We start from the raw sequence: 922746 nt of genomic DNA, 5'->3' as shown, positions 1-922746 counted from the left end.
TGTCCATGTTTTTATAACCGGTGCTGGCGCCGCTACCGGATGGTGTTTGGCCAGCATGCCTGTTACCGCGCGGTAGCTGGCTTTTTCGCCGGCTGCCAGTAATATAGGCGTGCCGCTACCCGTTCCTACCTGCACCTTGCCCGTGTGTACCTGGATGTTCCATGCTTTATGAAGGGCCTTATCTGTTATCGTGAAGGAAGTACCCAGCACGGTTGTTTTTATCGCCCCTGATTGCACCACAAACGGATGATGCGGATCTTTTTTTACATCAAAATATACGGTACCACTCATCGTTACTGTTCTGTGCTGCGTAAAATGAGCTGGATACGTAATCTCCGCTCCTGCCGATAGTATTACCACAGAGGAATCCGGCAAGCGTAGCTGTTGTTTTTGTGCAGATGTATTCTGATAATGCAGTTGTTCTGATGCTGGCATAGGTGCTGCTACTACGGTTTGCGCTACCGGCGCCGGCTGCGATACCGGCATACACCATAAATACAATCCCGCCAATGCAGCCGCTACACTACACCAACCAGCTATCGCCACAATAGTGGTACGTTTTTTCAGCATCGGGCGTATCGTTTCAAAAGAAGCCAGTTGTGCTTCTCCCGGCACGGGCGCCAGCTGTTCCAGTTGGGATAAATGCCTGTCAAAAAAGGCATCCCGCTGGCTGGCTGGCAGTGTCTGCAGCCATTCCATGATCTGGCTATGTTCTGCAGGTGTGCTGTTGCCATTAAAAAAACGTTCCAGCATATCGCTGTCGAAAGGTGATGATATCATATACACCAGTTATACGGATACAGGGAGATGGTACCCTACCCTGAAAATTATTTTTTTTAAAGACTTAATATTCCGGTAACAATGGAGATTTCCATCAGGTGTTTGTTACAAAATACACGGAGATGTTTGAGCGCGATGGAAAGATGTTTTTCTACCGCCTTCACAGAGATGTTCAGGGAGTACGCAATCTCTTTGTGGGTAAGATGGTGCTGGCGGCTTAATGTATATACCTCCCGGCTCCGGGCAGGTAATTGTGCAATGGCGGCGGCAGTTTGCTTATGCAGGTCGGCCAGTATGATGCTCTGATAAGTCGTTTCGGTAGCTGGTTCCGTGTCAAAGGTCACCTCCCCAGAAAGACGGGGTTGGTTTTTCACACTGCGCATATGATCCGTCAGCAGGTTGCGGGCGATGGTAAAGAGCAGATTTCTGCAATTGAGGGCAGGATTGACTTTACTTCTTTTGTCCCAGAGACGTACAAATGCGTCCTGTGCAATCTCTTCTGCGAGTTGCTGGTCGTGACAGTAGGGATATAAAAAGCGGTATACCAGTGGACAATATTTCTCGTACAGGTACGCCAGCGCTGCAGTATTCCCCTGTTGCAAGGCACTCGCAGCAGTGGCATCATCCTCAAAAATGTAGTCCTGTATCGGCATAGTTTGCGCTGCAAAATTATAAACCTTCTAGGGAAGATATGGAGATGCCTGTGTTATCAAAATATTAAAGAATGCGGTGGGATCGATTTTTCACCGCCGTTAACAGTTTTTTCAGGACTTCATGATTCCCTTCTATGGCTACAATCGGGAAGGCGCCAAAAAATCACAGGGCATTATGGATAATTGGTGGCGGCAGGGAATGATGGGCGCTATCAAAGCCCTCTATGATTGTATTAAAACATTTTCAGCAACTGATTTTACTGCCGACCTTAAAAGTGTAGATATTCCTGTGTTGGTCATGCATGGTGAAGATGACCAGATTGTTCCCATTGCTACTACGGCTGTGATTGCAGCTAAACTGTTGAAGAACGGACAGCTGATTTCCTATCCCGGCTTCCCCCCATGGCATGCCTACAACCGAAGCTGCTATGCTGGCCTTTATCAAAGCATAATATAAGCCACTATATGGTAATCAATGGCCCAGAGTTCCTCCGGGCCATTGACTTTACAGGAGTCCGAAATTCTTAATCTAGATTAAGCCGGTTTCTTAATCTGGTTTATAGGCGAGAAAACTGATACAACGGAACTTTGTTCTATAAATGTAAAAGCAATGGCACAGTATATTTTTCACCAATCAGCTACCCGGGAGCATGCTCATCATGACTGGCTGGATAGCCGGAAGACATTCAGTTTTGGCGATTATTACAACCCCAGGCGGATGGGCTTTGGTGCACTGCGGGTACTGAATGACGACAGCTTGCCGGGAGGTAAAGGATTTGGACTTCATCCGCATGACAATATGGAAATTATCAGCATTCCGCTGAAAGGAAGTCTTAAACATGAAGACTCCGCAGGCAATAAGGCTGTTGCAGCTGCAGGCACTATTCAGGTCATGCATGCCGGCAGCGGTCTGTTTCACAGTGAATACAATAACAGCACCGAAGAAGTAGCCGAATTTCTCCAGATATGGGTTTACCCGGAAGTGCTGAATACACCGCCACGATATACCCTGGGCGACCTGACACAACATGCCACCGGTAATCAGCTGCATACCTTTATTGCGCCAGACGATTCCAACGGAATATATGTCCGCAAAGATGTATGGTTCAGCATGGGAAATTTTGACGCCGGCAGCTCCTTTACTTATCCGGTACATCAACCAGGCAACGGCGTATATGCATTCGCGATAGCAGGACGTTTCACCATTGATGGTAAAGAGCTGTCTGCCAGAGACGGACTGGGGATATGGGATACTTCCGGTATAACCGTGAAAGCGGAGAATAATAACGCCCGTTTATTGATCATGGAGGTACCCATGCATATTCATCCGTAACAATTACTAACATGAACAACAACATACAATTAAAACTACTGGCTATCGGATATGATGCTGCCATTATGCAAGTAGTAGAACGGCTGCTTAACAGCCACGATGGCTGGGAAGGTGTGATAGCACTCACCCCCGCTGCAGCATTGGAAAAAATCGGCACGGGAAACTATGATGCCATTCTACTCTGCGTAGGCGTAAGTACGACCGATGAAGCCGCATTCCGTGCAGCAGTAACAGCACGTCATTTAACAACAATTATTATAAGACATTATGGAGGTGGCAGTGGATTGCTCGAAAATGAACTGCGCGCCGCACTAGATCACCAACAATAAATTAAAACAGGATGGAAAAACAAATACTGGGGCTTCACCATATTACTGCTATTGCAGGAGATGCCCAACGCAACTATGATTTTTACACACAGGTACTTGGGCTCAGAATGGTAAAGAAAACGGTCAACTTCGATGATCCGGGTACTTATCACTTCTATTATGGGAATGAACAGGGCACGCCTGGCACTATCCTGACGTTCTTTCCCTGGGCAAATATTACACCTGGTCGTGCAGGAACAGGTATGGCCACTGAGATTACCTATGCAGTGCCTGCAGGTAGCCTGGAGGCCTGGAAAGAACGGCTGTCGCGTTTTAATGTTGCCTTTTCCGAAATACAGGAACGTTTCGGCGAGTCTTATCTCTCCTTCACGGATCCTGATGGGCTGCATATCACCCTGCTCGTACCTTCCGTACCAGATACCAGAATACCATGGCAAACAGCGGAAGTAAAAGCAGATATAGCAACCAGGGGATTCCACAGTACCACTTTGTCATTGAAAGAAATAGATGCTACTGCCGACGTGCTGACGGATATATTCGGTTATCACCTGCTTTCCCAGGAAGGCAATCGTTATCGCTTTGCTACTGATGCAGTACCCCATGCAGCTATCATCGACTTGCTGGCATTACCTGATGGCAAACGCGGTCTTAATGGCGGTGGTATCAATCACCATGTGGCTTTCAGGGTAGCCAACGATGATATTCAGATGGAATACCGCGAAAAGATATTGAGCAAAGGATTACAGATTACGCCTAAAATAGACCGGGATTATTTCTACTCTCTCTATTTCAGGGAGCCAGGTGGCGTGTTATTTGAAATAGCGACCGACAACCCTGGTTTTACAGTAGATGAGCCACTCGAACAACTCGGTACAAGTCTCCAGCTCCCCGACCAATATGAGGCAGCCAGAGAAGAGATAGAAAAGTTGTTACCGGTATTGAAATAATTTTAACAGGAGATTTTTATGCATACAGAAAATATTATCACCTCGGGAAAGCCTATAACCGCTGCTTCGAAAGCGTTGATCCTGGTACATGGCAGAGGTGCTTCGGCAACAGATATCCTGTCACTCGCCAACTGGTTCCCGGTGGATGACTTTGCGTTACTGGCGCCTCAGGCTACCAATCATTCCTGGTACCCGCAGTCCTTCCTGGCTCCGCCGGCACAGAATGAGCCGTGGCTGTCTTCCGCACTGGATCTGCTAAAAAAGATGACAGACGGATTGCAACAACAGGGCATCGCCCGCGAGCATATTTACTTTATGGGATTTTCTCAGGGCGCCTGTCTGACCCTCGAATTCATCGCCAGAAATGCCGCAAGATATGGCGGCGCGGTTGCCTTCACAGGAGGCCTGATTGGCGATCAGGTTTACCCGGAAAACTATACCGGAACATTTGCGGGCATGCCGGTTTTCATTGGCAGTTCTAACCCCGATTTTCATGTACCCGTGCAACGGGTACATGAATCAACTGCTTTATTGCAGGCAATGGGCGCCCATGTAACAGAAAAAATCTACGATGATATGGGACATACGATTATCGAAGATGAGATCAGACTGGCTAATGAACTAATATTCAGCTAACCGCTATTTCTTTTTATGCATGGTGCTGCGCACTTTGCTCAAAAATTCAGGCGATACTCCCAGGTAACGGGCAATCTGGTTCTGTGGTACACGCTGTACCACCTGGGGGTATTTCTCGATAAAAGCCAGGTACCGCTGTTCGGCAGTTTGCGAAACAAGGCTGTGGAAACGCTTCTGCAGCGCAAAGAGTGATCTTTGTATCAACAGGCGAAACAACGTTTCAAACTTGGGTATTTTTTCATACAGCGTTGCTTTGCTTTTATAGTCAATTATCAGCAACTCACAATCTTCCAGTGATTCGATAAACATATTGGAAGGCGTCTGTTCTGTAAAACTGTACGGATCACTTACCCACCAATCTTCTATGGCAAAGGAAAGTATGGTTTCTGTACCATCATCACTCAGATAATAGGTCCGAATACATCCTTTGACAATATACGCCTCAAAATCGCAGATGTCGTTTTCCTGCAACAGGTAAGTACGCTTTCTCACCCGCCTGAATTTCAGCAGGGAATGAAATACTTCCCGCTCTTCTGGTGTAAGTGATATAATACGGTCAACGTATTGGTCAATCTGTTCAAACATAGTTTATTAAAGATAAGATATTCGTGTTTGTGCTGCTCCGGCCACCGGACAAAAGCAACGGGCAGGTATTACCCAACCACACATACATTCCATATCTAAATAGTTACCAATGCAATGTAGCCATTTTTACAGCAACAACATTTTATGATATCCCGTAATTTTATGGCATTTCAATCGGTATCCTGTAATGGAATATCAAATGATTCAGACGGATAATTTATAAATAAACTCTTCTATTTCTGCTTGCCGGGCATTGGCAAATCCCCTATCGGTTCCTGTTTTCACAAAACCACATTTCTCTAACACCTTTTGTGAACCATAATTATCGAATGCCACCCGGCCACGTATAGGCCTTATTTTTTCGATTTTCAAAAAGTCTTGCAGCGCCATAGTACCAATTCCCTGTCCCCAGTATTTCCGATCTATCCAATAAGTAATCTCCGCCTCACCTTCCATCATAAATTTTGCAATACTCCCTACGATTTCATCATTCACACTGATGGTACACATATGGATGGTCGGGTCAAATAAAAATTTGGAATACTTCTCTATATAGGCATTTTTGTCGCTGGGATCTTTAGCCGTGAAAGCCGCTAAATAATTGGCTTCTTTATCCAACTGAAATTGAAAAAATGTGTTTAAATCATCCTTTTCCGTGATAGTTAATGTGACAGGTGTGTTTTTCATGATCGTGAAATTTTAAGTGGCAATATTATTTTAAAGTCAACGTACAACGATTACTATTAGGTAGAAGGCTGGAAACGGGGTGTAAGATAAAACCTGTAACCCATTTTATGCCGGCGGAATGTCCACCGGCGATGTACAAAATAAATGTAGCATTTTTTCAGGATGCCGACCTGAAAAAGATAGCGCTGTTCATACCAGTTATTTACATTCAATGGCAGATTTTTACAATTTTCCCGCAATAGCAAGGACTAGTTTTGCCTTATCATTTAAAATCATCCATCATGCTATTGAGGTATTATACCAGGCGATGTTTATGGCAGCTTGCCTGCATACTATTGGCCATACCGGCTTTCAGCCGTCCCATAACGGACCGGCGCAAATTACTTCCTGATAAATCTCCCATCATGCACACGCACATTACCACAACAGAAAAATTCGTTATCGCAAAACTATTTATCCAGCCGGTATCCATCGAAGAATTCCGGCAGGCCCTGGAAACATTGGCCATACAAACGAGAAAAGAGCCGGGTTGTATAGATTACACGTATTATCCGGAACCAGGCGTAGCAGGCGCATTTACCTTGATAGAACACTATCGGAATCAGGAAAGCCTTCAACATCATTTCCTGCAACCCTACCTGGCCGCATTTGTTAAAAAGATGGAAGGATGGAAATCGAAGGATCTACAGGTTTATTTTCTATCGATCGAGCCGGATGCATTAAAAGAGGGTAAATAAAAATGCTGATTCCTGCCCGCTGGAGACAGAATCGCAACGGGTTTATCACCGAAAAACCGTCTGCAGGCTTTGATGAAGTGCGACTGATCATAATATCCGAAATCGAATGCCACCGGCAGATAATTGCTGATCTCGCGGAATAAAAGATGTTTTAAGGTATTATTCAGGCGCGCCGTCTGTTGAAATGATTTGGGGGTGACGCCTATGTAGTTGATAAAAAGCCGCTCAAACTGGCGATAGCTGCTGCCCAGGCTGGCGCTGAAAGTAATCAGATCAGGCAGCTCCCGATTGTAATACAACTGCCTCACGGCTTCGTCTACCAGGGTATGCGGGCGATGATAGTTGTTTAAAAGCCGCAGCAGAAAATCCCAGATCAATGCCAGCTGCTGTGACAAGCTGTTACTATTGTATAAACTTTCCGTCAGCCTTTTACCTTCGTCTCCATAAAGCATATTTATATCCGGAAACTGTTCCGTGATAGCCGCCACCGGAGAAGGACAGAAATGCCGGATGGCGCCTGCTTTAAACCGCACGGCAATAAAGCTATGCGTATGGTTGATCCGTGCTTTATAATACTGATGGCGGATACAATAAATCGTATGAACAGGAGGGGTATAAAAGGTACTATCCTTTGCAACAATGGTCATAGGTGCTTTGAGCTGAAAAATCATTTCCGCACCGGTGCCTGCGGCCATTGTAGGCTGTGCATCCCCAGCAGCCATCCCTTCACAGGTCCAGCAGCGGTCGATATATGGGCGCAGCTGCGGCGGCGGCTGATAAGACGTTTTCTTTAGCAGGACATCCATATTATAAAGTTAAAATTTACCTGTAGTATAATAAAATGCAACAGGCATTACACCACGGATAGCTGCCGTTAATAAGGTAACCTTTTCTATTAGTCTGTTCAAAGTCCATCAACAAGTAAACTCCCCCTGGTCTTCACCTGAGGGGAGTTTTTTATTATAGGAAGCATGATGGACAAAGATCACCCGTGCGGACAGGCAACTGTACAATTTCTCGTTCCACACAGATCAGGTCTTACCGTAGTCGGCCCCGTAGGTCCTATTATTGTAGTAGGACCGGTAGGACTGATAGTAGTAGGGCCGGTGGGACTGGTCGTAGTAGGAGCAGTAGGTCCGTCGCCACCGTGAATGAACTGTGCATCATCCGTGGTTAAACGCGAAATGGTCAGCATTTTCAGCGTTAATTTTTTTGTCGTTTTCTTTTTCATACTAAAAGGGTTAAAATACTTAAAACAGTTATTATAATACGGTAATGGATATACGATTTTAATACCACCACTGCCTGACCAGCATCAGGCAGTGGTAGTTGCATGTGGGGAAACTATCAGCCTCAGTCACATGGGTAACCGGCGCCGCCACAGGAGATAGTAGTATTGCCACCACATCCATCGCAGATCCAAACAGAAGAAGTCGGTCTGGGAGCTCCACCTTTGATGGTTTCCGGATTAATTAATTGCAGATTTGCCACTGCTAATTTCTTTAAATTCAACTTTTTTGATACTTTCTTTTTCATAACTGATTATTGTTTTTGAGTAAAAGAATAAACATCCCCAGCCGCCTCCAGCAAGGCAGTACAGGTGATAGAACGATATAGTATTTTCAGGTGATTATTTTGATACCGCGTGATCTAACGGAGAAATTTTACACAAAAACAAAGCAGCATAAGCAAATAATTCTTTCTCTCTTTATATATAAACCTTTAAGCAAATGAATGGGTTTACTTGTTAAACAATAAACAGGGTTCTTTACAGCGTCTGGCCAGGAAGCACACCGGCTTCATAACGGGGACAGTCAATATCCATACAAATATGGTGCTTTCAGGGGTTTCTCATTTGATATAAATTACCTGATTATTGACCGATTTTAGCCAGTTGGAGTGATAGGGTATTTGGGTGTGCTGATGGATATTATCGCTTGATAAAGTAAAATCAATCTTTACAAATCAAACGGGCAACCTTTCAGTAAGGTTGCCCGTTTTTATTTTTTATAAAGTGATGATTACTGCGAAATAACAATCGCCTTTGATATCGATTGGCTTCCATCCCTCCAGGAAATATAATAATATCCCGGTTGAATACCACTTAAGTTAAACTGTGTTTTACCACTCCCCGGCGTGGCTGGTATTACTCTTAATATATCGCCAGCCAGGTTCAATAAAAAAAGTTTTGCCTCGTTGGATACCGGGTGATCTATCCAGGTATATCCTACCGCCGGATTAGGATAGAAACGTAATGGCGCTGCTTCACCCAGATAGGTAAATCCATCCAGCGAACTGGTAAAATTAAATCTGGAAGACACATCTACTGCACCATTGCCACCATTACCTACTACTGCACTGATCACACTATCTGATATTACCCGGAAAGCAGCAGCCGGCACCCCACCAAAGGAAACAGCCGTAGCATTACGGAAACCCTTTCCTGTTATAGTGATAGTAGCCCCAGCTGCGCCGCTTGCAGGTGTAAACCCGGCAACAGTAATGGCAATAGAATCATTGAGGAAGATGAACCCACTTCGTTTACCCGTTGCTCCCGTTGGTAAGGCTATCATTACGTCTCCACTGGCGCCTTTTCCTACAGTAGCCCGTATCAGGTTATCTGTCACCACAGTGAACGATGTAGCGGTTTGTCCGCCAAAGATTACATGGGTAGCACCACTAAAGGAACGCCCCCTGATCATAACGATACTACCTTCCTGCGCGGTTGCCGGTGTGAAACTATCGATGATCGGTTGCGGGAGGAAAGTAAAGCCCTGTGCCTCCGATCTCTGGTCACCAGCTATTACAGTAACCGCTCCTGAAGCTCCGGGTCCAACAACCGCCGTCACCATCGCTGATGATACCAGCTCAAAGCTGCTGGCAGACACTCCTCCAAACTGTACATCCGTTATATCATGGAAATCACTGCCATAAATAAAGACAGTGCCTCCTGTGGTGGCCCTGGCAGGACTGAAGTTCCAGACAATTATCCCGGGCGAGCGGTAGGTGAACCCGCTTCGTGTTACTTCATTACCAGTCCTCAACAATACCGATACCTCTCCGGATGCACCGTCGCCCACCACGGCAGTAATGACACTATCCGAAAGTAATTTCATCGAAGCGGCATATGCACCACCAAACGTTACCGCGTATGCTTTTTGCAGATCCTGTCCATAAATCGTCACCGTTTCTCCTTTTGCCGCAATAGCCGGACTGAAATGGGTAATGACAGGATTCGGCTCGATAAAGGTAAATTCACTCAGTGTATCGGTTCCCCAATAGCCGGTAACTTTTACAGGACCGGTTGCACCCTCGCCGACGGTCACCGTTATCACACTGTCGGATAAAGCAGTGAGATTCTTTGTGGCGGCGCCTCCTAAAAACACTTCATAAACACCAGACAAGCCAGTGCCTTTGATCGTAATAGTTTTACCGGATTTAGCAGCCATTGGGCTAAAACCGGTAATCTTAGGCGCAGGATAGATAAATCCGAAAGCCCCCCATTCTGCACTGCCCCCTGGTGAGGTAATCCTGACGGTACCCGCTGCGCCTTTCCCTAATACCGCTGTTACTGTGTTGTCTGACAGTACACGTATGGAAGTGGCAGCAACACCACCAAAAGAGACAGCGTTCACCCATTGCAAATTATAACCACTGAGCGTAATAGTATCACCTTCACGTCCCTGGTAAGGGATAACATCTGATAATACCGGCAGTGGTGTTTTGAATATAAAACCACTATGGGTAGCCGTTCCTGCAGGTGATTGCACGTCGATATTGCCAGACTTACCATCTCCTACGATCGCTTTCAGGGTAGAATCATTTATGACAATGAAATTTTTTGCAGCTACGCCGCCAAAGGATACACTGGTAACGAGGTCGAGCTGTTGTCCTTTAATGGTTACCGTATCCAGTTTCGTTGCAACGGCAGGGGTGAAAGCAGCTATCACAGGAACCGGTGGCAGGTAAGTAAAACCTGGCAGCGAATCTTTTTTGATTTCGCCAGCTACCACAACATGACCACTATTACCGCCGCCAACAATAGCGGTGACTACACTATCAGATACGATGGTAAATGACTGGGCAGGCATGCCTCCAAAAGTAACAGCTTTGGTGCCGGTAAGGAATTTACCGGTAATGGTTACTTTGGTCCGGCGTGTACCGCTGGCCGGTGAAAACCTGGTTAAAACCGGGGTTTCCGGAATAAATACAAAACTATCTTTGGAAGCAACGCCAACTGGTGTCACTACCGCTACTATTCCATTGTTGCCATAAGCTACAACAGCAGTGATAGTCGTATCATTCAACACCTGGAAGCTGGTTGCAGGACGGCCTCCAAAGGATACGCCGGTAGCTCCTGTAAACCGCTGACCGGAAATGGTAACCACGCTATTATGTTTCGCGGAATCAGGCGTGAAAGACCGGATAACCGGTTGTAATGCGGCATTCATCTTATTGAGATAAACCGATACCGTACCATCCATATCAGCGGTAGCAATATCTGGTTTGCCATCTGCATTCAGGTCAGAGATCACGATAGATGCGGGCCTTCCATCAGCGGTGTAATCGATTCTCGGTGCAAACGAAAGTTGGTTATTATCAGACAGGTTCCGGAATACGGTGATCTTCTTATCATTGCCGCCGGGCACGGCCAGATCCGGCTTCCCATCGCCATCCAGGTCGCCGACAGCTATTTTGTCAAAGGTATAACCTAACGGCAATTCAATCCGGGTTCCCATTACAATGTTACCCGGTGTGGCGTTATTTTTATGGATAGCAAGCGTATTACTATTCAGACTAGTAATCAGTTCGGGTTTGTTGTCGCCATCGAGATCTACTGCCCACACCCGATACGTCATACCGTGGATTTCATCCCGTTTGCCCAATGAAATAATTCCTCTCAGGGAATTATTGGTATAGATAACAACGCCTCCATCTCCGGGTGCAGCCGTTAGGATCTCCCTCCTACCGTCACCATCCATATCGCAGATCGTTGCCGCAAAGGCGCCAAAACTAAAGCCCATGTAACCCAGCTCCTCCAGTTTCATCGTTGAATCGGTGCTGATATTGCGACCAATCCTTGCTGATTTGCCATTAAGACTCATTACATATACATCCGGCCTGCCATCACCATCTATATCACCGGTTGTCATACGGTTATCTGCAAGACTAATAAGCTCCAACATTTTATGTGTATCAAAACTGATCTTACCCGGAACAGAAATATTTCTGGACACGCCGACCGAGAGGAAGTCTGCTCCCTGTGATACTACCAGATCCCGGTTACCATCACCATCCATGTCGGTGAGTTCCGCATCTGTAATACTTATGCCAATAGGCGTGGTTTGAACAGCGCCAAATGTTGCACCTCCCTTATTTTGGAGTACGGATTTCACGCCACTCCCATGCACATATGCCGCAACGAGATCTACCTGCTGATCTCCATCCAGGTCGTGTGCCTGCAGGTTAGCGGGAAAACTACCTATCTGATAACTGGCACTTTTAACAAATGAACCAGCATTTAACACGCCACCAGCAAAAGTGACTGTGAAGGCCTTTGAAGCCTGCGCTGTCAGTCCATTAGCCGTCACGGTAATGGGCTGATGCGATGCGCCCAATGGTACGCTTACTGTCAGAGTAGTATCTGTAGCCTCCAGCACAACCGCCCGTACCGCGCCAAAATAAACGGTGTTTTTGTCGGGGGTGGTATGGAAGTAGCGTCCACGGATTGTTACCCGGGTACCAATATTACCTTTATCGGGTGTAAAACCTGTAATCTGCGGACTGCCTGGCAAACAAATGAAACCACTCCTGCTACCGGTGCCTGTAGGAGATGTGAGCGTCACCTCTCCGCTTGCCCCTTTGCCCACTATCACGATCATTTTTTTATCTGACAGGATAATAACGGAATCCGCAGGTACACCTCCGAACTTCACGCTGGATACATGGGTGAAATACTTTCCGGTGATGGTGACCGCCGCACCGCTATTTGCCGGCTGTGGTGTAAAGGAAGTAATCTCCGGCGGTGGCGGAATAAATGTAAAACCGCTGATGGAATCAACACCATCATTTCCATAAATGTAAATATTACCGCTGGCGCCATCTCCCACTACGGCCTTTACGGTGGTAGGGGACAAGGCTTTTGTATAGGAAGCGTCTACTTGTTCCGGTGATCTACCAAACGCTATCAGATACGCGGAGTTTAGTCCGCTACCGGTAATGGTAATTGTATCTCCGATTTTTCCGGATGCCGGCGTAAAGGCAGTAATGTGCGGCGGGCTAACAAAGCCCGCTAACGTGGCAGTACCATATGGCGTAGTTACATGTACATAACCAGTTTTTCCGGCAGCAACTACGGCCTTGATGACGCTATCAGCCAGCACTTTATATGCCGCCACGGAAATTCCCCCCAGCCCAACAGCTGTCGCTCCGATAAAATGCTTACCCCGGATGATAACCGTATCTCCTGCTATCGCCCTGTTTGGCGTGATGGTGGAGATCAATGGTTCTTTATGTTTTGCAGCATTATTTTTATAGATAGATAGCCGGTGCTTTGTGTAAGCATAGTTTATACCTATCAGATCCGGCTTTCCATCTCCGTTAAGATCGCCCGATGTAATACCTGCAATATACTCCTTGATGAAAACACCGGTAGCAAGACTTATTTGTCCATTGCTACTGGTATTTTTGAACAAGGTAATGCCCTCGTTACCCACTGCAACATCCAGCAAATTGTCACCATCAAAATCAGCTACTGTCAGGAAGCCGGCATTTCTTCCGATATGGGCTGTTATGCGATCAGTAAAAGCTATTTTACCTGGTCTGCTATTATTTTTGAAGATGCCGACCTCTTTATTGAACAGGAATATCAGGTCTGGTTTATTATCACCGTCCATATCTTTCAGCAAGACTTCTGATGAACCGCCATCGATGCGGAGGTTTTGAAACGGTGCAAATGACAAGTGGCCGGGAGTACTGGTATTACGCAATATAGAAATGAAGTGGCCTGCACTGTTGGGAAGCATAATATCCGGGCGCCCGTCGCCGTCCACATCTGCGATGGTAATGCCGTTACAGAATCCGGCAATCAGAACATCTGTGATAGCACGCAATGATACGCCATCGCGCGTACCTTGATTAGCATAAATCCTCAGTTGTTGAGCAGATGTGGATCCGGTCACCAGCTCTGCGCTGCCATCGCCGTCGAGGTCCGCTGCCGCCATGGCTGTCACCTTGCCGCTATTGAATCGCTGATCTTCATAAAAACTAATATTACCAATGGTACTGGTGTTACGGAATATGCCGATATCATTGCCATAAAGACTTTCCGCCGCCACATCACTGAGTCCGTCTCCATTGAAATCCGCCACTGCAGCTATCTGGCTGTCATATCCTCCATAGAAATCCTTTTTAGCATCGAAGGATACGACGCCATAACTGCCATTATTCCGGAAAACAGAAAACGAACGGTCATATTTACGGGTGAGGAAAATATCAGGCAGGCTATCGCCATCCAGGTCTGTAATAAAAATATTACTTATGCTGGCAACTCCATCTATTTGAATAGGAGCAGCAAATGAACCGGCAGTCAATGCGCTGTCTGTACCCTGAAAAGTGGGCAGGAACGCATTCGCCGTATAGGCAATCAAACCATCGCTGGCCACCGAAATAGGTTCCGGTAATGCCCCGGTAGGTACCGCTACCACTAGTGTTCCGGTAGTAGCAGATTTCACGACAGCCTTTGTAGCACCAAAGTATACAATATTCCGAAGCGGATCAGTATTGAAATTGGCGCCGTTTATCGTCACCAGGCTACCAGCTGCGCCACTTGCAGGACTAAAGCTATGGATGATCGGGCCATTGTAGAAATAGTTATAGGTAGCAGTATGTGTCTCGTTACTCACGGCTACGGTCCATTTACCGGGAGCGAAAGCACCTGTCGTTGCCGTGATAACCGTATCTGCTTCCACTGTGTAGGTAGTAGCCGCAACATTCCCGATAGTAACGGCAGTTATACCGGAAAACTTAGCGCCACTGATACGTACAGTAGCCCCGTTACTACTTCTTGCCGGCGTGATGGCAGTAATAAAAGGCGTGGAAGTATAAGTGAAGCCCTCTTTCACCGCAGTACCTGCGGCGTTGGTAACCATCACTTTCCCGTTATTACCATTACCAGGTATGGCGGTAATCGTTGTTGGCGAAACAATAGTAAAGGAAGTAGCCGGCACTCCTCCGAAAGATACCGCAGTCACCTTATTGAAGTTATTACCCGTAATGGTAATCGTGGTACTGTTGTCTCCCGCCATTGGGGCTACCTGTATAATAGCAGGAAAATCGCTATAGCTGAATCCGGATTTACTGTCGGTACCATAGGCTGTAGTAACAACAATATCTCCTGTAGCCCCGCTGCCAACAATGGCAATCAGTCTTCCCGGACTGACACCCCCAAAGGTATCTGCCGGTACGCCGCCGATTGTAATGGCTTTGATATGGGCGAAATTATAGCCGTAAATATGGATAGTATCCCCACTGCGTGCCGATAAGGGTGTAAAGCTGCTGATAACAGGGGTTGCTTTGACCACAAATCCATTATATACTGCGGAATCATTTGTGTTGAAAACTTTGATATCACCACTGTACCCTGCTCCTACCACGGCACTGATACTCACAGCCGTATTAATCCGGAAAAAGCTGGCAGGCTCTCCGCCAAAAGTGACGTTGGTGGTATTATCCAGGTTAACCCCTTCGATGAGAATAGTATCTCCGGTTTTCGCTGCTAGTGGCGTAACTTTCCGGATAACGGGTTGTTCGTTGAAAACGAAGCCGCCAATACTACTGGTACCAATAGGCGTAGTTACGGTTATATTACCAGATTGTCCTTTGCCAACATAGGCAATGATGGTATCGGCATTTACTACCCGGAAAGAATCTGCCGGAGTGCCCCCAAATGTTACACTGGTAGCATAATCGAAACTGGATCCGATAATCATAGTGGCTTCTCCACGACCACTGGTGGCGGGCGTAAAACGCTGCACCTCAGGTATTTTTCCGGTATGCAGCAAACTAATGACCGTGCTACCTGCAGTAACGATATCCGGACTGTTATCCAGGTTAATATCTCCCACGATCAGCTGCTGACCATTTCCACCGGATGGAACCTGTACAAATGGCAGGAAACTGATATTCCCTCCCTGGTCACTCCCGTTGAGAGCCAGTAGTACCGGCCCCTGTGCCGCACGGTTGCTGAGGGCGAGATCCAGGTTTCTATCCCCATTGAAATCAGTCAGCTGTATATCATTCATAGCCACACCCACTGGAATGGTTTGTACCGTTGTATAGTCCGTCTGCCCGTTGACGTTTTGCGCACGTATAATAGACAGGGACTGAGAGCCGGCATTACCAACAATGATCTCCTGCACATAATCGTTGTTAAGATCAGCAACCTTCACACAAACGGGTTGTTGTCCTACGGCTACCGTTTTAACCGGTGCAAAAGACATCGCATTGTATTCGCTGGTGTTGATAAGAATGGAGATAGTATTGTCTGTTTCATTTACCGAGATGATATCCGGCCTGCCATCCCGGTCGATATCCCAGCGAAGCAGGTATCCATTGCCCCGGCCAACCTCTACACTGTCTGTGCTGGCAAATTGGATGTTCCCATAGGTGCTCTTGTTTTTGTAAAAACGTATCTGATTGGTAGCCGTAAGAATCGCCATATCAGACAACTTATCTTTATCGAAGTCACCGATCTGTATTCCCAGCGGGATAGTACCCAATGGGACAGACAGTTCCCTGAACTGCAGGTTTCCCTTAACGGAGGTATTCATAAAAATGGAGACCGTTCCTTTCCCACTGGCCACCACAATATCTCTCAATCCATCATTATCGATATCTTCCAGTACCATTCCTTTAGGATCTGCTATCGTGTTGCTGACAGCATTGTATTGGTATTCAGCCGGACCCTCTGTCTCCATCTTGTTATGTAAAATAAAAAGTTCATTTTTTTGTCCGTTGGCGGCACATTGAACGCCAACAATATCCGGCTTTCCATCCGCATCCATATCACATAGACCTGCATACCTGGTAAAACCTGTTGACAGCGTATATTCGCCACTGTTAGTATAACTATGGGAAGCTACATTGATCCAATTTGTTCTGGGTGTAAAAGGATTTGCCGAATAACTGGTATACCCATTATAACTGACAGACACCGGACCATATCCCGTACCATGCGGAACAATTACCTCTAAGCCAAACATGCCGACAGATTTTACATAAGCTTTTGCAGGCCCAAAATAGACGGTATGGGCAGGAGGATTGCTTCCAAAACCATTACCGAAAATAGTCACAGTTCCTCCGGTATAATCGGCAAGTGGCGCAAATCCATCTATGGAAACATACTGGGCATAAGACTGTAGGAATGCTATTGTAGGGATCAACAACAGCAAAAAACGCTTCAATTGATTCATGAGTATAGTTACTAGGTATTGGGCAATTCTTAAATGATGGGCAAAAGTAATTGAAGTTTAGGATTTTAAAAGTGACTGCACAGTAAATAGTAGCTCCTGATTGCCGGTAGTGTACAGGAACCGGATATTTTCTGATCTATCACAGATGGATTGAATTTATCTTGATAACTGCTCCTGTACTTATTCCTATAGTGGTGTGCTATTGATTTTCCATTATGAATATAGAAAGAGACGTTTTCAAAAACACTTAGAAACAGTCATTTGCAAACTTAATTTTCCATATTTTATTTTCGTGTTAAAGAAATGACACACTTTAACTAATAACAAAAAAATAATACCAGATAAAAGGTATTATCTCTCCAGTGAGAGAACACTATCAATTTTTAAATCTGAAAATTTATGCCGTGTTATAGCATTTAACCTTTCTACCTTTAATACGGAAATGCTACTTTGCTCTTACCTGAAGCTCCACTTGCTCATTCCATGTCTTACAGTTTATCCATCCACTTTCCAATTCAAACCACTATGAAAAGTAAAAAGTTCACCGGTATTCCACTTCAAAGAAATCAATTGCAATCGATCAAGGGCGGTGTCAGCGTGACACAGTCGCTTTGCCTATGGTGCAATGCATTAAACATGGCTGTATGCTGCCCGTCGACAGGCACTCGTGCAGCATGTTGCCCTCCGCGGCCTGCAAATTGATCTTATTACCTTAACAACAAGGCTATCTCCACAAGTAAGGCTATGATGACCAAGCTGCGGGAGATAGCCTTTATTATATACCACTCCTATTGCTATGTATAGCAGCTTGCTACCATCTCCCCCGCAACAAACAGCCTATACTCCCCTCTCAACTTGCAGGTACATTGCAGGCGAAATGCTTATTTTTGTTGACACATACCAGTAACCACGTATCATTTATTTATATCTGTCCTTCATTTCCAAGCGTATGGAAGTGCTACAAAAGCGATAGCAGCGGTACAACAAACAGGCTCAGGGCTATTATCAAAACATCAGCATCCCATTCATATTCAAATTTTGTCCACAAAATTGTTATTCCATGGATATCCAAGCTGCTATGCTGAAAGCTTATAATGAGCCGTTCAGTATTGAAACTGTTACATTAGGAGCACCTGCAGACGAGGAAATACTAGTCAGGCTCGTTGCTACCGGTATCTGTCATACCGATGTTGCCGTACAGGAAGGCGTATATCCCTTTCCGGTACCCGCCATCCTGGGACATGAAGGCGCCGGCATCGTCACTGCAGTGGGTAAACAGGTGACCTCCCTCCAACCCGGCGATCAGGTAGTACTTTCATTTTTAAACTGTGGCGCCTGCAGTAGCTGCGCCACCGGGCATCCAGCCTATTGCGATCAGTTGTTCCCACTCAATTTATCCGGGCGAAGAGATGATGGCACCACCCCTTATCAACATGGGGAGGAAACAATCAATGGCCTGTTTTTCCATCAATCTTCCTTTGCTACCCATACCATTACACATTTCCGCAATGCCGTTAAAGTACCCCAGGATGTGCCACTGGCATCTCTTGGGCCCCTGGGCTGTAGTATTCAGACAGGTATCGGCACCATCCTGCATACCATCAAGCCCGATAAAGGGAGCAGTATACTCATTTGTGGCGTGGGTCCGGTAGGACTGGCAGCCGTCATCGGAGCACATCTGGCGCAATGCCGGGAAATTATTGCCGTAGATCAACATGCCGACAGACTGGACCTGGCCGTGGAGCTGGGCGCCACACATACCTGCCTGACAACCGATCAACCATTGGCTGATTACCTGCGTGAAAAGTGGCCCAACGGCGTCCATCATATTGTGGACACCACCGGTCATCCCGACATTATCAGCCAGTCTTTCCTGTCGCTGTTGCCACGGGGAATCCTCGCACTACTGGGTTTGCGGACATTAGACAGCCAGCTCACACTGCCTTATTTTCTGCTAAGTATGGGCAGAACTGTTACCGGGGTGTTGGAAGGCGATTGCCGGCCACATGAAATGATTCCTAAACTGGTGGCATTATATCAGGCCGGTCAGCTACCTATTGACAAGATGATCACGCAATACCCGCTCGCAGATATCAACCGTGCCGTCGCTGATCTGAAGGCAGGTAAAATCATCAAAGCAGTTATTCTCATGTAAATACTATAAACACCCCTTATGCATCCCAAAGAAAAGTTTGAACAGTTCAAACAAAATCCTGCCAACATCACCAGCGCCATACTCGATACCTTCTTCGATGAGTTACCTCCTGTTACGGTAGAAACACTCATCGGAGACTGGAAAGGCGGACATTTTAATTTCCAGTCCAATGAAGTACGCCAGCAACTGGAAGCGATGCGGTGGTATGGCAAATCCTTACGTGCGGCCAATACTGCCTACCCGCTTATTTGTTTGAACGCACAGGACGAACCATATACCTTTGCCGATATGGGCGCCGCTTCTCTTCGTATGATATTATTCCGGAATCAGGTGACCGCAGCAATGATATATGACAACTATCCCATCATTGATTATTTCCATCAGGTAGACGAGCATACACTCATCGGCATCATGGAAGGAAAGGTATTTCTGGAAGAAGGCGAACATTTTTATTTTTTCCTGGAAAGGATTTAAATGTGATGACATGATACATTATCCCTTTTCCTTTTTATTACATCCTGAGATCGGTCATATTCACGAGGAAGTGGCTTCCTGGATTGCCACCTTCCCGATTTCAAATGAAGATAAGGAAAGGGTGATGGTGTCGAAATTTGAATACCTGCCGGCGAGAGCATTTGCGGATACTTCTGCGGAAAAGTTAAGCCTGTTTTGCCGGCTGTCGCTATTCTTCTTTCTGAATGATGACCTATACGATCATTGCCCGCAAACGATTGTGGAACCTATATACCGGCAATACATTGCCATTATGGAGGGAAATAATCCCGAAAAAAAAGTGAACTGGTTATGTGATCAGCTCCTGCTATTCAGAGAATCACTACAACCCTATGTTTCCCACAACTGGTATAACAGGTTTCATCAGCATTTCCAGGAATATCTCTTATTATCCATACAAGAAAATAATTTCAGAATAGCGCATCATTTTCCGGATCTGGATCATTATTTATCCTGGCGACAGGAAGCAGGCGCTATGCTATTATGCATTGATTACATTGAAGTAGCACAAGGCAAAGAGCTGGATGAAACCATACGGCAACATCCACTGGTAGCAGCTATTATTGTAGCTACCAACAATATTTCTATTCTTTGTAATGATATTTACTCCTTGTCCAAAGAGATCCATACAGAAGTATTTAACTATGCACTGATATACCAGCATGAAAACCATTGTGACTTAAACGTCGCCTACCAAAACCTGAGAGATAAACATGATGCGGAAGTGGATACATTCATGCAGCTTAGAAGCGCACTAACCCAATCCGATATCTGGAACGAGGAACTAAATAGCTATGTGGTTGGGTTGGAGAAATGGATGCACGCCAATTTAACCTGGATGGTAGCAGATTCCGGAAGATATGGACAGGCGGGGCGCAAAAAGCATTAGCACAGCATAACCATCTGCCCTCTATCATATTCCTTCAACATAAAACCCGTAACGCTATAAAGCGTTACGGGTTTTATTATTTATAGATGCCTGTTATATCCGTTATATCATAAGAAGAGATGCACGAACAGTTACCACCATTAAACCGCTTCAATAGAATAACGTACAGCTTCTTCTTTTCTGTCGTACTGGGAAATCATAATATATCCGTCTTTAGCCGGGAATACATGAGTTTCCACGCCATCCTTTACTAAAGGAAAACTACGGGTCACCTGCTTTTTATTTACATCGTAGATATGCACGTTTTTAAGATCTGATATTACCAGGTAAACAGACTTTGTTTCAGGTGCATTAACCGTGAAGAAGGATTTCTGATCGTACAAATACATTCCCGGACCAGACATGGTTCTGCCATGTTTCACCGCAATTTCCTTTTCATAGGATAACTCGCCTTTGACATTTTGTTTCAATACCATCACGTCTCTCACCTGAAATCTGTGAATAGCTCCCTGAAAAAGAAGCATAGGCAGCAATCCACCCGGACTGATAAAGCGTCTTACAGCTGACCCGGCAAAGTAGGTATTACCATAGTAATCCCTGAAGGAAGGACCATAAACGCCATAGTAACCATTAGCCAGTAGCTGTCCGTTAGTGGTAGCTACTTTACTGTCTCCTGTATTCCAATAGTTGTAGCTTGCCTTGATATCCTTTTTCTGGTATCCTTCCAGACTAACATTGAACATGCCAATAAAAGGGCCTTTAGTAAGCTTGGCAAAGGTTGCATATTTATGGCCTCTCCGGGGATTAATAATACTACCGGAAAGATAAGGTTTACCGGTCACCGGATCATTTTCAAAATTTGCTACTTTCAAGGATTCACCCTTAGGCGTTTTGAGCGCGTATTTAGGAATCACCACACCGTTATCCAGATGGTATCCAATTACTTCATAACCACCTTCCTGCATTTTCTCCCGTTGCTTCATCAGGAAGTACACATCATGGCCTGATGTCAGCATAGAAAATTCTTGCGGGCGTTCTTCCACATTTTTCTCCAGGGTGAGCTTTCCGTTTTTATCAAACACTAACAGGTGATTACTCTTATCGTCGCCATAGAAGGCCACAAAACCCAGTCCGCTCACATTTTGTATGCGCAGATCATGTTTCAACCCTGCTCTACCCAACTCAAATTTATCTTGTTCAAATATTTCTCTAACTCTGACACTCAATTTGCGGAAATGACTATTGATAATCTTTCCTTCCAAACTAATAAACTGTGTTTGTATGGCCAGATAAGCGGTAGGCATCGCCCTGTTTACCTCTCCGCGGTGTGCCAGGCCGGAACCGATCAGGTTACTCTTGGTATAGGCCAACGCCAGTACATTTTCCTCTGCCGTTACACTACGCAGATTCAACTTGGTGTCCCTGAAATTCACGACCCCGATATCATTCAGGTTTTCATCCATCATGGTGATCCGGTAGTTAAAAGAGTCTTTACTCGCTTTCTCCAACTCTGTAAACACCAAATAGCCCACCAGGCTATTATTCTGATAGATGGTTTTAATTTTCGAAGAAATCTGCGCCCCTACCTGCTTGAACACTTTCGACTGGGCATGTACCGCAACGGATAAAGGCAATAGCAACGATGCTATAATAAATCGTTTCATAATAATCTGGTTCTATAACTGAAAAGCGGAATAATTACTTTTTTATAAATGGCTGGGCATATTCCAGATACATACTGGCGCCATGTTTACCGGCAAACTCCTGTGCTAACCTGGCTTTATCTGTTTCTGCAGCCTGCTGAATAAATTGATGCAACAGGGTCTTAAAGTCACGCTCCTGCACAGATAGTCCCTTCCAGAAGGCAGCACCATACAATACCTTACAGTGTTGTTCCAGCTGTTCACGGGGAATTTTTTCCAACAAGGTCTGTAAATCGAAATAAGCAGGAGAAACAGATTCCCTGGATTTCACATCAATAGCACTAAACCGGCGCAGCTCCTGGTCGGCTTTAAACAGATGCGTCATCACATTATAAAACATGAAGTCGTACCAGGTATCGGACGCACCATTATCTTTTGCCCGCATGATCCGGTACAAACAAGCAGCCATATTGCCCTGGCAATACATATTCCATAGCAATATCTTCTCTGCTCTGTCTTTGATAGAGGGCGGTACAGGCGTTACGGTACTATCTGCACTTTTTAGATGCAGCGTATGTTTGTAGCGCTCCCCGCAATCCGGATGTGTTTTTAAGGAATCCCGGCGTGCACTGTTTTCTTCGGCGTGATAGCCACTACGTGCAGACAACCCTTTGGTTTGTTTTCTTATCCAGCTATCTTCTACGGTAAGATTATAAGCCTCGAAATATTTTTTTACCGGCTGTATCAAGGGTAGCTGATATTCCATATCGGCACTATCCAATCGTAAAAACACCTGCGGGTCAAATGCAATTTTACTGTTCCTGAGCAGCACAATAGCGAGAGAGTCTGCATCACTTTCATGATATCGCTGGTGTCGGTTTCTATCAAAAGAATATTCTTCAAAGATTTTTTTCAACCGCGTTAACCGCTCATATTTGGAGTCCAGTATAGATTTGAGGGATTCTTTATATTCATCAGAAGTTAACCATTCTGCTCTTTTTTTCATCGCCTCTTCCGGATGCTGCATGATATTATGCGCCAGCTCATGTGCAATGACCAGTGCCAGTTCTTCCCGTGACCTGACATACGTGAGTAAGCCCATATTAATCGCCAGCACGCCATTCCCTACTGCATAGGCATTAACGGACGCACTTCTGTCCAGCAGCAAAAAAGGTTTTACCGGAATAGCATGCTTGTTCCCTGTTATCAGCTGATCCACAATACCAGCTACATAGGAAACAATTTCCTGATCATATACATAGTTATCGTCCGTGATAGCTTTACTGATAAATTCAGTTCTGCTATCCCAGATCTCCCTATACTTTCTCTGGGTAGCTTTTCCCCGATAGATACCGGGACACTCCCAGGCTTTAGTGAGTGAATCTTTTTGTTGCTTATAATACAGGTGAGATAAATCCTGGTAGGTATAAAGTTTGGGGGATTGCGCATACAGCGCAACACTTCCTAACACTAACAGGCTTGCAGCCAGTAGTGATTTAAAAATCGGCATAGTCAGGTAAATAGTTACAGGGCGCAAAGATAATTACTCCATAGATTTTGTAACTGTCTATCCTACAGTTATTATCAAAAATCCCACGAACATGTCACAATAATTACATCATCCGATCGTATCGCGCTTTCAGGTGTACAGTATACTTATCAGGTACTATTTCATCATACATTTTTTTTTAGTTTATCCTACACCGCTTAACAATAAATTAATAGACAGTATATCATTTAAAGATCATACCCAACACTTATCTGACAAAACAAAAGCCGCATAAACACCTTCGTTTATGCGGCTTTTGTTTTATTACCTGCATCAATTAATCCTGATTCTCGAAATCTGTCCATCCAGGCCGTTATTACGTACAAACACTACTCTTACATATTCATCTTCATAAGTTCTTTCAAATGTGTCCAGCACATACTCCGGATGACTTCTTTTTACCAACACGACGCAAAAATCATCATCAGTATTGCCAGATGGGGAATCATACGTCCTGATTTCACAACCAGGTCGTACGTCATACAATTTAGCAGACCTGATCTGATCATTGTTGACTGGCCTAAAATCCTGTCCTGGTACATCCTCTACCGTTTGAACAATGCCTTGCGTAGCATTATTTCCGTCATAAAAAACAATAATACCCATAGAATAATGGTTTTTAAGTGATGAAATTATAGGATTAAAAGTGAAGTATACCGCATAGATTGACTACAGCGCCTCAGACGAAAAGCGTTTCACATAATTTCACAAAATAGTGTTACATAAACATCCACAACAGACCCGACGAAGGCCTATCATACAATAAGACTGGTTTTCCTGATATGGAACGGAATTTCAGGTAATGGTAATAAATGAAGTAAGTATGGTTTTATTTACAAAGTGGTTTCCCGGTGACACATTGGCTATCCTGATAGCATTAAAGTTAAATAAAAAACAACAATAACCCACATTTAAATATAAGGACTCCAAACCATTATTAACAAACACGCAATGCTGATTACAGCTGCAGCTGAAAGACAATTATTTTCCCATCGATTACCTTTAACAACAAATGGCTATCCGGATAATATGCATCCGCCTGTAATGCAGCATCTCTCAACAACACAGCACCTTCCAGCGAAAACAATGTCACACCCGATGCCGCGCCGAAAAACAGGATTGCCTGTAATGCCGGTATATAATGCATTTCACCTGTGAGGATATCCACATCCGGTATTTTTATTTTCCGCTCCAGTTCCGGTGTTGCACCACCTACCTGATAAAAATACACTTCACAGGGGGCATCCGGTATCGCACCCTCATCATCATCTTTCACGGGATGGAAAGTAACCGCTACTGTGGTAGCATCTATCCAGCAAACAGCCCGGTTATTGTGTTCCCAATGGCTGACATTTTTTTCTGATATCCGGTGATGATGGATAAAATGATCGATCTCATAAATACTATAGGAATCGGAGGAACCCCAACGCCAGCCGGCACTTAGAAAGTGAGTCCGATCCGGCGACATTAACAGACCGCCGAAGAAATAGTCGTACGCAGATGGCCAGGGCAATCTATTAGGCTCCTTATAATTTTCATAGAAGGCAATATGTCTTTCTTCTGCATCTACTGTAATCAATGATTTTGCAGCGGTTAATACCTGCAGGGTATCCAGGTTCATGATCTGTACGTGATTCCAGGCTACGGCATAAATGATATGCGGTATGCCCTGTGCATCTTTATATAACGCAATTGCATAACGGGATATCTCTGCATAATAATCTTCCCGCCACAGATGTATCGCCGCATATTTACCAGGATAATGAATATAGCCATGCCGCTTATAATCATTCACGATCACCACAATATTATCCAGCGTATAGATGGTTGAAGGCGCGGTCATATCAAAACCACCGTCCTGATATCCCAGACTGCTTTTTGTTGAAAACAAATGTTCACCGGGCCCACTGCCTTTATACCTGACCACCTCTCCGGAATCCATTAATGCCACACATTCGTCTGCTGCAGCTAAAGTCGCCGTCAATATCTTATTCCCTGTATCCGGGATGATTTCCTGTATTTTAACAATATTCATTTTCCGCTGTCTGTTTTTCCTGTCGGCGGCCCTTCCTCCTGATGAGCAAGAACCAGACAGGTAACTATAAAGCCGAAAAGATAGTGTATCCTGCTTATTTAACCATACGCCAGCCCCTATAAAGTAATACGGGCATTCACTTATCTGGCTGCATTCCACCACACATCCTGGTGTTGTCCGTATTGATGGATAAAATACCAAAGTTTGGCATCATAGTGCGGATTGGATGGAATAGGCGGAATATCTATACACGGCTCCAGGAAAGACTCCCGGGCACGAAACAAATGTACGCCAGCCCGGCTGGCGACAGCCCGTATCCGCTCCTCTTCCTCCGGCAACAGCCGTACATTTACACAGTTCAGCAGGGTATCCTCTGACACCACTTCCCGGAATACATTACTCAGTACGGCACTACCTGCAGGTAGCCATACCCTTGCAGGTTCATAGCCCAGATCGGCTATTACATGCTGCCACGAAGTCGCTATTTCAGCTTTTAAACAATCTATATATGCCGGTACATTAAAACCCAATGGTAACTTGATACTATCCGGCGTATGCTCCGTATATACCCGGGCGGCTATCTCCGCCTGCTCCAATGAATCGCAGGGATAGATGGTAGCCCCGAAAGATTCTGCCTGCAAGGAAAAAGGATGATAACGTTTATCCATCTGCCAGCAAAAAAGCGTACAGGCTACTTTCCGCTGCTGGCACATATATGCCAGCGCTACCTGTTCGCTGGCCGGCGGTGGACTGGCATAAACGATTTCGTTATAACCTGCTGCAGCGGTAGTCGTTAAGTAATGGTATAATGCCCGTTGTTTGGTCCCTCCTATCAGCATATCATCACGTACCACCTGTACAACACCCTGCGGCATCGCCAACGGCATAATAATAACACGGGGAGATATAGCTGCTTTAACGAGGTTTTTCATCGTTACAATTTTTTGAGGTTAATAAGCATTGATACGGTATTCCACCTGAAAACAATTACAGGATAGTATTACAATGATTGGTTTACGTTATAACACACACATGACAGGATACTTGTACGATGTAACCAGGACTGCTTAAACAGGCTGCATGCACTGGTAATGATCGGATGTATTGCGGGAAACCGTAATGGTATTTTTAATGGATAGTATACTGTGTTGAACGACAGTCATTAAATATAGGGGTATTTCCGGAATGCACAAAATATGTTCCGTCAGCCATTAAAATATATAGCTGGTTGTTTCAGACCTCCCGGTAAATCCTGTGAATGATGGTTTCCGGGGCTGTCGGGGTCTCCATTGTACCCCACGTTAACCCTCTCTTTGCCGATAACCTGGATTGACAGAACAGCTCCGCTACGGCGGGTGGCGCCACCTGTATCAATTCGATCGCCTGGATAGCCAGCGCCATTTTTTCTACGATGATCCTTGCCTTATATTCATAGCCTGCCGGATCGGTTATCAATTGTTGCAATGTCAGCAACTGTTGATCCAGTTCCTTATCCAGTCCGCGCGACTGTTGAAAATAATGCATCAGCACTTCGATACTTTGTGGTTCTTTCTGCATCGCACGCAGTACATCCAATGCCTGTATATTACCGGAACCTTCCCAGATAGCATTTACCGGTACATCGCGGTACAATCTGGGCAGAATAGACTCTTCCACATACCCGTTTCCGCCCATAGACTCCATCGCTTCTCCCAATACCAGCACTGCTCTTTTTGTATTCCAGAATTTTGCCACGGCGGTGGTGATCCGGGTAAAATACAAGGCACCTTCATCTGTGAGTGCGTCATCAAATCCTTTGGCGAGCCGCATGGCCAGGGTGGTAGCGGCTTCTGATTCCAGACAAAGATCTGCCAATACATTTTTCATCAATGGCTGATCAATCAGTTTTTTGCCAAACGTACTTCTGTGCTGACAGTGATGAATGACTTCCACCAATGCCCGTTGCAAAGTGGCTGCCGAACCAACGGCACAATCCAGCCGCGTATGCCGTACCATCTCCATAATACTGGCTACGCCGCGGCCTTCTTCTCCGATGAGTTGTGCCCACGCACCATGAAACTCTACTTCACCGGAGGCATTGGACTTATTGCCCAGCTTATCTTTTAGCCGCTGGAAAAAGAGTTTATTTTTTTCACCATCGGGTGTAAAACGAGGTACCAGCAAACAACTTAGTCCTTTGTCCGTTTGCGCCAGCACCAGAAATGCATCGCTCATCGGGGCGCTGCAAAACCATTTCCTGCCGGTGATGTGATAGATACCATTGCCCACAGGCTTCGCTATAGTGAGGTTGGCGCGTACATCGCTGCCTCCCTGCGGCTCCGTCATGGCCATCCCGATAGTGACACCTTTCTTTTCATAATAGGGTATATGCCGGGCATCGTATTCATTTGAAAGTACCAATGGTAGCCATTCCTGCGCGATGTGCGGTTCCAGTTTAAGAGAAGGTACTGCGGCAAATGTCATGGTCAGCGGACAACTGGTGCCTTCATCGATCTGCTGTTTGAGAAAAGAGAGGATACTATGTGCCAGGTAACCGCCTTCCGATGGGGTGGTCCAGGCGATGGTATGTACCTGGTGCTGTATGGCAGTTGTCATCATCTCATGGTAAGCCGGATGAAATTCTACTACATCCAGGCGGTTGCCATAACGATCGTGCGTTTTCAGCACGGGGAGGTACTTATTGGCGAGGTTACCCGCTTCCTGCATACTGTGGCTGCCCATGATATGTCCGAACGCGGTAGCCTGTTCCTGCATCCAACCAGCGCCATAGGTATGCATGAGTTGTTGCAGCACCGCATGGGTGGTAAAGGAGTTATAATCTTCCAGGGCAGGCACCTGGTTAACAGACCGGAGGAAGTCAAAATCGGAAAGCGCCATATGCAGGGTTTTTACTTCCTGAATATAGGTTATTTACGGCAAACCCACGTCCAGGTGCTGCATCCGGGCTGCAGCATATATAACTTTTTACGGATGGACTTTTATATTTTCACGCACCTTTAAAACGCCATCTGTATCCAGGTAACTTATTACGATGCCTTTTTTGAAGTTAACCAGGCTATTATGATAATACCACACTTCTTCTGATCCATATTTTTTTACTTCATCCGGATTTCCCTGTAGCTGCTGTACCTGCTCGTGCGTATCGCCGGCTTTAATGACAGGTAGCTGGTTGCCAGGCGCAGCTGCCCGCTGTAAGATAGTAGACATATCTACTACCGGAACCGCCTTCTGCTGTATAGATGCACGGCGCCATTCTATTCCCCAATTAAGCGCCATACGGCAAACTAATACGAGGAGCCCTGTGAGTACCATGGGCGCCCAGGTCGTCCATCGTTTGTCACTTTCATATTCATAGGATGGCGGATGATATCCGGGCGGTGTATCAGCTGCATCATCCTCCGGTAGCTGTCCGTTACGCAGCCAATCATCCTGTAATGCCTTGGTATTGGGGTTACGCAGCTGTTCATATGCCTGCTGTATTTCCTTGAAACGTTCTTCACAAACTTTGTCGCCGTTATTCACATCGGGGTGATATCGTTTTGACAACTTACGATAAGCAGCTTTGATCACTTCATGGGAAGAAAAATCAGCGATCTCTAAAACTTCATAATAATTAATCATGGCCTGTGGGGATATAATTGATGGAGAAGAAGATTCCCCGTATCGGCCATAAATATAATTATTTCTATACGCTTACGGCTATGTGCTCCTCATCCGGTTACAACACAACAAATCATGTCTGCCGGTTTTTTATGGGATAACAAAAAAATGCAACACCAGCCGTCTCAAAAATACAACAGCCGCTGATCATGCGGCTGTTGTCGCTACAGGAATAACCGGCCTTTCTATCTGCCCGTAGATGTCCGGGCCCAGTCATTCATATATTCTTCGAGTACCTTCAGGGGCATATCGCCATAGGCAAGCAAGGCATCATGAAAATCTTTTAAGTGGAAGCGAGGTCCCATTTGCCGGGCTAGTTTATCGCGCAGTGCCATGAGTTTTATTTCTCCGGTTTTATAAGAAAGGGCTTGTCCCGGTAAGGCCATGTAGCGCTCTACTTCTGCTGTAGCAATGGTTTCGCTGATGGCTTCATTGGCCATCATATAAGCAATGGCTTCCGCTCTTGTCATTTTACCGGTATGGATTGCCACGTCTGTTACCAGCCGGATGGCCCGGTGAATTTCATTATTCAACGCCCCCATCTGCTGATAGGGATCGGTATAACAATGCAGTTGTTTGCCCAGTGACTCCGCGTAAAGCGCCCACCCTTCAAAGTAAGCACTGAAAGTAGGTTGCCGGCGGAAAGCAGGAATGGCTTTATTCTCCTGCTGGAGCGCTATCTGGAAATGATGCCCGGGCACACCCTCATGTATAAACGTAGCTTCCATACCATAGAAGGTGACATTGATTTTGGTGGCATCCGGCACGGGTACATAAAAAGTAGCGGGCCTTTTTTCGTCCGGATTACCTTTCACATAAAAGGGGCCTCCCATCGCTGCTTCCCGGAAAGCTTCCACCCGTCGTATCTCAAAACGTGTCTGTGGTTGCCGGCCAAACAACGCTGCTAATGCCGGTTGTATTTTATCATGGATCTGCCGGTATGCTGCCAGCACTTCTGCTGGTGTTTTAAAAGGCATCAGGGCCGGATTGGTTTTCAGGTGCGTGAAAAATGCCGGCAGCGTGCCGGTAAACCCCACCTGTGTTTTGATGGCTTCCATCTCTTTCCGGATACGTGCTACTTCTGTCAACCCGGTCTGGTATACCTGTTCCGGTGTCAGTTCCGGAGCAGTGGTATAATAATGCAGATAATAAGCATAGATGCGGTCGCCTCCTGGCAAAGCATACAGGCCAGCTTTCTCCTGGGCTGCCGACAGGTAAATGTTTTTCAGGTAGGTCGCCAGCTGTTCATAGGCAGGTATCATTTTATCTGCGATCACCTGATGATATAGTCCGGTAAGCCGTTGTTTTTCGGCGGTGGTAAAAGATGCCGGAAACTTTGCCAGCGGCAGGTAAAACACATTTTTTGCGGCATCCTTTACGGTCAGGGCTTCCAGCTGTGGAATCATGGTCATCACCAACGCCTTGGGTAATACAACACCCGCCCGGATACCTTTATTGAAGTTGGCGATACAGGTATCGGTCCATTCGGGAAAAGCATTCATTCTTTTAGCCCAGCGTTCATAATCCTGTACGGTATTAAAAGGCTGGTCGGCATTACCGGAGCCAAAAGAGGCCAGTTCCAGTGGTGTGGATACAAACTGATTCATCGGCAGGTATTCCAGGTGCAGGTCCAGTCCCTCCAGTCCCATTTGCAAGGTATATACCAGGATATCATAAGAGACCCTGTCTGCCTTACGCAGTTTTTTCCGGTCAAATGCTTGTAATGCAGTGAGGTATTTGTTGTAAAAAGAACGGGTAGCAGCCAGATAGGGAGCAGCGCCCTCTATGGCCAGCTGGTCGTCGTATTGGTGGTATCCGGCTGCAGTAGCTTCCGTAGGAAACAATGGCATACGTTCCCTATAGTAATCGTCAAATAACTGATGCAACCGGGTATTGTTTGGCGGCTCCTGTGCCTGCGCTATCTGCAGCCACAGGAGTAGGCAGGACATATACAACAGCATGGCATTTCTTTTCATGTTCTTGCTACGTTTTCGGGTGAAAGTGCCAGCGTGATTCCGACATAGGTGACAGTTATCTGTTGTATGCTGGTGACAGGATCATCGTTCCCATGCTGACCCTGCAAAGCTAGGATGCCCTGTACAGTAAAAATTGTATAAAATTAGCCTGCATCAGATATGCCGGTATTGCCGGGGCAACCACCCTGTCATGCGATAAAAGGTTTTGGTAAAATGTGCCTGATCGGTAAAGCCACATTCATAGGCGATTTCAGTGAGGGTAAACCGGCCTTGTCTGATAAGGGCGATCGCACGTTCTATTTTTATTCTGCGCAGATATGCTCCTGCCGAACAGCCAAAATACTTACTGAAATACCGGGAGATCGTAACCGGGTGCAGGTTCAGCTGTACTGCCAGTTCCGGTAGTGACAACGGATCCCGCCAGTTATCATACAGGATCGCTTTTATCTTTGCCGCCCATTCCGGGCAACAGCGGAAGGTTTCCTGCTCCGGATGCAGCAGGTCTATACACAACTGATCTATAGCCAGCGGCGAGGCATTGTCCTGCAGATAATGTTCCCGCATAATACGGATGATACCACCGGTATTGAGCTGATGATGTTGTTCAAACATCAGAGAAGCCGGTGGGGGCGCCACTTCATACCTGTTAAAAAATGCTTCTCCCAATTCAATATTGAAGATACGGGTACCCGGCAGGTAATCCACATTCTGATGGGCTTCTCCGGGATGATAATACAAACCGGTACCGGCATATTGTCTGCCGGAATTCCCTTTGCGCAGCTCTTTGCTACCTCCTTCCAGTATGTGTGAAAAATGCGGATTAACATGGTAATGCCAGTCGGATGACTGGTGGGCTTCAAATACGGTTTCACTGGTAATGATATGGCTGAAATGGCGTTCTCTCACTTTCTTCCCCACATAAGTGCCTTTTTCAAACTGAACAGGACTGGGTATGATCATACAATAAAAATAAAACATCTTCCCCAATATAATTACCGCAACGGATTATTACAAATGTTGTCACACTACCAACAGCTTGTTTTACAATTCAACCTGCCTTTCCCACACCTCAGGTACTATTTCCTACGCCTCCATCACTTACTACCCATACTGAATGTGCATTTCACCAACTCTTTCTAATTTCAATGTATCCTTACTACGGAACCAATGTTTATTCATGTACTTCGGTAAACCATTATAAAATGTGCCATCAATCAAATCATACACTTGTATAACTGTTCACTGGCAAACGTAAGCCTCTTCTTTTTCTGACACCTGTTTAAGCTGTTGTAAGCCTGCTGCAGCCACAACAACGATTGTCTATCACCTGTTGCATATCGCGTCCGGTTATCGACGCCTGTCTGCTATGATGCAGTGATCCGTTATTCATCATTATCCACACCGGCCTTTAACCTGCCGGCCGGTTACTTATTTCCGGCAATGTACCTGCCGGGTATGTCTGTGTTTATTATTCACCTATCAAAAAAAACCACAATCATGAAAAAGACCTATCAGTCAACACAAGTACTTTTCCTTTTTATCAGCCTTTTTCTGACATTCAGTGCCTGTAAAAAAAATGCCACACCGCTGAGTATGTCCGGTTCTACCAGCGCCAGCAACAGTAAAGCATCTCAGTGGTTGTTAAGCAAAAAGACTACAACGGGGCCGGCAAACACCGCTGTAAAAACCTATTTTTATAATGCGCAGCACCAGCTGACACGTTCCGTCAGTTCAAACCAGGATACCACTACATCGCCCTTTACAGAGTATTACACCTACAATAGTAATGGATTATTATCCTATATCACGAACAGCCGTAGGCAGGATACCATCTTCTTTCAGTACGACCAGCAAAACAGGTTAATATCCCATTCTGGTCTCGGAAACGTAAGTGGTTTCCCCAACTATTTCAAGTATTATTATAAAGCGAACAACATCAGCGGGGTAACATATTATACAAACGGAGCATTATTTACGGTCTCCAGTAACCATAGGACAGAACATGTGTATGATGCAGCAGGCAATATCATCACCATCCTGAAAACTTCTGTTTCCGCCATCTATAGCTTTCCGGGGCAGGCTCCTGATACTTCATTAATACCCATCGTCACCCGTCTGACTTACGATGACCGGCCCAATGTGTCCAGGAGTCTGAATATAAATGGACCTGGCCATCTGGCAGCAGTTGATGGTCATTCCGGCTATTACCCCATATTTTCGGCTAATAATGTAACAGATGATGGTTTTTATTATTACCGGTACACCTATAATAAAAACAACCTTGTACAAAGTGTCAGCAGATATGATAAGTATAGTAATACACAGATATCTACTACCCGGTTTGAATACATCAAAATATAAGTATCACCGGATGTAAACGAGTATACATCCCCTACGTATGATGTAACAGATAACGGCAAAATACTACTGCTATCAACTGTTACATCATACGTAACTAATATCCTGCGCACTACAAAATCAGGAGCCCCCCAAAAAACATCGGGTAACATATCAGTTATCTATACTCCCATCACTGCAGCCATATTGCATGCCAGCATCCTAATTTCACATCTGTTTATCAGAAAACCTATATTTATATTTCCACGGAGTTATATCTCCATCCGAATGCGCTTGTTTGTTGCCCGATAACATAGCGTCGGTATCATTGATATTAATTGTTAATCCAAAAACGTTATCATGAAGAAGCATCCATTATCCATCCACATCTGCCTACTGCTTATCTGTGTTGCTGCACAATTCACTGCCTGCAATAAAACGGTATCGCCCCTACCTGTTTCCGGTACCGCCAGCAGTACCGTCAAAGCGCCCATATGGCTACTGACCAGGGTTGTCAAAACAGGACCAGACTACCAATTTGAAAAAACTTTTTTTTACAATGCGCAACATCAGCTGATCCGCGCAGAGCGAAAACCCAAAGACAGCAGTTATCCGCAACCCAAGACCCAGTATTTTACCTACGACTCCAACGGGTTACTGTCTTATGTAGTTACCAATATACAGAAAGACACTATCTTCCTGCAGTACGATACGCAAAACAGGCTGATTGCCCACTCCCCTGTCAGACAGTGGAATACGACGCTCTATCATTTCAATTATTATTATAAAGGCAACAACACCATTGGCGTAACCTACTATCACAACCAGATCATCATGGTGGCGCAGGCAGCATCCTACCGGAAAGAATTTGTGTATGATGCCGCCGGAAATATCATCAAAACCCTGTCGACCTCCCGTACTTTCTTTTTCGGTAATCCTACCGCTGTACCGGATACTTCACAAATACCCACAGAGCGGATCCTGACCTATGACAATCACCCTAATTTTTCCAGGGCGCTGCAGGGAAACGGACCTGGGATATTATTGGCAGTAGAACTGGGATCAGATAATGGCGAATATTTTCCGGTACTACCCGTCAACAATATATCAGACGATGGCTTTTATTATTACCGGTACACTTACAATAAAGACGGCCTCGTACAACAGGCAAATGTTTACACCAAATATAACAACGCGCTGGTGGCATCTGCCCGATTTGAATATACCCGCATCTGAATAACCGACACCTGTTCATCACACCTGGTATAAAAGATAATATACCAGGATGATGAACCATTATTTATACTATAAAACATGCTCATGAAAAAAAATCCACTGTCAACACAAGTCTGTCTGCTGACCATTTTCCTGGTTTTCCTATTCACCTCCTGTGATAAGACAGTCATACCACTGCCTGTTTCCGGCACCACCGGTGGCACCGCTAACAGCGCGGCCAAAGCACCGGTATGGCTGCTGAAAAAAGTAATTAAAACAGGACCTTACTCCCTATTCGAAAAAACATTTTTCTACAATGCACAACATCAGTTAATCCGTTCTGAAAGAAAGACAACCGATAGCGGATACTTCCGGTCAAAGAAATTATATTTCAGCTACAACAGTAATGGGTCGTTGGCCTATATTACGAATGATCTGCAGCCAGACACCTTTTTCTTTCAGTATGATGCGCAGAACAGGCTGATTGCTCATTCTCCCATCAAACAATCGAAGACAACACTGTATAATTTCAATTATTACTATAAAGGGAACAACACCATTGGTTCTACCTATTGTCATAATTACATTATTATGTGGGGATCGGCAGCATCTTACAGAAGAGAGTATGTATATGATGCCGCGGGAAATATCACCAAAATCCTGGGCACATCCAAATCCGCCTCTTCTATTGGCTTACCGCCACCTCCTCCCCCGGATACGACCCTCGTACCAAAGGAGACGCTCCTGACCTATGACAACCGGCTTAATTATTCCAGAAGCCTGCAGGTAGACAGGCCAGGTATATTGGCACAGGACCTGATAGCAGATGAAGGAAAGTTCTATCCGGTCATTCCTGCCAACAATATCACCGATGATGGCAGTTACTACTACCAGTATATCTATAATGCAGACAACCTCGTAGAACAGGTAAATGTCTATTACAAATTTGACAATGCCCTTGCGGCATCCGCCCGTTTGGAGTATGTCCGCCTATAAACAAGTGCTTTTTTTATTACACATTATTACCACGGGTCACACACCATGGTAATAATGTGTAATCAATTGTTAATCCTAAAAACACTCCTCATGCAAAAAAATCATCTACCCCAAAAAATCGTTTTACTTTTTTTTATTAGTCTGACATCCTTGTTCATGGCTTGTGAGAAAACAACCAGCCCGCAACCCATTTCCGGTACGGCCAGCGGTGCCGCTAAAGCACCCGTATGGTTGCTGAAAAAAGTCGTCAAAAAAGGTCCTTACTACGAATTCGAAAAAACATTTTTCTACAATGCACAACGTCAGCTGATCCGCTCAGAGAGAAAGACAACCGACAGCGGATACTTCCGGTCAAAGAAGTCATATTTCACCTACAACAGTAATGGATCGCTGGCCTATATTACGAATGATTTGCAGCCAGACACTGTTTTCTTTCAGTATGACGCGCAGAACAGGCTGATTGCCCATTCTCCGATTAAACAATTGCGAACAACGCTGTATAATTTCAATTATTACTATAAAGGGAACAACACCATCGGATTAACCTATTGTCATAATTACATTATCATGTGGAGAATGGCAACATCCTACAGAAGTGAATATGTGTATAATGCCGCCGGAAATATCACCAAAATCCTGTCTACTTCCAGTTCTGTTGCTCTCCCCGGCTTTCCGCCGCCGCCACCGCCTGACACCTCCCACACCCCAATAGAGACTTACCTGACCTATGACAACCGGCTTAATTACTCCAGAAGCCTGCAACTCGACCGGCCAGGCATATTGGCACTGGATCTGGTATCAGATGAAGGGGAATTTTATCCGGTCATTCCTGCCAACAATATTACAGATGATGGTAGTTACTATTACCGGTATATTTATAATAAAGATAACCTGGTAGAACAAGTAAAAATTTATTCCAAATACGATAATACCCTTGAGGCATCTGCCCGTTTGGAATATACCCGCATTTAAACAAGTCGCCTGCTTTTATTACACCTGCTTACCATCGGTAATACCTCATGGTAATCGCGTGTATGCAATTGTTAACGCTAAAAATACCCTTATGCAAAACAACTATCTGCCTCAAAAAATCTGTTTACTTTTTTTTATCAGTCTGGCATCCCTCTTCATGGCCTGCGATAAAACGGCTAACCCACAACCCATTTCCGGCGCCGCCAGCGGTGCGGCCAAAGCCCCCATATGGCTGCTGAAAAAAGCTGTCAGTACAGGTAAATACAATAATTTTGAAAAAATATTTTTCTACAATGCCCAACATCAGCTGATCCGTTCTGAAAAAAAACCGGCTGATAGTAGCTCTCTTCCTGGAGGATCCTATTATTTCACGTATAATAGTAATGGGTTATTATCATCCTATTACAGCTCTCCTGACCGCTGGGATAGCGTCTCACTGCAATATGATGCGCAGAACAGGCTGGTAACTCATTCTACGCTCCGGTCATTGAATTTATACTATTTTAATTATTATGCTAAAAACAGCAACATCATCGGCACCACCTTTTCCCGTATCAATATCATCTTGTTTGGAAAATCGGTATCCTTCAGAAAAGAATATGTATACGATGCCATCGGGAACGTCACAAAAGTGCTGACAACTTCCAAATCAGCACTTTTTCCCGGCTTGCCGGCACCGCCTCCACCGGATACGTCCCTCATCCCAACAACTACTTTGCTGACTTATGATGATCATCCCAATTTCCTCCGCAGCCTGCAGCTAACCGGCCCAGGATTCTTTGAACAGGATATCGTATTAAGTGAGAGCATACTCTTTCCGGTATTATCTACGAATAACATCACTGCAGATGATACCTATTACTACCGGTATATTTACAATAAAGACAACCTGGTTCAACAGGTAAATGTTTATCATAAATCCGGTAATGTTTTCTCACGGTCCATTCGTTTTGAATATATCCGTATCTGATAGCCGGAACCCTTATTGCTGCCTTGCCGCAGGATAGCTAATCAGCAAAAAGACCACGACTTTTCGGGTATATGATCCGAAAAGCCGTGGTCTTTCTGTCGTGTGTGACGGTTCAAGGAATATGAACACTTTCATTGATTGTTATACGCTGGTGATCAGCGTCACATATAGCATGGTTCCTTTAACTGAATAACCGGTAAACGCTTTCTCTCCACAGCAGGTGATTAAATATTCACCCATACGATGTAGGCCTGCTTCTGATGGCCACTCTTTTCTACCATCATCGTTGCGAAGGAATTGCTATCTTCTTTCCGGGCGATCATTTCGAGATGACAGAATCGATTACTTGCATTTTCATCCGGCTGGCCAAACAGGTAGTTTTTGACGATTTGTTTCCCATCATATACCGCAAATACGGTATTGCTGTTGCTGACAACCCGTACATCATATTTACTGCGGTAGTCTTCCTCTCTGTTTTTTGTATTGCCTGCATAATCGTTGTAGATGACATAATCCTTATTGTCTTTACGGAAATAGTCATAGGAGTAAAAGCCGGATAAATTACTGGTAAAGGCATTATCGCGGAAGTTCCACCTGGATTGCCGGCGTTTGTGCTGCATGAATAACTGCATGCCGCCCTCATTTTCCTGTCCTTTGGCAATGGCATAACTCTCTGCTTCCTTTCCATCGGCATCTAACCGGGTAATACCGATTTCTCCGAGCCTGGTTTTGTAATTATTGTGTGTATCAAATCTGTCCCGGGCTCTTCTGTCAGTGAGCATTCCGTCTTTGATTGTTTCCTGAAAAATATCCATCTCTTCCAGCAATAGTGTGGTACCGCCATCGGGGTGCAGGTAAAAATCCTGAATGACGCCCTGATAATTTCTTTTGTATTTCAGGTGTGTTTTAGCATATTCATTCAGCTGCGGATGTGCTACAAAATAATGCTGTTTGACGGTTAACTGTTCCGGATCTATCACGTGCATCAGCAGGGCAAATCGTTCCAGCATATTACGGCTCATAATAGGCTCCAGCCTGGTACCCGGTGTATACAAGGCGCTAAGCAGGTACACATTTTTATCCGCCGTATTGAATTTCAGGGCCGCATCTCTTAACCGTTTATCCCGTACATCAGGTAACCAGGCTGTTTTAAAACCCTCCGTACCCTTTGCCAGACTGGCGATGGCGAAGCGGGACGACTGGAGAAAGGAGAGCTCCATGTTAAAGGCAAAGGCAGCCAGGAAAACATTGTTGCCGCCATTCACATACATATCTGCCATATTCAGGTATTTGAAATCTCTGGCAGGAACGGCAAAATCCCCTTTGTTTATTACCTGGTGCTGTGGATCAAAATGGAGCACGCGGATACGTTCTTCTCCTTTTTCATACGTCAGCATAGATACTGCATAATAATCGGAAACCGGGTCTTTACGCAGTTCAAATTCTGATATCCGCATGCCCCCATAGGTGTAGCGATAGCCTCTTGTCAGGCGTAGTGGTGCCAGATCGGCGATTAATTTTTCTTCTTTCAGCTGGCCGGTGTTGCTGTCGAACACCAGGCGATACAGCGATGGTCTGCGATGTACATACTGCTGCAGGAACACGACTGCCTCCCCATTGATTTCATAGATTCCTTTCAGATCGGCCAGTACCATCCGCCGGTTGCTCCAGGAAGAGAGCCGGTTGTTGACAACTGGTTGTGCTTCATGCTGTGGATTATAAACTGTGACGTTGATACCTTTTCTCAACGTGAAATGAAAGAACAATGTATGGCCGTTTTTCATGAGTAACAAACGGCTTGCTCCCTGTTCTGGTTCTTCGAAGGCGCTGCTACGTACCACTTGCGGTTGCGTTACCCCTGATGTGCGGGCAAAGGATGCCAGGGCGAAAGTCAAACCCAGGCAAACGAGGAAAACTTTTTTCTGCATAGGAAGCATGTTGTGTGAGAAAATGAAGAACTTTTTTTTAAGCAGGTTTTAACGTCATTGGGTTTCGAAACACCGGATTCATCCATGCAAAAATGGTGCCGGCTGATGCAAATAATTTCACCTGATAATTTCACTTATATTAGCCGGATGATGAACACCCAGGAAACAATCGCTTTTAAACAACAGCTAAAACAATTTTGTGAAACGTTGATCACGCAACGGATAGACATAGCCCGTGCAGCCAGCACGCATGCACAGCAGGCCGCCAACCAGGAAGAAAAAAGTTCTGCGGGCGATAAATACGAAACCAGCCGGGCAATGGGGCACCTGGAAAAAGATATGTATACGCGGCAACTGGCCGAAAACCTCAAGGAGCTGGCTCGCCTGCAGGAAGTAGATACCAGTCGTATTTATACCCTGGCTGCAGCCGGCGCCGTTATCACGTGCACGCATATATCTTTTTTTATTGCCGCCGGTTTGGGTAAACAGGAGGTAGATGGCCGCACCATTATTTTCCTTTCGCCCTACTCTCCGCTGGCCAAAACATTACAGGGGAAAAAAGCAGGAGATTCCTTTCTCTTTAATAAAGAGCTGCTCACTATTACAACAGTATGCTAATGGCTGATAACAACTGTATGCCGCAACCCATCCCGATATCCAACTGCGTTATTATTGCAGACGGATGTCCTATCTATCGCCAGCCCGGGCCGCGGTACAGTTTCTTCCGGCTTTTAATTCATCTATACATATTGCATGCTCACCGATACTTTCTTAAATTAGTCAGGGAAAATGATTTTCTTAGAATATGTACCGGCTAAAAGTTACCACCCTGATTAAACATTTCAACGGATGGCTGATCTGTTTAAGCATCCCGCTGGTGTTCATGGTGGGGCATGCCGGCTGGCCGCGGCTGCGTATGATTCTGTCATCACCCTTTTTTCTGCTGTTTTTCCTGAGTTACTTTTTTTTGTATTACCTGCACACCTATTATCTGTTTCCGCAGTTATACCTGAAAAAACACTGGACGAAGTACTTTAGCGTGATGGCATCGCTCCTGGCCCTGTTCTATTACCTGCAGCCTTTTGATCTGCTGTTTGTATATGTGCTGGCTCCTCCCGGCATGCAACGCCAGGGATTTGATATTGTCAGCATCTTCCTGTGGATATTAACCATTGCCCTGAGTGTAGCCATTGAATCCACGCACCGGTGGCACCTTACCGAGCAGTGGGCACTACGGGCAGAAGCAGGTAAAGCCAGTGCGGAACTGGCCTTTCTCAAAGCGCAGATCAATCCGCATTTTCTGTTTAACACCCTGAATAATATCTATTCGCTGGCCGTTACCAAAAAGGAAAACACGGCGGAATGTTTGTTGAAACTATCCAATATACTTCGCTATATTACAGATGAAGTACACCAGGAGATGGTACCGCTCCAGCTGGAAGTGAGCTGTATACAAGACTTTATAGACCTCCAGCAGATACGGCTGGGCGATAACATGCAGGTACATTTCAACATCCACGGTAATATTAGTCACTGCAATATAATCCCATTAATACTGATGACATTTGTGGAAAATGCATTTAAATACGGTACCAGCAACCGCGAACAAGGTACGATCTGTATCAGTCTGAATGTGACAGATCACCAGTTAAAGTTCTATTGCCGGAATACCTGCTTCCATATGAAAAGACCTGATAATAGTTCCGGTATTGGTATCGCCAATAGCCGGCACCGCCTGGAACTGTTATACCCGGATAAACACGTGTTGAATATCGATGTAACCCAGGAGCATTATACTGTAGACCTTACACTACACCATTAATTTTACGGATACGACCCTAATCTAATCATACGACCAAATTATGCTGATCAAGTCTATTGCCATTGATGATGATTCCCCTGCGCTCTCATTGATCAGGGAATATGTACAGCAAACACCCGGCCTGCAGCTGCTGCACACTTTCAGCGATGCCATTGCCGGTGCGGAATTCCTTCGCCATACCCCGGTAGACCTGCTGTTTGTTGACATCAACATGCCCGACATCACCGGCCTGGATCTGGTAAATTCGCTGGAAACAAAACCGATGATCATCTTCACTACCGCCTATAAAAAATTTGCGATAGATGGATTTGAATTATCGGCCATTGATTACCTGCTCAAGCCTTTCAGTCTGGAACGTTTTACCACCGCCACTACCAAAGCGGCGATCCATTTCCGGCATACCTGCCTGGATAGCCAGGAACCGGTAGAACACCTGTATGTATACGTTGCCTACCGGATGATGAAAATCCCCTGCAGCAATATTGAATACATCGAAAGTCTGGAAGACTATATCCGTATTCATTTGCTGGAAGGCAGGCCCATTGTCACGCTCATGCCGTTGAAGAAGGTGCTGGAAAAACTACCGCCCGGTAAATTCAGGCGTATACACCGTAGCTACGTGGTGGCCACAGACAAAGTGTATTCTATCCACAACCGGCAGGTGAAGCTGGTTTCCGGCAAACAGCTGCCTATAGGATACACCTATCTCAGCTTCGCCCGTGAATGGAAGAAATATTAATTATCGGTACATCCTGTTGGTTTATCTATTATTATTGGCCGGAGTAATGAAGTTCCAGAAATTTAATAAAAAACGTTACACTATGGAACAACAACACTCAAGAAAACAGTTTCTCCGTAATATGATCGTGGGTGCTACCTCCCTCCCGCTCATTTTACAAGCCTGTAGTAAAGAATCTCTTACAGAAGATGCCGCCGTTGCCGGAGATGGTGGAATAGGTAACAGTAATGCTGCCGCTGCACCAACTGTTTGCCGCGTAACGCCTCCTGAAATGGACGGTCCGTTTCCGCTGTATAACAGCAGAGGATCTGCACTCGTACGTACCAACATCAACGACGGCAAAACCGGTGTTCCCCTGAACATCGACTTCACCGTGGCTAATGTCAACACGGGTTGTACCCCCATTCCCAATGCCCGGGTGGATATCTGGCAATGTGATAAGGATGGTTACTATTCAGGTTATATCAATGATGGTTATCTGGGCCGTCAGAACAATATCGGCAGGGTATTCGGCCGTGGTATACAATATGCCAACAGTGCAGGTCTGGTCCACTTCGAATCCATCTATCCCGGATGGTATCCTGGCCGTATCGCACATATCCACGTACAGATCTTTATCAACAACGCACTCCGCTTAACTACGCAGATTGCCTTCCCTGATCAGATTAACTATGCTGTGTACAGAACACCACTCTATGCAGCCCATGGTCAGAATTCCACTGTTTACAACAACCAGGCGGACGCACTTTTCGCAGACTCCATCGCATTCCAGCTGGGTACCGTAGTATCCAATCCACAAACTGGAGGTTACACACTTTCTCATACTATTAAAATTTCTGCTTAATATTTTTGTCTTTTCACCCTGTATGTTAACTGATATGAGCCATCCTTTTATAAAACTCTCTTACCGGCAGGTAATAGATGCCAGCTATGCCGGTACTTTTGAAGAAAATGTTTTCCACGATTCCTATGCAGAATTTTCGATACAGGCACAGGTCTACAATCGGGAAAACACTTGTAATACCTGGCAGGAGCTCCTGGCGCATAATCCGAAAGCAGCTTCCCTGCATTATAAAGTTGGCTTCGCTATCGGGTTATACGTGGGTGAGCTGAACAACTATATTCCCAAACTGGAAGATATGCGTGGCCGGTGCAATGTACCTTTTGCAACTTATGAATTTGAGATCCTTGACTCTGACCTCCGCAACCCGGAAGCGCACAAGGTAGCGATCCACTACCTGACCGATCCGCTCATGCTGGTTATGCAGGCAGGTGATCATCTGGTTCTATCCACCACCAACAGGCCATCGGGGGGCATGGCGGCCTGGGTGGAAACATTTACCCTGAAAATACAACCGGGGTTATCTGTTGTGGATTATTGCGCATCGGCTGTTGCTACTAACGCTACAACGTAGTTTCATACCTTTGCCATCTAAAAAAAGATAGCCGTCCCATTAGTGGGACGGCTACTTTTTTGTCATTTATCCGATTTATCAATTCACATCCCACCATACCCTGCCGGTCAGGAAATCACCGCCGGGTACAGCCGAGCTTGCAGCTTTATAGTTAACCGGGTTAGAACTTGCTTCTGATGCCGGATACGGGAAACGACGCGGAATAGTACCATTGGTATTATTACCGGGATAATTCACCGCTTTCAGCACAGGGAAACCGGTTCTTCTCCAGTTGCACCATGTTTCGTATCCATTGAACAGTGTAGCAGCCCAGAACTGTTCGTTAATCATTTCCAGCCCTTTTGCCGCATTATACGGATGTGCTGTCAGGTAAGCGTTTGCCGCTGTTTCATCAATCGCCGTAGTGGCATCATAGATACCATACTGGGTAATCGCTGCTCTTACACCATTTTTATAGTGTTCTTCAGCATTACCACCTACACCCCAGCGTTGTGCAGCATCTGCCAGCAGCAATTCACTTTCTGCATAGGTCAGTACCAATGTAGGACTGGTTTTCTTCAGCAGCAATCTGTTCAACATAGAATAGTTTTCCAGTCGGGTGCCGGTATGACCCGGTGCATTGCTGATATCTTCTGCACGACCCAATACATCATAACCATTCGGCAGCCCTTTCTGCACGGCAGGAGCTTTGTCGCCATTGGCCAGCTGTGCTACCACAGCCAGACGTGGGTCATTGTTGTTTTTCAGGAAGTCGATATAGGTTTTGGAAAGACGCAGGTTGCTGTCGAAATCCGTCAGGTTCAACACCAGGGATACGCGGTTAGACGTTACCCTTTCATCGGTAGCATCATGGATCACAATCGCATTGTCTTTATTGCTTTCCATTGTTTTACCTACCAGTTTCGCTACATACGCTTTGGCAGTGGCAGGATCTACTTTGGTTAAACGCATAGCGGTACGCAGCAACAGGGTGTTACCAAAACGTTTCCATTTGGCGATATCCCCGTCGAAGAACAGATCACCGATAGGTTTCTCTGCAGCCGGATCCAGCTTGTTGGTAGCATCTTCTATTTCTTTCAGCAGGTCACCGTAGATCTCCTGTTGTCTGTCATATTTAGGGAAATAATCCTGGGTGTAAAGACCCAGTCCCGCCTTGTAGTAAGGAATATCTCCATACAGGTCACTGATACGTTGCAGCATCATGGCGCGCATGATACGGCACATCTGGTGCAGGTTTCTGTATTTCTCCTTACCTTCTGAGAATTTCAGGGCTTCCACAATCGGGTTGATCTGCTCCAGGTAAGCACCATTTACGGTATTACCCCAATAGGCAGCGATATAACCTTCTACCTGTACATATTTATCTCCCGGCCAGTTACCTACGCCACCAATGGTAGCAAAGTGCTGCATAAAGGAGGAAGTACCGAGGATGTTGGCTCTCCAGGTATCAAAACCATTATCGCGGCTACCGGTATAGCACAGCTGTGCAGAAGTAAACAGGTAGTTCGGATCGTAGTTATTAGGGGAAAAGCTGGATGGATTGGTATTGATCTCTTCAAATTTTTTGGTACAGGATGTAAAGAACAGTCCTGCAGCAGCCAGACAGGCAATACCGTATGTTTTGATGAATCTTCTCTTCATTTTAATAAGTTTTAAACGTGGTAACGTCTTAGAATTTTACATTCAGGTTGAAACCGTAACTTCTGGTAGGAGGTACACCACCTAATTCCAGACCTTGCGCTACGTTGGAGTAAGCAGACTCCGGATCGATGTTATCGGTCTTTTTCATCAAGATCAGCAGGTTACGACCTACCAGGCTTAATGTAGCAGATTGTATCACATTATTAAACCAACGGGAAGGGAATGTATAACCGAGGGTTACCTGACGTAATTTGATAAAGCTGGCATCCTGTACGAACAGCGAAGTTACGTTTTCTCTCATTTTAGTGTAGTAAGTCTGTGGTTCTGCATTGGCGCTACCGTATTTTTTATCACGGCCTTCCAGGGTGGCTTTGTGCAAGCCAAATCCATAGGCGTAGTAGTCGGTCGCAGCAAATACTTTACCACCAAATTTACCATCAATCAGGAAAGAGAAGTTAAAACGTTTGTAGGAGAATTCGTTATTCCAGCCGCCGGTCCATTTGTGGTAACCGGAACCGTAGTTTTTGCTTTCCCCTTTTAATGGTGCACCATTGGCATCCACTAATACTTTACCACTTTCATCACGTTTGTAATCGGTCGCGATGATCTGGTTTACCGGTAATCCGATCATGTTGGCAATGCTCACATTGTCTACACGGGATTCAGCTACCAGCAGGGAAGATTGACCTGCAGCCAGTTCCAGTACGGTGTTGTTGTTCATGGAACCGTTCAGGGAGGTGGTCCAGGTAAAGTTTTTAGTCTGATAAGGCGTACCGGTCAGTAATAATTCCACCCCGGTGTTACGCAGCTTACCGATGTTCAGGATTACGTTGCTGTAACCGGAAGTAACGGAAGCAGGCGCCTGTACAATTTCATCTTTGGATGTTTTGTTGTACCAGGTAACATCCACGCCTATACGGTTATTCAGGAAACGGAGTTCCGCACCTACTTCTATTTCAGAAGCTTTGGAAGGACGCAGGGCGCCGGAAGGAATGCTGGTATTAATTACACGGCCCAGGGTTTTACCACCGATGTTAGAGATAAAGGCGCTCGCACCGTTCTGCAAACCTACACCATAGTTCAGCATAGTCAGATAAGGATCGGTAGCAGCACCTACGACTGCATAACCAGCTCTTAATTTACCAAAGCTCAGCCAACTGGGGTGAGCCAGTTCAGAGAAAATGAAGGAACCGCTTACGGCCGGATAGAATACATCCAGTTTGTTAGAAGGAGCCAGGGTCGAGAACCAGTCATTACGTGCACTTGCATTCAAGTACAACAAGCCTTTATAGGCGATTTCGAGGGTACCGTATACGGATTGCACTTCTTGTCTGATCAGGCTGTAGGAAGTGCTTTGGCTTTTAATATTGGAAACATCATATGCAAAAGGCATATTCAGCGTCGTACCACCAATGGTGCTGGTTTCGTTGCTTACCTTTCTCAGGTTGGCACCTACCTGCGGTGTGATGGTCAGGTCTTTATTTACCTTGATTGGCATACCGGCCAATCCATCTATGTTGATTTCGGAAAACAGGATGGAAGCTTCTGTTACGTTGGCATTTACCAATGGTCCGAGGTAAGCGGTACCACTAGGCACTACGAAAGTATTACGGTTGTTGTAGGCGTCCAGACCCGCACGACCCTGTAAGTACAGGCCATTGTCGAATGTGTAACGCAGACTACCGGAACCGATGAAACGATTACGATTGGTGTTGTTGATGAATTTTTCTGCTGCAAACCAAGGGTTGGTAGCATAGATATTATCTACAAACTGTAACTCTCTGCCATCTGGTCTGAAACCAGGTTTCAGGTCATTTACATTCACACTGGTAGGCAGGAACATCACCTGGAAGTTGGAGTTACCCGCACCATCATTCAGGATAGGACGGTTATTCGCTTTTTCAATGATGTAGTTGGCCCGTGCATCTACGGCTAAACGTTTGGTAACATTATAGTTTACGTTCAGGCTGAATGTTTGTCTTTTCAAAGTAGCGCTGGGCGTAACCGCACGGTTATTCATATCACTGGCAGAAAAACGGATACCGCCATTGTTGTCCAGTCCTTTAGAGAAAGAGATGGTATTGGTAAACGTATTGGCACCGTTGTAGAAATTCTTCAGGTTATTTTTCTGTGCTACATACGGACGTTCTACGCCGTCAAACTGAATGGCATTGGAACCGTCCAGTTTGGCACCCCAGCTGGCGTTACCAGTGTTGAATGCAGCTGTCCGGTTAGCAGGTTTGGCGCCGTTGGAACCATTACCATACTCATATTGGAAATCGGTGAGGTTGATTATTTTATCCAGTACAAAGTTAGAGTTAAACTCTACGGTACCTTTACCTTTACCGCTTTTGGTGGTGATCAGGATAACACCGGCTTTTGCACGGGAACCATACAATGCAGATGCCGCAGCACCTTTCAGTACAGACATGCTTTCGATATCATCGGGGTTGATGTTACCGATACCATCACCCTGGTCAGATACGTTAGACCATCTGCTGGTAATGGGCACGCTTTCGTTACTCATAGGTACACCATTGATTACATACAACGGCTGGTTGGAACCACTCAGACTGGAAATACCACGGATGGTTACGTTGGTAGCAGCGCCGGGACCACCGGATACGGAGTTAACGTTTACACCGGCTACTTTACCTACCAGGGAGTTCGCGATGTTTACTTCTCTCGCCTGTGTCAGTTCACTTCCTTTTACTTCTGTAACGGAGTAACCCAGGGCTTTTTTCTCTTTACGTATACCTAATGCCGTTACCACTACTTCGCTCAGCGCGCGGGTATCTTCTTCCAGTACAATGTTCAGCGGACCGCCATTACCTGCCACTACTTCCTGGCTCAGGTAACCGGTATAAGATATTACCAGTACATCTGTAGGAGCAGCCTGGATAGTAAAATGACCGGTACCGTTGGTAGCAGCTCCGGTGGTACCACCTTTTACTTTAACGGAAGCACCTGGTAAACCCATACCGCTTTTATCCGTTACGCGTCCTTTCACTTCTGCAAATGAACGGGCAGCAGTAGCAGCGCCGGCATGGCCTTTGGGAGCCACAGCAATAATGCCATCCACGATTTTGAAACTCAGAGAAGCCTGGTTGGAAACTTCCTCCAGCAACTCATTAATAGTCCAATCCTGTTCCCGGATGTTCACCCTTTTGTTGGCGTCAATGTCCTCGCGGTTGTAAATAAATTTGAACGGTGTGACAGCTTCAATACGTTCCAGCGTCTGGATCAGCTTTACGTCGTTGAATCCTATGCGTATCACCTGGCTTGCTTTAGCGCTCAGGCCTGGCATTAACAACGCTAATAGCAGCATTGTCAATGTCCATCTTTTTATCATCCGATAAAAGGGTAAAGATGTGCATTTCATAAAGTTGGAATTTAGAGTATAAGATTTTCTACATGAAGATTTATAGCATAAGCATTAATAAATGTTATAGGAATAATAATCCGTTAATCGATTGTTTTAGTTTTCCGGGAATGTAATACGAATAGTATCTGCAGTAAGGGAATACTCAAATTTATGCGCGAAGCTCAGCGCTTCCAGTACATTTTTAAGCGATTTATTCCTGAACTCACCTGTGAAATGTTTACTCACCGCGGGCATATTTCTGACAGCTATTTTAACACCATACCAATCTTCCAGTTTGGTTACAATCTCATTAAACCTGGCATCTCTAAAGGCAAGCAGGTCCTGTTGCCACAGGATGGCATCCTCGATTTTAAACTCGTTTTTCTTTATCTGGTTGTTATGTTTACGATCTACTATTAATTCCTGTCCGGGATCGAGGTAGGCAATATCCACATCCGCTCCGGCCTTGGTGGCGGCGCGCTGTACTTTTACCTTTCCTGTTACCAGGGATACTTTGGTTCCTGATTCATGCTGATAATACCGGACCATGAAGGAGGTACCCAGCGCTGTGGTAATGACATCACCACATTTTACGCGGAACGGGAGGCGTTCATTGCCGGAAACTTCGAAAAATGCTTCTCCATTGAGTTGAACAAGCCGGTTGCGGACATTATATCCGTCTTCCAGAGAAATCGTACTATTGGCATTTGCAACTACTACAGTACCATCGGGTAACCGGAAGGTTTTTTTGGCAGGAATGCTATCTGGTACAGCCGGTTGGAGTACGGCCACCGTAGTATCTTTCACGAGGTAGTCATAATATACCCATCTGCCGGCGAGGAAAAGCGTACCAGTAACGGCAGCTGCAGCCAGCCAACGGCCTATACGGGCGTACAGGGGACGTTGCAGGTCTGTTACAGCAGGAGCTGCAGACGACTGCTGTATATGTTCGGCAAATAAGGTTTTAAATGCTTCCAGCTCAGGTTGATACTTTTCACGGGTGGCCAGATCTTTTCCGATCAGGGCATACAGCTGCTGCGCCTGCGCTGCGATGGGCTGCCGGTCAGGGTTAGCGGCCAGCCAATTCTCCCAGAACAGGACATCTTCCTCATTATTGCGCAAGCAATAATTAAGGAAAGAGGCATCTGTTAAAAAATCCTCGAGTTGGTAATCCCCGTAATTCATTCTTTCGGTCCTTTACAACTAAGAGAATCGGGAAATTCATTTTTACCTGTTTTTTAACAGATTTATTTTTGCAGCAGAAAAAATTTAGTGTCAGCGATTGATATACAGCAGGATTAACCAGAAAACTTCACCTTTTAATAATTTGATCGCTTCGTGTAGCTTATTGTAGATTGTACGCATACTGAGGGAAGTCCTTTCCGCTATTTCTTCATAACTCAGTCCTTCATAATATTTGAGCATAATCAGCTCTCTGTGCCGCCGGGGCAGCTTTTCAATGGCTTTGCGCACCCGCAGCTGTAATTCAAGATAAGTCTGATCGGCGATGATATTATCTTCCTGGGATTGTTCTGCCCAGTTCTCATCTATCGTCAACAAACTCATTTTACGATGTTGCTTCACATCGTAAATCAGTTTTCTCCGGAAAGAAACAATGATATAAGCCTTTAAGTGCTGTGGAGGATTCAAGTGCTCCCGGTTATCCCACAGATACAAAAAAAACTGATTGATCGTATCCTTTACCTGGTGTTCATCAGCTACAATACTGAGCCCGTTTTTCAAGAGATCCGGGTACAGCAGCTCATAAATCGTTAATAAAGCATCAGCTTCTCCGTTCCTGAAATTATCCCAGAGAATGCTCTCATTACTGTTCATTTTTCTTTATAGTAAGTACTTTGGGTGGTTCCCCTTATCCAAAAATAGAAAGCGGGTGGTTAAAGATAGTAAAAACTCAATAGGTTAACTAGAAACAAAGGAATACCGGCTAACGGATGCGGCCCTACGTCAGCAGTAAAAACAGGGCAACATCAATGATACTAAAAGCAAAAGCTCCGTCCCTGACAGGTTACGGAGCTTTTCTATATAAATGTAAGTTGGATGATCTGTCATCATATAAGCCATGGATAGCCGGTAATACGCCTAAAAGAAGCAGTGACTACCACTTTATTGCCGGCGGCTCAATGTTTTCATGACCTGAGATAAAGTGGTATAAAAATCTTTCCGCTGCTCAAACATCGGGAAATGGCCGGAAGCCTGAATCCAATGCAGCTGCATCGCCGGATGGATGATTTTAAACTCGTAGGTATAAAAAGCCAGCGGATCCTGTGCACCGGAAATCACTTCTATCGGACCTTTATAGTGATGCAATGTTTTGCTCAGGTCATAATGCACCCGTTTCAGATCCGTTACCATCAACTGTTGCATTTTAATATTCGACTTTGCCACATCAAATTTCCCGATCATACTGTCGAGCAGCAACTTGTTGTAGATGTAGGTCATCCGCATCAACCGGTTCAGGGCAGTGGAATCGGCGCCATCTCCCTTGCCGCCGTTCACCTTTTTATCGAGGGAGTCCAGGCGGGCCAGGTCTGCTATGCTTAACCGTACCCGCATGTTATTGACGTGGGTGGTAAACAGATCCGGATCAAACTTATAATATCCCGGACAGGCCAGCGCCAGTCCTTTTACCTTTTCCGGATATTTGGCAGCAAAGCACATCGCCAGCATCGCACCCCAGGAGTGTCCGAAAAACAAAGTTTGCCTGATACCCAGATGATCCATTAACCGGTTCAGGTCTTCCAGCGAAGAACGCAGGTTGATAGTAGTGGAATCAAACGGCACCGGTATCGATAAACCGGTACCCCGTTGCTCCAGTAAAATACTGCGGTAACGCTTACCCAGTTCTATCGCCAGCTCCTGCTGTTGCAAGCAGGAATTGCCCGGGCCACCGGTTAAAACAATGACCGGTTCACCGGAACCATAAGTATGATAATAAAGATAACCGTTGGGATATTTAAGCGAATCCAGTTGCTGGGCACGCACACCAAACAGGAGGAAGAAAAAAGCGGGAAACAAATAAAGTATTTTCATAAAAGCGCGGCTAACGTATTAGTTCCGGAAGTTACAGCATTCCCGTCATTTTTTGATCTTCCTGCGGAAAAACCTACCTGTAGATCCCTACAACTGCTCAAACAGATAGTATAACGGACACTCTTCCAACACCAGCCGGTGTACCTCCTTTCCGGTCTGCTCCCATTTCACCAGCCGGATAAAACCATCAGCGATCTCAATACCGGTAATATCTCCATCACTGAAACAACAACAGCCGGTATTAAAATAAGACGGATGGGCCATCGTTTTCACAAAAGTTTTCCCTGCATACTCTGCCTGCCGTTTGCCCAGCGCTTCTTTCAGAAAGGCCGCCTGCTGCGAATCGCCGCGCTCCTGCGCCTTTTCCAGTTGTTTGGTCAGCCGGTCGATATGATCCAACGACGCAAAAACAGGCTTATGAGTATGCCCGGAAATAAACAGGGTATTTTTATACCGCACACTCCATTCATACATCATAATGTTGTGGGTATCTACCAGATCAAAAGAATCAGACACAGTATCCATACGAATATCCAACAAACGTTGTATCGGCGTCCAGATCGCTGCAACAAACCATTTACTGAAAGCATTGCCATCACTGCGTTTATCTCCCTGATGACCATGTGTTAAAAAAATGCGGTAATCTGTGTCCTGATAACGCATTTGCAGGATGATGCCTTCATACAGCTTCAACTGCTTACCAAACAATGGTTTCAGAAATTGATTCCTGGGCACCAGGTAATGCCATTCCAGGTCGTGATTGCCAAACACCCGGTAATAGCGTCTTTGAAGCAGAAAGCGGGCTTCCTCCTCCAAAGACAAACGGTTCTTTTCGATCACTACTGACGGCGTACTTTCCCACAACTCCTCACAGTCGCCCAGGTTAATATAGGTAAATGCCTGATCATGATAATACCGTAAGGCGGTCAGGTAATTTTCTTCTGCCGCCATAAAATCATCGGCGGCATCTTTTCCTCCTTTATGCTGATCTGAAAATATGATGAAGCGCGCTTTTTCGTAATCGCAGGGAAGGATGACGCCTTGTTCTTCCTTACCGGCCAGTATCGCATCATGTAGTTGGGAGAGGGCATCGAATACCAGTTTACGGTCAGGTTGGGACGACAATTTGTTGGCCAGCCAGATAACGGGTTTACGGAAGATTGCTTTGAGTGCTTTTTTCACCTTATATCCTTTTTATAGAACCGAAGCACTAAAGATAGGAGATGGTGTGCAATTTATGATGACAGTACTTTAAAATCCGTTTTTTATTTCCAGTTACTACCCATCTTTTCCACCATCGTGATATTTTTTTCCCGGAAAGCAGGCGTTGAATCCATGATAGGACTGATGTAGGTGACACCGGTTGTTTTAATACCACAATAACTTAAAATCATCTTCTTCACTACCCGGGTACCTGTTTGCCGGATAAACCATTTGTAATACCACGCCGGATAATCCATGGTGCTGATGATGCGCGCCGTTTTCCCTGCCAGCAATCCAATAATGGTATGCTTGTTTTTTAATTTAAAAGCCATGCCCGGCAGGAACAAACGATCCAGGAAACCTTTCAGCAAAGCCGGCATGCCACCCCACCACAAGGGATAGATCCAAACCATATGATCCGCCCATACAATGTTTTCCCAGGCTGCCAGCAGATCTGGTTCCAGTTCCATTCTTTTGCGGTAGCCGTGTTGCAGGTTCGGATTAAATTGCAGGTGTGCCAGGGTTACTTCCCGCACTTCCGCCCCCGTTGACAACGCCCCTTTTTTATAGGCAGCATGCAGGGCAAAGTTGTAACTTTCTGTATCGGGATGGCCGTTGATAATCACTATTTTCGGCCTTCCACCGGTTAATTGCTGTTTCATAGACCGCAAAATTAGCCGGTGGAAAAATATTTCAACTGAACAATTGTTAAGAAATCAGGAAGCTCTCCGGAGCCGGCTTAAATGCTGTGGGGTAATGCCCAGATAGGATGCCAGGTATTGCAGGGGAATCTGCTGCACCAAACGGGGTTGCTCCTGCAACAGGCGCTCATAGCGGTCTTTCGCGGGCAATTTCTGAAACGCCAGGATACGTTGTTCCATCTCTACAAACTCTTTTTCTATTAGCACCCGGCCCATATTGGCCCAGCGGATATTTTCTTCGTACAACGTATACAAGGTGTTTCTGTCCAGTGCCAGCAATTCGCAGTCTACAATGGCCTGGATGTTTTCCTGCGCCGGCTGCTGGGTAATAAAACTGGTGAGCGCTGCAATCCAGTGTTTTTCAAAAATGATACAATTGGTGATAGGCTCCCCGTTATCATTGGTAAAATAGGAACGCAGGATGCCGTTAGTGAGAAAACACAGCTGCCGGGAAGTTTTACCTTCCTGCTCCAGGTGTTCCCCTTTCAGCAATTTGATAGGTTTCAATAATGTTTGCAGTTGCTGCAAATCACTTTCCTGCAAAATATTAAACGTACGAAGCCATTCGATCATACTGTAAAGATAGCAGTTAATCACATATAGCCGCCGGAGGGCAGCTATACTTGCGGTAACCAGTATACTGGCGGGTTTACATAAAAAACTGCTCTGCTACAATTTTACCGTCTTTCACTTCATATACACATATTTCTTCCATCACCTGCCGCGGCTGCCCTTTCATTGTAATATCCATCGTCAGCTTAAAAGCAATGCTATTCCCTGCTATCAACGGTGTGGAAACAGTCGTGTCATGTATAGCAGCTACCATCGATTCAAATTTGTGGCCTTTTTCTATGATGGCGGCCAGGCCTTTGGTGACCTTCTCAAAAGCAGCGGTAGGATACGGTTCTATACTCACTACTTCTTCCGCATATAATTCGCGTTGCGCGGTTTCGTATTTTCCCTGGCGGCAAAGTTCTGCCAGCCGGACAGCAATTTTTTCAACAGACATGATCTTATGGTTTTGGTGGTTAGAAAATTGTCTATCTATAAATATAGCTAATCTTAAAAACAACTATCCCTTAACATTTTCATATAGGCCATTCCTTTATCACGGGCAAACGCTACGTTTCGTACCGGAATATTTTCAGGATCAGTATAATGCGCCAATGCCTTGCGGATACTCTTTTCCCGTAACAAATGCAACATCGGATATAAAGAGCGGTTGGTATAATTGGCCGCATCTTCCCCATCGGCATTGGCAAACTGATACAGCGGGTGAAAACTGGCTACCTGGTAGATGCCATTATATTTTTTCTGTTGCAACCATTTCTCTACGGCCGCCGTGAGTGCGAGATACGCATCAAAGGTTTCAAAACCAGCGGGAAAAATAATCAGGGTAGTTTCAACACTATCATGACGGTCCAGGTACTTGCATTCATCCAGGAATACCTGGCGGGCACTCAACACAGTCGTTACATTCACTACCTGGTAGCGGATGCTGTCGCGCTTTACTTCCCGGGCGGCAAACGGACAAAAATTACATCCGATCACCAGTTCCCGGATCCAGTTCTTTGTTTGCGCGATCACTTCCGCTGTTTGTCCTGCCTGATTTATCATAGCAGTAAAGGTAAATAATCATCAGCTAAATAGCGGATGGTCTTCTGAAAGCAGGGTGAAACAGGCTTCCACCTGTTCCGGAAACTCCTGTTCCAGACTGGCCCATTGTGACAACGTCAAAGGCAGAAAAGCCAGACTATCGCTGCCATCAGACACATTACAAAAACGTACCTGGTAGTCCGGATTAAGAATCCGGTTTAGTTGCAGCAATACGTCATCCCTGTCCTGTGGTGTAGCCGTTAAATGAATGCGGTGCGTTTTTCCTTTATAGTCGATAATCAGCTCCCATCCTTCTTCTCCCGGCAAAGCATTCACTTCAGCGCGCAGGTGACCGGTGTGTAATACATTTTCACAGTACCGCACCATGTCGTCTTCTTCATCTCCCCAGTCAATCCACATCACAATATCGGAAGTGTCAAAGAAATGGGTTTCAAAGAAGTCTCCGGAAGGAGCTGATAAATATGCGCGGATCAGCTGCATCTTATCGCTCCGGTTAAACTGTTCAGTTGTCATTTTTTCAACATTATTACGTTGTTGGCCCAACCAGTTTCTAATAAAATTGAACATATATTACTTTAAGAATGATCAAAGATTAGCTGTGCTTCTGTATGATGGCACACATCAACTGATCCTGCACGCGGTGATGCCGGATATGATATACTTCCGGTGGCAGGTATGTTTCTATCATCGGCAGATGTGGTGCATAGTGATAGCTGCCTCCAGGCTGCAATGCGGCCAGGATCTCCATGTATTTTCCGGCATATGCCAGGTACTCTCCGTCGCTGCGCTGGTGATGATGCTGGAAGTGATTGGAAAAAGAGAGATTGGAGAGCATCGTTCCCCAGTAACCAGGCGTGTATGTATAAGTCATCCAGTCGCCGGTATACAGCCAGGGCGCCGGCTTTTCTATAAACCGGTCTACACCGTAAGCATCCACTCCCTGTTCCCGCAGGTAACGAACCAGATAGGCATGCGGGCCACAACCTATGTCCAGCAAGGGTTCCCGAATAGCCGACAGATCCAGTTGCAACACCTGCAGTTGCGTAGCCGGTGCATATTCGGCACATACTACTTCCTGCACAAATGGTTGCAACGATGAGTTTAAAGTTGCCACAAAAGGATTCGTTTGCAGCAGCCAGTTACGTAAACGCTGTATATGTTGTTGTTCCAGCGTATCGAAATCTATATCTGCAGAGCTTTCCAGTGCAGCTGCTATTTCGTCGATCAGCTGCACGTACAGAGCTTTCAACGCGCTGCCGGCCGTACCCGCCACCTGCATATATTGATTCACCCTGCAAAAAGCACGCTGGGCTGTTAAGGTGAGATAGTCTGCCAATGGCAGCAATTTACCTGCTGCCGATAACTGTAGTAATTCCGTGCGGCTGCGCGTCAGCAACGCCCGCGTGGCTGGCATCCAGAAGAGCCTGTCCGCCTTTTCATAAAAGAGGTTGCGCTGCCTGTGATGTGCATGCTGTACATCGATACTGTGAATAAGATCCGGGAAAACCGCCATATACGCAAAGATACACGCTTAATATTTGCGGTCGGTCGTATATCTTACCAACTCTTCCAATGCGTCGCGGGTAGGAGAAGCCGGAAACGTGTACAACAGCTGAAAAGCTTCATCGCGGAAGGCAAACATTTTTTCCGTGGCATATTCCAAACCGCCGGTGCGGTGCACAGTTTCCAGGATGAAGTTTACCTGTTCCCGGTCTGTATTTTTATGTTTGATAATATGCAGTATTTTTTTCCGCAGGGAGGTATCGCTATGCTGTAAGGTATAGATCAGCGGGAGGGTGATTTTTTTCTCTTTGATATCATTACCGGTAGGTTTACCGATGTCGGTATGGCCATAATCAAACAGGTCGTCTTTCAATTGAAAAGCCATACCTACCTGGCGGCCAAATGCATGCAACCGGTCTACTGCTGCCTGTTCCCTGCAGGTAGAAGCGGCGCCCGCAGCACAGGCTGCCGCCAGAAAAGAAGCCGTTTTCGCATGAATCAGATCGTAATAGGCCTGCTCCTCAAAATGCAGTTTATTCAACCGGGTCATCTGCAGTAATTCTCCTTCACTCATCTGCCGGATGGCATCTGAATAAATCTTTAACAAGTCAAAATCCTGGTTGGATAACATCAGCAGTACGCCTTTGGTAAACAGGTGATCACCCACCATCACGGATATACGATTTTTCCACAGCGCATTCACAGAAAAGGCGCTCCTTCTTTTCATCGCATCATCCACCATATCATCATGTACCAGAGATGCCGTATGTAAAAGCTCTACCAATAAAGCAGCGCGATAGCTGCTGTCATTAATTTCACCTCCCAGCTGTGCACATAACAATACAAACATGGGCCGCATCTGTTTCCCTTTGTGCGCAGCAATATCCTGCAGTATCCGATCCAGCAGCGACACCTCGCTTCTCATCGTATCTTCGAACATTTCATCAAACCGGTGCAGTGCCTGTGCTATTACTTTTTTTGTCAGTTGCATAATAAACAGGCACGAAATTAAGGATTACACCTCAACCAACCCGGGCCCACAACAGATAATCGGGCGGGTAGTGATAAGCAGCACACCACATCAGGCTCGTTTTGCCCAGTTTTTCCTGAATACGGAAGGGTTCATGCCCAGGTGTTTTTTAAACAACCGGTTTAAGTGGCTTTCATCTGTAAAGTTAAACTCCCACGCAATTTCATTAATCCGCATATCACTGTGCTGCAGGCGGATTTCCACCAGTTTCAGTTTATACCGGGTGATATAGTCCTGCATGTTTTCCCCTACATTTTTTTTAAAATAGCGTCCCAGATAGCTGACAGAAATACCAAATTTTTTCGCCACCACTTCTGCTTTCAACTTTTCAGGTGCATAAATATGCTCCTGTATATAGCGGATAATTTCCAGCACCACTTCGCTCGTATAATCCTTTACTTCTGCCGGCAGCTTCATGGCTATATTTCTGGCAACGATGGTAATCAGTGTATTCACCAGCTGCTGCGTTACTTCCAGGTGATACACCTGCTGCCCTTGTTGTTCTTTCAGCAGGCCGGCAATAAGGGCGTCTACCATCGCTTTATCGGCTGCATTATACAGGATACAGCCGGGCTGGTGACTGGCATTCTGCAGAATAAATTCCATCCGTTGCAGCCACGCTTTGGTATGCAGCGGTGCATCCGACTGCGCTTTCAGGTAAATGTCGTTGAAACGGAGAAAAAAGAAACCGGTGGTATCGGCTATTTTAAACTGGTGCGTATCCTGTGGCGTTAATAGAAACAAGTGACCGGGGTGGTACTGAAAGGTGTTGTTGTTCACCTGCTGCTGCCCCTCGCCTTTTATAATATATACCAGTTCAAAGAAGTTATGTTGCCGCATATGCATCGGGCATTCATCCAGCTCTTTATATACAATATCAAATGGTTGATATAAGTTTTCCCGGGCCATTTTGTTTTATACTTAATGTTACAAAAGAAACGAAAAATTGTACAAGTACAAAACTAATAAAATTGTACAATTTTACACCATCAAAAAGATATAACATGAAAGCAATTATACTGGAAAACGCGGGAAACCCCGACCAGCTTATACATACAGACCTTCCCGAACCAGTGATCAGTGAAAATGAAGTACTGGTAGCCGTAAAGGCCATCAGCATCAACCCGGTAGACGTTAAAACACGGGCAGGGAAAGGATTCTATGCCAAATTAAAAGATAATGATCCCCTGATACTGGGATGGGATATATCCGGCGTAGTGACGGCCACCGGCAAAGCCGTGACGGCATTCAAACCGGGCGATGAAGTATTTGGTATGGTCAATTTCCCGGGTACAGGCAAAGCCTATGCAGCCTATGTAGCCGCACCGGCAGATCACCTGGCACGCAAGCCCGCCAACATCAGCCATGAAGCCGCAGCAGCAGCTACCCTGGCCGCTTTAACTGCCTGGCAGGCCCTCGTAACCAATGGCAACGTACAAGCCGGACAAAAAGTACTGATTCACGCAGCTGCCGGCGGCGTAGGCCACTATGCCGTACAAATAGCCCGGCACCTGGGCGCACATGTTACGGGTACCGCATCCGCTGCCAACAAAGACTTCGTATTATCCCTGGGGGCCGATGCCTTCATCGATTACCAGACAACGCCCTTTGAAACAGCCATCAGCGATGTAGACTTTGTACTGGACGGTATCGGCGGCGCATACATTGAACGCTCCCTGGAAGTATTGAAACCCGGCGGTACGTTGATCACCATCCCCTCCGGCCTGCACGAAGGCATCACGGAGAAAGCCACTGCCAAAGGCATCAAAGGTTATTTCGTGCTCGTATCGTCTAATGGTAAAGACATGCAGCAGCTAGCCAACCTGCTGGAAAAAGGTATTATTCAATCACATATTTCACACACCTTTCCTTTTGCCGACATGGCCGCTGCACACGAACAGGTAGCCACAGGTAAAACAAGAGGAAAAGTAATTGTTACCCTTTAATAAAGAAGAAATCTATGAAAGTTTTAATTGTATTTGCACATCCCGATCCACAATCCTTAAACGGCTCCCTGAAAAACTCAGCTGTCAATATCCTCGAAGAAGCCGGCCATGAAGTAGTCGTATCGGACCTCTATCAGATGAAATGGAAATCAGCCGGCGACGCCGATGATTTCCTCAATCATCCGGCAACCGAAAGATTGTACTACACCCGTGCCTCCAAAAAAGCATACCTGGATAACCAGCAGTCTGCCGACATCACCATCGAACAGGAAAAAGTAAGGTGGGCCGATGTGATCATCTTCCAGTTCCCGCTCTGGTGGTTTACGGTACCCGCCATACTCAAAGGATGGATAGACCGGGTATATGCCAATGGATTTGCCTATGGTACCGGCGAACGTTATGGCGCCGGCAATATGGTGGGGAAAAAAGGGATGGTCATCACCACTATTGGTGGCAGCGCAGCAGAATATGCGCCTACCGGTATCAATGGCGATATCAATGATCTGTTATTTCACATCCATCATGGCATGTTCTGGTTCAACGGCGCGGCGCCACTACCGCCATTTCCGGTATACGATGCACATCACGTCACACCGCCGGTATACGCACAACTGGAACAATCGCTGAAAGATCGTTTGTTATCCATACCAACTACCACGCCTATATTATTCAGATCGGATAAAAGCGGCGATTATACGCCGGAAGGATTATTATCGGAAACCATCGCTGTTAAAGGAGAGGGCCTGCTGGTACACCAGTTATAGTGCCTGACACCAAGCGCTGTCATGTCCGGAAATGGCAGCACTTGTTCAGCGTTTGCGTTCCAGGAAATAATCAATACCGATCCTGCCACTGCCAAACACGAACAGGGTAAACAAGAATAGGATATAATAAAGCGGAATTTCATAGCCATTATCACCGGCTTCAAAACCGTTGGCCCAGTGTACCGTAATAATAGCCACCACCATCGTGATCATCAGCGGGATAGAAATATAGCGTACGAATAGCCCCAACACCAGCAACACGACGCCCAATGCTTCCGTAACAGCTGCCACATAGGCACTGATATAAGGAAACGGAATATGCAGCTGCATAAACCAATCACCAATACCATGTATATCTTTCCATTTCATGCTGGCCGGCCCATAAAAACCATAAGCCAATACCAGCCGGATCAGCAGCAGTGGCAGATCCCTGAGCGATGATAACCGCTGTGCGAATGATGGTTTAGCACGCATATGCTAACATTGAAAGCCCGGCACAAAACCCTGCCGGTGCAGATGATGTAAAAAAGCAAGCGTATCTTTTTCCAGTGTATCCGTATCCGTTATATCCAGTTGTAATGCCGGTGCAAATGATAATATACCCTTTACCGTTATACCCATTACCAGCTGCTCTATCACAAAGGCCAGCCAGGGCGAAAGATCCATAAAAGTAACATGACCGGTGACAGCATCCCGGTATAATAACACAAAATAAACACCTTTGTTCTTACGCAATGCTTTTTCATTCGCTACGGTATGTACCGGATAATTCAACGCCAGCAGCCTGTGCTCCGGATTCAATACCAGCGGTGTTTCCAGCCAGTCGCCCGTTGCCGTATGGGGTGCGGCCGGTATATCTTCCATATTGTAAACTTCCATTTCCGCCCACTCAAACGCCAGCAGGTCGTTGAGATAGGGAATACCATACACCTCCTCCCAGTTGTTTTCCACCGCATAGGTATAAAACTCCAGCGGCAGCTTCCAGACCTGCCAGGCACGGCAGGCATGACAGCTGAAAAATGTTTTCACCATATGGTTCCATTTCCGCGTGGGAATATGCTTGCACGCAATCGGAAAGGCGCTTTCCATCGTATCGGTAATCATATTGAATACCAGGCGGCGATAATGTTTCAGCCGTTCGGGCGCCACGCCTGGCAACCGCACTTTTTCACCGGTTCTGCAATAGGTGGAAAAAGTCTGCTGTATATGATAAGTGTCAGGCAACAAGTTCATCGTGCTGTTTCCATTGTTTGTGACAAATATTTTTCAGTCTGGATAACTCCCCCTGCAATGCCGCCATTTCCGGGATATTGAAATCCCTCTCCAGCAGCACCGGCACGGGAGACAGCTGCGGCAGCGTCCATTCAAACAGGTCATATACCGGATCTATAATCGGCTCTCCATGGGTATCAATAATCAGGTCCGGCGCTACCTGTTCATGGCCGGCCATATGGATATAGGCCACCTTGTTCAGGGGCAGCTGTTGTATAAAAGCCTTTGCATCGTACTGATGATTAAAAGCATTCACGTAGATGTTATTCACATCCAGCAGCAGCTGACAACCGGATTGCGCCACTACTTCCCGGATAAAATCTGCTTCACTCATTTCTGCTGCCACCGGTGTATAGTAAGAGACTATTTCCATCACCAGCGGCCGCTCCAGGTAATCCTGCACCTGCCGGATACGGGCGGCAATGTGTTGCACGGCATCCATCCGGAAAGGGATGGGCAACAGGTCGTACATATGTGCATTATCACATTTGGAATAACTCAGGTGCTCTGAATACAACTGTATATGATAAGTGTCCAGAAATATTTTCAGTTGCTGCAGGAAAGCCGGTTCCGGCGGCTCCGGGCTGCCAATCGACAACGATAGACCATGACATAATACCGGGTACTTTGCGACCACCTGGTGTAATACTTTCTTCCAGTAACCACCTATGTTCATCCAGTTCTCCGGTGCAAATTCAATAAAGTCGGGTTGAATATCTGTGCCGCTGATCAGCTCATCGGCAAATTCCCTGCGAAAACCAATACCTACCATGATAGACTGTTTAAGCGGTGAAAACAAAAGTGAAAGGCCGGCTATGGTGTACCACCGGCCTTTCTGCCGTGAATAGCGTTATTGGCCGGACTTGCCGGTGCTGTCTGCTTTATGCTTGCCTCCTTTTTTATCCTTGCCTTTTTTATGGCCACCACATTTGCCTTCACCACATTTGCCCTGCCCGCATTTACCTTCTTTTGTTTTGGCAGTGCTGTCTTTTTTGGCGCCACAGGAAAGCTCCAGGGTATTAGCTGGCATAGGCGTACCAGTTAGTGCATTTCGTACAGCCGCGCCAGTACCCAGATCGGTATAGCTAACAGGATTGGCCGTGGCATGTACAGCTGCCAAACCCAGGATAGCACTGGCTACGAGGGAACCGGAAATCAATACTTTTTTGCTGATAGATGAATTGTTTTTCATTTTGTAAGCTTTAAAAAGAAGTGAACAATGTATATGTAGTGATTAGACGCAGCTACGGAACATTCCTTACAAAAAATCCGGTCTTTATTTTTTCAGCTTGTCTGCAATCAGCTGTTCCCATTGTGCCAGGCGGGTTTCGTCGGGTGATGTATATGCAAGTGTGGTAAAATATTCCCGTAACAGTTTATCGATCCGTTTACTTTGTTGTACATACCGCCTGCAATGGCGGCATAATAAAAGATGTATATCCAATCCCACGCGCTCCTTTAAGGGAAGCGGCTGTTGCAGGCGCTTCTCCGCCAGCAGGGTCGCCTCTTTACAACAGGGGAATAAAGTATGATGATGTTTTCCCATCCTCAATTACTGAACCAGTTTTTCCCGAGACAGGCTCTTAGCTGCAGCCTGGCCCGGTGCATGATTACCCAGTAGTTAGACGTTGAAATAGCCAGATCCTTACAAATAGCTGTTGATTTTTTTTCGTCGAGATATTTCTGATTAAAAACGGCTTGTCCTATTCCCGTCAGTTTTTTCATACAGGCTTGCAGCACCCGGAAAAAATCGGATTGCTCTCCGGGAGCAGGTATATCCTTTGTCCAGGCAACAGGCGCCCTATGTTTATGCCAGTGGCCTTTTTCATTAAAAAAGAAGTGATGCGGGTCGCTGTCGGTGATGAGTTGTTCGTCTAAACTTACGGTCCGGCCGGATGTACGGTAGTGGTCTGCCACTTTGTTTCTGAGTATGCTCATCAGCCAGGTAAGCTCGCTGCTTTCTCCCCTGAACTGCGCCCGGGCCTGCAAAGCACTCAGGAAGGTATCCTGTACCAGGTCCTGTGCCAGCTCACGATCGGCTGTTTGTGATAAGGCAAACCGGAAGAGGTCTGCAGCATATTGTTTTACCCAGGTAGCGGGATTACCCGTGGTAGCTTCCTGAGCGGAATCAGATTCATTTACCGGCATAAAACTTTTTTTTTGCGATAATCGTTGTAGAAAGCTTACGGTAAATTACTTTTTTTAGTTTTCCGAATGGCCCAAAAAAATGTTAAAGGGGGATAAATGGTACTTTACATCGCTAAATGGTAACCCGTTACAACGCGTATTCAGCATTTTATCCTAATTTTGAACCGCATACTAAGACCTGGTAATAAACTGAGCCCATGAAAAATCAAGTACCTCCTGTAACGTCCCTTTACTTCATTACACTCATGAAGGCATATCTGCGTGGTACTAAAACGAGCAAGGAAGTCGTGCAGGACCTGACGGAAACGGTGGGGCTGCTACACTTTACGGAAGACAGGGAGGAAGAAATGACCCGGTTACTGTTGCGCGCCGCTACTGAATTCAATAAGGACTACTATCAGGAGATTGTTACCCACATCACGTATGCCGCGGATACCACGCCTACCCGCGCAGGCGTTATTCACCAGCTGCAGGCACTGCTGCAGGGCGACATTACCGCGCGGCAGCTCCAGCAGTGGGGTACCTGGCACAACGAACAGGATACGGATGAAGGCGCCGGTTATTTCGATGATATTGCAGTAGATTATTTTTGTACACACCTGCTGCCCGAGGCACCTGCGCATTTCGGTACAGAACAATACCAGCAGGCACTGAAGATATTCCAGTCCGGCCCCCAGCAGCTGAAAGACAAAGTAGCCCTGGTGTTACTGACGGAAAAGGAAAAGAAACGTTTTCTGTTTTACCTGGGCGACTACCTCCAGGGATATACGACATCGGAACAACTCAACACTTACTTGCTCCACACCTTTGGTATGGATCACCAGGCCTTCCCCTATACGCCTGCCCTTTCCATAATCATGCAGGACCCGGCAAAACTGCCAGCCCTGCTGAAAGAAGCGGCTTACGAATAAACGAAATACGCTTTTACGGAAAGTATTTCCCGTAAAAGCGTATCATCCCATCCGGGTACATGCACTTACATTAAGATACCATCAGGCTGCAACCTCTCAGGGCTGAATTATCCAGCCGGCCCAGTACTTCAAAACGGCCATCCGCGTGAATCCGGCCGATATCATCCGTAGCAATAAAGGCACAGGAATAAATATTGGCGAGGTCAATAACGTTGATGACGCCGGCGCCTTTTCCGGTGGTCAGCTGGAAAGGATCATTTTCATCCCGCAACAGTATCTTCATCCAGGGGGGCGTTTCAAACATCCCTGCTCCTTTGGAATAGGCCTGGGATAACAATTCTGTCATACCATATTCCGCATGTATGACGGTGGCGCCCAAACGTTCCTGCAGGAAAGCGTGTACTTCCTGGCGGGTCCATTCTTCCCGCCGCCCTTTCATACCCCCGGTTTCCATGACAATGGTATGCTGCAGCTGCAGGGTATAGTTTTCTGCAAAATCGAGCAGGCCGAAAGTAACCCCTATCAGCAACACTTTCTGGCCACGGGCTTCCAGCGCCTGCAATTGCTGATGGAGCTTTTCATGCTCATACAGGTAAAAGCCGCTCTCCTCACGCCCGCTGCGGATAATCATTTCCTGCACCATCCGTACCAGCGAGGAATGCTGCCGCTCCAGGTAAGACGGTAACAGGCCCACTACCACATAATCTTCCACCGGCCCGTAAAACTGCTCAAAAGCCGTCATAAAGCTTTGGGTATAAATAGCAGATGATTTCACCAGGTGACGGCTATTGACGGTTTGGGTGGTACCACTGCTCTCAAAAATCAACTCCGGCTCAAAATCGCCGCAAACCACAGCATGGGATTTAAAAAATTGTATCGGCAGGTAAGGAATCTGTTCAATGCTTTTGACAGCAGCCGGCTGAATGCGCAGCGCATCTGTATAAGCCCGGTAAAGGGCATTTTCGCGGTACTGAAAATGAAAAAGCTCCAGTGCGGCGGATTCCAGTCCGTCCAACTGCAGTGAAAATATATGTTCCGGTGAAACGGCAGTCATGTAATCTGGCTTTAAAATCTTACAAATTTAGGGAGAAGAATAAATTAACCCGCAGGAAGTAACAATTGCCGGAAAAAAAACGTTTTGTAAAAGTGCAGGAGAGATAATTGAATATTTGTATATTTCCTAAATTAATGTACGTTTGTTTTATGAAGAAAATTCTGTTTTTGTTCCTGGTAGCCGGTTTCTTTTATGCCTGTAAAAAGGATGGTGTAGGTCCTAAGCCCATTGTGACCTTCAAAAGCTATTCCGTGGACAGCATCACACCGGCAACCAATGACATGACCATTTTTCTGAACGTAGAAGATGGAGATGGTGACATCGAAGACACACTGACGCTGGGCACCATCATTCTCAGTCATTTTAAGGATGGTAAAATAGATACGGCCTGGACGCCTAAAAGCATGCCCGAAATAGGCCGCAGCAAAGGACTGAATGTAAAAGCAGAAGTAAGAATCCCACTCCAGACCATTGAAATTAAATTTAGCGATTATGTCACCATTCCCAAAGATAGTATCAACTTCTCCATCATCATCAAAGATAGGGCAGGCAATATCAGCGACACGCTGATCACGCCCAAAATTTCTTATCGCGCCTAGATATAGGCTGAATACCTTACATTTACAGATCAACGGGATAACCCGTATATAACAGCACGAATGATGTACAACGTGTTGCAGCCAGGATAACTGCGGATAATTTTCGCGTTAGCTCACTGCAGTGGCGGGATACATGATTCGTGGCTGATTTTTCAGAATCCTCCAATTTCATTATCCACACATGAATAAAATAGCAACGTTACAGGCAAAGATAGACGAAGCCAAACTAGGAGGCGGTGAAAGCCGTATTGCATCTCAGCATAAGAAAGGAAAACTGACTGCCCGCGAAAGATTACAATTATTACTGGATGAAGGTTCTTTCGAAGAACTGGATATGTTGGTTACCAACCGTAACCGGGGCTTAACCCTCGACCAGGAACAGTTTCTGGGAGATGGCGTGGTAACCGGCTATGGTACCATTCACGGCCGCCTGACCTATGTGTTTTCACAGGACTTCACCGTATATGGTGGCAGCCTTTCCGAACCACATGCCCGCAAGATCTGTAAAATCATGGACCTCGCCGTGCAAAACGGCGCCCCACTGATAGGGCTAAACGATAGCGGCGGGGCACGCATCCAGGAAGGTGTGGTAAGCCTGGGTGGCTATGCCGACATCTTCTACCGCAACACCCGCGCTTCCGGCGTGATTCCGCAAATTTCCGCCATCATGGGCCCCTGTGCCGGCGGTGCGGTATACTCCCCTGCCATCACCGACTTTATCCTGATGGTGGAACAAACCTCCTATATGTTTGTGACCGGACCCAATGTGGTAAAAACCGTTACCCACGAAGAAGTCACTTCCGAGGAACTGGGCGGCGCACAAACACATGCTTCCAAAAGCGGGGTAACCCACTTTGCCTGCAGCAACGAGGTGGAATGCATCCAATATATCAAACAACTCCTGAGCTATATTCCGCAAAACTGTGAAGAAACAGCACCGGTATATCCTTATGAGCCTGGCAATGAAATCCGGGAAGACCTGAATACCCTGATTCCGGTCAATCCCAATCAGCCTTACGACATGAAAGAGGTCATTGCCCTCCTCACGGATACGGACAGTTTTTTTGAGGTACATAAGAATTTTGCCGAAAACATCATTGTGGGCTTTGCCCGCATCGCCGGCAGAAGCATCGGTATCGTGGCCAACCAGCCGGCCCACCTGGCTGGTGTACTGGACATCCATGCTTCCGTAAAGGCGGCTCGTTTCACCCGCTTCTGCGATGCCTTCAACGTTCCGTTGCTGGTACTCGTAGACGTACCTGGCTTCCTGCCAGGTACCGACCAGGAATGGAACGGTATCATCACCAACGGCGCCAAACTGCTGTATGCCCTCAGTGAAGCCACAGTGCCCAAACTGACCCTCACCACCCGCAAAGCCTATGGCGGCGCGTATTGTGTGATGAACTCCAAACATATCGGCGCAGATCTCAATTTCGCTTTCCCACAGGCAGAAATTGCCGTAATGGGTGCGAAAGGAGCCGTGGAAATCATCTTCAAAAAAGAAATTGATGCCGCTGCTGATCCGGAAGCCCGCATGAATGAACTGGTAGCCGATTATACCGACAGCTTTGCCAACCCTTACCTGGCCGCTGAAAAAGGTTATATCGACGAGGTCATCAAACCGGAAGAGGCCCGCCAGAAACTGATTAAAGGCTTCAAAATGCTGGAAAATAAAGTGGTGCAGATGCCCAGAAAAAAGCACGGCAACATACCTTTGTAAGGCAACCGGCTGTGGGGTATCCCGGATACGCCACAGCCGCAGCCATTACTTAAAGTAAACCGCTACATGCCGAAAACCATTTTTCATTTTTTTCTCTTTACATCGGTATACATTTCCTTGTGTGCATTGCTGATGATCTGGCAAACCAATCAGCTGCTGATACTACGTTATCCACAAACCACTTTTTACTACTTCGTCTTTTTCTCCACCATCTGCAGTTATAATTTTCATTGGTACCTCACCCCCGGTACTTACCTGTCTTCTTCCGAACGGATTCGCTGGGGCGCACGTCACCGTACCTTGTTGTTATGCCTGAGCGGCATTGGCATGATAGGCGCCTTGTATTTTTTCTGGCAGCTGCGGCAATACTGGCTGGTGATTAGTTTCAGCGCCGTGCTGACCTTTTTGTATTCGGCGCCGAAAGTACCGCATAAAGCCTTCAAGTGGCTCAGTAAAATCGCTGTGGGCAAAACCTTGTTTCTTACATTTGTCTGGACCTATGTGACCACTCTGCTGCCCGCACTCATCGCCGATCTGCATGTCACTCCGCCCGTCGTATATTTTACGTTGCACCGTTTTTTCCTCATCTATGCGATCTGTATCCTCTTCGATTACCGGGATGTGGAGGCAGACAGGAAAGAAGGTATCCGCAGCCTGATTACCTATCTCAACACCCGTGAACTGAACCGGCTGTATTATGGCATTCTGCTGCTGGCGGCCATTTGTGCCTTACGGTTGTTACCTTATACCACTACGCCGGTGCTTATCAGCCTGCTCATTCCCGTGGCTGCCACGGCGCTGATTACCCACGAAGCGCACCACCGCCCTTCAGACTATCTCTTTTATTTTGTGTTGGACGGATTTATGGCCTTATCCGCTTTGTTGCACCTCATCAGCAGCTGGTAACTGCCGGGCGTTTTCTGATACGCTAAAATCATTACATTTGTCAGTCTACACTTAATTACATATTATGTCTAAAAAACAAAAATCCATATTCAACAAGGAATCCCTCGCATTCCTCAAAGACTATCTCAACAATCCGTCGCCCACCGGTTTTGAAAAAGAAGGACAAAAGCTCTGGCTGAAATACCTCACGCCGTATATCGACGAACATTTTGTAGATCCATACGGTTCTGTAGTAGGTGTGATTAACCCGAAAGCCGAATTTAAAGTGGTGATTGAAGCCCACGCAGATGAGATCTCCTGGTTTGTCAACTATATTTCTCCGGAAGGATTGATTTATGTGATCCGCAATGGTGGGTCAGATCAGCAGATAGCGCCTTCCATGAGAGTGAATATCCACACGGAGAAAGGTATCGTGAAAGCGGTATTCGGATGGCCGGCTATCCACACCCGGCAGCGCAGCAACGATGGCAAAGAGCCACAACCTAAGGTAGATAACATCTTCCTGGATTGCGGCGCCCGCTCCCGTAAGGAAGTAGAAGAACTGGGTATCCATGTAGGATGCGTATGTACGTTTAATGATGGCTTTGAAGAGCTGAACTACGACTACTACATCTGCCGTGCGATCGATAACCGTATTGGTGGTTTTATGATTGCAGAAGTAGCCCGCCTGCTGAAAGAAAAGAAACAGGAGTTACCCTTCGGTTTATATATCGTGAATGCAGTACAGGAAGAAGTGGGATTACGCGGCGCAGAAATGATTGCCAAGCGTATTAAAGCGAATGTAGCCATCATCACGGATGTAACCCATGATACAACTACGCCGATGATCAACAAAAATATAGAAGGTGAAATTAAGTGTGGTGGCGGTCCAAGCATTACCTATGGTCCGGCAGTACACAACATTTTACGGGATCTGATCATCAAAACAGCGAAGAAAAATGATATTCCTTATCAGCTGCATGCCGTGAGCCGCAGTACCGGTACGGATACCGATGCTTTTGCCTACAGCAATGACGGTACGCCTTCTGCGCTGATCAGCTTACCACTGCGTTACATGCATACGACTGTGGAGATGGTGAAGAAAGATGATATCGAAAATACCATTCAGCTGATTTATCAGACTTTGCTGAATATTACACCGAAAACAAACTTCCAGTATTTATAATCAGTAGCTGCCGGATGCTGCTCCTGTGTAAACATGCAGGAGCAGCACCGGAACAGTGAGGTGGCTTTATTTAAAGAAGCCGGAAGCAGTGGTGACTTTTTCCACCCACATGCCACTATTAGGCTTCACTACATATTCACTCAATCCCACCCTGGAGGCATTCGGCGCCCAGTCGTAAGTATACCCCATCCTCGTCCACGGATAATGATAATCCGTCTTACCCAAAGGCCGGTAATAAGCAAAAATGATGTAGTTATTAAACCAGTTGGCATAATTAGCCGTTACACCGGGTACCAATACGGGGCCGGCGCTTTTGGTGTCAATGGCAGGGTTGCCGGCAGGGCGATAAAGGCTATCCACCTTTACCCATATCTGCGCAATATGTGTATTGCTTTTGCTGTTGACCGGCGGTAAGCCCAGCAACTGGCTGATACGCAGAATCGTATCGGAAGCAGGTGTAAAACCCGGTCCTATCCTGCCTTTCATCTGTTGTGGTATAAACAGCCAGGACTCCCCCCATACATTGGTAATGGAATCCTTTTCCGGATAACTACCCGGAAAACGCATAAACGTAGCCATCAACACATACGATTGCCCGTTAATGGTTTTAAACTGTACATCGGGGGTGCCGGCCTTAATGGGCCAGAGTGCATCAGACGCTTTGCTGCTGTCGGCAACCATTGCATCCTGGATGGCCCGCGCATACAATTCGTTCATGTCGTACACGGGGGGCGGTATAACAGGGGGATCATCATTACTGCTACATCCGGCAAAAATAAGTGTGACAAGCATACATAGCAGGTACACGGGTATCCTGCGTGGGGAATAGATGTTTTTCATGGGGATGGTTATTTAATATTGAGTTTACGCCAAGATAGGATAAAAACAAGAATTCTGCGATAGCAATTCCCGAAGATGCGCTGATTAACAGGGTGGTAGGAAGTGCTGATGGCGATGACAGCGCGGTTTTGCGGCCGGTTAATTCCTGCTGTTTTTATTCCCTGAAATCCCTTAGGTTTGTTACCTAAACCATTTCCCCAAATGCAAGACCTCCACATCCGTCACCACTGGACGTTAGCAGAAATCCAGGCTATCTACAACACCCCTTTAATGGAACTGGTGTACCGCGCCGCCACTATTCACCGGCAATACCAGGATACCGCGGAAGTTCAGGTTTGCACCCTGTTGTCTATTAAAACAGGCGGATGCACCGAAGATTGCGCGTATTGTCCGCAGGCCGCCAGGTACCACACAGATATTCAGGTGCATGGCCTCCTGAAAAAAGAAGACGTGCTCCGATATGCCCAACAGGCCAAAGATGCCGGCTCCACCCGTTTCTGTATGGGCGCTGCATGGCGGGAAGTGCGCGACAACCGCGACTTCGACCGCGTGATCGACCTGGTGAAAGGGGTGAATGAACTGGGTATGGAAGTATGCTGTACCCTCGGTATGCTGAATGAAGAGCAGGCGAAGAAGCTGGCGGATGCCGGATTATTTGCCTACAACCACAACCTCGATACTTCCCGGGAACATTACGGCGAAATCATTACTACCCGCACTTACGACGATCGTTTACAAACGCTGGACAACGTACGAAAAGCCGGCGTCAGTGTATGCTGCGGCGGTATCATTGGTTTAGGCGAATCGCATGAAGACCGTATCGCCATGTTGCATACACTGAGCAACCTGCCGGAGCATCCGGAATCGGTGCCCATCAATGCACTCACCCGGGTAAAAGGTACGCCGCTGGAACATCTGCCGAAAGTAGCCTTCTGGGATATGGTACGCATGATTGCCACTACCCGTATACTGATGCCGCAGGCGATGGTACGTTTGAGTGCCGGCCGTGCGGAAATGAGTATGTCTGACCAGGCCTTATGTTTTATGGCAGGCGCCAATTCCATCTTCACGGGAGAAAAATTACTGACTACCGGTAATCCTTCTTTTGAAGAAGATCATATGATGTTTGAAATACTGGGATTAAAAGCGAGAGAAGCATTTAAAACAGCACCGGCGCAAAGCGCTGTTGCTGAGTAAGGATATAAAGCACTTACATCATCCGGAAGATACGGCCGGCAACACTGCTGTGGGTATCTTCCGGATATTGTTTTACAGACAGGACTAGATATCTGTCATGCCAAAAAATTCTACGCCCAGCTGATATCCTTTCAGTCCCAGGCCACAGATACAACCCACACATTTAGCCGCAATCAGGGAAGTATGCCGGAACTCTTCCCGGGCATATACATTACTGATGTGAATTTCAATCACCGGTGTTTTAATGCCGGCAATGGCGTCGCGGAGTGCCACCGAAGTATGCGTATAGGCGCCGGCGTTGAGCAGGATGCCATCATAGGAAAAACCTACTTCATGCAGGTAATTCACCAGTTCTCCTTCTATATTGCTTTGGAAATAAGTGAACGTAACCGCCGGATACTGTGCCTGTAATCCTTTGAAATAGTTTTCAAAAGATTCGCTGCCATAGATACCTGTTTCTCTTTTACCAAGCAGGTTGAGATTAGGTCCGTTGATGATTGCTATTTGCATGGTATGAATGATAAATGGTATGAATGATAAAATGGAAGAATGTAACGAAGATACTCAATCCGCTTTATTATTGGCAGCATTCCCCCAGCGGTAGGTGTGCTGTTCAATACCTGCCAGGTCAATGATACGGTCTACTACTGTGGCAGCCACTTCTTCGAGGGTAGTAGGTACACTGTAGAAAGAAGGCGTAGCCGGGCAGATAATGCCACCAGCCAGTGTAACCGTTTCCATATTACGTATATGCATCAGGTTATAGGGGGTTTCCCGGGCTACGAGGATCAGTTTTCGGCGTTCTTTCAGGACAACGTCTGCGGCACGAGTGATCAGGTCGTTGGAGATCCCGGTGGCAATACGCCCCAGGGTACCCATGGAACAGGGACAAATAATCATGGTATCAAAACGTCCGGAACCGGAGGCAAAGGGTGCATGAAAGTCCTGTTGGGAATAAAAGCGGAAAGGTAAACGGGTATAATCGTCGTTGTTTAATTCTGTCTGCCATACTGTTTTGGCATTTTCGGTCATCACCACGGCTACTTCATCCAGCTGGGCATCTCCTGCAGCCTGCAGTTTCTGCAATAACTGCCGGGCGTAAATGGAGCCGCTGGCTCCGGTAACCGCTACTACTATTCGATGTTTCATATGCTAAGCTATATAATACTGCAAAGCTAGCGAATGTAATACTAGTAACAAGAAGATAGCAGGATAAGACAGGCAGACGATTACGTTGCCGGTAGTGGAGTATACAGCTGTGGTTTACAGGCTGGCGGCCTTTTCTTCGATTTCTTCCATCCGGATACCGTTATGGCTTTCATCATATACACACACGCCGTTGCGGATCAGCAGCACCTGCGGTGATTCATGGGGTATACGCCAGGTATCGGCTATTTTATTGGAAACATCCCGGTGAGCAATGAGATCCAGGTAATAAAACGTTAACCCTGTTGGCGCAACTGCACGCTCCAATCTGGATTTGGCCATCGAACTAATAGAACACCGCGTGCTATGCTTAAAAATCACTATTGGCTGATGAGCAGATGCCTCGTTGATTTCAGTAAGTTGTTCATCACTGGTTAACGTTTTCCAATTCATTTAACACAATTTGCTATGTTCTGCTGCAGGCGCCTTCCCCATTCCTCTCATTGGGCAACCCAATTTCTGGTGGCTTGCGCAGGATGTTAAGAAAGCTGCGAAGATACATACTAAACCGGTGTAGCCCAAAATTCTTACATACGATTTCATACTGGGAGTTTTAATTAGTAAACGAAATTTCATAGGAAATATGATACGACAACTTTTTTAATCGTGTTTTGTGACGTTATTTTGCAAATATAGAAAATGCATTAAAAAAAACAACTATACATTTTTGAGATTTAATGATTTGGTGATCCATGTCATCTGATCCCGGAATAAACGGCGTTATGACGAAAGTACATTTTATAGCCATTGGCGGCAGCGTAATGCACCAGTTAGCCATTGCGCTCAAACATAAAGGGTATGCAGTAACCGGCAGCGACGATGAAATCTTTGAACCGGCGCTCTCCAACCTGCAACAGGCAGGTATATTACCTGCAGCTATCGGCTGGGATCCCGACAGGATTACACCGGACCTCGATGCCGTTATCCTGGGTATGCATGCCCGGGAAGATAATCCGGAACTGATACGTGCCCGCGCACTACAGTTAAAGATATACTCCTTCCCTGAATATATTTATCAGGAAAGCCGGGATAAAGTACGTGTAGCCGTTGGGGGCAGTCATGGTAAAACCACCACTACTGCCATGATCATGCATGTACTGCAGCAATGCGGACAGGAGTTTGATTACCTGGTAGGCGCCCGGCTGGAAGGTTTTGCCCAGTCGGTGAATATTACCAGCGCGCCGGTGATCGTGTGTGAAGCAGATGAATACCCGGCTTCCGCCATCGAAAGAAAGCCGAAATTCCATTTTCTGCATCCCCAGATCGCTGTATTAACCGGTATTGCCTGGGATCACATTAATGTATTTCCTACCTACGACATCTATAAAGAACAATTTGCCATATTCATCCGGCAGATGGCAGCAGGCCATGTACTGATCTATAACAGCACCGACCCCGAACTGGCCGGACTGGTAGAACAGGAAGGACAGCACCTGAAACGGATACCGTACCAGATGCCGGTACATGAAATTCATAACGGCATTACCCGGATTCATTTTGGGGACGCAGCCACCGACCTGGCGGTATTTGGCGGACATAACCTGCTGAATATGCACGCAGCCAGACTGGTTTGTAACGAATTAGGTATTTCTGATGTGAAATTCCTGACTGCAATTGCTACCTTTAAGGGCGCAGCTAAAAGACTGGAGCTGGTAGCCAGCAATGCGCACTGTGTAATTTACAGGGATTTTGCCCATGCTCCTTCCAAGGTGAAAGCCACGATGGAAGCCGCCAGGCAACAATATCCCGACCGGAAACTGATTGCTGTGCTGGAGTTACATACTTACAGCAGCCTGAATGCTGATTTTCTGGAACAGTATCAGGGAACCATGGACCCCGCAGATATGGCAGCGGTATTCTATAGCAAACATGCCCTGGAAATCAAACGGATGCCGGATCTGGCGCCCGGATTAATTGCACAGCGGTTTGGCCGTGAAGACCTCCTCGTTTTTCATGAAAGGGAAAAACTGGAAGCCTTCCTGGCAGCGCAGTCCTACCAGGATACGAACCTGTTGCTGATGAGCTCCGGTACGTACGACGGGCTGGACTTCGGCAAACTGGAACAGTTGCTGCCCGGACAGCAATAAAATACTGCATCACTTTTTTACATAAAAAATAACTAAATAGTATATAATGCCTTCTTTGCTCCTCAAGAGGCCCCTGGCCGTAATTGACCTCGAAACCACTGGCACCAATGTGGCTTCCGACCGTATCATTGAAATTGCCATCATCAAAGTATTTCCTGATAAATCCACGCAGTCGAAAGTAAAACGTATTAACCCCGGCATGCCCATCCCCGCAGGATCTACCGCTATTCATGGTATCCGCGATGAAGATGTGAAAGATGCGCCCGTTTTTAAACAGGTAGCCAATGAGCTGAAACAGTTCATGGATAACTGCGACCTGGCTGGTTATAACTCCAACCGTTTTGATATTCCCCTGCTGGTGGAAGAATTTCTGCGGGCGGAAATCGAGTTTGATGTCTCTAAAAGGAAATTTGTAGATGTACAGCGTATTTTCCACTTAATGGAAAAACGTACCCTCGCTGCCGCCTACAAGTTCTATTGCGATAAACAACTGGAGAATGCACATAGCGCGGAAGCAGACGCACTGGCTACCTACGAAATCCTGGAAGCCCAGCTGGGCCGGTACTCCCAATTACAGGAGGATATCGACTCCCTGTCTGATTTCACCAAAGAAGAAGAATATATCGACTTTGCCCGCCGCATCGTGATGCAGGGCGGACAGGAGGTATTTAACTTCGGTAAATACAAAGGCCGCCCGGTAAGAGAAGTGCTGAAGGTTGAACCTCAATACTATGATTGGATGATGAAGGCGGATTTCCCCCTGAACACCAAACAAAAACTGTCGGAAATCTATCACAATATGATGTTAAAAAAAATGTAATGTTTTTTTAGAACATCCTATCTTGCGCCGGAATTGATTTATTTTCGCAGTCCAAAAATATCATCTGCCGAATTGGAAAAGCTTGTCATCATACCAACGTACAATGAAAAGGATAACATCCGCAATATCATTGCCGCTGTATTTTCTTTACAGGAAAATTTTCACGTCCTGATAGTGGATGACGGCTCTCCTGATGGTACCGGCGCGATTGTAAAATCCCTGCAACAGGAACATCCGGGTGCCTTATTCCTCCAGGAAAGATCCGGTAAACAAGGACTGGGAACCGCCTACATCCATGGTTTCAAATGGGCACTGGCCAACAACTACCAGTACATCTTTGAAATGGATGCCGACTTTTCCCATAATCCCAAAGACCTGGTTCGCCTGTACAACGCCTGCGCCAAAGACGGTGCAGATGTATCGGTAGGCTCCCGCTACGTAAAAGGCGGCAATACCGAAAACTGGCCCTGGGACCGTGCCATCTTATCTTATGGTGCTTCGCTCTATGTAGGCATGATCACCTGGATGCCGGTAAAAGACCCTACTGCCGGATTTGTATGTTACCGCAATACCGTACTGGAAGCCATTAACCTGGACCAGATACAGTTTGTAGGATATGCATTTCAGATAGAAATGAAATTTACCGCCTGGAAACTGGGCTTCCGCATCAAGGAAGTGCCCATCACTTTTAAAGATCGCAAGGAAGGCTACTCCAAAATGAGTAAAGGCATCGTAAAAGAAGGCATATTGGGTGTATTGAAAATACAATGGCAAAGCCTTTTCCGCCAATACAAAAAAAGAGTTACGAATTAAGATTACGTTATAGAAAAGCGCATTTACCGGGTAGATATCAGCGAAACAGCTTCGCCGCTATCTAACTGGTAAATGCGTAATTTTTAATACGTAGTTTTGCCATCATCGGTTCATGAAAAAAGCATTCCTTCATCTCCATCTCTCCGTATTCCTGGCAGGTTTTACAGGTATTTTAGGTAAACTGATCACCCTCAACGAAGGACTGCTGGTATGGTACCGGCTGATGATCACCTCCATAAGCCTGCTGATATTATTTCGCTTACAGGGTAAATTAAAAATACTGCCCTGGAAAGATATTGCCCCCATTGGCGCTACCGGCGTAGTGATTGCACTCCACTGGCTGTTCTTTTACGGCAGTATTAAATATTCGAATGTATCTATCGGGGTGATTTGTTTTTCTCTTACCAGTCTGTTCACCGCTTTTTTTGATCCGCTGATCAACCGGCGCCGCTTTGATATGGCGGAGATGGGACTCAGTTTACTGACCCTGCTGGGCATTCTGCTGATATTTCATTTTGATACACAATACCGTACCGGTATTATACTGGGTATTATATCGGCCATGTTTGCCGCCCTGTTTACCGTATTCAATAAACGGCTCATCAAACGCTTTGATACCTCCACCATCACTTTTTATGAACTGTCGGTCGGTTTTGTGGTATTAACCCTGGCGATGCCGTTTTACCTGCAGCTGTTTCCTGTGGCCAGTATCCTGCCATCGTCTATGGACCTCATCTACCTGCTGATACTCGCCTGGGCCTGTACCATCTGTATGTACCTGCTCAGTATGAGTGCGTTGAAAAAGATTTCTCCCTTTACCGTTAATCTGTGTTTTAATCTGGAACCGGTGTACAGCATCTTCCTGGCTTTTGTGCTGTTTCATGAAAACAAATACCTGAACAGCGCTTTCTATGCAGGGCTGGGCTGTATTCTGTTATCTGTGGTACTGCAAATGGCGCGGGTGGCCAAAGACCGCACCCTCTCCTAGAACAGGTCGAGATCCAGGTGCTGATAATCAGCCAGCTGGTGATTTTCGGGGGGCAGCTCCGTGATCAGGTAATTAATCAGGTTCAGGTCACATACTTTCATGCGCTGGGCAGAACCCAGTTTTTCTGCAATACTGAGAATCGCCGTTTTTTTAGACGCTTTCAGCATCGCCCTTTTTACCTGCACCACTTCCCAATCGGAATCGGTCATACCGTCCTGCACGGAAAAGCCATTGGCGCCCAGTAAGCACAGGTCTACCTTAATATCTGCCAGCTGGTTAATCACGCTGGCGCCTATATGTACATTGGAACTTTTAGAGAGTTGCCCGCCGATACTGATGACCGTCAGGTGGGTATGTTCCACCAGTTGTAATGCCACAAGCGGGCTGATAGTAAAAAAGGTAGCCCGCAGGCTGTCTGGTATACGTTTGGCCAGTTCTATCATGGTGGTGCCACCGCCGGTGAGTACCACCATATCATTTTTCAGGAGCCGGATGGTTTTTTCCGCAATCTGTTGTTTGGCTTCCAGCGCATATACCATGTTCTCCGTATCAAACGGATGATGAAAGGAGCGCCCGATTGCGCCACCATGTACTTTCAGGATTTTGCCTTCCTCTGCCATTTCTTTCAGGTCGCGGCGCACAGTATCTTCCGAGATGCCCAGCATACTACTGATATCGGTCGATAAAACTTTATTATGCAAGTTGATCTGCCGCATGATAAATGCCTGGCGTTCCTCTTTTAACATGCCCGAAAATTTTTCAAATATACAAATCTCACTACAGGTTGTTCCGGTTTACCTGTCCGCCGTCCCTGTAAATTTTAAAAATAACTATACGTATTTTAGCGTATTTTGTATTTTAACAACCCGCAATAACACGCAATAATTTATAAAATACAACATTTATGGATTAATTCAAGTATTAAAAACGCAAATAAACGCAACGACTAAGTACCCAACACACGTTATCGACCTGTAAAAACCACGAACCCGTTTACTGTCTGTCAGCCTGGAAATATTTACTAGTCACAACACAACCGCTATTCAACCAACATCTAAACTTTCAACCATGAGAGCAAGATTACTTTTCACGTTACTGCTATTGCTGCTTTACACCCCTTCCCTGCTGGCCCAACAGGTCATCTCCGGAACGGTGACTGACAAAAGCAATCAGCAACCTGTTATTGGCGCCACCATTATGTCCGGCGCCAAAGGCACCGTCGCCGACGAAAAAGGCCATTTTACCCTGCAACTGCCCGCAGGCGCCACCTTGCTGCAGGTAAGCTTTATTGGGTATAAGCCCCTGAAAGTACCCGTTACCGGTAAAAGCAGCTACCAGCTGCTGATGGAGTCTGACGAACGCTCCCTCGAACAATTCGTAGTAGTAGGCTACGGCACCCAGAAAAAAGCCAATCTCACCGGCGCCGTATCCGTTGTCGACATCTCCAAAACCATGCAGGGCAGACCGCTCACCGATCCCTCCAAAGCATTGCAAGGCGTATCACCCGGTCTGAACATCACCTTTTCCAACGGCGGCCTTACCCAGGCACCCGCGATCAACATCCGGGGAACCGGTTCCCTCAACGGTACCAGCAAACCACTGCTGCTGGTAGATAACGTGGAAACGCCAGACCTCTCCCTCATCAATCCCGACGACATTGAAAGCATCTCTGTATTAAAAGATGCTGCGTCTACCTCTATCTTCGGCGCCCGGGCTTCTTTCGGCGTTGTGCTGATCAAAACCAAAACCGGTCACCGCAACACCCGCACCACCGTACGGTACTCCAACAACTTTGGCTGGAGCACCCCTACCATGCTGCCCGACTTCGCCGATCCTGAAAAGGAACTGACCGGCCTGTATGAAGGCGCTACCCGTGCCGGTACCACTACCCCTGAAATATTCGGGATGAGGATGTTGCAACTGCGGGACGGCATCCGTAACTGGAAAGAAAAATATGCCCATAACCGGAAAGGACTGGAAATGGTTCCCGGAGAAGATTTTGAAGTCAAGGACGGCCAACCCTACTTCTACCGGGTATGGGATGTAAAAGATATGATGATGCAAAAGTGGGCGCCACAGCAGATTCAAAACCTCAGCATCTCCGGCGGCAGCGAAAAAGTGTCCTACTATCTCTCCGGCGGATTCAGCAACGCAGGCGGTACGCTCAAAATGAATCCCGACAACATCAAAAAATATAACATCAGTGCCAATGTAAATGCCAGTGTCACCAAATGGCTGGATGTAGACCTCCGGATGCTATACCGCAACTTCAAATATGATTATCCCTATCAATACCAGAGCTACTTCTACTATATGTGGCGCTGGGGCGCCTATTTCCCTTACGGCACCTATCAGGGCAACTACTTCCGCCACACGCCGGCATACCTGGCCAATGCGCAAACCAACACCCTCACGGATAACTACCAGCGCATCAACCTGGGCGCTACCCTGAAACTGACCAAAGACCTGAACATCCGTGCCGACTATACCATAGGCCGCGACAATACCACCCGCCACATTGCCGGCGGCAAGGTAATGGCCTGGGATTTCTGGACGCCCGGACCACTGACGCTCGCCAACATTGCCAGCCCTGCCCAGAACGAAACCGGTTACAAAGCCGGCAACTATAAGGTAAACACCTTTAACCTGTATGCCACTTACGATAAGCGTCTGGGCAAAGACCATCAGCTGAAAGTAATGGCCGGCATGAATGCCGAAGATGTGGATACCCTCAACTTCGGCGCTTACCGCCGCAATGTACTGGACCCCACCAAATCAGAACTGTCACTGGCTACCGGCGATCAGCTGGTAGATAATAACCACCTGGAGAATGCCTACGCCGGTTTCTTTGGCCGTATCAACTATGCCTATAAAGACAAATGGTTGCTGGAAGTAAACGGCCGCTATGATGGCGCCTCCGCCTTCCCGCCTGCTGATCGTTGGGCCTTCTTCCCTTCTGCGTCTATCGGTTACCGTATCACCGAAGAACCTTTCATGCAGGGTATCCGGAAGGCACTGAGCGACCTGAAAATCCGCGCCTCCTACGGCACATTGGGTAACCAGGATACCGGTGGTAAATGGTACATCCCATCCATGGCTACCAGTCAGGTGAACTGGATGAATGGCGGCACCTATGCCCCGGGCGTGAACCAGCCACTATCCGTAGCCAGATCGCTGTCGTGGGAACGCGTACGCACCATCGATATCGGCACTGATATCAGCCTCTTTAATAATCATATAGGCGTTACCGTAGACTGGTACGAGCGCAGCACCGACGGCATGCTTACCAACAGAGCCATCCCCGCTACCTTTGGCACCTCCGCCCCGAAGATCAATGACGGCGCCCTCCGCACCCGTGGTTATGAAATCATGGTGGATGCCAACTACCGCCTCAACAAAGACTGGCTGGTATACGGTACCCTGGCCTTCTGGGATAGCAAAACCATTATCTCCGACTGGAACAATCCTTCCATGCTGATCTCTCAGAACTACAAAGGCAAAAACCTCGGGGAAATATGGGGCTTTGAAACAGACCGTTATTTCACCCGGGAAGATGATATGACCAAAGTGCCGAACCAGTCCAAACTACAGGATGGTAATTTCGTATTCGGCCCCGGCGACATCAAATACAAAGACCTCAACGACGACAAGGTAATTGACGGCGGTAAAGGTACCCTCAGCGACCACGGCGACCTGACCATTATTGGCAACACCCTCCCCCGCTACCAATACAGTATCCGACTGGGCAGTACGTTTAAAAACTTCGACCTGGATGTATTTCTGCAGGGCGTAGGCAAGGTGAATTACTGGGGCCTGGGCGATCTTACCCTCCCGATGTACCGTGGTAACGATATCCTGTATGCCAATCAGCTGGACTACTGGACGGAAAGCAATCCGAATGCCTACTACCCCCGTCCTTACTCCAAAAACGACCAGGGTAAAATACCCGGCCTGGCATCCGGTGGCAATAACTTCTATCCACAATCCAAATACCTGCTCAACATGGCTTACCTGCGCCTGAAAAATATCACCCTGGGCTATACCTTACCGGCGCACCTGGCCAGCCAGATACACCTGCAACGGGTACGGGTATACGCCAGCGGGCAAAATCTGGCTGAAATATCCAATGTAGGCGCGCCTATCGATCCGGAAATCACCACCGGTGAATCCAACTTCCTGGGCAGAACCTTCCCCTTCCAACGTACTTTTTCCTTTGGCTTACAGGTAACCTTTTAAATGATACCTTTATGAAAAATCGTATAATCACTTCCGTTATATCCACCGTTGCTGTTGTATTGATGAGCACCGGCTGTAAAAAATATGTAGATAAAGCACTCCCCGATCAGTTTGATGATAATACTTTCTGGATATCCGAAGACAACGTTCGCAGCTACAACTGGGGATTCTATGAATTATTTCCCGGTTATGGCAATCTTACCACTTACGGCGATTTTTACTTTTCCTCCTTTACGGATGATCAGGCTGGCAGCGCCTTTCAGAACTTCCTGCTGAATGTGCCGGCAACCGCCACTTCCTGGGATTTTACCCAGATAAGAAAAGCCAACATTATGCTGGAACGTATTGACAGGGTACCGATGTCAGACGAAGCCAAAAACCACTGGAAAGGGGTCGCCCGTTTTTTCCGCGCCCTCACCTACTTTAACCGGGTGAAAGACTACGGGGATCTTCCCTGGCTGGGCAATTCCATGGATATCAGTGATGAAGGCATGATCTACAAACCCCGCGACTCCCGGGTACTGGTGATGGATAGTGTGCTGGCAGATATCAATTTTGCCGTAGATAACCTCCGGACAAAAGACCAGCCCAACACCATCACCCGCGATGTAGCCCTGGCATTGAAGTCACGGATAGGCCTATACGAAGGTACGTGGCGCAGGTACCATACCGATCCTGCCTTACCCGATGCCGCGAAATTTCTGGCAGCAGCAAAAGATGCCGCTTCCAAACTAATGACCGGCACCTACAAGCTATCAGCCGACTATCGCACCGCCTATAACTCCATCGACCTGTCTGGTAACCAGGAGATCATCCTGTACAAAAAATACCTGCCGGGCTTCCTCACCCATTCGGTGATTGGTTTCAATACCAACAGTACCCAGATGGCTGGCTTAACCAAATCGGCTGTGGAGTCCTATCTGTGTTCAGATGGATTACCGATCACCGTATCGCCGCTCTATAAAGGCGATAGTAGCATCCAGCGTACCCGCAGCAACCGCGACAGACGCCTGCTGCAAACCATCGATACTTTCCTCTGCTACAACGGCGAATTGGTTGGTGGCATGAGTACCAGCACCGGATACCGGCCGGCCAAGTTCCTGCAACCACTGGTAGCCAACACGCTGGCGCCGTACAACGATACCGATGCCCCGCTCTTCTGGCTGGCAGAAGTATTATTGAACTACGCCGAAGCGGCCGCCGAACTGCAAAAGGAGGGACAGTATGCCTTTTCCCAGACAGACCTCGACCGGTCCATCAACCTGCTGCGTGTACGGGCCGGACTGCCTCCTTTGCAATATCTCAGTGAAACCCAGGTAGCTGCTAACGGTGTACCATACACGGATTCTAAAAAAGATCCTGATGTACCTTCTTTCATCTGGGAAATACGCCGGGAAAGAAGAGCAGAACTCATGATGGATGGCTTCCGCTACCATGACCTGATGCGTTGGAGCAAAGGGGATTATATGGACAGCAACAAAAACCCCGACATCTTCAAAGGCGCCAGGGTAAAGGGAAACGCAGACGTACTGCGGGACGAGAAAGGTTATATTACGCCTTACAAAGCCAGTACTGTCCGTAAATTTGAAACACCTAAAAACTATCTGCTGCCGATACCCAGCGGCCAGATCGCGTTATATCCCAATGGTGCGTTGAAACAAAACCCACGCTGGTAATCATCTCTGTAAAAAAGCCGATGAACAGCTTTAAACTGTTCATCGGCTTCGTTCGGATAGCTGGCCGGATAAGCACGGCTTATGCCTGTTCCAGCTATAGACGATACCGCTTGCCTGGCATAAGAAGACGCCCCGATTCGCCTTTTTTATCCCTTGCCAACAACTGCTGACCCGAAATAAATCCGGGATACCCGGTTATGGTTTTTTCCTGATTTTTACCGCATAGGCATAAGTAGTGCCACCATCAAACTCCAAATGGTCGTGAGAGATGGCGGTTACGGATCTTACATTCGGCAATATGCCTACCAATAATCTGCCCAGGCCGGCATATTGCGCTTCTGCACCGGCACTGGCCACTACCCATGTATTATCAATATTTACAGTCACCACGCCCTGAGAGCCACTTGCGTAAGTAGAAGCGGATTCCTGCAGAATTTCCAATGCTCCGAAATTGGGGATATTGGGTTGGATACCAATAGCATAAGCAGTAATGCTGGCAGGAGAGCTTTCAATATGATCTTTACTGCCAACCAGCCAGCTGTTACCACTGGGTATTGATTTTGTCAACAGATTACCCCAGCCGCTCCAGTTTACTTTGGCGCCGCCACCTATTAATGTATACCCACCGTTGGTACTTACATAGGTATTGGGGTGACCAGCTGTACCTGTCGTATTGCTACTGATTTGTATATAGGTTTTCAGTTCATCTTTAGTGACGCCACTCAGTTTCAATCCGATGGCATACCCCGTCAGGGTATGACTGGCTGACTGGATGTGATCTTTTGAAGCCGCATGCCAGGTACTTAAATTATTATCCGGATAAGAGGCAGTTAATAATGCGCCGTATGACCCCTGCGGATAGGTAGCTACCGCGCCACCACCAATCAGTACATAATCCGGTGGCACCGTTACATCGGTAAATACATGCGTGCCGGATTCAGATCTGGATACAATCACAATCTGCACCTTACCAGACCAGTCGCTCGAATAGGTAAACACATCTTTATCAATGGAAGCTGCCTGACTGCTGGCTGCAGCTGTGGGCTGATCAGTATAGGATTTATCTTTTTTTAACTGCTGTTCTTTGGTACAGGCCATGAAAAATAAACAGACTACTGCGAATAGGAATAATATCTTTTTCATCGTTTAAATTTTGGGTGATAAAAGGGAAATAATGATCACGTTGACAGCATCGGGGGAGCTGTCTGCTTTCGGGTAACATGTTATAGGCATTTGCTTTAGCACTTGTCAGTACAGCAATGTAGCGCATTGCCCTGCAGAAAATAATTTTATTTCCGGAGTGCTGCCGGCCTACAGTTGACCAACAACATTGTCCGCGTATGCCATCACCATAAAGTCATCTCCGGAACTGGTTGATACCCGCCGGCGCTCCTGTTTTTTATCCTCCATCGGGGATATCCTGATCCGGCCTGTTTAGCTGCCGGCAACGGTCATCCTCCCTCCTGCGGGAAAAATCGTTTTACCACTGGTACGCCCGATTGTTTAATTCCTGTCGTAATTTATTACTTTAGCCCTATGAGAAAGATCTTTTGGGGCCTCCTGCTTATGAGTAGCCCGTATTTCACTTATGCGCAACAACATGCCAAAAAGCCGCTGGATCACAGTGTATATGACAGCTGGCAAAGCATCGGTACAAAACTGATCAGCAACAATGGACAATGGGTGGTGTATACTGTCACGCCACAGGAAGGAGATGCCAGCCTGGTTATTTACGACCGGAAAACCAACCGGTCCATGACCATTCCACGAGGCAGCAATCCACTCATCACAGCAGATTCCCGTTATGTAGCCTTCAGTATCAAACCTTTTTTCCGGGATACCCGCGAAGCAAAAATCAAGAAAAAGAAACCGGCGGAAATGCCGAAGGATTCCCTGGGTATCGTCACACTGGGACAATCCGACATCCTGAAATTTGCCGCCGTAAAATCCTTTAAGGCGCCTGAAAAAGGGGGTGGCCTGCTGGCATGGCTGCAGGAAACACCTGCCGATACTGCCAGAACCAAAGGTGGTAAAGCTGCTCCAGCCCCTGCCTCCAAAGACCGGGAAGACGATGACAAACGTACCGACGCCGATAAGGACGGCGGTGTGCTCATCATCCGCCAACTGGCAGCAGGTGTACAGGACACCATCAAAAACGTGACCTCCTACGCTTTCAGCAAACCGGGCAACAGCCTGCTGGCAGCGATTACCTCCAACAAAAAAGATTCCCTCTCCCGCACCGCCGTATTGTTATGGCATGCCGGCAAAGGAAAAGCAGATACCCTGAGCCGTGGTTACGGCGACTATAAGCAACTGGCCCTTGATGAAAAAGGAGAACAGGCCGCTTATTTCGGTACCCGCGACAGCGCAAAGGCACTGCAGCAGTTTTATCAGCTGTATTACTTCAAACCAGGACAGGACAGCGCGCTGGCAGTAGCAGGTAAAAACAGTACCGGTATTCCGCAACAGTGGACCGTAAACCCTAACAGTGCCCTCTCTTTCAGTAAAGACGGACAGCGGCTGCTCTTTGGTACGGCCCCGGTACGACCGCCGAAAGACACGACCATCGTGGATTTTGAAGTAGCCAAGGTAGATATCTGGAATTATAAAGATGATTACCTGCAGCCCATGCAGCTGAAAAACGCAGACAAGGAACTGAAAAGAAGTTATGCAGCCGTATATCATACCGGCGCAAAACGTATCGTACAGCTGGGCGATCAAAATCTGGAATCCATCTTCACGGCGCAGGAAGGCAACAGCCCCTATGCCCTGGGATACACTGATAAAGGCGCACGTGTTCCCCTGCAATGGATAGGCCGTACCCTTAAAACAGCGTACCTCGTTAACATACAGGATGGCAGCCGTAAGCTGATCAAAGAAAAACTGGATGGTTATTTTACGCTCTCTCCCAATGGGAAGTATATTACCTGGTATGATCTGGTAAACAAACAATGGTTTGTGCACAACAATGCTACCGGCGCGGTGATTCCGCTCAGCAAAGGTATTACCACCGCACTCGCTGACGAAGAAGATGATCATCCGGATGTACCGGAACCTTATGGTTTGGCTGGCTGGTTAAAAGACGACCGGTTTGCGTATATCTATGACCGTTATGACATCTGGCAGGTGGATCCGGAAGGTAAAATCGCTCCGGTAGTGATTACTGCCGGCAACGGACGCAAAACCAAAACCCGTTACCTCATCGTAAAAACCAATCCGGAACAAACCGGTTTTGTTCCCAACGAAACCCTGCTGCTGAGTACTTTTGCAGACAGCACCAAATATAACGGCTATTATTCCCTGTTGCTGCCAGCTAAGGCAGTCAAAGGCAGCGTACCGCAGCTCCTGAGCGCCGGTCCTTTTTCCTTTACAGATCTGCTGAAAGCCAAAGACGCTCCTGTATATACCTTCACCCGGGCCAGCTACACCCAATCGCCCGATGTATATACCGGTACCCAGCTGGATAAAGCAACGAAGATCAGCAGCACCAACCCGCAGCAGCAAAACTATAACTGGGGTACGGCTTCCCTATACAAGTGGACCACTTTCAGCGGCAAATCGTCTGAAGGGATCCTGTACAAACCAGAAGATTTTGACAGCACCAAAAAGTATCCGGTTATCTTTTATTTCTATGAGAAATTAACAGATGGCTTGTATAGCTATCAGGCCCCGGCGCCTACGCCATCCCGCCTGAATATTTCCTTCTTCGTAAGCCGCGGTTACCTGGTGTTTGCACCGGATATCAGCTACGAAAACGGTTATCCTGGCAAGAGTGCCTACGACTACATCGTGAGCGCTGCAGAAACCCTCGCTAAACAACCGTGGGTAGATGGTAAAAATATGGGGATCCAGGGACAAAGCTGGGGTGGCTACCAGGTAGCTTACCTCATTACCCAGACCAATATTTTCAAGGCTGCATGGGCCGGCGCACCGGTAGCCAATATGACCAGTGCGTATGGGGGTATCCGTTGGGAAAGCGGTATGAACAGACAGTTCCAGTATGAGCATTCACAAAGCAGGATCGGTGCTACCTTATGGGAAAAACCGGAGTTGTATATTGAAAACTCTCCACTGTTCAACCTGCCCCGCGTAAACACGCCGGTGGCAATTATGGCCAATGATGCCGATGGGGCAGTACCCTGGTACCAGGGCATTGAAATGTTTACCGGTTTACGTCGTTTAGGCAAGCCCGTTTGGATGCTTAACTATAACAACGAGGCACACAACCTGATACAACGCCAGAACCGTAAAGATATTCAGCGTCGGGAGCAACAGTTTTTTGATCACTTCCTGAAAGGCGCGCCGGCACCGCAATGGCTGGAAAGCGGCGTTCCTGCTACAGAAAAAGGGATCAACTGGGGCTGGGAATAAACCAAGCTATCAGATAATCTAAAAAAATATAACGGATCACCGGGACAAAACACATTCCCGTGATCCGTTATATTTTTTTAGATAGGCTGGAACCATTAAAACAATTATTATTTAATTAATATAAAACATTTAACATATATTTACAATAAGAACACGACGCCGCAACAGGCGTGAACAGCACGAGACTACGATATCCTGAAAACACTACATACTTATGCCTATGAACTTCCATATTTATTGCCCGGAAGATGCCCTGCATCCGTTTGTAAAACAATATTATTACTGGGAAGATAATACCCAGGGGCTGATACAACTCCCGCAAAACCTTTTAGCCCTCGGCGACCAGTATATCGTATGTATACTGGAAGGCGAAGCAACGATCAAACCGGCCCATCACCCGGCTTTCACGTTGCCGCAAAATGCCATCATCGGCCATTTCACCTGCGCCTGTCAGCTGCAGGTACGTGGCCCGATTAAAATGGCGGTCATCCAGTTGAATGCCTACGGTTGTTACCGGGTACTCGGACTCGATGCGGCTCATTTCACCAACTATTACCGTAACCTGGATGTATTGGACCTGCCGCACTGGCAGGAACTGCCGGCCACATTAGCCACGCTGTCTACACCGGAGGCCATGATACCGCACCTGAATAATGCCTGTAAAGCAGCCATGGCACAACAAACCCGTGGTCTGCAACAAATAGACGAAATCGCGGATTACCTCCTGTGCAACCAGGGGAATGTAAGTCTGCCTGAACTCTCTCACCATTTCCATCTGTCACGCCCTACGCTGGAACGTCGGTTCACGGCCGTTGTAGGATTGCCGCCACAGTTGTATGCCCGCATGATCCGCTATAAAACTGCCCTGCGTACCCTGCAGGACCTGCGGTTACCACAATGGCAGGCAGCTATTACGCCCACGCAGTACTACAACCAGGCGATGTTCATCAAAGATTATCTGCTGTTTCACGGAGAAACGCCGGCCTATTTTGCACCGGCCGCCGCTGCTGCTACCATAGCGCATATGCCGGCAAATACCCGCGTGGCAGTAGCCAGTTAGTCTGCCCGGATGTTGATATATTACCTATTTTAGTATCCGTAATATTATGCTACATCCGCTAAACAGTACCGGCATATGACCAACATCACCGTACAGGAAGGAGATTACCTTATTTCCACAGACAAATCAAAGCTGGACACGGAAGTGATTCACCAGTTTTTAGCTACTGAATCTTACTGGGCGCAAGGTATTCCGCTCAGCATTGTAGAAAAATGCATTGCCGGCTCTCTGTGTTTCGGCTTGTATCACGACAACCGGCAGATTGGTTTTGCCCGGGTGATTACAGATGGTGCTTCCTTTGCCTACCTGGCCGACGTATTTGTTGTGACCAGTCATCGGGGTAAAGGTTTGTCGAAGTTTATCATGCGTGCCGTGATAGCACATCCCGATCTGCAAGGTTTACGGAGATGGCTGCTGGTAACAGCAGATGCCCACAGCCTGTACCGGCAGTTTGGTTTCACAGACATTACCGATCCGCAGAAATTTCTGCAACTCCATCGCCCCCAGCCCTACCTGTAAATCCTGGTACTGATGGGCAACATGATAACGATGTCGGGTAAAAAGAGATAGTCAACCACTTCTTTTTTTTACAGGACATCGTTATTCTACGCCGCTATTGACGGGCAACACCCCGACTGCAGATTGTCAGCTCCCTGCTTTTTAGTAATTTACATGCATGAAAAAGATCATATACCTGGCAGCCGCCTTATTGCTGGCGATCCTGATATTCTGGTTGGGCAAACGTTTCGGTGGTACGGACCTGAATCAGCAGGTGATTTCCAACAGCACGATTATCAAAGAGATTGCGGAACTGGCCAGTCTCGATGTGCAGGGCAACGCGAGTCTGAAACGCAGCAATGTGGAAGACAACGGCGACTGGGGCGATAATATCCGGAAAACATTCCTGGAAAACACGGTATGGGTATCCATTCCTTATCAGGCGAAATATGGTGTCAATATCAACGATAAAACATTTCGGGTAGCCACTAACGGTAAAAAGATTACTATCAGTCTGCCCGCGCCGGTATTGCTCAGTTATGAGTTGAAAATGGATAAGATGGAAACGGCCAATCGTAAGGGCTGGCTGCTGTTTCAGAATGATGAAACCTATACGGATGCACAGAAGAAACTATACCAGACTTCCAGGGCTCAGCTGGAAAATAATACGGTGTATATAGAACATTCCAAAGCAAAAATCCGCAGTATTCTGCATCAATACTATGCACCTTTTCTAAAGGAAAAGGAATATACGCTGGATATTCAATTTGGTACACCTACCCAACAACCGCCGTTACAATAACGCATACCTGCAATAGCAAACCGCCTTTCCGGAAAGGCGGTTTATTTTTCACGCGGCATGCTGCGTAATATATTTGACCAGGCTCCTTTTGGCAATGGGCAGCAGGGTTTCATCGACCGGTACAATCAGCGGTGTTTCCACACAATAAACAGCCGGATTGGGCAGGTCGGTGCGTTCCCGGATCAGCATTGTTTTGATATGATTGCTGGTATGCACCAGGTCTTTTTTATAGGCTTTCAGGTAAGCCGTATGAATGCCTCTGAATTTTTCATCATGCCGTTCGAAAATGGTGAGCCGGTAAACATAAACCAGCGTATCCCGGCAACGGCCGTCGCATAGTAGCAGATAGCCTTCGGTAGGTTCCAGCGGCATCAGTCCTACCGGACAAATACTCAGCTTGTTTTCCACAAACTCATAGATTTCCGTGCCTTCCTTAATGGTGGTATCCAGCTGTGGCAGTGAATACTGGATAATCTGTTCCAGTTCCTGCATCAGTTCATCATCTGCAATCAGCTGTTCGTACAACAGCTGCAGTTTTTCGATATTCACGGCGGTCAGGCGTTTGGGAAACTGTTGCTGCAGAAATTGTTTATTCTCCCGGAAAGCGACCAGATTGTTGTAGTGAAAGATGATGTCGGCCAACTGGGGATAAAGCTTGCTCTGATTGAAGTATCGGTTGATGTCTTGCAGATAGGCGAGCAAGGTATATTTTTTCAATTCAAAATCGATATAACCATCTGCAAACCAGGTATCACTCAGCACTCCCATAAGTAATTAATTTAATGGATCATATCCTGAATTTACGAAAAAAAAACGGTAAAAAGGCTTGTTTTTGACGTTTGGAGAGGCATTTTAAAATATATTTCCATCACCTTAAAATCTTTATCCAGTAAGGATATAAAGCAGTATGGAGGGGGTAAAAGGAGGAGGCCTTTTAAAAATATTTCATTGCCAACTTTTTTATTAGCGTAATTTTCATAACTTCAAGTATATTATTTTTCATTTTTTTAATTTCAGTTATCATGAACATTTACGTAGCCAACCTGCATTATAGGTTGAACGATGAAGATCTTCATCAGATTTTCAGCGAATTTGGAGAGGTTACCTCCGCTAAGGTTATCAAGGACCATGAAACCGGCCGCTCACGTGGTTTTGGTTTTGTGGAAATGCCTAATCAAGATGAAGGAGCAAAGGCTATGGATAGTTTGAACGGCAGCGAAATCGAAGGAAAGCAATTGATGGTAAACGAAGCAAGACCCAAACAACCGAATAATAATTTCAAAGGTGGTGGTGGTAACAACCGTGGCGGTGGCGGATACGGTTCCCGCGATCGTCGTTATTAATCCCCTTATTCGGGCACAAAGAAACAAAAAAAGAGGGCTTTCCATTGGAGGGCCCTCTTTTTTTGCGTCCGGTATAACCGGTGATGCCTGTAAACAGCGAAGCATTATACGGGCTCCGTTAGCGCCGGCATAATGCTTCACTGATAATATGTTATGTGATATTAGATACTCTTTCCGGGATCAAAATTTTCCAGTTCCTGTGCTACTGCACTCAGGAAAGAAGAGCCCAATGATCCATCTACAATGCGGTGATCATAGGAGAGTGATAAATACATCATATGGCGGATACCGATGGTATCACCTTCCGGTGTTTCGATGACTACAGGACGTTTTTTAATGGCGCCCACGGCCAGAATCGCTACCTGCGGCTGGTTAATGATAGGCGTACCCATCAGGCTACCAAAGGTACCTACGTTGGTCAGGGTGAAAGTACCGCCCTGCGTATCTTCCGGTTTCAGTTTATTCTGACGGGCAGCATTGGCCAGGTGATTCACCTGTTTGGTCAGTCCTACCAGGTTCAGTACATCTGCGCTTTTAATAACAGGTACAATCAGGTTACCGGTAGGCAGTGCCGTAGCCATACCTATATTGATATCTTTCTTAATAATGATCTTGTCGCCATCCAGGGAACAGTTCACCAGTGGGAAACGTTTGATACACTTTACCACAGCTTCTACAAACAGTGGGGTGAACGTCAGCTTCTCTCCTTCACGTTTCTCAAATGCTCCTTTTACCCGATCGCGCCATTTCACGATGTTGGTGACATCTGCTTCTGCAAAGCTGGTCACATGCGGGCTGGTTTGTTTGCTCATCACCATGTGATTGGCAATCAGTTTCCGCATTCTGTCCATTTCCACAATTTCCACATTGCCACTGTAAGCAGGCGATGCTACCGTAGTAGTAACCGCTGGTGTGCTGCGAGGTGCTGCCACCGGAGCTGTCACAGTTACCGGTTCAGGGGTAACATCTGCAATGATCTTACCTGCTTTGCGGTCTGCTACAAACTGTAAAATATCTTTTTTCGTAACGCGGCCTTCATTGCCCGAACCTGGAATTTTTTCCAGATCAGCAAAGCTTACGCCTTCCTGTTGTGCAATGGTGAGTACCAATGGGGAATAGAACTTTGCACCGCCGGCAGCAGGAGCTTCCTGTACAGCGGCTACGGGAGCGGGAACGGTGGTAAACTTAGGTTCGCTGGCTACAGGAGCGGCAGGAACTACAGGGGCAGCCACTGCGGCTGCATCAGCATTGGTATTAATGCGGGCAATTACCGTACCTACCGGTACTACATCATTTTCATTGAAGAGCACTTCCGTGATCGTTCCTTCCGCGATAGAAGGAACCTCGCTATCCACTTTGTCAGTGGCAATTTCCAGTACCGTTTCATCTACTTTTACGTGATCTCCGGTCTGTTTATGCCAACGCAAGATGGTGGCTTCCATGATGCTTTCCCCCATTTTTGGCATTACCAATTCTACAATGGCCATAAGATTGATTTTTGCTTTAGTGCGGAACAAAAATAAGGGAATTGTCTCAATTCGGCACATGCCGCTATTCCTTATTGCAAGATCAGTTTACGCAATTCATTCATGGCAAAAACTGCCGTCATCTGAATATTCCGGTCGCGGTCATAACGTAACCTGTGTTTCACGGTGACTGTCCGGTTGTTGTCGCCCACGGCCATCCACACGGTACCTACCGGTTTTTCCGGCGTACCGCCATCCGGTCCCATAATACCCGATACCGCAATGGCATAATCTGTTTCCAGCAAACGGAGCGCACCTGCCAGCATTTCCCGTACGGTTTCTTCGCTGACGGCGCCATGTGCTGCCAGGGTTTCCGGTTTTACGCCCAGTAATTTTATTTTTGTTTCATTGGCATAAGTCACGGCGCTGCCTTTAAAATAGGCCGAACTGCCGGGAATAGCGGTAATCCAGCTGGATATTTGTCCGCCGGTACAGCTTTCAGCGGTACCTACCGTTTTCCCTTTTTCTTTCAGTAATAATCCCAGCACCTCTCCGATGCTGATATCCTGATCGGCAACGGTGATATCGGCCAGGAGTTTTTTCAATTCCTGAAATTGTATGCTCAAAGCGGCGGCTGTCACTACTTTATCGTCTCCGAAAGCCGTGAGCCGCAGTTTCAGCAGGCTGTAACTGGGCAGATACGCCAGTTTGATATAGGGTGGTAAACCCGCTTCAAAAGCGGTCAGCCGTTCTGCTACAAAAGACTCTCCCATACCGGAAGTCACCAGGGTTTGGTGCAGTACAGCCGGTGTCTGGAAATGAGTACCCAGCTGCGGCAGTACATAATCTTCCATGATGCCCTGCATTTCGTGCGGCACACCAGGCATGGAAACATAGATTTTTCCTTCTTTTTCGAACCACATCCCCGGTGCGGTACCCCGGCGGTTCTGAATAACCGTACAGGCTTCCGGCACCATGCTTTGGTCTACATTCCGCTGCAGCATCGGTAGTCCCCTGCTTTCAAAAATATGCAGCACATTCCGGAGGGCGCCTTCATCCTGCACCAGCCGTGTATTGAAATATTCGCAAAGGGTGGGTTTGGTAATATCATCTGCCGTAGGCCCTAAACCACCGGTTATCAATACAATATCTGATACCGCAGCTTCTCTCTCCAGTGCTTCCAGGATATCTTTTTTGATATCGCCAATGGCTACACGCCTGTGTACCCATATCCCCATCGCATTCAGCTGTTGTGCTATCCAGGCCGAGTTGGTATCAATGGTCTGCCCGATGAGCAGTTCATCTCCGATCGTAATAATGCTTGTGGTAATCTTTGACATACACGCCCTTTTTAGGAATTAAAAATTACGCATCTTCCCGGATATCCCAACAGGAACACTGCCGGAATAATTGCCGGAACACCGGTGATGCCTGATATAGCCGGGAAGATAACAACTATTGCTCCACAAAAAACGGTTCCAGCCGGTGCCGCAGTTCTTCCGGCAATCCTGCTTTTCCACGGGTTTTCACATCAATGAATACCAGGGTGGTGACCCCTACATTCAGCAATTCGTTCTTTTCGTTGTACAACTCGCTGTGAAACTGTATTTTAGAACCTTTCGGCATTTCTTTCAGTATAGTCTTTACCGTTATCAGGTTATCATAAAATGCCGGCCGCAGGTATTTGACGTTTAATTCTGCCACAGGCATAATTACGCCCTGCTCTTCCAGCTCCCGGTAGGTAAATCCCAGTTCGCGGATCGCTTCTGCCCTGCCTACTTCGTAATACAAACCATAATTGCCATAATACAGGTATCCCATCTGGTCTGTTTCCCCATAACGTACCCTGATTGTTGTTGTACTGATAAACATAGTCCGTTCAATATTTTATATACTCAAATAGCTGGCGAATGCGGGATTATTTACCCAGTGCGCCGTCCAGGGAAAATTTACCCGGACCGGTAAAAAGCAAGGTGGCAAAGGCTCCCAGGTACATCACCGGCAGTTCAATTTCATCTATTGGCTGATGGGCGTGAATCATAAATACCACTACACCCATACAAATAATCAGGGGAAGTACCGCCAGCCGCGTCAATAAACCGATGATCACAAATACGGCACAAAATACTTCTGCAAAAACCGTCATGCCCAGTGAATATTTATGTCCAACACCCAAAGGGTCCGGAAAGGTATTCATTTTGGCAGCAAAATTGATCAGCTTAGGCCAGCCATGCAACAGAATCAGGCCACCGAATACCAGCCGGAGTACCAGCATGGAAAAACTTACGGCGCCATTCGAATAGCCGGTAGAGAACAGTTTTCTCATAGTAGGTAAGGTTTTTGCGCTTCTAATAATTTGCCGCAATATAGCGCAATAGCCTTTTTTCTGACTTTGGAGTTATCCACATTGTTAGAAAAGCAATCCGAAAAGAAGGCAGATAACTTTTATATTTGCCTGTTGGGGGTATCATTTGCCGGTTATCAATACCGGCGGCTTCCTGTAAGGAGGATATGGTATCTTTCCTGCCGGCACTTCTTAATGGGATTTCACTGTGGCATAACGGATAGCAGAAGTACCGATCATACCCGGACGGGAAAATATTTTCAGCCGGGATTCGTTTTAAACGCATATTCAAGACATAACAGCTAAAGCATGCAGTTCATCAGAAAAGTTATTATTCCCGGACATCTGTACGTTTCCCTGGCCGTTTTTGCCGGAGCCGGTCTTACAGGCCTCCCCGCAGCACAGGCGCAGCAAACACGTGTATATACCGATCCGGAAAAAGTATTCAAGGATGCGCAACAATATTTCCAGCAGGAAAAATATGCCGTATCCATGCAACTTTTCAAACAGACTATCGATAACATCGATTATTTCCATGTCACCAACCGCGACCTGATTAAAACAGATGCGTTCTACTACTATACCATCTGCGCATTAAAACTGCAACAGGGCAATGCAGAGAAACTGGCACTGGATTATCTCAGACTGTTTAATAATAATGCCCGCGAACAACTGGTCAGCTACCACCTGGCCAAGTATTATTTCCGGCTCAACAAACTGAAAGAAGCGATTCCATTATACGAAAAAGCCAATATCGAGAATTTATCCAACGCAGAAATTGCGGAAGCTAAATTCGAACTGGCGTATTGCTACTTCAATGTAAAGGACTTCGCGAAAGCGCAACCGCTGTTTGCTTCCATCCGGGAAATTCCTGGTAAATACTATATCCCGGCCAATTACTACTACGGTTTCATTGCTTACTACAATCACCAGTATGAAGAAGCCCTCAACAGTTTTCAACGGGTAGTAAACGAACCTAAATACAGCAACGTTGTTCCGTACTATATTGCAGAGATCTATTATTTCCAGGGAAAAACAGATCAGCTGATTGCCTACAGTGAACCACTTGTAAAACAAGGTGGCCAATACTACGAGGCAGAAATTAAACAACTGCTGGGTAAAGCTTATTTCGAAAAGAAAGACTATAAAAAATCGCTTCCCTATCTCCAGGATTTCCAGGACAATTCGGAAGAAGTAAGAAACGAAGATATTTACCAGCTGTCTTATGCCTACTATCAAACCGGTAATCTCAACAAAGCCATTACCGGCTTCAAACAACTGACAAACAGCAAAGACTCCCTGGGTCAGAACTCCATGTACCTGCTGGGCGACTGTTACCTGCGTACCGGCCAGAAAGCCAATGCGCGCAATGCATTTGCCTTCTGTGCCAACAATAGTTCCAATGCGCAGCAACAGGAAATCTCCCGCTTCCACTATGGTAAACTCTCCTACGAGCTGGGTTACCCGGATGCAGCCCTCACGGAACTGACACAATTCGTAAAAAAATATCCGCAATCGGAATACAATAAGGAAGCCCGCGAAATCCTGGTAAACCTGTTCATGAACAGCAACAACTACAAGGAAGGACTGGCTACCATTGAAATGATTGAAGATAAAAATCCGACCGTATTAAAGGCCTACCAGAAAGTAGCCTACGGCCGTGCCACCCAGTTGATCAACGATCAGCAACTGGCAGAAGCAGACCGCCTGCTGGATGTAGCCATCAAAAATCCATATGATCCGCAGATCAAACAACTGGCGCATTTCTGGAAAGCAGAAGTTGCCCTGCGGCAAAATAAAACGGCAGATGCCATCACTAACCTGAACGCCTATCTGAGTAATGCAGCGCCGGTATCTGGCGAAGCCAATGCACAGACAGCCAGCTATAACCTGGGCTACAGCCTCCTGAAACAACAGAAATACGCGGAAGCATTGCCGTATTTTGAAAGCGCCCAGAAAGGCAACGGTCCGAATGCGGCCCGTATTACTACCGACGCCATACTCCGCAGCGCCGACTGTTATTATATGCTGCGCCAGTTTCCAAAAGCGTTGCCGCTGTACGACCGGGTAATCAGCAACAACGACCCCGGCGCCGACTACGCCACCTACCAGAAAGCCGTTATCCTGGGCTTACAGGGTAAACAGGCCGAAAAACTGGCCTTGCTGAAACAACTGGGTAATAAATTTCCTACTTCCGGTTTCTCCAACGAAACCGATATGGAAATTGCCAACACCTACCTGGCAGCAGAGAAATACAACGAAGCCATTCCTTTCCTGGAAAATGTATTGCAAAAACAACCTAACGGCGCCAACGCGCCCCGCGCATTACTGAAACTGGGATTGAGCTATTATAACAAAGACAACGACAGCAAAGCACTGGGCTACTATCGGCAGGTAGTGGAGAAATTCCCCGGCTCACCGGAAGCCAATGAAGCCCTGCAAAGCATCAAGTCTATTTATGTCAGCCAGGGTAAAACAGACGACTACCTCGCTTTCCTGAAAGCCAGCGGCCGTACGGTTTCTGCCTCCGCAGAAGACTCCATCGCCTACAGCGCGGCGGAAGCCCGGTTCACCAACAACGATTGCGCCGGGGCTGTCATTGCTTTCAACAGCTACATCCAGAAATATCCTAACGGCCAGTTTGTACTGCCGGCACATTTCTACAAAGCAGAATGCTCCTATAACAATAAAGACTATACGAATGCTTTACCGGCGTATGAATTCGTACTGTCCCGTAATAACAGTCTGTATGCAGAGAGATCTGCCCTGCAGGCGGCCAACATCAACTTCTACCAGGTTAAAAACTACGCTAAAGCACGTACGTACTACCTGCAGCTGCAAGACCTCGCTACCAGCAAGGAAAACAGCCTGACAGCCACCCGGGGCCTGCTGCGCAGCAACTATCAGCTGCAACGCTGGGATGAAGTAGCCAACTACGCAGAAATGTTACTCGCTGCTGCCAACATCAGCACCGATGATCAGATCATCGCTCATTTCTATCAGGGTAAAGCACAGGAACAGGCCAAACAATATGCAGCAGCCATCACAGCTTACAAAACTGTGGCGGCCCTCACCAAATCCGAAACCGGTGCAGAAGCCCGTTATGGTATCGCCAATGCTTACCTGCAACAGGATGACCTCACCGCCGCTGAAAAAGCTGGTTTTGATGTGATTAAAAACACGCCATCTTACGAAAACTGGGTGGCGAAATCATATATCCTCCTGGGCGATGTATACCTGCGTCAGCAGGATTACTTCAATGCCAAAGCTACTTTCCAGAGTATCGCCAATAACTGCCCGATACCGGAGTTAAAACAGGAAGCCAAAGAAAAACTGGCGAAAGTAGAAGCAGCAGAAAAAGCAGCCGGCAAAAAACCGAAAAAACAATAGTCTTTTCAGGTAACGGTATGCAGGAATTTTTCGGATTTACAGATTTAAGTTAACGACAGCATGAACATTCAAACCATCTATAACAAACGCGCTTTCATTCTGGCTGCCATGGGTCTGGCAGGTTTGCTGCCACTGCAACATGCAGCGGCACAGGAAACGCTGAAACAGGAAACCATCGATATCATTTCCACCAATCAGCCCAAACTGCGCGACGCCTATAAACTGAACCTGACGGCATCGTTGCCGGGAGTGGATACCAGCCGGCCTTCCCTGAAATATCAGGTGCCTGCACTCAACCTGAACTTCATGTATCAGGCAGCGCCTTTAAAACCACTGGCACTGGGTAAAGATTCCCTGGGACGTTTACAGAACAACTTTATCAAACTGGGTTACGGCAATTTAAATACCCCACTGGTACAGGCAGGTTTTGGCAGCGGCAGAAATGAAGTATACAACTTCGGCGTATTTGTGAACTACACCGGCTCCAAAGGCAAGGATATCGCCAACCAGGATTACAGCAACCTGAATGTGCTGGCCTCCGGCGCTTACCTGCTGCCTAAATTTGAACTGAATGCCAGCATTGGTTATGACCGTAACACCATACACTATTATGGTTATGATCATGACGTGATCAGTTATGAAAAGGGGGATATTGCACAAACCTTTAACCAACTGACCGCCATCGTAGGCGGACAAAACCGCCCGCAAAATGACTGGGCCTTCACGTTTCAGCCACAGGTAAAATTCGTGCTGTTCAATGATTCCTACAAACGCACGGAAAATACGTTTGTATTTAAGGTGCCGGTGCGTAAACAGGTATTTGAAGACATCTACATACAGGCCGAAGGCGTATTCGACCTCTCTACCTACAAAGAGGATAATAACCGCGCCATCAACAACAATGTAGTGGCGGTGCATCCGGCTGTGGAAATCATCAAACCCCGTTTTGTGCTGCATGCGGGCGTAAACCCCACCTGGACCAACGATAAGTTTTACCTGCTGCCCGACATCGTGAATGAGTCGCACCTGGTACACAAAAAACTGATCCTGAGCAGTGGCTGGATTTCTTATTTCGACAAGAACTCCTATCGTAACCTGGCCAGTCAGAATCCTTTCCTGGCCGGTCTGACATCAGGTATACTGAATACCCGCGTGGAAGAAAAATATACCGGTATCAAAGGTACCCTGGGCAGCCATTTTAATTACAACACCAAGTTTGCTGCCGTTACCTGGTACAACAGACCGCTGTTTATCAACGACGCGGCTGATACCAAGAAATTCCTGACCCGTAACGAAGCAGAGCTGCGCGCCTTCCAGCTGCATGCAGAAGTGGGCTATATAGAAGAAGAAAAGTTTCAGGCAAGGGTAAGCTTCGACTGGTATAACTACAACAAACAGGAAACGGAAGTAAAACCGTGGCACCTGCCGCCATTCCAGGGCGACCTGTTTTTACAGTATACCATGGCTAAAAAACTGCACCTCAATGCCAATTTGTATGCGCTGAGCGGCAGCTATTACCAGCTTCCCAACCTCGACTTCGGCAAAACCAGCAGTACCTGGGATCTTAACCTGGGTGCAGGTTACGACATCGGTAAACACTTCAATGTATGGCTGAACGCCAATAATATTTTCAACACCCGCTACCAACGCTGGTATCTTTATCCAACTTATGGATTCAATGTGGTGGGTGGTGTGATGATTAAGTTTTAACTTTGCTGCAAACCAGGTTCGATTGTTCCCTGATATACCTGCAGCCGGCCTGGTTTGTAACAAATTAATCACGCAAAAAAACGCACCTTGATACTCCAGCAATATATCCAGGAAGTATTATTCCAGCAACGTGTTTGTGTAGTACCTCAACTGGGAACATTTCTGATTCAACATTTTCCCGCACAGTATAACCCCACCACACAAACCCTGACCGCCCCCCGGGATCATATTATATTCAGCCATACGTGGAAAGATGACGGCTCCTGCCTGGAATGGATTGCGCTGAAAGAAAACCTGGTGCCTGCAGTGGCCCAGCTGAAACTGGAAAAATACCTGGAAGAATTCCGTGACTTTCTCAAAACCGGTAAACCGCTTTTCCTGCCTGGCATCGGGCAGTTGCAGGGCGATTTTACGGGCCGCAATATTAATTTCTTTGAAGAGGAACTACCGGTAGCACCGCCTTCCCTGCCGATTACGCCTGTGAGGAGTGCACCGCAGAAAACAGCTGCAGCGCCGGTTCCGGAACCACTCCCGGCCACCTTATCGGCCACCGCACTGGAACCTGTAATGACAGAAGAAGTGGAAGAAACGCTGGAAGCGGTAACAGAAGAAAGCCGGTTCAAATGGTGGTGGATAGCTATTCCTGCAGCTGCGGTAATCACTGCAGCCGGTATCTGGTGGTATATCACCACGCAGCCCCGTCCGGTCGCACAGCCAGCTGCCACCCCAGCTGTAGCCACAACGCCACAGGAGGAAGCCACCACGGTAACATCCATAGCAGCTACCGACAGTACCGCTACTGCAGTAGTACCGGTAACAACGGCAACGGATACACTGAACTATTTTGCTGTGATAGAAACCTATACAGACAGTACCCGCGCAGCCAGACAGGCCACCCGCCGTCAAAGCTGGAACCAGCAGGTAATACTGTACAAACGCGATCATACCTACTATGTAGGATCACCTGTCAGATCTGCCGCAAAAGATACAACTGAACAATTGGAGTTAAAGAAGAAGGAATTTCAGAATAACAAAGTATACCTGGATTTTGCACCGGTGCCATCAGGCATTTAATTCGCCGGCAACAATATCCAGTCCTTCTGCAAAAGTGCGGGGTTCATAACCCAGTTCTTTAATGGCTTTATCGATGACCAGGCCGGTTTTCGCAGGCCGGGCTGCTGGCTGGGCCAGGCTTCTGGAACTGATTTTTTCCACGAGGCTGGGATCCAATTTAAAATAGGCGGCTGTTTGCATGGCCATATCATATGGCGTAAGCATATCTTTTCCGGAGATATTAAAATAACCGGTCGCTTTTTTCGCAGCAATTAACAGGCAACCTTTTGCCAGGTCATGACAAAGGGTAGGTGTCCGCCATTGGTCATCTACCACTTTCACTTTCTTACCTTGCTGTAAATTATTCTTTACCCAGGTAATCATGTTACTGCGGTGAGGGTCCGCTACTACACCATAAACCAGTACGGTACGTACAATGGCCCACGATGTTTTACTGTTGTGTACGAGGCGCTCTGCGGCCACTTTGCTGGTACCGTAGTAATTGATAGGATTTACAATGGACTCTTCTGTGTAAGGCCCCTGTAATCCGTCAAATACAAAATCCGTGGAGAGAAAAATAAAGAAGGCGTTGTACTTTTCTGCGGCATGTACGAGGTAACGCGTAGCGCCTACATTCGTATCCCAACAGGCATCTTTATTCTTTTCACATTCATCTACCTGCGACATAGCGCCGCCATGTATGATGATATCCGGCTGGTGTTTATCTATCAATTGATTGACACTGCCTGCATCACGAAGGTTGACCGCCTCATAAGTGTAATTATCCCGCAGGGGAAAGCGGTTAGGGCCTCTGCCGGTAGCTACCACTTCATAGTTGCCATCCTGCAGTAAAAGGGGGATCAGGTGTTGTCCCAGTAATCCGTTACTTCCTGTTATAAGTATCTTCATAAAGCCATATTAACATTACGCTGCCTTTAAAGATAAGGAAAAAATCAGCTCTAACAGCTGGCATTTAGCTTTTAGCCAACCAAAAATTATTCGGCAGCCAACCGCTAAATGCCACTGTCAGTATTATTTTTTCATCTGCAGATTATACATGGTAAAGGACCACAGATCTGTCAGCTCAGCAATCTGCTTGGAGGTAGGTTTACCTGCACCATGGCCCGCCTGTGTTTCAATACGGATCAGCATCGGGTTAGGACCTGCATTCGCTGCCTGCAATGTAGCCGCAAACTTGAAAGAGTGTGCAGGGACTACACGGTCGTCGTGATCCGCCGTGGTGATAAGGGTAGCAGGATACGTTGTACCTGGCTTCAGGTTGTGCAGCGGAGAATACTGCAGCAGATATTTAAACTGCGCTGCATTATCACTGCTGCCATATTCCACAGCCCATGCCCAGCCAATGGTAAATTTCTGGTAACGCAGCATGTCCATTACACCTACTGCCGGTAAAGCTACCTTAAACAGTTCCGGTCTTTGCGTCATGCACGCGCCTACCAGTAAACCGCCGTTGGAACCACCGCGGATAGCGATTTTGGAAGGATGGGTATATTTGGCCTGAATCAGGTATTCAGCAGCGCCGATAAAATCATCGAATACATTTTGTTTTTTCTCCAGCATACCGGCTTTATGCCAGGCCTCTCCATATTCACTGCCACCACGCAATGCCACCACTGCGTATATACCGCCCTGCTCCATGAAATAAAGATTGGAGATACTAAAGCCTGGTGTCTGTGAAACGTTGAAGCCACCGTAGCCATAGATCAGTACAGGATTATTACCACTTTGCTTCATTCCTTTTTTATAGGACAGGAATATCGGCACCCGGGTACCATCCTTGCTGTTGAAAAATACCTGTTTGGTTTCATAATCTGCCGGATTGAATTTTACTTCCGGTTTATCATACAGCGTAGAAACACCTGTGGCGATATCATACCGATAGATAGTTGTTGGCGTTACAAAAGAGGTATAGGAATAGAAAAATTCCTTTTCGTCTTTTTTGCTGCTGAAACCACCGGCAGTACCGATACCCGGGAGTTTAATTTCGCGTTCCTGCTTTCCTTTATAATCATATTGATACACCTGTGTAGCGGCATCTTTCAGATAAGAGAGGAATAATTTACCACCGGCAGTACCCACACTTTCCAATGCTTCTTTTCTTTCCGGCACGATGGTTTTCCAATTGGCTTCCGCCGGATTTTTAGGATCTACCAATACAATGCGGTAGTTGGGTGCGCCGTGATTGGTACGTACCAGCAGTTTTCCACCGTCGTTGTCGATTACTTCCGGTTCAAAGTCAAAACCTTTAATCAGGAGAGAAAAATCTTTTTGATTCGGATCCTGCAGGTCACGGTAACTGAGTTCATTACCGGAAGTACCTTCAGACGCATACAGGATGAGGAAACGTTCATCTTCCGTAATATCCATCTTCGCACTTCTCAACGGATGTTCCTTATCTACATATATCAGTTCATCTTTCTCCTGCGGATCACCTACCTTATGATAATATACCTGTTGAAATTCATTTTTACCCGAGAGCTTATTTTGTTCGGTTGGTTTGTCGTAACGGCTGTAATAGAACCCATCTCCTTTCCAGGCCATCCCACTGAACTTGATCCATTCCAGTTTATCTGACAGTTGTTGTTTGGTGGCCAGATCTATTACATAGGCTTCTTCCCAGTCGGAGCCGGCTTTCGCCAGCAGGTAAACCGCATACTTGCCGTTTCCGGAGAAGGTAACACCTGCCAGGGCAGCAGTACCGGTAGCAGATAATTTATTAGGGTCAATAAATACTTCCGGTGTACCCTTTAAAGTTGCCGAGCGATAAAGTACTGCCTGATTCTGCAGCCCGTCATTCTTATAGAAATAATAATATTGGCCATGTTTAACAGGAGTTCCTGTTTTAGGATAGTTCCATAATTCTTCTAATCGTTTTTTAACCTCGTCCCGGAAAGGGATCTTTGCCAAATAATCCTGTGTTACTTTGTTTTCCGCCTTAACCCAGGCACCGGTAGCTTCACTATTATCGTCTTCGAGCCACCGGTAAGGATCTGCAATTTTTGTTCCGTGATAATCATCTACTGTATCCACCTTCCTGGTCTCAGGGTAATGAATAGGTTGTTGTTGCGCGATTACCTGTCCTGTGATTAAACTCATGCTCATAATTAGCCACCTCCTATTATTTTTTTTCAACATACCTAATATATTTTAAAAAAATTAGCTACTTTGTTTGATTAAAATTAAAAATTTAGGTTAATTCATCAGATAACTATTAGAAAAACAATTGCAAAACGTTATTTTTGTGCGCCTTTAAGATATTTTTTTAGCAATTTATATGAAAAAATTGAACAACATTGCAGTCCTTACCTCAGGGGGAGATGCTCCTGGCATGAACGCCGCCGTTCGTGCGGTCGTAAGAACGGGCATTTATCATCAGCTGAATGTGTTCGGCGTTATGTACGGCTATAGGGGGATGTTAAAGAATGAGATCTTTCCGATGGAGTCGAAATCAGTGGCCAACATCATCCAACGGGGGGGCACCATACTGAAAACCGCCAGGTGCAAAGAGTTCTATGAGTATGAAGGGCGAAAAAAGGCTTATGAAAATCTGAAAAAACACAACATTGACGGACTGGTAGTAATCGGTGGGGATGGATCCTTCAATGGTGCGCAGATGTTCAGCCAGGAATTTGACATTCCTTGTATAGGCTTGCCAGGTACTATTGATAAGGACATTGCCGGCACCGACTCCACCATTGGCTTTGATACCGCTGTCAACACGGCTGTAGAAGCAATCGATAAAATAAGGGATACCGCAGATGCGCATGACCGCTTGTTTGTAATAGAAGTAATGGGCCGTGATGCCGGTTATATTGCTTTGCACAGTGGTATTTCCACAGGTGCGGAACATATTCTGTTACCGGAACGCAAAACGGAAGTCAACGAGATCATCGAGGAGCTGCAGGCCAATGAACGTCGAAAGAAACTGGTAAACCTCATTGTGGTAGCCGAAGGTGATGAAACCGGCGGCGCCAACGAAGTAGCCCGCAGGATCAAGGAACAGTGCCCGCAACTGGATACGCGGGTATGTATTCTTGGACACATCCAACGTGGCGGATCTCCTACCTGCATGGACCGTATACTGGCCAGCCGTATGGGTTACGCCGCAGTTGACGCCTTGCTGGAAGGCATTCACAATGTAATGATCGGCGTTGTAAATGATAAGATTCATTACACACCTCTGGATAAAGCCGTAAAGGCAAAACAGGAAATTGACCCTGAATGGTTCAAGATTGTTAAAATTCTCGCGAGTTAAAAAATTAGATTTATGAGTACAAAGGATCTATCGAAATACTATCACAAGCAGATGGACAACGCTGCAGGCAGAGCACACTCTTCCCACAAAACCAAAATTGTGGCTACCGTAGGACCTGCCTCTGATACCTATGAACAACTGCTCGCATTGGTGAAAGCCGGTGTGAATGTGTTCCGTCTGAACTTCTCCCATGGCTCCCATGAAGATAAACTGCGGATCATTGAATACATCCGTCAGATCAATAAGACAGAACCTTATAACGTTGCCATCCTCGCTGATCTGCAAGGTCCGAAACTCCGTGTGGGCGAAATCGAGAACAATGCACTGCCGCTCAAAACCGGTGATATCCTCACTTTCGTGAACGAAAAGCTGGTGGGCAATATGGAAAAAATTTATGTTTCCTACCCTGACCTCTACAAAGATCTTAAACCCGGCCAGAAAATTCTGCTGGACGATGGTAAAATAGAAACCGTTGTACAGGAAATCACCGCCAAAGGTGAGATCAAAGCAGCGGTGACTTTACCAGGTGTATTGTCTTCCAAAAAAGGCTTTAACCTCCCGGATACTAAAATTTCCCTGCCTGCACTGACAGAGAAAGACATTATTGACCTCGATTTCATCATCGATCAGGAGTGTGACTGGGTAGCGCTGTCTTTTGTAAGAAGCGTGAAAGACCTGTCAGAACTGCGTAAACGCCTGGAAGCCCGCAATTCCAAGATCAAGGTAATTTCCAAGATCGAAAAACCGGAAGCCATCCAGAACCTGAAAGAAATCATCTGGGAAAGCGACGGCGTAATGATTGCCCGTGGTGACCTCGGTGTGGAACTGCCGGTTGAGCAGATCCCGATGATCCAGAAAGATATTATCCGTAAATGTATTCACCGTGCGAAACCGGTAATCGTAGCTACCCAGATGATGGAAAGCATGATGGACCGTACCCGCCCGAACCGTAGTGAAATCACAGACGTGGCCAACGCGGTACTGGAAGGCGCCGATGCGGTGATGCTGAGCGGAGAAACTGCTACCGGCCAATTCCCGGTACTGGTGATCCAAACCATGAACAAAATTATCCAGGAAGTAGAAAAAGAAGCGATCATTTACAACCGTAACCTGATCCCTCACCGTCACTCTCCTACCTTCCTCAGCGATGCATTGTGCTACAACGCCTGTAAAATTGCGGAAGACCTGGATGCAGATGCGCTCATTGGTATGACCCAAAGCGGTTACACCGGCTTTATGCTGAGCAGCTACCGTCCACGCAGCCCACTCTATGTATTTACCAAAGAAAGATCCCTGGTAAATCAGCTGAGCCTCAGCTGGGGTGTACGCGCCTTCTACTACGAAGAAGAAGAAAGCCTCGATGATATCGTTTTCGATCAGATCAACATCCTGAAAGAAAGAGGATTCATCAAAGCCGGCGACGTAGCAGTAAATACCGGTAGTACACCTGTAAAACTGCATCTGCCTACCAATATGCTGAAAATTACCAAAGTAGAATAGTACTATTCTACCGCGATCTATAAAATGGCCCGTAGTCGTCTGCAACGATACTTTGCAGATTACTACGGGCCATGTTGTTTTTGCTATTATTCCTTATGATAAGGAGACGCCAGGATAAATGGGTGAATAAAATTAAGTAAGCCTGCATGCCGGTAATAAAAGAGAGACGAACACATAGCTTATGTAAAGGGGCAAATGATACTATATTACCAAATATGCTTACTACTACCTTACTAAAACGAATGCACTACGTCAACAGAAGGAATACCGTTTGATTTTTCAGTTAAAATAATATCAGGAGCCTTACGTCAGGAGGAAAATTATAGTGTGGAGAGGGGGTATACGAAAATAAGGATTTTTTTATTACAAAGCAGCATGTGCCCCTTCCCTCTTTTAGTGCTGCATAGCTGGAAACTACCAACCCTGTTGCTTAAATAAAAAACGGGTGTAAGACATCACCTATGTCTTACACCCGAATAAATTTATTACTTACCGGACAATAATCCCTGCTTACTTTTTTCTGTAGGTAGATAAATATATAATCAAGGCTACCGTAATCAGACTGGTACCGGCGATACATACCCCATTCCACTGGGCTACCGACCATACCCACAGGCCAATACCGGAACCGATGGAAGTACCGATAAAACTGGCCGTCATAAACACAGTATTCAGGCGGTTACGCGCTTCCGGCAACAAGGTGTAAATACGCGTCTGGTTAGATACATGTATACCTTGCAGCCCCAGGTCGATGGCGATAATCCCCACAACGATGCCGATGATATTCGTCTGGAAAACATAAAAGAGGAAATAACCGGCAAACAAAAAGATGATACCATACCCAATGGCTATACGCGGATTCTTCTTATCGGCAATACGTCCTACCAAAGGCGCACCTAGCGCACCTGCCGCCGCTGCCAGTCCCATCAGACCAATCTGCTCACTTGTATAGTTAAACGGCTGACCCGATAACAGGAATACCACCGTTGTCCAGAATAATCCAAACATGGCAAAACAGCAGGCATTGATAGCAGAAGCTTCGCGCAGCATTGGCTGCTCCCGGATCAATGTCAGCAAGGATTTCATCAGATCTCCATATGTACCTGCGAAATGCGGTTTGCTCTTCGGAAAGGAAAACAGCATAATCACCACCAGCAATCCGCTGATACCAGCGGCAATCCAGAACATGGCACGCCATCCGAAGTGATGCCCGATAATACCGCTCAACGTACGCGACAGCAGGATGCCCACCAGCAAACCACTCATGATGGTACCAATCACCTTACCCCGACTGGCCGGATCTGATAAATTAGCCGCCAGCGGCAGAATCAGCTGTGGCACTACCGAAGTAAAACCGATGAGTAATCCTGTTACTTTCAGCATGGTAATATTCACGGAGAAACCTGCGGCAATCAGTGCCAGTACAGCGGTCAGGGTCATCACTATAATCTGGCCTTTCCGTTCGAGCTTGTCTCCCAATGGTACACAAAAGAGTAACCCCAGCGCATATCCGATCTGTGTGAAAAAAGTTACCTGCCCGGCATTACTTTCCGACACCCGGAACTCTTCGCTCATCAATACCAGCAAAGGCTGGCTGTAATAGATATTGGCAACGATCAGGCCCGTACACATAGCCATGATCATAATATTCCACTTGCTAAGGACCATAAAATGAAGCTGTTGTTTTAAGCAGGCAAAGATACTTCATTGCAGGAGCTTTTAGGACCGGCATTTATCAGAAAGCGGTAAATTTGTTTTACTTAACTGTTGAACGCTAAAAGCAAGACCATGTTTACAAGTACGAATCCGTTTACGCAGGAAAAGATAGCAGACTATGCAGCGCATACGCCGGAAGAGATCTCGCAAAAGCTGGAACAGGGCCACCAGGCCTATCGCCGGTTGCTGGATATTCCATTGGCGCAACGCCGCACCTGGATGGAACAGGTAGCAGCTTCCCTAAAAAACAATGTCGCGCAGCACGCCGCCCTCATCACACAGGAGATGGGTAAAACATTGAAAGAAGCCAACGCAGAAGTATTGAAGTGTGCGGATGCCGCCTTATACTATGCCACACATATCACCGACATACTGCAAGCCAAACCGGTGGCAGCAGATGCCTATAAAAGCTATATCGCCTACGAACCCAAAGGTATCATCCTGGCGATCATGCCCTGGAACTTTCCCTACTGGCAGGTATTCCGGTTTGCCATTCCCAATATTCTGGCCGGTAACACCGGTTTACTGAAACATGCCGCCAACGTGAGCGGCTGCGCACTGGCTATAGAAAAAGTATTTGTGGATGCAGGATTTCCGGCCGGCACTTTTCAGTCGGTGCTGGTATCTTCCAAAGATATAGAACCGATCATTGCAGATCCCCGCGTACAAGGCGTTACCCTCACCGGCAGCACCCCTGCCGGTAAAAGCGTAGCTGCCCTCGCCGGCAAATACATCAAAAAAACAGTGCTGGAACTGGGCGGCAGCGATCCTTTTATTGTATTAAAGGATGCCGACATTACCGCAGCTGCCAAAACAGCCGTTCAGGGCCGCATGCAGAATGCCGGTCAATCCTGTATTGCCGCCAAACGCTGGATTGTGGAAGCCCCCGTGGTGGCTGAATTTACGGCAGCTGTCAAAACCCTGCTGCTGGAACTGAAACAAGGCGACCCTACTGCCGACAGCACCCGGATGGGACCTATGGCCCGCCCGGATCTGGCAGCCGACCTGGCCAGACAACTGCAGGATACCATCAGCCAGGGTGCTACCCTGGAGTTGGGCGGCACACATGAAGGCTGTAACTTTGCACCTACCCTGCTGAGCGGGGTCACTAATAAAATGACAGCATTCAAAGAAGAAACATTTGGCCCGCTGGCCGTTATCATCACGGCTGCAGATGAGCAGGAAGCGATCGCCCTCGCCAATGAAACCGAATTCGGGCTGGGCGCGGCCATATGGACCAGCGACCTGGATAAGGCAGCACGCCTGGCCACCCAGATAGAAAGTGGCAATGTATTCATCAACGCCATGGTGCGTTCTGATGCACGCCTCCCATTTGGTGGCGTTAAACAATCCGGCTACGGACGGGAATTATCTCTTGAAGGCACGCACGAATTTCTGAATATCAAAACAGTTTACATCCAACAATAACATTCCCGGGACCACTACCGCCGTAACGGTAGCGGTCACCTATCCGGTAATCCGAAAATGCAAATAATGACCACCTCTCTAAAACGCGACCGCTACACTCCCTATATCAGCTTCACCCGTAAAGAGTGGGCAGAAAGAAGCGGGGTTGCTTTATTACAGTTGCAGGACTATGACCTGGAGCAACTGCACGGTATGAATGAACCACTCACACAGGAAGAGATAACCCAGGTATATTTACCACTGGCACACCTGTTGAACCTGCGCGTAACCGCTTCCCAGCAGTTACACAAATCCACCAACAGCTTTTTGGGCAGCCAGGTGGAAAAAGTACCTTATATCATTGGTATTGCCGGTAGCGTGGCCGTTGGTAAAAGCACCACCGCCCGCGTCCTCCAGAAACTACTACAGGCCTGGCCCAACCACCCGCGGGTAGATCTGGTTACCACCGATGGTTTCCTCTATCCCAACAAAATACTGGAAGCCAACGATATCATGAACCGTAAAGGTTTCCCGGAAAGCTATGACATCAAACGCCTGATACACTTCCTGGCAGATGTTAAATCCGGTAAGGAAAGAGTAGCGGCTCCCCTGTATTCTCACCTGGAATACGATGTATTACCCGGAAAATTACAATGGGTGGAACAACCCGATATTGTGATTGTGGAAGGCGTGAATGTATTACAGGTAAGACCACGGCAACACCAGAAAGATCCATCGGTGTTTGTATCCGACTTCTTTGATTTCACCATTTATGTAGATGCGGCAGAGAAAGATATCCGCAAATGGTATATCTCCCGTTTTGAATCCCTGCGGAAAACGGCTTTCCAGAATCCGGATTCTTTTTTCCACCGGTATGCACACCTGTCGGATGCCGCTACCATTGAACTCGCGACACAGATCTGGAATGATATCAATAAACCCAACCTGGAACAGAACATTGCGCCTACCCGTTACCGCGCAGGCCTGATACTGGAAAAAGGACAGCATCATTTTGTACAATCCATTCAATTACGTAAAACCTGAATGGCCGACCTTCAAACCTTACAACAGCAGCTGGCAGCCTTTCTGCCGGCTGCTGACAACAACTGGGAAACATTTGAACGTATCCTGCGCCCGGTGAATTTTAAAGCCGGTGATTACCTGGCCAGCAGCGGCAAGGTGGCAGATGCCATCTATTATATCACCGAAGGCATCGTACGCGTATTCACCCGGCACCAGGAAACAGAGATCAGCATGGACTTCGCCTTTCCTGGTATGTTCACCACTTCCTACGCATCCCTGATCACCCAAACACCCGCGGTCGTAAACCTCCAGGCCGTAACTGCCGTCAGTGGCTATGCTTTTTATTATCCGGACCTGCAACAGCTGTATCAGGTTTCCCATGCTGCGGAAAGAACGGGCAGGATCATCGCAGAACAACAATACCTCCGCAAATACCGGCGGGAACTCTCTTTCCTGCAACATTCCGCGCAGGAACGTTATATGCAGTTACTGGAAGAATATCCTGCTGTGGTGCAACACATTCCCATCAAACAAATAGCCTCCTACCTGGGTATCAAGCCCGAAAGCCTGAGCCGCATCCGCAAAAACCTGCGGAACGCTGATTAACTAACATATGTTAGTTTTACCCGTTGTTAAATACCTGAACTTTGCAGTTATAAAAACATCGTTATGGCTTTTCTATCAGGATTACTCAGCATAGCACTTTTATTATGGGGCGCCGGTCATCTTTTTCATATTCCCTTATTGCAACAACTACCGGATGATGCCCGTATAGCCGCTGCTGTTATGTTCCTGCTCATCGGCACTTTTCATCTCGTGAAACCTAAAAAGCTGACCTATATGATCCGCGGCATGCTGCCTTTCCCCCTTGCGCTGGTCATCGGCACCGGCATCCTGGAAATAGTACTGGGCGCCGGCCTGTTGTTTTCCGGCACACAATACCGGGCTGGTATTGCACTGGTGATCTTATTGGTTGCCATGTTTCCGGCCAATATCCGGGTAGCAGTAAACCAACTGCCACCACCCGGCGGATTGCCTGCAAAGCCCTGGTATACCTGGAGCCGGCTGCTGTTTCAACCGGTATACATTTTATGGATACTATGGGCTATTCATGCTATTTAATACCTTACATTTGGTTTGTTCTCAAAAAACAGATCAATGCGCATACAATTCTTACGTAACGCTACGTTGCTGCTGGAATGGCAAAACAAAAAGATCCTGGTAGACCCCATGCTCTGCGCCAAAGAAAGCCTGGACCCCGTGCCCAATGCTGCCAACAGCCACCGTTTTCCCCTGACAGATTTACCACTGGATGCCACCGCACTCCAGGCCGTACTGGCCTCGTTGGATGCCATCCTGGTGACCCACACCCACCGCGATCACTGGGATGAGGTAGCCCAAACATTGCTGCCCAAACACCTGCCTTTATTTTGCCAGCCTGCTGACGCGGCAAAAATAACCGCACAGGGTTTCACCCATGTGATCCCCATTGAAACCTCCCATCTGTGGGAAAACACCCGGATATCCCGTACAGACGGGCAACATGGTACCGGTGAAATCGGCAAACTCATGGCGCCAGTTTCCGGATTTGTACTGGAAGATGAAGTGCAGACCCTCTACATTGCCGGAGATACCATCTGGTGCGAAGAAGTAAAAGCAGCCATGGATGAATTTACCCCAGACTATGTGGTTGTAAATGCCGGCGCTGCACAGTTTTTACAGGGCGACCCTATCACCATGACCGCGGCAGATGTGATACAAACCATCCAACACCCCGCGCAAAGCAAAGTCATTGCGGTGCATATGGGCGCCGTTAACCACTGCTACCTGACACCGGCACTATTGGCTACTGCCCTCGCAGATGCCGGCGTAAAGGGTATTATCCCTGCACCCGGAGAATGGGTGACAGCGAATTAAAATGATGGTTTTATGATTACGCATGCCACCGTTGGATGGTGTCATGCGTAGTCATAAAAGGAGATCACTGTCACGCGCCTGCTTTACGCAGAAAATCGCACTGGATTTTATAAGATACCTACCTCATTATACGACACACTATTTCCATTCATCAGGAGCGAATGCCATCGCATCCACTCCTGATGTGGCCTATCATCACTTCCGTTCCGCTGATTGCTTACCAGGTGAAGCCGCATCGTCGCAACAGCACCCCGGATGAAGTTACCTCGCCCCTATCAACAGGGCGCATCACACCCATTCATTGATATGTTTTGCACTGCCCATACTGATTTCCCGGGCCGAAATGGTGAAAGAAATCACCATCGGATTTCTGTTTTCATAATCGAAAGCTTCTTCAAACTTTACCAGGTAACCTTCTTTGAACTCCAGTGCTTTCAGTTTAGCGTCGGTATCTCTTTTGTAAAAAGTGATGGTACCATCTTTCCTTTCAAAGTTGTTCACCATCCATTCAAAGAGATCTGTTTTACCGGTAGATTCCACCGTCAGCTTAATTCTGCCACCCCGTGTAATAGCCGAAGGACGGCCGGTAGCATCTGTTTCCTGGCTGAGATCATAGGCAATATGCTGTACATTGTAGGCATTACCGCCGGTTTCAAATACTGCTTTAAAAGACATGTCGGGTTTATTTTTGAGGTTTACAATACATCCATATGAAACAGGGATGATGACCAATACCATCACCGCTCCTGTAAAAATTTATTCCATCAAATATTTATCAATAAAGACATTACGGGATACGGCTGTTCAGCAATAACATTTGCCGGCAATTATCCAGATCCCTGCCCCTGGCTTCCAGCCGGGTATTCAGGTCAGTGATCTGCTCTTTCAATGCGGCCATGCTTTCCTGTACCTGTTGCAATTCCCGCAACTGCTGTTTGCATTGCAACAAAGACAAACATTGCTGAATAATATCATCATATAACCCATAGGCAGCAACCTTGTCTTTCGGAATACTGTTACGCATCTCTGCCAACAGGCGGGCCACTACCTGATCGGCATAAACCGCCTGCTGGCCAGGCAACTGCAGGGTATCCAGGAGCTGTTTTACTTTACCCAACTGCTGTACAAATTGCTCCTGGAAAGTTTTTTCCTGCTGATGTGTGAACAGATTCCTGCGCAGCAGTTTATTTTCGTTGATGGGTACCTGGTAGTTAAAGAATACTGCCAGCAGTAACAATCCTGTTGTCATCATAAAAAATACCAGGAACCAGAGAAAGGCCACTGTACGTTCCCGGCTGTTTAATGCCTGCATGTAATTACGGTATGAATGGGTTAACAAATATGGTAGCTGCTACTTCCGGTATATCAATCCGTGAAAAACCATTTTTGGGTGGTATGTTTTTTCACATATTCCGTATCTGCTGCTGTTGCTTCTTTTACGAAAATATTATTGTCGGGCCGGCGGCCAATATAATCAAGTTGACACAAACCCGTAAACAATCCGTCTATGGCTTGTACAAAAGTGCCTACTACCTGCAGGCAGGCCTGTATATCCTGATGCTGATAAGACAGGTTGGCACAATTGATCAGCAGGGTGTCCAGTTCTCCCTGTCGCAATGCACCCCACGCTGCAAAGTAGTTCAGTAATTCTTCCTTGCCGGCGCCGGCACGCTGATCGATGGCATTTTTCATGGTACGCGCCAGGCTGACAATGATCTCCGCCAACTGGGCCGGCGACTGCTGTAAGGCCAGCCACCGGAATGGTGTGATCCGGTTTCCCAGAAATTGCAACAGTTTTTCGGTGATGTACAACACTACCTGCGCCACGTCTTGCTGCTGCTGTTTGCCGTAAATCTTTTGCACGATATGTACACAATTCAGTTCCAGGCGCCCCAGCAACTGATCCAGTTCATCGAACCAGTCTATCAATACCGGATGTGCGCTGATCGTATGGCAAGGCGGAATATAATGTTCATCCAGCCGCGGGCTCCCATCGGTCACTGTGATTTTCGCCAGCACCAATTCGTAGTAGCCTGGCTGTTCCTGTATCAATCCGGAAGCCGGTATGATATACAACTGATACGCCGGTACCGCGAAGGGCAGGCGTGGCGGATCTTCTGCCGGTGAAGGTTCTCCACAGGGCTGGCGGTTAAAGGGATCCATCCGGATCATGAGATAGTAGGCAGCAGCAGTATCCTGTGGATCCCGGGCATAAATAACTTCCGGACAGGGAGTAGCACATGCCGGTATTTCAATACGGCCACCACCGGGCGTCACGGCATGACAAATCATTACCTTCACCCGCCACTGTTCCTGGTTATCGGCTGCCAGCCAGCAACGCAGCGAAGTTTTATCTGCGCCGCCGGCAGGCAGCAAACCATAATTTCCCGCATGCAGCCGACAGGCAAACGTATCGCGGATCAGGTCCAGCATTGCATTTTCTGTATCGACAAAATGCTGCCTGCTTAGTTTCATTCCATCTATCCAGTTGACCGGAAAATATTTTAAAGGTGCTGCCATCATCTTGTTTTCAGGAAATGATATTGCTGGTGCAAATGATCACACTGTTTTCTTTGATCCCGTTCATAAATACGGCCTTATCCGGGTCCAGTACTTTCGATATCCATCGCCAGCGTGACTTCCGGTAAAACACCCAGCTGCAGGGATGTCCGTTATGATCGGCATATGCAATGGGGGTATCCGGATACCGTTCGTTATAATCATTGATAAAATGATAAAACAGGTCGCCAAGGTCCATCTTTACAGGTGTGCGGGCCCTGAAATAGGTAGGGGTATGATCTGTTTGTTTTTTCTTCATTTCAAATCCGATTACAATCAGCTCTTTCATATATGCTTCCGGCATCACCGGTACCTCCTGGTGTAACGGATAGATCCACCCTTTATATATTTTAGGGGGCAGGATGAGCATCTTCTCAAAAGTTTTATACACAAACACAGGACATACAAACGGCAATAAACTGGTGAGCATCGGGTAATATGGCAGGGGAGCCTGTACCAGTAAACGATTTACCAACATCATCCCGGCTCCGCCAGCCAACAGGATCACCCCCATTACCGCCAGTTCGGATAACAGCGTAGTATGATCCGCCTTGAATCGGGTATACATCATGTAAACATGTACGATGCCTAATCCGAGCAAACCACTTTCACACCAGGCATACCGATGCAGCTCCGGGGTATGGCGCGGCAGTAGGGCTACACTACCGATAGCTACACATAGTACGATCATACACAGCTGATAGCGGATCATTCTTTTGCCGGCTGTGGAAAAATGTGACAGGTATCTGCCGGTTACCTGGGTCAGTAAAAGCCCGGCCACCAGGATGCCGGCGGGTATCAAACAAGAGATGGTCATATCGTTCATATACTTAAACAGATTTATCAGCACTTATATTCACAGGTAACCTGTATATCCTATCCTGACTGGTATGGACGCCTTATCAGCCAACCGGGTTTCCTGCTCATTTACCAAAGGTTCCAGCCGGGTATCCACCATTGCAGCTACGGAAAAAAGATAGTCATAACAAATAACCAGCAAACGTCCGTAGGGCTTATCTGGCAGGTATTCGTACAGCCTTTCCCGTGATAACGGGCCTATCGTAACCATGATCCGGGAAATAGCAGTATAAAAAGCAGCCCCCACCACACTATCCCTTCCCAATACGCATTTACCTAACGCTGCAGCATGATCGGAAGAGACCAGCTGCAGACTATTCTCGTGTATTACCTGTACTTTTTCCCGTAGTATATATTGCAAACAGGATTGTGCCTGCGATATATTACCTGCTATCCCATGCAGGTACGGTAGTAATGGTATCAACCGTTCCAGGGCCCCGGCAGGCAGATCAGCAGGTAGTTCCCAGAAAGCAGTTAGCCAGGCTGGCACCAGTTTCCCGGCAATACTGCACAATACTTTTTTCTCATATTGTTCCAACAGTACCTGCTGCAGAAAAAATTCGTTTTCAAAAGGCTGAAAGAAAAGCCGGGCTTGTTGCTGTTCCTGTTGTTGTTGCCGGTAGTATGCAATGGGCGTTCTTACATTTTCCGCTGCTGATGGCCGGAGAGAAAATTCATGAAACACGCCTTCCGGCAAACGATCATACATCCCGTCGCGGGAAAGTAATAACGTAATAAACGGTTGATGAGCCGATGCATGATCCAGTCTTGCCTGTAAAACATCCGGACTGAATGATCGGGTAAATACACTCATGGGTTGCACCATGATTTCCGTTTCCTGCAACAGCTGCTCCAGCAGGTCACCTGCTATCACTTCTGCCCTTATATCATAACGAAAATTTTTCAGGCAATGCACAATCGCTTCCAGCACCACGGCCCTCCGGGTGTTGTTTTCCATGCAATATTTAATTCAGTTTTTTGCTCAGCGATCTGCTGAATAGTTTGCATAACAATCTGTCATTGATGGTTGGTTTATCCGGGTTAACATTACTGTACAAAAATAGTATTTTACATTTATTCGCGATTTATTTTTTTTTGTTAACTTAGAAAAAGATGACCCACGGAGCTTGCGTTGTTATTCCCAAAGATAACCACCTCACAAAAACCTGAAAAACCAATGGCTCTCCGTAATTCTGAAAGCGAATACCTGGTAAATACACGCCATCTCCGGCCTCACATTATCCGTTATACAGATCCCCTGGTATGGTATACATTTTTCTTTTTTCTGCTGGCAAGTCTGATCCTGCTTGGCTTTCAGCTGACTATCCCGGAAGACTGTACGCTTACAACCATCCGGATCCGGCAGGAACAATCCATTCACCAATCGGCTTACACAACTGATGCGGTGATCACCTTTTATGCCAACAGAACGGATGCTAACGTTAACGATTATACGTGGAATTTCAATGATTCCAGTCAGGTCGTCACCGGATCTCCGGTATATCATATTTTTCACCATCCAGGCCACTACACGGTGACCTTATCTCATAACTCCTGTAGCTGGACAAAAGATATTATTATCACACCGCCTGTTGAAAAAGCAGCAGCTCCCTCCCCTGTTATCTGGCCGGTGATAGAAGGTCCCGCAACGGTATTTGCAGGCAGCCCGGTCACCTTTCGCAATAAAACACCAGGGGCTATCAGCTGGCAATGGCAGCTGGTACAGGATAACGTTGTCAGTTATACCCAGGCTACTTTCACCTGCACCTTTACCACGCCTGGCGAAAAAATAGTATCGCTGATGATCAACGGCGACACCGCCCATCTGGTAACGAAAAAGATTACGGTATATCCGGCACGTGCGGTTCCATCAAAGGAAAAACAACGGGTTCTCCCGCTTCCGCCCCCACCGGTCATTCCTGCTATGCCTCCTCCGATTCTTCCCACCGTAGCGGAAGCGCCCCCGATATCAGCAGACGATTTCCGCAGCCTGTTAGTGCAGGTCATCAACAAAGAAAAAAGTACGGCAGACTTCCTGCCCTATCTCTGTAATAACCTGGCCATCAGCGTGACGCTGAATGACAAAGAAACAGCTGCCTTCTCCCATTTCTGTGCCCGCATTTATGGCAAAAAGAAACTCCATATCACAAAGGTTTATTTGCTGAAAGATGACCATGGCTGTGTGACTGCCATCAGGATTACCTACGACCGAAAAAAATTACTGGGTATTTTTTAAACGACTAACATGCAGGGAAAATACTATGCACTCCCCATACGGTTTGCCGCACTATTACAGCAAAAAGAACTGCCGGGGCTTTCTCCGGAGGCAGCGATCGCGCAACACCTCCATCTCCTGATTACAACCGTACCAGGAGAAAATAAAGCAGATCCGCATTATGGCTGCCAATGGTGGGAACATGATTTCGACATCAAAGCAGCGGACCACACGATCAAAGAACAAATAGAAACGGCTGTCTGCAACGCCATTAAACACTATGAAAAACGGCTTTCACAGCTGACTGTCACCGCGGAGGTACAGGAGGAAGAAGTTTTTTCCGCTACCGCCGGCTATAAAATGAAAAAGAAAATCCGGCTTACCATCACGGGCGCTATTGTGATGAACAATCATCCTTTTCAATACAGCAGCAGCTTCTATATCAGCCCACTCTCCTATGACTGATCATTTCACCATTATATGCAAATGAACCATACACACATAAAAGCCCGGCTGCTGAAAACAGCGGCCCGCCTGTGGGGGTATCCGGATACGGCCATCGCCACCTCCTTTGATCCGATAGTACAATTATTACTGGAAGCCTGCGCTACAGAACTGGAAAAGATTACCGAAGCGGCCACGGTCTCACAGGGGCGCCTGCTGGAACAACTGGCACAGCTCCTGCTGCCAGCTCCGGTGATCAACAGCGAACCAGCTGCCGGTATCCTACACGCTATGCCAGCAGCCACCATTACCGATCTTCCGGCGGATCACCCTTTCGTTTATCCGGCGGCAACGGAGCAGCTACCCGATCTCTTTTTTGCGCCGCTGACTGCACAACGGTTATTCCCTGCACATATACAATACCTGGTTATCGGCAACCAGGTATTCACCACCCGGGACTACTGCTACAAAACGCCCCTGCTCACCGGAACATCTCTCCCGGATATACCCTCTAATGACCTGTGGCTCGGCCTGTCGGTAACTACGCCATTTTCATCGCTCGCAGGTATGTCTTTTTTCTTCGATCTGCGCAGTGTATCTCAACAAACCTTGTTTTACCACCACCTTCCGCTTACCCGTTTTTTTCTGGACGACCAGGAGCTGCCGGTTACTGCCGAATACGCGCCTGCTGTTACCAAAACCGGGGAATTATCAGACATCATAACGGATACGTACACACGCTATACACAACACATACGCCAACGCTTTAGGCATCATTTCCTGACGATCCTGGATGGCGCCTTACCCGCCACGATCACCACACCACCTGTTTTAAAAAAACTATTCGGTACCGATATCAGCCAGCTGGATGCCGACATACAATGGATCAGGGTGGCCTTTCCGGCCGCAATCCCCGTATATCAGCTGGAATCGCTGTATTGCAGCATCAACTGTTTCCCGGTGATCAACATCAAAAGAAATGAACAATCTCATCGACTACAACCCTACCTGAACATACTGCCCCTGCAAACACCGGATAGCTTCTTTGCCATCAAAAGTATCCGCGATACCAATCATACAGACTACCAGCTGCATACCGCTACTACATCCGGAAACCCCAGAGCAGGCACATTTATCGTACGGCACGGCGGCGTTGGTCGTTTCGATTCCCGTACAGCCAAAGTGATGCTGGCTTCTCTCCTGGAAGTAATACGTGATGAAAGTGCCTTGTTTGAAGCGGTAAAAAATGAGGTAGTATCCAGTAGGTTGCAGGAAATCTATCAGCTGCTCACCTCACTGGAAACCCAGGTACCACCGGATATACTCCGGGAGGAAATACCTTATGTGATGCTGCAACCCAACCATCAGGCAGGCTATCTGTTCCTGGAGTTTTACACCACCAACGGAACTGCCGCCAATCATATCCGGATGGGCAGCCAGCTAAAGGAATACAGCCATCTCCTGACTATCCCCCATAGTATTACATTACTGACTACTACACAGGGAGGAAAAAACAGGATGACCGGCGAAGAGAAAATAAATGTTTTCCGCGCAGCTTTATTATCCCGTGAGCGGATTGTTACAACAGCTGATATCAAAGCTTTATGCCGGGTTATTTTTGGAGATATTATGCGAATCGTCACCGTAGAAAAAGGTATCACCATACAGCCCGGTATACACGCAGGTTACAGCCGTACGATAGATATCCGCATTACATTACAACAGCCGGCGGCCCATTATGCAGCAACAGATATACAGTATATGAAAACAACCCTGTTGCTGCAACTGGCAGAAAAATCGGTACAGACATTTCCTTATCGGGTCTTTATCAATGACGTATGCGGCTAAAGACCTCTTGTGCTGTTACCCCTGGCTGCTACACAATCATAACCCGGCTCACCTTAAAGCGTATAATGCAACCGCCACCCAACTATTTTACCCATATCGCCAACAGGCATGATCGCTGGCTGTCATGATAAAACACGAATGGCATATGTTCCGCCACTGTCAATCATCAAGATTGCCGTTACGATCATCAGTCCTACCGTCGGTACAAATAGGCACTTACCGGATGCTTAATAATCACTCATATAGGCCGTTAAAAGCGCCGCTGCTGCCAACACCAACCCAGGCGCAGCGGTGCACATTATGACGACGTATCCTGTTCATAAACCGTATCCCAATCCGTTGTTTCTTCTCCTTTCTGTCCCTCCATTTTAATAAGAAAGTTTTTAGCCGGGAAGTAAGGTTTCAGGTGAATATCCAGGTGGATACGATCTTTCTGCCGGGCATCCTGTTCAAAACGGCGAATGCTGAAATCCTCGATTAGTTTATCCGGCCCCGTGATACTATCCAGGAAACGGATGATTTGTTTCATGAGGTCTTTGCGGGTATTGGCGTTAAAGTTTTCAAACGCCCGCCGGTTCAGAAAATCCATCAGTACCTTGGTTACATAATCAAATACGCGGACCACAGAATAGGTTTGCAAACCGGGATTATCTCCGTTGAACAACGTTTTTGCGCTGAACGCCATGACTTTCCCATATTCTTTTACCATGGGAATCAATCCCATTTTTTCCAGGCTGGCAATCTCACTTTTTTTCAGTTCGAACTTAACGCCATCCACCTCATTCATGCCACCAAATTTTTTACCGGCGGTTACCTGCGACATCAGCGTATGATAGATTTTTCCGGCCAGGGCACCGGATGGCGGTACATACAGGTGTTCCGCCTCACCGGCTTCGGGCAGCCTGCCACGCCCTACCAGCCAATTACAAGCCATGATCACATTGGAGCGGTGAATTTCACCACCGGTCAGGTTAGCCGTTTCAAACATCTCCATCACGTCGTCCGGCGCATCCAGGTGTGCAAAATCAGTGATCAGCAGCACTTTATTTTCATGTGCAATCTTTGCCCATTTTTCCAATACCCTGTTGGAGCCCAGGTAACCGGAAATAACCAGCAGGCTGTAATTACCGCGCAGATCGAGACGATCATAATTATTCACCAGGGTAGCTTGTATCGCATCAATAAACCGGGTGTTATCCAGGTCTTTCAGTTGTTCCGGTGCGACGTTGATGAAGGACACATTTTTCACTTTGTCTGCCGACGCATTTTTAAAGAACAACGCCACATTGCGGTAAGCCTGTTCCAGTGCATGCGTGGCCGTTATAGCGGTAGCCAGATTAGCAGACAATATCTGTTCTGCTTCCATGGCCCGGGCCTGGCAAAAGGCGGCCATGGCGGGCAACTCCGCGACGGCCAATAGTACTTTTTCCCACAGCGATAGGGTTTTCCGGAGTTGATCCCGTTCTTCTTTTTTGCTGGTTTCGGTGAGAAAAATATTCCGGCGCGCCCTGCGTTCCGGGTTTAAATTCTGTGTACCTGCGATGGTCGTTTCCAGCAATTCAAAACCGCCGTACTTTGCCAGCTCCGTTGTATACCGGAGGGCAGTGGTGGCTGGTTGTTGCGTATCTTGTTTTTTTTCGGGAGATAACATAATCGATGAAATGAAGATTGCGAAAAAGGAATCGGATACTATCGGGGTTGCAGCTCCTGCAACAAGCACTGAATGGTGGCCAGCATCGCTTTTCGGGCAGCAGGATCTGCCAGCGCTGCCTGCAGGATTTTGTTGGTTTGTAGTTGTTGCATGATTTTCAGGTATTGTTCTTTTTCAGCAGACAGGTCGCGCAGAAAATCACTTTGCGCCGTCATACCTTTTACCCCAAAATCACCCAGGTGATGAAATGCCAGCGTTTCTACCACCGTTTGTCCGGCTGCATCCTGAAAATCTACCTGCACGGTGGGGCTGTAGTGTTGAAAGACCCCTTCCACGGAAGTAAGGCCTTCTACCACCACTGGTTTTACCGGTGCTTGCGGCGTGAGTTTTTCGGCAAACAGGGTACGGTTCTGCGAGATATCCGCCATCGCTTCGCTGGCGTCCGGCCGCACTTCCGTGCCGCCAATACCATAATGATCATTCATTTTATTTGCATGTTTGATTTCCGGAAGTATTGTCTGCTGCATTTTCCAGGTGCCACACGGGTTGTTCTTCCTTTATATCCAGGAAGATGGCCATTTGTTCCTGCAGGCTGCCTTCGAGCAGCATACGGGACAATGGCTGCTGCAGCCGGCGGCGGATCACTTCCTGCAGCGGCCGTACGCCGAATTGCGGTGAATATCCCTGCTGCGACAGGTATTCCCGGGCGGCAGCGGTTACCTGCAGCGTGATTCCCTGTTGTTGCAACTGGTATTGCAAAGGCTGCAACTGTATATCCAATATCTGTCTGATGTTGGCCAGCTGCACCGGATGAAAGGGAATGATGGATGTCAGTCTGCCTAAAAACTCCGGCCTGAAATGACCGGCCAGCATTTCCCGGAGTGCATGATCTGTGAGCAGTACATTTTGCTGAAAGGATTCGGTGATTAATGCACTTCCTATATTGGAAGTAAATAAAATCAGGGCGTGGGAGAAGTCGCCCACCTGTCCATGTCTGTCATGCAATGTTCCTTCATCCATGATCTGCAGGAAAATATCAAATATGGCCGGATGTGCTTTTTCTATTTCATCAAACAATACTACAGCATATGGTTGCCGGCGTATTTTATTTATCAGCAGGCCGCCGGCTTCATATCCTACATATCCTGGTGGCGCGCCGCAAAGCAGCGCCACGGTGTGCGCTTCTTTAAATGCCGACATATCAAAACGGATCAGGCAATGTTCATCGCGGAACAGGCCATCTGCCAGCGCTTTGGCCAGGGCTGTTTTGCCGGTGCCGGTAGGCCCGGTAAAGAAAAAAGAGGCGATCGGTTTTCCAGGATTGCCCAGGCCTGCTCTGGAGGCGAGTATGGCATCCGTTACTTCTTTTATGGCATGATCCTGCCCGATGACCCGCCGGCGTAAGTTTGTTTCCAGTTGCAGCAGGCGGCCTTTTTCGTTGGTTTGTATTTTCCCTGCGGGAATACCCGTGCTGGCAGCTACCACTGTCGCCAGGTCTGCGGGGGTAATGGTGGCTTGCTTTATCCGGGTGTATCCTCCTAATTCTTCCAGCAGCGCCTGTAGTTGTTGTGGCAGGTGGGCTTGATTGGCTTGATCCTGAATGGTAGCAGCTACGGTAGATTTCCCTGTCAACAGGGGCCCTAGCTGTTGTAATACCCGCCGGTAAAACCATGCCCATTCTGCAGCAGCCGGCGCGGCGCGTGCCAGCAGTAAGGCCAGTTCCTGCTGCAGTTCCTCCAACAGGTGTTCGCAGGTTTCCTGCATCACCTGCACTGCTGCCAGCGTACGGTCGATCAGGCGCAGGGCACTATCCGGCAAACATCGCTCTTGTTGATACCGATTCGCTAAACGCACGGCTTCGTGTATACTTTCCTGTGATACTGCCAGGGAATAACCGGCAGTATAGGCAGGCAAGACAGCAGTGATCATCCGAACAGCCAGCGGTTCATCCGGCGCAGCGAGTGTTATGCTATCAAAATAAAACAACCATTGCCTGTGCGGGGCAATCTGTTGTCGAAAACCTTCTGGGGTAACGGTACCAATCAATATCACCGTTGTTTTTCCCGTCCATGTTTTTATCACCCGGAGCATATCGCCTGCCGTGATTTTTTCTGACAGCAGGTGCAGGTCATCTATGAAAAGCAACAAATTGCCAGTGGTCATCAGTGGCGATATGGCCTGCAGCAGCTGTGTTTCCGGTGCAGCAGTAGTAGATGCCGCGAGGAAAGTAGTGCTGTCCAGTATATACAAGCTCATTTTTTGCAGTGCCAGGGGTACCCGGTGTTCCAGGATTGCCCGGGCCAGCCCGGCTGCCAGCGAGGTTTTTCCCACACCGCCGCCGCCGGTGATCAATACATGCGGCCGATGTTGGCGGCTGATGAGTGCAATGATTTCCTGCAATGCGCCCTCTCTCCCAACAACCGGCGGCAGCTGGTCGCGTAAGGAAATATCGGTCAGACAACGCAGGTAGGGCAACGCTGTTGTTCCGGTATTTTTCATATAACCGTTGTCGTTATCTTCCGGATATAATCCAGTTTCCTGCTGCAGCATAGTTATCAGCCGGGGCCGGGTAAGGGGTAGTGTTGCCAGCTGTTCCCGCGGAAAAGCAACACCGGGTGTACACAAAGCAATCAGTATCCGCCAGCCGGCTGCGGTCAGTGGATTTATTTCCGTGGCTACCAGCGTTGCCTCCTGCAATACTGCCTTCGCAGTAGCATCTGCCGTTGGCTCCGGCGATGCGTCCGTAGTATATGGCAGTTCCTGCAGGCGTATGGTAGCCCACTCTTCCAGGTACGACACATCTATACCAGCCTGGTGTAAAGCCGGCAGTAATCCGGCTGCACGATGGATACAGGCACACATTAAGTGAGCAGCAGTATAATGAAAATGATGATAGTCTTTGGCGAGTGTGCCGGCAATATAAACAATGGTTTGCACGTCACTGCCGGGCATATTTAATACTGACAGGGCCATCTGGAGGAATGGTGGTTTTTCGGATCGGGTTAACAATAAAAAAGTAGTATGGTATCCTTCCTATAAGAAGTGCAATAAAGATACAGTGAAATTTATTACGAACAAAAATGCCATCATCAAAAAATAAACAGGTAAACAATTAGCTGTTTTATTTTTTGATGATGGCAATGATATAGATCAGATCAATGTTCTACAATAACATCCGGTGGATGGGCGAATTCCTGCCATGCTGCTTCTGCTTCGGTAGCGGTAATATCTCCGTTATACACCATCACCCGGTATTTCAGCAGGTAAGTTTGTTCGGGTTTTAAGAACCAGGAGGTCATGCGGGTAGGACTATAGTTGAGCATCAGTTCTCCGCCTTCCATATTTTCCGGCCATACCCGCAGTGCTTCCGGAGAATCGTAGTTACCCGGATAATTCATAATCAGCATGCCCGCTTTTCCGGCCGGCGTATTGCCGGTAATTTTCACCCAGCGCGCGCGGGTGCTGTCGGCATCTTTGCGGGTTTTGCCTTCGGAAGTAAGCACCTGGCTGGTAGTGGCGGTAAAGGCGGGGGTAGCCCGCAGTCCAAATCCACCGCCATAGCGATATTGCAGCAAGGTAATACCACTATCTGAGGCAGGTGTTAAAATGGAAGTAAAATCCCATTCCCGGCGGGAGCCACCATGGGTAGCAGGGAAAGCCTGCACCACCCATACTTCGTTGATGGCTGTTTTTGTGGTGCCATCGGCTAAAAAGGCGACATGTTCCTGATGAGCAGCAAAGCCACAGGAAGCGCCTCCGTTGATGACACCCAGCAATTCCGAGAATCTTACTTTTCCTTGTTTTTTCTGTACGTTCCAGAAATCAGTTTCTTTTCCTTCAAACAACGTATGGGTCCACGGATTCCATATACCCATATGATGCCGGTGTCCGGCATTGGGAAAGATCTGGGTCAGTACTGCGCCGTTGGGGGCCCATAACGGATGAATAAATCCGCTGCGGTTGTACACAGTATCTGTTCCGGGCGGCGGTGATACTGTGTTGAAATTGTATTGCAGAATGGCTTGCGGGCCTTCCTGCAGCACAACGGCGCCATCCCGGATAGTGGCCTGCATGCCGGACGGAGGCAGTTCCGCTGTTTTCAGTAACTCATATTCTCTTTCAGCGCCGGCAGGTGTATAGCCACTCATCACCCAGCAAAGTCCTCCTTCCATGATATTCACGGGTACGGGTGTACGTTTACCATCGGTTATTTCTATCAGTGCCAGCGCCGTGGTATCTGCCGGAACAAATACGGTCTGGATCACACTGTTTTCGCGGGCAAACGGACCGGCTTTGACCCGGAACCGGGTGGTGTGCTGCGCACCGGCTGATATGGTTGTTAACAGCAATAAGTAGAAGAGAATGAACGTTTTCATAAGGAGGAAACATATTGACTAAAATACGCTTTACTTTCCACTATGCAAGTACGATGCGTATGACAAGTTTACTATTGTAATGAAAAGCCATGCTTGTTATCCTTTATTTCAATATTTTTGAGCGCTTAACCTGGATAACATGGCATCCCCTGTATTGAATATGCTGACGACGAAACTCATTATAACCAATAAAGCTGCATTAAGCAAAAAGTATGGAGACAAGCATACAGCGATATTGGACGACCTGAAAGCCCTGCAATCATTTGATGCAACCAGACACCTGGAATCCCATCTCATTTTGCTGGATGATATTGAACAGATGAAAAACTGTCAGGCTACCCCTGTAACAGACCACGCCGATGAAATGCAATGTAAAAAAGCCATTGATGACCTCTACCGCTTTTTTGCGCCGGGATACCTGCTGCTCATTGGTGCCCAGGACATTATTCCCTTTCAACGGTTAAAAAATTTACTATCCGGAGATAATGATCCGGATGGATTTATTCCCAGTGATCTGCCTTATGCCTGCGATACGCCCTACGATACCGATCCGGGGAAATTTATCGCACCAACCCGGGTGGTAGGCCGGCTGCCGGATGTACCGGGGCAAACAGATATCACCTACCTGCAAACACTGATCAATACCATACGTAAAGCGGTTCCTTTACCGCAAAATGAATATAAAAACTATTATTCCATCAGCACGTTCGACTGGCAGGATTCTACCCAGAACAGCCTGAAAAATATTTTTGGCGATCATGCCCGGCTGATGGTTTTTCCGGGAGAAGAAACCAGTAAGGGCGGCCAATGGACAGCCGAACAATTATCTCCCAAAACACATTTCATCAATTGCCACGGCGCCATTAATGATCCGGCCTTTTACGGCCAGAAAGCCTATGATTTTCCGCTGGCATTAAGGTCTGATGGTCTGGACCGGAAACTATCACCCGGTACCATTGTGGCGGCAGAATGTTGCTATGGCGGCCAGTTATTTGACCCGCGGAAGAATACCGATCATCTCATCAGCATGGCCAACAGCTATATGCTGCAACAGGCACTGGCTTTTGTAGGCAGCTCCAATATTGCCTACGGGCCACCCACCGGACAAGGACTGGCAGACCTGCTGACCCAGTTCTTTCTCATCAATGTGCTGAACGGCGCCTCTACCGGCCGGGCATTGCTGGAAGCCCGGCAACGTTTTCTGCATGAAATGGGCCCTACCCTGGACCCCTATGAGCTGAAAACAGCCGCCCAGTTTTACCTGCTCGGAGATCCTTCCATCCAGCCGGTCATCAACGAACGGGATCCCAGTACCGACGGCAGCAATACCTTTGTCAACAGTGTACAGAACCGCCGCGACAACCTGGAAGCCAGAGGGAAAGTACTGGATGATTTTATCGCTGTCCCACATCCTTCAGATAACAGCCATACCACAGACCCGGAACTACAAACAGCGATGGACAGCCTGCTGACAGAAAAAAACTTCGTCGAAAAAGCCTTGCCGAAAGTATTTATTAACCGGAAAAGGAATCATATCAGCCAGGAAGCGCTAAATGCATCCGCCCCATCTGTGAAATTTCATGTATTTTCGGAATCGGCAGGCAACGGAAACGCTCCGCTGACCAAAGTACTTGTTGTTAAAGAAAAAAATAATCAAATACTGGGATATCGTGAATATGTCAGCAGATAAAAAAGGGGATATTAATCTTCCCACCATCACTGTAACAGGACGCCTCGTGTTACGCACCTTCGGGAAACACACCAAAAGCGAACATCTGGGTGTATACCTGGTGGCAGATCAGTTTGATTACCTGATCCGTCCTGCAGGCTGTAATCCTTTCATGGACAATCCGCTGTTACCGCTAACCGGCAAAATGATCATTGCCACAGGTTATATCATGGATTATGTTTTTATGGTCCAAACCTGGCAGGAAGCCAGCGAGTAACACTTACCGGGTACTGAATGCATTTACAGCAAAGCGCCATGCACGCCAGAAGGAAATTAATTTTTCTTATTTTGATTTTGTATTTTTTACAGCTAAACGCGAGTAGCTAAAAGCTCACCTATGAACTTATCCGCCTTTATCTCCCACTTGATCCGGGAAGGCCAGGTAACTGTCGCAGATACTATACATCCCTTTTCTACACAGGAAATACAGGATACTGCTACAGTATTGCATCAGTATTATGAAAATGATATACTGGACATGCCTGGTACTGCCCCTGCTTTTGATGAAAAAGCCGCTATGTGGGCAGCCATATATATATACAGAGCCGTACAACTGGCCATGCTGCGACAGCTGGGCGAAGAGCAGATTAAAATACTGCTGACGCCCTATCCGGATGCCATCACACCGGAAGCCATCTATGGCGCCGATCTGTGTCTGCGCTACCTCCCCGATCTGGTGAGCCTCAGCAAAGGTTTGTCGCCCGATGATCCGCTGGTACAGCACCTGAAGGAAACCGCTGCAGTCTGGCCCTTTTCGTCTACTGGTATGAATATACCGGTAACGGCTGTACTGGATCATATTCTGGCACACCCTTCCCTGTTGCAGGCATATGCAGACAGAATCATCGCATCCAGGGATACAGACAGGTGCCGGATACCAGCTGTGAAAGAAGCTGTAAAAGCTTCACTTGGAAATTATACAGATATTCTCTGGCCCGATTTCAAACAATTTATCAGCGATACAAACCAATATCTTTAAGCAGCGATACTACCGATAACGGGATCTTTCCGCTCCCCGCATCTGTTATATACATCCATACCTTTTATGAACGAATTATTACTGGTAGATAAGTTGAATCATGTACTACATCAACTGAAAAATACCTTTACCGGAAAAGATGATATTATTGATCTGATGGGCATCTGCCTCGCCGGCCGCGAACATATTTTTCTGCTAGGTCCTCCGGGAACCGCTAAAAGCGCCCTGGTAAAGGCATTGGCACAATTGCTGGATGGAGACACCTTTGAATACCTGCTCACCCGCTTTACAGAACCGAATGAATTATTCGGTCCGTTCGATATCCGCAAACTGCGGGAAGGCGAACTGGTCACCAACACCACCGGTATGTTGCCCGAGGCCTCGCTCATCTTCCTGGATGAATTACTCAACGCCAACAGCGCCATATTAAACAGTCTGCTGATGGTACTGAACGAAAGAGTATTCCGCCGGGGCCGGGAAACCAAAGCATTGCCAGCGCTCATGATAGTGGGCGCCAGTAATCACCTGCCGGAAGAAGAAGCCCTGCAGGCTTTATACGATCGTTTTCTCATCAGGGTCAACTGTCAGTATGTAGATCCGCAACAGCTGGAAGCAGTATTGCACAACGGCTGGAAGCTGGAGCAGTCGGCACCTGCAACGGGGCCGCTCATCAGCAGTGAGGAAGTAAAACAATTGCAGCAACTGATAGGCATGGTTAACCTGGATAATATCCGGCCGGAATATATTACCCTGATACAACAACTCCGCAACGCCGGGCTGATGGTATCCGACCGGAGAGCCGTAAAACTGCAGCGCCTCATGGCCGCCAGTGCTTTGCTCTGTAAACGCCTGGTAGCTATTCCGGCCGACATGTGGGTGTTACGTTATATCTGGGACACGACTGCACAACAGGAAATCGTAGCCGGCATCGTGAATACCGCCATCGCTACGCATCCGGATGATGGCAACGAACATCCCCGTGCCCGCGTCAACAGCCTGCCCGATGCAGACGAAATTTACAAGGAACTGCAGCTATTAGCCGCACAATGGCAGGATACTTCGGTGAGCAGTGCGCACCGGTCTACCATCAAAGACCGGCTCCGCTACCTCAACAGCCGCTGTGAATGGATTACCAATCCTACACAACGCCACTTCGTGATGCAACCCATGGATGCACTGTGGAAAAAAATCATGCAGGAATCATGACACCCGCTATCCAGGAAATAGTCATGCAACTACCCGCCGGCAGTCTGGCTGCACTGGGCCCGGTACGTTGTTTTCCCGGCCTGCAGGCCGCTGTCACGCCCACATATATCTGGTTGCGGGGTATTCCGTGGCCAGCGCCCATCGCTCCGCAGCTACATAGCCTGCCTGCCCTGCACACCTATCTGCTGGATGCAGGCGGTCAACTGTTTCCGCTGAACGGACTAACGCCAGTGGCTACACTGGAAGACCTCCCGTGGCAACCATTACAAACAGTACTCCCCATAACATTGCCGGTGTCAGCGCTACCCGCGCAACTACCCACTCCCTGCAACATACAGCTCATTGCATCGGATCAGGTACTTCCCGGCAACGCCCTCCGCACCACGCTGGACATCTGGTGTGATTATGCAGCAACGGCGCCACTCGTCCGGCTGCAGCCATTGACCTTTGCAGCAGCGGCACACGGCGAAGTGCTGATCATCGGCACCCCCTTGCCAGCTATTCCGGGAAAAGCGTATGTACAATACGGGCAACTGTTGCTGCCGGCAGGTTATACCTTTAATCCGCCAGGCATTGCTTCCCTCATCAGCGCACAACTGAATCCGCAGCAGGAAGACCTGCTGTTATTTGATCATACCGGCGCGTGGGAACGTATCTCCCCCGCAGCTTTTGTACCGGCCGGCAGAAGTGCCGCCAGACTTACCAGGAGGGACACAGCAAATGGATAGGTCCATACACGAACATTTACAGCATTACTTCGGCGCACCCGCCGGTTATTACTGGCGCTGGGCCGATAATGGCAACGTCATCGAATATGCTGCCGGCCTGACACTCTGCTACCGGGATGAACTCATCGCTTTGTTACAGGAAATGACACCTATCGGATGGCCGCCACTGGGTAGCATCCTATGGGTACTGTGCGCCTGTAAAAACAATAATCAGTTTATTGCCTGGGCAGATGAACAGGCGCTTTTTCTCACCACCTTTACACAGGAAGATCCGGAAAAGGCGGATACCTTTAAAACATTACTGGAAACAGTATCGCACTTATTCCGGATCATCGCACAACTACCGGATACCTACCGGACAGGCCGGCACCGGGCCTTGTTACTGAATACCCTGTTCAGCCAGGTGCCTCCGGAAGTCAATGCGCATGAGGCGGCCTATCTGCTGCCACTCTTCAATGAAGGTATTTATAAGTCTTCCCGCTCCTATGCCGCACAACTGGAAAAAGAATTACACTATCTCGCGGCTACCGTAGCCCATGTGCCGGATGCTACCGCTTTGGAAATGCAACTGCGCACCGGCTTAACCGCACTACCCAATGCCTGGCCGGCAGCATTGCCGGAAGCTGCTCCTTTACCGGAAAGTGATTTTTTCACAACGCTGGCGGCAGATACGGCTACTGCCGGTATCAGCCGGCTGGCCACCCACCTGCTGGCAGCCCTTAATATTCCGCTGCACACCCAAAGCAGCAGTGGCCCTTCCTTTGGCGGTATCTCCGATATCACCAACAAAGGCAACTACGACCGGTTATTACTCAGCGAACTGGCACAGGATGAAGACATCCTGACAGCCCGTCTTTCCAATAATGAAGCCATGTACCTGCGACGGGAACAGGTACCGGCGGAAGCTAAAAAAAGAACGGTTATCCTGATTGATATTACCATCCGGATGTGGGGCCTCCCCCGCATCTTTGCACTATCGGTAGCACTGGCCTGCCAGGCGCAGCAAAAAAAAGATACTAACGTATATGTGTACACGCTGGGAGGAGAACAAATCACCCCTGTAGACCTGCGTAGTGTGAAGGGTATTACAGCCATGTTATCCCTGCTCGATAATCACCTGCATCCCGCAGCCGCCTTAAATACCTGGTGGCAACAAGATACAGCTGCCGATACTGCCTATTATTTTATCACGGCTGCACAGCAACTGCAACAACCCGCCCTGCAAGCTGCTATCAGCGACCGGCATGCACGGCTGCATTACCTGCTGACGGTAGATCGAAACGGTACCTTTCAATACTACGACTATTCCCATGGCAGAAATAAACTGTGCAACAGCGCGCAGGTAGACCTGCAGGAACTGTTGTTTGGAACACCGGAAAAAATGCCGCAACCGGTAACATCCCTGCCGGTTATCCTGCAGCAGGAGGTGTCACCCCTGCGTATTCCGGCTTCGCGGTTAAAACGGGCGCCCGATAAAAATTTCTTCGGCAGAGATACCGGCGTGGTATGTATTACCACCGATCTGCGGGTATTATACTGGCCGCAGCGCCATAAAGCAGCGATTAATTTATATCACTACCTGGAACCCGGTATCTATCATTTTGGAAATCGTTTCTTCCTGTTGTATCTACTCGTTATCGATAAAAATCATCCTACGGTCACCATCCATGAATTCAACCTGGATACCTATCGCCATAAGAAAATCTCCACGATGATTCCCTATGGGGATTACCAGGTAGCTTTCGACAAGGATACCTTTCACCTGCTGGGTACCAACCACCGTTACAGCATCTGGGCGGCCACCGGCGCCACCGCACCGGCAGGGGAAGAAAGCCAGGTATTGACACTCGCTGCTAAAACCCAGCGGATGGCACAGGTAAAACTGAATGAAGTATTCCGTTTTGTGAGCAATGGTTACAGTACCCTCAGCCGCATTACCAGTATTTATATCAGTGTTGGCGGCGACCTGATCATCGAGAAACGACGATTGGCATTATACCAGGATCACCACCTGACATTAACCGGTAAACAGGAGATGTATACACATACCGACAGCAATAATGACAAGTCATTACCAGATAGCAATGCCCTTGTCATATTTCCGGTAAAAGGCGCCACTACCACCTGGACCTTACCGGAGAACCCGCACATTACCTTCACTTGTTTTATGTGGGCCGATGGTAGTAAAGCCATTGCCGATTCCAGGGGATTCCTGCATCTGCGCAGTGCCAACACGGCCATTCCGGAAATTACCCTTACCATGGTAATCGATAATTATCTCGCGGCGTGGGCCAGCGATGGCGTAGTATGCGGCCATGATTATTTCCTGCATGACCACCCGCCGGTTTCCCTGCCGGTACCAGATTTTTATAACAATTATATCCGCCGGTTTATACAACAATTACGATGAAGATAACACTGGGTTTACAACTCCATCCGCATACGATACATACGCCGAAAGCCGCCTTCGTGCCTGGCGCCACTGCTGCCGGATGGTTGCAGGAAATCAGCAGCTGGGGTATGGATATGCTGGCGCTGCGGGCCATAGCCGTACCGGCAGACATCAGTAGTATTACACCCGCCGGGTTGCTCGTATTATTTCAGGACACACCGGTACCGGACAGCAGCCGTATCCGATATCCCTACGGGCTCCTGGGCAACAAACTATTTGTACCGGTAAATGCCACCCTGACGCCTGCTGTCAGCGATGCAGAGCTACCGGGTATACTCATATGGGATTTGCAGCTGTTACACCCCACCACTGGCTTCATCGGATTTGCGGAAACAGACCTGTTTCCATTACAAGACTTACTGCAATATACCACCGCCGGATCGGCTAACTGGGACTATGCCCGTAATGGTATAACGCCACCGGCTAAACTGACCTACATCCGGATACAACCGGCAACCACCGGTTTATTTGATGATATACACGAAACGATCAACAGCAGACCACTGGAGGAGATGATGGTTCATCAAAACACCTCCTCCCGCCTGAAAGATAAGCTCCTCTATATTTTCACCAATAGTCTGCTCTGGTTATTCCGGGGCCTGAAACGACTGCTGCCTGGCACACCGGATTTATCGCGCTACAAATGGATGAAATGGGTGAAAGCAACCCAGGCGTCTATTGAAGAAAAACGGCAGCATGAACTGGAAAAGCTGATGCGGTTATTTGATACTGATATGAATACCGCTTTACAGTATGCCATTCCCCTGGATCAGCCCTATGCCTCCCGGGGCACAGCCGCAACACCCGGTACTCAGCTGGTCAAGCGGGATACAGCCTTCTCTCTTGGTAAATTGAAAAGCAACAGCGGCCCTGCAGATGAATGGAACACGGATACCTATTATGCTGCCTTACGCAACAAATACCAGCTGGCGGCTGCCCATGCCATTGCGCAAAAAGACTATAAAAAAGCGGCCTACGTGTATGCGGCCCTGTTAGGCGACTACTCCAATGCCGCCAATGTGCTGGAACAAGGTGGCTACTTCCGTGAAGCAGCCGCCCTGTATGAAAGTCATCTCAACAAACCTGCAACAGCGGCAGCCTGCCTGGAAAGAGGCGGACTATTGCTGGAAGCCATCGGCTTGTATGCATCACTGGAGCAGTATGAAAAAGCCGGTGATCTGTATGTCACCCTGCAACAACCGGAGAAGGCCGGTGATTTGTATCAGGTAAGTCTGCAAAAAGCGATTGCCGCCAACGAGCCGCTGGAAGCAGCCCGCATCTCGCGTCATAAACTGCAGCAACCCGAACAGGCAGCCGGTTTACTGCTGGATGGCTGGCAACACCACACACAGCATGAACGATGCCTGCAGCAATATTTTGAAGTAGCTACGCCTCTTCCACAGGCGATACAGCAAGTATACACCACCCATACACCGGCCCATCGTTTTAAGAGTTTTATACAGGTGTTGCAGCAGGTAACCACAACGCATAACGATCCGGTTGTAAAAAATATCGCTGTGGATATTGCCTATGAAATTGTCAGTAAACAATCGCTCGAAAATAATGGAGAAAACCTGTTTGCCCTGAGTAATTTTTTCCCGGCAGATCCGTTGCTGACCAGTGACCTCACCCGTTATCTGCACACGATGCCACCGCCGGTATCCCCTCCCATCAATACTTTCCGGTTTGCAGCAGATGTAACGTGGCTCACCGGCACCAGCTGGAAAGGACAGGCATTGTTAATCGGTGTAAAAGCCAATGGCATTTATCTCCTGCGTTTCGATCTGGTGAAAAACTGGGCATATGTACTCTGGCCAGGCAACTATACGCCTGACCTGCAATTCACGCTGGTACACAATGCCCGGTTCAGCGAGGCAATCATGGTACATGGCAGCCAGCCACTGCGGATGGAAACTAAACGACTGGAAAATAAAGATACGCCCGACTCCTTTTTTCGGGATGTGGTCATCACCTGTCCGGATTGGCTTCCCACTGGTTTATTGGGCTATTGCCTGACAGAAAAGGATGTTATTACGATCCATCACGCCAGCGGTGTACTGGTACTCAGCCACTATTCCTATACAGGACAGCTGGCCTATGCAGTAGATTGCAAAGTAGATGGCGCCACCGTACAGGTAGATCTGGCGATCAATATTCCCGTACAGGGTATCATCTACCGGGGACAGCATCTTTTCTTTTCAGCAGGCAGCAGCCTGATTAAATGCGACCTGTCCGGCAACATGCAGTTGTTTGATATGGGACACCACATTTACCGGATGTATGCCAACCCGGATGAAAAAGAGCTGAAAATAAGCATCTCCTCTTCCGGCGGCGCTTTCGTGCTATCTAATACCGAAAGCGAAACAACCTGGAAGCGTATTTTTCTCACCCGGTCCGGCACCCGGGCCACCTGGGTAAAACATCTGCCGGAAGGTATCGTGTTGGTGGGTGAGGACAATAAAGTAAAGATATACCGATCGAATGATGATACCACTCCCGGTCATTACAACCAGCTGGAAACCGGCACAAAAATATGTGCCGTATTACCGGCGGCACAGCCAGGACATATGATCGTGTTTGAAGTAAATGGTCAGGCAGGTATTCATCCTTTGTAAGCCGGGGCGCCTGGCAATAGTACACTGCCGGTACCGGGACGGTCGGCATAAATGATATGCCCGTTTTCCATCCGGATACCCTCCGCCGTATCTTCTGCCAGCAGCAGCGGCCCGTCCATATCCACATAGTCCAGCAAAGGCAGCAGATGCGCTGCAGCAGAAGTACCTACGGTACTTTCATTCATACTGCCGGTCATCACCTTCATGCCTAAACGCCGTGCTTCCGTAATCATGCGAAGTGCCGGTGTAATGCCCCCGCATTTTGTCAGTTTAATATTGATGCCATGAAAATAGCCATGGCAGCGGGCTACATCCTGCTCTACGATACAACTTTCATCCGCTATCACGGGTAATGCCACCTTTTCGTATACCCGTTTCATACCTTCCCTCTCTTCTGCCGGCATCGGTTGTTCAATAAATTCCACGCCCAGTGGCTGCATGGCAATAGCGTTGCGCAACGTTTCTTCTACTCCCCACGCACAATTGGCATCTACCCGAAAAACAGCATCGGTGTGCTGCCGGAGTGCGCGGATAATGTCGATATCTTCTTTCGTACCCAGTTTAATTTTATAGATCGGCCAGGGAAATTCTTTTAGTTTGATGACCATGTTTTCGATCGTATCAATACCAATTGTATAATCTGTGAGCGGATTACGGGAGATGTCCAGCTCCCATATCTCATATAGTTTTTTTTGTTGTTGCCGGGCATACAGATCCCAGGCAGCAATATCCAGTGCACAAAGGGCAAACATATTATCCTGGAACCGGGGATACATATCCTGCCAGAAGATAGCGGGTTGTGTAAGCGTGTAATTTTCAATAGCTGGTCTGTGAGCTTCTATAGCGGCTATCAGATCCGGTACGGTCATGTGATAATAGGAGTTATCCACGGTTTCTCCGAGGCCGGTGTATCCCTCCTGCGACAAGGCTACTACCAGGGAAGGCTGTACATCTTTTGCCTTCCGGGAAATTCTGAAAGTGTGTTTAAATTTCAGTTCAAACGGATGAAGGGTCAATTGCATATCGCTTGTTGGTTGTATGGATAAAATGGTGCGTTACTATTACCGGTATATTACTCCGCGGCGGCCGGTTGTTCCTGTATGCCAGCCTGTTCTCCCCGCACTACCTGCAAACCGTATGTTGTCAGCGGCGCCGGGATCCGGTAACGCCAGTAATGGGCTGCCACAGCAGGTATATTAATCCGTTCTTCTTCCGGAGACAGATGGGTAACCACACCGGTAGCCGCCAGCAAATCCTGTATCTGAAAGATACACCACATCGCGGGCGCCTGCAAGTGCCGGGTTAAGATTTCTTTGATCAACGACGCATCTGCCATGGCGGGTGCGGTGCCGGTATGTTGCAGCACGCGGGTGTAGTATTGTTGTGTAATAGCCGCATCTTCCTGCCACCAGCCCCGCAGGGTGCTCATATCATGTGTATCTGGTGTAAGCACCGACAGATACGGTATCTGCGACAATTCCGTGAACAATGCGTCAGGACATTTGGGCATCCGCTGTACTTCCAGGCTCAACATCCCCTGTTCCTGCATGATGCCAGGCACGCAGGCGGGCACCATGCCCAGGTCTTCGCCACATATCAGCATATCCGTTGCACTCTTGATCAGCGGGAGTTTATGCATCGCTTCTCTGCGCCAATAGTCTTCCTGTCGCACATAAAAGTAGTCGTGATACAATGCCCGCAGGCGATCCTGTACAAGCGGGTCCAGCGCTGCAAAAGAGGCAGTGGCCATGAGATTGTACCGGGGATGATAACCTGTTTTTCCGTCAACCGTAGCTTTGAGGAACAGTACTTCTGCCAGCCAGTCATATAGTACCGATGCAATGGCTTCCGGCAGTTGTTGCGCCTTCACCTGCTGTTGGGTGTCGAAGCCGGGTAACAGGCGATACCGGCCGGATGGCAGGGTTTCGAGGAAGGTATCCTTCATCATACCGGCATAATGGCCAAACGCCGTATCCAGCATCTCATCGGTAATATAAGGCGCACAGTAACGGTCTTCTTCAAAAGGAATACCGCTGGCAGTCAGTTCTTCCGGCGTAACGGGAATGGCTGGATGAAAATAACCCAGTATGCCCTGTACTGCGCTGGCAGGTATCTGCCAGATACGAAAGAATCCCAGAATATGGTCTATACGGAAAGCATCGAAGTAGGCAGACAGGTGGCGGAGTCGTTGTACCCACCAGCTGTAGCCATCTACCGCCATCTGCGACCAGTTATAGGTAGGGAAGCCCCAGTTCTGCCCCAGCGTAGTGAAATCATCCGGCGGGGCGCCTGCCTGCATGTCGAGGTGATACAGTTCAGGGTTCATCCACACATCCACACTGTTGCGGGAAATACCGATCGGAATATCGCCTTTGAGGGCTACCCCCTGCCGGTGTACCGCTGCCACGGCGGCAGCCAGCTGCCGGTGCAGGTGGTATTGTACAAAAAAATGGTAGTGTGCCGCGCCTGCCGCTTTTTCATCTGTCATGACCAGCCGGTTAATGGCAGTATAGTCGTATACGTTATATACCGGCCATTGTGTGAAATCAGCGGTCTGACAGGTTTCCCGCAGGTAGCAAAAAATGGCGTAGGGCAGCAGCCAGTGTTCATTGGCAGCAAACCAATGCCAGAAGTCACGTGTCTGGAGCTGTTCGCCCTTCTCGTCATACAAAGCCTGCAGGTAGGCTGTTTTATAGGCCATGACGGATTCGTAGTCAACGGTATCTTTTTCGTTGAGCCATTGCCGTAACCGGTAGAACTGTTTTTGCAGCGGATGTTGTTCCGGCAAAACGCCTACTTCCTGCAGCCGGATATAAAGCGGGTGCAGGGCAAAGGAGGAGATCGCCGAGTAGGGATAGGAATCTTTCCAGGTAAGGGTTTGCGTGGTATCATTCACGGGTAGCAGCTGTATCAGCTGTAGCCCGCTTTGTTGCGCCCAGGCAGCCAGTTCCGGCAGATCGGAAAATTCTCCGGTGCCAAATCCTTCGCTGCTGCGCAGGCTGAATACCGGCACGGCTACACCGGCACCCTGCCAGCGGGGCGGCGCTAGCCGCACCATGCCATCGTGCAGGATCACCTGCCGGCCTGGCACTGCCATTGTTTGTACCTCCCTGTTTTCTCCTGCTTCATAGGTGGTGAACTGCTGGGTATCCAGGTCATACACCCCGTATTTGTATTGCAGTGGTATCCGCATGCCTTCCAGGCGGAGGGCGATACAGAACCATCCCTGCGCATCGTATTGCAGCAACAGGGGATGCTGTATATTCCAGTTGCCGGTTTGTGGTGTATTGCCCAGCAAACAGATGGTCTGATGCCGGGGTAACAGGGGCGCCTGTACGCGGAATATATGCGTGGCCGTTAGTATGCCGGCAATCGTTGCCACAGGACGTTGGAAAAAGATACGGGTAAAGGGAGTGGTCTGCCAGGCATTTTCCGGTTGTGCCGCGACGTGCCAGGCATCTGTAAAAATGGTTTCCCGGTGTTGGGTTGGAGAGAGCACCACTGTCCGGTAGGCGCCTTCATAGACTACGTTACCAGGTTCCTGCAACAGGTACTGGTATTGCAGGGTGAGGGTTTCATCGGGAGCGATCAGTATCTCCGTATACCACCAGGTATCATCCAGCCACTGCATAGCGCGGGCCTGTTGTGGCACTTCATTGCCCAATGCAGGTATATTTCCCAGCAGGAAAAGATCCTGCCCGTAATAAGTATGATAACGAAGATAAAACCGCAGTCTATGATACATCTGATCCAGCTAAACCGGAACAAATTAATGAAATAAGCTGTAAATGCATAAAGCGAAAACCGTGATGATAGTTATCATCACGGTTTTCGCTTTATAGTATTCTACTTAAGTGGTAATGTTACCCCTTATTATTTTACTTCTTCAAACTCAGCGTCGGTTACACCTTCGCTGCCTGCGTTAGGCTGGCCTTGTTGCTGACCGCCGTTGGCAGCACCTTCCGGTTGACCCTGAGAAGCTTTGTACAGCTCTTCAGAAGCAGCAGTCCAGGCAGCTTCCAGTTCAGTAGTAGCAGCATCCAGTTGTGCGCCATCCTGAGATTTGTGAGCTGTTCTTACGTTTTCCAGTGCAGCTTCAATCGTTGCTTTTTTGTCAGCAGGTATTTTGTCACCGTATTCTTTCAGCTGTTTTTCAGTCTGGAAAATCAGGCTATCTGCTTTATTCAGCTTTTCGATTTTTTCGCGTTGTTCTTTATCGGAAGATTCATTGGCTTTTGCCTCTGCTTTCATCTTTTCGATTTCTTCCTTGCTCAGACCACTACCCGCTTCAATTTTGATGTTCTGGGTTTTGCCTGTGCCTTTATCTTTTGCAGTTACGTGCAGGATACCGTTGGCATCGATATCGAAAATTACTTCGATCTGCGGAACGCCACGTGGAGCCGGAGGAATATCACCGAGGATAAAGCGGCCCAGTGTTCTGTTCTGGTTAGCCATTGGTCTTTCACCCTGCAGTACATTGATTTCCACGCTAGGCTGGCTATCAGCAGCAGTAGAGAATACTTCGGATTTTTTAGTAGGGATCGTGGTGTTAGCTTCGATCAGTTTGGTCATTACACCGCCCATGGTTTCGATACCGAGAGACAGTGGAGTAACGTCCAGTAACAGTACGTCTTTCACTTCACCGGTTAATACACCACCCTGGATAGCAGCACCTACGGCCACTACTTCATCCGGATTTACACCTCTGTTTGGTTTTTTACCGAAGAATTTTTCTACTACTTCCTGGATTTTAGGAATACGGGTAGAACCACCTACCAGAATTACTTCATCAATCTCAGAAGTGTTCATACCGGCATCTTTCAGTGCTTTACGGCAAGGCTCCAGTGTTCTTTCCACCAGAGAGTCGCTCAGCTGCTCAAATTTAGCGCGGGTTAATTTTTTCACTAAGTGTTTAGGAACGCCATCCACTGCAGTGATATAAGGGAGGTTGATTTCAGTTTCCTGAGAAGAAGACAGTTCAATTTTAGCTTTCTCTGCTGCTTCTTTCAGACGCTGCCAGGACATTGGGTCTTTGTGCAGGTCAACCGCTTCGTCTTTTTTGAATTCATCTGCCAGCCAGTCCATGATCACTTTATCAAAGTCATCACCACCGAGGTGGGTATCACCGTTGGTAGATTTTACTTCAAATACGCCATCACCCAGTTCGAGGATAGAGATATCGAAGGTACCACCACCGAGGTCAAATACCGCGATTTTGCTGTCCTGGTGTTTTTTATCCATACCATAAGCCAGTGCCGCAGCAGTAGGCTCGTTGATAATACGGCGTACTGTCAGACCGGCAATTTCACCGGCTTCTTTGGTCGCCTGACGCTGAGCGTCGTTAAAGTAAGCAGGTACGGTGATCACCGCTTCTGTCACTTCCTGTCCTAAATAATCTTCAGCGGTTTTTTTCATTTTCTGCAGGGTCATTGCTGAAATCTCCTGCGGTGTATATAATCTGCCGTCGATATCTATTCTTGTAGTGTTGTTGTCACCTTTTACCACCTTGTAGGTTACGTGTGTCAGTTCATTGGACACTTCGTCAAAATGACGACCCATGAAACGTTTTACTGACATGATCGTATTAACAGGATTGGTAATAGCCTGACGCTTGGCGGGGTCGCCTACTTTCCTTTCTCCGTTTTTCAAAAATGCCACTACAGATGGGGTTGTTCTCCTTCCCTCATCATTGGCAATCACTACCGGTTCGTTACCTTCCATTACGGCAACGCATGAATTGGTAGTTCCTAAGTCAATGCCTATTATTTTTCCCATAGTATTTAAGTTATCCTTTAGTTGTAAGTAAAGTTCTGTGTTTGTCGTTGATTTGTCAATGATTATGCCAAGCAAAAAAATATGAAATTATGTCAGTCAGGTACCCTATATTTGATGAAGCTATTGTCAATAGGGGCCTTCAAGCTGTCACCTTAACCGATAGCCACATGATTGTTTCGGCTTCCCCCGAATGTTCTTAACCTCGCCTGCTTTTGTTTGTTGCTATTTCACTCCCTGACCTCAAGTTTTAGATTGTTATAAGTCATAGCAAATTGTGTAACCTAACCGTTATTTTTATGAACAAAAGTATTATCCAGCGGGCTGTCTGCGTGTTTCTGGCCGCATTGCCCATGATCACCAAAGCCCAGGATCAATCGTCCGTGAGTGCCTCCCCCTCTGTCAAATTATTTAATGGTACCCGGGCATACAAAACCTGGTCTATCGGTGTTAATGGTGGCTTATTGGCACCAGTAGCTGCCACGGGTGGCAGTAATGACTTCTCTAAATGGAAAGTGTCAGCTGGCTATGGCGGTTATGTAAAGTATCAGCTCCTGCCTTTCATGGCCTTGCGGGCCGACTATGTCGGTGGTAAACTACAGGCCGACAACAGCAAGGAGCTGGGTGATGGCACCCTCCCGGTAAGTCCTTACAAATCCTATGAAACCAAGCTGCAATGGTCCGGTACCTTAAATGCCGTGTTCAACATTGCTACCGTAAACTGGTTGTTCCGGCAGAACTTCGTACAGCTGTATGCCTCCGTGGGTGGCGGTATAGCAGGGTACAAACCTACGCTGGAAAGGAAGAACGGCACCAAGGTAGACGCTACTACCAACACCATTAAGGAACTGATCATTCCTGTCGGCGCCGGCTTAAAATTCAAACTGTCAGAAGTCATCAACCTCGATCTGGGCTACACCATGTATTATACAGATGGCGATAACCTGGATGGCTATGAAAAAGGCCCCAACAAGGATAAGTATTCCTATGGCTATGCCGGCCTGGAATTCTCGCTGGGCAAAAAAGGTAAAAAACAACTACAATGGCATAACCCTGCTGCCACCGCCTATGACGAGCTGGAAGCCCAGAAGGCTACCCTGCGCGCAGAACTGGATGCTGCCAATCAGAATAATGCCAGGTTGACCGCTGATGTGGATAAACTGACAAAAGACGCGGATGGAGATGGTGTATCCGACTTCTTCGATAAATGTCCGGGCACACCAGCCAATACCAAAGTAGATGGCGCCGGCTGTCCGTTACCGGTACCGGAAAAAATAGAAGAGAAAGTAGTGATTACCGAAGAAGATACCCGGCTGGTAAAAGAAGCGATCCAGAACCTGGAATTTGAATTTGCTAAATCCAGCATCAAAGCCAGTTCCTATCCTTCTCTCGACAGGGTGGCAGAACTGCTGAAACGCAAAAACCTCAACCTCAAACTCGGTGGTCATACAGACAATGTAGGCAATGCCAAACGTAACCTGGCATTATCCAGAGAAAGAGCGGAATCCGTGAAGAACTACATGATCAGCAAAGGCGTTAATGCCAATAAAGTTGAAGCCATCGGTTATGGTATGACCCAGCCGATTGCCAGCAATAAAACCGCTGCCGGCAGACAGAAAAACCGCCGGGTAGAATTTACGATATTCTAACAGCTATATGCCGGATCCATTCCGGCGGTATTCTTATAAATATATTTAAGGGAGATACCCGTGGAGAAAATCTTCACAGGTATCTCCCTTAAATTTTATCATTCTTACCGGTTAATTTGTATTTTTCGTTCATGGAAACCATTAGTATCAGAACGATTGAACCGGCAGACGACCCGGTGATTGCACACATCGTAAAAACCACGCTGACAGAATTTGGGATGAACAAAGCAGGAACTGCTTTTTCAGATCCTACTACCGATCATTTATCGGTACTCTTTGCGAAACCACGCGCTGCTTATTTTGTAGCCACCATGGAAGGCAGGGTCATTGGCGGCGCAGGCATCCATCCGCTGGATGGCGGCGAAGCACATGTATGTGAATTGCAGAAAATGTACCTGCTGCCGGAAGCACGGGGAAAAGGCCTCGCAGGAAAACTGATCGCCATGTGTCTTGATTATGCTAAACAAAACGGCTATACGCAGTGCTATCTTGAAACCAGTCCGGAGCTGGCCCGTGCCAGAAAAGTGTATGAGCAGTTTGGTTTCCGGTACCTGACAGGCCCCCTGGGCGACACCGGTCATTTTGGCTGTGACAGCTGGATGTTGAAGGATTTATAGGATTCCACAGGTCGTGGTGGACTTTACGCGATGAAAGTTTGGCATATTTCTTGGCTAGCTCTACAGCAAACTTACATATCATGAAAAAACTTATCCTGTTTGGTTTACTCGCCATAGGAACCATGCTGACGGCACAAGCACAACAAGTTAAATTCGGCGTTAAAGGTGGTTTAAACATTGATAAAATCACCCAAACGGATAATGCTAAAACCCGCGCCTCCTTTTATGCGGGTGGTCTCGTAAACATTGCCCTGAATAAATCATGGGCCATTCAACCGGAGTTATTGTATTCTGGCCAGGGGACTAAATTTGAAAAAGACCTTTTCCTCGGTGCAGGTACCATCAAAACAAGTTACATCAACATTCCGGTAATGGTGCAATATTCTATTGTACCTTCCTTCTACCTGGAAGCCGGCCCTCAGCTGGGTATTCTGGCCAGTGCTAAATTAAAGGCCTATGACCGGACCATTGACATTAAAGACTCTATGAAGTCTATTGATTTCGGACTGGGTGTTGGCTTTGGCTACAAGTTCGATATGGGTCTGGGTATCTCCGGCCGTTACAACTTCGGGCTGACCAAAGTTTATGACAATGAAAACGCCAAAGGCAAAAACTCAGTAGCGCAGATCGGTGTGTTCTACATGTTCTAGTATAACCGCTGCCAACAACAAAAATTACGGATTACGCATTAAGATGAGGACCATTTTAATTCGTAATCCGTAATTTTTTTTATAACTATCTTTGCCCCTCGCATTAATCATTTTCAGCATGAGTGTTGTACAATCTATTAGAATGGCCGCCGTGGCCGCCATTAAATCACTTTATGACCAGCCGTTAACGGAAAGTGATATTTCCATTAACACCACCAAACCTGAGTTCGAAGGTGAATATACCATTGTTGTTTTCTCATTCACAAAATTCAGCCGACAAAAACCAGAAGAAACTGCCCAGCGCATTGGCGAATACCTGACCACCCATTATCCGGAACTGATTGCACAATTCAATGTAGTAAAAGGATTTCTGAACCTGAGTATCAAGGATACCTACTGGATCAAATTCCTGCAACAGCATTACAGTGATGTACAGATCGGGCAGCAACCGGCCAACGGGAAAAAGATCATGGTAGAATATTCTTCTCCCAACACCAACAAACCTTTACACCTGGGGCATTTACGGAATAACTTCCTGGGTTATTCGATTGCAGAAATCATGAAAGCCAATGGCTTTGAGGTGATCAAAACCAATCTGGTAAATGACCGCGGTATTCATATCTGTAAGTCGATGCTGGCCTGGCAGCTCTTCGCCCATGGCGATACCCCTGCTACCAGCGGCATCAAAGGCGATCACCTGGTAGGAGACTATTACGTAAAGTTCGAATCCGTTGTAAAAGAACAGGCGGAACCTATCATTGACCGGGTACTGGAAAGTGATTTCCGGGATTTTGAACCTGGTGAAACAGAGAAACTGGAAAAGCTGGTAACCGCACTGCACAAACCAGAAGTAAAGGCGGATAAGGAAAAGACGGCCAAAATTATGGGCGACATCAAAGAACTGTCGCGTAATAAAACAGAAATCATGCAGCAGGCTAAAATCATGCTGCAGCAATGGGAAGCCGGCAACCACGAAGTACGTGACCTGTGGGCGACCATGAACGGCTGGGTGTATGAAGGTTTTGAACAAACCTACCAACGCCTCGGTATCGATTTCGATAAAATGTACTACGAAAGCAATACCTACTTACTGGGGAAAGAGCTGGTAACAGCCGGCCTGGAAAAAGGTGTATTGTTTAAAAAAGAAGATAATTCTGTATGGATTGATCTCACTGCCGACGGACTGGATGAAAAACTCCTGCTGCGCGGTGATGGCACTTCTGTATATATGACCCAGGATATGGGTACGGCGCGCCTGAAGTACGAAGACTACCAGATGGATCAAAGCGTATATGTAGTGGCAGATGAGCAAAACTATCACTTCAAGGTATTGCAGCTGATCCTGGAAAAACTGGGCGAACCTTCTGCACCGGGTATTTTCCACCTGAGCTATGGCATGGTGGAATTACCACATGGCCGGATGAAAAGCCGGGAAGGTACCGTGGTAGATGCGGATGACATGATTACCGAAATGGTAAATACTGCCGAAGAGAAAACCAAGGAATCCGGTAAAAACCTCGAAGACTTCCCTGCCAGTGAGCTGCAGGAGCTGTATGACAACATCGGCTTGGGCGCCATGAAGTTCTTCCTGTTACGGGTAGATCCGAAGAAGAGAATGATTTTTAATCCGGAAGAATCCATCGACCTGCATGGATTCACCGGTCCTTTTATTCAGTATGCGCATGCACGTATTAAGTCTATCCTCCGGGAAACCGGTGCGGTAAGCGGCCTGGAAAACTTCCTGGCTACGGCTCCGCTGCTGCCGCTGGAAAAAGAGCTGATCATGCTGAACGAACAGTTCCCGGCTATCCTGGCAGAAGCCTACCGGGAAATGAATCCGGCTATCATTGCCAGCTATGCTTTCCAACTGGCCCAGTTGTTCAATTCATTCTATGCAGAGAAAGTAGAAGGGGTGCCTACCTATTCTATCATCAAAGCTACCAGTGAAGAGAAAAAGCAGCTGCGTTTACAAATTATTATGCTGACTGCCCACACCATTGCCCAAAGTATGAAAATGCTGGGTATACGGGTACCGGAACGTATGTAATCCGGGGCAAAAAAAACGCTGCGGGCCTGATGGACCGCAGCGTTAGCAGCTTACAGCCGCCGTGGCCGAAACTGCCGAAGAAAATACCACAGTAAGCAGCGCAGTGAAAAAGGAGCTTGCCTATCCTTGATGCACCGTTTTTTTCCTTCTACACTGTGGCAAATATCTGGTGTTATGTTTTTTTCATTTCTCCTGTCATCCATGCCTGATCGCACAGGGCTGTTCCTTTCACAGTATCACCCTTTCCCATATACGATTTCCCCAGCATAAACATAATAAAAGGATTATTGGGCTGCAAATGTAACAACTCTTTCCATTCTTCCACAGCTTCTTCATAACATCTCTGCCGGTAAAAGGCATGCGCCAGCTGGTATAATACCTGCTCATCCTTCGGATAATACCGCCTGACCTCATACAGGCAGTGAATACCCGCATCTGTCTGCAGCGATAATAATTCCATACAAGCGTGTATACACGCCCGGTAGTCGCCCAGTTGTGCGTAGGTAAGCGCCAGTTGATGCAGGATGCTTACGTCGGCGGGGGCCTCGGTACGCGCCTGCTCCAGTGCTTCCATTGCCTGGTCATACTGTCCGAGGTAATAACTGCAGAAACCTGTCAGCCGGCTTGTTTTCACAGCGCCCAGTTGTTGCGCTTTCCGGGTATACAGTAATGCGTTGGCATATGCTTTCTGCTCAAAATAAAGACTCCCCAGTTCACTATACGCAGCAGTAAAGCTGCTGTCTGTCCGGATAGCCGCTACAAAATACTGCCGGGCTTCGGCTTCTTTGCCGGATCTTTTACACGCCAATCCTTCCTGGTAAAGGCGTTTGGCCTTAGACCATACAGCAGGCGATGTAGCCCATGCCGTGTTGGCAGTGGCTACCTGCATCAGAAAATAAATAAACAGGATAAGCTGGCGGTTTTTCATTCGTCGCGGTCTTTCGGCTTCCGGACAAATATATATAATATTTAATTTATAAACACTATCGTTAAAATAATAATATATCACCAGCCAATTTTACCCCTGCAAATCTCCGCCGGAGAAAGACAGCGGCAACAGATCATTGGCACGGCTCACCACATATACCTTTCCGTTTAATCCGCCCAGTATCAGCCGGATCGGCGCCTGTTGTTTCTGCTCATACTCTGCGAGCGCCTGGCGGCACATACCACAAGGGGAAATGGGACGGGAACTATCGCCATTCAGGTTGTGATAACTGATGGCAATGGTTTCGATATCTACACCCGGATATACAGAAGCAGCACTGGCCAGCGCCACTCTTTCTGCACAAAGGCCGATCGGGAAAGAAGCGTTTTCCTGGTTAGAGCCGGCAACAATTTCTCCGTTCACCAGGCGCATGATAGCACCCACCTGAAAATGGGAATAAGGGGCATAGGCATGCGCAGTCACGGCACGGGCTTCTTTCAACAGCCAGGCATCTGCTTCATCCAGGCCGGTAATATCGTTATATACCAGGTATTCGAATTGTTGTAATTGTTTTTCCATGTAAAAAAGATAATGGGTACTTACGTATAGTCTTTCAGGTTAACTTGCTCCCCTTCTGCGGGGCTAAAGACAACTACGGACCGGCAATGTGCCGATCCGTAATTTACTTTAAATTATATTTCCTGCCATTGGTTAGCGGATATTTCTGAAGAGGCGTCCCCAGCGGATACCACCTTCGCCGTAGCTCATCCAGATCAGCCACGCTTTACCTACCACGTGATCTTCCGGTACAAAGCCCCAGTAACGGGAATCCAGGGAGTTATTCCGGTTATCCCCCATCATCCAGTAATAGTTCATTTTGAATGTATAGGAGTCGGTTGCCTGTCCGTTAATCACGAAACGGCCGTCTTTTCTTTCCAGGGTATTGCCTTCGTACACCCGTATGATACGGTCGTAGATCGCAATATTGCTGTCGTTCAGTTTTACGGTAGCGCCTTTCTTAGGAATGTACAGCGGACCGAAGTTTTCGTCTGTCCATTTGTAATGGGCGGTATCGTGCGGGAATAAGTTGCTGTAGTTGAAATCCACATAATTGGATTCTTCATACACAGTCACATTTTTAACAATCGGGAACTGTTTCAGTGCGGCGGCATTTTCCGGTGTCAGGTTGTAGATGTATTTGTTACCATCAAACGCAAATTCCGGTAAGGCAGAAATTCCCAGTTCTTCCAACCGGCTGCCATTCAGCTGATCGCCGGTGGTTTCTACCACATATTTATGCTGGCTGCCGGCAGGTACCGGCGCTGGTTGGCCGTTTACATATACCGCGCCATGAATGATCTGCAGCGTGTCGCCGGCTTCCGCCATACAACGCTTAATATAGTTTTCCCGTTTATCTACCGGGCGGTGAATAATTTTAAAGGAGTTGTTAACTGCCTGCCAGCCGTTTTGTCTTACAGAATTATAATAGCTGGGATCAGCAGAGCCAATAGCTACCGTATCGCCTTCGGGGAAGTTGAATACCACTACATCATAGCGTTTGATATCAGAAAACCCGGGTAAACGTTTGTATTTCCATTGTACCGCTTCTGAATAAGCTTTGGCCGATTCCGTAAAAGGAAGGGTGTGGTGCACAAAAGGAACCGCCAGCGGCGTCATAGGAATACGAGGTCCGTAACTTACCTTGCTCACAAACAGGAAATCGTTTACCAGTAAGGTTTTTTCCATGGAAGGCGTAGGGATCGTATAAGCCTCAAAAATAAATGTGCGGATAAGCGTGGCTGCTATAATAGCGAAGATACCAGCGTCTAACCATTCCCGTGCCGTAGATTTCTTTTTCTTTGGCTGATTGTCTTTATTTTTTTTCCAAAATGCCAGGTTCATTCAGTTGCGCTTATTAGATGCTTAAAAAGGCAAATATAATATTCTGTTGGCAGGGTATTGCTTTTCCTGCACAAAAGTTTTCTTAAAAATAGCTTAAGATTACCTATTATCTATTTTTACAATATTACAATACCCGGGCTGAAAAACCAGGAATTTTATGGGGGAAGATGTTGATTTCTTGTGGTAACAGGCCAGCAGCCGCTCTCCTACAGGCTGGCTGCGAGGATTTCGTTGATAGCGGCCGCCCGGTTCAGCACCATGAAGTGCCCGCCATCCGGAATCACATGCGTAGGTTTCACATACCTGACCGGGAAAGTCATGTCTTTGGCGCCGTGGATGTGTAGCACATCTTCCGGCAGTACCTCATTTTCCCAGTGCAGTACGGCATTAACAGCCCATCGAAGATAAGTATAGTCGCGTTTGGACAGGTACTCCGTGAGCAGCTGCATTTCGGCTTCCGTTTCGATGTTGAGGAATCGTTTTACCACCAGGCTTCTATGCTGGTACAGCAGCCGGTCTGGCAGCCGGTGCAGGCCCAGTTTCCGGGCCCATTTGTAGTAAGGTGGCTTTTCGCCGGACAGCTTAATGGTAGATACAAGGATATTCTTTTCTACTGGCCGGTGCCTGGCTATTTCCAGGCTCATAATGCCGCCGAAGGATACGCCAAACAAAATGACAGGCCCATCAACCGTAATACCGGCCGCCATGCGGGCAGCATAACTGCTGATGGGCTCATCCTCCCGCTGTGGAGCGATCCACGGCAGGAAATGCACCTGGTAGTTTTCGGGAAAGCGCAGGTTGTTAAAAATGCGCTCATCGGCTCCCAGTCCACTAATAAGATACAGGTGTTTTTGCATATAGCTGATTAAGAGCTTACTTTCTTCTTATCGCGGTTAGGTACCACAAAATCGTCTACATCTTCTGCTGAAATGGTTTTACCAGACAGGATGATCAGTCTTTCCACCACGTTCCGCAGTTCCCGGATATTACCCGTCCAGTTGTGTTGCTGCAAAGCTTTCATGGCCTCTTTATCGATGCCTTTACGGGCAATGCCATAGTCACTGCAAACGCTGTCCAGGAAGCTATCTACCAGCAAAGGTACGTCTTCACGGCGGTCGTTGAGTGCAGCCACGTGAATGAGGATAACGCTTAACCGGTGATAAAGGTCGAGACGGAAGTTTTTATCTTCCACTTCTTTCAGCAGGTCTTTATTGGTAGCAGCAATGACACGTACATCTACACTGATTTCCTTATCGCCGCCCACCCGGGTGATTTTTCCTTCCTGCAGGGCGCGCAGCACTTTGGCCTGCGCACTGAGGCTCATATCCCCGATTTCATCCAGGAAAAGGGTACCGCCGCTGGCCTGTTCGAATTTACCAATGCGTTGTTTTACCGCAGAGGTAAAGGAACCTTTTTCGTGGCCAAACAGTTCACTTTCTATCAGTTCACTGGGGATAGCTGCGCAGTTGACTTCCACCAGCGGAGCAGCGGCGCGGTTGCTGCGTTCATGCAGCCAGCGGGCCACCAGTTCCTTACCAACACCGTTTTCACCGGTAATCAGTACGCGGGCGTCTGTAGGCGCTACCTTTTCGATGGTTTCTTTGATTTTCAGGATAGAAGCAGAACTCCCGATCATTTCCGGCACCTTGTTCACCTTACGGCGCAGGGTTTTGGTTTCAGTGACCAGGGTTGTTTTATCCATTGCATTACGCAGGGTAATGAGCAAACGGTTCAGATCCGGTGGTTTGGAGATATAATCATAGGCTCCTTTTTTCACCGCATCTACCGCTGTATCAATGTTACCGTGACCGGAAACCATCACAATGGGCACATCAGGATTTACTTCCCTGGCTTTTTCCAGGAATTCCAGTCCGTCCATTTTAGGCATTTTGATATCGCATAATACGGCATCGTATGCCTTTGCCTGGAACATTTTAAACCCTTCCATCCCATCCGCTGCCTCTTCTACTTTGTATCCCTCATAACTCAGGATCTCAGTCAGGGTTTTACGGATACTTTTTTCGTCATCTATTATTAAAATGTTAGCCATAGTAAGTTTAAAGATTTTGCATTCTCCGGCGCAGGCCGATTATTATACAGCGGTCAAAAATAAAGATTAATCAGTTATAATTGCGGGATATCTACGATCATTATTTCATATGCAGGCTCTCATTACCATTGTACCCTACCGGCCGGAATGGCCGGAGGAATTCCGCACCATCGCGCAACAATTACAGACCCTCCTGGGGCCCGCCGCCCTGGCCATCGATCATATTGGCTCCACCAGCGTACCTGGCCTGGCTGCCAAAGATGTGATTGACATTCAGGTAACCGTGGCATCGCTGGAAGAACCGGCACTCGCCCAACTGCCCCAGCTGGGCTTTGAACGCCTGTGGCACATTACCGGCGACCACCGGCCACCGGGCAGGGATGACCTGCCGGAAGCCGATTTAAAAAAGCAATTTTACCGTAAAACGGAAAGAAGTGTAAATTTACATATACGGGTGACCGGTACATTCAATCAGCGTTATCCCCTGCTGTGCCGCGACTATCTCAGGTCGCATCCTTATGCCGCCAAAGCATACGGTGAGATCAAACAGCAACTGGCCCGGTATTTCCCTGATAACGCCGATGCATATTATGATATAAAGGACCCCGTATTTGATATTATCATGGAAGGCGCCTATGCGTGGGCGGTGGCGGAAAATAAATAAATAATTCCGGGACCAGACCTGCAGGTTTTGCTAAATCATCATTAGTCTACTAACTTTACAGGATTTATGTGTAAATTATCTTTTATACAAGCGATCTGATATCTGTAATTCCATCCGCATATGAATGATTTTCTGGAAGAACTAAAGCGGAGACACCAATTAGCGGCGGCAAATGCGTTTCCGGCTACCGGAGCAGTCAATGAATTTGCCTCCAACCTGATTAATTGGTTATTTCCTGAACATACCGGCCAGGTAATGGCCGATCCGGTATTGGAGCAGTATGCCATCTTACTGGAGCTGCAGCTGCAACAATTACTGCAGCCGATGAACCACCAGTTACCCACCGACGCCGCCAGCATCAGCAAGGCTTTTATGGCGCAGGTTCCCCTGATCTATGATGAACTGACGAAAGATGCAGAAGCCATTTATCAGGGCGACCCGGCAGCTACCTGTATGTATGAGGTCATCCGTTCCTATCCGGGGTTTTATGCCATTGCGTTTTACCGGGTGGCACATGCCCTGTATGAGCTGAAAATACCTTTACTGCCCCGGATGATCACGGAACTGGCACATGCCCGCACAGGCATCGACATACACCCTGGCGCCACTATTTCACCCTGGTTCTGTATTGACCACGGCTCCGGCATAGTGATCGGGGAAACCTGTGTGATAGGACCGCACGTGAAGCTGTATCAGGGCGTTACACTGGGCGCGCTCAGTATAGAAAAAACGATGGCCCGCAGCAAACGGCATCCGACCATAGAAGAACACGTGGTTATCTATGCCGGCGCCACCATACTCGGCGGCGACACTACCATCGGGCATCATAGCATCGTGGGCGGGAATGTGTGGGTGATTAAAAGCGTGCCCCCGTTTTCAAGGATTTATTATAAAGCGGAACATAAATTTTCAGAAACCACCCAGGAATAGCCGGGGTTTACCAGGGACAAACCCGCTTGCGAAAAACAGGCGGCGCAGGTTCCTTCCGTATGCCAACCGGACATGCTGGTTCGTAAAAAATCTTCACCATGGCTTCAATTTTAGACCTGGTAGGCAACACGCCTATGGTCGAACTCAAACATGTAACCGTTAATCCGGATGTAACGATATATGCCAAACTGGAAGGCACCAACCCAGGTGGCAGTGTGAAAGACCGGGCCGCCTACGGCATGATCAAAGGCGCGCTGGACAGGGGCGATATACAACCCGGCATCAAACTGATCGAAGCAACCAGTGGTAATACCGGCATTGCGCTGGCCATGATTGCCAACCTGTTTCAGCTGGAAATAGAGCTGGTTATGCCGGCAGATTCCACCCAGGAAAGGGTACTGACCATGGAAGCTTACGGCGCTAAAGTGATACTTACCCCCAAGGAACAATCCATGGAGGGCGCCATCGATTATGCCAATGCCCGCGTAGCGGAAGGCGGCTACTTCATGCTGAACCAGTTTGCCAACCCCGACAACTACGGCATGCACTACAAAACCACCGGCCCTGAAATCTGGCGGGATACCAATGGCGGCGTTACGCACTTTGTCAGTGCCATGGGTACCACCGGTACCATCATGGGCGTATCGCGCTATTTAAAGGAACAAAATGCGGATGTGCAGATTGTAGGCTGCCAGCCTACCGATGGCTCAAAAATTCCCGGTATCCGGAAATGGCCGGAGGCTTATCTGCCTAAAATATTTGAAAGACCCCGGGTAGACCGGATTATGGATATTTCGGAAGAAGAAGCCCGGATCATGACCAAACGACTGGCCAAAGAGGAAGCCGTATTCTGCGGGATGAGCAGTGGCGGCGCCATCGCGGCGGCGGTGAAGATCTCACAGGAATTACGTAGCGGCGTAATCGTTAGTATCATCTGCGACCGGGGCGACCGTTACCTGTCCAGCGACCTGTTTTTGTAAAAACAACCTCTTTATATAGCAAAAGGCAGCGGAAACAGATGTTTCCGCTGCCTTTTATATGTTTTAAGCCGTTGGCTTATTTCTTCATGTACATTACTTCCTTCACCAGTTTCACAGTACGCTCCACATCCGGCAGGTACATTTTCACCAGGTTAGGCGCATAGTGCATAGGCGCATCGATCGCTGTAATACGACGAATCGGTGCATCCAGGTAGTCGAAACCTTCTTTCTGGATACGGTAGGAAATCTCAGAAGAGATGCTGGCGAATGGCCACTGCTCTTCCACGATTACCAGGCGGTTGGTTTTCTTTACAGATTCCAGGATGGTAAACCAATCCAGCGGACGAATCGTACGCAGGTCAATTACTTCCGCTTCGATACCTTCTTTTGCCAGTTCTTCTGCAGCACCCAGCGCAACTTTCATCATTTTGTTGAAAGATACGATGGTCACATCTTTACCAGCACGTTTGATATCAGCTTTACCAATCGGAATGATGTATTCTTCTTCCGGTACTTCGCCCATGTCGCCGTACATCAGTTCACTTTCCATGAAAACAACCGGATCGTCGTCGCGGATAGCCGCTTTGAGCAAACCTTTTGCATCATAAGGATTGGAAACAGATACTACTTTCAGGCCCGGAATATTGGCATAGTAACTTTCGAATGCAGTAGAGTGTTGCGCTCCCAGCTGTCCGGCAGAACCGTTAGGTCCACGGAAAACGATCGGGCAACCTACCTGGCCACCACTCATGGCCAACATTTTGGAAGCGGTATTGAGGATCTGATCCAGTGCGAGTACCGCGAAGTTCCAGGTCATGAACTCCACCACAGGACGCAGGCCATTCTGAGCAGCACCTACTCCAATGGCAGCAAACCCAAGTTCTGCAATCGGCGTGTCAATAACACGTTTTGGACCAAACTCATCCAGCATTCCCTGGCTCACTTTATAAGCACCATTGTATTCGGCTACTTCCTCCCCCATAAGGAACACCCGTTCATCACGGCGAAATTCCTCCTGCAGGGCTTCTCTTAAGGCTTGTCTGAAAGCTATCTGACGCATGCTATTCTTAATTGAAAGTTTAAATACCTTATTAAAAGGCAGGGCAAAAATATCGTTTGTTCACGAAAAAGCAAAGTAAACACAGGATTAATAATTATTATACCTCCTCCGGACCGCTTTCTTTACTATTAATTATAATAAATACATATATTTATATTTTTAAATTCTTAACCATCTCCTTCAACAGCTGCATGTTGTCATGATTACCATCACTCTCCTGTCCCTGTGCTTTCTGACCGCACTCTCCTGCCGTATAAAAAAAGTAAAGGCACCGGTTATCCGTACCCTCACCTGGTACTTTCACCTGCTGTTTCTTTTTCTTTCTGTCATCTGTCTTTTCCTGATGCTGAACAACTATGGCTTTAAAGGTACGCAGACCGAAAGGGTATTTTTTACCCTGTATGCTGGCACCGGCATGCTGTTATTCGGCCTCACGCCCCCCGGCAACGATGCCCGGTATGCTTACCTGCTGTGCTTCTTCGGCTTTCCGTTCGTGCTCCTGCTGGGCCTCCTGCTACCGCCCCTGCGTACCCTTACGCTGATAGCCGGTATCACCCTCCTGTCTGACAGCGACTTTCAGCGCTTCAACATCGACCACGACTTCACCCTGCAAACCAAAACCACCGGCATCCTGTCTGCCTATCCGCAATACAGCCTGGTGGAAGATAAATACCTGTTATTCGAGAAGATTACGCCGGATGTGATCAGTCCCCGGGCGCCATTACGCGCCCTGAAAATGAGTAAGCAGGGTACTGACAGCGTACGTATTCAGCTAAGATCTACCCGCAACCGGATGGATACAACCTTACTGATGAAAAGATAAACAGCCGGTCAGACCAGCCAAAAAAAATTACGCATCTTCCCAACAACAGCTGTTGCTTCGGGAAAATGCGTAATCCGAAAATTTAGTTCCGTTATACTTTTTCGATAATAATAGCGCTTGCACCGCCACCACCATTACAGATACCTGCCACGCCATAGCGGGCATTGTTCTCGTGCAGGATAGCGTTGAGGGTGACTACAATACGGGCGCCACTGCAACCAATCGGATGGCCCAGCGCTACCGCACCGCCCCATACATTCACTTTATCGAGTGATATGCCGAGGTCTTTTGCATTGGCAATGGGTACGCAGGAGAAAGCTTCATTTACTTCTGCGAAATCCATATCCCCAATGGTCAGATTGGCTTTCGCCAATGCCTTGTTGATAGCTTTCACCGGGGTGGTAGTAAACCATTCCGGCGCCTGGGAAGCATCTGCAAAACTGATGATTTTAGCCAGCGGCTTCAATCCCAGCTCTTTCAGCTTTTCTCCGCTCACCAGCACCACTGCGGCCGCACCGTCGTTGAGGTTGGAGGCATTGGCAGCAGTAATGGTACCATCTTTCTGGAAAGTAGGTTTCAGCGTAGGTATTTTTTCGAAGATTACTTTTTTATAGTCTTCATCTTCTGCGATGGTAACGGGTTGTTTACCTGCTACGGTTACCGGTACTATTTCAGCTTTGAAGGAGCCCTTTTCCCATGCAGCAGCAGCGCGTTTGTAGGATTCTACCGCATAGGCGTCCTGGTCTTCGCGGGTGATTTTGTATTCCGTAGCACACAATTCACCGGCGTTGCCCATATGGTAATCTTTATACGGGTCCCATAAACCATCGCGGATCACGCCATCGATCACGTTGCCATGTCCCAGTTTATAACCGGTACGGGCCTTATCGAGATAGTAAGGCGCAGCGCTCATGTTTTCCATACCACCGGCTACCACGATGTCATTGTCGCCCAGCTGAATGCTTTGCGCCGCCAACATAATGGATTTCATACCGGAAGCACATACCTTATTCACTGTGGTACAGGGTACGGTATTAGGTAAACCCGCGCCCAGGCTGGCCTGGTTGGCAGGGGCCTGGCCCAGATTGGCACTGATCACATTTCCCATATATACCTCATTCACTGCAGCAGCATCAATACCTGCTCTTTCCAGTGCAGCTTTAATCACTGTAGCGCCGAGCTGAGTAGCCGGAACGCCGGACAGTGCGCCATTGAACGCACCTATCGGTGTACGGACAGTGGCAACTATAAATACTTCTTTCATCTGATAAATAAGATTGATTTGGCCTGTTGATAATCTCCAAATATAACGAATTCGCGGTATCAAAAGACGCGTCGGCTCCGAAGATCATCACAACCGCCATCGGCCTGCATTCTGCCTGTATTGCGGCAGCCGCCTGTCCGGAATTCGTATTTCTATCGTATGTTTGCAGTTGCTTTGATCATACCGTGATATCACAAAACACCATACAACAGATACTCAGCCGCATAGATATTGTGGAGATAGTGGGTTCCTTCGTCAAACTGAAAAAGCGGGGCGCCAACTACATGGGCCTGTGTCCTTTTCACAATGAGAAGTCCCCGTCCTTTACCGTATCCCCCAGCAAAGAGATCTATAAGTGTTTTGGTTGCGGCGCCAGTGGTAACTCCATCAGCTTCATCATGGAGCATGAAAAGTATTCCTATGTGGAAGCGTTACGCTGGCTGGCACAGAAGTATCAGGTGGAAGTGGAAGAAACAGAAGTTAGTCCGGAGCTGAAACAACATCAGCAACTGGCGGACAGCCTGTTTATCATCAACAATTTTGCGAAGGAATATTTTACGGATACCCTCTTCAACGCAGAAGAAGGACAAAATGTAGGCCTCAGCTATTTTGAAGAGCGGGGTTTTACACAGGAAACCATCCGGAAGTTCCAGCTGGGATACTGCCTCAACACGCGCGACGCGTTTGCACAAACCGCGCTGGCCAAAGGCTATAACCTGGAATACCTGCAAAAAACAGGGCTGGTCACCATCCGCAATGAACAACCGGCAGACAACTACCGGGGCAGGGTGATCTTTCCCATCCACAACCAATCAGGGAAAGTGCTGGGATTCGGCGCCCGTATCCTGGTTAAATCCGACCGGGCACCCAAATACATCAACTCTCCCGAAAACGAAATCTACATCAAAAGCCGGGTCCTGTATGGTACCTACTTTGCACGGCATGCCATCGACAAGCTCAATGAATGTCTGCTGGTAGAAGGCTACACCGATGTGATTTCCCTGCACCAGGCAGGTGTGGAAAACGTAGTCGCCTCCAGTGGTACCTCTCTTACCCAGGAGCAACTGCGGCTGATAAAAAAATATACCAAAAACCTCACAATCCTGTACGACGGGGATGCTGCCGGTGTGAAGGCCGCCCTGCGCGGACTGGACATGGCCATTGAAGAAGGCCTGAACGTGAAGCTGGTACTGCTGCCCGACAAAGAAGACCCGGACAGTTATGTACAAAAAATAGGCGCGGAAGCTTTCCGTACTTTCATTGAAGAACACAAGCAGGACTTCGTGCTCTTTAAACTGCAGCTCACCATGCAGGAAGCCGGCAACGACAGCAACAAAAAGTCGCAGCTGGTCAATGAAATTGCAGAAACCATTTCCCGCATCGACAAGGCGGAAGACTTTACCCGGCAACAGGACTACATCCGGCAATGCAGCCAGCTGCTGCACATCGATGAGCAGGGACTGATAGCGCTGGTCAATAAATACATCCGCGAACGCCTGGTAAAAAGGGAACAGCAACAAGCCCGCAATCACCCTGCGCCCAGCGACGACACCCTCAGCGACGAAGCCATAGCCGCGATGGAAGCTGCCGAAACCGGCGTTTCTGTAGAATCACTGCTCAACGGCGACGAAAAACAGGAAAAGGAACTGGTAAAAATACTGCTGCGTTTCGGAGATAAACCGTTTAGTGAAGAAGAGCAGAATACCGTGGCAGATTATATCTTCCACCTGCCCTATGACTTTGAAGCCCTGGCAGAGAGTGAGTTGGTGAAAAGAATATTAAGGGAATATAAATTACTGTACGATGCCGGCAATCTGCAGGATAAAAAATGGTTCCTGTATCACGAAGACCAGGTGTTGTCCAAACAGATCGCCAATATCCTGGAAGACAAGGAAGCGGACCTGAGTATCAACTGGAAGAACCGCTTTGAAATTGATACGGTATATGGAGATAATGCCTATTTAAAAGATACCATCTCCACCACCAATTATCTTATTCTCCGTAAGATCAAAAAACTGATCCTGGAAAACCAGGAGGAAGCCAGAAAGGCGCCCGATACCGATCAGCTGATGCGCTGCCTGGAAATGCAGATGCACCTCAAATCGCTGGAAAAGGAACTGACCCAGGGTATGGGTACCGTTATTTTCAAGTAGTCAACGCCGTTAGTTAGTGTATTCTTCTTTCCCATACCTGGAAAGAAAAAGGATATTGATTTTTCTCATCGGCTTCATGCCGCTCATCCCGTACCAGGTTCCAGTCGGTAGCATCCATACCCGGGAAAAAGGCATCTCCCGGTACCACAGCATATACACGGGTCAGATAGATCCGGTCTATTTGTTGCCAGGCCTGTTCAAAGATCTGGGAACCACCGGTAACAAAAATTTCCGGTTCCCCGAAAGAGCGGGCTTTTTCAATGGCTTCTTCAATGGTATTGGTCACATATACTCCTTCCTGCTCATAATCCGCCTGGCGGGTAATCACGATATTAGGACGGCCAGGCAATGGCTTACCCAGAGACGCAAATGTTTTACGCCCCATGATAATGGGTTTCCCCATCGTGGTATTTTTAAAATATTTCAGGTCGGCAGACAACCGCCAGGGCAATTGATTATTGATACCGATCACATTATTCTCTGATGCGGCGACGATGATGGATATGATCATATGTTACGGTAATTATATGGCTACCGGTGCTTTGATAGCCGGGTGGAACTGATAGTTTACCAGTTCAAAATCCTCATAGGAGAATGCAAAAATGTCCTTTACAGCAGGATTGATTTTCATCACCGGCAGCGGGAAAGGCTGGCGGCTCAATTGCAGCTGCGCCTGTTCCGTATGATTGCTGTACAGGTGTACATCACCAAAGGTGTGGATAAAATCGCCTGCGTCCAGGTCACATACCTGCGCCATCATCATGGTTAATAAGGCGTAGGAAGCAATATTAAATGGTACGCCCAGGAATACATCTGCACTCCGCTGGTACAACTGACAACTCAGTTTACCACGCGTTTCGCCTTTAGCTGTATCAGCCGGCGTTACATAAAACTGGAAAAGACAATGACAAGGGCTAAGGGCCATTTCGGACAACTCGCCCACATTCCAGGCATTCACGATAATCCGGCGGGAGTCTGGATTATTACGGATGGTATTAACGGCTTCTGTAATCTGGTCTATCACCTGACCGCTCCGGGTTTCCCAACTGCGCCACTGTTTACCGTATACCGGTCCCAGGTCGCCGTTTTCGTTGGCCCATTCGTCCCAGATGCTCACCCCGTGTTCTTTTAACCAGCCGGTATTGGTATCACCTTTTAAAAACCACAATAATTCATAGATGATGGATTTCAGGTGTAATTTTTTAGTGGTTACTACCGGAAAACCTTCCTGCAGATTAAAGCGCATCTGATACCCGAAACAACTGGTAGTGCCGGTTCCGGTACGATCTGTTTTAACGCTGCCTTCTTTGATAATATGTTGTAATAAAGATAAATACTGGTCCATAAGGCGGCAAGTTACGAAGATTTTTGGGTTGTAAAATATAACATAATAAAGGCAAATAAAAAAAGTGAAAATCGTTACAAATTTGCGTAATCTGCCAACCGATTCTAACGTTACAACAATTGCCACATAGTGAGAAAGCGCTGTAGTACCGGGAGTATAACGAAAAACCGAGGTTACCCACTCCCCTGCAGCAGATCATGTAAGTGAAAGCCATTAGTGTATTTTATATTTTGAAGTAAACCTATTTTAAACAACCAAAAATCTGACATCAATGCATCCTGCAAACAGCACCAGGTTATGCACATAAACATGTAACCGCTTTATCAATCATTCATTTTATTTAAACCAAAAACGTATGCTTCTACCAAAATCCAGTTTACTGGTACTGTTATGCTTATGCAGTACCCTGGCCCTTTTTGCTCAACAAAACCTTACAGGAAAAGTGAAAGATGCAGTGAATGGCAGCGCTATTCCCGGCGCCACCGTACGGGTTCCTAACAGCAGCAGAGGCGCCATATCCGATGCCTCCGGAACCTTCTCCCTATCCGTTCCCGCCGGCACCTCCAATATTACGATCAGCTCCACCGGCTACAAAACCAAAACAGTGGCGGTTACCGCCAGCAGCGGGCCACTCAGCATCCTGCTGGAAGAAGACTTTTCGCGGTTAGATGAAGTAGTGGTAACAGGTCTGGCTACCACGGTAAAAAGGCGTAACCTGGCGAATGCCGTAGCTACGCTATCAGCCAGAGAGCTGACCGGTGTGGCGCCGGCCCAGACTTTCGACGCTGCCCTCAGCGGGAAAGTACCAGGCGCCCTCATCACCGCCAACTCCGGTGCGCCTGGCGGCGGTATCTCGGTGAAGCTGCGCGGTATTACTTCCGTATTTGGGAACTCCCAGCCGCTGTATGTGGTAGATGGTGTATTCTTCAATAACAGCAGTATCCCCGCAGGCCTGAATGATGTAACCGGATCTGCCACTGCCGGTAACCCCAACAACCAGGACAATCCCTCCAGCCGTATTGCGGATCTGAACCCGGAAGATATTGAGAACATCGAAATCCTGAAAGGCGCTTCCGCTGCTGCGATGTATGGCGCAAAAGCGGCTGCAGGTGTGGTATTGATCACCACTAAAAAAGGAAAGGCCGGTAAAACAAAAATTACGGTCAACCAGGAAGTTGGTTTTGTAAAAGTGCGGCACCTCCTGGGCGTACGTAACTTTACCCCCGAAACCGCTGCCGACCTGGGTGGTAAATCCGATAGCAAAGACTCTATTGTAATAGCTACCCGCGCCCGTTACCGCGCCGCTTTTCTGAAAGCGCAAAGTGAGGGCAAAATCTATGATTACGAAAAAGAACTCTACGGACAAACAGGTATATTATTAAACACCGGTATTGCCCTCAGTGGCGGATCGGACAGAACTACTTTTTATCTCGCCGGTAACCGGCGGCAGGAAACAGGTATCATCAAAAATACCGGTTATCTCAACAGTTCTGTACGCCTGAACGTAGACCATAAATTAAGTGATCGTGTAACCGTTGGCGTTACCACCAATTATATCAACTCTTCTTCCGACAGAAGTGTGACCAACAACGATAATAACGGTGTATCCCTGGGGGTAGCTCTTGCCAACACCCCTTCTTTTGTAGACCTGTTTCCCAATGCACTGGGAGAATATCCCCGGAACCCTTTTGCCAGCTCCAACCCTATCGAAACAAGAGACCGGGTGATCAATAATGAAAGCACCAACCGCTTTGTAGGCGGCGCCAATCTGGATATACGGCTGCAACAGAACAGCCGCTCCACGACCCGTTTTGTGGCCCGCGGCGGGGTAGACTATTTCAACTACAAAACCGTAGCCCTCTTCCCCCGCGATCTGCAGTTCGAAGAAAAAGGACAGCAGGGACATGCGATCCAGGGTAATACCAATAACCTCAATACCAACCTGGGTGGCTTTTTTGTGAATACGTTCACACCCAATGAAAACTTTACCTTAACCAGTACCGCCGGCGCCACCCTGGAAACCGGTTATCTGGACAATATGGTCACCGTAGCTACCAACCTCATTGCAGGTCAGAGCAACGTAGACGCCAGCGGTAATACCGCTACCCGGCAGTTTCGGCAGAAGTACCGGGATAACGGGTTATTCATACAGGAAGACCTCTCCCTGATAGACGCTATCACTTTCAGCGCCGGCGTACGTTTTGACCGGTCTACCAACAACGGTGACTACAAAAAATATTATGTATTTCCCAAGGGCTCCCTGTCCTGGAATATCTCCAAAATGAAGTTCTGGCATAGCAGCACCATCAACAACCTGAAGATCCGTGCAGCCTACGGCCAATCCGGTAACGTACCGCCCTATGGCAGTAAGTTCACGGGTATGCTGGGCAGCAACATCGGCGGCTTCCCAGGCATCCTGGTAGACAACCTGCTGGGTAATGCCGACATCAAACCAGAGCGGCAGACTGAATTTGAAACCGGTGTGGACATCAGTTTACTGGATGGACGCATTGGCCTGGAAGCGACCTACTACAAAAAAACCATTTATGACGTGTTGTTAAGACATGCACTTCCCAGTGCTACCGGTTATGCCTCTGAGTGGAAGAACAGCGGCGACCTCCAGAACCAGGGTGTGGAACTGGGCCTGACCATCGTTCCGGTAAATACCAAACAGGTAAGATGGAGCGCTAACCTCAACTGGTGGTTGAACCGCTCCAAAGTCACCAAGCTGATTATTCCGCCTTATGCCATCGGCGCCTTCGGTAACTCCCTGGGTACTTTCTACCTCGAAGAAGGTAAACCTGCCACCCAGATAAAAGGTACCGTAGGTGATGACCTGAAACTGATCGGTAATTCCGAACCTAAATTCCAGATGAGTTTCTTCAATGAAATTACCCTCTTCAAAAACTTCTCCCTGCGTTTCCTGCTACATTGGAAAAAAGGCGGCGACAACATCAACCTGACGCAGTTATTATCTGATCTGGGTGCTACAACAGCCGATTTCGATGATCCTGTTAATGGCGCCAAAATGGGCGTATACCGGCCTAATGCCGGCGACGCTTCTTTGTATGTACAGGATGCTTCGTATGTGCGTTTACGTGAGATAGGATTTTATTACAATGTACCCCTGAAAAATACCAAAACCATCAAGGGTATCCGGCTGGGTATATCTGCCAATAACTTCTTCACCTGGACCAATTATGTAGGCTATGATCCGGAAGTATCCAACTTCGGCAGTAACACCCTCACCACCTCTCAGACACGCGGTAGCATTGGCTTATCCACGGGTGTGGATGTGATGCCGTTTCCTGCTTCCAAACGGGGTAGCTTCCATGTTGGTATTGATTTCTGATTATCCTTTCTCTCTTAAAAATTATAACATATGAAAACATACTTCCCATATATATTTCTCCTGGTATCCTTTATCTGCCTGCAAGCCTGTCAGAAAGGAGAAATCAACAGTCTGAACACGCCTACTGTAGATGAGATCATCAAAAACCCCAGCAAAAGCGATCTGTATAACCTGGTTACCGGCGCAGAATCCGGCATGCGCAACAACTTTAGCGTGTACCTGGATATCACCGGCATGATTGGCCGGGAAAGCTATCGTTTCTCCGGCTCAGAGCCCCGGTATACCACCGACATTCTGGGCGGCGGTACCAAAACACTGGACAACAACACCTTTTATCTGACCAATCCGTGGGCAGCCCGCTACCAGGTCATCCGCCAGTGTTTTATCATTATCGAAGCCACCAAAAATGCCAGACCTGAAATTGCCACCGAAGCGCAGAAAAAAGCATATTATGGTTTTGCCAAAACCCTCATCGGCTATCAGCTGTTGCTCAATATCAACCTGACCGATTCCAATGGCGCCCGGATACCGGTAGCAGACAATACACAACTGGGAGATATTGTGAAAGATCCACAGAAAGTATACGATGCCATTATCGGCTTCCTGGATGCCGGAAAAGCCGATCTTACCGGGGCTGATGTACCTTTCCCCTTGTCTTCCGGATTTAACGGCTTTAAAGATGCTGCAGGGCTGATTAAATTCAACCGCGCCATCGCCGCCCGGGTACAGCTGTATCGTAAAAACTGGACCGGCGCCCTGACAGCCTTAAGTGAATCTTTCTATTCGCTGGACGGTGATTTCAATACCGGCATCAATCACGTATTTTCCACCAATGGTGGCGACCAGCCCAATCCATTATTCATTGCGCCTAATTCCAATGGAGATGTGCGGTTGGCACACCCTTCATTTGAGCAGGATACGATTGGGGGAGACGACCGGCTGAACAAAACCAGTGTCCGGATTTCACCAGCCAGCCAAAGCGGCTTAACCAGCAACCGGGATGTGATTATCTGGACCTCCCTGAGTGCGCCGGTAAGCCTGATCCGCAATGAAGAACTGATCCTCATTTATGCAGAAGCCAAATTGCAGACCAATGCCTTTACCGAAGCAGTAAAAGCACTGGACCGTATCCGGGCAGGTCATCACCTGCCTCCTTATAAGGGCAAGGAAAATGCGACTGAATTACTGCAGGATCTCTTATACCAGCGCCGTTATTCCCTCTTCCTGGAAGGACACCGCTGGATAGACCTGCGTCGGTATCGCCTGCTCAATACGCTCCCTATTGACAGAGCTGATGATGATGTTTGGAGTAAGTTCCCGATTCCACAGGCAGAAAGTAATATCTGATAACAACCAGTCGGAATAAAAATAGTTACGCCTTGTGCAAAAGCGAAGTCTTTTACACAAGGCGTAACTATTTTTTAATACATTATTTTAGAGCGCTCTCCGCTTCAGTTCTTTTCTGATCAGTCCCAGCTCACGTCCCATCTGGCCGGCAATGGAAGTATTTTCCTGCGCGCGGCGAATGAGGTATGGCATCACATCTTTTACCGGACCATACGGCAGGTATTTGGTTACATGATAACCGGCATGTGCCAGGTTAAAGGTGATGTTGTCAGACATCCCCAGCAGCTGGGAGAAGTTGACATGCGGGTGATTATGCGGAATACCTTTACTGTCCATCGTACGGGCAGCCAGCATACAGCTGTTTTCATTGTGGGTACCAATAAATACACTCAGTTTATCGAGGTTATCGATGCATAATTGTACAGCGGCATCGTAGTCTTTATCGGTAGCCGCTTTACTGGGCTGAATAGGTGTAGGATAATTCAGCTCCGCAGCGCGTTTGTTTTCTTTCTCCATATAAGCACCCCTTACCAGTTTGGCGCCCAGCAGGTAACCTGCCTGCGTTGCCTTCTGCAGTGATACTTTCAGGAAATCGAAACGATCGTGGCAATACATCTGGAAAGTATTGTACACAATCACTGTGTTTTTGTTGAACAAAGACATCATTTCGTCTGTGAGTTCATCTACCGGACCCTGTATCCAGGATTCTTCCGCATCTATCAGCAAACCTACCTTGTGCTGGGCAGCAGCTTCGGCAATGGCATACACGCGGGAACGTACCCGGGTATATTCCTGCTGTTCCTGCGGCGTGAGGGTTTCACGTGCATGTAATTTTTCCAGCAGTTCAAATCTGGCAAAACCAGTAATTTTTATGGCGATGAAAGGAATATCCGGTTTGGAAGCAGCATATTTGATAGCACGGATAAATTCCGGTACGGCAGCATCGTAGCTATGTTCACCTTCCATGGCTTCCACTCCGTAATCCAGTACTACCCCTACATGATAATTACCCAGTTGTAAAGCTGTGTGTGCTGCTTCTTCGAGGGTTTCCCCACCACAGAACTGCGAGAAGATGGTACTTTTAATGATTCCTTTTATTGGCAGTCTTAGTTTAAACGCCAGCGGAGTCATAATTGCACCGAATTTAACCAGCCAGGGCTTCCCGATATTGCTAAAGAGAAAGTCGGCCTTTTTAAGTGCTTTATCGGTTTTTGCTTCAAATGCAATAGCCGTATTATCGAATGATAAAGGTAGCTGCTTTTCCATGGGCCGCAAAGTTAGGGTGCCCCTTCCTCTTAAACAAAAATCATTATAATATCAGTATATCTTTTTAAAAACATAATCAGAAATTGTCTATTGCTTCGCAAAAATTGTTGCAGCGGGCTAATCAGAGCGGTTAATTTTATTTACTTTTAGCGTTTTTCTATTACATATAAACTTCCCGGTATATGCTTTTTACCTTTGATGTTATCGGCAAACGCCCCTGCAGATCCCTACCGGTATATCTGCTCATTACGGGAGCCTTGCTCAGTAGTTGCCAGTCTGCACAACCGGCCGATACCCTGACTGCCCTGCAGCAACCAGGCGTACACTACACTACCTACAAAGGAGAAACCGGTCGCCGGACCCTCGTTACACTACCCGATAGTTCCCGCGTACAACTCAATGCCGCCAGTACGTTACAGGTACCTGACAACTATGGCAACGGCAAAAGATCCGTGTTGCTGGATGGAGATGCTTTTTTCACCGTACAGCCGGCCACAGACAGCTTCATCGTCACTTCCGACAAACTGCGGGCAGCCGGACCGGACGCCACTTTCAGGATGCGGTCGTTTGCTGCACAGCATGGTGCAACCGTGTATCTCCTCCATGGTAAAATACAAGTAGGCAAATCCTATCATTCCGCTACCGATAATCAACCGGAAATACTGGAACGGGGACAGATGATTCTGGCGAATAATGATATCGACCTGATGGAAAAAGAAACCTATCACCCGGAAGAACTGGAAGCATGGGTGTCTGACACGCTGGTGATCCGCGATGCCAATGTAATGGCCGTTTCCCGGATACTGGAAGACTGGTTCGGGATAGATACCGAAATCCGGGGCGACGCCTCTAAAGCACGTATCATTTCCAACGCCGCTTACTACAACGCCACACTGGAAGATGTACTCAGCAACCTGAGTTCCCAGCAGGATTTTACCTACAAAATCAAAGGCAACAAAGCCATTCTGACATTCAAAAACTAAAGCCTGCTTTTACATAAAAAAGCTTTCCGCAGCCGATGCCGCGGAAAGCTTTTTACTTCATAGCCGTAGTATCCTACATCGCCGCACCCAGTTTCACCAGCAGCTCCTTGGTTTTGCGGATACCTTCTTCTTCCGGCAATACATTGCCTTCATATTCGATCCCGATATAACCGGTATAACCGGCATCCTTCACAATTTTCAGCATCCGTTTGTAGTCGATGGTGGCCTCTTCACCGGCGTCATTAAAGTCGTATGATTTGGCGCTGACACCTTTCGCAAAAGGCATCAGTTCTGTTACGCCTTCGTAGCGGTCATATTCTTCCAGGCAGGTTGTTTTAGCCCAGGCTTCCGGCGTATTGCTTTCCGGTTTGGTTCTTTTGATACAGAAATTGCCCAGATCCGGCAAAGTACCGCAGTTAGGCTGGTTCACCGTTTTCATGATACCGCTCAGCCATTTGCCATTGGACGAGTTGCCACCGTGGTTTTCTACGATCACGCTAATGCCATGATCTTTTCCGAAAGCCGACAGTTTGGAAAGCGACTCCGCAGCCGCTTTGGCTACTTCCTCCGCACTACCTTCTCCTGCAGCATTGACCCGGATAGCATGACAACCCAGGTATTGCGCGGCTTCTACCCATTTGTAATGGTTTTCTACGGCCTTTAATCTTTTCTTCACATCCAGGTCGCCCATCTCTCCTTCGCCGTCGCACATAATTAATACACTATGCACATCGTTATCGGCACAACGTTTTTTCATTTCGGCCAGATAAGCCTGGTCTTTGGCTTTGTCTTTGAAAAACTGGTTGACATACTCCACACCACTGATGCCGAAGTCATTTTTGGCGCGGATAGCAAAGTCCAGGTGATCCATTTTACCGGCAAATAATGCTTTATGGAAGGACCATTCTGCCAGGGAAATTTTAAAGAACAGCTCCCGTGCATCGGCTGGTGTTACACCCGCAGCAGCGCTGCTGTCTTTTTCATTATGGCGGGTAGATTTACCTTCGTTGCAGGCTGCCAGTACGGATGGCAGTATGCCCATTCCCATGGTGTAAATTCCCATTTGCCGCAGGAACTGACGGCGATTATTCATATTGCTCATATAACGTGGGTTTAAAAAGTTAACGGTAATAAAAATATTCTTTTATACGGGGGAATGCAAGCATCTGCCCGGAAAATTCCGGCAGATTACTTTCCGAAAGGAATACAGGAGGGCAGGTCATACCTGGCAGCAACGGTTGCTGCCGCCGCTTTCAGCGCCGCTGCATAGGCCGGAGGCACCTGATTATTTTGGCTGAAAAGACGCGTATACGCATCATGATACTGCGGATAATATTTTTTTACAGTTGCCAGCACCAGCGTTTTGCTATCTTCCGGTTGTTCGCCCCATAGGGTGAGTGACGCCGGAAATACATAACGGGCGCCATGTTCGTGGAATGCCTGGTACATTTCCTCCAGCTGAACGGGCATATCTGTAATAAAGGGCAATAAAGGCATCCCGCTGACGCCCGTCATAAAACCTGCCGCCGCACAGGCTTGCAGTGCCTGCAAACGCGCTGCCGGATCGGGTGCGCCGGGCTCAAACTGCCGGGCGATAAGGGTATCTGTAGTGGTAAAAGAGAAGGTGATGAATACCTTATGCTGGTATGCGGTAAGGTCTGGCGGCAGGATCGCCGCTTCATTGATTTGCCGGAGCAGGTCCAGGTCGCGGAGTACGAGGGGCGATTTGGTAATGATATGCACCGGAAAACGGTATTCCAGCAACAGTTCCAATACCTGGCGGGTGAGCAGTTCTTTTGCTTCTATGGCCTGGTATGCATCGGTGACCGACGACAGCACCACAAATCCTTGTTGCTGCTTACGCGCCCTGGCGGCCAGCTGCCGGCGAAGGATGTCTGTAACACCCGTCTTCACCGACAGCTTTTCTGCCATATTAATACCGTATTTACTACCACGTATATAACAATACAAACAGTTGTAGGCACAACCGCTATACGGGTTGATAGTATAATCATCCAGGAACCAGGGGTCCCGTTTTTTCGTTTTATTCAGTACCGATGTTACCGTAATATACCTGGGCATATATGCGTTGTCGATTACCGAATGTCGGACATTTATTTCATCTGCCGGATTTCTTCCAGGTGCTTTTTAGCCAGGCCCTGTATTTTGGAAGTTTCAGCCAAAGACAGCTGATAGGCTGCTTCTGCAGCTTCCAGCGCCTCTTCGCGGTTGCCCATATCCTGACACACTTTTGCCAGGGTACTCTGATTGCTGTATTCGCGCGGTGCTACCACTACCGCCTGTTTCGCCAGCCGGTATGCCTGTTGCATCAGCAGCCTGTTACCTTCTCCCAGGTACTGACAACGACGGGCGATGAAACTCAGGCTTACATCATCTTTTTGCAACCATCCTTTCAACCCTTTATCGGTTACCCGGATAAAGTTCTTTGCATCCCCTATACCCAGGTAATAATCTGCTTCCATCATCAATGCTTTTTTCTGCAAGGCAGGATCAGCAGATTGCTGCCAGGGCGCCAGACGCGCAAAAAACGCCGTACTGTCTTTTTTCCGCATCAACGCATACAAAGCCGTACTCTGGAGGCGCTCCTCTATTTTTGCTACAGCTGGCCGGCCATAATTTTTCGTATAATCTGCTACGTTAGCCAGAAAATATTTCCCCAACCGATCTTCTTCACTCCAGGCAAACGCCTGTATCGCCTGCCATCCCAACGGTGTTTTCAGGTCAGCATCGGTCAGCTGTGCCATCAGCAGACTGCTCACGGAGTCGCCTTTATTGCGGTCTGTTTTCTGCAGGGCCAGCGCATAGGACAACAACACTTCATTGCTCCGGTTACCTTCCCGGAATGCTTTTTCCAACGCTACAAAAGAGCGGGCCGGGTCCAGCGCCTTTTTCCCTTCTTCCACAAATTCCGGCATCTCCATACGGGAAGTGGCCTTATGTATCAATTCTCCTTTGGCATTGAGGAAAAGATAGGTAGGAAATACCTGTACACCATAACGCTGACGTAAGGCAGGTCCTTCTCCTTTCTCCATATCTATTTTGTAATTGATAAACTTTGCATTGTAAAAAGCAGCAGCCGTATCATTTACAAATACATTTTTTTCCATCCACTTGCAGGGCGAACACCAGCTGGTGTAGCAATCAATAAATACCGGTTTGCCGGTGCGACCGCTTTCTGCCAGCACTGCTGCAAAGGCATCCTGCCGGAATACAATGCCGGCTGTTTTTTCCTGGGCATTGGCCGCGATGGCGGCCCCCAGGAAAAAACAAATATTCATCATCCGTACTAACTTTATCATCTTCCTAATTGTTTTAGATTAATAACCCGGATTTTGTACCACTACACCACCGGCAGATTGGACGGACTTATAAGGCAATGGCAGGATATACCGTTGTTTACCCATGAAATCTGGTTTAAAGGTTTTGATATCCAGCTCACCCAGGGTGGCAAAGCGTACCAGGTCATACCAGTCTTCTCCGCTTTCGGCACCCAATTCCTTTATTTTTTCTTCCCGGATAGCCTGTAACAACGCTTGTTTGTCATTCAGCTCCACATCCGGCATGTCTGCCCGCTTCCGTACTTTATTGAGGGCTGTCCGCGCATCTTCCAGGGTACCACCACTGCGTACAATCGCTTCCGCCTGGATGAGGTAAATTTCCGCCAGGCGCAGGAAATATTCGGTATCAGCCGGAGAAGGTTTACCATCGATGTTACCGTAATTAAATTTGTTATTCAGGATTCTGGTTCCTCTTACCTTGAGCGCAAACGTATCCCGTTTATCTCCTTTCATCAGCTGGGTATAATAGTCTGCCGGTGCAAACCAGTTATTGAAGGCATAGCCTTTATTATTCAGGTTGCTGGTGAGATCAAAGTTAGTCTGGAAGATGGCTTCTTCCGGCTGGAAGATTTTTTTGGTGAATACCTGAATAAAGGTGCTTTCCAGTTTCCGCTGACCGGAACTGATCACTGCCTTCGCCATTTCGGCCGCCGCCGCATATTGTTTACGGTACAGCAATACTTTGGCTTTTAACGCCATGGCAGACAGTTTGGAAGCATACAGCGTGCTTCTGAAATCCGGTGCTTCTTTGATCGCATCATCCAGATCACGGAGGATCACCTCATAGGTGGCCTTTACATCGGAGCGTGGTATAGCAGTAGCGTCCTTCACCGGTGTCAGCCGGATCACCAGGCCGTAGGTAGAAGCTTCATTATAAAACTCTCCGTATAGGCGTAGCAGGTAGAAATACCCCAGCGCCCGCAGGAATTTTGCTTCTCCTATGATCCTGGTTTTACGGGGATCATCACCAGGCAGTACACTGGTTTTAGTGATAATATGATTGCTCATATTAATCAGTTTATATCCACTCGTATACATGTTTTCTACCCAGTAATGCTGGCTTTTCGGATCATTAATGAAATAATCGTCCCCATCGTTACCGGGTTTCATGGTCACCCCCATTAATGAAGCGGCTGCTGGCATGTAATAAGTGAATGCCAGTCCTGTTCCATTCAGGATACCGTAGGTACCGTATAATGCACTTTGCGCTTTTTCTACCGTTGTAATGGCGTTTTCATCCTCCAGCTGATTAACCGGCTGTACATCGGTCACATTCACCAGGTTGCAGCCTGTCAGCATTAAAGCAGGCGTTATGAAAGCCAGGATATATTTTTTCATACACATGTTCGTTTAGAGATTAACGTTAATACCTGCTGTGAAAGACCGGGTGAGCGGGTAGATATTGGTATCGGTACCCTGGGTGAAATTACCGGCAGGTGCTGTATTCACTTCCGGATCCAGCCCTTTGTAACCTGTGAAGGTGAACAGGTTGGAAGCCGTGAGATATACCCGTACATTACTAACGCGTAAACGTTGCAGGAAAGGATTATTGAGCATATAGCTGACCTGCAGGTTTTTCAGTTTAAAGAAAGAAGCTTTTTCTATGAAGAAATCGGAATACCGGCCGTTGTTATTCGGATCGGCATTTACGATGCGCGGCAGGGTACCTGCTGTGTTATCAGGTGACCACGCATCCTGCAACATTTCCTTCGCATAGTTATTCCGGTAATACGAGAAGAGCACCATATCCTTACGTCCTGTATTGATCAGCGAGTTCCCTACACTGAAATTGAAGAAAGCGGTAATTTCCCAGGCGCCTATTCTTACAATATTGTTCCAGCCACCATAGAAGTCTGGTTCGGCTTTACCAATAATGGTCTGGTCTTCATCTGTAATACGGCCATCGCCATTTATGTCCACGAATTTCAGGTCACCGGGTCTGGTGCGGGAAGACTGATAGTAACCATCCGGCGCTGTTTTGTTGAGGGCGTCAATTTCTCCCTGATTCTGGAAGATACCTGCCGTTTTGTAACCGTTGATGTAACCCATACTCTCCCCTTCTTTCAGACGGCCCAGGTTATCGAAACCACCATTCAGTTTTTCTACCCGGCTACGTATACGCGTAATGTTTATATCGGTAATGTAGCTGAAATTTTTCCGGCGGATCACATCACTGCCTATCTGAAATTCCCAGCCGCTGTTGGAGAAATCACCGACGTTGTAATATTGTTCCTTTGAACCGGTTTCCATGGTAATGCTGCGCAGCAGAATCATGTCGCTGGTATACTTTTTAAAGTAGCCGATGCTACCTCTCAGTTTACTTTTGAACATACTGAAATCTACCGCCACATCCAGCTGGTTGGTAGATTCCCAGCGTATTTCCGGGTTAGGTACCGTATTCACGATGATGCCGTTTTTCTTATTGTAGTAACTACCGGAAGCAAAGAGGGTAGTATACTGGAAATCCGAAAAATTGGCGCTTCCTGTTTTACCGGCAGACACGCGTAACTTCAGGTCTTCCAGCCATTTCACCGGCTGCATGAATTCTGCAGAAGTCAGGCGATAGGCCAATGCAGCCGATGGGAAAAACGCCCAGCGATATCCCGGAGAAAACTTGGTAGATTCATCTGTACGGCCGGTAAAAGTGAAGTAATATTTGCTGTCGAAATTGTAGTTCGCCCGCAGGAAATAGGATTGTAATCCGCTGATGTTACCGCCACTGTTATAGTTGCTCAGGATACTGGCACCGCCCAGGTGGTTCAGGGCTTCATCATCCGAAAAATCATTGGATTTCAGGTTGGTGAAATCACTTTTATTCTGTTGAAAAGACATCCCCGCCATCGCATTCACATGATGTTTGCCAAAGCTGTGCAGGTAAGTCAGGGTGTTATCAAAAATACGGGTAGTACTATTGTTCGAATAATCTTCCCGGGAACCGGTACGGTTGTTTTTCATTTCATACACATCGGAAGACGGGGTGTAGCCCACCATATCACCTTTGATAATATTCCAGGACAAGTCTGAACGCCATCTTAATCCTTTCACGATTTCCACCTCTCCGAATAAAGACATCATCATATTCTGGCTCCGGGTACGGTTGGAAATCCGATCCAGCTGTGCTACCGGGTTAGACGTGGAACTATCCGGTGCTGCACCATAGCGGCCCTCGGCATCGTACACCGGAACATCCGGGCGGTAGCGGACAATGTTGTAATAGGCATTGCCATCATCGCTGTGCATCATGGAATAGTTCATATTGGCTCCCAGCCGCAGCCGGTCAAACACCGTAGTTTCCAGGCGGCTGCGCAGGTTGTAGCGTTTGAAACCACTGTATTTGATAACACCTGCCTGATCGGTAATACTACCCGATACGGCATACAGGGTATTGCCGTTATTGGACCCGCCATTGATATTCAGGTACAGGTTATGGGTTTGCGCTGTACGCATCAGTAGTTTTGGCCAGTCGGTACTTACACCGGGATACAGCAACGAGTCTTTAGGCATCGTTGTTCCTGCAGCTGTAAAGGCGGATTTTACTGCCTGCCGGTATTCGTCGGCATTCATCATCCGGTATTGTTTGCTGAAGTTGTCGATAGAAGCATTATAACCAACGGAGATATCCGCCTTGGGACCGGAGCGACCTTTTTTAGTAGTAATGATCACCACCCCGTTTGCTGCTCTTGAGCCATAGATCGCTGCTGCAGAGGCATCTTTCAGGATATCCATGCTTTCAATATCTTCCGGATTGATGCTGGCCAACGGAGAGATCTGACGCATCACATCTTTTTTGTATTGCTCATTGCCTTGTCCGCCTCCGATTTCTATGGGTACGCCATCAATCACATATAAAGGCTCGTTGTTACCGAAAGCAGAGGTACCGCCCCGGATACGGATAGATGCTACTGCACCTGGTGCACCGGTAGATTTCACCGCATGTACACCAGCAGTACGGCCGGCCAATGCCGCATCAAAACTGGTGGCATTCATTTTTTTCAGGTCATCTGCTTTCACGGAAGATATTGACCCTGTCAGGTCTTTCCGGTTTACCTGACCATATCCTACTACCACTACGCTACCCAGTGTTTTGGCATCTTCTGCCAGCTGCACATCCACCTGTTCGCCCGTGATCATCACTTCCCGGCTTTGCATACCGATGGCAGAAATCACCAGCACCTGTTTATCTTCCGGTACTTTGAGCGTGTACACGCCGTTCTCATTGGTAGAAGTACCGCGGGAGGTACCTTTCACCAGCACCGATGCTCCCGGCACCGGGCCTTTCTCCTTGAGGGAAGTAACGGTACCGGTAACGGTACGCATGGCAGCTACCGGTACGGCAGCCTTGAGAAAAATCACGATCCCGTCATTCATGGTACGATACTGCAGGTCTGTATTTTTCAGCAGCTGATCAAGGATCTGTGTGATGGGCGCCTCCCGGAAATCCAGTGTGTTGACCGAATATTTTTTTACATCATTTTCATTGTAGGAAATATTGATGTTACTTTTTGTCTGCAACTTTTTCAGGCAGGAAGAAATTGTTTCATAGCTAAAGGCAATGGTGGTTTGCTTTTGCAAATAAGACTGTGCCTGGGCATGCAACTGCACCACAAGACACAACAACAGACAAAGCAAGGCTGCTTTGCCCTTTTTTAAATGGTTGATGCGCATAGGAAGAAATTCCCTTTTCATAATAGTTGATTTTTAGAATGAATGTGGCAAGGCGTTATGATCAGCAAGGCCGGCCGGCAATCGTTATTTTTCTGTCTTTGATAGTATAGGTTATCTTATCGATCAGTTTCAACAGATCGAGTACTTTGGTGATAGGCTCCTTGTCGTTAAAATGAAGGCTGTTTATGCATCGTTTCAGTTGTTCACTGCTGAAAGTAATATCGTATCCATAAATGTTTTCCAGCTTCACGGCCAGCTCTTCCAGGCTTACGTTGGTGAGATAGATATCTCCGTTACGCCAGCTGTTGGCCTGCCCGGCGTTGACGCCACCGGTGGCATACAGTGCGGTAGCTGTGTTATAAATGATTTGCTCATCCTGGTGTAAGGTTACCTGGCATTGCTGTTGGTCCTGTACCTGTACACTGCCGGCTGCGACCGTCACTTTTTCCTGTTTTAACTGCGTATAGGCGGACACGTTAAAGGAAGTACCCAGTACCCGGATAGCCAGGTGAGGCGTGGTCACTATAAAAGGATGGGCCGCATCTTTGGCGGCTTCAAAAAACACTTCTCCGTTGCGGACTTTGAATTCCCTTTTTGCAGGATAGTCCGGATGATATTCCAGTGATGAGGCACTGTTCAGCCATACTACAGAACCATCCGGCATGGCCAGTTTCAGTCGCTTTCCGGCGGGGCAATCCAACGATACCCAGGTAGCAGGTGGCGATACTTTAGGTGAAAAGAAACTTCTTTTTATACCTATAAACAGCAGTAGTATAGCCGCTGCCGCCATCCAGGTAAGGCGCCGCCAGCGGAATGCGGGCTTCGCCGGAAGAGTCTCTGCATATAAAGCAGCCAGTTGCTCCCAGGATTGTTGTTTATATATTTCCTTTTCTTTCGCTTCCGGAATATTAACCGGCATCGTTTCCAGACTTTGATACCATTGTTCCAGTATCTGTGCTTCTTCGGCTGTAAGCTTTTGCTCCTGCTGCTTTTGCAGCAAAAAATGTATGTACCGGTAATTGAGCATAATCATTGGTTGACACTATAAGTACAAGGAAAGAAGGCGATCGTACCAGTGGAGCTAAAAAAAAAATTTGAGGAGATATATCTGCCATAAAAAAATTGGCCCGAAGCAATGCTTCGGGCCAATCATCCATCGTATTCGAATAACGTTAATCTGCCAGCAAAGGATTATACCGGATCGCTTCCGTTGGAATACGCACGATATACCGTGCATCCAGGGCGTTGAGGGTATAGGCCTTTCCTTTTAACATATGTGTGATAGCCGGCTGGGAAGTTCTGCGCAGGTCAAACCAGCGGTGTCCTTCAAAGGCCAGCTCACGGGCTCTTTCATCGTATATTTCCTGTAACAGCGCCTTACCGGTCAGGGCAGCAACACGGGTTACTTCTGCCTGGTAGAACGCCGGTGTTAAGCGGTTTTGTTTCAGGGTATTCAGATAAGTACGGGCTACTTCCGGCTGTTGCAGGTTGGCCGCTGCTTCTGCTGCAGACAGATAAATTTCTGCCACGCGGAAAGACTGCCGGTAGTTATTATCTGCATACTTGATTTTGATCACGGTGTTATTGCCTTTACTGTCTTTTCCGTAAAAACGTTTCAGGCGCAGATCGCCTTCCGCGTTGTACATCGATAACAGCTGATCTGAGACGAAGGCTGGCAGCAACATCTGTGCACTATAAATTACCTCATAAGCCAGAATCGCTTCCTTGGAATTATACACCGTAGGCAGTTCGGTGCTGGTGTTAAAGTCTACCAGGGTATTCTTTTTCTCCAGTACGGCACGGGCAGCCGCCAGGGCTTTTTCCCACTGACCGGTATATAAATAGATACGGGTAGCCAATGCATTGCCGGAGATCTTACCAAATTTATAGGAAGATGCTGTTTCAAAGGCATCTACATTCACCAGTGACAAACCGGTTTGCAGATCTGTAAAAATCTGATCATATACGGCTTTAACAGTACTGCGGGGTGCTACTTCTTCCATATCAATTTTAACAATCAGCGGTACGGCTTTATCAGTAGCTGCGGTAGCAGCATTATAATGCTTTCCGTACAGGTTTACCTGATTGAAATACTGGTAGGCGCGCAGCAGATGTGCTTCTCCCATCAACTGTTCTTTTTCGCCGGCTACGCCACCTGTAGCATCCGGCAATTCCTGAATCAGGTGATTGGCATAAAAAATGATTTTATACTTCTTCTGCCAGTTAAAGGTAAGACCGGTAGTGGTTACGCCGTTTTCATCCCATATAAAGTGATTCCTTACTCTTTCTACATCAGATGAGCGGCTTTCGTTCATCTTCACTTCATCTGTGCGCCAAAGCGTCAGGCCTTTATCATAGTCGGCTTCACTGTAAGCCTTGTTCAATTCCTTTTTGAAATCTGCTACCGTTCTCGGAATCACCTGTCCTACCGGCACAATATCCAGGTATTTCTTACAGGATGTTGCTGTGATAGCCAATACCAGCCCTGTGGCATATATTATTTTACGCATCATGCTTGAGTATTTTTAGAATGTGGCATTAATACCAATGGTATAGGTTTTAGGGATAGGCTGTGCATACGGATTACCCATGGTTTCCGGATCCAGGTAGCCATCGTAGTTGTTGGAGAACACAAACGGGTTGCGTGCTTCCGCTACTACTTTCAGCCCTTTCAGGCGGATTTTGGCGCCCATCTCTTCCGGCAGTCTGTAGCCCAGGGTGATGTTACGTACCCGCACATATCCACCATTTCTGATCCACATACTCAGATTGTTGTAATGTTCCGGACGTTGCTCATACCAGCGGCCCAGCAGGCGGAGCTGCGGATCCATGGCGCTGTTGTTGCCCAGCAGTGCCGGGTAGCTGCCATGTACATTGGCCGGTGTCCAGCGATCCAGGATGGCTGTGTTGGTGTTGGTACCACGGTTATACGCAATGGGACTGTAAAAAGGTTGTAACCGCACTTTCTGTCCCAGGTTGAACATCAGCCCGATAGACAGATCAAAACGTTTGTAGCTGAAATTATTGGTCAGACCACCGGTGTACAAAGGATCGGAAGTACCCATATCTTTGTACAGTTCCCGCTGCTGATCATTCGTGAGCGTGGAGTACGGGAACAGTCCTGCCAATTCCGGTTCGGAGGCAAAATCATCCTTGATCTGCAGGTAGTCCAGGAAAGAAATTACCTGACCGTCCTTGTTGACCATCACCATACCTTTATCATTCATACCAGCATAATCCAGGCCCCAGAGTACCCCCACAGGATGCCCCACACGGGAAGGCACAAAAGAGTTATCGGCCAGGGTTTCCTGCAATACCTTGTTCTTATTGTAAGCGAAGTTGAAGTCGGTAGACCAACGGAAGTCCTTACGGGTAATGTTGCGGGTATTGATACTGATCTCCAGCCCGCTGTTGCGCATTTCCGCCCAGTTGACACTCATCATCTGGAAACCGGTTTCTAACGGCAGGGAGTATACGTTGATCAGGTCTTTACCATGACGCGTATAATAATCTACGGTGATGTTCACTTTATTTTTAAAGAGGGAGAGATCAATACCATAGTTGGTGTTGATGGTTTTCTCCCATCTCAGTTTGGCGTTTGGCGGAGCAGATACATCAATCACATCCACCAGCTGGCCAGGGAGTAAACCGATGCGGCCATACTTACCCATCACAAACGGCGACGTGTTTTTATCTACGTTACCCTGCAAACCATAGGAAGCACGGAGGTTCAGTGTATTGATGAAATTCACCTGTTTCATAAACGGTTCTTCCATTACACGCCACAAACCACTCACAGACCATAAAGGCAGGTATTTGTATTTCGGATCTACCCCAAACATATCAGAACCATCGAAACGGATACTACCCGCAACGGTGTACTTGTTGTTATACGTATAGGAACCGGTACCAAAGAAAGATACAAAGGCATTTTCGAGGTAAGTGTTTTTATCTTTAAACAGGATAGATGCCTCGTTATCGTTCTGGAATTTTGGTGCGATGGTCGTCAGGGTCTGCGGATCATATCCATACCCGACCTTAGTCATCCCTTTGGTGGTAATTCTTCTCAGTTCATTACCCGCCAGGAAGGTGAAGTCATGTTTTTTCTGCAGGTTGAAGTTATACTCTGCCATGGTCTTCAACGTATACTGCTGCAGATCTTCCTGTGAATTATTGATGATCCCTCCTTTAGGCAGGAAAGTATTTTTATTGCCGGTAGCCGGATCAAAACGCTGGGTAATATCTGCCTGATGTCTTACGAAATAGGTATTTTCCAGCGCAATGCTTTCAATGCTTTTGTTTTCTGTCTGCACACCCAGCTGTGTACTGATATGCAGGCGGGGAATCACTTCGTAATCCAGTTTGAAGTTGGCATTTACTGCCTGTGCTTTATTGATGTTGCTGGTATTGCTTTGTTCTTCCAGTACGTTAAAGTCCAGGATGCTTTCTTCTCCCATGATGTTCCGGTCATAGATGTAATTACCGTTATCATCTTTTACCCGTGTATAGGGGTTAGCCATACGGGAGTAATTGGTCGGGTTGGTATTGGCAGCAGCATTGGTCAGGTAAGAAGATTGCTTACGCTGATTGGCAAACAAGCCGGCAGAAAATTTCAGTTTTTCTGACAGATCAAAATCTGTTTTCAGGGTGATGTTATACCGTTGTGCACCGGTACCTTTTACAGCACCTTGCTCATCATAATAACCACCGCTGAAATAATAGGCAGACTTATCTCCACCACCGGACACGCTTACACTGTGCTCCTGTGTAAAGGCACTGCGGAACAGCAGGTCATTCCAATCGGTATTGATACCACGTAAAGCGTTGATTTCATTACGGGCAGCGGCATTGATACCACCGAATCCTTTACCGGAAAGTTCGGCTGGCGTTACGCCATATTTATTCAGGATGCGGGAAACATCACCATTCGTAGCGCGGAAATCATAATCAGAAGTAAAGAGGTCCAGTTCCAGGTTCACTTTCTGGTCACTGTTCATCAGGTTCAATCGGCTGATATCCGGTTTCTGTGTAAACGTAAAGTTGTTGCGGTAATTCACAGACAGGCGATCGCCTTTTTTACCGGATTTGGTAGTTACCACAATCACCCCGTTGGCCGCACGTGCACCATAGATCGCAGTAGCTGCCGCATCTTTCAGTACGGTAATACTTTCGATATCTGCAGGACTGTAACCGGCGATAGAAGAAGTATATAACTGATCAATGTCCTTGTTACCTTTCATATCCGGCAGGTTATTGCCTTCAATCGGTAATCCGTCTACTACCCACAGCGGGTCCTGCGCACCTTGTAAGGAGGAGGTACCGCGAATACGGATTTTGGCTGCCTGTCCGGGTGCGCCGGAGAGCGTGCTGATAGCCACACCCGCCAGTTGTCCCTGCAACATCTGGTCTACTCCCATTACTCCACCGATATCGATTTTATCCATCGTAATTTTATCGGTGGCGCCGGTAGATTTATTTTTCCGGATCGTCTGGTAACCGGTGAATACAAATTCACTCAGATTTTTACCGGAGGTACCCAATGCAATCTGATAGGTATTACTGCTGGTGATATTCACCAGTTTGGTTTCATACCCCATGTAGTTTACGGTCAGCTGTTTTGCTTTCAGTGAGTCTGACAAAGAAAGGGTAAACTCTCCCTTTTCGTTGGTAATAGCGCCAATGCTGATATTCTCAATCACATTGTCTGTACCGGTAGCAGCGCCGATTGTTTTATTACTTACATACACGGATACACCGATCAGTGCTTCTCCAGAAGTGGCATCTACCACTTTTCCCTTAATAGTACGTCTGCCTTCCTGTGCCTGGGCGAGCCACGGAACGAGGCCGGCCACCAGCAACAGCAGTACTATTCTCAACAATTTTGGTCCTTTTTTCATGTAGCAGCTAAATAATTATTTAGTATTTAAAGCTTGATTGATCCGGAAAATCAGGTCATTATAATGATCTGCCGTAGCGCGGTCGCCGATGTTTTTCTTTGTCTGGAGCAATTGCAGCAGGCGACTCAGTTCACCACGTTTGGCACTTACGGCATCGGATACCCGGTTTACCGCGAAATACATCATATTGCGGGAAGCACGGTCTTCCTGCAGGTGTGGCTGCAGCGAGAAGGTGCAGAAATTATCAATAGTTGTCAGTGGTTTTTCTTCCTGCAGTTTTTTGGTTTCTGCCCGTACCACAGATTTATCGATGCTGATAATCAGCGCATCCACAAAACCTTTCTGGCTGTTGCGCTCATAGATATCCAGTGCCTGACCGCGTATGGTTTTGGCGAAAACGCCCTGGTGCATATCGCTCATCAGGTCTGTTACGGTATAGGCAGTACGGCCATTTGCCGCTTCATTTTCCAGCATGCGGGACAAACGTTCATCGCGCAGCAGGTCATAGTATAAATAGGACTGCAGGCTTTTGGCGTATACCAGAGAACCGTATTCAATATTCCCGATCGGGCTTTCTTTAATAGGATAACTTTTGCGGTATACCTCATTTCTGAAAAGCCATGCTGGTGTATTGAATACTTCATCTACCAGGTATTTCACAGCTTCCTGTTGTTTCTTTTTCTCTACATGCAGATAGGTAGGCTGTTGCTGACCATATACGGTAGGTGTGATGTAGATACCACCCACATTGGCCAGTACGTGATACGCATATTGGTTCCACTGACCGATCGCGCTGTTCAGCATTTTACCGGCTTCGTCATAACTCTCGCCTTCTTCTTTTGTCCAGCTGATGATTTGCGGTACAATGCGTTTCAGGTTGAGCAGGCCATAGCGGCTGGCTTTCACAGCATTGTTACCCAGGTCTTCGATCTGCGAACGCGGATCGATGGCATCCCGCACGTCCTGTTGTTCTCCGAAGGCATACATCGGATCATTTTCGTGTTGCCGTAACTGTTGGTTGAGGGACGGCAGTTCTTCATGCGGCGTTTTGCTGCCGGTGTAGCGGTAAGCCCAGCCGATAGCGAATTTATCGTACACGCCGATAGCCGGTGTGATTTGTTTCACCTGATCTTCCGGTTGTGCTACGTAGTTGAAACGGGCGTAGTCCATGATGGAAGGCGCCGTACCACCCATGCGGGCCGTAAATTCCGGTGAGCGCAGGGAGTCTACTTCAAAAGCGAAGGAGCTACCCATGTTGTGTTGTAATCCGAGTGTATGGCCTACTTCATGGCTGGATACAAAACGGATGGCGTGGCCCATCAGGGAATCGCTGAAATGATTACCCCGTGCCCGCGGATCGATAGCGCCGGTTTGAATACGTACCCAGGAATGCAGGGTGCTCATCACGTTGTGCCACCAGATAATATCTGCTTCCAGGATTTCGCCGGAGCGTGGATCAATGACAGAGGGGCCCATGGCATTCGCTTTCGCGGAAGCCGCGTAGGTAACTACAGAGTAACGTACATCATCCGGATCGAAGTCAGGATCATTGGTCGGTACCTCTTTGGCTACGATAGCATTTTTAAAACCTGCTGCTTCAAAAGCCTTCTGCCAGTCTTCGATCCCTGCTTTAATGTAGGGGCGCCATTTTGCCGGTGTGCTGGCATCGATATAGTATACAATTGGTTTTGCCGGTTCTACCAGCTCCCCTTTAAGATAGCGTTGTTTATCTTCCGGTTTGGGTTCCAGGCGCCAGCGGGTTACCAGCTGTCTTTCTTCCAGTTTGTGCTGGTCATCACTGAAATACCAGCGGGGCGTGGTAAACAGCCCTACCCTTCTGTCGGCAAAACGTGCCGTCATCGGGTTATCGCTGAGTAATACCAGGTTGGTGGTGGTTTCTACGGATACCTGTACACCGGTTACTTTAGCCGTGAGTTCAGATTTCGCGACGATGTTGTCTTCAAATGTTTTGATGGCCAGGATGCGGGACAGGTCCTTGCTGGGAGAGCTGCCCATGCCCAGTGCATCAAACACGTTGTTGATGCTGCTGTTGGAGCCGTCAAATACTTTCGACACGTTGATCACCAACGCGCTGGTATCTGTACTATAGGCTTCTATTTTAAAATAATCTATGACAGAAGGGGTAAAGTTGTCGGCTACAGATTGGGCAATAGCGTTACCTGCCGGCACTTCCAGGAAAGGATTCTGCTTGCGGATAAATACTTTATTGAGCGTGGTATCTCTTTCAAAGGAGATCACAATGTTCTCGTAGTTCATGCCTTTGTTCACACCGGCATCATTGAGCTGCTCAGGTACTTTCGACAGTTTATTCACCACCAGAAGCTGACGGCCCAGGAGTTTCAGGGGAATTTCAAAATAGAAATCCGTTTTTACCCGGTGTACTTTAAACAAACCATTTTTAGAAACGGCATCGGCGGTTATCACCTCTTTATAAGGTTTCAACCCTTTCATGTCCGGTTTCTTCTTAGCAGTGGTGTCTGCTACCACGGCTGTTTTTTTCTTACCGAATAATCCCCAGCTTTTCTTCTTTGATTGTGCCGCTGCATCGTTGATTACAATGCATTGTGCTGATAGGGCTACACATGGGAGTAGCCATAACAGTTTCCTGTAACTAGTTGCCATATTTAATGCGTTATGTTTTATTCCGGGTAACGGCCGGCCGGCCTTACCTGCTAATGTTCAGCTGTTCTCCGGCAGATGAATAGCCGGAAAGAGCGGTCATAACCCGCATCACCAAGACCCAGCAGGGGCCGGGTTACAAAGGATGATAAGTGAATACAGGTGTTGCAAAGAGTTGACGTAAGCTGTTAAGACAGGAAACGTAGTTTAATCCTCCAAAGCATTTTCGTATCGCGTGAACTCCGTTTTTATGGAAACGGGTGGCGAAGTTACAAAAAAACAACGGAGCGACGTCATTTTTTGGTATTTGATCCTGGAATTTCGTATGGGCGGCAGGAGACGATCTGCTGTAAGCCTTTGCCAGATTAACTTTCAGCGATCATTTTTTTCAGGCGACAGCTACTGCTACACGCAAGATGGCAGAAAGACAAGTCAAATCAATACAACAAATCAGCAAAATATCATTAGTCATCCTGCCTTTTCCGGCTGCGGAATAAAATATCTAACCAGCTGTAATGAGTGGTAAAACCAGTACCAATAAAGTAGGATCTATGTGAGCGCTCACTTCTGCCTTCATCTTTTCGGTAGCACGGTGCAACTGGTTCTTGACGGTTTGTACAGAAAGGGAAAGATGGGCGGCAATTTCCGCGGGCGACATGTGCTCTTCGCGGTTGAGCAGAAATATTTCCTGCATACGCGGCGGCAACCCGGCAATAGCGGTATGGATAATCCGTTCCAGCTCTTTCAGGGTGAGCTGCTGGGCCGTATTATTATGTGCAAAAGCAGCCTGCCATTGCGTTTCAAGTATATAGCGGAGCTTTACTTCATTGCGGGCATAGAGGTTGAGTATGCGGTTCCGCAGAATAACCTGCAGGTAAGGCAACAGCGATTCCCTTGGCTGCAGCTGCAAACGCTGATCCCATATGGTCACAAACACCTCCTGTACTACATCACGGGCCTCTTCTGCATCCTGCAACCGTTTCAGGGCCATGCTAAAAAGCGGATCCCAGTACTTATCGTACAGGAACCGGAAGGCCTCTACAGGTTGCGAATGCACTAATGTGACCAGTTCTTTGTCTGTCATATCATGCATACCGCCAGCTATTTTATCGGGAAGCGCACAAGATAAGACAAACAAGTTGGATTTATATCGTATCTCTTTTATTTTATATCAATGGAAGCGGATTTTGCCGGCGACGGGGCTGTTTCTTCCTGTTGCAGGAATTGTAATACTCCTTCCAGTACAGCGTTGTGACGCATGATACGGAAATGCCCGTCGCCTTTAACACGCAGCGACTGGATAGCCGGATATTGCTGCAGATACTGATCTATATCCCCTGCATCCACCAGGGTATCTGTTGTATCATAGGCCAGCCAGATCCTGCCGGCTTTGATGCCGCCAATATACCGTTGCAGGTCCATATCCGCGATGCCTTCTTTCAACCGGCGGTGTATCAGCGCTTCCAGGTGAGGCATCACTACCGGGTGAATGCGGAACAGCCGGAACGCTTCATTGAAAAATACGGGGGCACTAAGTGCAGTACTCAGCAGTACCAGCCGGGGTATCGCCAGATCTTTCCGGGCCAGTGTGAGCGCGGTACTCAGTCCGCCCAGCGAATGCCCAATCACGGCATACAGTGGTCCTACCTGCTGTATCACCTGTTCCAATACGTGCATCCATTGTACCAGGTTACTTTGCCGCCCACCGGACTGGCCATGTGCCGGCGCATCATAACTGATCACTTCATATCCATCAGCTACCAGGGCGTTGATCAGTTGTCCGAAATGAAAAGGACTACCGCCCCAGCCATGATGCAATAGTATTTTTTTGTCTGAACGCCCCCAGCGATAGGTGGCTACCGGCATCGTATCCTCATCGAAAGGATAGCGGCTGACTTCCAGGAACCGCTCTGCGGCACTCTTCCCTACTTCAACATGGTTGGCCCGCAGTTTCACGGCAGGGGGCGTGCAATACAGCCGGAAAAAAAGACGGGCTGTTACATTTGGGAACGGTTTACTCATCAATGATAAAACGGAGCTTATCATTCTCAGAGATACGGGTAAGACCTCGTGTTGCATATTTTGGACCGATTGGTTTATTTTAAAGACAAAAAAAAATTACAACGTATGTTGTTGCACCACTGCTCTTAAAAAATCCAATACCACCAACATTTGTTTATTACTGTTTAATACTTTGGTGACCAGCACAGCTCCTTCCAGCATGGTAAACATTTGCACGGCAAATTTTTTCCCATCCCAGTCCGGATGAAATTCGCCCTTATCTTTTCCTAACTGCACCAGTAATTCAATACGGGACTGATAATAACGGATCAACTCTCCCACTTTCTTTTTCAGTCCGGGGTTGGTATCATCTGCTTCTGCACCGAAATTGATAATCGGACAGCCTCCTCCCAGGGTTTCGCTCATGGGGTAACGGGCATAGTGGTCAAACAATGCTTCAAATTTTTCCCGGGCAGTGGCAGCTCCGGCGGTAACAGACAAAAGATGCTGCTTATTCCTGACAGTGATGTAATCAAATACCTCCATCACCATTTCTTCTTTGGAGGAAAAGTTGCCGTAAAGTCCGCCCTTCGCCAGCTTGGTAGCCGACAGAATATCACTGATGGCGGTACCCGCAATACCTTTAGTATTAAAGATAGGCGCAGCCGTTTCAATGATAAACTGCCTGGTTCTTTCTGCTTTTCCCATAGTACCTTAAAAATAAACCAATCGGTCTTATTTTCAAAATAAAAAATGCCCCACATCCGGCTGAAAGATGCAGGGCAATAATTACAGCTAAAACTAAAAAAGTTTCTCTACTGCCGGCGCATAGGCTGCGCCGATAGGAATTGGTATATTTCTGATGTAGAGGGCATTGCGGTCTGCCCGTTCTATTTTGTTATTTGCAACGATATACGACCGGTGTACCCGGGTGAAAAAAGACGCCGGCAACAAATCCGTAGCCTCCTGCATAGACAGGCGGGAAATCAGTTTCCGGTCGGTCAGGATAAAGTTCACATAGTTGCCTGCGCTCTCCAGATATAGGATATCTTCCAGCACCACCTTAAACTGTTCGTAGCCGCTTTTCACAAAAATGTACTCCGGCACTTCCCTTAATGTGCCGCCACCATTGAGTTTCAGCTGCAATAAACTATTGGCTTTATTGCAGGCTTTCACAAATCGTATCAGCGAAAAAGGTTTCAACAGGTAGTCAATAGCATCCAGTTCAAAACTTTTGACAGCATGTTCTGAATAGGCAGTCGTGAAAATTGTCATAGGAGGTTGCGGAAGGCTGCTCAGGAAATCCAGGCCGGAAATATCCGGCATTTTGATATCGAGAAACAGCAGGTCTACTTTCTCCTTGCTTAAAAAATCCAGCGCCTCAAAAGCGTTGGCAAAGAAACCTTTCATTTCCAGAAAAGGTACCATGGCGGCATGATTTTGAATCACCGCCAGCGCCACTGGCTCATCATCTATCGCTATTGCAGTAAGCTTCATATAGGTAACATTTTCCTTCCGGCAAGATAGGGATTTACATAATTCTACCGAGTAACAGTTTTTTCGCCTGTTGCCATAAATCGCGGTACTGGCTGCCTTCGCGGTTATGCCAGGCTTTCACCAGCTCATCTGCCTGCTCCCGGCGTAAGTCTGCCGTACGGGCAAAAATATGATCTACCGCCGCCTTATCGGCTTCCAGCGCGGCCTGCTGATAATGCTGCAGTAAAGCTTTGCTGTTGGCCGTTTCCATCTGTGCCGTCAGCATCCCCTGCGTAGCAGCACTGGCCAGCTTTTCATCGTACTCTCCTTTGGGCATCAGCATTTTACTCAGCAGCGGCATAATTTCTATGAGGGTAATGATGAACACAATCAACCGGTAACGTTGTTTCAATGGCGGGTGTTCGTCTGTCAAAGTATGCAGGGCTTCTATCTGTGCCAGGAATCCATCTGTGAGGGTACCCATATAGGCCACTTCTTTCAGACTGTCTACCCGGTGCATTTGTGCCAGTTGTACTTCCAGTTGTTGCTGTTGCGGAGCAACGGTCCGTTGCAGTGCTTCCAGCTCTTCTTCCGCTTTCAGCCAGGCCAGCTTTTTCACTTTCGCCACAGCAGATTCGCCTATTCTGCCGGAGCCACCGGTCCCATCTGTTTCTTTGATATAGGTATCTTTATAAAACTTTACCTCCGCTGCTTTGTTGACCAGTCGCTGCTTTCCTTCGCTTACCGACTGCAGCAGGGGATCCCGTTGTCCGGCATTCAGCTTCACCAGCTGTGCACGGAATGCATCCAGGCGCGTTTGCTTATTCAGTTCCAGCTGGGTGTTGATATCTTTCTTAAACAACATCAACACTACCGGCTGAGAAATAAATAAACCGATAGTAACTGCAATGACTAAACGAAAAATAACCGGCACTATTTTCAAACCACCTGTATTCCGCGACATCGCCGCTATCAGGGTACGATCTATGGATAAGACGGCAAATCCAAAGAACAGGGCCAGTGCACCAATGACCAGGTCATCCGACACAATCGTGGAAAAAAAATATCCCCATGCCAGCGTAGCAAACATCCAGGTAACGAATACGGATATACCAATAATCCGGTAGCGCTCTTTCTCTGTCTGGCAGGTGCTGAGAATCGCTGCATCTGCAGCCGCCAGCCACCATAAAAAGCGGGTCATACCATCCGGTTCTGCCGGCGTTGTTGTTTCTTTATTCATCTTACCTTATTTAACATCAATCGTCAGGTGTATAAAAAATTCCGAAGCTGTTTGCCGGATACTTAATTCGTGCTTTTGCGGATACAATAAGTACAGTCTTTCTTTTACGTTATTCAACCCGATGCCCATCCCTTCCCGCTCCGGATCATTCTCCGGCCGTTGGTGCACACTGTTATACACATCAAAAAACACTTGTTCTGCAGTACAACTCAGTGAAATGACAATCCGGGATCTGTGCCGTAAACTGATCCCATGTTTAAAAGCATTCTCCACAAAAGGAATCAGCAACATCGGCGCAATTTCATGATGACACTGGCTTTCATCAATGTTCACTTCTATCTGTATATCCGGAGAAGATAATACCCGCAGGCGCTGCAAACCAATATAATTCTGCAGGTAAGCGACTTCTTTATCCAGTGGTATTTTTTCGAGATGATTATCATGCAACATAAACCGCATCATATCGCCCAGCTTCTGAATGCCTTCACTGGTACGGGCAGCCTCTTCCTGTAACGCCGTACCATACAGGGTATTAAGGGCATTGAATAAAAAATGCGGATTGATCTGTGAGCGTAAAAAATCCAGGTTGGCGGCAGAATGTCCCAACGCTTTTTGCAGATGCACGACAGTGTCTGTTCGCTGCTGATACGTTTTCAGCAACCACCAGCTCAGGGGCAAAACTACTATCACTGATATCAGACAGCCTAATGTAAACAGGGCAAAAAACATTTCTGCATCACTATGCCGGAAAGCCCGGCATATCAATGCCATCAGGAAATTACTGCCCAATACCAATAAGGTAAGGTCTCTCCATAATAACCGCTTCGCCTGATGCTGTTCCAGAAACTCCGGAAATATTTTGTAACGGGAAACAAAAAATACCGCCATCTGCGACGGCCCAAAAAAGAATATAATAAGCGCCAGGCTCCGGGAATCACTGAAAGCCAGACAAAATACCACCACAAAAACACTTGTCACCATTAGTACCTCCCGGCCAATCTGCCGGTATAACGGCACCTGCATAATCCGCGGATGTAAGTAGGAAAGATAGAGATACCGCAGATAATAATACAACACATACAACACGCCTGCAAATACCGTAATAATGAAAGCTGATTTGGCAAAATGCATATGTGCTCCCCGCACGGTACTATACACCCCCAGCAGATAACCATTATAATAGGAATTGGCAATCATCATCCCTATAAACAATATCAGGCCAACCGGCAATAGCAACAACCCTCCTATTGCCCAACGCTGTTTTTCCAGAAAACGGGGTACAATCCAATAATTGACCGCTATAAAACAACCAAAGATCAGTATTACCCGGGCCATCGCCGGCAACAGATAATGCAGGTAATAATCAAATACCTGATGATACTGCGCAAACTTATGACCGTAAATATTCTGCAGCTCAAATACATTGTAGATGATACTGGGGTACAGCAAAGAAAACATCAGCAACAGAAAAACCCCTGTTGTAATGCCGGATTCTATTTTCCTGAATTGGTTCATATGCGGGATATATTTCAGGCAATATTAACCATTGAACAGCTGCAGTGATCTAAAATGGGACGAATGGCCCCTAAAATGGGGTGAAATGAAATAAAACGGGAAGAGCTGCGCCAGGCTGCTATCCCTGCAAAGATGATATAATTAATCAGAGATGTTTATTATTTTCATCTCATCAACCAGCTACACATGAAAAAAACCAACAGAAGAAAATTCATTGGTACCGCCGCTGCCCTTTGTGCCGCCACCGCTGCTGCAGCTGTTCCCCTGCCGGCCATCACCGTTAACCGCACGATGGTACATCATGTGTTTTTCTGGCTCCGCAACCCAACCGCCACCGCAGACCGCGATCAGCTCATCGCCGGCTTACAGACACTGGGCGACATTGATACCGTGAAAGCGCTACACATCGGCATCGTAGCCGATACCGCCCCACGGGATGTGGTAGACAATACCTGGAGTGTATCGGAGCTGATTTTTTTTGATGACGTGGCCGGACAAGCCACCTATCAAACCCACCCGATACACCTGGCGTTCATTGAAAAATACAGCCACCTCTGGAATAAAGTAGTGGTATACGATGCACAGACTATACAAAAACAATTATGACCCCAACCGAATACTGGATGAGCGGCCCCGTGGAGGGCATCCCGGCATTACTGCAGCCCGTGGCCCACGCCTTATTGCAGGCCAATCAGGAAGTCAATGACCTGATGCATAGCTTTCCGGAAGCACTCCTGTGGGAAAGGCCTGCCGGACTGGCTTCTCCCGGCTTTCACCTGCAGCACCTGACCGGTGTACTGGACCGCCTGTTCACCTACGCCCAGGCCCGCCCCCTCACCCCGCAACAACTGGCCGCCCTCGCGGCTGAAGGCCAGCCCACCGGCACCGTCACTTCCCTGCTGGACCGTTTCAACGAACAGGTACGGGAAGCGCTGCTACAATTAGCGGCCACCGATCCGGATACCCTCACCGATTTCAGGGGCGTTGGCAGAAAACAACTTCCCTCCACCGTACTGGGCTTACTATTTCATGCCGCAGAACATACCATGCGACATACCGGACAACTACTCGTCACCGTTAAAGTGTTAACCACCTCCTGATATTTTTAAATACAACTACTAAATCTGACTTGCTTTATGAAGTATGTTTTATTCCTGGTGTTATTAGGCTGTAGTTATATACCGCTGCAGGCCCAGCAAACACAGAAACCACCCTTACATGGTAAAAACTGGATGGCCGTTACCGGCAAACCACTGGCCGCCACCGCCGGCGCCATGATCTTCCAGCAAAAAGGGAATGCCGTAGATGCCGCCTGCGCCATGCTGGCGGCCACCTGCACCATGTGGGATGTACTCAGCTGGGGCGGAGAAACGCAGGCACTGATTTACCATCCCAAACTGAAAAAGGTCATTGCCATCAATGCACTGGGCGTAGCTCCCACGGGCGCCACTCCTGCCTTCTTCAAAAAAAAGGGATATGATTTTCCGCCGGAATACGGCCCCCTGGCGGCAGTAACGCCCGGCACCGCCGGCGGTCTTTGTTATATGCTGGCCGAATACGGCACACTCAGTCTTCAGCAGGTACTGGCACCTGCCATCGAAATGGCAGCTGGCTACCCTATTGAAGCACAGACAGCCAACAGCCTGGAACGCGGCAAAAAATACATCAAAGAGTGGCCTTATAGCAAAGCGGTATTCCTGACACATCCCGGCGAAAAAAGAGAAGCACCGGAAGCCGGTGAAATATTTGTACAAACAGACCTGTTGCATACCCTGCAGAAAATGGTGGAAGCCGAACAAGCAGCACTGCGGCAGCACAAAAGCCGGAAGGAAGCTATCATGGCGGCATACGATCGTTTTTATAAAGGCGACATCGCCAAAGAGTTTGTACGTGGTTGTCAGGAACAAGGCGGCTTAATCACCCTGGAAGACCTGGCCCGCTGGAAACCCGTGGAAGAAGAACCCCTGCACGTTAACTATAAAGGAATAGAAGTATACAAACTACAGGAATGGACACAAGGCCCTGCCCTACTGCAAAGCCTGAACATCCTCGAAAACTTTGACCTGAAAGCAATGGGGTACAACTCTACCCGGTATATACACACGCTTTACCAAACCATGAACCTCGCCTTTGCGGACCGCGACTTCTACTATGGAGATCCTTACTTCAATAAAAACAGGGCCATCAAAGGGTTACTAGATAAAGGCTACGCCAAACAACGCGCCGCACTCATCACCCCCGACCGCAATAATCCGGATCCCGGCCCCGGCGATCCCTATGCCTTCATGGGGAAAAGTAATCCGTACCTGCGTTTCCTCCCGGAACGCAAAACCCTTACCGACACCACCAGCGGTCGCCCGCCCGGTGGATTTGTGCCTAAACACGATGCGGCTTTATTATTGACAGCACCAGACCAGGCGCCGGTATATGCTGCCCATACTGCCGACAGCGCCTATATGGACCGTTTATGGCGCGGTACTACCAGCGTGGAAGCTGCCGATAAAGACGGCTGGATAGTATCCATCACACCCAGCGGCGGCTGGATACCTGCCTGCATCGCCGGCAAAACCGGTATTGGCATGAGCCAGCGGCTGCAAAGCTTTGTACTGGATTCCGCCCTTTCTCCTTTCAACGTAGTAGCACCCGGTAAACGCCCACGCGTAACCCTCACTCCTTCCATGGCACTGAAAGACGGAAAACCCTTCCTCTCCTTCGCCGTGCAGGGAGGCGACACGCAGGACCAGAACCTCCTGCAGTTTTTCCTGAATGTAGTAGAATTCGGCATGACGGTACAACAAGCCACCGAAGCCGCCAATATCAATACCAATCAGCTTTGGCTGTCACTGGGTGGTATGACTATCAAAGACAGGGAACCACATCCCGGCAGTATCTTACTGAACAACAATACGACTGAAAATACAAGAAAAGAATTGGAAAAAATGGGGTACCACCTGAGTTTCGGGGAGCGTACCAGCGGGCCGGTAAATGCTATCTTCCTGGACCATGCACATGGTACGCTCTGGGGTGGCAGCAGTAACCACGGAGAGGATTATGGCATTGGCTGGTAATTCCGGCTCCATATTTCATGCAGCGCTTCGCCTTTGGAGCTGAGGCCCTGATAATCCCAGCTGTTATCCGTTACCTTGCCTTTGAAAGTAAGGGTAGCGCCTACACGGGCATTATCGCGGGAGAAGAAATCAATTTTTTCGGTGTAGGTACCGTTTTCAAAAGAATAGGTACCACCGCCTGTGCCAAAGAACTCACCGGTAGCGGTATTGATAGCTATCCACTGAAACCTGGAACCCGTCAGGATTTTGAGCGTTTTCCTGTCGCCGTTGGCAATGGGATGGAGTTTTCCCTGTTGCTCCCGGGCGGTAATCTGCCAGCAGCCGGCCAGTTCACCGGTACCATTATCTAACCGGGTCCATTCCTGATTGCCGCCATGCAGCGTAGCTGTCAGCAGCCGATCGCCGGACAGCTGCATGGGTGCAGTGGTGGCTTGTCCTACCTGTGTTTTTTCGGCGGAGTTAAAAGTAATTTCCACTGCAGCCTGTCCGTCGCCGGCTGCCTTCCAGGTGCCGCCATAGGTAGCAATGAATTCATTTTGACGGAATTCCGTGATGGAAAAATAAGCTGGTGTAATCAGTAAAATACCGGTGACCTCCCCGGAAGTGGCTTTCCAGGCGCCCAGCGGTGACTGCTGTGCTTTCAGTCCGCCGAGAAAAGTGAATAACAACGTGCAATACAGGAATAACGTTTTCATGGCAATTGGTTTAGCTCCAAAAGTTAGCATAATAGCCACAATAATAAAAGCGACCAGCCACGAAACGGGAGATTTAAAACAAGCTTCATATGGATAGGGGTATCCGGTAACCACCGCTTACCATGCAGGGTTACGATACCGGATATACGAAAAATGCGTGCAGGGAAACAGCGGATGCTGCCTTGCCTATGCCTGTTCCAGTACCCGCCGGAGTACTTCCAGGTTGGCGATATAATCGGTGGCATACGTCCACCCTTGTTGCAGGCCACTCCAGACAAGCTGTCTTTCTACAGCAATGCGGATAATCCTTTTGTTGGCAGCATCGATATTGCCTTCATCCACCAGCTGCCCGAAACCGGTGGCAATGATACTTACATCGAGGGTGTAAATATATTGCTGGTCATCAAAATCATCGTCAGCGATCTGTTCCGCGATCAGCTGCGGCGACAGCAGGTTTTCATTATAATCGGCAAACGTCATCTCCCCTACGGATTCAATCACCCATTGCAGACATTCCAGGGTGGGGCAATCCGGGTGGGTCATACGCCACTCCCGGTACTCTACCAACGCAGTATATCCCTCATCCGATCCGAAAGGAGCCAGGTCGTCAATACTGCTCCAGAAGAAGGTTTCAGGGATTAGTGCCACTGCTTTTTCATGTGCCTTGTTTTTATCTATTCCGTTAAATCCGTTGCTCATATAGGGTTATTAGGGGGTTTGGTTATTTTGACAAATATATACTTCTATCTCAATTAACAAAATTCCCCTGCTATAGAGCAGGGGAAATCAATTATGGGAATGTGGGGTTTTCAGGATAGTAACTTACTTTTTAGAGTAAAGTTTATAGAACTTAACACCGTTGACGAAATCGCCATCACCGGCATAGTAATAAATAGTGCCTTGTTTGTCCATACCTGCCATCTTCATGCCTTCATGAAACAGTACATACTTTGCCTTACCGGTCTCCTTGTTCTGTCCTTCCACAGCAGGACCCGCCATACCTCTTTCTGTACCGGCATAACAATAGAGTGTTTGTTCCTGCAGATTGGCTGCTACCCAGGAGGAATTGACCGACATTAATATCGTGTTATCCGCTAACAGCAGCATATTATTGCTCATGAAATTATATACGCCAAACGGCATTTCTTTTTCCAGGCTGCGGGTATCCGCCGCTGTATCATAGGACATGATGCGATAGGTAGCGACCTGTGTACCGGAACTGGACAACAGTTCCTTTCTTTTCAGGTCCAGCAGGCCGGCACTATAGATCCAGTCTACCTTATCACAGATCAATAAACTATTACCCTCAGCAGAGGGATAAAAGCCCGCTGTATAAGGAGCCGGATAACCAGGTATGCCGGCTATAGGACCAAATTGTGGCGATACCAGTGAGGTCACCTGTCCGGCTTCACTCAAGCTGCAAATATTGCCAATAACATTGTCTACGCCCGCGTCAAACTGCTTATTCACAACATAAATCGTATACCAATCTACAAATACGGAATTCCGTGCTTTGTAAATATTTACAAAAAACACATGTCCGTCAGGCGTAGTTTTCAGATGACCTGCCACCAACTTCAAGGTGGCAGCATCTCCCTGGAAAGCGGTGATCGTTTCTGTTATATCTCCGGTCTTTTGCACCAATGTCCGGTTAATGGTTTTTACCGCGCCGGAAGCCATATCCATTTTGCAAAGCCGGAGGATATGGTGGGTACTGGCGTCTGGTACAGCTTCAATAACAGCCACGGAGAAGTAGAGGGTTTGTTCATCGAAACTCATCGCACTGGAAGCAACATGTTCGATTTCGAATGTCTGGTTATCTTCTGTAAACTTCCGGCCATTTTTTATAACAGCTGTCACCTTTCCATCTGCCAGCCGGTAAATCCCTTCTAAATTATCAAAGTAAACATGTCCGTTGCCGGTGACACTTGGATTATTCACCATCGAATTGGTAAATCGCTGGTAATGGCTCATGTCTTCCGCCATCCAACCGGTCAGCTTATCCACCCATAAGGTGGTATCGGTACGGTTCAGCCCTGCCGATATCTGGCGGACTCCTATTACCGGCGCTTCAATAGTAATACCGTTGGCCGTAATGGAAATGGGTCTGTTGCTGCCAATACCCATTTCCTTTGTTATCAGGAAACGAACCATTTGCAGATTCCGGCCTATTTTCTCATTGGGGTCCCAGCTGGCGCTTATCTCCCAGGGAATAGTAGCGGTATCCAGGGGTACTATATTTACATTGCCAACCCGTATCCGGGAACCAGGACGCTCCAGGAAAAAGTTTCCCAGCAACGTCATGGTATCTCCTACGAGTAACCCGGTGGGATAATCATATTGCTTAATAGTGCCCTGCCATTTAAATCCGATACTTCTATCTACCACCCATGGCCGTTCCACCACCTCATTGATATGATCATCTACTTTTTTACAGGCTGTAAAGCACAACAGTGCCACAGTGATGATACTGCACAGTGACAGCCATTTATTATTGATACGAAAAAGAGAATACATCGTTCTTGTGTTTAAATACGATCAATACAATTCACTAATAGTTTTTACAGGCAGCCACCTTTAATGTAGCACCCACCTCTACTGTCTTGCCGGTAATCGGATCGGTATAACTATGCGCATTCGCATAACCGCGTAACATGATGGAGTAGGAATGCCCCACCTGTGTGATGACGTTGGTACCGATAATGGCATTCACGGTATCGCCCGGATGATAAAAACGGATACGCAGTGTATCCTTCTCCTTTACAGCGAAAGACTGAAAATCCTGTATATCGCCATATTTCGTGTCTTTCGCAAAAGCTGCCGGTACTTCTCCATTCACGGTAAAAAAAACCGGATCGCCATCCGGACAAAAATTCATCATCCGCAACCGCACTTTGTTATCGGCCCATTGCAGGTGATCTTGCACCGTCCAGGTAGATACAACACCATCTTTATCCGCATAGAACACCGTCACCGGCTGACCAGGTGTAGTCATTACCTCACTGCTTACCAATGACCGGTGGCTGGTATCCGTCAGCAATAACGTATGTTTACCCGGCTTTACGCGCATATACAGTTGCCACGGAACCGGCTGCCGGCTATTATATACCGACAGCTGCGGAAACTGAAAAGGGTTTTGGTCAGAGAAACACGGATACTTTGACGTCGCATCACTAAACCAGGTATAGCTGGTGTCCTGGCTATCCATCAATACGAAAACTTTTGGACCAGTCAGCTCCCGTGTTTCCATCCACAGTTTATCTGAGGCATTATAAAAGCTGATCTGTGCATCTTCCGGTGCTGCCGGTGTAACTTCTTTCTGGCATGCCATGAATACTACCGCTGCCATCATACCTATCAGCCAACTGTTGTTTATGTTTTTCATCAGAACATTTTTATAGTTAAACACCGGGATTAAAATGCATAAGAAAGGGAGAGAATAAAGTATCTGCCCGGATTATAACTGCTGAAAATATTATCGCCGGTATATACCAGTTTCCCCGCTGTATTCTCTACCTGCACCTCCTTATCATACCGTTGGTTACGTGCATAATCTTCTACCAGACGTACCGGCTGCGCCAGCAGGTTCTGTATACTAAACTTGGCCTGTAATGATTTTACGATACGCTGGGTAACAGACAGATCGAGCAAATGCCGGGGTGTTTCGAGCAGGTCAGGACGTACACGTTTCGCATAATCCGGAAACCTCTCCGCGATGACCACACCTTTGGCATAAATACGAGGTCCGCTAACATTATAGACCAACCCTATTTTAGTACCCCAGCCGGCGTTTTCATAAAACAGGCCGCCATTGAGTACATAGGGAGACTGCCCCTGTAACGGTGCGCCAGACACAGTAGTGGTATCCCAAAAGCCTTCGTTCTGCGTTCTTTCCACCGTTGTACTTTTAATCAATGCACCATTCAGCATAACGGAGAGATTGCGAAACAAGGAACCTGGTATAAACGACAGGCTTTTCTTAATTTCCATTTCCACGCCATAGATATTGGCTGAAATAGCATTGCCAAAACTGATCTCCGTAGAATAAAATCCGGCGTAATCTGAGTTATTGATATCCTTACGGAATTTTTCAATCGGGTCTTTCAGGTGTTTATAAAAGGCGCCTATATTAAATACCTCATTCTGAGCCCTGTTGTTGGGATAGAATTCAAAACGGAGATCATAGTTATCAATCGTGGCGGTTACTGTTTTGGGATTACCTTGAATATATTCACTGGACTGATAATCGTAGTCGTTATAAGGGGTGATTTCCCTGAATTCCGGACGGTTCAGCGTACGGCCATACCCACCACGGATCACAAACAGCGAGTCTGGCCGATAGGTGGCATTAAAAGAGGGCAGTACCATGGTTTTTCGTTTATCTACCGGTACAGAAGCAATGATACCATTGTATTCAATAGCACCGGATAAATGCTGCCGGTCATATTCTACCCGTACACCTGCATTCAGCGTCAGTTTATTGCGCAGTACTTTGGCGTCGCCCATCAGGTAAAACGCATTATTCTGTTCACTCGCCGTATAGGCGTCTACGGGATTGGTTAAATCATATATCTGCAGTCCGGATTTATCTTCCCGGAAGTTAGCCGGGTTCCACAACGTAGGCAGATCCTGCTGCCGGTAAAAAATAATGTTGTTGTCGTTGTGGCCCCAACCGGTATGCCATCCCTGTTCAAAGTCGCTATTAGGCTGAACGATACTTTCGCCGGAAGGAAGGCCGCCCCGGTTGATCCAGAATACACGCCGGCCTACCTGTCTTACTTTATACATTTGAAAGGTTCCCGCTTTCAGGGTAAACTGCGGGTGCAGCTGCCAGCTATAATCGATGGACGCATTATATACCTTTTCCTGGTTACGGATAAATAACCGCGCCATTTTACCCCCAAACTGGGTATTAACGGAGAAATAACCATAAGCCGGATCTTCGAGGTAGAGGCCCCGGCTCGCAAAATGCATCACCCGCATATCCGGTATATCCTGCCTGTCGAACGTATAACTCAGGTTCCAGTTGACTTCATGTGTCTTACGCTGTCCCAGCAAATGCCGGCCGGTGAAGTTACCTGCATACAGCATACGCTGTTGAAAGGATAATATAATATCGCGGCCCAATCCATATTGCTGCATATTTTCCATGCCGGTATTCCGGCGGGAATCATTGATAGAAGTCAGGCTGCGGCCTTCATTCACAAAAAAGTTATTGAAGGAAACCTGATGGTTATCATTCAGCTTCAGGGTAAGGTTCTCCAAAACATTCACTTTTCCGATTTCTGTCGTCTGCCGGCTGTTTGTGATGCTGTTTCTATCTGCAAAACTCTGTCCGCCATCATCCGTTGATGGGCCACCAAATGCCCCTGTATTTCCCAACTGGCGATATACATCGTAAAACCTGGTTTCTTTCGTATAGGTAACAGAAGTCAGGTTATACAATTGCTTACGGCCTATCCGATAGGCATCGTAATAGTTGACAAAAAACTGCAGGTCGGGAGAACTCTTCCGGGTACCATAAGCCAACTCCGGGGAAAATCCTTTCACCATTTCTTCCTGGCTGACACTGGTTTGTGTTTTACCGGAGTTGAAATAACCGGGCGAAAATGCCGGCAGTTTGCGGGTACCGTCATCAAACCCCAGGAAATCATATTTCCCCCCTGTATAACTATTGATAGTTTCCAGTGTAGAGCCAGGACGATGCGCTATCTGCACACCTACGTCCAGGTGTCTTACCGGCATCGCATTTTTAGTGAAAATTTTAATCCCGGCGCCGGCATAATCTGCCGACAAATCTGCTACCGGAGATTTGTACACCAGTATACGATCAATGATGCTGCTGGGCAGCAGGTCGTAGGCAAAAGCCTTACTATACAATTCCGTTGCCGGTGCAATACTCCCATTCAGATAAGTCAGGTTGTAACGTTCATTCATACCCCGCACCACAATAAAGCGATCATCCATTACCGTTACACCGGAAATGCGCTTTACTACTTCTGCCGCATTCCTGTCTGCCGTTTTACCAATCATCTCATTGGAAATACCAGATACCACACCGGTGGCGCCACGGATTTCCTGCAGCAACTGCCGTTCTGTATTATGCGTCACCGCTCTTACCTTACGTGGGCCCGCATCCACCACTACTTCTTTCAGTGAGCCGCCTGCCTGTAATTTTACATCATAACTTCTCTCTTTATTGTCATCTACAGCAATACGACTCATTACATCCCGCTTATACCCGATGTAACTGATGACCATATCATAATTACCGGCAGGTACGTTCTCCAGCCGATAAAATCCTCTTTCATCCGTTACCACACCGTAAGCGGTGCCTGATAACTGAACCGTAGCACCCACCAATGGCTGGGTGGTTTCAAAATCCACCACCCGGCCTTTCAGTGTGCCTTTAGCGCCCGGCCTGCGATAGGCCGGATTGGGCCGCAGATAAATCATGTTGCCCTTGATCAGATAGCTCAGCGGACTGCCCTGAAACAGCTGTTCCAGGACCTGTGTAATGGTAACATTGTTTAAGGAAAGTGTAATTCTTTTACCATAGTCGCGTGCATTACTTTCTGTATAAGAGAAAGCATAACCGGATAATTTTTCCAGTCCGGCGCTCACCTCCTGTAAGGTGGCATTTTGAAAATTTACCTGTAGTTTTCTGTTACTATCCTGTGCCTGTAAACTGAGACCTGTAAATAGACAAGCCAGCAGTAACATAATGTGATACCTGCACCTGACCACCACATGACTGGCGATGATTCGCTTTTTTTTCATACTTTTAGTGACTGTTTGATGGTTATTATAAAGGCCATATGGATTCCCGTCCCCTGGCCATTAATGACAGCTTCAGTGATCCGTTCCGCGTAAGCCCGGAACGGATTTTTTTTATCTTACAGTACGGATTGTCACCGTATTTCCTTCCTGTTTACATTGCACGGCCGCTGTTAGTGACAGTATATCCAGCGCTTCCGGCAGTGATACATTTTTCAGGGTGGTGGTAATTAAAACATGCGCTAATGCCGGCTGTGCAAAACGGATACTCACCCCATAATATCTTTCCAGCTCGGTCGCTACTTCTCCCAATGACTGTTTACGGAATAACAATACGCCTTCCCGCCAGCTACCTATCTGTGCTTCATTATCTACCAGCGTTGTTTTATGGCTACCTGTCTGCACATGGTAACGCAACTGCTGCAGCCGCGTAAGACTACCTACTTCCCCTTTGGTATCTGATACATTCACCACACCTTCCGCCACCGCAATACATATTTCCGGCTGATCTTTCAATGAACGGATATTAAAAGCCGTACCCACATCTACCGTAGTAACCTGACCGGTGGTTACGCTAAAAGGCTTAGTGGTATCATGTTTCACCATAAAATAAGCTTCCCCTTCCAGGAACAGCTGCCGGTGGCTATTACCATAACCGGCCGGGTAACGGAGGCTACTACCACCGCTCAGGTATACCACGGAACTATCCGGCAGCAATATGCGGGACCTTTTTCCCGGTGGATTTTTCAGCCAGGTCCATTGTCCGGCCACCTTTCCTGTTTTCAACTGGCCATTGTACCAGCGATACCCCGAATAACCCGACAACAGCAATACGGCTGCTACCGCGGCCACCCGCCGCCAGCCAGACCATAACCGGCGTACCACCGTTGTCTCGTTTGTTTTGACCAAAAACTGCTGGTAACGTTGTTGCAGTGCAGGCGTTACCGTTATAGGTGCTGCCGGCAGTTCCAGCCATTGCTTTTCCAGGAATACAGCCATACTATCCCGGTAGGCAGGATCTGTCAGATACACCTGTATCTGTTTTAACTGCTCCTGGGTATAGCTGCCTTCCAGGTATTGTTGCAATAGTGCCTGGTCTGCTTCTTTTTGCTGTAACATGCCGGTAGTAATTGAATACAACCATGCATACGCAAACAGGGGCTGCATCCCCTAAGCGGTAACAATTTGTTAATACAGGATGGCTTAAAGAATAACGCTGGAGAGATAGCGCATCATAGCGGCGCGTAAGTGTTTGAGGGCGCTGGACACCTGGTTTTCCACAGTTTTGGGTGATATATCCAGCTGCGTGGCAATCTGTTTATAGCTCAGGTTTTCCTGGCGATGAAGGAGAAAAATCCGGCGGCGTTGCTCCGGTAAAGTGGTGAGGCTTTGCTGATATACCTGTTCCAGTTCTTTATATAAAAGGGGATCATAACCCGGATCGGCCGGTGCGGTACTGGCTTCTTCCAGCGACAATAAAGTCTCGATTTTTTTCCGCCATTCGCTGATCAGCAGGTTACGTGCTATGGTAAACAAATAATTTTCAAAAGTATCCGCCCCACGGATGGTGTCACGTTTCTGCCATACTTTGTATAACACATCCATCACCATTTCTTCGGCCCATACATGGTTTTTGATGAAACGGATCAGGTATTTATACAAACGGGGATGGTAATGATAAAAGATGGCTTCGTATTGCGTGTTATCACCTTGCAGCCAGCAAGCGATGTTGTGCTGAATGTCCTGTTGCGGCACGAAAGGGTTCGGTTTAAGCTTCTAAATTAGCATGATTTAAGTAAAAGTACCATCCCGTTATGTTACTAATATATGAATTTGTTTCAGCGGTCAGCAGGGATGAAAAGAGGTAGCTCCAAGCGGATATGCGCTTATCAGAAAATGTCTGAGACACTTATTACGATCCCCTAACGGGAGACGTCCTGCAATCAGGAGGAAAGTCATAGTCATCATGTATGCATACAAAACCCATACAATGCAAATACGATTGTATGGGTTTAAGGTGTATACGAGGAAATAGTCTGGCCCTCTATGCCGTTTACCAGCCCTTGTTATTTGATCCGGATGCAATATTGTATATTGAATGCCGGTGAAATGTTTCGCCGAATTTTTCTTCATAGACGTCATATCCGATGAAACCAATGATTTCTGCTTCTACATCCGGTGTTGCTTTAGCCGGACTTTCATCAATCATCTTATAATAGGCTTGCCCCATTCCTATGATAAAACAGCGGCAATAAAGAAAGCCTTCCTCTGAACCATCGGTATATTCATGAATTTCGTCCCGGTCGAGATGATAGAGTTTTTCTTCCATAAGATGGATAAAACGGGTGAGTGCTGTTTTGTCCAGAGCGAGCAATCGCTGTTTGATGCCCAGCGCTATTTCCTGGTACAGGTGATCGCTGATCATCAGCATCAGGGTAGCATCATTCGTCGCTAATACCGTAGCCCGGAAACTAGCTAATGCCGGCGTATCGAGCCAGGCACTTTCAATGATCTGCCAGAATATTGTTTCATCCATAGGTGTTTGCATAAGATCAGGTATTGGGTAAAAAACAGTTGTAGTGCTGAATACCCTGGCAAGTTCTACCCTCGCAACGCATTGTAATTACGTAGTGCCATTACGGTTAAAAACCCACAGACTGCCGTGTAAGTGCAGGCAAGATGCCGCTACTTCATTTTGGCGTTTAGTTTTAATTACCGTAGGTTTACAACTACATTTGGTTTCGCCCTGCGCGGATTAAAAGGGAATCCGGTGTAATACCGGAGCTATCCCCGTAGCTGTGATCCTGCATTTACCCCCAAGGGATAAATTGTTTTTTCTGATGATACTACATACCACTGTCTGCCTGCCCCGGCAAGACGGGAAGGTCCGGAAAAAGCAGGAAAGCCAGAAGACCTGCCTCGTGTAACTAATCATTCAGCATTTTCGGGTGAAATGCGCTGGGTGTACGCCTTACAGCTAGCTGTGCGTTACTATTTTTTTTTCGTTTATCCATTGACGTGATACGTCAGGTCTAACCGGCGTTTGCATCATTTTTTCGGGCTAGTAGTCTGGGAATAAATAATTGCGTATGCACTAAACCCAAACAACCAAATATGAAAAAACAGTTATTCTCCATTTTAGCTGCAGGTCTCATCCTGTTTGCAGCATCCTGTAAAAAAGAGGACGCCCTATCATCTCTGGATAGCCAACGCGGGAATGCCGTTGCCAAAACCAATGTCACCAACGCCCTCGTTACCGGCAAATATGCCAATGGTTTCTTCATTGCCAACGAAGGCTGGTTCGGACATGGTACCGGCGATCTGCATTTCTACTCTTACAGTGGCGACAGCCTGGTATATGATGTATACCACCAGGCCAATCCAACCGGTACATTAGGAGGTGCTGCCAACACCCTGCAGTATGCCACTATCTTCAACGGTAAACTGTACATCGTCGTAAAAGCAGGTGGCCCGCTGGTCGTAACCGACGCCGGTACCCTGGTAGAAACCGGCCGTATCACTACCCTCCCTGGCAACGACGGGCATGCCTTCATTGGTGTAGATGCTTCCCGCGGATTGCTGAGTGCCAGCGATGGTGTTTATCCGGTATCACTGCCTTCCCTGGCAGTAGGTACGAAAGTAGCAGGTGTTTCCGGCTACACCGGCGACCTGTTAAAAATCGGCAGCCGTATTTTTGTACTGTCTGAATCAGATGGTATCGTCGCACTCAACAGCACCACCTATGCCGTTGTAAAAAAATTCGGTGCCGCCAACCTGGCTTTCGCAGCAGGTAAAGATGGCGCCGTATATGCTACCAACACCGATTCCATCATCCGCATCGACCCTGTTAGTCTGGCACGCACTGCTGTTAAACTGCCGTTCGCAGTGCCTTCTCCGTGGGGCGCCTGGCGTCATGCTGCCATTACTTCCTCTACCCAGGAAAATGCCATCTACATCGTACGTAACAATGGTTTTGCAGGTGGCACCCAATTATACCGTTATATTCCAGGTACTCCGGCTTCCTTGTCTACCCCATTCATTACCCTGCCTACCGGCCAGTATTTCTATGGTGCAGGAGCTGCTTACAACAAAGCTAAAAATGAGCTGGTGATCACCACGCTCAATGGCGCCTACACCGGTAATATCAACCGGGTACTGATTTACGATGCTACCACCGCTACGCTGAAGAAAACCCTCACCTACAATGGTTGGTTCTTCCCGGCGATGCCCGTATTTCATGAATAGTAAATACGAACAGTGAATAACTATACGCAGACTTTTCTGCCTGCAACAAAAAGAGACGCCTCGTACTGAGTGCGTCTCTTTTTTATTGCAATATTTTTAGCGAAGATGATTATTGTTTAACCAATCTGGTTGCAACAGCTACTAATATCAGACAGGTAATGACCATAATCATCTCCGGCCATACAGGGTACTTTAATCACATTCCGGCAAAGTGTATGGACAATGGTATTCCCGGTATTTACCGGCTTTGCAGCGACACTGAAAAAAAATCCGGTTTTTCTCTTGACTCTTACCTTAGGTCATACCCTATATTTGTTTTTACAAGGTATAAATCCAAACAATGGACAACTATTCTGTAAAAAAGTTATCTCAGCTGGCAGGTGTCAGCGTGCGCACCTTACACCTGTACGATAAGATAGACTTGCTGAAACCTGCTGTCCGTACCGGGGCCGGGTACCGGCTATATGGCGAAAAGGAATTGCTGCGTTTGCAGCAGATCCTTTTTTACCGGGAGCTGGATTTCCCGCTAAAAGACATCTGTACTATTCTGGATGATCCTGCATTTGACCTGATGCAGGCGCTGGAAGGGCACAAAGTAGCGCTATTGGCCCGGCAGGAAAGGATACACACATTGATTGGTACCATAGAAAAAACATTGGTAACACTTAAAAACAACACTATGTTACAGGTAGCGGATTTATACGAAGGCCTGCCCCAGGAAAAGGTGGCCGCCTGCAGAACAGCAGCCATCTCCCAATGGGGTACGGATACCATTTTAGGAGTAGAAGATACCCTGCGCAGTCTGGGTAAGGAGGAGATAACCACGATGCAAACAGCGCTCAATGACATCACCAGCCAGCTAACGGCACTGGTGGGTGATCCCGCCAATGCAGTGGTGCAGGCATGTATAGCCCGGCGCTATGAGATTATAACCCGGCTGACCGGCGGAAAAACAGAACCGGGTAAACTGGCATATTTCAGGAAACTGGGTGAATTATATGCAGATGGTAAAGAGCATGTTACTGCGGATGGACTCCCCAATCAACAAGTAGCCATTTTTATCAAAGAGGCGACCGATTATTATCTTAAAAATAAACAACACTAAAACAGGACGGGCTGGTGGTAAAAGCCGGCCCGTTCTTTAATAACTATGCTTTAATTTCTATTTTTGAGCCGTTAAAGAAGGCACACTGCGTTGTTATGACAGGCAACCAGTATGCACATTGATTTTACCTACATAACATACTACATGAAAGAACAACTACCTGCATTGATAGAAAAATTAAAAGGTCATGCACTCCCATTCAAAGAAGTAATTGAATGGATAGAAACGTTCTATCAACATCAGCCAACCGCCTTTAAAAACGGAGCGGCCTACAATGAAGCCAGCCAGAACCAGGGTAGTGCCAAAGTGTTTGCTTTTGCTCAATTGAATAACCTGAGTAAGGAAGATACCCTTTACTTGTTTGCAGAACATTATCAGTCGGTATTAAATCATCCGGAGGGTACCGATCACCAGAACATCAGACAATTTATGCTGCATGGCTGGGCCGGAATTGCATTTGAAGGGCAGGCACTGGTGGAGAAGTAAGTAAAGCGGAAAATCATTAAAAACAAAAAGCCTCAAACGTTAAACGTTTGAGGCTTTTATCTGTGGAGATGGCGGGAATCGAACCCGCGTCCAAACATATTCGCCGAAAGCTTTCTACATGCTTATTTATGCATTGTTGTGTCGGAACTCAGCAGGGGCATAACGAACCAACCTCGTTCTTATCCGTTGTAGCTTCGGTATTCACTCACGGAAACCATGAATACCTATCCTTATGGTTTTATGATTCGGCGGCGGAAGTCGCATAAGGCGACAACTTCGGGCGGCTATAATGGGTGTCTAATCTCTGATTAGGCAGCCATGGCGTAGTTAGATTCGCCAATTAGAGTTTGAATATTCAGATTATCGTGCTAATTATCCAACGCACGGCATGCTTACACTTTCAAAGATCTATGCTGTCAAAACCAGGCATCCCCGATTACAGAACTGTAAAGATATGCATTTCTTTTGGGATATACCAAAGAAATAGCCACTATAACGACAAACGCAGCGAAAATAATCCGCTGCGTTTGTCGTATTTATATTTTATAATCAGCCGTGTTTAGAACCACTTACTGATAATATTTCGCCAGAAATCCAGTCCGTTGGCAAATATCAACAAACCGAAGAGGAGCACCATACCCACAATCTGTGCATATTCCAGGAACTTCTCACTAGGTTTACGGCCGGTAATAATCTCGTACAACAGGAATAATACGTGGCCGCCATCCAGGGCAGGAATCGGCAGAATGTTCATAAATGCCAGGATAATGGACAAAAATGCCGTCATCTCCCAGAACATCATCCAGTCCCACTGTTCAGGGAACAGGTTACCGATACTCATGAAACCACCCAGCGACTCGCTTACTTTTACTTCCTTGGAAACAAAGATCAGGCGCAGCTGCTGTACATATTTTACGAGTTTGTCGATGCTTTTGCTGAAACCGGCCGGAATAGCTTCCATGAAGGTATATTTCCGGGTTTTATATTCGAAGAACTTCTCCGGGTTCTGGTAATAGATACCCAGTTTTCCGGATTCCGGTAATTTCACGGCAATGTTCAGCGTATCTGTTCCTCTTACTACGCCTACGATCACATTTTCATTCTTATGCTTGCGAATTTCTTTCGCAAAGTCGGTGAAGTAAGGCAGCAGTTCGCCGTTCAGGGATATGATCTGGTCACCTTTTTTGAAGCTGTTGCTGGTTTCCGCAACAGAACCTTTTTCAAAGTTGTCTGCATAATAAGGGAAACGTACAAAGGCAAAAGGCACTTTCTGTTTCAGCAGCTGGCGGATAAAACCATCCGGCACCGGTAAGCTCACGGTTTGTCCGTCGCGTATTACCTGGATGCTTTTGGCTTCTTCCAGGATTACTTCTCCCGGAATAGCATCAAACTGTTCTACTTTACGATTATTGACAGCTACAATTCTATCACCGTCGTGGATACCGATGCTTTTGCCGAGCGAGTCTACCGTTACACCGTATTTTACCGCGTCAGCAGGCAGGTATTTCTCGCCCCAGTACCATAACATCATGGCATAGATGAAGAATGCCAGGATAATATTTACCGTCACCCCGCCGATCATGATGATCAGCCGTTGCCATGCCGGTTTAGCCCGAAATTCCCAGGGTTGCGGCGGCTTGGCCATCTGCTCTTTATCCATGCTCTCATCTATCATCCCGGATATTTTCACATATCCTCCCAATGGCAGCCAGCCAACACCATACTCTGTTTCACCCTTTTTAATTTTAAAAAGAGAAAACCAGGGATCAAAGAACAAATAGAATTTTTCCACTCTGGTCTTAAATAATTTGGCTGGTATAAAGTGGCCCAACTCATGCAATACTACCAAAATAGAGAGCGACAGTAATAACTGTCCGGCTTTCACCAATATAACCTCTGTAGTCATTTACTTGTTTTCAGCTTTAATAATGCCTGTTAATATATTAGATTTTAAACACATTCAGGCAAAACTCTTTGTTAATTTTATCCGGTACTTAGATAACGATAGAATTGATCAGTGAAGCGGCATGTTCGCGCGCAGCATTATCGCATTCGTAGTAATCATGGAGTGTCGGCGTTTCTATAAATGGTATTTTAGTCATTGTTTCTTCGATCACCTCGGTCATCTGCAAGAACCCAATCCTGTTTTTCAGGAAAGCATATACCACTTCTTCGTTGGCTGCGTTCATTACACAGGCAGCATTGCCTCCTTTCGCCATCGCTTCCATGGCAATGGCCAGGTTACGGAATGTTTTGGTATCGGGCTGCTCAAAGGTAAGGGCGGGGTAGTTCCGGAAAGAAAACCGCGGCCAGTCGTTGGCCAGCCGGTCCGGGTACGCCAGGGCGTACTGGATGGGCAGTTTCATATCCGGCAATCCCATCTGCGCTTTCAGGGAACCATCCACAAACTGCACCATGGAGTGAATAATGGACTGCGGATGTATCACCACTTCAATATGTTCGGGCTGTAAGCCAAACAACCAGCGGGCTTCGATCATTTCCAGGCCTTTGTTCATCAGGGTAGCCGAATCGATGGTGATTTTGGCACCCATGCTCCAGTTAGGATGCTGCAGGGCATGATCCTTTTTTACATTGATGAGGAAGTTGGGCTTTTTACCCAGGAAAGGTCCGCCGGAAGCCGTGAGGATCACTTTTTCCACTTTACTGAGGGGTTCTCCCATCAGGCATTGGAAAATGGCAGAATGTTCTGAATCCACTGGGATAACAGGTACATTTTTCCTTCTGGCAGTTGCCATGACAATATCACCGGCTACCACCAGTGTTTCTTTGTTGGCCAGGGCTACCGGGGTGCCCTGTTCGATGGCAGACAAGGTAGGCGCCAGGCCGGCAAAGCCCATAATAGCCGCCAGCATCATGTCGATAGAACTCCAGGACGCTACTTCCACCATGGATTTAGCGCCGGCAAATACTTTTATGCCTTTATCAAACAATACATCTTTTACCTGCTTATATTTTTCTTCGCTGCCAATTACAACGGCATTGGGCTTAAATTTCAATGCCTGTTCAATCAGCAGGTCTGCATTTTGCTGTGCCGTCAGCACTTCCACGCTAAACCTGTCGGGATGTGCCGCGATCACATCCAGTGCCTGTATGCCAATAGAGCCCGTAGACCCGAAAATGGCAATTTTTCGTTTATTCATTACGGTGATTTACTTTTTTTCAGTTAACAAAAATGAACATTCAGTTGCCGGCACTTACCAGCAACTGCTACAGTCGTACTTCCTGTCTCTTATCACTGCAAATACTGTGATAGTTCATCTGCCAGCTTTCTGTCGTTACTTAAGCGGGGAACCTTATTCTGACCACCAAGTTTTCCAATAGCCTTCATATAATCGATAAAACCCTGTTTCCGGACAGTCCTTATTTTAAGGGGTTGCAATATATTACCTGTTAACAGGTCATCATAATAAATATTTTTCTGCCGCAGATTCTCATCTACTTTTCTGGCAAATGCCGTCAGGTCATGCGGTGTGTTTTCAAACTCCACAAACCATTCATGATACGGCAGTTCTCCGTTTGTTTGCACCATGGGTGCTACGGTGAATTCCGTGATCTGCACATTTTCTTCTGCAGCGGCTTTCATGAGGCTGTGTTCCACTTCTTCTCCGATCACGTGTTCTCCGAAAGCGGAAATAAAATGTTTGATCCTGCCGGTCACCAGCAAGCGGTATGGATTGGTAGAAATAAATTTCACGGTATCCCCCAGGTTGTAACCCCATAACCCGGCATTATTATTAATGACCATGGCGTAATTTACGCCGGTTTGTACATCTTTCAGTGACAAACGGGTAGGATTTTCATCGAAAATTTCCTGTGCAGGAATAAATTCATAGAAGATCCCGGAGTTGGTGTTGAGCAGGAGTCCTTCCTGTTCCTGCGAGTCCTGGAAGGCAAAGAAGCCTTCTGAAGCCGGGAAGGTTTCGAGGGTATGAATCGGCGAGCCGATAGCAGCCATCAGTTTGGCGCGGTAAGGTTCAAAATTCACCCCACCATATACCATTAAGTCAAAGCGCTTAAATATTTCCTTGATCCGCTTACCATTACTGCGTTCTATCAACCGGTCAAAATACATCTGTACCCAAGGTGGAATACCACTGATCAGGGTCATATCCTGATTGATGGTTTCTTCTACGATGCGGTCCAGTTTTGTTTCCCAGTCGTCGATACAGTTGGTTTCGTAGGATGGCAGCTGGTTGGTACGCAGGTATCGGGGAATATGGTGATTCACGATACCACTCAGGCGGCCGGTAGGGATGCCTCCTACTCTTTCCAGCTCGGGGGAGCCGGAGAGAAAAATCATTTTGCCATCGGCAAAGGCAGTATTACCGGTTTCGCCCATATAGTTCAACAGCGCATTGCGGGCAGTATCTATATGATTGGAGATCGAGTCTTTGGAGATAGGTATATATTTAACGCCACTGGTAGTACCGGAAGTTTTAGCCAGGTAGATGGGCTGGCCTTTCCAGAGGACATTTTGTTTTCCTTCCTTGATGCGTTCAATATATGGTTTAAACTGCTCATAATCCCGGACAGGTACAGCCTGTTTGAATTCCTGATGCGATTGTACGGCATTAAACTTATGCTCCGTTCCGAATTCTGTCTTTTTCCCTGTCTTTATCAGCTCTTCCAGGATAGCCTCCTGGTCTTCCACCGCCCTCTGCATTTCCTTCCTGATTTTGTTATGCACAATGGAAGCAAAAGGTTTGGCCAGCAGTGATTTAAACTTCATGCCCTATATTTTATAATTGAGAGACTTAAAAACCGGAGGCTCACACATATGCATTTTCTGTAATTCAATACCCGTGCGGGCTTTTATGAAATACCAGTATTGGCAGATATGTAAACACTCCCATCCATAATTCAATACTTTTTTGTGTAAACGACAAAAGTATACAAAATTGCGTTGGTTTGCACGCCAAGATACGGGTTTTTACTGCATCCGTATATAGCACAAACAGGTAGATGCAGCGGCCGGTGGCGGACTTACACAAATTGTTAAAATAATATAAAATTCAAGAAAGTATGTATCTTTGAAAAGATTAAGCTTTATCCGGTTATGCATATGAATTTATGCATGAGAATTAAAAAAGAACGGAAAACTTTGTCAATTAGAAACAAAAGAGTACTTTTGCGGAAATTATATTTTGGATAATTATGTTTGCAGTTGTAAAAATCGCAGGTCAGCAATTTAAAGTACAAAAAGACCAGGAAATATTTGTACAGCAGTTACAAGGAAATATTGGAGACAAAGTGGAGTTTTCCGATGTACTGTTAACAGACAATGCTGGTACGCTGGCCGTAGGCACTGATGTAAAATCAGTAGTAAAAGCAGAGATCTTGGCTCATGTTCAAGGTGACAAAGTAATCGCTTTCAAAATGAAGAGAAGAAAAGGCTTCAGAAAGAAAATTGGTCACCGTACGCATTTTACGAGAATCAAGATCAATGAAATAGCTTAATTCGTTTTAAGCTGATTATTTATTTAGACAAGTTAAAGTAATTATACAATGGCACATAAAAAAGGTGAAGGTAGTGTAAAGAATGGCCGCGACTCCCACAGCAAAAGGCTGGGAGTGAAAATCTTCGGTGGTCAACCTGCTATTTCTGGTAACATTATTGTTCGTCAGAGAGGTACAGTTTATCATCCTGGTCAAAACGTAGGCCTGGGTAAAGATTTTACCATTTTCGCAATGTCTGACGGTGTTGTGGAATTCAGAAAAGGTCGCGAAAACAAGACTTACGTTTCTGTTAAAGCATTTGACACCACTGCGCAGGCAGAAGCCTAATCAGTGTTAGCCATAAAGTTTTTTTTAATACCCAATTATTTTACTAACCCAAATTCAAAAAACAATGGCAACAATTAAAAAAGCGGCTGCTAAAAAAGCTGCGCCTAAAAAGAAAGCTGCTGCTAAGAAAGCCGCTCCTAAAAAAGCTGCTGCTAAGAAAGCTGCTCCTAAAAAAGCTGCTGCTAAGAAAGCCGCTCCTAAAAAAGCTGCTGCTAAGAAAGCTGCTCCTAAAAAGAAAGCTGCTGCCGCTAAGAAAGTAGCTCCTAAAAAAGCTGCTGCTAAGAAAGCTGCTCCTAAAAAGAAAGCTGCTGTTAAAAAAGCCGCTCCTAAAAAGAAAGCTGCTGCCGCTAAGAAAGTAGCTCCTAAAAAAGCTGCTGCTAAAAAACCAGCTGCTAAGAAACCAGCTGCTGCTAAAAAACCGGCTGCAAAGAAGAAAGCTGCGCCTAAAAAAGCACCAGTTACTCCTCCTGCACCTGCAGCTCCGGCTAACTAAGATCGGATTTACAAAATGTAGTTATAAGGATCCTGGCATTTCTGTCAGGATCTTTTTTATGCCCATCTCCCTCCCTTCCCCACTGATTTTTACTGCACCATTTATTCATAACCGGTAATTCGTATTTTTACGGCTATGGATAATTATACAATCGCAGATAATTTCTCCCTGCTCTCCAAACTCATGGATATCCACGGAGAAAATAGTTTTAAAGCCAAATCCTTTGCCAGCGCGGCATTTACTATAGAAAAATTAACCGTTCAGTTAAAAGATACCCCTCGTGATGAAATATTCCGCATCAAAGGTATCGGTGAATCTACCGGGAAAAGCATCCTCGAAATGCTCGATACCCAACACTTCACCCTCCTGGAACATTACCTCCAGATTACCCCTCCCGGCATCCTGGAAATCATGAAAATAAAAGGACTGGGACCTAAAAAAATAGCGACCATCTGGAAAGAACTCGAAATAGAATCCATGGGCGAACTGCTGTATGCCTGTAACGAAAACAGACTACTGCTGCTCAAAGGCTTCGGCCAGAAAACCCAGGAAAGCGTACGCCAGAACATTGAATTCTATCTCTCCAACCGGAACCGCTTCCTCTACGCCGAAGTAGCCGTTACCGGTATCCAGCTGGAAAAACAACTCCAGGAACTGATGGCGCCTGCAGCCGTTTCCATTACCGGCGCTTTCCGTCGCAACAGTATCATCATCGATGAAATAGAAGTGCTGATTGCCGCACCGGTGGCCATCGTACAACAACAACTGGCCGCATTACCCGGCTTCGCCCTCACCGAAACCCTGGACAAACACCTGGTATGGAAGCTGGATGAAAAAGTTAAAGTGGTTACGCATACCTGCGCCCCCGCCGACTTTTTCAGCGAACTGTTTATCACCACAGCTGCGCCTGCCTTTATGGATAAATTCAATGCCGCTGGTGGTGCCGCCCATCTGAAAGCCGCCGCCTCAGAAGAAGCGATCTTCAGCGCAGCCGGTATGGACTATATCGTGCCTGCCCTCCGGGAAGGCCAAAACGAGATCGAACAGGCCCGCCTGCACCAACTCCCCACCCTGATCACCGCTGCCGATATTAAAGGTATTATCCACTCCCACAGTCAATGGAGCGATGGAGAATATAGCCTGGAAGACATGGCCGTGGCAGCAAAAAATCAGGGCTTCGAATACCTCGTTATCAGCGATCACTCCCGCTCCGCTTTCTATGCCAATGGCCTGCAACCGGAACGGGTGGCGGCACAACAGGTACAGATCGATGAACTGAACAAAAAACTGGCGCCTTTCCGCATTTTTAAGAGCATTGAGGCCGATATCCTGAACGATGGCTCCCTCGATTATCCGGACGAAATACTGGCCACATTTGACCTGGTTATTGCTTCCGTACACTCCAACCTGAAAATGATGGAAGAAAAAGCCATGAGCCGCCTGCTGAAAGCCATCGAAAATCCGTATACCACCATACTCGGACACATGACCGGCCGGCTACTCCTCAGCCGCAACGGGTATCCTGTGGATCATAAAACCATCATCGATGCCTGCGCTGCCAATGGCGTAGTCATAGAGCTCAACGCCCATCCCCGCCGACTTGATATCGACTGGACGTGGCTGCCCTATGCACTGGAGAAAAACGTCCTGATCTCCATTGATCCGGATGCCCACAGTATTGAAGGGTTTCACGATATTCACTATGGTACCCTGGCTGCACAGAAAGGCGGTGTAACCAAAGCAAACAATCTGAGTAGTTATACTGTTGACATGCTGGACAGCTGGCTGCAACAGCGTAAAAAATCAAAAAATATCCTGCTATGATGCTACTGGCACTGGCCATTGCGCCTGGTTTAGCCATCTCTTTGCTGATATACGCACTGGATAAATATGACCGGGAGCCGATCGGGCTCCTGGTCAAAAGTTTCCTGTTAGGTATGGCCTGTGTGGTACTGCCGTTGTTTTTACAGGCTGCTGCTGCAATGGCCGGCCTGCGGGAAAATGATGGTACCCTTGTAGGAACAGCTGCCTTTGCCTATGGTGTTGTAGGCTTCTCCGAAGAACTGGCCAAATTTCTGGTACTCCGCTTTTACGCCTATCCCAAAAAAGCTTTTAACGAGCCCCTGGATGGCATTGTATACGCTGTGTTCATCGGAATGGGCTTCGCTACCCTGGAAAATATTGCCTACGTAGGCAGATATGGATTTGGTACAGGTGTGGCCCGTATGTTCCTCTCCGTACCCGCCCATGCTACCTTTGCCATCCTGATGGGATACTATACCGGCATGGCGAAATTTATTCCGGAAAAGCGGGAAATCCTGCTGATCCAGGGATTGGCGATTGCTGTTTTTTTCCACGGCACCTTCGATTTTTTCCTGTTTACCGGTAATAATATTTTTCTGCTCGGCGCTTCCTGCGTCACCTTACTGATTGCTGCCCGGCTATCAGTAAAGGCTATACGAAAAGACAGTGCGCTCTCAAAGGAACTATATGAGCATCATTACTTTGATGAAGAGGATTCCAACGGTTAACTACCTGCTTTTGATTATCTTTGAAGACCGAAAGCTAACCGCTAAACCGCTGGTTTATGAGATTCATCTATGTTTATGATCCGCTTTGCGGCTGGTGCTATGGCTTCACACCCGTGGTGCAGGAGCTGCAGCAGCGCAGTAACAGTGATATGACTTTTGATATCCTCTCCGGAGGAATGATTATAGGAGACAACCGCCACCCCTTCTCTCATATGGCGGCCTTTATTCAACGGGAACATACCAACGTGGAAGAAATGACCGGTGTCAGATTTGGCAATGCCTTCCTGGAAAAGTTACTGCCCTCCGCAGAAATAATGGACTCCGAACGGCCTGCTGTAGCACTTACTGTATTCAAGGAATACCAGCCGGAAAATGCCATCAGTTTTGCCCATGATATGCAGGTAGCCTTAAACTATCACGGGCAAAGCCTGAACCTCGATAGTACCTACAAAACACTCGTCAAAAAATTCGGATTGCCGGAAGATGAATTCATCAACCGGTTACACGATGAACATTACCGGTATGCCACCCAACAGGAGTTTCAACTGGTACAACACTGGGGAATCACCGGTTATCCGGCTGCCATCCTGGATACCGGCAAACAGCTGTATCTATGCGCACGCGGCTTCACTACCCTCGAAAGATTGCAACAAACCATCGACAACATTATCGCAGAAAGTAACAGTTTATAATTTATACAGATGTACCGGATTCAAACAGCAACCTTAGCAGACATTCCTGTTATACAGGACCTCACGGAGAAGATATGGCGGCCCACCTACGCACCGATTCTTACTCCCGTACAGATCGATTACATGATAGACCTGATGTACAGCACCACTTCCCTGACCAAACAAATGAACGGGCAGGGAAACACTTTTCTCATTCTGACAGATGATGACACACCTATCGGATTTGCCGCCTACAGCCCGGCTCCTGAAACCGGCGTTTACAAACTGCATAAACTTTATCTCGACTATAACTATCAGGGAAAAGGTGCAGGTAAATTACTGCTGGAAGAAGTAGCTGCCCAGGTAAAAACAAAAGGCGCCAGCTTCCTGGAACTGGATGTGAACCGCTTTAATAAGGCAAAACAATTTTACGAAAGACAGGGTTTCCTCACTATTAAGGAAAAAGATACCGATATCGGAGATGGTTTTCTGATGGAAGACTTTGTCATGCGTAAAGCCTTATAAAAAAAAGAGCCCGGTAAGGACATACCAGGCTATTCCCAAGTTAACCATTAAAAGACACAACTATTTTATATAAAGTAATTTTTTACTTGTCGTTACTTTATCTACGAGAAAACAATATCAACTGGTTTTTAGGGAAATAAAAAAATCAGCATTCTTTATATTAACATATAAAGAATGCTGATTTTTAATTTATTAGAAATCGGAAGTCCGTAAAAATTAATACCATTACCCCTTCCTCTAACCGACAAACAACCCGGTTTTACCCTTTTCAGCCATCATACAGATCAGCTGGTAAAAAATTCCCGCATAGAGAACTATGCGGGAACGTAGGTGTGCCTGAAGCGCGTATATCGGTTAGTGATTCAAGCCATGCTTATTTAGCCGTTAACACAGTTCCCTCGTCGTTGTCGTCGTCGTGGATAACTGCAATGGCCTTGTTTAACTTCAGCTCCGGTGAAATCTTCAGCACGCCGGCATTAGCCGCCGCTGTCGCATCCCGCAGTTTTACTGCCACCAAAGCATCGTTTTCTTTGATACGGTCATTTACCAACGCCACCTGGATATCGGTTTCGCTGAACGCACAATCACCGGTAATTTTCACCATGTCGCCGTTCATGATCACGTAATCCTTACCGTAAGCAGCTGTACTGGAGGAATCTACCCCAAAATAGATGTTGATATCGCTGCCAGTGCAATTGGTTTGTACAGACTGATCTGCTGCTTTTACCAGGATGCATTTAAACATGCTCACCGGTGCAGTAGCCGATTCGTTGGCGTCTGTCAGTTTTACCAGGGTGATGTAAGCCGCCTGGTCCTGGATATACTGGGAAGCAGAAATAGAATTCACATCACCATTATAACCTACGATGGCCTCATTTTCCACCTTGATTTCACTCAGTACCAATACCACAGTTTCTGCCAGTTCAAAACGGTTATCATCTTTTACTTTCACTGCCAGGTTAGCTGTGCTCGCACCACTTTCGATCGCAAAAGGCGCTTTGATGCTGTTTACAAAATCAGCACCCGGTAAAGCGGTACCATTGCCGAATTTATAGGTCAGACGTACCGGTTTGGAAGTAGCATTGATCAACGGTGTATTATCCCGCTTAAATAATCCGGCAGAGAATACTACATCAGTAGCTGGTTCTGCACCATTGTTACCACCAATGAATTTCACCATAGCCGGTTGATCCAGGATGGTTACTTCCCCTTTCGCCTTAGTCAGGTATAACTCGGAAGCATCCAGGATCTCCACATGGAAAGCTTCTTTACCTTCCAGCAGATTATCACTCTTTACCGGTATCTGGATAGTTTTGGAGATGATGGCCCCTGCTGCAAATTCAGAAGGCACAAAAGAGATGGTACCTTCTGTTACATCAAAGTCGGCAGCACCTGCACCACCATTATGCGGAATGGTTTTGTAATGCACGTTAACGGGCGTACGAACACCATTGCTTCTTAAGAAGCCGGATAAAGTAATCGTCAGGGTAGCATTGGATAAACCGTTCAAAGGTTCTGATACAGCAATATCATTTACAGATACGCCATGGCTGATTTTGATAATACGGTTACCATCTTCTTCACCGCCGCCAGCTGCCAGAATTTCTCCGGAAGGGCTCATCAGTAAAGATACCAGGGATGTTTTCGCATCGTATTTACCCAGTTGTTTATCAAACATCATTTCACCATCAGGGCTGAGTTTCACGAGCCGGTAACCATCTTTGGTAACCATGCACATTTCATCATCTTCTGTCAGCAACAGATGCTGGAAAACAGAACCCAGGTTTTTATTGACAGTGATGGTACCATCCGGCAGCAGTTTTACTACCTTACCGGTATTGCTGCCAACGTTACCACCGGTAGCTACCACTTTCCCGTTTTTACCTACTTCCAGGGCATACAGTGCTGCATCTACTTCTTTGTTGAACAGCTCTGTACCATCCGGACGCAATTTCACGATACGGCCTTTATCTTTTTCTTCGGCGCAGGCAAATATCTGACCCAGGTCATTCACCCGCATGGCATTGAATTTACCATCCACGGTGCTGTATTCCTTGTCAAATACTACCTGTCCTTCTGTATTTACCTTGGCAATACGGCTGGCATTACCGGTACCATAGGCGCCACCGCCCATAGCCAGTACAGCGCCATCTTCCAGCAGCAGCATTTTTTCGAATACGGCGCCTGGTTTACCAAAAGAAAGTTCAAATTGTTTTTCTCCTTTACCATCCACTTTCACCATGTACGCTTTTCCTTGTCCGTCGCCCACATCACCGCCTACGGCAATGATATTTTCGTCTTCATCGATCAGCACATTGGTGAACACATTATGTGCACCAAATCCTTTATCGAATTCGATTTTTCCATCGGGCGACATTTTAGTAATGCGTGCCTGTGCAGGTTTACTGCCATCTACCCCTACGGTAATATAATTACCATGACGATCTATAATGATTTTTGTAAAATAGCCTCCCTGGCCATTTCCAATACTCTTATCAAATACTACCTCACCTGTGGAAGATAACCTGGTAATACGCGCATTGCCATAGGCAATGGTACCACCACCCACTGCTACCAACTCATTCTTAGGTAATAACAGCAGATCCTGATAAGCTACCAGTCCGCCCTTATTCAGTTTGGCATTATAAATAAGATTTCCTGTCGGAGATAACTTGGTAATGCATCCATTATCTGATCCCCCACCGATAGCAACAATGTTGTTACTCTCCGCAATCGCCAGTTTCCTGTACTGGTTTTTCGGAGCACTAAAACTCTTGTTGAACACAACCGGCATTTCCTGCGCGAAGGCTTGTGTGCCTGTCGCCAGTAAAAGCATTAGTGAAGCAATTTTGTTCATTTCAGAAAGTTTGATATACGCTAAAAAATAACACCTGTGGCCCTTTCGGGCATTTTAAAAAATTTCCGCTTATTGTATGTTGATTTCACATCTCCTGTTCACCCCCTGTTGTTGTATAAACATATCCCTGTCTGTATACAGACTGAATTGTTTAGCCACCCAAACCGGGCGTGTGGAACCGAAATAGTTAATCCTGATTTTATCTGCATCCACGCCTTTTTGCAGCAAACATTCCTGTATGTACACAGCGCGGTTCTTGGACAATGCCAGGTTATACCGCTCTGCACCAATAATATCAGTATGCCCGCTCACAATAATCATTCTGTGCGGGTTTGATTTCCATACTTTATAAACAGAATCCAGTTTGTAACGCTCCTGTTCCTGTGGTATATAGGAATTCAGGTCATAATAGATCACCCCAGGTACCCGCAGGTGCATGGCGGCTGCTTTGCTGATACTATCCAGCTGCCGCGCCACGATACCGGCAGAAGCAGTAGCATTGTACTCTTCAGCCGCCTGACGGTTTACACCCGCCATTACGGTAGTAGTAGCATACTGTGGCATATTATTTTGCCAGGGAATCATCTCCGGATGACTGTCGGGTGTTTCATTGGCATAGTCTGTGGTTTTACGGTCGTCACTAACGGTAACGGCTACTGTTGCTACCGGTTCTTTAACTAGCTGCTGCTTTTTTTGCTCCAGCAACATGGTATCGTACCGGTTATCTCCCACAAATGTTTTTTGCAAACGGCCATCCGCCTGATGCATGGTATAAGGCACTTTATCTTCGTCTTTTACCGGCTTGCCGGGATAAGGCAGGTCCAGTTGTTTCAAAGGATTTTTCTTCAGATTCAGTACATAGATATGATCATTATCGTGCGCACCGGAACGGTCGGAAGTAAAGTACAGCAACAACCTGGATTCATCCAGTACCGGATTCAGGTCGTCGAACTGCGTATTCACAGGATAGGGTAAATGTGCCACGCCTTCTTCCCGCTTCTTCACATTGATCATAAAAATATCCAACCCACCAAAACCAGGCAGTCCATTGGAAGAAAAGAATAATTTATCACCGATGACAAAAGGATACAATTCATTCCCGTTCGTATTCACCTCAGGGCCCATATTCACGGGCTCTTTCCAGCGTTTGGCTTCCTTATCCCAGTCGGCATAATAGATATCTGTTCCGCCTTGTCCGCCAGGCATATCGGATGCAAAGTACAAACGTTTACCGGATGGTACAACAGATGGATGCAGGAAAGAAGAAGATCCGCCATGTTTTCCCAGTTTCACCGGTACGGGTTTGGTCCAGTTGTCATGATCCGCCTGGTAATTGGCAGACAATAACTGGGTACCGTTGTTATAATTGATATAGGAATTCTTCTCGTTTTTGATATCTGCATAACGGTTGGAAGTATAAATAACTTTCTTTCCGTTGTCATAAAAAGAGGCCGGTCCTACCTGCAGTACGCCCCGCAGGCTGCTGCTGAAAGGTTCAATGCCATCTTCCGAAATCTGGTATAGTTTGGAGTTGGTATAAAACGACTGGGCTTCTTTCTTCTTAAAATCATTGGACAGAAACACCACATTCTCCTGATACAACGCCAATCCATATTGGTAACCCGGCAGGTTCAGTCGTAAGCTGTCTACCCGTACATTTTGCAGGGAATCGCGGTTAAAAAAGCTGTAGTAATCTACCAAAGACTCCTGCAGATTGGTAAAACGGGCGTTGTTTTTATAGTTATTGGCATATACTGCCGCGATCTCTTTGGCACGTACCACCCGACCGGTACGTTTCAGCAGATCAATGTAATTGGTCACGTCCGTTACCAATACATCTTTACCAGGTTTGTACAATAGCTCATCATACAGGCTGATGGTTTTTTCAAACTGCCGCGTTTCCACGTATATACGTGCCAGTTGCAGTTTAGCTTTACGAAGTACTTCTTCGCGGGCGCCATTGTTGATGACTTCATTACACAGTGAGATAGCTTTCTCATACTCTTGTCTCTTATATAAACGCTCTGCACGGTTCACTTTTGCCATACTACCCAGACCACCATGCTGTACGTGGTTCTTCATAAACTGGCAGGAAAAAAACAGTGTTACTGCGCTCAGGAAAAGTATGAAATGCCGGAAACGATGTTTTCGCATACGATTCATGATTTTAAAGTTAGAAATAACGTGGGGCCACCACTTTCCATTTAGACCAACTGAAACGATAATTAATCATCAATTCATGCGAGACCGTTTGTGCACCTTTCAGATTCGACTGCAACGGGGTATCGTAAGAATATCCGATCTGTAAATTTTTGGTTGCCTGTACCTGTACCAGTCCGGTAACTGTTTTCTCCGAACGCCAGGAAGCTCCCAGCCATACCAGGTTTTTCAACAGGATGTTTGCATTAAGATCATACTGAAAACCGGCTCCCTTCACCATACGCAGCAACACATTCGGCTTCAGCTTCACGTCATCATTAATATCAATCAGGTATCCGCTTTGCACATAGTAATGGGTAGCAATCGTCATTTTATTCACACTGTTGCCCAGGTCAAAACTTTTGAAAGTCGGAGAAGACAAGCCAATAAAAAAGTGATCGGTAAACACCATAAAACCGAAGCCGATATCTGTTTTCCAGTAGCTCTGGTTTTGGGCAAAAACCGGGTCGGTTGTAGACAGGGAACTATTATCTTCCCGGTACTGCGACATACCACCTTTTAACCCCAGGGCGAGATAAATCTTATCATTCAGCTTTACCCGCTGGGAAACATTAAAGTTGACAGCCGTCTGCGAGTTTACCGTGATTTTTTCATTCATCAGCGATACACCAAAGCTGGTATTCGTAGCCTTGATAGGCGTATAGAAAGAAGCCGTGGCTGTTTTAGGCGCACCATCCACCCCTACCCACTGGTTACGCCCTACCGCTGTGAGGCTGGACGATTCATCCATAGAAGGGTAAGCAGGGTTAATCACCATGCCGTTGAACATATACTGCGAATACAATGGCTGTTGCTGTGCCTGTACCTGTATACAGCAACACCCACATAACAACACAATCCCTAAAGCTTTCATAAGATGCTTTTTCATAGGTATCAGCATAAATATTGTTTCAGAATCACCTTACTAATTCGTTTATTCATTAACGTTTGATTACAATAAACCCGGTATAACGTTCCTGTTTACCATCTGCCCATATTTCGATGTTGTAGAAATAAGAACCATCCGGTACATCCGCGCCTACATTACCACCGGCATTGGCGCGTCCTTTAAAGTTATTGACCTTGTTATCATAGTTATTCAGTCTGAAAATGGTACCTCCCCAGCGGTTAAAGATGACCACTTCATTCTTCGGATACTTCTCGATGTTTTCAATGTACATCACGTCATTTCCCTGTCCGTCGCCATTCGGAGATATCGCCGGATGTACCCTGATTTTATTTTTGTTATTATCGATGTAGCGCTTGTCGGTGGTAAAGCGTTCTACGGAATCCGGTACGCCATCACCATCAGAATCCAGGTCCAGGAAGTTGGGTATACCATCTCCATCCGTATCGTCATCAAACGGATCACCATTACCATTGATATCTTCCTCTTCATTACTCAAACCATCGCCGTCAGCATCACAAGGGCGACACATCGGATCATCATTCAGGATAACGCCCGTGGCTTTGGTCAGGTCGCCGATTACCGGTACATACTTTCCGGAAGGCACGCTCACGGCATTCATTTTCAATACAAATGTTTCATTTTGCTCAAAAATGGTATCTCCAATAATCGTCACCGGTACCTTCGCCATGGTTTCATAAGCTGGTATTACCACCTGTTTCACGGTATTGTCGAAGTCTACGCCCGGTGTAGCTTTGTAACCCATAAACGGATATTCTACCCCATCAGTTGATGCTTCAAAATCAAAGCTGATAGTAATCGGACGGGAACTCTTCCGGTTCATTTTCAGGTTAAAATTCAGTGGATTACGATCTCCCATATTTCCTTCCTTCACACTGAATTTATCTGCTGCAAACTGGAGGGTAAGCGGATCATTATCTGTGATCACCACCTCTTTCTCCGCAGCTGTTCCGGGTTTGTACAATGGTCCGCCATTGTTACCGGTATAGGGTTGTATCGCCACTTTCAGATAACCATCGTCATCATTCACATCATTGTCGGTAGCGGTGATCGTAAAGGTGTGTTCCGTTTGTAAGGCCGGTAATGTAACGGTGATCATGTCGCCATTCACAGTTCCTTCGCTGGCAGTGAACTTGCGGGCAGCGTCCTGCGTCACTTTCAGGCGGATCGGCATATCGTGCGCTGCTTTATTCACGGACTTCATCGTAAACGATACGGCTTCTCCTTCTGCAGCCGTTGTCACATTAGTTGTCAGATCCAGTACCAGGGTATCATTATCATGAATGATTACTTCCGCGGTAGTCTGTTTGGATAAAGGCCAGGTGACACCTGCCAGCGTACTGCTAACTTTTTGTAATGTCAGGTCTACACTTTCATCTCCCTCTACAATATTATTATCGATCGGTGTTACCACTACTGTTGCGCTATGCTGTCCGGCAGGAATAGTAGCCTGTCCGCTCAGTTTTTTGTAGCGGCTGTCTGCTACGGCATCTCCGGCAATGGTATAGTTTACTACCACATCTTTTACGGCAGATAAAGCAGCATCTGTAAAACGAATCCGGAAGGAGCCGGGAACAGCTGGTTCTGCGGCATCTGCTACTTTTTCTATCAGCATTTCGCGGCTGACCGCTTTAGGACCTGTTGCATCACTTTCGTCATCATGTACGATCAGCGTCACGGTATCCTGATCGTTTACATCCAGCGCCATGTTTTTATTGAAACGTTTCATCTGCGCCAGCATTAATGCTACCCGTACTTCTTCATCCCCTTCAATCACATTGTTATCAATCACATTTACGGGAACGGCTACACTGTTTTTACCCGCCGGGATATTTACAGCCGTCTGAATCGGTGCAATATTGGTGGTACCGATAATGCTGCTTACATAGAATACCACTTTCACATCCGCAGCCGCGGTAGACGTACCTGGCAGTTTAATCAGGTAAGCACCGTGTGTGGCTGGTTCAGCGGCATCTTTTGTTTTGCTCAGTGTTACCAGCATATCACCGGTTTCCGGTATCAGCAGTAACCCTGGTTGTTTAATAGTATAACCGGCTGTCAGCAGTTTAGCTGTGAACTGTACCTGCTCGTCGCCTTCCAGTACATTATCTGCCGTTATATGCAGTTGTACGGTTTTATCATGGTTACCGGCAGCCAGGGTCACTTCATCCGGGAGGCCACTGTAATCAGCAGCATCTGTATTAGTGATACCTGCCTGTGTGGCGATGGCTATTTTAATATTTTCGGCAGAAGTAATCTGATCATTGACAAACCCAAATGTTACGGCTGTCTTACTACCTTCATGTACTACGGAAGAATCAATCCGCATTTCCATTTTCAGATTATCCGGATTCAGGGAAGTCACATCATCGATGATAACAGCCAGGCTATCTCCTTTCATACCCGGGTAGTTCAGCGGCATAGCTACAATCCGCAGCAATTCAGCTTTCTCCAATACAAAGTCTTTCTTCGCCACAAAGCTGAATGACACATACGGTACGTTGGCCTGAATGGTAACCGTAGCCGGCATATTCATGATATCGTCTGCACCTGCTACTGAACTGCCACCAATCGCCAGTCCTATGCGGATATCCCTGGAAGAAGTCACACCCGGCGCGAGGCTTACTTTCGCGTGGTATACGTTCCCTTCCAGTACATGTGTATCCGGTGATAAGGACGAGATATGTATAAATCCGGTAGCCGGATCATCATGGGTTCTATCGAGGATGGTAATGTTTTTATCGCCTACTTTCCTATTCACCGGATCATCGGTAGTACCAATGAAGGTATAGGTTTCATCTTCTTCCAGTACCAGGTCTTTTTTCGCTTTGAATTCAAATGCAGCCACCCCTTCTCTTGCTCCTTTCTTAATAATGATATCGAAAGGAACCGGTAAGGTATTATGATCCTGTACGTCTGCGGTAGAACGGGCCGGGTCGTTGCTGATATGTATCACGATATCATGACCAGCCTGTAAACCGTTGGGCAATTGTGCTTTCAGGATTACACCGGCGCCGCCTTCATCTATTTTATCGGTATTGCTGCTCAGTTCAATGAGGGCTGGCAAAGGATATTGTGTCGGATCATCTTCAATCACCAGGTGTAAAGGCTGCATGGTATAATTACTGATACCATCTGTTGCTTTGGCCGTAATGGTAAAGTCTTCCGGACCTTCTGTGAAATTATCCTTGTTGATCGTCAGGCCGGTTTGTGTGCTGTTACCGCTGGCCAGTACTGCGGTATTACTTAACAGGTAATCAATACCCGCTTCTGCTTTGCCACCGGTATGTGGTAATTGGATGGTAATCGGTACTTCCGTGGTGATACCAGCCGGTAAGCTGATCGTTACCGGGCCATTGTCGCCTTCCGTCAGTGGTGATTTGAACACCGTAGTGGTCAGCACCAGGTTGGCTGGCAGTAGACGGGTCTGGTCCTGAACAACCAGATTCAGGTTATTGATCGTATAACCACTAGCGTTAGCATTTACTTTTACGGCTTCATTTTTTTCCAGGATATTATCTGTTGCTGTTTTTATCAGCTCAAACACGGCTGTCTTTTTACCGGCATCCAGGCGGAAGACTGGTGTCGTAAAGCTATAATCTGAACCTGCACTTGCTTCCGTGCTGTTATCTACCTGCAGATTTACCAATACGTCTTTGGTAGAGGCATATGGCATTTTCACGGTCACCATCACGGGCTGTCCTTCCGGTACCAGGGTACGATCGGGTGTGAGGGTCAGGGTTCTGGCGCCTGGCAGGTTAGCGGTACTATCTTTAATATATACAGTCGTACCTGTTACCGGCAGTTCCGCGATGCCTTTGTTACCTTCCAGGCGGATGCTGGCGGCATCATCCATCACATCATTCAGCGTGGCTGTAATTGGTGTGCTTACGCCGGCCTTGGTACCGTTTTTAATGGTGATCACTGCCGGGATACTGCTATGACGGCTATCGGCAGCAGTAGATGCCGCGGCGTCTTTACTCAGCTGTACCGTCAGATCTTTACCAGCTATCCATCCGTTGGGCAGCGTAGCCGTAATCTTTGTGCCGGCAATAGCGCCTTCCTGTATAGTGTCCGGAGCGCCGCTAAGTATAATCGGTGCTGTTAATGGGAACTGTTCATCTTTGATATCAAAATCGAGGGGATTGCCTCCCAGGGTGTAAACGGTACCCATTTCATCGCTCACCACTGGTGCGAGGTGGAATGTTTCCGGACCTTCTACCAGTATATCCTGTGTAACCGCCAGTAAGGTATTACCACCGGTGCCTGTGAAGTTTACTTCCGGCAGTAACTGATAGTCGGTACCGTATGTAGCCGTGCCCGTTGTTTGCGGCAGTTTTACTTTAATCGGTATTTCCGTAGTAACGTTGGCCGGTAATTTGAAAGTAATGGAAGTGCTTTCCGGCGCGCCTTTTTCATTCAGGTGTTGATCGGCAGCAGCAAAAGTCACCACGGTGTTGGCAGGGTTCAGGCGTGTCTGATCTTCAATCACCACTTTCGCATCTGATATGGTATACCCCGTGGCATCACCCGCAATATATAAGTCCTCGGCTCTCTCAATGATTCCGTCTTTTTTAGCGCGGATCACCGTGAAAGCAGTGAGCGTACTGTTCGTGTAAGCCGGCAGTTTGATCTGCTGCTGTACATATTCAAAGTCACCATCACTGGCGGTTGTACCTGTCGGATTTTTACGCAGACTAATCACGATATCTTTCGCAGCGGTATAACCGGCAGGCAATGTGATCGTAAACTTAGTACTGTCGTCTTCTTTTACAGTTGCTTTATCTGCCTGCAGGATGATCAGCTTTTGCTGACCCGTGGTTTTATCTACCATGGATAATTTCACACTGTCGCCGATCACAATACCGTTATCGGTAGTGCTACCATTGATGATCAGGTAACGGTCATCATCCCATACTTTATTTTCGATCGCTTTTATCGGGTATTTCACAGGTACATTACCTGGTGGCAGAATTTTAATCTGCGTTGGCAACCCACTATAACTATTGCTTAAGGCAGTAGATGTGGTACCTGCTGTAATATTTACCAGGATCGGTATAGCGGTGGTAACACCGGCAGGTAATTCTGCCCACAGGTCAGCAGTGGAACCTTCTTCTATCGTGTTTTGAGAAAGATGTAAAGTAATGGTAGCCGGCAACTGGGCATCTTTGATATCAAAATCAAGGAGGTTACCTGCCATCGTATAAGCCGTAGTTTCTTCATCACTTACAGTGGCTGCAATACGGAAATCTTCCAGGCCTTCTATCAGCAAATCAGGTGTAACTGTCAACAGCGTGTTACCACCAGCACCCGTGAAGCTCACTTCCGGTTGCAACTGATAGTCGGTACCAGACGTAGCGGTGCCGGTTGATTGTGGCAGTTTTACTTTAATCGGTATTTCCGTCGTCACATTCGCCGGCAGTTTGAAAGTAATCACGGTGTTCTCCGGTGCGCCTTTTTCATTCAGGTGTTGTGCGGCAGCAGCAAAAGTCACCACCGTATTGGCAGGGTTCAGGCGCGTTTGGTCTACAATCACCACTTTCGCATCTGATATGGTATAACCGGCAGCATCGCCTGCAATATACAAGTCCTCGGCTCTCTCAATGATTCCGTCTTTTTTAGCACGGATCACAGTGAAAGCAGTGAGCGTACTATTTGTGTAAGCCGGCAGTTTAATCTGCTGCTGTACATATTCAAAGTCGCCATCACTAGCGGTGGTACCCGTCAGATTTTTACGCAGACTAATCACGATGTCTTTAGCAGCGGTATAACCGGCAGGCAATGTGATCGTGAATTTCGTACTGTCGTCTTCTTTTACAGTTGCTTTATCTGCTTGCAGGATGATCAGCTTTTGCTGACCGGTGGTTTTATCTACCATGGATAATTTCACACTGTCGCCGATCACAATACCGTTATCGGTAGTACTACCATTGATGATCAGATAGCGGTCATCATCCCATACTTTATTCTCGATCGCTTTTACCGGGTATTTCACAGGTACATTACCTGGTGGCAGGATTTTAATCTGCGCCGGCAGGCCACTGTAACTATTGCTTAATGCGGTAGAAGTCGTACCTGCTGCAATATTTACCACGATTGGTATAGCAGTGGTGACACCGGCAGGCAGTTCTGCCCACAGGTCAGCAGTGGAACCTTCCTCTATCGTGTTTTGGGAAAGATGTAAAGTTATAGTAGCCGGCAGCTGGGCATCTTTAATATCAAAATCAAGGTTGTTACCTACCATCGTATAAGCCGTAGTCTCTTCATCACTTACGGAGGCTGCAATACGGAAATCTTCCAGGCCTTCTATCAGCAGATCGGCTGTAACCGCCAACAGCGTGCTACCACCAGCACCAGTGAAGCTCACTTCCGGCTGCAACTGATAGTCGGTACCAGCAGTAGCCGTACCCGTTGTTTGCGGCAGTTTTACTTTAATCGGTATTTCTGTCGTCACATTCGCCGGCAGGTTGAAAGTAATCGTGGTGTTCTCTGGTGCGCCTTTTTCGTTCAGGTGTTGTGCGGCAGCAGCAAAAGTCACCACCGTATTAGCCGGGTTCAGACGTGTTTGGTCTACAATCACCACTTTCGCATCTGATACGGTATAACCGGTAGCATCGCCCGCAATATACAGGTCCTCTGCTTTCTCAATGATCCCGTCTTTTTTAGCACGGATCACCGTGAAAGCAGTGAGCGTACTGTTCGTGTAAGCTGGCAGTTTGATCTGCTGCTGTACATATTCAAAGTCGCCATCACTGGCGGTAGTACCTGTCGGATTTTTACGCAGACTAATCACGATATCTTTCGCAGCGGTATAACCAGCAGGCAATGTGATCGTAAACTTCGTACTGTCGTCTTCTTTTACATTGGCTTTATCTGCCTGCAGGGTAATCTGCTTCGGTTGACCGGTGGTTTTATCTACCATCGATAATTTCACACTGTCACCAATAACAATACCATTATCGGTAGTACTACCATTGATGATCAGGTAACGGTCATCATCCCATACTTTATTCTCAATCGCTTTTACCGGGTATTTCACGGGTACATTACCAGACGGCAGGATTTTAATCTGCGCCGGCAGACCGCTGTAACTAGTACCTAAGGCTGTAGAGGTAGTTCCGGGCGTAATATTTACCACGATTGGTATAGCAGTGGTGACACCAGCAGGCAGTTCTGCCCACAGGTCGGCAGTAGTACCTTCTTCAATGATATTTTTAGAAAGATGTAATGTCACCGTAGCAGGTAACTGGTCATCTTTAATATCGAAGTCCAGGCTATTACCTACCATGGTATACGATGTGGCTTCCTCATCACTCACCGCTGCGGTGATTTTAAAATCTTCCAGCCCTTCTATCAGCTTGTCTGCCACTACTGTTAACTGTGCACTACCACCGGCACCGGTGAAGTTCACTTCCGGCAACAGCTGATAGTCATCAGTACGTGTAGCCGTACCAGTTATCTGCGGCAGTTTAACTTTGATCGGTATCTCCGTCGTCACATTCGTTGGCAGCTTGAAAGTAATCACTGTGCTTTCCGGCGCGCCTTTTTCATTCAGGTGTTGTGCCGCGGCAGCAAAAGTCACCACCGTATTGGCCGGGTTCAGGCGTGTCTGGTCTTCAATCTCTACTTTGGCATCTGATACGGTATAACCAGTAGCATCACCGGCAATATATAATGCTTCTTTTTTCTCGATGATCCCGTCTTTTTTGGCGCGGATCACTGTGAAAGCGGTGAGCGTACTATTCGTGTAAGCCGGCAGTTTGATCTGCTGCTGTACATATTCAAAGTCACCATCACTGGCTTCAGTACCAGTCGGATTTTTACGCAGGCTGATCACGATATCTTTGGCAGCGGTATAACCGGCAGGCAATGTGATCGTGAATTTCGTACTGTCGTCTTCTTTTAAGTTTGCTTTATCTGCCTGCAGCGTAATCAGTTTCGGTTGACCGGTGGTTTTATCGACCATCGATAATTTCACACTGTCCCCCATTACGATACCATTATCAGTAGTACTACCGTTGATGATCAGGTAACGGTCATCATCCCATACTTTATTTGCGATGGCAGTTATCGGATATTTTACAGGTACATTACCAGGCGGCAGGATTTTAATCTGTGCCGGCAGGCCGCTGTAACTAGTGTTTATGGCAGTAGAGGTAGTTCCGGGAGTAATATTTACCACGATCGGTATAGCAGTGGTGACACCAACAGGCAGTTCTGCCCACAAGTCAGCAGTAGTACCTTCTTCAATGGTGTTTTTAGAAAGATGTAATGTCACGGTAGCAGGTAACTGGTCATCTTTAATATCGAAGTCCAGGCTATTGCCTACCATGGTATACGGTGTGGTTTCTTCATCACTCACTGCTGCGGTGATTTTAAAATCCTCCAGTCCTTCTATCAGCTTATCTGCCACTACCGTTAACAGGGCACTACCACCGGTACCGGTGAAGTTCACTTCCGGTAACAGCTGATAGTCATCCGTACGTGTAGCCGTTCCTGTTATCTGCGGCAGTTTTACTTTAATCGGTATCTCCGTAGTTATATTCGCCGGCAGGTTGAAGGTAATCGTGGTATTTTCCGGCGCGCCTTTTTCATTCAGGTGTTGTGCGGCGGCAGCAAATGTCACCACGGTATTGGCCGGATTCAGCCGCGTCTGGTCTTCAATCTCCACTTTCGCATCTGCTACGGTATAACCGGTAGCATTACCGGCAATATATAACGCCTCTTTTTTCTCGATGATCCCGTCTTTTTTGGCGCGGATCACTGTGAAATCCGTCAGTACATTATTGGTAAAAGCAGGCAGCTTGATTTGTGACTGTACGTATTCAAAGTCGCCATCACTGGCTTCGGTACCTGTCGGATTTTTACTTAAACTAATCACGATGTCTTTGGCGGATGAGTAACCAGTAGGCAATGCGATCGTAAACTTAGTACTGTCGTCTTCTTTTAAATTCGCTTTATCTGCTTTCAGCGTGAGCAGCTTTGGCTGTCCTGCTGTTTTATCTGTTATTGATAATTTCACACTGTCGCCAATCACAATACCATTGTCAGTAGTACTACCATTGATAATCAGGTAACGGTCATCATCCCATACTTTATTCACTGTTGCGGTAATCGGATACTTCACGGGGACATTACCCGGCGGCAGGATTTTAATCAATGCCGGTAAGCCGCTGTAGCTGCCGGTGAGCGCCGTAGAAGTGGTACCCGTATCTATCTTCACGTCGATAGGAATGTCAGTTGTCAGCCCTGCCGGCAGTTCCGCCCACAGGTCAGCAGACTGTCCTTCTTCAATACTGATTTTAGACAGGTGTAAAGTAATGGTGGCAGGGAGCTGGGCATCTTTAATAATGATATCGGCTGCCATCTCTTTGAAACCGATGTCTGTAGGATCGGAAGAAGCAGGTACTATCTTCAGGGTTTCATTGCCTTCGATGCGGGTATCTGGTTTTATGTCCAGGTCTACTTCTATCTCATGGCCTGTGAGGATAACCGATGCCGGGGTAATCTCATAATCCAGGCCGGAGGTAGCCGTACCGGAAGTAGTGAGATTAACGGTAACAGGAATATCGGTGGTGACGCCATCCGGCAGACTTACTTTCAGTTTGCCTTTATAACCTTCCGGCAGCGTAGCGCTTTTCAGCACGCTGATCACGGTATATTCTGACTGGTTACGGGTATCATCCAGGAGTTTGGTGGCATCGCCGGTAGTCGTTTGGAACTGTCCCATCACATCTGCTGCTGCCACCAGTTTCAGGGACTCTTCCTTCTCCAGGATTTTATCATTCAACACTTTGATCATGATGTCTGCATCCGACTTGCCTATATCTATCAGCACACTGTCCGGAATCAGGTAGTCATCATTCAGCAATGCTGTGGAGGTAGCATCCGGGCGCAGCTTCACCCATATTTTCTGAGAGGTAAGTACGCCTGTAGGGAGAGATACCTTACCCACACCAGTAGTACCTTCCGCAATAGCCATAGGTACTTTGAGGGTGAGGTCTCTGGGCTCATCGTCTTTGATGGTATAGGCGCAGGTTTTCTGTGCCCCTACCAACACCATGGGACTACAGGTGGGTACCAGTTCAAAGGTAAGATTACGGCTATATTCCAGTCTGTTGTTACCATGGATAGTTACATTATCCAGGGAGATAATCTCGCCTGCTGTGTAGGTTTTAGCAGGAATCATATAACCTTCCTGCATGGAATAATCAGTGCCGGCAACAGCAGTGCCGGCATTGCCTACTACCATTTTCAGATAGGCAGGCGTTTTGAGAACACCACCAGTAACTACGCGTAGTTTAAGACTGGCCGGTGCGTGGTTGGTACTGCCTTCATCGTCAACAGCTGTCGCGGAAGCAAATTCTACTGTGATGGGTGTGCTGCCGCTGCTGGTGGCCCGGGGAACGAGTACGTTTGTACGTAGTTGTTCATAATCGCTGAAATCTGTCTGGGAGCCATATCCTACCATTACAGCGCCACCAATGGCGGCGTTGGCAGGAGATTTATATCCCATATTCAGTGCTACGGCAAGACCGCGGTTGTAGTTGGTTACAACGTTTTGCCTGTTGGTATTATAAAGATCTATTTCATTCTGTTTCTCGTTACGCAGGTATTCATCACCGGCATAATAAGAGCTGAAGCCGCTTTGGGCAGCATATACATGTGTGAGTGGTGTGTTGTAAGCGGCACAACTTGTCGCTGTTCTGAATTGCCCTACCAGTGAAGGAGATGTTGCGCCATTAATAAAACCATGGGCACACCAGCTTTCCGCACCGGGGTTATCCGGGTCGGCAGGATGCAGCTCCTGTTGCATCACTGTATATTCAGAAAGATAGAGGTAAGGTGTATAACCAGACTGATTGGAATTGAGTGTGAAGTCGAGTATAAAGTAAGGATCTCCTTTTACATAACTGATGGTGGTAATAAGGGCTCCTTTCTGAAAAGTAGCAGCCGGTTCAGGATCAATGGTACCAATGATATTAATGCGGTAAGGATTGGCGGTGGTACCTGCACCCAGTACGTCGGACACCTCACATACGGAAGGCCGTACTTCTGAGCTGACCACGCGGGGTATCTGTTTTACCAGTATCAGGGAGGGAACAATTCCCGGGTCTATGGAGCCCCGGTAGGTTTCGCATTTGCCGTTGCGGTAGATGCGGTAATTTCCGGCATTGGGGCCATCTGCATCTATCTCTATTCTTAATCCGTCCGAAGCGGTGTTGCCTCCGTTGGGGTTGATCACCCGAACTGTCTGCGCCTGCAGACCGGAGAAAACTATCAGTAATAAGCCTGGTAGTAACAATGTCAGCCTCAACCAAAAGAGCATAACATCCCTTCTTTCTTTCTTAGGATAGGATAGGAGTAACATATAAGCGTGTAATTTCTATTTATACATATAGATCTTTAATCGAAAATGTGTAAAGCAGTCTTTATAAAACCTATATGTGTTTTAACTAATTGGCTCCCCCGGCGTCTTCTCAAATGTTCTTCCCCTTCTATGAACATGAAAAACCAGCTGCCGGCAATTATTAAAAAAATATCAATATAAGAATGGCGAGTAAATAACGCGTTTTGGGCGCTATATGGTTTATAATATTTATATATGCTCTTTCACCTGTATACTACAGCTCAATAATTAAATATTAAATCATATATTTTAATTAGCAAATCTATAATATAATTTATATCTAATCAAATTATTTTATGAGAAGAGAAAGAAAAGAGAGGCTAAGAAGATGATTAACAAAAATTTATACCCTCCACTGCAGGCATACGACCGGGTTATTATGATAAAAGTTAAAATAACCCTAGATTTGCAAAAAATAATTAAGAATGTCTACAATTGCGAAATCTAACATTGACTTTAGCCTTCAATATAAGGTAAAAGACATGTCCCTCGCGGCCTGGGGTCGCAAGGAGATAGAACTGGCCGAAGCAGAGATGCCCGGACTGATGTCTTTAAGAGAAGAATATGGTAACAGCAAACCTCTCCAGGGCGCCCGCATTGCCGGTTGCCTGCATATGACCATTCAAACGGCTGTTTTAATCGAAACACTGGTACATCTGGGTGCTGAAGTACGTTGGAGTTCCTGCAATATATTTTCAACACAGGATCATGCTGCTGCTGCTATTGCCGCTGCGGGTATTCCTGTTTTCGCCTGGAAAGGGTTAAATGAGCAGGATTTTGACTGGTGTATTGAACAAACCCTGTTCTTCGGTGGTGCAGATCGTCCGTTGAACATGATCCTGGACGATGGTGGTGACCTGACCAACATGGTACTGGACAAATACCCTGAGCTGATCCAGCACGTGAAAGGCTTGAGTGAAGAAACCACTACCGGTGTTCACCGCCTGTACGAGCGTATGAAAAACGGCAGCTTACCTATCCCTGCTATCAATATCAACGACTCTGTTACCAAATCCAAATTTGATAACAAATACGGTTGCCGCGAATCCTGCGTAGATGCGATCCGTCGCGCTACCGATGTAATGATTGCCGGTAAAGTAGCCGTTGTTGCTGGTTTCGGTGACGTAGGTAAAGGTTCTGCTGAATCACTGAGAGGTGCTGGTGCCCGTGTAATCGTTACAGAAATCGATCCTATCTGTGCTTTACAGGCAGCGATGGAAGGTTACGAAGTGAAGAAAATGGTAGATGCCGTGAAAGAAGCGGATATCATCGTTACCACTACTGGTTGCCGCGATATCATCACCGGCGAGCACTTCAAACTGATGAAAGATAAATGTATCGTTTCCAATATCGGTCACTTTGATATCGAAATCGATGTAGCCTGGTTAAACAAAAACTACGGCAACACCAAAATCGAAATCAAACCACAGGTAGATAAATACACCATCGATGGTAAAGATATCATCCTGCTGGCTGAAGGCCGCCTGGTAAACCTGGGTTGCGCTACTGGTCACCCCTCTTTCGTAATGAGTAACTCTTTCACCAACCAGGTATTGGCTCAACTGGAACTGTGGACCAATGCTGGCAACTACGAAAACAAAGTTTACGTACTGCCTAAACACCTGGATGAAAAAGTAGCCCGTTTACACCTGAAAAAAGTAGGCGTAGAACTGGACGAACTGACCACTGCTCAATCTGAATACCTCGGTATTCCGGTAGCAGGCCCATTCAAGCCTGATTACTACAGATACTAGTAAGTACGCAGATCATATATAGCACAAAGCCATCAGAGCAGGATGCAGGCGCATACAACAAAACGCTGTCATCTCTTCCCTGATGGCTTTGTGCTTTATGCTTTTAAAAGTAATTTTGCAACATGACAAAGCTGAGTGTAAACATTAACAAGTTTGCGACCCTACGAAACGCACGTGGCGGCAATATTCCGGACATATTAAAAGTAGCCCGTGATTGTGAACAGTTCGGAGCCGATGGCATTACTGTTCACCCGCGCCCGGATGAGCGCCATATCCGTTACCAGGATGTACGCGACCTGAAACCGCTCGTTACGACCGAATTCAACATTGAAGGCTATCCGTCCAAAGACTTTATGGACCTCGTACTGGAGGTGAAACCCCACCAATGTACGCTGGTACCGGATCCACCGGATGCTATCACTTCCAATACCGGCTGGGATACCATCAAACACCAGTCGCAACTGAAAGAAGTGATCTCCGAATTAAAAAGGAATGGTATCCGGGTATCTATCTTCCTGAATGCGGAACCAGACAAAGTAGCAGGTGCCAAAAGTGCCGGCGCTGACCGCATTGAACTGTATACCGGTCCTTACGCAGAAGAATATACGAATGCCCGTACACAGCCGCAAAACCTGCAGCTGTTCAACGATTATAAAAATACCGCCCGCGAAGCAACGGCGATCGGCCTGGATCTTAATGCCGGTCATGACCTCAACCTGGATAACCTCCGGTTCTTCAAACTGCACATCCCCCAGCTGAAAGAAGTGTCTATCGGACATGCACTGGTGGCAGATGCCATCTACTTCGGCCTGGAAAATACCATACAGCTGTACAAACGCCAGCTGATAGACTAATATTTCCAACATATTCCACCAAATAATAAAGCCATTCCGTTGTTCCGGAATGGCTTTATTTTAACCCTTAAAACAATCAACATGTTGCATATCGGGGTCACAACTAAACCGATATGAACTTTATTTAGGTTGCCGCTATGACTGGCAGCAATGATACACGCAGTTACTTCTTTAATAACGCAATATCCAGCACTTGGTTCATTTCCCGTACATAATGGAATTTCATTCCCTTGATGTAAGCCGGGTTGATATCCTTGATATCCTTTTCATTTTGCCAGCACAGGATAATTTCACGGATACCTGCCCTTTTGGCGGCCAGTATCTTTTCCTTGATCCCGCCTACCGGCAATACCTGTCCGCGCAACGTAATTTCGCCTGACATAGCCAGATAGGATTTTACCTTACGGCCGGTGAATGCGGACGCCAGTGCCGTGAGCATGGTGATACCTGCACTGGGACCGTCTTTAGGCACAGCACCTTCCGGTACATGCACATGTATGTTCTTTTCCTTTAAGCGTTTCGGATCTATCTTACATTCAGCTGCATGGGCCTGCAGATAACTCAGGGCGGTAACGGCAGATTCTTTCATCACATTCCCCAGGTTACCGGTCAGTTTCAGTTCCCCCTTCCCTTCACTCAGACTACTTTCAATAAACAGGATGTCGCCTCCTACGTAGGTCCAGGCCAGGCCTACTGCTACGCCGGGAGGATTTCCTACTTTATAGATTTCATTGGAATACCGCGGTTTGCCCAGTATTTTCTGGATCGTGGCATCGGTCACAGCTTCCGGCAACGGACGCTCCAGGGCCACTTCCTTCGCCAGGTTACGCATAATGGAAGCAAATTGCCGGTCCAGTTCACGCACCCCGCTCTCCCGGGTATAATCTGCAATGATATGCTCTATAACGCTGTTGCTTATACGGAATTTAGTGTCTTTTAAGCCATGGGCTTCTTTCTGTTTGGGCAACAGGTGCCGTTTGGCGATTTCTACTTTTTCCTCGATGGAATAACCACTCAGGTCAATGATTTCCAGCCTGTCGCGCAGTGCCGGGTGAATGGCGCCGATATTATTGGCAGTGGCAATAAATAATACCCTGCTCAGGTCAAATTCCAGTTCCAGGTAGTTATCGTAGAAGGTGCTGTTTTGCTCGGGGTCCAGTACTTCCAGTAAAGCAGAACTGGGATCGCCGCGCAGATCATTACCTATTTTATCTATTTCATCCAGGATCATCACCGGATTGGCTGATTTGGTTTTGCGGATCGACTGTACTACCCTACCCGGCATGGCGCCGATATAGGTTTTACGGTGACCTCTGATCTCACTTTCATCATGCAATCCGCCCAGGCTTAACCGTACATATTTACGGCCTACCGCGTTGGCAATAGAACGGCCGAGGGAAGTTTTACCAATACCGGGAGGGCCTACGAAACACAGGATCGGAGATTTCATATCTCCTTTCAGTTTCAGTACCGCCAGGTATTCCAGGATACGTTCCTTTATTTTTTCCATGCCATAATGGTCATGGTCCAGTATTTTCTTTGCTTTTTTCAGGTCGTAGCTGTCGGTGGTATATTCACCCCATGGCAGATCCAGCAAGAGGTCCAGGTGGTTGTATACCACGCTGTAATCCGGTGTGCTGGGGTGCATGCGCTCCAGTTTCTCGATACCTTTGGCAAAAGCTTCGGCTGCAGCGGCGGGCCATTTTTTGTCTTCCGCCTTGCGCTTCATTTCTTTCAGCTCCCGGTCATTGCTATCACCGCCCAACTCTTCTTTGATGGACTTCATCTGCTGCTGCAGGAAATAATCCCGTTGCTGTTTGTCGAGGTCCGCTTTGGTTTTGTTGGTGATCTTATTTTTCAGTTCTGCCAGCTGCAATTCTGTTTGCAACAGTTTCATCAGCAATTCCGCACGGGTGCGCAGGTTGTTGATCTCCAGCAGCTGCTGTTTATCCTTCAGGTCTGAATTCAGATTGGAAGAAACAAAATGCACCAGGAAAGAAGGATTCTCTATGTTTTTCAGGATAATGCTGGCTTCAGAAGGCAGATTGGGAGATAACTGAATGATTTGTCCGGCCAGGTCTTTAATGGAAGAAACATATGCTTCAAATTCTGAATCATCTTCCACGATTTCATCCAGCAGGATGGTCACTTTTGCCTTGAAGTAAGGATCTTCTGCAATTATTTCGTCGATCTTGAAACGTTTGCGACCCTGGATAATGATAGTGGTGCCGCCATCCGGCATTTTGATCAGTTTCACAATACGCGCCACTGTTCCTACATTACTGAGGTCCGCTACATTCGGATCTTCAATGGTGCTGTCTTTTTGCGCTACAACTCCGATCATTTTGTCAGTTTTGTACGCATCAGCCACCGCTTTTATAGATTTATCCCGGCCCACTGTAATGGGGAGTACAACACCGGGAAATAATACCGTATTCCGTAATGGTAGTAATGCCAGTTCATCGGGAATTTTTTCATCCTCTTGTCCTTCCCCGTCTTCATTCAATGGGATAATAGGCATGAACTCCATTTCATCTTCCGAATTTCCTAAATAAAATCTGTTCATCTGAGATATTTAAAGCCTCATGAGGACATTCTGTCAGATATACCTGGTAAAGTCCTCTATTTTTTAAGTACACCTACATAGTCAAGTTTGATGCCAAGTGACGCACTGTCAGAATTTCTCAGCCACAAAGGGGGAGGCACATCGGATAGATCTGCAGAGAAGGGAAAACAACGGGGAAAACAATGGTATTAGAAAAGGATGAGGGGTTAGCCCAAAAGTAAGTTACTTTTTTGCCAACCCCTTTATCCTCTTATACTTGAAAAACTACCCTTTATACGGATTGTATGATTACAGGGTTACACCTACACCAATCTGGATGCTCTGGTTTTTCCAGTTACCGGTGTCGGTAACGGTGTTGATACCTTTTACGTCATTGAAACCAATGATGTAACGTGCACTGATGTTTACAATCGGTAATTGCAGCCACAGACCAGCTACACCGGAGATGTCACCACCTTTGAACGCCTGATTGGCAGCACCGAAAACTTTTTTGTCGCTTACTAAAGCACTGAACTGAGGACCTACCTGCAATTTGAAACGAGGACTACCCAGGTCAATATTGGCCAGAATAGGAATGCTCAGATAACTCAGCGTAATTTTTTTGCCATTATCTTCCAGGTTATTGGTGTTGAAGATTTGCTTGAAATCATCTGTAGTTTTGTTTTTGGTAGAAGAGAAGATGACTTCACCCTGTACACCAAAACCTTTTACCAGATTCAATTGTGCAAAACCACCAATGTGATAACCCAGTTTGAATCCATCCTGAAAACCGGTACCGTTGAGTTTTCCAAGGTTGGCTCCTCCTTTTACGCCAAAGCGCAATAATCTATCCTGTGCATGAACGTTGGCTGCAGTGGCGATCAGTAACACTGCTACGGCGAAAAACAGTTTTTTCATAAAAGTTTGTATTGTTAATAATGGTTAAAATAAATAGACGTCCCACTTTACAGTTACCCCTATCTTTCAATTGGATTTTCTTTAAATACAAATTCCGTGCTATTTGTTAAAATTATCCTATCATTCAAAAACCATACGTGATACGGGCGGTAAAATATTGCTGTAAACGCTTATCTGTACCGGATAAGAGCTTAAAAACAGTAAATGAAGGAGCTACATTTACTTTCCCAATTACATAGGATAAATTAAGAGTGAGGTCTATGGCGCGTGGTTCAAACTTTCTGTGATCAGCCACATCTTTTTCCTGCTGCAACGATACAACAGTTTTATTATTATACAGGGGAGAACGTGTTAGATATTGCATGGCTTTAAGGCTGCTGTAATAATTATCGGTACCCATGGTGAGCGCCAGCGAAGGAATAAAGACCAGCGCGTCTTCTTCCTGCAACAGGGAAGAAAAAATGAAAGGATGCCTGACGGCCGCTATTACATTAAAGTCGCTGCCGTACAACGTTTTCCGGTAGCCACCGGACTTCACATCTTCATATACAATTCCTTTCCGGTCGTCTTTAGACTCCATCTTGCCCCAGCCATAATCCAGGATGATACCCGGCTGCAACCACCATTTGCGGAAATAGAAATAGGCATATAGTTCGTTTTTGATGGGCGTAGCCGGTACGTCGGCAGAATCGGCAAAGAGATAACGGGTATAGGAGATACCGGTGATAAACTGCTTGTTTTTCGTATAGTCGTAACCAGCAGTAAGATCCCATTCATACAGGGATTGCTTACTGGCCTTCAAGAGCCAGTAAGCACTGACACTTCCATAAAAACCACTTTTATGATAATAGGTAACGGAAGGAGAGAGAAACGTTTTCAATACCAGCGCACTATCATATGCGGCCGTTTTATTGGCATAAGCAGGATTATTTCCATAACTGATCCCCACCAACAATTCGCTTTTCTCCTGTTTCTGCAGAAGGGAATCCAGTTGTCGTTCCAGCTCCGCTAAAGACTGGCCATTTACTGCACGGCTACATAGCAGCAAGAATAAGAAACAATACAGACGCATGTTAATGATACCTGCACACAATATAGTGGCTATTCCCTATCCGCTGGCCGCAATTGGGACGAATACCAGAAAAGTAAAGCCCAATACGGGTTATTTGTCGATCAGCCTGACGGAGGCAGCTTAAACCAGGTCTATCACCGTAATTTCCGGCAATACCCCTACTCTGCCGGGATATCCCAGGAAACCAAATCCCCGGTTTACATACAGGTGCTGCATGCCTTCCTTGTACAAGCCGGCCCACTCTTTATAGAAGTACTGGGCAGGGCTCCACTTGAAACCCGGAATTTCAACACCGAACTGCATCCCGTGGGTATGACCCGCCAGGGTGAGGGCAATATCCGGATAATGCGGCCGTACCTGTGCATCCCAATGGGTGGGGTCGTGAGAGAGTAATATCTTAAATGGAATATGGCTCACCCCTTCATAAGTACGCTTGAGGTCGCCATAACGGGGAAAGCGTTTTACAGCACTCCAGTTTTCCACACCCAGCAAAGCGATCTGTTCGCCTCCTCTTTCCAGGGTCACGCTTTCATTCATCATGAGTTTCCAGCCCAGCTCACCGTGCACAGCCTTCAACCTCTCCAGGTTTTGTTGCCGCATCACGCTGTGGCCATCCGGTGTTTTATCCGGCCAGAATACATAATCGCCGTAGTCGTGGTTGCCCAGGGTAGAAAACACACCCATCGGCGCTTTCACCTGGCTGAATACATCCATCCAGGGTTCCATTTCATCGGCCGTATTATTCACCAGGTCGCCGGTAAACAGTACCAGGTCCGGCTTCTGGGCATTTACCAGTTCAATTCCTTTTAATACCGCCTCCCGGTTGGCAAAGCTGCCGGAATGGATATCAGACAACTGCACAATACGTAAGCCCTTAAAGGCAGCCGGCAGGTGGTTAAAGGCCAGTTTTATTTTATGAACCCGGTAATTGTATTTATTGGACAGGCCATACATCAGGGTAGCAAAGAAACTACCGCCGGCCAGCAGGCCCAGTTTGTTGAGGAACTGGGAGCGGGAAATACCGTCAGCTATGGCGGTGGTATCGGGGGCCTTTTCACCAGCTATCTTGCGAAACAGCCACAACACAACTCTCCGCAGGTCGTCTACCAGCAGGAAGACTGTAATCAGTAACTTGGCTACCACCAATCCCATAAACAGGGCAATGACATAGGATTTAAAAGTGGGTGGCCAGTTTTCCCAATTGATATAGGGCAGTAACAGGATGATGGCTACCGTACCCAGGGAAATAACCCAGTAAATACTATAGGTAATGTTTCTGACACGGGGTGCAGACGTATATACGATGGCACGGATGGCCTGAAAAACATATATATCCAATAACAGGAGAAAGATGACAAGAATGATCGAATTGATTCCCGGACGCATTATTATTAATTAATATAGATAAATAACATATGAGCAATATACCCCAAGTTATCGGGTCTAAAAAGTTAAAACCGGAGCAGGGGATAATAAGCAGACGATCAAATGGCGGCGGAATTGTATCATTCCTTATATTTTTTTTATCGGGCGGGGAGAATTCCTACATTTGCTGGCTAACCGGCTGGCAGGCATCGTGTTAATATTATTAATAATATAACAAATCTGTCGCTTGCCGAAACAGGCTAGTTACTAACCCATTAACAGATGGAAATGGCTGTCTTGCGCACAGTTTGTGTATAAATAAATATACTACAGCGCCTGAATTTTACCTAATCGTTGTATTTTTGTCCGATTGGGGCTACATTTAATTATAAATGAAGAATTAATATTGAGATAAAAATTACGGATTTCAAATTAGTGATTACGCATTAGGCAACAGATAACAGGGAATCATCTTCATTTTATCTGCTGGATAATGCGTCTTGCTTAATTTGAAATTCGTAGTTGCTTCAAATAAGTTATACGATGAAATATACTTGTTACGGACATGCGTGCTTTGCAGTAGAAATAGCGGGTAAGAAAATCCTGTTTGACCCTTTTATCAGGTATAATGAACTGGCGAAAGAGATCGATATCGAAAGCGTAACGGCTGATTATATTTTTGTTTCTCATGGTCACGAAGATCATCTGGCTGACCTGGTAGATATAGCCAAAAGAACCAATGCGACCGTTGTATCCAATTTTGAGATTATTACCTGGGCAGGCAAACAAGGCCTTACGAAGGTACATCCCATGAATACCGGTGGCAAGTGGCAGTTTGATTTTGGAACTGTGAAATGTGTGGTAGCTCATCATTCCAGCAGTTTACCGGATGGTACCTATGGTGGCAACCCCATGGGATTTGTGTTTACTACGGCAGCCGGCAACTTTTATTATGCCGGAGATACTGCCCTGACACTGGATATGCAGCTGATTCCGGCCTTCACACAGCTGGATTTTGCCGTATTACCGATAGGTGATAATTTTACCATGGGCGTGGAGGATGCCATAGCAGCCGCCAAACTGGTAGCTTGTAAGAAAATAATCGGGGTACATTACGATACGTTCGGCTACGTTAAAATAGACCAGGCAGCGGCCCTGCAACAATTCAAGGCAGCCGGCCTGGAACTGGTACTACCGGCGATAGGCAGCACCATAGAGGTTTGAGGACGAGGCGATCAAGACTCCTTTATCCTTTATCCTATAAATAAACCTTTGAATTTTTAAATTACACAATGGCTAGAATAATCGCAATCGCTAACCAAAAAGGGGGCGTGGGAAAAACTACAAGTGCAATAAACCTGGCAAGCAGCCTGGCTGTGCTGGAATTTAAAACATTGCTGGTAGATGCCGACCCCCAGGCTAACAGTACCACAGGACTGGGCTTTGACCTGCGCAATGTGCAGCAAAGTCTGTATGACTGTATGGTAAACGATGTTCAGGCCAAAGACGTGATACTCGAATCGGATACCCCTTTTCTGAAGGTACTCCCTTCACATATAGACCTGGTAGGTGCGGAACTGGAACTGATCAACCACCCAAGCCGGGAAAGAGTGATGAAACAGGTGATAGATGCGGTACAGGATGATTATGATTTTGTGATCTTAGACTGCTCCCCTTCCCTCGGATTGATTACGGTAAATGCCCTGGTGGCCTCCAACTCCGTAATCATTCCCGTTCAGTGTGAGTTTTTTGCACTGGAAGGTTTGGGTAAATTACTCAATACCATTAAAATTGTACAGAGCAGACTGAATACGGCCCTGGAAATTGAAGGTATTCTCATGACCATGTACGATGGCCGTTTACGTCTGAGCAACCAGGTGGTAGATGAAGTAAAACAACATTTCGAAGAAAGCGTTTTCAATACTATTATACACCGTAATACCAAACTGGGTGAAGCACCCAGCTTCGGCAAATCGGTGATTATGTATGATGCAGCCAGTACAGGAGCAATCAACTACCTGAACCTGGCCAAGGAAATCCTGCAGAAACATAATTTCACTCAAATTAAATCCAAAGACAAAATCTTAGCTATAAACGATGACCAATCCAAGTAAGAAAGAGGCGTTGGGTAAAGGCATCCGCTCACTGCTTCAAAACATTGATACTGATCTGAAGCACACTTCCGGCGCCCTGGGCGATAAGGTAGTAGCAGGTGTTACCGGTATAGAACGTATTCCGCTGGACCAGATTGTAACCAATCCGAAACAGCCACGTCGTGACTTTGATGAGGTTTCTTTACAGGAGCTGAGCCAGTCTATTAAACTGCACGATGTTATCCAGCCCATCACGGTTGCCAAAATCAGTAACAAAAAGTTCCAGCTCATTGCCGGTGAAAGGCGTTTAAGAGCCAGCAAACAAGCGGGCCTTAACGATATACCCGCCTATATCCGCCAGGTAAATGACCAGGAACTGCTGGAACTGGCATTGCTGGAAAACCTGCAACGGGAAAACCTCAACGCGATTGAGGTGGGGCTGAGCTACAAAAGGCTGATGGAAGAATGTACCCTCACCCAGGAACAGGTAGCAGAAAGAATGGGGAAGGAAAGAAGTACCGTTACCAACTATATCCGCCTGCTGAAACTGCCGCCGGATATTCAGGTAGCTGTACGTAATGCCCAGCTGAGTATGGGTCATGCCCGGGTATTGACCGGTGTGGAAAATGTGGAAAACCAGCTTTTCCTGTACAATGAAATCCTGAAAAACGGCCTGTCTGTAAGACAAACAGAAGAACTGGCACGCCGTATTAACCAGGCAGATAAATCCAATCAGCAGAAACCGGCCAAAGTAAAGTTATCGCCGGCTTTCCAGAAGATACAGGATAACCTGGCTTCTCACTTTTCTACGAAAGTGAAGCTGGAAAGAGGTAAAAGCGGGAAAGGCAGTATTATGATCGAATTCTATTCAGATGAAGAACTGGATAGCATCCTGGAAAAAATAGATATATACGGTGGCTAACAAAGCTGGAAACATAGTTCATTTTCTGCGTTACCTTATACTGGCAGTATTGCCACTTGTGGCAGCAGGCCGGTTACAGGCCCAGGACACCCTACATCCTGTAGTCAAAGCAGTGGCAGATACCCTTGCCCAGGCAACACCGGTTCCCGTAAAAGATACCCTGAAAGCCAGGGCTATCAGCCGGGATACCTTTTATGTAGCCAATTCCAAACTGCCGCACAGTCCGCGGAAAGCAGCCCTTTATTCGGCAGTAATACCCGGACTGGGACAGGCCTACAACCGGGAATACTGGAAAATTCCGCTGATATATGCAGCTATTGGTACCTGTACCTACTTCTTCATCGACAACATGAAAACCTACAAGGAATTCCGTGATGCCTACCGCTTGAAAAAAGCCGGCATTCCGGATCCTAACGGCAAATACAATATCTACGATCCGGAGTCGCTGAAATATAACCGGGATACCTTCCGGGAGTATATGGATTATTCTGTATTGTTTTTTATCCTCGCCTACGGCCTGAATATCGCAGATGCCACCGTGTTTGCGCACTTAAGGACGTTTGACATGTCCAATGACCTGAGCATCCGCGTCTCCCCTACATTGATCAACAACCGCACCCTGGGCGTTGGGGTTAATATTACCCTGGGGGGCAAAAAGAACAATAGCTACCGGTACGTTGCCGGCCGCTAATCGCCATCGCACACATATAAACATTAACAACCAGCAAGGGTTATGAAAATAGCGCTCATCGGATACGGTAAAATGGGACAGGCAATAGATGCCATCGCCACAGCAAAAGGGCACGAGATTGTACTCCGGATAGATGCCAACAACCAGCATTTATTGGAAAAAGAACACTTAAGCCAGGCAGATGTAGCGATTGAATTCACCACACCCGAAACAGCTTACCACAATGTGTTAAAATGCTTTGAAGCCCATGTACCTGTGGTTTCCGGTACTACCGGCTGGCTGGATAAGCTACCGGAAGTACAAGCATTATGTATATCGCAGGAACAGGCTTTCCTGCATGCCACCAATTTCAGTATCGGTGTAAACATTTTCTTTGAAGTCAACAAAAAACTCGCCGCCCTGATGGCTGGCCAGTCTCAGTACGACGTGCAGATGGAAGAAATTCACCATACCCATAAAAAAGATGCGCCCAGCGGCACTGCCCTCACACTGGCAGAACAGGTACTGGCATCAGTACCCCGTAAAACCGCCTGGAGCAATGACGTTAGCAGTGAACCAGCTATCCTGTCTATTATTTCCAAACGCATAGATCCGGCTCCCGGTACCCATACGATCACCTACACTTCTGCTATTGATGATATTACCATCACACATACCGCCCATTCCAGGGAAGGATTTGCCGCAGGAGCTGTCATTGCCGCAGTATGGCTGCAAGGCAAAACAGGGGTGTTTACGATGAGGGATGTACTGAATCTGTAAACAATTATTCATTTACCCGGCAGCTCCTCCAACAGGAGCCGCCTGTTTGTCAGCATAATACATTTACAGCCGGTTATACAAAAAACGCCGGAACAGCTTATATTTGTTTAGTCAAATTAAATGTTCACTGCACCTGTAGTACATCCGGGAGGGAGGCAAATTAGTCAGTATGTTATCTAAAAAAACACAATACGCATTTCACGCTTTAATTCATCTGGCCGAGAATGTAGATAAAGGTCCGATCCTTATTTCTGAAATTGCCCAGGAAAAAAACATCTCTATTAAATTTCTGGAAAACATCCTGCTGGAGTTAAAAAATGCAGGTATTCTGGGAAGTAAAAAAGGGAAAGGCGGAGGTTATTACCTGATGCGTCCACCTAAAGAAATTGCGCTGGCAAAGATCATCCGCTTACTGGATGGCCCTATTGCCCTGCTCCCCTGCGTAAGCCTCAACTATTACGAACGTTGTGAAAACTGCCGGGACGAAGCGGTATGCGGATTACATGAGGTGATGAGCAAGGTAAGAGATGCTACCCTTAAATTACTGGAAAACAAGACACTGAAAGATATTCTGACCAAAAACTAATACCTGGTTCAGTAAAATAGTGAAAGCCGGCCTACCGCCGGCTATTTTTCCCCTTGTTGCCGGACACCGGCCATTCCCCTGCTTTATCTGCTGCCGGCCCCTCTTTCCCTCCATTATATCCGTCATGTGATCGTCGCATTTTTTGCCGAAAAGTAGAAATTTCGCCCTAATAGTCTATCTTTCTGGTAGGTTTTATGTACTTTTGTTGACGGAGTAACTGTAATTGCTCCGCTGGCACAAGGCATTTCAATTATAAGGAAGATCTACATGACAGACATTACCACTGCACTGGCCAACAAACCAGTGGTGGAAGCTATTCAGTACCTGTTGGAACAATACCCGGGTGCAGTAGCCTTCTCCACTTCATTTGGCCAGGAAGACCAGGTAATAGCAGATATTATCTGGCGCAACCAATTGCCGGTTAGAGTATTTACCCTGGACACAGGCCGGCTATTCCAGGAAACGTACGACCTGATGGACCTCACCATGGCCCGCTACAAGCAACCCGTGGAAGTTTTTTTCCCCGAAACGGCAGCCGTAGAAAAACTGGTCGCCGCAAAAGGCCCCAACAGCTTTTATGAATCAGTCGACAACCGGAAGGAATGCTGCGGCATCCGTAAAGTAGTTCCCCTGAACAGGGCATTGGAAGGGGTGAAAATATGGATCACCGGCCTCCGCGCAGAACAGTCGGAAAACCGACAGGGAATGGAAACCCTGGAATGGGATGAACACCGCCGCCTGTATAAGTACAATCCGCTCATCCACTGGGGCTACGATGAAGTAACGGCTTACCTGGAAGAACACAAGGTGCCGTACAACCAGCTTCATCACAAAGGATTCATCAGTATCGGCTGTGCGCCGTGTACACGCGCCATCGAACCGGGAGAACATCCGCGCGCCGGACGATGGTGGTGGGAACAGTCGCATAAGGAATGCGGCCTGCACGGATAAGATCAACAGCACTTTAGAACACACAACCAGCAATCAGCATAAATCATTGTAGTTTATGACGCATCAAATAAATTGGGAATTTCCGCAGGCACTGGAAGATGAAGCAATATACATACTTCGGGAAACAGCCGCCCAATTCGAAAAACCAGTGCTCCTGTTTTCAGGTGGCAAGGATTCTATTACCCTCGTAAGACTGGCCCAGAAAGCCTTTTACCCGGGCAAAATTCCATTTGCTTTATTACATGTAGATACCGGCCATAATTTTCCGGAAACCATTGAATTTCGCGACTGGCTCGTGAATCACCTGGGCCTGGATATTATTGTACGCAATGTGCAGGACAGTATTGACCAGGGAAAAGTGCAGGAAGAAACCGGCAAATATGCCAGCAGAAATGCCCTGCAAACCGTTACCCTCCTGGATGCCATCGAAGAAGGCAAGTTCGATGCCTGCATCGGCGGCGCACGCCGGGATGAAGAAAAAGCCCGCGCCAAAGAACGCATCTTCTCCGTCAGAGATGAATTCGGACAATGGAACGCCAAAATGCAACGGCCTGAATTATTCGATATCCTCAACGGAAAAATCAATATCGGTGAAAACGTACGCGTATTCCCCATCTCCAACTGGACAGAACTGGATGTATGGAATTATATCCGCCGGGAAAACCTCCGGATTCCTTCCATCTATTTCGCCCATGAAAGAGAAATTATAGAACGGGACGGGCTGTACTGGCCTTATTCTCCCTATCTCAATACCACCGCAGAGGAAGTACCCTACCGCCAGAAAGTACGTTTCCGTACCGTAGGTGATATGACGTGTACTGCTGCCGTACTTTCCGAAGCAGATAAACTGGAAGATATCATTGCGGAGATCATGGAAGCCAAAATCTCTGAAAGAGGCGCCCGTATCGACGATAAACGTTCGGAAGCAGCCATGGAAAAGAGAAAGCAGGCCGGATACTTTTAGTAGTATGCCCGCCCGATCACTTCATTCTTATTCAACATACTTTTTGGTCAGCAGCTGAAAGCTCCCACCAAAAGCCAAAAGCTAATATAATATGGAAGTTTTACGTATAGCCACTTCCGGTAGTGTGGATGATGGTAAAAGCACATTGATAGGTCGTTTATTGTACGATACCCAATCCATCCCGCAGGATAAAATGGAAGCGCTGCATGCTGCCAGCAAACGCAAAGGACTGGACTTTACCGACCTGTCGCTGCTTACCGACGGCCTGGTCGCAGAACGCGAACAGGGTATTACCATCGATGTAGCACACATCTATTTCTCTACCCCTACCCGCAAATACATTATCGCCGATACCCCCGGCCATATAGAATATACCCGTAACATGGTTACCGGGGCTTCCAATGCCCAGGTATCCCTGATACTCATTGATGCCCGCCGGGGTATTGTAGAACAAACCTACCGTCACTTTTTCATCGCTAACCTCCTGCGTATTCCTTACCTGGTAGTATGTGTAAATAAAATGGACCTGGTAGAATACAGTGAAGCCCGTTTCAACCAGATTGTGGAAGATTTCCAGCAATTGCTGGCCAATGCCGGATTTAAAGGCCAGGCCGTTCAGTTTGTGCCCATTTCTTCCCTGTATGGTGAAAACGTAGCTACCCGCAACGGCGCGATCGACTGGTACCAGGGTCCTACCCTGCTGGCCTACCTGGAACAGATCTCTTTTGACCATGAAGACAACCGCCATCCGGCGCGTTTTCCGGTACAAAGCGTGATCCGCCCACGAACCACCGAATACCACGATTTCCGCGGCTTTGCCGGGAAAGTAGCCAGCGGACATTTTACCGTAGGCGACGAGGTAGTCTCTTTGCCTTCCGGACAAAAAAGCCGGATTAAAACCATTGAGCAGTTTGAAAAACAACTAACGGTGGCGCATGCACGCGAAAGTGTGATCATCACCCTGGAAGGTGAAATAGACAGCAGCCGGGGAAACATGCTGGTAAAAGCGGATCAGGTACCTGCCCAGCTGAAAGAGATCCAGGCGCAGATCTGCTGGATGGACCAGCAGCCGCTTACTGCCGGCAAAACCTATTTACTGCAGCATGGCGTAAACCGGGTAAAAGCCAAAGTGCAACAGATCAATTATGTGACGGATGTAACCAGTTACCAGGCCGTAAGCGATAAAACGCAGATGGGGCTGAATGATATTGGCAGTATCACCCTGAAAACAGCGGCACCTGTATTTGCAGACAGCTACGCGGAAAATCCCGCCAATGGCGCCTTTATCCTCATAGACGAATACAACAACACCACTGTGGCCGTTGGCTTCATTGCAACGCCCTGATAAAAATGAACAATACGCATAAAGCATTTGGCCTTATCCTGCAGCTGCGGGATAAGGCCAAATGCTTTATGCGTCAACCAACGGGTGGCTTATATATTTTTCAGCATGTCTGCTGTCATTTTTTCCAGGTCGTATTCCGGATGCCATTTCCAGTCCTGACGGGCAAGACTGTCGTCCATGCTGTTAGGCCAGCCGTCAGCGATTTGCTGGCGATAATCCGGTTCGTAGCTGATGGTGAATGCAGGAATATGTTTTTTGATTTCAGCGGCAATTTCTTTTGGTGAGAAACTCATTGCTGACAGGTTGTAGGCAGAGCGGATGGTGACGTCGGCGGCATTGGCTTCCATCAGTTCAATGGTAGCCCGGATAGCGTCCGGCATGTACATCATAGGCAGGTAGGTGTTCTCCGACAGGAAGCTGGTATAGGATTTATTTTCTTTCGCCTCATGGAAAATTTCCACGGCGTAATCCGTTGTACCGCCACCTGGCGCCGATTTATAACTGATAAGACCCGGATAACGCAGGCTTCTTACGTCTACGCCATAACGGTGGTGATAGTATTCGCACCAGCGTTCACCGGCAAATTTGCTGATACCATAAATGGTAGTAGGCTCAATGATGGTGTGCTGTGGTGTTTCCTGCATCGGTGAATTAGGACCGAATACCGCGATAGAGCTGGGCCAGTAGATTTTATCCAGGTTTTCTTCCTTCGCAATGTCCAGCACATTCAACAGGCTTTGCATGTTGATATGCCATGCCAGTAATGGATTTTTTTCACCGGTAGCAGACAGGATAGCCGCCAGCAGATAGATTTGCGTGATGTTGTGACGGATCACCAGTACGTGCAGCATTTCCTTGTTCATCACATCCAGCGACACATAAGGCCCGGTTCCTTTCAACAACTCATGTTCCTCTCTCAGATCCGACGCCAGCACATTGGCATCACCATACATTTTCCTTAAAGCCAGGGTCAGCTCCACGCCAATTTGTCCACAGGCACCTATAACCAGGATCTTATCTTTCTTCATACAAAACTATAATTGTAAGCTATATTTTAAATCGGACCGTAATATTAATTGGTTCGCCGATATTTCCGCACATCGCTCCGGAGGGCATGACAATGCTATAACAATAAAAATAACATAGCGTTAATTTGACTGTTTTGGATTACAATACTATGACAATTTCATGATATTTCAGGAAGAGACGCTTACCATCTGCTCCACAAGCGTTTAGCTGAACAGTAACTGCACCGCAGCTGCAATTTTAAAGCGAATACCAATCCGCGGAAAGGTTATCTTTGCAGCTGCTATTAAACGACCCAATTTTTGATAAATATGAAGCATTTAAAATCATTATTCAAAGAGCAGTACAATCCGGAAAACTTTTTCCTGATTGCTGGTCCCTGTGTGATAGAAGAAGAAGAAATCCTGATGACCGTAGCAGAGAAGGTAACGGCTATCTGTAAACGACTGGCGATTCCTTATGTATTCAAGGCATCTTACCGTAAGGCCAATCGTACCAGCGTGCATTCCTTTACCGGTATCGGCGATGTGGAAGGGTTGGAATTATTACAGAAAGTGGGTAAAACCTTTAATGTACCCGTTACTTCAGATATCCATTCCGCTGCAGAAGCAGCCATGGCAGCAGCTTATGTGGATGTATTGCAAATACCTGCCTTCCTGTGCCGTCAGACAGATATTCTGCTGGCAGCCGCAGAAACCGGCAAAGTGGTGAATGTAAAAAAAGGCCAGTTCCTCAGCGGCGAATCGATGAAATTTGCTGTGGAAAAAATCCAGGGCGCCGGCAACGACAATATTATACTCACCGAACGTGGTACAACCTTCGGTTACCAGGACCTGGTAGTGGATTACCGGAATATTCCGGTGATGAAACACCTGGGTACCCCTGTTGTAATGGACTGTACCCACTCCCTGCAGCAGCCTAACCAGGCCAGCGGCGTTACCGGTGGTAACCCGCAAATGATCAGCACTATTGCCAAAGCGGCCATCGCTACCGGGGCAGACGGGTTGTTCATTGAAACGCATCCGGATCCTTCCAAAGCAAAATCCGACGGCGCCAACATGTTACGTCTGGACCTGCTGGAAGAACTGCTGGAGAAATTAGTGGAAATCCGCAAAGTAGTCAGATAAAAGCATTGCCATAGCGGCACCCGGCGAATCACGCTGCAAGAAAAAGGTATCTGTAAACAACAGCTGACGGCTATTATCCGTAGCTATGACCGATACTTAATTACTGTTCGTGATTCGTCTTTTTTTTTGTAAATTCATGAAAACCTAAATCAACTCTCTATGATTAGTTTACATGAATTACAATCAGGTGATACGGTTATTACCCGGTATGGAGATGTGGAAAAGAAAGGTAAAATACTGCAGGTAGACCGTGAAGACAAAAAGGTGCTGGTATTAACAGATGAAAATGAATTCTGGTACGACCTGGACAACCTCTATCCTATTTATCTGACCGGCGATACGTTACTGCAGCTGCAGTTTCATGTAGATGCGGCCCATTCGTCCAATGCCGACAAATTGTATGTGAGGGGACCGTTCTCCGTGCGGCTTTATCCGGAGGGGCATAAACCGGCTATTTCCCTGCATTACCGGGATGAAACCAGGGATCTGAATACGCCCATTACCCTCAATGAACTCCAGAACCATTATCACGCCATGACAAACTTCCACCTGGAATAGCCAGGACTGCATTATCCGACAATATAATAGTTGAAAAGGTTTTTCGCGCAGATCAGGGATTTGCGTGCAGGAGGGTTATGCTGCCTATCTTTCCGAAAACAGTTCTCTGTTGTTGGGTTTTCCTATTTACAGGTAACGCAGGGGATTTCTTCTGGCGTGCTGTATATAATTTTTCATATTCACCCAAAAAGCAAGAATCATGTATACAATGAGCGGAGACCCCATCGTGAGAAAGGTTGCATAGATAAAAAAGATGCGTATCCGGGAAGTGGCCACCCCTAGTTTATCTCCAATAGCGGCACATACACCGAAAGCCTTCCATTCCAAGAAATCTTTTAATCGGTTCATGCTTCAAATTTATTGAATTCCCGGCGGATAAACAAGCAAAAAACCGGGCCTGTTACGACTGCCTGTATCCCCTGTATAGGCATATGAGTACCCATATACCGCGTTTTATCTCCCCCAAAAATCCCGCGCGGAATGTTCCTAATATAAAAATTATCATAAATTCTTAAAAAGGTTAATAACAGGCATTTTAGCTATAGCAGTCGCTGGTTAAAAGCCATGTTAAAGTGTAAAAAGTTTTACTATATATACGGACATCTTACCTAATTAATTTAAAAACTTAATGATTTTAGCTTTAATTTTGCATGCAATTTTTAACCGCTCTTAAATTATTTTTTTCCCATGGTGTTTGATATTGACATGATTAAAAAAGTGTATGCGGCACTACCGGGTAAGGTGGAAGCAACCCGTAAAATGTTAGGTCGCCCGCTCACACTTGCCGAGAAGATTTTATACGCTCACCTGTATGCACCTACTACCACGCCGTACGAGAGAGGCAAATCCTACGTGGAATTTGCGCCGGATCGTGTAGCGATGCAGGATGCCACTGCTCAGATGGCCCTGCTCCAGTTTATGACCTGCGGTCGTGATAAAGTAGCGGTACCCTCCACTGTACACTGTGATCACCTCATTCAAGCAAAAGTAGGCGCCACAGAAGATCTGGCGACTGCAATTGACACCAATAAAGAAGTTTACGATTTCCTTTCCTCTATTTCTGATAAGTACGGTATTGGTTTCTGGAAACCAGGTGCCGGTATTATTCACCAGGTAGTACTGGAAAACTATGCCTTCCCTGGCGGTATGATGATTGGTACCGACTCCCATACTCCCAATGCCGGCGGTTTAGGCATGGTAGCAATCGGAGTAGGTGGTGCTGACGCGGTAGACGTAATGGCTGGTCTGCCGTGGGAGCTGAAAATGCCGAAACTGATTGGTGTAAAACTGACGGGTAAAATGAGTGGCTGGACATCTGCCAAAGATATTATCCTGAAAGTAGCGGGTATCCTCACTGTAAAAGGTGGTACCGGTTGCATCGTGGAATACTTTGGTGAAGGTGCCGATAGCCTGAGTGCTACCGGTAAAGGTACCATCTGTAACATGGGTGCTGAAATCGGCGCTACCTGTTCCCTGTTTGGCTACGACAGCAAAATGGCAGATTACCTGAAAATGACCAGCAGAGCTGATGTTGCTGCCCTGGCTGACGAAGTAAGAGCGCACCTGCGTCCGGATGAAGAAGTATACGTTGAACCAGCGAAATACTACGATCAGGTAATTGAAATCAACCTGGATGAACTGGAACCACACGTAAATGGTCCGTTCACACCGGATCTGGCATGGCCTATCTCCAAATTTGCACAGGCAGTGAAAGAAAACAACTGGCCTGAGAAACTGGAAGTAGCCCTGATCGGTTCCTGCACCAACTCTTCCTACGAAGATATTTCCCGTTCAGCGTCCCTGGCTAAACAAGCCATCGACAAACAACTGGACATGAAATCCGAATTCACCATCACACCGGGTTCTGAACTGGTACGTTTTACCATCGAAAGAGACGGTTTACTGAATACTTTTGACCAGGTAGGCGGTGTTGTACTGGCTAACGCCTGCGGTCCCTGCATTGGTCAGTGGGCACGTCACATCGACGATCCTTCCCGTAAGAACTCTATCATCACTTCCTTCAACCGTAACTTCGCGAAAAGAAATGATGGTAACGCTTCTACCCATGCATTCGTAGCTTCTCCTGAAATCGTAACGGCCCTGGCTATCGCCGGCGACCTGACTTTCAACCCGCTGACAGACAAACTGAAAAACAAGCAGGGTGAAGAAGTAATGCTGGACGAACCAGTAGGTTACGAACTGCCTGTAAAAGGTTTTGCAGTAGATGATGCCGGTTACCAGGCACCTGCCGAAGATGGTAGTGGTGTACAGGTAATCGTATCTCCTACTTCTGACCGTCTGCAGCTGCTGGCGCCATTCAGCGCATGGGAAGGTACAGATCTGAAAGGTCTGAAACTGCTCATCAAAGCAAAAGGTAAATGTACAACGGATCATATCTCTATGGCTGGTCCATGGTTGAAATACCGTGGTCACCTGGATAACATCTCCAACAACATGCTGATTGGTGCGATCAACGCATTCAACGATAAAAGCGACACCGTTAAGAATGCGCTGACCAGCGAATACGGTGCTGTTCCGGCTACTATGCGTGCTTACAAAGCCGCTGGCCTGGGTGCAGTAGTAGTAGGTGATGAAAACTATGGTGAAGGCTCCAGCCGCGAACACGCAGCGATGGAACCACGTCACCTGGGTGTAAGAGCCATCCTGGTGAAATCTTTCGCCCGTATTCACGAAACCAACCTGAAAAAACAAGGTATGCTGGGTCTGACCTTCGCCAACAAAGAAGATTACGACAAAATCCAGGAAGATGACAACATCGACATCCTGGGTCTGACTACCTTTGCTCCTGGCAAACAACTCACCATTGCACTGCATCATAAAGATGGCAGCACAGAAGAGTTTGCCGTAAACCACACGTACAACGAACAACAGATCGAGTGGTTTAAAGCAGGTGGTGCACTGAACGTAATCCGTGCAGAAGCTGCCAAAGCTGCTCAAAAAGCATAATTCACGTAAGTGTTACATAACCGCAAGGCTGTTCCTGTTCGCAGGAGCAGCCTTGTTTCTTTCAGACAGGCGCCCTTTGCCATCCCCCCATTTCTTTTTAACTTGCCTGCCTAAAGAATTCCTGTTTATGTTTACTGCAACCCTACGCACCGCCTGGTCACAACTGCACAAGCCCTACACACAGGACGATACCTTTATCCACCAAACATTTGAGCAACTGCTCGCCGCCTACGGCAGCCCTAACCGATATTATCATAATCTTTCCCACATCCACCAGCTACTTACCTTGCAACAGCAATATGCCGCCCAACTTCAACAAACAGACGTGGTGCTGTTTGCCATTTTCTTCCATGATGTGGTATATAATGTGCTGAAAACAGATAACGAAGCCAAAAGTGCGCTGGCAGCCGAAAAACATCTCCGCCAGTTGGGCTATCCTGCTGATAAAACAGCCCTGGTAAAGGATTATATCATCGCTACCCAAACACATCTCCCTACACAACAGGATACCGACCTGGATTTCTTTCTGGACTTTGACCTGCAGATCCTGGGAACCGCACCTGATAACTATATCGCATATACGCAGCAAATCCGCCGCGAATACGGCGTATATCCGAAAATGGTGTATAACCCCGGGCGTAAGAAAGCACTGCAGCATTTCCTGGATATGCCGGCTATTTATTGTACCCACGATTTCCGTACCCTGTATGAAACACCTGCCCGGAAAAACATACAGGAAGAAATAACCCGGTTATAACATAAACTTCTCTACCTGAAAATAATTTCCCGTTAACTTGCAGTTCATCCTGACTGTAAAAGTGATTTTATGAAGCGTATAGTAGTTTTCTGTGGTTCCAGTGCCGGACATGATCCGGTATATATGGAAGCGGCTACCTTGTTAGGCGCCTCACTGGCCCAACGTGGTATTACCCTGGTGTATGGCGGTGCAAAAGTAGGATTGATGGGTGCAGTAGCCGATGGCGCCTTACAGGCCGGCGGCCAGGTAATTGGTGTATTGCCTTATTTCCTCCAGGAAAAAGAGCTGGCACATACCGGCTTAACAGAACTGATCCTGGTAGATACCATGCATGAACGTAAAACCCGTATGAATGAACTGAGCGACGGTGTGATTGCTCTTCCAGGCGGATTTGGTACGATGGAGGAATTATTTGAAATGCTTACCTGGGGCCAACTGGGCCTGCACCAAAAACCGATTGGCCTGTTGAATGTAAATAGCTTCTATGACAGCCTTATTCAGTTGGCACAAACGATGACGGAAAAAGGATTCCTGTCTCCTGAAAACCGCGATATGCTGCTATGCAGCAACGATGCGGCCACCTTGCTGACACAAATGGAGCAATACCAGGCACCTGTTAAAGGGAAATGGATTACCCCCGCGCAAAGCTAGAACAGACTGCCTTTCCAGAGTGGTTTATGAAGCGTGAACCGCCGTACAAGACTTACCCGGATATTGCCGGTACCAAAAACCTGATAGGTATTTGATATCGGCAATTCACTCCTGTTGGAGATACCCACATAGTGTACACCGGCAAAATAACGACTGGAATTATATCCCATGGATGCCCGCACGGTACTGCTGACCTGCCAGCCGCCATCCCGCGTTATCCGTCCGTCATCCATATGCAGGTTGGTTTGATTTACCCCCACCCCCAATGAGGCCGACAGGGAGATAAAGAAATGCTGTTTATACACAAACGTATACGCATACCCTGCATTGGCTGCAATACTGGATACACCGGTGCGATAATAATGCTGTTCGCGCAGAAAAGTGGTATCCACCATATTGGAAGGAATCAGTGAAGAATCTCCCTGCACTTTTAAAAAGAAGACTTCTCCTCCTACCATAAAGGAACCGGCGCTTTTTTTCTGGTATTCATCCTGCAGGTTGGCTGCACGATAGGAAAAACGTTTATCATTGAAGATATACTGCACATTCAGGCCCAGTCCATGATTCCGGATATCTGGCCGCTGCGGGAAAGGATTTTCCGCTACGTATGCTTTTCCGAATACTTCTGTAGGATTGGAGATATAATATCCCTTATAGTATTGCCCGTAAAAATCGATCACCAGTTTACGCAGATAGATATGCGTTTGCAGATCGATGTATTTAGTGTTGCCATACTTTTCGTTGTGCCGGTTGACAAACGGAAAGTTAAAGCCCAGATTCAGTCCCAAAGACTTGTAATTAAAGCCTACTCCCAGGTTCAGCGGGGTATTGGGCCGGTACATGATATTCCGGGACTGCTTTCTGTCTATAATATTATAGCTGGTATATTTACGGGAGCTGTATAAACGGGCGGTAATATCTTCCGTATGATCTTCTATATATGCCGTATCATTCTCTGTTTTCAACCACTTCGACAATCTGCTTTGTGCAGATAGTGAACAAGTGCTACCCCAAACCATGACCGTCATTATTAAAATCCACTTCCTCATATATGCAGTAGGTTATGTTGCTTTAATATTATCAGATCTGATGCTTTATTTCGGTAATTCAATGACTTCCAGTTTCCGGATATCCCCGGCTTCCAGTTCAAACCGCAAGAGGGTCTTTACTTTATGCCAACCCTGCTGACCGCAGGCGCCCGGATTCATGTGCAACAACTGCAATGCAGGATCAGGCATTACTTTGAGAATATGCGAATGTCCGCAGATAAACAGGCGGGGCGGCTGTTGCAGCAGTTGCTGACGAACACCCGGCGCATATTTGCCCGGATAGCCTCCGATATGGGTCATGCATACTTCCACTCCTTCCAGGTTAAAACGTAAGGTTTCCGGATAACGGATACGTATATCCGCTCCATCAATATTGCCGTATACGGCGCGAAAAGGTTTAAAGGCTTCCAGTTCATCTGCCAGCGCTACGTTACCGATGTCGCCGGCATGCCATATTTCATCTACTGCATCAAAATACGTGAATACCTGCGGGTGCAGGTAGCTATGCGTATCTGACATGAGTCCTATTTTTTTCAACAGAAATTTATATTAATATTTTTTATTTTGGGGATATTATGTTGCAAACCCTATCTAACCATTTCACCGCCTGTTTGTTGATCTGCTGTCCGGACAGGCCCGGCATCGTAGCTGGTGTATCACAATTCCTGTACCAACTGGGTGCAAATATACTCGATGCCAGTCAACACAGTACAGATCCGCAGGAAGGATTATTTTTTATGCGGATGGAATTCCGGCTCAGTCATGACAACCGGCATACACTGGAAAATGCTTTTGAAACACAGGTAGCCATTCCGCTGCAAATGGAATGGCGGATCGATTACAGCGATCAGCGCAAACGTATGGCCATCCTGGTATCGGCCTATGATCATTGTTTGATGGAATTATTATGGAGATGGAAAAACGAAGAGCTGGCGGTAGATATTCCACTGGTGATTTCCAATCACTCAAAGCTGGAAACAGCCTGTACTTCACTGGATATTCCGTTTCATTATCTGCCGGTAGTGCCCGATCAGAAAGAGGCCCAGGAAACAGCGATCATTCAGTTACTGCAGGATCACCAAATTGATTTTGCGGTGCTGGCGCGTTATATGCAGATATTATCGCCCCGCTTTGTAGGGTTGTTTCCACAGCGCATTATCAATATCCATCACTCTTTCCTCCCTGCGTTCGCCGGCGCGCGTCCTTACCAGCATGCCTATACGAGAGGCGTGAAACTTATTGGCGCTACAGCCCACTATGTAACCAATGAACTGGATGAAGGTCCCATCATAGAACAGGATGTAGCACGGGTGAGTCATAAACATGCGGTAGATGACCTGGTATTGCTGGGACGCGATATTGAACGGCAGGTGCTGACGAGAGCGGTAATAGCGCATATCGAAAACCGGATTATCCTGCACGGCAACAAAACCATCGTATTCTAACACCGGTTATTCCCATAAAAAAACGCATGGTGTAACCACATTACGTGGCTTACTGCCACTTATCTGGTTACACCATGCGTGTCTGCTTAACACTATTGTTGTGACTATATCTTTTTGTTGATAAACTTCGCCAGTTTCTTGCCGGCAATAGCATAGGATTCTGCCAAACGGGTACCGGTATCAAAATCGTATCCGCCGAAAGTACGACCAGGTGCATCATTCACCGTCAGCTTTGCCAATACCTTGCTGTTATCTGTGGCGTCTACAATGAATACTTCCGCATCGATGTAGGCATTCTTACGCATCACACCCACATTCCAACCCGGCTCAATAAAAGTGGTATGAAAAATCAGGGTGTATTTGGCGTTCTTGTATTTACCTATTTTCAGGTCGCCGTGCTCATTAAACAGCTCATGAAATTTAGGCTCAAAACGCCTGTTGCGGTCAGATTTCCAGGCTTTGGCCCAGGTATCGCCACGACCGCTTTCTTTTTTGTTGTACTCTTCTACTTTTTTGGCAATGTAGTCGTCTTCGTTATCGAATTTACCAACACCGAGACTGTCGTAGGTATACAGTACATTCAGTTTGGTTTCTCCTTTCAGTACAGAAAGGTCGCCTTCTGTCAAACGGATTTTCTGTGCAAAAGTGGTGAGGCTGACAGCCGTTAACATTAACAGTGACAAAGCTTTAGGGATAAACTTCATATTATGAATTTTGCGTAAAACTATAACAATTACGCCTATCCGAACTTATCAGGCATAAAAAAATCAGGTCAGCCATTCTGCCGTATAAAATCAGCCTATCGCCTGCTGATCCACAGAAATTATTGTTAACTTTAGTAACATGCTGCACGATGCTTTATATACCTACCTGCGCCGTGAATGCGATGCCCTTGGCGAAGCATGGCACCAGCTCCGGCAAAAGCCCGGAGATGCTACCGCCATTCATGAAATACGGGTAGGTATCAAAAAGATCAAAGCCTTTTTTGCATTGGCAGCAGCACTGCCTGGCTATTCACTCCGTACCGGCAAATACCTGCATACGTTAAAGCTGATACAGGCTATCGGCGGCACTTCGAGAGATGCCCAGCTGAAAACCAAACAGCTGCAGCCCTATGAGAAACAGGTAGCATGGCGGTTTTCCATCGCACATCTCCTACTCAAAAACAAACTGCACGATGGTGGCACGCATCTGCAACATACCTTAAAACATACCACGCTCAAACAGCTGGATAAACTACCGGAAAAATTTCGGGAAGCCATTGCCGATACAGATCCCATAGTAGCTACCACAGTGTTGCTCCGCCACCTGACAGCGCAATATGCGGCGATACAACCGCCGGCTGGCCGCGCCCATCATACGGTCTGGCATACCCTGCGCAAAAACGTGAAAACCCTCTATTATCAGCTAACGATACTGGCGCCTGCTATCCCGGCCTCCAAAGAGCTGGATCGCGTGACGGCACACATTAAAAAAGCAGGAGAATTATTAGGTAAGTGGCATGATACCAGCGAGCTGCTGTTGTTTGTAAAAACAAGTATTGCCGAAGTAAAACAGGAGAAGATACCGTTACCGGTTCGCAGTGGAACGCTGCTGAAACTGTTGCAGCAGGATACCCGGCAACAGCTGGCACAATGTAAAACACATCTGCAACAAGGATCAGCTTTTGACTTTACGGTGTAAACCCAAAAGCCGACCCGGTTTTATTAATCTATACTTTCTTCCCCACAATACGCCATCACTGTTTCAAAGATAATAGCGGCGCCCAGTTTGGCGGTGCGGTTATCAATATCGAGTGCAGGGTTCAGTTCTGCTACATCTACTCCGGCTACTTTGCCGCTTTGCAGGATGGTGCGGTAGCATTGCAGAAAGAGTCCGCCCGGCCAGATGCCGTTAAATGCCGTTGCGCTTACACCAGGTGCAAAAGGCGCGGCAAAAACATCCAGGCAGGTAGTCAGGTATATGCGGTCTGTCTGCCGCAGGAAATGCTGTATAGCTGCCAGCAGGGTGTCTTTATCCTGCAGGTGAAAAGCGTCTGCACTCACATAGGTAGCCCCGGCTTCTCCCGCTATATTGAATAGCTGACGGGTATTGCCGTTTTTCTGAATACCCAGTGCCAGGTAGTTAAAGGGTTCGCCGGCTTGTTTGCAATCCTGTGCCAGTTGCCAGAATCCGGTACCGGAGCTGGGGCCTTCTTCACCCGGAATACGGATATCGAAGTGTGCATCAAAATTGATAAAACCAACGCGTTCCTTGCGGCCTTTTGCGTAGGCACGGATACCACTGGCATGCCCATACGTAATTTCATGTCCGCCACCCAGTAATACCGGTAAGTAGCCGGCTTTCAGGATGGTTTGCACGGTATTGGCCAGCGTTTGCTGAGCGCTTTCCAGGTCGCCGTTGGCGCACAGGATATCGCCGGCATCCAGCAATACTGTATCCGGCTGCAGGTGAGCGGGAAATCCGGCGATGGCCTTACGCAAAGCAAAAGGGCCGGCAGCAGCGCCGGTTCTGCCTTTGTTGCGGCGCACCCCTTCATCGCAGGCGAAGCCCACAAACACAATCCCTTTTTCATGGGCGGTGAGAGCCGGCAGCGACGCCTGTAACAGGTCTACTGTTTTTATCACCTGATGCCAGCGCAGCAGGTCCGGCTCCGTACCATCGGTACGGCCCGTCCAGGTGGTAGCAGCAGTGGGCTGGTAGTTATCTTTTGTTATCATAAATTACTTTACTGGTTCTCCTTTTTTCCAGACAATAGCTGGTTTCATCTTACCCTGATAATACAAAATATCGCGGTAATCTGCGGTAGGATATGCCTGCAGGTCTGCTACAAATCCGGCCTGCAGTTGTCCGGCATCCCGGATTTCCAGGGCAGGTGCAGCTCTTACCGTTAATGCAGCCAGTACTTCTGCAGTGGATAATTTTTCTGCGGCGCTCATCACAGCTGCCTGTATCAGTAAATCACCCATGGGTGCAGAACCCGGGTTCCAGTCGCTGGCGATGGCCACACTGGCGCCTGCATCCAGCAGTTTACGGGCAGGTGCATACTGCATACCCAGTCCCAGTGAAGCGCCCGGCAATACTACCGCTACGGTATCTGATTTTGCGAGCAAGTTAATTTCTTTTTCGCTGCTGGCCTCCAGGTGGTCGGCAGACAAAGCGCCTGCTGCTACTGCTACTGCGGAACCGCCAGCGCTGAACTGGTCTGCATGCACGGTGGCGGCAAAACCCAGCTGCCGGGCTTTATGCAGGAAGTCGGCTGCTGCTGGTGCGGAAAAGGCTGTTTCTTCAATAAAGATATCTACGCGATTGGTCAGTTGTTCTGTCTTCAACACGGGCAACAGTTCCTGAATGATCCAATCGAGGTAAGCTTCTTCTGTACCGGTGTAATCACGGGGTTTCATGTGGGCGGCCAGACAGGTAGGTACCAGCGTCGCTTTTGTATACATGGATGCCCGTTGAATAGCCCGCAACATTTTCAGTTCACTGTCGAGGTTCAGGCCGTAGCCACTCTTTACTTCGATGGTGGTAACACCTTCCAGCAGGTGCCGGTTGGCGCGGGCAATGGTATTTTCTACCAGGGTAACGGTATCGGCTACACGTGTTTTAGAAACCGAGTCCCAGATACCGCCGCCGGCACGGGCAATTTCCAGGTAGGTTTTACCGGCAATACGCATCGCGTAATCGCGGTTGCGGGTGCCGTCGTAACAAATATGTGTGTGGCAGTCGATGAATCCGGGCAGTAATACCATCGGGGTATCGATGAAAGCCAGTTCACTGGCCGGGTATTGTTGTTGCAGGGAAAGGTATTCCCCTACGGCTACTATTCTGCCCTCCTCTACTACAATTCCACCTTTCTCAATTACTGTCAGTTGCTCATCCTGCAGTGCACCTTTCAGGGATAAGCCGGTCATGGGCAATATTTGGGCAAAAGGTCCTATCAGTAACATACTTGCAGCTTTGTGTTTCCGACGGCTGGTAAGTAATGAGCCGGCGGAAAACCGTTAAAAATAAACAATGCCGCCAGCGATATCCCTGCATAACACGGACTAACGCTGACGGCTACTGTGAAATTAAATATGAACAGCGATGCCAAATTTATCGGCCCACTCCTGTGCTTTTTCATACCCTGCATCTGCATGGCGGAAAATACCCATAGCCGGATCGTTGAACAGTACTCTGCTCAGACAGGCTGCTGCGCGGTCGGTACCATCTGCCAGTACCACCATGCCTGCGTGCTGGGAATATCCCATCCCTACACCACCACCGTGGTGGAAAGATACCCAGGTAGCGCCGCCGCCGGTGTTGGACATCAGGTTCAGTAAAGTCCAGTCGCTTACTGCATCGGAGCCATCTTTCATGGATTCTGTTTCCCGGTTGGGAGAAGCTACAGAGCCACAATCCAGGTGGTCGCGGCCAATCACGATCGGCGCTTTCACCTTTCCGGTTCTCACCAGTTCATTGAAGATCAGACCGGCTTTCTCACGTTCGCCCAGGCCCAGCCAGCAGATACGGGCAGGTAAGCCCTGGAAGGCTACTTTTTCCTGCGCCTGTTTCAACCAGTTGATCAGGTGCGTGTTTTCCGGGAATGCTTCCATCAGTGCGCGGTCTGTGGTATAGATATCTTCCGGATCGCCGGATAAGGCTACCCAGCGGAAAGGTCCTTTTCCTTCGCAGAACAGCGGACGTATATACGCCGGCGTGAATCCCGGGAAGTTGAAGGCATTTGGTTCGCCACCTTCTTTCGCGAATTCGCGGATGTTGTTGCCGTAGTCAAAGGTGATAGCGCCTTTCTGTTGTAAGGTCAGCATCAGGCCTACGTGACGGGCCATGCTTTTCAGCGACAGCTGCTTGTAGGCAGCAGCATCGCTTTTACGCAGTGCCAGTGCAGCTTCCAGCGACATGCCATTCGGTACATATCCGTTGATAGGATCGTGTGCAGAAGTCTGGTCGGTGAGAATATCCGGGATGATATTGTCTTGCAGTAATCTTTCCAGCATATCGCCGGCATCACTTACCAGTCCGATAGAGAGGGCTTCTCCTTTTGCCTGGGCTTCCTGCGCCCAGCGGATCGCTTCCTCATAGGAGTAAGTCATGCGGTCGATATAACGGGTATCTATTCTTTTTTGTATACGGGTAGGATCAATGTCTGCACCCAGGAATACCGCACCCGCCATGGTTGCTGCCAGTGGCTGCGCGCCGCCCATACCACCGATACCGGCGGTTACCAGCAGCTTTCCTTTCAGGTTGCCGTTAAAGTGCTGACGGCCGCATTCCATAAAGGTTTCATAGGTACCCTGGAGGATGCCTTGTGTACCGATATAGATCCAGCTGCCGGCAGTCATCTGACCGTACATCATCAAACCTTTTGCACGCAGGTCATTGAAATGCTCCCAGGTAGCCCATTTGGGTACGAGGTTACTGTTGGCCAGCATCACGCGTGGCGCCTGCGGATGCGTGCGTACAATACCTACCGGTTTACCGGATTGTACGAGCAGGGAATGCTCTTCATCCAGGTCGAGCAGGATTTCAATAATTTTCTGCAGGGATTCGCGGTTACGCGCTGCCTGACCGATACCGCCATATACTACCAGTTCATCCGGATTTTCTGCTACTTCCGCATCCAGGTTGTTGAGTAACATGCGCAGCGGAGCTTCCGTCTGCCATGATTTAGCGTGGAGGGTAGCACCATGTGGTGCTTTATAATGCGGATGTGCCGCGAATGCCTTAATAAAGTCCAAACTGGTCATGATAGATTCCATTTAAAGGTAATTGATGCTGAGCGGCGGCCTCGTTGGCAACGCGCACCAGTGATTGATCGGCAACGATTTGGTGTAAAGCTGCTATATCGTTTGCGAAGATGCGGTCTTTGTCTGCGAAGGTTACTTTTTCGCGTGCGTATTTATGTACGGCTTCCAGTACCGGACCGGATTTCATCGGACGGCGGAAATCCACAGCCTGAGCAGCATACAGCAACTCAATCGCCAGTATGTACTCCAGGTTATCGATCACCTGGTTCAGTTTACGGCCGCTGATGGAGCCCATGGATACGTGGTCTTCCTGACCCAGAGAGGTGGGTACACTGTCGGCGCTGGCAGGGAAACACAGGGTTTTGTTTTCTGTTACCAGGGCGGCAGTGGTGTATTGCGGAATCATGAAACCGGAGTTCAGACCGGCGTCGTTGATGAGCAGTTTAGGCAGGCCATATCTGCCTTCAATCATCATATAACAACGTCTGTCGGAAATATTACCCAGTTCCGCAGCCGCTACAGTAGCGTAATCCAGCGGCAAAGCCATTGGCTGGCCGTGGAAGTTACCACCGCTGATAGTATCGGTAGCGCTGAAGATGATCGGGTTATCTGTGACAGCATTCAGTTCAATAGTGGTTAATTCCAGCAGGTGCAGCCAGGCGGTGCGGGAAGCGCCGTGTACCTGTGGCATACAACGCAGGGAATAAGGGTCCTGTACGCGGCCGCAGTCTACATGCGATGCCATGATCTCCGAGTTATCCAGCAATGTTTTCAGGCGGTGTGCTACCAGCTGATTGCCGGGGAACGGACGGATGGCATGTAAACGCGGATCAAATGGTTTGGCAGTACCCATCAGGCCTTCCAGGGATAAGGCACCGATAATATCGGCAGCTTCCAGTGCGTTGTGCAGGCGGTGTACCGCTTTCACGGCGAAAGACAGAATGAACTGCGTACCGTTGATGAGTGCCAGGCCTTCTTTCGGACCCAGTACTACCGGTTGCAGGTTTTCCTGCTGCAGTACAGCCTGCATATCAGTTTTCTGTCCTTTATACCATACATGGCCCAGGCCTATCAGTGGCAGGAACAGGTGGGATAAAGGGGCGAGGTCGCCGGAAGCGCCTACAGAGCCTTTTTCCGGTACCAGTGGCGTTACCTTGTTTTCGATATGCCAGATGATACGTTCCAGGGTAGTCAGGGCAGCACCGGAATAGCCTTGTGCCAGCGCATGTACCTTGGTGATGAGCATAATACGGGCTACTTCTTCCGGAATACTTGCGCCTACGCCTACGCTGTGGCTTTGCAGGATATTGTACTGCAGGGCGCGGGTATCTTCTTCCGAAATTTTGGTATCACATAACGGACCAAAGCCGGTGTTGATGCCGTATACCGTGGTATGCTGCGATACGATGGTTTGTACATAACCATGGCTGGTTTGTATGCGGGCAATGACTTCTGGTACCAATATCCCTTTTATTTTTCCGGCGGCAATGTCTATTGCTTTACCTACCGAAAGGGTATCTATACCATACTTAAAGATATCACTCATGATTAGTTGATTTATCTGGTGTATGATGATTTACAATTGTGCTTTAATCCTTGCTGACAGCGGTTGCTGTGATACGGCCTGTTCTATCTGTGCAATGGCTGCCAGGAGTTGCTGACTTTGTTTGTTTTCAGATACCAGCGTATCCATAGCGCCGGAAATAGCTTCCCATATGGGTTGTATCTGTTGCAGCAGTTCTTCTCCTTTTTTAGAGAAGGCTACCAGTTGCCGCCGGCCATCTTCCTTGCAGGGAGTGGTTTTCAGTAATCCTTTTTTCTTCAGGTTGGTGACCATCTGGCTAACGGCAGAATGAGATACTTCCAGTTGCTCCGCGATGTCTATCATGGGCATGGGCTGTTGTCTGGACAACAGGTAGAATACCGGAAACCAGCTGGCGTCAAAAGCGATGCCCGCCTCTTCATACACTTTATTCACTTCCATGAGGAAGTATTCACTCAGTCTGCGCAGGCGGCTGCCAAAAACGAGGTATCCTAAACTGTTGTAAAATGACATAGCGGCTATATATTGATGGAGGCCGGAGCAACAGGGTGACTGTTACGCTGGTATCTCCCGGTCAAAATTATGTAAGTACTTATACAATATTACAAAATAATTACGAATCGGAAATTACGGATTACATCCGGGAAAAGACTGCAGGCAGTTACCCCTTTCTCCTATGTAATCCGTAATCTGGTATTCGTAATGTTGTTATCGCGCTTGTTTTGCCTTTTCAGCTGGCTTGCGTTTCACATCGAACCACATCGGGGTCTGGTCTTCTACCTCTCCGTTATAGTTAATAAAAAGCTCTTCGCCTTTTTTAATTTCGCGGCGGGTAATGATACTCATGGTATCTTCTTCAAAATCCATCTCATATTCACAGTTAGGATTATAAGCGTGATTATAGATGGAACAAAAGCCCAAAGCCACACAGGAGCGGGTTTCTCTTACGCCCCAGAGAAAAATATAATTGTGTAATCTCGTCTGATCCACAATCTCGGTATCGTCATTGGAGAGCACCAGCACAGGGGAAGTTTCGATGCGTGTTCCGGCGGGAATGTTCTCTTTAGTAAAGACTCCTCTGCCTTTTCCCTTTGACTTTTCGATATACAAGTACGGCTTTATCATAGCACTATTTCAAAATAAAAGAAGGCGTAAAGTAAACTTAAAGCAGGAAGTTATCAAAATACTGTTTAAAAATTTTAGGTTTGCGGCCCGAAAAATATTTTTTTTGCTTTTAATAAGAACCGTACATATGATCAGTTATAACCCAAAAGAATGGTTTACGTTTATCTTCCGCATCCATAAGGCTGATACGGTGAGGAAACTATTCCCTATGTTTATCGGCCTGTCTATCTACTCCGCTATCATTGCCTGGCTGGAGCTGGAGTTCTGGCAACTATCTTCCAACAGTGAGTTAAAAAACATCTCTATGATGCATGGCCTGCTGGGCTTTGTCATCTCCCTGTTACTGGTATTCCGTACCAACACGGCGTATGACCGCTGGTGGGAAGGGCGCAGGCTATGGGGCACGCTGGTCAACAGCAGCCGCAACCTGGCCATTAAAATTCAAGCCATGCTGCCGCAGGAAAACCAGGCAGCCCGGGAGTTTTACCGCATCATGATTCCCAACTTTGCCTATGGTCTTAAAAATCATTTACGGGCCACCTTTGTGGCAGAAGAGCTACAACCTTTGCCTACAGGGCCTGTACAGGTAACGCCCGCGAAACATGTACCCAATCAGTTATCGCAGCAGCTAACCAGCAAAGCCATGGAACTGCACCGGGAAGGCCAGCTCACGGGCGAACAGCTGATCATTCTCAACAATGAGCTGCAGGCATTTGCCGAAGTATGCGGTGCCTGCGAGCGTATTAAAAATACGCCGATCCCTTTCTCCTACAGTGTATTTATCAAAAAATTCATTTTCTTTTATGTCATGACAATGCCCTTTGGTTATGTATTCAGCCTGGGCTATCTGATCATTCCCATGATTGTATTCATCTTCTTTGTGCTGGCCAGTCTGGAGCTGATCGCCGAAGAGATTGAAGACCCGTTTGGCAGGGACGCGAACGACCTTCCACTGGACGGCATCTGCAGCAATATCCGCTTGCATGTGTCAGAATTATTATAACAACCAGCCCGGCAACGTGGTATTTTAACCTATTTTCGCAAATAGAGTCAATTGTACATGGAAAATGAAGCTTTACTGGAGAAATTCGAGATACTGACAGCCGAAAAAAATTACCGCGAACTGTCGGTATACCTGGATGACCAGTTAATCACGGATATAGCCGAACTTATTCACGAGGTACCTGAAGATGCCGGCGTGATCATCAATACCCTGTCGATCAGCAGAGCGGCAGCGGCTTTCCGTATCCTGGATTTTCCTTTACAGGAAGACGTTATCCGATTGCTGGCCCCGGCCAAAATAGCGGAGCTCATGAACGAGCTGCCGGCGGATGACCGGACTTCCTTTCTGGAAGAGCTGCCCAGTGAAGCTGTGAAAGAACTGATTAAATTACTGGACCCGGAAGAAAGACGGATCACCCTGTCATTGCTCGGTTACCCGGAAAACAGTGTAGGCCGTATCATGACACCCGACTACATTGCTGTACGGGAAGAATGGTCGGTAAAGGAAGTACTGGATTATATCCGGGAACACGGCAAAGACAGTGAAACCATTGATGTAATCTATGTCATCGATGAAAAGGGGCAACTGCTGGATGACTTCCGGATACGGGAATTTCTGCTGGTATCGCCGGACACGGTGGTACATACCCTGATGGATGATCGTTTTGTATCCCTGCATGCCAACGATGAACAGGAAGAAGCTATTCAGGTATTCCGGATGGAAAACCGTGTGGCGCTGCCGGTAGTAGACGACCAGGGCGTATTGCTCGGGATTGTAACCATCGATGACGTGTTGTGGATTGCCAATGAAGAACATACCGAAAACATCCAGAAGATAGGTGGTACCGAAGCCCTGGATGAACCTTACCTGGATATGCCCCTCCTGAAACTGATTAAAAAACGGGTAGGCTGGCTGATTGTATTGTTTATCGGGGAGATGTTAACGGCTACGGCTATGGGATTTTTTGAAGAAGAAATCGCCAAAGCTGTGGTACTGGCCCTGTTTGTGCCCCTGATCATTTCCAGTGGTGGTAACAGCGGTTCTCAGGCATCCACCCTGATTATACAGGCGATGGCCCTGGGTGAGATCACCATCAGCGATTGGTGGCGGGTGATGCGCCGGGAGCTGATATCCGGTATCCTGCTGGGCAGTGTACTGGGTTCTATCGGTTTTATCCGTATCCTGCTGTGGAATTCCTTTTTCCATACCTACGGCGCACATGCTGTACTGATAGGCTTTACCGTAGGCGTATCCCTGATCGGGGTCGTATTATGGGGCACCCTTTCCGGTTCTATGTTGCCGCTGGTACTTAAAAAGTTCGGCGCCGATCCGGCTACGTCTTCAGCGCCGTTTGTGGCTACCCTGGTAGATGTGACCGGTCTGTTGATTTACTTTACCGTTGCCTACGTATTTATGCGGGGTATCCTGCTTTAATAGCATACATAAAAAAATACGCATTCCCAGCGGCGCCTACGGCGGGCAGCCTTTCCGGGAATGCGTATTTTTTTTATCCTTTCTTTCAATAACAGTGTTCCTTCACTGTACTGGCAGCTTTTGTTTTATAGACGATAAATAACCGGTCGTACTCCCGCTCTCCGATGGTATCTGCATGGGGTGTTGCTCTCAGGCTGTGCATAATGGGCACGAGGGTATTGGAATGCCCTACCACCAGAATACGTTTGCCCCAGTCGCCCCGTCGGATCATTTCATACAGCAGGGATTCGCCGGTGGTATCTGCCTGATAGATACAGGTATCCAGGTGCAGGCGGATACGCAGGCTATCGGCTGTTTGTATACTACGGATGTACCGGGTGGTGTAAATTTTAGCGATGGCAGAATCTTTCAGCAGGTGATATAAGGCGCCGGCCCGCTGCTGCCCGGCGAGAGTCAGCGTAGAATCTGGTCCCGGGTTGTTTTCTGCATGACGTACCAGAAAAAAGGTACCTGTGAGGAAGGTAGAATCTTCCGCTACCGGTACTGGTATTCTTGCCGGTGGTTTGGGCTGGCAGCCCGCCAGCAGAAAGAGGGAAAAAAGTATTGGCATCAAGCGCATATGGCAGTATTAAAACAGGTGGCCGCGATACGTCCATCCAAAATATACGGCAATTTATGATTAAACCGTTACATTTATTCCCCAACAAAATAATGAACCACTATGAGAAAATGGGTATTGCCCGCTTTAGTAATTTTATATGTCAACCAGCTTTATGCCCAGCAACCAGGGCCGCTTACTGTAGATAAGATCATGCGGGACCCCAAGTGGATCGGAACTTCCCCTGACCGGGTTTTCTGGGGTACCGATAATCAAACGGTTTACTTTAACTGGAACCCGGAAAAAAGCCTGGATGACTCTTTGTACTATGCCGGCATTAAAAGTACTGCTCCCCGTAAAACAGCAGCCGCTGAACGGGCCGTTATCAAAGCCAGATCCAACGGTGTTTATAATGCCGACCAGACCTTATTAACCTATAGCTACAAGGGAGATATTTATTTACTGGAGATAAAAACCGGGAAAGAAATCCGTATCACCAATACGGTCGCCGTAGAAAGCAATCCCGCTTTCAGTTTCGGCGGTAAACAGCTGGTGTATGAACAAGGCCACAACCTGTATGGCTGGGAAAAAGCTACTGGTCTGACCAGTCAGCTGACCCGCTTCCAGGCAGGCAGCCAACCGGCAGCAGACAAGGCAGATAAAGCTTCCGGCAACGCGGCCGACGCGTCGCTGAAAGCAGATCAGCTGGCACTGCTGGCAGTAGTGCGCGATAAAAAAACAAAGAGTGATGCCGCTTCCGCCTTTGATAAAGCCTATGCGCCGAAGGAACTGCGGACGCTTTATACACAGGACAAAAAAGTACAAAACCTGCAGATCAGTCCTGATGGCCGTTTTATCAGCTACCTTTTATTTAAGGAAGCCAGCGGTGTGCATTACACGATCGTGCCTGAATTTGTGACCGCTTCCGGTTTTACCACCGATATTTCTTCCCGCGATAAAGTAGGTTCACCACAAGGCGCTTTTGAAGCCTTTGTATACGACCGGGAAAAAGATACCGTGTTGCCGATTAAAACCACAGACCTTCCTGGTATCAAAGATCTGCCGGACTACGTAAAGGACTATACGAAAAAAGACAGTGCGGTGGTAAGAAGTGTGATTGTCAACGGTCCCTTCTGGTCTGACCGCGGTACGCACGCTATTGTAGACATCCGCAGCCAGGATAACAAAGACCGCTGGATTGCCCTGCTGGATGCCACCAACGGTACGTTGAAAACCATCAGCCGGCAACGGGATGAAGCCTGGATCGCCGGGCCTGGTATTGGCTGGAGCTTCGGTGGCGCCAACCTGGGCTGGATCGATGAAAATACCTGCTGGTATCAATCAGAAGCAACCGGTTATTCCCATCTGTATACGGCAGCGGTGAACACCGGCGCCAGCAAACAGCTGACCAGTGGCAACTACGAAGTACAGGAAGTACAACTGTCGCAGGATAAAAAATATTTTTACCTGACCACCAACGAAGTACATCCCGGCGAAAAACAATTTTACCGTATCCCGGTAAATGGTGGTAAAGCAGAAAGAATTACCACATTAACAGGTGCGCACGAAGTAAGTATTTCACCAGACAACAAATGGATTGCTTACCGCTACTCTTCTTCCACCAAGCCCTGGGAATTGTATCTGCAGCCGAATACACCTGGTGGCAAAGCCGTACAGGTAACCGATAAATCGCAGTCAGCAGAATTCCAGGCCTATCCATGGCGCGATCCGCAGGTGATCACTTTCACTGCCCGCGACAACCAACCGGTATATGCGCGGCTGTACACACCGGATCCGGCAAAGAAAAACGGCGCTGCTGTGATTTTTGTACATGGCGCAGGTTATCTGCAGAATGCACATAAATGGTGGAGCAGTTACTTCCGCGAATACATGTTCCATAACCTGCTTACCGATAAAGGTTACACAGTACTGGATATTGATTACCGCGGCAGTGCAGGCTACGGCCGCAACTGGCGCACAGGTATCTATCGCTACATGGGTGGTAAAGACCTCGATGATGAAGTGGATGGTGCAAAATATCTGGCAGAAAAATTGCAGGTGGACCCCCAACGTATAGGAATATACGGAGGTAGCTACGGTGGTTTCATGACCCTGATGGGTATGTTTACCAAACCTGGTGTATTCGCTGCCGGTGCCGCTTTACGCTCTGTTACCGACTGGGCGCATTACAATCACGGCTATACGAGCAATATCCTGAATGAACCGCAGACAGATAGCATTGCTTACCATCGTTCTTCTCCCATTTATTTTGCAGAAGGACTGAAAGGCAAACTGCTGATGTGTCATGGTATGGTAGATACCAATGTACATTTCCAGGATATTGTACGCTTGTCACAACGCCTGATTGAGCTGGGTAAAGACAACTGGGAACTGGCGGTTTATCCGGTAGAAGACCATGGTTTCACTACACCGAGCAGCTGGACAGATGAATATAAAAGAATCCTGCAGTTGTTCGAAAACAACTTATTAAAATAATTTACAAATCACATTTGCTATCATGATAGCTGTGTTGTTGGAGATTTTTTATCAACGGATTGACTTATTAAAATAATTAAAAAATGATGCATGAAGCATCACCGCTGCAGACAGTACCAGGGCGGCTATCCGGCGCCAGACAAGTGTTTGCATAGAATGGTCGCTTCATTTATCGTTGCGTAGATTTATTATTCAGGACTTCGTGAACAATGCTATGAATGTTAAGTAATCTTAATTTTCATTTGAATTGTTCGCTGAAGTCCTTTTTTCATTTAAATTGGATTTTTCTTAGATATTAAAAAAACACGCGGCACCATATCTTTATCTTATACAATCTTCACATTTATAAATGTGATTTTAACAATTAATGCGATATTGCAATGATAAACCTCACCACAAATCTTACAACTTTATGTGTGGAATAGTAGCTTATATCGGGCAACGAGAAGCCTACCCGATAGTTTTGAAAGGACTCAAAAGACTGGAATACCGTGGTTACGACAGCGCGGGCGTAGCCATTATCAACAACGGATTACAGGTATACAAAAGAAAAGACAAAGTAGCCGCGCTTGAAGAATATGCAGCCAGCAAAGACATGCGGAGTCATATCGCCATCGGCCACACCCGCTGGGCTACCCACGGAGAACCTTCTGACCGCAATGCCCACCCGCATACTTCCGGTAATGGAAAACTCGCCATGATCCACAACGGCATCATTGAAAACTATGTACAACTGAAACAGGAACTGATTAATCAGGGACATGTTTTTAAGAGTGATACCGATACCGAAGTGTTACTGCACTTCATCGAGGAGATCAAAAAAAATAACCAATGCACGCTGGAAGAAGCCTTATTGATTGCCCTCAAACGCGTAGTAGGGGCATATGTTATTGTATTGATTGATGAAGATAATCCGGATACCCTGATTGCCGCACGTAAAGGCAGTCCACTGGTAATAGGCGTAGGTAAAGGCGAACATTTCCTCGCTTCTGATGCCTCCCCTATCATTGAATACACGAAAGAAGTCGTGTATGTAAATGATTATGAAATTGCCATCATCAAAGCGGATGAACTGATCCTGAAAAATATTTCCAATGAAAGACAAACCCCTTACATCCAGAAGCTCGACATAGAACTGGCTGCCATCGAAAAAGGAGGTTATGCCCACTTCATGCTGAAAGAAATATTTGAACAGCCGCAAACTATTTTCGACAGTCTCCGTGGTCGTCTGGACGCCAAAAATGGCACCCTCACCATGGGTGGTATGCGCGCCTACGAAGAAATTCTCACCAATGCCAAACGCATCATCATTGTTGCCTGCGGTACCTCCTGGCATGCCGGGCTGGTAGCAGAATACATGATTGAAGAATTATGCCGCATCCCGGTGGAAGTAGAATATGCTTCCGAATTCCGTTACCGCAATCCGGTAGTGGGTGAAGGAGATGTGATCATTGCCGTATCTCAGTCCGGTGAAACCGCTGATACCCTGGTAGCGATAGAAAGCGCCAAGGAAAAAGGCGCCATCATCCTGGGTGTATGTAACGTGGTAGGTTCTTCCATTGCCCGTTTATCTCACGCCGGCGCCTATACGCATGCCGGTCCGGAAATCGGCGTAGCCAGCACCAAAGCCTTCACGGCGCAGCTGGCCGTACTGTGCCTCGTAGGTCTGAAAATAGGCATCGAAAAAGGTACCATTACCCAGCAACGTTTCCAGCACCTGCTCGACGAACTGGATCAGGTACCGGACAAAGTGGCCACAGCCCTGAAACTGGACGACCAGATCGTCAGGATTGCCGACAAATACAAAGATGCCCGCGACTTCCTTTACCTGGGACGTGGCTATAACTTCCCGGTAGCCCTGGAAGGCGCCTTAAAACTGAAAGAAATCTCCTACATACACGCAGAAGGTTATCCTGCTGCAGAAATGAAACACGGCCCGATTGCCCTGGTAGATGAAAACCTGCCGGTAGTTATTGTTGCCACCAAAGACAGCTACTACGAAAAAGTAGTGAGCAACATTCAGGAAATCAAAGCGCGTAAAGGCAAAGTCATTGCTGTGGTTACAGAAGGAGACACCACTATTCCGCCAATGGCAGATGACACCATATTTGTGCCGGCTGCAGATGAACTGGTAGCGCCTATCATCTCTGTCATTCCCCTGCAATTACTGGCCTATCACATCGGTGTATTAAAAGGACTCGATGTGGATAAACCACGTAACCTGGCGAAATCAGTAACCGTAGAATAACAGCTCACCACTAGCCCGGAAATTTTCGTATTATTCCTTTGTTTTATCTGCCGGCAACCTGTGCAGGTAAAACAAAGGGATAATACTTTCAGCACGTTGCAGATGCCATTAAACTCATGTCCCCATGAATAATATCCAAAAACGCCCCCTCTCGGAGCTGGGGTACAATTTTATTGAAACCACGTTACCAAAAGGCAAAGATGAATATTACCTCCGTAATGAGCAGTGGAGCCGGCAGGACCAATACAGAAAACTCACCGCATACGAAGTAGAAGCCCTGGTACGTAACGATAATACTTCCGATGACTGGAATACCATTTTTGTATCTGATGAGTTCAACCCTCAGCTGGTACAGCACTGCCACTTTTTCGGCATGGTACGCATCGGTAAACTGGAGCCTTACTACCTCGAGTTCCATAACCTGCGTATGCCGGTAGGATTATATAACAGCACCATCTGCGCCTGTGATTTCGGCGACAACGTGGTCGTACATAATGTCAACTATCTTTCCCACTATATACTCGGCAATGAAGTGATTGTGGCCAATGTCAATGAAATGGCCACAACCGATTATGCCAAATTCGGTAACGGGATTGTCAAGGAAGGAGAAGTAGAAAATGGCCGCATCTGGATGGAGCTGTGCAACGAAAACGGTGGCCGCAGCGTAATGCCGTTTGACGGCATGCTGCCCGGTGATGCTTATCTCTGGACGCGCTACCGCGACGATGAACAGCTGCAGCAGCAGTTCAAGGTGTTCACCGAAAAACAATTCGACAAACGACGCGGCTACTACGGCATGGTAGGCGACCGCAGCGTGATCAAGAACTGTAAGGTGATCAAAGATGTGACCATCGGTACCGACGCCTATATCAAAGGCGCCAACAAACTGAAAAACCTGACCATCAACAGCAACAGCACCGCGGCCTCCCAGATCGGAGAAGGCTGTGAAATGGTGAACGGCATCATTGGCTACGGCTGCCGTGTATTCTATGGCGTAAAAGCCGTACGCTTTGTCATGGCTTCCCATTCCCAGCTGAAATACGGCGCCCGCCTCATCAACTCCTACCTGGGCAACAACGCCACCATTTCCTGCTGTGAGGTACTCAACTCCCTCATCTTTCCGGCACATGAACAGCACCACAATAACTCGTTTCTTTGTGCGGCGCTCATCATGGGCCAAAGCAATATGGCAGCCGGTGCTACCATTGGCTCCAACCACAACTCCCGCGGCGCTGACGGTGAAATCATTGCCGGCAGAGGCTTCTGGCCCGGGCTATGTGTCAGCTTAAAACACAATTCAAAATTTGCCTGCTTCACCCTCATCTCCAAAGGAAATTATATGTCGGAGTTACATATCAATATTCCTTTCAGCCTGGTGGTGAATGATGAACATGAAGACCGGCTGAAAATCATGCCCGGCTACTGGTTCATGCATAACATGTATGCCATTGCACGCAACTCCTGGAAGTATGTAGACCGCGACAAACGGACCGACAAAACCCAGCTCATTGAATACGATTACCTCGCGCCGGACTCTGTAGAAGAGATGTTCGAAGCCCTGGCCGTGATGGAAGCTGCCACCGGAAAAGCCTGGTATGCCCTGCCGGAAAACACGCCCAAAAAAGAAATAACGGACAAGGATATACGTAAAAAAGGGAAGGAATTATTACTGCAGCAACCGGAAGTTGTTGCAAAGCTGACCATTCTGGCTACCGGCATGGAAAACAGCAACCGGCAGGTGGAACTGCTGAAGTTACACAAAGCCTATCCCCTCTTCCGGGAACTGATTGTATTATACGGTATAAAAAATATCCTGGCAGCCAACAAACCTTCCTATCTTGCACTGCAGGCAGCGATCAAAACGGCTAAACGCAGCGACTGGCTCAATATTGGCGGCCAGCTGATGAAAGCCGACACGGTAGCTACGCTGAAAACAAAAATCAAAAAGAATAAAATCAACGGATGGCCGCAACTACATGATGCGTACGTAGAAATAGGCAAGGAATACCCTGCTGAAAAACTGCAACATGCCGTAGCCAGCCTCCTGGAAATAAAAGAGCTGAACGTTAAGAACCTCACTACCGGCCTGCTGGCACAATGGCTGGATGACTCCATCGCCACTATGGAATGGATCACCCACCACATCCGCCACTCCCGCGAAAAAGATTACAAGAATCCTTTCCGCCGCATGACATACGACAACGAAAAAGAAATGAACGCCGTAGTGGGCAGCCTGGAAGATAACAGCTTTATTAATCAAACCATTAACGACCTGGAAGCCTATAAGCAACAGGTACGACAAATCATTAACGAGTGGGAACTGTAGAAAAGATCCGGTGCAGCTGGGCCAACAAAGACCAGCTTTATAAAGATTATCATGACCAGGAATGGGGGGTACCGCATCACGACGACCGGCACCTGTTTGAAATGCTTTGCCTGGAAGGTGCACAGGCCGGACTTAGCTGGTATACCGTGCTGCTGAAAAGAGAAAACTACCGTAAAGCATTTGACCAGTGGGATGCCAAAAAGATTGCGAAATATGACGAGAAAAAAATAGCTGCCCTGCTGGAAAACGAAGGCATCATCCGCAACCGTTTAAAGGTAAATGCCGTGGTGACCAACGCCAAAGCATTCCTGGCCGTACAAAAAGAATTTGGTTCCTTCGATCAGTATATCTGGTCATTTGTAGGACATCAGCCTATCATCAATCACTACGCTTCCATTAAAGAGGTACCTGCCAAAACAGCCATCTCCGATGCCATGAGCAAAGACCTGCTGAAACGCGGTTTTAAGTTCGTTGGCTCCACGATCTGTTATGCTTACATGCAGGCCACCGGTATGGTAGATGATCATGCAGGAGACTGCTGGAAAAAAGCCGGCCGGAAAAAATAATTACTGACAGCTTATGATCTGCACAAAAGTCTGTGCCCGGGTAAAACTTACTACCCCGGTGCAGACTTTGTTGTTTAGTTGATCAGCACTTCCCGTAAGGCGTCGTTGTTGATCAGCGTGTAGTCCGTGAGGGTATTGAAGAAGAGGTACAATTGTCTTTTTTCCACATCCGATAAAGGGATATTCCGTGCCACTAACGGATCTGTATATACGGGATCTTTCTTACCCCTGTCATAGAAATCAAATACCTGGTAAATATCAAAATAACGGCCATCGTGCATATACGGCGAGCTTTTCAGGATATTACGCAGGGAAGGCACCTTAAAACGCAGAGAATCGCTGCCCTGCAAGGTAATCCGGTAACGGCCCATATCATTCAGGAAAGGTACTACCGGCAACCCGTTGCTGCGGTAAGACAAATCCGTAAACAACGGCTCCTTATGACAAGCCGCACACTTTTGCAGAAAGGTAGCATAACCTGCCTGTTCTTCTTCTGTAAACTGCGCGCCGGGCAATCGTCGCATCACACTATCATATCTGGAACCAGCCGATATCATAGTAGCCACAAACTGCGTGATGGCCTTGAACATCCGGTCGCTGGTAATCTCTTCGGAACCGAAAGCCGCTTTAAACATTTTCCGGTAGCGGGGATCAGCCTGCATTTTCGGCAACAGTTCCGACAGATTCGCCCCCATTTCATTGGGATCCGTCAGCGGTGTAAAAGGCTGTCGCTCCAGCGGAAATACCCCGCCATCCCACATAAAGGCTTTCTGGTAGATCAGGTTGAACAATACCGGTACAGAGCGTGTTCCCTGCCGCCCGCTAACCCCATGACTCAACGCATGATCAAAATGTCCGAAGGCAGCAAACTGCTGGTGACAGAAACCACAGGATACGGTACTATCTTTAGATAACCGGTAATCATAAAACATAAAACGGCCCAGCTCCACTCCCTGGCGGGTAAGCGGATTGCCGGCAAAATTATATTCCGGCGTGGGGAAACCTGGTGGCAATTGCAGTGTGAACGGCTCCGGTGGCGTATAGTCGTCGCCGTTGTTTCTTTCCTTTTTGCACGCATGCATCAGGCATAACAACGCACCAAATATACCCACCAGATATATGGCCTTGTGTTTCATGTAAACGTTAGTTATGTACTCCTTTTACCGTAAACATCTGCCGGTAGTTGTCTGCCAGCTTCATGGCATCCGGCCCCGCAGCCATCACCACCGATACGGTTTTGAAGCTGATGGTATTGGGCACAAACCACCTGGCGGCATCTGCGGCGATATCGATTTTCGGCAACCGTTGCTGGCCGACAGTAATCGTTTGTGGCAAGGAGAGGGTAATCGTTTTCCCCACATTGTACGGCGATCTGAAACCACCGGCGTGAAACAGAAATTCATGGTTGCGGGCCGGACTTACCGGGGCCACGCCTTCCAGCTGCGCCATGATATAACCGCTGTTCCAGGTCCAGAACATACCGGTTTCCGGCGCCAGCGGGCCAATCTGATCGCCGCTGAAATTACGCACGCTGTCTACTCCGATTAAAAACCGGATGCCTTTATAACTGCCTTCCGGCACATTATCCAGGCGGATCGTACGGGTGGAATCAGTGGCATCATCTACCAGGAAATAGGATACCGGCAGTGGCGTCACCACATCATCTGCCGTAATCACGGCAACGTTGCTGAGGAAATAACGGAAACGGGTAATCGTAAAAGATTCTCCGGAAGGATTCGTGTAGGTTTTGGTTTTCCGGACGAGCGGCTGCCCATTCATCAGGTGGGTGATGGATAGTTGCAAAGAAGCCACCGCTTTGGTAACCGGGAGTTTCGTGGATGTTTCCTTTTTATCACAACTGGCCAACAATACACATAAACTGCTGAAAACCAGCAGGCGGCCGGCATAGGAAATAAAAATCCGCAAGATCATGGTATTTCCTTTTGTTCTCAGGAAGATACGATGATTTTGCGGATTGTACTATAGGGAGCTATCCGATTATTTCGCAGCGTCGAGCTTATACCCTTTGGTACCAAACCATACCACTACCGCAAAGCATATCAGCGGTACGATATAGGCCATCTGGATATTGGAAGCATCTGAAATAAGTCCCATCAGCGGCGGACAGATAGCGCCACCTACAATGGACATCACCAGCAGGGAAGAACCGAATTTGGTATCACCGCCGAGGCCACGCAGTCCCAGTGAGAAAATGGTCGGGAACATAATAGACATAAAGAACGGCACCATCAGCACGGCGGCTACAGCTACCTGTCCTTTGGTGGTCATGGCCACCAGGATCAGCAACACATTAATGACGCCATAAATGGTCAGCAGCACCTGTGGTTTTATCTTGCTCATCAGGAAGGTACCGAAGAACCGGCCGATCATAAAGCCTAATCCGGCTACCCATCCCAGCAGGTTGGCAGCTTCCCTTTCCGGAATACCACCTGCATATTTGGCGAAGCGGATAAAGAAGGCATTTACGCCGATCTGTGCCCCAATGTAAAAGAACTGGGTTACCACGGCTGCAATGAGGTGTTTATGCCGGAAAATGCTGCCGGCAGGCGCCGTAGTATCTGCCTTTTCTTCTTTCACTTCCTGTACCTCTGGCATTTTGGTCACCACAAACAGCAGCGCTACCAATAATACCACGATACCGATAATCATGTAGGGTACCTTCACCGTACTGGCTTCCGCCTGCAGGTATTGCTGCAGTTCCGCTGCCGGCATCGCTGCCAGGGCTTCTTTGGAATGCTCGGTACCTGTGAGGATAAATTTTGCGCCCAATACCGGTCCTATCACCGCACCCACACCATTGAAGGATTGGGCCAGATTCAGGCGGGTAGTGGCGGTTTCCGGACTACCCAGGACGGTTACATACGGATTGGCCGCTGTTTCCAGGAAAGTAAGACCGGTCGCAATCACAAAGAGGGCACCCAGGAAAGCCATATATTCCCGGCTGTTGGCAGCAGGAATAAACAACAGGGCGCCGATGGCATACAGGCAAAGGCCGAAAATGATACCTGTTTTATACCCAAACCGGCGCATGATAGCACCAGCAGGTAACGCCATCAGAAAATAAGCGGCAAATACAGCAGAATCAATATAGGATGATTGCAGGTCTGTGAGCTGGCAGGCTTTCTTCAGGTGAGGAATCAGTACGGGGCTCAGGTTGTGTATGAGCGCCCATAAAAAGAACAGGCTGGTTACCAGGATAAACGGAAAAAGATACCGCCCTGGCTTGTTGCCTGCCTGGGCATTGCTGGTATAGGTGGAACTACTTACTGCGCCTCCGGCCATAACGAAGAATTTAAGTTTTCAGGTGAATGTATGATAACGTATCAGGAATGGGTCGCCGCTCAGCTGATGGATCTGTCGAGGTGTGTATAACCTCCGTCTACGTATAGAATTTGTCCGGTCGTATGTGATGATCTGGAAGACAGTAAAAATACTGTGGTATTGGCAATCTCTTCTGAGGTGGTCATCCGGTGTTCCAGCGGGATGTTGGCGGTAATGGCGGCCAGTTTTTCCTGCGGGTTGGGTAGAGAGTTGATCCATGTTTCATACAGGGGCGTCCATACTTCTGCCGGAATCACGGTATTAACGCGGATACCAAAAGGCAGCAGTTCCACCGCCCACTCCCGGGTCAATGCGTTGATCGCTCCTTTGGAAGCGGCATAGCCGGAGGTGTTGCCTTGTCCGGTAGTAGCTACTTTAGAGCCAATGTTGACAATATTGCCCCGGGTACTTTTCAGGTAAGGCAGGGCATAATGTGCCAGGTTGTAATAGTGCGACAGGTTCTGTTGCAGGGAAGCCATGAAACGTTCCGGGCTGCCGCTTTCCAGGCCTACGCCATCGTTGGCGCCGGCATTGTTGACCAGGCCATCTATCTTACCATATTTTTCTACGGTGGCTGCAATCACCTGTTTACAGTCTTCCACTTTCCCCAGTTCTGCGGTTACAGCCAGGGCTTTCCCACCGGCGGCTATTATTTCGCCGGCTGTTTTTTCATTGTCTGCGGCACTTCTGCCGGCAATCACAGCGATACCTCCTTCTGCTGCTACCAGCCGGGCAATCGCTTCTCCAATTCCTTTGGCGCCGCCGGTAACAATAATCACTTTATCCTGTAATCCTACATCCATATGGTAATATAATTTTTATAATTGATAAAATGAGATGGCATTGCCTCCCATTATTTGTGCCTGTTCGGTGGCCGACAACTGACTGATATACGAAGTAATCAATCCTTTTACCTGTTCATAGGAAGCAGCCAGCTGACATACGGGCCAGTCGGAGCCGAACACCAGACGTTCGCTGCCGAAAGCCTCCAGCGCTACTTCCAGGTAAGGCGCTATATCGGCCGGTTGCCAGTGTTGCCAATCGGCTTCCGTGACCAGGCCACTCAGTTTACAATACACCCGGGGCGCCTGTGCAATACGGCGGATATCAGCGGCCCATTGCCGGATATCTCCTGCTTTGATGGCGGGTTTTGCCAGGTGATCGATGATCAGCCGGTGTTCCGGGAATTGTTGTACAAAGGCCGTTACAGCCGGCAACTGTTTCGGATATACGAGTATATCATAGGTAAAATCGTGGGCAGCCAATGCCTGTATGCCCCGGCAGAAATCTTCCCGCAATAAAAAACGGTCGTCTGCTTCGACCTGTACAATATGCCGGAATCCTTTCAACTGCGGAAAGGCAGCATACTGCTCCAGCTGCGCAACAATGTCTGCAGCGCGGAGATCTACCCAGCCTACTACACCCCGGATAAAAGCATGATCGGCTGCCAGCGATAATAAAAACGCTGTTTCAGTAGCCGACTGATCTGCCTGTACCGCCACGCATCCCTGTACATCGTTGGCTGCCAGCACCGGCGCCAGATCAGCAGGTAAAAAGTCCCGCCGGATGACTGCCATCGACTCATCGATCCAGGCATCCCTTACCGGATGGTATTGCCAGAAATGCTGATGTGCATCTATGATCATAGTACTGATTAATACGGTATGAAAGCGATAAGCTTTTATGTCGCGACCGGATGGTACGCAACATAAAAGCTTATCTGTTTAGTTATAAGGAAAAGAGCTGGTCCATCAACAACCACTTTTCTCCCGGTTTGGCTACCGGCAATGCCTGCTGGTATTTCCACATGAGCTGCTCCCAGGCCTGCACCGCAGGATTGGCCGCATCCATGGCGCCTTTGCGTTCGAAAGAAAAGGTGTCGTCCACTTCCATGATCATAAACAGGCGGTTACCCACCCGATAGATTTCCATCGCCGTGATGCCGCTGTCGGTGATGCTTTTTTTTATTTCAGCAGATACCTCGCGGTGATATGCTTCGTATTCACTGATCAGTTGCGGATCATCCACCAGGTCTAATGCCAGACAATATCTCTTCATAAAAAACTATTTATAGGCCACTGCCTGTTGCCGGGAAGTTCCCAATCCATCGATACCCAGTTCTATCACATCACCCGCTTTCAGGTATACCTGCGGATTCATGCCCAATCCCACACCAGCAGGGGTGCCGGTAGAGATCACATCGCCCGGGAGCAGGGTCATGAACTGGCTCAGATAAGATACCAGGAAAGGTATTTTAAAGATGAAGTTGGACGTATTACCATCCTGCATTTTCTGGCCATTAACGGTCAGCCATAAACGAAGCTGATCGATATCGCCGGCATCTTCTTTGGTCACCAGCCAGGGGCCCAGCGGTGCAAAGGTGTCGCAGCTTTTGCCTTTTACCCATTGACCACCTCTTTCCAGCTGCCACGCTCTTTCGCTGTAATCGTTGTGCAGGCAGTAACCCGCTACATACGACAACGCGTCTTTTTCTTCCACGTAGCTGGCTTTTTTACCAATCACCACGGCGAGTTCCACTTCCCAGTCCGTTTTTTCACTGTTACGTGGTATCACCAGGTTATCGTTCGGCCCTACCAGGGAAGAAGTACTTTTAAAGAATACGATCGGTTCTGCCGGAATCGCAGCATTGGTTTCCCGTGCATGGTCGGCATAGTTTAAACCGATGCATACGATTTTGGAAGGACGTTGTATCGGTGCTCCCAGGCGGGCATCTGCCGGTATCTGCGGACAGGTGCTGCCATGTTCCGCCCACCATTGTGATAAGCGTTCCAGCCCGTTGTTTTCAAAAAAACGTTCGCCATAATCTTCTCCGAATGCACTTACATCAAACCTGCCGGCGTCTGTAACAACACCTGGCTTTTCTGCTCCCGGTAAACCAAACCTGATCAGTTTCATCTTACAGTTTTTTAATTGTTTTGCTTTAGTCTTTTATAATTTCCTTCAGGCGGCGGATTTTTAAATGTCCGTCTTCCACCTGCAGGTCCATCATCACAGTAACTTCCCCGTCTTTCACCATGGCAAACAACACATGATCATCTGCCGAAGTGGTTTGAATCACCGGGCGATAGCCCTTGGGAAGCGCTATTACTTCTTTTTTATTCATACCGGCAAATTCCACGTACAGCCGGCAGCTGTCCGGGGAATCGTGCGGCGTAATATTCACAATAAAATCGGCCAGAATTTTCCCTGACTGAATATTTTTCTTGTACGCCTGTGCATTATTACCGCTGGCAGGTGCCGGCGCTTTTCCCAGACCCATATTGTTTTCCACATATTGCCAGATGCGGGCAGGCGGCGTACCTACCTGTAATATTTTCAACTCATTACCCTCCTGACTGGCATGGTAATAACGGATACCATGATCTGCTTTCCGGACACCGATATAGGCGCTGTTGGGTTTATCCCATAAAACACGGTACAGGTCATTTTCCTCCACATCTTTTAAGAGCGCCAGTGAAAAGGTTTTATCTTTTTTCAGCGTACCTGTAGCAAAGTGAATCGTGATCGTCTGTTCGTCTTCTTTTTTATCGGCTACCGTTACCGTCAGTGTGCCTGCCGGTGTTGCCGGCTGCAGCACAGCGGTGGTATCTGTGGTATTACCGGTTGTATTGTTATGATTACCATTGCAGGCTGCAAATCCGATTACAGCCAAAGTGGCCAGCCACAGGCGAAAATGTTGCATGATCGTTGTTAAATAATTATATGAATGAATGCCCGAAAGATAAGGGTAATCATCCGCACTACCTATATGAGCGGCAGCCGTATTAATTATTTAACCGGATGAAACCGCCGTCTATCGGGTAATCGCAACCTGTAATGAAGCCTGCTTCATCGGAGCAGAGGTATAACGCCAGGTTACCAACTTCCACCGGTTTGGCCATACGTCCGATGGGCTGTGTCTTACTCAGCTTGTCGAACATTTCGGCTTCGCGGCCCGGATAGTTTTTGGCAATAAATCCATCCACAAAAGGCGTATGCACCCTTGCCGGCGACACGCAGTTACAACGGATATTATCGCCCAGGAAATCTTTTGCTACAGACAAGGTCATGGTGAGTACCGCGCCTTTACTCATAGAATAGGCAAACCTGTCGGGGATACCTACGCTGGAAGCAATAGAAGCGATATTCAGGATCACGCCGCCACCCTGTGCTTTCATTTGTTTAATGACGGCATACATGCAGTTATAGGTGCCTTTCACATTCACCTGGTATACCCGGTCGAAATCAGCTTCGGCGGTGTTTTCCAGGTTACCCACATGGGCAATACCCGCGCAGTTCACCAGTATATCCAGTTTGCCGGATGCTGTTACAACACCTTCCATGGCTGCTACTACCGCTGCCTGGTCGGCCACATTGCAGGCATGTACCGTAGCTGTTCCACCGGCTGCCCGGATGGTTTCTTCCGTTTGTTTTCCATTCTCTTCATTCAGCTCCAGGATATGCACGTTGGCGCCCCGGGCTGCAAAAGTTATGGCTATTGCCTGCCCAATGCCACTACCACCGCCGGTGATAACAGCCACTTTCTGATCTAATCTGAACAGCTCCATCATTAAAAAAATTTAAGGGTTCTAAAATACCTATTAAAATAAGGTCATAACAATTGTATTTTCACTGTATTTTATACTTTCTTGCCTTATTTTCGCAAAATTCAATAATTACAATTGAATTTGCGCCTTTTTTTATCAATTTTAAGCTTATGAGAACAACCTGCTTATGCTGCCTGCTGCTGGTCGTTTGCAGCCGCCTGTATGCCCAGCGCATACCTGTCAATAAATACGGATTGTCTGTGATCACCACCCAACAACAATATCAGCAACTGATCAAAACAGACAGCAACCAGCAACTGGTAAACCTGGAGCAGTTTATTCCCGGTATCAAAAAAGACGTGCGGTATGCCACTACCCAAAACTTCACGCACCAGCAACTATATACGCAAACAACGATCTACCTGCGCCTGCCGGCCGCCAAAGCCTTAAAGGCGGTACAGACGGCCCTGCAGAAAAAGGGATACGGACTGCTTATCTACGATGCCTACCGGCCCTATCACGTTACCGAAACGATGTTCCGGATTGTTCCCAACGACCTGTATGCCGCAGATCCCCGGAAGGGATCGGGACATAACCGCGGGGTGGCCATCGACCTCAGTATGGTAGACCTTAAAACAGGAAAGCCCGTGGCCATGCCTACGGACTTCGATGACTTTACCTTCAAAGCACATCAAAACTATACACCCACCGATCCAACGGTAACGGCTAATCGGAAACTACTGCGCGATACCATGCTGCAACATGGCTTTAAAGGCTCCCGTACAGAATGGTGGCATTATTATCTCCCGGATTATAAAAAATATCCGCTGATGGATATCTTCTTTTAAATCATTAGTGAATACGGACGGTATCTGTACGTTCCGGTAGTCCTTCCCATTTGAGATAGTAAGTACCGGCAGCAGGCGGATTAAAAACATACGTCGTGCTGACCGGGGTTAACATCGTTGCACAAAAGGCACATTGATCGTATATTCCTTCTGCCCTGATGGTATAGGTATTGCCATTGCGTTTTTCCACCAGGCGATGGATATTGCTGCAGCTGTTGCTAAACCAGCAGCTGACCTTAAACCGCACTTCCGGTCTGCCGGTTCCTCCGGTCTGTGACCTGCCCAGCGGCGCCACTTCATCGATCTGTGCCTCCATCCATGTTTTACAGGTATCTGTTTCTTTCTTACAGGATAACAGCAGTGCCAGGGCTGTTAAAAATATTACAGGCTTCATAAGGATGCAGGGTTTCATTTGCCTGTAAAACGATGGGAGCATCTAAAAGTTACAAAAAAAATTACGCATCTCCCGGAAGAAAACGAGCGTTTCTTCCGGGAAATGCGTAATCAGCAGATGTCTTTATTTCCCGAACTTATTCCATCAACAATCAATAAATTTTATTGAGTGCATCTACATAAGCGTGAACAGAAGCATTGACAATGTCGGTAGAATAGCCGAAACCATAGTAGGACTGGCCATTGTGTTTCACCCGCATATTTACTTTGCTGATGTCTTCACTACCGCCGTGCATTGCCTGAATATTAAATTCATCCAGGGAAATATCATCTTTAATAATATCGTGAATAGCATTGATGGTAGCGTTCACAGGACCATTTCCGGCAGCGCTGGCTTCTCTTTCTTCTCCGTTGATTTTCAGTTTCACAGTAGCCATCGGACGTAACGGATCACCGCATACCACTTGCAACAGCATTACTTTGATAGCTTTATCATCGTATGTTTTTTCATCGCCATCTCCCATCAGTTGCAGCAGGTCTGCATCGCTGATATCTTTTTTACTGTCGGCCATCACCAGGAAACGCTGATATACTTCATCCAGGTTGATTTTTTCCAGTTTGTAACCCAGGCGCTCCAGGTGGTGTTTCAGCGCATGCCGGCCACTGCGGGCAGTGAGGATAATCGCGTTGGAATTGATACCTACATCTTCCGGATTCAGGATTTCGTAGTTTTCTCTGTGTTTCAGTACACCATCCTGGTGGATACCGGAACTGTGTGCAAACGCATTGCGGCCCACGATTGCCTTATTAGGCTGTACCGGCATATGCATCATGGTTTCTACCAGGTTGCTCAGTTCATAGATACCTTTGGAATTGATATGGGTATAATAGCCCAGGTGCTGGTGTGTTTTCAGGATCATCGCCACTTCTTCCAGGGAAGTGTTACCGGCACGTTCTCCGATACCGTTGATGGTACATTCCACCTGACGGGCGCCGTTCAGTACCCCTGCAATGGTATTGGCAGTAGCCATACCCAGGTCGTTGTGGCAGTGCACGGAGATGATCGCTTTATCTATATTGGAGACATGGTCTACCAGGTATTTTATTTTAGCACCGTACTGGTCGGGCAGGCAATATCCGTTGGTATCGGGGATATTAACCGTTGTAGCACCGGCAGCAATCACCGCTTCAATCATACGAGCCAGGAACTCATTGTCGGCACGGCCGGCATCTTCTGCATAAAATTCCACATCATCCGTAAACCGGCGGGCATATTTTACCCCAGCAGCTGCACGTTCCAGGATCTCTTCACGGGTACTGTTGAATTTATATTTGATATGCATATCGGAAGCACCGATACCGGTATGGATACGTTTACGTTTGGCGAAACGCAGGGCATCAGCAGCAGCGTCGATATCCATATTATTGCAGCGGGTGAGCGCGCAGATGACCGGCTCTGTTACTGCTTTGGATATTTCCACCACACTCTGGAAATCACCGGGGCTGGAGATAGGAAAACCAGCTTCGATAATATCCACACCCAGTGCTTCCAGTTTTTTTGCGATTTCAATTTTTTCGACCGTAGTCAGCTGGCAACCCGGTACCTGTTCACCGTCCCTTAAAGTGGTATCAAAGACGTATACACGATTTTTATCCATAATGATGTGATGATTTTCGTTGAATGATTAATTCAGATTCTCCAAAACTTTAGCGCCCATCGCGTCTGTTCCCATAATGAAATCGTTCACGGTATGTTTGTTGGCGATATCCATTGTTCTGTAACCTTGTCTGAGTGTAGCTTCTACAGCTTTGATCACGCGCTGTGATTCCATTTTGAGGCCAAAGGAAATATCCAGCATGAGGGCAGCAGAGAGAATAGAAGCCAGTGGGTTGGCAATGCCTTTACCGGCAATATCATGTGCGGAACCATGAATAGGCTCATAGAAACCTACCTGGTCGCCTACAGAGGCAGAAGCCAGCATCCCCATAGATCCGGCGATCTGGGACGCTTCATCTGTGAGGATATCACCGAAGAGGTTGCCCGTGAGCACCACATCAAAACGTTTTGGGTCTTTGATCAGCTGCATGGCAGCATTGTCGATAAACATATGTTCTGTTTCCACATCCGGATATTCTTTCGCGATTTCCTGTACCACTTCTCTCCAGAGCCGGCTCGCTTCCAGTACGTTGGCCTTATCCACAGAGCACAGTTTGCTGCGGCGGGTACGTGCAGCTTCGTAGGCTTTGCGGGCAATGCGCTCCACTTCATAACGATGGTAAATCATCAGATCAGAAGCAGTGTTACGATCTTCCGTTCTTTTTTTCTCTCCGAAATATACATCCCCGGTCAACTCGCGGAAAAAGAGAATATCCGCACCCCGCAGGATTTCCGGTTTAATACTGGAAGCTTCGAGTAATTCGTCAAACAGTTTTATTGGGCGGAGATTGGCATATAATCCCAGTTCTTTCCGGATCTTCAGCAGCCCTTGTTCGGGTCTTACTTTCAACGTAGGATCGTTATCATATTTAGCATGACCGATCGCACCGAATAAAATCGCATCTGCGCTTCTGGCTTTCTGCAGTGTTTCATCGGGTAGTGGATCTCCCGTAGCTTCGATGGCTACGTGTCCCATAAGACCTTCTTCAAAAGTGAAGGTGTGGTTAAAGTTTGCAGCAATCGTTGTCAGCACTTTTTGTCCCCATGCCGTCACTTCCTGACCGATGCCGTCACCAGGTATTACCAGTATTTTCTTCTCTACGCCCATATAGTATATTTCAGATAGCTTTTTTTAGCTTAAAAATTAAATGCTCTTGTTGTTTCGTAGTTTTCAATTTCCTGACGGAGACTCAGCAGGTAGTCGATATCATCGTACCCATTCAGCAAACAGGTTTTTTTGTAGGGATTGATGGCAAAGCTTTCCTGTTCTCCACTTTCCTGGATCCGGATCACCTGATTTTCCAGGTCTACTTCGATAGCGGCTTTCGGATCTTTTTCGATGGCTTTGAAAATTTTATCCAGGAAATCCTCACTCACCTGTACCGGCAGGATAAAGTTGTTGAGCGCATTGTTTTTGAAGATATCAGCAAAGAAGCTGCTCACCACTACTTTAAAACCATAGTCGGCAATAGCCCAAGCCGCGTGTTCGCGGGAAGAACCACATCCGAAGTTTTTACCGGCTACCAGTATTTTACCGGTATAGATCGGGTTGTTGAGGATGAAGTCTGCCTTCGGCTGGTTATCGCCATCGAAGCGCCAGTCGCGGAACAGGTTTTCACCAAAACCGTCCCGGGTGGTTGCTTTCAGGAAACGTGCAGGAATAATCTGGTCTGTATCTATATTTTCGATAGGTACAGGTACAGCAGATGATACGAGGTGTTGAAATATTTTACTCATGGTGAATGTTAGTGTTTAAATTTTTGTAGCGGCGATCCGTAAACGAACGTAGTCGGCATATAGTTCTCCATCGCGGGTAATCTGCGGCGCCAGTTCCTGTTGCACCTGCCGGAGGATATCGGCTTTATCTGCCGGCGGTACGGCTTCAAAGAAGCGGCTGCCGAACATATTGAGCCAGGTACTGATGCCTTCGGCTTTATCTGCCAGTCTGGTAGGTCGTTCAAAGAAATGAACGCGGTCTACCCGGAAACCGGCATTTTCCAGCAGGGTGGCATAGGCGGCAGGAGACGGAAAATACCAGATTGGCTGGTACGTATATCCTCTTTGCTCCATCACCCTGGCCAGGGTATCTACGATACTGGCCACATTCCCTTTTCCGCCAAATTCCAGTGCGAGGCGACCGCCCTGTTTCAGGTGGTCATACATGCAGCGGATTACTTTTTCCTTTTCGTTGATCCAGTGCAGGGTAGCATTGGAAAAAACAGCGTCGAATTGTACCGGCAGCGAAAAGTCCGTCGCATCAGCCACTTGAAATGTCAGTTCCGGATAATGACTGCGGGCGCTGGTGATCATCTCTTCCGAGGCATCTATACCGGTAACCGTTGCACCGGCTGCTGCCAGTTGTGCTGTTAGTTCACCGGTACCACATCCCAGATCGAGTATCTTTTCGCCGGCCTTTGGCTGGAGCCAGTCTATCAAACTATTGCCGTATTCAAATACAAAGGCATGTTGTTCTTTATATAAATCTGCATTCCAATGCATGACGCTTCTCTTTTCTGCTGTTTAATCCCCCGCAGGGTGTCTTTTATTCTCCGGCCAATAGGGCTCTTACATCTGCTACATGGCCTGTGATGGCCGCAGCAGCAGCGGTGAGCGGGCTGGCGAGGAAGGTACGGGCATTAGGTCCCTGACGGCCTTCAAAGTTGCGATTGGAAGTAGAGATACAATATAATCCGGCTGGTACTTTATCTTCGTTCATACCCAGGCAGGCAGAGCATCCGGGTTCTCTCAGCTCGAAACCTGCCGCAGCAAACACCTTGTCGATGCCTTCTGCAATGGCCTGGGCTTCCACCTGTTTGGAACCGGGTACAATCCATACCACCACATCGTCGGCTTTTTGTTTGCCTTTCACAAAATCTGCTACCAGGCGTAAATCTTCGATACGGGAGTTGGTGCAGCTACCAATGAATACGTAGTCCACTTTTTTGCCCAGCAATCCGCTACCGGGTTGCAGGTCCATATAGTCGAGTGATTTTTTGAAAGAGGGTCTTTCTTTTTCCTCCAGCTGTTCCAGTGCGGGGATCTGGCGGGTAACGCCCATGCCCATACCCGGATTGGTACCGTAGGTGATCTGTGGCTCAATGTCGGCCGCATCGAATACCAGTACTTCATCGAAGGTGGCATCCTGGTCGGTGTACAGTGTTTTCCAGTAAGCCAGGGCATCCTCCCAGTCGCTGCCCTGTGGGGCAAACTCACGGCCTTTGATATAGTCAAAGGTGATGTCGTCTGGCGCAATCAGTCCGCCGCGGGCGCCCATCTCAATACTCATATTACAGATGGTCATACGCGCTTCCATACTGAGGCTGCGGATAGCGTCGCCGGTATATTCCACAAAATAGCCGGTAGCACCGGATGCGGATATTTTAGCAATGATATAGAGGATAATATCTTTAGATAAAACGCCTTTGCCCAGCTGCCCGTTCACTTCAATCTTCATGCGTTTGGGCTTGTACTGGAGGATACATTGCGTAGCCAGTACCTGCTCTACTTCTGACGTACCGATACCAAAAGCTACGGCGCCAAAGGCTCCGTGGGTGCTGGTATGGCTGTCGCCACATACGATGGTCATACCTGGCAGGGTAATACCCAGCTCTGGTCCGATCACGTGTACAATACCCTGGTAAGGGTGTCCCAACCCGTACAGTTCTACCCCGAATTCGGTGGTATTTTTGGTGAGCATTTCTACCTGGAGGCGGCTCAATGCCTCTTTGATAGGCAGGTGCTGATCCTGTGTTGGCACGTTATGATCTGCAGTAGCCCTTGTTTTGGCAGGACGAAATACCGGGATATCGCGTTTGCGCAACCCATCGAATGCCTGTGGACTGGTTACTTCGTGAATAAAGTGCGTGTTAATATACACGGCGTCGGGGTATCCCGGTTTACTCACCACCACATGGCTGTCCCAGATTTTATCAAATAACGTTTTTCCCATCCTGAATGCTTCCTTTTTAAATTGTTTATACCTTCAAATCTAATGGGCAATAATTAATTGCCATATCGCTAAATTTGCTTTAATTACAACCTTTAAAAGCAGTTAATTCATACTAAAACACTGTTTTTCAACTAATTACAAGATTTTATCAACGATGCCCAACAGCCAAAGTGACGCCTTATTCATATTAATAAAAACACTTACCAAAGCGGAAAAACGTAGTTTTCAGCTGGCGTTCAATAAAAACAACACCAAGGAAGACGTACTGTTTATTCAGTTGTTTACGACGCTGGACAAAATGAAAGATTATGATGAGGAAGCTATTCTGAAAAAAGTCACTGACATCAAGAAACAACAACTGTCCAATGTAAAGGCACACTTGTATAAACACCTGCTATCCAGCCTCCGGCAGCTATACAAACAAAAAGATCCGCTCATTGATTTACGGGAACAACTGGATCATGCGCGGGTACTCTACAATAAAGGGTTATACAACCAAAGCCTGAAAATACTGGCCAAAGCCAAAGCCATGGCCCTGGAGCAGGAAGAAGTCATGCTGGGTTACGAAATTGTGGAATTTGAAAAGCTAATTGAGTCCAGGCATATCACCCGCAGCCTGGAAAACCGCGCCGAAGTGCTGAGCGCCGAATCGCAGCAGATCCGGCAGCAACTGGCCAACATCAGCCGCCTGTCTACCCTCTCCCTGCGCATGTATGGCCTGTACCTCAAACTGGGGCATGCCCGCAATGAACGGGATGGCGCCATGGTGAAATCTTTCTTTGAAAGCCAGCTGCCTGATCTCAACTTCACGCAGATGAGCTTTTACGAAAAAGTGTATATGTATCAGGCTTCCTGCTGGTTCTATTATATCCTGCAGGACTTTGTGATGTATTACCGGTATACCCAGAAGTGGGTAGATCTGTTCAAACAATACCCTTCCCTGCAGCAAACCGACATGGACCTGTACATTAAAGCGCAGCATAACCTGCTGACCGCTCATTTCTACACCTCCAACTTCGAGAAATTCAAAACGGCGCTGCTGGAACTGGAAACATTTATCCTGACTAATCAGGAATCCTTCCATGAGAACACCCGTACATCTGCTTTCGTATACCTCTATACGGCCAAAATAAACCGCTACTTCCTGGAAGGTACTTTCAGTCAGGGTTTGGCCATGGTACCGGAGCTGGAAACGGAAATATCCAATCATACGCTCAAAATAGACCAACACCGGGTACTGGTATTCTATTACAAAATAGCCTGCCTGTATTTCGGTAGCGGTGATAATAACAAGGCCATCACCTATCTGAATAAAATCATCAATTTAAAAATCGGCAACCTGCGGGCAGATATCCAATGTTTTGCCCGTATCCTTCACCTGATTGCGCATTATGAGCTGGAGAACTACAGCCTGGTGGAATACCTGATCAAATCTGTCTATCACTTCATCTCCAAGCACAAAGACTTAGGCGTGGTGATGGAAGAAATCATGAAATTTCTCCGCCGGTATATTTATGCCAATCCGAAGGAGCTACGCAATGCCTTCGTAGACCTGAAAGACCGGCTGGTACAAATTTCCCAGGACCCTTACGAACGCCGCTCCTTCCTCTATCTGGATATCATATCCTGGCTGGAGAGTAAGATAGAGGGCATCCCGGTACAGGAAGTTATCCATAGAAAATTTGTGAATAAAGAAAAGAGAATATAGTCAGTGGAAGGATGTATGCGGCGAAAATGCCAGCTATCGCCTGGTGATTTGTGGCAGCACTGTTGCCAGCTCCTGTCCCTGCCGTCACCTGCAATTTAAAAAAACATATATGTCTATTGAAAAACGCTATCATTTTGTAGCCATTTCCGGCAGCTTACGGAAGGCCTCCTACAACACCCTCGCCCTGAAAGCCCTGCAGCAAGTTGCACCATCGCACATCACGATAGAACAGCTGCACATCGGAGACATTCCGTTTTACAATGCCGATCTGCATACGGAACAATTACCGGAGCAGGTAGTACCGCTGATTGAAAAAATCAAAGCCGCCGATGGCGTTATTTTCGTTTCACCGGAATACAACTATTCCATTCCCGGCGCACTGAAAAATGCGATCGATGTTTTTTCGCGGCATCCGGATAAACCGTTCAATGAAAAGGCCGTTGCTATTCTGGGCGCCAGTCAGGGTAACCTGGGTACCGCCCGCATGCAGTATCACCTGCGGCAGGTAATGGTATTCCTGAATGCCTATGTGATCAACAAACCAGAGGTGATGATTGCCAGTGCCCAGCATAAGTTTGATGCCAGCGGCAATCTGACAGATGAGTATACCCTTAAATTATTACCGCAGTTATTGCATTCACTGGCGCAGCTCAGTGAGAAGATAAAATAATGCGGCGCTACATTTCCGGAGAGCGTGGTCTTTCCGGAAATGTATTATGCTTTTTCAGCGATGTCTATATAGTTTTCGTATAACCGGTATTGCCGGAAAAAGATGATCGCCGCTGCCACCTGCAGCAATCCCACCGCCCACCATTCGTACCTGCCCAGGATCATAAACAATACGACGAACGAAATCAGTAACACATACCGTACATGTACTTCGGGGTTTATCTTCGGAAAATATAACAGCGTACGGAAAAGTACCAATAGTGACAAAGCCGTACAAAATACTGTGAAAAAATCCAGCACATTTATTTTCGTATAGCCATTAACGATAATCATCAACATCTCCGGCAAAAACATCAACAAGTATATCATCACTAATCTGCCGTAATGCCGGTATAGTGGTATGGGCAGCTGTTGTATAAAACCCAGGTAGGCATCATCAAAAGCACGGTGGTGCAACATCAGTTGCAGGTGCAGGAGTACGCTCACCATCACGCCCAGCTGCAGACCACGCAGATCAAATTCACCGCCTTGTTCCAGCAGAAAAAAAGTAATCCACAATACACCGGCGGAAAACAATTTTGTACTCAGTATACGGCGGGGAAAATTGGTAAATAGTTCATAGAGGAAAAACAATACCGGCGGCTTGATCAGATATTGGTTGATCCGGCGTTGCAGGCGGCTGGTAAAGAAGATGACATCCGGCTGTGCCAATTTCCGTTCGTATACGTAGACCGGCCATAAACACATCATGATATTAAACACGGCGATGATAGCGGCCGGCAGGTAGTACCCGTGACTGATCGCCACCACCACAGCGATACCCGCATATATCAGTACCGGCAGATAGATGCTCACGTGCAGAAAAATCCAGATACGGCGGCGAATGGGTGGATCGATGCTGCCCATGGTGGGATATAAAAAATCATATCCCTGTAACTGAAATGTTTTTAATATGAACCCCACACACTTGCCTGCGTATAAGGTCCATAGCAGCAATACCAGCAGCAGGAAGGTATAATTGCCGATAAATCCCATCATGAGTCCGTAGTGATAGGGCAACAGGTTCCCGCCATTAACCACGCCGAAGAGCAGGTAAAAGAGGACGAGGAAAAATCCTGTGTTTTGTAAATAGAACCGTTGTGAAAAAATTTTCTGCAGAATGACCGTCGTTGAACGCATATTAATTGAGCGTTATATTTTTACCGGCTACGTTCAGGGTACCCGTAATTGTTAATGCTTTGTTATCGAGGGGCTGATGTGAGGTAATACAAAAAGTAACGCCTTTCTTGCGAAAGCTTCGGATCAGTTCATATAATACTTCCAGTGCCTGTGTGTCGATAGTAATGAGCGGTTCATCCAGCAGGATAAGTACAGGATTGCCGGTAAAGGCCAGCAACAGGGACAGTTTTTTAAGCATCCCGCTGGAGTAGCTGCTTACCGGGTTATTCACAAAGTTATGCACACCCAGTTGTTCACTGATCTGCCGGATGTTTTCGCGGTCGCCTCCTTTTGTATTGAGGTACAGCTCTAACAGATCGCGGCCGGTGAGGAAAGCGGGATACAGTGGTTCTGCTTCTGCATAGTTGATCAGGCGGCGGAACCGGACCGGATGCTGACGGCTACTGACGGCTCCCTGGAGGATAATTTCGCCTTTAAAGGGGATGAGTCCCGCCATCACCTTCATACAGGTGGTTTTGCCGGCGCCGTTTTCGCCCTGTAGCCAGTATATACCCGACGCCAGTTCGAGGCGGGCAATATCCAGTACGGGTGTATCCTGGTAACTTTTCTTCACCCCGTGGAGTGCAATAACCGTTTCGGACATACGTAAGTTGTTGAAAATGTAAATATGAAAAATTAACGCATATATGTAGTGTATGAGCAGGTCAATTTAACAAATATTTGTTTGCGTCATTTTTTTGTTGAAGGTCATAACATTAGCGCCTGTGATTAAAAAATTGTGTATATAAGGCCCCAGATTGAGGAAGTAATCACAGTTAAAAACACAGGGCATGTGCACATCTTCAAAAAGGCGTGAAACGCAGGCTACCACTATGTTCCGATAATAGTTTAGTTCTTTTTCCACACCTGTTGAAAACTAAATCGATCATCCCTTAACCGGATGCTTACATTTGTAATCCTGGACGTATGGATTTTAGGAACAGCAAACTTTAAGATTGTGAATGTAGTGCGGTAGTAATGAATTTCAGTTCGCTGACCCCCAATGCAGAAAAACCAAGAACCTTCGACAGTACCCATAAAAAAATTAATGATGATTAACGAGAATGAAATTCTTTTAAAAGAGAACAAGGACCGTTTTGTGTTATTGCCAATCAAATACCCTAAAGTATGGGAGCAATATAAAAAGCATGAAGCAAGTTTCTGGACAGCAGAAGAAGTAGATTTAGGAAGTGATTTGAAAGACTGGGCTAATTTGAATGATGGCGAACGTCATTTTATTTCTCATGTACTGGCTTTCTTTGCCGCCAGCGATGGTATCGTAAATGAGAACCTGGCTGTTAACTTCATGAGTGAGGTACAGATCCCGGAAGCGCGCTGCTTCTATGGTTTCCAGATTATGATGGAAAATATCCACTCTGAAACATATGCATTACTGATTGATACCTACATTAAAGATCCGGTAGAGAAAGACCGTTTGTTCCATGCTATTGATACGGTACCTGCGGTACAGAAAAAAGCGAACTGGGCCTTACGCTGGATTGAGAACGGCACCTTTGCAGAGCGCCTGGTGGCCTTTGCAGCCGTAGAAGGTATCTTCTTCAGTGGTAGCTTCTGCTCTATCTTCTGGCTGAAGAAAAGAGGACTGATGCCAGGTCTGACCTTCTCCAATGAACTGATCAGCCGTGATGAAGGACTGCACTGCGAATTCGCCTGCTTACTGTATAGCATGCTGGAAAACAGGTTAAGCGAAGAACAGGTACACGAAATTATCCGGGAAGCGGTTAGCTATGAAAAAGAATTTATCACCGAAGCATTACCGGTAGCACTGATCGGTATGAACAGTGAGCTGATGTCTCAATATATCGAGTTCGTTGCCGACAGATGGGTAGCTGAACTGGGATATACCAAAATATACAATGCGTCTAATCCTTTCGACTTCATGGAAATGATTTCCTTACAGGGTAAGACCAATTTCTTTGAAAAACGTGTGGGCGATTACCAGAAATCAGGTGTAATGGGCGGTAGCAAAGAAGCTCAGACTTTCAGCCTGGAAGAAGATTTTTAAATTATTAACCTCTTAAATTCACAAACCCATGTTCGTAATCAAGAGAGATGGCAGAAAAGAAGCCGTTAAATTTGATAAAATAACGGCCCGTATCGAGAAACTGTGCTACGGTTTCAATACGGAGTACGTAGATGCCATAGATGTTGCTAAGAAGGTTATACAAGGTTTATACGACGGCGTTACTACCAGTGAACTGGATAACCTGGCCGCTGAAACCGCCGCATCCCTGACCACCAAACATCCCGACTATGCCCTGCTCGCATCCCGCATAGCAGTGAGCAATCTGCATAAAAATACAGTGAAATCATTCTCCAAAACAATGAAGAAACTGTATGACTATATTGATCCTAAAACCGGCAAATCCGCAGCACTGCTGTCTGATGAAGTATGGGACATCATCCGCAGAAATGCAGATATCCTGGATTCCAGCATCATCTACGACCGCGACTTTGCCTTTGATTACTTCGGTTTCAAAACACTGGAACGTTCCTACCTGCTGAAAACAGACGGAAAAATCCAGGAACGCCCGCAGCACATGTTCATGCGTGTATCTGTAGGTATCCACAAAGAAGATATCGAATCTGCGATCAAAACCTATAACCTGATGAGTGAGCGCTGGTTTACACATGCCACGCCTACCCTCTTCAACGCAGGTACACCCAAACCTCAGATGTCGTCCTGCTTCCTGCTCACCATGCAGGGAGACAGCATCGAAGGCATCTACGATACCCTGAAACAAACCGCTAAAATTTCACAAAGCGCCGGTGGTATCGGTTTAAGCATTCACAATATCCGGGCAACCGGCTCCTATATCAGCGGCACCAATGGTACCTCCAACGGTATCATCCCGATGCTGCGCGTATTCAACGACACTGCCCGCTATGTAGATCAGGGCGGTGGTAAACGTAAAGGCGCCTTCGCTATCTACCTGGAACCATGGCATGCCGACATCTTCGAATTCCTGGATCTGCGTAAGAACCACGGTAAAGAAGAAATGCGCGCCCGTGACCTGTTCTATGCCCTCTGGGTACCAGACCTGTTCATGCAACGCGTAGAACAAAACGGCGAATGGTCCCTGTTCTGCCCGCACGAAGCACCCGGACTGCACGAATGCTGGGGCGAAGCCTTCGAAAAACTGTTCACCCAATACGAACAGGAAGGCCGTGCACGCAAAACCGTAAAAGCACAGGACCTCTGGTTTGCTATCCTGGACGCCCAGATAGAAACCGGTACGCCTTACCTGCTGTATAAAGATGCGGCCAACCGTAAATCCAACCAGCAGAACCTGGGTACCATCAAGAGTTCCAACCTGTGTACCGAAATCATCGAGTATACAGATGCCAACGAAGTAGCGGTATGTAACCTGGCTTCCCTCGCCCTGCCCCGTTTCATTACAGACGGTCAGTTCGATCACCAGAAATTATTTGAAGTTACCTACCAGGCTACCCTGAACCTGAACAAAATCATCGATAATAACTTCTACCCGGTAGAAGAAGCACAACGCAGCAACCTGCGTCACCGCCCGATTGGCTTAGGTGTACAGGGGCTCGCGGATGCCTTTATCCTGATGCGTTATCCGTTTGAAAGCGATGAGGCGAAAAAACTGAACAGCGAAATATTTGAAACCATCTACTTCGCGTCCCTCACTGCTTCTCACGATGTAGCCAAAAGAGAAGGCCCCTACGAAACCTTCCCAGGCTCACCAGCCTCCAAAGGTATCCTCCAGTTTGACATGTGGAACGTTACACCATCTGCACGCTGGGATTGGGACACCCTGAAAGCCAACATCGTAAAAGACGGTATCCGTAACTCCCTGCTGCTGGCGCCAATGCCAACGGCTTCCACTTCCCAGATCCTCGGCAACAACGAGTGTTTTGAACCATACACCTCCAACATCTACACCCGTCGGGTACTGAGCGGAGAGTTTGTAGTGGTAAACAAACACCTGCTGAAAGACCTGGTAGAACTGGGCCTGTGGGATAACGACATGAAAACAAAGATCATCTCCAACAACGGTTCTATCCAGAATATTGCGGAAATTCCTTCCAATATCAAAGAACTGTATAAAACCGTTTGGGAAATCAAACAACGTAACCTCATTGATATGGCGGCAGACCGCGGTGCATTCATCTGCCAGTCGCAATCACTGAACCTGTTTGTAGACACCCCAAGTGCAGCCAAACTGACTTCCATGCACTTCTACGCCTGGAAGAAAGGATTAAAAACAGGCATGTACTATCTGCGTACCCAGGCTGCTTCACAGGCAGTACAGTTTACCGTAGAGAAACAAGGTGGCCAGCAAATACAACCGGTAGTAGCTGCCGGCGGTGATGGCGCGATGGATGAAATCATCGAAGGTGCGGTTTGTACTATGGAAGAAGGTTGCGTTACCTGCAGCGCTTAATGGTTTATGTAAGTATAAATGAGAAATCCCTGGCTGAGAGGCCAGGGATTTTTTTGTGTGTATGATGCATGATATCTTGCTTAGAAAGCACCTAATTCTGCCAGCACCGCATAGTGTGAACCGGCGTAATTAGAACCTGTTACCACCTTGATATATTTCGCATTCACTGGCGCAGTAAAAGTCACATACTGCTTACTGTTGACATTCGTCAGGGTATAATTACCCCGGGAAGTATACGTGCTATTATCCGTGCTGGTATATACCGTGATATCTTTCAGCGAACCATTCAGGTTGGCCCGCTGGAGGAAGGCCAGTCCCTTCAGCTGTTGCGTGGTATTCATGTTTACCACCACGGTATGCGGATGCGCAGGCTGTACGCTTTTCCACTGGGTATGCCACACCGTAGCCTGGTTGTTGTCCAGCAGGTTCGTAGCCGGCCCGTCATCTTCCTGGCTGCTTACAGAAGTAATCGTCCAGGCTGATTTATTCAGTTCATCTTTTGTACTGATATCCAATACCGGCTCATTATTTACAAAAGTATACGGATAAGATATTTCAGTAGATGAACCATTGGTATACAGGAAGCGGATACGCAGGCTGTAGTTACCCGTTTTTTTCTGCAGCTCACTGATAGGCATACTCACCTGAAAGCTGTCGCCCGCCGGCGCTGCTACCCAGGCCACGGCATCATAGTCGTTGCCACCTTCGGGATCATTGTATACGATCACATTATTCACCGTTTGTGTAGCGCTGAACCGCACCTTCAGGGCAATATTGCCACTGGCATAATTCGCCTTAATGGTATTGATGGTTGTATTACCACCACCATAAAAACCGCTGCCACTGCTGGTACGGAATACCTGGCAGTTATTCAGGATGGCTGCACTGGCCGCCGTCAGGAAGGTAGCGCTCTTGCCATAGGTATAGTTGCCACTACCCATTAAAGCCGTGCCTTTGGTCGCATCTGCCGCTTCTGATACTTTTTCCTTGTTATGCGGCAGGTTCAGGCCGTGGCCCAGTTCATGCATCAGACCACCGATCCATTTGGTAGCCCGGTTGCCGAGCGTTGTTGACTGGCCCAGATAGCTGGTATCCATTTCGGCATAATCCAGCGCAAAGCACCAGCGGCCCAGCCCATAAAAAGGTACGCCACCGGGATCGCCATCCGCCCCGTAGGTGCTGGCTGGCATAATCACCAGGGTATGTTCACTGTGCTTATCGCCCGGATGCGCTGCAAACCACGTATTAAGCTCATTAATGGCAGTATTGCCGCCGCCCTCATAAGGATAGCCTGCCTTCGTCAGCGCGCCTTTAACCACGGTTATTTTCACATTACCGAGGGAATCCAGCCGCAAACCGAAGGAACGGTCGCCATAACCATAATAATTCATCCATTTGCCATAGAAACGCTGGCCTTGTTTCAGAATACCGTTGAGCCGTGCCCGGTAGTTAACAATCGTGTCGCCATCGGACGGTACGAAATACACCACATTCAGGTCGTACGCCGATGCCGTTAAATTACCCAGCGCCATAGCGGGGTCGCCGGAAAGGGTTTGTAAACGGCTGTCTGCATCTTTTTTACAGGCACCTATCCACGTGGATAACAATAGCATACCTGCCAACAATAGATTTGGGTTCTTTTTCATTGTTCAGTTTTATTGATTAACAAAAAGTGGTAATTACGAGACTTTGGTTACTTAACAAGATAAATAAAAAAATCAGGAATCCTGTATTAAAAAATCCCTGTTCAGGTAGATGACCTACGCGGAGATCATCTACCTGAACAGGGATGATAAAAACTGTTTTTACTTACACACGCGCGACCGTGCAGACATTTTTTTCCAGCCTGCTTTTCAGTCCCATCAGCAGCAAGGCCACTACGCCAAAAGCCAGCATACTCCAAGGCGCCTGCTGTACGCCATACTGCGCAATCACCCAGCCACTCACGGCTGTACCCACCGATATCCCCAGGTTGCCAAAGGAAATAGACAGGCTGTTGGCAAATTCCGGCGCCTCCGGTGCGGCCGCTATCATGTAGGCCTGGCCGGTCAGGAAACAGGGCGTATGCAAGACGCCCCATACTGTTATGAGTATCACTGTCAGCAGGGGTAATTGTCCGGCGTAATAAATGCCGCCCGATATCACCGTCAGTCCCACCAGCCAGATGGCCGTGGTACCGGTAATACTTTTGCCCAACGCCTTTCCGGCCACCACATTACCGATCACGCCAGCCACGCCGAACAGCAGCAACATACTGCTGATCATACGGGCATCCATCCCGTATACCTGGCCCAGGTAATCTGCGAAATAGCTATAGGTCGTAAACATCGCCGCATTCATCGCGCATACCACACCTGCACTCACCAGAAACACCGGCTTCCGCAGGATACGCAGCTGACTGCCGAATGCGATACGTTGCTTCACCGGCATGGAGGGCAGTAACAGCAGCACCGCCAGTAAGGCCAGTATACTCACCGCCGTCTGCACCACAAAAGAAGCCTGCCAGCGGCTGGTAATACCCGCTATATACGTCGCAAAAGGCACCGTCGTAATTGTGGCTATGCCAATACCTCCCAGCACGATGGCCATCATCCTGTGTTCCGCTTTTTTATCTGCCGCCGCAGTAGCTGCCGCAATGGCCGTGGAGATATACACCGGTTGTAAAAAAGCCGGCAACATACGCACCACCAGCAACAACCAGAATGGCGGCGACAAAAACGATACCACGCCTGTTACTACAAACAGCGACAAACTCACGGCCATCACCGTCTTACGATTATACCCGGAAAAAGCCAGGGTCATAACAGGGCCCGCCAGCGCTATCACCATCGCAAATGCACTTAACAACAGCCCGGCTTTGTCGATGGTGATATGATACGAGGCGGCCACCTGCGGTAAGATGCCAATGACGCCAAATTCCGTTGTAATGATCCCTATCAGCCCTAAACTGCCGATATATGCTATCTTCTTCATGCGGGCCCTATTATACTGCTGTGGTGAAGAAATACCGGCGGAGCGTATCCGCTACTTCCCCGATGGCTTTTTTACCATCGGGAATCACACCGCCCATCTGGAAAAATCCGTGTATCATTCCTTTGTACAGCGAAGACTGTACTGCTACACCAGCGGCCTTTAATGCCTGCGCATACGCCAGCCCTTCATCCCGCAGCGGATCATATTCTGCCGTGATGACCAGCGCCGGCGGCAAGCCGGTGAGATCCGTTGCCCGCAGCGGCGATACATCCGGATGCAGGCGGGCCACCTTATCCGGTACATAGAGGTCCCAGGCGATGATAGCGCCGGCCAGATCCAGGTTAGGTCCGTTGGCAAATGTTTTCCACGAAGGGGCATCCAATGCGGCATCCGTTACCGGATATACCAGCACCTGCAATGTTATCTGCGGGCCGCCTTCCTGCACGGCGCGCCGGGCTACTACTGCTGCCAGTGCGCCACCGGCACTGTCGCCGGCAACGGCTATACGTTGGCTATCAACACCCAGTGCTGTAGCTTCCGCTGCCACGGCCTGCAACACCGCCCACGCATCCTGTATACCAGCCGGGAAAGGCCGCTCCGGCGCCAGTCCATAATCCACTGCGATCACCACACAGCCTGCTGCATTCGCCAACGCCCGCAGCGGCCGGTCGTGGGTGTCGAGATCACCGAGATAAAACCAGCCGCCATGGAAGTATACGACCACCGGCAAATCCGGTGTGGCAGCTGGCCGGTACATGCGTACCGGTATCCCGGCCAGCAACCGGTCTTCTATATGATGCACCGCTTCGGCAGGTCCTGCCAGGGTGATAAATTCCCGGTAAAAATGACGCCCGGTGATCATGTCATTATCATATGCCGGCAAGGTGTCGCCGATACGGCCAATAAAATCCAGGGCCGCCTGTACTTCCTGCGGCAATTGCATCGTTGCTTCCATATTATCTTCCTGCTTAATTAAAAAAATATGCCTGCAATCTGGCACAATCATCTACATAAAGAAAATAATACGATTTATCCTCCTTCATAAAAATATTTATACCTTCATGCTATGGTAAATCTCGAGTGGTACCGCACTTTTAAAGCCGTATACCAAACCGGTTCGCTGACGGCTGCTTCCAAAGCACTCTTTATTTCACAGCCGAATGTGAGTCAGCATCTGGCTGCGCTGGAAGTACATGTAGGTAAACAACTCTTTGAACGTAAACCCAAGCTGCTCCCTACAGATTACGGCAAACTGTTTTATACACAGGTAGTAGAACCATTGGAAAAGCTGGAGAATGTAGAAACTGACTTTCGCCATCGCTGCGCCACGCCCCTGCTGCCCACCATACACATAGGCGCTGTACAGGAATTTTTTCATACCGTATTATCGCGCAACGTAGCTAAAACAGCGGCTCACCTGCTCGTTACTTTTGGACTAACCAAAGACCTGATCCGCCAGCTGCAAAAAGGAGAATTGGACTTCGTAATTGCCACTCAGCAGATTACTGATCCACACCTTACCTATGAGCCGATATTATCAGAAGCCTTTATACTGGTAGCCCATCCCGGCCTGGACATTACCCCGCTGAAAAACCTGATCCGGAAACAAGCCATCGACAAAATTGAAAACTGGTTGCTGGCACAGCCCTGGTATGCCTACAGCAGCGACCTGGCCATCATTCGCCGCTTCTGGCTCGAGAACTTTAAAAAGCGACCCGCTATCAGACCGCAGTTTATTATTGCCGATATGAATACCATTCTGCAAGCCATCCGCTATGGTAAAGGCATGACCATCACCGCCAGTTACCTCGCCACAGAAATGATAAAGGCCAAACAACTAACAGCCGTATGGAAAGGATTTATACCTACTACCAATACCATTTATCTGGTGTATGATAAAACAAAAGTTACGGCTGCACAGCTTAAAGCAGCGCAGGAACTGGTAGCCATAAAAGAGCGCGGATGACAAGCAATCAGACCCATTATAAATTTTCCCGGATCGATATTCCTATTAAAAATACCCGCCCAAACCATTCACCAGTAAGCATTACAGCATTTTTCCCTTTTTGATCAACTTCATGTCATTGTCATTTTTTCCGACACGTGAAAATCCCGGTTTAGGTTTTACTTTACTTTGCTGGCACTGAACTGTACATGAAGCCACGTAGCGAGGTGAAAGAGCAAAAATGCGCTTATGATTTTGGAGATAGAAAGTGTTAAACCACAGGGAATTATATTTAATGATGATTTTAATATTCATGAAGAAAATGATATAGTAGAGATAGACCGGATATCGTATGCAGCAGGCGTAAAAGATACCAACAAAGTGATAAAGGTAGATGAGATCTACCTTTATTATGTTAACATCGACAGCGAGCAAGGCATCGACTATCGTGTATATACCGATACGCCTTCCCTCCAGCTGATGTTTAACCTGTGTGCCAACTTCCTCTTTGCCATGGAAAAAGGTACTACGCCGGATATCAACTTTCAGTTCAATCAACACAACATCATTTGTTTTCCCCGCCTCAACAGCTATAGCAGCTGGGCGCCCGGCAACAACCAGGAGTATATCGAAATCATTCTTCCGCTGGCCTTCTTCCGGAAGTATATTCCGCTGCAAAAAGTATTCAATCATTTTCACAGTCAGCTGGAACGGGAACAAATAGCTACCCTGAGTCAGTATAACATGCCGGTCACACCCGCCATGCGCAACATCCTGCAGGAGATCATCCACAATCAGCGTACAGGATCCTATAAAAAAATGCTCATCGAAGCACGGATCATCGAACTACTCATGCTGCAACTGGAGCAATATGAAATGTTGTCGCAAAACCCTGTCTGCACAGGGTTACGCAAAAGTGAAATTGACCGCATGCATGAAGCAAAAGACATCATCCTGCATAATCTTACCAATCCCTGTTCGCTGATAGACCTGGCCCACCAGATCGGCACCAATGAATTTAATCTCAAGAAATCATTCAAGAAAGTTTTTGGCACCACCGTATTCGGGTATCTGAATCAGGTAAAAATGGAAGAAGCCCGCAAACTATTGCTCAGCCAGGAACACAATGTGAATCAGGTAGCCGCCATGATGGGCTACAACGACGCCACCAATTTTTCTGCGGCCTTCAAAAAACATTTCGGCATCCTGCCCAGTAAGCTACGTTAGCCTTTACGGTCAATTACTCCTTTTTTCATCGAAAACGCTCCGTCGTTCATCGCAGCCGCCGGACAACCCTCCTTTAACTTTGCATCCGCAAACAACAGCAAGCATTCCATTACAGGGGCACAGCCTATGCTGTGCCCATACATCACAGCTCATTTTAAATTTAAAAATAAGTGTATCGTCATCTTTTTACTTCCCTTGTATTGATTATATCCCTGTACTGTTTTACGCCGGGATCTGTTATCGCACAACAACCAGGCACGCTTTCCGGCACTGTCAGAGACCATAACGGGCAACCTGTTCCCAAGGTGACCATCCTGCTGAAAGGCGCCAAACGCGGTACCACTGCAGATGAAAAAGGCCACTACCAATTCACTGGTTTGCCTGGTGAAAAAATCACCTTACAAATCAATGCAGTGGGCTATGCGCCTTTTTCCATTGTAGTAACACCCGGTACCCTGCAACAGGACCTCGTACTTCGCCCACACACGCAACACATCAAAGAAGTAAATGTGGAAGCGATGTCGGAAACCAGGAAAGCAGCCCGCCAGGCTTATCAGGTGACGGCCATCGACGCGGTTAAACTGCATAACACCACCCTCGATATTGCCCATGCCCTTAGCTATGTGCCCGGCGTACGTGTACGGGAATCCGGCGGCCTCGGCTCCAATATCGACTTCTCCCTGAACGGTTTCAGCGGCAACCAGGTAAAGTTTTTCATCGACGGTATCCCCATGGATAACTTCGGCAGCTCCTTCGGTATCAACAATATCCCCATCAACCTCGCAGAAAGAATTGAAGTATATAAAGGCGCTGTACCGGTAACACTGGGGGCAGATGCTCTCGGCGGCGCGGTGAACATCGTCACTAACAGTCAGCGTACCAATTACCTCGACGCCTCCTATTCCTTTGGTTCCTTCAACACACATAAGTCTTCCGTAAACTTCGGCCTGCACACCAAATCCGGCTTTGTACTCCAGGTGAATGCCTATCAGAACTACTCCGACAACAACTACTGGATCGAATCCGAAACACCGGTAGACCGCTTCGGCACCGTGGAAAAAGTACGTGCCCGCCGCTTCCACGACCGGTACCACAACGAAATGCTGATACTCGGCGTAGGCGTTCGTAAAAAGAAATGGGCCGATCAGCTCATGTTGGGCGTGAACCTCGGCAAAAGCGAATCCCAGCTGCAAAACGGCGCCACCATGGAAGACGTATACGGACAACGGTTAGCGAAAGGCAACATCCTCATTCCTTCCCTGAAATACATCAAAAAAGATCTGGGACTGAAAGGCCTGAGCCTCACCGTCAACGCCAACTACAACCTGGGTAATGAACAAACCATCGATACCGTATTCAAAGAATATAACTGGCTTGGCGAAGTCGTAAAAGACCACACTGCCAACGACCCTACCAGAAAAGGCGGGGAAAGAAGCCGTATGAACTACCGCTACAAAGACAACAACGGTATGTTCTCCGGTAACCTCAGCTACCGTATCAACGATCATCACTCCGTGGTACTCAACAATACCTATACTACGTTCAGGCGTACCGGTGAGGACCTCCTCAACGAAAGCGATGTATACCTCGAACGGCCACGTACTGTACGTAAAAACGTCATCGGACTGGCTTACCGCTTTGATTATTCCGACAAATGGAATATCACCGCCTTCGCGAAAAACTATCGCCAGTTCAGCCGCTCCTTCCTCAACGTAAAAGGGAAAGACAATCCGCAACGGGAAGACTATGACTGGCGTGAAAACAGTTTTTCTGCTACCGGCTATGGCATGGCCTCTACCTACTTCCTGAAAAGTGACCTCCAGTTAAGAGCGTCATATGAACATGGTATCCGTGTACCTGGCAGCAGCGAATTATTTGGTAACGTAAACACCCTCACCGGCAACATTGACCTGAAACCGGAAAGCAGCGAAAACATCAACCTGGGCGTGATCTACTCCCCTACGTTCAATAAAGTACATCGCCTCATCATCGACGCCGGTATACTCTACCGCTACTCCAAAGACTTCATCCGGCCTAGCTTGGCTAAAGGTTCTGCCTATACCATACAACAAATGGTGAACCTCCGCGATGTGGATAACAAAGGAGTGGAAGCCAGCGTACAATATGCCTACAAAAACAAACTGCGTGTAGGCGCCAACTTTAGCTACCAGCATCTGATCAATCAGACCAAATACGAAGACGGAAAAGCCGCCAGTGGTGTCAGCCTGGTATACAAAGACCGCCTGCCCAACATACCCTATATGTTTGGCAACGCAGATGCTTCCTACACGTTCCATCAACTGTTTGGTAAAAAAGATTTCCTGACCCTCAACTATACCCTGCAATACGTGCACGCTTATTTTGAGGGATGGCCCAGCCTGGGAGAAGAGGAGACTAAAATTACGATCCCTACCCAGTGGAATCATGGCGCCAGCCTGCTGTACAGCTTTGGTGGCGGCAAATACAACGTCAACTTCGAATGCCTCAACTTAACGGATGCCCTGCTGTATGATCACTTCAAACTACAGAAAGCCAGCCGTGCATTCAACATCAAATTACGCTACTTCTTATTCCATCAGAAATAATATCACTATCAAAATATAATATATGAAAAAAGTAAAACTACTCTGTTACGGTGCGTTGTTCTCTACTGCTGTTCTCTTCTCCTGCTCCAAAAGCAAGTCGGATGATACCGGTACGCCAACAACACCTACTACCCCCGGCGCTACCAGCAAATTCATTGTTTCCGGTACGGCAGCAGTAGCAGAGCAGGATAAAACCTACCTGTTTACCACCGACCAGCTCACCAGTGGCACCATCAGCGTAAAAGGCAATGGTCGGGAAACCAACGGTTCTACCCTGCACATCCTGAACAACAAAGCATTCTGCTTCAAATACAACCGCGGCAACGATGGCTTCACCGAAGTATACCAACTGAACAACAACGGTAAACTGGACCAGGTAAGCTCTTTCTCCGTAAAATCCGTCAACGTATTCCTGCCATTTAAAAACAATCAGTACCTGCTGGCATATAACATTGGCAGATCCCTGACGACCACCGGTACCGCTTACTGGATCAATACTTCTACCAATAAAGTAGAAAAAGACCGGGCTTTCTCCCAAATCATGATCGACTATAAAGGTAAACGCCTGGCTAACTACTATGCTTTTATCTATGGCTTCTTTGAATACGGTAACTTCATCTACGCAGTATACGCACCTACCTATGGCGGCACCGGCGATAAAGATCCACAGGACTACAGAAACGTAGCGTTTGTATCCGTGTTCGATAAAGACATGAACTTCGTTAAAACCATCTCCGACGACCGTATGCCTTACATCGGCCGCTACTACACCGGTACCGGTCTCGGACAGACAGAAAACGGCGATATCTATGCTTTCTCCAATGGTGAAACCACTACCGCCAACAACCACTCTGCCTTCCTGAAAATCACCAACAACGAATTTGATAAATCCTACTACTATGATGTGGAAGCTGCTGCCAAAGGCATGCGTATCCACTACGGCAAATACGTAGGCAACAACAAATTCCTGCTGCTGATGGTAAGCCGGGATGAAGCTAAAGCTGAAAGTGAAGGCGCTAAAGTGGCGATCGTTAACGTGGTAGATAAGTCTTTCACCTGGGTGAGCGGCATCTCTGCCAAAATAGCTTACGAAGCATATGACTTCCCATTATTCTCTCATGGTGGTAAAGGTTACATCGCATTACCGGAAAGCAGCACCAAAAGCGTGATCTATGAAATTGATCCTGCTACCAACAGTGCTAAAAGAGGACTGGAACTGGATGGTATCAAAGCCGTTACCGGTTTGGGTAATCTCTCTGATCGTTTATAAACAATCCTTATCCATAGTAATAAAAAATGGCCGGTATCTACCGGCCATTTTTGTTATCCGTTGTTAAGAAAATTCGTATACTGTTCCCATACCCGCTCAAATTCTTCCTGCATAATCGCTGTAGGGATAAAGGCAGGGTCCTGGGCTATTTCCTCGATATCCGGCACTGGTACCTCTCCCAGCATCGTGCCTCCAAACTCCATTCCTGCGCCGGCAAATCCAAAACTATCATCGGCGTATACCTCCACCTTTCGTACTTCATACATTTTCTCATCTATCTCGCTATAGAGCCATACCGGATCAGTGTCTTCCTCATGGATCCAAAGGACTTTTATATACATCATAGATGGTGAGGTTTAGTGGGTGGTAAATTGTTTATCTAATATCCATCTAAAATACTCATTCATCTTCAAAGCAAAAAACGGCGACCAAATCTAATTTCACGCCTTCATATGCAGTCTCAATATTCTGGATCTCAGGATTCAAATGTTCTCTGTAAGATAGGTATTGACCCGCTATTGATAAATCAGGAAATAAGCCGTTTTCATTTAAGGAACATTCAAATACAGACGTACCTTCTTTCATCTCGTTGTAAACTGTCGAAAATAAAATACTTTCCGCATAGTCATTTTCAATGTATACACAATCATATCCTAAAAACCCGAAAGCCTCCATTGAAAAGTCATCAACCACAGTAGTATCAACTATTTCAAAATATAACAACTTTGTATTCTTGCTGGTTCCCCTTCTTTTCAACCAGGCATAATACGCTCTTAAACAGGCATTATTCTCTGTCTGATAAATCAAAACATTATCTTCCAATACTATTGATCTGGTAGGATTTTCCTTATTCCAAGTATCCAAATCAGCCCATGCAACCATTGAACATTCATCTCCGCAAGCATCTATGCCAGTATAATTAGTGTTTACCTCTCTTGAGATGATTATAAACTTATTTTTCATATGCTTACTTCCGGTATTACAAACTTCCTATAAGGCAGACCAGTACATGCCTATCAATGGGGCTGAGTTGTTTATAGAAAAAACGGGCCTATCCTCTATCATTATCCTATTTCCTGACGCAACTTGTTCTTAACCTCATTTTCCAGCAATCCTCTTCTCTTCTCCACATTAATAACATCCAGGATATTAGGCGGTCTTGCAGCATAATATCGGATTCTAAAATATTGTTTCCCAATATTCAAACTGTAAAACTGATATATATTGGATCTGATCATACCCAAATCTTTCAAGTGTATCAGATCAATATCATCTGCATTGAATGTAAAAACCATTTTCCTTCGCTGTAAGAAAAATTGTCCGGAAGACCTATCAGCATACAAACCAAAATCGTTAAACATCAGGTTCCAACTATAATAGCTATTCAACAGGATCACTATTACAGGTATCGATATATCCAGGAAAGTATGTTTACTGCCAAATAAATAGAGAATACTTAGAAAGGAGAAAAAAGAACTTATTATTGCCCCAAACCAGCTATGCACATTATTATTGGATGAAACCTTCGTCATTTTTAGTTAATTGTATGCTATATATTATTCCTACTCGTTTCAAAATTTCCATTCTAACATATCACCATTTACACACTTCACATTCATAACCCCATTCACAACAGACAATTCTTCATACACATCTGACAAGAAATAATTATTAACTACGCTATATTCTTCCACCTCTATTATTTCCAATTCAGTCACTATAACTAATTTATTTCCTATTTGTATTAAATCAATAAAATTAAAAGGTAGTTCTAATTTCATTAATACCTTATTCTCACAAAAATCTACAATAGCAAAACTCAAATCTATACCTATCGCCATATCACAATGAGTTATTGTAAAAACCCTGGGACTAAGTAAATCGCTTTGCCAACCAATCAGAAAACTAAAGACTGCATTATTACCCACTAAAGCAAACCTTCTATCTAAATATCCCGATTTAAATAATAATGGTTTAGATGAAGTATTAAAATCGCTTTCAGTTATTTCTTTAATAACAATATCCAATCTCATTATTTAAGTTTATATCTTTTTGGAACAAGTATACTGAACGATTTCACCATCTTAACCATGCACATAACCTCACACAATGACATCTTCCGTCATTTTTCAGCGACGAGAAAACCATCTTCTTTTCAAGCTAAAAACAACAATTAAGAGTCCAATGAAATAATTGAAAGAAACAGGTATTTTAACTACCGAATGAAATTTTCTCAGATCATAATATTCATAGTATTCAATACCTTTTAATTGTAACAAGGCTGATACTACTATCAAAGACAGACCACAAAAGATTCCGATTACATTCCCCCACTTTCTAATAAAAATACTAAGTTGTTGAATCATTCTCTTTTTCTTAAGTGTAGTACAATTATAACACTTCTCTAAACTCCCTTGAATCAGGCACTCTCTCCAGCTCTGTTCCAATTGGCATATTCAAATATGGTATTATTGTCGGATCTATGTTTGCAATAGTATTCAAATGATAAGCTTTACAATTATTTGCATCATTCAGATATTCTGAGGTTTCATTTCCTGCAAAAAACCTCCACCCACTATCATATTCATTTGATGGCGTCTCCCGATACAGGTACTTTATTAGCATGCCATCAATGGACACTTTATTTGTAATAATTCCACCTCCCATTTCAACAGGTACTAAATGAACTATTTCATCTATAGAAAATTGGATTTCATTACTCATATCTTCACTCTTTATTTTCATATTTCACATCTAACATTTATTGATAGATTTCCAGCTCCCCTTTTTCAAACAAATCCATATAATATTCAATCGTTTCAGCGGTGCCTGTACAATAAATATCGCATGTTATTTTGCTAATTATAAAAGGAGTATTACCAAGTAAAAGCCAAGAATAATCACCAGTTTCTACATATTTTTTTGAATTATAAAAAAACACAAAATAGGTAGCTCTTTCTATCGTATATTCATCTACCACAACTATTTCTTCAATTTCTTTTGACTCCTGCAATTTAAGCTTTGCCTCTATAATTTTTTTAGCATCCCTTTCTAACAACATAAATTAATATTTAATTATTATGTACTGCTATATAGACATAATTAATCAACATATTGATACATATTGATACATCTTATTACATCTACTTAGTAAACTCCTCATATGAATCAAACTTCAAAACACCTGTCTTTGCATAATTCCAACCTCTAAATTCGGAGTACGGGTTAAATAACAATTATAATCTCGACATCTTACTCATCAACTTCCACATAAGATGAGTTTCTTTTTGCGGTAACCAATATATAAATTCTTTAGTCTTTAATCGGCTTAGTGTATCCACATTTAATTTAAACTTCACTTGGTCATTTAATAGAAAAACACACACCAGATTAAGCCAATATGAAGATTTCATATCTTGAATCAAAAAAAACATTAAATCATCAAAAGGAAAAATATGCTCTATGCTATAATCCTCACTCACTATTCCTTCATGGATCGAATCTACCGAAAGTTCAAATTGTGTTAACAAACGTAATAATGATGTCTTAAACCTAATATTTTCGAGATAATTTTCTTTTTGTAAAAAAAACTCACCATTCTCATTTACATATATGTAAACACCTCCTTTTCCTGAATAAACAATCTTATTATCAATCATCTCACTACTTTTTATTTATATAAAATAGCTTCAACTTTTATATCTATTTTACTCAAATGACTTTTTATTACTCGGAGTATCTATCGCATCCTTACAAAAGGATCCAATTTTTTCCGCTCAAATACTATACAATAATATCTTATCGGGCATATCACCTTCTACCCTTGTTATCTAGTAAGAAAACATCTTCATCATTATCCTCTATTTTCTGATAAACAATCCGTTCATCACCATTAGCTGTAATCAAAATCCATTCAAAAGGATTTATGGACTTCTCACTTATTAATATCTCTGTTTTCAAGAAGCAACAAATATGACTTGCCATTTCCTTAGGTCTGTATATTACATTCGCATTCAATTTGGCATAAAGCCATAACTGTATACAAAAATCGCCTCTCATTAGTATACTTTCGAATAATAAATCCTCTGGTTGATCCATATCATGGTCGAAAGAAGCTATTGAAATATTCTGACCTATAAAAAATGCCTTAAGGCATTCCAATATTCGTTCGTCGCTAAATTGATCTTTAATCAAAAAATTGTACATACCATTAATTTGCATACACTTTATGAGTCTAAGACCTTCAAGACACAAGTTTCATTCGCATTTTTTAACAAGTGCCGCGAACTGTTTGACTTCAAAACAGTATAATATAATTTAGGTCTTTTCGCGATATCACATATCGATTGCCCTTTAAGTATCGACACAAAAAATATCCCTAACAAAAACGTTACAGCTTTCATTAATTTACTCCTGCGTTCAATAGTTCATTAGTAGCTTTCCTTTGCAAGCTAACTATTTTCTATACCGCCTTATCTGTTTGTGTTAAATATTATTTGCTATTACCGGTTTCCCTAAAGTCTTGATAAGTTGAAACCTCGGCCTTTCATCCAACTTGCTGTGGGGTGTAAGTATATCGTTAGAGAGGGGATGTGAGACACTAAGCGCAAGCGCGCAGCAGAGGAACCCGGCCTCCACTTATTAAATAGCAAGGAGGCCGGGCTGTAGTAGTTATTTCAATGTTGTTTCCAGGGTTTTAGCCAATGCTTCCCCGCGCAGATTTTTTGCGATAATCTTTCCTTCAGGAGAGAGCAACAGGTTTTGCGGTATGGCGTTGACACCATACTGTCGTGCCACTTCGTTTTTCCATCCTCTCAGGTCACTGACATGAATCCATGGCATGTTGTCGTCGTGGATAGCCTTGAGCCAGTTGTCCCGCTTATCATCCAGGGATACGGCCAGGATAACAAAATTTTTATCCTTAAAGGCATCGTATGCCTTTTTTACATTGGGGTTTTCCGCCCGGCAAGGGCCACACCAGCTTGCCCAGAAGTCGAGCAATACATATTTCCCCCGCAGGGAAGACAGGCTTACCGGATGATCTGCGGTATCCCGTTGTGTGAACTCGATGGCATCATTGCCGACACTGAGTTTTTTGGCGAGTGCGATCCGGTCCGCGAGTTTCTGGCCGCTGGCCGAACTACGCATGCGGGCGCTCAGCTGACCGAGCAACGGCTCAATTTCAGGTAGATTCATGGCGCCACTTCTATACCTCACCAGATCCAGCGCTACATAAGAGTCCGGGTATTTTTTAATAAAATCGTTTTCTATTTCCTTGCGGGTATTTCTAAGTTCCCTGACCCTTTCCTCCATCCGTTTCATACCGGCGGTATCTTTGGTCGCATAATATTTTGTATAGGCGGTTTCAATCTCCTTTTCCGGTGCCGTGACTTTTTTCAGCTGGTGTTGCAGCGCTGTATATTCTTTCTGCGTGGCTCCGCCGGTGATAACAGCCGTTTTGACGTTCTTACCGGATAATACGATGTTGCCGCTTTCGAGGTAGAAGTCCTGTATATCGCGCTTCATGTAACGCTCATAGGTCATCGGGCCTTCTTCTTCCTGCAGCGGTTTCAGTTGGAGGGATGCCCTTGTTGGCTCACCAGCTTTGCCTTTCAACGTGAAGCTGCCGTTAGTGAGTAATACCGAGTCTTCCACATTGTCATCACCCTGGCGGTAGCTAAGCATCAGCTTACCGGTTGTGGCACCGCTGATTTTACCTTTGATGGTAAAGGACTGTTGGGCGATGGCTGTTTGCAGTCCACCGGCTAGTAACAGGGCCAGTAAAGCAGCCCGTTGAATGAGATGAGTGCGCATCGTGTATATTTTTTTATGGTTGATAATGGCCACATTAATAGCCTTTGTTCTGTGTCAGTTTCGGATTTCTCGCCATTTCTGTAGAACTGAAAGGCAGGTATAACCTGGTTTCATTCCTACCCAGTGAAGAGAGATAAGGCAAGGCGGTACCAAAGCGACGCATGTCCTGCCAACGGCGACCTTCTCCCACAAACTCCCGTCTACGTTCGTTTTCCAGTTCTTTCAGGAAAGCAGCGGGGCTGGCAAAATCACCATTATTTTTAGTACCTGCTTTACGGGCAGTTCTCAGTTGATTATAATAGGTAACATCCACGGTTCCTTGTCTGGCGCTGGCTTCGGCAGCAATCAGCAATGCTTCGCTGTAGCGGAGATAAGGATAGACGGCGAAGTTGGCAGAAGCTGCCTGCAACGTATCGACGGAATATTTCAGGAGGTAGTTCACCCGTTTACCGATCGCATCATTTTGCTGCGGATGTAACAACTGTTTGCGGATGTCGGCAGGTTCGTACAAAGCTGCCAGTTCATCGCTGACCCAGGTCAGCCCGGGGCTGTTGCCTCTGAATGGCGCACCGGGACTGTAGAAGGTAAACAAGCCATAACGGTCGTAGTTATAACTGAGTGGACCCTCCACTCCCCGCCACATCATTTCCCGGGAGTTGGTGTTAAAACGGTAGATATCTCCGTAATCGCTGTTGCTAAGGGTGAATTTACCGGAGTTGATCACCTGCAGGGCGAGTTCGCCGGCTTCCCGGTTTTTCTGCTGTTGCAGGTAGGTGCGGGCCAGCAGTAGCTGGGCTGTTTGTTTACAGGCCGCATCCGGTGAGTTGAAATCGCCCAACAGCGGAAGGGCTGCCGTCAGATCAGCGATGGCTGTTGCCCGTACTTCTGCTTCGCTATTCTTATCCCGCCGGAGTTGATTGATATCCGTTTCTGTCTGCAGCGTAAGGATGACACCACCGTAGGATTCTGCCAGGCGGAGGTAATTGTACGCCCGGATACAGAGGGCTTCTCCCAACACCGACGACATGTTGGTCAGCTGTTTGCTGTTGATGTAATTGATAATGAAGTTGGCATTACCGATGGCTTTATAGGCACTTGCATAGTTACGGGCATTACCAAATCCATCTTCTGTATTGGGATTGCAGGCATCATACGCTTGCGGATTGTATTGCGTTGGCGTACCTCCCTGTATGGAAACGATATCATCACTATAAATATCCCAGACAGCATAGGGCTGATAATAAATGCCATCCAGTTTATAAGCACCATTGAGCAACAGCGGCAGGTCGCCGGGTTGTATATTTTGCAAATTAATAGAGGTATCCGGTTTCGGTTCGTCCAGTTTGCCGGTGCATGCCGCCAGTGAGACTGCGGTAACGAGTGCTAATATGGTATTTTTATATGTAAACATGTTGAATACTATTTAGGATATGTAATCAGAATCTGACATCGATGCCGATGGAGGCGGTACGTGGCATAGGCACTACAGACAGCTGCATACCCGATTCGAGTGCCTGCTCAGGATCACCTGATTTCAACCCTCTGTCTTTAATGAGAAATATGTTTTGCACAGCAGCGTATAGCCGTAACTGTTCGAATGCTTTACTTTTGACCACACGGCCTGCAAAATCATATCCTACCGTCAGATTTTTAAACCGCAGGAAAGACCCGTCAAAGAGATAGAGTGTGGAAGGCCGGTTGTTCCAGTCGGTGGTCTGCCCAGCGCCATGAGCGCCTGTTACAACGCGTGGGTAGTGGCTGTTATCACCAGGTTTAGTCCAACGTTCCAATACCCAGTCAGGCATATTCTCCATGACACCGGTACTGTTATCCAATCCATAGAAGCGGGCAAACTGGTCGCTCAGGTTATATACTTTGTTACCTACTGTAAATATAAACTGTGCAGAAGCTGTGAAGCCTTTCCAGGAGAGGTCCAGGTTAAAACCACCGTTCCATTTAGGCTGGGCTACCTGCACATAGCGCATATCTTTTTCATTTATGATACCATCTTTGTTGACATCTTCATATATCACATCACCGGTCTGATTGTCTATTCCATTTGCCTGATATATTTTCAGCAGTCCTACAGGCTGGCCGGTTACGGCGTAACCAATTGGACCTGCCGGGTAATAAGCACCATAGGAGACAATGCTGTCACGCAATTGGGTCACGCGGTTCCGGTTGATGTTAACCACCGTACCAATGGTCCATTTGAAGCCGTCGGTACGTTGCGCGGTATTGCTATAGTTGATGGCAATATCTACACCACGGTTTTCCATGGCACCCAGGTTGACACGTTGTGTAATGTATCCGCCACTGGACCAGGGAATATTAGCAGCGGAAAGTAAACCATCTGTTTTTTTGTTGTAATATTCTATAGTTGCACTTAACCGGTCATTAAAGAGACGGGCTTCCAATCCAATGTCCTGCTGGTGGGTACGTTCCCATTTAAGACCGGGGTTACCCAGGCGGTTACTCAGTTGCAGGGCAGGCGCGGTGAGATAGGTCGTTGTATTGATAAGACTGCTCACATCGTCCTGACCCAGCGGGCGTATATTACCGGTAAGACCGTAGCTGGCCCTTACTTTCAGGTAGCTGATCCACTTTTGTTGCTGCATGAATGACTCACTGCTGATCACCCAACCACCGGAAACAGCCGGGAACCAGGCATAACGATAATCTTTCAGCTTGGAAGATCCATCCCGCCGGAGAGAAATGCTGAGCAGGTATTTATTATCCCAGCTGACATTACTGCGGAAGAAGAAGGACTGGGAAACATCACGGTACCTCCGGTTTTTGGAAGCAACGGAGTTGTCGTAACCGGAGGCATTACCAGGGGCCCAGAGACTTTCACTCATCGGGAACCCCTGTAAGGCGAAGCCACTGATTTGATAGGCATTGTCTGTATATTCCTGACCGAGTACCGCATCACCGCGCCACTTACCGGTTTGGTAACGGTAGCTCAATACGTTGTTCCAGGTATAACGAAGGCCTTTATTATCGTCATTAAAAAATTTCCCCTTTGTAGACTGGCCTTCATAGCTAAGGGGATTATCGAATGATTCTGTCAGCACGCTACTTTTAGAAGCAGCTAACATGGTGCGGAAGGAGAAGTTTTTGGGCAGGGTAATTTCACCAAAGAAATTGCCCACATAGTTCCAGGTACGGATATTCCTGTTATAACCTTTCAGCCGGGCATAAGGATGTTCCTGTCTGCCGAACGAATAGCCATAGGTACCATCTTCATTGTGCGTGATGGAATCGGGGGTGTCTGGTCTTACTGCCAGCGCACCGGAAAGGTCGGAGTAGATGTCGCGGCTCCGGGTATTGGAGATATTGATGTCTGCTCCTGCCTTGAACCAATCATATACTTTCTGTGTAACGGCCAGTTTTCCGGAGTAACGGGTGAAATTACCGGTGCCCAGGGAATTATCTTCTGAATACTGGCCAAAAGAGAGGTAATAACTCGTCTTGTCGCCACCTCCGGACAGGCTTGATTGTATATTCCGGGTAAGCGCCTGTGCAGGCATAATTTTTTTGATCCAGTTATTATCTGCACTCCCCATTTGCAGGTTGTTGATCTGCGCGTTCAGGAGTCTTTTTTCATTATTCAGGCTGTTGACCTGTGCAGGTGTAAGACCACCTGCTGCCAGCCGTTGGTCGATATCGCTGATCCGGTTATCCCTGGCTTCCCGGAATATCATTCCGTATTCGCTGGTGTTAAGCGGCTTGTAGTCGAAGTTTGTTTTTGTGATACCCCAATAAGCGTTTAGGCTTACCCGTGGCCGGCTATTGAAGTTGCCCTTGCGGGTGGTGATGAGTATAACCCCCTGCGCGCCACGGGCGCCGTACATCGCACAGGAAGCAGCATCTTTGAGCACTTCCATCGATTCTATATCCTGCGGGTTGAGATTGCCCAGGCTGTAATTGGCATTGGCGCCGGAAGGGTTGGCATCTATTACGAGGCCGTCTACTACGATCAACGGATTCGCGCCGGTACCCCCATCGTTCACTTGCAGGGTTTGTACGCCCCGGATAGTAAATATCGGGAGGGCGCCGGGAGCGGAGTTGTCTTGTTTTACAAACAATCCGGCTACACGGCCCTGTAAGCCATTGATGGTGTTGGATGACATGTTTTGTTCCGGCCGCAGCGAAGCTACCTTGGCGATGGAACCCGTCAGGTCTCTTCTGCGGGCATTACCATAGCCAATGACTACCTTTTCATCGAGGGCCTGTGGCGCTGTTTTGAGTACCAGTTTGATCAGCGGGCGCCCGTTGAGCGGGATCTCCTGCGTTTGGTACCCGATAAATGAAAAGACGAGCACCGCATCCGGCGGTACATCAGACAACGCGAACGTACCGCTGGCATTGGTAATACCTCCCGTGCGGCTGCCTTTTATCCCAACAGATACACCAGGTAGCGGCTGTCCGGATTCATCCACCACAACGCCGGATACAGCGATAGGTGGCGCTACTACTTCCGGCCGGTCCTGGATGATGACCATATTCTCCCGGATCGTGTAGGTCAGCGGCTGATTAGCCAAACAGCTGTCCAGCGCCTCCTGGAGCGTACTGTTTTTTAGTTGCAACGTAATTTTTCCGGCTTTCCGCAACTGCGACTCCGTATATACGAAGCTGTAATCGGATTGTTGCTGTAGTACCGTAAATACTTTGCTTAATGATACTTCATGCAGGGAAAGCTGCAATCGCTGTGAATAGCTTTTGGCACTGAGTTGAAGACAGGCCGCCAGCATCAAAATGGCGGATAACTTCATGATCCTCTTTAATTTGGTTGATGTAAAACGGAAATCATGTCCGGCTTGACTCCAAGCGGTTAAAATCATACATTTGATTTTGGTGATTAATAAATCGTCATCAGCTGACATTAAGATCGCCTGTATGTCCAGGTGTTAGCCGCACCTGGTACCCATCCTGCTCATTAGCCGTGAGCAGGATTTTTTTTACAGGATGGTATAATAAATGGTTGATTTGTTATCGTCGTTATTTATACATCGGATGCCTCACGGTCAGGGATATACTGTTGCGTGGCGGCCGTTGAGCCGGAAGTGTATCTTTCCCGTCAGTTCCAGAATGCTGAATGCTTCCGCTGCGTTGGCAAAGCGGGGGATTTCCGCGTAGAAACGCTCATCACTCACGCCGGCATAGGTTACGTCCATGTCATACCAGCGGCACAATTGCCGCATGATTTCTTTGATAGGTACGCCATTAAAAATAAAGCGGCCATTCTTCCATGCGATTGTTTCATTTGTGTTCACCATAGTTTTGGTTAATTCGTTGGTTTGTTTATTCAACGATGCCTGAAGGCCGGGTATCAGTGATAAGTGTTTTCCACCACCTATCACCTGTATTTTTCCGGTCAGCAGGGTAGCTGTTACGGCTGTTTCTTCCGGATAGGCGGCCACATTGAATCCGGTACCCAACACCACGACTTCCATACCTTTTACTTTTACATGAAACGGCTGTGCTGCGCCGGCCACCACTTCAAAATATCCTTCGCCACTCAATTCCACTTCACGGTTTCCTTTGCTGAATACCACCGGATACCGCAGGCTGCTCATCGCATTGAGCCATACCTGGCTGCCATCGGACAAGATGACTTTAAACTGTCCACCTCTGGGTACCGTCAGCGTATTATAGGCGGGTGTTGCATCCGGCGCCACCAGTTGCTGGTATACGACCAGCCCACTGTCTGACTTCGTAATACGTACCTGCTGTTGCTGCACGACCATCCCATTCATCGTACTGTCGAGCGTGATGACAGTACCATCGGCCATGGTCAGTGTAGCCTTGTTGCCGCCTGGTGGCGGAACAGGCACTTTCGCCACAGCCAGCGGCGCCGGTACTCCGGGCTTCACGGGCTGGTGCTGCTGTAGCAACCAATAGCCGCTTAGCAGGAGCATACCTGCCAGCATGGCGGCAGCCACATAACGCCATACGCGCCGGAACGGCCGTACAACGGCCACCTTTTCTGTGGCCTCATCTTTACGAAAGATGTTTTCCAACATCCGGGAGGAGACGTCGTGAGACAGCTGGACCGCCGGTTCATAGGTAGCCCAGGCGCGCTCCAGCACCTGCTGCAAGGCAGCATCATCGGCGGATAGCGCTATCCAACGGGCAAGTTCTTCCCTCTCAGCAGGCGTACATTGCTGCTGAAAAAATCTTGCCGTCAGGTATTGTATTCTCCCTTCGGACATGGAAACAGGTTTAGTAAATGAATGACAATCCCACTGAAATGCACTGTCTATCTACTAAGACAATAAAATGGAGCAGTATGTCTAGTGGTGCTGAAAAAAAACTTTCAGCTGGAATAAGATCCGGTGTATAACAGCAACAGATAGAAAACCGGTAATAAGTCGGTATGATCCCCCAACCTGGTTCTGATGGTACGCAAGGCTTGTACGAGATGTTTATTGACGGTGGAAGGTGAGATCTGCAGCAGCCGGGCAATCTCTTCATGTTTTAGTCCTTTTTCCCGGTTGAGCAGGTAAACCTGTTGTTGCTGTGGCGGAAGAGCGGTTACAATCTCTTGTACCCGTTCACGCAGCGCTTTGAACTCCACCTGTTCAAGTGCAGCGGGAGCAACCGGCGGATGCAGCGTTTCGTCTACCGGCAGCAACGTGGCCCGGGCCATCTTCCGAAAAGCATTGATAGCATGGTTTTGCGCCATGCGAAAAAGATAGCTGCTGAAATGGTGGATACCCGATAGTTTGTCTCTCTCTTTCCATAGTTTTAAGAAAACATCCTGGACGGTATCCTCAGCGGTATCCGGAGAACCGTTCAACCGCAACATAAAACCGTACAGCTTCTGATGGTAGCGCATAAAAAGCTCCGTAAAAGCAGCTTCATCTCCATCGGCCGCCAGCGCCAATAATGCCGCCTCGTTGTGCTCTCCTGGAATATTCATTCAGCTGGTTGGTTTGTTTCGAAAAAAGTCTTGCTCCCGAAAGGAAATGTAAAAATAGAGAATATGCTGGAAGTATCTAGTACGTTTTACGGAATCGGGCTACTTTAACAGGAGGAGATGGCTGCTATATGTGGGTACCGGATTGCTTTAAGTAGTAGGGCCGTAATGGACTACAGCTGTCTTTTTAAGAAAGACAATAGCGCTTTTTCAATAGCCGCTGTTGCCACCGTTTTGTTTTTGATCAGTGCTTTCAGCAAGGTGGCCGTTGTTTGTTCTTCATAGGCGGTCAACAAAGCGGGATGTATATAATACTTTCTGCATACTGCCCTGGTGTTGCCCAATTTCTGCGCTACGCCATCGATAATATCCAACAGGCTTTTTCTTTGTGTGGTAGGCATACCATTACTCATCATCTCCGCCATCAGCTGAACCGCTGTTACACTACCGGTCCACGTACGCATATCTTTACAGGTAAAGTCTTCGTGCATGTTTCTTTTCAGATAGTCATTCAGGTCGCCGGAATCCAGGCTATGGACAGCTCCCGTTTCATCATAATACTGAAAGAGCTCCTGCCCGGGTATTTCTTTCACTTGTTTGAGATAATGCGTCAGGGCAGAGTTTCTTAGTGGTACCAGCTGCTGTACCCCTTTTTTACCCTTGAAGCGAAAAAAGGTAATGTTACCATTTATCTGCGCATGCCTGTTTTTTAAAGTCGTTAACCCATAGGAACCATTCTCCCGTTCATAGCTGGTATTGCCTATTCTGATACCTGTATTGTCGATAATACTCAAAGCAATAGCCGCTACTTTATCTTTTGTCAGCTGCCTGGTCCGGAGGCTTTTCTGTATTTCCATCCTCAATGCAGGCAACTTTTTCCCGAAATCGTAGAGCCGTTCATATTTCTGTTCGTTTCTGATCCGGGACCACTCCGCATGATAGCGATATTGTTTACGTCCCTTTACATCATAACCGATTGCCTGCAGATGCCCGTTTTCAAAAGGACATATCCATACCTGCTCCCAGGCAGGAGGAAGTACCAATCTGGTGATCCGGTCCAGTGTTTCTTTAGCAGTAACCGCGTGGCCTTCATGATCTATGTAAATAAACTTTTTCCCTTTCCGCTGCCGGTAGATCCCTTTCGTCTGGTTGATGACATACTTCAGGTCATTTTTTTTGATGACTTGTTGAATAGAAAGTGCAAGCATACCTTTTGTATTTTTTACAGCGCAGTATGTATGACGCTATAAAACAGCAAACAAAAGTCAGACCGGACTGAGATAGTGATCGGTAGGCATTGTGGTCATCAGCTTGCTAAATGGGTATGAAGGACGGCGTTTTGTGGTGCGGCGCCATCAGGTTGTCGTTTATGTCCACATCAACCTTTCTACACTACTTTATCAGCAATAAAAATTGGCAGCCAACTCACTTATCATAACTCAATCCTGGTAAATCCTCATCGAAATTAAAATTACAACTGTCTTTGTACATGCTGCTTCTAATGTCAAAATACCAGTTAGCATCCTTAATATCAATACAGTATTGTAAGTCTCCAGTCTGTTTGAAAGACAAATATCTATCGGATCTGATTAAAGCATCTTTCAAAAGATGATAGGATCTGATTTTCAATGAATCTACTAAATTCAATTCCAAGATTCTATTTTTATCTAAATCAGTTATAAGGTTCTCTTTTACCATCCAAGTTTCACCAGAAATGCCTGATGTTTCATTTAGACAGACTACATTATTACTATCTGTAATATTAAATACCAAAAGATTACAAAACAAAATCCTTCCTGAGCCTCCATTTACAACCTTTAATATTAAATAGCTATCACCATTCTGACGATAATGCGAAATACTTTTGATTATGGCAACAATTGGCTTTCCAACAATTTTATTAACATCAAACTTTTGATTATTGACAATAAATGTATCACTAACGTCTTCTTTAAATAACCTCAGGCTATAAGTAGGAGCTTTATGTTCTACCTTATATTGATCATTGATCCTCCACGTTTTGAAAGATAAAAAAGTATCTTTTTGAGGAAGATCCCAATAGTCGGTCTTTAACAAAACTGGACTTACCAATAACTCGTTGTCAACTTTTGTGGAAACTCCGTTGCTTAGTTGTTCAAAACTGCAAAATGGAACCCTTGTACGTTTTTCCTTACATGCTGTCAGGGTAAATGCGATCAATCCAATTACTATTGACTTAAGGATTAAATCAGTCTGATTTATACTTTGGTATTTCATGTCTTACAGTATTATTTTTTCCATCTCGTCTCCAGGCAACCGAATTGGGATGAGGATCTTGGGATATATTTAGCGAACGATTAAAACTTATTCTTTAATCTCTATGACACATTTTTTGTAATACTACCAAGGCACATAACCGCCCGTATAAGTAATTATGGCATCTACACGGAGATTCATTTCCAAATATGGTCACGATAATCAATGGCAACATTTTTCCCGTAGAGCACCATTATTAACGCATGAAAACTATCTCGTCTTCTATTACTGCTCAAAGCAACTTTGGGTTGCCAAAGCGGCATATTCAGGATAGCCTTACGAATAGCCGTATTCAGCCTGTTGCCAACCGAAGTTTTCCACATCATGTTGATTGGTAGTTTGACTTTACCGATAGTATCAATACTAAAAGTGATTTCAATAATATGCCTATTCATATCGTTAGCTGTAAGCGTAGGAGCCAACTCTTTTGACAAATAGGCCCGAAACAAACTGTCGCCTCCTATGAACTGCGCCGGTTCTGCTACCTTTATTAAGACAGGATCAATTCCGCCATTCTCATCACAGTCGCAGGTTATCGATTTCAAAAGAGAATCTATATCCATTTCTTGAGCTTGAGTATACTGCTCAAAACCTAAAATCAATAATACAGTCAAATAGAAAAATCTCATTCTGATTTAGTTAAAAGGCTGGCTTATCAGATATTACATTAATTTCTATACCTACAGTTTTATTACCTTAATTTACTATCTTAAGAAAACAACTCAAAGCCAGCAATTAAATCCTTTTATCTATCAGTTCTCTCTCATGGGTTATAATCGCAAATAAGTAATTTTTAACTTAATGTGTCGCATAGATAAAGTCATTTATACAGTACTCAGCAGGGCTAACAACTGTAGTTCTCCACTCAATTATTTGATTGATAAGTGCATTCAAATTAATACTATACATAGGTTTACACCAATCATCGATAACTACTTCTACTCCTAAATCCGTAAAGTGATTAGTAAATGTTATTGGCATAAACTGTCTCTGAATAAAGAACAGTGGAAAATCGCTGCAAGCAACTATCATTTTCTTTGAATCAACAATTAAATCAATCCATATATCCTCCTCATCCCACATAATATCAAGGTTACATGCATCCGCATAAATATACAGTGAATCGATCCATCTTTCTTTATGAAATTTATTTAGTTTAGCAAAAGCTTCATTAAAATAGCTCGTCAAATCAATCATGTCTTCTTTTGTATCTTTTGGATGAATTACTTGGGACACACGTATAAAATCCGTACAAATCCTGTAAATATTCAGTTATCTAGCTAGCTCTTGTTTCACCAAGAATTCTCACCTCATTATTTAAAACTTGAATCTTCACTTTATTCAACTCGGAACCCTATTAGTTATAAAGATCAGCATATCTCCCTAGTGTTCAAACTCTAACATTCCAAACAATGCCATAACATCAACATTTGAGTATACTATTAAATCAGAATTAGCTATGGATATTGTATTCGATAAAATTGATTTATCACCCGACAATTCAAAAGATGAGACAATGTGCTTTAACCTCCTTTTGGTTTCGTCTCTCATTTCTTCGTTTTCTAATCTTCTCTTAAAAACGAATAAGAATTGGTCTCGATTTATCTCAAACCAATGATACGCCAAAGAATCGCAATTATTAAAATATTTCTCTTCCAATTTCTTATTACTAAGTGCGAGTAAACTCCTAATCTGTAATAGCCTTATTTCATCTATCATTTGGTTATTAATTGGTTGTAAAACAACTTACCCTGCATCCTAACTCAAATAGATTGAGGTGTTACTGAGTTTTCATTACTTTGGGACTTTAAAATTAATCAAGTAAAAAACAATAAGTATTACATCTCAAAAGTACTCTAAAATAATGAAGTGGCTTAATGAGGTTACCGGACTCCTATAAACTAACCAAACAATGTATTTATTCTCTCTTCAATACATCCACCACCAAACATTAACCACAAGCCATTTTTAAATAACAAGAAGCTACATCGAAAATAATTGGAGTGCCTTCAGGATCGTATATACAAAAAAAAAATTCCATTAGGTATCTGAATAAAATCCAGTGGAAATCACTTTTGATACAGCCTCTCAATATTTATCCTATTCTAAAATTCATTAATTATCAAGATTGGCTCATTTTCTTTATAAGTTCATTTTCTAACTCCCTTACATTTATTTTCTTTTTTGTCTCCAAAAGAAAATCCTTCTCAATTAAATAATCTACAAACTCCTTGTCAAGTTTGTAATTGGGATAAAATCGAAGATAATATGGAAAATATGATGGCCATATCCATATGCCATCAGTACGATAATCATGAGGCAAAATGTAATCCTTGGTCTTCAGATCCATAAAATATCCCATCCACGCCATTACTAGTTTACCTTTATCTAAGTAGGCTATTATTTTATTTATCAATTCCGGATCATTAACGCTTGCTTCTTGTATTTCTTCAAATAAGGCACCTCCAAGATTTTCCTCATATTCCTTTATAAATCCAATAAGTCTCATTAAGGTATTGTAATTTTTGTATTAAAAAATGTCCTAAACCTTCCACCAGATTAAAGTAGTTTGTCAGCTCTCGATACCTCAGTAGATTATTTATTATACGGTAGTACTACCGATAAAGCCAATGCCGCCCTGTATGATGCAGAAGTTATCCAGTATTTTAAAGAGATTGAGACGTTGCCAGGTGAAGATAAAACTGCATTACTGCGCATTATTGCTTTTATCAGGGATACTAAAACTAAACAAACTTATACTCGCTAAACGACAGAGCCCTTCACTGTCGGGGCTCTGTCGTTTAGTGAGTATATTCTAAATAACAATCTACCCATAAATGTCTATGGCCACTTGGCAAACTCTTCGTATGAGTTAAATTTTAAAAAATCTTCCCGCTTCAAAAGTTTTCCATGATCATTATCAATAATAACCTTTCTATCAGGTGGAATAGAGGCTACTAATGTTTGTAGATAACGAAAATCATAAAAAAGGCAAGTAAATATATTAAATTCAGAAAATTCAGAAATAACCTTTTCTTGCTCAAAGGGATCCATCATATCAAAAATGCTGTTATCCTTTGAAACAGAAAAATAGGTTTTATGCTGTTCAGGAATGTTATATTCTATTTCAAATTCATTTAGATCATCAAACTTAATGGCACCTTCGGTGTAACGCTTAAAATCTGATAATTTAAATGTTGAGTCAGTTATTAAAAACGCATCATTCATATAAATTTCTCATTTCTGTTTAGGAGTTACATATTCTATTAAACTCTTAAGATCTCTAAAGACTCTGATATCGTTTTATTTCATACTCTTCTCTACAGATTCTGCCATCTTTATATACTACAGATAGCTTATACAGAACACCATAACTAAAAGAGCATTTGCACAAACAGAAAACCCGGTCAGGTACCGGGTTTTCTGTTTAAACTATTAATACGTTTAAAGTTAATTAATAGATTCATAATTCCCCCTACTTTAAAGAAAATTATTGGAATGTTTGCCACTCTGTAGTAAGCATAAAATTTATTGTAAATTAAGGCCATCTACTATCCTTCCCTTAACGTCGGATATTTTCAATCTCATCTCTTCGTACAATACCCTTGATGATATAGACGGCTCTAATGAGGTATCTATATGATAAAGGTAATATGTCGTATCTATAGCATTAAAATTACTTATCGCTTTCAAATATATTACTGAGTCCAAGTAAACCACTTCTATTACCTCTTTTTCAAGTAATGTTAAAGAGTTATTCCCTCCGACATCTTTGGAAAAGAGGGTACGCCTCTCGTCACTTCTCAACAAATAATAATCATCAACTATATGTTTTCTTTTTTCTAGAAAAGGATCTAGACATGATACTAGGAATACACACCCAAACAACGATATTTGACTACAATTCACCTTATGCATTTTTGGCTTATTATCTCCACTTTACATTGACAAGCAAGACACTATGTATGTCTTACATATAGTTTCTGACTCAGCACTAGTTCCCCATTCTCTATCATTCAGATCCACATCATTTTCTACCTCATTAAACCCATACAAAATCATCATTTCAAATACCATCGCCTCATCCATCAACTATACTAAATCATATTTTTCTTTGTAACGATAAGATCATTGATCAAGTAAAACAAGATTCATTTCATCTTCTATCGATATCTTACTCTTCCAATCATCACTCTCTATACCATCTTCTTTATACAATTTCAAATTGTATTTATCTGATTTCAATTTGAGATATTCATATACTGGAAAATCCCCAACGTCCCAATTATTTTTATATCCAATAAACCCAAAATCCTTCAACATTCTGTTTAATGAAAGATATATAGCATTAAATAAATCTTTAAACGAGATATGCGATTTTAATAGCTCAACATTGTAACATGGATCAACTGGTGATAGCTCATGAATTTTAATCTCTATTTCTGAACCTAATGCTGTAGATGTAAGAATCCAAGAGTAATTAACACGGTCATCATACCATTTAACCTCAAAAGTATATGAAAAAAAATCACTATCGCCCTCTTTACTACTATTATAAATAATAAAAAGACCATTCAACAATTCTTGGAATTTATCACCATATGTAGAACTGTGACCAATTTTAATTTTTCTATCAGTCATTTCAAACTCTGCTGTTATATAACCACATGTTTGGATAGTAAATTGTAAATTCATAAAGATTAATGTGATTGTGATTGAACATGAGATTGAACATAAGGGGCATTGATTATATCTGATTTTAAATATTAAGAAGGTACTATCCGAATATAAAACCCGATCTACGATCGGGTTTTATATTAATACAATTATTTTCTCAATTTCTTCAAATATTCATTCCTTATAGAATCTGAGTTATATACCGAGGGGCAGTGTTTACTCACATACATTGTAAATCTATAAGTAAATTCATTAACACTATCTACGGTCTTTTTATCTAAAGTCCCCATATATCCATTTCCATAAAGTGATTCAATATAATTAATCCTAAAGTATCTATTCTCTATAGCAAATTTACTATCACATAAAATTCTCGCATTATAATAATCAACATTAGCATGATTACTTTCCATGCAATTACAATATTCTTCAGCCAAAACTACACCATCAGATGAAGAGTCCCTACATCCGACAAAACACCAAAATGATAATGCTATCACAACTCTAAATATTATCATATTTTTCATTTTCATAGTACCTCTTTATCGTTATTGGCAGTTACAGTTTTATCACCTTTTTGTCCTTCAGGAACTGCTGTTTACCTAATGTTATTATAGTAATTGCAAAAAACCGAAACCTGAATACATATCAAAATCCGTCTCCTTCCCACTTCATTATAATTCTCCGTCCCTTTAATCCATATCTATAGGCCATCCAGTAATAAAATTCAATTACTATCGACACATCAAAAAGCTAAAAATGACGGGAAAAAATTAGTAAAAACGTTACTATTTTAAGAGAAGATCTAAGAATACTCTCTTAGCCTTTCAAAGCAGATATCATAACCTTTAACTTTACTGACTATTTCTACTTTATCACCAATAATCACACCTCTCCTACTCTAAATTTAACTTCTACAAAATAGTAAGTTATTTCCTTATTTATTTTCTGCGGCAGGGATTATACTATACATACCCCAACTATTATTGCTTGCCAAAAGAGGTTATCTTACTTTGAAGATAACCTCTTTTCAATTTAGAGTTCAGCAATATTTTCAATTAAATAAATTTCCCTCAATAATGCTTAAATACATAATTCAATGTTCAAATTCTAATACTCCAAATAACACTGTGATGTTAATATTTGAGTAAATTATTAAATCAGAATCACCTGTGGATATCGTATTCGATGAAATCAACTCATCTCCTGACAACTCAAAAGAAGAGATGATTTGTTTTAGCCCTCTTATAGTCTCTTTTTTCATCTCACTATTTTTTAACCTTCGTTTAAAGACAAATAAAAACTGGTCTCGTTCTATTTCAAACCAATGATACTCCAAAGAGTTGTAATTAATAAAAAATTTCTTCTCTAAATTCTTATTGCTTAATGCAAGCAGGTTTCTAATTTGCAATAATCTTACTTCATCTATCATTTGGCCGGTAATTTTGGTGGTAAAACTGCTGCTCCTGTTACTATGCCAGGAACGAGTACTTCTTTTTCATCAAATCGATCAGGAGAAGGAACAACCCGTGAAATCTTAAACGACTTCTTCAATAGTACCCCTCCTGATCCACGCTCATTAGCCCATTTAATTGCCTCTTTCTCAGATATAGTCCAAGAAGTAAATATACTGAAGTTTTGATCTTCATTATGTCTAATTGGGTCATTGTGTCCCCCTTTTAATCCCCAAGGAACGGCCATACCACGCTTAGCATTGGGTAAGTCGTCATGCTTAGCATGTACCCCCCTATACAATATAACCTCCTGATCTTTTTTATCAGCTGCCCAAACTTCAGTTTGTAGTATACTTCTACTTGATATGCGCCTCAATGCCTCATCTGTCCGAATAGCAGTATAGGTCTCTCCGACATCATCTACATAACTCTTAAATGAGCTTGAAATTTTTATTTTCCTTGCCTCTATCCATGCTGGGCTACCTTCAGGATTACCCATTTTTTGCGGCAACAAAGTCAATGCTACAGTTAAAAGCACTCCTCCTAAAAGAGATCTACTACTTTGTATCACCACAAGTTTACCTGCAGAATTCACTGCCATTTTCCCTCCTAGTTCCGTAGCTGCTTTTCCAACAACTACAGCCGCAGCCCCCGTCGCTGAAAAAGTTGATAAATTCACTTGCCCACCTTTTATCTTAAGAAATCTTGGTTGATCATTATAATTAAGAAATTCCAAACCATCGAAATCGACTCCAAGAACAGGGCTATTACTTGCAAACTGATACGGCGTTAATTCAGGATACTGCTTAGTAATCGGATCCACACTCAAAAACCTCCCCACTCTCGGATCATATATCCTCATCCCATAATCCTGCTGATTTCCATCACCCTTCACCTCCGCATCATTCTCCTTCCCATTAAACCCATACCTATAACCAGAAGTTCCATTAACCGCACTCCCACTCCCTGCTCCGCCAGTATAATTCCCATCTGCAATATAAGCATCAAATGCCTCATTATTACTATCAAAACCTGGTATAAATTCAATGTATTCAGAAGCAACATATTCTGGTGGTTGGTTATTGCTGCGGCTATTGACCGTTAAGGAGGTCGGTACCGGATAACCGTTCACGGTTTCGCCACCGGAAGACCAGCCGCCTTGTCCCAGGTAGCCACCGCGGCCTGGCATCAGCGAGCCAAAAGGATAGTATTCCTGGGTACTGGTGATAACCGGATCGTAGTGGTCGATGGTGGTGCCGTTTGTAGAAACAGGACGTTTGCGATCGGATACGGTAGCTAATACGTTACCCAGGTGATTACTGAGTTCAAAGGTTTTATTACCTCTGATGAAGGCAAGGTTATAGCCGCCCTTAATACCGACAGTATCTACAATAGGAACAGGAAAGGTATCCGCCACTACCTGGCGGGTACTCATACCGAGCCGGCTGCTACCATACAGGTGGGATTCTACCAGGGTAGCCCAGCCATCTTTTTGAACAGTTTTATCATCTACCGCATATACGCCCATAACGTTGCCGGTAGCATCTCTGACATACCAGGTTTTGACGCCGTTAACGGACTTGCTGATACGATTACCGGCTACATCGTACGTATAGTCGATGACGGTACCGTTGCTTTTACGGATTTGTCTGATCTTACCATATACCGTCCAGGCGATGGAGTCGATGCCGGAAGCCCTATCGCGGATGATGTTACCGATTTTATCATACACGTAGTTATTGGCAGACTGCCGGTCAATATCCGCGCCATAGTCACCGTTATTAACGGCATCCTGGATGTAGTTCAACCGGTTGTTTCTGGCTTCGTAGTTGTAAGTTAAGCTGTCCATCACCAGCGGTTTGCCGGCGAAGGTGTTGTTACCGTGGCGCAGGTATTTTAAAATGTTCCCGTTGCCATCATAAGCGATACGTTCCCGGAAATCATTGATACCGGTAGGTGTCCAGGTATTGGTGGTGGTGTTGAAATTACGGTGGGCATCCATGCCTACCAGCCGGTTCAGTACATCATAACTGTACATATAGAGGAGTGGCTCTCCGATAGCTGGCAGTTGGTTGCTCATAGCTGCAATGTTGCCGTTATACAACGGTTTGAAAGCAGTAGCAGTACCAATCGCCGCAAATGGCTTCATCGCTGCATTTACCGGCCGGTATTCCTTGTCGCCGGAGTAATGCAAGGTAAAACCATAGGCGTCGGTGGCAACTGTAGCACCGGATTTCCCGTCACTGCCCATATCGAAATTGCTGGTGGCTGTGCTACTGTTGACACCTTTCAGCCAGCCTTGCAACGTATAGGCATAATCGATACCCTGTACCTGTTGCTGCCCGATAACAGCTCTGGCTAATGGACCATGTTTATAGTATTGGTAGAAGGCATCTTTTTCCCAGTAAATGCTGTCATAGCTTGTTTCTACGTTGGTGATACGGTTTTCTGCATCATAGCTGTAGCGGTGGTAGACGGCATCTTTGTTACCGGGTTGATAATTGACCTGGTTTACTTTTCCGCTGATGAGGTCATAATCATAGGTGATACGTTTAAAGCGGTTCACCCATTTGTCCATGGCACCCACTTTAAAGTCCTGCAACAATGTATCTACGTTCCCGTGGATATCATAGCTATAGAAGGTACCGCTGATATAACCGGCAGTATCAGCAGCTGTGATGTTATCATATACAACACTATAGGCGACCCTGTTGCGAACGTTGTTGCCATACATCAGTATGGCGCAAGGTGTATATGGCGAGTCGTAAACGGTACGGGTAATCTGCGTACGGGCTTTGCCGGCATTCACAATCCACTGCTGCAGTTTTACGGCGCTGCGGCTGATGTCGTCGTTCATCATTTCCGTCGTGCGGATTTCTCCGACTTCAGTGATACGGCCCAGGTCATCGTATAGCGTATAGCTATAGGCAGATGGAGCCTGCTGTTCATTCTGGGAAGCGGACAGGCGTCCCAGGCGATCATACCAGAAACGGGTAGTACCTCCATCCGGTGATGTTTGTATCACTACCTGGTTGAGGGAGTTATACCGGTACTGGGTAGCCAGCGTATGTTGTGGCAGTTTAGCGGTATTGGCTGCACGGGCAGCTTTCACCGCATCCAGCCATACCGGACTACGATCTATGACAACTCCTTTCGGTGGAATGGTTTTCACCAGGTTACCTGCCTGATCGTAATAGTAGAGGGTATACTGGTATTCTCCTACCAGCCGCTTCATCGTGAAACGTTCCTGGTCTACCGCTTTGATGCAGGCGTCCAGGTAATCTTTTTCGAAGCTGTTATCTAATGAATCTTTGTAGTTATTATAGTAGGCAGTACCTGTATTAACGGCAAATACCTCTTTGTCATTACATGGACTAACCTCGCTCGTGCCGGCATCTTCGAATATAACCGGTGTACTGCATAATAACGGACCACTATTAACAGGTGGATTACAGGTCGTGATACCACAACCCCGCACGATATTTTTGGGTAAGCTGCTATCTACTACCAGAAACGCAGGCATGACAATACTACTTAACATGTTGTTCACCTCAGTCCCTGTATTGGTATTACGGATATACTCCGCCCCAATATTATCCAGACTTAAGGCAACATTGTTACAGGTAGATTTTGCGGCTGCCGTGTAGCGCGCAAATGCCGGCATTCCCATGATACAGGAAGTAACAATGGTACCATCCGGGTTGATCGCTAGGCCGGTGATCCGGTCTCCTGGGAAGGGGGCCCCCTGTTTACCGGTGCCGACAACCAGTCTTTTATTGCTATTCAAACGATAAATCTGATTGTTAATAAGAGAACCGGTATAATGTGGGGCCATTAACAAACCACGATCCAAAGTTGGTGTAACCACCAGGCTACTTAAATTCGCACCTGCCTCATGTGGCAAACCAATACCGGACAACACATAACCCGCATCATTTAAATCCAATACAACCGCCTCTCTGTGAGCACCGTCGATATTATCTGACTGCATCATCACCAGACGATATCCTCCCAATATTCTATAAACACCCACAATATCATTATGCAGGACGTTGCCATTTTTTTGTTCCCTGTAATAATGTGTTTTACTGATGGTACTACCTGTAGCGACATCCACGCTCACCAAAGCAGGGCTGAACAGGCCTTTATAATATAGTAAACCCGCCAGCAGCAGATTTTGGTCAGGTTTCTGTATCAGGTTATATCCCATTTCAGCGTTAGAACTGGTACCAAACTTTTTGGCCCATCGTGGCACGCCATTATCCTCCAATACCCCCATCAGCCAATCCACATCGACACCACTTTGCAAATTATGGCTACCGGCATAGGCAAAACCGCCGCCATTCAAAGCGACAACATCACGTATATCTTCCCCATTTGTACTTCCGGCACTCACTACCCGACTCCAATGAACAGTACCATCCGCCCGGATCTTTACAATCAGTCCTGCCCAGGGGCTACTGATATTTAGTTCCAGCTTCGAAGAGCTGCGTCCTGCCAGAATGTAACCACCATCATAGGTCGCTTTTATTTTATTGAAGTATTCTTCTCCATCTCCGGCATCATAGGAGCGTCCCCACTGTGCATTACCAACACTATCTGTTTTTAAGATATAGCCCTTGTCTCTCCTTGTCGAGTTTATATTACGGCAAGAACCTGCCATCAGAAAACCACCATCCGGCGTACGCAGGATATCGTTGATATCCATGCCATAAAAGGTTGACCGTCCTCCTGTACCGCTGTTCACATCATAGGCAGTGGCAGACTGTTTTGTCTGGCATTCAGGGCCGGTACTGGCCATACTGCTCGCATTACATCCCGACAAAAACTGCAGGTATTCATTACCATCCTTATTAATACCTAACCGGCTGTTCATGTAATTCGTAAACAGTCGGTTGATTTGTTGCTGCGTGGTATCTGGCGCCGGATACTTTGGCAACAACGTTGGATACAGGGCTTTATATTGATTATAAAGACTGTCGGCCACCTTGCAGGTAACACAGTTATCTGTGTAACACTGTAATGCCGCCGGAATAGGCACGGCCTTTTCCAGATAGGTACAGCTACCATATGGATTACAGGCACCCTGCAACAGATCCAGCACCTCCTGGGTAACCTTGATCTTTCTTGCCCGCAACAGGTAGGCCGAGAATGTTTCCAACGCGGAGCTTTTGTTTGCCGTATACTCCCTTTTCAGGTTACTGATTTTTTCGCATTCGCAATCAGATGGTTTGGTAAAGGTTTCTTTATCCGCATAGGCCGGTTGCCGGTTGTAAGGCGCCGGTAAGGTAATTAAACTGTTATTACACATTGCCGATGTCGCAATGCCTTTATTCCGGTTATAACTACTCAGGAATTCATCAAAGCTTTTGTATTTAAAGGTGCTGGAAGGCTTTACAGAACTGGCGCCGAAAGTATGATCCTGATCTGCACCTTCCAGGCAGATCATTTTCAGCGTATCCGTAATATTATTTAAATCATTTTTATAAGCGTCACAGGTCTTTAATTGATTAATCCAGGCCTGTACATAACTCTTGCAATTCTTTTTATATTCATTCACTAATGCATCCTGCGCAAATTTCCTTGCACTATCAACGGACGTATTCTTATAATCATGCTCATTTCTATACAGCTCGAAGGCTTTCTCCGGATGAAGAAAGTGAGATTGTTTGTTTGCAGCCATCAGTTCCTTCAGCGCTACCTTACAAGGAACATATTCAATCCTTGTTTGAATATAATTTCGCTTCAGACTGAGGTATAACTCCCGGAAGTTCCGCCAAACCATATTCAGATCTCCCGTACAGTAGGCACTTGTATTGATATCCAGCGGCTTACTGAAACTCTGCATGCAATTAACATCCTGCGCCAGACATAAGGTACTGCTGAATGCCAGTGTCCAGATGCTCAACCCATCTTTGTAAGTGTTCATGACACTTTCCACCAGCCCTTTAAAATTATTGCCGGCTGCAGTGGTAAAAGGGTCCACATTAGCAGGTACCCCACCGTATTTGCCGGTATATCCCGCCATCAGGGTAGGATTCAGATAGCCGGCAGCCAAAGCTTCGGAGTACGTATCGATAGCTGCAAATCGTTTATCCCACTCAAAACTGGATCTATATTTCTCATACTCTTTCCACTTGCAATACTCCGGGTGAAACTGCAGCAATGCTTCTGCCCAGGAGGGTTTGAAGTTTTCGCTAAACTGTGCCGCCGACAATAGCTGAGGTACCACATAAGCATTCCTGGTGGCATCATACGCAGAATCCGGTCTTCCCAATTCATCTACATAAAATATATCTCCCCTCGTGTAAACCGGCTCCTCTCCCTTTGAACGATAAAGGAAAGATTGACCCGTACTATCATCCGCCAGGTCAGCATACTGGCCCGATGGCGCTGTAACATCCGCCAGCATGGCATTTCTCAGATCATCTGCCAGTGTAGCTTTATTACAAAGTACATCACAGTTTTCTACTGCTTTCGCATATGCCCGTGTTATTTCTTCCTTATAGGTAACGGAATCCGTAGCTGCTGTTAATCCCGCCCGCTGCAGATAATTATCCCGGTATACCGGATAGGTACCAATACTGGTCAGGCAGGCCTGACAGTCAGTTGCACAACCAATACCCGAATAGGCATCCCGCTGCTGCTGAATAAATTGCTCCAGGGTTTTACAGGCATTTCTTTTACGGTAGATATTATCCCGGTAATACTCCATTCCTTCCCGGCTGACACGCAGGGTTTTGGTAATTTCATAGGTACCCTTTTTTAGCTCCAGTGAAAAATTTACCTGGATAGGCGTAGGATTACAATTGGGAACAATACTGCCTGGCGTATAATTTTTGATGGTCTTCACATAAGGTACACCATTCGGTAACAACTGATTATTCACATTATCCGTGATGGTAATCACCAGTTCATACATACCCGCATAACATACCGTAGCAGTATCTCCTACGCAGGGCTTCCGGCGTAATACGGGAGGGGTGAAGAGATAACGGAAATCGTACGTATTGCGGGTATCCACCTGCTCTGTTTTCCGGGATACTGCCACTAGTTCATCCCATGTATTTTTTTTACCTGCACCACTGATTTCACTCTCTACCGTATCCAGCTTACGATCCGACAAGTCTGCCAGACCTGCATTGTCCGGAGAACCCGCCAATGCTGTAGCCACCGTTCTTCCGTGCATATCTACATAACTCACACTCACCTGTCCGTTGGCATCTGTTACAGTATTACGGAAGTAATGTGACTGATCACCCGCTTCGGTACCAAAGATGATATCCAGCTCACTTTGCGATACATCTCCATAGGAATATTTTGTTTCATGTCCGCTACCCAGCTGATGATCTGGGCCCACCCCGCTCTGCCGGCTGATCCGGCCGGTATTGTCCTGGGTATATTCTGTTTCTGTCAGCGGATATCCCGAAGCAGCAGGAACAAAACGATGTATCTCGTCATTACTCTTCGGGTTCCGGGAAGAATAATACATACTGGCCCCACTGGCACTGTCTAACGGATTTGCATGTACGGATAAAGAAGTGTTTATATTCGTCAGCCGGTCATAATTGTCTTTGTCATACTCCACATTATTGAGACCGGTATTGAAATTACGGGTATACCGGATAATATTACTGAGAGAAGGAGCCGGCATTACCTGTACCGCGGGCCGCCCCTGGTAATCGTAGTAGGTTTCTGCAATGACGGTGGTATCGGTTACATTATCTTTCGTCACAGTCTGCCGGTTACGCAAACTACCATCGAAGTATTGGACCACGGCTTTCCGCTTGCCGTCTTCTGCAAAACTGACGGAAGACTGCCAGTTCAGCTTACGCTGGTGTCCGGGAAACGCATACCCATTCAAGGTTACGCCTGCCACTTCATTACTCCAGATGGTATTCCAACGCGCCTTTTTTCCCCGCGCCAACACTGCACGTACCCGGTAATATAAAACGCCTCCGTTATCGTATAATAGTGGAATACGATATTGGGTACCCTTTACGGTTACACGGCTGGCATTATTGGTAAATATCAGGGAAGCATTATTCTGATAACTGCTGATCACAGAAGAATCCACATACGCCCATTCCAGGTCATATTCATCAGCACCGGTAACCGCATTCCAGGTTATTGCTCTTTCGTCTGTTCCGTCTGTATTAACCGGTATGGCATCTTTTACATTCCGCACAGCATCTGCCACTGCATCCAGCTTATAGGTTGGCTGTATACTCATTTCATTCTCCAACACCAATGCCGCGATAGCACCGGGAACAGATACCGTGATATTTTGTACCGTCACGGTTACCTCCTGACAATTACTGAACACGAAAGAGGACCTTGCCTGGTAAGCTTTGGCAGTATCACTGTCGACCTTCAAAGTTCGGGGGATGGTACTTTCTTTTACCGTCCCACCAGCATCCCGGTATTTATATTTGATCAATACATTGATGGTCGCATTAAATGCATTGGGTAGAAAAGCCTTTGCATACTCATTCACCCGGAAGGTAACGATGTTTTTTACCGGATAAGGTAATACCAGTTTATTTTGATTAGCCCCGATATAAACACTGTCCAGTACAGTAATACTGGCATTAGCTACCAACTGATTACTACTGCCTTCCAGTCTGTTTTTCAGGGTAATCCCCGTCTGTGCAGTAGCCAGTGCGGAAACCAACAGCAGTACAGGAATAATTATATTTTTAAGAATACGATACATAATTTATTATTGAAGTTGGGGGGAACCAATGTATACCTGATAACCAGCGAATCTCCCGGCTGGCTTAAATTCTTTCCCTACCTTATTAAAATAGGCCTGCTCATCAAAACGTCGTTGCTCCGCCGTCAATGGCGTGTAATGCATAAACGTCATGATCACCAGTGCATAGTCATCATAACCTGCACCTGGTCGCATCCCATTACTAACCAGCATTTCCGTTTTAACGGTCATGATAATCCGTTGTAACTGCCAGGTAGTGGTATCCACGGTCATTTCCATGAACTTAAAAGATTGATTGTCCGGGAACGTAAACCGGGCTGTTTTCAAGGCTTTTTGCTGTGTCATCACACATTGCTGTATGCCCGATTGCTGCAATGCCTGGGAAATATAGGATAGCGGTGATGGACGGAGGGAGTCAGGCGTTGCGGCAGCAATGTACAAGAGCTGGTCTTCTGTAAAAGCAGCTACATTGTAACGGTTATTACCAAAGGTTTCTGTTGCACCCAGTACACAACGAAAATAACTGCCGGATTGCTGCATATTACCTTCCAGCGAATCCAGTAATATGTCCGGCCTCGACTCATTTGCATAGGTGTATTTTACATCAAAGCTGATGGCTTGCCGATAGCTGCTCTCCTGCAGGCGGGTAAACAGGTGCAGCGCTGCCTGCTTTCCAGGGAAATCCCCGGCTACCTGTGCCTGTGTAATGACACATAACGCCAGCAACCCAAAACACAATAAAAATATTTTCTTCTTCATAGTATAGGGATCACTAATCTTTTATTAAAGCACTTCTGGTTTCACGGATTGTTTTAATACCTCTTTCCGTTTCTTTCTTTAACCGGATCAGGGTACCATCATCATCGTATTCATAGAAGGTGGCATAGTTATTTTCGTCCAGTTCCGCCATCAACCGCAGGAATACCGGATCATATACGAAGGATTTCATGTTGGCATTAAAGGGGTGTATCCGGATATCATCAAAGAATACCGGTGTATCGCCACTGGCCCGCAATGAAATCTTCAATAAACTACCGGTAGCCGGTACGTTGATCACCGCTTCATACCGTTGCCAGCCATCAATGATGTATCCTACCGGAGCAGCCGTACTGGTGGTACTGCCGGCGGTAATCACGATACTGCTTTTCGTATAGGAGATACAGTTACAGTTCTGCTCTTCTTTTACCCAGCCACTGATCAGTAGCCGGGTATTATTCAAGGGCGAAAATGTCGGTAACAGGATAGTTGAATCTGCCATAATTCCCCTTAGCAAGGTAAATGCCGGCTGTGGCGGGCAATTATTATTGACCGTAGGTACATTCAATATTACCTGCTTCTCATCTTTGGAGACCAGGGAAGCGCTGACATCAGCACTCGTTCCCTTATCTATCCAAAGGCTGTACTTACCGGTATGCGCAGCGGCTGTAGTTATAGATGCTGCATACTTTGTATAACCAAAGCCACGTCCTACCGCACAGGCAGGATCGCACACATTCTTGCCAAAATTATAGTCTTCAAAACCATCATAATAGGATTCGCGGTAACGGCTGTTCTGAATAACTGCTACCGGTAACACATGATCATAACCATACAACCCGGCATTATAACGCCCCAACGGATCCCGGTTTTCTATTTCAAAACCTTTACTGTTAAAAAGTGTACTTTCTGCATTCCATACCCAGCGGGTAGTATCGGTAGAAGGCTTCCAGACGCCATTTGTCTGCGACCAGAAAGATGCGTAGGCCGACAGCGTACCATTTTTACGTATATCCGTTGTTGTGATGGCAGCACTTTCTGAACGACTGCCGTAGTAAGCATAAGAACGACTCAGCCGCCAGTTACCGGCAATACTGTATACATAGGGATTAACACTTACTTCAGTCACTGCACTATAACAGTTACCCGAAGTATCCGGCCGGATCATTTCGGCTCTGCCAGCTGCAATTACCTCCCCCCCTGCGATCAGTAACAACCAGGTTAATAATGTACTATGCTTCATTTTTCTTTTTATTATAGACATCATCAACAAGTTTATTTAATAATGAAATCATTGGATGGCCGTAAATAATACCGATGACGGTCGATATTGTAACTCCGCTGTGGTACTTCATTACCATGACTATCCCATTCCCGGTAACGCCGTTCATACTCGACTTCCACATTCTCCAACACCATTATTGAAGTGCCGGTACAGCTATATTCCTTCACGGTTTGCAATGAGCCAGAGGTAGACTCATTTCCCTCCATCACACTGCGGGTATAAATACTATCCACCAGCAGGAATTTTTGATTGGTTACATTGAAAGGTAAGGTGCAGGCTTCATCCTTATAGAAAGACACCACCACATTACCAAAGCGGGTATTGATAATATCAGAAGGCGTGTAATCATTTTTAGTAGTCGTATGCAGCACAGTTACTTTTGCATACAGATATCCGCAGTTTCCTTTTTCATTGGCATTTTTCTGCCCCAGGCTATCAATTTCCCTCAACGCCAAAGCATTAGCAGCAGCCACGGAAGTAGCATAATGTTTATTGGCTTCTACTATGTAGTCCACATAGGTTCCTTCCGGACAATCGTTCCGTTTAAACGTCTTTGCCTGCCGCGTATTACCATAGTAGCATACGGCACTGTCCCGCGCAAGCTTTGGTCCGTTTTGTGCCATATCTGCCTCTGCTTTTCTGTTGGCCCCATCGCGGGTAGGTGCGGTATATGTGCCGGCTGGCACTCTGTATAATACCAGGGTACTATAGTTACCAGGTCCGCAGTCTTTCGTGAAATAACGCCCAACTTCATCATTACCGAATAAAGCAGGGGATGTGACAGCACGGTTTCTGTCGGTGACATGCCACAGCTGTTTAAACTCGTTGGCTGCAGCACTGATAATACCATTTCCGTTATTGATATCGAAGGTGTATTTGTTATTGGCCTGTTTGAGTAAAGGGGACTTCAACATCGTAACACCACCTGCAGAAGCAGATACGTTCCGTCTGCCGGAACGGATGATTTTTAAGGTGACATCATTACCACCATAAGGCACGCCATACTTATCCATAAAGTAGATATCCGGTGCGCCACCAGTCATTACATTTTTGTCTACCGCCCAGATTTTCCCAGCTGAAGCGAAAGTGGCAATTTCCTGGTTACAATCCTCCCCTCCTACCTGGTTGTGGCTATAAATCAATATTTCGTCGCCAGGATAACAATATTTATTTTCCTCTCCTGTTGGTAACCCATTGATGATTTTACCGCCTTTAATATCCAAATGCTGCAGGAGTACATTGATATTTTTATAGGCGCCGCTCATACCATCATATACCCATCCGGCCGGATAGGTAAAGTTGTATATAGGATCGTTATATTCATTCTGGGTGCTGGTCAGTACTACTTCTCCGGTTTCTCCATCATACAAAAGATTGCGGGTAGTTACTCTGCTACCCTTATCATTCACCACGATGCTATCCAATATACCATGCCGGTTAATCAATTTGGTGACAGCAATAGAACGGAAAATATTTTCCTCCCGCTGCGCCATGTGAATGACGGTAGGAATGGCCATCACAGGTGGCCAGGCAAAAGTAAATATGTCGCAGTTTATACTGAGGTTTAATCCATTGGTAAGGGAACGTTGCTGCCGCATGTCGGTCATCAGTTCTATTTCCTTGCCAATAGAAGCCTGCTCATTCACTTGTCCTTTGGCATCCAGCGTCAATACATCATTGTTAAGATGTTTAAACGTGGCCTGCTGATCATCCACCCGGTAAAAATGTTCGGTTTTATTAATCCATACTGTCGGATTAGCTTCCCCATAGGATGCCTTTGATTTCAATTTACCGTGCATGTCATTCAACTCAATTTTAAAGCCCTGTGATACGGCTAAAAAATGTTTGGCATTAATGCGCAGGAAATTGGTCAGACCCGGTTTGAAACGTTTATGGGTATCTCCGCCTATAATGGTCCGTTCTGTAATAGTGGGAAAATCGTAGGCTGTGTAAAAACAGGTTTCATCGTATCCGGGAGCAGAACGGGTGTTCGTGGTGTTGATGGACCTCACGCGTACCTTACTGTAACCAACAGATGGCGCCGGGAAGAAACCTTCTCCCAGTGGTTCTTCGGTATACCCCATGGTTACAGGCGCCAGGGCAGCTACCTGCGTTCTGTAGGCTACCGGTACCCGGAATGGGTTTTCTTCACCACCCAATACAGGTTCATAACTCGCAACACCACTACTGATAAGAATATCCTGGTCATTCACTTTTCGCGTGGTTGTATAGATATATTCCTGACCATACCGGGCTTCTTTCTGGCCAGTCATACTATTCCAGTTATCCCAGGTAACAATACGTTTCACCCGCAAGCCGCCACCATACTTTTTAAACGCAGGACTATTCAACCGGATATAGCTGCGGTTAAGGTCTACTTTCTGCACCCAGTCCTGACTCCGGCAGGTAGCATCAAAAGAACGTAAGCTATTCACAATGTTGCCCGCCATCCCTATCAGGATACTCACCCCTGCTAACAGGTCTACGCTATCGGTCACATCTGATCCGGGATAGGCCTTTGAAGGAAGGTTGAGGCGTAAAAACTGCATGGCTGCCTTTGTAAGCGGGCTATAACTGCCACCCGGATTACCATTTTTATCAATCGCCATCAGCTTCACCCAAATGGTTTTACCATTATTAAAAACGCCGTAATTATCCACGCCTTCATCTATTTTGGCATAGCAGGGCACTGCTTCTCCACCACCACCGTATTTATCTCTCGGCATCATCACATTCAAACGGAAAGTAATCCCCGTGATACCTTCCAGGTACCGGGTATAAATTTCCTCGCGGGAGTTAACAGCTACCGGTACATCAATCGCCACATACAAGTGATCCTGATTATCGATATACAAATTACTGGAGAGATCTGCTTTAGATGCAGGTACCTTGGCAGCAAATCCTGCAATGGGGAAAAACTGCATGGCCCGTTTGTTTTGCACATAAGCATAATCATCACTTTCATAGGTCACTTTCACGCGGCCACCGGAAGGCAATACAATAGAATCCAATGTCCAGGCAGCAGCATTAACAGCAGCCGCTGTGCTGTCCTGTAAGGCATAGGGGTAATCCGCATTATTAATAATGGCAGTACCCGCGCCTCTAGGATTTTGCGCCGGATCTTTATAGTTACCCCACCGGTCATAATGCTGCGTATGATACACCGGGTTTTTAGCGTTGTAGTTAAACACATAGGCATTCTTTCTGCCTTTGTTATTACCATTATAGGAAAACCAAACCCTTTTCAAAGTTAGCTTGCCACTGTCAAGCGTACTGATTTTACCATTGATACCCATGCACAATTCATGTGTGTATTCGAAGTGCACCGTCTTTATGGGGGTAGCCTTGGTACCTTTCTGCAGGAAATCTGCCTTGGTATACAAGTCTATCAACTCCAGCCTTTTGGCGCCGCCCTGTGATTTAACACCTATGGAATCTATCTGCAACAAATCTTTCCGGTCTCCTAGTCTGAAAACGGCAATCATGTTTTTAGATTCTACCGAGTTGAGATACCACAATTCTTTTTTCCCGGTTACATAACTGCCTTTATCATCGCGGTAGTCTGTTTTTAATCCTTCATTATAGTTGGCTTTCTCATTATAAGGTGTCCGCCATTTATAAGGATTATTGATACCTGCTACTTTAGTATAATTAAAACGAATGGCATCTCCCGGGTCATCATCTGTAATACCATCTCCGTTAACATCCACATAATCCGGTGAAAGAATACCGGTCAGCAGAAAAGTATGGGCATAAGCCGGAATGGTTTCACTGCTGTAATACCTTTCATTGTCCACATCATTTTTTCCAATGCGATCATGCTTTCCGCTGGTATAGGCTGCCAGCCCTGAAGCGGCATCTGCACTGTTCTTTTCTACAGAAAAAGTGGCCTCTTTTTGCTCCAGGTTATATACCGGTATACCATATACATAACGGCGACCATCATTATTCAACACATTGATTTCAGAAATATGATCCGGTTTACGGTAACTGTTTACCCGTTGTTCGCGTGTCATAAAACTATCTATCAGGATGGAATCCGGCCGTGGTAAAGCAAACAGATTGGTGGTGGGAATAGGGGCGTAATCCTGCATGTTACCATACTTCCACTTCAAATGCATACGGGAATCAGCCTCATCATTACGGTAATGTACAAGAACGTTGTACATTTTTCCGGCATCCAGGAAAACAGTACTATACCCTTCATAATTGCCCTCCGGATTATTATACCCTGTAATTAATTCTCTACCATTCAGCTCTAAACTGGCCCCCTCATCAGCCTGTATCATCAGGTCATATCTGCCACTGATAGGCGCCCTTAAACGCCCTTCCCATCTTGCAGAAAATTTCCCCCCCACTCTGGGTTCTGAATCCGGCCAGGAACGATTCCAGTGTCTGCGGGAGATTTTTACATCCTCATAGTATAACTCCGGATCTACGCGGGTACCCCAATAGTTATGCATCTCCCGGTCATAATAATACATCCCGTTCAGGCCATGTAGCGCATTCTCCAGCTCATCCGGTATCTCCTTATCACATACATTCAGGCGATACGTGTTGTATTTGTAGCTATCAATATATTTTGATAACCCCGCCTCACTGGCTTCTTTGGCTGTGAGGTAACTAATCACCTGCGTACGTTTGCTCCGTTGTGTATTCTTTGCATTGCTGCTGTTCAACACTACGTCGCCCACTGCCGCCTGGTTAACATAACGGGTCAACCTATTGGTGGTGCTAATCACCGGCGAATTACGATCCCATTGAAAAAGCTTTGCAGCTACCAGATCGTCTCCTCCCAACGCATCATAATATGCTTTGGGATCTACCGTCTTCTCTCCTGGGTTTTTAAAATATACGGCTTCAAAATCTTTTTGCGGATGCTGAAAGGCAATGATTCTGGATAATGGATTATCTGTTGTCCACATACCCGATTCTGTATAGGAACGGGTAAAGTTGAGATCTACACCGGTATGCAATACATCGCCATATCCCAGGTCGCCCCCGGCACGCGTACTGTTGTCTTTTGTGGTAACAGCATGGTCAAACACATTTCCAATATCGTTTCTATAAGCCCGGAACATACCGCCATTTCCTTCTCCGGAAATAGAAAACACATCATAGGTATATGCAGGTACCGCAATATTGGTCATATCCGGTTTCTCCCGGAAAGGCACATCTTTCTCCCGGTTAAAATCCATCAAACCGTTTAAATTCTTACTTCCGTTCTGGAAGTTGAGATAACCGTAGGCCGGAATTTTCACATAGCTATCTTTCGGCAGAATCGTCTGCCTGCTAACATAACCGCTCAGCATAAAACTGGGGCTTACAGTCTTGTATTCAAATCCCAGCCGTAGGTTTACGGTTAACAGCGAACTTGAATAAGGAATGGTAATAGCAGGTGTATAACCGGGATAAGCATAGGAGATATCCGATGAAAAAGTATAACTGTTACTCCTTCCCATCAGGGAGCTCTCCTTTCCCGTTGTATTTTGTACATTCTTATTGTATTGCCGTAACCCCGCATTAAACTGCAAAGCTTTCATACCCGCCCGTGTATTATAACCGGATGAAATAGAAAAAACACCTCCCAAAGCTGCTTTTTCTGCTGTTTCTTTATGCGGCATAGAATAACCCAACGATGGCGACAACGTCACGCCTTCCTGTGAATTATTAGCCAGTGATAAACCACTGGTAAAAAAACCCATGCTCTTACTGCCCACATTAATTCCTGCATTGATAGCGGTTTCCAATCCCCAGCCACGATAGGTGTTATTGAAAACCCCTATACTCGCTCCCACTCCCAAAGATGCGCCGAAACCACCATCCCGTAATTTGGGCGTACCCAGGATCTCCAGGTCAAACCCGGTAGTAGCGCCAATCGTCTGGTTATCTTTCATCGACAACTCCTTCGTCACCACATCCGTTCCATTGAAATCATCCGGTAACCCACGCATATTCCGCGTAATCGCACCTGGATTCAGCGTCCAGCCAAGTCCTACCCAGCTGGCTTCCTGGTCCATGGAAATACCGCTGTTATACCCCAGTGTAAGCGGGTAACCGCCTACATCCAGTAATGGAATACTATAGGCGAAGTCACCGGTGAACAGGTCCACCATATTGTCGTTATTCACAGAGTGAAATCCCTGCATCTCCGGTTGTGTAGGGCCACCCGGATCATTATCTGCAAGGGTAGCTGCCACAGGAAGCGCAGCAGGCGGTATAACCGGTGGCATTGCTGCCTTTACAGGAGCAACTACCTTCTTATCGGGCACCGGTGTATACCCGATGCGGGCTGGTTTTCCCAGGGCATAGGCAGGTATCACCGTTTCAAAGTACATCAGCAACAGCATGACGTACGCAATCATTTTCTTTCCTTTGGCAACAGGTACCAGTATCATGTAAGTAAATTATAAATGAGCTATAGGATATATATTATTGTTGTTCAGCCGGATGGTACCGGAAGTTCAGGCGCCAGGTTTCTCCTCTTCCATTGTGTAACAGGATGCAGTAGTTCACATCGGATTTCAGGCCACGATGGTGATCCAGCGGCACTTCCAGCAGGTTGCTGCCAGGCTGCAGGGTAAAGGAGCCGGTAAACATACGGGCGTTACCGCTACTCAGGTTGATCACTTCGTATTTAACCGTTTCTTCCCCGGCTTCATTGTTGTAGGCACATTTCAGGATGTTACCGCAGTTGCTGAAAACACCATCGGCTTCCTGTTTCAACTGGATATAAGGACTTCCATCCGGTGTATTGGAAATATTTTTTTTCAGGGTAAACGTCCATACTTCCGTTTGTGCGGCAAACTGGCGGCCGTTGTTGGCATTCACCATCCAGGCGTAGGTTTTGGAAGAATCCAGGGCGTAACCACCAGAAGGATAGGCCAGGAAAATATTACGCAAGCCGGTGGCACGGTATACCGGTATATTCTGCTGAATGGCTTCCGTGGCAGACTGGTTTTCTCTTACTTCCGCTACGATCAGTTCATAGTTGAGGTCTGCAAACTGCGTGATGGGCGCTGGTGGTATCCAGGTAAACTGCGGTAGCCGGGTTTCCAGCACTGCAGAATCCGAAGGCATGTTTAATAACGGCGGACTCACAGGTTCTACGGTAAAAGGAATACAATCTTCGGCGACTGGCAGGTCTGTTTTATCTCCATCGATGACGACGCTGTAGCAGGCGATATAACTGCCGGGCGACAATAAACCATTTTCCCGCCGGTCGGCGGCAGGCGACAGGTATTCGTATTGTACCGGGGCGACGTCTTTAGCTTGCAGCTGCCGGCCGCCGGTGCTCAGGGTAACACTTCCTGAGACAGCAGTCAGTATTGCTTCCGAACTAACGGCGTCGGTTAAACGCAGCATAATGCGTACGTCGAGGTTACGGGTGGCCGCATTGACCAACATGATATTCCATAACTGCGCTTTCTGTAAAACGCCGGCGGGTGGCAGTTGTACGGCCATACTCACCTGGGCACCGGCTATCACCGGATACAGCACGCAGGCCAGCAAGGTCATGAACAGGGTTGTTATCTTTTTCATATCTTAAAATATCCTGGTATAGGTTAATCTTCCTGTATTATTAGGTACTAGTTTTTTTTCGGCTCCGGGCACAAATCCTTTATCTGCCATCAAGGCCACTTCTCCAAAGTAAGGCACCTGTACGCGGGCATTGGCCACATATCCCAGCTGCCGGATGTTATACACGGTTTGTTGATTATACTTGAGTCCACCGCCTACTTCCAGCCATTTTTTCAGGCGGCAGGTCACATCACCGGAAACACCATACAAGGCATATTCTTCATTCACAGCGGCAGAAAGCATCCCATTCAGGGTAAACCGGGAAAGGAACACGGTATGGTTCGCAATCAGGTTACGGCTGTTGAAGTAGACGAAGTTGCTGTCTGTTTTACGGTTATAAAACTGCGAGTACGACAACACCGTATTCATGGTCGTCTGCCGGTATTTATAGAAATGGCTGGCCGTACCGGTGAGCGTATAAAAAAGGCTTTCCATATAGCGGTCTTCACTTAACTTCATCAGCTGCGCGGTAGGCTGATACCCTACCGTCAATACCGGCCAGCGGCGAATGCGCATAGTCGCCTGTATACTTTTAAAGATGGTATTACTGCGGAAGCTGGCTGGCTCCAGGTGGGTGACATAGTCATTTTTCCGCACGGCGCCGGTGAGCAGCAGCTGCTTCCGGAAAAACGGCTGGTCTACCCGGATATGCCACGCCGTCTGATCCGATCCGGTGGTGTATAGGCTGAAGGATTGAAAGTCGCGGCCCATCAGCTTAAACATACCACTGATACGTGTAGCCGTACGCGTTACCATGGTATTTAACTTCACGGAATAGGCTTCGTTGGAGCGGCTGCCGAAATTAAATACGCTGCTCAACACCTTTTCTCCGCTGGCTTTCCGCGCATAATAAGGCAAGGATGATTTGGCCGCTTCCGCAATAAAATAGGTATGGCGCCCCAGTCTCCACTGTCCTTCCAGCGATACGCCCATGATGTTGTTATCGTTGTTGGCAGCGGCTTCCGGTACAGCGGATGTATTCACATTATACACCTGCTTCCGGCCGGTGTAATAGGTCAGTATGACGTTGTTACCTTCTTTCATACCGGCGCCTACCCGTACCAGGTTCAGGTATTGTTTAGGCCTGTTTTCGTTGAGAATAAAATTCCGGAAACGATAATCCACCGCCCCGGTGGCGAAGGCAACATAATAAGAGGGATTATATTCTACCTGTACGCCGGTGATGCTGATATCTTTGGCTGTGAGTTCTGAATAGTTCACCAGCGTACGGCCAATGCCAAATGAGCGCACCGCCAGTAAAGTACGATACCCTTTGGGCAGGATGCTATCCGGCAAACCCATATCCCCTAAGCGATCCGTGAGTTCCTTATTGTTGCGGCTATGCGATAATACTTCCAGCAAATTGGTTTTACGCTGGCCGTATTTATCCTGCAAGGCCCAGTACTTCGACTCCATTTTCTGTGCTTCCCGGGCGAGGGAATCTGCTTCTTTTTTGCGGCGTTCATAGAGCGTGGCAAAGGGCAGTTCTTTCACCACGGGTACCTGCTTAGTGGCCAGGCGTTGCTGCAGGCTGTCGTACAAGCGGTGTTTTTTGATAATCCCTTCCACATCCAGGTTGGCGTATTGCTGAGCGGGACGGGTAACAGCGTCTTTCAGGGCATTCAGCAAGGTATCTTTGCGGCCATACAACCGGCGCTCTTCTTCTTCTATCAGGCGTTGTATCTGTACGGGAGATGACAGCCATCCGCGCAGACCGGATAATCTATCCATCAGGCTATCCAGTTTACCTCGCAGCTTATCCAGCTCCTGCAGTTGTTTCAGCTTACCGGCTTCCCATCCGCGTGCGCGGGCCAGCAACATATTTTTAATGTCTTTGCTGAAGAACTGCATGTTTGCGCCGGTGATATTCCGGAACAGCGAAGAGTTGCCCATCTGTGTACTGAAAGCAATATGAAAAGGATACTGGTTTTTAATCGTTATATCTAATGTGGTTTGTACGGTATGCTGATGAATATCTTTCTCTGCATAAGGCGTATCAACACGCGACTGATAATACAGATCATACATAACATTGCCATGCACGGTGATCCATGGTTCGCGTACCGGAGCAGGCACAAAGCGCTTGTGTGGCTGGATTTTAGCAACCACTTCTTTTCTTCCATATAAAGCCACGGGCACCGGGGCTAAAGCTTTACATCCCTTATGCACATAATAATAACCGGTATCGGTTACCGCGGCGGGAGAAAGCACGACCTGCTGGGAAAATCCAGTGAATGCGAGCAACAGGTATACAAACAATTGTAACAGACAGTATCTCACAGTGTACTCGGGAACATTAAATATTCACATTGATATCGGGACTAGTATGCGACAGCCAATGGCTGTATGTTTAGGCTTGTATTAATTTCATGGCGTTAGGATTTGTTTTCAAAGTGCAACAAAGGTAGCTATAAAACAATAAGGTCAAACAAACTTCACAAATTTAATATAAATTTTTTGGAAGATAAATTAGCAAGCAGTCCTATCATCCCGGTGAATGCAGTGCAGGTGTCGAAAACTTTTTCATTCACCGGGAGATCCTTTACCAGACTTATTCTTCATCTTGTAAGCCCCATTCATCCAGGAGGCTGTTCATCTGTGATGGTGGTAATGCCGGTTGCGCATAATGCCCGGCCACAGTCTTCTGACGCATCGCTTCGTAGATGCTCACGGCACAGGCAACAGAAATATTCAGTGACTTAATAATGCCTACCTGTGGAATAATAAAGTTACCGTCCGCCCGGTCGCGTAACTCCTCACTTACACCACCATGTTCATTCCCAAATACCAGGGCAATAGAACCGGTAAAGTCAATATCGTATAAACTCACGGCATCTGTAGCCAGATGCGTGGTGAGGATTTTATCATATTTGCTACGCAATGCGTCAACGCATGTCGCCAGATCGGTAAACTGATGTATGGTGAGCCACTTGGCGGCGCTGCTACTACTTTTAGCACCCCACTTGCTGTGCCGGGGAATGATGGTATTCAATACATAGATTTCCTGGATACCCACCGCATCACAGGTACGCATCACTGCAGAAATATTATGCGGGTCCATCACATTCTCCAGTACAACCGTTAAATCGCCCTGCCGCTTATGTAATACAGACAGTAATCGTTCTCTTCTTTCTGGTGTCATATCAAAAATATATTATTCTGATTCCCGCAAAAATAAGGGATATTTTGTGCACTGTCACCGGCAACGGCGGTATAATGACAGGAGACTGCCACCCCATTGCACCTTTGCACGAAATTATATTACCTTCACACCCACAAAACAAACAAGAACAACCTATGCTCAAAAAGCTCCTCAAAATTGTGGCCATCACGCTAGTGGTCTTACTATTAGCTGCTATTGCCATTCCATATTTCTTTAAAGATAAAATCATTGCCAGGGTTAAAACGGAGCTGAACAAGCGCCTGACCGCCCAGGTAGATTTTAAAGACGTGGATATCAGCCTGCTTCGCCGCTTCCCCCGGCTGGCAGTAGGCCTGGAAGATCTGCGTGTAACCGGCACCGGCGAATTTGCCGCCGATACCCTGCTGGCAGTCAAACAAATAGATGTGGCCCTCAACCTGATGAGCGTGATCAAAGGAGACAAAATGGACATCTACAACATTGCCCTCTCACAACCACGTATACACGCTATTGTACACAAAAATGGCGCGGCCAACTGGAATATCACGAAACCCGATACCACCCAGGCCAACCCGGCAGATACCAGCAAAACCCGTTTTGCCCTCAGCCTCCAGCAATATAAAATAGAAGATGCCTATATCAGCTACGACGACCAGCAAGGCAATATGCAGCTGATCGTGGAAGGCCTCACCCATAAAGGAAAGGGCGACTTCACCCAGGACCAGTTCACCCTGGAAACCAATACCACCGCAGATGGTATTACCTTCCGCTATGGACTGATTCCTTACCTGTCTAAGGTAAAAACCAAACTGGATGCTGCCATACAGATCGATAACACCACCAGCACCTATACCCTGAAAGACAGCAAAGCCGCTATCAACAACCTGGAGCTGGCCCTGCAAGGGTTCTTTAAACTGGTCAACGATTCTACCTATGGTATGGACCTGAGCCTGAAAGCGCCTTCTACCAACTTCAAAGACATCTTATCCCTGGTACCGGCCGTATACAAAACGGATTTTGACAAGATCAAAACCAGCGGTACAGCTGCTTTCAGTGGCTTCGTAAAAGGTAACTATTCACCGAAGCAGCTGCCAGCTTTTGGCCTCGACCTCCAGGTAAAAGATGGCTTCTTCCAATATCCGGACCTGCCCAAACCTGTGAAAAATATCCAGATTGCCATGAAAGTGAGCAACCCGGATGGTATACCGGATCATACCATTGTGGATATGTCTTCCGGTCACCTCGAGATGGACAACACCCCGCTGGACCTCCGTGCCCTGGTAAAAACACCGGTGTCTGACCTCTATGTAGATGCTGCCGCCAAAGGAAAACTGGACCTGTCAAAAATTACGCAGTTTGTTAAACTGGAAAATGGCACCGCCCTCACCGGCCTGCTGGATGCCGACATTACTGCGAAAGGCAACATGAGTGCCATCGAAAAACAACAATACGATCGTTTCTATGCTGCGGGCACCCTGCAGCTCAGCAACATGCTCTATAAAAGCAAGGATTATCCGGATGGGGTTAAAATCAATAACCTGTCCCTCCAGTTCAATCCTAAAAATGTGACGGTAAAAGACCTGAACGGACATTACCTGGGTACCAACTTCAGCGCCAATGGAGAAGTGAATAACCTGCTCGCCTATACGTTAAAGAATGCGCCGCTGGATGGTAAACTGAACTTCCGGGCAGATGAAATCAACCTGAATAAGTGGATGGGTACTGCTGCAACGCCGGCTTCCGGTACAGCTGCCAACAGCGCTGCCGCTAAAAAGGATTCCGCTGCCGCCATGCCATTTGCCGTACCTGCTAACCTGAACGTAGCACTCCTCGCCAATGTAGATAAAATACATTACGACAAGGCCGACCTCAGCAACCTGTCCGGTAACCTGCTGGTGAAAGATGAAACTGTGACCATGCAACAGCTGAAAGCCAACGGCCTGCAAGGTACCCTGGAAATCAATGGTAGCTACAGCACCAAAGCCAGCAAAATCAATCCGGATATCAACATGGCTTACAATGTGCAGAACCTGGATGTACAGCAAACCTTCAATACCTTCAACACGGTACAGCTGCTGATGCCGATCGGTAAATTCCTTTCCGGTAAAATCAACTCTCAGTTTGCCGTACATGGTAAACTGGGCAGAGACATGATGCCAGAGCTGAAAACCCTCACCGGTGAAGGTAACCTCCTGCTGGTACAAGGCTTCCTGAAACAGTTTGCTCCGGTAGATCAACTGGCCAGCACCCTGAATATTGCCCAGCTGAAAGACCTGTCTTTACGGGATATCAAAAACTATTTTGCCTTTGAAAACGGCCGCGTGAAAGTAAATCCGTTCAAAGTAGTGGTAAATGGCGTACGCATGGACATCGCCGGTTCGCACGGTTTCGACCAGTCGCTCGACTATACCCTGCAACTGGCACTGCCCCGCAGTATGATGGGTGCTGCCGGCAACAACCTGGTGAATAACCTGGTATCTCAGGCGCAGAATAAAGGCATTCCGGTGAAAGTGGGGGATAGCATCCACCTGCAGGTATTAATGGCCGGAAACATCACTAAACCAGCCTTAAAAACGGATCTGCGGGAAAGTGCCAACAACCTGAAAGCACAGGCTACCGAACTGGTGAAAAATAAAATCGATACTATCAAAAACACAGTGCGCGATAGTATCAACCAGATCAAAAACAATGCGGTAAACAACCTGAAAAATGAGTTAAAAAATCAGCTCACCGGCAAAAAAGATTCCGCCAATACCGGTGGTAAACCATTGGAAAATATTGGCAAACAGGCCGGAGAATCGGTAAAAAATACCCTCAACGGCTTGTTCCGGAAAAAGAACAATACCGATACCACGAAACATTAATGCAGTAGCTGCGCAGGCACACTGCAAACCTATAAAAGCGCAAAGGCTCCGGAAGATCTTCCGGAGCCTTTGTGCTTTTATTCCTGTTTTTTCCGTATCTTATTAGTAACCAACACCCCCGCCGATGCTGATCAGATTTCTGCACTCTACGTTCTGTAATGCGGCACTCTTTGCCGGGATCGTGTTTTGTTTCATGGGTTACTTCATCCGCCGCTATCCGCCTAAAAGCATAAAATCGTGGTACGGTTACCGGAGCTTTTTATCGACCCGCAGTCCGGAAACCTGGCAGGCTGCCAACCAGTATGCCGCCGATATATCGCGCCGGATTGGCTGGGTATTGATCGTTACGGGCCTCGCCGCAGCCCTGTTCTTCGAGCGGCAGACAGACTGGTTTTATTACCTTACCGTGGGCGCCGTCATTACCGGCACCATGTATATGGTAGGGTATACAGAGTGGCAGCTCGATCAGCACTTCGATGAAAATCAGCCCTAAAAAAATTACGCATTACAACATAGATAACTGCGGATATCCTCCGCCGGTATCTACGCCATAATGCGTAATCCGTTATACGATTATTACCTACAGTCTTCCCTGAATATCGTGTTCAGGCACGGACTGATAGCTTTCTTTCATTTTCTTCAGCTTCTCTTTACCATAAGCGATACGGGTAATTACCACATACAACACCGGTACAATAAAGATGGCCAGGAAGGTAGCGGTAAACATACCACCCAGTACCGTCCAGCCCATGGTTTTACGGGCTTCGGCGCCGGCGCCGGAAGACAATACCAGCGGCATGATACCCAGCAGGAAGGCCAGCGACGTCATCACAATAGGTCGTAAACGCAGCTTGGCAGCTTCCACGGCGGCAGTCACCACATCCATACCTTTGTCTACCCGCTCTTTGGCAAATTCCACAATCAGGATGGCGTTCTTGGCCGACAAACCAATGAGAGTAATCAAACCAATCTGCGCATATACGTTGTTACTCAGTTTAGGCAGGAACGTGAGTACCGTAATGGCCCCAAAGGCGCCGATAGGTACTGCCAGCAGTACCGAGAAAGGCACCGACCAGCTTTCGTATAATGCTGCCAGGAACAGGAACACAAAGATGATAGACAACGCAAAGATGTAAACGGTTTTGGAACCGGATAATATTTCCTCACGGCTCAAACCGGAGAACTCATATCCATAGCCTTCCGGCAATACCTGCGCCGCTACTTCTTTCAGGGCATTGATCGCATCACCACTACTATAGCCCGGAGCCGGGTTACCGTTGATTTCCGCAGAGCGGAACAGGTTATAGTGAGAGATCACCGGTGCGTTTTCTATCACCTTATAAGAGGTGAGCGCACTCAATGGCACCATGTTACCTGCGGTATTCCGTACAAAGAACTGACTCAGGTTTTTGATATCTCCCCGATAAGTGGAATCCGCCTGCGTTACCACGCGGAAGTTACGGCCGTAGATGGTAAAGTCGTTGATATAGGCACTACCCATATAGGTTTGCAGGGCAGTAGCAATATCCGAAATCTTCACCCCCATCTTCTTGGCTTTCTCCCGGTCTATATCCAGCTGGTACCCAGGGGTACGGGCCGTAAAGAAGGAGAAGGCACGGGCAATCTCCGGACGCTTGTTTACCTCCATCAGGAAGTTCTGCAACACGCCTTCAAATGCTTTGATATCGCCATTTCCTTTTTGCTGTAATATAAAGGAGAAACCGGCGGTTTGTCCGAGACCAGGGATCGCCGGCGGTGGAATTACCACCACATTGGCTTCCTTATAGCGGCTCAGTTTCTTCTGTACCGCAGCCACCAGCCCGAAGATCTGCAGGGAATCTGCTTTACGTTCGCTCCAGGGTTTCAGGGAACAGAAGATGGTAGCACTGTTGGATTTGGACGCGAAGTTTACCGCATTCAAACCACCCAGCGCCGCATAGTGATTAATACCCGGCATGCTGTCGAGATCTTTCATCATCTGCGACATCACGGCTACCGTACGTTCAGACGAAGAAGATTCCGGCAGGTCAAAGGTGATGATCATACGGCCTTCATCTTCCGTAGGAATAAATCCGGTGGGTTTTGCCCGGAATAACATCATCGTACCTACGAAAATGCACAACAGGATCACCAGTACCAACCGGAAGTAACGGATACTTTTCTTCACCCCTATGGAGTAGCGGGAAGTCGTATGTCCAAACCAGCGGTTGAATTTATAGAAGAAGCGGTTCAGCCCTTTGGAATCTTTATCCAGCTTCATCGGTTTCAGCAGGAGGATACACAGTGCCGGTGTAAGCGACAGCGCCACAAATGCAGATACCAGTACGGAGATCGCAATAGTGATCGCAAACTGCTGATACAGGCGTCCTACGATACCTGGTATAAATCCTACCGGTACGAATACCGCCGCCAGAATGAGGGCGATGGCAATTACCGGTCCGGATATTTCCTTCATGGCCTGTGCCGTCGCATCCCGCGGGGTCATCTTCTCATGGTCGATATTATGCTGCACCGCTTCCACCACCACAATGGCATCATCCACCACAATCCCGATCGCCAGTACGAAACCGAACAGGGTCAGGGTGTTGATGGTAAAGCCCAGCGGAATGAAGAAGATAAACGTAGCAATGATAGATACCGGAATAGCCAGGATAGGAATAATGGTAGCCCGCCAGCTTTGCAGGAACAGGAACACCACAATTACTACCAGTATCAATGCCTCTACAATGGTATGCAATACCTCTTCGATGGATACTTTTACCACAGACACGGATTCAAACGGCACCACATAATCCACATCGGAAGGGAATTGTTTTTTCAGCTGTTCCATGGCTTCCGTAACGTTGGCAGCGGTTTCAATCGCATTGCTGCCCGGCGCCTGGTATACGAGCAGGTATGCTGCCCGTTTGCCATCCACGAAGTTGTTACCAGCATAGTTGAATTTACCCAGCTGAATACGGGCTACATCTTTCAGGTACACTACCGAACCATCGTTTGGTCTGGTTTTGATGATGATGTTACCAAATTCCTCCGGCGTAGATAAACGTCCTTTGGTGAAGATGTTGTATTCGAATGTCTGACCGGTTTGCTGAGGCGGCGCACCTACGGAACCTGCTGTAATCTGGGCATTCTGTTCTGCCAGGGCAGCACGGATATCTTCCGCAGTGACGTTCATCGCAGCCAGTTTATCCGGTTTCAGCCAGATACGCATACTGAAATCATCTGCACGGGTGAAGATGTCACCTACTCCTTTTGCACGCAGCAACGCATCTTTTACATATACGTTGGTGTAGTTATCCAGGAAGGTGATATCGTGTGTGCCTTTAGGTGAGTACAGGGCCACCAGCATCAGGATACTGGGGTTACGCTTTCTAACGGTCAACCCTAAACGCTGTACTTCCTGCGGCAGGGTAGGCTGTGCAATCCCCACACGGTTCTGTACATCCAGTGCGGCAATGTTGATGTCGGTACCTACTTCAAAGTTTACCGTCATGCTCATCTGACCACTACTGGTGTTGTTGGTGGAGATGTAGGTCATACCCGGCGTACCGTTGACCTGTACTTCCACGGGTGTGGCCACGGTTTGTTCTACCGTTTGTGCATCGGCGCCGGTATAGGTACCTGTTACCTGTACTGTGGGCGGAGATATTTCCGGATATTGTCCTATTGGCAGGTTCATCATCGCCAATAACCCTACCAGTACCAGTACAATAGAAATAACTATTGCGGTGACGGGTCTTTTTATAAAAGTATTTGCAATCATGATCTTCTCTTCTGTTGATACTACTGATAAACTATTTCTTCGCTGGCTCGCCTTTCGGAGCTGCCGGTATGCCTATCTGGATTTTGCCGCCATCGCGTAAACGCTGGAAGCCTTCCACGATCACCTTATCACCGGCCTGGATACCATCCATGATTACGACACGGTCCTGAATACGGGGTCCCAGGTGTACTTTCTGCTGTGCAGCCACAGAATCTTTGGCTACAAATACAAAGAATTCACCCATCTGCTCTGTAACCGCTTTGTAAGGAATAATCAGGCGCTGACCGGATTGTTCATTCAGTACACGCATCACACAGCTCATCCCGTCTTTCAGTTTATCATCCGGGTTGTTGAATTCAATTCTTACGCGGATGGTACCGGTCTGGTTATCCACACCACGGTCGATAGCCAGGATCTTACCAGCATGTACATACTCCGTACCGTCGGACAACTGTAACCGGAACGTAGAGTCGTTGGCGTTACCTTTCCCCTGCAGGGTGGCAAAGCGGGAGATATCATTTTCCGTTACCACGAAATCCACGGCAATCGGGTTTTCGCTGGAGATGGTATTCAGCAGGGTGGTACCCGGACTCACCTGCGCACCCAGTTTTACCTGGGAGATACCAATGCGGCCGGTAAACGGCGCTTTGATGAGGGAGTAATCCAGGTCGGTACGCACAGACGCCAGGTTGGCTTCTGCCGCGGCCAGCTGGCTACGGGTGGTTTCCAGGGCTGCTTCTGCATTATCCAGTACCTGACGGGCTACCGCATCCTGTTCTGCCAGTCGTTTATAACGTTCGTCGTCTTTCTTTGCTTTGTTGTAATTGGCTTTGGCACTGGCAATACTGGCCTGCGCCTGCAGATAGGCCGCCTCATATTTGCGGCGGTCTATTTCGTACAACGGTTTTCCCTTCTGTACAACTTCTCCTTCCTTAAAGAAGATACCCGTGATAAAACCTGATACCTGTGAACGCAGCTCCACCTGGTTCAATGCCACTACCGTAGCGGGATATTTATCGTAATAAACGGCCGGCGCCACGGATGCCTCCGTAATATTTACCGGTGTGGGGGGCATAACAGGCGCTCCTTTCTGGGCAGGGCCTTTGCAGGCAGCAAAGCCCAACATGCCAGCAGCGCTGATAGAGAGAATGTGGTTCATTTTTTTCATATCCGATCCGGTTACCATTTAATAATTAGCTGTTAAGGTTCCTAATGCTTTCTGCAGGTCTATCTTACTGGACAATACCTGATACATCGCATTATAGTAATTCAATTGGGCACTGCGCAGTTCTGTTTCAGATACCAGTACTTCCAGGTAGGTTTTGATGCCTTCCTTGTACTGCAGCTGCAACATATTATATACATCCTGCGCCATCTGCACGTTTTCTTTTAAAGTATAGTAGTCGTTGAGGTTACTTTTATAGGTAGCCATCGCCTGGGTATACTGCGTATTGATCTGATTTCTCAGGTTGGCAAAATCCCACTGGCTGCGTTGCAGCTGGAATTCCGCTATCCGGATGTTATGGGTACGTTTCCCGCCCTGGAAAATAGGTAAGGACAATTTCACGCCCAGCAGGGAGTTGGGGTAGTTGTGACTGAACAGCTGTGCGAACTCCTGGTTCTGATAGGCGAAAGCATAGTTGACAAAAGCAGATACCGTTGGCAGATAACTCCATTTGTTATACTGGACATTCGCTTTTAACAACCGTTGTTGGGTTTCGAGTAACTGGTATTCTACCCTGTTTTTGTAATCTACCAGCAACGTAGTATCGGTACCGTTAGCCTGGGCAGCCATCTGGGTGGTATCGTATACCAGTGGTACCTCTCCGGCACTCACAGGATAGCCCATGAGTTGTTTCAGGTAGGCATGTTTGGCCGTCAGCAGTTCACGGGCCGACTTCTGCTGCGCGCGGGTGTTGTTGAGGGAGATGGTAGCACGCTTGTAATCCGTTTTGTCTACCACACCGCTCTGATAGTTGTTGTACGCATCTTTCAGACTACGTTCCAGCCGGATAATGTCCTCGTTCAGTACATTGATCTGCTGGGTAGTCAGTAATACGTCGTAATAGGCTTTACTCACATCGGCTATTACGTCGATCTGGGTACGGGCCGTGGTTTGCTGGCTTTGTTTACGTACATCCTTCGACGTATTGGTAGCCAGCAGCAGGTCGCGGGTAAAGAGATTCTGCGTTAATCCGAAAGTAGCGGTGGAAGTATTCGTCACACCTACCTTGGTGGGATTGCCGCCAAAGATGGAAGTGGGTAGCTCCAGGTAATGCTGGAGGTTATAGTCCAGGTTTATCTGAGGATACCAGTCGGCCAGTTTACTTTTGACCGTTCTGTCTGTAATCGCTTCATCTATCCGCGACTGCTTTAAAGCAGGCTGGTGAGTCAGGGCGTACCGGACGCAGTCTTCCAGACTAGCCTTGTTTAATAGAGAATCCGTAGATTGCTGGGCATAGGTATGCCGGGATAACAACATCCCAAACACAATAGCCACCGGGTAAAATGCTCTTTTCTTCATAAAAGGCTTTTGTCATTCAATTCATCATTGTACCAATCAAAAGATGAAACGCATTCACCAATAAACAGTACACTGTTTATTGGCACATAGCATTTCTTCTTCATAATTTGCTATATAGTGTAGCTACATCATGAAGCGTTTCCGCCTGATGATGCTGGCTGCGTTATGCTGTAGTGAACAGGCTTAGCTGACAGGTTGGTTGCTTATTCAAAGGTTGACGAATACGACGACATCACGGTTTCCAAAGGCAAACTGCAACAATTGAATCATAACAATAAATAACGGCGAAGTAGGTTTGATAACAGGAGACCTGTTACTTAGGTAAAAACAATTGAGGCGCTAAGATAGTGTCTAAAAATCAAAATCCACCCTATCGGGTGGATTTTAACAATTACTTGAAATTCAGTTCCGATCATCCTTTATTACGACCGCTGAAAATATGTTTTTCTGCATGATAGGAAGATCTTACTAACGGTCCGGCCTCTACGTAGTCCAGTCCCATGTTGTAACCAATCTCCCGCAGTTCTGCAAATTCATCGGGATGTACGAAGCGTACCACAGGTAAATGTTTCGGAGTAGGTTGCAGGTACTGGCCCAATGTAACTACATCACAGCCATTGTCATACAGATCCTGCATGGCCTGTACTACTTCTTCTTTGGTTTCGCCCAATCCCAGCATAATGCCGCTTTTGGTACGCATACCACCTTCTTTCAGGCGGCGGATAACTTCCAGACTACGGTGATATTTGGCCTGTATCCTTACCTGTTTGGTCAAACGTTCTACCGTTTCCAGGTTATGGGATACGATTTCCGGAGCTACGTCGATAATACGCTGGAGATTTTCCCACTGACCACGGAAGTCCGGGATCAGGGTTTCCATGGTTGTTTCAGGGTTCAACGCCCTTACAGCCTTGATGGTATTGGCCCATACAATAGAACCACCGTCTTTCAGTTCATCCCTGTCAACGGAGGTAATGACCGCATGTTTTACTTTCATCAGGTAGATCGCTTCCGCCACCCGCTGTGGCTCATCGTGATCTACCGGCTCCGGCCGACCGGTAGCTACTGCACAGAAACCGCAGCTACGGGTACAGATGTTGCCCAGAATCATAAAAGTAGCGGTGCCGGCACCCCAGCACTCGCCCATATTGGGACAATTACCGCTTTCGCAGATCGTATGTAATTTATGGGTATCTACCAGGCTTCTAACCTGCTTATAGTTCTCTCCTATCGGTAACTTAACGCGCAGCCAGTCAGGCTTCTTCACTCTTGTGGCAGCCGGTTCGGCAGCTATAACGGGTAGTTCTTGCATCGTTTATTCCTTTCTTTTAAAAAGCAAAGTTAATACTTCTCTGCTATTTCCGGTTCCATCGCTTCCCGAATTGCAACCCGACATATGCATTAAAAAAGAACTGTTTATTGTTTTCGGTGATCATAATGGGTACCTTTTTCGTGTACATTTCCGCATTGATACCCACTTCCAGGGCACTTACCACCTCATTGAAGTGGGCCCAGTCGAAGCGCATCCCCACTTTGGCATGTAAGCCGGGGATCACGCTCAGTTCGCCCCATCCCCTGCCGAAACCACCGGAACCGGTAATTTCATTAAATTTCAGGAAGGGATTCTCCAAATCCGTAATATTCGGATCATATTTCATCGGCTCTGTATTGCCACCACTTCCTTTGTTAATCATCAGGTAATAAGGCTTCACCAGACCTACGGAGATACCGCCATAATAGATAGCGCTTACCTCCACCCCATTTTTATTGCCCTTTCCGCCGAGCAGGTAACGTTGGCCAACGCCCAGTTTCAGGGGGTAAAAATTGTTTTGTTTACCGAAAATATAAGGGCGGTCAGAAAAGAAACCGCCACTATTTCCTCCCTGCTGGCGGGTTTCCTTATGGTCCTTTTTCTCTGAGAACTCAAACTGGAAGTAATTTACCACCTTTCTGCTTTTACGATACCCCATTTCCGCAAAACCGCTCCATCCATCTGTATTCAGGCGGGCGCCAACCGAAAAATCACGCTGAAATACGTTCTCGCCTTCTTCCTGCTCCCGCAGGATGGCGATTTTTTTCAGCTTACGCTGCTCCTTTGCACTCTTATCGCGTGGTGATGTGTTAGTGGTTTGAGCTTGCAAACCACCGGCCAGTGTTGTTAGAAACAGGATTACGTATAATTTTTTCACAGTGATGGGCTATTATTATAATAAATAAACGCTTGAACAAAGGTATTGTTATGTTAATATTACAAACGTACCTAATTTTTTTTGAGTTTACCAACGCGGTTGATGACTGCGTTGTAGTTATCTTAAAAATACATTTATTTTACGGTCTCATTAAATATAACACGATGCAAACAGCTGAAATAATTTATACCGGGGAGTTACGGACAACCGCCACGCACCTGCAGTCGGGTACGGTCATAGAAACGGATGCACCGGTAGATAACAATGGGAAAGGAGAACGATTCTCCCCTACCGACCTGGTAGCCACCGCGCTGGGGTCTTGTATGCTCACCATTATGGGTATCAAAGCCCGGGAGAACAACTGGGCCATTGAAGGTACCAGATTAAGCATCCAAAAAATCATGGGTACAGAACCCCGCCGCATCACCGGTGTGAAAGTCGTATTCGATTTCCCTGCCGGACATAACCTGGGAGAAAAGGAAAGAACCATCCTGGAGCGGGCAGCCCATACCTGTCCGGTAGCCAAAAGTGTACATCCGGATATCCTGCAGGATGTTACCTTTAACTGGTAACCTGCCATCACCTGCAGCCACTATATTTCCGGGTAGCTTATCTGCGGATAGCTACCCGGAAATGTTTAATTTCTCCCGCTGATAATCTTCGCGCCGATGGCGCATTGTAAACACCGCTTCTCATCACAGTAATATTGTTTGAGCTGTAACAGCGCCTGTGACTCCAGTGCATTTTCCTGATGTACGCCCAGTTGCCGCCATCCTTTGGTAATCTTATTATTTTCTGCCGGTAGCTGCTGTAAAAAATGTAACGCCTTTTCCTGGTAGTATTTCAGGTTTTGCTGCTGTCCGTATAAAAACAACAGTGGCAATACCGTATTGATCAGAATACCATACACGGCCTGCCTGCCGGGACGCAGCGTTTTATCTACGGTATGTCCGAAACGGTAGTGAGTATGCCAGTAAGCGGAAGGCTGTACCAGGAATAACTGTTCCAGGGTGGTTACATCCGGTGCTTCCAGTATCCGGGAAAACAGGTGGGAGGTTTGCTGCAGCAAAGCGCCAAAGGTAGCCAGCCGGATGGTAGGAAAAGCGGCAGGCCGCAACCGCAGCCAGTTCCAGAGGTGACCGGCCATCGGTAGCAGACGGTATTTATGCTGCAGGTGCATAAATTCATGCTGTAACTGTAACGCATATACGTCAGCAAAATCTTCCTCCAGCATACCTGCCTGCCCAAACAACAACGCTTCTATGTGCAGCGATTGATGCCGGTAACGCATCAGCACCGGATAAGGCAGCGATTGTGCTACCTGCAGAAAAGGCAAGGCATTAACCGGCATGCCGAAACTTTGGGCCACCGCCCAGTAACAGACTTCTTCCCAGTTGTACTTATTCAGCAGCAGCCAGGCACGCAACGCATTCATCTTGCGTTCCCAGCGTTCTGCCAGCATGCGTTCCTTCCAGCTGAGCCACGTCAGCAGCGGCACCTGGGCTGCCCTGCCCGCGCAGGGAATAAATGCGGCGGAACGGCGCAACACTTCATACCGGTGCAGCAATAATTTGGGAATATATTGCTGCAGCTCCAGACAGGGCGCATTAACGGCTTCGCGCCCCGGCATATCATGCCGGAATACCACATGCAGGATAATCCGCTGGTATTGTTGCTGCTGATCGTGCCGGTGCCGGAACCAGTCAGACGTACGCAGGTGCAGCTCCACATGACCTACCCATAACGTGTGACTGATCCTGATTTTGGCCCCTGTAAAATCCGGGCCGTCATGATGATTGTGTAATCCGGGATAGATGATTTGTACAGGTTCTCCGTCGGTAGTAAAGAGATGCTCCTGCTGAAATAGACGAAACTCCCAGATATGCTGGAATAGCTCTTCGGTGAGCGGTGGGTTAACGCGCATAAAAGATATGGTTGGTAATAAAATACTATTAGCTAAAGATAATAAAACATCAATAGGCCAGAAAATAAAATCACGCTATGATTTGGAATTCTGATAAAAGTGATATTACCTTTGCACCCAGTTCTTATACATCACTTATCCAGAAAGGCGGAGGGACTTGGCCCTGCGATGCCTTAGCAACCTTTCCTGATTACATAATCAGGAAAAAGGTGCTAATTCCTGCCCCGGTGCAACCGGGGAAAGATAAGTTGGCAGAGATTATTCTTCAGAGATATACATATTCTTCGAGCTCTTCCAACACCAGGAAGAGCTTTTTTTTTGCTCTTCCCTCCCTCCTCACGGATTTGTGGTTGTTTAAGTTGATTTTTAATGATAAAGTTGCAGCAGATAATTGTGCATTCCGAGTATCATTAAAAAATAATTTAATAAGATGAAAACAGCTACACAACTGATTCATAGTATTCCGGTAGATGAATTGACAGGCGCCATTTCCGTGCCTATCTATCAAACGTCCACCTTTGTGCAGGAATCCCCGGGCATTAATAAAGGCTTCGAGTTTTCCCGGGCCAATAATCCTACGCGCAAAGTACTGGAAGAGTTGATCTGCAACCTGGAAGAAGGCTACGCCGGCTTTGCATTTGCCAGCGGTATGTCTGCTATTGATGCCGTATTAAAACTGCTGAAAACCGGCGACGAAATCATGGCTGTGGAAGATACCTACGGTGGCATCTTCCAGATCTTTACCCATATGTTTGAACGATTTGGTATCAAAGTAAACTTTGTAGATACCAGCAATACAGATAAAGTACTGGCGACCATCACCCCCAATACTAAAATCATCTGGCTGGAATCTCCTACCAATCCGACTTTACGCATATCTGATATCAAATCTATCAGTAAAATTGCCAAACAGCACAACATCCTGCTGGTGGTAGATAACACCTTCAGCACACCGTTACTGCAACAGCCACTCACACTGGGCGCCGACATTGTTATTCACAGTGCTTCCAAATACCTGGCCGGACACTGCGATGTAATAGCCGGACTGGTAGTGGTAAATGCCAAACCACTGGCTGATCAGATCCGCTACAACCAGAATATTTCCGGTAGCATCCTCAGTCCGTTTGAAGCATGGCTCACCATCCGCGGTATAGAAACCCTGTACCTGCGTCTGGAAAAACAATGCAGCAATGCCAGCGCCATCGCCAACTGGCTCGCCGCACACCCGGCTGTGGATAAAGTATATTATCCGGGTCTGGCCACACATAAGAATCATCACATCGCCCGCAAACAACAAAAAAATTACGGCGGCCTGGTGAGCTTCTCCCTTAAAAGTGACAGTATCAAAAATGCCATCCGCATTGTAAATGCTACCAAGCTGTTTAAACTCGCGGAAAGCTTTGGCGGTGTAAAAAGTATGCTGGATCATCCGGCTACCATGACACATCGCAACATCCCGGAAGAATTCCGGAAAAAAACAGGTCTGCAGGACTCCTGCATCCGTTTGTCTGTAGGCATTGAAGATGCCGATGACCTGATCAACGACCTGAAACAAGCCCTGGATAAGTTAAATCATCCTGCTGGTAAACAAATCACTGTTTTACAATAAAGCAGTGCCCGGCTTTTGACTGCCGCGAACAGGCTTCCCGCCTCTTCCTGCACCGTTGAAAGTCTAAAGCGCACAGCACATCGCTCTCTGCCCGGCACTGCCTCAATTTTAGTTTTTTAAAGTATGGAAAACAAAATCATCAATTTAGGTATTTTCGGATTCGGTGTCGTAGGACAAGGCCTGTACGAAGTTTTGAACAGAACAAAAGGTATTAATGCACGTATCAAAAAGATCTGTATTAAAGACCCGAACAAATCAAGACCAATCGACAGCAGCTATTTTACGACCGATAAAAATGAAATACTGGAAGATCCTAGCATTGACGTGGTAGTAGAGCTGATCAACGAAACGGAAGCGGCTTTCGACATCGTCAGCACAGCCCTCCGTAACGGTAAAGCTGTGGTGAGCGCCAGCAAACGTATGATTGCTGAAAACCTGCCGGCACTGTACCAGCTGCAAAGCGAAAATAAAGTACCATTCCTGTATGAAGCGTCCAGCTGCGCCAGTATTCCTATTATCCGCAACCTGGAAGAATATTACGATAATGACCTGCTCAATGCCGTAGAAGGTATCTGTAACGGCTCTACGAATTATATCCTCACTAAAATATTTGAGGAAAACCTCAGCTTTGAAACAGCCCTGCAACAGGCGCAGGAACTGGGCTTCGCTGAAACCGATCCTACCCTGGATATAGAAGGATATGATCCTAAATTCAAAATCGTTATCCTCCTCCTCCACGCATTCGGTACCTTTGTAAAACCGGACGATGTATTCAACTTCGGTATTCATCACCTGAATGACTTCGATATCCAGTTTGCCAGACAACGTAACTGTACCATCAAGCTGATCGGCCATTGCCGCCGGCAGAACGGCAGCGTGTTTGCCTATGTATTGCCACACCTGGTAAAAGAACACAACCTGCTGTACGATGTATACAATGAATACAATGGCATCCTGCTGGAAAGTGCCTTCACCGACAAACAATTCTTTGTAGGCAAGGGCGCCGGCGGTACTGCTACCGGCAGCGCAGTCCTGTCAGATATCTCCGCCCTCTTGTACAACTACCGTTACGAGTATAAAAAAATCAAACAAAACAACCAGCCGACCTTCACCAATGATGTGAAACTGAAAGTATACCTGCGCTACAAAACACCTGATCAGGTAGATCTGACCGAGTTTTTCAACATCTCAGAAAAATATGAATCATCAGAATGGCGCTATGTAGTAGGTACCATCAATCTGCAGAAACTGCGGGAAAACAACTGGTTAAAAAATAAAGATGTTAATCTGCTGATCCTGGAATAGGTCGCAGCAAAAACCAACCAACCCTATTTGTACCTTCGGGTACAACCAACCAAAAGTACGGCGCAGTTTTCTGCGCCGTTTTTTATATCTTATATCCTGCCGATAAGTGCTTAATTACGGAATGCCGCCAGTTCTTCCACCACGCGGCTCACCGGCAATCCCATCACATTATAGAAACAACCGTGAATGCTGTCGATACCCACTGCCCCGATCCATTCCTGAATCGCATAGGCGCCGGCTTTATCGAACGGTTGATAATGATCTACATAATAGACCACCTGCTCCTGCGTAAGGGGTTTAAAATGTACGGTAGTCGTTTTGGAAAAAGCCGTTTCTCTGCCGGTATGCTGTATCACCACACCGGTAATCACCTGATGTTCGCGGCCACTCAGCAACGAAAGAATACGGATGGCATCTTCGCGGTCTTTCGGTTTGCCGATAATGGTATCATCCAGCACCACCACAGTATCCGCCGCAATGATAATATCAGTAGGTCCGCAAAGTGCGGATACCGCTACGGCCTTCTGCCGGGCAATATGCACCGGAATATCCGCAATGGCCAGTTCCGGCGGAAAGGTTTCTGCTGTTTCAATCACCCTTACTTCAAAAGGAATACCTGCCTGCTCCAGCAGCTGCTTTCTCCGCGGCGACTGTGAGGCCAGGATAATCCGTGCTTCTGTATACATCTACAAAAAGATTTTAAAAAAGATCATCGATAAAATACCTGTCAGCATCACCACTTTTACCAGTGAACTTACTTTATGGTAATGTTCCGGCAGGTGCGCTTTTTTCAGTTGCATATAAACGTATATGCATGGCAGTTGTACCAGCAACACCAGGTAAACGATAGCGGCATACCAGCCAAAGGTTGCTACCTTTATTTCTACCAGCAGAATGGTTACCAGCAGTACCAGTAATAATATATTGCAGAGCCGCTTGGCTGCCAGTACGCCCCAGGCAATGGGCAAGGTGCGGCAACCGTCTTTACTGTCGCCCATCATGTCTTCCAGGTCTTTTACGATCTCCCGTATCATGGAAATAACAAAAGCAAAGAGCGCATACACGCCAATAATCTGGATCAGCTTTCTGCCCGTGTCGGACATGATAGCAGCAAAACTTTCGTAGATCTGCTTCTCATAGAAACCCACTACCACTACCGATAAAGCAGTGAGCAGGGAAATGATGACATTGCCGACCAGCACCTGTCTTTTATAGGAAGTAGAATAGAACCATAACAACAGGGAACAGATCACCTGTGTAAAGCCGAGATAGATCTGCCCGGTTTTCCAGGCTACGATGAAACCCAGCGAAACACCCAGCATATTAAAAATGGAGTGCCACGCCATGGCCCAGCGACGGGGAATGACTTTATCCAGCACCATTTTTTCGGGCTTGTTGATAATATCAATGTTGATATCAAAGTAGTCGTTGATGATATATCCCGCGGCAGCGATCAATATCGTGGAAAGACACAGTAAGATAAACTGTGTCACCGACAGGGAAGGGTCTACTCCGGAGCTGCGCAATACCGGTGCAACCACACAGTACTGCAGCAAAAACTGGGTAAGGGCAATATAAATCAGATTTGGGTACCTGATAAGCTTCAAAAATGCAGCCCGGCGCTTCATAGAGTTATGCTTTAGTTATTTCGATGCAATTCCTTCATCCATCAGCCAATGTCCGTTCAGCTTCAGTACTTTTTCCATTACTTCCCTTACGCAACCATGGCCACCTGCCACCGGCGATATATAGCGGGAAATACTCCTGATCTCAGGCGCCGCATCGGCCGGACATACCGGCAACCCGACCAGCTGCATGGGTGGATAGTCAGGAATGTCATCCCCCATATATAATATCTCGTCCCAGCGCAGGTCATGTTCAAATACATAATCCTGCAGCTTTTCCTGTTTATCCTGTATGCCGGTAAAAATATCTTTGATACCCAGCCCTTGTAAGCGGCTTACCACACTTTCCGACTTTCCGCCGGAAATGATCACCACCCGGTAACCTTTTTTCACGGCCAGCTGCAAGGCATAGCCATCTTTAATATTCATCTTCCGGGACATCTCTCCGCCTGGCAACAACTGCAGGGTGCCATCTGTCAGTACCCCATCCACATCCAATACAAATGTGGTAATAGGTTTAAATAAAGCCAATATGTTCATGGCGCCAAAATTAGAAATAATTACCGATTGCGGATTAAGAATTCGGGAGAGATTCCCCGCTCCTGTTTTTTATTCCCGGCTTTCCGCTGATCCTGAACATATAATATTATATGATTTAATTTTTCTGCCGTGCTGTGTGAAAGCGGTGGATGCTATCAGACAACACTTCGTATACCCGTTGCAGGTTGGTATCACCTGCCAGCAGGTCCCGGTGCAGTTGCATGGTGGCCTCGTCCTGCCGGAGTGCCGGCCCGGTTTGTACGGCTTCCGGTGCATATTTCTCCAACCGGTCAAAGGTCTCCTTTATAATAGGTTGCAGCAGGGTAAAGTCCAGCTGCGCGGCTTCGCAGTAGGCTTTTGTCTGGGCAATGAGGTGATTGGTGAAGTTGTTGCATAATACCGCTGCCAGGTGGTATTGCAGCCGCTGGGCGGAATCTGCTACGGTAATCCGGGACGAAATACCCTGTGCCAGGGACTGCAGCCGCCGGAGTACTTCTTCGCTGCTGGCTTCCAGCATCAGCGGTATAGTAGGGTAAGTTTTGATTTCCTTGCGGATAGACTGCAAAGGATACAATACCCCTGTATGGGTGGAAATACGGTCAATAGCGCTCAACGGCACTGCACCGGCGGTATGGGCCACCATCCGCTTTCCCAGCCGTAACTGATCATTCAATACCGGAATCGCAGCATCGCTGACTGCCAGCAGGTATACATCGGCATCCATATAAATGCTTTGCAGGTCATCTGTAAACGGGGCATGCAGCATTTCGCCCAGCTCCTGTGCATGGGCTTTATGACGGCTGATCACCTGCTTCACCTGGTGACCGTGGATTTTTAAGAGCTGTCCGTAGCAGTGAGCAACATTGCCTGTGCCAATGATGACGATTTCCATGATGCTTGATTTTAATAAGATAAAGGTATTGCGCCTGGTTTCCTATATATGGTTATTAATGATATTCTATATACGTGCCTGTGCCGCAAACTGCGAATTTACCACCTGATAGTCACTTTCTGCCTGCATATGCTATGCTTGTACTCGTTTTTTAATTACATTACAACGCATTTTAACGTTTAAAGGCGGCCTTATTTTTTATTTTGAAGGTACTTTTATATCATTGCATATCTCGTATAAGTATTTATTTTACGAAATTTTACGTATTTAGCAGCACATTAAAGAAGCATACATGGCAAAAAATTTAGTTATAGTTGAGTCCCCGGCAAAGGCCAAGACCATAGAAAAAATATTGGGAAAGGACTTTGAAGTCAAATCCTGCTTCGGTCACATCCGTGACCTGGAGAAGGATGATATGGGGATAGACATAGAAAATAACTTCAAGCCTAAATATGTAATACCGGAAGATAAGGAAAAGGTAGTAAAAGACCTCAAGAAGCTGGCAAAGGATACCGATGAGGTATGGCTCGCAACGGATGAGGACCGGGAAGGGGAGGCTATTTCATGGCATTTGTGTGAAGTACTGAAACTGGATCCGGAAACCACCAAAAGAATTGTTTTCCATGAAATCACCAAACCTGCCATCGAAAATGCTGTGCAACACCCGCGTAAGCTGGACATGGACCGCGTTAATGCGCAACAGGCCCGCCGTATCCTGGACCGCATCGTAGGTTTTGAATTATCGCCTGTGCTGTGGCGTAAAATGAGTATGCGCAATTCCCTCTCTGCCGGCCGTGTACAATCAGTAGCTGTGCGACTAATCGTGGAAAGAGAAAGGGAAATCAACCAGTTCAACGCCGTAAGTACTTTTAAGGTAGAAGCTTATTTCACCGGAAAAGATATCAACGGTAAGAGCATTTCCTTCAAAGCAGAAGGCCCCAACAAGTTCAAAACAGCCGAAGACGCGGAAAAATTCCTGCAACAATGTGTAGGTGCCGCCTATACGGTAAAAGATATTCAGGTTAAACCCGGTAAAAAATCACCGGCAGCGCCGTTTACCACTTCTACCCTCCAGCAGGAAGCCAGCCGCAAGCTGGGATACAGCGTATCTAAAACCATGCTGCTGGCCCAGAAGCTGTATGAAAGTGGTAATATCACCTATATGCGTACCGACTCCGTAAACCTGTCGGATACCGCTATCGGTGAAATTGAAAAAGCAATTAAAACCAGCTTCGGTGACCGTTATCACCAACACCGTAAGTTCAAAAATAAAAATGAATCAGCCCAGGAAGCGCACGAAGCCATCCGCCCTACCTACATGGAAAACACCACGGTAGAAGACAGCGACGCCCGCAAACTCTATGAGCTGATCTGGAAACGTACCATTGCCAGCCAGATGGCCGACGCTGAACTGGAAAAAACCACAGCGAAAATCGATATCTCCACCAACCACGAAGAGCTGTCTGCCAGCGGGGAAGTGCTGAAATTCGACGGCTTCCTGAAAGTATATATGGAGAGCCACGATGAGGAAGATGTAAACGAAGATGAAGCAGCAGAAGGTTCTTTACCACCATTAGCCGTAAAACAATCCCTCGATCTGAAGGAAATGAAAGCTACGGAAAGGTTCTCCCGTCCGGCCCCGCGCTATACGGAAGCCAGCCTGGTGAAAAAACTGGAAGAACTGGGCATCGGCCGTCCTTCTACCTACGCCCCTACCATCACCACCATCCAGAAACGGAACTATGTGGAGAAGCGGGATAAAGAAGGTATCAAAAGAGAATTCCGCATCATGGTACTGAAAGCGGATCAAATCAGCAAACAAACCGATACGGAAAATACAGGCGCAGAAAAGTCTAAACTGTTCCCCACCGATCTGGGTATGATTGTGACCGACTTCCTCAACCAATACTTCAATTCCGTAATGGATTATGGCTTCACAGCTAAGATTGAAGAGGAATTCGATGAAATCGCCAGCGGTAAAAAAGTTTGGAACAACATGCTCCGGGATTTCTATTTCCCTTTCCATAAAGATGTAGAAAATACCCTCGAGCATGCAGAACGCGTAAAAGGCGAACGCCTGCTGGGTACCGATGAAGCGACCGGCAAACCGATTGTAGCCCGTATGGGACGTTATGGCCCTATGATTCAGATAGGTAAGGTAGAAGATGAGGAGAAGCCACGCTTTGCCAAATTAAAGGCCACGCAGAGCATTGAAACCATCAGCCTGGAAGATGCACTGGAATTATTCCGCCTGCCCCGTACCCTGGGTCAGTTTGAAGATTCCGATGTAGTCATCAATATCGGCCGTTTCGGCCCTTATGCCCAGCACGATAAAAAATTCTATTCCCTGAAAAAGGAAATGGATCCCTACACCGTTGAATTGGATGAAATAGCGCCACTGATTGCGGAAAAACGGACTGCCAAAGATGAACGCACCATCAAAGTCTTTGAAAAGGAAAAGATCCAGGTACTGAAAGGACCTTATGGCCCGTATATCAAACAAGGACTCAAAAACTATAAAATACCCAAAGAAAAGATTGATACAGCAGCCGATCTGACCGTGGAAGAAGCAAAGGCGATCATCGAAGAAGCCAAAGCCAATCCGCCTAAAAAGAAAGCGCCGCCCAGGAAGAAAAAAGCAGAATAAACAGCCGTTATATAATTAATAACTGCAGCGTGAAGTAATATGTTTATTAGTTAATTTGCTGACAGGGTCGCACCTATCAACGATTGCCAATCGTCATAATACGTGATATGCATGAAAACAGAGAAATAAATGCTTTGTTCCACTTGTTGGATGATCCGGACCTGGAAGTATTTGATACTGTAGCCAGTAAAATTCTGCTCTATGGTAAAGATATTATCCCGAACCTGGAGAACCTGTGGGAAAATACGATTGATGAGTCTATACAGGAGCGCATAGAACTACTGATTCACCGCGTGCATTACCAGGACTTACAAGCCGCCGTACGCACCTGGAGTCTTACAGAAAAACAGGACCTGTTACAGGGCGCCATACTGGCTGCCAGATACCAGTTTCCCGACCTGATGACCAATCAGGTAATGGTGGAAATAGACCGTATCAAACGTAACATCTGGCTGGAGCTGAACAACTACCTCACACCGCTGGAACAGATCAATGTGCTGAACAGCATGATCTATAACTATTTTGGTCTGAAGGGAGAAGAAGTATCCTACCAGCGTAAAAACCAGTTTTTCATCAATCAGGTAATAGAGTCCAGAAAGGGTAATCCGATTACCAACGGGATCATCTATCAAAGTCTTTGCGCGATGCTGGATTTACCTGTATATGCAGTGAATATTCCCCGGCAGTTTATTTTAGCTTATTTTGATACCTACATCGATTTTAATGAACCGATAGAGCCGGAAGATCACCGGATTCTGTTCTTTATTGATCCGATTCAGGGACAGATTTATACGCAACAGGATGTGGATACCTATCTCAAAAGGGTATCGGTACCCGCGGTACCGGCTTATTTCAAGCCCCAGTCCAATAAACGGATTATACAGTTCTTACTGGAAGAACTCTCCAAATGTTTCCGGGACGATAAAGAATCCTATAAACAGGACGAATTAATGAATCTGTCCAGCATCCTCGAAGAATAAGCATCCTACCTTACGATATTGCAAAGCGGTTCGCCAGGCGGACCGCTTTTTTTATGCCCGGCCGGCCGGCAATAGCAGGGGTATTAAAACAAGGGCATAATAATGAATAATAACCCGTTGAAGCCCTCCAATAGCCACTGGGGACATATGTATCAACTAAACGGCCCTATCGGCATATCTGGCCGCTTAATGGCGATTATGGATTGCCGGGCCAGGGGTTCACTTTACTGCATTAAAAAAGCCGCTCGCTATGCGAACGGCTTCTTTAATTTCTTGCAAGAAAGATATATTACCGAAATAATATTCTCTTACTTAGTGTGCAGCTGGAGCTGGAGCAGCAGAATCAGCAGCTGGAGCAGCTACCTGAGCAGCAGAATCAACTGGAGCCAGAGCAGCAGAATCAACTGGAGCCTGAGCAGGAGCAGCGTTCATAGTGTCAACAGTAGTTGTTGCAGTAGAATCAGCAGCAGGAGTGCTACCACCGTTACAAGCTACGAAGAACATACCAGCAGCGATAGCGAATACAAATACTTTTTTCATTTTAGTTGTTTTATTTTTTAAAACCGGCGCAAAGTTATTGATTTTTTTTAGAATACAAAATCTATAAAAAAATACTTTGTTAGTGCTTGTTTAAAACTGACAGATCGATTCGTTTCTCGCTGATAGCGCCGCCTGAAAACTTAAATAGGCGCTTAAAATATACAGAGACAGATGAGTGGCCGGAGGAGGTTTTCCAGGCCTGATATGCCCTTTATGAATGGGACTGTAGGGAAAAAAATGGATTATCTAACACAATTTTTCCGGGATTTGGAGGCTTTTAGTAGTTCACCCAAATGACAATTTAACAAGAAAGGCAATATCCACCTCTCCTATCACATTGAAAATATCCTTTTATGATCGAGCAAATTGAATTAATAGCTCAAATTTTCCGCTATCAGCTTCACGAAGGGCACGTAAATACGCTGCACGATATTCACCTGTATTCACCAGATTTTCAGCGCCCCATGTAAATACATATCCGCCCAATACTCCTTCAATTAAAATATCGGCCATCAAACGTGAATGCCTTCCATTCCCATTAGCAAAACAATGGATAAAAACAATGCGATGTTTAAACCTCACTGCAATTTCATCCAGTGAAAATGTCCCATGCTCAATCCAATACTTGCAATCATCCAGCAATTGCCTCAACTCAATACTTATCTGGTATTTATCTACACCAATATTCTTATTAGAATTGCGGAAACTTCCTGCCCAATCCCACACGTCTCCCAGCATTTTAGTATGAACTAAGCGAACAAACTTCTCAGTTAATACCTCTGCCATCGTGAATCTTTTACGACGAGAAAGTGTCCAGCGAACAGCATCCTCAATATTACGCTGTTCCAACTCATCTAATTCTCCACGGGTTGTAATGTTCAGAATTTTCAACCCATCTTTTTCATCCTCGTCAAGTGGAGTTTGTCCTTCATCATATTGAATATCTAATCCCATAGTTTTTTCGACATTTCCCTTTTAAGTTCGTCAGCCATTTCGCTAATAGCCTGTTTAATTCTTGTTGGCGAATTTTCCTGATCTTCTAGTTTCATTGTAATAGAAGTGCGTTTTACGATTTGCATAGCCATTTCATAGGCCTTACGTTCAACCATTTTTTCCAATGAATCTTCTTTGGGGACAAAACCGTAAACCAGGCGCATGTTTAATGCTTCGGCGGCCTCTTTTAGAGATTTTAAAGATAACGTGCCTTCTTTTTCTCGTAACTCAAGAGCTCGTACACTTTGAGGGGTTATATTCATGCGCTTACCTAGCTGACTTAAAGACATATTCAACGTCTTACGAATAATGTTTACCCATCCCTCTTTAGGGATCATTATTTTCTGTAAAGGCATCATCTTTTGCAATTTGCCATCTAATTGCCTGATTAATAACAAATTATTTCCTGAAGACATAAGCTACCTCATTGGTTTAGTACTATAAATTTAAACTTTTAGTATTAAACAATAGCAAATTATTAAACCTATACTATTAAAAAGTAATTTTATTATTAATACTATAGACTTAATAATAAGTATTAATTTTAAGCCTATAGCATTAAAAACATTTAAATACTGTTATTCCTAGACGACATTTTAAGCAAATACTCTTCTTGTTGCCCATTGTCTGGCACCAGCCAGAATGAGAAATGGGGAATAGCGCCAGTAACGGCGCCTTCCCCATTTTTTAAGATCTCTATTTTTGAAAACAGCTATCGGATTTGACCAGTTGTCTATGTATTCTCAGCTAGAATATATATCATATTTATCAATACAAAATATATTAAATAGCAACTACTTAACCGCATCTATAATAATAGAAGTATAATTTAACTTCCCCCCTTCGTTCCGTTCATCATAACGTTTGGATCTATGTATCATTCCATCATTCCTATCCCAATCATTAAAATGAAAATCTCCCTTCTCATCAAAGTATTCCAGCAACTTCACTTTAAAACCAGCTTCACTTAACAGTTTACTAAGGATGGTATAGTTATAAAGCATCTTATGATCGTCAGCTCCCCAGCCAGTACCGCCCGGCTTAACCTGATTCACATATCCGGGATCAGGATGAAATCCATCAGGAACCGCTATACGGAGATAACCACCCGGCTTAAGATACTGATAACAGGTTACCGCCGCTATCAAACCATTATCATAGCTCAGGTGCTCCCATACATGTTCCGCCAGAATTACTGATATCGACGCATTCGGTACATATACCTTCCAGCTATCAGGATTCAACAAATCAAACTGATGCATTTCAGTTGGTATCCATCCCTTTTCAAAGACGCCACTCGCTCCTACTACCATCTTCCAATCCGTAGTATGCTTCAATCGGTCCCTGAGTTTTCGGTTGGACCACATCTCCTGAAGTGTATAATATCCGCTTACTTTTTTGACGTTTCTGATTACTTTCTTGATTGCTGATTTCATAAATTGAGGGTGATTAGTAACAATTCGCATCACTTTTTCGATCAATCCAGCGCTTTTCCATATGCAGAAATAGTAATAAACGATCTGTCAGTAAGGGAATTCATTGCCTAAATTTCGCCATTGACATTCCGTCCTACAGCTCCATAAGGTTCCACTTAATACACTTCGAAGGTAATATTTACACGTTCTTTTTTCTGATAATATTTTTCCCACACGTTACCCTTACGAATCGGTCAATAACCTGTACTTCGCTCTCATAGTATGTTTCCCGAAAATTCAAACTAATGGATCGATTCGTTTTTCACTGATTTCCTTCCCCTGAAAATTTAATCATGCTCTTACGGGCTGATTATTTTTTACGGAAGAAGATTTTCACTGGCACACCGGTAAAGTTAAAGTTTGTGCGTATCTGGTTTTCCAGGTAGTTGCGGTAAGGCGTTTTCACGTCATCCGGCAGGTTACAGAAAAATGCAAATGCAGGCGTATGCGTTGGCAGCTGCGTCACGTATTTAATACGGATAGGCGTACCTCTTACTACTGGCGGATGGTATGCTTCAATAGCTTTCAGCATAATCTCATTCAGCTTGGAGGTCTGTATCTTACGGGTACGGTTGTCGTATACTTCCAGGGCTACTTCAATCGCTTTGAAAATACGTTGTTTTTCGATCACGGAAGTGAAGATCACAGGCACATCAGAAAATGGCGCCAGGCGTTTTTTCAGTTCCTTTTCATAATCACGGGCGGTGTTGGTTCCTTTATCCATTACATCCCACTTATTCACCAGCACCACTACACCCTTTCCTTTACGTGCAGCCAGGCTGAATATGCTCAGGTCCTGACCGGTCACGCCTTTTTCGGCATCCAGCAACAGCATCACCACATCCGCTTCATCTACGGCCTTAATGGCACGGATAACGGAATAGAATTCCAGGTCTTCCTGTACTTTCGCTTTACGTCTGATACCAGCCGTATCAATCAGCAGGAAATCTTTCTGGTACATGTTATACCGGGTGTGAATGGTATCACGGGTAGTACCGGCAATATCAGATACGATATTTCTTTCCTGACCAATCAACGCATTCAGCAGGGAAGATTTTCCTACGTTAGGCTGTCCGATGATAGCAATCTTCGGCACGTCTGTTTCTGCTGTAGCATCTCCCATATCCTCGGTAATGTTCGCTACCAGATCATCCAGCAATTCGCCGGTACCACTGCCAGACATAGAGGAAATGAAATGTACATGTTCAAAGCCCAGGCTGTAAAACTCAGTGGCTTCCAGCTGGCGTTGCGGATTATCTACTTTATTGACAACCAGATATACCGGTTTGGAAGTACGGCGCAGCAGGTCTGCCACATCCGAATCCAGATCAGTAATACCGGTGCTTACATCGCACATAAAGACGATGGCATTGGCTTCTTCAATGGCTACTTTCGCCTGTTTACGGATTTCCCGTTCAAATACATCGTCACTTTTGGATACAAACCCACCCGTATCAATCACGTTGAATGTTTTACCATTCCAGTCAGCAACACCATACTGACGATCGCGGGTTACACCGCTCACGTCATCTACAATCGCCTTGCGTTGTTCCAGCAAACGATTGAACAATGTTGATTTGCCCACATTCGGGCGGCCCACTATAGCAACTGTAAATCCAGCCATGTTTATTACTATTTCGTATTACTATCTATAAAATGATGCGCAGGAATGACGCATTTAAAACAAAGCAGTATACATTAAAAAGAAAATGATTTTGGGAAGACAACACTCCCGGACAGCCTTGTTTTTAATGTATAATTCCCCCTGCGCAGTGCATATTAATATCCGTATTCTTTCAGATAGAGATCATTATCTCTCCACTTGCCGCGTACTTTCACAAAAAGCTCCAGGAAGGTTTTCCGTTCAATGAATTTCTCAATGTCCTGACGGGCCAATGTACCCACTTCACGGATGGATTTTCCTTTTTCGCCCAGGATAATCGCTTTCTGCGTTTCCCGGGTAACAATGATTTCCGCCGTTATTTTAGTCAGGGTTTGTTTCTCCTGAAACTGTGTTACAATAACGGTGGTATGATAAGGAATCTCTTCTTCAAATAACTGGAAGATCTTCTCGCGGATAATTTCTGCTACAAAAAAACGTGTAGACTTGTCCGTTAGGGTATCTTCAGGATAAAAAGGATTGGCATCCGGCAATAAGGCTACAATAGCCGCCATCAGCTCTTTCAGTCCCTTTTTCTGCATTGCGGAAACAGGCACTACTGCTTTCGCCTTGCCCCATGCTTCCGCACGCGCTACCAATGTCTCCATATCCGCTTTCAGGATGTTATCCATCTTGTTGATAATGAGGATCACAGGTACTTTCAGCTTCAGCGACTCAAATAATTCCAGGTTTTCTTCCAGCGAATCTTTGGCATCCATAATCAGCAATGCCACATCTGCATCTTCCAGGGCCGATTTCACGGCGCCCATCATTTTCTCGTGCAGTTTGTACTTCGGATCAATAATACCAGGCGTATCCGAAAAAACAATCTGGTACCCCGGCTCCGTCAGGACCCCTGTAATACGATGCCGGGTGGTTTGCACCTTGGGGGATATAATAGCCAGCTTTTCGCCGATAATAGCGTTCAGCAATGTGCTTTTACCCGCATTGGGCTTACCGAAAATATTTACAAAACCTGCTTTATGCATGATGATAATTGAGACCTCCTATGGTTGCATTCACAACTCAAACTTACGGAAATAAAAAGAGCCGAATTTCTTCGGCTCCTGGTTTTTTTAAAGCGCTTTTGACGCTGTATTTGTAGCGAGGAGCGGATTCGAACCACTGACCTTCGGGTTATGAGCCCGACGAGCTACCTCTGCTCTACCTCGCAATGAGGGTGCAAAGATAGTATTATTTTAAACACTGCCAAATCTTTTTCTAAAAAAACAGAAAAAAGCCAACCATAAGCGGTTGGCTTTCATATTGGAATGCTTGTAAACATCAGAAAGGAAGGTCGTCAGCGGGCTGTTCCTCAACGGGATCTGTTTCTGGTACCAGCGGTGCTTCTGCCACTGCTGCTTTCCGTTTTTCTTCGTCTTTACGGCTGAGTAACTGTAACTGGGAAACCCGTAACCGCAAAGCACCTGATAAAGCCCCGGTCGTATTGCTTACATACGCCTCCACCCTCGGAGAACCCTCTACATACACCATCACACCCTGATTTAAATAAGGTGCCAGGTTTTCGCGGTCCCATAAAGAACAATCGACCCAGGTGGTTCTCTCCTGCAATATACCCAGCGCATTTTTGAAGCGCTCGTTTACTGCCACCGGAAAGCTGAAAACAGTCACACCATTGATTTCTCTTTTAACAACGTCCCGGCCAAGGTGCCCGATTAACTGAAGTTTAATCATCAGTAATAAAGATTTAAAAGGTTAAAAATTTATTTACGATGACTAAGAGAAGTACTATCGGAAATTACGCAAAAAACATCTTCCGGAAAAATTATTTCCGCATTTCATTCCCACAAGTATACCTTTGCAAAGAATCACTACATGGGGTGCCTTACTTATCAGGCTGAGATCACACCCAATGAACCTTGACCAGGTAATGCTGGTTAGGAATATGAGAACGAAAACATATTTATTTCAATGAAACGATTACTGTTTTTAGTGCTGCTAGGCATAGCAGGCACTTTACATGCCCAATCCCTTATTACCGGCACTGTCACCAATAAAGCCAACGGTCAGCCACTGGAAGGAGTGACCATCACCCTGCAGCAAAGCGGCGTACTCACCGATAACAAAGGCCACTACAGCATAACGCTGCCAAAGAAAGGCAACCATACCTTACTGGCCCGCTACATCGGATTCAAACCGGTAAGTCTCCCTGTACAGGCAGGCTCCAGCAAGCAGCTGGATATTGTACTGGAAGAAACCGGCCTCTTTGTAAAGCCCGTAGAAATCAGCAGTCTGCGTGCAGGCAAAAATGCGCCGTTCGTGAACAGCACGCTCACCAAAGAAGAGATTAAAAAAGAAAACCTGGGGCAAGACCTGCCGATGCTGTTAGGTCAGCAACCCGGCGTGGTAACCACCTCCGACGCAGGTACCGGCATCGGCTACACCGGCATGCGGGTACGTGGCTCCGACCTCACCCGCATCAACGTAACCGTAAACGGGATTCCGGTAAATGATGCAGAATCGCAGGGTACCTTCTTTGTCAATATGCCCGACTTCGCCTCTTCCGTGAACAGTATTGAGCTGCAACGCGGCGTAGGTACTTCCACCAACGGTGCCGGCGCATTCGGCGCTACGCTGAACCTCAGCACCAACGAATTCAACGAAAAAGCCTACGGTGAAATCAGCAACAGCTACGGTTCTTTCAACAGCTGGAAACATACGGTGAAAGCCGGTTCCGGCCTGATCAACGATCACTTCACCATCGATGCCCGGTTATCCAAAATATCGTCTGATGGCTACATAGACCGCGCTACGGCTGATCTCCGCTCCTTTTATACGTCCGCTGCCTACATCTCCAAAAAAACAGCGGTCCGCCTCAATGTATTTTCCGGTAAGGAAAAAACCTACCAGGCCTGGAATGGCGTACCTGCCACATACCTGAAAACCCGCAGAACCTACAATTCTGCCGGTATCATCAACGCCGCTACCGACAGCGCCTATAACAATGAAACCGATAACTACCAGCAAGACCATTACCAGCTGTTCCTGAACCAGGAAATCAATACCAACCTGAACTTCAACGTAGCCCTGCATATGACCCGCGGCCGCGGTTACTATGAGCAATACAGAAGCAGCGATTCTCTTAGCAGTTATGGTCTTCCTCCGTATGAAATCAACGGCGCCGGCGTCTATACCACTGATCTGGTACGGCAGCTGTGGCTGAGCAATTATTTCTATGGTGGTATCTTCTCCGTCAACCGTACCGGCACTACCTTCAACTGGAGCCTGGGTGGCGGCTGGAACCGCTATGAAGGCGATCATTATGGCACTGTTATCTGGGCCAAAACAGGCATCAACAAAGATCATGAATACTACCGCTATGCGGCAGAGAAAAATGACTTCAACGTATACTGGAAAGGGGAATACAAGATCACGGAAGCCCTCCGTCTGTTCGCTGATCTGCAATACCGTAATGTGATATATAATATGGATGGCTTTGAAAAAGCCCCCCGTTATATGCCGCATGTGACCTATCACTTCTTCAATCCCAAAGCAGGGATCTCCTACGCCATCAATCCGGCCAGCCGGGTATTTGCCTCCATCGCTGTGGCCAACAAGGAACCTAACCGGGTAGATTTTGAATCCAACTATGGCGCTACGGAACCCAAACCGGAAGTACTCCGCGACGTGGAAGCCGGTTATTCCTGGAGTAACCGAAAAGTAGCCATACAGGGTAACATCTACTATATGAATTACAAAAACCAGCTGGTACAAACCGGTGCGCTCACGGATGTAGGCGCCTTCGTTCGCACCAACATTCCTAAAAGCTACCGTATGGGGGTGGAAGTAAGCGGACAGGTAAAACTGAGCCCGGTGTTCACTATTGCCGCCAACGCAGCATTGAGCGAGAACAAAGTACTCGACTATGATGCCGTTACCTATGATGGGGCAGGAAAAAGCTATACCACCCGGTATAACAAAGCGAATATCTCTTATTCACCGGCTTTCGTAGGGGGATATACGTTAACTGCCAAACCTGTCAGCGGTCTTACCATAGACCTGCTGGGCAGATATGTAAGCCGGCAGTACCTGGACAATACCTCTGCTGATGCCGCCAGTCTGGATCCGTATTTTGTGAGTAACCTGCGGTTTCACTACGTAGTACCGCAACCGTTATTCCGCGAGCTGGGTGTACAATTGCTGCTGAACAATATTTTCGACCGGAAATATGAACCCGGTGGCAGCGCTTACCGCTCCTTCGATCCGGCCAGCAACCGTATTAACTACGATACTTATTATACGCCGATGGCCGGCTTCAATTTCTTTGCAGGCCTGACTATCGGATTTTAATTTTCCGGCGGACCGGCAGCAGCAGCCTTTGCCCGGTCCGCCAATATTTTTTTCTTTACGAAAGACAGCTGTGTATCGGTGCCTTCCATCAGTTCCTTTAAAACCAATGCCACGGCATAATCCGGATGTAATATTTCTTCACGGTTCCGGTTGTATCCCTTCCCATTATTAAACCATAGCCGGTAAAGCGGTGTATGTATGCTTATCCCCGAATGCTTTAATACCAATATTTTCCCTTCTTCTCCTACACAACTCTGTAAATAACTACCCGCTTCCTCACCATACAATATTCCGCGTTTGCGGTGTTTTACCAAAGCAGCAAACTGCACACCGGCAGCATTGGTACCGCCACTGATCAGCACATGCACTTTGCCGGTAAAAGGACGTTCTTTTAATTTCAGATAGGCGTGCCCGTAATGGTGTCTAAAACGCGGCAATGTATCCTGTATCAGGCAGTTGCCATTGGGCGCAATCCGCAGCAGCGACCTATACGGCAGGCTATCACGGTATACAGCGGCCGCCATTTCCCGTTCATATAGCCGGGGAAAAGCCGTATCACCCAGCCGGCAAAACAGGTCCGCCGCATAATCCGGCGCACCTCCATCACTTCTGCGCAGGTCTATAATAAGCTCTTTCACATTGTCCAGTTGTATCCGGGTAAATATTTCATCCAACTGATGGTTAAACAAGGTGGAATCATCTGTAAATCCCCTTATCGATAATACCCGCGCGTCGTGGTCCAGATTATAAACGCTGATATAAGGTTGTCCTACCGGCAGATCATCCCGGTAAATATAATCCTGGTGCAGCTGATAGGCCGACGACATCTGTTGCAACGTCATCAAAGGAATCCGCAGCGTGGTAATGCTGGTCTGCTGGTAACCTCGCAACTGTAAGGTAATACTATCTTCAGCGGCAAACATCTCCTGGTAGCGCTCCCGGAACCAATGTCCCAGCAAATAGGATTTAATGGTCTGGTTATAGCCATCTGCAGAAAAAGTAGCCAGCATCCGGTTCACCAATCCCGGCATGGGAGCTTTATTGATCGCCAGGATTTCACTACCCGGCTTTAAAGCCGGATCATTGCTGTAATTATTGAACACATAGGCCTTCCCTCCTACCAGCCGGATCTCAAAAGGTACATACCGGGTAGCAGCAGTTGTTTCTCCGCCAGCCAATAACAACGTATGCCCATCCCGGACAGCCGTCACCGCAGCCGTGACCATCAGTAAAAATGCCTGCTTCGGCATCGGTTTATTACATCGCTGTAAAAGGCTGTCGAATTTCCGGTCCAGCACTGCTTTGGGCGTAAAGCGATACAGTGCAGGATGGCTCGTTTTCAGCGTTTGTATCAACTGGGTCATATCCTGCCTGGCTTCCTCCGGAGATACCAGCTGTGCCTGCGTAATAACAGGCCAACAGCAGCTACATAACCATATCAACCATCTTTTCATATAAAAAAATCTCCGATGGAATTTACAATAAATCCAGAAAACAAACAGGCCTCCGGTAACCGGAGGCCTGTAATATATAGCAGGTATAAACTGTTTATGGTTGCAATAACTTTTCCAGTGCCTGGTCTACTTTGTCAAAAGGAAAACCTGCTACAACCGCATCCATCTGCGCCGCAATCTGTGCGGTACACAGGTTACCGATACTGCCGGCATGGGTATGATTCACTTCTTTCGCCGGAGAAAATACCCCTTGTTCTATATCCAATCCTACCTGTTTATAGGCTTCGCGGAAAGGCGTACCCTGTAACACCAGGTTATTCACGACTTCCACACTAAACAGGTACTGGTATTTATCATCGTCCAGGATATGCTCACGGATACGGATATTTTCCAGCATCAGACGACTCATGCGGATACAGTCTTTCAATGTCTGAAACGCCGGGAACAGGTTTTCTTTCAGCAGTTGCAGATCGCGGTGATAGCCCGATGGCAGGTTGGTGATCATCATGGCAATTTCATTCGGCAACGCCTGCAGCTTGTTACCATGCGAACGGATCAACTCCCATACATCCGGATTTTTCTTATGCGGCATGATGCTGGAACCAGTTGTCAGTTCATCCGGGAAACTGATGAAACCAAAATTCTGGTTCATGAACAAACAGGCGTCCATCGCCATTTTGGCAATGGTAGCTGCAATACCGGATAAGGCAAAGGCTACCACTTTTTCTGTTTTACCTCTGCCCATCTGTGCATACACCACGTTGTAGTTCAGGGAATCGAAACCCAGCAACGCTGTGGTCAGCTCACGGTCAAGGGGGAACGAAGAACCATAGCCGGCAGCAGAACCCAGCGGATTTTTATTCACCACCTTGTAGGCGCCCTGTAATAAGGTAAGATCATCTACCAGGCTTTCTGCATAAGCCCCAAACCAAAGTCCGAAGGAGGAAGGCATGGCAATCTGCAGGTGTGTATAGCCAGGGATGAGGTGATTTTTATAGGCTTCGCTTTGTTGCTGCAGCAAGCGGAATAAAGCCAGCACTTCTTCCACCATCACCTGTAGTTCGTGTCGCAGGAACAACTTCAGATCTACCAGCACCTGATCATTACGGGAACGGCCGCTATGGATTTTTTTGCCCACTTCCCCCAAACGGCGGGTAAGCAATAATTCCACCTGGGAATGAATATCCTCCACATCTGCCTCCAGCTTAAAGTTGCCGGCTTCTATATCCTGGTAGATATTACGTAGCTCCTGTTTCAGGATAGTCAACTCTTCGGCACCGAGCAAACCAATGCTTTCCAGCATGGTGATATGCGCCATAGATCCCAGCACATCGAAAGGCGCCAGGAAAGTATCCATTTCCCGGTCTTTACCAACGGTAAACTGCTCTACCGCCGCCAGGGATGCTTTATCTTTTTGCCACAGTTTCATAAATATCTTATTTCGAAAAACTAAAAATCGTATTTGCCAAACACCCGTTGTTTCACCTCGGGCCACTCTTCTTTCAGCATACTGAAATAAACCGTATTACGTACCCTTCCCTTGCTGGTAATCATATGATGACGCAAAATACCTTCCTGCGTACAGCCGATGCTCAGAATCGCATTGCGCGACTGGGTATTCAGCTCATCTGTTTTGAATTCAATACGGTTGAGATCCATCACTTCAAAAGCATATTGCAGCATGGCAAACTTCATCGCCTTATTTAATCCGGAACCCTGTAAAGCAGTATCTATCCAAGTATAGCCGATTTCGCTGCGTTTATGCGCCAAAGCGATACCGCTGTAACGGGTACACCCTGCAATGCGTTGTTCCTTTTTATCTGTTACCACAAAAGGAATAGACGTCTGTGCCGTTCTTTCTGCCAGTGCATTGGCGATATATTGCTCCAGGCCGGCCCGGCTGTCGATATGCAGCGCACCGACTGTCCAAAGCGCCGGTTGCAATGCGATGGGCAACAATGCCTCCAGGTGTGCCGGCTGCAAAGGTTCCAGCAGCACCCGTTTATTTTCTATAACAGGAAAAAAATTCATCTCACATGATCCTTTCAAGTAAGTTAATATAACTATCGATACCGGCTTTGATTTCTTCCAGATAAATATATTCATCTGCCGTATGCGAACGGGCACTATCGCCTGGTCCCATTTTCACGGAGGTAGCCGGAATCAGCGCCTGATCAGAAGTAGTCGGTGAGCCGTACCAGGTTTTACCGGCAGCAATACCCGCCTGTACAAACGGATGATCCAGCGGAATAAAGGAAGGCCGCATACGCATGGAACGAGGCTTTACCTCACAGGACACGTGCGCACGGATAATCTCCAGCAGTTCCTCCAGGGTATATTGGTCCGTAGCACGTACATCTACTGTAAAAGAACAGTCTGCCGGCACTACGTTATGCGCTTTGTTGGAAGTTTGTATGGCAGTAACACTCATCTTCACCGGGCCCAGGGTTTCCGACACTTTCGGGAAGCGATAATCCTTAAACCAGTTCAGGTCCGGCAATGCTTTATACAAGGCATTTTCGCCTTCTTCCCGCGCGGCATGTCCTGCCTTTCCGATGCTCACACAATCCAGCACCATCAACCCTTTCTCTGCAATTGCCAGCTGGGTTTGCGTGGGCTCTCCCACAATGGCAAAATCAATGACCGGCAGTTTAGCCAAAATGCTTTCCACACCATTGGCGCCGCTGATTTCTTCTTCGGCAGTAGCGCTTAAAATAATATTGTACGCCAGATCTTCACGCTGATAGAAATGCAGGAAAGTAGCAATCAGGCTCACCAGACAGCCACCGGCATCATTGCTGCCCAGGCCAAACAGTTTACCATCTTCCACATCCGGGCGGAAAGGATCGCGGGTATACTGCGGATTGGGCTTTACCGTATCATGATGGGAATTAAGCAGGATGTTGGGTTTGGCAGGGTCGTAGTGTTTATTGAAAGCCCAGATATTGTGCAGGTGCCGCTCGTGCGGAATATCCATTGCCGTCAGAAATTCACTGATCAGCTGTGCAGTGCCTTCTTCTTCGCGGCTTAATGATGGGGTAGCAATCATCTGCTTCAGCAAAGCGACAGCCACACCATATAATTTTTCATTCCACATTGGTTAGCATATTAAAGTACCAGCCACCTGGGTGGTTGTATTGTTCAGCACATCTTTCGCATGGCCTATCAGCACTTCTTTCACCCCATTGTTGATGGCACTGAAAGCATTATCCAGCTTAGGCAGTATCCCGTCTGTCAATACTTTTTCCGCCAGCAGTTGCTGATAGATAGCAGGATTGATCAGGTTGATCACGGCTTCATCATCTGCCGGATCACGCAATACGCCTTTTTTCTCGAAGCAATAGATCAGTCGTACCTGGTAGCTGTCAGACAGTGCAATGGCCAGGGAAGAAGCGATGGTATCCGCATTGGTATTCAGCAGTTGCCCTTTACCATCGTGGGTAAGCGGTGCAAATACGGGTGTAGTACCTGCTTCCAGCAAGGCTTTCAGCGGTGCAGTATGCAGTTCGGCAGCACGCACATCCCCTACGAAACCATAATCGATTTCCTTTACCGGTCTTTTCACCGCCGGAATGATATTGGCATCTGCGCCGGTCAGTCCGATGGCATTACAGCCAGCAGCCTGCAGCTGTGCGACCAGCTGTTTGTTGACCAATCCGCCGTATACCATGGTCACGAGATCAATCGTGGCAGCATCGGTAATACGTCTGCCATCCACATAATTGGAAACGATCCCCAGCTGATCTCCGATACGGGTGGCTATTTTGCCGCCGCCGTGAATCAGGATTTTTTTTCCGGGAATAGCGGCAAACTGCTGCAGGAAGTCCTGCAGCAGTACCGGGTTGTCGATGACGTTTCCACCTACTTTTATAATAAACAGGTCGATCATTATTTTGATTTCAGGATTTCACTCAATACGGCCTGTGCAGCCCATACGCGGTTACCCGCTTCCGGAATCACAATAGATTGCGGGCCATCCAGTACTTCATCAGCAATCACCACATTTCTTCTTACCGGCAGGCAGTGCATTACTTTGGCGGTATGCGTGTTTTTCAGTTTATCATTGGTAATCATCCACGCCGGATCGGTACAGGTAATGTTCCCGTAATCGCGGTAGGATGACCAGTTTTTTACATATACAAAATCCGCTTCTGCCAGCGCTTTGTCCTGGTTGTATTCAATGGTGGCATTGCCGGAAAATTTCTCATCCAGCTCATATCCTTCCGGATGCGTGATCACAAAATCCGCTTCTCCCCATGCATTGATCCACTGGGCAAAAGAGTTGGGAACGGCCTGTGGCAATGCTTTCACATGTGGCGCCCAGGTCATCACCACCTTGGGTTTACGGGCGTGTTGCCAGTTCTCTTTGATGGTAATCACATCTGTTAAACTCTGCAAAGGATGCAGGGTAGCACTTTCCAGGCTAACCACCGGTACGCCGGCATATTTTATAAACTGATTGATATACTTCTCCGTATAATCTTCTTCCTTGTTTTTTAATCCCGGAAAAGTACGGATGGAAAGAATATCAAAGTATTGTCCCATTACCGCAGCAGCTTCTTTCACGTGTTCGCTGGAAGTACCATTCATCACCACGCCATCATTCATTTCCAGCTGCCAGCCTTCTTTATCGATGTTAAATACCACGGCTTCCATGCCCAGGTTTTTAGCGGCTACCTGCGTACTTAAGCGGGTACGCAAACTGGGATTCAGGAATATCATTCCCAATGTTTTGTTTTTCCCCAGCTCCTTATCCCGGAAAGGATCCTGTTTGTAACTCATAGCAATGTCCACCAGCCGCGGGACACTGGGAACATCAGATGCCGAAATAAATTGCTTCATTAATTGGATTTTGTTTTGTGCATCGCGGAAGAAGTATCCGTGCTGCATCCTTTATTTCAATTCAGTACCAAATGCTTCAAGAAACTGATCAGCATGTGCCCGGGTAAGTGCCAGTGAAGGCAACAGGCGGATCACATTGGGTTTTGCTTCCCCGGTGAAGATCTTATGTTTGGACAGCAGCGCTTTTCTCACATGTGCCAGTTCTTCCGGCAGCTCTATGCCAATCATTAAACCTCTTCCTCTCACTTCTTTCACCGGTGCAAACGCACGCAGGGATGTGATCAGGTATTCTCCTACAGCTGCCGCATTGGCGATGAGCTGTTCGGATACGATGGTTTCCAGTACAGCCAGACCTGCTGCACACGCGAGGTGATTACCGCCAAAGGTGGTGCCCAGCATACCATATACCGGCAGGAATTTAGGCGCAATACTGATGGCGCCTATCGGAAAGCCATTGCCCATACCTTTGGCCATGGTATAAATATCGGCATTCACGCCGGCAAAATCGTGTGAGTAAAATTTACCACTACGACCATATCCGCACTGCACGGCATCCGCAATATATACTGCACCGTGCGTATCGCACAGCGTCCGGATCTTACGCAGGAAGGATTCGCTGGCTACATTGATACCACCTACACCCTGAATACCTTCAATGATGACAGAAGATACTTCATATTGCTGGAAAGCCTGCTCCAGCGCCGCTTCGTCTTCCCATGGAAGGAAAACCACATTACCGGTTTCATTCACCGGCGCTACAATTTTCGGATTATCCGTAGCCGCTACTGCCAGCGATGTTCTGCCGTGAAAAGATTTTTTGAACGCGATAACGGTTTTTCTGCCGTTATAAAAAGAAGCCAGTTTCAACGCATTCTCGTTGGCTTCTGCACCAGAGTTACACAAAAACAACTGGTAATCTTCCTTGCCGGACACTTTGCCCAATAAGGCGGCCAGTTCTTCCTGCAAAGGCATCTTTACAGAGTTGGAATAAAAACCTACTTTATTCAATTGATCCGTCAGGCGCTGTACATAGTGCGGATGGGTGTGACCGATAGAGATCACAGCGTGACCGCCGTACAGATCCAGGTATTGCGTGCCTTTATCATCCCATACATGGGAACCCAGGGCTTTTGCGATGACAATATCATTAACGGGATAAACGTCGAAAAGTTTCATGTTGACATTTGAATTGAAATGATAAAAACACTTAAAACACGATGGACTTCAATTTCAGTCCCGCCGTTTCTTCCAGTCCGAACAACAGGTTCATATTCTGTACTGCCTGACCGGAAGCGCCTTTCAGCAGGTTATCCTCGATGGTGTGAATAATCAGTTTATCCTTCACTTTTTCCAGCTGCACCAGGCACTTGTTGGTATTCACCACCTGCTTCAGGTCTATTTGTTTGTCGCTGACGTGCGTAAACGGATGACCGGCGTAATAGGTTTTATACAGCTGTACCGCCGCTTCCAGCGACAGATCGCTTTGCAGATAAGAGGTTACCCAGATGCCTCTCGGGAAGTCGCCTCTTACCGGTACGAAGTTGATATCTGCGGAGAAACCGGGCTGCAACAGCTGCAGGTTTCGTCGTATTTCTTTCAGGTGCTGATGGGTCAGCACTTTATAGGTAGATATATTGCTGGCTCTCCAGGTAAAATGGGAAGTCGCCTGCAGGCTTTGGCCGGCGCCGGTAGAACCGGTGATTCCGGTGGTATGTACTTCTGTCAGTAAACCTGCCTGTGCCAGTGGTAACAGCCCCAGTTGAATAGCGGTGGCAAAGCAACCGGGATTGGCAATGTTCTGTGCAGCAACGATTTGCTCCCGCTGCATTTCCGGTAAGCCATATACAAAGGATCTGCCATTAACGGATTCGCCTAAACGAAAATCCTGGCTCAGGTCTATTACCTTAATATGTGGTGCGATGGCCGTTGTTTCCAGGAACTTGCCGGATTCTCCGTGTCCCAGGCATAAAAACAGTACATCTATATCGTCGCTCAGATCTGCGGTAAACGTCGCATCGGTTTCACCCAACAGGTCGGCATGTACGGCATATAAAGGGTTGCCGGCGTTGCTACGGCTATGTACAAACGAAATCGTTACATCCGGGTGATGTATTAAAAGCCTGATCATCTCCCCGCCTGTATATCCTGCTCCTCCTACGATTCCTGCCCTTACTTTTTTATCATTCGCCATGTCTGCTGATTTATAAAGTGTTTTTAATCTGATGCCAGATCATTGTCTGGTTACCAAAGATTTTGCTGAAGCCTCTCACATCTTCTCCACTCCAGCCACTGTTCATCTCACCGTATTTACCGAATTTGCTGCTCATCAGATCATACGGAGAAGCAATACCGGTTACCTGGAAACGGTAAGGCATTAAGGTAACGAATACGTCGCCGGAAACATTTTCCTGGGTATCCTGCAGGAAGGCTTCCATATTGCGCATCACAGGATCCATGATCTGGCCTTCGTGCATCCAGTTACCATAGAACTGCGCCAGTTGGTCTTTCCAGCTCAGCTGCCATTTGGTTAACACATGTTTTTCCAGGGCATGATGCGCTTTGATGATCACCATCGGAGCAGCTGCTTCAAAGCCTACACGGCCTTTAATACCGATGATGGTATCACCTACGTGAATATCGCGGCCGATCGCATAGGCGCCGGCAATGCTTTGCAGGTGTTGTATCGCTGCGGCAGGGTGGTTAAAAGTCTGGTCATTGACACCGGTCAGCTCGCCTTTGGTGAAGGTCAGCTTTACGGATTCTTCGCCATCTTTGGTCAGCTGGGTAGGCCAGGCAGATTCAGGCAGCATACCGTTGGAAGTAAGGGTTTCTTTTCCTCCAACGGAGGTGCCCCAGATGCCTTTATTAATAGAGTACATGGCTTTTTCGAAGTTCACGTGTACTCCTTTCTCCTGCAGGTAGGAAATTTCTTCTTCCCGGCTCAGTTTCATATCACGGATCGGGGTAATAATTTCCACCCCGGGTATCATAATATGAAATATCATATCGAAACGTACCTGGTCGTTACCTGCGCCAGTGCTGCCGTGTGCAACTGCGTCGGCGCCCGTTTCCTTCACGTATTCTGCAATGGCCAGTGCCTGGCTCATACGCTCTGCACTTACACTCAGCGGATAGGTATTATTCTTCAGTACATTACCGAAGATGAGGTATTTGATTACACCGTCATAATAAGATTGGATGGCGTTAACAGTTTTATGACTCTTCACACCCAGATTATAAGCGCGCTTTTCAATTTCCTGCAGTTCTTCTTCCGAAAAACCACCGGTATTTACAATCACCGAATGCACTTCATATCCTTTTTCTTCAGTCAGGTATTTCACGCAATAGGAAGTATCAAGGCCTCCGCTAAATCCGAGTACTACTTTTTTCATTATGACGTTGTTTTTTATAATTCCAGATAACAATGTTTACGATACAATCAGGGGTCAGAACAGGAAGAATTTCTTTTTCAATCCAATTGTGCTGCCTTCTTTTTTACTCTTCAGCAAAACAAATCTTTTAAATCTTAACCAGCGCTCATAGAGCTTTATGTTTCCTTTAAATCCGCGCCGGCGCCTTTCTTCGTGTATATCTCCGCCAGGCAATACGCTGTGCTGATTTTTCTCCGCGTCCGCTTTATCTGCAGCTGCTTTTTCCTCCACCGCTTTCAACTTCTCCAGCGGGTCATATAACATAGCGGTACACAAACAATTCTTTCGTTGTTTGCTGGTAAGGATATCGAAATTCACACAACTTCTACAGCCCTTCCAGAACTCATCATCGTCTGTCAGTTCTGAATAGGTAACAGGTTCATAGCCGAGTTCTGAATTAATTTTCATGACCGCTAATCCGGTGGTTAACCCAAAAATCTTTGAATCCGGATATTTCTCCCGCGACAGTTCAAAAATCTTCTTCTTAATCGATTTCGCAACACCGTGGCCGCGGAAAGCGGGGTTAACGATGAGGCCGGAGTTGGCAACAAATTTATCATGGCCCCAGGCTTCTATATAACAGAAGCCTACCCAATCACCCTTGTCTGTAATCGCGATTACTGCTTTTCCTTCCTGCATCTTCAGCTCCACATAGGCTGGAGAACGCTTGGCAATCCCTGTGCCCCGCGCTTTTGCAGATGCTTCCATCTCATCTGTGATGGTGTTTGAATAGTGAATATCGTCAGGAGTGGCTACCCTAACGATGATACGTTGCTTTTCCAACTTTTTAAATTGAAATCGTGAATCAATAAACTACATGAAAGTTCCATTACTGGAAATGGTTCACCGGCAGTATGGGAATACCGGCGCGATAGCGGTCATATGACAAGCGCTATCAAATCCTTGGTCGTCGGGAAAGGTATCTAAAGACATTGAACCCAACAGAATATACCCCTTTGTTTAAAGCGGGATGATATGCAGAGATGTTGGTATGAGTTGCGGTTTTTTCCAACTTCAGTTCAGCGTTAAATTGTTATAAATATTGTCTTTAGTTTTTAGATTATCCGCAAAGTTATAACAATATCTTTTTAAATGATCGAATTTTTTTTGCTGAATGCGAATATTTAACAAAAAGGAAAAAATACGACGGAAGTTGGCTGACCCTGGGTTAGATCAGCAAAACAGATTAACACAATTTCCGCCTTTATAATTAATAAATGATTGCCATATGAATAAAAAGGAAAGCAAAGGACAAAAGGAGTGGCTACTTTTTTTATCACCGCATTCCTTTTTATTCAACAGGTGTCAGTTATCTTTCAGCAGGCCGGTCGTGTGTAATCACTCCCAGTTCCGCAACACTTGTCCAATTCTCTTGCTCATTGGCGGGGTTAACAGCAACAAACTTGATAAAGCGTGCGGACACTGCTTTAAACAATACGGTTTGCATCACCGGGTTATTACGGATATTGGCAAACTGTCCATTAGCGACCGGATCTCCCCAACTTTTACCATCCTGGCTGATATAGCAGGCATATCCATATACAACACCTCCTGCATCACTGCCGGCAGGCGGCGTATATGAGAAACCACGTAATAACAACTCTCCGCCCAAATCTACTATCAACTCATGCGGGTGCTTTTCAGTTGTTTTAATATCCTTCGTTACCCATACGGTAGCAGGGTCTCCATCGATTGCTTTTGCTGCTTCTGCCTCATTTATTCCTGGTGCCGGCACGATCCGCCATTTTGCCGGTGCTACATCGAAATACGCGGTAGCTGTTTCACTGGCTGCTTTACCTTGCGGCAGAAAAGCTTTGGCTTTCACGGTTCCTCCTTGCGCAAACGCTACGGGTGCAGTAAAGCGCGCCGAATGATATTGCGGCTCGCTACCATCCAGTGTATACCGCAGCTCTGTATCAGCAGCGCCCGACAAGGATAATGCACCCGCTTTGTCGCGCCGGATCTGCGGCCGCTCTACCTGCTCAGGCGCCTGGAACAGCTGTACTTCACTGATCACCGGGCTGGCCTTGGCATCCAGCAATTGTATCCTTACCACAGTTGTGGTATAATCCGGCAACCGTAAGATGCGTTTGTGACCGATGGTGGTTTCCCGCGCTACCTCTTTAAAGGCGCCGTTCTCCAGAATCTCCACGGAAAAAGCCTTCACCCGCTGCCCCAGTGCAATCGCTTCCTGCAACACCACCCGGTTAAAGGTTACAGGCTTCGGAAAGGTGAGTGTAATCGTTCCTTGTTGTACATTTTCGGCCGTGGCCCAGTAAGTAGCCGGATTACCATCCTGCAGGAAAGTTGTTTTTACCGCTGCATTATTTTTACGTGTACCCGTTGCCGTTATTACGGCTTTCCGGACCAGGTTATCTTTAAAAGAAGCATCCAGCACCCGGCGTAATTCCATCAGGCGGGTAGAATCATTCGGATGAATCAATCCCTCCCGGTCTACCGGCACATTCAGAATCAGGTTACCATTGCGGCCTACGGAAGCATAATAGATATCCAGCAGCTCCGTCACGGATTTTACCTTATTATCTGTTTCCGGACTATAGAACCATCCCGGCCGGATAGATACGTCACATTCTGCCGGTATCCATTGTTCGCCATCCTCATTACCTTCATTGAGTGATTGTGCCGGCGGGCCACCCGCACCAGGCGAAAAGCCCTTTACATTCAACGTACTCCAGTTGGTAGTACCTGCAAAACCTTTTTCGTTTCCTACCCAACGGCAGCCCGGTCCTACATCACTGAAGATGACGGCATTGGGCTGATGTTTATGTACCACGCTGTGAAACAGCGGCCAGTCATACTGTTGTTTTTTAGTGCCATCATTGGCGCCGTCGAACCACTGCTCAAATACCGGCCCGTAGCTGGTCAGCACTTCTTTCAGGGTGTTGGCAAACACCTGGTTATAAGTGGGCGTACCATACTCCGGATGGTTGCGGTCCCATGGCGACAGGTATACGCCGAATTGTAAGCCATACGCCTTACAGGCGGCAGACAATTCCGCCAGCACATCACCCTTCCCGTTTTTCCAGGCGCTTTCCCGCACGGTATGTTTACTGTATTTGCTGGGCCACAAACAAAAACCATCATGGTGTTTGGCGGTGATGACAATACCTTTCATACCGGCCAGCTTCGCCGTACGTGCCCATTGCCGGGCATCGAGGCGGGATGGATTAAATACACGCGGATCTTCATCGCCATGTCCCCATTCCTTGTTGGTGAAAGTGTTGGGCCCCAGGTGGATGAACATGTAGTATTCCAGGTCATTCCAGGCTACCTGTGCTTTGGAAGGCAGCGCACCGTATGGGCTGATCTGCTGTCCTACGGCCATATTACAGCTCAGGAGGGCAGCAAGCAGATAAGTTGTTTTTTTCATTTGTTCCTATTGGCAGACATTAAATATAATATATAAAAGATGCCTTGTATAGTAGCGCGAAAATTAATGCAGTGAATGCGAAAATCAGATCATGCCCGGGGTTCCGCCCATGGCGGCAAACCAATACCAGATAACTATGGTGGAAAAATGCTGCCGTTTATCACAAAAATGTAAGAATATGCAGTCATAGGTTGGTTTTGATAGATCTAATTTTATAAATTTAGTCCCTCCTGAACATTTCATTATATACACGTTTTACACGTTATTAAACTTTGAACAATGAATAAACAACCATTGCACCGCAGAAGTTTTCTTAAAAACACGGTAGCCGCAGGCGTAGGTATTTCTATGCTGGGCTCCTCTGCCAAGCTGTTTGCCAATGAAAAAAAACCTAAAGTGAGAGTGGGCCTGATTGGTGTGGGCGCCCGTGGTTTGAGTCACCTGAACCTTTGCCTCCGCCGGGAAGACGTGGATGTAGTAGCATTCGCAGATCCGGATACGGCGTACACCGTACCTAAGGCGAGAACAATGATCAGCAAGTTCTATGGCGCGAAAAGAAAAGTAGCGGAATATACCAACGGGCCGGAAGATTTTCATAACCTGCTGAAACGTGACGACATTGATGCCGTGATCATTGCTACGCCGTGGGAATGGCACTCTATCATGTCTGTAGCAGCGATGAAAGCGGGTAAAACCCCGGCTGTAGAAGTGTGTGGCGCTTCCGACATCCAGGAATGCTGGGAACTGGTAAACACCAGCGAAAGCACCGGCATACCTGTATTTGGTATGGAGAATGTGTGTTACCGGAGAGATGTGATGGCGGTACTGAACATGGCCCGTCAGGGACTGTTTGGTGAGCTCACCCACCTGCAGGGCGGCTACCAGCACGATCTGCGCGCCGTTAAATTCAACAATGGCAAGCAATATTATGGCGGTGGCGTTGAATTCGGAGAGAATGCCCTGTCTGAAGCCAAATGGAGAACCAACCACTCCGTACACCGCAACGGCGACCTGTATCCTTCACACGGTCTGGGTCCTATCGGTAATGCGATTAACATGAACCGTGGTAACCGTTTACTGTCGCTCACTTCCGTAGCTACCAAATCACGCGGTCTGCATAAATACATCGTTGACAACAGCAGCGAAAGCCATCCGAATGCCAAAGTGGAATTCAAACTGGGCGATATCGTATCTACCCTGTTGAGAACCAACAACGGTGAAACGATCATGCTGTCGCACGATACCAACTCCCCCCGTCCTTACTCCCTCAACTTCCGCGTACAAGGTACCAACGGACTGTGGATGGATGACCAGGAATCTATCTATGTAGAAAAGAAGAGCAAATACGACGAGTGGGAAAAAACCGGCGATTTCAAAGATGCCAACAGCTACTTCGGCAAATACGACCATCCGCTGTGGAAACGTTATGCCAACGATGCTGCCGGCGCCGGTCATGGTGGTATGGATTGGTTCGTGATGAACTCTTTCATTGAAAGTATCAAGCGTGGCGCTCCTTATGCACTCGATGTGTATGATATGGCTACCTGGTATGCGATCACCCCACTGAGCGAACAATCCGTGATGGAAGGTGGTAGTGTGCAATACATTCCTGACTTCACCCGCGGCCGCTGGATGAACCGGAAACCAATTTTTGCCCTGGACGATCAGTATTAATCGTTTTATATACGATGGCCCGGAACAACCGCGATGATTACGTAGCGGTTGTTGCCGGGCCATTTGTTATTTAACGCTCACCGGTTTAGTGCTGCCATACACTCACCCCATCCTGAATGGTGGTGACATATACCTCCGGCACTTTACCATATTCCGCTTCATAGCGGGATTGTATAAAGGTGATATAGTCGGCTACTTTTTCTTCTTTCACCAGGTTGATGGTACAGCCGCCAAAGCCGCCCCCCATCACTCTTGCACCTGCTACTTCTTCCCGCTCCTGCGCCAGCGATACCAGGAAATCCAGTTCCGGGCAGCTCACTTCATACAGTTTACTCAGGCCTTCATGCGTAGCGTACATCAGTTGTCCGAACTGTTGCAGGTCGCCTTTTTTCAGCAGCTCCGTGGCATCCTGTACACGTTGTATTTCCGCAATCACGTAGGCGCAGCGGTCATACACCTGCGGCGACAACTGTGACTTCACTTCATCCAGCATCGCAAAGCTGGCATCGCGCAGCGAGCGTACATCCGGATGCAGCGTCTGGATAGCCTTTACGCCTTCTTCGCATTGCTGACGGCGTACATTGTATTCGGATGATGCCAGGCTATGGTGTACCATAGAGTTGCACAACACAATTTTATAGGCAGGGAAATCAAACGGAAAATATTCAAAGGAGAGATCGCGGCAATCGAGGCGCATTACCTGGTCCTTTTTGCCGTGCAGGTTAGCAAATTGGTCCATGATACCGCATTTCACGCCCGGAAAAGTATGTTCGGCCTTTTGTCCGATCAGCGCCATGTCCATACGTCCCAGCCCATACTGGAACAGGTGATCCAGGCCTGCTACCAATCCGCCTTCCACAGCTGCGGAAGAAGACATGCCGGCGCCTACCGGGATATCGCCTGCGATCACGCAATCGAAACCGGTTACGGACAGGCCTCTTTCCTGTAACTGAAATACAACGCCCATGAGGTAATTGATCCATCCGGGTGTGGGGTGCACCCTATCCAGGTCAAAGGAAACGGTTTCGCCGGTAAATACCGCATGTACATTACATTGACGGGTACCGTTGAGGGCAATGGCATATACGATTTTTTTATCAATGGCGGCTGGTAATACAAATCCGTCATTGTAATCGGTATGTTCTCCGATCAGGTTGATTCTTCCGGGGGAAACTATGATCAGTGGCTCTTTTCCGAACTGCTGTATGAATTTCTCCTTAGTTGTCTGTATCATTCAAAAAATATTAAACGTAAAATATACACCTAAAAATATAAAAATGATGGAGAAATAAAAAAGGTTGTCCCGGTAAATACCGGAACAACCTTTTTCCTATACCTGATTAAACAGGAATTAATTCGTTGGAAGTCCTTTTTTATATCCTGCTGCTGCATAATAAAGAATATACAGGTAACATGGGATCATGATGATGTAAGGTGTCTGACGGCTGTTCCACTCTACGCATAAAGCACCATATACCAGTGGTAAGGTAGCACCACCTGCGATGGCCATGATCAGGAAGGCTGAACCCAGTTTGGTAAACTTACCCAGTTTATTGATTGCCAGCGGCCAGATGCCAGGCCACATCAGGGAGTGGGCAAAGCTCAGCAGGATGATGAATATCACGGAGGTTTTACCGGTAGTCAGTAAAGCACCGGCAGTAAAGAGCGCGCCCATGATGGAACAGATAATCAGTGCACTGCGTTGTGATAAATATTTTGGCACCAGTACAATACCCAGTAAATATCCGATGGTTAAACTTACCAGGCTATAGATACTGAGGTGTAAGGCGACGTTTTTCTCGAAACCACTTACTTCGCCATACAGCGCCAGGGAGTCGATCGCCAGTACTTCTACGCCTACATAGAGGAACAGGCACAGGATACCGAGCATCAGGTAAGGAATACCGAAGATAGAAGTATGCTGACTGCCAGCTGTTTCTTCTGTACTTTCTTCTTCCGGTTTTACTTCCGGCAGGTTGGCTTTACGCACCATCAGCGCCAGGCCTACCAGTACGATGGCCATGATGATATACGGGGTAATTACACGGCCGGCCAGCAGTGTCAGTTCTGCTTCTTTTTCAGCGCCTTGCAGGGTTTCAATTTTTGCAGATAATTCTGTGGTGTCGCTGAACAGCAATACACCCAGTAACAGGATACCGATCATGGCTGCTACCTTATTGCAGATACCCATGATACTCATACGCTGGGCGGCACTTTCGATCGGCCCGATGATGGTAACATAAGGATTGGAAGCCGCCTGTAAGAGGGTCATACCAGCGCCCTGCACAAAAAGACCTACCAGAAACAACGGGAAAGATCTGGCCTGTGCAGCCGGAATGAATATCAGGGAGCCCACTGCCATGGTTAGCAATCCTACAGACATCCCGTTGGCAAAGCCTACTTTCCGCAGGATAGCAGAAGAAGGAATAGCCATGATAAAGTAGGAAATATAAAAAGCAAAGGTGACAAAGTATACCTGGAAATCAGATAGTTCGCAAGCCTGTTTCAAGAACGGAATCAATACACTGTTTAACCAGGTCACAAAGCCAAAAAGGAAGAACAGAGTACCGATCACGGTCATGGCCCGTGTATTATTCTTCGCCGCCGGAACGGAAGGCGATTGTAGCGTCGCTGTATTAGTTGACATAAGCTGCAAAAGTGATTTAAGATAAACGCGAACATAAAAAACTTATCTTATATTTCATAAATATTTTAGCTAAAACGTTTTATCAACTAAAAAAGCGACTATTTTAATTTACTTTTTTAAAAAATTTAAAAAATAATCTCTACATTTATCCGGCAAAATTTCACTGTAACTTAACACGTTTATGGCTCAGCAATCAAAGCAAAACGGACAAAGTACACATCCCTCGTTCTTTGTTCTTATTCTGGTGTTCTTTTTCTGGGGGTTTCTGGCTGCGTCTAACAGCATTTTTATCCCTTTCTGTAAATCACACTTCAACCTGACACAGCTGGAGTCACAACTGATTGACTTCTCTTTTTACAGCGCCTATTTCATAGGTTCCCTGATCCTGTACCTGGCCTCTGCTGCCCGTAAGGTAGATATCCTGAACAAGATTGGTTACAAAAAAGGTATTATTTACGGCCTCCTGATTTCCGTACTGGGATCTGCTATTATGATTCCCTGTGTGAATAAGGAAAAAATTGTTCCGATCACGGAAACCCTGCAGGATATCAGCAGTTTCCAGGTAGAACAACAGTTACAGACTTCCGACAGACAGGTAAAGATCCGCCGCGAAAAACAGGCAGATACTTATTCCCTGCTGATCAGTGACAATGAATCCGCCGCGAAGTACATCTCCAATCCTCAGTTGCTGGCTGCTATTCCGGCTGGTTTCCAACAGGATACGGAGCATAAACAATATGCTGCCACCTTCACCAAAGCCAGTCTGGAAAAGATTATCACGGTGCTGGACAGTGAGTATAAACAAACCGTTACTTTCGGTTACTTTGCCCTGATCCTCATGGCATTGTTTATTGTAGCATTAGGATTTTCCCTGCAGCAAACCGCGGCCAACCCGTTTGCCATTCTGTTGGGTGATCCGGCCAAAGGTACCAACCGCCTTAATCTCGCAGGAGGTATCAACTCATTCGGTACCACTATCGGACCCATCATCGTTAGTATGTTGCTGTTTGGCAATATTAAAGGCGGAGATGTAAGCACCGATATCAGTAAGATCAATACCCTGTATTTCCTGCTGATAGGCCTGTTCCTGGTTGCAGCCGCCATCTTTGCGTTTGTAAAAATGCCGGAAAGTCAGGATAACGCCGGATTTGAGACTTCACCGAAAGCGACTAAATCTATCCTGGGTATCAGCTTCATGTTTGTACTGATTCTCCTGGGACTGATCCTGAAAATAGAACTGCCTTTATTCATCACTGGTATCGTAGGTATCATTGGTATTCTGTTGTATACCAAAAGTGCTTCTGCTGCCAACAGTGAAGGATGGGGCGCCATGAGATATCCGCAGCTCACCCTGGGTATGCTGGCTATCTTCATTTATGTAGGCGTGGAAGTAACCCTCGCCAGCAACCTGGGTGCCTTACTGAAACACCCGGGATTCCTCACTGCCAAAGGCCTGGCCGAATCTGAACTGGACCCGTATGTATCCCTGTTCTGGGGTAGTATGATGATAGGCAGATGGACCGGTGCGATCAGCGTATTCAATGTTTCCAAAGGCGTGCGCAAACTGCTGTGCATCATTGTGCCTTTCATTGCCTACGGTGTGATACTGGGCGCCAATATTATCAAAGGCAATAATGTCACTGAATTATATCCTTATGCCATCTGTATCGCCATCCAGATCATCGGCTTCTTTGCCAGTCAGGATAAACCAGCCAAAACCCTGATGATATTCGGGTTACTGGGAGTTGGCTCCGTATTGATCGGTTTATTTACCAGCGGCGCACTCGCTACCTTTGCCTTCATTAGTGGTGGTTTATTCTGCTCTATCATGTGGCCCAGCATCTTTGCGTTATCTATTGCCGGCCTGGGCAAATACACCGGTCAGGGTTCTGCCTTCCTCGTAATGATGATCCTCGGCGGTTCACTGATTCCTCCTGTACAAGGTGGTCTGGCAGACATCCCAAGCATTGGTATTCACGCTTCTTATATTATCCCGGCGTTTTGTTTTGCATACCTGGCATTTTTTGCGTTTAGCGTTAAAAACATATTAAAATCTCAAGGAATCGATTATGAGTCAGCAACTAGTGGTGGGCATTGATATTGGGGGGACTAACACCAAATTCGGTATTGTAGACAGGAGAGGCACTATTTTATGTGATGGTCGTATGTTAACCAATCAGCATGAAGATGTAGCTTGTTTCCTGGATGAACTCCATCAACACCTGGCCATTCTGATCGAGCAGGTGGGGGGCATCGAAAATATTAAAGGAATTGGCGTAGGCGCACCTAACGGCAATTTCTACAATGGTAACATTGAATATGCGCCCAACCTGCGCTGGAAAGGAGTGGTACCACTCGCCCAGTTGCTGCAGGATAAATTCGGGTTACCGGCCGTACTGACCAACGATGCCAACGCAGCAGCGTTGGGAGAACTGATCTACGGCGCAGCCAGAGGAATGAAAGATTTTATCGTGATGACCCTGGGTACAGGTGTAGGTAGCGGTATTGTTGCCAACGGCCAGCTGATTTACGGACATGATGGTTTTGCCGGTGAACTGGGTCACTGTATTGTGATCCCGGGTGGCCGCTTCCATCCCGGCACCGGTGCACATGGTTCTCTCGAAGCCTATGCTTCTGCTACCGGTGTGACCAATTCTGCCCTGGAACTGTTGAAAACACGCCCGGATACCCAAAGCATCCTGCGCGATCATCTGCTGGAAGAAATCAATTCCAAAGTGATCTATGAAGCAGCGATGAAAGGAGATCCGCTGGCGATGGAAGTATACGAGTTCACAGGACAAATACTGGGTGCAGCCCTGGCCAATTTCGTAATGTTCTCCAGCCCGGAAGCCATCGTACTGTTCGGCGGCCTCACCAAAGCCGGCGACCTGATTATGAAACCGGTCCGTGAACACATGGAAAAGAACCTGCTGCCCATATTCCAGAATAAAGTTAAATTGCTGTTTTCCGAGCTGAAAGAAAGTGATGCCGCCATATTGGGCGCCAGCGCCCTGGCATGGGAGATGAAAGACTAACACGTAGCACATTGCCACAGCAGCAATGACCTGTAAGTATTGAACACGCAATATTATGAAAGATAGAAGAAGTTTTCTGAAAACAGCGGCCCTTGGCGCCGCTGTTTTCTCTTTAGACGGAGTAACGGGCACGTCTGCACGCGCAACCACCAAAGGAGGCCCCGTAAAAGGTAAACCTATTGTCATATCCACGTGGGACTTTGGCCGCGCTGCCAACGCAGCTGCCTGGGAAATACTGAAGAAGGGCGGACGTGCACTGGACGCTGTGGAAGCAGGTGTACGGGTACCCGAAGCAGATCCGGACAACCACACCGTAGGCTATTCCGGCTATCCGGACCGCGACGGCCGCGTAACACTGGATGCCTGCATCATGGACGAACTGGGCAACTGCGGTTCCGTAGCTTCCCTCGAACATGTTACCCACGCCATTTCTGTAGCCCGCGCCGTGATGGAAAAAACACCGCACGTGATGCTGGTAGGTGATGGTGCCCTGCAATTCGCACTGGCCAACGGTTTCAAAAAAGAAAACCTGCTCACACCGGAAGCTGAAAAAGCCTGGAAAGAATGGCTGAAAACATCAGAATATAAACCCATCATCAACATAGAAAATAAATCCTACGCTCCTGCCAACGGCGCTACTGCGTTTAATCCGCTGATGCTGCCGGGTAATGTGTATAACCACGATACCATTGGTATGGTAGCCATGGATGCTGCCGGCAATCTTTCCGGCGCCTGCACCACCAGTGGGATGGCTTTCAAATTACATGGCCGTGTAGGTGATTCTCCGATCATCGGCGCAGGTCTTTATGTAGACAATGAAATAGGTGCTGCTACCAGTACCGGCGTTGGCGAAGAAGTCATTAAAATTGTGGGCAGCCACCTCGTCGTAGAACTGATGCGGCAGGGTTATCCACCGGAAAAAGCCTGTAAAGAAGCTGTAGATAGAATTGTGAAAAGAAGTCCGTCGAAAGCCCGGGAGATACAGGTAGGTTTCCTGGCCCTCAACAAAAAGGGACAATACGGCGCTTATTGCCTGCAGAAAGGCTTCAGCTACGCGGTGTGTACCAGCGATACCAGCAATGTACTGATAGACGGTAAACATCATTTCTAAGCAGATAAAACAACCCTGTTGTATTACGCATTTTCAGGAAGTGCCTCGCAGATAATATGCGAAAATCTTCCCGAAAATGCGTAATTTCTTATTCCGGTTTCCAGGCAGCTGCTATCTCTCCAGAAAATACAATGATGCTGATTCCGGCCTGATGGGACTTTTATGCTCCCGGAAACCAGATGGTTATACACATTCCTATTACAAGCACTCCTAAAATCTGACATATGTCTTTTATTCTTGAAATATGCGCCGGTTCTGTCGCTTCCTGTATCGCAGCTGCAGCAGGTGGGGCCAACCGCATTGAGCTTTGCGATAACCTCCTGGAAGGTGGTACTACCCCCAGCTATGCAACGATTGCCGTAGCCCGTGAAAAAGTAAACATAGACCTCTATCCGATTATCCGGCCCCGGGGTGGTGACTTTCTCTATACCGACCTGGAGTTTGAAATCATGAAAAAGGATATCGAAATATGTAAACAACTGGGATGTAACGGCGTGGTAATTGGCATGCTCACCGCAGAAGGCCGGGTGGATAAACAACGCTGCAAAGAACTGGTGAAACTGGCCTGGCCCATGGGCGTTACTTTCCATCGTGCCTTCGATATGACAGATAATCCGTTTGAAGCACTGGAAGATATTATCGAAACAGGATGTGAACGGATCCTCACTTCCGGCGCCCGCAATACCGCTGTAGAAGGAGCTTCCCTGCTGAAAGACCTGTTCCTCCGCGCCGACGACCGCATCGCCATCATGGCTGGTTCCGGCGTACGTGCCAACAATATTGCCCAGCTGGTAAAAACAACCGGACTGTCAGAATTCCATACCACTGCCAAAGCGTACGAAGACAGCGCCATGGTATATCGCAATCCCAATGTAAGCATGGGCGGCATTCCCGGCGTTCCCGAATATGGCATCTCCCTCACTCAGGAAAAAGAAGTATTATTAATCCGTGAACTGGGAGAAAAAGCCTTGCACGAAATACAGTAGTAATCTATATTTACCATTTCGAATAACTTAAGTCCCTTAACTGCAACTTCCGATTTGAAATAATAAATCCCCGGCAACAGCCGGATAAAAGTGAACAACGAAATGAAAAAATTAATCATTGCAGCCAGCCTTTTATTAGGTGGCTTTTTCGCGCAGGCACAGGTCAAAGGGGCCAAACACGTGATACTGATTGGAATGGATGGTTTTGGGGCGTACTGTTTTCCTAAAGTGGATAACCCACACATGAAACAAATGATGAAAGAAGGGGCCTGGACATTACAGGCACGAAGTGTGCTACCTTCTTCCAGTGCTGTGAACTGGGCGTCTATGGTGATGGGAGCCGGTCCGGAAGTACATGGCTACACGGAGTGGAACAGCAAGCAACCGGAGCTGCCTTCCCGGGAACTCGACCGTTATGGCCTGTTCCCTTCCATCTACACCTTACTCCGCGAACAAAAACCCAAAGCGGAAATAGGCGTGATCTACAGCTGGGATGGTATCGGTTACCTGTTCCCCAAAGCAGCCATCAACAAGGAACTGGCCTGTCATGATAACGACAGCCTGGCCACCGCGGCAGCAGTAGAATATATCAAAACAAAAAAACCGGACTTCCTGTTTGTTCACCTGGATGAACCGGATGGCGTAGGACATAATATCGGGCATAATATTCAGCCTTATTTTGACCAGGTACATAAAAACGATGTGTTGCTGGGCAAAATGCTGCAGGCAGTAAAAGATGCCGGCATGTGGGATGATACCATCATTCTGCTGACAGCAGATCATGGCGGTATCAAAACAGGCCACGGCGGTAAAACCATGGAAGAAATGCAGATTCCCTGGATCATCCGCGGCCCTGGTATCCAACAAAACAAAGAGATCAAAAGCAGTGTTGTTACGTACGATACCGCCGCGACCATCGCCTGGATATTCGGACTGAAAACACCCCAGGTGTGGACAGGAAGGCCCGTGAAAGAAGCGTTTAAATAATCAGATCCTCCGACGTATACCCGCAGTATAAACCGGAGGCCGGATCAGTAAAAATTGGTGCTATGAAAAAAATGTTGCTCATTACCGTTGTGTGTTTTACGGGCTTTTCGTTGTTTGCACAAACACAGAAAGTGAAAGTACTGACCTACAATATTCATCACGGTCAGAATATGAAAGGTGTGCTGGACCTGCAGGGCATCGGTAACGTCATCCTTGCCACCAATCCCGATTTTGTGGCATTACAGGAAGTAGACAGCGTTACCCGCCGGACGGAAAAACTCAATCAGTTGCAGGAACTCGCAGACCTCACCGGTATGTATACTTATTTCGCCAAAGCCCTGGATTATGAGGGTGGCGGTTATGGCACCGGGATCCTCTCCCGCTTCCCGATTAAATCAGGTATTACGTTGCCACTACCAGTTTCCAAAGGCATTGAGCCCAGGGCAGCCGGTATCATTACCGTAAAATTACCCGGCGACAGCCTGTTGCAGTTTGCCTCTATTCACCTGGATGCAGAAAACAATCCGGCAGACCGGATCGCAGAAGCCAATACGCTGGTAGAATACTTCAAACAAACAGAAACACCCGTGATACTGGCCGGCGATTTTAATGCGATTCCGTCTTCCAAAGAAATCACCACACTCAAACAGATTTTCACAGATGCCACCAGCCAGATGGGACCTACCTTCCCGGCAGATTCTCCCACGGTAAAGCTGGACTACATCCTCCTGCATCCCAAACACCGGTGGAATATCACCGGCGCCCGGATCATTGAGGAAACCATCGCATCCGACCACAGGCCGGTATTATGTGAACTGGAATTGAAATAAATCCGACAACAACACACCTGCAGCAGCGAAGCCCGCCAACGTTGTTTCGCTGCTGCAGCTTTTACCTGACAGGTCTTTTAGTACCTGATTAAAACCGAACCATTAGTTATGACAATGAAAAATGTATGCAGCATTGGCTTATTGCTGGCCGCTGCAGGACTTTGGGCATGTTCCGGCTCTCACCATGCCGCTGCCCCCAAAGGCCAGGTAAGCATTATTCCTATGCCTGCCCAGGTGCAGGAAAAAGCAGATTCCTTCCTGCTCGATAAACAAACCGTTCTTGTTGCCAGCACCGATGCCGATAAACAAACAGCGGCCTTATTCAACAGCTGGCTGAAAGAACTCACCGGGTACGAACTGGCCATTCGGGCCACTGCAGATAAAAATGCGATTATCCTGCAAACCGGCCAGGACTCCACTAACCCGGAAGGATACACGCTGCAGGCGGGCAGTCAGGGCGTGAACATTCACGGCAACACCGCCAGTGGTACCTTTTACGGCATTCAAACGCTGATACAGCTGTTGCCGGTACAACCGGCTACTGCCTTTTATATTCCCGGCGTAAGCATTACCGATGCACCCCGCTTTTCCTATCGTGGATTACACCTGGATGTAGGCCGTCATTTCTTCCCGGTAGCTTTCATCAAGAAATATATCGACCTGCTGGCCATGCACAAGATGAATACCTTCCATTGGCATCTTACCGACGACCAGGGCTGGCGCGTGGAAATAAAAAAATATGCCCGCCTGCAGGAGATCTCTTCCAAACGTAAGGAAACCATGGCCGGCCGTTATGCCGACGGAAAATACGATGGCAAGCCCTATGGTGGTTACTATACGCAGGAACAGGTGAAAGAAGTGGTGAAATATGCGGCGGAAAGATTTGTGACCGTAATACCGGAAATAGAGATGCCAGGGCACTCCCTGGCAGTACTGACAGCCTATCCGCAACTGGGCTGTACCGGCGGCCCCTACGAAGTAGGCACCCGCTGGGGCGTATATGACGATGTATACTGTGCCGGTAACGACAGCGTATACACGTTTCTGCAGGATGTACTGGACGAAGTACTGGAGCTGTTCCCCAGCCGCTATATCCACATCGGCGGCGATGAATCGCCTAAAGTACGCTGGCAGAAATGCCCGAAATGCCAGGCCCGCATGAAACAGGAACACCTGAAAGACGAACATGCCCTGCAAAGTTATTTTATACAGCGCATGGAAAAATACCTCAACAGCAAAGGCCGTCAGATCATAGGCTGGGATGAAATCCTGGAAGGCGGACTGGCCCCCAATGCTACCGTGATGAGCTGGACAGGTATCCAGGGAGGCATTACCGCCGCGCGGCAAAAACATAATGTGATCATGACACCGGGCAACTATTGCTACTTTGATCACTACCAGTCGCAAAGTACGAATGAACCACTGGCCATTGGCGGCTTTACACCCGTTAGTGAAGTGTATGCCTACGAGCCCGTACCCACGGAGCTAACCAAAGAAGAAGCGGTATTTATCAAAGGGGCACAGGCCAATCTGTGGACAGAATACATCAACAACACCAGCTACCTGGAGTACATGGTATATCCCCGTGCTACTGCGCTGGCGGAAGTGCTCTGGTCTGCTACCGATAAACGGAACTACAACAACTTCCTGGAGCGGCTGAAAGTACATGTACACCGCCTGGAGCTGAAAAAGGTGAATTATGCCCGACACGTATTTGAAGTAACCGGTAAAATAGCTGACAATGGCAAAGGACAGGCCGTTATTCAGCTGGACAGTAAGCTGGAAGGTGGCACCATCCACTATACGACGGATAGTACAGCGCCTTCCCTGCAATCACCGGTATATACCACACCGCTGGCTGTTACCGGCAACACCGTCATCCGGGCGCAGGTATTCCAGAACGGTAAACCTTTCGGCAATGAATATCACCAACCGTTTCTGATACACAAAGGGCTGGTAAAAAAGATCACCCTGGACCAGGAACCTGGCCAGAGCTATAATCCGGGCAGTCCGGCGGCCATGGTCAACGGTATTGCCGGCAATGCCGCCTATAACGACGGCCAGTGGTTTGGTTACAATGGTAAAGATCTGACTGCCACCGTGGAACTGGACAGTGTACAGGATATTCACCTGGTAGGCATGAATACCATGAATGCCAGATCTAATTGGATTTATCCGCCCAAACAGGTTGTTTTTTCCGTTTCGGAAGATGGTAAAACCTTTAAGGAAGTATTTAAGCAGACCAGCTTTACCAAGGAAGGGATTAACCAGGTACGGGGTAAACTGACGCAGGCAAGGGGCCGTTATGTACGCATGCAGGTGCAGCATTTTGGTAAGATCCCTGCCGGAGCGGCGGGTGCAGGCAACCCGGCGTGGGTGTTTGCAGACGAATTCATTATAGAATAAACTCATACCGCACAGCGGGATTACCCGCTATACAAGAAAAAACCGTCCGGGCATTCACCCGGGCGGTTTCTATTTTATGACTCCTACACCAAAAACTTGATTATAGCTGGTTATCTACTTGTCTTATAAACATATAAACGATAAATTATGTAAAAAAGTTCTCCCTTCTAAAAGAAATATGAATTAAATTTTGCTAAATAAATATACACATTAGCTGTAAATTCTTTAATTTTCCGGCTCGTTTTTAAACCGCATCTAATCAAAAACGTTTACAAATGACGATTAATCATCAGGAAATCGAACTGATTGACAGCTTTGAACAAATTGCTGTGGATATCCATCCCTCTGCCAAAGAAGGTTCCAGAGCAGTTGCACAGGAAATTGCTACGCTGATACGCGAGAAGCAGGCTGCCAATCAAAAATGTGTATTAGGACTGGCCACAGGCTCCACTCCCAAATACCTCTATGCCGAATTAGTACGCCTGCACAAGGAAGAAGGGCTGAGCTTCAAGAATGTAATTACATTTAACCTCGATGAATATTATCCCATAGAGCCAGATGCATTACAGAGCTACAATCGCTTTATGAAGGAACAACTGTTCAATCATATTGATATTCCGGAAGGCCAGTATTTTGTGCCGGATGGTACCATCTCTAAGGATCAGATTAAAAAGTACTGCGAAGACTACGAAAAGCGTATAGACGAAAACGGTGGTATCGATATTCAGATTCTGGGCATCGGTAACAACGGCCACATTGGTTTTAACGAACCAGGCGCTAATATCAACTCACACACCCGGCTGGTAACATTGGATAACAGCACCCGGCTGGCCAATGCTTACGAGTTCCCGAATATGAGCCAGGTTCCTCGTCTGGCCATTACCATGGGTATCAGCACCATCTTCAAGGCAAAACGCGTATTGCTGATGGCCTGGGGCTCCCATAAAGCGAAAATCGTACGCCGTTCAGTAGAAGGACACAGCTCCGACCAGGTACCTGCTTCCCTGCTGCAACAGCATCCGAACTGCAAATTCATCATCGATGAACAGGCTTCCCTGGAGCTGACCCGCTTCAAAGAGCCATGGCTCACCGGCGATTGCGAATGGACACCGGGTCTGATCCGCAAAGCGGTTACCGGCCTCGCACTGAAGCTGGACAAGCCTATCCTGATGCTGACAGATAAGGACTACAACGAAAATGGTCTGAATGACCTGATCGTTCAATACGGTTCTGCCTACGAACTCAATATCAAGGAATTCAACAGCATCCGCGACACCATCACCGGCTGGCCCGGCGGTAAACCAGGTCCGCAGCTCCCGAATCATCCGGAGCGTTCAGAGCCTGCAAAGAAACGCGCCCTGATCTTCTCTCCGCATCCTGATGACGATATCATCTCTATGGGTGGTACTTTCATTCGGCTGCATGAGCAGGGACACGATGTACACGTAGCTTATCAGACATCCGGCAACATTGCCGTTACAGATGAGTTCCTGCTGCGTTTCATCGATTTCGCCGTTGGCTTTGAAGGGATGTTCGATATCGACCGGAGCAAAAGCTCTCAGATACTGAATGATGCCAAAGCATTCATCAACGTTAAAAAACCAAGCCAGAAAGATACACCGGAAATCCGCGCCATTAAAGGCCTGATCCGCCGTTGTGAAGCTAAGGCTACCTGTCGTTACGTAGGTATTGCGGAAGAAAACGCACACTTCATGAACCTGCCTTTCTATGAAACCGGTCTGGTGGAAAAGAAACCAATGGGTCCTGAAGATGTACAACTGACCGTAGACCTGCTCCGCGAATTAAAACCACAGCAGATCTTCTGCGCCGGTGACCTCGCCGATCCGCATGGTACCCACAAAGTGTGCCTGGATGTGATCTTTGCTGCACTGGACATCGTGAAAAGCGAGCCATGGGCGAAAGATTGCTGGGTATGGCTGTACAAAGGTGCCTGGCAGGAATGGGATATCCACGAAATTGAAATGGCAGTGCCAATGAGCCCTGACCAGATCATGCAGAAACGTCTGGGTATCTTTATCCACCAGAGTCAGAAAGATGTGGTGCCATTCCAGGGTACTGATTCCCGCGAATTCTGGCAACGTGCGGAAGACCGTAACGCAAACACTGCTGAACTGTACGACAAATTAGGCTTACAGCAATATGCAGCGATGGAAGCGTTTGTACGTTATCACTTCATGTAATCCTTTTTACTTGAAATAAATATTAGGGATTTTTTAATTCAGGAAATACCTGAATTAAAAAATCCCTAAATTTATTATATGGATCTAGCCCGCGCAATTGAAATTGCCATATCTGTACACAGAGATCAGGTAGACAAATACGGTCACCCCTATCTCGAACATGTATTCCGGGTAATGCAGGCCGGGCGTAGCGACGAAGAGAAAATAGTGGGAGCACTGCATGATGTTGTAGAAGACAGCGACTGGACTTTTGACGCATTGGAAAAAGAAGGGCTCGCCCCTCACCTCCTGGAAGCACTTCGCTGTGTGACTAAGCTATCTGAAGAAGAAGACTATACGCACTTCATTAACCGTATTCTGGATAACAAGCTCGCCTGTGTAGTGAAACTCAACGATCTTGCAGACAATATGGATATCCGGCGTATGACCGCAGTACAGGAAAAAGACCTGCAACGGCTCAACAAATACCTGCAAGCCTATCAGCGTATCACAGCTGCGGTTATCAGGTAGAAATTAAATAAAAATCCTTTCGATTAAACGATTAAATTACAATAGAAAATAGAATAACCATCAATGGAAAACGATATCCTCATTGACTTTCGGTTCATTGCCAAAGATAAGCCCAGGTTTGGTGAATTATTTTTAATAACCGGAGAAGAACATCCGAAGTTCCCTCCCCGTCACCAATACTTTGCACCATTAGCCCCACTGGGGTTTGAACAACTCGATGATTTTTTTGGCATTTTAAACAGTGAAGAAACTGGTGATGATGTACTGGTGTGGTTGTTTCCTATGATCAACGGCGAAGAAGTATTTCACAACAGCGGCCCGTTTGATGCCATCCGGCTCTCTTACAGCGCCCTGCGTAATACGCCCGACAATATAGCCCTCCTGCAGGAATGTTTTAATAACTTCCGGGAAATACCTGAAACAGAAGTCCTGTTCGACGGTAACCCCATACAGGATTTCAGCCCGATACAAAAGAAAGCAGACGAAATAGTGGCCCACTGGCGGGAACAACAGATAGAACCAGGCTCCGAACAAAGCCTCCTGATCGATGAAGAAGGAGAGGAAGAATGGGAAGAAGGAGAAGAAGGAGAATGGGAAGAGGAAGAAAATTAATTGTTACGGCGGGCTATCGGCCCGCTGTAATCATTTAAATAATGGATGAACTACGCATTTTCCTATAGCTACCAGCATACATCACCCCTCTTCAGCTATCGGAAAATGCGTAGTGCTTTATTCGTAAATCGTCCTGAAATGAAATAGATTTGCGCTTATGAAGCAATTATTTTATCTCGCCTTGTCTGTAGTGGTATTAATGGCTTGCGATCAGAAAGGTAGACACAGCAAATACGATAATGAAGAAAATGTAGGTCACAAGGGCCCTGCCACCGACAAAAAAGCTACTCTCAAAAAAGTAACCGCTGCCATCCCCGTTCTGGGAGAAAGAATCAACAACGCTGCTACCATACGTAATAGTCCCGGCGGAGAACCCATCGCTGCTTTACTCGACTACATACCGCTGCGTTGTGCCCCACTGAACAAAGACTGGTATCCGGTTAGTATCGATATTGATATTACAAAAGAAGAATTCAGTAAACCCCTGTTTCACAAAGGCCGCAAGCTGAAAGTAAACGGCGTACCTGCCGGCACCCTCCAGCGCGACACCAAATTGCCGGTTGCCACCAATGGCGAAAAAATGTGGGCTACCATCAACGGCTATACGGAAAAGAAGAACATCCGCAGCGGTAGTATCATTGAATCGGCCATCGTCAGCTATCTGAGCCAGCATAAAGGCCGCAGCATTGCCGATATGCAGGATTTCATCGATAACTTTCAGCTGGAAGAAGATAAAAATGTATTGAAACCCTACCAACTGTATTTCAACTATGAAAGTGGTATCGATGATCCCAGCCCGCTGTACCGCCTCGTACTGGTGTTCCAGGGTAAACAACTCCTCGGTGTGATACATACCCGCCCGGTTGCACTAAACGGTTATGCCCCGCGCAGACTGCAACGTGACTTCACCATTCATTTTCTTCCAGGCATCGATAAGAGCCTCAAAGAAGATTTCAGCAACAAGTTCAATAAATTCATCCTCTCCGTGGATTAATCAAAGTCATAACTTATGGTTATGACCAATTACCAATAGCCATTTGACTTCCGGGTATACTGTACGGACCTTTGTGTTTCAAAACCGTACTGAATATGCAACAACAAAAGATCGGACAAGCCTGGCTGAACAGTCATTTTCCCAAAGGAATATTTATCATCGCGGCAGCAGCCACCCTGCTGCCGGTTGTACAGCCACCGGTAGCCTTGCTCCTGGGTATCGCATTGGCACAAACCATGGGTAATCCCTTTGCGGCCATCACACCCCGCATTACCCACTGGTTGCTGCAACTGTCTGTGGTAGGTTTAGGTTTCGGCATGAACATCTACAGCGCCGGCAAAGCAGGTAAAGAAGGTTTTATACTGACCATCGCTTCCATTGCCGGTACGCTCTTAACCGGTTTACTATTGGGCCGCTTATTGAAAATAGATAAAAAAACATCCCATCTTATTTCCTGCGGCACGGCCATCTGTGGTGGGAGCGCCATTGCCGCCATCGCTCCTGTGGTGAAAGCCGGCGAAAAACAAATATCCGTAGCACTGGGAATTATATTTCTGCTGAACGCCGCCGCTTTGTTTATTTTTCCTGCCGTAGGACATCTGCTCAACTTATCGCAGCAACAGTTTGGCCTTTGGAGCGCCATTGCCATCCATGATACCAGTTCCGTTGTAGGCGCCGCCGGCAAATATGGCGATGAAGCCCTGCAAATTGCGACCACCGTTAAATTATCCCGCGCCCTCTGGATTATACCGATTGCCTTCATCAGCGCGCTGGTATTTAAGAGCGAAAAAAGCCGGATAAAAATCCCCTGGTTCATCGGTATTTTTATTGTTGCCCTGCTGTTGAATACCTGGGTACCAGCGGTACAACAAATTAGTCCGTTGCTGGTAAAAAGTGCGAAAACAGGTTTGTCCCTTACCTTATTCCTGATCGGCGCAAACCTTACCAGGCAATCCTTACAGGGTATTGGCTGGCAACCTTTACTACAGGGAATTGTATTATGGTGTATGATCAGCGCCGGTGCACTTGCAGCTATCTGTCTGTTAGGATAACCAATAAAATTGATACCGGGGAAAATACCCTGATCGTATCAGTCTCAATATTCCTTATATTTGATTTATTGTCTGTAATTCTGAAAACTCGACCAATATCTCAGGGAGATCATTATATTAACCATTAGACACACGCTATTTATGAGCCGATCCCCTACCAGTAAATCTGGTTTGTACATGGCTGGGTTCAGGGCATTGGAAAGCTGTAAGCCGGAGGGAGAACGTTTATTATATGATCCATTTGCCACTGCTTTTCTTTCGCGGTTCCTGCAGACCATATTCGCGGCCTGTACATTGCCGGTTGCCAGAAAGCTGTTTTCTTCGTATATCCAGCTCCGCTGGCCGGGTGTATTTACTGCTGCTGTAGCCAGAACAAAACTCATCGATGACATGATCATCCATGCAGTAGAAAAGGAAGGTATCAATCAGGTGATTATTCTCAGCGCCTCCTATGATACCCGTGCACATCGCCTGAAAATCGGTGCTCCTTTGCATTATGTAGAGGTAGATCATCCGGAAGTACAGCTGAATAAACGTAAGATACTCTCCGAACTGCTGGAAATCCCTGTGATACCGGTAGATTACATCCCGCTCAATATGGGCGAAGAAGGCATGTCGGAAGTCATCGATCAGCTGCTGAACCGCAAACACTACAAAACCCTGTTTCTTTGGGAAGCATTAACAACGTGGGAAGAAGCCCGCGAAGCAGAAGCTATTTTCCGCTATATCAGCAGCTTCGCTTCCGGCACACAGGTCATCATTACTTATCTCGATCGGGCGCCGCTGGACAACCCTAAAGCATATCCCGGTTTCTCCCGCATTTATCGCACCCTGCGCCGCGCGGGTGAAAAATGGGATTATGGTCTCCGTCCGAAAGACATCCATCAGTTTATGGAAGCGCACCACATGCAGATCCGTTATGATGCCGGCGCAGATCAGTACCGCGCACTCTACTTCGGCGAGGAAAGCCGGCATATGAAAGGCTATGAATATTTCAGAATAGTAAGAGGAGAAGTGAAATAGGCCGTATCTTCGATTCCTTAATAATCGTCTACGCGCATGCATATTCACTGTTTCCAACAGGTACCTTTTGAAGGCTTGGGTTGTATGGCTGACTGGATCAAACAAAAAGGCCACCAGCTCACCTATACCCGCTGGTATGATACCCAACCCGATAGCAGCGCCGCCGCTGCCGCCGACTGGTTCATCATCATGGGCGGACCGATGGGCGTATATGAGCAGGACCAGTATCCCTGGATGCCCACTGCCATTACCCTGATTCGGGAAGCCATCGCACAAAACAAAAAAGTACTGGGCATCTGCCTCGGCTCTCAGCTGATAGCCGCCGCCCTGGATGCTAACGTATATCCGCACACGCAAACGGAACTGGGCTGGTACCCGATAGATTTTACCTTTCAGGACCGCGCCGCCGCCCTCGCATCCGTATTACCACACCGGCTCAACACTTTTCACTTTCACGGCGACACCTTTGATATGCCGGCAGGCGCTACCCGCTTTGCCGCTTCTGCCGCCTGCAGCAACCAGGCCTTTATTTACGGCGACCGTGTTATCGGGCTGCAGTTTCATGCCGAACTGACGCCGGACAGCCTGCAAGCGATGGTAGACCATGGCGCCGGCATTATTGCCCATGGCGGACCATTTATACAAAGCGCAGAAAAAATCCGGCAACACAACAATCTGTTAACCGAAAATAACCGCACCTTGTATCGCCTGCTCGATTACATGGAGGCATTATAATTTAAATACGATTTGTATGAACGCTGCTTTTGATGTATTGATCATCGGCGGAGGACCTATTGGTCTCTCCTGTGCACTGGAGGCCCGGAAAGCCGGCCTGTCCTATATCATCATAGAAAAAGGCTGTGTGGTGAACTCCCTGTTTAACTACCCGTTGTATATGACTTTCTTTTCCACATCGGAAAGACTGGAAATAGGTAACGTTCCTTTTGTATCCATCAACCCGAAGCCTACCCGCCCGGAAGCACTGGAGTATTACAGAAGAGTGGCTACCAGTCATCATATCAATATAAAACTATTTGAAGAGGTCAAACAGGTAACACCTAACGCTGACGAATATACGGTAACTACTTCCAAAGGAACGTACCATGCCCGTCACGTAATACTGGCCACGGGTTTTTATGATATTCCCAACCTGCTGCAGATACCCGGCGAAGACCTGCCGAAAGTAACGCACTACTATAAAGATCCGCACTTTTACGCTACTCAGCGGGTGCTGGTCATCGGTGCACATAACTCCGCCGTGGATGCTGCCCTGGAAACCTATCGCAAAGGGGCTCAGGTAACCATGGTAATCCGGCAGGAAGCCATCGGCAACCGGGTGAAATACTGGGTAAAACCAGACATCGAAAACCGGATCAAAGAAGGAGCTATACAAGCCTATTTCCATTCAACGGTAACGGCTATACGGGAAAATGAAGTGGATATCAACACGCCTGATGGTCCGGTTACCATTCCCAACGATTTTGTGATTGCCATGACCGGCTATCAGCCCAATTTTGAGCTGCTGAAAACCACCGGCATCGCATTATCGGATGATGAGAAAAAACATCCGGCCTACAATCCGCTTACCATGGAAACCAACATGCCCCGTATTTATCTGGCAGGCGTGGTATGCGGCGGAATGGATACCCATTTGTGGTTTATCGAAAACTCCCGGGATCATGCCGGTAAAATCATGGCACACATAAAAAACAACGCCTGATAAAATACAAAGCGGCCGGCAGTATCGCTGCCGGCCGCTTTATTATTAGCTGCGTGATCAGATAATATTCACTTCTCTTTCCAGCTCCACCCCAAATTTTGCGGCTACACTGTCCAGCACTTCCTGCGACAGCTGGTAGATCTCATTCCCCTGCGCGGCGCCATAATTCACCAGTACCAAAGCCTGCCGGGCATGTACGCCGGCATCTCCTTTCCGGTACCCTTTCCAGCCACACTGCTCTATCAGCCAGCCTGCGGCCAGCTTATACCGGTCGTCGCCGGCGGGATAAGCCACCAGCTCAGGATAGGCTGCCTTCAGCTGTTCAAATTTTTCTTTTGCTACCGTTGGATTCTTGAAAAAACTACCGGCATTCCCGATTTTAGCCGGGTCCGGCAATTTGGAGGAACGGATATTGATCACCGCCTGGCTGATTGCCTGAATGGAGAGATCCTGTACGCCCATGCGTTGCAACTCTTCATTAATAGCGCCATAGCTGGTATTAAATTGCGGTTGTTTACGCAACCGGTAGGTGACAGACAGGATCGCAAATTGCTGCCGGTATTCCTTCTTAAATACACTTTCCCGGTAACCAAACCGGCAATCTGTGTTATTGAAATGTACCACCTCCCGGTCCTGCAGGTGCAAGGCTTCCAGCTCATGGAATACATCTTTGATTTCCACGCCATAGGCGCCGATATTCTGCATCGGGCTGGCGCCCACATTACCCGGTATCAGCGAGAGATTCTCCAGTCCTGCCAGCTGCTGCGCAATACAATGCTGCACAAAGCCATGCCAGCTTTCTCCTGCTCCTGCTTTCACATATACGTAGTCGTTATCTTCTTTCACCACGGCAATACCGCGGATATCATTTTTCAATACCAGTCCGTTGTAATCGCCGGTAAACAGCAGGTTGCTGCCTCCACCCAGTATCATCTTCGGCAAGTCCTTGTCTGTAACCATTGCCAATACTTCCGATAATGCTGCTGCGGAGTCAAACGTCCTGAAATAGCGGGCTATAGCTGCTATGCCAAACGTATTGTATGATTTAAGCTGAACATTCTCCGATAAGCCCATATTAAGTTATCTTTAGCCAAAGATAAATGAAGAAATAACGAATTACCAATTCAGCATGGCTGATCCGGTTAAAAATGCGGGTAAAATCCGCTGTAATCATCTTCCGGAAAAAGCATATTGCCTGATTTCATTTGCTATATGATGAACAAAACTGCTATCGTTATCGGCGCTACCGGTCTTACCGGCACCCACCTGGTGGCGGCTTTGCTGCAGGACCCTGCCTTTGGAAAAGTAAAGGTACTGGTACGGCAGCCCTGGGCCCACCAGCGGGAAAAGCTGGAGACCATACTGGTAGACTTCAACGATGAAACACAACTCGCCGCCGCCTTACACGGCGACGCACTTTTTTGCTGTATTGGTACCACCATCCGGAAAGCCGGCAGCCAGGAAACTTTCCGCCAGGTGGATTTCGATATTCCCGTAAGATGTGCCACCATCGCACACCGCCAGGGTGTCCGTCAATTCCTGCTGATCTCGTCCATAGGTGCAGATAACCGTTCCCGTAACTTCTACCTGCGTACCAAAGGCGAAACAGAAGCAGCGATCCTGCAAACAGGATTCGTCAGCACCTGTATCTTCAGGCCCTCTTTCCTGATCGGACAAAGAGAAGAATTCCGGTTGGGAGAATGGATCGCCAAATACCTGATCCAGCTGTTCTACTTTTTACTACAAGGTAAATGGAAAAAATACCGGGGTATCAAAGCCGCTACGGTTGCCCATGCCATGGTCATGGCTGCCAAACAGGACGACACCGGCACCCATATATTTGAATCAGACGCTATTCAGCAAACAGGCGCTTAATCCCCGGGCAGGTATAATTATCTACCTCCCGGTAAAGCTATTTTTATACCCCGGAAAAGAAAATCCAGCCCATCCTCATTTCCGGAATTCCTATCTTTACGCTCTATGAAACAGTTCAGATTCTTACTGGCAACCTTTGCTGTAGCTATACTACCCGTCACCTTATCTGCTCAGGTCAATAAATATTATCCGGACATCTGGAAAGAGCAGCCACAGGCCCGTACGACGGTTACTACCGCCGACCCATATACGGTAGCAGACCATAAGATCGTATACGATTTCAATGTCACCAACCGCGACAAAGCAGAAGGCTACGCCAATTATAAAACGATCTATAAAAGTATCCACATCAACACTAAAATGGGGGCAGACAGCCTGCTCCAGATTGTGTTGCCGCTGGAAGCCATCGAATCACTACGGGGCCTGCGGGTACGGGCAGTATTCCCGGACGGCCATGTCACCAACCTGCAGGATCAGGCCCGGAAGTTTCCCATGACCGATGGCCGCTCTGCCATTGTTGTCAACAACCTGGCGCTGCAGACTGGCTGTGACCTGGAATATGAACTGATCCTGAAAATGTCGTCTGATTATACCGGCGCAGAATACCTGCAGTCCGGCATTGCGGTACAACAGGTAGACTTTATGCTGGTATCACCCAAAGAAATGCAGTTTAAAGTGGTGGGTAGAAACGGCGTATTGCCCGGTACCGACAGCACTGCAGGTAATATCCGCTTCCAGCTTTTCTCACTGAAACAGGTACCAGCCCTCCCTGTCAACGACCTGTTCTTTTATCTGCCCCAACTGCAACGGGTGGATTTTGGGCTGCAACAAGTGGTTTACGGTAAAGACACTACGAAAAGAACGTGGCAACTGTTTGGGGAAGCAGCTTATGTTCCTTATGTAGCCGTTAGTAATACAGAATACAAACAACTGGAGCGGGAAATGGCCAGATGGCCGTTTATGAAATACCGGCTGCCCATGTCTCAACTGATTTATCAGGTAGAACATTTCATCAAATCCAACTATGCACTGACCTATTACGGAGATGCTTATGAGTCAAGCAATCTGACAGATATTATCCGTAATAAAGAGGCCTCCAGAACCGGGTACGTGCGCCTGATGACAGCCGCCTATTACCTGCTCAATATTCCTATGCACGTGTTGTATACCAGCTCCCGCGACAGCATTCCACTGGATCCCCAGCTGGTAAATGGCGCAATGGCCCGTAACGTGCTGCTTTATTTCCCTACCGAACAACAGGCCCTGGCGCCACTGGAAACCAACACCCGTTATCCTTGCTACCCGCCGCTCTGGAGCAATACACTTGCGCTCCGCTGCCGGGATAGCCTCGTAGGCAAAGAGAGTAAAGTGCTGACCGATTTCATCACCACGCCCAGCCCTTCCTATACCCTGAGCAACGTGAGCCTGGATGCGACCCTGCCGTCACTGGATACACCGGTATGGCAGATTACCCAGTCTTTTGGTGGCTACCCTGGCGAAAATGTGAAGGCGGCCTTCTCTAAAGTCAGCAATGAAACAGAACGTAACAGTGTGTATAACGCCATATTGCCGTTTGCGGCCGGCACACGCAGGCCCATATCCGTTAATGCTTCCAACGAGAAATTTACCATACAGACACTGGAAAAACCGGTAGTCGTAACCAGCACCCTCAGTACGCCTTCCCTGGTGGAACGTACTCCCGTACAGATCAATATCAAGCTAGGTTCACTGCTGGGTGGTACCCAGCACTATGATATGGATCTGCCTCCCGGTAATCTGCCGGTGCAAACCGCCTTTCCGTTTTACCAGGAAAAACGGGTACACATCAACATTCCGGCCGGATACAAAGTAGCCAACCGGGATGATTTCAATGCAGAACTGGGAACAGCAAATGTATTAGGGTATAAAATGCGTTGTGAAGTGGTCAATAATCAGGTACATATCTTCATTATCGAATGGTACCGGCAAACAGATTTCAGCAACAATGCCAAACAATCCTTTGCGCAAATGATCGGTCGTATCAAGGTATTGCAGCGGCAGGAGCTGATCCTGGCTAAAGAATAACCACGGCTATACGCAGTCCACATCCGGTACAATCACCACCGAACGGAATCTTTTTTCTGCCAGGAGATGCACAAAGAATTCACGCAACACCTGTTTTACGTGTGTAATTACACGGGCTTCGCGGGGTAATTTGATGAGCATCTCCTGCAGGTAGTTATTCCGTACCCGGGCTACCAGCGGCGCCGCAGGTCCTACCAGCTGAGCGCCGATATGTGGTTGCAGCCAGTTTGCCAGTATCTGCGCAGCCTGTTCCACGACCTGTTGATTTTTATGACGTAAGGTGAGTTTCAGAATTCTGGAAAACGGCGGATAACCAAATAACTGTCGTTCTTCGATTTCCGCTTCATACATGGCTTTATAATCATGTGCCATGACATAATGTAAAATAGGATGCCGGGTATTGCTGGCCTGTATCAATACTTTTCCCATACCATGTTTACGGCCGGCACGGCCACTCACCTGCTCCATCAGCTGAAAAGCCCTTTCATTTACCCGAAAATCGGGATAGCTCAGCAAACTGTCTGCACTCAGGATACCTACCAGATTTACATTTTCAAAGTCAAGCCCTTTCACCACCATCTGCGTACCTACCAGGATATCTACTTCCCGGTCTTCCAGCAGTTTAATCAGTTTATTATGACTATCCTTGTTACGTACGGTATCCACATCCATGCGGGCAATCCTGGCCTGCGGGAAAACCTGTTGCAGGTCATCTTCGATCTTTTCGGTACCAAAACTTTTAGGTTCCAGTGTCTGAGAGCCACAGGCAGCACAGGTATAAACATAAGGATAACGGGTACCGCAATAATGGCAATGCAGTTTATCCTGGTTACGATGATAGGTCAGCGACACATCACATTGTTTACAATGTGGTATCCAGCCACAGGTAGTACACAGTAGAAAAGGCGCATAACCACGCCTGTTCTGGAAGAGGATGACCTGCTTTTCCGCGGCGATACTTTCTGCAATGGCATTTTTTAGTGCCTGCGAGAAGTTACCGTCCATCGTTTTCTCTGTCATCTCTTTCTTGATATCCACAATATCGATGGCGGGCATCTCCATACCACCAAAGCGCTCGCTCAGTTCTACCAGTCCATATTTTCCCTGCCGGGCATTATAATACGATTCCAGTGCCGGTGTAGCAGAGCCCAACAGCACTTTGGCCTTGAATAAACCTGCATAATAAATAGCTGCATCCCGCGCATGGTAGCGGGGAGCCGGGTCCTGTTGCTTGTAGGAGGCATCGTGTTCCTCATCCAGGATAATCAGTCCCAGGTCCATGAAAGGCAGCAACAGGCTGGAACGTGCGCCCAGTACTATTTTGATTTCAGCGTTCTTTACCTTGTTCCAGATTTCTACCCGCTCATTATTATTAAAGCGGGAATGGTAAATACCGATGGTACTACCGAAATGTTTCTGCAACCGCCGGATGATCTGTGCCGTCAGCGCAATTTCCGGCAGCAGGTATAATACCTGTTTACCGGCAGCCAGACAGTCTTCCATCATTTTCACATACACCTGCGTTTTACCACTGGAGGTAACGCCATGCAGCAGTGTCACCTGTTTTTCTTTCAGGTGTGCACGCACCTGTTCCAGTGCCACAGCCTGTGCCGGGCTCAGGTCAAAGTCGATCAGCGTCTCTGCTTTATGGGCAGGAATTCTGTCGACAGTGCGTTTTTCTACCCACAGTATCTGTTTATCTACCAGGCCTTTTAACTGAGCGGTGGTAGCACCGGATTTTTTCAGGAGTTCCTGTTGCAATACCTCACCCTGTGTTTTCTGCAGATGCAGATAGGCTAACAGGAGTTCCATTTGTTTGGGTGCGCGGCCCATTTCATTAAAAAGAGCCGCCAGCTGTGCTTCTTCCTGATAGGAGGCATGCAGCTGTATATAGTTTTCTTTTTTCTCGCGGTATACTTCTTTTAATTCTTCATATACCAGCAATACTTTTTTTTCAATCAGTTTTTTGATGACAGAGTAGACTTCTGATTTATCGAGAATCAGCTGTACTTCTTCTATCCGCAGCTCTTTCCGGATATGCAGCGCTTCCGCTATCATATATTCATCGTCATCGAGTGCCGTGAAATCTTCGCCGTAGGCGTCATTGAAAAGCAGCAATGTTTCGCTGGATAATTTGAGATGCGCCGGCAATGCGGCATTCAGCACTTCTCCTTCGCTGCACATGTAGTAAGCAGCAATCCAGCTCCAGAAAGATAATTGGGTAGGATATACCACCGGATCCTTGTCCAGTATATCCAGTATGGGTTTGGTTTTATAATCCGCAGGCGCCTGTTCATGAATAGCCTTGACAATACCGGCATACTTTTTCTGTTTGCCCAGTTGTACCGCCACCCGGCTTCCTACCTGCAACACAGCTTCCATATTGTCCGGAACGGCATAAGTATAATTCCTGGGTAATGCCAGCGGCAATATTACATCTGCATATTTCATCCTACTTGCTGCAAGGTTGGGTAATGATGGTACTGTCGTAAAGCAGTATCCATAATATCATATACCTGTTGTTTCAGGGTATTGATATCATCGAGGGTAAGACCTTCCACAGGTACGGCGGGCAGGAACACCACCCGGCATTTACCGGGCGACAAATGCATCGGTCCCTTATGGGGTAAGCGTTCGCCGGCATCGAGATACAGTACCGGTTTCAGGGGTATCTGCATTTCAATGGCCATCCGGAAAGCCCCGTTGTGGAAAGGACGAAGCGGCTGATTACTTTCATTGGTAGTGCCTTCCGGGAACATGAGTATAGAAATACCTGCTTTGAGGGCACTCATCATTTCACGTACACTTCTGGCTCTGGCAGGCGCATTGGAGCGATCTACCGCCACTACTGAATTTTTATAGATAAATCCGAAGAACGGAATTTTAGACATCTCCACTTTTCCCAGCGGCCGGAAAGGCAGCCGCATTACTTTTACAGCAATGGCAGCATCCAGATAGGAACGGTGATTGACCACATAGATACAGGGTTTATCATCTTCTTCGGCCAGGTATTTACGGCTAACCCACATGCCCGCCATTGGAAACCATACATGCGCCCAGAAGCGCAGGAAATAGAAAATGATGTTTCCTCCTCTTTCTTTTCCCAGTAAGGATGCCAGGAAAATAGGTGGCAATATTAAAAACATAATTCCCAGAAAAATGATGGCGGCGTATACAACATAGAGAACACGCAACGGCTTCAAAATAAAATTCATAAACGCCCCTTAAAGTGGTTTAAATGAGGTGGAAAACTACGAAGAAATTAATAATTACACAGCAAGAATTGCGCACTTCCGGGAATGTGCGCTTTCAGGAAGGACCCGGAAATACGGTTTAATTACTTACAATCATCACACGTCCAGTCTTTATCCAGGTCGATACAGGTAATTACTTTGGCATTATTTTCATCACACGGCGCAAATACAACCCGCAGGTGTTGTCCTTCATTGGAATAACCTTCCAAAGCATAGGTAGGGCAAGGTTGATCCTCCGGATTGGATTTTTCCATATTTACGGACCCGTCGGTCAGTATTTCCTGGACTTCTGTTTTGGTGACCTCCCGGCATTCCATCCGGCAAATGGCATGTTTGGTATACTCCAACCGGGAACGACGGTTCAGTACGCCGACGGCTTCGGTAGTACCAGGCGCACGGGTAACAACGGGCTTACTTCTGCCGGGCAGCGGTGCGTGGGTATCTTTCCACCATTGCTGCTGCCAGCCGGCTACCAATAACAAAGCCAGTAACAGTACCGGAAGGTATTTTTGCATCGATTTCATATATATGTAAGAAAAGCGGCGTAAAATACTTAAAATTCCTTACCAAACTATGACGTAAAAAGTTGCTACCTTTGCCCTCCTTTATGGAACAGGTAAAAACAGTAGCATTTCATACACTCGGCTGTAAGCTGAATTTTTCAGAAACCTCCACTTTGAGCAGGTTGCTGGAACAGGATGGGTTTGTAAAAACAGATTTTGATGGCGCAGCCGATGTATACGTTATTAACACATGTTCGGTGACCGATAATGCCGACAAGGAATGCCGTCAGCTGGTACGCCGCATCCAGCGCCGCGCGCCGGAGAGTATGGTGGTGATTACCGGTTGCTACGCCCAGCTGAAGCCTAAAGAAATTGCGGCCATTGAAGGCGTGGACCTGGTGCTGGGTGCCGCCGAAAAATTTAACATTGGCGCTCACCTGAAAACACTGACCAAAGGCGACAGCACAAAAATCTGTTCCTGTGATATTGAAGATGTAAATACTTTTCATGCTTCCTATTCTCTCAACGACCGTACCCGTACGTTCCTGAAAGTACAGGATGGATGTGATTACAACTGTTCTTTCTGTACCATCCCGATGGCCCGCGGTAAAAGCCGCAGCGACAGTGTTGCCAATGTAGTGGAACATGCCCACACACTGGCTGCAGGCGGTGTAAAGGAAATCGTACTCACGGGTGTAAACCTCGGCGATTTCGGCAAAGGCCTGGAAGGCGGTAAGAAAAGAGAAGAAACCTTTTATGAACTGGTACAGGCACTGGACCAGGTAGCTGGTATCTCCCGTTATCGTATTTCTTCCATTGAACCGAATCTGCTGAGCAATGAAATCATTGAATTTGTTGCCAACAGCCAGAAGTTCATGCCACACTTTCATATTCCACTGCAAAGCGGCAGTAATGAAATACTCGCACTGATGCGCCGTCGCTATCGCCGGGAACTATATGCCGAAAAGGTAGCGCTGATCAAACAATTTATGCCACATTGCGCCATCGGTGTAGACGTGATAGTAGGCTTCCCTTCTGAAAGCGATGCCCAGTTCCAGGATACGTATAACTTCCTGCATGAACTGGATGTATCCTACCTGCACGTGTTCACTTATTCAGAACGCGCCAATACCCATGCCCTGGATATACAACCGGTAGTTCCTGTGAATGTGCGCCACGAACGCAATAAAATGCTGCGTAACCTGAGCCACAAAAAACTGCAGTTCTTTACCGAACAGCATCTGGGTGAAACCCGCAAAGTGTTGTTCGAATCACACAACAAAGAAGGCATGATGGAAGGCTACACGGATAATTATATTAAGATCACCACTCCTTTCCGGCAGGAATGGGAGAACCAGATCGTAGACTGGCATCTCCGTTAAAAAAATTTATTGCTGTAAGACGGTCGCTGATTTCGGAAATCCGGGATCAGCTTTTACTTCTTCTACCTGCAGGGTATGCCTGGCTGTATGTGCCGCATCGAGCAGGAGCAACTGATATACATCTATATAGCCCAGTGCCGGATGCTGCGTAACATGGTTACGTAAGTCATCGGAAGTATTGGTCACATAGTCAATCAGCTGATCGCGCTGTGTGGTAAAAGCATTGATGGTGGCTGCATTGGAGGTAAAAGTACGTTTCGGTGAAACAACTTCCGGCGCCTTGAATTTACGGCTGCGGTCTTCTATGTTTTTCAGGATAGCTTCATCTGTTACTTTTATTTCTGCTCTTTTTTCAGGATTAGCAGGTGTTTGCAATACTTTCTGCCCGTTTTCCATAAACATTTTTTCTGTCAGCACAATGTGTTCCACACATTCAATGACTGACCAGCGGTCGGCAGCAGGCTTGTATTCCAGCTGGGCATCGGTCAGGCCTTCCAGGTCTTTCAGCAGCCGGGCCTTGGTTTGCTGCAACTGTGTAATCAGTACGGATTTGTCGTCACGGGTAGTAAGATGAGTGGGAATGGTGAAGCCATAGAACACAGCTATCAACAGCAGTACTTTTTTCATCGCGATAGTTTTAAGTGCCAGTAAATAAGTAATCGGAATAGGTAAAAGTTACGAAAAAGAGATGAGCTGCAGAAATTCTTCCCGGCTGATAAAGCCCGCACCCAGAGAAGCCAGGTGATCGGTATGTACCTGGCAGTCGATCATGGTTAACTCCTGCGCATAGGTTTGTACAAACGTTATAAAGGCCGCCTTTGATGCATTGCTCACATCTGCAAACATGGATTCACCGAAAAAGAACCGATCGATTTTAACCCCGTACAGACCCCCTACCAGCTGTGTTCCCTGCCAGCATTCCACTGATAGGGCATACCCGGCTTTGTGCAGGCGGATGTAGGCTGCTTTCATTTCGGACGTAATCCAGGTGCCGGTCTGGCCCGGGCGTGGAATACGGCTGCAGCGGTCAATCACGGCGGCAAAGTCTTCGTTGAAGGAAATACGGAATTGTTTTTTCTTCAGTACCTGCCGCATACTGGCGGATACTTTCAATTCGTCGGGGAATAATACAAAACGGGGATCGGGGCTCCACCACAAAATCGGGGGTTCATCGTACCAGGGGAAGATACCGGAACGGTAGGCGAGCAATAATCTTTCTACAGAAAGATCCCCCCCAACAGCCAGCAAGCCGTCGGATGATGCCAACTGAACAGGAGGAAAAACGAGTTGTTTATTGAGACGAAAAACGGGCATATTACCAAACTAACTACCGGCAGCTGCGGCTATTTATCAGCCATTTCTTCAATAGTGGCACTCAGGCCTCTTTCCAGCAAAGCTTCGCATAGTGGGCGCAATTTGATGTATTCGCCCTGTTTTACGGCATATTTTCCGTTAAAATGGATGATCAGTGCACATTGTTCTGCCTGTTCATGAGTATGGTTACATACCTCCATCAGCGAGGAAATCACCCAGTCAAAGGTGTTTACCTCATCATTCCATACCACCAGGCTAAACGGAAACTGTTCGTCTTCCGCCACCAGCACATCCGTCAGTTCCTCCGGTAATCCTTCTATACTTGTACGATCGCTCATTTTTAAAAAAAGCTTTATGCAAAATTACATGGATTATTCGTTAATTTATTCATCTTTGGCAGAATAGGGAACACAATGATTTATGGATTTGTTTTAAATTAATGGTTATGATGAATTTGCTGCATGGCTCGGTTTTACTGATGGATACCAATTTACCGTTAAAGGATCCGGTACCCATTTTTTCTTTGGTATTGTTTATCATCCTGCTGGCGCCTATCATCCTGCGGAAATTTCGCATCCCCAGTATCATAGGCTTGATTATAGCAGGTATGCTGATAGGTGACCATGGGTTTAAAATTATTGAAAAAGGAAGTATTGATCTGTTTGGGAAAGCCGGACTGCTCTATATTATGTTTCTGGCAGGATTGGAGCTGGATATGACTGAATTCCGGAAGAACCGTTACCGTAGTATGGTTTTCGGCGCTTTCACTTTCTTTATTCCATTGCTCATGGGGTTTGTGGTATGTACCTATGTACTGCATTTTAACTTCATGGCTACCCTGCTGGTATCCAGCATGTTTGCCACCCATACGCTGGTGGCCTATCCGCTGGCCAGCCGGCTGGGCATCACTAAAAATGAAGCGGTGACCGTAGCGGTAGGTGGTACCATTATCACAGATACGGCGGTATTGTTAATACTGGCCATCATCACGGGCGCGCAGGCCGGCAACCTGAATACTTATTTCTGGGTACGGCTGGGCATCTCCCTGACCATCTTTGCGGTCATCATTTTATGGCTGATGCCTATGCTGGGCAGGTGGTTCTTCAAAAAAATAAAGGACGATAAAACATCGCATTTCATATTTGTACTCGCATTGGTATTTGCAGCAGCCTTCCTGGCCGAACTGGCAGGTGTAGAAGGTATTATCGGCGCATTTCTGGCGGGACTTGCCCTGAATCAGCTGATCCCCCATACCTCTCCACTGATGAATCGTATTGAATTTGTAGGTAATGCCTTATTCATTCCGTTTTTCCTGATCAGTGTAGGTATGCTGGTGGATTTACGCGTTCTCCTGAAAGGGCCGGATGCGCTGATCATTGCAGGCGCCCTTACCCTGATGGCGCTCAGCAGCAAATGGCTGGCGGCCTTCTTTACGCAGTTGTCTTTCAAATACAGTGCTACCCAACGCAATGTCATCTTCGGATTAAGCAGTGCACACGCAGCCGCAACCATCGCTGTTATTCTCATTGGTTACAACATGGGCATTGTAGATGAACATATCTTGAATGGTACCGTTATACTGATTCTGATCACTTGTCTGGTAGGTTCCTTTGTCACAGAAAATGCAGGCCGTAAGCTGGCCATCCAGGAAGCGGAACGGCAACCGGAATTGCCGGATCAACCAGAACGTATACTGGTACCGGTTTCCAACCCTGACCGTATAGAAGCCTTGCTGGACTTTGCCGTGATGATCAAGGACACCCATGCCCGCACGCCTATCTATCCGCTGGCCGTGGTTCAGGATAATGCGGAGGCAAAGGAAAAAATTCATGTTACCAATAAAATGCTGGAGAAAGCCGTCATTCATGCGGCGGCTACAGAAAGTGAAGTGCAGGTAGTGACCCGTATAGACCTCAACGTATCGGATGGTATTGCCCGCGCGGTGAAAGAACTGCTGGTATCCGATGTGATACTGGGCTGGACAGATAAAACCAGCACCACTGACCGCTGGTTTGGAAACATCTTTGGTACCACCATGGATAACGTATTGCAAAGTGTATGGGAAACCGTGTATGTGTGCAACTTCCAGCATCCGTTGAATACCACTAAAAAAATGGTGCTGGTGTTATCGCCCAATGCCGAATATGAATTAGGCTTTTCACATTATCTGCAAAAGATGTTTATGCTGGCGAAACAGGCAGGCGCTAAACTGCTGGTGTATTGCCCCGCGAAAACACAAAAAGCTGTGGAAAACTTTGCCGGCCAGACGAAGATGAGTGTAGACCTCAGTTTCCGCCAGTTCGACAACATCGAGGATTTCCTGATTCTGTCCAGAGAAATTACGAGAGATGATCTGGTAGTGGTGGTGACAGCCCGTAAGAGTACGCTCTCTTATCATGCTTATATGGAAGGTATTCCCGGCAAACTGGATCGTCATTTCAAGGAGAACAATGTGATCCTGTTGTATCCGGAACAAACAGAAATTGATTTCCTGGAAGCAGGCTTGCAACCGGAAGATCTTACGCTGGCGCCTATTCAGGAACAGATTGCCAATCTTAATAAACTGGGTAAGGCCGTAAAACGCATTTTTAAGGGCAAATAACCCCTTTAATCATAACGCATGATACAGATAATCAACAATGCTGTATCATGCGTTTTTTTATGCAGCTGATGCATGTTATTTGCTGCATCGCAAACGCGCTTCCATCACCATCTTTCCCGATAATTATCTACAATAAAAAAATCATCCGCTGTCAGTGATCAGCCAATGTGTAAATAAAATCTGTTTTGTAATTTTTGTTGAGAGAGAAAGTTCTATAGAGAGAGAGATAAAAGTGGGAGTTGACGGATTCGAACCATCGACCCTCTGCTTGTAAGGCAGATGCTCTGAACCAGCTGAGCTAAACTCCCCTTTAAAGAACTTTAATGTTGTGTTGTAGTGTGGGAGTTGACGGATTCGAACCATCGACCCTCTGCTTGTAAGGCAGATGCTCTGAACCAGCTGAGCTAAACTCCCGATAAAATAAGACCTAAAATGTTGTAGTGGGAGTTGACGGATTCGAACCATCGACCCTCTGCTTGTAAGGCAGATGCTCTGAACCAGCTGAGCTAAACTCCCGTTTTTTTCTTCGTATCCCTTCGTACCTTTCGTTCGATTGGATCGCAAAGGTATAAACTATTTTTATTCTACCAAATAATTTTTAAAAAAAGAGCAAAAAACCTGTAACACCTACCTCCTATCAACCTATTCAAACTCCTTACAGCAAAGCGTTTCAGGGTTTACAAAAATACTAATCAATTTCATAACAAACAAAATACTTTTGAACATTTACAACTAAATTAAATCTGTAATGTGTGAAAAAGGTATTATCCGACCTGCATAAAAAAACCCGGAGATAACGACTGGTTATCTCCGGGTCCGGGTGTTATATATTGCTTGCAGTTATTTCTTTTTCTTCTTCTCTGCTTTTTTCACGAATCCACCTTCAAAAAAACATTTGATGCCCCGGTAGGCACCGCAGCCACCAATTTCCCGGATACTTACCCGGCCATTGGAAAACTGGAAAGAGAGTCCGCAGGAAGATTCCTTGTCTTTGAATTCGCCCCGGTTACCGGCAATGAACGTGCCTTTACCACTCAGTTCTCCCTTACAATTGCCATTGTCTTTAGAGAAGGTAATAAAGAACTGGAACGTCTTCGCATCTTCTCCATCGCGGATAGACACAATGTTCATCTCACCGGAAGTATAATCGCCGGAAAATTTATGTTTCCGGGGTAAGGTATCTATCGGGTTAAAGATTTGTCCGGGGGTGGTAGGGCCGTTGGAATTCGTCATGATCAACGTAATGCTGCCATCATTGTTGATCATAAAAAAGTCTTCTTTCAGCGCCGTACGGCTACCCGTCAGCTTTTTCTCCGTATTGATTTTAAGTACATTTTTGCTATCCAGGTTAAAGGAGGTGGTGGTACCATCGCTGCTACCGGTATTGGCTACGCGTATACGGCTCAGGTATTTTCCTTTTTTATCCAGAAAACACAGGTAACCGGTAGTCTGGTTTTTACCGGCTACTTTCAATACCAGGTAATCCACTACGGCGCCGGATATACGTTGTAAAGGAAAGATTTTTACTTTTTCATTGCGACCGAAAGTACCTGTGGTCAGGGTATCGGTTAAAAACTGACGTACTGCTGCAGTATCCAGCGCGAGAGAGTCTGCCAGTTTCAGCTGCAGGCTGTCTGCAGCCAGTTTATAAGGCAAGGTACCTGGTGTGAATAACGCCTGAAAATCAGCCAGTGTCATCGGTTCTTTTGTACCGTCACCGGATTTTTGTTTGTTTTTGCAGGCTGCCAATATACCGATTGCCAGTATTACTAGTAAGAAACGCTTCATTATAAAATTTAATTCTGGGCGAAAAGTTAGATATAATTTTTATATGTGCGCTGCTAATTTCAAAAAACATACCGGATAGGTAAAAGTTCAGATTTATTATTTAGATTTGTCTAAATAATATTTTAGACGTCATGAACTTATCGATCGCGGAAGAGAATTATATCAAGTCTATTTACAAGCTGCAGGAAGGCGATGCCGTAGTAACCACCAACGCACTGGCCTATGAACTGGAAACCAAACCTGCCTCTGTAACAGACATGGCAAAGAAGCTGAAAGAGAAAAAAATGATCGATTATGAAAAATACAAAGGCATCACGTTGTCAGCAGAAGGTAGAAAAGCTGCCCTGCAAATCGTCAGACGTCACCGGTTATGGGAATGTTTCCTGGTAGATAAGCTGGCTTTCAGCTGGGAAGAAGTACATGAACTGGCGGAAGAGCTGGAACATGTACGCAGTGAGAAACTAACCACCCGTCTCAGCGAATACCTGGGCAATCCCATCATCGATCCGCATGGAGACCCGATACCGGATGCCAACGGAAAAATCACCAAACCACGGCCACAGACATCCCTGGATCAGGCCAACGCCAAAAGACTCATCGTGACTGCCGTATCTGATCAGTCTACCGCCCTCCTGGCTTTTTTGAATGCCAAAGGCATCAAACTGGGTACACAGCTCGAAATTGTTGCACACTACGAATACGACAACTCAATTGAAATAAAATTAAAACAACAACCTGCCATCACCATCAGTGAACAGGTAGCGAAAAATATTATGGTAAGACCGGTATAAGCGAAATAAAACAGGCAGCAGTGCGCAGCAAAAGCAGGGCAGATTTATATTTTCCGGCCGCTTCTTCCTGCAGCACGCACCAGCAATAGTTCCCTTGTACAAGGCGGATTAAATAACTAGTCATGCATATCCAGGATACGTCAGCTTCCCTCAGTGAGGTACATCAAAGTATAGATATCAACAGCAAAAAGTCGAAATGGAAAAAGATCTTCGCATTTTTAGGACCGGCCTACCTCGTGAGTGTAGGTTATATGGACCCCGGCAACTGGGCCACCGACCTGGCTGGTGGTAGTCAATATGGCTACAAGCTGCTGTGGGTACTGCTCATGAGTAACCTGATGGCCCTGTTGCTGCAAAGTCTGAGTGCCCGCCTCGGCATCGTCCGCGGCAGGGATCTGGCCCAGGCCAACCGCGAAACCTATCCCCCTGTTATCAACTTCATTTTATACTTACTCGCAGAAATAGCCATTGCCGCCACCGATCTGGCAGAAGTACTCGGAATGGCCATTGGTATACAACTCCTGACCGGCCTGCCACTGATATGGGGCGTGAGTCTTACCGTACTGGATACCTTCCTCCTGCTGGTACTGCAACGGTATGGCATCCGCAAAATGGAAGCGTTTATTATATGCCTGGTAGCCATTGTAGGCATTTCATTCCTGGTAGAACTCATCCTGGTAAAACCACAGATGTCTGAAGTAGTAAAAGGTTTTGTACCCTCCATACCGGATAACACTGCCCTCTACATCGCCATCGGTATTATCGGCGCCACCGTGATGCCACATAACCTCTACCTCCACTCTGCCCTCGTACAAACCCGGAAAATAAAACGGGATGACAAAGGAATCAGGCAGGCCCTAAAGATGAACTTTCTCGACAGTACCATTGCCCTGAATCTGGCTTTCCTCGTAAATGCCGCCATCCTGATACTGGCCGCCGCCGTATTCTTTAAAAGCGGACGTACCGACGTGGCGGAAATACAGGATGCACACGAACTGCTCGATAAACTGCTGGGCAGCAAACTGGCGCCGGTGCTCTTTGCCATCGCCTTGATTGCCGCCGGACAAAGCTCCACAGTCACCGGCACCCTCGCCGGACAAATTGTAATGGAAGGCTACCTGCGGCTACGCATCAATCCCTGGCTGAGAAGACTGCTCACCCGGTTGCTGGCGATCGTACCCGCTTTGATTACCATCCTCATTGCCGGCGACAAAGAAGTGGGCGCCCTGCTGGTATTCAGTCAGGTGCTGCTCAGTATGCAGCTGGGATTTGCCATCATCCCGCTCATTCACTTCGTCAGCGACAAAAAAACCATGGGTATCTATGCTATCAAACCGGTGGTGAAAATACTCAGCTGGGCCATTACCGCTTTATTGGTGTACCTTAATATGCGCATGGTATATACAGAAGCCATTGGTTATATCACCGGCTCCGGCAATATTTTCGTAGACGGTATTATCATTGCTGGCGGTGTTGGTTTCATGGTGCTGCTCCTCATCACCATCCTGTATCCGCTGCGCAGCCGCTACCGGGAAGATGCCAATACCGGCATCCATACGACCCAGGTATCTATCGGCGAACTGGAAAAACCGGTCTATCATCGCATTGCCATGGCACTGGATTTCTCCAAAAAAGATGAACAGATCATCACCAATGCCATTGCTCACGGCAACGAACACACGCAATATATCCTGATTCATATTGTAGAAAGTGCCTCCGCAAAATATTTCGGTAAAGACTCGGATGACTTTGAAACCCGGAAAGACCAGGAACAGCTGGATACCTATCTCCGGTTGCTGCGTAACCGTAATATAACCGCTACCGGTGTACTGGGCTTCCGCCACCGCGCCAAGGAAATTGCCCGTATTGTAAAGGAAGAAAAAGCCGACTTCCTGGTATTGGGCGGGCACGGACATAAAGGTTTCAAAGACTGGTTATACGGCGAAACCGCCAACCAGGTAAGACACCAGGTGACCATCCCCGTACTGGTGGTACAATAAACCGGCAGCCGGAAACAGGCGTTCCATCGCTTGTTTCCGGCTATGATTCCCCATATTTATCTGCTGATTATTCGCTAATTTACTGCTACTAATACCTCCCTCATGACTCATTCCTTTCAGCCTGGTGACACCCGGCACTTCACCCGCCTGGTACGTCCGGAAGATTGCGCCGCCTTCGACAATGGCCAGGTACATCCGGTATATGCCACCTTTGCACTGGCACGTGATGCGGAATGGTGCTGTCGTTTATTTGTACTGGAAATGAAAGATGCCACGGAAGAAGGTATCGGTACCCGTTTGACGGTAGAGCACCATGCGCCGGCCCTCGCCGGCAGCGAGGTTACTTTCACCGCTACCATCACACAACTGCATCATCATGAAATCACCTGCAGCTATGAAGCTTTTGCCGGCAGCCGGTTAATTGCCAGTGGTATACAGGTACAGAAGATCTTGAAAAAAGAAAAGCTGGAACGCCTGTTCGCAGCCCTGTAATAAAAAGCATTACGCATTTCCTGGAAGGCCTGTACAGCTGCTGACTGTTCATTTTCCTGGAAATGCGTAATACTGTTGTACTTACTAATTAACCCTTTGTTCTTGCTATTGTGATATGCCTGTCTGTTGGTACTTACTATTTTCTACAGCCCCAAAGCTGCTTTTAATCTTGGATAGCCGGTTTTACTCACCAATACTCTTGCCCCGCTGCGTAAGATGGCCAAATGGTTTTCTTTTTCATAAGGATCAATACGCGTTACCTGATTCACGTTGAGTATATAGGAGCGGTGTACCCGTGTAAATTGTTGCGGGTCCAGTGTTTGCTCAAAAAAAGACATGGTCTTGTTTTTCAGAAAGCTACCTTCCTGGGTCACAATTTTCACATAATCATCTGCTGCCTCCAGGTAGTGAATATCGTGTACGGGAATGATTTTTATTTTGCCATTGATCTTAATTACCACGCGGTTGCTTTGCATCGGCGCCGCAGCAGCTGTTTCCAGCAGGGCTGTAGTGGCTGCCTGTGTAGTAGCGTGCTGGTCCAGCCATTTTTGTACGGCTTTATCAAAACGTTCACTGGAAAAAGGTTTCAGCAGATAATCCACGGCATGTACTTCAAAAGCACGGATGGCATGTTCTTCGAATGCAGTGGTAAAAATCACGGCTGGCATATGTTCTACCAGTTCCAGCATTTCAAAACCGGTGATCTTGGGCATCTGTATGTCGAGAAAAATAATATCCGGCTGATGTTGCTGAATAGCTTTCAGTCCTTCAAATCCATCATTACATTCCTGTACCACCTGTATTTGCGGAAAGTTCATCAGGTATTCCTTTACCACTTCACGTGCCAGCGGCTCATCGTCAATTATTACTGCTTTTATCATGGGTTTGCGGTACTTTAATTAATGTGGTATAAATATTTTCATGGGTAGCTGTTTCCAGCAGATCCTGCCGCGCAAACAACAGGTAAAGACGGCGGCGGATAGATTTCAATCCGAACCCGGTGCCTCTGTTAGGTTGCTCCATCTGGTAATCGAAAGGATTCTTTACTTCGATATACAGCATTTCATCTGCTGCCCATGCTCTTATAGTGATGGCAATTTCTTCCGTGGTATCGTATAAACCAAATTTAATGGCGTTTTCCACTACCGGCTGCAGCAACATAGGTGGCATCTGCATATTTTCCGCCGAAGGATCATGTATAACGTTGGTGGTTAAACGATGTCCGAAGCGTACCTGTTCTATATCGAGGTATAGCTGCAGGTATTGCAGTTCATCCAGCAGGGAAACCCATTGCACATCTTCCCGTTTCAGCGATCCGCGGAGAAACTCCGACAGTTTCAGTACCATTTCCCGGGCCTGTTTGGGCCGTAGCATAATCAACGCGTTGATAGAGTTCAGGCTGTTGAACAAAAAGTGTGGTTGCAGTTGCTGCCGTAATTTGAACAACTCGGCTTCACGCGCAATCTTTTCTACCGTATCTTTTCGCTCGCGGGCATCCTGCTTTTCTGCTTCATCGTACCAGATCTGGCTTCTCAATCCAATACCTGTTACAATCATGATCCCTACAATGTAATGGATAGGGATGGCATTATTCAGCCAGCGTATATAGGCGATGTCGGTTTCGTAGGTTGTTACCAGTATCCAGCGGGCGAAGAAAACCCATAATGCTGTCAGCAGCGTACTGATTAACCCTACATACCCAAACTTCATGGTACCCGCACCCGGGCGATAATAGGCCAGATTACGGGTGATGACAATACATACTGCACCTAAGAGAATAACGTGTACAGAACTATCGGTAAATGCCATACCAGGTGTGAAATCGAACCAATAGTAGAGTAACCCGGCATATAACAACAGCCATACAGCGAAAGAGGTTACCAAAGCCCACCAGGCACTTCCTTTATATAATTGTTTGGCCAAAACGCAGATTTATCATTTATACATTCAACTCAAAATATTGTTGCCCCTGCAGCTGGGCTGATTTCATCTGCAGCCAGGCGATGTAGGAATTGGGATCTCCCGGCTCTTCGATACGGGAATACAATTCCATGCCATCTGTCAGCTGATCCAGGGTATATACTTCCGGTACATTGATAAATTTCCATTGTACCAGTTCCTGTTGTTGGTTTTTAAAAGCGTATTGTTCCTGCATCCCTATTTCGCGGGCTTTTTCGCAGGCGTCTTTTTTTGTGACAGCGCTGATCAGCCTTAATTGTTCATCAAACTGCGGGGTATGGTTACCATTGCCACAGATGATCTGATATACTACTTTCGCAACAAACCAATGCATATAATAAGGATTTAAAAGTTGGACGAGATATGTGTTAGTTATAAAGACGATGATGCCGCTTAACGATAGCTTTTGATTTCCACTCCGCCGCAGACACAGGTTCCTTTCAATACCAGTACTTTGTCTTTATCGGCAGCTTTCAGCAGCTCCATCGGACGTTTGTCTTCAATGCCACCCATAATGGTGGTCAAGTCATCCAGTTTAATCGTCCAGTGGGAAGGCACTACAATTTCACATCCACCGAAAATAGCTGTGATATCCAATACGGCTGTACCGTTGATGTCTGCCTGCATAAAATTGATATCGCTGCCACCGAAAATGGAGGTGACAAAACCACCTTTAAAATCTTTTGATACCACTACCCGGTCGAGTCCACTGAAAATAGCAGTTGTATTGATGGAATCTTCGTTGCTCATGGATTTCCCGTCGTACCAGCGGCTTCTGTATTGGTACTGGTATTCATCGGCCTTTTTTTTAGCATCGTCCCGGTGACTGTCATCGTGGTAATCATCTCCATAGTCGCCATGGCCGCCAAAAATGCCATTTCCTTTTGTATCGTCAAAAACATTGTTTCTTTTAATGAGTACAACCACTCCTACCACAATCAGCACCACCGGCCAGATAAACCGGGCTGTATTATAGGGCCAGTGCAATATATCGCCAGCCAGGAATATGCCGCCTATCAGCACCATGATGAGCCAGGCGCCTCCTCTGAAACCATGCTGAATACCTACCAGTAAACCTATACCGATCACAATCATCTGCCACGAAAAAACCCAGTAAGGGATATCCAGGTCAAGGCGTTTCAATAACAAGCAAGCACCTATGATAATCAGAATCAGCCCTCCGACTCCGCGGCTTCTTCCCTTTGCTTTGTTAATTTCTTCGTTTCTCATTTATTAGATTGTTAATGATACAAAAGTAGGGTGGTTACCATTGCTGCTCAAGGAGCATTAGGCTAATAAAGTGTGACGACCGGTAAAAAGCAGGAAAACGACGGTAAAAAATCCGAAGGATGGAAAAAAACAGGTGAAGGGCAGGAATAATCATTGCAGGCATAGCCTTTGACCTCCTGCCCGGATACCTACATACTAAATTTCAACCGTTACCAGGGCCTCATTACCGGCCAGCCTGGTCAGGGTATCTTTCAGCTGTTGTACCATTGGATCAGGTCCACAGATATAAAAATATTGTTGAAAATCAGTTATATGTGCTTTCAGATAAGCTTCATCAATCACCTGATGATCGTACCCCGGCACCTGTTCCTGGGTGAGGGTGTTGATAAAACCGGGGCCCAGGAGCTGTTCAAACTCTGCTTTCAGTATAATGTCCGCCGCAGTTTTGTTGGAACAGATCAGGCGGTTGTTGCCCAGCCGGCCTTCCTGCTCCAATGCCCGGAAAATGGCGATAAAAGGTGTCACTCCGGCGCCGCCGGCGATAAATACCCCTTCTCCTTTATAATGGATGGCGCCCCATACATCATGCAGGATCAGCTCATCACCAGCCTGGAGTAACCCCAGTTGTTCGGTAACACTGTGATGATCATCATAGATTTTGATGGTAAATTCCAGGTGAGCCCAGTCATTCAGACCGGTGAAAGTAAACGGGCGGCGCTCTTCCTCCCATCCTGGTTTATTGATGGCTACTTCCGTAGCCTGGCCGGGTACAAAACGATATCCTTCCGGCTTTTCCACTGTAAATCTCTTTACATTATGGGTAACCGGGGTAACAGCTACAATTTTTACGATATGGCTTTCCATTGGTGTGGGTTTTCTTAGGCATTAAAGTAACAAATTTTTTCCCTCACTGCAATGCACCCGCTAACAAAGGCGCCAGTGCGGTCGCCCACCGGGTATAGTCCTTCCCGGAAGGATGCAGCCCGTCTGCAGCCACCAGGCTGGTATCTGCCGCCGCTTCCCGGGTAAAAGGAGTGATATCCAGGTAAGCCACACCCCGATGGTGTGCAATGGCTTTATTGGCTGCGTTGTAGGCATCTATTTCTGCCGCAATTTTCAGGCGGTCACGATCGGCAGCAAAAGGGGTTACCCCCCAGTCGGGAATAGACAGTACCGTAACGTGTGCGGGTATATGATCTGCAAAAGCAATGGCTTTTTCCAGCAAGGCTTCAAATGCTGCTTTATAGGCTTCCACGCTATATCCCCGGTATTGATTATTGACGCCAATCAATAAGGTGACCAGGCGATAGGTGCCCGTCAGCTGTGCTTCCCGGATGCCCTGTTCCAGTTCATCGGTCGTCCATCCGGTAGTAGCTACTATCCGGGGATCATCTACCTTAAAACCTTTGCTGCGCAGGATATTGACAACCTGCACCGGAAAACATTCCGTAGCGGGTACGCTTTCACCAATGGTATAACTATCGCCCAGGGCGAGATAAGAAACAGGTGGTATGCTGGTATTCATGTTTGAGTGGTTGAAAAAAATGTGCAGTAAAATAACATTAATCCTAACATAAGCAAAAAGTTATATACTGTGAAGATTTAACAGAATAAAAGGCTATAACATACCCCACCTTTAAACTGAAATGCGTTACCTTTGCACCCGATTACAACATTACGTAACGCATAAAGAAACCGTTTTATGCCGGCAGAAAAAATATCGATGAACAACGGCCTGTTACAGGTCCCTACTCACCCAATCATTCCATTTATAGAAGGCGACGGAATTGGTCCGGATATCTGGAGAGCCAGTGTACGTGTATTTGACGCAGCTGTGGAAAAAGCCTATGGCAATGATCGGAAAATTGAATGGAAAGAAGTACTGGCGGGTGAAAAAGCCTTCCAGGAGACTGGAGAATGGCTGCCAAAAGCAACACTGGAAGCATTGAAAGAATATCTGGTGTCTATCAAAGGCCCGCTGTCTACTCCCGTAGGTGGTGGTATCCGTTCCCTGAACGTGGCCATGCGCCAGGAACTGGACCTCTACGCCTGTGTACGGCCTGTACGCTGGTTCAACAAGGTTCCTTCTCCCGTGAAACATCCGGAGAAAGTTGACATGGTGATTTTCCGTGAAAACACAGAAGATATCTATGCCGGCATAGAATACATGACAGGTACTCCTGAAGCGAAAAAACTGCTCGATTTCCTGCAAAACGAAATGGGTGTTAACAAAATCCGTTTCCCGGAAACTTCTTCCCTGGGTATTAAACCGGTATCCATAGAAGGTACGGAAAGACTGGTACGTGCTGCCATCAGCTACGCACTGGAACACAAACGTCCTTCTGTTACCCTGGTGCACAAAGGCAACATTATGAAATACACCGAAGGTGGTTTCAAAAACTGGGGCTATGCACTGGCAGAAAAAGAATTCGGCAGTCAGGTATACACCTGGGAACGCTGGGAAAAAACCAAAAAAGAACAAGGCGAAGAAACAGCTAACAAAGAGCTGAAAGTAGCACTGGCAGAAGGTAAATTGCTGATTAAAGATGTGATTGCAGACAACTTCCTGCAACAGATCCTCCTCGCTCCTCAGGACTACTCCGTAGTAGCTACCCTGAACCTGAACGGTGACTATATTTCTGATGCACTGGCTGCTGCAGTAGGTGGTATTGGTATCGCTCCCGGCGCCAACATCAACTACAATACCGGCTACGCCGTATTTGAAGCTACCCACGGTACAGCGCCACGCTTTGCCAACACCAACACCATGAACCCATCTTCTGTCATCCTGAGTGGTGTAATGATGCTGGAATACATGGGCTGGAAAGAAGCAGCAGACATTATCGTACATGGCCTCAGCACTGCCATCATGCGCAAACGCGTAACCATCGACTTCTACAACCTGATGGACGACGCCACCCTGGTGAAAACCAGCGAGTTCGCGGATGAAGTGATCAAGCAAATGCACTAATACGCGTAAAGCGTACCTATAAAATTGTTGAAGCGGAGAAATAAGCAATTGTTAAATATTGCCTGTTTCTGCGCTTCAACAGCTTTGTGCCCAACCGTTATCTGCCCTTAATTTTGTTTTTTTCCCAGCTATTCGTATTTTTCGGGATTATCCCGTAGTGGGACTTGCTTGAATAGTTGTTCGTATAATTGCTTTTAATCTAATTATTAAAAAAACCCGAAATGGCAGGAAAAATTAAAGTCGCTAATCCGGTGGTAGAACTGGATGGAGATGAGATGACCCGGATCATCTGGAAATTTATTAAGGATAAACTGATACTTCCATACCTGGATGTTGAAATTAAATATTATGACCTGGGCATGGAGCATCGCGATGCGACCAACGACCAGGTTACTATTGACGCTGCCAACGCCATCAGGGAAGTAGGCGTAGGTATCAAATGCGCTACCATCACTCCTGATGAAGCCCGCGTAGAAGAATTCAAGCTGAAACAAATGTGGAAATCACCAAACGGCACTATCCGTAACATCCTGGATGGTACTGTTTTCCGTGAGCCCATTGTGATGAAAAACGTACCACGCCTGGTGCCTAACTGGACAGCTCCGATCTGCATCGGCCGTCATGCTTTTGGTGACCAATACCGTGCTACTGACTTTATTACCAAAGGAAAAGGTAAACTGACCATCAAATTTGAAGGCGAAAACGGCGAAGTGATCGAACATGAAGTGTACAACTTCAAAGGAGATGGCGTTGCCCTGGCGATGTACAACACCGACGAATCTATCAAAGGATTTGCCCGTGCATGTTTCAACCAGGCACTGATGAAAAAATGGCCGCTCTACCTGAGCACCAAAAATACCATCCTGAAAAAATACGATGGCCGCTTCAAGGATATCTTCGAAGAAGTATATCAACAGGAGTTCAAAGCTGAATTTGATAAAAACGGCTTAACCTACGAGCACCGCCTCATCGATGACATGGTGGCGAGCGCCCTGAAATGGAATGGTAACTTCGTATGGGCCTGCAAAAACTACGATGGCGACGTACAGTCCGACACCGTAGCACAAGGCTTTGGTTCCCTCGGTCTCATGACTTCCACCCTGATCACTCCGGATGGTAAAACCATGGAAGCAGAAGCGGCACACGGTACCGTTACCCGCCACTACCGCGACCACCAGGCTGGTAAACCAACTTCCACCAACCCTATCGCTTCCATCTTCGCATGGACCCGCGGTCTGGAATTCCGTGGTAAACTGGATAACAACCAGGAACTGATCAACTTCTGTCAGGCACTGGAACAGGTTTGTATCGAAACCGTTGAAAGCGGCAAAATGACAAAAGACCTGGCTGTTTGTATCCACGGTAATAAAGTGGAACACGGTAAACACTACCTGTACACTGAAGAGTTCCTGCAGGAACTGGACAACGCTTTAAAAGCAAAATTGCAGCACTAAGTCACACTGCATAAAATATAAAAGCCGGAAGAGGAATGGTATAACACCCTACTCTTCCGGCTTTCTCTTTATTACGAAACAGGATTACCGTCCCATCTTTCTGGCCAGTACTTTATCTTCTCCGTAAATATCATCATAAAACACCAGCTTGCCCTGCTGACCTTCTGCTGTAAAATACCGCAGGTACAACGGTATCCGGCGTGGCAGGTCCACCTGTCTTTTTTCTTCCCGCTCCACCCATACCGGCAGGCTATCACTCAGATGTCTTACCGTATCTGTCCGTACCAGGTATTGCGCCAGGCTGTCCCATTGCTGCACCCGCACACAACCATGACTCATCGCCCGCATGGAGTTTTTAAACAATCCGCGGTTATTGGTATCATGCAGGTACACACTGTATTTATTCCGGAAATTAAATTTCATAATGCCCAGTGAGTTATCAATACCATCCATTTGCCGCAATACATACGGGAAATGGTTTTTACTCAGCTTCTGCCAGTCTATCGTCAGCGGATCTACGGTGTTGCCATTACGGTCAATTACTTCCAGATTTTTGGATGCCAGGTAACCTACATTCCGCTGAATAGCCGGCAGCATTTCTTTGAATACAATGCTGTAAGGCACCCGCCAGTAAGGGAACATCATGAAGTTGGTCATGTAGGAGTTGAGCACCGGCGTACGGTTGCGCGGCGTACCTACAATCACACGCGACTCCAGCCGTACTTCCCCACTGTCGACCACCCGCAGGGTATACCCGGGTACGTTTACCATGATATACTGCTGTGGCAAGGTATCGGGCAGCTTCCGCCACCGGTCCATATTTACCGCCACCTGTTTCAGCCAGTCCCCCATAGACCGGTTCATAGCGATCACGGTTCTGCGGCCCGCTACTCCATCCGGATAAATGTTAAATTCCCGCTGGAAGGCTTTGATACCTGTTTTCAGTGTAGTCGTGTCCGTGATAGGGCCACCGGAGGTATCCAGGTGACCTGTCTGCACCAATCTGTTTACGAGCAGTTCCCGGAAAGCCAGTGTATCCGTGTAGTTTAGCGGCAACGTATCCCAATGGGATTCGGCATATTTGGCTTTAAAGGTTAAGATACCTTCTTTCAGGGCCTGATAACCGGCATGTACCGGCTCCAGTTCATGCAATACACCCGCCACATTCTTATCTTGTAAGGCTTGTTGCAACTTGCTTTGCAGTACGTCTTCGGTAAAAACGGAATCCTGTCTGAAGGTAATACTATCCCGTGGGCCTGTGCCAAAATGCAGGTCTGATGCCATTTTCATGAAGGCGTCTGTCAACATTACATCTGCCTTTGCCCACAGGGCTGCATCTTTTTTCGCCGTGGCATCTGTATCCAGTTGCTGTAAGGCAGCCGTTAAGGCAGGTTCATGATAATGTGCCGGTAATAATCCCAGCTCATCAGCATGCTGCACCAGGTACAGCATAGAATCTACGGCCGGATTAAAGGCGCCGTTTTTTGACCACTGTGCAGCAGCTTTGTTTTGTTGATAAAAATCCTGGATAGCCTTTGTGCTGAAGGCTTTCGTGCTGTCTTCCATCCAGCCTTCATTATCTTCCAGGATAGAGAGCCGTTCGGTGATATTTTCGGTAACCACTTCATCCAGCTGTCTGACGTTGGCGACAATCTGTTTTTGTTTGGGGGCGTTATGCTTCTTTTTATTTCCACAGGCTAACAACAAGCAAACTCCTGTTCCACATAACAAACTAATACTAAAAACTCTTTTCATTGGTAGTTAATCACTAAAGTGAATCCAGCCCTTTGCAAATACTGTGCTGGAAAATTTTCCCGCCGGAAAGTGACAGGGGAACACAGTCGCCATACATACAGCATCTGAGTTCCCCTGCTTATCCGCTAACGGAAATATATAATACGCTTTACTTACAGCAACTTTTTTTTACAAACAAAGATTGTAAAAATTTCAGCACGGCTATGATTCCTTTTTTCATTCTCCAGGTTTTTTAAAAAAGAGGCTACGATATCCTGTAACCTCTTTTTAAACTAAAACTAAAACAACAACTTATAATGATCTCTGTATATCTTATAATTTATCCAACGGTATGCGGGCCGGGTCCTGCAGTTGTTTAAACTGACTGGGCGTAAGGCCGGTTACCTTTTTAAACTGCCCGGATAAATGGGCCACACTGCTATATCCTAGCTGATAACTGATTTCACTTAAACTCAACTCCTTATATACCAGCAATTCTTTAACCCGTTCAATTTTTTGCTGAATGATGTATTGCTCAATGGTAGTGCCTTCCATTTCAGAAAAAAGATTACTGAGGTAATGATAATCTTTTTGCAATTTACCTGCCAGTAATGTAGAAAAATTTTCTTTCATTTCCTCCAGGTCGGTATAATGAACAGTTTGTACAATGATACTTTTTATGGCAGCCACCAATTGCTGCTTTTTATCGTCGATCAGTAAAAACCCTTCCGTTTCGAGCGCCGCTGCCACCTGCTGCAACTGTGCAGCAGATAAGGATTCCGCCACAACTGCCTTCCCCAGTTCAATCTCTTCCACCTGCAACGTTGCTGCTTCCAGCGTTTCCCTGACTACTTTGATACAACGGGGGCAAACCATATTTTTTATGAACAGTGTTGTTGCTGGCATACCCGTCATTTTTTATTAATGTTAAAAATATTATGCTCTATCCGGACTAAAAAGGAGTTGTACATATTACGCGGCATATTGCCGGCTAACTGCGTGCGATAAGACAGATCCAACCGGGTTGTACTATTGAAAATGAGCTGTATGGCCGGTGCTATATCCAGATAAGCGCCACGGGCTATTGCGTCTGTATTGGTTTTACCCAGAAACTCCATATACAGGTTCAGATTCGTTTGTCCATAATGCCGGTACTTCACAGGCAGCAGCAGATATCCTGCCGAAAAACTGTAATTGACCTCATTTTTGGAAAATTCTGCCGGAATATTATCCTTCAGGTTGTTCATGTAACGGGTATATCCCAACGTAGTAGACAGCGCCAGCTTATGCAGCAGCTGTGTAGCCACAATACCACCGCTGGCTCCGGAGGTAGCTCCTTCCAGGTCGAGTTCGCGGTTATTATACAGCTCTTTCATGCCGTGAGACATGTCAGGATAATACGGATTATCGATAACCGACCCTTTCACATAGGCAGCCATCCGAAAATGCGCATGCTGCTGATCCAGCGACAGGAAACGGTATTTGGCATATACACTACCGCCCTCTGCCCGGATAGAAGGCTGCATCATATTAGAGGCATATCCGATCACATGCACCATCAGTTTTTTGTTGATGCCCCACATCACTTCCGGCTCAAAGCGCATACCGGTAACCCCGCTATGCTCCATTTGAAAGAACTTATTGGACAACCTGATACCCAGCGAATTCGCAGGCATATTACTGGCCGGCTCTGCATTTACATACAGCTCCTGCGCCTGGCTTACCTGACTGATACCCAGTAACAGGGCCGCGGCTATTAGTATTTTCTTCATATATCCGACCCCGTATTAAATAGTGACATGATAAATTCTTTTGGAAGCCGGTGTAGCATCGGGCTTGCAACAATCACTCATCATGCCTGTCTGGTAGCAGGACATACTGGTTGTGGTACTGAATTTTTTGAATTGTTTGGCAGAAACAAAGTGCTTGTCGATAACGGTCATCAACTTTTCACCGTTCAGCACCTGGTCTTTAATCTGCATAAAATGCAGTGTATTACCTCCAAAGGTAAGGTGGGTATCGTTCTGTACTTTCACCCCATCGAACTGGGCGGCTACCACCAGTTTTCCTACAGAAAATCCGGCGTCTTCCACCTTTTGTCTGATGGCATCAATATTCACCGGTACACCTGATTTGAAGGTCAGTTCAAAGGTGGTACTATTGAGGTCTGTATCTATTTTGTCTACAAACGGCAAGGTTTGCAGGGCTTCAAAAGTAGCCCGGGAACACATGGCGCAGGTAAGACCGGTTGCCTGTAAACTTGCTTTTTTGTATTGTGCCTGTACGCCAAAAGAAATGCCCAGCGCGAGCAGTATAATGGATATTGTTTTCATGATCTGATTTTTTTGTGAGATAATTACAGCATTGCATACGGATAAATTCCTCTCCAAAAGGAGGTATCCAAAACAGGCTGTATCAGATCAGAAATGTACAGTTCAGGAGAAATACAGGGGCAGCTGTAATATCCGGCGGATCGTGCGGATGGTGCCCTGTTGAAAATTGGCTGACTACTGGTATCGCGGGAACCCGTAATACTTTTACCGGCAGCTGCAAATCCAGGGTCGTGAGCGAAAAATGTTGCTGTATAGCTTTGGCTGCCTGATGGGATTCAGTAACCTTACAATATTTAAACTCATTCTTGCAGCAGTTCATGCTTTTTACCGGCTTGCCACATTTGGCACATTGATCTTCCGGCGACTGCTGCAGCGCTACAGATGTCAGTTTGCCCATGCAGTAATGCACGTTTATCGTAAACCCGCTGGTGAGCGTAGTATACAGTAAGGCAAATAATATGACAAAAAAGCGTTGCATGTAGTCTACAAAAATACGGTATAAAGCTGAAAAGTGCAAACCGCCACTCCTGCCGGCCTGAGCCGGGGAATGGCGGATATACGATTAATTGATGAACCACCATCTCAATCCTACCCGGAAAGAGAAATTGTTGTAAGGATAGAGTGGCGCTGCAAAATTATTTTTAGCAAAGAAGGTATTCAGGTTCTCTGCCCGCACATAAGCGGAGAAGGATTTGATCCGGAAATTGGCAAATGCTGCCAGATCCGGGAAGTTGTATTTCACTTTTACGGAGTCCTGGTAAATAAACTGGCCTGTTATCGGAGAATAATCATCTGCATAATAATCGGTATTGTAACGTACTTCCACACCGGTCATCAGGTTCAGGTTTTTATACAACCGTTTTTCAAAGGCAAAACGGTGGCGTGTCCAGAAAGCAGGCACATTTACCGGGGCATTGCCATGCACCTGCTGGAAAGCGATGTCGGCATACCAGGCAAATGGTTCCAGTGAAAACTTCTTGCTGAATACAATCTGCAGGAGGTTAAAGAGAGATTTATACTGATCACTGTGATAATAATCCTTGAAATAGGTATAATTATTAAAGAGGAAATAATTCACAGCCAGGTTGTATTTCAGTTTTCTGCTTTCTGTTGCAAACTGCAGCTGGGTAATGTTTTCCTTAGTCAGCTCTGTATTATACCAGGTATCCCGGGTACTGTTGAAATACTTGTATACATAGGAAGGTTCCCGGTTTACGTTGGTAAACGTTAACCGCATATCTCCCAGGAAATCGTTCAGGTGCCGTTGTAACATACCTGCGACACTGTAATCTCCGCGGTTCTGGCCCAGTACATAAAATTCTCCTTTGGCAGAGAAGTCCCATAGCTTATTCCGGGTTTTATTGCGGTATTCACCATGCAATGCCAGGTTGGAAAAGTTGATATTGGCATCCAGGAAGGTACCGGTAATACTTTCAAAACGGGCCCCCGCTTTAATAAAGTGCCCCAGGTTACCCCGGATCGGAAACTGTATCAGCGACAGGTCATTGGAGATCATCTTCCATACATGTTTGGCCTGGAGGGTGTCTGCAGATGGCGCAAAGTCGTAGTGCATGCGGTAAAACCCGGTATCCGGTACAGCATCTATAAACTGATAGTTACTATTCTGGTAATTGAAGGTATACTGAACGCGGAAAACCGGATCAAACTTATAGTAGTCAGTTGTATCGTTGACGTGTATACTATCGCCGCGGCCCCAGTCATACTGTTGCTGAAGCAATAATCCGGTTTCCTGGTACTGCGATTTTACGGGACTGCTGGTACCGAAAAAGCCATAGGAGCGGGATACAGAATTCCCCAGAAATACCGGTACGTTCCGGCGTTGTTTGTAGGAAGGATCATCCAGGATGGAATCTGCCCGGATACCGCCGTTTTCGCCGCCATTGATCTTGTTGTAGTAAAAACTGAGGTAGGTATTGGCCCGTTTGTTTTTACTCTGATAATGTGCCGTCAGCCGGTAGGTATCGTGGTTAGAGTTCTGTGTACGAAAAAATCCGGGGGCGTTTACCTTGCGGTAATCGAACGCGAAATTAAAACGCTCCGTGCGGTTTTGCGTATGGGTGATACCGATAATCTGTTCCTGTTTACCGCCCACCAGGTAGCTCAGCTCCGAATAAGGCCGGGTAGTATGATAAAAACGGGCATTCTGGTGAGAATTGCTGTAGATATCATAGGAATGGAAGCCTGCATCAAATCCGGGCTTCATCAGTGGCGTAAAAATAAGATTCCGGGCCGCACTCCCGCTGTTACCCAGGGTAGCGTAGGTAGCAGGTACTTTCAGGTAATTGAGCTGAAAGTCTGCTACAGAGGAGTCTATGGTAAAATCTGTTGGCTCACCGAGATACCGGTAAGTCAGCGTAAGGGTATCCAATTCGTGTTCGTGTCTGGAAGTATCCCGCTGCATTTTACTGGTGCCGCCACCGCCGCCGCCTGTGTTGCCAAAGCGGCCGGTATTAAACTGTGCCATCAATTGAGCGCCGCTTAAGAACAGCAGGGCTATGATAATAAGAAGTTGCCTCATCCGAAAATGAAAATGCGTTTATAGTTGCCGGATTAATTCACTAAAGATAAGCGTAAGCTTGGGTTCAGCTGCATGGGCTGCTTCCAGCACTTCCTCATGGGTGATCACATTTTCTTCTTCCCGGATACCGATGTCGGTAATCACACTCATGGCAAATACTTTCAAACCGGCATGTGCTGCTACAATTACTTCCGGTACGGTACTCATACCTACGGCGTCGCCGCCAATGATGTGCATGTATTTGTACTCCGCCCGGGTTTCAAAGGTGGGTCCCTGCACCCCTACATATACGCCTGTATGTAAAGATATATTGTTATCAGCTGCAATTTTATACGCTGCGTCGATCAGTGATTTGGCATAGGGCTCACTCATATCCGGGAAACGGGGTCCCAGTTCGTCTTCATTTTTGCCCCGCAAAGGATGCTCCGGCTGCAGGTTGATGTGATCTTTGATCACCATCAGGTCACCTACCTGGAAAGCATGATTCATGCCGCCGGCGGCATTGGAAATAAATAAAGTATGTATTCCTAAAGCTTTCATGACCCTCACCGGGAAGGTTACCTGCTTCATGGAGAAGCCTTCATAAAAGTGGAAACGGCCTGCCATGGCTACTACAGGCTTACCCTGCATATACCCTAAAATCAGCTTGCCGGAATGTCCTTCTACTGTAGATACCGGAAAATGAGGAATATCGCTGTATGGAATGGATACGCTGTTTTCAATATCTTTTGCCAGGTTACCCAGGCCGCTACCTAATATAATACCTGCTATCGGTGTGTCTTGCCAGTGTTTTCTGATAAATTCAGCCGCTGCTGTAATCTGCGCAGTTAATTCACTCATCTGTTTATATATTGGTTAAAAGTCGGATTTTAAACAAACCCGCGCAAAGTTATTTTTTAATTCACAAAAGACTGCAGTTTTATATTTAAATCATAATGACCTATTTTAGCGGCAAATTTTATTCCGATGAACTTACACGAGTACCAGGCTAAAGAACTGTTGAAAAAATATAATGTACCGGTACAGGAAGGTATCCCGGTAGATACGCCTGAAGCGGCCGCAGAGGCTTACAAACAACTGAAAGTGCAATTTGGTAATGAATTTGCCGTTGTAAAGGCGCAAATCCATGCTGGTGGACGCGGTAAGGGTAAAATCCGTGGTACAGAGCAGCGCGGTGTGGCAGTTGGAAAAAATGCAGAAGACGTTAAAACCATAGCAGGCAATATCCTGGGAGGCACCCTGGTTACCATCCAGACCGGCGATGCTGGTAAACTGGTAAACAAAGTGCTGGTAGCACAGGACGTTTATTATCCAGGTCCTAACCCGGTAAAAGAATTCTACCTGTCTATCCTGCTGGATCGTGCTAAAAGCCAGAACGTGATCATGTACTCCACAGAAGGTGGTATGGATATCGAAGAAGTAGCACACAGCACACCAGAAAAAATATTCAAAGAGTGGGTAAAACCAAACATGCCCCTGCAGCCATTCCAGGCACGTAATATCGCTTTCAACCTCGGTTTAAGCGGTGAGGCGTTCAAAAACATGGTGAAATTCGTTTCCAGCCTGTACAACGCTTACGTAGGACTGGATTGCAGCATGCTGGAAATCAACCCACTGTTCAAAACCAGCGATGAAAAAATCGTTGCCGTAGATGCGAAAGTAAACCTGGATGACAACGCCCTGCTGCGTCATCCTGATCTGGAAGCACTGCGTGATATCACAGAAGAAGATCCGACAGAAGTAGAAGCCAGCAAATTTAACCTGAACTTCGTAAAACTGGACGGTAACGTAGGTTGTATGGTAAACGGTGCCGGTCTGGCCATGGCTACTATGGACATGATCAAACTGAGCGGCGGTGAACCAGCTAACTTCCTGGACGTAGGTGGTACTGCCAACGCACAGACTGTAGAAGCAGGTTTCCGTATCATCCTGAAAGATCCTAAAGTAAAAGCTATCCTGATCAATATCTTCGGTGGTATTGTTCGTTGCGACAGGGTTGCACAGGGTGTTATTGATGCCTACCAGTCTATCGGTAACATCACCGTACCGATCATCGTACGTTTACAAGGTACCAACGCTGCAGAAGCTAAAAAACTGATTGAAGACAGCGGCCTGAAAGTACAGTCTGCCATCCTCCTCAGCGAAGCAGCTGCACTGGTTAACAAAGCAGTAAGCGCTTAATCATTCATCTCTTTTGATATAAAAAAATCCCCCCCCGCTGTAGCGGGGGGGGATTTTTTTATCTGCTTACCTGTTATTATTCTCCTTTCTTAGGCGGATATACGGCTTTCGGAGGAGCAGGTTTATTATCTTCTTTTTCTTTTTCCTTCTCTTTCTCTTTTGGTTTGACTACCGGATCATTAGCCGGTTTGTCTGCACCCGGATTGGCGAAATCATTTTCACTACCATTGCCATTACCATAATCGCCATAGTCACTTTCAGAGCCATTTCCTACGTTTTCTGCTTCTGCGCCCGGTTTTACATTGGACTCATAGTTCAGGTGTACATCATCATCACTCATATTGGTTGGCGACAGGAAATGATCACTGGTGCTAACTTTCAGGGTAGGATCCGCATATACTTTCTGCATGAAGTAAGCCCATATCGGTAAGCCGGTATTAGCCCCCTGACCAATCGCAGTAGTGCTGAAGTGGATAAAGTTATTTTCACAACCTACCCAGGCGCCTGCCAGCAGTTTAGGTGTATAGCCAATAAACCAGCCATCGGTATTATCGTTGGTAGTACCGGTTTTACCCGCCATCTCTCCCTGCATATTGTAACGGGAGCGGGAACGGGCACCGGTGCCGCCGGGCTGCATTACGCCCTGCATCATTTTCACCATGGTAAAGGATTCTTTCTCACTGATCACCTCACGCTTCACAGGGGCGAATGTTTCCAGGATATTACCATTCCGGTCTTCAATACGGGTAATATAAATAGGTTTGGTATTGATGCCTCGTCCAGGGAACATTGTGTAGGCGCGCAGCATTTCGTACAGCGACAACTCAGAGGTACCCAGCGCAATGGAAGGATAAGGCAATATTTCACTTTCAAAGCCGATCTTGTTTTGGGCAAAGTCGGCAAACGCTTTGGCGCCGATTTGTTTGATCAGGTAGGCCGATACCAGGTTCAGCGACCGGGCCAGCGCACCTGCCATAGTAATACTACCGCCCACGCTACCTTCTGAGTTCCTTGTCAGGGTCCAGTTACCAATGGTTACCGGCTCGTTGGGCAATACCGTATTCGGAGACATACCATTCATGATGGCAAAGCAATACAGGAAAGGTTTAAAGGTAGAACCCACCTGACGACGGGTTTTGGCTACGTGATCGTTTTTGAAATAACGGAAATCCGGTCCGCCCACCCAGGCTTTTACTTCACCACTTTCCGGGTCCATGGCCATAAAGCCCGCCTGCAATACGGCACGCATATACTTAATGGAATCCATTGGCGTCATCACAGTATCTACTTCATTCAGATCCGGTTCGGTGCTGCTTTTCCAGGAGAATACTTTCATCCGGGTAGGCGTATTGAATGCCCGGGCAATCGTGGAGTCGGAGGCGTCATCGTCTTTCATGGCGCGGTAACGATCCGATTCTTTCATGTATTTATCCAGGTATTTAGGCCATTTCTTCCATACATTGCCACTTTTCACATCTGCCTGGGCCGACAGGAATTTCTGCAGCGTCTGGAGATGTTTGGCTACGGCTTCTTCTGCATACAGCTGCATCCGGGGATTGATAGTGGTATATACTTTCAGGCCATCACGGTACAGATTATAATCGGAACCATCCGCTTTTTTATGTTCTTTACACCAGCCTTTCAGCTCATCCCGTAATACTTCCCGGAAATAAGGCGCCAGTCCTTTGTTATGATCTATTTTATTATAGTGCAGTACAATGGGTTTGCTCTTGGCATTCGCTGCTTCTGCCGGGGTAATAAATCCGGATTCCACCATGTTGTCGATCACCGTATTGCGGCGGTTCAGCGCCAGTTGCGGGTTACGACGGGGATTATAGATGGTGTTTCCTTTCAGCATCCCCACCAGGATAGCCGCTTCTTCGATAGATAAATGGCCGGCATCTTTACTGAAAAAAGTACGTGCGCCATTTTCAATACCATATACGTTATCTCCGAATGCTACGGTATTCAGGTACAGTGTAAGGATTTCCTGTTTGGTGAAATTCCTTTCCAGCTTTACGGCAATGATCCATTCCTGTAATTTCTGGAATGCCCGGCCTATCGGGTTACCGGAACGTTGTTTACCCAGGTTATCGGCCTGCAGGTTCAGGGCCAGCTGTTGGGTAATGGTACTGGAACCACGCTTTTTACCGATCAGCAGATAAAAAGGAATGGCCATGGTGCCTTTGGCATCAATACCAGAGTTATCATAAAACCGGGTTTCTTCTGTTGCAATCAGGGCATTGATCACATTTTTGGAGATCTCATTGTAATCACTGCTGGAACGGTCTACCTGGTAATATTTACCCAGGATGGTACCATCATCAGCTATTACTTCCGAAGCCAGGGCAGCACGGGGATTCTCCAGCTCCTCCATAGAAGGCATGTTGCCAATAACCCGGAAATTAATGAGTAATACAAAGAGAACAATAAATGCCAGAATGCCAAACGCCACACGCCACAATATTTTCACCGATTTTTTCATGCGCTATATGATTTGTTTTTAGGCCCCGCCACCAGCTTTTACGGGCGGTAACCTGCTATGTTGGCTATATAAAATATTTTTTCAATAGATATTGTGTAACAGCAATAAACAAGCCGGTTGCCAAGCGGTTTGACCAACAAAGCTATTTAAAATTTACAGATTTTATGATGTCTGCGCTTAGATATTTAGTTTACCTGATATATTTTCCGGCAGCAGCCCGTTTGCATTCTATTGTGTCACATAGTTATCTACGAAAAATTTACGGTAGCCGGTCAGGTCTTTGGTGCTGTTTAATAAAATAAAGTTATCCCTGGAGATCACAAAGAAAGAATACTCTGTAGACCGGATCCTGGGAATGATATTCACGGAAGCTTCATCCCGGATCTCGTCAAAATATGCCAGCGCCTTGTCTTCATTGGGGAAAAGGCGGAAGATGAGCATAATATCGTTTGGTGTCAGCACAAAACTGCCCACTTCTATTTTATCATTGGCATGTTTGGAAGCATTATACCGGGTAAACTGATTCAGGCCTTCGTCCATCAGCTCTTTGGAAACCCGCTGGAAGGACAATACCACAAAGAAAGGATTATCTGCACTCAGTTTATAAGGCGTTATTGGCTTCACAGGAGCAATAGTAGCAATGGGCGTCGGGGTTTTACCGGCAATGGCCGTATTTATTTTTGCCGAATCCACGGAAGCCGCTTTCGCGCCATTCAACCTGTCTGCCAGCACTGGTTGCGGGTTTTGCCAGGGGTAGCGCATAGAAATATTTTCATCTACCACAGAACTGCCATCAGCTGATTTTTTCAATTCCAGTTTGGCGAGGTAATCTACCAGCTCTCCTCTGTGATTCAGCACATCCAGCAAGGTTTGGGCCTGGGCACGAATCGCATTGTCTGCCGGATATTTGGCAATCACCCCCTCCACTGCCTTACGGGAAAGCTGCAGGGTATCATTGGCATATAACGTATCTGTTCTTACAATGATCATGGCCTCCAGCAGGTCAAATTTAGGCTGCAGGAAGTTAAATCCGAAAGTGGAATCTGCTTGTTTTTTCTGGGCCATGGCACCGGCAAAATCGCCGTTACGGAAAGCGGTATAAGCCGCATTGTAAGCGTTGGTAATAGCTTTCTTTTTCTCTACGTCAATATCATTGAGGCCACCGGAGCGGATAATATCGGCAAAATTGGTATTTCCATATTGATTCAGCACCAGATCCTTATACCGGGCTGCTTCCGCACCATGATTCATCTTTCCGTGCCAGATATACAGCGAATACAATACTTCCGGCTTACGCGGATGTACCGGATGTTTCAGCAACAGGGTATCGTAGGTTTCTATGGCCAGGGAACGATTATCCAGTTTATCGTGATACAGTTTACCCAGATCGAACCAGGCATCCTGGTTCTTTTTGACAGACTGCGCAAAGCTTTCTTTGCTGAGCGGTAAGCCTACAGCCAGTTTAGCACCGGTAATACTATCCGGCGACAGATTATCTGCCGTTTCCTTAGGAGCGTCGAGCATTTCGATAGGCGCATTGCTGTTGGCAGCATTAACCACCCCATTCTGACTCCGGCGCCAGTTATCCACAGCCTGACGGGTACCCCACCGGCGTTTAAATTCCGAGAAACCAGCCGCTTTACTGGATGGATTATAGAAATACCAATCACCGGCGGCTTCTTTTGGAGAATAGGCATTGACGCCGTTATTATTCATAGCAAAAGCCGGGTTGTTCGTGGGATTGGCGGCCTGCATGGCTTCTGCCTTTTTCTTTTCTGCCGCTGCAACACGGAGAGCACCGGCCATCTTTTCAAGGAAGATGTTACGGTCAGATTCCGACATCCCGGCAATCCGCTGCAGACTGTCTTCGCGGTGAATAACCGCCAGTTTTTCCGCTACATCCGTGAGTACTTCCTTACGCGTTTGCACAGTAGCCGCATCCACGAAGTCGGCTGTCATCACGCTGGCAGTGCTGTCGTAATATTTTTTAGCATCCAGGTAACTACGCTGATCATAATAGATATCAGCGATACCTTTATAGGTAAGTGTACGTTGTACCTGGTTGTTGCTGGGTTCTTTGAGCGACAGCTGCATATAGTTGAGCGCAGCAGCAGGATCCTGGGGATAATGCAACGTTCCCATGGTGTACAGAATAGCATCCCGGAAACTGGAAAAGCGTTCTTTTCTCATCATCTTCCGCAATACCGCCATACTTTCATCCAGCTTGCCGGTAGTGAGCACATTCATTTTGGCAATCTGCAACCTGGCCTGGAAATCCATCATGGGGTCCGGTTTCAGGCTGATTACTTTTTTGAACTGCGTCAGGGCGGAATCTGCATGTTTTTGTCTGACGTACAGTTGTCCCAGTATAAAGGACATCCTGGCTTTGGCCACTTTATCCCGGCTTTTGGCAATAGCCAGTTTCATGGGATCAATGGTTTCTTCATAGCGTCCCTGTACATAGTTGCTGTAGGCGCGTACTTCTGCCAGGCCGCCATCCAGGCGGTGCGGGAAGTTGGGATCGGTATGCAGGATGTTGAGCAGGGCCTGTACTTCGTCGTATTCCTTTTGTTCGAGCAATGTTTTTGCGCGCCACAGGAAGGCGTCGTTACGGGCAGATTTATGTTTGAAACGACCGAAAAAGCCTTTTCTTTTTTCCCGGGTAGCGATGGAGAACTGATCCTGTTCATTGGCCCCGATCACCGTTTTGTAGTCGGTTTTCTTTTTAGGGGCAAAGGTGATATTAATATATTGGAAGGTCTTATTGGCATTATCCAGGTCTCCTTCGTAGAAGTAGGCGCGGCCCATCAGCAGGAAACAGTCATCAATCCACTTACCTCTCGGGTCGTGCAGCTGGATGGCCATGTTGGTTTTTTCGATCACGGAGTCCAGCTCATTCTTGCTGTAGCCCTGATTTTGCAGGCTGGCAGAATAAAAAGGCAGTAATACGTTGTAGTTGTCCTGCCCATCGCGGCTTACCGTAGCCACTACCCTTTCCAGCTTCACTCTGGCATGGAAGTAATAGTTAAAACGGGTGGCCATATTCTGAAAAAACTTACGTTTCCAGTTCCAGCGTTTCTTTTCCAGCATGATTTCAGAAGGCGGACGACGGTCCTGCACACGCGACTCACGGGGCTTGATGAGTGGCTTGTTAAATAACTTGCGGGGCGCATTGTCTGGGGTTTGCTCCTGCGATGTTGGTTGCTGCGGCTTCCTTTGGGGCGTATGCTGTGCCAAAAGAGCCGGTATTCCCAGGCAAAGCGAAATAAAGACAAGTACCAGATATTTAAGTAGCAGTTTAATGCAATTCATGGATGCCAGGGTGTATAGGCTAAATATATATAACTTATAGTTCAGAAAAATATTTTAAAGATAGCATAAAATAGTTGATAACATCGTTCTATTGCAGATAACCATCTTTATTTCCGTTCGGGAAATATTTTTTTTAATCTACTGATTTTCAGAGAATAACTCTTCTTCCGGCGTATAAACAACAAAACACTGCGCCAATTTTACAATAATGATTAACTTTAGCCGCCAGAAAAAGAATATTTCTATAAGCATAACCGCAACATGGCTAAGAAGGGGAACAAAAACAATAAGAGAAACCTGGAAAAACTCAAACATAAATACCGCCTGGTAATTATGAATGATGATACCTATGAAGAAGTGACGTCGTTTAAACTGTCCAGGATGAGTGTGTACATCGCTTTAAGTACCCTGTTTGTATTACTGGTGGCCATTACGGTGGCAACGGTGGTATTCACGCCTTTACGCTATTACATACCCGGTTATGGTGATTTGAAACAACGCAAGGAATTTATCCATCTTAAAATGCGCGCAGACTCACTGGAAACAGCCATCAATGCGCGTGATCAGTACCTGAAAAACATCAAACAGGTCATCAACGGGGAATTTACAGGGAAACTGGATACCACTATGTTGAAGGTTCCCAAGGTAGACAACAGCACCTATTAAACATTTTCGATTCACTGATGTTTACATTTACCGCGAATCAGATTCGGGGAAATGGTGTCTTTAATAAACGTCCCGTTTATTAAATCTCAAAATAATTACATATTTTATTTATTTTACATCACTAAACTTGAAAAACCTGAAAACCTATGTTTAATAACAATCAGAAATCAAAAGGTGACAACAAATCGCTGTTACCTACGTCCACTATTAATATTATAGGGAACGGAACCACTATTCAGGGAGATATCGTATGTGAAGGCGATATCCGTATCGATGGCCAGGTAACAGGGCTGGTATCGACCAAAGCAAAAATCGTTGTAGGACCAGAAGGTGATATCATTGGCGACCTGGTATGTCAGAGCGCGGATATCCTGGGAAAAGTAACCGGTATTATTAAAGTAGATGACCTGCTGTTCCTGAAAGGCAACGCACTGGTAAAAGGCGATGTGTATACCGCTCACTTCGAGATGGAGCCTACCGCCAAGTTTAACGGTCGTTGTTACATGGATGGCCAGCAGCAGCAACAGCAACAACCGGCAGAAAATCAGAAAAATGGAAAAGCCGCCCTCCAGGAAGCAAAATAATCGCAATCCACTGTTACGTTACGCCGGGCTGGCCTTCCAGATGATGGCCACATTGGGATTGGCAGTGTTTGCAGGGTACAAACTGGACCAGAAAATGGGCTGGCGGTTCCCTGTGTTCCTGATCATTTTTTCTTTACTGGGTTTAGCCATACTTTTGTGGCAAATTATAAAAGATACCCGACGGCAATGAGTGATAGATTTACCATCAGATTATTTTCCCTTTTTGGAATTTTAAACGGACTTATCATAATATTCAAACCCAGGTTACTGGACATCGGTGCACATATTTATGTACTGATGATCGGTAACCTGGCGTTGGCTATTATATCCCTGGTTTCTTACCTGATGAGCCGCAGAGGGCTCGCCTCCTCCAACCACAATGCTTTTATCCGGGCCGTCTACGGCTCTACCCTGAGCAAATTAATGCTCTGCGTAGCCGGTATTGCTACCTATGTCCTGATTTACCGGCCCAATGTCAGCAAACTGACTATTTTTATGCTGTTGTTCCTATACCTGGTATATACTGTATTTGAAACACTGAGCCTGTTCCGGCTCACCAGGCTTAAAAAATAAACTGCGTGAAGAAAGAGGCGCCATTAAATGCATTAGCGTCCTATTTACCCGAAGGAACCTTCGGGCAGGTCATGGAATACGTTTCCACCTATAAGGTGCATCTTACTATTACCAAGGAGCGGCAAAGCATCCTCGGCGACTACCGGCATCCGGACGGTCAGGGCAAAGGGCACCGTATCAGTATCAACGGGTCCCTGAATAAGTACTCCTTTCTACTTACCCTGCTGCACGAAATTGCACACCTGACTACTTTTAATAAATACGCCAACCGGGTGGCTGCGCACGGAAAAGAATGGAAACAGGAATTTTCGTTTATCCTGCGGGGCTTCGTGGGTAAAAACCTGTTGCCGCCAGACGTAGAACTGGCCGTGCGGCAAAGTATGCTGAACCCTGCCGCCAGCTCCTGCGCAGACGAAGATCTGATGCGGGTATTAAAAAACTATGACCGTAAAAAGGAAAATCATGTGCTGGTAGAACAGGTTCCCCTGAATGGCCAGTTCAAAATAAAGGACGGCCGGATTTTCCGGAAAGGAGAAAAAGTACGGAAACGCTACCGCTGTGAAGAAGTAGCGTCTCACCGTCTTTATCTGTTCAGTCCTGTTTATGAAGTAGAACTTATCAGCTAGTTCTTTTGCTCGCCGGTATAATGCAACTCCGGAAAAGTCATCACCTTATTGATCAATTGTATGCCCAGCTGCAGAATACCTGCTTCTGCTACGGCCTGTAACTTAGGCGCATCATCGGTAGGCTTATGATAGTCGTCGTGCCCACCGGTATGGAAAAACAACACCGGCACGTTGTGCATATAAAAATTATGATGGTCAGAAGCGCCTTTCCCGGCAGCATCTGTGAAGAACCGGATACCTGGTTGCTGTACATCCTTGAATACGGCGGGCCATTCTGCAGCACTGCCAAAACCACCAATACCCAGTCCTCTTTCCGGATTATATCTTCCGATCATATCCATGTTCAGCATAAAGTGTGCACTATCCAACGGCATCAGCGGATGCGCCGTGTAGTACTTGGAGCCCTGCAGTCCCAGCTCTTCCCCACCAAAAGCGATAAACAGGAAGTTGAAAGACTCTTTGGTGTGATTATACACATAGTGCCGGGCCAGTTCCAGCAAACCGGCTACGCCGGAAGCATTGTCATCTGCCCCGTTGTGAATCTGACCAATCGGGTATTTGCCATCAAAGAGGACAGCTGTACCCAGGTGATCGTAATGAGCGCCGATGATAATCGTACGGGCAGCACCGTTATCCAGTAATCCGATGACGTTCCGGCTGGGAATATCCTTATGGGCCTGTTTATCAAAAATAAACTCCTGAAAGTAACTATTGCCGTGTACCGGTTTCAGGCCCAGTTTTTTGAATTGGCGCGCCACGTAGTTGCTGGCTTTAATGCCTCCCTTTTCTGCGGTACCTCTTCCTTTGAGTTTATCGGAAGCCAGGTAGTTCACTGTCCGCTGAATACGTCCGGCATCCGGAATGGTATCCTGTGCGCGGGCGCCGGCATAGAGGCCTCCTGCGCAGATCAATAATAACAAGCTTTTTTTCATATCCTTCCAAAAATAGCGCAGGCTTCCCGATGGGGAAGCCTGCTGCTAAAAATTATGTTTGAATTGTTCAGATTGTATTAATCCTATTTTTTCTTTTGTTGGATATCCTGCTGCCGCTTCTGCATATCCTCCAGCTTTTCCTGCCATTTGGATTTGCTCACCGGTTTCTTTTTGTTCTCCTGGATCTGTGCATGAATTTTATCGTGGTTGATGATAAAAGTCTGGAGTACCCATTGCAACAGGATACTGATCACGTTGGACAGGAAGTAGTAGAAAGTCAACGCAGCAGCCAGGCGGTTGAAGATACCCAATAATACGATTGGCATCATATAAGGCATGTACTTCATTACCGGATTGCTTTGATCTGTCATACCACGGTTGTAGAACGCCAGGATTAAGCTGGTGATGGTCATCAGGATGGTAAACAGACTCACGTGATCGCCATAGAAAGGTATATTAAATGGCAGGTTCACGATAGAATCGTAGGAAGAGAGATCTTTTGCCCACAGGAAACTTTCCTGACGCAGCTCAATAGAGGAAGGGAAGAAGCTGTACATCGCTACCAGAATCGGTAACTGCAGCAATGCCGGTAAACATCCACCCAGCGGGTTTACTCCTGCTGTCTTGAATAATTTCATCTGCTCTACACCGAAGGTCTGCTGATCTTCGCCATGTTTTGCTTTCAGGGCATCGATTTCCGGTTTCAGCACTTTCATCTTCGCCTGAGACACATAGCTCTGGTAAGTGAAAGGTGCAATCAGCAAACGGATAAAGATGGTCAGCAGAATGATGATCAGGCCATAGTTGCCAATAAATCCGCTCAGGAAGTTAAATACCGGGATGATGATCCAGATGTTTACATACTTAACAAAAGCGAAGATGCCGGAACCCAGCGGAATGATCTTTTGCAGACCGAGATCAAATGATTTCAGTGTTTTATAATGGTTCGGACCATAATAAATTTCGATCGGGAAGGAGAAGTCATTCGCCCTGTTGTAAGGAATCTGCAGGGTAGTGAATGTTTGTCCTACGATATTGGCACTTTGCGGTACTTTGGTATTGATATCCGCGTTACTGAATTCGCCATTTTTCGCGATCAGAGTGGTATTGAAGAACTGTTGTTTTACACTCACCCATTTCAGTTTGTTGTCCAGTTTTTCGTGGCTGGAACGCTCCAGGGTGAAGTAATCGTGTTTATCGTTGGTATACATGTAGTGCACCTGGTTGTTCAGGCGCTCATTCTGCATATCATGTTCCTGTTTATCATTCTGGCTATTCCACTGTAAGCTCAGGTATTGCTGGTTACCTGGCAATATGCCCTGGAAGCCTACGGCATGGATGTTATAGTCCACGATATAGCTACCTGGTTTCAGGGTGTAGCTGAATTCGAGGTAAGCAGCAGGGTTGCTGCTGTTGAGACGATAAGTGATGGATTGTGCACCGTTGGCCAGTTGTTGTACCTGTCCGGCGGTAAAGAACAGATCCGCACTGTTCAGCATTTTATTCACACTGGCCGGTACCTCTACAGATAAACGGTTAAATGAGCTTTGCTGCAACATTAACGGGCCGCCATCGTAGTTTTTATAAGCTTTCAGCTGTATGTTGGCTGGTTGCCCACCTTTATTGGAGAAGGTGATTTTCACCACGTCGTTTTCCACTACAGTGGTTTGTACCGCACCGGTAGCTGCAGCAGCAAAGGCGCCGAATTCTCCGGAGAGCAGTGCCTGGTGTGCAGAATCGGGTTGGCTGCCGGCAGGGAAAGCGGCGGTATCTGTAATAGGTGTTTTAGGCTGATTAAGCGCTGCGATGGAATCTTGCCGGGCTTTCTCCTTAGAGGCACTTACCTGCTGTTTCTGGTTGAAGAAAATATATCCTACCAGCAACACGCCTAACAGTAAAAACCCAATGACCGAATTTCTATCCATGAAATGCAATTAAAATTTAGGCAGCAAAGGTAAGCAGGATTTTACGAATTGAAGAGCCTTTTTAATGAATTAGGGATTAACTATAAAGAATTACGCATTGTTTAACAGATGTAAGTGAATCTCATCCACTATTATCTGATATACAATGCGTAACCTATATTTTTTATAAACGGTAATTATTGCGCCAGTTTCTCTTCAGAAACCTTTGTTTTACCGTTTTTGCTTTCTGCATATTGCTTAGCCGCCTTAATGAAGGAGACAAAGATTGGCGCCGGTCTTTCCACGGTGCTTTTCAGTTCAGGATGGAACTGAGAGCCCACGAAGAACGGATGTGCAGGTAATTCCACCATTTCCACAAGGCCGCTTTCCGGGTTTCTGCCGGACAGGACCATACCTGCTTCTTCAAACTGTTGCAGGTAATCGTTATTGAATTCGTAACGGTGACGGTGTCTTTCGCTGATGGAGGTGGCACCATATATTTCAGCTGCTTTGGAACCTGGCAGCAAGTCGCAGGCATAAGCACCCAGGCGCATTGTACCACCTTTGGCAGTGATTTTCTTCTGTTCTTCCATGAGGTTGATCACCGGATGAGCTGTATCCGGATTCATTTCCACGGAGTGTGCATCTTTCCAGCCGAGTACGTTACGGGCATATTCCACCACGCTCATCTGCATACCTAAACAGATACCAAAGAATGGCAGGCTGTTTTCACGGGCATACTGGATAGCGGTGATTTTACCTTCGATACCCCGGTGGCCGAAACCTGGCGCTACCAGTAAACCATCGAGGTTTTTCAGCTTCTCGCATACATTTTCCGGTGTGATATGCTCTGAGTGGATATTCTGTACCACTACTTTGCATTCATTCTGGGAACCTGCATGTACAAATGATTCCAGGATAGATTTATAAGCATCCTGCAACTCTACATATTTACCGATCAGTCCGATGGTAACCTTTGTTTTCGGATATTTCAATTTATCGAGGAATTCGCGCCATTTGGATAATTCAGGCTCTTTTTCCACCGGCAGATTCAGTCTTTTCAGTACAGAAACATCCAGTTTTTCGCGCATCATTTCCAAAGGTACCTCGTAAATTGTCGGTACGTCATTCGCTTCAATCACCGCATCTACCTGCACATTACAGAACAAGGCGATTTTCTTTTTCAGATCGCGGTACATTGGTTCTTCTGTACGGCACACGATGATATCCGGATGTACGCCATATTCACTTAACAGGCGAACGGAGTGTTGTGTTGGTTTGGTTTTCAGCTCCTTAGCCGCACGCAGGTACGGAATGAGCGTCAGGTGTACCACCAGACAATCTTCTTCTCCTAATTCCCATTGTAACTGACGAACCGCCTCAATATAAGGCAGGGATTCGATGTCGCCCACAGTACCACCCAGCTCCGTAATCACGATATCATATTTACCATCTTTTCCCAGTAACAGGATACGACGTTTGATTTCATCTGTGATGTGAGGAATTACCTGAACGGTTTTACCGAGGTAAGCTCCTTCTCTTTCCTTGTTGATAACAGTTTGATAGATACGACCAGTAGTAACGTTGTTGGCCTGAGACGTAGGCGTATTCAGGAAACGCTCATAGTGTCCCAGATCCAGATCTGTTTCAGCGCCATCTTCTGTTACGAAACATTCCCCGTGCTCATAAGGGTTTAACGTTCCCGGATCCACATTGATATATGGATCAAACTTCTGAATAGTCACTCTAAAGCCACGCGCCTGCAATAATTTTGCTAACGAAGCAGCTATAATTCCTTTACCCAAAGAGGAAGTAACACCTCCCGTAACGAAGATATATTTTGCCATAAAAACTAAAATTCTGCTAAAAGTACTTGACCTATAATCGGGGAAGTGCCGGACTGCATTTGGTGTAAAACCGATCAAGTAAACTACTTCCGAAGGTCATGCAAAGTTACACAAATTTGCTTCGCTCCCAAGTTTTTTACAAAGTGAGTTTATTTGTTTGTTAATTTTTCACGGATTCTGTTCAGCTCTCATCATTGATCTACAGGGCGTTTTAAAGATTTTTCAAGTGGGTGAAATTATTTGTTAAAAACCTTTATCAACCAGATGGTTTCCTGCAATTGCTGCCAGTCTTTAAATATATAAACTGTAAATTTGCGTCCGAAATACATAAAAGATGACTTTAACGCCTAAGAGAGCACAAGACTCACTGATACAGATGACCGAACTGGTTCTGCCGAATGATACCAATACTTTCGGAAACCTGATGGGAGGCCGTCTCATGTATTGGATGGACATTGCAGCCGCACTGGCCTGTATGAAACACTGCAGCGCCCCGGTGGTCACTGCATCCGTAGATAATATCTCGTTCGAAAATCCCATTAAGCTGGGTAATGTGGTGCACATTGAATCCAAGGTGAGCAGGGCCTTTAACACTTCCATGGAAGTACACATGCGGGTTTGGGGAGAAGATCCGGTACAACAGTATCGCTATAAATCCAATGAAGCCTTCATGACCTTTGTGGCACTGGACCCCAACGGTAATTCCCGTCCTGTACCGGCCATCATTCCGGATACAGAGGAAGAAATCAGATTATATGAAGGGGCATTACGCCGCCGCCAGCTTCGCCTCATCCTGGGTGGTAAAATGAAACCGCAGGACGCAGAAGAGCTGAAAGCACTGTTTATAGAAAAAGTTTAAGGATCTTTCATATAGAGATATTTTGTTATTTAGATATTTTATTGCCGGTATGCCGGCCAACAAAATGTCTAAATAACAAATGATATCTTTCCAGCTGCCCTTACAATACGCCTTCCCACTCCTGATAAAAACGTTCGAGGAACAATTCCATAAACGCATGCCTTTCTGCTGCCAGCGTTTTCCCCGTATCCGTATTCATCCTGTCTTTCAGCAATAGCAATTTCTCATAGAAATGGGTAATCGTAGGAGCAGTATTCTTTTTATACTCCTCCCTGGTCATCTGCAGATTGGGTGTCACCGCCGGATCATGCAAGGCCCGGTTGCGGAATCCACCATAATTGAATGCCCTGGCAATACCAATGGCGCCGATAGCGTCCAGCCGGTCAGCATCCTGTACCACGCCCAGTTCGGCAGAATAAAATACCCGTTCGTGATTACCCCCCTTGAAAGAAATATGGCGGATGATATTTTCCACATGGGCAATGATTTCCGGCTGTACAGACAGGGATTCCAGAAATGCCGTGGCTTTGGCCGGGCCAATATTTTCATCACCGTTATGGAACTTGGCATCTGCAATATCATGCAGTAAGGCGCCCAGTTCTACCACCAGCAGGTTGACCGTTTCCGTTGCGGCAATATGTCTGGCCAGCTGCCATACCCGATAAATATGCCACCAATCGTGCCCGCCTTCCGCACCGGCCAATTCCTGTTTTACAAAAGCTACTGTTTGATCTATTATCTGTTGCATATACTATAATCTGTTGCAAAACGTAAAGATACAGATGGGTATGTTATTTGTGACAGCTCCCGCGGATATGATCTTTCACCATTAAAAATTAAGTTATGGGAGTTGTTGTAATGGTAGCATACCAGCCTAAAAGCGGACAGGAAGAATTGTTGAACCAACTGGTTAGTGCGCATGTACCTATTTTAAGGGGAGAAGGCCTGGCCACCGAAAGAACACCCTTGATTCTGCGGGCAAAAGACGGTACCCTGATCGAAATTTTTGAATGGAAATCCGCCGACTCAATAGTAGCAGCCCGGGATAATGATATTGTAAAGGAACTGTGGGATAAGTTTCAGACGGCCTGCAATTATATTGCCCCCGCACATGTGCCTGAGTTTCAGGAAATATTTTCCTCCTTCGAACCGGTTAACTGGTAAATCTGCTATATATGATCCGTATTAAACGTGTGTACGATGATTATGCCGAAAGTGATGGTTACCGGGTGCTGGTAGACCGGCTCTGGCCCAGAGGGTTATCTAAAGAAAAAGCCCATATTGATGAGTGGGCACGGGTGATCGCCCCCAGTGATGCCTTGCGTAAGTGGTTTCACCATGAATCAGGGCAGTTTGCGGCGTTCAAAACAAAATATCTGGCAGAATTACAGGAACAGGAAAAACAGGCATGGCTGGCCGACCTTCGGAAAAAAGCCAGGCATCAGCAGGTGACCTTATTGTTTGGGGCTAAAGATACGGTACACAACCAGGCGCAGGTGCTACTGGAAGTATTAAAAAAATGATTATCAGACACTTTCACTTTCCGGTCTTACCAGTACGTCCGTGATACTGTTGAGTTTTTTCACTTTGCTGGTAAAGTCGCCTTTCAGACGGTCGCGGATCACATACAGCTTACTCAGCACTTCATCCAGGGTATCGGGAATCGCTTCCTGTAATACCTGTTTCAGGCGTTTGGCAATAGTGGGTGATTTACCATTGGTGGAAATGGCGATTTTCAGATTGCCTTTCTGTACCACCGAGCCCAGGTAAAAGTCGCACAGATCAGGCGTATCAGCCACATTGATCAGTACTTTAATGCCTTTGGCTTTCTCCCAGATGCAATAATTCAGCTCTCTTTTGTTGGTGGCTGCAATGACCAGGTCTTTCCCCAACAGGTCGCCGCAGGAGAATGATTTCTGAATGAGGGTGATATTGGGATATTGCTGCGCAATTTCCAACAGATCGGGCAGGAAATCCAGGGCTACTACGGTAATATTGCTTTGCGGGCAATTTTGCAGCATCGCCTGGGTTTTCTCCAGCCCGATATTGCCACCGCCTACTACCAGTACATGCAGGCGGTGCAATTTGAAAAACACCGGGAATAACTGATTTTCTTCCATTATACAGCGATTTTAAGTCCTTCGGTAATTCTGTTCTGTATTGCCTGAAATGCTTCATGGAAACGCACCACCTCTCCTATCACGATGATAGCCGGGTTATGCAGTTCATTGGCAGAAGCTATTTCCGGCAGATCGGCCACATATCCCAGTCCCATTTTCTGAGAAGGCAGGGTGCCGTTCTGAATAATAGCTGCCGGGATGGCGCCTTTCCCCTGTGCTTCATAGATGGCCGCAATTTCTGCCAGTTTACTCATCCCCATGAGTACTACTACAGTGGTATTCGCCTGGATAGCATGTTCCAGATCGCGGGATAAGCTGCCGCTTTGGGTGGTTCCGGTAATTACCCAGAAACCTTCGCTGATATTACGGGCGGTAACCGGAATCTTGTTCAAACCGGGTACCGCGATAGCACTGGATACGCCGGGTACCACTTCCGTAGCTATTCCAAATTGCTGTGCAAAGGCAATTTCTTCCTGTCCGCGGCCGAATACAAAAGAGTCGCCTCCTTTTAAGCGTACCACACTGCCGTAGGTCAGCGCATATTTTACAATCATGCGGTTGATTTCGTCCTGGGAGTATACATGCATTCCGGCGCGCTTACCTACGAAACGACGCAGGCAGTTGGCAGGTGCATATTCCAGCAGTTCATTGTTGGAGAGGGCATCGTACAGGATCACCCGTGCCTGCTGAATCGCTTTCAGGCCTTTAACGGTAATCAGTTCCGGATCGCCGGGGCCGGCTCCTACTAATGTCAGTCTGGGTTGTATATGTTGCATAAGTTGTAATGTTTAGGTAGATGATAAAAATTAAGCCTGTACCGGTTCGTTGCTTTGCTGACGGAACACCTGTGCTTCGTTATAAAATGTCTGCGCTTCCTGGAAATATTGTTCGGCAAAACGCTCCGTAGGTTCGTTACCGTTAATCTGTAACACCCGTGTTTTGAAGCTTTCCGGGAAAACGAATTTGCCTGTTTCCACAAAGTGTTTGTCAAAGTCATTGATAATACCTGTTTGGGTATTACAGCTTACCCCGGCACCCAATAGCAGGGCTTTGGCTCCCTGTACATAGGAAGAGTAGGCATGATAGATACCATCTGCATATGCTCCGCCTGCAATGGCTTCGGCAGCCCACTGCAGTTTTTCTTCCGCTTCCAGCAGGAGGGTTGCTACGAGGTCGATCACAACACCCGCGCACTCGCCTACTCCGATAGCGGTGGCATATTGTTCTGCCTGGCCCCAGTCTACAAAATCTACGGCCTCCAGTGAAGCGAGATCTGTCAATGGTTTCAGCAGTTCATAGAAATATTTTTCACCCTGACGGTCGTAGTATTCGTTGAACAGTTCTGCCGGTTGTCCGTTGGACTCGTAGTCATGCAGCAAGGTGCGCAATACATCGGGACCACGGCGGCTAGGCACTTTGATCACCTTGTCGGCTACGCGGCCTACGCCATTGCCTACGATACCACCGCCCAGCAATACCTGCAGCGCCGGTAATACCTTGCCGGCGCTTTTCAGGGAACTGCCATGAAAGCCGATGCTGGCGATGCCATGCTGGCCGCAGGAATTCATACAGCCGCTGATTTTTATTTTAATATCCTTGTTGTAAACCAGGTCGGGGAACTCGTCGGTGATAACGGCTTCCAGGGCAGCCGCGATACCGGTGCTGCTGGAAATAGCCAGGTTACAGGTATCTGTACCCGGGCAGGCCGTGATATCAGCAATGCTGTCGAATCCAGGTTCGCCCAGGGCGGCAGCTTCCAGTACATTGAATACATACGGCAGGTTTTCCGGCAGAATGTATTTCAGCAACAGACCCTGATTGGCGGTTACCCGTACATCGTCTGCCACGGCCGGCCGCAGAGCGGTAATCAGCTGGCGGCTGATGGTAGAGCTGATGTTGCCTAACGGCACTTTTACGTAGGCTGCAAAGTAGCCTGCCTGTTTCTGTTCAAAGGTGTTGGTCGCCTTCCAGGCTTCGTATTTTTTAGGGTCTTTGATGTCGAAAGCAGGAATTGCTCCCGGCACGGGCGGCACTGTAACGGGCCAGGCGGCCGCATCTACCGGTACCTGTTTTACTTTTACTGCTTTGTATTCTTCTTTTACCAGCCGTTCAAATTCCTCCATACCAATTTTCTGGATAAGGAATTTCATACGGGCTTTATGACGGCTGCTTCTTTCTCCATGGCGGTCAAATACACGCAGTACATTTTCAATATACGGAATGAGTAGTTCTTCTTCCAGGAATTCAAAAGCTGTTTTAGCCAGAAATGGCTGTGCGCCTAATCCGCCGCCTACCAGCACTTTAAAGCCACGTATTGTTTTACCATTGACTTCTTTCACTTTGGGTATGAGTCCAAAGTCATGCATGAAGGTCCAGGCCGTATCCTTGTCGCTGGATGAAAAGGCGATCTTTATTTTACGTCCCATCTCCTGGCACACGGGGTTGCGCAGGAAATAGCGGAAGGCTGCATCAGCGTATGGGGTTATGTCAAAAGGTTCTTCCGGGTCGATGCCGGCGCGGTCCGATGCCGTGATGTTACGCACGGTGTTACCGCAGGCTTCCCGGATGGTAATATCGTCTTGTTCCAGTTTAGCCCAGAGTTCCGGTGTTTTTTCCAGGCTCACAAAATGCACCTGCACATCCTGACGTGTAGTTAAATGCAAATTACCAGTGGAATATTCATCAGAAATATCAGCGATACGTTTCCATTGCTGCAGTGTCATTTTGCCGTAGGGCAATTTAATGCGCACCATCTGCACGCCCTGCTGGCGCTGGCCGTATACTCCTCTTGCCAATCGCAGACTACGGAATTTTTCGTCTGTGATGCTGCCTTCGCGAAACAGGCGGATCTTCTTCTCCAGTTCTATGATATCGCGTTCTACGATTGGATTTTCAAGTTCTGTTCTGAAGCTTTGCATAAAAAATGTTTTCAATTGGTGGTAAAATGCATACTGGTATTTTGGCTGAGGGACAAACTGTTGGTCGTAAAATCAAAAAGCCCCCGTGTCGTTTGCGGAGGCTTCGTATAATAATGATTAAAGCAAGCTAATCATGGGTAATTTACTATTACACGCACCTCCGGATTGTTGAATTACAACAACATAGACCGTTACTACTGCCACTATTCATCCGTCTATTTTCCATATTCCCTATAATTTTAGTAGAGTAATACAAAGATAAAAATGCCCCCCATCTTTCCAAAACTTTTTTTCATAAAAACAACTGGTCTCCAAGTGCCTTTCCTCCGCCTGCAATCTGAACCGGTGCGCCATTTCCTATAGTAAATCCTTATTGGCAAAGGGTTTGGAGCCTGATTTCTGTCGTCGCCCCCGCCTGCGGCCGATAACCTAATCTTATGCGGCATAACTTTTTATTATGACATAGGCTCTTGCCGAAGCAACCGGACTGCGCTGCCATTGCTATGATTCCCCGCTCCCATTGCTTATCTTTGCCGCGCTAAAACGGACATATATGCTGAATACGGTAATATTTGATATGGATGGGCTTTTGATAGACTCAGAACCTCTTTGGGGTCTTGCGATCCAGGAAGTATTTGCAACGGTAGGTGTTATCCTTTCACCGGAACTTACGCATTTAACCACCGGTTTACGCACCCGGGAAGTGGTAAGCTACTGGCATAACTACTATCAATGGGAAGGCAAAAGTGCCGCACAGGTAACCGAAGAAATCATCGACAATGTGATAGCAAAAATCCTGGCCACCGGTCAGCCTATGGAAGGGCTGGAATATATCCTGCAGTTTTTCAGGGAAAAAGGATTTAAGATAGGCCTGGCCTCTTCTTCTTCCCTCCGGCTGATCAATGCAGTATTGGATCACCTGGATATCAGGGATTACTTCCAGGCGGTGTATTCTGCGGAGTTTGAAGACTATGGCAAACCGCACCCGGCGGTATACCTGGCCTGTGCCAGTGCGCTGGGCAGCGATCCACTGGAATGTATTGCCTTTGAAGATTCCGTTACCGGCATGACTGCCGCCAAAGCGGCCCGTATGACCACGGTAGTAGTACCGGAAGCGCATAACCGCAAGGATGTCCGCTATTCGCTGGCCAACCTGCAGCTGAATTCTCTCCTGGAATTCAATGACGCCCGGTTGCACTTACTGATGAAATAAACGCAACAGGCATATTAGCATAGCTGTTGCGGGCATCCTTTCCCGCTATAGCTATGCTAACATTTTTCACCTCTCCCGTTTACCCGTTTGCTCCCCGGCTGTTCATCCTCAAAATAACCAGCTCCGGTTATGTATCTATCGATAAAATAATTACGGGAAACCCATTTTGTTGATTAGTTTTATTGGATCATCTCCCTGCCATCATTCACAAACGCTATACTCATTCACTATGAAAATTGTGGATCTCTCCAAAACCATTGCATATAACAAACAGGATCCCTGGTTTATGCGTATCAAAATCAAACACAAGTCGCATCAGCAAAGTAAATTTCTGATCCGTTTTTTTCTGGGATTACCTGCCCGCCTCTTTCCCAAAGGGTTTGAAGGATGGGCAGATGATAAAATTGTGGGGATGGGCGTACATGCTGCCACCCATATTGATGCTCCCTGGCATTATTCTCCTACGGTAAATGGAGCACCGGCCAAAACCATCGATGAAATACCGCTGGAGTGGTGTTATGGAGAAGGAATAGTCGTTGATATGACACATAAAGCAGACCTGGAAGAGATAACGGTAGCGGATATACGCGCTGATCTGGAAAAAAGCGGAGCTGTACTCAAACCCGGTACTATCGTGTTAATCCGTACCGGTCGTGATCAGTATATTGGTACCCGGGAATACCCCATGCGGGGCGCCGGCATGAGTGCCGCTGCCACCCACTGGCTCATTGACCAGGGCATTAAAGTGATTGGTATTGATCAGTGGGGATTTGATTTACCCTTAAAATATATGGCGCAAACGGCCAAAAAACAAAACCGGCAGGACTATTTCTGGCAGGCGCATTTGGTAGGACAGGAGAAAGAGTATTGCCACATAGAACAGCTGGTTAATCTGGGCGCCTTGCCAGCCTATGGGTTTAAGGTAAGTGTGTTGCCTCTGAAGATAAAGGGGGCGAGTGCGGCGCCGGCCCGGGTGGTCGCTATTTTTGAGTAAAAGCAGGTGTATAAAAAAATCCCGCACTAATTAACTCAGTGCGGGATTATTATTTAACGAAACCGGATCTTACTGCGCGCTTTTTTCTTCGCCGCCTTCAGATTGTTTCAGTTTTTCTCTCAGTTCAGCTAAAGCACCCAGATCACCTAAAGTAGCTTTTTCTACTTTACCCTGGATGTTTTTCACTGCTTTACGGGTTTTATCCGCTTCAGCTCTTTTCTCTTTCACTACTGCTTCTTTCTCTTCAGCCTGTGCTTTTTCCCATACTCTGGTGTGAGAAACCAAGATACGTTTTTCGCTGCGATCGAATTCGATGATCATGAATTCTTTCACGTCTTCTACGTTGATTGGTTTTTCGTCTTCTGTTCTCAGGTGACGGGCAGGAGCGTAAGCTTCCAGACCATATTGCAGTTGAACAGTAGCACCTTTTTCGTCTTTCTTCACAACAGTTCCTTCGTGAACGGAGTTGATCGGGAAGATAGTTTCGAAAGTGTTCCAAGGATCTTCTTCGATCTGTTTGTGACCGAGGCTCAGTTTGCGGTTATCCTTGTCAATACCCAGGATTACTACATCTATTTCGCTACCTACTTTAGTGTACTCGCTTGGGTGATTGAAACGTTTGATCCAGCTCAGGTCAGAGATGTGGATCATACCACCGATACCGGTTTCCAGTTCAACGAATACGCCATAAGGAGTGATGTTTTTCACGATACCTTTGTGACGGCTCTCAACAGGGAATTTAGTTTCGATAGTAGACCATGGATCTTCAGTCAGTTGTTTGATAGACAGGCTCATTTTACGCTCGTCTTTGCTCAGGGTAACTACCACTGCTTCGTACTCTTCGCCTAATTTGAAGAATTCTTTAGCATTGATTGGGGTAGAAGCCCAGGAGATTTCAGATACGTGAACCAGACCTTCAACACCTGGCATGATTTCCAGGAATGCACCGTAATCTTCGATGTTCACAACTTTACCTTTTACTTTAGCACCTTCGGTGATAGTAGCTGGTAAAGTATCCCACGGATGTGGAGTCAGTTGTTTGTAGCCCAGGCTTATGCGACGTTTTTCGTCATCGAAGTCAAGCACAACAACGTTGATTTTCTGATCCATCTGCAGTACTTCGCTCGGATGGGAGATACGGCCCCAGCTGATATCGGTGATATACAGCAGGCCGTCCAGACCACCCAGGTCGATGAACGCACCGAAGTCGGTGATATTCTTGATGGTACCTTCCAATACCTGGCCTTTTTCCAGTTTGGAGATGATATCCACTCTTTGTTGTTCGATATCGCTTTCGATCAGCGCTTTGTGAGAAACGACAGCGTTGCGGATGGTTTCGTTTACTTTCACCACCTTGAACTCCATTGTTTTTCCAACAAACTGGTCGTAATCGGTAACTGGTTTTACATCGATCTGTGAACCTGGCAGGAATGTTTCCATACCGTATACGTCCACGATCAGGCCGCCTTTGGTTTTGCTGGTAACAGTACCAGTAACCACTTCGCCTGTTTTGTAAACTTCCACGATTTTTTCCCATGCACGTTTCTGGCGAGCCTGTTTACGGCTCAGGTGCAGGTTACCATCGCGGTCTTCTTTTTCTACTACCAGTACTTCCACTTCATCACCGATCTTCAGACCTGGTAAATCACGGAATTCGTTCAGGGAGATCAAACCGTCGGATTTGAAACCGATGTTGATCACCACGTCTGTGTTGGTTAATCCAACTACAGTACCAGTCAGCAGGCTGTTTTCTTCAAACACTTTGAAAGTACCATCGTAAGTCAGATCATACTTTTCTTTTTCTTCTTTGCTGTAAGAAGATACGTTACGTTTATCCACGCTCCAGTCAAAATCATCGTGGGCAGTTTCAACGGCAACAGGCGTCTTTTTTGTCGCTGTTTCTACCTGGGCTTCCGCCTGAGGTACCTGTTGTTCAGCGTTTTGTTCGTTAGCAATGTTGTTTTCGCTCATAAAAAAATTGTAATTTAAGCCGGAATACCCGGACTCCCTGTTTTATGGGACTGCAAAAATACGAAATTCTGCCGGTTAAAAACTCATTTTTCAGGAAGTGGGACCGGGTAATAACGGTATATACTTACAGATATTTTTAAAACATATTGTTAAAATTCACGTTACATTAAATCCTATACCGGTTTACCCCCTTGTTTCCAGGGTACCGGAATTACCGGAAAGTGAGCAGGGAATTGAACAAGCAGGAAATCTGACCTGTTATTCCTATGCAGTAAAAAAGTTTAATTTCCGGGTTACCAAAATCTTATTCATCAGCTGTAAAATCCCGGATTTTATTTTAATTTGTGTATATGAACGGGACCTCTTTTCAATCGGATATTCGCTACTGGCTCAGGCAAGGTAACATGGTTAACTATTTGATATTCTGGAATGTTGCAGTTTTTCTGGGGATAAACATTTTGCGCCTCATTGCATTTGCATCGAAGCAACCCACGCCCTTCATATGGGCCTACGATCAACTCGCCATTCATGTGCAGCCGGGGGAATTTATTATGAAGCCCTGGGGGTTGATCACCTATATGTTTACCCATGTGGAGGTTTTCCACATACTGTTTAACATGATTAACCTGTATTGGTTTGGTAACCTGTTCCGTGATTTCCTGGGCAATAAAAGGGTACTTCCTTTATACCTGCTGGGAGGTATCGCCGGAGGTGTGTTATATTTACTGAGTTATTTCCTGTTTGCCGGATATATAGGTATTACGATGGTAGGCGCTTCTGCCGCCGTGATGTGCATCCTGGTAGCTGCTGCCACCCTGATGCCTAATTATGAGATTGGGTTGTTGTTTCTGGGCCGGGTAAAACTGAAATGGCTGGCTATTGCATTGGTGGTACTGGGACTTATTTCCATACCGGAAGGCAATATCGGAGGCGTAGTAGCTCATATGGGCGGCGCTTTGCTGGGTTTCCTGTATGTACGTATCCTGCAAAGCGGTACGGATCTTTGTAAACCGTTGATCTGGTTATTTGATGCAGGTACCCGCCGGGAACACCGCCAACAGACACAAAAAATAAAACCTAAAAAATCGCCCCTGAAAGTCGTAAAAAAAGCAGAGGATAACAGCCAGTCCAGGCTGGATCAGCTGCTCGATAAAATCAACGAAAAAGGATATCAAAGCCTGAGTGCAGAAGAAAAAGCCTGGTTAGACAAAGTCAGCAAAGAAAACTGATTAACTTTGCCATTCAATTTTTCGTTTTTGACGCATGAAAACATTTAATGTTCCAGTTATATATCGCAGTCCGCTGATCAGCGCCATCAAACAACAGCGCAAACAGGAGGACCGCATGAAAAAGGATTTTACGCCCACCGCTCTTGACTTCGGACCGTTAAAAATCCTGCTGGCCCGCCATTTTGGTTTTTGTTACGGAGTAGAAAATGCCATTGAAATTGCTTTCAAAACCGTAGACGAAAATCCGGATAAACGCATTTTCCTGCTGAGTGAAATGATCCATAATCCACATGTCAACAATGACCTGCTGGACCGGGGCGTTCGTTTTATCATGGATACGGCCGGCAATCAACTGGTTCCATGGGAAGCACTGGTGCCGGATGATATTGTGATTATCCCGGCTTTTGGTACTACCATCGAAACAGAAAATCACCTGGCATCACTGGGTATTGAACCGCTGAAATACAATACCACCTGTCCTTTTGTGGAGCGGGTATGGAATAAGGCAGAACAGATCGGCAAGAAAAACTATACGGTGATTGTACACGGTAAACCCAAACATGAGGAAACCCGTGCTACATTTTCCCATAGCCAATCCAACACGCCTACCATCGTAATCAAGGACATCAGGGAAGCAGAGCAGCTCGCCGCCTTTATCAAAGGCGAGGGTGATCCGGAGACCTTCTACACCCTCTTTAAAGGTCAGTATTCTCCCGGATTCAATGTGGCCACCGACCTGCAACGGGTAGGTGTCGTGAACCAGACAACGATGCTGGCTACCGAAACACAGGCTATTGCCGACTATATCCGCCAAGTGATGATCGCTACCTACGACCTGACAGAAGAAACTGCCGGCGACCGGTTTGCAGATACCCGGGATACCCTTTGTTATGCCACGAACGACAACCAGACCGCTGTAACCGGAATGCTGCAGGAAGCCGCTGATCTGGCCATTGTAGTAGGCGGTTATAACAGTTCCAATACTTCCCACCTGGTAGAACTATGTGAAGAGAAATTACCCACCTACTTTATTTCGGCAGCTGAACATATGGTTTCTGCCCATGCTATCAATCACTGGGACTTTCACCATAAAAAGGAACTGCACAGCGCACATTTCCTGCCTGAAAAAGAGCAGGTAACCATTCTGCTGACCAGTGGTGCTTCTTGTCCGGATGCACTGGTAGAAGGGGTTATCCGCCGGTTATTATCGTTTTATCAGTTAGAACATAAAGCAGATGAACTAGTAACAATTTAAATATTATCTATATAAATAACTCATTCGCCATAATCATATTAACAAAAAAGACACCATTACGGTGTCTTTTTTCTTTGGGGCTAATCACGCTAGTAATGCAGAAAATAAAATCTTTATATGGCGTATTAATTGAAATCGTAATTCAAAAGTACTTTTTCTGCGATAGCAACGCAACAGCCATTTATTATCCGGTAGCTTCTACGCTGTAAGTGGCATAAAAATGAACAAAATCGGAACGGGGATTGCCCGCTGATACAGCCTTTTAGCGACTTAGAACTGCATAGCTCTCTTTAGAAAATCGGCTTTGCGTCTTCTGGACACTTCCACCTGTGTACCATCACTCATCAACGCAAACCCGCCCTCACCCTGGATATACGACTGCATTTGCTGCAGATTAATCAGGTGAGAATTATGCACCCGGAAAAAATCCACATCGGTTAATAACTCCTCAAATTCTTTCAGGGGGCGGGAAACCATCAGGTTCTTCTTATCGGTAAAAAAGATTTTAGTGTAATTACCGGTCGATTCGCAACGTACAATATTTTGTACCGGCATAAACACCAATCCATTGATGGTAGGCAGGGCAATCTTTTTATGGGTTTGCTGCAGTGTTTTCATATTCTGCATAAACACATCCAGGGGAGACACGCTATTATCTTTCTGGCGCTGCAGGTGTTTTTCCCGGCACTTCTCCAACGCATCCTGTAATTCCTTTACACTAAAGGGTTTCAGCAGGTAATCGAGGGCATTGAATTTAATGGCTTTCAGGGCATATTGTTCATATGCCGTCGTAAAGATGACTTCAAAAAAAACCTTGTCAAATAGTTTCAACAATTCAAATCCATTCTGATAAGGCATCTCTACATCCAGAAATACCAGATCGGGCTGCAGTTCGTCAATGAGCTCCTTGGCTTCCCGTACACTTTTCGCTGATCCAATTACATTTACACCCGGACATTTTTTTAATAACATAGTTTGCAGTGCGTCAATACAATGTTGCTCATCATCGACAATGATAGCTTTGATATCGCTCATACAGTTTGCGGTTAGCTGTTTACGTTTAAGTGCTGTTGGTTAAAATGTATTAATTCGGTGCTGTTACCTGGTTACGTGCTAAAATATAAATTCCGCCGGTAAAGTAATAACAACGCTGGTGCCCAACGGTTGTCCGGCTTCATCTTCCAGGTCCTGGACCTGAACGTTTGCTTCTTTATTATTGATCTTACGGATCAGGTCTATGCGGCCTTCCGTTACCTTCATCCCTACCGAAGTATGTACCCGGCCTTTCCGCTCCTTGATGGCCATCGCCTTTTTACGTCCGATGCCATTATCCGTGACCGTACAGACCAGGCTGCGTTTTTTCAGCACAATGGATATATCCAATGCTCCCTGACCGGCTTGTTTGTGTACCAGTCCATGCCAGATCGCGTTTTCCACATAAGGCTGCAGGATCATGGGCGGAATCAGTACCTCTTCTTCATTGATATCCGGACTAACCCGGATGGCAAATTCAAAAATGCCGTTGCAGCGCAGGGATTCCAGATCGAGATATAGCCGCAGGGATTCCAGCTCCTTGTTGAGTGTGACAAAAGTATGCTGGGTATTATCCAGAATCAGCCGCATCAGGCGGGAGAATTTGGTCAGATAGTCTGACGCTTCTTCCTGGCTGTTGCTCCAGATATACCGGTGTATAGAACTCAATGAATTAAAGATAAAGTGGGGATTCATCTGCGAGCGGAGCGAGCGCAACTCCAACTGCAAGGTTTGTTTATTGGCTTCCAGGTTCCGGTGACGGATATAAAAAAAGCCGCCCACTATTGCCATCAGCAAAAATGCGCCCAGCGTAATGGTTATCACCACATTTCTTTTTGTGCGCAGCAGGTTCACCATTTTATCATGCTCCAGGTTCCGGATCTGCATATTTTTCCGGTCTACTTCATAAATGGCCTGCATCTGCGCCAATACCATGGCTGATTTCTCATCTACGATACTGTCTTTATACAGCAATGACTTTTCTGTTGCCTCCAGCGATTTACGGAAATCGCCACTACTTTTGTAATCCACTGCCAGCGCCTTATACGCTTCCATGAGCATGGACTTAAAATTCCAGTAGGTGCTCACCTCTATGGACCGTTGTATATATTGCCGGGCTGCTTCATGCCTGCCCTGTGCCCCCAGTAGCTTGCCGATGTTCAGGTAACTTTCGGCCACATGAACCTTATCCTCTACCTTATCGTTCACCACCAGTGCCTTTTCCAGGTATTCCATCGCTGTTCCATAATCCTTCACCTCCTTATAGGCAGCACCGAGGGCGTTGTAACATATAGCCATGCCCGTTGGGTTGTCTATTTTCTGGTTAACGGCCAGTGACTGTTTGAAATACTGGATGGCGCGTTCTTCCTGGTGCAGTCCCTGCCAGGCATATCCGAGGTTGGCCAAGTTAATGGCTACCCCCAGCTGATTTTTGCTGTCTTCTTCCAGTTGCAGGGCGCGGTTGAAATGCGTGATGGCTTCGCCGTAATTTTCCGTGGTGAGCTGAATATTACCGATACTATTGGTGGCCACACATATATTACGGGTATCGTGTATGCTCTCTGCCAATGCCAGCGCCCTCAGGTGATAATCGAATGCCTGCTGCAGTTTGTCCATACGCCGGTTATCCACACCGGCATTATTCAATGCAAATGCCAGCAAAACCGTGTCATTGGTTTCTTCCGCCTGCCGGATGGCTTTTTCATGATAATCAGCCGCAATGATGTACTGTGATTTATTCCGTTTATTGGTGCCCAGCTCATTATAGGCGAGCGACAGGCCGCGGGGATACTTCAGGAGTTGTGACACGCGGACAGCCTCCTGCCAAAACAGGTTCTCTGTTCCGGAGGAATCGAAATAACGGGCATTGGACTTGCCTTTTTTAATTAACAGTGCAACTTTACCAGTGTCATCAGGCAATTGCCGGATCGAATCCAGTCGCCTGTAAACCCGTAATGAATCCTGGGCAACCCCTTCAAAACCAATGCCCAGCAATAACAAGCATAAACAACAAACACCTTTTATAGACATCGAAAAGTCAGTGTGACTACACAATTTAAAGAAAGAATTATGATTTACGAATTCCCGGTTACCGGTGTGACAACGGTCAATGCTCCCTGACGGCTGTAAATAGCGAAAGGGCGAAAGAATTCGCCCCTTCTTCCTATTAACCGAATACACCTACTGAAAACATGGAACGGCCATGGCGTACCACGCCATCCCACATTGCGTTGAAGCCTGCCGGTGGGTAAATACACCGGTGCGGCGAAATTTTATATTTTCGTTAATCTATTAATCGGTTAATAGCAAAGGGTCCTTGTGGATACAGTTAGGATAAGACTTCCGGAGACACACATTATATTAATACGCACGTATTGTGGCGTTCCTGTATTCAAACCGTCTTACTCAAAATCAGCTGACTTCTGCACAATACCTGACACTGCTGATGTTCCAAACAAATTACCTAAGCAATGCTTTTTTCAGAATGGATAAGGTTGGCATGCAAACACGTCCTGTAACGGACATTAGTTTAACATCTGAACTAAAAAGAGGAAATTCCTGAGGATGTGGAAAAATTATTGGGTTACTGTCGCTGCAAAACAAACAGGCACGGGACAAATGTATAAAACTGTTTTAATAAAAGAAAATAATATTTTATGAGGTATGCGCCATGGTCGCATCTTCCACCCATTGCATGACCAGTTCCAGCTGGTCGTTCAGGCTTAACTGGCTGTTATCCAGAATAATAGCATCATCTGCTTTCCGCAGTGGACTTATTTCCCGGTTGGCATCTATATAGTCCCGTAATTCCAGATTTTGTTTTACTTCTTCTATTGTAATATTCCTGTTCTTTGCGTACAGCTCCTTAAACCGGCGTTCTACCCGGATATCAATATCGGCTGTCATAAAAATCTTCAATTCGGCATGCGGGAATACAACGGTACCGATATCGCGGCCATCCATGACAATGCCTTTGCGGGCGCCCATTTGTTTCTGCTGTGCTACGGCAAACTCACGTACTTCTTTGATGGCAGCTACTTCACTCACTTTTTCTGCTATCACCATTTCCCGGATCAGGTGCTCTACATTTTCATCATTCAGGTGCATCTCACATACCCCACTCATTACATTCATCACAAAATCGAGGTGTATATCTGCCAGCGCTTTTACCACCGCTTCGGGGGAAACCCAGTCGATACGGTTTTGAATAAAGTAGAGGGTTATCGCCCGATACATGGCACCACTATCAATGTAGGTATAATCCAGCTTTCTGGCCAATTGTTTAGCCAAAGTGCTTTTGCCACATGAAGAGTAGCCATCGATCGTGATGATAATTTTTTTCAAGCCTGTCGTTTTTATTGATTTCGTAGCCTACTAGAGAAGACGGTACAAAATTGAGGGAATTCTTTGAAAAAAGCAAATCGCTACCAGCCTGATGATACGTTATTGCCACGGGGACTGCTTTCTGCTTTCCATTACTTTACAGCAGCAGGCAGTCCCCGTTTAGCCATTTACTTTATCACCACCACCTTGCAGGTGTAGGCTACCTTGAGCGTTTCCTTATGGTACAATACCAGGAAGTAAGTACCGGCAGGCAAGTCATTGATAGCCACTTCCAGGTCTTGTTTGATCTCATACTGGCGCATTACCTGACTCCAGGTATCGCGCAGCTGCATCAACAGGTTGCCGCGTACACCCCGCACCCGTACCTTGAAGTGTCCGTCGTTCGGATTCGGGAACACGTCGATCTGTACAAATGGTGGCACTGCCCTGATTTCGGAGTATACGACCTTCCCGTTACGCCCAACTGCCTTGATGCGGTAGTATGTCCAGTCGTCGTATTCATTGAGGTCCTGGTAGGTATAAGACAAAGGCACACTGCTATTGCCATTTAATGCTTTGGTAGGCAGGGTCATGATTTTAGAGAAACTACCCTCCCGTTCATATCTGCGTTCCACTTCAAATATGGCGTTATTGATTTCCCGGCTGGTAGTCCAGTCCAGCTGCACCAGAGACGGTGCTATGCGGTAGGCTTCAAATGCCAGGAACATGGCTGGCCGGGAGTTGGCCATTAAAGTAGTCTTGGAAAAATATTCGTCGCTGCCGAAACCGGTAAAGCGGCGTATATGCATGGTAGCGGGCACCGATGCTGTACCTGTAGATAAATTACCAGCCAGCGGTGTAGCAGGTATAAAATCTACCTTATCCCATCCGCCAGCAGCGAAACGGGTGATATAACTGCTATCGCGGGCGGCAGCGTATGCCGGCAATTCCGTTTCATCGGGGTGTTGCAGCACCACTGCTGTTTCACCGCCATTACCATCTTCCCGGCGAATATGCCAGGTTTTATTCACAAAGCTATCCAGGTAAGCCGGACCACTGGTGGCATAAGTATATACATTATCGTAGGCACGTACGCTGAAGGTACCGGTACCTCCTGTTAAGCCAATAGCTGCAGGGGAATAACTGTTCACTGCTGTACCTACCGGAAACACGACTCTATCTGCCGCAGCGTTGATACCCGGGCGGTAGAGTGCTCCACCAGCCACTTCGGTACCAGTAACAATAAATCTTTTATCGGTATAACCAGTGATACTACCCGGTGTTTTTTCTCCTACCTGTAAGTTCCAGCCATTCAGGAAAATATGGCCGCTGGTAAAATGCAGGTTATTCCTGATTTTCAGGTCGCTGAGATCATCCAACAGTAAACCTGCTGCATTATTTAATTCCAGATTGGGAAAGCCTGCGCCTTGTTTGCCGGAAAGGCTATATCCACCATAGACTACCTGGCGACCGGTATTACCATACAGCGGATTGGCGGCATCGAAAATAAACAAGCCCCCTTTACCGGAGATACCATCTGCACTTTCATCCGGCAGCGTAGCACCGTTACCGTTAGTCCATTTCTTGCCGAGGAAATAGAGTGTTCCATTGACACCTGAGCCCAGATTACCGTTGTTGATCATGTCGGAGAACACGCCTACTTTGGCATTGCCGGGTACCCAGACGTTGCCGCCTGCAGGAATACAAACTCCCTGCTGTGCATAGGCAGCGCTGATCCAGCCTGTCAGCAATATTATTAATATAGCGGTTACTCTTCTCATTAAACGATCTGCTATCCGGAAAAAAATTAGTTACCAATCACCCACCACTGATTCCCATCAGATTGTACTTTCACATGCTCACCTTCATTATTAAGACTGTATGTTGTGTTAAAATCTATATTCTGTAGTGGCGTCACAGTTCTCACCTGAATGGTGGTATAGTCATCCCCCTTCACTCCTTTCTTAATCACATACATGCGACCTTTGTTAGCAGGTACCGCACGGGGTAATGATACAGTTGAGTTATTCCGTGACAACGTAATGATTGTATGATCATTCTCCCCTACTGTATAACTGCCTGTTATCGAGGTAATGCTTGCAGCGAAAGAGTTTGTTATCAAAGCGTTGGTTGTTACGGAAGTCGTAGCAGTTAAAGTGTTGGTAGTTACAGAAGTAGTGGCAGTTAGCGCATTGGTAGTGGTCGTACCTCTTACATCCAGGGCAGTGGCGGGACTATTGGTACCAATACCTATGTTTCCGCCCGGCGCCATGTATAACCGGTAATCGCCACCAGTTACACCAGTTTCCACGAAATTAAGACCGTTACCAATCAGGTTCCAGTGCCATCTTGTTCTGCCGGTTTTATCCTGAAAGGCCATCACATCATTCTCATTGGCCCGGATAATGAAAGGATGTGCGTTATAAGGTACTGCTCCGTTAAACAGGGCAACCGTATAAGCCTCATATCCACCGACACCATGTGTACCTCTTAAAAAATCGTTGTTGTTATATTTAAATATTAGTGCCTGATCGTTGGTGGTGCCGATGAAGTGTTTAGTAGAATCGATGTTGTTATTCCCTGTAAATGCCCAGCCTGCCGCATTATTATCTACCACAATCACATCTCCGGTAGCGTTTACAGATAATACCTTATTACCGCCTAAGGAAGCTGCTCCTGGTTTTGCAGCACCCAGGTTGGTCAGGCGTAATCCGGAAGTATAGGGCGCCCCACCCACGGTAGTCAGTGGTGCCGCTATTTCCAGTTTGTTGTTAGGATTTCCGGTTCCGAGGCCAAGCGCTGCTTTGCTTTCGCTCCAGAAAAACTGACCGGCGTTATAAGCGAGTCCTTTAGGATTACCTCCAATAAAAGGGACTGCGCCAGCCGGTGCATTGTTCAGTAAGACACTTCCCGCTACACTTAAGTTGGCAGCAGTAGTGATATTTCCACCTACAGTGAGGTTTTTACCGATATCTCCATAACCGCTGATATTGAAATCGGCAGTCTGTACACTGGTGGTACTATTTTTAATAAAGTCGTTACCGCCTCCGCTACTGCTGACAGCTTTGGGTACCCAGTTTTTGGAGGTGCCGTCATAAGTCAGTACATCGTTGGCATTAGGGGTGGTAGTAGCTACCGGTATAGTATTAATCTGTGCGGCATTCCATAACAGGGCGGTATTGGCAGCCGATAATTGTCTGGTAGCGCTGATCTTCAGCGTGGTATTGTCGATCGACACACCGGATACATTCCCGGTGGTGGCATCTTTACCTAACAGGCGATCTACAGCGGGAGCCGCATCTGTGGTTACTGCCAGGGTAGCAGTTTTAACACCATCAAATGTTTTCAATCCGGCGAAAGTTTGCGCGGCGGTGTTTATAAATCCGCGCGTAGTAAGATTTGCATCGGGCACTGTCAGTGTATGCTGACCAGGACCGGAGAGGGAAAACGCAAATGGTTTGTCGATATTGGAGGTAGTAATTTTCTGGGCAGCAGTTGCATCGTTGTTGATGGATTTGATCATGCCATCCGACATGATTTTCATCCAGTAGTTATTGGCGCGTACCCGGAGTGAGTTATCCACATCGAGGAAGATAATCATACCATCGATCGGGTTTGCAATCAGGGCAGTATCCGTGATACGGGTAAGCAATAAGGCCTGTTTCTTGCTTTCCAGTTCCAGGAGGGCAGACGATCTGGTTGTAGTGGGATTGGCTCCCAGCTTCAGTTGCTGTGCATGGGTACTGGAGGTAATGCCAAATAAAAGACCAAGCGCTACGCCAACGCGCACTACATCAAAAAGCTTCATAAATAACGATTGCAGTAAAATATTCGATTGCAGCAAAGGAGCAACCAACAGGAACGCCTATACGACATTCCTGTTGGCAGAAAGAAAATTATTTACGGATAATGTACCAGTCAGTACCATCGCTCTGGAGGGTGATGAAAGTCCAGTCGTTGTAGATAGTATAACCGTTGTTGGCGCCTTCAATTGCACCACCGCCGGAAGTTACTTTTACTGGTTTTTCGATATCGCCGCTTATTTTTTTGATGGTATAGATACGACCCGGTACATCACTTGCTTTAGGCAGTGTTACTGTGAGATCGCCTGGTACCAGGAGGGTATTGTCTTTATCGGTGATCGCGGTAGTACCTGCATCTACCTTACGGATAGACATTGCTACGGAACCACTGATATCGAGGGTAGAAGTAGATGCGGTCAGTTTACCTACCGCTACATTGTCTTTGAAGTTTTTGTTACCCGCAAATGACTGGGCAGTAGTAGATACCACCCCTCTTTTTTCTGCACCGGCAGTAGCATCTGCATCTGGCAGGTTGAAGGTAATTTTGTTGGCAGCAGCTGCGTCATCCAGTTCGATGTTGAAGTTATTGCCGGTAGTGCCGGTTGCGAAATTAACATCTGGCCCTTTCAGTTCTTTGGTAGAACCGGTAGCTGTCAGTTTCTGGATAGCGCCTTTAAAAGCAGCATCGCTCAGTTCTTTCTTTTCGATGATACCTGCTTTGCTGATGAGTACATCATACTTAGGCGCATCTGCAGTTACGTTGATGGTTTCCAGTTTGAAGAGTCCTTTCACCGTTGCATCTGCACCGAATAAAGTGCTGCCGGTAGTTACTTCCAGACCTTTAGCCAGGGTAGTTTTCTCTTTTACATCCAGGGTACCTTCAAAGGTTTTGTTACCGCCGAAAGACTGGGTAGTAGTGGTTACGATACCTGCGTGCGTAGCATCAGCAGCAATCATTTCCAGTTTATACTTGCTGGTAGTTGCATCGAAAGTGATTTTAGCACCTTTGTCCAGGTTATCGCCGGCAGCCGCTGTGATCAGCGTAGCTACCGTAATACCGTCTGCGCTGCTCATGGTCTGGATTTTTTTCCAGTCTGCCTGACTCAGAAAACCAAATGCCTGGTTTACGTTGTCCATGATAGGCACGTTAACGGATATCTTTTTGTTGACTTTATCATTATCCACATTCAGCGCCAACGTTGTTTTGCTACCGGTTACATCGAATAGAATCGGACCGTTTACATCATTGATAGAGTTAACGAGGTCACCGAAGGCATTGGCTTTAACAGTTCTTTTGCGGATCACACCATCAGTAGGATTGATGACCAGGATTTCCACCTCGTTGGTACCATCCGGGATAGTACCGGCAGCTGTTTTCAGCTGGCCAGCACCAGTGATCTGGAATCTTTCCTGGTTATCTGTTTTAAATACCAGGGCGCTGTTGTTGGTCGTTCCAAGAAAATCGCCGGCAGCAGGTGTATTACCTTTCAGGCTCCAGTTTGCAGCCGCATCAGCAGCGCTGGCAATCATTACCCAGGCGCCGTTTCTACGCACGTACAGCCCTTTCTGCGTAGCATCTGCGGAGTTGAGGTATACGATCATACCATCTGGTGGTGTCAGCGCATTAATCGCTGTAAAGTCTGTCAAACGGGGTAATAAGAGACCCTGTTTCACGCTCTCTAATTCCAGTATAGCTGATTTTTCAATCACAGTAGGATTGTTACCTACTTTCAGCTGAGCATTCGCCTGGGAAGCAACCAGGCCGACGCCGCCGAGTAATGCAACGCGGACAGCAATGCGTAAAGATTTTCTCATAGATATCGGGATAAATAGTTAAAGTTCAAAAACCAGACAGCGGAACTGATTTCCCTGTTTAGAAAAAATATATCAGTAACGGCTACAATGCCCGTATTTGCCTTTTTGGATATGGGGTAATATCACCTAATGCAGAGAACCCATATTTGTTTTTCAAAATATATACGAAAAACCCATTTGATATGGTTTAATATATATTTAGTTATATAGGTTAAAATTTTATGTAGTGCAAAAATGACATATAAATCGTTTTCAAAAAATGACATGATCATACCATTTTAATGTTGATTTAATTCCGGAAGGAGATCGGATGGATCACCATTTTTGCGGCTATTTTTTTCTGACATCGATTTCCGGGATGGAGGCTGGGGCTGGAAACATCAACAGGAACAGGCAGAAGACTCAACTTATCCTGTGATAAATGGTTGGTTAACATGTTCATGCTATCAATGGGGGTATCTGCACAAAAAAATTACGCCCCGCGGGATCGCGGGGCGTAATTGTATGTATAATTTTATTGACCGGCAGTTGCCTGGTTTACCTGGTCATCAGGCTTCTGATGATTTTTCTGATTTACTCTTGGAAGAGTTGTTTTTCAGGGTAAAGACCAGTTTCTGGTTTTCTTTATCCAGGTCTGCTACGAGTACGTCTCCATCATGAATGTTCATGTTGAGGATTTCTTCCGCCAAAGGATCTTCCAGGTATTTCTGGATGGCCCTGTGCAATGGTCTGGCGCCGAACTGCTGATCGTAGCCTTTGTCTGCCAGGAAGCCTTTGGCTTCTTCTGTCAGTTCCAGGCTGAAACCGAGGTTATTCAAGCGTTTCAGTACACTTTGCATGGTGATATCGATGATGGTATAGATGTGTTCTTTAGCGAGTGTGTTAAAGATGATCACATCATCGATTCTGTTCAGGAACTCCGGAGAGAAGGTACGTTTCAGTGCTTTTTCGATCACTGATTTGGTATTCTCTTCTTCATTTACCGCTCTGGCATTAGTCGTGAACCCAACACCTGCACCGAAGTCTTTCAACTGACGGGCTCCGATATTGGAGGTCATGATGATGAGGGTATTTTTGAAATCCACTTTACGGCCAAGGCCATCGGTGAGAATACCATCATCCAGTACCTGCAGCAGGAGATTATAAATATCTGGATGTGCTTTTTCGATTTCATCCAGGAGGATTACGGAGTAAGGTTTACGGCGTACTTTTTCTGTCAGCTGACCACCTTCTTCATAACCTACATATCCCGGAGGTGCACCAATGAGGCGGCTTACAGAGAATTTCTCCATGTACTCACTCATATCGATGCGGATCAACGCCTCGTCAGAGTCGAACATATAGCGGGCCAGTGATTTGGCCAGCTCTGTTTTACCTACCCCGGTAGGACCGAGGAAAATAAAGGTACCGATTGGCTTTTTAGGATCTTTCAACCCTACGCGGTTACGCTGGATGGCTTTCGTTACTTTGCTGATCGCTTCATCCTGCCCTACCACGGCGCCTTTCAGGTCTTCACCCATGCGGCGGAGTTTTTCTGTTTCGGCCTGTACCATTCTTTTCACGGGGATACCGGTCATCATACTCACTACTTCCGCGATGGCTTCTTCATCGATCGGGTAGCGTTTATGTTTCACTTCTTCTTCCCACATGGCTTTGGCACGTTCCAGGTCCTCACCCAGTTTCTTTTCTGTATCGCGGAGTGCTGCAGCTTCTTCGAAGCGTTGGCTCTTCACCACTTTATTTTTTTCCTGTTTGATATCTTCTATCTGTTTTTCCAGATCGAGGATATTCTGCGGAACATTGATGTTTTTCAGGTGAACACGGGCACCTACTTCATCCAGTACGTCGATCGCCTTGTCTGGCAACAAACGGTCTGTCATATAGCGGTCGCTGAGTTTCACGCAGGCATCAATAGCCGCGTCAGTATAGCTTACGTTATGGTATTCTTCATAACGTGGCTTGATGTTGTTGAGGATCTGGATGGTTTCATCCACACTAGGTGGTTCTACCATTACTTTCTGGAAGCGACGATCAAGGGCGCCATCTTTCTCGATGTACATACGGTACTCATCGAGTGTGGAAGCACCAATGCATTGGAGTTCGCCTCTTGCCAGTGCCGGCTTAAAGATATTGGAGGCGTCCAGAGAACCGGAAGCACCACCAGCGCCAACGATGGTATGAATTTCATCGATAAACAGGATTACATCTCTGTTTTTCTCGAGTTCATTCATGATGGCCTTCATCCTTTCTTCAAACTGGCCCCGGTATTTGGTACCGGCTACGAGTGCTGCCAGATCGAGGCTTACCACGCGTTTGTCGAACAGTACGCGGGAAACTTTGCGCTGCACGATGCGCAGTGCGAGGCCTTCCACGATAGCTGTTTTACCCACGCCGGGTTCCCCAATGAGGATCGGATTGTTCTTTTTACGGCGGGACAGGATCTGCGACACGCGTTCGATTTCCTGTTCGCGACCAACAATCGGGTCTAAGCTGCCACTTTCGGCCAGCTTGGTGATATCTCTACCAAAATTATCCAGTACGGGCGTCTTGGATTTGGTATTTGTCTGTTTGGCTTTGGATGCGTAACTCTTTCTCTCGTCCTCAAACTCTTCTTCGCCCGGATCGTCAAATTCAGATTTAGGGTCAGCAGATTTTACAAAGCCCAGTTCGTTTTTAAAAGTATCGTAGTCCACGTCAAATTGTTGTAAGATTTGTGTACAAACGTTTTCCTTATTCTTTAAAATAGAGAGCATGAGGTGTTCCGTTTCTACCGTCGCACTTTTCAGTGCTTTGGCTTCGAGTACGGTCACCCGTATTACTTTCTCTGCCTGTCGTGTAAGGGGGAGACTGTTAATATTAGCGATATTCTTGCCAGTCTTATCTTTTACAGCCAGTTCTACTTCTTTGCGTAATTCGTATAGGTCTACGTTCAAAGCCTGCAGAATCTTTACGGCCGTACCCTCGCCTTCGCGGATAATACCTAACAGCAGGTGTTCTGTACCTATGAAATCATTTCCCAGGCGTAAAGCTTCCTCTCTGCTGAACGAAATGATCTCCTTAACTTGCGGTGAAAAATTCTGGTCCATTGTGAGATTATTAAATTAGAAAAACCCTTACGGGGGCTTGCTTATACAATAATAACGAATAATTCTGACTTACATTATCACGCTATTTAACCGGAATGAAGTTATTCCTTTTTTAAACTTAAACAACTTACACTTTAATAGTATAAGAATTATTTTTGCGGTGATGCGGGTACGTTCGTTTAAAAAATATCTACGAAGAAACGGAGGTTTTTGTTCGATCTCTTACGATTATATTTTATAGGCGGGTTTCCCTCTGTTCAAAATTGATTTTTACTAAAAGTATAAAACAACGACCAACGCATGAAATTCAAAATTGATACCAAAGAAAAAATAGTTGTTTTTAGTCTGCAAGAAGCAGTATTAGATGCTAATTTGTCAGCTCAATTGCCTGATATGATCAAGTCTCTTCCGGAGCTGGAAGCACGCAATCTTATACTGGACCTTACATTGGTTGAAAATATTGCGACGCCGGGCATAGAAGCCATTTTAACAGTCTACCAGTTTATGTATGACAATAATTACTCCTGTGTTATTACTGGTGTTAACAACAAATTAACATTACCCCTCCGGGAGCTTGGTGGTGATATGTTAAACCTGGCTCCTACCATGGCGGAAGCAATAGACCTGGTCATGATGGAAGAGCTCGAAAGGGAACTGTTAAACGGATTGGAGTAAAGTTATTGATTTTCGGCTGATAGTCAGTAGCAGCAAGATTAATAATGAAAAGCCCGGCCTCAAAAGCTATAATTTATGTTTGGAGTAACGATATTAGGAAATAACTCGGCCATCCCTACCCTCAACCGGCATCCAACAGCCCAGGTAGTTACCTGCAATGATCAGCTGATGCTGGTAGATTGCGGAGAAGGAACCCAGTTGCAGATAGCGCTGTACAAGATAAAACGCAGCAAATTCAGGTACATCTTCATCAGCCATCTTCACGGAGATCATTACTTTGGGTTAATCGGCCTCCTGAATACCCTCAGCCTGATGGGCCGGAGCGAGCCACTCAGCGTATATGCGCCACCGGAGCTGGAGCAAATCATCCGGTTACAGCTGGACTGTTCCGGCACGGTACTGAATTTTGCCCTCACCTTCGTTCCTCTGGAACCTGGCCGGAGTGGCCTGATCCTGGAAGATAAAGACCTTCGGGTCAGCTGTTTTCCTACCCAGCACCGTATCTCCTGCTTTGGCTTTTCTTTCGAATTGCAGAAAAAGAAACGTAAGCTGCTACCAGAACAGGCACGGGCATACGAAATCCCATCGTCTTACTTCTCCCGGCTGCAGGACGGCGCCGACTATCAACGTAAAGATGGTACTCTTGTCAAAAACGACTGGGTAACACTCCCTCCCTGCAAAGCCAAACGGTATGTTTACTGTGCAGATACGATCTATGATGAAAACCTGTTGCCATGGCTGAAAGATGCGGATGTCATCTATCATGAAACCACTTACCTGCATGATTTGCGCGACCGGGCAGCAGAACGGTTTCACAGCACCAGCGTACAGGCAGCCTCACTGGCCGCTGCCGCCCATGCCAAACGTTTGCTCATCGGCCACTTTTCTTCCAAATACACGGATTTAACACCTTTTCTGGAAGAATGCAGGCCTGTCTTTCCTTCGACAGATATCGGGGAAGAAGGCGTTACCTATATCATCTGATCAAAATAAAAAAGCTGTTGAACCGGATGGTTCAACAGCTTTCTATTCCTTCGCTATATCTTATTCTCCGTATTTTCCCAGATAAGTTGCAATTTTCGCATACAACTCTGCTGTAGCCGGTACTACCGGTAAACGGAAATAATTTTCTACAATACCTGCCTGGTGTAAAAATGCCTTGATGCCTGCCGGGTTATTTTCGGAGAACATCAGGTCAAATCCTTCCAGCATTTTGTTATTCAGGATACGTGCAGCCGGATAATCATTCAGCAGCGCGGCCTGTACCATCGCGGAGAAATCAGCCGCAAAATAGTTGGCAGCTACGGAAATTACGCCGTCCATACCGCACGCCAGCTGAGACATCGCCAATCCATCGTCGCCGCTTACCACCAGAAAATCTGCAGGCTTATCCCGCAGAATCTGCATACACTGCATCATATCGCCGGAAGCTTCCTTCATGGCCACAATATTTTCTACTTCATGCGCCAGCCGCAAAGTAGTAGCAGCTGTCATGTTACGGCCGGTGCGGGCAGGAACATTGTAGAGAATAATAGGTTTGGGAGAAGCCGCCGCAATTGTTTTATAATGCTGAAAGATACCTTCCTGGGTAGGCTTGCTGTAATATGGCGCCACGCTGAGTACAGCGGCTGCATCATCCAGCGGACATTTTTCCAGTCTTTTTACCACATCTCTGGTACTATAATCGCCAATACCCACTACTACAGGCACCCGCTTCGACACCTTTTCGAAAGTAAACTTTATCAAATCCAGCTTCTCATCTGCAGACAGCGTTGGTGTTTCACCAGTGGTGCCCAGAGACACTACATAATTAACGCCGCCATCTATCACATAATTGATCAGCCTTTCCAAAGCATTCCAATCGATGCTTTCATCTACTTTAAAGGGTGTAACTAATGCCACCCCGGTGCCTTTAAGTTGTTCCATATCTGTTTGTGGAAAAATAAAAATTTCGAATTTCGGACTACGAAATTCGAAACTTTCGCTGTAATTTCTAAATATTTTTTAACGTTCCTCGTAAAAACCCATACGGGAGAACTTATCGATCCGTTGTTCAATACGGGTATCGGGATCAATTTTTCTTAATTCCGCCAACGTTTCCTTGATACGAACTTTCAGGATTTGCGCCATTTCATCCGGGTTGCCATGTGCGCCACCGAGCGGTTCACGCACAATGCCATCTACGAGGCCAAACTGGCTCATATAGTCGGAAGTGAGCTTCAGTTCTTCTGCTGCCTTTTCTTTAAAGTTCCAGCTACGCCAAAGGATGGTAGAACAGTTTTCAGGAGAAATTACAGTATACCAGCTGTTTTCCAGCATAAATACCCTGTCTCCGATACCAATGCCCAGCGCACCACCGGAAGCACCTTCGCCTATAATAATACAGATAACAGGTACCCGCAGCTTTACCATTTCAAAGAGGTTACGGGCAATGGCTTCTGCCTGTCCTCTTTCTTCTGCTTCCAGGCCAGGATAAGCACCGGGGGTATCTATGAGGGTAACGATAGGCTTGTTGAATCTTTCTGCCAGCTTCATCAGGCGTAAAGCTTTACGGTATCCTTCCGGATTGGCCATCCCAAAGTTTCTGAGCTGACGCATTTTGGTGTTGATACCTTTTTGCTGGCCAATAAACATGACCGTCTCACCGTCGAGGTCCGCGAATCCGCCTACCATCGCTTTATCGTCTTTCACATTCCGGTCGCCGTGCAGTTCCGTAAAGTTGGTGCACATTTTTTCGATATACGCCAGAGTATAGGGCCTATCAGGATGACGGCTCAGCTGTACACGCTGCCAGGCGGTAAGGTGGGTATAGATGTGCTGTCTGGTATCGGCAATCTTTTGCTCGTATTCGCTCACAGTAGCAGATACATCTACACCAGACTTTTCCCCATTTTCCTTCAGCTTAGCCAGCTGGTCATATAAATCCGCGATAGGTTTCTCGAAGTCCAGGAATTGCATAATTTGATTAAATTGGTTAAAGATCGGGTGTAAAGATAGTGCTGAAAATTTTTTTTAAAAAAGATTTGCTTAATTGGGAACTTTGTTGCTATCTTTGCAATCCCAAAACGGAAGAACACAACGGATTGGGAGACAGAAAGATAGTAAGTTCTTATTTATATTTTTGGAAGGATCAGTAGTTCAGTTGGTTAGAATGCCGCCCTGTCACGGCGGAGGTCGCGGGTTCGAGTCCCGTCTGGTCCGCAGATTATTAAAATGCCTTCAAGTCCAATGACTTGAAGGCATTTTTTTTGAAACATAATTCAATAAGTTTTACCCTTAATCATTAGAGATTTTGATCCGTAACAGGTCCAGGGAGCAAATCCACACTTCTACTCTCTAATCAGCTAATTGAGATAATCTTAAAGTAAGAAAGCCTGCAAATCATTAATTTGCAAGCTTTTTATTTTTCAGGCATATCTGATTTCACGGCGCATTATAGGGCACTCTTCCTGGCTGCTGTTTATTATCATGAACGCTTAATTAAAAATAATTGCATTGCTTGTAAATATTCGTCAGGCTTTTCAATATAAATATCGTGTCCTGCCTTCTCAATTATTTTTAATTGACTGTTTTTAAAAATGTCTTTATACTCATTTGTATTGCCCCAGGGAATATTATCGTACTGACCTTTTATTATTAAAACAGGAATATTGTTATTAATAAGTTTTGGTCGTGGGTCTGCAAGTCTCCTATAACTTGTTGGTGTTTTAATATTGCAATAACCGCCGCCACCTCCTTCTTCCGTCAATGTCTTTGAGGAATCGTAAACAAGTCCTTTAGTAAATTCCTCCGCCATTTTGTTGAGATAGCTATCAGCTTCTGCATCACTTGCTATTTTCTTTCCCAATAATGCCCAAACACGAATTGCAATATATCTTGGTTTCAATAAAAATGAAATCACACTGCCGTTGACATCTATGGGATCTTTTAGATTTAAACTTAGCGGGGCCTTCAACTTTTCCACAGAATCATTTACTGGTTTTACAGCACCCGGACAGGTAAGTATTATTTTATCAACTTTGTTGGGATTGTCCGCCGTAAATAGCGTTGCTAAAGCTCCTCCCCAGGATTGTCCTACTAAAATTACCTTTTCTGCTTTTAAAAGCGATACAATAGCTTCAAGGTCTTTTTGATGACGGGTTGCGGTATATTCATTTACATTTTTGAGCCTGGCAGATAAGCCTCCTCCAATTTGATCATACAAATAAACATCAAACCCGTCTTCGGATAGTTGCCCAAGAACTTCTATCACTTTTGAATGCACATATCCACCCGGACCTCCATGTAAATAAATAACAGGATAAGGCTTTTTATTTCCTTTCCCTTCAATAAAAGTATATGCAATTTTAGACCCAGTTTTTAGATCCCAATATTTAGTTGAGTGCCTTGGCTTAATGGATTCGGTATCCTGTTTTGAAGGAATACAAGCCCTGAAAAAAAATATGCATAGAAATAATAAAAAGGTCCATTTGAGGATTCTGAGAATTTTTCGTTTCATAATTCTATTTTCTGTCATATTTCTAAAGACACATTGGTACACCTAAAAGTTGCATTTATTGAGGAAGTTATACAAATGAGAAAGTTATACAAATATGATAATGACCGGCTATTATTTTAATGTTTAATCATTAAAGATCCCTTGTCGAATAAGGATTTAATCGTTTTAAAATATTTTATTCCATTCTCACCTCTCCATCGCTTCATTTCCAGGGAAATCCACCGCTATCACTTTTATTGTCCTCCGACCGGCAACCAAGTTGTCTAATAATCCAGGTAGCTCCATTTCTTCCTAAAACCGCTTCCCCTTTTTATAAAAACGGCATTTGCCATATTGCCACCATAATAGTAAAATTGCTCCCTTTCCCACATACGCCACAAGATTAGTTAATTATTGTTAAACCCTGTTATCTGACATACGATTGCAGCTGCTCCCACTACTTTTACACTGGAACATAATCGGGATGATGGTATACTTACTTAGGATATACCTGCAACAGACAGACTAACACGTTGACAACATGTTAACCTACATGAAAGAGCAGATCGGTAATTATAGCTATTTCACTACCTTTTAATCAGTAAAGACCTACTCTCCATTCCGTATCACAGGTGGTATTTATTCCAGCATATATGAATCAGCAGCAGCCATACAGGTTGTTGACAAATAATTAGTATTGAACATCAGCTTCACTTTGGAATGTAACGATGCAAATCAATTCCGCCGGATGATCTGTTAGATAAATGACCTGAATTCGCTGGATAAAGCATTACATCAACAATGAAAAATATAAATGGGGTTACAGTGCCCGGAATATTCATCACACACCTCTGGAATTAGCCAGCGGGAAAGGCGATCACATACCACTATAAAGACGAGCAAGTATTCATCCGGATAAAATAATAGCTACCGGATACTTACTGTCAGACAAAAAATAACAGCCTGCCAGGCGGTCCTGGAATTATTTATTCAGCGATGCCTCGCCCGGCATCCGCATATCTCCAGGTATCGTATACCGGGGAAAGTATCACCTCATACATAAACCTTTAAATTATTATTATGAATCATCTTGCTATTCCTGATTTCCATTACCCGTACCCACAAACACTCAGCTCCTTAGCCTTCGAAGCACAAGCGGATGAGCAAATGTGGCAAAGCCAATCCCCTTTGTTTACACAGGATTTTCTGAAAAGATGCAGCACCTCCCGGTTCTCTTTTCTGGCTGCACGGTGCTTTCCTCATAGTGACATCACCCACCTGACAACCCTCGGCAGACAAATGCTGATGCTCTTCATTCTTGATGATGCCTATAGCTTAACAACTGTAGCAGACTACGAAAACCGGCTGGAACGTATCCGCTCTCTTGCTGCTGGCCAGCCATTATTACCTTCTGATAATGATGTACTGCGTATGCAACATTCCGTGAATGAAAGATTCCGGCAGACAATGTCTACCGATTGGGCCAACAACCGGGTACTCATGCGCATTGCAGAAGTAATAGAATATGACCTGAAAGAGTTGCCTTTTCAATTAAAACAAACTTCTCCGACCCGGGAAGAATATATCAGCATCAGGGAAAAATCCGTTGGCATGCTTCCCTCTGTCGACATGGTAGAATATACACATGAGTTTGAGTTACCCTGGGAAATTATCGAACACCCCAGCATCAAACAGCTGGCAGCAGCCTCCTGTTTTATCATCGCCTACTCCAATGATCTTTTCTCCCTGTATAAGGAGCAGGAAGAACATGATGTATTCAATATGATATTGGTATTACAGCAGCACGAAAACTACACCCCATCCGGCGCCATTGCAGCCGTTAATGAAATGCATGATGAAGTAATCGCCCAATTTAAAGCACTCAGACATGCATTACCGGATTTTAAAGAATGGAATCGTGATGTGCAACGATATGTTCGCGGAATTGAAGATGTAATTATAGGCAATTATCACTGGAGCATATTTGATACCCACAGATACCATAAAAAAAAGTAACACCTGGTACAAATCATATTGCTTAGCTGTCATTCCGTACAAAAGTAATCGGCAGACTATTTAAACAGTTCGTAGTGGTGCTTGGACCGAGTGACAGCGTTGTATCTTTTTGTAACTGAAAATGCTTCGCCTGTTGTAAAATACAGCGAAAGGCTACGCGAGCTTCCATTTTGGTGATGGATTCACCCGGGCAATAGTGAACACCACGACCAAAATTTAATATTTGCCCCATATTTTTTCTATTGATGTCAAAAACATCCGGATCCGGAAAAACAGTATCATCAAAATTGGTTGCCCCCAGCCACGGCACAACAATATCACCTTTGTGGATAAGCTGTCCACGAACGGTTATATCTTTGGCTGCCATCCTGGAGAAGCTGAATAATGGCGGATAAAAACGTAGTGTCTCATCCAGAAATTTAGGTAAGTCATCCGGCTGTTGCATAAGATGTGCCTGCATTTCCGGATAGGTCACCAGTGCTCTCATCACATTTCCCAGAAAAGCAACGGTGGTATCCACTCCGCCCAGCATTACCGCAAAACAAAGCGAAATAGTTTCATGCAAGAGTAATGGCCGGTCATCTATCTTCGACTTCAACAACAATCCGGTAAAATCGTCTTGCGGAACCAATTCATGTTCCCGGATAATTTCCTGCACAAATTGTTTCCCCTCTTTCTGCACATTGAAAAAAGCTTCATAATCGCCTGTCAAGGCGGGGTTGGTTAGTATTTTGCAGGACAAATCCTTTAGTACATGAAAATACTCCTCTTTGATACCCAGTACTTTCATGCTCGTCCAGATAGGTAACTGTGCCGAAAAATCTCCGATAAAATCCATTTCTCCCTTAGCCATCCATGGCTCCATCAGCTTATAGGTATGTTCCTCCACAAAAGCTTCCAGATAAGTCATCAGATAAGGGCCTAGCGCTTTTCCCATTACCCGGCGCAATTGTGTATGCTCAGGAGGATCTTTAAAAACCAACACATCTCCCAATAAAGTATCTTCCGTTTTGGGAATATATGCAGAAGAATAGGTACTGTAATCCAACAATACCTGTGCAACATCCTGATAGCCGAAAAGAAACCAGGCACCTTTGGAACCATTAAAAAGGGTGGATTCCCTGTCATAGAAAACTGGATTTTCCTTCTGCATTTTCCGGAACCATGGAATAGGAGTCAGTAAGGAATATGGAACTGCATTATTATTTTCCATATGATGGGTGATTATCTCTGCAAGTACGTTCAACTAAAATGAAAGTGCATAACAGTTCCCCGTTTATTCCTGGAAAATTGTTACTACAACTCAGTTTAAACCCGTTTTACAGCCCCCGATCGCTTAACATTTATATCACCCGTTAATGCCATTTCATATTGCATATGTTTTATTTTCCTTAATTTACCCATATCTGCAACGGGAGACGTGCAGGCATCTATAACCATGGATCATACCACCCATCTCTCATTATCTCATCATCGTCATCCAACCTAATATGAAACTGAATTTAAGTACCATCGTTCTTTTTGTTCAGCATGTAGACAAACTGAAATGCTTTTACGTCGACATCCTACACCTTGAGATCATAGAAGAAATCCCATCGGAATGGCTGCTTTTGAAAGCTGGCAATTGCCATATCGGCCTTCATAAAATTGGTAATGCTTACTTATCTCCTGATGCAGCAGCATTCAAATTTGATAACAATACCAAAATGGTTTTTGAAATAACGGAAGACATTCATACGGTGAGAGATTATTTATTGCAGCAAGCTGTTTCAATGAAAGCAATCACCACTTTCGACAACTACGACTTCTGGCTTTGTGATGGAGAAGATCCTGAAGGCAATGTATTTCAATTAAAACAAAAGAAATAATTGCTTCAGGCCGGAGATACTTCGGCCTCACCTCCGGTATATCTCCTCCATACTTCTATCCTGCACCAGCCATTATTGCCCTATTTTCATCAGTAAATCAGTAAGTGCTGTCGGCATGGATAAATGAGGGAAATGACTACTTTCCAGGGTATATCCCTTTTTGATACCCGCCTCTGCTGCCATTTGTTTTTGCAGGGTAATGCCCAGGGTACGATCCAGGCGGGTATAGATGTAATACTTATCCACACTGCCGAAAGCAGCAGCCGTAACAGCCACCCGCTCATTAGAAGGATTATAGGGGTCGGGCTGATTTTCTGCTATGAGTTTTTGTTTTATTGCTTCGGGGCAATCGGCGCAAAAGACATCCGGAATTTTATGCACATCACGGATACTGATGGTAGAGAAATCTGCGGCAGGCACCAATAAGGCATGCAGCTCACTTTCCTTATCACCGGCTGCCAGCTCCAGCAAGGACTCATTACTTTTAGGCACAAAAGCACCCACATACACCAGTTTCTCAATCCGGCCAGGCATGGCTTCCGCTACGGCAGATATGATCATCCCTCCCATACTATGTCCTACCAATATGACCTTTCCTTTTGTTTGCTGAATCGCAGCCATCACTTTATCCCGGTATGTGTTCAGGTGTATACTGGCAGGCGGCGTGGTATCTTTTCCATAGCCCGGCAACGCGACTATGATCACCCGCTGTCCTCTTTGCTGTAATTCATTTTTCACGGCATCCCATACACTGGCCGGTTGAAAAGATCCTGGTACCAGCACGAAAGTAGCAGGGGGCTTATTGGCTTTGATATGGCCTGCGAAAATCACTTGCAGGAGCAACAGCCAGGTAGTAATAGCGTATAGGCGCTTACGGGAGGAGTGGTGGCATTTACTTGTTTTCATCGTTATGTTGTTTGTTTTGATAAGACAAAACTCCTTAGAACGAACTGTCAGAATTTTCACCGGTATAAATATATCTGATTATCGCCTGACAGGTAGCGGTGTACGCATAGCTGCCGGATTTACATAAGGAACATAATAAGCTGTCAGGTTCAGCAATATCAGCAACGCAGAAAAAAAGAACAATCCCATAAAGAAGGCGATAAATACATGTAGCAGTATAATGGCATACAGCCAATACCTACGGGTCGGCCGGAGATTCATGAACAATCCATATCCCATTTCCACAATGATGGTGGCCCAGCCGGAGACCACAAAGAACGGGGTATCAGCCAGAAAATCCAGACTGAAAAGGCTGTAGTAGTTGTGGCTATGCAGGGCTTTCCATAACGCTTCCCCGTTACGCCAGGTAACGCCAATTACTTTATCAAAGCCGGAAAAAAAGTAGGCAATCCCCAGGTGTGCCCGCAACAGGAAAAGGAAAGGCCGATGGTCGGGCAGTGGCATCTTGCGTTTTCTCTTGTTATCCCAGGAGTAAACAGCACCTACGGGAAAGATGCAGCAATAAAACAAGGCGAAGGTTGTATAGCCGTCGATGCCATACTCATACAAATGGATTGACTTGATGAGCAACAGTTGCAACAAGAGTGCTGCCACTGCACTGATACGGGTGAAGATGCCCCCTATCAATGCGATCAAAGCCACTGGATAGGCTATCCGGCAAAAAAGTAACAGGGGTTCATACGCAACCGGGAGGTGTATGCGATGCAGCCAGTTTTGCAAGCTTACCAACGTAGGACTGATATAGTCTGTAGTTGTATCCATAATATCCGGATAGATATAGCCTTTGTAGGAATACAGATCTGCGAAATCCGGCTGAATAGCCAGGAAGTGTAATAAGGCAAAACCAGCAATATTTACCCGAAAGAAAAATAACCAGTTGGGGTAAATAGCTGGTGATGGACTATTGCCGGTTCTTAAATTGGATATCATGTGTACGCAGGCTATAATCGACTGTAATCAGTTTAACCAGGGTATAATCAGGTGCGGCGCCGATTTTAACGGCAGCCAACGTCGGAAAATCAAGTAAATTATAACTCAGCGAGGTAGTTGTATCCTGGCAATGATGCCGCTGAAAAAGTGTGACAGCTATATTTCTGAACACCAGCTGATTGTATGCACTCATCATACTGTCTGCACCGTTTTTATGTAAACTGTCCAGTGACCCCGGTTTCATGAGATCATCCGTTAAAGCATTACCCATGGAAAAAAAACGAAGAGACGTTTCATAAGAATGGAAATCAGCAGTAATGCCTTCTCCGGCGCATTCTCCCATTAATAAGCCATTGGATCGCACGTTGATACCAAAGAAGCCATAGCCGGTTTCGGCACCGGTATATCTGCCATAATACCTGGCAGGATGGCTGTTCAACCACTTTTCCAGGGTAAGCGCCAGTGGGAAAGTATTAGGCTCCCTGTGAAACTCCTTATAGGAACTATATACCGTAACGGCATTGACGACAAAAATAAACAACAGGTGAAAGATGATCCAACTGTATAACACACGCTGTTTCCACCAAACGATGGCTGTTGCATATGCAGCCAGCCATCGTTTTAATGCTTTATTTACCCGCAGCTGCATACTTCGTTAAGATCTCGTTAGCTCTGATTACTTCCTGCGGTAACTCTCTGATAGATTTCCAGAAAATAAAACGGGTAGATACCCAGTCTTTATAAATGGAGGTTTCAAAGATACCTCCGGAAGCCCTGTTTCTGGGATCTCTTGCTGAGATAGTGATTTCTTTCTCTGCAAAATCCTTGATACCATAGTGCTCCGCGATGACTTTTTTAATTTCTGCCTGCTCTTCTGCAGATACATGTTTAACCGCTACCCTGGATACGGCGTAAAGATTCTTACTGACCCGTTTTACACCATTGGTTTGCTTTTGTTGAATCGTGAAAGAAAATAATAATAAAACAGGAACGCATAATGTTAACCACATTAGCTTTTTCATAATCTACATTTTGGGGATTACTCCTACTCTTTTATAAAGGCATTTTCGGAATCCTGCCTGTAGTTATCCACATGAGTATATAAAACTTAAAAATCTCTCCATGAGGTTTGGAGTCCTGTCATAAGTATGTTAAGTTACTATTTTTTAAGCTAAGCATAAAAAATTTCGCCAGATAAATGAAAACTTACATATTAAAATAATTACCTAACTAATGGATATACAATCGGTCTGTTGCCCTTCTTCGTGCATAGTATCAGGAAGCGTTACCTGGCTGCAGGAACACCATAAACACACCTGTTGTGTCATTTCACTTACTCCCATTAACTTTATACAGCGATATAATTATACCTATTGATATTGATAACCCTAACCAACCATACACGCTATACGAAAAAGAACCGAGCCCTGAATTAACATCTCAAAGCAAGTATTTTTTCAACCCCAAAAACAAACCATTATGATTCGGAAATTCATTTTCTCCGCCGCTGTGCTATTAGCAGCAGCAGGCACCAGCTATGCACAATCCAATTCCTTTCCTTCCAGTGGCAATGTGGGCATAGGTACTACCAGCCCTTCTGCCAAATTGCAGGTAATTGGCCAGCTAAAAGTAGAAAACGCCAACAACACACATGCGCAGTTTGGTAACTACTGGCCCCTCTATGCTATCTCCAACTGGCCCAACGTTGGCTTTAATGCTTACTTTGATGGTGGCTGGAAATACGGCGCCGGCAGCGCCGGTAACTACGCCGGCTCCCTGGCATTAAATCCTGTTACCGGAGATTATACCTTTTATGGTTCCGGCACCACCGGTAATGCAGGAAGTGCTTTTGCCAATATCCCTTTATTTGTCATCAAACAAAATGGCAACGTAACCATTGGCAATCCTGCTGCCGCCACCTATAAACTTACCGTAGAAGGCAGTATAGGCGCCACTGCCCTGAACATAAAGTCTGCCGGCGCTAAACAGTCTGTATTTAACAATGATTACAAACTGCCTCCGTTAGCAGATGTGGAAAAACATATTCTCACCAACAAATCATTACCAGGTATCGCATCTAATCAAACGGATATAGAATTGGGTCAGGCCAACAAGATCCTGGTACAAAAAGTAGAAGAGCTTACACTCTATATTATACAGCAACAAAGTGATATCAAAGCACTTCAGCAAAAAGTATCAGCGTTGGGTAGAAAAAAATAAACGCTGTTCCCTTCCACACAAAACAGGCAGGTAACCCACATGGTTTACCTGCCAATTTCATGCTTGTACTTCCCGCAGAAAAGAATCGTTTTTCCTTACGTGATAACTTTGCTTTGCACTTCACTCTTTTCTGCTTTACCGCTAATACACTGACTGTTACCTTATTCCCTCTTACCTTGGCAAGTTCGGCCGCTTTAACTTTATCGCTATCATAAAATACCCTTTTCAAAAACGTATATTCATTATACGTTATCATTGCTTCTTACCTGTATGTTACCCGAAGACCGATGCCTGATAACTGATCGCCAATAACCTTATCTACTCATCAGTTGATTTTTCACCTTTAATCCACTCCTATATGAAACTACGTCTCATTATCGCCTACTATGTCTGTTGTGGCGTGTTGTTATTCTCCGCCTGTAAAAAGACAGCTACTCCCGCTTCCGACCTGCATACAGATAATAGTACTGCAGCTGCAAAAGGACCCGTATCCAGGATTCTCATCAACACCCATGGCATTGGCGGGTACGATTTTGCCGATGGATTGGACATGGGTTTTCCCTTCGATTATAACAGTACCGGTAAAGCTGATCATTTTTTCTTTTACCGGCCCGGAGAAGGCCTCGTACAGGTAACCCAACATGTAAACAATGCATTTACCGGCATTTATGCCACCAGACAAGGTATTGGCAATTTTGACCTGAGAGATATCCGTAACAGGATATTCCCCTATGATTACAATAGCAGCGGAAAAATGGACCATCTCGTCATATTTGGCAGAATGACCGGAAAGATCTGTATTGTCAAAAATGTCAACGGTAGCTTTGTAACCGTATATACCTCTCCAAACGGCGTGGACGGCTTTCCGATTACCTATGCCGGAGATGAAGGTACTGCCTTTGATTACGCTGGTACCGGCAAAAAAGATCACCTGCTCTTTTACAGCCCGGGCAGAGGAGATATCCGCATCCTGAAAAGAACCGCCAATGGCTTTACGACCGTGTATACCTCTACTACCGGTATTGGTGGCGCAGACCTCAGTCGTAATCAGGACAGAATTGTTGGCTTCGACTACACCGGCAGCGGAAAAGCAGACCATCTGCTGATTACCCGCTCCATTATAGGAATGGCGTGGATACTCAAAAACGTAAACGGGGTATTCACTCCTGTATTTACATCTACACATGGCATTGGCGGGTTTGATATGGTACATATGCATGATCAGATTCTTCCCTACGATTATAACAACAGCGGAAAAGAAGATCACCTGATCCTGTACAGACCCGGAGCGGCTTATATCTTTATCGTCAAAAATACCAATGGCACCTTTTCACCGGTATATTCCTCCGGATTTGGGATAGGCGGCTACCCGCTCAATTCATGGAAAGATGTATTGTTCCCTTACGATTATAATTCCAACGGAAAAGCCAATCATATCTTCCTGTGCAGGCCAGGAGATGGCTGGGCATGTATCCTGCAGAATAACAGTGGTACGTTTACGCAGGTGTATTAAAAACATACTCCCGGAGATACCTTATCGGCAGTATCTCCGGGAGTAATTTAAAAAGGGTGGCCTGATTAGCGCAGGCTCAATTATCATTCATAACAGCCATTAATTGCCATTCACGATTTCTCCATTAGCGTATTTAATAAACAATTCGTCTTCAAAACCAAATATGGTCAAGGCTTGTTTAATTCTATCAAACTTGGCCATATTATCGATATTCGCTTCCATAAAATAAGTCCCATTTAATGCGACTGCCTGTCTTAACCCTGCCTCCTTTGGATTGGTAGAGAGACTAATTCTGGTACCAATTTCCGATGCAAAGAACGTTTCGGGCTGTAGTTCAAAGAGTTGCTTAAACACTTCGATATACAATTTAGCCACCTGTGTAACTGCTAATTTCTGATCGAAGAAAATTGCATATTCCAGTTTTCTGTGTTTTGGTGCATCTGCATCAAAAATATTTACTTCATCATTCGTTGCTTCCAGCTCTATCTGAATGTCTGGTATCTCCCACACCTTCAGAAACCGTTCTGCGATTAATTCAGTTCTGTGCTCTATTTCTTCCCTGCCCCATTTCTCTTTTTCTTTCAATGATCTGTTTAGCCACAATCTGCTGTATTTATACCCCTGTTCTTTATCATCTACATTCATTTCTCTTTTATCCAGAAAGGATTTATTGCCCAATCTGCCATTATTACCGGACAGGGTCAGATTACCGACTATATTCAGGTAGTTTTCTTTTATAAAATTGTATTCCTCTGTTCCCAATACTGTTTTCCAGCTGTGATCCGGGTTTTGCGGAAAGATATGTTCTACTGTAATATCTACATTACCATCAATTACCACTACTTCATTATTCTGAAAATTCTCTAACCTCTCAAAGAGATAAGTACGGTTTTTAGGTTTGATCGTGTATACATCTTTTTCCTTCAAAGCATTGATAATTTCGGCATTCCGGGGGAAACGCTGCACGCCGGTACGTATTAGTAGTGATTTTTGTATAGAATACAGGTAATTATCAATTTCTACTTTATCGTACAAATTCATAAATATCTTATTCAGTGCATTGGTGGGTAAACTCACCATAAATCTCCGCCAGGTAAACGACTGTACTAACGAAAGCACATCAATGAAAGTCTGCTTACTAATTTTCCCATTTGAAAAATCTTCATATACTTTCATCAAAAAGGGAAAAGCTACATTTATTTCCAACCTGTTTATATATTCCAGATGTATCCTCACCGCTTCATCCGGCTCATTTTTAGGATTAATCAGTTTATTATAGAATCGTACCAACGATTTTAAGGAAGACAATTCTTTTTTCAATTCATCAATAGTGGTGGTAGGATACTGGGCTTTAAACTTGATATATACATCTCCCTTATTCGGAATTTCTTTATTGATCAATGTCAGATAATCGCGGATAAAATCTGAAACTCTGCTTTTATTCAAGGTTTCATCCTTCGCATTGGACTCAATCACCTCCCAATAGTTTCTGTAGATATCTTCCTGATCTCGCCGGGATAAGCCCATCAGAATATAGTTCCGGATAAGATCTGCCTGCGATAACTCTAAGCCGGTAGAGTTTAAGCTCTCAAAAATCCTTTGGGGATTATCCTTTTGCCGGTCCAGTGCAATATCTACAAAAATTAATTTTGCCAACCCTTTTTGTACAATCTCATAATTATCTTTACTGATACCGGATTTAAAAAAATTAAAATTCTCAATAATCCGGGAATACCCTTTAAACTCCACGCCATCCTCCGCATTTAAAATATGTTTTAATGCCTGTTTATTATTATCCGTGGGTTTGAGTTTTAATTTCTCCTCTTCAGACGCAAATTCATTAATCAAATAGGTTTTATGAATGCGGTTTTCCAGTTGTTTATTTTCCAGCTGTCTGGCCAGTCTGTATAAGGCGATATAGATAAGGGTAATCGTCGTCAGTCGCTGCTGTCCATCAATAATGGTCAGTTCGGTCATACCGGACGCAGTATACACATCATCATGCACGTAAACAATGCTACCTATAAAGTGCGCATTGACTCTTTCATTTGATCCTGCTTCAAAGATATCGCGCAACAACTGCCCACATTGGGTGAGGGTCCAGTCATAATTTCTTTGATAAACCGGTATAGCGAATGCAGTTTCGTTGGTAGCTAAAAACTTATCTACTTTGGTTTCGTTTGCCTTCATAGTAATTACTGTCGGTTATTCTATATAATTAATGGAAAGAGGGTATTTCCATTTAAATTACATAATTATCCTGATTCTCAGCAACCTATCCATCCTCAGCTATTCTACAAGCAGCTTTCTATTTACCTGACAGGCAGTATTTACGCGATAAATCACTCAACTAATCCAGTTCATTCTTTTCATTCAGTTAATACCATCTCTGCCCTACAACACCTCCTTTATCGCCTGCCGATAAGCCGCTACAATATGTTCCACCTTCCGGTTTAACAGGGTTTCATTGAAGTTGAGTCTTACTTTGCCATTTTCCACGGTGCGCCGCATCACGATCTGATGCCTTGCCCGCAAGACATTCGACAGCTTTTCGTTATTGATTTTTTTACTGACTTCCATTTCGCACACATTGGAGCCATGCGTATAGGGCACTATTTTCAGCTCCGGAAACTGATTCAGCTGACGGATCAGTTCTTTGGCCTGGCGTGCGGTTGCCTGCAGGCGTTCCTCCAGGCCATCGATGTAGTGGAGTGCCAGCGCACTGTTGACCCAGTTACGATAAATAGCGCCGCCATGGATCTTTATCTGGTGCTCCATTTTATCTATTACCACCTTATCGCCGCAAAGTATGGCTCCACTGACTGCTCCCACACATTTATACAAAGAGATGAAGACGGTATCAAAGTAACGGGCATATTCCTGTATGCTTACACCGGCAAATGCCGCGGCCAGGTGCAATCTCGCGCCATCCAGGTGCAGCCGGTAGCCTTTCTCCCGGCAGAAGGCGGAGATGCGGCGGATTTCTTCCAATGGGAACGTCTGGCCATCACACCGCCGTACCGGATTCTCGATAGACACTACGCCAACACCGCTTTTAAACACCTCGCCCTCTTCGTAATAAGCGAGTGCCTGTTGCAATGTTTCCAAGGTAAAAAAGGGTTCTCCCGGGGCGAGGGGTATCAGTCGCTTCCGGTGTACCGACTGGGCCGCATCCGCTTCATCGCGGTATACATGGCTGGTTTCCTGTACAAACACCTTGGTATCCTCTCCGCTCAGCATCATAATGGCTAACTGATTGGCCATGGTACCAGTGGGCATATATATCGCCTTTTCTTTACCGGTCAGCTGGCGGAACTTTTCCAGCAACGCCTCCATAGTGCCCTCCTGGCCGTAGAAGTCGGGCACAATCGCCGTTTGTTTATTTATTTCCTGTAACTTATCCAGCATGGCTGCCGGACTTAACGACAATCCATCATTAATAAAATTTACCGGCGCCAAAGCCGGCTCCTGTGGTGCTGCCATGCCTGTTACCAAAGCGGGCATACATACCGGCAGTACGGAAAGCCCCGCTGATTTCAGAAAGTCGCGTCTGTTACTATTTGCCATTATTTCATACAGGTTAATGTGAGAAGATAGCAGAAGATACTCATTTTTTACAGTGTCTGAAAACCGTTGTACAGCAAGAAAAGAAGTGGCTACTACAAAAAAAATCGGGAGCCTGTAACTCCCGATTTTCAAATTGTATCAATAGCAAAGCTGCTATCCCTCTGCAACAGCGCTGCTGTTCAGCGGTCTGGAGGCATCAATTTTCAGCCAGAGCAATCCGCTGCAGATAACAATAACACCGATAATGATAATCGGCAGGTTCCAGTCATGGGTGCTGCTGATCAGGTAACCAAATCCTACCGACATAATGGTGGAACCGATTTGCCCGAACATATGCATCGCACCGGAAATGGCGCCGGCATCCTTGCCCCCGATATCGGTGGCTACCGTCCACGAAACCGGTAAGGTGAAATCTTTAAACGCCAATCCCAGTGACAACAAAATAATACATACCATATGATTGGGCGTTAAAGCTGCCAGAATCATGAATACACCAGCGATGAGCAGTCCACCCAGCCCGATGATTCTGCGGCCCCATTTGATGCCAAATTTGCGGGAAAGATAATCACAGGAAAATCCACCGATCAGACACCCGATTGCGCCCAGGATAAACGGCATGGATAAAAATCCCATTTCCGTGGTATCAAAGCCCCTCCCCTGGCGTAAATATTTAGGCATCCAGGATAGAAAGAAATAAGCCCCGAACATGTACAGGAAATACATCATCATCAATGCCCACAGGTTACTGCTCCGCAATATTTTACGGAAAGGCAGGGAGTGGCCTGCTGTCTTGATTTTACGGGTAGACTCTATTTCTTCTATTTCAGCAGCTGTAATGCCTGGCATCTGCGATGGATTTTCCCGGAAAAAAAACCACCATAACACGGCCCACAAAATACCAATGCCTCCAAAAGTATAAAACACATACCGCCAGCCCCAGGTTTCCTGTATAGGAATAATAAACACCGGCGCCAGCGCACCGCCAAAGCGGGTAAACATCCATATAAAAGATTGTGCCCGGCCACGCTCCACAGCAGGAAACCATTTCGATAACGCAATGGATATATTGGGGAAAGCGCCGGCTTCGCCACTGGCAAACAGGAACCGTACAATGATCAATACCATAAAGCTACCTGCTACTCCGGTGAGCATCGTAAATACCGACCACCATAATACAATCAGCAGCAGGATCGTTTTCACCCCCATTTTATCTCCCAACATTCCCATGGGTATCTGAAAGATGCCATACGCAATAGAAAAAGCCGCCAGTAACCACCCGAACTCTTTTTCAGATATATGCAATTCACTGGTAATCCCATGTTCTGCTACGGATAAAGCAGTTCGGTCCAGGTAAGTAATAATCGCCAGGATGCATAATACACCCAGTACTAAAAAACGTTTCTTCATATTGTTCCTTTTTGATTGACCGGTAGTTATCCACCACCGGCCGCATGGCTAAAATCCAATCCTGATGGCACTGTAGTAATAGGCACCCATAAATCCGAACTGGGAAGTAAAACGGGTATAGGGTGTCTGACCGGAAGAAGTTAAAGAAGGATGGGCAATCTTATCCGGATAGACATTACCGATATTATTGGCGCCGGCCGACCAGGCAATATGTGGAGTGATGTTATAGGTGAGCGCCACGTCCGTGATGATTTTAGCACCGAATGTCTGGTCGAGTTTTGCATCTCCCTGGCGGGCCGTCACTTCCCCGAAACGGGTTCCCCGGATCAACGCTTCTACCTTGCCCAAACGATAATTGGCCGACACAATGACCTTATTACGCGGTTGCGCCACCTCTATCAGTCCGATCATAATACGGTCGATAATAGCGCCCCCTAAAGCCTGCAGCTTATCCGGCGTACGGATGTTTCCGATCAGCCGGGTTTGATTCAGCATCACCGCTGCATTCAGGGTCAGTTCATTTTTAGGATTGAATTTTTCGCGGTAGGTGGCTACCATATCCAGGCCTTTGGTACGGGTGTCTACGGCATTGGAGAAAAATTGTACCTGCGCATAACCGGAACCATTGAAAACAGGTGCCAGTAAAGTGCTGGTAGCGTCCAGCTGGGCAGATATCACTACCCTGTCTTTAATATCAATCTGGTAGGCATCTACCGTCATGAGGAATTTATGTCCCAGCTGCAGGGTAAAACCGGCGTTGTAATCCATGGATATCTCCGCTTTCAGTTTACCTACACCCAGTTGTTGTACATAGGGATTATCATTTCTCAGGTGTGCTACCGGATAGGAATCGAATATGCCATTGATGGTGAGCCACTGCGCATCCGCATTGCTGCTGTAATACAGCTGATGCATGGAAGGCGCGCGGAAGCTACGGTTTACAGATCCCCGCAGGGCAAAAGCTTCTGCCAGTTTCCAGCGGGCAGATAGTTTTCCGGAGAGGTTGGCGCCGAAGTCGCTGTAGTTTTCAAAGCGGATGGCAGCGCCCAGCAACAGCTGTTTGGTAATATCGCTTTCTACATCCACATACACCCCGATGTTATTACGGCTGCGGGCAATGGCGTTATCCACACTGATACCTTCGCGGCCACTGGAGCCTACATCTGTTTGTGTAACCGGTCCTTTTTTCCAGGAGGCTTCATCACCCGCTTTCATGCGGTAACGTTCCATCCTGAATTCAGCGCCCAGCGCCATACTGAAAGATTCCAATGCACCGATATTCCGGAAATTCTTAGAGAAATTCACATTACTGGTACTTTGCCCGAATGCCAGTGAACCGGTATAGAAGCTCACGGGAGAGGCTTCTCCATAAGAGGGATTCACCGTATTGTTCACATACATATCGATCCGGTTACTGCCGTAGGTAGTGCTGAAATCCATGTTCCAGCCGGTAGCCAGCGTTTTTTTCAGGCCGGCTGTTGCTGCCACATCTTTTAAGGTACCCGGGAATACCGGCGAGTAACCATTCGGATAGATGTTCAGTACCGTCCGTTTTTCATTGCTGGGAGGCCGCAGGAAGCCATATGCGGTCATGTCTTTATAGGAATATCCGCCAAATGAATAGAGCGTCCAGTTTTTACCCATTGGCAATTCCGCATTATAAAAACCGACGCCCATGGTGTTTTTTGCAATCCCATACCGTGCTACGTCCCGGTTAAAGTTCCGGGTCTTTACCATGGCATCGTCCTGCGTTTTATCATTTACGTATACCCGTCCGGTATAGTCGCCGGAGCGATCGGTTGGTTCGTTGTGATGAAACTGAAAGGTGGTGTTGATAAACCCGCCTTTGCGGCCCAGCGGCAATCCGAAGTTCACCGCCTGTTCATAGGTTTGGCCATCGCCTTCTTTGGTGGCACCATAGTGGCCCGTTACACTGCCTCCTTTATCATTTCTTTTCAGCTGTATATTTACAATGCCGGCAATAGCATCGGAGCCATATTGGGCTGCGGCGCCGTCCCGTAGTATTTCCACCCGTTCTATGGCTGCAGTAGGAATCGCATTCAGGTCGGTACCTACGGTACCCCGTCCTACCACGTTATTCACATTCAGCGCGGACGACTGGTGCCGGCGCTTGCCATTGATCAGTACCAGTGTCTGGTCTGGCCCAAGGCCGCGCAGGGTTGCCGGGTCTACATAGGAAGTAACATTGCTGATCCCATGTTTGGTAGAGTTAAAAGAAGGCGCAGAAAAGTGAATCATCTGCCCTAATTCTGTCTGCCCGGTTTTCTGCATTTCTTTACCGGAGATAACATCAATCGGAACAGGCTTTTCCACATTGGTACGGGCAATATTACCCCGTGAGCCAATCACCACTACTTCGCCCATCTTCTGCGCGGTGGCTGTCAGCTCTATATCCCAGGATGTCTGATTGCCGACCGAAATTTCCTGCGTATCATATCCCACATAGCTGATAACAAGTACATCACCCGGGGTAACATTCAGTTGAAATACGCCTTCGTTGTTGGTAATGGCGCCGGTATTTTTTCCTTTCACAGAGATGCGAGCGCCAGGTAATGGTGTATGATCGGTAGCGGCCAGTATCCGGCCTTTAATGATACCTAACGGCGCTGCGGAGATTTCTTTTTCCGTGTTGTTTTTTTCTTTCTTCCTGGTAACAGGTGCAGGCAAGGCGGTAATGGTGATCTGCTTTTCGGTCACCCTTTTGAAGGTCAGGTGAAAGGGTGTCAGTAACCGGGTCAGCTCTTCTTCCACAGTGTTGTGATTGTTTTCTGTAAAATGAGCCACTGTCTGATTCCTCACTAACTGGTCCATATATACGAAACTGACATGGAATCTTTTCTCCAGGTCCGACAATACGGCTTTCAGCTGGCTTTCCTGCAACACCCTGTTTTCTACGGACAGGGGCCGGGGCAGCATGAAAGGATGGGCAGACACGGGTGTGGTTGTCTGAAAAAGAAGGCATAGGAATGCTGTTTGCGTGGTAGCATGCAAAATCAGTTTCATAACGGATGTTTTGGCGGGTACTTTTAATTCCCGGTAATAATGATTTGGTTGTTCGTTTTTCTAACGTCGGTATTTAACAAACCAGACAAAGTGCTGATGACGGTAGCTTCATTGTTCAGTTCAATGATCCCGGAGATTTTTATGTCCTGCATCCTGCTATCCTGAATGATAAAGGGCGTTCCGAAGTAGCGCTGCAGCCGGTCACATACATTTTTCAATGATTCCTGTTCAAAAATAAGCTGGTGGTTGATCCAGGCCGTATATACCGCCGGGTCCACCGTTTTAACGATAAGTGCTCCCGAAGATTTATTATAGTGCATATATTCATGCGGGCGCATGACCAGCTTTTTTCCGGTGCTGGCAATGTCTACCCGTACTTTACCACTTTTTAGCATGACGGCTGCCACATCCCGGTTACTCACATTAAATTCCGTTCCCAATACAGCGATGTTTACAGCACCGGCATGTACCGTAAAAGGTGGTGGTGTACCCTGTTGCAGAGATGGTTGCCGTACCTGCAGGAAAGCCTCTCCTTCCAGCCATATTTCCCGTTTGTGATGATGCCAGCTGTTGCGGTAAGTGAGGCGGGAATCGGCATTCAATATCACCCTGGAGCTGTCCGGCAACCATATAGCACTGGTTTCCCCATATTTTGTAATAATGGTGGTGGTACTGGTATATTGCAGCAGGAAAAAAGTGAGTGTACCTGCCAGTATCAGTACAGCTACGGCAGCGGCTATACGTATATTACGCCATAAATGCTGTATACGTGTAGCGGGTTGGCTGTCTTCCTGTAAGGTAGCATCTATACGTGCTTTCAGGGAAGTATAATATACTTCCGGTACCGGTGTGGCGGATGACTGTACACTATTGATGACAGCTGCCGCCTGTGCTACTACCTGTTTTTTATCCGGATGTATACGCAGCCAATTGTACCAAAACCGGTTACTCGTTTCATCAGGGGTACGCACCCATCTGATGAAATATTCATCTTCCAGAAAGTCTGCTATATCAAAATCTTCATACTGCTGCATATACTGTTTTAAACAGGAATTACTATAGAGAGATAAAAGCCGGGATGATTACCCCACGGGGAGACAATTATTTTTAGAAATTTTATCCGTTTGTTATAACAGACAGTAAATCAATATACATACCGGGGTACCGAGTTCGCGAAGGGTGGCAATAGCCCTGCCCATTAGTTTATAACAACCTTTCATGGTGAGGTTCATATTACCGGCTATTTCTTCGAAGGATAATCCTTCATAATAACGCAGATAAATGACTTCTTTCTGCCGGTTGGTGAGTTGCGCCAGCAGGCGGGCGACCTTATCGCGCAATACCCACTCATTTTCCTTATCCATTATTTCCGTTTCCGGAGAAAGGGTTAACCGGAAATCATAATGATCTTCTGCACCGGTATCACGGGAAATCGTACGCTGCGCTTCTTTCAGGCGACGTAGCAGGGATGTACGCAATGCTTTTATCAGATAGCTTTTCAGGGAAGTTTGTATACTTAGTTCCTGCCGCCGTGCCCAGATCCATACAAATAAGTCATGCAGGCTGTCTTCCACCAGGGTAGTATCTGCTGTAAATTTCAGTCCGTATTGGTGAAGACCTTTGATGTACTTATTATATAGTGCAGTAAAGGCAGCATAGTTGCCCGATGTGATTTGCTCCAACAGTAGCCTATCTTCTTCAAAGCTATATACAGGCGTGGTTTTATCCATCAATCATCTAGTATTGGTTGCAGGTCATGATTCATAATGCCTATCATGGAAGATACAAAAAAAACAAATGATGCATCTCTCTGTTATCATCTCACAAAAAAAAATGTTATACCCTCCTGGTGGTATAACATTTTACATAAGACCAATACAGTATAGCTATTTAGACAACACTTCCCGCGAGGTATGCAAACAGGCTACGATGACCAATATGGCACTGACTACAGATGCCCAGGTACGGATGGTGTGCAGGCTGTTCCAGCTATTTTCAAATTTAGCCCGCTGCTGCGCCAGTTCTGCTACGGAGGCTCCTTTAATATTAAAAGCATCCAATGCATCGTTGAGCGGCACATTGCCGGCAGCGGTTACCCCAAATACCCCCACGATATAAATCACGGTAGCCGCCAGTAAACACCAGAAACTAACAGTAATGCCTTGCCGGTATTCCAGGTAAGTACTCACCGGCAGGAACAACACGGAGCCCATAAACACCAGGAAAAACACCGGATTCAGAATAGCCCGGTTAATAGATTGCATAGCCTCCAGATAACCGGCATCCGGCAAACGCCCCAGACCGGGATTAACAGAGCAGGAATAGCCGTAGAAGATACCCGCCACCAGCGCGGCTGCAATGGCGGTAATCACTAACATCATTTTCATAAATAGCAGTATCATGGGTTTAAATTCAATAAGATATACCAGGTGTTTTTCCCAGGTAGACAGTTGTAGTCAACTGTTTCAGCATAAAATCAGCTACGTCTGCACGGGATACTTTCACCTTAATTGTTTTGTCTGTAGCAGCAAATCCGTGTTTATACAGGCCAGTATGTTTACCATCTGTCAGGTTGCCCGGGCGTACAATCACCCAATCCAGCCTGCTTTGCCGGATGTGTTCTTCCTGTAAGGCATGGTCTGCAAAACCTGTCTTTAATACGAAAGGCACTATCAGATATTTGAAATAGAAAGGCGTTCTGTTCAGCACCTGCCGGCTATCGCCATATCCCAGGGAAGTCTGACAAATAAAGCGTTTCACACCAGCCTTTTCCATCGCCCGGATCACATTCAGCGTACCGATTGCCCGTATTGGTTCTTTATGCGAGGCAGGCACACCTAATGCTGACAATACGGCATCCTGCCCGGCCATGGCACGTTCCAGTGAATCCATATCCATGACATCTCCCTGTATGATGGTAAGATGCGAATGTCTGAGCTGTAATTTTGCAGGATTACGTACGAAAGCGCTTACGTGATGTCCCTGATTCAGGGCTTGTTCTACCAGCTGCGCACCCGTGCCACCAGTGGCTCCTATAATAAGTATGTTCATCATCATTTGGTTTTAATACACCAAAATTAGCACGATGGAGGAGCGTAAAATAGAACAAAACCGACAACCTTACTATTTCGTTTGTGTGGTAAAATTTTCCATTACTTCTGTAGACAGTTTCTGATATTGATAAGGAGATACCCCTGCAAACTCTTTAAAAGAACGTATAAAATGTGACTGATCTGCATAGTCGTTACCAAATGCAATATCGGAAAGCTTATCGTAGCTGTTGGTTCTCAGCTGGCTCAAAGAGGCCTGAAAACGGGAAATACGGGAAAATAATTTGGGAGAGATACCTACATACTGTTTGAACTTACGTTCGAAACTTCTCTCCGACAGATGTAACTGCTCATGTAATGTTTTCATGGAAATACTTCCTTTCGACGCTACAATGCTGGACAGCGCATACTGCATGGCATCATCTGCGCAGGTACTGTTTTTCCGGATCATAAATAACAGATAGGCCGATATGATGGCTATCTGATCTTTTAAAGCAGGTGTATCCGCCAGTTGTTCCAGCAGGTAATATCCCTGTTCCCCGGCCAGCAGATCCAGGTCCAGGCAGGTATCGGTGAGTTCCCCGGCATTCAGCCCGAAAATGGATTTCAGCGCGCTGGGATAAAAGTAAATGCCTACCGTACTAAATTTTCCTTTCAGCTTTATCTCTGCATGCCGGGTAGCCTGGCCATACAAAATAATACCTGGTAGCTCTTTATCATTTTGGAATAATACTCCTTTGTCCGGTTGTTGAAAGATAAGGCCCGGGCAGCCATCGGCAATGGTCCGGAAAGATTGTGACAGTACATCGGTTTGATCGCTTTCCAATACCCAGTAATGCCGGACATAGTTTTTCAGATAATCAGGCGGTTGTATTTGTTGGTATTTCATTACCAGATCAGATTTTCACCTTAAATCTACCAATTACCCGCTAATATACCAATTGCGGGCTCCGTTTCTCCTGGTTACCACAATAGCCCTGCCTCCTGTCCCTTTATTAAAACCATATTAGAAATGTAGTTATCACTCCTGGATACCGTCCCCGCATATGCTTCACCAGCAACACTTTCATGACATTATTGTCCGGAGCCATTTTTACACGGAGATTAGATTTCTCTAATGCGGTACTGAGCAACAAGTGAAACAAATAATTTTGAAAAATTTCCCACCCGTAGCAAGTATACCAATGATAAATATTTTGTTGATAGAAGATGAACCCAAGGTTGTCGCATTTATTAAAAAAGGCCTGGAAGCTCACCGGTATCATGTAACGGTAGCCTACGACGGCGCCACCGGCCGTACCATGGCATTACAACAGGACTTTGACCTGATCATACTGGATGTTATACTGCCCCACTATAATGGCCTGGAAGTATGCAGCTATATCCGGCACTTCAAACGGGACCTGCCTATATTGATGCTGACCGCTCTGGGCACGTTGGGCGATAAAGTACGGGGCTTTGAAAACGGCGCCGACGACTACCTCACCAAACCCTTTCATTTCGAAGAGCTGCTGATGCGTATCAAAGCCCTGAGCCGCCGCAATACCATGACTTCTCCTGCCGCGGTATATCATGCCGATGACCTGGAAATGGATTGTTACCGCCGCGCCATTGTGCGCAATGGCCGGGAGATTATGCTGACAGTAAAGGAATTCACCTTACTGGAAGTGCTCCTGGTCAACAAAAACAGGGTACTGTCGCGCACAGAAATTGCGGAAGCAGTATGGGGCATCGATTTCAACCGGGGTACTAATCTCATCGATGTATACATCAATTATCTGCGGAGTAAAGTAGATAAAGGATTCTCCAAACAACTGATTCATACTGTCATTGGTGTGGGCTATGTGCTGAAAGATTAAGCATCGGTTCTACACTCCATTTCCAGGTGTTTTAAATTTTTGTGCGCATGAAAATCCGTGACCGGCTGTCGTTGCAGTTCACCTTTATATTTGCCGTGATGCTGGCAGTATTGCTGACCACCATCTACTTACTGGTAGTACATCATCAGCGAAAAAGCTTCTTCGACAAACTGGATGAACGCGCCAAAACAGCCGCCCAGTTTTACCTTGCAGAAGATAACCTGTCTGTGGAAAGCTTCAGTAAAGTACTACGCAACTATCCCCGTTCCCTCTCGCAGGAAACCATCCGTATTTACAATGAAGCCGGCCAGTCTGTATTTATTAAGCCCGACTCCCTTGGCTGGAAACGTGCCATCATACGGCGTGTGATCAAAGAAAAAAACATTCGTTTTACAGATGGAGAACGGCAGGCGGCAGGTATCTACTACACCGACAACTCCGGCAACTTCGTCGTCATTGCCGCTGCCCGCGATATCAATGGCCGCCAGCACCTGCATCAACTGGGCTGGATCATGTTATCCGGTTTTGCGTTATCGTTGCTTGTTACCGGCTTCCTGGGCCGCATCTTTGCCAGAATGGCGCTGCAGCCTATTTCCCGGATCAACAATGAAGTAAAAATCATTCGCGCTACAAGTCTTAACAGCCGGCTACCAGTGAGTAATGCCCCACACGAAGAAGTCAATGAACTGAGCCTGACCATCAATCAGCTGCTGGAACACCTCGAACAATCTTTTGAGGCGCAACGCTCCTTTATCGCCAACGCTTCCCATGAACTCCGTACCCCTATTGCTTCTATACTGGGCGAAGCGGAGATAACGCTCATGCAGGAACGAAATCACCAGGAATACCAGACCACCCTGCAAACCATTATCGAAGATGCCGGACGGCTGAATAATATTATCAACAGCCTGCTGGAACTGGTGCAGGCTAATATAGACAGTCATGATATGCAGCCCATTAATATGCAGGAACTGTTATGGGAAGTGGTAGATGAATGGGGGAACAAACCTGCCGGCGGGCCGGTTAAACTGGCGTATAACTTCGGCGATAATCCCAGCAAAGTAACCATACAGGGGAATCGTTACCTGCTGTTCATTGCCCTTAGCAACATTGTCAAGAATGCCATTAAATTTTCTGACAACCGGGAAGTCAGCTGTGAACTCACTACCGCCGGCAAACATACGGTTATCATTATCCGCGATCAGGGTATCGGTATTCCGGACAAAGAAACCGATAAAATATTCCAGCCCTTCTATCGTGGATCCAATGCCATGTCTTACGGGGGTTTTGGTATAGGCCTTTCGCTCGCCCATAAAATTGTAAAATTGCATCAGGGCAGTATTGTCATTACTTCCACCATGCACAAAGGCACTTCTTTCTCCCTACTATTTCCCTGCTAAAACAATTCCCCATCATACGTCTGCCTCTCTGAATATACCAGAGCGGCAGACGTATTTTAGCGCCTCTTCCTGCAGCATTAAAATTTCCTAATTACTTTCTAACCCTTACCCAATCAGTCTTTAAGCGGCTCCCAATAGCACTGTTCTAGCTTTGCACTCACCTTACCAGCTATCACCAGCTGCCATTACTGTCTAAAATTAATTTACACATTTATCATGCGCATGAAATCCATTTTCCTCTTTTGTGTTTCGCTCTTGCTATCTCTGGTGGGTATAGCGCAGGAACGAATTATCAAAGGTATTGTAACAGACTCCCTGACACAACAGCCGCTGATCGGCGTATCCATTCAGGTAGCCGGCACCGCCAAAGGAACCGCCACCGATGTAAACGGCGCCTTTACCATCAACGTACCACCTGGTAAAGCGCTGTTGAAATTCTCCTACATCGGATACGAAATAGCACTGATCGCACCACCAGCAGGCACACAACCTATACAGGTAGCTTTAACCAGTGCCGCAAAATCGCTGTCGTCAGTAGTGATTACCGGTTATACCCAGCAAAGCAAATCCCGTACAACCGGCGCCGTTAGTAGTATTCCTGCCGCCGTTACCACCCAGGCGCCCGTAGGTTCCTTTGATGTGATGCTGCAGGGACGTGCGCCCGGACTCTATGTAGGCACGCCCACCGGACAACCCGGTGAAGCCGGCAGGGTATCTATCCGCGGGCTGGGTTCTATCAATGGTGATGTCAACCCTTTATATATCGTGGATGGTGTACCGGTAGCCAACAACTCCTTCGCGGCTTTAAATCCGGAAGACTTCGAAACCATCCATATCCTGAAAGATGCCGCCTCCACCGCACCTTATGGCTCCCGTGCCGCCAATGGGGTGATTGTGATCACCACCAAAAAAGGAAAGGCATGGGCCGACGGAAAAGTACGTGTGAACTACCGCAACCAGTTCGGCGTATCCGGCTTAAACAGTTCCAAATGGGATATGATGAATACGCAGGAACGGCTGCAGTTTGAAGAAATATTACAAGACCCCAATTTACCCGGTTGGGCATATTCCCGTAATAATCCCAACAAACTTGTCAACGGCGAACCCGTACCTAAAACCGCCGCTGACTATGCCTTCGGCAATGCCTACCTCGACAGCCTGCGTACCATCAATACCGACTGGCGTAAACACCTGTTGCGTAATGGCCGGATGCAATCGCATGCCCTCAACGTTTCCGGTGGCAACGAACACACCACCTTCTACCTGTCCGGCGCCTACTTCAACCAGGAAGGCATTGCGCTGAACTCAGGTATGGAACGTTACAGCCTGCGTGCCAACCTCCAAAACACCAACGGTCGTTTCAAAACCACACTCAATGTAGGCCTGTCTACCGCAGCTGTTAAATACATTCCGGATGAAGGCGTAGCAGCAGCAGGTGGTGCTGCCGTGGGCGGCGGCGGCATTACAGAAAGAAACCCGATTGCGGCCCTGTATTACGCCCTCCCTTATGAATCGCCTTACGGGAAGCCCGGCACCGGAAAATTCGGCGCCAATGCCCTCGATGCCTATGCCAATAGCCTGCTGAAAGATAACCAGCTGAAAGGCGTATTATCCCTGCAGGAAACGGTGCAGCTGAACCACGGCTTTCAACTCACCGGTACCGTAGGCATGGATTTTCAGCAGACCATCCGCACCAATTCCCTGCAGCCCGACTCCTGGTACGGACAAATGGTGAGCAACGGCAACCAGGGATCCTACGAGAAAAAAATGACCAGCCGGCTGGGGCTCGTAGCCACCGGCGGTATACGCTACTACAAACAATGGGGCGCCGGCCATGAGGTAGAAGCCAACCTGCTGGCAGAAGCCAATCGTATCAAAGGCAATGGCTTTGGTTTTACCGGCTTCGGTCTTACCCCGGAGCTGCCACACACCCCTGCCGGCATTACGCCCGGCACCCCGGAGAATAATTTCATTCCCGTGATAGCTGGTCAGACAACACCCGATCGGTTACTGCTTTCACAGATTGCCTTGTTCCGCTACTCCTATAAAGAGAAATATACTTTCTCTGCCAGTCTTCGCCGCGACGGTTCTTCGCAGGTACCTGCCACCAACCGGTACCGGTACTTCTACGCCTTTGGCGGCAGCTGGAATATCCTGGCGGAAGATTTTATGCAACACCAACATACCCTGACAACGCTACGACTGCGCGGCAGTTATGGACTTACCGGCAACGCAGGTGGCTTTGCCACCGACTACGGATTCAGGACCCTGTACGGTCCTTCGCTTTACAACGGCAGCAAAGCACTGGTGCCTACTACACCCGGCAACCCCGACTACAACTGGGAAATCAACCGGATCAGCGACATCGGGCTGGAATTCGGTTTATTCCATAACCGGCTACGGGGAGAAATAGATGTGTATAACCGGGTCACCAACGGCTTGTTTATCAACAGCAACCTCTCCCTCACTACCGGCTTTGCCACCCTCGCCACCAATGCAGGGAAAGTGCGTAACCGGGGCATAGAACTCATGCTGGAAGGAGATATCATCCGGCAGAAAGCCCTTACCCTGACTATGGGTGTAAACCTGGCCTACAACAAAAACCGGATATTAAGTCTGGGTGATGAAGCACAGATCTTTGCAGATGAAGCCACTATCAACAAAGCTGGCCTTCCGCTGGGCAGTTTCTATGCGGTAAGATGGAAAGGAGTAGATCCGCAGACAGGCGCTCCCATTTACCTGGATAAATCCGGCAACGAAACCAATACCTACAACGCCGATGATGCCGTACCCATGAAGGCCACCTATGATCCCCCACTCATTGGAGGTGTAACGGTCAGTCTTACGTACAAACGTTTTGAGGTATCAATGCTGACCAGCTTTATACAGGGCATGTACCGTTTAAATTATCCAGACCTGTACGCGCATTCCGGCGATGTGAAGTACCGCCAGTACAGCCAGTCAAGGGATATGCTGCAGATCTGGCAACGCCCGGGCGATATCAGCCCCTATCCGGGCGCGCAGTATCCTACCTATTTCACGTCAAAGGATATACGTAGTGCAGATTATATAAAACTCCGCAATGTGTCTGTAGCCTACAACATCCCCGTCAGTAAACGGATGGCCGGATTTGTACGCCACATCAAGGTTTTCGCCAATGGCCAGAACCTGTTATCCATCATGAAATGGCGTGGTTTTGATCCGGAAGATGCCAATGATATTGCACAATATGAATATCCCATGCCGCGTACCATCAGTGGCGGTATTAACGTAACCTTTTAAGAAATACATCAGAAAATAAACCGCATTATATGATACTAAATTTGCTGAAGCGCAACATAGCCGGTTGGATGGTGGTAACGATGGCCACAGGTTTCTTTTCCTGCAATAAGATGCTGGATATCAAACCGACCGATCAGGTAGATGGCAGTGAGATATTCACTTCCCTGGGCACTGTGAATAAAGCCGTGCTGGGGGTATATGCCGACTGGGAAGCTGCGTACACATGGCGGATAGGCTCCGTTATGGCGGACGAATGCAGTATAGGACTTAAAAACAATGGTGTTAATGGGTCTGCACAGCAACTGTATCGTTGGTCATACGCTTCCGGTGATCCTGAAATATCGGCACCCTGGGTCAATGCCTACCAGGTGATTAACCGGGTTAACCGGGTCCTGGAAGGCATCGATAAGGTTCCCGTACCGGATGCTGCAGCGGAGCAGGAGAAACAGCACCTGAAAGGCGAATTGCTGGCTATCCGCGCATTTGAACATTTTGAGCTATACCGTAACTATGGCTCCTCCGGTAAATACCAGGTCAGCGCCCTGGCAGTGCCGTATGTCACCACTTCCGCTATCAGTAATAAACCTGGCAGGCCTTCCTACGTCACATTTATGGCGGCTTTGCAACAGGACATCACGGCAGCATTGGCGTTGATAGATGACAACAAAGAGGTAAGCCGTATGCATCTTAATGCGGTAAACGCATTACAGGCACGTGTAGCGTTGTATGCCGGCAATTGGGCAACAGCGGCCACTTATGCCGGGAAAGTAATCGACAAAGTGCCACTGGCCACCCGGGATGAGTTTCCCGGTATCTGGACGGACCGAAACAATGCAGAAGTTATTTTTAAACTAACACGTACAAACGCCAGCCCGATGCGGCCAGGTGATATATGGAAAAACGCCACTACGGGGATCGCTTACTTTGCACCTGCTCAAAAACTGCTGTCTGCTTACAACCGGGATCTGGATATCCGCTATGATAGCTATTTTGATTATGATCCCGCTTTGGAAAAAGATGGGCAGTTACCGGACGTCATTAAAAAATATGCTGGCAGTACCGGTGCAGAAAATCTGAATGATATCAAAGTATTCAGAACCGCAGAAATGTACCTGATCCGTGCAGAGGCTTTACTGCAATCCAACAAACGAGGTGAAGCTGCTGCTGATCTCAACATACTACGCCAGCATCGGCTACTGGATTATGAACCTCAAAATTTCAGGGATGTACCACAACTGTTACAGGCTATACTAACGGAGCGATTCAAAGAACTTCCTTTTGAAGGACATCGCTACTATGATCTGAAACGACTGTTGCTGCCGATTGAACGGGATCAACCAGCAGCCACCTTACATCCGCAAGCGCTGTTTTACTACCTGCCCATTCCGCAGGCAGAAATCATTGCGAACCCCAATATCCGTCCCAATAATCCGGGATGGTGATTTAACCATATCTTCTCTTAGAATACGCCAAGGCATAGATGGGCTATTTACAGGAAGCTGCTACTCAAGCGGCTTCCTTTTTTTATTTTCAATAAATAAATTTGTGGAAATGAAATATTTATGTTTACATTTGCGCTCCCGTAAGGAAAACGGATCAGTAGTTCAGTTGGTTAGAATGCCGCCCTGTCACGGCGGAGGTCGCGGGTTCGAGTCCCGTCTGGTCCGCAAAAAGGGACAAATCATCACAAGTATGATTTGTCCCTTTTTCGTTTTCGGGCGAATTGCCCGACAGGCGGGCGATCCGGAAAAAATTGTATTGCCTTTAGGATTCGAAATGCCTCATTTTTGCGATCATACACGATTCCATCGGGAAATATGAGTTTTTGAAGTTTTTCTTTCATGCGTGTATCACTGGAACTCCACACTAGTGACAGCATAGACAGTTACACCATACTTCTCCCGCAACTCTTCTGCTAATTTGATGGCTGCACCTCCTGTTCTGGAAAATCGATCCAGGGTATAGACTAAAACGTGGCTTACTTTTCCTTTATGTTTCCTGATGAAATCAAGCATTCTGGTAAACCTCTAACGCCCATGGCTATCTCATGCCCTTTTTTTACGAAGCATTGGAAATTTTATAGAACAATTTATTGTTTTAACAAAAAAAGTAATACTGACGCAGAATCTGCGCTATCCGCCTCTTTAAACTTGAAGCGACTTAAATTTATTTGACGAAGGAATTAATTTCAATATTGCTATTGTTTTAATTATCTTTTATTTTGATGGCATTGTACTCGTTCCATAGTGGATAATCAATATAACCATGTTTCCCGCCGCCATATATTGTTGCCCTGTCCGGCTCACTAAGCGCAACATTTTTTTCGAACCGTTCCGGCAGGTCAGGATTTGCGATGTATAACTTGCCAAAGGAAATAAGCTTAGCAATGCCTTTTTCAAGTTCTGCCTCGCCAGAAGCCTTGTCGTACCCTGCATTAGCGATAACTGTCTGACGAACTTTTCTGCCAAAGAATTCAATCTCGTTGTCAGCTGCATAATGTTCAGGCGAAGGGAAAAATGGGCTGCGCCTCATGAGTTCTACATGGGCAAAGTCCAGCTTGTTGAATTCTTCAATGAGGTAGGTATAAGTGGCAGAAGGGTTATCAAGTATTATATCACCATAAGGATGGAAAGGAGATATTTTAACACCCACTTTTTTACTTCCTACCGCACTGATTAATTCCTGCATCACCTCCAGTACAAAGCGGGTGTTGTTAGGGATGTTGCCGCCGTAACGATCTGTTCTTTGGTTGGCACTTTCAGCTAAGAACTGGTTAGGCAGACAGCCATTGGCAGCATGTAGCTGAACCCCGTCAAAGCCTGCGGCTACGGCGTTTTTTGCGGCCTGGCCAAAGTCCATTATAGTTTGCCTGATTTCCGGGATTGTCATTTCCCTTGGTATTTCGTAATCCTTCTTACCCTGAGAGGTAAAATGCTGCATTCCCCGGATAGGCAAGGGTGATGGCGCAAAAGGGAGCTTGCCATTCCTGTCTGCAGAATGTCCCATGCGGCCAGCGTGCCAAAGCTGAGCTATAATAACACCGCCTTTATCGTGTACCGCTGCTGTAACCTTCTTCCATGCTTCTATTTGTTGACCAGTGAAGATACCCGGAGTGAATGGACTCCCGGTAGCTTCTTCACTAATCCTGATGGCTTCAGTAAACAGCAAACCTGCACCTGCTCTTTGGGTATAGTATTCTATGGTCATATCACCCACTAAACCATTTATATCTGTACGACCTCTGGTCATCGCTGCCATGGCCATTCTATTTTTCAGGTTGACACCTCCTAACTGTGTTTTTTCAAAAAGTTTCATATTACCATTTTCATAATTGCCATATTGGTCAAAGACCGGCAGATAAACATCATTGTTGATGCACACCATCATTGCCTTCTGCTGAAGATATTTTTTACGCTATTTATCAACGTTAGCTATTGTTGTAAAAATTATACTTCTTTTCGTCTGGCCATCCCCTGAGCGATAATACTGGCGGCAATCAATTGCAAGGCATGGTAAAGCATGAGTGGCAACAATATGATGCCTGTAATGGTACTGTGCTGAAAGAGCACTTTTGACATGACGGTTCCGTGTACCAATGACTTTTTAGATCCACAAAATAAGACAGTAATACGATCTTCATCTGAAAAGCCAAACAATCGGCAGAGTAGTCCAACACAAAAGAACACAGCAAAAAATAAGGCCATCATCCCTGCGGCGAGTCCGGCAAGCTCAAGGGCGGTGAAGCCTTCAAAAAGATGCTGGGAGAATGACTTACAAAACGACGTGTAAATGATGGTGAGAATGATTGCCTGATCGAAATACTTGAGCTGTTTCTTATATTTTTCAGCAATGGCGCCAAAACGGGAGTTGAGGCTGATGCCGATGATGACAGGCAACAAGACTTGAAGCATCAACTTTATGACGATATCAGTGACATCAAAATGACCTGTTGCAGAAGCGATAAATAGTCCAACCCAGAGCGGCGTAACCACTACTCCGATCAAACTGGAAATGCTAGCATTGAAAATGGCAGCGGGAATGTTGCCCTTGGCGATGGAAATCATGACCACGGAAGAAGAGACTGTGGAAGGTAAAGCCGCCAGAAAAAATATACCCAACCAAAGCAACTCTAAGTCGGTGTTGACGAACAGGGGGCGAGATACCAAAACAATGAGCGGAAAAAACAAAAAAGTTGTTAATTGGACGATAATGTGCATTTTCCAGTTGGCAAGCCCGGCTTTTAGTTTCTCAACGCTCAGCCGCAAGCCATAGAAAAAGAAAATCAACGACACGCCTGCATTGGCAATCTCCTCTAGCGAAACAGGCTCTTTGATCATGCCTGGTTGAGGCAAAAAATAGGCCAGCATAATCATGGTACCTATCATTAACAGGAAACCATCGAAACCTGCTTTCTTTAATACTGCTAATAACTTATTCAAAGTGCTGCTACTATAATTTTCCGGTGATCCAAAATTATTTATCAATTATAACTAAATCGCAAATTCTTTGCGTACAATTTCAGCTCCTGCGCTTAAAGCAATTAACTTACCTCTTGCCACGTTTCGGGACAAAGGAGCCATACCACAGTTTGTAGAAGGGTAAAGATTTTCAATATCTACAAACTCAAGCGCTTTACGTAGCGTATTAGCTACTTCTTCAGGTGTTTCAATAGTATTGGTGGCCACATCAATTGCACCAACCATTATTTTTTTGCCTCGAACAAGTTCAATTAAATTTAAAGGCACATTTGAGTTGTGGCATTCTAATGACACCACGTCAATTTTAGATTTTTGAATTTTAGGGAAAATTTCTTCGTATTGACGCCATTCTGAACCTAATGTTTTTTTCCAATCGTTATTGGCTTGTATTCCATAACCATAGCAAATATGCACTGCAGTTTCGCAGTGTAAACCTTCAATGGCTCTTTCTAATGCTGCCATTCCCCAATCGTTCACTTCATCAAAGAACACATTAAATGCAGGTTCATCAAACTGGATAATATCTACCCCTGCATCCTGCAGCTCTCTTGCTTCTTCATTGAGTGCTTTCGCAAATTCCCACGCTAATTTTTCCCGGCTTTTGTAATGGTCATCATATAAGGTATCTACCATTGTAAGCGGTCCCGGTAATGCCCATTTTATAGGCTTATTAGTCTGTCTACGTAAAAATTTAGCATCTTCAACAAAAACTGCTTTTTGACGTGCAACATCACCTACAACCACTGGAACACTCGCATCATAACGGTTACGAATTCTCACAGTTTTGCGATTTTCAAAATCTACACCACTTAAATGCTCGATAAAAGTGGTTACGAAATGTTGGCGTGTTTGCTCACCATCACAAATGATATCTAACCCAGCCAATTGTTGTTCCTGCAAAGAAATGCGCAAAGCATCTTGTTTCCCTTCCAATAACTGATCTCCTTCTAATTTCCAGGGCGACCAAAGTTTCTCAGGTGGTGCAAGCCAGGCTGGTTTAGGTAAACTTCCTACAATTGAGGTTGGTAATAGTTTTTCCATTGTTGTTTCTTATTTTCTTTGATTTATTAATTAGCGAATTTAGCAGCCCACTGCTCAAGAATATCCTGGTAAGGTTTAATGAAATGCTCTTCAGCATATTTACCCTGTTCAACAGCCAGTCGGCTGCGCTCTTCACGGTCATAAACCACGCGGGTCAGTGAATAATCTTCGTGTTTAAGACTAGGTTGATAAATTTTCCCAGCCCCTGAATTTGCATTGTAAATTTCAGGGCGATAAATCTTCTGGAAAGTCTCCATCGTACTGATTGAGCTGATTAGTCCAATATCAGTATAATCAGCAAGCAGATCTCCGGAATGATAAAAAGCCATCGGTGCCACACTGTTCGGAGGCATGAAAAAACGAACTTTTAAGCCCATTTTAGAGAAATATTCATCAGTGATAGAATACTGATCCTGCAGATACTCAAAACCCAGAACCTGATGCTGATACTCAGTGCGGGTATACGTTTTGTTGCCCGATACACTTAGACAAATGATCGGAGACATTTTAAAGTGCTCTTTATAAGTGGCTGAACTCACAAAGCACTTGTAAAGTTTTCCGTGCAAATCACCAAAATTTTCAGGAATACAAAAATTAGATTTATTTTTATTGTGCTCGATCAATAAAATACTGAAATCATAATCACGAACATAAGAGGAAAAATTATTTCCGGCAATACCTTCGATACGCTGGCTAGTCTTACGGTCAAAAATATTCGTTTTTAAAACTTCAATCAACGGCAGATTGTTAATACCATTCTTATCACCAATACTCATCGTTACTGTGATGATTTCAAGTTCTACAAGGTAACGATCACCTTTAGGATTATCCAAATGAGCCAATGCATTGAATCGATTGTTAATCATATTTAAGGCATTACGTAAGTTTTGTTGGCGATTAGCTCCTCTGGCCAAGTTTGCAAAATTGGTTGTCAGACGCGTTTGACTTGAGGGGTGATAGTTTTCATCTAAACATGTACTCTTCAGCGTGAACACAAAATTATCCTTGATGGTATTCTGAATATTTTCCCTGTATTTTTGTTCGTTTACTTTCGAACTTTCTGATATGATCGCTTCCATTAGTTGTTGCAATTATTTTATTTTCAAAAAACAATTATTCTATAGCTAACTTAATTATCAATTAAACGCTGCGACCACTAAAGAAAGGACCTAAGGAAGAGATATGTACATGAAGAGGCGTGATCAAGCCTTGATGGGCTTAAAACTTGTACAATCTGACCAATGACCTCTTTACGCGGAAGCATCGACCAATACAGCAAAGGCAGGTATCCTGACTTGTAACAGCTTTTACCAGCCTTCCCGCTTTCGCAGTGACCACTATTGTAAAGCCCTGTTGTGTTACTTACAGTTGCGCGACAGCTCGTGATTTGCACACGATTCCCTTTTAATTCACCGCTAAGTAAAACCTTTCCTGATTGTTGAAATATGAAAAGAACAGAAGTATTAAATTGCTGTCAAAGTTATGTTTTTGACCATAAAAACTTATTAAATACCAAGAATTAAGTAAAAAATGCCGTATTTGAAACTACTTTTAGCTATTTATGCTGTAATTTTTTTATTTTTATGGCCATTAAAGTTATTTATGCTATGGACCAACTAGATGAGATCGATCTGAAACTATTAAAGCTATTGACGAATGATTCGAGCCGGACGATTAAAGAGCTGGCCGAGGAAGTTAATCTGTCATCCTCGCCTGTCGTTGCACGGGTCAAACGACTGGAAAACAATGGCTACATCAAAAAATATATTGCACTGCTCAACCCGGAAAAATTCAACCAGGGATTTATTGTATTTTGCAATATCAAGCTAAAACAACATGACCGGGAAATCGGACATAGTTTTGTGGCGGATATTCTCAAGATTGACGAGGTAGTTGAATGCTATAATATCTCTGGAGATTATGATTTTTTTCTAAAAGTGTTTGCCCGTGACATGAAGCATTACCAGGATTTCGTATTTAATAAACTAGGTTCAGTAAAAAGTATTGGCAGCGCGCACAGTACCTTCGTTATGTCGGAGATCAAGAATTCGCATAATTTCTGCTTTTAATAGTGACAGAAGTTTGGGTTAATGGGTACAATAAATTTTGAAAATTTAAGATTTATTTATTATTGGATGCAAGTGTATGAGTGCAGTGGTAACCAAATTATTTATTCTCAAAGCGCAATTAAAAGTTTTAGGGTTGAAGATGTTTGTAAAAATGCTTAGCTGAATGTCGTTGATCTATAAGATGTCGATGTCCTTTACAAAAATCCTCAATTTTAGATAGATCATCTATCAGAAGGTTCGAAAGTTGTCCCTCGTAGTCCGCAAAAAACTTCCTTTGATTTTTGATTCCTTACCCCATTAAATTAATTGAAGGAGTGAAAACAACCAAAACATTAGAGGATAACACAAGTATTAGTGACGATATTTTCTCAATGCTTGCACCGTTTGATAAATACCCTATGCGATAAATATCCTTCTCAGGAAATCAACAATATATTAACAAAGAGGCTCCTCAACGTTTAAGAAATCCCCATATGTGTAGTGGTCAAAATTCAAAAAAACATTCACCAATAGACGATAGGTTATCTAAGAAGCAATCATGTTTCACTTGATAATTTTAAATTGAAATTATTGTCAGGATTGGGATCACTCCCCCGAGAGAGCTTACTGGTTATGATTGTATTTATTTCACTCCTGCAAAATCCTTTCTCCAATTTTTCTATATCCGTTACAATAAATTTATATCAAGCTTCGCAGATGGGTTTCAACCTACCGAACCAGAGAACTGGTGCGGTAGCATCCAGATTCGATGGCCCTGGCAATTTCCATATGGCAGCTTCAATATGCTTCTCATAATATCAATTCAAAAAGGTATGTTTTGCGATATAAGTATAGTGAGCAGTTGATCATAATCGCTTAGTGTTTCCCTTTTTTGAGGTCATTAAATGCACAAACTCCGCAACCATTTACATCCGTCGCAAGAATGTATCCTTAGGGGGCAGATTGTCTGGGATTGAGCAACCGCACCAGTATCAGCCCTTTAAAACAACGCAAGAAAATACCCGGGCCAATAACAAAACACTTTGCGACCAGGAGCGACATGCTTACAACGCAAATACCATAGACAAATTCAAATCATATCAACAAGATAATAATAAGGAATGCTTACATTCTGTATTAGAATTTTTTTTGAAATTTTTTCTCATTCATGAACAAAATCAAATTAAGCGCTGTTATCTATTAGCGTAAAAACTTACGATCTCAAATAACCAGTTCCTAACCTCATTCCCAACCCTCAAATACCATAACATCAATGCACCATTTAAAAGGACACTAACTGACCAATATTATCCCATTCCGGGTGTTATCTACTCACATTTGACTTCTCTTTCCGGAGATGATCAGCATTCTTTTCTGATATACATATATATAATCAATGGCGGATACCGAAAAGCCAGAACAGAGTAGGTAAAACTTTAACATCACCTCATATGTCAAACACAGCGCAAGCTCCCGAGCATTCAAGAACTGCTCAAAGATCGGTAGTTAACAACATCAGTGTATTAACAATCGTTGACGTCGAACAAATTAAGTCCCTCAATCCCAATCCAAGTCAGGACCCGGACAAACCACAGCCTATTCATTACAACCAGGGTGTCACCATGAGATGCCCTTATGATCACTTCGTGTCGGAACCTGGCCCGGGGAATATTACCTTCAAGGCAAATTTACAAGATACCGTTTCTTTCAGGGCAACGACTGTTTCCGGTAATTCAGAAAATGCTGTTATTGTCTATAAAATAAAAGGCAACGACTCAGTGAATGTATTTAACCCTTTTCTGACAAATACGATCACCAGGACTGGTTCAGTAGTGCCTTCATCACCCAATAGTGTTCCCCCATTAACTACCCCCCTCACATTTTATTCATTTGATTCCAAGATAAAAAGTAAAGGCACTGAAGTCTTCACCATCTATCTGGCGCTATATGAGCTGGATGCATCCGGGGAGAATCAGGTACTTTATGGCTACTTCTACTGGGATCCAACCATTCAGGTACAATAAGCCGCTGATATCCTTTTACGTATTCAATGTTTTATATACAGCAGTTCTGCATAAACGGAACTGCTGTATAATGTCTGAAACCTGATACAGGCCAGCTACGCTGGTCTCAATTTCTTATAATTCTTCGGCGCAATACTCGTTTCCTTTAAATAGCCCCTTTCAATAAAGGAGCTGTTGCTCCGGGTACTATTCCCGTTTGAGCAAGACAAAATGCAAGCTATCTTTCTTTTCAATGTACCAATGCTTATTCAATTCCAGTGACCAGCCATTCGCTTGTACAATACCATCTTTTACACACAGATTATCCCTTGCCGGCAATGTAATCACTTGCCAGTTCTGCATAAGCATGCCACCATTTTCCACCTTCAGCTTTCCCCAAACATCTTTTATTTCAGCAGTAGGATATACTGTACCCAGTTGTCCCAGGTCGAATAAATTATTAGGGTTAAAGACAATATTCATTTTCTGCAGGTTGATGACCAACACCGGATAGCGCGTAAAAAGACGGGTATAAACAGCTGTTTGCGCTTGTCTGGCTTTCTCTTTTATTTTTTCCGTACGTATGATACGATCTCCTTTATACCGCTTTTCCAGCTTCACCCATTCAGCTGTGATCGTTGTTTTGGGCACGGTCACCTGATAGTATTTTCCAATCAAAGCCGAAAATGAAGCATTGGAATCCACGGCATGTGTCCAGGCGGGTGATTTCTCATAAAGTAAATATCCATAAACAGGGCCGGTAATATAGGGCATAGCCCGGATCAACGAAAGTCGCGTGGCCGCCCGATCAATCTCCGTATACAAATGTTGCCGGATACTGTCCGATGGTCTGCCCAGTAATACGCCTGTATATTCAGCTAGTCCCTCATTCATTTCCAATTGGCGCTCATGATCGAAAGTTGCCGGAAACAACTCCTGTCGCTTTTTGCGAAAGAGCAGCGCATGCGTCAAATCAACCTTACGCTGATCTATGGGCTTTGCCAGGGCTGATTTTAAGGCTTGCAGTTCCAACAGCAAATAGATACGTCCGTTCGTCGTTGCCAGATGATCTATGGTGGGGCTATACGCAGGCAAACCCAATTTATTTTGAATGCGGTGAAAGGATTCATGTAACATCAGGCTTAACCGCTCATCCCTGTCTGCAGGTAATGGCCATAATATAACAGTCCACCATTGACCTTGCCAGTTGATAGACGTATTGGCCACCATTACTTCCTTAGGTAACTGTCCTTTGTAAATACCTTCTCCCAATGAGGTAAAGATCCCTTTACTATCCGGCATATTCGCATAAGTGGTGCGGGATTGCGGATCTACCAGCAGCATAGGGCCATAAAGTGGCTGTTTCCAAATAGCGTTGCGGCTGCCCGCGGAATCTGCTTGTCTGAAATACCGGGCAGCAAGCATCACTGCGGTATCCCCTTGCTGTGCAAGACCACGGCAGGTGATAGCGAGTAGCAACAACCATACACTAAAAGCTTTCATACTTTTTTGTGTAAATTAAATATCCGGCTGATAATTATAATTTTGTATTATACCAAAGGTCAGATCTCTTTTAACATAGGCAATGTTCTTCATTTAACTACCATTAATCCTGTAAATAAGGCATTTACTATAATACAAGTGTATCTCTTTACCATTTTCATTAATTTGGTTCATGCGAAGTTTCTTATTACATATGTGCTTTTGGCTGGGATTCTTTTTTATATGGAACCAGATCATGTATTTCTATATCAGTGACAAAGGAAACCAGTTGTACTTTGCTGCACTGGATGTAAGTATGATACTCTGTGCTTTCTATGGCATTTATGCTTATCTGATGCCACGCTATTTTAAGGATAAAAATATCACCAAACTGCTGTCACTATCGTTTCTATGGCTGGTGATACTGGCAGGTGGATATGCTTTTATCATGAAGATATTGCTGAACCATATGCTGTTTCCCATTCATTTTAATTTTTCCTGGAACTATACCGATTTGCAATACAATCGCTTCTTCATTGCCTTACTGGGACTATTAGGGGGCGGATATGTAAAGCTGGCATTTGATCGGGTAAATGCTCAACGCAAACTGAATGCGCTGGAAAAGGCCAACGCCCAGGCGGAGCTGACGTATCTCAAAGCACAACTGAATCCGCATTTTTTATTCAATTCACTCAACAGTCTTTATACACAATTAGATTTTGACTTGCCTCAGGCAAAGACTACATTGATCACCATTGCTAACCTGTTACGCTATCAGTTATATGAATGTGGTACTGACTTTGTTCCGTTATCCAAAGAATTACTGTATCTGGAAAACTACTTCCATCTTCAGCGAATACGTACAGAAGCTATTACCCGCTTAAATATAGCAGTAGAAAGCGAAGCATTAAAAATTGCACCATTATTGCTGATGCCTTTTGTGGAGAATGCCTTTAAGCACGTCTCCGATGATGATAACAGGGAAAATATCATACAGATTGATATTCAGTTTACAAATGAACGATTGCATTTTTGCTGCATGAACACCAGCACCATTAAAGATGCCTCCAGCAGACCAGGAATTGGCTTGCAGAATGTAAGACAGCGACTGGAACTGCTATACCCCAACGAATACGAACTTCATGTTAAAGAAGGTGATAGCCAATATTCCATCAACTTATATCTAACCTTACACCGATGCTGAATTGTATTATTGTAGAAGATGAGCCACTGGCACGCAGACAACTCGAAGCTTACATTGAGCAGATACCCTTTTTACAGCTGGTTGGAACAGCCCGCAATCCGGTTATTGCCAGCGCCATCTTACAAACCGAAGTGGTGGACCTGATTTTTCTGGACATTAAAATGCCACAAATGAGTGGCATTGAATTTTTACAACAAAAAGATATCTTCCAGCAGATCATCTTTATCACGGCGTATCCTGAATATGCCTTACAGGGATTTGAGCTGGAGGTCACCGATTACCTATTGAAACCGGTAACGTTTGAGCGTTTCTCAAAGGCCTGTGAAAAGGCAAAAATTAAAATCAGTGGCTCATCAACCGTAAAAAACAATCGGGAACAACCCGATTATTTATATGTCAAGTGTGATAATTGTTTAGAGAAAATCACCCTCGCGGATATATTATTTATCGAATCTATGCTCAACTATGTACATATCGTTACTACGAAACGAAAATATACCGTGTACTCCAGTTTGAAAGGTATCCATGAACGTTTACCACAAAATAGTTTTTTAAAGATTCACAAATCCTACATTGCGTCTTTAGATCACATTAGTACGGTTACCCAATCCCGGGTTCGAATTGCAGGGCATGAATTACCTATAAGTCGCAGGAAGCAACAAGACCTAAAGCAGTATCTGACAAACAAACAACAGGGTGACTTTAAAGATTAAAGTGATGTCCCATTCCTATTTTCAGCAGGTAAAGGAAACTCCAGTTACTTACAGTACATCCGGATAAAAACAGGAAAAAGACAACTGCCACAAAATATTAGCAGCTGCCTTTTCCGGCAAATAATTACTTTACCACAGTAGCTTCCAGTTCAACAGTTAATGTAGCAAAAAGCCCCTTCACTTCCAACAGGGTAGTTGCTTGTTTAATACCGTATTTTGTCAGAAACGCGGTGTAAATATCCATACAGGTGGCAAAGAAGTCCTGCACAGTAGTGGTATAAACATTGAGCCTTACTATGTTTTTACACTCATAGCCCGATTCACTGATCAGCTGCTCCAAATTCTGAATTGTCTGTATAAGCTGTGAACGCATATCTGCGCTGCTGGGTATACCATTGGCGTCAATCGCTACCTGCCCTGAACAATACAGTGTACCCGTTACATTTTTGACTTCAACAGCCTGTGCTGAGTTGGTCCTTTCTCCCCATGTCCAGGGATCATACGTGTTTTTTTCCATATTTATATTTTTAAGCGTTACCAAACGACGTTCCGTCATTCGATGCCTCAAAATTAAAAGGGGGATGTGACAGCGGTATGTCAGGGGTAAGAAGAAAATTAATAATACTTATCAAAAAAATCCTGCAAGGTCATTTTATGAGGGGTAAACCTTTCAGCCAGTAACTTTGCCTGCTGAATCCTGTCGAGCCTGAAATATCTGAAGTCTTTTCTAAGCCGGCACCAGGCTACCAGCAACCAGTTTTCCTGGGTGCTCAATAATGCAAATGGTTCAATTATTCTGCTACTCAGGTTACCCTCTTCATTCATATATTCAATTTGAACCAGTTGAAAATTGGTCAGCGCAAATTGAAGGGTCGATAAATTATTGCTCGTCCTTTCACGATTAATATTTTGGGTATACCGTGTACGTTCTGTCAGCAGATTAGCTTTATGTTTCTCCGTATAGCGTAAAACCGCCTTTATTTTTTCAATGGCGTCCGTATAGTCTTTTACAAAAGATGCATCCTTGTTGTTCAATACCAACTGTTCTGCCAGTATCAATGCGTTTGCCTCACTTTCAGTGAACATAACCGGGGGAACTTTATATCCTTCCATCAGGGAATATCCTTTTCCCTCTTCTGTGATAATGGGTACTCCCGCCTGTTCCAGCGCCTTTATATCTCTATAAATAGTTCGGATACTTACAGAAAACTTATCTGCTAACCCGGTTGCAGTCACAAGTGGCTTTGTTTGCAATTGAATAAGTATAGCAGTCAGCCGCGAAAGGCGGTTTGTCGTGTTATTATCCATTTATCGTTCCTCCAGCATAGATAAAAGTAGCCAAATTTCATGAATCCTCCTTTTAGGTTGTTGTCTTTTCAAAAAACAGATAATCTATTAAGTCACTTATTTTAAAGATAAAGCACCTATCAAAGCAGGCAGCCGGAAGAAATCCCTCCGGCTGCCTGGAATTATTATCAGTTACCGCCTCTTATCATTTCAATGGTAACCCCAACTTATTGCGGGTCGTATCTGTTATAACCACCTTTCCGTTAAGATTGGCAGCAGGGTTCTTGATACGATGACTGGTGGCTTTTTCCCAATTATTGATAACGGTGAGAAAATGATTCATTAGTTCCGCCTCTACGGGTCGTACAACACCTGGATTAAGACTGGATAACAAGCCTTGTATATAAGTAGGATCAGTAAGGGCATCCCCCAGTTCAATGGCAGATAAAACGATGGCAGCCGGGCCGGCCATTTCAAACAACGCCTGACTTTTGTTATGTATCATGATACCGGCTTTGTTACCTGCTCTGGCCACCCGATCACCAATCACACTTGATTTCAGGTTAAACAATTCCACAAAAGGACTATTAAAAGTAAAAGGAAGTGTAAACCAGGTAGTGATCAATACCGCCGCAAACTCTTCTCTTGCCAGGTTCTGATTGGCATATTTAGTAGTACCTAATGCAGCTCCTCTTCTGGCGAGGAGTCTGTCGTTCAGGTCAATGGCCAGTTCACAGATGACATTTACATCTGTTGTGTTGGGGCCGGATGTATTTCTGGCATTCTGAAACCCCTGCCATATTTCTGCAAGATATTTTTCAAACAACGCTACAAACTCCTGATTGGACGCCTGGGCTTTGTAATAGCCTGTACCAGGATTATTATCACCGAATGCCAGGTCCATTCCAAACATACGCCAATAGGCATTCCGTCTGGTAGCATCGGCGCTGGTACGCAAGAGGCTGCGTACATTACCGGCTCGCGGATAATCACTTTTGAAAAATAATTTTTCCGCATTCTGTAACCAGTTAAATACCACTTCTCCGTTGGCCATACCCACAGCCAACCCCAGGTCTTCATCATGCATGTATTTCTCTATTAACTTTTCCATGACCAGTAACAACTTGGTATTCTCTATCAGATAGGGCGATATCAGGTGATAAGTAGTCGTTATAGCGAAATCACTGACGGTCTCTCCGCCCGGCAACTTATATTTTTTTGCATTATTGACATCATACCAATGCAGGTTAATAGCTTTCTCGATAGAGCTGACATCTTCATACGCCTGGTACTTAAATTTGTCTTCCGGCGAATAGGTATAAATTTTCACCGGCCTGGTGGCATTCACCGGCTTGGGAGCCGGAGCAGAAAAATCAGGTATAAAATCGCTATGAATGAGCGTATTATCTTGCAGTTTACTGTTAAGATGCGCGTAGATGATATTATCAAGGATATCCATATAGATTTATTTTAGATTAATACCCTATTTATCTGTTACAATTGTTTCATGCCAGTGAGGAGGCAAAGGTGGTGGGGCACTATGTTGTGGCGGTCGTATATTGGCCCCGCCGCCGCCCATTAGTACACCGGCAATTCTACCATTGATCCGGTCTATTTCATCTTTATCCGATAATGGATCATCTGTTTCGCCTTTTAATATTCTTAATGCCGCTTTCATTTCTTCGAGGTATACCAGGTGGGAATTAATGGTCTTACAGATTTCTGCCACGTCATGCATTTTACCTGCCCTCATTTTATCCTGCAGGGTGAACCTTAAACCATCGATCAGTGCAGATATGTTATAGATATTCTGAATTAAGTCTTCCATATACTTTTGATTGATTAGTTTAATGGAATAGAAAATCCCAGCTTAATCATCCATTCTTCCTGTAATTTGTATAGTGCAGCAAGATCTCCCTGCCCGGTGCCTATCTTATAACCGATCAACGCCAGCAGGCGCAAACATTCTTTTGATATCCATGCATGGGATGTAAATAATGCCGGACCAGCTATATATTCCAGCTTATTCAGTTCCTTTGGACTAACGGCAGCAGGCGGAATCAGCTGTGACAATGACTGCCCGCCGAAGGCCCGGTATTTATTTCGCAGAATAATATTGATCACCTCCGGCATCGCCTCCATGCAGGATCTGATAAGCGGAACAGACAAATACTCCGCCCGGTCGATATTATAATCATTCTCAAAAGCAGTGGCCAGATCATCCCAGGGACCTGTTCCGAAAAAGGCCTTACACATGGCAATATTCATCATCACCCGTACATACGAAATAGGATGAGGATCTTTTGCACGGAAAGCAAAAACCGTAAATGCTTCTCCACTCAATACATCACTTAATGCGGCAACGGCAGCATAACCTGTATGTACAAACGCAAATGCATCCGCAGCAATTTCACTGGCCCATCCTGCATATGCCATTCCTACCTGTGGCGGGTAGCTGTGAAGCCCCTTCCGCAGCCCATCCGCCAATTCTTCATTCCAGTTAAGTATATGCGCAATCTGGTGTCCTGTTTCATGGATGATAGCAGTAGGGCGAAAAAGATTATGTTGGGTGATTTTAACAGCCGCGACTGTACTTATATTCCCATCCCACAAACGCAATCCTGCCTTTAGAATAGAAGCACCAATACCTTTATCAATATAGGTGAGCACCAACGGAGCCTCCTTTCCCAGTGGTTTCAGCAATGCTTCCATACTCTTTACACACAATATATCACAGGCCCTTAGCAAAGCTGCTACATTGGGAGTTGTTCTGGAATTAACAGCCACCGTAAAAAAATGGATGGTTTCTTCTGCCATCAGGTATTTATTCCGGAGTGTTATCACACCTTTTCTCAGCATATTCCATTCCTGCTGATCTTTTGAAAGTTCGAGCTGAACGGCCAGACTTTTCCCTAACCCCACTACTTCTGCAATACCCGTTTGCAATGATTTGCGCAGGGATTGCACAATCGCATTGTCAAGCCCCTGCCAGGCATTTAATGATGCCAGGTGATCCAGCGCAGATAGGCGGGAAGCTGCCTGCAGCCAATGTGTTATCTGCCTCTTCAGGGACGCGTATACAATATTGCTGAGAACGGGCATAACCGGTGTTGAAAATTAATTAAACTGTTTTCCTGCTTTTATTTGAATATCAGGAAGAGGTACCATGGCTAGTGCACTGGTGATATTTCCCAGTGACAACTTTCCTTTGATAGCGCTGATTACCGGCGCCAGTTGCGTTAATCCGGGAACATCCATCCAGAATATTTTTACGGTAACCCCATCTGCCGGTGCAGCCTGTGCCTGTTTAAATTCTGCTGCGCGGCCACGGAAATAATTGGTAAGTGCCTTAAAAGCAGCATCCACCAGTTTATCAATTACTTTTTCTATCAACTTTATCAGAATGGTTTGACCTATTCCACCACCACCACCAGATGCGCCAGCTCCTGATGCAGCAGCGGTTCCTCCTCCCGGTAATATTTTCCCTGCCAGACTTCCCAAACGGGATGTTATTCCTCCAATAATGTTCGGAAGAAACTGTTCCCCCTGTTCTGTATAATTTTCGAGATAAAGTTCCGGCACGGCTTCATGTATGATTTTAACCTTGCTCTTCACATCTTTAAGGAGAATATTGTGCAGCGTCACCCATACTGATTTAGACATGCTTTGGGCAGCTCCCCCATAATCACTCATATTCAATCTGCCAACTATCCCTTTTGCCTCTTCTTCACTGAAAAAATAATTCAGCAGAATCGTTCCTTTCGTAAAATCTATCACGCCCTGAATATCGCTTACTCCTGCCGGCCGGCCACCGGATACAATCTTTAGTTTTGCACCCGGGATTTCCAGATAAAAAAAGCGCTGACCTACACCAATTTTGTGAGGGGTGCTCAAAAACTGCTGGTCCACCTCTACCCCTAGTGCCGGATTACCCAGCAACATGGCTGCCGCGCAAACAGAAAGGGGATGCAGCTGTACGTAACCGCCCGCCACCGACAGCCCCTGCGTTTTCTTTTCACTACTACTGATTTGCGATAGCTTTGTGCCGGGGATAGATTCGTACAAATGTATTCTTGCCTGTATAGGCTTGGCAGGATCCAAACCCAGTCTGTCTTTTACAAAAGAAGACAGCGGAATATATCCGAAAGTCTTTACCGCTTTCAATACAAAGGGAGTGATATTAACACTATATACTTTTGAGTATTTTTTGTATAAATGCTTAGGCCCCTTTCTTGGCTTCATGATCCATACACCTTCCGGATCGCCTGTTTGCAAATCTTTTCTCACAAACTGTGCAGGGAAATTATTCATCACAGCCTGTTCAAAAGACTCCAGTACCTCCGCCGTCAGTAATTCCTGGTTGGAGAGAATGGTTTCATCCATTGGCCTTAGGTGCTGGATGGTTTCCTGGATGGTATTTACAATGGCCTCCTGTCCAAGAGCCGGGCCGGCCTCACTGGTTTCCAGCCCCAGCCCCGCTAAACCAATACTGCTGATACTGGATGCCAGTACATTGGCTATTTTAGGTGGGATAACAGCTTTAAGTGGTATACTTAATATTTTCGCAATTAACCCAACAATCTTATCCCGTCCTACCATACTGATAATTGGGCGCAATACAGGCCGTACTGCCATTAATGCAACAGGCAGGAAACGTTCTAAAGCCGGCGCCGGACTTTCTCCTTCTGGTAGTTTGCTGAGCTCCAGCATCAATTGTTCCCTTGCCGCCTGAAGAGACGGCTGGCTGGCGTCTTCTGCTTCATTCAGGACCTCTCTGTCAGTAGTTTCCCAGGAGGATTCATATTCAGACATCAGTTCTGCTGCTTCCTGTTCGTTGGAAGCAAACACCAGTTGACCTACCTGCTGGTCAAATTCCAGCTGCAACGCTTCCAGATTTGCAGTAGTAGGGTTTTCAGCCTCCAGCTCTCCTGCTTCACCGGCTTCTCTTACTTGTAACTTACCTGCAAGCGTACGGGCGTAAGGCTGTAAACCAGCCGGTAATTTAGAAATACCGAACCGGAGTACGCCCCTTAATATACGGTTAACCAAAGGCTTGATGCGTTTCAATAATAAATTTAATGGCAGGGAAGCGATCTTACCTATTATTTTAAGACCACCTTTGACTACCCCTTTCAGTTTTCTTCCCAGGGATTTCAGGAACTGTTCCTGTGCAGGCATTAAGCCATGATTCATGGTTGACAGCTCATTGAAAAAATGATCTATCCCCGCTTCATTCTGATCTGCAAAATGATTGAGTCCCAACGCCTCATTTACTTTATCAATCATTTTTTCTGCTTCAAGCGCTACAGGTGCAAGATATTCTTCCGATTGCCGAAGCGATATCGTTGCATACCGCTCTGCAGTAGGCGCTTCATCAGTGAAATTGGAAGTAGCCACGTTTTCCATTTCAGCAGCCATTTCATATAAGGTTTCAGAAAACTCTCTGTCATGCAGCGCTGCAGTGAAATGAGCAAACTCTTTCGCATAGGGGGAATATTCCATGGACTCCATGGTTTCGTATGATGAGGCAAATGGGCTTTCGTACCCTTGCAGGTTTTCATATGCGCTACCTTCGGATGCTGTGGTAATTGTTGCAGCTTCACGTAATCCCGGATCTGCGAAAGGAGTTTCATATTCGGCCAGTTGGGCCACAAAATCAGTGCTTGTATATGTATCCATACAAATGAAATTGTAGGGTGAGGAATGTGAATATAAAAGTAGACCGGAGACCAAAAGTTAACAATCACCCTAAAGGGTGAATCAGGGGAAATCATTTCTCGAAAAAGGTCTGATGGTAATAATGGATAAGGGCCGCGGTATTCTTAGCACCTGTTTTCCCCAGGATATTCTTACGGTGCGAGCGTACGGTTTCAAAACTGATATTCAATTGTATGGCTATCTCCTGGTTGGTATATCCTTTCATGATGAGCCCCAGTATTTCAATTTCCCTGGCACTGAGCTGAGGATAGCATATTTCCTGCTCCCGTTGTATTTTTTTTCGTATGGTTATTTCAGTACCAATGACATCGCTGGTTTCCACCTTTATCAGAATGTGTATAGCATGACTTTCTGCACGCAATAGTAGGAACAATTGCTGCAGTCGGGCAATGAGATCCCGCTCCGAATCAGTATTCCATTCCTTAGGTTCAAAAAAAACAACTTCCCTGTTTTCTTGTCCTGAGGGAGATGAAATTTTGATATTAAGTCCGCAATGCATGATAAAGATAAAAAACACGCATCAGACAAGTATGGTGAATAATCACCGGATACATTTAATAAAATGAAACAGACAGATTACTCATCCTTGATCTGATTTACCTTACCAGTGGGTAATTACAATTATTATCATCAGAACCTGACAGCCAGAATACCTAATAACTTAAAATGTGACGTAAACCTTTTCTTCTGAAGGATTGTTCCGCCTGAATTGAGGATTCAGACAGTAATTTAAAGGAAAACCGATATGAACTTAGCTTGGGGGTCCCTAAATAAAATTACTAAAAAATAGCTTATATACAAGGAATAATTCTGCCAGCTTATCAAACCACACTTTCTTGCTGTTGACGTTTATTAAAATCTGACTGCATATCCCACGCATGAGATTTGGAAAATACAATCAGAGATCCGGACAACAGCCCCCCTGAATAATGCATCACCTTTGTCTTACAAAAACAACAAGCAAATGGTATTAAATGGTAAGGTAGGGCTTATAACCGGCGCATCCGGCATCATTCAATAAACTGTTTAAATCGAAAACGAACGTATCCCCTTCCGCATTCCGGGCCAGCTTCAATTAATGAGAGGAAGGAATAGCTCTACCAACGATTGCTCCCATGGCTATACTGTAAAACCACCGATAAATCCCCTATCCTTCAACCAATTTATTTACCCCATGCAACCTAAAAGCAGCATGATAACCTATTTTTATTATCAACCTGGATTCCAAACAACCATGTAGCACTTTGTCTGCATTACCATGTTTACCTGCAAATTCTACACCTTCTTTCATTACAACAACCTGTACACCCGTTAGCCGCTATAAAACCACAACTATCAACGGCTGACTCTTTTCTAAACCTTTAAAATTCAAACCATGAAAAAGCTCAAAGATTCCAGCAAACGCCTTACAAGAAACGAATTGAAAGTCGTTAAAGGTGGTGGATCCAATGAAACATCTTTCGCTTGTCAGCAAAGTTATTGCGACAGAAATTGCTATCAGTTCTCCAATTGCGATTATGGTGCCTGCGTAAATGACCATTGTTATTGCTATGGCTGCTCATAAAGCAAACCATTGCCAAGAATGGAGAAAATAAGTTGTCGTTATCATCTTGTCACACTAAAAACAGACCAACTGAAAAGGTTGTCAGAAATGAACGACGCACCGCTATAAATGTGCCTGACTGCTATCAACATTGTTTACTGATAACTTTCACACACCTGTTTCGTCATATCGCTATATGGCGCTATAGCGCTACTTATTGCTGATGGGATAACCTCCCATCCACCGTTCTTTTGTGTAAACATCTTATGGCACACAGCGTGGCTGTATTCTGATATGGAAGACAGCCGCGCTCCTATTATGTGTGCATATAAACCAGCTGGCGCGTTATTATTTTTTCCACCAGTGATAATAATTATGTAAACCATCATATTCAAATCCACACCGGGGATATAGCTGATTACCGATGTCATTTGTTTTTTCCGTTTCCAGCATCAGGCCACAGGCATCAGTCTCTTCACACCATTGTTTACTCCGGTCTATCAGGGCTATAGAAATACCTTTTCCTCTATAGTCAGGATGTACAAACAAATCACTCAGTAACCACTGCTTTTCCAGTTTGGTATAGTGAAACAGTTTATATAATTGTACAAACCCTACCGCTTTACCATCAGCTACAGCCAGGAATATATCCGATTCATTATGCAGCAAACGTGCTTTCAGGAAGGCTTTCCCTCGTTCAACATCCGATTCCTGGCGGTAAAAAATACGGTACAGGTTAAACAGTACGGCTGTCTCTTCCAAATCTTCCAGGGTAGCTTTTTTGATTTTGAAATCCATTGTTAAAATAATTTTCTGTTTGAGCCACAAAACTACCATCCCGCTGGACTACATTTGTAGTCCAGTTTGAACAAATTATGTAGTCCAACATGTTTTCATTCAATCATATTATTAGCATTCAAAAAGAGGGTAAAGTCAGTATTTACAGGCAAATCGCCGTTGCTATCATCCATGCCATCAGCAATGGTATTTTAAAACCTGGTACCCATTTGCCGGGCAGTCGTGATCTGGCCAAAATCCTGGGAGTACATCGCAAAACAGTCATTGCCGCCTATGAAGAACTGAGTGCGCAGGACTGGATTGTAATTGTTCCCAGAAAATACGTAGCGGTATCTGAAAGCATTCCATTATTGCAGTTTAAAAAATGGAGCCCCTCTCATGTACAGGCGCCCTACGACAATGACTTACGCATGCCTTTCAGGCTGGTAGATAAAAATACACCAGATGAGAATGTAGCTACGATACCCGAGGTGATCATAGATGATGGCCATCCGGATGTACGGCTGTCGCCCATTGATGATCTATTGAAAACCTACCGCTCGCTGACCGCCAGAAAATACACCGCTAAAAAAGCAGGTATTGGCAATACCCAGGGAGCGTTATATCTCCGGCAGGAGCTGGCTACATATTTGTCTGAAACCAGGGGACTCAATATCACTACCGATAATTTGTTGATTACACACGGCGCACAAATGAGTATATATTTATCGGCTCACCTGCTGCTTAATCCTGCATCCAATGTAATTGTAGGTAAGCCCAATTATCCGATTGCCAACAAAACCTTTGCCGGCACGGGCGCCAACATCATCGAAGTGAAGGTAGATGAAGAAGGTATTGATACGGATGCCATCGAAGCCATTTGTAAAAAGAAAAAAATCAATGTGGTATATGTGATTCCCCATCATCATTACCCTACTACCGTAACATTGAGTGTAGACAGAAGAATGAAATTACTGGCGTTATCCAAAGCATTTTCATTTGTTATTATTGAAGATGATTACGACTATGAATATCATTATACGTCGTCACCTTATCTACCATTAGCCAGTGCACAGCATAATGGCAATATTATTTACATTGGTTCTTTTTCCAAAGTACTGGACCCTTCTATTCGTATAGGCTTTACTGTGGCGCCTAAGAATTTCATTCAACAATGTACCGCACTCCGGGAAACCATTGACGTAGGCGGCGATGGATATATGCAAAATGCCTTAGCTACACTGATAAAAGCAGGTGAACTCAAACGGCACCTGAAAAAAGCGAAGAAATGTTATCATCAACGCCGGGATTTTCTGGATACCTTATTGAAAGAAAAATTAAGTACGCACATTTCCTATACATTACCTTCCGGCGGTATGGCTATCTGGATCAAACTCAAACCCCACCTGGCTGTAGAAAAGATAAACGCTGGTCCTCAACTCCGCATCAGCAAAATTGATACTGCACAAAATGCCTTCCGATTCGGATTTGCTTCTTTAGATGAAAAAGAACTCACATTAGCTGTAGCCCTTTTGGAAAAAAACATCCGGCAGATAAAGAAAAAATAAATAGTCAGGATGATGAGCCCGGCCATTGAAGCTCGATGTAACATCCTTGCGTCGCACGCTTCAACCGCCGTACTACTTTCACCCCCTCCATACATACTTCGTACGGTTATCACACCCTGGAATCAGCCGCCACGAAGTCCCACTGTCCAAACAATGTTACGCCCGCCGCTTTCGCCAGCGATACGGAGGCGAGGTTATCGAGCTGGCACCGGTACTGCGGTTCGTATCCTTGTTCATAAGCATATTTACAAATGCTACGTACTACTTTGCGGGCATAGCCTTTACCTCTGCAATCCTCCAGCGTCAGTACGCCCAGGTCTGCGATGCGTTGCCCATCCCAGGGATACATACTGGCAGCGCAAACCAACCGGTTTTGCTCAAAAGCACCGAATACCACCCAATGGTCCAATTCCACATAAGCACCATCGAGATCCTCCGCTGAAGCAGCCGCCTGAAATGCGGCGAATACTTCCGCATCGGCTGCTGTTAAACGACGTATATTACCGGCTTCGTTTTCCTGCAGTAACAGCTGCTTATCCGCTTCCGAAAAATAAAAAAGATAATCGGCTCCATGCAGGGCACCCCCAGCTTCTTTCAGCAGCTGATAAAAAACCAACTCCGACAAATCTTGTCGTTGGTAAAGACCTAATTTATCTGCCAGTGCAGGTGTGAGCACCACCATTACCTCGCCGTCGGTCATTGTCAATACCATCACGCGGTTATCTTCGTCGAGATCCGGGTTGACAGTAACAATAAAGTTATCATCACGATAGCACGTATCACCACTCAACATGGACGTTCGCCAATAATCCGTAATGATCGTTGAAAATAAAGGGCTATTTTTTTCTGTGCCTGTTATAGCTGTCATCCTATTTAATTTCGTTTATTTATAATTCCCGTGAAATCACTCCTTTCCCCCTCATTGGATAAAGTTACTGATTCAGCAATTCACTTATGCACATCCTCGCTGCCATGATACTACGCTACCACTTTATTTCAGTATGATCTGTTAACTTGCTTATTGAAACGCCATTGAACAGCTTATGATACAGGAATTAGTCCTCAACATTCCATTTCCATCCCGGATAAATGTGGATATCGATGGGATTCGCCAACGCACCTTAGCCTGGTTACGTGCCTGTGGACTGATGAAAAGCGATGCTGCGGTAAAACGTTATCTCGACATGGATATCACGGGATTAGGCGCCCGCTGGTATCCGGATGCCACAGGAGAAGAACTGGATATTGCGGTGTTGTCTGTTTGCATTGCCACGTTTCTGGATGATCAGTTTGATGGTGTGCTGGCCAACCAAACCGATGAGGTGGCAAAAGTCATACAGGATCTGATCCGATTAATGCAGCCGGGTGATCCTGTTCTGCATTTTCCTGATTCGCCATTGGTACAGACCTATGCGGCCTATTTCTCCAGGAACCGTGCAGGTGCTACTCCTTCCTGGTATACACGACACTGCCTGTCATGGGAAAACTACCTGAAAGCCATGGTGGTGGAAGTGGAGCATAACCGCACAACTGCTGTCTTTGAAAACCTGGAAGATTTCCTGGTATTACGCAGGGAAACCGGCTTTATGCGCATCGCCATTGATATGCTGGAGCGAACCGGCCATTATGAGCTTTCCCCGGAGCTCTTATCCATCGATACTTTACAGGAAATGATTACGCTTACCTGCGATATCATCGACGCAGCCAATGATATTCATTCTCTCAGAAAAGAGGAAATCCGCAACGACACGCTACACAATATTGTGGCATGTCTGCAGCAACTACACCACTGTTCTCAAACAGCGGCACTGGAAATTACCCTCCAGCTGATCGATAACTGGAGTACCCGCTTCCAGTCACTGGCGCAGGAAACACCAGTACTTAGCCAGATACTGCATCTCTCCGAAAAGGAAACCCGGGATCTGCAATTATACATTACAGGACTGAGCACACTCATGTCTGGCTACTATCTCTGGGGACGTGCTACTAAAAAATACCACGAGGATAACATCATTCCCCCGGGACAACATGGATTTACAGAATCCTATCTCTGACCATGCTATAAATTTTCTATCACCTCTTTGTATCCTCGTCCAATGGGAATAGCCACACCATTTACTTCCACCATCTCTGCGGTATAGGATTCTATCTTGCTGACAGACACGATAAATGACCGGTGAATACGTTTAAAAAGATGACCGGGTAACAAACGCTCCATCTCATGTGTACTCATTTTTGACAGGTATTCTTTTTTGGTTGTTACGATCTTAATGTATTCCCGCTGACTTTCTATGTAAACAATATCCGCAAATAATACTTTCACCTTTTTCTTATCCACATTTAAAAACAGGTAGTCTTTATTTTCTGCGGGCGCGAGGGGCACTTGTTTTTCGCTATATGCGGTTTTCACTTTGGTGACGGCTACTAAGAAGCGTTCAAACTCAAATGGTTTCAACAGGTAGTCTGTTACATTTAGCTCAAAACCTTCTACCGCGTATTGATGGTAGGCAGTAGTAATAATAATGGCCGGCGGATGGGTCAGTGTTTTCAGAAAAGCCATCCCTTTTAATTTAGGCAGATGAATGTCTAAAAAAATAAGATCCGTATCGTTTGTCCGTAAAAAATCTGTTGCCAGAATAGCATCTTTAAACTTGCCTTGCAGTTCCAGGAACGGCACCTCCGAAATATAGTCTGATAGCACCTTCGCCGCCAAAGGTTCATCTTCAATTAAAATACATTTTATCTTAGACATGACTGGCAAGATTGATATTTAAAGTAACTGTAAACACCCCCGTATCCGGCTGAACCGTCAGACTGAAATCCGTGTAAAGCAATTCCAGCTGACGCCTTAGATTGGAAAGGCCAATATTTTCTCTTACCGCTTTTTCTCCGGGAAATGATTCGGTAGAATTTTTCACATAAAAGGTTAATTGCCGCTGGTTTACCGACAGGTGAATATCCACAAATGGCTGATTCCTCGTCTCGGATACCCCATGTTTAAATGCATTTTCCACCAGGGGCATCAGCAACAGCGGTGGCAACGCCTGTTTGCGATCTTCTATATTATGATGAAAGCTCACCCGCAGGGAGTCGTCGTAGCGCAATTTTTCCAGGGCAATGTAGTCATCTATGATCTTCAATTCTTCTTCTATCGCAATATACCTTCCGCTGGTTTCATACAGCATAAAGCGCAAGATCTTCGACAGCCGCAAAATAGATTCAGGCGCCAGATCCGACTTATCTCTTGCCAGGGAGTATATATTATTTAGTGTATTAAACAAAAAGTGCGGATTGGTCTGTGACTTCAGGTAGTTTAATTCTGCGGCCTGTTTCTCTATCCGCAGTTGCTGGGCTGTTTGTCGGAGTATGGTATAATTGTAAAAATTCCGGATGATACCAAAAAAGAAAAAGGAGCCTAAAGCAGATCCGAAGTGATCGCCTACATCCGGCGGATTGGGTAGCGGGGTATGCACGTGTAACTGAATCCCGACCTGTCGCCACATATACAGTCCGAAAGATGACAAAAAAATCTGACCCGCCAACAGTAAAAAGGAGCGCCCCAGTCGCTTCCGCGATAACTGCGGTAGGATATGCTCAAAAAATAAGTAGTTGATACCCACTATATAAATTGCCTGCCAGGATTGATTGACTAGCCTTACGGCAAAATTATCGGTCCCTTCTGATAGCATACCCAGCATCATCAGAAACAGATAAGCTAACCCTACCCATAGATAAAATTTAAACTGCTTTATAAAGGCGACGATCTTCATGTTGGTTTGTGTATCGTAATTGTCCGGCTGGCTTTGGCGGCAACGAATGCCGGATAAAAATAATGCTAAAAGACTAAAATAAAACATTTAATGCCGGCCTTGCTATCGGCAGATTACAACCATTGACAGTACTCCGTTGTTGGTATACTATAAGCGGTCGTTTGTTGACATTGCCTCCTTATATTTTGTTTAATTGAATAGGTTGCAGGCAATACAATATAAAACAACCAAAAATGAAGAACACCATCACATTTGGAGAAACCGTACCAGGATATGATATTCCTGTACTGAATGAAAGAGAAATACGTGCAGCAGCAGGCATCTTGTTTGTATTAGCCCTACTCTCTCTCATGCTCATTCTTTTTGAATCCAATTTCCTGCTGATTAAGTATTTCATTACTGCTTTCCTGGCTGATTTCCTGATCCGGGTATTTATTTCGCCCAGGTTTTCTCCCTCCCTGATCATAGGCCGCTTGATTGTCAGGAATCAAACCCCTGAATATGTGGGCGCTGCGCAGAAAAAGTTCGCCTGGACGATTGGCCTGGTACTGTCTGCCACCATGTTCATCTTACTCGTAGTAGTGAATAGTTATAGCCCTATAACAGGCATTATCTGCCTTATTTGCCTGGTATTTCTCTTTTTTGAATCCTCCTTCGGCATTTGTTTAGGCTGTAAATTTTACCCCCTGTTTTATAAAAGAAAAGTGCAGTACTGTAGTGGGGAAGTCTGTGATACCAGCAGCAGACAGGAGATTCAGAAAATAGCAGCGGTTCAGTTGCTCATCATTATTGTATTTACCGTATTCATGATACTTACAGGATTATTGTTTAAGGACGTATATCACAAATACCCGCATGCATTGTTTGGCAAAAGCGACACCAGTCAATCCCGGTAATATTCTATAAGCTTAAAGACATTGTTATGTTCCTGACAAACACCAATACCCCGGAAGATTTCTTTTCGCCGTTCCGCAATCAGATCATAGGCCGCGAGCAAACTTTTACCTCTCCCTATGGCATAAAAAGGATTTATTACACCGACTGGACCGCCAGTGGCAGAGGATATGGACCCATCGAAACCAGCCTGCAACAGGAGATCCTCCCATTTGTTGCCAATACCCATACCACTGCCAGTATTACCGGCTCCTGTATGTCGCAGGCATACCAGGAAGCTAAAAACATCATCAAACAACATGTACATGCCAGCAGTGACGATGTATTGATATTTTGTGGTAGTGGTATGACCAGCGCTGTCAATAAGCTGCAACGCATCCTGGGGCTGCGGATACCGGAACGGATCATGGACTATACTGTGCAACCGGACTTCCCTATAGCAGCAATACTACGGCCGGTTGTATTTATCACGCATATGGAACACCACAGCAACCAGATCTCCTGGCTGGAGACGATCGCGCAGGTAGAAATCATAGCCTGTGATGAAAACGGGCAGGTGGATCTGGTACACTTCCACAGCCTGCTGGAACAATACCGGCACCGGAAAAATAAGATAGCAGCCGTTACCGCCTGCTCCAATGTAACGGGTATTCAGACACCCTATCATGAAATAGCCCGAATGATTCATGCCTATAACGGCTTATGTTTTGTGGATTTCGCCTGTTCTGCCCCTTATGTACAGATTAATATGCATCCTGCCACCGGGAATGCACACCTGGACGCTATTTACTTTTCACCCCATAAATTTCTGGGAGGCCCCGGTACACCGGGCGTGCTGATTTTTCATCAGAAAATGTATACCAACAGTATCCCTGATCAACCGGGAGGCGGAACAGTGGTGTATACCAATCCCTGGCAGGAGCATGACTATGCAGAAAATATCACGGAGAGAGAAGATGGTGGTACCCCGCCTTTTTTACAGGGCATAAAAGCAGCGATGTGTATCCGGCTAAAAGAAGCGATGGGTGTTGAAAACATCGCCCGACGGGAAGAAGAAATGTTGCAGTTGCTGTTCGACAGATTTGCTCTCATCCACAACATCACAGTACTGGCGGGACATATCAAAAAACGGTTGGGGATTATTTCCTTTATTGTACATGGTGCACATCACAATCTCATTGTAAAAATACTGAATGACCGATTTGGTATTCAGACAAGAGGCGGCTGCTCCTGTGCAGGTACTTACGGACATTGGTTACTGCAGGTAGATCAATCCACCTCCCATGCCATCAGAGATCAGATCCTGGCAGGTAATCTGCATTGTAAACCAGGTTGGGTCAGACTATCTGTTCATCCTACCATGACCGATGCAGACCTCCATTACATCATGGATGCCATTACCTGTACTGCTGCCAGCTTTCAGGAGTGGAAAAAAGATTATATCTATGATACCGCACATAACGAATATATCTTCAAAGGTCCTGTAGCCGCAGAACAGAACAGGATCAAAACCTGGTTTAACATCTCCGGATAATACGGATGCTATACAAAAATTCACCCGGTGTACTGCTCCGTAGGTATACCGGGTGAATCCGGCCGGCACCAGCATGTACCAGCTCCCGGCATCGCTTATTTCACATTGGACAGGCCGCCATCGATCAGCAGTTCTGTGCCGTGAATATAGGCTGCATCATCAGATGCGAGGAAAAGTACGGCTTTCGCAATTTCCACCGGTTCTCCAAAACGTTTGAATGGCAAAGCAGGCAGGATACTTTCAATCACCCCTTCAATATCTGCCGGTGTTAAACCTGTGTTATTGAAGATGTTGGTTTTGATATGTCCCGGACTGATACCATTTACCCGGATGTTTCTGGCGGTGCATTCTGTAGAGAAGGTTTTGATAAAAGATTGAACAGCTGACTTTGCGGCCGTATATACAGAAAAATTAGGCATACCGAAGGCAGTCACAAAAGAGGTATTGAAAATAATGGCCCCTCCTTTATTGATAAGTGGCAACAATTGCTGCACGGTAAAGAAAGCGCCTTTTACATGCATATCAAACAGCTCATCAAAATGTGCTTCATCTACCATTTCTATGGGCGCAAATTTGCCATAGCCGGCATTTACAAACAAAACATCAATATGCCCTGCCTGTTTTCTCACCTGTTCCTGCAGGGAAAAAATGTCGGCCATTTTCCCGGCATTTGATACCATACCGGTAGCAGCCTCACCTAATGCTGCCAGCGCTTTATCTACCGTCTCCTGGCTTCTGCCGGTGATGATCACTTTGGCGCCCGCTGCAATAAATTCCTGTGCGGTGGCGAAGCCCATTCCGTTTGTACCACCGGTAATCAGGCATACTTTGTTCTTAAACTGTTGCATCATCTTACATTAAATGTGAGCGGCAAAGTTTGTACTAATTGTATGCTATAAAAACCCGAAACTTGCGGGAATGTGTAATCAGGATTTTTTTAGATTTCCTCCCTGGCCCCATTCCATATCCCGTAAACTCGACCTGGCTGACGGTGTCAGGTACGGATAAAACATCATGTAACAGATGTTGCTATAATGCTTAATGGCCTTACTACCTCTTAACCGGAGTGTCAGTTCATTATTGGACAGCCAGAAATCGCCCATAATAAAGATCTGTGTTACCAGGGCCTGTTGTAATGTTTCCGTCAGGTCTTTCCGGAATATACCCCTGGATTTCAACTCCTCGAAAATGGCGATAAATTGTTTTTCCCGGCGTTGAGTAAGGGCATAATAGTCTTTCCGGATATCCGGAATACGAAGGCTGATTTCTACAAAATGTAAAAAGATAAAGCGGTATTTATACACCAATTCAAAAGAACGGATGAAAAAAGCATGTATGGTTTCCAGTTGCACATTCTCCGGCGATTCGGCTACAGATACAATGGCATCGAAGTCTGCTGACAACTGTGTATATAAAGTTCTAATAATCTCATCGGTATGTTTAAAGTGATAATGCAGATTGCCCGGACTAATGCCCATTTTAGCCGCAATATGCCGGCTGGTAATGGTATGCACCCCCTGGCTGTTATATAATTCCAGCGCTGTTTTCAGTATTAGCGTTTTAGTATCCATGAATCAAATTTAGAACATTTGTACTAAACACAAAAATTAGTACATTTGCCCTGAATTAATTAGTACATTTGTTCTAAATAAAACAATCATGGAGAACGAAGATAAAGACCTGAACGAAGAAGGGAAGCCTTTAATACAAAGGTTAAGAAACAGCGCCTTCCCCATCAAACCAACAGATAGTATTGCTGCCAGAATATTAAAAAACAGCGCTTTCTGTCTGTTTGCAGTAATGGCATTAATGGTAACGTTACTGTTGGGAGGCGCTATCATGTTTGTATTGTAAACATATGAAACGGTTATTCGATCCTTTATTCATCAGCTACTGCCTGCTGTGGGGTATTATCCACCTTTGCCGGTACCTGCATCAGCCGGTACCACTGCTAAACGGCCATCTGACCGACTTCCTCGCAGTACCGGCGATGGCACATATTGCACTTACATTTACCCGCCTGTTTATTGTACGGAATCAACAATATACCTATCCGCTTTTCTACCTCTTATTCATGGCTGTATATACCTCTGTAGTATTTGAATGGCTGATGCCTCGCCTCTCACCGGTATATACCCGGGATATCTGGGATGTAGTAGCCTATTTTGCAGGGAGTCTGTTTTATTATTGCTTCCATGGCAGGCCGGCAACAGCCCGTCAGGAATACCCATAGTGGCTATTTCCCTTCCAGCAGCTGCCGGATAGGTGCATCAAAAGCCGGTATATCTTCGCGGTTAAACATCGTCATATGTCCCCATTCTGATTCCATTATTTTTAACCGACCATCCCGTAGGAACTTCACTTCATTTTCACTATCTGCCGGCGGGAAATACCGGTCGTACCTATCAGGTGCAATGATTGTTTTAGCCCGGATGGCCTGCAAGGCCTGTTTTAAATCATGCTGGTATTTTTCATTGGCACTAATGTCTCCGTTTTTCCAGGTATCCATCATCGATAACACATCATTGGCATCATAGCTTGCAAAATTGGGCTCCCAAAAGGTTTGGATAAACTGCAGGGCCGTCGTTGCCTTAAACTGCCGGAATAATTCTTTCCGGTAAAACGGTTCTGAAAAGCCCCAACCGGCATAGATGGCACTGAATGTTTTCAGGCCGCCAACAGGCGTCTTCTGGTAATGCCCGTTGTTAAAGACAGGATCCAATCTTATCGCGCTTTCCAGGGCATGCAGAAAAACCTGGTTATAATGCCCGGTTCTGGCAGCCGCACAAAAAACAACCATAGCAGCTACCTGCTCCGGATATAAAGCAGCCCACTGATAGCTTTGCATGCCGCCCATTGACCAACCCACCAGCAGCTTAATCTTATTAATCCCCCATACTTCCTGCAGCATTTTAGCCTGTAGTGTTACATTATCAGTCAGGGTAACTGCCGGAAAATCCGGCCCATGAAACGGCGGGGGCGTATTACTGGGAGAACTGGAAACACCATTTCCCAGCATATTGGTAAAGATGATAAAATACTTATCCGGATCCAGCGCGCGGTTGCTACCGGTCAAAAATTGTTCACTATCCCGGTGGGTACCGGCAAACCAGGAAGGAATTAAAATCACATTATCTTTTTGGGGAGATAGCTTACCGATTGTTTTATATACCAGTGTGACCTGTGGTAATACCGTCCCCTGCTGCAACCGGAAATTATTTACCCGGAATAGGGATAAGGTATCTGCCGTTTGACTGGCAACGGACCTCCTGCCTGCTTGTTCCTGTTCCATCGCTGCTTTGTTTACTGCGCTGCCACTTTGGTCATAACCTAAACAGGCTACCAGTAGCATCCATCTTGCTTTTACAATAAAATTCATCTTGCTTGAATATAATCGCAAAGTTCCGGTGGAGACTTTTGAACAGGAAGGACATTTATTACTAAAAGCGCGTGATAAATATCACGTCAGGTAGTGAGCAACCGGCTTAAGGTTTCCCTGCTAAGCCCGAGGTAAGAGGCAATATGCGTTTTGGAAACCCGCTGCAATAGGGTTGGATGCCTTAACAATAAGCTTTCATAGCGTTCTTTGGCATTCGTACTGATCAGACAAAGGGTTCTTTTTTGCAACGTGATATAATCTGCGATTGTTTTTTCGCTGAAAAAGACGGCCATTTTGGGCACCCGCTTATACAAATAAGCCCGATCTTCCCGGGAAAGCGCCAGTGTTTCCGTGTCTTCCAGACAATCAATATTCAGGGAGGCCGGTACGATACTGTGATAAGCATGGGGATCTGTTATCCAGGAACCTTCAAAAGCAAATTGGGTAATATGCTCTTTTCCTTCCTTATCCAGGTGCGCCGCTTTTGCTAAACCGGACAAAATAAAATGTTCGTATAATACCGGCTCCTGCTCTTGTACGATAAACTGGTGCTTTTTGAATTGCTTTTTTTTGAATGCGGCCAACACCAAATCAAATTCTTCATCAGTAAGCAGAATGGTTTTTTCGATTTCCTCACGTAAGAGATGGGTCATTATTATTGTTATTATTTTAATATTCGCCAGAAGAATTATTATGCTCCGATGACAATAGCTGCCATTATATTTCGCCGGTGTATCCTAACTTTATAACAAGAAAATTATCCCGAATATAGCCTATAAAAAAGAAAACCGATATACAACTATCCTGATTCAAAGAAGAAAAGCCTAAGCTTTACAACAGCTCCTTTATGAACGACCCTAAACCATCCCAGCATGATCCGACAATTCATTTTGCCTGTTGCCTTATTGTTGCTGCTGGCTACCGGTAGTGATGGCCAATCCAATACATTTCCCGCCAGCGGGGATGTGGGCATTGGAACCTTATCTCCGGCCGCTAAGCTACATGTATCAGGAGGCCGCATTAAAGTGGAAAACCCCACCTCCACGCAATCGCAATTCGGAGGACTATGGCCCCTTTACATCGTGGGCAACTGGCCCAATGTAGGCTTCAATGCCTACGTCGACGACAATAACTGGAAATACGGCGCAGGTAGTGTCAATAACTACGGCGGTACCATCCAGTTCAATCCCAACAACGGCGACTTTACCTTTCACAGTTCGTCTGCAGCCGGCAATACCGGCGCCAACATCCATTACAACACCCTGTTAACCCTGAAACAAAACGGCACGGTAGGCATCGGCGCCCCTACCCCGGGTAATTACAAATTAAACGTAGCAGGCCTGATCAATGCCTCTTCCATTGTAGTTCAATCCGGTTTTAAAAACACCCCCGTATTCAATCGCCACTATCAGTTGCCGGCCTTATCATCCATTGAACAGTACATCAACACCCATCATCAATTACCAGGTATTCCATCCGCGAAAACGATGACCACAGAAGGGGTAGACCTGGGAAAAATGAATGAAGCCCTGTTACATAAAATACAGGAGCTTACCCTTTATCTTATACAACAACAAAAATCAATTGCTGCTATCCAATCGGACATACAACAATTAAAACAACGCCATCACAACTAATACCTTTAACCCCATAGTTGTAAAATAAATAGGATCAGCCATTAAAAAACCGTTACCTGCTAGTATTCTTTTCATCGAATAGTATCAGGTAACGGATCATTTATTGCCAGCGTGTATGCAACGGACTATAAGGCCCCGTACACCAAATGCTGCAGGTATTGCCCCAGCCCGAAAAAGTTCTCCGGATAATGTTGTTGTGTGAGTATAATACCAATCAGTTTTTCCTTCGGATCGGCCCAGTAATGGGTATTAAAAGCACCAATCCAGTAAAAAGATCCTTCATTCATCGGATATACAAATTTATTCCGGCTATTGACGACACCTACCCCTAAACCAAACTGGAAGGCCTCCGCATTGGCAGTACCGGTCAGCTGATTACGCAGCAGCAACGATACACCGGTTTCACTGATGATATGACTCCCCTTGTACACACCTTTATTGAGCAGCATCTGCAGAAATCTGCCATAGTCCGCAGCGGTACCGCTTAAACCGCCGCCACCGGAAAAATATACGTTATCATCAAATGGATAGCCGGGTTGTGTAGCTTCAAAGATAGTTCCGGTCACCGGCTCCAGTCCATGTTCGCCCCGTTGCTGCAAGGTAACCAGCCGGCCGGCTTTGGCAGCAGGTATCCGGAAGTAGGTATCTTTCATCTGCAGCGGCTCAAAAATGCGGGTCCGGAAAAAAGCATCCAGCGACATCCCACTCCAGATTTCTATCAGATACCCCAGGATATCGGTATTGAGGCCGTAAGTCCAGGCCACGCCGGGATCATGTTTCAATGGCAATGCTGCCACCTTGTTTACCGCAGCTGCCAGGGTACTATGCGATCCGATACCCACTGTTACCCCGGCCCGGGCGTAAATCGCCTGCATGGCCGGGTCCTGGGAAATGGCGCCATAGTCGATACCGGAGGTATGTGACATCAGGTCGCGGATGGTAATCTCCCGGGCAGCCGGCCGGGTGGTATAACTGCTATCCGCCGCATGGAAATCTACCAATACCTTCGGGTTTTTAAAAGCCGGGATGTATTTGGATACCGGCTCGTCCAGCAGGAACCGGCCATCTTCCAGCAATATCAGGGCCGCTACGCTGGTTACCGCTTTGGTAAAGGAAGCAATACGGAATATATTATCAAGCTGCATAGGCCGCTTACTGGGCACATCTGCATAACCAAAAGCTTTGTTATAAACAGGCTGACCATCCTTAATAATCAGTACCGTGGCGCCGGTCACATTTCCTTTTGCCATTTCACGGGTTACAAACTGATCTATACGCTGCAGATTGGCAGCGGGGGTCACCTGAGCGGCAGCAGATAATACCATGCTGCATAAAACGGTGGCGACAATAGTTTTCATGACTTAAGTTGTTTAAATTTGTCTGGCAAATGTAGGGCACCCAACGGTGTAAAATCAAGCCTGCATTGGATTGTAAGTACCGAACAAAAATGTAAGGATGAAGCAGATAAAAGAATCCTCTACCAACTTTTCCAACAAGGAAAACCTGATCGCCATATGTACAGAAGCCTATGCCATGGACCTCATCGGCGCCAGGTGGAAGCTGTCTATTTTTTATGAGTTAAAATACGGGCCGGCGCGCTTTTCGGAGCTAAAGAAGAAAATCGCCAATGTAACAGAACGTATGCTCACCTTACATTTACGTGAAATGGAGCGGGATGGACTGGTCAACCGTACGGTATATCCGGAAGTACCTGCCCGGGTAGAGTATTCGCTGACCGATAGTGCCAGCGAGTTATTGCCGGTATGGGATTATCTGCGCGCCTGGGGAAAACGCCACCGCACCCGGCAGGAGGGTGAGGAACCAGGTCCCTTCACCATCACGCCGATTTGTTAAGCCCCCACCAGCCCCCGTGCGTTAACCGAACAGGGGGCGGCTTTAAAACCACTTTTCTGTTTCAGCGGGTTACTGCAGCAGGCGGTAGATGACAAAGACTACCGCCCCGATCAACACACCACCTGTCAGGAGTACGGCCAGCAATATTTTTTGCTGTTGCTGACGAATAGCAGCAGTATGCGCTTCCAAAGCCTTCACTACCTGAGTCGTAGCAGACTCTGTTGCAGTTGTTACAAACTTTTTGATCTCCGATTTATGTTCCGATAATTTTATCCGCAGCGTTTCTTCCAGATCACGATAGAACTGTTTGTTTTCTTTGCGGAGCTGCTCTACTTCTTCCGTGAGTACTTTCTCAAATTTTTTCTGCTGTTCCCGGAGGTCTGCTATTTTGGACTCCAGTAACTGCTGAAGGTCTGTTTTATACAGCGCCTGCTGGGCCGCCATTTCCCTGATTTTATCCTTTACGTTATCCTGAAAGGTCAGGTGTTGCTGCAGCACATTTTCCAGCGCAGCATTACTTTGTGCAATACTACCTATCACGGTTTCGTAACTGGCGGCCAATGCGCGTATCTCGTTGAATACTTCTCCAACGGATTTAAGTTTGGTAATCTCTTTATCAAAATCTTCGAGGGTACTGTTAAATTTTTGTAAGCTGCTCATATAAGTGAAGATTCAGTTTTTTTAACGTGATGATATTGTCTTTGAGGGGGCGATCGAGTAAGTAAATAACCTGCAGTTCTTCTGCCAGGTATTCCCGTTGGTCGGGATAAAACGGTACGAGGGTTTCTGCCAATGTATAGCGGCTTTCTTCCGGTAATAGACAACCCAATGCAATTATTCTTGCGAGGATTTGTTGCTGCTCACCGGTAGTAAATAATGCCGGGAATTGCGCCAGGGCATTTTCCAACCGCGGCCTGCCATCCGTATCGTCGAATTCCTGCAGTAGCAAACGCACCAGGCCACTGATCACATTCAACCCTACATTGGAGCGATAGCTTTCCAGGAACCGGCTCAGACCATCCCTTAAACGCGCCGCTGTTTCGGCGTCTATCAGTCGTTCATGATGATAAAACAGTTCAAACCATTGTGCATATTCCTTCGGATGTTCTGCAATATGCTGCAGGATGAAAGTCGTTTCTGTAAACTGGAAATAGGTATCTATTCTTTGTTTGAAGAATTCACTGTTTCTAAAGTCCAGACACCAGTCTGATAACGTTTTAATGGATTGCCGACGCTTGTACACAATGTTATCCCAGGTCCATTGCAACAAAAAGCAAATGCACTGATCTGTCAGGTTATCTTTTTTTACCATGCGCACCTGTTCTTCCACGTTGGTGGTAGGTTCATATTTATGAATATACTTTGTCAGGGTATACAGTACCGCAGCTTCCTGCATTTGATGAAAAGATACTTCATACAGGTTTACAAAATCTGTTGTCCAGTCTTTCACAATGCCCAATAAACTAAGCTTGTAAATCCCCTTTTGAATTTCTGTTTCTTTTACAGTAAGGAGTTTGCCATAGTGTTGCTGACTATAGGTAGCTAATTCCCGGATGGCGTCTCTCCAGAATACTTTAACGATACTGTCTGCCTTAAAATAATGATCTATCAGAAAGCGGATAAGGATAAAATCTTCTGTGATTTCTTTATGTCCCTGCAGGAATAAAAAGATAATCTTGAAAATATCCTTACCGGAAAATCCCACCTCCTTATTGATCTCCGCAATCCGTGCAATATCTGTATTGACATCAAAAATCTCGTCTACCAGCTGAGGGTCTACTGTTTCATGCGAATGCAATACCAGACAACGGGCTACGACATCCTGGTTCTCCGGAAGAGATTTGTTCCACCGCCCGGCCCTTCCGGCTTCCTGGTACAAAGATTCTACCGATCCCGGTATACCGTAGTGAATCGTATAATGAATGTTCTGTTTGTCGATCCCCATTCCGAAAGCCTTGGTAGCAGCCAGTAAGGGAAATTTATTGTGCTTATACTGATGTTGCACTTCGTTTTTATACCGGGTAAACTCCTCCGGCGGCATCACCGGTATCTTACGGTTGGTCTTTCTACCCTGGTCATCATACTCATTCATCACCGGCACTTCCCCGGAATAAAACCGGGCCTGATCCGGATAGAGCGTATTGATATAATTAGCCAATTCATAGCAACCAAACGGCCCATTTACATTCGGCGAAAAGATGAGGGCCGCCTTATCTTTTTTACCAATAAAATCAGCTACCTGGTTTAACTGGTGCAGCTTATTCTTTAACAACTCCAGCTTATTTCCTTTATCTGCAATCACTTCAAACTGCAGTTCCTTTCTGCTGTAATCCTTTAACGTTTTTACGTTCTCATCTTTGATCTGGAATTCTATTCTGATATCCTTCAACACGTGCACCGAAGCGGTTGCCGTAAGGCCAATGAAGCGCGCATCCCGGCAATACTGCTGAATGGTGCGGGCCAGGTTCAGGTAAGAGGTTCTGAAATCATGCCCCCATTCCGACAAACAGTGTACTTCATCAATTACCGCATAGGCAATTGAAAACCGGCTATTAACGGCAGCCAGGTATTCCCGGAAAGATTTTATCTGAAAACGTTCCGGAGAAATCCAGATAAACAGGTATTTCCCCTGCGAGAACTCCCTTTGTACCCGCTCCTTTTCTTCCGGTGGCAGGTCGCCGGTAATAAATCCGGTATTCGTGATCAACAGCGACTTTACATTATCCTGCTGGTCATACATCAGGGATTTAATGGGAGATACCACAAAGTTGATACTGGGCTGTAGCAAACAGGCCAGCTGGTAACAAATAGATTTACCACCACCGGTAGGTAACAGCCCGATCGTATCCCACCGGCTCAGTGCATTGGCAATAATGGCAAATTGTCCTTCGCGAAAATCATCTTTATCAAAAATATTTTTCAGAAAAAAACGTAAGGCCGATTGATCGGCATTATCGTCATTTATGATAGCATAAGTCACCGGCGATGTGGTGCTGGCAACGAAATAATTTTGTTCACTCCCAAAATAATCTGTGCGTACAAATAGGGTATCTGTTTCGTGGAGATGTTCATCTGTATAGCGTTTCAGCAAACTAAAATCGATATTAACGTACCCTTTCTTAGGCAACATTTTTCCGCCATCCGCTGTAGTCACCTGTATATCCAGCCGGGGTGCGGTAAACGGTAGTTTCCGCAGCTGACAAAGTGGGGCCAGCCACATCAACAGATCCTGTAATGCCAACGACGCAAAACCACTGACATCCCTTTCCTGCAGATGCAGCTGCCAGGTGTCAGCGGCTATTGACAACTGGCCATTGATGAGCAACTCCAGTATCAATAATTGCAACCGCATGATGGCTGTGGGTAATAGTTTCTCCTGCATCACCACAGGATCTATGCCATGCGTTTGTAACTGCTGAAAAGTGGTGCGGTATAGTTGTAATTTATTTTCCTTAAGCGCCAGAAATTTTTTGATGTCAGTGATGATAGACACAAAGCTGCCATCATTGAAGGCTTTCAATGGGATACGGAAGGTAGTCACCCCCTTGGCAGCCAGATAAGTATCGCGGATATTATCCTGTACCCTTATCCGGTCGTCGCGCTTATGCTGCTGCCCATCAATTTCAATGACCATCTTTGCCTGCGGCAGAAAAAAATCCACTGCCTGGCCAACAAATGTTTCATTATACTCCTGCACAATATCATTAATCTCTGCTTCCGGTAGCAACAGTGCCTGGATAAAAGCATATTCTCCAAAATGATCCGGAATCAGTTTTTCAAAAAATGTTTTTGCCGGATAATAGTTTTTTTGTTTATCGCCCTTGATGGTATCCTGCCATACCGGCACCGCGGTATCTATTAACAGGAAGGGGGTTTTAAAGTCGTCCCGCTGCTGAAAATCTTTTCCGAAATGTTGCTGCAGGTGTTCCGACAACATCGTCGGGCATCCCCGCTGCAGTATATTTTTTATCACATAATATACCGACAGATAGGGCGAATCAACAGGCTGCGTTACCAGATTCTGGACAACAAAATTCGGGTTCGTATAGGAATAGTTTGCTGTAAACTTTATCATGTCACCAACATGGATTTAATGGTTTTGGTACTTATGACCAAATGAGGGATGTTATAACAATGCCGGGGCTACTGAACAGCGAGGATCATTTCACAAGCTAAAAACCATTATTAAATATATGGCTTATTAATAAAATATACAAAAGACAATTATATTTTTCACCTTCATCTTATCAAGCCAGCAACCTGGTTTATCATCCATCATTATATTTTTCAAAAGAAAATAAGCAGACATCCCCCTATTGATTTACCACGCTCCCGCCAAGCCGTTAAGAATCTGTTAAAAGCGAGTATTTACTATGGGGGGTGACGTTGATTCGTGCGTAATGATAGAGAACAATACAACTGGTGATCATTATTTCACAATGCACTACAGCAATATGAGTGTTTGGAGAATCATGGCTTTTATTATCGGGACACGAATGGCTGTAAGCCGGTCCCAGACCTGTTATGCTTAACTATATCTGTATGTCTGACAGTTATTCATATCAGGCATAGCACTATAACGTTTGTTACGGACAGGCATGTTCAAATAAAACCTATTAAGTTTTTGTACGCATGGTGGTATACATCTACCGCAATAAGTTCCTGACTATATTGCTGATCATATTTATCGTATTCGCAATTGCTTTCGGATGCAAGCAACAAAGTTATTGCAACACCGCACGTGTCAATGAAGAAGAAACACCTTTCATGGACCTCCTCAAGGGCCACGACTGGCAACACTTTTCAGGCGCTGTAGTCAAGCCGGAAGGTATATGGATACAAGGTCTCGACAGAGGTATTGTGCCGAAAATAGCCGCGCCGGAAGAATCCTGGACCGAAGATGACAACAAAAAAGCAACCGACAATCCACCTTATAATTTACAGGGACCTTATTTACGCGTACAGGGCGATTTCATCATCACGGCTACCATCTCCGTTCAATCAGAAAAAAGTGCGCTGTTATACTTCTGTGGACAGCTACCAGACATCTACGATGAATGGAAACAGGAAGGAAAAGCTATTGCCATCGGCGTTAAAGCACAGCAATTGCAACTGATTGTTCATGACGGCAAACAAGCTATACACAAATCTGCAGCAGACATCGGGCGTGTAAAAAAAGTACAGTTTCACCTCAAAAAAACCGGCGATAAAATTGAATGGTATGTCGATAATATTTTCGCCGGCGTGCTGAGAGATACCAACGGCATTTTTGCCTCCGGCAAAGTATATTTCGGCGCAGCAGCAGAAAGAGGCAGCAGCTTTCTGTTGCACCAGCTCATGGCCAGAGCGGCGAATACACGCAGTAAAGTAACGGTGATGGATTATCAGCTGCATACCGTCCCCTACTTTGTGAATACCCTGCGAACCGTCGCTAATCTTTTACCCAGGCATTTATACATTGGTGCAGCCCTCACGGCTCACCCGCTCCTGACGGACAGCCTGTATGCCAGAACAGCGGCGGCCCAATACAACATCATCACCCCTGAAAACGATATGAAATTCCAGTTCATACATCCGCAGCGGCACCTGTATGCTTTTGCAGAAGCAGATGCGGTGGTAGATTTTGCCCATCGCAACAAAATAGATGTACAGGGCCATACCCTCGCCTGGCATGAAGCCATCCCGGCCTGGGTGCATGAACTGGAAAACAATCCGGAAGAAATCAAAAAAGTCTATACAGAACATATCAGTACAGTCGTCTCTCACTATAAAGGAAAGCTAGCAGCATGGGACGTTGTGAATGAACCTATCCGGGATAAAAACCTGGACCGGCAAAAAGGGCTGCGGGAATCTTCTCCCTGGTTCAAGGCACTGGGTGAACAATACATAGATATCGCCTTTAATCTGGCGCACCGCATTGATCCGGCGGCCAAATTGTATATCAACGAATATGGCGTGGAAAACCTGGTATTAAATGATCCCAACAATAAATGCAATGCACTTTACCAACTGGTAAAAAGATTGTTGCAACGCCGCGTACCTGTTCATGGTATTGCCTTTCAGATGCATGAAGATATGGGAGAAGGGCATAGACCTGTAGATCCGGAAGCACTGGCTTATACGATGAAAAAATTTACAGACCTGGGGTTGGAAGTCAGGGTATCTGAAATGGATGTTTATCTGCACACAGATAAAGTAACACCTTCCTTACAACAAAAACAGGCCACCTATTTTAAGGAGATTCTGGCGGTATGCATGAACAACCCAAACTGTACGGGGTTTAGCACCAGGGGCTTCACTGACCGGTACTCTTCACTGGGCTGGCGTGCAGCGGAAACCGCCGCCGTAGATTATGGAAACGGATTACCATTTGACACCGATATGCGTCCAAAACCGGTTTATCATGCTTTATTACAGCAACTACAACATAAATAACCGGATACACCATGCTGATCTCACCAAACCCGCTGTTCCGGCGGGTTTATTTTTTAGGCTGATCTGCTGCCACCTTTTCAGGTTCCGCCTCCTTCCCTCTTATCTTATGCAGATGTTGGGCTCCCCAGTCGCTTAATGCATGTAATAATGTATCCAGGGTTAAACTATATTGAGTGAGTTCATATTCAGCAATTGCAGGTGTTTGCGAGGAAACATGTTTTTTAATAAACCCATTCAGCTCCAGCTCTTTCAGCTCTGCCGACAGCACCCGGGCAGATATCCCGGATACCTTTCGCTGCAACTCATTAAACCGGGTTTTCCCATCTGATAAAGCCGCAATAATTCTCAGTTTCCATTTCCCTCCAATCACATACAAAGCATCATCAATGGCACGTAGGCTTGCATTGCATGACTGATCAGTAAGTTTCGGATCTTGTAACATGATCGTTCTTGTTTTAACAGTTAACTAACCAAAAGGTTACTAATTACTTCCAGTATAGCAGCCTGCTTTCATACGCTAATATCGCTAGTTTTACATCAGCAATTATGACAAACGAAACTGCAGTATCTTTTAATCATTTGCTTTTATTCATTCAACAAAACGGCATCCCAATATGAAAAAAAACAAGATTATATTCTGGATAACCACCGGCCTTATCAGCATTATGATGTTATTCAGTGCACTTAGCTACCTTACCAATCCGGAAATCAAACAAGGGTTTCACCATTTGGGTTTCCCGGATTATTTCAGAATAGAACTGGCAGTGGCAAAAATACTTGGCACCTTGGTATTGATCATACCTGCAGTCCCCAAACAGTTGAAAGAGTTCGCCTATGCAGGTTTTGGGTTTACGTTCATTTCAGCGGCCATCGCTCATTTTTCCAGTGGTGACCCCACTTCAGTAGTAACAGCCCCCTTCTTATTTATCATATTGCTTGTTGTCTCCTATATCCACTATCATAAGTTGCTACTGGCAAAACAACACAGTCTTCCTCAACAAAAGTTAGCTTAAAACTTTAGGAAAAACAAGCGGGAACCATGCTTTTATTAACACTGTAGTGATATAACAGTCTATTTACGGAACCATGCATATCCACATACTATAACTGCACACTATTCGCTATTGCATATTGTTTCATTACCATTCCTATTAACCTCGCCCTGGATCACATTAACAACGCCCTGCATCACGGCGGGTTACCGTGGTACAGGGCGTAATTGCTATATAGTTACTATAGTTATATTTCCGCCAGGTATTTATGTACCATACTGATACTCATAGAACCCTCTCCCACTGCAGAAGCCACCCGGCTCATCGCACCCGAACGCACATCACCGGCAGCAAAGATACCGGGGCAACTGGTTTCCAGCAGATAAGGTTCCCGCTCCAGCTTCCATAGCTTACCAAAATGATCAAATGATTTCATCTCCCGGCCGGTTTTTACATATCCTTTTTCATCTTTCATAATCAGTTCTCCCAGCCAGTCGGTATACGGCCGGGCGCCGATAAAAATATACAGGGCATCTGCCGGCACGATACGTTCTTCGCGGGTTTGCACATGCTGAATATGCAGTTGCTCCAACCGGTCATTTCCTTTTGCCGCGGTGATCTCGCTGTTGGATACCAGGGTAATATTATCAATACCGGCAATCTGCATAATCAGGTAGGCCGACATGGTAGCACTGAGGTCTTCCCGTCGGATGACAATAAATACCTGTCTGGCAAATTTGGAAAGATATACCGCTGCCTGTCCGGCGGAATTACCGCCGCCCAGGATATACACGACTCTGTCGCGGCAGGAAGCTGCTTCTGTAGTGGCTGCGCCATAATATACACCGGCGCCGGCAAACTGCTCAATCCCTACCGTATCCAGTTTACGATAATCCACCCCGGTGGTAATTACCACTGCCTTTGCATTGATCTCTGCCCCATTTTCCAGGCATAAAATTTTGTAGTTGGCTTTCAGCCGGATGGATTGTACCGACTGCGGTGATAAAAACTCTGTGCCGAAACGGGTTGCCTGCGTAATAGCCCGGCGTGTCAGCTCCGCCCCACTAAGCCCGGAAGGGAAGCCCAGGTAGTTTTCAATACGGGAGCTGGTACCAGCCTGGCCACCAGGCGCATGTCGTTCTACCAGCAACGTTTTTAATCCTTCGGAAGCGCCATACACCGCTGCTGCCAGACCTGCCGGTCCGGCGCCGATAATCACCACATCATATATCTCATTGCTGAAAGTAGGATTCAATCCTATCTTGGCCGCAATATCAATAATCGCCGGCGCCTTTGCCACCTCCCCGTTTTCAAAGATCACTACCGGTAAATCTTCTGCTGTCAGGTGATTTAATTCCATCAGCTGCCGGCCTTCCTCCGTAACAACATCTACGGATAAATAAGGAATCAGATTACTGGCCAGGAATTCCTTGATATGATAAGAGGCGGCAGAAAAATCATAACCCAGTACTTTAATCCCTTTAAAATCGGGCCGGTAACCATTCTGCCAGTCATCCAGCAGGTCATTCAATACCGGATACAGTTTTTCTTCCGGTGGATCCCAGGGCTTCATCAGGTAATAATCCAGCCGGAGATCATTAATGGCTTTAATAGCCGCGTTGGTATCAGAATAAGCTGTCAGCAACACCCGTTTCGCATCCGGATAAATACGGATAGCCTGCTGCAGAAAATCTACGCCTTCCATCTCCGGCATTCGTTGGTCAGAGATAAACATCGCCACGGTTTCATTTCTGTTTTTCAGCGTTACCAGGCTTTCCAATGCTTCTGTAGCAGACAGTGTACTTAAGATCCGGTATTCCTTTCTGTAATAGGCTTTCAGGTCCTGTGTAATGGCATTCAGCACCTGACGGTCATCATCAATAGCAAAAATTATAGGCAAGCTCATAACTGCTGGTTTAATTATTTTCTACAGGAAAAGAGATCCTGAATATGGTTTTTCCGGGTGCCGGTATCAGCTTCACCGATCCGCGGTGCCGGTTTATAATCTGGCTCACCATATCCAATCCCAGACCGGTACCTTTACCGATTTCCTTGGTGGTAAAAAAAGGTTCAAATACGCGTGAACGGTTTTCTTCCGGGATACCAATACCATCATCTGATATCAGCACATGAATACATTGCCGGTCCTGTGTAGTGGTGATTTCCAGTTGTCCTTTCTGATGGGTTTCCATGGCGTCAATGGCATTGTCAATGAGATTGGTCCACACCTGATTCAGCTCTCCTGCCAGTGCCTTTATCCTTGGCAACGTTGTATCAAAACGGGTGACTACTTCCACATTACCTTTACGCAGCTTATAATCCAGCAAGGTAAGCGTATTATGCAAACCTGTGTGGATATCTATAAACTGCATATCCGTTGCCTGATCCATGTAGGTATAACTCTTTACGGCAGATACCAGATCAGCAATACTTCTGGCCGACAACAGCATATCCTTTACCATCCTGTTGGCTACCAGCGCCCGTTGTATCCAGTCGAAGATAACCGCTAACTGTGCTGCCGGCAACTGGTCACTGAAAGTAGCCAGGTCAGTGGTAGTAACGCCATATGCCGCCAATATAGCCGCTGTTTCATACTGTGTCACCCCTTTGCTCTCCAGCCATGTTTCAATGGCCTCTTCGCGGTCCGACAACTCCATTAAGCTGAATGGTTTCTCCGGTTCACCTGCCTGTATAACATTTAACTGGTCTACAATAACAGTGGCCTGTTCCGATGTGAGCTGCATCGCTGCCATCTGTTTGAATATTTCCGGAATCCCCCGGATATTATCGCTCAGCCCTGCTGCACTCCGCACAATCGCTGCCACCGGATTATTCAGCTCATGGGCCAGTCCGGCAGACAATTTACCCAGGGCCATCATTTTCTCATTCTGTTGCTGCATAGAAGTATTTTCCCGCACCCGGCTGGTCATGATATGCACCAATGCTTCCGTCAGTTCATAATGCTGCGCTGTACTGGCTTTGATCTTTTCTGCCGGACAAATCAACACCCGCGTTTCCTTGATGCAGGTACCATTGCCCAATGCATTTTTCGCCCGTGAAAAGGGCAGCCAGCCGGTGATACTCCCGTCATTCAGCTCCGCAATCTCCCGGTAGTGACCATTTACGGAGGCAGACATACGCACCTTTCCCGTCATCACAATCATCGTCGCGACTATCGGGTCACCAGTCCGGAACAGGAAGTCGCCTTCCGCTAGCAGCTTATCTTCCGACGCATCAATGAGCCATTGCAGCTGCGCTGCCGGCACCTCTTCCAGGGCTGGAATTTGTTTGAGCTGTAATGCTGTGATAGCTTCCATATAAGGCGAATTAGTACCTTCAAATTACGAATTAAGCAGCATGCCGCCATTATCATCTCCTGCTTAATTTGTAATTTCCCGGCAAATCATCCTATGCTTACTACAGCCGAAGCCATTGCCATACAGGAAACGCTGAAACAACAGGTCATCTGCACCGATCAACTACCGGCCACCATTAACATCATTGCCGGTACGGATGTGGAATACGATAAAGATTCTTCCCTCATTGCCGGCAGCATTGTACTGCTACACTATGAAACCCTGGAAGTGATCGCCGTGGCATCTCATTGTATGGAAGTTACTTTTCCCTATATACCAGGACTGTTTTCTTTCCGGGAGATGCCCCCACTGTTACGGGCATACGAAAAACTGACCGTACAACCGGACCTCATCATCTGCGATGGACAGGGACTGGCGCATCAACGCCGGTTTGGGCTGGCCTGTCATTTAGGGGTCACCCTCGACAAACCCGTGATTGGCTGTGGGAAAACAAGGCTGTGTGGCCAATACGGGCCCCTGGACGAACCAAGAGGCAGCATGGCCGGCCTGTATGCCGAGGATGACCAGTCGCTGATTGGCCATGCCTTGCGCACCCAAGCCGGTATCAATCCGGTATTTGTTTCCGTTGGCCATAAAATATCCCTGGACACGGCTACTGCTATTGTGCTGAAAATGGCTACGCAATACCGGTTGCCGGAGACTACCCGTATCGCTGATCATTATGCACGCTTAGCAATGGAGGCCTACAAAGAGCAATCAAAATAGCCACCAGTATGCATTACAGCGTATCATTAAAAAAAATTAAAAATTTATTTGGCGAAATGAAATAAATATTTCTATATTTGCAACCCCAAACGGGGACAACGGTAGGGCAAAAAGGCCCGTCCACAGTGAGGATCAGTAGTTCAGTTGGTTAGAATGCCGCCCTGTCACGGCGGAGGTCGCGGGTTCGAGTCCCGTCTGGTCCGCAAGATTTATCAGGAACCCGCTCAGTGAGCGGGTTTTTCTTTTTTAGTCGAGTTGTTAGTCGATTCCCCTTTAATTTTCCCCGACTGGTTTATATAGCTTTATTAAGGTTAACTATCGTTGACTAAGCCTCTCAGCTATTGAATTCGCTAACTTTAAATTTTTTATTTGCATAGAAAGTAAAACATAAATTATAATCCCAGCGGGATCACAGACAACTTATAAACCTCCACGCAAGGCGTGGGGTTTTGTTTTTTAGTCGAGTGTTTAGTTGAGTTCCTTTTATATAACTCCGATTTCTTTCCCGTACTTTATTCAGGTTAATTAGCTTTTACTAAAGTATATTATTTGTTACATAATCCTTAGAGGACCTGAGTTTTAAACGCTCGTTGTAATTGTCCTTTATTTTTTGGTGTTATTTTGTCTGTTATTTTTAACAGGCAGTTTTTCCCGGTTGCTTTCTTTTTAGCAATATCAGGGGGCGGTGACTGCTTCACGGCATCTTTGTTTGCGGCTTGAAGAAATGGATTGTCATCAATTTTCGTACTGCATTTGTTTGCAGTTTGAAGAAAAGGATCGGTGGTAATGTTTGATGTGGCGGCTGCTTGGAAAATAGGGGCAATAGCGCTTCTCATGCCAGCCGAAGCAGCAGCAATTTGAAAGAATGCGGTGTGTTTAAGTACATCCCCGACGTTAACCCCGGTTGCCAGAATATTTCTTCGATGTATGCAGTAGGTTATTTAGGTTCGCTGGTAATGTCGTTGGTTGAGGAGACCATTTTCTATTTATACATTCATGTTCAAGTTCTCAATTTTCTTTGAATAAATATACAGTACGAAGTCTGATTAGATCAGTCGCTACTTCTTTATAATTGCTGCGTGTAATATCATATTTATCATGATCAATCTTCTGCCGTATAATCTTCTCCATTGAATGTTCCGTGTCTTTAATTCTATATCATTACAGCATGAACACCCGGTGATTTCATGAGAGAGCTAAAAATGAAGATAGCAGACGTCTCTAACTCTTATTTGACATTCAAATCATCATCCTGGATGACCTCTAAATCACACTATTTTAAGTTTGTTTTTTTGAAAATCGGAATATTTTATATTGCTATATTTTTTAAAAAATCTTTGGCAAAAAAAAATGCCAACTTCAATAAATAAATCCTATATTCATATTGGTTAACTTGAAATAACCTGGAAAATCAGCTTCATTTGATTGGACAAAAAAGTTTTTTATAGCTTAGTTTCTTTTAGTTTGTAACCAGTTTGTATTAACCATTCAATAAGTCCATTAAAGAAATCCAATTGTCGTATCTAAGAAATGTACTGAGTTACGGCTATTGAGGTTTACTCCATATAACGGTTCATATAGATTGTATCTGAAATAAGAAATAAAATCAGGAGACACAGCATCAATTGAGAACCCCAAAGAACCTCATAGCGCAGTTAACTCAAAAATAATACACTTGTTGTTAAGACTGGTTTGTAATACCTGTTAAGCCCTGATAGGCAGACTCTCATTACATCAAAACGTAAGAGTACTGTATATTGATACTTCAATTATTAACAGTGATAATCTCCAAAGAACAACCGGAAGTCATTATGATCTTTTTCATATTGATCCGGCTTTTAGCGCCGTTAATACTTAATGTAAACCTGTTATGCCTTAAAAAAGTTATACGGATGAATACCAGATAAGAATACTTTCAACATCGATTTAATCCAGTAGCATTGATTAAATTTTTTATTCTTTAGCCCCTAAAATGTTAATCCTTATGAAAAGATTTAAAATGTCATTAGTCATGACGCCGTTTGCTGGTTTATCATGCATCAGACTAAGAAACGCGCTATCAAACAATCCCGGGAAGTTTATTTTCCGGCTAAATTGCCCACGAATATTCTTTTCGCAATAATGACCCTCACTACAGCGGAACAGGTTTAATAAATGAACCCGCCCGAAGCATTCCTCATTTTTCAAAAAAGCCATGTAAGAAATGTCTTCTGAGGTTGGGGCATTCCAATTATTTGATCCATACCTGTGCTGATAAATCCTATCGATTTATTAAAGGCGGTTCTCTTTTGTTTCATACCAAATCATGCCCCTTTTTCATGCTCTTTCTCCTTCTTTGAATATATTTTGTATAACTTTTTTGTTACCCAAATCTTTTCATCCCAAATTCTTAGTTTAAAAAACCACCGGACTATTGTTGTAAGAAAGCAACATAATAACATCAAATATAATCTCAAAATATGCCACAAATCACCACTTACACTGTGGATGCCGCGAAACGCCGCGTCATCACAGTTGAAAACATGGAAGAGTTAGGAATAACACCTAATTTAATTCAGGATTTTTTGAATAAAAAAGTACCTGAATTAAGAAGGGTTAAAGTAGATCAAAAAGGAGTACCTGTGCTGGATAGTAAAAATCAACAAATTCCGTTATGGCCAGTAGGAGTTTCTATAAACGATCAAAAATTTGGTAATTTCCCTGATCCGAACGCTGCACAAAGAGGATGGATCGGATTTTTCGAAATTGGAGCCCCCTTATTTGAAGAAAGGTCGAATATCATTCCACCCGTTGCGGATGTAATATCTACCAGGACCTATGACAATAGATCTGCTGAGGTACGTCAGTTTGCCGACACTATTGAATTTAATATAGAAAATACCATCTCCTGGACTTTATCCACTACGGGAAGCGCTACTTTTGGCGGATTGGTTGCCGGGGAACTACAAGGACAAATGTCACAGACTATACAGACGATTTTGACAGAGAGTTTGACTAATAGCCTGCAAAATCTTACCGGCAATACTACCAAACAAAACCATCATGATCATAATCATAAAGACGATATAGGTACTGAAGATGAATCTGGTACTGAAAGTAAATCGGAAGTTACTACAAAAACGGATATTGCTTCCACCAATTCAAACATGGTAAGTTTCACGGGAACAGGTACTGCTATCGGTCGTGGAGAGTTACATGCAGAACTAGGGCTTTCTTTGACGGGCACAATTTCTGGTACAGTAACAACATCATGGAATTCAAGTTCTAATGTTTCAGGTAGTATTTCTCCCAACTCCCGCGTTGAAACCACAGCAACACAAAGGCGTCAGGTGAAGCAATTTACCTATGAAATACCCATTACGTTTGGTGGATATATTGCATTGAATTATGACGACTTAGTTCTTCCTATTGCGGATGGGAATGGGCCGCCACTTGCCAGTACTAATTATTTAACTCCGTCTAAAATAATTCCTGTTAATATATCTTATTTGCAGCTCGTAGAGTCAGGTAAATTATACAGAGCAAAAGGAATGGCAGAAACAGTATCAGCGCTGGATGTAATCCATACTATTTTTGAGACTAAGCCGCTTTATAGAGATGCTAGTCAAAAATTTGGAACAGAGCGCCCTCATAATTTGTAAAATTAATATAACTTATCTAAATACAATAATATGGCATTTCAAGATATTTTCAATTTTGCCCGCAGTTTATCTGGTGGGGGAAGTACAGCAGAAGAGCAACTTTCGGGATTCATACCAAAAAAAGAAAATGAATCAGTCAGTGTCGCTCCTCACGATCCGTTTAAACCTGAACAACCAGTTCAGCAAGATCCGAAAATCGTGAGAGAAACTTCTCCACAATCCAATATAGTACTCAACTTCATCAAATCAGTGACGGCTGATATTAACCAATGTAGTAACAGCGTAGAAACATCGATGGCTAATCCTTCGACGGTAGTTGATCCTGGTGCAGGAGTGATGGGTAAAGCCAGAGAGACTGCTGATAAGGTTAAGAATGATACGCCTGTTTCCGATACAGTAGTGACTCCTCCTCCTAAACCTAAGAATGAGAAACCAGAGGCATGGAATCCTGATAAATAGGCTAAAAATAAGTATCTAATCAGGTGTTTTTTATCAAAAAAAACCGGTGGGTCCTAAAAACCTGATAGATATTCTAAGTTACTAGTTCAGTAGTTTTTTAAAATAAGAATTTTGGATGAAAAAATGTGGATAACAAAAAAATTATGCAGAAGGTATTCAAAGGAGGAGAAGGAGACCGGTGCGTTATATTTTTTTGAACCTGTTTTGCTATAGTGAGGGCCATTAATGCGAAAAGAGTGTTCATGGAAAATTTAGCCGGATCACTAGAAATTTCAAAGCCTGCGCTGGTCGCAGGCTTTATTCATTTACGCTCTTTTTCACTCAATTAAAGCCGCAGATTCTACCCAGCATTTTGACCTCCCGGCATTTTAGAGATGGATGCCACCGCAATAGTATTTTTAAATATTTACACATTATTTAAATAGAAAAACAAATCCCCATAATGATCTACCGCCATCTTAAATTTAAGAACCACAGACTACTATTGTCTCCAATCTGCAACAAATAAGCTCGAACATTGCCCCCTCCACCCAGCGAAAATGCAAAGAAACCCGCTCATTGAACGGGTTTCTTTGCATTTTTAGTCGGATTGTTAGTCGATTCCTCTTTAATTTTCCCAGGTCAGTTTATACTACTTCACTCCCGTTAACTACCATTTATCAAATGATGGTTACCGCTACAAATAATAAAAATGGAACCATAACTGTTCATTAAATGATTAATTTATCTACTCCCAAATTCCAATTCCTGAAACCCATAACGGGCATTCGTTTAACAGGAAGTTTTTCGCCATGCCTGGTTCCATTCTTAATAATTACAATAACAATGAAAGTGGAAGTAACAGTAACCTCCGTGGTGTCCAGCGAGTATACACCCAATTTGACAGTCTACGTCATCACAGAGAACACCACTTTGTTGAGCGTAAGTCATACCACCAGTGATAATTCTCATAGCATTTCTGTTTAGGCTTTTACCTAATAATTCAAAATTTTTCATGATTATTCATTTTGAAGGGTTACTTAATAGAAGGCCGGACTGATGAATTACAGATAAAGAGTAGGGATGGTAAGGGCCAGCATAGTGATTGCAAGTTAGTGTATGCAACTGATATTGAATGGCAACGAATGACTTTTCAATAATATTTCCACTTCTTCTTTCAGCCGGGCACTTTCTTTTTGAAGTTGAGACAGTTCAGCATCCGTAGCATTTCCTTGCCCTGGAAATGCCTTTCTGATTGGCGCTTCTACATATATAACATATTGGGATGAATACCCGGATCTTGTACAATCTGTGTTACTTCCGATTGTGTCACCAAACGTAAGGCTTCTTCCTTAAAATCTTTGCTGTAAGTCTTTCTCTGTGACATATGTACTAAACTAATATTTTCAAATTTAACTTAGTGTCCGTCAAAACAGACTGGCACAAGCGCTATAAATAATTATGAACTTTACCACCCATACTCCTAAAACTTTTCTTCTTATAAAACTACTTATAAATTACCCATAAATACGCAAAAAATCACTCAATTATACCACACTCCATTTTGTCTTAAAGCATTTACCCTCCTGACTTTCGCGCCACAAAGATCGATGTCTGCTTATAATTATATTTTCACTATTTTACGGCTAAGTAACTGGCTAACAATGGAGGATAAAATACTTTTACGTGCAATAGCAGGAGGCGACGAAACTGCATTCGTAAAACTATTTGAAAAGCATCGGGCAAAAGTATATTTCGTTGCTCAAAAATTATTGAAATCAGACATTAACAGTAAAGATGTATTGCAGGATGTATTTACGACTATCTGGCTAAACCGGGAATCACTCCACGAAGTTGACAATTTTGAGGCCTACCTGTATACCATGGTACGGAATAATATTTATAGCAGGCTAAGAAAACAGAAAACAGAAATAAAAGCGATCAGAAAGATTCATGAAACCAGCGTTGATGTTGATAGCGGCACGGAAGAATCAATTAAGTTGCGTGATCTGCAGGCTACCCTATCCCTGGCGGCCAGCTTATTAACACCTCAACAAAAACATGTATACCATTTAAGCAGAACAGCAGGATTTAGTCATGATGAAATAGCAGCACAATTAAAGATCTCCAAAGAAACCGTCAAGAAACATATTATGGCGGCCAATAAAATTGTGCAAACCTTTTTGCGGGACCAAAGTTTCTTACTTGTAATTTTCTTATGCGTTTGCGATTACACGCACGGTCTGGGCGATTCCCATTCCTATCCGCATGCCGCCAACGTATTTTTAAAAGAGACTAATATATTGATTTCAAATACATTACACAACACCATCGTCTTCTGAAAAAAATATTTTCATTTCATCTACCCCTTTGCATAAATACCGTGCGTCTAGTATTATTAGTGGCCTTTATCTAATCATTTATGCAGGATCGATTGTCGGAATTATTCCATAAGTATATAAATGATAACTGTTCCGGGGCGGAACTAGCGGAGCTATTTGAATTATTCTCGCTTACCGAAAATGAAACAACCGTAAAAGCACTGATCACACAAACTATTGAGGACATAAACCAACATCCGGCACAAATAAATACATTTTTAAGTACGGGCGATGCCGAAAAGATATTAAGTAAAATACTGCCCAATACACACCCTATAACTACTGAAACCAATATACCACCCAGAGTATCATCTCTCGGGTGGTGGTATTGGACAGCCGCAGCGATGGTGGCTGTACTGATAGGTTTGTCTGGCTACTATTACGTTTACCATGCCTCCCGTACACCATCAGCCCAAATCACGCCGGCAGACCGGCATAACATCAGCGGAAACAACAAGGCCACGCTTATCCTCCACAACGGACAAACCATTGCATTGGATAGTGTCCAGAATGGCTTGCTCGCCACGCAGGGGGCAGGACGCGTAGTAAAAACGAAAACAGGTGAGATCATATATAGCGCGGCAGAAAAGGAAGCCGAAGGAATCATGTATAACAACATCACCACACCCCGTGGTGGCCAATATTCACTGCAACTGTCAGATGGTAGTAAAGTATGGCTCAATGCCGCATCTTCCATCAGGTTCCCGGTAGTTTTTCCTGCCAGCGAACGAAAAGTATACATAACAGGTGAAGCATATTTTGAAATAGCACACCTGACAGATCATCGGCATCAGGCTATGCCATTTATTGTTGAATCAGATAATAAATATGCTACCAATGGGAGTTACAAAGTGGAAGTGCTGGGAACCAAATTCAATATTAATGCCTATTCAAATGAACCATTTGTAAGTACCACCTTATTAGAAGGAAAAGTAAAAGTACACGCATACAACACCATGCAATCCCGGGTATTATTCCCTAACCAACAGGTAAATATCACACCAAAAGGAGAGATGAACCTTACCACACCAGCAGATCCGGGCATCGTAATAGCATGGAAAAACGGGTATACACAATTTTCCGCTGTGCCGCTTTCTGTAGTAATGCGACAAATAGAAAGATGGTATGATGTAAATGTTCAATTTGAAGATCATATTACCGATGTAAGATTCACGGGTAAATTAAAACGCAACGAAAGTCTGTCTGAATTCTTAAGAATATTAGACCTGAATGATATCCAATACGAGATAAGCAATTCCACTATTGTCATTAAAAATAAAAAGTAACTCCCACTGTAGGGATCAACCGAAAATGGATTATTGAATTAACAAAATGCACGTTAGAATTTAAGCGACACCAAAGTCAATTGATCATTACTCAATCGAAAAAACATGATTCTCTTCAAAAATGTATTCGAAAGAATACCGCTATTTACATGCCCTGAACTGAAGCCACACAAGATGAAACTGATCTTTCTTTTTCTATTGGCCATCAATATACAATTGAGCGCCAAATCTTACTCACAAAACGTTACGCTGAAAGGAGAGCAATTGCGTATTCCACAAATTTTTTCGGCGATTGAACGCCAGACTGAGTATGTTTTTTTCTACAACGAGGAGGTATTGAAGTTCACCACACCTGTCACGGTAAACCTGCATAATGTTCCGTTGACAGCTGCACTGAACACCTGTTTAAAAGGGCAACCACTGCACTACTCTATTGTAGGACATAACATTATTGTAGTATCAGACGCTCCGAACCGTAATGCCGCTGCTACTGGTACGCAACAGACATCGCTGCTTATAAAAGGTACCGTAACGGATGAAAAAGAAACACCATTAACAGGGGTAACCATCAGAATCAAAGGTACGGCACTTGGCACCAGTACCGATGCCCATGGCCGCTTTCAGCTTTCCGTTCCCGCCAGCAGTTCTAAGATACTGGTCATCAGCTTTATCGGAACTGAAACCGTAGAAATTCCGGTAACAAAAGATGAGACCATTACGGTTCATTTAAAACAACGAACAAACCTGCAGCAGGAAGTAGTAGTTACTGCCTATGGCATCAAACGTCAACCTAAAGAACTGGGGTATGCTGCCACTACTATCACTGGCAAAGAATTGAATCAGGCGGAAAATATCAATGCCACCTCCGGATTAATCGGTAAAGTATCCGGACTTTCCATTCAAACGCAGGACAACAACCTCAATCCGTCTTATAAAATCAACTTACGCGGAAACAGGTCTATTACCGGAAACAATTCCGCTATCGTTGTATTAGACGGAGCCATTGTGCAACCTTATATCCTGAATAATATCAATCCTAATGATATTGAAAGCGTAAACGTACTGAAAGGCAGTGCTGCGGCGTCATTATATGGTTCCAACGGTAGTAATGGCGCGTTGGTGATTACCACGAAAAAGCCAGCTGCCGGTAAAACAGAAATAAACTTTAAAACCAGTATTCAGTGGGAAAGCATTTCCAAACTACCTAATCTGCAATATACCTACGGTGGCTGGGGAGGCGAATCTTCCTATGTAGATCCTGTAACCGGACAACCGATCAATGTTCCGTTTGAAAATCAGCAATTCGGACCTAAATACGATGGCAGTATGGTGGAAGTAGGAACACCGAAGCGGATATTTTATAACGACGGTACCTATAAAGACACTGTGATAAGCACTACGTACTCACCTAAAAAGGGAGCACGCACCGATTTTTTTCAAACAGGTATTACCAAACAGTATGATTTATCCCTGAGTGCCGCTTCTCAGAATTCATCGATTTATGTAGCCTACCAGCGCACCAATCGTTCAGATATCATTCCGGAAAATAAGCTGTCGAAAAACTTCTTTAAACTGAATGGTAGTACCAAATACAGTATACTGAACATCGATTATGCGCTGGCCTATACCAACACCAGCACAAACGAGATCTGGAACAGAGGAAGTTTATATGGTCAGATCCTGAATTCTCCGGCACACGTTGACTTAAACTGGTTCAAAACCGGCTTCTTTTCTTCTCCGGACAACTACTACAATGCCTGGAATGATAATCCGTGGTGGAACCTGTATAATTTCAGAACAAAAAGCACCGATAATAAACTGGTGGGAAATGTAGCTGCAAGACTCCGGATAACAGACAATATAGAAGCCAGCTACCGGTTCGGTTATACCTATAGTGTATACAATTATAAAAATACCGGGAATGGCTGGAAATACTCTGATTACGAGCAAAGCAATCCCTATAATATTCCGGGTGGTACCCAGGCATCCAACAGAAAGACATTATTGCCTACTACCAGTGGCGGATCCTCCTTTGAATCAAAGATTACGGGAGACCTGTTATTGACATTCAAGAAAGAGCTGTCAAAAAACATTAGCTCCAAACTCTTATTGGGGCACTCCATCATGCAGGACAGATACAACCAGGAAGGTTTTGGCGCCTCCACCCTTGCCTTTAACGACTTTTATAACGTATCTAGCTATATTGGCCAGCAAAATGCCAGCGAAAGCATGGCCGCGCTAAATCAGCAGGCCGCATTTGCTGATTTATCTTTCGGTATCAATAAATACCTGTTTGTACATGGTAGTTATCGTTTCGACTGGACTTCTATATTAGCAGCTGCTAACAGAAGATTCTCCTACGGATCAGCAGATGTAGCATTTGTACTTTCTGATGCACTCCCCAACCTGTTCAACAATGACGTGGTGAATTTTGCAAAGGTAAGAGTGGCATACAGCCAGACAGGCCAGGTAAATTTAAGTACCATCAGTACTTACGGCGCTTATCTGACTACACCATCCTTCAACGTGGCTTCCAACTACCCCTACAATAATAGTGTAGGATATAGCAAAAATACACTGGCTCCCAATCGTAATCTGAAAGATGAACGGACCACGGAAATAGAAGCAGGTATTGAACTCAGCTTCCTGAAAAACAGAATTAATTTTACCGGAACGGTTTTCCGGCAAAGAACAAAAAACCAGACCATTCCCACACAGGTATCTCCTACAACAGGATTTTCGGCCATGCTGGTGAATGGTGGTGAAACCTCCAATTTTGGGGTAGAATCAGATATCAAACTGACCCTCATTGATAACAGATCTACCGGATTCAGATGGGATATAGGCGCCAACTTCTCCTATATCAATAATAAAGTAATTTCATTACCTAATGATGGCGCTGATTTGTCGATGACAAATGATGCATATGCAGTAGTAGGTCATGCTTTCCCGGCATTAAAAGTAACAGATTTTGCCAGGGACCCTGCCACAGGAAAAGTTATCGTTGACAATAACGGTTATCCTACACGCGCAGCAGCCTATAAGTTCATGGGCTCTATTTTCCAACCTTACCGCATAGGTCTGAATACCTCCGTTTCCTACAAAAACTTCTCACTCTCCATCGTAGCAGACTACAGAGGCGGTGGTGTATTGTTTAACCAGATCGGGCAATTATTAGACTGGACAGGCGCCTCCGAACACTCTACCTATGGTAATCGCGAGCGGTTTATATTCCCTAATTCTGTTTATGATGATGGAAGCGGACATTATGTAGAGAATAATTCCAGACAAATTGCCAATGTATACCAGTTCTGGCAGGCATATAGCACTGTGGGAACACCCTATGTTACCAGCAATGCTTTTTGGAAACTGAGAGAAGTGGTATTGTCTTATAGCGTACCGGCAGCTGCCTTTAAAAGATTAAAAAATATCCAGGGCGTTACCGTATCCGCTACCGGCAGGAATTTGCTGATGTGGAGACCGACAGAAAATATCTGGACTGATCCCGAATTTAATCTTGGCGGCGCCTATAATGCAGATGGCACCACCAACACTTCACAAACACCGCCCACAAGATTTATAGGTGGAAGTATCAGTGTCAGATTTTAATTTTTTTCAACAGGAAACTTTTACAAAATGAAAGTAGTCATTAAATATTTACTCGTTCTGTTGCTGATAGCAGGGACGTCGGCTTGCTCAAAAAAATATTTCGATATAAATGAAGATAATCCCAATAATCCCAACAACGTAGACGTCGATCTGGTGCTGTCTCCACAGTTAAGGAGTATTGCCGCCATACAGCATATGGGATCAGATGACATGTCGTATTGGATGGGTTATTGGACCATAGGCGGCGGTTCTTTTGTGAACTCCTATGTATTCAATTACACCTTCGACAACAAGTGGTTTCAGGGTATGTGGACCAGCTACTACAGCTATCTTGGTAATTTACAGTACATAGACCAGCATGCAAACGGGAATAACTTTTACCGGGGTATCGTGAAAACACTGAATGTCGTTTGTTATCATAACCTGATTGATCTGTTTGGAAATATTCCTTACTCGCAGGCGTTACAGATCGATAAATACCCTACACCGGTGTATGATGATGCCGCCACTATTTATAATGATCTGTACCAGCAACTGGACAGTGCCAGAAACCTGATTAAGCAATGGACCGGCAATACCCCCAAAGGTGATATTATGTACAATGGGAATAAGGGCAATTGGATCAGATTTATCAATACGCTCCAGTTAAGATTACTCCTCAGAGTGAGTCAATTACCAACCAAACCGGCTTATTATGCCACTGCATTAAATAATCTGCGCAGCAGTGCAGCAGCCGATGGATACATTTCAAGTATACAAACAGAAGGAAATGTAAATCCCGGATTCTTCAACCAAAGCGGCAAAGGTAACCCCATGGTAGAAAGATTCTGGAATATCAGCCAGCATCAGCAAACCTCCAGCTACAACTACTATCGGGCCAATGCGGCAGCCGTTAATTTTTACCTGGATGGATTCAATGGCTACGGCGACTGGCGGTTATACAGGGTGTACGCTCCATATGATAATAATCCGGACCACTTTAAAGGCGCTTATTTTGGCATACCTACCGCTAATAATGATACCTTATCAGGTTTCTCCTGGGGGGATAAGGTAAATGGCAGTTTCTCCGGTACGAATGGCTTTGGCATTATCAAAAATATCAGTCAGCCTATTCCGATGATTACCGCTTTTGAAAGTTATTTCCTGCAAGCCGAAGCCAGCTATAGGAATCTGATTCCGGGTGATTATAAAGAGCTATACAAAAATGGGGTGCGCGCCAACTTTACCTATTTATACAAAGGTTCTTTGCCAGATCCTTCCGGCAGTATTTCCTACCAGCCCAATAATGCTATTGAAGATGCCAATGGTTACATGGCCCAGACTTCCGGTAAGATCAACAACTTCAATATAGAGCTGACCAGCGATCCGCTGCAAACCATCTTATCACAGAAATGGATTGCCATGAATGGCGTCAATCCATTTGAACCTTATGCTGATTTCCGGCGCACCGGATGGCCTACCTATATTTATGGTTCCAAATACCCGGGCGCACCCGCTTTACCTAAAAGAGTTTTTTATCCAAGCATAGAATACGCTACCAATAAGGATAATGTAAACGCGCAAGGAGCAGATTTACTGACCAAAAAAATATTCTGGGGTAGATAATTTTTCCTGGTACCTACAAAATACTGAAAGATGAAAAAGCATTTTAAACTGATATATATAAGCCTCCTGACTTTGGCGCTGCCGTCTTGCCTGAAAGATAAATTTGGCGCATCTCTGTCGGATATACCGGGCACCTTCATCGTAGAACTGGCGCCGAAAGATGATGGCGCTACCACTTCGATAGATAGCCGCACAAAAACGATCTCCCGGTTACCTTCTACCCTGAAAGCAGTAGATACGATCAGCATTCCGGTTTATCTCGGCAATACTACCGGTACTTTAGACTACGACGTAACCGTAACCCTATCAAGGGATACCGCTGCCATTACCAAATACAACATCGTTAACGGAACAAACTGGCGCTTCTTCCCGGAGAATACCATCGTCAGTGAAAACTTAAAAGTAACGATACCGGCAGGCAAAAACATCGGCTACTTTAAACTATTAGTGAATACGCTACAGGTAAAACCGGACGACAAGTATATGGCCGCCTATCGTATTACAGCAGTGCCCAAACCGCTATCTATCAGCGCCGACAGGTTCTATGTGCATTACAAACTGATTGTTAAAAACAAATACGACGGTTTATATTCCCTGCGATCCGGCGGTATGACCGACTATCAGTTCGCAGAGAATACCTTTATCGGTAGCACTACAGTGGACTTAGTCACGGTAGATGATTCCACCTGTATTATGAGAGATGCCTACGCATTCAACAATGGTTACCTCGATCCGAATGGCCAACCATTAAACGCACATATATTCTGGAGTACTGCCAGCAACAGCTGGAGCTGGTATGGATATTTCTGTCCGGTATTACATTTCAACCCCAATGGAAATGGCCAGATCATACGTGTTACAAATTATTTCGGACAACCTGACCCGGTAAGAGGGCGCTCGGCGCGTTTAAGCCCCAATCCTGCAGAAGCAACCGCATCTGCCTGGGATCCGGCAACCCGGAATGTAAAGGTATATTACTTAATGTACGATGGGACTTATCAAGGGGGATGGCAAGGTGCCAAAGTATGGTTCTATGATAACCTGACCTTTATAAAAGAAAGACCCTGATCTATATTTTAACCTGAAACACGTTTTTTTATGCCATACAAAAATATAATCCTGGCAGCACTGTTATTTTGCTTTAGCTGCTCCAAATCAGACAAGCAACAGGAGCTGTCTTTTGAAAACAACCTTACCCGCATTAAGGTCTCAGACAATATCTGGTTTAATAAGAAAGTAGATTTTTCAAAAAGTAAAAATATCCGGGTATTTGTCGACAACCGGCTTTCAGGCGCTGATGGTAATGTGGTGGCCAAAGCTATCCATGCTGCCATTCCCGTAGCCCAAAAGTATCTCAGTCAGCTATCTCCCAATATTAACATCACCAGCATCACATATGGCGATGTACTTCCGGCACTGGGGACTACTTACGATGTGGTGATCAGAGCGGACAACAGTGGGGTAAATGCCGCGCCTGCATGGGCGCATATTCCCGATGGTACGGGCAATGTAGGTGACCTCATGTCCGTCAACCTGGATGTAAATCAAACGAATTTAAGCTGGGCACATGTATATTATACCAGATTAATCATTCACGAATTTTTACACATCCTTGGTTATGGACATACCGGCGCCGTTTCCAGTGGCGATTATGACGCCAATGTAGCGGAAATGGCCATCCCAAATGTACATAATACGGTACAAGAACCTACGCTGGCAATCATGTCGAGCTATGGCCCTACCCATTCCCTGATAGGATACAGCAGCACACCAGCCGACTTTGATGCAGGCACCAACCCATTTTATGTATTTACAAAGGGCGATCTGGCTCAATTAAACTGGTACTATTCCCTCAAAGCACCATATGATGTTTATTAAGTATTATTTGCGATAAAATAATATGCAAGCGTACATCATTACTTAAAACAAAGCGGGAGGCAATATTGCCTCCCGTTTTGTTTTAAGTAATGTATTGATAACATGTAAATTGTGCAAGTGGCACTTGCACAATAAATAGAAATGGTACATATAGATTTTCTCTGAATAAAACATTAAATATCTCTGCTCAATTTGTATTGCTCCTCTTCAATAATCTTCGCCAATTCAATTTCACTGGGCAGATTAATAAGATATTTTGATACAAAGACCTGTTGTGGCAATCCTGCCGTTGCATGCCTTACCAGATTTTCATTTTTATTCGCGCACAATATAATACCTACCGGTGGGTTATCTCCTTCATTCATTTCATGCTCCTTATAGTAATTTAGGTAAACATTCATCTGTCCAGCGTCCGCATGCGTAAATTCACCAATTTTCAAATCCAGTAACACATGGCATTTTAAAATCCGATGATAGAAAACAAGATCAATACGATAATGTGTGTTATCAAATGTAATACGCCGTTGCCTGGCTTCAAAACAAAATCCATTTCCCATTTCCAATAGAAAAGTTTGCAGATGGTTAATGATCGCCTGTTCCAATTCTGTTTCCGTATATACTGCTTTTTCTTCCAGTCCTAAGAATTCCAACATATATGGGTTACGAAATACATCCTCAGGTTTCAATCCTTCACTTTTTGTTTGACTTTCCAGCATAGCTTGTTTATCGCTGCTTAACCCAGTACGCTCATACAACATACTATTTATTGCCCGTTGCAAATCCCGTACACTCCAATTATTCTTAATGGTTTCTATTTCATAGAAACTACGTTTTAAAGGTGTATCTGATTTCAGCAACTCTATAAAATGAGAAAAACTAAGCCTGTTAGGCAAAAGATCAGAAGTAGTTTTGAGATTATCTACTATTGGTTGGTTAGTTGTACTTTCCGTAGTGATGGATTTTGCGGACAGTGTCCGCAAAATTGTAACATTATGTAAATCAGTTAAAGTGTCGCTCTCTGATAGCTGTCACGCCACTTTTTTCAGCTTAACAACTATTTCCTTGTACAACCTTTGTCCATAGGCTGCACGATCTTCTCCATGTTGCTCATACTCTAAAATATAAAAACCTATTACCCAGTTACGTAATGTTAAAGCAGTATTTACCTGTTTTTGAGCCTGATTTAAAAAATAGTGGTTGGTCTCTTGAATACTGTAAACTAGTTTTTCAATATTGATAACTTCTTTTGTATTCATAACTATAGTAATAAGCCTTTTGCAAAAAAGAATGTGTTAGCTAAAATAAATCATTTCCGTCATTGTAGAGCGAAGTAGGCTTTCATCATCACATGAATTTCGGTATAATCAGACAAAATCATCATCAACCTCAAGACTGAACGAAAAAGATAACGCGGAGGTGGCATACGGGAACAAGTACCTCTATTCCAAAGAAAAATAATGATGCTTTTATAAAAGATCTCCAGCTGGTATAGAATCGGGTGAACAACAAATTTCCTTTTCATACATTTTCATACAATCTTCTGAGATCTGAACACTTTTTCCCCGACTCACCAGCGGACCTTTGCCCTACATTAAATCATCTAAAATGAAAATTGTACTCACCGGTTCTCTGGGCAACATCAGTAAACCACTCACAAAAATCCTCACCGGGGAAGGACACCAGGTAACCCTCATCAGTTCAGATGCCAGCAAAATACCGCAGATAGAAGCGTTGGGGGCTCAACCTGCTATTGGTAAAATACAGGACCTGCCTTTTCTCATACAAACATTCAAAGAGGCAGATGTAGTATATTGTATGAATCCACTGGATTTCACAGCCAGTGAACTAACGGCATGGTCAGGGTATACAGACAACTATATTCAGGCCATCCGGGAAACAGGTGTAAAGCGGGCAGTTGTACTCACCGGCTGGATAGCCAACTGCCTGAAATCCGTAGAACCGGAAAAAGAATGGAAAACGCTGACAGACGTAGCCATTACTTTTATGCGCCCGGGTGTTTTTTACAGTAACTTTTATATCCTGAAAGATATGATCCGGCAACAGGGCGTGATCCATTCTAATTACGGCGGAGACGATATGATCGCCTTCGTGGCGCCGGAGGATATCGCAGCAGCGATAGCGGAAGAGATCAATACACCTGTAGCCACCGGCACAAAGATCAGGTATGTAGCCAGTGAAGAGCTCACCTGCACCCAGGCAGCACAGATCATCGGGGAAGCCATCGGAAAACCAGACCTGCAATGGGAAATAATACCCGGAGAACAACTCAAACAAGACCTGGAAGCAGCTGGCATGACGGATGTATTTGCCAGCTTACTTGTAGAAATGCATGAAAATATGCATAACGGAAATGCCCAGAAAGATTACTACCTTAACAGACCGGTATTAGGAAAAACAAAACTGCGGGATTTTGCCAAAACATTTGCTACCTGGTACCATCAAAACTAAATGACTATGTCCGGAAACCTGCCGCTGAAAATAAAAGGCATCAGCCAGCTGTTACAGCTGCGAGGGTTGCCCAAATCAAAACATCCCCTTATTGCGGTATTCGACATCGCCACTATCAAGGAGTTGCCTAATCACCTGGAAACACCACTGACCACCGATTTTTATTTCATCGGGTTGAAGCAATTCCTGCCCTGTGTGGTAAAAATGAAGTACGGACAGCAGGAACAGGATTTTGATGAAGGCCAGATGAGATTTATTGCACCAGGGCAGGTGTTTAGCTACTATGCTTATCCAACAGAAGAAATAAATCAGTCAGGATGGTTGTTATTAGTCCATCCTGACTTCCTATGGAACTCCCCGCTGGCAAAGAAAATAAAGCAGTATGAGTTTTTTGGTTATTCCATGCATGAAGCATTATTCCTGTCTGAACAGGAGGAGTTGACCATGAAAGGACTATTCCGGAATATTGAGCAGGAATATAGTACCAACATCGATCAATTCAGCCAGGGCATTATTATCTCCTTGATCGAATCTTTACTCGGTTATGCTGAACGCTTTTACCAACGGCAGTTTATTACCCGTAAAATCACACATCACAGTATTGCGAACCAGCTGGAAGCATTGCTGGAAAAGGCATTCACGCCTGAAATACTGGCACAGAACGGCATTCCTACTGTAAAATACATCTCCGGTCAGCTGAATATTTCTCCCAACTACCTGAGTAGCCTGTTAAAGATGCTTACCGGCAACAGTACGCAGCAACATATACAGGAAAAGATCATAGAAAAGGCAAAAGAGCGGCTGGTAACCACCGACCTTTCTGTAAATGAAATTGCTTTTGAACTGGGATTTGAATACCCGCAGTCTTTTTCCAAATTGTTCCGGACAAAGACAAACTATTCACCACTGGCATTCAGAAAATTCAGCAGACATTAATTTATACATTGCGCTGGTGCTACAGCCTGGCGGATGATTACGCTGTTTGCATTATTCAGGTAATAACAACAGAAGCCTCCATCGCAAAATAGTATGCATTTTGGCGAAAAAAATACACTAAATACAGCTGATTATAATGTAAATTACCCTATCTGTCGATGTTATCTAAAACGAGCGTTATTATTACAAAGTTGATTCCATGAATAATGAAAAGTAGTTGAACCCGGCATTGTCATGCTTTAACAATGTTACCCCATTATTAAAGCACCATGCATCATCACCAACAGGTAGTCGCGCATTCAGTAACAGCAATAGCAATATTGTTGCCATACCAACTTAGTCCGGTAATGCCAATGGTTATGCAAACCCGCAGGTTGCCCGAATAAATTGTCTGAGCTGCAGGCATCAATCGATCAGATGAATACCATCCGTTATCACACCAGTTATGCTACACACCACACAAGGATGTTGAAGTGATTTCCGTTATGTCATGATTTTACAGCAGGCATTATTATTCATCATAAAATTCATCCAAATGAAACAGCAATGTTTATCGTTCAGATTAATCACCGCTTTCATCATCCTCCTTTCCGGCGCCAGCTGTACCAAAGAATTGCGTTCTTCGGAAGCACTCCCCCACAATGAATCTGCCATGGCTGCCAGCGCAGTGGTTACCGAATCGCTGGATAGCCTGCGAGCATACAAAAGCCGGCCTCATGAAATTTATGCCGCTTTTTATCGCCTGGAAGGCCCATGTTATGGTCCTGCTCCATTTGGCACCAATTTTTCCCAGGTACCCGACAGCCTGGATATATTAATCCTGTTTTGCTTCTCTCCCAGCTCTCCGGTAGCCAACCAGGTACCCGGATGGATCAATACCCTGCATACCAAAGGCACCAAAGTAATTCTGACAGGAGGATTAGACCTCGTTCCGGGTGCTACACATGATTCTGTTGGATACGCCCTGACCGCCAAACATATCATGGATAGCGTCGTAAATAAATATGGTTTCGATGGATATGACATCGATATAGAAAGCACGCCCTCCGGACAAACCCTGACAGATATGGCGGGTGTGTATAAGGCCCTGTCTAAATACCTTGGTCCAAAATCCGGTACCGGCAAACTATTGACGTTTGATACCAATCAAAATGGCAACAACAGTCTTTTCCAAAAAGTATATACCCTCGTCGACTATGTATGGCTGCAGGCCTATGGCCGTGGCGCCAGTACCTTACAATCTACCTGGAACAGTTTCTCCCCTTATATCAACGCTTCGCAGTTTGTACCCGGGTTTTCTTTTTATGAAGAAAGAGGATATCCTTCCAATGTATGGTATGATGTCACCTATCCGGTAAACGGTACCGGTCGTGCCTATGACTATGCCCGCTGGGAACCTGCTACCGGTAAGAAAGGCGGTGTATTCAGCTATGCCATAGACCGAGATGCCCCGCTGACCTCTTCCACAGATAACACGGCTTATGCGCCTACTTACATCGTCAGCAAGCAATTGATTCAGATCATGAATCCCGGCGGCGGCGGCACCGGAAGCACCGGCGTGGTATTCTACCAGGATGCCAATTATGGTGGTACTGCCTCTCAGCCCATTGCCAAAGGCAATTATATCTTATCTCAATTACAGACAAAGGGAGTGGTAAATGACTGGGCATCTTCTGTAAAAATTCCGGCCGGCTGGACTGTCATCCTCTATGCAGACGATAATTTTTCCGGTACCTCCTGGACATTGACCAGTAACAACAGCTGGTTGGGCGGATTATCTCCCAATGCGAATGATAAAATGAGCTCTGTAAAAATACAGTAGCAGTTATTTTTCGCCTCAATAGTAAAGGCTGATACTTATTTCAACATACTCCACATACATGCGCTCAGTAAAAACTGAGCGCATTTTCATTTGCACGTTTCCCCAATTCGGTGTTGGAGCGCTCCTATTTTCGTGAGGAATCCGCCAAAGTCATCCATGGCAGCAGGTTTGGAAGTAGAGATAATTTCGAAAATACCGGTATTGGAAGTAAATGTATATTCGGAATAAGCACATACCGGTAATTGACGATTGTTATTAAAGCGCCGGTCCGGCCTACCGGACTTGTTCACATACTGCCAGGTATAATCAATCACTTTAGCATCGTTGGGTAAGATGTCGGATTCAATAAACCGGATCACCTTACTGGTAATGTGTAAATTCTTATAAAATACCGCAGCAAAAGTAGAACCCCGTTTTATTAACAGCCGTTCAGGCAGAAAAAACAGCTCCACCTTATTTAAGGATATGCAGGGAATCGCTACGTTGGTAATAAAATACGGCATGGGCTTTTTATCTTCCGTGATACCGCGCACCTTGATTCTTTCTATTAATTTGGCAGCACCTGCGTTCCGCTTCTGATCAGTCGTTCGCTGTGCGTTCAGGTACTGCCAGATCCTGGCCGATCTGGAGAAGGTGGTAAAATGCGTTTTAAACTGCTGATAAACCTGCTGATATTTATGATCCATGTCGTAATGCAATTCCATTTCAAATCGCTTCCTGTCCAGCTTTTTCAACCAATAGATCAGGGGTACAAAACAAAAAAAACAAAGCCACAGTTCATACACCAGGTATTCGTTTACCGGGTGCCATTGTGTTTCACTCACCTGATCATGAAAGATGTAATCAATATCTGCCACCTCATGGTTGATATAAGCAATCGTATCAGCCAGCTTTATTTTATACCATTGCGGATTGGCAGCATCGAGTACTAAAAATGTTTGCCCATAAGTTGCCTTTTGTACAACCGGGGACTTTACATCCGGCGCCTGCCGGATATTCCCGCCGGTAGCTGCATATACCCGCACAATAGTGCTGTCGCTGGCCGGTTGTATGATTTGCTGTTGCCGCTCAACCGAAGTAAATAACAGCAGCAACAGGATAGCGCACAACGGCAGTATCCCCCATAGTTTTACATAGGAAACCAGTTTACCTTTTTGATTCAGTGTAGTAATAAATGCCTGGGAATCAATATCAGTCAGCTGATCGACATCTGCCGACGTTATTTCATGGATGGTTTCAACAGTAATTCTTTGTGGTATGACAGGTGGCAAAGGGGTAGCAGGACCGGCTATTTTCCGGCGATAGCTGATACCATGTGTACTTAAGTGAACATATGTTCCATGGGTATTTACATGTACACGGGCTCCTTTTACGCCCACGGAGTAACTCACCCCGCTTTTGGAAAAGTTGACACGAAAAGGGCCAACACCTATAGATTTTCGATAAGACCAGCTCATAACAATAAGTTGTGATGTAGGAAAAGGATCGTCGGAATCAGTCGTTATTTTACTTTAGTAATACCTATAAAATTGAGGATGGTTTTTTCCGCTTCATCTTTGGAAGCGGCATAGGGATGTAGTTCAAACCGTTTGATATTGGATTGTTGCAACCAATAAGTCCAGCACAGTTTAATGATCTCCATATCTGTTGGATGTACAGTAGCAGCACCATCTTTCGACAAAGAACGATCATAGGTTTCCATCACCAGTACCTCCAGGTTTTTCAGGTATTCATTGTCTACGGGCTTTATCTGAAACTGTTTATTTTTTTCCAGAAACTGCTGCATATTATTTTCCCCGGATTTTAAAAATGCTTTCCGGAAGCGGTTGATGGTATTCTTACTCAGATCAAATCCCTGGTTAAAGATACCCGCCTCAATATATCCGTCGGTGAGCAGGATGAGGAGGTTGCGATAGGTATTGACATAACTGTTGTTGCCATACTTAATCGGATTCTCCGCAGCGAGTACTCTCTTTTCATCTATACCCTGGTGGAAATAACTCCAGATGTCTGCACCCACATTTTGCTTGACCGCAAGGCCATTCATGCGGGTAAACTCCGTTGTCATGTCATAGATATCTTTGCTGAGTGTTTGACTTACACCATTGTTCCCGGTGATATAGTGAATGCGGTCCAGTTGATTGGCAAATCTGCCAAAATCAATCAATAGGTTATCCGTATTCACCTTATACTGGCTGATTAATCCTTTATTGATAAAATCAATGGTCAATTTATCTTTCTGATATTCTGATCTTTTAAACCGGAGTATAGCAGGATATAAATTGCTGGTGATAATAGACAGAATATCCACATCATTAAGTGGGCGTTTATATCGGTCCGGATCAACCCGATTAGACAGATCAGGTACAAACAGTATATTAAAATGCGTAGTCGTAAACGTTTTGCCGGTATCCGGCTTAGGGTGGACTGTCTGTGGAGTGTAGCATTTAAAGACAGGCAGCAGTGCCACAAGGCAGCAGAAAAAGAGCTTATGCATCCTGGGTAATTTTTACACGTTTATCAATGTTGCTGATATACAGCTTTTCTCCCTGCCACCTGGCTGCTACTTCAGCTGCCTGTGCGGTTTTGGCAGTAGCTTTGGGTATCGCATATTCCTGATGCAGGAAATCATTCCATCCTTCCAAAAATATATTGATCCGGTCTTTTAAGGCATCTACAGAAACAGGCAGATTGTCCGATTGTATATGTATGGTATAGATAGCCGCTATCTTGTCTATGTTTTCTGCATCTTTCAATCGTTGGCCACGCTTTTTTTGTAAGTCCTGGTTTAACCGGATGGGCAGCTCCCGCAGTTCCAGTTCCGTATGTTTCACGTCTACTCTTAGTTGCACAATGTTTACTTCGAGTATCATTACATTTTCCTTCAACAAAGTGATCTGATTCGTGTGAACGGCCATTTCCTCCCGCAGGTGTTTTATGTTGAGTTGATTGCGTTGTGCGATAATATCCGGACTCCGTTCTTCAAAGAAGTAGATCAGCTTTTTAAAAGCCAGTTTAAATAAAAGCAGTCCGGAAGCACCAAATACAAATACGAGATAGAAATTGGTATCCTTAAACACCATACCGGGCATCCAATGGGTAGTAACATTTCCCTGGGCATAATTCACTTCATACACGGCCTCCGTAACCTTATAGGCAATAGCCCCATCTAACACAATGATGCCGAATATAAATCCCAGCACCGATACCAGTTGCTTTTTTTTGGGATGCACGAACTGGTCTACAATGGCAAAAGCCAATGGAATAAATACAAAAAGGAAGATAAAAAAAGTAGCGGTCCCGGGTTTGCTTAATGCTTTTGTCAGCGCTTCCGGATTAAAAATCTGTGCAGCAGCCACCGGAATATTCTGTACTTCCTGTAAATGCGCATCTTCTACACTGAAAAGCAATATGTAGGCTGCAGACGAATAAAAGATCAACAGATAGCTCAGGAGGGCTGCATTAAAAATTACAATCGGAATAAACTCAAACCATTTAAACCGGGGCTTCACTGTTGCTTGTTCCGCCAGCTTTATTTGCTTATCTACTACGGCACACTCCTGTTCTTTAACAGGTATTTTATGATCTCTTATGTCATGAATATTTTTAGTGGCCGCTTCTATTTCAGCGGCCAGTCTTATGCCCTTTACTTCCAGATTGGTTTTGGTAATGGCGTTTTCCCTTTCCAGGAAATCGATCTGTAGCTCACATTTTTTTTCTAAATTATCCTGGCTTTTGATCCGGTATTCTTCAATTTTGGCAATGAGTCGCTTTTTCTTATCGTCGATCACATCAATATCATTGATAAAAATTGCATACAAGGTGTCAAATGCCTTATATAACACCTGATGATCACCGTTATTGGCACTACACCGTTCAAAACCCTGCTCCCGGATTAGTTTACGGTCGAAGCTACCTATTTCAGCAGCAATCATGGCGTCCAGTACTTTTTCAAATTCGGTGCCTGCTTTTATGGATTGGGTTACCGGTATTTCTTTCGATAGTTCTGTTTTAATAATAACCGGAACAGGTTCATTATGCTGTTCCAGAATCTGCTGTTTAACCTGATGGAAGTTCTCTATTAATGCCTGGATAGTAGCGGCGTGGTTGGTACTGATAATACTCTCGTGATTATTCTTTTTGGCATTAATAGTCCAGTTATAAGAGCCATGTAGGGCAATGCGTTTATCAATGACGCAGTACTTCTGATTCATCATGCCATAGCCATTACTCTTTATTTTATAAACGGCGGCCCCTTTTGCGGCCAATTGATTAAAATCCAGCTTTTCATTATCGGGGTTATCAGCGATAATGATTTCTATGGCAACCGCCTGGTCTAGTTTCTCAGACAAAATATTGAATAAATCTTCATCCGTAAACCAGCCGGTAGCCACCATAATTTCAGTGGTTGCCTGTTGTAATTCATGCCGGATTTTAGCATAAATTTCCTTGTTGTCATTAATGACTTGCTGATCGATGAGTTCCATGGTGAAGGAGGGAATTTGGAGTTAAGTAATATACTACACTCAGAATATGGGAGATGGTACCGCTACAGCTGAAGAGCGCCGTTCCCAATCGCAAAGCGTTTTGTTACTGCGGGTGGCACTCTCCAGTGTTGTTTTGGTAATCTTGTACTGACAATTCTTCAATCCTCTGCAATCTGCTTTGTAGTGATACTTTCTGACATTTTTACTACTGCAGATATATACGGCAGTAGTATCCATGCAGCTAACGGAATTAAAAAGACAATATGCCAATAGAAACGTTTTCATTGATTAAAGTCAGTTACAGCTTATTATGCAGGAGGTTTCAGAAAGGGTGTTAAACAATCCTATGGGCGGAAGGAGCTGTTAGAACAAGGTATGCGTAAAGCAGGAGTTATCGTTTGTTACAATCCGGTGAACAGAACTGGCACCCATCCGCTTCTGAATAGTACTTCTTTGCATCGTTGACGGCATCCCGGCAGGATTCAAATTGTCCCAGATACAATCGGTTATCGAACGTAGGCAAATAGTTACAGTTCTGATCATGAACTTCATGGTCGCCGTTCATTTGCGTAATTTTTGATACATAATAGCTTAGTTTCATAGTGGTCTTTTTTATTGTTAGGAATGATGTATCAAAATTAGTTATTGGGTAAGGATGGTTTTTACGGGAAACCGTAATCCGATATTTTTAATGCAGAAGAAGCGCGTTATAGGGAAAATAAGCGGCGGGTATATACAATATAAAACAGCATTAGCCTGTAAAAGGTAACAGGCTAATGTTATGTGCGGATAGCGTGTTGGTTAAATAATGCCCATGTCTTTGCAAAAGGCCACCAGTTGCTCATTTTTGGAAAATTCAAATACCTCTTTGATGGTATTCAACCGTTTTTCTATGCTGCTTAACCCGGAAGGGCGGATATTATTTTGCTGCAGGTAGTCAGGGATATCTTTCTGACGCATGCCATCTGCCAGGAGGGATATGATGGTAATATCATACTCCGTGAAATCGTATACATTTTTCTGCCGGATGATTTGTGTGAGATGCCGGGGAAAATAACGCTGGTGCTCAGCGATCATTTCCATCGCTGCATTTAGTTCTTTCGCGTCATTTCTGGCCTTGCGTACATAACCATCAATACCCAGTTTATCGAACAACATTTCAATAACAGCAGCTTTGCTCTCCGCAGAGAACACCAATATTTTCAAGTCCGGCTGAATTTTCCGGGCAGCAGGTATCAGCGATAATCCGTCCGGAACTTTTTGTGCACGTGCATCTGCTTCAAAATAGAGATCCGTGATCAGCAGATCGTAAGGATCATGCTGTTGTAAAGCCAGCAGGATTTTAGTAATGGCATCATCACAATAATAGACGTAGTCGGTGTCCGCAATGCCCCGTACTTCCAGGGTTTTCTGTACAGAAATATTTGCACTTTCGTGATCTTCAGCTATAAGTACCTTTTTAATCATGGTATGTATACGATTGGGAAAGAAATCCGGACTTTTAATCCTTTTTTCGGGTCTGAGTCAAAAGTAATCCGGCCATTCATATTTTTTATACGGGAAACCGTATTCTTCAGCCCATTTCCTGGTGTATGTTCAGCTGGCAGCCCCACACCATCATCTGTATATTGCATAAAAATCTGTCCGTCCGTTTGCTCGAATCTGACGGCCACATTACGGGCATCACTATGTTTTTTCATATTCACCAGCAATTCCTGCAAGATAAGTTTCACGTGTTCTTTGGTATCGTCAGCTATATTTTCCCACAGGTGTTCATTATTACCTACCGTCATGATATGAATCGCATCTGTCTGAAAAGAGGCTAAAAGCTGGATAATTTCCGTTTGAAATCCTTCTTCATAGACAGGAGGCTTTTCATAGGAAAGGTCACGTGACTTGTTATACAGGTTATCAATTTTGTCCAGCAGTTTTTCTTTCTCAATAACAGGCTGGTATTGCAATTCCGACATAATGCGATGTAGTCCATTGGCAACAACATCATGTACCTTCCGGGAGTTTTTCAGCTTTTCTTCCCGGATAATCCGTTGTTTTCGTTTGCGGTACCAGCCGATTGCCGTAAAAAGACCCGCCACCATTAACAGGATAACACCGTAAATCAGGATGCGTTGCTGTATAATCTGTACCTTTTTATCTGCATTTTCCTTTTGCAGCTGCAGGTTTTCCATCTTGTTTTTGGCCACATCATAACGAATGAGGGCAAATTGGTTTTTGTCTTTATTCCGGGCAGTTTGTATGCTGTCGTTCAAATACTGATAACGGGTGAAGTAAGGCTTTACGGTATGGGCTGGCGCAAGCTGTATTAGTTTTTGCAAGGCTTCCGCTTCATCACCCGGGCTGTTCAGCTGCCGGGCCACATTATACATTTTACCGGCATATAATAATGCGGAGTCCGGATGCGTGGCCATGTAATAATCAGACAGGTGCGCATAGCTCGCATTTTGGCCCCAGTCATCCTTTTCCTGGATCCTGATTTGCAATGCCGTCAATAATTCCGGAGCCGCCCGATAACCGGTATTCCGCAGCCATTTGGTTCTTGCCAGGTTGGATAATACCCGGGCATATCCCATTGGGTCCAGATTTTTTTTATGAATGATGGAATCATAAATGGCAATGGCTTGCATATAGTTGCCTTCCTTCTGGTAAACAAGACCTTTGTTGTTTAAAAGCGTCTGTTTTAAGGTATCATTTCGTGCATACTTCAATGCCAGATCATAATAGTGGATAGCTGCATCATAATTTTTCAGGTTTAGGCTGGTGTTTCCTAACTCATTATAATCAGAAGAAAGACAATACACATGCCGTTCATTTTGTTCATTTAAATAGCGCAGGGACATTAACAGGTTTTCCTGGCTGCCATAATAGTCACCGGCATCCGCTTGCAGCGCGGCCATTAAATTATAGACCTGGGCGATCTGTATGCTATCCACCAATGTACCCACCACTTTATTATAATAGTAAAAGGCGGAATCATTCTTTATATGTAAAAATGATTGGGCCTTTTCATAATCCGGCTCCTGGGTTACCAGAACAGGCACATGCTGCTGACGGCAAGCAAAAAGGCAAGTGGTTACGATGAGGAGGATAAGCAGTGTTTTCAATGACAATTGAGCTTAAGGATGAAGAGGATATACAGGTAAATAAGCGAAAAGGGATATGTATCTACCTGAATGATTTTATAAAGGGGAATAGCACACGCCAAACATACACCTAGACAAATATAAATTTTTTCCCCGGACAGTCATCGTTATTAGTATAGGTATGATTCCTATCAATATATAAGCTGTACATATGGGTTACCGTTTGCAGGAATATATAAAAAGAGAAAGGCAAGCTGATACTTGCCTTTCTCTGTATAACTATTTTCCTCTTGGAGGAATCGGGGGATGAGGCGGAACATGTCCTGTTTCCCCACCCGTATCCATTGTGGTTACTGGTGAACCATTATCATTATTACTTGTCATATTAGTATGGCTTGGGCATACCAATGCCCAAAACACGGCTATAAAAATGGAGAACATTTGTTTTAGTTTTAGCAGGTGAGTAATCACTGCAGACAGCTTTGGTGCTGCGCAGCAAGCGGGTAAGAAGCGCTTCTTACATTTTTTGGGAAGGGGAGAAAGCATTGATTACGGAAGCCGGTAAACGCTTCCCAGGCCGGTTATCAGTTGCCGCTTTCTTTGCTCCGGGTGAAACCAACGCTGTACAGTAAACCTGCTAGCTAATGCGGGACCTATTGATTTCGAGACAAAGGTATATCGGGGTAAGTGGCTGATTTGCAAGTGATTCCGGTAATTCCGATAATTCCAGGTCAATTCCGGATCAATTCCGAAAATGCCGGCCGGATTCCATAAATTCGATTCGTTTTACTTTATACTTTTGAAATGTATCCTGATTATCAGTCATTAGTCCTGCGGGATTATGAGAAAAAAAAGGCTGCCAATACCCTTTCTTCACACCTGTTGCAGCCCACTCCTGCCAAGCTCAAAGCAGCATGTATCGCCGTATGCGCGGAACGATATAAAACCAAGGATGAAAAAGTTCTGATGGAATTTTTTGGGAAGAAGGATAGTTTGGATGCCTATGTACAGGCGATCAGAAGACATGATACTGATAAGTTTAAGCCCCTGGTAAATTATTTAAGGGGTCAGGCAGGCGATACCGCTAAAACAAATATTGAGCTGCTGGCATGGCTGATCAATTTCGAACCACGACCTTATGAATTTGGAAAGCGATATAATATGGAGGAGGATGCACCGGAGGAGAGAGCAGCAGAAATATCAACTGTAATATCGCAAGATGAGCAGGAGCGTATTATTAATATGGCAGGTACCAGGGATACCATCAGCCCCGTATCTGGGCAGGTGCGCATAGACGGACCGGAAGTCGCCAGGGAGCCGGATACCAATATTAATACGGTGAGCGACAATACTCCGACCGATACTACGCCGAAGTATGTCGCAACAGGTACACCGGAAGTGGAGACACAGGCTGGGGAGAAGGAAATCAAGGCAGGTAAACCGGAAGTGATGACACTGGTCACCCTTCCTGACGGCGATAAAACCGGGGCATCGCACCGGAAAATCCGGCCGACAATCATATTAACACTTTTATTAACATCTATAGGTATCGGTACTTATTGGCTATTAAACCGCCCCTCCATATATCCAGGATCCGATCATGGCAATTGTATGTTCTGGACAGGTGACCATTATCAACGGGTTTCCTGCAACCAAAAGTTCAAAGACACTTTAGTGGTCGCATTAGACTCCGTGATGTTGCATGATTTCAAAAGAATAACGGAGCCGGATACTATCACCTTAAATGCAATAGGACATGTATGGTACATTAAAATAGATGGGAAGATTGAGTTTTATACCGCTGATGGCAACCACCCCATACAAAATCAGCGACCGTTAAAGCCAGTAACGGAATATATCTTATCTAAATATGTACACAACAATTAGCAGCATCTACCCTGTCTGAAATATCCATTCTATCACATAATAAACCAGTTTTATCCCATTTCCCCTCCGTTTAACCGGCCAACCTATAATTTGCCGGAAACACGCGATAAAATGCCTGCAAAACTTACTTACACCCTGTTCCTGTTATTGATCCTTATAGGTAATCCCCGAAACAGGGTGGTCGCCCAAAGCCTCGAAAGAAAAGTGGATAGTGTCATCTTAACCACCTTCAACGATAAAAATGGTCCAGGTGGCGTATTCATGATTGCGCAACATGGAAAGGTTATCTACCAGAAAGCTTTCGGTAAAGCCAACCTGGAACTGGACGCCGACCTGACCCCTGATCATGTATTCCAGCTAGGCTCCATGACCAAGCAGTTTACCGCCATAGCCATACTCATATTGGAACAACAAGATAAATTGAAGGTCACAGATCCCATCTCCAAATACATTCCGGATTATCCCGCCGGAGATAAGATAACGATCCATCATCTGCTGACACATACCTCCGGCATTAAGGACTTCACTAAAATGAAATCCCTGCCGACGATTGCGCAAAAAGAAATGACTCCTGAAATGATGGTAGACTTTTTTAAAAATGAACCCGTTGATTTTGCACCCGGCGAAAAGTTTGCTTACAATAATTCCGGTTATGTATTATTAGGATATATCATCACGTTGGTATCCGGAGAAACTTATCCCGATTTTATCCAGCATCATATTTTCGATATAGCAGGTATGCAACATTCCTATTATGCCAGCGACAGAAAAGTGATTCCCAAAAGGGCATACGGATACCATCAACAAGCATCCGGCTACGTCAATAAAACAATCATCAGTTTCAGTGTTCCTTTCGCTTCCGGCTCGTTAATGTCTACCACAGGGGATATGCTGAAATGGCAGCAGGCTTTAAATCAATACCTGTTAATCAGTCCTACGGAAACGAAAAAGGCATTCTCCACCTACAGATTAAATAACGGAGATGCTTTTACCTATGGCTATGGCTGGCATATCAAAACCATCAATGGCATACCCAGCCGGGAACATGGCGGCAGTATCTTTGGCTTCAAAACAATGGGGATCTATATTCCTGGCGAGGATATTTATGTGGTAGGATTCAGTAACTGTGACTGCCATTCCCCGACAAAGACAACAGGAGATATTACTGCACTGGCGTTGGAGGTGCTAAGCGGACGGAAGTGATACTTACCGTCAATGGTAAATTATATACAGCTGCCTTTAGCAAGCCTTCAAATCATATGATTTGAAGGCTTTTTCGTTAGATAACTTTTCAGTCATGGGTTAACGTAATAATTCCTATTTTTAAAATACACGACAAGTGGCCAGATCCGGGATGCAAACCATAAAGGCATGTCAACGTTCGACGCCAGCACCCTCAAAATAAAAAAATGAAACACCAGGAACATCTTCCTTTTTTAAAATATTGGCGTAATACCCTCGCTGATGCCGCCCGGGTAGAGATCAATGTCAATAAAACCATACACCTGTCTGATATAGACATTGACTGGCAGCAAGGCGCTATCCCTCCTGCCAGCGCCCATGCGTTGATTGAACAGGTAGAAAGGCAGCTGAATGAAAGTAAAGGCAGGACAGATGAAGCGGAGGAAGAATGGGAATACCTGGAAGAGGTACAGGTATTGATGGCACCCTTTCGGGTGAGTCCTCTTCCGGAATACATTAAACTTTCCGGAGAAACAGGCATCTTTTATCCCTTTTGGGTTCGGGCAATATTGAACAAGAAAGGTTTATTAAAGCCGGATGAAGACACTTTTCCCTATATCCCCCGTGTGTACCTGGAACCCCAGGTAAACCAAAATATCAATTTTACTTTTTCACATGTTGAGCGGATAGATCAGGCTTTTTCTCAACCTTACACCGGCAACGGCAGATGGAAAAACTATTATCATTACCTACAGCAAACATTTCAATCTATTACAGATAATGCCCTGGAACAATATACAACAGCGAATTTCACGACTACCTATCAATCTACTATTGTTGTCAATGAAACCTTATCCAGTGCCGCAGATGGTATTGTTCAGCTTTATGATTATCTCATAGAAAAGCAGGAGACCCCTGCTCTTTTAAAGACTATTTGCACTAAACAGGATACGCCGCTGCAATCACTGCTTTCAATAGATGAAATGGAAAAAAATTCCGCTGGCCATATCGGGCAAATGGGATATGAATTTCCACTTTCCATTTCACAGCGGAAAAGCCTGTACCATTTCAACCAATTGACAACAGGCGACATCCTCGCGGTAAACGGACCGCCAGGAACGGGCAAAACAACATTACTACAAAGCATCGTAGCCAACGAAGTAGTAAAAAGCGCGATAAGAGGGGGTGAGCCGGTGGTTATCCTGGCCTGCTCTACCAACAACCAGGCGGTTACCAACATCATAGACAGCTTCTCTCACGTAAAACAACAACAAGGAATGCTGTATCAACGCTGGCTGCCCGAATTAACCGGGTTCGGACTCTATCTCCCCAGTGCGGGTAAACAGGTTAGTAAGGAGGTACTTTATTTCAAAAAGCGTACCGGCGGCTTTCCTACCGAAATAGAAAACAGCCAGTATATAGCCCGGGCCACACAACTGTATACTGATAAGTTCAGGGAATATTCTGGCATACAGGAATTAGATATACAAGCCATCATCACGCACCTCCAATCAATTTTACAAGAACAGCAACAAAAACTGGATGCAGGCATCCGCATCTGGCAACAGTATAAGACGATACCTGCCCTCATTTCCCAATTAAACCCGGAACCTTCCTTCCGTTTGTTTGAACAACAACAGCTCAATGAAACATTGCTGCAAGAGCTGGAAACCAACATCAAAGCACTAGAAACTAAAGTGAGTGACTACCTCGACAAAGAATCCTTTTGGATGAAGCTTTTCTCTTGCCTGAAATTTGTTAAAGAGAAAAGAGCGACCCGGTTAAAACAGCTGTTCCGCGATTGTCCGCTTGCTTATGATAGCATCAACTTTTATGAGATCAAAAGTTTTCACCGGTTCTTCGACGAAAAACTCCTGCTGATCAAACAAATAAAAACGTGCAATAACGACTGGCAAAACTGGAAAAAGCAGCATCAGGTACATGGCAACCCTCCTCAGACTGACGCAGGATTCCGGGAAGCCGAACGCCAGTCCCAGGCATACTTTTATGATGAGCTGGAAAAAGGAATAAAACACAATCTCTTTCACCTGGCAATACATTACTGGGAAGGCCGTTGGATACAGGCCACCAGCAAAGTAATAGCAGAAGGAACCCTTCACAGAAACGGCATAGAACACGCTAAAAACAGGTGGAGAAGATTTTCCATGCTTACCCCCTGTTTCGTCTCTACCTTTTACATGGCGCCCAAATTCTTTACGTATTCAAAATTCATCAAAAAAACTTTTAGTGGAAACGTATATGAAAACCCTCCGTTACTGGATTTCATTGATCTGTTGATTGTAGATGAAGCAGGACAGGTATCACCGGAAATAGGGGTAGCCAGTTTTTCACTGGCGAAAAAAGCGGTTGTGGTAGGAGATACCCAACAGATAGAACCCGTATGGAATGTACCGCAGAAAGTAGATTTCGCAAACCTGTTGAGATATACTGCTATTAAAGAGGAACATGTTATCCAGGCACTTTTGGAGAAAGGATTTCTCAGTAGTTCCGGCAGTATCATGAAACTGGCCCAGAAATCTTCTCCCTACCATCCCTATCCTGATATGGAACGAGGCATGCTATTAACAGAACATCGCAGATGTTTCGATGAGATTATTGCCTATTGCAACAACCTGGCTTATAACGGACTGCTGGAACCTAAAAAGGGGCCAGCCAGGGACACTTTGTTTCCTCCCATGCAATTCATCCCGGTAACTGGTACGTCCGTAAATATAGGCACTAGCAGAGGCAACTACGAAGAAGCACATGCCATTGCAAATTGGTTAATCCAGCATCATACGGCTATTCTCAGGCACTATCAGCAAAAAGAAGCCGCCGATGCATTAAAAGATAAACGCCCGCCTAAAGTGCTCCAGTTAGCCAACCTGATAGGTATCATTACACCTTTTACCGGCCAGAAATTCATCCTGCAATCCGTATTGCGTAAATCCGGCCTCTATACACCCGGACTTACCATCGGTACCGTACATGCCCTACAGGGAGCAGAAAGATCTATTATCCTTTTTTCTTCCACCTATGGCTCCAATGACAGTAACAGATCCTATTTCTTTGATGTAGGGGTAAACATGTTGAATGTTGCAGTATCACGCGCCAAAGAAGCCTTTATCTTTTTTGGTACCCAGGAAAACTACGATAAGAAAAACAACACCCATTCCGCTAAATTATACCGGCATATTCAGCAAATACCATAAAAAAGCCGCATCAATTACAAGATTGATGCGGCTGATAGCTCCCTTTAATATCCGACCCTCACAATACATCCGTGCTTACTCCCCGTTACACATTCCAGGTACGCTGCGATAATATCCTCCCTGACCAACGTCTCAATTTTAGCAGGACTCACAGCATTCAACCGGATGCCTCTTTCCATTTCCAATGATGCGGCCCGTACGAAACTATTTACCGCCCCATTCACCACCGCCTTGCCCGTAGCATTCACGGCAGGCTCCTCTCCCATTTTACCGGATATCAGCGTAAAAGAACCCTGATCATGCAAATAGGGCTGTCCGGTTAATACCACCCGTATCTGCGCCAACAGCTTATGCTCCCAGCCATACTGCAGCTGTTCATCAGTGACTTGATGCAGGCTTCCCCCCATACTATCTCCTGCCGTACAAATACAGGCATCAATTTTCCCGGTCTTCCGGAACAGTTGTGCTACAGCCGCTGGTGAAGTAATATCTGCCCGGATATCACCACTGTTACGGCCGGCAGTAATGAGATCGTACTGTGCGGCAAATGCCGGGGTAATAATTCTTCCGATAGTACCGCCCGCACCGATAATTAAAAGCTTCTTTTTCATAGAGGTTATTTAAGCGCTAAAGCTAGCGGGAAACAGACGGAGGAACCTGTACATTTTTACACTTTATCGGTAACTTTAAGAACCATGGCAAGAGAACATTTATATCATCCCTTTGAAATAGATTTTACAGTGCTGAGTAGCTTCCCCCGGCTGAACTACCGAAACCATTTTTTCAAACTCATATACATCATGGAAGGAAGCGGCACACAATACATGAACAACCATCGCTTTAGCTATCAGTCCGGCAATTTATTCCTGGTTACACCAGCAGATAGTTACACTTTTTCCATTGATACCACCACTACCTTTTTCGGATTAAGTTTCCACGACACCTATCTGCACGCCGGCGAAAACCAACAGCAGGACTGGGCAGAACATATACAACCTATTCTCCGGAATGCCAGTCACCGGCCAGGATGCATACTTAAAAACCAGGTGGATAAACCGATGGTAGCCACCCTGGTGAATTGCTTGCATAAAGAATATACCAACGAACAAATCTATCATCACAAGATCATTCAGCAGTTTGTCAACACGCTAATATTGGTCGTAGCCCGGAATATAGCATTGAAGCTACCTAAAAACATAAAAGAGCATACCGGTGAGGTAATATTGGATATACTGCATTATATACAGACGCATATCTTCGATCCGCAATTGCTGAAAGCAGCCATCATTAGTCGGGAAGTAGGCATTTCCACCAACTATCTGGGACGTTATTTCAAAAAACAAACAGGCGACACCTTACAGCAATATATCTCTCACTATAAATTACGACTGATTGAAATGAGGCTTTTACACAGTGATATGCGTATAAACGAAATCGCCTGTGAATTAAACTTCACAGACGAAAGTCACCTGAACAGGATCTTTAAAAAACATAAGGGCATCAGTCCTTCTGCCTATAGAAAAAAATATGTTTAATCGAACTTGAAAAAGAAAAATACCAGCGCCGCCCATTCCTTCTTCACGCCTTTGGCATAGCCGATCGTACTGTAACTCGCATTTTGTACGGTACCGTCTTGTTTGATATAGCCGATGGTAGAATAACTACTATTCTGCACTGCACCATTTGCTTTCACATACCCAACAGTAGAATAGCTGCTATTTTGAATAGTACCATCACTTTTAATATAGCCGATAGTAGAATAGCTTTTATTCTGTACGGCACCATCATCCTTTATATACCCTACCGTTTGATAACTGGCATTTTTTATTTTACCATCACTGCTGATGGAACCAAGGGAACTATAGCTACTGGACTGGATGCTTTGTGCCTGTAACAGCATACCTGTAAATAACAGGAAAAACAGTATTCCGATTTTTTTCATGTCAGCAGATTTAAAATGTGTAGCGGTATTTTTTCAGGCTTCCCTTCATCATGTGAGGTCTTACATCATCTCAGCCTTTTATCTTCCATAAAGTTAAGCATTCATTTCTGCTACTGTTTTTTTAGTATGGTGCAAGACCTGAAAAAACGCCCTATTTCCTTGCTGGTTCAGCCTTTTCATAGCAACTACGACAGCAGCATTCAACGTATCAAGCAGGTTATATGCAAGCTCATGAACCTATATTATTTCTCGAAAGGTATAAATACCTGTTACCAGAAAACACTTTCTTTAAAAAACTGACCGGGCGTTTTACCGGTGAAGGTTTTAAAATCACGGATAAAATGCGCCTGATCAAAGTAGCCGGCAGCATAAGCCAGCTCTGTAAAACTTTGACCGGGAGTATAGTTGTCGATCGTATTTCTCAAACGGGTAACGGTCGCAAACTGCTTGGGACTACTGCCTACCACCCGCCGGAAGCGCTTTTCAAAAGCATCCTGGCTCACAAACAGCTGCCTCGCCAGCTCTTTTATAGGCAGATTACCTTTATGAATGGTAATCTGCTGCACGGCATGCGTAACCAGCAAATCCGGCGTAGACGATGGCAACGCCGACAACAATACTTTTTCCATGAAGGCAATCTTTGCTGCCGGTGCAGGGCAAGCTGCCAGTTGTTCTGCCATATAGGTTATATCGCGTAACCCTTTAAGGTCGGCTGCCGGTAAAGTATGTCCGAAAAAGGTATGCATCGGTTCCCGGAAAAAGGCAGCAGCGCCAACAGGGGTAAATGTTATCAGGAAGTTACCCGTGGATGCCGTATAGGAGATCTGTCTATGTGATTTCCGCATACCGGAAAAAACAGCGGCAGGTAACTGTTGCTGCACCCCGTTTTCCGAAACCGCCACCGATCCCTGAAAGCGGAAAGATAACACCATAGCCGTATCCGGCAGTACAACATTATCGACGGCACCGTCATTTTCAATGATGGTAAAATTTTTCACGAACGGACGAAGCGCAACAGCGGGTTTATATCGTTGTAATTTCACGGCTTGGTGGCATCAGATTAGCCTGTTAAATATAGCACAAAAAATGCCCACGGCAGGCCGCGGGCAGGTAAATAATTTCGGGGATGATACAGTTCTCTTCAAACCATGACAGCTACATCACTATACTAATGGCCAGCGGCTGTAACCAGAAACGGTTGTATGATAGCCAGTAATTTGTGGGTTTCCATCATCAGGCTAACGTGTGAGGCGCCAGGGATAATCGCCAGGCGGGAGGCAGGCAAACCAGCCATATCTCCGAAAACACCACCACCCAGCAACCGGTACATATCTGTGATATGATGCAGATCTACGCCATCATTATCTCCGCTAATCATCAATACCGGTGATTTAATCGCTTTAATATTAGCTGCACCCAGATCATAGGGTTGTTCATCAAATTTTATCATTTTGGTGACAAACGTTTTCCAATGGCTTTTATCCGGTGCCAGTTGATCGTAGGCGGTTTTCAGCGGTGTGCTTTCCAGAAATGCAGGATCCATTTTGGCGAATATCTCCCGCGCTTCTTTCGACCATCCGTCGTACTTATAGGCAGAAGAAATAAAGACCAGTTTCCTGACCAGTGCCGGATGCCGCAGCGTGAGCTGCAAAGCAACGGTAGCGCCTAAACTATATCCCAATACATCAGCGCTATCCACTTTAAGGTACTGTAATAGTGCGGCTACATCATCTGCCAGGGCAGGAAAGGAAAATGGACGATCAATATCCGCCGTTCTGCCATGCCCCTGCATTTCCAGGGCAATCACCTGATGGGTTTTGGCCAGCTCCGGTATCAATGCGCCATAGTTCATATCAATCGTCATGTAACTACCGTGGATAAGCACAATGGGACGGCCTTCTCCCTGTATTTCATAATACATTTTCAACCCATTCACGGGTGCATAACCGGTTTTTTTGGGGGTATGCATCGGTTTATTTTTAGTGGATTGCGCCTGTACTGATACCATAGATATCACAGTCATGCAGCACAGTAGGAAAGTGGATCGGATAGCCCTGGTGGTAAACATAGTGACAGCTTAAGCAGTGAAAGATTCCGTGTATTTTTTGAAATTGTCGAGAATAGCCTGCCAGCCACCTTGTTGCATTTCGATGCTATGGGTGGTTTCTGCATCAAAGGTTTCTGTTACCTCAGTCGTATTGCCATTCTCTTCAAAAGTAATATTTACTTTTCGGCCATCTCCCATAGTATAGGTAATCAGTTCATGGGGTTTCACCTCATCATATACACCACCGAAATCAAAGCCGAAACTACCGTCTTTGGCTTCCATACGGGAGGAAAATTTTCCACCGGGACGCAGGTCATTTTCTGCACGGGGCGTATGCCAGTCTTCTGAAGCGCTGTTCCATTTCATGATGTGTGCAGGCGCAGTCCATAATTCCCATACTTTAGCGGCAGGTGCATTGATAGTGGCAGTTACTGTAATCGTTGTGTTGTGTGCAGTACTCATTTTGATTGATTTGAAATTCAATAATGTTGTTTGATACTGCAAACATAGGGTGAGATTTTGTAACATCCGATGTGCAAACGCGACAAAATATAGGGTTATTTGCGACAGCCTTTTCGGGCCCCGCCAAACACAGGTATGTGGCTGTGCGTGCAACACAGCCTTGCCGTATACCTGACAGGCAGGCATAAAAGTATATCCGGCACCGTTATGATACCTGTTTTCGGAATAATATGATTACTACTGAAAATCTCCCCCGGAATGAGGGCAGATAACTAGTGGGCGAATCCGTTACGGCCGCCGCCAGGCAGGAATGTCGCATCTATCCTGGTCTTCTGGCCTTGTGTGAACATTGCCATACAGGCATCATCTGTGTAATCCATGAAATTCATGGTCATTTCAATAGGCGTGCCGGTGCAGGTACTCCGATGCGGATAAGCCGGGCAGCCGTAGTTGGCGGTATTATGCCGGGGGGTATCTCCTACCAGGTCATCGCCGCAATTGGCATCACCCCATATATGGCGTAAATTAAGCCAGTGACCCACTTCGTGTGTAGCGGTTCTGCCCAGGGCAAAAGGAGCAGCTGCTGTACCGTTGGTACCAAAGCAATCATAGGCTATTACAACACCATCTGTAGCAGGGCTACCACCAGGGAATTGCGCATAGCCAATTACACCGCCGCTGATACCACCAACTACCCAGATATTCAATACAGAATCCGGCGTAGTAGGATTGATACCGCCCTGGCTGCTTTTTTTCATGGCGTCGTTGGTACCCCAGGTGGTTACTGTTGTAGACTTACGTACAACATTCTTTAACCTGAAATGCACGCCTACAGCTGCTTTAACGGCATCAAAAATAGGTGGCAATGTATTATATTGGGAATTCAGTCCGTTGAAATCCTGATTCAGCGCAGTAATCTGGGACTCTACCTGACTAAGCGCTACATTTTGGGCTGTGGTGCGGTATAAAATATTTACAACTACCGGAATTTCAATACTTCCATCCGGCAGTAAACGGAAGAGTGCTCTGTTACGTGTAACCTCTTCCGTTAGTTTTTCAATGTTTTGCATACGCTGTGCCAGCGTAGGATCATCCAACAGTTGTTGTTTCAGTACTTCACCGGTAGCACAGCGGCGTACTTTCCCCGCAGGGGCTTCCTGATTACTATCCGGCGAAGGTTGATCTGTATTGGACTTATCCTGTTTGGAGCAGGCAGACAGGCACAGCGCTCCAATAAATAAAAGGTGGGCAATTTTTTTCATTTGTTTGCAGATTTTGGTGACTCATATACCTATCTCAGAAGTAAAATTCCGGGGGAGAAATAGGGATAGGTAATGGAGAAACGGGTTTTACAGCATAAAAATAAGGCATCGTGCTGCTGATGACACACAGTGAAAGCAATCACTCACCCAAGTGATAAGCCTATATCATCCTTATCCGGGGCCGTATTAGCCATTTATAGGAGCCGTTTTTTTCAGGTAGTAGGCTAACCGTTCACGGGTAACGGTATCATGCGTACGTAACCACATTTCATGACTCAGCCACGCAATGGTATCCAGCTCGCGGAATCCCATCCGGCGGATAGTGCGGCCGGTTTCAATCACATCTACAATAGCATCGGTTATTTTCAGAAAGAGTGCCGCTTCATGCGAACCTTCCATGAGGAGTATCTCAGCTGTAAGTGGCAAAGCAGTGATATACCGGCGGGTGATATTTTCAAATTTTGTGCAGATGTTTTTTATGTCCGGGAGATGCATATCCGGTGAGGCAATTAGGGATAACCTGCATTCCTGCAAGGGCAGCTTCCAGGCACAGCTGAGGGCATCCGCCTGGTATTCACTAAACCATACGGAACTGCCAATCGCTACATCAATATGTCCTTGCTGCAATAACCAGGGCATATCCCGGCTACGTACAGCCATCAACGTTAATTGTCCGGACTCATCCTGATAAACCGGCACCTCTCCTTTTAAAAAGCTTTGATAACCGGGTGTTTCATCCGTATGAATATAGTCCAGGGATTCGTAAAACCCCCTCCCTTTCCCGATGGCAATGGTGAGGGGCTTTACTGTTTTATGGGAAATATGATTGTGATCTTCATACATGTTTTTACAGATTAGTGGCCCATTGCACCAACATATCCAGACATTGCGCTACGTCATGCTGATCCGTTCTGAGAATATGGGCACCATACTGATGCGCCAGGTCATAATATTGTTGCATATACCCTTCATGATAAGCCCGGTCGAATATTGCTTCATCTCTTTCTCCCAACCGCAGCAGTGTAGCGGGCATGCCGGCATAACACAAGGTAGTGGCAGGTAGCGGAAACCATTCATCCCGGTAAGCAGCTGGTATAAGTGTAAAGACAGTCATCCAATGCCTGTCGAACACCAATACACGGGCATCATGCTGTGCTGCTGCATCCCGGATAGCCATCAAACCTATCCGGGATACTTCCTGGTAATGATGCTGCTCCGCCTGGGTAATCAGAGAGGTACCTGTTGCGCCGCCGAAAGGACGTACATATACACCGCCCAGTTTTTCGGCCAGCAAGCCCGCCAGGGTAGTTTTGCCGGCGCCATCATGCCCGTCTATTGCCAGTATCAATGATTGTTGGGGATTACGCATATGTTACTGTGATGCTTTAATTATTTTGCATACAGTTGTACACTGCCATCCTTTTTATCTACTTTAACCGCATAAAGTCCACCTTCGCCATTGCTGACTTTCAGTGCTTTCCGGGCAGCAATATTCAGTTTCAGCAAGCCACGTGCGGAAGCCTTTTTGGAAGGTTGTTTTTCCTTTGCAGGCGTAAACAGGATTACCTTTTTATCTTCCACGGCGAAACCAATACGTTTGCCCTGTCCTTTCTTAAACTTAAGCTGCTCGCGGGCAGCAGGCGGAAGGGTAATGACTCCTTTCGGGGAGATCTTCCGGCTTTCCAGATTTTCTTTGAATACAGTAGTCATCTCTTTTGTTTTATATTAATGAAAGATCAATGAATAAGCTTTTTCATAATTCTCATATAGCTTTTCCGGCGCAGCCCCCCTTCTCCACAAATCCTTATCCATAGATTCAGATTGGTCTATGTTATTACTGTTCCAGCGCATACGCATACAGTCAGGACTGATTTCACTATAGATCATTTTTCCGGACCGGTCAATAAAGATGCACATATCAATCAGGGTGATACCTGCCTGGAAAAACATCGCTTCCAGCCACATAAAAGTATTTCGGGCCATCTCTTTGGCGAAGGTGACATCCCGGATCCAGAGTGCGGCATAATCATCAGAAATGGGCTCGTCTGCCAGGCGGCGCTGTTCTTCATCCATCAAAGGATGCCGCCAGTCGAAACACACTACCGGATCTTCAAAACGGGTCCACTTTACGATAGGCGCCTCATCCCGCCGGGTAGAAGGATACTTGCCGGTATACAGGTACCGGTGTACCGGTGAGCCTATATGAAAACGTTTGATACGGGTTTCTATATTACATACATCTACCAGCCGCTGCACTACAAACAACCCTTGTTCATGGGTAATTTCAGCCAGGAAAGCGCTGGCAGGCCGGTAAGGGATACCTGTATGCAGCAAGGCCATCTTCCGGTATAAAGCCGAAGTAAACCGGATACGGATATCATCGGTACCGGCAGCAGATCCATATCGGTTATGGGTATACGAATAAACAGTAGGTTTGAATTTTTCGATCACTACTTTATCCGTCCAGTATTTAATAATCTTACTTTCTCCTTCTACCAGCAATGGCAGGGCATCAAAGTTAAAAGGCAGGTGTTGCAGGATCAGCTCTATCACAGGTTCATGTCCCGGGTGATCCACCAGGATACAATTGTGACCTGCAGGCGCTGTAAAAGTATCATACAGCTCCAGGCAGGTAACATAACCACTTGTGCCGGCAGCTGCTTCTTCGATGGAAAATCCCAGCGAACGTAATTCCTGTATGGCACGCGTAACATCTTCCCGGTGAAGGCCACTGCAATGATTGATAATACCTGTATCCATAGTGTGCGAATTAAAACGGGGGTAAATAATATGCCTGCCTATTGCAAAAAGGCGGGTATGTCTGCTGCTTCCGGCTCAAAGGCTGCATATACCTTATTTAACACATACAGCAGCTGTAAAGTAGCGCCGTAGGCATTTGAAATCGCTTTCCAGGCCTGGCCGTTCATACACAAAGCCACCTGTTCATCGATATCGTAATCCAGTGTTGCTTTCGTCCATTTATTAATCAGTACTTTATTGATAGGTTCCTGCATAGCCGCCCGCATACCTTTCACAATGTGCATGGGTATTTTTATAAAGTACTGATACAGGTTGGACTTGCTTTCCAATCCGAAATGCGTGCCTTCTTTTGCCAGGAAGGCGGCCATCCCCAGCAATTGCCGCATGCGCACATAACCAAAGCTGAAATTCCGGTAGATAAGATCTGTCCGGCGTTTTACCGGGATCGTGGCTGCTCCGTACAGGCATAATACATTCTCATCCAGGTTATCGCCGCTAAGCGATTGAAAGCCGTAAAAATCCGTTTCGTCATATACACTGATGTTGATATCTACCCCATTGTGCTTCGGATCTTTACCATTAAGACAACATAAAGCGGTGTGCGAATCCTTCACATACAGGATCACGTCAAAATCAGCAAATACTTCACTGGTAACGGAAGACCCATATACGAAAACAGCTTTCAGGTTATCTCCCAGTTGCTCCCTCAACCAGGGCACAAAGCCAAACCGCTGCTGCTGTGCGGCATTCAGCACACTTTCCTGGATAGTTACCGGTGTAGTATATACGTCGCTGCTCAGTTCATTCAGGAGGCGGCCATACATTTTTTTAATGGCACTGATCCGTTCAAAGGCATCCAGCGTGGTGTGGCTACCATAGTGTATGACAAATTCCTGCAGCGCTTCCCGGCTGATGGTGGTAATACCCAGCGATGCCAGGTAATAGGAAGCCTGCCAGAGGCGGTCCAGCTTACTTTGTATGGTGGCTTCGGTATATCGTTGTTGTATAATGGCTGCACTGAGGGTGCATCCGGCCAGGAACAGCAATGACTGCAGGTAATACCTGTTGGAAGCCACGGGAGTATCGTATGCCGGCGCAAGTGCTACAGCATACGGTTGCAGCCCTTGTATAAAGCGGATATATTTTTCGCCGGCATCCGGCTGCCGGCTTTCTGCCACAAATCGTTCATAAAACAGGGGATGAAATAACGACGACAGCTCCAGCAGCTTCTTACTGACAGGTCTGGCATTCGCCAGGTTATGGGTACCGGCAAGGGTGAAGAAAGTCAGGAGTTCGGGCTCGTCCAGGTCTTCACTGAAAAGGATAAACGTAAATACGGAATTATCCCGTTCCCGCCAGCTGTCGGGCATTTTAACAACGCGGTAGTCGATATACTTATCCCTGAATACTGAAAATATAGCGGCGATATCTACCGGTGGTAGTATGTAATCTTGCTCTTCCAAAATGGGACTTTTGATAACAATAATTGTATATAACAGCAAGACCTGTATGGTTTGCTATCGTTATCTCACGTTAGAATAAAATGACAAGCTATATCATAGCGGACAGTTATAACATTTGAGGAAAACAACTATAAATAAGTATATAATAAAGGGAAGCATTGTTTAAGCAGGCGAGAACAACAAAACCGGTGCAATTGGGATAGATGATTATTTTGCTTATCTTTTATAACGAAGCTGCTACTGATCTTAAACAACCTTACTAAAGTTAACAAAATATTCATGAATCAGCAAACTTTTCCCCACAGGCGGTAGCGATACCAATACTTCCACCATTACCACCGACTATCCATGATTCGTTTTTCTTCCTGGGAAGACCGTCAAAACCTTATTTCAGCTCCAATACACAGCCCTGCAGGTAATACTGTTTACGGAAGGAAGCAGTTTCTTTAAAGCCCGCGTCCAGCCATTGTTGTTTGCATTGAGGATTGGCATACAGGATTTTCAGCGGGCGGGGTTGTCGTTCCAGGCTTTCGGCTACCTTTCCGATAAAGGCCGTTGTTACCTCCGCATCAAAGGGGTTAAATAAAAAAATGACACCCACCGTTTCCGGGATGTCATAGTAACGGGCATTCATACACGTAATTGTAAGGGACAGATCCGGATATTGCGTACGCAACACTGTACCTATGGCCATCGCATCCCGGCAAAGCCGTGCGGAAAAGTCAAAGCCGGCAATCTCTTTAAATCCGTAAGCGGCGGCCATCGCCAGTACCCGGCCTTTCCCGCACCCCACATCCAGGAAAGCGGTACGCAGGTCTGCAGGTTCCAGGTGGTTCAACAACCAGGTGGCGGTATAGTAATTCACTGGTTCATATACACTGGCATGCGCCAGATCGTCGGCAGGCACCTCTCCGGTCAGGTTATCCACCCCCATGGTCTGAATACCATATTGCTTCTCTCCACGGATCTCGTGTTTCAGAATAAAACAGGCCAGGCTGAAACCCCAATGCCACCAGATGTAAAGGAAATAACGCAGCTGCTTCATAGAGGGTCCAAAAATACCGGACTGCCGGTACAAAACCAAACAGTCCGGGTATAAGCCTTACTGCCAGCCTCCACCTAACGACCGGTACAACACAATAACAGCCTGCCATTGCTGCAACCGGTCTGTAATATCACCTATCCTGGCGGCCAGCAAACTTTGTTCAGATGTCAGCACATCTGTATAGTTGGTGGCCGTACTGTATCGTAACAACTCTTTGGTAAAATCAACCGACTTTTCCAGTGCCTGCAGCTGCATCACACGGGAACGTTGTTTTTCTTTCGCAGTCTCATACGCATACAAAGCGTTAGATACCTCTTCTCCGGCTGTTAACAGCGATTGCCGGAACCGGTAGCCGGCTTCCTCCTGTTTAGCCCGGGCAGTGGCTAAACGCGCCTTATTCAGCCCTTTATTAAAGATGGGCTGGGTAACCCCTGCGGCAATATTGCCGAACAATCCCAGCGAAGAAAACCAATCTTTGAAATTAAAAGTGGAAAAACCTCCTGCCGCTGTAATATTCAGCGACGGATAAAAATACGTACGGGCAACGTTCGTGTTTTCAAAAGCTACCCGGAAGGCATATTCCGCCTGTTGTACATCCGGCCGGTATTGCAACAGCTGCGCCGGTACACCGGTATGCAACGTCGCCGGCAGCGATTGTTCCGCCAATACCGCCCGACGGATCATGCCGGAAGGTTGCGCCAATAAAATACCCAGGGCATTTTCGGTTTCCCGGATTTGCTTTTTCATATCAGGGATAGCTACTGCGGCGGCATATTGATTGGCTTCACTTTGTACCACGGCAGCACCGTTGACCACATTCGCCGCTTTCAGTTCCTTCATAGCCGTTACATCTGCCTGCCGGTTTATCAGTGTTTTCTCCAGTACCGCCAACTGTTCATCCAGTGCCAGCAAAGTGTAGTAGTTATTGGCAATGTCGGCCACCAGCTGTGTTTGCACCGCCCTGCGGGCAGCTTCACTTTGCAGCAATCCTGCCAGCGCAGCACGTTTGGCACTGCGGATCTTTCCCCAGATATCTGCTTCCCAGCCGGCAGTTAATCCGATATCGTATTGTGTGGCGTTTTCAAACAGCCCAAAACTCTGTGCCGTAGCAAACCGGGATTGCTTAATCCCTGCATTTCCATTGATATCCGGCCAGAAAGCGGCTTTACTGCTTCGCAATGCAGCCTTGGCGGCGTCAATGCGGGTAATGGCTATTTTCAGATCCAGGTTCTCCCGTAGACCGGTTGTAATCAGGTGTTGCAGCAACGTATCTGCAAACAAAGACTGCCAGGGCCGGCTGGCCAGTGTAACCGTATCCGTTACTGTCTGATCCCGGTACAGGTTGGCAGCAGGACCTTCCGGCTGCTTATAGGTATGGGTAACCCGGCAGGCGGCCAGCGTAGTAACCACCATCAACAATAACAGTCCTTTATAATGATGTAACATGAATAAATATTTAAGCATAATTTTCAATAATTCCCGCTTCCTTTTTTGATGATTTCGCTAACACCGGAGCACCGCTAATCCGCTCCTGTAAAGCCTGGAAGAGTACAAACAGCGCAGGAATCACCAATACGCCGAACAACGTTCCTATCAGCATCCCACCTACGGCAGCAGTACCGATAGAGCGGTTGCTCAAGGCGCCTGCGCCATTCGCCATCATCAGCGGCAACAAACCGAAAATGAACGCAAAAGAAGTCATCAGAATCGGGCGGAAACGGGCCTTCGCGCCTGCAATGGCAGCTTGTATCAGGTTACGTCCCTGCAAACGGTGCAACAACGCAAACTCTACTATCAGGATGGCATTCTTGGCCAGCAAACCAATCAGCATAATGAGACTGATCTGCAGGAAAATGTTATTATCTACCCCAAAGATCCGTGCAAACAGAAACGCGCCAGCCAGCCCTATTGGCAATGATAACAATACAGAAAAAGGCAGGATATAGCTTTTGTATTGAGCACTCAGCAGGAAGTAAATGAACACCAGACACAATACAAATATCAATACCGTCTGATTACCGCTGGACAACTCTTCCCGCGTTAAGCCGTAGAAGTCATACGTATAGCCTCTTGGCAATGTTTCTTTGGCAACCTCCTGAATCGCCCGGATGGCATCTCCGGAACTGAATCCGGGTTTAGGCAATCCGGTAACGGAGGCGGAAGTAGACAGGTTAAAACGGTTGATAAATTCCGGTCCGTATACTTTCCGCAGGGTGACAAATTCAGAGATCGGCGCCATGGTATTACGGCTGTTACGCACATATACTTTATCAAATGCCGCGAGGTTGGACCTGTCGGCGGTAGCTGCCTGTATCATCACCCGGTATTGTTTACCGAAGCGGTTAAAGTCGGATGCATATACCCCACCGAAGTAACCTTGTAACGTATTCAGCACGGTATTCACCGGTACGCCGGCTTCTTTACATTTGGCGACATTTACCACCACTTCATACCGCGGGAAGTTAATATTATAGGGAGTAGCCGCATACATGATCTCCGGGCGCTTATTCAGGGCACCCATAAATTTGCCGATCACTTCCTCAAACTTTTTCAGATCCCCACCGGTTTTATCCTGTAGCTGAAATTCAAAACCATTGTTATTACCAAATCCCTGTAAGGTGGGCGCTGCAAAGAAGATAATGTTCGCGCCTTTGATATGCGCCGTTCGCGCAAACAGTTGCTGTAACACACTGTTGATGTCCTGGCCTTTCTTTTTCCTTTCCTGCCAGTGTTTCAGCCGGATAAAGACAGAGCCGTATGAACCACCGAAGCCGCTGATCAGGTCCATACCGGCTACGGTAGATGACAATTCCACTTCCGGAATAGCCAGGGCAATGCTGTCGATTTCTTTCAGGACTTCCGTGGTACGTCCTAATGTAGATGCAGGCGGCAGGATCACATTCCCGTAAATAGCCCCTGCATCTTCATTAGGCACAAAACCAGTCGGTGTTGTTTTGACAAGAAAATAAAAGATACCGGAGAAAAGCGCAATACTACCCAGGGCCAGCCATTTTCTTCTGATCAGCCAGCGTACCCCACGCATATATTTTGCACCAACAGCATCGAAGGCGGTATTGAAACCGGCATAAAACCGGGGTAAAAATCCTTTAGGCGCCTGCTGTTCCTGGTGCGGATGCGGTTTCAGTAACAACGCACACAAAGCAGGACTCAGCGTCAGCGCATTCACAGCAGAAATGATGATGGATACGGCCAGCGTTAGCCCAAACTGTTTGTAAAACACGCCGGCAGATCCGGTGATGAAAGTTACCGGTACAAACACGGCCGACATCACCAGGGTAATAGATACAATGGCGGTACTGATTTCACTCATGGCATGCAGGGTGGCCTTCTTCGCAGACTTCGCCCCCTGGTCCAGTTTGGCGTGCACCGCTTCTACCACCACAATGGCATCATCTACCACAATCCCGATCGCCAGTACCAATGCAAATAAAGTAAGCAGGTTGATGGTAAACCCGAACAGTTTCAGGAAGAAGAAGGTACCTACGATGGCTACTGGCACTGCCAGTGCAGGTATCAGCGTAGAACGTAAATCCTGCAGGAAGATGAACACCACAATAAACACCAGTATAAAGGCTTCTATGATGGTATGAATCAGTTTCTCTACGGATGCATCCAGAAATTCATTGGCATTCAGAAAAGGACCGTATTTCACACCCGGCGGAAAATTGGCGGAAGCTTTGGTGATAATGGCTTCACACTGTTTGATCAGGTCGTGGGCATTGGAACCCGCCGACTGGTTGATGGCCACATACACGGCCTGATATCCCTGAGCGGTAGTCGTAGTCGTATAGGTTAACGCGCCCATTTCTACCTCCGCAATATCTTTCAAACGCAGGATTTGCCCCTGGGTACCGCCCCGCACAATAATATCCCCGAACTGGGTGGCGTTCTCCAGCCGGCCGGTATATTTCAGGGTATATTGAAAAGCTTCGTTGCTGTTTTCTCCGATTTTACCGGGCGCCGCTTCGATGTTCTGTTCTGCCAGCGCAGCAATCACGTCATCCGGAATCAGGCCATAGCTGGCCATCTTCTCCGGTTTTAGCCAGATGCGCATACTATAATCCTGCGCACCGTATACCATCGCATCACCTACCCCTTCAATACGTTTGAGATCCGGCACAATGTTAATACGGAGGTAGTTGTACAGGAACTTCTGGTCATACGCTTTGTTTTCACTGTACAACAGGAAGCTCAATACTTCACTGCTTTGTTTCTTGGTAGTGGTAATCCCTTCCCGGATAACAGTAGCCGGTAACAGGCTGGTAGCCTTGGTGACACGGTTCTGTACATTCACGGCTGCCAGATCCGGATCGGTACCTTGTTTAAAATTAATGGTAATAGTAGCACTCCCATCGTTGCTGGCTTTGGAGGTCATATAGGTCATGTGCTCCACGCCGTTGATCTGTTCTTCCAACGGTATAATCACACTCTTCATCACAACATCTGAGTTGGCGCCCTGATAGGAAGCAGTTACTTCAACAGTCGGAGGGGCAATCTCCGGATATTGGGTAATGGGTAAAGACATTAATCCCAGTAAACCCAGTATTACTATGATGATAGATATAACGGTAGACAATACCGGATTCTCTATAAATTTCTTTAGCATAATCGAAAATATTTTCCGCGTAAATGAAATGCCATGGCAGTTTGCCAGGATTAATGACGGAGCTTCACAGCACCAGCGATCACAGGTTGAATGGTGGTACCATCCTGCAGGGAACCTATCCCGTCTGCGACGACACGGTCGCCTGTTTTCAATCCGGCGCTGATAACGTAGTAATCCGGTGTTGCCGCCTGCTCCGGCATCACTTCCGTACTTTTCACCACATTGTTTTTATCTACGGTAAACACAAAGTATTTGCCCTGTAATTCGTAGGTAGCCTTTTTAGGTATCAGCAAGGCTGCTGTATGCTGCTGCGGAATACGCACCACGGCACTGCCTCCGCTTCGGATCAGGCCTGCAGGATTGGGGAACGTAGCCCGGAAATTCACGGTACCGGTTTCTGTATTGATTAATCCGCTGATGGTTTCCAGCCGGCCCTTTTCATCGTATTCCACACCATTGGAAAGTATCAGGGTAACAGGTGGCAGCTGACTCAGTTTTTCTTTCATGGTATTACCTTTATATCCCTGCAAAAAGTCCAGGAACTGTTTCTCATTAAAAGAGAAATAGGCATACACACTGGAGATATTGGATAACGTTGTTAACGGTTGCGGTGAAGTACTGCTTACCAGGCTCCCGATTTTATAGGGGATGGTACCAATCACACCATCTGCCGGACTGGTGATGGTAGTATATCCTAAATTGGTCTGTGCATTGGCCAGGCTGGCCTGTGCCTGCGCCAGTTCCGCTTCTTTGGCTTGCAGCGTAAACTGTAACGCTTCCAGTTCATAGTTGCTGATAATTTCTTTCTGCACCAGCGGCGTTACTTTTTTCACCTGCATTTTTGCCGTGGCTACTTCGGCTGCCGCACGTTTGATCGCTGCTGTAGCCGTGCGTACTTCCTGCTCGTATTGTGGTGCATGAATACGGAATAACAATTGCCCTTTTTTCACGGCAGCGCCTTCGTCTACCAGCTGCTGTAAAATATAGCCATCCACCTTCGGACGGATCTCAATATTCTGTTGCCCTTGAATAGCCGCCGGATAATCGGCATGCAGCATCACTTCCTGCTGGGCAATCGTAATAACCGGGTAATTGGCCGGGGCGGTAGCCGCTGCAGCCGGGGCCGCATTATTCTTACAGGCAGTGGCCAACAACAGCCATGCGGAAGCACAAAGAATCAGGACAGGTGTATTTTTTTTCATGGTATTTTTTTTCAATGACATAAACCCGGACATACCGGCATAGCAATCCCCCGCCGCTGTATTTTTCTTTTTTCAGCAGTAACTATATTTTAAAAAAGCATGTATGGAGTAGCATGCAGGAAAAGTAATTTTCCTGCATTAGCCAACATACCTGTCAGCAGCTATGTTGGTGATTGTTATCTGGTATGTCCGTTATTTTATTATCAGCGCTATTAACTTTAATTTACAGCCACAAAATTATTACATTTGCCTAATAAACCAAATAAATACTTTCTTTATTATGAATAATAGGATGGCGGACTACGATGAGGCGGTATGGATATTGAAGCACCAGGGGCCGCTGCCATTATCTGCATTGGCGAAAGCATTGAAAATAACCGTTGTGGGCGTACGGCTTAAACTGCTGAAACTGAGCAGTGAAGGCCTGGTAGAAGCCACTACCATTGCGAAAGGCCGTGGCAGGCCCCAGCAAATCTGGGCATTGACAAGCCTGGGCCATGCCCAGTTTTCGGATAACCATGCGGATCTCACAGTGAAGCTGATCACAACCATGCGGGAAGCATTGGGCGAAGAAGCCGTACAGGCAGTCATTACTGCCAATGAAAAAAAGATGATCCATAAATACCAGGAAGCGCTGAGAGATTGTTCCGGGCTGGAAAATAAATTAGGCAAACTGGCGGAAATACGCAGCCATGATGGCTATATGGCTGCCTATAAAAAAGAAGACGCGGGTTATCTGCTCATCGAAAACCACTGCCCGATCTGCGCGGCGGCACAGGCCTGTCAGGGCTTCTGCAAATCTGAACTCAATACCTTCCAGACAGTATTGGGCGAAAACGTACAAATCAAACGGATAGATCACATACTGGCCGGCGCCAGAAGATGCGCCTATCAGATATCCGAAAAATAAAAAAACGCCTCCCGGAACCGCCACGAAGTATTTTCGTATAGGGCTTACCGGGAGGCGTTGTCTATGTGGTAAAGTTTATTTCATATCCCACCAGATACGTCCTCTTGTATCCAGTCGATCCACACCATAATCAGGATCTTTTGCTTTCATATCATCAATAGCTTTATCCAGGTTAGGCCCCATCTGTGTAGACGTGATCTGCAACACAGCCCTGCGCGGAATTTTCAGGTACTGCGATCCGGTATATAATGTCTCCAGGTAAGCAATACCCGATCCATCTCCTATCTTATTCGGTCCTGCCGGATTAAAGGTTTCCTGCTGTGGATAACCCGTACGTTTCCACATCGCCCAGGCTTCTTCCGGCTCCGTTAAAAAGTTTACCCATGCCTGTGAATAAACACTGGTCAGTCCATTATAGGGATAACGGGTCAGGAAGTCGCCCAGCTGGGCATCGGCTGCCCCTGGCGTATTCTGTGAAATCCCCAGGGCTTTGTAGTAGTCAAAGGAAGCGGTTACCCCTGCTTCATACCAGGCCGCCGCTGACTTACCAAAACCATTGCCGCCTTTGGCCGCTATTTCAGCCATCATAAAGCAGGTTTCTGCATAGTTCAGTAACGATGTACGCATTTTGATGGTATTACCATCCACCACAGTTTCATCTTTATGTAATGTCGGATTATTGGCTTTAAAACCACCATTCTTTACAAACAGGCGGGTTTGAATCAGCGATATAAAACTCAGTGTTCTGGAAGCGGTCTTATCTCCGTCCTTAATGGTAAACTGTTTTGTTTTAGGCTGTCCTTCCCAACCGTATGCGGCGCCATTGGAAGCACTGAACACATGTTTTCCCCAATAGCGGGAGGAATTCACCAGCGGATCATTTAAGAGCGCTTTGGATTCCGGTATTCCTTTTTCCTGTATATCCTTATAAGCCTGGTAATTATCTCCCCAGTCATTGCGACGTACCATCAGCGGCAAACGCGGATCTCTGGTGGATTTCAGGAAGGTCACAAACGGATAGGCCGCTACGTATACATTCTGTATCTGATCCAGGTCATCCACATTATTATTCCAGTCCTGTACATTGCTGTAACCAAAAGAACCGGCATTATTGGCAATAATCATAGACTGGTAATTGGTCGCAATATCCTGCAATACCGCCTGCAGATGCGCCGGATTCCGCTTTTCAAAACGCTGGGCAATTTTAATACGCAACGTATTGGTAAACCGCAACCAGTTTTCCATATTACCATTGTAGAAGAAATCCTGTTTGGATAGATTCACCTGTCCGGTATACTTCGCCCGCAATACATCTGCAGCATCGCGGAGTTGTTTGTCGAAAACCTGGTAAGCCTGCCAGTTGTAATCATATACGGGCAACGGGAATGCAGTCACATTAAACGCCTGCGAATAAGGCATCGCACCGTAGATATCCATCACTTTCCAGGCATCGTAGGTAAACATAATCCGGCAGATGGCAGCCAGCTCCCGGTAAGTAGACCGCCGGCCCTCTTCTTTGATGGCATTGATCTGATCCAGCAGACGCGCACAATCCCTGCCGATGGAATTGTAGAAGTCGAAATACAGGGCGCCGCTACTACCCGGATCCGGAAAGGTGGTTTTCTGGTCATCACAATAGGGTTGTTCCATATCCGCCTTATCTACGTTATCAGACACAATGTATTGCATGTAACGCAGGGTGGTACGGTATTTATTCATCAGCTGACTACGTCCCGGCAGTGAGTAGTTTAAGGTAGCGCTGGTAAACAGAAACTCAGGCCGGGTTTCATTCAGCTGATTAGGATCGGTATTGATTTCCTGCATCTCTTTTTTACAGGACTGCGCCAGGGTACCTGCCATCAGCAATCCTAACGCTATCGTATATATGTTTTTCATTTGATTATTGCTTTAACGGGTTAGAGATTGATATTCACAGACAGGGCATAGTTGCGCGAAAATGGAACGGCACCCGTAATCACCGGATTAAACGGATTATTACTTTGCAGGGATTCCGGATTCTGACCGCCAGTTAAACCATTGTAGAGGTATACAATGTTACGGGCAGTAAATCTTACGCCGGCGCCTTTCATCCGTATTTTGCTGATCACATTTTTAGGTACCTGGTAACCCAATGTAATTTCCCGCAGCATCAGCCAGGAGATTTTAGTCGCGGATCCATTGTCCAGATTACTACTCCAGCCAAAAGTATTGATGTAGTAAGAACCTGCTTTCCAGGATTCTATCAGTCCTTTATCATAGGCTTCGCGGAATGTCATACCACCGATATCTTCTTTCGTTTTAGGGCTTTTTTCACCGGGGGCAAATACGGCATCCGGGATAGCGCCATCATATACGGTCTGCCCGGTATAGGAATCAATACGCGCTACGCCGCCATTTTCCTGATCCCGGTACTGCATGGTGTTTTTCAGGTTACCCCGCTGCATGCCGTAGTTGTAGGCTTCTGAATAGGCAAGTCCACCAAAGCGGCCATCCAGTTGTACATATAAGCTAAACTGTTTGTAACGGAGATTGGCATTGAAACCACCCAGAAAATCCGGTTCTACCCGTCCCATATCTACACGACGGTTCTGTGCATTGATCGGTTGCTGCAACCAGCTGTATTCCTGGAAGTCGCGTTTTACTTCCGGATCAGCGGAAGCATTACGACCACCTACCCGCAGCAAGGGGAAACCGGTTTTAGGATCATACTGCCGGTGACTGGTAGCAGTAAGCACACCAAAGGCACCACCTTCATAGGCATATACACCCGCGCCATTATAACTTTCCATCAGGGCATATTCTTTCAAACCCGGACTCAGTTCCCGCAGGGTACCGCGGTTACGGGTAAAGTTGAGTGACAGATCCAGCCGCAGGTCTTTTTTTCGTATAGGCGTTACATTTAACAATACTTCTATCCCCTGATTCTGGATATTACCTGCGTTGATCCGGGTTTTTCTATACCCGGTTTCCAGGGTACCGTCGATCGTTAAAATCTGATTGAACGTATTGGTTTTATACCAGGCAAAATCCAGGTTTACAAAATCATCCAGGAAAGATAAATTGGTTCCCAGTTCAATAGAGCGCTGTATCTCCGGTTTCAGGTTCAGGTTGGGCAATACATCCTGAATCAGCTGGGAGCCGGTCACCACCGATTTGCCATCCTGGTCCAGCACCGTACCTTGTGTAAAGGTGCCAAAAGCAGTCTGGTACGCTTCTGTACCCGATCCTACCCAGGCCACGGAAGCGCGCAGCTTACCGAAAGACAACCAGGCCGGCATCGCTTTTCTCCACATATCTGAAAATGCCCAGGATACATTCACGGAAGGATAGAACACGCCATAGTTGTTGGCTCCCACTACCCCATCCGGATAAGTCAGCGACGACAACCAATCCTGCCGGGCGGTTAACTCCAGGTTTAAATATTCTTTATAGCTCAGGTTTACGATACCACCTACACCCACTACTTTCTCGTTCGGGGTTTTGAAAGTATACTTACGGGTATTCCGGATATCATTCACAGAATTACTGAGGGTGAATACATTCGGTACAATTAATCCGCCATCTGTTCTGGCGCCGAATTCTTCTTTTTTACCGTTACCGTAATATTCATTCACGACACGCACATCCAGCTCCAGGTCTTTATGGAGTTTGCGGGTACCATGTATCATAAACAGGTAGTTGTACAGGCTGGAATAGTCACCACCTACTTCATAGGAACCACCGGCACCATAGGCGCCACTGCCTTTCTCCTTGTTTTCATAAAATATGCGGTAGCTGCTGAAATTCGCTTTGGTACTTACATCCAGCCAGTCTGTTACCTGTGCTTTCAGCAATACATTCGCCAGCAATGATTTTTCATTTCTGGCTTTGGTGAGATTATCGAAGCGATTGAAAGCCGTACGTACTACGTTATCATATTGTGCATACTGATAGGTTTTCATAGAGCCGTCTTCGTTACGGTAGTTCGCTTTCCAATCTGCCAGATCTGTATTACGCGGCACGGAATAATAGGTCAGGAAACCCAGGTTCTGACCGGAATCCCAGAAATAACGGCCTTGCCCGTAAGGATTCAGCACATCTGTAATCGCATAGCTGGCGCCGGCTTCTACAGAAAATACCTTATTGATTTTTCCGGTGGTTCTGAAATCAAAGTTGTTACGGCCTAACCGGTTATTGGGTAAGGTACCATCATTGCGCAGATTGGAATAGGAAAACCGGTAGGTTACCTGCTCATTACCCCCACTCAGGGCCACGTTATTATTGATATATCTGCCGTTCTGGAAGAAAGTCTTCCAGTTGTTGGGCTGTGGGCTGTACGGTACCATTTTGGTGGCATCATGTATCGATGGGTGCATGCTACCATCCATCTTCGGACCAAAGCTAAAGGAAGTACTCACCTGGGAGCCATCGGGTTTGAAGTTACCTTCCCGGATGGCAATAGCACCACTACCATACACATTTTGCAAAGGCAATCCGTTTTCATAGATGACCTGTGTCTGGTAGGTAGAGTTATAACTTACTCCCAATCCTTGTCCGGCTTTTCCTTTTTTGGTGGTGATAACAATCGCTCCATTGGCGCCCCTGGAACCATACAGTGAAGTAGCGGCAGCACCTTTCAGTACCGTCATGGATTCGTAGTCGTCCGGGTTCAGGTTTTTCAGCTGAGAGCCTTCATCTATCTGATCACCTGTTACCTGGTTGTTCATTAATACCATACCATCTATCACGAAAATAGGCTGGTTATTTTTTGTCAGGGATTTAGCACCACGGATGATGATGCTGGGCGATGTTTGTACACCGGCAGCGCCCATCACATTGATGTTTACACCGGCTACCTTTCCCTGCAGGGCGGTAATAGGTGATACGTTGTTGGCATTGCGGATCTCATCGATATTCACCGTAGACACAGCATATCCCAGCTTACGGTCTTTTTTGGTGATACCCAATGCGGTGACCACTATATTGCCCAACTCATTGCTGGCCATCTTCATCACAATATGCCGGATATCATCTTTACCTACGGTTAGTTCTGTTTGCTGAAAACCGATAAAAGTAAACACCAGTACTTCGCCCGGCTCTGCTACCAGGGAATACTCCCCGTTTGCGTTGGTGGTGGTACCTTTATTGGTACCTTTTACGCGTACAGAAACGCCTTGCAATACATTTTGATCCGCATCTTTTACCACGCCTTTTACGGGTGCAGGTGGCGGTGTACTGATCCTTGTTTCAGGACTGGCAGCCTCCTGTTCTTTTTGTTTTACTACTACCGTATTCCCTACAATAGCATAGGTGAGTGGCTGGTTTTTAAAGCAAAGGTCCAATACCTTTTCCAGTGGCGCATCTTTTACCTGGATGTTGACTGCAGCAGCTTGCTGTATCCAGGACTCATCAAAGAAAAAGGAATAACCCGTTTGTTTTTTGATGGCACGGAACACCTTACCCAGCCGTGCATTTTTTTCAGTGAGGGTTACCTTCTGTGAATAGCCGGTAGCGCTAATCTGTAAACAGGTAACCAAAAGCAGAATGGCTGTTAACTTCATAAACAGGAACGTTTTAGGAAGTACCCGACGGCTGAAATACCAGGCGGTACGTAGAATTTTTTCCATACTTTAGTAGTGGTTTTGGTTGAGTAATAGGCAATTCGTTCCTACAAATTGTTATGATTAGTATATACCAGAACTGTCCGCCGCTCTGACTCTCACCTCAGAGCGGTTTTTTTATGGTAATACGACGATCCTTTTTTCTTCTATTCTGAAATGTATTTTACTTTCTTCCAGGATTTTTAATACCTGCGATACCGGATTATTCCGGGATATCTCACCGCCGAAGCGCCGGTTAGGAATGCGTCCTTCGTAAACGATATCTACATCGTACCACCGGGCGATTTGCCGCATCACAGCGGGGAGGTCGGTCTGATCAAAAGAGAAGTAACCATTTTTCCAGGCCATCACGCTTTCAGTATCTATGTCCTGGTGTATAGTCAGGTGCTGCGATGGCTGCAGCTGTGCCTGTTCACCAGGTCGCAGCAGGGCTGCTGTTCCGCCACCGGAAACCGCTACGCTTCCTTCCAGCAGGGTGGTGGTAATCTGCTTTTCGTCCGTATAGGCATTGACGTTAAAATGAGTACCCAGTACTTTAATATCCATGCCATTGGCATGTACGGTAAAAGGGATGCGCTTTCCATGGCGATACAGGGGGGCTATTTCAAAATAGGCCTCCCCGGTAAGATATACCTTCCTGTCGGCGCCGGAAAAAGTGATGGGGTAACGAACAGCAGATGCGGCATTCAGCCAGATGCGGCTACCATCATCCAGGATCAGTTGAAACAGTTTACTTCTGGGTGTGGTAATGGTATTATATAAAGATTGTTCGTGGTGCTTCCCGGTAGTATTATAGGTAATATGTCCCTGCCGGTTGGTAACACGGGTAGTGCCCTGTACGGCCAGTAATCCGTTGCCGGCGCTGTCCAGCCGGATCTGTTCTCCGTTGGCCAATGTCAATATACCACCTACCGTTCCCGGCGCCAGGTCATACGGTTGTACAGCTACCTGCGCAACCGGCTGCGGCGCCGTTTTTTTAATAAAGAAAATATAGCTGCCTGCACTTACCAGCAGTAAAATGATAGCTGCCGCCAGCCATTTAAATGGCTGTTGTATACCTTTCCTTACCGGCATTTCCGGAACCGCCGCCATCATGGCTGTAAATTTTGTATCCCAGTCTCTGTCTGCCGGTACAGCAGCTGCTGCTGCTTTCCACTGCTCTTCCAATGCGGCCGTCAGCAACTCCGGCTGTTCATCTGCCGCCACTTTCTGCAACAGTATTTCCAGCTCGGATTTGGAAATCCGGTTGTTCAGGTACTGTGTGACCAGGTATTGCCATGAATATGCGGCTTCATTGTCCATAAATCATCTGCTGTAAAAAGCGGCTCCTGATAATAAGACGAATAAAAAAGGAGGCATAACTAATGCGCAGGAAAAAAAATTTAAAATTTTCCGATGAGTAGTAAAACGATGGCGAGATCCATTTCTTTGGCGAGATAATTACGGATAAAGCGCTGTGCCAGTACCAGGTGATTGTTCACGGTAGCGCGGGATATATGCAGTTGCTGGGCGATCTGATCGTGGGTCAGCTCCTGTTCCCGGCTCAGACGGTATACTTTCTTGCATTGTGGTGGCAGCAACGAGATCGCCGCCCTGATTTTTGTTTCATATTCACGGGTAATCACCAGGGAATCCGCACCATCGGCGGCCGCCTGTTCGGTGACCTCTTCCAATAAGGTTTTCAGCTGCGGGTCCCTGGCTGCAGCCCGTAGAAAATCGACAGATTTGTTATGCGCGATACGAAAAAGAAAAGCATCAAAATTATGTACCTGTGCCATGAGTTCCCGCCCGGTCCATATTTTCATAAATACGTCCAGTACCAGTTCTTCTGCCACCTGTTCTGATTTGATAAAACGGGAAATATAATAGAACAACCGGCCGCGATACTGATCAAATAAAGCTTTGAAAGCTTTTTCATTCCCTGCTGCTATTTCCTGCAGGTTCACCTGTTGCGAATGTACTTGTTGCACTGGCTAATAATATCTGATAAAAACATGCATCCGGATACAACACTTACCTGTGTGTACCACTTAAAAAAAGTGCAATGACCGTTATATATTAATTCTTAAAACTGACTACTCTCTGGCAATGAAAAATCCTTTTGGCTGATTTAGTTAAACGTTTTAGTTCTACGATTCAAACGTAGAATAAATAAATTACTTTTCCAAAAAACAGTCCCGGATCAGGCATAAAAGAAGCACCAACTAACGTAAAATAAGCTGCTGATATGGCCGGCGGTATTTCCGACAGGCATGCAGCTGGCCTGCGGGGAATGATGGTGTAATCTGTGCTACCTTGTGTCCGTCAGACACGCCGGAAAAGGTAGTATGCCTGCAGTAATGAAATACTGCTGCATTCCGTTATAAAAACGGGATCCAATAGAAAGGGCCTGCTTTTTTATCATCCAATGTGTTGAACAAGATACCCTGCCGGAACGTTTTTAACAGAAAAACTAATACCAGACTGTATGTCCGATCCTAAAGAAAATGCCGGAAAAAAATTGAGAGATCAGGTTCCCCGTACCTCCCAGGGGTTGTGTAAATTATCGCCCAAACGCCCTTCTGCATTGAGTATTATTGAAGCTGGCAATATTGACCGGGTAACCAACCTGATTCCGATCCGGCATGGCAGGATGAGTGTGTCCCCGTTTGCCTTCTACCGCGGTACTGCAGCCGTGATGGCACAGGATCTCGCTTTCCTGCCACATACTGCTTTGGAAGTACAGGCTACCGGTGATTGCCACCTGATGAATTTCGGCGGATTTGCCACACCGGAACGTACCCTGATATTTGATGTAAACGACTTTGATGAAACATTACCGGCACCCTGGGAATGGGATATAAAACGACTGGCCACCAGCTTTGTCCTGGCTGCCCGCAATAATCAGCTGAAAGATACTGATGCAGAAGATATGGCCGTGCGTGTAGCTGCTTCCTATCGGAAAAGCCTATACGAATTTTCACAGCTAAACAAACTGGATCTGTGGTATATGAAATTCGAAATGCATCACCTGATGGAACAGGCAGCCAATGATAAGGTGAAGCAGCTCCTGAAAACGGCTATAGATAAAGCAGAAAAAAGTACGCAGCAAAAAATATTTTACAAAACCACCCGGAATGAATCAGGCAGTTTTGAAATAGCCGATCAGCCACCGTTGATTTATCATCCCCTGCATGTAGCGCAGGAGAAAGATAAAATCAGGTCTTTTATGGAACAGTATATGCGTACGCTGCAGGACGACAGGCGTTTCCTGGTAAGCCAATATGAGGTAATCGATGTGGCCCTTAAAGTGGTAGGTGTGGGCAGCGTAGGTACGCGATGCCTCATCGCACTGCTGATGAATAACAAAGACGAGCCGCTGTTTCTCCAGGTAAAGGAAGCCAGAAAAAGTGTGCTGGAAGCTTTTATGCATCCCAGCCAATATGCCCATTGTGGTGAAAGAATTGTACAGGGGCAACGCCTCGTACAGGCTGCCAGCGACATATTCCTCGGATGGAGTACCGGTGATGATAACCGCCATTATTACGTCCGGCAGCTGAGAGACCGGAAAATAGCACCTGACGTGGAAAGTTTTGATAAAGAGATACTGGGTGCCTATGCAGACCTATGCGGCCGGGTGCTGGCAAGAGCCCACGCCAAAACCGGCGACGCTGCTACCATCAGTAATTATATGGGAAAAAGTGAAGTATTGGAAGGAGCCATCGGTGTATTTGCAGTCGCCTATGCCAATCAAACGGAGAAAGACTACCAGGCATTCAAAAAGGCGATTAAAGCAGGGAAAATACCTGTGGAGATGAGCTGAGGAATTTTGATTTTGAGATATTGTTTTTGCGGAGCATATAATAGCAACATCTCAAAATCAAAAATCTATGATAATGGAGGAGATTAAAAATCGATCCGGTCTCTTTTATCCATCTTACCTCTTCTGTTCTTCGGCTTCGGCCTTCTTGGCTCTGCTTTCGGCATCTCAGGATCGGCCCGGTTAGCTTCAATTAATGCTGCTTCTTCAAAAGGATGACTAACGGCCGGAATGGTTTGTTTAATCAGTTTATTGATGCTATGCAGAAAAGGTCTTTCTTCCGTATCGCAGAATGACAACGCAAATCCTGCCGCACCCGCTCTACCGGTTCTGCCTATACGATGTACATACGTTTCAGACACATTCGGCAAATCGTAGTTGATCACATGTTCCAGCGCATCTACGTCAATACCTCTCGCAGCAATATCGGTAGCTACCAATACCCGCAGGCGGCCATTCTTAAAGTTGGTGAGGGTATGCTGACGGGAAGCCTGTGATTTATCACCATGCAATGCATCAGCATCAATATTACGCTTACGGAGATTTTTGGCAATCCTGTCTGCGCCGTGTTTGGTTTGGGTAAATACAATCGTACGTTCGATGGTTTTATCTTTCAGGATAAAATCCAACAACTGCTGTTTATCTTTCTTCTTCACAAAATAAACCGATTGCTCAATTCTTTCTGCAGTAGAAGATACCGGTGTAATCGCTACTTTCTCCGGGTTATATAACAGGGAGTTCGCCAGCTTGGAAATATTCGGCGGCATGGTAGCTGAAAAGAACAGGGTCTGGCGCTGTTGCGGCAGTTCCCGTATTACTTTTTTAATATCATTGATAAAACCCATATCCAACATACGGTCCGCTTCATCCAATACAAACACTTCCAGGTGGTTCAGGTAAATATATCCCTGGTTCATCAGGTCCAGCAATCTGCCGGGCGTAGCGATCAGGACATCGGTACCATTCCGCAGGGCGATTGTCTGCCGGTGCTGAGGTACACCACCAAAGATAACGTCATGCTTGAGACCGGTATATTTACCATAAGCGGCAAAACTTTCATCGATCTGTACCGCCAGTTCCCTGGTTGGCGTAAGGATGAGTGTACGGATATGTTTGTATCCCTGTACGGTTGGTTTGGTTTTGTATAAAGTCTGTAAGATGGGGATAGCGAAAGCGGCTGTCTTTCCGGTGCCTGTCTGTGCACATCCCAGGAGGTCTTTCCCTTCCAATACGATAGGAATAGCTTTTAATTGTATGGGAGTTGGTGTTGTATAGCCTTCAGCTTTAATCGCTTTTAATATGGGCTCAATAAGCCCTAATTGCTCAAATAACATGTTAATATTTCTGATCGGTAATAAAAAAATAACGCTGCTTCATCTTAGCGTTATCACAATTGAGGAGAGCAGTAAAGAAAAGATTTTCCGGACTGGAGAGAATGAATATTTCTGTGCTTTATGCTTTTAACTCAACAGACGCTTACAAAGGTACTGTTTTTAGACGAGCAATCTGTCAAATTAGTAAAAAAGCATATAATATAGGTAACAACCCAATGGCAGTGCCATTGGGCTGCGGTGGGAACTACTTCGCTTCCGGTACGTCCGGCTTGCTTTTCGGCGTTTCATTACCGTGATGGCAGGAATAACAGGTAATCGTCATGGTTTCACTTTCCCGGAAGAATTTCCGGTTAATACGCCGGGTCATCCGCATCATATCGCGGGCTACGTCCTTATGCGGATTGGCATCACTGGCAAAATCCAGCTTTTTGGCGTCCTCCTTTTGCTGGGCATGGCAGAAACCACACTTAACTCCCAGTGCGGTATTAAATCCGCGCATAACAGTCATCAGCTCTTCATGAGGGATGTTTTTAGGCAATACTTTCAGGTTGGCCGGCCCTTCTTTTGCTGCGGGCAGGGATAATGAACAAAGGCTGCCGGCAACGACAAATGCTGCCGCTACGGCAAAGGTGTTTTTGATTCTCATGACGTGTATTTTGTTATAATGCTTCCTTATCATCGTTAAGCTACAAAAAAGAATCTTTATATCTATACAACCGCACTGCAACAATTGCGCAATTACCGGGTTTTTTACCGACTTTCACGGTGGTACTTTTGTAGTAAATAAACAATGAAGCCATGAACAATTACGATAAAATTGCCACGGCAATAGACTACATCAGCAACAATTTCAGGGAACAGCCAGACCTGCAGCAAATGGCCGCGGCAGCACATATGAGCCCTTTTCATTTTCAACGGGTATTTGCCGAATGGGCCGGCGTAACGCCCAAAAAGTTTCTGCAGTACCTGACACTAACCCATGCCAAAAACATCCTGAAAGACACCAAGGCCACCGTATTTGATGCTGCTTTTGAAACCGGCCTTTCGGGTACAGGGCGCCTCCACGACCTGTTTATTAACATCGAAAGCATGACACCCGGTGAATTTAAAAATGGCGGCAAAGCACTGCACATCAACTACAGTTTTGCAGAAAGTCCGTTCGGCAATATCCTCGTGGCATCTACCCCTAAAGGCATCTGCCACATGGCTTTTGCCGACAACCGGGAGGCCGCACTGGCAGCGCTGACGGCACAGTTTCCGAATGCCACTTTTACCCAGATGGTAGACCTCATCCAGCAAAACACGCTGTATATCTTTACGCAGGACTGGAGCCGGCTGTCAGACATTAAACTGCACCTGAAAGGCACTGCCTTTCAGCTCAAGGTATGGGAAGCCCTGCTGAAAATACCGATGGGGAATTTAACGACCTATTCCGACCTGGCCCGGCGCATCGATCATCCCAATGCATCCAGGGCAGTAGGCACCGCCGTAGGTCAGAATCCGGTCGCCTTCCTGATACCCTGCCACAGGGTTATCAAAGCCACGGGTGAGTTGGGCCAGTATCACTGGGGCAGCATCCGTAAAACAGCGATGGTAGGTTGGGAAGCGGCTAAAACAAATCCGAATGAATACTAACGGCAGGGATATACGAAAATAAATCAGGCAGCAACCTGCCGGTTCCGGACATAAAAAAGGGGGCCGCCCACTCGTGAAGGACAGCCCCGTATTTGCTTATGAAAAGGACCGGCACTAAAAAGTGCCTGCCGGTTTACCAAAAGGATGAAAGTTTAGCAGATAATTAGTTATTATCTACACATAATTTGTTGTACACCAGCTCTGACGAAGCAATTGGCCAGATGTACTTGGGTGACGCAGGCAATACCGAAGGCACAATTCCACCACCTTTGCCCGGAAATGTAATACCGAGGCGGGTGATTTCTGAACTTCTGAATCCTTCTCCTAATAATTCAATACGTTTTTCATGTAAAATAGCTTCCAGCAATTTGGCACTGCTGGTAAAATCAGCTGCTGTATAGGTAATGGTAGCATCGGAACGATTCCGTACAGCACTCAGCAACGCCACCGCCTGCGGATCTACACTGTTAGTCTGCCGCACTCTTGCTTCCGCCAGGTTTAACAGTACTTCTGCATAACGGATAATAGGCGCCCAGTCTGTAAACGGACTACCAGCCGCGTATTTATTCAGGAAATACTTCGGTTGTACACCAGCTCCCTGTGGTACCACCTCCAGTAATTTACGACGCGCATCTGTACCGGATTTCCAACCGGAATCGGCCAGGATACCATCTTCATCCAGTGAATATTCGCCATTACCTTTATCAAAGGCATAGTAATATCCCAGCTGGGTTTGGGTAGCCGGGGCATCGCCCGGACCTGCAGAAAACGGCAAAGAGAAAATAGATTCATTGGTAGTATACGGACGGGCGAAAATCTTGTTGACTTCCGGCTCCAGCTTGTGACCACCGGGAGAAGTAAACGGCGCATTGACAGATACCAGTTTCGCCGCACTGGCAATCACTTTATCATATTGTTTCAGGTGCAGGTAGACCCTCGTTTTTAACGCGGCTACCGTATAGGCATTGGCGCGGGTAACGGCATTCACCGAACCTGCATTTTCTTTAGGCAACGCAGCTTCTGCATCATCCAGGTCTTTCAGAATCAGGGCATACGTTTCCTTTACTGTACTCCGCGCTTTGGCATAATCGCCCAGCAGGGTATGACCTTCTGTGTACAATATCAGACCCAGTTTACTGCCATCGCCATCCCAGTAAGGACGGGCGTATAACTGTAACAGCGAGAAGTAACTCAATGCCCTTACAAACTTCGCTTCTCCTTCATATTGTTTCGCCAGTTCATCTCCCACTACTTTATTGCCAGTAGCCTTCATCGCCTCCATAAACACATTCGCATTGTTGATGGTTTTATATCCCTGGGTCCATATTTCCTGTACCTCCTGCGCTTCTCCGGTAGGCAGCATTCTCCACGACAGATTAAAGGTGACACTATTACTTCCCTCATTAAAAAAATCTTCGCCCCTTACATCATTCGCGATTTCAACTTTCCCTCCCAGGAATCGGCCGTCTTTCAGCACCGCATATAAACCTCTTGCCTGGTTAGCAATCCTGTCTTTTGTTTCAAAACCCAGGTAATCCGGAATATATGACTGAGGTGTAGGCTTCAGTAAATCTTTCTGGCAAGCGCCTGACATAACCGCCACCAGTCCAAGTATATATAGCTTTGTTACTTTCATGTTCGTTCAGTTTAGAAATTAAGATTAACACCCACAGTAAACGTGCGGCCATTCGCCAGTGTATTACGGTCTACACCCTGACCGGATGCATTGTTACCGTTTGATGATACTTCCGGATCCGGACCAGGATACTTCGTCCATACAGCCAGGTTCTGTCCTCTTACATACACGCGGGCCCCCGCCAGATGTGCAGCAGCAGCCACTTTGGAAGGAACGGTATAAGTTAATCCCACGCTGCGCAGTTTCAGAAAATCGCCTTTGAATACATTGGAAGAAAGCGCCATGGTAGAACCATTGGATACGTTATCACCAAAAACAACTTTAGGAATATCTGTTACATCTCCCTGTTTCTGCCATCTGTTCAACACCTCTTTGCTGTTATTCCAGAAACGCTGATCCAGCAAGCCGGCATTACTACCATAGTACACATAAAAACCAGTCTGATAGGTGAGCAGTACATTCAGTTCAAATGCCTTGTAACGGAAAGTGTTTTCAAAACCACCCAATACTTTCGGGTTGGTGTTTTTATAGGCAACGGCATCCTTTACACCCACTGCAGGAGCTGGTTTGCCATCTGCATAGGTATAGCTGCCATTCACAGGATCGTAGTATACATTTTCTCCGGCTTTATTCACAAAGATCCGGCGGCCTGTTGCAGGATCTACGCCATTGGTACGCACAGCCATAATCATACTGGCAGGATACCCTACCTGGTTTACACTGGTTTGTTCCAGGGTACCTGTGGAAAACGGAATCAGATTATCTGCACCGAGGTTGGTTACTTCATTCTTGTTGAAAGCAATATTGAAAGAGGTATTCCAGCTAAAATCTTTTTTATCGATGGCAACTGCATTTACTGCAAATTCCACCCCTCTGTTATACATTCTACCGATGTTGGTAGGAATGGTAGTGGGTAAACCTGCTGATGGCGCTTGTTTTACATACAAAATCAAACCATCAATATTATTATAGTAATAAGATAATTCACCCGTAATTCTGTTGTTCAATAATCCGTAAGAAAAACCGATATCTGTTTTCTTACTGGTTTCCCAGTTCAACAACGGATTACCTGCCTGACCATAGTAAAGGGCAGAAGTATTTTCTCCGTACATCGTCGGATAATACAATGACAAGGCATCGAAATCACCCAGGCCAGCGGCGTTACCCACCTGACCATAACTACCTCTCAGCTTAAAGCTGCTGAAAATGCGGCCCAGCGCACCATCCGCCCAGAAGTTTTCCCGTGCGATTTCCCATCCTGCAGCAAAGCTGTAGAAAATACCTTTCTTTTTATCAGGACCAAATGCAGAATACTGATCTTGTCTGACGTTGGCATTCAGGTAATATTTATCCTGGTAACTATAGTTGGCACGGGCAAAAGCAGACAACAAATAGTTTTCGGAACGCAGCATACCACTGGACACATCCCGTTGCCAGCCACCGGCACCATTATTAAAATAGTTGTCGGACTGACCTTGCCGGTCAATACCATATCTGTGGCGGGTATCCCGTTGCTGCTCATTACCCAGCAACAACGTCACGCGGTGTTTGCCAAAGGCATGTTCCAGCTGTGCGGTATTCGTCCACACCCATCTTTTATATTGCAGGAAAGTTTCGGTAGATTCTCCATTCGACGTTTGTGCGTCACCGTGAAGGTTGTTGGCATATACATCGTTATTCAGTGTCAGGTAATCGATACCATACTGCGTACGTAAGGTGAGCCATTCCCAGGGCCTTACCTGCAGGTATATATTTCCCTGTGCGTGATTACCTTCTGTATTGGAATGGTCCAGATCCAGCAATACCTGCGGATTGTATAAACCGGTACGTACCCCATTTTTACCACCGGCAATGTAAGTACTACCTATATTATAAGAACCATCATTATTAAAGGGTGCTACAATAGGAGAAGTCACAAAGGCCAGACGGGCCAGCCCGCCGGAGTTAAAGGCCTCTCCTTCCAGGGATCCGGAAGAACTGGAGATCCGGCTTAATTCATTGGAATAAGCCAGCTTGGCGCCTATACTCACGATCTTTCCCAATTTCTGATCAAGATTAAACAACAGGTTTTTACGGCTGAAATCATTTCTTTTCAGAATCCCTTCCTGTCTGGTATATCCGGCAGATAAATAATAGCTGGTATTTTCCGTACCACCGGAAACATTCACGCTATGACTCTGCGATACCGCCCGTTTACGATATACCACATCAAACCAATCGGTATCAATGGTATCTCCTTTCGCATCTGTATTTAATTCATACACCGGTTTTCTTTTGGCATTCACCAGTGCTTCATTTTTAAGCGCTATATACTCACGCGCGTTCAGCATTTTCGGTAAACGTGTAGGACTGGTCAGACCCACCCATCCATCATAAGATACTTTCAGGCGACCGGCCTTTCCTTTTTTGGTAGTCACCAATACCACACCATTGGCAGCACGGCTACCATAGATCGCAGTAGCAGAAGCATCTTTCAATACATCAATGGATTCAATATCTGCAGGATTGAGACTGGCCAGCGGGTTAAACGGCGCATTGGAAGAACCGGCATCACCGGAAAAAGTTGGTACTCCATCAATTACAATCAACGGATAGGCGCTCATAGATATGGAGTTACTACCCCGTACCCGGAATACCGGCGGATTGTTGACAACCCCGTTTGGCACTGTGATCTGCACACCAGCTGCTCTTCCGCCCAAACCCGCATCAAAGCTGGGAACGGGCAACTGTGCAACAGCCGTTCCTTTTACAGAAGCAATGTTGGCCGTTACATCTTTTTTACGCTGGGTACCATAACCTACTACTACTACCTCTGATATGGCTTTGGTATCAGCGGTCAGTTTAATACTTCCCATATCATTACCTTTTACCGGTAATGACTGGGCTTCATAACCCACAAAAGAGATTTTTAATGTTTTAATATCATTAGGTACGGATAAAGAAAACTCACCTTTAGTATTGGTAACGGTACCCGTTTTTCCACCGGGTAAACTAACAGACACGCCTGGTAATGCATTCCCGGCTTCATCCGTGACTTTTCCTTTAATAGTGTGCTGGTTTTGTGCCAGCAGTGAAGATGCCAATAATAGCATGCTGGCTACCACGAGTAGTAGTTTCCTCATTTGAATTCAGATTTTGGTTGTTTATATAATATAAAAAAACAGTCGGCTATCCGGTCATTATTTTTTTATAGGTGACTAAATATAAAAAAAATATTTTCCATTTTACAGATATTACAGATATGTTTTTGTTTTTAAATAGATAGCCAAATAAATATTTAAATAAAAGGATTTATTATCAACGGGTTACATATTTTACAGTCGTCGATTTTTTTTTATCTTAGATAAAAAAAAGTGACTTTGGAAAAACAAACAGGCCATACGGCAACACAAGGTTGGGAAATTGGTGTTCGCCGGACTTTCCCTTTATCTCCTGATCAGGCCTGGGAACTGCTTTTCAGCCAACCTGTACTCGGGTATTGGCTGGATAACAAGGCAAACCTTGCTTTCCAGAAAGGCGATACCTACACTACTGCCGCCGGCATCACCATCACCGTATCCAGCTGCACCATCCCTAAAGTTATCAGGATAAAGTGGCATAACCCCGCAGAGGAAAATACCTCCACCCTGCAGATCAGGGTTATTCCGGCAAAAGAAAAAGCTACCATCAGTTTTCATCACGAATGGCTTAAAGATGCCACGGCAAGAGTAACCATGCAGGCATACTGGCGCCAGGTACTGGATCAGATAGATCAACTGTTGTAAAACAATTTCCGGGCATACCTGTTGTTCATATGACTGGACAAACAGGTATGCTAGCCCTTCCCCACGCTGCTCTTTCCCCTATCGTTTATACTTCACCGTAAGGAAGCCTGCATACCGCTGTAACAGTTGATTTAACAAGTCTTTAAGAGATTGGTTTTAACGGTTCATTAGCCATTTTTTAAGGGGATATTAAGGCCCGGCTATAAATGTTCACTGTAACTTTGTTACCAACAACTGCGGACTGCAAATTTATGAACGAGTACAGTATAGTTAAAGGACCCCGACAACCGGAGTTGCTGCATGATGAGACATTGGCCGACATTTTTGCGGAGACGGTCAGACATCACGGTCATCAACCCGCCCTCATCTTTCAACAACAAACATTTACCTATCAACAGCTGGATCACTGGAGTGATGCGGTAGCCGCTCTCCTGCAGTCGCAGGGTGTAGGCCCGGGCAGCGTAGTAGGTATATGGTGGCCCCGGGGGCCGGAACTCCATGTGGCCATACTGGGTATTATCAAGGCCGGCGCCGCCTATGTGCCACTGGACCGCGAAATGCCCGCAGAACGGGTAGAAGGCGTATTATCAGAGGTAAAAGCTGCCGCCTGTTTCAGTGAACAGCCCCTGCAACTCCACGCAACCCTGCTGACAGTACCGCCACTTCCGGCGCACGACACCACCTTTGTGTTGTCTGCCAGACCTCAACCCGATAACATAGCATATGTATTGTATACTTCCGGTAGTACCGGAAAACCCAAAGGTATTCCCATCAGCCACCGGCAGATCTGCCACCTCGTAAGGGCAGAACAAACAGTGCTGAACATACAAGCCTCCGATAAAGTATACCAGGGCTTCTCCGTATCATTTGATATGTGGTGCGAAGAAACCTGGATCAGTTACTTTGCCGGAGCTACCCTCTGGGTGGCCGATGCCACTACGGCCAAAGCCATTGATGAACTGGGCGATGTATTACGCCTGCAACACATCACGGTACTGCATGCGGTGCCCAGCCTGCTGGCGGTGATGGACGACAACATTCCTTCCCTCCGGCTCATCAACGCCGGCGGCGAAGCCTGTACCCCGCAGGTACTGGCCAGGTGGGGTACACCACCCCGCCTGTTCTATAACAGTTACGGCCCAACGGAAACAACGGTCAGCGCTACCTTCGCCACCCTTCGCCCCGGCGATAACATCACCATCGGCCAACCACTGCCTAATTATAATATGGCCGTGGTAGACGAACAACTCGACCTGCTCCCTGTCGGGGAACGCGGAGAGCTGATCATTACCGGTCCGGGTGTAGGCGCAGGTTATATCGACCGGCCGGAGCTCACCCACGAAAAATTTGTAGACAAACCCGCCTCTCTGGCAGCTTTACCGGGCGACCGGCTTTATCGTACCGGCGACGCAGCGATTGTTCTGCCTGATGGCAGCATCGACTTCCAGGGCCGTCTCGACGATCAGATAAAATTACGCGGCTACCGCATTGAACTCGGTGAAATAGAAAACCAGCTTCATACAATAGAAGGTGTAGTTGCTGCAGCAGTAGCGGTGAAGAAAGATGGCAACGAACAGGATCAGCTGGTGGGGTATATCGTCAAAACAGATACCCTCCCTTTTGACGAAACCATCATACGTGGCCGGCTGGCAAAAGTGTTGCCACCCTACATGGTGCCCGGTATACTCATGGTACTGCCGGATATGCCCCGCCTGCCCAGCGGTAAAATCAACCGCAAGGCATTGCCGGTACCACCGGCCTTCACCCAGGTAGTACCTCAGGAAACCATCGACGCCCACGCGCCCCTGCAAGACAGGTTCATGGCCACCTTGAGTAAAGTGTTTCCTGATCGTAACATCAGCCTGGAACAGGATTTCTTCACGGACCTGGGCGGACACTCCCTGCTCGCAGCTGCTTTTGTATCGCGGCTACGCCGTGACGCCAACGTACCACAGGCATCTCTCAAAGATATTTATATACACCGCCCTTTACAGGAGTTGGTGCAGGTATGGGCTGCGGCCCCGCAACCAACGGAGAAAAAACAACGTACCTTCCATCCGACGCCCTGGTGGCGTCACCTGGCCTGCTGGACCGCACAAACAATTTGTCTGCTGGTTATTTTCGGATTGTTTGCCATGCAGATTTATCTGCCTTACCTTGGCTACTATTATGTGGAACAGGCTACCAGCCATCTGCCATACGCGATACTCACCGCACTGGGCATGTTTTGTCTGCTGCCGCTCTTATTCTCCCTCCTGATCATCAGCAGTAAATGGTTAGTCATCGGTAAAATGAAAGCTGGTGATTATCCCATGTGGGGCACTTATTATTTTCGTTGGTGGCTCGTAAAAACCATACAACGGCTGATGCCCTCCCAGTTCCTGAATGGTACTCCACTTTATCCGGCTTACCTGCGGCTGCTGGGTGTGAAAATTGCACCGGATGCACAACTGGGCGCCGTCACTATTGGTGCGGAAGACCTGGTAACCATTGGCAGCGATGTAAGCATCAGCTCCCAGACGGTGATCAACAACGCATTTGTGGAAGATGGCCTGTTGAAACTACGTACCGTTCATCTGGGCGATCATGCCTATATCGGCAGCAGTGCCATACTGGGTGGCGACACGATCATGGAGCCCTGGAGCGAATTGCAGGACCTCAGTTATCTGCCACCCCAAAGTACCATTGCACCAGGAGAAGTATGGCAGGGTAGTCCGGCAGTATTAAAAGTAAAAAAGGATATCAACGACATACCACACCCACTCCCTGTTTCTGCCGCTACCCGCAGAAAATACAGTGTTATCTTTTCCCTGTTCCTGCTGGTATTTCCTTTCACCATCTTATTGCCTTTGCTGCCCACCATCATTATTCTGAATAAAATGGACAATGCAGCGCCGGATTATAATTTCAGCTACATGGTGATCACACCGGCACTGGCATTAACCTACATCCTGCTGTTTACCCTGCAGACCGTCGTACTGACCCGCTTACTGCAATGGGGTATTAAACCCGGTACCTATCCGGTATACAGCGCTTTCTATGCCCGCAAATGGTTTGCAGACCAACTGATGTCGCTCACGCTGATTGTGATACATCCCATTTTTGCAACGGTATATATCAGTAGCTTATTCCGCTCCCTGGGCGCCCGTATAGGCCGGAATACAGAAGTATCCACTGCCAGCAGCGTCACCCATCCACTACTGGAAATCGGTGATGGCGCTTTCGTGGCAGATGCTGTTACCCTGGGTGAATCCGACATCCGCGCGCAACAGCTTACCCTGGAAAAAACCATCATTCACCATAACAGCTTTGTGGGTAACAGTGCCCTGATACCACAGGGATACGAACTTCCGGAGAATATGCTGATCGGGGTTTTATCCACACCGCCTTCCAAAGAACAGCTGGCTGCCAGTGATGCACGCGACTGGTTTGGCTCTCCGGCCATTGCCTTACCACGCAGGCAGGAAAGCCATTTCTTTCCGCCGGAATATACCACCCATCCCTCTCCGCAACGTAAAATGGCGCGGTCTGTGGTGGAGTTTATACGTATTCTGATTCCGGAAACCATCGTGATCTGTTGCAGTATTCTTTTCATTGCCTACGCACATGACCTGGTAACAGATAAGCCATGGTGGATGGTATTACTGCAGGTACCGTTTTATTACCTCTTCTTCCTGGGGGTGCCGGCCTTTCTGTTTACCGTACTGCTGAAATGGTTGCTGACAGGCCGCTATCGCGCCTTACAAAGTCCTATGTGGACTTCCAAGGTATGGCGCAGTGAAGCTGTTACCTCTACTTATGAAGCACTTTCTGTACCGTTTCTGCTGGAGTACCTGAAAGGTACCCCGTGGCTACCGGTGCTACTGCGCCTGCTGGGTGTACGTACCGGTCACCGGGTATGGATGAACACTACCGACATTACCGAATTTGATATGGTGGAAATAGGATCAGATACGGCATTGAACGAAGACAGCGGCCCACAGACACACTTGTTTGAAGACCGCGTCATGAAAGTAGGACCGATTAAGATAGGCGCGCGCACCAGCATCGGCGCCCGTTCCATTATTCTGTACGACAGCGAGGTAGGAGATGATGTCAATCTCGCCCCCCTGTCGTTGGTGATGAAAGGAGAAAAATTACAATCCGGCACTGACTGGACAGGCAGTCCGGTTAAACCTGCATAGCATGATAACGATAACGCCTATACGTATTCGCGAACACTACACAGTTATGCTGACATTACTGGAAGCCCTCCATGTTTCAGAACAGGAATTCTTCCCCAATACGGCCAACTGGAAAGATATTGCCACCGATTATATGGCACATGTAATGGAAATGCAGGAAACCTGTGATGGCGCCTGTCTGATGGCCTACGATGGCGATATTCCTGCCGGTTTCATATTTGCCTATACGGAAGAACCAGATGAAAGCCGCATTGAAGCATACACCGGTAATACCCTGTATGTATCTGACGGGTATGTAGTGCCCGCCTATCGCCGCCAGGGTATTTATCAGCAATTAAACGAAGCGCTGGAAAACAGCTATATCAAAAAAGGCATCCGGCGCATCGTCCGGTACACGCTTGCCAATAACCACAGGATGCAGGCATTCCTGGCCAGCAAGGCCTATACGCCGGTACGGCTGGTATATGAGAAATGGTTATCGCCGGATGGTACGGAATCACTACCGCTGTTTCCTCCACAATAAAAAAGCAGCAGGCTATCCGGCCTGCTGCTTCCAACTGTATAAAAACGAAATTTATTTAGCCCACTGTTTGTACCGCAGTAATGCTTCTACAAAATAATAGTCTGCGTAGGTCAGCGGCACATCTACTTCTGAATTGTGTGGCAGGGAGCCTACACTGTGCATCAGTATAAAATCATTGTTTTCACCTGCTTTAGCCAGGTAAGCCGGACTGCACAGGCTGGTCAGCATTTTTTCTGCCGCCTGCCAGTAACGTTTACCGGTTGTTTTATCTGTATACCTGCTCAACTCCAGCAGTGCTGAAGCCGTAACCGCTGCTGCGGATACATCGCGTAAAGCATTCGGCACCTCTTTGGCGTGGTAGTCCCAGTAGGGTACCAGATCTGCCGGCATACGCGGGCTATTCAGGATATAATCTGCAATATGACGGGCCTGTTCCAGGTAGGCTTTGTCTTTGGTATCGCGGAACATGAGGGTGTAACCATATAATCCCCATGCCTGTCCGCGTGCCCAGGCAGAACTATCCGCTGCTCCCTGGTGCGTTTTCTTCTGGTATACCGCGCCGGTTGCCGGATCATAATCAATCACGTGATAAGAACTGTAATCCGCACGGAAATGATTTTTGATGGTAGTGTTGGCGTGTATCCTGGCAATTTTTTCAAACTGCGGATCACCACTCACCCGGGTAGCCCAGTTCAATAATTCCAGGTTCATCATGTTATCGATAATCACCGGAAATTTCCAGGTACCATGATCCCAGGATTTAATACAACCTACTGTTGGATTAAAGCGGGTCACCAAAGACCGCGCACTGGTAAGCAGTATTGTTTTCCAGGCAGTATCGCCTGTGATACGCAGGGCATTGCCAAAAGGACAATACATCATAAAGCCCAGGTCATGCGTGCGGGTATTGTATTGCTCTTTCTGTACAATCGCCATCCGTTTGAGTGCCTCTGCCTTGAAAGCTGGATCTTTCGTATACTCGTAGAGGTACCAGGTAGTACCGGGATAAAAACCGGAAGTCCACCAGCCGGAACCGGAGGTCATCAGGCTGCCATCTTTGGTATTGGTGGTGCGCGGCAGTACACTATCCGGTACATGCGTCATCATCAGTTTATACTGCTTCGCTGCAAACTGCAGTGTTTCATCTGCTTTTACCAGCAGGGCTTTGTTGGCTTTACCCGACTGGGCATAGGATGCCAGCATCATGGCTGGCGCTAACAATATCGTCAGAAACAGGTTCTTATTCATAACGGGATTGAGTTAAAAATGATCATTTCTTTTTTGTAGTTCCCTTTGACGGGCCTGCCGAAGACTCCCGGGTAACCAGTTGAATAGGTATAATTTCCTGCGAAAAACGCGGCGTGCCGGATTGTTTCTGCTGGATCAGTTCCATCAGTGCAGCCACTACTCTTTCCCCCATCATGGCAGGATACTGATCGATGCTGGTGACCGGCGGTGTCACAATTTCCGTGCGGGGGTCATTGGAATACCCTACAATTTTCAGGTCTTCCGGTACCCGCAGGTTTATCTTACGGCAATACTGCATAATGGTGATGGCCGTGGTATCATTGGATGCAAAAATGCCATCCGGATACGGTGGCTGTGCAAAGATCTTTTCGCAGGTTTGCCAGGCATTATCGCGGGTCAGTTCCTGATAAAAAACGCGCGTTTTCTTAAACGGCAGTTTATGTTCCTGTAAAGCATTTTTATAGCCCGTTACCCGCTCACTGTAAAGGTTACAGGTAAGTGGCCCGGAGATATGCACAATATCCTTACAGCCTTTTTCTATCAGGTGGGTGGTTGCTACATATCCACCCTGGTAATCATCTCCCTTGATCACTTTTACATTATAATCTTTGGGTACCCGGTCAAAAAACACCAGCGGAATATTATTGTCTTTAAATACATCAAAATGGGAGAAGTCCGTGGTATAGAGGGTGGTAGAAACTACCAGTCCGTCTACCCGTGCAGAGTACAGGGTATTCACCAGCGCTACTTCCTGATCATAGGAATCATTGGATTGGCAGATGATCAGGTTATACCCATATTCCTGCAGTTTGTTCTGAATAATAGTACTGATAGTCGCCGGAAAAAACATGGAGATACGCGGTACAATGAGGCCGATGGTTTTGCTTTTGTTATTACGCAAACCGGCAGCCAGGGCATTGGGCCGGTATCCCAGCTTCCGCGCCATCTTCTTCACCTTGTCTTTCGTACGGGTGCTGATGTTAGGATTATCATTCAGGGCGCGGGAAACAGTAGATACCGATAAGTTCAGTTCTGCTGCAATATCAACGATTGTTTTTTCAGTACGTTTACTCATGTGTGGACTATTAACGATAATGATGCTCCTTACCTTCCCATCCAGCCACCATCTACGGTGAGGATAGTACCATGCACGTAGTCCCCTGCTTTGGAAGCCAGGAAAATAACTGGTCCTGCAAAGTCTTCCGGTTGGCCCCAGCGGCCTGCAGGAATGCGATCAAGAATGGCGGTACTGCGTTGTTCATCTGATCTCAGCGCAGCCGTATTATCCGTGGCAATATATCCCGGTGCAATGGCATTCACATTGATACCCTTACCGGCCCATTCGTTGGAAAATGCCTTTACCAGTGAGCCTACGGCTCCTTTGCTGGCTGCATATCCCGGTACATTGATGCCGCCCTGGAAGGTAAGCAGCGATGCTGTAAAGATAACTTTTCCACTGCCACGTTCCAGCATTCCTTTTCCGATTTCACGGGTCAGGATAAATTGTGCATTCAGGTTGATGTTAATCACTTCATCCCAATACGCATCCGGATGTTCGGCGGCTGGTTTCCGCAGGATGGTGCCGGCATTGTTGACCAGGATATCTATTACAGGCGTTTCCTGCTTTACTTTTTCGATAAAGGTATATAAGGATGCACGATCAGAGAAATCGCACTGATAGGCTTTAAAACGTCTGCCCAGTGCCGTTACATCGCGTTCTACCTCACTCCCCGTAAGTTCCAGGGAAGCAGATACCCCGATGATGTCTGCACCGGCTGCAGCCAGTGCCACCGCCATTGCTTTACCGATACCGCGTTTACACCCGGTCACCAGCGCTGTTTTACCTTGTAACTGAAACAAGTCCATATGCAATAATTGATGATGAAAAAAGACTGTGTGGCAGGCATACCTTTGTACACCTGCCACACACTTTTCTGTTAACGATTAAATGTAACGGTTAAGGGTTGTTTGATTTTCTGTGCGAATGTTTCCAGGTAGGCAAACCAGGCGGCTGCAGTAGTAATGCGGCCTCCTTTGCTCCAGGCAGCACCGGAATAATATACGTACGGGTGCTGGCTATCCGCCGTGCCCGGACTTAACAGGTGCACTGCATCTGTTTTCATACCAGGTACTCCCTGGGTAAATACACATCCCAATCCTAAAGTACCGTCTGCTCCGTGTACCGGCTCCCAATAGCCCATCACACCCTGCTGTTCATCCAGCAACACGGTGCCGGGTTCTTTACGTTTTACAATGCCGGTTACCACCGGCAGGGTATTTCCTTTAAAACTGTATTGCAGCTGCATTTTATTCAGCTGAGAACCGGCATCCAGTGAAATGGTTTTAGTAACGCTAACGGGTATACCGCCTGCCTGCCAGGTATCGTAGGTCAGTGCGAAGGTGGTACGTAACGGACCATTATCCAATGTTTTCCATGTACGGAAGTTTTTGGGGAAATAGATCGTGTCTTTACCGGCAGGCGCATTATCTCCTGCTCCCAGGGTGAGTCCTACACTATAGTAGTCCAGGCCCTGGCCATTATCATGGTGGTAGTTATCTAGTTTGTACCAGTTATCTATCACCATATCGGTAGTACGCTTAGCCCATACATCGATGCCCAGCGCCATTTCTTTCGGAAATTTTTCCAGTGCTGCGCCATACATCCGGTAGGCCATACGATCATTTTCCCAGGCATAGTCGTCTTTGCGCTCCGGCACAAAACGGCCATAGGCAGCCGGTTTCAGCGCAGCCGGTATACCTGAGGCCACCTGGGCATATAATGTGGCGCCTGGGGCTACGTTCACCTGCAGCAATACATTACCGGGTGCTTTATTGCCTTCGTACAGCAGCTGGTAAGGAATTTCCTTTCCGCTCACGGCATCTGTTATCTTAAATGTTTTACCAGTAGTGCCAGGGAAGGCTGCCGTTAATTTTTTATAGGGAATTTCCACCATATCGGATGCCCGGTGAATACCACTGCCGTTATGGATTTTAATAGCATTTGCCGCATTTTTACGCAGGTCATATTTTACCATCTCTGCACCGGCTAACAGGAATGCCCCTACGCCATATACTTCTGTATCTTCCGCAGTCGCTTTGCCTGGTTCTGCCGCCGGGATCTGTACAAAGCCCAGTTTACCATCCGGTTGCACACAGCCCGTCAGCGCATCCCATCCTTTCTGTATCACAGGCATAAAATCCTTCTCCGGTAACAGGCCGTTATTCACACCCCACATAAACGCATATACGTAAAATCCGGTACCACTTGTTTCTTTGGAAGGATAGCTGTCCGGATCCAGCAGGCTGGCGTGCCAGGTGCCGTCTTTGGTTTGCAGGGCCGCTACGCGGTAAGCCATCTTCTTAAATAATTCCTGAAAACGGGCTTTCTCTGCTGTATTTGCCGGCATGTTATCCATCATCCGGGCCAGTCCGCCCATTACCCAACCATTGCCGCGGCTCCAGAATACTTTGGCGCCATTCTTTTCCTGCTGGCCGATGAAGCGACCATCACGGTAATACAGGTTTTCTGTTTTATCGAACAGGAAGTCGGTGGTTTTCCACCAAAGTTTGGTGGCAGTTTCGAGATAACGCGGATCACCGGTAGCGGTAGATAAATAAGCCAGTGCCGGCGGGCCCATAAAGAGGGCATCACACCAGGCCCATTCCCGCAGGTGGATACTGTTTTTCCATTCGAGGCCTTCTGTATGTGGCGCCGCAACAATGCTGTCGGCCAGTTTGCGGAACCGGTCTGTCATCACCGGATCTTTATACAGCGAATACAGCTGGGCATATAACTGACCAATACAATAATCATCCGCGAAAAAACGGAGTGGCCCTGTATTCCAGCTATTATCACGACCTATTTGTGTAAGTCTTTCTATGAAATAAGGATTGGCTGTTACTTCGCTGAGTGCCATCATACCCGCATACATGGCGCCGTTGGTCCAGTCGGTTTGCGCATAGGTCCAGCCTTTTTCTTCAATATGTTTCCACTGCCACGCAGCGGTACGTTCCATTTGCGATAGTATCACCGCTGCGGTATAGGTATCCGCACCGGTATATGTAGGTGTTGCCAGTTGCGGGCCATGGTCCGGTGCTGTGGCATACACCGGCAATCCGACCCCGAGAAAAGATAATCCCAGCAAGCTGCCTGCGATAATTTTTTTTACCATGATGATTGCAGTTATGATCGGTTGATTAACGTAATTCGTTGATTTTACAATGGTCCATATCACCGTAGTCCAGGTTTTCGCCGGCCATGCCCCATATAAAAGTATAGTTGCTGGTACCGGCACCGGAATGTACAGACCAGGGTGGAGAAATCACCGCCTGTTCATTCTGCATCCAGATGTGGCGGGTTTCCTGTGGCTCGCCCATAAAGTGACATACCGACTGTCCTTCCGGTACTTCAAAGTAGAAGTATACTTCCATTCTGCGGTCGTGTGTGTGCGCCGGCATGGTGTTCCATACGCTGCCAGGTTGCAGCTCCGTCATGCCCATTTGCAGCTGACAGGTTTCCAGTACGGAGTTCACCAACAGTTTGTTGATGGTACGATGGTTGGAGGTTTCCAGTGTACCCAGCGTAACTACTTCCGCTTCACTCCTGGCTACTTTGCGCGTAGGATAGGTATGATGTGCCGGGGTGGAGTTCAGGTAAAACTTAGCGGGATGCTGCGCATCCTTGCTGTGGAATATTACCTGCTGCTTGCCCTTACCGATATATAAAGCTTCTTTAAAAGACAATTCAAATTTTTCGCCATCTACTTCCACGATGCCATCTCCCCCTACATTGATCATGCCCAACTCTCTTCTTTCCAGGAAATAATCTGCTTTCAGCAAGTCTATATTTTCCAGTGCTACCGGTCCTTTCACGGGCATCGCGCCACCAGTCAGGTAACGATCGTAGTGCGTATGTACCCAGTGAATATGATCCGCTGTAAACACCTGTGGTATCAGGAAAGCATGGCGGAGCGCAGCGGTATCCATTTGTTTCACTTCATTCGGGCTGCTGGCATATCTTGATTCAAATGCTGTACTCATATTACTATTGTTGGACGTTTTAAATACTAATAATTAACGTGGTAATCTTTTTTGATTTTTTTGCCGGACCATACTTTCTGTGCGGTCCATTCTGCTGCCGGGTCTGCCCAGAAAGGATCCGACGCCGGTAATCCCAATGCGAGGAAACCATTGGTACAGATATACAGGCTACCGGTAGAAGTATACACGTCGGCTACTTCCGGCTGATGCCCGCAGATGCCTAATTGCAGCCAGCCTTTTTTATCGAAGGTGCCTTCCATGTCAAAAATATTTTTCATGATGGCCGTCATTGCACAACGCACCTGCGCCGGCACAATGCCTTCGGGCAGTTTATGTTGCAGGGCCAGTTGTACCAGGGGCTGAAAGGCAGCCGTACGATAGGTCATGGAACGACCCAGTGCAGGGTAGGTACCATCCGGTGCAATCATGCGTTCCTGCAGTTCTGCAAAACGTTGCATGCGTTTCAAGGCCTGTTCATAATCTGCTGCACTGGTTTGTTTTTTATCAACCAGTATCTGCAGCATGTCTGTAAACATGGGATGAATCACATAGCCGTTATAGTAGTCGAGTGAAAATTGCGGACCATCTGCATAAAAACCATCACCGGCATACCATTCCTGTATTTTTTTGGTAGCTACCATCGTCCGCAGGGGTTCCCATTCTTCTCCGATCGATAGCAGGAAAGCCTCTACCATAGCGGCAAACAGGAGCCAGTTATTATAGGCCGGGCGAATGCGCCGGAGTTCTTTCAGTTCTTTGATGATATTGGCTTTGGTGGTATTATCCAACGGTTGCCAAAGGGCTTCCGGCGCCCGCATGAAGGTCTGACATAAATAGGCCGCATCTACCAGCGGCTGTGCCTCTGAACGGAAGTTCAGGTAGTCGGGAGAAGCCGGATTTACGCCATTCACAATACCCTGCAATACCTGTTCCTTCATTTGCTTACGCACTTTACCTTCTGCCGTATTATCGTCTGGTAATGCCAGCCAGGGCGCCAGGCCGGATATACAGCGGCCGAAGGCTTCCAGGTAGGTTACCTTTTCTACGGCCAGGCCATATCCCGGGCCTTTTTCCAGCGGCATATTTTTCCGGAGGGTGCCTTTACTCATGTTCTCCACTACGGGGGTGGCAATACGCTGTAACAGCTTTACGTGGTATTCCCGGTCGGTGGCTGCTGCATTTGCATGCTGCGCGGTGGTTGGTCCGGCTACGGCATCGGCCAGTGTTTTACCGGGTGCCATGGCGCCTGCCAATCCTGCCAGGGGCGCTATTTTGATGAAGTTCCTGCGTTCCAAATCTGTCTTGCTTTTAATAGTGAAAAGGTGGTGGTTTCAACAGCTTTTCATTGCCTCAAAACCCTAATTTAATGCAAACGTTTGCAAAAAGCAAACCTTTACGGAAAAAACCCGGTCGGGAAAGTGCTGTTTATGGCTGCATCACAAACCGGATCTGATGTTTGCCGGATAATTTTTCCTGGCGGGCCCGTAAGGTGATACGGGTAACCGTACTTCCCCATACCGGTGTTAACCGGCCATCTGTCACGGGCTGCTGTTCGGTCAGTACTTCCAGCAAAGCCGGATCATACGTCATCACCAGCTGTGCACCCTCTCCCTGTAATAACAACTTACCAGGCGTAGTGGTATCAACCGGCAATACCGTCATAAAATGCAGCTTAAAGGCCTCTTTCCAGGCACGCAGGCGGTATATTTCTTCCAGCTGTAAGCTACGGGTAGCAGGCGTGAATGTAAAGATCCGTTGCCAGCTGTCTGCGGCGGCAGCTTCCGGATAGGCAGCGGCAATATCCATCCGCAATACACTACGTGCAGCCGTATGCGTGAATTGTACCTCCCTGGCGGCAAATTGCCGGCCAGCCAGTTGTTGTACCCCATTGATGGTCGGACAGTTATGCCATTGCGACTGCATATACCACAGCTGATAACGATCTGCACTAAAGGTTTGTTTGGTATAGGTACCTACTCCCACATCCAGCAGCGCGGGTTTGCCATTCATATATAATACAAAGTTGCCTACATCATTGTGGTTATGGCTTTCTGCATTATGTCCGCCCTGTGCGGCAAAGAACAACCCTTTGGCCGTGCCGGCCTTTGAACGCAGGGATACTACCTGCAGGTCAGGCAGCCAGTTCACGGCATGATACGGCGCTTTCGGCGTGGTAGCCAGTAAACTATCACGCGTCAGCACTTCATAAATAAAAAACGGCAGGGAAGCGGTTTTCACTTCGGTGGTATCCTTATTGGACAAACGATACAAGCTGGCGGCAAAACCTTTCAGCAACGGATCGTTATAGGCTTCGCCATACCAATACACGGTATGAGGCGGCGGAATGGTGCTGGCAGAAGCATCGGCAAAATTTACAAACCGGCTGCTGTCTACATGCATTTTGTAGATATAGGCGCCGATCTGGTGAATGAGTTCATTTTTACGCCAGTCCAAACGATGACCGGAAGCGCTTTGCAGCCAGGTAATCATTTCAATCAGTTTACCGCCTGCATGGCCCCAGTAGGTAGGCCCTTCATCACAGCCGCCATCAGGTGGGTAGGCATTCAGAAAGTTATCGGCACTGCGGATTGTTTTTTCGATCACCCGGTTACGTATATCCGTTTCCGGTATCACCAGTAATGCCGTCTGTAAGATATTGGTATTCACCCAGATATTCCAGTTGTTCACCATCCCTCCTTTAAAACCCATCCACCAGAAATCCTGGCGCTCCAGGAAAGGCGTAATGACGCGGTGTTGCAGCTCGTAAGTGATGCGTTTATTCACCATGGGATCCACGCTATCCAGTTGATCATGCAGCAGGAACTGCGTCCAGCTTAATGCCGCCGCGGTTTCTCCCACTACCAGGTCTATCACTGGTTCAGCCGGATCGGGCAGGCCGCTGCCGGCCTTTTGTGCGGTAATATGCGCCGGTAATACCCAGGTACTTTCTTCCAGTATCATCCACAGTGCATTCACTATCTGCGGCAGGTATTTTCCTTTTCCTTCCACCAGTTCACCCGCTACCAGGGTACTGAGTACTTTGCGGCGCGCTGCCTGCACCTGTTCAAAATTGCTACGGTTGCCGTTGATTTTATATTCCCGGTAAAGGGATGCGGTCAAGGCAGGCCAGGTGAAATCCAGGGCCTTATCGGCTTCCTGCAGCAATGCTTTACGGGTAGCCGGCGGCAACTGTGCTGTTTTTTCCCGGATAATACGGTATTGTGTTGCCCGCCAGCTGGCAGTAGCTGCCAATGCCTGCCCGCCGCCGGCCTGTTCCCAGGTGGTGTACAGGATATTCCGGGGCGTAGCCGGATGTTGTGCCTGCATCCGGCCCGGCAGCAATAATGCAGCACTGCAAATAGCTATGCGGGTTATCTTTTTAATGTACATATGACAATTATTTTTATAAAATAAGCATTACGCATTTTCAGAAGAATCAGTAATACATCTTCCTGTAAATGCGTAATGCTTAATACTTAATGAGCAATGCCTATCGTACGTAATCCGGATTCTGTACCAGGTTACTGTTCAGGTCTATTTCCTTTTGCGGAATGGGCCACAGGTTAAAAGCCTTGATGAAGGTTATTTTATCCAGTTGCTGTCCGGCAATATTGGTAACCACCAATCCATTCATCGTATTGGTAGCGATATCCCATCTTCTGAGATCGGAATAGTAGGAGCCTTCCATGGCAAATTCGATCATACGTTCGTGACGGATAATATCCCGCATCTGGTCACGCGTTTTACCAGCCGGAATAGCCGGCATGTTTACGCCTTCTCTCGCACGTACCTTGTTAATGGCATCATAGGTGATACCATCTGCACCCGCCGCTTCATTTTCTGCTTCCGCCAGCATCAGCAATACATCTGCATAGCGGAAAATGATATAGTTCAACGGAGAATCGCCGGCACCATAACCATCCACTTCCAGCACATATTTACGGGTCATATAACCGGTGAATTTGGATTTATTGTCTACCCGCATATCTTCATACTTAATCTCTCTCCAGGTAGCGCCAGGTCTTACAATGGTGTAGTCCAGGCGAGGGTCCCTGTCTTTGTAGGGGTTAGCCGAGTCGTAACCGGAACCGGTTTCTGTGATGGCTTTCCCGTTCTTCATTTCATAACTGTTCACCAGCGTAACTGAAGGATATACGTTACTCCAGCCACTGGAGAACGAACTACGGGTAGATAAACGTTTATCCAGCAGACTACCTTGCCCTAAACCAGGTCCGATATACTGTATATCAAAGATGACTTCTGTATTATTCTCCGCCGCGGTAGAGATAAACATATTGCGGTAATCTTTGTACAACTCATACCCCAACGTACCAATGGTCTGACAGGTAGTGACTACTTCCGGATAACGTTTGGCCATCAGGAGCGCTTTGGCTTTCAGCGTGAGCGCAGCGCCTTTCGTGGCTTTGCCGGTGGTGTTTTTAGCAGCCGGCAATGCTTCCGCTGCCGTATTGGCTTCCGCAATAATGAAGTCGAGCAGTTTTGCTTTGGTTTCTTTTCCGGGCAGTGCATCACCCAGTTGCAGCACCTTGGTGATCAACGGTACATCCCCGTAAAAATCCACCAGGTGATAATAGAACAAAGCCCGCAGGAAAGTAGCTTCTCCGATCAGTCGTTTTTTGGCGGCATCGTCCATATTTACACCTGGTAATTTGGCAATAGCCAGGTTAGCCCGGAAAACCGCATTGTACAGTACCTTAAACTTATTGGCAGGTGCATTGCCAAAAGGATCCATGTTGCCTTTGCTGATAGGGCCTAAACCAGTACCGCCATCATCCCAGATCCAGGCAATGGGTGTAAGCCCATCATAGTAAACATTCAGGCCGTAAATATCATTGTTTTGTAACGCATTGTAAATGGCCGTTACACCCAGGTTGGCATCTTTTTCGGTTCGCCAGAAATTTTCTTCTGACACTTTATCCGCCGGTACGGTATTCAAAAAATCCTTCTTGCAGGCGCTCAGTGCCAACAGGCTGCAAGCGTAAATGGCTGTTAATATCTTCTTGTTCATGACACTTGTTTAATAAATTAGAAAATCACATTTACACCACCTGTAATCATCCGCACATTCGGATATTGAATACCTGCCTTCGTATAATCCGCTATTTCCGGATCTAACCCTTTGAATTTGGTCCAGGTAAAGGCATTCTGTGCATTTACGTATACCCGTACACTTTGCAGGGCATTATTGAAAAAGTGTTTAGGGAAAGTATAGGACAACTGTATATTTTTCAGTCGCACAAAGGAGGCATCCTGTACCCAGAAAGAAGAGGCACGATTATTATCCGTATTGCTGGCATCTGTTAAACGAGGGAGGTTTGTTTCCCTGTTTTCCGGTGTCCAGGCATTCAGGAAGTCGGCATTGATCTGGCGGCCGAAGCGGATCGAACTGTTATACCAGCTATCCTGGTAATACCTGTTTACGCCACCTACACCCTGGAATAAGAGGGCCAGGTCAAAGCCTTTATAACCTGCATTCAGGTTCAGGCCGAAGTACCATTTAGGAATGGTATTACCAATATTTACGCGGTCACTACCATCAATTTTTTTATCACCCTGGATATCCACATATTTCAGGTCACCAGGTTTATTCAGGCCGGAACTACGTTGCCGTGCCCATGCTGCCACTTCTTCATCCGACTGGAAAATACCGGCCACCTGGTAGCCATACAGCGAACCAATAGACCATCCTTCCCGGATCACAGCAGCGCCATTGATGATACCTACGGCATCCGGATTGGCCTGATATCTTACCACCTTGTTGTTGATGTTACTAACGTTACCGGATATACCATAACTGAATGCACCTGCTTTATTATTGTATCCCATGGTCAGTTCCCATCCTTTGTTTTCCACAATGCCCACATTCTGGTAAGGCGGGTTCAAACCATACAGGGAAGATACTTCCAGCTGCACCAGGATATCGGAAGTACGGCGGTTAAATACATCCAGGGAAACATTAAAGTGATCATTAAACAGGTTCGCATCCAGTCCTAAGTTGGAAGACACCGCTTTCTCCCAGGTAATAAACGGATTGGCCATCACCTGCGGAGAAAGTCCTCCGGTGATTTTTCCACCGGAAGAATAGTTCAGACCAGCAGCATACAAACTCATAAACTGGAAGGAAGGAATACGGTCATTTCCCAGTTTACCCCAGGAAGCCCGCAGCTTCACATTGTTTACCCAACCTGGCATCGCGTCTTTGATAAAAGGTTCTTCCAGCAGGCGCCACGCAGCAGAGAAAGAGGGATACAGGCCCCATTGTCTGCCCGGTGCAAAACTGGATGAACCATCGCGACGCAGATTCGCTTCCAGTAAATATTTTCCTTTGTAATCGTAGTTAACACGACCGAAGAAAGATAACAGGTTATTCTTCAGGGAGGTACCGCCTACTTTGGGTTGTTCCAGACCAGCGCCCAGTTCCCAGGTATTGTTGGTAGGAAAGTTCATCACACTGGCGGTCATCAGCGTACCTTTCACGGTTTCACTGCTGGTACCCAGCAATACATTCAGGTGATGATCCTGCCCGATATTTTTAGTATAGTTTAATGTAGCGTAATAGGCCAGCCGCAGGTTGGTGGAATCCGTCTGCAACAGGTTGGCAGGTAACTGATCCAGCGTTTGTACCACCTGATTTTTCTGGAAGTTCCAGCGGTTCTGGATAGCGCCGGCTTCCGCATAACTTTTCTCTGCGGAGTTCCAGTAGTCAGCCGCCCCATTCACCTGGAATTTTAATCCGTCGATAATTTCCCATTCGCCCCATACCTTGGCAAAGGTGCGCTGCTGGCGGTTAGGCCGGTACCAGGTTTCGATGTACTGCAGTGGATTATCCAGCTGACCGTTTTCATCATCTGTATTCCGGGCGCCATAGCGGGTACCGCTGGCATCTGTAATTTTAGGCGTAGTACCGGGAGAGCTGCTGGATGCATTCGTGAGTATAGTACCCACATCCTGCGGTTCTTTCCGGTCTTTCCAGGTCAGGTTAATGTTGGCGCCAATCTTTATTTTTTTACTGATAGCGTGATCTGCATTGAGTCGCAGCATATAACGATCCTGGCTGGTATTTTTCATGATACCATTGTTGCGCAGGTAGTCGAGTGACATATAATAGGTAGTCTTTTCAGAACCACCGGCTACAGATACGTTATGTCCGGTAAGGTTGCCCTGACCAAACATGACATCCATCCAGTCAGTATTAGGGAACAGTGTTCTGTCCGTAGCATTGCGCCAGGAATCGATGGTGGTTTGTTTGAATGGCTGTACTGCAGCAGGATTATCTGCCGTAGCCACGCGGTTCATGAGTTCCATGTAGGTGGGATAATCATTCACCATGTTAAACAGCCGGGTCGCCTTTTGTACACCATAGTAACCATTATAGGCAACGGTGGTTTTCCCTTTCTTTCCTTTTTTAGTGGTGACCAGTACCACGCCATTTGCCGCGCGGGAACCGTAGATAGCAGCAGCAGCGGCATCTTTCAGTACAGAAATGCTTTCCACATCTGTCATGTTTACATCGCTCATACTGCTTTCAATACCATCTACCATTACCAGCGGATCGGCATTGTTCAGCGTGCCGACGCCCCTGATGCGGATGGTGGCATTTTCGCGGCCCGGTTGTCCGGAAGCCTGAGCAATGCTCACGCCTGGCGCCATACCGCTGAGCGCTGTACTCAGATCGGTTACGGGCCTGCTTTGCATGGCTTTATCAAAGTTCACGCTGGTGACAGCGCCGGAAAGGTTGATTTTCTTTTGTACCCCGTATCCTACTACTACGGTTTCATTAAGGCTGGTGGCGCTTCCATCGAGGAGGATACTCAGATCAGACTGGTTATTGATGGCGGTTTCTTTTTTGTTGAATCCCACGAAACTAAATACCAGGGTATCTTTCGCGGAAGCGTTCAATTGAAATTTACCGTCTGCTCCTGTTACAGTACCGGCAGCGGTATGTTTGATGCCAACCGTTACTCCGGGGAGTCGCGTGCCCTGCGCATCTTTCACCGTGCCTGTAACGGGACGTTTTTCCTGGGCAATAGCCGTTTGAGCCATGCATATGCCCCATATGCAAAGGGTGGTACCTAGCAGTTTTTTCATAAACGTGTATTTAATGTAAACGTTTGCATTAATCTATAATAAAAAGGAATGCTGTTCACTATCTTTTCAAGTAAGTCTATAACGATGGATGGAAGATGGTTTTATCGGAACATTGTTCAAATACAGTGCTATAGGCATTTATAATAGATTTACCCTGGTTGATAAATGCTGTAAGCTTCAATAACGTGCGCTAAAATCAAAAATATTTAATTATTCCAATAATTCAAACGTTTGCATAAATATTTTTTTTCGGGAGATGACCAACGCGTATCCGGAACAAGCAGCTATCCATTCGGACAATAGCAGTTCCTTCCGCCCGGTGGCAGGATAAATATGGGGGCACTTATTAAGGGAAAGTAGCGGGTATTATCAGGCAGAAGCCCGCTTCACCAGTTCCACGGCCGTAATAACCGGTGTCAGGATCTGTTCTCTTTTACGGGGGCCTCTTTTCAGCAACGCCAGCAGCGCCGTCACGGCCTCCTCACCTACGCGGCCGGGAAACTGCTCTACGGTAGTAATAGGCGGACTGATAATAGCGGTACGGGGATCATTGGAATATCCTACAATACGCAAGGCTTCCGGCACGGCAATACCCTGTGCACGGGCATATTCCAGGATGGTAATGGCCGAAGTATCATTGGAAGCAAATACGCCCTGGGGGTAAGGCCGGCGGGCAAACAACTGTTGCGCAATACGCGTGGCATTGGCGGGTGTCAGCTCATTAAAAAACACCCATTCTTTTTTGAAAGGTAATTTGTACTGGCGCAGCGCAGCTACATAACCGGCATAACGGTCTTTATACAAATTACAACTCAACGGCCCTGATAAATGCGCAATGGTTTTACAACCCGCTTCGGCCAGGTGGGCCGTTGCCATAAAACCTCCCTGGTAATCATCTCCCCGGATTACCTGCGCCGGGTAAAAATCTACCGGTACCCGATCAAAAAATACCAGTGGAATATCATTCCGGATAAATACATCGAAGTGCGTATAATCGGTGGTATAAAAAGTAGACGCCACCATCAACCCCGCCACCCTGGAAGAAAACATGGCACTGGCCAGCTCTTTCTCCATTTCCGGTGCATCATTGGACTGGCCGATAATCAGGTTGTATCCATGCCGGTGCAGCAGATTCTGAATGGCGGTAATAGCCGTTGCATGAAAGTACATGGAAACCCGGGGAATAATCAACCCGATATTATTGGAACGGCTGCCACGCAATCCGGATGCCAGTGTATTACGCCGGTATTCCACAGCATCGGCCTGCTCTTTCACTTTCTTTTTGGTTGCCTCACTGATCTTCGGATGATTGTTGAGTGCCCTGGAAACGGTAGCTATAGACAGGTTCAGCGCCCTGGCGATATCCACAATCGTGCTTTCATGTTTTTGCTGCATAACGGGAACAAGGAGTTTTCGGATAACAAATTACAAATAAGCAGGCAGCATTTTCTGGTTAATTATTAGCATCATTTAATATTTTATAATCAAAAACCTGCATTTATCAATTCATTCGTAACTTGCTGCCATCAAACATTCCAGCTGTTTTGGCAAATAGGCAAAATCTCATCAAGGATTAAGATTTTAGTATTAACAGCCGGAAACGTAATTTACTACTTTAGCTCTTATGAACACTTTTTTACAAATACATCCTGATGATAACGTGCTGGTTGCTCTGCAGGACATCCCGGAAGGGACCACCATATCTTTCAACGGACAAAATATCGAACTACAGCAAAGCATTGCTGCCAAACATAAATTCCTGATTCATCCTGTTCAGCATGGAGATCCGATCACCATGTACGGCGTACTCGTGGGTAAAGCTACCAAACCAATGATTCCGGGCGAAAGTATTACCACCGAAAACATTGTACATGACGCCAATGCCTTTCATGAAAAAGATGCATCTCTGCAGTGGCAGGCGCCGGATGTAAGCAAATGGAAAAAACGCTCCTTCATGGGCTATCAGCGGAACGACGGACAGGTAGGCACGCGTAACTACTGGCTGGTTATCCCCCTGGTTTTCTGTGAAAACAGGAACGTGGCCGTGATTAAAACAGCCTTCGAAAAAGGACTGGGATTTTCACCGGCAGAAATATACAACGAACAGGTACAGGACCTCGTATCACTTTATAAAAGTGGTAACCTGGAAGCCATTCATAACTACAAAGCGGAATTACTAACGGAAACGAATAAACGTCATTTAGTATTCCCCAATATAGATGGTATTAAATTCCTCACCCACGAAGGTGGCTGCGGGGGCACCCGGCAGGATTCTGATGCCCTGTGTGCCCTGCTGGCAGGATATATTCACCATCCCAATGTGGCCGGCGCCACCATTCTCAGCCTGGGTTGCCAGCATGCGCAGGTATCTATTTTACAGACAGCACTGAAAAAACTGAATCCGGCTTTTAACAAACCGGTACTGGTATACGAACAGCAGAAAAGTCCGTCCGAATTTGACATGCTCTCTGCAGCTATTAAAGATACCTTCCTGGCCCTCGTGGAAGCCAACAAACAGGAACGTCAACCCAGCCCGTTATCCAAACTGGTAATAGGCCTGGAATGCGGCGGCTCCGATGGATTCTCCGGTATCTCTGCCAACCCCGCTGTCGGACATACTTCCGATCTGCTGGTAGCATTAGGCGGTACGTCTATCCTCTCCGAATTTCCGGAGCTATGCGGCGTAGAACAGGAACTGATCAACCGTTGCGAAACAGCAGCTACCTCCGATAAATTCATCCGTATCATGCGGGCATACGAATCGCAGGCCAACGCAGTAGGCTCTGGCTTTTATATGAACCCATCCCCGGGCAATATCAAAGACGGTCTGATCACCGATGCCATCAAATCGGCCGGTGCAGCCAAAAAAGGCGGTACCTCTCCGGTAACAGATGTACTGGACTATACGGAGTATGTCACCAAACCCGGTTTAAACCTGTTGTGCACCCCCGGCAATGATGTGGAGTCTACCTCTGCAGAAGTGGGTTCCGGCGCCAATATCGTACTGTTTACCACAGGACTGGGTACCCCTACCGGCAACCCGATTGCACCGGTGGTTAAACTGGCTACCAACACCAAACTCGCTACCCGTATGAAAGATATTATCGACATCGATACCGGTACTATCATCAGCGGACAACATAGCATTGAAGAAATGGGAGAACAGATACTGGAATACGTGATTGAAGCCGCTAACGGTAACATCTATACCAAAGCGGAACTGCTGCACCAGGATGACTTCATCCCCTGGAAAAGAGGCGTATCCCTGTAATAACAGCGAAGCAAAAAGTACCTTTAAATACTACGCCTTGTTAAATAAGCACCTGACGGTTTTATTTAACAAGGCGTAGCTCTTTTTATGCAGTAGTGATTAATCCAGCTTGACGCTTTCCATACGTGGGGCAAAAAGATGCATCACACCCCATGCCAGCAAATAGGCAATCCCACACATGGTAAACAGAATATTATAACCTACCCCGATATTACCAATCAGTTTATAGTGATCCAGCATGCCGCCGATTACAATCGGAAACAGGGTACCACCAATAGAACCAGCCATACCGCCGATACCTACCACCGAACTTACCGCCCGCTTCGGGAACATATCCGATGCTGTGGTAAAGATCGTGGCCGACCAGGCCTGATGCGCTGCAGTAGCCAGGCTGATTAAGGCAATCGCCAGCCATAGGTTAGTAGTATACTGGATAAATAAGATAGGCACCACACACACGGCAAAAATCAGCATAGATACCTTGCGTGCCCGGAATACCGGCCAACCAGTTTTGATCAGATGAGAAGATAACCATCCGCCCCCGATACTACCAAAGCTGGTCACCGAATAGATCACGATAATAGGTAAGCCCAGATTGGCTTTGAGATCTACATGAAAAATAGATTCCAGGTATCCCGGTAACCAGAATAAAAAGAACCACCACACCGGATCCGTGAGCAGTTTACCGAAAACAAATGCCCACGTTTGCCGTACACCCAGCAGTTTCCCCCATTTTACCGGCTGCGGTTTTATGGCTTCTTCCTCCTGGTCACTATGGATGTAGTCATATTCTTCCTTAGATAATTTTTTATGTTTTGCCGGCAGTTCATAATAAATCCACCAGAACAACAGCCATACAAAACCAATGGCGCCGGTCCACATAAAGGCACTTCTCCAGCCATGATTACGGGCCAGCCAGTATACCATTACGGGTCCTACGACCGCTGCGATATTGGCGCCGGAGTTAAAAATACCGGTTGCCAGTGCTCTTTCTCTTTTAGGAAACCACTCCGCGGTAGCTTTGATGGCCGCCGGAAAATTCCCGGCCTCACTGAGCCCCAGGATAGAACGTACCACGCCAAATCCCAGTGTGGAACGTACCAGCGCATGCGCCATGGCGGAAAAACTCCAGATAACAATAGATACACCGTATCCCAGCTTGGACCCTATTTTGTCTATCAACCTGCCAAAGCCTAATAATCCGATGGAATAAGCAGCAGAGAAAGCCATCACGAGATTACTGTAGTCTGTTTCCGTCCAGTTGAATTCCCTGGACAGATCTCCTTTCAGCAATCCCAATACCTGCCTGTCTACATAGTTAATAGTGGTGGCTACAAATAGCAGTGCGCATACCCGCCAGCGATACTTACCTAAAGTTGTGGAATTCATTATGGCTTGATTTGGAATTTATAAAGTGGCATTAAGTTAATGCATCGCTTTGAGAAATGCAAACGTTTGCATAATTTTCTCTTTCAGCGAAGTCCAATCACGGCCATCAATCAGGCTTTTAGCTAATAAATTAGAGCCCATTCCCACACATACCACACCAGCATCAAACCAGGCATCCATGCTTAACTGCGTTGGCTCCACACCACCGGTAGGCATAAATTTCAGTTTAGGGAACAAAGGCTTGATGGCTTTCACATAGCCAGGCCCCAGTACATTACCGGGAAACAGTTTCACCAGTTTCGCTTCATTTTTTTCTGCCACCGCAATTTCCGAAGGCGTCATACAACCCGGGATCCACAGGATACCGGCGGATTTACAATAGGCAGCTGTTTCCGGATCGGTGATCGGGCACACAATAAAATCAGCGCCCAATGCGGTATAAACGGCGGCATCAGCAGCCTGTTTAATGGTACCGATGCCCAGGTATAAATCCGGCATCGTTGCCTGCTTTCTTTCGCGCAGCAAAGCAAAATTCTGTGGCGCACTGGCCCCTCTGCTGGTAAACTCAAATACCCGCAAACCACCGTCGTAGCAGGCTTGCAGCACATTCAAACATACATCTGCATCATCGTGATAGAAAACAGGAATGATACCGCTCTGCTCAAACGCAGCAATAATTTCTTCCGGATTAGGTGCCATCTTACATCAGTTTTAAAATATCGTTAGCGGAAGTAGTGTTAAAATCACCCTTCACAAAAAATTTGGAATACGCAGCTGCTGCTGCAAAGTCAATAATCTGCCGGTCGGTCATTCCCTGTAACTGTGCATGTATCAGGCCCGCCATAAAACAATCGCCACTGCCTACCCGGTCTACTACTTCATTCGTTTCATATTCCTTCGAAACACTGACCTGTCCTTCGTGGTAATAAAAGGCATAGTATCGGTTGTGCGCAGGGGCATCACTGAAACGGAAGGTAAACGCCACCCGTTTACAACGGGGATACTGCGCTGTTACAGCCGCTGCCACCTTTGTGGCCTCTTCCAGGAAAACCGCTTTGCTAGCCGTTTCCAGGGCTACCGTATCCAGCGGTGTATCCAGCATGGTATGTGCCGCCCAGATATTTCCCATCACCACATCACAGTATTGTACCAGTTCGGGCATTACCTCAAAAGGTTGTTTGCCATACTGCCATAATTTACTGCGATAGTTCAGGTCGGTGGAAATCGTCATCCCTTTTCGGGTAGCCGCTTCCAGCACTTCTTTGCATACAATGGCTGCTTCCGGATTGAGGGCAGGTGAGATGGCGCTCCAGTGCAGCCAGTCTGCCCCTTCCAGCAAAGCCTCCCAATCAACCGTATCCGGCTGTATCTGACTGAAAGCACTATACTTCCGGTCGTACACCACCTCTGCATGTTTCAGGTCACTGCCCTGTGCGAGGTAATAGGTACCAATACGGTCGCCACCCCATAACATACGGTCTGTTGCCATCCCATAATGTTCCAGCTGTGCCAGTACGCCTTTCGACAAACCATTATCCGGTACTTTGCTGATATAGGCTACGGGTGTTCCCCATTGTGCCAATGCGGCGGCCACATTGGCCTCCGCGCCACCTACGTATACGGCGGCCGTCTGTTGCGCCAGTTCCGGTGACAGGCGCAATAAAATTTCTCCGAGTGTGATTACTTTTACAGGCTTCATTAAAATCCAAAATACGACTTAGCATTATAGTAACAAATATCCTGTACTATTTTTCCCAGCCATGGCATATCCTGTGGCAGCTCTCCTGCTTCCACATCGTTGCCGATGAGGTTACACAGGATACGCCGGAAATATTCGTGGCGCGAATAGGACAGGAAGCTGCGGGAGTCGGTGAGCATGCCTACAAACCGGCTTAACAGCCCCATGTTACTCAGCGTATTCAGTTGTTTTTCCATGCCGTCTTTCTGATCCAGGAACCACCAGCCGGAGCCAAACTGTATTTTCCCCGGTACGGTACCGTCCTGGAAATTACCCGCCATGGTGGCAAATACTTCATTATAGGCGGGGTTCAGGTTATATACAATTGTTTTCGCCAGCTTATCTTTCTTATCCAGTGCATCAAAAAAAGCACTCATCGCCACTGCCATATTCCAGTCTCCAATAGAATCTACACCGGCATCCGCACCCAGCTGCTGTAACAAACGGCTGTTGTTGTTGCGGATAGCCCCCACATGAAACTGTTGTACCCAGCCCCTTTCGTGATTCCATTCTCCCAATGCCAGCAGCAAGGCGGTTTTAAACTGGGTATTTTCATCGCTGGTAGCGGCGCGGCCACTCCGGACCTTATCAAAAATCGCCGTCAGATCCTGGTGTGTATAAGAAGCGAAATAAAACGTATTCAGGCCATGATCACTCAGCCGGCAACCCTGCTCATGGAAGTAGCTGTGGCGGCTTTTCAATGCTTCCAGCAAATCGTCGAAACGCTGTATCTCCCTGTTGGTAACCGCCTCCAATTGCGCCACAAACTGATTGAATACTGTGGGGTTATCTACTGTCATGGCCCTGTCCGGACGAAACGTGGGCAGTACCCGGGTACCGAAAGGCTGCCGGGCAATCGCCTGGTGATGTGCCAGCGTATCCACCGGATCATCGGTGGTACACAGCGTAGTGACTTTAAAATGCAGGAGCAACGCCTGCGTAGAGAAACGAGGCAACTGTGCATTACAATCATGGTATATTTTTTCCGCTGTGGTACTATCCAGTAAAGCCTGTATACCAAAGGGGTTACGCAGTTCCATGTGCGACCAGTGATAAAGCGGATTACGCATGGTATATGGCGCCGTAGCAGCCCAATGCCGGAATTTGGTGTAGTCATCCGCAGTCCCTGTAATATATTCCTCCGCCACCCCATTGGCCCGCATCGCCCGCCATTTATAGTGATCCCCTTTCAGCCAGATAGCCGTGAGATTTTCAAAGGTTTTATTCTGTGCTATTTCATCCGGCGGCAGGTGATTGTGATAATCGATCACCGGCATCGCCTGTGCGTAATCAAAGTATAATCGTTTAGCCGTCTCCGTTTGCAATAAAAAATCTTCCGACAAAAATGCTTTCATATAGGATGATTATTTTGTTTGATACCATTGTTCTGTAACTGCTTTCACCCCATTTTCCATGAAGGCCTCCAGGTAAGTGGCCACCTGTGCGGTAAAGCCGGGGATATCTGCCAGCCGGGCTTCCCACAGGCGTTCATCGCTGCACACCTGCTGTACCAGCGCCGGCAGGGTGGTATATTGTTGCCAGTAAGCGGCAAACTGGCTGGCATTGTCGTCGGTAATCAGGTATTCACCTGCTTCCCGGCGGCCGTAATACTTTCCGTTTTCTTCCCGTACCGGCCGTAAAAACAGCAGCATGGCCGCAAATCCCAGGCACATGTGCGCCGGCAGGGTACCTGTTTGCTCATAATAACGTACGAAAGTGCGCGCATTGCGGGCATTCATTTTTGTGCTTTCCTGGAACGTGATGCTGATCAGCTGATGCGCGATAAACGGATTGGCAAACCGATCCAGTACATCCTGCGCAAAGGCCGCAGCGGTAGGACATGCCGCCGTAATGGTCGGCAATATTTCCTGTAAAATCACTTCCCGGAAAAACCGCCCCATATAGGCGTCCTGCATACATTCATATACCGTATTGCATCCCAGCAGATAGGCCAGTGGTACGGAAATGGTGTGTCCACCATTCAGGATACGCAGCTTCTGTTCCCGGAAGGGGGTAATATCCGGCGTAATCAACATCCGGTCATCTGCTTCGCAAAAAGACAATACCGAACGGATGTAGGCATCGCCTTCAATAGCCCATAACAGGAATGGCTCTACTTCTATCCACAATTGGTCCGTGTAGCCCACCTTCTGCGCGATCTCCGGCAGATTACGGGGCCTGCCCGGTACAATACGGTCTACCAGCGAATTACAGAAATGGTTGTCTTCCTGTATCCAGGTGATAAAGGCAGCAGCCATCTTATTAAACGCCGCCAGCTGCAGGATGGTTTCCCGCAATAACCGGCCGTTATTGGTGACCAGTTCCGTGGGCACTATGACAAAGCCGGTGCCGGTAGCACCTCCCAAATGCTGATACCTTTCCCATAATACCGCCAGCAGTTTCCCGGGGAAAGAAGCGGGGGCTGTTGCACCGATTTGCTCCGGTACATACTGAATCCCTACTTCCGTGGTATTGGAAATGATGGTTTGCACGGTAGGCTGCCGAGCCGCTGCCAGTACGGCCGGCCATTCTGCATTCGATTGCAAAACACGACTAATAACAGGGTTTACCCCGGAGCTATCCACCAGTTTCCCCTGATGAATACCTTTAATATGTGTGGTAAACAGATTATCCTGGGCGGCGAATTCCCGGGTATCGCCTGGCGTGGATTTGACCACTACAATGCGGCCTTCGTACCTGCCCTGGCGGTTAGCTTTATCCACCAGATAATCTACCAGCCCGCGTAACAGGACGCCGGTGCCGAATTGCAGGATCTTTTCAGGAAGTGTGAAGTAGTTTTCATGAACGTCGGAATCCTGTTGGTTTAATATAAACTCTTTATTTAATATGGGTAGCATCTCAACTAATTTATGCCAAAGGGTACTTATTTCAATAAATATAAAATTCATAATTAACATTTTGTAATACCTGGAGAAATAATCGTCACGATCCGGTAAAATGCTACCGCCGTATAGGCAGAATCAATCCGCCCATTGTTAGTATCAATAAAGGAGCGATGGCGGTTGGCGGGAATTTAAGTAATTTTGCATCCTTAAACTTTTTCAAATGAGCAAGCATGGTAAAGTGCTGGTAGCCATGAGCGGTGGTATAGACAGTACTGTTACAGCGCTGATGTTGCATGAACAAGGTTACGAAGTGGTAGGTATTACCATGAAAACCTGGGATTATGCATCAGCTGGTTCCAGCAAGAAGGAAACCGGCTGCTGTAACCTCGATTCTTTCAACGATGCCCGCGCAGCTGCGGTGCATCACGGTTTCCCGCACTTCGTGCTGGATATCCGGGACGAATTCGGTGATTTCGTTGTGAATAACTTTGTGGAGGAATATATCGCAGGCCGTACACCTAATCCGTGTGTACTCTGCAATACACATATAAAGTGGCGCGCCCTGATGAAACGGGCCGATGCCATGGATTGTGAATTTATTGCCACCGGTCACTACGCGCAGATTCGCCGCCACGACAACGATCGCTATGTGATCAGCCGCGGCATCGATGAAACCAAAGACCAAAGTTATGTACTGTGGGGCATCCAGCAGGATGTACTCGCCCGTACCATCCTTCCTCTCGGAGAATACCGCAAAACGGCCATCCGCCAGATGGCATTCGACTTCGGCTATCCCGAACTCGCCAAGAAAGCAGAAAGCTATGAAATCTGCTTTGTGCCCGACAATGACTACCGCGGCTTCCTGAAAAGGAAGGTAGACGGCCTCGAAGAACGGGTCAACGGTGGTAATTTCGTACTGGCAGACGGCACGATCGTAGGTCATCACAAGGGTTACCCCTTCTATACCGTAGGTCAGCGTAAAGGCCTCGATATTGCCCTTGGCCGCCCGGTATTCGTAACTGAAATCATTCCGGAAACCAACACTGTGGTATTAGGCAATGAAGATGAACTGCAGAAAAGCGATATGCTGGTCAGCGGTATCAACATGGGTAAGTATGATACCATTCCCGAAGGCATGGAAGCCATCACCAAAATCCGTTACAAAGACAAGGGCGCACTCAGCAACCTGTACAACGAAAACGGCAAGGTGAGAGTTAACTTCTATGAAAGCGTGAAAGGCATAGCCCCCGGACAATCCGCCGTATTTTATGAAGGCGATGATGTAGTAGGTGGCGGGATTATACAACGTGGACAGATTACTTTATAAGTAGTATCCTTTAGATATAAACAGCAAGGCCGGGAAAATTTCCCGGCCTTGCTGTTTATATCTATCAAGCTTTTTCATTACTCTGATGACTTTTTTCCCACGTAGCACGAATGTTATTAACTGAATCAACAGCTTTCGAATAAATCCCTTTATTTACTTTGAATGCCTCCGAATGAATAGATTCTTCTTTTTTCACACATAAGTCAATTAATTTTTCGATATCCCAACCGTCAGTTTTCGATACCGGAAAAACCGCAGCTACTTTCCTGGCAAATTCATAATACTCCCCAGCAATAAACGTATAAATGATTATCATGTAAAGTTGAATTTCATTTAGGGAAGAAAATGTTACGTGTTGTATCACCTTTTCATTCGTTATATTCTTTACTAATGCCAATAAAGCCGTATCGTTTTTCTCTGTAACCAGCATGTATATTGTTTTGTATGCCCAGTTAATCACAAAAGAGAATACAAAATAATTATGTGCCTGTTGATTCCGTTGAAGTGTTTTATCCTCAAAAACTGTACGCGCCGCCTTCCCGATCCCCGACAAACAGTCGAATGTCAATTGCTCGAAAATATCTAGGTACTGGTCTTTTTGTTCTGCCGTTGTAAGCTCTCTATTGATCGAGAGCTTAATAAATTTTATATACTCTTTTTTCTTGCATGCGTTCTTTAATAGTCTATTAAACTCCTGGTCCGTAAACGTAACATTGTCTGCTATGTAAGGTGGTGTATTCTCCTTCAGCAACATCTTTACTTCGGGATCTATCTGCTCAAAAAAAGTATACGCCAGCCCAAATATTTCCATAATATGGGTATCCAGCCCATTGTTATTTACTTCCTTTATATAACTTCTAATCCGCCGTTCAATTTCCGGTGTATCACACAAGGCTTCCAGGAACTTTACCACGCAAATCATCTGGTACCGGCCTTGTTTCCGGCCATAACGCATCAGGTACCAGATATTAAAAAAACGCTCCCGTAACCTATACTGGTGATTCTTGGTACCAGTAGCTATTTTTTCAATTACCTGATTTTTCTCCAGCTGCCGTAACTGGGCAGAAATCACTTTACTATCCAGGCGTACTTTTTTCGTCAGCTCCTTTACCTCAACCGGGTACCAGTGGAGCGCTACAGCGTCCACTATTTTCTGTTGCTGCGGCGGTAGATCGTCCATCTGGTGTTTGTACAAAGGTGTTACCATATCCAGTACTTTTTCCAGATCGCTCAGTACGTTGCCATGCGCATTATCCACAAACACATTAAACAACAAAGACATCGTTCGAGGTACGCCACCAGACAATTCTCGAAAAGCGGAAATCCGGGCAGGTTTTTTCGCAATGATCCTTTCTACAGTTGTCTCTTGATGATACAATACCGCAAATTTCCGCAGCAAAACAATGCACTCTTCGTCTGTTAAATCTTTCAGCTGTATCATTTTAAAAAATTCAAACAACGGTTGCTGATAGTCCAGTATACTCTCCAGCACTACAGGCGATCCGGCTATTAACCTGAAATGCGGGATGGTTTGCAATACCTCCCTCAGCCGGCGTACTTCCAGCTCTCCGAATTTCCTGAGTAACTGCCCCATATTATCTACGAATAACACCAGCTTCTTCTCTTGCTGGTTCAGGTGCTTCAATAGTACCCGGAGTGCCGCCGCTTCATAGTTATCCTGTTTTACATAAGGCTCCATTTCACTGACCAGCCCTTCAAATCCACAGTTTTCTTCCAGGTATTCTGCGATCTTTTCCCATAGGTTTCCCAGCTCTCCGATGTTATGCTGTTCTTCACTGAAAATAACCGGTATTAACCACTGAGATAATTGAACATCGTCTTCTATCGCATATTTCAACCGGAGCAACAAGGTTGTTTTACCAGCTCCCCGTTGCCCCAGTAACAAGTAATGTTGTTCCGGCGTAGCCATTTTACCGGAACGGATATCGGCAAATATTTCCTCAAATATCCGCGTACGGATCACAAATTCGGCAATAAAATCATGTTTGTTTTTTCTGTCTGGATTATACAATAGTAAGCTCATAACTAACAAATAAATAACTCCCACCATCTTTTCAGGATAGGTGAGTTAAAGAGATAAACTCTAGTTGTTGTATTAAAATGAATGTAACCATCATGCATCAGGTCTTCAATGATCATTTTATAATGCTCTTCCTGCTGATGCCTCACCGCCATTTCAAAAGCATCCTGTTTATTTAAGGAATTTGTGGCAGCCAGTTTTTTTAGCAACTCATCTGCATACTTAAACGCCTGATCCTTAAAATGTGTTTTCAACCGGGAATGATAATGTTGAAAATGATTCTTATGCCGCAGAGTTAATAACTCTGTTAGTGCCTTTTCAATAGTTATGTCTGTGATTTCTGCATGGTCGCTGGTACACTGTATAATTTCCTGCACCAATAATTGAATATGGAAAGGAATATACCATTGCAATACTGTTTTAAAAGCCGCTTCTGCACTGGAATTGATGGAACGTTGGTGTGCATGCAGCAGTGTACGGAAAAGTTCAATAGCTTCGGTTTCTGATAAAGGTGCTACCTCAATAGAAGCCAGATCATTGATCATTGCAGTAGCGTCGATAGCAGCCACAGTCTGATTCAGACCAATGGAGCCGGTATAAATAAAACGAATCTTTTGGGAAATAACCGGATCTATTCTCAGTGCCCGCTTCTTTTGCAGGAAGTTCACTGCCCGTTCACTGCTTACCTTACGCATATTTTCAATGGTCTGTGGAAATTCGTCGATCAGTAGTACCAACTCTATTTCCTCTGTAATCGCATATCCCGATAAGAAGGCATGGAACTCATCATAATAATCACGTATGGTTGTTTCCTGGTTAAATTCCAGGGAGGTTTCCAATACTGAAATACTTTTAATACGCTGGAAAAAACGGTTGGCTTTCTCCCGAAATCCGGTTTTAAGTTTAACAGACCGGGAAATCTGGGGGTCGTTAATAACTGCTTCCAGTACTTTTCTATAGAAATGGGGTTCTTCGGCCACGCTCTCTGTATCGACATATACATAATGCCGGCCGGCAATACGATTATCCAGCAAATACCATAAAATGGAGGTTTTCCCAACCCTCCGCGGGGCGGTAATTTGGATATTGTTACCACCAGACAAACAACTGGTGATTTTTTCTATTTCTCTTTTACGTTGAAAAAAATCGCCGCCCCTTGCAGGCAGTCCAATGAGGTTTTTCATGACAATAGAATTTTTGTCAAAGTAAATGACAAAAATTCTATTGTCAAAATATTTAACAAAATTTCTATTGTCAAAATTATAACTAACTGATTAAGAAAGCCTTACTGCATACATCGTATCCGCTCCCTTATCGTACCCCGCAATCACACCGCCTTCCTGTCGCCTTAAATCACTGTTATCCTCAATATATTGTACCACTTCCTCATTCTCCTGCTTGAAAACAGAACAGGTAATATAAATCAACGCACCTCCTTTCTTCACAAAAGGAATAACGTTATGGGCTATACGTTTTTGCAGCGACTGGTATTTATCAATTTCTTCCCGCTTAAAGAAAGCCAGGCTTTCTGGTGTACGGCCCCAGGTACCGGAACCACTGCACGGTGCATCGAGGATAACACCATCAAACTGGCGGTTGTTCATGGAAGCCGCAAAGTTGGGCGCTGTAAGATCTGCCACGCGGGCCTCATAATGCCGGACACCTGCTGCACTAAAGCGTTGCTGCAGATTCTCCAGTATAGACCGGCGTACATCTGTTACCAGCAACTGTACATCCGGCTGCTGATCTTTCAGCAGAATAGATTTACCTCCGCTGGCTGCGCAGCAGTCCCACCACTGCGTTTGTTTACCGGGCATAAACAACGTACCGGTTTGCTGACTGGAAGCATCCTGTACTTCGTACCAGCTTTTCTCCGGCACAATGGTTTCTATCTTGGTGCCATTCGGTAATGCTACCGTTGTTTTGTTGGCGAAGACCTCTCCGGCAACGCCTGCTTTTTCCAGCAACTGCAATACCTTATCCAGTTTATTATTTCTAACCCGAATGAATAAACGTGGCTGCTTCAATAGCGTATATGCATAAGCGTTAGTATCTATACCAGCAGATAAATCAGACAGGAAAGGAAAAATACTTTGCGGTGCCAGGGTAATTCCCATCAGCAATAATTTATCTGCTAATGGTGCTTGCACCTGCTCATTCCAATCCGGCTTGAGTGCGGCCAGCAAATCATTGGGTACACTTTCACACAGGAAGGCGCCGGCCAACAATCGCTCCTGTACAGGCAATCCCCGTTCCCAGTGTCCTAACCGGAAATAGTGATACACCAGCTGCGAAATCCAGCGCCGGTCGCGGCTTCCCATATAGGGATGTTCCTTAAAAAAAGCTTTCAGGAAATGATGCAGTGGCAGGCTGCCACTATAGGTATCAATAATTTTTGCTGCAGATGCTAAGTAATTTTCCCAACGGGTCATACGCAAAGATACGCGCTAATATTGATGTCGCCGCATTACAGTACCTCCTGCTATATTCACATCGTTTTATTTATCCACCCTAAACTATACCAATATGAAAACGCACTTGCGTACAGTGCTGTTAACGGCACTCTCATTCCTGCTATTATACGGCTGCGTCAAACACCCCGGCTTCCCGCCTATCAACGGACTGGTGAAAAAGGTAACAACCTATGATCTCCAGTCAGGGAAAATAATCCGGGAACGACACTACACCTATAATCAGCAGCACCTGGTAGACACCCTGATAGAAATCGGCTTCAACGATGGCGTACATGGGTTTTGGCGTACGATGACCATGAATTATGATGCCAAAAATTTCCTGCAATGGCTGACGGTAGATGTGCACCCAGGTCCTGCATATGTCTCGTACACCTACTGGCAGGATACCCTGCGTTACTTCTCCAGTGAACTTTTTCCTGTTACAGTCAGTAATAACACTTTCTACTACCGGGAGTACAGGCGGGACCGGCTGGCAGATATCTTCTCCACCAGTCATACGCCATTCTATCAGGACTGCAGCTACTATCTGAATCCGCAACACCGCGACGATGCAGACAGTATCATTGTGGGATCTTATCAAGACTGGCCGGATGAAACAAAGTACACCTATACCCGGTCTGCCATTGTAAACCCCGACTACCGCATCTTCCGGGATGCCCGTTTCTTTGAATACCGGACCAACGGCATAAATATTCTCAGTGATCTGCAACCAGGAGACGCCAATAAACATCTACCTCTGTCGGTCAGCCGGCAGCGGCTTTCAAGGCCTGATGTGACAGTCACCAACTATTCGTATGAAAAAGATCAGTGGGGCAGAGTAATAAAAGCCTATGAGCTGGTCAACGGTACGCCTAAATTGTATAAAACCTTTACCTATTGATGGTATAGAGCAAAAAGCCCCGCATTCATTGAATGCGGGGCCTGTTATAGTAAATAACTGTTGTTATAAACGATTAGAGTTTCAGCAATGCTTTCAGCGGATCTTTACCGAACAGTAACTGCTCAGGATTTTCCAGCATTTCTTTTACCCTTACCAGGAAGCTTACTGATTCACGGCCATCGATGATACGGTGGTCGTAACTCAGCGCCAGGTACATCATCGGACGGATCACTACCTGTCCGTCGATAGCCATCGGACGCTCCTGAATTTTGTGCATACCCAGGATAGCTGACTGCGGAATATTGATGATAGGCGTGCTCATTAAGGAACCAAACACACCACCGTTGGTGATGGTGAAGGTACCACCGGTCATTTCAGGCACGGTCAATTTGTTGTCGCGCGCTTTGGTAGCCAGTTCCACTACTTTTTTCTCAATACCGGCCATATCCAGGCTTTCTGCATTACGGATCACCGGTACCACCAATCCTTTCGGAGCAGATACGGCGATGGAGATATCACAGAAGTCGTGGTATACCAGTTCTTCACCATCGATGTATGCATTCACAGACGGGAATTCCTGTAAGGCAAAGCAAGCTGCTTTGGTAAAGAAGCTCATGAAGCCCAGGTTTACCTCGTGTTGTTTTTTGAATACTTCTTTGTATTTCGCGCGCAGTGCCATGATGTTGGTCATGTCTACCTCATTGAAGGTAGTCAGCATAGCGGTCGTATTCTTCGCTTCTACCAGGCGACGGGACACCGTTTTACGCAGGTTGCTCATTTTTTCGCGGCGTTCCTGACGGGTGAACAGTTCCTGACCGATAGCTACACCTGGATTTTGCAGGGCAGCATATACATCATCTTTCAGGATTTTGCCGTGGGCGCCGGAACCTTTGATACTGGTCGCATCCACATGTTTGTCTGCAATCACGGCAGCAGCTACCGGCGTTGTTTTCACATCGTTCGGGATGCTGGTTACCGGTGCTTGCTTCGGTTGTGGTGCAGCTGCTGCAGGCTGTGCAGCAGGAGCGGCAGCCGGTGCAGTTTTACCTGCAGGGCGGGCAGCGCTGGTATCTATTTTACAGGCAACATCGCCTATTTTTAAAGTATCTCCTTCTTTGGCAACAGTGATCAGGGCGCCTGCTTCTTCCGCATTCAGTTCGAAGGTAGCTTTCTCTGATTCCAGTTCACATACCACTTCGTCCCTTTCTACGTAATCACCATCTTTCCGGATCCATTTCACCAATGTTACTTCGCTGATCGACTCTCCTACTGTAGGTACTTTCATTTCAATGGTCCCTTTGTTCACCGCAGGTGCAGCCGGTGCGGCGGCAGGTGCAGGTTCAGCAGCAGGAGCAGCGTTGGCAGCCGGTGCGGCGGGCGCTTCAGCAGAAGCCGGCGCAGCTGCATCGGTATCAATTGTACAAGCTACGTCTCCGATTTTCAAAGTAGCTCCTTCCTGTGAGGCCGGGGCTATTTTCAGGATACCTGCTTTTTCTGCATTCAGTTCGAAAGTAGCTTTCTCAGATTCCATTTCACACAGCACTTCATCCTGTTGCACATAATCTCCGTCTTTTTTCAACCACTTCGCAATTGTTACCTCGCTAATAGATTCTCCTACCGTAGGGACTTTGATTTCGATAACCATATTATATCAGTTGATGGTGATTGTTGTCAGTGAAAAGCTGTTTATATATAGCTGCTCACTAACAACAATTATTTTCAGTTTATAGTTTGCAATTCTTTCTACTAGATGTTAAAGGCAGTATCAATGATCTGCTGCTGTTCGCGGGCATGCACTTTGGAATAACCGGTCGCAGTGGAAGCACTTGGATTACGGCTGATAACACCATAGTTGATCTGCTTCAGATTCATTTGCAGGAATGCTGCTGCACCCATGTTCAGCGGCTCTTCCTGTACCCAGAAGAAGGTAGCACCTTTATATTTCTGCGCAATCGCATCCAGCTGTTTCAGTGGCAGCGGATACAGTTGTTCCAGTCTTACAATGGCTACATCCTTACGGTCATCTTTCGCCTGTTTATCGCTGAGGTCAAAGTACATTTTACCGGTACACAGCAGTACTTTTTTCACCAGGGAAGCATCTTCGATGAACGGATCATCCAGTACTTCCTTAAATCCACCCTGGGTAAATTCTTCCATGGCAGAATAAGCACCTACGTGACGCAGGTTCGCTTTAGGCGAGAAGTTGATCAGCGGTTTACGGAACTGCCAGGTCAGCTGACGACGCAGCGCGTGGAAGAAGTTAGCCGCAGTAGTAATATTGGTGATCACCACATTCTCTTCCGCACATTGCTGCAGGAAACGCTCCGGACGGGCATTGGAGTGATCTGGTCCACCACCTTCATAACCATGTGGCAGTAACATTACCAGACCATTCTGTGTAGTCCATTTCTGTTCTGCACTGGTGATATACTGGTCAATCACAGTTTGCGCACCGTTTACGAAGTCGCCATACTGTGCTTCCCATAATACCAGGGTATTAGGATTGGCCATGGCATAACCATATTCAAATCCCAGTACACCATATTCACTCAGCAAAGAGTTATAAATCCTGAACTTACCTTGTTTATCCTGCAGATGACTGAGGCGGTTATAGGTTTCGTTGGTATTCTCATCAAATAATACCGCATGACGGTGAGAGAAAGTACCACGTTTTACGTCTTCACCGCTCATACGTACATCCTTTCCTTCAATCAGCAGACTGGCATAGGCCAGCAATTCACCGGTAGCCCAGTCTACTTTACCTTCTTCCTGATACAGTTTAATTTTATCCTGCAGCAGTTTGCTCACCTTACGCAGAGGAACAAAGGTTTCCGGCCATTTCATCAGGCCATCAAACAGGCGTTTGAAGTCTTCTGTTGAAATAGCTGTTGCCGGAGAAGATTCGAAATCCTGTGGCGTGGCTTTACGTAAAGCCTGCCACCACTCTTCCGGTTTCTGGTTGGCATAAGGCAGCGGATGTTGTTTTACTTCATCCAGGCGGGCCTGTAATTCATCCCAGAATCCTTTCTCCATTTCTTTAGCCAATGCCTGTGCGTCCGACTCACCGTTCTTCAGCAGGTATTGGGTATATACTTCACGCGGATTGGCATGTTTATCAATCAGCGCATACAGACTAGGCTGTGTGAACTTAGGTTCATCACCTTCGTTGTGGCCATGTTTACGGTAGCAAACCATGTCAATGAAGATGTCTTCATTGAATTCCTGGCGGTAGCGGGCAGCCAGCTGGGCTACTTTCACTACTGCTTCCGCATCGTCTCCGTTTACGTGGAATACCGGCGCCTGCACAATAGAAGCTACGCTGGTACAGTAGTCGGAAGAACGGGCATCATCAAAATCGGTAGTAAAACCGATCTGGTTATTGATCACAAAGTGGATGGTACCACCTGTGTAATAACCTTTCAGTTTACTCATCTGCTCCACTTCATACACAATGCCCTGACCGGCTACGGCAGCATCACCGTGAATGAGGATTGGCAATATTTTATCATAATCGCTGTCATAGATCACATCTGCTTTACTGCGTGCAAATCCTATTACAATAGGATCTACCACTTCCAGGTGGGAAGGGTTAGGCATCAGTTGCAGGTTTACGGCTTTACCGGAAGGCGTGGTCACCTGTGAGCGGAAGCCCAGGTGGTATTTCACGTCACCGCTACCCATGGTCATATCCGGAATGGCCAGTCCTTCAAATTCGTTGAAGATCTGTTCGTAGGTTTTACCCAGGATGTTGGCCAGTACGCTCAGACGGCCACGGTGTGCCATACCGATTACAGATTCCTGTACGCCGTATTCGGCGGCTACATTGATCATGGCATCCAGTGCAGGAATAGTGGATTCACCACCTTCCAGACCAAAACGTTTCTGACCGATATATTTGGTGTGCAGGAATTTTTCGAAGATAACACCCTGATTCAGCTTTTGCAGAATGCGGCGGCGTTGTTCCAGCGACAGCGGCTGAGTCATCAGGGCTTCGAATTCCCGTTCCAGCCATTTGGATTTGTCGCGGTCATTAATATACGTGTATTGAATACCTACTGAACCGGTATACACCTGTTGCAGACGGGCAACAATATTTTCCAATGTTGTTTTGCCAATTCCGATGGTGGTACCGGCATAAAATTCAGTTTTCAGATCTGCGTCACTCAGTCCATAGCTGGCAAGATCCAGCCTGGCACCTCTGTCTTTTCTTTCACGAATAGGATTGGTTTTAGCAACCAGATGGCCTTTCTTGCGATACGCCTGGATGAGACGGTATGCGCCAAGCTCTTTAGCCAGCTGATCGTCTGTCACCGGCAACGATGTGCTGCCTCCTGCTGCTGGTGCGGCGCCCGGCGCTTTACCATTGACGTTTGATACTGCAAAATCAAATCCTTCGAAAAATTTTACCCAGTCGGGGTCTACGGAATTGGGATCTTTGCGGAAATCCTGATATAACGATTCAATGTAAGCAGGATGTGAGTTGGTGACGAATGAGAAGTCCTTCATTTACAACGAGTTTTGCTGATCTTCAGTTCAAATACTTTTCTGTTGGTCCCAATATATTAATATATGGGATTGCAAATATCGCACGTTTTTCGATACAGAACATGGAAAAAATCAGAAATAATCAAGTGTTTTTGTATCCATAAAGCTGCTTATATTTGCACTTCGGACGAAAACAGACATTAAGTTTGTTTTGTTAAAAATATATAGTTACCTTTGCCGTCCGAAACTTGAAATTTGAAAAATGGCAAACCATAAAGCAACGAAAAAAGACGTACGTCAAAGCAAAAAGCGTAATGAACGTAACCGTTACTACGGTAAAACTACCCGTAATGCCATCCGTGATTTGAAAGCATTAACTGACAAAGCGGCAGCGGAGAAAGATTTATCAGATGTAGCCTCTATGATTGACAAGCTGGCTAAACGTAACGTTATCCACAAAAACAAAGCAGCTAACCTGAAAAGTAAGCTGGCTCTGAAAGTAGCTAAACTGGCGTAATTGCTTCAGTAACAATATTTACAGCTCTTCCTCTCAAGGGAAGGGCTTTTTGTTTTTTTACTTACTTTCATATTTGATTTTTTTATATGAGAAAACTATTTGCTGCCCTCCTATGCCTGTACACCCTATCCACACAGGCTCAGGATCTTTCTACCCGTTATGAAAAAACGGCCGGCCAACAAACCGCCACCTACCCGGAAGTTATTCAATACTATCAGCAACTCAGCAAACGCTTCCCGCAAATAAACCTTCGTACCATCGGTACCACCGACGCCGGTTTTCCCTTGCACCTGGTCACCTATTCCCCGCAAAAAGACTTCGACTTCAACAGTCTCCGTAAAAAAAATAAACGCATCATCCTCATCAATAACGGTATACATCCCGGCGAACCCGATGGCATTGATGCTTCCATGATGCTGCTCCGCGACCTGGCCACAGGTAAAACACGCATTCCCGACAACATCATACTCGCTGTTATACCCGTGTATAATATCGGCGGTATGCTCAACCGCTCCCCCTGGTACCGCGTAGACCAGAACGGACCGGATGCCTTCGGCTTCAGAGGCAATGCCCAAAACCTCGACCTCAACCGCGACTTTATAAAAGCAGATTCCAAAAATGCCCGTGCCTTCCAGCAAATCTACCAGCTGACAGACCCCGACGTATTTGTGGATAACCATGTAAGCAATGGCGCCGACTACCAGCATATCATGACCCTGCTTACTACCCAGCATAACAAACTGGGTGGCCCCATGGGCACTTTCCTGCATGAAACATTTGAACCCGGCCTGTACAGTCTCATGAAAACAAAAGGATACGACCTCGTACCCTATGTGAATCATTTCGGAGAAACGCCCGACAGCGGCTGGGTGGAATTTACGGACGTACCCCGTTATTCTACCGGCTACACGACGTTGTTCCATACTTTCGGTTTTGTACCCGAAACCCATATGCTGAAACCCTATCCGGATCGTGTAAAAGCCACCTACGCCCTGATGGAATGTTTTATACAGTTTACCAGCACCCACAGTGAAACCATCCGGGAACTGCGTGCACAAACCAAAGCTGCCTCCATCAGCCAGCAACGTTTTCCCCTGGCCTGGGAAACCAATCAGCAAGCATACAGCCTGATCAACTTCAAAGGATTTACCTCCGGTTACAAGCCCAGCGCCATCTCCGGCCTGCCCCGCCTGTATTACGACCGGAGCAAACCCTACGAGCGGAAAGTTAAATTCTACAACCAGGCAACTGCTACCCGCTTTGTGGAAAAGCCAGCGGCCTACATCATCCCGCAGGGATGGTGGGCAGTCATCGACCTGCTGAAAAATAATAAGGTGCAAATGCGGCCCCTGCAAAAGGATACCACCATCTACGTGGAAGTATATCACATCACGGATTATAAATCGGCTGCCAAACCTTTCGAAAAACATTACCTGCACACCGATATCCAGGTAAGCAGCAGCAACGATTCTATCCGGTTCCGCAAAGGAGACTATTACATCCCGATGAATCAGCCGGCAAACCGTTACCTCATCGAAACACTGGAACCTACCGCAGGTGACTCCTACTTCGCCTGGAATTTCTTTGATGCGATATTGGGACAAAAAGAAGGTTATTCTTCCTATGTTTTTGAAGATACCGGTGCTGCCTATCTGAAAGAACATCCGGAACTGCAAGCCTTACTGGCGAAGAAAAAAGCCACCGATACTGCATTCAACAACCATGCAGCAGCCCAGCTGGCGTTTGTGTACAAACACTCGCCCTACGCAGAGCCGGAATACCTGCGTTACCCGGTGTACCGGGTCAGATGATGATAGCAAAATTTCAGGACACCCTTTCCAGGAGGATCATCACATGTTGTTCTCCGTAGAAATGATTATAGAATAATACTTTGTTGATACCGGCAGGAAGCGGCGGTAAAGTGGGATACCACTGCTGCGGCACCTGCTGGTCTTTGATGATATGCGCTGCCAGCCACAGTCCGAAGGCACCCGCGGTATCATACTCTCCGCAAAGATGTTTGAAAGGTAACTGGGGAATACCCGGGAAAGAGCGATCCAGGGTTTCATAAAAATGTGCATGATTGCTGTCGCCATTGCAACCGGTAATAATCAGGTCTGCTTCAGGCGCAAAGGCCTGCAATGCTGCCGCCAGCTTATCTGTAGTTGGTTTGTACAACATCCTGAATCCGGAGATAGCGGCATAACTTTGTGGGGTAGGCGTTCCCGTTAGGGTAAAAAATACAGCGCCTTCACCGGCTATGGTACCGGGAGATAAATGGGTATACAGTTCCCGGCTGTCTACTGGTTCCTGTTTCCAGCAACCAATTCTGCTTTTGATATAAAAATGTTCCGCAGTAATTTCTTCGAAAGCACCGGTAAGCGTATGTGCAGCTCCCTCCTGAATCAGCAACATGCTGTCCAGTAATGCATTTTCGAAAGAAAAACCACGATGTACAAAGGTGTTGTTATAGGCGGTACACTTCTGTTGCAAGGCTATCAGCCCGTTGACAGAATTGTAGGTAGATTGTATAAAAGGAGTCGGATTCAGGGCGGTTTCTTCATACTGTACAATTTCCCGGATAAACCGTTCGGTGTCCTGCAGGCTACCTTTACCGGTACCGGTTACAATCGGTCCTGGCGTAGTGATACCACTTTCCTGTATGCATTTGAGTGCCGTGGTGAGTCCTATTTTCAGGACCCTGGTCATGCGACGCAGGCTATTGGCCGGTATAAACGGCTTATAGTCTGGTTCAACACAGCTAAACCGGTTACTGTTTGTATGCACCAGCGGCGCTGAAAAAATGTTCCCGTCAAAAGTATCCTGCGGGGAAATAGCCGCCATTCCTTGTATGTAACACTTACCCTTCATATTTGCTGATCACCAGGGAAGCATTGTTGCCCCCAAATCCAAATGAGTTTGAAATAACATTATTAACAGATTGCCCTTCCATTAGTTCCGTGACAGGTGTGATGGACAATTCTTCCATTCTTTCGGAGAAATGGAGGTTCGGGAATACCAGGTTGTGTTGTATAGCCAGCAGGGAATAGATGGCTTCAATAGCACCGGCAGCTGCCAGGGTGTGGCCGGTAAAAGGTTTGGTGGAACTGAACAAGGGAACTTCCGTTCCGAATAAACGTTCCAGTGCCTTGCCTTCCGACACGTCATTGTTCAGGGTAGCGGTGCCATGTACATTGATGTATTGTACTTCGTCCAGTGTTCTGCCACTCATGGCCAGCGCCGTTTTCATGGCTTCATAAGCGCCATCTCCATCCGGAGAGGGAGAGGTGGGATGAAATGCTTCGTTGGTATTACAGTAACCGCTCAGTTCTCCCAGAATACGGCTGTTGTTGGCACGGGCAAAGGTTTCTCCTTCCAGTACCAGGTAAGCCGCTCCTTCGCCCAGGTTTAATCCTGTTCTTTGCTGATCAAACGGACGACAGAATTGTTTGTCTATGTTTTTTAGCGAGTTGAAACCATTGAGTGTAAAGCGGGTGAGCGCTTCGGTACCACCGCATACCATCCGGGGCAGCAGCCCCTGTTTGATCATACGTGCACCAAACATCAATGCATTTGCGGAAGAAGAACAGGCAGTGCTGATCGTGGCAATATGCTCACTGAATCCTACGATATCGGCTATACGTTGTGTACAGTCTGCGCAATCCAGGGTATCTATGTATTGAATAAAATCACCTTCTTTTTCGGGATTGATAATATCAAAATACCATTTCTCCGTATCACACATGCCGCCTACGGTACTGGCATTCACAAAACCAGTAGGCGCAGACTGTACATCCGTGATGCCTGCATGTTGCAGGGCTTCCCGCATGGCTACCATTCCCAGCAGCGTGGTACGGGTATATCCGCCTGTTTCCGGGATACCGGCCATGGCAAACAGCGACGCATTATCCTGTTTCACTTCTGCCACCGGCAATACCGATTTGTAGATCGTATCAATATAACTGGAATAACCCAGCCCACTTCGCTGCAACCGCAGGTTCTGCAAATTTCCGGCTACATTATCACCGATAGCGGTAATCATTCCTATCCCTGTTATGAACACTCTTTCCGACATGTAGCCTGTTTACTTACGCTGGTTGTTTTGATTGGATAAATGCAGCCATTGACTGAACAGACTGCAGGATTTTACGTCCTTCACGTGGATCTTCTACCTTGATATGGTATTGTCTTTCCAGTAACACCATCAGTTCCAGGGAATCAATACTATCGAGTCCAAGTCCTTCTCCAAATAAAGGCGCATTGTCATCAATATCTTCGGGTTTGGTATCCTGCAGATTCAAAGATTCGATGATCTGCTCTTTCAGTTTCTTTTTTAATTCTTCCATAATGTTGTAGGTTTATCACCCTGTAACTCGCAACAGTGAATATCCCTGTGGGGAGTAAAAATACAGTTTTACAATTGTTTTGAAAATATTTATCAGTTCATTCTTCTTTTTTCTACCCAGCCCGCTATCGCCAGCATACACATACCAGTGCCGGTCAAACGCAGCACATTCTTCCACACGTAGCTGATATCTCCGTTCCGGAGATAAATATCATTGATGGCATCCAGTCCCCAGCTGAGCGGCGACAGATGTCCGATGACCTGCATATTACCCGGCATAACTTCCAACGGAATCCAGATACCACCAATAGCAGAAAGGATCACGATAGAGATGGCGCCAAAGTTCAACGCCTGGTTAGGTGTTTTAAAAATCGTACCAATCAGGATACCATAGGCAGTTGCCGCCAACCCGATACCTGCAGCCACCAGGAAGGTAGCATCCGGATGTTGCCCCATGGCCAGTTGCGGCAGGTGCAGCCAGGGCATCACATAAATACCCACCAACATCATCAGGTAAAACTGCAGCACACATATGCCCACGAAAAACAACATCTTACCCGTCAGAATAGCCAGGTAGGAACCTGGTATCAGTTTCATCCGCAACAGGCTGCCATCTTCCCTTTCCCGGATCATATTACCGGCAATGGGAATCACGATAAAAAACATAGCGAAGATGCTCCAGGCTGGTACATTATGTTGAACAGAATTGGAAATAACATCCAGCTGTTTACCGGTGCCGGTGGCATGTTCTTCCAGGCCTACTGCCTGCAGGCGGATAGGTAAGGTATCTGTAGTGGCAGCCGGTGCATCTTTCTGTCGTAATTGCTGCCGGATGCGGTCCAGCAACATCTCCGTTTCTACCTGGGTAAGAAAATTATCCAGCGCCTGATGTACGGCGCCTTTGAACGCTTTCTTGGCAGCCGGATCAAAATAGATAATGACATTCAGGCTATCCGCTTTCAGCTTTACCGGCAAGGATACTGACATGCCCATCCGGTGTGTAATATCATTCACAATACGGTTAGCATTGCTGACAATAGCCGCCGTTGCGCCGGCAGGTACAATGATGCTGATTTTATACGTGCCATTGTTCACCAGCTCCCGCGCAGCCGCAGCTGTCACCGGTTGGCCATTCAGGGAATCAATAATGTTGAACTGACCACCGGTAGCCAACCCTTCTTTTATCTGACGCCCCAGGCGGCCATGGTCATTGTCGACTGTGAGAATATCGAATTTAACATCCTGGAAGTCCTTAAAAGGCGCATCCTGTATCAGGGCCATTACCGTAATCAACACCACCGGCATGACAAACAGGAGTAATAAACCTGTTTTATCTCTTAACAGCAGTTGCCATTCTTTTCTTATGGTGGCCAGTAATCTTAACATAGCAATAGGCGGGTAGCCGGTAGCATTTAATATATCATTAAAAAATTCCGGTCACATGATAGGACCAGGAACAGTTAGTTGTCAGTCTCTTAACGCCTGTCCGGTAAAATGCAGAAATACATCTTCCAGGTTGCGGCAATGCGGATGTTCGGCAATCAGCCGCAGCGGATTTCCCTGTACTATCATTTTACCTTCATCCATAATCACCACTTCTTCACACAGAGATTGTGCTTCTTCCAGCAGATGGGAAGTATACAGGATACTGGCACCCTGCCGGTTATATTCGCGCAGGAATTGCAGGATCATGCTACGTGATTGTACATCTACACCGGCAGTAGGTTCATCCAGTATCAGCAAACGAGGATCATGCAGGATGGCTGCAATGATATTAGCCCGCCGTTTCATACCACCGGAGTATTTATGAATTTCTTTATGGGCACTCTTTTCGAGTCCGAATAATTCCAGGTAATGCATGATTTTCTGTAAAAGGGGTTTCCCTTTAAAGCCATACAGGTTACCAAAATAGGTCAGGTTTTCTACCGCTGATAACTGTGGATACAGGGCTATCTGCTGAGGAACAATACCAATGATTTGTTTGATTGTTTCCCGGTTGGCGGCGTCCTGTTTTTTACCGTGAATCATTACTTCACCGTTGTCGCCTCTTACCAGTCCGCATAAAATGGAAATGGTAGTGGTCTTACCGGCGCCGTTAGGTCCCAGCAAGCCGGCTATTTTCCCTTCCGGAAATGCGAAGGAGAGTCCTTGCAAAGTAGGGCCCAGTGCACCTTTGTAGGTTTTATATAATTCATTTACAGCGATGCTGAACATAGCAATTGTTATAGTGCTTTACGAATATTATCGCCCCGGTTTCCTCATTCGTAATACAACTGTATCGGATTACCATTTTACCTGTGCCAGTTTACGGAAAAATGCGTCTTCGGAAGCGGCGCATTGCAGCAGCATTTCACTGAGGTCTTTATAAGACACGGTATCTGCAGCCCTGCTTTTACATACACGTCCGGCGGCAAAGGCAAAGTTACGCCAGAGATCACCGGTTTTGGTGAGTTCTCCTGCCAGTTTTCCCAACTCGTCTTTTTGCAGCATCTCTGCAGCTTCCTGTAAAAATGCGGCATACAGGAAACGGAATCCGGCGCCGCCGGTACCAATTTCTTCCTGCATACGGATCACATTACCCAGGTACAGGGTAGCTTTGCGGTCGCCCACTTTTTCCGGATAGGATTTCACCCGGTTGGCCAGGAAACGGATACCACTTACACCAAACATGGGTAAGGGTACTTTCAGCATATAATGACAAGTCTGTTGAATACCTTCTTTAATAGGCTGCCGGAATGATGCATTAGCCGGTACGTGTACCGGATAGTACATTTTTCCTTTGGGAGCCGGAAATCCTTTGGCAAAACGGGCCTGCACCAGGCTGTCCGGATCTATTTCCGTAACGGTATCCATCACCGGATCACTCACCAGGTATTGCCCCTCTTTTTTACCATATACCACGAGGTTATGGGCATTGAAGTGAAAACGATAGGAAGCAGGGAAATAAGGCAGGTAATATACACTGGACAGCAGTCCTACCGGAATACCGGCTTCAATGACGTCATCGAGTGCGGCCATCCCTTTTGCCGGGGTAGAAAATTTTGCTGCCTCCATCTTTACACCCAGCCGCTTACACACGCGTTGGGAAATAGCGCCTGGCCATATCCGGTAGGTGGTGCCGGGTACGCCATTTACCTTAATAAAAGGCAAATGAGCGAAAAAAAGACCCGCGCCGATACCGAAGGCCATCGGTTCGCTGATCTTCAAACCATGGTGCCCCAGCAGGTTGGAAATAACCCCGCTTTCGCAGTGTGCGGTTTGTTTGTGATGGAAGATTGTATTGTTCATAATATTTATTGATCCTGCAAAGACGCAAAGGAGCAAAGAACGCAAAGATTATCGCTGTAAGCTTTGCGGCTTTGCTCCCTGGTGCTGTTGCCGGCAATTTATTTGATCAGCTTCAGATCTGTTATCGTTACTTTGAAGGCATCTGCGTACCGCTGCAACATGCGTTCGCTGAGGCGTTTGAATACGGCGGGCTTCATATGCCTTTTTACCTGCCACTGGAATTTACCGACATAGCTGGCCAGTAAAGCCAGGTCCATCAGGTTCTTTTCCATATAGTAGGCAACCGGGCTTATTTCTCCTGCTTCCACGCGTGCGCGGGCAGTTTTCACCCTTTCATTTACTTCGTCCCAAGCCTGGCCCAGTGCGATATTTTCCGGTTCCCACCCTGCACTTTGTACCTGCACATAATTACCGGAGTTATCCACAGCGTACATAATCTGTTTGAAGGTACCTTCATGCAAATTATCGCCATCCTGAGGAACTTCCTCTTTTTTCATATTGGCAGTGCTTTTTTAGATGACAGCTTACACCACAGTGATGTGTGCATAAGCATATGAAAAACGGGCACTTTCCGGCACCATCATCACCACCTTCTGCCCTTTCTTAAAGCGGCCGGTGCTCATCAGTTCTTCCAGCATCAGGTAAGGCGATGCCGTACCCACGTTGCCTACATTCGCCAGGTTGGTAAACCATTTTTCCAGCGGAATAGGTACACCAAGACGGGTGATTTCTTCATCGATTTTTAACCGGAAGAATTCAGAAGACAGATGCGGCAGGAAGAAATCTATTTCATCCAGATTGATATTATAACGTTCTACCAGTTCTTTCCACATTTTAGCGCCGGAAGGAACAATATTTTTACCCAGTAAACGGGTGTCTTGTTTGAAGGAGAATACACTGTGCTGCGCCCACTCTTCCGGTGTCATATCGATCCAGCCGGTGGTGCTGCCATCCGGTTGTTTGATCGCACCGGCATACATACAGGTTTCCAGTTCATGTGCATAGGAAGCAATTTCTACCCAGTCTACCCGCAGGGATAATCCTGTTTCGTTAGGTTTATCCTGGAAAAGTGCGGCACTGGCGCCATCAGACAACATCCAGCGCAGGAAATCCTTTTCAAAAGCGATGATAGGATTTTCATCCAGGCTTTTCAGATTTTCCGCTTCCGGTTGAAATTTCTTTGCCAGCATCCAGGCAGAAAATTTCTCAGAACCTGTACTCACCGCATTACTGGTATTACCACAACGAATAGACATCCAGGCGTATTTGAATGCCTGCATACCTGCTGCACACGCACCGGTAGCTGCAATCAGCTCTACCGGCTGGCATTGCAGGATACCATGTACCATAGCGGCATGGTTAGGTAATAACTGATCAGGAGAAGTGGTACCACAGGCCAGTAACTGCAGTTTGCTGATAGGAAATTGTTCATCAAACAATTCTGCTACGGCGGCTGCAGTCATCTGTGCATTGGAGTGCGTAGACCTGCCCTGTTCGTCGAGGGAGTAATAACGGGTTTTGATCTTGTTATTCCCCAGGATCTTTAAACGTGCACGGGAAGCTTTTCCATCAACCATTCCGAGGATGCTCTCCATTTCTTCATTTTCAACAGGCTTGTTAGGCAAAAATTTAGATAGCCTGGTAATATAAACTTCCTTCATTTGAATATAATTCGTCTTTTAAGGCCACATGCAAAACCTTAGTAAAACAGTTTTCCTGCCAGGTAAGCCGCGGTGATAAACATGTTTAAATTTATATACGTTCTCGATATAGACAGACGTAAATATATAATTCTAAAGCGAATTACAATTATCACGCCACGGTACAGCCGTTATTCCTATAGCGGCAAAGCTAATTACTCTTTGCGAAATATCATTCTCCGCGGAAGGCAATACCTTTATAGTACTCCACTTCACGCAGCAGCTGATTCTTTTTCAGGTTACGTTTTATAAGAGAAGAGAGAAGCGTTACAGGTGTTAATACGAAGATACCAACCAACAACAAACCTCTGTACATGGAAACCCGTGCCTGACGGGAAGCGGCACCAGGTCCTCCTTTTTCGCTGATAAATTTAGCCCAGAAACGGAAGGCTTTAATACCATTGTCTTCCAGCAATACCAGGTTAGGGATCAATTCTACGGCATTGAGAGCCAGCAGTTCCGGATGCAGCTGCTCCCATGTTTTATTGGCCAGCGCACGGCCTATTGGCTCGGCAAAACGGCCGGAAGTCAGGATTTCATTTTCCTGTACCCCTGCCTGCGGCAAAAAGCGGGTGGCTTCTTTTTTTCCTTTGAAAGCCCAGCGTAATATGGTAATCAGCGATATCAGGTTAGGTGATTTATCTACCAGTACAATGTTGCCAACCAGGTTGGCGCCTGCCTTTTGCAGATAACCTTTCACTTTTTCCTGCGCATTGAGCCACATATTACGGCTTCCCATTAATGTCAATACAGGTTTGCCTTTTAACAACCGGGTAGCCGCTTCACTTTGCAGGAAAGCTGCCGTAGGCTGTGACGGCGATAAAAACCAGGGCTGATAAGCCAGGATAACCAGATCAAAATGTGCATTTACATCCACTTTCAGTGGCTGAATAGCACGCGGCGTACTTTGCACTGTTTCCGGCATGGTATCGTAAAACTGCTGCTTTCCCCACGGGAAAGGAAACGGTGTTACCGGCACCAGCTGCTCAAATGTAATATCTGCCTTCCCTTCCAGGGGAGTCAGCACATGATCTATAATCCTTTTCAGTTGTCCTGTTTGCGTATAGTATACGACCAGGATTTTAGGTCTTTCGTTCATAAAAGGAAACGGAGTTCAACATTCAAACCGTAAACATACAAAAAAACGGCACCATTTATATCATTTAATGATAATTTGATGTTGGACAGGAAGGGAAAGGGGGAAAGAATGTATACGGTAGAGGATTGTGCCCTAGCCAGGTACTGCATCAACCGGCTTTAAAATATTGTTGCAGTACCTGGGCAAAAGGACTTTAGTTAGTTAAATACCACACTAAATAACATAGAAAATGTTAGTCGTATGATAATATAATTGTTAAAAATTTGTAAATCTTTATTTCCTATTTCTTGGTAACAGAGCCGGAACCCGCTATGGAAGAGGATATCTGAGGACTTCCCTTATACCGGACATCACCCGAACCAGCCACTTTTACATCCAGGCTAACACTTGCATAAACATCTGCATTACCACTACCGGCAATATTCACATTTACATTTTCTGCCAAAAGCTCAGTGCCTTTAAAATCGCCACTACCGGCAATTGTCAGACTCAGATCCCGGCTTTCGCCCCTCAGACTCATATCGCCAGAACCGGTAATAGACGCTTTTATCAACGGGGCATTCACCTGCCCGCTGATGTTACCGGAACCAGACAGGCTCAGGATCATCTTTTCCTTGGCATTAAACTTATCTACCAGCTTAATATCGCCCGAACCGGATACCCCCGCTTCGTCTACGTCCGGCGTTGTCAGGTATACGCTGATGCTCTTACGGGTATTGATATGGGTATTGCGCCGCTGGCGTATAATCAGTTTTCCGTCTTCTTCCACAATTTCCACCAGGGGAATAATGTTATCTTCCGCCTCTATCACAGCTGGTTTGGCTGCCCCCTGTGACAAGTATACATCGATACTGCCTTCTACTTTAATTTTATGGAAAGCGGGAACTGTGCGTTCTTCTTTTACAATATGACCACTGCCTTTAATCTGATTTCGGTTGACAACGTTGCAGGCGTTCAAAACAGTACATACCATGATACCCGTGAAGGCATAGTACAGGAATAATTTCATTTGCATGGAACTTGGATTATGGAAGAAAGATACGATTAGATTTCTGATTTTCTAATTTCAAAATCCGAATTTGGCATAAGGGCTTTATCTTTGCACCACCATGACAGAAAAGATACTTATCCTCGATTTCGGCTCCCAATACACACAGCTGATTGCACGCAGCATCCGGGAACTGAATGTTTATTGCGAAATTAAACCTTGTCTCCAGCCCATTACGTGGGACGAAACGATCAAAGGTGTTATTTTATCCGGTAGTCCGTTTTCCGTAAATGACGAAGGGGCTCCCAACATTGACATCGCCGCCATAGCCGCTAAAGTACCGGTATTGGGCATCTGCTACGGCGCCCAGATGATGGCTAAAAACTTTGGTGGAGAAGTGGCGAAAAGCAACATCCGTGAATACGGCCGCGCTTTTATGGAACACACCGACAAAGAGGAAAAACTTTTATACGATATTTCTGCCAAAAGCCAGGTATGGATGAGTCACTCCGACACCATCAAACGTATTCCTGCCGGTTTTGATATCATCGCTACTACAGAAAATATTCCCGTTGCTGCCTTCAAAAGCACTACTGCAGCGGCCAATCCAATATTCGGTCTGCAGTTCCACCCGGAAGTAACACACTCCCTGGAAGGCAAACAGATTCTCCGCAACTTCCTCGTACACATCTGCCAGTGCCTGCAAGACTGGACCCCGGCGGCTTTTGTACAGGAAACCATCGAAAAAATCAAAACACAGGTTGGCGATAAAAGAGTGGTAATGGCACTCAGCGGCGGGGTAGATTCTACCGTAGCAGCTGAACTCATCCACAAAGCCATTGGCAAAAACCTGTTCTGTATCTTCGTAGATAACGGTCTCTTACGTAAAGATGAATTTGACACCGTACTGGAGTCTTATAAGCACATGGGCCTGAACGTAAAAGGCGTGAATGTAAAAGATCTCTTCTACAGTCAGCTCAATGGCGTATCCGATCCGGAACAGAAACGTAAAATAATCGGCCGCCTGTTCATCGAGGTATTCCAGCAGGAAGCTACCCAGCTGACTGATATTTCCTTCCTCGGACAAGGTACCATCTATCCGGATGTAATCGAATCCGTTTCTGTAAACGGCCCTTCCGTTACCATCAAATCCCACCACAACGTAGGTGGCTTACCGGAAAAAATGAACATGCAGCTGGTAGAACCTTTGCGCTTCCTCTTTAAAGATGAAGTACGCCGCGTAGGCCGCGAAATAGGTATCAGCGATGTTTTCCTCGGTCGTCATCCGTTCCCGGGCCCTGGTCTTGCGATCCGCGTACTGGGTGCTATCACCCCTGAGAAAGTGCAGATGCTGCAGGAAGCAGATGCTGTATATATCGAAGGACTGCGTGAAGCTGGCTTGTATGATAAAGTATGGCAGGCAGGTACCATCCTGTTGCCGGTACAAAGTGTAGGTGTAATGGGCGATGAACGTACCTACGAATTCACCGTGGCACTGCGTGCAGTTACCTCTGTAGATGGTATGACCGCTGACTGGGCACACCTCCCGCACGAATTCCTGGCTAAAATGTCCAACGACATTATTAACAAGGTAAAAGGCATTAACCGGGTTGTATACGATATCAGTTCCAAACCACCCGCAACGATCGAGTGGGAATAAATAAAACGGGGTACTCCCGTGAAAGCAGATAAAGAGCAAAGGCGCAAAGATTTTACCTAAATTTTCTTTGCGCCTTCTCATTATATGCCCCATCACGGAACACCCCGGAATGATTTTTGTAAATTAGCGCAAGTTATGAGTCAATTAGTTTCATTAAGATACCTGTTATCCGGACTGGCTGTGGCGGTACTGCTGAGTGCCTGTTCTTCTTCCCGGAAAACAGCCAGTCGCGTAGACGGTCCGCCACCTACCCTTTCTAAACCTGCTCCGGAAAAGAAAAAGCCGGAAGACAAAAAAGAAGTGGCCACCAAAATACCTTTCAACGTTCCTGCATTCGGTAAAGTAGTGAAGAAACCAGTTTACAACGTAGCCATCTTTGCGCCGCTGTACCTGGATTCTGTATTTGCCGGCTCCACCGAACTACCCGGTCGCACCATGCCCCGGTATGTACTGCCCGGACTTGAATTCTATGAAGGCGCCCAACTGGCGCTGGACTCCCTGCAGCAACAGGGATATGCACTGAAGGTGAATATATACGACAGCAAAGGCAAACAAAATGTAGCTTCCCTGATCCGCAACAGAACCCTGGATGCCACCGACCTGATCATCGGCGCCGTGAGCAATCCGGAATTAAAGGATCTCAGCGACTTCGCTAAAAAGAAGGAAATCAATTTTGTATCGGCGACCTTCCCCAACGATGGCGGTATCAACGATAACCCTTTCCTCTTTATCACCAACAGCACCCTTAAAACACATTGTGAAGCCCTGCAAAACTATGTGCAGGATGCTTTCTCCAATAAAAACATTGTGCTGTTTCGCAGGAGCACCACCTTCGAATCCAGACTGGCAGCAGATTTCAAAGCTTCCTACGACAAACTGGAAAGCAACAAAAAATCCCGTATCCGGGAAATGGTATGGAATGATGGTACTACCCCGGAAGAAATAGCAAAAGTTTTGCTGGCCGACCGGCCCAATGTTATCATCGTTACTGCACTGGATGAAAACGGCGCCAAAAACCTGCTGCGCAAACTCAGCGTAAGTGCCGCTACCTATCCCCTGCAGATCTTCGGCATGCCTACCTGGGATGTATTTAAACTGAAAGATCCGGAGTTCAAAGGGTTACAGGTATATTATTCTTCTCCTTATTTCAACGATAAGGCAGATAATTACAGCAGGTATATCAACGACTACTTCCGCAAAACTTACCGCGCACGCCCTTCCGACATGGCGTTCAAAGGATTTGATCTGACGTATTACTTCGTAAAACTGCTGCATGAAAATGGCGTGTATTTCAACAGCGAAGTAGAAACTTCTCCGAAGATTATCACCCAGTACAATTTCCAGCCGGTATACCTGAAAGACGGAGAACAAACGCCATCGTACTTCGAAAACAAAAACATCTTCATCATCCAGAAAGGTGAAACCGGAGATGTTAAAATGAATAAATAATCCAGCCTACCATCACTGATAATAAGGCCTTGCCAAATGATGGCAAGGCCTTATTATTTAGATAACAGTATAGCCCGATCCATCTGTGATGCTGATACTGCCAGCCATCAACACGGTAAAAACATAACGCCTCACCAGGTGCATTCCCGGCAAGGCGCTATATCATTTGTAACCTATATCGCAATTATTAACCTGCTGCTTGTAACCTGCTGCCGATCTCGTTGCGGCCATATTTCCAAAGTTGTGCGATGGCCAGTAAACCCAGTACCACCAATAAACACAGGCCAGCAACATATATATTCCAATCTTGTGTAGCGGCTACCTGCATCATCAATCCGATGAGGGATAAACCCAGTCCGCCACCCAGTGCATTGGCTGTACCATTGATACCGGAGGCCAGCCCCTGGCCGGATTCCGGCACTGCCTGTACTGCCAGGATAGTGACACAAGGAAAGGTAATCGACATTCCCAGTGAATTGATACATAATACCGCCGCAATCACCCACCCCAGCGAATGATCAAGGAAATAACTCACCAGGAAAAAGAGGATTCCCGATAACATACATATATTTCCCAGGATGCCTGTTTTCACCACACCCAGCCTGTTAAACAGGTGAGGCAGTACAAACTTGGAGATCATCCCCGATAAAATACTAAACGGAAATAACAACAATCCCGCCTGCGAGGAGCTAAAGCCCAATACCTGCTGCAGATATAACGTGAGCAGGAAAATGTAGGACAGAAAAATACTTCCCAGCAAGGCTGCGCCTACGTTTCCGGTTATTACACCATCCATCCGGAACAAACGGAAATCGATTAACGGAGACGGATGTACGCGTTCTCTTCTGATAAACAGTACCAGGCATAATACAAATACACCCAGTAAAGTCAGATAAATGCCCGCATGTGCCGCCACCTGTCCCAGGTCATGAATGAGCCATGCTGCCAGTATCATCAGTGTTGTGATCAGCAAAGCACTCCCCGTATTATTTATCCGGGGAACCGTACTCTTCACATCGGCCGGTATATACCTGATAGCCAGCAGCACAGCCGCTCCGATCACAGGGACGTTAATAAAAAACACCCATTGCCAACCCATATAGTGACTGATCAGTCCACCGATAGCCAGCCCGGTGGCAAAGCCAATACCGGCCATAGCACCGAAAATGCCCAGGGCACGGTTTCTTTCAGACGGATCAGGAAAAGTATTGGTGATAATAGCTAAAGCTGCGGGTATCGCCAGCGCTACACCAGTTCCCTGTAAGCCCCGGCATACCAGCAACCATATAAAAGAGGGGGAAAAACCGGCTGCCAATGATGCTACCACAAAGATGCAGGCCCCGGTGACAAAGATGGTTTTTCTGCCAATAGAATCAGATAAACGACCTCCCAGTAATACAAGCCCTCCGTACAATAACACATATACTGTTTGTACCCATTGAATCGCATCTGCACCAAAATGAAAATACTGCTCCATCTGCGGAATAGCCATGTTCAACACCGAAACATCCAGCGCTTCAAAAAATATAGCCATGCAGGCCACCGTAAGTATGATTCTTTCTTTTTTCACAGTGCAAACCTATTAATTTAGAACACAAATAGTGTTTTTTGCATAATTTTGGAATAAACGTCTATTTATATCATTCTAAATAGATCAATATTCTAAATCAATATAAAAATGGCACATAAAAAAGAAGATATTACGGAAGCGCCTTTGCACCTCGATGAAAAAGATATGGGCATCCTCAAATTATTACAACAGGACGCCAAGATGACCATCAGAGATATCGCCGGACAGCTGAACCTCAGCACCACACCGGTATATGAACGTATCCGTAAGATGGAACAGGCAGGCGTCATCAAACAATATGCAGCCATCGTAGATCCCCGGAAAATCAATAAAAGCCTGACTGTATTATGCTATATCACCCTGAAAGAACACAATAAAAAATGCGGGAAGAAGTTTATACAGGAGATTCTCAGTTTTCCTGAAATAACAGAGTGTCTGAACATCTCCGGAGAGTTTGATTTCATGATAAAAGTACAGGTAAAGGATATGGATGAATATCGTGAATTTTATGTGAATAAACTGGGAGAGATGGATAACCTTAGCCATACACAAAGTATATTTGTGATATCGGTGATTAAAGCCACACACCAGGTAGTATACTAACCTGGCAGATGATTGATAAAAACTACCCTAAGCCTATGCCAAGACTACGCACCTTATTACTATGTGCAGTATGTTGCTGTTTATTACCATTATTCGCTGCTGCCCAGCGCACCACCTTATTTTCACACGAAGCAGGGAGCCGTATATATAAAGGCAAAAACCACCTGAGCGGCGGACTGGTATATTCCCCGCGGTATAATTTTGTTGTTTTTTCAACCCGGTCTACTTTGTCTGTTGGTGCGAACATAGGACTGGGAAGCAGTTTCGGTGCTAATTACGATAGTAATATAGGTGGTAACTATACCAGCATCTTCATGGCGGATGTACCTTTCCTGGTTGCCTATAATTTTGGTAATGGGGCTACCTATAAAGCCTATACGAAATGGGGAGGATATATAGGCGGCGGTTATGGTTTTCACAATGGTACCCGCAGCGTGGAATATTATGACGATGAAGAGCTCACCACCAACCAGGTACATGTATCCGGCGTTGTTGTCAGCCTCGGACTACGTTTACCCATAGCCAATACTTCCTGGACCATTCATGTTTCCTATATGCACAATAGCAATGGATTCAATCCGGATATTCCCGGTATCGGCAGTGCCGGTATTGCTTTTAATATCAACACTCCCATCCGCCGGCCGGAGTAACCGGCCGGTCTTATGGCTCCACAGCATTCATCAGATCAAACCCGACGTGATAATCCAGGTATCCGGCAGCGGGTTCTCCGGGATCATGTACCACTACCATATTACATACTGGTTTGCTGCTACGGGTATTGCTGGTTTCAAAGGCAATACCGGCGGCATTATCATCATACACCCAAATACGCCGGGCCTTGTTGGCAGACTCATAGATCTTTACCAGTTTAATAGCCGGATAGGCTTTCTTAATAGCCGCTATGGTGCTGCCGGCGCCTACCTTCCGGTCTGTTCTGAAACGGGGTGAAGTCACCCGGATCTGTTTTACATATTGGGTATCCTGCGTACGCATCGCTGTAAATACCGCCAGCACATGGGCGGAATCAATCGTTTTATCTTTCCGGCGGCTATACCAGATACGCCAGGCCTTCATCATGGCTGCATCTCCGGCATCCGGTTTCCCCAGTACTTCCAGACTTTGCGCCGGCGCTTCCAGCTGAATCTGTCCAACAGATTTACCCGGTACAATCAGCCAGGCCTTTTGCTGCGCGGCAACAGCTGACGCCATCAATGAAAATATCAACAATAAGGTAAGACGCATATGACTTATGGTTTGCTCATGCAGGGCAAAAATATTGCCATGTATGCCAGCTACGGGGAATTGCCAAATTATCCTTATTTTAAATGCATGAACCGCAAACACTTTCTGTCAGCCATGCTCACCGCCGGTGCAGGTATACCTGCCCTGCAAACGCTGGCGGCCATCGGAGAAAATGCCACCGGTAGCAAAGACGCTATCCTGCCTCCTTACCTGCAACCAGGAGATATTATCGGTATTACCTGTCCGGCCGGTTATATCCAAAGAGAAGAATTACAACCGGCTATCCGTATCATGGAAAGCTGGGGGTTTAATATTCGTATAGGCAAAACCGTTGGTCTCCGCGACAATAGCTTTGCCGGTACCGATCAGCAGCGGTTACAGGATATGCAGGCCATGCTGAATGACCCGCATATAAAAGCCATTATGTGCGGTCGTGGGGGATATGGTAGTGCGCGGATCATTGACCAGCTGGATTTTACCACCTTCCGGCGCGCGCCCAAATGGATCATCGGATTCAGTGACATCACAGTACTTCATTGCCACATCAGCCGGCATTTTGGTATTGCTTCCCTGCATGCCAAAATGTGTAACAGTTTCCCCGACGATTTCAATAAAGCGGAACCCGTGGTACAGGAAACAATCCTCTCGATACGACAGGCACTTACCGGCAAAAAAATGCAATACAACGCTACTCCGGATGTCAATAACCGCGCAGGTATAGCCAGCGGCTTACTAATCGGTGGCAACCTCTCCATGATTCAAAGTATTGCGGCCACCGATTCAGAAATAGATACAAACGGAAAAATATTGTTCCTGGAAGAAGTAGGGGAATATCCGTACAGCCTGGACCGGATGTTGGGAAACCTGCAACGTTCCCATAAACTGGACCGCCTCGCCGGTCTCATCATCGGTGGATTCAACAGAATCAAACCGGATGATCCCGGAGAGGAATTCGGTAAAACCATTTATGAAATGGTACTGGAAAAAACGAAAGACTTCCGCTATCCCATCTGTTTCAATTTCCCGGTAGGACACCAGAAAAACAACTACGCACTCAAATGTGGCGTGATGCATACCCTTCGGGTAGATACTAATAAAGTGACCTTACAGGAATAACTATTTCACCAGAAAAGTGACAATAAACAAAGCCGCCAGCACATACATAATAGGACTGATAGTCTTGTATTGTCCGGTCAGTACTTTCAGCAATACATAAGACAACATACCGAATACAATGCCTTCTGCAATGCTGTAGCTGTAAGGCATCATCACAATAGCCAGAAAAGCGGGAATCGCTTCGGTAACGTCATTAAAATCTATCTTACCCACAGATCCCATCATCAGCATTCCTACAATAATCAATGCTGGTGCGGTGGCTGCCGCAGGGATCATGGCAAATACCGGTGCAAAAAACAACGATAATAAAAACATCCCTGCCACAGTGAGGGCAGTTAAACCTGTTTTACCACCGGCAGCAATACCACTGGCACTTTCCACATAGGCCGTTACTACACTGGTACCCAGTAAACCAGCGGCGGTAGTACCCACCGCATCTGCCATCAGTGCTTGTTTTGCACGGGGCAGGCGGCCATTGGCATCCATCAGCCCTGCTTTATTGCACAAACCTATCAGGGTACCTACCGTATCAAATAAATTGACCATTAACAAGGTAAACAGGATCACCACCATATCAAGGCTGAATATTTTGTCGAATTCCAGCTTAAAGGCAATAGGGGCAAGGGAAGGTGGCAGACTCACCAGGTGTCCGTTTTCCGGGAAGTGCGTAAGCCCCAGCGGAATACCGGCAATCGTTGCTGCCAGGATACCAATCAGTAACGCGGCGTTCACCTTCCGGTACATCAATACGGCACTCACGATCAAACCGATCAGTGCTACCAGCGGACCTACACTGGTCACATCTCCCATTTTCAGGATCACGCCATCTAGCCGGCCTTCTCCCACGTGCCGCATACCGGTTTCAATAATACCCGCATTGGCCATGCCTATCAGGGCAATCAGCAAACCAATACCTACTGATATGGCGTGCTTGAGATTTTCCGGGATACTGTTGATAATAGCTTCCCGTATATGAAACAACGATAGAAAAATAAAGATGATACCTTCCAGGAATACGGCGGTCAGCGCAAACTGCCAGCTATATCCCATGGAAGAAACAATGGTGTAAGCAAAGAATGCATTCAATCCCATACCAGGCGCCACGCCGATAGGCAGCTTTGCATACAATGCCATCACGAGTGTACCAATAGCTGCCGTCAGGGCAGTAGCGGTAATCAGTGCATTAAAATCCATTCCTGCCCTGGACAATATACTGGGATTCACCGCCAGGATATAAGCCATGGTGGAGAAGGTGGTTAACCCTGCCAGTACTTCTTTTTTTACAGTAGTCTTATGTGCGTTGAGTTGAAAAAATTTAGCGAGCATGCTGCAAAAATAAGCGATTCATGATTTATCATTTTATCCTAATTTCATCTGTATGCAACAACGTTCGCGCGGATGGGAGGTAGTTACACAATGGCTGGCCGGCAAATCACTGCAGCCTTTCAAATTCCAGGAAGATGCCTGGAAAGCTTACCTGCAGGGCAAATCCGGCCTCGTCAATGCACCTACCGGATTTGGTAAAACCTTCTCACTCTTCCTGGGCGCCGTGATTGCCTGGATAGATGCCCATCCTGATAATTACCAGCATAGCACCAAAAATGGCTTACAGCTTTTATGGATCACGCCCTTACGCGCGCTAGCCAAAGACCTCAGCAGGGCGATGAATGAAGTATTACAAGAGCTGAACATACCCTGGCAAACCGGCATCCGCAGCGGTGACACGCCGATGGCTGCCCGTGCTGCCCAGAAAAAACAAATGCCGGAAGTACTCATCATCACCCCGGAAAGTCTGCACCTGTTGCTGGCGCAGAAAAACTATCCTGCCATTTTCACCCACCTGCATACGGTAGTAGTGGATGAATGGCATGAACTGCTGGGCAGCAAACGCGGCGTGATGACGGAGTTAGGCATCAGCCGGCTGAAAGGCTTACGGGGAAAGGCATTAAAGGTATGGGGTATTTCCGCTACCATCGGTAATCTGGAAGAAGCCCTGGAAGTATTGCTGGGCCCCCATCACAGCCACGGCATTATTATCCGGGCGAAGCTGAAAAAAAATATTGCCCTGCAAAGCGTCATCCCGCATGAAATAGAAAACTATCCGTGGGCAGGTCACCTGGGTATTAAAATGTTGCCGCAGGCCCTGCCTGTGATTGAAGCCGGGCAAACCACCCTGATATTTACCAATACCCGGTCGCAGTCGGAACTGTGGTACCAGGCCCTGCTCCGGGAAGACCCGATGCTGGCGGGCGCCCTGGCCTTACACCATGGCTCCATTGATATGGAACTACGTATATGGGTGGAGGAAGCCCTGCACAACGGTATCCTCAAAGCGGTAGTATGTACCGCCAGCCTCGACCTGGGCGTGGATTTCAGACCGGTCGACAGCGTAATACAGGTAGGCAGCCCCAAGGGAGTGGCACGTTTCCTGCAAAGGGCCGGCCGTAGCGGACATCAGCCAGGCGCTGTCAGTAAAATCTTTTTTCTGCCCACCCATGCCCTCGAGCTGGTAGAAGCAGCTGCATTAAAAGCCGCCATCAAAGAAGACCTGATAGAAAACCGGATGCCGGTACTGCTGGCCTACGATGTACTATTGCAATACCTGATGACCCTGGCCGTATCCGATGGTTTTCATGCGGCTGAAATATGGGAAGAGGTCCGCCATACCTTTTGTTACCAGCATATCTCGGAAGAGGAATGGCAATGGCTCCTGGCCTTTCTTACCACCGGCGGCGAAGCGCTGTCGGGCTACGACGAGTTTAAAAAACTGGAGCGTACGGGCGATTTTTACCGCTGTACCAGCCGGATGCAGGCGATGCGGCACCGGTTGCACATCGGCACGATCGTGAGCGATGCCATGATGAAAGTAAAGTTCATGAGTGGCGGCTATGTAGGTGTGATAGAAGAGAGTTTCATCTCCCGGCTGCAACCGGGCGATTCTTTTATACTGGCCGGTCGCAACCTGGAGCTGGTACTCATCAAAGATATGACGGTGCTGGTGCGGAAGTCGGCCGCCAAACGTGCGGTAGTACCCAGTTACCAGGGGGGCCGTATTCCGTTGTCTTCCAACCTGGGCAGGATGTTGCGCCAGAAATTCAATGAGGCGCTGTCCCGCAAGACACGCGATCCGGAACTGATAGCATTGCAGCCCCTGTTTAACCTGCAGGAGGAGCTATCGCATATTCCCCGGCACGATGAGCTGCTGATAGAACAGATTCAGACCAAAGATGGCTACCACCTGTTTGTATATCCGTTTGAAGGCCGGCTGGTACATGAAGTCATGGCGGCGCTGCTGGCCTACCGGATCAGCCGTATACAGCCGATTACGTTCTCGATGGCCATGAATGACTATGGCTTTGAACTATTGTCTGATCAGCCCATCCCGGTGGATGCAAGCAATGTAAAGACTTTGTTCACCACCGATAACCTGCTCACCGAGTTGCAGACCAGCGTGAATGCGACGGAAATGGCCCGCCGGAAGTTCCGCGACATTGCAGTCATTGCCGGACTCATTTTCCAGGGATACCCGGGAAAACATAAGGCCAACCGGCACCTGCAATCATCTGCCTCTCTCCTGTTCAATGTATTCAAAGACTATGATCCGCAAAACCTCCTGCTGAAACAGGCGTTTAATGAAGCCTTTTTTTATCAGATGGAAGAAGCCCGGCTACGCGAAACACTGGAGCGGATTGCCCAAAGCCGGATTGTGATCACCACGCCGCAAAAGCTCACGCCCTTCTGCTTCCCGATAAAAGTAGACAGCCTGCGGGATACCATGACCAGCGAAAAGCTGGAAGACCGGATTAAAAAATTGATCACGGCAAACGGTTAAGAAAGTAATAATTTGCATCGCAGTTAAAAATCTGTGGAGACAGTGACAGGGGAAATATTTTACTTTCAGGAACAACACTGGCACCTGTTGCCCGAACGGGTGATTTTTTGGGAAGAAGCCAACACTTTTATCCTTTCAGATCTGCATCTGGGGAAAGCAACGCATTTCCGGAAAGCCGGTATTGCCGTACCGGCCGGGATGGTACAGGAAGACCTGTTCCGTCTGCAACAGCTGATTACCCGGTATACGCCCGCCCGTATTATCATTGTCGGAGATATGTTTCATAGCCAGGAAAACAGTGAAGTACAGTATTTCCGGATCTGGCGGCAACAGTTTCCTCACATCCGTATCGATCTGGTGAAAGGCAATCATGACATTATGCCGGAGGAAATATATACCCGGCTGGAGATACATACCCATCCATCGCTGACCATCCATGACATCCATTTCATGCATGAACCATGTGAAGACAGTAACGGCTACCGGTATACTTTTTCCGGCCACCTGCATCCGGGTGTGGTGATGGCCGGCGCCGCCAGACAACGGCTGCGTTTACCCTGCTTTTATTTTGGCCGGCATTGCGGCATTTTACCCGCATTCGGACACTTTACCGGCCTGGCCACCCTTGACCCTTTACCGGGGGAGCCCGTGTTTGTAATCGCCGAAAAATCGATTATCCGGGTACAATAAGCGTATTTATTCAGGAAGATGACTGTATATTTTTTATGAAGATTGCCTACCATGATATTTATACCCACCCGTTGCCGGCCGATCATCGTTTTCCGATGCTCAAATATGAACTGATGGCCACCCAGCTGCTGCGGGAAGGTATTATTACGGAAGACCTGTTATTTACACCGGAACCGGCGCCAGAAGAAGTTATCCTGCTGACCCATACGCGGGAGTACTGGCATAAGCTGCAACAACAAACCTTGTCTGACCGGGAGCAACGGCGTATCGGATTCTTACAGTCGCCGGCCCTTACACAACGGGAAATTGTGATTACACAGGGTACCATTGACATAGCGCTGCATGCACTGGAACAGGGGATCGGGTTTAATATTGCCGGCGGCACGCATCATGCTTTTGCAGATCACGGCGAGGGTTTCTGCCTGCTGAATGATTTTGGGGTTGCCGCCAATTACCTGTTGCAGCAAAAAAAGGTAAAACAGTTGCTGGTAATAGACCTGGATGTACACCAGGGCAATGGTACAGCCGCTTTGTTCGCTCATAACGCCAACGTATATACGTTTAGTATGCATGGCGCCCACAACTATCCTTTCCACAAAGAAACTTCCGACTGGGATATTCCGTTGCCGGATGGGATGACTACCGATGCTTATCTGGTAGAACTGACCGCAGCCCTGCCGGTACTCATTGACCGGGTAAAGCCGGACCTGGTATTTTATCTGTCAGGCGTGGATATACTCGATTCTGATAAATTCGGGAAGCTGAAAGTAACGGCAGCAGGTTGCCGGCAGCGTGATGAGCTGGTATTTCAAGCCCTGCAGCAAAGAGGCATCCCCTGTGCAGTAGCCATGGGTGGCGGTTATGCCACCCATATCAAAGATATTGTGAATGCCCATTGTAATACCTTCCGGGCAGGTATGGATATTTACGGTTACTGAATCAGGGACTGACCCGCATCGGCGATAATCCGGCCGTCTTTCATGACCAGCTGCCGGTTGCTCAGCGGCGCCAGTTCTTCATTATGCGTAACAATGATAAAGGTTTGCTGCAGCTTATCCCGCAGTTCCAGGAACAGGTTATGCAGTTCCCGCGCATTCCGGGAATCGAGGTTACCGGTAGGCTCATCTGCCATCACCACATCGGGATTGTTGATGAGGGCACGTGCTACCGCCACCCGTTGTTGTTCTCCACCGGATAAAGCATTGGGCTTATGTTCCAGCCGTTCTTTCAAACCCAGGGTTTCCAGCAGAAATATAGCCCTTTCCTTTACCTGACGCTGACGGTTACCCGCTATATAGGCAGGAATACATACATTTTCCAGTGCCGTGAATTCGGGCAGCAGGTGGTGAAACTGGAAAATAAAGCCAATATGACGGTTCCGGAAATCGGCCAGCTCGTTGCCGCTCAATCCGGTCAGATTGACATCATTCAGCCAAACCTCCCCTCCGCTGGGTGTATCCAGCGTTCCCAGGATATGTAACAGGGTACTTTTACCGGCGCCGGAAGACCCTACGATAGTAACAATTTCACCTTTACTGACAGTAATATCAACTCCCTTCAGGATGGGCAAGTTGGAATAATTTTTGGTAACATTGCGAGCGGTTAGCATAACCCAAAGAAAAGTAATTAACCAATAAAATAGTAAAAGTTGTTTATTTCAAATTAAATAATACTTTTGCGGAAAATTAAAAAATAAAAATTTTAATAAGATGTACTGGACATTAGAATTAGCTTCATACCTGGAGGACGCTCCATGGCCAGCTACTAAAGACGAACTTATCGACTACGCCATTCGTTCCGGTGCACCGATCGAAGTAATCGAGAACCTTCAGGAGCTGGAGGATGAGGGAGAAATTTACGAGGGGATTGAAGATATCTGGTCTGATTATCCATCGCAGGATGACTTCTTCTTTAACGAGGACGAATATTAGACAGAACGTTCGTTGTTCACGCGCTCCCAGGCATCCCATGCCGGATAACACATTTAAGCCGCTCCTGAGAGGAAGCGGCTTTTTATTTTGTATCCTGTTGATACCGGCATCGGGCAGTGTGTTTACAACACGTTGAACTTCCCGCTTCCGGTATCAAAAAAAGAGGATAATGATTATTTTTCCATCTGATCAATCACAGGCTTGGAAACTCCGGTAAAGGAGAAACCACCATCATGATACAGATTCTGCATGGTTACCATTTTGGTCAGATCAGAGAACAGCGCCACTGCGTAATTGGCACATTCGTCTGCTGTAGCATTACCCAATGGGCTCATATGTTCTGCATAGGAGATAAAACCGTCAAAACCTTTCACACCAGCACCGGCAGTGGTTCTAACCGGAGACTGAGAAATGGTATTCACACGGATCTTTCTGTGGGTACCATAGTGGTAACCGAAGCTGCGGGCAATAGATTCCAACAGGGCTTTGGCATCAGCCATTTCACCGTAGTCAGGGAATACACGTTGTGCAGCGATATAAGACAGCGCAATCACAGATGCCCATTCGTTGAGTGCATCCAGTTTATAAGCTGTTTGCAGCACACGGTGCAATGACATCGCTGAGATATCGAATGTTTTATGATTAAAATCGTAATCCAGGTCAGTATAGCTTCTGCCTTTACGGATATTCATACCCATCGCCACAGAATGCAGTACGAAGTCGATTTTACCACCAAAATGTTCCATGGATTTGTTAAACAGGTTTGACAGATCATCCATGTTGGTTACATCGGCAGGAATTACCGGCGCCTTACAGGTTTCTGCCAGCTTGTTGATCTCACCCATACGCAGGGCAATAGGAGCATTGGTAAGCACAATTTCAGCGCCTTCTTCCACACAACGCAGTGCAGTTCTCCATGCAATAGACTTATCGTCCAGTGCGCCGAAGATAATACCTTTCTTCCCTTTTAATAAGTTATGAGCCATTTGGTCAAAAATTAATTTCGGCAAAAATAGTCGTTATAGTTGAAAAAAAAAGCTATCCGGTACGGCGACCAGTGATAGCTTTATCATTTACATATGGTAGGTGGCGCGGCAAAACACCTGCCGCCTGTTATCATATACCAACTGCCAGCATCTCCCGTGCATTCTCCAGGGCAGCAGCGGTTGGTTTTTCTCCACTCAGCATCTGCGCAATCTTGTTCACTCTTTCTTCCTGCGACAACAACCGTACACTGGTCGTTACTTTATCTGCCTTCGCATCCTTGTACACAAAATAATGTGCATCTGCCTTGCCTGCAATCTGCGGCTGGTGCGTAATACAGATGATCTGGTGCGCTTTGGCCAGGTCTTTCAGGATCACACCCACCTGCCGGGCAGCTTCTCCGGAAATACCGGTATCTATCTCATCAAAAATAAGCGTAGGTAAGGCAACAGATTGTGCCACCAGCGATTTAATACACAACATCAAACGACTCAATTCACCACCGGAAGCTACTTTCCCGACAGGTGCAAACTGATTGCTCTTATTGGCATCAAACAGGAATTCAATAGTATCCTGTCCGAAAGGATTTAATTCACCGGGTATAATATCCGCTCTTAAGCGGGCATTAGGCATACCTACCTGTGCCAGCAGAGTATTCACTTTCTTCTCAAACGGCGTAGCTTCGGCCTGTCTGGCAGCCGTCAGCACCGCTGCCATTTGCAGCAATCCTTCCTGCAACTGCGCCTGTTCTTTTTCCAGGGTAGCGAGTTGTTCGTCCAGGTTCAGCACACTTTCCACCTTCACGGTCAGGGCATCTTTTATCTGCAGCAACTCATCTGTTTGTTGCACCCCGTGTTTCTTAAACAACCGGTATCCCAAAGTAAGCCGTTCATTCACCAGCTCTATGCGTTGGGCATCATACTGCACCTGGTCATTAATGTTTTCTATTTCTTCTGCAATATCCTGCAGTTCCACATAGGCCGACAATAAGCGGGCGGCTACACCAGGCATATCTTTATGAAAAGAAGACAATCCCTGCAGGGAAGACTGTAGTTGCTTTAGTTGCTGCAGGATAGGCTGCTCATCTTCTTTCAGCTGGAAATAGGCCCGGTTAAGGCTATTCTTGATTTCTTCCGCGTGACTGAGGAGTTGCAGTTCATTGTCCAGGTCTTCCACTTCATGTGGGGCAAACCCCGCTTCCGACAATTCATCCAGCAGGAAACGGTTGTAATCCAGTTCTTTATTGGCACTGTCGCGGCTATCCGACAGTTGTTTGTATTGTTTCTGTACCTGTACATACTGCTGATAAACACCCTGATATTGTTGCAGGGCAGCAGGTTTATTCACCAGTGCATCTATTACTTCCCGCTGAAAATCTGAATTACCCAGATCCAGGGTATCGAATTGCTGGTGCAGGTCTACCAGATAGGTACTCAGTTCAGACAGCTGCGAAATATTGACCGGCGTATCATTTACGAAAGCCCTGGATTTGCCGGCAGCACTGATTTCCCGGCGGATAATCAGCTGGTCTTCCAGGTCCAGTTCATGCTCCTGAAAAAACGCAGCCACCTGCGATTTCTTCACTTTAAAGAGCCCCTCAATAATACACTTCCCGGTTTTATCGAACAACACACCCGGATCGGCTCTTTCTCCCAGAATCAGGGAGAGGGCGCCCAACAGGATGGATTTACCCGCACCGGTTTCTCCGGTAATCACGTTCAGGTTACCTGAGAAATCAACATCCAGGTGTTCAATAATGGCGTAATTCTTAATTGTTAATCGCTGTAACATAAGTAAGGAAATTCGTAATTATTCCTCCTTCTCCTGTCCGGGAACTGCTTACAGGCCGTTTACACGTTGTATGCCTGCTTTGGCCCGCTGGTCAAGGGAATTTTTATAATCATGGCCTTTCATGTCCAGACATTGCTGGTAACATTGAATAGCTTTGGCTTTATCGTGACGCTTTTCGTAAATATAGCCCATTTGCAGGGAAGCACGGGCAGCATAATATTCCGGCCGGTTGCTTCCCACTTTAATAGTCACTTCATACATGGCAATCGCCTTGTCATCCTGTCCGGTTTCATCATAGATACGGCCCAGGCGATAGGCATATTCCAGTTTATCTTCAATGGCTGTAAAATCAGCCGCTTTTTTTGTCAGTAATAGTTTCAGGGCTTCTGTAAAGTAGCCGCCATCACTCTGCAACCGCACTCTCAGTAAAAAAGAATTGGGCCATTTACCGCTTTTAGCCTCCTTCAGGGCTTGTTTATCGGCATCTGTTTCCGTTCCTCCTCTGGTCAGAATCATGTCGCGGTACTTATTGGCTGCGGCCTGATTACCTTCCAGGTAATAATACCAGCTTAACCGCTGTAAACATTCTTTCAGGTAAAACCGGCCTTTGAAATTATTGACAAACCGCTCCAGGTATACATGTGCATCACTGTCGAGCCGCGTCAGTTTCAATAACCCCATTACATAGTTATAGTACTGGATATCGGCGTATTGGGCAGTATCGTTACGGTCTTCCAGCACTTTCAATCCCACGGCGGCTTTCTGGTTATTCAGGGCCAGGTTGGCCACCATCAGGGCAAAGAGGTAGTTATTCTTTGTATCCAGCTGTTTACGGTGCAGGAACTCCCAGGTATCTTCCGGTTTGTTCACGATAAACAACATCAGGTAACAGTAGTAATAATAGGATTCTTCCCGGAACATTTTCGCCTCTGCCGCATTGCTGTCGATGAACGTATTGACGTTGGCCATCCCCTGCTTGATACTTCCTTTAAGTCCCAGTATATTGGTAATCCACTTGTATCCTTCCGGAATGGTGCCGAAAACCGTTTGCATGGTACCCAGCAGGAGGTAGTTGGGCATAAAGTCCGGAAAACGTTTCTGGTTATCTTTCAGCATAATATATGCTTTCCGGATTTCCCAGGTGGCGTCCCATTTTTCGTCGTACTTGATTTTAACCAATGCCCACTGAAACTTGATAGCTGCCTGTGTATAAAGATAATAAGGAGAGTCAGGAGAACCTTCAGCCATTTTATTCAGGCGGAAAGAACGCAGGCCTCTTTTACGGGAGTATTCCGCGGCATCTTCATTAAAGAAGAGCGGAAAGAAATCTGCGTAATTATCCAGAAAATAGGGCGCCAGGTTATCAGGATGCTCTTTCTTTTCAGCCTCCAGCAATGCTTTGCCGGCATTCAGCCGTAATTGCATAATGGCTTCATACGCTTGTTCACAACGGCTGTTAAAATCAAATACGGGTTGTCTTGCACTCACTCCTAACCACAGACTCATCAAAAGGACCAAAGAAAAAATACTACGCATACGGGCAAAATTCCTGAAATTAAGGCCAAATCTCACATAACCGGTTCACAAATCCCAATAACAATTCACAATTTTTAAAGTTGCTATGCCCATCCAATTTCCTGCCACAAATTAAAAGAACTACTACGCATGTAACCTGCGCAAAAGACGTCGGGAGCAAAGCTAATATATTTAGTAAAACAAAACTAAATAAATTAGTATATATTTTTTTATGGGAGAAGACAGGGGAAACAGCGGGGAACAAAAAACCGTTTAAGGCATTTACTCCGGTAGGAATAAACAGCTTAAACGGCTTTAAAGATGTCTTACTTAATATGCTTAGATCGTTACGGTAGCTTCCAGGTCGTTATCCACGAGGATACGGCCGCAGTGCTCACAAACGATGATTTTTTTGTGCTGACGGATTTCTGCCTGACGCTGAGGAGGGATCGCATTGAAGCAACCACCACAGGAATCACGCTCTACGGTTACCACAGCCAGACCATTACGGTAGTTTCTGCGGATCTTTTCGTAAGCTCCCAGTAAACGGGCATCTACCTTGGTACGGGCATCTTCACTTTCTTTGCGGAAAGCTTTCTCTTCTTTATCCGTTTCACTGATGATCTTTTCCAGCTCACCTTTCTTGTGTTTCAGGTTGGATTCTTTATCAGAAACTGCTTTTTTAGCCATTTCCAGTATCCGGCCTTTCTCTTTTATTTCCTCGTTGGCATCTTTAATGTGCTTCTCAGCCAGTTTAATCTCGAGTGTCTGCATCTCCATTTCTTTGGTGATAGCTTCAAACTCGCGGTTGTTCTTCACATTATCCTGTTGCTTTTCGTACTTCTTGATCAGCGCTTCCGCATCTTTGATGGCTGCTTTCTTGCTGGTAACGAAGTCCTGGATACCTTTCATCTCATTTTCGATGTGAGACTGACGGGTGTTTAAACCTTCGATCTCGTCTTCCAGGTCTTTCACCTCCATCGGCAACTCCCCTTTCAACACCTGGATACCATCCAGTTTGGAATCAATCTTCTGTAACCTGAGTACAGACGCTAATTTTTCTTCAACGGAGTATTCTTTTACGGTTGCCATGTATTATAAATAATTTACCGGGTTTGTTATAATCGTAGATTTAAGAGGCGCAAAATTACGGAATTTTTCAGTCAATATATGATAAAATAATTCCACTGTAAACTGCTCGCTCTCAAAATGTCCTATATCAGCTATAATTAATTGATTTTCAGCATCAAAAAACTCATGATATTTAAAATCTGAGGAAATATAGGCATCTGCTCCGGCACTGATAGCCCGCTTTAACAGAAAACTACCTGCGCCTCCGCATAGCGCCACCTTCTTTACCGGCCGGCCCCGCAACGGCGTATATCTCACACAACCCGTCTGAAACTGCTGCTTTACATATTGCAGGAATGCCTGCTCTTCCATGGCTTCCGGCAGGGTACCGATCATTCCCGAACCCACCTGCTGATAAGCATTATCCAGGCTGACCACGTCATATGCCACCTCCTCATAGGGATGACTGTTTAACAGCGCCTTGATAATCCGGCCTTCCAAATATACCGGAAAAATTACTTCCAACTTTATTTCTGCTTCAAAATGTCTTTCCCCGGGGGTACCTACATAAGGAGTTGTACCGGCCGCCCCCTTGAAAGTGCCCTGTCCGGCAGCGTTAAAGCTGCATTCCCCATAATTGCCGATATTACCTGCCCCCGCGGCAAATAGGGCCGTCCGTACCGCTTCGGCATGCGCCTCCGGCACAAAAGTGTATAACTTTTTGAGCAAGCCCCGTTTCGGCTGCAACACCTCGCAGTTTTCCAGTCCCAGCTTCCCGGCCATCTGCGCACATACCCCGTTACGCACATTATCCAGGTTGGTATGGGCAGCATATACCGCTATATCATGTTTAATCGCTTTAATAGCTACCCGCTCTACGTAATTGTTGCCGTTGATCTTTTTCAACCCGCCAAAAACAATCGGATGATGCGCAATCACCAGGTTACACCCACGGGCAATAGCTTCGTCTATCACCGCCTCGGTAGTATCCAGGGTCAACAACACATTGGTGACCTCCCACTCCGCATTACCAAATAAAAGCCCGGCATTATCGTAGCTTTCCTGGTATTGCAAAGGCGCAAAGTCTTCTATAACTGCAATAATTTCTCTTATTTTCATAGTTGTAAAAATAAAGGGTTCATACCTGTCATCCATTAAATTTGCTAAAAAATTACCGCATGTCCGAAAACAAAGCTACCATAGCATCATATAACGACTACCAGACGAAGCTGCAGAAAATAGCAGATGTAAGAAACACACTGGCTGTATTGAGCTGGGACCAGGAAACCTACCTGCCCGAAAAAGGCGCGGCATTCAGAGGACAACAAATTACCACCCTCAGCACCATTGCCCACGAAATGTATATCGCTCCCGAACTGGAACAGCTGCTGCAAACCCTGCACGGCGCCGAAGGACTGGACGCCATACAAACAAAGAACATCGCTCTTTCCAAGGAAGATTATGATAAAAATAAAAAATACCCGGCAGCCTTTGTAGCGGAAATGTCGCAGGTGACCAACGAGTCTTACCATGCCTGGATAAAAGCCCGCAAAGCCAACGACTACAGTCTCTTTGCGCCTTCCCTCACGAAAATGATTGCGCTCAAAAAACAGGAAACTGATATTCTCGGCTATGAAGGCCATCCCTACAATGCCCTGCTGAATGAATACGAGAAAGGCGCCGATGTAATTCAGCTCGACAAAGTTTTCAACGATGTAAAAACGGCCCTGTCTCCACTGCTGGCACAGATTGAACAAAAAGCACCGGTACAGAAAGATTTCCTGCACCTGCATTATCAACGCGACCGCCAGTGGCAGTTTGGCATCGACCTGCTGAAAGAAATGGGCTATGACCTCACTGCCGGCCGGCAGGATATTTCAGAGCATCCGTTTACCACCAGTTTCAATCCGCAGGATGTACGCGTTACCACCCGCATCGATGAAAATGATTTTGGCAACATGACGTGGAGCTGTATCCATGAAGGCGGCCATGCCTTGTACGAACAGGGGCTCCCGACCGCACAATACGGCCTGCCCTGCGGAGAAGCAACCAGCCTGGGCATCCACGAATCTCAGTCACGACTATGGGAAAATAATGTAGGCCGCAGCCTGGGTTTCTGGCAGCATCAGTATCCCCGCCTGCAACGGTTGTTCCCTGAAAACCTGAGCGCCGTACCGCTTTCCGGCTTCTATCACGCCATCAATAAAGTACAGCCTTCCCTCATCCGCACCGAAGCCGATGAACTGACGTACCATTTTCATATCATGATCCGTTATGAAATAGAAAAAGGATTGATGGATGGCAGCATTGCCGTAAAAGACCTGCACCATACCTGGAATGAATACTACCGTCAGTACCTGCATGTTACCGTACCGGATGATGTACACGGCGTATTACAGGATATTCACTGGTCACATGGCAGCTTCGGTTATTTCCCGACCTATTCCCTCGGCAGCTTCTATGCAGCACAATTTTTTGCAGCTGCACAGCAACAGATAACAGGCCTGGACACCGCCATTGCAGCTGGTGACTACAGTTCTTTATTACAATGGCTCCGCCAACACATTCATCCTTTCGGCAGGTATTATACCTCCAATGAATTGTGCGCCAAAGTAACCGGCAAGCCACTGGAATTCGGTTACTTCCTGGATTATGCGAAGAAAAAATACAGTGATATCTACGGGTTGTAATCCGTAGCAATAAAAGAGGAAGGATGGCTGACCAGCATTACTTGCCGGCAACCATCCTTCCTCATTCGTTATTAGCTGTTTTAGCGTTGTAAAGCTTCCGTCAGCACACGCAATTCCACCACTCCCTGTTTGCGCCACACTTCTTTTCCATCTTTATACAAAATAAAAGTAGGTAGCCCTTTCGCATCAATCGCCTTCATTAACTCCACATCATTGCCCCCATCTACTTTCACCAATGTTACCTGTTTATTTTCGCGGAGAAACTTTTCCAATACCGGTTCCATTTGCCGGCATGGCGGACACCAGGTGGCGCCGACATCGGTTAACACCCAACCCTTTTGTTGAATCGCTTTTTCATAGGTGGCCACACTCATCTGCGGCTTTTTCTCACTTACGCCGGTCAAAGGTTCTCCGGCTTGTTTCCAGGCGTTGATACCACCTTCCAGTTCCACCACCTGCTGAAAACCATTTTCCCGCATCCATCTGGCAGCAGCGCTGCTACGGCCACCACTGAGACAGTATACATATACCGGTTTGGTTTTATTCAGGTACTGTACCCGTTCATTGAATTCCGTTTTTTTTGTATAGTCGGCCTGCAGGGCATCAGGCAGATGACCGGTATTAAATTCTCCGGCGGTACGTACATCAAACACCTGAATACCCGGTTGTTGTATCCCTTTGGCAAAGGTCACCGCATCCACACTCGTTTGCTGTTGCGCCAGCAATGTGCTGCTACTCAACAACAAGGCTAATAAGAATCTGTACATGTGCTGATTATTTTCGGTATAAAGTTAATAAACAACTCTGCGCCCTGTCTGGCCGGATGAGAATTATAACAGGGAGCCAGTGTTTTAATATCAAAATAAGGATCAAAAAGCGCCCGGTATTCCGCCTCATTCCCTCCAAAGGGCGGGCCTTCCTGGGTAAAATCACGGTTGAACAATACGCCCACCAGATGCCCTTCCGGCTTCAGCAGCCGATGCATATGGGCCACATAATCAGGCCGCAGGGCCGGATCAATGGCACAGAAAAAAGTTTGTTCCAGTATCAGGTCATACTGCCCTGCATGTACAAAAAAATCTTCTTCCACCACCTTCACCCGGGTGTATTTAAACTGCTCCTGTAATTTTTGTATAAGCACCGGCGCTATATCCAGCACCGTTACATCACCGAACGCCTTCTCTGCCAGATAAGTAGCTTCATAACTGTTGCCTCCTCCGGGAACGAGTATACGAAGATCCCGGTTGGGTAACTGTTCAATATACTCCTGCAACGGTGGTGATACCCGTCCCATATCCCAGCCGGTAGCGCCATTAATATATCGGTCATTCCAGTATTGACTGTCCATGTAGCGGTTTGTTTTGTGCTAAGTTACGGCCATTCAATCACATAGATAAAAGCACCGTATTTACAAACATTATTACTAATTTCATGCCCGGAATACACCTATGAAACTGCCTTGTTCCGGGCCTATACCTAGCCAACATGAATCACCTGTCATCTTATCTGTGGATTGTTTTCAGACATGCCATTTACTGCCTGTTATTACTGGCAACACTTTCTGCCTCCGCGCAGACCGTGGCCGTATCTGCCGATAAAACAGGAGGATGTCCGCCATTTTCCGTTCAGTTCAATGCAGCTATCGACAATGGTTATCAAAGCATTGAGTGGGATTTTGGCGTAGGCGCCAACGTTAGTAATACCACTACGCCTTCCCGTATATTCCAGACACCCGGTACCTACCATGTGAAATGTACGGTTACCTATCCCAATATGATAATTACCCGGCAAATAGACATTACGGTCTACAATAAACCAGTGGTGAAATTTACAACACCCGCTACCACCGGATGTATACCCTATGCTACTACCTTCAGGGATCAGTCACAACCCGGCGATGGCAGCATCGTATCCATCGACTGGGATTTTGGAGATGGCTCCGGCGCCATCGGCGCCAGCGTACCCCATACGTTCTCACAGCCCGGTACCTTTAATGTGATCAGTATTGTTACCAACAGCCGGGGCTGTAAAAGTAACAGCGACCCATTTCCCCTGAAAGTACAGGATGCACCACAGCCGGCCTTTACCGCCGACAAAACCGAAAGCTGTACCGCCCCGCTGGCCGTACATTTTTTCAATACCACCGTTAACAACAGCACCGATCCCATTACCTATACCTGGGACTACGGTGACGGCACTACGGGAACAGACGGCATACATACCTACACCAAAACAGGCACCTATACTGTCACCCTCACGGCTACCACCAGCGGTGGTTGTAAAAAGGTGTTATCCAAACCAGCCTACATCGTTATTCAACCTATTAAACCATCCTTTACAACATCTTCCCTTTGCGCCGGACAGGACATCACTTTTAAAAATACCACGCAGCCACAGCCAGATGCGGTTACCTGGACTTTCCCTGATGGTACTACGGCAACCACCACAGATGTCACCCGGCAGTTTCCTGCCGGCGGTGATTACCTGATAAAAATGCGGGCCCGGCTGGGCAACTGCGTAGAAGAAACACAACAATTACTACACCTGCTGCCTGCCCCACAGATCAATCCGGTAGCCTCTCCGACCACCGCCTGCATGGTACCTTTTACGACTCAGTTTCAGGCGCAATCCAAAGATGCCACGCAATGGACCTGGAACTTTGGCGACGGTACTACCTCTTCGCTGGAGAACCCCACACACACCTATACCCGTGAAGGGATCTATGATATTAAACTCACCGCTACCAACGGTAACGGCTGTACTAAAACAGTAAACCTGCCCGGCTATATCCGGATCATCAAACCGGTACTGACCATCCAAACCAGCGCGATGACCGGTTGTGTACCATTATCTGTTGATTTTAAAGCATTGTTGAATATCACAGAACCCATTGTCAGTTATGAATGGGATTTCGGTGATGGCAGCACTGCCACCGATGCAGCACCTACCCATATTTTCACTAAAGAAGGTACGTTCACAGTCACCCTGCGCATCCGCACGGCCAGTGGCTGCGTGGCTACCGCTACCACGCTGATACAAACCGGTACGTTGCCGGTAGTAGACTTCACGGCTACGCCACTCATCTCCTGTGCTAAAGATCCCATACAGTTTACCAATTTATCTAAGCCCCGCGGTACTTCCTGGCTGTGGATCTTCCCGCAGGATAACAGCACCAGCACAGAAGAAAATCCCAACCATCATTTTGGGGAAATCGGTAATCATGATGTGACGCTCATTGTTACCAACAATGGTTGCCAGGCACAGCTGACCAAACTGAAATATATCCGGATACTGCCACCTATTGCACACTTCAATACAGCGCCGGACTGCGTGGATCCTTATCACCGTAAGTTCACAGACGGCTCCAATTTTGGTCCCGATCCTACGCTACCTAAAAGCTGGAAATGGGAGTTTGGAGAAGACGGCGCTACCTCCACCGCACAACATCCGGATTTCACCTACAAAACCACGGGGCCTAAAGTGGTAAAGCTGACTATCGACAATGGCTTCTGTACCTCTACCTATACCGAAACCATTCAGATCATTGATGAAAAGCCCGTGATTACAGCCGATAAAGCCAATATTTGTATCAATGAAAAAATAAACATTACCCTCGGGCCACTAAAGCCGGAAAATATCCGGACCTATACCTGGGACTGGGGCGATAACTTCCAGGAAACCCTGCCGGGTAACAATTTCAACCCTGCTGATGGCAGATCTCATCAGTATAGTAAAAGTGGTACCTACACCATTACGTTAACTATCACTGACATGAACGGCTGTATCCGTACAGCGCCGTCTGTACAGGTAACCGTAAACGGGGCGGTACCGGATTTCGATTTTACCGGTAAACGTTGCAAGGACGAGACTTTCACGTTCACCGACAAAAGCACAGTGAATAGCGGAAACCAGATCACCCAATGGAGCTGGGATTTCGGCGATGGCAGCCCCGCCTTGCAATACAATACGCCGCCGGCAGTTATTCAACACAACTACACTAACGTAAACGACTATACGGTAAAATTAACCGTTACAGATAAATTTGGTTGTACGTTGCCCATACAAAAGGTGATTCGCTTCGACAGGGTAAAAGCAGATTTTATGATACCTGTGAATATCGCCTGTCTGAATAAACCTTTTGTATTTTCGGATCAGTCCACAGGTACGATCGCAGATTATGCGTGGGATTTCGGTGACCTGACTACCGGTACTGGTAAGATGCCTTCGAAAACCTATACCAGCTCCGGCACCTACAGCATTACGCTGAAAGTAACGACCAGCGGCGGTTGTACCGATGCTATCACTAAAACCAATGTGATCCGGGTGCCTGATCCGAAAGCAAAATTCACCATCCCGGATAACCTGGATCCTTGTCCGCCGGTGAAAGTGGCATTTACCAATCAGTCTACCGACTATGAAAGATCCGTCTGGGATTTCGGTGACAACGGTACTTCTTCGCAGAATGATCCCGATGAGCATATCTATGTACGCAGTAAAACCTATCAGGTAACACTCACAGTATATGCCGAAGGGGGTTGCAGCAGCAGTGCTACTTTACCAGTGACAATCAAAGGACCGGACGGCAGTATGAAAAGTACACCCACCCAGGGTTGCGTACCATTAGCCGTTACCATCAGTGCCGAAGCAGTGAAAACAGCACAATACATGTGGGACTTTGACGACGGAGTAGTAGTAACGACCACCACGCCAACAGCTCCCGCACACACCTATACGAAATCCGGTATTTATTACCCACGGGTATCCCTCATCGACGACCAGGGCTGCTCCGTACCGGCTATGAATAAAGATAAAATCATTGTAGACCAGGCGATTGCCGATTTCACCATAGACAACAGCCAGGCCTGCGGCGGCGGTATTATCCGTTTTACCAATCGCAGTAAAACACTCACCAAAGATTCCTTGGCGTTAGACTTTACCAACAGCTGGGATTTTGGCGTACCGGGAGATGCAAACAATCATGCGACTACGCCCAATGCCACATTCGACTATACCCGCCCGGGTACCTACCGGGTACAGCTGGCCGTTACCAGCGCCTACGGCTGTATCAGCGATAAAATATTATCCCTGGCTATTCCTCCGCAACCGGAAGCCGCCATTTCCCCCATCGCACCCCTGTGTGTAGCGGGTAAAATCCAGCTGACCGGCAGCGACAACAAGTACGTACCTGGCACCAAATGGCAGTGGAAAGTAGCGCCAAATCTGGTATACAACGATCCCGTACCACCGGAAATCACGCTGGACAAAAGCGGCACCTATCCGGTATCGCTCACCATCACCAACGACGATGGTTCCTGTCCCAGCACCGCTACCGCCAGCATGATCGTACATCCGGCACCGTTACTGCAACTGGCGCCGGCCACCGCTAAAATATGTCTGGGCGGCAGCTTACAGCTGCATGCCAATACTACAGGCGCCGTAACCGTACAATGGACCGATTACAATATATCAGATCCCGCCAGCAAAGACCCACTGGTGAAACCCGCTGTCAATACCGTATACCAGGTGAAGGCGACCAACGAATTTGGTTGCACGAATACCGGTAATATACCCGTTACCGTAGTACAGCCTTTCCACATCTATGCCCTGGATGCAGAAGTATGCGCCGGAAAAAGTGTACAGCTGCTGGCCGGTGGCGCCCTGTCTTACCGCTGGATTGCCGGCAAAGGATTGGACCGTACGGATATACCGGATCCGGTAGCCACCCCGGATAATACAACCACTTACCAGGTAGTAGGCTATGATAATGAAAGCTGTTTCACCGATACGGCATTGGCGAAAGTACACGTAAGAGAAGCACCCACCGTCAACGCGGGTCCCGACATGGAAATTCCTACCGGTACGGTGATCCCCCTGCCGGTGACCGGCAGTGCGGATATTATCCAAACCACCTGGACCCCGCAAACAGGGCTCAGTTGTTTTTCCTGCCTGGCACCTACGGCAACGCCGCTACGTAATACCACCTACAAGGTGACGGTTACCAACCGCTTTGGCTGTGAAAGCAGCGATGAAATCTCCATCCGGCTGGTTTGTACGATTAGCAGCTTGTTTATACCCAATACCTTTTCACCCAATGGCGACGGACAAAATGATATCTTCTATATCCGGGGCAGGGGTATGCAGCGCATCCGTACCTTCCGGATTTTCAACCGCTGGGGACAACTCATTTTTGAACGGGCCAATGTCAACACCGAAGACCCTTCCCAGGGCTGGGATGGTAAATTCAAAGGCACGCCGCTCAATCCGGACGTATTTGTATACTACGCAGAGGTGATCTGTGATACCGGCGAATCTACCCTCCTGAAAGGGAATGTAACATTGATCCGATAAGCCCGTCTGCCGGCGGTTTCAGGCCGCCGGACGATTGGATATAAATTTATATATATAATTTTCGTTAATTTGTGGTATCAAAAGCTATGGAAAACCTGTACAACCTATGAAATACTTCCAGGTCACACACTTATGGGCATGCGTGCTCACACTATTCCTGTTACATTCCCGGGGGGTATCGGCCCAGAAAGCTGATTTTAATTTTACCGCTGTACCAGCCAGTCTTTGCGCACCGGCTGTCATTACCATACAAAATACTTCTACCGGCAATCCGGTGGCCTATGACTGGGATTTTGGCGATGGCAGAACATCTCACGATGTTCATCCGCAGATCACCTATACCTCCGGCGGGCCTAAAAAAATAACACTGACAGCACAATACGACCGGGGCAGCAGCACCTATTATCGCACCTTTACCGTTGGCGCCATACCAGCAGTAGCTTTTACGGCGGATGTCACCAACAGCTGCCGGTTATTCACAGCTAACTTTACAGACGCCACACCCGGCGCCACCAGCCGTACCTGGGATTTCGGGGATGGTACCGCCCCGGTAGTCACCAGCAATGCCTATATTTCACATGCTTATACCAAGGCCGGCAAATTTGATGTAACCCTCACCGTTACTAACACCAACGGCTGTACGGCGACTATAAAAAAACAGGCCTATATCCATGTTTCCCTGCCGGAAATCACCCTGAGTACACCTGTATCGGGCTGCGTACCTTATATCGCTGCCTTTACGGCTGCAGTCACCAACGACGGGAATGACCCGGTTACCACCTGGAACTGGACATTCGGCGATGGCAGCACCCAATCCACCACCACCGGCAACACGACGCACAATTATACCCAAACCGGTACCTATCCGGTAGGCATACTGGCAACTACCGCCGGTGGATGTACCGTCAATAAAACATTCATCCGGCAGGTACATACCGGCAATCCGCCTACCAATGTCAGCTTCACCGTTTCCCCGCAAAGTGCCTGTGTAGGGGAACCCGTAAGATTGCTGGCCAATGCCAACCATGCCGATACCTATAGCTGGGATTTCGGCGATGGACAAACAGAAACCAGCAATACCAATGATATCAAACATGCTTTCAAGGCCAACGGTAATCTCACTATACAACTGAAAGCCGGTAGTAATGGTTGTTATACACAGGCCGCTCCGGCTACTATTGCCATTACCGGCCCTGTATCTCAATTTACTGTGCAACGTGATTGTGCGGATAAAAGCAAATTTATATTTACCAATACCTCCGTCGGTACTTCTCCCAACACCACCTATGAGTGGGATTTCGGAGACAATACCCCGCTGGAACATACGCAACATGCTACCCACCAGTATACTACTCCCGCCAATTATACCGTACGTCTTACCATCGGGGAAAATGGCGGCAACTGCAGCCATAGCAGTTATCAGACGGTATATCATTTTAAGGCGGATTTCTCTACCGGAGTAAGTGCCATCTGCCGGGGCAGCAAAGCCACCTATGAAGTGCTGAATGTACCGCTGGCATTGGTTTCCAACTATACCTGGCAACTGGGTGATGGTACCACCTATACCACTACCGACCAGTTCTATGTAAAAACCTGGCTAACTACCGGCACCTTCGATGACCAGCTGACCATTCACTATAAGGATCCGGCCTACTGCGATGATGTGGTGCATAAACCGGCCAATATAAAAATCCTGGCGCCCCAGGCAGCCTTCAGCACGGGTGCGGTTACCTGCGCTTCTCAGCCGGTTAGCTTTATCAACAATACGCAGCCCTCTCCCAATATTCCTATCACCAACTGGTACTGGGAATTGGGCAATGGCCAAACTTCGGTACTGCAAACACCGGCCGCCGGCAAATACAGTACATCCGGCACCTATACGGTAAAACTGGTGGTCACCGATGCCCGCAACTGTAAAGATTCAGTACAACAGGATATCAGCATCCACCCAACACCCTATGTACGCATTACCACGCAGCAAAAGAAAATATGTGAGGGCAACAGTATTACGTTAAATGTGCTGTCCGACGGTACGATCAAGTGGCTGGATACCGATAACCTGAGTTGTACCACCTGTGCCGACCCCGTAGCCAATCCGGTGGTCAATACCCGGTACCGTATTCGTACCACTAACGTAAATGGCTGTACGACTATGGACTCTATCGACATTACGGTGGTACCTAAAGTGAACCTTACTATCAGCAAGGATACAATGGTGTGTTACGGCAGCTCTGTAAAACTGCAGGCAGGCGGCGCTACTTTCTACGACTGGACGCCCGTAACCGGCTTAACGAATAATACCATTGCCGATCCGATTACAACACCTTCGGTAGATATGGTATATCAGGTAACCGGTACCAATGATCCGGCCTGTCCGATGAGTGCACCGCTATCGGTGAAAGTGAGCGTAAAACCATTGCCATCTGTGAATGCCGGTAAAGACCAGACGGTGATGGTAGGCGACATGGTACGGCTGATGGCCAGCGGCAGTCCTGATGTAGTGAAATGGGAATGGAGCCCGCGCGATTACCTGGATAACACCACCGAACCATTTACCAATGCCCTGGTACGTAAACCGATTACCTATAGCATTACCGGTACCAATCAATACGGCTGTAAGGCGCATGATCTGATGAAAGTAGATCTGGTGTGCAATACAGATGTAGTATTTGTACCCAATACTTTTAGTCCGAATGGAGATGGGCAAAACGACATTTTTTATCCGCGGGGAAAAGGTATCAGCTTCATCAAATCCTTCCGGATTTTCAATCGCTGGGGGCAGGAAGTATTTCGCCGGGAGCGTATCAATATAGACGACATCAATGCGGGCTGGAACGGCTCCTACAAAGGAAATCCACAACCGGCCGATGTGTATATCTATTTCATTGAAGCCTACTGTGATACCAACGAATTCTTTCAGTTAAAAGGCAACGTTACATTACTCAGATAATTCTTTAACGGGTTCAATATGAAAACCATTTTCAACATATTACTGGCTATAGCCTGTCTGACAACCACCTTACCGGTGTTCTCACAGGATATACATCTGTCGCAGTTCTATGAAACACCGATCCTGCGCAACCCTGCATTGATTGGTATTTTCAATGGCGACGTACGTATTCAGGCGGTATACCGCAACCAGTGGAACAGCGTAACCGTACCATACCAGACCGGTACCATCAGCGGAGAAATTAAATTCCCCGTGGGCCGCGGCAATGACTACATCACCACGGGGTTGCAGCTGACGTACGATCGTGCCGGTACCTCCCGGCTGCAGTCTACCCAGATTTTCCCGGCTATCAACTACCACAAATCGCTCAATGAGGATAAAAGCAGTTTCCTCTCTTTAGGCTTTATGGGCGGATTGGTACAGCGCCAGTTTGATCCTAGCAATATGACTTTCAACAACCAGTATTCCGGCGGACGTTTTGATCCGGCTGCGGCTACCGGGGAGGAAGGCAAGCTGGCACTCAAAGGATACAGCTATCTGGATGCCGGCGTAGGATTAAGTTACAACAGTGTGATTGGGGAAGATGTCAATTACTTTATCGGGGCCGGATATTTCCATTTCAACCGGGCCAAAATATCTTTCTACAATGATAAAAATATCGAACTGGATCCTAAAATCACCTTCAATGCCGGTATTACCATTCCGGTGTCTGAAAGGGTAAAGGTGATTGCCCATTACAATCAACTGCATCAGGGTACCTATTCCGAATACATTGGCGGAGGATTGATCGGCTATGGTTTAATGAATGAGGGATTGGAATCTACGCGGGCGATTTATGGCGGTCTCTTCCTGCGCTGGAATGATGCGATCATTCCCACGCTTAAAATTGATATGGACAAATACGAGATTGCGATGAGTTATGACACCAATATCTCCCAGTTGAGAACGGCCAGCAAATCGTTCGGCGGCTTTGAAATATCATTGGTTTTCAAAGGTTTCCTGAACAGCCGCAACAGTACGCTGGAAAGTGTGAATTGCCCGAGATTCTAATTAATTGAAAATCATATGATTATATGATTTTTGAGGATAGCGTTAAAATTTATATAAAAAAGGTCGTAACCCTAACAAAATGGCCGGTAGTTTGTTATTTTTACTGTGAGAGAGGCGTAATTCGGGTGTTGAATGACGTAATATTATCAAACAAAAATTAGGAAATATTTGAATAAAACTTTATTTTTATTATACTATGTGGAAAACCTCTACCCTAGTTCTCATCATACTTTTTAGCCTTTTTTCCCTTACAGGGAAGGCTCAAAATGATAAAACTCTACCGGCAACGGAGGGGGGTAGCAAAATTGTGAAACTATATCCAAACCCCGCTACCACCATTATCAATTTCGAAATAAACCAACATACTAACGATCGTATATACGATCTTATTGTGTATAACTTCCTGGGAAAGAAAATGGAATTGCTGAAAGGCGTCGGTTCCCGCACCACTGTAAACGTTGACAACTACTATAACGGTCTGTATATTTTTCAATTACGCGATCAGCGGGGAAACCTGGTAGAATCGGGTAAATTCAATGTATTTAAATAGGCCGGCAGCTATAAATTATTTAAAAAGAGAAATGGTGTAACCACGCTAAGCGCACGTTACACCATTTCTCTTTTTTATACTTTTTTTATCAGGATACTTCCACGATCAGGAACTTCAGATACGTGGTATTCTCGATATTTCTTAAAATCGGATGGTCCTGGGCCTGGGTCTGGAAAGTGACCTGCCGCAGTTTCTTTTTGGCGTCTTTCGCAGCTGCATCAATGGTTTCCAGGAACAACGACGGCGATACCAGGTTGGTACAGGAAGCCGTTACCAGGAAGCCACCGGGTTTCAGCAACTTCATACCCCGCAGGTTAATTTCTTTATAACCGGTTACTGCTTTCTGAATATTTTCGCGGCTTTTGGTAAAGGCCGGCGGATCGAGGATCACCACATCAAACTTTTTCTCTTCCCGGCTCCATTGTTTCAGCTGGTCGAAAGCATTGACTGCCTGGAACTTACAGATATCCTGCAGGTTGTTCAGCGCGGCATTTTTGCGGGCGGTCTCTACGGCATGCTCTGAAATATCCAGTCCCAGTACGCTTTTCGCGCCATAGTAACCGGCATGACAGGAAAAAGTACCGGTATAGCAAAACGCTTCCATCACGTCGGCGCCGCGGACAATATTTTTTATTTCCCGGCGGTTATCCTGCTGATCCAGGAAATAGCCCGTTTTCTGACCATTTACGATATCCACATGGAACTGCAGCCCATTCTCATTGATGATCACATTTGTGTCGAAAGGTGCGCTCAGGAAGCCCTTTTGCTGGGTCATTCCTTCCAGTTCACGTACCGGCACATCATTCCGTTCATAAATACCTTTGGGAGAGAAAATACGGTTAATCGCATCCACGATGGCATCTTTCCACTTTTCAATACCCAGCGCCAATGTCTGGATGACAAAGTAATCATTGAATTTATCGATGACCAATGCCGGTAATTCATCTGCTTCTCCATACACCAGGCGGCAGTTTTCCACATAACCCAGTTTCTGGCGGTATTCCCAGCATTTCAGCAAACGGCGGTAAAAGAATTCCGCATTGATTTCTTCACTTTTATCGCGGGTAAGTATGCGCACCAGGATCTGGGATTGCGGGTTAATGTAGCCCCTGCCCAGGAAAAAACCTTTATGCGTGTATACATCCACTATATCACCGGGATTTACGTCGCCCTTAATTTCCGATACTTCATTCCCGAAAATCCAGGGATGGCCCTGTAGTACCCTGTTTTGTATCTGTTTCTTTAAAAAAACCTTCGTCATTTATAGTATTTCGAACAGCAAAGGTAGTAGAATTAAAATTGTGTCATTTCTAATTCCTCATCCGAAGCGTTATATATCTGCCTTTTTGTCGTCAAAAACAGTGTTGGCAAAGAAATTGACAACTTCCTCCTGCAGATAATCATTACAATTATGACAGAAAAAGAACAAGACATGCAGACAAACGGACAGGCTAACGCTGGTGGCGAAAACGAAAAGAGCATGCCGGATATCAGTACTGACGAGCAAACAAACAGTACTGCACATATGAATGATGAATCGGAAGCAACAGGAGAACTGGAGAAAAAAGAGAAAGAAGTAAGTGAATTGCGTGATAAGTACCTCCGGTTACAGGCAGAATTTGACAACTACCGTAAACGTACTGCAAAAGAACGTATAGAATTAATGCAAACAGCCAATAAAGAAGTTATCATATCTTTGCTGGATGTACTGGATGATAGTGACAGGGCTGCCAAACAGCTGGAGAATACCACCGATATCAATGCCTTAAAAGATGGCGTAGTACTGGTATTCAACAAGTTACGAACTACCCTGCAGGCAAAAGGACTGAAAGTAATGGAAAGTGCCAACACCCCATTTGATTCTGACCTGCACGAGGCCATCACAGAAATACCCGCTCCTACACCTGATCTGGAAGGAAAAATAGTGGACGTATTACAACCTGGTTATTACCTGAATGACAAATTGATCCGTCATGCGAAGGTAATAGTGGGTAAATAGAATGACGATGTGGCATAAGATGTAAAAACTTATGCTGACAGCTGACTGAATATTTTTACCGGAACAACAATCAGTATGGTATACTGATAAATAAGTAATTACTATAATGTCTACCAAAAGAGATTATTACGAAATACTGGCGGTTGTCAAAACCTCCAGCCAGGATGAAATCAAAAAAGCCTACCGCAAGGTGGCTATGCAATATCACCCTGACCGCAACCCCAATAATAAAGAGGCGGAAGAGAAATTCAAGGAAGCGGCTGAAGCATACGAAGTATTGAGCGACCCTGATAAAAGGGCGCAATATGATCGTTTCGGCCATGCCGGTATGAATGGTAACCGTGGCGGATTTGGCGGCGGTGGCGGCATGAATATGGACGACATCTTCTCCAACTTTGGTGACATTTTCGGTAATGATGATATTTTTGGCAGCTTCTTCGGCGGCGGCGGTCGTGGTGGTGGTGGAAACCGCCGTGGACGCGGTACCCGTGGTTCCAACCTCCGGGTAAAAATCCGGCTGACCTATGAAGAAATAGCCAAAGGCGCCAACAAAAAAATCAAAGTAAAAAAATATGTTCCCTGCCAGCATTGCGGTGGCCTGGGAGCAAAAGATAAAAATGCCTTTCAAAGCTGTAACACCTGTGGCGGTTCCGGTCAGGTAAGGAAAGTAACACAGACTTTCCTGGGCCAGATGCAAACCGTTACCACTTGTCCTACCTGTCATGGCGAAGGCCAGATCATCACCAGCAAATGCGGCCACTGTAAAGGAGAAGGTCGTATGTATGGCGAAGAAATGGTGAGCATCGACATCCCGGCAGGCGTACAGGAAGGTATGCAGCTGAGCATGAGCGGAAAAGGTAATGCCGGTGAAAGAGGCGGCGCCCCTGGCGACCTGCTGATCCTCATCGAAGAAGAACCACATCCGGAACTGCAGCGCGATGGCCTGAATGTAGCCTACGATCTGTATATCTCCTTCCCGGATGCGGTATACGGTACTTCCCTGGAAGTTCCTACCATCGATGGTAAAGCTAAAATCAAGATTCCCGCAGGTACACAAAGTGGTAAAATCTTCCGCCTCAAAGGCAAAGGTTTCCCTTCTGTCAACTCCTACGAGAAAGGCGATCAGCTGATCCATGTAAATGTATGGACACCGCAAACCGTTACCTCCGATGAAAAAGCAATGCTCGATAAATTACAGGCATCCGACAACTTTAAACCAAATCCGGAAAAATCTGAAAAAGGATTTTTTGAGAAGGTAAGAGATATATTCAGCTAACCTAAAGCGGAAAAACATACAGCATAAAAGCTGACCAAAGCGAAGATTTCAGGATCTTCACTCCGGTCAGCTTTCTGCTTTATACCACCACTCACTATGGAGCAAAAAATGCAGATGTTCGAGAACCGGCTTACCAAAGTATTCCGGCACATCAGTAAACTCGCCAGAAGGCAAAACATTACCTGCTACCGGGTATATGACGACGATATTCCTGAATTTCCCTTCAGCATAGAAATGTATGAAGATCAGGTATACATTGCTGAATACAACCGCCGCCATGGCATGGATGATGACGCCCACGAAGCATGGCTGGATACCTGCCTGGAACTGATCAGCAAAATACTGGATGTGGTACCGGAAAAAATCTGGGTGAAACAACGGCAACGTAAGGAAAACAGGAAAAGCCAATACGAAAAACTAAGCCTGGAAAATCACGAGATGATTGTAAAAGAAGGCGGTCTGCAGTTTAGAGTAAACCTCTCCGACTACCTGGATACCGGCTTATTTCTGGACCATCGCATCACCCGCAGCATGGTAAAGGAAGAAGTGAAAGATAAAAAAGTACTGAACCTTTTCTGCTATACCGGTTCCTTCTCTGTATATGCCGCCGCCGGCGGAGCAGCGGAAGTAACCTCCGTGGATCTTTCCAAAACCTACCTCACGTGGGCAGAAGAAAACATGCGCCTCAACGGATTTGATACCACCAAACATCCTTTTGTACACGCGGATGTATTGCAATACCTGGATACCCTGAAGCTGAATACCTTTGACCTGGTGATCATGGATCCGCCCACCTTCTCCAACAGTAAACGGATGAAGGATTTCCTGGACATCCAACGGGACCATGCGGAATTACTGAACAAAGTATTGCTCGCTACCAAAAAAGACGGGGTGGTATATTTCAGTAATAACTATCGCCGGTTTATCATGGAAACAGAAAAGATCAATGCTGCTGCTATCAAGGATATTACCAATCAGACTTTACCTTTTGATTTTCAACAGAAGATGATCCGTAAATGTTACCGGTTGATTAAATAGCCCGGCTAACGCTTCATTTTACGTACCATTTTTACCATTTTCAGGAACTCTTGCCGGTAGCCTTCTTTATCCCGGCCAAGGGCTCCCCGGGCCATCTGTCCTACCATGTCTGTATTGCCACAGCCCCGGTAGGCAGAACCCCGCAGCACCATCCCAAACAACGCTACTGCAGCGGCAAAACGATAATCATCCGGTGCTTCACGGAAAGTTGTCAGCTGCGCAGGCACACTGCCCGGCAGCTCCCGTAGCAACGTATCCTGGGGTTCCCGGTAGCTGATATTCACCCGCGCCAACACAGTATCTGTTGCCAGACTATCCGGTACCGGCATAATTTCGTATAACGCCACGGAGCAATGGCCACTGCCAATGATACCTCCCTCCTGTACTCCAGGATCTGCCGCCGTTGCCGGCAACACCTTGTTCTCATAACCAATAAGCCTATACGATTTCACCACCGCCGGATTAAATACAATACCGGTGCGTACATCCCGCGCCACGGTAAACAAGGTACTGCCAAATTCACGGGCAAATATTTTGTGGGCTTCTTCCAGGTTATCGATATAGGCAAAATTACCATTGCCCATATTGGCCAGCGCCTGCAGTTTCGAGTCTTTATAGTTCTTCATCCCGAATCCCAGGCAAGTCAGCAATACGCCGGTTTCCTTCTTTTCAGTAATCAGTGTTTCCATCTCCTCATCACTGGTCAGCCCCACATTAAAATCACCATCAGTAGCCAGTATTACGCGATTATTACCATCGGGGATAAACTGTGCGGCGGCAATCTGGTAGGCCAGTTTAATAGCCGATTCTCCACCGGTAGTGCCACCGGCACTCAGGTTATCGATGGCCTGCAGGATTTTCGCCTGCTGATCGCCGCTGGTAGCAGGCAACACCACGCCGGGCACACCGGCATAGGCTACAATCGCTACTTTATCCAATGGCCGCAGGTTATTGACCAGCACCCGGAAAGCCGCCTGCAACAAGGGTAATTTATTGGATACACCCATAGAACCGGAAACATCGATCAGGAATACGAGGTTACTGGGCGGTAAGCTATCGATCGCAATAGCACGGGCCCTGATAGCTATTTCCAGCAAACGGTGCGCAGGTTCCCACGGGCAATCGGTATAACGACTGTATAGCGCCATGGTGCTGCCTGCCGGCGGCAACGGATAGTTGTAATGAAAGTAATTCACCATTTCTTCTATCCTTACGGCATCGGTAGGAATGGCTTCCTTTAACCGCAGGAACCGGCGGATATTACTATAAGCTGCCCGGTCTACATCTACTGCAAAAGTGGATAAGGGCTGTGCTGCTGCGCGTACAAACCTGTTTTCGTAGATGGAGCCATAGGTTTCATTATAAAAAGAAGTGGTACCCATGGCCATATTGCCATAGTGGGGATTACTGGTGTGTTGCATCCGTGACCGGGCTTTGGCCACTGCAATGGCATCTGTAGTTTTTCGTATAGGGGATAGCGTTATCAGGAGATGATTATCTATATGCACTGACACCTGCCGGGGCCAGTAGCCCTCGCGGGTAAACAGCAGGGTGGCGGTATCTTCGGGGACCCGTAATTTAAAAAGACCGAAAGCATTGGTAATGGTATGGGCGGTATCCTCCAATACCTGTACAGATACGCCTGCCAGCGGGCGATGCAAGGCACTGTCTTCCACCCCTCCCGACAACCACCGCGTCTGTGCCTGCAGCCCTCCACCCCAGATGAATAAGAGCAAAAGGATTCTCTGCATGCGTCAAGTTAACATTTTTTCATGCAATGCACACAGCAATAAAGTCCGCAAACGGCTTTTCAGGCCGCTGCGGACTTTATCAACATCTTATATCCGATGTTATTCTGCCAGCTGATAAATCTCCGGCAGGTTGCGGCCCAGACCATCATAGTCCAGTCCATACCCCAACAGGAACTTATCCGGTACAGAAAAACCGAGATAATCAATTTTGATCGGATGTATCATGGCTTCCGGCTTAGTCAGCAGGGAGGCTACCACCAGCTTCTTAGGCTGCTGATGTTCCAGCTGCGGCAGGAACTGGCTGAGTGTTCTGCCGGTATCCACAATATCTTCCAGTATCACTACTGTACGGCCATACAGGTCTTCATCCAACCCGATTGCCTGCACCACATTACCGGTCGACTTGGTTCCTTTATAGGAAGCCAGTTTAATAAATGATATTTCTGCATCAATCGTCAGATATTTAAACATATCTGCGGCAAACATAAATGAGCCATTCAAAATAGCGATGAAGAGCGGGCGCTCGTCCTTCATATCCTGATTAATTTGTTCTGCCATCTCCTTAATCCGCTGCTGCAGCTCAGCTGCACCAATATAAGGCTGGAACTTCTTGTCATGCACCTGGATAACCGACATATTCACTAACATTTCCTTATTTAACAATTGTAAACATCAAAAGGATCACTGTTTACCTTTACTTATTCACCAGCAGCCGCTGTCCGATTTTAATATCGAAGCCCTGCAAATTATTCCATTCCTGTATCTGGGTAATAGATTTATTATACATTCTGGCAATGCCATACAATGTTTCTTTGGGTTGTACATCGTGGTACTGTGCTCCTGCTACGGGTGCTGGCGCCGGTTGTGAAGGAGCGGGCTGGGGCTGCGGTGTAGCAGGTCTGGGAGCCGGCTGGTTGCCGCTGGTTACTTCCCCTACTTTTTTCAGGTCTTCCACCATGGCCGGCGGTACGCCGCTGCCGGAGGCCGATGGCCTGGTTTCAGGCACAGCTGCACCACCAGTGTTATGTTTCGCCGTTTCCGCCTTCATATCCTCAATGGCCTTACGCGGAGAAAAATCTTCCGGCGGGGCCTGATCTTCTTCTCTCAGCACCCGGTTATTTTTTGCCAGCGCAGGCGCGCTGCCTGCATAACCTTCCAGGTTCAGACGCTGGCCATAGGCCGGCTCTTCTCCTTCATGCAGTTTGTTGCGGCGACGCAGCCACCGGAGTTGCAGGCCTTCAGCCTGGGCAATATCGTGCATGCTTTCACCACTGGCTACCGTGTGATATTCTTTATTACCGCGTTTACTTTTTTTCTGGAGGAAGATGATCATGTCTTTAGGCAATGGGCGGTCATCTTCCAGATCATTGAACCGCACCAGCTTCCGTAACCGGATATCCTGCTGGGCAGCCAGTTGTATCAGGGAAGTACCGGCTTTTACATACATAGCGCGGCGACCGTTGATTTCAAATACCCCTTTGGGATAATTGATGACTACAGGTTTATTGTAACCACCATTATTGCGGGGAGTAGTGGGTTTGGTCTCCGGTTTACGCGGGTTGTTACCTGCATATACCGGCGGCTCAGTATAAGCCGATTCCGGAGCAGCTTTACCCAAGGCGATCAGCGTATATTGCTGCAGGTTATTCTCTTCAATAATCTTGATCAGCTGTTGCGGATAGGTTTTATTGGTGGCATAACCGGCCTGTTTCAGGCCATAGGCCCAGGATTTATAATCATCTCCGTCAAACTGAAACAGGAAGGCATAACGGGGATTACTGCGTAAAAAATCGGAATGATCTTTATAGGATTCGCGGGCGGAATCATATACGCGGAAACATTCCTGGCGGGCGTCATCATCGTAACGGATGGTTTTGCCGGTCCAGGTGTTTTTACATTTAATACCAAAGTGGTTATTGGACTGCAGGCACAGGGTACCGTTGCCGGACTGTGTCTCCACAATCCCCTGGGCCAGTTTAATGGCAGCAGGTACGCCTGAGCGGCGCATTTCCTCAATGGCCACATTTTTATAGGTAGCAATATATTGCTGGGTAGTGATGTTCTGTGCTTTCAGGAATGGCGTGCAGCCAATAAGAAAACTGACCACCAATAAGTATTTTCTTACTTGCATGTATCGTTGAATTTAATGGGTCCGGGTTATTTTTTTCTGATCATCAGCACACCATCGCGGAGCGTCAGTAATACCTGCTCTGCCCGGTCATCTGCCAGCACTTTTTCACAAAAACGAATCATGGCTTTGGCCTGGCTGCCCTGTTCGCTTTCCGGTAATAATACCTGTCCGTGATACAGTACATTATCTGCCAGTATAAAACCACCTGGGCGCAGCTTTTCCCATACCAGGTCGTAGTAATGCACATAGCCGGCTTTATCTGCATCGATGAACACCAGGTCGAATGTTTCATCGAGGGAGTGGATTACATCCGCCGCTTTACCAATATGCATTTTTATTTTATCTGCATTACCTGTTTCTTCAAAGTACTTATGGCATAGGGTTTCCAGTTCTTCGTTGACATCTATGGTATGCAATATACCTCCGGGTTCCAGCCCTGCTGCCAGACAGATGGCAGAATAGCCGGTGTAGGTGCCTATTTCCAGGATGCGGTGCGGCCGTACCATGTGACTGATCATGCTTAGGAATTGCCCCTGTACCTGACCACTCAGCATATGCGGTAATTCTACTTTCAGGTGCGTTTCCCGGTTTAACCGATACATTGCGTCACTTTCTCCGCTCGTATACTTCTCTGAATAGGCCTCCACAACCGTGGGTATAAGCTCCATATATAAAATTTCTGCAAAACTAAGGAAAAACCAGCATGCTTACAGCACAAAGCTGGTCAGCCACCTATATCCCTTAACGTTATTACGGGGTGTTTTATTCTCCCGGAATAGCCGTTACAGGCACAAGGGGTGCTGACCAGCTGCAGGTCTGCGGTAATTTATCAGAAATTAGGTCTTAATTTATTGGTGGTGTAGAACACCCGGAAATATTCCACCACTTCATCAGCAGTATCAAACAGCTTTAACAGGTCGAGATCCTGTGGGTTAATATTGCTTTCCTTTTCCATCATTACGTTACGTATCCAATCCAGCAAACCACTCCAGTACTCACGTCCTACCAGTACCATCGGCGTTTCTTCCATCTTTTTGGTCTGGATCAGCGTAGCCACTTCAAAAAATTCATCCATCGTTCCAAAGCCACCGGGCATCATGACAAAACCCTGGGAGTATTTGGTAAACATCACTTTACGTACGAAGAAGTAGTCGAAGTTGAGGCTTTTGTCTTTGTCTATAAAATTGTTGGGGTATTGTTCATGCGGGAGAGTAATATTGGCGCCTACAGATTTACCGTGAGCCGCCTGGGCGCCTTTGTTCGCAGCTTCCATCACCCCCGGACCACCACCGGTAATAATACCGAATCCTTCATCTGCCAGCCGGGTCGCGATTTCCTGTGCCAGGTCGTAATATTTGTTTCCCGGTTTAGTACGGGCAGAACCAAAAATGGATATACAGGGCCCTATTTTTGCCAATGCCTCAAAACCATCTACAAATTCGGCCATGATCTTGAATATTTGCCAGCTGGAATGCGCTCTTGTTTCTGTCCAGTCTCTCTCCTTAAGGTTTTTTAAACTATCATTCATGCAATTGCTGTTTTAAATACCAAATAAATACTTCCGCTCCTGTACAGGAGAGAACACCACTAATTTATGTAATTATTGGTTTACCGCCGTATACATACAGGTATTTAAAAAAGCAGGTAACTTAAAAGAAACCCGCTTTACATTTAACACGTTATGAACGTGCAGCCTTGTTTATCAGACATGGCTGCAGAAACGTTGCTAATGCTGGCAAAATCAAATAAGTAAATACTGAAAAAATTTCGCAGGGTACTATCGCGTTAACACACATGGGCTGATCATAACGGTGAATCTGCATTTAATTTATCAATTATTTATGCAACCACCTAATTTTAGTTTACCATGTTGACACTAAGTAAGGGCCTAAAAAAAGCAGACAGTTAGAAAACCGTCTGCTGCATTTTTCGTGAAACACCCTTACGGGATTTAGAAATGTCTGGTAATATCTTCTGCCGTACCAAATGCCAGTGTCATACCTGCTCCTCCAAAACCATTCACCACAGTTACATTTTTTTCCGGAGAGAAAATCAGTTCCGTTGCACCGTTGGTGAGTTTGGGATAGATACCATGCCATTGTTCCTGAATAGTATATACAGGCGCCTCCAGGAAGGTATGCATGTATTGCAGGATCAGGTCATTGATAAATGCTTTATCGAATGGTTCGAAGTCCGGACCATATTCGTGTGAATCGCCTATGGTCAGTTCACCGGCGCCATTCTGGGAGATGAGCAGGTGTATGCCCCATTTCACATACTCCGGCATTTCCTGTTGAAAACGTTGCTGCAGGGGCACCAGCGTTTTACAGCTGTTAAAGGATGAATAGTGTGTTAACGTGAGGCCTGCACAAAGTGCCGGTCCCAGTTGCCAGTTGCCCGGTTGCGGAATCGTACGCATCATCTGCAACTTGCACTTCTTCAAGGGAGCTGCTGCAAAATCAGCAGGGTAAAGGGTTTCAAAATCTGCGCCACTACATACAAACACTTCTTCCACTTTCCATTTTTCTTCCCTTGTTTCAATAAACGGCATATTGATACCATTCACTGCTGTGCCAAAACGCAGGGTAACATTCAGCTGCTCACCCAGGTAGGCTGCAATGGCAGCACTGGCCTGGCGTGGGTTTACCGTCATTTCGGTATCACTCCACATCGCTCCTTTTAATCCGGCAGTTTTGATAGCTTGTGTATATTTTCCTATCTGCGCCGGTGCTATCAGTTCACAGGCATATCCGTTGGCAGGTGCTGCCTGTACAAATTCTTCCAGTACGGCCAGTTCATCTTCCTCATAAACGAGATGCAGCGAACCGGTTTCCTGACATTGCAGTCCCGTTGCGGCAGCCAGTTCTTTCCAGGTACGACGGCTGTTCATGGCGCGTTCGTACATCTTACCCGCTGTTTGCCCGATAGGCCATACCAGGCCGAAATTGCGGATAGAGGCACTGATGGCTTTACTGTTCCGTTCAAATAAAACTACTTTTTTCCCTTTGGCTGCCAGGTGATACGCCATAGCCAAACCCGCTATGCCGGCGCCTATTACAGCCACGTCTGCCTGTTGTTGTTGCATGAGAAGCAAATATGAGTAAGATTAAAAAATGTTGAGTAGTTCGTCGAGGTTAGCCACCAGGTGGGTGTGCGGCCCTTTTGCCAGTTCTTCCCGGGTATAGGCGCCGGTGGTAACGCCTACTACATAGCGGCAACCGGCATTGGTACCTTCTTCCAGGTCAGAAACCGTATCGCCTATTTTAGCGACGGTATCTATACTACAGATTTCCAGCTCCTGCATAATACGGTAAATCATATACGGATAAGGACGACCGTAGGTAACTTCATCGCTGGTAGCCACCGCATTGACCAGTCCTTGTTTTACCCATCCTACTCTTTCCAGGATTACGTTGGTGATCTCTCTGTCGAAACCAGTGTCCAGCGCTACTTTGATGCCTCTTTGCTGCAGGGCGGCAAAAACAGCAGATACCCCTTCTTTTTCACGGATGGCCGGATGATCAGCGTAATGCGCTTTCATATCGGTTACAAAGCGGGTGTGCAGTTCCTGTACATACGCTTCGTCGTTATACCGGTTGTTTTGTTTCTGCTGCAACAGGTAGCGGATCGCGTACGGTTTGGCATATCCCATCACCTCATTTACTTCGGCTATGGTAACGGATACACCGGCCAGTTGCAGGGTTTGTTGTAATACCAAGGCTACGTTGGATTCATCGTGCAGGGTGGTACCTGCAATGTCGAAAACGGCTAACTGTATTCCCATCAGATCTTTGTTTTTTAATAATGCTGGGGCAAAGATAGGAAGTATGTAAAATAAAGTTTAGCATTTATAAACATTTAACATCCGGTTAATATTGTCCGGGCATAAAAAAACATTACGCACCTACCGGAAGCGACACGAAATAATCCGCTGCAGGGAGGTGCGTAATGTAATGATATAAACCGCGCAGGCAGTTCAGGCTAGAAGCCTATACCCGCGCCTATTCTGTAAATCAGGTTACTGCGGTAAGGGGAATTGCTATCCTGCAATACATCATACAGGATGGAAATACCAACACCTACCCGGCCGCCTACACTTTGGGTGTAACCTGCACCCAGCAACAGGCTGGTAGCACCATAGTTACTTTTCCAGCTGTTCTTGCGGTCATCGGTATTGTAAACAGTGGTATTCTGAGAGATCCAGTTATACTCCGGCTGCACGTGAATAAACAGCATCGGCAACGGATATACCCGGCCCCAGACACCGCCACCAAAGATGGTATACTTCTCCCGCTGCAGGGTACGGCCATTATAATCCCGTAACCGGTACTGACCATACTGTGCATTGACATTCACACCGGCAGCAATATAGTCGTTGAAACGGTATCCTACCAACGGAGAGATTTCCACATTGGTATAATCGCCAAATACTGCGCCCAGTGAGCCTCCCAGGATCAGCCGTGAACGGTCAAAACCTTTATGCGCAGACGTATCTGTTTTATAATACTGTGCATGCGCCAGCTGCACCCCAGCCAGGAAAAAAAAGCATATTAACAAGCGTTTCATATCTGGTTTATTAAATTTAATGTTTAGCAGGATTGAACATTCAGTTATCAAATATCTTGCCCCGGTTGAGGATATGATTCGGGTCAAATATCTGTTTTATTTGTTTCATCAGCCTCATGGAAGTTTCATCAAAGATGATATCCATATAATTCTTCTGTACCAGCCCAATGCCGTGTTCACCGGAAATCGTACCGCCCAGTTGTTTTACCAGCCGGAATATTTCCCGGATCCCCTCCTGCAACGTGCCATTCCACTGGTCTTCCGTAAGGCTACCCCGGATAATGTTCACATGCAGGTTACCATCCCCGGCATGGCCATAACAAACCGAGTGGAAACCATATTTCCGTCCAATCTCCTTCACCCCTTTCAGCAGCAAAGGTAATTCTGCCCGGGGCACCACAGTATCTTCTTCTTTATATACCGAATTCGCCTTAACGGCTTCGGCTACACGCCGGCGTAATTTCCACAGCTCTTCTTTCTGCTGATGACTTTCTGCAAACAAAATTTCTCCTACATCAAAACCTTCCACCACACCGGCTATCCCTTCCATTTCCTGCATCAGCACTTCGGGATAATTGCCATCTGTTTCTATCAGCAGGTGTGCCTGAATATCGTCGGCGATAGTAACAGTAGATCCCTGTACATATTGCGATACCCACTCCAGCGCATCCCGCTCCATAAACTCCATGGCGGACGGAACATACCCGGCGCGGAAAATGGCACTCACCGCCGCACAGGCACTTTCTGCCGACCGGAAAGGTACCAGCATCAGCAAATCGTGTTTGGGCGCCGGTATGAGCCGTAATACAATTTTAGTAACAATGCCCAGCGTGCCTTCACTACCTACCACCAACTGGGTCAGGTTATATCCGGTGGCATTTTTCAACACGTTGGCGCCGGTCCAGATCACTTCACCGGTAGGCAACACCATTTCCAGGTTCAGGACATAATCCTTTACCACCCCATATTTCACGGCCTTTGGCCCTCCTGAATTTTCAGCAATATTTCCGCCGATGAAACAAGTACCCCGGCTGCTGGGGTCAGGCGGATAAAACAAGCCCTTTTCTTTCACCGCCATCTGCAGCACTTCCGTGATCACTCCCGGCTCTGTAGTTACCTGCAGGTTTCTTTCATCAATCTGTATAATACGATTAAAGCGCTCCATGGAAATCAGTACCCCGCCATATTGCGGCAGGGCGCCTCCACTTAAACCGGTACCACCGCCACGGGGCGTGACCGGCAGCAATTCCCGGTTACACAGTTGCATGATCTGGCTGACCTGTTCCGTTGTATCCGGTTTTACTACTACCTCCGGCATATAATGCAGGTCTTCCGTTTCATCCCGGGCATAACGATCCCTGTTTTCTTCATCGGCCAGTACATAAGCGACACCGGCAATTTCACGTAATGCCGCAATATGGGCGGCAGTTACTTTATTAAACGTAGTCATGTAACAAAAATAATCATAAAGCCGGTCAGGTGGTTATACCGGCTGATTTAAAAAGATGGGCAGATCGTAGATTTTTTTGCATTGTTAAAACTCCAGTTTGGATAGAGTCCTGTATAAACAATTCCTATTTCATAAGCTCCCCGCCGGTTATTGGAGGAAGCCAATGTAGAAGTAGTGATATCATAGTTGAACATCAGCTTCACATTATTGAGCTGATATCCTACCAGGAAGATGGCGGCATCTTTGGCCCGGTAATATATCCCGCCATGCAGCTGCTGTACCCCGTCGCCAGACAGGTTATAGGCGGCATTCATCCCCAATACAATTTCCTGCGCAGCAGCCTGCCGGGCATAATAGGCACTGGGATTGATGATCACCTTATCACTCATCTTGATACTGGCATTCAGGAACCCGATATACCGCCGGTCAATGATATTATTGCCGGCATAAAAAGTTTCCCTTGGCTTATTGATATGCTGTACGGAAACACCCGCATTGATATAAATATTTTCAGTGGGGAAATAGGCATAGTTCATGCCTGCCTGCAAGTCAAAATAATTCACTTTTGACTGTACAATAGGCTCTGCAGAAGGTACCCCGGCATCAAAAAATTTACCGTTCCACTGATCTCCGAAAGTAAGTTTGGTGATATCTACCCTTTTACCGGCAGTACCTACATTAAATCCCAGCGACAACAAACTGCTTTGTCCCAGTAACTGATGATACGCCACCGAACCATATACTTTGGTGGAGGTGAGGTTTCCACTGCCGGCCACGTCACGCAGGATCACAGCTCCTACGCCCAGCCAGCCATATTCCAGCCTGTCGCGCAGTAACTGGAAATCCGCAGATGCCGACATGGTTTTATAAGGCACCGGTACGGAGGCCCACTGGTTACGGTAATTAACCCCTATCCGGTAATTGCCGTCAGGTATAAAACCGGTATTGGCCGGATTGGTCAGCAAGGGCGTGTTGAAGTACTGCGAAAAGTGCAAATCCTGCGCCTGTCCGCGGGTAACAGCAAACATTCCTATTGCCAGCCAGGTGATAAATTTAACGGTCTGCTTCATGGCTCATCATCTTAACAAGGTTACACTTCCGGATCTATTGGCTTTGGTACCATCGGTAAATTCCATGTTTACAACATATGCGTATGCATCCATGGCCTGCACGGCTCCATTAAACCGGCCATCCCAGCCTATTCTGGAGTCGGAGCTTTCAAATACCAGCTGGCCCCAGCGATTAAATACTTTGAGGTTGAACCGGGTCACACCAAAACATTTTACATAGAATACATCATTGATCCCGTCATTGTTTGGTGAGAACGCAGAAGGTACATCAAATAAAGGCACTACAATCGCACTGACCGGTTTACAGGCAGTTTCTGTACAACCTTCTTTATTGGTACTGGTCAGACATACGTTATAGTTACCGCTTCTCAGATACTGGTGCTGCGGATTAGCGACGGACGTAGTATCCCCATCACCAAAGTTCCACAGGTGCGCCACTGCTCCTTCCGATCTGTTAAAGAAAGTAATCGGGGTATTTTCTACCGGCTTCTCCGGTGTGAAATCAAAATCTACTTTAGGTAAAGCCGCTACGGTTATCTTCTTGGTAATACTGTCTTTTTTATTACAGGTATTGAGGTCATGTACCACCAGCTTGATATCAAATGTGCCCACCTTATTAAAGGTATGCAGCGGATATGGATCTGTGGAAGTACTACCATCATCCCCGAAGGTCCAGAAGAACTTTTCGCCACCCAGGGTAACGTTATCCATTTTCAGTTCTGTTCCCACACAGACAGTATCCGGCATATTAAACAGCGCAGTTACGTTCACGGCTACACGTAATGGAATCGTTTCTGTCTGCGGCGCATTACAGAAATTCTCATCCACTAAAGTGAGGCTTACATTATAGATTCCTGCTGTCTTGAAGCTGTGTTTATACGGGAATTTGGATGGCCCCACCGTTTGCGGTGGCGTTCCGTCTCCCAGATCAAAAATGAAAGACTTATCTGTAAACTGACTCCTGGGTTCCGAATTATTTTCAAAGATATACGTCAGTGCTTCACAGGGCAGCTGCCGGGCGCCGGTAAAGGAAAGCGTAGCCTTGTTGGTACCCAGTTTCACTTCCGTATAGGCCACATCGTTACCATTACAGCTGGCGGCATCATATTTCGTCAGCTTTACCGTGAAAGTTCCCACCTTCGTATATACGTGCTTCACGGTATCTCGTCCCACTACGATCGGAGATCCGTCTCCGAAATCCCACTCCCATCTTTCTGCCGGCAAGCGGGTCGTATCTACAAAAGTGACAGTATCCGGTACACAATAATTTTTGCGGCGGTCAAGGGTTTTGATCCCTGCTTTTACCCCATCCAGGTTAAAGGCAATTTTCAATGCGCCGAAATTACATAATGGCGGCGGCGTACTGGAATAAGCACCCGGCGTAGTAGGATAACGGGGTTTGAAACCATCCCGCACATTACACCATGCGCAGATGCCCTGGTAAATAACCCCATTGCGGTCAAAACGGCTGGTACCTCCATCCACATGTTCATACAAACCAGAGCCACCAAAATAACTGCCGAACAAAATATCTGTCGCGTCGCGCTGTAATACAAAGAAGTAAAAGTCCATCCCGTCTGTAGATGCCTGCAGGGGATTTTTCACCCGCATACCTGTTGTACCGGAATTAGGATATCCGGAAGAAACGTTGATGCCTCCTCCCCAGCCGGATACATACACGTTTTCACAACGATCTACCAGGAAAGCAATCGGGGAAATATTGGGGGTATTTACCTGATTACGTGATCTGCCAAAAGTAGTAGAGTAGATGAAACCAGAAAGATCCGGTTTCAGTTTGGAGATAAACTGTAATCCGTTATCATTATAGAAAGTGCGGGCACCGGCGGGCTGCATGATTGGCCAGGCGCCTTCGGTGGTCCCCATCACATATACATTCCCGTTTTTGTCGAGCTGAATGCCGTATATCTGATCTGCGGCTTCGTTGTTGGAACCCAGATAAGTAGATTGTAAAATGGTTTTGCCATCGTTGGAAATATGCGCAACAAATCCGTCACAGGTACCACCGCGATAAGCAGGATACATGGTCGCTCCCTTTATCGGGAAATTACCGCTGGCCGTTCCTCCTGCCACATATAGGGTATTGAGTCCGTTCAGTGCCAGTACATAAGCAGCATCCTCACCTGAGCCACCCAGGTAACTGGACCATACCACTCCTTTGCACATGGGATTTATTTTAATCACCACCCCATCCTGTGAACCTCCGCTGGCAGGCTGGAATACATCACCCGTTACCGGAAAATCGGTAGAGCGGGTACACCCGGCGACATAGATATAACCGGCATTATCCACCACTACCTCGCTACGTGCATCATCGCCGTAGTTACGTAACAGTACCCATCCGCCCCCGTCACGCTTATCTCTCATGTTCACCCCATCGTCTGCACTACCACCTATCACCATAGAGCCAATGAGCGCGGAACCGGTTGCATTCAGTTTGGTTACCACCATATCCCATCCACCCCGGTTTCCGACTGACACATCATGCGGATAATTACTGGAGTTTGTACGACCTGAAATAACCAGGTTTCTCTCCTGGTCCACAAACAAGCTATGTGGCTGATCCAATCCATCTCCCCCCAGGAAAGTGGCATATAAAAGGCGGGTACCGTTGGCAGAAAACTTGGAGATGGCAATATCATATCTGCCACCACCGTAAACACTTTGTTTTACACCTGGCGTAACCGGATAGGCATCTCCGAATACAATCCCGCCACCGTAAAAGTTACCGGCATCGTCGTAGGTAGCAGTAAAGCCCCAGTTATCAGAACGGGCGCCGGAAACGGTGGAGAATACATATACCGGATCTATTACCAGCGGGTAAGCCGGGTTATACTCACCGGAAACACGGAATCCCAACCGGGTACCGTTTAAGCGGTAAGTTACTTTTACAGACACCCGTTGTTCGTTGATATATTGATACGCATAAGGGACCTGTTCTATCAGATCTCCTACGGAAGTATGCACATACAGTTGTCCTTTTTTTATTTCCATACCGGAAGCCCCATCATATTGTATCTGAATGTTATCGGGGTTGGCGCCGGGATGTATAATGAGATCATATTTCAGTTTGGAAGCTTCCGAATACACATGTGCATCAATGCCGGGGTAGATAGCAGTATAATTTACACCCTGGAAAGATTTTACACCGGCCGCCCATTTACTTTTATCATTGCCGATAAAGTAATTATTCACAGTTTCCTGTTCTTTCTCTGCCTGTATCAGCGCATTGGGATTGGCGTTCAGGAAAGTAAGGTTAAAGGCATGCCCTCTTACATCCGGCATAAAAGCCGGGCGGGGAGGTGGTTTGCTACCCTGTTTTGCCGTGGCTTTATTTCTGGGCACCAATATAGTATCGTTACTATGGGAGTGACCGTGTATATATTCATTTAAGGCGTTCACATCATCCAGGCTATACATCAGGAAGGTAAACCCCGTGTTTTTCAGGTAGATGGAAGCACCATTCAGTTCTGTTTTATACAGCACTTCTTTCTCCCATTGTCCTTTATTTTCGATGAAATTCAGTGGTGTGTAGTTGGTATATTGCTGCGCCTGGGCAAGATGTCCGGAAAAAAGGAAGATGATCATTCCAATAAGGCCAGTCGGGAAGGTAAATTTCAACGGGATCAGATTTATTTTATTCTTAATAAACTAATATAATACTATAAACGCAGAAGCTTGTTAAATTGTTACGGGACAGTTCATAATAACACCGCAGTTCGCGCACATCGCCTGGGTTCCTATCAGGATAACGGGTGCATTAATTAATAAACGCAAAACGGGTCAGGAAATTTTACTCCACACTGATTTCCCTCGCTGGGCCGTTAAAAAATCTTTCAGTCCCTGGTGTTCCGGCAGTACCAGGTCCGTATCTGCTTCCAGAATCTTTTCTGCGCTGGCCCGGGCGGCATCCAGTATGGCTTTGTCATTGACGATATCCGCCAGCTTAAAATCCAGGATACCACTTTGCCGGGTGCCTTCAATATCACCGGGTCCGCGGAGTTCCATATCTTTCTCGGAGATGATAAAACCGTTGTTGGTTTGTACCATTACATTAATTCGTTCTTTCGAATCCTGGCTCAGTTTGTTGCCTGTCATCAGGATACAGAAAGACTGCTCCGCCCCCCGGCCTACCCGGCCGCGCAACTGGTGCAACTGGGACAGTCCGAAACGTTCGGTACTTTCTATCACCATCACCGAAGCATTGGGTACATTTACCCCTACCTCAATCACAGTGGTAGCCACCATTATATTGGTATCACCGGATACAAAACGCTGCATGTTGGTTTCCCGCATATCTGCCGGCTGCCGGCCATGTACCATACTGATATAGTATTGCGGTTCCGGGAAAAAAGCTTTTACCTCTTCATATCCTTTCATGAGGTTTTCATAATCCAGCTTTTCCGAATCTTCAATCAACGGATAAACGATATAGGCCTGCCGGCCTTTTTTCACTTCTTCCTTGATGAAGTCCATCACCTGTGGCCGCTGGTACTCTGTGCGGTGTACGGTGGTAATCGGTTTACGTCCCGGCGGCATTTCATCGATCACGGATACGTCCAGATCGCCGTAAATGGTCATTGCCAGTGTACGGGGTATCGGGGTAGCCGTCATCACGAGGATATGCGGCGGAATATTGTTCTTTTCCCACAGGCGCGCCCGTTGTGCCACCCCAAAACGATGCTGCTCATCTACGATGGCCATGCCGAGGTTTTTAAAGGCGACCTCTTTTTCCAGGAGGGCATGTGTACCAATGAGGAAGTGGATGCTGCCATCGGCGATACCCGCCAGTATTTGTTTACGGGCTTTCCCTTTGACACTGCCGGTCAGCAGGGCTACGCCTACTTCCATGCGTTGTAGCAGTTCGGAGATCCCTTTAAAATGTTGCTGCGCCAGGATTTCTGTAGGCGCCATGAGGCAGGCCTGGAAACCGTTGTCCATGGCCAGCAGCATGGTGAGTAAAGCCACCATGGTTTTGCCGCTGCCTACATCTCCCTGCAGCAGGCGGTTCATTTGCCGCCCGTTAACTGTATCCATCCTGATTTCCCGCAGCACCCTTTTCTGGGCGCCGGTGAGGGCAAATGGCAGGTGGTTATTATAAAATTCATTGAAGGCCGTACCTACGGCGCCAAACACGTATCCATGCGACACTTTATGCCTTTTTAGCTTCAAACGGCAGATCCGTATCTGGGCTATGAAGAGTTCTTCAAATTTCAAGCGGCGCTGTGCCTGACGAAATTCTTCTTCATTTCCGGGCAGGTGTATTTTGAAATAAGCTAATGATCGTGGCAGGAGGCGGTATTGCTGCAGGATGTCTACCGGTATATTTTCCCGGACTTCCAGGGGCGACATCTGTTCCAGCAGGGCTTTCGTCAATTTTCCGATAGCCTTTCCCGTTAGTCCTCGTGCTTTCAGTTTTTCGGTGGTATAGTATACCGGTTCCAGGAATTGTTTGCCGGTGGCAATTTCTTCTGTGAGCAGGTCCATTTCCGGATGGGCCAACTGCGCTACCCCATTGAATACGGAGATGCGTCCAAATACCAGGTATCCTACATTTTCGCGGAGTGCTTTCTGCATCCACTGCCAGCCCTGAAACCATACCAGGTCAATAACGCCGGTATCGTCTTTAAAAGTGGCGACCAGTCTTTTACCTCTGTTCTCTCCTACTATTTCCATACGGATGATCTTTCCGCGGATCTGCACAAAGTCTTCGTAACCACTCAGGGAAGCAATGGTATCAATGCTGGAACGGTCTACGTACCGGAAAGGAAAGTATTGCAGCAGGTCGCCGAAAGTATGTATTTTAATTTCTTTGCGAAGCAGCTCTCCCCGTTGCGGACCTACGCCTTTCAGGTATTCTATCGGATTGGATAATATGGGTGTATATGTGGAAATGGGCTTTTTTTTGGGCAAAAATAATTACAAATTACCAATAAAAAATTACGCATTGTACAACAGATGTAAGTGAAAATCATTCGCTTCGATCTGTTATACAATGCGTAATTACGTATGGTATGACTGCTATGAAAGGCAGTTACTATTCTGTAATGGCATCTACTTTACCTTCTACAAATTGTTTCATCCATTCGGTGGTAACAGATTTAGGTCTTTCCAGAGAGAGGCCCAGTGCTCTGTCCCAACACAGGGAAGCCAGTACACCGAGTGCACGGGATACACCAAACAATACAGTATAGAATTCGTATTCTACCATGCCGTAGTGAACGAGCAATGCACCGGAGTGTGCATCTACGTTAGGCCATGGGTTTTTCACTTTACCGAGATCCTGCAGGATTGGTGGTACCGTTTCATATACGTTCCACACGATGTTCACCAGTTCGTCGTTAGGCAGGTGTTTTTTTGCAAATTCCATCTGCGCGGTGAAGCGTGGATCAGTTTTACGCAGTACGGCGTGGCCATAACCTGGTACTACTTTTCCATCAGACAGTGTTTTCTTCACGTATGCAGCGATCTGGTCTTTGGTTGGCGTACCGCCACCCAGTTCTTCTCTCATACTGAGAATCCATTTGATCACTTCCTGGTTAGCGAGGCCGTGTAAAGGACCTGCCAGACCGTTCATACCTGCAGCAAATGACAGATAGGCATCGCTGAGGGCAGAACCTACCAGGTGCGTCGTATGTGCACTCACGTTACCACCTTCGTGATCGGCGTGAATGGTCATGTATAAACGCATCAGTTCTTTGAAACCTTCGTCGGAGTAACCCAGCATGTGCGCAAAGTTACCTGCCCAGTCCAGCATGCCGTTAGGCTGTATATGCTGGCCGCCTTTATATTTACGACGGTAGATATAGGCAGCAATGCGGGGCAGACGGGCAATGAGGTTCATGGTATCCTCATAGGTGTAGCTCCAGTAATCTTTTTTATTAATTCCTTCGGCATAGGCATGTGCAAAAGAAGATTCTGTCTGCAGTGCCATAATACCTACGGTAAACATAGTCATTGGGTGCGTAGTGATCGGCAGCGCTTCAATAGCAGCAAATACATGGTTGGGTACATGTGAGCGGCGCCCCCACATACTGGAAAGATATTGTACATCTGCTTCTGTTGGTAACTCTCCCATCAGCATCAGGTAAAATAAGCCCTCCGGTAATGGTTCTGCTCCGTTCTGTGCTTTCGGTAACAGTTCACTCAATTCAGGTATTGAATAACCGCGAAAACGAATTCCTTCATTGGCATCCAGTAAAGAAGTTTCTGTTACCAGTCCGGTAATGCCACGCATCCCCTGGTAAACCTGTGCAATCGTTACGTCGTCAATCTTCTTTGTGCCGTGGTTCTTCACCAGTTCTTTTACTTCAACGTTAACTTCATCTGTTTTAACCTTGAATTTTTCTTTTATGTACCCCATTTTACTGCTATTGTTTATAAAAATGAAAACAAAATCGATCAATAGTCAAAAGTAATGATTTGTTAACGAAGTTACCACCCTTTCGTGGTATTTAATGCCTTGTTAACCGGCTAAAAAGTAAAAACAGACAAGAGAGTCTATAGGGTTAAAATAGCCACATCATACTGTATATTAATCATTTAATAATGCTCATTATATACTATTTATTCCACGTTAAAGAAATGTAAATTTTTTCAGAATGAATTGAAAATATTGAAAGAATGATCTCTCCAAAAAGAAAAAGAAGCAATTTATCATGCCATCGCGAAGGGTTGAAAATGAATAAACCCGGAGGGGAAAATCATTCCGCTCCGGGTTCATGAATATGCTTAACCTGCTTTACAAAACCGGTTATTATTTAGGCGCTTTGAGATACAGATAGAAGGCCAGTCCACCGAAAATAACATTCGGAATCCACACGGCAATAATCGGGTTCAGGTCTGCTTTTACAGAAAACACTGTGGTAAACTGCAGGAATATGATATAACATGCGCTGATCACAATTCCCAATGCCAGATGCAATCCACTACCTCCTCTCACCTTTTTGGCAGCAATAATACCACCAATGAGGGTAAGTACCACCACTGCGGCAGCAGCCGCTGTACGCCGGTAATATTCCACCCAGTAGATATTTAATCCTTCTGCGCCACGAATCGCTTCCCGCTGGATATATTTTCTCAGGTCAGGAGTGGTCATCGCTTCCTGGAGATTTTTCTCATCTACCAGGTCTTTAGGCACCAGCGGAATCTTTAATAAAGTGTCTTGCTTACTGGTCCATACTTCTTTCAGGCCATTCATGGTACGCATGGTCACATAGTCCAGGCGCCATTTCTGGGAAGTAGAATCCCAGCTGACACGGTCGGCCTTCAGCTTGAATCCCATGTTCTGCCCCTTCACCGTTTGAAGAATAAAGTTACCGCCGCTTCTATAGTTCGGATCATAGGAACCAAAAGTCACATAGGTAAAGCTATCTATGCGGGTAGTACGATCGTACTGCGATTTCTGGTCATCATGACTATGCAGGTATTTATTCTCAAAGGAAGTACGGATACGGTTGGCATTGGGAACTACCCAATAGTTGGCCAGCCATAGCACCCCACCGAATAAAAAAGCTCCGATCCAGTAAGGACGCAGGAACCGGCGGAAGCTTACTCCTGCGCAAAGAATCGCGATGATCTCTGAGCGGTAGGCCATCTTGGATGTAAAAAAGATGACAGACAGGAAGATGAACAACGGGAACAGTAACGCCAGGATATGCGGTATAAAACCGAAATAATAGTCTACCACAATCTCCCGTAACGACAGATGATTTTTCATAAAATCATCCACCTTTTCTGTAGTGTCGATCACCACAGAAATCAATAGGAATATCATCAGGGAATAAATGAAAGTACCTATGAGCTTGCGTAAAATGTACCAGTCAATTTTAGTCATGACCCCAAAGATATTAGTTTATTTTATAGTCCGAACTTTTACAGGCGTGTTTTCAACTGGTTTACCATGCCGGCTTTCCATGTGGAAAACGTGCCTGCAAGGATCTGGCGGCGGGCTTCCTGCACCAGCTCCAGATAAAACGCCAGGTTATGCACACTGGCTAATGTCATGCCCAATATTTCTCCGGCTACAAATAAGTGGCGCAGGTAAGCGCGGGAATAGCTGTTGGTAGCGAAACAGGCGCTGTTGCTATCAATTGGTGTGAAGTCGGTCGCCCATTTCTTGTTGCGGATGTTCATCACGCCATTCCAGGTAAACAGCATACCGTTGCGGCCATTACGCGTTGGCATCACACAGTCGAACATATCTATGCCCAGGGCTATATTCTCCAGGATATTCCAGGGAGTGCCCACGCCCATGAGGTAACGGGGTTTATCTGCCGGCAGTATTTCACATACATGCCCACACATTTCATACATTTCGTTTTCCGGCTCGCCCACACTGAGACCACCAATAGCATTACCGGCGCAGTTGCGGGAAGCAATGTATTCGGCAGAAGCTTTACGGAGATCTTTATAGGTGCTGCCCTGTACAATCGGGAACAACGTTTGTTCATGACCATAGGCAGGCTGGGTATCAGCCAGGCGCTGGATACAGCGGTCCAGCCAGCGGTGGGTCAGCTCCATCGACTTACGGGCATACCTGTATTCGGAAGGATAAGGCGGACATTCATCAAAGGCCATAATAATATCGGCTCCGATGGTACGCTGGATATCCATTACATTTTCAGGGGTGAAAAGATGGCGGGAACCATCGATGTGGGATTGAAACACCACACCCTCTTCCTTGATTTTACGGTTGGCTGCCAGGGAAAACACCTGGTATCCCCCGCTATCTGTCAGGATAGGCCGGTCCCACCCGTTGAATTTATGCAGTCCGCCGGCCAGCGACAATACTTCCAGGCCGGGTCTTAAATATAAATGATAAGTATTGCCGAGAATGATTTGTGCCTGCACAGCATCGCGCAGCTGGTCCTGGGTAACAGCCTTTACACTGCCCACGGTACCTACCGGCATAAAAATAGGGGTTTCTATCTCCCCATGGGCGGTGGTTACTTTACCTGCCCTGGCATTGCTGCCGCTATCTGTAGTTATCAGTTCAAAATCCACTGGTCGTAATTTCAGGCCGCAAAGATATTGAAATGAGCATTAAGAAATGACGAATCCGGCAGGATGCCCTTTCTCACCCGTTTTAAAGCAGCATATACGAGCTGCTGCTGCGCCCCGGGCGATCCGTCTTCTTTCCTCCTTCTTAATTTCTATTATTATTTTACAGATAACAAAATTATTATATTTTTGCCAGCATTATGCTTGACCATCTAGGTGAAATTGCCTTATACTTTTTTGCTGCCGTAGCCGGGGTACAGATCATATACTTTCTTTTTATCTTCTCCCGGGTAGCTTTCTACAAACGTAAATTTGACCTGGATCAGGCGCCGGACAGCCCTTTTTCAGTGATCATATGCGCCAAAGACGAAGAGCTGAACCTGCAGAAGAACCTGCCGGGTGTATTACAGCAGCGGTATCATCATCACATGAAACCCGAATATGAGGTGATTGTGGTAAATGATAATTCCGAAGATGATACCAAATATTACCTGCGTTCCATCGAACGGGGTTATCCTCATTACCGTCAGATTGAAATCAAACAGCCGGCGAAATTCATCCCCGGTAAAAAATATCCGTTGTCCATCGGTTTAAAAGGCGCCCAATACGACCATGTATTGCTGACAGACGCTGATTGTAAACCTGGCAGCACCCACTGGTTGTCTTTGATGAGCCAGGGCTTCAGTCATGAAAAAGAAATTGTGCTGGGCTATGGCGCCTATCACAAAAAGCCCGGGTTACTGAATAAGATCATCCGCTATGAAACCTTTTTCGGCGCCCTGCAGCACCTGTCATTTGCCATGAGTGGTATGCCCTATATGGGTGTTGGCCGCAACCTGGCTTATAAAAGAGAACTGTTTTTCAGACATAAAGGTTTTACCAGCCATCAGCATATTCCCGGTGGCGATGATGACCTGTTTGTGAATACAGCTGCCAACCGCCGGAATGTAGGCGTAGTCATTGATAAACTGGCCTTCACCTATTCTGAGCCTAAAATGAGCTGGTCCAGCTGGTTCCGGCAAAAGACCCGGCATATGTCTACCGGCAAACATTATCGTTTCGGACATAAGTTTGTGCTGGGTTTATTCTCCCTTACCCATTTCCTCTTTTACCCGGCCTTTATCGGCGCGCTGTTTTTTCCACCGCCTATCCGCTGGTATATACTGGGCATCTTTGCTTCCAAAGTGCTGGTACAGTCGGTGATCACCTATTTGGCCATGCGTAAGCTGGACGAAAGTGACCTCTTCAAACTCAGCTGGCTGATGGACATCCTGATGGTGTTGTATTACCTGTTATTTGCGCCGGCGTTATTCTTCCGTTCTAAAAACCGGTGGTAAACCCACCGGAAATTTATATCCGGACTGCTGAAAGCTTACAGCGAATAGCTATTTTTGCGGCATGGAAATTATTTTAAAATATTTCAGCGATTTCACACCTGCGCAACTGGCGCAGTTTGAAGCCCTGAAAGAATTATATGAAGAATGGAACGAGAAGATCAATGTGATCTCCCGTAAAGATATTGAATCACTGTACGAGCGGCACATCTTGCATTCCCTGAGTATTGCTGCTGTTGCGGATTTCCAGCCAGACACACAAATCCTCGACCTGGGCACCGGTGGCGGATTTCCCGGCATTCCGCTGGCCATCTTCTTTCCGGAAGTAAAATTCCACCTGGTAGATTCCATCGGTAAAAAAATAAAGGTAGTACAAGGCGTAGCGGAAGCCCTGGGCCTGAAAAATGTTACTACTGCACATTCCCGCGTAGAAGAAATCAAGAACCGTAAGTTTGATATTGTGGTATCCCGTGCCGTAGCGCCTTTACAAGACCTGTGGCGCTGGAGCAAACCCGTACTGAAAAAATCCACTGTACCGGGCAAACAGTTTGAGAAAGGGCTGATCTGCCTGAAAGGTGGCGACCTGGCGCAGGAAATCTCTGAAAGTGGCCTTAAACCACAGCTGGTAAAAATCTATGATCTCTTCCCCGAAGAAAGCTTCAAAGAGAAATTTATTGTGATTGCCAAGAGCTAACACGCCGTTTCCAGGGTGCTGTGCCGGATACCCAGGTGCTCCAGCTCATGACGCAAAGCATCTTTTAATGTGGTAATACCGGCAGCATCCAGTTCCGGATCTACTTTTACCTGGGCCGTCAATGCATTTTCCGTGGTACTGATGGCCCACACATGGATATGATCGACCGACTTCACCCCGGCAACAGCCACCATCGCCTTTTCCACAGCCTCCAGACTAATACCCGACGGTACCCCGTCCAGCGACAACCGTAAACTATCCCGCAACAATCCCCAGGTACCATATATAATAATGACCATCACCAGCAAACTAATCAGCGGATCTATCCAGTTCCAGCCGGTATAGATAATGACGATCCCTGCTATCACAGTACCCAGCGACACCAGCGCATCTGCCACCAGGTGCAGATAGGCGCCTTTTACATTCAGGTCTTTTTCCTGGTCCCGGAAAAACAGCAAGGCGGTGACACCATTAATGACAATACCGATGCCGGCCACCACGGCAATAACACCTCCCGGGACTTCATGCGGCGTATTAAAACGACGGATAGCCCCATAGCCAATGCCGCCTACCACCACCAATAAGAGCAGGGCGTTCAGGAGGGAAATAAGAATTGTACTTTTGCGGTAGCCGTAGGTATACCGGGGCCCCGGTTTCACCCGGGCCAGGCGGAAAGCCAGGAGGGCAAGCGCCAGGCTGGCCACATCACTGAGGTTATGGCCTGCATCAGACAACAAAGCCAGGGAATGCGTCAGGAAACCGGCTATAAATTCAGCGACCACAAAAGCCAGATTAAGGCCAATTCCCCAGCCAAAAACCCGGTTTACAGCGGATGGCTGCAAAACAGCCGGATGTGAATGAGCATGATCATGCATACACGAAAGAACTGTTTACCTAAGTTACGGACGATTTTTTTTACGTACATAAAATATCCTTTACGCAGCTTCGTCATCCTTATTACGATGAAACAGCTGCTCCTTACAAATAGCAATATGGCCATAGAGCAAAACGAGCGCATACAGGCAACTGTGAAGCAGGAACGTAAACGTCTGCTTCACTTTATCCGGCAGCGGGTGAGCAATGCATCGGATGCAGAGGATATTTTGCAGGATGTTTTTTATCAGTTTACCGAATACCTCCGGCTGGGCAGTCAGATAGATTCCATCACAGGATGGCTGTTCGCCGTAACCCGCAACCGGATCACCGACTGGTTCCGCAAGAAAAAAGAAACGCCCTTCGCCGAATACATTCGCGAAGTAGAAGGAGAAGAGGTATTCTTCCTCCCGGAACTGCTGGCGGATGAGAACCTGCAGGCAGATACGCCCATGGTCCGCAAGATTATGTCGGAAACCATTATGGAGGCCATTGACGAATTGCCGCCTGAACAACGGGAAGTATTTCTGCAACATGAACTGGAAGGGAAATCCTTCAAACAAATGAGTGAAGAAACCGGTGTTGGAGTAAACACATTATTATCACGCAAACGCTATGCAGTACTTTATCTGAGAGAAAGATTAGCAGAACTGTACCGCGAATTACTTGACAACTGACCTTAAATTATTGCAAATATGGGAAACGAATTTAACAGACGCAAAGGACGCGGAGTAGCCAAATTTCTGGTGTTGGGGATCTTATTTATAGCAGTAGTAGGATTGGCTACACAGTTCCTGTGGAATGCACTGATCCCGGAACTGTTTCATGGCCCTGTTATTACCTTCTGGCAGGCATTGGGCCTGTTGCTGCTGGGCAAATTACTATTCGGATGGCATAATCACCACCGCTCCTGGGGCGATAAGTGGAACCGCAACCGGGAATGGAAAACCCGGATCAAAGAGCGCATGAGCCATATGACACCGGAAGAACAGGCAAAAATGAGAGAACATTTCCGCAACCGGTGCGGCCGGGGATTTAATAGCTGGTACCGGAATGGATGGGATGCCTGTGAACCGGAAGACCAGGAAAAACCGACTAAAAAAGAAGATTAATACCTGTTTTAAACATTCTGCAAGATGATCGGCATATTCAAAACCAATATCAACAACACACAGGAACGGCAACAAATGATCCATGCCATTGCTACCCGCTTCCCCGTAGGCGACTGTCATGTAGATCTGGAAGACTGTGACAAAGTATTACGCATCGCAGATTTAGAGGTAGGGGAAGATATTATCATAGATTTTGTTAAAAAACAGGGGTTTTTATGTGAGGTACTGGAGTAAAACCTATATTTCAAATAACTACCCCCGTTATTTCAACCCAAAATCCCGTGAACGCATAGATTAAATTATTTTATATACTCATCTGTTGTTGGCAGATTCCCAAATGTGATGTAACTTCAAAGAGAATGCAATGGCCCGGGTATAGTTTGATTAAAGCGCCAGGTTTTGTGTTTTTCGCACCTTTAAATCATTTCCTATGTACCTGAACCAGCACGAGATCCAATCCTTACTGATCACCAGTTTCGACAACTTCATTGACTTTGTCAATACCTTGCCGGACAACCGTTTTACGGCCTCGCCATACGGAAAGTGGTCGGCCGGTCAGCAACTGGAACACCTCACCAAATCCGCCAGGCCGGTCAGCGGCGCGCTGGGATTTCCCAAAATCACCCTGCGGTACTTCGGGGTGAGTCAACGGCCTTCCCGCTCCTACGATACGCTGGTGGAACACTACCTGCAATTATTAACAGCCGGTGGTAAATCTACCAAAGCCTATCTGCCCGGCGTAGTATATACTGCCCAACGCCCGGCCCTGGTACAGGGATTCCTGGCACAAAAAGATAAATTGTCGGAAAAAATGATGGAATGGTCTGAAAACGACCTGGATAAATACCGGCTGCCGCATCCTTTACTGGGCAAACTAACGATACGGGAGATGCTGTACTTTACCGCCTACCATAATCAACATCACCTGGAGCGGTTAAAGGATCAGGAATTACAGGGCCATACCTGGCAGAATCAACTGCAACAACTTATATTTTAAACAACAAACGTTACACATCTCCCTAAAAAATCCTTTTCGGGAAATGTGTAACGTCATTGTTTGCTTTTATCAGCCCTTCGCTTTATTATTGCTCCGGTCCATATCTGCCATTCGTTCGCTCGGATCTATTTCCAGCTCACGAATATCTGCCAGCGGCACATTTACTTCTACTTCATAAGTCGGATTGGTCCAATACCATGCATTTTCCACCACGCGTTTCACACCGGTATACTCATTGGGTTTCTCTCCAAACATTATAGACAATGGAATATAGTGCAGTACTTTATTGCCATTCTTATCCGTTACCATGAAATCTACCGGCATAGGCATATAACCGATGCGGCGTAACCGTACCACGGTTTTATTGCCATTGGCATATACGCTGTCGATACCGTAGTCGATATGTTTGGTGGAATTGATAAAGTATTGTTTGTACCAATCCAGCTCAATGCCGCTCTGCTTTTCCATTACCCGGATGAAATCATTGACATTCGGATGTTTGAAACGCCATTCCTTGTAGTAGCGTAACAGGCCATTATCCCTGTTTTCCGCACCAATCACATAACCCAGCTGCTCCAGGAATACCGCGCCTTTGGAGTATGCCGTTACACTGTATCCAAAATTGGTATTGTAATGATCGGAATGTGTAGTAGCCGGTTCTTCAAACGGACTTTTCGCCAACGCAAAATAACCGGCATAGGAACCTTCATGCGGGTTGAGACCTTTTAGTGAATCTACGGTGTTATAGATGGTATTATCCTGCGCGAAAGTGGTAAACCCTTCGTCCATCCATGGATACAGGCTCTCATTGGTAGCCATCATTCCCTGGTACCAGCTGTGCATCCACTCGTGGATAGCAACGCCATACAATCCATCCATTTTACCATTACCCATGATCAAAGTACTCATCGGATATTCCATACCACCATCGCCTCCTTGAATAAAGGAGAACTGCTGATAAGGATAAGGGCCATAATGTGCTTTGATATACTCGTAGGCTTTCGGAATCATATTTACCAGCTGCGGCCAGGTAGTACGGGTAGTTTCGTTTTCCAGGTACAGGAAGTGCGCGGTAAAGCCATCTATTTTCCGGCTGATATGTTTGTAGTCGGGATCAGCAGCCCACATAAAGTCGTGCACATTAGGCGCAATGAAGTGCCAGGTCAGGTTGTTACCAGCCGGCCGGTTTACCACCGTACCCGGTGCTTCATAACCATGACCGATCTGGTTGGGATTCTGGAGGTAACCGGTACCGCCCAGTACATATTTTTTATCGATGGTGATTTTTACATCGTAATCGCCCCATACCCCGTAGAATTCACGGGCAATGTATGGCGTGGCGTGCCATCCTTCATAATCGTATTCACACATTTTAGGATACCACTGCGCCATGGAGTAATCCACACCTTCTGTGCTATTACGGCCACTACGGCGGATCTGAACAGGTACCTGGGCATCAAACTCCAGGTCAAACACAGCTTTTGAATTAGGTAATACCGGCTTATCCAACACTACTTCCAGGATGGTTTCCACCACCTTGAATTCCTGCGGTTTACCATCCCGTTTCAGCGATCGGATTTTCTGGTAGCCGATTTCATCAGGTTGCAGTTTGGAAATGCGGTCGCGGACACGGTTGTCCCAGTCCAATCGGTTGTTGCCTTTTTTATCTTTCCCGATCACAATCTTTCCCAGTTCCCTGCTACGCACATCCATCATACTGTTGGGTTGAAAAGCATTCCAGTACAGATGGTAAAATACTTTTTTCAGGGTATCGGGGGAGTTATTGTAATACTCCAGGTGTTGTTTACCTGAAAACTGATTGGCCGGCGCGTCCACCTTAACATCCATCGTGTATTTCACGCGCTGCTGCCAGCGATCGGACTGTGCCTGTAGTTGTAACCAGCTCCCCGCCATCATGGTGATGGCCAGGCAGCTTCCTAATACCCGGTTGTTCATTCCTTTTCTGTTTGTTTAAACAGCTAAAATAAAGAATTACCTTTTACGATGCAGGAATTACCCGCAGACTGGCCGCAGTGTGTACTATTTTAAGGGGTAATTCGTATTTTTAGTAAAACATACACCCCCATGTCAGCTCAAAAAATGATTGATGGCTATCCTTTTGTTAGCTATTCACATGAAACCTACGACGCTCCCGGCATGATTTCACATGCCTCCTCCTTTCTAACGTGGATGGACAAACGAAGAACAGTACGTGACTTTGCGGATACACCGGTACCCCGGGAAGTGATAGCAGATATCATACGCACAGCCAACACGGCTCCTTCCGGCGCCCATAAACAACCCTGGACCTTCTGCGCCGTACAGCAACCCGACATTAAAAAAATAATCCGGGAAGAAGCGGAAAAAGAAGAGTACCGGAGTTACAACAGTCGCATGTCGCCTGAATGGCTGGATGACCTGAAACCTTTACAGACCGACTGGCACAAACCTTTCCTGGAAGTTGCGCCGTGGCTGATCATTATGTTCAAACGGATTTATGAAGTGGAAGAAAACGGGCGTAAACGCAACAACTACTACGTACAGGAAAGCGCCGGTATTGCAGCGGGTTTTCTGCTGGCAGCCATTCATAACGCCGGACTGGTAGCCCTCACCCATACACCCAGTCCGATGAATTTCCTGGGGGACATCTTAAACAGACCTGAAAACGAAAAACCGTTCCTACTGGTACCGGTAGGTTATCCGGCAGCAGAATGCTGGGTACCCGATATTCACCGCAAACCGCTGGAAGACGTAGCGGTATTCTATTAATTCTTTCTATTGGCCGGTCTGCAAGCCGGCCAGTTTCTCCTCCGAAAAAGCAGCATAGGTAGCTGCCGCCTGTTCCAATGCTTTATACTGTGCCTTCTTCAACGGCTTAAACGGTGCCAGTTCAATCGTTATGCCGGCTTTATTTTGCGTTTTTTTCCACGTGCCCGCCAGTTCTCCGTTGAATACGATCACCGGGTTGAAAATGCCATTGACCGTCATTACCTTATCGATGTGCTGCGTATCTATACTATGGCTGCGGTCTTTATAGGCAATAAAATATTCGTCGAAAGCCGGCAGCAATAAAGTCGTATCCGCCGGTGCAAGGGTATTTCCCGGCGCCATCCAGTAAGTAGCGGCGCCCAGCTGCAGGGATACCAGGTCTTTTTTAACAGCCTCCAGTGCTGCATTAGCTTCTCCTGTTGCAAATCCCGACCACCACGCAAAGTCTGCCACAGTAGCCGGACCATGGCTGGTAAAGTATCGCAATGCCAGTTTAGCCAGGGCTGCCGCCCGGCTGTAGGTTTCTCCGGCAGGTATCCAGTCTTTCAGCAGGGTAAACGTAAACTGCTTACCTTCCAGCGGGCCATGGCAAAGGATGCCATCGAACGAAGCCTGCCACAGCAGGTGGCTCATTTTTTGTCCGGAGGTATCAATACCTTTTGCTTCAATAGCTGCCGCCAGTGCTTTGCGGGTGAGCTGCTGACCGCCTTCCAGTAATTTTATAAAGAGTTTATTGACTTTTTTCAGGGTAGCTTCATCGAGGCCGGACTGCGTAATAACCGTGCGCATCTTGCTTTTCGCACCATCTCTTATCAATGCCAGCATCCAGTGCAGATCACTGGCGGCAACGAGGTGCAGGGTTCCCCGCAGCATCCAGGTGCGAATAACGGAGCGGTTGGCGATGGCTGCTTCTACGGCCGATGTGGTGATACCAGGCAGCCGTGTGCCGATGGCCCATTTGCTATTGCCAAATTCCTGGCCTTGCATGGCGCCCATCCAGGAAACAATATCGGCAGGTTGCTGAAAGCCGGTGTGGAGCAGTTGCTGGGATTGTAAACGTAATTGCCTGATGTCTGATGATAGCATGAAATATGATTTATGCTGTAAAACAACAATCAGCAGCTGACAACCTTATGTCAGTAGTGTTTTCGGAAATTTTAGGCAGCGCCCTGTACGACTACGACAATTTCGCCTTTCACGCCTTTTTCTTTAAAGTAGTCGTGTACTTCCTGTAAGGTACCCCGTTTGTTTTCTTCAAACATTTTCGTGAGTTCCCGGCTTACGCAACAGGGGCGGTCGGGGCCGAAATACTGGATCAGGTCGGACAAGGTTCTGACCAACCGCATGGGAGATTCGTAAAAAACAATCGTACGTTCTTCGGTGGCCAGTTGGGTAAACAGGGTGTGACGCCCTTTTTTCAGTGGCAGAAAGCCTTCAAAGATAAAGCGGTTCATAGGGATACCGCTATTCACCAACGCGGGTACAAATGCGGTAGCGCCGGGTAAACATTCTACCGGCACACCGGCACGGGCACATTCGCGTACCAGTAAAAAGCCGGGATCAGAAATACCGGGGGTACCGGCATCTGTGAGCATGGCCATGGTTTTACCGGCCTGCAGCTGTTCCAGCAGGTGCTGTACTATTTTGTGTTCGTTATGCTGGTGGTAGGGTGTAACCGGCTTATTGATCTGATAGTGCCGTAGCAATACGCCGGAAGTACGGGTGTCTTCCGCCAGGATCAGCTCCGCTTCCTCCAGTACTTTTACAGCCCGGTAGGTAATATCGGCCAGATTGCCGATCGGAGAAGGAACGAGATATAGTTTCATAATTACAAATTACGTATTACGAACGAAGCATTACACACAGAGGCGTAATGCTTCATTTGTAATAAGTAATTATCTTATTGTATTTGTACTTCAAAAGATTCCATCACCTGGTTTGCCAAAAGCTTCTGGCAGGCATTTTCAGCGATCTGCTGTGCTTCTTCCTTGCTGGCTGCTTCCACTTGCAGGGTAATATGTTTACCAATCCGTACATCCTGTACCTGGCCCATGCCAAGGTTCTTGAGACCACTCATCACCGCTTTACCTTGCGGATCTAATAATTCTTTCAGTGGCATCACATTGATATGTGCAGTAAAAGTCATTGTGCTAGAAATTTTGCCGCAAACCTACATCAAAAATTACGAATTATGAACTCGGAATTGCGGATTTATGAAGAGAGATACCTGCAGCGGATCCTGTAACAGATCCCCCACAGCTGATTATGCGTTTGTGCTGATCGTTATTTTAGGTGGAAATACAATAGAGAGCGCCACATAAACAACAAAAATAAAAGGTACGGTAGCAAACTTCAGCACCGGTATACCTACCAACGTGAGGAGGATCAGTAAAAACCGGGGCCAGTTGTCGACGATATTTTTATTTTTAAATTTCAGGCTGATCATGGGCAATTCCGCTACCATCAGGTAACACAGCGCAGCAATGATACCATACAATACCCAGATATGCTGGAACCAATGCCCCAGATTAAACGGATTGAAGAGGATGATCAACGGGAAAGAAGCGACCAGTAAGCCTACAGCCGGGGTAGGCACGCCGATGAAGTTTTCAGACTGACGCGTATCCAGGTTGAATTTAGCCAGGCGGTAAGCCGCAAAACAGGGTACCAGTAAGGCCGGCGCCAGGTTAAACACCGATACATCAAATACATCCGGTTGCTGAAAATAGGCACTGCGTAACAGCCGGTATAACATCATACCCGGTACCACGCCAAAAGTAACCATATCTGCCAGCGAGTCCAGTTCTTTACCCATGGGGGATTGTACCCGCAGCAGCCGGGCGGCCAGGCCATCGAAGAAATCGAATATAGCTGCCAGTACTACCAGGGCAGAAGCCCAGTATATCGGCTCAGGATTCACAATCGTATAATCGACACCGTTAAACTCTGCCCGGAACTCGGGTGCGTGCAGCGTACAGATGATCGCCAGCGCGCCGCAGAAGAGATTACATAGGGTAATGATATTGGGTATTTGTCGCATCTAAATCATTTAAAAATGCAAGATAGTTTAAGAATTAAAATTATGAATAAAGAATTATGCAACAATCAGGAGATCCTGCCTGTGCCACATCGGAAAAAAATTACGCATGGTAACTATACCAGTTGGTATCGCCACCATGCGTAATATATTACGTGTATAACGTCTGATTTATTGCATCAGCGCCTCGATCTCATCGGCCGTAATCGGGAAGTTTTTCATCAGGTCTACATTGCCTTCGGCTGTAATCCAGATGTTGTTTTCGATACGGATACCGATTTGTTCTTCTTCGATATAGATACCAGGTTCCACGGTCATTACCGCACCGGCAGGAATAGGCTGATGGAAGGAAGGACCCAGGTCATGTACATCCACACCCAGGTGATGGGAGATGCCATGATAGAGATATCTGCGGTAAGCAGGCGATTCAGGATCCTGGTTTTTCACGTCTGCTTCGGTGATCAGGCCCAGTTTAATGAATGCTTTTGTAGCCTCTTCACCTACCATTTCGTGGTATTTCGCGATGGTAATACCCGGACGCAGGATAGATTTGGCGTAGTTATGCAGGTGCAGGCATGCATCATAAATTTCGCGCTGACGTGGCGTGAATTTACCATTTACCGGAACGGTACGGGTAAGGTCAGCATTATAACCACCGTATTCAGCCCCGAAGTCCATCAGGATCACTTCACCATCTTTACATTCCTGGTTGTTGGATACATAGTGCAGGGTACGGGCACGATCGCCGGAGGCGATGATGGAACCGTATGCTTCACCGGCAGAGCGGTTGCGCAGGAATTCGTGCAGAATTTCTGCATGAATTTCATGTTCCCATACACCGGGTTTGATGAAGGTCAGCAAGCGGCGGAAAGCTTTCTCCGTAATGTTCATGGCTTCCTGCATTACTTTTATTTCTTCCGGTGTTTTTATTGCACGCAGTTCCTTGAAAATAACGGCTGCCCGGCGCAGTTCATGCAGGGGGTAGCGGGCTTTGATTTCCTCCGCATAGCGATAATCTCTTACCGGTACCAGGTTGGATTTACGGTTATTTTCGTTGGTGTTGAGGTAAATGTATTGGGCTTCGTTGATCCACTGCTGGAGTACGGCATCCAGGCTATCGAGCCATACTACCGTAGACATACCGGATATGGCATACGCTTCGTCTTTACGCAAACGATGTCCGTCCCACTTCTCTTTCAGTTCGTTTGGGCGCACGAGTACCAGTACTTCCCTGAATTTAGGGTCTGGATTATCCGGATAAAGGATCACCATGGTATCTTCCTGATCTATACCGGTAAGCCAGTACAGGTCTGAGTTCTGCTTGAACTTATGTAAAGCGTCGCCATTGGTTGGCAATTCATCATTGGAATTGATAATAGCTATAGACTGTGGCTGCATTTTGGCCACAAAACGCTGACGGTTCTTTATAAACAGCTGCGGATCTAAGGGCAAATTCTTCATATCTCTTGATTTCAAATGTGGTTCCAAACCTAGGTAAATTTTGGGATTTAGCGACAGGTGAAATTTTGAGAACCGGCAAATCGGTCAATATCTGCACGTTTAAATGACAAAATCGTACTAATGCCCAATTGCAAATACTTAATGTTATATTAACACGCCGAGCGTTTGATAAACCTACAAGGAAAATGGATCGATATTGAAGATATTGCAATAATTGTCTGGAACAATACCGTAATTGTCTAAATTTCAGTGGTGTAACACGGATAAAATTTGACAATATCAAAAAATCCCTAGTTTTGCTTTTACACCAAAACAATCTTGCTTTTATGCAAATGAGTAGCGTAAGGAATCCTGTTGCTGACTTACGGGAATTAGGCATAGAGAACGCGTCTAACGTTTATTATCAACTTTCTCCTGAGAAACTGGCAGAGCAAACTATTGCCAGAAAACAGGGAGTATTATCAGACACCGGCGCCCTTGCAGTGAATACGGGCACTTTCACCGGCCGTTCTCCTAAAGACAAGTTTATCGTTAAAGACACGATCACTGCCGATACGGTAAACTGGAATGATTTTAACATTCCCATTTCTGAGGAAAATTTTGATCGTCTATATAGCAAAATCACCAGCTATTTTTCCGGTAAAGATGTGTGGGTACGCGACTGCTACGCCTGCGCTGATGAAGATTACCGGGTAAATATCAAAGTGGTGACTGAGCTGCCATGGTCAAGCCTGTTTGCGTATAACATGTTTCTCCGCCCTGCAGAAGAAGAGCTGGACTACATGCATACCGACTGGACTGTGATTCAGGCGCCCGGCTGCCTCGCTGATCCTGCTACAGACGGTACCCGTCAGCAAAACTTCTCCGTTGTAAACTTCACTAAAAAAGTGATCATCATAGGCGGTAGCGCTTATACCGGAGAAATCAAAAAAGGTATTTTCACCATCCTCAACTATGTACTGCCGCACAACAAAAATGTGCTGAGCATGCACTGCTCTGCCAACCAGGGAGATAATGGCGACACAGCTATTTTCTTTGGTCTGAGCGGTACCGGAAAAACCACGCTGAGTGCTGATCCATCCCGCAAACTGATCGGTGATGATGAGCATGGCTGGACAGCTTCCGGTGTATTCAATTTCGAAGGCGGATGCTATGCAAAATGTATTGATCTGACCGAAGAAAAAGAACCACAGATCTTCCGTGCAGTACGTGAAGGCGCTTTGCTGGAGAACATTACTTTCTTCCCGGGCACCCAAACCGTTAACTACGCCGATAAAAGCATTACGGAAAATACCCGCGTATCTTATCCGTTGCCTTATATCGACAATGCACTGGAACCTTCTGTAGGTGGTATTCCTAAAAACATCTTCTTCCTCACCTGCGACGCTTATGGCGTATTACCGCCAATTTCCAGGCTGTCTCCAGGTCAGGCGATGTACCAGTTCATTTCCGGCTATACTGCTAAAGTAGCGGGTACCGAAGCTGGTATCACCGAACCTAAATCTACTTTCAGCGCATGTTTTGGCGCACCTTTCCTCCCGCTGCACCCTGCGCAGTATGCACAGATGCTGGGCGAAAGAATGCGTAAATACGATGTAAACGTATGGCTCATCAACACAGGTTGGACAGGTGGTGCCTATGGCATTGGTAACCGTATTAAACTGGCTTACACCCGTGCGATGATTACCGCTGCCTTAAATGGCGAACTGACTAATGCAACCTTCCAGGCACATAGTGTATTTGGTTTCGAAGTTCCTGCCAGCTGCCCTGGTGTTCCGGATGAAATTCTGGACCCACGCAATACCTGGGAAGATAAAGCGGCATACGATGCACAGGCAAAAGACCTGGCTACCCAGTTTGTACGCAATTTCGAGAAATACGCATCCGCTGCAGAAGCAGAGATCTTAGCTGCTGCTCCGAAAATCGGATAATCAAATGTGATCTGAGTGAGCTTATTGCACGCGACAATGAGTAACCTTATTATAAAGTTTTGCCTTATAAATTTCCACAACGTACGTTCTGACGGGCGCAATGCCTGAGCAAAACAGGTTCCTTTCCCGGGAACTTGTTTTGCTGAACTGCGACAACTTATTCATTTAAAGACACGCTGGGGTTCACCCAAAATCAAACATTTTGGGTGAACTTTTTTTCTTTCGCCTCCTGTATTTCCAGCCTGCCACTTCCCCTGTCATCTCCCTGTAATGTAATTCTCCCGGCAGATTTCTGCTTTTTCCTTACCTTTGCACATGCAAATTTTAGACGGTAAACTAGTTTCTGAGGCTATAAAAGCCCAATTAGCCGCTCAGGTGGCTGAGTTAAAGGCCGCTGGTAAAAAGGTTCCTCACCTGGCAGCCATTCTGGTAGGTAACAATCCTGCAAGTGAAACCTACGTAGCATCCAAAGTAAAGTCATGTGCTGAATGCGGGTATAATTCCACACTCTTCCGCTTTGATGCCCAGATCTCTGAAAAGCATCTGCTGGATCAGATTATCCTGCTCAACGAAAATCCTGATATCGATGGTATCCTGGTACAGTTACCACTGCCTAAACATATCAGCGAAGAATTGGTTATCAATACTATAGATCCCAGCAAAGACGTGGATGGTTTCCATCCGATGAATGTGGGTAAAATGGTAAGCGGTTTACCTGCTTTCATTCCGGCCACACCATACGGCATTATGCTGATGCTGGAACATTACAATATTCCCACCAAGGGCAAACACGCCGTAGTAATCGGCCGCAGCCATATTGTGGGTACACCGATGAGCATCTTACTGAGCCGCAATACCAATCCGGGCAACTGCACAGTTACCCTCACCCACTCCCAGACACATAATCTGGCAGAAATTTGTAAACAGGCAGATATTATCATCGCTGCGATCGGTAAACCGGACTTTGTAACCGCAGATATGGTAAAAGAAGGCGCAGTAATCGTAGATGTAGGTATTAACCGGGTAGAAGACGCCAGCAAGAAAAGCGGATTCCGCCTGAAAGGAGATGTGAAGTTTGATGAAGTAGCGCCTAAGTGCAGCTACATTTCTCCGGTACCAGGTGGCGTAGGACCCATGACTATTGCTGCTTTGCTTAAAAACACCTACCACGCCGCCATCGGCCTGAAAGGAAGTATGAATTAAAAGAAATGCCGGTATAATACCGGACATTTGTGAAGTAAGTCATGTCAGCAATTACAACAAATATTAGTATCAATACAGCCACCTTGCCAGTGATGGAACGTTTTTACACCATCCAGGGAGAAGGGTTTCACCAGGGAAGGGCGGCTTATTTTATCAGACTGGGCGGCTGTGATGTCGGTTGCGTATGGTGTGATGTAAAAGACAGCTGGGACGCCAGCAAACACCCGCAGTTACCGATTACGGAACTGGTGGCAGATGCAGCGCGTAACCCTGGCCGTATTGCCGTTATTACCGGTGGCGAGCCCTTGTTACACAACCTCGACGCACTCACCAAAGCCCTGCATAAGGCAGGTTTTCATACCCATATGGAAACATCCGGCTCCTCTCCGCTCAGCGGCAGCTGGGACTGGATTACCCTGTCGCCTAAAAAGTTCAAAGCACCTTTACCGGAAGTATGTAAAGCGGCGCATGAACTGAAAGTAGTGGTGTACAACAAAACTGATTTTGCCTGGGCTGAGAAATATGCAGCACTGGCGGGCAAACACTGTAAACTGTACCTGCAGCCTGAATGGGAACGCAGTGCAGAAATGACACCCCTGATTATCGATTACATCAAAGACAACCCGCAATGGGAACTGTCTTTGCAGATCCATAAGTACATACAGGTACCTTAATAAAACCTGGATCATAACAGATTGGCCGGAAGATATACGCAGCAAACAACTGCCTTATCTTTCGGCCAATTTGTTATTGTTAATAGGTAATTCGTAATTTTCATTATGAAAAATACCTTGCTGTTACTATTCGCTTGTTTATGTGCATCAGCAGTGCACGCGCAAACGGTCACCTATGAAACCGCACCAAAGAAAGCCAAAGCCAGTTTTGACCGTGCAGTAGATGCGGTACGTACCTATCAGTCGCAGGAAGCCATCAAATGGCTGCAGGATGCCCTGAAAATTGCGCCAGGCTTCACCGACGCATACGGACAAATGGGCCTGTGTTATGTAGAAATGAAAAACTATGCGGCCGCTGTCCGGGCCTTTGAACAATTAAAACAGCTGGATAGCAGCGGACTTCGCCCCGTGATGGTACCTTATTCCAAAGCACTGGCAGGAACCGGAAATTTCGTAGGGGCGTTACAGTTAATCAGTCAGTATCTCGCCGTTGCCAAATCTAAAAATCCGGCAGCAGAAAAACTGAAAACCAACTACACCTTTGCCGTCCAACAACAACATACGGTTCCCTTTCAGCCGCAAAACCTGGGCGATCCTATCAACAGCAAAGACCCGGAATATTTTCCTTCGCTCACCATCGATAGTAAGACCCTTATTTATACCCGCCGGGTAAACGGACGGAATGAAGATTTTTATATCAGCCATCGGGATAGCACCGGCTGGCAACCCGCACAGAATATGGGCGAACCAGTGAACTCCTCTTTCAATGAAGGCGCACAGAATATTTCCCAGGATGGCAGCTTACTGATATTTACCGGTTGTGAATTTCCGGAAGGGAGAGGCAGCTGCGACCTTTATTACTCAGAAAAAACAGCTACCGGCTGGACGGCTCCCAAAAACCTGGGGGCACCGGTTAACACCCGCGACTGGGAATCACAGCCTTGTTTATCTGCCGATAACCAAACCCTGTATTTTGCCCGGGAAACACCGGAAAGCGGCGCGGATATTTTTGTGACTACGCGGCAGCAAAACGGACAGTGGAGTGTACCGCAACGGTTAGGCCCCAACATCAACACCGGCGGCCGGGAAACCACTCCTTTTATCCATGCCGACGGGCAAACGCTGTATTTCGCATCCAATGGTCACCCGGGTTATGGTGGCCTGGATATTTTCTATTCCCGGCGGCAACCGGACGGCAGCTGGGGGCCTGCTACCAACCTGGGATATCCTATCAATACCATCGATGAAGATGCCTCCCTCGTCGTAGAAGCCAATGGCAAAACTGCCTACTTTGCTTCCGATCGTTCCGATACCCGCGGCGCACTGGATATCTATAGTTTTGAACTATATCCGGAAGCCCGGCCGCTGCAAACTTTGTATGTAAAAGGTTATGTGTATGATACCCTTTCCCATGCCCGGCTGACAGCTAATATTGATGTGATTGACCTGCAGGGTGGTTATACCATTGCAGCCGTACGTACCAACGAGAACGGCGATTTCCTCGCACCACTGCCGGTAGGGAAAGATTATGCTTTTCATGTCAATAAAAAAGGGTATCTTTTTTACTCAGATAATTTCTCACTGAAAACACATAACCCAGGCATTCCGTTTGAAAAAAACATTCCACTACAACCACTGGCAGCCAATGCCAGTATTATCCTGCATAATATTTTCTTCGACAGTAAGGCCTATGACCTGAAACCGGCATCGCTGACAGAACTGAATAAACTGGTGAATCTTTTACAGGATAATCCAACCGTGAAAATTGAAATAGCTGGTCATACCGACAATGTTGGCAGTGATAAAGACAACCTGTTGTTATCAGAAAACCGGGCCAAAGCAGTGGTGAAATACCTGACTGGAAAAGGCATTGCTGCAAGCCGGCTGACAGCGAAAGGCTTTGGAGAAACACAGCCAATCGCCACCAATGATACCGAAGATGGGCGTGCTGCCAACAGGCGTACCGTATTCCGGATTATCAGTATGTAGTTATCCATTAAAACCACCAATATGATGGCAACCGATTTTTTAACAGCTCCTCAACTGACGGTCTATCTCGAACGACTACACGAAGATACGCCTGCTGTATGGGGAAAGATGAATGCGATACAGATGCTGGAGCACCTGGGCGCTGCGTTACAGGCATCCTGCAACACGAAGGGGCCGCAGGAGGTAGTAACCCCTCCTGAAAAGATAGACCAGTACAAAGCGTTCCTGCACAACGATCAGGAAATAAGACGTCATACGCCGAGCCCACTCCAGGGCGAGATACCACCACCTCCCAGGGCAGCCGATATTGCCACAGCGGCAGACAGACTACTGGAGGAAGTAAATAATTTTCATACCTACTTTCAACAGCTGCCCGAACGGCAAACCGTACATCATATTTTCGGCCTGCTGGATTATAATGAGTGGTTACTGTTTCATAAAAAACATATCGAACACCACTTCCGGCAATTTGCGGTCTTGTAAAAACGTCGCCTGTTGACGCAGGTAATAAAATACATTGGCCCGTAAACTCAGCTGCTCCTGCACTGAGTTTATGGGCCAATATGCTTTATCGCTTATAATAAAGTAATCAGTAATTCTTCAACCGGCTTTGCATCACGGAGTCTTTCTGTTGTGTGGAAAGGTTATATTGATAATTATACAAAGCGCCTTCCCAATCGCCATACATCGGGTTGGGCAGCACAATAAAGCGGCTGCCGAAGTTGGCAGCAGCCTTCAATGCCGTTTCGTTTCTGACAGCATATGGCTTTTTATCGAAGATGTCGGAAAAGTCGCTCAGGTTATCTCCAAACAATAACACAATTTCATACTGTTTCAACACTTCCTGCCGGCGTGGTTCTTTACCGGAGGTAGTTGTTTTCAGCAACAGGTGTTGTGCATCAGCATTCGGGAACCCGTACTGCTGCAGGTTTTTCAGGGTTGCTTCTTTTTCAGCCGCTACTCTGTTGGTGATATAAAACACGGTTACATTTCTGGAAGCCGCATATTTAAAAAAGGCAGGTGCTCCGGGTACCGTATCTGCACTGGCTTTAGCGGTCCATTCTGCCCAGCTTTTTTCATCATAGGTTTTTCCGCTCAATGCCTGATGTACAGAATAAGGACTGTTATCCAATACTGTTTCATCAATGTCTGTCACTACTGCCAGTGGTTTATTTCCCCGTTGTGCCAGGTATTGATCTAACCGCCATGCTGCCAGCTGATAGGCCTGCAGACACAACGCCTTGTATTCACCGGATTGCTGCTGATACAGCGCCGCCCATGCCGGCCCTTTGGGCAGCAGTGGGGCAGTGGTATTTTGGGTAACCACAGGTTGTGTTGTTTTACATGCCAACATACCTAACAATAATACACTTATCCATAACCGTTTCCTGATCATAAAATTTTCTATTTGAGGTTACAAAAATAATTCGTGCTGCGGATAAAAAAGTAAAGAAGGAAAATTGTAATTTAATTACAAATTGTTTGTTATGCCCGATGAATTAATGTATCAGATTGCATTAACACGGATACCATTAATCGGAGATGTTATTATTAAGAAGTTATTGGAACATTTCGGCAGTGCTGCCCACATCTTTAAAGCAAAAAAATATGAGCTGGAAAGAATAGAGACAGTAGGGGTTATCAGGGCTGCTGCCATCCTTCATTTCCGTGATTTTACTGCCATAGAAAAAGAAATCAGCTTTATACAAAAATATCATATACAGCCTTTATTCTGTACAGATCCAGCATATCCGCAACGGTTGTTACAATGCTATGACAGTCCGGCGATGTTGTATTTCAAAGGCAATGCAACACTCAATCCTTCCCGGATGGTAAACATGGTGGGCACCCGGCATCCTTCTGCATATGGCAAAATGATCTGTGAGCAACTGGTACAGGAGCTGGCAGCAGCAGGAGTTACCCTTGTCAGTGGTTTGGCGTATGGTATAGACATTATTGCCCATCAGGCGGCACTGCTACATCAACTGCCTACCATCGGGGTATTGGCGCACGGACTGGACCGCATTTATCCGCCGGCACACAAGCAGATTGCCGTGCAAATGCTGGAGCAGGGCGGGTTACTGACGGACTATATGAGTCAGACTCAACCGGACCGCCAGAATTTCCCCAGGCGCAATCGCATTGTAGCGGGGCTTTGCGATGCCACCATTGTGATTGAAAGTGGCCTGGGTGGCGGCTCATTGATTACTGCAGACCTAGCTAACGGCTACAACCGGGATGTGTTCTGCATTCCGGGGCGGGTACATGAGTCACAGGCAGCCGGCTGTAATTATCTGATCAAAAATAACAAGGCCATGCTGATTACCTGCGCAGCAGATATCCTGGACGTCATGCGGTGGCAGGAACAAGCCCCGTTGGCACCCCGGGCAGCGCCAGGACTGTTTCCGGAGTTATCTGCCGCAGAACAGGAGATTATGACCCTTTTCCGGGAAAAATCGCAGCGGCACCTGGATGAATTATATCTCCAAACCCGGCTTTCCGGTAGTCAGGTGGCTACGGCTGTGTTTAATCTGGAAATGCAAAGTATGCTAAGATGCTTACCAGGACAGGTATACGAGCTGATTTAACAGCTACTTTACAGCTTAAGCAAATGTCAATAACGATTATTTAACAGCTGAAAACAGGAGGCTGCGAGCCATTATTTTATTTATTGGGCAAATAGGTGTACATTTGCGTGCAATTATTTTTTAACTGATTAATAGTTGCATCATGCCTGCGGGAAAATCTAAACCCAAATTTGTAGCTGACGGACTAACATTCGATGATGTGCTCCTGGTACCGGCCTACTCTGAAGTTCTGCCTAAAGAAGTAAATATCTCTACGCAATTAACAAAAAACATCCGGCTGAATATACCGATGGTATCTGCAGCGATGGATACTGTTACAGAAGCCACGCTGGCAATCTCCCTGGCGAGGGAAGGCGGAATAGGTATTCTCCACAAAAACATGAGCATCGAACGGCAAGCCGAAATGGTAAGACGGGTTAAACGTAGTGAAAGCGGATTAATCATCGATCCGGTTACACTGAAACCCGACGCTACTATCGGTGAAGCGTTACGACTCATGAAAGAAAACGGCATCGGTGGTATTCCCATTACTGATGACAACGCCAAACTGGTAGGCATCCTTACCAACAGGGATCTCCGGTTTGAGAAAAATAAAAAACGCCTGGTAAAGGACGTAATGACCAGCGAAAAGCTGATCACTGCACCTGAAGGTACCGATCTGAAAAAAGCAGAGAAAATTCTCCAGCAATATAAGATTGAGAAATTACCGGTTGTTAATAAACAAGGTAAACTGGCCGGCCTGATCACTTACCGTGATATTCTGCAGCTGACCAGCTACCCTAACGCGGTAAAAGATGAATTCGGCCGTTTACTGGTAGGTGCTGCACTGGGTATCACCAATGATCTGCTGGATCGCGCACAGGCCCTGATCAACGTAGGAGTGGACGTGGTTTGCCTGGATAGCTCTCATGGTCACGCCGTTGCGGTATTAAACAACCTGAAAAAATTAAAGAAAACCTTCCCTAAACTGCAGGTGATAGCTGGTAACGTAGCTACCGGCGACGGCGCACTGGCACTGGCGCAAGCCGGCGCTGATGCCGTAAAAGTAGGCGTAGGTCCGGGTTCTATCTGTACTACCCGTATCGTAACAGGTGCCGGATTCCCGCAGCTGTCTGCCGTACTGGAAGCCGCAGAAGCCCTGAAAAAACTGGGTATTCCGGTGATTGCAGATGGTGGTATCCGATATACCGGTGATATGGTAAAAGCACTGGCTGCCGGCGCTTCCTGTATCATGGCAGGTTCCATCTTTGCCGGTGTGGAAGAAAGCCCCGGAGAAACCATCATCTACGAAGGACGTAAATTCAAATCCTACCGTGGTATGGGTTCTATTGAAGCCATGCAGGAAGGAAGTAAAGATCGTTACTTCCAGGATGAAGATGATATCAAGAAACTGGTACCGGAAGGTATCGTAGGTCGTGTTCCCTACAAAGGTATGCTGGCTGAAATTGTACAGCAATTTGTAGGCGGTTTACGTGCAGGTATGGGTCTTACCGGTTCTAAAGACATCAAAACGCTGCAAGGTGCACAGTTCGTGAAGATCACTTCTGCTACCGTAAGGGAAAACCACCCGCACGATGTAGTGATCACCAAAGAAGCACCTAACTACAGCAGATAAGCATAACGTCATAACACAAACATAATACAACGCCTGGTATCTCCTATACCGGGCGTTGTTGCTTTCTGACACGCCAGTTATTGCCATTATATACCATTCCCACCGCTTGTACAGGCTTAGTTGTTTGTTTTCCGCTATTCCCCGCTTATCTTCGCTCCGGTACATCATCCGTAATTTGTAGTGCTACATGAAATTCGTATTAAGTATACTTACCGGTGTGTTGCTTTGGCTGGCCTGGCCCACCCTTCCGCTGACACCGCTCATTTTTATCGGGCTTACCCCGTTGTTTTATCTCACGGAACGTGTACAAAACCGCTGGCAATACTTTGGCCTTATCTTCCTGGCTTTCCTCACCTGGAACGTGGGTTCCACCTGGTGGGTAGGTAATACTACCGTACCTGCCAGCGGCGTATTTGCCAATTGTTTTAATGCCCTGCTGATGAGTATCCCCTGGCTGGGATATAAAAATACCCGGCGCAAATTGCCGGAATCCGCCGCTTATTTTGCCCTGATCGTATATTGGTTAACGTTTGAACTCATTCACCAGACCTGGGAGCTAAGCTGGCCATGGCTGGTGTTGGGCAATGCTTTTGCCCTCCGGCCGGGATGGATACAATGGTATGAATTTACCGGCGCCAGCGGCGGTACCCTATGGGTGCTCACAGCTAATATAGCGGTATATCATACCTGGAAACAATTACGGCTACACGGCGCAGCGGGTATTACACACATAGTGAAATCCCTGCTGGCGCCATTGGCGGTTATACTGCTGCCTTTACTGTTATCCGCCTTTATTCATCCCATACCGGATAATCCGGCCCGCAAAACAGGCATCGTCATTGTGCAACCCAATATTGATCCCTATGACGAGAAATTTAATTCCGGCACCGCGATGCAGCAGCTGGAAAAGTTCCTGCGCCTCACCCAACAGCAGGCCGACAGCAATACCCGTTACATCATATGGCCCGAAACAGCGCTGTTTCCCCGGGGAGCCTGGGAGAGCCAGCTGAACTACCAGCAGGAAGTAATTGCCATCCGGGAGATGCTGCGTAAGTATCCTAAAGCCCGGCTCATTACCGGCGGCGTGACCATGAAAGAATATCCGGCCGGAGAAGCTCCTGCCACTGCCCGCGACCTGGAAGGTGACCGGAAATGGGATGCCTTCAACAGTGCCCTGCAGATTGATACTTCCAATAGCATTCAGATATACCACAAATATGAACTGGTGCCTGGTGTAGAACTGATTCCCTACGTCCGGTATCTCACCTTCATGCAATATGTAGCCATGGATATGGGCGGCATTTCGGGCAGCTACGGCCGTACACCGGATGCCACCCTGCTGACCAATACCAGCGACAGTATAAAAGTGTTTCCTACCATCTGCTACGAATCCGTATTCAGCAATTATGTGGGCGCACAGGTAAAAACCGGTGCAGACCTGCTGGTAATCATCACCAATGATGGCTGGTGGGGCAATACGGAAGGGCACCGGCAACACCTGCAGTATGCCCGCATCCGGGCCATCGAAACCCGCCGCTGGGTGGCCCGCAGCGCCAATACCGGCATCTCCGCGGTAGTAGATCCGGCCGGCAATATTTCACATCCGCAGCCTTACTGGCAGGAAGCAGTTATTAAAGCAACTGTAACTCCCAGGAAGGATATTACGTTTTATGTGAAAAATGGAGATCTCATTTCGAAAGGAGCGGTGATATTTTGTATCTTGTTATTGGTATATAGTTTTATGTCACGTTTTATTCCCGGTTTAAAACATGCGGAAATCCATCAATAACGGCAGTAACAGCTGGCAGGACGACGGCAATGGCGCAGTAGTAGTATTGATACATGGTTTTGCAGAAAACAGCCAGCTGTGGGAAGAACAGGCTGCCGCACTTGCGTCGCATTACCGGGTGATTATCCCTGATTTACCTGGCACGGCCGGTGTACCCCTGACTACCCCACTCAGTATCGACTCCATGGCGGAGTACGTGTATGCGATATTGTTAGCCGAAGACATTAAAAATATCACAGTAATCGGACATTCCATGGGAGGCTATGTTGCCCTCGCCATGGCAGAGAAATATCCCGGGCTCCTGAAGGGATTGGGGCTTTTCCACTCCACTGCTACCGCAGACAGTGAAGAAAAAAAAGAAGGCCGGCGCAAGTCCATCAAGATGATGCAGCAATACGGCGCGGATACATTTTTACGGCAAACCCTGCCCAATATGTTCAGCCCTGTATTTAAAGCCGGGCATCCTGCCGTTGTGGAAGCGTATGTGAAAATGGGTGCTGCCTGTCCACTGCCCACCCTCATTGCTTACTATGAAGCCATGATGGTACGTCCGGACAGAACAGCCGTATTAAAAAGTTTGCCCGTTCCCGCACTTTTTGTGATCGGGAAGGATGACGTAGCGGTACCGCCGGAAGTAGTGTTACCACAAATAACACTGCCGCGTATCAGCAGCATCCACATCTTTGAAGAAGTAGGCCACATGGGTATGTGGGAGGTGAAAGAGGCCAGTGAGGTGATTTTACAGCAGTTTATTGCATTTTGTCAACTATAACACTCTGAATCACTTATGGTGCAAAAGACCATTATCATCATGCTCTGCACGATGTGTTCCCTCATGGCACAAGCCAGCCATATTATAGGCGGACAGGTCTACTATAAATTTATCCGGAGCTCCGGTAATATGTATACTTACCGGATCTCCCTGAAGCTATACCGCATTTGTGAAAGCGGCGACAGAATAGCAGAAATGCCTGCTGCCGTTATCCTCTCTTCCTTTAACAGACCAGACAATACCCTGAAAGACAGGTACACCATCAACCGTACCGACTTCCAGGTAAAAGAACTCAACAATGTAGACCCTTGTATTGTCAATCCTCCGCGTGTATGCTTCCAGGTAGGTTTATACGAAACCGAAATTACGCTGCCACTTAACGAAGAAGGCTATACGATTGCCTTTCAAAGTTGCTGTCGCGACCCGTTCATGGTCAATATTATATCTGACCCCATTCCCAATCAGCCAGGAGACTTTGGCTCGGGGGCCACTTATTTTATAGAAATTCCCGGCAGTAACAGCAATGCTGCCAACAACTCCAGCCCGGTGTTTAAAAAAGAAGAAGCCACCCTGGTTTGTGCTGAGCGAAAATTCTCCTACGATTTTTCGGCCAGTGATCCGGACGGCGATCAACTGACCTATGAACTTTGTAATGCCTACAAAGGAGGCCAGCTCACCCCGCAGGGAGGTATTCCGCCTGCTGCCGGTAATCCGCCTTATCCATTACTGTCTTATCAATCACCTTATAGCGGATCCCAGCCATTGGGACCCAATGTAACCATCGATGCCAAAACCGGTATCATCTCCGGAATTGCGCCTTCCGCCGGTAAATATGTGGTAACGGTTTGTGTCAATGAATTCCGTAATGGCGTGAAAATAGGGACGTTGCGGAAAGACTTCCATGTGAATGTTACCACCTGTGTAAAACGGGTGACAGCCGCCATGCCCGAGAAATACGCGGAGTGTACTGGTCTTACCATTCAGTTTATCAACAAAAGTACCCCCGGCAAGCCTTATTTCTGGGACTTCGGCGATGGTACTACCCTAAGTACCACCAGTCTGGGCCCCATTTCCCATACCTACCCGGCAGCCGGTACTTATCATGTAAAGTTATATGTAGATAAAAACAGTAATTGCGGCGATAGTGCGACGGCTATCGTATACGCCTATCCGTTTTTCAGTCCGGACTTTATCGTTACCGGCAAGTGTGTGCAAAAGCCCAGCCTTTTCACCGACCGATCGCGGATCGATGTAGGGGCAAAAGAATATGTGAAATGGGATTTTGGCAACGGCGATACCTCCAATGTCCCTAATCCCCTGTATCAGTATAAAAAGGCCGGCACCTATATGGTGACCATGTACCTGCGCTCTACCAAAGGCTGCGAACGTATTGATACGCAAAATGTCACCATTTACGACAAGCCGCCTTTCAGTGCTACCGAAGACACCCTGCTGTGCGCCAAAGACAGCCTGCATATGTGGGCTACCAGCAGTTTACCCGGTACCTATTCCTGGACGCCCGATAACTATTTCATCCTGCATCCCCGTACCTCCCATCCGATTGTATTTCCTAAAAAAGATACTACCTACCGCGTCACCTTTACAGACAACGAAGGCTGTACCAATGATAAAGACATTTTTGTAGATGTAAGAGACAGTATTGTCGTGCATACCCTCAGCGACAGTACCGTTTGTACCGGCGATGAAATACACCTGTATGTGGTGCCCGACGGACAGTACACTTACCGCTGGACAACACTACCCTCCAACAACCTGATCAGCACCAACCCCGATGCCTATGTAACGCCCACACCCCCACGTCAGACCTATGCCGTGGAAGCTGCATTGGGTAAATGCCGTACAGCCGATACCGTTACCCTGAAAGTAGTAGACCCACCGAAAGCTACGGCAGCACCGGATACGACTGTGTGTTACGGCGTACCCTTAACCCTCCGGGCCGGAGGCGGTTCTTCCTATCGGTGGTCGCCAGCCTACTATGTGGATGAACCAACCAGGCCGGTGACACTGGCACATCCTGTTGATACTACTTTGTTTATTGTTACGGTAACGGATACACTGGGTTGTCCCAAACTGGTGAAAGATACTGCCTGGGTAAATGTAGTGCCGCAGGTACATGCCTTTGCCGGCAACGATACCATTATCATGCTGCATACGCCGTTTCAGCTGCATGGCAGCGGGGGCGTACGTTATACCTGGTCGCCTCCCGACGGATTGAGTGATCCGAAATCCGCTGATCCCATCACCACGGTCAACCGGGACATTACCTATACCCTTACCGCCTATACGAAAGAAGGTTGTACCGGTACCGATGATATTTTTGTCCGCTTTATTGTAGGGCCGGAAATCTATGTCCCCAATGCTTTTTCGCCCAATGGGGATGGCTTAAATGATATTTTCCGGCCGTTGCCGGTAGGTATTGTTAAGATGAATTTCTTCCGGGTCTTTGACCGGTGGGGGAAACTGCTCTATAGCAGTACCGCCTATCTGAAAGGATGGGATGGCACCGTTAACGGACAGATTGCCGGCGTAGGAACCTACGTATGGGTGGTAGAAGGACTGGACATCAATAACCGTACAGTCATCCGGAAAGGTACAGTGACCCTGGTAAAATAGCCTGTTTACGCTATTTGCCGGCCTGTATCACGAAACATGCTGTGGATCCCGTGATCCTTAGTAAATTGCATAAAAACGTTACAACTCATGGGTATTGTTCTTATTACCGGCGCCACTTCCGGTTTTGGGCTGGCTTGCGCTTCTACATATGCGGCAAAAGGTTTTGATGTGATTGTTACCGGCCGCCGGAAAGACCGGTTGGACGCCTTACAGACACAACTTACACAGGAATACGGGATTAATGTATTACCCCTGCATTTCGATGTCAGAAATGAAGCGGAAGTACAAACTGTGCTGGGCAATATTCCGGAGAACTGGCAAGACATCGATATCCTCATCAATAATGCCGGCCTTGCAGCAGGGTTGAGTACCATTGATGAAGGCAGTACCGCTGACTGGGATGCTATGATAGATACCAATGTAAAAGGACTATTGTATGTATCCCGAACCGTGATTCCCTGGATGCGTAGTCGCACCAAAGGCCATATTATCAACATAGGATCAACAGCCGCTAAAAATGTATATGCCAAAGGCAATGTATACTGTGCCACCAAAGCCGCTGTAGATGCTATTTCCCAAGGTATGCGCATTGACCTGCTCCCTTATCGTATTAAAGTAACAGCGGTACACCCGGGGGCAGCAGAAACAGAATTTTCCCTGGTACGGTTCAAAGGAGATGAGGCCAAAGCCAAAGAGGTGTATAACGGTTTTATTTCCCTGAGTGCACAGGATGTAGCAGATGTAGTGTACTACTGCACTTCGTTGCCGCCGCATGTTTGTATCAATGACCTCGTGGTCACTCCCCTACAACAAGCAAATGCCTACTATATCGATAAAAATTAGCACGATGATGTGATTTCATTTTATATAGATAGTTTTGTATATTTGAAAACAATTATATCTTTTGCGTAGAACGGCATCCGGGATGCAAGAATTTGAAAGCAATGCCGACGAACTAAACTGACTATCTATCCATCATGAAACCATATCCCTATGCTTACATTTATCACTATGTATCTGTTACGCCTGTATTATCCGAGATGGAAAAATCAATGGCGTTTTCATGCAGACCGGTCGAAGAAGAATAATTATGGCCGTTGGGCATCCGGTAAAGACTGGATCGGACAAGGTGGTTATTCTTTCGGCTGAGCGCTGAGCAAGGTTTTTAAAGCTGCCCATGAAATATCAGCTATTTCAGGGCAGCTTTCTTTTTTTAATGCATGGTCTCCATATCCAGCCATACGGCAGCAATCCTGCCGGTATCACCGGTTTTTTCTTTATAGGCTACTAATACCTGATTTTGCTGAATGGCGCTGATCACCGGAAAAGCAGCATATACACTATCTGGGGTCAGCTGCTTTGCCGTCATGGTTTTACCGGCAGCCGATTTCAACTGAAAGCCTATCCGGCTGTTAAATCCATCCCGCCATTTTACCGGTTCATCCCATACAATGGCTACCTGATCGGCAGTAGTGGTGGCAAGCTGCGGATGTTTGGCCATAGGCGATTTACTCAACGACTCCTTTTGCGTATAGGTATGACCGTTATCCGGCGAACGACAATAGAAAACACCTTGCCCGCCTCCCATGGTAAACCAGGTAAAATGCAATCCCTGACTATTGGCCGTCAACGCCGGCCCTGTATGCGGACAGCCGTTAATTACCCAGTTGTCTGCACTGATACGCACCGGCGCCGAAAAAGTTTGTCCCTTATTCACAGATACCTGGTGTACCATGTCCCGGATTGTGTCGTTAATAATATCCCGGTAAGCCACATGGATATCGCCATTACCGGCTACATACAGCTTGGTGCGGCAACACTGACATACTGTACCCGCAATGGGCCGGGCCTCTTGAAAACCAGCTTTGGCAGCTGTAGTGGCAAAATACAACGTAGACCCTTCCGCCTGGGTATCCTTGCGGTTATCCAGCCAGATGGCCGCCGCTTCTCCACTGGGCAATAACGCCATATCAAAGTAACGCTGGTCATATCCTGCCGTATCTGTTACCAGTGGCACCGCTGGTTCCCAGGTACTTCCCTTGTCAAATGACTGGGCATACATCACCTTACCTGCGTATTTATTCCGGGCGTCATGTTGCTCCACACCAAACATTACGATCACCGTGCCATCCGGTTTAAACAACAGTTTAGGCAGGTTTTCATCATGCGGACGTACCCCGGTGGTAACCGGAATCCGTACCGGTGTACCAAACGTATAACCGTCGTCGTTAGCCACGGCGTAATACATGGTACCAGTATCGGCAGCCGGCTCTTTTTCCACCCAGCTGATTACCGGATGGCCTGTGGCATCTTTTGTGATAAACGGGCAGGAAGCATCCCTGCCACTCCCCGACAACAGATGTACCTGCTCCTTTGGTGTATTCCCTTGCTGGCAGGATACCAGCAGCCACACTATTATTCCTGCGATTAATGGTTTCATCTGATTATTTTTTTCCGGTAAATGTATATGCCACGCCAACGTTGAAGGTTTGCCGTGGTCCCGGGCGATAGGACTTGCCATAAGCCGATTTCTCTGCCGTAGTTGCATACAGCTGATCTCCCAGATTCATACAGTTCAGCCAGCATTCAAATCCATGGTATTGGTAGCCTACCCGGGCATTAAACAAATGGTAGCCACCATACATGGTGGTGTTGGCGGGGTCCATATAATAACTGCCCACATACTGCCATTCTCCACCTAACCGGAAACCGCGTAAAGACAAGGGCTTCCAGGTGATTTCCGTATTGGTGATCCACTGGGGAGCATTGTTCATCCGGTTATTGTTATAGACCACTCCTTTTTCCGTATAGGCGTTGAAGATATGTGCCGCATAGGTGCCCCCTGTACGGAAAAATATACTTTGCAGCGGGGTGTATTTTATATTCCATTCTATGCCCCTGTGTGTAGTGGCGCCGGTATTCCGGTTTTCATAAGCGCCGGATTCATTCCTCACACTTACAATTTCATTGGTACCCTTCATCGTATATAAACTCACATCTACAGATCCCTTGTTCTGTGCAAAGGCAAACCAGCCGCCAGCCTCATAGTTATAGTAGGTAGCAGATTGCAGTACCGGTACCTTCACCCCCCGATACAGTTCTGAGATATTAGGCGGTGCAAATCCTACGCTGTAATTGGCATACAATCCCCGGTTGTTGCCCAGGTTGTAGGTAAGGCCCAGTTTGGGCGTGAGGGCGTTGAAATTATTCCGCTCACTCGGCGCACCGGTAAAGGCGGAAGGCGTAAGATGATTATTAAAGTCATAATCCATTCTGTCGTAACGCAAAGCCGCTACCACTCTCAGGTTCTCTGCCGGTGAAAATTCAAACTGTGCATAAGCGGCTGTATTCAGTAGTCCTACCCGGTAATCTGTCAATACAGAATCGGTTGGCTGATAACTGATATAATAGCCTGCTTTATCTTTATCGATAGCGATATAATCCGCCACATAGGTCGCAGGACTGTAATCCACGCTCACACCCGTGATCAGCACGGCCTGTTTCCAGGCAATATTTTTCCGGTGTTGTACAATAGCGCCATAACTCTGAAAAGCATCTTTATTGATTTCTCCGTTGGCCCGCAGGGTATTTTTAATATCCCTGATTGCATAAAACGGATTCTGTCCGATGGTACTATTCCGGAAGAAAGCTGTGAAGCTGGTGTGGTTACTGCTGTTCCAGGTATGTTCGAGTGTACTGCGGAGGCGTAATGCTTTTACCTCCCGGTAGCTGAATGTTTGAAAGTTGCGGTAATCTTTGGCAAAGAAATGCGCACTATCCAGCCCGCCTGTCTGATCTGTTTTATAGTTGATCAGGGTCGCCGTATTGATCCATTTATTTTTATCGTTGAACTGATGTTCGAGTTTTGCCGTTACCGCCAGTTTGTGAAAATCGCTATGATCCATATACCCATTGGTCTGACGGGCATAATATCCTCCTATGGCATAACCTGTTTTACCCGTCGTACCGGATACCCTTACATCCGTGCGCTTATATCCCCAGTTGCTGCCTTCTACCTGTACTTTGGCTACTGGTATCCAGGTAGGCGCCATTGTAATAAAATTTACGGCCCCTCCTACCGCCTCGCTGCCATATAATGAAGAGGCAGGGCCACGGATTACTTCAATGTTCCGTAAAGCCGCCATATTCACTTCTATCAGGGCATTGTGATTAAAGTCACCCGTAGTACGGATGGGAATCCCATCCTCCAGATACAGAAACAGGCTTTTGTAACCGATAGGCTGCCGGATCGCCATGGTATGTTGTTCATTGCCCAGGTCCACCATATATACGCCGCTCACTTTATTCAGTACTTTATCCAGGGTAGTGGCTTTGGTATCCTGTAATGTTTGCGGGGATATGGTACTGATGGCCACCGGGGCTTCTGTCCGGTATTGTTTATCCCGGGAAGAAGATACAATGATCTCATTCAGATTGGTGGTGCGGGGCTGCAGGTACAGCACCGGCATTTTCGCGGCGGTAGCAACGGCTATCTGCCGGGTAATATATCCCATATAGGATATTTCTATGGAATCTGCAGCGCTGGCAGCTATGGTATATTTCCCCTGTGCATCGGTCTGGTGGCCGGCGAATTGATGCAGCAAGCGGATATTCACTCCCGGCAATACTTCCTTCGTCTGGGCATCGGCCACACGGCCATTTAATTGCTGGGCATAGCTATAGCATACAGCCATGCACGCAATGATGAGTAAACAACATTGTTTCATGTAACGTAATCATTTGCTGTCTGCAGTTAACAGACAGGAGTAGTAATCAGGTAAAGTAAGGAGGAGGAAGGGCTGCAACAGATCTGCACTGCCTGTACATCCTGCAAAGATCCGCAGATCTCCGTATGATCACAGCCGGCAGGCATCTACCCGTAAAATCAGCCAACAGTGGGCAATTGGGGTGGGTGGAAGATGGGAAATAAAGGTGTTTGTATAAACAGGTCTTTATAAAAAGCCGTACAGGTAAGCTGATCTGCCGGCGGAACGGTATAAAAAGAAGGCAGTACTTCCACAAACATCACTTCGTAACTGTCTTTTCCCCGGTTATTGTTTTTTTCCTGGCGGGTATCTTTCTCCAGCTCTTTTTTCAACTGGCATTTACCGTTACAATGCTTTTCAGGCTTATCCCTGTTTTCACAAAGTACCCGTGCGATGAATGACTGGTTGATGGTGAATTGCATCATAATAAGGCCTTTGCTGAAGTTTTGCAACAGCAGCCCTAATAAAATGCCTATGACCATCCATCTTTTCACTGCGCAAAGGTAGGGGAATGAGCAACAAGGAGCAAGGATTTTACCTGTAAAGCGAAGGCCGCGATCGGGAATACGATCGCGGCCTTCGCTTTATATACTTTATACATCCGGTTTTATTGAGATAATACAAACCGGAAGGTAATACCACCTTTGGTGTTGATAATCGGATACGAAGTGGAAATAACCGGTATGGTCTGCCGGCGGTCATAGAAGAAACGCAGGTTCAGGCGGTTATTCACAATGTAATCGATAGACGGTGCAATACCGATCACTTTCTGACCGCTGGTTGGAATCGCCAGGTCTGCATCCAAACGGTTGTTGGCCGTTTTATCATCCCGGAAGCTGAGGTCCAGCCGGAAATTCAGATCGTTCTGCAGTTTTTTGCCTCCCCTGCCGAAAGCGAATGGCAGTTGTAAGCCCCTTACCCGGTATCCTGCACCTATAATTATTTCATTGGAACGCAGCTCAGTGAGCTGGTAATCGATCAGGCTCAAACTGAGGGAACGGCTTTTCCGGAACTCTACCCTGGCATTCAGGCTGTTGGTAAAGGTCAGGTCTACTCCCAGTAATGGCGAGAAAGCCTCCGTCATGGTAATATTAGGTACTACATAGTACGGATAATAATTACCGGAAACGGTGTCCCTGAAAGCCGGATATCCTGCCAGGCGCGGATCTTCATAATACATGGAAGTATTATAGGAGTTCATGCTCAGATTACCCACATAACCATGCGTAATGGTAAAGTTGGTCAGGATGGAACGGAACGGCTCCAGTTTATTTAAGCCATTATAGGTAAGCCGCCAGTTGGGTTTCGGGAAGTAGTTTTTAAACGGATTACTCTTCACACTACCACCACTACCCTGGTTCAACAAACCGATTTTATCCGGGCTTTTGCCGGTATATGCCGCCAGGAAAGCCGGGATCAGCACATCCTGCGCATACCGCGTGTAGCCGTACCGGTAAGCCGGATCTTTCGGATCGTTGGTAGGCACGCTCGGGTCTTTGTTATAAGGATTCTCTTCGGCCAGCCTTTGTGAAATAGTTCTCCGATACGCTTCAAAATTGCGGAATGTTTCAGAAATACCATCCGTACTGTTAATCTTGCCAAACATGGTTTTGAGGGCGATATAGGTGATTTCAAATCCACCCGCATCATATGGATTCAGGTGTTGAAAATCTGTACCGCCTCCTTCTGACATGTTCTTAAACAGTTCCGTATGTGTTTTGGTAAACGATTTCGTCATGGTCAGATCTATCCGCAAATCGTTCAGTGGCTCCAGCTGTGCCTGTGCATCCCATCTTTGGGTGAACTGCTGCTGGAACTGAATGTTCATACTCGGGTCGCGGGTAATCAGGCCTTTTGCCGCAAATTTATCCAGCCACTTTTTATCCGGTTGATGACCTAATACGAAAGCGAGTCCCGGCGACATAGAAGCCCAGTTCATACCCAGTACCTTCGTACTGTCTATATAACCCGGCAAACGGGTACCTGCGTTTTCATTGTAGTTGAACCCGATCCGTTTCAGCATCATCAAAGGTTTCAGTATACCTTTCACCCAAGGCGACAGTTCTGTCGTATTGGAGGCTGTCTGCTGATCTTTTTGTCCGGCGGCAGCTTTGTTATTGTTGTTGTTATTATTGTTCTGTTGCGGCTGCCGGGCATTGATCTCCCGCAGGATTTTAAACTTGTTATACAGCTCTGAGAATTTCAGTTCTGCCGTCAGCGTTTTCTGCTGGGTATTTTCGATGGCATTACCCAGGTACAAAGCCAGACGGGATGCACCAATCCAGCGGTATTCCGTACTATAGCCAATGGCAATGTTTGTCCAGCTTAAAGCCGGGAATTTGGCTGTAGGTAAGGTATACGTGAAGTTGGCGTTGTGCATGTAGTTGGTGGTACGGCCACCTTTGAAGAAGTTGCCCCGTACGGTATCTTTCTTCGCACCGGTATTGATACGGCCGCTCGGCTCATCAATACGGGCATTATTCACAGCATTGAATTCAATATTGATACTCCGGCTCAGATCCCATTTCAGGGTGTAGTAGCGGTCGAATGTGAAGTACTTATCGTATGTTTCCGGCAACTGGTATTTTTTATCGCCGCCCACATTCCGGATACGGGTCACCCCAAACTGACGCGACACATCTGCCCGGAAACTCACAATAGCCGGTACATAGTTGATATTAAAATCCCGGATCAGATCCAGCCAGCGGGACTTGCTTTTGATCAGCTTTTTGAACGGCTCCAGGTAACGCGGCTGTCCGGCATAGTTATAGCCCAATCCTCCGCGGTGTTTCACGAGCTGGTCATTTTCAATCAGCGGATTATGTTTGTTGATTTTGGAGAAGGAGTAGCTGACGTCAAAGTTTTCAATATCCCAGATATGTCTTCTGTTACCATTACCCGCCACATTCATCTTCCGCACGTTGGTAAAGTTCAGACTGGTGATCGAGGTAAAGTCCTGTGCTTCGCGTTTTATAGAGTCCTTTTCCCGCCTGTTTCTGGCCAGGGCAAGTTTATCTTTCAGTTTAATATCCAGGTCATACGGGTCGTATTCCGGATTGCTGACGGACTGTGAATAACCGGCATATACCGGTATCGACATCCCTATTTTTTTAGGCAACAGTTTACCCAGATCCAGGTTCGCCGCAGCGTCATACTGCAGGAAGTTATCCCGGAAACGGTCATTCACCCGCTGGTCGATGTTACCAAAACCGGCAGTATGCATATTTCCGGACACCGATATGGTACCCAGGTCCGCCAGTTGAATATCTACCCTACCTTGTGCCGCATATCCCCCTTTTTCATCGAAGTCGGACAAGCGCAGTTCATCCAGCCACACTTCCGCGCATCGCGGCATACCATCATCCTTGGGATTGGCAATACCGATCATCATGGTACGGGCATCTCCCAAACTCGGGTTACCCACTACCGACATAAAGTTGCCATACTGATCTGCCACTGGTATCCGTGGATAAGGCAACAACGGCGAACAGGAATCGCACATGTTACGCTTCTGTTTCAGCTGACTCAGACTAGCCAGTACCAGTTCCATGTTATTTCTGTCAGGCCAGATATCCAATGCCGCTTTCGGACCATTCCAGTCCGTTACTTTCAATGGAATACGGTATTCGTAGTAGTTACTTACAAAGTCGCTACCAATACGGATTACCGCCTGTACCTGGCCATCTTTCAGGGAACTGGCCGTACCTACAGCCTCCGCGTGGAGGTACATTTCCATTTTCTTGTACTGGCGCAAGTCCATGTTCAATGTTTTATACAAAGCACGGATCTCGCCATCCTGCAGGTTACATACCTGTACAGACAAAGACTGTTCATTCAGCTGCAGGGTGGTGTTATTGGTACTGATGGTATTCTGCCGTACTACTCCCGGAGGCAATACATATGGAATCGGTGTACGGGAAGAGTTTTCTTCAATATTTACTGCAGAAGAGTTGAACTGGGTGGTTTGATCCAATGGTACAGGATCGCCTGGTTGCAGTTCATACATATACCGGCGCCATTGGCTGCGTACCAGCTCCAGTTTCGCAAAACGTACCACTACTGAATCAGTAAAGTTGGTCAGGAACATACGCATAAAGCGGATGGATTTGAAATCCGGTATATTCCCTACTTTATGATCGTACTGGCTCACCGGTACTTTAAACTGATACCAGGTTTCTTTGGTTTTGGAACCATTCGGTAAATCTACTGCTGCTTCAATTTTATCCACAATGAAGTTAGAGCCTACCGCCATGTTAGGTTTCAGGTCTATCCGGTACTGGAAGTACTCTTCTGTTTCATTCATGGTATTATCGCGGTTCAGGTCTTCCGACTCCGGTATGTTGGTGGCGGCAGAAGAGAACTGTGATTTATTATCAGACACCGGCGAGTTGCCTTCCGGATTGCTGTAGTTTTTATAACGACCCAGGATATTGGTTCTGCGCGCATCGTAGGTGCTGCTGCGATAATGTTCATAGTCATCGTTCGCAGGGTCTCTACGTGCAGCCTCCATCACCGGGGAACCGGCAAAATTACGGCTCAGGGTATCCATATAGGAACGGAAGAAGGATGCTTCATCACTTGATTTCAGACCATCATAACCTACGTCCTGGTAGCTGCGGATATTCGGATCGTTATCAAATGCCTGGGTGATTTGTTGCTGGAATTTAGGTACGCGGCCCCATTTGGAAGAATCTATTTTATTGGGATTCTGGTTGGGATCAGGCATACCGTTTTCAAAAAATTTCTTGGAGTCTTTCAGGATATCCTCAGAAACGTTACCCAGGTTGAAATACAGGGAACCGCCGTTGCTACCTTGTTGTCTGATGAAAGGATCCTGTATCCAGAATTCGATGTATTCAATATTCGCCGTCTCAAAATCACTGTTGTCAATGGCGCGCATAATACCACCCCAGCGTGTCTTGGGCCGGTTCAGGAAACCATTACGATCCATCGAAGTGGTACTGGAGGTAAAGTTATACGGACCCCTTTCTGTTGGATAATAGGCCAGATCGAGGGTACTCAGCTGGCTTTGTCCGAAATCGGTAGACCTGTTTTTGAATACTTCTTTCTGGTATACGAGCCTTACACGGGGATCTGACTGATCTTCTGCCGTAATACCTGCCGGCAGGTTGGGTGATTTCGGTAGTTGTAAGGTAGGTTCAATGATATACCAGGCCAATTTTGCCCTGTTTTTTCCATAATCCAGCAGATTATTGTAATCCGCTTCCGGAAACAACACGTTGCCGCTGGCATCTCTGGCATCCTTTGGTGTAGTGGCCAGCGCCCAGTTGGTAGCCGGAAATTTAAGATCGTAGCCGCTTTTCACCCCTTCAAAGTCATCGATAAAAGCAGTACCGGATTTACTGCCGGCCTGATTAATCAGTTTATTATGTCCCGGGAACAACCGCGCCACCTCACCGGTAAACAGGATACTGGATGGCGCACTGGGGGTGAAGTTAGGGAGCTTGTCCAACAGGCGGGACAGGCCTTTCCATTCAGATGCATAGTTCGCATCCAATCCGACCATGGTATTTTTAATCGGATCTTCCCCATAGTTTACTTTCTGGTAGTAAGGTCTTTCACTCATACGTACCACAGTACCTCCCAGGCTTAACTTATCATTCACCACATAATCCAGGCGGGTACCAAAATAGTTGCGGACCTGTTGTCCGAAGAGGGAGTTATTTTCAAATTGTACGTTGATCGGTACCCCTGAATTCAGGATACCGGCATTAATGATTTTAAGCCTGCCCAGGTTGTAGTCGATAATAAAGTCTACGTTCTCCCGTAATTGCTGGCCGCCTGCGGTAACAGTTACCGATCCGGGTGGAATGGAACCGCTGCCGAGGTTAATCTCGGAGGAGTTGGCCGATTTATAGGAGCCTCTTATCACGTAGCGGTTCAATTGCTGGAACTGCTGGGCCACTACTTTGATGGAGTCATATAGTACGCGGTAGAGATATTGTTTTTCCAGGGCTGCATCTCCGCCAAAGGCTTTCTTAATCCCGCCAGCAAAAGGTTCCAGCACGGGGAACATAATTTTACCGGTCAGGGAATTAATCGTGTAGCCATCTACGTAGTCAAACACACCATCCGGCTGGGGGTCCAGCTGGTTATTCAAACGGTCCAGGTTCAGGATAGAGATGATAGGCGCACCCGCGTATTCGTTCTTGGCATCAGGCAGGTAACGTTTATCACTTGGAGGACGGTCCTGTGAACCGGGGTCTTTATAATATACATCCATCCGGAAGTCTTCCTTATTTACCTGATAGGCGCCGGTGGCGTATACGTTTTTCATCATCAGGTCCCAGATAGGCAAGGTAGGACGGGCGCTGGTAGCTTTCAGCAATTTCAGGAACAGTACCGGCTGATTGGCGCTGTTGTTCTGATCCGGCGGCACGTCCTGGGAAAATTCACCCACCTGATATACTTTTCCGTTATAGGTATACTGGTAAGCTACTGCCAGTACTTCATCTGCCTGCAGTTGCTGATTCAGGGAGATATACCCCAGTTGTTTGTTATAGATATATTCTGTGGAATCCAGTTTACGGGCAAAGGTTTTTTCGAATGATGATACTGGTTTTAAACCTAATGCGAGTAACCGGCTTACCACAATACCGGTATTGCGGTTGGCCTGGTTGCTGATCAGATTTGTATACAGGTCATTCGCCGCTCTGTCGGGCAGTTTGGAACTGGTAGTAGGGTGTACTACCAAGCTATCCCAGGGTTTAGATTCCCCGAGGTCCATTAAACCCACGATATCACGGGTTTGCGTAGTAGCGCCGGTTTTATTGGTTACCCACACTTCCACCCGGGTGATATTTGCCAGGGAGCGTATTACCGGCAGGTTGGACATGGAGTAATCAAAGTTGTCGCGGAAGTACTGCGCCAGGAGGAAGTGGCGGTTGTCTTCATATTCATCGGCGCGGACATTATAATCCTGTACCATGGTACCGCCTTTGAGCATGAGGTTTTGCTTTTGTGATTTCTGGCTGGAGAGTACACTGGTTACCGTCAGGCGGCCAAACTGCAACTGGGTTTTCACCCCAAACAGGGATTGTATCCCGGTAATGAGAGAGCTGCGTAGCGGAAAACTAACGTTACCGGCTTCGATTTTCTTAATGATTTCATCGTTATAGCCGGTATATTCCAGTTTCACCTGGTTTTCGAAATCGAAAGCGGATTGGGTATTATAGTTGGTAATCAGTTTCAGTTTATCACCGATCTTACCAACTACGTTCATATTAATACCCATATCAAAATTGAACCCGCCGTTCTTACGGGCCTGTTCAACCAGTACGGGGTTTTTGATATTCTGTCCCTGATACCCGAAGGTCAGATCCAGGCTTCCCTGCGGACGTATATCCACCTTACTGCCGCCGAAAATGCGGTCAAAGAGGTTGCTGCCATTATACAATGCAGGTCCTTTGGCGCGCTGGTTCAGGTTTCCCAGAGCGCTGGCTCTTTTTTGCCAGTAACTTTGTTCGCTCTCTTTGGACTGCAGTTTATAGAACTCGTCGAAATTGAGGTAGGTAGGATTACGGTAATACTGGTCACCAATTTTCTCCTGAACGGTATATTGTTTGGTGACAGGATCGTATTCTACTGTTTTATTGATATTTGCAGGGTCTTTCAGGTCGATAGCGCTCCTCGACGAGGGTTCCGCAATACTGGGGCCTCGTCTGTCCTTAATGGGGTATTTAAGCGTATCTTTCTTTCCGGTAGTATCGATTTTGGTTTTACCTGTAATAGCGGTGTCTAAACTCCAGCTCTTCCTATTCAAAAATTTCAGACTCCCAGAACGATCCCTAGCGGCAGTATCAACAATGATAAAGGATACTATTGCTATGATGGCAACAGTACCATAGTATGTTTTTCTTGCCAAGAAAAATAGGTTTTATAGAGGACATATATAATTTATAAACTTTTCAGGGCTTTTTTTATCAACTCTTCCAAGTTTTGCAATAGTGGTTCGTTCTTTAAAACTTTCTGAATAGCTGTTTCTGCCATGCTCCGGGCAATCCCGAGCGTTACCAGTGCATTTAACGCGTCTTCGTGAATAGTATTGTTTACGGTGACAGATAAATGTGTGCCGGCGTCTTTGTGTTTCTTTATTTTGTCTTTCAGCTCCAGAATAATTCTTTTAGCCGTTTTGGCCCCAATACCCTTCACTCCTTCCAGCATTTTCTCATTTTCCATCATGATCGCCCGCTGTATGTCTTCCGGCTGCAGGGAAGACAGCATCATTCGTGCGGTGCTGGCGCCTACCCCGGACACACTGATCAATAACAGAAAAAGACTTCTCTCCGCCTCTTCAAAGAAACCATACAGGGTATGAGCGTCCTCCTTTATCTGGAGGTAGGTTAACAATTTGCAACTATCCAACTCCTGTATTCTGGAATATGTATTCAGGCTAATCTGTACTTCATAGCCTATCCCATGCACGTCAATGTGAACAAGAGCGGGTGATTTATAGGCCAGTTTTCCATTCAAATAAGCGATCATACAAGGTAAAGGTTCAGTAATTTAATTAAACTTACGTAAAAAGAATAAAAATCTATTTTTGAATAAATACGGGCAAAGATGCTAACTTTTAACGGATTGTCAATCCTTTAAGTATGTCATATGTGACTTTTTTAGGAAATATTCGTTTATATCGTATTTTTACGCCTCGTTTTAAACACATATTTAGTCTATATGAATAAAATAACGGCCGCCATTACAGCGGTAGGTGGGTATGTTCCAGATTACGTGCTAACCAACCAGGAACTGGAGAAATTAGTAGATACAACAAACGACTGGATATTAACCCGCACGGGCATTTCAGAAAGAAGAATACTGAAAGGAGAAGGGAAAGGGACCTCTGATCTGTGTGTGCCGGTCGCTCTCGAAATTTGTAAGAAAAGAGGGATCACTCCGCAAGAAATTGATCTGTTAATTGTGGCCACTGTTACACCGGATATGACCTTTCCGGCTACAGCGAACGTAGTAACTGATAAAATCGGCGCTGTCAATGCCTTTGGTTTCGATATCAGTGCCGCCTGTTCCGGCTTCCTGTATGCACTGGATACGGGAGCACGCTATATCGAAAGTGGCCGTTACAAGAAAGTAATGGTTATTGGCGCCGACAAAATGAGTTCTATCATTGACTATACCGATAGAACCACCTGTATTATTTTTGGTGATGGCGCCGGTGGCGTACTGCTGGAACCTAATACAGAAGGCTACGGTTTACAGGACAGCATCCTGAAAAGTGATGGTCATGGCCGCGAATACCTGCATATGAAGGCAGGTGGCTCTGTAAAACCAGCCAGCCTGGAAACCATCACCAATCGGGAACACTTTGTATACCAGGAAGGTAAAATGGTGTTTAAGTATGCAGTAGCCAACATGTCGGAAGCAGCCAAAAATATCATGGAGCGTAATAACCTGACCGCTGCAGATATCGCCTGGCTGGTACCACATCAGGCCAACAAACGCATTATTTCCGCTACTTCCCAATACATCGATGTACCGGATGAAAAAGTAATGATGAATATCCACCGCTATGGTAATACCACTGCCGGTACTATTCCATTATGCCTCTGGGACTACGAAAAACAACTGAAAAAAGGAGATAACATCATGATGGCTGCCTTTGGTGGTGGCTTTACATGGGGCGCCAATTATATCAAATGGGCGTACGACGGAGATAAAGTAGGCAAATAATATTATTATCTGTTTTCTGATAAGAGATTATGCACGGTGCTACATCGTGCGTAATCTCTTATTATTGTTTCAGGACATACCGCAAGGTCAGGTATCGCTCTTCACTTTCCCCCGTGGAAATAGCTCCTTCCATCTTATCCATAAAATCCCTGCTGATAGCATATCCCAGGGCATAGGTATTTTGCTGCCAATCCGATAACTCTTTCAGGATCACCTTCAGCTGCTTCCCGGTATCCACAATAATTCCCACACTACTATGCGCATCTTCCTGTTCCCAGGGAACAATCAGGAGCAAACTACCCCGCACTGCATAATGCGTGGCAATTTGCAGCAGCTGTATATTCACCAGCTTCAACATTTCTTCATCTGCCATAACTTTGGTGGCCATCCCCAGGTGGTTTAATACCACCAGCTCTTTTTCCGTCACCGTGTTTTGTACCGTAGTTAAAGCCGTATCTACTAGCCGGCGAAGTTTACAAGGTACCGGTGTGTATACAAAACCTGCCAGTTGCAACCGGATCCATTTCAGAATATTGTCGAATACCACCAGCGTTCTGCCGGATGCATCTGCAATTTCCCGGAGCAAACCGGCCATCGTAGCCCGGTCTACTCCTTTTTTATTTAATCTTGCCGCTACTTCAATAATGTATAGCAGCGGCGCCTTGAAATCATTGGCAATAATACTGAGTAGCTTATTTTTAAATTCATCGTTGGCACGTAATGCTGTATTCTGCAGAGAGATATCTGCATAACGCCTGGATAATGCCAGCTCCTGTTGCCTGGACAAACGATAATGCCAATAGCGGCTGAACAGCAAGGCTATCAATAACAAGGTAATGGTAAATAAACCGGCTACCATCAGTTTATTGCGGCGCTGCGTCGCCATTTTCTCCATCAGCTCCTGCTGTTGCAAACGGTTTTGCATGGATAAGGTATGCCGGGCGCGTTCTTTCAGAAAATAGTCGATGTAATTTACGTTGCCGGCCTGCTGGTGATAACGTTGCTGTGCAGCCAGCCGCATAATTTCACTGCTGTAGTAATCCAGTTTGGCAGCATCCTTCCGCTGATCATAAAAGTCATAAATAGCTGCCAGGGCAGGCAGGTTTAATTCAATACACCCGGTAGCACGGGCCAGTTCATAGGATCGTTCCCGGTAGCGCGCGGAATCGGGATAATACCCCAGTCGCGGATAATCATCGAGACGGTTATACATATCCTTGGCTACATAGGGTAATCCTACCGCCAGCGCCTGATCTGCCAGCCGGTATATACGCTCTTCCGCTGCCCGCCCGTGGCCCTGTCTTACCAGGTTTTCTGCATCAAAAGCATGCAGGTAAAAAGGAATCCTGCTCCGCGGATATTTACGGGAAATACGCAGCCCCTCCCGGATGGCCCATTGTACCGAATCGCGCCGGCTATCGTCCTGGTAATAACGCCATACATAATTGGTCAGGAGTATACTGTAGGTAGAATCCCGGTCAGGGGGCAACCGGGATGCCATGTGTAAGGCTTCGAAAAAGTAATTATCCGCTTCCGCCTGCCGGCCGGTATTTTTATAACAGAGATAAATATTACTCAGGCTTTTACAGACCCGTGCCGAATCGCCCTGTGCCAGATGCAACTGCAACGCCTGATGTGCATATAGAATGGCAATGTCAAAATCCGTTTTTACGGCATAATTAAAACAGATCACATCATAGGCATCTGCCACGCCCCGCCGGTACCGCAAACGACCCGCCAGTTCCTTCTCCTGTATAGCATACATAAAGCTCGTATCCAGGTTGATCATCTGGTATAGTGCCGCCAGTTTACCCAGGGTATTGCAGTAGGCAATACTATCCCGGGGCTGCACCAGCTCCGCCTGCAACACTGCCAGCTGGGTACGTTGCGCCCGTGCCGGTATAGCCAGGCATAACACACAGCACCAGGCGACGATGTGTATATAACGTAAACAACTATACGCATTTATCTTTTGCCACATAACGAGACTGTTAGGGTTTATCCGGTAACCGGTAAAAAAATGTACTTCCTCTTCCGCTATTATTGGAAACGCCTACCGTGCCTTTCATCTTCGTAATAAAATCCCGGCAGATAATCAATGCGACGCCGGCTCCTTTGCTGTTGTTCTCCCCGCTGGCAGCAGTGGATTTGTGGGTAAACAAATACGGTAGTATGGCCGCATCAATTCCCCGTCCTTCATCTGCGAAGGCAACTTCCAGTTGCCCTTCTATACGTATAGCCGTTACTGTTATCACCGCATTGGAGGGCGAAAATTTAATCGCATTATGCAAAAAATTACGGTGAATAAATTGCAGCATTTCGAAGTCGGCATACACCTGTGTACCCGGTAAAATATCCAGGTTTATCGTAACACCTTTATCTGTTGCCAGGTACTGCAAGCCATGCAGTACAGCAGTCAGCATATCTGCCAGCATAAAGGAAGATGGCCGGTATACAAAACCCGACAGCTGGGTACGTATCCATCCCAGTATTTCTTCAAATACTATCAGGGTGGAAGTAGCCGTTTGTTCTACCGTTGTCATCATCTCCGCTGCTTCGTGCACAGTTAATGCATCTTCATCCACAAACCCTGTGATGTTAACAATATTATACAAGGGCGTTCTGAAATCATGTGCTATCAGCGAGATCAGTTTATTTTTAAAATCATCATTGGTTTGCAGGGTTTCATTTTTTTCCCGGATCTCTTCTTCCAGTTGTACCAACTGTGTGGTATTACGCCTGGACACCCGGTATAGCTGCAGCAGGTAGAGGAACAACAGCAATAATAACAACGTGGCCACTGCAATCATCACCCCCAGATAGAACCAGTAATTATTGGTTACCTTACTTTGGTGCAACTGTTTTGTCTGCAGGGTAGCAGTATACCGGAGCGAGTCCAGTATCTGATCCTGCTGTGCATAGGCCAGGTAATCCATTTCTCCCTTCTGCATATCTTCCTGCTGCTGTACTAATATCATCAGGGTTAGGCGGCTGTATTTTGCCGCCCGGGCATAATCCATGTGATGATAAAAATAATGATAGAGCTGTGTAGTGACGCGGAGCAACAAACCCAGATAACCGCCGGCAACGGCATAATCGGTTGCTTTTTGCAGATACACCAGCGAATCCGCCTGGTGCAGCCGGCTGCTGTAATCAGCCAGTTGCATGCCGGCATGCATAGCCAGGTAATACAGTCCCTGACTGGCAGCAGTATCCATCACATTTTTCAATGCCACTGTTGCCGCCTCCACTTGCCCATTCCGCATCATGACGTCTGAACGGAGCAAACGGACGTATAATGACGTGCGGTGATCATGAAACCGGGTAGCCAGCAAACCAGCCTGCTGCAATGCCTTCCGTGCCAGAGACGATCTGCTGCTGTCGCCCGCATTCACAAGATAATAGTTGGCCAGTACCAATGCCCGTAAAGAGTCCAGCTGAAATTTCCAGGTACGCTGCAGCGCCCGGTCAATATAACTCCGTGCCTTCTCCTCTTTTCCTTCATAATAGTGATAGAGGCCCAGGTTCATCAGGGTTTGTACTACGCCGGCCGTATCGCCGGCAGCGCGGCTGGCGGCTAAAGCATCTTTATAAAAAAGAGAAGAAAGGTACCGGTGCGGGCGAAATGCATAATAACTACCCAGGGTTCTCAGCGCCATAGCGCTGCCTGCGCTGTAATCAATACGTATAGCCATCTCCCGGGCTTTATCGGCATATGCTCCACAACTATCCAGCTGGGTAGCCTGATAAAGTACGGCAAGCCTGTTAAGGGCATCTACGTAAGCAATACTGTCGGTGATCCGGGGTAAGGTCTGTTTTATGGCGGAGATAACACTGTGCTGGGCAGACAGCGTCACAGGAATCAACAGCCACCACACCATACCTCCTCTTTTGAGATATAGTAATAGGTTCATCAATACACCAGTAAGGTAAACAGATATCGTCTATGGGGTTCCGGCCATTTTATTATTCCTGTGCCAAACGTTCTTTCTACACTTTAAGATATTGTTTATTTTGACACCCCGCCGAAAAAAAAATATAAACACGTTCACCAGACACCAGCACAATGATCTTACCAGCCTGTGGAAAGGCCCGTAGCTGGCGGATTTGTGGCAAAAAAAGAATATACAGATGACTTATCTGTCAGGGGGATACCTTCGTTAAATCTCAAATACCAGCCCCTTTCGTTGCAGGGCTTCATATTTCTGTGCATCGAAACGATAGAGGTGTGCTCCTTTTTTGGAAGAGGTTTTATCCTTTTCTTCCAGCTTTTCCATCACATCGAGCGCGAGTATCTTTTTACGGAAGTTTCTTTTGTCCAGTGTCTTCTGATAGATTTCTTCGTATAGGCTCCGCAGTTGAGACAAAGTAAATTTCTCCGGCAGCAATTCAAAACCTATCGGATGAAACTGGGCATTGTTGCGGAGTTGTTTCAGGGCATCCGCTATCATGCGGTTATGGTCAAAGATAAGTGTGGGGATTTCATGCAGTTCGAGCCAATGTGCGCCGTGTTCCTGTGCCAGTGGCCGGTCATGTTCATTAATACGAATGAGCGCATAATACGCCATGGAAATAACCCGGGCGCCGGCATCACGGGCTACATCACCATAACACCGCAGCTGATCCATATAAATATTATTCAGTCCGGTAGTATGTTCCAGTACACGTGCCGCTGCTTCATCTGTACTTTCCGCTTCCTGTACAAAGCCACCTACCAACGACCATTCACCGGCCATTGGCGCTACTTTACGTTGTATAAGCAATAACTTCAGCCGGCCCTCATCAAAACCAAAAATGATACAATCCACTGCCACCAGATGTTTGGGCACTTTAGCATAAAAAGACGCAGCACTCATAAAGGAAATTTAAATCCGGGTTAGTAGGGGTAAAAGTAATATAAAACGGTTATTTTTTTGGCTTAAAACGATGGTAGTCGGTGTTGGGAATTTTGGTCACGCCCAATTGCCGGAGCATGTGTACCAACTGCCCGCGATGATAGGTACCGTGGTTATTGACATGCATCACTACCTGAAAGACATCCATCTTATGTGGTTCATTTTTCTTCCGCATAAAAGCAATGGTATGATTCAGTCTGACCTGCGTAGCCTGTTGCACCCACTGTTGCAGCAACAAGGATTGCTCCAGCCAATGCTGACAGGCTGTTGCAAAAGTACCCGTAAAACCGGCCAATGGGTCCGTGGTTTTTTCCTGCAACTGCAACCGCTGATACCACACCTGTTCTGTACACCAGAGATGATGCACCGTTTGCCGTAAAGTCGCAAAACTGCCTCCCAGTTCACGATCCAGCTGTTCCTCATTCAGTTTAAGCAAAGCCCCCGCCAGTTGCTGGTTGGCCCAGTAATTATAAGCGGCATAATGCGAAAGAATTTCTTTCATGTACTAAAGCGGTTAAAAAAGATCTCCATACAATCCTACACCAAATTACAATATTGTTTTTCATTTTCACTTACGATCTTTGACAACGCCTGAATCCTTATACCATGCATACCTTACAATATCTCAGCAGGTGCCTGTTTTACAATGTCCCTGCCATTGATGATTACCGGCATTTCCCCGCTGCTCCTGTCTGCCGGCACAACAGCCCTGTGCTGCACTTTGCCGCAGCGCATGATAACAGCATCGGGCAACAGGTGCAATGGACCTACCGCGGACAACCACAATACGGCGCCCTGCAGCCGTTACTGCAACACACCGGCACCACTGCCTGCATTGTCATGCAACACCAGAAAATATTGCTGGAAACCTATCTGAATGGTTATGACCGGCATTCCATCAACACGTCTTTTTCCATTGCCAAATCCATGACTTCCGCCCTGATAGGCATCGCATTGGAAGCCGGACATATTCACAGCATTCATGATCCGGTAGCCCGCTATATTCCTGCCTTTGGCTCGCATGGCCGGGATACCGTCACCATCGCCCATCTGCTGCAGATGTGTTCGGGCCTGCGGTATCGCGAAGGCGTTATGCCCTGGTCGGATGATGCCCTGATTTATTATGGCACACACCTGAAAGAACAAGCCCTGAAATCCAGGCTAGCAGAGCCTCCCGGCAGTACTTATCATTACAACAACTATAATCTCCTGTTGCTGGGTATGATACTGGAAACCACCACCGGGCAATCTGTTGCCAGACTTTTCCAGGATCAGATCTGGCAACGTATCGGTGCAGAAGCGGATGCTTCCTGGAGTATGGATAGCCGCCAGTCTGGTTATTGCAAAATGGAAAGCGGCATTAATGCCCTGGCCATGGATTTTGTACGCTTCGGCAACCTCTATCTGCAACAGGGACAGGTAGGACAACAACAAGTGGTTCCACCAGCATGGATAGCTGCTTCTGTTAGTCCGCCGGCCTTTCAGGCAGATAGCCGGAAGTATCTTTCCCGGTTATCGCCACCGCTCTGTAAGTGGACCAGCAGTGCCAAAGGATACTACAAGTATCTGTGGTGGGGCTATCAAACGGATACCCGGAATTTTGATTATTTTGCATTGGGAGCCAAAGGACAACTGCTGTATATTTCCCCACGTAAACAGGCAGTCATCGTACGTTTCGGCAAGCAATGGGGAAAAATAGACTGGTGGCCCGATCTCCTGAAACAAATAGCAGACTCACTTGATTAATTTAACCCGGCATGGAAAATATAACGTTAAGGATTGCACGAAAAGAAGATTGTCCAAGATTACTGGAACTGATACGCGAACTGGCCGCCTTTGAAAATGCATCCGCAGAAGTAACCGTCAGCTTATCGCATTTTGAAACAGCCGGCTTCGGGCCTAACCCGGTATGGAAAGCATTTGTAGCCACCGCCACTTCCGCAACCGGAGAAACGATTGTAGGCTTTGCCTTATACTACACGCGTTATTCTACCTGGAAAGGTTGCAGGATGTACCTGGAAGATATTCTGGTAACAGAAAGCTGGAGAGGAAAAGGCGTTGGCAAATTATTGTTTGAGCAGCTGTTCGCAGAAGCCCGTGAAAAACAGTTTACCGGTATCACTTTCCAGGTGCTGGAATGGAATAAACCAGCCATTGCTTTCTACGAAAAATACGCCTCTCATTTCGATCCGGAATGGGTGAATGTACGGATCGAACTTTCTTGAGTTTTCCATTCATGTAAAACCGGATGGGTATGTCGTCAAGGATACCTAATATTGATAACAGACCCATTCAGTTATGATATTCTTACACGATTTCCACAACCTCGATAACATATCCACAGAAGCCATCTGCCATACATTTAATGCTGCTTTCAGTGATTATGTGGTACCACTGCACCTTACCCCTTCTATCCTGGAACAAAAAATGAAAGGGGAAAACCTGCAGCGTCATTTTTCTGTTGGCGCTTTCCATGGTAATGAACTGGGAGCCTTCATGTTACATGGTGCCGATCAGGATGAAAATCCAACGGTGCTCTATAACGGCGGTACCGGTGTGGTACCGGCATACCGTGGCCAGCATCTGATACAAAAAATGTACGATCAGTTTATTCCGCTTTATAAGGCACAGGGCATCCGGAAAATTATACTGGAGGTCATCAGTACCAACCTCCCGGCTATCAAGGCCTATACCAACAGCGGATTTCATAAAATACGCACCTTCCGTTGCTATAAGGGAACCGTACAGGTACAGAAAACCGCGGCAGACATCTCCATAAAAGAAAATAATACGCCCGATTGGGCACTGCTGGCTGCTTTTACAGATATGGCACCTTCCTGGTCCAACAGTTATCAAAGCATACAGCGGGAACTGGCTTTCACCCATACCTGGGAAGCCTATACTGCTGCAGGAGCATTAGCAGGTTATATCAGTGTAAACCGCGACAGTCGTCGGATCAGGAGCATAGCGGTACATCCGGATCATCGGAGGAAAGGCATTGCCAGTACCTTATTACAACATGCAGCTACTGCGTTGAATGGCCCTATGAGTATTATCAACATTGATGAACATCATCCGGAAATCGGTACTTTCCTGGAAAGTGCAGGGCTGGCGTTTTACTTAACGCAATATGAGATGGTAGCAGAAATCTAAAAAAAACGCACTTTCCGGCAATTATCGGCAAAACATATAGGCCGATAACGATGGGAAAGTGCGTGATATAATAATGATCAGGTGCTTAGTTGATACCGTTTACAACGGTTTCTTTGTTAATCTTCTGCACCAGTCCCTGTAAAACTTTACCAGGACCTACTTCCGTAAATTCATGGGCGCCATCGGCAATCATGGCCTGTACAGACTGTGTCCATTTCACAGCACCTGTGAGCTGATCGATCAGGTTTTGTTTGATGGCAGCAGCATCTGTAACAGCCGCCGCTACTACGTTCTGGTAAACCGGGCAGGAAGGAGTATTAAAAGTAGCTTCTTCAATTGCTGCTTTCAGTTCTTCTTTGGCAGGCGCCATCAGCGGAGAGTGGAATGCGCCGCCTACAGGCAGTTTCATCGCTCTTTTCGCACCAGCGGCCTTCATTCTTTCGCAGGCAATATCTATACCGGCTAAGGTGCCGGAAATAACCAGCTGACCAGGACAGTTATAATTGGCTGCTACCACTATTTCACCTGTTTCAGCAGTTACTGCTGCACAGATTTCTTCTACTTTAGCATCATCCAGCGCCAGTACTGCGGCCATGGTGGAAGGCTGCTGTTCGCAGGCTTTCTGCATAGCATTGGCACGGATAGCCACCAGTCGCAGGGCTGCTTCAAATGATAACACACCATTGGCAACCAGGGCAGAAAATTCACCCAGAGAGTGACCTGCTACCATTTCAGGCTGCGCGTTTTCGGTGCAGAGAAAAGCAATGACTGCATGCAGAAATACAGCTGGTTGTGTCACCTTTGTTTGCTTCAGGTCTTCTTCTGTACCGGTGAACATAATATCAGAAATACGAAAACCTAAAATTTCGTTGGCTTGCTCGAACAGTTCCTTCGCTTTTGCATTGGTGTCGTACAGGTTTTTACCCATACCCGGAAACTGAGACCCTTGTCCGGGAAATACGTAAGCATGCTTCATGTTGGATATATTAGTATTAGTCTTATCAAATAATAAATAATTCAAATATACAATCTATTAAATACAAATTACAATCGTATATCTTCGGCTAGATTTATGGTTGTAAAAGATGCAAATAAAATAAAAATGGTTTAACCAGCTGCTGGCTAAACCATTTTTTATTAAATCGGTGGAATTTATTTTCCAATCAGTTTCAGGAATTCACTTCTTGTTCTGCCATCTTCAAATTGTCCGCTGAAAGCAGAAGTGGTCGTGAGTGAGTTCTGTTTCTGTACGCCACGCATCATCATACACAGATGCTGCGCTTCTATTACAACGGCCACGCCCTGAGGCTGTAAGGTTTCCTGTATGGCATCCAGAATCTGGTGCGTCATACGTTCCTGTACCTGCAGGCGGCGGGCATATACATCCACCACACGGGCCAGTTTACTTAAACCGGTAATATAACCGTTGGGAATATAAGCTACGTGCGCTTTTCCGAAGAAAGGCAACATATGGTGTTCGCACATGGAATAGAGTTCTATATCCTTGACGATCACCATTTCACTATAGGATTCTGTAAACTTGGCGCCCTCCAGTATTTCACGGGCATCCAGCTGGTATCCCTGTGTGAGGAACTGCATGGCTTTAGCCATCCGTTCCGGGGTCTTTTGCAGTCCTTCCCGCTCCGGATTTTCTCCCAGCAGTTGCAGACATTCTTTATAATTTTCTACAAGACCCGACGTGATCTTATCTTCAAAACGTTCAATCTTATTATACGCCATTCTTATATGATTTTAATCAGGGTTCGAATGCTGCCATACCTGCCTCCCGGCACGCATGGTTATTCTGCGGGACTACTTAATTGCCCCCGTAATATTCTACGTATATACGTGGTGTTTCGTACAACTTAATACAATGCAATTGTATCTCCCGGGGCAAATGTTTTTCCAGCTGATCCCAGATGGCAATCGCCAGGTTCTCTGCAGAAGTAAATTTACCTGCCATAAAATCCACGTCCAGATTCAGGTTACGATGATCCACTTTCTCTATCACTTCATCCCGTATCAGTATGCCCAGTGTTTTAGCATTGAAGACAAAACCGGTTTCAGGGTCCGGACTGCCTTTTATCGTAACATGCAGCTCGTAGTTATGCCCATGCCAGTTATCGTTGGCACATTTTCCAAATACTTCGTCGTTCTTTTCTTTGCTCCATGCCGGGTTAGATAACTTATGCGCCGCATTAAAGTTCTCTACTCGCGTTAAATAAATCATTATTGCAAAAAATTTTCGCAAAAATACCACTATTATATGAGTAGAGCCAATTTATCCTAAATACTGTCAATTGTTTTACACGGGCAACATGCATTTTTGACGTAATTTCACCGGATGAAATTATTGATCACAGCGGCTACCACACTGGAGATACAGCCGTTTCTGCACCACCTGGATCAACATGGCCAAACCACCGGCCCCGGTCAGTACCACTTTGCCGGCTGCGATATCACTATCCTCATTGCCGGCATCGGTATGATGCACACTGCCTATAGCCTGGGACGACATCTGGCGGCGCATAAGCCCCATTTGGCCATTCAGGCCGGTATTGCCGGTACCTTCCGGCACGACTGGGAATTGGGCAGCGTAGTAATGGTAGCGAGAGAATACCTCGGAGATCTGGGCGCAGAAGATCAATTACAATTTAAAGATTTATTTGATATAGAGCTCTGGCAGCCATCACAGCCACCTTTCACAGGAAAAAGCCTGGTCAATACCTTTGCCGGCCTGCCCTACCTGCCCGCTTTACAGCAGGTAAGCAGTGCCAGTGTAAACCTCGTCAGCGGCCACCTCCCTACTATCGACCGGCTCGTAACCAAATATGCACCCGATATCGAAAGCATGGAAGGAGCAGCCTTTCACTATGCCTGCCTCCTGGAAAATATTCCTTTCCTGCAGCTACGCAGCCTGTCTAACTACGTTGAAATCAGGGATAAAAGCAAATGGAAAATTCCGCTCGCGGTAAAAGCAATAAACGATGAACTGGTTCGCACAGTCGAAACACTGGGCAGCCACACTATAAACCATTAAAATTTTGACGGCATATGCATTTATCACTTGGTTTTTCACCATGCCCCAACGATACTTTCATCTTTGATGCACTGGTAAACAATAAAATAGATACGCAGGGCTTCACCTTCGACACCCAGCTGGAAGATGTGGAAACCCTGAACAACTGGGCCTTACAAGGCAAACTGGCCGTTACCAAACTGAGTTTCGCGGTATACCTGAAAGTAAAAGATCAATATGATCTGCTGAACAGCGGTAGTGCCCTGGGACGTGGCTGCGGCCCGTTACTGATTGCCAGAAAAGATATTGCCAAAGCTGATATCTCCCAGCTGACCATCGCCATTCCCGGCGAAAACACCACGGCCAATCTCTTGTTCTCCATCGCTTTTCCGGAAGCAAAAAATAAAAAAGTGATGCTGTTTTCTGAGATAGAAAACGCCGTACTGAGTGGTGCTGTAGATGCCGGTGTTATCATCCATGAAAACCGTTTTACCTACCAGCAAAAAGGCCTGGTGAAACTCATGGATATGGGCGAATACTGGGAACAAACTACCGGCAACCCGATTCCGCTGGGAGGTATTTTTATCCGGAAAGATGTACCTGCCGATATCCGTGCACAACTGGATAGCCTGATTCATCAAAGCCTGCAGCACAGCTATACCACTTATCCGCAACTGTCTGAGTATGTAAAATCACATGCCCAGGAAATGGATGAACAAGTAATGCGGCAACATATTGACTTGTATGTAAATGATTTCAGCCTTGATCTGGGAACAGAAGGCAAAGCTGCAGTTGTAGCCCTGATGGATGCTGCCGCACAGATAAGACGATAAAATAACTACGCCCTGTACAACAGGCTGATAGCGGTTGTACAGGGCGTTTATCAGGGATATATATCCGCTATTTTTCTTTCAGCGCCCGGCCATATACTTCCAACGCCCGTTTACGCGCTGCTTCATGTGACACGATTGGTTGCACATAGTCAAATCCATCCAGCTCCGGTACCCACTTCCGGATATAGTCCAGTTGCTTATCAAACTTCTGTGTTTGTAAAGCGGGGTTGAATACCCGGAAATACGGCGCCGCATCACATCCGGTTCCTGCGGCCCATTGCCAGCCACCGTTGTTGGCTGCCAGGTCATAGTCCAGTAGTTTCTCTGCGAAATAAGCTTCCCCCCAGCGCCAATCCACCAACAGGTGTTTCGTTAGAAAGCTGGCCGTAATCATACGTACCCGGTTGTGCATATATCCGGTAGCATTCAGCTCCCGCATTCCCGCATCTACAATCGGATACCCCGTCATACCCTGACACCATCGCTCAAACTCCGTTTCATTGTTACGCCACTGAATACGATCGTATGCCGGCCGGAAAGAATGGGTAGCCACTGCAGGAAAATGCCAGAGTATCATCTGATAAAACTCCCGCCATACCAACTCCTTCGCAAAAGTAGCATTGAGTTGTAAAGCCGTTTGCATGACTTCCCGGATACTGACCGTTCCGAAACGTAAATGTACCCCTAACCGCGAAGTACCTTCCAATGCCGGATAGTCACGGGTTTCATCATAATGCCGGATCACCTGTATGTTCATCTCCCGATCCGGAAATGGTAATGGTATCACCTTAAACCCTATCTCTTCCGGTGTAGGTATTTTCACCGGCGCCTGTTGATAAAATTTTGAAAAATATTGGCTGCAGGCATAGGATTGTAGGTGCGCCGGTTGCAAAACCTGCTGCCACTTTTTATGATAGGGAGTAAACACCGTATAGGGTTCACCGTTATCTTTCAGCACTTCATTTTTTTCCAGTATTACCTGATCTTTACCCATATGAAAAGAGATACCCTGTTCCCGTAATTGTTGGGCAATAGCCGCATCACGCTGCCGAGCATAGGGTTCATAATCATGATTGGTAAATACCTTTGCTACCTGGTATTTGGCGGTCCAATGAGCAAAGGCTGCAGCCGGCGTACCATAAAAAACGTCCAGCGAACTGCCCAGCTGCAGGAGCTGCTGTTGCATGACCTCCAATGCTCCATAAATAAAAGCCACCCGCTTGTCTGTATTATCTGCCAGGTCATCCAGAATAGCCTTATCCAATACAAACACCGGCACTACCGGATGTTCCGCTTTCAATGCATGATACAAGGCTGCCTGATCTTCCAGCCGCAGGTCCCGGCGAAACCAAATAAGATTTACAACGCTCATATTGATGATAGCTGCCATTAAACATCCAATACATGCCTGTTGCCCGGATATTTCCGGAGACATCACGATGTTCAATTTTTTTTAGAATTATAAAATGCTTTCGTGTAGTACTTCGTGTAAGATGGCCGCCGTGGCATTACCATAGCTGCTGTCCCGGAAATGCCCTACCCAGCGGATACCCTGGATAGCATTGGTCAAAAATATTTCATCTGCATTTTCGAGATCTTCAATAGATATGATTTTTTCTTCCAGCTTAAAAGGCAGATCTGTTTTAAAAAGATGCTTACGCATCACCCCACAAACACCACCTTCCGACAAAGGAGGTGTATAGATTTTTTTATTACTGACCACAAACACATTTGCAATGGTACTATCTGCCACACGACCATACTGATTCAACAGGATCATTTCATTCAGCTGATGCTGTCTGGCGTACATGGCAGCCATTACATAAGGTAAACAGTTATTGGATTTAATGGAAGCGTATTTATCGCAGCTCTTTTTCACATCCGGAAAAATATCAACGATCAAACCGTTTTCATTTAACTCAAAAACGGTTTTAGCCAGTTCCCAACTTTGTATGACGATCTGCGGCGAATTATTAACAGGATCATATAGCCCGCCATCCGCCCGGAATACAGACACACGCACCCTTGCCAGGTTCGTCATATTGTTTTTATGACACAACTCTGTAATCTGTTTTACGAAAAAAGCTTTGGTAAAATAAGGGGGTATATCAAAATGCAGCAGATTCAGACTGGCCTGTAACCGCTCAAAATGCAGATCTGCCAGTAAAACATTACCCTGGTATACTTTCAGGGTTTCAAAACATCCGTCCCCGTACCGGAAAGAGCGATTATCTGCCGTAAAAACCGGGTCTGCAACGGGGAGGTATTTACCATTGTAATAAAGAAAACCAACTTGCACCTCGGACACTTTTTTAGCAGTGTTAAGTTAGCCAATAATTCTGAATATCAGGGGTTTTCAACAACAGATATTTTGTTCCCGGCACTATCACAGACCAGGAACAAAATATCCGGGAGGATTATAATTGCATTTCAGGAATGTCGCCGTCAACGATCAGTTTACCGGCAGTTTTGGATTTGATTTCTTCCACACTTACACCCGGTGCACGCTCCAGCAAACGGAAACCATCTGCGGTTACGTCCATTACAGCCAGTTCCGTTACTATTTTTTTCACACAGTTCACACCGGTGAGGGGCAGGGTACATTGGGGCAGCAATTTGCTTTCTCCCTTTGGGTTGGTGTGCATCATGGCCACAATAATATTTTTGGCTGATGCTACCAGGTCCATGGCGCCACCCATTCCTTTTACCATTTTACCGGGAATCTTCCAGTTGGCAATATCTCCGTTTTCGGAAACTTCCATCGCACCTAATACCGTAAGATCTACCTTACCGGCGCGGATCATGCCAAAGCTTTCCGCAGAGTCGAAGAAACTGCCGCCTGGCAACAGGGTAACGGTTTCTTTACCAGCATTGATCAGGTCTGCATCCACATCAGCTTCCACCGGATAAGGGCCCATCCCCAGGATACCGTTTTCAGACTGCAGCATGATGGATATATTTGCAGGTACATAATTGGATACCAGCGTAGGAATGCCGATACCCAGGTTTACATACATACCATCCTTTAATTCCTGCGCTATTCTTTTGGCGATGCCATATTTATCGAGAGGCATAAATTGTCAGATTTGAAGAGTGGGAAATTTGATGAACGGGAGATGATCACCTAGATCGTTACTGTTTTCCGTTCAATCCGTTTTTCATAATTGTTACCCTGGAAGATGCGGTGTACATAGATACCCGCTACGTGGATGTTATCAGGGTCCAGCTCACCGGGCTGCACGAGGTGCTCTACTTCCGCAATGGTGAGTTGTCCGGCTTTAGCCATACTGGTGCTAAAGTTGCGGGTGGTTTTACGGAATACCAGGTTTCCCATGGTATCTCCTTTCCAGGCTTTCACGATGGAGAAATCTGCATGCAGGGCCAGCTCCATCAGGTGTTTTTTACCATTGAACTCCCGCACTTCTTTCCCTGCTGCTATTTCAGTACCGTAACCAGCCGGGGTAAAAAAAGCGGGGATGCCCATACCCGCCATTTGTATGCGGGTGGCCAGCGTACCCTGGGGGATCAGGTCTACTTCCAGCTCTCCGGCCAGGAGCTGTCTTTCAAATTCGGCGTTTTCTCCTACATAGGATGACATCATTTTGCGGATCTGCCGGGTTTTCAGCAGTTGTCCCAATCCAAAATCATCTACGCCGGCATTGTTGGAAATACATGTCAGGTCTTTGATACCTTTACGCACCAACGCAGCAATACAGTTTTCCGGAATACCACACAAACCAAATCCTCCCAGCATGATCACCGCGCCATCCCGGATATCATGTATGGCGTCGTCGGCATTAGCTACTACTTTGTTCATGTTTTGGTGTTTTTATTTATTAGGGCTGCCGCTTAATGAAAGGCAGCGTCGTATCGGGTTTTATCAGGATTACCTTTTCGGCATACGGGAATATAGTTTTTAACCGGATGAAGACAGGCGTATGCTCATCCATCGGATTACCCAGTTTATTTTTTTGCTCCGAAATGCTCGCCTGGGCTATTTGCAATACTTCTCTGAATCTGTTGGGATGGCTTTCATAGTACTTGTAACTCTCCGTAAATTCCTTCACAGTTACCTTATGAAGATCCAGTATCTGTTTGTAGTAAATCTTCACCTTCTCCTGTCGCAGGGAATCTGCCTGCGGTACCTGAATCTCATGCAACATCATTTCACTGCCATAGGCATCTGCCAGGGCCATATCCACAAGAATACTGCTCATCTTTGTTTTGGAAAGGTATTCTTTTGGTACCCGGTCTCCTTGCCCACAGGCAAATAAAAATACCAGTGATACAGCCAGTACACCGGTTTTCATCTTATTCTTCATTATAGCTTTTCGCTTTTCGTTTTTCAGGGCCGACCATATGCCGACCCTGAAAAACTGTTATTTCATCTGTTGATATTTCTGCGCATTGGGTACATCCAGCTGGGAAAGCAATTCTGCTGCCCGTGTCTTTTCCTGTGGCATCGCCTTGGAAAAGACTTTCTGCAGCTCATCTGATTTCGCAGAGAAGAAGGTCTGCATCAGCATGGAATTGGGAATATCCTGATGAATAGCATACAACAGGTTCAGGCAGTTCATAATCGTACTGCGGCCCTTATTCACATCCTCATACATTTTATCCAATCCGAGGCGATGGTACTGGTACATAACATCATGGAAGTTAAGGAACTTGGCGTTCAGCAGGTTATCCTGCAGCCAATAGCGGTTACGCTGTCCCTCAAAGGCTTTCCACCCTGCCACATCTTTCCCTTCCGGCGCATTATTGACAATATTGAGTGCTTTCCGGAAATATACATCTCCGCCTCTCGGGGAAAAGGAATCATAATCCATTCCCAGGATGATGTATACATAGTAAGCCACAATCGCCGTAAGATTGGATGCCAGCGGATCATTGCTCACGATCCGGGTATCACTGAATTCCAGCGGCTGGAACTCAGCATACCGGAATACCACATTGTTATCCTGGATGTTGAGCAGACTGGTGGCATACCCACTGTTGAATACCGGCCGTGTAGCCTGTACCGTCAGGGTAGCTTTATAGCTGTTGTTGCCGGTTTCGCCGGTTACATTCAGCAGAAAATTACATTCAATACGTTCCGCCGGCGTAAAGGCATCATTGGCCCAGTGGCGGTTGTTCAGGAATTCACGGAGGGCAGTCTGCAGGGTGGTAAATATCTTCTTATCCACGCCTGTCAGCTGGTTGGCCACTACGGTGACATTGGCCCGGATTTCCTGGGCCTGCACCGGGCGGCAGCATAATAATACCCATATGGCAGCCAGCAATATGGGATAGGGAAAACGACTATGCATGTTGCAGTTCAATTATAGCGGAAACAATATCCTGAGCCACCGCCTGTTTTGACTTCAGGGGGAAGCTACGTTCCTGCCCGTTGCGGTCAAACAGCGTTACTTTGTTGGTATCATAGTTAAATCCGGCACCTGCATCTGCGAGGGAATTCATGACGATTAAGTCCAGGTGCTTTTCACGCAGCTTTTTGAGGGCATACTCCTTTTCGTTGTTGGTTTCGAGTGAGAAGCCGACCAGCAGTTGCTGCGGGCCTTTGGTATCGCCGAGGGTACGCAGGATATCGGTTGTTTTCTCCAGTGCAATACTCAGCTGGGCTTCTCCTTTTTTGATTTTCTTATCCGCTGCCTGCGACGGCCGGTAGTCCGCCACTGCGGCGGCAGCCACAACAACAGTAGCCTGCGGGAAAGCCGCTACTACCTGCTGCAGCATATCTGCGGCTGATTGTACCGGAATAGTTTCTACGCCCGGGTGAGTGGTACCCAGGTGGGTAGGCCCCAGTACCAGCTTTACCTGCGCACCGGCATCCGCGAGGGTTTCGGCGATGGCGATGCCCATCTTCCCGCTGGAATGGTTGCTGATATAACGTACCGGGTCAATATGTTCGATGGTAGGGCCGGCGGTAACTATCGCCAGTTTGCCTGCCAATGGTTTAGTCGTATCGGGATTTGTTTGCAGAAAGTGTTGCTGCAGATAGGCAATGATTTGTTCCGGTTCCGCCATCCGGCCTTCGCCGAAGAGGCCACTGGCCAGTTCGCCGGATACTACCGGCAGTTGCCGGTGACCGTAGCTGAGGAGCTTTTCCACATTGTGGCGGGTAGCCGGATGATGCCACATATCTTCATCCATAGCCGGGGCAAAAAACACCGGGCAGGTAGCAGATAAGTAGGTGGCCAGCAGGAGGTTATCGCATAAGCCCTGCGCCATTTTTGCGATGGTATTGGCAGAAGCAGGTGCAATGAGCATCACATCTGCCCATCGGCCCAGCATCACATGGTTATTCCAGCTGTTATGGTCGCTGATATGTAAGGGAACTTCGTTTTTCGACAGGGTAGCCAGGGTAAGCGGCGTAATGAAATCTGCTGCGGCAGGCGTCATGACAACTTTTACTTCCGCGCCGGCTTTCACCAGCAAACGGGTAAGGGTAGCGGCCTTATAGGCAGCGATGCTGCCGGATACGCCCAGGAGGATCTTTTTTCCTTGTAGTATGGTGGTATTATCTGTGGACATATATAAAAACAAAAGCGGCAGAACTCATTCTGCCGCCATGAAATTAATATTTTTATTTTTCGCAATCACGTACCTCACAAAATAATGTGTGGCGGATTAGCTAAACAGATCGTCGTCGTTCTTGCGGAAATAAATTTTGTTATCCAGAAATTCCTGTGTGGCCTGGATAGCAGGATTTGCCAGTCTTTCGTAAAAACGGGAAATCTCAATCTGCTCCTTATTTTCGTGTACTTCTTCGAGGTTGTCAGTATGACTGGCAAACTCTTCCAGTTTGGAATGGAGCTCCTCTTTCACGGAAATATTGATCTGATTGGCGCGTTTGGCTATCACGGCAATAGACTCATATAAATTACCAGTTCTGTTCTTAATATCGGTAGTATTTTTAGTTTCTACCCAGGGATTAAGACTACTGGTTAGACTTCGCTTTATTTTGCTCATTTTCCAGTGATTTTATATTGTTTTGCGCTAAGGTATAAAATTTTTCGGCATCTGGCTTCAATTTGCTATTGGGATAGTGGTCGGCAAAATCGAGATATTCGCCTAATACTGTCTCGTAGCGCTCTTTTTGTTTTTCCAGGATGCTGTTTTTAGCATAGTTGTAATAAGCGCGGATAGCCATTATCTTATAACCGTCGCTTTTATCGGAGTCGGGGTAGTTGCGCATCAGGTTTTTGAAGGCAATACCGGCGGCTTTATAGAAGCCCAGGTTATAATAGAGCTCGGCACTGGTAAACTCTTTCTTTTCCAGTTTCCGGCGGCACAGTTCAATCACCAGGTTGGCTTCTGCCACTTTTTCCGCGTTGGGATAGTTGTTGATGAAGGTTTGCATAGCAGCAATGGCCTTCATGGTGTTGGTCTGATCCAGTGATACCTTTGGTGACTGTTTATAGTAGCAGTATGCCTGCATGTAGTCGATTTCCACGGCTCTGGGGCTGTTGGGAAATACGTCCAGGTAGTTTTTAAAATGGAAAGCTGCCTGTACGTAGTCTTTTACGTAGTAGGAGCAGTATGCGAAATTATAATACAGACCTTCAAACTTCTCTGTCCCTTTGTACACCTGTAACAGGTCCTGGTAAAGTGTTTGCGCCGTATTGTATTTCTTTTTCTGGTACAACTTATCGGCATATGCCAGCTTCTTTTCAAAGTTGTTGCTTTTCTCTATCCTCCTCAGTTCATTATTACAGGAGGTAGATACGATAAGCGCAAGAACACTAATGTACAATAAAAATTTCCGCATAAAAGAGTGGCAAAATTAAGAATTAAATGTAAATGTAAGGCAGACAGATTTTCAATGCTGTTAAAATTTTGCAAAAGAGGGAATTTAATCGCCGGAACCGGGGTTTTCCACGGCAGGGAGGAAGTTAAGGGTATTTCCTGAAAGCAGAAAGCAGCCAGGCGGGATGTGCAAAAAAGTCTGGCACGGGCAACAGATTAAACAAATTATACACATAACACACATACCCGTCACTTTTTCCCACCAGTAGAAGGTTCGGCAGGTGCGTGTTTATTGCTGGTTCACATGATATACACACGAAATACACATCAACACACACATTATACACACTCATTTCCCAATAATGTACACATCACGTGCATAAACGGTGGCAGAAGGCCTCCTGCAGCAGTCCTACCACTTGTGGAAAAAATTTATAAAGTATTTTTTCGTTAAAAAGTGGGAAAAAGTGTTATTTTGTGTTAGAAATTGGATTTTCAAGGACTTTGCCCCATGGTATGACAGGTTTTCTCGGTGAATATGAATCGACGCTGGACGCAAAAGGACGCTTTCTGTTACCTGCCGGATTCAAAAAGCAGTTAGCAGACGGGGCCGGAGGACAGTTTGTGATTAACCGAGGGTTTGAAAAATGCTTGTCCCTGTATCCCATGAATGAATGGCAGCCGATTTTTGAACGCATCAGCAAGCTGAATGATTTTGATCCGAAAGTAAGGGAGTTCAGACGCTACTTCTTAAATGGCGCCACTATTTTGGAGTTAGACAGCGCAGGAAGACTGCTGGTACCGAAAAACCTACTGTCATACGCCAATCTGGAAAAAGATATTGTGCTGGTAGCAGCATTAAATAAAATCGAGATCTGGGATAAAGGTAAATACCAGGAGTTCTTTGAAAATTTCTCACCAGGGGCCTTCAGTGATTTGGCACAACAGGTAATGGGAGGAGGAGATCATAATATTTCAATTTAAAGACGTAGCACATGGGCGAAGCACAACAATATCACTTACCCGTTCTGCTGCAGGAAACAACAGCGCTGTTAAACATTAATCCCGCAGGGACATATGTAGATGCTACGTTTGGAGGCGGTGGACATTCAAAAGCCATACTGGAGAAACTGGGTGAACAAGGAAGACTGATAGTATTTGATCAGGATGAAGATGCTTACCGTAACCGGATCATTGATGAACGTGTAACATTTGTACAACAAAATTTCCGGCACCTGCAACGTTTTCTGAAACTACACAAAGCAGCTCAGGTAGACGGCATACTGGCAGATCTGGGCGTTTCGTCGCACCAGTTTGATACAGCAACGAGAGGATTCAGTACCCGCTTCGACGGCGACCTGGATATGCGGATGGATACAAGAACCGAATTTACTGCCGCACAATTACTGGCAACCTGGTCTGAAAAAAGGTTACAACTGGTATTCCAGGAATATGGCGAAGTTACCAACGCCAAAACCCTGGCACAAACTATTGTAAAGCAGCGGAAAACTCATCCTATGCGTACCATTGCGGAATTTAAATCTGTAATTCAGCCCATCGTAAAAGGGAATCCGCAAAAGTACCTGGCACAGGTGTTTCAGGCTTTACGTATAGCCGTGAATGATGAATTAGGTGCTTTAAAAGATTTACTGGAACAAGCCGCCGGCAGTTTAAAACCAGGAGGCAGGCTGGCCATCATTACCTTCCACTCGCTGGAAGACAGGTTGGTGAAAAATTTTATGAAGACAGGCAGTTTCGAGGAAGCACAGGATGATCCGTTTGCAAAGGAAACACCCCCTAAATTGTTCAGATTAATCACAAAAAAACCAGTTACCGCCGGTGATGCAGAACTGAAGATCAATGGAAGGTCGAGAAGTGCAAAACTGCGGGTAGCCGAAAAAACATCGTGATATGGCATTTCGCCGGCTCACAACATCCTATCCTATCCTATACACATCTGTTTTGATTTGCGTTCAATTTTATATTGTCAATTATTAAAAAGGCAAAGAGCGTGTTGCAGGAAGAAGAAACTATAGAAACAAACCAGGAACCTCCGGTGGAAGATAACAACACTCCCCCGGAACCAAAAAGAGAATGGCGGTTGCGCATCAACTACAGAGCGCTGGTGCTAAACATGCCCTTTATTGGCTTTCTCTCCGTTCTGGCATTGATCTATATCGCTAACAGTCACCTCGCTGAAAAAAAAATCCGCCGGATTAATAAACTGGGCAAAGAAATAAAAGAACTGAAGTGGGAATATATCAATGTGAAGAGTGAGCTTATGTTCCGCAGCAAAATGAGTGAAGTCAGTAAATCCGTAGAGCCGCTGGGTCTTAAACAACTTAGCTCCCCTCCACAAAAGATCATACTGAAAGAAGAAACAGAAAAATGAATTTAATACTGATACCTGATGCTGCCCGCCTGAAGTAATTCAGGTCGGGGATGCTGGTAAATCTAAAAATGGCAAGCATCTCAGATACAAATGCAGCCAGCGTCAGGTATCTTCTAATAAGCTTTTTGCTTTTAGCCGTTAGCTTTTAGAACTCCTGAAAGTAACGGCTTTAAGCCCTTAACAAAACAGCTAACTGCTTAAAGCATCGTGGATGTAAAAAAAGACATATTGTGGAGAGTGTATCTGTGCCTCATTGGCATGGCGTTGTTTGGCATTGCCATTCTGGTGAAAGTATTTTATATCCAAAACGTACAAGGCGCATACTGGCGTGGCATGGCCGATAGCCTCCACACCGGCTACGTAGCCCTGGATGCAGAAAGAGGAACCATCTATTCAGAGGAAGGCAGAATGCTGTCGACCTCTATTCCTTATTTCGATATCCGGATCGACTTCAAAGCAGATGGCCTTCGTGATAAAGGCGGCAAAGTATTCAAGGAAAACCTGGATTCCCTGGCATTACGTCTCTCTCAGGTTTTCGGCGACCGTAGCAAAGCCGGCTATAAACAACTGTTACAGGAAGGTTACAAATCAAAGGATCGCTATTTTCTCCTGAAAAGAGACGTTCCCTTTAACCAGTATCAGGAAATGCGTGCGTTCCCCATGTTCCGGCTGGGTAAAAATAAAGGCGGTATGATTGCTGAAACCAAAAGCAAACGTATCAACCCCTTTAAACTACTCGCCAACAGAACAATCGGGCTCGCCCGCGAAAACTCCCAGAGCGTAGGTCTCGAAAGAACCTACAATGAATACCTCAAGGGAGTAACCGGTAAAAGACTGATGCGCCGCATTGCCGGCGGTACCTATGTACCGGTAGACGGATACGATATTGAACCGGAAAACGGCCACGATATCGTTACCACCATCGATGTAAACATGCAGGATATCGTAGAAACGGCCCTCATGAATATGATGGTGCAGAATGAAGCAGACCACGGCACCTGCATTCTGATGGAAGTAAAAACAGGAAAAATAAAAGCAGTAGCCAATCTCGGACGCCAACCGGATGGCAGCTACTGGGAAGATATGAACTATGCACTGCAGGTAGGGGAACCCGGTTCTACTTTTAAACTGGCTACCATGATTGCAGTACTGGAAGATAAATTCGTCACCATGAACTCCATGGTAAACATGGACGGTGGCCGCTGGCAGGTAGGTCGCAGAACGGTATTCGATTCCGAACCGCACCCCGGCCCGCAAAATGTAACCATCAAGCACGCATTTGAACTCAGTTCAAATGTAGGCATGGCCAAACTGGCGTGGCAGTTTTACGGCAGACAACCGAACAACTTTGTCGCACATCTGAAAAGATTAAAGCTCGATCAAAGTACCGGAATAGATCTGGTGGGAGAAGGAAGACCTGTCGTGAAAACTACAGCTTCCAAAACCTGGAGTAACACCTCCCTGCCCTGGATGGCTTTTGGCTATGAAGTGCTGATAAGCCCGCTGCAAACGTGCATGTTGTACAATGCAGTGGCCAACAACGGTAAAATGATGAAACCCTACCTCGTCAATTCTGTCATGGAATACGGCCAGGTAGTTAAACAGTTTGAGCCTACTGTAATGCTGGACAGTATCTGCTCCCGCAGTACACTCAGGCAGGTACAGGCCATGCTCGAAGGAGTGCCTGTAGAGGGTACCGCCAAAAGGCTGCGTACTCCTTACTATTCCTTCGCCGCTAAAACCGGAACCGCCCTGGTAGCCAATGGCAGCCGGGGTTATGCTGATAAAATCTACCAATCATCCTTTGCTGGTTATTTCCCGGCAAATGATCCGCAGTATACCTGCGTGGTAGTTATCAAAAACAAACCGCACGCTTTACGCTTCTATGGCGCAGGCGTTGCGGGTCCTGTGTTCCGGGAAGTAGCTGATAAACTGTACGCGATCGCTGTTGAAAAACAAAGACCCATGCAGGCCACCATGCAACTGGATACCCTGCTGGCTTTGAAAAATGGTAAAGGAGGGGAATGGAAAAAAATACTCAATACCCTGCAGCTGCCGGTACGCGGTTCAGTAGCAAACAACAGCTGGGTAAGTGCGAAAGTAACCGATCGGAAAATTACATTCCAACCGGTTACCCAATCCAAAGGCGCCGTGCCGGATGTAACAGGAATGGGATTGAAAGATGCACTGTATCTGCTGGAAAATGCAGGATTGAGGGTAATCGTAAAAGGCGCCGGTAAAGTGAGAATGCAATCACTACCTGGTGGCACCAGAATAGGTAATGAACAAACAATCGTAATAGAACTGAGCTAGATGAAGACGCTGCGCGACATATTGTATAATGTAAGCATTCAGTCCATTCAGGGTAATGCAGATATTACCCTGCAGGCATTGGCTATTGATTCCCGGGCAGTAAAAACCGGAGATGCTTTCATTGCTGTGAAAGGAGTACACGTGGATGGTCATGTGTATATTGATAAAGCGATCGCACAAGGTGCAGCAGCAGTTATCTGTGAAACACTGCCTGAAAACCTGTCTGAACAGGTATGTTATGTACAGGTAAACAACACGGCCCTGGCCAGCGGTATCATAGCAGGCAACTTTTATGATAACCCTTCGCATCAGCTGCAACTGACCGGGGTTACCGGCACCAATGGTAAAACTACCATCGCCACCATGTTGTTCCGCTTATTTACCAGATTGGGGCATCACTGTGGATTATTGTCCACTGTGCAAAATCAGATAGGCGATACCGTTATACCGGCTACCCATACCACACCGGATCCGGTAAGTCTCAATGCCTTACTGGCACAGATGCTGGCTGCCGGATGTACGCATGTATTTATGGAGGTAAGCTCCCATGCTATTCACCAGCAACGCATTGCCGGATTAAAATTCGCGGGAGGCATCTTCAGTAATATTACCCATGATCACCTCGACTACCATCATACATTTGATGAATACATCCGGGTGAAAAAAGCCTTCTTCGACAACCTGCCTTCCGGCGCGTTTGCACTGACCAACCTCGACGACAAAAGAGGAATGGTTATGTTACAAAACACCAAAGCCCGGAAAGCGACCTATAGTCTCCGTACACTGGCCGACTATAAAGGGAAGATCCTGGAAAACAACCTTACCGGGTTGATCATGCTGGTAGATGATATCGAAGTACACTTCCGGCTCATTGGTGAGTTCAATGCCTACAACCTGCTGGCTGTCTATGGTGCAGCCATCCTGCTGGGAGAAGATAAAGCGCATGTGTTGCAGGCGCTCAGCGATATCCAGGGAGCAGAAGGCAGATTCGATTATATCGTCTCCGATCGGGAACAGATTATCGCGATTGTGGATTACGCACATACGCCCGATGCCTTGAAGAATGTACTGGCAACGATCAAAAATCTGCGTAAAGGCATCGAACAGGTGATTACAGTAGTAGGTTGCGGAGGCGACAGAGACACTACCAAACGTCCTATCATGGCGGATGTAGCAGCAGAAAGCAGTGACCGGGTTATCTTCACATCAGATAATCCCCGCACTGAAGATCCTGCAGCCATCATCCGGGAAATGGAAGCAGGTGTGCCGGTACATCTGAAAAAGAAAACACTGTCTATTGCCGACAGGAAAGAAGCGATTAAAACCGCTATCACCCTGGCCAACAAGGAAGATATTATCCTGGTGGCTGGTAAAGGACACGAAAAATACCAGGAAATCAATGGGGTGAAACATCCCTTCGATGATAAACAAGTGCTGCTGGAAATGATGAAGATGATGGACAAATAATTTTTTTAGTAAGAATAGAAATACTTAATAATCCAATGCTTAAAAGCTGTTGACCGCCACTGGCGGTTTACAGGCTTCGACTAAAACGTATGTTATATTATTTTTTAAATTACCTGAAAACAGAATTTAAGATCAGCGTCATCGGCGGTGGTATGTTCCAGTATATCACTTTCCGTGTTACGATGGCATTACTGCTGTCGCTGGTGATTTCTTTGCTGTTTGGTAAACGTATTATTAAGTTCCTGCAACGTAAACAAATTGGCGAAACCATCCGCGAACTGGGTCTCCAGGGAGAAAATACCAAAAAAGGTACGCCTACCATGGGTGGTCTCATCATTTTATCTGCTATTGTTATTCCTACTTTATTATTTGCCCAGATCGCCAATGTATATATCTGGCTGATCCTCTTGTCGACTGTATGGTTAGGCATGATCGGGTTCCTGGATGACTATATCAAAGTATTCAAAAAGAATAAGGAAGGGCTGGCCGGCCGTTTCAAGATCATGGGACAGGTAGGACTGGGCCTGATCGTTGGCTGCACCCTGTATTTCAATAACGATGTAGTGGTTTCCCGCGAAGTCATGGGTGCTAAAAAACTGGCTCCCTATGAAAGACAAATCACCAATCATCCGGAACGCGTAACCCGCGACGGACACCGCTTTGTGGATGTTAAAACGCCGATTACCACTATTCCTTTCGTGAAAAATCACGAATTCAATTATGCGAAACTGATCTCCTGGATTCCGGGAGCCGAGAAATACACCTTCGTACTGTATATCCTGATCGTGATCTTTATTATTACCGCTGTTTCCAACGGCGCCAATATTACAGACGGACTGGATGGACTAGCCACCGGTGTATCGGGGATTATAGGGGTATGCCTTGGCATCTTCGCCTATGTATCCGGTAATATCCAGTTTGCGGAATACCTGAATATCATGTATATCCCCAACCTGGGCGAGTTGTCGATATTCATTGCAGCCTTTGTGGGCGCCTGCATAGGTTTCCTCTGGTACAATGCCTATCCGGCACAGGTATTCATGGGCGATACCGGTAGCCTGGCGCTGGGTGGTATCATCGCTTCCCTGGCCATCATTGTTCGCAAGGAGCTGCTGATTCCTATTTTCTGTGGCGTATTCCTGATAGAGCTATTATCTGTGATGTTACAGGTATCCTATTTCAAATACACCAAGAAGAAGTATGGGGAAGGCCGGCGTATTCTGAAAATGTCGCCGCTGCACCACCACTACCAGAAAGTAGGCTATCATGAAAGTAAAATATCCGTACGCTTCTGGATTATTACCATTATGTGTGTGGTATTTGCGATTGCTACTTTAAAAATGAGATAACAAATAAAAGTTAATATATCAGTATCAAAGAAATGGAACATAAACTCGTCATATTAGGAGCCGGTGAAAGCGGAATTGGAGCAGCCTTGTTGGGAAAACAACAGGGGTATGATGTTTTTGTGTCTGATGGCAGCATAATAAAAGATAACTATAAACAGGAACTGGCGGTAAACCAGATCTCTTTTGAAGAAGGACATCATTCCTGGGACATTATCCTGGACGCAAACGAAATCGTAAAAAGTCCGGGGATCCCTGAAAAATCGGAACTGATGAAAAAGGTACGTGCGAAAGGCATACCTGTCATCTCCGAAATAGAGCTGGCCTACCGTTTCTCGAAAGGTAAAAAGATTATTGCTATCACCGGCAGCAACGGCAAAAGCACCACTACTGCCCTCACCTATCACCTGTTCAAGACGGCTGGTCTGGATGTGGCGATGGTAGGGAATATTGGCGTGAGCTATGCCCGGCAGGTAGCAACCGCACCAGCGGAGTATTATGTGATTGAAATCAGCAGCTTTCAGCTGGATGACATCCGGGAATTTAAACCCGATGTGGCCATTCTCCTGAATATTACGCCTGATCACCTGGATCGCTACGATTATAAAATGGAAAATTATGTAGCCTCCAAATTCAGAATCGCCATGAACCAAACCGCAGCAGATTATTTTATCTACTGCATGGACGATCCTGAGATCATGCAACATTTAGCGAAGCAACCCATTTATTCAACATCAATACCTTTTACCATCATGAAACCACTGAAAGAAGGCGGCTTTATTGCCAACGACCAGGTGCATATCGAGGTTAACGGAGAACCGGTTATCATGTCCATGTACGACCTCGCATTAAAAGGGAAACACAATTTATATAATTCGATGGCAGCTGGAATTACAGGCAGAACCATGGATATACGAAAAGAAAAAATCCGCGAGAGCCTGACCTCATTCAAGAGCCTCGAGCACCGGATGGAATATGTGACCACTGTAAGAGGAGTTGATTTTATTAATGACAGCAAAGCTACCAATGTCAATTCCGTATGGTTTGCACTGGAAAGTATTGAAAAGCCCATCGTGCTGATCATGGGTGGCGTAGACAAAGGCAATGACTATGATGCAATCCGGGAACTGGTGAAAGAGAAGGTAAAGGCAATCATTTGTCTGGGTGTGGACAACACACCTATTGAAGCTGCGTTATCTAAAGATACACCGGTCATGATCAATACGGCCAGTATGCATGACGCAGTACAGGAAGCCTTTAAACAGGCCGGCAAAGGAGATGTGGTGATGTTATCACCTGCCTGTGCAAGTTTCGACCTGTTTAAAAATTATGAAGACAGGGGACGGAAATTCAAGGAAGAGGTAAAACAGCTGTAGTAAAAGGGAAAATTGGGTTGAATAACGGTAAAGATTAAACGAAAAGCAGTTAATAAAATAGTTAACTGCTAAAAATAAATAAATGAACGGTTTGCTATATAGAACAAAAGGCGATAAAGTTATCTGGACGATAGTGGTTTTCCTATCGCTGGTAAGCCTGTTGGCTGTATATAGCGCCACCGGTTCACTGGCCTACCGCGAAAGAGGCGGCCATACAGAGTACTATCTCCTGAAGCAATTAACGGTACTGGTAATGGGACTGGTAATCATCTACTTTGCACACCGGGTAAATTATACGATTTACTCCCGGGTGGCGCAGATAGGCTTCCTGATCTCCATCCCCCTGCTGATATACACACTGGCTTTCGGGTCCAATATCAATGATGCCAGCAGGTGGATACGGTTACCTATTATCAATCTGACCTTCCAGACATCGGATGTGGCCAAACTGGCCATCTTCATGTATGTCAGCAGACAGCTGTCCAGATTGCAACACGTGATCAATGATTTCAAAAAAGGATTTCTGCCCATCATTATTCCGGTAGGCGTTATCTGTTTGCTGATCATGCCGGCCAATATGAGTACAGCCTTGCTGCTGGGCGCCAGCTGTATGTTACTGTGTTTCATTGGCAGGGTACCGGTAAGGTTCCTCGCTTCTATGATAGCAGCGGGTCTGGTACTGGTGATGCTGATGTTTTTTGTGGCCAAGCTCACCGGCATGGAAATGCGTACCAAAACATGGGAAAAGCGTATCGACAGCTTTTTGCATGATGATCATACGGAAATACCTTATCAGGTGCAACAGGCCAATATCGCCATAGCCGGCGGCGGCGTGCTGGGAAAAGGACCGGGTAATAGTACCCAGCGTAACTTTTTACCCCATGCCTACTCCGACTATATTTATGCAACGATCATTGAAGAGTATGGCATGTTCGGTGCGTTCCTGATTCTCGCCGCCTACATGATATTGCTTTTACGGTCGATCCGGATTTATAAGCGATGTCCGTATGCATTCGGTGCATTCCTGGCAGTAGGGTTAAGTGTAACACTGGTGATACAGGCATTGACCAATATGGCAGTAAACGTACACCTGTTCCCGGTTACCGGGGTTACCTTACCGCTGGTAAGTATGGGAGGATCTTCCGTATTGTTTACCAGTATGGCCATCGGTATTATACTGAGTGTATCCAGGAACGTGGAAGAGATGGAAGGGAAACAGGCAGAAAAAGAGCGGTTGGAAAGAGTAATGGCGCAAACAGAAAACGCTGCTGTTGCTTAATTCGTATTTAACTTAAAGAGACAATTGTAACTAGTAGTATATGCAACGCAAAGTAATTATAGCAGGTGGTGGTACCGGAGGACATATCTTCCCGGCGATAGCGATTGCCAATGCGTTGAAAAAAATCCAGCCAGACACCGACATCCTTTTTGTAGGTGCTGCCGGAAAAATGGAAATGGAAAAAGTACCACAGGCCGGATATCCGATTGAAGGCCTGGAAATCGTAGGATTCAATCGTAGCAATATTTTTAAAAACATATTATTACCCTGGAAAATCTGGAAAAGTTTACGGCATGCTAAAGGTATCCTGCAACGATTTCAGCCGGATGTAGTGGTAGGGGTAGGTGGCTACGCCAGCTTCCCGATGTTAAGACAGGCGCAGAAAAATGATATTCCAACCCTGATACAGGAACAGAATTCATTTGCCGGTAAAACCAATAAAATATTAGGTAAGAAAGCGAGAAAGATCTGTGTGGCGTACGATGGTATGGATAAATTTTTCCCGGCAGACAAACTGATTGCTACCGGAAATCCTGTCAGGAACAACATTACACAGTCTGCGGTGACCAGAGAAGATGCCCTGCAGCATTTTGGTTTAAGCAACAGCAAACAAACCATATTCGCCGTAGGTGGCAGTCTGGGTGCGAAATCCATCAATGAAGGATTGTTGCCTTTACTGGAAACTATCGCGGAAAAAGATATACAGCTGATATGGCAAACCGGTAAACCTTTCTTTGAAACGGCTAAAGCAGCGGCGGCGCCTTATGCATCACATATTAAAGTGTACGACTTTATCAACGTGATGGATTTCGCCTACAAAGCAGCCGATGTAGTGGTTTCCCGGGCAGGGGCACTGGCAATTGCAGAATTGTGTGTGGTAAAGAAACCAGTCATATTCGTGCCTTATCCTTTTGCAGCGGAAGATCACCAGACATCCAACGCGATGAACCTGGTCAATAAAAAAGCCGGGCTGATTATCCGGGATGACGAAGTAAAAAGCCAGTTAGGCAATGTGGTATTCAACCTCCTGCAGAACAGGGCGCTGATGGAACAACTGGAAACCAATATCGGGCAACTGGGACGCCCCAACGCAGATATGGTCATTGCCAAAGAAGTACTGGGTATTATAGCATAATTGTAAAGATTAAACATACAGAGACGAATAGTATATATGGATTTGAATAACATACAACGGGTTTATTTCATCGGTATCGGTGGTATTGGCATGAGCGCCATTGCACGCTTTTTCAACGAAAAAGGAGTGCAGGTAAGTGGTTATGACCGTACCGCAACAGTGCTTACCAGGCAGCTGGAAGCAGAGGGTATGCAAATCCATTATACAGACGATATACAACTTTTAGATAAAGCAGCTAACCTGGTCGTATATACGCCGGCCATACCGGCAGCACACCAGGAACTGCAATGGTACCGCGACAACGGTTATGAAGTAGTGAAACGCAGCGATGTATTGCAGGAAATCACCCATACACAGTTTGCGATTACCGTAGCCGGCACCCATGGTAAAACCACTGTTTCCACCATGATTGCCCATCTGCTTACCGACAGCGGTTATGGCTGTAATGCTTTCCTGGGAGGCATCAGCGTTAACTACAATAAAAATTTCTGGAGCAGCGACAAAGCGGTAGCCGTTATTGAAGCAGATGAATACGATCGCTCTTTCCTGAAATTAAGTCCGGATATCGCCGTATTGACTGCCATGGATGCAGATCACCTGGATATTTACGGTACACCGGAGGCAATGGAAGATGCTTTTATTGAATATACACACAATATTAAGCCCAATGGCACGCTGATTGCTAGGTTCGGCCTGCATCGCAATAAAGAACTGCATGCATCCAACAAATTGCTGTACAGTTTACAGAACAATGCCGCCAATGCCTATGCCGCCAATATCCGTATGATCAACGGCGGATACGAGTTTGATGTGATGCATCAGGACTGGATGATTGATAATGTGCAGCTGCATATTGGTGGCATGCACAATGTGGAAAATGCCGTAGCCGCCATCACAGTAGCACATTTGCTGGGTATCGGTGCCGACAAAATCAAAGCAGCCGTGGCAAGTTTTAAAGGTATCCGGCGCAGATTTGAATATGCGATAAAAAATGACAAACAGGTTTATATAGATGATTACGCACACCATCCGGAAGAACTGCGGGCACTGATCACCAGCGCCAAAGCACTGTTCCCCGGCCGGAAATGCACAGTGATTTTTCAACCGCATTTATTCACCCGCACCCGCGACCTCGCAGACGGATTCGCAGACAGTTTATCACTGGCAGATGAAGTAATCCTGCTGCCGATATATCCGGCCAGGGAATTACCGATAGCAGGTGTTACCAGTGAAATGATTGCAGAAAAGATCACCGTACCGGTACAGATAATGCCTAAAGAAGCAATAACGGAATGGTTAAAACAATCACCCACTCCGTTGCTGATCACTGCAGGAGCCGGTGATATAGATCAACTGAAAGAACCGATCAGTCATCTGCTGAACTAAAAACAAACAACAAAACGATCGCTATAATATGTCCAAGGCCCGTACAATATTTAAAAGACTCGCCACCATCGTTCTCTGGGGAATGGTGCTGACAGGCTTTGTAATATTACTGGTGGCGGCCATCCAGGATAAAGATGCGGGTAAATGCAAAAGTATCCAGGTGAAATTCGAAGGAAAAGATGATAATTTTTTCATCGAAGCGAAAGACATCAGATCTTTGATTACGAAAGATAAAAACCTGAACCCGATCGGCAAATCCATTGGCGATATCAACATCCGTCAGCTGGAAGCGGCAGTAGATCAGGACCCGTGGGTAAAGAATGCGGAAATTTATTTCGACAGTCAGCAAAAGCTGAATGTGAAAGTAACCCAACGCGAACCGGTAGCCCGGATCTTTACTTTTTCCGGTAACAGTTTTTATCTCGATGAATCCGGCGAACGGATTCCGGTATCTACCCGTTATGCGGCCAGAGTGCCTGTTTTTACCGGCTTTCCTACCGATGCGGAAAAGTTGCAACAGGCAGACAGCCTGTTAGCTACCCAGATTGTGGAGATGGGCAGGTATATCAGTAAAGACGCTTTCTGGATGGCACAGGTAGAACAACTGGTGATCACAGATGATCGTCGGTTTGAGTTCATACCTAAACTGGGAGATCAGATCATCACCTTTGGAGAAGGTACCGATATCGAAAAAAAATTCAACAAATTGCTGGCTTTTTACAAGGAAGGATTAAATAAAGTAGGCTGGAATAACTATACACGTATCAATATCGCATTTGAAAATGAAGTGGTATGTACACGTAAAGACGGGATAGCTCCCATGCAGCCGCCTCCTGCACAGGACAGCCTGAAACTGGTAGTCGCAGACGAACCGCCGATTTCAGACAGTGCAGTGGCTACGGAACATGTACCGGTAAAACAACCGGCACATGCAGCCATAGCAAAACCGGTCGTAAAACCACCGGCACCAACAAAAGCAAAAGCTAAAACGCAGAAAGGAAAAGAAGAAGTGAAAAAAGAAAAAGCAGCAGCGCCGCCGAAGCAACAACCTAAAGCAGTGTATAAGCCAGGGAATAAATCTGTTAACACATCAAAAAAACAAAAAACGCCATGAATCAGGAAGCTCCTATCATTGTAGGCCTCGACATAGGCACTACGAAGATTGCTGCCATTGCAGGACGGAAGAATGAATACGGGAAACTGGAAATCCTGGGATTCGGAAAAGCTACATCGTTTGGGGTGCAGCACGGTATGGTGCTGAACATTGACCAAACAATAAAAGCTATCAGGCAGGCACTTGAGAATTGTTATGCATCCAACCCCAACCTGGAGATTAACGAAGTATACGTAGGCATAGCCGGACACCATATAAAGAGTTTACAAACACGCGGCGATATCGTACGTAACGATACCGATGCGGAAATATCCCAGAAAGATATTGATCAGCTTATCAATGATCAGTATAAAACAGTCATTCCTGCCAGTGATCAGATCATTGATGTGATCCCACAGCAGTATATTGTGGATAGCTTGCAGAATATCACCTACCCCATTGGTATGTCGGGGGTGAAGGTGGGTGCAAACTTCCATATCATTACCGGCGACAAAAACGCCATCCGCAACATTAACCGCAGCGTGGAAAAATCAGGTCTGAAAATCCGCGACCTGGTACTCCAGCCCCTGGCTTCCGCCGCCGCTGTTATGTGCGATATGGATTTTGAAGCAGGTGTTGCCATTGTGGACATCGGTGGCGGTACCACTGACCTGGCCGTATTCTACGAAGGTATTCTGAAACACACCGCGGTGATTCCGTACGGCGGTGAAAACATTACCAACGATATTAAAAACGGTCTCGGTGTATTAAAAACACAGGCAGAACAGATGAAGGTGCAATTTGGCTACGCCCTGGCAGATGAAGCTAAAAGCAACGCCTACATCACCATTCCTGGTTTACGTGGACAGAGCCCGAAAGAAATATCTGTAAAAAATCTGGCACATATCATCCAGGCACGCATGAGTGAAATACTCGACTTTGTGGTGTATCACCTCAAACAGATCGGTATGGACAACAAAATGCTGAATGGTGGTATCATTCTTACCGGTGGCGGCTCTCAGCTGAAACACCTCATACAGTTAACAGAGTATACAACCGGTGCAAGTGCCCGTATCGGATTCCCCAATGAGCATCTCGCCAGCGGCCACATAGACGAACTTACCAAGCCTATGTATGCTACCTGCGTGGGACTTATTCTGAAAGGCTACAATGATTTTGAAAATGATCGCAAAGCGCTGGAAGAAAATTATGTAAAAATTAATACCAGCTACCTGGCCAAAGAACAGGCAGCGCAATCCCTTGCGTCGCAGGAAGAATGGATAGAAGAAACTGCTCCCAGCAGCCAGGAAATCCAGGACAGGAAAGCAAAAGAAAGAAACGCATCACTGAAAAACTTTCTGGACAAAATGAAAACAAAAATCATTGACATGTTCACAGAAGAAGAAGATGCAAAACTGTAAAAGGAAATGGCGCAATTGTTGCACCCGGCAAACGTTTAGTAAATAAGTAAGAATTAAGCACAATAATTAATAATGACAGGACCATGAACCATAGTAACAGTAAAATAGATACACACTTAATTCTTAATAGTTCATTATTAATTATTCGTACTAACCCATAAAAGTATAGAGTCATGATACATTTTGATCTTCCTAAGGAAAAATCTTCTATCATCAAGGTTATAGGCATTGGTGGCGGTGGAAGTAATGCGGTGAATCATATGTATAGTCAACGCATTGAAGGGGTGAATTTTATAATCTGCAATACTGATGCTCAGGCTATTGCTAACAGTCCTGTGCCCAATAAAATACAATTGGGACCACACCTCACACAGGGGCTGGGAGCAGGTGCCAATCCTGAGATTGGCAAACAAGCCACTGAAGAATCCTTTGAAGAAATCAAAAAGATCCTGGAGGTAAATACCAAAATGGCCTTCATTACTGCCGGTATGGGCGGTGGTACCGGAACCGGTGGCGCCCCTATCATTGCGCGGATATGTAAGGAACTGGGTATCCTGACTGTAGGTATCGTGACCACTCCCTTCTCCTATGAAGGTAAAAAAAGGATGCTGCAGGCAGACGAAGGGGTAACCCGGCTGAAAGAGTATGTAGATACCCTGCTGATCATCTCCAATGATAAATTACGTCAGAAATTCGGCGACCTTAAATTCAAAGCGGCCTTCGAAAAAGCAGATAACGTACTCGCTACTGCGGCTAAATGTATCACAGATGTGATCAACTCTACTGGTCAGATCAACGTCGATTTTGCCGATGTATGTACCGTTATGCGTAATGGTGGTGTGGCCATCCTCGGCGCATCGCTGGCTGAAGGTGAAAACCGTGCACAGAGAGCAATCGAAGATGCACTCACTTCTCCGCTGCTGAATGATAACGATATCCGTGGTGCAAAATGGATCCTGATCAATATCTCTTCTTCCGAAGGTGAATTCGAACACACCCTCGATGAAATGGATATTATCCAGGCCTATGTACAAAGCCAGGCCGGTGAAGACTGCGATGTCATCCTCGGTGTGGGCTACGACCAGTCTCTCGACAGACAGCTGGGCGTTACCATCATTGCTACCGGTTTTGAACAAAAACCCATTACGCAGCAAAAGCTGACTCCCTCCAACCCGGAGCGCGTGGAACCTAAAATTGTGATGCAATTAGGTAAAGACGGAGATGAAAAAAAAATGAACACACAACAGGCCCAGGGAGTCCTCTTCCAGGAGCCACAGGACCTCATGGCACCCCGCCTGATGGAACCAGTGATCGTTCATCCTGAACCCGTTACTTCCTATACTCCACCACAGCAGGTAACACCGCAGGCGCCTATTGCACCTGCCCGTCAGAACTATGTGCTGAATGTACAACAGGTACCTGTACAACCGCAGCAAATAGATCAGCAACAACAGCAGTTAATGCAGCAGATGCAACAACAACAGCTGCAACAGCAACAGATGCAGCAGCAACAACAGCAACTGCAGCAACAACAACAACCGATACAACAGATTCCTCCTGCACATATGCAGATGCCTGGCAATACCCAGCAGAATGTGAATATCATTCAGCCACAAACTGGTAATGCAGCAGGTGGGTACTTAAATCGCCCTTCCCACATTTATGTGGAACCAGGCAACGCCGTACCACCTGAAATGAAAATGGTATACCGGGAAGAAGATGATAATAACATAAACAATGCGCCTGCTCCTCCGGAAGTGCCCATGCAACAGAGCTATGAAGATCTGGAAGAACAGAAACGCAAACAAGCGGAAAGAGTGGCCAAATTACGCAGTATCAGCTTCAATGTGAAGAACATGGATAACAATGCGGAACTGGAAAATGTACCGGCTTATCTGCGTCGCAATGTAAACCTGGATAATGGCGCCGGCTCCGCTGAGCACTTTTATTCCAACTACACGGTAAGCGATCCGGGACAAAACAACCACACTGAAATCAATACGATTAATACCTTTTTAGATGGGAAAAAGCCCGATTGATGAACATAAAATATTTCCATTCGGACATTTGATTGTTTTTTAGTTGTGTTAAAAAAAAGAAATCCTCCGGTTCTCCGGAGGATTTCTTTTTTTCCGATAAGATAGTCGTTACCTACCATCCGTTCAGCATATCTTTTGCCGGTTGCAGCATCGTTGCTGCAGGAATAGTTTTCAGCGCAGGGGCTTCAAACGGCTGCAACATCTTTTCCAGTTTAGCCAGTGCCGCCTGATTGTTTGTACGGATAAACTCCGCTTTCAGTAACCGGATCTTCTCAAAATCCTGAATACCTTCCACCAGTCTTTCAAAACGGATCGAAGATCTCGGTCCCGGATATACGAAATAAGTATCGCCGGCTGCCCATGCACGGAAACGGGAATCCAGCAGGGGTTCCTTCACCCAGCAATTATAGGCCCACCGCAGATAACCGGTATATCCTTTATGTGCAGCATGCCATCCCATCCAGGTAGCTTCTGCCGGCGGTGAAAACGTAAATGTATTCGGATACCCTTCAGTACAGCAGGTATAGAACGTAGTGGGTAACCCTTGTTTTAAACGGGTCGCCATCACGGCAGCAGGAAAGCTATCGCCTACTGCAATACAATAATCATGGATCTCATAAGCCAGCGGCGCATGGTAACTGCCTGCCAGCGATACCTTCAAACGAGGGTCTGCCTGCCGGATCAACGAAAGCGCCTGTTGCATATCTTCCATCGGTCTTTCATCCATGGCAATCGCCGTGATATCAAACCAGCCTTTTGCTTTCAGGTGTTTTACAAAGTCCTGCAACATCGGCTGCCAATGCGCGGTATAAGCAGGCGTTCCTGGTTTTGCTACAATGAAAGTATCTTTTGCAGTAGCTTCATCATAATAGTAAAAGCGAAGATTCCAGGGAATCATGCTGTAACAGTTGATTTCTTTGCGGATGCCCAGCTCCATCATGAACTGCACCCATTTATCGAATACGGTATAATCATAGGACCAGGTACCATTTTTCTTTTTGGTCCACTTCACCATGGTACTGTATATATCTTCTGTCTGGCTGTTCCAGGGATCATAGATCAGGGTAGCGGTGATCACTTTCTGGCCGGCTGCTGCCAGCATTTTCATATAGGGCTTCATCGCCTTGAAATGAGCATCACTCCAGGGTTTCACGTTGTATACCCTGGCCACTGCGTCCGGACTTTGCCAGAGGTCCAGGTGAAATTGCCAATCTTTGGCAGCAGGTAAAGTGCGGTTCAATACTTCTACCTGATAAGGCAGGGTGATAGTAGCAGTGGCTGTTTTCACCTGAATAGCGCCCTTATAAACACCTTCAGGGGTATTGGCGGGTACCTGAATACTCAGCCACACCGGCTGGGTATTTTTGGCAGCGATATTTTTCTGGCGGATGATATCAATACCATCAGCAACGAGAGAAGAATCAAAATCCTTGCTTTTACGATAGCCGCAGCCACTACCATCTTTATTCAGTTCATCTGTCATTACATACCGTACAAAGCCAGTGGAAATAGCATTCGCCGCAATTTTGTGGCCATTGGCATGTTGCAGGAAAGTAGCCTGCATACTCACCGCCGGCTGACTCACCGCAGACCAGATTACCAGTTGCGTATGTATTCTTTCACCTTTCCAGGCTTTAGCGTGCCAGGTAGCAGTAAGGGAGGAAGCTGCCGGTGCGTTGCTTTTTTCGTAGCGGGTATCCGGTGTACCGAAGGCAATGTGGAGTTGTGTGTCTTTTACCGCTTCCCAGGAAGCAGCATTAACAGGTCGTGGATCGGGTAATTCCTGGTAGTCGCCGGCCGGAGATGCCTGCGCCCACACGTTTTGTTGCAATACCAGCATAATAGCCAGTACGCCAAAAAATTTGTTCACCATACTAATTAACAATTTCGTTATTTGATAATGCCGGAATAGTGTTACCTCCCAACATTCACCGCTTCCAAGATCTGCAAAATTTCCGGGATTTTCATTACCCCACTGCTGCCTGCATCATCAAATAACGAAATGGCTGTGTATTAGTGAATGATTCGCTTTAACTGTAAATTGGTTACCGGCGCTACTACCAGCGGGTATTTCTCGATGGTTACATAACTGGAGTCCAGCCCGAAACCTCTTTCTTCCGACAAACTGATTTTTTTCAGGAAGAAATACATCTTCATAATCATCCGTTCATAGAGTGGCAGATCATTATCGTGCGACAGGAATTTCTCCATTACAATAAACTGGAAGTCTCCTACCACATTATTTTTGCTCAATGATTCATAACGACTGGTAATATTTACTTCCTTGTTACGTACCATGTCTTCCACCACCATTCTGAACATCAGGTTAATACGTTGTTCCACTTTAAAGCCCAGGCGGAATTCCACCCGTATCACTTCATTGGGGATAATCGTTTGTACAGAATATTCACTCAGGTAAGGTTCATCTACCACATCTACATGCACAAACCAGTAGATATCTGCCCTTTTGGGCTTTTTATTGAGGATAGAGTAGATAATCTTATGTTCTATTTCCTTTGGATTATCGGCACTACTCATATATACCAGGTGGGTGGCATATTTAGGAATAGAGGTATCGTTACTGAGTTCCTGTATAATAGGCAGGTAGTCTTCCAGGCGTACAAACTCCACATAGCGGTTTTTGATTTTGCGGGATTTGAACCATACGATCATCACCAGGAATAACAGGCCGGCCACGATAACGGTTACATAACCGCCATGCATAAACTTCACCAGGTTGGCAAAGAGGAACGAGAATTCTATGGTAAAATACACCGCAAGGTATAGCAGGATCCAGCCGACCCATACCCTTCGGGTATATAGATAAAAAGCAAAGAGACAGGATGTCATGAGCATACAGATGGTAATGGATAATCCATATGCCGCCTCCATGTTCGACGATTCCTTGAAGAGCAGTACAATGCTCACACATCCGATAAACAACATGGTATTGATACCAGGGATGTAGAGTTGCCCGCGCATTTCCGTAGGATAGTTCACCCGCATTTTAGGCCAGAGGTTCAGGCGCATGGCTTCGGCGATAAGGGTAAAGGAGCCAGAGATCAATGCCTGGCTGGCAATAATGGAGGCCAATGTGGCAATCAGTACCCCAAAGATGATGAACCATTCCGGCATGATGGTAAAGAAGGGGTTCTGGTCTTTCGGCAGGATCTGTCCTTTTTGGGTGAGCAACCAGGCGCCCTGGCCCAGATAGTTCAAAATAAGGCAGGATTTGACGAAAATCCAGGAGATGCGGATGTTACCCCTTCCGCAGTGACCGAGGTCAGAATACAGCGCCTCAGCCCCCGTAGTACACAAAAATACCGCACCCAGGATCAGGAATCCTTTAGGATAGGTAGTTAAGAGTTCGATAGCATAATGCGGACTGAAAGCTTTGAAGATGCTGAGGTCATCAGCAATATGGGAGATCCCCAGTATGCCGAGCATGGAGAACCACAATACCATGATAGGGCCAAACATACGCCCGATAGATACTGTACCAAATTGCTGCATGATAAACAGCCCTGAGATAATGGTCAGTACTATTTTTACAATGGTCATCTGGCCGAGGTCTTTAAACACCTCCAGGGTACGTAAACCTTCGATGGCGGAAGTTACCGTGATGGGAGGTGTGATGATCCCATCTGCCAGGAGTGCGGCGCCGCCGATCATACCGAAGATGACGGTCCATTTGGCATGTCTGCGAACCAGCGCATAAAGTGAAAAGATACCTCCTTCTCCTTTATTATCTGCCCGCAGGGTCAGAATAACGTATTTAATGGTGGTTTGCAGGGTGAGCGTCCAGATAATACAGGAAATACCGCCAATCACCAGGAGATCGCTGATGGGGTTTCCTCCTACGATGGCTTTAAAAACATAAAGCGGAGAGGTTCCGATGTCGCCGTAGATAATACCCAGCGCTACTACTAAACCTGCCAGGGAGACCCTGTTAATGTTTATTCCCACGTAAAAATAAGTTAGTTAAAAAAGCCTTCAAAATTAGGGGTAAATATTGATATCAGCAATTGAATATTGAACAGGAAATATTAGGAAGAGAAAGGCTGTGATAGTTATCCGGCAGCAATGTTATATAGTATATACATAATCAATTGTGCGACAGTTCTTCTTCAACATGCTGTAATTAAAAATCCTCTCCGGCCAAAGCGCGGAGAGGATCTTTAAATTATCATCTCAATGAGTGATACTTATTAGTTAGCAGGAGCTAAGTCAACAGTACCAGACTCACCAGGAGTGTTTTGTTTGATGAAACGACCGCGATCGATTCCTTGTTTGTCGGCCAGGTAGTCGATAACTGAATCAACACGACGGCTGCTCAGATCAACACCACCTTTTTTACCTTTAGCACCTGCGTGACCGGTAACCAGTACGTTGCAGGAAGGATTGGATTTCAGGGTAGCAGCAACAGAAGCGAGGATTGCTTCCTGGTCTTTACCTACTTTAGTAGAGCTACCTTTGAAAGATACGCTAGGCAGTACCAGGGAAGCGCAGGAAACGTTGTTGTTACCTTTGCAGCACTCTGGATCCGGGCATTTACCAACGCCATCAGCATCAACTGGCTGGCAGTAAGTAGGCGTGATCAGTTGTTTGTCTTTGTAGTCAGGAACACCGTCACCATCAGTATCTTTAGCTACACCGTGAACATCAACAGGAGCACCTGCTGGTGTGTTAGGTTCGCGATCGAACTGGTCAGTAACACCATCACCGTCAGCATCAGGCAGAACCGGTGCAGGCAGTTTCATGTGACGTGGGCTGCTCAGCTCGCTGTAAGCGTATTCCAGTGGGTTGATCCACCATAATGGTTGTACGCGACGGCTAGGATTACCCAGGTTGAAGTTCAGACGAACGCTGGTGTAAGAATAGAAATCTTTAGATGCGCCATAAGGATTAGAATACCCATCCAGGTATGCATCGAAAGGCATGGTGATTTTTTCTTCAATACCGATGTTGAAACGTTTAGAAACTTTGAACGCTACACCAGTACCGAGATCCAGGGCGTGACGCAACAGTTGGTTGTCGTTAGTACGGCCGATGGTAACGCGGTTGCCCTGAGAAGGAGCGTTTTGTTCGTATTTCTTGTCCTGTACACTTTTGATGTAGCTCTTAATGTCAGAACGTTTGCCGGTTAATTTAGCCGGATCGTATTTGTAACCGTTACCGTTTGCATCCAATGCATCAACGTCAACGTCAGCCATTACGATAGAGTAACCAGCCAATACGTACCAGTTAACTTTAGGCTCTGCTCTGTAGAACATGATGTTGCTCAGGGAAGCGATCACGTCCAAAGACAGCTGGTGGTTCTGGGATTTGTAGTTGCCGATAATCTGGCCACCGTTCAGCGCAGCAGTTTTTGCCCACGGATTACCGTTAGCAGCAATTACAGGACGCAGCTTATAATCCTGACCTTTATCGATAGACCCGATATATTCAGCTCTTAAGGAGAATACGTGACCCAGAGACTTTCTCAGGGAGATACCTCCACCGAAGCCAGGCTGAGCAGGAATTGTTCCGCTGATCAGGTGCAAACCACCGTGAAAGCCCAGTTCCCACATATCCCTTGGTTTAGCAGGGAAATTAGACTGATGGTTCAGGAAGTTATTTTGTTGTACCATACGCTTGCCAGACACTTTGGAGGAATCCAGAGCATCGTAGCCGGTTGGTTGAACCTGTGCAAAACTAGAAGATGCTGCTAGTAAACCCACAGCGCCTGCCAGTAATAAGTACTTTTTGCTTGCCATAATTGTTTTTTTTATTAAAAACTGTTAAAAATTTACTAATAACCCGTTTTTTACCTAGCAAAGGTAAATATCATAAATGAATATACAAATTTTTCTTGCAATATTATTTTCATTGATAAGTCCCTCAATATTAGAGCTTAAATGAAAGTATTTATATACCTTATTTACTGTTACGTTAAACTTCTGTTTACCTCTTGTTAAAAGAATCTTTAAGTCCTGTTAAAAGAATGTTATACTCCTTATACAAATTAAAGGCCAAAATGTTAAAATATCCATTTTAAAACCTAGCTTAGCAATCCTTTTTATTATTACATGGACGAGATTAAACACCTGATAGGTAAAGAATTACACGATTTCGAAAGCAAATTTGCGGATTCAGTAAAGAGTCATGTTCCCCTGCTGGACAGGATCATGCACTATATTGTAAAGCGTAAAGGCAAACAGATCAGGCCCATGTTTGTGCTATTATCAGCCAAACTGTTCAACGACAACATTCAGGAAAGTACCTACCGCGCCGCTGCCCTGGTAGAACTATTACATACTGCTACCCTGGTGCATGACGATGTGGTGGATGACGCCAATCAGCGCCGGGGCCTTTTTTCTATCAACGCACTTTGGAAAAATAAAATTGCCGTACTGGTTGGAGACTATCTGCTTTCCAAAGGACTACTGCTGTCACTTAACAATAACGACTTCCGGACGCTGCAAATATTATCACAGGCCGTAAAAGAAATGAGTGAAGGAGAATTACTCCAGATCGAGAAAACCCGGAAGCTCAATATTAAAGAAGACATCTATTTTGAAATTATCCGCCGTAAAACAGCTTCCCTCCTGGCATCTGCCTGCGCTGCAGGCGCATGGAGCACCAGCAATGATGAACACATCACAGAACAAATGCGGCTGTTCGGCGAAAAAGTAGGCATCGCATTCCAGATTAAAGATGACCTGTTCGATTATGGCTCTGCCAAAATTGGTAAACCTACCGGTATTGATATCCGGGAGAAAAAAATGACCCTCCCGCTGATCTATACCCTCGAACATGCTTCTACCGAAACCCGGCGGAAAATTATAAATATTGTAAAAAATCATAATACAGAAAAAGACCGGGTGGAAGAAGTCATCCAACTGGTAAAAGCATCCGGTGGTATCGACTATACCAAACAAAAAATGTTTGAATACCGTGACGAAGCCCTTGCCATCCTCAATAAACTCCCGGAAAATGCCTTCAGATCCGGACTGGAGTCGCTGGTGAGATTTACAACAGACCGGACTTTCTAAAAAGAAAAATGCAGAGAATGTAAAATAATAAATGTAAAATGCAGCAGGCAACTCACTGGTAATAATTACACATGCTACATTAAAATTACACGGAAACCAGCAGCTGAAAATAAGATATACGCCGGCTGTTTTTTTTGGATAAACGGGTAATGTTTAATACATCCTGCGTAACTATTCAACAAAACAGCCTTTAAATTTACATCGACATCTAATGCAAAAACGCTGGACAGTAAAAGCTTATCAACCAAATCAGGAACAGTTACTTCAGTCATCATTACGCATACATCCCCTGTTATGCAGGCTGTTGGTACAACGGGGTGTGACTAATTACGAGATTGCCCGGCAGTTTTTCCGCCCGTCCCTTTCAGATTTACACGATCCCTGGCTCATGAAGGACATGGATAAAGCCATCTCCAGAATTGAACTGGCCTTTTTCCGGCACGAAAAAATACTGATCTACGGCGATTATGATGTGGATGGTACCACTGCTGTAGCTACTGTCTATGCTTTTCTCCAGAAACGTTATCAAAATATTGAATTCTATATTCCGCACCGTTATCGCGAAGGTTATGGTATTTCTATGCAAGGCATTGAGTATGCGCGAGATAATGATTTCAGTCTGGTAATTGCCCTGGATTGCGGTATCAAGTCCATTGAACATATTACCTATGCCAAAGAACTGGGTATCGACTTTATTATCTGCGACCATCACCTGCCGGATGCAGTACTGCCACCGGCAGTAGCCATCCTGAATCCCAAGCAACAAGACTGTACATATCCTTATAAAGAACTGAGCGGATGCGGCATCGGTTATAAACTGATTGCAGCCTTTGCCCAGAAAAGAGGACTACCACCTGCAGAAGCCAACCAGTTCCTGGACCTGGTAGCCACCAGTATCGCGGCAGACATTGTACCCATGACCGGGGAAAACAGGATACTCGCATTTCATGGCCTCATCAAGGTAAATGAAGATCCTTTACCTGGTATAAAGGCACTGATTACACTTAGTGGCCTGAAAGAACAACTCACCATTGCCAACCTGGTTTTTGTGATTGCTCCCCGCGTAAATGCTGCAGGCAGAATGGATGATGCCCGGAAAGCGGTCAATCTCTTCATTGAAAACGATGCGGATAAAGCCATGGCCATTGCGGAGGTACTCCATGCAGATAATTTCGACCGGAAAGAAATCGATAATACCATCACCCAGGAAGCTATCTCTTTACTACAGGGAGATACCAGCCTGGCCAATAAAAAGTCAACAGTACTGTACCAGTCACACTGGCACAAAGGCGTAGTAGGCATTGTGGCGTCCCGGTTAATTGATAAATACTATTACCGTCCTACCGTTATCCTCACCCAATCCAATGATAAAGTGGCCGGATCTGCGCGATCGGTAACCGGCTTTAATGTATATGAAGCGATTCACCAGTGTAAAGATCTGCTGGAAAATTATGGCGGCCATTTTTATGCAGCCGGCATGACCCTGAAACCAGAAAATGTAAAAGCATTCCAGGACCGTTTTGAGGAAGTGGTAGCCAACACCATTCAACCGGATCAACTGGTACCGGAAATCGTGATAGATTCCGAAATTCATCTCAGCGACATCACCACCCCTTTCTTCAATATTCTCAAACAATTTGAACCACTGGGACCAGACAACCTGCGGCCGGTATTTCTGGCAAGGAACATCACCGACAACGGATTCTCCAGGCTGGTAAAGGAAGAACACATCAAGTTTTCTGTCAGACAAGGCCGGTCCGGACAAAGCATATCCGGTATTGGTTTCTATATGTCAGAGAAATACCACATTGTAGCCAGCAAAAAACCTTTTGATATGGTCTTTACCATTGATGAAAATGAATGGAATGGTCATGTCAGCCTACAGCTGAAAGTGATAGATATCAGGCCCAGTCATTGATTTCATTGTTATTGATATTGTTTTAACAGCCAGGTAAATACGGCTTCGTTGGCATACGTGCGTGTCCAGGCATCATGTCCGCCGGATGGATATTCCGTGTATTGTACAGTACTGCCAAGTTCCTGCAGTGCTTTCACCAATACGCGTGAACTGGTGACTTTTACCGTAGAATCATCTTTACTATGGAAAACCCAGATGGGCATTTTTTTGAGCCGCGACATCAGCTCCGTTTTTCCACCACCGCAGATAGGAATGATACCGGCAAACCTTTCCGGCTTCTCCGATGCCCAGTCCCAGGTACCGAATCCCCCCATGCTTAGTCCGGTCAGATATACCCGACGGGTATCCACGTTGTATTTTTTGATAACATCCTGGTATAGCGTCTCCAATGAATTTACATTCCACCAGTTTTTACCACATACAGGTGCAATCATCACAAAGGGTTTACCGGATACGACCCTTACCAATCCCACTTTCCGGAGGATGTTCACATCTTTCCCCATTTCGCTGATGCCGTGCAGAAAAATCACCACCGGCCATTTATAGTTGGGCTGTTGATTATAGGTATCCGGAATATATACCAGGTAATCACTGATATTACCTCCCTTTGCATCCATTTTTTTTGCGGTAATACCCACTGTTTGCGGTGTAAATACACCTGGCACCGGCGTTTCTTCTGGTGTCGGAGCAACCTCATTGTCTTTGCGGGAACAAGCAAAAAGCAGACAGACACTTAGCAGACAGACATGACTTAAAATTTTAATTGCTCTTTTTTTCATATAACTACTTAAAACTGAAAATCCCCTGGCATATGCCAGGGGATTAAATGTATTGCTGATAATTTTATACTGTTTTACTATCTAAAGATAAACAGTCAGCGAAGCATTTTTATTGTATCCTATGCTTATTTATTTCCGCTCATCAATTCCACGCTTCTGTTTACAAAGGCGGTCAAATCAGCACCGGTCAGCAAATTCTGAGATAACAGGGCAAGGTCAGCCAGGTTTTTCACCAGCTTCTGTTGCAATTCATTGCTATTTTCTTTCAGGATCTGCGTATATACCGGGTGATTGGCGTTTACGGTCATATTGATTTCTTCCGGCATATTGGCATACCAGCTCATACCGCCACCCATGGCAGCCATATCTTTCATACGACGCATAAACTCAGGGCGGGTAACAATTACCGGCTGCGCATCTGCACTCAGTCCTTTTAATTCTACCTTGATATTAGGCTGTGTGATCTGGGTACCAAAAATATCTTTCAGGGTACCTTCCTGTTCTTCTGATAAAACAGTAGTACTGTTTTCATCTTTATCCACCAGGTTATCAGCAATATCTGCATCCACACGGGTAAATTGCACTTTATCCCATTTCATCTCCACGTTGTTGATGAATGCCGCATCCACCAGTGTTTCCATTTTCACTACCTTATACCCTTTGTTTTTCGCAGCCTGTACATAGCTGTCCTGTTGTACTGGGTTGGTAGCATATAATATTACCAGTTTGTCTTCCTTATTGGTCTGGAGTGCAGCAGCTTCCGCGCGGTATTCTTCCTGTGTATAGAATTTACCACCGTCTACATCTTCCATTACCAGGAACTTATTGCCTTTGTCCAGGAATTTGTCGTCGGTCATCATACCATACTTCACAAACAGGCCGATAGATCCCCATTTCTCTTCAAATCCTGCCCGGTCATTACGGAATATTTCATCCAGTTTGTCCGCCACTTTTTTAGTGATGTGGGCATTGATTTTTTTCACGTTAGGATCGCCTTGTAAGTAGCTACGGCTCACGTTCAGCGGAATATCCGGACTGTCAATTACCCCGTGCAGCAACATCAGGAATTCCGGAACGATATCCTTTACTTCATCCGTTACATATACCTGGTTGGAGTAGAGATTGATTTTATCTTTCTGGATTTCGTGGCTCTTGTTGATTTTCGGGAAGTACAGAATACCCGTCAGGTTGAACGGATAATCTACGTTCAGGTGAATCCAGAACAAAGGAGCTTCTGCAAACGGATATAATTCTTTGTAGAAGTTCTGGTAATCTTCTGTTGTTAACTCGCTTGGTTTTTTAGTCCAGGCCGGCGTTGTATTATTGATTTGTTGTCCTTCAAATTTCACCGGTACCGGCAGGAATTTACAGAACTTGGTAAGGATGGAACGGATACGGCCTTCATCCAGGAATTCTTCACTCTCCTCGTTGATGTACATCACGATTTCAGTACCTCTCTCTTCCTTGGTCACTTCTTCCAGTTCGTACTCCGGACTACCGTCGCATTCCCAACGAACCGGCGTTGTATTTTCCCTCCAGGATTTGGAATAGATTTCTACTTTACTGCTCACCATGAAGGAGGAGTAAAAACCAAGCCCGAAGTGTCCGATGATGTTGGTACCACTTTCCTGGCCTTTATATTTTTTCAGGAACTCTTCTGCACCGGAAAAAGCTACCTGGTTAATGTATTTATCTACTTCTTCTCCGGTCATACCGATCCCGTGGTCGGCGATGGTGATCGTTTTTTTCTCTTTATCCAGTTTAACTTCAATGTCTATGTTGCCCAGTTCTCCTTTGTACTCGCCCACACTCGCCAGGGTTTTCAATTTCTGGGTAGCGTCTACTGCGTTACTTACCAGTTCGCGGATAAAGATCTCATGATCTGAATACAGGAATTTCTTGATAATGGGGAAAATGTTCTCGGTCTGAACACGTATTGCGCCTTTTTGCATCGGTTATCTGATTTTTTTCGTGTAGTTTTTTCAAAGTATGTGCCAGCAGGATCATAGCTGACAAGATGGCAAGCATCAATTTTAAAAATTTCAAATATGGAATTAACAATAAAACAGGATTAATAATATACTGATTTAAAATCATATTACTTCCTGGTTCAAGTTAACACAAAAATCATATTAAAAGAAAATAAAACAAATGCAATTTATTAGATTTAATCTACCGTAGAGAAACGATCCCCATCACTAAAATCACACTATGAGTAAATCTTTACCCCTCCTTCTATCCTGTTTACTGCTGATTTGCTGCACCACGTACGCGCAAACAAATCCTACAGCCCAGTCGCTGCCATATCAACAGGACTTTGACGCTTTGCCAGCCAGTGCTACCACTTACCCCGCCGGTTGGCAGGGATGGTTACTGACTGGTTCGCCTTCCGGTAATTTTAATACCGCGGCACCTGCTGCAGACAAACCACTCATCGCAAACGGCACCGCCTCCGCCACTGCTAACGGTGTGTACAATTATGCAGGCAAAGCCGGTTTTCTGAACAGCGGTTCTGCAGACAATAGTCTGGTACTGGCCCTGAATACCAGCGGCCAGCAAAACATCACTGTCAGCTATGATGTGATGACACTCAGGAATCCTTACGATGGTGCTTCCAACACACGTATTAATGAAGTAGCACTACAATATCGTATAGGCGATACCGGTAGCTTCGTTACTATCGCTGATGTAGCCTACCAGAACAATTCCACCACCCAAACCGGCAGCGGGGTAACCACGCCGCAAAACCTTGCCGGCAGAACTACCTTACTCCCCGCGGCTTGTAACAATCAACCATTGGTACAACTGCGCTGGGTAAACCGGCAAATCAGTGGCGCCGGCTCCCGCCCTTCTTTTGCCATCGATAATATACAAGCCGGTGGCGCCGGCGGAGATGTAACGCCTCCCGTTATCAGTAGTCTGCAACCAGCTACCGGTAGTACGGATGTTTCTCCGGTAACGGCTATTATCGCTACTTTCAGCGAAAATATACAGGCAGGTACCGGCAACCTCCTATTGCATAACACCACCACTGCTGCTGTTGATACCTTCCCCATCAATAGCGGAGCCATTGTTATCAGCAATAATACCCTGACATTACAACAACTGCTGGCACCTCACCAGCATTATTATCTGACGATTGACAGTGGTAGTCTTCACGACTTATCCGGTAACCATTTTGCTGGTATTACCGATAGTCTGCAATGGCATTTTACCACCGGTAACCAGGAATTGCAGTATAACTTCAACGACTGTACGCCATCAGGCAATCCCCGGTTAAGTGGCGGGTTTTCGCAGTACAGTGTAAGTGGCGCCCAGGTATGGGCCTGCACCACCTTCGGACAAAATAACAGCAATGGCGTACAAATCAACGGGTTTAACAGTGGCGCCATCGAAAACGAAGACTGGCTGATTTCTCCTGCCTTTGACCTGACCAGCCTGCAGTTTCCGTTGTTATCTTTCAGCAGCCGTACCGCCTTTGCCGGTCCGGCACTCAGTTTACGGATATCGACTGATTACAGCGGCAACGGCGATCCCCGGCTGGCCACCTGGAAAACCCTCAACGGACGCTTTCCGGAGGCCGGCAGCGATGCCTGGAAATTATCTTCCGGCATCAACCTCACCGCCTATAAACAATCCAGGGTGTATGTTGCCTTTGTGTATACCTCCGGCCCTGCCGTACAAGCAGCCCGCTGGACGATCGATGATTTTGGTATTACCGACACTACGGCAGCTCCGGCACCAAGCCTGAGCAGTAACCCCGCCGCACTGGATTTCGACTATATCAAAGCCGGACAACAATCTGCCGCACAGGCGATCCGCTTCTGGGGCAATGACTTCACCGGTAATCTCCGTATCAGCGTGCCCAATGGATTCCGGATTTCCCGCGACAGTACCAGCTATGGCAGCCAGGTGGACTTCTCCCTGGCAGAAGTAAACAACGGTCCGCAAAACATCTGGATTAAATTTGCGCCTGCTGCTGCCAGTCAGGCTTATACCGGTGCTGTTCATTTCAGTACCGCTGCCCTGACAGACCAGCACATCATCCTGAGCGGCACTTCTCTCCGTTCCTTAAAAGTGGTGAACTGGAATATAGAATGGTTTGGCAGCCCGGTACAAAATCCTGCCAATGACAGTTTACAGCAAGCCAACGTTACCACGATCCTTCAAAAGCTGGATGCCGATATCTATGCACTGGCCGAAGTGGTAGACACTGCCCGCTTCCGTGCCGTGGTGAATCAGTTACCAGGCTACAGCTATGTGTTGTCTGACTTCGGATCTTATGCCGACAGTTTAACAGATGTGGATTACGTTTCCGCGCAAAAGCTGGCTTTTGTATATAAAAACAGTGTAATCCGGAAAATCAATACCTATGGTATATTACGCAAGGGAGGCAGTTCAACCGCCTATTACAACTGGTCGTCCGGCCGTTTCCCCTATCTGCTGGAAGCTACTGCCAGACTGGAGAATGACTCTGCCCGCATCCGGTTTATCTTGCTGCATGCCAAAGCCAATACCGGTACCAAACCGGAAAAGATCACGTCCTGGCATCGTCGTAAAGACGGCCTCAAAGAGCTGAAAGACTCCCTGGATCTGCAGTATCCTTACAGTAATCTGATTATGCTGGGTGATTTTAATGATGACCTGTCGCGGACTATTACCACCGAACTGGCTCCGGATACCACGACTTCCTATATCGACTTTATAGCAGACAGCGTACATTACAAGCCGCTGACCCTGCCGTTAAGTCTGGCGAAACAGCGGTCTACCGTTAGCTTCTCCTCTGTCATCGATAATGTGATTGCTTCCGATGAAACGGGAGTAGCCTATATTCCCGGATCGGCACGTATACAAACGGGCGTAGCGCAACTGGTTAATAACTATGGTACCACTACCACGGATCATTACCCGGTACTAACCCGTTATAATCTGCAAATACTGGGCAATCCACTGCCTTTATCCGGATTTGATGCCAAACCGGAAGGCAGCAAGGTGGCGGTCACCTGGAATACACCTTATGAAATCAATAGTGCGGCCTTTGTGATCGAGCGTTCCCGTAATTTCCGCACGTTTGAGCCCATCGATACCATTGCTGCCCGGGGTATCTCCGGGGAGACAGCTAATTATCTGGCTTATGATGAGCGGCCATGGCCGGGCTTCTCCTGTTACCGGCTGAAACAAACCAGCCTGGATGGCAGTGTGAAATACAGTGCGGTAAAAACCGTACTGGTGACCGACCGCGAAGTGTGGTGGCGGTTTATCTGGTGTATACTGGGGCATCAGCTGCAATACTGGCTGGACTGGACCGGCAGCGGCCCGGCAAACATACAGCTGGTAGACATGCAAGGCAGAATACGCTACCAGGGCAGAACAGAGCTGTCTAAAGGCCGGAATTACCGGAGTATAGATGTTACGTCGCTTCCTGCGGGTGTATATTTCCTGCGTATACAATCGGGTACGAAAGTGCAGGTAGACCGGGTTTTCATCTCCCGCTGACATTATTGATCAGGTAATATAAAGGCATTTCCCGGAAGATAAAAGCACCTGTCTGGTGTGTATCTCTTCCGGGAAATGTGTTTTAAGGTGGTATTCTCCATAATTACATCTATATAATTATTTAATAATCAATACATTATAATATATTTCAGGAATTCCGCCGGTAGCATATTGAAAATGCAGATAGGTTCTGTATCTTTGCGGTCCAATTTTTTTATTTAAACCATTTAAAACAGGGAATTATGAACTACGAATTGATGGTGATCTTTACCCCTGTGCTTTCTGAAGACGATTACAAAGCGGCTCAGAAAAAATTCGCTGATATCATTAAAGATAACGGCGGAGAAATTACGCACGAAAATCCCTGGGGATTAAGATCACTGGCGTATCCTATCCGGAAAAAAACTACAGGAATGTATGTTGTTCTGGAGTACAGTGCGCCATCCGACCTCAATGAGAAGCTGAAAATTCAGCTCAATCGCGATGAAAATGTATTACGCCACATGGTCACTGCACTGGATAAGCACGCTGTAGCTTACAACGGTCGCAAGAGATATGGAGCGAATGCTGAATCTAAAACCACTGAAGCTTAAAATTATGGCAGTTAAACCGAAACAAGAAATCAAATACTTAACGGCCGTAAAAACCGAGAAACGTCAAAAGAAATATTGTCGTTTCAAGAAAATGGGCATCAAGTATGTAGATTACAAAGACGCGGAGTTTTTGAAGAAATTTTTGAACGATCAAGGTAAAATGTTACCTCGTCGTATTACGGGTAACTCCCTGAAATTTCAGCGTAAAGTAGCCCAGGCTATTAAGAAAGCTCGTCAAATGGCTTTATTGCCTTATGTTACTGACCTTTTAAAGTAAGAAGTTATGCAAATTATCTTAATACAAGACGTAGATAACCTGGGTCAGAAGAATGAACTGGTTAACGTAAAAAATGGTTACGCCAGAAACTTCCTGATTCCCCAGAAATTTGCGGTAGAAGCAAGTCCTTCTAACATGAAGCAACTGCAGGAGCGCCTGAAAGTGCAGAAAGTGAAAGAAGAGAAACTGCTGGCGGAAATTGCGAAAGTAGTGGAAGTTCTGAAAGCATCTCCCGTTAAGATTGGTGCTAAGACCGGTACTTCCGGCAAAATTTTCGGTAGCGTAACTGGTGTGCAGATTGCACGTGCTATTAAAGAGCAGAAAGGTTATGAAATCGACCGTCGCCGCATCCACATCCTGGATGATGTGAAAGAATTAGGTACTTACAAAGCTCGCCTGGATTTCGGTAAAGGCAACGAAACCGAACTGGAATTTGAAGTAGTAGCTGAGTAATATCCGGCTTACCGGAAAAAAGAAACTTCCCGGACTAATTCAGTCCGGGATTTTTTTGTGGCATAGTGAAAGCGTTTGGGTTTGGTTAACAAACGGCTGTTGGAAACGGCTTAAATTTAAGCTATATTTGTAATACAACAAGCATGAACCCAAAAGAGAACATACCAACACAGCCTAAAATTGTCGCTATCTTCCAAAAGATGATAGCCGACAAGAAAATGATTAATGACCACCTGGCCAACGGTGGAAAAATATCAGCATTAAAGGCTAAAGGTTTTAAGTTTGTTAAGCCCATATAATATCTCCGAATCTACAGACGGTGATTTCCTATTTACGACAACAGCCAATGTTGTTTATATCGTTTATTTACTGAAAGATCAAGGTTATTTTGATGACTACACTGAATTTTCAGCAAACGTACTGACTTTCGGATTCGCTATTACATCTAATCCCACCCGGAAAACTCCTTTTGACGAAAGGGTAAGAATCACCATATCTGCCATTATTCAAGCCTTTCTCCGTAACCATCCAGAGAAAGTACTCTTCTTTATTTGTGATAACAGCGACTCCAGGGAACGTTTCAGAATGAAAATTTTTAATTTATGGTACCAACTGCTGAAAGTTGATTTCATTGAGAAACATAATGAAGTGATGCACCTCGATCAGTTGGAAATTCACTTCTCCATCATATTACATATCAATAATCCTCTCAAAAAGTTCATCATCTCCTCCTTTCACGATCTCAGTTATACCACCGCTGAAAAACTCAAATGTTATTAGTATTTTCATACCACTATTCTCCGTTCGTATGAAAAATATTATTTACTGTCTGCTCATTCCCATTTTCATTACTGCCTGCAGTACCAATAAAAATAAAAGGGCACCTGTACGCCTCGCTGCCATTGGTATAAAAGGTGAAAGTATACCGCAATATACTTTCCGCTATGATGCCGGCGGCCACCTCGTTGCCATCGTACAGTATCTCCGGGAAAACGACACCAGCACCATCAGCTTCCGGTATGATGCTCACGACCGGCTTACCAGTATGGTAACGATTGATAGCAGTAACCAGCAACATACCATCCGCCAGCAGGCCCGTATTACGGCCTGGGACGAGGCCGGAAATATTACGGCGATACAATATTATGATGGCCACTGCCGGCCTACCCGTACCGCAAAAGTAGCCTGGAAAGGAGGATGGCCCAGTCGCCTGAAATACTCCGACTCCTCTCAGGCCATCAGCTGGGATAGCTGCGACGGGAATGCAGCCTGGAAAGATCTTTGTACCACTACTCCGTCCGGGAAGAAAACAGATACCAATATTGTACTACGCAGCGTCCGCGCTGAATGGGATCGTTCTGAAAGCCCGTTACGACTATTGGCCAATCAAATGTTGCTGGGGCCCGCGCTCTCCCCGGTAGTACACACCGCTCCCTTCGGTTATCTGCCCAATATGCTCCTGTATGTAGGCGCCAACAATCCGACCCTGGTTAAAATCACCGAAAAAGAAAAATCAGTTTACCCGGAAAAGATGCTGGCATACGAACGCTCCACCACCCTGCAATATTTTTATGACTATCATGACAATGGTTACCCGGCAACGGCCTCCGTACACCTTCACACCGAAGGCTATACGAAGTTAAGCACCGACACCAGATTTACGATGGATTATACCTATGAGTAAGTGATTGCGGATTTATCCGTAACTTATGGTATATGAACATTCTGCTCCGGCTCAGACAAATGCCGGTTACCATACTGTTGATCGTAATTAATACCCTGCTATTCTGTTATTCCGTACTAACGGGAATGGATATATGGAATGGCGATGGGGAAGTTTTGCTGCGCCTGGGCGGTAACTACTGGCCGCTCACCATGCAGGGTGAATACTGGCGGTTATTTACCAGCATGTTTCTGCATGCCGGCCTGCCACATCTGCTGACCAATATGATTGGCTTACTGATAGCCGGTATTTTCCTGGAATCGGTACTACGTACCTGGCGGTATACAAGCGCTTATGTGATCACCGGCTTCATAGCAGATTACGCCAGTATCCGGTTTCACCCTTATGCCATTGGTGTAGGAGCGTCGGGGGCTATTTTTGGCATTTACGGCGTATTTCTGGCGCTGTTGACGACTCGTCTGTTCCGTCCTTCCGTCAGGAAGGGTTTTCTTGTTTTTATAGCCTTATTTGCAGGATTAAACATCATTGCGGCCTTCTTCTCGGGAGGTATTGACAATATTGCCCACCTCGCCGGTTTCCTCAGCGGTATACTCATGGGCTACCTGCTCTTCTTTACACTCTCCAAAACAGCTGGTGACCGCTTACCCGGATAATGCAGTATCCCTTCATTGAAATAGTTACATTTGTGCACCTAAATGCTAACACGACATGAAGAAAGTACTGTCCCTGCTCGTCGCCCCCGCCTTGCTGCTTTGGGGTTGCCATTCCCAACCGGACACCAACACCAATGCCACTACGGTACAACAGGATACCCTGGCGGCACCGGTAGGAAAGCAGGAAATCCCGATGGATACCATCCAATTGGGCACCAAAACTTTTTATGTATACGCCATTGATCAGGCTACCTTCGAAAAATATCCGCCCATACCGCTGGATTCCAACGAAAATGAAGCGCTGCTAAAAGATACGCTCGTAAAACGGTCCGGCGATAAGCTGATCTTTAAACTGGAAAACGGCAAAGAACAGGTACTTACCAACAATCAAAGCGAAGGCGATGATTACGTGAACTATACTTACCTGACCAACTATCCGCAGATTAAACAGAAAGGCGTATTGCTGAACTACTATGAAGGGATGGGGTACACTCTGGTTAATACACAAAATGGCGATACCGTATATACCTGGTCTCCCGCGGTTATCTCACCGGATAAAAAATACCTGGTGACGGCCTCTATGGACCTGGTAGCGGCCTTCGATCCGAACGGCTTTCAGTTATACGAAATCAGTCCCAACTACCAAGTAAAACTGATCGGCGAAAAATACCTGGAGAAATGGGGTCCTGTGGATGTACAATGGATTGACAACAAAACTCTTATCTGCAAGCACGTCACCATTGACGACAATACGATGGAGACACGGGTCAAATACGTGAAACTGGTGATGCAATAAATAAGTATATTTAATGGTAATCAGCCAAGTTTAAATTCACGTGTTGTATGAAGAAGTATATCATTACAGCCCTGTTGCTGTCTGTTATCAGTTGTTACATCGCACCTGACGTTACTGCAGGTAACGGAATCATTTTCCAGGCGCCTACCATGAATATTGAAGGCACCGCCGGTTCCATCGTCAGCCGGCTGGACAAATCACTGCAGCTGACAGCTACCCAGAAACCCAGGATGTTACACATCATCACAGGTTATCTGAAACAGAAAGTAAATATCCAATCATTGCAACACAGTAATGCCACTGCCTATAAAACAAAACTTAACAGCATGCAGAATGGTTTGCATGCCAAACTAAAACCATTACTCACACTCACACAATACACGGAATTTATGGCCCAACAGCCTAAATCCTATGATGAAACCAATGTTTTATCACAACTGTATTATTGAGTTACGATATAACCGGACAAGCAATACATCTCCGGCTACTATTTAATAAGATCATATGGAACCCTTCGGCGCTTAGCCCGGAGGGTTTTCTTTAAAGAACAGGAACAATGAAGTTTATTTTTCGTACTGCAGTAGCCAGCTGTCTGCTCGCCTGGGCAAGCCCTGCTGCTGCTCAGCAACTTACCGACTCTACCGCCTTCCGGCAGGCGATAGCAACTATTCCACCAATACCTGCAATCCGGAAAGGTGCATCACAACTGGTATTGCCACCCGCCCCCACCGGCTACCGGTTACTCCTGAAAGGAACGGACCGGCTCCCCGTGATTGACCGCACCGGACGTATCACCACACCTTTAACAACAGCAACGGTACAACTATACCTCGTGCTGCAACGAGAACAGGACAGCACACAAATGGAACTGCCGAACCTGGCGGTGACCGTACCAGGAAAGTATAACGCTAGTCCTGCTGATAATGCTGTTCCTTTTGTTATTCCTGCATTACGGGAATGGTATGGCGGAAAAGGATCTTTCACTGTAGGCGAAAAAACAGGTATCGTAATAGATCCCGTATATGCGTCGCAGTTATTCCCGGCAGCAACAGTATTGCTGCACGATATGCGGCTACTGACAGGTCATAAACAATATACCCTCAGAAGAGGTAAACCGGCAAAAGGCGATATTTACCTGACCCTGGATAACAAAGAAAAAAGCCTGGGATCAGAAGGGTATCTGATGCATATTGGTGAGCATATTACTATTGCTGCCTTTCATCCGCAAGGCGCCTTCTGGGCCACCCGAAGCCTCCTTCAGATATTGGAGCAGGACAGCCTTCACAAAAGTATTCCGCAAGGGATTACCCGGGATTATCCTAAATATGCCGTGCGTAGTTTTGTGTTGGATGCAGGCCGGAAATTTTTTACCATGGATTTCCTCCGGCATTATGTAAAATTCATGTCCTACTACAAGATGAATGATTTTCATATTCATCTCAATGATAACGGATTCAAACAATACTTCGGCAACAACTGGGATAGTACCTATTCAGCATTCAGGTTGGAGAATGAAACATTTCCGGGCCTGACAGCTACCGATGGCGCCTATACGAAAAAAGAATTCATCGCCTTACAGGATCTGGCAGAAGACTATGGTGTACGGATCATTCCTGAAATAGATGTGCCGGCACACGCACTCGCCTTTACCAAAGCAGTACCACAAACAGCCAGCTTATCCTACGGCCGCGATCATCTTAACTTCGACAGTGCCTCCTATCAGCTGATAGATCAGGTATTTAAAGAATACCTGGAAGGCCCAAAACCTGTGTTTAAAGGCGCGGAAGTACATATTGGCACAGACGAATACGCCAAAAAAGAAGCGGAACCCTTCCGGGCATTCACGGATCATTATATCCGGTATGTAGAAGGCTTCGGCAAGAAAGTACGCTTGTGGGGAGCCCTCACCCATGCCCAGGGCAATACCCCGGTAAAAGCAACCGGCGTTACCATGAATGCCTGGTATAATGGTTATGCCGATCCTGCTACGATGATACGGCTGGGCTATGACCTGATCAGTACACCCGATGGCTCACTCTATATTGTACCTGCAGCCGGCTATTACTTTGATTACCTGGATACCCGCCACCTCTATGAAAACTGGGAACCTAATCAGATCGGCGCTACTACTTTTCCCATGGGACATCCGCAGATACGGGGTGGCGCCTTTGCCGTATGGAATGATCACGTAGGCAACGGTATTACCGCACAGGATGTACATGACCGCGTTTTCCCCGCCATGCAGACATTGGCAGAAAAAATGTGGACCGGGCGTACGGCACAAAGTAATTACACTACTTTTCTGCACAACAGCCAGCATGTAGGCGAAGGCCCTGGCTTAAACATGCGTGCAAAAATAACCGGAAAAGACAGCCTGGTATTGGCCTATGACTTTGATACTGCAGCCATAACAGATAAAAGCGGGAATCAACGCGATGCCTTGCAGACAGTACATGCCAGCATTACCCCGCAACATACCCTGCTCCTCTCTGATAACAACAGCCGTATACAAACACCACTGACAGAAATTGGTTATAACTACACTGTGAGTTTCGACATAAAACCCGCTCAGCATAATCAACCTGACGCGGTGATTTTTTCTTCGCCACATGCAGTAGTAAAATTACGGCAACAGGAAACCGGTCAGCTGGGTTTTTCACGGGAAGGGTATCATTATCATTTTAACTATACAGTACCGGCAGATACCTGGACGCATATCGCCATTTCCGGCAATAACAAGGGCACCAGTCTTTATATAAACGGTGTACTGCAGGAACGGCTCGAACATGCTATCCAGACATTTCCGGGCACAAAAGATACCATGGCTAAAATACAAACACTGGTGTTTCCATTGCAATGGATAGGGGATCAGCAAAACAGTTTTATAGGAGAGATAGATAATATCCGGGTAGTGAACAAAGAACAGCAATAAACCGGATCAAATACTATATAAAAAAGCCATTTTACGATAAAACAAACTATAGCTGTTTTATCGTAAAATGGCTTTCTTTATTATGCTACAAAGATATCTGTCTGTCGCGGGCCACAATACGCCAGTTGGCATTCACTATGTTTTCCTGCGCCACATAAGCTTTTTCATATAATGCTACCGTAGGGCAAATATGTAATGGTACGCCGTAAAACACTGTGCCCAAGGGATAGGCAGTTGCATCCGGTACCTGTAGTACCAGGTGTTCTTCACTTTGTGACACCGGCCGGGCTTCCGGCGCATTCAGAAAATGTACACGCGGCTGCGGATTTTCGGCCGCTACCGATTTATGTCCGAGGTCCAGGCAGATATGCTGCTCATCGATAATGGATATCACCCGTGTAACGACCAGTGCTGCCCAGTTATAGGTTTGCTCCTGCAGATTATTATGATACCCCCAGTCCCAGAAAATGAACGTACCAGGGCTGCATTCCACCTCTTTTCGCTGTGCATGTACCGGGAAGGTAGGTGATCCGCCCGCTACAATAACAGGTGCGGGAAGACCGGCAGCAACAATTGCTGTCTGCAGCGCGGATACAGGTGCATAAGCTTCGTCACATCTCTTTTTACGTATATCCATATCCGTATCATGCAGATGACCATCATAGGCATGTAACCCTACGGGAACGATTCCCGGCAAAGTAGCCAGATATTGGTACAATGCCAGTGCATCCGGGCCGGGTTTAATGCCGGTACGGTTCATGCCTACGTTCAGGTCCATGAATACGTTTATCTGCCGCCGTTGCTCCGCAAATACAGCACTGATGGCAGCAGCGCCTTCCCTGTTATCTACCAGACAGGAAAAACGCGTTTGCGGGTACCTTTGTACCAGTTCCAGCAACCGTATGATCTTGGGCCCTACCGGCTGATAGGCCAGCAAGGCATCCGGTGCGCCTGCAATACCCAGCATTTCTGCTTCAGCGATAGTAGCGCATTTAAATTTTTGTATACCGGCTTTCAGCATCAGCTGTACCACTTCTGTAATCTTACACGTTTTTACGTGTATACGTAACCGTTGTATATTGTCGATTCTTTCTTTCAGCAGGTTGATATTATCTGTCACCCGGTCTTTGTAGAGAACTACCGCCGGCGAATCTACCTGATCTGCATTGATTAGCTGATACCAGTTCATGAGTTATATTTATGCTTTATTTTTCCGGTTACTTATCCTTACGCCAGTTCAAACAGCGCTTCAATTTCGACAGGAATATTATCGGGTAAAGATCCCATTCCAATGGCACTGCGCACGCCGACACCATATTCTTCTCCCCACACCTGTGCAAACAATTCACTGCATCCGTTGATCACATACGGATGACGTTCAAAATCAGGCGTACAGTTGATCATACCCAATACTTTTATGACGCGTTTGATTTTATCCAGGGAGCCCAGGTTCTTAACCAGCGTAGACAGGATAGCCAAACCAACCTGTCTTGCTGCCAGTTTACCGGCTTCTATATCCAGGTCGGTACCGATACGGCCAATTATCAGTGTTCCATCTTCCTGCATGGTGCCATGCCCGGATACATATACGTGATTACCATGTACCAGCAGGGGCTTATACACACCCAGCGGCTTCGGCGCCGGCGGAAGTTGAAGGCCCAGTGCGTTGAAATTTTCAGTGGGAGTCATTTTCGTTTATCCGTTTAAGTTATACAAACAAATTCAGGATCAGACAACCTGCCAGTCCCGTTACTGAAACGATGGTTTCCATTACTGACCAGGTTTTGATCGTATCTTTCACAGACAAGTTAAAATATTCTTTGAACATCCAGAAACCGGCGTCGTTGACGTGCGAAAACATCAGGCTGCCGGCGCCTGTAGCAAGCACCATCAAACTGGGGTTTACACCTGAACCAGGAATCAGCGGCGCTACAATACCCGCCGTGGTAAGTCCGGCTACGGTAGCCGAGCCTATACATACCCGGATAATAGCTGCAATACCCCATGCCAGCAACAACGGATGCAACTGCATATTCCGCAAGGTAACCGCAATGTATTCACTCACCTTACTGTCGTGCAGCAGCTGCGTTAATGCTCCGGAACCACCAATGATCAATATGATCACCGCTACATCCCGCACCGCTTCATCCATCATTCCCATCACCTTTTTCATCGGCGTTTGTTTTCTCAATCCCAGAAAACAGATACCATTCAATACTGCCAGCAGCATCACAATCAACGGGTCGCCCAGCCAGGTAATGATCCTGAAATATCCGGCATCCGGAGGTACCCATAAACGGAGTAAAGCAGTGCCAGCCAGCAGTAACACAGGTAATAAGGCCGTGAAGAGGCTGACCAGCAGCCCCGGTAACTGTGCTTCCGGCAATGGCGCCGTTACAAACATCTTTCCGGGTGTAGTCGTATAGTGTTTGAGAAAACGGGAAAATACAGGGCCTGCCAGTATAATGGCGGGAATCGCCACCAGGATACCATATACCAGTGTCAGGCCCATATTGGCATGAAACTGCTGTACCAGGGCTGTAGGAGAAGGATGCGGTGGCAAATAGCCATGCGTAACCGATAAAGCAGCCAGCATGGGAATGCCCAGGTATACTACCGGCAATCCGGTACTGGCTGCCACCGTAAAAATCAAGGGTACCATCAGTACAAATCCGATATTGTAAAACAAGGGAATGCCTACAATGAAACCGGTTAACATCAAAGACCATTGTACATAACGAGGCCCCAAAAGCTGCATCAGCGCTCCGGCAATCTTTTGACCGGCGCCACTCTCTGCCACCAGTTTTCCCAGCATACTACCGAATACAATCACAACTATCAGTGATCCCAGTGTTTTGCCGATGCCGGTTTGTATAGACTGGGTAATGGCCGTAACATCCATGTGTAACGCCAACCCCATTAATATGGATACAATCAGAAAAGATAGAAAAGTATTTAAACGGCACCAGGTAACGAGTAATACCAACAGGATGATAGCGGCAAGTACAATAAATAAGGGCATACGACTTGTTGTTTTACATAACGAATGGAAAACAACAAGATAATAAATAGATTCCGTGATTTCATTACTGCTATAAACAGCTGTAACCGGTGCGGACCGGTTACAGTAAAATCATTTATCTCTCTGAAAAAAGGTTTTATTATTCGTACCGCAGTGCGATGATAGGGTCTAGTTTAGAGGCCTTGTAAGCAGGGTAAATACCGGAGATCAGCCCCACGGCAGCACATAGGCTTACCCCTATCATAATCCAGAGCCAGGGCACTAAAAATGCGGATTTCAACAGTACGGAAACGATGTTACCCAGTAACATCCCCATAATAACGCCGATAACGCCCCCCATTACACTGATAATAATGGCTTCATATAAAAACTGTACCCGGATAACATGGCTGGTGGCGCCCAATGCTTTGGTCACACCTATTTCGCGGGTACGTTCGGCTACAGATACCAGCATGATATTCATCAAACCGATCGCAGAACCAAACAGGGTAATAAATGCAATGGCAATAGCAAAGAGGTTGACTTTACTCAAACTGGAAAACAACATTTCCGCTATGCTATCGCTTTTGCTAAGTGTAAAATTATCTTCTTCATTCACTGCCAGGCCCCGGATAATCCGGAAAAGGCCGATAGCCTCTCCCTGAGCGGCTTCCATTTGCGTCACATCATTTACAGACACAGATACCTGATAGCTGGCATTCGGGCTTTCAAAGATCCGGCGTGTATTGTTCACCGTAGTAATCACGACATTGTCTGCACTCATGAAGTTACTGCTTCCTTTGGAGGCCAGCACCCCTACTACCCGGTATCGCACATCACCTACCCGTACCGTATTATTGACAACATTCTTCAGTTGCTTGCCAAACAGTTTTTTGGCCACGTCCATCCCCAGGATGGCCACATTACGCCCGGACTGTACATCCAGACTATTGAAGTCTCGCCCGTCTGCTATTTCGTAGTTGGATATTTTGAGATAATGTTCATCCCCTCCGATGACGTTTACATTCGGATTGGTTTTCTTATCCCCCTTATAAACAGTGGCAATACCTGATGCCTTGTAAGAAACACTGGTAATAGCCGGAAAATGGAAACGTTCTTTAAACTGTACCGCTTCCTGATACCGGATTGTTTTATTACTGTTGGATTTTTTTACTTTTTTCTTGATGTTTTTATTGCCTTTGGAGGCCTGTTCGCTGCCGCCATCACCGATGTTTACCTGCATATCCTTGTTGCGGAGAGAGAAACTATTGGCGCCCATACTGGCAAAGCTGCTGTAAATGCTGCTTTTCATACTGTCGATAGCGGTCAGAATACCAACCAGTACAGTGATACCTACGGCGATAATAGCTACTGTAAGACCGGTGCGAAGCCTGTTGCCACTCACCGAACGATATGCCAGGGAAAAAATATCTCGAGATTGCATAATAAAGGGTTACAAGTAAAGTTAATGTAATATCTGCAGGAATTCCAGTCAATTTGGGATGAACGGCGCAAAACATCTAGCAAAAAAGCGGATTTCCACTAAAACAAAAGCATCAGCCGGAACCCCGCTGATGCTTTTATTTTAATAATATTTACAGGTGGATAAATCCAGTGCCTACAGGTAACATAACAGCAGATTCGGGAACAGTCCCAATGCCAGTACAATTACAATAGCCAGGATCAGGCCGGCCTTAAAGCCGCCACTCACCGGTTCTACACCAGGATCTCCCTGTTTGAAATACATCGCAATGATTACCCGGAAATAGTAGTATACGCTGATAGCAGCACATAATACCGCCAGGAGTACCAGCCATAATAAGTGGCCGTGTTGTACCGCCGCTGCCAGTACAAAGTATTTGGCGAAGAAACCGGCTGTTACCGGAATACCTGCCAGTGAAAACAGGAAGATGGTTACTGCTACCGCCAGTAAAGGTTCTTTGCGGGCCAGGCCATTAAATCCTTCGAAGGTGTAATCCTTCAGTTTCAGCAATACAGCAAAAATACCAATGGTAGCCACGCTATACGCCGCTGCGTACAGGATAACACCCTGTGTACCGGTATTATTCAGGGCAATTACGGCAAACAGCATAAAACCTGCCTGCGCAATACTGGAGTAGGCCAGCATACGTTTTACGCTTTGCTGGAATACAGCTGCAAAGTTACCCAGTATCAGCGTCGCCGCTGTAATGATAGATAAGATGAGCGTCCAGTGGCTGCTGATAGCACCGCCGGAAAAACCAGTATGGAACATGCGGAGAAAAGCGATGAAAGCACCGGCTTTTACTACAGTAGCCATAAAGGAAGTAAATACGGTAGGAGAACCATCATACACGTCCGGTGTCCAGAAGTGGAAAGGCGCAGCCGATACTTTGAAAGACAGGGCAAACACCATCAGGATAATACCGCATAACGATAAAGGATGTACGCTTTCAGCACCCAGTCCCAGCTCGGTAACATTAAAGCTGCCCGCCGCACCATAAATCAGGGTAATACCCATCAGGAGGATACCGGTAGAAAATGCACCCATCAGGAAGTATTTCAGGGAAGCCTCATTGCTTTTCAGGTTCTTTTTATCACTTCCGGCCAGGATGTATTGCGGAATAGACATGATTTCTATAGCCAGGAACAACATCAGCAGGTTACTGAAAGTAGCTGCCAAAGTAATACCGGAAAGAATGAAAAATACCAGGGCGAAATAATCGGAGGTATGTTCACCTACCTTTTCAAACTCACCGCCGGATAAAATGAAGTATAACAAAGTGGCTCCCAGGGCAACTGCATTAAACAATACCCCGAACTTGGTCACTTCTATCATACCAAACATGATATAACCTCCCTCCTGTACAGAAGGATACTGCATCAGGTTGGCGACAAATGCAATCAGAATGGCCGCTATGGCAAAAAATTTAATATGCTGCTTATTACGTACAAATAAACCAACAAACATCATTACAACACCCGATAAAGCAGTAGAAATTAGTGCATTCATATTTTTGCGTTACAAAACCCCATTAAAATTTTTTGACTTTGGGATGTTCAGCAGCAGCTGCCTTCCGGTAGCCGCTACTTCAGATCTCAAAATAATTTACTTGCCATTTCAGTGGTGCCGCTCACCAAATCCAGCATTGGTTTTGGATAAACACCCAGCACAATAATCATGATTACCACCAGACTCAATACCAGGGTTTCACCAGGCAGCAGGTCCGTAGTTGTTTCGGTTAAAGTATTTCCCTGACCGAATATTACTTTCTGAATCATATTCAGTGTATACACTGCAGACAGAATAATACCCAATCCGGCAAATGCCATAAACCAATGATTATGTTGGAACAATCCGCTGAACATCAGGAACTCACCAATAAAACCGTTGGTAAGCGGGAGACCGATGTTAGCCAGACTGATAATAACGAGGAAAATAGCGAGACGTGGCGCTTTCTGTGCAATGCCTCCCAGTTCGTCCATGTTCTTTACACCCAGGCGTTGCTGAATAATTTCTACCACAATCCACAATCCCACAATGTTGATACCGTGGTTGAACAACTGTACCAACACCCCTTGCAGGCTTTGCTCATTGTTGGCAAAGATAGCCGCACACATCAGACCGATGTGGGCAATAGAGGAATAAGCGATCAGGCGTTTCAGGTCATTTTGTACCATAGCGATGCAGGAAGCATAGATGATACCGATGATGCTCAGCACAATCACTACATCAGACCACATGGCAGCACCCTGCGGCACTACCGGCAGTAACCAGCGGATCACGCCGAACAGCCCCATCTTCACCATTACACCGGAAAGGATCATGGTAACAGGTGTGGGAGATTGTTCATACGTATCGGGCTGCCAGGTATGGAAAGGAAATACCGGCATCTTGATGGCAAAGGCCACAAAGAACAGCCAGAATAACCATTTCTGGTCGCCGGCACTCAGCTGTGTACCCGTGAAGGAGGTCCAGCTGAAAGAGTGATCCGGTGTCTGGAAATACAGGTAGATAATACCTACCAGCATTAACAGGGAACCCAGGAAAGTGTAAATGAAGAATTTAAAGGTAACGGCGATCCGTTTTTCTCCTCCCCACAGGGAGCAAAGAAAATAAACAGGAATCAGTGCCAGTTCCCAGAATATGTAAAACTGCAGGGCGTCAAATGCGGTGAATACACCGGTAAGACCCGCCTGCGATAATAACATTAAACCATAGAAGCTGTTGGACTGCTCGTAGTTGCGGTTATAAATGGTGATGAAAATAAGCAGAAAAGCAATCGCTGTAAGTAAGCAAAGCATCACCCCCATTCCATCTAATCCTACCCGGAACTGGCTCCCCAGCTGCGGAATCCAGTTGGCAACCAGATTGAGACTTTCCGGCGCCGTCCGAAAGCGGCACCATGTCCCTATTGCCAGTGTCACCGTAGCCAGCGACGAAATCATGCCCAGTACTTTAGGCCCGGACCCCTTCAGACCAAATGTAATCAGGCCTGCAATGAAAGGAATCAATATTAATAAAACTGTCAACATAATTTATCTGCGCTTGTAACTTCTGCTATTGGTTTATAATAAGAATCCGATCACAAATAATACAATCATACCGATCACCATGGCAAAGATGTAAAAACCTACCTGTCCGTTCTGTACGAGGCGGATTTTCTGACCACCCCATTGTACACCACTTCCGATACCATTTACCAGTTTGTCGATACCTGCCTTTTCTACTACATCCCGGAAGAAGCGGGCCAGTTCATATAATGGCTTTACAATGATTGCATCGTACAGTTCATCGATATACCATTTGTTCTCGAGTACTTTCGCCAGGCCTGTATTTTCTTTACCGGTTTCTTCATAAGCGGCAAATTTCCCACGGGCCAGCAGTATCATTACAATGACCAGGGCACTGCTGATACCCATCAGTAACCATTCTGTACTATGAGAGAGGTGATGTGCGGTAGCAAAAGGAGCTGACTGGGCAAAGATGGGTTCCAGGTAAGTAGCCAGGAAATTCTTTACACCAAATACTTCCGGTAAACCAACATAACCACCAAATACGGAGAGCAGCGCCAGGATAATCAACGGCAACGTCATCGCTGCAGGACTTTCATGCAGGTGATGCTCCTGATCATGGGTACCCCGGAATTTACCGGAGAAGGTAATGAAATATAACCGGAACATATAAAAAGCCGTCATCAGCGCACCCAATAATCCGAGTACATATAATACCGGGTTGTTGGCAAACGCGTTGGCAAGGATTTCATCTTTGGAGAAGAAGCCGGAGAAACCGGGGATACCGGCAATCGCCAGACAGCCTACCAGGAATGTCCAATGGGTAGTAGGCATGAATTTTTTCAGCCCGCCCATTTTACGGATATCCTGTTCGCCTCCCATGGCATGGATCACGGAACCGGAACCCAGGAACAACAACGCTTTGAAGAAAGCGTGTGTCATTACGTGGAATACCGCTGCTGAATAAGCGCCCACGCCCAGTGCCAGGAACATATAACCCAACTGGCTCACCGTAGAATAAGCCAGCACTTTTTTAATATCATTTTGTTTGAGGGCAATGGAAGCAGCAAATAACGCTGTAGCCACCCCAATTACGGCAATCACCGTCTGGATAGAAGGAGCCAGCGTATAAATCACGTTACTGCGGGCAATCATATAGATACCTGCGGTTACCATCGTTGCCGCGTGGATCAGCGCTGATACCGGTGTAGGACCCGCCATCGCATCCGGTAACCAGGTATAAAGCGGAATCTGAGCCGATTTACCCATTGCACCCACAAACATCAGCATGGCAATGGCCACCAGTGTTGGATTATTGATACCCAGCGGTGCTGCTTTGGCAAATACTTCCGGGAAAGTAACGGTGCCAAACTGCATAATCATGAAGAAGATACCGAGCAGGAAACCCAGGTCTCCGATACGGTTCATCACGAATGCCTTTTTAGCGGCGTTGTTATAGCTGGGATTTTTAAACCAGAAACCAATCAGGAGGTAAGAACATAATCCTACACCTTCCCAACCGATGAACATCATTACATAGTTTGCACCCAGTACCAGAATCAGCATGGAGAATACAAAGAGGTTCAGGTACGCAAAATACCGTGCGAAACTCTCATCGCTTTCCTCATGCATGTAAGAGGTAGAGTAGATATGGATCAGGGTACCTACGCCGGTGATCACCAGCAGGAACAAGGCACTCAGCTGATCTACCTGAAAGGCAAAAGGAATGTGCAGGGTACCTACCGTAATAAAATCAAACAAGGTTACTACCTGTGGCGTAAAGCCCGGGGCTTTTGCTTCCAGGAACATTAATACACTTATCACAAAAGCAGCCAGCACTGTGCCACTGCCAACAAATCCTACCAGGGACTTGGATAAAAATCTGCGTCCCAACCCATTCACCAGGAAACCCAATAATGGTAAAAATGGTACCAGCCAAACTAGATTAATCATTTATCAATTCTATTTACGACGTCGAAGAAATTAATAATCAGAAAAGGGAATTATTAATTTTTCAGCCTGTTAAGAATGTTAATATCTACCGAATGTGTATTTCTGTAGACCATTGTAATAATAGCCAGGCCTACTGCTACTTCCGCAGCTGCCACCACCATAATAAAGAATACAAACAGCTGTGCGCCGCCGGCATCTATCTTACCTGCATCTGCCCACATTTTGGAAAATGCTACCATCAGGAGGTTTACCGCATTCAGCATCAGCTCCACACACATAAAAATGATGATCGCATTTCTGCGCATCAATACTCCCATTACACCTATACAGAATAAGGCAATACTTAGAAATATGTAATATTGAACAGGCATAAAATAAATTACGAATTACAAATTGTGAATAACGTTGTACGCTTCACGTTATAACGGCTTAATCCTTTTTTCCGATTACCACGGCACCTACCATGGCGCTGAGGAACAGGATGCTGCTCACCTCAAAAGGTACCACATACTGTTTGAACAGGATCTGGCCCAGATTTTTGATCAATCCTACTTCCGTAGCCTGCGACGTCAGTCCGGGCATGCTGGCATCACGCAGCGCAGCTACCAGTACTACCAGTAAGGCGCCGCCGCTGATCGCGCCGGCATACTTCAGCCAGTTACGTTTCTGTGGTTCCAGGTCTGCATTCATATTCATCAGCATCATCACATACAGGAACAGTACCATGATGGCGCCGGAATAAACAATGATGTGTACCACCGCCAGGAACTGGGCATTCAGCATGATGTAGTGACCTGCAATGGTAAAGAAGGTTACGATCAGGCACAATACGCTCGTCACGGGATTCTTACTCAATACCACGCCCAACGCTGATACCAGCGCAATGAACGAAAGCACCATGAAAATTATTTGTTGTGTACTCATTCCCATCTCTGCTATGTTTGACTATTGTATTTTTAGCTATGTGCGCTGTGAATAATTATTTACCCTGCTCTTTCGGATGAGGAATCAGCAGATCATCTTTTCCGTAAATGAAACCTTTACGCTGATAGTTTGCCGGAGCAAATGTTTCAGACATATATACCGCATCTTTCGGGCAGGCTTCTTCACAGAAACCACAGAAAATACAACGCAGCATATTGATTTCATATTTTGCGGCGTATTTCTCTTCGCGGTACAGGTTTTCTTCTCCCGGTAATCTTTCCGCAGCTTCCATGGTAATGGCTTCTGCCGGACAGGCCACCGCACATAATCCACACGCAGTGCATCTTTCACGTCCTTCCTCGTCCCGGTTCAATACGTGCAAACCACGGAATACCGGGCTGAAATCACGTTTCTTTTCCGGAAAACTTACCGTTGCCTTACGTTGAAAAAGGTGTTTCATGGTAATACTCATCCCTTTTGCGATAGCGGGGATATAGAGTTTCTCCATGAAAGTCATAGGCCTGCGGTCTACTGCTTTTGCCCTGTTTGTTAATGCTTGCATAATAAATGCTTTATTTAATCCACACCAGCGGTGTGTACTTCATTAGTAATTAATTAGTGTTGACGCATCAATACTACAGCTCCTGTAATCAACATATTCGCCAACGCCAGCGGAATCAATACTTTCCAGCCCAAACGCATCAGCTGATCATACCGGAATCTCGGGATGGTCCAGCGTACCCACATAAACAGGAATATGAAGAGCAATGTTTTGATGAACAATGCCAGGAAGCCTAAAACAGTCAACATATTCGGGCTCAGACCCAGGCTGTCCATGAAAGGGAAAGCATAGCCACCAAAATACATGGTCGCCATCAGGGCAGAACTGATAAACATGTTAATATACTCTGCGAAAAGGAAGAAACCCAGTTTCATGGAAGAATATTCCAGGTGGTAACCACCATTCAGTTCGTTCTCTGCTTCCGGTAAGTCGAAAGGAGTACGGTTACATTCCGCAAAAGCGCATATCAGGAAGATAAAAAATCCGAGTGGTTGGTATACTACGTTCCACAGACCATGCCGCTGTGCTTCCACAATTTCTTTCAGGCTGAGGGTGCCGGTGAGCATCAGCAAGGCTATCAGCGCCAGACCCATTGGCAGTTCGTAGGAGATGATCTGCGAAGCTGCACGAACGGAAGCCAGCAGGGAGTATTTATTGTTAGACGCCCATCCGCCGATCATGATACCATAAACACCCATACTTACTACTCCGAAAATGAAGAGGATACCGATGTTTACGTCAGCTACCTGCAGGGAAACCGTGCGGCCGGCAATCGTGAGGTTATCACCCCACGGAATAACGGCGCTGGTCATACAAGCCACCATCATGGCAATGGAAGGACCCAGGATAAACATGAAGCGATTGGCATGGGTAGGAATAATTTCTTCCTTGAAGAAGAGTTTACCGCCATCGGCCAGTGGCTGCAGCAATCCCATCGGACCTGCACGGTTAGGACCTAAACGATCCTGTATCCATGCCGCTACCTTTCTTTCACCCCAGGTAGAGTACATGGCTACTACCAGGGAAAGTACCAGTACTGCTGAAATCAGGAGTACTTTTTCAATAATAAAAAACCAGTCTATGCTTAATAACGTCATTACCAATTGCGGATTACGAATTACGAATTACGATTGTTGCTTTGTAAAGTCATTGGAGTGAGCCGGGCCGTCTATTTTCGACAAATCTACTTCCGGCCTGTTTACCTGGCTTTCGGAGTGAATATCGAACAACAATTTAGGTTTCCTTCCATCCAGTACTTCTACCAGCGGATCTTTAGGTTTTACCGTATTCACGTAATGTCCCTGGGAAATAACGCTCTGACGGTCTATTTTACGTGGTCCTTCGATCACCCAGTCTTTCGCTTCTTTTTTATCGAAACGGCAGGTATCACAGATAAAGTCTTCTACTTCTCCATATTGGTCTTTGCGGGCAGTCACACGGAATACTTCGTCTCCGCGCATCCACAATACCGTTTTACCGCAGCATTTTTCGTTGTCGCAGTGACGGTGTGCATCTACCGGCTTCAGGAACCATACCCTGTTTTTGAAACGGAAGGTCTGATCGGTTAAAGCGCCTACCGGACATACATCGATTACGTTACCGATAAAGTCGTTATCCAGTGATTGGGAGATATAGGTGCTGATTTCAGAAGCATCACCACGGCCCAGGACACCGTGTTCCCGTTTGTTGGTGAGCTGGTCTGCTGTATACACACAACGGTAGCAAAGGATGCAACGGGTCATGTGTAATTTGATTTTATCGCCTATATCTATTTTATCAAAAGTTCTGCGTTTAAATTCGTAGCGGGTGCTGTCTGCGCCATGTTCGTAGCTCAGATCCTGCAGGTGACATTCACCGGCCTGGTCGCAAACCGGACAATCCAGCGGGTGATTGAGCAGCAGGAATTCCACCACTCCTTTACGGGCCTCCTGTACTTCAGGAGAGGTGATGTTGGCGACTTCCATACCATCCATAACAGTAGTACGGCAGCTGGCCACCAGTTTAGGCATCGGGCGCGGATCGGCATCGGAGCCTTTGGATACTTTTACCAGGCAGGTACGGCATTTACCACCGCTGCCATTCAGTTTGGAATAGTAGCACATGGCCGGCGGCACAATATCTCCTCCTATCTTCCTCGCCGCATTGAGAATGGTTGTACCGGGTTCTACCTCCACAGAGATGTTATCGATCTTAACCTTGAATAATTTTATTTCCTCCGCCATCTTGATATATCTTTTTTGCTCTCCGGGAGAGCAACGTTTATTTATATATTGATTCCTTAATTCAGTATATGCATTGCCGTTATACAGCGGCAGGTATTGTCAGCGGATCTGCGTAGTGTGCCAGGCCGAAGTTGCGGGTGAGCGCTTCTTCCGGATGGGTTACGTGCCATTCAAACTCGTCACGGAAATGACGGATAGCAGCAGCTACCGGCCATGCAGCAGCATCACCGAGCGGGCAAATCGTATTTCCTTCTATTTTACGCTGAATATCCCACAGCAGATCGATATCACTCATTTTACCTTTACCGTTTTCGAGGTTCAGCAGGACTTTTTTCATCCAGCCGGTACCTTCGCGGCAAGGGCTGCACTGACCGCAGCTTTCATGGTGGTAGAAACGGGCAAAAGTGAGGGTGTTACGTACAATACACTGGTCTTCGTCCATCACAATAAATCCACCGGAACCCAACATGGAACCGGTAGCAAATCCGCCATCACTGAGGCTTTCGTACGTCATCATGCGGGTTTCACCTTTAGCGGTTTTCAGCAGCAGGTTAGCTGGTAATACCGGAACGGAAGATCCTCCGGGAATACAGGCTTTCAGGCGTTTACCATTTTTGATACCGCCGCAGTATTCATCGGAGTAAATAAATTCTTCTACAGAGATGTTCATTTCGATCTCATAAACACCGGGTTTGTTGATATTACCGCAGGCGGAGATCAGTTTGGTACCGGTAGATTTGCCGGTGCCGTATTTAATATATTCATCGCCGCCGATATTGATGATGGGCACAACGGCTGCGAGGGTTTCCACATTGTTTACAACAGTAGGGCACTGCCATAATCCTTTTACTGCCGGGAAAGGAGGTTTGATACGGGGATTACCGCGTTTACCTTCCAGGGATTCTATCAGGGCAGTTTCCTCCCCACAGATATAAGCGCCGGCGCCGCGTTGTACATATATTTCCAGATCGAAACCGGTGCCCTGGATATTTTTACCCAGCCAGCCTTTATTTTTTGCTTCTGCGATGGCCTGCTCCAGGATGTCCGGAATCCAGGCATATTCACCACGGATGTAGATGTACGCACTGTTAGCGCCTAATGCAAAGCTGGAAATCAGCAACCCTTCAATGAGGAGGTGCGGAATGAATTCCATCAGATAACGGTCTTTAAAAGTACCCGGCTCTGATTCATCTGCATTACAAACGAGATAACGGGGAACACCTTCCGGCCTGGCGATGAAGCTCCATTTTAAACCGGTAGGAAAACCCGCACCACCCCGGCCTCTCAGGCCACTCTTCTTCACTTCCTCCAGTACGCCTTCGGGGCCCATGCTTTTCAGCGCTTTTTCAGCTGCCGCATAACCGCCGTTGCTCCGGTAAGTATCATAATACCGGATACCTTCTATATGTGCTTTGTCTAACAGTAATTTGCGTCCCATTTTCTTCCTTATGGTTTAATGATATCCGGTATATCCGGCTACCATTAACAGATTTTTTGTGTATATCTTTTATGCCTTACGTATACCGTGTTGTGACATGCGTTCAGCCAGGCGATAAAACAACAGCCCGGCACTCAAACCACACACGAGGGAAACCAACCAGTTATCGATCCGCCACAGGGCCGTAAGTAAGCCCATTAACAGTACTGCTTCCAGCAGTTGCAACCTGTGACGCTGATACCATCCCTTTATACGCATGGTTCTGTTATTTTTTGGATGCATCAGTTTGCGTTTGCGTTTGCCCGGCATTCAGCAATGATTTCATCTACTTTTGCTGGTGTCAGGTGTTCGCGATAATGTTTTCCTAACTGCATCATGGGTGCATATCCGCAGGCACCGAGGCATTCCACCGTTTTAAGGGTGAAAAGGCCATCCGCGGTAGTTTCGCCTACGCCAATACCCAACTTGCTTTTTATATAGTCAATGATCTGATCAGAACCGCTTACCATGCACGGACCTGTATGACATACCTCAAAGAGATAAGCACCTACCGGTTTCAGGTTAAACATGCTATAGAAAGTGGCTACTTCGTATACTTCAATGGGTTTCAGTTGCAAAAGTGATGCAACATAGTCCATCGTCTCTGCACTCAACCATCCGTCAAATGATTCCTGAGCCAGGTGCAGCACAGGTATCAATGCACTTTTCTGCTTGCCTTCCGGGTAGCGTGCAATGATTTCTTTTACTTTATTCAGTTTCTCTTCAGAAAATTGAACTACAGCCATTATTTTAATCAGCTTTAATCTTCAAAATATTCAATCAGAATGACTAGGCATCCAGCTCTCCTGCAATCAGGTTCAGACTACTCATACAAACGATCGCATCGCTCAGCATGGCTCCTTTTACCAGTTCAGGATAAGCCTGGTAATAAATGAAGCAGGGACGGCGGAAATGCAGCCTGTAAGGGCTACGGCCTCCATCACTGATCAGATAGAATCCCAGCTCACCATTCGCACCTTCTACGGCATTGTATATTTCACCAGGTAATATTTCTGATTCACCCATCACAATTTTAAAGTGATAGATCAATGCTTCCATCTTCGTGTATACGTCCTTTTTGTCCGGCAGGTAATAAGCCGGTACATCAGCATGGTAGATATCTCCTGGTAAACCTTTCAGTTTTTCCATGGCCTGACGAACGATGCTGATACTTTCCCACATTTCCGCATTACGCACCAGGTAACGGTCGTAGCTATCGCCGGTAGTACCTACAGGTACAGCGAAATCGAAGTCCTGGTAAGAACTGTAAGGGGAAGCAATACGCACATCATAGTCCACACCGGCCGCCCGCAGGTTAGGACCGGTAAAACCGTAACTCATAGCTCTTTCCGCTGAAATACCGCCAACGCCCTGGGTCCGTTCCATAAAAATACGGTTACGGGTGAGCATGGTTTCGAATTCTTTCAGTACAGCCGGAAATTCAGCCAGGAAACGTTCTATTTTCTGAAACGCAGCAGGCGTGAAATTTCTTTCAAAGCCACCCACACGGCCGATATTGGTCGTCAGGCGGGAGCCGCATATTTCTTCGTAAATTTCGTATATCAGTTCGCGGTAGGTCATCAGGTAAACGAACCCTGTCAACGCACCGGTATCCACACCCATTACGGCACTACAGATCAGGTGATCTGCAATACGCGCCAGCTCCATGATAATTACCCGCATGTAGTCCACTCTTTTAGGCGTTTCCACGCCCAGCAGTTTTTCTACAGTCAGGTGCCAGCCCATATTATTAATAGGGGCCGAGCAATAGTTAAGACGGTCTGTCAGGGGAGTGATCTGGTAGTAAGGACGACGTTCAGCGATTTTTTCAAATGCACGGTGAATATACCCTACAGTAGATTCAGCGCTGACAATGCGTTCCCCGTCTATTTCCAGAATATTCTGAAATACACCATGTGTTGCCGGGTGCGTAGGACCCAGGTTCAGCGTGGTAGTATCTTTTTCTATAGAGCCTTCCGGCAGCTTTATATGTTGTTTCTGCTCTAACATATCCTAGTAATATTAAATGTTTCCGCCCCGACCAAACATCTCGTCGTCTTTATCTATTCGCATGGAGTCTTCCAGCGGGAATTCCTTACGCATGGGGAAATATTCCATTTCATCCACGTTCAGGATACGTTTCAGGTTGGGATGTCCTACGAAATCGATCCCAAAAAAGTCATAGGTCTCGCGTTCCATCCAGTTGGCAGATTCAAACAGCCGGGTAGCTGTAAACACCTGCGGTGCTGCTACCGGTGCAAATACTTTCAACCGCATCCGGACATTATCCTGGAAATTGTGTAAATGATAGACTACTGCCAGTTCTTCTCCTTTTCTCTCCGGATAATGCACCGCAGTCACATCTGTCAGAAAACGAAAACGCAATTCCTCATCATCAAACAGGAATTGCATCACTTTCAGGTTATAATCTTTCTGCGCGGTGAAGGTAAGCAGCCCAAACGGCTCTTCAAAGCCGGTAAGCACATCTCCAAACTTTTCCGTCAGGCGTTGCTGTATGCGTTCGTTTGTTAAAGACATTAACAATTTGAATTTACGATTTACGATTAACCATTCACCCGCTATTTGATACCGTAAGACTCCATCAGTTCTTTGTACTTGTCGGAGTTACGGCGGCGGAGACTTTCCTGGCCTACCAGTTCCTGTATTTTCATGAAGCCGTCGATAATGCCTTCCGGTCTGGGAGGACATCCCGGCACATACACATCTACCGGGATAACCTGGTCGATGCCCTGTAATACGGAATAGGTATCAAATATACCGCCACTGGAAGCGCAGGCACCTACTGCCAGTACCCAGCGGGGTTCTGCCATTTGCAGGTATACCTGGCGTACAATAGGGCCCATTTTTTTGGAAATAGTCCCCATTACCATGAGCAGGTCGCACTGACGGGGTGTAAACGCCATACGTTCAGCACCGAAACGCGCCAGGTCATAGGTAGCTGCCATCGTTGCCATGAATTCAATACCACAGCAGGAAGTAGCAAACGGTAACGGCCAGATCGAGTTTCTACGCGCCAGACCTATCACCTTATCAAAAGAAGTGGCATAAAATCCTTCTCCGGAGTATCCTTCCGGGATTTCCACCATCTTAACCTTGGTATTATATTGAACGGGACGAGCCATTTGATTTAAGATTTAAAGATTTTAAGATTAGTCTTCCCACTTCAGGGCGCCTTTCTTGGTGATATAAATAAAACCACACAGGAAGAAGCCAACAAACATCAACACTGCTGTAAAACCTTCCCAGCCCAGTTCTTTGAAGTTAACAGCATAAGGGTAGAAGAAAATCACCTCTACATCAAACAATACAAAAAGAATGGCAGTTAAAAAGTATTTAATGGCAACTGGCTGGCGGGCATTTCCTTTTTGCTCAATTCCACTCTCAAAGTTAATCAGCTTATCGCTGGTTTTACGTTTGGGACCCAAAAAGTGAGTAGCTAACATCGTGATCCCAACGAAACCTACAGCAGCAATTAATTGCAATACAATAGGGAAATAGCTAAAAGGAGTAGTCGTTGCTGACAAAAATTCAGTTTCTGTATACATAAGCTTCCCGATAAAACATTGTCCGAATGCGCAAAAATACTGCAAGTAAACCAAAAATCAAATCTATTAGGTTGTAAAATATTATCTTTTTTTACCAACCAGAAACGAAAAAACCTCCTGCAGGGCAGGAGGTTTTTTCGTTATATCGACCAAGGTCAATTACTTATTTTTTGTTCTGCGCTGGTTTTGCAGTTTTAGCCGGCGCTTTCTCACGGGCAGCCATGTTATCTACGATCTGTTTAACAGTAATGTTATTCGGATCGATAGCAGCCAGTTTATCAGCATAAACCTTTACATTGGCTTTATCTTCCTTGAAGTAGAAGTACAGCAACTCGTAGGTGTACGCGTTGATCAGGGTACCTCTGTTTTTCTCAGGATTAGATTCAGACATTTCTATGTACTTGTCATAGAATGGTTTAGCAATACCTGTCTGTGCCTGCTGGTCTTTGGCAAAGTTGGTCTGTCCTCTCCAGTAGTAACCTGTACCCAGGTCTGGTTTTACATCAATTACCTTCTGGAAAGCAGCATCTGCTTTATTCAGCTGTGCGGTATCGATTGGTTTTACACCTAAACCTGCGTAGTAGTAGTTCAAGCCTACGTTGAAGTGATCGATCGCCTGTAATTCTTCTTTATTGGCCACTTTCAGATCATTGGCTTTGGAATACCATTCAGCCGCCTGACCATATTTTTTCGCTGCTTTCAGCTGTTCTGCAATCTGAACGAAGTTTTCCGGATCTTTAGATACAGTGGAATTAGCGTATTGTTCCAGGTAAGTCAGCGCTTTGCTGATATATTGTTCCTGTGTGGTAGAATCAGGAGATTTTAAACGCAGATAGATGGCACTCAGCAGTTTGTAGTCGTTAGAGTCCAGTTTGCTCTCACCAGCTGCCTGTGCATATTCATCCATTACTTTTTTCGCATTCAGGGAATCACCTTTCTGCAGGTAAGAGTCACCAAGCAGCAGGCTCAGCTTATTCTTGTAGAATTCGTTGGCACCGCCCAATGCAGCCTGACCTTTGCTGATAGCACCATCATAATCTTTCTTGAAGAAAGCGATGGAAGCTGCCAGGTATTCGTTTTTGGTTCTGTCTGCAGGATCTGCTACAGCCATATATTTTTCCAGATATTCTGCCGCTCTTTCCCAGGAAAGCTGATCTTTCTTAGGTGTAGTGTAGAACAAGAAAAGTTCATTGAATGCAGGCGCATATTTAGCGTCCATGTTGGTAGCTTTGGTCCAGTCAGCTACTGCTTCTGCTTTCAGTCTGGCATTGTAGTTTACCAAACCTTCTTTCATGACAGCTTCTGCGTTGTTGGCATCCAGCTCCAGTGCTTTTTCATAAGCCGTGATAGCTTTACCACCGTTTTCACCACCGAGGTAACGGTAAGCATCTCCCAACTCAATATAGTCAGCTGCTACAGGTGTATACACTTGTTTTTTCTTACGGCCTTCATTATTCAGGAGTTTCTCCATAATAGTGAGTGCATAGCCGCGGTCACCGCCTTTCACTTCAGTGTTGGCATCCGCAATAGCGCGGGCAACATCTCCGTCACGACCTTCTGTTACTGTGCTGGCATTTTCAAATTTCTGTTTGGCAGCAGCAGCATTACCATTTAGCAGATCAATACGGCCCATTCCCGCCTGCAGTAAAGCAGAAGTAGGAACAGCCTGTAACCCTTTCTGGAAAGTGGCGGCAGCGCCTGCGTTATCTTCCAGTCCGAGTTGTGCTATACCCAGGTAATAATAGGCTTTGTCCTCCGTAGGCTTTGCGGCAATCACTTTCTCTAAATTCTGCTTTGCAGACAGATATTTCCCATAATACAGGTCTTTTAATCCATCCTCCACAGATTGGGCCATCACACTACCTGAGGCAGCGCACAGCAATGCTACGATTAAACTTTTCCGTTTGTTCATTTGCAATCTGGTTTTTTAGTTTTAGTTGTGTTTTTTTATTATTTAAGATTGGCTTCCCTGAATACCACATTTAACCTCGCCGGAAATAACCGGAACTGCTTAATCACAAGTTGACCTTCATAACTGCCCAGGAAAGTTGCAAATCCTGTGCCTAAGCCATGGTAAGGTTCTTTCAAGCCATAATAGAAGCCTCTCTTTAATGGATAGGATCCAATACCAATATAAGCCTGATAAGGTTTGACAAAATCAGAACCACCATCTGCCCGCAGCTTTACTACAGATACTTTATTGGTAAAGGCCATCGACAGGGAGTCGTTAGGATCAGAGATCCAACTAACACCGATCACACCAATAGCGTCCTTGTTTTTTGATACATAGTCTACTACTTCCGGATTGGTTTTAGCCGCCATTGTGTTGGCAGGTAACGGCTTACCACGATTGATGGAATCCATTATATAACGCACTGTGCTTGAGTTGGCATTATCAAACACGAGTTGCCATTTTCTGTCTGTATTTGTTCCGTTCATAATGCCGCGTACCTGGTCCATATTTAATACAGAATCCGGGTTGGCATGATTTACCACCAGCGCCAATGCATCCCAGGCCAGCATCAGACTGTTGGGTACAATTTTAATCTGCTTGAAGTAATCACGCTCCTGCTGGTTGAAATCGCGTGTAACGATCACCATGCGGGCACTATCATTTAAAAGATCTTTAAAACAATCAGCCTCCGGTTTATAGGAGGGAATGATATGTGCTTTCGGATACAACGATTCAAAAACCTTTATTTCTGAATCTATCAGCGGCTTATATGTTTCATCCACACTGATGTGAATGGTGCCCTCTGTAGCTGTATCCAATTTCTTTTTCGCATTATCGGGGCCGCAAGCCGCCATCAGTACAGTAACTGCTGCTAAATATACAGCATTCATTTTTGTTAAACTGAAAAACATATCACATTCCCTTTAGTTCCTGTTAAAAAAAAGCTTTCTGATCCCGTTATACATCCTGAAGACACCATATAATACCAACACTGCTCCCAAAATACTCATTGCCTCCGGTGATATACGAAACTCACCCATGCCCAGTTTTTCCGCAAAAATTGCGAACAGGCCAAAGAGAATAAAGAACACACCTCTTACTAACTCGCCCAAAGGCCGATACTTATTTTCCACCCGTCTGTTTGTTTGTTCGTCTTGCATTTCCTTGTTGCGATTTACAATTATACAAAAAAATATTTTTTAATCCGGCATTCGGAACTCTAGAAGAATGTTAAAAAAAAAACGTTAAAACTCTCATGATTTGCATAACCAGCCGCAATTTGAGTCATTTTTTCAACATGTTATAATTTTTTGATTTAAAAAATGATCATTCTTTGAGAATTAGCACCTTTCTCCGGCTACCCATGCACTTTTTATGCCTGTTCATATCTGTCATTATTTTTTATGATAAATAACATTATAAAGATGCAATGGGTAAAGATTTCCATAATATCTTGTAGGTTTGCGGGCTGATAGCTACAAACTCCATTATCATGAAGATACTGATGGTTTGCCTGGGTAACATATGCCGCTCGCCACTGGCGGAAGGCATCATGAGAACTTTGGCAGAAAAGAAAGGACTACACTGGGAAATTGACTCCGCCGGCACCGGCAACTGGCACGTAGGCGATCCGCCGGATCATCGTGCCATCAAAGAAGCACGCAAACAAGGCGTAGACATTTCCGGCCTGCGTGGCCGCCAGTTTCAGGTAACCGATTTCGATACCTTTGACCGGATCTACGTTATGGACCATAGCAACTACACCAATGTATTACGCCTGGCCCGTAACGAATCAGATAAAGCCAAAGTAGCCTATCTCCTCCATCAGGAACAGGAAGTACCCGATCCCTGGTTCGACGACGCCTTGTTTACACCGGTATATAAACTGATTTATGATGCCTGTGACGGCATCACTGATAAAGAACAATAAAACTTAATATTTTTTTAGATGATAAAGCCAAGTATTCCCAAAGGCACCCGTGATTTTGGCCCCGTGGTAGTAAGAAAACGTAACTATATTTTCCAGACCATCCGCGACACCTTTGAGGTATTCGGTTTCCAGCCACTGGAAACACCTTCTATGGAAAACCTCTCTACCCTCACCGGTAAATACGGCGAAGAAGGAGATAAACTGATCTTTAAAATACTGGACAACGGCGAAATATATGAACGCGCACAACAGGCGAAAGACAGCCGCGAGCTGGCTTCCCTGATCAGCGAAAAAGCCCTCCGCTATGACCTCACCATTCCGTTTGCCCGCTATGTGGTGATGAATCAGCACGAACTGGCACTGCCCTTCAAACGCTATCAGATGCAACCGGTATGGCGGGGCGATCGCCCGGCGAAAGGCCGCTACCGCGAATTCTACCAATGTGATGCCGATGTGGTAGGCAGCAACTCCCTGCTCAATGAAACGGAACTGCTCCTGATTTACGATACCGTATTTACCAAACTGGGAATGCATGGCTATGAACTGCGCATCAACAACCGGAAAATCCTGGCTGCCCTGGCAGAACTGGTGGGTAAACCGGAAATGATGACAGACATTACCATCTCCATCGATAAACTGGATAAAATCGGAATGGAAGGCGTAAAAGGAGAATTACAGGAAAGAGGATTAACGGATGCAGATATTGCCATCATCGAAAACTTCCTGCAAATCTCCGGCGACAACGCTTCTGTACTGCAACAGCTGCGGGAACTGTTTGCCAATTCTGCTACCGGACAAAAAGGAATCGAAGAATTGGACTTCATCCTGCACGCCGGTTATGCTTCTTACAACACCACGCCTGTACTGGACCTTACCCTGGCACGTGGCCTCAATTACTACACAGGTCTTATTGTGGAAGTAAAAGCACCAGCCAGTGTAAAAATGGGGAGCATCGGTGGTGGTGGCCGTTATGATGACCTCACCGGATTATTTGGCCTGCCGGGCATTTCCGGCGTAGGTATCTCCTTTGGAGTAGACCGTATCTACGATGTCATGGAAGAACTACAACTATTCCCCGATGCAGCCCAGCAATCTACCCGGGTACTGTTCCTGAACCTCGGCGAAGCCTGCGCCCGTAAAGCATTTGAACTCATGATGCAATTACGTGCCAAAGGTATTGCAGCAGAACTGTTCCACGAAAATGCCAAGATGGACAAACAGATGAAATATGCCAATAAAAGAGGCATTCCTTATGTGGCTATTATGGGAGAATCCGAATTACAGGAAAATGTGATCAGTGTTAAAAACCTGGTAAACGGCCAACAAGAGAAGATCAGCGCAGCTGCCCTGATTGATGTTGATTTTCAATAACCCTTACCGGTGATCTTATAAAAGTAAAACGCCTTGTACTGGAGTACAAGGCGTTTTACTTTTATAAAAGAATAGTTTTATTTTCTTTTGGCGAATTCCGCTTTGGCACTTTCCAGATAGGCAATAAATGCAGCTGCATCTTCCTTCGGATCATAACCATAACCTTTGTTCACCAGCGCCTTTCCTTCCAGATCTACCGGAATATAGTACGGCTGTGAGTTCCGGTTAAAGTGAGTCGCTTCCAGGTCCAGGTTCTTCTGGCCGATGTTTTTAATTTTGGTACCATCGAACTTGGAAACATATTGTTCTCCTTCCGGCAGGGATGTTTTCTCATCTGTGTATAGTGAGGCTACGATGAAGTCATTGCGTAATATCTTCATTACCGCCGGATTGGATAACACCGACTTTTCAAATTTACGGCAGTTTACGCAGGTATGTCCGGTGAAATCGAGCATAAGTGGCTTACCAGCGGCTTTGGCAGCAGCCAGGGCTTCTTCATAATCAAAAAACACATTTTCCACACCTGGTATTTCAGAATGCAGGATGTCTACCAGTTTCTTTGGTTTAACACTGTTGGCATGACTTCCTCCGGTTCCGCTACCAGCACCACTTTCGAGGGCAGCCTGAATATCCACGATGGATTTATTCAGGTTAAAGTCCTGAGAACCTTCGTGTGGCAGGAAACCGCTGATACCTTTCAGTGGCGCTCCCCACATACCTGGTATCATATATACCACGAAGGTGAAAGTGACAATGGCAAAACAGAGGCGGGTTACAGAGAGGAAAGGTACATCACTGTCGTGGCTGAATTTCAGCTTACCGATCAGATACAATCCCATCAGGCCAAAGATAGCGATCCACAGGGCCAGGAAGATTTCGCGGTCCAGCAAATTCCAGTGATACGCCATATCCACATTGGAGAAGAATTTCAGCGCCAGTGCCAGTTCCAGGAACCCGAGGGTTACCTTCACGGCATTCAGCCAGCCACCGGATTTACCGATTTTATTCAACAAGCTGGGGAACAAGGCAAAAAGCGAAAAAGGAATCGCCAATGCCAGGGAGAACCCGAACATCCCTACCAATGGCCCGGAGTTTCCTCCTTTAGCCGCCAGTACCAGCAGGTTACCTAAGATAGGTCCTGTGCAGGAGAAAGAAACAATAGCCAGGGTCAATGCCATAAAGAAAATACCCAGCATACTGCTCATACCTGCTTTGGAATCAGATACGCTGGCCCAGGAACTAGGCAGGCTGATTTCAAAGGCTCCCAGGAACGAAAAACCGAACAATACGAATATTACAAAGAATATCATATTGGCGATACCGTTACTGGATAAGGAATTGAGCGCACTGGCACCAAAGATTTTGGTGATCAGGAAGCCCAGTAATGTATAAATGATGATGATAGACAAAGAATAGGTAAAGGCATTCTTAATTCCCTGTGCCCGGGTGGCGCTACGTTTGGTAAAGAAGCTCACGGTAATGGGAATCATCGAGAACACACAAGGTGTAATCAGGGCAATAAATCCACCGCCAAAGCTGGCCAGGAAGATCCACCACAAAGATTTATCCGAAGCATCATCTTCTGCCACATCTTTTTTCACCGGATCAGCAGTAGCCCCATTATCTGCCGTAGCAGCGGTAGTGGTACTGTTATCCAATGGGATCTCAAATTTTTCTTCTTCCGGTACGGCATCTTCTCCCTTGAGGGCCATATAGGTGATGGTACCAGTGATTTTAGCAGGTGTGCCTTTCAGTTTTACTACTGTCTGTAAGGTTACTTCCTGTTGAAAATATTTGATGTCCAGGTTATCGAACAAAGGTTCTTTACGGTTTTCCAGTTTTCCTTCTTCGGTGATACCGGTGATGGTAGCGTTGGAAGCGCTGTCCAGCACTACCCGGGTATTGGGATCATCGTTACCCATGGTAGTAGAAAAGAGTAACCAGCCGTTGGCAATATTCCCTTTCAGGTGCAGTACATATTCCTGGTCATTTTTCTTTTCTGCAGAAAACTGCCATTTCACGGGTTTGGGTGCTTGTTCCTGCGCCTTTGCCCCGAGGGCGAAGAAAGCAAAAACAGGTATAAAAAAAGTCAGCAAATGCTTCATAAAGTCAATAGGCTTTAAATGATAAAGATCAGAGAAAACAACAAACGAGTTCCCATGCTGAGGAACTCGTTTGATCTGTTATTTTTTCAGTTATCGGATACGAATTATTTTCCTCCTACACTCACGGCAAATTCAATCTCTTTCGGAGGTAAGCACTGATGATCATCACATACCATGAACTCTACGGAACCTTTTACTTTGGTAGCAGCTTTACCTTTCACAGTTACTTTCTGTACGAAGTCCACGGTGTTTTCGTAGTATTTCAGTTCAGAATTGAAGTTCTTGTCGAAAGATTTATGGATTTTACCCACTTCTGTCACTTTACCTGCGAGGGCAGTCAGTGGATTTTTAGTGAATTTGAAAGTGGTGGGTACCGGACCTTCTCCTGCTTCCTGCGCATACAGATGCCAGCCGGCATCGATCGTTGCGGTGAGGTGCAGCTCATAGGTAGTGGCATTCACTTTCTTGGAAGTAAAGTTCCATTTTACCGGATTCTCAATCTGCGCACTTGCCAGGAAAGGCAAGACAAATAAAGCCAGTGCTGTTAGTAATTTTTTCATGCGTTTTCTTTTTAATTGGTTGGTTGGTTGATTTTATCAGTTGTTATTGAGCAGGCTTTGGAATATCAGCTGCCCGTCTGTGTTGCCCAGTGCCAGGCTGGTAGCTCTTTCCGGGTGCGGCATCATTCCAAATACGTTCCTGTTTTTGTTGCAGATACCTGCGATATTACGGATAGCGCCGTTGTGGTTTGCTTCGTCGGTGATATTGCCGAATTCATCACAATAGCGGAACAGGATCTGGTTATTATTGGCCAGTTCGTCCAGGGTGGCATCGTCTGCATAATAACGGCCTTCTCCATGGGCAATAGGTATCATCAATGGTCTGCCGGTCACTTCTTTAGTGAGGGAAGCCACGGTATTTTCACTTTTCAGGTAAATGTTTTTGCAAATGAATTGCTGGTTCTGGTTCTGCAGTAAAACACCTGGCAGCAGGCCAGCTTCGCACAGTACCTGGAATCCATTACAGATACCAATTACACGACCACCTTTATTGGCGAATTCGATCACACTCTGCATCATAGGGCTGAACCGGGCGATTGCACCGCAACGCAGGTAGTCGCCATAGGAAAATCCTCCTGGTAAAATAATACAATCTGTTGTACTAAATGCGCTCAGGTCCTTATCCTTATGCCACAGCTCTATTACTTCTTGTCCCAGGTCATTGCGCAGGGAATCAATCATATCATGATCACAGTTAGAGCCCGGAAAGGTGACAACGCCAAATTTCATCTGAAAATGTTTTGTGTTTATGTGTAAATAATGACTTAAAAAATCCGTTTTTTCCTGTGTTTTATACCTCATTATTCACTGATAACAAAACTAACAGGAAAGGACAAAATTACTTCGCCGTTCGCAATTTTCCATTGCCGCTCATCCTGATTTAACAAATTACTGAAAATCAATCTCTTAAAATGGCAGTTTAGCTGAAATATTGCATAACAATCACATATGCCAGGGTAATAAAGTGGATAATATTGGCAAATGTTTCATTGGTGACAGACCAAAATACGTTCCCGGCAAACATCGCTACCGGCAATACAGCCAATACCCAGTAAGCAGCGGAAAAATGTACGTTAAAAAACGGTACCAGCATGGCTACCAGTACATATACAATCAATGCCGCCCATATCTTACGGCCCTGTATCAGCATTTTCTTCAGCGGGCGTTGTAATAACAACCAGCCCAGTATAAAAAACAGGATACAGGCTACCATGGCGCCCCATACCTTATAATCGGTAATCAGCGGCAAGGAGAATCCGATATTAGGAATCCTGCGCAAAGCGGTCATCTGTCCTGTCAGAAACAGATAAGTTCCCATCAGGTATAGCGGACACACCAGCCCCAGCAGGGCAATGATCCATTCTGCCAGCCGGAAAGCCCGCATAATCAACATACTAACCAGCAACAGTAAACAAAAGATGATAGCCGGGAAATAAATCAACCCGCAAACACCCAATGCAAAACCAATATTAAATACCACATCACGGGCCGAAGTACGTGTATACAATTCCGTTATACTGGAGAACACCCACAGCATAATCATGTTTACCAGCAGTGCAGGCGAAAAGGTGTTCCAGCTCTGTAACATGGAAGTAAACAGCAGGTAACACATGGCCGGCAGATAGGTAGACCGGGCAAATAATCTGTGGTGGTTAATAATTTTTGTGAACAGCAACGATTGCAGCAACAGCAGCAATACCGCCAGGGCCGTGAAAAACAGGGGGCTATCTCCGGTAAAGGACTTTATCCACTTTACCAGCAGGTCGTACAAAAGCCCTTCTGACCCATCCGCTATAAAGGTAACCGGATGGATCAGATAATAGCACTTAATCAGCAGCGTATAGATCAGAAGCAGCAATACCGTTAACGGATTGCCTGAGCGGAAAAATTTTATCACTATGCAAAGGTGTGATTAAAAGTCAATTTTAGCAAAGCAAATATAGTTCCTGTATACACATGGTATCAGTACCGTGCGGCCACTGATTTGTTTTCCGTAACGGGGCATCCAGGTAAATCCCTTGTCCAGGTTGCGCAGCGTAGGCATCCGGTTGATTTTACCGCCGGGCGCCAGGCTTACATCCGTGAGCATATAATTTCTTCTGTCCAGTTCGTTGTAAAGGAAACGCAGCTCACTGCCCACGTTTACCATCAGGTAAGACAGATACAGGTCTGCATTGTCGTCGTACTGGCTTTTGCGGATAAAGTTGCTCCACTGCATATTACCTTCTTCATCAAAAGATAATACAGCTACATTGTCATAATGATATCGTACCCCCTGACTGTTGTTCCAGTTCCAGGGATTATAATACATGGAAGAATAAGGAGAATAATAATAAGGGGAATACATCCCACCGTATCCATAAGGGCCGCCATACATATAGTTCCAGCGGTTCCAGGGCTGATAGCGGGAAGAGGTATAAAACGATTCTGCAGCCAGCAGGAAACCACCATTACTGGTATTAATCACCTTGCGGATGAAGTAATCGTTAAAAGCACTGTTGGTATTGGATTCACCGCGGGCATTCATTTTCAGCTCATTGCTGAAAATCACGGTTTTTTCATACAATGGTTTATCCGATGCATAATCATATTTATAAAGGTACATGCCTTCTACATTGCCTCTTTTCTGCTTATAATAGAAAGCAGTGACCAAGGCAGTATGCCGGCTGTTGTCCAGTTTCATCTTCACTTCATCCAGCAGCTGCGCTTTGAATTCCATGCGGGTTGTCTCAAAGCTGTCTACCAGCGAACGTTTCCGGACCATGCTGCCGCTGATAACGTAATCCCGGTTGGAGGTACGTTCCAGTTTATTGAAGATAAAGTCGCCCTCATTGGTGAGATTAAAGTTGCTGAGGAACTGTTTCTTTCCCTGCATGGGCAAGGATAAACGGCTGTTATTCACCAGGGCAACTGCGCTGTCATACAGGAAAGTGTAGAACACATTGTTATCTTCCTTATCCTGATTGATCTTATACACCATGATACGGTTCTTGTCTTCTGAGATTTCTACAGAATACACTTTATTCTCTTTGGAATAAAAACCGATCCGGGTGGAGTCGATCATCACAGGTGCATCATTGAATTTAGCATCTGGTGTCATCGTGGCGCAGAAACTGTAAACGGCATCTTTACGCTGGAACTGGTAGAACATCAGCACTTTGTTGGGATATGCCACAAAGTCCATGCTGATCACTTTTTTAGGTAAAAAGTCCAGTTTTATACGATCCTTCAGTTGCATGGCGTTATCATATACAGAAACGAAATAATCGCCGCGATCTGTTTTATAAACCAGGATGTTGCCGGCTACCTTTCCGATGATCTCAAATTCAGTACTTTTATAATCATCTTTCTCCGGTACGGAGTAGGAAATTTTCTGAGCCATTGCAGCGGTACCGGTAAATAGCAGCAACAATAACAGGTGGAGGCGATGTAGCGTATGCATGCGGTAGTAGAGTTTCAGATATTATCGACAAAGCTGAGGTGAAGATAAAACACCCCGGTTTCAAACTTACATTAAAAATCAGAAAATAAATAATAGCAGCAATTTCCTGTAACCGTATATTGCTGTTACTTAAAATACCAAAAGGCACGATTTATTGTGTATTTTTAATAAATTATTTTTAAAAGCAGTTAATACTGAATGGAATCCGTTATTATAACCGGTGGAACGGGACTGGTAGGAACGGCATTAACCCGCCTGCTGCTGGAGCGGGGCTTCAAAGTAATTATACTTACCCGCCAGCCGGAACAAAACAATAACCCCGCTGTAACTTACGCCCATTGGGATGTAAATAAACAAACTATCGACGTGGCCGCCCTTCAGGAAGCGGATTATATTGTACACCTGGCAGGCGCCAATGTGGCCGGTAAACGCTGGAGCAACGCCCGTAAACAAGAGATCCGGGATAGCCGTACCCAAAGCAGTGAGTTGCTTTTCCGGTCGCTGCAGCAATACCCGAATAAAGTAAAAAAGGTCATCAGCGCTTCTGCCACGGGTTACTATGGCAGCAATAAACAACATCCGTTTACGGAAACAGATGCGCCGGCGACGGATTATCTGGGGACTACCACTGTGGCCTGGGAAAAAAGCATCGGACAGGTAGCTACGCTTGATAAAAAGCTGGTGATCTTCCGGCTGGGTATGGTGCTGAGCCGGGACGGCGGCGCCCTGAAAGAGTTTTACAAACCACTCCGGTTTGGATTTGCCTCCATTCTGGGTTCCGGCGATCAATACATCAGCTGGATCCACATCCAGGATCTGGTAAGACTGTTTTTTAATGCGATTGTCAATGATAAGCTGGAAGGGGTTTACAATGCTGTAGCGCCGCAACCGGTGACCAACCGGGAACTGATTTTAACCATGGCACGGGTGGCAAAGGGGCATAGCTTCATGACCACGTATGTACCGGCTTTCGCCCTGAAACTGATATTTGGGGAGATGAGTGTGGAAGTGCTTAAAAGTGTCAATGTATCTTCTGCTAAGATACAACGTACCGGTTTTCTGTTTTCCTACCCGACTATCGGCGAGGCGATGGAGCAGTTATTCAGCTCATAACCGCAGCTCTCATGGCGGCAGCTTTGAGTAAACATTCTTCCCATTCTTTTTCCGGATCACTGTAAAAAGTGATGGCCGATCCGGTCTGAAAAGACAAATACCGGTTGGCGGCATTATACAATACGCTGCGGATCACTACATTAAAATCAAAATCACCTTCCGGTGTAATATAGCCTACCGCGCCGGAGTACAATCCACGGCGGCTTTGCTCATATTGTTCAATTAACTCCATCACCCTGATTTTGGGGGCACCTGTCATAGAGCCCATCGGGAATGCCGTACGAATCACATCGGTAAGCGGCGCACCGGGAGCCAGTGAAGCGGTAATCGTGGAAATCATGTGATGTACATGTTCAAAAGAATAGATACCGCATAACTCCTTTACCTGTACACTTCCCTGCAATGCAGTGTGTGACAGATCGTTTCTCACCAGGTCTACCACCATGATATTTTCCGCCCGTTCCTTGGTGCTGTGATACAGTGCCTGCTGGAGTGCCAGGTCTGTTGCCGGGTCCGGATCTTTCTTGCTGGTACCTTTAATAGGTTGGGAAATAACGGTGTTGCCTGTTTTCTGTATAAAACGTTCCGGACTGGAACAAACCAGGTATTTGTCCTGCAGCCGGTAGTAGGCTGCAAAAGGGGCCGGCGACAAGGTATTCAGCCGGGTAAATAACGCTGGTGGATATACGTTTACCTCTTCCAGGAAATTTTCCCTGCAAAAATTAACTTCATAGCAGTCGCCACGAACAATATGCTGCCGGAGGTTTTCAACAGCACTGATATAACTGTTGTGATCCAGGTGAGCCTGCAGCATAGATGCAGTGACCGGGGCTGCGGCAGGTATCACGTGAACGGGCATACGTAAACATTCGTTGTACACAGCCAGTGCATCATGTCTGCTAAAGCCGATGCCTCCGATATGTACGGCCTGACCGGCCAACTGCATGACCACGCGGGGCCGGAAGAAGTACATATCAGGGAAGCCGATACCATCAGGGTTATCAGACTGCAATCCCGGTACAGTTTCATTTTTCAAATCGTAAGCCAGGTGACCGAAAAGCCAATCGCGATGGGTATTGCAAAAGTCCTGTAAAGTTGCAAAGGCGTTGCCGGCACTTACTTCGAGGGTTTGTAATGCATCTGCTGCCAGTAAAGCTTCGTGTTGATGATAGGGAGAGGTATAGTTATTGTTATCCAATAAACAACAAATGTTGAACTGGTTTCCCCAATTCAACATTTGTTGTTTAAATATCTTCTGATCATCAACCGGAAAAGTGTGAAATATCCTGATAATAATCGTTTTTAATGCTTAAAAATCATCATCTTCATCATCAAAACGATCATTGAACAGATCCATGTCTTTGAATTCATCATCCAGGCCCAGATCATCATCATCATCGGCTTTTTTGCTACCGGTACTAGGGCGGCCGCGTTTACCTTTTGATTTGGGCATATCAAATTCTTCAAAATCAGGGTCGTAATCATCATCTTCACCTTTCTCCCAGGCATCTGCATCATCACTATCGTCATCTTCGTCATCATCATCATCATCGTCATCACTGCTGCGTTTGGATTTTGAGGGTGACTTATCTGATTTTTTGGAAGTAGATTTAGAAGTAGTTTCTTCCTCTTCATCCAACTCCTCATCATCTTCATCCACCTCTTTCTTAGGCTTGGCTGCAGCTTTAGAAGTGCCTTTTGCAGTCTTAGGAGAAGTAGTTTTTTTGGTCTCTTTCTCTTTATCAGATTTTGATTTCATAATAGGTTCACTTAATTTCTTTGCCGTAAAGTTTTAATAGTTTTTTTTATTCGCCAAATTTTTTTTGCCGTTTTTTTTCCTTACTTTTTTGAGACTACTTTTCGAGGATCTGATCACGTCCGGGTCCGTTGGAAACGTATTTCACGGGAACGCCCAAATATTTATCTACTGCAGCTACGAATACTTTCATCTCTTCTGGTAACTCATTGAATTGCTTGCAGGTAGCTGTTTTTTCAGACCAGCCTTTGAAAGTTTCCCACACAGGCTTAATGTCCATACCGTTGATCTGGAAAGGTAACTGTTTGGTTTGCTTGCCTTCAATTTCGTAGGCAGTACAGGCCAGTACTTCATCAAATTCATCCAGTACATCGCTTTTGGTCATAACCAATTGGGTAACACCACTCAGCATACAGGTGTAGTTGAGGGCTACCAGGTCGATCCAGCCGCAGCGGCGTGGACGGCCGGTAACAGCGCCAAATTCATGACCTGCCACCCGCAGTTGTTCGCCGGTTGCATCGTGCAGTTCAGTAGGGAAAGGACCGCCACCAACACGGGTACAGTAAGCTTTGGTTACACCAATCACTTCCTTGATCCACTGCGGTGCAATACCCAGTCCGGTACAAACACCGGCAGAAATGGTATTGGAAGACGTTACAAACGGATAGGTACCGAAGTCAACATCCAGCATACTTCCCTGCGCTCCTTCTGCCAGTACTTTCTTGCCAGCTTTCAGTTGCTCGTTGAGGAAGTATTCACCACTTACCACATTCATTTGCTGCAGGAAAGGAATCGCTTCAAAGAATTCTTTTTCCCAGTTATTAATATCTTCAGTGAATTCACTCAGATCAAAATGAGATAACAATTGCAGGTGTTTCTGCTTCAGTTTCTCATACAGATTTTTAAAATCAGGAGATAAAACATCACCCACACGTAAGCCATTTCTTCCGGTTTTATCCATATAGGCAGGGCCGATACCTTTCAGGGTAGAGCCGATTTTATCATTTCCTTTGGCCATTTCGGAAGCCTTATCGAGCGCCCGGTGGGTAGGAACAATGATATGCGTTTTTTCTGCTATAAAAAGATTTTTTGTCAGATCCACTCCCAGCGCAGCGATATCTTCGCTCTCCTTTTTAAAGGCTACCGGGTCCAACACCACTCCGTTACCAATGAGGTTGATGGTTTTTTCATGAAACACACCGGAGGGAATGGTACGCAGCACTACTTTCTGACCATTTACATACAAAGTATGACCCGCGTTTGGTCCACCCTGGAAACGGGCAATCACGTCGTACCTGCCGGCAAAATAGTCCACAATTTTACCTTTACCTTCGTCGCCCCATTGCAGGCCTAACAAAACGTCTACCATAATGATTTAATTAATTATCGGAGGTTGTTGCTTTAAAAGAAGTCGCAAAATTAAGTGGAAATACAACAAAATCAAATTACGAATTAAGAATTAAAAATTACGCATCCTGCAGAAGATATACAGGAAGTGTTTATTTTCCCTGTTACCGCCTGATGCGTAATTTCTAATGTCTTAGCTGTAAAGTATATTTTGTCAGGACTCTTCCAACCGTTGTACAGATTGAATGCCATCCAGCTTTTTAAGCCTTTCTACCAGTTCGTCCAACTCCTCCTTGTCGTGTACATACACCTTGATCAACCCCTCAAAAAGGCCCTCTTTAGACTCAATACTGAGCGCGGAGATATTTACTTTTAATTCGCCGGAGATGATATTGGTAATTTTATGGATAACACCCACATCGTCCATACCAATAATGCGGAGACCGGTGAGGAAGGATATTTCGCGGTTTTTAACCCATTTGGTTTTTACAACCCGATGGCCATAATTGGCCAGCAGCTGAGCAGCATTGGGACAATTGGTGCGGTGAATTTTAAGCCCCTCACTGGCGGTAATAAAGCCAAACACGTCATCTCCCGGAATAGGACGGCAGCAATTGGCCAGTTTATAGGCAATCTTATCCGAACTTTCCCCGAAAATGATCAGTTCTGCATCTTTTTTAGAAGGCAGCTGGTGTTTGATATGCTCTTCCGGTACGTGTTCCGGCAGTTTTACCGGCTTAGGTGGCTCCAGCTTGTCGCCCAGTACAGAAAACTGGCGCAGCTCCTTCAGGTCAATATTTTTAACCGCTACCTGGTAATACAGGTCCAGCGGAGAAGGTTGTTTATAGAATTGTACCAGCTCATTGATATTATGCTGACTGGCAGAGATTTTCATATGATCCAGCTTACGCTCCAGCGCAGCTTTCCCATCCATGGCCACTTTTCGCTTTTCTTCCTTCAGGGCGTCCTTGATTTTGGACTTGGCCTTGGCGGTCAGTACGAAGTTGAGCCAGTCTTCCGAAGGCTTTTGTTTATTGGAAGTAATGATTTCCACCTGATCTCCACTGCGCAGCTTATGACTCAGCGGCACCAGCTTGTAGTTCACTTTAGCCCCGATACACTTGTTTCCTACCGCACTGTGGATAGAATAGGCAAAATCCAGGGCCGTGGAGTTCACCGGTAATATTTTCAGGTCACCTTTCGGGGTGTAGACATAGATTTCTTCTGTAAAGAGATTGCTCTTGAAATCGGCCAGGAAATCGAGTGTATTGGAATCCGGATTGCTCAGGATTTCCCGGATCTGGGTAAACCACTGATCGAATTTGGACTCCTGCTGCGGTGTCTGACTACCTTCTTTATAGCGCCAGTGGGCAGCTACCCCTTTTTCCGCATAATCGTTCATTCTTTTAGAACGGATCTGCACTTCCACCCATTTACCGTTGGGGCCCATCACTGTTACGTGCAGCGCCTCATATCCGTTGGATTTGGGGTTACTGAGCCAGTCGCGCGTTCTTTCCGGGCTGGGGTGATAGAAGTCGGTGATGATAGAATATACTTTCCAGCAATCTGCCTTTTCTTTATCCAAGGCTGAATCCAGGATAATACGTATAGCAAAAAGATCATATACCTCTTCAAAGGCCACGCCTTTGGTTTTGATCTTATTGTGGATTGAGTGGATAGACTTGGGCCTGCCGTAGATTTCGAAGTTGAATCCTTCTTCCTGCAGCACTTCCTTTATCGGCTTGATGAATTCGTTGATATAGCGGGTACGTTCGCGTTTTGTTTCTTTCAGTCGTTTGGCGATCTCCCGGTAGGTTTGCTGCTCCGTATATTTCATGGCCAGGTCTTCCATCTCGGATTTGATATTGTACAAACCGAGGCGGTGAGCCAGTGGCGCATAGATAAAGACTGTTTCAGAGGCAATTTTCAGCTGTTTCTCGCGACTCATGCTATCCAATGTGCGCATGTTGTGCAGGCGATCTGCCAGCTTTATCAGTATCACCCGGGGATCATCGGCCAGGGTGAGTAATATTTTCTTGAAATTTTCGGCCTGGGCCGTGCTGGTGCTGGAATCAATGACCGTAGAGATTTTGGTGAGACCATCTACGATGTGGGCGATTTCGATACCGAATTCGCGGGATACGTCTTCCAGGGTAACTTCCGTATCTTCCACAGTATCATGTAATAACGCACAGATGGCGGAGCGTACGCCCAGCCCTATTTCTTCCACACATATCTGTGCTACTGCGAGCGGATGCAGGATATAGGGTTCACCGGATTTACGGCGCATTTCCTTGTGTGCATCTGCTGCCATTTCAAAAGCAGTACGTACGAGTTCCCTGTCGCCTTTTTTCAAACGGGGTTTTAATGCCCTCAATAAAGCGCGGTAATGCCGGACTATTTCTTTTTTTTCCTGCTCTTCGTCGAGATTATATTTTTGAACTACCACTGTTTCCATTGGCTTAAAGTTACGATTTAATATAATCTGAAAGAAAAGCGGGCAGTGAAAAAACAGCCGGAACCTTCCGGAAGATCCGGCAAATAAAAAGCGGACGGCACGCAGTGCGTGTCATCATATCTATATTTTTTAGGTGTAAAACAGCCAGTGGCCGGAGAAAAACCTGATTAAGAAAGGACTGTATTGGTAATCGGCACAGTAATCTTTTCAGGGATCAACATCTCGGGTACATTGAGGCGCAGGCCTACATTGTATACGGTTTCCAGTTCTATTTTTGGTTCGATCTTTAACTGTCTTCGGATACGTCCGATGAATACATCCATACTCCGGCTGGCGTAGAAGTCTTCCTTTCCCCATACCCGCAACAGTACTTCATCTTTTTTCACAATGATGTTGGGCCGGTTCAGGAAGTAGCGCAGCATTTTGGCTTCAATGGGCGACATCCTGGCTACCACCAGCTTACTGTCATTGTCGTAGATTTTCAGTTTTCTGTAGTGGTAGGTATAGCGGCCGAACTTATGCCCGATGAGCAGTTCTTTTTTTTCAGGCCGGGTCCATTTCAGGATTACGCGGATACGTTTCAGCAGTTCATTGTAGCTGAACGGCTTAATGATATATCCGTCCGCGCCCAGCTGAAAGCCACTGATACGATCTTCATCCAGGGTTTTTTCGGAAGACAGGAAGAAGATGGGAACCAGTACATTTTTTTTGCGGATTTCTTTGGCCAGCTCGAACCCATTCATTTTGGGTACTACAATGTCCAGCAGGCAGATGTCATAACGTGTTCTCAGGAATTCCTGCCAGGCTTCTACCCCATCATGGCAGTGTTCTACTCTATAACCGGCAGCTTCGAGGTGCTGCTTCATAGTATTCCCAAAAATAACATCATCTTCAACTAATAAGATTCGTGGATTTCTGTTCATAAAACTACCTTTTGTGAAAGCTCTTCTATATAACAGAAAAGCGGCAACCGCGGGGGAGCGGCAGCCGCGTTTGTTTTATCCACATGAAAAGGATATTATTTTAATAGTTTTTCCACATTTGAAATACGAATACTAACAGCATGTTGAAAACCTTTATTAATAATACTCTCAGGCACTTTTACCTCTACTCCGTCATTAGTAGTTTTCCACACTAAAGACTGACTTATTCCCAATATTTTCAACTGTGCTCCTTTCGCAGGTGTGATCCCTTTGAAAGTAATCACCGCCGGCACCGATTCTTTTTCATCCAGTAAACGGATTGCATACACACTGCCATCTTTTTTACGGGTGAAACATACCTTGCCATCTTTATAAGGTGCTACTGCCCTGGTTCCATAAATGGCCTCTCCGTTGATACGCATCCAGTCACCCATACCTTTCATAGTAGTATAAGCAGCATCATGCAACTCTCCATCCGGGCCTGGCGCCACATTTAGCAGATAGTTACCTCCTTTGGCCACAATATCCACCAGATTGTGAATCAGCGTATTCACCGGTTTGTATTTATCATCCGGTGCATACGACCAGGAGCCGCCCATCGTCATACAGGTTTCCCAAGGATAGCTCAGCGGCTTATCCGGAATCTGCTGCTCAGGAGTACGATAGTTTTCATAGGGTCCGTGCACACTGCGGTCTACCACAATCAATCCGGGTTGATGACTGCGCGCCATGGCGGCAATCTTACCCATATCAATATCCTGGTCCTGTGGCAATGTTTTACTCCAGGACAGCGACTCTTTCGTTTGCTGCTTCAACGGCCGTACCCAGCCGCCATCCAGCCACAGCACTTCCAGCTTGCCGTAACCTGTCATCAGTTCTTCGATCTGATTATAGGTATACTGCTTGAAGCGGTTCCACCGGTCGGCATATTTCTGCACATCATAATTCACATTCCGGTCTTTCGGCGGGAAGTAATCCCACCAATAGTCCTGCGAATGCCAGTCAGGTTTAGAGAAGTAGGCACCGGCATGAATCCCTTCCTTCCGGAAAGCGGCAAACACCTCTTTCGCAATATTGGCCCGTGGATTTTTGCTAAAAGCCACATCTGGCGCGGTCACCCGGTAGTCTGTCTGCCGGGTATCAAACATGCAATAGCCATCGTGATGCTTAGTAGTAAACACTACGTATTTCATCCCCGCATCCCTGGCGGCTTTCGCCCATTTCTCCGGATTAAAACGGGTAGGGTTAAACGATTTCCCCAGCGCTTCATATTTTTTCAGGTAGTCGTAGTAAGGAATACCGGCCGGCTTCCGCTGCGTCCAGTCTTCATCTTCCGGACAGATACTCCAGGATTCCACTACGCCCCATTGGGAATAAGGGCCCCAGTGCATAATAATCCCGAATTTCCAATCCTGCCACGCTTCCAGTTGCTGCACCACAGCCTTATCTGTTTCGGGCACATAAGGTGGCTCTTCCTGCTGTGCATAGGCTGCACTGATTCCCATCAGCGCCCCACCCAATGCCATCCATAATTTTCGCATCATAATCAATGTTTATAAGCATCTACCAAAGACGTTACTTTCAACGACTGCTTCACCTGCTCCGGCAAACGAGCCGTCCGCAGCCGGATGGTTTTGGTTTCCCCTGGCAGGAGATCAAAATAGTTATCACTAAAATGCTCCTGATCATTCTCCTGATTCAGCACCAGGTATACATTCCGGGCCAGTTTATCTGACCGGAGCTGCAATACCACTTCCGATGCACTTTTATCAACGGTCACCGTTATCTGCGGTATTTCCAGGTTCATTTCCTTCGCCGGGGCAAAGTAAAAGAGATTCTTATCTTCAAGCTTATTGTCTATTCGCAGTTGTGCATACCATATTACCGTAGCAGGGTTTCTTCCCTGTAATACCTGCGCCGTATCAATACTGAAAGCTTTTTTACTGCTGCTGCCATTCACTGCCACCTGCCGCAATTCGCGTTCCCAGATCACCTTGCCGGAAAGATCCATTGCCTTCAACAGCAGGTCTGCTTTCCGGTTGGTCTGCTCATCAGATACCACCCACGTTTCCAGCTGATGCCCGTTGACAACACTGGATACCAGCAGTGGTTTAAAGGCTGTTTTTACATAATACTGTAAAGCTTTCCAGCGGCCATAATAATCGCGGCCCGACCAGGATGGTCCCGGCCAGCAATCATTTAGCTGCCAGTATAAGGTACCCATACAATAAGGCATGGCCCGGCGATGTGCTTCTATCGCTACTTTCATCCCTTCGGCCTGCAGCACCTGGCTCAGGTATACAAACGCCGGAAAATCTACCGGCTCCCTGTAATAGTGCCGCATATAGGTTTGGATAGCAGTATTCCCTTTAGCCGGACTTTTCTGGTGCGCCTGCATCACATTGGAATAAATATGATAGTCATCTTTCCCCGCAAACGTATTGATGGTTTCCATGCCCGGGAAAGACTGAAAACCGTATTCACTCATAAAGCGCGGCACATGGGTGTTAAAGGCCTCAAACCATTCCATGCCATGCCATACGCCCCAGTAGTGATTATCTCCTTTGGTGAAGTCTTCTTTGGTGCCCCAGTTACTGATGGGGGAAGAATGAAAATAGAAGGTACCCGGGCTATATGTTTGTACGGCCTGTGGCAGCACCTCTTTAAATAATTTGTCGTATCCCTGCTGCAAGCTTTGCCACTGCGTATCTGTATAGGCATAGCCGCTTTGCCAGCCCCAGTTTTTAATGGCTACTGCCACTTCATTGTTGCCGCACCACAATGCTACGGAAGGATGGTTGCGTAACCGCCGGATATTGTATGCTGCTTCGGCTTTTACATTGGTCAGGAAAGCGGTATCGGAAGGATACAGGGTACAGGCAAACATAAAATCCTGCCATACCAGGATACCGTATTGATCTGCCAGGGTATAAAACCGGTCATCTTCATAAATACCACCGCCCCATATGCGCACCATATTAAAATTGGATTCCTTCATGTCATCAAAGAGGCGGGTATATTTTTCTGCGGACACCCGCGGCAGGAAATTATCCTGCGGGATATAATTCGCCCCTTTCATAAATACCGGCCGGCCATTCACTTTGAGATAAAAACTTTCACCCAGGCTATCCGGCTGATTCACCACCTCAATAGTACGCAAGGCTACCTGTTCTTTTTGAGCCGCTACTTCCTGCCGGTTTTGCAGCAAGGCTACCTTAAAATGATACATAAACTGCGCGCCCATGCCTGCCGGCCACCAACGCTGCGGATTTTTAATCACCACCGGCACCTGCAGGGTGTTTGTTCCTTTACGGAGTGTAGCCGGTACCGTAACAACGGTGCCCTGCCCTGTTTCCTGGCGGATCTGTACCTGATAATCACCCGGCGTGGCAGCATCCACGGTTACCTGTGCCTGTACGACTGCCTTCGCCGCATCCAGCTGCTGCTGTTGCCACCACACTTCCCGGATAGCAGCCTTGTTCCAGGATACCAGGCGTATCGGACGCCAGATGCCACAGGTAATCAGCCGTGGCCCCCAGTCCCAGCCATAGTGGTAAGGCGCTTTGCGGGCATAAATACTGAGGGGAATATCGCTGGCATCGTTGCCGGCGGGATAAATGATACTATCCTGCAGGAATTTCGGCATGTCGTGTTTCACCGCACTGCGGAATACGATCCGCAATTCATTTTCACCAGCCACCAGCCAGGGCTTCACATTTACCTGATGCGCCACAAACATATTGGCTGATTGTAGTATCAGCTGATTGTTAAGGTATACTTCGGCATAGGTATCCAGTCCCTGAAAATCTATTTCAATCACCTCATCTTTTAAATCTGCGGCAGACATCCGCCATTTCTTCCGGTATTGCCAGTCTTTTTTATCTACCCATTGCACAGCTTTTTCATTCGTGCCGGCAAACGGATCAGGAATCAGTTTCAATGCCATCAGATCAGTGTGTACAGTACCCGGTACTGTTGCCGGGCGCCAGATCCCTTCATCGGTACGGGCAAATTCCCATCCTCCTTCCAGGACGCGCTGATCAGTCGCGTAAATCGATTTAGTAAAACAGGTTAAAAAAAAGACCACTACCCATAAGCGGCCTGCTGATAAGTATCTCATAAGCTCAGTTTTCTGCCGTATCAAAAATAGGATTGATTTACGATCTTTGCCGCATGAAAAGCATGTGGCAGCAAATATTGCGATATTTCTATATTGGGAAAGGAGATCCCAATGCACCTAAAACGCGCTATGTGGCAATGATGCACGGTATGAACCGGCTCTCACTCCTGTTGTTTATTGTAGCGCTGGTGATTATGATAGTGCGGTTATGGAAAAGACATTAGGGAAGACCGGAGCGGCTCCCCTAATGCTTATCAGGCAATAGCGTATTCGTAAATAACTTCCGCAGCCCGGCGGGAAGCATCTTTTTCTCCCAGTTTATGCCAAAGCGTAGCATAATCTTTCATGACCTGTTCTCGGGCAGCTTCATTCTTCAATAACCCGGTTAGTTCCCGCAACAAATTAGCTTCGGTGAGGTCGTGCTGAATCAGTTCTTTCACCACCAGCTTATCCATTACCAGGTTTACCAGGGAAATGTATTTTACTTTAATGAGTTTTTTGGCCAATACGTAAGAGATAGGATTCCCTTTGTAACAAACCACTTCCGGCACACCAAACAATGCCGTTTCCAATGTAGCAGTACCCGAAGTAACCAATGCTGCTTTGGCCTGCCGTAACAGGTTATAGGTTTGTCCTTTTACCATCGACACATTCGGATGCTGGCCGGTAAGGCTTAGCAGAAATTCATCATCCAGACTAGGCGCCTGTGCCACCACAAACTGATATTCCGGAAAGTGTTTGGCCATGGTGAGCATAATCGGCAGTTTCACACCAACTTCCTGTTTACGGCTGCCCGGCAGCACGGCAATCACCGGCTTATCGGCCAGCGGTGCATCGGCCGGTTGGTCTTTGGCGGCCTTGATCACTTCTACCAGCGGGTGTCCTACATATTCTACTTCGTAGTTCCACTTGTGGTAAAATTCCTGCTCAAATGGCAGGATACACAGCATTTTATCTACACATTCCCGGATCTTTTTCACCCGGTTCTCTTTCCAGGCCCATACCTGCGGAGAGATATAATATACAATCCGGAAACCTTGCTTTTTAGCCCATTCTGCTATACGCAGGTTAAAGCCCGGATAATCTATCAGCACCAGTACATCGGGCTGGAAAGCAGTGATATCCTTTTTACAAAGATCCATATTACGCAGGATCGTACGCAGGTTCAGTATTACTTCCACAAATCCCATGAAAGCCAGCTCCTTGTAGTGTTTCACTACATGCGCGCCTGCCTGCTCCATCAAATCGCCGCCCCAGCTGCGGATATCCGCAGCTGTATCCAGTTGTTTCAGCTGTTTCACCAGGTTACTGCCATGCAGATCACCGGATGCTTCGCCTGCAATAATGTAATATTTCAATATGGTGTAGTATTAATAATTATCTGATCAATTTCACTAACAGTATGGCGATCGCATAAAGCATCGTCATCAGAAAAATACCTTTGGCCGTAATATCTTTCCTGGTGCGGGTATAGAGATAAAAAACCAGTCCGTTCACCAATAAACAAATGCTGGTAATCTTCGGAATCATTTGGGTATTATCTTTCAGAATACCGAAGAATTGTCCCAGCCCGATGTTATTGTGTGGTCTGATCAGGAAAAAATAGTACAGGAAAAATGCCACCAGTGGGGTCAGCAACCCCAGTAATATCCCTAGTGAAAGATTGTCTTTTTTAAACATACTGTTATTATAATGGCGATACAACAAATTACCCCAGGTCTTTCCAATCTTCTTCCAGCTTCTTTTTCAGTTGATAGTTGGTCAGGTCAAACTGTACCGGTACCAGCGAAGCATAATTATTCTCCAGCGCCCATACATCTGTGTCTTCACCGGTATCCCGGTTTTTAAACTGGCCGGTAAGCCAGTAGTATTTTTTGCCATGCGGATCTCTGCGCTCATCAAATTCCTCTACCCATTTGGCATCCGCCTGACGGCATAATTTCAATCCTTTATATTCCCTTTCGCTGACAATCGGAATATTCACGTTAAACAGCGTACCTACCGGCAAGGTAGTTTCCAGCATCCGCGAAGTGACTTCCCGCGCCACTTTGGCCGGCAGCGAAAAATCAGCATCATAGCTGTATTCCATAAAAGAGAACCCTACGGAAGGAATCCCTTCAATAGCGGCTTCCATGGCAGCCGACATGGTACCGGAATAAATCACGTTGATAGAGTGATTAGCACCGTGGTTGATGCCACTCACACAGATATCCGGTTTGCGGTGCAGTATTTTATCCCGGGCCAGCTTCACACAATCCACCGGCGTACCGGAACACTGCCATGCTTCTATATCTTCGAAAATATCCACTTGGTTCAAACGTAAGGGCGTACCAATCGTAATAGCATGTCCTTTTCCTGATTGCGGGCTATCCGGCGCTACTACCACCACTTTTCCCAAAGGTTTTACTGCTTCTATCAAAGCACGTATACCCGGTGCCGTTATACCGTCATCATTGGTCACTAATATTATTCGCTCCTGTTTTTCCATAATACACATTTAGCATTCCACACAAATTTAAGCTCTCCCGAAGAAATTTCGCTTTAAAAGAATGTGAAATATATAGATATTTTTAAAGATCCGATTTTAATATTTTCCTGAAAACCAGGGAGATACCTCCACCGATATATACCAGCATAGCCGATACATATACATAAGCATCATAGGATACCGCTCCCGGTATCATTTTCCCTACCAGCGGAAAAGGCAGTAATTCGTCCCCGCTTTGCAACGGCAATAGTCCGCCAATATTACCGAAATTGAACTTGACAATCATCACCAGCAACTGTTCCAGCATCATATTATAGGCCAGGAACAGCACGATGGACAGACCAGCGCGTTTTACCCAAACGCTGATCAGCAGGGCAATCGTGAGCATCACCAGCAACTGCAGCCAGTAATAGATCATATAACTGAATCCCTCCAGACTAAAAGGCCTGCCCCCATAAACGATCCCCAGTACCAGGGCGCTGCCGGATGCTACTGCCAGTGCCGCAAGGGATAAACCCACCAGCCAGCACAACTTGGCATAGACGAATTCTTTCCGGTCCCACCCATCAATAACGTTCTGCCGGTTTGTACGGTAAGTATATTCATTCGTAACGAGAATGATCAGCAGCAAACCAAATAAAACAGAAATATAACTGTTGATAGAGGCTGCCGTCAGCCAGATTTCCGGGAAACTGAACGGATTACCCAGCATTTTGCTGACTTTATTCAGTTCTCCCGAACTGAACTTGTCGGCCACGATATAGTTTCCTGCCGGGATTACCAGCAATGCCAGCGATACCATCACCCAAAAAGTACGGTAGGATTTCACTTTGAGCCACTCGGCATAGATTATTTGTTTCATTGTACGGGATGATTGGTAATTTCAAGAAATGCGGTTTCCAGGCTCTTCTTACGCAACTGCAGGTGGCTTAACCAGATTCCCTGCTGTGCGCAATAGTTGTTGACGGCAGCAGCATCCGGCGATACGCTGAATGTGGCTTTTACCAACACACCCTGCAATTCCGCACCAGTACAGGCAGGATACTGCAACAAAGCGGCACGCAGTGCCTGGTTATCGGGGGCGGCCAGCTCCAGGTAATCATTCCGGCTGATCACTTCCCCGACTGCGCCGGATTTCAGCAACCGGCCGGCACGCAGAATCGCCACATGTGTGCATACCTTCTCCACTTCATCCAGCAGGTGGCTGGCCAGGATAATGGTTTTTCCGGTAGCAGCCAGCTGATGTACCAGCTCTCTTACTTCTGCAATACCAGAAGGATCCAGCCCATTGGTAGGTTCATCCAGGATCAGTACATCCGGGTCACCCAGCAATACAGCAGCAATAGCCAGCCGCTGTTTCATGCCCAGGGAAAATGTTTTAAAAGCGGAATGCTGCCGTTCTTCCAGGCCGCAGATCTTCAATACGCGGGAAATATCTGTCTGGCCACGTTGTTTTATGGCGGCGGAAATTTCCAGGTTTTTATAGGCACTCAGGTAATGATAGAAATTGGGTGTTTCCAGTAACGTACCAATCTGCCGGCGTTGCTGCGCCGTTGCCGGCTTGCCGAATAAGGTGAAGCTGCCGCTATCGGCTTTCAATACATCAGTAACAATACCGAGCAACGTCGTTTTGCCGCTACCGTTAGGTCCCAGTACGCCGAATACACTGCCGGCCGGCACGTCGAAAGATACCTCCGATAACGCCTGGACACGGCCATACCGCTTGGAAATATGTTGTAAGGATAAAACAGACACGAGTAAAGTATAAGAGTGAGCAATAAAAAAGGGAAATGCAGCGAATGATCTTATGGCTAATCTTCACTACATTTCCCATGAATTAAAATAACAGTTTTTACTAATTACGCACCGGTCTACCCGTCTTGATCACGCTTTGCAGGCGTTCCAGCGTTTTGCGTTCACCGCATAAGCTCAGGAAGGCCTCTCTTTCGAGATCCAGCAGGTATTGTTCACTAACGAAAGCCGGTTCTGTCAAATCTCCGCCACACATTACATACGCCAGCTTATTGGCTACTTTCTGGTCATGTTCGGAGATATAGTTTCCTAACCTCATGGAATATACACCTACCAGCAAAGCGCCCAGCGCACTGCGGCCCATCACTTTGATATCTGTTCTTTCCACCGGCTGGGTATATCCTTCGTCTGCCAGTACCAATACACTGCGTTTCGCATCGGCAATCAGGCGGCTGGCATTCATGGTGATCTCATCATGGCCTTTACGTAGCACGCCCATATCAAAACCTTCAAAACCGGAAGTCGCTACTTTAGCAGTAGCTACGGTCATAAAGTAATCTTTAAGCGGTTCTTCTTCAATGCGGCCCTCTTTAAATTCCAGGCTGGCACGCAGTGCCATTTCTTTGGTACCACCGCCACCAGGAATGATACCTACTCCCAGTTCCACTAATCCGATATAGGTTTCTGCTGCTGCCTGTACCTTATCGGCATGTAAACACATCTCACAGCCACCACCGAGGGTAAGTCCGTGTGGTGCTATCACTACCGGTATGGAAGAATAACGCAACCGCATGGTCGTACGCTGGAACATGCGTACTGCCATATCCAGTTCATCGTACTCCTGTTCTGCTGCCAGCATAAAGATCATTCCTACGTTGGCGCCGGCAGAAAAGTTCGTACCATCATTACCTACTACCAACCCCCGGAAATCTTTTTCTGCGCGGTCTACCGCCTTATTCAGGCCTTCCAGCACATCTCCGCCGAGGGTATTCATTTTCGTCTTCCAGTCAAAACATACAACGCCGTCTCCAATATCAATCAGGCTGCTGCTGCTGTTTTTCCAGATAATATTGTTAGAGAAATTTTCGAGTATAATGAATTCCCCTTCACCGGGTACAGATTTATAGGATTGACTGGCTACATCATAATACAACTTCTTCCCGTTTTCTACCTGGTAGAAGCTTTTAATACCTTTAGCCAGCATATCTTTCACCCATTGGGCTACGGTAAGGCCTTTTTCTTCCAGCAATTTCACCGAAGCTTCCACACCCAGCAGATCCCAGGTTTCAAAAGGACCTATCTCCCAGCCAAAGCCGGCTTTCATCGCGTCATCTACTTTATACAGATCGTCGGCGATTTCCGGAATACGGTGAGACACATAGGAGAAGAGATGTGCATGGAACTGCTGATAGAACTGTCCGGCTTTATCTGTGGCAGCTGCCAGCGCGCGGAGACGTTGTTTCAGGTCCTCTATCGGTTTGGCGGCTTCTATACTGCCGAATTTAGGTTTTTGTTTAGGACCATATTCCATGGTCTGCAGGTTCAGCGTAAGAATTTCCTTACTACCGCCTTCTCCTTTGGTTTTTTTATAGAAACCCTGACCGGTTTTATCACCCAGCCATTTGTTTTCCACTACCTGTTGCAGAAATGCCGGTATTTTGAAGATACTGATCGCTTCATCATTGGGGCAGTTTTCCACCACACCATTGGCCACTTTCACCAGGGTATCTATTCCCACTACATCAGCAGTGCGGAAAGTAGCCGATTTCGGGTGACCAATCACCGGACCAGTCAGTGCATCAATATCATCAATGCTCAGGCCCATTTCCCCCATAATATGGAAAACAGCCATGATGGAGAATACGCCTACTCTGTTGGCAATGAATGCCGGGGTATCTTTACATAATACAGTGGTTTTACCCAGGTACCGGTCGCCGTAGTGCATCAGGAAGTTGGTAACTGCGGGATTAGTGAGTGGGGTAGGAATAATTTCGAGCAAACGGAGGTAACGAGGCGGGTTAAAGAAATGCGTGCCACAAAAATGTTGCTGAAAGTCCTGACTACGGCCTTCTGTCATCAGGTGAATGGGAATACCGGAAGTGTTGGAAGTAATCAGGGTACCGGGTTTCCGGAATTTTTCCACCTGTTCAAACACTGTTTTTTTCACGTCCAGATTTTCGACTACCACTTCAATGATCCAGTCCACATCAGCGATACGTTTCATATCGTCTGTAAAGTTGCCTGTTTTAATGAGTTTAATTACATCTTTTGTGAATACAGGGGAAGGGTTAGACTTAATGGCTGCCTGCAGGGCATCGTTAACGATACGGTTCTTCACCGCAGGGCTATCCAGCGTCAGGTTCTTCGCTTTTTCTACTTCATTTAATTCTCTGGGGGCAATGTCCAACAGTAAAACCTGTACTCCGATACCTGCAAAATGACAGGCAATCCTTGATCCCATTACTCCCGAGCCAAGTACGGCTACTTTATTAATGTGTCTTTGCATAGCTATTAGCTTTAAGCTGTTAGTCTTTCGTGGAGCTTCCAGCGGTTGTAACTTAAGTTTACCGATCCTTGAATTTAGCATTTTTTGTACATCCATGATCACAGTGCCCGGAATTCTCGCTGACTTTTTTCAGGAGTTGTATCAGGCTGGTTTTTCCCTGTTCCTGTCAGACGTACAATAAAAAAGCCGGTACAAGGTTGTACCGGCTAAAAGTTAATTCCTGTAAGGATTTATCAGCTTACCCCACTGCCGGGTTTCACGGCTTCCGCAGGGTTTACAAAAATCAGTTTACCGTTATCTTCGGCCATCAGGATCATGCCCTGGCTTTCAATACCGCGCATTTTGCGGGGAGCCAGGTTGGCTACCAGGGTTACCTGTTTGCCAATGATATCTTCCGGCTGGAAATGCATGGCAATACCGGAAACTACGGTACGCTGTTCGGTACCGATATCTACCAGTAATTTCAGCAGTTTATCTGCTTTTTCCACTTTTTCCGCCTGCAGAATGGTACCTACCCGAAGGTCCAGTTTCGCAAAATCATCAAACTGAATTTCCGGTTTGGCCGGGGCAGCAGGTTTTTCTTCCGCTACCGGGGCCGGAGCTGCTGCAGCAGCTGCCAGTTTCAGGCCAGCGTGTAATTTTTCTACCTGTGCTTTCACCTCTTCATCTTCAATTTTACGGAACAACAACTCCGGTGCGCGCAGGGAATAGCCTACGCTGAGTAATTTATCGCTGCCGGCATTTTCCCAATCCAGCATGCGGTCTACCACTTTCAGCAGGTGGCAGATTTTTTTCGCCGTAAACGGCAGGAATGGATTGATAAAGATCGCCAGGTTGGCTGTCAGCTGTAAAGCGATATGTAAACAGTTATCAATTCTGCCCTGTAAGGCTGGCAGGTCTTTTTCTGTATACTGCGGATACTTTGGATGCTGCTCCTGCTGGTTTAATTTCTCGATTACGCTGGCCAGTGTCCAGGGTTCATTTTTCTGGAGATAGATATTTCCTTTTCTGGAAAGATCTATCACTTCTGCCAGTGCTTCCCGGAACCGGTAGTTCTCAATACTGCTTTCGATTTTTTCTTTGGCAGCAGCGAGGTGGCCCAGCAATTCGCGGTCAGATTCGTCCAGGTATTCGCTGTGTAAACGAGGTACTTTACCACCGCACAGTTTGTGCATCAGCACCATCGCCCGATTTACGAAGTTACCGAAAACAGCTACCAGCTCATTGTTATTACGATCCTGAAAATCTTTCCAGGTAAAGTCGTTATCTTTTGTTTCCGGCGCCGTACTGCAAAGTACATAGCGCAGTACATCCTGCTGATCCGGGAAATCCTTGATATAATCGTGTACCCACACCGCCCAGTTCCGGGAAGTGGATACTTTTTCGCCTTCGATATTCAGGAATTCGTTGGCTGGTACGTTATCCGGTAATACAAATCCGCCGTGCGCCTTCAGCATCGCCGGGAAAATAATACAGTGGAATACGATGTTATCTTTTCCGATAAAGTGTACCAGTTTGGTATCATCTTTACACCAGTAGTCTGCCCAGTTATCGGTCAGTTCTTTGGTGGCAGAAATATAGCCGATAGGTGCATCAAACCATACGTACAGCACTTTTCCTTCTGCTTCCGGCAACGGTACTTTTACGCCCCAGCTGCTATCGCGGGTCATTGCCCGGCTTTGCAGACCGCTGTCCAGCCAGCTTTTACACTGCCCGTATACGTTATTTTTCCATTCTTTATGATCTTCCAGTACATATTGCTTCAGCCACGGTTCGTAGTTCTGCAGCGGCATGTACCAGTGTTTGGTTGTTTTTTTCACGGGAACAGCCTCACTGAGCGCAGAATGCGGGTTAATGAGTTCATCCGGGCTTAAAGAGGAGCCACAGCGTTCGCATTGGTCACCGTAAGCCTTGTCATTACCGCATTTGGGGCAGGTACCCACAATATACCGGTCGGCCAGGAATACATTTTTCACCGGATCGAAATACTGTTCGCTTTCTTTCTCTTCAAACAAACCATCGTTATACATCTTCAGAAAGAAATCGGATGCCATCTGATGGTGCACAGGAGAGCTGGTACGGGCATAAATATCGAAGGAAATACCCATAGCGGCGAAGCTGTCGCCAATAATTTTATGGTACTTGTCTACCACGTCCTGAGGCGATACATTTTCCCGCATCGCTTTGATGGTGATAGGTACACCATGTTCATCAGATCCGCAAACAAATTTCACATCTGCCTTCCTGGCGCGCAAATAGCGCACGTATATATCTGCAGGCAGGTAGCAGCCGGCAAGGTGCCCTATGTGCACCGGACCATTAGCGTACGGTAACGCTGCAGTTATTAAATATCTATTAAATTTTCCCATGCTATCTTAAAGAATACTTAAATAAATTTTAAATCAGATTATTGTTTTTGGAATTCCGCAACAATTTATCAACTTAGTTCGTGAATATATAGTAATTGCAATTCACTAACTAATCTGCAAAGGTAAACAAAAGTACAATGGTAAAAATTCCACCATATTTGAAAAAAGGGGATCTGATTGGAGTTACCTGTTCCAGCAGTAAAATGGAGCTGTCTGCTGCTACGTATGCAGCAGACGTATTAAGTTCCTGGGGATACCGGGTACATCTGGGTATCACGGTGGGTACAAGCTTTCATAATTTTTCCGCACCAGATGAACTGCGGTTGGAAGAGCTGCAGGATATGCTGGATGATCCCGAAATAAAAGCGATTGTATTTGGCCGCGGTGGTTACGGCATGATCTGTATCCTGGATAAACTGGATTTTACCCGTTTTCGTAAAAACCCAAAATGGATATGTGGCTACAGTGATGTAACTGCTCTTCATGCACATATACATCAGCGTTATCGTATTGCGACCTTGCATTCCATGATGTGTAGCGGCATTACCCCGGAAACGGCGGATAATGAATACGTACATAGTCTGGCAGCCGCACTCAAAGGAAAGACCTATCGCTACAGCGCACCGGCACATCCTTTAAACCGCGAGGGCAAAGCTTCCGGGCAGCTCATTGGCGGCAACCTGGCGTTGCTGGCCAATATTTCCGGCAGTATTTCACAGCCGGATACCAAAGGAAAAATTCTGTTACTGGAAGATATCGGCGAATACCGCTACAGCATTGACCGGATGATGTATAACCTGAAAAGAGCCGGCTGGCTGGATAAACTGGCGGGGCTGGTAGTAGGGGCATTCACTGACGGGAAAGAAACGGATACGCCTTTCGGGCAATCGGAGTATGAAATTATCATGAATCTGGTCAAAGATTATGATTACCCGGTTTGCTTTGGATTCCCCAGTGGGCATCAGGAAGCGAATTATGCCCTGAAACTGGGTGTAAAACACGAATTAAAAGTCGGCGCCAAAAGCTTTCTCTCCGAACAGCGATAAGTCTTGTAACAGGCTGTTACCGGTAGCCGGCAACAGCCTGTTTTTCATTAATCTTCCACGTCCGGTACAATCTCCAATCCGTAATCATCTGCCGTCAGTATCCCATGCGCCCGGGTAGCCGCCAATACTTCCGCATCCGGCACGAGGTCATGTACCTGCCGCTGATTATGCAGGTAGTCTACCCCATACAGTTTACCGGCAATGTCACCGGTTACTCCCAGCAGGTATTTCAGTGTTTCACAAACGATCTGCATGCCGGTAGCGCCGTGTGTAGCGCCAATCGCTCCTGCGTCGAAGTTGCGGTAGGTTTCCGTGAGTGGTAATGCACAGCGGTAGGAAGCAGAAGTAGTCCCATCTGCCAGCGGCATGTTGAAACCACCCCACCAGGCCTGCCAGTTATGCACTTCTCCGGTGATAAAAGGTTTGTTGTGTACGATGCAGGCATCATTCAGCACGAGGTGAGTAGGTGTGTGCTGGGAACAATCGATGACCAGGTCGAATCCTACGAGCATCATCCCGATGGTTTCCGGTTTTACCTGTACCAGAATCGGATAATGTTTGGTATATGGATTTACTGCCCACAATCTGCTGGCAGCCATTTTAGCTTTGTGTTTGCGCACATCCTGCATCTGGTAAACCGGCTGGCGGTGCATATCTTCATCGTTGATCACCCCGTAATCCGCAATGCCGATTACCCCGATGCCACTTGCGCTGAGATATTGCATCACCGGACTGCCCAGCCCCCCGGCGCCTACTACCAGTATACGGGCTTCCTTTAGTTTCTCCTGTGCACTTACGCCCATACCGGGCACGGCTATCGGATGCTGAAAATGTAATGCTTCTTTTTCACTGAGTATCATGTGCTATATCCTTTATCTAATCCTGCGGAAATTCCAGGGTAAACTTACTGCCTTTACCGACGGTGCTCTCCACTTTAATTTTTCCTTTATGTGCGTCCACAATAGCTTTCACATAGGTAAGCCCGAGGCCGAAACCTTTTACGTTGTGTACATTCCCGGTGTGTGCGCGGTAGAATTTTTCAAAGATACGTGAAATCGTATCGCGGCTCATACCGATACCATTGTCCTGGATAACGATGAAGAGATTTTTGCGGGTATTGTAGGTTTGGATAACGATTTCCAGTTCGTCGCGGGAATACTTGATAGCGTTATCCATGAGATTGAAGATCAGGTTGGAGAAATGCACATCATCGGCCATGATCACCGGATTGATGGCATTCAGCTGGAGATCGACCACTCCCTTTTTGGCGGCCAGCTGCAGCTGCAGGTTATCCGTTGTATTCTGGATCACCTTGTGTGCATCGGTGGCCTGCAGTTTCAGACCAATTTCATCTTTTTCCAGGAGGGCGGACTGCAGGATACTTTCCACCTGTTTATTCATCCGTTTATTTTCTTCCTTGATGATACCGGAGAAGTATTGGATTTTATCCGGGTTGTTCATCACTTTTTCATTGCCGATAGCATCGATGGCCAGCGAGATGGTGGCCAGGGGTGTTTTCAGCTCATGGGTCATGTTGTTGATGAAATCGGATTTTATTTCAGAGAGTTTTTTCTGGTTCAGTAACGTGCGGATGGTGAGGGCAAAAGCCGTGATAATGATAAGCGTGAACAACACACCACCGGTAATCATAAATCCCAGCTGTTTCGCGATGGAATCATTAACCGGCAGGATGATCCACAGACTTTCATTCCGCGGAGCGAGGTCGTTCAGATCGGCCAGCATGACTACCTGAATGCGGTATTTACTGTTGTTGTTATTCACACTGCTGTCTTTCAGATTTTCCTGGTACATTTTCAGGAAGCCCGGAGAATGCATTTTGATATTCGCTTCATATCCGGCAACCGGCGCCAGGATCGCAAATTCAAAATTGGTAGAGTCCAGGTGATTTTTGCGGAGGTTGGATTGAATACAGGCACGTAGTTCCTGTACGGTATAAAAATCACTTACCGGCGGCATGTTATAGGGCTGCCGGTTGATATCGATAGAGAACGTTTTGGTAGATCCGCTTCTGTTGCTGTACATTTTGAACATGACAGCTGTTTGCCGGGTGTACAGCATATCGCTGACGAGGTCTTTGCCCATCATGGCCAGGTTCTGGGAGAACTGTTCTTTCTTGATGGCAATACCACTTTTGATCCAGTTCACCTGAATATAGATGATGCCTAACAGGGAAATGGTAATCAGAATTACGATGACAGGAAAGATTCTCTTCAGTGGTATCATGAAAAATATGTCGGCTTTAAAGATAAATCAAAAATAAGGGCGTGGAAATATTAAAATTTGTTAAAAAATATCGCCCGAATAACCGCAATGATACAAAATTAGTACTTCAATCGGCTTCCCTGCCTTCCTTTAGCAATTCAATATCACTTTAACGTAATTTTAACGGGGCACTCCTGATTTTATTATGGTGACTTTCCTTACCTTTGCTTTACAATCTGGTACTAAATTTGATAAGTATCAGATAGAAAAAAATAATTAAACTTTCTACATACATCGATGTGGATTCGTTCCATAAGCGATTTAGATTTTGGTTGATAAAATGGTAAGGAGGTTTTCTAGCCTCCTTTTTTTATTTCCTTTACTTTCCCTCTCTTCTTCTTTATCTTTTAAGCTTTGTATCAATCATTTAATTAAATTTGGTTAAGCGATAAAATTGTATGCGTATGATAAACTTGTCGCCTGGCATTTTGTTGATAGCAGATCCATTTCTGAAAGATCCGAATTTTGCACGTACTGTTATTCTGCTCTGTGAGCATCAACCCAAAGGGAGCCTGGGTTTCGTCATCAATAAATTATTTGATCAGCAGCTGCACCACCTGGTGCCGGAGGTCATGATCAGCAACATTCCTGTATATTTTGGGGGGCCTGTACAGATGGATACGATTCATTTTGTACACCAGCAGCCGGAGCTGATAGACGGCGGGGTAGAGATTATTCCCGGCGTGTATTGGGGTGGCCATTTTGAACAGGTAGTCGCTGCCTTGAATAAGGGATTGCTGGAGCCCGGGCAGATCAAATTCTTTATTGGTTATGCCGGCTGGACAGATGGGCAGCTGGAAGGGGAAATACAGGAGAAGTCGTGGATTATTTCCCACAGCGATACGACGCTTGTTTTTGAGCAGCAGGAGCAGTTAATCTGGCAGCAATCACTCCGAAACCTTGGCAGTAACTTTGCCATGATGGCAAATTTCCCCATTGATCCTTCCTTAAATTAATACGTGATAACAGCTATTCTGCTGTGTACCAAGGCATTAAAAAAACACCGGATAAATATCGGATAAGAAAATAAAAAATGCCTCATGTGAATGGTGTTTATTTAAAACAAATTAAATATCTTGCTTAAATAATTGATGTGAAAAACGATAGTATAACCCGTTTTCAGGTAAGCATAACCGAGTAAGAATACACCTATGAAGGCAAAAGACCTATGAGAAATATTTTGATTTTGCACCTTCTATAGACAGACGCCCAGAATTTTACCTGATCGACAATTACATTATCAACATAAAGGCATATTCATTAGGTAAATATATACAGCCCTTGATAAGGCTGTTTATTGATGTACATATATGACCCACGGCTTATTTCGTATAACCGTGCAGGTAATGTATTGTGCAAAAATGAATAGAGGAAATCCCGGCGGGGTAATCTTACGGCATTACCGGGTCTTCTAAGATTGGAATAGTTAGGACAAAACAAAGGCCGGGTACTCTTACCCGGCCTGGTTTTTATTATTTTCTACTGTTAGTATGCTTATTTCTCCACAGCTACAGCGCCTTCTACGAGTACGGTAGCCTTATTGCGCAGTACTTCCACAAATCCGCCGCTGATAGTAAAAAACTCATTATGGGTTTTATCTTTCAGCACTTTCATTTTACCATTTCCGAGAGCTGCAATTAATGGCGCATGTTTATCCAGTATTTCAAAAGAACCGTCAATACCTGGCAGCTGTACTCCGTACACTTCGCCGGCATATAATTTTCTTTCTGGTGTTAATACTTCTAATAGCATGTTATGATCGTAAATGGTGAAGGGTAAATGATCCCGGCAGAACCGGGATCATCGACTTAATTAGTTATTCGCTGCTTCCAGTAATTTCTTACCTTTTTCAATAGCTGCTTCGATGTTACCTACGAGGTTGAAAGCTGCTTCAGGATACTCATCTACTTCACCGTCCATGATCATGTTGAAACCACGGATAGTTTCTTCGATTGGTACCAGTACACCTTTCAGACCGGTAAACTGTTCTGCCACGTGGAAAGGCTGTGACAGGAAACGTTGTACACGGCGTGCGCGGGATACAGTCAGTTTATCTTCGTCGCTCAGCTCATCCAGACCGAGGATCGCGATGATATCCTGCAGTTCTTTATAGCGCTGCAGAATCGCTTTCACACGCTGTGCGCAGTTGTAGTGCGCTTCACCTACGATAATAGGTGTAAGGATACGGGAAGTAGAGTCCAGTGGGCTCACCGCCGGGTAGATACCAAGATCGGAGATCTTACGATCCAATACCGTGGTAGCATCCAGGTGGGAGAAGGTAGTTGCCGGAGCCGGATCCGTCAAGTCATCCGCAGGTACGTAAACCGCCTGTACGGAAGTGATGGAACCATTTTTAGTAGAGGTGATACGCTCTTGCATCAGACCCATTTCAGTAGCCAGTGTAGGCTGGTAACCTACCGCAGAAGGCATACGACCTAACAGCGCGGATACTTCAGAACCTGCCTGGGTGAAACGGAAGATGTTATCAACGAAGAACAGGATATCACGACCGCCACCTGCAGAACCATCTCCATCACGGAAATATTCAGCCAGTGTCAGACCAGATAATGCCACACGTGCACGGGCTCCCGGAGGTTCGTTCATCTGACCGAACACGAAAGTAGCCTGTGAGTTTTTCAGCATTTCTTTATCTACAGCGGTAACATCCCAGTCACCGTGCTCCATGGATTCTTTAAATTTATCACCGTATTTTACGATGTTTGCTTCGATCATTTCGCGCATCAGATCGTTCCCTTCACGGGTACGCTCACCCACACCGGCGAATACGGACAAACCTTCGTAACCTTTTGCGATGTTATTGATCAGCTCCTGGATCAATACAGTTTTACCCACACCAGCACCACCGAACAAACCGATTTTACCACCTTTTGCGTATGGCTCAATCAGGTCAATTACTTTAATACCGGTAAAAAGTACTTCTGTTTCAGTAGCCAGGTCTTCGAATCTTGGCGGCTGACGGTGAATAGGATAACCATTCGAAGCGTCAATATCACCCAGACCGTCAATAGCTTCACCTACCACATTGAACAAACGTCCTTTAACCTGGTCGCCAATTGGCATTTTAATAGGCGCGCCTTTATCAACTACGTTCATTCCACGAACCATACCGTCGGTGGAGTCCATCGCCACACAACGTACGCTGTCTTCACCCAGGTGCTGTTGTACTTCCAATACTACCTTCTGACCATTCTCGCGGGTAATTTCCAATGCGCTGTAGATTTCGGGCAACTTGTCATCAAAGTGCACGTCCACCACGGGACCGATAATTTGTTTGATCTTACCTGTGTTAGGCATATTTTTAAAGAGGTTTATAAAATACTAAAAAGTTACTTCCTCAAAAACAGTTTACCAGCAGTAAACTGTTTCTAAAATTTGCCGCAAAGGTAATAGTTAATGGGTGAAAATCAAAAAGCTAATGACGAAAAAAAACCTTTTCCCGTCGCATTTTACCCGCATTTTCACATTATCCGGCATTTATACCCTGCCAATACAAAGCGCAGTCTATCAAATTACTAAATAAATTTATATATAATTATTCCCGGATTTAAAGCCCCCACTCATGTAAAATATCCCCTTTTATACCCTCCGGATACTATTTTTAACCCTCTTCTTCATAATACACAATATCAACATATGAAAATCAAACACAGTGAACAATCCCGCCGATCTTTCCTCAGCCGCCTGTCTAAAGCAAGCCTCCTGGGAATGACCGGCCTCAGCCCGGCACTGGTACGGGCAGCTACCCACGAACAGCCCGCCACCAGTGAGCCGGCACACACCTTTTTATGCAAACCTTATCTGCAGTATCCCGCGCCTGGTACCATTTCCATCAACTGGATCACCGCACGCCCCTGCTACAGCTGGGTCACATTCGGTACCAACGGCCAACTACAGGAAAAAGCACACCATGTAACCAACGGCCTGGTAGATGCCAACAACCGCCTGCACCGCATCGAACTGAGCCACCTCCAGCCCGGCCGGCAATACAGCTACCAGGTACACTCGAAAGATATCGTTGATTTTCAGCCCTACCGGCTCACCTATGGCGATACCATCAGCAGTGAGACCTACACCTTCACGGCGCCCGATCCACACGCCCATACCGTATCCTGGTCCATCCTCAACGACATTCACGATCGCCCCGCCTCCATCCCGCATCTGCTGCAGCTCCAGGCAGGTGAACCTGGCGACTTTGTATTCCTTAATGGGGATATATTTGATTATCAGTCGGATGAACAACAGATTATTGATCACCTGCTAACGCCCGCCGGCGAATCCTTTTCGACCCATACGCCCTTCCTGTATGTAAGAGGTAACCACGAAACCCGGGGCAAATACGCGCGGGAATGGCATCGCTATTTCGATAACCCCGGGCAGGGCAATTACTTCTCCTTCACCTGGGGGCCTGTTTTTGCCATTGTACTGGATACCGGAGAAGATAAGGAAGATACCCACCCGGTATACGCCGGTATCACCGATTTCGATGCCTATCGTGCCCACCAGGCAGTATGGCTGGAACAGCAATTACAGTCTGCAGCCTATAAAAAGGCGAAACATAAAATAGTGATGATGCACATTCCTCCTTACCATGCGGGCGAATGGCATGGCCCGGTGCACTGCCGGGAAATGTTCGGACCCCTGTTCAATAAATATAAAATAGATATGCTCATTTGCGGCCATACCCATACCTATGGCATTCATGCGCCGGATAAAACGCAGCACCATTATCCGATTATTATTGGCGGCGGCCCGAAAGACGGCAACCGTACCCTCATTAAAATAAAGGCAGATCCGCAAAAACTGGTACTCACCCTGTTAAAGGATGATGGCACTACCATAGGCACCTATACCGTATAAACTGCCGGCAGCCATAACAATGTTGTTATGGCTGCTGTATTGACTGCCACTGCTGCCGGTACGAACGATACCATTTCAGCAGCCCCGCTGCCGCTATGATTAAAAGAATAAAGTATTCTGCTCCAAGGAATAAGACGTCTTTTTTCACATAAATCATGGTAGCTATCACATCTACAATTACCCATAACAACCAGTTCTCCCAGATCCTTTTAGCCAGCAGGATATTAGCAATCACGCTCAGTACCGCCACAATTGAATCCACATAAGGATAGGCCGCCGGCTGCCGAAAGGTTTGCGGCCACCAGTTATGTACCTGGCTGATGACCCATCCGGTCAGCGCAGATAATATCACGGCTGCTATTCCCAGCCACCAGCGCTGTTGCCGGCTCAATGCATACACCGGCTCCTGCTCCGGTTGTTTACGCAACCAGAATATCCAGCCATATACACCGGTCGCAAAAAAATAAAGTTGCAGGAACATATCTGCATACAATTGCAATTGCCAGAATAATATGAAAAAACAGCTCACATTCATCAATCCCACCGGCCAGGTAAAAATATGATCGCGGGCAGCCAGCCATACGCATAATAATCCAGTGACAGTGCCAATAAATTCTATATAACTAACGGCATATCCTCCTATGGAGAAAAAGTAATGGGTAATACTAAAGAAAGCAGTCATTGTTTTTCGTTACAACCGGACTAAAGATAGCGTTATTTTCTACCATACATCGTCGCCCTTATCCAACAAGGATTTCCCGCTGCAGATGGGAATTGGAATCATTTTTGTCATACATGAAATGTAGTACCAGAAAGCGATCTGGCGTTATAAAAATTTTAACAATATCCTTTAACAATTTAAAAAAATATTACAGCCGTTACCATGCGAACATGAGTCAGTTTTCAGCATTAACCAACTGTACAAAACAGCCGATAGGACTTCCTCCATCCTGTAGCAGCAAATAACCAATCAAGTATTAAAAACAGGCATATGAAAAAGTTAACAAAATATACCGGATTGTCTATATTACTTCTCTCCTTTTTTCTGGGCAGCTGTGCATCCTCCTACTATGCCGCTATGCCAACTCAGGGAGTACAAGTAGGTGGATCTATCTCTTTTTATGATGAATTAAGTCCCTACGGCCGCTGGATCAACTATCCCGGATATGACCAGGTATGGGTACCCAATGCAGGCCGGGATTTCAGACCTTATTACACTAATGGCCACTGGGTTTACAGTGATTACGGCTGGACCTGGGCGTCTGATTATTCCTGGGGATGGGCTCCTTTCCACTATGGTCGCTGGTTATATGACAACTTCCAGGGCTGGCTCTGGGTACCGGGTAATGAATGGGGACCGGCCTGGGTAAACTGGAGAAGTGGCGGTGACTATTATGGTTGGGCACCGATGGGACCACAGATGTATGTGGGTAGTGACTATTACAACGTACCTGCCAACTACTGGGCATTTGTACCCAGGCAGTATATCAACAGTAGCCGTCTTTCCAATTACTATATCAGTGGCAACCGGAATGTGACGATCATCAACAACACCACTATCATCAACAATACCAATATATATAACCGTAACCGTTACTACACCGGACCAGATGCCAATGAAGTAGGACGTTATACCCGGACATCCGTAAGACCGGTAAGGGTAAGCGATCTGGAAAGACCAGGTGTGGAAAGAGTTACCAATGACCGCTTGCGTATGTACCGCCCGGATGCTGCCGCACTCCAGCGGGGCAGGGAAGCCGACAGAAATCGTCCGGTACAACCAGGCAATGATGGCAACCGCCCAACCCGGGTAACACCCGGCAATAACGGAGGTACCATCTGGAATGGTAACAATGGCAACAATAGTAATAATGGTAACAATAATAACGGCGGATATACCCGTCCGACCAGAGTACCTAATCAGCAACCACCGGTAAATAATAACAACAATAATGGTGGTACCATCTGGAACGGTAACAACGGGAATAACAATAATGGCGGGTATACCCGCCCAACGAGGGTACCCAATCCGCAACAGCCGGTGAACAACGGTAATAACAACAACGGCAACAATAATAATGGCGGATATACCCGTCCTTCCAGAGGAGACGATCAATATCGCCAGCAACAACAGCAACAGGAACAGCTGCAACGGATACAAAGGGAACAACAACAACAGCAACAAAGACAACAGCAACAACAACAGGAACAGATACAACGCGTACAACGGGAACAGCAGCAACAACAGGAACAGATGCAACGTGCACAACGCGAACAACAACAGCAACAACAAAGACAACAGCAACAACAACAGGAACAGATACAACGTGCACAACGCGAACAACAACAGCAACAACAAAGACAACAGCAACAACAACAGGAACAGATACAACGCGTACAACGGGAACAGCAGCAGCAACAAAGACAACAACAGCAACAGCAACAACAGCAAGGTTCCTATCAGCGGCCACGCAGAGGAGAATAACAACACGCCTGACGCAGGCTATCCATAAAGAGAAAGGGGAAGCGGTAACTCGCTTCCCCTTTCTCTTTATGTTTTTTACTTACTATAGATATTTTTATACAGCTGATCTTTGATTTCCTGAAAAGCCGCATCGGTAGATGACATCCCTTTTTGCATGAGCCGCAGCTCCAGCGGCGGCAGGTGTGCATGATGCGGTGGCTGATGGTATAGCTGGGGAAAAGTCTGGTAGCCCAATCGTTCATAGAATCCGATACGACGTACAGCCTCCTCCGTTAGTGGCGGTTCTACCTCCAATACAATGTGACTAAATCGTTGCTCCAGCAACTGCATTACCTGCGTGCCCGAGCCACCACCACGCGCTGCGGGCAGAATAGCAAAATAGTCGATAAAACAAAAATCGGGGAGTTCCCAGTAGAACACAAATCCTGCAAATACATCATCTTTCAGAATATGCAACAAGCGCAATTCTCCGATGGCCATTAAATGCAATTGTTTATCCCATGGCCTCCGCTCTTCGATGGGAAAAGCGGCTTCAAATAAATTGTACACGGCTTCATTTGCTTCCGTAACAGACACTAACTGAATCATGCCGGCAAAGCTAATGATTCTATTTCGCAGACGGCACACATTCAAAAGGATCGGGGTTCCCAGCGGGAGCCGGCTTGCTTACCGCCCAGCAAAAGTTCATGGCCTGACTGGTAATACTCATCAGCTTTACCTGTACCTTACTGCCTTTACGGCTATTGGAAGCAGTAATTGTACGCACCCCTTTCTCCGGAATATTACTGATGGTGTATTGTTCTGTTTTAAACAGTTCATTATTATTTTTCAGGTATTCCACCTTTACCATTACATTATCCAGCGGGTATTCTGTTTGATTACGAACGATTATTTCCAGGTTTCTGATACCACCCAATAATCCTGTGCGGTAATCGCCGGCAGTAGCAGCAATAAACTGCTGCCAGTTACGGCGGTAGTAAGAACGACGTTCAATGAACTGCCCGGCAGACCGTTGCCGGATATCCTGCCGGTTGGTAATCTGCGAAGTTACAGCACTCGCCTGCTCTACCTGTTTACGCAGGTCGCGGTTTTCGTTCCAGAGTCGCTGATTTTCGGCACCAATGCGGCGCATCTGGCGTTGTTGCTGGCAATAGCCGATACTTATAAGGATAATAATGACCAATAATATGACAGAATAAAGATATGGGCGTTTCATAGAAAGCTTTCCTGAAAAAATGATGCCAATACACTTTTTTTCTACATTTGTACAAATGGTCAGGTTACAATGCAATTGATTACTGTAAATAACGAACAAACAGCACGGCAATTTCTGGACGTCCATGTTACCTTGAATAAAGATGTACCCGGATGGATAAGACCTTTCGACAAAGATATCAATGGGGTATTTAATCCGGATACTAACAAAGCCTTCAGACATGGAGAATGCATCAGATGGATATTAAAGGATGAACAAGGGAAATATCTGGGCAGAATAGCCGCTTTTGTCAATAAAAAATATAAAAATAAGGGAGATAAAGTGCCGGTAGGTGGTATTGGTTTTTTTGATTGTGTAAATGATCAGCAAACCGCCAACCTTTTATTTGACACGGCCAGACAGTGGTTACAGGAAAGAGGGATGCAGGCGATGGATGGCCCTATCAACTTCGGCGAACGCAATAACTGGTGGGGACTATTAACCAAAGGATATCATGAACCTTTATATGGCATGAATTTCAATCCGCCCTATTATGTACAGCTCTTTGAAACATATGGCTTCCAGCTGTATTTCAACCAGATCTGTTATGGGATGCCTCTCAAAACGCCTTTGCAGGAAAAATTCACTGCCAGACATGCGCTCATTGCACAGGATCCGGCTTTCAGTGCCCGGCATTTACGGAAAAGTGAACTGGAAAAATTTGCCACTGATTTCAGTATCGTGTATAACAAAGCCTGGGCGCAGCATGACGGAGGAAAAGAGATGAGCAAGGTGCAGGCTTTTAGTCTCTTTAAACAAATGAAACCACTGCTGGATGAAAAGATAGCCTGGTTTGCCTACCACAACAATGAGCCTATAGCCATCTGGCTGAATCTACCGGATCTGAACCAGTACCTGAAACACATGAACGGCCAGTTTGGTCTGTTACAGAAACTGATCTTCCTCTGGCACAAAATCATCCGCAGCAATAACAAAACCGTAGGGATAATTTTCGGTGTGGCCCCTGAATTTCAGGGAAAAGGAGTGGATGCCTATATCATCATCGAAGGTGCCCGGTACATGCAAGGGGACACCAGCCCTTACCTGGAGTTTGAAATGCAGTGGATCGGTGATTTTAATCCCAAGATGCTGAATGTTGCAGAAAGTCTGGGAGGAGCGCCTTCGCGGCAGCTGACCACCTACCGGTACCTGTTTGACCGCTCCGCTCCATATGAAAGGCATCCCATGGTATCCTAATAAAATACAGTCATACTTTCCATTTATAAAAAAGCAGCGTACCCGGCTTACCGGATTTCACGCTGCTTTTGTTTTTTTTATTCCGGTATCCGACCACCTAACAGTATGATTTAAAGCGTTAATCCCGCTAAACGCTTCTACCCGCTTCCTTTCCCGGCAGGCAGCCTATCAATAAATTACCGGATATTCGATATATTTAGATCCCTTTTGCAACGATTATTATCTAAACCTGGTATGATGTCATGACCAACTTATATCCCGGGAGCCCGAGGCATGTGCGCGCAATCCCCATGACTACTACTCCGCAGTTCAGGCGAAAGACTATAAAAGTCATCAGTTGCGTGATCTTGTTCTTCCTGCTATATGTAATATTACTGGCCGCTGCTGTCACCTTATCTGCAGCTTGTATAGCCGGAGGCATCCTGTTGTTCCGGGCCAATCCGAAAGTACTGACAGCCCTCCTTTCCGGCGTCATGATATTACTGGGAGGTATGGTGCTGTTTTTTCTGCTGACTTTTCTCTTCCACCCGCCTGCGGCTACGCATACTTACCGCACCGAGATCAGTGCCCGTCATCATCCCCGGTTATTTGACTTTATCCGGCAACTGGTAAAAGATAGTCACATCAGCTTTCCCCGGAAAATATTTGTAGTACCGGATGTTAGCGCCTCCATGTGTTATCGCTCCGGTTTTCTGAGCATTTTTCTGCCGGTACGCCAGCATCTTGAAATAGGATTGGGACTCGTCAACTGCGTTAATATCAGTGAGTTTAAAATGGCGCTGGCGCATGAATTCGGGTTCTTTTCCCACCATACGG

At 46.5% G+C, this 922746-nt stretch carries 746 protein-coding genes, 7 tRNA genes, 1 other RNA gene, 1 pseudogene and 3 riboswitches (2 of these 758 only partly in view); of the genes and pseudogenes, 297 read left to right on the top strand and 458 right to left on the bottom strand.

Translation table 11 applies throughout. From position 1 onward, the window contains the following. Both OL444_RS10875 and OL444_RS10870 read right to left on the bottom strand, forming a co-directional pair. Nucleotides 1-780, bottom strand: the 5' portion of a protein-coding gene (locus tag OL444_RS10875; protein WP_264733180.1) for a FecR family protein. Its footprint begins 213 nt before the window's first position; 780 of the gene's 993 nt are visible here — the first part of the coding sequence; its start codon is at nt 778-780; its stop codon lies beyond the left edge, outside the window. Nucleotides 781-836: 56 nt separating this feature from the next. After that, nucleotides 837-1433, bottom strand: coding sequence for an RNA polymerase sigma factor (locus OL444_RS10870; protein WP_264733181.1), 597 nt, complete (start codon nt 1431-1433; stop codon nt 837-839). 121 nt (nt 1434-1554) lie between these two features. Here OL444_RS10870 and OL444_RS10865 point away from each other — a divergent pair, with 121 nt between their 5' ends. The 5 genes from OL444_RS10865 (at nt 1555) to OL444_RS10845 (ending at nt 4678) form a co-directional block, all read left to right on the top strand. Then, nucleotides 1555-1890: an alpha/beta fold hydrolase gene (locus OL444_RS10865; protein WP_264733182.1), complete on the top strand. Its 336-nt coding sequence runs from the start codon at nt 1555-1557 to the stop codon at nt 1888-1890. A gap of 153 nt (nt 1891-2043) precedes the next feature. Then, nucleotides 2044-2766, top strand: coding sequence for a pirin family protein (locus tag OL444_RS10860; protein ID WP_264733183.1), 723 nt, complete (start codon nt 2044-2046; stop codon nt 2764-2766). Nucleotides 2767-2777: 11 nt separating this feature from the next. Next, on the top strand, nt 2778-3095 hold the full coding sequence (locus tag OL444_RS10855; protein WP_264733184.1) for a hypothetical protein: 318 nt from the start codon (nt 2778-2780) through the stop codon (nt 3093-3095). Nucleotides 3096-3106: 11 nt separating this feature from the next. Further along, nucleotides 3107-4042, top strand: a complete 936-nt coding sequence (locus tag OL444_RS10850; protein ID WP_264733185.1) for a ring-cleaving dioxygenase — start codon at nt 3107-3109, stop codon at nt 4040-4042. Nucleotides 4043-4060: 18 nt separating this feature from the next. Further along, the gene (locus tag OL444_RS10845; RefSeq protein WP_264733186.1) at nt 4061-4678 is read left to right on the top strand and encodes an alpha/beta hydrolase; all 618 of its coding nucleotides are present in this window, start codon (nt 4061-4063) and stop codon (nt 4676-4678) included. 3 nt (nt 4679-4681) lie between these two features. Here the strand turns inward: OL444_RS10845 and OL444_RS10840 are convergent, their stop codons facing one another. Continuing rightward, nucleotides 4682-5263 carry a Crp/Fnr family transcriptional regulator gene (locus OL444_RS10840; protein ID WP_264733187.1) on the bottom strand — a complete coding sequence of 194 codons (582 nt, stop codon included), beginning with the start codon at nt 5261-5263 and terminating at the stop codon, nt 4682-4684. Between the two features lie 204 nt (nt 5264-5467). After that, entirely contained in the window at nt 5468-5950 is a 483-nt protein-coding gene (locus OL444_RS10835) for a GNAT family N-acetyltransferase (RefSeq protein ID WP_264733188.1), read from the bottom strand. 404 nt (nt 5951-6354) lie between these two features. Here OL444_RS10835 and OL444_RS10830 point away from each other — a divergent pair, with 404 nt between their 5' ends. Next, on the top strand, nt 6355-6687 hold the full coding sequence (locus OL444_RS10830) for a putative quinol monooxygenase (protein WP_264733189.1): 333 nt from the start codon (nt 6355-6357) through the stop codon (nt 6685-6687). On the opposite strand, the gene OL444_RS10825 is transcribed toward OL444_RS10830, so the two are convergent. The 4 genes from OL444_RS10825 to OL444_RS10810 form a co-directional block, all read right to left on the bottom strand. Then, the gene (locus OL444_RS10825) at nt 6642-7493 is read right to left on the bottom strand and encodes a helix-turn-helix domain-containing protein (RefSeq protein ID WP_264733190.1); all 852 of its coding nucleotides are present in this window, start codon (nt 7491-7493) and stop codon (nt 6642-6644) included. The genes OL444_RS10830 and OL444_RS10825 overlap by 46 nt on opposite strands. A 179-nt stretch (nt 7494-7672) precedes the next feature. Continuing rightward, nucleotides 7673-7918 (bottom strand): hypothetical protein, encoded by a 246-nt coding sequence (locus tag OL444_RS10820; RefSeq protein WP_264733191.1) that lies wholly within the window; start codon nt 7916-7918, stop codon nt 7673-7675. 122 nt (nt 7919-8040) lie between these two features. Continuing rightward, entirely contained in the window at nt 8041-8223 is a 183-nt protein-coding gene (locus OL444_RS10815) for a hypothetical protein (protein WP_264733192.1), read from the bottom strand. Between the two features lie 485 nt (nt 8224-8708). Beyond that, complete coding sequence (locus OL444_RS10810; protein ID WP_264733193.1) at nt 8709-17159, bottom strand: IPT/TIG domain-containing protein; 8451 nt, start codon at nt 17157-17159, stop codon at nt 8709-8711. A gap of 1060 nt (nt 17160-18219) precedes the next feature. Here OL444_RS10810 and OL444_RS10805 point away from each other — a divergent pair. From OL444_RS10805 to OL444_RS10795, 3 genes are read left to right on the top strand one after another with little or no spacing between them, the layout of a single operon-like run. Continuing rightward, a complete protein-coding gene (locus OL444_RS10805; protein WP_264733194.1) occupies nt 18220-19314 on the top strand; it encodes an NAD(P)-dependent alcohol dehydrogenase in 1095 nt (364 codons plus the stop codon). An 18-nt stretch (nt 19315-19332) separates the two neighbouring features. Beyond that, entirely contained in the window at nt 19333-19788 is a 456-nt protein-coding gene (locus tag OL444_RS10800) for a DUF4334 domain-containing protein (RefSeq protein ID WP_264733195.1), read from the top strand. A gap of 10 nt (nt 19789-19798) precedes the next feature. Next, a complete protein-coding gene (locus OL444_RS10795) occupies nt 19799-20716 on the top strand; it encodes a terpene synthase family protein (RefSeq protein WP_264733196.1) in 918 nt (305 codons plus the stop codon). Nucleotides 20717-20856: 140 nt separating this feature from the next. On the opposite strand, the gene OL444_RS10790 is transcribed toward OL444_RS10795, so the two are convergent. The 9 genes from OL444_RS10790 to OL444_RS10750 form a co-directional block, all read right to left on the bottom strand. Beyond that, a complete protein-coding gene (locus OL444_RS10790) occupies nt 20857-22380 on the bottom strand; it encodes a DUF6770 family protein (protein ID WP_264733197.1) in 1524 nt (507 codons plus the stop codon). A gap of 34 nt (nt 22381-22414) precedes the next feature. Continuing rightward, a complete protein-coding gene (locus OL444_RS10785; protein ID WP_264733198.1) occupies nt 22415-23869 on the bottom strand; it encodes a M48 family metalloprotease in 1455 nt (484 codons plus the stop codon). A gap of 312 nt (nt 23870-24181) precedes the next feature. Further along, nucleotides 24182-24514: a hypothetical protein gene (locus OL444_RS10780; protein WP_264733199.1), complete on the bottom strand. Its 333-nt coding sequence runs from the start codon at nt 24512-24514 to the stop codon at nt 24182-24184. 352 nt (nt 24515-24866) lie between these two features. Beyond that, nucleotides 24867-25943, bottom strand: a complete 1077-nt coding sequence (locus OL444_RS10775; protein ID WP_264733200.1) for a hypothetical protein — start codon at nt 25941-25943, stop codon at nt 24867-24869. A 140-nt stretch (nt 25944-26083) separates the two neighbouring features. Then, nucleotides 26084-26875, bottom strand: a complete 792-nt coding sequence (locus tag OL444_RS10770) for a hypothetical protein (RefSeq protein WP_264733201.1) — start codon at nt 26873-26875, stop codon at nt 26084-26086. Between the two features lie 301 nt (nt 26876-27176). Further along, complete coding sequence (locus tag OL444_RS10765; protein WP_264733202.1) at nt 27177-28820, bottom strand: acyl-CoA dehydrogenase family protein; 1644 nt, start codon at nt 28818-28820, stop codon at nt 27177-27179. Nucleotides 28821-28907: 87 nt separating this feature from the next. Continuing rightward, a complete protein-coding gene (locus OL444_RS10760; RefSeq protein WP_264733203.1) occupies nt 28908-29564 on the bottom strand; it encodes a J domain-containing protein in 657 nt (218 codons plus the stop codon). Between the two features lie 224 nt (nt 29565-29788). Further along, nucleotides 29789-31579, bottom strand: a complete 1791-nt coding sequence (locus OL444_RS10755) for a DUF885 domain-containing protein (protein ID WP_264733204.1) — start codon at nt 31577-31579, stop codon at nt 29789-29791. A 153-nt stretch (nt 31580-31732) separates the two neighbouring features. Next, on the bottom strand, nt 31733-32539 hold the full coding sequence (locus OL444_RS10750) for a helix-turn-helix domain-containing protein (RefSeq protein ID WP_264733205.1): 807 nt from the start codon (nt 32537-32539) through the stop codon (nt 31733-31735). A 537-nt stretch (nt 32540-33076) separates the two neighbouring features. Between OL444_RS10750 and OL444_RS10745 the strand changes: the two genes are divergently transcribed. The 5 genes from OL444_RS10745 to OL444_RS10725 all read left to right on the top strand — a co-directional run bounded on the left by OL444_RS10745 (nt 33077) and on the right by OL444_RS10725 (nt 38069). Beyond that, the gene (locus OL444_RS10745) at nt 33077-33940 is read left to right on the top strand and encodes a hypothetical protein (protein ID WP_264733206.1); all 864 of its coding nucleotides are present in this window, start codon (nt 33077-33079) and stop codon (nt 33938-33940) included. Nucleotides 33941-34276: 336 nt separating this feature from the next. Next, nucleotides 34277-35152 (top strand): hypothetical protein, encoded by an 876-nt coding sequence (locus OL444_RS10740; RefSeq protein WP_264733207.1) that lies wholly within the window; start codon nt 34277-34279, stop codon nt 35150-35152. Nucleotides 35153-35236: 84 nt separating this feature from the next. Then, nucleotides 35237-36127, top strand: coding sequence for a hypothetical protein (locus OL444_RS10735; RefSeq protein WP_264733208.1), 891 nt, complete (start codon nt 35237-35239; stop codon nt 36125-36127). Nucleotides 36128-36283: 156 nt separating this feature from the next. After that, a complete protein-coding gene (locus OL444_RS10730; protein ID WP_264733209.1) occupies nt 36284-37099 on the top strand; it encodes a hypothetical protein in 816 nt (271 codons plus the stop codon). A 91-nt stretch (nt 37100-37190) separates the two neighbouring features. Next, nucleotides 37191-38069, top strand: coding sequence for a hypothetical protein (locus tag OL444_RS10725; RefSeq protein ID WP_264733210.1), 879 nt, complete (start codon nt 37191-37193; stop codon nt 38067-38069). A 224-nt stretch (nt 38070-38293) separates the two neighbouring features. Here OL444_RS10725 and OL444_RS10720 read toward each other — a convergent pair whose 3' ends face one another. Further along, a complete protein-coding gene (locus tag OL444_RS10720) occupies nt 38294-39997 on the bottom strand; it encodes a hypothetical protein (RefSeq protein ID WP_264733211.1) in 1704 nt (567 codons plus the stop codon). Nucleotides 39998-40144: 147 nt separating this feature from the next. Between OL444_RS10720 and OL444_RS10715 the strand changes: the two genes are divergently transcribed. The 5 genes from OL444_RS10715 (at nt 40145) to OL444_RS10695 (ending at nt 43973) form a co-directional block, all read left to right on the top strand. Continuing rightward, nucleotides 40145-40615: a hypothetical protein gene (locus OL444_RS10715; protein ID WP_264733212.1), complete on the top strand. Its 471-nt coding sequence runs from the start codon at nt 40145-40147 to the stop codon at nt 40613-40615. Between the two features lie 187 nt (nt 40616-40802). Further along, entirely contained in the window at nt 40803-41819 is a 1017-nt protein-coding gene (locus OL444_RS10710) for a sensor histidine kinase (RefSeq protein WP_264733213.1), read from the top strand. Nucleotides 41820-41859: 40 nt separating this feature from the next. Beyond that, nucleotides 41860-42558: a LytR/AlgR family response regulator transcription factor gene (locus OL444_RS10705; RefSeq protein ID WP_264733214.1), complete on the top strand. Its 699-nt coding sequence runs from the start codon at nt 41860-41862 to the stop codon at nt 42556-42558. An 82-nt stretch (nt 42559-42640) separates the two neighbouring features. Beyond that, the gene (locus OL444_RS10700) at nt 42641-43402 is read left to right on the top strand and encodes a dioxygenase family protein (RefSeq protein ID WP_264733215.1); all 762 of its coding nucleotides are present in this window, start codon (nt 42641-42643) and stop codon (nt 43400-43402) included. Nucleotides 43403-43436: 34 nt separating this feature from the next. Further along, a complete protein-coding gene (locus OL444_RS10695) occupies nt 43437-43973 on the top strand; it encodes a hypothetical protein (protein ID WP_264733216.1) in 537 nt (178 codons plus the stop codon). A 78-nt stretch (nt 43974-44051) separates the two neighbouring features. On the opposite strand, the gene OL444_RS10690 is transcribed toward OL444_RS10695, so the two are convergent. From OL444_RS10690 to OL444_RS10625, 14 genes are all read right to left on the bottom strand, one after another. Continuing rightward, entirely contained in the window at nt 44052-45614 is a 1563-nt protein-coding gene (locus OL444_RS10690) for a SusD/RagB family nutrient-binding outer membrane lipoprotein (RefSeq protein WP_264733217.1), read from the bottom strand. A 28-nt stretch (nt 45615-45642) separates the two neighbouring features. Continuing rightward, nucleotides 45643-48996 (bottom strand): SusC/RagA family TonB-linked outer membrane protein, encoded by a 3354-nt coding sequence (locus OL444_RS10685; RefSeq protein WP_264733218.1) that lies wholly within the window; start codon nt 48994-48996, stop codon nt 45643-45645. Between the two features lie 96 nt (nt 48997-49092). Then, complete coding sequence (locus OL444_RS10680; RefSeq protein ID WP_264733219.1) at nt 49093-50163, bottom strand: FecR family protein; 1071 nt, start codon at nt 50161-50163, stop codon at nt 49093-49095. A gap of 90 nt (nt 50164-50253) precedes the next feature. Next, nucleotides 50254-50814: an RNA polymerase sigma factor gene (locus tag OL444_RS10675; protein WP_264733220.1), complete on the bottom strand. Its 561-nt coding sequence runs from the start codon at nt 50812-50814 to the stop codon at nt 50254-50256. Nucleotides 50815-51102: 288 nt separating this feature from the next. Then, nucleotides 51103-52029 carry an alpha/beta fold hydrolase gene (locus tag OL444_RS10670; RefSeq protein WP_264733221.1) on the bottom strand — a complete coding sequence of 309 codons (927 nt, stop codon included), beginning with the start codon at nt 52027-52029 and terminating at the stop codon, nt 51103-51105. An 87-nt stretch (nt 52030-52116) separates the two neighbouring features. Next, nucleotides 52117-53211 (bottom strand): metallophosphoesterase, encoded by a 1095-nt coding sequence (locus OL444_RS10665; RefSeq protein WP_264733222.1) that lies wholly within the window; start codon nt 53209-53211, stop codon nt 52117-52119. 83 nt (nt 53212-53294) lie between these two features. Beyond that, on the bottom strand, nt 53295-53894 hold the full coding sequence (locus tag OL444_RS10660) for an NAD(P)H-dependent oxidoreductase (RefSeq protein WP_264733223.1): 600 nt from the start codon (nt 53892-53894) through the stop codon (nt 53295-53297). A gap of 54 nt (nt 53895-53948) precedes the next feature. Next, entirely contained in the window at nt 53949-54506 is a 558-nt protein-coding gene (locus tag OL444_RS10655; RefSeq protein ID WP_264733224.1) for a Crp/Fnr family transcriptional regulator, read from the bottom strand. Nucleotides 54507-54582: 76 nt separating this feature from the next. Next, nucleotides 54583-54942 carry a nuclear transport factor 2 family protein gene (locus OL444_RS10650; RefSeq protein ID WP_264733225.1) on the bottom strand — a complete coding sequence of 120 codons (360 nt, stop codon included), beginning with the start codon at nt 54940-54942 and terminating at the stop codon, nt 54583-54585. A gap of 53 nt (nt 54943-54995) precedes the next feature. Continuing rightward, a complete protein-coding gene (locus OL444_RS10645) occupies nt 54996-55550 on the bottom strand; it encodes a DUF1415 domain-containing protein (protein WP_264733226.1) in 555 nt (184 codons plus the stop codon). Nucleotides 55551-55571: 21 nt separating this feature from the next. After that, nucleotides 55572-56063: a hypothetical protein gene (locus OL444_RS10640; RefSeq protein WP_264733227.1), complete on the bottom strand. Its 492-nt coding sequence runs from the start codon at nt 56061-56063 to the stop codon at nt 55572-55574. 79 nt (nt 56064-56142) lie between these two features. Beyond that, nucleotides 56143-57063 carry a class I SAM-dependent methyltransferase gene (locus tag OL444_RS10635; RefSeq protein WP_264733228.1) on the bottom strand — a complete coding sequence of 307 codons (921 nt, stop codon included), beginning with the start codon at nt 57061-57063 and terminating at the stop codon, nt 56143-56145. A gap of 18 nt (nt 57064-57081) precedes the next feature. Then, nucleotides 57082-58044 carry a polyprenyl synthetase family protein gene (locus OL444_RS10630; protein ID WP_264733229.1) on the bottom strand — a complete coding sequence of 321 codons (963 nt, stop codon included), beginning with the start codon at nt 58042-58044 and terminating at the stop codon, nt 57082-57084. 90 nt (nt 58045-58134) lie between these two features. After that, nucleotides 58135-58992, bottom strand: a complete 858-nt coding sequence (locus tag OL444_RS10625; RefSeq protein WP_264733230.1) for an AraC family transcriptional regulator — start codon at nt 58990-58992, stop codon at nt 58135-58137. A gap of 95 nt (nt 58993-59087) precedes the next feature. On the opposite strand from OL444_RS10625, the gene OL444_RS10620 reads away from it, so the two are divergent. Together OL444_RS10620 and OL444_RS10615 are read left to right on the top strand one after the other, a co-directional pair. Then, nucleotides 59088-60029, top strand: a complete 942-nt coding sequence (locus OL444_RS10620; RefSeq protein WP_264733231.1) for an NADP-dependent oxidoreductase — start codon at nt 59088-59090, stop codon at nt 60027-60029. A gap of 14 nt (nt 60030-60043) precedes the next feature. Beyond that, entirely contained in the window at nt 60044-60793 is a 750-nt protein-coding gene (locus OL444_RS10615; protein WP_264733232.1) for an NAD(P)H-dependent oxidoreductase, read from the top strand. A 45-nt stretch (nt 60794-60838) separates the two neighbouring features. Here the strand turns inward: OL444_RS10615 and OL444_RS10610 are convergent, their stop codons facing one another. The 6 genes from OL444_RS10610 to OL444_RS10585 form a co-directional block, all read right to left on the bottom strand. Continuing rightward, on the bottom strand, nt 60839-61267 hold the full coding sequence (locus tag OL444_RS10610) for an HvfX family Cu-binding RiPP maturation protein (RefSeq protein ID WP_264733233.1): 429 nt from the start codon (nt 61265-61267) through the stop codon (nt 60839-60841). 3 nt (nt 61268-61270) lie between these two features. Beyond that, complete coding sequence (locus OL444_RS10605) at nt 61271-62026, bottom strand: HvfC/BufC N-terminal domain-containing protein (RefSeq protein ID WP_264733234.1); 756 nt, start codon at nt 62024-62026, stop codon at nt 61271-61273. Further along, on the bottom strand, nt 62010-62837 hold the full coding sequence (locus OL444_RS10600; protein ID WP_264733235.1) for an HvfB family MNIO-type RiPP peptide maturase: 828 nt from the start codon (nt 62835-62837) through the stop codon (nt 62010-62012). Before OL444_RS10600 ends, OL444_RS10605 begins: the two co-directional genes overlap by 17 nt. A 78-nt stretch (nt 62838-62915) precedes the next feature. Beyond that, nucleotides 62916-63257, bottom strand: a complete 342-nt coding sequence (locus tag OL444_RS10595) for a hypothetical protein (RefSeq protein WP_264733236.1) — start codon at nt 63255-63257, stop codon at nt 62916-62918. An 84-nt stretch (nt 63258-63341) separates the two neighbouring features. Next, nucleotides 63342-63611: an anti-sigma factor family protein gene (locus OL444_RS10590; RefSeq protein ID WP_264733237.1), complete on the bottom strand. Its 270-nt coding sequence runs from the start codon at nt 63609-63611 to the stop codon at nt 63342-63344. Between the two features lie 2 nt (nt 63612-63613). After that, on the bottom strand, nt 63614-64213 hold the full coding sequence (locus OL444_RS10585) for a sigma-70 family RNA polymerase sigma factor (protein WP_264733238.1): 600 nt from the start codon (nt 64211-64213) through the stop codon (nt 63614-63616). A gap of 197 nt (nt 64214-64410) precedes the next feature. Between OL444_RS10585 and OL444_RS10580 the strand changes: the two genes are divergently transcribed. After that, entirely contained in the window at nt 64411-65124 is a 714-nt protein-coding gene (locus OL444_RS10580) for a hypothetical protein (RefSeq protein WP_264733239.1), read from the top strand. Between the two features lie 70 nt (nt 65125-65194). Here the strand turns inward: OL444_RS10580 and OL444_RS10575 are convergent, their stop codons facing one another. Further along, complete coding sequence (locus tag OL444_RS10575; RefSeq protein WP_264733240.1) at nt 65195-66178, bottom strand: LuxE/PaaK family acyltransferase; 984 nt, start codon at nt 66176-66178, stop codon at nt 65195-65197. 149 nt (nt 66179-66327) lie between these two features. On the opposite strand from OL444_RS10575, the gene OL444_RS10570 reads away from it, so the two are divergent. From OL444_RS10570 to OL444_RS10555, 4 genes are all read left to right on the top strand, one after another. Next, the gene (locus OL444_RS10570; RefSeq protein ID WP_264733241.1) at nt 66328-66777 is read left to right on the top strand and encodes a hypothetical protein; all 450 of its coding nucleotides are present in this window, start codon (nt 66328-66330) and stop codon (nt 66775-66777) included. A 181-nt stretch (nt 66778-66958) separates the two neighbouring features. Beyond that, entirely contained in the window at nt 66959-68497 is a 1539-nt protein-coding gene (locus OL444_RS10565; protein WP_264733242.1) for an acyl-CoA carboxylase subunit beta, read from the top strand. Between the two features lie 66 nt (nt 68498-68563). After that, nucleotides 68564-69403 carry a UbiA family prenyltransferase gene (locus OL444_RS10560; RefSeq protein ID WP_264733243.1) on the top strand — a complete coding sequence of 280 codons (840 nt, stop codon included), beginning with the start codon at nt 68564-68566 and terminating at the stop codon, nt 69401-69403. A gap of 64 nt (nt 69404-69467) precedes the next feature. Next, nucleotides 69468-70568 carry a M42 family metallopeptidase gene (locus OL444_RS10555; RefSeq protein ID WP_264733244.1) on the top strand — a complete coding sequence of 367 codons (1101 nt, stop codon included), beginning with the start codon at nt 69468-69470 and terminating at the stop codon, nt 70566-70568. A 66-nt stretch (nt 70569-70634) separates the two neighbouring features. Here OL444_RS10555 and OL444_RS10550 read toward each other — a convergent pair whose 3' ends face one another. Then, nucleotides 70635-71408, bottom strand: coding sequence for a hypothetical protein (locus OL444_RS10550; protein ID WP_264733245.1), 774 nt, complete (start codon nt 71406-71408; stop codon nt 70635-70637). A 201-nt stretch (nt 71409-71609) separates the two neighbouring features. Between OL444_RS10550 and bioB the strand changes: the two genes are divergently transcribed. After that, the gene (gene bioB, locus OL444_RS10545) at nt 71610-72605 is read left to right on the top strand and encodes a biotin synthase BioB (protein ID WP_264733246.1); all 996 of its coding nucleotides are present in this window, start codon (nt 71610-71612) and stop codon (nt 72603-72605) included. Between the two features lie 84 nt (nt 72606-72689). On the opposite strand, the gene aroQ is transcribed toward bioB, so the two are convergent. From aroQ to ytxJ, 3 genes are all read right to left on the bottom strand, one after another. After that, nucleotides 72690-73115: a type II 3-dehydroquinate dehydratase gene (gene aroQ / locus OL444_RS10540; protein ID WP_264733247.1), complete on the bottom strand. Its 426-nt coding sequence runs from the start codon at nt 73113-73115 to the stop codon at nt 72690-72692. Nucleotides 73116-73169: 54 nt separating this feature from the next. Further along, complete coding sequence (locus tag OL444_RS10535; RefSeq protein ID WP_264733248.1) at nt 73170-73754, bottom strand: UbiX family flavin prenyltransferase; 585 nt, start codon at nt 73752-73754, stop codon at nt 73170-73172. 114 nt (nt 73755-73868) lie between these two features. Continuing rightward, nucleotides 73869-74204, bottom strand: a complete 336-nt coding sequence (ytxJ, locus tag OL444_RS10530) for a bacillithiol system redox-active protein YtxJ (protein ID WP_264733249.1) — start codon at nt 74202-74204, stop codon at nt 73869-73871. A 329-nt stretch (nt 74205-74533) separates the two neighbouring features. Between ytxJ and OL444_RS10525 the strand changes: the two genes are divergently transcribed. The 4 genes from OL444_RS10525 to OL444_RS10510 all read left to right on the top strand — a co-directional run bounded on the left by OL444_RS10525 (nt 74534) and on the right by OL444_RS10510 (nt 78519). Further along, complete coding sequence (locus tag OL444_RS10525; RefSeq protein WP_264733250.1) at nt 74534-75898, top strand: UDP-N-acetylmuramate--L-alanine ligase; 1365 nt, start codon at nt 74534-74536, stop codon at nt 75896-75898. A 46-nt stretch (nt 75899-75944) separates the two neighbouring features. Beyond that, nucleotides 75945-76718 (top strand): 3'-5' exonuclease, encoded by a 774-nt coding sequence (locus OL444_RS10520; protein ID WP_264733251.1) that lies wholly within the window; start codon nt 75945-75947, stop codon nt 76716-76718. 72 nt (nt 76719-76790) lie between these two features. After that, the gene (locus OL444_RS10515; RefSeq protein WP_264733252.1) at nt 76791-77531 is read left to right on the top strand and encodes a polyprenol monophosphomannose synthase; all 741 of its coding nucleotides are present in this window, start codon (nt 76791-76793) and stop codon (nt 77529-77531) included. A 112-nt stretch (nt 77532-77643) separates the two neighbouring features. Then, complete coding sequence (locus OL444_RS10510; protein WP_264733253.1) at nt 77644-78519, top strand: DMT family transporter; 876 nt, start codon at nt 77644-77646, stop codon at nt 78517-78519. Here OL444_RS10510 and OL444_RS10505 read toward each other — a convergent pair. Continuing rightward, the gene (locus OL444_RS10505) at nt 78516-79265 is read right to left on the bottom strand and encodes a DeoR/GlpR family DNA-binding transcription regulator (RefSeq protein ID WP_264733254.1); all 750 of its coding nucleotides are present in this window, start codon (nt 79263-79265) and stop codon (nt 78516-78518) included. The two genes, OL444_RS10510 and OL444_RS10505, sit on opposite strands and share 4 nt — an antisense overlap. Nucleotides 79266-79587: 322 nt before the next feature. Here OL444_RS10505 and OL444_RS10500 point away from each other — a divergent pair, with 322 nt between their 5' ends. Beyond that, nucleotides 79588-82755 carry a SusC/RagA family TonB-linked outer membrane protein gene (locus OL444_RS10500; protein ID WP_264733255.1) on the top strand — a complete coding sequence of 1056 codons (3168 nt, stop codon included), beginning with the start codon at nt 79588-79590 and terminating at the stop codon, nt 82753-82755. 11 nt (nt 82756-82766) lie between these two features. Next, on the top strand, nt 82767-84431 hold the full coding sequence (locus OL444_RS10495) for a RagB/SusD family nutrient uptake outer membrane protein (RefSeq protein ID WP_264733256.1): 1665 nt from the start codon (nt 82767-82769) through the stop codon (nt 84429-84431). A gap of 195 nt (nt 84432-84626) precedes the next feature. On the opposite strand, the gene OL444_RS10490 is transcribed toward OL444_RS10495, so the two are convergent. Further along, on the bottom strand, nt 84627-85574 hold the full coding sequence (locus tag OL444_RS10490) for a hypothetical protein (protein ID WP_264733257.1): 948 nt from the start codon (nt 85572-85574) through the stop codon (nt 84627-84629). A 393-nt stretch (nt 85575-85967) separates the two neighbouring features. Between OL444_RS10490 and OL444_RS10485 the strand changes: the two genes are divergently transcribed. The 4 genes from OL444_RS10485 (at nt 85968) to OL444_RS10470 (ending at nt 91162) form a co-directional block, all read left to right on the top strand. After that, nucleotides 85968-88802 (top strand): alpha/beta hydrolase family protein, encoded by a 2835-nt coding sequence (locus OL444_RS10485; RefSeq protein WP_264733258.1) that lies wholly within the window; start codon nt 85968-85970, stop codon nt 88800-88802. A gap of 220 nt (nt 88803-89022) precedes the next feature. Beyond that, nucleotides 89023-89862, top strand: a complete 840-nt coding sequence (locus tag OL444_RS10480; protein ID WP_264733259.1) for a helix-turn-helix domain-containing protein — start codon at nt 89023-89025, stop codon at nt 89860-89862. Between the two features lie 75 nt (nt 89863-89937). Then, nucleotides 89938-90381 (top strand): GNAT family N-acetyltransferase, encoded by a 444-nt coding sequence (locus OL444_RS10475; protein WP_264733260.1) that lies wholly within the window; start codon nt 89938-89940, stop codon nt 90379-90381. 157 nt (nt 90382-90538) lie between these two features. Continuing rightward, on the top strand, nt 90539-91162 hold the full coding sequence (locus OL444_RS10470) for a DUF4230 domain-containing protein (RefSeq protein ID WP_264733261.1): 624 nt from the start codon (nt 90539-90541) through the stop codon (nt 91160-91162). A gap of 48 nt (nt 91163-91210) precedes the next feature. Here OL444_RS10470 and OL444_RS10465 read toward each other — a convergent pair whose 3' ends face one another. Then, on the bottom strand, nt 91211-91930 hold the full coding sequence (locus OL444_RS10465) for a hypothetical protein (protein ID WP_264733262.1): 720 nt from the start codon (nt 91928-91930) through the stop codon (nt 91211-91213). A gap of 254 nt (nt 91931-92184) precedes the next feature. On the opposite strand from OL444_RS10465, the gene rbp reads away from it, so the two are divergent. Further along, nucleotides 92185-92505: an RNA-binding regulator gene (gene rbp / locus OL444_RS10460; protein ID WP_264733263.1), complete on the top strand. Its 321-nt coding sequence runs from the start codon at nt 92185-92187 to the stop codon at nt 92503-92505. 161 nt (nt 92506-92666) lie between these two features. Here the strand turns inward: rbp and OL444_RS10455 are convergent, their stop codons facing one another. The 4 genes from OL444_RS10455 to OL444_RS10440 form a co-directional block, all read right to left on the bottom strand. Continuing rightward, entirely contained in the window at nt 92667-93992 is a 1326-nt protein-coding gene (locus OL444_RS10455) for a dihydrolipoamide acetyltransferase family protein (RefSeq protein ID WP_264733264.1), read from the bottom strand. A 71-nt stretch (nt 93993-94063) separates the two neighbouring features. Next, nucleotides 94064-95311: a CinA family nicotinamide mononucleotide deamidase-related protein gene (locus OL444_RS10450; protein ID WP_264733265.1), complete on the bottom strand. Its 1248-nt coding sequence runs from the start codon at nt 95309-95311 to the stop codon at nt 94064-94066. Between the two features lie 115 nt (nt 95312-95426). Further along, nucleotides 95427-95843 carry an acyl-CoA thioesterase gene (locus tag OL444_RS10445; protein ID WP_264733266.1) on the bottom strand — a complete coding sequence of 139 codons (417 nt, stop codon included), beginning with the start codon at nt 95841-95843 and terminating at the stop codon, nt 95427-95429. Between the two features lie 46 nt (nt 95844-95889). Then, entirely contained in the window at nt 95890-96297 is a 408-nt protein-coding gene (locus tag OL444_RS10440; RefSeq protein ID WP_264733267.1) for a DoxX family protein, read from the bottom strand. Between the two features lie 327 nt (nt 96298-96624). On the opposite strand from OL444_RS10440, the gene OL444_RS10435 reads away from it, so the two are divergent. From OL444_RS10435 to OL444_RS10425, 3 genes are all read left to right on the top strand, one after another. Further along, nucleotides 96625-99705 carry a tetratricopeptide repeat protein gene (locus OL444_RS10435; RefSeq protein WP_264733268.1) on the top strand — a complete coding sequence of 1027 codons (3081 nt, stop codon included), beginning with the start codon at nt 96625-96627 and terminating at the stop codon, nt 99703-99705. Between the two features lie 60 nt (nt 99706-99765). Next, on the top strand, nt 99766-101415 hold the full coding sequence (locus OL444_RS10430; protein WP_264733269.1) for a hypothetical protein: 1650 nt from the start codon (nt 99766-99768) through the stop codon (nt 101413-101415). An 87-nt stretch (nt 101416-101502) separates the two neighbouring features. Beyond that, on the top strand, nt 101503-102489 hold the full coding sequence (locus OL444_RS10425) for an HU domain-containing protein (RefSeq protein WP_264733270.1): 987 nt from the start codon (nt 101503-101505) through the stop codon (nt 102487-102489). Here the strand turns inward: OL444_RS10425 and OL444_RS10420 are convergent. Together OL444_RS10420 and OL444_RS10415 are read right to left on the bottom strand one after the other, a co-directional pair. Continuing rightward, complete coding sequence (locus OL444_RS10420) at nt 102478-103377, bottom strand: SDR family oxidoreductase (protein ID WP_264733271.1); 900 nt, start codon at nt 103375-103377, stop codon at nt 102478-102480. The two genes, OL444_RS10425 and OL444_RS10420, sit on opposite strands and share 12 nt — an antisense overlap. Before the next feature lie 123 nt (nt 103378-103500). Beyond that, the gene (locus OL444_RS10415; protein WP_264733272.1) at nt 103501-105585 is read right to left on the bottom strand and encodes a prolyl oligopeptidase family serine peptidase; all 2085 of its coding nucleotides are present in this window, start codon (nt 105583-105585) and stop codon (nt 103501-103503) included. Nucleotides 105586-105763: 178 nt separating this feature from the next. Between OL444_RS10415 and pfkA the strand changes: the two genes are divergently transcribed. Both pfkA and pyk read left to right on the top strand, forming a co-directional pair. Beyond that, the gene (gene pfkA, locus OL444_RS10410; protein WP_264733273.1) at nt 105764-106744 is read left to right on the top strand and encodes a 6-phosphofructokinase; all 981 of its coding nucleotides are present in this window, start codon (nt 105764-105766) and stop codon (nt 106742-106744) included. A gap of 12 nt (nt 106745-106756) precedes the next feature. Continuing rightward, nucleotides 106757-108244: a pyruvate kinase gene (pyk, locus tag OL444_RS10405; protein WP_264733274.1), complete on the top strand. Its 1488-nt coding sequence runs from the start codon at nt 106757-106759 to the stop codon at nt 108242-108244. A gap of 510 nt (nt 108245-108754) precedes the next feature. On the opposite strand, the gene OL444_RS10400 is transcribed toward pyk, so the two are convergent. Further along, entirely contained in the window at nt 108755-109882 is a 1128-nt protein-coding gene (locus OL444_RS10400; protein WP_264733275.1) for an MFS transporter, read from the bottom strand. Nucleotides 109883-110032: 150 nt separating this feature from the next. On the opposite strand from OL444_RS10400, the gene OL444_RS10395 reads away from it, so the two are divergent. From OL444_RS10395 to OL444_RS10375, 5 genes are all read left to right on the top strand, one after another. Beyond that, a complete protein-coding gene (locus OL444_RS10395; protein WP_264733276.1) occupies nt 110033-111388 on the top strand; it encodes an NAD-dependent succinate-semialdehyde dehydrogenase in 1356 nt (451 codons plus the stop codon). A gap of 66 nt (nt 111389-111454) precedes the next feature. Then, nucleotides 111455-112411 carry a type I pantothenate kinase gene (gene coaA / locus OL444_RS10390; RefSeq protein ID WP_264733277.1) on the top strand — a complete coding sequence of 319 codons (957 nt, stop codon included), beginning with the start codon at nt 111455-111457 and terminating at the stop codon, nt 112409-112411. Continuing rightward, nucleotides 112412-112996, top strand: coding sequence for a Crp/Fnr family transcriptional regulator (locus OL444_RS10385; protein ID WP_264733278.1), 585 nt, complete (start codon nt 112412-112414; stop codon nt 112994-112996). A 63-nt stretch (nt 112997-113059) separates the two neighbouring features. Continuing rightward, entirely contained in the window at nt 113060-113512 is a 453-nt protein-coding gene (locus OL444_RS10380) for a DoxX family protein (protein WP_264733279.1), read from the top strand. Nucleotides 113513-113548: 36 nt separating this feature from the next. Further along, entirely contained in the window at nt 113549-114307 is a 759-nt protein-coding gene (locus tag OL444_RS10375) for an MBL fold metallo-hydrolase (protein WP_264733280.1), read from the top strand. Between the two features lie 288 nt (nt 114308-114595). On the opposite strand, the gene tssD is transcribed toward OL444_RS10375, so the two are convergent. The 5 genes from tssD to OL444_RS10350 form a co-directional block, all read right to left on the bottom strand. Beyond that, the gene (gene tssD, locus OL444_RS10370; RefSeq protein ID WP_264733281.1) at nt 114596-114982 is read right to left on the bottom strand and encodes a type VI secretion system tube protein TssD; all 387 of its coding nucleotides are present in this window, start codon (nt 114980-114982) and stop codon (nt 114596-114598) included. A 112-nt stretch (nt 114983-115094) separates the two neighbouring features. Further along, the gene (gene tssO / locus OL444_RS10365; protein WP_264733282.1) at nt 115095-115619 is read right to left on the bottom strand and encodes a type VI secretion system TssO; all 525 of its coding nucleotides are present in this window, start codon (nt 115617-115619) and stop codon (nt 115095-115097) included. A gap of 53 nt (nt 115620-115672) precedes the next feature. Continuing rightward, complete coding sequence (gene tssK / locus OL444_RS10360) at nt 115673-116827, bottom strand: type VI secretion system baseplate subunit TssK (RefSeq protein WP_264733283.1); 1155 nt, start codon at nt 116825-116827, stop codon at nt 115673-115675. 10 nt (nt 116828-116837) lie between these two features. Then, on the bottom strand, nt 116838-117692 hold the full coding sequence (locus OL444_RS10355) for a TssN family type VI secretion system protein (protein WP_264733284.1): 855 nt from the start codon (nt 117690-117692) through the stop codon (nt 116838-116840). Between the two features lie 30 nt (nt 117693-117722). Further along, on the bottom strand, nt 117723-118682 hold the full coding sequence (locus OL444_RS10350) for a type VI secretion system baseplate subunit TssG (RefSeq protein WP_264733285.1): 960 nt from the start codon (nt 118680-118682) through the stop codon (nt 117723-117725). A gap of 219 nt (nt 118683-118901) precedes the next feature. Here OL444_RS10350 and OL444_RS10345 point away from each other — a divergent pair, with 219 nt between their 5' ends. From OL444_RS10345 to OL444_RS10335, 3 genes are read left to right on the top strand one after another with little or no spacing between them, the layout of a single operon-like run. Continuing rightward, nucleotides 118902-119960, top strand: a complete 1059-nt coding sequence (locus OL444_RS10345) for a PKD domain-containing protein (protein ID WP_264733286.1) — start codon at nt 118902-118904, stop codon at nt 119958-119960. Nucleotides 119961-119969: 9 nt separating this feature from the next. Continuing rightward, nucleotides 119970-120404, top strand: a complete 435-nt coding sequence (locus OL444_RS10340; RefSeq protein ID WP_264733287.1) for a GPW/gp25 family protein — start codon at nt 119970-119972, stop codon at nt 120402-120404. 21 nt (nt 120405-120425) lie between these two features. After that, nucleotides 120426-122231, top strand: a complete 1806-nt coding sequence (locus OL444_RS10335; protein WP_264733288.1) for a glycosyltransferase family protein — start codon at nt 120426-120428, stop codon at nt 122229-122231. A gap of 298 nt (nt 122232-122529) precedes the next feature. Here the strand turns inward: OL444_RS10335 and OL444_RS10330 are convergent, their stop codons facing one another. The 4 genes from OL444_RS10330 to OL444_RS10315 all read right to left on the bottom strand — a co-directional run bounded on the left by OL444_RS10330 (nt 122530) and on the right by OL444_RS10315 (nt 128258). Further along, the gene (locus OL444_RS10330) at nt 122530-123882 is read right to left on the bottom strand and encodes a DUF5458 family protein (protein WP_264733289.1); all 1353 of its coding nucleotides are present in this window, start codon (nt 123880-123882) and stop codon (nt 122530-122532) included. A 38-nt stretch (nt 123883-123920) separates the two neighbouring features. Next, the gene (locus OL444_RS10325; protein ID WP_264733290.1) at nt 123921-124367 is read right to left on the bottom strand and encodes a hypothetical protein; all 447 of its coding nucleotides are present in this window, start codon (nt 124365-124367) and stop codon (nt 123921-123923) included. 1 nt (nt 124368) lies between these two features. Further along, nucleotides 124369-126855 (bottom strand): AAA family ATPase, encoded by a 2487-nt coding sequence (locus tag OL444_RS10320; protein ID WP_264733291.1) that lies wholly within the window; start codon nt 126853-126855, stop codon nt 124369-124371. A 182-nt stretch (nt 126856-127037) separates the two neighbouring features. Further along, a complete protein-coding gene (locus tag OL444_RS10315; protein WP_264733292.1) occupies nt 127038-128258 on the bottom strand; it encodes a DUF6807 domain-containing protein in 1221 nt (406 codons plus the stop codon). A gap of 139 nt (nt 128259-128397) precedes the next feature. Between OL444_RS10315 and OL444_RS10310 the strand changes: the two genes are divergently transcribed. From OL444_RS10310 to OL444_RS10280, 7 genes are all read left to right on the top strand, one after another. Next, nucleotides 128398-129948 carry a C25 family cysteine peptidase gene (locus OL444_RS10310; protein ID WP_264733293.1) on the top strand — a complete coding sequence of 517 codons (1551 nt, stop codon included), beginning with the start codon at nt 128398-128400 and terminating at the stop codon, nt 129946-129948. Continuing rightward, the gene (locus OL444_RS10305) at nt 129935-130204 is read left to right on the top strand and encodes a hypothetical protein (protein WP_264733294.1); all 270 of its coding nucleotides are present in this window, start codon (nt 129935-129937) and stop codon (nt 130202-130204) included. The genes OL444_RS10310 and OL444_RS10305 overlap by 14 nt, the downstream gene beginning before the upstream one ends. 120 nt (nt 130205-130324) lie before the next feature. Then, a complete protein-coding gene (locus OL444_RS10300) occupies nt 130325-130966 on the top strand; it encodes a conflict system bpX4 domain-containing protein (protein ID WP_264733295.1) in 642 nt (213 codons plus the stop codon). Between the two features lie 66 nt (nt 130967-131032). Continuing rightward, entirely contained in the window at nt 131033-132172 is a 1140-nt protein-coding gene (locus tag OL444_RS10295; RefSeq protein WP_264733296.1) for an AAA family ATPase, read from the top strand. Next, nucleotides 132169-132900, top strand: coding sequence for a hypothetical protein (locus OL444_RS10290; protein ID WP_264733297.1), 732 nt, complete (start codon nt 132169-132171; stop codon nt 132898-132900). The genes OL444_RS10295 and OL444_RS10290 overlap by 4 nt, the downstream gene beginning before the upstream one ends. After that, nucleotides 132893-135310 carry a hypothetical protein gene (locus OL444_RS10285; protein ID WP_264733298.1) on the top strand — a complete coding sequence of 806 codons (2418 nt, stop codon included), beginning with the start codon at nt 132893-132895 and terminating at the stop codon, nt 135308-135310. The genes OL444_RS10290 and OL444_RS10285 overlap by 8 nt, the downstream gene beginning before the upstream one ends. After that, a complete protein-coding gene (locus tag OL444_RS10280; protein ID WP_264733299.1) occupies nt 135307-137967 on the top strand; it encodes a bpX3 domain-containing protein in 2661 nt (886 codons plus the stop codon). Before OL444_RS10285 ends, OL444_RS10280 begins: the two co-directional genes overlap by 4 nt. On the opposite strand, the gene OL444_RS10275 is transcribed toward OL444_RS10280, so the two are convergent. The 3 genes from OL444_RS10275 to dnaK form a co-directional block, all read right to left on the bottom strand. Further along, nucleotides 137955-138989 (bottom strand): dipeptide epimerase, encoded by a 1035-nt coding sequence (locus tag OL444_RS10275; protein ID WP_264733300.1) that lies wholly within the window; start codon nt 138987-138989, stop codon nt 137955-137957. The two genes, OL444_RS10280 and OL444_RS10275, sit on opposite strands and share 13 nt — an antisense overlap. A gap of 50 nt (nt 138990-139039) precedes the next feature. Further along, nucleotides 139040-141712, bottom strand: a complete 2673-nt coding sequence (locus tag OL444_RS10270) for a 4-alpha-glucanotransferase (protein WP_264733301.1) — start codon at nt 141710-141712, stop codon at nt 139040-139042. Between the two features lie 128 nt (nt 141713-141840). After that, nucleotides 141841-143742, bottom strand: a complete 1902-nt coding sequence (gene dnaK, locus OL444_RS10265) for a molecular chaperone DnaK (protein ID WP_264733302.1) — start codon at nt 143740-143742, stop codon at nt 141841-141843. Between the two features lie 296 nt (nt 143743-144038). On the opposite strand from dnaK, the gene OL444_RS10260 reads away from it, so the two are divergent. The 4 genes from OL444_RS10260 (at nt 144039) to argS (ending at nt 148702) form a co-directional block, all read left to right on the top strand. Then, the gene (locus OL444_RS10260) at nt 144039-145388 is read left to right on the top strand and encodes an OmpA family protein (RefSeq protein ID WP_264733303.1); all 1350 of its coding nucleotides are present in this window, start codon (nt 144039-144041) and stop codon (nt 145386-145388) included. 131 nt (nt 145389-145519) lie between these two features. Then, nucleotides 145520-146005 carry a GNAT family N-acetyltransferase gene (locus OL444_RS10255; protein ID WP_264733304.1) on the top strand — a complete coding sequence of 162 codons (486 nt, stop codon included), beginning with the start codon at nt 145520-145522 and terminating at the stop codon, nt 146003-146005. A gap of 80 nt (nt 146006-146085) precedes the next feature. Further along, the gene (locus OL444_RS10250; protein ID WP_264733305.1) at nt 146086-146655 is read left to right on the top strand and encodes a porin family protein; all 570 of its coding nucleotides are present in this window, start codon (nt 146086-146088) and stop codon (nt 146653-146655) included. Between the two features lie 118 nt (nt 146656-146773). Continuing rightward, the gene (argS, locus tag OL444_RS10245) at nt 146774-148702 is read left to right on the top strand and encodes an arginine--tRNA ligase (protein WP_264733306.1); all 1929 of its coding nucleotides are present in this window, start codon (nt 146774-146776) and stop codon (nt 148700-148702) included. A gap of 172 nt (nt 148703-148874) precedes the next feature. On the opposite strand, the gene OL444_RS10240 is transcribed toward argS, so the two are convergent. The 5 genes from OL444_RS10240 to OL444_RS10220 form a co-directional block, all read right to left on the bottom strand. After that, entirely contained in the window at nt 148875-149630 is a 756-nt protein-coding gene (locus OL444_RS10240; protein ID WP_264733307.1) for a tetratricopeptide repeat protein, read from the bottom strand. 90 nt (nt 149631-149720) lie between these two features. Continuing rightward, nucleotides 149721-150209, bottom strand: a complete 489-nt coding sequence (locus OL444_RS10235) for a cytidine deaminase (protein ID WP_264733308.1) — start codon at nt 150207-150209, stop codon at nt 149721-149723. A 132-nt stretch (nt 150210-150341) separates the two neighbouring features. Beyond that, on the bottom strand, nt 150342-151532 hold the full coding sequence (gene lepB / locus OL444_RS10230; protein ID WP_264733309.1) for a signal peptidase I: 1191 nt from the start codon (nt 151530-151532) through the stop codon (nt 150342-150344). 206 nt (nt 151533-151738) lie between these two features. Further along, the gene (locus OL444_RS10225) at nt 151739-152389 is read right to left on the bottom strand and encodes an alpha/beta fold hydrolase (RefSeq protein ID WP_264733310.1); all 651 of its coding nucleotides are present in this window, start codon (nt 152387-152389) and stop codon (nt 151739-151741) included. An 8-nt stretch (nt 152390-152397) separates the two neighbouring features. Then, a complete protein-coding gene (locus OL444_RS10220; RefSeq protein ID WP_264733311.1) occupies nt 152398-153582 on the bottom strand; it encodes a sigma-54-dependent transcriptional regulator in 1185 nt (394 codons plus the stop codon). A gap of 109 nt (nt 153583-153691) precedes the next feature. On the opposite strand from OL444_RS10220, the gene OL444_RS10215 reads away from it, so the two are divergent. From OL444_RS10215 to cysM, 3 genes are all read left to right on the top strand, one after another. Then, on the top strand, nt 153692-154246 hold the full coding sequence (locus OL444_RS10215) for a GrpB family protein (RefSeq protein WP_264733312.1): 555 nt from the start codon (nt 153692-153694) through the stop codon (nt 154244-154246). Nucleotides 154247-154366: 120 nt separating this feature from the next. Beyond that, the gene (locus tag OL444_RS10210; RefSeq protein WP_264733313.1) at nt 154367-155176 is read left to right on the top strand and encodes a serine O-acetyltransferase; all 810 of its coding nucleotides are present in this window, start codon (nt 154367-154369) and stop codon (nt 155174-155176) included. 98 nt (nt 155177-155274) lie between these two features. Continuing rightward, entirely contained in the window at nt 155275-156156 is an 882-nt protein-coding gene (cysM, locus tag OL444_RS10205) for a cysteine synthase CysM (RefSeq protein WP_264733314.1), read from the top strand. Between the two features lie 76 nt (nt 156157-156232). Here cysM and OL444_RS10200 read toward each other — a convergent pair whose 3' ends face one another. Beyond that, nucleotides 156233-157216, bottom strand: a complete 984-nt coding sequence (locus OL444_RS10200; protein WP_264733315.1) for a pyruvate dehydrogenase complex E1 component subunit beta — start codon at nt 157214-157216, stop codon at nt 156233-156235. A gap of 199 nt (nt 157217-157415) precedes the next feature. Here OL444_RS10200 and OL444_RS10195 point away from each other — a divergent pair, with 199 nt between their 5' ends. Then, complete coding sequence (locus OL444_RS10195; protein ID WP_264733316.1) at nt 157416-158039, top strand: hypothetical protein; 624 nt, start codon at nt 157416-157418, stop codon at nt 158037-158039. 91 nt (nt 158040-158130) lie between these two features. On the opposite strand, the gene OL444_RS10190 is transcribed toward OL444_RS10195, so the two are convergent. After that, a complete protein-coding gene (locus OL444_RS10190; protein ID WP_264733317.1) occupies nt 158131-159303 on the bottom strand; it encodes an acetyl-CoA C-acyltransferase in 1173 nt (390 codons plus the stop codon). Nucleotides 159304-159329: 26 nt separating this feature from the next. Here OL444_RS10190 and dnaG point away from each other — a divergent pair, with 26 nt between their 5' ends. Continuing rightward, the gene (dnaG, locus tag OL444_RS10185; protein WP_264733318.1) at nt 159330-161456 is read left to right on the top strand and encodes a DNA primase; all 2127 of its coding nucleotides are present in this window, start codon (nt 159330-159332) and stop codon (nt 161454-161456) included. Between the two features lie 13 nt (nt 161457-161469). Here dnaG and OL444_RS10180 read toward each other — a convergent pair whose 3' ends face one another. Both OL444_RS10180 and OL444_RS10175 read right to left on the bottom strand, forming a co-directional pair. Further along, on the bottom strand, nt 161470-161967 hold the full coding sequence (locus OL444_RS10180; protein ID WP_264733319.1) for a dihydrofolate reductase: 498 nt from the start codon (nt 161965-161967) through the stop codon (nt 161470-161472). 12 nt (nt 161968-161979) lie between these two features. Then, a complete protein-coding gene (locus tag OL444_RS10175; protein WP_264733320.1) occupies nt 161980-162801 on the bottom strand; it encodes a thymidylate synthase in 822 nt (273 codons plus the stop codon). 355 nt (nt 162802-163156) lie between these two features. Between OL444_RS10175 and OL444_RS10170 the strand changes: the two genes are divergently transcribed. After that, nucleotides 163157-166153 carry a SusC/RagA family TonB-linked outer membrane protein gene (locus tag OL444_RS10170; RefSeq protein ID WP_264733321.1) on the top strand — a complete coding sequence of 999 codons (2997 nt, stop codon included), beginning with the start codon at nt 163157-163159 and terminating at the stop codon, nt 166151-166153. Nucleotides 166154-166183: 30 nt separating this feature from the next. Beyond that, on the top strand, nt 166184-167500 hold the full coding sequence (locus OL444_RS10165; protein WP_264733322.1) for a RagB/SusD family nutrient uptake outer membrane protein: 1317 nt from the start codon (nt 166184-166186) through the stop codon (nt 167498-167500). Nucleotides 167501-167587: 87 nt separating this feature from the next. Here OL444_RS10165 and OL444_RS10160 read toward each other — a convergent pair whose 3' ends face one another. Further along, on the bottom strand, nt 167588-168766 hold the full coding sequence (locus OL444_RS10160) for a proline dehydrogenase family protein (RefSeq protein ID WP_264733323.1): 1179 nt from the start codon (nt 168764-168766) through the stop codon (nt 167588-167590). 182 nt (nt 168767-168948) lie between these two features. On the opposite strand from OL444_RS10160, the gene OL444_RS10155 reads away from it, so the two are divergent. Further along, complete coding sequence (locus OL444_RS10155) at nt 168949-169749, top strand: FecR family protein (RefSeq protein ID WP_264733324.1); 801 nt, start codon at nt 168949-168951, stop codon at nt 169747-169749. 73 nt (nt 169750-169822) lie between these two features. On the opposite strand, the gene OL444_RS10150 is transcribed toward OL444_RS10155, so the two are convergent. From OL444_RS10150 to OL444_RS10080, 15 genes are all read right to left on the bottom strand, one after another. After that, nucleotides 169823-170851 (bottom strand): sugar phosphate isomerase/epimerase family protein, encoded by a 1029-nt coding sequence (locus OL444_RS10150; RefSeq protein WP_264733325.1) that lies wholly within the window; start codon nt 170849-170851, stop codon nt 169823-169825. Between the two features lie 86 nt (nt 170852-170937). Then, nucleotides 170938-171831, bottom strand: a complete 894-nt coding sequence (locus OL444_RS10145) for an SPL family radical SAM protein (RefSeq protein WP_264733326.1) — start codon at nt 171829-171831, stop codon at nt 170938-170940. Between the two features lie 32 nt (nt 171832-171863). After that, nucleotides 171864-173069 (bottom strand): thioredoxin family protein, encoded by a 1206-nt coding sequence (locus OL444_RS10140; protein WP_264733327.1) that lies wholly within the window; start codon nt 173067-173069, stop codon nt 171864-171866. Between the two features lie 18 nt (nt 173070-173087). Next, nucleotides 173088-174446 (bottom strand): RagB/SusD family nutrient uptake outer membrane protein, encoded by a 1359-nt coding sequence (locus OL444_RS10135; RefSeq protein ID WP_264733328.1) that lies wholly within the window; start codon nt 174444-174446, stop codon nt 173088-173090. A 12-nt stretch (nt 174447-174458) separates the two neighbouring features. Continuing rightward, entirely contained in the window at nt 174459-177794 is a 3336-nt protein-coding gene (locus tag OL444_RS10130) for a TonB-dependent receptor (protein ID WP_264733329.1), read from the bottom strand. 40 nt (nt 177795-177834) lie between these two features. Next, the gene (locus OL444_RS10125) at nt 177835-178800 is read right to left on the bottom strand and encodes a FecR family protein (RefSeq protein WP_264733330.1); all 966 of its coding nucleotides are present in this window, start codon (nt 178798-178800) and stop codon (nt 177835-177837) included. 145 nt (nt 178801-178945) lie between these two features. Next, nucleotides 178946-180286 carry a RagB/SusD family nutrient uptake outer membrane protein gene (locus OL444_RS10120; RefSeq protein ID WP_264733331.1) on the bottom strand — a complete coding sequence of 447 codons (1341 nt, stop codon included), beginning with the start codon at nt 180284-180286 and terminating at the stop codon, nt 178946-178948. A 12-nt stretch (nt 180287-180298) separates the two neighbouring features. Continuing rightward, nucleotides 180299-183670, bottom strand: coding sequence for a SusC/RagA family TonB-linked outer membrane protein (locus OL444_RS10115; RefSeq protein WP_264733332.1), 3372 nt, complete (start codon nt 183668-183670; stop codon nt 180299-180301). 15 nt (nt 183671-183685) lie between these two features. After that, nucleotides 183686-186313: a zinc-dependent metalloprotease gene (locus OL444_RS10110; RefSeq protein WP_264733333.1), complete on the bottom strand. Its 2628-nt coding sequence runs from the start codon at nt 186311-186313 to the stop codon at nt 183686-183688. Between the two features lie 499 nt (nt 186314-186812). Then, nucleotides 186813-187403, bottom strand: a complete 591-nt coding sequence (locus OL444_RS10105; protein WP_264733334.1) for an RNA polymerase sigma factor — start codon at nt 187401-187403, stop codon at nt 186813-186815. Nucleotides 187404-187471: 68 nt separating this feature from the next. Beyond that, nucleotides 187472-188332 carry an alpha/beta hydrolase gene (locus OL444_RS10100; RefSeq protein ID WP_264733335.1) on the bottom strand — a complete coding sequence of 287 codons (861 nt, stop codon included), beginning with the start codon at nt 188330-188332 and terminating at the stop codon, nt 187472-187474. Nucleotides 188333-188428: 96 nt separating this feature from the next. Beyond that, a complete protein-coding gene (locus tag OL444_RS10095; protein ID WP_264733336.1) occupies nt 188429-189019 on the bottom strand; it encodes a TetR/AcrR family transcriptional regulator in 591 nt (196 codons plus the stop codon). A gap of 93 nt (nt 189020-189112) precedes the next feature. After that, a complete protein-coding gene (locus OL444_RS10090; protein WP_264733337.1) occupies nt 189113-189808 on the bottom strand; it encodes a LytR/AlgR family response regulator transcription factor in 696 nt (231 codons plus the stop codon). 34 nt (nt 189809-189842) lie between these two features. After that, nucleotides 189843-191027, bottom strand: coding sequence for a DUF4407 domain-containing protein (locus tag OL444_RS10085; protein WP_264733338.1), 1185 nt, complete (start codon nt 191025-191027; stop codon nt 189843-189845). Between the two features lie 6 nt (nt 191028-191033). Further along, complete coding sequence (locus OL444_RS10080) at nt 191034-192542, bottom strand: sensor histidine kinase (protein ID WP_264733339.1); 1509 nt, start codon at nt 192540-192542, stop codon at nt 191034-191036. A gap of 186 nt (nt 192543-192728) precedes the next feature. Between OL444_RS10080 and OL444_RS10075 the strand changes: the two genes are divergently transcribed. The 3 genes from OL444_RS10075 to OL444_RS10065 are packed head-to-tail and all read left to right on the top strand — an operon-like array spanning nt 192729 to nt 195610. After that, entirely contained in the window at nt 192729-193148 is a 420-nt protein-coding gene (locus tag OL444_RS10075; protein WP_264733340.1) for a Dabb family protein, read from the top strand. Continuing rightward, a complete protein-coding gene (locus tag OL444_RS10070; protein WP_264733341.1) occupies nt 193145-193642 on the top strand; it encodes a DinB family protein in 498 nt (165 codons plus the stop codon). Before OL444_RS10075 ends, OL444_RS10070 begins: the two co-directional genes overlap by 4 nt. A 36-nt stretch (nt 193643-193678) precedes the next feature. Further along, nucleotides 193679-195610, top strand: coding sequence for a gamma-glutamyltransferase family protein (locus OL444_RS10065; RefSeq protein WP_264733342.1), 1932 nt, complete (start codon nt 193679-193681; stop codon nt 195608-195610). Here the strand turns inward: OL444_RS10065 and OL444_RS10060 are convergent. The 8 genes from OL444_RS10060 to OL444_RS10025 form a co-directional block, all read right to left on the bottom strand. Then, a complete protein-coding gene (locus OL444_RS10060) occupies nt 195592-196305 on the bottom strand; it encodes a DUF4488 domain-containing protein (protein WP_264733343.1) in 714 nt (237 codons plus the stop codon). The genes OL444_RS10065 and OL444_RS10060 overlap by 19 nt on opposite strands. 186 nt (nt 196306-196491) lie before the next feature. Beyond that, complete coding sequence (locus tag OL444_RS10055) at nt 196492-197004, bottom strand: hypothetical protein (RefSeq protein WP_264733344.1); 513 nt, start codon at nt 197002-197004, stop codon at nt 196492-196494. Between the two features lie 123 nt (nt 197005-197127). After that, nucleotides 197128-198822: a hypothetical protein gene (locus tag OL444_RS10050; RefSeq protein ID WP_264733345.1), complete on the bottom strand. Its 1695-nt coding sequence runs from the start codon at nt 198820-198822 to the stop codon at nt 197128-197130. Between the two features lie 34 nt (nt 198823-198856). Further along, nucleotides 198857-199690, bottom strand: a complete 834-nt coding sequence (locus OL444_RS10045) for a DUF4397 domain-containing protein (protein ID WP_264733346.1) — start codon at nt 199688-199690, stop codon at nt 198857-198859. Nucleotides 199691-199719: 29 nt separating this feature from the next. Then, on the bottom strand, nt 199720-203085 hold the full coding sequence (locus tag OL444_RS10040; RefSeq protein ID WP_264733347.1) for a TonB-dependent receptor: 3366 nt from the start codon (nt 203083-203085) through the stop codon (nt 199720-199722). Nucleotides 203086-203196: 111 nt separating this feature from the next. After that, entirely contained in the window at nt 203197-204201 is a 1005-nt protein-coding gene (locus tag OL444_RS10035) for a FecR family protein (RefSeq protein ID WP_264733348.1), read from the bottom strand. A gap of 84 nt (nt 204202-204285) precedes the next feature. Next, a complete protein-coding gene (locus OL444_RS10030) occupies nt 204286-204837 on the bottom strand; it encodes an RNA polymerase sigma-70 factor (protein ID WP_264733349.1) in 552 nt (183 codons plus the stop codon). A 298-nt stretch (nt 204838-205135) separates the two neighbouring features. Continuing rightward, nucleotides 205136-205630 carry a DUF4240 domain-containing protein gene (locus tag OL444_RS10025; protein WP_264733350.1) on the bottom strand — a complete coding sequence of 165 codons (495 nt, stop codon included), beginning with the start codon at nt 205628-205630 and terminating at the stop codon, nt 205136-205138. Nucleotides 205631-205801: 171 nt separating this feature from the next. After that, nucleotides 205802-206018: riboswitch (cobalamin riboswitch) on the top strand. 178 nt (nt 206019-206196) lie between these two features. Here OL444_RS10025 and OL444_RS10020 point away from each other — a divergent pair. The 3 genes from OL444_RS10020 (at nt 206197) to OL444_RS10010 (ending at nt 208918) form a co-directional block, all read left to right on the top strand. Continuing rightward, nucleotides 206197-207327: a DUF5074 domain-containing protein gene (locus OL444_RS10020; RefSeq protein WP_264733351.1), complete on the top strand. Its 1131-nt coding sequence runs from the start codon at nt 206197-206199 to the stop codon at nt 207325-207327. A gap of 340 nt (nt 207328-207667) precedes the next feature. Next, complete coding sequence (locus tag OL444_RS10015) at nt 207668-208432, top strand: MerR family transcriptional regulator (RefSeq protein ID WP_264733352.1); 765 nt, start codon at nt 207668-207670, stop codon at nt 208430-208432. 144 nt (nt 208433-208576) lie between these two features. Beyond that, complete coding sequence (locus OL444_RS10010) at nt 208577-208918, top strand: HopJ type III effector protein (RefSeq protein WP_264733353.1); 342 nt, start codon at nt 208577-208579, stop codon at nt 208916-208918. A 60-nt stretch (nt 208919-208978) separates the two neighbouring features. Here OL444_RS10010 and ssrA read toward each other — a convergent pair. The 4 genes from ssrA to OL444_RS09990 all read right to left on the bottom strand — a co-directional run bounded on the left by ssrA (nt 208979) and on the right by OL444_RS09990 (nt 213668). Beyond that, nucleotides 208979-209352, bottom strand: a transfer-messenger RNA (tmRNA) gene (gene ssrA, locus OL444_RS10005). 125 nt (nt 209353-209477) lie between these two features. Further along, a complete protein-coding gene (gene rseP / locus OL444_RS10000) occupies nt 209478-210824 on the bottom strand; it encodes an RIP metalloprotease RseP (RefSeq protein ID WP_264733354.1) in 1347 nt (448 codons plus the stop codon). Nucleotides 210825-210912: 88 nt separating this feature from the next. Continuing rightward, entirely contained in the window at nt 210913-212079 is a 1167-nt protein-coding gene (locus OL444_RS09995; RefSeq protein ID WP_264733355.1) for a 1-deoxy-D-xylulose-5-phosphate reductoisomerase, read from the bottom strand. A gap of 92 nt (nt 212080-212171) precedes the next feature. Further along, nucleotides 212172-213668: a GH3 auxin-responsive promoter family protein gene (locus OL444_RS09990; RefSeq protein WP_264733356.1), complete on the bottom strand. Its 1497-nt coding sequence runs from the start codon at nt 213666-213668 to the stop codon at nt 212172-212174. A gap of 425 nt (nt 213669-214093) precedes the next feature. Between OL444_RS09990 and rplU the strand changes: the two genes are divergently transcribed. The 7 genes from rplU (at nt 214094) to OL444_RS09955 (ending at nt 218943) form a co-directional block, all read left to right on the top strand. Further along, nucleotides 214094-214396 carry a 50S ribosomal protein L21 gene (rplU, locus tag OL444_RS09985; RefSeq protein WP_106529638.1) on the top strand — a complete coding sequence of 101 codons (303 nt, stop codon included), beginning with the start codon at nt 214094-214096 and terminating at the stop codon, nt 214394-214396. Nucleotides 214397-214444: 48 nt separating this feature from the next. After that, a complete protein-coding gene (gene rpmA / locus OL444_RS09980; RefSeq protein ID WP_264733357.1) occupies nt 214445-214723 on the top strand; it encodes a 50S ribosomal protein L27 in 279 nt (92 codons plus the stop codon). Nucleotides 214724-214787: 64 nt separating this feature from the next. Further along, complete coding sequence (locus OL444_RS09975) at nt 214788-215216, top strand: hypothetical protein (RefSeq protein ID WP_264733358.1); 429 nt, start codon at nt 214788-214790, stop codon at nt 215214-215216. A 135-nt stretch (nt 215217-215351) separates the two neighbouring features. Then, nucleotides 215352-217040 carry a DNA polymerase/3'-5' exonuclease PolX gene (locus OL444_RS09970; RefSeq protein ID WP_264733359.1) on the top strand — a complete coding sequence of 563 codons (1689 nt, stop codon included), beginning with the start codon at nt 215352-215354 and terminating at the stop codon, nt 217038-217040. Continuing rightward, nucleotides 217037-217747 (top strand): PrsW family intramembrane metalloprotease, encoded by a 711-nt coding sequence (locus OL444_RS09965; protein WP_264733360.1) that lies wholly within the window; start codon nt 217037-217039, stop codon nt 217745-217747. The genes OL444_RS09970 and OL444_RS09965 overlap by 4 nt, the downstream gene beginning before the upstream one ends. Nucleotides 217748-217803: 56 nt before the next feature. Further along, nucleotides 217804-218439: a DsbA family protein gene (locus OL444_RS09960; protein ID WP_264733361.1), complete on the top strand. Its 636-nt coding sequence runs from the start codon at nt 217804-217806 to the stop codon at nt 218437-218439. Between the two features lie 9 nt (nt 218440-218448). Continuing rightward, nucleotides 218449-218943 carry a GNAT family N-acetyltransferase gene (locus OL444_RS09955; RefSeq protein WP_264733362.1) on the top strand — a complete coding sequence of 165 codons (495 nt, stop codon included), beginning with the start codon at nt 218449-218451 and terminating at the stop codon, nt 218941-218943. 373 nt (nt 218944-219316) lie between these two features. Here OL444_RS09955 and OL444_RS09950 read toward each other — a convergent pair whose 3' ends face one another. The 4 genes from OL444_RS09950 to OL444_RS09935 all read right to left on the bottom strand — a co-directional run bounded on the left by OL444_RS09950 (nt 219317) and on the right by OL444_RS09935 (nt 236298). Then, a complete protein-coding gene (locus OL444_RS09950) occupies nt 219317-221800 on the bottom strand; it encodes a Calx-beta domain-containing protein (RefSeq protein WP_264733363.1) in 2484 nt (827 codons plus the stop codon). A gap of 69 nt (nt 221801-221869) precedes the next feature. Beyond that, the gene (locus OL444_RS09945) at nt 221870-223954 is read right to left on the bottom strand and encodes an OmpA family protein (RefSeq protein WP_264733364.1); all 2085 of its coding nucleotides are present in this window, start codon (nt 223952-223954) and stop codon (nt 221870-221872) included. A gap of 19 nt (nt 223955-223973) precedes the next feature. Continuing rightward, nucleotides 223974-224873 (bottom strand): PorP/SprF family type IX secretion system membrane protein, encoded by a 900-nt coding sequence (locus tag OL444_RS09940; RefSeq protein WP_264733365.1) that lies wholly within the window; start codon nt 224871-224873, stop codon nt 223974-223976. Between the two features lie 67 nt (nt 224874-224940). Next, the gene (locus OL444_RS09935) at nt 224941-236298 is read right to left on the bottom strand and encodes a Calx-beta domain-containing protein (protein ID WP_264733366.1); all 11358 of its coding nucleotides are present in this window, start codon (nt 236296-236298) and stop codon (nt 224941-224943) included. Nucleotides 236299-236762: 464 nt separating this feature from the next. On the opposite strand from OL444_RS09935, the gene ahcY reads away from it, so the two are divergent. Next, on the top strand, nt 236763-238091 hold the full coding sequence (gene ahcY / locus OL444_RS09930) for an adenosylhomocysteinase (RefSeq protein ID WP_264733367.1): 1329 nt from the start codon (nt 236763-236765) through the stop codon (nt 238089-238091). 122 nt (nt 238092-238213) lie between these two features. Beyond that, a complete protein-coding gene (locus OL444_RS09925; RefSeq protein ID WP_264733368.1) occupies nt 238214-238945 on the top strand; it encodes a pyridoxine 5'-phosphate synthase in 732 nt (243 codons plus the stop codon). Nucleotides 238946-239108: 163 nt separating this feature from the next. On the opposite strand, the gene lon is transcribed toward OL444_RS09925, so the two are convergent. The 3 genes from lon to OL444_RS09910 all read right to left on the bottom strand — a co-directional run bounded on the left by lon (nt 239109) and on the right by OL444_RS09910 (nt 243480). After that, nucleotides 239109-241511, bottom strand: coding sequence for an endopeptidase La (gene lon / locus OL444_RS09920; RefSeq protein ID WP_264733369.1), 2403 nt, complete (start codon nt 241509-241511; stop codon nt 239109-239111). Nucleotides 241512-241799: 288 nt separating this feature from the next. Beyond that, a complete protein-coding gene (locus OL444_RS09915) occupies nt 241800-242408 on the bottom strand; it encodes a porin family protein (RefSeq protein ID WP_264733370.1) in 609 nt (202 codons plus the stop codon). 124 nt (nt 242409-242532) lie between these two features. Then, nucleotides 242533-243480, bottom strand: coding sequence for a hypothetical protein (locus OL444_RS09910; protein WP_264733371.1), 948 nt, complete (start codon nt 243478-243480; stop codon nt 242533-242535). Between OL444_RS09910 and OL444_RS09905 the strand changes: the two genes are divergently transcribed. Next, nucleotides 243479-243604 carry a hypothetical protein gene (locus OL444_RS09905; RefSeq protein ID WP_264733372.1) on the top strand — a complete coding sequence of 42 codons (126 nt, stop codon included), beginning with the start codon at nt 243479-243481 and terminating at the stop codon, nt 243602-243604. The two genes, OL444_RS09910 and OL444_RS09905, sit on opposite strands and share 2 nt — an antisense overlap. Here OL444_RS09905 and OL444_RS09900 read toward each other — a convergent pair. Continuing rightward, nucleotides 243601-244866, bottom strand: coding sequence for a metallophosphoesterase (locus tag OL444_RS09900; RefSeq protein WP_264733373.1), 1266 nt, complete (start codon nt 244864-244866; stop codon nt 243601-243603). The two genes, OL444_RS09905 and OL444_RS09900, sit on opposite strands and share 4 nt — an antisense overlap. A 522-nt stretch (nt 244867-245388) precedes the next feature. Here OL444_RS09900 and OL444_RS09895 point away from each other — a divergent pair. The 9 genes from OL444_RS09895 (at nt 245389) to OL444_RS09855 (ending at nt 253156) form a co-directional block, all read left to right on the top strand. After that, nucleotides 245389-246069, top strand: coding sequence for a metal-dependent hydrolase (locus OL444_RS09895; RefSeq protein ID WP_264733374.1), 681 nt, complete (start codon nt 245389-245391; stop codon nt 246067-246069). Between the two features lie 68 nt (nt 246070-246137). Further along, the gene (locus OL444_RS09890) at nt 246138-246959 is read left to right on the top strand and encodes a ParA family protein (protein ID WP_264733375.1); all 822 of its coding nucleotides are present in this window, start codon (nt 246138-246140) and stop codon (nt 246957-246959) included. Beyond that, complete coding sequence (locus tag OL444_RS09885; protein WP_264733376.1) at nt 246943-247860, top strand: ParB/RepB/Spo0J family partition protein; 918 nt, start codon at nt 246943-246945, stop codon at nt 247858-247860. Before OL444_RS09890 ends, OL444_RS09885 begins: the two co-directional genes overlap by 17 nt. Next, nucleotides 247853-248551: a DUF5683 domain-containing protein gene (locus OL444_RS09880; RefSeq protein ID WP_264733377.1), complete on the top strand. Its 699-nt coding sequence runs from the start codon at nt 247853-247855 to the stop codon at nt 248549-248551. The genes OL444_RS09885 and OL444_RS09880 overlap by 8 nt, the downstream gene beginning before the upstream one ends. A 42-nt stretch (nt 248552-248593) precedes the next feature. After that, nucleotides 248594-249310, top strand: a complete 717-nt coding sequence (gene dapB, locus OL444_RS09875; protein ID WP_264733378.1) for a 4-hydroxy-tetrahydrodipicolinate reductase — start codon at nt 248594-248596, stop codon at nt 249308-249310. 169 nt (nt 249311-249479) lie between these two features. Further along, nucleotides 249480-249896: an RrF2 family transcriptional regulator gene (locus tag OL444_RS09870; RefSeq protein WP_264733379.1), complete on the top strand. Its 417-nt coding sequence runs from the start codon at nt 249480-249482 to the stop codon at nt 249894-249896. 267 nt (nt 249897-250163) lie between these two features. Continuing rightward, nucleotides 250164-250847 carry a phosphoadenylyl-sulfate reductase gene (locus OL444_RS09865; protein WP_264733380.1) on the top strand — a complete coding sequence of 228 codons (684 nt, stop codon included), beginning with the start codon at nt 250164-250166 and terminating at the stop codon, nt 250845-250847. Between the two features lie 55 nt (nt 250848-250902). Then, nucleotides 250903-251811 (top strand): sulfate adenylyltransferase subunit CysD, encoded by a 909-nt coding sequence (gene cysD, locus OL444_RS09860; RefSeq protein WP_264733381.1) that lies wholly within the window; start codon nt 250903-250905, stop codon nt 251809-251811. Between the two features lie 91 nt (nt 251812-251902). After that, nucleotides 251903-253156, top strand: a complete 1254-nt coding sequence (locus OL444_RS09855) for a sulfate adenylyltransferase subunit 1 (RefSeq protein WP_264733382.1) — start codon at nt 251903-251905, stop codon at nt 253154-253156. An 89-nt stretch (nt 253157-253245) separates the two neighbouring features. Here the strand turns inward: OL444_RS09855 and OL444_RS09850 are convergent, their stop codons facing one another. Further along, entirely contained in the window at nt 253246-254184 is a 939-nt protein-coding gene (locus OL444_RS09850) for an NAD-dependent epimerase/dehydratase family protein (RefSeq protein ID WP_264733383.1), read from the bottom strand. 309 nt (nt 254185-254493) lie between these two features. Here OL444_RS09850 and kdsA point away from each other — a divergent pair, with 309 nt between their 5' ends. Next, nucleotides 254494-255309, top strand: coding sequence for a 3-deoxy-8-phosphooctulonate synthase (gene kdsA / locus OL444_RS09845; protein ID WP_264733384.1), 816 nt, complete (start codon nt 254494-254496; stop codon nt 255307-255309). 159 nt (nt 255310-255468) lie between these two features. After that, complete coding sequence (locus OL444_RS09840; protein WP_264733385.1) at nt 255469-255867, top strand: hypothetical protein; 399 nt, start codon at nt 255469-255471, stop codon at nt 255865-255867. Nucleotides 255868-255993: 126 nt separating this feature from the next. On the opposite strand, the gene OL444_RS09835 is transcribed toward OL444_RS09840, so the two are convergent. Next, nucleotides 255994-256215 (bottom strand): PspC domain-containing protein, encoded by a 222-nt coding sequence (locus tag OL444_RS09835; RefSeq protein ID WP_264733386.1) that lies wholly within the window; start codon nt 256213-256215, stop codon nt 255994-255996. A gap of 339 nt (nt 256216-256554) precedes the next feature. Between OL444_RS09835 and OL444_RS09830 the strand changes: the two genes are divergently transcribed. From OL444_RS09830 to OL444_RS09820, 3 genes are all read left to right on the top strand, one after another. Then, a complete protein-coding gene (locus OL444_RS09830; protein WP_264733387.1) occupies nt 256555-258834 on the top strand; it encodes an aconitate hydratase in 2280 nt (759 codons plus the stop codon). 127 nt (nt 258835-258961) lie between these two features. Beyond that, nucleotides 258962-259591, top strand: a complete 630-nt coding sequence (locus OL444_RS09825) for an HD domain-containing protein (protein WP_264733388.1) — start codon at nt 258962-258964, stop codon at nt 259589-259591. 69 nt (nt 259592-259660) lie between these two features. After that, entirely contained in the window at nt 259661-260242 is a 582-nt protein-coding gene (locus tag OL444_RS09820) for an LOG family protein (RefSeq protein ID WP_264733389.1), read from the top strand. Here OL444_RS09820 and OL444_RS09815 read toward each other — a convergent pair. Both OL444_RS09815 and OL444_RS09810 read right to left on the bottom strand, forming a co-directional pair. Next, nucleotides 260239-261291, bottom strand: a complete 1053-nt coding sequence (locus OL444_RS09815; RefSeq protein ID WP_264733390.1) for a DUF4421 domain-containing protein — start codon at nt 261289-261291, stop codon at nt 260239-260241. The two genes, OL444_RS09820 and OL444_RS09815, sit on opposite strands and share 4 nt — an antisense overlap. Before the next feature lie 45 nt (nt 261292-261336). Next, entirely contained in the window at nt 261337-261810 is a 474-nt protein-coding gene (locus OL444_RS09810; RefSeq protein ID WP_264733391.1) for a metallophosphoesterase family protein, read from the bottom strand. 56 nt (nt 261811-261866) lie between these two features. Between OL444_RS09810 and purU the strand changes: the two genes are divergently transcribed. Then, entirely contained in the window at nt 261867-262736 is an 870-nt protein-coding gene (gene purU, locus OL444_RS09805; RefSeq protein WP_264733392.1) for a formyltetrahydrofolate deformylase, read from the top strand. 104 nt (nt 262737-262840) lie between these two features. Here the strand turns inward: purU and OL444_RS09800 are convergent, their stop codons facing one another. After that, on the bottom strand, nt 262841-263440 hold the full coding sequence (locus tag OL444_RS09800; RefSeq protein WP_264733393.1) for a hypothetical protein: 600 nt from the start codon (nt 263438-263440) through the stop codon (nt 262841-262843). Between the two features lie 139 nt (nt 263441-263579). Between OL444_RS09800 and OL444_RS09795 the strand changes: the two genes are divergently transcribed. After that, entirely contained in the window at nt 263580-264419 is an 840-nt protein-coding gene (locus OL444_RS09795; RefSeq protein ID WP_264733394.1) for a CHAD domain-containing protein, read from the top strand. 23 nt (nt 264420-264442) lie between these two features. Here the strand turns inward: OL444_RS09795 and hutG are convergent, their stop codons facing one another. From hutG to OL444_RS09765, 6 genes are all read right to left on the bottom strand, one after another. Then, a complete protein-coding gene (hutG, locus tag OL444_RS09790) occupies nt 264443-265456 on the bottom strand; it encodes a formimidoylglutamase (RefSeq protein ID WP_264733395.1) in 1014 nt (337 codons plus the stop codon). Nucleotides 265457-265459: 3 nt separating this feature from the next. Continuing rightward, nucleotides 265460-266686: an imidazolonepropionase gene (gene hutI / locus OL444_RS09785; protein ID WP_264733396.1), complete on the bottom strand. Its 1227-nt coding sequence runs from the start codon at nt 266684-266686 to the stop codon at nt 265460-265462. Nucleotides 266687-266809: 123 nt separating this feature from the next. Beyond that, nucleotides 266810-268486 carry a urocanate hydratase gene (gene hutU, locus OL444_RS09780; protein WP_264733397.1) on the bottom strand — a complete coding sequence of 559 codons (1677 nt, stop codon included), beginning with the start codon at nt 268484-268486 and terminating at the stop codon, nt 266810-266812. After that, entirely contained in the window at nt 268464-270032 is a 1569-nt protein-coding gene (gene hutH, locus OL444_RS09775) for a histidine ammonia-lyase (RefSeq protein ID WP_264733398.1), read from the bottom strand. The genes hutU and hutH overlap by 23 nt, the downstream gene beginning before the upstream one ends. Nucleotides 270033-270062: 30 nt before the next feature. Then, nucleotides 270063-270542, bottom strand: coding sequence for a MarR family winged helix-turn-helix transcriptional regulator (locus OL444_RS09770; RefSeq protein WP_264733399.1), 480 nt, complete (start codon nt 270540-270542; stop codon nt 270063-270065). 195 nt (nt 270543-270737) lie between these two features. After that, nucleotides 270738-271139: an SET domain-containing protein gene (locus tag OL444_RS09765; protein ID WP_264733400.1), complete on the bottom strand. Its 402-nt coding sequence runs from the start codon at nt 271137-271139 to the stop codon at nt 270738-270740. A gap of 142 nt (nt 271140-271281) precedes the next feature. On the opposite strand from OL444_RS09765, the gene OL444_RS09760 reads away from it, so the two are divergent. Next, nucleotides 271282-272157, top strand: a complete 876-nt coding sequence (locus tag OL444_RS09760) for a bestrophin family protein (protein ID WP_264733401.1) — start codon at nt 271282-271284, stop codon at nt 272155-272157. 57 nt (nt 272158-272214) lie between these two features. After that, the gene (gene mgtE, locus OL444_RS09755) at nt 272215-273591 is read left to right on the top strand and encodes a magnesium transporter (protein ID WP_264733402.1); all 1377 of its coding nucleotides are present in this window, start codon (nt 272215-272217) and stop codon (nt 273589-273591) included. A gap of 85 nt (nt 273592-273676) precedes the next feature. On the opposite strand, the gene OL444_RS09750 is transcribed toward mgtE, so the two are convergent. Beyond that, nucleotides 273677-274210, bottom strand: a complete 534-nt coding sequence (locus tag OL444_RS09750; protein WP_264733403.1) for a histidine phosphatase family protein — start codon at nt 274208-274210, stop codon at nt 273677-273679. Nucleotides 274211-274312: 102 nt separating this feature from the next. Between OL444_RS09750 and OL444_RS09745 the strand changes: the two genes are divergently transcribed. The 4 genes from OL444_RS09745 to OL444_RS09730 all read left to right on the top strand — a co-directional run bounded on the left by OL444_RS09745 (nt 274313) and on the right by OL444_RS09730 (nt 281825). Next, a complete protein-coding gene (locus OL444_RS09745) occupies nt 274313-276685 on the top strand; it encodes a S9 family peptidase (RefSeq protein WP_264733404.1) in 2373 nt (790 codons plus the stop codon). Nucleotides 276686-277097: 412 nt separating this feature from the next. Next, entirely contained in the window at nt 277098-278933 is a 1836-nt protein-coding gene (glmS, locus tag OL444_RS09740; protein WP_264733405.1) for a glutamine--fructose-6-phosphate transaminase (isomerizing), read from the top strand. A gap of 124 nt (nt 278934-279057) precedes the next feature. After that, nucleotides 279058-281259 (top strand): DUF4954 family protein, encoded by a 2202-nt coding sequence (locus tag OL444_RS09735; protein WP_264733406.1) that lies wholly within the window; start codon nt 279058-279060, stop codon nt 281257-281259. After that, nucleotides 281247-281825, top strand: coding sequence for a DNA-3-methyladenine glycosylase I (locus OL444_RS09730; RefSeq protein WP_264733407.1), 579 nt, complete (start codon nt 281247-281249; stop codon nt 281823-281825). The genes OL444_RS09735 and OL444_RS09730 overlap by 13 nt, the downstream gene beginning before the upstream one ends. 74 nt (nt 281826-281899) lie before the next feature. On the opposite strand, the gene OL444_RS09725 is transcribed toward OL444_RS09730, so the two are convergent. The 9 genes from OL444_RS09725 to OL444_RS09685 all read right to left on the bottom strand — a co-directional run bounded on the left by OL444_RS09725 (nt 281900) and on the right by OL444_RS09685 (nt 289738). Beyond that, complete coding sequence (locus OL444_RS09725; RefSeq protein WP_264733408.1) at nt 281900-282961, bottom strand: cytochrome-c peroxidase; 1062 nt, start codon at nt 282959-282961, stop codon at nt 281900-281902. Between the two features lie 7 nt (nt 282962-282968). Continuing rightward, nucleotides 282969-283757, bottom strand: a complete 789-nt coding sequence (locus OL444_RS09720) for an MbnP family protein (protein WP_264733409.1) — start codon at nt 283755-283757, stop codon at nt 282969-282971. 66 nt (nt 283758-283823) lie between these two features. Then, complete coding sequence (fucP, locus tag OL444_RS09715) at nt 283824-285128, bottom strand: L-fucose:H+ symporter permease (protein WP_264733410.1); 1305 nt, start codon at nt 285126-285128, stop codon at nt 283824-283826. A 59-nt stretch (nt 285129-285187) separates the two neighbouring features. Further along, the gene (locus OL444_RS09710) at nt 285188-285970 is read right to left on the bottom strand and encodes an L-fucose dehydrogenase (RefSeq protein WP_264733411.1); all 783 of its coding nucleotides are present in this window, start codon (nt 285968-285970) and stop codon (nt 285188-285190) included. Nucleotides 285971-285985: 15 nt separating this feature from the next. Beyond that, nucleotides 285986-286813, bottom strand: coding sequence for an amidohydrolase family protein (locus OL444_RS09705; RefSeq protein ID WP_264733412.1), 828 nt, complete (start codon nt 286811-286813; stop codon nt 285986-285988). Between the two features lie 82 nt (nt 286814-286895). After that, on the bottom strand, nt 286896-287225 hold the full coding sequence (locus OL444_RS09700; protein ID WP_264733413.1) for an L-rhamnose mutarotase: 330 nt from the start codon (nt 287223-287225) through the stop codon (nt 286896-286898). A gap of 6 nt (nt 287226-287231) precedes the next feature. Beyond that, a complete protein-coding gene (locus OL444_RS09695; RefSeq protein WP_264733414.1) occupies nt 287232-288083 on the bottom strand; it encodes a fumarylacetoacetate hydrolase family protein in 852 nt (283 codons plus the stop codon). 25 nt (nt 288084-288108) lie between these two features. Beyond that, nucleotides 288109-288870, bottom strand: a complete 762-nt coding sequence (locus tag OL444_RS09690) for a hypothetical protein (RefSeq protein WP_264733415.1) — start codon at nt 288868-288870, stop codon at nt 288109-288111. Nucleotides 288871-288952: 82 nt separating this feature from the next. Then, nucleotides 288953-289738 carry an SDR family NAD(P)-dependent oxidoreductase gene (locus tag OL444_RS09685; RefSeq protein WP_264733416.1) on the bottom strand — a complete coding sequence of 262 codons (786 nt, stop codon included), beginning with the start codon at nt 289736-289738 and terminating at the stop codon, nt 288953-288955. 146 nt (nt 289739-289884) lie between these two features. Here OL444_RS09685 and OL444_RS09680 point away from each other — a divergent pair, with 146 nt between their 5' ends. Further along, nucleotides 289885-290562 carry a M15 family metallopeptidase gene (locus tag OL444_RS09680; RefSeq protein ID WP_264733417.1) on the top strand — a complete coding sequence of 226 codons (678 nt, stop codon included), beginning with the start codon at nt 289885-289887 and terminating at the stop codon, nt 290560-290562. 4 nt (nt 290563-290566) lie between these two features. Here OL444_RS09680 and OL444_RS09675 read toward each other — a convergent pair whose 3' ends face one another. From OL444_RS09675 to leuC, 6 genes are all read right to left on the bottom strand, one after another. Beyond that, on the bottom strand, nt 290567-290956 hold the full coding sequence (locus OL444_RS09675; RefSeq protein ID WP_264733418.1) for a hypothetical protein: 390 nt from the start codon (nt 290954-290956) through the stop codon (nt 290567-290569). 151 nt (nt 290957-291107) lie between these two features. Then, nucleotides 291108-292613 carry a 2-isopropylmalate synthase gene (locus OL444_RS09670; RefSeq protein ID WP_264733419.1) on the bottom strand — a complete coding sequence of 502 codons (1506 nt, stop codon included), beginning with the start codon at nt 292611-292613 and terminating at the stop codon, nt 291108-291110. Between the two features lie 27 nt (nt 292614-292640). Next, nucleotides 292641-293720 (bottom strand): 3-isopropylmalate dehydrogenase, encoded by a 1080-nt coding sequence (gene leuB / locus OL444_RS09665; RefSeq protein WP_264733420.1) that lies wholly within the window; start codon nt 293718-293720, stop codon nt 292641-292643. Nucleotides 293721-293749: 29 nt separating this feature from the next. After that, the gene (gene leuD, locus OL444_RS09660) at nt 293750-294349 is read right to left on the bottom strand and encodes a 3-isopropylmalate dehydratase small subunit (protein WP_264733421.1); all 600 of its coding nucleotides are present in this window, start codon (nt 294347-294349) and stop codon (nt 293750-293752) included. 15 nt (nt 294350-294364) lie between these two features. Continuing rightward, nucleotides 294365-295111: a methyltransferase domain-containing protein gene (locus tag OL444_RS09655; RefSeq protein ID WP_264733422.1), complete on the bottom strand. Its 747-nt coding sequence runs from the start codon at nt 295109-295111 to the stop codon at nt 294365-294367. Between the two features lie 43 nt (nt 295112-295154). Continuing rightward, nucleotides 295155-296561 (bottom strand): 3-isopropylmalate dehydratase large subunit, encoded by a 1407-nt coding sequence (gene leuC / locus OL444_RS09650; RefSeq protein ID WP_264733423.1) that lies wholly within the window; start codon nt 296559-296561, stop codon nt 295155-295157. A gap of 154 nt (nt 296562-296715) precedes the next feature. Here leuC and OL444_RS09645 point away from each other — a divergent pair, with 154 nt between their 5' ends. Beyond that, nucleotides 296716-298269, top strand: a complete 1554-nt coding sequence (locus OL444_RS09645) for a hypothetical protein (protein WP_264733424.1) — start codon at nt 296716-296718, stop codon at nt 298267-298269. Between the two features lie 109 nt (nt 298270-298378). Continuing rightward, nucleotides 298379-298939 carry an NADPH-dependent FMN reductase gene (locus OL444_RS09640; protein WP_264733425.1) on the top strand — a complete coding sequence of 187 codons (561 nt, stop codon included), beginning with the start codon at nt 298379-298381 and terminating at the stop codon, nt 298937-298939. A 44-nt stretch (nt 298940-298983) separates the two neighbouring features. Here OL444_RS09640 and OL444_RS09635 read toward each other — a convergent pair whose 3' ends face one another. Both OL444_RS09635 and OL444_RS09630 read right to left on the bottom strand, forming a co-directional pair. Then, nucleotides 298984-300117 (bottom strand): hypothetical protein, encoded by a 1134-nt coding sequence (locus tag OL444_RS09635; RefSeq protein WP_264733426.1) that lies wholly within the window; start codon nt 300115-300117, stop codon nt 298984-298986. 1 nt (nt 300118) lies between these two features. After that, complete coding sequence (locus OL444_RS09630; RefSeq protein WP_264733427.1) at nt 300119-300760, bottom strand: ABC transporter ATP-binding protein; 642 nt, start codon at nt 300758-300760, stop codon at nt 300119-300121. Nucleotides 300761-301207: 447 nt separating this feature from the next. On the opposite strand from OL444_RS09630, the gene OL444_RS09625 reads away from it, so the two are divergent. Together OL444_RS09625 and OL444_RS09620 are read left to right on the top strand one after the other, a co-directional pair. Then, entirely contained in the window at nt 301208-302182 is a 975-nt protein-coding gene (locus OL444_RS09625) for a ribonucleoside-diphosphate reductase small subunit (RefSeq protein WP_264733428.1), read from the top strand. Between the two features lie 28 nt (nt 302183-302210). After that, nucleotides 302211-304586, top strand: a complete 2376-nt coding sequence (locus OL444_RS09620) for a ribonucleoside-diphosphate reductase subunit alpha (RefSeq protein WP_264733429.1) — start codon at nt 302211-302213, stop codon at nt 304584-304586. Nucleotides 304587-304666: 80 nt separating this feature from the next. Here the strand turns inward: OL444_RS09620 and OL444_RS09615 are convergent, their stop codons facing one another. The 3 genes from OL444_RS09615 to OL444_RS09605 all read right to left on the bottom strand — a co-directional run bounded on the left by OL444_RS09615 (nt 304667) and on the right by OL444_RS09605 (nt 308514). Next, on the bottom strand, nt 304667-306232 hold the full coding sequence (locus OL444_RS09615; protein WP_264733430.1) for a discoidin domain-containing protein: 1566 nt from the start codon (nt 306230-306232) through the stop codon (nt 304667-304669). 163 nt (nt 306233-306395) lie between these two features. Then, nucleotides 306396-307559, bottom strand: coding sequence for an MFS transporter (locus tag OL444_RS09610; protein ID WP_264733431.1), 1164 nt, complete (start codon nt 307557-307559; stop codon nt 306396-306398). 10 nt (nt 307560-307569) lie between these two features. Continuing rightward, nucleotides 307570-308514 carry an alpha/beta hydrolase gene (locus OL444_RS09605; RefSeq protein ID WP_264733432.1) on the bottom strand — a complete coding sequence of 315 codons (945 nt, stop codon included), beginning with the start codon at nt 308512-308514 and terminating at the stop codon, nt 307570-307572. Between the two features lie 111 nt (nt 308515-308625). On the opposite strand from OL444_RS09605, the gene OL444_RS09600 reads away from it, so the two are divergent. The 4 genes from OL444_RS09600 (at nt 308626) to OL444_RS09585 (ending at nt 314586) form a co-directional block, all read left to right on the top strand. Then, nucleotides 308626-309525, top strand: a complete 900-nt coding sequence (locus tag OL444_RS09600; RefSeq protein WP_264733433.1) for a LysR family transcriptional regulator — start codon at nt 308626-308628, stop codon at nt 309523-309525. A 228-nt stretch (nt 309526-309753) separates the two neighbouring features. Beyond that, a complete protein-coding gene (locus tag OL444_RS09595) occupies nt 309754-310731 on the top strand; it encodes a helix-turn-helix transcriptional regulator (protein WP_264733434.1) in 978 nt (325 codons plus the stop codon). Between the two features lie 170 nt (nt 310732-310901). Beyond that, the gene (locus OL444_RS09590; protein WP_264733435.1) at nt 310902-313316 is read left to right on the top strand and encodes a TonB-dependent receptor; all 2415 of its coding nucleotides are present in this window, start codon (nt 310902-310904) and stop codon (nt 313314-313316) included. A gap of 22 nt (nt 313317-313338) precedes the next feature. Further along, on the top strand, nt 313339-314586 hold the full coding sequence (locus tag OL444_RS09585) for a DUF4374 domain-containing protein (protein WP_264733436.1): 1248 nt from the start codon (nt 313339-313341) through the stop codon (nt 314584-314586). Nucleotides 314587-314639: 53 nt separating this feature from the next. On the opposite strand, the gene OL444_RS09580 is transcribed toward OL444_RS09585, so the two are convergent. From OL444_RS09580 to OL444_RS09500, 17 genes are all read right to left on the bottom strand, one after another. Next, nucleotides 314640-314930, bottom strand: coding sequence for a DUF6881 domain-containing protein (locus tag OL444_RS09580; RefSeq protein WP_264733437.1), 291 nt, complete (start codon nt 314928-314930; stop codon nt 314640-314642). Nucleotides 314931-314985: 55 nt separating this feature from the next. Then, on the bottom strand, nt 314986-315549 hold the full coding sequence (locus tag OL444_RS09575) for a hypothetical protein (RefSeq protein WP_264733438.1): 564 nt from the start codon (nt 315547-315549) through the stop codon (nt 314986-314988). Between the two features lie 608 nt (nt 315550-316157). Next, on the bottom strand, nt 316158-316619 hold the full coding sequence (locus OL444_RS09570; protein ID WP_264733439.1) for a hypothetical protein: 462 nt from the start codon (nt 316617-316619) through the stop codon (nt 316158-316160). A 358-nt stretch (nt 316620-316977) separates the two neighbouring features. Beyond that, a complete protein-coding gene (locus tag OL444_RS09565; RefSeq protein WP_264733440.1) occupies nt 316978-317331 on the bottom strand; it encodes a DUF2185 domain-containing protein in 354 nt (117 codons plus the stop codon). A 16-nt stretch (nt 317332-317347) separates the two neighbouring features. Beyond that, the gene (locus OL444_RS09560) at nt 317348-317647 is read right to left on the bottom strand and encodes a YrhB domain-containing protein (RefSeq protein ID WP_264733441.1); all 300 of its coding nucleotides are present in this window, start codon (nt 317645-317647) and stop codon (nt 317348-317350) included. A gap of 175 nt (nt 317648-317822) precedes the next feature. Next, the gene (locus OL444_RS09555; RefSeq protein ID WP_264733442.1) at nt 317823-318245 is read right to left on the bottom strand and encodes a hypothetical protein; all 423 of its coding nucleotides are present in this window, start codon (nt 318243-318245) and stop codon (nt 317823-317825) included. 151 nt (nt 318246-318396) lie between these two features. Beyond that, complete coding sequence (locus tag OL444_RS09550; RefSeq protein WP_264752017.1) at nt 318397-318792, bottom strand: hypothetical protein; 396 nt, start codon at nt 318790-318792, stop codon at nt 318397-318399. 465 nt (nt 318793-319257) lie between these two features. Then, nucleotides 319258-320400: a TlpA disulfide reductase family protein gene (locus tag OL444_RS09545; RefSeq protein WP_264733444.1), complete on the bottom strand. Its 1143-nt coding sequence runs from the start codon at nt 320398-320400 to the stop codon at nt 319258-319260. A gap of 34 nt (nt 320401-320434) precedes the next feature. Beyond that, nucleotides 320435-321811 carry a RagB/SusD family nutrient uptake outer membrane protein gene (locus tag OL444_RS09540; protein ID WP_264733445.1) on the bottom strand — a complete coding sequence of 459 codons (1377 nt, stop codon included), beginning with the start codon at nt 321809-321811 and terminating at the stop codon, nt 320435-320437. A gap of 25 nt (nt 321812-321836) precedes the next feature. Beyond that, entirely contained in the window at nt 321837-325175 is a 3339-nt protein-coding gene (locus OL444_RS09535; RefSeq protein ID WP_264733446.1) for a TonB-dependent receptor, read from the bottom strand. Nucleotides 325176-325427: 252 nt separating this feature from the next. Continuing rightward, the gene (locus tag OL444_RS09530; RefSeq protein ID WP_264733447.1) at nt 325428-326615 is read right to left on the bottom strand and encodes a FecR family protein; all 1188 of its coding nucleotides are present in this window, start codon (nt 326613-326615) and stop codon (nt 325428-325430) included. A 104-nt stretch (nt 326616-326719) separates the two neighbouring features. Next, nucleotides 326720-327325 carry an RNA polymerase sigma factor gene (locus OL444_RS09525; protein ID WP_264733448.1) on the bottom strand — a complete coding sequence of 202 codons (606 nt, stop codon included), beginning with the start codon at nt 327323-327325 and terminating at the stop codon, nt 326720-326722. Nucleotides 327326-327495: 170 nt separating this feature from the next. Beyond that, a complete protein-coding gene (locus OL444_RS09520; protein WP_264733449.1) occupies nt 327496-328530 on the bottom strand; it encodes a DNA topoisomerase IB in 1035 nt (344 codons plus the stop codon). A 217-nt stretch (nt 328531-328747) separates the two neighbouring features. Next, nucleotides 328748-329578: a hypothetical protein gene (locus OL444_RS09515; protein ID WP_264733450.1), complete on the bottom strand. Its 831-nt coding sequence runs from the start codon at nt 329576-329578 to the stop codon at nt 328748-328750. Between the two features lie 176 nt (nt 329579-329754). Continuing rightward, entirely contained in the window at nt 329755-330246 is a 492-nt protein-coding gene (locus OL444_RS09510) for a hypothetical protein (protein ID WP_264733451.1), read from the bottom strand. Between the two features lie 169 nt (nt 330247-330415). After that, the gene (locus OL444_RS09505) at nt 330416-330853 is read right to left on the bottom strand and encodes a hypothetical protein (RefSeq protein ID WP_264733452.1); all 438 of its coding nucleotides are present in this window, start codon (nt 330851-330853) and stop codon (nt 330416-330418) included. 886 nt (nt 330854-331739) lie between these two features. Beyond that, nucleotides 331740-332126: a hypothetical protein gene (locus OL444_RS09500; protein WP_264733453.1), complete on the bottom strand. Its 387-nt coding sequence runs from the start codon at nt 332124-332126 to the stop codon at nt 331740-331742. A 60-nt stretch (nt 332127-332186) separates the two neighbouring features. Between OL444_RS09500 and OL444_RS09495 the strand changes: the two genes are divergently transcribed. Further along, complete coding sequence (locus OL444_RS09495) at nt 332187-332384, top strand: hypothetical protein (protein ID WP_264733454.1); 198 nt, start codon at nt 332187-332189, stop codon at nt 332382-332384. Nucleotides 332385-332458: 74 nt separating this feature from the next. Here the strand turns inward: OL444_RS09495 and OL444_RS09490 are convergent, their stop codons facing one another. The 11 genes from OL444_RS09490 to OL444_RS09440 form a co-directional block, all read right to left on the bottom strand. Continuing rightward, nucleotides 332459-332845, bottom strand: coding sequence for a hypothetical protein (locus OL444_RS09490; protein ID WP_264733455.1), 387 nt, complete (start codon nt 332843-332845; stop codon nt 332459-332461). A 900-nt stretch (nt 332846-333745) separates the two neighbouring features. After that, nucleotides 333746-334312 (bottom strand): hypothetical protein, encoded by a 567-nt coding sequence (locus tag OL444_RS09485; RefSeq protein ID WP_264733456.1) that lies wholly within the window; start codon nt 334310-334312, stop codon nt 333746-333748. A 131-nt stretch (nt 334313-334443) separates the two neighbouring features. Continuing rightward, complete coding sequence (locus tag OL444_RS09480; RefSeq protein WP_264733457.1) at nt 334444-334827, bottom strand: hypothetical protein; 384 nt, start codon at nt 334825-334827, stop codon at nt 334444-334446. Between the two features lie 563 nt (nt 334828-335390). Further along, on the bottom strand, nt 335391-335726 hold the full coding sequence (locus OL444_RS09475) for a hypothetical protein (RefSeq protein WP_264733458.1): 336 nt from the start codon (nt 335724-335726) through the stop codon (nt 335391-335393). Continuing rightward, nucleotides 335723-344464, bottom strand: coding sequence for an RHS repeat domain-containing protein (locus OL444_RS09470; RefSeq protein ID WP_264733459.1), 8742 nt, complete (start codon nt 344462-344464; stop codon nt 335723-335725). The genes OL444_RS09475 and OL444_RS09470 overlap by 4 nt, the downstream gene beginning before the upstream one ends. A 6-nt stretch (nt 344465-344470) precedes the next feature. Then, nucleotides 344471-345223, bottom strand: a complete 753-nt coding sequence (locus OL444_RS09465; RefSeq protein WP_264733460.1) for a LolA3 family protein — start codon at nt 345221-345223, stop codon at nt 344471-344473. Nucleotides 345224-345236: 13 nt separating this feature from the next. Then, nucleotides 345237-346463 (bottom strand): hypothetical protein, encoded by a 1227-nt coding sequence (locus OL444_RS09460; RefSeq protein ID WP_264733461.1) that lies wholly within the window; start codon nt 346461-346463, stop codon nt 345237-345239. A 32-nt stretch (nt 346464-346495) separates the two neighbouring features. Continuing rightward, nucleotides 346496-352903, bottom strand: coding sequence for a DUF5977 domain-containing protein (locus OL444_RS09455; protein ID WP_264733462.1), 6408 nt, complete (start codon nt 352901-352903; stop codon nt 346496-346498). A 34-nt stretch (nt 352904-352937) separates the two neighbouring features. Next, complete coding sequence (locus tag OL444_RS09450; protein ID WP_264733463.1) at nt 352938-354047, bottom strand: hypothetical protein; 1110 nt, start codon at nt 354045-354047, stop codon at nt 352938-352940. 3 nt (nt 354048-354050) lie between these two features. Continuing rightward, nucleotides 354051-356366, bottom strand: coding sequence for a hypothetical protein (locus tag OL444_RS09445; RefSeq protein ID WP_264733464.1), 2316 nt, complete (start codon nt 356364-356366; stop codon nt 354051-354053). A 271-nt stretch (nt 356367-356637) separates the two neighbouring features. Beyond that, nucleotides 356638-357228, bottom strand: a complete 591-nt coding sequence (locus tag OL444_RS09440; protein ID WP_264733465.1) for a TrmH family RNA methyltransferase — start codon at nt 357226-357228, stop codon at nt 356638-356640. 155 nt (nt 357229-357383) lie between these two features. Between OL444_RS09440 and OL444_RS09435 the strand changes: the two genes are divergently transcribed. Beyond that, nucleotides 357384-360092 carry an AsmA-like C-terminal region-containing protein gene (locus OL444_RS09435; protein WP_264733466.1) on the top strand — a complete coding sequence of 903 codons (2709 nt, stop codon included), beginning with the start codon at nt 357384-357386 and terminating at the stop codon, nt 360090-360092. 124 nt (nt 360093-360216) lie between these two features. Further along, nucleotides 360217-360585, top strand: a complete 369-nt coding sequence (locus OL444_RS09430) for an SdpI family protein (RefSeq protein ID WP_264733467.1) — start codon at nt 360217-360219, stop codon at nt 360583-360585. An 87-nt stretch (nt 360586-360672) separates the two neighbouring features. On the opposite strand, the gene OL444_RS09425 is transcribed toward OL444_RS09430, so the two are convergent. From OL444_RS09425 to OL444_RS09405, 5 genes are all read right to left on the bottom strand, one after another. Continuing rightward, nucleotides 360673-363855 (bottom strand): efflux RND transporter permease subunit, encoded by a 3183-nt coding sequence (locus tag OL444_RS09425; protein WP_264733468.1) that lies wholly within the window; start codon nt 363853-363855, stop codon nt 360673-360675. Nucleotides 363856-363886: 31 nt separating this feature from the next. Further along, nucleotides 363887-365023, bottom strand: a complete 1137-nt coding sequence (locus OL444_RS09420; protein WP_264733469.1) for an efflux RND transporter periplasmic adaptor subunit — start codon at nt 365021-365023, stop codon at nt 363887-363889. 18 nt (nt 365024-365041) lie between these two features. Continuing rightward, on the bottom strand, nt 365042-366379 hold the full coding sequence (locus OL444_RS09415) for a TolC family protein (RefSeq protein WP_264733470.1): 1338 nt from the start codon (nt 366377-366379) through the stop codon (nt 365042-365044). A gap of 412 nt (nt 366380-366791) precedes the next feature. Next, a complete protein-coding gene (gene lipA, locus OL444_RS09410; protein ID WP_264733471.1) occupies nt 366792-367691 on the bottom strand; it encodes a lipoyl synthase in 900 nt (299 codons plus the stop codon). A 43-nt stretch (nt 367692-367734) separates the two neighbouring features. Beyond that, on the bottom strand, nt 367735-368568 hold the full coding sequence (locus OL444_RS09405) for a hypothetical protein (RefSeq protein WP_264733472.1): 834 nt from the start codon (nt 368566-368568) through the stop codon (nt 367735-367737). A gap of 164 nt (nt 368569-368732) precedes the next feature. On the opposite strand from OL444_RS09405, the gene OL444_RS09400 reads away from it, so the two are divergent. Then, nucleotides 368733-369140 carry an OsmC family protein gene (locus OL444_RS09400; protein ID WP_264733473.1) on the top strand — a complete coding sequence of 136 codons (408 nt, stop codon included), beginning with the start codon at nt 368733-368735 and terminating at the stop codon, nt 369138-369140. A 65-nt stretch (nt 369141-369205) separates the two neighbouring features. On the opposite strand, the gene OL444_RS09395 is transcribed toward OL444_RS09400, so the two are convergent. Then, on the bottom strand, nt 369206-370492 hold the full coding sequence (locus OL444_RS09395; protein ID WP_264733474.1) for a DUF2851 family protein: 1287 nt from the start codon (nt 370490-370492) through the stop codon (nt 369206-369208). A gap of 132 nt (nt 370493-370624) precedes the next feature. Continuing rightward, nucleotides 370625-370742: riboswitch (SAM riboswitch) on the top strand. 180 nt (nt 370743-370922) lie between these two features. Here OL444_RS09395 and OL444_RS09390 point away from each other — a divergent pair. Continuing rightward, entirely contained in the window at nt 370923-372101 is a 1179-nt protein-coding gene (locus OL444_RS09390; protein ID WP_264733475.1) for a trans-sulfuration enzyme family protein, read from the top strand. Nucleotides 372102-372224: 123 nt separating this feature from the next. Further along, nucleotides 372225-373406 carry a homoserine dehydrogenase gene (locus OL444_RS09385; protein WP_264733476.1) on the top strand — a complete coding sequence of 394 codons (1182 nt, stop codon included), beginning with the start codon at nt 372225-372227 and terminating at the stop codon, nt 373404-373406. Between the two features lie 110 nt (nt 373407-373516). Here the strand turns inward: OL444_RS09385 and OL444_RS09380 are convergent, their stop codons facing one another. The 4 genes from OL444_RS09380 to OL444_RS09365 form a co-directional block, all read right to left on the bottom strand. Beyond that, nucleotides 373517-374092 (bottom strand): Maf family nucleotide pyrophosphatase, encoded by a 576-nt coding sequence (locus OL444_RS09380; RefSeq protein ID WP_264733477.1) that lies wholly within the window; start codon nt 374090-374092, stop codon nt 373517-373519. Further along, on the bottom strand, nt 374093-375034 hold the full coding sequence (locus OL444_RS09375) for a geranylgeranylglycerol-phosphate geranylgeranyltransferase (RefSeq protein ID WP_264733478.1): 942 nt from the start codon (nt 375032-375034) through the stop codon (nt 374093-374095). A gap of 15 nt (nt 375035-375049) precedes the next feature. Beyond that, a complete protein-coding gene (locus OL444_RS09370) occupies nt 375050-375571 on the bottom strand; it encodes a KdsC family phosphatase (RefSeq protein WP_264733479.1) in 522 nt (173 codons plus the stop codon). A gap of 115 nt (nt 375572-375686) precedes the next feature. Then, nucleotides 375687-376463, bottom strand: a complete 777-nt coding sequence (locus tag OL444_RS09365) for a Rossmann-like and DUF2520 domain-containing protein (RefSeq protein ID WP_264733480.1) — start codon at nt 376461-376463, stop codon at nt 375687-375689. A 292-nt stretch (nt 376464-376755) separates the two neighbouring features. Between OL444_RS09365 and topA the strand changes: the two genes are divergently transcribed. Further along, nucleotides 376756-379110: a type I DNA topoisomerase gene (gene topA, locus OL444_RS09360; RefSeq protein WP_264733481.1), complete on the top strand. Its 2355-nt coding sequence runs from the start codon at nt 376756-376758 to the stop codon at nt 379108-379110. 107 nt (nt 379111-379217) lie between these two features. Continuing rightward, nucleotides 379218-380090 (top strand): transglutaminase-like domain-containing protein, encoded by an 873-nt coding sequence (locus OL444_RS09355; protein WP_264733482.1) that lies wholly within the window; start codon nt 379218-379220, stop codon nt 380088-380090. Between the two features lie 312 nt (nt 380091-380402). Here OL444_RS09355 and OL444_RS09350 read toward each other — a convergent pair whose 3' ends face one another. The 8 genes from OL444_RS09350 to OL444_RS09315 all read right to left on the bottom strand — a co-directional run bounded on the left by OL444_RS09350 (nt 380403) and on the right by OL444_RS09315 (nt 386453). Continuing rightward, a complete protein-coding gene (locus OL444_RS09350) occupies nt 380403-380630 on the bottom strand; it encodes a hypothetical protein (protein ID WP_264733483.1) in 228 nt (75 codons plus the stop codon). Nucleotides 380631-380981: 351 nt separating this feature from the next. Next, a complete protein-coding gene (locus OL444_RS09345; RefSeq protein WP_264733484.1) occupies nt 380982-381584 on the bottom strand; it encodes a mobile mystery protein B in 603 nt (200 codons plus the stop codon). Then, nucleotides 381575-382039: a mobile mystery protein A gene (locus tag OL444_RS09340; RefSeq protein ID WP_264733485.1), complete on the bottom strand. Its 465-nt coding sequence runs from the start codon at nt 382037-382039 to the stop codon at nt 381575-381577. Before OL444_RS09340 ends, OL444_RS09345 begins: the two co-directional genes overlap by 10 nt. Before the next feature lie 378 nt (nt 382040-382417). Then, a complete protein-coding gene (locus OL444_RS09335; protein WP_264733486.1) occupies nt 382418-383059 on the bottom strand; it encodes a class I SAM-dependent methyltransferase in 642 nt (213 codons plus the stop codon). A 349-nt stretch (nt 383060-383408) separates the two neighbouring features. Continuing rightward, nucleotides 383409-384722, bottom strand: a complete 1314-nt coding sequence (der, locus tag OL444_RS09330; RefSeq protein WP_264733487.1) for a ribosome biogenesis GTPase Der — start codon at nt 384720-384722, stop codon at nt 383409-383411. A 155-nt stretch (nt 384723-384877) separates the two neighbouring features. Continuing rightward, nucleotides 384878-385747: a GTPase Era gene (gene era, locus OL444_RS09325; RefSeq protein ID WP_264733488.1), complete on the bottom strand. Its 870-nt coding sequence runs from the start codon at nt 385745-385747 to the stop codon at nt 384878-384880. Nucleotides 385748-385860: 113 nt separating this feature from the next. Continuing rightward, nucleotides 385861-385932, bottom strand: a tRNA-Met gene (locus tag OL444_RS09320). A 110-nt stretch (nt 385933-386042) separates the two neighbouring features. After that, nucleotides 386043-386453 (bottom strand): single-stranded DNA-binding protein, encoded by a 411-nt coding sequence (locus OL444_RS09315; RefSeq protein WP_264733489.1) that lies wholly within the window; start codon nt 386451-386453, stop codon nt 386043-386045. A gap of 237 nt (nt 386454-386690) precedes the next feature. Here OL444_RS09315 and OL444_RS09310 point away from each other — a divergent pair, with 237 nt between their 5' ends. Continuing rightward, nucleotides 386691-389069: a TonB-dependent receptor gene (locus OL444_RS09310; protein WP_264733490.1), complete on the top strand. Its 2379-nt coding sequence runs from the start codon at nt 386691-386693 to the stop codon at nt 389067-389069. On the opposite strand, the gene OL444_RS09305 is transcribed toward OL444_RS09310, so the two are convergent. The 11 genes from OL444_RS09305 to OL444_RS09255 form a co-directional block, all read right to left on the bottom strand. After that, a complete protein-coding gene (locus OL444_RS09305; RefSeq protein WP_264733491.1) occupies nt 389066-390523 on the bottom strand; it encodes a S41 family peptidase in 1458 nt (485 codons plus the stop codon). The two genes, OL444_RS09310 and OL444_RS09305, sit on opposite strands and share 4 nt — an antisense overlap. A gap of 94 nt (nt 390524-390617) precedes the next feature. Beyond that, nucleotides 390618-391952, bottom strand: a complete 1335-nt coding sequence (gene argH, locus OL444_RS09300; RefSeq protein WP_264733492.1) for an argininosuccinate lyase — start codon at nt 391950-391952, stop codon at nt 390618-390620. Between the two features lie 20 nt (nt 391953-391972). Continuing rightward, complete coding sequence (locus OL444_RS09295) at nt 391973-392554, bottom strand: GNAT family N-acetyltransferase (RefSeq protein WP_264733493.1); 582 nt, start codon at nt 392552-392554, stop codon at nt 391973-391975. Between the two features lies 1 nt (nt 392555). After that, nucleotides 392556-393620, bottom strand: a complete 1065-nt coding sequence (locus tag OL444_RS09290) for a M20 family metallo-hydrolase (protein ID WP_264733494.1) — start codon at nt 393618-393620, stop codon at nt 392556-392558. A gap of 3 nt (nt 393621-393623) precedes the next feature. After that, complete coding sequence (argB, locus tag OL444_RS09285) at nt 393624-394412, bottom strand: acetylglutamate kinase (RefSeq protein ID WP_264733495.1); 789 nt, start codon at nt 394410-394412, stop codon at nt 393624-393626. Further along, nucleotides 394412-395365 (bottom strand): Rossmann-fold NAD(P)-binding domain-containing protein, encoded by a 954-nt coding sequence (locus OL444_RS09280; protein WP_264733496.1) that lies wholly within the window; start codon nt 395363-395365, stop codon nt 394412-394414. The genes argB and OL444_RS09280 overlap by 1 nt, the downstream gene beginning before the upstream one ends. Before the next feature lie 51 nt (nt 395366-395416). After that, complete coding sequence (locus tag OL444_RS09275; RefSeq protein ID WP_264733497.1) at nt 395417-396541, bottom strand: aspartate aminotransferase family protein; 1125 nt, start codon at nt 396539-396541, stop codon at nt 395417-395419. 31 nt (nt 396542-396572) lie between these two features. Next, nucleotides 396573-397556, bottom strand: a complete 984-nt coding sequence (argC, locus tag OL444_RS09270) for an N-acetyl-gamma-glutamyl-phosphate reductase (RefSeq protein WP_264733498.1) — start codon at nt 397554-397556, stop codon at nt 396573-396575. 10 nt (nt 397557-397566) lie between these two features. Next, nucleotides 397567-398757, bottom strand: coding sequence for an argininosuccinate synthase (locus tag OL444_RS09265; RefSeq protein ID WP_264733499.1), 1191 nt, complete (start codon nt 398755-398757; stop codon nt 397567-397569). Between the two features lie 54 nt (nt 398758-398811). Further along, complete coding sequence (locus OL444_RS09260; RefSeq protein WP_264733500.1) at nt 398812-399579, bottom strand: GNAT family N-acetyltransferase; 768 nt, start codon at nt 399577-399579, stop codon at nt 398812-398814. 526 nt (nt 399580-400105) lie between these two features. Next, nucleotides 400106-402187, bottom strand: coding sequence for an alpha-L-fucosidase (locus OL444_RS09255; RefSeq protein WP_264733501.1), 2082 nt, complete (start codon nt 402185-402187; stop codon nt 400106-400108). Between the two features lie 279 nt (nt 402188-402466). Between OL444_RS09255 and OL444_RS09250 the strand changes: the two genes are divergently transcribed. Next, entirely contained in the window at nt 402467-403861 is a 1395-nt protein-coding gene (locus tag OL444_RS09250) for a Gfo/Idh/MocA family protein (protein WP_264733502.1), read from the top strand. An 85-nt stretch (nt 403862-403946) separates the two neighbouring features. Here the strand turns inward: OL444_RS09250 and galK are convergent, their stop codons facing one another. Continuing rightward, complete coding sequence (gene galK, locus OL444_RS09245; RefSeq protein WP_264733503.1) at nt 403947-405095, bottom strand: galactokinase; 1149 nt, start codon at nt 405093-405095, stop codon at nt 403947-403949. 117 nt (nt 405096-405212) lie between these two features. Beyond that, nucleotides 405213-406508, bottom strand: coding sequence for a sugar MFS transporter (locus OL444_RS09240; RefSeq protein ID WP_264733504.1), 1296 nt, complete (start codon nt 406506-406508; stop codon nt 405213-405215). Nucleotides 406509-406689: 181 nt separating this feature from the next. Here OL444_RS09240 and OL444_RS09235 point away from each other — a divergent pair, with 181 nt between their 5' ends. The 15 genes and pseudogenes from OL444_RS09235 (at nt 406690) to OL444_RS09165 (ending at nt 423975) form a co-directional block, all read left to right on the top strand. Further along, entirely contained in the window at nt 406690-408606 is a 1917-nt protein-coding gene (locus OL444_RS09235) for an MFS transporter (protein WP_264733505.1), read from the top strand. After that, entirely contained in the window at nt 408578-409543 is a 966-nt protein-coding gene (locus OL444_RS09230) for an ROK family protein (RefSeq protein WP_264733506.1), read from the top strand. Before OL444_RS09235 ends, OL444_RS09230 begins: the two co-directional genes overlap by 29 nt. 55 nt (nt 409544-409598) lie before the next feature. Then, complete coding sequence (locus OL444_RS09225) at nt 409599-410654, top strand: glycosylasparaginase (protein ID WP_264733507.1); 1056 nt, start codon at nt 409599-409601, stop codon at nt 410652-410654. A gap of 224 nt (nt 410655-410878) precedes the next feature. Further along, nucleotides 410879-411640, top strand: coding sequence for a copper homeostasis protein CutC (locus tag OL444_RS09220; RefSeq protein ID WP_264733508.1), 762 nt, complete (start codon nt 410879-410881; stop codon nt 411638-411640). Nucleotides 411641-411742: 102 nt separating this feature from the next. Then, nucleotides 411743-412627 carry an alkaline phosphatase family protein gene (locus tag OL444_RS09215; RefSeq protein WP_264733509.1) on the top strand — a complete coding sequence of 295 codons (885 nt, stop codon included), beginning with the start codon at nt 411743-411745 and terminating at the stop codon, nt 412625-412627. A gap of 62 nt (nt 412628-412689) precedes the next feature. After that, nucleotides 412690-413457, top strand: coding sequence for an endonuclease/exonuclease/phosphatase family protein (locus OL444_RS09210; protein WP_264733510.1), 768 nt, complete (start codon nt 412690-412692; stop codon nt 413455-413457). Between the two features lie 108 nt (nt 413458-413565). Further along, nucleotides 413566-415863, top strand: a complete 2298-nt coding sequence (locus tag OL444_RS09205; RefSeq protein WP_264733511.1) for a glycoside hydrolase family 20 protein — start codon at nt 413566-413568, stop codon at nt 415861-415863. Between the two features lie 269 nt (nt 415864-416132). Further along, nucleotides 416133-418064, top strand: a pseudogene (gene nagB, locus OL444_RS09200) (glucosamine-6-phosphate deaminase); the annotation flags it as partial. A 78-nt stretch (nt 418065-418142) separates the two neighbouring features. Continuing rightward, nucleotides 418143-418574 carry a phosphohydrolase gene (locus tag OL444_RS09195; RefSeq protein WP_264733512.1) on the top strand — a complete coding sequence of 144 codons (432 nt, stop codon included), beginning with the start codon at nt 418143-418145 and terminating at the stop codon, nt 418572-418574. Between the two features lie 63 nt (nt 418575-418637). After that, a complete protein-coding gene (locus OL444_RS09190) occupies nt 418638-419186 on the top strand; it encodes a hypothetical protein (RefSeq protein ID WP_264733513.1) in 549 nt (182 codons plus the stop codon). Between the two features lie 157 nt (nt 419187-419343). Continuing rightward, nucleotides 419344-420180 (top strand): hypothetical protein, encoded by an 837-nt coding sequence (locus OL444_RS09185; protein ID WP_264733514.1) that lies wholly within the window; start codon nt 419344-419346, stop codon nt 420178-420180. A gap of 95 nt (nt 420181-420275) precedes the next feature. Beyond that, nucleotides 420276-421232, top strand: coding sequence for a YeiH family protein (locus OL444_RS09180; protein WP_264733515.1), 957 nt, complete (start codon nt 420276-420278; stop codon nt 421230-421232). A gap of 141 nt (nt 421233-421373) precedes the next feature. Beyond that, on the top strand, nt 421374-422255 hold the full coding sequence (locus OL444_RS09175; RefSeq protein ID WP_264733516.1) for a class I SAM-dependent methyltransferase: 882 nt from the start codon (nt 421374-421376) through the stop codon (nt 422253-422255). A gap of 36 nt (nt 422256-422291) precedes the next feature. Further along, nucleotides 422292-422990, top strand: coding sequence for a glutamine amidotransferase-related protein (locus tag OL444_RS09170; RefSeq protein ID WP_264733517.1), 699 nt, complete (start codon nt 422292-422294; stop codon nt 422988-422990). Between the two features lie 16 nt (nt 422991-423006). After that, the gene (locus OL444_RS09165) at nt 423007-423975 is read left to right on the top strand and encodes a YpdA family putative bacillithiol disulfide reductase (protein WP_264733518.1); all 969 of its coding nucleotides are present in this window, start codon (nt 423007-423009) and stop codon (nt 423973-423975) included. A 57-nt stretch (nt 423976-424032) separates the two neighbouring features. Here OL444_RS09165 and murB read toward each other — a convergent pair whose 3' ends face one another. After that, nucleotides 424033-425049: a UDP-N-acetylmuramate dehydrogenase gene (gene murB, locus OL444_RS09160; RefSeq protein ID WP_264733519.1), complete on the bottom strand. Its 1017-nt coding sequence runs from the start codon at nt 425047-425049 to the stop codon at nt 424033-424035. Between the two features lie 138 nt (nt 425050-425187). Between murB and OL444_RS09155 the strand changes: the two genes are divergently transcribed. After that, nucleotides 425188-425850, top strand: coding sequence for an oxidoreductase (locus tag OL444_RS09155; protein ID WP_264733520.1), 663 nt, complete (start codon nt 425188-425190; stop codon nt 425848-425850). Between the two features lie 105 nt (nt 425851-425955). Then, nucleotides 425956-427914, top strand: a complete 1959-nt coding sequence (locus tag OL444_RS09150; RefSeq protein ID WP_264733521.1) for a hypothetical protein — start codon at nt 425956-425958, stop codon at nt 427912-427914. Between the two features lie 6 nt (nt 427915-427920). On the opposite strand, the gene priA is transcribed toward OL444_RS09150, so the two are convergent. The 3 genes from priA to OL444_RS09135 all read right to left on the bottom strand — a co-directional run bounded on the left by priA (nt 427921) and on the right by OL444_RS09135 (nt 431683). Further along, nucleotides 427921-430365 carry a replication restart helicase PriA gene (gene priA / locus OL444_RS09145; RefSeq protein WP_264733522.1) on the bottom strand — a complete coding sequence of 815 codons (2445 nt, stop codon included), beginning with the start codon at nt 430363-430365 and terminating at the stop codon, nt 427921-427923. Further along, nucleotides 430362-431129, bottom strand: a complete 768-nt coding sequence (locus tag OL444_RS09140; protein WP_264733523.1) for a lysophospholipid acyltransferase family protein — start codon at nt 431127-431129, stop codon at nt 430362-430364. The genes priA and OL444_RS09140 overlap by 4 nt, the downstream gene beginning before the upstream one ends. A 122-nt stretch (nt 431130-431251) precedes the next feature. Continuing rightward, complete coding sequence (locus tag OL444_RS09135) at nt 431252-431683, bottom strand: DUF4258 domain-containing protein (RefSeq protein ID WP_264733524.1); 432 nt, start codon at nt 431681-431683, stop codon at nt 431252-431254. A gap of 92 nt (nt 431684-431775) precedes the next feature. Between OL444_RS09135 and mtaB the strand changes: the two genes are divergently transcribed. Beyond that, the gene (gene mtaB / locus OL444_RS09130) at nt 431776-433053 is read left to right on the top strand and encodes a tRNA (N(6)-L-threonylcarbamoyladenosine(37)-C(2))-methylthiotransferase MtaB (protein WP_264752016.1); all 1278 of its coding nucleotides are present in this window, start codon (nt 431776-431778) and stop codon (nt 433051-433053) included. A 6-nt stretch (nt 433054-433059) separates the two neighbouring features. Here the strand turns inward: mtaB and OL444_RS09125 are convergent, their stop codons facing one another. From OL444_RS09125 to OL444_RS09115, 3 genes are read right to left on the bottom strand one after another with little or no spacing between them, the layout of a single operon-like run. After that, nucleotides 433060-433680, bottom strand: a complete 621-nt coding sequence (locus OL444_RS09125; protein ID WP_264733526.1) for a DinB family protein — start codon at nt 433678-433680, stop codon at nt 433060-433062. Between the two features lie 48 nt (nt 433681-433728). Then, nucleotides 433729-434367: a leucyl/phenylalanyl-tRNA--protein transferase gene (gene aat / locus OL444_RS09120; protein ID WP_264733527.1), complete on the bottom strand. Its 639-nt coding sequence runs from the start codon at nt 434365-434367 to the stop codon at nt 433729-433731. A gap of 29 nt (nt 434368-434396) precedes the next feature. Then, on the bottom strand, nt 434397-434705 hold the full coding sequence (locus OL444_RS09115; RefSeq protein WP_264733528.1) for an ATP-dependent Clp protease adaptor ClpS: 309 nt from the start codon (nt 434703-434705) through the stop codon (nt 434397-434399). Between the two features lie 107 nt (nt 434706-434812). Between OL444_RS09115 and OL444_RS09110 the strand changes: the two genes are divergently transcribed. Beyond that, nucleotides 434813-436969, top strand: a complete 2157-nt coding sequence (locus tag OL444_RS09110; RefSeq protein WP_264733529.1) for a cation:proton antiporter — start codon at nt 434813-434815, stop codon at nt 436967-436969. A gap of 233 nt (nt 436970-437202) precedes the next feature. Here the strand turns inward: OL444_RS09110 and OL444_RS09105 are convergent. The 4 genes from OL444_RS09105 to OL444_RS09090 form a co-directional block, all read right to left on the bottom strand. Beyond that, nucleotides 437203-437277 (bottom strand) — tRNA-Val (locus tag OL444_RS09105). A gap of 31 nt (nt 437278-437308) precedes the next feature. Next, nucleotides 437309-437383: transfer RNA gene (locus OL444_RS09100), tRNA-Val, on the bottom strand. Nucleotides 437384-437410: 27 nt separating this feature from the next. After that, a tRNA-Val gene (locus tag OL444_RS09095) sits at nt 437411-437485 on the bottom strand. Between the two features lie 324 nt (nt 437486-437809). After that, entirely contained in the window at nt 437810-438757 is a 948-nt protein-coding gene (locus tag OL444_RS09090; protein ID WP_264733530.1) for a hypothetical protein, read from the bottom strand. Nucleotides 438758-438888: 131 nt separating this feature from the next. Between OL444_RS09090 and OL444_RS09085 the strand changes: the two genes are divergently transcribed. From OL444_RS09085 to OL444_RS09075, 3 genes are all read left to right on the top strand, one after another. Then, entirely contained in the window at nt 438889-439548 is a 660-nt protein-coding gene (locus OL444_RS09085) for a metal-dependent transcriptional regulator (protein ID WP_264733531.1), read from the top strand. Between the two features lie 122 nt (nt 439549-439670). Continuing rightward, the gene (locus OL444_RS09080) at nt 439671-441548 is read left to right on the top strand and encodes an Nramp family divalent metal transporter (protein ID WP_264733532.1); all 1878 of its coding nucleotides are present in this window, start codon (nt 439671-439673) and stop codon (nt 441546-441548) included. 102 nt (nt 441549-441650) lie between these two features. Next, the gene (locus OL444_RS09075) at nt 441651-442040 is read left to right on the top strand and encodes a thioesterase family protein (protein WP_264733533.1); all 390 of its coding nucleotides are present in this window, start codon (nt 441651-441653) and stop codon (nt 442038-442040) included. 143 nt (nt 442041-442183) lie between these two features. On the opposite strand, the gene OL444_RS09070 is transcribed toward OL444_RS09075, so the two are convergent. The 6 genes from OL444_RS09070 to OL444_RS09045 form a co-directional block, all read right to left on the bottom strand. Then, a complete protein-coding gene (locus tag OL444_RS09070; protein ID WP_264733534.1) occupies nt 442184-442921 on the bottom strand; it encodes a LytR/AlgR family response regulator transcription factor in 738 nt (245 codons plus the stop codon). Then, nucleotides 442899-443963, bottom strand: coding sequence for a sensor histidine kinase (locus OL444_RS09065; RefSeq protein WP_264733535.1), 1065 nt, complete (start codon nt 443961-443963; stop codon nt 442899-442901). Before OL444_RS09065 ends, OL444_RS09070 begins: the two co-directional genes overlap by 23 nt. Before the next feature lie 16 nt (nt 443964-443979). Continuing rightward, nucleotides 443980-444333, bottom strand: a complete 354-nt coding sequence (locus OL444_RS09060) for a DUF4288 domain-containing protein (RefSeq protein WP_264733536.1) — start codon at nt 444331-444333, stop codon at nt 443980-443982. A 59-nt stretch (nt 444334-444392) separates the two neighbouring features. Next, on the bottom strand, nt 444393-445229 hold the full coding sequence (locus tag OL444_RS09055; protein WP_264733537.1) for a LiaF transmembrane domain-containing protein: 837 nt from the start codon (nt 445227-445229) through the stop codon (nt 444393-444395). Between the two features lie 195 nt (nt 445230-445424). Then, nucleotides 445425-446093 (bottom strand): ferredoxin reductase domain-containing protein, encoded by a 669-nt coding sequence (locus OL444_RS09050; protein ID WP_264733538.1) that lies wholly within the window; start codon nt 446091-446093, stop codon nt 445425-445427. A 43-nt stretch (nt 446094-446136) separates the two neighbouring features. After that, complete coding sequence (locus tag OL444_RS09045; RefSeq protein WP_264733539.1) at nt 446137-446754, bottom strand: SGNH/GDSL hydrolase family protein; 618 nt, start codon at nt 446752-446754, stop codon at nt 446137-446139. A gap of 177 nt (nt 446755-446931) precedes the next feature. Here OL444_RS09045 and icd point away from each other — a divergent pair, with 177 nt between their 5' ends. Continuing rightward, nucleotides 446932-448200: an NADP-dependent isocitrate dehydrogenase gene (icd, locus tag OL444_RS09040; protein ID WP_264733540.1), complete on the top strand. Its 1269-nt coding sequence runs from the start codon at nt 446932-446934 to the stop codon at nt 448198-448200. Between the two features lie 221 nt (nt 448201-448421). Further along, nucleotides 448422-449654 carry an NADP-dependent isocitrate dehydrogenase gene (locus OL444_RS09035; protein WP_264733541.1) on the top strand — a complete coding sequence of 411 codons (1233 nt, stop codon included), beginning with the start codon at nt 448422-448424 and terminating at the stop codon, nt 449652-449654. A gap of 84 nt (nt 449655-449738) precedes the next feature. Here the strand turns inward: OL444_RS09035 and OL444_RS09030 are convergent, their stop codons facing one another. The 7 genes from OL444_RS09030 to OL444_RS09000 all read right to left on the bottom strand — a co-directional run bounded on the left by OL444_RS09030 (nt 449739) and on the right by OL444_RS09000 (nt 457100). Continuing rightward, nucleotides 449739-451409, bottom strand: coding sequence for a L,D-transpeptidase family protein (locus tag OL444_RS09030; RefSeq protein WP_264733542.1), 1671 nt, complete (start codon nt 451407-451409; stop codon nt 449739-449741). A gap of 312 nt (nt 451410-451721) precedes the next feature. Then, nucleotides 451722-452294, bottom strand: a complete 573-nt coding sequence (locus OL444_RS09025) for a helix-turn-helix domain-containing protein (protein WP_264733543.1) — start codon at nt 452292-452294, stop codon at nt 451722-451724. 5 nt (nt 452295-452299) lie between these two features. Further along, entirely contained in the window at nt 452300-453160 is an 861-nt protein-coding gene (locus OL444_RS09020; RefSeq protein WP_264733544.1) for a hypothetical protein, read from the bottom strand. A gap of 15 nt (nt 453161-453175) precedes the next feature. After that, on the bottom strand, nt 453176-453721 hold the full coding sequence (locus OL444_RS09015; RefSeq protein WP_264733545.1) for a heavy-metal-associated domain-containing protein: 546 nt from the start codon (nt 453719-453721) through the stop codon (nt 453176-453178). An 82-nt stretch (nt 453722-453803) separates the two neighbouring features. Continuing rightward, nucleotides 453804-454199, bottom strand: coding sequence for an HYC_CC_PP family protein (locus tag OL444_RS09010; protein ID WP_264752015.1), 396 nt, complete (start codon nt 454197-454199; stop codon nt 453804-453806). A gap of 84 nt (nt 454200-454283) precedes the next feature. Continuing rightward, nucleotides 454284-456260, bottom strand: coding sequence for a putative porin (locus OL444_RS09005; RefSeq protein ID WP_264733547.1), 1977 nt, complete (start codon nt 456258-456260; stop codon nt 454284-454286). An 18-nt stretch (nt 456261-456278) separates the two neighbouring features. Next, the gene (locus tag OL444_RS09000) at nt 456279-457100 is read right to left on the bottom strand and encodes a purine-nucleoside phosphorylase (protein ID WP_264733548.1); all 822 of its coding nucleotides are present in this window, start codon (nt 457098-457100) and stop codon (nt 456279-456281) included. Between the two features lie 126 nt (nt 457101-457226). Here OL444_RS09000 and sucC point away from each other — a divergent pair, with 126 nt between their 5' ends. Further along, complete coding sequence (gene sucC, locus OL444_RS08995) at nt 457227-458441, top strand: ADP-forming succinate--CoA ligase subunit beta (protein WP_264733549.1); 1215 nt, start codon at nt 457227-457229, stop codon at nt 458439-458441. A 76-nt stretch (nt 458442-458517) separates the two neighbouring features. On the opposite strand, the gene OL444_RS08990 is transcribed toward sucC, so the two are convergent. Beyond that, nucleotides 458518-460926, bottom strand: a complete 2409-nt coding sequence (locus tag OL444_RS08990; protein WP_264733550.1) for a penicillin-binding protein 1A — start codon at nt 460924-460926, stop codon at nt 458518-458520. Between the two features lie 228 nt (nt 460927-461154). Beyond that, nucleotides 461155-464163: a type IX secretion system periplasmic lipoprotein PorW/SprE gene (gene porW, locus OL444_RS08985; protein ID WP_264752014.1), complete on the bottom strand. Its 3009-nt coding sequence runs from the start codon at nt 464161-464163 to the stop codon at nt 461155-461157. Nucleotides 464164-464499: 336 nt separating this feature from the next. On the opposite strand from porW, the gene OL444_RS08980 reads away from it, so the two are divergent. The 5 genes from OL444_RS08980 (at nt 464500) to OL444_RS08960 (ending at nt 466687) form a co-directional block, all read left to right on the top strand. Further along, a complete protein-coding gene (locus tag OL444_RS08980; RefSeq protein WP_264733552.1) occupies nt 464500-464904 on the top strand; it encodes a hypothetical protein in 405 nt (134 codons plus the stop codon). Between the two features lie 146 nt (nt 464905-465050). Beyond that, the gene (locus OL444_RS08975; RefSeq protein ID WP_264733553.1) at nt 465051-465488 is read left to right on the top strand and encodes a bactofilin family protein; all 438 of its coding nucleotides are present in this window, start codon (nt 465051-465053) and stop codon (nt 465486-465488) included. After that, the gene (locus OL444_RS31920) at nt 465412-465678 is read left to right on the top strand and encodes an AtpZ/AtpI family protein (RefSeq protein WP_371879030.1); all 267 of its coding nucleotides are present in this window, start codon (nt 465412-465414) and stop codon (nt 465676-465678) included. Before OL444_RS08975 ends, OL444_RS31920 begins: the two co-directional genes overlap by 77 nt. Further along, nucleotides 465675-466061, top strand: coding sequence for a hypothetical protein (locus OL444_RS08965; RefSeq protein ID WP_264733555.1), 387 nt, complete (start codon nt 465675-465677; stop codon nt 466059-466061). Before OL444_RS31920 ends, OL444_RS08965 begins: the two co-directional genes overlap by 4 nt. A 5-nt stretch (nt 466062-466066) precedes the next feature. Then, complete coding sequence (locus OL444_RS08960; protein ID WP_264733556.1) at nt 466067-466687, top strand: SprT-like domain-containing protein; 621 nt, start codon at nt 466067-466069, stop codon at nt 466685-466687. On the opposite strand, the gene OL444_RS08955 is transcribed toward OL444_RS08960, so the two are convergent. From OL444_RS08955 to pyrG, 3 genes are all read right to left on the bottom strand, one after another. Beyond that, nucleotides 466684-467619: a M28 family peptidase gene (locus OL444_RS08955; protein WP_264733557.1), complete on the bottom strand. Its 936-nt coding sequence runs from the start codon at nt 467617-467619 to the stop codon at nt 466684-466686. The two genes, OL444_RS08960 and OL444_RS08955, sit on opposite strands and share 4 nt — an antisense overlap. Before the next feature lie 83 nt (nt 467620-467702). Continuing rightward, nucleotides 467703-469544: a membrane protein insertase YidC gene (gene yidC, locus OL444_RS08950; RefSeq protein WP_264733558.1), complete on the bottom strand. Its 1842-nt coding sequence runs from the start codon at nt 469542-469544 to the stop codon at nt 467703-467705. 176 nt (nt 469545-469720) lie between these two features. Further along, complete coding sequence (gene pyrG / locus OL444_RS08945) at nt 469721-471370, bottom strand: CTP synthase (RefSeq protein ID WP_264733559.1); 1650 nt, start codon at nt 471368-471370, stop codon at nt 469721-469723. Nucleotides 471371-471704: 334 nt separating this feature from the next. Here pyrG and OL444_RS08940 point away from each other — a divergent pair, with 334 nt between their 5' ends. Next, nucleotides 471705-472229 (top strand): acyl-CoA thioesterase, encoded by a 525-nt coding sequence (locus tag OL444_RS08940; protein ID WP_264733560.1) that lies wholly within the window; start codon nt 471705-471707, stop codon nt 472227-472229. Nucleotides 472230-472329: 100 nt separating this feature from the next. Here the strand turns inward: OL444_RS08940 and OL444_RS08935 are convergent, their stop codons facing one another. Continuing rightward, complete coding sequence (locus OL444_RS08935) at nt 472330-472977, bottom strand: HD domain-containing protein (RefSeq protein WP_264733561.1); 648 nt, start codon at nt 472975-472977, stop codon at nt 472330-472332. A 95-nt stretch (nt 472978-473072) separates the two neighbouring features. On the opposite strand from OL444_RS08935, the gene OL444_RS08930 reads away from it, so the two are divergent. Beyond that, nucleotides 473073-473393, top strand: a complete 321-nt coding sequence (locus tag OL444_RS08930; protein WP_264733562.1) for a hypothetical protein — start codon at nt 473073-473075, stop codon at nt 473391-473393. An 11-nt stretch (nt 473394-473404) separates the two neighbouring features. After that, nucleotides 473405-473752, top strand: a complete 348-nt coding sequence (locus OL444_RS08925; RefSeq protein ID WP_264733563.1) for a DUF488 domain-containing protein — start codon at nt 473405-473407, stop codon at nt 473750-473752. 3 nt (nt 473753-473755) lie between these two features. On the opposite strand, the gene OL444_RS08920 is transcribed toward OL444_RS08925, so the two are convergent. The 3 genes from OL444_RS08920 to OL444_RS08910 are packed head-to-tail and all read right to left on the bottom strand — an operon-like array spanning nt 473756 to nt 477267. Then, complete coding sequence (locus OL444_RS08920; protein ID WP_264733564.1) at nt 473756-474349, bottom strand: precorrin-2 dehydrogenase/sirohydrochlorin ferrochelatase family protein; 594 nt, start codon at nt 474347-474349, stop codon at nt 473756-473758. Continuing rightward, nucleotides 474349-475125 (bottom strand): uroporphyrinogen-III C-methyltransferase, encoded by a 777-nt coding sequence (cobA, locus tag OL444_RS08915; RefSeq protein ID WP_264733565.1) that lies wholly within the window; start codon nt 475123-475125, stop codon nt 474349-474351. The genes OL444_RS08920 and cobA overlap by 1 nt, the downstream gene beginning before the upstream one ends. A gap of 30 nt (nt 475126-475155) precedes the next feature. Further along, entirely contained in the window at nt 475156-477267 is a 2112-nt protein-coding gene (locus tag OL444_RS08910; protein ID WP_264733566.1) for a ferredoxin-like domain-containing protein, read from the bottom strand. A gap of 553 nt (nt 477268-477820) precedes the next feature. Between OL444_RS08910 and hxpB the strand changes: the two genes are divergently transcribed. After that, a complete protein-coding gene (gene hxpB, locus OL444_RS08905; RefSeq protein WP_264733567.1) occupies nt 477821-478480 on the top strand; it encodes a hexitol phosphatase HxpB in 660 nt (219 codons plus the stop codon). A 229-nt stretch (nt 478481-478709) separates the two neighbouring features. Next, nucleotides 478710-479474 carry a cyclase family protein gene (locus tag OL444_RS08900; protein ID WP_264733568.1) on the top strand — a complete coding sequence of 255 codons (765 nt, stop codon included), beginning with the start codon at nt 478710-478712 and terminating at the stop codon, nt 479472-479474. A gap of 69 nt (nt 479475-479543) precedes the next feature. On the opposite strand, the gene rpsA is transcribed toward OL444_RS08900, so the two are convergent. After that, entirely contained in the window at nt 479544-481445 is a 1902-nt protein-coding gene (rpsA, locus tag OL444_RS08895) for a 30S ribosomal protein S1 (RefSeq protein ID WP_264733569.1), read from the bottom strand. Between the two features lie 458 nt (nt 481446-481903). Here rpsA and OL444_RS08890 point away from each other — a divergent pair, with 458 nt between their 5' ends. Next, the gene (locus OL444_RS08890) at nt 481904-482674 is read left to right on the top strand and encodes a rhomboid family intramembrane serine protease (RefSeq protein WP_264733570.1); all 771 of its coding nucleotides are present in this window, start codon (nt 481904-481906) and stop codon (nt 482672-482674) included. Between the two features lie 34 nt (nt 482675-482708). Further along, the gene (locus tag OL444_RS08885; protein ID WP_264733571.1) at nt 482709-483929 is read left to right on the top strand and encodes a 4-hydroxy-3-methylbut-2-enyl diphosphate reductase; all 1221 of its coding nucleotides are present in this window, start codon (nt 482709-482711) and stop codon (nt 483927-483929) included. 270 nt (nt 483930-484199) lie between these two features. Here the strand turns inward: OL444_RS08885 and OL444_RS08880 are convergent, their stop codons facing one another. The 3 genes from OL444_RS08880 to cmk form a co-directional block, all read right to left on the bottom strand. After that, complete coding sequence (locus tag OL444_RS08880; RefSeq protein WP_264733572.1) at nt 484200-484964, bottom strand: LytR/AlgR family response regulator transcription factor; 765 nt, start codon at nt 484962-484964, stop codon at nt 484200-484202. A gap of 78 nt (nt 484965-485042) precedes the next feature. Then, nucleotides 485043-486992: a tetratricopeptide repeat-containing sensor histidine kinase gene (locus OL444_RS08875; RefSeq protein WP_264733573.1), complete on the bottom strand. Its 1950-nt coding sequence runs from the start codon at nt 486990-486992 to the stop codon at nt 485043-485045. A gap of 624 nt (nt 486993-487616) precedes the next feature. After that, complete coding sequence (cmk, locus tag OL444_RS08870) at nt 487617-488306, bottom strand: (d)CMP kinase (RefSeq protein WP_264733574.1); 690 nt, start codon at nt 488304-488306, stop codon at nt 487617-487619. A 63-nt stretch (nt 488307-488369) separates the two neighbouring features. On the opposite strand from cmk, the gene OL444_RS08865 reads away from it, so the two are divergent. After that, nucleotides 488370-488504, top strand: coding sequence for a hypothetical protein (locus OL444_RS08865; RefSeq protein WP_264733575.1), 135 nt, complete (start codon nt 488370-488372; stop codon nt 488502-488504). Here the strand turns inward: OL444_RS08865 and OL444_RS08860 are convergent. The 4 genes from OL444_RS08860 to OL444_RS08845 form a co-directional block, all read right to left on the bottom strand. Further along, complete coding sequence (locus tag OL444_RS08860; protein WP_264733576.1) at nt 488474-490066, bottom strand: T9SS type A sorting domain-containing protein; 1593 nt, start codon at nt 490064-490066, stop codon at nt 488474-488476. The two genes, OL444_RS08865 and OL444_RS08860, sit on opposite strands and share 31 nt — an antisense overlap. A gap of 26 nt (nt 490067-490092) precedes the next feature. Beyond that, entirely contained in the window at nt 490093-492093 is a 2001-nt protein-coding gene (locus OL444_RS08855) for a phage tail-like protein (RefSeq protein WP_264733577.1), read from the bottom strand. An 88-nt stretch (nt 492094-492181) separates the two neighbouring features. Then, on the bottom strand, nt 492182-493903 hold the full coding sequence (locus OL444_RS08850) for a phage tail-like protein (protein WP_264733578.1): 1722 nt from the start codon (nt 493901-493903) through the stop codon (nt 492182-492184). 548 nt (nt 493904-494451) lie between these two features. Further along, nucleotides 494452-496989 carry an ATP-dependent Clp protease ATP-binding subunit gene (locus OL444_RS08845; RefSeq protein WP_264733579.1) on the bottom strand — a complete coding sequence of 846 codons (2538 nt, stop codon included), beginning with the start codon at nt 496987-496989 and terminating at the stop codon, nt 494452-494454. Between the two features lie 300 nt (nt 496990-497289). Between OL444_RS08845 and OL444_RS08840 the strand changes: the two genes are divergently transcribed. Continuing rightward, a complete protein-coding gene (locus tag OL444_RS08840; protein ID WP_264733580.1) occupies nt 497290-497664 on the top strand; it encodes an STAS domain-containing protein in 375 nt (124 codons plus the stop codon). Nucleotides 497665-497739: 75 nt separating this feature from the next. Then, a complete protein-coding gene (locus OL444_RS08835) occupies nt 497740-498648 on the top strand; it encodes a ribonuclease Z (protein ID WP_264733581.1) in 909 nt (302 codons plus the stop codon). Between the two features lie 60 nt (nt 498649-498708). On the opposite strand, the gene dapA is transcribed toward OL444_RS08835, so the two are convergent. Together dapA and OL444_RS08825 are read right to left on the bottom strand one after the other, a co-directional pair. Beyond that, complete coding sequence (gene dapA, locus OL444_RS08830) at nt 498709-499590, bottom strand: 4-hydroxy-tetrahydrodipicolinate synthase (protein ID WP_264733582.1); 882 nt, start codon at nt 499588-499590, stop codon at nt 498709-498711. 78 nt (nt 499591-499668) lie between these two features. After that, nucleotides 499669-500622 carry an acetyl-CoA carboxylase carboxyltransferase subunit alpha gene (locus tag OL444_RS08825; RefSeq protein WP_264733583.1) on the bottom strand — a complete coding sequence of 318 codons (954 nt, stop codon included), beginning with the start codon at nt 500620-500622 and terminating at the stop codon, nt 499669-499671. Between the two features lie 169 nt (nt 500623-500791). On the opposite strand from OL444_RS08825, the gene OL444_RS08820 reads away from it, so the two are divergent. Next, nucleotides 500792-500865: transfer RNA gene (locus OL444_RS08820), tRNA-Asp, on the top strand. 265 nt (nt 500866-501130) lie between these two features. Here the strand turns inward: OL444_RS08820 and OL444_RS08815 are convergent. Further along, the gene (locus OL444_RS08815) at nt 501131-502162 is read right to left on the bottom strand and encodes an alpha/beta hydrolase (RefSeq protein ID WP_264733584.1); all 1032 of its coding nucleotides are present in this window, start codon (nt 502160-502162) and stop codon (nt 501131-501133) included. 1059 nt (nt 502163-503221) lie between these two features. On the opposite strand from OL444_RS08815, the gene OL444_RS08810 reads away from it, so the two are divergent. Next, the gene (locus OL444_RS08810; protein WP_264733585.1) at nt 503222-504157 is read left to right on the top strand and encodes a terpene synthase family protein; all 936 of its coding nucleotides are present in this window, start codon (nt 503222-503224) and stop codon (nt 504155-504157) included. A 22-nt stretch (nt 504158-504179) separates the two neighbouring features. On the opposite strand, the gene OL444_RS08805 is transcribed toward OL444_RS08810, so the two are convergent. Then, the gene (locus tag OL444_RS08805; protein WP_264733586.1) at nt 504180-505370 is read right to left on the bottom strand and encodes a cytochrome P450; all 1191 of its coding nucleotides are present in this window, start codon (nt 505368-505370) and stop codon (nt 504180-504182) included. 277 nt (nt 505371-505647) lie between these two features. Here OL444_RS08805 and OL444_RS08800 point away from each other — a divergent pair, with 277 nt between their 5' ends. After that, complete coding sequence (locus OL444_RS08800; protein ID WP_264733587.1) at nt 505648-506025, top strand: VOC family protein; 378 nt, start codon at nt 505648-505650, stop codon at nt 506023-506025. A gap of 72 nt (nt 506026-506097) precedes the next feature. On the opposite strand, the gene OL444_RS08795 is transcribed toward OL444_RS08800, so the two are convergent. The 4 genes from OL444_RS08795 to OL444_RS08780 all read right to left on the bottom strand — a co-directional run bounded on the left by OL444_RS08795 (nt 506098) and on the right by OL444_RS08780 (nt 508943). Next, entirely contained in the window at nt 506098-506931 is an 834-nt protein-coding gene (locus OL444_RS08795; RefSeq protein WP_264733588.1) for an alpha/beta fold hydrolase, read from the bottom strand. A 78-nt stretch (nt 506932-507009) separates the two neighbouring features. Further along, complete coding sequence (locus tag OL444_RS08790; protein ID WP_264733589.1) at nt 507010-507921, bottom strand: HTTM domain-containing protein; 912 nt, start codon at nt 507919-507921, stop codon at nt 507010-507012. After that, nucleotides 507893-508570: a hypothetical protein gene (locus tag OL444_RS08785; protein ID WP_264733590.1), complete on the bottom strand. Its 678-nt coding sequence runs from the start codon at nt 508568-508570 to the stop codon at nt 507893-507895. The genes OL444_RS08790 and OL444_RS08785 overlap by 29 nt, the downstream gene beginning before the upstream one ends. Then, nucleotides 508551-508943, bottom strand: a complete 393-nt coding sequence (locus OL444_RS08780; protein ID WP_264733591.1) for a hypothetical protein — start codon at nt 508941-508943, stop codon at nt 508551-508553. The genes OL444_RS08785 and OL444_RS08780 overlap by 20 nt, the downstream gene beginning before the upstream one ends. Before the next feature lie 457 nt (nt 508944-509400). On the opposite strand from OL444_RS08780, the gene OL444_RS08775 reads away from it, so the two are divergent. Together OL444_RS08775 and OL444_RS08770 are read left to right on the top strand one after the other, a co-directional pair. Then, nucleotides 509401-510141, top strand: coding sequence for a hypothetical protein (locus tag OL444_RS08775; protein ID WP_264733592.1), 741 nt, complete (start codon nt 509401-509403; stop codon nt 510139-510141). Between the two features lie 358 nt (nt 510142-510499). Further along, nucleotides 510500-511654, top strand: a complete 1155-nt coding sequence (locus tag OL444_RS08770) for a hypothetical protein (RefSeq protein ID WP_264733593.1) — start codon at nt 510500-510502, stop codon at nt 511652-511654. 99 nt (nt 511655-511753) lie between these two features. On the opposite strand, the gene OL444_RS08765 is transcribed toward OL444_RS08770, so the two are convergent. The 9 genes from OL444_RS08765 to OL444_RS08725 form a co-directional block, all read right to left on the bottom strand. Continuing rightward, complete coding sequence (locus OL444_RS08765; protein WP_264733594.1) at nt 511754-513844, bottom strand: DUF262 domain-containing protein; 2091 nt, start codon at nt 513842-513844, stop codon at nt 511754-511756. A gap of 204 nt (nt 513845-514048) precedes the next feature. Further along, nucleotides 514049-515221 carry a threonine aldolase family protein gene (locus OL444_RS08760; protein WP_264733595.1) on the bottom strand — a complete coding sequence of 391 codons (1173 nt, stop codon included), beginning with the start codon at nt 515219-515221 and terminating at the stop codon, nt 514049-514051. A 153-nt stretch (nt 515222-515374) separates the two neighbouring features. Then, nucleotides 515375-516628, bottom strand: a complete 1254-nt coding sequence (locus OL444_RS08755) for an MFS transporter (protein WP_264733596.1) — start codon at nt 516626-516628, stop codon at nt 515375-515377. A gap of 48 nt (nt 516629-516676) precedes the next feature. Further along, nucleotides 516677-519652 carry a TonB-dependent receptor gene (locus OL444_RS08750; protein ID WP_264733597.1) on the bottom strand — a complete coding sequence of 992 codons (2976 nt, stop codon included), beginning with the start codon at nt 519650-519652 and terminating at the stop codon, nt 516677-516679. A 23-nt stretch (nt 519653-519675) separates the two neighbouring features. Beyond that, nucleotides 519676-520686: a FecR family protein gene (locus tag OL444_RS08745; RefSeq protein WP_264733598.1), complete on the bottom strand. Its 1011-nt coding sequence runs from the start codon at nt 520684-520686 to the stop codon at nt 519676-519678. Between the two features lie 93 nt (nt 520687-520779). Continuing rightward, a complete protein-coding gene (locus OL444_RS08740; RefSeq protein WP_264733599.1) occupies nt 520780-521382 on the bottom strand; it encodes an RNA polymerase sigma factor in 603 nt (200 codons plus the stop codon). 156 nt (nt 521383-521538) lie between these two features. Continuing rightward, entirely contained in the window at nt 521539-522039 is a 501-nt protein-coding gene (locus tag OL444_RS08735) for an anthrone oxygenase family protein (protein ID WP_264733600.1), read from the bottom strand. 25 nt (nt 522040-522064) lie between these two features. Then, nucleotides 522065-522703 carry an NAD(P)-dependent oxidoreductase gene (locus tag OL444_RS08730; protein WP_264733601.1) on the bottom strand — a complete coding sequence of 213 codons (639 nt, stop codon included), beginning with the start codon at nt 522701-522703 and terminating at the stop codon, nt 522065-522067. 72 nt (nt 522704-522775) lie between these two features. Next, nucleotides 522776-523591: a helix-turn-helix domain-containing protein gene (locus tag OL444_RS08725; protein WP_264733602.1), complete on the bottom strand. Its 816-nt coding sequence runs from the start codon at nt 523589-523591 to the stop codon at nt 522776-522778. A 295-nt stretch (nt 523592-523886) separates the two neighbouring features. Between OL444_RS08725 and OL444_RS08720 the strand changes: the two genes are divergently transcribed. The 5 genes from OL444_RS08720 to OL444_RS08700 all read left to right on the top strand — a co-directional run bounded on the left by OL444_RS08720 (nt 523887) and on the right by OL444_RS08700 (nt 530910). Further along, the gene (locus OL444_RS08720) at nt 523887-524561 is read left to right on the top strand and encodes a response regulator transcription factor (RefSeq protein ID WP_264733603.1); all 675 of its coding nucleotides are present in this window, start codon (nt 523887-523889) and stop codon (nt 524559-524561) included. 47 nt (nt 524562-524608) lie between these two features. After that, entirely contained in the window at nt 524609-525961 is a 1353-nt protein-coding gene (locus tag OL444_RS08715) for a sensor histidine kinase (protein WP_264733604.1), read from the top strand. Nucleotides 525962-526183: 222 nt separating this feature from the next. Continuing rightward, nucleotides 526184-529243 (top strand): SusC/RagA family TonB-linked outer membrane protein, encoded by a 3060-nt coding sequence (locus OL444_RS08710; RefSeq protein WP_264733605.1) that lies wholly within the window; start codon nt 526184-526186, stop codon nt 529241-529243. A gap of 29 nt (nt 529244-529272) precedes the next feature. Beyond that, nucleotides 529273-530685 carry a RagB/SusD family nutrient uptake outer membrane protein gene (locus OL444_RS08705; protein WP_264733606.1) on the top strand — a complete coding sequence of 471 codons (1413 nt, stop codon included), beginning with the start codon at nt 529273-529275 and terminating at the stop codon, nt 530683-530685. Between the two features lie 151 nt (nt 530686-530836). Next, nucleotides 530837-530910 (top strand) — tRNA-Asp (locus tag OL444_RS08700). A gap of 183 nt (nt 530911-531093) precedes the next feature. On the opposite strand, the gene OL444_RS31915 is transcribed toward OL444_RS08700, so the two are convergent. From OL444_RS31915 to OL444_RS08680, 5 genes are all read right to left on the bottom strand, one after another. Beyond that, nucleotides 531094-531258, bottom strand: a complete 165-nt coding sequence (locus tag OL444_RS31915; protein WP_371878162.1) for a recombinase family protein — start codon at nt 531256-531258, stop codon at nt 531094-531096. Between the two features lie 190 nt (nt 531259-531448). Next, entirely contained in the window at nt 531449-532630 is a 1182-nt protein-coding gene (locus OL444_RS08695; protein ID WP_264733607.1) for an alkene reductase, read from the bottom strand. A 59-nt stretch (nt 532631-532689) separates the two neighbouring features. Continuing rightward, on the bottom strand, nt 532690-533682 hold the full coding sequence (locus OL444_RS08690; protein WP_264733608.1) for a bile acid:sodium symporter family protein: 993 nt from the start codon (nt 533680-533682) through the stop codon (nt 532690-532692). A 51-nt stretch (nt 533683-533733) separates the two neighbouring features. Next, complete coding sequence (locus OL444_RS08685) at nt 533734-534762, bottom strand: methionine synthase (protein ID WP_264733609.1); 1029 nt, start codon at nt 534760-534762, stop codon at nt 533734-533736. Nucleotides 534763-534788: 26 nt separating this feature from the next. Continuing rightward, a complete protein-coding gene (locus OL444_RS08680; RefSeq protein WP_264733610.1) occupies nt 534789-535841 on the bottom strand; it encodes a DUF1852 domain-containing protein in 1053 nt (350 codons plus the stop codon). A gap of 184 nt (nt 535842-536025) precedes the next feature. After that, nucleotides 536026-536207, bottom strand: a riboswitch (cobalamin riboswitch). Nucleotides 536208-536345: 138 nt separating this feature from the next. Between OL444_RS08680 and OL444_RS08675 the strand changes: the two genes are divergently transcribed. Next, a complete protein-coding gene (locus OL444_RS08675) occupies nt 536346-536831 on the top strand; it encodes an Lrp/AsnC family transcriptional regulator (protein WP_264733611.1) in 486 nt (161 codons plus the stop codon). 1430 nt (nt 536832-538261) lie between these two features. Further along, entirely contained in the window at nt 538262-538834 is a 573-nt protein-coding gene (locus OL444_RS08670; RefSeq protein WP_264733612.1) for an inclusion body family protein, read from the top strand. A 186-nt stretch (nt 538835-539020) separates the two neighbouring features. On the opposite strand, the gene OL444_RS08665 is transcribed toward OL444_RS08670, so the two are convergent. Next, the gene (locus OL444_RS08665; RefSeq protein WP_264733613.1) at nt 539021-540316 is read right to left on the bottom strand and encodes a hypothetical protein; all 1296 of its coding nucleotides are present in this window, start codon (nt 540314-540316) and stop codon (nt 539021-539023) included. Between the two features lie 235 nt (nt 540317-540551). On the opposite strand from OL444_RS08665, the gene OL444_RS08660 reads away from it, so the two are divergent. Both OL444_RS08660 and OL444_RS08655 read left to right on the top strand, forming a co-directional pair. Beyond that, nucleotides 540552-541499 carry a sensor histidine kinase gene (locus tag OL444_RS08660; protein WP_264733614.1) on the top strand — a complete coding sequence of 316 codons (948 nt, stop codon included), beginning with the start codon at nt 540552-540554 and terminating at the stop codon, nt 541497-541499. Beyond that, nucleotides 541493-542212 (top strand): LytR/AlgR family response regulator transcription factor, encoded by a 720-nt coding sequence (locus OL444_RS08655; protein ID WP_264733615.1) that lies wholly within the window; start codon nt 541493-541495, stop codon nt 542210-542212. Before OL444_RS08660 ends, OL444_RS08655 begins: the two co-directional genes overlap by 7 nt. 124 nt (nt 542213-542336) lie before the next feature. Here OL444_RS08655 and OL444_RS08650 read toward each other — a convergent pair whose 3' ends face one another. From OL444_RS08650 to OL444_RS08615, 8 genes are all read right to left on the bottom strand, one after another. After that, nucleotides 542337-542729: a RidA family protein gene (locus OL444_RS08650; protein ID WP_264733616.1), complete on the bottom strand. Its 393-nt coding sequence runs from the start codon at nt 542727-542729 to the stop codon at nt 542337-542339. A 98-nt stretch (nt 542730-542827) separates the two neighbouring features. Further along, complete coding sequence (locus tag OL444_RS08645) at nt 542828-543520, bottom strand: helix-turn-helix transcriptional regulator (RefSeq protein ID WP_264733617.1); 693 nt, start codon at nt 543518-543520, stop codon at nt 542828-542830. Nucleotides 543521-543704: 184 nt separating this feature from the next. Next, nucleotides 543705-544958: a hypothetical protein gene (locus OL444_RS08640; RefSeq protein WP_264733618.1), complete on the bottom strand. Its 1254-nt coding sequence runs from the start codon at nt 544956-544958 to the stop codon at nt 543705-543707. A 24-nt stretch (nt 544959-544982) separates the two neighbouring features. Further along, a complete protein-coding gene (locus OL444_RS08635; RefSeq protein WP_264733619.1) occupies nt 544983-545327 on the bottom strand; it encodes a hypothetical protein in 345 nt (114 codons plus the stop codon). A gap of 14 nt (nt 545328-545341) precedes the next feature. After that, on the bottom strand, nt 545342-546601 hold the full coding sequence (locus tag OL444_RS08630; RefSeq protein WP_264733620.1) for a hypothetical protein: 1260 nt from the start codon (nt 546599-546601) through the stop codon (nt 545342-545344). 15 nt (nt 546602-546616) lie between these two features. Continuing rightward, entirely contained in the window at nt 546617-549178 is a 2562-nt protein-coding gene (locus OL444_RS08625) for a hypothetical protein (protein ID WP_264733621.1), read from the bottom strand. Between the two features lie 91 nt (nt 549179-549269). After that, nucleotides 549270-549716 (bottom strand): response regulator transcription factor, encoded by a 447-nt coding sequence (locus OL444_RS08620; RefSeq protein WP_264733622.1) that lies wholly within the window; start codon nt 549714-549716, stop codon nt 549270-549272. Between the two features lie 1392 nt (nt 549717-551108). Beyond that, on the bottom strand, nt 551109-551558 hold the full coding sequence (locus OL444_RS08615; RefSeq protein WP_264733623.1) for a GNAT family N-acetyltransferase: 450 nt from the start codon (nt 551556-551558) through the stop codon (nt 551109-551111). An 89-nt stretch (nt 551559-551647) separates the two neighbouring features. Here OL444_RS08615 and pdxR point away from each other — a divergent pair, with 89 nt between their 5' ends. Beyond that, nucleotides 551648-553105, top strand: a complete 1458-nt coding sequence (gene pdxR / locus OL444_RS08610) for a MocR-like pyridoxine biosynthesis transcription factor PdxR (RefSeq protein ID WP_264733624.1) — start codon at nt 551648-551650, stop codon at nt 553103-553105. 109 nt (nt 553106-553214) lie between these two features. Here pdxR and OL444_RS08605 read toward each other — a convergent pair whose 3' ends face one another. Continuing rightward, nucleotides 553215-553973, bottom strand: a complete 759-nt coding sequence (locus OL444_RS08605) for a GNAT family N-acetyltransferase (RefSeq protein ID WP_264733625.1) — start codon at nt 553971-553973, stop codon at nt 553215-553217. Nucleotides 553974-554148: 175 nt separating this feature from the next. On the opposite strand from OL444_RS08605, the gene OL444_RS08600 reads away from it, so the two are divergent. Continuing rightward, nucleotides 554149-555159 carry a terpene synthase family protein gene (locus OL444_RS08600; protein ID WP_264733626.1) on the top strand — a complete coding sequence of 337 codons (1011 nt, stop codon included), beginning with the start codon at nt 554149-554151 and terminating at the stop codon, nt 555157-555159. Between the two features lie 5 nt (nt 555160-555164). Here OL444_RS08600 and OL444_RS08595 read toward each other — a convergent pair whose 3' ends face one another. Then, nucleotides 555165-555857, bottom strand: a complete 693-nt coding sequence (locus OL444_RS08595; protein ID WP_264733627.1) for a LytR/AlgR family response regulator transcription factor — start codon at nt 555855-555857, stop codon at nt 555165-555167. Continuing rightward, on the bottom strand, nt 555850-556875 hold the full coding sequence (locus OL444_RS08590) for a sensor histidine kinase (RefSeq protein WP_264733628.1): 1026 nt from the start codon (nt 556873-556875) through the stop codon (nt 555850-555852). Before OL444_RS08590 ends, OL444_RS08595 begins: the two co-directional genes overlap by 8 nt. A gap of 233 nt (nt 556876-557108) precedes the next feature. On the opposite strand from OL444_RS08590, the gene OL444_RS08585 reads away from it, so the two are divergent. Beyond that, on the top strand, nt 557109-557771 hold the full coding sequence (locus tag OL444_RS08585) for a DUF4395 domain-containing protein (protein WP_264733629.1): 663 nt from the start codon (nt 557109-557111) through the stop codon (nt 557769-557771). Between the two features lie 26 nt (nt 557772-557797). After that, a complete protein-coding gene (locus OL444_RS08580; protein ID WP_264733630.1) occupies nt 557798-559303 on the top strand; it encodes an aminotransferase class V-fold PLP-dependent enzyme in 1506 nt (501 codons plus the stop codon). A gap of 95 nt (nt 559304-559398) precedes the next feature. On the opposite strand, the gene OL444_RS08575 is transcribed toward OL444_RS08580, so the two are convergent. After that, on the bottom strand, nt 559399-560154 hold the full coding sequence (locus tag OL444_RS08575) for an SDR family oxidoreductase (RefSeq protein WP_264733631.1): 756 nt from the start codon (nt 560152-560154) through the stop codon (nt 559399-559401). A gap of 75 nt (nt 560155-560229) precedes the next feature. After that, entirely contained in the window at nt 560230-560874 is a 645-nt protein-coding gene (locus tag OL444_RS08570; protein WP_264733632.1) for a TetR/AcrR family transcriptional regulator, read from the bottom strand. A gap of 88 nt (nt 560875-560962) precedes the next feature. Between OL444_RS08570 and OL444_RS08565 the strand changes: the two genes are divergently transcribed. Together OL444_RS08565 and OL444_RS08560 are read left to right on the top strand one after the other, a co-directional pair. After that, nucleotides 560963-561157: a hypothetical protein gene (locus tag OL444_RS08565; protein WP_264733633.1), complete on the top strand. Its 195-nt coding sequence runs from the start codon at nt 560963-560965 to the stop codon at nt 561155-561157. Nucleotides 561158-561161: 4 nt separating this feature from the next. Next, nucleotides 561162-561536 carry a hypothetical protein gene (locus tag OL444_RS08560; RefSeq protein ID WP_264733634.1) on the top strand — a complete coding sequence of 125 codons (375 nt, stop codon included), beginning with the start codon at nt 561162-561164 and terminating at the stop codon, nt 561534-561536. A gap of 3 nt (nt 561537-561539) precedes the next feature. On the opposite strand, the gene OL444_RS08555 is transcribed toward OL444_RS08560, so the two are convergent. Continuing rightward, nucleotides 561540-562682, bottom strand: coding sequence for an alpha/beta fold hydrolase (locus OL444_RS08555; RefSeq protein WP_264733635.1), 1143 nt, complete (start codon nt 562680-562682; stop codon nt 561540-561542). 86 nt (nt 562683-562768) lie between these two features. Further along, on the bottom strand, nt 562769-563335 hold the full coding sequence (locus OL444_RS08550) for a Crp/Fnr family transcriptional regulator (RefSeq protein ID WP_264733636.1): 567 nt from the start codon (nt 563333-563335) through the stop codon (nt 562769-562771). 219 nt (nt 563336-563554) lie between these two features. Between OL444_RS08550 and OL444_RS08545 the strand changes: the two genes are divergently transcribed. Continuing rightward, nucleotides 563555-564319, top strand: coding sequence for a hypothetical protein (locus OL444_RS08545; RefSeq protein ID WP_264733637.1), 765 nt, complete (start codon nt 563555-563557; stop codon nt 564317-564319). A 125-nt stretch (nt 564320-564444) separates the two neighbouring features. Here the strand turns inward: OL444_RS08545 and OL444_RS08540 are convergent, their stop codons facing one another. Then, on the bottom strand, nt 564445-565677 hold the full coding sequence (locus OL444_RS08540; RefSeq protein ID WP_264733638.1) for a serine hydrolase domain-containing protein: 1233 nt from the start codon (nt 565675-565677) through the stop codon (nt 564445-564447). Nucleotides 565678-565774: 97 nt separating this feature from the next. Here OL444_RS08540 and OL444_RS08535 point away from each other — a divergent pair, with 97 nt between their 5' ends. Continuing rightward, a complete protein-coding gene (locus OL444_RS08535) occupies nt 565775-566173 on the top strand; it encodes a winged helix-turn-helix transcriptional regulator (RefSeq protein ID WP_264733639.1) in 399 nt (132 codons plus the stop codon). A gap of 69 nt (nt 566174-566242) precedes the next feature. On the opposite strand, the gene OL444_RS08530 is transcribed toward OL444_RS08535, so the two are convergent. Both OL444_RS08530 and OL444_RS08525 read right to left on the bottom strand, forming a co-directional pair. Beyond that, nucleotides 566243-566833, bottom strand: coding sequence for a hypothetical protein (locus tag OL444_RS08530; RefSeq protein WP_264733640.1), 591 nt, complete (start codon nt 566831-566833; stop codon nt 566243-566245). Further along, nucleotides 566811-570248: a DEAD/DEAH box helicase gene (locus tag OL444_RS08525; protein WP_264733641.1), complete on the bottom strand. Its 3438-nt coding sequence runs from the start codon at nt 570246-570248 to the stop codon at nt 566811-566813. The genes OL444_RS08530 and OL444_RS08525 overlap by 23 nt, the downstream gene beginning before the upstream one ends. A gap of 557 nt (nt 570249-570805) precedes the next feature. On the opposite strand from OL444_RS08525, the gene OL444_RS08520 reads away from it, so the two are divergent. Continuing rightward, nucleotides 570806-572608, top strand: coding sequence for an endo-1,4-beta-xylanase (locus OL444_RS08520; protein WP_264733642.1), 1803 nt, complete (start codon nt 570806-570808; stop codon nt 572606-572608). A gap of 46 nt (nt 572609-572654) precedes the next feature. Here OL444_RS08520 and OL444_RS08515 read toward each other — a convergent pair whose 3' ends face one another. Next, a complete protein-coding gene (locus tag OL444_RS08515; protein WP_264733643.1) occupies nt 572655-573050 on the bottom strand; it encodes a winged helix-turn-helix transcriptional regulator in 396 nt (131 codons plus the stop codon). Nucleotides 573051-573222: 172 nt separating this feature from the next. Between OL444_RS08515 and OL444_RS08510 the strand changes: the two genes are divergently transcribed. Beyond that, complete coding sequence (locus tag OL444_RS08510; RefSeq protein ID WP_264733644.1) at nt 573223-573621, top strand: DoxX family protein; 399 nt, start codon at nt 573223-573225, stop codon at nt 573619-573621. A gap of 226 nt (nt 573622-573847) precedes the next feature. Here the strand turns inward: OL444_RS08510 and OL444_RS31790 are convergent, their stop codons facing one another. Then, nucleotides 573848-575506, bottom strand: coding sequence for an NAD(P)/FAD-dependent oxidoreductase (locus tag OL444_RS31790; protein ID WP_307734816.1), 1659 nt, complete (start codon nt 575504-575506; stop codon nt 573848-573850). 10 nt (nt 575507-575516) lie between these two features. Continuing rightward, entirely contained in the window at nt 575517-576917 is a 1401-nt protein-coding gene (locus tag OL444_RS08495) for an ATP-binding protein (RefSeq protein WP_264733645.1), read from the bottom strand. 93 nt (nt 576918-577010) lie between these two features. Between OL444_RS08495 and nfi the strand changes: the two genes are divergently transcribed. After that, nucleotides 577011-577682, top strand: a complete 672-nt coding sequence (nfi, locus tag OL444_RS08490; RefSeq protein WP_264733646.1) for a deoxyribonuclease V — start codon at nt 577011-577013, stop codon at nt 577680-577682. A 129-nt stretch (nt 577683-577811) separates the two neighbouring features. After that, a tRNA-Asp gene (locus OL444_RS08485) sits at nt 577812-577885 on the top strand. 360 nt (nt 577886-578245) lie between these two features. Here the strand turns inward: OL444_RS08485 and OL444_RS08480 are convergent. Then, nucleotides 578246-578518, bottom strand: a complete 273-nt coding sequence (locus OL444_RS08480; protein WP_264733647.1) for a hypothetical protein — start codon at nt 578516-578518, stop codon at nt 578246-578248. Nucleotides 578519-580141: 1623 nt separating this feature from the next. Between OL444_RS08480 and OL444_RS08475 the strand changes: the two genes are divergently transcribed. Beyond that, the gene (locus tag OL444_RS08475; protein WP_264733648.1) at nt 580142-581323 is read left to right on the top strand and encodes a hypothetical protein; all 1182 of its coding nucleotides are present in this window, start codon (nt 580142-580144) and stop codon (nt 581321-581323) included. Between the two features lie 30 nt (nt 581324-581353). Further along, nucleotides 581354-581782: a hypothetical protein gene (locus OL444_RS08470; protein WP_264733649.1), complete on the top strand. Its 429-nt coding sequence runs from the start codon at nt 581354-581356 to the stop codon at nt 581780-581782. Between the two features lie 1243 nt (nt 581783-583025). Here the strand turns inward: OL444_RS08470 and OL444_RS08465 are convergent. Then, on the bottom strand, nt 583026-583148 hold the full coding sequence (locus tag OL444_RS08465; protein WP_264733650.1) for a transposase: 123 nt from the start codon (nt 583146-583148) through the stop codon (nt 583026-583028). A 277-nt stretch (nt 583149-583425) separates the two neighbouring features. Between OL444_RS08465 and OL444_RS08460 the strand changes: the two genes are divergently transcribed. The 6 genes from OL444_RS08460 (at nt 583426) to OL444_RS08435 (ending at nt 592520) form a co-directional block, all read left to right on the top strand. Further along, entirely contained in the window at nt 583426-584103 is a 678-nt protein-coding gene (locus tag OL444_RS08460; protein ID WP_264733651.1) for an RNA polymerase sigma factor, read from the top strand. An 80-nt stretch (nt 584104-584183) separates the two neighbouring features. After that, nucleotides 584184-585428 (top strand): FecR family protein, encoded by a 1245-nt coding sequence (locus OL444_RS08455; RefSeq protein WP_264733652.1) that lies wholly within the window; start codon nt 584184-584186, stop codon nt 585426-585428. Between the two features lie 174 nt (nt 585429-585602). After that, nucleotides 585603-589037, top strand: coding sequence for a SusC/RagA family TonB-linked outer membrane protein (locus tag OL444_RS08450; RefSeq protein WP_264733653.1), 3435 nt, complete (start codon nt 585603-585605; stop codon nt 589035-589037). Between the two features lie 27 nt (nt 589038-589064). Beyond that, a complete protein-coding gene (locus OL444_RS08445; RefSeq protein ID WP_264733654.1) occupies nt 589065-590642 on the top strand; it encodes a SusD/RagB family nutrient-binding outer membrane lipoprotein in 1578 nt (525 codons plus the stop codon). A gap of 30 nt (nt 590643-590672) precedes the next feature. Beyond that, nucleotides 590673-591710, top strand: a complete 1038-nt coding sequence (locus OL444_RS08440; RefSeq protein WP_264733655.1) for a DUF1735 domain-containing protein — start codon at nt 590673-590675, stop codon at nt 591708-591710. 30 nt (nt 591711-591740) lie between these two features. Continuing rightward, complete coding sequence (locus tag OL444_RS08435; RefSeq protein ID WP_264733656.1) at nt 591741-592520, top strand: zinc metalloprotease; 780 nt, start codon at nt 591741-591743, stop codon at nt 592518-592520. A gap of 173 nt (nt 592521-592693) precedes the next feature. Here the strand turns inward: OL444_RS08435 and OL444_RS08430 are convergent, their stop codons facing one another. Both OL444_RS08430 and OL444_RS08425 read right to left on the bottom strand, forming a co-directional pair. Next, nucleotides 592694-593500, bottom strand: coding sequence for a PDDEXK nuclease domain-containing protein (locus OL444_RS08430; protein WP_264733657.1), 807 nt, complete (start codon nt 593498-593500; stop codon nt 592694-592696). A gap of 48 nt (nt 593501-593548) precedes the next feature. Next, nucleotides 593549-593776, bottom strand: coding sequence for a hypothetical protein (locus OL444_RS08425; RefSeq protein WP_264733658.1), 228 nt, complete (start codon nt 593774-593776; stop codon nt 593549-593551). Nucleotides 593777-594125: 349 nt separating this feature from the next. Here OL444_RS08425 and OL444_RS08420 point away from each other — a divergent pair, with 349 nt between their 5' ends. From OL444_RS08420 to OL444_RS08410, 3 genes are all read left to right on the top strand, one after another. Further along, on the top strand, nt 594126-594989 hold the full coding sequence (locus tag OL444_RS08420) for an NmrA family NAD(P)-binding protein (protein WP_264733659.1): 864 nt from the start codon (nt 594126-594128) through the stop codon (nt 594987-594989). Nucleotides 594990-594995: 6 nt separating this feature from the next. Beyond that, nucleotides 594996-595925, top strand: a complete 930-nt coding sequence (locus tag OL444_RS08415; protein ID WP_264733660.1) for a helix-turn-helix domain-containing protein — start codon at nt 594996-594998, stop codon at nt 595923-595925. A gap of 535 nt (nt 595926-596460) precedes the next feature. Continuing rightward, a complete protein-coding gene (locus OL444_RS08410; protein ID WP_264733661.1) occupies nt 596461-597747 on the top strand; it encodes an EndoS/ChiA family endoglycosidase in 1287 nt (428 codons plus the stop codon). A gap of 86 nt (nt 597748-597833) precedes the next feature. Here OL444_RS08410 and OL444_RS08405 read toward each other — a convergent pair whose 3' ends face one another. The 6 genes from OL444_RS08405 to OL444_RS08380 form a co-directional block, all read right to left on the bottom strand. Continuing rightward, nucleotides 597834-599204 carry a DUF4236 domain-containing protein gene (locus tag OL444_RS08405; RefSeq protein ID WP_264733662.1) on the bottom strand — a complete coding sequence of 457 codons (1371 nt, stop codon included), beginning with the start codon at nt 599202-599204 and terminating at the stop codon, nt 597834-597836. A 44-nt stretch (nt 599205-599248) separates the two neighbouring features. Next, complete coding sequence (locus OL444_RS08400; RefSeq protein ID WP_264733663.1) at nt 599249-600244, bottom strand: hypothetical protein; 996 nt, start codon at nt 600242-600244, stop codon at nt 599249-599251. Beyond that, the gene (locus OL444_RS08395) at nt 600237-602234 is read right to left on the bottom strand and encodes a phospholipase D-like domain-containing protein (RefSeq protein ID WP_264733664.1); all 1998 of its coding nucleotides are present in this window, start codon (nt 602232-602234) and stop codon (nt 600237-600239) included. The genes OL444_RS08400 and OL444_RS08395 overlap by 8 nt, the downstream gene beginning before the upstream one ends. Before the next feature lie 391 nt (nt 602235-602625). Further along, nucleotides 602626-602835, bottom strand: a complete 210-nt coding sequence (locus OL444_RS08390) for a hypothetical protein (RefSeq protein WP_264733665.1) — start codon at nt 602833-602835, stop codon at nt 602626-602628. Between the two features lie 200 nt (nt 602836-603035). Continuing rightward, nucleotides 603036-603701 carry a response regulator gene (locus OL444_RS08385; RefSeq protein WP_264733666.1) on the bottom strand — a complete coding sequence of 222 codons (666 nt, stop codon included), beginning with the start codon at nt 603699-603701 and terminating at the stop codon, nt 603036-603038. Continuing rightward, nucleotides 603698-605353 (bottom strand): tetratricopeptide repeat-containing sensor histidine kinase, encoded by a 1656-nt coding sequence (locus OL444_RS08380; protein WP_264733667.1) that lies wholly within the window; start codon nt 605351-605353, stop codon nt 603698-603700. Before OL444_RS08380 ends, OL444_RS08385 begins: the two co-directional genes overlap by 4 nt. A gap of 783 nt (nt 605354-606136) precedes the next feature. On the opposite strand from OL444_RS08380, the gene OL444_RS08375 reads away from it, so the two are divergent. The 3 genes from OL444_RS08375 (at nt 606137) to OL444_RS08365 (ending at nt 611613) form a co-directional block, all read left to right on the top strand. Further along, on the top strand, nt 606137-607219 hold the full coding sequence (locus OL444_RS08375; protein WP_264733669.1) for a hypothetical protein: 1083 nt from the start codon (nt 606137-606139) through the stop codon (nt 607217-607219). 111 nt (nt 607220-607330) lie between these two features. After that, entirely contained in the window at nt 607331-608422 is a 1092-nt protein-coding gene (locus OL444_RS08370) for a serine hydrolase domain-containing protein (RefSeq protein WP_264733671.1), read from the top strand. A gap of 206 nt (nt 608423-608628) precedes the next feature. Continuing rightward, nucleotides 608629-611613 carry an AAA domain-containing protein gene (locus OL444_RS08365; protein ID WP_264733672.1) on the top strand — a complete coding sequence of 995 codons (2985 nt, stop codon included), beginning with the start codon at nt 608629-608631 and terminating at the stop codon, nt 611611-611613. A gap of 44 nt (nt 611614-611657) precedes the next feature. On the opposite strand, the gene OL444_RS08360 is transcribed toward OL444_RS08365, so the two are convergent. Beyond that, the gene (locus tag OL444_RS08360) at nt 611658-612224 is read right to left on the bottom strand and encodes a short chain dehydrogenase (protein ID WP_264733673.1); all 567 of its coding nucleotides are present in this window, start codon (nt 612222-612224) and stop codon (nt 611658-611660) included. 84 nt (nt 612225-612308) lie between these two features. On the opposite strand from OL444_RS08360, the gene OL444_RS08355 reads away from it, so the two are divergent. Next, the gene (locus tag OL444_RS08355) at nt 612309-613148 is read left to right on the top strand and encodes a helix-turn-helix domain-containing protein (RefSeq protein WP_264733674.1); all 840 of its coding nucleotides are present in this window, start codon (nt 612309-612311) and stop codon (nt 613146-613148) included. Here the strand turns inward: OL444_RS08355 and OL444_RS08350 are convergent. From OL444_RS08350 to OL444_RS08285, 14 genes are all read right to left on the bottom strand, one after another. Continuing rightward, the gene (locus OL444_RS08350; RefSeq protein WP_264733675.1) at nt 613145-613555 is read right to left on the bottom strand and encodes a 5-fold beta-flower protein; all 411 of its coding nucleotides are present in this window, start codon (nt 613553-613555) and stop codon (nt 613145-613147) included. The two genes, OL444_RS08355 and OL444_RS08350, sit on opposite strands and share 4 nt — an antisense overlap. A 269-nt stretch (nt 613556-613824) precedes the next feature. Continuing rightward, nucleotides 613825-614598, bottom strand: coding sequence for an AraC family transcriptional regulator (locus OL444_RS31910; RefSeq protein WP_264733676.1), 774 nt, complete (start codon nt 614596-614598; stop codon nt 613825-613827). A gap of 125 nt (nt 614599-614723) precedes the next feature. Beyond that, nucleotides 614724-615524 (bottom strand): alpha/beta fold hydrolase, encoded by an 801-nt coding sequence (locus OL444_RS08340; protein ID WP_264733677.1) that lies wholly within the window; start codon nt 615522-615524, stop codon nt 614724-614726. Nucleotides 615525-615632: 108 nt separating this feature from the next. Then, nucleotides 615633-616064: an SRPBCC family protein gene (locus OL444_RS08335; RefSeq protein ID WP_264733678.1), complete on the bottom strand. Its 432-nt coding sequence runs from the start codon at nt 616062-616064 to the stop codon at nt 615633-615635. Between the two features lie 272 nt (nt 616065-616336). Further along, on the bottom strand, nt 616337-617326 hold the full coding sequence (locus OL444_RS08330; RefSeq protein WP_264733679.1) for a zinc metalloprotease: 990 nt from the start codon (nt 617324-617326) through the stop codon (nt 616337-616339). A 186-nt stretch (nt 617327-617512) separates the two neighbouring features. Continuing rightward, nucleotides 617513-618169, bottom strand: a complete 657-nt coding sequence (gene hisG, locus OL444_RS08325) for an ATP phosphoribosyltransferase (RefSeq protein ID WP_264733680.1) — start codon at nt 618167-618169, stop codon at nt 617513-617515. A gap of 4 nt (nt 618170-618173) precedes the next feature. Continuing rightward, nucleotides 618174-618695 carry a DEAD/DEAH box helicase family protein gene (locus tag OL444_RS08320; RefSeq protein WP_264733681.1) on the bottom strand — a complete coding sequence of 174 codons (522 nt, stop codon included), beginning with the start codon at nt 618693-618695 and terminating at the stop codon, nt 618174-618176. Between the two features lie 20 nt (nt 618696-618715). Beyond that, entirely contained in the window at nt 618716-619036 is a 321-nt protein-coding gene (locus OL444_RS08315) for a hypothetical protein (RefSeq protein ID WP_264733682.1), read from the bottom strand. Between the two features lie 15 nt (nt 619037-619051). After that, nucleotides 619052-620086, bottom strand: coding sequence for a phosphoribosylaminoimidazolesuccinocarboxamide synthase (locus OL444_RS08310; RefSeq protein WP_264733683.1), 1035 nt, complete (start codon nt 620084-620086; stop codon nt 619052-619054). 38 nt (nt 620087-620124) lie between these two features. Then, on the bottom strand, nt 620125-621549 hold the full coding sequence (locus OL444_RS08305; protein WP_264733684.1) for a hypothetical protein: 1425 nt from the start codon (nt 621547-621549) through the stop codon (nt 620125-620127). A 385-nt stretch (nt 621550-621934) separates the two neighbouring features. Then, nucleotides 621935-622594, bottom strand: coding sequence for a class I SAM-dependent methyltransferase (locus OL444_RS08300; protein WP_264733685.1), 660 nt, complete (start codon nt 622592-622594; stop codon nt 621935-621937). A 57-nt stretch (nt 622595-622651) separates the two neighbouring features. Continuing rightward, nucleotides 622652-624040: an efflux transporter outer membrane subunit gene (locus OL444_RS08295; protein ID WP_264733686.1), complete on the bottom strand. Its 1389-nt coding sequence runs from the start codon at nt 624038-624040 to the stop codon at nt 622652-622654. A 10-nt stretch (nt 624041-624050) separates the two neighbouring features. Next, nucleotides 624051-627221: an efflux RND transporter permease subunit gene (locus tag OL444_RS08290; protein WP_264733687.1), complete on the bottom strand. Its 3171-nt coding sequence runs from the start codon at nt 627219-627221 to the stop codon at nt 624051-624053. Nucleotides 627222-627271: 50 nt separating this feature from the next. Then, complete coding sequence (locus OL444_RS08285) at nt 627272-628423, bottom strand: efflux RND transporter periplasmic adaptor subunit (RefSeq protein WP_264733688.1); 1152 nt, start codon at nt 628421-628423, stop codon at nt 627272-627274. 280 nt (nt 628424-628703) lie between these two features. Here OL444_RS08285 and OL444_RS08280 point away from each other — a divergent pair, with 280 nt between their 5' ends. Continuing rightward, complete coding sequence (locus OL444_RS08280) at nt 628704-629333, top strand: helix-turn-helix transcriptional regulator (RefSeq protein ID WP_264733689.1); 630 nt, start codon at nt 628704-628706, stop codon at nt 629331-629333. A 75-nt stretch (nt 629334-629408) separates the two neighbouring features. Here the strand turns inward: OL444_RS08280 and OL444_RS08275 are convergent, their stop codons facing one another. The 4 genes from OL444_RS08275 to OL444_RS08260 form a co-directional block, all read right to left on the bottom strand. Continuing rightward, a complete protein-coding gene (locus OL444_RS08275; RefSeq protein WP_264733690.1) occupies nt 629409-631229 on the bottom strand; it encodes a SusD/RagB family nutrient-binding outer membrane lipoprotein in 1821 nt (606 codons plus the stop codon). 20 nt (nt 631230-631249) lie between these two features. Then, nucleotides 631250-634939 carry a SusC/RagA family TonB-linked outer membrane protein gene (locus OL444_RS08270; protein WP_264733691.1) on the bottom strand — a complete coding sequence of 1230 codons (3690 nt, stop codon included), beginning with the start codon at nt 634937-634939 and terminating at the stop codon, nt 631250-631252. 111 nt (nt 634940-635050) lie between these two features. Beyond that, nucleotides 635051-636235: a FecR family protein gene (locus tag OL444_RS08265; RefSeq protein WP_264733692.1), complete on the bottom strand. Its 1185-nt coding sequence runs from the start codon at nt 636233-636235 to the stop codon at nt 635051-635053. A gap of 80 nt (nt 636236-636315) precedes the next feature. Next, nucleotides 636316-636903: an RNA polymerase sigma-70 factor gene (locus tag OL444_RS08260; protein WP_264733693.1), complete on the bottom strand. Its 588-nt coding sequence runs from the start codon at nt 636901-636903 to the stop codon at nt 636316-636318. A gap of 497 nt (nt 636904-637400) precedes the next feature. Here OL444_RS08260 and OL444_RS08255 point away from each other — a divergent pair, with 497 nt between their 5' ends. Beyond that, nucleotides 637401-638735 (top strand): DUF2252 domain-containing protein, encoded by a 1335-nt coding sequence (locus OL444_RS08255; protein ID WP_264733694.1) that lies wholly within the window; start codon nt 637401-637403, stop codon nt 638733-638735. Nucleotides 638736-638818: 83 nt separating this feature from the next. On the opposite strand, the gene OL444_RS08250 is transcribed toward OL444_RS08255, so the two are convergent. Continuing rightward, nucleotides 638819-640066, bottom strand: a complete 1248-nt coding sequence (locus tag OL444_RS08250) for a DEAD/DEAH box helicase (RefSeq protein WP_264733695.1) — start codon at nt 640064-640066, stop codon at nt 638819-638821. Nucleotides 640067-640310: 244 nt separating this feature from the next. After that, a complete protein-coding gene (locus OL444_RS08245) occupies nt 640311-640712 on the bottom strand; it encodes a c-type cytochrome (protein ID WP_264733696.1) in 402 nt (133 codons plus the stop codon). A 152-nt stretch (nt 640713-640864) separates the two neighbouring features. On the opposite strand from OL444_RS08245, the gene OL444_RS08240 reads away from it, so the two are divergent. Then, complete coding sequence (locus tag OL444_RS08240) at nt 640865-641701, top strand: methylated-DNA--[protein]-cysteine S-methyltransferase (protein WP_264733697.1); 837 nt, start codon at nt 640865-640867, stop codon at nt 641699-641701. A 163-nt stretch (nt 641702-641864) separates the two neighbouring features. On the opposite strand, the gene OL444_RS08235 is transcribed toward OL444_RS08240, so the two are convergent. Together OL444_RS08235 and OL444_RS08230 are read right to left on the bottom strand one after the other, a co-directional pair. Next, on the bottom strand, nt 641865-643337 hold the full coding sequence (locus OL444_RS08235; RefSeq protein WP_264733698.1) for a RagB/SusD family nutrient uptake outer membrane protein: 1473 nt from the start codon (nt 643335-643337) through the stop codon (nt 641865-641867). Between the two features lie 11 nt (nt 643338-643348). Continuing rightward, a complete protein-coding gene (locus OL444_RS08230; protein ID WP_264733699.1) occupies nt 643349-646459 on the bottom strand; it encodes a SusC/RagA family TonB-linked outer membrane protein in 3111 nt (1036 codons plus the stop codon). A 237-nt stretch (nt 646460-646696) separates the two neighbouring features. Between OL444_RS08230 and OL444_RS08225 the strand changes: the two genes are divergently transcribed. The 3 genes from OL444_RS08225 (at nt 646697) to OL444_RS08215 (ending at nt 651808) form a co-directional block, all read left to right on the top strand. Further along, nucleotides 646697-647101 carry an SRPBCC domain-containing protein gene (locus OL444_RS08225; protein WP_264733700.1) on the top strand — a complete coding sequence of 135 codons (405 nt, stop codon included), beginning with the start codon at nt 646697-646699 and terminating at the stop codon, nt 647099-647101. 251 nt (nt 647102-647352) lie between these two features. Then, nucleotides 647353-651285: a Pls/PosA family non-ribosomal peptide synthetase gene (locus tag OL444_RS08220; protein ID WP_264733701.1), complete on the top strand. Its 3933-nt coding sequence runs from the start codon at nt 647353-647355 to the stop codon at nt 651283-651285. A gap of 1 nt (nt 651286) precedes the next feature. Further along, a complete protein-coding gene (locus tag OL444_RS08215) occupies nt 651287-651808 on the top strand; it encodes a GNAT family N-acetyltransferase (RefSeq protein WP_264733702.1) in 522 nt (173 codons plus the stop codon). Between the two features lie 51 nt (nt 651809-651859). Here the strand turns inward: OL444_RS08215 and OL444_RS08210 are convergent, their stop codons facing one another. The 10 genes from OL444_RS08210 to OL444_RS08165 form a co-directional block, all read right to left on the bottom strand. Continuing rightward, a complete protein-coding gene (locus OL444_RS08210; RefSeq protein ID WP_264733703.1) occupies nt 651860-653056 on the bottom strand; it encodes a glycoside hydrolase family 88 protein in 1197 nt (398 codons plus the stop codon). Between the two features lie 22 nt (nt 653057-653078). After that, entirely contained in the window at nt 653079-654131 is a 1053-nt protein-coding gene (locus OL444_RS08205; RefSeq protein WP_264733704.1) for a LacI family DNA-binding transcriptional regulator, read from the bottom strand. Between the two features lie 29 nt (nt 654132-654160). Then, nucleotides 654161-654922 carry an SDR family oxidoreductase gene (locus OL444_RS08200; protein WP_264733705.1) on the bottom strand — a complete coding sequence of 254 codons (762 nt, stop codon included), beginning with the start codon at nt 654920-654922 and terminating at the stop codon, nt 654161-654163. A 71-nt stretch (nt 654923-654993) separates the two neighbouring features. Beyond that, nucleotides 654994-657228, bottom strand: coding sequence for a BT3233 family polysaccharide utilization protein (locus OL444_RS08195; RefSeq protein WP_264733706.1), 2235 nt, complete (start codon nt 657226-657228; stop codon nt 654994-654996). Nucleotides 657229-657253: 25 nt separating this feature from the next. Beyond that, nucleotides 657254-658096 (bottom strand): 5-dehydro-4-deoxy-D-glucuronate isomerase, encoded by an 843-nt coding sequence (kduI, locus tag OL444_RS08190; RefSeq protein ID WP_264733707.1) that lies wholly within the window; start codon nt 658094-658096, stop codon nt 657254-657256. A 26-nt stretch (nt 658097-658122) separates the two neighbouring features. Beyond that, on the bottom strand, nt 658123-659391 hold the full coding sequence (locus OL444_RS08185; RefSeq protein WP_264733708.1) for a DUF2264 domain-containing protein: 1269 nt from the start codon (nt 659389-659391) through the stop codon (nt 658123-658125). Between the two features lie 130 nt (nt 659392-659521). Continuing rightward, on the bottom strand, nt 659522-661486 hold the full coding sequence (locus tag OL444_RS08180; RefSeq protein WP_264733709.1) for a heparinase II/III domain-containing protein: 1965 nt from the start codon (nt 661484-661486) through the stop codon (nt 659522-659524). A gap of 100 nt (nt 661487-661586) precedes the next feature. Next, nucleotides 661587-663125, bottom strand: a complete 1539-nt coding sequence (locus tag OL444_RS08175; protein ID WP_264733710.1) for a RagB/SusD family nutrient uptake outer membrane protein — start codon at nt 663123-663125, stop codon at nt 661587-661589. A gap of 17 nt (nt 663126-663142) precedes the next feature. Then, on the bottom strand, nt 663143-666205 hold the full coding sequence (locus tag OL444_RS08170) for a SusC/RagA family TonB-linked outer membrane protein (RefSeq protein ID WP_264733711.1): 3063 nt from the start codon (nt 666203-666205) through the stop codon (nt 663143-663145). A 369-nt stretch (nt 666206-666574) separates the two neighbouring features. Then, entirely contained in the window at nt 666575-667600 is a 1026-nt protein-coding gene (locus tag OL444_RS08165; RefSeq protein ID WP_264733712.1) for a LacI family DNA-binding transcriptional regulator, read from the bottom strand. 229 nt (nt 667601-667829) lie between these two features. On the opposite strand from OL444_RS08165, the gene OL444_RS08160 reads away from it, so the two are divergent. Next, complete coding sequence (locus tag OL444_RS08160; protein WP_264733713.1) at nt 667830-669476, top strand: UxaA family hydrolase; 1647 nt, start codon at nt 667830-667832, stop codon at nt 669474-669476. A 99-nt stretch (nt 669477-669575) separates the two neighbouring features. On the opposite strand, the gene OL444_RS08155 is transcribed toward OL444_RS08160, so the two are convergent. Genes OL444_RS08155 through OL444_RS08135 form a run of 5 tightly spaced genes read right to left on the bottom strand, consistent with a single transcriptional unit; the run spans nt 669576 to nt 675461 of the window. Continuing rightward, a complete protein-coding gene (locus tag OL444_RS08155; protein WP_264733714.1) occupies nt 669576-670865 on the bottom strand; it encodes an MFS transporter in 1290 nt (429 codons plus the stop codon). A 36-nt stretch (nt 670866-670901) separates the two neighbouring features. Continuing rightward, nucleotides 670902-671564, bottom strand: coding sequence for a beta/alpha barrel domain-containing protein (locus OL444_RS08150; protein ID WP_264733715.1), 663 nt, complete (start codon nt 671562-671564; stop codon nt 670902-670904). 1 nt (nt 671565) lies between these two features. Continuing rightward, nucleotides 671566-672564, bottom strand: coding sequence for a sugar kinase (locus tag OL444_RS08145; protein ID WP_264733716.1), 999 nt, complete (start codon nt 672562-672564; stop codon nt 671566-671568). Further along, nucleotides 672564-673958: a glucuronate isomerase gene (gene uxaC, locus OL444_RS08140; protein WP_264733717.1), complete on the bottom strand. Its 1395-nt coding sequence runs from the start codon at nt 673956-673958 to the stop codon at nt 672564-672566. The genes OL444_RS08145 and uxaC overlap by 1 nt, the downstream gene beginning before the upstream one ends. A gap of 9 nt (nt 673959-673967) precedes the next feature. Next, nucleotides 673968-675461, bottom strand: coding sequence for a tagaturonate reductase (locus tag OL444_RS08135; protein ID WP_264733718.1), 1494 nt, complete (start codon nt 675459-675461; stop codon nt 673968-673970). Nucleotides 675462-675669: 208 nt separating this feature from the next. Between OL444_RS08135 and mnmA the strand changes: the two genes are divergently transcribed. After that, nucleotides 675670-676776: a tRNA 2-thiouridine(34) synthase MnmA gene (gene mnmA / locus OL444_RS08130; RefSeq protein ID WP_264733719.1), complete on the top strand. Its 1107-nt coding sequence runs from the start codon at nt 675670-675672 to the stop codon at nt 676774-676776. A 64-nt stretch (nt 676777-676840) separates the two neighbouring features. Here mnmA and OL444_RS08125 read toward each other — a convergent pair whose 3' ends face one another. The 3 genes from OL444_RS08125 to OL444_RS08115 form a co-directional block, all read right to left on the bottom strand. Next, nucleotides 676841-678820 carry an ATP-binding protein gene (locus tag OL444_RS08125; protein ID WP_264733720.1) on the bottom strand — a complete coding sequence of 660 codons (1980 nt, stop codon included), beginning with the start codon at nt 678818-678820 and terminating at the stop codon, nt 676841-676843. Between the two features lie 2 nt (nt 678821-678822). After that, nucleotides 678823-680001, bottom strand: a complete 1179-nt coding sequence (locus tag OL444_RS08120) for an ATP-binding protein (RefSeq protein WP_264733721.1) — start codon at nt 679999-680001, stop codon at nt 678823-678825. A gap of 90 nt (nt 680002-680091) precedes the next feature. Then, nucleotides 680092-681249, bottom strand: a complete 1158-nt coding sequence (locus OL444_RS08115) for an RsmB/NOP family class I SAM-dependent RNA methyltransferase (RefSeq protein WP_264733722.1) — start codon at nt 681247-681249, stop codon at nt 680092-680094. A 94-nt stretch (nt 681250-681343) separates the two neighbouring features. On the opposite strand from OL444_RS08115, the gene OL444_RS08110 reads away from it, so the two are divergent. Next, entirely contained in the window at nt 681344-682171 is an 828-nt protein-coding gene (locus OL444_RS08110; RefSeq protein WP_264733723.1) for a hypothetical protein, read from the top strand. Nucleotides 682172-682244: 73 nt separating this feature from the next. Here the strand turns inward: OL444_RS08110 and odhB are convergent, their stop codons facing one another. Both odhB and OL444_RS08100 read right to left on the bottom strand, forming a co-directional pair. Next, nucleotides 682245-683816, bottom strand: coding sequence for a 2-oxoglutarate dehydrogenase complex dihydrolipoyllysine-residue succinyltransferase (gene odhB / locus OL444_RS08105; RefSeq protein WP_264733724.1), 1572 nt, complete (start codon nt 683814-683816; stop codon nt 682245-682247). A gap of 101 nt (nt 683817-683917) precedes the next feature. Next, nucleotides 683918-686677 (bottom strand): 2-oxoglutarate dehydrogenase E1 component, encoded by a 2760-nt coding sequence (locus tag OL444_RS08100; protein WP_264733725.1) that lies wholly within the window; start codon nt 686675-686677, stop codon nt 683918-683920. 241 nt (nt 686678-686918) lie between these two features. On the opposite strand from OL444_RS08100, the gene rpsT reads away from it, so the two are divergent. Both rpsT and OL444_RS08090 read left to right on the top strand, forming a co-directional pair. Then, a complete protein-coding gene (gene rpsT, locus OL444_RS08095) occupies nt 686919-687173 on the top strand; it encodes a 30S ribosomal protein S20 (protein WP_264733726.1) in 255 nt (84 codons plus the stop codon). 86 nt (nt 687174-687259) lie between these two features. Continuing rightward, nucleotides 687260-688984, top strand: a complete 1725-nt coding sequence (locus OL444_RS08090; protein WP_264733727.1) for a M14 family metallopeptidase — start codon at nt 687260-687262, stop codon at nt 688982-688984. Nucleotides 688985-688997: 13 nt separating this feature from the next. Here OL444_RS08090 and OL444_RS08085 read toward each other — a convergent pair whose 3' ends face one another. The 10 genes from OL444_RS08085 to OL444_RS08040 form a co-directional block, all read right to left on the bottom strand. After that, nucleotides 688998-690017 (bottom strand): beta-ketoacyl synthase chain length factor, encoded by a 1020-nt coding sequence (locus OL444_RS08085; protein ID WP_264752013.1) that lies wholly within the window; start codon nt 690015-690017, stop codon nt 688998-689000. A 16-nt stretch (nt 690018-690033) separates the two neighbouring features. After that, on the bottom strand, nt 690034-691248 hold the full coding sequence (locus OL444_RS08080; RefSeq protein WP_264733729.1) for a beta-ketoacyl-[acyl-carrier-protein] synthase family protein: 1215 nt from the start codon (nt 691246-691248) through the stop codon (nt 690034-690036). 13 nt (nt 691249-691261) lie between these two features. Further along, nucleotides 691262-691519, bottom strand: coding sequence for a phosphopantetheine-binding protein (locus OL444_RS08075; RefSeq protein ID WP_264733730.1), 258 nt, complete (start codon nt 691517-691519; stop codon nt 691262-691264). Nucleotides 691520-691611: 92 nt separating this feature from the next. Further along, entirely contained in the window at nt 691612-692904 is a 1293-nt protein-coding gene (locus OL444_RS08070) for an ABC transporter permease (RefSeq protein ID WP_264733731.1), read from the bottom strand. An 81-nt stretch (nt 692905-692985) separates the two neighbouring features. Further along, nucleotides 692986-693732, bottom strand: coding sequence for an ABC transporter ATP-binding protein (locus tag OL444_RS08065; RefSeq protein ID WP_264733732.1), 747 nt, complete (start codon nt 693730-693732; stop codon nt 692986-692988). Between the two features lie 69 nt (nt 693733-693801). After that, entirely contained in the window at nt 693802-694806 is a 1005-nt protein-coding gene (darH, locus tag OL444_RS08060; RefSeq protein WP_264733733.1) for a BtrH-related acyltransferase DarH, read from the bottom strand. Between the two features lie 98 nt (nt 694807-694904). After that, nucleotides 694905-695303, bottom strand: a complete 399-nt coding sequence (gene DarG / locus OL444_RS08055; protein WP_264733734.1) for a flexirubin biosynthesis protein DarG — start codon at nt 695301-695303, stop codon at nt 694905-694907. Between the two features lie 27 nt (nt 695304-695330). Continuing rightward, nucleotides 695331-696467 (bottom strand): dialkylresorcinol biosynthesis protein DarB, encoded by a 1137-nt coding sequence (gene darB, locus OL444_RS08050; RefSeq protein ID WP_264733735.1) that lies wholly within the window; start codon nt 696465-696467, stop codon nt 695331-695333. Nucleotides 696468-696678: 211 nt separating this feature from the next. Further along, the gene (locus OL444_RS08045) at nt 696679-697605 is read right to left on the bottom strand and encodes a hypothetical protein (RefSeq protein ID WP_264733736.1); all 927 of its coding nucleotides are present in this window, start codon (nt 697603-697605) and stop codon (nt 696679-696681) included. Between the two features lie 280 nt (nt 697606-697885). Next, entirely contained in the window at nt 697886-698620 is a 735-nt protein-coding gene (locus tag OL444_RS08040) for a head GIN domain-containing protein (RefSeq protein ID WP_264733737.1), read from the bottom strand. 94 nt (nt 698621-698714) lie between these two features. Here OL444_RS08040 and guaA point away from each other — a divergent pair, with 94 nt between their 5' ends. Beyond that, nucleotides 698715-700253, top strand: a complete 1539-nt coding sequence (guaA, locus tag OL444_RS08035; RefSeq protein ID WP_264733738.1) for a glutamine-hydrolyzing GMP synthase — start codon at nt 698715-698717, stop codon at nt 700251-700253. A gap of 135 nt (nt 700254-700388) precedes the next feature. Continuing rightward, nucleotides 700389-701702 carry an ABC transporter substrate-binding protein gene (locus OL444_RS08030; protein WP_264733739.1) on the top strand — a complete coding sequence of 438 codons (1314 nt, stop codon included), beginning with the start codon at nt 700389-700391 and terminating at the stop codon, nt 701700-701702. 187 nt (nt 701703-701889) lie between these two features. On the opposite strand, the gene OL444_RS08025 is transcribed toward OL444_RS08030, so the two are convergent. After that, complete coding sequence (locus OL444_RS08025; protein WP_264733740.1) at nt 701890-703272, bottom strand: MFS transporter; 1383 nt, start codon at nt 703270-703272, stop codon at nt 701890-701892. Nucleotides 703273-703380: 108 nt separating this feature from the next. Here OL444_RS08025 and OL444_RS08020 point away from each other — a divergent pair, with 108 nt between their 5' ends. Further along, complete coding sequence (locus OL444_RS08020) at nt 703381-703875, top strand: Lrp/AsnC family transcriptional regulator (protein ID WP_264733741.1); 495 nt, start codon at nt 703381-703383, stop codon at nt 703873-703875. Nucleotides 703876-703910: 35 nt separating this feature from the next. Then, nucleotides 703911-704525 (top strand): hypothetical protein, encoded by a 615-nt coding sequence (locus tag OL444_RS08015; RefSeq protein WP_264733742.1) that lies wholly within the window; start codon nt 703911-703913, stop codon nt 704523-704525. A gap of 10 nt (nt 704526-704535) precedes the next feature. Here OL444_RS08015 and OL444_RS08010 read toward each other — a convergent pair whose 3' ends face one another. Next, nucleotides 704536-705117 carry a hypothetical protein gene (locus OL444_RS08010; RefSeq protein WP_264733743.1) on the bottom strand — a complete coding sequence of 194 codons (582 nt, stop codon included), beginning with the start codon at nt 705115-705117 and terminating at the stop codon, nt 704536-704538. An 87-nt stretch (nt 705118-705204) separates the two neighbouring features. Between OL444_RS08010 and OL444_RS08005 the strand changes: the two genes are divergently transcribed. Beyond that, nucleotides 705205-706233, top strand: a complete 1029-nt coding sequence (locus OL444_RS08005; protein WP_264733744.1) for a S66 peptidase family protein — start codon at nt 705205-705207, stop codon at nt 706231-706233. Here the strand turns inward: OL444_RS08005 and OL444_RS08000 are convergent, their stop codons facing one another. Further along, nucleotides 706234-707559: an NCS2 family permease gene (locus OL444_RS08000; RefSeq protein ID WP_264733745.1), complete on the bottom strand. Its 1326-nt coding sequence runs from the start codon at nt 707557-707559 to the stop codon at nt 706234-706236. A 52-nt stretch (nt 707560-707611) separates the two neighbouring features. Between OL444_RS08000 and OL444_RS07995 the strand changes: the two genes are divergently transcribed. From OL444_RS07995 to OL444_RS07985, 3 genes are read left to right on the top strand one after another with little or no spacing between them, the layout of a single operon-like run. Next, nucleotides 707612-710065, top strand: a complete 2454-nt coding sequence (locus OL444_RS07995) for a ligase-associated DNA damage response DEXH box helicase (RefSeq protein WP_264733746.1) — start codon at nt 707612-707614, stop codon at nt 710063-710065. Between the two features lie 33 nt (nt 710066-710098). Further along, on the top strand, nt 710099-710755 hold the full coding sequence (pdeM, locus tag OL444_RS07990) for a ligase-associated DNA damage response endonuclease PdeM (protein WP_264733747.1): 657 nt from the start codon (nt 710099-710101) through the stop codon (nt 710753-710755). A 35-nt stretch (nt 710756-710790) separates the two neighbouring features. Next, nucleotides 710791-711693, top strand: coding sequence for a histone deacetylase family protein (locus tag OL444_RS07985; protein ID WP_264733748.1), 903 nt, complete (start codon nt 710791-710793; stop codon nt 711691-711693). Here the strand turns inward: OL444_RS07985 and OL444_RS07980 are convergent. Beyond that, nucleotides 711687-712325 (bottom strand): ABC transporter ATP-binding protein, encoded by a 639-nt coding sequence (locus OL444_RS07980; RefSeq protein WP_264733749.1) that lies wholly within the window; start codon nt 712323-712325, stop codon nt 711687-711689. The two genes, OL444_RS07985 and OL444_RS07980, sit on opposite strands and share 7 nt — an antisense overlap. Before the next feature lie 139 nt (nt 712326-712464). On the opposite strand from OL444_RS07980, the gene OL444_RS07975 reads away from it, so the two are divergent. Then, nucleotides 712465-712686 carry a DUF2795 domain-containing protein gene (locus OL444_RS07975; RefSeq protein ID WP_012794455.1) on the top strand — a complete coding sequence of 74 codons (222 nt, stop codon included), beginning with the start codon at nt 712465-712467 and terminating at the stop codon, nt 712684-712686. A gap of 173 nt (nt 712687-712859) precedes the next feature. Here OL444_RS07975 and OL444_RS07970 read toward each other — a convergent pair whose 3' ends face one another. The 5 genes from OL444_RS07970 to OL444_RS07950 form a co-directional block, all read right to left on the bottom strand. Further along, complete coding sequence (locus OL444_RS07970; protein ID WP_264733750.1) at nt 712860-713672, bottom strand: enoyl-ACP reductase FabI; 813 nt, start codon at nt 713670-713672, stop codon at nt 712860-712862. Nucleotides 713673-713802: 130 nt separating this feature from the next. After that, entirely contained in the window at nt 713803-715461 is a 1659-nt protein-coding gene (gene recN / locus OL444_RS07965) for a DNA repair protein RecN (RefSeq protein ID WP_264733751.1), read from the bottom strand. Between the two features lie 48 nt (nt 715462-715509). Next, complete coding sequence (locus OL444_RS07960; protein ID WP_264733752.1) at nt 715510-716967, bottom strand: tetratricopeptide repeat protein; 1458 nt, start codon at nt 716965-716967, stop codon at nt 715510-715512. A gap of 348 nt (nt 716968-717315) precedes the next feature. Then, nucleotides 717316-718068 (bottom strand): zinc ribbon domain-containing protein, encoded by a 753-nt coding sequence (locus OL444_RS07955; RefSeq protein WP_264733753.1) that lies wholly within the window; start codon nt 718066-718068, stop codon nt 717316-717318. A gap of 3 nt (nt 718069-718071) precedes the next feature. Beyond that, nucleotides 718072-719166, bottom strand: a complete 1095-nt coding sequence (locus tag OL444_RS07950; RefSeq protein WP_264733754.1) for a Nif3-like dinuclear metal center hexameric protein — start codon at nt 719164-719166, stop codon at nt 718072-718074. A 59-nt stretch (nt 719167-719225) separates the two neighbouring features. On the opposite strand from OL444_RS07950, the gene OL444_RS07945 reads away from it, so the two are divergent. Next, nucleotides 719226-720737, top strand: coding sequence for a carboxypeptidase M32 (locus OL444_RS07945; RefSeq protein ID WP_264733755.1), 1512 nt, complete (start codon nt 719226-719228; stop codon nt 720735-720737). An 80-nt stretch (nt 720738-720817) separates the two neighbouring features. Here OL444_RS07945 and OL444_RS07940 read toward each other — a convergent pair whose 3' ends face one another. Further along, complete coding sequence (locus OL444_RS07940; RefSeq protein ID WP_264733756.1) at nt 720818-721504, bottom strand: rhodanese-like domain-containing protein; 687 nt, start codon at nt 721502-721504, stop codon at nt 720818-720820. Next, nucleotides 721486-722085 (bottom strand): methyltransferase domain-containing protein, encoded by a 600-nt coding sequence (locus tag OL444_RS07935; RefSeq protein WP_264733757.1) that lies wholly within the window; start codon nt 722083-722085, stop codon nt 721486-721488. Before OL444_RS07935 ends, OL444_RS07940 begins: the two co-directional genes overlap by 19 nt. Before the next feature lie 137 nt (nt 722086-722222). On the opposite strand from OL444_RS07935, the gene OL444_RS07930 reads away from it, so the two are divergent. From OL444_RS07930 to OL444_RS07915, 4 genes are all read left to right on the top strand, one after another. Next, nucleotides 722223-727085, top strand: a complete 4863-nt coding sequence (locus OL444_RS07930) for a PKD domain-containing protein (RefSeq protein ID WP_264733758.1) — start codon at nt 722223-722225, stop codon at nt 727083-727085. Between the two features lie 106 nt (nt 727086-727191). Continuing rightward, nucleotides 727192-730035 carry a PKD domain-containing protein gene (locus OL444_RS07925; protein WP_264733759.1) on the top strand — a complete coding sequence of 948 codons (2844 nt, stop codon included), beginning with the start codon at nt 727192-727194 and terminating at the stop codon, nt 730033-730035. A gap of 18 nt (nt 730036-730053) precedes the next feature. Next, nucleotides 730054-731085, top strand: coding sequence for a PorP/SprF family type IX secretion system membrane protein (locus OL444_RS07920; protein ID WP_264733760.1), 1032 nt, complete (start codon nt 730054-730056; stop codon nt 731083-731085). 307 nt (nt 731086-731392) lie between these two features. After that, nucleotides 731393-731635, top strand: a complete 243-nt coding sequence (locus OL444_RS07915) for a T9SS type A sorting domain-containing protein (RefSeq protein ID WP_264733761.1) — start codon at nt 731393-731395, stop codon at nt 731633-731635. 88 nt (nt 731636-731723) lie between these two features. Here OL444_RS07915 and OL444_RS07910 read toward each other — a convergent pair whose 3' ends face one another. After that, nucleotides 731724-732896: a class I SAM-dependent rRNA methyltransferase gene (locus OL444_RS07910; RefSeq protein WP_264733762.1), complete on the bottom strand. Its 1173-nt coding sequence runs from the start codon at nt 732894-732896 to the stop codon at nt 731724-731726. 150 nt (nt 732897-733046) lie between these two features. Here OL444_RS07910 and OL444_RS07905 point away from each other — a divergent pair, with 150 nt between their 5' ends. The 3 genes from OL444_RS07905 to OL444_RS07895 all read left to right on the top strand — a co-directional run bounded on the left by OL444_RS07905 (nt 733047) and on the right by OL444_RS07895 (nt 735948). Continuing rightward, nucleotides 733047-733634, top strand: coding sequence for a nucleotide exchange factor GrpE (locus OL444_RS07905; RefSeq protein WP_264733763.1), 588 nt, complete (start codon nt 733047-733049; stop codon nt 733632-733634). Nucleotides 733635-733740: 106 nt separating this feature from the next. After that, nucleotides 733741-734910 carry a molecular chaperone DnaJ gene (gene dnaJ / locus OL444_RS07900; protein ID WP_264733764.1) on the top strand — a complete coding sequence of 390 codons (1170 nt, stop codon included), beginning with the start codon at nt 733741-733743 and terminating at the stop codon, nt 734908-734910. Between the two features lie 96 nt (nt 734911-735006). Continuing rightward, a complete protein-coding gene (locus tag OL444_RS07895) occupies nt 735007-735948 on the top strand; it encodes a class I SAM-dependent methyltransferase (RefSeq protein WP_264733765.1) in 942 nt (313 codons plus the stop codon). Nucleotides 735949-735953: 5 nt separating this feature from the next. Here OL444_RS07895 and OL444_RS07890 read toward each other — a convergent pair whose 3' ends face one another. From OL444_RS07890 to tgt, 15 genes are all read right to left on the bottom strand, one after another. Next, complete coding sequence (locus tag OL444_RS07890; protein WP_264733766.1) at nt 735954-737699, bottom strand: YfbK domain-containing protein; 1746 nt, start codon at nt 737697-737699, stop codon at nt 735954-735956. A 99-nt stretch (nt 737700-737798) separates the two neighbouring features. Then, the gene (gene hpt, locus OL444_RS07885; RefSeq protein ID WP_264733767.1) at nt 737799-738335 is read right to left on the bottom strand and encodes a hypoxanthine phosphoribosyltransferase; all 537 of its coding nucleotides are present in this window, start codon (nt 738333-738335) and stop codon (nt 737799-737801) included. 58 nt (nt 738336-738393) lie between these two features. Beyond that, nucleotides 738394-739830, bottom strand: coding sequence for a glucosaminidase domain-containing protein (locus tag OL444_RS07880; RefSeq protein ID WP_264733768.1), 1437 nt, complete (start codon nt 739828-739830; stop codon nt 738394-738396). 26 nt (nt 739831-739856) lie between these two features. Continuing rightward, complete coding sequence (locus tag OL444_RS07875) at nt 739857-740498, bottom strand: O-methyltransferase (RefSeq protein ID WP_264733769.1); 642 nt, start codon at nt 740496-740498, stop codon at nt 739857-739859. A 161-nt stretch (nt 740499-740659) separates the two neighbouring features. Beyond that, entirely contained in the window at nt 740660-741358 is a 699-nt protein-coding gene (locus OL444_RS07870) for an LOG family protein (protein ID WP_264733770.1), read from the bottom strand. A gap of 423 nt (nt 741359-741781) precedes the next feature. Then, nucleotides 741782-742915, bottom strand: coding sequence for a TIGR03364 family FAD-dependent oxidoreductase (locus tag OL444_RS07865; protein WP_264733771.1), 1134 nt, complete (start codon nt 742913-742915; stop codon nt 741782-741784). A 21-nt stretch (nt 742916-742936) separates the two neighbouring features. Continuing rightward, nucleotides 742937-743614 carry an HAD family hydrolase gene (locus tag OL444_RS07860; protein ID WP_264733772.1) on the bottom strand — a complete coding sequence of 226 codons (678 nt, stop codon included), beginning with the start codon at nt 743612-743614 and terminating at the stop codon, nt 742937-742939. Nucleotides 743615-743811: 197 nt separating this feature from the next. Beyond that, entirely contained in the window at nt 743812-744396 is a 585-nt protein-coding gene (locus OL444_RS07855) for a hypothetical protein (protein WP_264733773.1), read from the bottom strand. 40 nt (nt 744397-744436) lie between these two features. Beyond that, complete coding sequence (locus tag OL444_RS07850; protein WP_264733774.1) at nt 744437-745846, bottom strand: FAD-binding oxidoreductase; 1410 nt, start codon at nt 745844-745846, stop codon at nt 744437-744439. A 47-nt stretch (nt 745847-745893) separates the two neighbouring features. Further along, nucleotides 745894-746916, bottom strand: a complete 1023-nt coding sequence (locus tag OL444_RS07845; protein ID WP_264733775.1) for a PorP/SprF family type IX secretion system membrane protein — start codon at nt 746914-746916, stop codon at nt 745894-745896. A 6-nt stretch (nt 746917-746922) separates the two neighbouring features. Next, entirely contained in the window at nt 746923-750555 is a 3633-nt protein-coding gene (locus OL444_RS07840; protein ID WP_264733776.1) for a DUF7948 domain-containing protein, read from the bottom strand. Between the two features lie 162 nt (nt 750556-750717). Then, nucleotides 750718-752847 (bottom strand): ATP-dependent DNA helicase RecG, encoded by a 2130-nt coding sequence (recG, locus tag OL444_RS07835; protein WP_264733777.1) that lies wholly within the window; start codon nt 752845-752847, stop codon nt 750718-750720. 124 nt (nt 752848-752971) lie between these two features. Continuing rightward, nucleotides 752972-754297, bottom strand: a complete 1326-nt coding sequence (locus tag OL444_RS07830; RefSeq protein WP_264733778.1) for a citrate (Si)-synthase, eukaryotic — start codon at nt 754295-754297, stop codon at nt 752972-752974. Nucleotides 754298-754690: 393 nt separating this feature from the next. Further along, nucleotides 754691-755770 (bottom strand): LptF/LptG family permease, encoded by a 1080-nt coding sequence (locus OL444_RS07825; protein ID WP_264733779.1) that lies wholly within the window; start codon nt 755768-755770, stop codon nt 754691-754693. A 38-nt stretch (nt 755771-755808) separates the two neighbouring features. Next, nucleotides 755809-756939 carry a tRNA guanosine(34) transglycosylase Tgt gene (tgt, locus tag OL444_RS07820; protein ID WP_264733780.1) on the bottom strand — a complete coding sequence of 377 codons (1131 nt, stop codon included), beginning with the start codon at nt 756937-756939 and terminating at the stop codon, nt 755809-755811. A gap of 197 nt (nt 756940-757136) precedes the next feature. On the opposite strand from tgt, the gene OL444_RS07815 reads away from it, so the two are divergent. After that, complete coding sequence (locus tag OL444_RS07815) at nt 757137-758273, top strand: glycosyltransferase (protein ID WP_264733781.1); 1137 nt, start codon at nt 757137-757139, stop codon at nt 758271-758273. Between the two features lie 61 nt (nt 758274-758334). Beyond that, nucleotides 758335-758964, top strand: coding sequence for a 16S rRNA (guanine(527)-N(7))-methyltransferase RsmG (rsmG, locus tag OL444_RS07810; protein WP_264733782.1), 630 nt, complete (start codon nt 758335-758337; stop codon nt 758962-758964). On the opposite strand, the gene OL444_RS07805 is transcribed toward rsmG, so the two are convergent. Then, on the bottom strand, nt 758961-759839 hold the full coding sequence (locus OL444_RS07805) for a cation diffusion facilitator family transporter (protein WP_264733783.1): 879 nt from the start codon (nt 759837-759839) through the stop codon (nt 758961-758963). The genes rsmG and OL444_RS07805 overlap by 4 nt on opposite strands. A gap of 117 nt (nt 759840-759956) precedes the next feature. Here OL444_RS07805 and OL444_RS07800 point away from each other — a divergent pair, with 117 nt between their 5' ends. The 4 genes from OL444_RS07800 (at nt 759957) to OL444_RS07785 (ending at nt 761946) form a co-directional block, all read left to right on the top strand. Then, nucleotides 759957-760514 carry an RNA polymerase sigma factor gene (locus tag OL444_RS07800; protein ID WP_264733784.1) on the top strand — a complete coding sequence of 186 codons (558 nt, stop codon included), beginning with the start codon at nt 759957-759959 and terminating at the stop codon, nt 760512-760514. Nucleotides 760515-760532: 18 nt separating this feature from the next. Then, a complete protein-coding gene (locus OL444_RS07795; protein ID WP_264733785.1) occupies nt 760533-760949 on the top strand; it encodes a hypothetical protein in 417 nt (138 codons plus the stop codon). Between the two features lie 24 nt (nt 760950-760973). Further along, nucleotides 760974-761183 carry a hypothetical protein gene (locus tag OL444_RS07790; RefSeq protein WP_264733786.1) on the top strand — a complete coding sequence of 70 codons (210 nt, stop codon included), beginning with the start codon at nt 760974-760976 and terminating at the stop codon, nt 761181-761183. A gap of 196 nt (nt 761184-761379) precedes the next feature. Continuing rightward, complete coding sequence (locus tag OL444_RS07785) at nt 761380-761946, top strand: DinB family protein (protein WP_264733787.1); 567 nt, start codon at nt 761380-761382, stop codon at nt 761944-761946. Between the two features lie 69 nt (nt 761947-762015). On the opposite strand, the gene OL444_RS07780 is transcribed toward OL444_RS07785, so the two are convergent. Next, nucleotides 762016-763902: a M1 family metallopeptidase gene (locus tag OL444_RS07780; protein WP_264733788.1), complete on the bottom strand. Its 1887-nt coding sequence runs from the start codon at nt 763900-763902 to the stop codon at nt 762016-762018. A gap of 129 nt (nt 763903-764031) precedes the next feature. Between OL444_RS07780 and OL444_RS07775 the strand changes: the two genes are divergently transcribed. Continuing rightward, nucleotides 764032-764715, top strand: a complete 684-nt coding sequence (locus tag OL444_RS07775) for a nitroreductase family protein (protein WP_264733789.1) — start codon at nt 764032-764034, stop codon at nt 764713-764715. 6 nt (nt 764716-764721) lie between these two features. On the opposite strand, the gene OL444_RS07770 is transcribed toward OL444_RS07775, so the two are convergent. The 5 genes from OL444_RS07770 to OL444_RS07750 all read right to left on the bottom strand — a co-directional run bounded on the left by OL444_RS07770 (nt 764722) and on the right by OL444_RS07750 (nt 769213). Continuing rightward, on the bottom strand, nt 764722-765801 hold the full coding sequence (locus OL444_RS07770) for a winged helix DNA-binding domain-containing protein (protein WP_264733790.1): 1080 nt from the start codon (nt 765799-765801) through the stop codon (nt 764722-764724). Nucleotides 765802-765872: 71 nt separating this feature from the next. Next, nucleotides 765873-766541 (bottom strand): 16S rRNA (cytidine(1402)-2'-O)-methyltransferase, encoded by a 669-nt coding sequence (gene rsmI, locus OL444_RS07765; RefSeq protein ID WP_264733791.1) that lies wholly within the window; start codon nt 766539-766541, stop codon nt 765873-765875. 74 nt (nt 766542-766615) lie between these two features. Next, complete coding sequence (purS, locus tag OL444_RS07760) at nt 766616-766861, bottom strand: phosphoribosylformylglycinamidine synthase subunit PurS (RefSeq protein WP_264733792.1); 246 nt, start codon at nt 766859-766861, stop codon at nt 766616-766618. Between the two features lie 117 nt (nt 766862-766978). Then, the gene (locus OL444_RS07755) at nt 766979-767755 is read right to left on the bottom strand and encodes a CDP-alcohol phosphatidyltransferase family protein (protein WP_264733793.1); all 777 of its coding nucleotides are present in this window, start codon (nt 767753-767755) and stop codon (nt 766979-766981) included. A gap of 168 nt (nt 767756-767923) precedes the next feature. Beyond that, the gene (locus tag OL444_RS07750) at nt 767924-769213 is read right to left on the bottom strand and encodes an aminopeptidase P N-terminal domain-containing protein (RefSeq protein ID WP_264733794.1); all 1290 of its coding nucleotides are present in this window, start codon (nt 769211-769213) and stop codon (nt 767924-767926) included. 326 nt (nt 769214-769539) lie between these two features. Between OL444_RS07750 and pckA the strand changes: the two genes are divergently transcribed. The 5 genes from pckA (at nt 769540) to OL444_RS07725 (ending at nt 775493) form a co-directional block, all read left to right on the top strand. Continuing rightward, entirely contained in the window at nt 769540-771144 is a 1605-nt protein-coding gene (pckA, locus tag OL444_RS07745; protein WP_264733796.1) for a phosphoenolpyruvate carboxykinase (ATP), read from the top strand. Nucleotides 771145-771459: 315 nt separating this feature from the next. Then, entirely contained in the window at nt 771460-772347 is an 888-nt protein-coding gene (gene folD / locus OL444_RS07740) for a bifunctional methylenetetrahydrofolate dehydrogenase/methenyltetrahydrofolate cyclohydrolase FolD (protein WP_264733797.1), read from the top strand. 41 nt (nt 772348-772388) lie between these two features. Beyond that, entirely contained in the window at nt 772389-773021 is a 633-nt protein-coding gene (locus OL444_RS07735; RefSeq protein ID WP_264733798.1) for a 7-carboxy-7-deazaguanine synthase QueE, read from the top strand. A gap of 105 nt (nt 773022-773126) precedes the next feature. Next, complete coding sequence (locus OL444_RS07730) at nt 773127-775010, top strand: OmpA family protein (protein ID WP_264733799.1); 1884 nt, start codon at nt 773127-773129, stop codon at nt 775008-775010. A gap of 21 nt (nt 775011-775031) precedes the next feature. Further along, on the top strand, nt 775032-775493 hold the full coding sequence (locus tag OL444_RS07725) for a DUF1569 domain-containing protein (RefSeq protein ID WP_264733800.1): 462 nt from the start codon (nt 775032-775034) through the stop codon (nt 775491-775493). Nucleotides 775494-775599: 106 nt separating this feature from the next. On the opposite strand, the gene OL444_RS07720 is transcribed toward OL444_RS07725, so the two are convergent. After that, nucleotides 775600-776406: a 5'-nucleotidase, lipoprotein e(P4) family gene (locus OL444_RS07720; protein WP_264733801.1), complete on the bottom strand. Its 807-nt coding sequence runs from the start codon at nt 776404-776406 to the stop codon at nt 775600-775602. 91 nt (nt 776407-776497) lie between these two features. On the opposite strand from OL444_RS07720, the gene dprA reads away from it, so the two are divergent. The 7 genes from dprA (at nt 776498) to OL444_RS07685 (ending at nt 785557) form a co-directional block, all read left to right on the top strand. Next, entirely contained in the window at nt 776498-777598 is a 1101-nt protein-coding gene (gene dprA / locus OL444_RS07715) for a DNA-processing protein DprA (RefSeq protein WP_264733802.1), read from the top strand. A gap of 142 nt (nt 777599-777740) precedes the next feature. Further along, nucleotides 777741-779213, top strand: a complete 1473-nt coding sequence (gene guaB, locus OL444_RS07710) for an IMP dehydrogenase (protein ID WP_264733803.1) — start codon at nt 777741-777743, stop codon at nt 779211-779213. A 187-nt stretch (nt 779214-779400) separates the two neighbouring features. Then, entirely contained in the window at nt 779401-781002 is a 1602-nt protein-coding gene (gene lnt / locus OL444_RS07705) for an apolipoprotein N-acyltransferase (protein WP_264733804.1), read from the top strand. Continuing rightward, nucleotides 780983-781774, top strand: coding sequence for an alpha/beta fold hydrolase (locus tag OL444_RS07700; protein WP_264733805.1), 792 nt, complete (start codon nt 780983-780985; stop codon nt 781772-781774). The genes lnt and OL444_RS07700 overlap by 20 nt, the downstream gene beginning before the upstream one ends. A 15-nt stretch (nt 781775-781789) precedes the next feature. Next, nucleotides 781790-784408: a PKD domain-containing protein gene (locus OL444_RS07695; protein WP_264733806.1), complete on the top strand. Its 2619-nt coding sequence runs from the start codon at nt 781790-781792 to the stop codon at nt 784406-784408. 87 nt (nt 784409-784495) lie between these two features. After that, nucleotides 784496-785251, top strand: a complete 756-nt coding sequence (locus OL444_RS07690; protein ID WP_264733807.1) for an SDR family NAD(P)-dependent oxidoreductase — start codon at nt 784496-784498, stop codon at nt 785249-785251. A gap of 150 nt (nt 785252-785401) precedes the next feature. Beyond that, nucleotides 785402-785557: a hypothetical protein gene (locus tag OL444_RS07685; protein ID WP_264733808.1), complete on the top strand. Its 156-nt coding sequence runs from the start codon at nt 785402-785404 to the stop codon at nt 785555-785557. 64 nt (nt 785558-785621) lie between these two features. Here the strand turns inward: OL444_RS07685 and OL444_RS07680 are convergent, their stop codons facing one another. The 5 genes from OL444_RS07680 to ruvA all read right to left on the bottom strand — a co-directional run bounded on the left by OL444_RS07680 (nt 785622) and on the right by ruvA (nt 797679). After that, nucleotides 785622-786848 carry a sialidase family protein gene (locus OL444_RS07680; RefSeq protein ID WP_264733809.1) on the bottom strand — a complete coding sequence of 409 codons (1227 nt, stop codon included), beginning with the start codon at nt 786846-786848 and terminating at the stop codon, nt 785622-785624. A 4-nt stretch (nt 786849-786852) separates the two neighbouring features. Further along, nucleotides 786853-789135, bottom strand: coding sequence for a TonB-dependent receptor (locus OL444_RS07675; protein WP_264733810.1), 2283 nt, complete (start codon nt 789133-789135; stop codon nt 786853-786855). Between the two features lie 158 nt (nt 789136-789293). Continuing rightward, nucleotides 789294-789599: a hypothetical protein gene (locus OL444_RS07670; RefSeq protein ID WP_264733811.1), complete on the bottom strand. Its 306-nt coding sequence runs from the start codon at nt 789597-789599 to the stop codon at nt 789294-789296. A gap of 182 nt (nt 789600-789781) precedes the next feature. Then, complete coding sequence (gene sov, locus OL444_RS07665; RefSeq protein ID WP_264733812.1) at nt 789782-796957, bottom strand: T9SS outer membrane translocon Sov/SprA; 7176 nt, start codon at nt 796955-796957, stop codon at nt 789782-789784. 134 nt (nt 796958-797091) lie between these two features. Beyond that, nucleotides 797092-797679: a Holliday junction branch migration protein RuvA gene (ruvA, locus tag OL444_RS07660; RefSeq protein WP_264733813.1), complete on the bottom strand. Its 588-nt coding sequence runs from the start codon at nt 797677-797679 to the stop codon at nt 797092-797094. Between the two features lie 192 nt (nt 797680-797871). Between ruvA and OL444_RS07655 the strand changes: the two genes are divergently transcribed. After that, nucleotides 797872-798882, top strand: a complete 1011-nt coding sequence (locus OL444_RS07655; protein WP_264733814.1) for a beta-ketoacyl-ACP synthase III — start codon at nt 797872-797874, stop codon at nt 798880-798882. Nucleotides 798883-798943: 61 nt separating this feature from the next. On the opposite strand, the gene OL444_RS07650 is transcribed toward OL444_RS07655, so the two are convergent. The 4 genes from OL444_RS07650 to OL444_RS07635 all read right to left on the bottom strand — a co-directional run bounded on the left by OL444_RS07650 (nt 798944) and on the right by OL444_RS07635 (nt 804279). After that, nucleotides 798944-800863: a sensor histidine kinase gene (locus OL444_RS07650; RefSeq protein WP_264733815.1), complete on the bottom strand. Its 1920-nt coding sequence runs from the start codon at nt 800861-800863 to the stop codon at nt 798944-798946. Nucleotides 800864-800873: 10 nt separating this feature from the next. Beyond that, nucleotides 800874-802796, bottom strand: a complete 1923-nt coding sequence (locus tag OL444_RS07645) for a sensor histidine kinase (RefSeq protein WP_264733816.1) — start codon at nt 802794-802796, stop codon at nt 800874-800876. 246 nt (nt 802797-803042) lie between these two features. Further along, complete coding sequence (locus OL444_RS07640) at nt 803043-803738, bottom strand: NUDIX hydrolase (protein WP_264733817.1); 696 nt, start codon at nt 803736-803738, stop codon at nt 803043-803045. 49 nt (nt 803739-803787) lie between these two features. Continuing rightward, entirely contained in the window at nt 803788-804279 is a 492-nt protein-coding gene (locus tag OL444_RS07635; protein WP_264733818.1) for a DinB family protein, read from the bottom strand. 104 nt (nt 804280-804383) lie between these two features. Between OL444_RS07635 and OL444_RS07630 the strand changes: the two genes are divergently transcribed. The 3 genes from OL444_RS07630 to OL444_RS07620 all read left to right on the top strand — a co-directional run bounded on the left by OL444_RS07630 (nt 804384) and on the right by OL444_RS07620 (nt 806930). Then, nucleotides 804384-805523 (top strand): serine hydrolase domain-containing protein, encoded by a 1140-nt coding sequence (locus tag OL444_RS07630; protein WP_264733819.1) that lies wholly within the window; start codon nt 804384-804386, stop codon nt 805521-805523. Nucleotides 805524-805534: 11 nt separating this feature from the next. After that, a complete protein-coding gene (locus tag OL444_RS07625; protein WP_264733820.1) occupies nt 805535-806002 on the top strand; it encodes a GNAT family N-acetyltransferase in 468 nt (155 codons plus the stop codon). A 73-nt stretch (nt 806003-806075) separates the two neighbouring features. Beyond that, a complete protein-coding gene (locus OL444_RS07620) occupies nt 806076-806930 on the top strand; it encodes a GNAT family N-acetyltransferase (RefSeq protein ID WP_264733821.1) in 855 nt (284 codons plus the stop codon). Nucleotides 806931-807015: 85 nt separating this feature from the next. Here the strand turns inward: OL444_RS07620 and fabD are convergent, their stop codons facing one another. The 3 genes from fabD to OL444_RS07605 all read right to left on the bottom strand — a co-directional run bounded on the left by fabD (nt 807016) and on the right by OL444_RS07605 (nt 809160). Continuing rightward, complete coding sequence (gene fabD / locus OL444_RS07615) at nt 807016-807906, bottom strand: ACP S-malonyltransferase (protein WP_264733822.1); 891 nt, start codon at nt 807904-807906, stop codon at nt 807016-807018. A gap of 176 nt (nt 807907-808082) precedes the next feature. Next, nucleotides 808083-808670, bottom strand: a complete 588-nt coding sequence (gene folE, locus OL444_RS07610) for a GTP cyclohydrolase I FolE (RefSeq protein WP_264733823.1) — start codon at nt 808668-808670, stop codon at nt 808083-808085. 76 nt (nt 808671-808746) lie between these two features. Beyond that, the gene (locus OL444_RS07605) at nt 808747-809160 is read right to left on the bottom strand and encodes a 6-pyruvoyl trahydropterin synthase family protein (RefSeq protein WP_264733824.1); all 414 of its coding nucleotides are present in this window, start codon (nt 809158-809160) and stop codon (nt 808747-808749) included. 114 nt (nt 809161-809274) lie between these two features. Here OL444_RS07605 and mqnB point away from each other — a divergent pair, with 114 nt between their 5' ends. Both mqnB and OL444_RS07595 read left to right on the top strand, forming a co-directional pair. Further along, the gene (gene mqnB, locus OL444_RS07600) at nt 809275-809970 is read left to right on the top strand and encodes a futalosine hydrolase (RefSeq protein ID WP_264733825.1); all 696 of its coding nucleotides are present in this window, start codon (nt 809275-809277) and stop codon (nt 809968-809970) included. 14 nt (nt 809971-809984) lie between these two features. Continuing rightward, the gene (locus tag OL444_RS07595) at nt 809985-810782 is read left to right on the top strand and encodes a 1,4-dihydroxy-6-naphtoate synthase (protein WP_264733826.1); all 798 of its coding nucleotides are present in this window, start codon (nt 809985-809987) and stop codon (nt 810780-810782) included. Between the two features lie 67 nt (nt 810783-810849). On the opposite strand, the gene OL444_RS07590 is transcribed toward OL444_RS07595, so the two are convergent. From OL444_RS07590 to OL444_RS07550, 9 genes are all read right to left on the bottom strand, one after another. Beyond that, the gene (locus OL444_RS07590) at nt 810850-812220 is read right to left on the bottom strand and encodes a cryptochrome/photolyase family protein (RefSeq protein WP_264735311.1); all 1371 of its coding nucleotides are present in this window, start codon (nt 812218-812220) and stop codon (nt 810850-810852) included. A gap of 21 nt (nt 812221-812241) precedes the next feature. Then, nucleotides 812242-813081, bottom strand: a complete 840-nt coding sequence (locus OL444_RS07585) for an aminotransferase class IV (protein ID WP_264733827.1) — start codon at nt 813079-813081, stop codon at nt 812242-812244. 118 nt (nt 813082-813199) lie between these two features. After that, nucleotides 813200-813856, bottom strand: a complete 657-nt coding sequence (locus tag OL444_RS07580; protein ID WP_264733828.1) for a CoA transferase subunit B — start codon at nt 813854-813856, stop codon at nt 813200-813202. Between the two features lie 50 nt (nt 813857-813906). After that, a complete protein-coding gene (locus tag OL444_RS07575) occupies nt 813907-814599 on the bottom strand; it encodes a CoA transferase subunit A (RefSeq protein ID WP_264733829.1) in 693 nt (230 codons plus the stop codon). Between the two features lie 19 nt (nt 814600-814618). After that, the gene (locus OL444_RS07570; protein WP_264733830.1) at nt 814619-815104 is read right to left on the bottom strand and encodes a DUF4296 domain-containing protein; all 486 of its coding nucleotides are present in this window, start codon (nt 815102-815104) and stop codon (nt 814619-814621) included. Nucleotides 815105-815161: 57 nt separating this feature from the next. Then, nucleotides 815162-816091 carry a type IX secretion system protein PorD gene (gene porD / locus OL444_RS07565; protein WP_264733831.1) on the bottom strand — a complete coding sequence of 310 codons (930 nt, stop codon included), beginning with the start codon at nt 816089-816091 and terminating at the stop codon, nt 815162-815164. Then, nucleotides 816084-817316, bottom strand: coding sequence for a bifunctional phosphopantothenoylcysteine decarboxylase/phosphopantothenate--cysteine ligase CoaBC (coaBC, locus tag OL444_RS07560; RefSeq protein WP_264733832.1), 1233 nt, complete (start codon nt 817314-817316; stop codon nt 816084-816086). The genes porD and coaBC overlap by 8 nt, the downstream gene beginning before the upstream one ends. A gap of 96 nt (nt 817317-817412) precedes the next feature. Then, nucleotides 817413-817754, bottom strand: a complete 342-nt coding sequence (locus OL444_RS07555; RefSeq protein ID WP_078668842.1) for a DNA-directed RNA polymerase subunit omega — start codon at nt 817752-817754, stop codon at nt 817413-817415. Further along, a complete protein-coding gene (locus OL444_RS07550) occupies nt 817723-818553 on the bottom strand; it encodes an outer membrane protein assembly factor BamD (RefSeq protein ID WP_264733833.1) in 831 nt (276 codons plus the stop codon). The genes OL444_RS07555 and OL444_RS07550 overlap by 32 nt, the downstream gene beginning before the upstream one ends. A 455-nt stretch (nt 818554-819008) precedes the next feature. Between OL444_RS07550 and mraZ the strand changes: the two genes are divergently transcribed. The 13 genes from mraZ (at nt 819009) to ftsZ (ending at nt 835778) form a co-directional block, all read left to right on the top strand. Beyond that, nucleotides 819009-819515 (top strand): division/cell wall cluster transcriptional repressor MraZ, encoded by a 507-nt coding sequence (gene mraZ, locus OL444_RS07545; RefSeq protein ID WP_264733834.1) that lies wholly within the window; start codon nt 819009-819011, stop codon nt 819513-819515. 11 nt (nt 819516-819526) lie between these two features. Further along, a complete protein-coding gene (gene rsmH, locus OL444_RS07540; protein ID WP_264733835.1) occupies nt 819527-820441 on the top strand; it encodes a 16S rRNA (cytosine(1402)-N(4))-methyltransferase RsmH in 915 nt (304 codons plus the stop codon). A 101-nt stretch (nt 820442-820542) separates the two neighbouring features. Beyond that, nucleotides 820543-820923, top strand: a complete 381-nt coding sequence (locus OL444_RS07535) for an FtsL-like putative cell division protein (protein ID WP_264733836.1) — start codon at nt 820543-820545, stop codon at nt 820921-820923. Nucleotides 820924-821160: 237 nt separating this feature from the next. Next, a complete protein-coding gene (locus OL444_RS07530) occupies nt 821161-823236 on the top strand; it encodes a PASTA domain-containing penicillin-binding protein (protein ID WP_264735312.1) in 2076 nt (691 codons plus the stop codon). Continuing rightward, entirely contained in the window at nt 823237-824703 is a 1467-nt protein-coding gene (locus OL444_RS07525; RefSeq protein WP_264733837.1) for a UDP-N-acetylmuramoyl-L-alanyl-D-glutamate--2,6-diaminopimelate ligase, read from the top strand. An 89-nt stretch (nt 824704-824792) separates the two neighbouring features. Beyond that, entirely contained in the window at nt 824793-826052 is a 1260-nt protein-coding gene (gene mraY, locus OL444_RS07520; protein WP_264733838.1) for a phospho-N-acetylmuramoyl-pentapeptide-transferase, read from the top strand. Between the two features lie 32 nt (nt 826053-826084). Further along, entirely contained in the window at nt 826085-827425 is a 1341-nt protein-coding gene (murD, locus tag OL444_RS07515; RefSeq protein ID WP_264733839.1) for a UDP-N-acetylmuramoyl-L-alanine--D-glutamate ligase, read from the top strand. A gap of 82 nt (nt 827426-827507) precedes the next feature. Continuing rightward, complete coding sequence (locus OL444_RS07510; RefSeq protein WP_264733840.1) at nt 827508-828704, top strand: FtsW/RodA/SpoVE family cell cycle protein; 1197 nt, start codon at nt 827508-827510, stop codon at nt 828702-828704. A 40-nt stretch (nt 828705-828744) separates the two neighbouring features. Further along, nucleotides 828745-829839 (top strand): undecaprenyldiphospho-muramoylpentapeptide beta-N-acetylglucosaminyltransferase, encoded by a 1095-nt coding sequence (gene murG / locus OL444_RS07505; protein WP_264733841.1) that lies wholly within the window; start codon nt 828745-828747, stop codon nt 829837-829839. 36 nt (nt 829840-829875) lie between these two features. Continuing rightward, nucleotides 829876-831225: a UDP-N-acetylmuramate--L-alanine ligase gene (gene murC / locus OL444_RS07500; RefSeq protein WP_264733842.1), complete on the top strand. Its 1350-nt coding sequence runs from the start codon at nt 829876-829878 to the stop codon at nt 831223-831225. A 28-nt stretch (nt 831226-831253) separates the two neighbouring features. Beyond that, the gene (locus tag OL444_RS07495; RefSeq protein WP_264733843.1) at nt 831254-832339 is read left to right on the top strand and encodes a cell division protein FtsQ/DivIB; all 1086 of its coding nucleotides are present in this window, start codon (nt 831254-831256) and stop codon (nt 832337-832339) included. Then, entirely contained in the window at nt 832336-833739 is a 1404-nt protein-coding gene (gene ftsA / locus OL444_RS07490; RefSeq protein ID WP_264733844.1) for a cell division protein FtsA, read from the top strand. The genes OL444_RS07495 and ftsA overlap by 4 nt, the downstream gene beginning before the upstream one ends. 173 nt (nt 833740-833912) lie before the next feature. Further along, nucleotides 833913-835778 carry a cell division protein FtsZ gene (gene ftsZ / locus OL444_RS07485; protein ID WP_264733845.1) on the top strand — a complete coding sequence of 622 codons (1866 nt, stop codon included), beginning with the start codon at nt 833913-833915 and terminating at the stop codon, nt 835776-835778. Between the two features lie 112 nt (nt 835779-835890). On the opposite strand, the gene OL444_RS07480 is transcribed toward ftsZ, so the two are convergent. The 3 genes from OL444_RS07480 to OL444_RS07470 all read right to left on the bottom strand — a co-directional run bounded on the left by OL444_RS07480 (nt 835891) and on the right by OL444_RS07470 (nt 841408). Then, a complete protein-coding gene (locus OL444_RS07480) occupies nt 835891-837651 on the bottom strand; it encodes a DUF4091 domain-containing protein (RefSeq protein ID WP_264733846.1) in 1761 nt (586 codons plus the stop codon). 140 nt (nt 837652-837791) lie between these two features. Beyond that, nucleotides 837792-839744, bottom strand: coding sequence for a KUP/HAK/KT family potassium transporter (locus tag OL444_RS07475; protein WP_264733847.1), 1953 nt, complete (start codon nt 839742-839744; stop codon nt 837792-837794). 242 nt (nt 839745-839986) lie between these two features. Continuing rightward, the gene (locus OL444_RS07470; protein WP_264733848.1) at nt 839987-841408 is read right to left on the bottom strand and encodes an OmpA family protein; all 1422 of its coding nucleotides are present in this window, start codon (nt 841406-841408) and stop codon (nt 839987-839989) included. A gap of 438 nt (nt 841409-841846) precedes the next feature. Here OL444_RS07470 and OL444_RS07465 point away from each other — a divergent pair, with 438 nt between their 5' ends. Both OL444_RS07465 and recJ read left to right on the top strand, forming a co-directional pair. After that, nucleotides 841847-842812 (top strand): polyprenyl synthetase family protein, encoded by a 966-nt coding sequence (locus OL444_RS07465; protein ID WP_264733849.1) that lies wholly within the window; start codon nt 841847-841849, stop codon nt 842810-842812. Between the two features lie 211 nt (nt 842813-843023). After that, complete coding sequence (gene recJ, locus OL444_RS07460; RefSeq protein WP_264733850.1) at nt 843024-844730, top strand: single-stranded-DNA-specific exonuclease RecJ; 1707 nt, start codon at nt 843024-843026, stop codon at nt 844728-844730. A gap of 8 nt (nt 844731-844738) precedes the next feature. On the opposite strand, the gene OL444_RS07455 is transcribed toward recJ, so the two are convergent. Both OL444_RS07455 and htpG read right to left on the bottom strand, forming a co-directional pair. Beyond that, a complete protein-coding gene (locus tag OL444_RS07455; protein WP_264733851.1) occupies nt 844739-845509 on the bottom strand; it encodes a carboxylesterase family protein in 771 nt (256 codons plus the stop codon). 125 nt (nt 845510-845634) lie between these two features. Next, complete coding sequence (gene htpG, locus OL444_RS07450; RefSeq protein ID WP_264733852.1) at nt 845635-847461, bottom strand: molecular chaperone HtpG; 1827 nt, start codon at nt 847459-847461, stop codon at nt 845635-845637. A gap of 259 nt (nt 847462-847720) precedes the next feature. On the opposite strand from htpG, the gene OL444_RS07445 reads away from it, so the two are divergent. The 11 genes from OL444_RS07445 (at nt 847721) to OL444_RS07395 (ending at nt 858393) form a co-directional block, all read left to right on the top strand. Beyond that, a complete protein-coding gene (locus OL444_RS07445) occupies nt 847721-851005 on the top strand; it encodes an Ig-like domain-containing protein (RefSeq protein WP_264733853.1) in 3285 nt (1094 codons plus the stop codon). Nucleotides 851006-851247: 242 nt separating this feature from the next. Continuing rightward, on the top strand, nt 851248-851598 hold the full coding sequence (rpsF, locus tag OL444_RS07440; RefSeq protein ID WP_264733854.1) for a 30S ribosomal protein S6: 351 nt from the start codon (nt 851248-851250) through the stop codon (nt 851596-851598). Between the two features lie 4 nt (nt 851599-851602). Then, entirely contained in the window at nt 851603-851875 is a 273-nt protein-coding gene (gene rpsR, locus OL444_RS07435; protein WP_073077706.1) for a 30S ribosomal protein S18, read from the top strand. 6 nt (nt 851876-851881) lie between these two features. Next, a complete protein-coding gene (rplI, locus tag OL444_RS07430; RefSeq protein ID WP_106527275.1) occupies nt 851882-852328 on the top strand; it encodes a 50S ribosomal protein L9 in 447 nt (148 codons plus the stop codon). Nucleotides 852329-852471: 143 nt separating this feature from the next. Then, nucleotides 852472-852627 carry a hypothetical protein gene (locus tag OL444_RS07425; RefSeq protein ID WP_264733855.1) on the top strand — a complete coding sequence of 52 codons (156 nt, stop codon included), beginning with the start codon at nt 852472-852474 and terminating at the stop codon, nt 852625-852627. After that, nucleotides 852611-853108 (top strand): DUF6169 family protein, encoded by a 498-nt coding sequence (locus OL444_RS07420; RefSeq protein WP_264733856.1) that lies wholly within the window; start codon nt 852611-852613, stop codon nt 853106-853108. Before OL444_RS07425 ends, OL444_RS07420 begins: the two co-directional genes overlap by 17 nt. A gap of 28 nt (nt 853109-853136) precedes the next feature. Next, nucleotides 853137-854012, top strand: coding sequence for an RHS repeat domain-containing protein (locus tag OL444_RS07415; protein ID WP_264733857.1), 876 nt, complete (start codon nt 853137-853139; stop codon nt 854010-854012). 32 nt (nt 854013-854044) lie between these two features. Beyond that, nucleotides 854045-854665 (top strand): rhomboid family intramembrane serine protease, encoded by a 621-nt coding sequence (locus tag OL444_RS07410; protein WP_264733858.1) that lies wholly within the window; start codon nt 854045-854047, stop codon nt 854663-854665. Nucleotides 854666-854720: 55 nt separating this feature from the next. Next, on the top strand, nt 854721-855461 hold the full coding sequence (locus OL444_RS07405) for a hypothetical protein (RefSeq protein ID WP_264733859.1): 741 nt from the start codon (nt 854721-854723) through the stop codon (nt 855459-855461). A 47-nt stretch (nt 855462-855508) separates the two neighbouring features. Then, nucleotides 855509-855910, top strand: coding sequence for a hypothetical protein (locus OL444_RS07400; RefSeq protein ID WP_264733860.1), 402 nt, complete (start codon nt 855509-855511; stop codon nt 855908-855910). 107 nt (nt 855911-856017) lie between these two features. Continuing rightward, nucleotides 856018-858393: a family 20 glycosylhydrolase gene (locus OL444_RS07395; RefSeq protein WP_264733861.1), complete on the top strand. Its 2376-nt coding sequence runs from the start codon at nt 856018-856020 to the stop codon at nt 858391-858393. Nucleotides 858394-858478: 85 nt separating this feature from the next. Here OL444_RS07395 and OL444_RS07390 read toward each other — a convergent pair whose 3' ends face one another. The 22 genes from OL444_RS07390 to OL444_RS07285 all read right to left on the bottom strand — a co-directional run bounded on the left by OL444_RS07390 (nt 858479) and on the right by OL444_RS07285 (nt 879706). After that, on the bottom strand, nt 858479-859582 hold the full coding sequence (locus OL444_RS07390) for a D-TA family PLP-dependent enzyme (RefSeq protein ID WP_264733862.1): 1104 nt from the start codon (nt 859580-859582) through the stop codon (nt 858479-858481). Between the two features lie 38 nt (nt 859583-859620). After that, nucleotides 859621-860082, bottom strand: coding sequence for a RidA family protein (locus OL444_RS07385; protein WP_264733863.1), 462 nt, complete (start codon nt 860080-860082; stop codon nt 859621-859623). A 19-nt stretch (nt 860083-860101) separates the two neighbouring features. After that, nucleotides 860102-861415 (bottom strand): gluconate:H+ symporter, encoded by a 1314-nt coding sequence (locus OL444_RS07380; RefSeq protein WP_264733864.1) that lies wholly within the window; start codon nt 861413-861415, stop codon nt 860102-860104. Between the two features lie 139 nt (nt 861416-861554). Beyond that, on the bottom strand, nt 861555-862838 hold the full coding sequence (locus OL444_RS07375; RefSeq protein WP_264733865.1) for an ABC transporter permease: 1284 nt from the start codon (nt 862836-862838) through the stop codon (nt 861555-861557). A gap of 174 nt (nt 862839-863012) precedes the next feature. Next, complete coding sequence (locus OL444_RS07370) at nt 863013-864386, bottom strand: NADH-quinone oxidoreductase subunit N (RefSeq protein ID WP_264733866.1); 1374 nt, start codon at nt 864384-864386, stop codon at nt 863013-863015. Nucleotides 864387-864472: 86 nt separating this feature from the next. Beyond that, entirely contained in the window at nt 864473-865909 is a 1437-nt protein-coding gene (locus tag OL444_RS07365) for a complex I subunit 4 family protein (RefSeq protein ID WP_264733867.1), read from the bottom strand. Between the two features lie 33 nt (nt 865910-865942). Then, entirely contained in the window at nt 865943-867841 is a 1899-nt protein-coding gene (gene nuoL, locus OL444_RS07360) for an NADH-quinone oxidoreductase subunit L (protein ID WP_264733868.1), read from the bottom strand. 53 nt (nt 867842-867894) lie between these two features. Then, complete coding sequence (nuoK, locus tag OL444_RS07355; RefSeq protein ID WP_264733869.1) at nt 867895-868212, bottom strand: NADH-quinone oxidoreductase subunit NuoK; 318 nt, start codon at nt 868210-868212, stop codon at nt 867895-867897. 58 nt (nt 868213-868270) lie between these two features. Beyond that, complete coding sequence (locus OL444_RS07350; protein WP_264733870.1) at nt 868271-868765, bottom strand: NADH-quinone oxidoreductase subunit J family protein; 495 nt, start codon at nt 868763-868765, stop codon at nt 868271-868273. Between the two features lie 55 nt (nt 868766-868820). Further along, a complete protein-coding gene (gene nuoI / locus OL444_RS07345; protein ID WP_264733871.1) occupies nt 868821-869327 on the bottom strand; it encodes an NADH-quinone oxidoreductase subunit NuoI in 507 nt (168 codons plus the stop codon). 53 nt (nt 869328-869380) lie between these two features. Next, on the bottom strand, nt 869381-870424 hold the full coding sequence (gene nuoH, locus OL444_RS07340) for an NADH-quinone oxidoreductase subunit NuoH (protein ID WP_264733872.1): 1044 nt from the start codon (nt 870422-870424) through the stop codon (nt 869381-869383). A gap of 27 nt (nt 870425-870451) precedes the next feature. Then, complete coding sequence (locus tag OL444_RS07335) at nt 870452-871549, bottom strand: NADH-quinone oxidoreductase subunit G (protein ID WP_264733873.1); 1098 nt, start codon at nt 871547-871549, stop codon at nt 870452-870454. Nucleotides 871550-871628: 79 nt separating this feature from the next. Beyond that, on the bottom strand, nt 871629-872987 hold the full coding sequence (nuoF, locus tag OL444_RS07330) for an NADH-quinone oxidoreductase subunit NuoF (RefSeq protein ID WP_264733874.1): 1359 nt from the start codon (nt 872985-872987) through the stop codon (nt 871629-871631). 69 nt (nt 872988-873056) lie between these two features. Beyond that, nucleotides 873057-873245, bottom strand: a complete 189-nt coding sequence (locus OL444_RS07325) for a hypothetical protein (protein WP_264752012.1) — start codon at nt 873243-873245, stop codon at nt 873057-873059. Nucleotides 873246-873268: 23 nt separating this feature from the next. Next, complete coding sequence (locus tag OL444_RS07320) at nt 873269-873772, bottom strand: NADH-quinone oxidoreductase subunit NuoE family protein (RefSeq protein ID WP_264733876.1); 504 nt, start codon at nt 873770-873772, stop codon at nt 873269-873271. A 43-nt stretch (nt 873773-873815) separates the two neighbouring features. After that, entirely contained in the window at nt 873816-875036 is a 1221-nt protein-coding gene (locus tag OL444_RS07315) for an NADH-quinone oxidoreductase subunit D (RefSeq protein WP_264733877.1), read from the bottom strand. A gap of 12 nt (nt 875037-875048) precedes the next feature. Then, nucleotides 875049-875564 carry an NADH-quinone oxidoreductase subunit C gene (locus OL444_RS07310; protein WP_264733878.1) on the bottom strand — a complete coding sequence of 172 codons (516 nt, stop codon included), beginning with the start codon at nt 875562-875564 and terminating at the stop codon, nt 875049-875051. Between the two features lie 41 nt (nt 875565-875605). Then, nucleotides 875606-876169, bottom strand: coding sequence for an NADH-quinone oxidoreductase subunit B (locus OL444_RS07305; protein WP_264733879.1), 564 nt, complete (start codon nt 876167-876169; stop codon nt 875606-875608). Between the two features lie 27 nt (nt 876170-876196). Further along, on the bottom strand, nt 876197-876592 hold the full coding sequence (locus OL444_RS07300; protein ID WP_264733880.1) for an NADH-quinone oxidoreductase subunit A: 396 nt from the start codon (nt 876590-876592) through the stop codon (nt 876197-876199). Nucleotides 876593-876755: 163 nt separating this feature from the next. Then, nucleotides 876756-878504 carry a tetratricopeptide repeat protein gene (locus OL444_RS07295; RefSeq protein WP_264733881.1) on the bottom strand — a complete coding sequence of 583 codons (1749 nt, stop codon included), beginning with the start codon at nt 878502-878504 and terminating at the stop codon, nt 876756-876758. A gap of 38 nt (nt 878505-878542) precedes the next feature. Beyond that, nucleotides 878543-879436, bottom strand: a complete 894-nt coding sequence (locus OL444_RS07290; RefSeq protein ID WP_264733882.1) for a PstS family phosphate ABC transporter substrate-binding protein — start codon at nt 879434-879436, stop codon at nt 878543-878545. A 33-nt stretch (nt 879437-879469) separates the two neighbouring features. Further along, nucleotides 879470-879706, bottom strand: coding sequence for a hypothetical protein (locus OL444_RS07285; protein WP_264733883.1), 237 nt, complete (start codon nt 879704-879706; stop codon nt 879470-879472). 332 nt (nt 879707-880038) lie between these two features. Between OL444_RS07285 and OL444_RS07280 the strand changes: the two genes are divergently transcribed. Then, nucleotides 880039-880476, top strand: coding sequence for a low molecular weight protein-tyrosine-phosphatase (locus OL444_RS07280; protein ID WP_307734800.1), 438 nt, complete (start codon nt 880039-880041; stop codon nt 880474-880476). Between the two features lie 18 nt (nt 880477-880494). Continuing rightward, entirely contained in the window at nt 880495-881847 is a 1353-nt protein-coding gene (gene hisS, locus OL444_RS07275) for a histidine--tRNA ligase (protein WP_264733884.1), read from the top strand. Nucleotides 881848-881924: 77 nt separating this feature from the next. Here hisS and OL444_RS07270 read toward each other — a convergent pair whose 3' ends face one another. The 5 genes from OL444_RS07270 to OL444_RS07250 form a co-directional block, all read right to left on the bottom strand. Beyond that, nucleotides 881925-883952 carry a protein-disulfide reductase DsbD family protein gene (locus OL444_RS07270; RefSeq protein WP_264733885.1) on the bottom strand — a complete coding sequence of 676 codons (2028 nt, stop codon included), beginning with the start codon at nt 883950-883952 and terminating at the stop codon, nt 881925-881927. Nucleotides 883953-884056: 104 nt separating this feature from the next. After that, a complete protein-coding gene (locus OL444_RS07265; RefSeq protein ID WP_264733886.1) occupies nt 884057-884512 on the bottom strand; it encodes a protein-disulfide reductase DsbD domain-containing protein in 456 nt (151 codons plus the stop codon). A 36-nt stretch (nt 884513-884548) separates the two neighbouring features. Beyond that, nucleotides 884549-885241, bottom strand: coding sequence for a phosphoribosylformylglycinamidine synthase subunit PurQ (gene purQ / locus OL444_RS07260; protein ID WP_264733887.1), 693 nt, complete (start codon nt 885239-885241; stop codon nt 884549-884551). A gap of 190 nt (nt 885242-885431) precedes the next feature. Then, nucleotides 885432-886409, bottom strand: a complete 978-nt coding sequence (locus OL444_RS07255) for a hypothetical protein (protein ID WP_264733888.1) — start codon at nt 886407-886409, stop codon at nt 885432-885434. 15 nt (nt 886410-886424) lie between these two features. Next, complete coding sequence (locus OL444_RS07250) at nt 886425-887954, bottom strand: hypothetical protein (protein ID WP_264733889.1); 1530 nt, start codon at nt 887952-887954, stop codon at nt 886425-886427. Nucleotides 887955-888152: 198 nt separating this feature from the next. Here OL444_RS07250 and OL444_RS07245 point away from each other — a divergent pair, with 198 nt between their 5' ends. Then, the gene (locus OL444_RS07245; RefSeq protein ID WP_264733890.1) at nt 888153-889067 is read left to right on the top strand and encodes a TIGR01777 family oxidoreductase; all 915 of its coding nucleotides are present in this window, start codon (nt 888153-888155) and stop codon (nt 889065-889067) included. Here OL444_RS07245 and OL444_RS07240 read toward each other — a convergent pair. From OL444_RS07240 to OL444_RS07210, 7 genes are all read right to left on the bottom strand, one after another. Continuing rightward, entirely contained in the window at nt 889057-890304 is a 1248-nt protein-coding gene (locus tag OL444_RS07240; protein WP_264733891.1) for an anthranilate synthase component I family protein, read from the bottom strand. The genes OL444_RS07245 and OL444_RS07240 overlap by 11 nt on opposite strands. A gap of 72 nt (nt 890305-890376) precedes the next feature. Beyond that, nucleotides 890377-890826 carry a hypothetical protein gene (locus OL444_RS07235; RefSeq protein WP_264733892.1) on the bottom strand — a complete coding sequence of 150 codons (450 nt, stop codon included), beginning with the start codon at nt 890824-890826 and terminating at the stop codon, nt 890377-890379. Nucleotides 890827-890920: 94 nt separating this feature from the next. After that, the gene (locus tag OL444_RS07230) at nt 890921-892192 is read right to left on the bottom strand and encodes an adenylosuccinate synthase (protein ID WP_264733893.1); all 1272 of its coding nucleotides are present in this window, start codon (nt 892190-892192) and stop codon (nt 890921-890923) included. A gap of 192 nt (nt 892193-892384) precedes the next feature. Beyond that, a complete protein-coding gene (locus tag OL444_RS07225) occupies nt 892385-894628 on the bottom strand; it encodes a RelA/SpoT family protein (RefSeq protein WP_264733894.1) in 2244 nt (747 codons plus the stop codon). 167 nt (nt 894629-894795) lie between these two features. Further along, on the bottom strand, nt 894796-895551 hold the full coding sequence (locus OL444_RS07220; RefSeq protein WP_264733895.1) for a response regulator transcription factor: 756 nt from the start codon (nt 895549-895551) through the stop codon (nt 894796-894798). A gap of 95 nt (nt 895552-895646) precedes the next feature. Continuing rightward, complete coding sequence (locus OL444_RS07215) at nt 895647-897095, bottom strand: alpha-L-fucosidase (RefSeq protein WP_264733896.1); 1449 nt, start codon at nt 897093-897095, stop codon at nt 895647-895649. Nucleotides 897096-897097: 2 nt separating this feature from the next. Then, complete coding sequence (locus tag OL444_RS07210) at nt 897098-899671, bottom strand: beta-mannosidase (protein ID WP_264733897.1); 2574 nt, start codon at nt 899669-899671, stop codon at nt 897098-897100. Nucleotides 899672-899724: 53 nt separating this feature from the next. Between OL444_RS07210 and OL444_RS07205 the strand changes: the two genes are divergently transcribed. Beyond that, nucleotides 899725-899895 (top strand): DUF6728 family protein, encoded by a 171-nt coding sequence (locus OL444_RS07205; protein WP_264733898.1) that lies wholly within the window; start codon nt 899725-899727, stop codon nt 899893-899895. Between the two features lie 30 nt (nt 899896-899925). Here OL444_RS07205 and lpxB read toward each other — a convergent pair whose 3' ends face one another. From lpxB to metG, 7 genes are all read right to left on the bottom strand, one after another. Beyond that, nucleotides 899926-901029 carry a lipid-A-disaccharide synthase gene (gene lpxB, locus OL444_RS07200; protein ID WP_264733899.1) on the bottom strand — a complete coding sequence of 368 codons (1104 nt, stop codon included), beginning with the start codon at nt 901027-901029 and terminating at the stop codon, nt 899926-899928. A 19-nt stretch (nt 901030-901048) separates the two neighbouring features. Then, nucleotides 901049-901351: a hypothetical protein gene (locus OL444_RS07195; protein WP_264733900.1), complete on the bottom strand. Its 303-nt coding sequence runs from the start codon at nt 901349-901351 to the stop codon at nt 901049-901051. Nucleotides 901352-901379: 28 nt separating this feature from the next. After that, nucleotides 901380-902159, bottom strand: coding sequence for a 5'/3'-nucleotidase SurE (gene surE, locus OL444_RS07190; protein WP_264733901.1), 780 nt, complete (start codon nt 902157-902159; stop codon nt 901380-901382). An 82-nt stretch (nt 902160-902241) separates the two neighbouring features. After that, the gene (locus OL444_RS07185; RefSeq protein ID WP_264733902.1) at nt 902242-903021 is read right to left on the bottom strand and encodes an ABC transporter permease; all 780 of its coding nucleotides are present in this window, start codon (nt 903019-903021) and stop codon (nt 902242-902244) included. Next, entirely contained in the window at nt 903018-903914 is an 897-nt protein-coding gene (locus tag OL444_RS07180) for an ABC transporter ATP-binding protein (RefSeq protein WP_264733903.1), read from the bottom strand. The genes OL444_RS07185 and OL444_RS07180 overlap by 4 nt, the downstream gene beginning before the upstream one ends. A 100-nt stretch (nt 903915-904014) precedes the next feature. After that, nucleotides 904015-906417: a 3-hydroxyacyl-CoA dehydrogenase/enoyl-CoA hydratase family protein gene (locus OL444_RS07175; RefSeq protein ID WP_264733904.1), complete on the bottom strand. Its 2403-nt coding sequence runs from the start codon at nt 906415-906417 to the stop codon at nt 904015-904017. Between the two features lie 233 nt (nt 906418-906650). Continuing rightward, on the bottom strand, nt 906651-908786 hold the full coding sequence (gene metG, locus OL444_RS07170) for a methionine--tRNA ligase (protein ID WP_264733905.1): 2136 nt from the start codon (nt 908784-908786) through the stop codon (nt 906651-906653). Between the two features lie 158 nt (nt 908787-908944). On the opposite strand from metG, the gene OL444_RS07165 reads away from it, so the two are divergent. Next, nucleotides 908945-909832, top strand: a complete 888-nt coding sequence (locus OL444_RS07165; RefSeq protein WP_264733906.1) for a S66 peptidase family protein — start codon at nt 908945-908947, stop codon at nt 909830-909832. A 47-nt stretch (nt 909833-909879) separates the two neighbouring features. On the opposite strand, the gene OL444_RS07160 is transcribed toward OL444_RS07165, so the two are convergent. Then, nucleotides 909880-910692: a HesA/MoeB/ThiF family protein gene (locus tag OL444_RS07160; protein WP_264733907.1), complete on the bottom strand. Its 813-nt coding sequence runs from the start codon at nt 910690-910692 to the stop codon at nt 909880-909882. Nucleotides 910693-910708: 16 nt separating this feature from the next. Then, complete coding sequence (locus tag OL444_RS07155; protein WP_264733908.1) at nt 910709-912076, bottom strand: sensor histidine kinase; 1368 nt, start codon at nt 912074-912076, stop codon at nt 910709-910711. Nucleotides 912077-912519: 443 nt separating this feature from the next. Between OL444_RS07155 and OL444_RS07150 the strand changes: the two genes are divergently transcribed. Next, nucleotides 912520-913071 carry a YqgE/AlgH family protein gene (locus tag OL444_RS07150; protein WP_264752011.1) on the top strand — a complete coding sequence of 184 codons (552 nt, stop codon included), beginning with the start codon at nt 912520-912522 and terminating at the stop codon, nt 913069-913071. Between the two features lie 538 nt (nt 913072-913609). Here OL444_RS07150 and atpC read toward each other — a convergent pair. After that, entirely contained in the window at nt 913610-913867 is a 258-nt protein-coding gene (atpC, locus tag OL444_RS07145) for an ATP synthase F1 subunit epsilon (protein ID WP_264733910.1), read from the bottom strand. A gap of 60 nt (nt 913868-913927) precedes the next feature. After that, nucleotides 913928-915430: a F0F1 ATP synthase subunit beta gene (atpD, locus tag OL444_RS07140; RefSeq protein ID WP_264733911.1), complete on the bottom strand. Its 1503-nt coding sequence runs from the start codon at nt 915428-915430 to the stop codon at nt 913928-913930. Nucleotides 915431-915769: 339 nt separating this feature from the next. Here atpD and OL444_RS07135 point away from each other — a divergent pair, with 339 nt between their 5' ends. Beyond that, the gene (locus OL444_RS07135; protein ID WP_264733912.1) at nt 915770-916993 is read left to right on the top strand and encodes a purple acid phosphatase family protein; all 1224 of its coding nucleotides are present in this window, start codon (nt 915770-915772) and stop codon (nt 916991-916993) included. 25 nt (nt 916994-917018) lie between these two features. Here the strand turns inward: OL444_RS07135 and pnuC are convergent, their stop codons facing one another. Further along, nucleotides 917019-917675, bottom strand: coding sequence for a nicotinamide riboside transporter PnuC (gene pnuC / locus OL444_RS07130; RefSeq protein WP_264733913.1), 657 nt, complete (start codon nt 917673-917675; stop codon nt 917019-917021). Nucleotides 917676-917984: 309 nt separating this feature from the next. Here pnuC and OL444_RS07125 point away from each other — a divergent pair, with 309 nt between their 5' ends. Further along, complete coding sequence (locus OL444_RS07125) at nt 917985-919478, top strand: DUF6600 domain-containing protein (RefSeq protein WP_264733914.1); 1494 nt, start codon at nt 917985-917987, stop codon at nt 919476-919478. A gap of 75 nt (nt 919479-919553) precedes the next feature. Here OL444_RS07125 and OL444_RS07120 read toward each other — a convergent pair whose 3' ends face one another. Together OL444_RS07120 and OL444_RS07115 are read right to left on the bottom strand one after the other, a co-directional pair. Continuing rightward, nucleotides 919554-920066: a GNAT family N-acetyltransferase gene (locus OL444_RS07120; RefSeq protein ID WP_264733915.1), complete on the bottom strand. Its 513-nt coding sequence runs from the start codon at nt 920064-920066 to the stop codon at nt 919554-919556. A 19-nt stretch (nt 920067-920085) separates the two neighbouring features. Beyond that, nucleotides 920086-920694 (bottom strand): hypothetical protein, encoded by a 609-nt coding sequence (locus OL444_RS07115; RefSeq protein WP_264733916.1) that lies wholly within the window; start codon nt 920692-920694, stop codon nt 920086-920088. Between the two features lie 69 nt (nt 920695-920763). On the opposite strand from OL444_RS07115, the gene OL444_RS07110 reads away from it, so the two are divergent. Continuing rightward, the gene (locus tag OL444_RS07110) at nt 920764-921930 is read left to right on the top strand and encodes a hypothetical protein (RefSeq protein ID WP_264733917.1); all 1167 of its coding nucleotides are present in this window, start codon (nt 920764-920766) and stop codon (nt 921928-921930) included. Between the two features lie 242 nt (nt 921931-922172). Then, nucleotides 922173-922746, top strand: the start of a protein-coding gene (locus OL444_RS07105; protein ID WP_264733918.1) for a M48 family metallopeptidase. It continues 1541 nt past the right edge of the window; only the first 574 of its 2115 coding nucleotides appear in the window; its start codon is at nt 922173-922175; its stop codon lies off the right edge, out of view.

Origin of the sequence: Chitinophaga nivalis, from assembly GCF_025989125.1 — a bacterium.
GTDB lineage: Bacteria > Bacteroidota > Bacteroidia > Chitinophagales > Chitinophagaceae > Chitinophaga > Chitinophaga nivalis.
Note: the sequence above shows the minus strand (reverse complement) of the source record. Positions and strands in the feature narration are given on the sequence as shown.

Bases quoted from the DNA above. Each gene is read 5' to 3' on its own strand.
- OL444_RS10870 (WP_264733181.1), bottom strand. From the start codon at position 1,433: ATGCCGATACAGGACTACATTTTTGAGGATGATGCCACTGCTGCGAGT.
- OL444_RS10865 (WP_264733182.1), top strand. From the start codon at position 1,555: ATGATTCCCTTCTATGGCTACAATCGGGAAGGCGCCAAAAAATCACAG.
- OL444_RS10860 (WP_264733183.1), top strand. From the start codon at position 2,044: ATGGCACAGTATATTTTTCACCAATCAGCTACCCGGGAGCATGCTCAT.
- OL444_RS10855 (WP_264733184.1), top strand. From the start codon at position 2,778: ATGAACAACAACATACAATTAAAACTACTGGCTATCGGATATGATGCT.
- OL444_RS10850 (WP_264733185.1), top strand. From the start codon at position 3,107: ATGGAAAAACAAATACTGGGGCTTCACCATATTACTGCTATTGCAGGA.
- OL444_RS10845 (WP_264733186.1), top strand. From the start codon at position 4,061: ATGCATACAGAAAATATTATCACCTCGGGAAAGCCTATAACCGCTGCT.
- OL444_RS10840 (WP_264733187.1), bottom strand. From the start codon at position 5,263: ATGTTTGAACAGATTGACCAATACGTTGACCGTATTATATCACTTACA.
- OL444_RS10835 (WP_264733188.1), bottom strand. From the start codon at position 5,950: ATGAAAAACACACCTGTCACATTAACTATCACGGAAAAGGATGATTTA.
- OL444_RS10830 (WP_264733189.1), top strand. From the start codon at position 6,355: ATGCACACGCACATTACCACAACAGAAAAATTCGTTATCGCAAAACTA.
- OL444_RS10825 (WP_264733190.1), bottom strand. From the start codon at position 7,493: ATGGATGTCCTGCTAAAGAAAACGTCTTATCAGCCGCCGCCGCAGCTG.
- OL444_RS10820 (WP_264733191.1), bottom strand. From the start codon at position 7,918: ATGAAAAAGAAAACGACAAAAAAATTAACGCTGAAAATGCTGACCATT.
- OL444_RS10815 (WP_264733192.1), bottom strand. From the start codon at position 8,223: ATGAAAAAGAAAGTATCAAAAAAGTTGAATTTAAAGAAATTAGCAGTG.
- OL444_RS10810 (WP_264733193.1), bottom strand. From the start codon at position 17,159: ATGAATCAATTGAAGCGTTTTTTGCTGTTGTTGATCCCTACAATAGCA.
- OL444_RS10805 (WP_264733194.1), top strand. From the start codon at position 18,220: ATGGATATCCAAGCTGCTATGCTGAAAGCTTATAATGAGCCGTTCAGT.
- OL444_RS10800 (WP_264733195.1), top strand. From the start codon at position 19,333: ATGCATCCCAAAGAAAAGTTTGAACAGTTCAAACAAAATCCTGCCAAC.
- OL444_RS10795 (WP_264733196.1), top strand. From the start codon at position 19,799: ATGATACATTATCCCTTTTCCTTTTTATTACATCCTGAGATCGGTCAT.
- OL444_RS10790 (WP_264733197.1), bottom strand. From the start codon at position 22,380: ATGAAACGATTTATTATAGCATCGTTGCTATTGCCTTTATCCGTTGCG.
- OL444_RS10785 (WP_264733198.1), bottom strand. From the start codon at position 23,869: ATGCCGATTTTTAAATCACTACTGGCTGCAAGCCTGTTAGTGTTAGGA.
- OL444_RS10780 (WP_264733199.1), bottom strand. From the start codon at position 24,514: ATGGGTATTATTGTTTTTTATGACGGAAATAATGCTACGCAAGGCATT.
- OL444_RS10775 (WP_264733200.1), bottom strand. From the start codon at position 25,943: ATGAATATTGTTAAAATACAGGAAATCATCCCGGATACAGGGAATAAG.
- OL444_RS10770 (WP_264733201.1), bottom strand. From the start codon at position 26,875: ATGAAAAACCTCGTTAAAGCAGCTATATCTCCCCGTGTTATTATTATG.
- OL444_RS10765 (WP_264733202.1), bottom strand. From the start codon at position 28,820: ATGGCGCTTTCCGATTTTGACTTCCTCCGGTCTGTTAACCAGGTGCCT.
- OL444_RS10760 (WP_264733203.1), bottom strand. From the start codon at position 29,564: ATGATTAATTATTATGAAGTTTTAGAGATCGCTGATTTTTCTTCCCAT.
- OL444_RS10755 (WP_264733204.1), bottom strand. From the start codon at position 31,579: ATGAAAAGAAATGCCATGCTGTTGTATATGTCCTGCCTACTCCTGTGG.
- OL444_RS10750 (WP_264733205.1), bottom strand. From the start codon at position 32,539: ATGATCATACCCAGTCCTGTTCAGTTTGAAAAAGGCACTTATGTGGGG.
- OL444_RS10745 (WP_264733206.1), top strand. From the start codon at position 33,077: ATGAAAAAGACCTATCAGTCAACACAAGTACTTTTCCTTTTTATCAGC.
- OL444_RS10740 (WP_264733207.1), top strand. From the start codon at position 34,277: ATGAAGAAGCATCCATTATCCATCCACATCTGCCTACTGCTTATCTGT.
- OL444_RS10735 (WP_264733208.1), top strand. From the start codon at position 35,237: ATGAAAAAAAATCCACTGTCAACACAAGTCTGTCTGCTGACCATTTTC.
- OL444_RS10730 (WP_264733209.1), top strand. From the start codon at position 36,284: ATGGCTTGTGAGAAAACAACCAGCCCGCAACCCATTTCCGGTACGGCC.
- OL444_RS10725 (WP_264733210.1), top strand. From the start codon at position 37,191: ATGCAAAACAACTATCTGCCTCAAAAAATCTGTTTACTTTTTTTTATC.
- OL444_RS10720 (WP_264733211.1), bottom strand. From the start codon at position 39,997: ATGCAGAAAAAAGTTTTCCTCGTTTGCCTGGGTTTGACTTTCGCCCTG.
- OL444_RS10715 (WP_264733212.1), top strand. From the start codon at position 40,145: ATGATGAACACCCAGGAAACAATCGCTTTTAAACAACAGCTAAAACAA.
- OL444_RS10710 (WP_264733213.1), top strand. From the start codon at position 40,803: ATGTACCGGCTAAAAGTTACCACCCTGATTAAACATTTCAACGGATGG.
- OL444_RS10705 (WP_264733214.1), top strand. From the start codon at position 41,860: ATGCTGATCAAGTCTATTGCCATTGATGATGATTCCCCTGCGCTCTCA.
- OL444_RS10700 (WP_264733215.1), top strand. From the start codon at position 42,641: ATGGAACAACAACACTCAAGAAAACAGTTTCTCCGTAATATGATCGTG.
- OL444_RS10695 (WP_264733216.1), top strand. From the start codon at position 43,437: ATGAGCCATCCTTTTATAAAACTCTCTTACCGGCAGGTAATAGATGCC.
- OL444_RS10690 (WP_264733217.1), bottom strand. From the start codon at position 45,614: ATGAAGAGAAGATTCATCAAAACATACGGTATTGCCTGTCTGGCTGCT.
- OL444_RS10685 (WP_264733218.1), bottom strand. From the start codon at position 48,996: ATGAAATGCACATCTTTACCCTTTTATCGGATGATAAAAAGATGGACA.
- OL444_RS10680 (WP_264733219.1), bottom strand. From the start codon at position 50,163: ATGAATTACGGGGATTACCAACTCGAGGATTTTTTAACAGATGCCTCT.
- OL444_RS10675 (WP_264733220.1), bottom strand. From the start codon at position 50,814: ATGAACAGTAATGAGAGCATTCTCTGGGATAATTTCAGGAACGGAGAA.
- OL444_RS10670 (WP_264733221.1), bottom strand. From the start codon at position 52,029: ATGAAAATACTTTATTTGTTTCCCGCTTTTTTCTTCCTCCTGTTTGGT.
- OL444_RS10660 (WP_264733223.1), bottom strand. From the start codon at position 53,894: ATGAAACAGCAATTAACCGGTGGAAGGCCGAAAATAGTGATTATCAAC.
- OL444_RS10655 (WP_264733224.1), bottom strand. From the start codon at position 54,506: ATGATCGAATGGCTTCGTACGTTTAATATTTTGCAGGAAAGTGATTTG.
- OL444_RS10650 (WP_264733225.1), bottom strand. From the start codon at position 54,942: ATGTCTGTTGAAAAAATTGCTGTCCGGCTGGCAGAACTTTGCCGCCAG.
- OL444_RS10645 (WP_264733226.1), bottom strand. From the start codon at position 55,550: ATGATAAATCAGGCAGGACAAACAGCGGAAGTGATCGCGCAAACAAAG.
- OL444_RS10640 (WP_264733227.1), bottom strand. From the start codon at position 56,063: ATGACAACTGAACAGTTTAACCGGAGCGATAAGATGCAGCTGATCCGC.
- OL444_RS10635 (WP_264733228.1), bottom strand. From the start codon at position 57,063: ATGGCGGTTTTCCCGGATCTTATTCACAGTATCGATGTACAGCATGCA.
- OL444_RS10630 (WP_264733229.1), bottom strand. From the start codon at position 58,044: ATGCAACTGACAAAAAAAGTAATAGCACAGGCACTGCACCGGTTTGAT.
- OL444_RS10625 (WP_264733230.1), bottom strand. From the start codon at position 58,992: ATGGCCCGGGAAAACTTATATCAACCATTTGATATTGTATATAAAGAG.
- OL444_RS10620 (WP_264733231.1), top strand. From the start codon at position 59,088: ATGAAAGCAATTATACTGGAAAACGCGGGAAACCCCGACCAGCTTATA.
- OL444_RS10615 (WP_264733232.1), top strand. From the start codon at position 60,044: ATGAAAGTTTTAATTGTATTTGCACATCCCGATCCACAATCCTTAAAC.
- OL444_RS10610 (WP_264733233.1), bottom strand. From the start codon at position 61,267: ATGCGTGCTAAACCATCATTCGCACAGCGGTTATCATCGCTCAGGGAT.
- OL444_RS10605 (WP_264733234.1), bottom strand. From the start codon at position 62,026: ATGAACTTGTTGCCTGACACTTATCATATACAGCAGACTTTTTCCACC.
- OL444_RS10600 (WP_264733235.1), bottom strand. From the start codon at position 62,837: ATGGTAGGTATTGGTTTTCGCAGGGAATTTGCCGATGAGCTGATCAGC.
- OL444_RS10595 (WP_264733236.1), bottom strand. From the start codon at position 63,257: ATGAAAAACAATTCATCTATCAGCAAAAAAGTATTGATTTCCGGTTCC.
- OL444_RS10590 (WP_264733237.1), bottom strand. From the start codon at position 63,611: ATGGGAAAACATCATCATACTTTATTCCCCTGTTGTAAAGAGGCGACC.
- OL444_RS10585 (WP_264733238.1), bottom strand. From the start codon at position 64,213: ATGCCGGTAAATGAATCTGATTCCGCTCAGGAAGCTACCACGGGTAAT.
- OL444_RS10580 (WP_264733239.1), top strand. From the start codon at position 64,411: ATGAAAAATCAAGTACCTCCTGTAACGTCCCTTTACTTCATTACACTC.
- OL444_RS10575 (WP_264733240.1), bottom strand. From the start codon at position 66,178: ATGACTGCCGTTTCACCGGAACATATATTTTCACTGCAGTTGGACGGA.
- OL444_RS10570 (WP_264733241.1), top strand. From the start codon at position 66,328: ATGAAGAAAATTCTGTTTTTGTTCCTGGTAGCCGGTTTCTTTTATGCC.
- OL444_RS10565 (WP_264733242.1), top strand. From the start codon at position 66,959: ATGAATAAAATAGCAACGTTACAGGCAAAGATAGACGAAGCCAAACTA.
- OL444_RS10560 (WP_264733243.1), top strand. From the start codon at position 68,564: ATGCCGAAAACCATTTTTCATTTTTTTCTCTTTACATCGGTATACATT.
- OL444_RS10555 (WP_264733244.1), top strand. From the start codon at position 69,468: ATGTCTAAAAAACAAAAATCCATATTCAACAAGGAATCCCTCGCATTC.
- OL444_RS10550 (WP_264733245.1), bottom strand. From the start codon at position 71,408: ATGAAAAACATCTATTCCCCACGCAGGATACCCGTGTACCTGCTATGT.
- bioB (WP_264733246.1), top strand. From the start codon at position 71,610: ATGCAAGACCTCCACATCCGTCACCACTGGACGTTAGCAGAAATCCAG.
- aroQ (WP_264733247.1), bottom strand. From the start codon at position 73,115: ATGCAAATAGCAATCATCAACGGACCTAATCTCAACCTGCTTGGTAAA.
- OL444_RS10535 (WP_264733248.1), bottom strand. From the start codon at position 73,754: ATGAAACATCGAATAGTAGTAGCGGTTACCGGAGCCAGCGGCTCCATT.
- ytxJ (WP_264733249.1), bottom strand. From the start codon at position 74,204: ATGAATTGGAAAACGTTAACCAGTGATGAACAACTTACTGAAATCAAC.
- OL444_RS10525 (WP_264733250.1), top strand. From the start codon at position 74,534: ATGACGAAAGTACATTTTATAGCCATTGGCGGCAGCGTAATGCACCAG.
- OL444_RS10520 (WP_264733251.1), top strand. From the start codon at position 75,945: ATGCCTTCTTTGCTCCTCAAGAGGCCCCTGGCCGTAATTGACCTCGAA.
- OL444_RS10510 (WP_264733253.1), top strand. From the start codon at position 77,644: ATGAAAAAAGCATTCCTTCATCTCCATCTCTCCGTATTCCTGGCAGGT.
- OL444_RS10505 (WP_264733254.1), bottom strand. From the start codon at position 79,265: ATGTTAAAAGAGGAACGCCAGGCATTTATCATGCGGCAGATCAACTTG.
- OL444_RS10500 (WP_264733255.1), top strand. From the start codon at position 79,588: ATGAGAGCAAGATTACTTTTCACGTTACTGCTATTGCTGCTTTACACC.
- OL444_RS10495 (WP_264733256.1), top strand. From the start codon at position 82,767: ATGAAAAATCGTATAATCACTTCCGTTATATCCACCGTTGCTGTTGTA.
- OL444_RS10490 (WP_264733257.1), bottom strand. From the start codon at position 85,574: ATGAAAAAGATATTATTCCTATTCGCAGTAGTCTGTTTATTTTTCATG.
- OL444_RS10485 (WP_264733258.1), top strand. From the start codon at position 85,968: ATGAGAAAGATCTTTTGGGGCCTCCTGCTTATGAGTAGCCCGTATTTC.
- OL444_RS10480 (WP_264733259.1), top strand. From the start codon at position 89,023: ATGAACTTCCATATTTATTGCCCGGAAGATGCCCTGCATCCGTTTGTA.
- OL444_RS10475 (WP_264733260.1), top strand. From the start codon at position 89,938: ATGACCAACATCACCGTACAGGAAGGAGATTACCTTATTTCCACAGAC.
- OL444_RS10470 (WP_264733261.1), top strand. From the start codon at position 90,539: ATGAAAAAGATCATATACCTGGCAGCCGCCTTATTGCTGGCGATCCTG.
- OL444_RS10465 (WP_264733262.1), bottom strand. From the start codon at position 91,930: ATGGGAGTGCTGAGTGATACCTGGTTTGCAGATGGTTATATCGATTTT.
- rbp (WP_264733263.1), top strand. From the start codon at position 92,185: ATGAACATTTACGTAGCCAACCTGCATTATAGGTTGAACGATGAAGAT.
- OL444_RS10455 (WP_264733264.1), bottom strand. From the start codon at position 93,992: ATGGCCATTGTAGAATTGGTAATGCCAAAAATGGGGGAAAGCATCATG.
- OL444_RS10450 (WP_264733265.1), bottom strand. From the start codon at position 95,311: ATGTCAAAGATTACCACAAGCATTATTACGATCGGAGATGAACTGCTC.
- OL444_RS10445 (WP_264733266.1), bottom strand. From the start codon at position 95,843: ATGTTTATCAGTACAACAACAATCAGGGTACGTTATGGGGAAACAGAC.
- OL444_RS10440 (WP_264733267.1), bottom strand. From the start codon at position 96,297: ATGAGAAAACTGTTCTCTACCGGCTATTCGAATGGCGCCGTAAGTTTT.
- OL444_RS10435 (WP_264733268.1), top strand. From the start codon at position 96,625: ATGCAGTTCATCAGAAAAGTTATTATTCCCGGACATCTGTACGTTTCC.
- OL444_RS10430 (WP_264733269.1), top strand. From the start codon at position 99,766: ATGAACATTCAAACCATCTATAACAAACGCGCTTTCATTCTGGCTGCC.
- OL444_RS10420 (WP_264733271.1), bottom strand. From the start codon at position 103,377: ATGAAGATACTTATAACAGGAAGTAACGGATTACTGGGACAACACCTG.
- OL444_RS10415 (WP_264733272.1), bottom strand. From the start codon at position 105,585: ATGAGTTTAATCACAGGACAGGTAATCGCGCAACAACAACCTATTCAT.
- pfkA (WP_264733273.1), top strand. From the start codon at position 105,764: ATGAAAAAATTGAACAACATTGCAGTCCTTACCTCAGGGGGAGATGCT.
- pyk (WP_264733274.1), top strand. From the start codon at position 106,757: ATGAGTACAAAGGATCTATCGAAATACTATCACAAGCAGATGGACAAC.
- OL444_RS10400 (WP_264733275.1), bottom strand. From the start codon at position 109,882: ATGGCTATGTGTACGGGCCTGATCGTTGCCAATATCTATTACAGCCAG.
- OL444_RS10395 (WP_264733276.1), top strand. From the start codon at position 110,033: ATGTTTACAAGTACGAATCCGTTTACGCAGGAAAAGATAGCAGACTAT.
- coaA (WP_264733277.1), top strand. From the start codon at position 111,455: ATGACCACCTCTCTAAAACGCGACCGCTACACTCCCTATATCAGCTTC.
- OL444_RS10385 (WP_264733278.1), top strand. From the start codon at position 112,412: ATGGCCGACCTTCAAACCTTACAACAGCAGCTGGCAGCCTTTCTGCCG.
- OL444_RS10380 (WP_264733279.1), top strand. From the start codon at position 113,060: ATGGCTTTTCTATCAGGATTACTCAGCATAGCACTTTTATTATGGGGC.
- OL444_RS10375 (WP_264733280.1), top strand. From the start codon at position 113,549: ATGCGCATACAATTCTTACGTAACGCTACGTTGCTGCTGGAATGGCAA.
- tssD (WP_264733281.1), bottom strand. From the start codon at position 114,982: ATGTCTTTTAAAGCAGTATTTGAAACCGGCGGTAATGCCTACAATGTA.
- tssO (WP_264733282.1), bottom strand. From the start codon at position 115,619: ATGCAGGCATTAAACAGCCGGGAACGTACAGTGGCCTTTCTCTGGTTC.
- tssK (WP_264733283.1), bottom strand. From the start codon at position 116,827: ATGGCAGCACCTTTAAAATATTTTCCGGTCAACTGGATAGATGGAATG.
- OL444_RS10355 (WP_264733284.1), bottom strand. From the start codon at position 117,692: ATGAACGATATGACCATCTCTTGTTTGATACCCGCCGGCATCCTGGTG.
- OL444_RS10350 (WP_264733285.1), bottom strand. From the start codon at position 118,682: ATGGAAAACAACACCCGGAGGGCCGTGGTGCTGGAAGCGATTGTGCAT.
- OL444_RS10345 (WP_264733286.1), top strand. From the start codon at position 118,902: ATGGCTCTCCGTAATTCTGAAAGCGAATACCTGGTAAATACACGCCAT.
- OL444_RS10340 (WP_264733287.1), top strand. From the start codon at position 119,970: ATGCAGGGAAAATACTATGCACTCCCCATACGGTTTGCCGCACTATTA.
- OL444_RS10335 (WP_264733288.1), top strand. From the start codon at position 120,426: ATGAACCATACACACATAAAAGCCCGGCTGCTGAAAACAGCGGCCCGC.
- OL444_RS10330 (WP_264733289.1), bottom strand. From the start codon at position 123,882: ATGTTATCTCCCGAAAAAAAACAAGATACGCAACAACCAGCCACCACT.
- OL444_RS10325 (WP_264733290.1), bottom strand. From the start codon at position 124,367: ATGAATGATCATTATGGTATTGGCGGCACGGAAGTGCGGCCGGACGCC.
- OL444_RS10320 (WP_264733291.1), bottom strand. From the start codon at position 126,855: ATGGCCCTGTCAGTATTAAATATGCCCGGCAGTGACGTGCAAACCATT.
- OL444_RS10315 (WP_264733292.1), bottom strand. From the start codon at position 128,258: ATGAAAACGTTCATTCTCTTCTACTTATTGCTGTTAACAACCATATCA.
- OL444_RS10310 (WP_264733293.1), top strand. From the start codon at position 128,398: ATGGCATCCCCTGTATTGAATATGCTGACGACGAAACTCATTATAACC.
- OL444_RS10305 (WP_264733294.1), top strand. From the start codon at position 129,935: ATGTCAGCAGATAAAAAAGGGGATATTAATCTTCCCACCATCACTGTA.
- OL444_RS10300 (WP_264733295.1), top strand. From the start codon at position 130,325: ATGAACTTATCCGCCTTTATCTCCCACTTGATCCGGGAAGGCCAGGTA.
- OL444_RS10295 (WP_264733296.1), top strand. From the start codon at position 131,033: ATGAACGAATTATTACTGGTAGATAAGTTGAATCATGTACTACATCAA.
- OL444_RS10290 (WP_264733297.1), top strand. From the start codon at position 132,169: ATGACACCCGCTATCCAGGAAATAGTCATGCAACTACCCGCCGGCAGT.
- OL444_RS10285 (WP_264733298.1), top strand. From the start codon at position 132,893: ATGGATAGGTCCATACACGAACATTTACAGCATTACTTCGGCGCACCC.
- OL444_RS10280 (WP_264733299.1), top strand. From the start codon at position 135,307: ATGAAGATAACACTGGGTTTACAACTCCATCCGCATACGATACATACG.
- OL444_RS10275 (WP_264733300.1), bottom strand. From the start codon at position 138,989: ATGCAATTGACCCTTCATCCGTTTGAACTGAAATTTAAACACACTTTC.
- OL444_RS10270 (WP_264733301.1), bottom strand. From the start codon at position 141,712: ATGTATCATAGACTGCGGTTTTATCTTCGTTATCATACTTATTACGGG.
- dnaK (WP_264733302.1), bottom strand. From the start codon at position 143,742: ATGGGAAAAATAATAGGCATTGACTTAGGAACTACCAATTCATGCGTT.
- OL444_RS10260 (WP_264733303.1), top strand. From the start codon at position 144,039: ATGAACAAAAGTATTATCCAGCGGGCTGTCTGCGTGTTTCTGGCCGCA.
- OL444_RS10255 (WP_264733304.1), top strand. From the start codon at position 145,520: ATGGAAACCATTAGTATCAGAACGATTGAACCGGCAGACGACCCGGTG.
- OL444_RS10250 (WP_264733305.1), top strand. From the start codon at position 146,086: ATGAAAAAACTTATCCTGTTTGGTTTACTCGCCATAGGAACCATGCTG.
- argS (WP_264733306.1), top strand. From the start codon at position 146,774: ATGAGTGTTGTACAATCTATTAGAATGGCCGCCGTGGCCGCCATTAAA.
- OL444_RS10240 (WP_264733307.1), bottom strand. From the start codon at position 149,630: ATGAAAAACCGCCAGCTTATCCTGTTTATTTATTTTCTGATGCAGGTA.
- OL444_RS10235 (WP_264733308.1), bottom strand. From the start codon at position 150,209: ATGGAAAAACAATTACAACAATTCGAATACCTGGTATATAACGATATT.
- lepB (WP_264733309.1), bottom strand. From the start codon at position 151,532: ATGAACCTGGCATTTTGGAAAAAAAATAAAGACAATCAGCCAAAGAAA.
- OL444_RS10225 (WP_264733310.1), bottom strand. From the start codon at position 152,389: ATGCAAAAACACCTGTATCTTATTAGTGGACTGGGAGCCGATGAGCGC.
- OL444_RS10220 (WP_264733311.1), bottom strand. From the start codon at position 153,582: ATGGCTAACATTTTAATAATAGATGACGAAAAAAGTATCCGTAAAACC.
- OL444_RS10215 (WP_264733312.1), top strand. From the start codon at position 153,692: ATGCAGGCTCTCATTACCATTGTACCCTACCGGCCGGAATGGCCGGAG.
- OL444_RS10210 (WP_264733313.1), top strand. From the start codon at position 154,367: ATGAATGATTTTCTGGAAGAACTAAAGCGGAGACACCAATTAGCGGCG.
- cysM (WP_264733314.1), top strand. From the start codon at position 155,275: ATGGCTTCAATTTTAGACCTGGTAGGCAACACGCCTATGGTCGAACTC.
- OL444_RS10200 (WP_264733315.1), bottom strand. From the start codon at position 157,216: ATGCGTCAGATAGCTTTCAGACAAGCCTTAAGAGAAGCCCTGCAGGAG.
- OL444_RS10195 (WP_264733316.1), top strand. From the start codon at position 157,416: ATGATTACCATCACTCTCCTGTCCCTGTGCTTTCTGACCGCACTCTCC.
- OL444_RS10190 (WP_264733317.1), bottom strand. From the start codon at position 159,303: ATGAAAGAAGTATTTATAGTTGCCACTGTCCGTACACCGATAGGTGCG.
- OL444_RS10180 (WP_264733319.1), bottom strand. From the start codon at position 161,967: ATGATCATATCCATCATCGTCGCCGCATCAGAGAATAATGTGATCGGT.
- OL444_RS10175 (WP_264733320.1), bottom strand. From the start codon at position 162,801: ATGGACCAGTATTTATCTTTATTACAACATATTATCAAAGAAGGCAGC.
- OL444_RS10170 (WP_264733321.1), top strand. From the start codon at position 163,157: ATGCTTCTACCAAAATCCAGTTTACTGGTACTGTTATGCTTATGCAGT.
- OL444_RS10165 (WP_264733322.1), top strand. From the start codon at position 166,184: ATGAAAACATACTTCCCATATATATTTCTCCTGGTATCCTTTATCTGC.
- OL444_RS10160 (WP_264733323.1), bottom strand. From the start codon at position 168,766: ATGGAAAAGCAGCTACCTTTATCATTCGATAATACGGCTATTGCATTT.
- OL444_RS10155 (WP_264733324.1), top strand. From the start codon at position 168,949: ATGCTTTTTACCTTTGATGTTATCGGCAAACGCCCCTGCAGATCCCTA.
- OL444_RS10150 (WP_264733325.1), bottom strand. From the start codon at position 170,851: ATGAGCAATATGAATAATCGCCGTCAGTTCCTGCGGCAAATGGGAATT.
- OL444_RS10145 (WP_264733326.1), bottom strand. From the start codon at position 171,831: ATGCCCAGGTATATTACGGTAACATCGGTACTGAATAAAACGAAAAAA.
- OL444_RS10140 (WP_264733327.1), bottom strand. From the start codon at position 173,069: ATGATAAAGTTAGTACGGATGATGAATATTTGTTTTTTCCTGGGGGCC.
- OL444_RS10135 (WP_264733328.1), bottom strand. From the start codon at position 174,446: ATGAAAAAATATATCCTGGCTTTCATAACGCCTGCTTTAATGCTGACA.
- OL444_RS10130 (WP_264733329.1), bottom strand. From the start codon at position 177,794: ATGAAAAGGGAATTTCTTCCTATGCGCATCAACCATTTAAAAAAGGGC.
- OL444_RS10125 (WP_264733330.1), bottom strand. From the start codon at position 178,800: ATGCTCAATTACCGGTACATACATTTTTTGCTGCAAAAGCAGCAGGAG.
- OL444_RS10120 (WP_264733331.1), bottom strand. From the start codon at position 180,286: ATGATGCGTAAAATAATATATGCCACAGGGCTGGTATTGGCTATCACA.
- OL444_RS10115 (WP_264733332.1), bottom strand. From the start codon at position 183,670: ATGAAAAAAGGACCAAAATTGTTGAGAATAGTACTGCTGTTGCTGGTG.
- OL444_RS10110 (WP_264733333.1), bottom strand. From the start codon at position 186,313: ATGGCAACTAGTTACAGGAAACTGTTATGGCTACTCCCATGTGTAGCC.
- OL444_RS10105 (WP_264733334.1), bottom strand. From the start codon at position 187,403: ATGCATGATATGACAGACAAAGAACTGGTCACATTAGTGCATTCGCAA.
- OL444_RS10100 (WP_264733335.1), bottom strand. From the start codon at position 188,332: ATGAGTAAACCGTTCCCAAATGTAACAGCCCGTCTTTTTTTCCGGCTG.
- OL444_RS10095 (WP_264733336.1), bottom strand. From the start codon at position 189,019: ATGGGAAAAGCAGAAAGAACCAGGCAGTTTATCATTGAAACGGCTGCG.
- OL444_RS10090 (WP_264733337.1), bottom strand. From the start codon at position 189,808: ATGAAGCTTACTGCAATAGCGATAGATGATGAGCCAGTGGCGCTGGCG.
- OL444_RS10085 (WP_264733338.1), bottom strand. From the start codon at position 191,027: ATGAATAAAGAAACAACAACGCCGGCAGAACCGGATGGTATGACCCGC.
- OL444_RS10080 (WP_264733339.1), bottom strand. From the start codon at position 192,542: ATGAACCAATTCAGGAAAATAGAATCCGGCATTACAACAGGGGTTTTT.
- OL444_RS10075 (WP_264733340.1), top strand. From the start codon at position 192,729: ATGAAAAAAACCAACAGAAGAAAATTCATTGGTACCGCCGCTGCCCTT.
- OL444_RS10070 (WP_264733341.1), top strand. From the start codon at position 193,145: ATGACCCCAACCGAATACTGGATGAGCGGCCCCGTGGAGGGCATCCCG.
- OL444_RS10065 (WP_264733342.1), top strand. From the start codon at position 193,679: ATGAAGTATGTTTTATTCCTGGTGTTATTAGGCTGTAGTTATATACCG.
- OL444_RS10060 (WP_264733343.1), bottom strand. From the start codon at position 196,305: ATGAAAACGTTATTCCTGTATTGCACGTTGTTATTCACTTTTCTCGGC.
- OL444_RS10055 (WP_264733344.1), bottom strand. From the start codon at position 197,004: ATGAGCAACGGATTTAACGGAATAGATAAAAACAAGGCACATGAAAAA.
- OL444_RS10050 (WP_264733345.1), bottom strand. From the start codon at position 198,822: ATGTATTCTCTTTTTCGTATCAATAATAAATGGCTGTCACTGTGCAGT.
- OL444_RS10045 (WP_264733346.1), bottom strand. From the start codon at position 199,690: ATGAAAAACATAAACAACAGTTGGCTGATAGGTATGATGGCAGCGGTA.
- OL444_RS10040 (WP_264733347.1), bottom strand. From the start codon at position 203,085: ATGAAAAAAAAGCGAATCATCGCCAGTCATGTGGTGGTCAGGTGCAGG.
- OL444_RS10035 (WP_264733348.1), bottom strand. From the start codon at position 204,201: ATGTTACAGCAAAAAGAAGCAGACCAGGCACTATTGCAACAATACCTG.
- OL444_RS10025 (WP_264733350.1), bottom strand. From the start codon at position 205,630: ATGCAAACACCTATGGATGAAACAATATTCTGGCAGATCATTGAAAGT.
- OL444_RS10020 (WP_264733351.1), top strand. From the start codon at position 206,197: ATGAAAAAACAGTTATTCTCCATTTTAGCTGCAGGTCTCATCCTGTTT.
- OL444_RS10015 (WP_264733352.1), top strand. From the start codon at position 207,668: ATGGACAACTATTCTGTAAAAAAGTTATCTCAGCTGGCAGGTGTCAGC.
- OL444_RS10010 (WP_264733353.1), top strand. From the start codon at position 208,577: ATGAAAGAACAACTACCTGCATTGATAGAAAAATTAAAAGGTCATGCA.
- rseP (WP_264733354.1), bottom strand. From the start codon at position 210,824: ATGACTACAGAGGTTATATTGGTGAAAGCCGGACAGTTATTACTGTCG.
- OL444_RS09995 (WP_264733355.1), bottom strand. From the start codon at position 212,079: ATGAATAAACGAAAAATTGCCATTTTCGGGTCTACGGGCTCTATTGGC.
- OL444_RS09990 (WP_264733356.1), bottom strand. From the start codon at position 213,668: ATGAAGTTTAAATCACTGCTGGCCAAACCTTTTGCTTCCATTGTGCAT.
- rplU (WP_106529638.1), top strand. From the start codon at position 214,094: ATGTTTGCAGTTGTAAAAATCGCAGGTCAGCAATTTAAAGTACAAAAA.
- rpmA (WP_264733357.1), top strand. From the start codon at position 214,445: ATGGCACATAAAAAAGGTGAAGGTAGTGTAAAGAATGGCCGCGACTCC.
- OL444_RS09975 (WP_264733358.1), top strand. From the start codon at position 214,788: ATGGCAACAATTAAAAAAGCGGCTGCTAAAAAAGCTGCGCCTAAAAAG.
- OL444_RS09970 (WP_264733359.1), top strand. From the start codon at position 215,352: ATGGATAATTATACAATCGCAGATAATTTCTCCCTGCTCTCCAAACTC.
- OL444_RS09965 (WP_264733360.1), top strand. From the start codon at position 217,037: ATGATGCTACTGGCACTGGCCATTGCGCCTGGTTTAGCCATCTCTTTG.
- OL444_RS09960 (WP_264733361.1), top strand. From the start codon at position 217,804: ATGAGATTCATCTATGTTTATGATCCGCTTTGCGGCTGGTGCTATGGC.
- OL444_RS09955 (WP_264733362.1), top strand. From the start codon at position 218,449: ATGTACCGGATTCAAACAGCAACCTTAGCAGACATTCCTGTTATACAG.
- OL444_RS09950 (WP_264733363.1), bottom strand. From the start codon at position 221,800: ATGAACAAAATTGCTTCACTAATGCTTTTACTGGCGACAGGCACACAA.
- OL444_RS09945 (WP_264733364.1), bottom strand. From the start codon at position 223,954: ATGCGAAAACATCGTTTCCGGCATTTCATACTTTTCCTGAGCGCAGTA.
- OL444_RS09940 (WP_264733365.1), bottom strand. From the start codon at position 224,873: ATGAAAGCTTTAGGGATTGTGTTGTTATGTGGGTGTTGCTGTATACAG.
- OL444_RS09935 (WP_264733366.1), bottom strand. From the start codon at position 236,298: ATGTTACTCCTATCCTATCCTAAGAAAGAAAGAAGGGATGTTATGCTC.
- ahcY (WP_264733367.1), top strand. From the start codon at position 236,763: ATGTCTACAATTGCGAAATCTAACATTGACTTTAGCCTTCAATATAAG.
- OL444_RS09925 (WP_264733368.1), top strand. From the start codon at position 238,214: ATGACAAAGCTGAGTGTAAACATTAACAAGTTTGCGACCCTACGAAAC.
- lon (WP_264733369.1), bottom strand. From the start codon at position 241,511: ATGAACAGATTTTATTTAGGAAATTCGGAAGATGAAATGGAGTTCATG.
- OL444_RS09915 (WP_264733370.1), bottom strand. From the start codon at position 242,408: ATGAAAAAACTGTTTTTCGCCGTAGCAGTGTTACTGATCGCCACTGCA.
- OL444_RS09905 (WP_264733372.1), top strand. From the start codon at position 243,479: ATGTTAATGATACCTGCACACAATATAGTGGCTATTCCCTATCCGCTG.
- OL444_RS09910 (WP_264733371.1), bottom strand. From the start codon at position 243,480: ATGCGTCTGTATTGTTTCTTATTCTTGCTGCTATGTAGCCGTGCAGTA.
- OL444_RS09900 (WP_264733373.1), bottom strand. From the start codon at position 244,866: ATGCGTCCGGGAATCAATTCGATCATTCTTGTCATCTTTCTCCTGTTA.
- OL444_RS09895 (WP_264733374.1), top strand. From the start codon at position 245,389: ATGAAATATACTTGTTACGGACATGCGTGCTTTGCAGTAGAAATAGCG.
- OL444_RS09890 (WP_264733375.1), top strand. From the start codon at position 246,138: ATGGCTAGAATAATCGCAATCGCTAACCAAAAAGGGGGCGTGGGAAAA.
- OL444_RS09885 (WP_264733376.1), top strand. From the start codon at position 246,943: ATGACCAATCCAAGTAAGAAAGAGGCGTTGGGTAAAGGCATCCGCTCA.
- dapB (WP_264733378.1), top strand. From the start codon at position 248,594: ATGAAAATAGCGCTCATCGGATACGGTAAAATGGGACAGGCAATAGAT.
- OL444_RS09870 (WP_264733379.1), top strand. From the start codon at position 249,480: ATGTTATCTAAAAAAACACAATACGCATTTCACGCTTTAATTCATCTG.
- OL444_RS09865 (WP_264733380.1), top strand. From the start codon at position 250,164: ATGACAGACATTACCACTGCACTGGCCAACAAACCAGTGGTGGAAGCT.
- cysD (WP_264733381.1), top strand. From the start codon at position 250,903: ATGACGCATCAAATAAATTGGGAATTTCCGCAGGCACTGGAAGATGAA.
- OL444_RS09855 (WP_264733382.1), top strand. From the start codon at position 251,903: ATGGAAGTTTTACGTATAGCCACTTCCGGTAGTGTGGATGATGGTAAA.
- OL444_RS09850 (WP_264733383.1), bottom strand. From the start codon at position 254,184: ATGAAGAAAGATAAGATCCTGGTTATAGGTGCCTGTGGACAAATTGGC.
- kdsA (WP_264733384.1), top strand. From the start codon at position 254,494: ATGAAGCATTTAAAATCATTATTCAAAGAGCAGTACAATCCGGAAAAC.
- OL444_RS09840 (WP_264733385.1), top strand. From the start codon at position 255,469: ATGATTAGTTTACATGAATTACAATCAGGTGATACGGTTATTACCCGG.
- OL444_RS09835 (WP_264733386.1), bottom strand. From the start codon at position 256,215: ATGAACCGATTAAAAGATTTCTTGGAATGGAAGGCTTTCGGTGTATGT.
- OL444_RS09830 (WP_264733387.1), top strand. From the start codon at position 256,555: ATGGTGTTTGATATTGACATGATTAAAAAAGTGTATGCGGCACTACCG.
- OL444_RS09825 (WP_264733388.1), top strand. From the start codon at position 258,962: ATGTTTACTGCAACCCTACGCACCGCCTGGTCACAACTGCACAAGCCC.
- OL444_RS09820 (WP_264733389.1), top strand. From the start codon at position 259,661: ATGAAGCGTATAGTAGTTTTCTGTGGTTCCAGTGCCGGACATGATCCG.
- OL444_RS09815 (WP_264733390.1), bottom strand. From the start codon at position 261,291: ATGAGGAAGTGGATTTTAATAATGACGGTCATGGTTTGGGGTAGCACT.
- OL444_RS09810 (WP_264733391.1), bottom strand. From the start codon at position 261,810: ATGTCAGATACGCATAGCTACCTGCACCCGCAGGTATTCACGTATTTT.
- purU (WP_264733392.1), top strand. From the start codon at position 261,867: ATGTTGCAAACCCTATCTAACCATTTCACCGCCTGTTTGTTGATCTGC.
- OL444_RS09800 (WP_264733393.1), bottom strand. From the start codon at position 263,440: ATGAAGTTTATCCCTAAAGCTTTGTCACTGTTAATGTTAACGGCTGTC.
- OL444_RS09795 (WP_264733394.1), top strand. From the start codon at position 263,580: ATGCTGCACGATGCTTTATATACCTACCTGCGCCGTGAATGCGATGCC.
- hutG (WP_264733395.1), bottom strand. From the start codon at position 265,456: ATGATAACAAAAGATAACTACCAGCCCACTGCTGCTACCACCTGGACG.
- hutI (WP_264733396.1), bottom strand. From the start codon at position 266,686: ATGTTACTGATAGGACCTTTTGCCCAAATATTGCCCATGACCGGCTTA.
- hutU (WP_264733397.1), bottom strand. From the start codon at position 268,486: ATGACCAGTTTGGACTTTATTAAGGCATTCGCGGCACATCCGCATTAT.
- hutH (WP_264733398.1), bottom strand. From the start codon at position 270,032: ATGAGTGATATCTTTAAGTATGGTATAGATACCCTTTCGGTAGGTAAA.
- OL444_RS09770 (WP_264733399.1), bottom strand. From the start codon at position 270,542: ATGTCATTTTACAACAGTTTAGGATACCTCGTTTTTGGCAGCCGCCTG.
- OL444_RS09760 (WP_264733401.1), top strand. From the start codon at position 271,282: ATGATCAGTTATAACCCAAAAGAATGGTTTACGTTTATCTTCCGCATC.
- mgtE (WP_264733402.1), top strand. From the start codon at position 272,215: ATGGAAAATGAAGCTTTACTGGAGAAATTCGAGATACTGACAGCCGAA.
- OL444_RS09750 (WP_264733403.1), bottom strand. From the start codon at position 274,210: ATGCGCTTGATGCCAATACTTTTTTCCCTCTTTCTGCTGGCGGGCTGC.
- OL444_RS09745 (WP_264733404.1), top strand. From the start codon at position 274,313: ATGAGAAAATGGGTATTGCCCGCTTTAGTAATTTTATATGTCAACCAG.
- glmS (WP_264733405.1), top strand. From the start codon at position 277,098: ATGTGTGGAATAGTAGCTTATATCGGGCAACGAGAAGCCTACCCGATA.
- OL444_RS09735 (WP_264733406.1), top strand. From the start codon at position 279,058: ATGAATAATATCCAAAAACGCCCCCTCTCGGAGCTGGGGTACAATTTT.
- OL444_RS09725 (WP_264733408.1), bottom strand. From the start codon at position 282,961: ATGAAACACAAGGCCATATATCTGGTGGGTATATTTGGTGCGTTGTTA.
- OL444_RS09720 (WP_264733409.1), bottom strand. From the start codon at position 283,757: ATGATCTTGCGGATTTTTATTTCCTATGCCGGCCGCCTGCTGGTTTTC.
- fucP (WP_264733410.1), bottom strand. From the start codon at position 285,128: ATGGCCGGAGGCGCAGTAAGTAGTTCCACCTATACCAGCAATGCCCAG.
- OL444_RS09710 (WP_264733411.1), bottom strand. From the start codon at position 285,970: ATGGATGTAGGATTACAGGATAAAGTGATTATTGTTACCGGCGGCGCC.
- OL444_RS09705 (WP_264733412.1), bottom strand. From the start codon at position 286,813: ATGATCATAGATGCACATCAGCATTTCTGGCAATACCATCCGGTAAGG.
- OL444_RS09700 (WP_264733413.1), bottom strand. From the start codon at position 287,225: ATGAAGAGATATTGTCTGGCATTAGACCTGGTGGATGATCCGCAACTG.
- OL444_RS09695 (WP_264733414.1), bottom strand. From the start codon at position 288,083: ATGAAACTGATCAGGTTTGGTTTACCGGGAGCAGAAAAGCCAGGTGTT.
- OL444_RS09690 (WP_264733415.1), bottom strand. From the start codon at position 288,870: ATGCAACATTTTCGCCTGTGGCTGGCCACTTTGGCTGTAATCGGATTT.
- OL444_RS09685 (WP_264733416.1), bottom strand. From the start codon at position 289,738: ATGATGGAGCTGTTCAGATTAGATCAGAAAGTGGCTGTTATCACCGGC.
- OL444_RS09680 (WP_264733417.1), top strand. From the start codon at position 289,885: ATGAGAACAACCTGCTTATGCTGCCTGCTGCTGGTCGTTTGCAGCCGC.
- OL444_RS09675 (WP_264733418.1), bottom strand. From the start codon at position 290,956: ATGAAGCCTGTAATATTTTTAACAGCCCTGGCACTGCTGTTATCCTGT.
- OL444_RS09670 (WP_264733419.1), bottom strand. From the start codon at position 292,613: ATGGATAAAAATCGTGTATACGTCTTTGATACCACTTTAAGGGACGGT.
- leuB (WP_264733420.1), bottom strand. From the start codon at position 293,720: ATGGGCGTAGAGAAGAAAATACTGGTAATACCTGGTGACGGCATCGGT.
- leuD (WP_264733421.1), bottom strand. From the start codon at position 294,349: ATGAGTAAAATATTTCAACACCTCGTATCATCTGCTGTACCTGTACCT.
- OL444_RS09655 (WP_264733422.1), bottom strand. From the start codon at position 295,111: ATGCATTGGAATGCAGATTTATATAAAGAACAACATGCCTTTGTATTT.
- leuC (WP_264733423.1), bottom strand. From the start codon at position 296,561: ATGGGAAAAACGTTATTTGATAAAATCTGGGACAGCCATGTGGTGGTG.
- OL444_RS09645 (WP_264733424.1), top strand. From the start codon at position 296,716: ATGCCCAACAGCCAAAGTGACGCCTTATTCATATTAATAAAAACACTT.
- OL444_RS09640 (WP_264733425.1), top strand. From the start codon at position 298,379: ATGTCTATTGAAAAACGCTATCATTTTGTAGCCATTTCCGGCAGCTTA.
- OL444_RS09635 (WP_264733426.1), bottom strand. From the start codon at position 300,117: ATGCGTTCAACGACGGTCATTCTGCAGAAAATTTTTTCACAACGGTTC.
- OL444_RS09630 (WP_264733427.1), bottom strand. From the start codon at position 300,760: ATGTCCGAAACGGTTATTGCACTCCACGGGGTGAAGAAAAGTTACCAG.
- OL444_RS09625 (WP_264733428.1), top strand. From the start codon at position 301,208: ATGATTAACGAGAATGAAATTCTTTTAAAAGAGAACAAGGACCGTTTT.
- OL444_RS09620 (WP_264733429.1), top strand. From the start codon at position 302,211: ATGTTCGTAATCAAGAGAGATGGCAGAAAAGAAGCCGTTAAATTTGAT.
- OL444_RS09615 (WP_264733430.1), bottom strand. From the start codon at position 306,232: ATGAAAAAGAACCCAAATCTATTGTTGGCAGGTATGCTATTGTTATCC.
- OL444_RS09610 (WP_264733431.1), bottom strand. From the start codon at position 307,559: ATGAAGAAGATAGCATATATCGGCAGTTTAGGGCTGATAGGGATCATT.
- OL444_RS09605 (WP_264733432.1), bottom strand. From the start codon at position 308,514: ATGGAAGCAACGATGCAATTGCCGCAGGAAGTACAGGCGGCCCTGGAT.
- OL444_RS09600 (WP_264733433.1), top strand. From the start codon at position 308,626: ATGGTAAATCTCGAGTGGTACCGCACTTTTAAAGCCGTATACCAAACC.
- OL444_RS09595 (WP_264733434.1), top strand. From the start codon at position 309,754: ATGATTTTGGAGATAGAAAGTGTTAAACCACAGGGAATTATATTTAAT.
- OL444_RS09585 (WP_264733436.1), top strand. From the start codon at position 313,339: ATGAAAAAAGTAAAACTACTCTGTTACGGTGCGTTGTTCTCTACTGCT.
- OL444_RS09580 (WP_264733437.1), bottom strand. From the start codon at position 314,930: ATGATGTATATAAAAGTCCTTTGGATCCATGAGGAAGACACTGATCCG.
- OL444_RS09575 (WP_264733438.1), bottom strand. From the start codon at position 315,549: ATGAAAAATAAGTTTATAATCATCTCAAGAGAGGTAAACACTAATTAT.
- OL444_RS09570 (WP_264733439.1), bottom strand. From the start codon at position 316,619: ATGAGATTGGATATTGTTATTAAAGAAATAACTGAAAGCGATTTTAAT.
- OL444_RS09565 (WP_264733440.1), bottom strand. From the start codon at position 317,331: ATGAAAATAAAGAGTGAAGATATGAGTAATGAAATCCAATTTTCTATA.
- OL444_RS09560 (WP_264733441.1), bottom strand. From the start codon at position 317,647: ATGTTGTTAGAAAGGGATGCTAAAAAAATTATAGAGGCAAAGCTTAAA.
- OL444_RS09555 (WP_264733442.1), bottom strand. From the start codon at position 318,245: ATGATTGATAATAAGATTGTTTATTCAGGAAAAGGAGGTGTTTACATA.
- OL444_RS09550 (WP_264752017.1), bottom strand. From the start codon at position 318,792: ATGTACAATTTTTTGATTAAAGATCAATTTAGCGACGAACGAATATTG.
- OL444_RS09545 (WP_264733444.1), bottom strand. From the start codon at position 320,400: ATGCGCACTCATCTCATTCAACGGGCTGCTTTACTGGCCCTGTTACTA.
- OL444_RS09540 (WP_264733445.1), bottom strand. From the start codon at position 321,811: ATGTTTACATATAAAAATACCATATTAGCACTCGTTACCGCAGTCTCA.
- OL444_RS09535 (WP_264733446.1), bottom strand. From the start codon at position 325,175: ATGAAGTTATCCGCCATTTTGATGCTGGCGGCCTGTCTTCAACTCAGT.
- OL444_RS09530 (WP_264733447.1), bottom strand. From the start codon at position 326,615: ATGTCCGAAGGGAGAATACAATACCTGACGGCAAGATTTTTTCAGCAG.
- OL444_RS09525 (WP_264733448.1), bottom strand. From the start codon at position 327,325: ATGAATATTCCAGGAGAGCACAACGAGGCGGCATTATTGGCGCTGGCG.
- OL444_RS09520 (WP_264733449.1), bottom strand. From the start codon at position 328,530: ATGCTTGCACTTTCTATTCAACAAGTCATCAAAAAAAATGACCTGAAG.
- OL444_RS09515 (WP_264733450.1), bottom strand. From the start codon at position 329,578: ATGAAATACCAAAGTATAAATCAGACTGATTTAATCCTTAAGTCAATA.
- OL444_RS09510 (WP_264733451.1), bottom strand. From the start codon at position 330,246: ATGAGATTTTTCTATTTGACTGTATTATTGATTTTAGGTTTTGAGCAG.
- OL444_RS09500 (WP_264733453.1), bottom strand. From the start codon at position 332,126: ATGAGACTTATTGGATTTATAAAGGAATATGAGGAAAATCTTGGAGGT.
- OL444_RS09490 (WP_264733455.1), bottom strand. From the start codon at position 332,845: ATGAATGATGCGTTTTTAATAACTGACTCAACATTTAAATTATCAGAT.
- OL444_RS09485 (WP_264733456.1), bottom strand. From the start codon at position 334,312: ATGAATTTACAATTTACTATCCAAACATGTGGTTATATAACAGCAGAG.
- OL444_RS09480 (WP_264733457.1), bottom strand. From the start codon at position 334,827: ATGAAAATGAAAAATATGATAATATTTAGAGTTGTGATAGCATTATCA.
- OL444_RS09475 (WP_264733458.1), bottom strand. From the start codon at position 335,726: ATGATAGATGAAGTAAGATTATTGCAAATTAGAAACCTGCTTGCATTA.
- OL444_RS09470 (WP_264733459.1), bottom strand. From the start codon at position 344,464: ATGTATCGTATTCTTAAAAATATAATTATTCCTGTACTGCTGTTGGTT.
- OL444_RS09465 (WP_264733460.1), bottom strand. From the start codon at position 345,223: ATGAAGAAGAAAATATTTTTATTGTGTTTTGGGTTGCTGGCGTTATGT.
- OL444_RS09460 (WP_264733461.1), bottom strand. From the start codon at position 346,463: ATGAAGCATAGTACATTATTAACCTGGTTGTTACTGATCGCAGGGGGG.
- OL444_RS09455 (WP_264733462.1), bottom strand. From the start codon at position 352,903: ATGATACTGGTACCTGTTGCCAAAGGAAAGAAAATGATTGCGTACGTC.
- OL444_RS09450 (WP_264733463.1), bottom strand. From the start codon at position 354,047: ATGAAAAAGATAACAACCCTGTTCATGACCTTGCTGGCCTGCGTGCTG.
- OL444_RS09440 (WP_264733465.1), bottom strand. From the start codon at position 357,228: ATGACACCAGAAAGAAGAGAACGATTACTGTCTGTATTACATAAGCGG.
- OL444_RS09435 (WP_264733466.1), top strand. From the start codon at position 357,384: ATGCTCAAAAAGCTCCTCAAAATTGTGGCCATCACGCTAGTGGTCTTA.
- OL444_RS09430 (WP_264733467.1), top strand. From the start codon at position 360,217: ATGCTGATCAGATTTCTGCACTCTACGTTCTGTAATGCGGCACTCTTT.
- OL444_RS09425 (WP_264733468.1), bottom strand. From the start codon at position 363,855: ATGATTGCAAATACTTTTATAAAAAGACCCGTCACCGCAATAGTTATT.
- OL444_RS09420 (WP_264733469.1), bottom strand. From the start codon at position 365,023: ATGAAAAAAATGAACCACATTCTCTCTATCAGCGCTGCTGGCATGTTG.
- OL444_RS09415 (WP_264733470.1), bottom strand. From the start codon at position 366,379: ATGAAGAAAAGAGCATTTTACCCGGTGGCTATTGTGTTTGGGATGTTG.
- lipA (WP_264733471.1), bottom strand. From the start codon at position 367,691: ATGCAAGAACTACCCGTTATAGCTGCCGAACCGGCTGCCACAAGAGTG.
- OL444_RS09400 (WP_264733473.1), top strand. From the start codon at position 368,733: ATGCAAACAGCTGAAATAATTTATACCGGGGAGTTACGGACAACCGCC.
- OL444_RS09395 (WP_264733474.1), bottom strand. From the start codon at position 370,492: ATGCGCGTTAACCCACCGCTCACCGAAGAGCTATTCCAGCATATCTGG.
- OL444_RS09390 (WP_264733475.1), top strand. From the start codon at position 370,923: ATGAAAACAGCTACACAACTGATTCATAGTATTCCGGTAGATGAATTG.
- OL444_RS09385 (WP_264733476.1), top strand. From the start codon at position 372,225: ATGGAAAACAAAATCATCAATTTAGGTATTTTCGGATTCGGTGTCGTA.
- OL444_RS09380 (WP_264733477.1), bottom strand. From the start codon at position 374,092: ATGTATACAGAAGCACGGATTATCCTGGCCTCACAGTCGCCGCGGAGA.
- OL444_RS09375 (WP_264733478.1), bottom strand. From the start codon at position 375,034: ATGAAGCGCCGGGCTGCATTTTTGAAGCTTATCAGGTACCCAAATCTG.
- OL444_RS09370 (WP_264733479.1), bottom strand. From the start codon at position 375,571: ATGAACATATTGGCTTTATTTAAACCTATTACCACATTTGTATTGGAT.
- OL444_RS09365 (WP_264733480.1), bottom strand. From the start codon at position 376,463: ATGGAAATCGTCATCATTGGCACAGGCAATGTTGCTCACTGCTACGGA.
- topA (WP_264733481.1), top strand. From the start codon at position 376,756: ATGGCAAAAAATTTAGTTATAGTTGAGTCCCCGGCAAAGGCCAAGACC.
- OL444_RS09355 (WP_264733482.1), top strand. From the start codon at position 379,218: ATGCATGAAAACAGAGAAATAAATGCTTTGTTCCACTTGTTGGATGAT.
- OL444_RS09350 (WP_264733483.1), bottom strand. From the start codon at position 380,630: ATGAAAAAAGTATTTGTATTCGCTATCGCTGCTGGTATGTTCTTCGTA.
- OL444_RS09345 (WP_264733484.1), bottom strand. From the start codon at position 381,584: ATGGGATTAGATATTCAATATGATGAAGGACAAACTCCACTTGACGAG.
- OL444_RS09340 (WP_264733485.1), bottom strand. From the start codon at position 382,039: ATGTCTTCAGGAAATAATTTGTTATTAATCAGGCAATTAGATGGCAAA.
- OL444_RS09335 (WP_264733486.1), bottom strand. From the start codon at position 383,059: ATGAAATCAGCAATCAAGAAAGTAATCAGAAACGTCAAAAAAGTAAGC.
- der (WP_264733487.1), bottom strand. From the start codon at position 384,722: ATGGCTGGATTTACAGTTGCTATAGTGGGCCGCCCGAATGTGGGCAAA.
- era (WP_264733488.1), bottom strand. From the start codon at position 385,747: ATGCATAAAGCAGGTTTTGTAAATATTTTCGGTAAGCCCAATGCGGGT.
- OL444_RS09315 (WP_264733489.1), bottom strand. From the start codon at position 386,453: ATGATTAAACTTCAGTTAATCGGGCACCTTGGCCGGGACGTTGTTAAA.
- OL444_RS09310 (WP_264733490.1), top strand. From the start codon at position 386,691: ATGAAACGATTACTGTTTTTAGTGCTGCTAGGCATAGCAGGCACTTTA.
- OL444_RS09305 (WP_264733491.1), bottom strand. From the start codon at position 390,523: ATGAAAAGATGGTTGATATGGTTATGTAGCTGCTGTTGGCCTGTTATT.
- argH (WP_264733492.1), bottom strand. From the start codon at position 391,952: ATGAAACTGTGGCAAAAAGATAAAGCATCCCTGGCGGCGGTAGAGCAG.
- OL444_RS09295 (WP_264733493.1), bottom strand. From the start codon at position 392,554: ATGAATTTTTTTCCTGTTATAGAAAATAAACGGGTGCTGCTGGAACCT.
- OL444_RS09290 (WP_264733494.1), bottom strand. From the start codon at position 393,620: ATGTGGAATGAAAAATTATATGGTGTGGCTGTCGCTTTGCTGAAGCAG.
- argB (WP_264733495.1), bottom strand. From the start codon at position 394,412: ATGATCGACCTGTTTATTATAAAAGTAGGTGGAAACGTCATCGACAAC.
- OL444_RS09280 (WP_264733496.1), bottom strand. From the start codon at position 395,365: ATGAAGCAATTTATTTCGGCATCTGATGTTCCCAGTGTCCCGCGGCTG.
- OL444_RS09275 (WP_264733497.1), bottom strand. From the start codon at position 396,541: ATGAAACTTTTCGACGTTTATCCCGTTAATGATATTGTCATCGCAAAA.
- argC (WP_264733498.1), bottom strand. From the start codon at position 397,556: ATGGCGAATGATAAAAAAGTAAGGGCAGGAATCGTAGGAGGAGCAGGA.
- OL444_RS09265 (WP_264733499.1), bottom strand. From the start codon at position 398,757: ATGAAAAAAGTAGTACTCGGATTTAGCGGAGGCCTTGATACTTCCTAT.
- OL444_RS09255 (WP_264733501.1), bottom strand. From the start codon at position 402,187: ATGAAAAAAACAACTTATCTGCTTGCTGCCCTCCTGAGCTGTAATATG.
- OL444_RS09250 (WP_264733502.1), top strand. From the start codon at position 402,467: ATGAATAAACAACCATTGCACCGCAGAAGTTTTCTTAAAAACACGGTA.
- galK (WP_264733503.1), bottom strand. From the start codon at position 405,095: ATGATACAGACAACTAAGGAGAAATTCATACAGCAGTTCGGAAAAGAG.
- OL444_RS09240 (WP_264733504.1), bottom strand. From the start codon at position 406,508: ATGTCAACTAATACAGCGACGCTACAATCGCCTTCCGTTCCGGCGGCG.
- OL444_RS09235 (WP_264733505.1), top strand. From the start codon at position 406,690: ATGGCTCAGCAATCAAAGCAAAACGGACAAAGTACACATCCCTCGTTC.
- OL444_RS09230 (WP_264733506.1), top strand. From the start codon at position 408,578: ATGAGTCAGCAACTAGTGGTGGGCATTGATATTGGGGGGACTAACACC.
- OL444_RS09225 (WP_264733507.1), top strand. From the start codon at position 409,599: ATGAAAGATAGAAGAAGTTTTCTGAAAACAGCGGCCCTTGGCGCCGCT.
- OL444_RS09220 (WP_264733508.1), top strand. From the start codon at position 410,879: ATGTCTTTTATTCTTGAAATATGCGCCGGTTCTGTCGCTTCCTGTATC.
- OL444_RS09215 (WP_264733509.1), top strand. From the start codon at position 411,743: ATGAAAAAATTAATCATTGCAGCCAGCCTTTTATTAGGTGGCTTTTTC.
- OL444_RS09210 (WP_264733510.1), top strand. From the start codon at position 412,690: ATGAAAAAAATGTTGCTCATTACCGTTGTGTGTTTTACGGGCTTTTCG.
- OL444_RS09205 (WP_264733511.1), top strand. From the start codon at position 413,566: ATGACAATGAAAAATGTATGCAGCATTGGCTTATTGCTGGCCGCTGCA.
- OL444_RS09195 (WP_264733512.1), top strand. From the start codon at position 418,143: ATGGATCTAGCCCGCGCAATTGAAATTGCCATATCTGTACACAGAGAT.
- OL444_RS09190 (WP_264733513.1), top strand. From the start codon at position 418,638: ATGGAAAACGATATCCTCATTGACTTTCGGTTCATTGCCAAAGATAAG.
- OL444_RS09185 (WP_264733514.1), top strand. From the start codon at position 419,344: ATGAAGCAATTATTTTATCTCGCCTTGTCTGTAGTGGTATTAATGGCT.
- OL444_RS09180 (WP_264733515.1), top strand. From the start codon at position 420,276: ATGCAACAACAAAAGATCGGACAAGCCTGGCTGAACAGTCATTTTCCC.
- OL444_RS09175 (WP_264733516.1), top strand. From the start codon at position 421,374: ATGAGCCGATCCCCTACCAGTAAATCTGGTTTGTACATGGCTGGGTTC.
- OL444_RS09170 (WP_264733517.1), top strand. From the start codon at position 422,292: ATGCATATTCACTGTTTCCAACAGGTACCTTTTGAAGGCTTGGGTTGT.
- OL444_RS09165 (WP_264733518.1), top strand. From the start codon at position 423,007: ATGAACGCTGCTTTTGATGTATTGATCATCGGCGGAGGACCTATTGGT.
- murB (WP_264733519.1), bottom strand. From the start codon at position 425,049: ATGGGCTTATCGGAGAATGTTCAGCTTAAATCATACAATACGTTTGGC.
- OL444_RS09155 (WP_264733520.1), top strand. From the start codon at position 425,188: ATGATGAACAAAACTGCTATCGTTATCGGCGCTACCGGTCTTACCGGC.
- OL444_RS09150 (WP_264733521.1), top strand. From the start codon at position 425,956: ATGAAACAGTTCAGATTCTTACTGGCAACCTTTGCTGTAGCTATACTA.
- priA (WP_264733522.1), bottom strand. From the start codon at position 430,365: ATGAAATATGCAGATGTAATATTGCCGCTGGCATTACCCAGGAATTAT.
- OL444_RS09140 (WP_264733523.1), bottom strand. From the start codon at position 431,129: ATGAATTTTATTTTGAAGCCGTTGCGTGTTCTCTATGTTGTATACGCC.
- OL444_RS09135 (WP_264733524.1), bottom strand. From the start codon at position 431,683: ATGCAAAAATACCTTCCGGTACTGTTACTGGCTTTGTTATTGGTAGCC.
- mtaB (WP_264752016.1), top strand. From the start codon at position 431,776: ATGGAACAGGTAAAAACAGTAGCATTTCATACACTCGGCTGTAAGCTG.
- OL444_RS09125 (WP_264733526.1), bottom strand. From the start codon at position 433,680: ATGAAAAAAGTACTGCTGTTGATAGCTGTGTTCTATGGCTTCACCATT.
- aat (WP_264733527.1), bottom strand. From the start codon at position 434,367: ATGCCCGTTTTTCGTCTCAATAAACAACTCGTTTTTCCTCCTGTTCAG.
- OL444_RS09115 (WP_264733528.1), bottom strand. From the start codon at position 434,705: ATGAGCGATCGTACAAGTATAGAAGGATTACCGGAGGAACTGACGGAT.
- OL444_RS09110 (WP_264733529.1), top strand. From the start codon at position 434,813: ATGATGAATTTGCTGCATGGCTCGGTTTTACTGATGGATACCAATTTA.
- OL444_RS09090 (WP_264733530.1), bottom strand. From the start codon at position 438,757: ATGAAGCGTTTCTTACTAGTAATACTGGCAATCGGTATATTGGCAGCC.
- OL444_RS09085 (WP_264733531.1), top strand. From the start codon at position 438,889: ATGAACTTATCGATCGCGGAAGAGAATTATATCAAGTCTATTTACAAG.
- OL444_RS09080 (WP_264733532.1), top strand. From the start codon at position 439,671: ATGCATATCCAGGATACGTCAGCTTCCCTCAGTGAGGTACATCAAAGT.
- OL444_RS09075 (WP_264733533.1), top strand. From the start codon at position 441,651: ATGACTCATTCCTTTCAGCCTGGTGACACCCGGCACTTCACCCGCCTG.
- OL444_RS09070 (WP_264733534.1), bottom strand. From the start codon at position 442,921: ATGATAAAAGCAGTAATAATTGACGATGAGCCGCTGGCACGTGAAGTG.
- OL444_RS09060 (WP_264733536.1), bottom strand. From the start codon at position 444,333: ATGCATTGGTTTGTTGCGAAAGTAGTATATCAGATCATCTGTGGCAAT.
- OL444_RS09055 (WP_264733537.1), bottom strand. From the start codon at position 445,229: ATGAGAAACGAAGAAATTAACAAAGCAAAGGGAAGAAGCCGCGGAGTC.
- OL444_RS09050 (WP_264733538.1), bottom strand. From the start codon at position 446,093: ATGGAAAGCCATATCGTAAAAATTGTAGCTGTTACCCCGGTTACCCAT.
- OL444_RS09045 (WP_264733539.1), bottom strand. From the start codon at position 446,754: ATGAATACCAGCATACCACCTGTTTCTTATCTCGCCCTGGGCGATAGT.
- icd (WP_264733540.1), top strand. From the start codon at position 446,932: ATGCCGGCAGAAAAAATATCGATGAACAACGGCCTGTTACAGGTCCCT.
- OL444_RS09035 (WP_264733541.1), top strand. From the start codon at position 448,422: ATGGCAGGAAAAATTAAAGTCGCTAATCCGGTGGTAGAACTGGATGGA.
- OL444_RS09030 (WP_264733542.1), bottom strand. From the start codon at position 451,409: ATGAAAAGAGTTTTTAGTATTAGTTTGTTATGTGGAACAGGAGTTTGC.
- OL444_RS09025 (WP_264733543.1), bottom strand. From the start codon at position 452,294: ATGCCAGCAACAACACTGTTCATAAAAAATATGGTTTGCCCCCGTTGT.
- OL444_RS09020 (WP_264733544.1), bottom strand. From the start codon at position 453,160: ATGAAGAAAATACTAATAGCCGCGGCCCTGTTACTGGGTATCAGTCAG.
- OL444_RS09015 (WP_264733545.1), bottom strand. From the start codon at position 453,721: ATGAAAACAATATCCATTATACTGCTCGCGCTGGGCATTTCTTTTGGC.
- OL444_RS09010 (WP_264752015.1), bottom strand. From the start codon at position 454,199: ATGCAACGCTTTTTTGTCATATTATTTGCCTTACTGTATACTACGCTC.
- OL444_RS09005 (WP_264733547.1), bottom strand. From the start codon at position 456,260: ATGAGGCAACTTCTTATTATCATAGCCCTGCTGTTCTTAAGCGGCGCT.
- OL444_RS09000 (WP_264733548.1), bottom strand. From the start codon at position 457,100: ATGAGTGAATTAACTGCGCAGATTACAGCAGCGGCTGAATTTATCAGA.
- sucC (WP_264733549.1), top strand. From the start codon at position 457,227: ATGAACTTACACGAGTACCAGGCTAAAGAACTGTTGAAAAAATATAAT.
- OL444_RS08990 (WP_264733550.1), bottom strand. From the start codon at position 460,926: ATGAAAAAATCGGTGAAAATATTGTGGCGTGTGGCGTTTGGCATTCTG.
- OL444_RS08980 (WP_264733552.1), top strand. From the start codon at position 464,500: ATGGCTAAGAAGGGGAACAAAAACAATAAGAGAAACCTGGAAAAACTC.
- OL444_RS08975 (WP_264733553.1), top strand. From the start codon at position 465,051: ATGTTTAATAACAATCAGAAATCAAAAGGTGACAACAAATCGCTGTTA.
- OL444_RS31920 (WP_371879030.1), top strand. From the start codon at position 465,412: ATGGCCAGCAGCAGCAACAGCAACAACCGGCAGAAAATCAGAAAAATG.
- OL444_RS08965 (WP_264733555.1), top strand. From the start codon at position 465,675: ATGAGTGATAGATTTACCATCAGATTATTTTCCCTTTTTGGAATTTTA.
- OL444_RS08955 (WP_264733557.1), bottom strand. From the start codon at position 467,619: ATGAAAAAAAGCTTGTTATTATTGATCTGCGCAGGAGGCCTCTATGCC.
- yidC (WP_264733558.1), bottom strand. From the start codon at position 469,544: ATGGATAGAAATTCGGTCATTGGGTTTTTACTGTTAGGCGTGTTGCTG.
- pyrG (WP_264733559.1), bottom strand. From the start codon at position 471,370: ATGGCAAAATATATCTTCGTTACGGGAGGTGTTACTTCCTCTTTGGGT.
- OL444_RS08940 (WP_264733560.1), top strand. From the start codon at position 471,705: ATGACTTTAACGCCTAAGAGAGCACAAGACTCACTGATACAGATGACC.
- OL444_RS08935 (WP_264733561.1), bottom strand. From the start codon at position 472,977: ATGCAACAGATAATAGATCAAACAGTAGCTTTTGTAAAACAGGAATTG.
- OL444_RS08930 (WP_264733562.1), top strand. From the start codon at position 473,073: ATGGGAGTTGTTGTAATGGTAGCATACCAGCCTAAAAGCGGACAGGAA.
- OL444_RS08925 (WP_264733563.1), top strand. From the start codon at position 473,405: ATGATCCGTATTAAACGTGTGTACGATGATTATGCCGAAAGTGATGGT.
- OL444_RS08920 (WP_264733564.1), bottom strand. From the start codon at position 474,349: ATGGAAGAAAATCAGTTATTCCCGGTGTTTTTCAAATTGCACCGCCTG.
- cobA (WP_264733565.1), bottom strand. From the start codon at position 475,125: ATGCAACATATACAACCCAGACTGACATTAGTAGGAGCCGGCCCCGGC.
- OL444_RS08910 (WP_264733566.1), bottom strand. From the start codon at position 477,267: ATGCAAAGCTTCAGAACAGAACTTGAAAATCCAATCGTAGAACGCGAT.
- hxpB (WP_264733567.1), top strand. From the start codon at position 477,821: ATGCTGAATACGGTAATATTTGATATGGATGGGCTTTTGATAGACTCA.
- OL444_RS08900 (WP_264733568.1), top strand. From the start codon at position 478,710: ATGAAAATTGTGGATCTCTCCAAAACCATTGCATATAACAAACAGGAT.
- rpsA (WP_264733569.1), bottom strand. From the start codon at position 481,445: ATGAGCGAAAACAACATTGCTAACGAACAAAACGCTGAACAACAGGTA.
- OL444_RS08885 (WP_264733571.1), top strand. From the start codon at position 482,709: ATGAAAACATTTAATGTTCCAGTTATATATCGCAGTCCGCTGATCAGC.
- OL444_RS08880 (WP_264733572.1), bottom strand. From the start codon at position 484,964: ATGAGCGATATCAAAGCTATCATTGTCGATGATGAGCAACATTGTATT.
- OL444_RS08875 (WP_264733573.1), bottom strand. From the start codon at position 486,992: ATGTCTATAAAAGGTGTTTGTTGTTTATGCTTGTTATTGCTGGGCATT.
- OL444_RS08860 (WP_264733576.1), bottom strand. From the start codon at position 490,066: ATGAGAAGAGTAACCGCTATATTAATAATATTGCTGACAGGCTGGATC.
- OL444_RS08855 (WP_264733577.1), bottom strand. From the start codon at position 492,093: ATGAAGCTTTTTGATGTAGTGCGCGTTGGCGTAGCGCTTGGTCTTTTA.
- OL444_RS08850 (WP_264733578.1), bottom strand. From the start codon at position 493,903: ATGAGAAAATCTTTACGCATTGCTGTCCGCGTTGCATTACTCGGCGGC.
- OL444_RS08845 (WP_264733579.1), bottom strand. From the start codon at position 496,989: ATGGACCAGAATTTTTCACCGCAAGTTAAGGAGATCATTTCGTTCAGC.
- OL444_RS08840 (WP_264733580.1), top strand. From the start codon at position 497,290: ATGAAATTCAAAATTGATACCAAAGAAAAAATAGTTGTTTTTAGTCTG.
- OL444_RS08835 (WP_264733581.1), top strand. From the start codon at position 497,740: ATGTTTGGAGTAACGATATTAGGAAATAACTCGGCCATCCCTACCCTC.
- dapA (WP_264733582.1), bottom strand. From the start codon at position 499,590: ATGGAACAACTTAAAGGCACCGGGGTGGCATTAGTTACACCCTTTAAA.
- OL444_RS08825 (WP_264733583.1), bottom strand. From the start codon at position 500,622: ATGCAATTCCTGGACTTCGAGAAACCTATCGCGGATTTATATGACCAG.
- OL444_RS08815 (WP_264733584.1), bottom strand. From the start codon at position 502,162: ATGAAACGAAAAATTCTCAGAATCCTCAAATGGACCTTTTTATTATTT.
- OL444_RS08810 (WP_264733585.1), top strand. From the start codon at position 503,222: ATGAATCATCTTGCTATTCCTGATTTCCATTACCCGTACCCACAAACA.
- OL444_RS08805 (WP_264733586.1), bottom strand. From the start codon at position 505,370: ATGGAAAATAATAATGCAGTTCCATATTCCTTACTGACTCCTATTCCA.
- OL444_RS08800 (WP_264733587.1), top strand. From the start codon at position 505,648: ATGAAACTGAATTTAAGTACCATCGTTCTTTTTGTTCAGCATGTAGAC.
- OL444_RS08795 (WP_264733588.1), bottom strand. From the start codon at position 506,931: ATGAAAACAAGTAAATGCCACCACTCCTCCCGTAAGCGCCTATACGCT.
- OL444_RS08790 (WP_264733589.1), bottom strand. From the start codon at position 507,921: ATGATATCCAATTTAAGAACCGGCAATAGTCCATCACCAGCTATTTAC.
- OL444_RS08785 (WP_264733590.1), bottom strand. From the start codon at position 508,570: ATGCAGCTGCGGGTAAATAAAGCATTAAAACGATGGCTGGCTGCATAT.
- OL444_RS08780 (WP_264733591.1), bottom strand. From the start codon at position 508,943: ATGAAAAAGCTAATGTGGTTAACATTATGCGTTCCTGTTTTATTATTA.
- OL444_RS08775 (WP_264733592.1), top strand. From the start codon at position 509,401: ATGATTCGGAAATTCATTTTCTCCGCCGCTGTGCTATTAGCAGCAGCA.
- OL444_RS08770 (WP_264733593.1), top strand. From the start codon at position 510,500: ATGAAACTACGTCTCATTATCGCCTACTATGTCTGTTGTGGCGTGTTG.
- OL444_RS08765 (WP_264733594.1), bottom strand. From the start codon at position 513,844: ATGAAGGCAAACGAAACCAAAGTAGATAAGTTTTTAGCTACCAACGAA.
- OL444_RS08760 (WP_264733595.1), bottom strand. From the start codon at position 515,221: ATGGCAAATAGTAACAGACGCGACTTTCTGAAATCAGCGGGGCTTTCC.
- OL444_RS08755 (WP_264733596.1), bottom strand. From the start codon at position 516,628: ATGAAGAAACGTTTTTTAGTACTGGGTGTATTATGCATCCTGGCGATT.
- OL444_RS08750 (WP_264733597.1), bottom strand. From the start codon at position 519,652: ATGAAACTGATTTTGCATGCTACCACGCAAACAGCATTCCTATGCCTT.
- OL444_RS08745 (WP_264733598.1), bottom strand. From the start codon at position 520,686: ATGCAGCAGTATGAAGATTTTGATATAGCAGACTTTCTGGAAGATGAA.
- OL444_RS08740 (WP_264733599.1), bottom strand. From the start codon at position 521,382: ATGGATAAAACCACGCCTGTATATAGCTTTGAAGAAGATAGGCTACTG.
- OL444_RS08735 (WP_264733600.1), bottom strand. From the start codon at position 522,039: ATGAAAATGATGTTAGTGATTACCGCCATTGCAGCCGCGCTGGTGGCG.
- OL444_RS08730 (WP_264733601.1), bottom strand. From the start codon at position 522,703: ATGAACATACTTATTATAGGAGCCACTGGTGGCACGGGTGCGCAGCTG.
- OL444_RS08725 (WP_264733602.1), bottom strand. From the start codon at position 523,591: ATGAAATACCAACAAATACAACCGCCTGATTATCTGAAAAACTATGTC.
- OL444_RS08720 (WP_264733603.1), top strand. From the start codon at position 523,887: ATGATAAATATTTTGTTGATAGAAGATGAACCCAAGGTTGTCGCATTT.
- OL444_RS08715 (WP_264733604.1), top strand. From the start codon at position 524,609: ATGAAAATCCGTGACCGGCTGTCGTTGCAGTTCACCTTTATATTTGCC.
- OL444_RS08710 (WP_264733605.1), top strand. From the start codon at position 526,184: ATGAAATCCATTTTCCTCTTTTGTGTTTCGCTCTTGCTATCTCTGGTG.
- OL444_RS08705 (WP_264733606.1), top strand. From the start codon at position 529,273: ATGATACTAAATTTGCTGAAGCGCAACATAGCCGGTTGGATGGTGGTA.
- OL444_RS31915 (WP_371878162.1), bottom strand. From the start codon at position 531,258: ATGCTTGATTTCATCAGGAAACATAAAGGAAAAGTAAGCCACGTTTTA.
- OL444_RS08695 (WP_264733607.1), bottom strand. From the start codon at position 532,630: ATGATGGTGTGCATCAACAATGATGTTTATCTGCCGGTCTTTGACCAA.
- OL444_RS08685 (WP_264733609.1), bottom strand. From the start codon at position 534,762: ATGGAAAAACTATTACCAACCTCAATTGTAGGAAGTTTACCTAAACCA.
- OL444_RS08680 (WP_264733610.1), bottom strand. From the start codon at position 535,841: ATGGAAGCGATCATATCAGAAAGTTCGAAAGTAAACGAACAAAAATAC.
- OL444_RS08675 (WP_264733611.1), top strand. From the start codon at position 536,346: ATGGCCATTAAAGTTATTTATGCTATGGACCAACTAGATGAGATCGAT.
- OL444_RS08670 (WP_264733612.1), top strand. From the start codon at position 538,262: ATGTCAAACACAGCGCAAGCTCCCGAGCATTCAAGAACTGCTCAAAGA.
- OL444_RS08665 (WP_264733613.1), bottom strand. From the start codon at position 540,316: ATGAAAGCTTTTAGTGTATGGTTGTTGCTACTCGCTATCACCTGCCGT.
- OL444_RS08660 (WP_264733614.1), top strand. From the start codon at position 540,552: ATGTATTTCTATATCAGTGACAAAGGAAACCAGTTGTACTTTGCTGCA.
- OL444_RS08655 (WP_264733615.1), top strand. From the start codon at position 541,493: ATGCTGAATTGTATTATTGTAGAAGATGAGCCACTGGCACGCAGACAA.
- OL444_RS08650 (WP_264733616.1), bottom strand. From the start codon at position 542,729: ATGGAAAAAAACACGTATGATCCCTGGACATGGGGAGAAAGGACCAAC.
- OL444_RS08645 (WP_264733617.1), bottom strand. From the start codon at position 543,520: ATGGATAATAACACGACAAACCGCCTTTCGCGGCTGACTGCTATACTT.
- OL444_RS08640 (WP_264733618.1), bottom strand. From the start codon at position 544,958: ATGGATATCCTTGATAATATCATCTACGCGCATCTTAACAGTAAACTG.
- OL444_RS08635 (WP_264733619.1), bottom strand. From the start codon at position 545,327: ATGGAAGACTTAATTCAGAATATCTATAACATATCTGCACTGATCGAT.
- OL444_RS08630 (WP_264733620.1), bottom strand. From the start codon at position 546,601: ATGCCCGTTCTCAGCAATATTGTATACGCGTCCCTGAAGAGGCAGATA.
- OL444_RS08625 (WP_264733621.1), bottom strand. From the start codon at position 549,178: ATGGATACATATACAAGCACTGATTTTGTGGCCCAACTGGCCGAATAT.
- OL444_RS08620 (WP_264733622.1), bottom strand. From the start codon at position 549,716: ATGCATTGCGGACTTAATATCAAAATTTCATCTCCCTCAGGACAAGAA.
- OL444_RS08615 (WP_264733623.1), bottom strand. From the start codon at position 551,558: ATGGATTTCAAAATCAAAAAAGCTACCCTGGAAGATTTGGAAGAGACA.
- pdxR (WP_264733624.1), top strand. From the start codon at position 551,648: ATGTTTTCATTCAATCATATTATTAGCATTCAAAAAGAGGGTAAAGTC.
- OL444_RS08605 (WP_264733625.1), bottom strand. From the start codon at position 553,973: ATGACAGCTATAACAGGCACAGAAAAAAATAGCCCTTTATTTTCAACG.
- OL444_RS08600 (WP_264733626.1), top strand. From the start codon at position 554,149: ATGATACAGGAATTAGTCCTCAACATTCCATTTCCATCCCGGATAAAT.
- OL444_RS08595 (WP_264733627.1), bottom strand. From the start codon at position 555,857: ATGTCTAAGATAAAATGTATTTTAATTGAAGATGAACCTTTGGCGGCG.
- OL444_RS08590 (WP_264733628.1), bottom strand. From the start codon at position 556,875: ATGAAGATCGTCGCCTTTATAAAGCAGTTTAAATTTTATCTATGGGTA.
- OL444_RS08585 (WP_264733629.1), top strand. From the start codon at position 557,109: ATGAAGAACACCATCACATTTGGAGAAACCGTACCAGGATATGATATT.
- OL444_RS08580 (WP_264733630.1), top strand. From the start codon at position 557,798: ATGTTCCTGACAAACACCAATACCCCGGAAGATTTCTTTTCGCCGTTC.
- OL444_RS08575 (WP_264733631.1), bottom strand. From the start codon at position 560,154: ATGATGCAACAGTTTAAGAACAAAGTATGCCTGATTACCGGTGGTACA.
- OL444_RS08570 (WP_264733632.1), bottom strand. From the start codon at position 560,874: ATGGATACTAAAACGCTAATACTGAAAACAGCGCTGGAATTATATAAC.
- OL444_RS08565 (WP_264733633.1), top strand. From the start codon at position 560,963: ATGGAGAACGAAGATAAAGACCTGAACGAAGAAGGGAAGCCTTTAATA.
- OL444_RS08560 (WP_264733634.1), top strand. From the start codon at position 561,162: ATGAAACGGTTATTCGATCCTTTATTCATCAGCTACTGCCTGCTGTGG.
- OL444_RS08555 (WP_264733635.1), bottom strand. From the start codon at position 562,682: ATGAATTTTATTGTAAAAGCAAGATGGATGCTACTGGTAGCCTGTTTA.
- OL444_RS08550 (WP_264733636.1), bottom strand. From the start codon at position 563,335: ATGACCCATCTCTTACGTGAGGAAATCGAAAAAACCATTCTGCTTACT.
- OL444_RS08545 (WP_264733637.1), top strand. From the start codon at position 563,555: ATGATCCGACAATTCATTTTGCCTGTTGCCTTATTGTTGCTGCTGGCT.
- OL444_RS08540 (WP_264733638.1), bottom strand. From the start codon at position 565,677: ATGAAAACTATTGTCGCCACCGTTTTATGCAGCATGGTATTATCTGCT.
- OL444_RS08535 (WP_264733639.1), top strand. From the start codon at position 565,775: ATGAAGCAGATAAAAGAATCCTCTACCAACTTTTCCAACAAGGAAAAC.
- OL444_RS08530 (WP_264733640.1), bottom strand. From the start codon at position 566,833: ATGAGCAGCTTACAAAAATTTAACAGTACCCTCGAAGATTTTGATAAA.
- OL444_RS08525 (WP_264733641.1), bottom strand. From the start codon at position 570,248: ATGATAAAGTTTACAGCAAACTATTCCTATACGAACCCGAATTTTGTT.
- OL444_RS08520 (WP_264733642.1), top strand. From the start codon at position 570,806: ATGGTGGTATACATCTACCGCAATAAGTTCCTGACTATATTGCTGATC.
- OL444_RS08515 (WP_264733643.1), bottom strand. From the start codon at position 573,050: ATGTTACAAGATCCGAAACTTACTGATCAGTCATGCAATGCAAGCCTA.
- OL444_RS08510 (WP_264733644.1), top strand. From the start codon at position 573,223: ATGAAAAAAAACAAGATTATATTCTGGATAACCACCGGCCTTATCAGC.
- OL444_RS31790 (WP_307734816.1), bottom strand. From the start codon at position 575,506: ATGAGCTTGCCTATAATTTTTGCTATTGATGATGACCGTCAGGTGCTG.
- OL444_RS08495 (WP_264733645.1), bottom strand. From the start codon at position 576,917: ATGGAAGCTATCACAGCATTACAGCTCAAACAAATTCCAGCCCTGGAA.
- nfi (WP_264733646.1), top strand. From the start codon at position 577,011: ATGCTTACTACAGCCGAAGCCATTGCCATACAGGAAACGCTGAAACAA.
- OL444_RS08480 (WP_264733647.1), bottom strand. From the start codon at position 578,518: ATGAGAAGCGCTATTGCCCCTATTTTCCAAGCAGCCGCCACATCAAAC.
- OL444_RS08475 (WP_264733648.1), top strand. From the start codon at position 580,142: ATGCCACAAATCACCACTTACACTGTGGATGCCGCGAAACGCCGCGTC.
- OL444_RS08470 (WP_264733649.1), top strand. From the start codon at position 581,354: ATGGCATTTCAAGATATTTTCAATTTTGCCCGCAGTTTATCTGGTGGG.
- OL444_RS08465 (WP_264733650.1), bottom strand. From the start codon at position 583,148: ATGTCACAGAGAAAGACTTACAGCAAAGATTTTAAGGAAGAAGCCTTA.
- OL444_RS08460 (WP_264733651.1), top strand. From the start codon at position 583,426: ATGGAGGATAAAATACTTTTACGTGCAATAGCAGGAGGCGACGAAACT.
- OL444_RS08455 (WP_264733652.1), top strand. From the start codon at position 584,184: ATGCAGGATCGATTGTCGGAATTATTCCATAAGTATATAAATGATAAC.
- OL444_RS08450 (WP_264733653.1), top strand. From the start codon at position 585,603: ATGAAACTGATCTTTCTTTTTCTATTGGCCATCAATATACAATTGAGC.
- OL444_RS08445 (WP_264733654.1), top strand. From the start codon at position 589,065: ATGAAAGTAGTCATTAAATATTTACTCGTTCTGTTGCTGATAGCAGGG.
- OL444_RS08440 (WP_264733655.1), top strand. From the start codon at position 590,673: ATGAAAAAGCATTTTAAACTGATATATATAAGCCTCCTGACTTTGGCG.
- OL444_RS08435 (WP_264733656.1), top strand. From the start codon at position 591,741: ATGCCATACAAAAATATAATCCTGGCAGCACTGTTATTTTGCTTTAGC.
- OL444_RS08425 (WP_264733658.1), bottom strand. From the start codon at position 593,776: ATGAATACAAAAGAAGTTATCAATATTGAAAAACTAGTTTACAGTATT.
- OL444_RS08420 (WP_264733659.1), top strand. From the start codon at position 594,126: ATGAAAATTGTACTCACCGGTTCTCTGGGCAACATCAGTAAACCACTC.
- OL444_RS08415 (WP_264733660.1), top strand. From the start codon at position 594,996: ATGTCCGGAAACCTGCCGCTGAAAATAAAAGGCATCAGCCAGCTGTTA.
- OL444_RS08410 (WP_264733661.1), top strand. From the start codon at position 596,461: ATGAAACAGCAATGTTTATCGTTCAGATTAATCACCGCTTTCATCATC.
- OL444_RS08405 (WP_264733662.1), bottom strand. From the start codon at position 599,204: ATGAGCTGGTCTTATCGAAAATCTATAGGTGTTGGCCCTTTTCGTGTC.
- OL444_RS08400 (WP_264733663.1), bottom strand. From the start codon at position 600,244: ATGCATAAGCTCTTTTTCTGCTGCCTTGTGGCACTGCTGCCTGTCTTT.
- OL444_RS08395 (WP_264733664.1), bottom strand. From the start codon at position 602,234: ATGGAACTCATCGATCAGCAAGTCATTAATGACAACAAGGAAATTTAT.
- OL444_RS08390 (WP_264733665.1), bottom strand. From the start codon at position 602,835: ATGAAACTAAGCTATTATGTATCAAAAATTACGCAAATGAACGGCGAC.
- OL444_RS08385 (WP_264733666.1), bottom strand. From the start codon at position 603,701: ATGATTAAAAAGGTACTTATAGCTGAAGATCACGAAAGTGCAAATATT.
- OL444_RS08375 (WP_264733669.1), top strand. From the start codon at position 606,137: ATGTATCCTGATTATCAGTCATTAGTCCTGCGGGATTATGAGAAAAAA.
- OL444_RS08370 (WP_264733671.1), top strand. From the start codon at position 607,331: ATGCCTGCAAAACTTACTTACACCCTGTTCCTGTTATTGATCCTTATA.
- OL444_RS08365 (WP_264733672.1), top strand. From the start codon at position 608,629: ATGAAACACCAGGAACATCTTCCTTTTTTAAAATATTGGCGTAATACC.
- OL444_RS08360 (WP_264733673.1), bottom strand. From the start codon at position 612,224: ATGAAAAAGAAGCTTTTAATTATCGGTGCGGGCGGTACTATCGGAAGA.
- OL444_RS08355 (WP_264733674.1), top strand. From the start codon at position 612,309: ATGGCAAGAGAACATTTATATCATCCCTTTGAAATAGATTTTACAGTG.
- OL444_RS08350 (WP_264733675.1), bottom strand. From the start codon at position 613,555: ATGAAAAAAATCGGAATACTGTTTTTCCTGTTATTTACAGGTATGCTG.
- OL444_RS08340 (WP_264733677.1), bottom strand. From the start codon at position 615,524: ATGCATACCCCCAAAAAAACCGGTTATGCACCCGTGAATGGGTTGAAA.
- OL444_RS08335 (WP_264733678.1), bottom strand. From the start codon at position 616,064: ATGAGTACTGCACACAACACAACGATTACAGTAACTGCCACTATCAAT.
- OL444_RS08330 (WP_264733679.1), bottom strand. From the start codon at position 617,326: ATGAAAAAAATTGCCCACCTTTTATTTATTGGAGCGCTGTGCCTGTCT.
- hisG (WP_264733680.1), bottom strand. From the start codon at position 618,169: ATGTATGAAGATCACAATCATATTTCCCATAAAACAGTAAAGCCCCTC.
- OL444_RS08320 (WP_264733681.1), bottom strand. From the start codon at position 618,695: ATGCGTAATCCCCAACAATCATTGATACTGGCAATAGACGGGCATGAT.
- OL444_RS08315 (WP_264733682.1), bottom strand. From the start codon at position 619,036: ATGACTACTGTATTCAAAGAAAATCTGGAAAGCCGGAAGATCTCCCCG.
- OL444_RS08310 (WP_264733683.1), bottom strand. From the start codon at position 620,086: ATGGATACAGGTATTATCAATCATTGCAGTGGCCTTCACCGGGAAGAT.
- OL444_RS08300 (WP_264733685.1), bottom strand. From the start codon at position 622,594: ATGAAGCAGCTGCGTTATTTCCTTTACATCTGGTGGCATTGGGGTTTC.
- OL444_RS08295 (WP_264733686.1), bottom strand. From the start codon at position 624,040: ATGTTACATCATTATAAAGGACTGTTATTGTTGATGGTGGTTACTACG.
- OL444_RS08290 (WP_264733687.1), bottom strand. From the start codon at position 627,221: ATGCTAAAGAAATTTATAGAGAATCCGGTATTGTCTACCGTTATATCT.
- OL444_RS08285 (WP_264733688.1), bottom strand. From the start codon at position 628,423: ATGAAAAAAAATACACCTGTCCTGATTCTTTGTGCTTCCGCATGGCTG.
- OL444_RS08280 (WP_264733689.1), top strand. From the start codon at position 628,704: ATGAATAATAGGATGGCGGACTACGATGAGGCGGTATGGATATTGAAG.
- OL444_RS08275 (WP_264733690.1), bottom strand. From the start codon at position 631,229: ATGAAAAACATATATACGATAGCGTTAGGATTGCTGATGGCAGGTACC.
- OL444_RS08270 (WP_264733691.1), bottom strand. From the start codon at position 634,939: ATGGAAAAAATTCTACGTACCGCCTGGTATTTCAGCCGTCGGGTACTT.
- OL444_RS08265 (WP_264733692.1), bottom strand. From the start codon at position 636,235: ATGGACAATGAAGCCGCATATTCATGGCAATACCTGGTCACACAGTAC.
- OL444_RS08255 (WP_264733694.1), top strand. From the start codon at position 637,401: ATGTCCGATCCTAAAGAAAATGCCGGAAAAAAATTGAGAGATCAGGTT.
- OL444_RS08250 (WP_264733695.1), bottom strand. From the start codon at position 640,066: ATGTTATTTGAGCAATTAGGGCTTATTGAGCCCATATTAAAAGCGATT.
- OL444_RS08245 (WP_264733696.1), bottom strand. From the start codon at position 640,712: ATGAGAATCAAAAACACCTTTGCCGTAGCGGCAGCATTTGTCGTTGCC.
- OL444_RS08240 (WP_264733697.1), top strand. From the start codon at position 640,865: ATGAACAATTACGATAAAATTGCCACGGCAATAGACTACATCAGCAAC.
- OL444_RS08235 (WP_264733698.1), bottom strand. From the start codon at position 643,337: ATGAAAGTAACAAAGCTATATATACTTGGACTGGTGGCGGTTATGTCA.
- OL444_RS08230 (WP_264733699.1), bottom strand. From the start codon at position 646,459: ATGAGGAAACTACTACTCGTGGTAGCCAGCATGCTATTATTGGCATCT.
- OL444_RS08220 (WP_264733701.1), top strand. From the start codon at position 647,353: ATGAACGAGTACAGTATAGTTAAAGGACCCCGACAACCGGAGTTGCTG.
- OL444_RS08215 (WP_264733702.1), top strand. From the start codon at position 651,287: ATGATAACGATAACGCCTATACGTATTCGCGAACACTACACAGTTATG.
- OL444_RS08210 (WP_264733703.1), bottom strand. From the start codon at position 653,056: ATGAATAAGAACCTGTTTCTGACGATATTGTTAGCGCCAGCCATGATG.
- OL444_RS08205 (WP_264733704.1), bottom strand. From the start codon at position 654,131: ATGAGTAAACGTACTGAAAAAACAATCGTTGATATTGCAGCAGAACTG.
- OL444_RS08200 (WP_264733705.1), bottom strand. From the start codon at position 654,922: ATGGACTTGTTTCAGTTACAAGGTAAAACAGCGCTGGTGACCGGGTGT.
- OL444_RS08195 (WP_264733706.1), bottom strand. From the start codon at position 657,228: ATGGTAAAAAAAATTATCGCAGGCAGCTTGCTGGGATTATCTTTTCTC.
- kduI (WP_264733707.1), bottom strand. From the start codon at position 658,096: ATGAGTACAGCATTTGAATCAAGATATGCCAGCAGCCCGAATGAAGTG.
- OL444_RS08180 (WP_264733709.1), bottom strand. From the start codon at position 661,486: ATGTACATTAAAAAGATAACCCGCATAGCTATTTGCAGTGCTGCATTA.
- OL444_RS08175 (WP_264733710.1), bottom strand. From the start codon at position 663,125: ATGAACAAGAAGATATTAACAGCCATTTACGCTTGCAGCCTGTTGGCA.
- OL444_RS08170 (WP_264733711.1), bottom strand. From the start codon at position 666,205: ATGAAAAAACTGCTAGGTACCACCCTTTGCATATGGGGCATATGCATG.
- OL444_RS08165 (WP_264733712.1), bottom strand. From the start codon at position 667,600: ATGCAGCAAAAACATGAAAGCACGATTGTGGATATCGCCAGGGCGCTG.
- OL444_RS08160 (WP_264733713.1), top strand. From the start codon at position 667,830: ATGAACACTTTTTTACAAATACATCCTGATGATAACGTGCTGGTTGCT.
- OL444_RS08155 (WP_264733714.1), bottom strand. From the start codon at position 670,865: ATGAATTCCACAACTTTAGGTAAGTATCGCTGGCGGGTATGCGCACTG.
- OL444_RS08150 (WP_264733715.1), bottom strand. From the start codon at position 671,564: ATGGCACCTAATCCGGAAGAAATTATTGCTGCGTTTGAGCAGAGCGGT.
- OL444_RS08145 (WP_264733716.1), bottom strand. From the start codon at position 672,564: ATGAAGCCTGTAAAAGTAATCACACTCGGAGAAATTTTATTGCGCCTG.
- uxaC (WP_264733717.1), bottom strand. From the start codon at position 673,958: ATGAAAGCATTTTTGTCGGAAGATTTTTTATTGCAAACGGAGACGGCT.
- OL444_RS08135 (WP_264733718.1), bottom strand. From the start codon at position 675,461: ATGCTACCCATATTAAATAAAGAGTTTATATTAAACCAACAGGATTCC.
- mnmA (WP_264733719.1), top strand. From the start codon at position 675,670: ATGAGCAAGCATGGTAAAGTGCTGGTAGCCATGAGCGGTGGTATAGAC.
- OL444_RS08125 (WP_264733720.1), bottom strand. From the start codon at position 678,820: ATGAGCTTACTATTGTATAATCCAGACAGAAAAAACAAACATGATTTT.
- OL444_RS08120 (WP_264733721.1), bottom strand. From the start codon at position 680,001: ATGAAAAACCTCATTGGACTGCCTGCAAGGGGCGGCGATTTTTTTCAA.
- OL444_RS08115 (WP_264733722.1), bottom strand. From the start codon at position 681,249: ATGACCCGTTGGGAAAATTACTTAGCATCTGCAGCAAAAATTATTGAT.
- OL444_RS08110 (WP_264733723.1), top strand. From the start codon at position 681,344: ATGAAAACGCACTTGCGTACAGTGCTGTTAACGGCACTCTCATTCCTG.
- odhB (WP_264733724.1), bottom strand. From the start codon at position 683,816: ATGGTTATCGAAATCAAAGTCCCTACGGTAGGAGAATCTATTAGCGAG.
- OL444_RS08100 (WP_264733725.1), bottom strand. From the start codon at position 686,677: ATGAAGGACTTCTCATTCGTCACCAACTCACATCCTGCTTACATTGAA.
- rpsT (WP_264733726.1), top strand. From the start codon at position 686,919: ATGGCAAACCATAAAGCAACGAAAAAAGACGTACGTCAAAGCAAAAAG.
- OL444_RS08090 (WP_264733727.1), top strand. From the start codon at position 687,260: ATGAGAAAACTATTTGCTGCCCTCCTATGCCTGTACACCCTATCCACA.
- OL444_RS08085 (WP_264752013.1), bottom strand. From the start codon at position 690,017: ATGGCGGCTATTTCCCCGCAGGATACTTTTGACGGGAACATTTTTTCA.
- OL444_RS08080 (WP_264733729.1), bottom strand. From the start codon at position 691,248: ATGTCGGAAAGAGTGTTCATAACAGGGATAGGAATGATTACCGCTATC.
- OL444_RS08075 (WP_264733730.1), bottom strand. From the start codon at position 691,519: ATGGAAGAATTAAAAAAGAAACTGAAAGAGCAGATCATCGAATCTTTG.
- OL444_RS08070 (WP_264733731.1), bottom strand. From the start codon at position 692,904: ATGTTAAGATTACTGGCCACCATAAGAAAAGAATGGCAACTGCTGTTA.
- OL444_RS08065 (WP_264733732.1), bottom strand. From the start codon at position 693,732: ATGTTCAGCATCGCTGTAAATGAATTATATAAAACCTACAAAGGTGCA.
- darH (WP_264733733.1), bottom strand. From the start codon at position 694,806: ATGAACAATACAATCTTCCATCACAAACAAACCGCACACTGCGAAAGC.
- DarG (WP_264733734.1), bottom strand. From the start codon at position 695,303: ATGAAAAAAGAGGAAGTTCCTCAGGATGGCGATAATTTGCATGAAGGT.
- darB (WP_264733735.1), bottom strand. From the start codon at position 696,467: ATGAAGGAAGTTTATATTACCAGGCTATCTAAATTTTTGCCTAACAAG.
- OL444_RS08045 (WP_264733736.1), bottom strand. From the start codon at position 697,605: ATGAACGAAAGACCTAAAATCCTGGTCGTATACTATACGCAAACAGGA.
- OL444_RS08040 (WP_264733737.1), bottom strand. From the start codon at position 698,620: ATGCAAATGAAATTATTCCTGTACTATGCCTTCACGGGTATCATGGTA.
- guaA (WP_264733738.1), top strand. From the start codon at position 698,715: ATGACAGAAAAGATACTTATCCTCGATTTCGGCTCCCAATACACACAG.
- OL444_RS08030 (WP_264733739.1), top strand. From the start codon at position 700,389: ATGAGTCAATTAGTTTCATTAAGATACCTGTTATCCGGACTGGCTGTG.
- OL444_RS08020 (WP_264733741.1), top strand. From the start codon at position 703,381: ATGGCACATAAAAAAGAAGATATTACGGAAGCGCCTTTGCACCTCGAT.
- OL444_RS08015 (WP_264733742.1), top strand. From the start codon at position 703,911: ATGCCAAGACTACGCACCTTATTACTATGTGCAGTATGTTGCTGTTTA.
- OL444_RS08010 (WP_264733743.1), bottom strand. From the start codon at position 705,117: ATGCGTCTTACCTTATTGTTGATATTTTCATTGATGGCGTCAGCTGTT.
- OL444_RS08005 (WP_264733744.1), top strand. From the start codon at position 705,205: ATGAACCGCAAACACTTTCTGTCAGCCATGCTCACCGCCGGTGCAGGT.
- OL444_RS08000 (WP_264733745.1), bottom strand. From the start codon at position 707,559: ATGCTCGCTAAATTTTTTCAACTCAACGCACATAAGACTACTGTAAAA.
- OL444_RS07995 (WP_264733746.1), top strand. From the start codon at position 707,612: ATGCAACAACGTTCGCGCGGATGGGAGGTAGTTACACAATGGCTGGCC.
- OL444_RS07985 (WP_264733748.1), top strand. From the start codon at position 710,791: ATGAAGATTGCCTACCATGATATTTATACCCACCCGTTGCCGGCCGAT.
- OL444_RS07975 (WP_012794455.1), top strand. From the start codon at position 712,465: ATGTACTGGACATTAGAATTAGCTTCATACCTGGAGGACGCTCCATGG.
- OL444_RS07970 (WP_264733750.1), bottom strand. From the start codon at position 713,672: ATGGCTCATAACTTATTAAAAGGGAAGAAAGGTATTATCTTCGGCGCA.
- recN (WP_264733751.1), bottom strand. From the start codon at position 715,461: ATGTTACAGCGATTAACAATTAAGAATTACGCCATTATTGAACACCTG.
- OL444_RS07960 (WP_264733752.1), bottom strand. From the start codon at position 716,967: ATGAGTCTGTGGTTAGGAGTGAGTGCAAGACAACCCGTATTTGATTTT.
- OL444_RS07955 (WP_264733753.1), bottom strand. From the start codon at position 718,068: ATGGCAACCGTAAAAGAATACTCCGTTGAAGAAAAATTAGCGTCTGTA.
- OL444_RS07950 (WP_264733754.1), bottom strand. From the start codon at position 719,166: ATGAAAATAAGAGAAATTATTGCAGTTATAGAAGACTTTGCGCCTTTG.
- OL444_RS07945 (WP_264733755.1), top strand. From the start codon at position 719,226: ATGTCCGAAAACAAAGCTACCATAGCATCATATAACGACTACCAGACG.
- OL444_RS07940 (WP_264733756.1), bottom strand. From the start codon at position 721,504: ATGTACAGATTCTTATTAGCCTTGTTGTTGAGTAGCAGCACATTGCTG.
- OL444_RS07935 (WP_264733757.1), bottom strand. From the start codon at position 722,085: ATGGACAGTCAATACTGGAATGACCGATATATTAATGGCGCTACCGGC.
- OL444_RS07930 (WP_264733758.1), top strand. From the start codon at position 722,223: ATGAATCACCTGTCATCTTATCTGTGGATTGTTTTCAGACATGCCATT.
- OL444_RS07925 (WP_264733759.1), top strand. From the start codon at position 727,192: ATGAAATACTTCCAGGTCACACACTTATGGGCATGCGTGCTCACACTA.
- OL444_RS07920 (WP_264733760.1), top strand. From the start codon at position 730,054: ATGAAAACCATTTTCAACATATTACTGGCTATAGCCTGTCTGACAACC.
- OL444_RS07910 (WP_264733762.1), bottom strand. From the start codon at position 732,896: ATGACGAAGGTTTTTTTAAAGAAACAGATACAAAACAGGGTACTACAG.
- OL444_RS07905 (WP_264733763.1), top strand. From the start codon at position 733,047: ATGACAGAAAAAGAACAAGACATGCAGACAAACGGACAGGCTAACGCT.
- dnaJ (WP_264733764.1), top strand. From the start codon at position 733,741: ATGTCTACCAAAAGAGATTATTACGAAATACTGGCGGTTGTCAAAACC.
- OL444_RS07895 (WP_264733765.1), top strand. From the start codon at position 735,007: ATGGAGCAAAAAATGCAGATGTTCGAGAACCGGCTTACCAAAGTATTC.
- OL444_RS07890 (WP_264733766.1), bottom strand. From the start codon at position 737,699: ATGCAGAGAATCCTTTTGCTCTTATTCATCTGGGGTGGAGGGCTGCAG.
- hpt (WP_264733767.1), bottom strand. From the start codon at position 738,335: ATGTCGGTTATCCAGGTGCATGACAAGAAGTTCCAGCCTTATATTGGT.
- OL444_RS07880 (WP_264733768.1), bottom strand. From the start codon at position 739,830: ATGCAAGTAAGAAAATACTTATTGGTGGTCAGTTTTCTTATTGGCTGC.
- OL444_RS07875 (WP_264733769.1), bottom strand. From the start codon at position 740,498: ATGGAGCTTATACCCACGGTTGTGGAGGCCTATTCAGAGAAGTATACG.
- OL444_RS07870 (WP_264733770.1), bottom strand. From the start codon at position 741,358: ATGAATGATAGTTTAAAAAACCTTAAGGAGAGAGACTGGACAGAAACA.
- OL444_RS07865 (WP_264733771.1), bottom strand. From the start codon at position 742,915: ATGCAACAACAACAGGCAGACGTGGCTGTAATAGGCGCCGGCATAGCG.
- OL444_RS07860 (WP_264733772.1), bottom strand. From the start codon at position 743,614: ATGGGAATACAGTTAGCCGTTTTCGACATTGCAGGTACCACCCTGCAC.
- OL444_RS07855 (WP_264733773.1), bottom strand. From the start codon at position 744,396: ATGAAACGCTTGTTAATATGCTTTTTTTTCCTGGCTGGGGTGCAGCTG.
- OL444_RS07850 (WP_264733774.1), bottom strand. From the start codon at position 745,846: ATGACTACGTTTAATAAAGTAACTGCCGCCCATATTGCGGCATTACGT.
- OL444_RS07845 (WP_264733775.1), bottom strand. From the start codon at position 746,916: ATGAAGCAGACCGTTAAATTTATCACCTGGCTGGCAATAGGAATGTTT.
- OL444_RS07830 (WP_264733778.1), bottom strand. From the start codon at position 754,297: ATGGGGTACATAAAAGAAAAATTCAAGGTTAAAACAGATGAAGTTAAC.
- OL444_RS07825 (WP_264733779.1), bottom strand. From the start codon at position 755,770: ATGACTAAAATTGACTGGTACATTTTACGCAAGCTCATAGGTACTTTC.
- OL444_RS07815 (WP_264733781.1), top strand. From the start codon at position 757,137: ATGCTTGACCATCTAGGTGAAATTGCCTTATACTTTTTTGCTGCCGTA.
- rsmG (WP_264733782.1), top strand. From the start codon at position 758,335: ATGGAAATTATTTTAAAATATTTCAGCGATTTCACACCTGCGCAACTG.
- OL444_RS07805 (WP_264733783.1), bottom strand. From the start codon at position 759,839: ATGCATGATCATGCTCATTCACATCCGGCTGTTTTGCAGCCATCCGCT.
- OL444_RS07800 (WP_264733784.1), top strand. From the start codon at position 759,957: ATGGCCATAGAGCAAAACGAGCGCATACAGGCAACTGTGAAGCAGGAA.
- OL444_RS07795 (WP_264733785.1), top strand. From the start codon at position 760,533: ATGGGAAACGAATTTAACAGACGCAAAGGACGCGGAGTAGCCAAATTT.
- OL444_RS07790 (WP_264733786.1), top strand. From the start codon at position 760,974: ATGATCGGCATATTCAAAACCAATATCAACAACACACAGGAACGGCAA.
- OL444_RS07785 (WP_264733787.1), top strand. From the start codon at position 761,380: ATGTACCTGAACCAGCACGAGATCCAATCCTTACTGATCACCAGTTTC.
- OL444_RS07780 (WP_264733788.1), bottom strand. From the start codon at position 763,902: ATGAACAACCGGGTATTAGGAAGCTGCCTGGCCATCACCATGATGGCG.
- OL444_RS07775 (WP_264733789.1), top strand. From the start codon at position 764,032: ATGTCAGCTCAAAAAATGATTGATGGCTATCCTTTTGTTAGCTATTCA.
- OL444_RS07770 (WP_264733790.1), bottom strand. From the start codon at position 765,801: ATGCTATCATCAGACATCAGGCAATTACGTTTACAATCCCAGCAACTG.
- rsmI (WP_264733791.1), bottom strand. From the start codon at position 766,541: ATGAAACTATATCTCGTTCCTTCTCCGATCGGCAATCTGGCCGATATT.
- purS (WP_264733792.1), bottom strand. From the start codon at position 766,861: ATGACTTTTACTGCACATATCAATGTGATGCCACTGAAAGAATTATTA.
- OL444_RS07755 (WP_264733793.1), bottom strand. From the start codon at position 767,755: ATGCGACAAATACCCAATATCATTACCCTATGTAATCTCTTCTGCGGC.
- OL444_RS07750 (WP_264733794.1), bottom strand. From the start codon at position 769,213: ATGAAGAATTTGCCCTTAGATCCGCAGCTGTTTATAAAGAACCGTCAG.
- pckA (WP_264733796.1), top strand. From the start codon at position 769,540: ATGCAAATGAGTAGCGTAAGGAATCCTGTTGCTGACTTACGGGAATTA.
- folD (WP_264733797.1), top strand. From the start codon at position 771,460: ATGCAAATTTTAGACGGTAAACTAGTTTCTGAGGCTATAAAAGCCCAA.
- OL444_RS07735 (WP_264733798.1), top strand. From the start codon at position 772,389: ATGTCAGCAATTACAACAAATATTAGTATCAATACAGCCACCTTGCCA.
- OL444_RS07730 (WP_264733799.1), top strand. From the start codon at position 773,127: ATGAAAAATACCTTGCTGTTACTATTCGCTTGTTTATGTGCATCAGCA.
- OL444_RS07725 (WP_264733800.1), top strand. From the start codon at position 775,032: ATGATGGCAACCGATTTTTTAACAGCTCCTCAACTGACGGTCTATCTC.
- OL444_RS07720 (WP_264733801.1), bottom strand. From the start codon at position 776,406: ATGATCAGGAAACGGTTATGGATAAGTGTATTATTGTTAGGTATGTTG.
- dprA (WP_264733802.1), top strand. From the start codon at position 776,498: ATGCCCGATGAATTAATGTATCAGATTGCATTAACACGGATACCATTA.
- guaB (WP_264733803.1), top strand. From the start codon at position 777,741: ATGCCTGCGGGAAAATCTAAACCCAAATTTGTAGCTGACGGACTAACA.
- lnt (WP_264733804.1), top strand. From the start codon at position 779,401: ATGAAATTCGTATTAAGTATACTTACCGGTGTGTTGCTTTGGCTGGCC.
- OL444_RS07700 (WP_264733805.1), top strand. From the start codon at position 780,983: ATGCGGAAATCCATCAATAACGGCAGTAACAGCTGGCAGGACGACGGC.
- OL444_RS07695 (WP_264733806.1), top strand. From the start codon at position 781,790: ATGGTGCAAAAGACCATTATCATCATGCTCTGCACGATGTGTTCCCTC.
- OL444_RS07690 (WP_264733807.1), top strand. From the start codon at position 784,496: ATGGGTATTGTTCTTATTACCGGCGCCACTTCCGGTTTTGGGCTGGCT.
- OL444_RS07685 (WP_264733808.1), top strand. From the start codon at position 785,402: ATGCTTACATTTATCACTATGTATCTGTTACGCCTGTATTATCCGAGA.
- OL444_RS07680 (WP_264733809.1), bottom strand. From the start codon at position 786,848: ATGAAACCATTAATCGCAGGAATAATAGTGTGGCTGCTGGTATCCTGC.
- OL444_RS07675 (WP_264733810.1), bottom strand. From the start codon at position 789,135: ATGAAACAATGTTGTTTACTCATCATTGCGTGCATGGCTGTATGCTAT.
- OL444_RS07670 (WP_264733811.1), bottom strand. From the start codon at position 789,599: ATGATGCAATTCACCATCAACCAGTCATTCATCGCACGGGTACTTTGT.
- ruvA (WP_264733813.1), bottom strand. From the start codon at position 797,679: ATGATCGCTTATTTGAATGGAAAACTGGCCTATAAATCACCCGCTCTT.
- OL444_RS07655 (WP_264733814.1), top strand. From the start codon at position 797,872: ATGAATAAAATAACGGCCGCCATTACAGCGGTAGGTGGGTATGTTCCA.
- OL444_RS07650 (WP_264733815.1), bottom strand. From the start codon at position 800,863: ATGTGGCAAAAGATAAATGCGTATAGTTGTTTACGTTATATACACATC.
- OL444_RS07645 (WP_264733816.1), bottom strand. From the start codon at position 802,796: ATGAACCTATTACTATATCTCAAAAGAGGAGGTATGGTGTGGTGGCTG.
- OL444_RS07640 (WP_264733817.1), bottom strand. From the start codon at position 803,738: ATGAGTGCTGCGTCTTTTTATGCTAAAGTGCCCAAACATCTGGTGGCA.
- OL444_RS07635 (WP_264733818.1), bottom strand. From the start codon at position 804,279: ATGAAAGAAATTCTTTCGCATTATGCCGCTTATAATTACTGGGCCAAC.
- OL444_RS07630 (WP_264733819.1), top strand. From the start codon at position 804,384: ATGCATACCTTACAATATCTCAGCAGGTGCCTGTTTTACAATGTCCCT.
- OL444_RS07625 (WP_264733820.1), top strand. From the start codon at position 805,535: ATGGAAAATATAACGTTAAGGATTGCACGAAAAGAAGATTGTCCAAGA.
- OL444_RS07620 (WP_264733821.1), top strand. From the start codon at position 806,076: ATGATATTCTTACACGATTTCCACAACCTCGATAACATATCCACAGAA.
- fabD (WP_264733822.1), bottom strand. From the start codon at position 807,906: ATGAAGCATGCTTACGTATTTCCCGGACAAGGGTCTCAGTTTCCGGGT.
- folE (WP_264733823.1), bottom strand. From the start codon at position 808,670: ATGGCGTATAATAAGATTGAACGTTTTGAAGATAAGATCACGTCGGGT.
- OL444_RS07605 (WP_264733824.1), bottom strand. From the start codon at position 809,160: ATGATTTATTTAACGCGAGTAGAGAACTTTAATGCGGCGCATAAGTTA.
- mqnB (WP_264733825.1), top strand. From the start codon at position 809,275: ATGAAATTATTGATCACAGCGGCTACCACACTGGAGATACAGCCGTTT.
- OL444_RS07595 (WP_264733826.1), top strand. From the start codon at position 809,985: ATGCATTTATCACTTGGTTTTTCACCATGCCCCAACGATACTTTCATC.
- OL444_RS07580 (WP_264733828.1), bottom strand. From the start codon at position 813,856: ATGCCTCTCGATAAATATGGCATCGCCAAAAGAATAGCGCAGGAATTA.
- OL444_RS07575 (WP_264733829.1), bottom strand. From the start codon at position 814,599: ATGAACAAAGTAGTAGCTAATGCCGACGACGCCATACATGATATCCGG.
- OL444_RS07570 (WP_264733830.1), bottom strand. From the start codon at position 815,104: ATGAAGAATAAGATGAAAACCGGTGTACTGGCTGTATCACTGGTATTT.
- porD (WP_264733831.1), bottom strand. From the start codon at position 816,091: ATGCATAGTCGTTTTCCCTATCCCATATTGCTGGCTGCCATATGGGTA.
- coaBC (WP_264733832.1), bottom strand. From the start codon at position 817,316: ATGTCCACAGATAATACCACCATACTACAAGGAAAAAAGATCCTCCTG.
- OL444_RS07555 (WP_078668842.1), bottom strand. From the start codon at position 817,754: ATGAGCAAAATAAAGCGAAGTCTAACCAGTAGTCTTAATCCCTGGGTA.
- OL444_RS07550 (WP_264733833.1), bottom strand. From the start codon at position 818,553: ATGCGGAAATTTTTATTGTACATTAGTGTTCTTGCGCTTATCGTATCT.
- rsmH (WP_264733835.1), top strand. From the start codon at position 819,527: ATGGGCGAAGCACAACAATATCACTTACCCGTTCTGCTGCAGGAAACA.
- OL444_RS07525 (WP_264733837.1), top strand. From the start codon at position 823,237: ATGAAGACGCTGCGCGACATATTGTATAATGTAAGCATTCAGTCCATT.
- mraY (WP_264733838.1), top strand. From the start codon at position 824,793: ATGTTATATTATTTTTTAAATTACCTGAAAACAGAATTTAAGATCAGC.
- murD (WP_264733839.1), top strand. From the start codon at position 826,085: ATGGAACATAAACTCGTCATATTAGGAGCCGGTGAAAGCGGAATTGGA.
- OL444_RS07510 (WP_264733840.1), top strand. From the start codon at position 827,508: ATGAACGGTTTGCTATATAGAACAAAAGGCGATAAAGTTATCTGGACG.
- murG (WP_264733841.1), top strand. From the start codon at position 828,745: ATGCAACGCAAAGTAATTATAGCAGGTGGTGGTACCGGAGGACATATC.
- murC (WP_264733842.1), top strand. From the start codon at position 829,876: ATGGATTTGAATAACATACAACGGGTTTATTTCATCGGTATCGGTGGT.
- OL444_RS07495 (WP_264733843.1), top strand. From the start codon at position 831,254: ATGTCCAAGGCCCGTACAATATTTAAAAGACTCGCCACCATCGTTCTC.
- ftsA (WP_264733844.1), top strand. From the start codon at position 832,336: ATGAATCAGGAAGCTCCTATCATTGTAGGCCTCGACATAGGCACTACG.
- ftsZ (WP_264733845.1), top strand. From the start codon at position 833,913: ATGATACATTTTGATCTTCCTAAGGAAAAATCTTCTATCATCAAGGTT.
- OL444_RS07480 (WP_264733846.1), bottom strand. From the start codon at position 837,651: ATGGTGAACAAATTTTTTGGCGTACTGGCTATTATGCTGGTATTGCAA.
- OL444_RS07470 (WP_264733848.1), bottom strand. From the start codon at position 841,408: ATGGTACAACAAAATAACTTCCTGAACCATCAGTCTAATTTCCCTGCT.
- OL444_RS07465 (WP_264733849.1), top strand. From the start codon at position 841,847: ATGGACGAGATTAAACACCTGATAGGTAAAGAATTACACGATTTCGAA.
- recJ (WP_264733850.1), top strand. From the start codon at position 843,024: ATGCAAAAACGCTGGACAGTAAAAGCTTATCAACCAAATCAGGAACAG.
- OL444_RS07455 (WP_264733851.1), bottom strand. From the start codon at position 845,509: ATGAAAAAAAGAGCAATTAAAATTTTAAGTCATGTCTGTCTGCTAAGT.
- htpG (WP_264733852.1), bottom strand. From the start codon at position 847,461: ATGCAAAAAGGCGCAATACGTGTTCAGACCGAGAACATTTTCCCCATT.
- OL444_RS07445 (WP_264733853.1), top strand. From the start codon at position 847,721: ATGAGTAAATCTTTACCCCTCCTTCTATCCTGTTTACTGCTGATTTGC.
- rpsF (WP_264733854.1), top strand. From the start codon at position 851,248: ATGAACTACGAATTGATGGTGATCTTTACCCCTGTGCTTTCTGAAGAC.
- rpsR (WP_073077706.1), top strand. From the start codon at position 851,603: ATGGCAGTTAAACCGAAACAAGAAATCAAATACTTAACGGCCGTAAAA.
- rplI (WP_106527275.1), top strand. From the start codon at position 851,882: ATGCAAATTATCTTAATACAAGACGTAGATAACCTGGGTCAGAAGAAT.
- OL444_RS07425 (WP_264733855.1), top strand. From the start codon at position 852,472: ATGAACCCAAAAGAGAACATACCAACACAGCCTAAAATTGTCGCTATC.
- OL444_RS07415 (WP_264733857.1), top strand. From the start codon at position 853,137: ATGAAAAATATTATTTACTGTCTGCTCATTCCCATTTTCATTACTGCC.
- OL444_RS07410 (WP_264733858.1), top strand. From the start codon at position 854,045: ATGAACATTCTGCTCCGGCTCAGACAAATGCCGGTTACCATACTGTTG.
- OL444_RS07405 (WP_264733859.1), top strand. From the start codon at position 854,721: ATGAAGAAAGTACTGTCCCTGCTCGTCGCCCCCGCCTTGCTGCTTTGG.
- OL444_RS07400 (WP_264733860.1), top strand. From the start codon at position 855,509: ATGAAGAAGTATATCATTACAGCCCTGTTGCTGTCTGTTATCAGTTGT.
- OL444_RS07395 (WP_264733861.1), top strand. From the start codon at position 856,018: ATGAAGTTTATTTTTCGTACTGCAGTAGCCAGCTGTCTGCTCGCCTGG.
- OL444_RS07390 (WP_264733862.1), bottom strand. From the start codon at position 859,582: ATGAACTGGTATCAGCTAATCAATGCAGATCAGGTAGATTCGCCGGCG.
- OL444_RS07385 (WP_264733863.1), bottom strand. From the start codon at position 860,082: ATGACTCCCACTGAAAATTTCAACGCACTGGGCCTTCAACTTCCGCCG.
- OL444_RS07380 (WP_264733864.1), bottom strand. From the start codon at position 861,415: ATGCCCTTATTTATTGTACTTGCCGCTATCATCCTGTTGGTATTACTC.
- OL444_RS07375 (WP_264733865.1), bottom strand. From the start codon at position 862,838: ATGCAATCTCGAGATATTTTTTCCCTGGCATATCGTTCGGTGAGTGGC.
- OL444_RS07370 (WP_264733866.1), bottom strand. From the start codon at position 864,386: ATGAATGCACTAATTTCTACTGCTTTATCGGGTGTTGTAATGATGTTT.
- OL444_RS07365 (WP_264733867.1), bottom strand. From the start codon at position 865,909: ATGTTGACAGTTTTATTAATATTGATTCCTTTCATTGCAGGCCTGATT.
- nuoL (WP_264733868.1), bottom strand. From the start codon at position 867,841: ATGATTAATCTAGTTTGGCTGGTACCATTTTTACCATTATTGGGTTTC.
- nuoK (WP_264733869.1), bottom strand. From the start codon at position 868,212: ATGCCTGTTCAATATTACATATTTCTAAGTATTGCCTTATTCTGTATA.
- OL444_RS07350 (WP_264733870.1), bottom strand. From the start codon at position 868,765: ATGAGTACACAACAAATAATTTTCATGGTGCTTTCGTTCATTGCGCTG.
- nuoI (WP_264733871.1), bottom strand. From the start codon at position 869,327: ATGCAAGCATTAACAAACAGGGCAAAAGCAGTAGACCGCAGGCCTATG.
- nuoH (WP_264733872.1), bottom strand. From the start codon at position 870,424: ATGACGTTATTAAGCATAGACTGGTTTTTTATTATTGAAAAAGTACTC.
- OL444_RS07335 (WP_264733873.1), bottom strand. From the start codon at position 871,549: ATGGCGGAGGAAATAAAATTATTCAAGGTTAAGATCGATAACATCTCT.
- nuoF (WP_264733874.1), bottom strand. From the start codon at position 872,987: ATGGGACGCAAATTACTGTTAGACAAAGCACATATAGAAGGTATCCGG.
- OL444_RS07325 (WP_264752012.1), bottom strand. From the start codon at position 873,245: ATGCGTATAAAGGGATGGTATCAGCGTCACAGGTTGCAACTGCTGGAA.
- OL444_RS07320 (WP_264733876.1), bottom strand. From the start codon at position 873,772: ATGGCTGTAGTTCAATTTTCTGAAGAGAAACTGAATAAAGTAAAAGAA.
- OL444_RS07315 (WP_264733877.1), bottom strand. From the start codon at position 875,036: ATGTTAGAGCAGAAACAACATATAAAGCTGCCGGAAGGCTCTATAGAA.
- OL444_RS07310 (WP_264733878.1), bottom strand. From the start codon at position 875,564: ATGTCTTTAACAAACGAACGCATACAGCAACGCCTGACGGAAAAGTTT.
- OL444_RS07305 (WP_264733879.1), bottom strand. From the start codon at position 876,169: ATGGCTCGTCCCGTTCAATATAATACCAAGGTTAAGATGGTGGAAATC.
- OL444_RS07300 (WP_264733880.1), bottom strand. From the start codon at position 876,592: ATGTATACAGAAACTGAATTTTTGTCAGCAACGACTACTCCTTTTAGC.
- OL444_RS07295 (WP_264733881.1), bottom strand. From the start codon at position 878,504: ATGAACAAACGGAAAAGTTTAATCGTAGCATTGCTGTGCGCTGCCTCA.
- OL444_RS07290 (WP_264733882.1), bottom strand. From the start codon at position 879,436: ATGAATGCTGTATATTTAGCAGCAGTTACTGTACTGATGGCGGCTTGC.
- OL444_RS07285 (WP_264733883.1), bottom strand. From the start codon at position 879,706: ATGCAAGACGAACAAACAAACAGACGGGTGGAAAATAAGTATCGGCCT.
- OL444_RS07280 (WP_307734800.1), top strand. From the start codon at position 880,039: ATGAAGATACTGATGGTTTGCCTGGGTAACATATGCCGCTCGCCACTG.
- hisS (WP_264733884.1), top strand. From the start codon at position 880,495: ATGATAAAGCCAAGTATTCCCAAAGGCACCCGTGATTTTGGCCCCGTG.
- OL444_RS07270 (WP_264733885.1), bottom strand. From the start codon at position 883,952: ATGAAGCATTTGCTGACTTTTTTTATACCTGTTTTTGCTTTCTTCGCC.
- OL444_RS07265 (WP_264733886.1), bottom strand. From the start codon at position 884,512: ATGAAAAAATTACTAACAGCACTGGCTTTATTTGTCTTGCCTTTCCTG.
- purQ (WP_264733887.1), bottom strand. From the start codon at position 885,241: ATGAAATTTGGCGTTGTCACCTTTCCGGGCTCTAACTGTGATCATGAT.
- OL444_RS07250 (WP_264733889.1), bottom strand. From the start codon at position 887,954: ATGCATACGCTACATCGCCTCCACCTGTTATTGTTGCTGCTATTTACC.
- OL444_RS07245 (WP_264733890.1), top strand. From the start codon at position 888,153: ATGGAATCCGTTATTATAACCGGTGGAACGGGACTGGTAGGAACGGCA.
- OL444_RS07240 (WP_264733891.1), bottom strand. From the start codon at position 890,304: ATGTTGAATTGGGGAAACCAGTTCAACATTTGTTGTTTATTGGATAAC.
- OL444_RS07235 (WP_264733892.1), bottom strand. From the start codon at position 890,826: ATGAAATCAAAATCTGATAAAGAGAAAGAGACCAAAAAAACTACTTCT.
- OL444_RS07230 (WP_264733893.1), bottom strand. From the start codon at position 892,192: ATGGTAGACGTTTTGTTAGGCCTGCAATGGGGCGACGAAGGTAAAGGT.
- OL444_RS07225 (WP_264733894.1), bottom strand. From the start codon at position 894,628: ATGGAAACAGTGGTAGTTCAAAAATATAATCTCGACGAAGAGCAGGAA.
- OL444_RS07220 (WP_264733895.1), bottom strand. From the start codon at position 895,551: ATGAACAGAAATCCACGAATCTTATTAGTTGAAGATGATGTTATTTTT.
- OL444_RS07215 (WP_264733896.1), bottom strand. From the start codon at position 897,095: ATGATGCGAAAATTATGGATGGCATTGGGTGGGGCGCTGATGGGAATC.
- OL444_RS07210 (WP_264733897.1), bottom strand. From the start codon at position 899,671: ATGAGATACTTATCAGCAGGCCGCTTATGGGTAGTGGTCTTTTTTTTA.
- OL444_RS07205 (WP_264733898.1), top strand. From the start codon at position 899,725: ATGAAAAGCATGTGGCAGCAAATATTGCGATATTTCTATATTGGGAAA.
- OL444_RS07195 (WP_264733900.1), bottom strand. From the start codon at position 901,351: ATGTTTAAAAAAGACAATCTTTCACTAGGGATATTACTGGGGTTGCTG.
- surE (WP_264733901.1), bottom strand. From the start codon at position 902,159: ATGGAAAAACAGGAGCGAATAATATTAGTGACCAATGATGACGGTATA.
- OL444_RS07185 (WP_264733902.1), bottom strand. From the start codon at position 903,021: ATGAAACAAATAATCTATGCCGAGTGGCTCAAAGTGAAATCCTACCGT.
- OL444_RS07175 (WP_264733904.1), bottom strand. From the start codon at position 906,417: ATGCAAAGACACATTAATAAAGTAGCCGTACTTGGCTCGGGAGTAATG.
- metG (WP_264733905.1), bottom strand. From the start codon at position 908,786: ATGGGAAAATTTAATAGATATTTAATAACTGCAGCGTTACCGTACGCT.
- OL444_RS07160 (WP_264733907.1), bottom strand. From the start codon at position 910,692: ATGATACTCAGTGAAAAAGAAGCATTACATTTTCAGCATCCGATAGCC.
- OL444_RS07155 (WP_264733908.1), bottom strand. From the start codon at position 912,076: ATGATACCACTGAAGAGAATCTTTCCTGTCATCGTAATTCTGATTACC.
- OL444_RS07150 (WP_264752011.1), top strand. From the start codon at position 912,520: ATGATAAACTTGTCGCCTGGCATTTTGTTGATAGCAGATCCATTTCTG.
- atpC (WP_264733910.1), bottom strand. From the start codon at position 913,867: ATGCTATTAGAAGTATTAACACCAGAAAGAAAATTATATGCCGGCGAA.
- atpD (WP_264733911.1), bottom strand. From the start codon at position 915,430: ATGCCTAACACAGGTAAGATCAAACAAATTATCGGTCCCGTGGTGGAC.
- OL444_RS07135 (WP_264733912.1), top strand. From the start codon at position 915,770: ATGAAAATCAAACACAGTGAACAATCCCGCCGATCTTTCCTCAGCCGC.
- pnuC (WP_264733913.1), bottom strand. From the start codon at position 917,675: ATGACTGCTTTCTTTAGTATTACCCATTACTTTTTCTCCATAGGAGGA.
- OL444_RS07125 (WP_264733914.1), top strand. From the start codon at position 917,985: ATGAAAAAGTTAACAAAATATACCGGATTGTCTATATTACTTCTCTCC.
- OL444_RS07120 (WP_264733915.1), bottom strand. From the start codon at position 920,066: ATGATTCAGTTAGTGTCTGTTACGGAAGCAAATGAAGCCGTGTACAAT.
- OL444_RS07115 (WP_264733916.1), bottom strand. From the start codon at position 920,694: ATGAAACGCCCATATCTTTATTCTGTCATATTATTGGTCATTATTATC.
- OL444_RS07110 (WP_264733917.1), top strand. From the start codon at position 920,764: ATGCAATTGATTACTGTAAATAACGAACAAACAGCACGGCAATTTCTG.